At 72.2% G+C, this 901,264-nt stretch carries 868 protein-coding genes, 5 tRNA genes, 3 rRNA genes, 4 pseudogenes and 5 riboswitches (2 of these 885 only partly in view); of the genes and pseudogenes, 302 read left to right on the top strand and 578 right to left on the bottom strand.

Annotated elements, in window-relative coordinates; translation table 11 throughout:
* Window positions 1-175: the start of an LmbU family transcriptional regulator gene (locus tag ACQPYE_RS31095; protein ID WP_498716508.1), read on the bottom strand. The gene continues 500 nt to the left of window position 1, outside the view; 175 of the gene's 675 nt are visible here — the first part of the coding sequence; it begins with the start codon at window positions 173-175; the stop codon falls past the left edge of the window.
* Between the two features lie 157 nt (window positions 176-332).
* On the opposite strand from ACQPYE_RS31095, the gene ACQPYE_RS31100 reads away from it, so the two are divergent.
* The 3 genes from ACQPYE_RS31100 to ACQPYE_RS31110 all read left to right on the top strand — a co-directional run bounded on the left by ACQPYE_RS31100 (window position 333) and on the right by ACQPYE_RS31110 (window position 2,179).
* Window positions 333-902: an RNA polymerase sigma factor gene (locus tag ACQPYE_RS31100; RefSeq protein WP_498716510.1), complete on the top strand. Its 570-nt coding sequence runs from the start codon at window positions 333-335 to the stop codon at window positions 900-902.
* A complete protein-coding gene (locus ACQPYE_RS31105) occupies window positions 895-1,845 on the top strand; it encodes a CU044_5270 family protein (RefSeq protein ID WP_498716512.1) in 951 nt (316 codons plus the stop codon). The genes ACQPYE_RS31100 and ACQPYE_RS31105 overlap by 8 nt, the downstream gene beginning before the upstream one ends.
* Window positions 1,846-1,906: 61 nt before the next feature.
* Window positions 1,907-2,179: a hypothetical protein gene (locus ACQPYE_RS31110; RefSeq protein WP_498716514.1), complete on the top strand. Its 273-nt coding sequence runs from the start codon at window positions 1,907-1,909 to the stop codon at window positions 2,177-2,179.
* A gap of 43 nt (window positions 2,180-2,222) precedes the next feature.
* Here the strand turns inward: ACQPYE_RS31110 and ACQPYE_RS31115 are convergent, their stop codons facing one another.
* The 7 genes from ACQPYE_RS31115 to ACQPYE_RS31145 all read right to left on the bottom strand — a co-directional run bounded on the left by ACQPYE_RS31115 (window position 2,223) and on the right by ACQPYE_RS31145 (window position 8,134).
* Window positions 2,223-2,480 (bottom strand): lasso peptide biosynthesis PqqD family chaperone, encoded by a 258-nt coding sequence (locus ACQPYE_RS31115; protein WP_498716516.1) that lies wholly within the window; start codon window positions 2,478-2,480, stop codon window positions 2,223-2,225.
* Window positions 2,461-2,910, bottom strand: a complete 450-nt coding sequence (locus tag ACQPYE_RS31120) for a lasso peptide biosynthesis B2 protein (RefSeq protein WP_498716518.1) — start codon at window positions 2,908-2,910, stop codon at window positions 2,461-2,463. Before ACQPYE_RS31120 ends, ACQPYE_RS31115 begins: the two co-directional genes overlap by 20 nt.
* Entirely contained in the window at window positions 2,907-4,706 is a 1,800-nt protein-coding gene (locus ACQPYE_RS31125) for an asparagine synthase-related protein (RefSeq protein ID WP_498716519.1), read from the bottom strand. The genes ACQPYE_RS31120 and ACQPYE_RS31125 overlap by 4 nt, the downstream gene beginning before the upstream one ends.
* A 46-nt stretch (window positions 4,707-4,752) precedes the next feature.
* On the bottom strand, window positions 4,753-4,872 hold the full coding sequence (locus ACQPYE_RS31130; protein ID WP_498716520.1) for a lasso RiPP family leader peptide-containing protein: 120 nt from the start codon (window positions 4,870-4,872) through the stop codon (window positions 4,753-4,755).
* 140 nt (window positions 4,873-5,012) lie between these two features.
* The gene (locus tag ACQPYE_RS31135) at window positions 5,013-5,558 is read right to left on the bottom strand and encodes a GtrA family protein (RefSeq protein ID WP_498716522.1); all 546 of its coding nucleotides are present in this window, start codon (window positions 5,556-5,558) and stop codon (window positions 5,013-5,015) included.
* 107 nt (window positions 5,559-5,665) lie between these two features.
* Window positions 5,666-6,691, bottom strand: coding sequence for a streptomycin biosynthesis protein (locus ACQPYE_RS31140; protein ID WP_498716524.1), 1,026 nt, complete (start codon window positions 6,689-6,691; stop codon window positions 5,666-5,668).
* Window positions 6,692-6,925: 234 nt separating this feature from the next.
* Entirely contained in the window at window positions 6,926-8,134 is a 1,209-nt protein-coding gene (locus ACQPYE_RS31145) for an MFS transporter (protein WP_498716525.1), read from the bottom strand.
* A gap of 170 nt (window positions 8,135-8,304) precedes the next feature.
* On the opposite strand from ACQPYE_RS31145, the gene ACQPYE_RS31150 reads away from it, so the two are divergent.
* From ACQPYE_RS31150 to ACQPYE_RS31160, 3 genes are all read left to right on the top strand, one after another.
* Window positions 8,305-9,129 carry a 3-methyladenine DNA glycosylase gene (locus tag ACQPYE_RS31150; RefSeq protein ID WP_498723020.1) on the top strand — a complete coding sequence of 275 codons (825 nt, stop codon included), beginning with the start codon at window positions 8,305-8,307 and terminating at the stop codon, window positions 9,127-9,129.
* 98 nt (window positions 9,130-9,227) lie between these two features.
* A complete protein-coding gene (locus ACQPYE_RS31155) occupies window positions 9,228-11,009 on the top strand; it encodes a substrate-binding domain-containing protein (protein ID WP_498716527.1) in 1,782 nt (593 codons plus the stop codon).
* Window positions 11,010-11,422: 413 nt separating this feature from the next.
* Window positions 11,423-11,959, top strand: coding sequence for a hypothetical protein (locus ACQPYE_RS31160; protein ID WP_498716528.1), 537 nt, complete (start codon window positions 11,423-11,425; stop codon window positions 11,957-11,959).
* A gap of 50 nt (window positions 11,960-12,009) precedes the next feature.
* Here the strand turns inward: ACQPYE_RS31160 and ACQPYE_RS31165 are convergent, their stop codons facing one another.
* From ACQPYE_RS31165 to ACQPYE_RS31205, 9 genes are all read right to left on the bottom strand, one after another.
* Window positions 12,010-12,969: a helix-turn-helix transcriptional regulator gene (locus ACQPYE_RS31165; RefSeq protein WP_498723021.1), complete on the bottom strand. Its 960-nt coding sequence runs from the start codon at window positions 12,967-12,969 to the stop codon at window positions 12,010-12,012.
* A gap of 505 nt (window positions 12,970-13,474) precedes the next feature.
* Window positions 13,475-16,363 carry an aminomethyl-transferring glycine dehydrogenase gene (gene gcvP / locus ACQPYE_RS31170; protein ID WP_498716530.1) on the bottom strand — a complete coding sequence of 963 codons (2,889 nt, stop codon included), beginning with the start codon at window positions 16,361-16,363 and terminating at the stop codon, window positions 13,475-13,477.
* Between the two features lie 155 nt (window positions 16,364-16,518).
* A riboswitch (glycine riboswitch) is annotated at window positions 16,519-16,609 on the bottom strand.
* Between the two features lie 109 nt (window positions 16,610-16,718).
* Window positions 16,719-17,285 (bottom strand): MerR family transcriptional regulator, encoded by a 567-nt coding sequence (locus tag ACQPYE_RS31175; RefSeq protein WP_498716532.1) that lies wholly within the window; start codon window positions 17,283-17,285, stop codon window positions 16,719-16,721.
* 1,109 nt (window positions 17,286-18,394) lie between these two features.
* On the bottom strand, window positions 18,395-18,868 hold the full coding sequence (locus ACQPYE_RS31180) for a bifunctional nuclease family protein (RefSeq protein ID WP_053720858.1): 474 nt from the start codon (window positions 18,866-18,868) through the stop codon (window positions 18,395-18,397).
* Window positions 18,869-19,011: 143 nt separating this feature from the next.
* Window positions 19,012-19,677, bottom strand: a complete 666-nt coding sequence (gene ftsR, locus ACQPYE_RS31185; RefSeq protein WP_498716535.1) for a transcriptional regulator FtsR — start codon at window positions 19,675-19,677, stop codon at window positions 19,012-19,014.
* Window positions 19,678-19,691: 14 nt separating this feature from the next.
* Complete coding sequence (gene garA, locus ACQPYE_RS31190) at window positions 19,692-20,153, bottom strand: glycogen accumulation regulator GarA (protein ID WP_033427969.1); 462 nt, start codon at window positions 20,151-20,153, stop codon at window positions 19,692-19,694.
* A gap of 113 nt (window positions 20,154-20,266) precedes the next feature.
* Window positions 20,267-20,650, bottom strand: a complete 384-nt coding sequence (gene gcvH, locus ACQPYE_RS31195) for a glycine cleavage system protein GcvH (protein ID WP_498716537.1) — start codon at window positions 20,648-20,650, stop codon at window positions 20,267-20,269.
* A gap of 61 nt (window positions 20,651-20,711) precedes the next feature.
* Complete coding sequence (gene clsA / locus ACQPYE_RS31200; RefSeq protein ID WP_498716538.1) at window positions 20,712-21,299, bottom strand: cardiolipin synthase ClsA; 588 nt, start codon at window positions 21,297-21,299, stop codon at window positions 20,712-20,714.
* Between the two features lie 81 nt (window positions 21,300-21,380).
* Entirely contained in the window at window positions 21,381-21,623 is a 243-nt protein-coding gene (locus ACQPYE_RS31205; RefSeq protein WP_498716540.1) for a hypothetical protein, read from the bottom strand.
* A 445-nt stretch (window positions 21,624-22,068) separates the two neighbouring features.
* Between ACQPYE_RS31205 and ACQPYE_RS31210 the strand changes: the two genes are divergently transcribed.
* Entirely contained in the window at window positions 22,069-22,488 is a 420-nt protein-coding gene (locus ACQPYE_RS31210) for an STAS domain-containing protein (RefSeq protein ID WP_498716542.1), read from the top strand.
* Window positions 22,489-22,525: 37 nt separating this feature from the next.
* Here the strand turns inward: ACQPYE_RS31210 and ACQPYE_RS31215 are convergent, their stop codons facing one another.
* Window positions 22,526-23,281, bottom strand: a complete 756-nt coding sequence (locus ACQPYE_RS31215; protein WP_498716543.1) for an ATP-binding protein — start codon at window positions 23,279-23,281, stop codon at window positions 22,526-22,528.
* A gap of 127 nt (window positions 23,282-23,408) precedes the next feature.
* Between ACQPYE_RS31215 and ACQPYE_RS31220 the strand changes: the two genes are divergently transcribed.
* Window positions 23,409-23,840 carry an ATP-binding protein gene (locus tag ACQPYE_RS31220; RefSeq protein WP_498716544.1) on the top strand — a complete coding sequence of 144 codons (432 nt, stop codon included), beginning with the start codon at window positions 23,409-23,411 and terminating at the stop codon, window positions 23,838-23,840.
* The gene (locus ACQPYE_RS31225) at window positions 23,837-24,628 is read left to right on the top strand and encodes a SigB/SigF/SigG family RNA polymerase sigma factor (protein ID WP_498716547.1); all 792 of its coding nucleotides are present in this window, start codon (window positions 23,837-23,839) and stop codon (window positions 24,626-24,628) included. The genes ACQPYE_RS31220 and ACQPYE_RS31225 overlap by 4 nt, the downstream gene beginning before the upstream one ends.
* Window positions 24,629-24,760: 132 nt before the next feature.
* Here the strand turns inward: ACQPYE_RS31225 and ACQPYE_RS31230 are convergent, their stop codons facing one another.
* From ACQPYE_RS31230 to ACQPYE_RS31255, 6 genes and pseudogenes are all read right to left on the bottom strand, one after another.
* A complete protein-coding gene (locus tag ACQPYE_RS31230) occupies window positions 24,761-25,051 on the bottom strand; it encodes a WhiB family transcriptional regulator (RefSeq protein ID WP_498716549.1) in 291 nt (96 codons plus the stop codon).
* A 107-nt stretch (window positions 25,052-25,158) separates the two neighbouring features.
* The gene (locus tag ACQPYE_RS31235; RefSeq protein ID WP_498716551.1) at window positions 25,159-25,353 is read right to left on the bottom strand and encodes a hypothetical protein; all 195 of its coding nucleotides are present in this window, start codon (window positions 25,351-25,353) and stop codon (window positions 25,159-25,161) included.
* Complete coding sequence (locus ACQPYE_RS31240; protein WP_498716553.1) at window positions 25,350-26,333, bottom strand: TIGR03557 family F420-dependent LLM class oxidoreductase; 984 nt, start codon at window positions 26,331-26,333, stop codon at window positions 25,350-25,352. The genes ACQPYE_RS31235 and ACQPYE_RS31240 overlap by 4 nt, the downstream gene beginning before the upstream one ends.
* A gap of 9 nt (window positions 26,334-26,342) precedes the next feature.
* Window positions 26,343-26,534 (bottom strand): annotated as a pseudogene (locus ACQPYE_RS31245) (thiamine pyrophosphate-dependent enzyme); the annotation flags it as partial.
* 366 nt (window positions 26,535-26,900) lie between these two features.
* Window positions 26,901-27,557, bottom strand: coding sequence for a M50 family metallopeptidase (locus tag ACQPYE_RS31250; protein ID WP_498716554.1), 657 nt, complete (start codon window positions 27,555-27,557; stop codon window positions 26,901-26,903).
* A gap of 217 nt (window positions 27,558-27,774) precedes the next feature.
* Window positions 27,775-28,524 (bottom strand): DUF4383 domain-containing protein, encoded by a 750-nt coding sequence (locus tag ACQPYE_RS31255; RefSeq protein WP_498716555.1) that lies wholly within the window; start codon window positions 28,522-28,524, stop codon window positions 27,775-27,777.
* Between the two features lie 587 nt (window positions 28,525-29,111).
* Here ACQPYE_RS31255 and ACQPYE_RS31260 point away from each other — a divergent pair.
* Window positions 29,112-30,068, top strand: coding sequence for a zinc-binding dehydrogenase (locus ACQPYE_RS31260; RefSeq protein WP_498716556.1), 957 nt, complete (start codon window positions 29,112-29,114; stop codon window positions 30,066-30,068).
* Window positions 30,069-30,124: 56 nt separating this feature from the next.
* On the opposite strand, the gene ACQPYE_RS31265 is transcribed toward ACQPYE_RS31260, so the two are convergent.
* The 6 genes from ACQPYE_RS31265 to ACQPYE_RS31290 all read right to left on the bottom strand — a co-directional run bounded on the left by ACQPYE_RS31265 (window position 30,125) and on the right by ACQPYE_RS31290 (window position 35,754).
* Complete coding sequence (locus ACQPYE_RS31265) at window positions 30,125-30,826, bottom strand: anti-sigma factor (protein ID WP_498716557.1); 702 nt, start codon at window positions 30,824-30,826, stop codon at window positions 30,125-30,127.
* Window positions 30,823-31,377: a sigma-70 family RNA polymerase sigma factor gene (locus ACQPYE_RS31270; protein WP_498716558.1), complete on the bottom strand. Its 555-nt coding sequence runs from the start codon at window positions 31,375-31,377 to the stop codon at window positions 30,823-30,825. The genes ACQPYE_RS31265 and ACQPYE_RS31270 overlap by 4 nt, the downstream gene beginning before the upstream one ends.
* Before the next feature lie 79 nt (window positions 31,378-31,456).
* Window positions 31,457-32,365, bottom strand: coding sequence for a DUF1996 domain-containing protein (locus tag ACQPYE_RS31275; RefSeq protein WP_498716559.1), 909 nt, complete (start codon window positions 32,363-32,365; stop codon window positions 31,457-31,459).
* 10 nt (window positions 32,366-32,375) lie between these two features.
* Complete coding sequence (locus ACQPYE_RS31280) at window positions 32,376-32,828, bottom strand: hypothetical protein (RefSeq protein ID WP_498716560.1); 453 nt, start codon at window positions 32,826-32,828, stop codon at window positions 32,376-32,378.
* Window positions 32,829-33,071: 243 nt separating this feature from the next.
* On the bottom strand, window positions 33,072-35,141 hold the full coding sequence (locus ACQPYE_RS31285; protein WP_498716562.1) for a PQQ-dependent sugar dehydrogenase: 2,070 nt from the start codon (window positions 35,139-35,141) through the stop codon (window positions 33,072-33,074).
* Between the two features lie 226 nt (window positions 35,142-35,367).
* Entirely contained in the window at window positions 35,368-35,754 is a 387-nt protein-coding gene (locus ACQPYE_RS31290; protein ID WP_498716564.1) for a DoxX family protein, read from the bottom strand.
* A gap of 126 nt (window positions 35,755-35,880) precedes the next feature.
* Between ACQPYE_RS31290 and ACQPYE_RS31295 the strand changes: the two genes are divergently transcribed.
* Window positions 35,881-36,777: an RNA polymerase sigma-70 factor gene (locus ACQPYE_RS31295; RefSeq protein WP_498716566.1), complete on the top strand. Its 897-nt coding sequence runs from the start codon at window positions 35,881-35,883 to the stop codon at window positions 36,775-36,777.
* A 25-nt stretch (window positions 36,778-36,802) separates the two neighbouring features.
* On the opposite strand, the gene ACQPYE_RS31300 is transcribed toward ACQPYE_RS31295, so the two are convergent.
* The 3 genes from ACQPYE_RS31300 to ACQPYE_RS31310 all read right to left on the bottom strand — a co-directional run bounded on the left by ACQPYE_RS31300 (window position 36,803) and on the right by ACQPYE_RS31310 (window position 43,564).
* Window positions 36,803-38,548 (bottom strand): AMP-dependent synthetase/ligase, encoded by a 1,746-nt coding sequence (locus ACQPYE_RS31300; protein ID WP_498716567.1) that lies wholly within the window; start codon window positions 38,546-38,548, stop codon window positions 36,803-36,805.
* A gap of 11 nt (window positions 38,549-38,559) precedes the next feature.
* Window positions 38,560-40,680, bottom strand: a complete 2,121-nt coding sequence (locus ACQPYE_RS31305) for a molybdopterin oxidoreductase family protein (RefSeq protein WP_498716568.1) — start codon at window positions 40,678-40,680, stop codon at window positions 38,560-38,562.
* Between the two features lie 79 nt (window positions 40,681-40,759).
* Window positions 40,760-43,564 carry an ATP-binding protein gene (locus tag ACQPYE_RS31310; protein WP_498716569.1) on the bottom strand — a complete coding sequence of 935 codons (2,805 nt, stop codon included), beginning with the start codon at window positions 43,562-43,564 and terminating at the stop codon, window positions 40,760-40,762.
* A 121-nt stretch (window positions 43,565-43,685) separates the two neighbouring features.
* Here ACQPYE_RS31310 and ACQPYE_RS31315 point away from each other — a divergent pair, with 121 nt between their 5' ends.
* On the top strand, window positions 43,686-44,885 hold the full coding sequence (locus ACQPYE_RS31315; protein WP_498716571.1) for a serine hydrolase domain-containing protein: 1,200 nt from the start codon (window positions 43,686-43,688) through the stop codon (window positions 44,883-44,885).
* Here the strand turns inward: ACQPYE_RS31315 and ACQPYE_RS31320 are convergent.
* The gene (locus ACQPYE_RS31320; RefSeq protein ID WP_498716572.1) at window positions 44,872-45,507 is read right to left on the bottom strand and encodes a TetR/AcrR family transcriptional regulator; all 636 of its coding nucleotides are present in this window, start codon (window positions 45,505-45,507) and stop codon (window positions 44,872-44,874) included. The two genes, ACQPYE_RS31315 and ACQPYE_RS31320, sit on opposite strands and share 14 nt — an antisense overlap.
* Window positions 45,508-45,620: 113 nt before the next feature.
* Here ACQPYE_RS31320 and ACQPYE_RS31325 point away from each other — a divergent pair, with 113 nt between their 5' ends.
* Window positions 45,621-46,604, top strand: coding sequence for a PHP domain-containing protein (locus ACQPYE_RS31325; protein ID WP_498716573.1), 984 nt, complete (start codon window positions 45,621-45,623; stop codon window positions 46,602-46,604).
* A 51-nt stretch (window positions 46,605-46,655) separates the two neighbouring features.
* Here the strand turns inward: ACQPYE_RS31325 and ACQPYE_RS31330 are convergent, their stop codons facing one another.
* Window positions 46,656-47,660 carry a radical SAM protein gene (locus ACQPYE_RS31330; protein ID WP_498716576.1) on the bottom strand — a complete coding sequence of 335 codons (1,005 nt, stop codon included), beginning with the start codon at window positions 47,658-47,660 and terminating at the stop codon, window positions 46,656-46,658.
* Between the two features lie 307 nt (window positions 47,661-47,967).
* Here ACQPYE_RS31330 and ACQPYE_RS31335 point away from each other — a divergent pair, with 307 nt between their 5' ends.
* On the top strand, window positions 47,968-48,594 hold the full coding sequence (locus ACQPYE_RS31335; protein WP_498716577.1) for a helix-turn-helix transcriptional regulator: 627 nt from the start codon (window positions 47,968-47,970) through the stop codon (window positions 48,592-48,594).
* A 162-nt stretch (window positions 48,595-48,756) separates the two neighbouring features.
* Here the strand turns inward: ACQPYE_RS31335 and ACQPYE_RS31340 are convergent, their stop codons facing one another.
* From ACQPYE_RS31340 to ACQPYE_RS31365, 6 genes are read right to left on the bottom strand one after another with little or no spacing between them, the layout of a single operon-like run.
* A complete protein-coding gene (locus ACQPYE_RS31340) occupies window positions 48,757-50,049 on the bottom strand; it encodes an ABC transporter substrate-binding protein (RefSeq protein WP_498716579.1) in 1,293 nt (430 codons plus the stop codon).
* A 13-nt stretch (window positions 50,050-50,062) separates the two neighbouring features.
* Complete coding sequence (locus ACQPYE_RS31345; protein WP_498716580.1) at window positions 50,063-51,163, bottom strand: branched-chain amino acid ABC transporter permease; 1,101 nt, start codon at window positions 51,161-51,163, stop codon at window positions 50,063-50,065.
* Entirely contained in the window at window positions 51,160-52,047 is an 888-nt protein-coding gene (locus tag ACQPYE_RS31350; protein ID WP_498716582.1) for a branched-chain amino acid ABC transporter permease, read from the bottom strand. Before ACQPYE_RS31350 ends, ACQPYE_RS31345 begins: the two co-directional genes overlap by 4 nt.
* Window positions 52,044-53,897, bottom strand: coding sequence for an AMP-dependent synthetase/ligase (locus ACQPYE_RS31355; protein ID WP_498716583.1), 1,854 nt, complete (start codon window positions 53,895-53,897; stop codon window positions 52,044-52,046). The genes ACQPYE_RS31350 and ACQPYE_RS31355 overlap by 4 nt, the downstream gene beginning before the upstream one ends.
* Window positions 53,894-54,697, bottom strand: coding sequence for an ABC transporter ATP-binding protein (locus ACQPYE_RS31360; RefSeq protein WP_498716584.1), 804 nt, complete (start codon window positions 54,695-54,697; stop codon window positions 53,894-53,896). Before ACQPYE_RS31360 ends, ACQPYE_RS31355 begins: the two co-directional genes overlap by 4 nt.
* Entirely contained in the window at window positions 54,694-55,479 is a 786-nt protein-coding gene (locus ACQPYE_RS31365) for an ABC transporter ATP-binding protein (protein WP_498716586.1), read from the bottom strand. The genes ACQPYE_RS31360 and ACQPYE_RS31365 overlap by 4 nt, the downstream gene beginning before the upstream one ends.
* 210 nt (window positions 55,480-55,689) lie before the next feature.
* Between ACQPYE_RS31365 and ACQPYE_RS31370 the strand changes: the two genes are divergently transcribed.
* From ACQPYE_RS31370 to ACQPYE_RS31385, 4 genes are all read left to right on the top strand, one after another.
* Window positions 55,690-56,052: an ATP-binding protein gene (locus ACQPYE_RS31370; RefSeq protein ID WP_498716587.1), complete on the top strand. Its 363-nt coding sequence runs from the start codon at window positions 55,690-55,692 to the stop codon at window positions 56,050-56,052.
* Complete coding sequence (locus ACQPYE_RS31375) at window positions 56,049-56,795, top strand: SigB/SigF/SigG family RNA polymerase sigma factor (RefSeq protein ID WP_498716589.1); 747 nt, start codon at window positions 56,049-56,051, stop codon at window positions 56,793-56,795. The genes ACQPYE_RS31370 and ACQPYE_RS31375 overlap by 4 nt, the downstream gene beginning before the upstream one ends.
* Window positions 56,796-56,849: 54 nt before the next feature.
* Window positions 56,850-57,227 (top strand): hypothetical protein, encoded by a 378-nt coding sequence (locus ACQPYE_RS31380; protein WP_498716590.1) that lies wholly within the window; start codon window positions 56,850-56,852, stop codon window positions 57,225-57,227.
* A 267-nt stretch (window positions 57,228-57,494) separates the two neighbouring features.
* Window positions 57,495-58,418 carry a baeRF2 domain-containing protein gene (locus tag ACQPYE_RS31385; protein WP_498716591.1) on the top strand — a complete coding sequence of 308 codons (924 nt, stop codon included), beginning with the start codon at window positions 57,495-57,497 and terminating at the stop codon, window positions 58,416-58,418.
* A gap of 520 nt (window positions 58,419-58,938) precedes the next feature.
* Here ACQPYE_RS31385 and ACQPYE_RS31390 read toward each other — a convergent pair.
* Window positions 58,939-59,943: a DNA topoisomerase IB gene (locus ACQPYE_RS31390; RefSeq protein WP_498716592.1), complete on the bottom strand. Its 1,005-nt coding sequence runs from the start codon at window positions 59,941-59,943 to the stop codon at window positions 58,939-58,941.
* 58 nt (window positions 59,944-60,001) lie between these two features.
* Between ACQPYE_RS31390 and ACQPYE_RS31395 the strand changes: the two genes are divergently transcribed.
* Together ACQPYE_RS31395 and ACQPYE_RS31400 are read left to right on the top strand one after the other, a co-directional pair.
* Window positions 60,002-60,562: a glutamate-cysteine ligase family protein gene (locus tag ACQPYE_RS31395; RefSeq protein WP_498716593.1), complete on the top strand. Its 561-nt coding sequence runs from the start codon at window positions 60,002-60,004 to the stop codon at window positions 60,560-60,562.
* 65 nt (window positions 60,563-60,627) lie between these two features.
* Window positions 60,628-60,939, top strand: a complete 312-nt coding sequence (locus ACQPYE_RS31400) for an STAS domain-containing protein (protein ID WP_498716594.1) — start codon at window positions 60,628-60,630, stop codon at window positions 60,937-60,939.
* 73 nt (window positions 60,940-61,012) lie between these two features.
* Here ACQPYE_RS31400 and ACQPYE_RS31405 read toward each other — a convergent pair whose 3' ends face one another.
* The 3 genes from ACQPYE_RS31405 to ACQPYE_RS31415 all read right to left on the bottom strand — a co-directional run bounded on the left by ACQPYE_RS31405 (window position 61,013) and on the right by ACQPYE_RS31415 (window position 64,545).
* A complete protein-coding gene (locus tag ACQPYE_RS31405; protein WP_498716595.1) occupies window positions 61,013-61,363 on the bottom strand; it encodes a hypothetical protein in 351 nt (116 codons plus the stop codon).
* Between the two features lie 58 nt (window positions 61,364-61,421).
* On the bottom strand, window positions 61,422-61,850 hold the full coding sequence (locus ACQPYE_RS31410; protein WP_498723022.1) for a nucleoside deaminase: 429 nt from the start codon (window positions 61,848-61,850) through the stop codon (window positions 61,422-61,424).
* Window positions 61,851-61,929: 79 nt separating this feature from the next.
* Window positions 61,930-64,545, bottom strand: a complete 2,616-nt coding sequence (locus ACQPYE_RS31415) for a CHAT domain-containing protein (protein WP_498716596.1) — start codon at window positions 64,543-64,545, stop codon at window positions 61,930-61,932.
* A gap of 76 nt (window positions 64,546-64,621) precedes the next feature.
* Between ACQPYE_RS31415 and ACQPYE_RS31420 the strand changes: the two genes are divergently transcribed.
* The 4 genes from ACQPYE_RS31420 (at window position 64,622) to ACQPYE_RS31435 (ending at window position 68,711) form a co-directional block, all read left to right on the top strand.
* Window positions 64,622-65,824, top strand: a complete 1,203-nt coding sequence (locus ACQPYE_RS31420) for a S8 family peptidase (RefSeq protein ID WP_498716598.1) — start codon at window positions 64,622-64,624, stop codon at window positions 65,822-65,824.
* 182 nt (window positions 65,825-66,006) lie between these two features.
* The gene (locus ACQPYE_RS31425) at window positions 66,007-66,639 is read left to right on the top strand and encodes an RNA polymerase sigma factor (protein ID WP_498716599.1); all 633 of its coding nucleotides are present in this window, start codon (window positions 66,007-66,009) and stop codon (window positions 66,637-66,639) included.
* Window positions 66,605-67,069, top strand: coding sequence for a hypothetical protein (locus tag ACQPYE_RS31430; RefSeq protein WP_498716600.1), 465 nt, complete (start codon window positions 66,605-66,607; stop codon window positions 67,067-67,069). The genes ACQPYE_RS31425 and ACQPYE_RS31430 overlap by 35 nt, the downstream gene beginning before the upstream one ends.
* Before the next feature lie 88 nt (window positions 67,070-67,157).
* Window positions 67,158-68,711: a diguanylate cyclase domain-containing protein gene (locus ACQPYE_RS31435; RefSeq protein ID WP_498716602.1), complete on the top strand. Its 1,554-nt coding sequence runs from the start codon at window positions 67,158-67,160 to the stop codon at window positions 68,709-68,711.
* On the opposite strand, the gene ACQPYE_RS31440 is transcribed toward ACQPYE_RS31435, so the two are convergent.
* From ACQPYE_RS31440 to ACQPYE_RS31460, 5 genes are all read right to left on the bottom strand, one after another.
* Window positions 68,665-68,835: a hypothetical protein gene (locus ACQPYE_RS31440; protein WP_498716604.1), complete on the bottom strand. Its 171-nt coding sequence runs from the start codon at window positions 68,833-68,835 to the stop codon at window positions 68,665-68,667. The two genes, ACQPYE_RS31435 and ACQPYE_RS31440, sit on opposite strands and share 47 nt — an antisense overlap.
* 82 nt (window positions 68,836-68,917) lie before the next feature.
* The gene (locus tag ACQPYE_RS31445) at window positions 68,918-69,514 is read right to left on the bottom strand and encodes a GTP-binding protein (RefSeq protein WP_498716606.1); all 597 of its coding nucleotides are present in this window, start codon (window positions 69,512-69,514) and stop codon (window positions 68,918-68,920) included.
* A gap of 47 nt (window positions 69,515-69,561) precedes the next feature.
* Window positions 69,562-69,984, bottom strand: a complete 423-nt coding sequence (locus ACQPYE_RS31450) for a roadblock/LC7 domain-containing protein (protein ID WP_498716608.1) — start codon at window positions 69,982-69,984, stop codon at window positions 69,562-69,564.
* Entirely contained in the window at window positions 69,981-73,085 is a 3,105-nt protein-coding gene (locus ACQPYE_RS31455; protein WP_498716609.1) for a sensor histidine kinase, read from the bottom strand. The genes ACQPYE_RS31450 and ACQPYE_RS31455 overlap by 4 nt, the downstream gene beginning before the upstream one ends.
* Before the next feature lie 360 nt (window positions 73,086-73,445).
* Window positions 73,446-74,468: an ABC transporter substrate-binding protein gene (locus ACQPYE_RS31460; protein ID WP_498716610.1), complete on the bottom strand. Its 1,023-nt coding sequence runs from the start codon at window positions 74,466-74,468 to the stop codon at window positions 73,446-73,448.
* Between the two features lie 233 nt (window positions 74,469-74,701).
* Between ACQPYE_RS31460 and ACQPYE_RS31465 the strand changes: the two genes are divergently transcribed.
* Window positions 74,702-75,859 (top strand): 4-hydroxybenzoate 3-monooxygenase, encoded by a 1,158-nt coding sequence (locus ACQPYE_RS31465; protein ID WP_498723023.1) that lies wholly within the window; start codon window positions 74,702-74,704, stop codon window positions 75,857-75,859.
* Between the two features lie 544 nt (window positions 75,860-76,403).
* On the opposite strand, the gene ACQPYE_RS31470 is transcribed toward ACQPYE_RS31465, so the two are convergent.
* From ACQPYE_RS31470 to xerD, 11 genes are all read right to left on the bottom strand, one after another.
* Complete coding sequence (locus ACQPYE_RS31470; protein ID WP_498716612.1) at window positions 76,404-77,285, bottom strand: ABC transporter ATP-binding protein; 882 nt, start codon at window positions 77,283-77,285, stop codon at window positions 76,404-76,406.
* Window positions 77,282-78,088 carry an ABC transporter permease gene (locus ACQPYE_RS31475; protein ID WP_498716613.1) on the bottom strand — a complete coding sequence of 269 codons (807 nt, stop codon included), beginning with the start codon at window positions 78,086-78,088 and terminating at the stop codon, window positions 77,282-77,284. The genes ACQPYE_RS31470 and ACQPYE_RS31475 overlap by 4 nt, the downstream gene beginning before the upstream one ends.
* The gene (locus ACQPYE_RS31480) at window positions 78,085-78,852 is read right to left on the bottom strand and encodes an ABC transporter permease (protein ID WP_498716614.1); all 768 of its coding nucleotides are present in this window, start codon (window positions 78,850-78,852) and stop codon (window positions 78,085-78,087) included. The genes ACQPYE_RS31475 and ACQPYE_RS31480 overlap by 4 nt, the downstream gene beginning before the upstream one ends.
* Window positions 78,853-79,022: 170 nt before the next feature.
* Window positions 79,023-82,787, bottom strand: coding sequence for an nSTAND1 domain-containing NTPase (locus ACQPYE_RS31485; RefSeq protein WP_498716617.1), 3,765 nt, complete (start codon window positions 82,785-82,787; stop codon window positions 79,023-79,025).
* Window positions 82,788-82,969: 182 nt separating this feature from the next.
* Entirely contained in the window at window positions 82,970-83,716 is a 747-nt protein-coding gene (locus ACQPYE_RS31490; protein ID WP_498716618.1) for a pseudouridine synthase, read from the bottom strand.
* Window positions 83,709-84,527, bottom strand: a complete 819-nt coding sequence (scpB, locus tag ACQPYE_RS31495; RefSeq protein WP_498716620.1) for an SMC-Scp complex subunit ScpB — start codon at window positions 84,525-84,527, stop codon at window positions 83,709-83,711. Before scpB ends, ACQPYE_RS31490 begins: the two co-directional genes overlap by 8 nt.
* Window positions 84,524-85,363 carry a segregation and condensation protein A gene (locus ACQPYE_RS31500; protein WP_498723024.1) on the bottom strand — a complete coding sequence of 280 codons (840 nt, stop codon included), beginning with the start codon at window positions 85,361-85,363 and terminating at the stop codon, window positions 84,524-84,526. The genes scpB and ACQPYE_RS31500 overlap by 4 nt, the downstream gene beginning before the upstream one ends.
* Window positions 85,364-85,410: 47 nt before the next feature.
* Complete coding sequence (locus tag ACQPYE_RS31505) at window positions 85,411-85,746, bottom strand: hypothetical protein (protein WP_498716622.1); 336 nt, start codon at window positions 85,744-85,746, stop codon at window positions 85,411-85,413.
* Complete coding sequence (locus ACQPYE_RS31510; RefSeq protein WP_498716624.1) at window positions 85,743-86,717, bottom strand: ParA family protein; 975 nt, start codon at window positions 86,715-86,717, stop codon at window positions 85,743-85,745. Before ACQPYE_RS31510 ends, ACQPYE_RS31505 begins: the two co-directional genes overlap by 4 nt.
* Before the next feature lie 143 nt (window positions 86,718-86,860).
* Window positions 86,861-87,229: an ArsR/SmtB family transcription factor gene (locus tag ACQPYE_RS31515; protein WP_498716625.1), complete on the bottom strand. Its 369-nt coding sequence runs from the start codon at window positions 87,227-87,229 to the stop codon at window positions 86,861-86,863.
* 84 nt (window positions 87,230-87,313) lie between these two features.
* Window positions 87,314-88,402, bottom strand: coding sequence for a site-specific tyrosine recombinase XerD (gene xerD / locus ACQPYE_RS31520; RefSeq protein ID WP_498716628.1), 1,089 nt, complete (start codon window positions 88,400-88,402; stop codon window positions 87,314-87,316).
* Window positions 88,403-88,570: 168 nt separating this feature from the next.
* On the opposite strand from xerD, the gene ACQPYE_RS31525 reads away from it, so the two are divergent.
* Complete coding sequence (locus ACQPYE_RS31525) at window positions 88,571-89,212, top strand: DUF1707 domain-containing protein (protein ID WP_498716629.1); 642 nt, start codon at window positions 88,571-88,573, stop codon at window positions 89,210-89,212.
* On the opposite strand, the gene ACQPYE_RS31530 is transcribed toward ACQPYE_RS31525, so the two are convergent.
* Complete coding sequence (locus ACQPYE_RS31530) at window positions 89,201-89,581, bottom strand: DUF2752 domain-containing protein (protein ID WP_498716631.1); 381 nt, start codon at window positions 89,579-89,581, stop codon at window positions 89,201-89,203. The two genes, ACQPYE_RS31525 and ACQPYE_RS31530, sit on opposite strands and share 12 nt — an antisense overlap.
* A 33-nt stretch (window positions 89,582-89,614) precedes the next feature.
* On the opposite strand from ACQPYE_RS31530, the gene ACQPYE_RS31535 reads away from it, so the two are divergent.
* Window positions 89,615-89,977, top strand: coding sequence for a hypothetical protein (locus tag ACQPYE_RS31535; protein WP_498716632.1), 363 nt, complete (start codon window positions 89,615-89,617; stop codon window positions 89,975-89,977).
* Window positions 89,978-90,115: 138 nt separating this feature from the next.
* On the opposite strand, the gene ACQPYE_RS31540 is transcribed toward ACQPYE_RS31535, so the two are convergent.
* From ACQPYE_RS31540 to ACQPYE_RS31595, 12 genes are all read right to left on the bottom strand, one after another.
* Window positions 90,116-90,694, bottom strand: coding sequence for an NUDIX domain-containing protein (locus tag ACQPYE_RS31540; protein WP_498716636.1), 579 nt, complete (start codon window positions 90,692-90,694; stop codon window positions 90,116-90,118).
* A 38-nt stretch (window positions 90,695-90,732) separates the two neighbouring features.
* Complete coding sequence (pyrG, locus tag ACQPYE_RS31545; RefSeq protein ID WP_498716638.1) at window positions 90,733-92,424, bottom strand: CTP synthase; 1,692 nt, start codon at window positions 92,422-92,424, stop codon at window positions 90,733-90,735.
* 333 nt (window positions 92,425-92,757) lie between these two features.
* Window positions 92,758-93,696, bottom strand: coding sequence for a copper transporter (locus tag ACQPYE_RS31550; protein WP_498716639.1), 939 nt, complete (start codon window positions 93,694-93,696; stop codon window positions 92,758-92,760).
* On the bottom strand, window positions 93,693-94,877 hold the full coding sequence (steA, locus tag ACQPYE_RS31555; protein WP_498716640.1) for a putative cytokinetic ring protein SteA: 1,185 nt from the start codon (window positions 94,875-94,877) through the stop codon (window positions 93,693-93,695). Before steA ends, ACQPYE_RS31550 begins: the two co-directional genes overlap by 4 nt.
* Before the next feature lie 75 nt (window positions 94,878-94,952).
* Window positions 94,953-95,714 carry a hypothetical protein gene (locus ACQPYE_RS31560; protein WP_498716642.1) on the bottom strand — a complete coding sequence of 254 codons (762 nt, stop codon included), beginning with the start codon at window positions 95,712-95,714 and terminating at the stop codon, window positions 94,953-94,955.
* Window positions 95,715-95,819: 105 nt separating this feature from the next.
* Complete coding sequence (locus ACQPYE_RS31565; RefSeq protein WP_498716643.1) at window positions 95,820-96,455, bottom strand: hypothetical protein; 636 nt, start codon at window positions 96,453-96,455, stop codon at window positions 95,820-95,822.
* Window positions 96,452-98,233, bottom strand: coding sequence for a DNA repair protein RecN (gene recN, locus ACQPYE_RS31570; protein ID WP_498716645.1), 1,782 nt, complete (start codon window positions 98,231-98,233; stop codon window positions 96,452-96,454). Before recN ends, ACQPYE_RS31565 begins: the two co-directional genes overlap by 4 nt.
* Window positions 98,234-98,308: 75 nt before the next feature.
* Window positions 98,309-99,202, bottom strand: a complete 894-nt coding sequence (locus tag ACQPYE_RS31575) for an NAD kinase (protein ID WP_498716646.1) — start codon at window positions 99,200-99,202, stop codon at window positions 98,309-98,311.
* A gap of 11 nt (window positions 99,203-99,213) precedes the next feature.
* On the bottom strand, window positions 99,214-100,020 hold the full coding sequence (locus tag ACQPYE_RS31580; RefSeq protein ID WP_498716648.1) for a TlyA family RNA methyltransferase: 807 nt from the start codon (window positions 100,018-100,020) through the stop codon (window positions 99,214-99,216).
* A 3-nt stretch (window positions 100,021-100,023) separates the two neighbouring features.
* Window positions 100,024-100,197 (bottom strand): hypothetical protein, encoded by a 174-nt coding sequence (locus tag ACQPYE_RS31585; protein ID WP_197289787.1) that lies wholly within the window; start codon window positions 100,195-100,197, stop codon window positions 100,024-100,026.
* 5 nt (window positions 100,198-100,202) lie between these two features.
* Window positions 100,203-100,991, bottom strand: a complete 789-nt coding sequence (locus ACQPYE_RS31590; protein WP_498716650.1) for an HAD-IIA family hydrolase — start codon at window positions 100,989-100,991, stop codon at window positions 100,203-100,205.
* Between the two features lie 108 nt (window positions 100,992-101,099).
* Window positions 101,100-101,951 carry a hypothetical protein gene (locus tag ACQPYE_RS31595; RefSeq protein WP_498716651.1) on the bottom strand — a complete coding sequence of 284 codons (852 nt, stop codon included), beginning with the start codon at window positions 101,949-101,951 and terminating at the stop codon, window positions 101,100-101,102.
* Between the two features lie 237 nt (window positions 101,952-102,188).
* On the opposite strand from ACQPYE_RS31595, the gene ACQPYE_RS31600 reads away from it, so the two are divergent.
* Window positions 102,189-103,562 (top strand): hypothetical protein, encoded by a 1,374-nt coding sequence (locus ACQPYE_RS31600; RefSeq protein WP_498716653.1) that lies wholly within the window; start codon window positions 102,189-102,191, stop codon window positions 103,560-103,562.
* A gap of 89 nt (window positions 103,563-103,651) precedes the next feature.
* Here ACQPYE_RS31600 and rrf read toward each other — a convergent pair.
* From rrf to tyrS, 4 genes are all read right to left on the bottom strand, one after another.
* Window positions 103,652-103,768: ribosomal RNA gene (rrf, locus tag ACQPYE_RS31605) — 5S ribosomal RNA — on the bottom strand.
* A gap of 117 nt (window positions 103,769-103,885) precedes the next feature.
* A 23S ribosomal RNA gene (locus ACQPYE_RS31610) occupies window positions 103,886-106,967 on the bottom strand.
* 353 nt (window positions 106,968-107,320) lie between these two features.
* A 16S ribosomal RNA gene (locus ACQPYE_RS31615) occupies window positions 107,321-108,838 on the bottom strand.
* The 16S, 23S and 5S rRNA genes sit together here, the layout of an rRNA operon.
* Window positions 108,839-109,424: 586 nt before the next feature.
* The gene (gene tyrS, locus ACQPYE_RS31620) at window positions 109,425-110,699 is read right to left on the bottom strand and encodes a tyrosine--tRNA ligase (RefSeq protein ID WP_498716654.1); all 1,275 of its coding nucleotides are present in this window, start codon (window positions 110,697-110,699) and stop codon (window positions 109,425-109,427) included.
* Window positions 110,700-110,791: 92 nt separating this feature from the next.
* On the opposite strand from tyrS, the gene ACQPYE_RS31625 reads away from it, so the two are divergent.
* Together ACQPYE_RS31625 and ACQPYE_RS31630 are read left to right on the top strand one after the other, a co-directional pair.
* Window positions 110,792-111,238: a hypothetical protein gene (locus ACQPYE_RS31625; protein ID WP_498716655.1), complete on the top strand. Its 447-nt coding sequence runs from the start codon at window positions 110,792-110,794 to the stop codon at window positions 111,236-111,238.
* A gap of 156 nt (window positions 111,239-111,394) precedes the next feature.
* Window positions 111,395-111,916, top strand: a complete 522-nt coding sequence (locus tag ACQPYE_RS31630; protein WP_498716656.1) for an EF-hand domain-containing protein — start codon at window positions 111,395-111,397, stop codon at window positions 111,914-111,916.
* Here ACQPYE_RS31630 and ACQPYE_RS31635 read toward each other — a convergent pair.
* The 8 genes from ACQPYE_RS31635 to argC form a co-directional block, all read right to left on the bottom strand.
* The gene (locus ACQPYE_RS31635) at window positions 111,913-112,551 is read right to left on the bottom strand and encodes a DNA-3-methyladenine glycosylase (protein WP_498716657.1); all 639 of its coding nucleotides are present in this window, start codon (window positions 112,549-112,551) and stop codon (window positions 111,913-111,915) included. The two genes, ACQPYE_RS31630 and ACQPYE_RS31635, sit on opposite strands and share 4 nt — an antisense overlap.
* A complete protein-coding gene (argH, locus tag ACQPYE_RS31640; RefSeq protein ID WP_498716658.1) occupies window positions 112,535-113,926 on the bottom strand; it encodes an argininosuccinate lyase in 1,392 nt (463 codons plus the stop codon). Before argH ends, ACQPYE_RS31635 begins: the two co-directional genes overlap by 17 nt.
* 105 nt (window positions 113,927-114,031) lie before the next feature.
* Window positions 114,032-114,538: an arginine repressor gene (locus tag ACQPYE_RS31645; RefSeq protein WP_498716659.1), complete on the bottom strand. Its 507-nt coding sequence runs from the start codon at window positions 114,536-114,538 to the stop codon at window positions 114,032-114,034.
* Window positions 114,535-115,482, bottom strand: coding sequence for an ornithine carbamoyltransferase (gene argF / locus ACQPYE_RS31650; RefSeq protein ID WP_498716661.1), 948 nt, complete (start codon window positions 115,480-115,482; stop codon window positions 114,535-114,537). The genes ACQPYE_RS31645 and argF overlap by 4 nt, the downstream gene beginning before the upstream one ends.
* Complete coding sequence (locus ACQPYE_RS31655; protein ID WP_498716662.1) at window positions 115,482-116,660, bottom strand: acetylornithine transaminase; 1,179 nt, start codon at window positions 116,658-116,660, stop codon at window positions 115,482-115,484. Before ACQPYE_RS31655 ends, argF begins: the two co-directional genes overlap by 1 nt.
* Window positions 116,657-117,544, bottom strand: coding sequence for an acetylglutamate kinase (argB, locus tag ACQPYE_RS31660; protein ID WP_498716663.1), 888 nt, complete (start codon window positions 117,542-117,544; stop codon window positions 116,657-116,659). Before argB ends, ACQPYE_RS31655 begins: the two co-directional genes overlap by 4 nt.
* Window positions 117,541-118,713 carry a bifunctional glutamate N-acetyltransferase/amino-acid acetyltransferase ArgJ gene (gene argJ, locus ACQPYE_RS31665; protein ID WP_498716666.1) on the bottom strand — a complete coding sequence of 391 codons (1,173 nt, stop codon included), beginning with the start codon at window positions 118,711-118,713 and terminating at the stop codon, window positions 117,541-117,543. The genes argB and argJ overlap by 4 nt, the downstream gene beginning before the upstream one ends.
* Window positions 118,710-119,726, bottom strand: coding sequence for an N-acetyl-gamma-glutamyl-phosphate reductase (gene argC, locus ACQPYE_RS31670; RefSeq protein WP_498716667.1), 1,017 nt, complete (start codon window positions 119,724-119,726; stop codon window positions 118,710-118,712). Before argC ends, argJ begins: the two co-directional genes overlap by 4 nt.
* Before the next feature lie 119 nt (window positions 119,727-119,845).
* Between argC and ACQPYE_RS31675 the strand changes: the two genes are divergently transcribed.
* Window positions 119,846-120,274, top strand: coding sequence for a hypothetical protein (locus tag ACQPYE_RS31675; protein ID WP_498716668.1), 429 nt, complete (start codon window positions 119,846-119,848; stop codon window positions 120,272-120,274).
* Here ACQPYE_RS31675 and ACQPYE_RS31680 read toward each other — a convergent pair.
* A complete protein-coding gene (locus ACQPYE_RS31680; RefSeq protein WP_498716670.1) occupies window positions 120,241-121,434 on the bottom strand; it encodes a cytochrome P450 in 1,194 nt (397 codons plus the stop codon). The two genes, ACQPYE_RS31675 and ACQPYE_RS31680, sit on opposite strands and share 34 nt — an antisense overlap.
* A 115-nt stretch (window positions 121,435-121,549) precedes the next feature.
* Between ACQPYE_RS31680 and ACQPYE_RS31685 the strand changes: the two genes are divergently transcribed.
* Window positions 121,550-122,179, top strand: coding sequence for an HAD family hydrolase (locus ACQPYE_RS31685; protein ID WP_498716671.1), 630 nt, complete (start codon window positions 121,550-121,552; stop codon window positions 122,177-122,179).
* Here the strand turns inward: ACQPYE_RS31685 and sthA are convergent, their stop codons facing one another.
* The 4 genes from sthA to pheS form a co-directional block, all read right to left on the bottom strand.
* A complete protein-coding gene (sthA, locus tag ACQPYE_RS31690) occupies window positions 122,180-123,607 on the bottom strand; it encodes a Si-specific NAD(P)(+) transhydrogenase (protein WP_498716672.1) in 1,428 nt (475 codons plus the stop codon).
* A 100-nt stretch (window positions 123,608-123,707) separates the two neighbouring features.
* Window positions 123,708-124,199, bottom strand: coding sequence for a hypothetical protein (locus tag ACQPYE_RS31695; protein WP_498716673.1), 492 nt, complete (start codon window positions 124,197-124,199; stop codon window positions 123,708-123,710).
* 306 nt (window positions 124,200-124,505) lie between these two features.
* Entirely contained in the window at window positions 124,506-126,983 is a 2,478-nt protein-coding gene (pheT, locus tag ACQPYE_RS31700) for a phenylalanine--tRNA ligase subunit beta (protein WP_498716674.1), read from the bottom strand.
* 3 nt (window positions 126,984-126,986) lie between these two features.
* Window positions 126,987-128,054: a phenylalanine--tRNA ligase subunit alpha gene (gene pheS, locus ACQPYE_RS31705; RefSeq protein WP_498716675.1), complete on the bottom strand. Its 1,068-nt coding sequence runs from the start codon at window positions 128,052-128,054 to the stop codon at window positions 126,987-126,989.
* 493 nt (window positions 128,055-128,547) lie between these two features.
* Between pheS and ACQPYE_RS31710 the strand changes: the two genes are divergently transcribed.
* Window positions 128,548-130,302, top strand: a complete 1,755-nt coding sequence (locus ACQPYE_RS31710) for an HSP90 family protein (RefSeq protein WP_498716676.1) — start codon at window positions 128,548-128,550, stop codon at window positions 130,300-130,302.
* A complete protein-coding gene (locus ACQPYE_RS31715) occupies window positions 130,299-133,100 on the top strand; it encodes a hypothetical protein (RefSeq protein WP_498716678.1) in 2,802 nt (933 codons plus the stop codon). The genes ACQPYE_RS31710 and ACQPYE_RS31715 overlap by 4 nt, the downstream gene beginning before the upstream one ends.
* Window positions 133,101-133,183: 83 nt before the next feature.
* Here the strand turns inward: ACQPYE_RS31715 and ACQPYE_RS31720 are convergent, their stop codons facing one another.
* The 4 genes from ACQPYE_RS31720 to infC form a co-directional block, all read right to left on the bottom strand.
* On the bottom strand, window positions 133,184-134,032 hold the full coding sequence (locus ACQPYE_RS31720) for a TrmH family RNA methyltransferase (RefSeq protein ID WP_498723025.1): 849 nt from the start codon (window positions 134,030-134,032) through the stop codon (window positions 133,184-133,186).
* Window positions 134,029-134,418 (bottom strand): 50S ribosomal protein L20, encoded by a 390-nt coding sequence (gene rplT, locus ACQPYE_RS31725; protein WP_053722437.1) that lies wholly within the window; start codon window positions 134,416-134,418, stop codon window positions 134,029-134,031. Before rplT ends, ACQPYE_RS31720 begins: the two co-directional genes overlap by 4 nt.
* 97 nt (window positions 134,419-134,515) lie before the next feature.
* Window positions 134,516-134,710 carry a 50S ribosomal protein L35 gene (gene rpmI / locus ACQPYE_RS31730; RefSeq protein ID WP_123746324.1) on the bottom strand — a complete coding sequence of 65 codons (195 nt, stop codon included), beginning with the start codon at window positions 134,708-134,710 and terminating at the stop codon, window positions 134,516-134,518.
* A gap of 73 nt (window positions 134,711-134,783) precedes the next feature.
* Window positions 134,784-135,389: a translation initiation factor IF-3 gene (gene infC, locus ACQPYE_RS31735; protein WP_053722439.1), complete on the bottom strand. Its 606-nt coding sequence runs from the start codon at window positions 135,387-135,389 to the stop codon at window positions 134,784-134,786.
* A gap of 267 nt (window positions 135,390-135,656) precedes the next feature.
* Here infC and ACQPYE_RS31740 point away from each other — a divergent pair, with 267 nt between their 5' ends.
* A complete protein-coding gene (locus tag ACQPYE_RS31740) occupies window positions 135,657-136,007 on the top strand; it encodes a DUF1844 domain-containing protein (RefSeq protein WP_053722440.1) in 351 nt (116 codons plus the stop codon).
* Window positions 136,008-136,235: 228 nt separating this feature from the next.
* Complete coding sequence (locus ACQPYE_RS31745) at window positions 136,236-137,765, top strand: S8 family peptidase (protein ID WP_498716679.1); 1,530 nt, start codon at window positions 136,236-136,238, stop codon at window positions 137,763-137,765.
* A 37-nt stretch (window positions 137,766-137,802) separates the two neighbouring features.
* On the opposite strand, the gene ACQPYE_RS31750 is transcribed toward ACQPYE_RS31745, so the two are convergent.
* The gene (locus ACQPYE_RS31750) at window positions 137,803-138,399 is read right to left on the bottom strand and encodes a hypothetical protein (RefSeq protein WP_498716680.1); all 597 of its coding nucleotides are present in this window, start codon (window positions 138,397-138,399) and stop codon (window positions 137,803-137,805) included.
* A 107-nt stretch (window positions 138,400-138,506) separates the two neighbouring features.
* Between ACQPYE_RS31750 and ACQPYE_RS31755 the strand changes: the two genes are divergently transcribed.
* Complete coding sequence (locus ACQPYE_RS31755; RefSeq protein WP_498723026.1) at window positions 138,507-140,798, top strand: ATP-binding protein; 2,292 nt, start codon at window positions 138,507-138,509, stop codon at window positions 140,796-140,798.
* Between the two features lie 136 nt (window positions 140,799-140,934).
* Here ACQPYE_RS31755 and ACQPYE_RS31760 read toward each other — a convergent pair whose 3' ends face one another.
* The 3 genes from ACQPYE_RS31760 to ACQPYE_RS31770 form a co-directional block, all read right to left on the bottom strand.
* A complete protein-coding gene (locus ACQPYE_RS31760; RefSeq protein WP_498716681.1) occupies window positions 140,935-141,318 on the bottom strand; it encodes a RidA family protein in 384 nt (127 codons plus the stop codon).
* A 74-nt stretch (window positions 141,319-141,392) separates the two neighbouring features.
* On the bottom strand, window positions 141,393-142,142 hold the full coding sequence (locus ACQPYE_RS31765) for an IclR family transcriptional regulator (RefSeq protein ID WP_498716683.1): 750 nt from the start codon (window positions 142,140-142,142) through the stop codon (window positions 141,393-141,395).
* Window positions 142,139-143,107, bottom strand: a complete 969-nt coding sequence (locus ACQPYE_RS31770) for a sugar kinase (RefSeq protein WP_498716684.1) — start codon at window positions 143,105-143,107, stop codon at window positions 142,139-142,141. Before ACQPYE_RS31770 ends, ACQPYE_RS31765 begins: the two co-directional genes overlap by 4 nt.
* A 118-nt stretch (window positions 143,108-143,225) precedes the next feature.
* On the opposite strand from ACQPYE_RS31770, the gene ACQPYE_RS31775 reads away from it, so the two are divergent.
* Genes ACQPYE_RS31775 through ACQPYE_RS31785 form a run of 3 tightly spaced genes read left to right on the top strand, consistent with a single transcriptional unit; the run spans window position 143,226 to window position 147,485 of the window.
* Window positions 143,226-144,491, top strand: a complete 1,266-nt coding sequence (locus ACQPYE_RS31775) for an amino acid deaminase (RefSeq protein WP_498716685.1) — start codon at window positions 143,226-143,228, stop codon at window positions 144,489-144,491.
* A 13-nt stretch (window positions 144,492-144,504) separates the two neighbouring features.
* Window positions 144,505-146,094, top strand: coding sequence for an N-acyl-D-amino-acid deacylase family protein (locus tag ACQPYE_RS31780; protein WP_498716686.1), 1,590 nt, complete (start codon window positions 144,505-144,507; stop codon window positions 146,092-146,094).
* Window positions 146,091-147,485 carry a GntP family permease gene (locus ACQPYE_RS31785; protein WP_498716687.1) on the top strand — a complete coding sequence of 465 codons (1,395 nt, stop codon included), beginning with the start codon at window positions 146,091-146,093 and terminating at the stop codon, window positions 147,483-147,485. The genes ACQPYE_RS31780 and ACQPYE_RS31785 overlap by 4 nt, the downstream gene beginning before the upstream one ends.
* 103 nt (window positions 147,486-147,588) lie before the next feature.
* On the opposite strand, the gene ACQPYE_RS31790 is transcribed toward ACQPYE_RS31785, so the two are convergent.
* Window positions 147,589-148,056, bottom strand: coding sequence for an SRPBCC family protein (locus ACQPYE_RS31790; RefSeq protein WP_498716688.1), 468 nt, complete (start codon window positions 148,054-148,056; stop codon window positions 147,589-147,591).
* 465 nt (window positions 148,057-148,521) lie between these two features.
* Window positions 148,522-151,395 (bottom strand): excinuclease ABC subunit UvrA, encoded by a 2,874-nt coding sequence (uvrA, locus tag ACQPYE_RS31795; protein WP_498716690.1) that lies wholly within the window; start codon window positions 151,393-151,395, stop codon window positions 148,522-148,524.
* A gap of 230 nt (window positions 151,396-151,625) precedes the next feature.
* On the opposite strand from uvrA, the gene ACQPYE_RS31800 reads away from it, so the two are divergent.
* Entirely contained in the window at window positions 151,626-152,420 is a 795-nt protein-coding gene (locus ACQPYE_RS31800; RefSeq protein WP_498716691.1) for a maleylpyruvate isomerase family mycothiol-dependent enzyme, read from the top strand.
* A 101-nt stretch (window positions 152,421-152,521) separates the two neighbouring features.
* Here ACQPYE_RS31800 and ACQPYE_RS31805 read toward each other — a convergent pair.
* A pseudogene (locus ACQPYE_RS31805) lies at window positions 152,522-153,460 on the bottom strand (acyltransferase family protein); the annotation flags it as partial.
* 115 nt (window positions 153,461-153,575) lie between these two features.
* On the opposite strand from ACQPYE_RS31805, the gene ACQPYE_RS31810 reads away from it, so the two are divergent.
* The 7 genes from ACQPYE_RS31810 (at window position 153,576) to rnhA (ending at window position 159,703) form a co-directional block, all read left to right on the top strand.
* Window positions 153,576-154,253 carry an MBL fold metallo-hydrolase gene (locus ACQPYE_RS31810; RefSeq protein WP_498716694.1) on the top strand — a complete coding sequence of 226 codons (678 nt, stop codon included), beginning with the start codon at window positions 153,576-153,578 and terminating at the stop codon, window positions 154,251-154,253.
* Between the two features lie 278 nt (window positions 154,254-154,531).
* Window positions 154,532-154,870, top strand: coding sequence for a PE domain-containing protein (locus ACQPYE_RS31815; RefSeq protein WP_498716695.1), 339 nt, complete (start codon window positions 154,532-154,534; stop codon window positions 154,868-154,870).
* A complete protein-coding gene (locus ACQPYE_RS31820) occupies window positions 154,870-155,874 on the top strand; it encodes a WXG100-like domain-containing protein (protein ID WP_498716696.1) in 1,005 nt (334 codons plus the stop codon). The genes ACQPYE_RS31815 and ACQPYE_RS31820 overlap by 1 nt, the downstream gene beginning before the upstream one ends.
* On the top strand, window positions 155,874-156,485 hold the full coding sequence (locus ACQPYE_RS31825; RefSeq protein WP_498716697.1) for a pentapeptide repeat-containing protein: 612 nt from the start codon (window positions 155,874-155,876) through the stop codon (window positions 156,483-156,485). The genes ACQPYE_RS31820 and ACQPYE_RS31825 overlap by 1 nt, the downstream gene beginning before the upstream one ends.
* Complete coding sequence (locus ACQPYE_RS31830) at window positions 156,482-156,922, top strand: hypothetical protein (RefSeq protein ID WP_498716698.1); 441 nt, start codon at window positions 156,482-156,484, stop codon at window positions 156,920-156,922. The genes ACQPYE_RS31825 and ACQPYE_RS31830 overlap by 4 nt, the downstream gene beginning before the upstream one ends.
* Window positions 156,923-157,173: 251 nt before the next feature.
* Window positions 157,174-159,114: a UvrD-helicase domain-containing protein gene (locus tag ACQPYE_RS31835; protein WP_498716699.1), complete on the top strand. Its 1,941-nt coding sequence runs from the start codon at window positions 157,174-157,176 to the stop codon at window positions 159,112-159,114.
* 103 nt (window positions 159,115-159,217) lie between these two features.
* The gene (gene rnhA, locus ACQPYE_RS31840; RefSeq protein ID WP_498716700.1) at window positions 159,218-159,703 is read left to right on the top strand and encodes a ribonuclease HI; all 486 of its coding nucleotides are present in this window, start codon (window positions 159,218-159,220) and stop codon (window positions 159,701-159,703) included.
* Here rnhA and ACQPYE_RS31845 read toward each other — a convergent pair.
* The 4 genes from ACQPYE_RS31845 to ACQPYE_RS31860 form a co-directional block, all read right to left on the bottom strand.
* The gene (locus tag ACQPYE_RS31845; protein ID WP_498716701.1) at window positions 159,659-160,183 is read right to left on the bottom strand and encodes a hypothetical protein; all 525 of its coding nucleotides are present in this window, start codon (window positions 160,181-160,183) and stop codon (window positions 159,659-159,661) included. The two genes, rnhA and ACQPYE_RS31845, sit on opposite strands and share 45 nt — an antisense overlap.
* 14 nt (window positions 160,184-160,197) lie before the next feature.
* Complete coding sequence (locus ACQPYE_RS31850; protein WP_498716703.1) at window positions 160,198-160,587, bottom strand: hypothetical protein; 390 nt, start codon at window positions 160,585-160,587, stop codon at window positions 160,198-160,200.
* A gap of 324 nt (window positions 160,588-160,911) precedes the next feature.
* Window positions 160,912-162,048, bottom strand: a complete 1,137-nt coding sequence (locus ACQPYE_RS31855) for an aminotransferase-like domain-containing protein (protein ID WP_498716705.1) — start codon at window positions 162,046-162,048, stop codon at window positions 160,912-160,914.
* Between the two features lie 224 nt (window positions 162,049-162,272).
* Window positions 162,273-163,109 carry an ADP-ribosylglycohydrolase family protein gene (locus ACQPYE_RS31860; RefSeq protein ID WP_498716707.1) on the bottom strand — a complete coding sequence of 279 codons (837 nt, stop codon included), beginning with the start codon at window positions 163,107-163,109 and terminating at the stop codon, window positions 162,273-162,275.
* A 130-nt stretch (window positions 163,110-163,239) separates the two neighbouring features.
* Here ACQPYE_RS31860 and ACQPYE_RS31865 point away from each other — a divergent pair, with 130 nt between their 5' ends.
* Complete coding sequence (locus tag ACQPYE_RS31865) at window positions 163,240-163,953, top strand: S1 family peptidase (protein WP_498716708.1); 714 nt, start codon at window positions 163,240-163,242, stop codon at window positions 163,951-163,953.
* A gap of 22 nt (window positions 163,954-163,975) precedes the next feature.
* Here ACQPYE_RS31865 and ACQPYE_RS31870 read toward each other — a convergent pair whose 3' ends face one another.
* Entirely contained in the window at window positions 163,976-164,881 is a 906-nt protein-coding gene (locus ACQPYE_RS31870; protein WP_498716709.1) for a LysR family transcriptional regulator, read from the bottom strand.
* Between the two features lie 113 nt (window positions 164,882-164,994).
* Here ACQPYE_RS31870 and ACQPYE_RS31875 point away from each other — a divergent pair, with 113 nt between their 5' ends.
* Window positions 164,995-165,657, top strand: a complete 663-nt coding sequence (locus tag ACQPYE_RS31875) for a type 1 glutamine amidotransferase domain-containing protein (protein WP_498716711.1) — start codon at window positions 164,995-164,997, stop codon at window positions 165,655-165,657.
* Here ACQPYE_RS31875 and ACQPYE_RS31880 read toward each other — a convergent pair.
* Complete coding sequence (locus ACQPYE_RS31880; RefSeq protein ID WP_498716713.1) at window positions 165,609-166,013, bottom strand: winged helix-turn-helix transcriptional regulator; 405 nt, start codon at window positions 166,011-166,013, stop codon at window positions 165,609-165,611. The genes ACQPYE_RS31875 and ACQPYE_RS31880 overlap by 49 nt on opposite strands.
* Before the next feature lie 48 nt (window positions 166,014-166,061).
* Here ACQPYE_RS31880 and ACQPYE_RS31885 point away from each other — a divergent pair, with 48 nt between their 5' ends.
* The 3 genes from ACQPYE_RS31885 to ACQPYE_RS31895 all read left to right on the top strand — a co-directional run bounded on the left by ACQPYE_RS31885 (window position 166,062) and on the right by ACQPYE_RS31895 (window position 167,860).
* Window positions 166,062-166,859 (top strand): SDR family NAD(P)-dependent oxidoreductase, encoded by a 798-nt coding sequence (locus ACQPYE_RS31885; protein ID WP_498716716.1) that lies wholly within the window; start codon window positions 166,062-166,064, stop codon window positions 166,857-166,859.
* A 201-nt stretch (window positions 166,860-167,060) separates the two neighbouring features.
* Entirely contained in the window at window positions 167,061-167,507 is a 447-nt protein-coding gene (locus tag ACQPYE_RS31890; RefSeq protein ID WP_498716717.1) for a DUF309 domain-containing protein, read from the top strand.
* A 170-nt stretch (window positions 167,508-167,677) separates the two neighbouring features.
* Window positions 167,678-167,860: a hypothetical protein gene (locus ACQPYE_RS31895; protein ID WP_498716720.1), complete on the top strand. Its 183-nt coding sequence runs from the start codon at window positions 167,678-167,680 to the stop codon at window positions 167,858-167,860.
* A 78-nt stretch (window positions 167,861-167,938) separates the two neighbouring features.
* Here the strand turns inward: ACQPYE_RS31895 and ACQPYE_RS31900 are convergent, their stop codons facing one another.
* Window positions 167,939-168,169, bottom strand: a complete 231-nt coding sequence (locus tag ACQPYE_RS31900) for a hypothetical protein (RefSeq protein ID WP_498716722.1) — start codon at window positions 168,167-168,169, stop codon at window positions 167,939-167,941.
* A gap of 114 nt (window positions 168,170-168,283) precedes the next feature.
* On the opposite strand from ACQPYE_RS31900, the gene ACQPYE_RS31905 reads away from it, so the two are divergent.
* Window positions 168,284-169,036, top strand: a complete 753-nt coding sequence (locus tag ACQPYE_RS31905) for an EI24 domain-containing protein (RefSeq protein ID WP_498723027.1) — start codon at window positions 168,284-168,286, stop codon at window positions 169,034-169,036.
* On the opposite strand, the gene ACQPYE_RS31910 is transcribed toward ACQPYE_RS31905, so the two are convergent.
* A complete protein-coding gene (locus tag ACQPYE_RS31910) occupies window positions 169,029-170,957 on the bottom strand; it encodes a beta-propeller domain-containing protein (RefSeq protein ID WP_498716723.1) in 1,929 nt (642 codons plus the stop codon). The genes ACQPYE_RS31905 and ACQPYE_RS31910 overlap by 8 nt on opposite strands.
* A 263-nt stretch (window positions 170,958-171,220) precedes the next feature.
* Between ACQPYE_RS31910 and ACQPYE_RS31915 the strand changes: the two genes are divergently transcribed.
* The 8 genes from ACQPYE_RS31915 (at window position 171,221) to ACQPYE_RS31950 (ending at window position 179,653) form a co-directional block, all read left to right on the top strand.
* The gene (locus ACQPYE_RS31915; protein WP_498716726.1) at window positions 171,221-171,595 is read left to right on the top strand and encodes an FKBP-type peptidyl-prolyl cis-trans isomerase; all 375 of its coding nucleotides are present in this window, start codon (window positions 171,221-171,223) and stop codon (window positions 171,593-171,595) included.
* A gap of 130 nt (window positions 171,596-171,725) precedes the next feature.
* A complete protein-coding gene (locus ACQPYE_RS31920; RefSeq protein ID WP_498716728.1) occupies window positions 171,726-172,298 on the top strand; it encodes a YbaB/EbfC family nucleoid-associated protein in 573 nt (190 codons plus the stop codon).
* Between the two features lie 23 nt (window positions 172,299-172,321).
* On the top strand, window positions 172,322-172,624 hold the full coding sequence (locus tag ACQPYE_RS31925; RefSeq protein WP_201436683.1) for a type VII secretion target: 303 nt from the start codon (window positions 172,322-172,324) through the stop codon (window positions 172,622-172,624).
* Window positions 172,624-176,730 (top strand): WXG100 family type VII secretion target, encoded by a 4,107-nt coding sequence (locus tag ACQPYE_RS31930; RefSeq protein ID WP_498716732.1) that lies wholly within the window; start codon window positions 172,624-172,626, stop codon window positions 176,728-176,730. The genes ACQPYE_RS31925 and ACQPYE_RS31930 overlap by 1 nt, the downstream gene beginning before the upstream one ends.
* A complete protein-coding gene (locus ACQPYE_RS31935) occupies window positions 176,720-177,070 on the top strand; it encodes a toxin-antitoxin system YwqK family antitoxin (protein WP_498716733.1) in 351 nt (116 codons plus the stop codon). The genes ACQPYE_RS31930 and ACQPYE_RS31935 overlap by 11 nt, the downstream gene beginning before the upstream one ends.
* A 221-nt stretch (window positions 177,071-177,291) precedes the next feature.
* Window positions 177,292-178,131, top strand: coding sequence for a hypothetical protein (locus tag ACQPYE_RS31940; RefSeq protein WP_498716735.1), 840 nt, complete (start codon window positions 177,292-177,294; stop codon window positions 178,129-178,131).
* A gap of 241 nt (window positions 178,132-178,372) precedes the next feature.
* A complete protein-coding gene (locus ACQPYE_RS31945) occupies window positions 178,373-178,957 on the top strand; it encodes a DNA-binding protein (RefSeq protein ID WP_498716736.1) in 585 nt (194 codons plus the stop codon).
* Between the two features lie 39 nt (window positions 178,958-178,996).
* A complete protein-coding gene (locus ACQPYE_RS31950; protein ID WP_498716737.1) occupies window positions 178,997-179,653 on the top strand; it encodes an RES family NAD+ phosphorylase in 657 nt (218 codons plus the stop codon).
* Between the two features lies 1 nt (window position 179,654).
* Here ACQPYE_RS31950 and ACQPYE_RS31955 read toward each other — a convergent pair whose 3' ends face one another.
* From ACQPYE_RS31955 to ACQPYE_RS31975, 5 genes are all read right to left on the bottom strand, one after another.
* Entirely contained in the window at window positions 179,655-180,218 is a 564-nt protein-coding gene (locus tag ACQPYE_RS31955) for a GNAT family N-acetyltransferase (protein WP_498716739.1), read from the bottom strand.
* A gap of 33 nt (window positions 180,219-180,251) precedes the next feature.
* On the bottom strand, window positions 180,252-180,842 hold the full coding sequence (locus tag ACQPYE_RS31960) for a nucleotidyl cyclase domain-containing protein (RefSeq protein ID WP_498716741.1): 591 nt from the start codon (window positions 180,840-180,842) through the stop codon (window positions 180,252-180,254).
* 76 nt (window positions 180,843-180,918) lie between these two features.
* Entirely contained in the window at window positions 180,919-181,602 is a 684-nt protein-coding gene (locus ACQPYE_RS31965) for a Crp/Fnr family transcriptional regulator (RefSeq protein ID WP_498716743.1), read from the bottom strand.
* A 68-nt stretch (window positions 181,603-181,670) separates the two neighbouring features.
* Complete coding sequence (locus ACQPYE_RS31970; protein WP_498716744.1) at window positions 181,671-183,581, bottom strand: S9 family peptidase; 1,911 nt, start codon at window positions 183,579-183,581, stop codon at window positions 181,671-181,673.
* 53 nt (window positions 183,582-183,634) lie between these two features.
* A complete protein-coding gene (locus ACQPYE_RS31975) occupies window positions 183,635-184,648 on the bottom strand; it encodes a TerC family protein (protein WP_498716746.1) in 1,014 nt (337 codons plus the stop codon).
* Window positions 184,649-184,924: 276 nt separating this feature from the next.
* Here ACQPYE_RS31975 and ACQPYE_RS31980 point away from each other — a divergent pair, with 276 nt between their 5' ends.
* Entirely contained in the window at window positions 184,925-187,792 is a 2,868-nt protein-coding gene (locus ACQPYE_RS31980; protein WP_498716747.1) for an alpha/beta fold hydrolase, read from the top strand.
* Window positions 187,789-188,715, top strand: coding sequence for an ABC transporter permease (locus ACQPYE_RS31985; RefSeq protein ID WP_498716749.1), 927 nt, complete (start codon window positions 187,789-187,791; stop codon window positions 188,713-188,715). Before ACQPYE_RS31980 ends, ACQPYE_RS31985 begins: the two co-directional genes overlap by 4 nt.
* A gap of 51 nt (window positions 188,716-188,766) precedes the next feature.
* On the opposite strand, the gene ACQPYE_RS31990 is transcribed toward ACQPYE_RS31985, so the two are convergent.
* Window positions 188,767-189,120 (bottom strand): MmcQ/YjbR family DNA-binding protein, encoded by a 354-nt coding sequence (locus ACQPYE_RS31990; protein WP_498716754.1) that lies wholly within the window; start codon window positions 189,118-189,120, stop codon window positions 188,767-188,769.
* 36 nt (window positions 189,121-189,156) lie between these two features.
* On the opposite strand from ACQPYE_RS31990, the gene ACQPYE_RS31995 reads away from it, so the two are divergent.
* On the top strand, window positions 189,157-189,546 hold the full coding sequence (locus tag ACQPYE_RS31995) for a hypothetical protein (protein WP_498716755.1): 390 nt from the start codon (window positions 189,157-189,159) through the stop codon (window positions 189,544-189,546).
* Between the two features lie 35 nt (window positions 189,547-189,581).
* Here ACQPYE_RS31995 and uvrB read toward each other — a convergent pair whose 3' ends face one another.
* Entirely contained in the window at window positions 189,582-191,738 is a 2,157-nt protein-coding gene (gene uvrB / locus ACQPYE_RS32000) for an excinuclease ABC subunit UvrB (RefSeq protein ID WP_498716756.1), read from the bottom strand.
* Between the two features lie 62 nt (window positions 191,739-191,800).
* The gene (locus ACQPYE_RS32005; RefSeq protein WP_498716758.1) at window positions 191,801-193,096 is read right to left on the bottom strand and encodes a DUF5685 family protein; all 1,296 of its coding nucleotides are present in this window, start codon (window positions 193,094-193,096) and stop codon (window positions 191,801-191,803) included.
* A gap of 108 nt (window positions 193,097-193,204) precedes the next feature.
* On the opposite strand from ACQPYE_RS32005, the gene ACQPYE_RS32010 reads away from it, so the two are divergent.
* Together ACQPYE_RS32010 and ACQPYE_RS32015 are read left to right on the top strand one after the other, a co-directional pair.
* Window positions 193,205-193,717 (top strand): ribonuclease FAU-1 family protein, encoded by a 513-nt coding sequence (locus tag ACQPYE_RS32010; RefSeq protein ID WP_498723028.1) that lies wholly within the window; start codon window positions 193,205-193,207, stop codon window positions 193,715-193,717.
* Window positions 193,718-193,853: 136 nt separating this feature from the next.
* Window positions 193,854-194,372: a ribonuclease FAU-1 family protein gene (locus ACQPYE_RS32015; protein WP_498716760.1), complete on the top strand. Its 519-nt coding sequence runs from the start codon at window positions 193,854-193,856 to the stop codon at window positions 194,370-194,372.
* On the opposite strand, the gene coaE is transcribed toward ACQPYE_RS32015, so the two are convergent.
* The 3 genes from coaE to rpsA form a co-directional block, all read right to left on the bottom strand.
* Complete coding sequence (gene coaE / locus ACQPYE_RS32020; protein WP_498716764.1) at window positions 194,348-195,523, bottom strand: dephospho-CoA kinase; 1,176 nt, start codon at window positions 195,521-195,523, stop codon at window positions 194,348-194,350. The genes ACQPYE_RS32015 and coaE overlap by 25 nt on opposite strands.
* A 28-nt stretch (window positions 195,524-195,551) precedes the next feature.
* Window positions 195,552-196,160, bottom strand: a complete 609-nt coding sequence (locus ACQPYE_RS32025) for a hypothetical protein (protein ID WP_498716765.1) — start codon at window positions 196,158-196,160, stop codon at window positions 195,552-195,554.
* Window positions 196,161-196,301: 141 nt separating this feature from the next.
* The gene (gene rpsA, locus ACQPYE_RS32030) at window positions 196,302-197,798 is read right to left on the bottom strand and encodes a 30S ribosomal protein S1 (protein ID WP_498716768.1); all 1,497 of its coding nucleotides are present in this window, start codon (window positions 197,796-197,798) and stop codon (window positions 196,302-196,304) included.
* Window positions 197,799-197,987: 189 nt separating this feature from the next.
* On the opposite strand from rpsA, the gene ACQPYE_RS32035 reads away from it, so the two are divergent.
* From ACQPYE_RS32035 to ACQPYE_RS32055, 5 genes are all read left to right on the top strand, one after another.
* On the top strand, window positions 197,988-198,818 hold the full coding sequence (locus ACQPYE_RS32035) for a class I SAM-dependent methyltransferase (protein ID WP_498716770.1): 831 nt from the start codon (window positions 197,988-197,990) through the stop codon (window positions 198,816-198,818).
* A 10-nt stretch (window positions 198,819-198,828) separates the two neighbouring features.
* Complete coding sequence (locus ACQPYE_RS32040) at window positions 198,829-199,752, top strand: GNAT family N-acetyltransferase (RefSeq protein ID WP_498716771.1); 924 nt, start codon at window positions 198,829-198,831, stop codon at window positions 199,750-199,752.
* A 135-nt stretch (window positions 199,753-199,887) separates the two neighbouring features.
* Window positions 199,888-200,556: a P-loop NTPase family protein gene (locus tag ACQPYE_RS32045; RefSeq protein WP_498716773.1), complete on the top strand. Its 669-nt coding sequence runs from the start codon at window positions 199,888-199,890 to the stop codon at window positions 200,554-200,556.
* Window positions 200,553-202,448, top strand: a complete 1,896-nt coding sequence (locus tag ACQPYE_RS32050; RefSeq protein WP_498716775.1) for a YhgE/Pip family protein — start codon at window positions 200,553-200,555, stop codon at window positions 202,446-202,448. Before ACQPYE_RS32045 ends, ACQPYE_RS32050 begins: the two co-directional genes overlap by 4 nt.
* On the top strand, window positions 202,445-203,038 hold the full coding sequence (locus ACQPYE_RS32055; protein ID WP_498716776.1) for a TetR/AcrR family transcriptional regulator: 594 nt from the start codon (window positions 202,445-202,447) through the stop codon (window positions 203,036-203,038). The genes ACQPYE_RS32050 and ACQPYE_RS32055 overlap by 4 nt, the downstream gene beginning before the upstream one ends.
* 3 nt (window positions 203,039-203,041) lie before the next feature.
* Here the strand turns inward: ACQPYE_RS32055 and ACQPYE_RS32060 are convergent, their stop codons facing one another.
* The 7 genes from ACQPYE_RS32060 to ACQPYE_RS32090 form a co-directional block, all read right to left on the bottom strand.
* Entirely contained in the window at window positions 203,042-203,836 is a 795-nt protein-coding gene (locus ACQPYE_RS32060; protein WP_498716778.1) for a hypothetical protein, read from the bottom strand.
* 7 nt (window positions 203,837-203,843) lie between these two features.
* Window positions 203,844-204,824: a serine/threonine-protein kinase gene (locus ACQPYE_RS32065; RefSeq protein WP_498716781.1), complete on the bottom strand. Its 981-nt coding sequence runs from the start codon at window positions 204,822-204,824 to the stop codon at window positions 203,844-203,846.
* 88 nt (window positions 204,825-204,912) lie between these two features.
* The gene (locus tag ACQPYE_RS32070) at window positions 204,913-205,506 is read right to left on the bottom strand and encodes a Rossmann-fold NAD(P)-binding domain-containing protein (RefSeq protein ID WP_498716782.1); all 594 of its coding nucleotides are present in this window, start codon (window positions 205,504-205,506) and stop codon (window positions 204,913-204,915) included.
* Window positions 205,503-206,099 carry a P-loop NTPase family protein gene (locus ACQPYE_RS32075; RefSeq protein ID WP_498716784.1) on the bottom strand — a complete coding sequence of 199 codons (597 nt, stop codon included), beginning with the start codon at window positions 206,097-206,099 and terminating at the stop codon, window positions 205,503-205,505. Before ACQPYE_RS32075 ends, ACQPYE_RS32070 begins: the two co-directional genes overlap by 4 nt.
* Window positions 206,100-206,108: 9 nt before the next feature.
* The gene (locus ACQPYE_RS32080) at window positions 206,109-207,401 is read right to left on the bottom strand and encodes a Gfo/Idh/MocA family protein (protein ID WP_498716785.1); all 1,293 of its coding nucleotides are present in this window, start codon (window positions 207,399-207,401) and stop codon (window positions 206,109-206,111) included.
* Window positions 207,402-207,580: 179 nt separating this feature from the next.
* Window positions 207,581-208,882 (bottom strand): hypothetical protein, encoded by a 1,302-nt coding sequence (locus tag ACQPYE_RS32085; RefSeq protein ID WP_498716786.1) that lies wholly within the window; start codon window positions 208,880-208,882, stop codon window positions 207,581-207,583.
* A gap of 14 nt (window positions 208,883-208,896) precedes the next feature.
* A complete protein-coding gene (locus ACQPYE_RS32090; protein ID WP_498716788.1) occupies window positions 208,897-209,400 on the bottom strand; it encodes a GNAT family N-acetyltransferase in 504 nt (167 codons plus the stop codon).
* A gap of 77 nt (window positions 209,401-209,477) precedes the next feature.
* On the opposite strand from ACQPYE_RS32090, the gene ACQPYE_RS32095 reads away from it, so the two are divergent.
* Window positions 209,478-209,933, top strand: coding sequence for a winged helix-turn-helix transcriptional regulator (locus tag ACQPYE_RS32095; protein WP_498716789.1), 456 nt, complete (start codon window positions 209,478-209,480; stop codon window positions 209,931-209,933).
* Here the strand turns inward: ACQPYE_RS32095 and ACQPYE_RS32100 are convergent.
* Window positions 209,922-210,371 (bottom strand): hypothetical protein, encoded by a 450-nt coding sequence (locus ACQPYE_RS32100; RefSeq protein WP_498716791.1) that lies wholly within the window; start codon window positions 210,369-210,371, stop codon window positions 209,922-209,924. The two genes, ACQPYE_RS32095 and ACQPYE_RS32100, sit on opposite strands and share 12 nt — an antisense overlap.
* A 188-nt stretch (window positions 210,372-210,559) precedes the next feature.
* Complete coding sequence (gene polA / locus ACQPYE_RS32105; RefSeq protein WP_498716792.1) at window positions 210,560-213,235, bottom strand: DNA polymerase I; 2,676 nt, start codon at window positions 213,233-213,235, stop codon at window positions 210,560-210,562.
* Between the two features lie 64 nt (window positions 213,236-213,299).
* On the opposite strand from polA, the gene ACQPYE_RS32110 reads away from it, so the two are divergent.
* On the top strand, window positions 213,300-213,737 hold the full coding sequence (locus ACQPYE_RS32110) for a hotdog fold thioesterase (RefSeq protein WP_498716794.1): 438 nt from the start codon (window positions 213,300-213,302) through the stop codon (window positions 213,735-213,737).
* A 61-nt stretch (window positions 213,738-213,798) separates the two neighbouring features.
* A complete protein-coding gene (locus tag ACQPYE_RS32115; protein ID WP_498716795.1) occupies window positions 213,799-214,353 on the top strand; it encodes a DUF4352 domain-containing protein in 555 nt (184 codons plus the stop codon).
* A 131-nt stretch (window positions 214,354-214,484) separates the two neighbouring features.
* Here ACQPYE_RS32115 and ACQPYE_RS32120 read toward each other — a convergent pair whose 3' ends face one another.
* The 7 genes from ACQPYE_RS32120 to ACQPYE_RS32150 form a co-directional block, all read right to left on the bottom strand.
* The gene (locus ACQPYE_RS32120; protein WP_498716796.1) at window positions 214,485-215,189 is read right to left on the bottom strand and encodes an ABC transporter ATP-binding protein; all 705 of its coding nucleotides are present in this window, start codon (window positions 215,187-215,189) and stop codon (window positions 214,485-214,487) included.
* Window positions 215,179-215,919 (bottom strand): ABC transporter ATP-binding protein, encoded by a 741-nt coding sequence (locus ACQPYE_RS32125; RefSeq protein WP_498723029.1) that lies wholly within the window; start codon window positions 215,917-215,919, stop codon window positions 215,179-215,181. Before ACQPYE_RS32125 ends, ACQPYE_RS32120 begins: the two co-directional genes overlap by 11 nt.
* Before the next feature lie 32 nt (window positions 215,920-215,951).
* Window positions 215,952-217,115, bottom strand: a complete 1,164-nt coding sequence (locus ACQPYE_RS32130; RefSeq protein WP_498716798.1) for a branched-chain amino acid ABC transporter permease — start codon at window positions 217,113-217,115, stop codon at window positions 215,952-215,954.
* Window positions 217,112-218,074, bottom strand: coding sequence for a branched-chain amino acid ABC transporter permease (locus ACQPYE_RS32135; RefSeq protein ID WP_498716800.1), 963 nt, complete (start codon window positions 218,072-218,074; stop codon window positions 217,112-217,114). Before ACQPYE_RS32135 ends, ACQPYE_RS32130 begins: the two co-directional genes overlap by 4 nt.
* 124 nt (window positions 218,075-218,198) lie before the next feature.
* On the bottom strand, window positions 218,199-219,374 hold the full coding sequence (locus ACQPYE_RS32140; protein ID WP_498716801.1) for a branched-chain amino acid ABC transporter substrate-binding protein: 1,176 nt from the start codon (window positions 219,372-219,374) through the stop codon (window positions 218,199-218,201).
* Window positions 219,375-219,650: 276 nt separating this feature from the next.
* Window positions 219,651-220,256 carry an ANTAR domain-containing response regulator gene (locus ACQPYE_RS32145; RefSeq protein WP_053718528.1) on the bottom strand — a complete coding sequence of 202 codons (606 nt, stop codon included), beginning with the start codon at window positions 220,254-220,256 and terminating at the stop codon, window positions 219,651-219,653.
* A gap of 241 nt (window positions 220,257-220,497) precedes the next feature.
* Complete coding sequence (locus ACQPYE_RS32150) at window positions 220,498-221,460, bottom strand: hypothetical protein (RefSeq protein ID WP_498716804.1); 963 nt, start codon at window positions 221,458-221,460, stop codon at window positions 220,498-220,500.
* A gap of 295 nt (window positions 221,461-221,755) precedes the next feature.
* Between ACQPYE_RS32150 and ACQPYE_RS32155 the strand changes: the two genes are divergently transcribed.
* A complete protein-coding gene (locus ACQPYE_RS32155; protein ID WP_498716806.1) occupies window positions 221,756-222,055 on the top strand; it encodes a hypothetical protein in 300 nt (99 codons plus the stop codon).
* 10 nt (window positions 222,056-222,065) lie between these two features.
* Window positions 222,066-222,575, top strand: coding sequence for a DinB family protein (locus ACQPYE_RS32160; protein WP_498716808.1), 510 nt, complete (start codon window positions 222,066-222,068; stop codon window positions 222,573-222,575).
* Between the two features lie 88 nt (window positions 222,576-222,663).
* Here the strand turns inward: ACQPYE_RS32160 and ACQPYE_RS32165 are convergent, their stop codons facing one another.
* Window positions 222,664-223,854 carry a cytochrome P450 gene (locus tag ACQPYE_RS32165; protein ID WP_498716809.1) on the bottom strand — a complete coding sequence of 397 codons (1,191 nt, stop codon included), beginning with the start codon at window positions 223,852-223,854 and terminating at the stop codon, window positions 222,664-222,666.
* 245 nt (window positions 223,855-224,099) lie between these two features.
* Here ACQPYE_RS32165 and ACQPYE_RS32170 point away from each other — a divergent pair, with 245 nt between their 5' ends.
* Entirely contained in the window at window positions 224,100-224,921 is an 822-nt protein-coding gene (locus tag ACQPYE_RS32170; protein ID WP_498716811.1) for a S1 family peptidase, read from the top strand.
* On the opposite strand, the gene ACQPYE_RS32175 is transcribed toward ACQPYE_RS32170, so the two are convergent.
* Window positions 224,918-226,213 carry a phosphoinositide-specific phospholipase C-related protein gene (locus ACQPYE_RS32175; protein WP_498716813.1) on the bottom strand — a complete coding sequence of 432 codons (1,296 nt, stop codon included), beginning with the start codon at window positions 226,211-226,213 and terminating at the stop codon, window positions 224,918-224,920. The genes ACQPYE_RS32170 and ACQPYE_RS32175 overlap by 4 nt on opposite strands.
* Before the next feature lie 110 nt (window positions 226,214-226,323).
* Here ACQPYE_RS32175 and ACQPYE_RS32180 point away from each other — a divergent pair, with 110 nt between their 5' ends.
* Window positions 226,324-226,743: a CoA-binding protein gene (locus ACQPYE_RS32180; protein WP_498716815.1), complete on the top strand. Its 420-nt coding sequence runs from the start codon at window positions 226,324-226,326 to the stop codon at window positions 226,741-226,743.
* Here ACQPYE_RS32180 and ACQPYE_RS32185 read toward each other — a convergent pair whose 3' ends face one another.
* The gene (locus ACQPYE_RS32185; protein ID WP_498716816.1) at window positions 226,744-228,036 is read right to left on the bottom strand and encodes an MFS transporter; all 1,293 of its coding nucleotides are present in this window, start codon (window positions 228,034-228,036) and stop codon (window positions 226,744-226,746) included.
* A 73-nt stretch (window positions 228,037-228,109) separates the two neighbouring features.
* Complete coding sequence (locus ACQPYE_RS32190; RefSeq protein WP_498716817.1) at window positions 228,110-228,493, bottom strand: RidA family protein; 384 nt, start codon at window positions 228,491-228,493, stop codon at window positions 228,110-228,112.
* A gap of 90 nt (window positions 228,494-228,583) precedes the next feature.
* On the opposite strand from ACQPYE_RS32190, the gene ACQPYE_RS32195 reads away from it, so the two are divergent.
* Together ACQPYE_RS32195 and ACQPYE_RS32200 are read left to right on the top strand one after the other, a co-directional pair.
* On the top strand, window positions 228,584-229,384 hold the full coding sequence (locus tag ACQPYE_RS32195) for an alpha/beta fold hydrolase (protein ID WP_498716818.1): 801 nt from the start codon (window positions 228,584-228,586) through the stop codon (window positions 229,382-229,384).
* Between the two features lie 124 nt (window positions 229,385-229,508).
* Window positions 229,509-231,509 (top strand): NACHT domain-containing protein, encoded by a 2,001-nt coding sequence (locus ACQPYE_RS32200; protein WP_498716821.1) that lies wholly within the window; start codon window positions 229,509-229,511, stop codon window positions 231,507-231,509.
* Here the strand turns inward: ACQPYE_RS32200 and ACQPYE_RS32205 are convergent.
* Genes ACQPYE_RS32205 through ACQPYE_RS32220 form a run of 4 tightly spaced genes read right to left on the bottom strand, consistent with a single transcriptional unit; the run spans window position 231,478 to window position 236,273 of the window.
* Window positions 231,478-231,957, bottom strand: coding sequence for a hypothetical protein (locus ACQPYE_RS32205; RefSeq protein WP_498716823.1), 480 nt, complete (start codon window positions 231,955-231,957; stop codon window positions 231,478-231,480). The two genes, ACQPYE_RS32200 and ACQPYE_RS32205, sit on opposite strands and share 32 nt — an antisense overlap.
* A 60-nt stretch (window positions 231,958-232,017) precedes the next feature.
* Window positions 232,018-232,815 carry a pentapeptide repeat-containing protein gene (locus tag ACQPYE_RS32210; RefSeq protein WP_498716824.1) on the bottom strand — a complete coding sequence of 266 codons (798 nt, stop codon included), beginning with the start codon at window positions 232,813-232,815 and terminating at the stop codon, window positions 232,018-232,020.
* Window positions 232,812-234,614, bottom strand: coding sequence for a DNA helicase RecQ (recQ, locus tag ACQPYE_RS32215; RefSeq protein WP_498716826.1), 1,803 nt, complete (start codon window positions 234,612-234,614; stop codon window positions 232,812-232,814). Before recQ ends, ACQPYE_RS32210 begins: the two co-directional genes overlap by 4 nt.
* 9 nt (window positions 234,615-234,623) lie before the next feature.
* The gene (locus ACQPYE_RS32220; RefSeq protein ID WP_498716828.1) at window positions 234,624-236,273 is read right to left on the bottom strand and encodes a phosphorothioated DNA-binding restriction endonuclease family protein; all 1,650 of its coding nucleotides are present in this window, start codon (window positions 236,271-236,273) and stop codon (window positions 234,624-234,626) included.
* A gap of 121 nt (window positions 236,274-236,394) precedes the next feature.
* On the opposite strand from ACQPYE_RS32220, the gene ACQPYE_RS32225 reads away from it, so the two are divergent.
* The 3 genes from ACQPYE_RS32225 to ACQPYE_RS32235 all read left to right on the top strand — a co-directional run bounded on the left by ACQPYE_RS32225 (window position 236,395) and on the right by ACQPYE_RS32235 (window position 239,914).
* Window positions 236,395-237,909, top strand: coding sequence for an AAA family ATPase (locus tag ACQPYE_RS32225; protein WP_498716830.1), 1,515 nt, complete (start codon window positions 236,395-236,397; stop codon window positions 237,907-237,909).
* 91 nt (window positions 237,910-238,000) lie between these two features.
* Window positions 238,001-238,897, top strand: coding sequence for a helix-turn-helix domain-containing protein (locus ACQPYE_RS32230; protein ID WP_498716832.1), 897 nt, complete (start codon window positions 238,001-238,003; stop codon window positions 238,895-238,897).
* Window positions 238,898-239,035: 138 nt separating this feature from the next.
* Window positions 239,036-239,914, top strand: a complete 879-nt coding sequence (locus ACQPYE_RS32235; RefSeq protein ID WP_498716835.1) for a dioxygenase family protein — start codon at window positions 239,036-239,038, stop codon at window positions 239,912-239,914.
* 155 nt (window positions 239,915-240,069) lie between these two features.
* Here the strand turns inward: ACQPYE_RS32235 and ACQPYE_RS32240 are convergent, their stop codons facing one another.
* The gene (locus ACQPYE_RS32240; RefSeq protein WP_498716839.1) at window positions 240,070-240,222 is read right to left on the bottom strand and encodes a hypothetical protein; all 153 of its coding nucleotides are present in this window, start codon (window positions 240,220-240,222) and stop codon (window positions 240,070-240,072) included.
* A 555-nt stretch (window positions 240,223-240,777) separates the two neighbouring features.
* On the opposite strand from ACQPYE_RS32240, the gene ACQPYE_RS32245 reads away from it, so the two are divergent.
* Complete coding sequence (locus ACQPYE_RS32245) at window positions 240,778-240,975, top strand: RGCVC family protein (RefSeq protein ID WP_498716840.1); 198 nt, start codon at window positions 240,778-240,780, stop codon at window positions 240,973-240,975.
* 505 nt (window positions 240,976-241,480) lie between these two features.
* Here the strand turns inward: ACQPYE_RS32245 and ACQPYE_RS32250 are convergent.
* Window positions 241,481-241,975 carry an RrF2 family transcriptional regulator gene (locus ACQPYE_RS32250; RefSeq protein WP_498716841.1) on the bottom strand — a complete coding sequence of 165 codons (495 nt, stop codon included), beginning with the start codon at window positions 241,973-241,975 and terminating at the stop codon, window positions 241,481-241,483.
* An 81-nt stretch (window positions 241,976-242,056) separates the two neighbouring features.
* Between ACQPYE_RS32250 and ACQPYE_RS32255 the strand changes: the two genes are divergently transcribed.
* Window positions 242,057-242,800 (top strand): SDR family oxidoreductase, encoded by a 744-nt coding sequence (locus ACQPYE_RS32255; RefSeq protein ID WP_498716843.1) that lies wholly within the window; start codon window positions 242,057-242,059, stop codon window positions 242,798-242,800.
* A 45-nt stretch (window positions 242,801-242,845) separates the two neighbouring features.
* On the opposite strand, the gene ACQPYE_RS32260 is transcribed toward ACQPYE_RS32255, so the two are convergent.
* The 8 genes from ACQPYE_RS32260 to ACQPYE_RS32295 form a co-directional block, all read right to left on the bottom strand.
* Window positions 242,846-245,002, bottom strand: coding sequence for an MMPL family transporter (locus ACQPYE_RS32260; RefSeq protein WP_498716844.1), 2,157 nt, complete (start codon window positions 245,000-245,002; stop codon window positions 242,846-242,848).
* Window positions 245,003-245,007: 5 nt separating this feature from the next.
* On the bottom strand, window positions 245,008-245,580 hold the full coding sequence (locus ACQPYE_RS32265; protein WP_498716846.1) for a TetR/AcrR family transcriptional regulator: 573 nt from the start codon (window positions 245,578-245,580) through the stop codon (window positions 245,008-245,010).
* Window positions 245,581-245,747: 167 nt separating this feature from the next.
* A complete protein-coding gene (locus tag ACQPYE_RS32270) occupies window positions 245,748-246,314 on the bottom strand; it encodes a hypothetical protein (RefSeq protein WP_498716849.1) in 567 nt (188 codons plus the stop codon).
* Window positions 246,315-246,404: 90 nt separating this feature from the next.
* Window positions 246,405-247,637: a vWA domain-containing protein gene (locus ACQPYE_RS32275; RefSeq protein WP_498716850.1), complete on the bottom strand. Its 1,233-nt coding sequence runs from the start codon at window positions 247,635-247,637 to the stop codon at window positions 246,405-246,407.
* The gene (locus ACQPYE_RS32280; RefSeq protein WP_498716851.1) at window positions 247,634-248,869 is read right to left on the bottom strand and encodes an AAA family ATPase; all 1,236 of its coding nucleotides are present in this window, start codon (window positions 248,867-248,869) and stop codon (window positions 247,634-247,636) included. The genes ACQPYE_RS32275 and ACQPYE_RS32280 overlap by 4 nt, the downstream gene beginning before the upstream one ends.
* 69 nt (window positions 248,870-248,938) lie before the next feature.
* Window positions 248,939-250,318, bottom strand: a complete 1,380-nt coding sequence (locus ACQPYE_RS32285) for a hypothetical protein (protein ID WP_498716852.1) — start codon at window positions 250,316-250,318, stop codon at window positions 248,939-248,941.
* Between the two features lie 201 nt (window positions 250,319-250,519).
* On the bottom strand, window positions 250,520-251,989 hold the full coding sequence (locus ACQPYE_RS32290) for an RICIN domain-containing protein (protein WP_498716854.1): 1,470 nt from the start codon (window positions 251,987-251,989) through the stop codon (window positions 250,520-250,522).
* Between the two features lie 386 nt (window positions 251,990-252,375).
* Window positions 252,376-253,839 carry a glycoside hydrolase gene (locus tag ACQPYE_RS32295; RefSeq protein ID WP_498716857.1) on the bottom strand — a complete coding sequence of 488 codons (1,464 nt, stop codon included), beginning with the start codon at window positions 253,837-253,839 and terminating at the stop codon, window positions 252,376-252,378.
* 543 nt (window positions 253,840-254,382) lie between these two features.
* Between ACQPYE_RS32295 and ACQPYE_RS32300 the strand changes: the two genes are divergently transcribed.
* Complete coding sequence (locus ACQPYE_RS32300; RefSeq protein ID WP_498716859.1) at window positions 254,383-254,685, top strand: hypothetical protein; 303 nt, start codon at window positions 254,383-254,385, stop codon at window positions 254,683-254,685.
* 138 nt (window positions 254,686-254,823) lie between these two features.
* Here the strand turns inward: ACQPYE_RS32300 and ACQPYE_RS32305 are convergent, their stop codons facing one another.
* The 3 genes from ACQPYE_RS32305 to ACQPYE_RS32315 all read right to left on the bottom strand — a co-directional run bounded on the left by ACQPYE_RS32305 (window position 254,824) and on the right by ACQPYE_RS32315 (window position 256,067).
* Window positions 254,824-255,264, bottom strand: coding sequence for a hypothetical protein (locus ACQPYE_RS32305; protein WP_498716861.1), 441 nt, complete (start codon window positions 255,262-255,264; stop codon window positions 254,824-254,826).
* A 378-nt stretch (window positions 255,265-255,642) separates the two neighbouring features.
* Window positions 255,643-255,716, bottom strand: a tRNA-Leu gene (locus ACQPYE_RS32310).
* Between the two features lie 69 nt (window positions 255,717-255,785).
* Window positions 255,786-256,067: a metal-sensitive transcriptional regulator gene (locus tag ACQPYE_RS32315; RefSeq protein WP_233813108.1), complete on the bottom strand. Its 282-nt coding sequence runs from the start codon at window positions 256,065-256,067 to the stop codon at window positions 255,786-255,788.
* Window positions 256,068-256,339: 272 nt separating this feature from the next.
* Here ACQPYE_RS32315 and ACQPYE_RS32320 point away from each other — a divergent pair, with 272 nt between their 5' ends.
* Window positions 256,340-256,681, top strand: a complete 342-nt coding sequence (locus ACQPYE_RS32320) for a histone-like nucleoid-structuring protein Lsr2 (protein WP_015104119.1) — start codon at window positions 256,340-256,342, stop codon at window positions 256,679-256,681.
* Window positions 256,682-256,767: 86 nt separating this feature from the next.
* Here ACQPYE_RS32320 and pabB read toward each other — a convergent pair whose 3' ends face one another.
* The 3 genes from pabB to ACQPYE_RS32335 all read right to left on the bottom strand — a co-directional run bounded on the left by pabB (window position 256,768) and on the right by ACQPYE_RS32335 (window position 260,393).
* Complete coding sequence (gene pabB / locus ACQPYE_RS32325; protein WP_498716863.1) at window positions 256,768-258,807, bottom strand: aminodeoxychorismate synthase component I; 2,040 nt, start codon at window positions 258,805-258,807, stop codon at window positions 256,768-256,770.
* A 135-nt stretch (window positions 258,808-258,942) separates the two neighbouring features.
* The gene (locus tag ACQPYE_RS32330; RefSeq protein ID WP_498716864.1) at window positions 258,943-259,893 is read right to left on the bottom strand and encodes a hypothetical protein; all 951 of its coding nucleotides are present in this window, start codon (window positions 259,891-259,893) and stop codon (window positions 258,943-258,945) included.
* Complete coding sequence (locus tag ACQPYE_RS32335) at window positions 259,890-260,393, bottom strand: SigE family RNA polymerase sigma factor (protein ID WP_498716867.1); 504 nt, start codon at window positions 260,391-260,393, stop codon at window positions 259,890-259,892. Before ACQPYE_RS32335 ends, ACQPYE_RS32330 begins: the two co-directional genes overlap by 4 nt.
* 113 nt (window positions 260,394-260,506) lie before the next feature.
* On the opposite strand from ACQPYE_RS32335, the gene ACQPYE_RS32340 reads away from it, so the two are divergent.
* From ACQPYE_RS32340 to ACQPYE_RS32355, 4 genes are all read left to right on the top strand, one after another.
* On the top strand, window positions 260,507-261,724 hold the full coding sequence (locus ACQPYE_RS32340) for a metallophosphoesterase (protein WP_498716868.1): 1,218 nt from the start codon (window positions 260,507-260,509) through the stop codon (window positions 261,722-261,724).
* 137 nt (window positions 261,725-261,861) lie between these two features.
* Window positions 261,862-263,007: a type III PLP-dependent enzyme gene (locus tag ACQPYE_RS32345; protein WP_498716870.1), complete on the top strand. Its 1,146-nt coding sequence runs from the start codon at window positions 261,862-261,864 to the stop codon at window positions 263,005-263,007.
* A gap of 54 nt (window positions 263,008-263,061) precedes the next feature.
* A complete protein-coding gene (speD, locus tag ACQPYE_RS32350; RefSeq protein WP_498716871.1) occupies window positions 263,062-263,475 on the top strand; it encodes an adenosylmethionine decarboxylase in 414 nt (137 codons plus the stop codon).
* Entirely contained in the window at window positions 263,472-264,314 is an 843-nt protein-coding gene (locus ACQPYE_RS32355) for a spermidine synthase (RefSeq protein WP_498716872.1), read from the top strand. Before speD ends, ACQPYE_RS32355 begins: the two co-directional genes overlap by 4 nt.
* A 188-nt stretch (window positions 264,315-264,502) precedes the next feature.
* On the opposite strand, the gene ACQPYE_RS32360 is transcribed toward ACQPYE_RS32355, so the two are convergent.
* A complete protein-coding gene (locus tag ACQPYE_RS32360; protein WP_498716874.1) occupies window positions 264,503-266,566 on the bottom strand; it encodes a S9 family peptidase in 2,064 nt (687 codons plus the stop codon).
* 161 nt (window positions 266,567-266,727) lie between these two features.
* On the opposite strand from ACQPYE_RS32360, the gene ACQPYE_RS32365 reads away from it, so the two are divergent.
* From ACQPYE_RS32365 to ACQPYE_RS32375, 3 genes are all read left to right on the top strand, one after another.
* Window positions 266,728-267,378, top strand: coding sequence for a hypothetical protein (locus ACQPYE_RS32365; protein WP_498716876.1), 651 nt, complete (start codon window positions 266,728-266,730; stop codon window positions 267,376-267,378).
* A gap of 210 nt (window positions 267,379-267,588) precedes the next feature.
* Window positions 267,589-267,996 (top strand): YciI family protein, encoded by a 408-nt coding sequence (locus ACQPYE_RS32370; protein ID WP_498716878.1) that lies wholly within the window; start codon window positions 267,589-267,591, stop codon window positions 267,994-267,996.
* Window positions 267,997-268,005: 9 nt separating this feature from the next.
* On the top strand, window positions 268,006-269,151 hold the full coding sequence (locus ACQPYE_RS32375) for an RNA polymerase sigma factor (protein WP_498716880.1): 1,146 nt from the start codon (window positions 268,006-268,008) through the stop codon (window positions 269,149-269,151).
* A 39-nt stretch (window positions 269,152-269,190) separates the two neighbouring features.
* Here the strand turns inward: ACQPYE_RS32375 and ACQPYE_RS32380 are convergent, their stop codons facing one another.
* The 9 genes from ACQPYE_RS32380 to ACQPYE_RS32420 all read right to left on the bottom strand — a co-directional run bounded on the left by ACQPYE_RS32380 (window position 269,191) and on the right by ACQPYE_RS32420 (window position 276,996).
* Window positions 269,191-269,796, bottom strand: coding sequence for a malonic semialdehyde reductase (locus ACQPYE_RS32380; protein WP_498716881.1), 606 nt, complete (start codon window positions 269,794-269,796; stop codon window positions 269,191-269,193).
* Between the two features lie 79 nt (window positions 269,797-269,875).
* Entirely contained in the window at window positions 269,876-271,141 is a 1,266-nt protein-coding gene (gene glyA / locus ACQPYE_RS32385) for a serine hydroxymethyltransferase (protein ID WP_498716882.1), read from the bottom strand.
* A gap of 14 nt (window positions 271,142-271,155) precedes the next feature.
* Window positions 271,156-272,256, bottom strand: coding sequence for a glycine cleavage system aminomethyltransferase GcvT (gene gcvT, locus ACQPYE_RS32390; protein ID WP_498716883.1), 1,101 nt, complete (start codon window positions 272,254-272,256; stop codon window positions 271,156-271,158).
* Between the two features lie 128 nt (window positions 272,257-272,384).
* Window positions 272,385-272,479: riboswitch (glycine riboswitch) on the bottom strand.
* Window position 272,480: 1 nt separating this feature from the next.
* Window positions 272,481-272,568, bottom strand: a riboswitch (glycine riboswitch).
* Window positions 272,569-272,631: 63 nt separating this feature from the next.
* Window positions 272,632-272,934 (bottom strand): DUF3817 domain-containing protein, encoded by a 303-nt coding sequence (locus ACQPYE_RS32395; RefSeq protein ID WP_498716884.1) that lies wholly within the window; start codon window positions 272,932-272,934, stop codon window positions 272,632-272,634.
* A gap of 14 nt (window positions 272,935-272,948) precedes the next feature.
* Window positions 272,949-273,347, bottom strand: coding sequence for a hypothetical protein (locus ACQPYE_RS32400; RefSeq protein WP_498716886.1), 399 nt, complete (start codon window positions 273,345-273,347; stop codon window positions 272,949-272,951).
* 111 nt (window positions 273,348-273,458) lie between these two features.
* A complete protein-coding gene (locus ACQPYE_RS32405; protein WP_498716887.1) occupies window positions 273,459-273,947 on the bottom strand; it encodes a helix-turn-helix transcriptional regulator in 489 nt (162 codons plus the stop codon).
* Window positions 273,948-274,148: 201 nt separating this feature from the next.
* Complete coding sequence (locus ACQPYE_RS32410) at window positions 274,149-274,310, bottom strand: hypothetical protein (RefSeq protein WP_170185260.1); 162 nt, start codon at window positions 274,308-274,310, stop codon at window positions 274,149-274,151.
* Window positions 274,311-274,747: 437 nt separating this feature from the next.
* Window positions 274,748-275,872 carry a CaiB/BaiF CoA transferase family protein gene (locus tag ACQPYE_RS32415; RefSeq protein WP_498716888.1) on the bottom strand — a complete coding sequence of 375 codons (1,125 nt, stop codon included), beginning with the start codon at window positions 275,870-275,872 and terminating at the stop codon, window positions 274,748-274,750.
* On the bottom strand, window positions 275,872-276,996 hold the full coding sequence (locus ACQPYE_RS32420) for an acyl-CoA dehydrogenase family protein (protein ID WP_498716890.1): 1,125 nt from the start codon (window positions 276,994-276,996) through the stop codon (window positions 275,872-275,874). The genes ACQPYE_RS32415 and ACQPYE_RS32420 overlap by 1 nt, the downstream gene beginning before the upstream one ends.
* Before the next feature lie 170 nt (window positions 276,997-277,166).
* Between ACQPYE_RS32420 and ACQPYE_RS32425 the strand changes: the two genes are divergently transcribed.
* Genes ACQPYE_RS32425 through ACQPYE_RS32435 form a run of 3 tightly spaced genes read left to right on the top strand, consistent with a single transcriptional unit; the run spans window position 277,167 to window position 280,941 of the window.
* A complete protein-coding gene (locus ACQPYE_RS32425; RefSeq protein ID WP_498716891.1) occupies window positions 277,167-277,619 on the top strand; it encodes a GNAT family N-acetyltransferase in 453 nt (150 codons plus the stop codon).
* Window positions 277,620-277,675: 56 nt separating this feature from the next.
* Window positions 277,676-278,878 carry an acetyl-CoA C-acetyltransferase gene (locus tag ACQPYE_RS32430; RefSeq protein WP_498716893.1) on the top strand — a complete coding sequence of 401 codons (1,203 nt, stop codon included), beginning with the start codon at window positions 277,676-277,678 and terminating at the stop codon, window positions 278,876-278,878.
* A complete protein-coding gene (locus ACQPYE_RS32435; RefSeq protein ID WP_498716894.1) occupies window positions 278,878-280,941 on the top strand; it encodes a 3-hydroxyacyl-CoA dehydrogenase NAD-binding domain-containing protein in 2,064 nt (687 codons plus the stop codon). Before ACQPYE_RS32430 ends, ACQPYE_RS32435 begins: the two co-directional genes overlap by 1 nt.
* Before the next feature lie 147 nt (window positions 280,942-281,088).
* Here ACQPYE_RS32435 and ACQPYE_RS32440 read toward each other — a convergent pair whose 3' ends face one another.
* Together ACQPYE_RS32440 and ACQPYE_RS32445 are read right to left on the bottom strand one after the other, a co-directional pair.
* Complete coding sequence (locus ACQPYE_RS32440; protein ID WP_498716896.1) at window positions 281,089-282,072, bottom strand: AraC family transcriptional regulator; 984 nt, start codon at window positions 282,070-282,072, stop codon at window positions 281,089-281,091.
* A gap of 247 nt (window positions 282,073-282,319) precedes the next feature.
* Window positions 282,320-282,877: a DM13 domain-containing protein gene (locus tag ACQPYE_RS32445; RefSeq protein ID WP_498716898.1), complete on the bottom strand. Its 558-nt coding sequence runs from the start codon at window positions 282,875-282,877 to the stop codon at window positions 282,320-282,322.
* Window positions 282,878-283,137: 260 nt separating this feature from the next.
* Between ACQPYE_RS32445 and ACQPYE_RS32450 the strand changes: the two genes are divergently transcribed.
* On the top strand, window positions 283,138-283,320 hold the full coding sequence (locus ACQPYE_RS32450) for a hypothetical protein (protein ID WP_498716900.1): 183 nt from the start codon (window positions 283,138-283,140) through the stop codon (window positions 283,318-283,320).
* Between the two features lie 24 nt (window positions 283,321-283,344).
* Here the strand turns inward: ACQPYE_RS32450 and ACQPYE_RS32455 are convergent, their stop codons facing one another.
* Window positions 283,345-283,746, bottom strand: coding sequence for a hypothetical protein (locus tag ACQPYE_RS32455; RefSeq protein WP_498716902.1), 402 nt, complete (start codon window positions 283,744-283,746; stop codon window positions 283,345-283,347).
* Between the two features lie 108 nt (window positions 283,747-283,854).
* Here ACQPYE_RS32455 and ACQPYE_RS32460 point away from each other — a divergent pair, with 108 nt between their 5' ends.
* Together ACQPYE_RS32460 and ACQPYE_RS32465 are read left to right on the top strand one after the other, a co-directional pair.
* On the top strand, window positions 283,855-284,967 hold the full coding sequence (locus ACQPYE_RS32460; protein ID WP_498716903.1) for a GNAT family N-acetyltransferase: 1,113 nt from the start codon (window positions 283,855-283,857) through the stop codon (window positions 284,965-284,967).
* Between the two features lie 37 nt (window positions 284,968-285,004).
* On the top strand, window positions 285,005-286,036 hold the full coding sequence (locus ACQPYE_RS32465) for a LacI family DNA-binding transcriptional regulator (RefSeq protein ID WP_498716904.1): 1,032 nt from the start codon (window positions 285,005-285,007) through the stop codon (window positions 286,034-286,036).
* Window positions 286,037-286,125: 89 nt separating this feature from the next.
* Here the strand turns inward: ACQPYE_RS32465 and ACQPYE_RS32470 are convergent, their stop codons facing one another.
* From ACQPYE_RS32470 to ACQPYE_RS32515, 10 genes are all read right to left on the bottom strand, one after another.
* Complete coding sequence (locus ACQPYE_RS32470; RefSeq protein WP_498716905.1) at window positions 286,126-287,544, bottom strand: GH1 family beta-glucosidase; 1,419 nt, start codon at window positions 287,542-287,544, stop codon at window positions 286,126-286,128.
* A gap of 430 nt (window positions 287,545-287,974) precedes the next feature.
* On the bottom strand, window positions 287,975-290,497 hold the full coding sequence (locus ACQPYE_RS32475; protein ID WP_498716907.1) for an ABC transporter permease: 2,523 nt from the start codon (window positions 290,495-290,497) through the stop codon (window positions 287,975-287,977).
* Window positions 290,498-290,501: 4 nt separating this feature from the next.
* Window positions 290,502-291,254, bottom strand: a complete 753-nt coding sequence (locus ACQPYE_RS32480) for an ABC transporter ATP-binding protein (RefSeq protein WP_498716908.1) — start codon at window positions 291,252-291,254, stop codon at window positions 290,502-290,504.
* An 89-nt stretch (window positions 291,255-291,343) separates the two neighbouring features.
* On the bottom strand, window positions 291,344-294,379 hold the full coding sequence (locus ACQPYE_RS32485) for a helix-turn-helix transcriptional regulator (RefSeq protein ID WP_498716909.1): 3,036 nt from the start codon (window positions 294,377-294,379) through the stop codon (window positions 291,344-291,346).
* Between the two features lie 11 nt (window positions 294,380-294,390).
* Window positions 294,391-294,579: a hypothetical protein gene (locus tag ACQPYE_RS32490; protein WP_498716910.1), complete on the bottom strand. Its 189-nt coding sequence runs from the start codon at window positions 294,577-294,579 to the stop codon at window positions 294,391-294,393.
* Window positions 294,580-294,761: 182 nt separating this feature from the next.
* Window positions 294,762-297,092, bottom strand: coding sequence for a chitinase C-terminal domain-containing protein (locus tag ACQPYE_RS32495; RefSeq protein ID WP_498716911.1), 2,331 nt, complete (start codon window positions 297,090-297,092; stop codon window positions 294,762-294,764).
* A 110-nt stretch (window positions 297,093-297,202) separates the two neighbouring features.
* Window positions 297,203-300,058, bottom strand: coding sequence for an AfsR/SARP family transcriptional regulator (locus tag ACQPYE_RS32500; protein ID WP_498716913.1), 2,856 nt, complete (start codon window positions 300,056-300,058; stop codon window positions 297,203-297,205).
* 734 nt (window positions 300,059-300,792) lie between these two features.
* The gene (locus ACQPYE_RS32505) at window positions 300,793-301,443 is read right to left on the bottom strand and encodes a DedA family protein (protein ID WP_498716914.1); all 651 of its coding nucleotides are present in this window, start codon (window positions 301,441-301,443) and stop codon (window positions 300,793-300,795) included.
* Window positions 301,444-301,609: 166 nt separating this feature from the next.
* Complete coding sequence (locus tag ACQPYE_RS32510; RefSeq protein WP_498716915.1) at window positions 301,610-301,801, bottom strand: DUF397 domain-containing protein; 192 nt, start codon at window positions 301,799-301,801, stop codon at window positions 301,610-301,612.
* A gap of 17 nt (window positions 301,802-301,818) precedes the next feature.
* Window positions 301,819-302,667 (bottom strand): helix-turn-helix domain-containing protein, encoded by an 849-nt coding sequence (locus ACQPYE_RS32515; protein ID WP_498716917.1) that lies wholly within the window; start codon window positions 302,665-302,667, stop codon window positions 301,819-301,821.
* A 168-nt stretch (window positions 302,668-302,835) separates the two neighbouring features.
* On the opposite strand from ACQPYE_RS32515, the gene ACQPYE_RS32520 reads away from it, so the two are divergent.
* Complete coding sequence (locus tag ACQPYE_RS32520; RefSeq protein WP_498716918.1) at window positions 302,836-303,159, top strand: hypothetical protein; 324 nt, start codon at window positions 302,836-302,838, stop codon at window positions 303,157-303,159.
* Window positions 303,160-303,334: 175 nt separating this feature from the next.
* Here ACQPYE_RS32520 and ACQPYE_RS32525 read toward each other — a convergent pair whose 3' ends face one another.
* From ACQPYE_RS32525 to gnd, 3 genes are all read right to left on the bottom strand, one after another.
* On the bottom strand, window positions 303,335-305,539 hold the full coding sequence (locus tag ACQPYE_RS32525; RefSeq protein WP_498716919.1) for a SulP family inorganic anion transporter: 2,205 nt from the start codon (window positions 305,537-305,539) through the stop codon (window positions 303,335-303,337).
* Window positions 305,540-305,856: 317 nt separating this feature from the next.
* Window positions 305,857-306,474, bottom strand: a complete 618-nt coding sequence (locus ACQPYE_RS32530; protein ID WP_498716920.1) for a rhomboid-like protein — start codon at window positions 306,472-306,474, stop codon at window positions 305,857-305,859.
* Between the two features lie 24 nt (window positions 306,475-306,498).
* Window positions 306,499-307,938, bottom strand: coding sequence for an NADP-dependent phosphogluconate dehydrogenase (gene gnd / locus ACQPYE_RS32535; protein WP_498716921.1), 1,440 nt, complete (start codon window positions 307,936-307,938; stop codon window positions 306,499-306,501).
* A 123-nt stretch (window positions 307,939-308,061) separates the two neighbouring features.
* On the opposite strand from gnd, the gene ACQPYE_RS32540 reads away from it, so the two are divergent.
* From ACQPYE_RS32540 to ACQPYE_RS32550, 3 genes are all read left to right on the top strand, one after another.
* Complete coding sequence (locus ACQPYE_RS32540; protein ID WP_498716922.1) at window positions 308,062-309,069, top strand: LacI family DNA-binding transcriptional regulator; 1,008 nt, start codon at window positions 308,062-308,064, stop codon at window positions 309,067-309,069.
* 177 nt (window positions 309,070-309,246) lie between these two features.
* Window positions 309,247-311,127: a ricin-type beta-trefoil lectin domain protein gene (locus ACQPYE_RS32545; protein WP_498716923.1), complete on the top strand. Its 1,881-nt coding sequence runs from the start codon at window positions 309,247-309,249 to the stop codon at window positions 311,125-311,127.
* 86 nt (window positions 311,128-311,213) lie between these two features.
* A complete protein-coding gene (locus ACQPYE_RS32550) occupies window positions 311,214-312,602 on the top strand; it encodes a hypothetical protein (protein WP_498716924.1) in 1,389 nt (462 codons plus the stop codon).
* 86 nt (window positions 312,603-312,688) lie between these two features.
* Here the strand turns inward: ACQPYE_RS32550 and ACQPYE_RS32555 are convergent, their stop codons facing one another.
* Both ACQPYE_RS32555 and ACQPYE_RS32560 read right to left on the bottom strand, forming a co-directional pair.
* The gene (locus tag ACQPYE_RS32555) at window positions 312,689-314,485 is read right to left on the bottom strand and encodes a sigma-70 family RNA polymerase sigma factor (protein ID WP_498716925.1); all 1,797 of its coding nucleotides are present in this window, start codon (window positions 314,483-314,485) and stop codon (window positions 312,689-312,691) included.
* A gap of 69 nt (window positions 314,486-314,554) precedes the next feature.
* Entirely contained in the window at window positions 314,555-315,157 is a 603-nt protein-coding gene (locus ACQPYE_RS32560; RefSeq protein ID WP_498716926.1) for a LysE family translocator, read from the bottom strand.
* Between the two features lie 59 nt (window positions 315,158-315,216).
* On the opposite strand from ACQPYE_RS32560, the gene ACQPYE_RS32565 reads away from it, so the two are divergent.
* Complete coding sequence (locus tag ACQPYE_RS32565; RefSeq protein ID WP_498716927.1) at window positions 315,217-315,723, top strand: Lrp/AsnC family transcriptional regulator; 507 nt, start codon at window positions 315,217-315,219, stop codon at window positions 315,721-315,723.
* 10 nt (window positions 315,724-315,733) lie between these two features.
* Complete coding sequence (locus tag ACQPYE_RS32570) at window positions 315,734-317,122, top strand: pyridoxal phosphate-dependent decarboxylase family protein (RefSeq protein WP_498716928.1); 1,389 nt, start codon at window positions 315,734-315,736, stop codon at window positions 317,120-317,122.
* Window positions 317,123-317,237: 115 nt separating this feature from the next.
* Here ACQPYE_RS32570 and tesB read toward each other — a convergent pair whose 3' ends face one another.
* Together tesB and pyk are read right to left on the bottom strand one after the other, a co-directional pair.
* Window positions 317,238-318,161 (bottom strand): acyl-CoA thioesterase II, encoded by a 924-nt coding sequence (gene tesB, locus ACQPYE_RS32575; protein ID WP_498716929.1) that lies wholly within the window; start codon window positions 318,159-318,161, stop codon window positions 317,238-317,240.
* Between the two features lie 8 nt (window positions 318,162-318,169).
* Window positions 318,170-319,594: a pyruvate kinase gene (gene pyk / locus ACQPYE_RS32580; protein WP_498716930.1), complete on the bottom strand. Its 1,425-nt coding sequence runs from the start codon at window positions 319,592-319,594 to the stop codon at window positions 318,170-318,172.
* Between the two features lie 82 nt (window positions 319,595-319,676).
* Here pyk and ACQPYE_RS32585 point away from each other — a divergent pair, with 82 nt between their 5' ends.
* Window positions 319,677-320,027, top strand: coding sequence for a VanZ family protein (locus ACQPYE_RS32585; RefSeq protein ID WP_498716931.1), 351 nt, complete (start codon window positions 319,677-319,679; stop codon window positions 320,025-320,027).
* A 182-nt stretch (window positions 320,028-320,209) separates the two neighbouring features.
* Here ACQPYE_RS32585 and ACQPYE_RS32590 read toward each other — a convergent pair whose 3' ends face one another.
* On the bottom strand, window positions 320,210-320,866 hold the full coding sequence (locus ACQPYE_RS32590) for a DUF2461 domain-containing protein (RefSeq protein WP_498723030.1): 657 nt from the start codon (window positions 320,864-320,866) through the stop codon (window positions 320,210-320,212).
* A 93-nt stretch (window positions 320,867-320,959) separates the two neighbouring features.
* Here ACQPYE_RS32590 and ACQPYE_RS32595 point away from each other — a divergent pair, with 93 nt between their 5' ends.
* The gene (locus tag ACQPYE_RS32595; RefSeq protein ID WP_498716932.1) at window positions 320,960-322,915 is read left to right on the top strand and encodes a helicase-associated domain-containing protein; all 1,956 of its coding nucleotides are present in this window, start codon (window positions 320,960-320,962) and stop codon (window positions 322,913-322,915) included.
* 92 nt (window positions 322,916-323,007) lie between these two features.
* Here the strand turns inward: ACQPYE_RS32595 and ACQPYE_RS32600 are convergent, their stop codons facing one another.
* From ACQPYE_RS32600 to dctA, 3 genes are all read right to left on the bottom strand, one after another.
* Window positions 323,008-324,513: a glutamate synthase subunit beta gene (locus tag ACQPYE_RS32600; protein ID WP_498716933.1), complete on the bottom strand. Its 1,506-nt coding sequence runs from the start codon at window positions 324,511-324,513 to the stop codon at window positions 323,008-323,010.
* A complete protein-coding gene (gltB, locus tag ACQPYE_RS32605; RefSeq protein ID WP_498716934.1) occupies window positions 324,506-329,044 on the bottom strand; it encodes a glutamate synthase large subunit in 4,539 nt (1,512 codons plus the stop codon). Before gltB ends, ACQPYE_RS32600 begins: the two co-directional genes overlap by 8 nt.
* 360 nt (window positions 329,045-329,404) lie before the next feature.
* On the bottom strand, window positions 329,405-330,775 hold the full coding sequence (gene dctA / locus ACQPYE_RS32610; RefSeq protein WP_498716935.1) for a C4-dicarboxylate transporter DctA: 1,371 nt from the start codon (window positions 330,773-330,775) through the stop codon (window positions 329,405-329,407).
* A gap of 142 nt (window positions 330,776-330,917) precedes the next feature.
* Between dctA and ACQPYE_RS32615 the strand changes: the two genes are divergently transcribed.
* Window positions 330,918-331,862 carry a TAXI family TRAP transporter solute-binding subunit gene (locus ACQPYE_RS32615; RefSeq protein ID WP_498716936.1) on the top strand — a complete coding sequence of 315 codons (945 nt, stop codon included), beginning with the start codon at window positions 330,918-330,920 and terminating at the stop codon, window positions 331,860-331,862.
* A gap of 592 nt (window positions 331,863-332,454) precedes the next feature.
* Here ACQPYE_RS32615 and ACQPYE_RS32620 read toward each other — a convergent pair.
* Window positions 332,455-332,985, bottom strand: coding sequence for a hypothetical protein (locus ACQPYE_RS32620; protein WP_498716937.1), 531 nt, complete (start codon window positions 332,983-332,985; stop codon window positions 332,455-332,457).
* 78 nt (window positions 332,986-333,063) lie between these two features.
* Here ACQPYE_RS32620 and ACQPYE_RS32625 point away from each other — a divergent pair, with 78 nt between their 5' ends.
* The gene (locus tag ACQPYE_RS32625) at window positions 333,064-333,597 is read left to right on the top strand and encodes an AMIN-like domain-containing (lipo)protein (RefSeq protein WP_498716938.1); all 534 of its coding nucleotides are present in this window, start codon (window positions 333,064-333,066) and stop codon (window positions 333,595-333,597) included.
* A 7-nt stretch (window positions 333,598-333,604) separates the two neighbouring features.
* Here the strand turns inward: ACQPYE_RS32625 and ACQPYE_RS32630 are convergent, their stop codons facing one another.
* The 8 genes from ACQPYE_RS32630 to ACQPYE_RS32665 all read right to left on the bottom strand — a co-directional run bounded on the left by ACQPYE_RS32630 (window position 333,605) and on the right by ACQPYE_RS32665 (window position 341,161).
* Window positions 333,605-334,270, bottom strand: a complete 666-nt coding sequence (locus ACQPYE_RS32630; RefSeq protein WP_498716939.1) for a response regulator transcription factor — start codon at window positions 334,268-334,270, stop codon at window positions 333,605-333,607.
* Window positions 334,271-334,276: 6 nt separating this feature from the next.
* Window positions 334,277-335,332 (bottom strand): prolipoprotein diacylglyceryl transferase, encoded by a 1,056-nt coding sequence (gene lgt, locus ACQPYE_RS32635; protein WP_498716940.1) that lies wholly within the window; start codon window positions 335,330-335,332, stop codon window positions 334,277-334,279.
* 35 nt (window positions 335,333-335,367) lie between these two features.
* Window positions 335,368-335,856 carry a Uma2 family endonuclease gene (locus ACQPYE_RS32640; protein WP_498716941.1) on the bottom strand — a complete coding sequence of 163 codons (489 nt, stop codon included), beginning with the start codon at window positions 335,854-335,856 and terminating at the stop codon, window positions 335,368-335,370.
* Between the two features lie 245 nt (window positions 335,857-336,101).
* On the bottom strand, window positions 336,102-336,887 hold the full coding sequence (trpA, locus tag ACQPYE_RS32645) for a tryptophan synthase subunit alpha (RefSeq protein ID WP_498716942.1): 786 nt from the start codon (window positions 336,885-336,887) through the stop codon (window positions 336,102-336,104).
* Window positions 336,884-338,110 (bottom strand): tryptophan synthase subunit beta, encoded by a 1,227-nt coding sequence (gene trpB / locus ACQPYE_RS32650; RefSeq protein ID WP_498716943.1) that lies wholly within the window; start codon window positions 338,108-338,110, stop codon window positions 336,884-336,886. Before trpB ends, trpA begins: the two co-directional genes overlap by 4 nt.
* Window positions 338,111-338,118: 8 nt before the next feature.
* Window positions 338,119-338,928: an indole-3-glycerol phosphate synthase TrpC gene (gene trpC, locus ACQPYE_RS32655; RefSeq protein WP_498716944.1), complete on the bottom strand. Its 810-nt coding sequence runs from the start codon at window positions 338,926-338,928 to the stop codon at window positions 338,119-338,121.
* A 210-nt stretch (window positions 338,929-339,138) separates the two neighbouring features.
* Window positions 339,139-339,627, bottom strand: a complete 489-nt coding sequence (locus ACQPYE_RS32660; RefSeq protein WP_498716945.1) for a Trp biosynthesis-associated membrane protein — start codon at window positions 339,625-339,627, stop codon at window positions 339,139-339,141.
* Window positions 339,620-341,161 (bottom strand): anthranilate synthase component I, encoded by a 1,542-nt coding sequence (locus tag ACQPYE_RS32665; RefSeq protein WP_498716946.1) that lies wholly within the window; start codon window positions 341,159-341,161, stop codon window positions 339,620-339,622. Before ACQPYE_RS32665 ends, ACQPYE_RS32660 begins: the two co-directional genes overlap by 8 nt.
* A gap of 88 nt (window positions 341,162-341,249) precedes the next feature.
* On the opposite strand from ACQPYE_RS32665, the gene ACQPYE_RS32670 reads away from it, so the two are divergent.
* Window positions 341,250-341,870, top strand: a complete 621-nt coding sequence (locus ACQPYE_RS32670) for a TetR/AcrR family transcriptional regulator (RefSeq protein ID WP_498723031.1) — start codon at window positions 341,250-341,252, stop codon at window positions 341,868-341,870.
* A 22-nt stretch (window positions 341,871-341,892) separates the two neighbouring features.
* On the opposite strand, the gene hisI is transcribed toward ACQPYE_RS32670, so the two are convergent.
* The 3 genes from hisI to hisF are packed head-to-tail and all read right to left on the bottom strand — an operon-like array spanning window position 341,893 to window position 343,405.
* Window positions 341,893-342,246: a phosphoribosyl-AMP cyclohydrolase gene (hisI, locus tag ACQPYE_RS32675; protein ID WP_498716947.1), complete on the bottom strand. Its 354-nt coding sequence runs from the start codon at window positions 342,244-342,246 to the stop codon at window positions 341,893-341,895.
* Window positions 342,243-342,632 carry a hypothetical protein gene (locus ACQPYE_RS32680; protein WP_498716948.1) on the bottom strand — a complete coding sequence of 130 codons (390 nt, stop codon included), beginning with the start codon at window positions 342,630-342,632 and terminating at the stop codon, window positions 342,243-342,245. The genes hisI and ACQPYE_RS32680 overlap by 4 nt, the downstream gene beginning before the upstream one ends.
* The gene (gene hisF / locus ACQPYE_RS32685; protein ID WP_498716949.1) at window positions 342,632-343,405 is read right to left on the bottom strand and encodes an imidazole glycerol phosphate synthase subunit HisF; all 774 of its coding nucleotides are present in this window, start codon (window positions 343,403-343,405) and stop codon (window positions 342,632-342,634) included. The genes ACQPYE_RS32680 and hisF overlap by 1 nt, the downstream gene beginning before the upstream one ends.
* Window positions 343,406-343,735: 330 nt before the next feature.
* Between hisF and ACQPYE_RS32690 the strand changes: the two genes are divergently transcribed.
* The 3 genes from ACQPYE_RS32690 (at window position 343,736) to ACQPYE_RS32700 (ending at window position 345,191) form a co-directional block, all read left to right on the top strand.
* Window positions 343,736-343,939 (top strand): cold-shock protein, encoded by a 204-nt coding sequence (locus ACQPYE_RS32690; protein ID WP_033437808.1) that lies wholly within the window; start codon window positions 343,736-343,738, stop codon window positions 343,937-343,939.
* Between the two features lie 111 nt (window positions 343,940-344,050).
* The gene (locus ACQPYE_RS32695; protein WP_498716950.1) at window positions 344,051-344,416 is read left to right on the top strand and encodes a PPOX class F420-dependent oxidoreductase; all 366 of its coding nucleotides are present in this window, start codon (window positions 344,051-344,053) and stop codon (window positions 344,414-344,416) included.
* A 49-nt stretch (window positions 344,417-344,465) separates the two neighbouring features.
* Window positions 344,466-345,191, top strand: a complete 726-nt coding sequence (locus ACQPYE_RS32700) for a Clp protease N-terminal domain-containing protein (RefSeq protein WP_498716951.1) — start codon at window positions 344,466-344,468, stop codon at window positions 345,189-345,191.
* Here ACQPYE_RS32700 and priA read toward each other — a convergent pair.
* The 5 genes from priA to ACQPYE_RS32725 are packed head-to-tail and all read right to left on the bottom strand — an operon-like array spanning window position 345,142 to window position 348,660.
* The gene (gene priA, locus ACQPYE_RS32705) at window positions 345,142-345,888 is read right to left on the bottom strand and encodes a bifunctional 1-(5-phosphoribosyl)-5-((5-phosphoribosylamino)methylideneamino)imidazole-4-carboxamide isomerase/phosphoribosylanthranilate isomerase PriA (RefSeq protein ID WP_498716952.1); all 747 of its coding nucleotides are present in this window, start codon (window positions 345,886-345,888) and stop codon (window positions 345,142-345,144) included. The two genes, ACQPYE_RS32700 and priA, sit on opposite strands and share 50 nt — an antisense overlap.
* Window positions 345,889-345,897: 9 nt before the next feature.
* On the bottom strand, window positions 345,898-346,533 hold the full coding sequence (gene hisH, locus ACQPYE_RS32710; RefSeq protein ID WP_498716953.1) for an imidazole glycerol phosphate synthase subunit HisH: 636 nt from the start codon (window positions 346,531-346,533) through the stop codon (window positions 345,898-345,900).
* Window positions 346,534-346,588: 55 nt separating this feature from the next.
* Entirely contained in the window at window positions 346,589-347,059 is a 471-nt protein-coding gene (locus ACQPYE_RS32715; RefSeq protein WP_498716954.1) for a hypothetical protein, read from the bottom strand.
* Window positions 347,060-347,068: 9 nt separating this feature from the next.
* Window positions 347,069-347,968, bottom strand: a complete 900-nt coding sequence (locus ACQPYE_RS32720; RefSeq protein WP_498716955.1) for a transketolase family protein — start codon at window positions 347,966-347,968, stop codon at window positions 347,069-347,071.
* On the bottom strand, window positions 347,965-348,660 hold the full coding sequence (locus ACQPYE_RS32725; RefSeq protein WP_498716956.1) for a thiamine pyrophosphate-binding protein: 696 nt from the start codon (window positions 348,658-348,660) through the stop codon (window positions 347,965-347,967). Before ACQPYE_RS32725 ends, ACQPYE_RS32720 begins: the two co-directional genes overlap by 4 nt.
* Window positions 348,661-348,731: 71 nt before the next feature.
* Between ACQPYE_RS32725 and soxR the strand changes: the two genes are divergently transcribed.
* Window positions 348,732-349,175, top strand: a complete 444-nt coding sequence (soxR, locus tag ACQPYE_RS32730) for a redox-sensitive transcriptional activator SoxR (RefSeq protein WP_498723032.1) — start codon at window positions 348,732-348,734, stop codon at window positions 349,173-349,175.
* A gap of 50 nt (window positions 349,176-349,225) precedes the next feature.
* Window positions 349,226-349,741 (top strand): RNA 2'-phosphotransferase, encoded by a 516-nt coding sequence (locus ACQPYE_RS32735; RefSeq protein ID WP_498723033.1) that lies wholly within the window; start codon window positions 349,226-349,228, stop codon window positions 349,739-349,741.
* Here the strand turns inward: ACQPYE_RS32735 and ACQPYE_RS32740 are convergent.
* The 5 genes from ACQPYE_RS32740 to hisD form a co-directional block, all read right to left on the bottom strand.
* The gene (locus ACQPYE_RS32740; protein ID WP_498716957.1) at window positions 349,713-350,303 is read right to left on the bottom strand and encodes a TetR/AcrR family transcriptional regulator; all 591 of its coding nucleotides are present in this window, start codon (window positions 350,301-350,303) and stop codon (window positions 349,713-349,715) included. The genes ACQPYE_RS32735 and ACQPYE_RS32740 overlap by 29 nt on opposite strands.
* 168 nt (window positions 350,304-350,471) lie before the next feature.
* The gene (locus ACQPYE_RS32745; protein WP_498716958.1) at window positions 350,472-350,627 is read right to left on the bottom strand and encodes a CG2302 family histidine operon protein; all 156 of its coding nucleotides are present in this window, start codon (window positions 350,625-350,627) and stop codon (window positions 350,472-350,474) included.
* Window positions 350,628-351,227 carry an imidazoleglycerol-phosphate dehydratase HisB gene (gene hisB / locus ACQPYE_RS32750; protein WP_498716959.1) on the bottom strand — a complete coding sequence of 200 codons (600 nt, stop codon included), beginning with the start codon at window positions 351,225-351,227 and terminating at the stop codon, window positions 350,628-350,630.
* Window positions 351,224-352,327, bottom strand: coding sequence for a histidinol-phosphate transaminase (locus ACQPYE_RS32755; RefSeq protein WP_498716960.1), 1,104 nt, complete (start codon window positions 352,325-352,327; stop codon window positions 351,224-351,226). The genes hisB and ACQPYE_RS32755 overlap by 4 nt, the downstream gene beginning before the upstream one ends.
* On the bottom strand, window positions 352,324-353,640 hold the full coding sequence (gene hisD / locus ACQPYE_RS32760) for a histidinol dehydrogenase (RefSeq protein ID WP_498716961.1): 1,317 nt from the start codon (window positions 353,638-353,640) through the stop codon (window positions 352,324-352,326). The genes ACQPYE_RS32755 and hisD overlap by 4 nt, the downstream gene beginning before the upstream one ends.
* Window positions 353,641-353,809: 169 nt before the next feature.
* Between hisD and ACQPYE_RS32765 the strand changes: the two genes are divergently transcribed.
* On the top strand, window positions 353,810-355,123 hold the full coding sequence (locus ACQPYE_RS32765) for a M14 family metallopeptidase (RefSeq protein WP_498716962.1): 1,314 nt from the start codon (window positions 353,810-353,812) through the stop codon (window positions 355,121-355,123).
* On the opposite strand, the gene ACQPYE_RS32770 is transcribed toward ACQPYE_RS32765, so the two are convergent.
* Window positions 355,104-356,234 (bottom strand): aminotransferase class V-fold PLP-dependent enzyme, encoded by a 1,131-nt coding sequence (locus tag ACQPYE_RS32770; RefSeq protein WP_498716963.1) that lies wholly within the window; start codon window positions 356,232-356,234, stop codon window positions 355,104-355,106. The two genes, ACQPYE_RS32765 and ACQPYE_RS32770, sit on opposite strands and share 20 nt — an antisense overlap.
* A gap of 66 nt (window positions 356,235-356,300) precedes the next feature.
* Complete coding sequence (locus ACQPYE_RS32775) at window positions 356,301-357,845, bottom strand: ABC transporter substrate-binding protein (protein ID WP_498716964.1); 1,545 nt, start codon at window positions 357,843-357,845, stop codon at window positions 356,301-356,303.
* 29 nt (window positions 357,846-357,874) lie between these two features.
* Here ACQPYE_RS32775 and ACQPYE_RS32780 point away from each other — a divergent pair, with 29 nt between their 5' ends.
* Both ACQPYE_RS32780 and ACQPYE_RS32785 read left to right on the top strand, forming a co-directional pair.
* Window positions 357,875-358,654 (top strand): carbon-nitrogen hydrolase family protein, encoded by a 780-nt coding sequence (locus ACQPYE_RS32780; RefSeq protein ID WP_498716965.1) that lies wholly within the window; start codon window positions 357,875-357,877, stop codon window positions 358,652-358,654.
* A 110-nt stretch (window positions 358,655-358,764) separates the two neighbouring features.
* A complete protein-coding gene (locus ACQPYE_RS32785) occupies window positions 358,765-359,667 on the top strand; it encodes a DUF2382 domain-containing protein (protein WP_498716966.1) in 903 nt (300 codons plus the stop codon).
* Window positions 359,668-359,793: 126 nt separating this feature from the next.
* Here the strand turns inward: ACQPYE_RS32785 and nadC are convergent, their stop codons facing one another.
* The 3 genes from nadC to nadA are packed head-to-tail and all read right to left on the bottom strand — an operon-like array spanning window position 359,794 to window position 363,259.
* A complete protein-coding gene (nadC, locus tag ACQPYE_RS32790; protein WP_498716967.1) occupies window positions 359,794-360,624 on the bottom strand; it encodes a carboxylating nicotinate-nucleotide diphosphorylase in 831 nt (276 codons plus the stop codon).
* Complete coding sequence (locus tag ACQPYE_RS32795) at window positions 360,621-362,243, bottom strand: L-aspartate oxidase (protein WP_498716968.1); 1,623 nt, start codon at window positions 362,241-362,243, stop codon at window positions 360,621-360,623. The genes nadC and ACQPYE_RS32795 overlap by 4 nt, the downstream gene beginning before the upstream one ends.
* Window positions 362,240-363,259, bottom strand: coding sequence for a quinolinate synthase NadA (gene nadA / locus ACQPYE_RS32800; protein ID WP_498716969.1), 1,020 nt, complete (start codon window positions 363,257-363,259; stop codon window positions 362,240-362,242). The genes ACQPYE_RS32795 and nadA overlap by 4 nt, the downstream gene beginning before the upstream one ends.
* A gap of 64 nt (window positions 363,260-363,323) precedes the next feature.
* Here nadA and ACQPYE_RS32805 point away from each other — a divergent pair, with 64 nt between their 5' ends.
* From ACQPYE_RS32805 to ACQPYE_RS32830, 6 genes are all read left to right on the top strand, one after another.
* Entirely contained in the window at window positions 363,324-364,013 is a 690-nt protein-coding gene (locus tag ACQPYE_RS32805; protein WP_498716970.1) for an NUDIX hydrolase, read from the top strand.
* Entirely contained in the window at window positions 364,010-364,690 is a 681-nt protein-coding gene (locus tag ACQPYE_RS32810; protein WP_498716971.1) for an LON peptidase substrate-binding domain-containing protein, read from the top strand. Before ACQPYE_RS32805 ends, ACQPYE_RS32810 begins: the two co-directional genes overlap by 4 nt.
* A 40-nt stretch (window positions 364,691-364,730) precedes the next feature.
* Window positions 364,731-365,459: a type I 3-dehydroquinate dehydratase gene (gene aroD / locus ACQPYE_RS32815; RefSeq protein ID WP_498723034.1), complete on the top strand. Its 729-nt coding sequence runs from the start codon at window positions 364,731-364,733 to the stop codon at window positions 365,457-365,459.
* Between the two features lie 134 nt (window positions 365,460-365,593).
* On the top strand, window positions 365,594-366,913 hold the full coding sequence (locus tag ACQPYE_RS32820; RefSeq protein ID WP_498716972.1) for a cation:proton antiporter: 1,320 nt from the start codon (window positions 365,594-365,596) through the stop codon (window positions 366,911-366,913).
* A 185-nt stretch (window positions 366,914-367,098) separates the two neighbouring features.
* Entirely contained in the window at window positions 367,099-368,364 is a 1,266-nt protein-coding gene (locus ACQPYE_RS32825; RefSeq protein WP_498716973.1) for an MFS transporter, read from the top strand.
* Window positions 368,361-369,122, top strand: coding sequence for a putative hydro-lyase (locus ACQPYE_RS32830; protein ID WP_498716974.1), 762 nt, complete (start codon window positions 368,361-368,363; stop codon window positions 369,120-369,122). Before ACQPYE_RS32825 ends, ACQPYE_RS32830 begins: the two co-directional genes overlap by 4 nt.
* A gap of 37 nt (window positions 369,123-369,159) precedes the next feature.
* Here the strand turns inward: ACQPYE_RS32830 and ACQPYE_RS32835 are convergent, their stop codons facing one another.
* The 4 genes from ACQPYE_RS32835 to bioD form a co-directional block, all read right to left on the bottom strand.
* Window positions 369,160-369,756 carry a DUF2567 domain-containing protein gene (locus ACQPYE_RS32835; protein WP_498716975.1) on the bottom strand — a complete coding sequence of 199 codons (597 nt, stop codon included), beginning with the start codon at window positions 369,754-369,756 and terminating at the stop codon, window positions 369,160-369,162.
* A gap of 40 nt (window positions 369,757-369,796) precedes the next feature.
* A complete protein-coding gene (gene bsaP / locus ACQPYE_RS32840) occupies window positions 369,797-370,006 on the bottom strand; it encodes a biotin synthase auxiliary protein BsaP (protein ID WP_498716976.1) in 210 nt (69 codons plus the stop codon).
* The gene (gene bioB, locus ACQPYE_RS32845; RefSeq protein WP_498716977.1) at window positions 370,003-371,019 is read right to left on the bottom strand and encodes a biotin synthase BioB; all 1,017 of its coding nucleotides are present in this window, start codon (window positions 371,017-371,019) and stop codon (window positions 370,003-370,005) included. Before bioB ends, bsaP begins: the two co-directional genes overlap by 4 nt.
* A gap of 107 nt (window positions 371,020-371,126) precedes the next feature.
* Entirely contained in the window at window positions 371,127-371,843 is a 717-nt protein-coding gene (bioD, locus tag ACQPYE_RS32850) for a dethiobiotin synthase (RefSeq protein WP_498716978.1), read from the bottom strand.
* Between the two features lie 60 nt (window positions 371,844-371,903).
* Between bioD and ACQPYE_RS32855 the strand changes: the two genes are divergently transcribed.
* Complete coding sequence (locus ACQPYE_RS32855; RefSeq protein WP_498716979.1) at window positions 371,904-372,143, top strand: glutaredoxin family protein; 240 nt, start codon at window positions 371,904-371,906, stop codon at window positions 372,141-372,143.
* A gap of 1 nt (window position 372,144) precedes the next feature.
* Window positions 372,145-372,792, top strand: coding sequence for a hypothetical protein (locus ACQPYE_RS32860; RefSeq protein ID WP_498716980.1), 648 nt, complete (start codon window positions 372,145-372,147; stop codon window positions 372,790-372,792).
* Here ACQPYE_RS32860 and ACQPYE_RS32865 read toward each other — a convergent pair.
* From ACQPYE_RS32865 to dnaE, 3 genes are all read right to left on the bottom strand, one after another.
* Entirely contained in the window at window positions 372,772-374,040 is a 1,269-nt protein-coding gene (locus ACQPYE_RS32865; protein ID WP_498716981.1) for an adenosylmethionine--8-amino-7-oxononanoate transaminase, read from the bottom strand. The genes ACQPYE_RS32860 and ACQPYE_RS32865 overlap by 21 nt on opposite strands.
* Window positions 374,027-375,256: a cytochrome P450 family protein gene (locus tag ACQPYE_RS32870; RefSeq protein ID WP_498716982.1), complete on the bottom strand. Its 1,230-nt coding sequence runs from the start codon at window positions 375,254-375,256 to the stop codon at window positions 374,027-374,029. The genes ACQPYE_RS32865 and ACQPYE_RS32870 overlap by 14 nt, the downstream gene beginning before the upstream one ends.
* A gap of 87 nt (window positions 375,257-375,343) precedes the next feature.
* The gene (gene dnaE / locus ACQPYE_RS32875) at window positions 375,344-378,874 is read right to left on the bottom strand and encodes a DNA polymerase III subunit alpha (RefSeq protein ID WP_498716983.1); all 3,531 of its coding nucleotides are present in this window, start codon (window positions 378,872-378,874) and stop codon (window positions 375,344-375,346) included.
* Window positions 378,875-379,029: 155 nt separating this feature from the next.
* Here dnaE and ACQPYE_RS32880 point away from each other — a divergent pair, with 155 nt between their 5' ends.
* Complete coding sequence (locus ACQPYE_RS32880; RefSeq protein WP_498716984.1) at window positions 379,030-379,941, top strand: AsnC family protein; 912 nt, start codon at window positions 379,030-379,032, stop codon at window positions 379,939-379,941.
* A 144-nt stretch (window positions 379,942-380,085) separates the two neighbouring features.
* On the opposite strand, the gene ACQPYE_RS32885 is transcribed toward ACQPYE_RS32880, so the two are convergent.
* The 5 genes from ACQPYE_RS32885 to ACQPYE_RS32905 all read right to left on the bottom strand — a co-directional run bounded on the left by ACQPYE_RS32885 (window position 380,086) and on the right by ACQPYE_RS32905 (window position 386,011).
* Entirely contained in the window at window positions 380,086-381,300 is a 1,215-nt protein-coding gene (locus ACQPYE_RS32885) for a multidrug effflux MFS transporter (protein ID WP_498716985.1), read from the bottom strand.
* A gap of 109 nt (window positions 381,301-381,409) precedes the next feature.
* Window positions 381,410-382,345 carry an RluA family pseudouridine synthase gene (locus tag ACQPYE_RS32890; protein WP_498716986.1) on the bottom strand — a complete coding sequence of 312 codons (936 nt, stop codon included), beginning with the start codon at window positions 382,343-382,345 and terminating at the stop codon, window positions 381,410-381,412.
* On the bottom strand, window positions 382,342-382,926 hold the full coding sequence (lspA, locus tag ACQPYE_RS32895; RefSeq protein WP_498716987.1) for a signal peptidase II: 585 nt from the start codon (window positions 382,924-382,926) through the stop codon (window positions 382,342-382,344). The genes ACQPYE_RS32890 and lspA overlap by 4 nt, the downstream gene beginning before the upstream one ends.
* 23 nt (window positions 382,927-382,949) lie before the next feature.
* Window positions 382,950-384,281, bottom strand: a complete 1,332-nt coding sequence (locus ACQPYE_RS32900) for an aminotransferase class V-fold PLP-dependent enzyme (protein ID WP_498716988.1) — start codon at window positions 384,279-384,281, stop codon at window positions 382,950-382,952.
* A 38-nt stretch (window positions 384,282-384,319) separates the two neighbouring features.
* A riboswitch (SAM riboswitch) is annotated at window positions 384,320-384,434 on the bottom strand.
* A 95-nt stretch (window positions 384,435-384,529) separates the two neighbouring features.
* Window positions 384,530-386,011 (bottom strand): potassium/proton antiporter, encoded by a 1,482-nt coding sequence (locus ACQPYE_RS32905; RefSeq protein WP_498716989.1) that lies wholly within the window; start codon window positions 386,009-386,011, stop codon window positions 384,530-384,532.
* A 209-nt stretch (window positions 386,012-386,220) separates the two neighbouring features.
* Here ACQPYE_RS32905 and ACQPYE_RS32910 point away from each other — a divergent pair, with 209 nt between their 5' ends.
* Complete coding sequence (locus ACQPYE_RS32910; protein WP_498716990.1) at window positions 386,221-387,168, top strand: M28 family metallopeptidase; 948 nt, start codon at window positions 386,221-386,223, stop codon at window positions 387,166-387,168.
* Here the strand turns inward: ACQPYE_RS32910 and ACQPYE_RS32915 are convergent.
* Together ACQPYE_RS32915 and ACQPYE_RS32920 are read right to left on the bottom strand one after the other, a co-directional pair.
* Entirely contained in the window at window positions 387,165-387,446 is a 282-nt protein-coding gene (locus tag ACQPYE_RS32915; RefSeq protein WP_498716991.1) for a DUF167 domain-containing protein, read from the bottom strand. The two genes, ACQPYE_RS32910 and ACQPYE_RS32915, sit on opposite strands and share 4 nt — an antisense overlap.
* Complete coding sequence (locus tag ACQPYE_RS32920) at window positions 387,439-387,987, bottom strand: TetR/AcrR family transcriptional regulator (protein ID WP_498716992.1); 549 nt, start codon at window positions 387,985-387,987, stop codon at window positions 387,439-387,441. The genes ACQPYE_RS32915 and ACQPYE_RS32920 overlap by 8 nt, the downstream gene beginning before the upstream one ends.
* Before the next feature lie 60 nt (window positions 387,988-388,047).
* On the opposite strand from ACQPYE_RS32920, the gene ACQPYE_RS32925 reads away from it, so the two are divergent.
* The 4 genes from ACQPYE_RS32925 to ACQPYE_RS32940 all read left to right on the top strand — a co-directional run bounded on the left by ACQPYE_RS32925 (window position 388,048) and on the right by ACQPYE_RS32940 (window position 390,586).
* Window positions 388,048-388,509, top strand: coding sequence for an SRPBCC family protein (locus ACQPYE_RS32925; protein ID WP_498716993.1), 462 nt, complete (start codon window positions 388,048-388,050; stop codon window positions 388,507-388,509).
* 69 nt (window positions 388,510-388,578) lie between these two features.
* Window positions 388,579-389,139, top strand: a complete 561-nt coding sequence (locus ACQPYE_RS32930; protein WP_498716994.1) for an RNA polymerase sigma factor — start codon at window positions 388,579-388,581, stop codon at window positions 389,137-389,139.
* Window positions 389,140-389,237: 98 nt separating this feature from the next.
* A complete protein-coding gene (locus ACQPYE_RS32935; protein ID WP_498723035.1) occupies window positions 389,238-389,804 on the top strand; it encodes an RNA polymerase sigma factor in 567 nt (188 codons plus the stop codon).
* Between the two features lie 218 nt (window positions 389,805-390,022).
* A complete protein-coding gene (locus tag ACQPYE_RS32940; RefSeq protein WP_498716995.1) occupies window positions 390,023-390,586 on the top strand; it encodes a snapalysin family zinc-dependent metalloprotease in 564 nt (187 codons plus the stop codon).
* Between the two features lie 64 nt (window positions 390,587-390,650).
* Here ACQPYE_RS32940 and ileS read toward each other — a convergent pair whose 3' ends face one another.
* From ileS to murG, 12 genes are all read right to left on the bottom strand, one after another.
* On the bottom strand, window positions 390,651-393,758 hold the full coding sequence (ileS, locus tag ACQPYE_RS32945) for an isoleucine--tRNA ligase (RefSeq protein WP_498716996.1): 3,108 nt from the start codon (window positions 393,756-393,758) through the stop codon (window positions 390,651-390,653).
* A gap of 269 nt (window positions 393,759-394,027) precedes the next feature.
* A complete protein-coding gene (locus ACQPYE_RS32950) occupies window positions 394,028-394,249 on the bottom strand; it encodes a hypothetical protein (RefSeq protein ID WP_498716997.1) in 222 nt (73 codons plus the stop codon).
* Window positions 394,250-394,595: 346 nt separating this feature from the next.
* Window positions 394,596-395,411, bottom strand: a complete 816-nt coding sequence (wag31, locus tag ACQPYE_RS32955; protein WP_073899667.1) for a DivIVA-like cell division protein Wag31 — start codon at window positions 395,409-395,411, stop codon at window positions 394,596-394,598.
* Between the two features lie 45 nt (window positions 395,412-395,456).
* Window positions 395,457-395,741: a YggT family protein gene (locus ACQPYE_RS32960; protein WP_033437765.1), complete on the bottom strand. Its 285-nt coding sequence runs from the start codon at window positions 395,739-395,741 to the stop codon at window positions 395,457-395,459.
* A gap of 20 nt (window positions 395,742-395,761) precedes the next feature.
* Window positions 395,762-396,379, bottom strand: a complete 618-nt coding sequence (locus ACQPYE_RS32965) for a cell division protein SepF (protein WP_498716998.1) — start codon at window positions 396,377-396,379, stop codon at window positions 395,762-395,764.
* Window positions 396,380-396,449: 70 nt separating this feature from the next.
* Window positions 396,450-397,148: a YggS family pyridoxal phosphate-dependent enzyme gene (locus ACQPYE_RS32970; RefSeq protein ID WP_498716999.1), complete on the bottom strand. Its 699-nt coding sequence runs from the start codon at window positions 397,146-397,148 to the stop codon at window positions 396,450-396,452.
* Entirely contained in the window at window positions 397,145-397,849 is a 705-nt protein-coding gene (gene pgeF, locus ACQPYE_RS32975; RefSeq protein WP_498717000.1) for a peptidoglycan editing factor PgeF, read from the bottom strand. The genes ACQPYE_RS32970 and pgeF overlap by 4 nt, the downstream gene beginning before the upstream one ends.
* A gap of 207 nt (window positions 397,850-398,056) precedes the next feature.
* Window positions 398,057-399,400 (bottom strand): cell division protein FtsZ, encoded by a 1,344-nt coding sequence (gene ftsZ, locus ACQPYE_RS32980; RefSeq protein ID WP_498717001.1) that lies wholly within the window; start codon window positions 399,398-399,400, stop codon window positions 398,057-398,059.
* Between the two features lie 209 nt (window positions 399,401-399,609).
* Complete coding sequence (locus tag ACQPYE_RS32985; RefSeq protein ID WP_498717002.1) at window positions 399,610-400,122, bottom strand: DinB family protein; 513 nt, start codon at window positions 400,120-400,122, stop codon at window positions 399,610-399,612.
* Between the two features lie 103 nt (window positions 400,123-400,225).
* Window positions 400,226-400,987, bottom strand: a complete 762-nt coding sequence (locus ACQPYE_RS32990) for a cell division protein FtsQ/DivIB (RefSeq protein ID WP_498717003.1) — start codon at window positions 400,985-400,987, stop codon at window positions 400,226-400,228.
* Window positions 400,984-402,411, bottom strand: coding sequence for a UDP-N-acetylmuramate--L-alanine ligase (murC, locus tag ACQPYE_RS32995; protein ID WP_498717004.1), 1,428 nt, complete (start codon window positions 402,409-402,411; stop codon window positions 400,984-400,986). Before murC ends, ACQPYE_RS32990 begins: the two co-directional genes overlap by 4 nt.
* Window positions 402,408-403,478 carry an undecaprenyldiphospho-muramoylpentapeptide beta-N-acetylglucosaminyltransferase gene (gene murG / locus ACQPYE_RS33000; RefSeq protein ID WP_498717005.1) on the bottom strand — a complete coding sequence of 357 codons (1,071 nt, stop codon included), beginning with the start codon at window positions 403,476-403,478 and terminating at the stop codon, window positions 402,408-402,410. The genes murC and murG overlap by 4 nt, the downstream gene beginning before the upstream one ends.
* Window positions 403,479-403,622: 144 nt before the next feature.
* On the opposite strand from murG, the gene ACQPYE_RS33005 reads away from it, so the two are divergent.
* Complete coding sequence (locus tag ACQPYE_RS33005; protein ID WP_498717006.1) at window positions 403,623-404,213, top strand: RNA polymerase sigma factor; 591 nt, start codon at window positions 403,623-403,625, stop codon at window positions 404,211-404,213.
* Window positions 404,210-404,746, top strand: coding sequence for a hypothetical protein (locus ACQPYE_RS33010; RefSeq protein WP_498717007.1), 537 nt, complete (start codon window positions 404,210-404,212; stop codon window positions 404,744-404,746). The genes ACQPYE_RS33005 and ACQPYE_RS33010 overlap by 4 nt, the downstream gene beginning before the upstream one ends.
* 99 nt (window positions 404,747-404,845) lie before the next feature.
* Here ACQPYE_RS33010 and ACQPYE_RS33015 read toward each other — a convergent pair whose 3' ends face one another.
* The 4 genes from ACQPYE_RS33015 to ACQPYE_RS33030 all read right to left on the bottom strand — a co-directional run bounded on the left by ACQPYE_RS33015 (window position 404,846) and on the right by ACQPYE_RS33030 (window position 408,341).
* On the bottom strand, window positions 404,846-405,547 hold the full coding sequence (locus ACQPYE_RS33015) for a hypothetical protein (protein ID WP_498717008.1): 702 nt from the start codon (window positions 405,545-405,547) through the stop codon (window positions 404,846-404,848).
* A gap of 248 nt (window positions 405,548-405,795) precedes the next feature.
* The gene (gene ftsW, locus ACQPYE_RS33020) at window positions 405,796-407,241 is read right to left on the bottom strand and encodes a putative lipid II flippase FtsW (RefSeq protein WP_498717009.1); all 1,446 of its coding nucleotides are present in this window, start codon (window positions 407,239-407,241) and stop codon (window positions 405,796-405,798) included.
* A gap of 61 nt (window positions 407,242-407,302) precedes the next feature.
* A complete protein-coding gene (locus ACQPYE_RS33025; RefSeq protein WP_498717010.1) occupies window positions 407,303-407,476 on the bottom strand; it encodes a DUF397 domain-containing protein in 174 nt (57 codons plus the stop codon).
* Window positions 407,477-407,495: 19 nt separating this feature from the next.
* Window positions 407,496-408,341: a helix-turn-helix domain-containing protein gene (locus tag ACQPYE_RS33030; protein ID WP_498717011.1), complete on the bottom strand. Its 846-nt coding sequence runs from the start codon at window positions 408,339-408,341 to the stop codon at window positions 407,496-407,498.
* Window positions 408,342-408,444: 103 nt separating this feature from the next.
* Between ACQPYE_RS33030 and ACQPYE_RS33035 the strand changes: the two genes are divergently transcribed.
* Entirely contained in the window at window positions 408,445-408,744 is a 300-nt protein-coding gene (locus ACQPYE_RS33035; RefSeq protein WP_498717012.1) for a hypothetical protein, read from the top strand.
* On the opposite strand, the gene murD is transcribed toward ACQPYE_RS33035, so the two are convergent.
* From murD to mraZ, 8 genes are all read right to left on the bottom strand, one after another.
* Window positions 408,723-410,096, bottom strand: coding sequence for a UDP-N-acetylmuramoyl-L-alanine--D-glutamate ligase (gene murD / locus ACQPYE_RS33040; protein ID WP_498717013.1), 1,374 nt, complete (start codon window positions 410,094-410,096; stop codon window positions 408,723-408,725). The genes ACQPYE_RS33035 and murD overlap by 22 nt on opposite strands.
* Window positions 410,097-410,098: 2 nt before the next feature.
* Window positions 410,099-411,187: a phospho-N-acetylmuramoyl-pentapeptide-transferase gene (mraY, locus tag ACQPYE_RS33045; RefSeq protein ID WP_498717014.1), complete on the bottom strand. Its 1,089-nt coding sequence runs from the start codon at window positions 411,185-411,187 to the stop codon at window positions 410,099-410,101.
* Window positions 411,184-412,644 carry a UDP-N-acetylmuramoyl-tripeptide--D-alanyl-D-alanine ligase gene (locus ACQPYE_RS33050; RefSeq protein ID WP_498717015.1) on the bottom strand — a complete coding sequence of 487 codons (1,461 nt, stop codon included), beginning with the start codon at window positions 412,642-412,644 and terminating at the stop codon, window positions 411,184-411,186. Before ACQPYE_RS33050 ends, mraY begins: the two co-directional genes overlap by 4 nt.
* The gene (locus ACQPYE_RS33055; protein WP_498717016.1) at window positions 412,641-414,170 is read right to left on the bottom strand and encodes a UDP-N-acetylmuramoyl-L-alanyl-D-glutamate--2,6-diaminopimelate ligase; all 1,530 of its coding nucleotides are present in this window, start codon (window positions 414,168-414,170) and stop codon (window positions 412,641-412,643) included. The genes ACQPYE_RS33050 and ACQPYE_RS33055 overlap by 4 nt, the downstream gene beginning before the upstream one ends.
* Before the next feature lie 114 nt (window positions 414,171-414,284).
* Window positions 414,285-416,195 carry a peptidoglycan D,D-transpeptidase FtsI family protein gene (locus ACQPYE_RS33060; protein ID WP_498717017.1) on the bottom strand — a complete coding sequence of 637 codons (1,911 nt, stop codon included), beginning with the start codon at window positions 416,193-416,195 and terminating at the stop codon, window positions 414,285-414,287.
* 85 nt (window positions 416,196-416,280) lie between these two features.
* A complete protein-coding gene (gene ftsL / locus ACQPYE_RS33065; RefSeq protein ID WP_498717018.1) occupies window positions 416,281-416,901 on the bottom strand; it encodes a cell division protein FtsL in 621 nt (206 codons plus the stop codon).
* Complete coding sequence (gene rsmH / locus ACQPYE_RS33070; RefSeq protein ID WP_498723036.1) at window positions 416,898-417,845, bottom strand: 16S rRNA (cytosine(1402)-N(4))-methyltransferase RsmH; 948 nt, start codon at window positions 417,843-417,845, stop codon at window positions 416,898-416,900. Before rsmH ends, ftsL begins: the two co-directional genes overlap by 4 nt.
* 168 nt (window positions 417,846-418,013) lie before the next feature.
* Window positions 418,014-418,445 (bottom strand): division/cell wall cluster transcriptional repressor MraZ, encoded by a 432-nt coding sequence (mraZ, locus tag ACQPYE_RS33075; protein ID WP_053715381.1) that lies wholly within the window; start codon window positions 418,443-418,445, stop codon window positions 418,014-418,016.
* A gap of 460 nt (window positions 418,446-418,905) precedes the next feature.
* On the opposite strand from mraZ, the gene ACQPYE_RS33080 reads away from it, so the two are divergent.
* From ACQPYE_RS33080 to ACQPYE_RS33090, 3 genes are read left to right on the top strand one after another with little or no spacing between them, the layout of a single operon-like run.
* Window positions 418,906-420,042, top strand: a complete 1,137-nt coding sequence (locus ACQPYE_RS33080) for an AAA family ATPase (protein WP_498717019.1) — start codon at window positions 418,906-418,908, stop codon at window positions 420,040-420,042.
* Between the two features lies 1 nt (window position 420,043).
* Window positions 420,044-421,309: a DUF58 domain-containing protein gene (locus tag ACQPYE_RS33085; protein WP_498717020.1), complete on the top strand. Its 1,266-nt coding sequence runs from the start codon at window positions 420,044-420,046 to the stop codon at window positions 421,307-421,309.
* Complete coding sequence (locus tag ACQPYE_RS33090; protein ID WP_498717021.1) at window positions 421,310-423,748, top strand: transglutaminase TgpA family protein; 2,439 nt, start codon at window positions 421,310-421,312, stop codon at window positions 423,746-423,748. It abuts the gene before it with no gap.
* A gap of 252 nt (window positions 423,749-424,000) precedes the next feature.
* On the opposite strand, the gene ACQPYE_RS33095 is transcribed toward ACQPYE_RS33090, so the two are convergent.
* The 6 genes from ACQPYE_RS33095 to ACQPYE_RS33120 all read right to left on the bottom strand — a co-directional run bounded on the left by ACQPYE_RS33095 (window position 424,001) and on the right by ACQPYE_RS33120 (window position 429,860).
* The gene (locus ACQPYE_RS33095) at window positions 424,001-424,384 is read right to left on the bottom strand and encodes an SCO2097 family morphological protein (protein WP_033437744.1); all 384 of its coding nucleotides are present in this window, start codon (window positions 424,382-424,384) and stop codon (window positions 424,001-424,003) included.
* Window positions 424,385-425,256: 872 nt separating this feature from the next.
* A complete protein-coding gene (locus ACQPYE_RS33100; RefSeq protein ID WP_498717022.1) occupies window positions 425,257-426,180 on the bottom strand; it encodes a hypothetical protein in 924 nt (307 codons plus the stop codon).
* A 177-nt stretch (window positions 426,181-426,357) separates the two neighbouring features.
* The gene (locus tag ACQPYE_RS33105) at window positions 426,358-426,615 is read right to left on the bottom strand and encodes a hypothetical protein (RefSeq protein WP_498717023.1); all 258 of its coding nucleotides are present in this window, start codon (window positions 426,613-426,615) and stop codon (window positions 426,358-426,360) included.
* Window positions 426,616-426,699: 84 nt separating this feature from the next.
* Entirely contained in the window at window positions 426,700-427,341 is a 642-nt protein-coding gene (locus tag ACQPYE_RS33110; RefSeq protein ID WP_498717024.1) for a Crp/Fnr family transcriptional regulator, read from the bottom strand.
* A 97-nt stretch (window positions 427,342-427,438) separates the two neighbouring features.
* Window positions 427,439-428,722: a DNA polymerase IV gene (locus ACQPYE_RS33115; protein ID WP_498717025.1), complete on the bottom strand. Its 1,284-nt coding sequence runs from the start codon at window positions 428,720-428,722 to the stop codon at window positions 427,439-427,441.
* A gap of 37 nt (window positions 428,723-428,759) precedes the next feature.
* Window positions 428,760-429,860, bottom strand: coding sequence for an amidohydrolase family protein (locus ACQPYE_RS33120; RefSeq protein ID WP_498717026.1), 1,101 nt, complete (start codon window positions 429,858-429,860; stop codon window positions 428,760-428,762).
* 36 nt (window positions 429,861-429,896) lie between these two features.
* Between ACQPYE_RS33120 and ACQPYE_RS33125 the strand changes: the two genes are divergently transcribed.
* Complete coding sequence (locus tag ACQPYE_RS33125; RefSeq protein ID WP_498717027.1) at window positions 429,897-431,228, top strand: glutamine synthetase family protein; 1,332 nt, start codon at window positions 429,897-429,899, stop codon at window positions 431,226-431,228.
* Window positions 431,229-431,235: 7 nt separating this feature from the next.
* Here ACQPYE_RS33125 and ACQPYE_RS33130 read toward each other — a convergent pair whose 3' ends face one another.
* The 3 genes from ACQPYE_RS33130 to ACQPYE_RS33140 all read right to left on the bottom strand — a co-directional run bounded on the left by ACQPYE_RS33130 (window position 431,236) and on the right by ACQPYE_RS33140 (window position 433,449).
* Window positions 431,236-431,847 carry a sigma-70 family RNA polymerase sigma factor gene (locus ACQPYE_RS33130; protein ID WP_498717028.1) on the bottom strand — a complete coding sequence of 204 codons (612 nt, stop codon included), beginning with the start codon at window positions 431,845-431,847 and terminating at the stop codon, window positions 431,236-431,238.
* Between the two features lie 210 nt (window positions 431,848-432,057).
* Window positions 432,058-432,648 (bottom strand): sigma-70 family RNA polymerase sigma factor, encoded by a 591-nt coding sequence (locus tag ACQPYE_RS33135; protein ID WP_498717029.1) that lies wholly within the window; start codon window positions 432,646-432,648, stop codon window positions 432,058-432,060.
* A 78-nt stretch (window positions 432,649-432,726) separates the two neighbouring features.
* Entirely contained in the window at window positions 432,727-433,449 is a 723-nt protein-coding gene (locus ACQPYE_RS33140) for a class I SAM-dependent methyltransferase (RefSeq protein WP_498717030.1), read from the bottom strand.
* Window positions 433,450-433,483: 34 nt separating this feature from the next.
* On the opposite strand from ACQPYE_RS33140, the gene ACQPYE_RS33145 reads away from it, so the two are divergent.
* From ACQPYE_RS33145 to ACQPYE_RS33160, 4 genes are read left to right on the top strand one after another with little or no spacing between them, the layout of a single operon-like run.
* Window positions 433,484-434,320, top strand: coding sequence for a ParA family protein (locus ACQPYE_RS33145; RefSeq protein ID WP_170185251.1), 837 nt, complete (start codon window positions 433,484-433,486; stop codon window positions 434,318-434,320).
* Entirely contained in the window at window positions 434,317-434,949 is a 633-nt protein-coding gene (locus ACQPYE_RS33150; RefSeq protein ID WP_498717031.1) for a LysE family translocator, read from the top strand. Before ACQPYE_RS33145 ends, ACQPYE_RS33150 begins: the two co-directional genes overlap by 4 nt.
* Window positions 434,936-435,730: a DNA-formamidopyrimidine glycosylase family protein gene (locus ACQPYE_RS33155; protein ID WP_498717032.1), complete on the top strand. Its 795-nt coding sequence runs from the start codon at window positions 434,936-434,938 to the stop codon at window positions 435,728-435,730. Before ACQPYE_RS33150 ends, ACQPYE_RS33155 begins: the two co-directional genes overlap by 14 nt.
* A 10-nt stretch (window positions 435,731-435,740) precedes the next feature.
* Window positions 435,741-436,763: a quinone-dependent dihydroorotate dehydrogenase gene (locus ACQPYE_RS33160; RefSeq protein ID WP_498717033.1), complete on the top strand. Its 1,023-nt coding sequence runs from the start codon at window positions 435,741-435,743 to the stop codon at window positions 436,761-436,763.
* A 40-nt stretch (window positions 436,764-436,803) separates the two neighbouring features.
* Here ACQPYE_RS33160 and ACQPYE_RS33165 read toward each other — a convergent pair whose 3' ends face one another.
* From ACQPYE_RS33165 to rimO, 7 genes are all read right to left on the bottom strand, one after another.
* Window positions 436,804-438,048, bottom strand: coding sequence for a uracil-xanthine permease family protein (locus tag ACQPYE_RS33165; protein WP_498717034.1), 1,245 nt, complete (start codon window positions 438,046-438,048; stop codon window positions 436,804-436,806).
* Window positions 438,049-438,266: 218 nt separating this feature from the next.
* Window positions 438,267-439,046, bottom strand: coding sequence for a phage shock envelope stress response protein PspM (pspM, locus tag ACQPYE_RS33170; RefSeq protein ID WP_498717035.1), 780 nt, complete (start codon window positions 439,044-439,046; stop codon window positions 438,267-438,269).
* A 16-nt stretch (window positions 439,047-439,062) separates the two neighbouring features.
* A complete protein-coding gene (locus ACQPYE_RS33175) occupies window positions 439,063-439,926 on the bottom strand; it encodes a PspA/IM30 family protein (RefSeq protein ID WP_498717036.1) in 864 nt (287 codons plus the stop codon).
* A 283-nt stretch (window positions 439,927-440,209) separates the two neighbouring features.
* Window positions 440,210-440,635 (bottom strand): helix-turn-helix domain-containing protein, encoded by a 426-nt coding sequence (locus tag ACQPYE_RS33180; RefSeq protein ID WP_123746079.1) that lies wholly within the window; start codon window positions 440,633-440,635, stop codon window positions 440,210-440,212.
* 156 nt (window positions 440,636-440,791) lie between these two features.
* Entirely contained in the window at window positions 440,792-441,265 is a 474-nt protein-coding gene (locus tag ACQPYE_RS33185; RefSeq protein WP_498717037.1) for a CinA family protein, read from the bottom strand.
* Window positions 441,262-441,795, bottom strand: coding sequence for a CDP-diacylglycerol--glycerol-3-phosphate 3-phosphatidyltransferase (gene pgsA / locus ACQPYE_RS33190; protein ID WP_498723037.1), 534 nt, complete (start codon window positions 441,793-441,795; stop codon window positions 441,262-441,264). The genes ACQPYE_RS33185 and pgsA overlap by 4 nt, the downstream gene beginning before the upstream one ends.
* Window positions 441,796-441,842: 47 nt before the next feature.
* Window positions 441,843-443,219 (bottom strand): 30S ribosomal protein S12 methylthiotransferase RimO, encoded by a 1,377-nt coding sequence (gene rimO / locus ACQPYE_RS33195; protein ID WP_498723038.1) that lies wholly within the window; start codon window positions 443,217-443,219, stop codon window positions 441,843-441,845.
* A 461-nt stretch (window positions 443,220-443,680) separates the two neighbouring features.
* On the opposite strand from rimO, the gene ACQPYE_RS33200 reads away from it, so the two are divergent.
* The 5 genes from ACQPYE_RS33200 (at window position 443,681) to ACQPYE_RS33220 (ending at window position 446,390) form a co-directional block, all read left to right on the top strand.
* On the top strand, window positions 443,681-444,181 hold the full coding sequence (locus ACQPYE_RS33200; RefSeq protein WP_498717038.1) for an amino-acid N-acetyltransferase: 501 nt from the start codon (window positions 443,681-443,683) through the stop codon (window positions 444,179-444,181).
* A 63-nt stretch (window positions 444,182-444,244) separates the two neighbouring features.
* A complete protein-coding gene (locus tag ACQPYE_RS33205; protein WP_498717039.1) occupies window positions 444,245-445,096 on the top strand; it encodes a MerR family transcriptional regulator in 852 nt (283 codons plus the stop codon).
* Window positions 445,093-445,392, top strand: coding sequence for a hypothetical protein (locus ACQPYE_RS33210; RefSeq protein WP_498717040.1), 300 nt, complete (start codon window positions 445,093-445,095; stop codon window positions 445,390-445,392). The genes ACQPYE_RS33205 and ACQPYE_RS33210 overlap by 4 nt, the downstream gene beginning before the upstream one ends.
* Window positions 445,389-445,646: a hypothetical protein gene (locus ACQPYE_RS33215; RefSeq protein ID WP_498717041.1), complete on the top strand. Its 258-nt coding sequence runs from the start codon at window positions 445,389-445,391 to the stop codon at window positions 445,644-445,646. Before ACQPYE_RS33210 ends, ACQPYE_RS33215 begins: the two co-directional genes overlap by 4 nt.
* 312 nt (window positions 445,647-445,958) lie before the next feature.
* Window positions 445,959-446,390, top strand: coding sequence for a phospholipase (locus ACQPYE_RS33220; RefSeq protein ID WP_498717042.1), 432 nt, complete (start codon window positions 445,959-445,961; stop codon window positions 446,388-446,390).
* Window positions 446,391-446,529: 139 nt separating this feature from the next.
* Here the strand turns inward: ACQPYE_RS33220 and ACQPYE_RS33225 are convergent, their stop codons facing one another.
* Window positions 446,530-447,216 (bottom strand): glycoside hydrolase family 12 protein, encoded by a 687-nt coding sequence (locus ACQPYE_RS33225; protein WP_498717043.1) that lies wholly within the window; start codon window positions 447,214-447,216, stop codon window positions 446,530-446,532.
* Window positions 447,217-447,451: 235 nt separating this feature from the next.
* Entirely contained in the window at window positions 447,452-449,914 is a 2,463-nt protein-coding gene (locus ACQPYE_RS33230; RefSeq protein WP_498717044.1) for an FtsK/SpoIIIE family DNA translocase, read from the bottom strand.
* 130 nt (window positions 449,915-450,044) lie between these two features.
* Between ACQPYE_RS33230 and ACQPYE_RS33235 the strand changes: the two genes are divergently transcribed.
* Window positions 450,045-450,839 (top strand): lysophospholipid acyltransferase family protein, encoded by a 795-nt coding sequence (locus ACQPYE_RS33235; protein ID WP_498717045.1) that lies wholly within the window; start codon window positions 450,045-450,047, stop codon window positions 450,837-450,839.
* 37 nt (window positions 450,840-450,876) lie between these two features.
* On the opposite strand, the gene ACQPYE_RS33240 is transcribed toward ACQPYE_RS33235, so the two are convergent.
* From ACQPYE_RS33240 to thyX, 8 genes are all read right to left on the bottom strand, one after another.
* Window positions 450,877-451,404 carry a hypothetical protein gene (locus ACQPYE_RS33240; protein WP_498717046.1) on the bottom strand — a complete coding sequence of 176 codons (528 nt, stop codon included), beginning with the start codon at window positions 451,402-451,404 and terminating at the stop codon, window positions 450,877-450,879.
* A gap of 232 nt (window positions 451,405-451,636) precedes the next feature.
* Entirely contained in the window at window positions 451,637-452,206 is a 570-nt protein-coding gene (locus ACQPYE_RS33245; protein WP_498717047.1) for a dienelactone hydrolase family protein, read from the bottom strand.
* 27 nt (window positions 452,207-452,233) lie between these two features.
* A complete protein-coding gene (locus ACQPYE_RS33250) occupies window positions 452,234-453,916 on the bottom strand; it encodes a ribonuclease J (protein ID WP_498717048.1) in 1,683 nt (560 codons plus the stop codon).
* A complete protein-coding gene (gene dapA / locus ACQPYE_RS33255) occupies window positions 453,913-454,809 on the bottom strand; it encodes a 4-hydroxy-tetrahydrodipicolinate synthase (protein ID WP_498717049.1) in 897 nt (298 codons plus the stop codon). Before dapA ends, ACQPYE_RS33250 begins: the two co-directional genes overlap by 4 nt.
* A 38-nt stretch (window positions 454,810-454,847) precedes the next feature.
* Entirely contained in the window at window positions 454,848-455,468 is a 621-nt protein-coding gene (locus ACQPYE_RS33260) for a TIGR03085 family metal-binding protein (RefSeq protein ID WP_498717050.1), read from the bottom strand.
* A 9-nt stretch (window positions 455,469-455,477) separates the two neighbouring features.
* Window positions 455,478-456,908: a serine/threonine-protein kinase gene (locus ACQPYE_RS33265; protein ID WP_498717051.1), complete on the bottom strand. Its 1,431-nt coding sequence runs from the start codon at window positions 456,906-456,908 to the stop codon at window positions 455,478-455,480.
* Window positions 456,909-456,996: 88 nt separating this feature from the next.
* The gene (locus ACQPYE_RS33270) at window positions 456,997-457,386 is read right to left on the bottom strand and encodes an ACT domain-containing protein (RefSeq protein WP_498717052.1); all 390 of its coding nucleotides are present in this window, start codon (window positions 457,384-457,386) and stop codon (window positions 456,997-456,999) included.
* 6 nt (window positions 457,387-457,392) lie between these two features.
* A complete protein-coding gene (gene thyX, locus ACQPYE_RS33275) occupies window positions 457,393-458,145 on the bottom strand; it encodes an FAD-dependent thymidylate synthase (protein WP_498717053.1) in 753 nt (250 codons plus the stop codon).
* Window positions 458,146-458,310: 165 nt separating this feature from the next.
* On the opposite strand from thyX, the gene ACQPYE_RS33280 reads away from it, so the two are divergent.
* Window positions 458,311-458,835, top strand: a complete 525-nt coding sequence (locus tag ACQPYE_RS33280) for a toxin-antitoxin system HicB family antitoxin (RefSeq protein WP_498717054.1) — start codon at window positions 458,311-458,313, stop codon at window positions 458,833-458,835.
* Window positions 458,836-458,844: 9 nt separating this feature from the next.
* Window positions 458,845-459,735, top strand: coding sequence for a DUF4097 family beta strand repeat-containing protein (locus tag ACQPYE_RS33285; RefSeq protein WP_498717055.1), 891 nt, complete (start codon window positions 458,845-458,847; stop codon window positions 459,733-459,735).
* 7 nt (window positions 459,736-459,742) lie between these two features.
* Here the strand turns inward: ACQPYE_RS33285 and ACQPYE_RS33290 are convergent, their stop codons facing one another.
* From ACQPYE_RS33290 to ACQPYE_RS33305, 4 genes are all read right to left on the bottom strand, one after another.
* Window positions 459,743-460,381: a TetR/AcrR family transcriptional regulator gene (locus tag ACQPYE_RS33290; protein WP_498717056.1), complete on the bottom strand. Its 639-nt coding sequence runs from the start codon at window positions 460,379-460,381 to the stop codon at window positions 459,743-459,745.
* A gap of 70 nt (window positions 460,382-460,451) precedes the next feature.
* The gene (locus ACQPYE_RS33295) at window positions 460,452-461,465 is read right to left on the bottom strand and encodes an aldo/keto reductase (RefSeq protein WP_498717057.1); all 1,014 of its coding nucleotides are present in this window, start codon (window positions 461,463-461,465) and stop codon (window positions 460,452-460,454) included.
* A gap of 63 nt (window positions 461,466-461,528) precedes the next feature.
* Complete coding sequence (locus tag ACQPYE_RS33300; protein ID WP_498717058.1) at window positions 461,529-462,749, bottom strand: winged helix-turn-helix domain-containing protein; 1,221 nt, start codon at window positions 462,747-462,749, stop codon at window positions 461,529-461,531.
* Window positions 462,730-463,626, bottom strand: coding sequence for an EamA family transporter (locus ACQPYE_RS33305; protein WP_498717059.1), 897 nt, complete (start codon window positions 463,624-463,626; stop codon window positions 462,730-462,732). Before ACQPYE_RS33305 ends, ACQPYE_RS33300 begins: the two co-directional genes overlap by 20 nt.
* A 106-nt stretch (window positions 463,627-463,732) precedes the next feature.
* Between ACQPYE_RS33305 and ACQPYE_RS33310 the strand changes: the two genes are divergently transcribed.
* Both ACQPYE_RS33310 and ACQPYE_RS33315 read left to right on the top strand, forming a co-directional pair.
* A complete protein-coding gene (locus ACQPYE_RS33310) occupies window positions 463,733-464,284 on the top strand; it encodes a GNAT family N-acetyltransferase (RefSeq protein WP_498717060.1) in 552 nt (183 codons plus the stop codon).
* A gap of 21 nt (window positions 464,285-464,305) precedes the next feature.
* Window positions 464,306-464,806, top strand: a complete 501-nt coding sequence (locus tag ACQPYE_RS33315) for a hypothetical protein (protein WP_498717061.1) — start codon at window positions 464,306-464,308, stop codon at window positions 464,804-464,806.
* Here ACQPYE_RS33315 and ACQPYE_RS33320 read toward each other — a convergent pair.
* The 21 genes from ACQPYE_RS33320 to rimP form a co-directional block, all read right to left on the bottom strand.
* Complete coding sequence (locus tag ACQPYE_RS33320; protein WP_498717062.1) at window positions 464,754-465,131, bottom strand: PRC-barrel domain-containing protein; 378 nt, start codon at window positions 465,129-465,131, stop codon at window positions 464,754-464,756. The two genes, ACQPYE_RS33315 and ACQPYE_RS33320, sit on opposite strands and share 53 nt — an antisense overlap.
* A 61-nt stretch (window positions 465,132-465,192) precedes the next feature.
* The gene (locus ACQPYE_RS33325; RefSeq protein WP_498717063.1) at window positions 465,193-465,969 is read right to left on the bottom strand and encodes a cellulose-binding domain-containing protein; all 777 of its coding nucleotides are present in this window, start codon (window positions 465,967-465,969) and stop codon (window positions 465,193-465,195) included.
* A gap of 228 nt (window positions 465,970-466,197) precedes the next feature.
* On the bottom strand, window positions 466,198-466,653 hold the full coding sequence (locus ACQPYE_RS33330) for a tetratricopeptide repeat protein (protein ID WP_498717064.1): 456 nt from the start codon (window positions 466,651-466,653) through the stop codon (window positions 466,198-466,200).
* A gap of 54 nt (window positions 466,654-466,707) precedes the next feature.
* Complete coding sequence (gene dapB / locus ACQPYE_RS33335) at window positions 466,708-467,466, bottom strand: 4-hydroxy-tetrahydrodipicolinate reductase (protein WP_498717065.1); 759 nt, start codon at window positions 467,464-467,466, stop codon at window positions 466,708-466,710.
* The gene (locus ACQPYE_RS33340) at window positions 467,463-468,869 is read right to left on the bottom strand and encodes a M16 family metallopeptidase (RefSeq protein ID WP_498717066.1); all 1,407 of its coding nucleotides are present in this window, start codon (window positions 468,867-468,869) and stop codon (window positions 467,463-467,465) included. The genes dapB and ACQPYE_RS33340 overlap by 4 nt, the downstream gene beginning before the upstream one ends.
* On the bottom strand, window positions 468,866-471,109 hold the full coding sequence (locus ACQPYE_RS33345; RefSeq protein ID WP_498717067.1) for a polyribonucleotide nucleotidyltransferase: 2,244 nt from the start codon (window positions 471,107-471,109) through the stop codon (window positions 468,866-468,868). The genes ACQPYE_RS33340 and ACQPYE_RS33345 overlap by 4 nt, the downstream gene beginning before the upstream one ends.
* 236 nt (window positions 471,110-471,345) lie before the next feature.
* The gene (rpsO, locus tag ACQPYE_RS33350; protein ID WP_498717068.1) at window positions 471,346-471,615 is read right to left on the bottom strand and encodes a 30S ribosomal protein S15; all 270 of its coding nucleotides are present in this window, start codon (window positions 471,613-471,615) and stop codon (window positions 471,346-471,348) included.
* 121 nt (window positions 471,616-471,736) lie between these two features.
* Entirely contained in the window at window positions 471,737-472,189 is a 453-nt protein-coding gene (locus ACQPYE_RS33355) for a 2'-5' RNA ligase family protein (protein WP_498717069.1), read from the bottom strand.
* Between the two features lie 12 nt (window positions 472,190-472,201).
* Complete coding sequence (locus tag ACQPYE_RS33360) at window positions 472,202-472,690, bottom strand: XRE family transcriptional regulator (protein WP_498717070.1); 489 nt, start codon at window positions 472,688-472,690, stop codon at window positions 472,202-472,204.
* A 91-nt stretch (window positions 472,691-472,781) separates the two neighbouring features.
* A complete protein-coding gene (locus ACQPYE_RS33365; RefSeq protein WP_498717071.1) occupies window positions 472,782-473,723 on the bottom strand; it encodes a bifunctional riboflavin kinase/FAD synthetase in 942 nt (313 codons plus the stop codon).
* 200 nt (window positions 473,724-473,923) lie between these two features.
* Window positions 473,924-474,304 (bottom strand): hypothetical protein, encoded by a 381-nt coding sequence (locus ACQPYE_RS33370; RefSeq protein WP_498717072.1) that lies wholly within the window; start codon window positions 474,302-474,304, stop codon window positions 473,924-473,926.
* Window positions 474,305-474,321: 17 nt separating this feature from the next.
* Window positions 474,322-475,224, bottom strand: a complete 903-nt coding sequence (truB, locus tag ACQPYE_RS33375) for a tRNA pseudouridine(55) synthase TruB (RefSeq protein WP_498717073.1) — start codon at window positions 475,222-475,224, stop codon at window positions 474,322-474,324.
* An 11-nt stretch (window positions 475,225-475,235) separates the two neighbouring features.
* On the bottom strand, window positions 475,236-476,558 hold the full coding sequence (locus ACQPYE_RS33380) for an MFS transporter (RefSeq protein ID WP_498717074.1): 1,323 nt from the start codon (window positions 476,556-476,558) through the stop codon (window positions 475,236-475,238).
* Window positions 476,559-476,668: 110 nt separating this feature from the next.
* Window positions 476,669-477,970, bottom strand: coding sequence for an MATE family efflux transporter (locus ACQPYE_RS33385; protein ID WP_498717075.1), 1,302 nt, complete (start codon window positions 477,968-477,970; stop codon window positions 476,669-476,671).
* 105 nt (window positions 477,971-478,075) lie between these two features.
* Window positions 478,076-479,101 carry a DHH family phosphoesterase gene (locus ACQPYE_RS33390; RefSeq protein WP_498717076.1) on the bottom strand — a complete coding sequence of 342 codons (1,026 nt, stop codon included), beginning with the start codon at window positions 479,099-479,101 and terminating at the stop codon, window positions 478,076-478,078.
* A 10-nt stretch (window positions 479,102-479,111) separates the two neighbouring features.
* Window positions 479,112-479,561, bottom strand: coding sequence for a 30S ribosome-binding factor RbfA (rbfA, locus tag ACQPYE_RS33395; protein ID WP_498717077.1), 450 nt, complete (start codon window positions 479,559-479,561; stop codon window positions 479,112-479,114).
* 49 nt (window positions 479,562-479,610) lie between these two features.
* Window positions 479,611-479,907, bottom strand: a complete 297-nt coding sequence (locus tag ACQPYE_RS33400) for a DUF503 domain-containing protein (RefSeq protein WP_498717078.1) — start codon at window positions 479,905-479,907, stop codon at window positions 479,611-479,613.
* 72 nt (window positions 479,908-479,979) lie between these two features.
* A complete protein-coding gene (gene infB, locus ACQPYE_RS33405) occupies window positions 479,980-483,072 on the bottom strand; it encodes a translation initiation factor IF-2 (RefSeq protein ID WP_498717079.1) in 3,093 nt (1,030 codons plus the stop codon).
* Between the two features lie 88 nt (window positions 483,073-483,160).
* Window positions 483,161-483,586 (bottom strand): YlxR family protein, encoded by a 426-nt coding sequence (locus ACQPYE_RS33410; RefSeq protein WP_498717080.1) that lies wholly within the window; start codon window positions 483,584-483,586, stop codon window positions 483,161-483,163.
* Window positions 483,528-484,550 carry a transcription termination factor NusA gene (gene nusA / locus ACQPYE_RS33415; protein ID WP_498717081.1) on the bottom strand — a complete coding sequence of 341 codons (1,023 nt, stop codon included), beginning with the start codon at window positions 484,548-484,550 and terminating at the stop codon, window positions 483,528-483,530. Before nusA ends, ACQPYE_RS33410 begins: the two co-directional genes overlap by 59 nt.
* Entirely contained in the window at window positions 484,547-485,071 is a 525-nt protein-coding gene (rimP, locus tag ACQPYE_RS33420) for a ribosome maturation factor RimP (protein ID WP_498717082.1), read from the bottom strand. Before rimP ends, nusA begins: the two co-directional genes overlap by 4 nt.
* Window positions 485,072-485,256: 185 nt before the next feature.
* On the opposite strand from rimP, the gene ACQPYE_RS33425 reads away from it, so the two are divergent.
* Both ACQPYE_RS33425 and ACQPYE_RS33430 read left to right on the top strand, forming a co-directional pair.
* Complete coding sequence (locus ACQPYE_RS33425) at window positions 485,257-485,703, top strand: hypothetical protein (protein WP_498717083.1); 447 nt, start codon at window positions 485,257-485,259, stop codon at window positions 485,701-485,703.
* Window positions 485,700-486,134 (top strand): ferritin-like domain-containing protein, encoded by a 435-nt coding sequence (locus tag ACQPYE_RS33430; RefSeq protein ID WP_498717084.1) that lies wholly within the window; start codon window positions 485,700-485,702, stop codon window positions 486,132-486,134. The genes ACQPYE_RS33425 and ACQPYE_RS33430 overlap by 4 nt, the downstream gene beginning before the upstream one ends.
* A gap of 20 nt (window positions 486,135-486,154) precedes the next feature.
* Here ACQPYE_RS33430 and ACQPYE_RS33435 read toward each other — a convergent pair whose 3' ends face one another.
* From ACQPYE_RS33435 to ACQPYE_RS33450, 4 genes are read right to left on the bottom strand one after another with little or no spacing between them, the layout of a single operon-like run.
* A complete protein-coding gene (locus ACQPYE_RS33435; protein WP_498717085.1) occupies window positions 486,155-486,910 on the bottom strand; it encodes a hypothetical protein in 756 nt (251 codons plus the stop codon).
* Between the two features lie 25 nt (window positions 486,911-486,935).
* A complete protein-coding gene (locus ACQPYE_RS33440) occupies window positions 486,936-487,943 on the bottom strand; it encodes an aminotransferase class V-fold PLP-dependent enzyme (protein WP_498717086.1) in 1,008 nt (335 codons plus the stop codon).
* 7 nt (window positions 487,944-487,950) lie between these two features.
* Window positions 487,951-488,430 (bottom strand): DUF4442 domain-containing protein, encoded by a 480-nt coding sequence (locus ACQPYE_RS33445; RefSeq protein WP_498717087.1) that lies wholly within the window; start codon window positions 488,428-488,430, stop codon window positions 487,951-487,953.
* A gap of 30 nt (window positions 488,431-488,460) precedes the next feature.
* Entirely contained in the window at window positions 488,461-489,237 is a 777-nt protein-coding gene (locus ACQPYE_RS33450) for an SDR family NAD(P)-dependent oxidoreductase (RefSeq protein WP_498717088.1), read from the bottom strand.
* A gap of 58 nt (window positions 489,238-489,295) precedes the next feature.
* On the opposite strand from ACQPYE_RS33450, the gene ACQPYE_RS33455 reads away from it, so the two are divergent.
* Window positions 489,296-489,703, top strand: coding sequence for a YjbQ family protein (locus tag ACQPYE_RS33455; protein WP_498717089.1), 408 nt, complete (start codon window positions 489,296-489,298; stop codon window positions 489,701-489,703).
* Here the strand turns inward: ACQPYE_RS33455 and ACQPYE_RS33460 are convergent.
* Window positions 489,599-490,630: a YhgE/Pip domain-containing protein gene (locus ACQPYE_RS33460; RefSeq protein ID WP_498717090.1), complete on the bottom strand. Its 1,032-nt coding sequence runs from the start codon at window positions 490,628-490,630 to the stop codon at window positions 489,599-489,601. The genes ACQPYE_RS33455 and ACQPYE_RS33460 overlap by 105 nt on opposite strands.
* A 126-nt stretch (window positions 490,631-490,756) precedes the next feature.
* Here ACQPYE_RS33460 and ACQPYE_RS33465 point away from each other — a divergent pair, with 126 nt between their 5' ends.
* Genes ACQPYE_RS33465 through ACQPYE_RS33475 form a run of 3 tightly spaced genes read left to right on the top strand, consistent with a single transcriptional unit; the run spans window position 490,757 to window position 493,054 of the window.
* Window positions 490,757-491,671, top strand: a complete 915-nt coding sequence (locus ACQPYE_RS33465; protein ID WP_498717091.1) for a DUF8017 domain-containing protein — start codon at window positions 490,757-490,759, stop codon at window positions 491,669-491,671.
* 4 nt (window positions 491,672-491,675) lie between these two features.
* Window positions 491,676-492,374: a DUF8017 domain-containing protein gene (locus ACQPYE_RS33470; protein ID WP_498717092.1), complete on the top strand. Its 699-nt coding sequence runs from the start codon at window positions 491,676-491,678 to the stop codon at window positions 492,372-492,374.
* A complete protein-coding gene (locus ACQPYE_RS33475; protein ID WP_498717093.1) occupies window positions 492,371-493,054 on the top strand; it encodes an HAD family hydrolase in 684 nt (227 codons plus the stop codon). Before ACQPYE_RS33470 ends, ACQPYE_RS33475 begins: the two co-directional genes overlap by 4 nt.
* On the opposite strand, the gene ACQPYE_RS33480 is transcribed toward ACQPYE_RS33475, so the two are convergent.
* From ACQPYE_RS33480 to ACQPYE_RS33490, 3 genes are all read right to left on the bottom strand, one after another.
* A complete protein-coding gene (locus ACQPYE_RS33480; RefSeq protein ID WP_498717094.1) occupies window positions 493,044-494,222 on the bottom strand; it encodes a beta propeller repeat protein in 1,179 nt (392 codons plus the stop codon). The genes ACQPYE_RS33475 and ACQPYE_RS33480 overlap by 11 nt on opposite strands.
* Window positions 494,204-494,947 carry a hypothetical protein gene (locus ACQPYE_RS33485; RefSeq protein WP_498717095.1) on the bottom strand — a complete coding sequence of 248 codons (744 nt, stop codon included), beginning with the start codon at window positions 494,945-494,947 and terminating at the stop codon, window positions 494,204-494,206. Before ACQPYE_RS33485 ends, ACQPYE_RS33480 begins: the two co-directional genes overlap by 19 nt.
* 87 nt (window positions 494,948-495,034) lie before the next feature.
* Complete coding sequence (locus ACQPYE_RS33490) at window positions 495,035-496,780, bottom strand: proline--tRNA ligase (RefSeq protein ID WP_498717096.1); 1,746 nt, start codon at window positions 496,778-496,780, stop codon at window positions 495,035-495,037.
* A 125-nt stretch (window positions 496,781-496,905) separates the two neighbouring features.
* On the opposite strand from ACQPYE_RS33490, the gene ACQPYE_RS33495 reads away from it, so the two are divergent.
* Both ACQPYE_RS33495 and yaaA read left to right on the top strand, forming a co-directional pair.
* The gene (locus ACQPYE_RS33495; RefSeq protein ID WP_498717097.1) at window positions 496,906-497,259 is read left to right on the top strand and encodes a VOC family protein; all 354 of its coding nucleotides are present in this window, start codon (window positions 496,906-496,908) and stop codon (window positions 497,257-497,259) included.
* A gap of 141 nt (window positions 497,260-497,400) precedes the next feature.
* Window positions 497,401-498,138 (top strand): peroxide stress protein YaaA, encoded by a 738-nt coding sequence (yaaA, locus tag ACQPYE_RS33500; RefSeq protein WP_498717098.1) that lies wholly within the window; start codon window positions 497,401-497,403, stop codon window positions 498,136-498,138.
* Between the two features lie 3 nt (window positions 498,139-498,141).
* Here the strand turns inward: yaaA and ACQPYE_RS33505 are convergent, their stop codons facing one another.
* Window positions 498,142-498,387 carry a hypothetical protein gene (locus ACQPYE_RS33505; RefSeq protein WP_498717099.1) on the bottom strand — a complete coding sequence of 82 codons (246 nt, stop codon included), beginning with the start codon at window positions 498,385-498,387 and terminating at the stop codon, window positions 498,142-498,144.
* Window positions 498,388-498,473: 86 nt separating this feature from the next.
* Here ACQPYE_RS33505 and ACQPYE_RS33510 point away from each other — a divergent pair, with 86 nt between their 5' ends.
* From ACQPYE_RS33510 to ACQPYE_RS33525, 4 genes are all read left to right on the top strand, one after another.
* Complete coding sequence (locus tag ACQPYE_RS33510) at window positions 498,474-499,424, top strand: helix-turn-helix domain-containing protein (RefSeq protein ID WP_498717100.1); 951 nt, start codon at window positions 498,474-498,476, stop codon at window positions 499,422-499,424.
* A 66-nt stretch (window positions 499,425-499,490) separates the two neighbouring features.
* Entirely contained in the window at window positions 499,491-500,003 is a 513-nt protein-coding gene (locus ACQPYE_RS33515; protein ID WP_498717101.1) for a hypothetical protein, read from the top strand.
* A 294-nt stretch (window positions 500,004-500,297) separates the two neighbouring features.
* Window positions 500,298-501,275, top strand: a complete 978-nt coding sequence (locus tag ACQPYE_RS33520) for a serine protein kinase RIO (protein ID WP_498717102.1) — start codon at window positions 500,298-500,300, stop codon at window positions 501,273-501,275.
* A 548-nt stretch (window positions 501,276-501,823) separates the two neighbouring features.
* Complete coding sequence (locus ACQPYE_RS33525; RefSeq protein WP_498717103.1) at window positions 501,824-503,311, top strand: DEAD/DEAH box helicase; 1,488 nt, start codon at window positions 501,824-501,826, stop codon at window positions 503,309-503,311.
* 60 nt (window positions 503,312-503,371) lie between these two features.
* Here ACQPYE_RS33525 and ACQPYE_RS33530 read toward each other — a convergent pair whose 3' ends face one another.
* Window positions 503,372-504,226, bottom strand: coding sequence for an ArsR/SmtB family transcription factor (locus tag ACQPYE_RS33530; RefSeq protein ID WP_498717104.1), 855 nt, complete (start codon window positions 504,224-504,226; stop codon window positions 503,372-503,374).
* Between the two features lie 113 nt (window positions 504,227-504,339).
* Here ACQPYE_RS33530 and ACQPYE_RS33535 point away from each other — a divergent pair, with 113 nt between their 5' ends.
* Entirely contained in the window at window positions 504,340-505,281 is a 942-nt protein-coding gene (locus ACQPYE_RS33535; RefSeq protein WP_498717105.1) for a hypothetical protein, read from the top strand.
* On the opposite strand, the gene cobA is transcribed toward ACQPYE_RS33535, so the two are convergent.
* From cobA to ACQPYE_RS33580, 9 genes are all read right to left on the bottom strand, one after another.
* The gene (cobA, locus tag ACQPYE_RS33540; RefSeq protein WP_498717106.1) at window positions 505,226-506,443 is read right to left on the bottom strand and encodes a uroporphyrinogen-III C-methyltransferase; all 1,218 of its coding nucleotides are present in this window, start codon (window positions 506,441-506,443) and stop codon (window positions 505,226-505,228) included. The genes ACQPYE_RS33535 and cobA overlap by 56 nt on opposite strands.
* A gap of 143 nt (window positions 506,444-506,586) precedes the next feature.
* Entirely contained in the window at window positions 506,587-507,378 is a 792-nt protein-coding gene (locus tag ACQPYE_RS33545; RefSeq protein ID WP_498717107.1) for a S1 family peptidase, read from the bottom strand.
* Window positions 507,379-507,478: 100 nt separating this feature from the next.
* Window positions 507,479-508,738, bottom strand: a complete 1,260-nt coding sequence (locus tag ACQPYE_RS33550) for a cobalamin biosynthesis protein (protein ID WP_498717108.1) — start codon at window positions 508,736-508,738, stop codon at window positions 507,479-507,481.
* The gene (locus tag ACQPYE_RS33555; RefSeq protein WP_498717109.1) at window positions 508,735-509,577 is read right to left on the bottom strand and encodes a bifunctional cobalt-precorrin-7 (C(5))-methyltransferase/cobalt-precorrin-6B (C(15))-methyltransferase; all 843 of its coding nucleotides are present in this window, start codon (window positions 509,575-509,577) and stop codon (window positions 508,735-508,737) included. Before ACQPYE_RS33555 ends, ACQPYE_RS33550 begins: the two co-directional genes overlap by 4 nt.
* Window position 509,578: 1 nt before the next feature.
* Complete coding sequence (locus ACQPYE_RS33560; RefSeq protein WP_498717110.1) at window positions 509,579-510,670, bottom strand: cobalt-precorrin-4/precorrin-4 C(11)-methyltransferase; 1,092 nt, start codon at window positions 510,668-510,670, stop codon at window positions 509,579-509,581.
* A gap of 65 nt (window positions 510,671-510,735) precedes the next feature.
* Entirely contained in the window at window positions 510,736-512,109 is a 1,374-nt protein-coding gene (locus ACQPYE_RS33565) for a cobyrinic acid a,c-diamide synthase CobB (protein WP_498717111.1), read from the bottom strand.
* Entirely contained in the window at window positions 512,106-512,720 is a 615-nt protein-coding gene (gene cobO / locus ACQPYE_RS33570) for a cob(I)yrinic acid a,c-diamide adenosyltransferase (RefSeq protein WP_498717112.1), read from the bottom strand. The genes ACQPYE_RS33565 and cobO overlap by 4 nt, the downstream gene beginning before the upstream one ends.
* An 11-nt stretch (window positions 512,721-512,731) precedes the next feature.
* A complete protein-coding gene (locus tag ACQPYE_RS33575) occupies window positions 512,732-514,780 on the bottom strand; it encodes a putative cobaltochelatase (RefSeq protein ID WP_498717113.1) in 2,049 nt (682 codons plus the stop codon).
* A gap of 57 nt (window positions 514,781-514,837) precedes the next feature.
* Window positions 514,838-514,909: riboswitch (cobalamin riboswitch) on the bottom strand.
* Window positions 514,910-515,024: 115 nt separating this feature from the next.
* Window positions 515,025-515,600 (bottom strand): TetR/AcrR family transcriptional regulator, encoded by a 576-nt coding sequence (locus ACQPYE_RS33580; protein WP_498717114.1) that lies wholly within the window; start codon window positions 515,598-515,600, stop codon window positions 515,025-515,027.
* A 103-nt stretch (window positions 515,601-515,703) separates the two neighbouring features.
* Between ACQPYE_RS33580 and ACQPYE_RS33585 the strand changes: the two genes are divergently transcribed.
* Complete coding sequence (locus ACQPYE_RS33585; RefSeq protein ID WP_498717115.1) at window positions 515,704-516,603, top strand: quinone oxidoreductase family protein; 900 nt, start codon at window positions 515,704-515,706, stop codon at window positions 516,601-516,603.
* Here the strand turns inward: ACQPYE_RS33585 and ACQPYE_RS33590 are convergent.
* Window positions 516,523-517,779, bottom strand: a complete 1,257-nt coding sequence (locus ACQPYE_RS33590; protein ID WP_498717116.1) for a cytochrome P450 — start codon at window positions 517,777-517,779, stop codon at window positions 516,523-516,525. The two genes, ACQPYE_RS33585 and ACQPYE_RS33590, sit on opposite strands and share 81 nt — an antisense overlap.
* A 36-nt stretch (window positions 517,780-517,815) precedes the next feature.
* On the opposite strand from ACQPYE_RS33590, the gene ACQPYE_RS33595 reads away from it, so the two are divergent.
* On the top strand, window positions 517,816-518,994 hold the full coding sequence (locus ACQPYE_RS33595; RefSeq protein WP_498717117.1) for an 8-amino-7-oxononanoate synthase: 1,179 nt from the start codon (window positions 517,816-517,818) through the stop codon (window positions 518,992-518,994).
* On the opposite strand, the gene ACQPYE_RS33600 is transcribed toward ACQPYE_RS33595, so the two are convergent.
* Together ACQPYE_RS33600 and ACQPYE_RS33605 are read right to left on the bottom strand one after the other, a co-directional pair.
* Window positions 518,948-519,406: a GNAT family N-acetyltransferase gene (locus ACQPYE_RS33600; protein WP_498717118.1), complete on the bottom strand. Its 459-nt coding sequence runs from the start codon at window positions 519,404-519,406 to the stop codon at window positions 518,948-518,950. The two genes, ACQPYE_RS33595 and ACQPYE_RS33600, sit on opposite strands and share 47 nt — an antisense overlap.
* A gap of 212 nt (window positions 519,407-519,618) precedes the next feature.
* Window positions 519,619-520,338, bottom strand: a complete 720-nt coding sequence (locus tag ACQPYE_RS33605; RefSeq protein WP_498717119.1) for a S1 family peptidase — start codon at window positions 520,336-520,338, stop codon at window positions 519,619-519,621.
* A gap of 176 nt (window positions 520,339-520,514) precedes the next feature.
* Here ACQPYE_RS33605 and ACQPYE_RS33610 point away from each other — a divergent pair, with 176 nt between their 5' ends.
* Window positions 520,515-521,123: a LysE family translocator gene (locus tag ACQPYE_RS33610; protein ID WP_498717120.1), complete on the top strand. Its 609-nt coding sequence runs from the start codon at window positions 520,515-520,517 to the stop codon at window positions 521,121-521,123.
* Between the two features lie 49 nt (window positions 521,124-521,172).
* On the opposite strand, the gene ACQPYE_RS33615 is transcribed toward ACQPYE_RS33610, so the two are convergent.
* The gene (locus tag ACQPYE_RS33615; protein ID WP_498717121.1) at window positions 521,173-521,925 is read right to left on the bottom strand and encodes a S1 family peptidase; all 753 of its coding nucleotides are present in this window, start codon (window positions 521,923-521,925) and stop codon (window positions 521,173-521,175) included.
* A gap of 72 nt (window positions 521,926-521,997) precedes the next feature.
* Window positions 521,998-523,020 (bottom strand): M48 family metallopeptidase, encoded by a 1,023-nt coding sequence (locus ACQPYE_RS33620; RefSeq protein WP_498717122.1) that lies wholly within the window; start codon window positions 523,018-523,020, stop codon window positions 521,998-522,000.
* Between the two features lie 70 nt (window positions 523,021-523,090).
* On the opposite strand from ACQPYE_RS33620, the gene ACQPYE_RS33625 reads away from it, so the two are divergent.
* Window positions 523,091-524,023 carry an alpha/beta hydrolase gene (locus tag ACQPYE_RS33625; RefSeq protein ID WP_498717123.1) on the top strand — a complete coding sequence of 311 codons (933 nt, stop codon included), beginning with the start codon at window positions 523,091-523,093 and terminating at the stop codon, window positions 524,021-524,023.
* A gap of 285 nt (window positions 524,024-524,308) precedes the next feature.
* Here ACQPYE_RS33625 and ACQPYE_RS33630 read toward each other — a convergent pair whose 3' ends face one another.
* Entirely contained in the window at window positions 524,309-525,145 is an 837-nt protein-coding gene (locus tag ACQPYE_RS33630; RefSeq protein ID WP_498717124.1) for a serine hydrolase, read from the bottom strand.
* Window positions 525,142-526,083, bottom strand: coding sequence for a LysR family transcriptional regulator (locus ACQPYE_RS33635; RefSeq protein WP_498717125.1), 942 nt, complete (start codon window positions 526,081-526,083; stop codon window positions 525,142-525,144). Before ACQPYE_RS33635 ends, ACQPYE_RS33630 begins: the two co-directional genes overlap by 4 nt.
* 93 nt (window positions 526,084-526,176) lie before the next feature.
* On the opposite strand from ACQPYE_RS33635, the gene ACQPYE_RS33640 reads away from it, so the two are divergent.
* Window positions 526,177-527,094 (top strand): MBL fold metallo-hydrolase, encoded by a 918-nt coding sequence (locus tag ACQPYE_RS33640; protein ID WP_498717126.1) that lies wholly within the window; start codon window positions 526,177-526,179, stop codon window positions 527,092-527,094.
* 33 nt (window positions 527,095-527,127) lie between these two features.
* Here the strand turns inward: ACQPYE_RS33640 and ACQPYE_RS33645 are convergent, their stop codons facing one another.
* A complete protein-coding gene (locus ACQPYE_RS33645; RefSeq protein WP_498717127.1) occupies window positions 527,128-527,709 on the bottom strand; it encodes a TetR/AcrR family transcriptional regulator in 582 nt (193 codons plus the stop codon).
* A gap of 73 nt (window positions 527,710-527,782) precedes the next feature.
* On the opposite strand from ACQPYE_RS33645, the gene ACQPYE_RS33650 reads away from it, so the two are divergent.
* Both ACQPYE_RS33650 and ACQPYE_RS33655 read left to right on the top strand, forming a co-directional pair.
* Window positions 527,783-528,427, top strand: coding sequence for a CatB-related O-acetyltransferase (locus tag ACQPYE_RS33650; protein ID WP_498717128.1), 645 nt, complete (start codon window positions 527,783-527,785; stop codon window positions 528,425-528,427).
* 117 nt (window positions 528,428-528,544) lie between these two features.
* The gene (locus tag ACQPYE_RS33655; protein WP_498717129.1) at window positions 528,545-530,476 is read left to right on the top strand and encodes a patatin-like phospholipase domain-containing protein; all 1,932 of its coding nucleotides are present in this window, start codon (window positions 528,545-528,547) and stop codon (window positions 530,474-530,476) included.
* Between the two features lie 7 nt (window positions 530,477-530,483).
* Here ACQPYE_RS33655 and ACQPYE_RS33660 read toward each other — a convergent pair whose 3' ends face one another.
* Entirely contained in the window at window positions 530,484-531,284 is an 801-nt protein-coding gene (locus tag ACQPYE_RS33660; protein ID WP_498717130.1) for an SAM-dependent methyltransferase, read from the bottom strand.
* A gap of 153 nt (window positions 531,285-531,437) precedes the next feature.
* Here ACQPYE_RS33660 and lon point away from each other — a divergent pair, with 153 nt between their 5' ends.
* The gene (lon, locus tag ACQPYE_RS33665; protein ID WP_498717131.1) at window positions 531,438-533,819 is read left to right on the top strand and encodes an endopeptidase La; all 2,382 of its coding nucleotides are present in this window, start codon (window positions 531,438-531,440) and stop codon (window positions 533,817-533,819) included.
* A gap of 249 nt (window positions 533,820-534,068) precedes the next feature.
* Here the strand turns inward: lon and ACQPYE_RS33670 are convergent, their stop codons facing one another.
* Complete coding sequence (locus ACQPYE_RS33670; protein ID WP_498717132.1) at window positions 534,069-534,896, bottom strand: polysaccharide deacetylase family protein; 828 nt, start codon at window positions 534,894-534,896, stop codon at window positions 534,069-534,071.
* Window positions 534,897-535,094: 198 nt separating this feature from the next.
* Here ACQPYE_RS33670 and ACQPYE_RS33675 point away from each other — a divergent pair, with 198 nt between their 5' ends.
* Both ACQPYE_RS33675 and ACQPYE_RS33680 read left to right on the top strand, forming a co-directional pair.
* Window positions 535,095-535,622: a YbhB/YbcL family Raf kinase inhibitor-like protein gene (locus ACQPYE_RS33675; RefSeq protein WP_498717133.1), complete on the top strand. Its 528-nt coding sequence runs from the start codon at window positions 535,095-535,097 to the stop codon at window positions 535,620-535,622.
* A gap of 77 nt (window positions 535,623-535,699) precedes the next feature.
* Window positions 535,700-537,076, top strand: coding sequence for a mycothione reductase (locus ACQPYE_RS33680; protein ID WP_498717134.1), 1,377 nt, complete (start codon window positions 535,700-535,702; stop codon window positions 537,074-537,076).
* 197 nt (window positions 537,077-537,273) lie between these two features.
* On the opposite strand, the gene ACQPYE_RS33685 is transcribed toward ACQPYE_RS33680, so the two are convergent.
* Window positions 537,274-538,488, bottom strand: coding sequence for an MFS transporter (locus ACQPYE_RS33685; protein ID WP_498723039.1), 1,215 nt, complete (start codon window positions 538,486-538,488; stop codon window positions 537,274-537,276).
* 125 nt (window positions 538,489-538,613) lie between these two features.
* Between ACQPYE_RS33685 and ACQPYE_RS33690 the strand changes: the two genes are divergently transcribed.
* Window positions 538,614-539,285 (top strand): FadR/GntR family transcriptional regulator, encoded by a 672-nt coding sequence (locus tag ACQPYE_RS33690; RefSeq protein ID WP_498717135.1) that lies wholly within the window; start codon window positions 538,614-538,616, stop codon window positions 539,283-539,285.
* A 315-nt stretch (window positions 539,286-539,600) separates the two neighbouring features.
* On the opposite strand, the gene ACQPYE_RS33695 is transcribed toward ACQPYE_RS33690, so the two are convergent.
* Window positions 539,601-540,509: a LysR family transcriptional regulator gene (locus tag ACQPYE_RS33695; RefSeq protein WP_498717136.1), complete on the bottom strand. Its 909-nt coding sequence runs from the start codon at window positions 540,507-540,509 to the stop codon at window positions 539,601-539,603.
* A gap of 73 nt (window positions 540,510-540,582) precedes the next feature.
* On the opposite strand from ACQPYE_RS33695, the gene ACQPYE_RS33700 reads away from it, so the two are divergent.
* Window positions 540,583-541,515 carry an EamA family transporter gene (locus tag ACQPYE_RS33700; RefSeq protein WP_498717137.1) on the top strand — a complete coding sequence of 311 codons (933 nt, stop codon included), beginning with the start codon at window positions 540,583-540,585 and terminating at the stop codon, window positions 541,513-541,515.
* Window positions 541,516-541,547: 32 nt separating this feature from the next.
* Window positions 541,548-542,480: a pentapeptide repeat-containing protein gene (locus tag ACQPYE_RS33705; protein WP_498717138.1), complete on the top strand. Its 933-nt coding sequence runs from the start codon at window positions 541,548-541,550 to the stop codon at window positions 542,478-542,480.
* A 340-nt stretch (window positions 542,481-542,820) separates the two neighbouring features.
* Here ACQPYE_RS33705 and ACQPYE_RS33710 read toward each other — a convergent pair whose 3' ends face one another.
* A complete protein-coding gene (locus ACQPYE_RS33710; RefSeq protein WP_498717139.1) occupies window positions 542,821-544,344 on the bottom strand; it encodes a cobyric acid synthase in 1,524 nt (507 codons plus the stop codon).
* A gap of 11 nt (window positions 544,345-544,355) precedes the next feature.
* Between ACQPYE_RS33710 and ACQPYE_RS33715 the strand changes: the two genes are divergently transcribed.
* Complete coding sequence (locus ACQPYE_RS33715; RefSeq protein WP_498717140.1) at window positions 544,356-545,084, top strand: alpha/beta fold hydrolase; 729 nt, start codon at window positions 544,356-544,358, stop codon at window positions 545,082-545,084.
* 9 nt (window positions 545,085-545,093) lie between these two features.
* Here ACQPYE_RS33715 and map read toward each other — a convergent pair whose 3' ends face one another.
* The 8 genes from map to dxr all read right to left on the bottom strand — a co-directional run bounded on the left by map (window position 545,094) and on the right by dxr (window position 553,103).
* Window positions 545,094-545,951, bottom strand: coding sequence for a type I methionyl aminopeptidase (gene map / locus ACQPYE_RS33720; RefSeq protein ID WP_498717141.1), 858 nt, complete (start codon window positions 545,949-545,951; stop codon window positions 545,094-545,096).
* 47 nt (window positions 545,952-545,998) lie between these two features.
* Window positions 545,999-546,403, bottom strand: coding sequence for a type II toxin-antitoxin system VapC family toxin (locus tag ACQPYE_RS33725; RefSeq protein WP_498717142.1), 405 nt, complete (start codon window positions 546,401-546,403; stop codon window positions 545,999-546,001).
* On the bottom strand, window positions 546,400-546,672 hold the full coding sequence (locus ACQPYE_RS33730) for a type II toxin-antitoxin system Phd/YefM family antitoxin (RefSeq protein WP_498717143.1): 273 nt from the start codon (window positions 546,670-546,672) through the stop codon (window positions 546,400-546,402). The genes ACQPYE_RS33725 and ACQPYE_RS33730 overlap by 4 nt, the downstream gene beginning before the upstream one ends.
* Before the next feature lie 24 nt (window positions 546,673-546,696).
* Window positions 546,697-548,511 (bottom strand): penicillin-binding transpeptidase domain-containing protein, encoded by a 1,815-nt coding sequence (locus tag ACQPYE_RS33735; RefSeq protein WP_498717144.1) that lies wholly within the window; start codon window positions 548,509-548,511, stop codon window positions 546,697-546,699.
* 45 nt (window positions 548,512-548,556) lie between these two features.
* Window positions 548,557-549,411: a GNAT family N-acetyltransferase gene (locus tag ACQPYE_RS33740; RefSeq protein ID WP_498717145.1), complete on the bottom strand. Its 855-nt coding sequence runs from the start codon at window positions 549,409-549,411 to the stop codon at window positions 548,557-548,559.
* A gap of 93 nt (window positions 549,412-549,504) precedes the next feature.
* Complete coding sequence (ispG, locus tag ACQPYE_RS33745) at window positions 549,505-550,662, bottom strand: flavodoxin-dependent (E)-4-hydroxy-3-methylbut-2-enyl-diphosphate synthase (RefSeq protein WP_498717146.1); 1,158 nt, start codon at window positions 550,660-550,662, stop codon at window positions 549,505-549,507.
* Window positions 550,663-550,684: 22 nt separating this feature from the next.
* The gene (locus ACQPYE_RS33750) at window positions 550,685-551,881 is read right to left on the bottom strand and encodes a M50 family metallopeptidase (RefSeq protein ID WP_498717147.1); all 1,197 of its coding nucleotides are present in this window, start codon (window positions 551,879-551,881) and stop codon (window positions 550,685-550,687) included.
* 1 nt (window position 551,882) lies between these two features.
* Window positions 551,883-553,103, bottom strand: coding sequence for a 1-deoxy-D-xylulose-5-phosphate reductoisomerase (dxr, locus tag ACQPYE_RS33755; RefSeq protein WP_498717148.1), 1,221 nt, complete (start codon window positions 553,101-553,103; stop codon window positions 551,883-551,885).
* Window positions 553,104-553,258: 155 nt separating this feature from the next.
* Here dxr and ACQPYE_RS33760 point away from each other — a divergent pair, with 155 nt between their 5' ends.
* Window positions 553,259-553,534, top strand: a complete 276-nt coding sequence (locus ACQPYE_RS33760) for a GlsB/YeaQ/YmgE family stress response membrane protein (protein ID WP_498717149.1) — start codon at window positions 553,259-553,261, stop codon at window positions 553,532-553,534.
* 72 nt (window positions 553,535-553,606) lie between these two features.
* Here ACQPYE_RS33760 and ACQPYE_RS33765 read toward each other — a convergent pair whose 3' ends face one another.
* Window positions 553,607-554,257 carry a response regulator gene (locus ACQPYE_RS33765; RefSeq protein WP_498717150.1) on the bottom strand — a complete coding sequence of 217 codons (651 nt, stop codon included), beginning with the start codon at window positions 554,255-554,257 and terminating at the stop codon, window positions 553,607-553,609.
* A gap of 2 nt (window positions 554,258-554,259) precedes the next feature.
* Window positions 554,260-555,921: a sensor histidine kinase gene (locus tag ACQPYE_RS33770; RefSeq protein WP_498717151.1), complete on the bottom strand. Its 1,662-nt coding sequence runs from the start codon at window positions 555,919-555,921 to the stop codon at window positions 554,260-554,262.
* A gap of 192 nt (window positions 555,922-556,113) precedes the next feature.
* On the opposite strand from ACQPYE_RS33770, the gene ACQPYE_RS33775 reads away from it, so the two are divergent.
* A complete protein-coding gene (locus tag ACQPYE_RS33775) occupies window positions 556,114-556,371 on the top strand; it encodes a DUF2631 domain-containing protein (protein ID WP_498717152.1) in 258 nt (85 codons plus the stop codon).
* 113 nt (window positions 556,372-556,484) lie between these two features.
* Here ACQPYE_RS33775 and rlmN read toward each other — a convergent pair whose 3' ends face one another.
* Window positions 556,485-557,591, bottom strand: coding sequence for a dual-specificity RNA methyltransferase RlmN (gene rlmN / locus ACQPYE_RS33780; protein WP_498717153.1), 1,107 nt, complete (start codon window positions 557,589-557,591; stop codon window positions 556,485-556,487).
* Between the two features lie 132 nt (window positions 557,592-557,723).
* Here rlmN and ACQPYE_RS33785 point away from each other — a divergent pair, with 132 nt between their 5' ends.
* Window positions 557,724-558,404: a PadR family transcriptional regulator gene (locus ACQPYE_RS33785; RefSeq protein WP_498717154.1), complete on the top strand. Its 681-nt coding sequence runs from the start codon at window positions 557,724-557,726 to the stop codon at window positions 558,402-558,404.
* A 1-nt stretch (window position 558,405) separates the two neighbouring features.
* Here ACQPYE_RS33785 and ACQPYE_RS33790 read toward each other — a convergent pair whose 3' ends face one another.
* On the bottom strand, window positions 558,406-559,389 hold the full coding sequence (locus ACQPYE_RS33790) for an aldo/keto reductase (protein WP_498717155.1): 984 nt from the start codon (window positions 559,387-559,389) through the stop codon (window positions 558,406-558,408).
* A 23-nt stretch (window positions 559,390-559,412) separates the two neighbouring features.
* Window positions 559,413-560,159, bottom strand: a complete 747-nt coding sequence (locus ACQPYE_RS33795; RefSeq protein ID WP_498717156.1) for a class I SAM-dependent methyltransferase — start codon at window positions 560,157-560,159, stop codon at window positions 559,413-559,415.
* Window positions 560,160-560,214: 55 nt separating this feature from the next.
* Here ACQPYE_RS33795 and ACQPYE_RS33800 point away from each other — a divergent pair, with 55 nt between their 5' ends.
* Window positions 560,215-561,030 (top strand): VOC family protein, encoded by an 816-nt coding sequence (locus ACQPYE_RS33800; protein WP_498717157.1) that lies wholly within the window; start codon window positions 560,215-560,217, stop codon window positions 561,028-561,030.
* 49 nt (window positions 561,031-561,079) lie between these two features.
* Here ACQPYE_RS33800 and ACQPYE_RS33805 read toward each other — a convergent pair whose 3' ends face one another.
* The 6 genes from ACQPYE_RS33805 to ACQPYE_RS33830 all read right to left on the bottom strand — a co-directional run bounded on the left by ACQPYE_RS33805 (window position 561,080) and on the right by ACQPYE_RS33830 (window position 566,038).
* Window positions 561,080-561,928: a phosphatidate cytidylyltransferase gene (locus ACQPYE_RS33805; RefSeq protein ID WP_498717158.1), complete on the bottom strand. Its 849-nt coding sequence runs from the start codon at window positions 561,926-561,928 to the stop codon at window positions 561,080-561,082.
* 83 nt (window positions 561,929-562,011) lie between these two features.
* Window positions 562,012-562,569: a ribosome recycling factor gene (gene frr, locus ACQPYE_RS33810; protein ID WP_498717159.1), complete on the bottom strand. Its 558-nt coding sequence runs from the start codon at window positions 562,567-562,569 to the stop codon at window positions 562,012-562,014.
* Window positions 562,570-562,615: 46 nt separating this feature from the next.
* Window positions 562,616-563,326, bottom strand: a complete 711-nt coding sequence (pyrH, locus tag ACQPYE_RS33815) for a UMP kinase (protein ID WP_236595242.1) — start codon at window positions 563,324-563,326, stop codon at window positions 562,616-562,618.
* Between the two features lie 139 nt (window positions 563,327-563,465).
* Window positions 563,466-564,281 carry a translation elongation factor Ts gene (tsf, locus tag ACQPYE_RS33820; protein ID WP_498717160.1) on the bottom strand — a complete coding sequence of 272 codons (816 nt, stop codon included), beginning with the start codon at window positions 564,279-564,281 and terminating at the stop codon, window positions 563,466-563,468.
* 151 nt (window positions 564,282-564,432) lie between these two features.
* Complete coding sequence (rpsB, locus tag ACQPYE_RS33825) at window positions 564,433-565,359, bottom strand: 30S ribosomal protein S2 (RefSeq protein WP_498717161.1); 927 nt, start codon at window positions 565,357-565,359, stop codon at window positions 564,433-564,435.
* Window positions 565,360-565,798: 439 nt separating this feature from the next.
* A complete protein-coding gene (locus ACQPYE_RS33830) occupies window positions 565,799-566,038 on the bottom strand; it encodes a hypothetical protein (protein WP_498723107.1) in 240 nt (79 codons plus the stop codon).
* Here ACQPYE_RS33830 and ACQPYE_RS33835 point away from each other — a divergent pair.
* Window positions 565,932-566,681, top strand: coding sequence for a peptidoglycan DD-metalloendopeptidase family protein (locus ACQPYE_RS33835; protein ID WP_498723040.1), 750 nt, complete (start codon window positions 565,932-565,934; stop codon window positions 566,679-566,681). The two genes, ACQPYE_RS33830 and ACQPYE_RS33835, sit on opposite strands and share 107 nt — an antisense overlap.
* Here the strand turns inward: ACQPYE_RS33835 and ACQPYE_RS33840 are convergent.
* The 25 genes from ACQPYE_RS33840 to allB form a co-directional block, all read right to left on the bottom strand.
* Window positions 566,599-567,600: a FliA/WhiG family RNA polymerase sigma factor gene (locus tag ACQPYE_RS33840; protein WP_498717162.1), complete on the bottom strand. Its 1,002-nt coding sequence runs from the start codon at window positions 567,598-567,600 to the stop codon at window positions 566,599-566,601. The genes ACQPYE_RS33835 and ACQPYE_RS33840 overlap by 83 nt on opposite strands.
* Complete coding sequence (locus ACQPYE_RS33845; RefSeq protein WP_498717163.1) at window positions 567,575-568,552, bottom strand: tyrosine recombinase XerC; 978 nt, start codon at window positions 568,550-568,552, stop codon at window positions 567,575-567,577. Before ACQPYE_RS33845 ends, ACQPYE_RS33840 begins: the two co-directional genes overlap by 26 nt.
* Window positions 568,553-568,585: 33 nt before the next feature.
* On the bottom strand, window positions 568,586-569,734 hold the full coding sequence (gene dprA, locus ACQPYE_RS33850) for a DNA-processing protein DprA (RefSeq protein ID WP_498717164.1): 1,149 nt from the start codon (window positions 569,732-569,734) through the stop codon (window positions 568,586-568,588).
* A 286-nt stretch (window positions 569,735-570,020) separates the two neighbouring features.
* Window positions 570,021-571,532 (bottom strand): YifB family Mg chelatase-like AAA ATPase, encoded by a 1,512-nt coding sequence (locus ACQPYE_RS33855; RefSeq protein WP_498717165.1) that lies wholly within the window; start codon window positions 571,530-571,532, stop codon window positions 570,021-570,023.
* Window positions 571,532-571,885 carry a YraN family protein gene (locus ACQPYE_RS33860; RefSeq protein WP_498717166.1) on the bottom strand — a complete coding sequence of 118 codons (354 nt, stop codon included), beginning with the start codon at window positions 571,883-571,885 and terminating at the stop codon, window positions 571,532-571,534. Before ACQPYE_RS33860 ends, ACQPYE_RS33855 begins: the two co-directional genes overlap by 1 nt.
* Before the next feature lie 192 nt (window positions 571,886-572,077).
* Window positions 572,078-572,401: a DUF2469 domain-containing protein gene (locus ACQPYE_RS33865; RefSeq protein WP_015104440.1), complete on the bottom strand. Its 324-nt coding sequence runs from the start codon at window positions 572,399-572,401 to the stop codon at window positions 572,078-572,080.
* Window positions 572,401-573,195 (bottom strand): ribonuclease HII, encoded by a 795-nt coding sequence (locus ACQPYE_RS33870; protein ID WP_498717167.1) that lies wholly within the window; start codon window positions 573,193-573,195, stop codon window positions 572,401-572,403. The genes ACQPYE_RS33865 and ACQPYE_RS33870 overlap by 1 nt, the downstream gene beginning before the upstream one ends.
* A gap of 9 nt (window positions 573,196-573,204) precedes the next feature.
* Window positions 573,205-574,104, bottom strand: a complete 900-nt coding sequence (lepB, locus tag ACQPYE_RS33875; protein ID WP_498717168.1) for a signal peptidase I — start codon at window positions 574,102-574,104, stop codon at window positions 573,205-573,207.
* A gap of 16 nt (window positions 574,105-574,120) precedes the next feature.
* Window positions 574,121-575,023 (bottom strand): signal peptidase I, encoded by a 903-nt coding sequence (gene lepB, locus ACQPYE_RS33880; protein WP_498717169.1) that lies wholly within the window; start codon window positions 575,021-575,023, stop codon window positions 574,121-574,123.
* 34 nt (window positions 575,024-575,057) lie between these two features.
* Entirely contained in the window at window positions 575,058-575,417 is a 360-nt protein-coding gene (gene rplS / locus ACQPYE_RS33885; RefSeq protein WP_123745953.1) for a 50S ribosomal protein L19, read from the bottom strand.
* Between the two features lie 177 nt (window positions 575,418-575,594).
* Window positions 575,595-576,329: a tRNA (guanosine(37)-N1)-methyltransferase TrmD gene (trmD, locus tag ACQPYE_RS33890; RefSeq protein ID WP_498717170.1), complete on the bottom strand. Its 735-nt coding sequence runs from the start codon at window positions 576,327-576,329 to the stop codon at window positions 575,595-575,597.
* Window positions 576,319-576,837 (bottom strand): ribosome maturation factor RimM, encoded by a 519-nt coding sequence (rimM, locus tag ACQPYE_RS33895; RefSeq protein ID WP_498717171.1) that lies wholly within the window; start codon window positions 576,835-576,837, stop codon window positions 576,319-576,321. The genes trmD and rimM overlap by 11 nt, the downstream gene beginning before the upstream one ends.
* A gap of 8 nt (window positions 576,838-576,845) precedes the next feature.
* Entirely contained in the window at window positions 576,846-577,085 is a 240-nt protein-coding gene (locus ACQPYE_RS33900) for an RNA-binding protein (protein ID WP_015104447.1), read from the bottom strand.
* Window positions 577,082-577,534, bottom strand: a complete 453-nt coding sequence (rpsP, locus tag ACQPYE_RS33905) for a 30S ribosomal protein S16 (RefSeq protein ID WP_053720490.1) — start codon at window positions 577,532-577,534, stop codon at window positions 577,082-577,084. Before rpsP ends, ACQPYE_RS33900 begins: the two co-directional genes overlap by 4 nt.
* Window positions 577,535-577,686: 152 nt before the next feature.
* Complete coding sequence (locus ACQPYE_RS33910) at window positions 577,687-578,454, bottom strand: LamB/YcsF family protein (protein WP_498717172.1); 768 nt, start codon at window positions 578,452-578,454, stop codon at window positions 577,687-577,689.
* Window positions 578,451-579,233 (bottom strand): CPBP family intramembrane glutamic endopeptidase, encoded by a 783-nt coding sequence (locus ACQPYE_RS33915; protein ID WP_498717173.1) that lies wholly within the window; start codon window positions 579,231-579,233, stop codon window positions 578,451-578,453. The genes ACQPYE_RS33910 and ACQPYE_RS33915 overlap by 4 nt, the downstream gene beginning before the upstream one ends.
* Before the next feature lie 9 nt (window positions 579,234-579,242).
* Window positions 579,243-579,953, bottom strand: a complete 711-nt coding sequence (locus ACQPYE_RS33920) for a CPBP family intramembrane glutamic endopeptidase (protein ID WP_498717174.1) — start codon at window positions 579,951-579,953, stop codon at window positions 579,243-579,245.
* A 155-nt stretch (window positions 579,954-580,108) separates the two neighbouring features.
* Complete coding sequence (locus ACQPYE_RS33925) at window positions 580,109-581,185, bottom strand: amidohydrolase family protein (RefSeq protein ID WP_498717175.1); 1,077 nt, start codon at window positions 581,183-581,185, stop codon at window positions 580,109-580,111.
* Window positions 581,182-582,726 (bottom strand): signal recognition particle protein, encoded by a 1,545-nt coding sequence (ffh, locus tag ACQPYE_RS33930; RefSeq protein WP_498717176.1) that lies wholly within the window; start codon window positions 582,724-582,726, stop codon window positions 581,182-581,184. Before ffh ends, ACQPYE_RS33925 begins: the two co-directional genes overlap by 4 nt.
* Window positions 582,727-582,781: 55 nt before the next feature.
* Window positions 582,782-583,324, bottom strand: coding sequence for an AAA family ATPase (locus ACQPYE_RS33935; protein WP_498717177.1), 543 nt, complete (start codon window positions 583,322-583,324; stop codon window positions 582,782-582,784).
* A gap of 224 nt (window positions 583,325-583,548) precedes the next feature.
* Window positions 583,549-585,918, bottom strand: coding sequence for a [protein-PII] uridylyltransferase (locus ACQPYE_RS33940; protein ID WP_498717178.1), 2,370 nt, complete (start codon window positions 585,916-585,918; stop codon window positions 583,549-583,551).
* A gap of 30 nt (window positions 585,919-585,948) precedes the next feature.
* Window positions 585,949-586,287, bottom strand: coding sequence for a P-II family nitrogen regulator (locus tag ACQPYE_RS33945; RefSeq protein WP_123745943.1), 339 nt, complete (start codon window positions 586,285-586,287; stop codon window positions 585,949-585,951).
* On the bottom strand, window positions 586,284-587,627 hold the full coding sequence (locus ACQPYE_RS33950; RefSeq protein WP_498717179.1) for an ammonium transporter: 1,344 nt from the start codon (window positions 587,625-587,627) through the stop codon (window positions 586,284-586,286). The genes ACQPYE_RS33945 and ACQPYE_RS33950 overlap by 4 nt, the downstream gene beginning before the upstream one ends.
* 387 nt (window positions 587,628-588,014) lie before the next feature.
* Complete coding sequence (gene alc / locus ACQPYE_RS33955) at window positions 588,015-589,013, bottom strand: allantoicase (RefSeq protein ID WP_498717180.1); 999 nt, start codon at window positions 589,011-589,013, stop codon at window positions 588,015-588,017.
* Window positions 589,010-590,332: an allantoinase AllB gene (gene allB / locus ACQPYE_RS33960; protein ID WP_498717181.1), complete on the bottom strand. Its 1,323-nt coding sequence runs from the start codon at window positions 590,330-590,332 to the stop codon at window positions 589,010-589,012. The genes alc and allB overlap by 4 nt, the downstream gene beginning before the upstream one ends.
* A gap of 227 nt (window positions 590,333-590,559) precedes the next feature.
* On the opposite strand from allB, the gene uraD reads away from it, so the two are divergent.
* From uraD to pucL, 3 genes are read left to right on the top strand one after another with little or no spacing between them, the layout of a single operon-like run.
* Window positions 590,560-591,048: a 2-oxo-4-hydroxy-4-carboxy-5-ureidoimidazoline decarboxylase gene (uraD, locus tag ACQPYE_RS33965; protein ID WP_498717182.1), complete on the top strand. Its 489-nt coding sequence runs from the start codon at window positions 590,560-590,562 to the stop codon at window positions 591,046-591,048.
* Window positions 591,045-591,353, top strand: coding sequence for a hydroxyisourate hydrolase (locus tag ACQPYE_RS33970; protein WP_498717183.1), 309 nt, complete (start codon window positions 591,045-591,047; stop codon window positions 591,351-591,353). Before uraD ends, ACQPYE_RS33970 begins: the two co-directional genes overlap by 4 nt.
* 3 nt (window positions 591,354-591,356) lie before the next feature.
* Window positions 591,357-592,235 carry a factor-independent urate hydroxylase gene (gene pucL, locus ACQPYE_RS33975; RefSeq protein ID WP_498717184.1) on the top strand — a complete coding sequence of 293 codons (879 nt, stop codon included), beginning with the start codon at window positions 591,357-591,359 and terminating at the stop codon, window positions 592,233-592,235.
* 36 nt (window positions 592,236-592,271) lie between these two features.
* Here pucL and ACQPYE_RS33980 read toward each other — a convergent pair whose 3' ends face one another.
* From ACQPYE_RS33980 to aceB, 3 genes are all read right to left on the bottom strand, one after another.
* Window positions 592,272-592,730: an Imm1 family immunity protein gene (locus ACQPYE_RS33980; protein ID WP_498717185.1), complete on the bottom strand. Its 459-nt coding sequence runs from the start codon at window positions 592,728-592,730 to the stop codon at window positions 592,272-592,274.
* 75 nt (window positions 592,731-592,805) lie between these two features.
* Window positions 592,806-594,002, bottom strand: coding sequence for a DUF6986 family protein (locus tag ACQPYE_RS33985; RefSeq protein ID WP_498717186.1), 1,197 nt, complete (start codon window positions 594,000-594,002; stop codon window positions 592,806-592,808).
* Window position 594,003: 1 nt separating this feature from the next.
* Window positions 594,004-595,536, bottom strand: a complete 1,533-nt coding sequence (gene aceB, locus ACQPYE_RS33990) for a malate synthase A (RefSeq protein WP_498717187.1) — start codon at window positions 595,534-595,536, stop codon at window positions 594,004-594,006.
* An 84-nt stretch (window positions 595,537-595,620) separates the two neighbouring features.
* On the opposite strand from aceB, the gene ACQPYE_RS33995 reads away from it, so the two are divergent.
* A complete protein-coding gene (locus tag ACQPYE_RS33995) occupies window positions 595,621-596,373 on the top strand; it encodes an IclR family transcriptional regulator (protein ID WP_498717188.1) in 753 nt (250 codons plus the stop codon).
* A 150-nt stretch (window positions 596,374-596,523) separates the two neighbouring features.
* Here the strand turns inward: ACQPYE_RS33995 and ftsY are convergent, their stop codons facing one another.
* Window positions 596,524-597,882 carry a signal recognition particle-docking protein FtsY gene (gene ftsY, locus ACQPYE_RS34000; RefSeq protein ID WP_498717189.1) on the bottom strand — a complete coding sequence of 453 codons (1,359 nt, stop codon included), beginning with the start codon at window positions 597,880-597,882 and terminating at the stop codon, window positions 596,524-596,526.
* A gap of 114 nt (window positions 597,883-597,996) precedes the next feature.
* Here ftsY and ACQPYE_RS34005 point away from each other — a divergent pair, with 114 nt between their 5' ends.
* The gene (locus tag ACQPYE_RS34005) at window positions 597,997-599,151 is read left to right on the top strand and encodes an anhydro-N-acetylmuramic acid kinase (protein WP_498717190.1); all 1,155 of its coding nucleotides are present in this window, start codon (window positions 597,997-597,999) and stop codon (window positions 599,149-599,151) included.
* The gene (locus ACQPYE_RS34010; protein WP_498717191.1) at window positions 599,138-600,697 is read left to right on the top strand and encodes a sodium:solute symporter; all 1,560 of its coding nucleotides are present in this window, start codon (window positions 599,138-599,140) and stop codon (window positions 600,695-600,697) included. Before ACQPYE_RS34005 ends, ACQPYE_RS34010 begins: the two co-directional genes overlap by 14 nt.
* Window positions 600,698-600,748: 51 nt before the next feature.
* On the opposite strand, the gene ACQPYE_RS34015 is transcribed toward ACQPYE_RS34010, so the two are convergent.
* A complete protein-coding gene (locus ACQPYE_RS34015) occupies window positions 600,749-601,684 on the bottom strand; it encodes a GNAT family N-acetyltransferase (protein WP_498717192.1) in 936 nt (311 codons plus the stop codon).
* Window positions 601,685-601,819: 135 nt separating this feature from the next.
* Here ACQPYE_RS34015 and ACQPYE_RS34020 point away from each other — a divergent pair, with 135 nt between their 5' ends.
* From ACQPYE_RS34020 to ACQPYE_RS34030, 3 genes are read left to right on the top strand one after another with little or no spacing between them, the layout of a single operon-like run.
* A complete protein-coding gene (locus tag ACQPYE_RS34020) occupies window positions 601,820-602,989 on the top strand; it encodes a cytochrome P450 (RefSeq protein ID WP_498717193.1) in 1,170 nt (389 codons plus the stop codon).
* A gap of 45 nt (window positions 602,990-603,034) precedes the next feature.
* Window positions 603,035-603,370 (top strand): hypothetical protein, encoded by a 336-nt coding sequence (locus ACQPYE_RS34025; RefSeq protein WP_053720469.1) that lies wholly within the window; start codon window positions 603,035-603,037, stop codon window positions 603,368-603,370.
* A 15-nt stretch (window positions 603,371-603,385) separates the two neighbouring features.
* Window positions 603,386-604,084 carry a lysophospholipid acyltransferase family protein gene (locus ACQPYE_RS34030; protein WP_498717194.1) on the top strand — a complete coding sequence of 233 codons (699 nt, stop codon included), beginning with the start codon at window positions 603,386-603,388 and terminating at the stop codon, window positions 604,082-604,084.
* Between the two features lie 7 nt (window positions 604,085-604,091).
* Here ACQPYE_RS34030 and smc read toward each other — a convergent pair whose 3' ends face one another.
* From smc to ACQPYE_RS34050, 4 genes are read right to left on the bottom strand one after another with little or no spacing between them, the layout of a single operon-like run.
* A complete protein-coding gene (gene smc, locus ACQPYE_RS34035) occupies window positions 604,092-607,880 on the bottom strand; it encodes a chromosome segregation protein SMC (protein ID WP_498717195.1) in 3,789 nt (1,262 codons plus the stop codon).
* A 58-nt stretch (window positions 607,881-607,938) separates the two neighbouring features.
* Window positions 607,939-608,589: an anti-sigma factor family protein gene (locus ACQPYE_RS34040; RefSeq protein WP_498717196.1), complete on the bottom strand. Its 651-nt coding sequence runs from the start codon at window positions 608,587-608,589 to the stop codon at window positions 607,939-607,941.
* On the bottom strand, window positions 608,586-609,092 hold the full coding sequence (locus ACQPYE_RS34045; protein WP_498717197.1) for a sigma-70 family RNA polymerase sigma factor: 507 nt from the start codon (window positions 609,090-609,092) through the stop codon (window positions 608,586-608,588). Before ACQPYE_RS34045 ends, ACQPYE_RS34040 begins: the two co-directional genes overlap by 4 nt.
* Before the next feature lie 33 nt (window positions 609,093-609,125).
* Window positions 609,126-609,422, bottom strand: a complete 297-nt coding sequence (locus tag ACQPYE_RS34050; RefSeq protein WP_498717198.1) for an acylphosphatase — start codon at window positions 609,420-609,422, stop codon at window positions 609,126-609,128.
* A 64-nt stretch (window positions 609,423-609,486) separates the two neighbouring features.
* Here ACQPYE_RS34050 and ACQPYE_RS34055 point away from each other — a divergent pair, with 64 nt between their 5' ends.
* The 3 genes from ACQPYE_RS34055 (at window position 609,487) to ACQPYE_RS34065 (ending at window position 611,312) form a co-directional block, all read left to right on the top strand.
* On the top strand, window positions 609,487-610,188 hold the full coding sequence (locus ACQPYE_RS34055) for a CAP domain-containing protein (protein ID WP_498717199.1): 702 nt from the start codon (window positions 609,487-609,489) through the stop codon (window positions 610,186-610,188).
* Window positions 610,189-610,219: 31 nt separating this feature from the next.
* Window positions 610,220-610,705 carry a hypothetical protein gene (locus ACQPYE_RS34060; RefSeq protein WP_498717200.1) on the top strand — a complete coding sequence of 162 codons (486 nt, stop codon included), beginning with the start codon at window positions 610,220-610,222 and terminating at the stop codon, window positions 610,703-610,705.
* A 136-nt stretch (window positions 610,706-610,841) separates the two neighbouring features.
* Window positions 610,842-611,312 carry a hypothetical protein gene (locus ACQPYE_RS34065; RefSeq protein ID WP_498717201.1) on the top strand — a complete coding sequence of 157 codons (471 nt, stop codon included), beginning with the start codon at window positions 610,842-610,844 and terminating at the stop codon, window positions 611,310-611,312.
* Here the strand turns inward: ACQPYE_RS34065 and ACQPYE_RS34070 are convergent, their stop codons facing one another.
* On the bottom strand, window positions 611,313-611,843 hold the full coding sequence (locus ACQPYE_RS34070) for a GNAT family N-acetyltransferase (protein WP_498717202.1): 531 nt from the start codon (window positions 611,841-611,843) through the stop codon (window positions 611,313-611,315).
* 68 nt (window positions 611,844-611,911) lie between these two features.
* On the opposite strand from ACQPYE_RS34070, the gene ACQPYE_RS34075 reads away from it, so the two are divergent.
* Window positions 611,912-613,018 carry an NAD(P)/FAD-dependent oxidoreductase gene (locus ACQPYE_RS34075; RefSeq protein ID WP_498717203.1) on the top strand — a complete coding sequence of 369 codons (1,107 nt, stop codon included), beginning with the start codon at window positions 611,912-611,914 and terminating at the stop codon, window positions 613,016-613,018.
* A gap of 4 nt (window positions 613,019-613,022) precedes the next feature.
* On the opposite strand, the gene ACQPYE_RS34080 is transcribed toward ACQPYE_RS34075, so the two are convergent.
* A complete protein-coding gene (locus ACQPYE_RS34080; RefSeq protein WP_498717204.1) occupies window positions 613,023-613,616 on the bottom strand; it encodes a TetR/AcrR family transcriptional regulator in 594 nt (197 codons plus the stop codon).
* A gap of 27 nt (window positions 613,617-613,643) precedes the next feature.
* Window positions 613,644-614,321 carry a response regulator gene (locus ACQPYE_RS34085; protein ID WP_498717205.1) on the bottom strand — a complete coding sequence of 226 codons (678 nt, stop codon included), beginning with the start codon at window positions 614,319-614,321 and terminating at the stop codon, window positions 613,644-613,646.
* A 254-nt stretch (window positions 614,322-614,575) separates the two neighbouring features.
* Between ACQPYE_RS34085 and ACQPYE_RS34090 the strand changes: the two genes are divergently transcribed.
* Window positions 614,576-615,010: a MarR family winged helix-turn-helix transcriptional regulator gene (locus ACQPYE_RS34090; protein ID WP_498717206.1), complete on the top strand. Its 435-nt coding sequence runs from the start codon at window positions 614,576-614,578 to the stop codon at window positions 615,008-615,010.
* 9 nt (window positions 615,011-615,019) lie between these two features.
* On the opposite strand, the gene mutM is transcribed toward ACQPYE_RS34090, so the two are convergent.
* From mutM to ACQPYE_RS34145, 11 genes are all read right to left on the bottom strand, one after another.
* The gene (gene mutM / locus ACQPYE_RS34095) at window positions 615,020-615,877 is read right to left on the bottom strand and encodes a bifunctional DNA-formamidopyrimidine glycosylase/DNA-(apurinic or apyrimidinic site) lyase (protein ID WP_498717207.1); all 858 of its coding nucleotides are present in this window, start codon (window positions 615,875-615,877) and stop codon (window positions 615,020-615,022) included.
* A gap of 10 nt (window positions 615,878-615,887) precedes the next feature.
* Window positions 615,888-616,118 carry a hypothetical protein gene (locus ACQPYE_RS34100; RefSeq protein ID WP_498717208.1) on the bottom strand — a complete coding sequence of 77 codons (231 nt, stop codon included), beginning with the start codon at window positions 616,116-616,118 and terminating at the stop codon, window positions 615,888-615,890.
* 7 nt (window positions 616,119-616,125) lie between these two features.
* Window positions 616,126-616,935 carry a ribonuclease III gene (rnc, locus tag ACQPYE_RS34105; RefSeq protein ID WP_498717209.1) on the bottom strand — a complete coding sequence of 270 codons (810 nt, stop codon included), beginning with the start codon at window positions 616,933-616,935 and terminating at the stop codon, window positions 616,126-616,128.
* Between the two features lie 30 nt (window positions 616,936-616,965).
* Window positions 616,966-617,148 carry a 50S ribosomal protein L32 gene (gene rpmF, locus ACQPYE_RS34110; RefSeq protein WP_053720453.1) on the bottom strand — a complete coding sequence of 61 codons (183 nt, stop codon included), beginning with the start codon at window positions 617,146-617,148 and terminating at the stop codon, window positions 616,966-616,968.
* 2 nt (window positions 617,149-617,150) lie between these two features.
* A complete protein-coding gene (locus tag ACQPYE_RS34115) occupies window positions 617,151-617,738 on the bottom strand; it encodes a YceD family protein (protein ID WP_498717210.1) in 588 nt (195 codons plus the stop codon).
* A 105-nt stretch (window positions 617,739-617,843) separates the two neighbouring features.
* Complete coding sequence (locus ACQPYE_RS34120; protein WP_498717211.1) at window positions 617,844-618,560, bottom strand: DivIVA domain-containing protein; 717 nt, start codon at window positions 618,558-618,560, stop codon at window positions 617,844-617,846.
* 87 nt (window positions 618,561-618,647) lie between these two features.
* Window positions 618,648-619,061, bottom strand: coding sequence for a guanyl-specific ribonuclease (locus tag ACQPYE_RS34125; protein ID WP_498717212.1), 414 nt, complete (start codon window positions 619,059-619,061; stop codon window positions 618,648-618,650).
* A gap of 54 nt (window positions 619,062-619,115) precedes the next feature.
* Window positions 619,116-619,598, bottom strand: coding sequence for a pantetheine-phosphate adenylyltransferase (gene coaD, locus ACQPYE_RS34130; protein WP_123745913.1), 483 nt, complete (start codon window positions 619,596-619,598; stop codon window positions 619,116-619,118).
* 54 nt (window positions 619,599-619,652) lie between these two features.
* On the bottom strand, window positions 619,653-620,219 hold the full coding sequence (gene rsmD, locus ACQPYE_RS34135; RefSeq protein WP_498717213.1) for a 16S rRNA (guanine(966)-N(2))-methyltransferase RsmD: 567 nt from the start codon (window positions 620,217-620,219) through the stop codon (window positions 619,653-619,655).
* A gap of 4 nt (window positions 620,220-620,223) precedes the next feature.
* Complete coding sequence (locus ACQPYE_RS34140) at window positions 620,224-621,315, bottom strand: MBL fold metallo-hydrolase (RefSeq protein WP_498717214.1); 1,092 nt, start codon at window positions 621,313-621,315, stop codon at window positions 620,224-620,226.
* Between the two features lie 267 nt (window positions 621,316-621,582).
* Window positions 621,583-624,960 carry a pyruvate carboxylase gene (locus tag ACQPYE_RS34145; protein WP_498717215.1) on the bottom strand — a complete coding sequence of 1,126 codons (3,378 nt, stop codon included), beginning with the start codon at window positions 624,958-624,960 and terminating at the stop codon, window positions 621,583-621,585.
* Window positions 624,961-625,418: 458 nt separating this feature from the next.
* Between ACQPYE_RS34145 and ACQPYE_RS34150 the strand changes: the two genes are divergently transcribed.
* Window positions 625,419-626,654 (top strand): hypothetical protein, encoded by a 1,236-nt coding sequence (locus tag ACQPYE_RS34150; protein ID WP_498717216.1) that lies wholly within the window; start codon window positions 625,419-625,421, stop codon window positions 626,652-626,654.
* Between the two features lie 24 nt (window positions 626,655-626,678).
* Here ACQPYE_RS34150 and ACQPYE_RS34155 read toward each other — a convergent pair whose 3' ends face one another.
* The 3 genes from ACQPYE_RS34155 to ACQPYE_RS34165 all read right to left on the bottom strand — a co-directional run bounded on the left by ACQPYE_RS34155 (window position 626,679) and on the right by ACQPYE_RS34165 (window position 631,601).
* Window positions 626,679-627,488 carry an SCO4651 family lipoprotein gene (locus ACQPYE_RS34155; protein WP_498717217.1) on the bottom strand — a complete coding sequence of 270 codons (810 nt, stop codon included), beginning with the start codon at window positions 627,486-627,488 and terminating at the stop codon, window positions 626,679-626,681.
* A gap of 163 nt (window positions 627,489-627,651) precedes the next feature.
* Window positions 627,652-629,922: an ATP-dependent DNA helicase RecG gene (gene recG / locus ACQPYE_RS34160; RefSeq protein ID WP_498717218.1), complete on the bottom strand. Its 2,271-nt coding sequence runs from the start codon at window positions 629,920-629,922 to the stop codon at window positions 627,652-627,654.
* A 14-nt stretch (window positions 629,923-629,936) separates the two neighbouring features.
* Window positions 629,937-631,601, bottom strand: a complete 1,665-nt coding sequence (locus tag ACQPYE_RS34165; protein WP_498717219.1) for a DAK2 domain-containing protein — start codon at window positions 631,599-631,601, stop codon at window positions 629,937-629,939.
* 145 nt (window positions 631,602-631,746) lie between these two features.
* Between ACQPYE_RS34165 and rpmB the strand changes: the two genes are divergently transcribed.
* Entirely contained in the window at window positions 631,747-631,938 is a 192-nt protein-coding gene (gene rpmB, locus ACQPYE_RS34170) for a 50S ribosomal protein L28 (protein WP_033437952.1), read from the top strand.
* Between the two features lie 114 nt (window positions 631,939-632,052).
* Here rpmB and ACQPYE_RS34175 read toward each other — a convergent pair whose 3' ends face one another.
* Genes ACQPYE_RS34175 through ACQPYE_RS34190 form a run of 4 tightly spaced genes read right to left on the bottom strand, consistent with a single transcriptional unit; the run spans window position 632,053 to window position 634,733 of the window.
* Entirely contained in the window at window positions 632,053-632,727 is a 675-nt protein-coding gene (locus tag ACQPYE_RS34175; RefSeq protein WP_498717220.1) for a uracil-DNA glycosylase, read from the bottom strand.
* A 14-nt stretch (window positions 632,728-632,741) separates the two neighbouring features.
* Window positions 632,742-633,263, bottom strand: coding sequence for a gamma carbonic anhydrase family protein (locus ACQPYE_RS34180; protein ID WP_498717221.1), 522 nt, complete (start codon window positions 633,261-633,263; stop codon window positions 632,742-632,744).
* A 19-nt stretch (window positions 633,264-633,282) separates the two neighbouring features.
* A complete protein-coding gene (locus ACQPYE_RS34185; RefSeq protein ID WP_498717222.1) occupies window positions 633,283-633,753 on the bottom strand; it encodes a GNAT family N-acetyltransferase in 471 nt (156 codons plus the stop codon).
* Window positions 633,754-633,767: 14 nt separating this feature from the next.
* Window positions 633,768-634,733 (bottom strand): thiamine-phosphate kinase, encoded by a 966-nt coding sequence (locus ACQPYE_RS34190; protein WP_498717223.1) that lies wholly within the window; start codon window positions 634,731-634,733, stop codon window positions 633,768-633,770.
* A 97-nt stretch (window positions 634,734-634,830) separates the two neighbouring features.
* Between ACQPYE_RS34190 and ACQPYE_RS34195 the strand changes: the two genes are divergently transcribed.
* Entirely contained in the window at window positions 634,831-635,064 is a 234-nt protein-coding gene (locus tag ACQPYE_RS34195) for an Lrp/AsnC family transcriptional regulator (RefSeq protein WP_015104517.1), read from the top strand.
* A gap of 20 nt (window positions 635,065-635,084) precedes the next feature.
* Window positions 635,085-635,654: a DUF3515 domain-containing protein gene (locus ACQPYE_RS34200; protein ID WP_498717224.1), complete on the top strand. Its 570-nt coding sequence runs from the start codon at window positions 635,085-635,087 to the stop codon at window positions 635,652-635,654.
* Here ACQPYE_RS34200 and ACQPYE_RS34205 read toward each other — a convergent pair whose 3' ends face one another.
* Together ACQPYE_RS34205 and pdxR are read right to left on the bottom strand one after the other, a co-directional pair.
* A complete protein-coding gene (locus ACQPYE_RS34205; protein ID WP_498717225.1) occupies window positions 635,655-636,722 on the bottom strand; it encodes a D-alanine--D-alanine ligase family protein in 1,068 nt (355 codons plus the stop codon).
* Between the two features lie 166 nt (window positions 636,723-636,888).
* A complete protein-coding gene (gene pdxR / locus ACQPYE_RS34210; protein WP_498717226.1) occupies window positions 636,889-638,283 on the bottom strand; it encodes a MocR-like pyridoxine biosynthesis transcription factor PdxR in 1,395 nt (464 codons plus the stop codon).
* Window positions 638,284-638,350: 67 nt separating this feature from the next.
* Here pdxR and ACQPYE_RS34215 point away from each other — a divergent pair, with 67 nt between their 5' ends.
* The gene (locus tag ACQPYE_RS34215) at window positions 638,351-639,028 is read left to right on the top strand and encodes a pyridoxamine 5'-phosphate oxidase family protein (RefSeq protein ID WP_498717227.1); all 678 of its coding nucleotides are present in this window, start codon (window positions 638,351-638,353) and stop codon (window positions 639,026-639,028) included.
* On the opposite strand, the gene ACQPYE_RS34220 is transcribed toward ACQPYE_RS34215, so the two are convergent.
* The 4 genes from ACQPYE_RS34220 to ACQPYE_RS34235 all read right to left on the bottom strand — a co-directional run bounded on the left by ACQPYE_RS34220 (window position 639,012) and on the right by ACQPYE_RS34235 (window position 642,442).
* Complete coding sequence (locus ACQPYE_RS34220) at window positions 639,012-639,479, bottom strand: cysteine dioxygenase (RefSeq protein ID WP_498717228.1); 468 nt, start codon at window positions 639,477-639,479, stop codon at window positions 639,012-639,014. The genes ACQPYE_RS34215 and ACQPYE_RS34220 overlap by 17 nt on opposite strands.
* Before the next feature lie 200 nt (window positions 639,480-639,679).
* Window positions 639,680-640,738, bottom strand: coding sequence for a cystathionine gamma-lyase (locus ACQPYE_RS34225; protein ID WP_498717229.1), 1,059 nt, complete (start codon window positions 640,736-640,738; stop codon window positions 639,680-639,682).
* Window positions 640,735-641,739 carry an NAD(P)H-dependent glycerol-3-phosphate dehydrogenase gene (locus ACQPYE_RS34230; RefSeq protein ID WP_498717230.1) on the bottom strand — a complete coding sequence of 335 codons (1,005 nt, stop codon included), beginning with the start codon at window positions 641,737-641,739 and terminating at the stop codon, window positions 640,735-640,737. Before ACQPYE_RS34230 ends, ACQPYE_RS34225 begins: the two co-directional genes overlap by 4 nt.
* Window position 641,740: 1 nt before the next feature.
* The gene (locus ACQPYE_RS34235) at window positions 641,741-642,442 is read right to left on the bottom strand and encodes a lysophospholipid acyltransferase family protein (protein ID WP_498717231.1); all 702 of its coding nucleotides are present in this window, start codon (window positions 642,440-642,442) and stop codon (window positions 641,741-641,743) included.
* A gap of 108 nt (window positions 642,443-642,550) precedes the next feature.
* On the opposite strand from ACQPYE_RS34235, the gene cofC reads away from it, so the two are divergent.
* The 4 genes from cofC (at window position 642,551) to ACQPYE_RS34255 (ending at window position 646,749) form a co-directional block, all read left to right on the top strand.
* A complete protein-coding gene (gene cofC, locus ACQPYE_RS34240; RefSeq protein WP_498717232.1) occupies window positions 642,551-643,159 on the top strand; it encodes a 2-phospho-L-lactate guanylyltransferase in 609 nt (202 codons plus the stop codon).
* Window positions 643,160-643,263: 104 nt separating this feature from the next.
* The gene (locus ACQPYE_RS34245) at window positions 643,264-643,476 is read left to right on the top strand and encodes a hypothetical protein (RefSeq protein ID WP_498717233.1); all 213 of its coding nucleotides are present in this window, start codon (window positions 643,264-643,266) and stop codon (window positions 643,474-643,476) included.
* Between the two features lie 59 nt (window positions 643,477-643,535).
* Window positions 643,536-645,830, top strand: a complete 2,295-nt coding sequence (locus ACQPYE_RS34250; protein WP_498717234.1) for an RNA degradosome polyphosphate kinase — start codon at window positions 643,536-643,538, stop codon at window positions 645,828-645,830.
* 7 nt (window positions 645,831-645,837) lie between these two features.
* On the top strand, window positions 645,838-646,749 hold the full coding sequence (locus ACQPYE_RS34255; RefSeq protein WP_498723041.1) for an NUDIX hydrolase: 912 nt from the start codon (window positions 645,838-645,840) through the stop codon (window positions 646,747-646,749).
* Window positions 646,750-646,984: 235 nt separating this feature from the next.
* Here the strand turns inward: ACQPYE_RS34255 and ACQPYE_RS34260 are convergent, their stop codons facing one another.
* From ACQPYE_RS34260 to leuC, 3 genes are all read right to left on the bottom strand, one after another.
* Window positions 646,985-647,707, bottom strand: coding sequence for an HU family DNA-binding protein (locus ACQPYE_RS34260; protein WP_498717235.1), 723 nt, complete (start codon window positions 647,705-647,707; stop codon window positions 646,985-646,987).
* 212 nt (window positions 647,708-647,919) lie between these two features.
* A complete protein-coding gene (gene leuD, locus ACQPYE_RS34265; protein ID WP_498717236.1) occupies window positions 647,920-648,522 on the bottom strand; it encodes a 3-isopropylmalate dehydratase small subunit in 603 nt (200 codons plus the stop codon).
* A gap of 15 nt (window positions 648,523-648,537) precedes the next feature.
* On the bottom strand, window positions 648,538-649,941 hold the full coding sequence (gene leuC / locus ACQPYE_RS34270) for a 3-isopropylmalate dehydratase large subunit (RefSeq protein WP_498717237.1): 1,404 nt from the start codon (window positions 649,939-649,941) through the stop codon (window positions 648,538-648,540).
* A 71-nt stretch (window positions 649,942-650,012) separates the two neighbouring features.
* On the opposite strand from leuC, the gene ACQPYE_RS34275 reads away from it, so the two are divergent.
* Window positions 650,013-650,714, top strand: coding sequence for an IclR family transcriptional regulator (locus tag ACQPYE_RS34275; RefSeq protein ID WP_498717238.1), 702 nt, complete (start codon window positions 650,013-650,015; stop codon window positions 650,712-650,714).
* 200 nt (window positions 650,715-650,914) lie between these two features.
* On the opposite strand, the gene ACQPYE_RS34280 is transcribed toward ACQPYE_RS34275, so the two are convergent.
* The 4 genes from ACQPYE_RS34280 to gltX all read right to left on the bottom strand — a co-directional run bounded on the left by ACQPYE_RS34280 (window position 650,915) and on the right by gltX (window position 653,580).
* A tRNA-Glu gene (locus ACQPYE_RS34280) sits at window positions 650,915-650,987 on the bottom strand.
* A gap of 87 nt (window positions 650,988-651,074) precedes the next feature.
* Window positions 651,075-651,146 (bottom strand) — tRNA-Gln (locus ACQPYE_RS34285).
* Between the two features lie 101 nt (window positions 651,147-651,247).
* The gene (locus ACQPYE_RS34290; protein WP_498717239.1) at window positions 651,248-651,985 is read right to left on the bottom strand and encodes an HAD family hydrolase; all 738 of its coding nucleotides are present in this window, start codon (window positions 651,983-651,985) and stop codon (window positions 651,248-651,250) included.
* Between the two features lie 104 nt (window positions 651,986-652,089).
* Window positions 652,090-653,580 carry a glutamate--tRNA ligase gene (gene gltX / locus ACQPYE_RS34295; RefSeq protein WP_498717240.1) on the bottom strand — a complete coding sequence of 497 codons (1,491 nt, stop codon included), beginning with the start codon at window positions 653,578-653,580 and terminating at the stop codon, window positions 652,090-652,092.
* A gap of 90 nt (window positions 653,581-653,670) precedes the next feature.
* Here gltX and ACQPYE_RS34300 point away from each other — a divergent pair, with 90 nt between their 5' ends.
* On the top strand, window positions 653,671-654,918 hold the full coding sequence (locus tag ACQPYE_RS34300; RefSeq protein WP_498717241.1) for an FAD-dependent oxidoreductase: 1,248 nt from the start codon (window positions 653,671-653,673) through the stop codon (window positions 654,916-654,918).
* 4 nt (window positions 654,919-654,922) lie between these two features.
* Here the strand turns inward: ACQPYE_RS34300 and ACQPYE_RS34305 are convergent, their stop codons facing one another.
* Entirely contained in the window at window positions 654,923-655,693 is a 771-nt protein-coding gene (locus tag ACQPYE_RS34305; RefSeq protein WP_498717242.1) for a fumarylacetoacetate hydrolase family protein, read from the bottom strand.
* A 57-nt stretch (window positions 655,694-655,750) separates the two neighbouring features.
* Between ACQPYE_RS34305 and ACQPYE_RS34310 the strand changes: the two genes are divergently transcribed.
* Window positions 655,751-656,380 carry a S1 family peptidase gene (locus ACQPYE_RS34310; protein ID WP_498717243.1) on the top strand — a complete coding sequence of 210 codons (630 nt, stop codon included), beginning with the start codon at window positions 655,751-655,753 and terminating at the stop codon, window positions 656,378-656,380.
* Here ACQPYE_RS34310 and cimA read toward each other — a convergent pair.
* The 11 genes from cimA to ACQPYE_RS34365 form a co-directional block, all read right to left on the bottom strand.
* The gene (gene cimA, locus ACQPYE_RS34315; protein WP_498717244.1) at window positions 656,361-657,956 is read right to left on the bottom strand and encodes a citramalate synthase; all 1,596 of its coding nucleotides are present in this window, start codon (window positions 657,954-657,956) and stop codon (window positions 656,361-656,363) included. The two genes, ACQPYE_RS34310 and cimA, sit on opposite strands and share 20 nt — an antisense overlap.
* Window positions 657,957-658,144: 188 nt before the next feature.
* Window positions 658,145-659,122 carry an ABC transporter substrate-binding protein gene (locus tag ACQPYE_RS34320; RefSeq protein WP_498717245.1) on the bottom strand — a complete coding sequence of 326 codons (978 nt, stop codon included), beginning with the start codon at window positions 659,120-659,122 and terminating at the stop codon, window positions 658,145-658,147.
* Window positions 659,123-659,135: 13 nt separating this feature from the next.
* Complete coding sequence (locus ACQPYE_RS34325; RefSeq protein WP_498717246.1) at window positions 659,136-659,873, bottom strand: heme ABC transporter ATP-binding protein; 738 nt, start codon at window positions 659,871-659,873, stop codon at window positions 659,136-659,138.
* The gene (locus ACQPYE_RS34330) at window positions 659,873-660,880 is read right to left on the bottom strand and encodes a FecCD family ABC transporter permease (protein WP_498723042.1); all 1,008 of its coding nucleotides are present in this window, start codon (window positions 660,878-660,880) and stop codon (window positions 659,873-659,875) included. The genes ACQPYE_RS34325 and ACQPYE_RS34330 overlap by 1 nt, the downstream gene beginning before the upstream one ends.
* Before the next feature lie 542 nt (window positions 660,881-661,422).
* Window positions 661,423-662,460 (bottom strand): 3-isopropylmalate dehydrogenase, encoded by a 1,038-nt coding sequence (locus ACQPYE_RS34335; RefSeq protein WP_073891631.1) that lies wholly within the window; start codon window positions 662,458-662,460, stop codon window positions 661,423-661,425.
* A gap of 228 nt (window positions 662,461-662,688) precedes the next feature.
* On the bottom strand, window positions 662,689-666,030 hold the full coding sequence (locus ACQPYE_RS34340) for a S8 family peptidase (RefSeq protein WP_498717247.1): 3,342 nt from the start codon (window positions 666,028-666,030) through the stop codon (window positions 662,689-662,691).
* A 265-nt stretch (window positions 666,031-666,295) separates the two neighbouring features.
* Window positions 666,296-667,885, bottom strand: coding sequence for a phosphoglycerate dehydrogenase (serA, locus tag ACQPYE_RS34345; protein WP_498717248.1), 1,590 nt, complete (start codon window positions 667,883-667,885; stop codon window positions 666,296-666,298).
* 262 nt (window positions 667,886-668,147) lie between these two features.
* Window positions 668,148-668,417 carry a DUF397 domain-containing protein gene (locus tag ACQPYE_RS34350; protein ID WP_123745878.1) on the bottom strand — a complete coding sequence of 90 codons (270 nt, stop codon included), beginning with the start codon at window positions 668,415-668,417 and terminating at the stop codon, window positions 668,148-668,150.
* A 63-nt stretch (window positions 668,418-668,480) separates the two neighbouring features.
* The gene (ilvC, locus tag ACQPYE_RS34355) at window positions 668,481-669,494 is read right to left on the bottom strand and encodes a ketol-acid reductoisomerase (protein WP_123745877.1); all 1,014 of its coding nucleotides are present in this window, start codon (window positions 669,492-669,494) and stop codon (window positions 668,481-668,483) included.
* A gap of 31 nt (window positions 669,495-669,525) precedes the next feature.
* Window positions 669,526-670,032 (bottom strand): acetolactate synthase small subunit, encoded by a 507-nt coding sequence (gene ilvN / locus ACQPYE_RS34360; protein WP_053723072.1) that lies wholly within the window; start codon window positions 670,030-670,032, stop codon window positions 669,526-669,528.
* Between the two features lie 7 nt (window positions 670,033-670,039).
* Complete coding sequence (locus tag ACQPYE_RS34365; protein ID WP_498717249.1) at window positions 670,040-671,875, bottom strand: acetolactate synthase large subunit; 1,836 nt, start codon at window positions 671,873-671,875, stop codon at window positions 670,040-670,042.
* A 287-nt stretch (window positions 671,876-672,162) separates the two neighbouring features.
* On the opposite strand from ACQPYE_RS34365, the gene ACQPYE_RS34370 reads away from it, so the two are divergent.
* From ACQPYE_RS34370 to ilvD, 3 genes are all read left to right on the top strand, one after another.
* Window positions 672,163-672,612 (top strand): PH domain-containing protein, encoded by a 450-nt coding sequence (locus ACQPYE_RS34370; RefSeq protein ID WP_498717250.1) that lies wholly within the window; start codon window positions 672,163-672,165, stop codon window positions 672,610-672,612.
* A complete protein-coding gene (locus tag ACQPYE_RS34375) occupies window positions 672,609-673,052 on the top strand; it encodes a vitamin K epoxide reductase family protein (protein ID WP_498717251.1) in 444 nt (147 codons plus the stop codon). The genes ACQPYE_RS34370 and ACQPYE_RS34375 overlap by 4 nt, the downstream gene beginning before the upstream one ends.
* Before the next feature lie 85 nt (window positions 673,053-673,137).
* Entirely contained in the window at window positions 673,138-674,982 is a 1,845-nt protein-coding gene (ilvD, locus tag ACQPYE_RS34380; protein ID WP_498717252.1) for a dihydroxy-acid dehydratase, read from the top strand.
* Between the two features lie 172 nt (window positions 674,983-675,154).
* Here the strand turns inward: ilvD and ACQPYE_RS34385 are convergent, their stop codons facing one another.
* Together ACQPYE_RS34385 and ACQPYE_RS34390 are read right to left on the bottom strand one after the other, a co-directional pair.
* On the bottom strand, window positions 675,155-675,883 hold the full coding sequence (locus ACQPYE_RS34385) for a DoxX family protein (protein WP_498717253.1): 729 nt from the start codon (window positions 675,881-675,883) through the stop codon (window positions 675,155-675,157).
* A gap of 72 nt (window positions 675,884-675,955) precedes the next feature.
* Window positions 675,956-676,870 (bottom strand): 2-hydroxyacid dehydrogenase, encoded by a 915-nt coding sequence (locus ACQPYE_RS34390; protein ID WP_498717254.1) that lies wholly within the window; start codon window positions 676,868-676,870, stop codon window positions 675,956-675,958.
* 30 nt (window positions 676,871-676,900) lie between these two features.
* Here ACQPYE_RS34390 and ACQPYE_RS34395 point away from each other — a divergent pair, with 30 nt between their 5' ends.
* A complete protein-coding gene (locus tag ACQPYE_RS34395; RefSeq protein ID WP_498717255.1) occupies window positions 676,901-677,770 on the top strand; it encodes an alpha/beta fold hydrolase in 870 nt (289 codons plus the stop codon).
* 10 nt (window positions 677,771-677,780) lie between these two features.
* A complete protein-coding gene (locus ACQPYE_RS34400) occupies window positions 677,781-678,965 on the top strand; it encodes a PQQ-dependent sugar dehydrogenase (RefSeq protein WP_498717256.1) in 1,185 nt (394 codons plus the stop codon).
* A 6-nt stretch (window positions 678,966-678,971) separates the two neighbouring features.
* Here ACQPYE_RS34400 and ACQPYE_RS34405 read toward each other — a convergent pair whose 3' ends face one another.
* The 7 genes from ACQPYE_RS34405 to gatC all read right to left on the bottom strand — a co-directional run bounded on the left by ACQPYE_RS34405 (window position 678,972) and on the right by gatC (window position 688,494).
* Window positions 678,972-681,440, bottom strand: a complete 2,469-nt coding sequence (locus ACQPYE_RS34405) for a M14 family zinc carboxypeptidase (RefSeq protein WP_498717257.1) — start codon at window positions 681,438-681,440, stop codon at window positions 678,972-678,974.
* Window positions 681,441-681,535: 95 nt separating this feature from the next.
* Window positions 681,536-684,151: a CHAT domain-containing protein gene (locus tag ACQPYE_RS34410; protein ID WP_498717258.1), complete on the bottom strand. Its 2,616-nt coding sequence runs from the start codon at window positions 684,149-684,151 to the stop codon at window positions 681,536-681,538.
* A gap of 92 nt (window positions 684,152-684,243) precedes the next feature.
* Complete coding sequence (locus ACQPYE_RS34415; RefSeq protein WP_498717259.1) at window positions 684,244-684,525, bottom strand: hypothetical protein; 282 nt, start codon at window positions 684,523-684,525, stop codon at window positions 684,244-684,246.
* Window positions 684,526-684,993: 468 nt separating this feature from the next.
* Window positions 684,994-686,496 (bottom strand): Asp-tRNA(Asn)/Glu-tRNA(Gln) amidotransferase subunit GatB, encoded by a 1,503-nt coding sequence (gene gatB, locus ACQPYE_RS34420; protein WP_498717260.1) that lies wholly within the window; start codon window positions 686,494-686,496, stop codon window positions 684,994-684,996.
* Window positions 686,493-686,684: a hypothetical protein gene (locus tag ACQPYE_RS34425; RefSeq protein WP_498717261.1), complete on the bottom strand. Its 192-nt coding sequence runs from the start codon at window positions 686,682-686,684 to the stop codon at window positions 686,493-686,495. The genes gatB and ACQPYE_RS34425 overlap by 4 nt, the downstream gene beginning before the upstream one ends.
* The gene (gene gatA / locus ACQPYE_RS34430; RefSeq protein ID WP_498717262.1) at window positions 686,681-688,198 is read right to left on the bottom strand and encodes an Asp-tRNA(Asn)/Glu-tRNA(Gln) amidotransferase subunit GatA; all 1,518 of its coding nucleotides are present in this window, start codon (window positions 688,196-688,198) and stop codon (window positions 686,681-686,683) included. The genes ACQPYE_RS34425 and gatA overlap by 4 nt, the downstream gene beginning before the upstream one ends.
* On the bottom strand, window positions 688,195-688,494 hold the full coding sequence (gene gatC / locus ACQPYE_RS34435) for an Asp-tRNA(Asn)/Glu-tRNA(Gln) amidotransferase subunit GatC (protein ID WP_015104569.1): 300 nt from the start codon (window positions 688,492-688,494) through the stop codon (window positions 688,195-688,197). Before gatC ends, gatA begins: the two co-directional genes overlap by 4 nt.
* 224 nt (window positions 688,495-688,718) lie before the next feature.
* On the opposite strand from gatC, the gene ACQPYE_RS34440 reads away from it, so the two are divergent.
* Window positions 688,719-689,372 carry an ACT domain-containing protein gene (locus tag ACQPYE_RS34440; RefSeq protein ID WP_498717263.1) on the top strand — a complete coding sequence of 218 codons (654 nt, stop codon included), beginning with the start codon at window positions 688,719-688,721 and terminating at the stop codon, window positions 689,370-689,372.
* Between the two features lie 160 nt (window positions 689,373-689,532).
* On the opposite strand, the gene ACQPYE_RS34445 is transcribed toward ACQPYE_RS34440, so the two are convergent.
* Both ACQPYE_RS34445 and ACQPYE_RS34450 read right to left on the bottom strand, forming a co-directional pair.
* Window positions 689,533-690,171, bottom strand: coding sequence for a LysE family translocator (locus ACQPYE_RS34445; RefSeq protein WP_498717265.1), 639 nt, complete (start codon window positions 690,169-690,171; stop codon window positions 689,533-689,535).
* A 30-nt stretch (window positions 690,172-690,201) separates the two neighbouring features.
* On the bottom strand, window positions 690,202-690,930 hold the full coding sequence (locus ACQPYE_RS34450; protein WP_498717266.1) for a 3-keto-5-aminohexanoate cleavage protein: 729 nt from the start codon (window positions 690,928-690,930) through the stop codon (window positions 690,202-690,204).
* A gap of 26 nt (window positions 690,931-690,956) precedes the next feature.
* Here ACQPYE_RS34450 and ACQPYE_RS34455 point away from each other — a divergent pair, with 26 nt between their 5' ends.
* Window positions 690,957-691,367 (top strand): SWIM zinc finger family protein, encoded by a 411-nt coding sequence (locus ACQPYE_RS34455; protein WP_201437051.1) that lies wholly within the window; start codon window positions 690,957-690,959, stop codon window positions 691,365-691,367.
* Here the strand turns inward: ACQPYE_RS34455 and ACQPYE_RS34460 are convergent.
* Window positions 691,348-691,854, bottom strand: a complete 507-nt coding sequence (locus ACQPYE_RS34460) for a GNAT family N-acetyltransferase (RefSeq protein WP_498717267.1) — start codon at window positions 691,852-691,854, stop codon at window positions 691,348-691,350. The genes ACQPYE_RS34455 and ACQPYE_RS34460 overlap by 20 nt on opposite strands.
* Window positions 691,855-692,006: 152 nt before the next feature.
* On the opposite strand from ACQPYE_RS34460, the gene ACQPYE_RS34465 reads away from it, so the two are divergent.
* Entirely contained in the window at window positions 692,007-692,447 is a 441-nt protein-coding gene (locus ACQPYE_RS34465; RefSeq protein WP_498717268.1) for a phosphatase domain-containing protein, read from the top strand.
* A 379-nt stretch (window positions 692,448-692,826) separates the two neighbouring features.
* Here the strand turns inward: ACQPYE_RS34465 and ligA are convergent, their stop codons facing one another.
* The 3 genes from ligA to ACQPYE_RS34480 are packed head-to-tail and all read right to left on the bottom strand — an operon-like array spanning window position 692,827 to window position 696,592.
* Entirely contained in the window at window positions 692,827-694,995 is a 2,169-nt protein-coding gene (gene ligA, locus ACQPYE_RS34470; protein WP_498717269.1) for an NAD-dependent DNA ligase LigA, read from the bottom strand.
* 31 nt (window positions 694,996-695,026) lie between these two features.
* Window positions 695,027-695,677, bottom strand: coding sequence for a hypothetical protein (locus tag ACQPYE_RS34475; protein WP_498717270.1), 651 nt, complete (start codon window positions 695,675-695,677; stop codon window positions 695,027-695,029).
* 24 nt (window positions 695,678-695,701) lie between these two features.
* On the bottom strand, window positions 695,702-696,592 hold the full coding sequence (locus tag ACQPYE_RS34480) for a LysR substrate-binding domain-containing protein (protein ID WP_498717271.1): 891 nt from the start codon (window positions 696,590-696,592) through the stop codon (window positions 695,702-695,704).
* An 11-nt stretch (window positions 696,593-696,603) separates the two neighbouring features.
* Here ACQPYE_RS34480 and ACQPYE_RS34485 point away from each other — a divergent pair, with 11 nt between their 5' ends.
* Complete coding sequence (locus tag ACQPYE_RS34485) at window positions 696,604-697,452, top strand: YeiH family protein (protein WP_498717272.1); 849 nt, start codon at window positions 696,604-696,606, stop codon at window positions 697,450-697,452.
* On the opposite strand, the gene ACQPYE_RS34490 is transcribed toward ACQPYE_RS34485, so the two are convergent.
* Genes ACQPYE_RS34490 through ACQPYE_RS34500 form a run of 3 tightly spaced genes read right to left on the bottom strand, consistent with a single transcriptional unit; the run spans window position 697,428 to window position 700,715 of the window.
* Window positions 697,428-698,174 carry a succinate dehydrogenase/fumarate reductase iron-sulfur subunit gene (locus ACQPYE_RS34490; RefSeq protein ID WP_498717273.1) on the bottom strand — a complete coding sequence of 249 codons (747 nt, stop codon included), beginning with the start codon at window positions 698,172-698,174 and terminating at the stop codon, window positions 697,428-697,430. The two genes, ACQPYE_RS34485 and ACQPYE_RS34490, sit on opposite strands and share 25 nt — an antisense overlap.
* Window positions 698,171-700,084: a fumarate reductase/succinate dehydrogenase flavoprotein subunit gene (locus ACQPYE_RS34495; protein WP_498717274.1), complete on the bottom strand. Its 1,914-nt coding sequence runs from the start codon at window positions 700,082-700,084 to the stop codon at window positions 698,171-698,173. Before ACQPYE_RS34495 ends, ACQPYE_RS34490 begins: the two co-directional genes overlap by 4 nt.
* Before the next feature lies 1 nt (window position 700,085).
* Window positions 700,086-700,715: a succinate dehydrogenase cytochrome b subunit gene (locus ACQPYE_RS34500; RefSeq protein WP_498717275.1), complete on the bottom strand. Its 630-nt coding sequence runs from the start codon at window positions 700,713-700,715 to the stop codon at window positions 700,086-700,088.
* A gap of 72 nt (window positions 700,716-700,787) precedes the next feature.
* On the opposite strand from ACQPYE_RS34500, the gene ACQPYE_RS34505 reads away from it, so the two are divergent.
* Together ACQPYE_RS34505 and ACQPYE_RS34510 are read left to right on the top strand one after the other, a co-directional pair.
* The gene (locus tag ACQPYE_RS34505; RefSeq protein WP_498717276.1) at window positions 700,788-701,693 is read left to right on the top strand and encodes a LysR family transcriptional regulator; all 906 of its coding nucleotides are present in this window, start codon (window positions 700,788-700,790) and stop codon (window positions 701,691-701,693) included.
* 11 nt (window positions 701,694-701,704) lie between these two features.
* Window positions 701,705-702,208, top strand: coding sequence for a GNAT family N-acetyltransferase (locus ACQPYE_RS34510; protein ID WP_498717277.1), 504 nt, complete (start codon window positions 701,705-701,707; stop codon window positions 702,206-702,208).
* A gap of 1 nt (window position 702,209) precedes the next feature.
* Here ACQPYE_RS34510 and ACQPYE_RS34515 read toward each other — a convergent pair whose 3' ends face one another.
* Window positions 702,210-703,220, bottom strand: a complete 1,011-nt coding sequence (locus ACQPYE_RS34515) for a methionine synthase (RefSeq protein WP_498717279.1) — start codon at window positions 703,218-703,220, stop codon at window positions 702,210-702,212.
* Between the two features lie 129 nt (window positions 703,221-703,349).
* Here ACQPYE_RS34515 and ACQPYE_RS34520 point away from each other — a divergent pair, with 129 nt between their 5' ends.
* Window positions 703,350-704,537: a cellulose binding domain-containing protein gene (locus ACQPYE_RS34520; protein ID WP_498717281.1), complete on the top strand. Its 1,188-nt coding sequence runs from the start codon at window positions 703,350-703,352 to the stop codon at window positions 704,535-704,537.
* Window positions 704,538-704,653: 116 nt separating this feature from the next.
* Here ACQPYE_RS34520 and ACQPYE_RS34525 read toward each other — a convergent pair whose 3' ends face one another.
* On the bottom strand, window positions 704,654-704,794 hold the full coding sequence (locus ACQPYE_RS34525; protein ID WP_498717282.1) for a hypothetical protein: 141 nt from the start codon (window positions 704,792-704,794) through the stop codon (window positions 704,654-704,656).
* A 22-nt stretch (window positions 704,795-704,816) separates the two neighbouring features.
* Here ACQPYE_RS34525 and paaI point away from each other — a divergent pair, with 22 nt between their 5' ends.
* On the top strand, window positions 704,817-705,230 hold the full coding sequence (paaI, locus tag ACQPYE_RS34530) for a hydroxyphenylacetyl-CoA thioesterase PaaI (RefSeq protein WP_498717283.1): 414 nt from the start codon (window positions 704,817-704,819) through the stop codon (window positions 705,228-705,230).
* On the opposite strand, the gene ACQPYE_RS34535 is transcribed toward paaI, so the two are convergent.
* Both ACQPYE_RS34535 and ACQPYE_RS34540 read right to left on the bottom strand, forming a co-directional pair.
* Entirely contained in the window at window positions 705,193-705,570 is a 378-nt protein-coding gene (locus ACQPYE_RS34535) for a hypothetical protein (protein ID WP_498717284.1), read from the bottom strand. The two genes, paaI and ACQPYE_RS34535, sit on opposite strands and share 38 nt — an antisense overlap.
* A gap of 63 nt (window positions 705,571-705,633) precedes the next feature.
* On the bottom strand, window positions 705,634-706,815 hold the full coding sequence (locus ACQPYE_RS34540) for a hypothetical protein (protein WP_498717285.1): 1,182 nt from the start codon (window positions 706,813-706,815) through the stop codon (window positions 705,634-705,636).
* A 41-nt stretch (window positions 706,816-706,856) separates the two neighbouring features.
* On the opposite strand from ACQPYE_RS34540, the gene ACQPYE_RS34545 reads away from it, so the two are divergent.
* Together ACQPYE_RS34545 and ACQPYE_RS34550 are read left to right on the top strand one after the other, a co-directional pair.
* The gene (locus ACQPYE_RS34545; protein ID WP_498717286.1) at window positions 706,857-707,363 is read left to right on the top strand and encodes a DUF6584 family protein; all 507 of its coding nucleotides are present in this window, start codon (window positions 706,857-706,859) and stop codon (window positions 707,361-707,363) included.
* A 16-nt stretch (window positions 707,364-707,379) separates the two neighbouring features.
* Window positions 707,380-708,252: a serine/threonine dehydratase gene (locus ACQPYE_RS34550; protein WP_498717287.1), complete on the top strand. Its 873-nt coding sequence runs from the start codon at window positions 707,380-707,382 to the stop codon at window positions 708,250-708,252.
* 253 nt (window positions 708,253-708,505) lie between these two features.
* Here the strand turns inward: ACQPYE_RS34550 and ACQPYE_RS34555 are convergent, their stop codons facing one another.
* Genes ACQPYE_RS34555 through ACQPYE_RS34570 form a run of 4 tightly spaced genes read right to left on the bottom strand, consistent with a single transcriptional unit; the run spans window position 708,506 to window position 712,580 of the window.
* The gene (locus ACQPYE_RS34555) at window positions 708,506-708,886 is read right to left on the bottom strand and encodes a hypothetical protein (protein ID WP_498717288.1); all 381 of its coding nucleotides are present in this window, start codon (window positions 708,884-708,886) and stop codon (window positions 708,506-708,508) included.
* Window positions 708,887-708,931: 45 nt separating this feature from the next.
* Window positions 708,932-710,017, bottom strand: a complete 1,086-nt coding sequence (gene mnmA, locus ACQPYE_RS34560) for a tRNA 2-thiouridine(34) synthase MnmA (RefSeq protein ID WP_498717289.1) — start codon at window positions 710,015-710,017, stop codon at window positions 708,932-708,934.
* 5 nt (window positions 710,018-710,022) lie between these two features.
* Entirely contained in the window at window positions 710,023-711,210 is a 1,188-nt protein-coding gene (locus tag ACQPYE_RS34565) for a cysteine desulfurase family protein (protein ID WP_498717290.1), read from the bottom strand.
* Window positions 711,210-712,580 (bottom strand): MFS transporter, encoded by a 1,371-nt coding sequence (locus tag ACQPYE_RS34570; RefSeq protein WP_498717291.1) that lies wholly within the window; start codon window positions 712,578-712,580, stop codon window positions 711,210-711,212. Before ACQPYE_RS34570 ends, ACQPYE_RS34565 begins: the two co-directional genes overlap by 1 nt.
* Before the next feature lie 43 nt (window positions 712,581-712,623).
* Between ACQPYE_RS34570 and ACQPYE_RS34575 the strand changes: the two genes are divergently transcribed.
* Window positions 712,624-712,815, top strand: coding sequence for a hypothetical protein (locus ACQPYE_RS34575; protein ID WP_498717292.1), 192 nt, complete (start codon window positions 712,624-712,626; stop codon window positions 712,813-712,815).
* Between the two features lie 7 nt (window positions 712,816-712,822).
* On the opposite strand, the gene ACQPYE_RS34580 is transcribed toward ACQPYE_RS34575, so the two are convergent.
* The 4 genes from ACQPYE_RS34580 to ACQPYE_RS34595 all read right to left on the bottom strand — a co-directional run bounded on the left by ACQPYE_RS34580 (window position 712,823) and on the right by ACQPYE_RS34595 (window position 716,349).
* Window positions 712,823-713,677 (bottom strand): lysophospholipid acyltransferase family protein, encoded by an 855-nt coding sequence (locus ACQPYE_RS34580; protein ID WP_498717293.1) that lies wholly within the window; start codon window positions 713,675-713,677, stop codon window positions 712,823-712,825.
* Window positions 713,674-714,444, bottom strand: coding sequence for a GNAT family N-acetyltransferase (locus ACQPYE_RS34585; RefSeq protein ID WP_498717294.1), 771 nt, complete (start codon window positions 714,442-714,444; stop codon window positions 713,674-713,676). The genes ACQPYE_RS34580 and ACQPYE_RS34585 overlap by 4 nt, the downstream gene beginning before the upstream one ends.
* Before the next feature lie 148 nt (window positions 714,445-714,592).
* Entirely contained in the window at window positions 714,593-715,552 is a 960-nt protein-coding gene (locus tag ACQPYE_RS34590; protein WP_498717295.1) for an electron transfer flavoprotein subunit alpha/FixB family protein, read from the bottom strand.
* A 14-nt stretch (window positions 715,553-715,566) separates the two neighbouring features.
* Window positions 715,567-716,349: an electron transfer flavoprotein subunit beta/FixA family protein gene (locus ACQPYE_RS34595; RefSeq protein ID WP_498717296.1), complete on the bottom strand. Its 783-nt coding sequence runs from the start codon at window positions 716,347-716,349 to the stop codon at window positions 715,567-715,569.
* A 279-nt stretch (window positions 716,350-716,628) separates the two neighbouring features.
* Here ACQPYE_RS34595 and ACQPYE_RS34600 point away from each other — a divergent pair, with 279 nt between their 5' ends.
* Together ACQPYE_RS34600 and ACQPYE_RS34605 are read left to right on the top strand one after the other, a co-directional pair.
* Window positions 716,629-717,474, top strand: coding sequence for a DegV family protein (locus ACQPYE_RS34600; protein ID WP_498717298.1), 846 nt, complete (start codon window positions 716,629-716,631; stop codon window positions 717,472-717,474).
* Window positions 717,475-717,532: 58 nt separating this feature from the next.
* Window positions 717,533-717,676 (top strand): hypothetical protein, encoded by a 144-nt coding sequence (locus ACQPYE_RS34605; RefSeq protein ID WP_170185233.1) that lies wholly within the window; start codon window positions 717,533-717,535, stop codon window positions 717,674-717,676.
* A gap of 22 nt (window positions 717,677-717,698) precedes the next feature.
* On the opposite strand, the gene ACQPYE_RS34610 is transcribed toward ACQPYE_RS34605, so the two are convergent.
* On the bottom strand, window positions 717,699-718,445 hold the full coding sequence (locus ACQPYE_RS34610) for a hypothetical protein (RefSeq protein WP_498717300.1): 747 nt from the start codon (window positions 718,443-718,445) through the stop codon (window positions 717,699-717,701).
* Between the two features lie 43 nt (window positions 718,446-718,488).
* Entirely contained in the window at window positions 718,489-719,619 is a 1,131-nt protein-coding gene (locus ACQPYE_RS34615) for a hypothetical protein (protein WP_498717302.1), read from the bottom strand.
* A gap of 315 nt (window positions 719,620-719,934) precedes the next feature.
* Between ACQPYE_RS34615 and ACQPYE_RS34620 the strand changes: the two genes are divergently transcribed.
* Together ACQPYE_RS34620 and ACQPYE_RS34625 are read left to right on the top strand one after the other, a co-directional pair.
* Window positions 719,935-720,684 carry a class I SAM-dependent methyltransferase gene (locus ACQPYE_RS34620; protein ID WP_498717303.1) on the top strand — a complete coding sequence of 250 codons (750 nt, stop codon included), beginning with the start codon at window positions 719,935-719,937 and terminating at the stop codon, window positions 720,682-720,684.
* Window positions 720,681-722,153: a 1,4-alpha-glucan branching protein domain-containing protein gene (locus tag ACQPYE_RS34625; protein WP_498717304.1), complete on the top strand. Its 1,473-nt coding sequence runs from the start codon at window positions 720,681-720,683 to the stop codon at window positions 722,151-722,153. Before ACQPYE_RS34620 ends, ACQPYE_RS34625 begins: the two co-directional genes overlap by 4 nt.
* On the opposite strand, the gene ACQPYE_RS34630 is transcribed toward ACQPYE_RS34625, so the two are convergent.
* Complete coding sequence (locus ACQPYE_RS34630) at window positions 722,146-722,373, bottom strand: hypothetical protein (RefSeq protein ID WP_498717305.1); 228 nt, start codon at window positions 722,371-722,373, stop codon at window positions 722,146-722,148. The genes ACQPYE_RS34625 and ACQPYE_RS34630 overlap by 8 nt on opposite strands.
* Window positions 722,374-722,436: 63 nt before the next feature.
* Here ACQPYE_RS34630 and ACQPYE_RS34635 point away from each other — a divergent pair, with 63 nt between their 5' ends.
* Complete coding sequence (locus ACQPYE_RS34635; protein ID WP_498717306.1) at window positions 722,437-723,687, top strand: glycosyltransferase family 4 protein; 1,251 nt, start codon at window positions 722,437-722,439, stop codon at window positions 723,685-723,687.
* Here the strand turns inward: ACQPYE_RS34635 and ACQPYE_RS34640 are convergent.
* Window positions 723,684-727,148: an NACHT domain-containing protein gene (locus tag ACQPYE_RS34640; protein ID WP_498717307.1), complete on the bottom strand. Its 3,465-nt coding sequence runs from the start codon at window positions 727,146-727,148 to the stop codon at window positions 723,684-723,686. The two genes, ACQPYE_RS34635 and ACQPYE_RS34640, sit on opposite strands and share 4 nt — an antisense overlap.
* 238 nt (window positions 727,149-727,386) lie before the next feature.
* Entirely contained in the window at window positions 727,387-728,337 is a 951-nt protein-coding gene (locus ACQPYE_RS34645) for an NADP-dependent oxidoreductase (protein WP_498717308.1), read from the bottom strand.
* A gap of 66 nt (window positions 728,338-728,403) precedes the next feature.
* Between ACQPYE_RS34645 and ACQPYE_RS34650 the strand changes: the two genes are divergently transcribed.
* Window positions 728,404-728,811 (top strand): winged helix-turn-helix transcriptional regulator, encoded by a 408-nt coding sequence (locus ACQPYE_RS34650; protein WP_498717309.1) that lies wholly within the window; start codon window positions 728,404-728,406, stop codon window positions 728,809-728,811.
* A gap of 30 nt (window positions 728,812-728,841) precedes the next feature.
* On the opposite strand, the gene ACQPYE_RS34655 is transcribed toward ACQPYE_RS34650, so the two are convergent.
* Window positions 728,842-729,588: an acyltransferase gene (locus tag ACQPYE_RS34655; RefSeq protein ID WP_498717310.1), complete on the bottom strand. Its 747-nt coding sequence runs from the start codon at window positions 729,586-729,588 to the stop codon at window positions 728,842-728,844.
* Window positions 729,589-729,654: 66 nt separating this feature from the next.
* Between ACQPYE_RS34655 and ACQPYE_RS34660 the strand changes: the two genes are divergently transcribed.
* Window positions 729,655-730,596, top strand: a complete 942-nt coding sequence (locus ACQPYE_RS34660) for a nucleoside hydrolase (protein WP_498717311.1) — start codon at window positions 729,655-729,657, stop codon at window positions 730,594-730,596.
* Here ACQPYE_RS34660 and ACQPYE_RS34665 read toward each other — a convergent pair.
* Genes ACQPYE_RS34665 through ACQPYE_RS34680 form a run of 4 tightly spaced genes read right to left on the bottom strand, consistent with a single transcriptional unit; the run spans window position 730,593 to window position 734,280 of the window.
* Entirely contained in the window at window positions 730,593-731,744 is a 1,152-nt protein-coding gene (locus ACQPYE_RS34665; RefSeq protein ID WP_498717312.1) for a THUMP-like domain-containing protein, read from the bottom strand. The two genes, ACQPYE_RS34660 and ACQPYE_RS34665, sit on opposite strands and share 4 nt — an antisense overlap.
* On the bottom strand, window positions 731,744-732,697 hold the full coding sequence (locus ACQPYE_RS34670; protein ID WP_498717313.1) for a class I SAM-dependent methyltransferase: 954 nt from the start codon (window positions 732,695-732,697) through the stop codon (window positions 731,744-731,746). The genes ACQPYE_RS34665 and ACQPYE_RS34670 overlap by 1 nt, the downstream gene beginning before the upstream one ends.
* Window positions 732,687-733,466 (bottom strand): enoyl-CoA hydratase/isomerase family protein, encoded by a 780-nt coding sequence (locus ACQPYE_RS34675; RefSeq protein ID WP_498717314.1) that lies wholly within the window; start codon window positions 733,464-733,466, stop codon window positions 732,687-732,689. The genes ACQPYE_RS34670 and ACQPYE_RS34675 overlap by 11 nt, the downstream gene beginning before the upstream one ends.
* A 37-nt stretch (window positions 733,467-733,503) precedes the next feature.
* Window positions 733,504-734,280, bottom strand: a complete 777-nt coding sequence (locus ACQPYE_RS34680) for an ABC transporter ATP-binding protein (RefSeq protein ID WP_498723043.1) — start codon at window positions 734,278-734,280, stop codon at window positions 733,504-733,506.
* A 176-nt stretch (window positions 734,281-734,456) separates the two neighbouring features.
* Between ACQPYE_RS34680 and glgX the strand changes: the two genes are divergently transcribed.
* From glgX to ACQPYE_RS34700, 4 genes are all read left to right on the top strand, one after another.
* On the top strand, window positions 734,457-736,565 hold the full coding sequence (glgX, locus tag ACQPYE_RS34685; RefSeq protein ID WP_498717315.1) for a glycogen debranching protein GlgX: 2,109 nt from the start codon (window positions 734,457-734,459) through the stop codon (window positions 736,563-736,565).
* Window positions 736,566-736,826: 261 nt separating this feature from the next.
* Window positions 736,827-737,405, top strand: a complete 579-nt coding sequence (locus ACQPYE_RS34690) for a cysteine dioxygenase (protein WP_498717316.1) — start codon at window positions 736,827-736,829, stop codon at window positions 737,403-737,405.
* Entirely contained in the window at window positions 737,402-737,788 is a 387-nt protein-coding gene (locus ACQPYE_RS34695; RefSeq protein ID WP_498717317.1) for a rhodanese-like domain-containing protein, read from the top strand. The genes ACQPYE_RS34690 and ACQPYE_RS34695 overlap by 4 nt, the downstream gene beginning before the upstream one ends.
* A gap of 152 nt (window positions 737,789-737,940) precedes the next feature.
* Entirely contained in the window at window positions 737,941-739,065 is a 1,125-nt protein-coding gene (locus ACQPYE_RS34700) for a hypothetical protein (RefSeq protein ID WP_498717318.1), read from the top strand.
* Window positions 739,066-739,078: 13 nt separating this feature from the next.
* Here ACQPYE_RS34700 and ACQPYE_RS34705 read toward each other — a convergent pair whose 3' ends face one another.
* Together ACQPYE_RS34705 and glgP are read right to left on the bottom strand one after the other, a co-directional pair.
* Window positions 739,079-739,582, bottom strand: coding sequence for a hypothetical protein (locus tag ACQPYE_RS34705; protein ID WP_498717319.1), 504 nt, complete (start codon window positions 739,580-739,582; stop codon window positions 739,079-739,081).
* Window positions 739,583-739,726: 144 nt separating this feature from the next.
* The gene (gene glgP, locus ACQPYE_RS34710; RefSeq protein WP_498717320.1) at window positions 739,727-742,297 is read right to left on the bottom strand and encodes an alpha-glucan family phosphorylase; all 2,571 of its coding nucleotides are present in this window, start codon (window positions 742,295-742,297) and stop codon (window positions 739,727-739,729) included.
* Between the two features lie 448 nt (window positions 742,298-742,745).
* On the opposite strand from glgP, the gene ACQPYE_RS34715 reads away from it, so the two are divergent.
* The 5 genes from ACQPYE_RS34715 (at window position 742,746) to ACQPYE_RS34735 (ending at window position 751,160) form a co-directional block, all read left to right on the top strand.
* Window positions 742,746-744,731: an alpha-1,4-glucan--maltose-1-phosphate maltosyltransferase gene (locus ACQPYE_RS34715; RefSeq protein ID WP_498717321.1), complete on the top strand. Its 1,986-nt coding sequence runs from the start codon at window positions 742,746-742,748 to the stop codon at window positions 744,729-744,731.
* A 112-nt stretch (window positions 744,732-744,843) separates the two neighbouring features.
* Window positions 744,844-746,655 (top strand): maltose alpha-D-glucosyltransferase, encoded by a 1,812-nt coding sequence (treS, locus tag ACQPYE_RS34720; protein WP_498717322.1) that lies wholly within the window; start codon window positions 744,844-744,846, stop codon window positions 746,653-746,655.
* Between the two features lie 5 nt (window positions 746,656-746,660).
* Complete coding sequence (locus tag ACQPYE_RS34725; protein ID WP_498717323.1) at window positions 746,661-748,001, top strand: maltokinase N-terminal cap-like domain-containing protein; 1,341 nt, start codon at window positions 746,661-746,663, stop codon at window positions 747,999-748,001.
* Window positions 747,998-750,232, top strand: a complete 2,235-nt coding sequence (glgB, locus tag ACQPYE_RS34730; protein WP_498717324.1) for a 1,4-alpha-glucan branching protein GlgB — start codon at window positions 747,998-748,000, stop codon at window positions 750,230-750,232. Before ACQPYE_RS34725 ends, glgB begins: the two co-directional genes overlap by 4 nt.
* A gap of 130 nt (window positions 750,233-750,362) precedes the next feature.
* Window positions 750,363-751,160 (top strand): class I SAM-dependent methyltransferase, encoded by a 798-nt coding sequence (locus ACQPYE_RS34735; RefSeq protein ID WP_498717325.1) that lies wholly within the window; start codon window positions 750,363-750,365, stop codon window positions 751,158-751,160.
* Here the strand turns inward: ACQPYE_RS34735 and ACQPYE_RS34740 are convergent.
* Entirely contained in the window at window positions 751,144-751,860 is a 717-nt protein-coding gene (locus ACQPYE_RS34740) for an ArsR/SmtB family transcription factor (RefSeq protein WP_498717327.1), read from the bottom strand. The genes ACQPYE_RS34735 and ACQPYE_RS34740 overlap by 17 nt on opposite strands.
* A 102-nt stretch (window positions 751,861-751,962) precedes the next feature.
* Here ACQPYE_RS34740 and ACQPYE_RS34745 point away from each other — a divergent pair, with 102 nt between their 5' ends.
* From ACQPYE_RS34745 to ACQPYE_RS34755, 3 genes are all read left to right on the top strand, one after another.
* The gene (locus ACQPYE_RS34745; protein WP_498717329.1) at window positions 751,963-753,159 is read left to right on the top strand and encodes an MFS transporter; all 1,197 of its coding nucleotides are present in this window, start codon (window positions 751,963-751,965) and stop codon (window positions 753,157-753,159) included.
* A 26-nt stretch (window positions 753,160-753,185) separates the two neighbouring features.
* Window positions 753,186-754,562, top strand: coding sequence for a neutral zinc metallopeptidase (locus ACQPYE_RS34750; protein WP_498717330.1), 1,377 nt, complete (start codon window positions 753,186-753,188; stop codon window positions 754,560-754,562).
* Window positions 754,563-754,625: 63 nt separating this feature from the next.
* The gene (locus tag ACQPYE_RS34755; RefSeq protein ID WP_498717331.1) at window positions 754,626-756,074 is read left to right on the top strand and encodes a neutral zinc metallopeptidase; all 1,449 of its coding nucleotides are present in this window, start codon (window positions 754,626-754,628) and stop codon (window positions 756,072-756,074) included.
* Between the two features lie 66 nt (window positions 756,075-756,140).
* On the opposite strand, the gene ACQPYE_RS34760 is transcribed toward ACQPYE_RS34755, so the two are convergent.
* Genes ACQPYE_RS34760 through ACQPYE_RS34770 form a run of 3 tightly spaced genes read right to left on the bottom strand, consistent with a single transcriptional unit; the run spans window position 756,141 to window position 758,395 of the window.
* Window positions 756,141-757,130, bottom strand: a complete 990-nt coding sequence (locus ACQPYE_RS34760; RefSeq protein WP_498717332.1) for a co-chaperone YbbN — start codon at window positions 757,128-757,130, stop codon at window positions 756,141-756,143.
* A gap of 42 nt (window positions 757,131-757,172) precedes the next feature.
* Window positions 757,173-758,066, bottom strand: a complete 894-nt coding sequence (locus ACQPYE_RS34765) for an SCO6745 family protein (protein ID WP_498717333.1) — start codon at window positions 758,064-758,066, stop codon at window positions 757,173-757,175.
* 26 nt (window positions 758,067-758,092) lie between these two features.
* Window positions 758,093-758,395, bottom strand: coding sequence for an MTH1187 family thiamine-binding protein (locus ACQPYE_RS34770; RefSeq protein WP_230567847.1), 303 nt, complete (start codon window positions 758,393-758,395; stop codon window positions 758,093-758,095).
* 41 nt (window positions 758,396-758,436) lie between these two features.
* On the opposite strand from ACQPYE_RS34770, the gene ACQPYE_RS34775 reads away from it, so the two are divergent.
* Together ACQPYE_RS34775 and ACQPYE_RS34780 are read left to right on the top strand one after the other, a co-directional pair.
* Window positions 758,437-758,940 carry a MarR family winged helix-turn-helix transcriptional regulator gene (locus tag ACQPYE_RS34775; protein WP_053721863.1) on the top strand — a complete coding sequence of 168 codons (504 nt, stop codon included), beginning with the start codon at window positions 758,437-758,439 and terminating at the stop codon, window positions 758,938-758,940.
* A gap of 85 nt (window positions 758,941-759,025) precedes the next feature.
* Window positions 759,026-760,060, top strand: a complete 1,035-nt coding sequence (locus ACQPYE_RS34780; RefSeq protein WP_498717334.1) for a phosphotransferase — start codon at window positions 759,026-759,028, stop codon at window positions 760,058-760,060.
* On the opposite strand, the gene ACQPYE_RS34785 is transcribed toward ACQPYE_RS34780, so the two are convergent.
* The 4 genes from ACQPYE_RS34785 to ACQPYE_RS34800 form a co-directional block, all read right to left on the bottom strand.
* On the bottom strand, window positions 760,042-760,362 hold the full coding sequence (locus ACQPYE_RS34785) for a DUF3817 domain-containing protein (protein ID WP_498717335.1): 321 nt from the start codon (window positions 760,360-760,362) through the stop codon (window positions 760,042-760,044). The genes ACQPYE_RS34780 and ACQPYE_RS34785 overlap by 19 nt on opposite strands.
* Before the next feature lie 203 nt (window positions 760,363-760,565).
* Window positions 760,566-761,609, bottom strand: coding sequence for an ABC transporter permease (locus ACQPYE_RS34790; RefSeq protein ID WP_498717336.1), 1,044 nt, complete (start codon window positions 761,607-761,609; stop codon window positions 760,566-760,568).
* Complete coding sequence (locus ACQPYE_RS34795; RefSeq protein WP_498717337.1) at window positions 761,606-762,520, bottom strand: ABC transporter ATP-binding protein; 915 nt, start codon at window positions 762,518-762,520, stop codon at window positions 761,606-761,608. Before ACQPYE_RS34795 ends, ACQPYE_RS34790 begins: the two co-directional genes overlap by 4 nt.
* A gap of 117 nt (window positions 762,521-762,637) precedes the next feature.
* The gene (locus ACQPYE_RS34800; RefSeq protein WP_498717338.1) at window positions 762,638-764,872 is read right to left on the bottom strand and encodes a GH92 family glycosyl hydrolase; all 2,235 of its coding nucleotides are present in this window, start codon (window positions 764,870-764,872) and stop codon (window positions 762,638-762,640) included.
* Between the two features lie 153 nt (window positions 764,873-765,025).
* Between ACQPYE_RS34800 and ACQPYE_RS34805 the strand changes: the two genes are divergently transcribed.
* The 5 genes from ACQPYE_RS34805 to ACQPYE_RS34825 are packed head-to-tail and all read left to right on the top strand — an operon-like array spanning window position 765,026 to window position 769,756.
* Window positions 765,026-766,009 carry a LacI family DNA-binding transcriptional regulator gene (locus tag ACQPYE_RS34805; protein ID WP_498717339.1) on the top strand — a complete coding sequence of 328 codons (984 nt, stop codon included), beginning with the start codon at window positions 765,026-765,028 and terminating at the stop codon, window positions 766,007-766,009.
* Window positions 766,006-767,016: a class I mannose-6-phosphate isomerase gene (locus ACQPYE_RS34810; RefSeq protein ID WP_498717340.1), complete on the top strand. Its 1,011-nt coding sequence runs from the start codon at window positions 766,006-766,008 to the stop codon at window positions 767,014-767,016. Before ACQPYE_RS34805 ends, ACQPYE_RS34810 begins: the two co-directional genes overlap by 4 nt.
* A 4-nt stretch (window positions 767,017-767,020) precedes the next feature.
* Entirely contained in the window at window positions 767,021-767,782 is a 762-nt protein-coding gene (locus ACQPYE_RS34815; RefSeq protein WP_498717341.1) for an ATP-binding cassette domain-containing protein, read from the top strand.
* On the top strand, window positions 767,779-768,774 hold the full coding sequence (locus ACQPYE_RS34820; RefSeq protein ID WP_498717342.1) for an ABC transporter permease: 996 nt from the start codon (window positions 767,779-767,781) through the stop codon (window positions 768,772-768,774). Before ACQPYE_RS34815 ends, ACQPYE_RS34820 begins: the two co-directional genes overlap by 4 nt.
* 13 nt (window positions 768,775-768,787) lie before the next feature.
* A complete protein-coding gene (locus tag ACQPYE_RS34825; RefSeq protein ID WP_498717343.1) occupies window positions 768,788-769,756 on the top strand; it encodes an ABC transporter substrate-binding protein in 969 nt (322 codons plus the stop codon).
* A 53-nt stretch (window positions 769,757-769,809) separates the two neighbouring features.
* Here the strand turns inward: ACQPYE_RS34825 and ACQPYE_RS34830 are convergent, their stop codons facing one another.
* Both ACQPYE_RS34830 and ACQPYE_RS34835 read right to left on the bottom strand, forming a co-directional pair.
* A complete protein-coding gene (locus tag ACQPYE_RS34830) occupies window positions 769,810-770,631 on the bottom strand; it encodes an NAD(P)H-binding protein (protein ID WP_498717344.1) in 822 nt (273 codons plus the stop codon).
* Window positions 770,624-771,061 carry a nuclear transport factor 2 family protein gene (locus tag ACQPYE_RS34835; RefSeq protein ID WP_498717345.1) on the bottom strand — a complete coding sequence of 146 codons (438 nt, stop codon included), beginning with the start codon at window positions 771,059-771,061 and terminating at the stop codon, window positions 770,624-770,626. Before ACQPYE_RS34835 ends, ACQPYE_RS34830 begins: the two co-directional genes overlap by 8 nt.
* 92 nt (window positions 771,062-771,153) lie before the next feature.
* On the opposite strand from ACQPYE_RS34835, the gene ACQPYE_RS34840 reads away from it, so the two are divergent.
* A complete protein-coding gene (locus tag ACQPYE_RS34840; protein WP_498717346.1) occupies window positions 771,154-771,744 on the top strand; it encodes a TetR/AcrR family transcriptional regulator in 591 nt (196 codons plus the stop codon).
* A 16-nt stretch (window positions 771,745-771,760) separates the two neighbouring features.
* Here the strand turns inward: ACQPYE_RS34840 and ACQPYE_RS34845 are convergent, their stop codons facing one another.
* The 4 genes from ACQPYE_RS34845 to ACQPYE_RS34860 form a co-directional block, all read right to left on the bottom strand.
* The gene (locus ACQPYE_RS34845) at window positions 771,761-772,759 is read right to left on the bottom strand and encodes a hypothetical protein (protein WP_498717347.1); all 999 of its coding nucleotides are present in this window, start codon (window positions 772,757-772,759) and stop codon (window positions 771,761-771,763) included.
* A 213-nt stretch (window positions 772,760-772,972) separates the two neighbouring features.
* Complete coding sequence (locus ACQPYE_RS34850) at window positions 772,973-773,620, bottom strand: response regulator (protein ID WP_498717348.1); 648 nt, start codon at window positions 773,618-773,620, stop codon at window positions 772,973-772,975.
* Window positions 773,621-773,630: 10 nt separating this feature from the next.
* The gene (locus ACQPYE_RS34855) at window positions 773,631-775,211 is read right to left on the bottom strand and encodes a sensor histidine kinase (protein WP_498717349.1); all 1,581 of its coding nucleotides are present in this window, start codon (window positions 775,209-775,211) and stop codon (window positions 773,631-773,633) included.
* Between the two features lie 46 nt (window positions 775,212-775,257).
* Window positions 775,258-775,656, bottom strand: a complete 399-nt coding sequence (locus ACQPYE_RS34860; RefSeq protein WP_498717350.1) for a pyridoxamine 5'-phosphate oxidase family protein — start codon at window positions 775,654-775,656, stop codon at window positions 775,258-775,260.
* Window positions 775,657-775,771: 115 nt separating this feature from the next.
* Between ACQPYE_RS34860 and ACQPYE_RS34865 the strand changes: the two genes are divergently transcribed.
* Window positions 775,772-776,632 (top strand): arylamine N-acetyltransferase family protein, encoded by an 861-nt coding sequence (locus tag ACQPYE_RS34865; protein WP_498717351.1) that lies wholly within the window; start codon window positions 775,772-775,774, stop codon window positions 776,630-776,632.
* Here the strand turns inward: ACQPYE_RS34865 and ACQPYE_RS34870 are convergent.
* The 4 genes from ACQPYE_RS34870 to ACQPYE_RS34885 are packed head-to-tail and all read right to left on the bottom strand — an operon-like array spanning window position 776,616 to window position 779,863.
* Window positions 776,616-777,128 carry a hypothetical protein gene (locus tag ACQPYE_RS34870; protein ID WP_498717352.1) on the bottom strand — a complete coding sequence of 171 codons (513 nt, stop codon included), beginning with the start codon at window positions 777,126-777,128 and terminating at the stop codon, window positions 776,616-776,618. The two genes, ACQPYE_RS34865 and ACQPYE_RS34870, sit on opposite strands and share 17 nt — an antisense overlap.
* The gene (locus ACQPYE_RS34875; RefSeq protein WP_498717353.1) at window positions 777,125-777,709 is read right to left on the bottom strand and encodes a hypothetical protein; all 585 of its coding nucleotides are present in this window, start codon (window positions 777,707-777,709) and stop codon (window positions 777,125-777,127) included. The genes ACQPYE_RS34870 and ACQPYE_RS34875 overlap by 4 nt, the downstream gene beginning before the upstream one ends.
* Entirely contained in the window at window positions 777,706-778,671 is a 966-nt protein-coding gene (meaB, locus tag ACQPYE_RS34880) for a methylmalonyl Co-A mutase-associated GTPase MeaB (RefSeq protein WP_498717354.1), read from the bottom strand. The genes ACQPYE_RS34875 and meaB overlap by 4 nt, the downstream gene beginning before the upstream one ends.
* Before the next feature lie 4 nt (window positions 778,672-778,675).
* On the bottom strand, window positions 778,676-779,863 hold the full coding sequence (locus tag ACQPYE_RS34885) for an acetyl-CoA C-acetyltransferase (RefSeq protein ID WP_498717355.1): 1,188 nt from the start codon (window positions 779,861-779,863) through the stop codon (window positions 778,676-778,678).
* Window positions 779,864-779,988: 125 nt separating this feature from the next.
* Between ACQPYE_RS34885 and mce the strand changes: the two genes are divergently transcribed.
* Window positions 779,989-780,432, top strand: coding sequence for a methylmalonyl-CoA epimerase (mce, locus tag ACQPYE_RS34890; protein WP_498717356.1), 444 nt, complete (start codon window positions 779,989-779,991; stop codon window positions 780,430-780,432).
* A gap of 27 nt (window positions 780,433-780,459) precedes the next feature.
* Here mce and ACQPYE_RS34895 read toward each other — a convergent pair whose 3' ends face one another.
* Together ACQPYE_RS34895 and ACQPYE_RS34900 are read right to left on the bottom strand one after the other, a co-directional pair.
* Window positions 780,460-781,017, bottom strand: coding sequence for a TetR/AcrR family transcriptional regulator (locus ACQPYE_RS34895; RefSeq protein ID WP_498717357.1), 558 nt, complete (start codon window positions 781,015-781,017; stop codon window positions 780,460-780,462).
* Between the two features lie 64 nt (window positions 781,018-781,081).
* Complete coding sequence (locus tag ACQPYE_RS34900) at window positions 781,082-781,444, bottom strand: SPW repeat protein (protein WP_498717358.1); 363 nt, start codon at window positions 781,442-781,444, stop codon at window positions 781,082-781,084.
* 214 nt (window positions 781,445-781,658) lie between these two features.
* Here ACQPYE_RS34900 and ccrA point away from each other — a divergent pair, with 214 nt between their 5' ends.
* Window positions 781,659-782,972, top strand: coding sequence for a crotonyl-CoA carboxylase/reductase (gene ccrA, locus ACQPYE_RS34905; protein WP_498717359.1), 1,314 nt, complete (start codon window positions 781,659-781,661; stop codon window positions 782,970-782,972).
* 69 nt (window positions 782,973-783,041) lie between these two features.
* The gene (locus tag ACQPYE_RS34910; RefSeq protein WP_498717360.1) at window positions 783,042-784,229 is read left to right on the top strand and encodes a chromosome segregation protein; all 1,188 of its coding nucleotides are present in this window, start codon (window positions 783,042-783,044) and stop codon (window positions 784,227-784,229) included.
* A gap of 79 nt (window positions 784,230-784,308) precedes the next feature.
* Here ACQPYE_RS34910 and ACQPYE_RS34915 read toward each other — a convergent pair whose 3' ends face one another.
* On the bottom strand, window positions 784,309-785,019 hold the full coding sequence (locus tag ACQPYE_RS34915) for an alpha/beta fold hydrolase (RefSeq protein ID WP_498717361.1): 711 nt from the start codon (window positions 785,017-785,019) through the stop codon (window positions 784,309-784,311).
* Window positions 785,020-785,062: 43 nt separating this feature from the next.
* Between ACQPYE_RS34915 and ACQPYE_RS34920 the strand changes: the two are divergent.
* Window positions 785,063-785,260, top strand: a pseudogene (locus tag ACQPYE_RS34920) (GNAT family N-acetyltransferase); the annotation flags it as partial.
* Here the strand turns inward: ACQPYE_RS34920 and ACQPYE_RS34925 are convergent.
* Window positions 785,236-786,003, bottom strand: coding sequence for an alpha/beta hydrolase (locus ACQPYE_RS34925; protein WP_498717362.1), 768 nt, complete (start codon window positions 786,001-786,003; stop codon window positions 785,236-785,238). The pseudogene ACQPYE_RS34920 and the gene ACQPYE_RS34925 overlap by 25 nt on opposite strands.
* Before the next feature lie 111 nt (window positions 786,004-786,114).
* Window positions 786,115-786,408, bottom strand: a complete 294-nt coding sequence (locus tag ACQPYE_RS34930) for an Rv1322 family protein (RefSeq protein ID WP_498717363.1) — start codon at window positions 786,406-786,408, stop codon at window positions 786,115-786,117.
* A 52-nt stretch (window positions 786,409-786,460) separates the two neighbouring features.
* Between ACQPYE_RS34930 and ACQPYE_RS34935 the strand changes: the two genes are divergently transcribed.
* Both ACQPYE_RS34935 and ACQPYE_RS34940 read left to right on the top strand, forming a co-directional pair.
* A complete protein-coding gene (locus ACQPYE_RS34935; RefSeq protein ID WP_498717364.1) occupies window positions 786,461-786,877 on the top strand; it encodes a hypothetical protein in 417 nt (138 codons plus the stop codon).
* A 5-nt stretch (window positions 786,878-786,882) separates the two neighbouring features.
* Window positions 786,883-787,089: an FmdB family zinc ribbon protein gene (locus ACQPYE_RS34940; protein ID WP_123748361.1), complete on the top strand. Its 207-nt coding sequence runs from the start codon at window positions 786,883-786,885 to the stop codon at window positions 787,087-787,089.
* Window positions 787,090-787,345: 256 nt separating this feature from the next.
* On the opposite strand, the gene ACQPYE_RS34945 is transcribed toward ACQPYE_RS34940, so the two are convergent.
* From ACQPYE_RS34945 to dhaK, 5 genes are all read right to left on the bottom strand, one after another.
* Window positions 787,346-787,927, bottom strand: coding sequence for a DUF3558 domain-containing protein (locus tag ACQPYE_RS34945; RefSeq protein ID WP_498717365.1), 582 nt, complete (start codon window positions 787,925-787,927; stop codon window positions 787,346-787,348).
* Between the two features lie 112 nt (window positions 787,928-788,039).
* On the bottom strand, window positions 788,040-789,818 hold the full coding sequence (locus tag ACQPYE_RS34950; RefSeq protein WP_498717366.1) for a 3-hydroxyacyl-CoA dehydrogenase family protein: 1,779 nt from the start codon (window positions 789,816-789,818) through the stop codon (window positions 788,040-788,042).
* 124 nt (window positions 789,819-789,942) lie between these two features.
* Window positions 789,943-790,599, bottom strand: a complete 657-nt coding sequence (dhaM, locus tag ACQPYE_RS34955; protein WP_498717367.1) for a dihydroxyacetone kinase phosphoryl donor subunit DhaM — start codon at window positions 790,597-790,599, stop codon at window positions 789,943-789,945.
* Window positions 790,596-791,222 (bottom strand): dihydroxyacetone kinase subunit DhaL, encoded by a 627-nt coding sequence (dhaL, locus tag ACQPYE_RS34960; RefSeq protein WP_498717369.1) that lies wholly within the window; start codon window positions 791,220-791,222, stop codon window positions 790,596-790,598. The genes dhaM and dhaL overlap by 4 nt, the downstream gene beginning before the upstream one ends.
* The gene (gene dhaK, locus ACQPYE_RS34965) at window positions 791,222-792,223 is read right to left on the bottom strand and encodes a dihydroxyacetone kinase subunit DhaK (protein ID WP_498717370.1); all 1,002 of its coding nucleotides are present in this window, start codon (window positions 792,221-792,223) and stop codon (window positions 791,222-791,224) included. Before dhaK ends, dhaL begins: the two co-directional genes overlap by 1 nt.
* A gap of 131 nt (window positions 792,224-792,354) precedes the next feature.
* Here dhaK and ACQPYE_RS34970 point away from each other — a divergent pair, with 131 nt between their 5' ends.
* Window positions 792,355-793,359: an ABC transporter substrate-binding protein gene (locus tag ACQPYE_RS34970; RefSeq protein WP_498717371.1), complete on the top strand. Its 1,005-nt coding sequence runs from the start codon at window positions 792,355-792,357 to the stop codon at window positions 793,357-793,359.
* Window positions 793,360-793,707: 348 nt separating this feature from the next.
* On the opposite strand, the gene ACQPYE_RS34975 is transcribed toward ACQPYE_RS34970, so the two are convergent.
* The 8 genes from ACQPYE_RS34975 to nucS form a co-directional block, all read right to left on the bottom strand.
* Window positions 793,708-795,213: an aldehyde dehydrogenase family protein gene (locus ACQPYE_RS34975; protein ID WP_498717373.1), complete on the bottom strand. Its 1,506-nt coding sequence runs from the start codon at window positions 795,211-795,213 to the stop codon at window positions 793,708-793,710.
* 77 nt (window positions 795,214-795,290) lie between these two features.
* Window positions 795,291-796,289: a DUF3558 domain-containing protein gene (locus tag ACQPYE_RS34980; RefSeq protein WP_498717374.1), complete on the bottom strand. Its 999-nt coding sequence runs from the start codon at window positions 796,287-796,289 to the stop codon at window positions 795,291-795,293.
* A gap of 366 nt (window positions 796,290-796,655) precedes the next feature.
* Entirely contained in the window at window positions 796,656-796,931 is a 276-nt protein-coding gene (locus ACQPYE_RS34985) for a hypothetical protein (protein ID WP_498717376.1), read from the bottom strand.
* Window positions 796,932-796,942: 11 nt separating this feature from the next.
* Window positions 796,943-798,625, bottom strand: coding sequence for a sodium:solute symporter family protein (locus ACQPYE_RS34990; protein ID WP_498717378.1), 1,683 nt, complete (start codon window positions 798,623-798,625; stop codon window positions 796,943-796,945).
* A 163-nt stretch (window positions 798,626-798,788) separates the two neighbouring features.
* Window positions 798,789-799,127, bottom strand: a complete 339-nt coding sequence (locus tag ACQPYE_RS34995; protein ID WP_498717381.1) for a hypothetical protein — start codon at window positions 799,125-799,127, stop codon at window positions 798,789-798,791.
* A 344-nt stretch (window positions 799,128-799,471) separates the two neighbouring features.
* Entirely contained in the window at window positions 799,472-801,058 is a 1,587-nt protein-coding gene (locus tag ACQPYE_RS35000) for a TROVE domain-containing protein (RefSeq protein WP_498717382.1), read from the bottom strand.
* Window positions 801,059-801,165: 107 nt separating this feature from the next.
* Window positions 801,166-801,235 (bottom strand) — tRNA-OTHER (locus ACQPYE_RS35005).
* Window positions 801,236-801,412: 177 nt separating this feature from the next.
* Entirely contained in the window at window positions 801,413-802,072 is a 660-nt protein-coding gene (gene nucS / locus ACQPYE_RS35010) for an endonuclease NucS (RefSeq protein WP_498717383.1), read from the bottom strand.
* Between the two features lie 241 nt (window positions 802,073-802,313).
* Between nucS and ACQPYE_RS35015 the strand changes: the two genes are divergently transcribed.
* Window positions 802,314-802,850, top strand: a complete 537-nt coding sequence (locus ACQPYE_RS35015) for an NUDIX domain-containing protein (protein ID WP_498717384.1) — start codon at window positions 802,314-802,316, stop codon at window positions 802,848-802,850.
* Window positions 802,851-802,958: 108 nt separating this feature from the next.
* A complete protein-coding gene (locus ACQPYE_RS35020; RefSeq protein ID WP_498717386.1) occupies window positions 802,959-803,309 on the top strand; it encodes a DoxX family protein in 351 nt (116 codons plus the stop codon).
* Between the two features lie 91 nt (window positions 803,310-803,400).
* On the opposite strand, the gene ACQPYE_RS35025 is transcribed toward ACQPYE_RS35020, so the two are convergent.
* Complete coding sequence (locus tag ACQPYE_RS35025) at window positions 803,401-804,174, bottom strand: enoyl-CoA hydratase-related protein (RefSeq protein WP_498717388.1); 774 nt, start codon at window positions 804,172-804,174, stop codon at window positions 803,401-803,403.
* A gap of 89 nt (window positions 804,175-804,263) precedes the next feature.
* On the opposite strand from ACQPYE_RS35025, the gene ACQPYE_RS35030 reads away from it, so the two are divergent.
* Window positions 804,264-805,058, top strand: coding sequence for a hypothetical protein (locus ACQPYE_RS35030; RefSeq protein ID WP_498717389.1), 795 nt, complete (start codon window positions 804,264-804,266; stop codon window positions 805,056-805,058).
* Between the two features lie 16 nt (window positions 805,059-805,074).
* Here ACQPYE_RS35030 and ACQPYE_RS35035 read toward each other — a convergent pair whose 3' ends face one another.
* Entirely contained in the window at window positions 805,075-806,022 is a 948-nt protein-coding gene (locus tag ACQPYE_RS35035) for a GlxA family transcriptional regulator (protein WP_498717390.1), read from the bottom strand.
* 72 nt (window positions 806,023-806,094) lie between these two features.
* On the opposite strand from ACQPYE_RS35035, the gene ACQPYE_RS35040 reads away from it, so the two are divergent.
* Window positions 806,095-806,616 carry a cysteine hydrolase family protein gene (locus tag ACQPYE_RS35040; RefSeq protein ID WP_498717391.1) on the top strand — a complete coding sequence of 174 codons (522 nt, stop codon included), beginning with the start codon at window positions 806,095-806,097 and terminating at the stop codon, window positions 806,614-806,616.
* Here the strand turns inward: ACQPYE_RS35040 and ACQPYE_RS35045 are convergent.
* A complete protein-coding gene (locus tag ACQPYE_RS35045) occupies window positions 806,613-808,604 on the bottom strand; it encodes a protein meaA (RefSeq protein WP_498717392.1) in 1,992 nt (663 codons plus the stop codon). The two genes, ACQPYE_RS35040 and ACQPYE_RS35045, sit on opposite strands and share 4 nt — an antisense overlap.
* A gap of 136 nt (window positions 808,605-808,740) precedes the next feature.
* Here ACQPYE_RS35045 and ACQPYE_RS35050 point away from each other — a divergent pair, with 136 nt between their 5' ends.
* Entirely contained in the window at window positions 808,741-809,046 is a 306-nt protein-coding gene (locus ACQPYE_RS35050; RefSeq protein WP_498717393.1) for a hypothetical protein, read from the top strand.
* Between the two features lie 111 nt (window positions 809,047-809,157).
* Window positions 809,158-810,210, top strand: coding sequence for a sulfite oxidase (locus ACQPYE_RS35055; protein ID WP_498717394.1), 1,053 nt, complete (start codon window positions 809,158-809,160; stop codon window positions 810,208-810,210).
* Between the two features lie 31 nt (window positions 810,211-810,241).
* On the opposite strand, the gene murA is transcribed toward ACQPYE_RS35055, so the two are convergent.
* The gene (gene murA / locus ACQPYE_RS35060) at window positions 810,242-811,498 is read right to left on the bottom strand and encodes a UDP-N-acetylglucosamine 1-carboxyvinyltransferase (protein WP_498717395.1); all 1,257 of its coding nucleotides are present in this window, start codon (window positions 811,496-811,498) and stop codon (window positions 810,242-810,244) included.
* Between the two features lie 94 nt (window positions 811,499-811,592).
* Here murA and ACQPYE_RS35065 point away from each other — a divergent pair, with 94 nt between their 5' ends.
* Both ACQPYE_RS35065 and ACQPYE_RS35070 read left to right on the top strand, forming a co-directional pair.
* Window positions 811,593-812,165 carry a cob(I)yrinic acid a,c-diamide adenosyltransferase gene (locus tag ACQPYE_RS35065; RefSeq protein WP_498717396.1) on the top strand — a complete coding sequence of 191 codons (573 nt, stop codon included), beginning with the start codon at window positions 811,593-811,595 and terminating at the stop codon, window positions 812,163-812,165.
* 144 nt (window positions 812,166-812,309) lie between these two features.
* Window positions 812,310-812,681 carry an SCP2 sterol-binding domain-containing protein gene (locus ACQPYE_RS35070; protein WP_498717397.1) on the top strand — a complete coding sequence of 124 codons (372 nt, stop codon included), beginning with the start codon at window positions 812,310-812,312 and terminating at the stop codon, window positions 812,679-812,681.
* Here ACQPYE_RS35070 and ACQPYE_RS35075 read toward each other — a convergent pair.
* The gene (locus ACQPYE_RS35075) at window positions 812,669-812,977 is read right to left on the bottom strand and encodes a winged helix-turn-helix transcriptional regulator (protein WP_498723044.1); all 309 of its coding nucleotides are present in this window, start codon (window positions 812,975-812,977) and stop codon (window positions 812,669-812,671) included. The genes ACQPYE_RS35070 and ACQPYE_RS35075 overlap by 13 nt on opposite strands.
* Window positions 812,978-813,113: 136 nt before the next feature.
* Here ACQPYE_RS35075 and ACQPYE_RS35080 point away from each other — a divergent pair, with 136 nt between their 5' ends.
* Entirely contained in the window at window positions 813,114-813,980 is an 867-nt protein-coding gene (locus ACQPYE_RS35080; RefSeq protein ID WP_498717398.1) for an NAD(P)-dependent oxidoreductase, read from the top strand.
* Window positions 813,981-814,002: 22 nt separating this feature from the next.
* Here ACQPYE_RS35080 and ACQPYE_RS35085 read toward each other — a convergent pair whose 3' ends face one another.
* Together ACQPYE_RS35085 and ACQPYE_RS35090 are read right to left on the bottom strand one after the other, a co-directional pair.
* A complete protein-coding gene (locus tag ACQPYE_RS35085; protein WP_498717399.1) occupies window positions 814,003-814,434 on the bottom strand; it encodes a DUF2550 domain-containing protein in 432 nt (143 codons plus the stop codon).
* A gap of 22 nt (window positions 814,435-814,456) precedes the next feature.
* Complete coding sequence (locus tag ACQPYE_RS35090) at window positions 814,457-814,822, bottom strand: F0F1 ATP synthase subunit epsilon (RefSeq protein WP_498717400.1); 366 nt, start codon at window positions 814,820-814,822, stop codon at window positions 814,457-814,459.
* 359 nt (window positions 814,823-815,181) lie between these two features.
* Here ACQPYE_RS35090 and ACQPYE_RS35095 point away from each other — a divergent pair, with 359 nt between their 5' ends.
* Window positions 815,182-815,928, top strand: coding sequence for an IclR family transcriptional regulator (locus ACQPYE_RS35095; RefSeq protein ID WP_498717401.1), 747 nt, complete (start codon window positions 815,182-815,184; stop codon window positions 815,926-815,928).
* 53 nt (window positions 815,929-815,981) lie between these two features.
* On the opposite strand, the gene atpD is transcribed toward ACQPYE_RS35095, so the two are convergent.
* From atpD to ACQPYE_RS35150, 11 genes are all read right to left on the bottom strand, one after another.
* Window positions 815,982-817,418 carry a F0F1 ATP synthase subunit beta gene (atpD, locus tag ACQPYE_RS35100; protein ID WP_498717402.1) on the bottom strand — a complete coding sequence of 479 codons (1,437 nt, stop codon included), beginning with the start codon at window positions 817,416-817,418 and terminating at the stop codon, window positions 815,982-815,984.
* Complete coding sequence (locus ACQPYE_RS35105) at window positions 817,411-818,346, bottom strand: F0F1 ATP synthase subunit gamma (protein WP_498717403.1); 936 nt, start codon at window positions 818,344-818,346, stop codon at window positions 817,411-817,413. Before ACQPYE_RS35105 ends, atpD begins: the two co-directional genes overlap by 8 nt.
* A 7-nt stretch (window positions 818,347-818,353) precedes the next feature.
* On the bottom strand, window positions 818,354-820,003 hold the full coding sequence (gene atpA, locus ACQPYE_RS35110; RefSeq protein WP_498717404.1) for a F0F1 ATP synthase subunit alpha: 1,650 nt from the start codon (window positions 820,001-820,003) through the stop codon (window positions 818,354-818,356).
* Window positions 820,004-820,062: 59 nt separating this feature from the next.
* Window positions 820,063-820,890, bottom strand: coding sequence for a F0F1 ATP synthase subunit delta (locus ACQPYE_RS35115; protein WP_498717405.1), 828 nt, complete (start codon window positions 820,888-820,890; stop codon window positions 820,063-820,065).
* Window positions 820,891-820,900: 10 nt separating this feature from the next.
* The gene (locus tag ACQPYE_RS35120; protein ID WP_498717406.1) at window positions 820,901-821,449 is read right to left on the bottom strand and encodes a F0F1 ATP synthase subunit B; all 549 of its coding nucleotides are present in this window, start codon (window positions 821,447-821,449) and stop codon (window positions 820,901-820,903) included.
* Between the two features lie 31 nt (window positions 821,450-821,480).
* On the bottom strand, window positions 821,481-821,735 hold the full coding sequence (locus ACQPYE_RS35125; RefSeq protein ID WP_123745749.1) for an ATP synthase subunit C-like protein: 255 nt from the start codon (window positions 821,733-821,735) through the stop codon (window positions 821,481-821,483).
* A gap of 61 nt (window positions 821,736-821,796) precedes the next feature.
* Window positions 821,797-822,576, bottom strand: a complete 780-nt coding sequence (gene atpB, locus ACQPYE_RS35130; RefSeq protein ID WP_498717407.1) for a F0F1 ATP synthase subunit A — start codon at window positions 822,574-822,576, stop codon at window positions 821,797-821,799.
* A gap of 152 nt (window positions 822,577-822,728) precedes the next feature.
* Window positions 822,729-823,187, bottom strand: coding sequence for a Cg1360 family ATP-synthase-associated protein (locus ACQPYE_RS35135; protein ID WP_498717408.1), 459 nt, complete (start codon window positions 823,185-823,187; stop codon window positions 822,729-822,731).
* A gap of 65 nt (window positions 823,188-823,252) precedes the next feature.
* On the bottom strand, window positions 823,253-824,413 hold the full coding sequence (locus ACQPYE_RS35140) for a glycosyltransferase family 4 protein (RefSeq protein ID WP_498717409.1): 1,161 nt from the start codon (window positions 824,411-824,413) through the stop codon (window positions 823,253-823,255).
* A 140-nt stretch (window positions 824,414-824,553) separates the two neighbouring features.
* Window positions 824,554-825,204, bottom strand: coding sequence for an L-threonylcarbamoyladenylate synthase (locus ACQPYE_RS35145; protein WP_498717410.1), 651 nt, complete (start codon window positions 825,202-825,204; stop codon window positions 824,554-824,556).
* Window positions 825,205-825,303: 99 nt separating this feature from the next.
* Window positions 825,304-825,951: a hypothetical protein gene (locus ACQPYE_RS35150; protein WP_498717411.1), complete on the bottom strand. Its 648-nt coding sequence runs from the start codon at window positions 825,949-825,951 to the stop codon at window positions 825,304-825,306.
* Between the two features lie 50 nt (window positions 825,952-826,001).
* On the opposite strand from ACQPYE_RS35150, the gene ACQPYE_RS35155 reads away from it, so the two are divergent.
* Window positions 826,002-826,637 carry a hypothetical protein gene (locus tag ACQPYE_RS35155; protein WP_498717412.1) on the top strand — a complete coding sequence of 212 codons (636 nt, stop codon included), beginning with the start codon at window positions 826,002-826,004 and terminating at the stop codon, window positions 826,635-826,637.
* A 40-nt stretch (window positions 826,638-826,677) separates the two neighbouring features.
* On the opposite strand, the gene prmC is transcribed toward ACQPYE_RS35155, so the two are convergent.
* The 5 genes from prmC to rpmE form a co-directional block, all read right to left on the bottom strand.
* On the bottom strand, window positions 826,678-827,538 hold the full coding sequence (gene prmC, locus ACQPYE_RS35160) for a peptide chain release factor N(5)-glutamine methyltransferase (RefSeq protein WP_498717413.1): 861 nt from the start codon (window positions 827,536-827,538) through the stop codon (window positions 826,678-826,680).
* 18 nt (window positions 827,539-827,556) lie between these two features.
* A complete protein-coding gene (gene lpdA / locus ACQPYE_RS35165) occupies window positions 827,557-828,942 on the bottom strand; it encodes a dihydrolipoyl dehydrogenase (RefSeq protein WP_498717414.1) in 1,386 nt (461 codons plus the stop codon).
* Between the two features lie 10 nt (window positions 828,943-828,952).
* Window positions 828,953-830,155: an acyl-CoA thioester hydrolase/BAAT C-terminal domain-containing protein gene (locus tag ACQPYE_RS35170; RefSeq protein WP_498717415.1), complete on the bottom strand. Its 1,203-nt coding sequence runs from the start codon at window positions 830,153-830,155 to the stop codon at window positions 828,953-828,955.
* Window positions 830,156-830,176: 21 nt separating this feature from the next.
* Window positions 830,177-831,232, bottom strand: coding sequence for a peptide chain release factor 1 (gene prfA, locus ACQPYE_RS35175; RefSeq protein ID WP_498717416.1), 1,056 nt, complete (start codon window positions 831,230-831,232; stop codon window positions 830,177-830,179).
* A 98-nt stretch (window positions 831,233-831,330) separates the two neighbouring features.
* Window positions 831,331-831,543, bottom strand: a complete 213-nt coding sequence (rpmE, locus tag ACQPYE_RS35180) for a 50S ribosomal protein L31 (protein WP_498717417.1) — start codon at window positions 831,541-831,543, stop codon at window positions 831,331-831,333.
* 247 nt (window positions 831,544-831,790) lie between these two features.
* On the opposite strand from rpmE, the gene ACQPYE_RS35185 reads away from it, so the two are divergent.
* Window positions 831,791-832,201 (top strand): hypothetical protein, encoded by a 411-nt coding sequence (locus tag ACQPYE_RS35185; protein WP_498717418.1) that lies wholly within the window; start codon window positions 831,791-831,793, stop codon window positions 832,199-832,201.
* Between the two features lie 101 nt (window positions 832,202-832,302).
* Here ACQPYE_RS35185 and rho read toward each other — a convergent pair whose 3' ends face one another.
* The 6 genes from rho to argS all read right to left on the bottom strand — a co-directional run bounded on the left by rho (window position 832,303) and on the right by argS (window position 841,079).
* Window positions 832,303-834,390: a transcription termination factor Rho gene (gene rho, locus ACQPYE_RS35190; protein WP_498717419.1), complete on the bottom strand. Its 2,088-nt coding sequence runs from the start codon at window positions 834,388-834,390 to the stop codon at window positions 832,303-832,305.
* A 344-nt stretch (window positions 834,391-834,734) separates the two neighbouring features.
* Window positions 834,735-835,625, bottom strand: a complete 891-nt coding sequence (thrB, locus tag ACQPYE_RS35195) for a homoserine kinase (RefSeq protein ID WP_498717420.1) — start codon at window positions 835,623-835,625, stop codon at window positions 834,735-834,737.
* Window positions 835,622-836,698, bottom strand: coding sequence for a threonine synthase (gene thrC / locus ACQPYE_RS35200; protein WP_498717421.1), 1,077 nt, complete (start codon window positions 836,696-836,698; stop codon window positions 835,622-835,624). Before thrC ends, thrB begins: the two co-directional genes overlap by 4 nt.
* Window positions 836,695-838,008: a homoserine dehydrogenase gene (locus tag ACQPYE_RS35205; protein WP_498717422.1), complete on the bottom strand. Its 1,314-nt coding sequence runs from the start codon at window positions 838,006-838,008 to the stop codon at window positions 836,695-836,697. The genes thrC and ACQPYE_RS35205 overlap by 4 nt, the downstream gene beginning before the upstream one ends.
* 3 nt (window positions 838,009-838,011) lie before the next feature.
* Window positions 838,012-839,436: a diaminopimelate decarboxylase gene (lysA, locus tag ACQPYE_RS35210; protein WP_498717424.1), complete on the bottom strand. Its 1,425-nt coding sequence runs from the start codon at window positions 839,434-839,436 to the stop codon at window positions 838,012-838,014.
* Entirely contained in the window at window positions 839,436-841,079 is a 1,644-nt protein-coding gene (gene argS / locus ACQPYE_RS35215; RefSeq protein ID WP_498717426.1) for an arginine--tRNA ligase, read from the bottom strand. Before argS ends, lysA begins: the two co-directional genes overlap by 1 nt.
* 170 nt (window positions 841,080-841,249) lie before the next feature.
* Between argS and ACQPYE_RS35220 the strand changes: the two genes are divergently transcribed.
* From ACQPYE_RS35220 to ACQPYE_RS35235, 4 genes are all read left to right on the top strand, one after another.
* The gene (locus tag ACQPYE_RS35220) at window positions 841,250-842,050 is read left to right on the top strand and encodes a thioredoxin-like domain-containing protein (protein ID WP_498717428.1); all 801 of its coding nucleotides are present in this window, start codon (window positions 841,250-841,252) and stop codon (window positions 842,048-842,050) included.
* Between the two features lie 4 nt (window positions 842,051-842,054).
* On the top strand, window positions 842,055-842,741 hold the full coding sequence (locus ACQPYE_RS35225; protein WP_498717429.1) for a DUF305 domain-containing protein: 687 nt from the start codon (window positions 842,055-842,057) through the stop codon (window positions 842,739-842,741).
* A 96-nt stretch (window positions 842,742-842,837) separates the two neighbouring features.
* The gene (locus ACQPYE_RS35230; protein ID WP_498717431.1) at window positions 842,838-843,206 is read left to right on the top strand and encodes a hypothetical protein; all 369 of its coding nucleotides are present in this window, start codon (window positions 842,838-842,840) and stop codon (window positions 843,204-843,206) included.
* 55 nt (window positions 843,207-843,261) lie between these two features.
* Window positions 843,262-843,897 (top strand): hypothetical protein, encoded by a 636-nt coding sequence (locus tag ACQPYE_RS35235; protein ID WP_498717432.1) that lies wholly within the window; start codon window positions 843,262-843,264, stop codon window positions 843,895-843,897.
* Between the two features lie 227 nt (window positions 843,898-844,124).
* Here ACQPYE_RS35235 and ACQPYE_RS35240 read toward each other — a convergent pair whose 3' ends face one another.
* On the bottom strand, window positions 844,125-845,270 hold the full coding sequence (locus ACQPYE_RS35240; RefSeq protein WP_498723045.1) for an ROK family transcriptional regulator: 1,146 nt from the start codon (window positions 845,268-845,270) through the stop codon (window positions 844,125-844,127).
* 178 nt (window positions 845,271-845,448) lie between these two features.
* On the opposite strand from ACQPYE_RS35240, the gene ACQPYE_RS35245 reads away from it, so the two are divergent.
* Window positions 845,449-849,714: a GH92 family glycosyl hydrolase gene (locus ACQPYE_RS35245; protein WP_498717433.1), complete on the top strand. Its 4,266-nt coding sequence runs from the start codon at window positions 845,449-845,451 to the stop codon at window positions 849,712-849,714.
* A 10-nt stretch (window positions 849,715-849,724) separates the two neighbouring features.
* Here the strand turns inward: ACQPYE_RS35245 and ACQPYE_RS35250 are convergent, their stop codons facing one another.
* On the bottom strand, window positions 849,725-850,633 hold the full coding sequence (locus ACQPYE_RS35250; RefSeq protein ID WP_498717434.1) for a cation diffusion facilitator family transporter: 909 nt from the start codon (window positions 850,631-850,633) through the stop codon (window positions 849,725-849,727).
* A 43-nt stretch (window positions 850,634-850,676) separates the two neighbouring features.
* Window positions 850,677-852,185: an SDR family NAD(P)-dependent oxidoreductase gene (locus tag ACQPYE_RS35255; RefSeq protein WP_498717435.1), complete on the bottom strand. Its 1,509-nt coding sequence runs from the start codon at window positions 852,183-852,185 to the stop codon at window positions 850,677-850,679.
* Between the two features lie 152 nt (window positions 852,186-852,337).
* On the opposite strand from ACQPYE_RS35255, the gene ACQPYE_RS35260 reads away from it, so the two are divergent.
* Window positions 852,338-852,409 (top strand) — tRNA-Arg (locus ACQPYE_RS35260).
* 476 nt (window positions 852,410-852,885) lie between these two features.
* On the opposite strand, the gene ACQPYE_RS35265 is transcribed toward ACQPYE_RS35260, so the two are convergent.
* A complete protein-coding gene (locus tag ACQPYE_RS35265; RefSeq protein WP_498717436.1) occupies window positions 852,886-853,764 on the bottom strand; it encodes a helix-turn-helix transcriptional regulator in 879 nt (292 codons plus the stop codon).
* A gap of 99 nt (window positions 853,765-853,863) precedes the next feature.
* On the opposite strand from ACQPYE_RS35265, the gene ACQPYE_RS35270 reads away from it, so the two are divergent.
* Together ACQPYE_RS35270 and ACQPYE_RS35275 are read left to right on the top strand one after the other, a co-directional pair.
* Complete coding sequence (locus ACQPYE_RS35270; RefSeq protein ID WP_498717437.1) at window positions 853,864-854,652, top strand: NAD(P)H-dependent oxidoreductase; 789 nt, start codon at window positions 853,864-853,866, stop codon at window positions 854,650-854,652.
* 257 nt (window positions 854,653-854,909) lie between these two features.
* Window positions 854,910-856,058: an acyl-CoA dehydrogenase family protein gene (locus ACQPYE_RS35275; protein WP_498717438.1), complete on the top strand. Its 1,149-nt coding sequence runs from the start codon at window positions 854,910-854,912 to the stop codon at window positions 856,056-856,058.
* Window positions 856,059-856,352: 294 nt separating this feature from the next.
* Here ACQPYE_RS35275 and ACQPYE_RS35280 read toward each other — a convergent pair whose 3' ends face one another.
* The 5 genes from ACQPYE_RS35280 to ACQPYE_RS35300 all read right to left on the bottom strand — a co-directional run bounded on the left by ACQPYE_RS35280 (window position 856,353) and on the right by ACQPYE_RS35300 (window position 860,357).
* Window positions 856,353-856,703 (bottom strand): VOC family protein, encoded by a 351-nt coding sequence (locus ACQPYE_RS35280; protein ID WP_498717439.1) that lies wholly within the window; start codon window positions 856,701-856,703, stop codon window positions 856,353-856,355.
* Between the two features lie 60 nt (window positions 856,704-856,763).
* The gene (locus ACQPYE_RS35285; protein WP_498717440.1) at window positions 856,764-858,158 is read right to left on the bottom strand and encodes an MFS transporter; all 1,395 of its coding nucleotides are present in this window, start codon (window positions 858,156-858,158) and stop codon (window positions 856,764-856,766) included.
* Window positions 858,159-858,276: 118 nt separating this feature from the next.
* Window positions 858,277-859,266, bottom strand: coding sequence for an alpha/beta fold hydrolase (locus ACQPYE_RS35290; protein ID WP_498717441.1), 990 nt, complete (start codon window positions 859,264-859,266; stop codon window positions 858,277-858,279).
* A 294-nt stretch (window positions 859,267-859,560) separates the two neighbouring features.
* Window positions 859,561-859,914, bottom strand: coding sequence for an ArsR/SmtB family transcription factor (locus tag ACQPYE_RS35295; protein ID WP_123745709.1), 354 nt, complete (start codon window positions 859,912-859,914; stop codon window positions 859,561-859,563).
* Window positions 859,911-860,357: an SRPBCC domain-containing protein gene (locus ACQPYE_RS35300; protein ID WP_498717442.1), complete on the bottom strand. Its 447-nt coding sequence runs from the start codon at window positions 860,355-860,357 to the stop codon at window positions 859,911-859,913. The genes ACQPYE_RS35295 and ACQPYE_RS35300 overlap by 4 nt, the downstream gene beginning before the upstream one ends.
* A 396-nt stretch (window positions 860,358-860,753) precedes the next feature.
* Here ACQPYE_RS35300 and ACQPYE_RS35305 point away from each other — a divergent pair, with 396 nt between their 5' ends.
* Window positions 860,754-861,581 (top strand): p-hydroxycinnamoyl CoA hydratase/lyase, encoded by an 828-nt coding sequence (locus tag ACQPYE_RS35305; protein WP_498717443.1) that lies wholly within the window; start codon window positions 860,754-860,756, stop codon window positions 861,579-861,581.
* Window positions 861,578-863,119, top strand: a complete 1,542-nt coding sequence (locus ACQPYE_RS35310) for an AMP-binding protein (protein ID WP_498717444.1) — start codon at window positions 861,578-861,580, stop codon at window positions 863,117-863,119. The genes ACQPYE_RS35305 and ACQPYE_RS35310 overlap by 4 nt, the downstream gene beginning before the upstream one ends.
* Window positions 863,120-863,417: 298 nt before the next feature.
* On the opposite strand, the gene ACQPYE_RS35315 is transcribed toward ACQPYE_RS35310, so the two are convergent.
* Together ACQPYE_RS35315 and ACQPYE_RS35320 are read right to left on the bottom strand one after the other, a co-directional pair.
* Window positions 863,418-864,164 (bottom strand): SDR family NAD(P)-dependent oxidoreductase, encoded by a 747-nt coding sequence (locus tag ACQPYE_RS35315; protein WP_498717446.1) that lies wholly within the window; start codon window positions 864,162-864,164, stop codon window positions 863,418-863,420.
* Window positions 864,165-864,295: 131 nt separating this feature from the next.
* The gene (locus tag ACQPYE_RS35320; RefSeq protein WP_498717447.1) at window positions 864,296-864,967 is read right to left on the bottom strand and encodes a hypothetical protein; all 672 of its coding nucleotides are present in this window, start codon (window positions 864,965-864,967) and stop codon (window positions 864,296-864,298) included.
* Between the two features lie 26 nt (window positions 864,968-864,993).
* Between ACQPYE_RS35320 and ACQPYE_RS35325 the strand changes: the two genes are divergently transcribed.
* Complete coding sequence (locus ACQPYE_RS35325) at window positions 864,994-865,626, top strand: TetR/AcrR family transcriptional regulator (RefSeq protein ID WP_498717448.1); 633 nt, start codon at window positions 864,994-864,996, stop codon at window positions 865,624-865,626.
* 103 nt (window positions 865,627-865,729) lie between these two features.
* Here ACQPYE_RS35325 and ACQPYE_RS35330 read toward each other — a convergent pair whose 3' ends face one another.
* Window positions 865,730-866,779 (bottom strand): amidohydrolase family protein, encoded by a 1,050-nt coding sequence (locus tag ACQPYE_RS35330; RefSeq protein WP_498717449.1) that lies wholly within the window; start codon window positions 866,777-866,779, stop codon window positions 865,730-865,732.
* A gap of 191 nt (window positions 866,780-866,970) precedes the next feature.
* Between ACQPYE_RS35330 and ACQPYE_RS35335 the strand changes: the two genes are divergently transcribed.
* Window positions 866,971-867,318, top strand: coding sequence for a MerR family transcriptional regulator (locus tag ACQPYE_RS35335; RefSeq protein ID WP_498723046.1), 348 nt, complete (start codon window positions 866,971-866,973; stop codon window positions 867,316-867,318).
* A gap of 41 nt (window positions 867,319-867,359) precedes the next feature.
* Here ACQPYE_RS35335 and ACQPYE_RS35340 read toward each other — a convergent pair whose 3' ends face one another.
* Both ACQPYE_RS35340 and ACQPYE_RS35345 read right to left on the bottom strand, forming a co-directional pair.
* A complete protein-coding gene (locus ACQPYE_RS35340; protein ID WP_498717450.1) occupies window positions 867,360-868,118 on the bottom strand; it encodes an ABC transporter permease in 759 nt (252 codons plus the stop codon).
* Window positions 868,115-869,038 (bottom strand): ATP-binding cassette domain-containing protein, encoded by a 924-nt coding sequence (locus ACQPYE_RS35345; protein ID WP_498717451.1) that lies wholly within the window; start codon window positions 869,036-869,038, stop codon window positions 868,115-868,117. The genes ACQPYE_RS35340 and ACQPYE_RS35345 overlap by 4 nt, the downstream gene beginning before the upstream one ends.
* Before the next feature lie 103 nt (window positions 869,039-869,141).
* Between ACQPYE_RS35345 and ACQPYE_RS35350 the strand changes: the two genes are divergently transcribed.
* Window positions 869,142-869,885: a TetR/AcrR family transcriptional regulator gene (locus ACQPYE_RS35350; protein ID WP_498717452.1), complete on the top strand. Its 744-nt coding sequence runs from the start codon at window positions 869,142-869,144 to the stop codon at window positions 869,883-869,885.
* Window positions 869,886-869,926: 41 nt separating this feature from the next.
* On the opposite strand, the gene ACQPYE_RS35355 is transcribed toward ACQPYE_RS35350, so the two are convergent.
* The 4 genes from ACQPYE_RS35355 to ACQPYE_RS35370 form a co-directional block, all read right to left on the bottom strand.
* Entirely contained in the window at window positions 869,927-870,394 is a 468-nt protein-coding gene (locus tag ACQPYE_RS35355) for a DUF417 family protein (RefSeq protein WP_498717453.1), read from the bottom strand.
* Between the two features lie 162 nt (window positions 870,395-870,556).
* Window positions 870,557-872,551 (bottom strand): putative bifunctional diguanylate cyclase/phosphodiesterase, encoded by a 1,995-nt coding sequence (locus tag ACQPYE_RS35360; RefSeq protein ID WP_498717454.1) that lies wholly within the window; start codon window positions 872,549-872,551, stop codon window positions 870,557-870,559.
* A gap of 532 nt (window positions 872,552-873,083) precedes the next feature.
* On the bottom strand, window positions 873,084-875,210 hold the full coding sequence (locus ACQPYE_RS35365) for a glycosyl hydrolase (protein ID WP_498717455.1): 2,127 nt from the start codon (window positions 875,208-875,210) through the stop codon (window positions 873,084-873,086).
* Between the two features lie 134 nt (window positions 875,211-875,344).
* Window positions 875,345-875,836 carry a MarR family winged helix-turn-helix transcriptional regulator gene (locus tag ACQPYE_RS35370; protein WP_498717456.1) on the bottom strand — a complete coding sequence of 164 codons (492 nt, stop codon included), beginning with the start codon at window positions 875,834-875,836 and terminating at the stop codon, window positions 875,345-875,347.
* 80 nt (window positions 875,837-875,916) lie between these two features.
* On the opposite strand from ACQPYE_RS35370, the gene ACQPYE_RS35375 reads away from it, so the two are divergent.
* The gene (locus ACQPYE_RS35375; protein ID WP_498717457.1) at window positions 875,917-876,897 is read left to right on the top strand and encodes an EamA family transporter; all 981 of its coding nucleotides are present in this window, start codon (window positions 875,917-875,919) and stop codon (window positions 876,895-876,897) included.
* Here ACQPYE_RS35375 and ACQPYE_RS35380 read toward each other — a convergent pair.
* Window positions 876,803-877,102: pseudogene (locus tag ACQPYE_RS35380) on the bottom strand (glycoside hydrolase family 3 N-terminal domain-containing protein); the annotation flags it as partial. The gene ACQPYE_RS35375 and the pseudogene ACQPYE_RS35380 overlap by 95 nt on opposite strands.
* Window positions 877,103-877,278: 176 nt before the next feature.
* On the opposite strand from ACQPYE_RS35380, the gene bdeA reads away from it, so the two are divergent.
* The 3 genes from bdeA (at window position 877,279) to ACQPYE_RS35395 (ending at window position 879,928) form a co-directional block, all read left to right on the top strand.
* Window positions 877,279-878,148 (top strand): bis(hydroxyethyl) terephthalate hydrolase, encoded by an 870-nt coding sequence (gene bdeA, locus ACQPYE_RS35385; protein WP_498717458.1) that lies wholly within the window; start codon window positions 877,279-877,281, stop codon window positions 878,146-878,148.
* 317 nt (window positions 878,149-878,465) lie between these two features.
* Window positions 878,466-879,056, top strand: a complete 591-nt coding sequence (locus tag ACQPYE_RS35390; protein WP_498717459.1) for an RNA polymerase sigma factor — start codon at window positions 878,466-878,468, stop codon at window positions 879,054-879,056.
* Window positions 879,053-879,928 carry a hypothetical protein gene (locus ACQPYE_RS35395; protein WP_498717460.1) on the top strand — a complete coding sequence of 292 codons (876 nt, stop codon included), beginning with the start codon at window positions 879,053-879,055 and terminating at the stop codon, window positions 879,926-879,928. Before ACQPYE_RS35390 ends, ACQPYE_RS35395 begins: the two co-directional genes overlap by 4 nt.
* A gap of 21 nt (window positions 879,929-879,949) precedes the next feature.
* Here ACQPYE_RS35395 and ACQPYE_RS35400 read toward each other — a convergent pair whose 3' ends face one another.
* The gene (locus ACQPYE_RS35400) at window positions 879,950-880,396 is read right to left on the bottom strand and encodes an Lrp/AsnC family transcriptional regulator (protein ID WP_498717461.1); all 447 of its coding nucleotides are present in this window, start codon (window positions 880,394-880,396) and stop codon (window positions 879,950-879,952) included.
* A gap of 93 nt (window positions 880,397-880,489) precedes the next feature.
* Here ACQPYE_RS35400 and ACQPYE_RS35405 point away from each other — a divergent pair, with 93 nt between their 5' ends.
* The 3 genes from ACQPYE_RS35405 to ACQPYE_RS35415 all read left to right on the top strand — a co-directional run bounded on the left by ACQPYE_RS35405 (window position 880,490) and on the right by ACQPYE_RS35415 (window position 882,591).
* Entirely contained in the window at window positions 880,490-881,323 is an 834-nt protein-coding gene (locus tag ACQPYE_RS35405) for an LLM class flavin-dependent oxidoreductase (RefSeq protein ID WP_498717462.1), read from the top strand.
* Entirely contained in the window at window positions 881,320-881,727 is a 408-nt protein-coding gene (locus ACQPYE_RS35410) for a nucleoside deaminase (RefSeq protein WP_498717463.1), read from the top strand. The genes ACQPYE_RS35405 and ACQPYE_RS35410 overlap by 4 nt, the downstream gene beginning before the upstream one ends.
* Window positions 881,728-881,919: 192 nt before the next feature.
* The gene (locus tag ACQPYE_RS35415) at window positions 881,920-882,591 is read left to right on the top strand and encodes a lytic polysaccharide monooxygenase auxiliary activity family 9 protein (protein WP_498717464.1); all 672 of its coding nucleotides are present in this window, start codon (window positions 881,920-881,922) and stop codon (window positions 882,589-882,591) included.
* 67 nt (window positions 882,592-882,658) lie between these two features.
* On the opposite strand, the gene manA is transcribed toward ACQPYE_RS35415, so the two are convergent.
* The 5 genes from manA to ACQPYE_RS35440 all read right to left on the bottom strand — a co-directional run bounded on the left by manA (window position 882,659) and on the right by ACQPYE_RS35440 (window position 889,077).
* A complete protein-coding gene (gene manA / locus ACQPYE_RS35420; protein WP_498717465.1) occupies window positions 882,659-883,759 on the bottom strand; it encodes a mannose-6-phosphate isomerase, class I in 1,101 nt (366 codons plus the stop codon).
* A gap of 10 nt (window positions 883,760-883,769) precedes the next feature.
* Window positions 883,770-884,726 (bottom strand): ROK family protein, encoded by a 957-nt coding sequence (locus ACQPYE_RS35425; protein ID WP_498717466.1) that lies wholly within the window; start codon window positions 884,724-884,726, stop codon window positions 883,770-883,772.
* Between the two features lie 85 nt (window positions 884,727-884,811).
* Window positions 884,812-885,792 (bottom strand): L-glyceraldehyde 3-phosphate reductase, encoded by a 981-nt coding sequence (mgrA, locus tag ACQPYE_RS35430; protein ID WP_498717467.1) that lies wholly within the window; start codon window positions 885,790-885,792, stop codon window positions 884,812-884,814.
* A gap of 10 nt (window positions 885,793-885,802) precedes the next feature.
* On the bottom strand, window positions 885,803-886,636 hold the full coding sequence (locus ACQPYE_RS35435) for a LacI family DNA-binding transcriptional regulator (RefSeq protein ID WP_498717468.1): 834 nt from the start codon (window positions 886,634-886,636) through the stop codon (window positions 885,803-885,805).
* Window positions 886,633-889,077, bottom strand: coding sequence for a glycoside hydrolase family 2 protein (locus ACQPYE_RS35440; protein WP_498717469.1), 2,445 nt, complete (start codon window positions 889,075-889,077; stop codon window positions 886,633-886,635). The genes ACQPYE_RS35435 and ACQPYE_RS35440 overlap by 4 nt, the downstream gene beginning before the upstream one ends.
* A 121-nt stretch (window positions 889,078-889,198) precedes the next feature.
* Between ACQPYE_RS35440 and ACQPYE_RS35445 the strand changes: the two genes are divergently transcribed.
* The 6 genes from ACQPYE_RS35445 (at window position 889,199) to ACQPYE_RS35470 (ending at window position 895,483) form a co-directional block, all read left to right on the top strand.
* Window positions 889,199-891,319, top strand: coding sequence for an alpha-galactosidase (locus tag ACQPYE_RS35445; protein WP_498717470.1), 2,121 nt, complete (start codon window positions 889,199-889,201; stop codon window positions 891,317-891,319).
* Window positions 891,320-891,490: 171 nt separating this feature from the next.
* On the top strand, window positions 891,491-892,207 hold the full coding sequence (locus ACQPYE_RS35450) for an ESX secretion-associated protein EspG (protein ID WP_498717471.1): 717 nt from the start codon (window positions 891,491-891,493) through the stop codon (window positions 892,205-892,207).
* A 98-nt stretch (window positions 892,208-892,305) separates the two neighbouring features.
* Window positions 892,306-892,707: a hypothetical protein gene (locus ACQPYE_RS35455; RefSeq protein WP_498717472.1), complete on the top strand. Its 402-nt coding sequence runs from the start codon at window positions 892,306-892,308 to the stop codon at window positions 892,705-892,707.
* 16 nt (window positions 892,708-892,723) lie between these two features.
* Entirely contained in the window at window positions 892,724-893,257 is a 534-nt protein-coding gene (locus tag ACQPYE_RS35460; RefSeq protein WP_498717473.1) for a DUF3558 domain-containing protein, read from the top strand.
* A gap of 20 nt (window positions 893,258-893,277) precedes the next feature.
* Complete coding sequence (locus tag ACQPYE_RS35465; RefSeq protein WP_498717474.1) at window positions 893,278-894,762, top strand: hypothetical protein; 1,485 nt, start codon at window positions 893,278-893,280, stop codon at window positions 894,760-894,762.
* A 184-nt stretch (window positions 894,763-894,946) separates the two neighbouring features.
* Window positions 894,947-895,483, top strand: coding sequence for a DUF3558 domain-containing protein (locus ACQPYE_RS35470; protein WP_498717475.1), 537 nt, complete (start codon window positions 894,947-894,949; stop codon window positions 895,481-895,483).
* Window positions 895,484-895,559: 76 nt separating this feature from the next.
* Here ACQPYE_RS35470 and ACQPYE_RS35475 read toward each other — a convergent pair whose 3' ends face one another.
* The 4 genes in view from ACQPYE_RS35475 to ACQPYE_RS35490 are tightly spaced (at most 17 nt apart) and all read right to left on the bottom strand, a layout consistent with a single transcriptional unit that may run on beyond the window.
* The gene (locus ACQPYE_RS35475; RefSeq protein WP_498717476.1) at window positions 895,560-897,626 is read right to left on the bottom strand and encodes a glycoside hydrolase family 36 protein; all 2,067 of its coding nucleotides are present in this window, start codon (window positions 897,624-897,626) and stop codon (window positions 895,560-895,562) included.
* On the bottom strand, window positions 897,623-898,486 hold the full coding sequence (locus ACQPYE_RS35480; protein ID WP_498717477.1) for an ABC transporter ATP-binding protein: 864 nt from the start codon (window positions 898,484-898,486) through the stop codon (window positions 897,623-897,625). Before ACQPYE_RS35480 ends, ACQPYE_RS35475 begins: the two co-directional genes overlap by 4 nt.
* A complete protein-coding gene (locus ACQPYE_RS35485; RefSeq protein WP_498717478.1) occupies window positions 898,483-900,309 on the bottom strand; it encodes a dipeptide/oligopeptide/nickel ABC transporter permease/ATP-binding protein in 1,827 nt (608 codons plus the stop codon). The genes ACQPYE_RS35480 and ACQPYE_RS35485 overlap by 4 nt, the downstream gene beginning before the upstream one ends.
* Before the next feature lie 17 nt (window positions 900,310-900,326).
* Window positions 900,327-901,264 carry the 3' portion of an ABC transporter permease gene (locus tag ACQPYE_RS35490; RefSeq protein WP_498717479.1) on the bottom strand. It continues 52 nt past the right edge of the window, so the window shows 938 of its 990 coding nt (coding positions 53-990); the start codon falls outside the window, past its right edge; its stop codon occupies window positions 900,327-900,329.

Here is a 901,264-nt window from a genome sequence, read left to right on the forward strand (position 1 = left end):
AGACCAGCCAGTCGCCCAGGTACCACGCCGACGAACTGGCGATGCGGGAGATCCGCTGCCCCGCCTGCTCCCACGACTCGAACGTGACGTCGCGCGGGAACGCCAGCCCCACCGGCGTGGTGAGGATCCGGCCTTCGACCGCGCCGCCGGGACGACGGCGCGGCACTGCGTTCACCTTGTCCACTTGCTCCCCCTGATCCGCTTGTGGGTGTCCTTGCTACCCCAGGGGTCCTCACACACCGGTCAACTTCCGCTCACACCGCGAACCCGATCGGGCCGGCCGGCGGATAACAGGTGACCGCCCTTCACCGGGAACCAGCCGGAAGGCCACCATGACACCCACCGACGCCGAGATCATCGACCGGTCGCGGCACGAGCCGGACACCTTCGCGGCGATCTTCGACCGGCACGCGCCGCACATCCGGCGCTACCTCGAGCGCAGGCTCGGCGCCCAGGTCGCGGACGACCTCGTGGCCGAGACGTTCCTGACCGCGTTCGACAAGCGGCAGCGCTACGACCGGGCCCGACCGGACGCCCGGCCGTGGCTGTACGGCATCGCGACGAACCTCGTCGGACAGCACCGCAGGCACGAGGCGCGCCGGCACCGGGAGCGCTCGGCGGAGATCGCCGAGCACGACCACGCGGACCGCGTCGCCGCCGAGGTGACCGCGTGGGCCGTGCGGTCGCGGCTGGCGGGAGCGCTGGACGGGCTGACCGCCGAGGACCGCGACGTGCTGCTGCTCGTGGCCTGGGAACAGCTGGCCTACGAGGAGGTCGCGACCGCCCTGGCGATCCCCGTCGGCACGGTGCGGTCCCGCTTGCACCGGGCCCGGCGCAAGGTCAGGGAGGCGTTGGGCGGGCAGAACCCCACCGAGGTCGAGGAGTTGCTGAACAATGGATGAGCTGCGGTTGCTGCGCGAGATGGGTGACGAGACGCCGTTGCCGGACGAGGCGGCGCTGGCGCCCGCGCGGGCGGCGTTGCTGGCCGGCATCGCCGAACGGGGACCGGTGCGCCGGCGCCGGTCGAGGCACGCGCTGGTCGGTGCGTCGGCGATCGGGCTGGCGGCGGCCGTCGCGGCGACGGTCGCGCTGCTGCCCGCCGGTCAGCCGGCGCCGGGCGGACAGGCGCTGACCCCGGCGACGACCACGGCACCGGCCGCGGCGGCGTCCACGGCGGTCGAGGTCGAGCCGGTGACCGACCCCGTGCGGCTGCTGGCGTTCGCCGCCAGGGCGGCCCGCGCCGATCCGGTCGCGCCGCCCCGCCCGGACCAGTTCGTCTACACGCGCGGTGAGACGGGAGGGGAACCGGCCCGGGAGATCTGGCGGTCGGTCGACGGCACCCACGACGGGGCGCTGACCAGGAACGACGGGTCGACGCTCCGGCTGCCGGGGTGCGTCGACGGGCAGCGGGACGTGTTCAAGGACCCCGCGGTGGTGCTCGGCACGGAGCCGTGCGAGCCGCGGCCGGCGTACCGGTCCGACCTGCCGACCGAGGTGGACGGCATGCTGGCCTACCTCGACGCGAACGCCGGCGGCGAGCCGGGCAGCGTCAACGCGCGCGGCAAGGACGTCCTCAGCCTGATCAACGAGTCGCTGCTGCCGCCGCTGACCAGGGCGGCGCTGTACGAGGCGGCGGCACGCGTGCCGGGGCTGTCGGTGGTGCAGGACGCGCGTGACGCGGCGGGCAGGCCGGGGGTCGGCATCACCTGGCCCGTGCCGCCGGGCTCGCCGCGGGCCGAACCGGTGGTGATCGTGTTCGACGCGCGGACCTACGAGCTGCTCGGCACGAACTTCCACGCCATCACGGCGCAGGCCGTGGTGGACCAGGTCGGGCAGCGCCCCTGACCGCGCGGGTGGGACCGGTCCGCCGGGGCGTGCCCGGTCCCACCCGACTACGGTTGGTCACGTGGATCCGCGTGAGGATGACGACGACGAGGAAGACTTCGACGACGAAGAGGACGAGGACGGGTTCGACGACGACGACGTCTCGGACGAGGACGACCTGTTCGGCGTGACCTCCGAACCCCGCACCATCTGCCACCTGTGCGGCGGGGCGGGGTTCATCGCCAACCCGACGTCCGCGGTGATCGGCGGCGCTCCCCGCACCGTCGACAACGGGCGCGAGTGCCCGCACTGCGTCGGCGCGCGCAAGTTCCCGGGCCTGATCCCCCCGCTCTGACGCGACCGGTCCGGACCTCACGCCGCCGGCGCTCCGATCGGTGTCAGCCGACGACGAGGTCGGCGGAACGCAGCCGCCCGACGAACTCGTCGACGTCCTTGCCCGCCTGTTCGGGACTCACCGGACTGGTGCGGGCGATGTGCTCGCTGATCTCGGCGGGCGTCTGCCCGGCCAGGAGGCGGTCGAGGACCGTCGCGGCGCTCGTGTTGAGCTGCCAGTAGCGCCCGTTGCGCTCGTCGAGGACCACCATCCCGTCGTCGGCGTGGGTGATCGTGACGCCGTCAGGTGTTCGAAGTGCCATGCGGACCTCCGGCGGGCGGCGGGGCAATCGTGATCATCGGAGCCCAGAGGCCCATGTCGGACGGTTCGCCGATCGGCACGCCGTCGACCTCGACCCACGCGTGGGCCCGGAACGGGTGCAGTCGCGTGCCCGCCCGCCAAGTGGGCCACCCGCCGCGGAGCCGGCACAGCAGCGCCACCGCGATGGAACGCGGCAGGCACCCGTCACCGGCGACCATCACGCTGCTGGCGAGCACCGACCGGTGCGCGGCGCGGGCCTCTTCGAGCGTCGCGGGACGTGCGCCCCGCGTCAGCGCGGTCAGCACCCGGCGAATGCGCCGCGGCGGCAGTTTCGCCAGCGCGCGGGCGAGGTAGACCGCTGAGGTCGCCGACAGTCGGCGAGCGATCCCGACACCGCCGGTGCGGGTGATCGCGGTGGCTTTGGCCTTCACTTCTCACGGCTCCCCGTGGTCGGCACGGCGTGCGATCGGGTGGTGCTCACGGTTCGCAGCCAGGATTCGAGGTTGAACGTCATCGCCAGCGCGGGCAGCACCTGTCCCGGTGGCGGCGGCGCCAGGCACGCTCGACGCAGGACGTCGGCGTCCACCACGCCCAACTCCGCGAGCACGAGGTCGTCGCACCACCGCGCCAGCCGACCCCGTTGGGCCCGCAGGCCCGCGTGCACGTCCTCCGCCATGTCGTTCTTCGTCGAGCGTTGGACGAGGCCGTGCGGCACCACGTCGCGCAAGGCGCTGGTGAGCAGCGGTTTGAACGCCCAAGGGCCGGCACGCAGGTGGGGTTGGACGGACAGGGCGGTCTCCACCACCCGGTCGTCGAGGAACGGCACCGCGGTCCCGACCCCCTCGTGACCGGTGAGCTGACCCATCAGGCGTGACACCCGTCCCGCCGCGCGGATGCCCTCCAGCGCCATGTGCTGGGACCGGTCCGGGGACAGCGGCCGGGCCAGGTCCGCCGCCTCCACGACCGCCCGCACGACGGAGTCACGAGCCGCCGCCGTGGTCCACGGCGCGAGCCAGAGCCGGTGGTGCCAGCTCGGCGGCGGCAGCCGGGCGCCCGCCTGCGAGCCGGCGGCGCTCACCCCGGCCGCGTTGTCCAGCAGCCACCTGGGGTAGGACCGGTTGTCGGCCACGGCCTGCCACACCTGCCGCAACGTCCACCGCCGCAGCCCGCGCTGGCCGCGGATGTGGTCCAGCGCGACCACGGGGTGGCGGCGCGCCAGTCGGTGCAAGTAGGACGTCGGGCTGGTGAGCACCTCGTCACCGCCATGACCGGTGAAGTGCAGCGTGGAACCGCGTCGCGCCGCCAAGCTCGCGATGTGCTTCACCCGCGCGCCCGAGGGCCCCAGGAACGGCTCGTCGTGGTAGCGGGTCTGGTCGAACAGGGCGTCGAAGGGCCTGGGCATCGCACCGGTGTCCAGGAGCACGTGGCGCAGACCCGGCATCCGCGCGGCGGCGGCCAGCGCGACCGCCGTGTCGTCGTCCTCGGTCGTCAGCCCCGTCATGGTGTACGCGGTCAGGTGCGGGTCGCACTGCCACGCCAGGTAGGCGACCGGCGTCGAGTCCATGCCACCCGACAGGTCGGTGCTGATCGCCGGGTGCGCGGCGGCACCGTGCCCGACCGCCGCCGTCAACGAGTCCCGGAACGGCTCGGCCGCCTCCGCCAAGGTCGCCCCGGAGTCCGGCACGGTCCACCAGGGCGTGGTGGTCGGGCCGCGGTCGTGGCTCCACTCGACCGCCTCGCCGGCCGGCACCGCCGCCACACCCCGCCACAGGGTGGTGGCCGTCAGCGGGTGCGGGACCGCCGGGAAGAGCAGTCTCAGGGCGGCACTCCCCTCGTCCAGCGGAGCGCCCGCCGCCGCGGCCACCACGTCCGCGCGGTTCGCCACCACGTCCGCGCCGTGGAACAGCCGCCGGGTGTTCGACGCCGTGCCGCGGGCCCGGACCACGGGTCCGAACGCGGCGATCACGTGGTGGCTGCCGGGCAACCGGACGTGGTCGACCTGGCGGGGGTTCGTGAGCCGGCCGAGGACCTGGTCGAGCCTCGCGTCGTCGAGCGGGCAGTAGCCGATCAGCACGACCACCCCGGCCCGACCGGTGATCACCCGGAGGTGGTCGCCGCCCAGGACTCCGACCACCAGCGGGCGGCCGGACGGGTGGGTCGCGAGGACTTCGGCCCCCTGGATGAGGGAATCGGTGGCAAAGGCGCGTCCGCGGTCCGCGAGAACCACGAACGCGCCTTCACCGCCGCCGTCGTGGCGGTTCAACGCGGGGCTCTCAGTCCCAGAGCCAGGCGGTGTCCCAGGTCTGGCTACCGATACCGTTGGTCAACTCGGCGAAACCACCGACCTCGACCATGAGCGGCGGCTCGTAGTGTTCCTGCACGGTCTCTTCCACGGCTTCCTCCTACGATCGCTCCGGCCTCGCCGAAAGGCGAGGGAAATCGGAACAGTGCTTCGTCGGACGAAAGCGACCGTAACCTCCTGCGCGCCGCGCGACCAGTGTTCGAGGCGCCGTGGCCGTGCGCTGGACGCCGGTCAGGCGGCACGGCCGAGATCGGTGCCGGGATCACCGGCGCGCGCGTCGGCCGAACCTTCGCCCCCCTGGTGCGGGAAGACCCATCGGCGGAACGCCCACCAGCGGAAACCGGTGGCGACGAGGGTGCCGATGATCATGCCGCTGAGGAAGTCGGCGATCTCCTGCACCGGCAGGCTCACGGCCGGCGCCCGGAAGTCGAGCAGGTAGCGGGAAACGCTGAGCGGCACCGAGTTGAGCGCGATGCCGAGCCCGCTGATGAAGAAGAAGAGCGCGGCCTCGTGGCGACGTTCACGACCGCCACGAGCGCGGAACGACCACTCGCGATTGAGCACGTAAGACACGATCGTGGCGACGATCGTCGCGATGACCAGCGCCGTCACCGGTTTGTCGGTCAGCACGGTGAACTTGAGCGCGTAGTTGACACCCACGGTGACCAGGAACGTCATCGCGCCCACGGTCAGGAACTTGAGCAGTTCGTGGTGCTTGCGCAGAAGATCGCCCACCGGAGCCGGCGCAAGGGCGAGAACTTTGCGGACGAAAGTCACCGGTGCAGTCTAGCGCTATCGCAATTCCACGACTTCGTACCCTTTTCGGGTGACCGTCCGACGTCACCTTTCCGACAACGCGAGCGGCGGCGTTGCGCGAGCACCGGTCACGGGTTGCGACGAGTCGCCGATCGCACCTCATCCGGGTGATTCCGCCGTTCGACCTCCATGGCGAAGTCGAGCCACATGGCGGCCGCCGCGCGGGCCAGGTCGACCACCAGTGCGACGCGGTGCGACGGCACGGCCTCGACCACCAGGTCGCGCTCCACGGTCGTCAGCGCCTGACCCAGGAGTTTGTTGATCAGCACCCGGCCGCCCTCCCGGAACCTCAGCGACGGGTCGCGGGACAACTCGTGCAGCAACGCGTCACGTCGGTCCACCAGGCGCCGCTGAGGGGTTCGGACCCCATCGGCGGACCGCTCGCGCCGTCCACGCGCCCGCGGCGGCACGGGGTGCTCGCCGCGTTCCACCCGCAGCCGCACGTCGCGCACCGTGCTGACGGACATGTTCGCCATGCGTGCCAGCTCGCGCAGCGACGCGTCCGGGTGCTCCCTGATGAGCCGGCACACCCGGAGCCGACCCGCGGCCGGGTCGAGCGGTCGAACGCGACCGTCCCGCCCGATCCGGGCGTTCGACTGGGGACCGTGCCCGGTCGAACGCGCGCGAAGGCCCGCGACCGAGCGCGCCGACAGGCCGGCGGCCGAGGCGATCGCCCGGTCCGACCACTCGGGATGGGTGACGAGGATCCGCGCGGCCGCCGATTGCCGCTCGGCGAAGGTCAACGGCAGGCCGTGGGTGGTGTTCGCCCTGACCGCCAGCACGAACGCGTCGCGCTCGCTGCCTTCGAAGAACCGCACCTCGATGTCGTGCGCGCCGGCGAGCCTGGCGGCGTGGAGCCGGTGCGCGCCGTCCACCACGCGCATCGTCGGACGGTGCACGACGATCGGCGGCAACGGCGCCTCGCTCTCGAAGAGCACCCGCACGTGCTCCGGCCTCAGCCCTTCCGCGCGCGGTGAGTCGAGAGCCCGCAGCGAACCCACCGACACCCTCGTGACCGGTGACAGCAACCGCTCCACCGACTCCGGGCCGCGCATCCCCTCGTCCGCCGGTCCCACCACCGAATCGACCTCCACCCGAAGACGTCCTTCTCGTCCTCTCCGCGTGTCGTCGGCTCGGGCCCGCTCCGGCACTCCCGGTCGGAGTTCGAGCCGGCGACCGACCGCGATATCAATATCGCACGTCGTCGCAGGTCTGACGGTGTACCGATCGGCGGTCCCACAGTCAGGTCGAACGCGATTCAGCAGCGGTGCCACGGCATTCGCGGTTCTCCCGACACCCGCTCCCGTGAGTGGATCCCGCGGCGGGGGTCACCGTTCGGCGGCGACCAGCTCCGCGTCCCGGAACGCCTGCGGCGAGAGGCCGCGCCACGCGGTGATCAGGGCGCCGACCTGCACCAACGCCGCCATCACCCACACCGCGCGCAGGCCGAACCCCGCGGCCACGAACCCGCCGGCCAGCGCACCCAGCGGCGTCAGCCCCCAGGCCAGCGCGCGGTGGCTGGTGAGCACCCGCCCCAGCAGCGCGGGCGGCGTGAAGCGCTGGCGGCTGGACTGCGAGCAGACGTTCCACACCATCACGGTCGCCGACTGGACGAACATCAGCGCCCCGATCAGCCACGCCCACGGCGGCAGCACGGCGAACAGCGCCACGGTCACCACCATCCCGACCTGGGCCAGCCGCATCGACCACGAGTACCCGAGCCGGTCGACCACCCGGGCCGCCACGAACGACGACGCCACCCACCCGGCCGCCATCGACGCCTGCAACACCCCGTAGCCCACCGCGCCGAGCCCGAGCAGCTCCTTGGCGTACAGCACGAACATCGCCATCGTGGCGCTCGCCGCGAACGACCCGAGCGCCACCGCCACCGTGATCGACAGCAGCAGCCGCGTGCCGACCAGGAACTTGAGCCCCTCCCCGATGTCGCGCACCGGGTGCTTGGTGGTCGACGGCGTCGACCGACCCGAACGCAGCCCCCGGACCAGCACCAACGCCACCAGAGCGGCCATGACGGCGACCCACGCGGGCGTGCCCAGGCCGAACGCCACCAGGAAGCCCGCCACCGGCGGCACCACGAACTGCACCACCCCCCGGTCGATCACCATCAACCGCGTGTTCGCCGCCGGCAACCGGCCCGGCTCCACCACCTCCGGCACCAGCGCGCCCGTCGTGCCGTCACCGAGCACCTGCGCCGACGTCACCACGAACGCCAGCACCACCAGCAGCGGCAGGCTCAACGCGTCCGTCACACCCGCCACCGCGAGCGCCAGCGCGGCACCCGCCTGCACCGCGTACGCCCACGTCAGCACGGCACTGCGCCGCACCCGGTCGATCAGCACCCCCGCGAACAGCGAGAACACCAGCCACGGCGCCTGACCCACCACGTTGACCAGCGACAGCTGCCGCGGGTCGGAGGTGATCGTCGCGGCGATCCACGGCAACACCGACAACATCAGGCCCTCGGCCACCGAACCGGACACCACGACGGCCTGAAGCCGCACCCACCCCCTGGACATGGCTCACACCTTGCCCGTCGAGGCCGCCGACGCCGGACCTTTTAGCGAGGGATGACCCTCTCGACGGGCTCGGGCCGGTCACCACCCGGGGCGAAGTACCCTGATGTCTCGTGGGGGTCGTTCTGTCGCAATCCGAGTGGACCGCGCGCCGTGACGCGCACGCGGACCGGATGCGCCGGTGGACCGGGCCGCACCACGAGCGCAAGGCCGCCGGCCGCAAGCACCCCGTGCTGGACTTCCTGTTCTCCTACTACTCGCACCGCCCGTCACGGCTGGAGCGCTGGCACCCCGGCCCCGGCGTGGTCCTCGAAGGCGACGCCGCGCTCGCCTACCTGAAGTGGCCCGTCTACCGGCGCACCCCCGACGGCGTGACGCTGGACGTGGCGGCGTTCGCGCGGGAACGGGCCACCACGATCGAGTTCGCCGGACGGCTGCTGGCCGCGACCGCCGGCCGCGCGCCCCGGCTCGGCTGCTTCGGGCTGCACGAGTGGGCGATGGTCTACCGGCAGCGGCCGGAGCAGGTGCGGCACGACGCGTGGCCGTTGCGGCTGGGCGGCGAGGGCACCGACCGGGTGGTGGAGTCGCAGCGGGTGCAGTGCGGTCACTTCGACGCGTTCCGCTTCTTCACCCCGGACGCACGGCCGCGCAACTCGGTGCAGCCGACCCGCGAGACCCAGGTCGACCTGGAGCAGCCTGGCTGCCTGCACGCCAACATGGACCTGTTCAAGTGGGCCTACAAGCTGGACCCGGCGACGCCGTCGGACCTGGTCGCGGACTGCTTCGAGCTGGCCGTGCGGATCCGCGAGCTGGACATGCGGGCCAGCCCGTACGACCTGGCCGACCTCGGCTACGAGCCGGTGCGGATCGAGACCGCCGAGGGCCGCGCCGAGTACGTTCGGCAGCAGAGCGCGTTCGCCGAGGCCGCCGCGCCGCTGAGAGCCGGGCTGATCGAGCTGAGCCGGGTGCTCGCCGCGGCCCCCGTCGCCGCTCGATGACCTGGAGTGACTTCACCCGAGCCGCCGAGTTCACCTGTTAGCGTGACGCCGGTCGGGATTCGCCAGCCGTATCCGGTCGGACGCTGAGAGGGAAGACGATGTCTCGACACCGCGCGCTGCGGACGAAGGTGCGGCGCGGCATCGCGACGTGGCCCGTGGCCATCGTCGGCTTGGTGGTCCTCCTCGTGCTCGGCTGGCTCGGCTGGAACTGGGTCGGCGGGCTCGTCGACCGCCGTGCCGCGGCCCAGGCGGGTGACTGCGACGAGGGCCAGGCGCTGCTCCGGGTCGCCTCGACGCCCAGCGTCGCCGAGGCGGTCAAGCAGGTCGCCGAGGCGTGGAGCAGGCAGCGGCCCGTCGTCTACGACCACTGCATCCAGGTCGAGGTGCAGTCGATCGACTCCGAGGTCGTGCTCGAAGGCCTCACCCAGGGCTGGGACACCGCCAAGATCGGCGAACGCCCGCACGCGTGGGTCACCGACTCGATGCTGTGGGCGAACCGGCTCGGCGCGCAGAACGCCTCCCTGCTCGGCGCGGTGCCCGAGTCGATCGCGACCAGTCCCGTGCTGCTCGCCCTGCACCAGGACGCGGCGCAGGCGGTGCAGTCCGGTTCCGGGTTCCGCTGGACCGACCTGCCCGACCTCGCGAGCGCGGCCGACGGCTGGGGCCGGTTCGGGCACCCCGAGTGGGGCCGGTTCACCGCCGCCATGCCCGACCCGACGGCGAACACGGCCACCGCGATGGCCGTGCAGTCGGCGCTGGCCGGCGCGAGCCCCGAGGGCAAGGGCCCCGTCACCACCGAGATGCTGGCGCTGGAACCGGTGAAGAGCACGATGAGCCGGTTGTCGTCGGCCAAGCCCGAGCAGACGCCCGCGAGCACGTGGGAGGCGTTGAAGGCGTTGTCCGACGGCGTCGCGGTGAACGCGGCCGGGTTCAGCGCGGTGCCGGTGTTCGAGGTGGACCTGTACCGGCACAACACCGGCAAGGACAGCGGCACGCCGCCGTCGCAGCCCCTGTACGGGGTGGCGGCGGGCGGGCCCACGCCGATCGCCGACTTCCCGTTCGTGCCCCTGGCCGGCGACTGGGTCGGCGAGGCGCAGGTGCGCGCGGCGCAGGCGTTCCGGGAGTTCCTGCACGAACCGGACCAGCAGAAGATCCTGGCCGGCGCGGGCCTGCGGGTCGACGCGACGACCGAGCGGCCCAAGCCGTCGCCCGGCATCCGCTGGGCCGCCGTCACGGACACGCTCATGCCCGCCGACGCCAACACGACCCAGCAGATCTCGGCCGCGTGGGCGACCGCGGACGGCGGCCAGGTCGTCACCGTGCTGGTGGACACGTCGAAGTCGATGGAGGAACCCGGCGGTGAGGGCCGCAGCCGGATGGACTGGGTGAAGCAGGCGCTGTCCGGGCAGGTCAACCGGTCGGTGTCGGGGTCGCTCGGGCTGTGGGAGTTCTCCCGGCAGCTCGACGGCGAGAAGCCCTACCGGCAGCTCGTGGCCACCGGCCCGGTCGCCACCCAGCGGCAGGCGCTGCTGGACGGCGTCGCCGAGCTGGCGCCGCAGAGCGCCACCCAGCTCTACACCAGCGTGCTCGCGCTGTACGAGCGGATGCTGGCCGACCACCAGGACGGCAAGCGCAACCGGATCGTGGTGCTCACCGACGGCGTGAACGACGGCGGGCTGACGTTCGAGGAGCTGACGTCGCGGCTCGCGTCGGTCAAGCAGCCGGGCAAGGACATCGCGATCAGCGTCATCGCGCTCGGCCCCGACCCGGAACGCGCGCCGCTGTCGGAACTGGCCCGGTCCACCGGCGGCACGCTGTCGGTGGTCGAGGACGGACGTGGCGTGGACGCCGCGCTCGGGCAGCTCCTCTCGGCCGACTGACCGCCCGACTCCCGCGAGGTCGGGGCGGTTCGGAGCGACGTGGCACGGCTCGGCCTGGCTTGGTCGGCTGCCCACCGCGACCGCGGGGGCGCGGCCGGGCACCCGAACGGCGGCAGCGGTCGCGGCGGTGGCCCGGTCACCGCGCACGACGGCTGCGGCGCGTGGCGATATCGCGTCGAATTGCGCCGGACGAAGGACCGCGGTGCGTCATTCGACCTGTTAAATTCACACCCGAATCATTTCCGATCTTTCCCGGAATCGGATCGCGCCTGGCCGGTGCCCACGATGTGATCGTTATTCGCCAGCCAATCGCGTGGCCGGCCGGTTGATCCCTGACCAGCGGTCTCGTAACTTCGAGTGCTTCGACGTCCCTGCACAACGTCGAGATCCCTGCACACGAAAGGACGAACAAGGTGAGGAAACTCTTCTTGGCGCCTGCCCTGCTGGCGCTGGTGCTCGCCGTTCTCGTCGCGCCGAGCTCCCAGAGCGCGTTCACCGGGGAAGCGCACGCCACCAGTGTCGTGGAATTGGCGGCGGCGCCCCCGAACGCCCGGACGTCCGACCCCTCGGTGGCGGCGTGGCCCGTGCCGAACGCCCGCACGTACCGCATCCTCAGCTCGTGCTCGCCCTACGCGTCGGCCATCCGCGCCGGCGCGCGGGCGTGGAGCGGGCTGACCGAGAGCTCCAGCGGCACCCCGGTCGAGTGCCGCAACGGCTACATCACCGACTGCGGCGGCGGCAGCCGGGTGGTCGGCTGCAACTGGGGCGCGGGCCAGCGGATCGCGCTCTACATGGGTGGCGTGAACGACGACGCCCTCCTGGCCGCCCACGAGTTCGGCCACGACTGGTACGGCCACTCGTCGTACCAGTGCGCCGGTTGGGGCAGCCCCGCGGAGGTCATGGCGCCGTCCATCTGCAACTACAACGGCGTCACCGCGTCCGTCCAGTAGCGGATCGCCGGGACGGGGGCCACTCGCGCCCCCGTCCCGGGGTCGCACGGTCACCGCTGGTAGACGGCGGCCATCGCGGCGATCCGGGCGATGACGCGGTCGCGCAGCTCCGGCGGTTCCAGCACGTCCACCTCGGGACCGAGGCGGAGCAGGTCGACCAGCGCGTGCTCCAGCGACTCGACCGGCACCCGGACCGTCGTCCACTCGCCGTCGGGCTCGACGCCCTCGATCTCGCGCGCCGCGACGAGGCCCAGCAGGACCCGGGCGCTCTCGAGGCCGTTCGGCGTCAGCCGGACCGTGACCCGCATCGGGTACATGCGCTCCTCGAACCGCGCCGACCAGCCGGCCCAGTACCCGACCAGGTCGAACCCCTCCGGGCGGTCGAACGACTCCTCCAGCGCGGTCAGCTCCAGCACCCGCGAGACCCGGTACGTGCGCAGCCCGTCGGTCCGGGCGACGAGGTACCAGGTGCCCGCCTTGAGCACGAGCCCGAGGGGCTCCACCGTCCGCTCCACCTCGACCCGCGCCCACCGCACGTACCTGATCCGCAGCCGCCGCTGCTGCCACACCGCCTCCGCGATCCCGGCCACGTGCGGCGTCCCCTCGTTGCCCCGGAACCAACCGGGCGCGTCCAGGTGGAACCTCTCCCGGACCCGCGCGGCCCGCGACCGCAGCTCCGGCGGGAGGGCGGCGAGCACCTTGAGCTGCGCCGCCGCCACCACCGCGCCCAGTCCCAGCTCCGCCGCCGGTCCGGGCAGGCCCGCCAGGAACAGCGAGTCGGCCTCCTCCGTGGTCAGCCCGGTGAGCCGGGTGCGGTAGCCGTCGACCAGCCGGTAGCCACCCGCCGGGCCGCGGTCGGCGTACACGGGGACGCCGGACGCGCCGAGCGCCTCCACGTCGCGGTAGACGGTGCGGACCGAGACCTCCAACTCGTCCGCCAACTCCCGCGCCGTCATCCGGCCGCGCGACTGGAGCAGGAGGAGCAGGGTCAGCAACCGGCCGGCGCGCATCCGCCCATCCTGACAGGAGCTGTCAGGTACGTCCGGCAGGCTTCCGGCCATGGACACCGCACACGCCACCGCCGAGATGAAGAGCTGGGACGAGCACACGTCCTGCGCCATGGCGACGGAGCGGAACTCCTCGAACGTGGTCAGGTTCCGCGCCGTGTACGACCCGTTGAAGATCGGCGACGGCGGCAGTTCTGTGTTCGGCGCGAACAGCGTCCGGCTGTCCTTCACCGTGACCAGCACCCCGGCAGCCGCGATCAGCGAGACGACGACGAGACAGGCACTGGCCGCCAAACCCACGCTGAACGCCGCAACGAGCCACCCGCCCACCGTCCCGTTCGCACCGAGCAGTTGGGACAGGATCACCGCGTTACCGGCCGACAGCAGCGCACCCGCGCTGAGCACCACGGCAGCCCGGCTGGCCGTAGACGCCCGCAACCGGTCGTACCGGTCGATGTGCCACTTGGTCGCGGCCGTCGTTCGACGGCCGCGACCAGCCGTGCACGGGTCAGCCGCCGTAGGCCGAGACCGGCGGGCAGGAGCAGACCAGGTTGCGGTCGCCCTTGACGCCGTCGATGCGGCGCACCGGGGGCCAGATCTTCGGCGCCGACGTGCCCGCCGGGAACACGGCCACCTCACGGCTGTACGGGTGGTCCCACTCGGTGGCGATGGAGGCCGCCGTGTGCGGCGCGTTGCGCAGCGGGTTGTCGTCCACCGGCCACTCGCCCGAGCCGACGCGGTCGATCTCGTGCCGGATCGCGATCATCGCGTCGATGAACCGGTCGATCTCGGCCAGGTCCTCGCTCTCCGTCGGCTCCACCATGAGCGTGCCCGCCACCGGGAAGGACATGGTCGGCGCGTGCAGCCCGTAGTCCGCCAACCGCTTCGCCACGTCGTCCACCGTCACGCCGGTCGCCTTGGTGATCGGCCGCAGGTCGAGGATGCACTCGTGGGCCACGAAACCGCCCTCCCCGGTGTACAGCACGGGGAAGTGCTCGTCCAACCGCCGCGCCACGTAGTTCGCCGCCGCCACCGCGGTCAACGTCGCCCGCCGCAGCCCGTCGCCGCCCATCATCCGCACGTACGCCCACGAGATCGGCAGGATCGACGCCGAGCCCCACGGCGCGGCGCTGATCGGGCCGACACCGGTCGCCGGACCGGCCGACGGCTGCAACGGGTGGTTCGGCAGGAACGGCGCCAGGTGCGAGCGCACGCCGATCGGCCCGACGCCCGGACCACCGCCGCCGTGCGGGATGCAGAACGTCTTGTGCAGGTTCAGGTGCGACACGTCCGACCCGAACTTGCCGTACTGCGCCAACCCGATCAGCGCGTTGAGGTTCGCGCCGTCCACGTACACCTGGCCGCCCGCGTCGTGCACCAGCCCGCACACCTCGCGCACGGTGTCCTCGTACACGCCGTGCGTCGACGGGTAGGTGATCATGATCGCGGCCAGCGAGTCGCGGTGCGCGTCGATCGTCGAACGCAGGTGCTCGACGTCCACGTTGCCGTGGTCGTCGCACTTGACGACCACGACCCGCATCCCGGCCATCACGGCGGACGCGGCGTTGGTGCCGTGCGCGCTCGACGGGATCAGGCACACGTCGCGGTGCGAGTCGCCGTTGGCCAGGTGGTAGGCGCGGATCGCCAGCAGGCCCGCGAACTCGCCCTGGCTGCCCGCGTTGGGCTGCAACGACACCGCGTCGTACCCGGTCACCTCGGCCAGCCACCGCTCCAGGTCACCGACGATCGTCAGCAGCCCCTCGGCGTCCGACGCGGGCGCGAACGGGTGCAGGTCGGCGAACTCCGGCCACGTGACCGGCTCCATCTCGGCCGTGGCGTTGAGCTTCATCGTGCACGAGCCCAGCGGGATCATGCTGCGGTCCAGCGCCACGTCCTTGTCCGACAGCGCGCGCAGGTAGCGCAGCAACGCGGTCTCGGAGCGGTGCGCGTGGAACACCGGGTGGGTCAGGTAGTCGCTGGTGCGGCGCAGGTCGGCGGGGATGCCGTCGGCGGTGTCGGCGTCCAGGCCGTCCACGTCGCCGACCGTCACGCCGAACGCCTGCCACACCGCGACCAGGTGCTCCCGCGTGGTGGTCTCGTCGCACGCGATGGACACCACGTCGTCGTCCACCTGCCATAGGTTCACGCCGAGGTCGCGCGCGGCGGAGACGACGGCGGCGGCACGGCCCTCCACCCGGGCGCGCACGGTGTCGAAGAACTCGCCGTGCACGACCTCGACGCCACCCTCCAGCAGACCGGCGGCCAGCACGGTCGCCATCCGGTGGGCCCGGGTCGCGATGGCCTTCAGCCCTTCCGGACCGTGGTACACCGCGTACATCGACGCGATCACCGCGAGCAGGACCTGCGCGGTGCAGATGTTGCTGGTCGCCTTCTCCCGGCGGATGTGCTGCTCGCGCGTCTGCAGCGCGAGGCGGTAGGCGAGCGAGCCGTCCGCGTCCACGGACACGCCGACGAGCCGTCCGGGCAGCTGCCGCTCCAAGCCCTGGCGCACGGCCATGTAGCCGGCGTGCGGCCCGCCGAACCCGACCGGCACGCCGAACCTCTGCGTGGTGCCGATGACGACGTCCGCGCCGATCTCGCCGGGGGGCCGCAGCAGCGTCAACGCCAGCAGGTCGGCGGCGACGACGGCCTGCGCGCCGGCCTTGTGGATCTCCTCGACGACCGTCGCGTGGTCGCGCACCACGCCGGACGCGCCGGGGTAGGACAGCAGCACGCCGAAGAAGTCGCCGCCGAGGCCGAGGCCCTCGATGCCCTGCGACAGGTCGGCGGTCACGATCTCGATGCCCAGCGGCTCGGCGCGCGTCTCGATGACGGCCAGCGTCTGCGGCAGCGTGTCGGCGTCCACCACGAACTTGGTCGACTTCGACCGTCCCGCGCGGCGGACCAGCGTCATCGCCTCGGCGGCGGCGGTGGACTCGTCCAGCATGGACGCGTTGGCCAGCGGCAGGCCGGTCAGGTCGGCGACCATCGTCTGGAAGTTCAGCAGGGCTTCGAGGCGGCCCTGGGAGATCTCCGGCTGGTACGGCGTGTACGCGGTGTACCAGGCGGGGCTCTCCAGCACGTTGCGGCGGATCACCGGCGGCGTGGTGGTGCCGTAGTAGCCGAGCCCGATCATCTGCGTCATCGGGCGGTTGCGCGCGGCGAGGGCGCGCAGTTCGGCCAGCGCCTCGGTCTCGGTGGCGGGCGCGGGCAGGTCCAGCACCAGGTCGCGCTCGCGGATCGACTCGGGGACGGCGTGCTGCGCCAGCTCCTCCAGCGAGCCGACGCCGATCACGTCGAGGATGCGGGCCAGCTCGGCGGGCCGCGGGCCCACGTGCCGGTCGGCGAACGGGGTGCCGTGCTCGAGTGCGGCGAGGGGGATGCGGTCCTGCGTCATCGGTGCTGGCCTCCAGGGCTCCGGGCAGACTTCTGCCGTTGCCCTCCCCCTCTGTCTTCTGCCCGGCGGCGGGCGCCTGAGAGCTTCACCCGGCTGTCGGGCTTGCACCGTCGGCGGGGTCGGTCGGTGGTGGCCGACCCGCTTTCCAGAGGCGTCTCACCCGCACGGTCCTTGCGCCTGAGAGGTTCCGGGGAGGATTTGCTCCTTCGGCGCCGAGACTGGCTCGGACTCTCCCGCACGGGATAAAGCGACTACGCGCGAAATCCTACCCGGCAGGTGGGTGAACGGTACCGCCGGCGCGACGTGGATCTCACCGCGTGGCACCGGTCGCCACCTGCCCGCCGGCGGGCTCCCGTCAGCCGATGGCCCTGGTCCGACGGCGGCGGGACAGCTCGTCGTTGGCGGGCTCCACGATCTCCGCGCCGTCCGCGCGCTCGGCGGGGAAGTCGTGGATCGTGCCGCTGATCTCGCGCATCGCGCCGGAGACCGCGATGCCGAACACCCCTTGGCCGCCTTGGAGCAGGTCGACCACCTCTTCCGGCGACGTGCACTCGTAGACGGTGGTGCCGTCGCTGAACAACGTGATCCGGGCCAGGTCCTGCACGCCGCGGCGACGCAGGTGGTCGACCGCGACCCGGATGTTCTGCAGCGAGACACCGGTGTCCAGCAGCCGCTTGACTACCTTGAGGACCAGGATGTCCTTGAACGAGTAGAGCCGTTGGCTGCCGGAGCCGTGGGCACTCCTTATGGTCGGGTTGACCAACCCCGTGCGCGCCCAGTAGTCCAGCTGGCGGTAGGTGATGCCCGCGATCTGGCACGCGGCGGGGCCGCGGTACCCGACCAGTTCGTCCGGCAGCGAGGAGTCCGGGAACAGCTCACCCTGTTCGCCGGATCCGGCCCGGATGGGCGCTTCCTCGACCACGCCTGCCTCCCCTCGGTCCGGTCACGACGACCGGCGACCAACGTGAAGCCGCCGCGGTGTCCGAATCACACCGTGGCAATTCACCTGAGTTCGACGGTAAGACCGCCCAGGTGGCAGGTCAACGCGACGCGCGGGACGTGTCTGACCTCGACGTGAGGTTGAGGTTGAGAGAGTCGGCAGTCGTAAGCCATTCGGGTGACGTTTAGTGATCGTTTAGCGGATCAACATTGACGTTGTGTAACCCAGGTGCGTGACGCCCAGAGGTGTCATGCGGCCTTCATCCACAACGCACCGCACACGCCTTCGGACCACCGTTCACGGCACGGGACCGACGCTCCGACCCTCCACCGACGTCGCCGAAACCGACCGGTTTTGTCAAGCACCCGACCCGCTTGTTCACAGCCCCGGCACTCGCACCGCCGAGGGAGCCACCCCACCCACCCAGTTGTCCACAGGCAGCGACCGCCGCCCGGAATTCGTCGGTGCCACGTGGCAGGGTCGAAAACAGGGATCCCCTGGGCGGGGACCTCTGCGAAAGCACGGGCAAGCGCGGACAAGCAGGGGCAAGCAGGGTTCAGCGGCGCGGGTAACGCGAGCCGACGGAACTGGCACGGTCCGGGGCACTGCATCCGCGAGCCCAGCCGGGTCAGCGAAACCAGGCGAGGTCCGCAAATCCGGCAGGCCGCGCGAGATCAGGCCGGGTCTCCGAATCCGGCGGGGGCCGGCGAGACCAGGCGGGGTCCGCGAGACCAGCGGGGCCAGCCAGACTCGGAGGGGTCCGCGAGTCCGGCGGATCGGCGAGACCCAGTGGGCCGGCGAGACCAGGCAAGGGCGGTGAGACAGGCAGAGGCCGGGATGCGGGCCAGGGCGGCGAGCCGTGGACCGGCGTGGGCAAGCAGGCAGAAGCCGGTGCAGGAGGCACACGCGGCGGTCAGGCGGCTACAGGCGAGGCGGACGAGACCGGCGGGGGTTGCGAGACCGACAGAGCGGCGTGACCAGCGTGGTGGGGCTCTAGCCGGTCAGGGCACGCGGGCGCGCGGCAGTTCGGTGATGTCGGCGCGTGGTGAAGCGCGCCGGAACCCGAACCGGACCGCGAGCTGCCGGCCGAGCTACGTGTCCGCGCCCCGGAAGTCCTCGGGCGACACGGAGTCGAGGAACTCGCGGAACTTCTCGACCTCGTCCTCCTGCTCGTCCGGGATGATGAGGCCGGCCTCCGCCAGCACCGACTCCTCCGCGTGGATCGGCACGCCGATCCTCAGCGCCAGCGCCACCGAGTCGCTCGGCCGCGCGGACACCCGGATGTCGCCGTCGAAGACCAGTTCCGCGAAGTACGTGCCTTCCTGCAAGTCCGTGATCCGCACCTGCTCCAGCTGCCGGCCGAGCGCTCCGATGACGTCCTTGAGCAGGTCGTGCGTCAACGGCCGGGCCGGACGCACACCTTGCTGCTCCAACGCGATCGCCGTGGCCTCGACCGATCCGATCCAGATCGGCAGGTACCGTTCGCCCTCGGTTTCGCGCAGCAGCAGGATCGGCTGGTTGGCGGGCAGTTCCACCCGCACGCCGACGACGCGCATTTCGCTCATCGGGTCTCGCCTCCCTCAGCGCGCTGAAATTCTGGCGTCCCCGCTACCAACGAGGATCCCCCACGTACTCTTTCGACGCTACCCGCCAAGCGGGCCCTGTGCGCAACCGCCCGCCCGCTTCCGATCACGATGCGGACACGCGTTCACCTCGGCGAAACCGGGCGACCGACCACGTCACGCAGGCCCACCTTCACCAGGAGTGTGTGCAGCGTTACGGAAAGCGCCGCCAACTCCCGCACCACATCGTCACGTTCCCGCGTCCCGCGCCCAGCGCCGACGACCTGCTCCACCAACCCCACCTCGCGGTCGGCCGCGAGGCGGAACGGGCGCAGGTCGCGCGCCTCCAACCCGTGCTCGGCCATGGCCCGCACGGTCGACGCGATCTGCACCGCCTCGTGGTCGTAGAACCCGCCCGCACCAGCCCTGATCAGGCCGTGCTGCTCCAGGTCCGCCAGCACGCCCGGCTCGATGCCCGCCCGCGCCAGCAGGTCTTCGCGGGTGACCCGGTGCCCGGCGGTCGCGGCGAGGTCGACGGCGCGCGTCGCCTTCTGGTCGGCCGCGTCCAACTGCTCCTTGATGACTTTCAGCGGCAGGTACCTGTCCCGTTGCGCGGACAGGACGTACCGCAGGCGGTCCACGTCGGCGGACGTGAACTGCCGGTACCCCGAGGCCGTGCGCGCCGGGCGGACCAAGCCCTCCGACTCCAGGAATCGGATCTTGGAGATGGTGACGTCGGGGAAGTCGGGTCGCAGCTGCGCCAGCACCGCCCCGATGCTCAACCCCCCGCGTGGCCGCCCGGCCGCCGTCACCGGAGCCCCATCGCTCAGGCCCCCTGGCCCCCGGCGCCCGGACCGGTCAGGAACACGAGGCGGAACTTGCCGATCTGCACCTCGTCGCCGTTCGCCAGCACCGCCTGGTCGACGGGCTCGCGGTTGACGTAGGTGCCGTTGAGGCTGCCCACGTCGATGACCACGAACTCGCCGCCCTCGCGGCGGAACTCGGCGTGGCGGCGGGAGACCGTCACGTCGTCGAGGAAGATGTCGCTGTCGGGGTGCCGTCCCGCGCTGGTGGTGTCGCGGTCCAGCAGGAACCTCGACCCCGCGTTGGGGCCGCGCTTGACCACGAGCAGCGCCGACCCGGCGGGCAGTGCGTCGACACCCGCGACGGCCGGCTCCTGGGCGGGCGCCTCGGCGCCCTCGACCTCGGCGAGGAAGTCGGCCCGGAAAACGGAGGTCCGCTCCGGGGACTGCTCGGGCGGAACGCCTGGCCCGTCGTTCGTGCTCACCTGAGCTCTCCTCCTGCTGCTGGAACCGTCAAGACCGCTAGAACCTATCGTGCCCGAGCCCTTGTCCGAGGAGCGGCTCCCCCACCGGCCGAAGAGCCTCCGGAAGATCGACGTCACTCCGCCGCCGCCAGCTCCTGGTACGCGGCGGCGTCGAGCAGGTCGTCGACCGCGGTCGGGTCCTCCAGCCGCAGCTCCACCATCCACCCCTCGCCGTACGGGTCGGAGTTCACCAGGTCGGGCTGCTGGTCGAGCGAGTCGTTGCGGGAGACGACCTCGCCGGCGAGCGGCGCGTAGATGTCGGACACGCTCTTGGTCGACTCGACCTCGCCCAGCGTCTGCCCGGCAGCGACCTGCTCGCCGATCTCCGGGAGCTGGACGAACACGACGTCACCCAGTTGTTCCTGGGCGTAGTCGGTGATGCCCACGCGCACGGTGTCCTCACCGGTGCGCAGCACCCACTCATGTTCCTCGGTGTACTTGAGCTCCTCGGGAATCACCGCGGTGTGCTCCTTCAATGACGGTGGATCAACGCTCCGCCGGATCTTCCCACGTCGGCGTTCAGGCCGTCGCGACACCCGGCTGTCGCCGCATCGCGAGGGTGAACTGGTAGACGTACAGCACGCCCGACCACAGGTACAAGGCCCCACCCCAGACCATGAACGCGTACGCCACCGGTCGGGCGATCTGCGCGGCGGTGGAGGCGCCCTGGGCGAGCAGGAGCATGGGGAACGCGTAGAGCAGGTTGAACGTGGCCGCCTTGCCGAGGTAGTTGACCTCGAACGGGCCGTAGCCGCGGGTCCGGAGCACGGCCAGGCAGACACCGACGACGAGTTCGCGGCCGACCAGCGCCGCCGCCACCCACCAGGGCACGATGCCGCGCACGACGAACGCGAGCAGCGTGGCGAGGATGTAGAGGCGGTCGGCGGCCGGGTCGAGCAGGGCGCCGAGCCTGCTGGTCTGGTCGAGCCACCGGGCGATCTTGCCGTCGAGCCAGTCGGACAGGCCCGCCGCGACGAGCACGACCAGCGCCCAGCCGTCGGCGTGCGGCCCGAGCAGCAGGTAGAGGAACAGGGGCACGCCGAGCAGCCGCAACACGCTCAGCGCGTTCGGGATGGTCAGCAGCCGGTCGGCTGGATCGTGCGACACGTCCGCACTGTAGATGGCCGCTCGGCGTGCACCGGTGGTCGACTCGCGGTGCGGGCCCCGGCGGGCTCGCCCGCGGTGCGCTCAGTTGTTCGATCGGGTGCGGCTCCAGCCGCGGCGCCGCAGTTCGTCACCGCTGAGCGCCTGCGGACGACCGCGGTCGTCGACGCCGACCCAGCGGGCCCGGAAACCTTCGAGCACGTAGGCGTGGCCCTTGCTCCAGACCACGCTGCACGGGGCTGTGGGCAGCGGCGCCGCGCCGGTGGCGCCGGCACGCGCCGCCCTCCGCTTCGCGGGCTCGGACTCGGTTTCCGTTCTGGTGCTCATGTTCAGATCCCTCCACCAGGGTTGTCGCTCGCGGCTCTCGCGGCGTTATCCCCGTCACCCGATTCTGCGCGACCGTGGTCGAGACCACCTCCTCATCCGTGCCCGGTCTCGACCGGCGGGCGGTTGCGTCGCCCAGTTGCGCGCGGCGGGCGGGAACGCTTCCCCCGAGGTGTAACCGGCCCCGGCGGTACCAAACCGTTCACCGTGCGTCGCCCGCCGCACACCGAACGGCGCACTACACTGATGCCTGTCAAGGCGCCGGCCGCGCGCTTGTGGTGTCGCCGCGGGCTACGTACGGTGGGTGCCGCAGCGGTTGAGCAAACAGCCGCGCCGGGAAGTCCGGCTAGCGGGGAAACGTTTCCGCCACGCTGCTGTTCAGTGCTGCGCGCACACTTCGTGCGTCCGGGCTTCCCACCCAGCGGTTCCAGCTGAAGAGGAGTGCCTCGTGACGGTTCAGGATCCGAACGTCGTGGCGACGAGCGGAGCCGAGTCCGCCGCGTCCGACAGCCCGCGGGCCGGGCAGCTCGGCCTCGCCGTGCGCACCCCGGTCGACGGGGTCACCGTGGTCGCCGTGAGCGGTGAGGTCGACATGCTCACCGCGCCGCAGTTGCGGGCGGACGCGCTGCGGCACCTCGACGCGGGCAGCACGCTGGTGCTGGACCTGTCGGGCGTGAGCTTCCTCGGCTCGGCCGGCCTCGCGGTGCTGGTGGAGGCGTCGCAGCACGCCCAGCGGCGTGACGCGTCGTTCCGCGTGGTGGCGGTGGAGCGCGCCGTGACCCGCCCGCTGGCCGCGACCGGCCTGGGCGAGGTGTTCAGCGTGTTCCAGTCGGTCGAGCAGGCCCTGGAGTCCGACGGGTCCCGCTGACGAGCCAGGTGACGGAGCGGGGCTGGACGGAGCGGGGCTAGACGTGCGGCACCAGGTCGACGACTTGGTCCACGCCCGCCGCGACGAGTGCGCGGCGGGCGTGGCCGTCTTCGGACGCGCGCACGACGACGCGGTTGCCCGCCGCGGCGGCGGCCTCGGCGACCGCCCGCAGGCTGCGGACCAGGCCTTCGCTGCGCTCGCCCAACGCGCGCAGGTCTACGACCACCGGTACGGTCCCGCCGCGTGCGGCGGTCAGGATGCGGCGGCGGACGGCGGGCGCGGCGTGCGCCGGCACGTCGCCGCGCACGTGCACTTCCACCCAGCCGTCACGCGCGGTCACCTCCACCGGGTCGGCCGGCGCCGGCGGGACGAGGAACGTGCCGCCCCGGGCGTGCCGGGGCGCGAGGACCAGGGTCACCGTGGTGCCGCCCGCGCCCCGGTCGACCAGCACTTCGTCGACGTTCTCGCGCATGAGCAGCAGTCCGCGCCCGCGGGCGGTCAGGGTCGCCGGCGGCACGCGCCAGCCGCCGTGGTCGGTGATGACGACGCGCACGCTGCCGTCGGGTCTGGCCTGGGCGTCGATCCGGACGAGACCCTGCTCCTCCGGGCCGTAGGCGTGCTCCACGGCGTTGCTCGCGGCTTCGTTGACCGCGAGGAGCAGGTCGTAGCGGTCGTCCTCGGTCAGCCTCTCGGCGGTCAGCCAGGCGTCGAGCTGGGCGCGGACCACCGCGAGTTGCCCGGGCTGTGCCGGGAACTCGACACCCCAGTGGTGGTCAGCGAGTTGATCGGTCAAAAGCCCTCCCCGTCTCGCAACTGTCAGTCTTCCCGGCGCGCACGTCGGCTACACGTGTGAACGACGATCAATTCGGGTACCGGTAGCTTCAGCAGCACAACGAGACAGAACGGACGACGAGGTGAGCGTGTCGCACACTGAGCCGCGAAGCGGTGAGTCGGATAACGCCCTGGCCGGGGTCGAGTTGCGGATGGCGGCCGACCCCACGCAGCTGTCGATCGTCCGAGCCGTGGCGGCGGACATCGCCATGCGGCAGGACTTCGACCTTGACTCCATCGAGGACCTGAAGCTGGCGGTCGACGAGGCGTGCTCGACCCTGATCTCGCTGGCCGACGGGGGTGCGGTGCTCAGCGCCCAGTTCGTCGTGGTGGACGGTTCGGTGCAGGTGTTCACCAAGGTGGGCTCGCAGCGGTCGGCGCCGCCGGACCGGGACAGCTTCGGCTGGCGCGTGCTGAGCGCCCTGGTCGACTCCGTGACGACCTGGGTCGCGCCGCAGGCGGACGCGTTCGAGGTGCACATCGACCTGGTCAAGAGGTCGTTGGGGACGGTGGATGCGTGACGGGGACGGACGGGGGCACGACACGGTCCAGCACCCAGGGTGACTACGACCACCTGGCGCCGCTGTTCGTCCGGCTCGCCGCGACCGGGAAGGACGACCCGGCGCGGGAGCGGTTGCGCGACGAGCTGGTGACCGAGCACCTGCCCGTGGCCAAGCACATCGCCCGGCGGTTCGGCCACCGCGGTGAGCCGCACGACGACCTGGTGCAGGTGGCCACCGTCGGGTTGATCAACGCGGTGGACCGGTTCGACCCGGAGCGCGGCAGCGACTTCCTGTCGTTCGCGGTGCCGACGATCATGGGCGAGGTCCGGAAGTACTTCCGGGACTCCAGCTGGTCGGTGCGCATGCCGCGGCGGCTCAAGGAGCTGCACCTGGCGATCAACGCGGGGTCGGCGCGGCTGTCGCAGCAGCTGGGTCGCGCGCCGACGCCGAGCGAGCTGGCGCAGCACCTGGGGTTGAGCCGGGAGGAGATCCACGAAGGGCTGGCGGCGGGCAACGCCTACCACAGCGCGTCGCTGGACGACCTGCTGGTGGCCGACGACAGCTCCATCTCGCTGGGCAGCACGCTCGGCGAGGAGGACCCGGAGCTGGAGGCGATCGAGCAGCGCGAGGCGCTGCACCCGTTGCTGGAGAAGTTGCCGGAGCGGGAGCGCAAGATCGTGGTGATGCGGTTCTTCGGGAACATGACGCAGACCCAGATCGCGCAGAAGGTCGGCATCTCGCAGATGCACGTGTCGCGGCTGCTGGCCAAGACGCTGCGCCAGCTGCGCGAGGGGCTGAGCGAGTAAGCCGCGGATCCGACGCGGACGACGCGAGTGGATCCGACGCGAAGGCCGCCTGACTCCGCTGTCAGGCGGCCTTTGTGCATTCGGGGGGACCGGGGGTTGACGCGAGTCCGACCGGCGGCGGGCAGTCCGGGATCAGGCGGCGGAGCGGCGGCGGTTGGCGATGAGCCGCCGCCTCTCGTCCTCGCCCATGCCGCCCCACACGCCGTAGGGCTCCTGCACCGCGAGCGCGTGCTCGCGGCACGGGTCCACCACGGGGCAGCGGGCGCAGAGCTGCTTGGCCTTGTCCTCGCGAGCGGCCCGGGCGGAGCCGCGCTCGTTGTCCGGGTGGAAGAAGACCGCGCTGTCACGGCCTCGGCACAACCCCTCCTTCTGCCAGTCCCAGACGTCGGTGACGGGCTTGGGCAGGCGCGCGGTGCTGGTCATCGGATGAACCCCCTTGCGGTGTCACGGTGCTTGATCACGGCTTACCCGCTGCTCCCCCAGGGGCAAACGTGGTGCGCCTCATCGGATGGATTACCGAAGGAGGGTGGTTACTCCGGTTCCTCCTGCGCGAGCCGCTGGTCGAGGGTCTCGCCCTCGCGCTGCTCGCGCGGCGTGGTGCCGTGGCGGTCCGCGCCGCTCCAGTGCTCCGGCGGCTCGATGCCGCGCTCCAGCGGGTCGACGCCCAGCTCGTCCTCGTCCAGCTGCTCGATCTCGTCCAGCGGGCGTTCGTCCGGATCGGTCATCGCACTCCTCCCGGCGCGGTGGCGGCGCCGTTCAGCTCGGGCGCCACGGACTCGGCCCAGAAGGAGAAGAACCGCTCCTGGTCCGGACCGATCTGGCTGACGTACACCTCGTCGTAGCCCGCGTCGGCGAACTCGCGGACGCGGTCCAGGTACGGGCCCGGGTCGGGACCCACGGGCAGCGCCGAGGCCACCATGTCCTCGGTGACCAGCGTCGACGCCTGCTCGAAGTGCCTCGGCGTAGGCAGCACCTGGGCCAGTTCGCCGGGCAGCTGCTCGTTGGCCCACAGCCGGTGCGCGGTCTTCACCGCCGCTTCGGCGGACGGCGCGTGGCAGACCTTGAAGCCGGCCTGGGTCGGCTTGCCCGCGCCGCCGGCGGCGCGGAACTTCTCCAGCAGCGACGGGTCCGGCATGGTGGAGCACAGGCCGTCGCCGATCCGCCCGGCCACCTCCGCCGCCTTCGGCCCGAACGCCGACACGTACACCGGGACGGGTGATGGAGGGACCGTGTAGAGCCGGGCGTTCTCGACCTTGTAGTGCTCGCCGCGGTGGCTGACCTCCTCGCCGGTCCACAGCGCCCGCATCACCTCGACGGCCTCTTCGAGCATCTCCAGCCGTTCCGGCGCGGACGGCCACGGGTCGCCGAAGATGTGCTCGTTCAACGCCTCACCCGTGCCCACCCCGAGGGTGAACCCGCCCTGGCACTGGACGGCGGCCGTGGCCGCGGCCTGGGCCACCACCGCCGGGTGAATTCTCAGAGTCGGACAGGTGACCGCGGTCGTGATGGGCAACGACGTGACCTCCGACAGCGCCCCGATGACGGACCACACGAACGGGCTGTTGCCCTGCTCGCGGTTCCACGGGTGGTAGTGGTCGGAGATCCACAACCGCTCGAACCCTGCCTGCTCCGCCCACCGCGCCTGCCTCACCAGCTCACGCGGTCCGTGTTCCTCGCTGGAGAGGAAGTAACCGATGCTGACCATGGCCACCGGTTACCCGCGCAGGAACTCCTGAACCTCGGTCGCCACCCCGCGCCTGACCACGTCCCACGCGTCCGGGTCGCCGCGGAGCATCGCCTCGGCGGTCGCCTTGGCCTGCTCGAACGTCGTGCGCGGCGGGATCGGCGGCACGTTCGGGTCGCACCGCACGTCCAGCACCACGGGCCGGTCTTCACCAACCGCGCGTACCAGTTGGCCGCGGCCCCCGAGTCGGCGGTGACGATCGCGTCCTCGGGCAACCGGGGCGACAACTCCCACATGATCCGCACGGGTCCACCGGGTCGGCGTCCACAAAGGACTGCGGCGCAGCGTCGCCCACCACTCGGCCACGTCGGCCTCGACGGTGGTCGATCGCCGTGGTCAATCGCCGTGGTCGACCACCGTGGTCGACCGCCGTGGTCGCCAGTGGGGCTCGCCAGTCCTGGTCGCCGCCGGGCCGGCCGTTTTATCCGGCTAACACGAGTAATGCGATCCAGGTTGTCCCAGGTTGCACTCTTCGCTCGATCGAGTGGTCGCAACAAGCCAAGCCAGGCCCACACCGGACCAGGGCGCTCACAGGGGCAGCAACAACCGTCCGCCCAGCACCAGAGTCCCCACCGCCACGCCGGCGAACAGCAGCACCCACACCAGGCCCGGCACCCGCGTGATCCGCGCCAGCTGGTCGGCGTCGGACTGCCGCGCCAACCCGCGCATCCGCCGACGCTGCAACTCCCCCACCGGCCGCACCCCGCCCAGCAGCAGGAACCACGTCACGAACAGCGCGAACGCCGCCTGCCACTCCGCCGTCGCGTACCAGGACACGACGACCATCACCGCGCCGGTCACCACCACCGACAGCACGCCGAACGCGTTGCGGATCATGACCAGCATCCCGACGAGCAGCCCCACCGTCGCCCACAGCAACGGCCGGACCTGGTCGGACGTCACCAGCACCGCCGCGCCCAGGCCGAGCAACGACGGCGTCACGTACCCCGCGAAGTACATCAGCACCACCGCGAGGCCGGTCGGCCTCCCGCTCGACACGGTGACCCCGGACGTGTCCGAGTTCAGCTTGATGCCCTCCAGCCGCCGGCCGGTGAGCAGCGCGACGAGGGCGTGCCCAGCCTCGTGCGCGATGGTGATGACGTGCCTGCTGTACCGCCACACGCCGGGACTGGCCACGAGGACCAGCGCCAGCACGGCGGGAGCCCATTTCGTCAGAGTCGACATCGCCACCCAGCATGCCAGGACCTGGGCCGGGGACTTGACCTGGACCGCGCTCCGGCACGCAGGCCGGCCGCCGTGGGACGACGGCGCACCGGTGCCCCGGAGGTCAGGGCCCCGCGGCAGGCCCACGACGCACGACGGTGCACGGTCCCAGGCGGACCGTGCACCGTTCGCGACTTCTCCTGCCAGGACGTCGGCGGCTCAGGCCGTCGACGTCACGTCACCGGCCGAACCGCGACTTGTGCTGCTCCGCGATGGCCGGGTCGATCGGCTGGACCGGCCGCGGGTTCATGGTCGGGTCCATCGACTCGATCCGCTCGTCGCGGTGCGCGCCGTGCCGGGTGTCGTCCACGCGCTGCGTGGGCATCTCCTGGGTCACCGGGTCGGCCTTGGGGTCGCGGATGCTCGCTTCCCGCTCGTACCGCGCGTGCTCCTGACGCCGGTCGGCGGCCGTCCGGTCGTCGAACGTCCCGTCCGTGACCGTCTCCCCAGGACCGACCTCGTCGATCGGGGGTTCCGTCACGATCTTGCGCCGCGCCGGCAGCACCGCGATCAGCAGACCGACGGCGGCGAGGCCGAGGTGCAGCCAGTTGTCGTTGATGTTGAGCGCCAGCGGGTTGCCGAGGCCGGCCACCGGGTTGGTGGAGAACACCCCGGCCAGGGCCAGGCCCCACAGCAGCACGGCGCCGTAGCCGATGAACAGGATCCAGCCGTACAGCCGGGCCAGGCCGGACGTGCTCGCCATGAGCAGGCCGAGCACACCGAACGCCAGGTGGACGACGTTGTGCAGCGGGTTCAGCGTGAACCCGAGCAGCATCGCGTGCTGGTCGCCCGCGAAGTCGCCGAACCCGGTGCGCATGAAGCCCAGCACGCCCAAGGCGAGGAAGACCAGGCCGACCAGGCCTGCCAGCACCTGGGCGGGTTGCAGGCCCGCGACCTTGACGCGACCGACCGTCGAGTGGTGGGTCATCTCGCCCTCCAACTGAGGACCACGAGCCCGTCTGACCGGGCTCCGGACGCCCACCGACTACCCGTCCGCCACGAACCGCAAACAGCCCGGGCCACGCCCTTGGGCCGGATGGCGGCGGAGGACGGGCGCACGAACCCGTCCCCCCTTTTCCGACAGGAGTCGCACAGCCCGTCGTGCCGGGTTTTATCCGCCCCGACCCACCCCATGAAGGTCGGGCCGCCGTGACCGCACCCAATGCGCGCCGATCATGCCGGCCAATAGGCCGATACGATTTCCGAATAATCACGCGCCGTATCGCCGGATTCGACGTACGGGCAGGTCAGGAGCGCTGGCCCCGGTCACCGGACGCGCGCGTCGCGGAACCGTTCCACTCGGTCTCCCTGCTGTTCACGAAGGTCCCCTTTGTGGTTCGTCGAACACCACCGCGGTGTCGGTACGACTATCTCCGAACAGGCCGCTCCCGTCAAAGCGATTATGACGTCCGCTAATTGGCCGAACCAGTCTGCCGAGCACCCGGGACAAGATCGCTTGACCTCGACTTAACTCGAACTCCTAGCGTGGTGGCAGGACTTCGGAGGGATCACGGGATGCACGCCATCGTTCAGCACGAGTTCGGTCCGGCGGAGAGCCTGCGCTACGAGCGGGCCCCCGACCCGGAGCCGGGCGCCGGGCAGGTGCGGATCGCGGTGTCCGCGGCCGGGGTGCACCTGCTCGACACGTCGATCCGCCGCGGTGTGCGCGGTGGCCCGTTCCCGTTGCCCGAGCTGCCCATGACGCCGGGTCGGGAGGTCGCGGGGGTCGTCACCGCGCTGGGCGACGGGGTCGAGCCGCACTGGTTGGGCAAGCGGGTCGTCGCGCACCTCGGGCAGGCCAGTGGCGGGTACGCGGAGCAGGCCGCGGCGAACGTCGCCTCGCTGCACGAGCTGCCAGACCACGTGTCCGACGACGCCGCCGTGGCCATGATCGGCACCGGCCGCACCGCGGTCGGCGTGCTGCGCGTCGCCGAGCTCACGGCCGACGACGTGGTCCTCGTGACCTCGGCCGCCGGCGGGCTCGGCGCGCTGTTCGTGCAGGAGGCCAAGGCGGTCGGCGCCGAGGTGGTCGGCGTGGCGAGCACCGCCAAGCTGGACCTGGTCCGCGGACTGGGCGCGGACGTGGTGGCCGACTACACCCGGCCGGACTGGGACCAGGGCATCGGCCGGGTCACCGTCGTGCTCGACGGCGTCGGCGGCGAGGCGGGCCGCAAGTCCCTCGAACTGCTCGGCGTCGGCGGCCGGATCCTGCTGTTCGGCTGGTCCGCGGGCGAGCCCACCGCCATCGACACGTCCGACCTGTACCGCCTCGGCATCACCGCGTCGGTCGTCGTCGGGCCGCGGATGACGAAGGGCACGACCCTGCGCGGGCTCGAAGAGCTGTCCATGCGGGCGCTGGCCGAGGGCCGCCTCGTCCCGTTGACGACGACGTTCCCGCTCAGCGAGGCCGCCGAGGCGCACACCGCGCTGGAGGGCCGCGCCGCGGTGGGCAAGGTCGTGCTCAAGCCCTGACCCCGGTGGTGCGGCCCCCGTGCGCGGTGACGCACGGGGGCCCACACCGGTTCGGGCTACACCGGCACCGTGACGATCCGCTCGTCGTCGAAGTCGCGCACCTCGATCGCCGCGACGTCCTCGGGCGCGATGAGCGCCGAGCCGTCGAGGTTGGTGCCGTCCTCCTCACCGGTCGCCGAGACGAGCCAGCTGCCCGCCTCCGCCCGCCGGCCGTCCTTCGCCACGACGAACAGCCGGCACTCCCGGCCCTGCTCGACGCCGGCGACGGACGCGTTCACCCGCACCCACCCGGCGGCGGGCCTGACCTGCACGGTCATCCGCGCGCCGGTGTCCGGGTCGGTGGCCGTCCCGACCTTGGTCCCGGCGGGCGGCGCGGGCGCGGTCGTCGTCTGCTGGACGGCTCCCACGTCGGGCGCGGTGCCGCGGCCGACCGCGAAACCGCCGCCGAGCACGACCGCGGCCACGGCCGCCGCGACCAGGCCCAGGCCGACCTGACGACGGCGCAGCCGGCCGGCGCGCTCGGACCGCGCCTGCCGCAACGCGCGTCGCAGCAGCAGGTCGCCGCCCTCGGGCGGGCCGTCGAGCAACGCCTCGGGCGGCACGTCGCCCATGGCCTCCTCCACCGCCCGCAGCCCGGCCAGCTCGGCGGCGCACCGCGGGCAGGACGCCAGGTGGTCCTCCACGGCACGCGCCTCCCGCTCGTCGAGCGCGCCCAGCACGTAAGCGCCGAGCAGTTGTGGATCGTGGTCCGCGGTCATCCGGCCACCCCCTTCAGCGCGACCCGCTGCCCGGCGAACGTCTCTCGCAACGCCCGCAGCGCGTAGTGGGACCTCGACTTCACCGTGCCCGGCGGCACCCCCAGCGCCTCGGCCGCCTCGGTGACGCTCCGGCCGCGGAAGTAGATCTCCATCAGCACGTCGCGGTGGTCGGACGAGAGCAGGTCCAGGGCTTGCAGCACCACCATCGAGTCCACCACCGAGTCCGCGTGGTCGCGCTGCACCGGCGGGGTCGACGTCGGCGTCTCGGCCACCTCCCGGGGTCGGGCCGCCTTCGCCCTGAACCGGTCGGTGACGATGTTGCGCGCCACCGTGAGCAGCCAGCCCCGGACCGAGCCCTTGCCGTTCACCAGGGCGTCCGGGTGCCGCCACGCGCGCACGAGGGTCTCCTGGACGACGTCCTCGGCCGCCGCCCGATCACCGGTCAACCGCGTCGCGTACGCGAGCAGCGCCCGACCGTGCTCCTCGTAGAGGGACCGGATCAGGGCCTCGTCGGCCGCGGCCTCCCGTTTCCGGGACCACAGACCCGCCATCCACCCACTCCTCTCGTCGACTCCCGTCCCCGACACGGGCGGTGGACGGGTTCGGTTCACCGCGGGCGGGGGAAGTTCCTCAGGAGCAGGTCTCGCCGGTGTTCAGGCAGGCCGTGACGTGGTCCATCAGCCCGACCGGCATCACGTTGACGAACATCGCGTGGTCGGTGCGCGGGTCGCGCAGCTGCTCGGGGAAGCTGTCGATGGCGTACGGCCGCCCGGCGGGCACCGCGTAGGCGACCCGCACGCGCAGCTTCGGCATCGGGAACGTGCCCGGCCGGCACACCCCGTTCGACCCGGGGAACTCGGCGTGCGCCCGGTGGCTCGGGCTGTCGGTGTTGCGGCCGTCCCAGCAGCTCGGGAAGTCGAACGTGCGCAGCACCTCGCGGCCCGGCCCGCACTCCGGGTAGCGGTCGGTGTGCCGGTCCTCGAACCCGGCGCAGCTCCACCGCGCCCGGCCCCGGCCGCTGGTCGCCGCCGCCGGGTCGCCGGTGATCATGCGCAGGAACCTCGGCATCGGCACGACCCGGCTGACCGGGCTGCCGATGAACGTGATCTCCACCCGGGACGGCGGCAGCACCTCGCCGGTGTTGCCGTGCGCGCCGCCGCCGGGCGCGTGCTCGTCGTGCCCGGTCCGGTCGGTCAGCCGCAGCACCGGCCAGTAGTGGGTGGACCTGTCGCCGGCCGGGCAGGTGGTCCCGGCGGCGGCCAGCGAGTCGTCGGTGGAGCCCGCGTGCGTGCTCAGGTTGCCGACGTACTCGTGGGTGTGGTGCGCGCCGGAGGGCTGACCCGGCGCGATGACCATGTTGTCGGCGTTGAGGTGGCGCGGTTCGTTGCGCCCGCAGTCGACGCGGAACGTGCCGGTCGACGCGTCCGGGGTGGTCGTGACCGACTCGACCGCCACCGGCACCTCGTCGATGGCCGCGGTGCGGCCGTCCGCGCAGGCCGTCGCCAGCACGAGCACCAGCAGCAGGGGCGGCCACCTCACGGCCGACAGCCTATTCGGCGGAACCGGTGACCAGGACCCGGCCGTCCTCTGTGACGACGCCGATGGCGGCGAGGTCGTCCGGGTCCACCACGGCGGCGCCCGCGAGGGCGGTGTCGCCGTGGCGGGAGGCGACCCAGCCGCCCGCCACGTGCCGCCGGCCGCGCACGTCGGTGACCACGAGCCGGCACCGCTCCCCCGGGTCGACGCCGTGCACCACCGCGCGCAGCCGCACCCAGCCGTCGGCGGGCGTCACCGTGGTGGTGATCCGCACGCCGTCGGCCGCGGTGGCGACCAGCACCCGTTCCCCGGGCACGCTGTGCCGGCCGAGGTGGACGCCCCCGGCCAGCACCGCGGCGGCGAGCGCGGCGCCCACGGCCGTGACGAGACCGCCGCGGCTGCGGCGGTGGCGCGCCCGTTCGGCCCGGACCTGGCGCAGCGCGCGGTCGAGGATCGGATCGTGCATCTCTTCTCGTTCAGCTCGTGCTCGGACGGGTGCCGAGCGGCGACGGGTTGCGGCGGGTGGTGTGCATCGGCGGGTGCCTTCCTCTGCTGACTGCTGGCGCACCCCTGACACGCACCCGTGGGACGTTCGGTTCAACCGTTCACGGATCTGTCTCGGACCACCCGGGCGCCGCCTCCCGGCAGACCGCGAGGCGGCCCCGGACCGGGTGCCGGGACCGCCTCGCGGGTGTTCAGGACCGACCGGTCAGTTCAGCTGCACCCTCAGGATCCGGGAGTTCGAGTTGTTGGGCGTGCTGTCCCGGTCGTCGCTGGTGGTCAGCCACAGGCTGCCGTCCGGCGCGGGCTCGACCGTGCGCAGGCGGCCGTACGTGCCCTGGAAGTGGGTCGTCTCCGAGCCGACCGACGTGCCGCTGATGACCAGCCGGTAGAGCCTGCTGCCGCGCAGCGTGGCGACGTACAGGGCGTTGTTGACGATGGTGATGCCGCTGGGCGAGGCGGTGGCCGTGCTCCACGTCCGCTTCGGCGCGATGTAGCCGGCGCAGGCGCCCGACGTGCCCTCGCACGAGGGCCAGCCGTAGTTGCCGCCGCGCTCGGCCAGGTTCAGCTCGTCCATGATCGTGTTGCCCAGCTCGGCCTGCCACAGCCTGCCCTGGCCGTCGAACGCGAGGCCCTGCACGTTGCGGTGCCCGTAGGTCCACACGTACCGGGCGTTGCCGCCGTTGCCGTAGTAGGGGTTGTCGGTCGGCGCGGAGCCGTCGGCGTTGAGCCGCAACACTTTGCCGCCCAGGTTCGACAGGTCCTGCGCCCAGTTCGCGTTCTGGCCGTCGCCGGTGCCCGCGTACAGCTTGCCGTCCGGGCCGAACCGCAGCCGGCCGCCGTTGTGGTAGCGGTTGCGCGGGATGCCGGTGAGCAGCACCTGCAACGACGACTGCACCAGCGCGTTGCCCTGCACCTTCATCCGCACGATCCGGTTGTCGTTCGCGGCCGTGTGGTAGATGTACAGGTAGTTGTCGGTCGCGAAGGTCGGCGACACCTCGATGCCCAGCAGGCCGCCCTCGCCGTTCGTCGTGACGACGTTCGGCACCGTGCCCAGGGTGGTCTTCGCCCCGGACGGCGACAGCTTCACGATGTCGAACGCGTCGCGCCGGGAGTAGACGCCCGACCCGTCGGGCAGGAAGTCCAGGCCCCACGGCACGTCGTCGTCCGCGGCCAGTTGCGTCACCGCGCCGACCTGGTCGCCGCCGGACGTCGTGGTGGCGGTGATCGCGCCGCTCCAGTCGGACACGTTGCCCACCGCGTCGTACGCGCGCACGTTCATCAGGTACGAGGTGTTCGGGCGGCGTCCGCCGATGGTGGCCGACGTGCCCGTGGTCTCGCCCACCGGCGCGCCGCCCGAGAGGACCTCGTAGCGGGTCACGCCCACGTTGTCGGTCGCCGGGTTCCACGCCAGTGACACGGAGTTCGCCGTGACGCCCGTGACGCGCAGCCCGGTCGGCGTGGTCGGCCGCTGGGTGTCGGCCTGCGCGGGCGGGGTGGTCACCTCCAGGTTGTTCCCCGCCTGGGAGATGTTGCCGGCGGCGTCCTTCGCGTTGACGTAGTAGACGTACGAGCCGTTGGGGGTCAGGCCGGTGACCGTGGTGGACGTGCCGGTGACCGACTTGACGAACTGGCCGCGCTGGTAGACCTCGTAGGAGGTCACGCCGACGTCGTCGGTGGCCGGGTCCCAGGCCAGGTCGACGGAGGTGGGCGTGACGGTGGCCGAGCGCAGGTTCGCCGGCGGTGACGGCGGCGTGGTGTCGGCCCGGCCGATCTCACCGAACACCTGGAACTCCTGCAACGAGTAGCTGTTGTAGGGAGCGGTGCGGCAGCGCGTGGTGCCGTGCATGCGGACGTAACGGCCGTTCCCGGCCACCACCAGGTCCTCCACGCCGCCCGCGCCGTTCGCGGTGGCGAAGACGCTGGTCCACGTGCTCGCGTCGGACGACGTTTCGAGCCGGTAGGCGCGGGCGCACGAGAGGTCCCACTGGAGCCGGACCCTCGTGATCGTCGCCGCGGCCCCGAGGTCTACCTGGAGCCACGACGGGTCGATGCCGCCCTGGCTGGCCCAGCGGGTGGCCGGGTCGCCGTCGACCGCGAGCGCGGGCGCGAGACCCGAACTCCCCGAAGTGGACGCGGTGGCCGGTTTTCCTTGGGACAGCAGGACGGGAGCCGCGCTCGCGGGCGCGGCGGACGCCAGGGCGGACGCCACCACGGCCAGCGCGGCGGCGAGGGCGCCGAGCGAGGTCGGCCAGGCGCTCCTGGTACGGGGTGCCACAGATGCCTCCACGGTCGTTGACGACTCCCCCGCGACGCTGGGGGATTGGTGCGGCGGTGGGGCGGCGGCAGAAGAACGAGGACGGACTCGCGCGCGGTCGGGGTCTGCGGAGCTTGCGCAACCGCCGACCCCGAGCCGGTGGCGTGTGGTCATCGTTCCGTCACCCGAACGGTAAGGGCTTTCCCGAACAGCGTCCAGTGGTGTCGCGGTGCGGGACCCGGCGCGGTCAGCCGGTGAAGGGCTCGGCGACGAGGCGGCCCCACACCACGAAGGCCAGCAGCGCCAGGTAGACCAGGTCCACCACGGCCAACTTCAGCTCCCGACGCCGGACCCGGACGACCGTCGCGCCCACCATGACGACCATCAGGCCGATGGCCGCCGACGGCGCCAGGACCGGCGCGATGCCGAGCACGGCGGGCAGGACCAGGCCCACCCCGCCCAGCACCTCCACCGCGCCGATGGCCTTGACGGCGCCCGCGCTCCAGTCCTCGGTCCACGCCGCGGCGGGACCGGTGGCGGCTATCTTCTGCTTGGACAGGACGAGCTTGCCGCCGCCGCCGAGGACGTAGGCGGCGGCGAGCACGCCGGTGACGATCCACAGTGCGAGGTTCATGGCGTTCCTACTGGTCGGGGTTGTGCGTCGACCACGAGACGCCGGTGGGCCGGGCCCTGTGACAGGCCGCCCGTGTGACGCGCGCGACAAGGCGTCGGCCCGGCGGTGGGAGGACAGGAGCGACCGATGGGCGGCACGGCGGACACACGTCCCGCGACCGAGGCGTTCGTCGCCCACCGCAACCTGCTGTTCACCGTCGCCTACCAACTGCTCGGCTCGGCCGCCGACGCCGAGGACGTGGTGCAGGAGACCTGGCTGCGGTGGACGGGCGTAGACCTCGACGCCGTGCGCGACCAGCGGGCGTACCTGGTCCGGATCGTCACCCGCCAGTCGCTCACCCGGCTGCGCGCGCTCGGCAGGCGCAAGGAGACCTACGTCGGCCCCTGGCTGCCCGAGCCGCTGCTGACCACGCCGGACGTGGCCGAGGACGTCGTGCTGGCCGACAGCGTCTCGATGGCCGTGCTGCTGGTGCTGGAGACGCTCGCGCCGACCGAGCGGGCGGTGTTCGTGCTGCGCGACGTGTTCGCGGTCGACTACGACGAGATCGCCGAGGCCGTCGACAAGACCCCGGCCGCGGTGCGCCAGATCGCGCACCGGGCCAGGGCCCACGTCGCCGACCGCCGGCCGCGCGGCGTCACATCCCCGGACGAGACCCGGGCCGCGCTGGCGGCCTTCCAGCGGGCGGTCGAGACCGGCGACCTCCAGGGCCTGCTCGACGTGCTCGCGCCGGACGTCGTCATCCTCAGCGACGCCGGCGGGTTCAAGCAGGCCGCGCGCAAGCCCGTCGTCGGCGCCGACAAGGTGGCCCGCTTCCTGGCCGCCCGCTGGGACGTCGTCGGCACCCGGACCACGGTCGAGCCGGTGCAGGTCAACGGTTGCCCGGCGCTGGTCCTGCGGCTCGACGGCGAGCTCGACGGCGTCGTGGCGGCGCGGATCGAGGACGGTCTCGTCACCGGGCTGTACTTCGTGCGCAACCCGGAGAAGCTGTCGCACGTGCGGCGGGAGACCGCGCTGAGCCGGTGACGGCTGCGCCCGGGGCGCCCGCGGCTCAGCGGTAGAGGCCGTCGTACAGGGCGGCGTGGGTGGAGTGGACGACCTTCCGCTTGACCTTCAACGTCGGCGTCAGCTCGCCGCCGTCCTGGCTCAGGTCGCGGTCCAGGACGGTGAAGCGCTTGATCTGCGAGACGTGCGCGAAGTGGGAGTTCGCCTCGTCCACCACGTCCTGGACCAGGGCGCGCACCTCGGGCGTGCGGACCAGGGCGGGCAGGTCCGTCGGCAGGCCCTGGGCCTTCGCCCACGGCACGACCTCGTCCACGTCCAGGGTGATCAACGCGACCAGGTACGGCTTGAGGTCGCCGTAGACCACCGCGTGCGAGATCCAGCGCGACTGGCGGAGCTGGTTCTCGACGTTCGCGGGCGCGATGTTCTTGCCGCCGGCGGTGATGATGATGTCCTTCTTGCGGCCCGTGATGGTGACGAAGCCGTCCTCGTCGACCTCGCCCAGGTCGCCCGTGCGCAGCCAGCCGTCGGTCAGCACCTCGGCGGTCGCGGCGGGGTTGTTCCAGTAGCCCGCGAACACGTGCGGCCCCCGCAGCAGCAGCTCGCCGTCCTCGGCCACCTCGACCTCCAGGCCCGCCATCCCGAACGTGCCGACCGAGCCGAGCTTGTGCCGCGCCAGCGTGTTCACCGTGCCGACGCCCGTGGACTCGCTCATGCCGTACCCCTCCAGCACGGGCACGCCCGCGGCCGTGAAGAACTCCAGCACCTCCACCGAGATGGGCGCCGCGCCGGACAGCGCCTGCCGCAGCCTGCCGCCGAAGATCGCCCTCACGCGAGCGAACACGGGGTCCACCTTCTCGAACGCGGCGGCCAGGTCGGCCGGCAGCGGCCGGCCCGCGGCCCGGAGCCGACGCACCGCCAGGCCCACCTCCACCGCCTGCCGCAGCTGCTCCGCCGGCACACCGGCCGTGGCGGCGGTGTAGATCTTCTCGAAGATCCGGGGCACGGACGGCAGGAACGTCGGCCGCACCTGCGCCAGCTCCGCCACCACCTTCGACGAGTCGCCGCCGTAGAACGCGACCGCGTGGCCCGTGTAGAGCGCGCCCAGGTGCACGATCTGCGCGAACACGTGCGCCAGCGGCAGGAACAGGTACGCCACGTCGTCCGGCAGGACGTACGACAGCTCCTCGCTGAGCCGGCACATGGTCAGCCAGTTCCGGTTGGTCAGCACGCAGCCCTTGGGCGGCCCCGTGGTGCCCGAGGTGTAGATGACCACGGTCGGGTCGTCGGGGCGGATCGCGGCCCGGCGGTCGTCCAGCTCGCCCGGCACCGGCGACGTGCGCCCCAGCGACCGCAGCTCGGCCAGCCCGCCGCCCTCGATCACGACGACGTCCCGCAGCGCGGGCACCCGCGAGCGGATCGACTCGACCTTGTCCCGCTGCGCGTCGTCCTCCGCGACCACGAGCACCGCGCCCGAGTCGCCGATGATCCACGCGCACTCCTCCGCCGCGCTCGACGGGTAGATCGGCACCACGATGCCGCCGGCCGCGAGCACCGCCAGCTCCACCGCCGACCACTCGACCCTGGTGTCCGACAGCACGCACACCCGGTCGCCCGGCTCGACGCCCAGGTGCACCAGCCCGGACGCCAGCTCCATGACCCACTCGGCGACGTCGGTGAACGTCAGGTCGTGCCACTGCCCGTCACGCGAGTGGCGCCACGCCACCCGGTCGTCGTGCGCCTGGGCGGCCACGAAGGGCAGGTCGGCGATGACGCGCGCCGTGGTCACGGGCATGGAGGTGCTCCTCACTGGGCTGCGGAAGGGGTGACGCGCACGGGGACGCCGTTGAGCACCGCGGTGCCGGACAGCGGGTCCACGGCCAGGTCGTCGGTGAGCAGGTTGACGTTGACGCCGGGGTGGGCGTTCGCGGTGGCCAGTCGCGTGCCGGGCCGGTCGTGGCCCCAGCCGTGCGGCAGGCTGACCACCCCGGCGGCCATGTCGGCGCTGACCTCCACGGTCGCCTCGACCTCGCCGACCCGCGACGCCACCCGGGCCGTCCCGCCGTCTTCGAGACCCAGCCGCGCGGCGTCGGCCGGGTTGACCAGCAACGTGCACGGCAGCTTGCCCTTCACCAGCGCGGGCACGTTGTGCAGCCACGAGTTGTTCGACCGCAGGTGCCGCCGCCCGACCAGCACCAACCCGTCGACGGGCGCCCGCAACGCCGCCAGCACGCGCGGCACGTCGGCCGCGATCGGCTCCGGGCACAGCTCGATCCGCCCGGACGGCGTGCGCAGGATCTCCGGGACCCGGCTCGTCAGCGGCCCGAGGTCGACGCCGTGCGGCCGGGCCAGCAGGTCGTCCAGCGACAACCCGTACGCCCCGGCCCGCAGCCGCGCGTCCAGCAGCCGCTCCTCCCGGGTGCGCTCCGACCCGCCCGACAGGCCCACCAGCGCGTCGAGGTCGGCGTCCGCCCCGAGCCCGGCCAGGATCCCGGTCAACCGCAGCAGGATCTCGCCCTCGTCCCGCTCGTCCGGCCCGAGCGGCACCGGTGGCCGCGAGTACTTCGCCACGTTGCGCACCGTGAACGACAGGAACGCCAGGTCGTAGTGGGCGCGCCGGCTGGGCGGCGGTGGCGGCAGGATGACGTCGGCGTGCCGCGTGGTCTCGTTGAGGTACGGGTCGACCGACACCATGAAGTCCACGGTGGACAGGGCCGCGTCCAGCCGCGCCGAGTTGGGCACCGACAACGCCGGGTTCCCCGCGACCGTCACCACCGCCCGGACCTGCCCGTCCCCCGGCGTCTCGATCTCGTCGGCCAGCGTGACCACGGGCAGCTCGCCCGCCACCTCGGGCAGCCCCCGCACCCGGCTGCGCCACCGGCCCGTGGCGAACCCCTTGCCGCTGCCCGTCCCCCGCCTCATGTGCGCGGGCATCGGGAACATCGCCCCGCCGGGCCGGTCCAGGTTCCCGGTCAGGACGTTCAGCACGTCCACCAGCCAGCTGGCCACCGTGCCGAACTCGACCGTCGTCGTGCCGATCCGCCCGTACACGGCCGCCCGCGGCGCCGCCGAGAGCCGGTGCGCCAACGCCCGGATCTCCGCCGCCCCGATGCCGCAGCGCGCCGCCACCGCCTCCGGCGTGAACGGCAGGCTGAGCTCCCGCACCCCCGCCACGCCGGTCACGTGCGGCGCGAGCGCCTTCAGGTCGACCAGCGACGCGGCGAACAGCTCGTTCACCATCGCCAGCAGCAGGAACACGTCCGTGCCGGGCACGATCGCCAAGTGCCGGTCGGCCGCGGCGGCGGTGCGGCTGCGGCGCGGGTCGACCACCACGAACGCCCCGCCGCGCCGGCGCAACGCCTTCAGCCGCCCCGGCGCGTCCGGCACCGTCCACAGGCTGCCGTTCGACGAGAACGGGTCCGCGCCCAGCAGCAGCAGGAAGTCCGTCCGGTCGATGTCCGGCACCGGGATCGAGTAGACGCCGCCGTAGAGCAGCCCGGACGACACGTGCTTCGGCATCTGGTCGACGGTGGCGGCCGTGAAGAAGTTGCGCGACCCCAGCGCCTTGCGCAACCCGCCCGCGTACAGGCCGCCGGCCAGCGAGTGCACCGTCGGGTTGCCCAGGTACATCGCCACCGCGTCGCGGCCGTGCTCGTCGATGATCGCGGTCAACCGCCGGTCGACCAGGGCGAACGCCTCGTCCCACGACACCGCCTCGAACGACCCGCCCCGACGGGCGAGCGGCTCGCGCAGCCGGTCCGGGTCGGCGTCCAACGCGCCCAGCGAGGCGCCCTTCGGGCACAGGAACCCACCGCTGAACGCGTCCTGCCGATCACCGCGGACACCCGTGATCCGGTCGCCCCCGATCGTCAGCTCCAGACCACAGGTCGCCTCGCACAACGGACATGTCGTGAACGCGGTGCGCATACGCCTCCTCAACGGACCCGCCACGGCACCCATCCGACCCGCTGGGGTTACCACCGGGTAAGTCAGGCTTCCACAACAACTAAGAACGCCCGTCGAGCACCCTCGCCAGCTCCAGCCGCGACGAGACCCGCAACTTCGCGTAGATCCGCGACAGGTACACCTCGATCGTGCGCGGGCTGTAGTGCAGCGCCGCCGCGATGTCCCGGTTGCGCATCCCCTGCTGCACCAGCCGCGCGACGTTCTCCTCCGCCGCCGTCAACACCCCGGGCGCGCGCCCCCGCGCCCTCGGCACCTTCGCGCCCAGCTCCTTGAGCCGCCCGCCGGCCTGCCGGCGCAACCCGTGCGCCCCCACCCGCTGGAACACCGCGTAGGCATCGAGCAGTTCCTCCACCGCCGACCCGTCCACCTGCCCCAGCGCCAGCTGCCCCCGTGCCCGCTCGAACACCAACCCCCCGGTCTCCGCCTCGCGCACGGCCTCGCGCAGCACCGCGCCGTCCCGCTCGACCAGGCCGATCGCCCGCCGCACCGCGGTCCGGCTCCACGGCGCCACCCGGTCGGCCGCCACCACCCGCAGCCTGCCCAGCACCCGCCGCGCCTCGTCCACCCGGCCGGCGGCGAGGTCCAGCTCGACCAGCCGGCCCAGCAGCGCGCAGCTGTACGCCGACATCCCGTCGTCGTCGACCGCCGCCACCAGCACGGTCCGCGCGCCCGCCAGGTCACCCCGCGCCGCCAGGTACCCGGCCATCGCCAACGCGTGCAGCCGGGACATGTTGGGGCTGCTCGGCGCGCCCAGCGCCGCCAGCCGCGCGGCCACGTCCAGCTCACCCCGCCAGGTCCGCACCTCCAGCTCGATCGCGCGCAGCCCGTCCAACATCATCAGCTCCTGCCGCGACTCCAGCTCCGCCGCGGCCCTGCCCACCCGTTCCAGGCAGGCGTCCCACTCGCCGCCGAACCAGTCCAGCGCCACCCGCGCCATCTCCAGCTCGCCGCGGAACGCGTGGCCGCCCGCCCGTTCCCGCAGCTCCTCGGCCCGTCGCAGCCGCCACGACGCGTCGTGCACCAGACCGGCCAACGCGCCCGTGGACGCGCTCACCGCCAGCGCCTGCAACTCCAGCGCGGGCTGGCCGGCCGCCGAGGCCAACGACCGGTTCGCGTAGTCGACCGTCTTGTCGTGCCGGAACAGCATCGACGTGAGGACCGCCAGCCGGTCGAACACCACCACGCCCTCGGCGGCGGACGTCAACGGCATGGCCTCGATCCGCTCGGCGGCGGCCAGCGCCTCCGCGTGACGCCCGGTGAACACCAACAACAACGCCCGCTGCGCGTGCATCGCCGCCGGCGCGCCGCCCGCCGCCAGCTCCGCGTCCGCGAGCCGCAGCGCCTCGGCGAACCGACCGACCAGGAACATGCTGCTCAGCACCACCACCGCGCACCGCGACCGGTCCACCCCGGCGGGCAGCGCCGCCAACGCCGCCAGCCCGGGGCCGATCGCCGCGCCGGGCCGTGACGCGTGCGCCAACGCCCGGCACTGCGAGGCCAGCAGCCCGGCCCGTTCCGGCGCGGCCACCGGCAGCAGCTCCAACGCCCGCGCGCACAACGCCGCCGCCGTCTCCGGCGCGGTCGTGCGGTTCGCCGCGGCGGCCTGCGCCATCACCCGCACCGCGCGCAGGTCGCCCGGCGGCGCGGACTCGGCCAGGTGCCAGGCCAGCTCCATCTCGTCGACCGCCAGCCCGCGCGCCCGGTCGTCCAGCAGCCGGGCGCTGATCAGGCTGTGCAGGTGCCGGCGCTGCGCCGGCCCGATCTCCTGGTACAGCGCCTCACCGACCAGCGCGTGCGAGAACCGGTAGCCCCGGTCTTCCTCCCGCACCACGATGTGCGCCCGCAGCAGCCCGTCGAACGCGTCGACCACCGCCTCCTCGGGCAGCGACGACACCCGCGCCAGCAGCCCGATCTGGTCCAGCCGCACCCGCCGGAAGATCGACACCGCGCGGGCCACCGCCCTGGTGTCCCGGTCCAGCGGCGCGACCCGCCGCAGCACCGCCTCCCGCCTGGTCAGCCGGATCGCCGACGGCGACACGGTGAGCCGCGCCCGGTCGCCGTCCACCGCGACCAGGTCCAGCTCGCGCAGCGACCGGGCGATCTCCACCGCGAAGAACGGGTTGCCGTCCGCCCGCTGGTGCACCTCGTGGGCCAGGCCGTCGTCCACCGGCGTGCCCAGCACGGACGCCACGATCCGCGCCACGTCGCCGCCGCTCAACGGCGCCAGCCGCACCCGGACCACGTCGGCGTGCCGTTCGAGCCGGTCCAGCAGCTCCTCCACGCCGGGGTTGCGGTGGTGCTCGCGCACCGCCGTGACCAGCGCCAACGGCGCGGCCGTGACCCGGCGCAGCACCACGGCGAGCATGGCCAGCGAATCGTCGTCCACCTGGTCGACGTCGTCCAGCACGAGCGCGGCGGGCCGTTCGGCGGTGAGCGCGGTCAGCGCCCGCGCGACCAGCTCGCACGACCGCCCGAACCAGGTCGCGTCCGGCGCCGAGGTCGGCTCCAACGCCGCCAGCGCGGCGCGCACCTCACCCGATGCCGATGCCGATCCCGATGCCGGTCCGGCCCCCGGTCCCGACCCGGCCGCCGACCGCAGCGCCGTGGCCACCGCCGCGTACGGGATGCGCCTGCTGACGTCGTCCGACTCGGCGGCGGCGACCGCGCACCCCCGGTCGCGCAGCAGGCGGCCCGTCTCGGCCAACAGGCTGGACTTGCCAATCCCGGGCTCGCCCGACACCACGACCACCACCAACCCGGCCGCGGGCACGCGCCCGACCGCGTCGAACACGGCCGCCAGCTCGGTCTCCCGGCCGACGAACGACCGGTCCGCGGAAGACGACACCAGGCCACCTCCCCCGCCGTCGGAGCGGCCACCACCCTACCGACTGAGGAATCCCTACTCACGTGCGGTGGCGCGCGGTGGTGGCATGGCGGCAGACGGAACTGCCGCACCTGGAGGGTCGATGACGGTCGAGGGAACTTGCGCCGACGGGTTCGCCGAGGTCCGCGCCGAGTTCGAGCGCAACTTCGCCGAGCGCGGCGAGCTCGGCGGTGGCGTGCACGTGACGCTCGACGGCGAGACCGTGGTCGACCTGTGGGGCGGCGACGCGGGCGGGCGGGCGTGGACCGAGGACACGATCACCCACGTGTGGTCGTGCACCAAGGGCGCGACCGCGTTGTGCGCGCACGTGCTGGCGTCACGCGGTGAGCTGGACCTGGACGCGCCCGTCGTGCGGTACTGGCCGGAGTTCGGGCAGAACGGCAAGGCGGACACGCTGGTGCGGCACCTGCTGGCGCACCAGGCCGGGTTGGCCGCGGTGCGCGAGCCGGTGCCGCCGGGCGGGATGGGCGACTGGGAGCTGATGACGGACCTGCTGGCGCGGCAGGAGCCGTTCTGGGCGCCCGGCACGCGGCACGGCTACCACGCGTTGACGTTCGGGCACCTGGTCGGCGAGGTGGTCCGGCGGGTGTCCGGCCTGGCGCCGGCCGAGTTCTTCGAGAAGGAGGTGTCCGGTCCGCTGGGGCTGGACTTCTGGCTGACGTTGCCCGAGGACCTGGAGCCGCTGGTCGCGCCGACCGTCCCGGCCGAGCGCGGCGGGGCGCTGCCGAACGTGTACGCGGCGGCGTTGGGCAGGCCCGGGTCGATGCAGGCGCTGCTGGTCGGCAACTCCGGCGGGTACGTCGCCGCGTCGGACACCCGGGCGGCGCACGCGGCCCAGTACGGCTCGGTCGGCGGGATGAGCAACGCGCGTGGCCTGGCGCAGATGTACCGGCCACTCGCGTCGGGCGGCGAGTACAACGGGGTGCGGCTGGTGGACGAGGCCCAGCTCCCGGTCATGTCGGGGGTGGTGTCGGCCGGGTTCGACGAGATGCTGCTCGCGCCGACCCGGTTCTCGCTCGGCTTCGCGAAGGCCGTCGGCAACCTGCACCTGCCCGCCGTGGAACGCGGCGTGCTGCTGTCGGAGGACGCCTTCGGGCACTCCGGGATGGGCGGCTCGCTGGGGTTCGCCGACCCCGGCGCGCGGATGTCGTTCGGGTACGCGATGACGCGGATGGGGCCGGGCGTGGGCGTCAACGCGCGCGGGCAGTCCCTTGTGGACGCCGTCTACCGCGCCCTGGGCTACCGGCAGGCCCCGGACGGCACCTGGTTCACCCGGCGCTGACGCCGTAGACCGAGCGCAGCCAGACGCACGTCAGGGTGTCGACCAGCTCGCGGTCCCGGGCCACCGACCGGCGGGACCGCGAGCGGCTCAGGAAGGCCTGCTCGTTCATCGCCACCAGCACCGCCGCCAGCGACTTGGCGTCCGGGCCCGGCGGGGCGACCCCCGCCTCCCGCTCCAGCTCGATCCGGGACGCGGTCGCCTCGACGAACCGGCGCGCGACACCGGCCCAGAACTCGCGCATCAACGGGTCGGTGTCACGCGCCCGCACGGCCGCGCGCAGCACCGGCCCGTGCTTGCGCCACAGCGCCAGGCTCGCGCCCAACGCCCGCCGGATCGAGTCCTCGGGCGGTTCGCTGCCGCGCCGCAGCCACGACGACGCCGCCTCGTAGAGGGCGTCGAGGACGCCACCGGACAACGCGTGCAGCACCGCCTCCCGCGACGCGAAGTGGAAGTAGAAGGTCGACCGCGAGATACCCGCTCCCGAGGCCAGCTCGTCGACCGCGACGTCGTCCAGGGAACGGGTCTGCAGCAGCCGTTCGGCGGTGTCGAGGATCGCCTGCGAGGTGAGGTCGCCCTTGCTGGGCCTGCGTCGCGACCCGACCGTGCCGGCACGTGGGGACATGGCGGACATCCTCGGTTCCCGGCCCGTGCGCCCGCAAGGTTTTCGCGGGCAACGCCGCCAAGTCGAGAAGGTTCACGCGCACCAACCGCGCCGGTCGGGTGGAGAATCGAGGTGTGGATCCGCTCTGGGCACTGCGACAGGTGGCGTTCCAGCTCGAACGCGCCGGTGAACCCGCGTACCGCGTCCGGGCTTTCCGCAAGGCCGCGGAGGTGCTGGCGGCGTTGCCGGACGGCGAGGTGGCGCGGCGGGTCGCGGCGGGCACGCTGACGGACCTGCCCGGCATCGGCAAGGCCACCGCCGGCGTGGTCGCGGACGCCGCGGCCGGGCGCGAGCCGGCCTACCTGAGCCGGTTCCGCGAGCCGGTGGTGGGCGGGCAGGCGCTGCGGGCGCTGCTGAAGGGCGACTGCCACACGCACTCCGACTGGTCCGACGGCGGCAGCCCGATCCGCGAGATGGCCGAGACCGCGCGCGACCTCGGGCACTCGTGGATGGCGCTGACCGACCACTCCCCCCGGCTCGCGGTGGCCAACGGGCTGTCCGCCGACCGGCTCCTGGCGCAGCTGGACGTGGTGGCCGCGCTGAACGCCGAGCTGGCGCCGTTCCGGATCCTGACCGGCATCGAGGTCGACATCCTGGACGACGGCTCGCTCGACCAGCGGCCCGAGCTGCTGGCGCGGCTGGACCTCGTGGTCGCGAGCGTGCACTCGAAGCTGCGGATGGCGGCGCCGGAGATGACGCGGCGGATGGTGGCCGCCGCAGCAGACCCGCACGTCGACGTGCTCGGGCACTGCACGGGACGGCTGGTGGTCGGCAAGGGGCGGCCGGAGTCGACGTTCGACGCGGAGGCGGTGTTCTCGGCGTGCGCCGAGCACGGCACGGCGGTGGAGGTCAACTCGCGGCCGGAGCGCCGCGACCCGCCGGGCAGGCTGCTGCGGCTGGCGGTCGAGCTGGGGTGCTCGTTCGCGATCGACAGCGACGCGCACGCGCCGGGGCAGCTGGACTGGCTGTCGTTCGGCTGCGAGCGGGCGGAGGAGTGCGGCGTCACCCCCGACCGGGTGATCAACACCCTGGAGGCGGCGGAACTCCTGGCCCGTTGAGCGGAACTCCGGCCCGCTGAGCGGAGTTCCCGGGCCGCTGAGTGGCGCTCGTCAGCGGCCCGCCGTGGCCGGGCGCGGGGTCCTCGACGCGCGGACCAGGTGGCCGTACCAGGGGATCAGCGGCCCGGTCCGGCCCTCGACCAGGCGTTGCCACGTGGCGCGGCACAGGGCGAGGAACGGTGCGGCGTCCCAGTGGCGCGCCAGCTCCGCCAGCGGCCGGGTCTGGACGTTGCCCAGCCCGTACCGGCGGTCGAAGCCGTAGGACACCGGCACCGCCGCGCCGTTCGCCTCGATCACCAGCGGGGTGAGCCAGCGGCCGAGGGGCTGCCCGTCGTCGACCGGCGCGGCCATGAACGCCTCGGGTTCGCGGGCCAGCATGGTGCGCGGCACGGCGTCCAGCTGCACGGCCATGCCGTGCTCCTCCGCGATGCGGCCCAGCTCCACCGCCGCGTACGCCAGCTCGACGGCGTCCGGGCGTTCGCCGGCCATCAACCTGTTCGCGGCGCCCTCGGGCTCCAACGGGTGAACCTGGAGCAGCAGGGCGCCCGACTGGACCGCGGCCAGCGCGACGTCACCCAGTTGGGTGGCATTCCCCTGGGTCAACGTGGTGATCACGCCGACCGGGATGCCCGCCTCGGTGAGCCTGCGGATGCCGGCCAGGGCCTTCTCGAAGCACCCCTCCTGGTCGCGGATCCGGTCGTGCGTGGCGCGGTCGCCGTCCAGCGACACGGCCACCAGGTCGACCAGCCCGCGCACCAGGCCGATGCGGCGCTGCGTCAACGCCACCGCGTTCGTCGTCACGGTCGTCCGCATCCCGGCCGTGCGGGCGGCACGCAGCAGCGCGGGCAGTTCCGGGTAGAGGAACGGCTCGCCACCGGACACGTTGAGCACGTCGTAGCCGAGCCCGGCCGCGTCCCGCACCACCGCCGACAGCACGGAGACCGGGATGGACTCGGCGACGTCCGGACCCGAGCTGGAGTAGCAGTGCAGGCAGCGCAGGTTGCACAGCCTGGTCGGGTGGACCTGAAGGACCGCCCGGCCACTCGTCTGGCCCATTCCACCCTCCCGTGGTGCTCGATATCCCTATGGAGGGCGCAGGAGGCGTGGTGATACGTCGAACGTCAACACTCTTCGCAGCCATTCCCTCCAAAGGAGGAACCTCGTCGGGGGTTTGAAACGGCATGTGGCGGCACGACGACTTTCCCTACGGGCGAAGCGGCCGGCACCGCGGCACGGCGTCCCGCGTGCCCACCCGCAGGGGGAGGGGCGAGGCGATCTCCGGCGCGGCGATCTCGCGGTGCGGCTGCCCGGTCGCCGGTCACGATGGCGATGGCACACCGGGGCACGAGGCGGGAGCACCGAGATGGACGCGCACCAGCCGATCGCGGTCGTCCTGCACGCCGCGGACGCCATCAGCAGGGCCGGTGTGACCGCGGCGTTGCGGTCGCGGCCCGAGGTCCGGCTGGTCGGGCCGGACGAGCCGGCGCCCGTGGCGCTGGTCGTGCTGGACCGGCTGGACGGCGAGGCGCGGTCGCTGCTGCGCCGGCTCCAGGCGCCGGGCGGCGCGGGCATCGTGCTGGTGGCGGGCGAGATCGCCGACCCGGAGCTGCTCGACGTGGTCAGCGGCGGCGTGTCCGCGGTGATCCGCCGCTGCGACGCCACCGCGGACACGTTGGCGTGCCTGGTGAAGGCCACCGCGGCGGGCCAGGGCGCGCTCCCGCCGGACCTGCTCGGCCGGCTGCTCGACCGGGTGTCGCGGTTGCAGCGCACCGTGCTGAACCCCCACGGCTGGAGCATGGCGGGCATGTCCGACCGGGAGACCGAGGTGCTGCGGCTGATCGCGGACGGCCTCGAGACCCGCGAGATCGCCGAGAAGCTGTGCTACTCGCAGCGCACCGTCAAGAGCATCCTGCACGACGTCACCAACCGGTTCCAGCTGCGCAACCGGGCGCACGCGGTGGCGTTCGCGCTGCGCGAGGGCCTGATCTGACCCGAGCCCGGCGGACCGCGGCGACTGCCCGGGACCGGAACGCGTGGGCGTCCGGGCCGACCCGGCCCTCACCCCTGCCGCCAGGTGAGCGGCACACCCCCGACGCGCCGCGAACCCGGGTCGACCCGACGGTGACGCGCCGTCGGGTCGACCGCACGAGGCCTACTGGTAGCAGGGCTTCTCGAACTTGAAGTCCTTCGCCGTCGGACCGGTGAAGAAGTCCTCCACCAGGCCGACGCCCGTCGCCGCCTGCTCGTCCGGCTTGTAGATCAACGTCTGCCGGAACGCGGCGTCGTTCGAGTTGCCGGCGAAGTTGCCCGCGCCCTCGGGCAACATGCCCTCGTAGTCCACCGAGTTCAGCTGCCGCACGGCCGCGAGCACACCGGCCCTGGTCAGGTCCTTGTTCCCGGCCGCCTTCTCCAGCGCCGCCTTCAACGGGTAGGACCACACCCACCCGGCCGTGTAGCCGTCGTTCGGCGTCACGCTCGGCAGCGCCTCACGCAGGGCCTCGTGCCCCGGCGAGTCCGTCGCCCACGACTTCCACGGCGCCGACTGCAGGTACAGCGCCTTGATCGCGGGCGCCGCCGGGCTCTGCATCAGGCCCTGGTTCCACGTCGGCGACGTGCCGATGAACTTGCCCTTGAACCCGCGCGCCGCCGTCTGGCCGATGATCACCGCCGCGTCGGTCGGCCCGGTGGTCAGGACGACCACGTCCGGCTTGCCCGCCAGCACCGCGTCGATCGCGCCGCCCTGGTTGTCCTGACCGGTCTGGGTGACCGCGCTGGAGAACGTCACGCCGCGCTTCTCCGCCGCGATCTTCGCGCCGGCCGCCGCGTCGTCGCCGTAGTCACCCGGCAGGTGCACGGCCATCACGCTCTTCGCGCCGAGCTCGTCCACCGCGTAGTCGACCGAGTTCATCGACTCGACGCAGTAGTTCGCGCCCGACTCCAGCACGACCTCCTCCACGCCCCACAGCGACGTCCACGACGCCGGCACGCCGACCATCTGCGTGCTCTCCAGGTCGGGCAGGATCGCCGCGGTCGTCGGCGAGCCCAGGGTCTGCGCCAGGGCCAGGACCTTGCCCTTGATCTCCTGGTAGACCTGGTTGTGGATCTGCGGGTTGTACTTGTTGTCCTTGACGTACGACGTCACGTCGACGTCGTAGCCGCCGATGCCGCCCTTGTCGTTGACGCGCTTCCAGAACGCCTTCTGCGACTCCGTGATCGGCACCGCGAGCGTCTTGAACGGCCCTTCGGTCAGGTCGGAGATCGACCCGAGGTAGATGCAGCCCCGGTCACTGTGACCGGTGTCCGGGCACGGCTCGCCGGTCACGCCGAAGTCGACCTTGACACCGCCCTTGCCCTCCTGCGGCGCCGCGCCGTCGCCGCCGCGACACGCGACGGCGGCCAGCGCCACCACGGAGAGCACCGCGAGCACCGCTCTGTGACTTGCCATCCCATCCACCCTTTCAGTACGAGAAAGGCCAGGTGCGCCAGTAGTTGCGGACCCGCACCCAGATACCGAACAGGCCACGTGGTTCCACGATCAGGAACACCACGATCAGCAGCCCGTAGAGGACCGCCTCGACCTGGAACACCGTGACCGCACCGGTCGCGTCCGAGCTGATGAACGGCAGCACCGTCGGGAGTTCCCGGGTGATGCGCGGCAGCAGCGTGATGAACAGCGCGCCCATGATCGCGCCGGAGATGGTGCCCGCGCCGCCGATGAGCACCATGGCGATGTACTGCACCGACAGCAGCAGGCCGAACGACCCGGGGTCGAAGAACCCGTTGACCACGAACAGCAACGAGCCCGCCACACCGGCGTAGAACGACGACACGGCGAACGCCAGCGCCTTGTACCGGGTCAGGTCGACGCCGATCACGGCCGCCGCGAGGTCCCGGTCCCGCACGGCCGCGAACGCCCGCCCGATCCGCGACCGCACGAGGTTGCGCGCCAGCACCGCGAAGATCACCAGCAGCGCGAACATCAGCAGGTACAGCTGCTGCGGCCCGCTGAAGAACTCCGACGGCCGGTCCAGCCGCACGCCGAACAGCTCCGGCACCGCCGCCGGACGGCCCACGCCCGGACCGCCCGTCAACGACGTCCACTCGCGGAAGACGTGCTCGCCGAGGAACACCAGCCCCAGCGTCACGATCGCCAGGTACAGGCCGCGCAGCCGGACCGCGATGGGCGCCACGACCAGCCCTGCCAGCCCCGCCACCAGCCCGGACGCCAGCAGCCACACGGGCAGCGACGTCACGCCGAACCCGAGCACCCGCCCGTCCGGGTCGCCGGAGAGCGCCGCGCCCGTGTACGCGCCGATGGCCAGGAAGAACGCGTGCCCCAGCGACACCTGCCCGGCGTACCCGGTCGCGATGTTCAACCCGATCGCGCCGATCGCCGCCACGAAGCCGGTGGCCAGCAGCATCAGCAGGTCGTCGGTGATGGCGAACGGCACCAGCAGCGCCACCACCACCAACGCCCCGGTCCACGTGCGCTTGGGACGCGTGTTGAGGAACGCCATGTCCTGCGCGTAAGAGGTGTAGAGCTCCGGACGACCCTTCACAGGCGTTCCACCTCCTTGCTGCCGAACAGCCCGTAGGGCCGCACGAGCAGCACGAGCAGCATCAGCACGTACGGCGCGACCAGCGCGAAGTTCGGTCCCAGCCACGGCGCCGCGTCACCTTGGTAGGTGCCGACCAGCGACTCCACCACCCCGACCGCCAGCCCACCGACGACCGCGCCGCCCAGCGAGTCCAGACCGCCGAGGATGATCGCCGGCAGCGCCTTCAGCGCGATCACCCACAGCTGCTGGTCCACGCCCGCGCCGGTGGCCACGAACACCCCGGCCAACGCCGCCAGGCCGCCCGCGATGGCCCACGACAGCGCGAACACCGAGCCGACCGAGATGCCCTGCGCCAGCGCGACCTCCTGGTCGTAGGCGACCGCGCGCATCGCCAGCCCGACCCGGGAGAACCGGAAGAACGCGAACAGCACCGCGACCACGGCCACCGTCGTGCCGAACATGACCAGGTACCGCTGCTGCACCTCGACGCCGAGCAGCGTCACCGTCGCCAGGCCCCACGGGTCGCCGACCTGCCGCACGTCCAGCCCGATGAACGCGTTGGTCACCACGCGCACCACCACGTCCACGCCGATGGTGATGATCGCGACCACGAACACCGGCTTGCCGATCATCGGCCGCAGCACGGTCCGCTCCACGCCCAGCGCCAGCACGGCGATCAGCACCGCCGCGATCGGCACGGCCGCGAAGAAGCCCACCTCCGCGGCCAGGTAGCTGACCAGCACCGCGCCCGCCAGCATGAACGCCGGCTGGGCGAAGCTGATCACCCTGGTGGACTTGTAGATGATGACGAAGCCCAGCGCCAGCAGCGCGTAGATCGACCCGGAGCCGAGGCCGCGGATCAGCGATTGCAGGAACTCGGTCATCCGCGCCCCCCGGCGTACATGTCGTCGACGAGTTCGCCGAACACCTTGACCAGCGCCGACCGCTTCACCTTCTGCGTCGCGGTCAGCTCGCCGTCCTCGTGGTCGAGCTCCTTGGGCAGCATCCGGAACTTCTTCACCTGCTCCACGGTGGCGAACCGCTCGTTGACCTTCGTGACGATGCCCTGCACCAACTCGCGCACCTCGTCCTTCTCCGCGAGGTCGCGGTAGGTGGTGTAGGAGATCCGGCGCTGCCTGGCCCAGTGGCCGACGGTGTCCTGCTCGATGCCGATCAGCGCCACCAGGTACGGGCGCCGGTCGCCGAGCACGACCGCCTCCTTGATGTACGGCGAGGACTTCAGCGCGTTCTCGACCTCGGACGGCGCCACGTTCTTGCCGCCCGCGGTGATGATGATGTCCTTCATCCGGTCGGTGATCCGCACGTGCGTGCCGTCGACCCACTCGCCGACGTCGCCGGTGCGCAGCCAGCCGTCCGGGGTCATCGCCCGCCGGGTCGCGTCCTCGTCGCGCCAGTAGCCCTTGAACACGCCCGCGTGCCTGGTCTGGATCTCGCCGTCGTCGGCGATCCGCAGCTCGACGCCGGGGTGCGGCTCGCCGACGGTGCCGACCTTCACCCGGCCGGGCCGGTTGCCGGTGGCGACGGCGGTGTTCTCGGTCATCCCGTACACCTCGTGCATCGGCACGCCGATGCCCATGAAGAACCGCAGCACCTGCGGCGAGATGGGCGCGGCCCCCGACGACGCGTACCGGACGTGCCTCATGCCGATCCGCGCCTTCAACGCCCGGAAGCACAACAGCCAGCCCACGCCGTACTTCAGCCGGGTCGCGACCGTGTGCCGGCCGCCGTTGCGCACCAGCTGCTCGCCGAGGCCGTCGGCCACGCGCAGCCAGAACCGGGTGGTCGCCCGCTTCAGCCAGGTGGCGCTGGACGCGTTGATCGTGATGGCCGCCAGCACCTTCTCCCAGATGCGCGGCACGCCGAACAGGATCGTCGGCTGCACCTCGCGCAGGTTCGCCTGCACCGTCTCGATGGACTCGGCGAAGTGCACCTGGACCCCGGCCGACGCGCTGAACCACGTGGTGAAGATGCGTTCGGCGACGTGGCACAGCGGCAGGTACGACAGCGTGATGTCCTTGGGCGACGGCGGCGGATCGGTGAACCCGCCGCCCTCGATCAGCGACTCGACCGCGAACTCGACGTTCGCCACGGTGAGCATCGCGCCCTTGGGCGGCCCGGTCGTGCCCGAGGTGTAGATCAGCGTCAGCACGTCGTCCGGCTCGACCTCGCGCATCCGGCGCGCGACCGCGTCCGGGTGGTGCTCGCGGTGCTCCGCGCCCATCGCCAGGAAGTCGTCCCAGGACAGCAGCTTCGGGTTGTCGTAGCGGTGCCGGATGCCGCGCGGCTCGAGGTAGACGATCCGTTCGAGGTCGGGCAGGGCGTCCAGCACGGCCAGCGCCTTGTCCACCTGCTCCTGGTCCTCGGCGATGAGCACGCGCGCCGCGGAGTGCGACAGCAGGTAGGCGACCTCGGCGGCCGGGTTCGTCGGGTACAGGCCCACGGTGACCGCGCGCACGGCCACCGCGCCGATGTCGGCGTAGAGCCACTCGCGGCGGTTCTCGGACCCGATCGCGACCCGGTCGCCCGCGTCGACGCCGAGCGCCAGCAGGGCGTGCCCGACCAGCTCGGCCTGCGCCCAGTACCGCGACCAGGTGACCTCGCGCCACACGCCGAAGTCCTTGGCCCGCAACGCCACCGCGTCCGGCGTCCGGGCGGCCCGGTCGCGGACGCGGGTCACCACGGTGGTGAGCCCGGTGGTGGTGGCCGCGGTCATGCCGCACCCCCCACGCCCTGGTGCGCCTCGCCGAGGTAGGCGCGCACGACGTCCGGGTCCTGCTGCACCTCGGCGGGCGTGCCGGTGCGGATCGGCTTGCCGAAGTCCAGCACCATCACCCGGTCGGCGAGGTCCATCACCAGGCCCATGTCGTGCTCGACCATGATCATCGCGATGCCGAGCTCGTCGCGGACGTCCAGCACGAACCGCGCCATGTCCTCGGTCTCCTCGACGTTCATGCCCGCGACCGGCTCGTCCAGCAGCAGCACCTTCGGCTCCATCGCCAGCGCGCGCCCGAGCTCCACGCGCTTCTGCACGCCGTAGGGCAGCAGTCCCACCGGCAGGCGTCGCCACTGCTCCAGTTCGAGGAAGTCGATCACCTCCTCGACGGCCTCCCGGTTGGCCAGCTCCTCGCGCCGGGCCCGACCGACCCACGCGAACGCGGCCAGCGCCCCGTACCGCATGTGGTTGTGCCTGCCCAGCATCAGGTTCTCGACCACGGTGAGGTGCGCGAACAGCTCGATGTTCTGGAACGTCCTGGCGATGCCCATGGCGGCGATCTTGTGCGGGCGCCTGCCGAGCACCTCCTCGCCCCGGAACCGGACCGAGCCGCGCTGCGGCCGGTACACGCCGGACAGCACGTTGAAGATCGACGTCTTGCCCGCGCCGTTGGGCCCGATGATGGCGAACAGCTCGCCCGCGGCGACGTGGAACGACACGCCGTCCACGGCGGTGACGCCGTCGAACGCCAGCCGCACGTCCCGCACTTCCAGCACGTTGCCCTCGTCGGGGGTGCTCACGACAACCACCGCTTCCGCCGCTTGTAGTGCTTCACGTCGCGGAACGACTGCGCGGTCGACTCGCCGCGCAGGCCCAGGTAGAACTCGCGCACGTCCTCGTCGGCCAGCAGCGCGGCGGCGGGCTTGTCCATCACGACCTTGCCGGTCTCCAGCACGTAGCCGTGGTCGGCGATGGACAGCGCCATGGTCGCGTTCTGCTCGACCAGCAGCACCGTCGTGCCCGCCGCGTTGATCTTCACGATGAGGTCGCGGATCTGCTGGACCATGAGCGGGGCCAGGCCGAGGCTCGGCTCGTCCAGCAGCAGGTAGCGCGGCTCGGACATCAGCGCCCGGCCGATGGAGAGCATCTGCTGCTCGCCGCCGGACAGGTAGCCGGCGCTCTGCCGCCGCCGCTCGCGCAACCTGGGGAACAACTCGTACATCCGGTCCAGGTTCTGCTTGATGCCGCGCGGCCTGCTGTGGCCGCCGATGCGCAGGTTCTCCTCGACCGACAGCTCGGCCAGGATGCGCCTGCCCTCCAGCGCCTGCTTCACGCCGAGCGACGCGATGCGCGTCGGCGAGGAGCGGTGGATCGGTTCGCCGTCCAGGGTGATCCCGCCGCGGGTGATCTTGCCGTCGTGCACGTCGAGCAGGCCGGACAGCGCGCGCAGCAGCGTCGTCTTGCCCGCTCCGTTCGCGCCGAGCAGGGCGACGATCCGCCCTTCCGGAACCCTCAGGCTCACGCCGCGCAGCACCAACATCACGTCGTCGTAGACCACCTCAAGGTTGTTCGCCTCGAGCACCAGGCGCCTCCGGGGATGTCGGGGAGGCGATCAGTATGACTCCGATCACAGGGTTACCTACCGCTGTTCGCAAACCGTGATGAACCAGCCCACGGCATGTTCGGCTTTCACGATTCTGTTGCTCAGTCCTGTGTGGACGGGTGTAGGGCGGGGGGTCCGCGGGTATGCCCCCGGCGACCGCGACGAGGGTGTGAGGAGCGTTCGCCACACATGGACGACTCGGAGGTGGAGCTCAGGTTGGCGGCCAGGCCCGCCCACCTCTCGGTCATCCGCGCGGTGGCCGCGGCCGTCGCGCGGCGCACCCCGGAGCTGGCCATCGACCTCGTCATCGCCGTCGACGAGGCGTGCAGCGCGTTGATCTCCCGGACCCTCGACCCTTCGGCCGTACTTCGGTGCCGGTTCGCCCGCGAAGGTGATTCCGTGCGCTTCCGGGCGGAGGTCCGGTCATCGGCCGTCACCGTCCCCGACCACGACTCGTTGTACTGGCGGGTGGTCAGCTCCGTGACGGACGCGGTGTCCACCTGGGTCGATGGGGAGGGCCGGTTGCGGGTCGAGCTGAGGTGCCGGGCATGAGCGCGGTGGACTACCAGCCGCTGTTCCACGAGTTGGCGGAGGCCGAGCGGTACGGTGAGCGCTACCAGCGGCTGCGGGACCGGCTGGTCACCGAGCACCTGCCGATGGCCAGGCACATCGCCGACCGGTTCGCCGAGCGCGGCGAGTCCGTGGAGGACCTGCGGCAGGTGGCGGCGGTCGGGTTGATCAACGCCGTCGACCGGTTCGACGTGTCGCGCGGCATCGAGTTCCTGGCGTTCGCCGTGCCCACCATCACCGGCGAGGTGCGGCGGTACCTGCGCGACCAGGGGTGGGCGGTGCGCGTGCCGCGGCGGTTGAAGGAGCTGTGCGCCTCCATCGACACCGCGCGCGTGGAGCTGTCCCGGGTGTCCGGGCGCACGCCGACGCCCAGCGAGGTCGCCAGGCACCTGGGCATCGGGGTGGACCAGGTGTACGAGGGGCTGCACGCGACGTCGGCGTACCACCTGCTGTCGTTGGACGAGCGGTCGACCAGCGACGAGTTGGCCTACGCCGACCACCTGATCTGCGACGATCCGGCCCTGGAAGTGGTCGAGCTGCACCACGCGTTGGATCCGATGCTCCGCGGGCTACCCAAGAGGGAAAGACGGATCGTCGTGCTGCGGTTCTTCCGGGGCATGACGCAGAGCCAGATCGCGGACTCGGTCGGCGTGTCGCAGATGCACGTCTCGCGGCTGTTGAGCCGATCCCTGGCCCGGTTGCGGTCGTTGCTCGATGATGAGTAGCGCCCGTGCGCCATCGGGACCGGCGCGAGGCTGAAAAAAGGGGTGGTCGCAGTGGTGACGAACCTGACGGGCCTGGCGGGCCTGGCGTGGCCTCAGCGGGCGGCCCTCCTCCTGGGCGTGTCGCTGGTCGCGTGGGGCGTGGCCGACCTCGTGCGGTCCGAGCCGCGGTTGGCGGTGCTGCACCTGGTGACCGGTGCGGTGATCGGCGCGGCGGCGGTGCGGACCCGGGTGGCGCGGCTGGTCGGTTCCCTGCTGGGCGTCGTGTACCTGGTCGTGTTCGCGTTCGGGGTGGGTGAGCCGGGCGGTGCGATGGACGCCGGCGTCGTCGGCAACGCGGTGCACCTGCTGATCGGCTTCGCCTCCGTGGGCGTCGCGGAGAGCTGCGCGTGGTGCGAACAACGCGCCCGCCGCCACACCGCCGACTCCAACTGACCCCCACCCCTCTCCCTACCCCTCCCGCTTGCCCCTCCCCCACCCCTCCCTTGTGATCGAGATTGCGCACGCACTCCCTCCAGCGGCCCTTCCAGTGACCCTTCCTCCAATGACCTCACGTCGGCCGAACTCGGGCGGCCCGAGCTTGCGCCGCGGAGGCTTGCGTCGACGGAGGCGGTTGCCGCGGAGGCTCGCGTCGGTGGGGGCGGTTGCGCCAACCCCCGTTCGGGTACCACCCGTGTAACCCGAACGGGGAGGACCGAACCGATGCACACGGCGAGTCTGCAAAACCTGGTCGACGTCGAAGGACCTTTCGTCTCCGTGTACCTCGACGTCGGCGATCACGTGGACCTGCGCTGGCGGGCGATGCGTGATCAACTGCAAGCCATGGGCGCCGACCCTTACCTCGTGGCGTTGGCGCACAACGCGATCGCGTCCGGCGTGACCCCGCGCGGCCTCGCCGGGCGCGGCCTGGTCGTGGGCGGCGGACGGGTGCTGGTCGACCAGTACGTCCCCGTTCCACCAACCGGCTACACCGCCCGCTGCGGCCCGCTCCCCTACATCCTGCCGCTGGTCGACCTGTCCGAACCCCTCCTGCCGCACGTGGTCGTGCAGGTCGGCGAGCACGGCGTGGACCTGCGCGGCGTCGACCCGACCGGCCGCCCGGTGGCCGTGGCGACGGTGGGCGCGCGGCGACCGGGACGCCGCCTGGACGCCGACGAACTGGCCGACGTCGCCGCGGAAGCCGCCACCCTGGTCGACCGCCTGGGCGCACCGCTGCTGGTCCTGGCCGGGCCACTGGCCGGCCGGCGATCACTGCGAGTCGCCCTGCCCAACCGCTACCACCACTTGGTGGTCGAGGTCGAGGGCCCACCCGACCGGGCCGTGCTGCACCTGGCCGGTCGGGCGAACCAGGATGCCCGGCGGGCGGTGGTCGAACGGTTCCGCGACGAGTCCACACGGCTCACCGGGCGCGCGGTGCACGGATTGGTGGCGGTCAGGCAGGCGTTGGCCGAGGGCCGGGTCGACACCCTGTTGCTCACCGACGGGCTCGTCGGCTCGCAGCAGGTCGACGAAGGACGGGCCGACGAGGTGCTGCCGTTGCGCGCAGTCGAGTGCGGAGCCGAGATCGTGCTCGTCGGCGGGGCGGTTCGGCTGCACGAGGACGTCGGGGCTCTGCTCCGTCAGTGATGTGGACGGCACCGAATGATCCGCAGCGCTGCGATTTAAAGTCACACTCACCGCTGCCCCGTCCCAGCCGGTGACCCAGTTGGCCGGTGATCGCACCGGCGGGACATCACAACCCAGCGGGACGTCATAGCGGCGATCACCGCAGCGGCCGGCGATTGCGGTGGCCGACGATTGCGGTGCCGGGTGTCGCGGGTGCCGGGTGCCGCAGTTGCCGGGTGGCGGTGGTGACGGCGAGTGGGTGCGGGGGTGCGGGTGCGTGATTTGCGGCGGCGGTTGGCGGTCGCGGCGGGCAGTGGCGGTGGATGGGTTGGGCGGCTGGGGTGAGTGGCTGGGGTGAGTGACGGTCGGCGGCGTTGGTGGTCGGGGTAGGTGGGGTTGGGTGGTCTGGTGGTTGGCGGGCCTCCTCATGGTTTTAACCGAGGTGCGGTAACGGTGTTTCCGTACATTTTCGGCCGATGATCACCCGTTAGTGTGACCGGACGGCTCGCTGGCCTGCGGAAACAAGGGAGGCGAAGTTGATTCACCTCCGTAGCATCCGCAGGACGGCACGTTCCACTGTCTCACGATCAGCCGACTTCGCCCTGATCATCACCCCCTCGTGGTACAGCCGCACCACCCGGGGGTCGATGTAGGACCTGCGCGCCACGGCCGGGGTGTTGCCCAGGCTCTCGGAGACCTCCCGCACCACCGCCGCCTCCACCCGCTGCCGCCCCCGCTTCGTCTCCGGCCGCCCCTCCCGCGCGAACGCCGCCGCCGCCAGCACCGTCGCGTGCCACGTCCGCAAGTCCTTCACCGAGAACTCCGACCCCACCATCTCCTTGAACCGCTCGTTCACGTCGTCCGACCCGACCGCGCGCCCCCGCTGGTCCACCAGCAGCCGCTCGTCCCCGCCCCGCCCGCGCAACAGCCCCCGGACCGCCCGCGCCAACGCCCCGTCCTGCACCGCCGTGGTGAACTCGATCCCGCCCTTCGCCGGGTAGCAGAACTCCACGGTGGACCGGCGAACGGCCACGTGCGAGCACAGCAGCGTCGCCACGCCGTGCGTCCCGTTGTCCGCCGCGTAGGTCTCACCCCCGACCCGGAACACCCCGCGCTCCAGCACCGCCAACGCCACCGCCAGCACCCGCTGCCGCGACCGCCCCCGCCCCTCCAGCTCCCGACCCACCTCGGCCCGGAACCCCGGCAGCAGCGGCGCCAGCGCCAGCACCCGGTCGTGCTTCTCCTCGTCCCGGTCCTGCCGCCACCGCTCGTGGTACAGGTACTGCCGCCGCCCGGCCGAGTCCGTGCCCACCGCCTGGATGTGGCCGTTCGGGTGCGGGCACACCCACACGTCGCGCCACGCGGGCGGGATGACCAGGGACTTGATCCGCTCGACCGACCCGGCGTCCAGCGGCTCGCCGTCGGCGTCCACGTAGCTGAACCCCCGACCGCGGGCACGCCGGCGCCAGCCGGGCCCGGACGGATCACTGCGGCGCAACCTCACCGCGGCGAGGTTCCCGGCCACGACCGCGTGAAACGCCGGCACCCGAAAATAACCCGGAACACCGTGGTTGAACGTTCGCCCGATTGGGTATGGGTGGGTCATGACCGCGCCGTGGACCGTGGGGGTCGAGCAGGAGTTCCTCCTCGTCGACCCCGGGACGCGCCGTCCCGTGCCGCCGGCCGACTCGGTCGCCCAGCACGCCGGCGCAGGTCACGACGTGCAACGCGAGCTGACGCCGTTCCGGATCGAGGTCGCCGCGCCGGTGTGCGGGACCACTGAGGAGCCGGCGGAGCAGGTGGTCGGCGGTCGGCTCCACCTGGCGAAGGCCGCGCACGCGGCGGGGGCCCGGCTGATGGCCTCGGCGATCCCGCCGATCGGCACGCTGGGGCCGCCGCCGCGCACGGGCGACCTGGTGCCGGCCCGGGACCGGGCGGCCGAGCTGGTGTCGTGGTGCGCGGGCGCGCTCGACGACGCCTCCGCGTTGTCCACTGTGGAGGGCCACCTGGCCTGGTCGGTCGCACAGGGCAGGGGCGCGCCGGCGCCGGGCTTTCGGCGGTTCGCCGGACGCGCGCGGGCTGGTCGACCTGATCTTGGCCGAAACGGTCGACGATGCCCGTTGAGGTCTACCGTGGAGGATTCGACGCCGCGCCGGCGTCGCTGAGTGAGAGGAGTACCGGCGTGCCAGAACCCGCGGCAACGCTCGCTTCCGTTCGAGTCGACAGACCCGTGGACGGCGTGGTGGTGCTGCACGTGTCGGGCGAGTTGGACACGAGCAGCGCAGAGGAGCTGACCAGGCCGCTCACGGAGCACCTGGTCGAGGACGTGCGGGGTGTGGTGGTGGACCTCGGCGGGGTGCGCTTCCTCGGCTCGGCCGGGCTGGAGTCGTTGGTCGTCGGCAGTCAGCGGGCGAGTGGTCTGGGCGTGCCGCTGGTGCTGGTGGCGACCAGCCGGGCGACGCAGCGGCCGATCGAGGCGACCGGGCTGAGTTCGGTGTTCACCGTCGTCGGTTCCGTGGAAGAGGCGTTGAGCCGGTTCTAGTCGAGCCGGTTCTAGTCGAGCCGGTTCCGGCTGAGCCGGTTCCGGTCGAGCCGGTTCGGGCGGGCGGAGAGGCCTACCAGAACCGGCGGACCGTCCTGATGGCGCAGCGCACCGCCCCCACCGGGGGCAGTGCGCCCGCCGGGGGCACCACCCACCGCGATTCGGCCGCCGGGATGCGGCGCGGACCGTGCCAGTAGCGGACGTCGGGTGGCGGCACGTGCCGCGCCTCGGGTTCCGGGTCCGGTCTGGCGAGGAACAGCCAGCGCAGCCGGGGGCCGGGGATGGCGAGGATCGGCCCGAGCGGTCCGGCGGAGCGGAGGCAGGTGCTGACCTCGGCGCCCCAGCTGGCCGGCACCTCCACCGCCACCGCGCCCTCGGCGAGCACGAAGCAGGCCAGTGATTCGTCGACGTGCCACGGTTCCATGCCGGACGATGGTGGCGTCGGCCCGTGTCGGGATTGTGTCGGCGTGCGGCGCGGCGCGTTAATCCTGGCCGATGTCCTCGAACCACAGCTCGGGTTCGGCGGCGATGAAGTCGGTCATCATCCGGACGCACTCCGGGTCGTCCAGGAGGGTGATCCGGACACCGTGTTCGGCGAGCCAGTCGTGACCGCCGTGGAACGTCCGGGCCTCGCCGATCACCACGTGGGCCATCCCGAACTGGCGAACGAGACCGCTGCAGTACCAGCACGGTGACAGCGTGGTGACCATGATCGTGTCGCGGTAGCCCGGTCGGCGGCCCGCGGCGCGGAACGCGGCGGTCTCGGCGTGGGTGGACGCGTCGCCGTCCTGCACCCGCCGGTTGTGGCCGCGGCCCAGGAGCGTGCCATCGGCGGCGAACAGCGCCGCGCCGATCGGGATGCCGCCCTCGGCGAGGCCGGCGCGCGCTTCGGCGACCGCCACCGCCAACATGTCCCGTGCGTCCGCGCTCTCGTCCACGACGCCAACCTACTGGGGCCGCGGGGTCTTCACGAGTGGCCGGCGCCGGGGGTCACGCGCCGAAGCACAGGAACCCGGCGCTCGCGGCGAACGCGGTGTCGCCGTCTTCCCGGTGCGCTTCCTGCGCGCCCGCCAGCGCGACGGCCGGCGAGTGGCCCGCGCCGAGCCTGCGGTGCAGGTCGACCATCAGCGGTGTGGTCACCTCGGCCGGCACGGGGATGACCGGCGCGACGAGCGTCCGGGTGCCGAGCCCGAGCAGCGCCGCGGTGAACCCCATCAGCTCGTCGCCGGGCCGCACCGCCGACAGGCCCGAGTCGCACGCCGACAGCACGACCCGCGCGGGTGGTGTGCGCAGCCGTTCGAGGTCGTAGACGGTCAGCGGGCCGTCGGCGAGTTCCAGCGCGGAGAACAGCGGGTTGTCCGCGCGGAACGAGCCGTGCGCGGCCACGTGCGCCAACGGTGCGCCGTCCATCGCCGCCGCCACCGCGTCCACCGTCGCCGCGCCGCCGACCAGCACCGAGGCGTTGACCGGGCCGAGCGACTCGATCGCCGCGATCTCCGTCGGCGCGGCCGGCAACCGCGGCCCGGCCGCCAGGACCACCCGGTCGTGCGACACCAGGACGGAGGTCGTCGCGCGCAGCCACACGGTCGCCGACGGCACCACGGTCACCGCGCGGCCCCGGCACGCGGGCAGCGCGGACCACGGCAGGCCGCCGAGCCGGCCGGTCGGCGCGAGCACCAGCGGCCGGTCGTCGAGCCGTCGCCGCAACGGCTCCAGCAGCCGGTTCTGCAGCAGTCGGGCCGCGTGCTCCGCGCCCGCGCGCACCGCCGTGCGGTCGACGTGCCCGGGCAGCGTCACCAGTCGGTGCAGGGCGAACCGCAGCAGCCGCAGTTCCCGCAGCGCGCCGTCCAGCGGGCCGAGCCGGTGCAGCGACGCCCGGCCGCCCGCCACCACCACGGCCAGCAGCTCGCCCTCGTGGTCGAGGTACTCCACCAACGCCGACGTGCCCAACGCCCGCGCCAGCTCGCCCACCGCCGGTGGCTTGAACACCGCGCCACCGCCGCCGGTCTGCCGGGTCAGCTCGCGCACCCGCTGCTCGCCGCGCACCTGCCGCTGCCGCAACGACGCCGTCGGCCGTCCCGCGGTGGACGCCGCTTCCAGGTCCGCTGTCACGGCGCGCAGCTCGGCCAGCGCGTCGGCCAGCCCGGAGTCCTCCGGGGGCCGGGCGGGCGTCATCCGCAGCGCGCCCGCGCGCCACGCCTCCGCCCAGCTCAGCACCCGGCCGGCCCGGCCGCCCGCGACCGCCGTGCGCAGTCCTTCCGATGCCAGGGCCGCGCCCTGCGCGCCGCTCAACGCCCGCAGTTCCGTCGCGCCCAGGGACACGCGGTACTCGTCGAGCAGCGCCAGCCCGCGCCGCAACGCGATCTGCGCGCCGCGCGCGCTGCCCAGCAGGTCGCGCCGCAACGCCTCGGCGTACCAGCCCTGCACGCGGTGCGCCGCCGGTCCGCCGCGTCGGGCCGCGCCCGCCGCGGTGAGCTCCGCCACCGCGCGCGAGTGGTCGCCCAGGTCGCGTGCGACCAGCGCACCGTCGACCCGCGCCTCCAGGCCCGCCATCCGCCAGCCGAGCGCGTCCAACCGGGTCGCGACCTTGGTCAGCGCCGTCACCAGCGCCCTGGTCCGCTGCCCGCTCAGGTACGCCGCGCGCAGCTCCACGTGCCGCGCGCCTTCCGCCCACACCTCGCGCTTCTCGCGGCGGAAGCCCTTGCGCGCGGCCACCGCCATCTCCACGGCGCGGTTCAGGTCGCCTTCCAGCAGCGCGATCCTGGCCCGGTAGAACAACGCCTCCGACCGGGCCAGCACGAGGTCGCCGCCCAGTTCCTCCAGCGCGAGGTCGGCCGCCGCCCGCGCCTCCTCCAGCAGCGGCACGGACACCAGCAGCTCCAGCCGGTTGATCAGCAGCGCGGGCCGCGGCACCGCCAACCGCCGGTACTCGCGCTCGGCCTCGGCGAACATGGTCAACGCGCGCGGCACGTCGCCCGCGCGGGACGCGGAGATGCCCGCGTTCCACCGGACGTCCGCCACGGCCAGCGCCTGGTCCAGCTCCCGGTAGAGCACGGCGGCGCGGTCGAAGTCCTCGTCCGCCGCGCGCAGCCCGCCGGTGTAGGCGCGCAGCAGTCCCCGGTTGTTCAGCGCGCGCGCCTCCACCAGCCGTTCGCCGAACCGGCGCACCACCTCGATCGCGCCGTTGTACTCGCGCAACGCCTCGTCGTACCGGCACAGGTAGTGCAGCACCAGACCTCGTTGCATCCGACCGCTGCCCGCGTCCACGCCGCGCAGGTTCGGCAGCGCCGCGTTGATCGCGCGCAACGCCTGGGCGTGCCGGCCGGTGTTGGACAGCACGAACGCGAGGCTCATCCGGGCCAGTGCCGCCGCTCGCGCCGACCCGGCCCCTTCGGCGACGCGCACGGAGCGCCGCAGGTGGCGCAGCGCCGCGTCGAAGTCGTGCAGCTCGCGGAACGCGAGACCGATCGCGCGTTCCGCCGCGGAGGCCTCTTCGCCGTCGCCCGAAGCCCGCGCCGCCCGCAGCGCGGACCGGCCGATCTCGATGGCCGCGCGCGGGTCCCGTTGCCGGGCTTCCAGCGCTGCGGCGGCGGAAACCCCTGCCACGAACCCACCTTATTACCAAGTCGGCTGTGGTAGCTTGCTCACACCCAGCACCCGTCGACGCTGCTGTGAGGCCTCGGTGTCCGATCCATCGACTCGCTCCGGGCTCTACCAGGAGGCCTTCCACCAGGTCATCCGCGCGCACCAGAGCTATCGCCTCCACCCCGAGCGCGGCCGGGAGTTCGTCTTCGTCGCCGGTGAGCTGCTGACCATTCCCGAGGACGTCGACCGGGTGGCTCGGAAGCTCGCGCAGAACAACATCGTCAACACCCGCGGCCGGGACTTCGCGGGCATGGCCCGGTTGCTGCTGTCGCGCAACCCCGACGACATCCCGGAGATCGTCCGCCTGCTGCGCGACCCGGCGCAGTGGCCCGGTGAGCGCACGCCGTTCGTGCAGCCGCACCACGTGCTCTTCGGCCACGGCGGCAACATGCACGGCAACCCGGGCGAGCCGCCGCGCGTGGGCACGCCGCTGGCGGCGCCGGACCCGGCGAACTCCGGCCTCGGCCGCGGCGTCGTGGTCGGCGTCCTCGACACGGGCATCTCGGCGACCGCCGCGGTCGACCACCCGCAGTGGCTCGGCGGCGCGTTCACCCCCAGGGCCGACGAGGTCGACGCCGCGTACCGGTACTCCGACGTGTTCGCGCTCGAAGGCGGTCACGGCACGTTCGTCGCGGGCGTGGTCCGGCAGGCCGCGCCGGGCGTGCGGATCGACCCGGAGAAGGCGCTGGACCCGAACGGGCTCGGCACCGAGGAGCAGTTCGCCCGCGCGCTGTCGTCGTTCGACGAGAAGGTCCAGGTCGTCAACATCTCGATGGGCTGCTTCACCCAGGACGACACCGCCTCCGAACCCATCCGCCGGGCGCTCGCGACCCTGCCGCGCGACGTCGTCGTGGTGGCGTCCGCGGGCAACCAGGGCACCACCCGGCCGAGTTGGCCCGCCGCGCTGCCCGGCGTGGTCGCCGTGTCCGCGGTCGCCGAGGAGCGCGACGGCAGCCGGGCGCCCGCCTGCTACGCCAACCACGGTTACTGGGTCGACGCGTGCGCGGTCGGCAACCGGACCAGCACGTTCCTCAGGGGCAGGTGGGAGCTGCCGGGCCTGCCGGTGGACGTCTTCGACCGGTTCGCCTACTGGCTGGGCACCTCGTTCGCCGCGCCGCACGTGGCCGGGCTGATCGCCGCGACGATGACCGAGCGCGGCCTGACCGCCGTGGCCGCCCGCGACCACCTGCTCGTCGGGCGGCCGGAGTTCTTCCCGGGCTACGGTGTCCTCTGTGCCTGACGGCCGCGGCCCCTCGGGTGGCGGCGGTCTCGCGGTGGTTCGGCCGAAGCTTGTATCTCGCGGCCGGGTCGCCGCTCCGTAGTGTGTGGCAGCGAGGAATCCGAAGTCCGTGACCCGGCCGGGGTCCGCGCCGGGGCACGTCCGGGCGGCGGTGCAGCACCCCCGGGACCAGAGGAGGGGACGTGACCCCTGCTTCCCCGATCGCCGCGCTGGTGAGCGCGGCGGCGGAGGGCGACCAGGACGCGTGGAACGAGATCGTCGCGCGCTTCACGCCCCTGGTGCTGGCGGTGGTGCACCGGCACCGGTTGCGCCACGCGGACGCGGCGGACGTGCACCAGACCGTGTGGTTGCGGCTGGTGGAGCAGCTGGGCCGGCTGCGCGAGGCGGACGCGCTGCCCGGGTGGATCGCCACGACCACCCGCAACGAGTGCCTGCGGATGCTGCGGCTCCAGCAGCGCACCCTGCCGTACGACCCGCAGTCCGAGGACGAGCCGGCGAGCCCGGACGACGCGGTCGCGGACCTGGACGAGGAGTGGGAGGCCGCCCAGCGGCGGCAGGCGCTGCGCGAGGGCTTCCGCTCGCTGTCGGAGCCGTGCCGGGTGCTGCTGGCCAAGCTCATGGCCGACCCGCCGCCGGGCTACGCGGTGGTGGCCGAGGAGCTGGGGATGCCGGTGGGCAGCATCGGGCCCACCCGGATCAGGTGCCTGGAGAAGTTGCGCAAGACTCCCGCGGTGATGGAGCTGGTCGAGCCGCGGCCGGCAGGCGGAGGAGGTGTGGTCGGTGTTGAGGGACGATCCGGGGTGGGAAAGCGATGAGGTGCTGCTGCGGGAGTTGGGCACGGCGCTCGCCGAGGAGCGCGACGTGCCCGAGCACCTGCTCCAGGCCGCGCGCGCCGCGTTCACGTGGCGCACGGTCGACGCCGAGCTGCTCGCCCTGACCAGCTACGACTCCGTGCTGGACGAGGAGCTGGCGGCGCGGGCGCGGGCGACGCAGACCGCACGGCAGCTCGTGTTCGACGCCGAGGGCGTGTCGGTGCAGGTCGAGGTGACCGAGGCGGGTGTCGCGGGCCAGGTGCTGCCGGCGCGGCCGGGCCGGGTCTGGCTGGTCACCGCGACCGGGCCGGTGGAGGAGGCGGAGCTGGACGAGCTGGGCCTGTTCCTCCTCGGCCCGCCGCCGTCGGGTCCGGTCCGGTTCCGGTGCAAGGTCGGCGACACGACGATCCTGACCGAATGGGTATGTGTTTAACACGATCCGGTGAAGCCTTGACGGCGGTGGCCGGTGGTCCGGAAGATGCGCGGTGACCTGATCTTCACCCCTCTCCGCACACCCGCCCATGACCGAGCCAGTCCGCGTCACCCCCGCCGAGGGAAGCGCTCCCACGGCGGTCGAGGCGTGGGCGCTGCCGGAGCTGTTCCGGCAGGTCTTCGTCGGCTCCACGGCGGGCATCGCGATCTTCGACGCGCACGGCGCGCTGGTGGGCGCCAACCCGGCGCTGGAGGCGATGCTGCCGCCGGAGGACCTGGCGACCCTGTTCGTCGCCACGCCGCCGACCGCGGACGAGACCAGGGTGCAGCGGCAGTTCACCGACGCGGCGGGTGAGCCGATGTGGACCGAGGTCGCGCTGTCGGTGGTGCGCGACGACGACGGCAGGCCGCGGTGGCACGTCGCCGTGGTCGAGGACACCACCGAGCAGCGGGTGCTGCGCGACTACCTGCGCCACCAGGCGCTGCACGACGTGCTGACCGGCCTGCCGAACCGGCAGAGCTTCCTGCCCAGGCTGGAGGGCGCGCTGAGCCGGCCGGGCTCGATCACGTTGTGCTACCTGGACGTGGACAGCGTCGCCATCGTCAACGACGGCCTCGGCTACGAGGCGGGCGACGAGCTGCTCAAGGTCGTGGCCCGGCGGCTGACCGCGGTGGTGGCGGACGAGGACGCCACCGTCGCGCGCATCGGCGGCGACGAGTTCGTCGTGCTGATCGAGGACTCCCCCACCACGCCGGGCATCTCCGCCCTGGCCGAGGCGATCGAGGCCGCGCTGGTCGAGCCGGTGCGGTTGGCCGGGCACGGCGTCGGCGTGTCCGCGGGCATGGGTTTCGTCCGCACGTCGGCGCGCGGGACGGACGCGATGGCGTTGCTGCGCCAGGCCCACAGCACGCTGCGCCGCGCGGAGAGCGCCGGCAAGGGCCAGTGGGGCATCTACGACGCCGGGCGGGACGCCCGCGACCGCGCCAGGTCGTCGCTGATCGCGACCATGCCCGGCGCGTTGCAGAACGGCGAGATCGCGCTGGACTACCTGCCGGTCGACCGGGACGGCGAACGCGTCGCGGTGGCGGCCCGGCTGCGGTGGCACGAGGCGGAGTACGGCCCGGTGTCGCACGACGAGTGCCTGCGGTTCGCCGACGAGCTCGGGCTCAGCGGCCAGCTGGCCGAGTGGGTGCTGGACGAGGCGTGCGCCTTCGCCGCCGCCGAACGGCTGCCGGCGCTGGTGCGGCTGTCACCGGACCAGTCGCGGGACCCGGACCTGACCGCACCGGTCGCCGAGGCGTTGCGCTCGTCCGGGCTGGCGCCGCAGGAGCTGTGGCTGAGCCTGTCCGCGCGGTGCCTGTCGGCGCCGGGCCAGGCCGAGGACCTGGACGTGGTGGAGGACAACCTGATCGCGTTGCGCGGCATGGGGGTCCGCCTGCTGCTGCACGACGTCACGTTCGGCCTGCCGGAGCTGTCCGCCGTGGAGCGTCACGGGCTGCACGGCGTGCAGCCGGCCGTGCCGACCGGGGAAGCGCTGGCGCAGCAGGCCCTGTGCGCCGTGCTGCCGCTGGTGCGGTCGGCCGGCGCGCTGGTCGTCAGCGACGGCGCGCTGCCGGGGGCGGACCTGGTCGTGCGATCGTGATGATCTCGCGGGCGGCGCCGGTGAGCGGCGTCCGGTCCCAGGAGCCGTAGCGGTCGTCCTCGTCGAACTCGTTGATCAGGTCGTAGTAGGCCGCCAGGTCCGCGTCCTCGACAGCGTCCGCCACCCGTCCGAGTGTGGTTCGCACGGCGACGGGCCGCGACCCGGTTTTCCGGTCACGGCCCGTCGCGCTGTGGTCAGGCGGTGGGTCAGGCGAACGTCGGCTGCCGCATCGCGTGCTGCACCAACGTGATCAGCGTCTGCTTGGTCGACTGCCGGTTGCGCGCGTCGCAGGGCACGATCGGCACCGACTCGTCGATCGTCAGCGCCTCCCGGATGTCCTCGATGCGGTGGTGCAGCAGGCCGTCGAAGCAGTTCACGCCCACCACGTACGGCAGTTCCCGGTCCTCGAAGAAGTCGATCGAGGCGAACGCGTCCGACAGCCGGCGGGTGTCGACCAGCACGACCGCGCCGATCGCGCCGCGCACCAGGTCGTCCCACATGAACCAGAACCGGTGCTGGCCGGGTGTGCCGAACAGGTACAGGATGAGGTCGCTGTCCAGCGACACCCGGCCGAAGTCCATGGCCACCGTGGTGGTCATCTTGTTGGGCGTGGCCGAGAGGTCGTCCACGCCGACGCTGGCCTCGGTCATCACCGCCTCGGTGGTCAGCGGCACGATTTCCGACACCGACCCGACGAAGGTCGTCTTGCCGACACCGAACCCGCCGGCCACCACGATCTTCGTCGACGTCACGGTCAGGCTCGCCGCGGATGACCCCGGCCGGCCGGGAGCGCCACCGCTCATGTTGCTCTGCTTTCCCTAGTAGTAGGACCTCGCCGGGTGGTGGGACCTCAGCCGCGCATGGCGACGTGCAGCTGCGAGCGGATCTCCGGGGTGAGCTGGATGCCGACCCGCTCGACCAGCCGCGTCATCGCGTAGCCGATCAGGCCGATGTCGCAGTTGGGCGCCGCGAGCACGGCCAGGCACGAGCCGTCGCTGATGGACATCAGGAACAGGTAGCCCCGCTCCATCTCCACCACGGTCTGCTTGACGTCGCCCGCCTCGAAGCAGCGCGCCGCGCCGAGGTTCAGGCTGACCAGGCCCGACGAGACGGCCGCGAGCTGCTCGGCGCGGTCGATCGGCAACCGCTCCGAGGAGGCGAGCAGCAGTCCGTCCGCGGAGACCACGATCGCGTGTGCGACGCCCGCGACCCGGGCGACGAAGTCATCGACCAGCCAACTGAAGTTTTCGAGTTCCTCGGTTGCGGAGGTCACTTCTGCTCCTTGGTCTGATTGCCGCCGTTGGCGGTGGTGTTGTCCTCGAACGACACGCCGTCCCACGGCATGCCGGCGTCGTCGCCCGCCTGACGGCCGAGTTGCACACCTCGCTGGTAGGTGGCGAAGCGCTGGCGCAACCGGTCGGCGGACCGGCTCGGCGACACCGCGGTCGCCACACCGGCCGACGTGGCGCTGTTCGCCGACGGCTGCGCCGCCGTCGGCGCCGACCCGCGCGAGGAGGGTGCGGAGAGCGAACCCGGCATCAGGCGCGCCTTGGGGACGCGCTTGGGCAGGCCCGCGGTGGTCGTGTCGTCGACCGGCGCCTTGAGCGCGCTGGTCGCCACCGTCCAGCCGTCATCGGCCGCCGCGCCCCACCCAGGCGTGGACGCCGTGCCGGACGACGGGATCGCCGACGGCGCGGGCTCGCGCTTGGGCAGGCCGGCCGGGGTCGAGCCGCGCGGCTCGGGCGGCGTCGGCCTGCTCGGCGGCGCGGGCGGCGCGCTCGGCGACGTGATCAGGTCGGACCGGTCGGTGTAGGCGGTCTGCTCCGACGCGGTGCCCACGTGGCCCCGGCCGTTGTCGGTGCCCGCGCGGCCGTTGTCGGCGCCCGCGTGGCCGTTGTCGGCGCCCATCAGCTCGGCGCGGTCGGCGAACATCGTCCGCTCGGACGCGGTCTCCGGCGGCGCGGTGGCCGGCTGCTGGTCGACGACCTCGCCGCGCGCCACCCCGCCCTCGGCCTCGCCGCCCTGGAACCAGCGCGACAGCACGTCCTCGTAGATCGGCAGCCGCTGGGTGGAGGCGTCGTCCTCCTCCCGCTCGACCACCACCGGGGCGGGCTCGGGCGCCGGGCGCCGGGCGGCCGACGGCGGGTACGAGTAGTCCGGGACCTCCTCGCCGGGCGGCGGCAGGGTCTCGGCCACGGTGGCGGTGAACAGGTCGTCCACCGGGGTCTGCTCGACCTGGAAGTACCCGCCGGGCTCGGCCTCGTGGGTGTGCACGACCTGCGGTCCGGTCGAAGCGGGCAGCTCCAGCGGCGCGTAGCCGCCGGGCGCGATCTCCGGCGTCCACTTGGGCACGCCGGCCAGCACGCCGACACCGCTCTCCTCCAGCTGCGGCACGGCCTGGCGCTGCGGCAGCGCGGCGGGCGCGGGCCTGGGCGCGAGCGGCTCGGGACCGCGGTGCAGCAGGTCCATCGGGAGCACGACCTGCGCCGTGACGCCACCCTCTATGTCGTCGTTGTTGCTCAACGTGACCCGGATGTTGTGCCGCTTGGCGAGCTGGCCGACCACGTACAGGCCCATCTCGCGGGCCACCGACACGTCGACCTCGGGCGGGTCGGCGAGCTTGGTGTTGGCCTCGACGACGTCCTGCTCCTGCATGCCGACACCGCGGTCGTGGATGCGGATGGACACCTCGCCGCGCCGCGTCTCGATCGCCCGCACGGTCACCTTGGTGGTGGGCTTGGAGAACGCGGTCGCGTTGTCCAGCAGCTCGGCGATGAGGTGCGCGAGGTCGTTGACCACGCGGCCCTGCACCTTCAGCTCCGGCGCGGGCGCGATCTGGATCCGGGCGTACTTCTCGACCTCGGACACCGCGGCGCCGAGCACCTCGGAGATCGGCACGGGCCGGGTGACGCGGCGGTTGACCGTGGTGCCGGAGAGCACCAGCAGGTTCTCGCTGTTGCGGCGCATCTGGGTGGCCAGGTGGTCCAGCTCGAAGAGGCTGGCCAGCTGGTCGGGGTCCTGCTCGTCCTGCTCCAGCCGGTCGATGACGGTGATCTGCCGCTCGACCAGCGCCTGCGAGCGCCGGGACAGGTTGATGAACATGTCGTTGACGTTCGCGCGCAGCGCCACCTGCTCGACCGCGAGGCGGACGGCTTCGCGCTGCACGGCGTCGAACGCCCGGGCCACCTGGCCGACCTCTTCGGTCGTGTGGATCGGCACCGGCACCAGCGCCTCTTCCGCGGCGCGGGCCGGGTCGCGGTGCGTCCGGATCCGCTTGATCGCGTCCGGCAGGCGGTTGCGGGCCACGTCCAACGCGGTGCGGCGCAGCACGCGCAGCGGCGTCAGCATCGAGCGGGCGACGAAGGCCATGAGGGCGAACGCGATCACCAGCGCGACGGCGACCAGCGCCGCGTCACGCCACGCGGACGCGCGGGCCGCCTCGGTCAGGTCGATCGACGCCTGGTCGGCCTGGCGTTCGAGGTCCTGCGACACCTGCCGCAGCAGGGCCGCGGTCGCCTCGCCGACGGCCAGGACGTCACCGTCCGAGATGGACACCTCGCCGGCGTCCTCCTGCTGCACCAGCGCCAGCTGCACCAGGCTGTTGCGCGCGTCGACGGGCGTGCCGGACACGGTGTCGGACAGCAGCTGCCGGTTCTCCTGGCTCGCGGTGACCGCGAAGTCGGTGAGCGCCGCGTCCAACCGGGACTGCGCCGCGCGCAGCGCGTTGGCCTGGCCGGGCGCGAACTCGCCGCGGGTGGCCGTCGACAGCAGGATCGAGTTCTGCTGCGTCAGCTGCTCCTTCGCGGAGTAGAGCGCGAGGTTGGCGCCGGCCAGCGGGGTGATCGTCTCGTTGCTCAGGCTGCTCGCGGTCGCGCGGTGCACCTGCGCCAGCGCGGCCAGCACCTGGCCGTAGGCGCTGTGCACCGAGATGTCCGGGTACTTGGTGGTGGTCACCGTGTTCCGCAGCGCGTTGAGGCCGTCCAGTGACTGCAACGACTTCTGGAACGCCTCGCGCACCGCGTCGTCGACACCGGTCGTGGAGGCGGCGACGTCGCGCAGCCTGCCGACCTCGGCGTCGACCTTGCTGGAGCGCGTCTGGAACTCGGGTTGGTTCAGCTCGCGACCGCCCGCCACGAACCAGACCGCGGCGTCGCGTTCCAGCTGCAGGGCGTCGGACACCGCCGCCACCTGGGCGGACAGCTGGAGCTCCCGCTGGACCTGGCCGAACAGCTCCACGTCGTCCAGCTGGGTGTTCAGCCGCAGCCCGGCGAGGGTCAGCGTGCTCAGCGCGGGCACCAGGAGCACCACCGCCAGCTTGCTGCGCAGGCGCCAGTTCCGCAGGCGCCACCGGGATACTCCCCGGTCGCCGGGCACGGCGCCTGTGCTGGGCCCCGAGTCGGGTGGACCGCTTCCAGCGGCACCCGTGTCGAGTTGAATCCGCTCCGGATCTCTCCCGGAGGCGTGGTCGTCGTGACCGCGCACCGTCAGCACACTCCCCAGCCCGGTGAAACGACACATCCCTACAAACCCGGTGGATCTTGGTGGAAAAATCCGCCGAGTCATACCGCCGTTCGGACGAGGAAGCCGGTAGTTTGCAAATCAACCATTGTCGCGCAGACCACACGTGGACGCGCTAAACGATCGCTAACCGGCGTTCATGGTTTTTTCACGCCCTCGACCCGAACGGGAAACACCCGAGGGGGGAGCCCGGCGGGCGGGCTCCCCCCGACGGGATCAGCTACCTGACGCGCTGAACAGCATCGGCTTGACGTCGAAGTCCTTCTCGAGCAGGCCGTAGGTTCGCATCAGCCCCGCCACGCGCTGCAAGCGGGTGGCGTCCAGCGTGGTCGGGAACTCGCCGAAGTGCACGAGGCTGGCGGTTTCCTTGTCGACCTTGGCGTACTCGACCAGCAGCGGCTCGACCGTGGGGCGGTCCGCCGCGTCGCGCTGGCCCTTCGCCATCGCGCGCTGGAACGCGGCGACGGTGTTCGGGTTGGCCTTGGCGAACTTGCCGGTCGTGGCGTAGCCCGCGATCGGGATGTCCGCCGTGGGGCCGGACGCCGCGTCGAGCACGGTGATCTGACCGCTCGTGCGCTGGGCCTTGCTGATGAACGGCTCCACCATGAAGGCCGCGTCGACCGTGCCGTTCTGGACCGCCGCTTCCATGTCCGGGAACGGGAACTCCTTGAAGTTGACCTTGGCGGGGTCGACGTCGTTGGCTTCCAGCGTCGCCTTCGCGGTCAGCTCGGCGATGTTGCGGAACGTGTTGATCGCGATGGTCTTGCCCTCGAGGTCCTTGGGCGACTTGATCGGGGAGTCGGCCTTGGCGAGGATCAGGAACATCTCGGGCTTGGCCTGGTAGCCGTCGCTGACGAGCTTCAGGCCGTCGACGCCCTTGGCCGCCTCCTTCGCCTCGGCGGCGAAGAACGAGACCCAGTTGCCGAAGGTGAAGTCGAGCTCGCCGTTGATCAGGGCCGGGATGGCGACGGCGCCACCCTGGACGATCTTGACGTCGATCTCGAGGCCCTCCTCCTTGAAGTAACCCTTCTTGATCGCGACGTGGACCGACGCGACGTCGAGGATGTTGAGCAGGCCAACCGAGATCTTGGCCTTCTCGACCTTGCCCGGTGCCGAGGCTTCGGTGGGCTTCGCCTCGGAACCGCCGAGGAGACCGCAGCCGGAGACGACGGCGAGCATCGCGACGGCGGCGAGTACGCCGAAGGTCCTTCGTGCCGAGAGGCCGACTCTTCGAGTCATGGGGGGCATCTCCTGTTGGAGTGAAGACTTTGCGGGGGCAGGATGCACGAGCGACAGGGGCGCTGCGGAACCACTCAAAGTGACACGAGCGGTTCGGCAAGACCCCAGTCGACCGACACTCGAAGGCTGATCCACTACCTTCGGTGAGCATCTTTGCACAGGCTGTCCAGAGGTTGGGGTATGCGGTGAGCGATCTTGACGCGGAATGGGCCGTACAGAGCAACCGGCGCCCGGTGGGCATCGTCGGAGCGGGCCCGGCGGGATTGACCTTGGGGAACCTGCTCCGCGAGGCCGGAATCCCCTGCGTGGTGCTGGAAAAAGGCACTCGCGAGTACATCGAGACCCGGCCCCGCGCCGGGGTGTTGGAGCACCGCGCGGTGCAAATGTTGACCGAGCACGGTCTCGCGGACCGGTTGCTCCAAGAGGCGGACAGGCATGGCGCGTGCGAATTCCGGGTGAACGGTGAAGCGCACGAGGTGGACTACGCCACCCTGTACGACGGCCAGACGCACTACATCTACCCGCAGCAGGAGGTCGTCCAGGACCTCGTGCGGGTCTACGCCGACGAGCGCGGCGGCGACGTCCGGTGGTCCGTCACGGACGTCGAGGTGCACGGGGTCGAGTCCACCGAACCGGCTCTGACCTGGACGAACGCCGACGGCACGCGGGAGCGGCTCGACTGCTCGTTCATCGCGGGCGCGGACGGGTTCCACGGGGTGACGCGGCGCAGCATCCCGGCGGGCGCGGTGCAGGAGTTCACCCACCAGCACGGCATCGAGTGGCTGAGCATCCTGGCCGAGGCCCCGCCATCCACCCACAAGGTGATTTACGCACTTCACCCGGATGGATTCGCGGGTCATATGCTCCGCAGTTCCACGGTGTCGCGCTACTACCTCCAGGTCCCGGTGGACGACACGGTGGACAACTGGCCGGACGAGCGGGTGTGGGCGGAGCTGCACAAGCGGCTGGCGCTCCGGGACTCCGACTGGAAGCTCACCGAAGGGCGCATCGTCGAGAAGCGCATCCTGGACATGCGCAGCCACGTGGTCGAACCGATGAACCACGGCAACCTGTACCTGCTCGGCGACGCCGCGCACATCATCACCCCGGTGGGGGCAAAGGGAATGAACCTCGCGTTGCACGACGCCGAGGTGCTGGCCGACGCCCTGACGCGCTACCACCGAACGGGTGATGAGACGGGGCTGCGGAGCTACTCCGACGTGTGCCTGCGACGCGTGTGGCGTGCGCAGGAGTTCTCGCAGTGGATGGTGTTCATGATCCACCGGTCGCCGGAGCCGTTCCTGAGCCGGTTGGGTCAAGCCCGACTCGAACACCTCATCGCCTCCGGGTCGTCCGCGGGCTATTTCGCCCAAAACTACGTGGGGCCCTAGGCAGAACATCTTACGATTAGCGGGACCCGCGCTCGGCGACCCGCTCCGCGATGACACCGGAATACCGGAGCCTTGTTCTCCGCCACGGCACGGGAATGCGCCCGCCCCGGAGAACAAGGCACCGGCGGGATGACATCGCCCGGCATTCGGATTCCGACCGGGCGCACGCATTCCCGAAGTCGACCGGATGCATTCGTCGCCGATTCCACCCGGTGGACGCCCGAGCGCGTGCCGGGATATCTCGTCGACGGCCCGCCGGGGCGCGCCGGACAATTGGCGGAGCATCTCTCCGCAACGACCGGAAATGCGCACGACGCACACGGCGCGTGATCGACCGGCGACGGCGTGGTGATCATCGGCGAAGCCCGGCGGCAGCGAGAAAGATGTCGAATCGTTGCGAACGATCGTCATCGAAACCCGCGCCCGAAAACGTTTCCGACAAACCCCCCGCGCACGACGACGGGCGACCCCCGGCGCCGGCCCTGAGAGGGCCGACGAGCCGCGGATCGCCCGTCCGGCGTCGTCTTCGCCTAGAGGAGGCCCGTCACGTCGTGGCGCGCTCCTCGGCCTCGGCGCGCGAGGCCTCCGCCCGCTCCGCCTCGGCCCACTTCGCCGCCTGCTGCTCGTTCGCCTTGCGCCGCGCCTTGACCTCCTCGGAGGTCTTGCCGACGTTCAGCAGCCGCGCCACCTCGCCCCGCAGCGCGACGAACGCCTCGGACTCGCGGGTGGTGATCTGGTCGCGCTGCGCGGGCAGGTCGACCTTGAGGTCGGCCACCACCGACGCGGGCGACGTGGAGAGGACCAGGATCCGGTCTCCCAGGTAGACGCTCTCGTCGATGTCGTGCGTCACCACGAGGACCGTGGTGTCCTGTTCGGTGCGGACCTTCAGCAGCAGGTCCTCCAGCTCGAACCGGGTCTGCGCGTCCACCGAGGCGAACGGCTCGTCCATCAGCAGCAGCGCGGGCCGGTAGGCCAGCGCCCTGGCGATGGCGACGCGCTGCTGCATGCCGCCGGACAGCTGCCACGGGTACTTGCGGCCGGCGTCGGACAGCCCGACCCACTCCAACGCCTCGGCCGCGCGGGCCCGGCGGTCGGCCCGGCCCAGGCTGCGGCGCAACGGGAACTCGACGTTCTTCTGCACCGTCAGCCAGGGGAACAGCGAGCGGCTGTAGTCCTGGAACACCACGGCGAGGTCGTCGGGCACGCCGCGGACCTGGTCGCCGTGCAGGCTGACCTCGCCGCGAGTGGGGCGGATCAGGCCGGAGATGGTGCGCAGCAGCGTCGACTTGCCGCAGCCGGACGGGCCGACCACGCACACCAGCTCTCCGGTGCCGACGGTGAACGACAGGTCGGCGATCGCGGTGTGCGCGCCGTCCTTCGCCTGGTAGGTGTGGCCGAGGTCGGCCACTTCGAGCATCGCGGTCATACTGCTTTTTCCTCCACCGTCGCGGGGGTGCGCTCCTGCTTCGGCTGCCACGCAAGGGATCTGCGCTCGAAGCCGAGGAGCACGGTGTTGAGGGCATAGCCGAGGACACCCAGGAGGATGATCCCGGCCCACATGTCGGGGAAGTCGAACTCCCGCTGTGCGACGAGGAGTTGCGACCCGATCCCGTTGTCGGTCCCGACGAGTTCGGACACGACCATGAGCACCAGCGACAGCGACAGGGAGACCCGCAGCCCGGCGAAGATCTTCGGCGCCGCTGAGGGCAGGACGACACCGAGGATCCACTGTGGCTTGGGGATGCGGAACACCGCCGAGGTCTCGAACTTCGTGGCGTCGACGGAACGGGCGCCGTCGACGCTGTTGAGCAGGATGGGCCACAGCACGCCGAAGATGATCGTGGCGAGCTGCATGGTGGTGCCCACGTTGAACACGAGCAGGAACACGGGCACCAGCAGGGGTGGCGGGATCGACCGCATGAACGTCAGCAGCGGCCCGGCGTACTCCGCGGCCTTGTCCGAGCGGCCGAGCGCCACGCCGAGCGAGACGCCGACGACGGCCGCGACGCCCCAGCCGGCCAGGAGCCGGCCGATGCTCGGGAACACGTGGTCGAACACCGTGTCGGTGAGGAACAGGTCACCGGCCGGTCCGGACAGCCACAGGTCGTACGCGGCCAGGGCGATCTCGGTGGGGCGGGGGAAGAACGTGTCGTCGGCGTACCAGGTGAGCAGCTCCCAGACCACGACGAGGCCCACGAACACCGCCCACCGCTGCAGGAATCGACTCACGACCGACCTCCGGTGACCGCGCTCCAGCCGACCCAGCGGCGCTGCGCGCGGTCGAGCCCTTCGTTGAGCAGGTAGCCGATCACGCCCGCGACCGCGGTGCCGGCGAGGACGACGTCCATCCGGCCGCCGCCGCTGCGCGCGTTCGCGATGTACTGCCCGATGCCGCCGGACCCGCCTTCCAGCAGCTCCACGCTGACGATCACGACCAGGCTCGTCGTGGCGGCGAGCCGGATGCCGGTGAGGACGAACGGCATCGCGCTCGGCAGGGCGACCGACGCCAGCACGCGCACCCGGCCCGCGCCGAACGCGCGCGCCGTCTCGACCAGCAGGGGGTCGAGCTCGTCGAGCGCGTAGATGGTGTTGAACAGGATGGGCCAGATCGCCGCGTACACCGCGAGGAAGATCTTGGTCTCCGGCCCGATGCCGAGCAGCAGCACCGCCAGCGGGATCAGCGCCACCGACGGGATGGGGCGCAGGAACTCGACCACGGCGCGGGTGGCGTGCCGCACGGGCGCCACGCTGCCCAGGACGAGGCCGAGCGGGACGGCGATCCCGACCGACAGCGCCACGGCGATGACCACCGCGAGGAGCGTCGCGACGACGTCCCGCAGGAAAGGCTCATCCCCCAACAACTTCACGAGCTCCACCGCTACGACGGACGGCGGTGGCAAGTACTCCGAGGGAACCAGCCGGGACCGGCCGAACAGCTCCCAGATGACGAGGAACCCGGCCACACCGAGCAGCCCTCGGGTGAGCGCACGCACGCGCAAACGCCTCTTCCCAGTTGATCAACCCCAGCCAACCCGGCTCAATCTAGAGAGTGAAGTCCGCCGCCACAATGAGTGGCGGTAAAACTTCATGATGTGATCTTGCAAGTTGCTGTCAGCGGGCACTGAAGCGACCTGGGCGCGTCGCCCGCGCCGGCTGGGGCCGGCTAGGGCCGGTCGCACGGCGGGTCGTGGGGCAGGTCGGGGAAGTAGCCCGCCCACTGCCGGTCGGTGATCCCGGGGTACGCGGTGGCGCAGATCCGGTCCACCACCGCGCCCAGGTCGGTCTGCCAGAACCGGAGCACCGAGTCGCCCGCGCTGACCAGCGTGCGCCCATCGGGCGCGAACGCCACCGAGTTGGCGCCCGACGAGTGCGCGGCGAACACGGCCGACCGGCGGACGGGCCCGTCGGCGGGCACGTCGTGCAGGCGCAGGTTCCCGTCGGCGTCGGCGACCACCAGCAGGTCGTCGACGACCGCGACCGCGCGCACCGCCGACCCGAGCACCTCCGCGGCGGTGAACCGCACCGGCGAGTCGTCGCCGGGGTCGTGCCCCGTCCCGGGTTCGCGCCACAGCACGGCCCTGCCGTCCGACTCCACCACCACCAGCCCGCCGGGCGCCGGCACCACCGCGGCGATGTACCTGACGAGGTCCAGCCCGACCCGGCGGCGCCGCTCGGGCCACATCGGCACGGTCACGTCCCACTCCTCGACCGCCCCGCCGTACTTGGCGACCACCAACCGGTCGCCGGTCCGGTCGAACGCCAGCGCGCTGGTCACCAGCTCCGGGTTGTCCTCGTCGCCGAACTCGGCGACCTCCTCCACGGTCGCGACGTTCCACAGCCGCGCCACGCCGTCCTCCAGCCCGCCGGTGGCGAAGTGCACGCCCTTCGGGCTGAACGCCACCAGGTGCGCCCGCCCGGCCTCGCCGACCAGGTCCGGCGCGGCCGGGTTGGTGGTCCGCCACACCCGCACCCGCGTGTCCTCGCCGACCGTGACCAGGTGCTCGCCGTCCCGGCTGAGCGCGGCGGTGCGGACGGGGCCCGGGTGCGCGGTCAACGGCCAGGCGGTGCGCGGGCCGCGCGGCTCGGAGATGTCGACCAGCCTCAGCACGCCGTCGACGTCCACGGTGGCGGCCAGGCCGCGGTCGGCGGCGACCACGACCGAGCGCGGCGTCGTCGGGTGGGCGACCGGCAGGTCGGTGAGGTCGGTGAGCCGGGCGGCGCGGTCGCCCCCGGCGGTGACCAGGGCACGTCCCCCGGCGGCGAAGGTCAGCGCGGTGGCCACCCCGAGGTGGCCGTCGAGCGTGGCGGCCTCGACCGGCGCGTGCCGGTCGGTGACGTTCCACAACCGCGCGGACCGGTCGTCGCCCGCCGTGGCGAGCAGCCGCGCGTCAGCGTCGAACGCCAGGGCGCGCACGTCACCGCCGTGCCGCAGGGCGGCGGTCTGCCGCGCGGGCCCACCACCGTCGGCGACCTCCCACAACCGCACCACCCGGTCCTCCCCCGCCGTGGCCAGCACCCGGCCGCCGTCGCCGACCGCCAGCGCGGTGACCGCGCCGACGCCGTCGACCACGACGCCCGACGCGCCGCTGGCCAGGTCGACCGCGAGCACCCGGTCGCCGGAGCCGACCGCCACCACGTGTCCGGAGAGGAAGGCCACCTGGTGCGACGACTCGCCGGTCGGCGGCAGCTCCACCCTCGTGCCGCGGCCGGCCAGATCCCACACCCGCGCCGGTCCGGCGTCGAACCCGGCCACGAGGTGGCGGGCGTCCGGCGAGAACGCCAGGGCCAGCGTCGGCCGGGGCGACAGGTCGACGAGCCGGTGCGTGACCACGGGGTGGCGGGGGTCCGTCACCCGCCACACCACGATGTAGTTGTCCGCCGCGCCGGCGAGCCACTCGCCGTCGTCGGAGAACGCCAGCACCCTGGGCGTGCTGACCCCGGTCAACGTGACGAGGTGCTCGGGGCGGTGCGGGTCGGCGATGTCCACCAGGCGCACGTCCGCGGTGGTGGTGTCGTCCACGACGGCGAGCAGCGAGGCGGTCGGGCCGGCGGCCATCGCGCGCACCGCGCCGATCCGGGTCGAGTAGGGCTCGGTGAACGCGCCGAACAGCGCGTCCCGCGTCTCCGGCAGCGGCGCGAGCCGGTGCGCGGCCAGCGTGAGCTGCAACGACAGCGCCGGGTCGGCGTCACGCAGCGCGGCGGCCTGGGTGATCACCTTGTGCGCCAGCGCGATGTTGCGCTGCTCGGTCGCGGACCGCTCGGCGCGGACGGCGAACACGATCGCGCTGGACGCCAGCACCAGCAGCACGGCCATCACCGACACGAGCTGCCGCAGCCGCCGCGTGCGCCGGTGCTCGATCGCGCGCACCGCGTCGTCCGCGGCGATGCTGGCCTCCAGGAACCGGATCTCGCCGGGCGTGAGCCCGCGCGTCCCGTCGACCCACTCGCGCACCAGCGCCAGCCGGGCGCCCCGGTACAGCGCGCCGGGGTCGTGGTCCAGTGCCTCCCAGGTGTGCGCGGCCTCGGTCAGCATCCGCTGCACCCGCAGGCCCGCCCGGTCCTCGGCGATCCAGCCGCGCAGCCGCGGCCAGTTGCGGATCAACGCCTCGTGCGCCAGCGCCACCGCGTCGCGGTCCAGCACCACCAGCCGGGCCTGCGCCAACGCGGCCAGCACCTCCGCGCCGTCGCCCTCGGCGTGGTGGTCGACCTCGGCGCGGGCGACGCGGCGCTTGGTGTCCTCGGTGCCCTCGCCGACCGCGATCAGCCGCAGGAACACCTGCTGGGCGATCAGCCGTCGGGCCGGGCTCATCGCCGTGTAGACGTGCTCGGCGCTGCGCGCGATCGAGTGCTCGACGCCGCCGACCTCCTCGTAGCCCGCCAGGGTCAGCGCGACACCGCGCCGCCGGCGCCACGTCTCCAGCAACGCGTGCGACACCAGCGGCAGCACCGCCGGTTGGCCCGCCGCGTCCGAGACCAGGCGCGTGACCAGCGCGGTCTCGACCTTGCAGCCGACCGCGACGGCGGGCGACACGATCGCCTCGCGCAGCTCGTCCGCGGACATCGGTCCGACCAGGACGTGCCCGCCGCGCAGCGCCTCCACCAGCTCGGGGTACTGGCCGCAGTGTCCGAGGAAGTCGGCCCGGACGCCCAGCACCACCCGCGTGCGGCTGGTCGGCGCGGACGCGGCGGTGGTCAGCGCGGCGATGAACGCGGACCGTTCGGCGGGGTCCCGGCACAGCGTGAAGACCTCTTCGAACTGGTCGACCACGATCAGCAGGTCGTCGTCGCCGACGACGAGCGCCTGCCGCACGCGCAGGTGCAGGTTCTCCCGGTACGCGGTGAACTCGGCGGCCAGCGCGGGCGCGTCACCGCCGGTGCTCGCGGCCACCCGCACCGCCAGCTCCTGCACCGGCCGCGCGCCGGGCGTGAGCACCACCGAGGGCCGGTCCCACGTCGCCACCAGGCCCGCCCGCAGCACCGACGACTTGCCCGAGCCGGACGCGCCGAACACACCGGCGAACCGCCGCTGCCCGACGAGACCCACGACTTCGCGCACGACGCGGTCGCGGCCGAAGAACCGGTCCGCGTCCCGCACCTGGAACGCCGCCAACCCCGTGTACGGGGCCTCGACCACTTCCGACGGCGTGCGCGGGTTCGCGTCGGCGACCCGTTCGGCCAGCACCCGCCAGCGCGCCTCCCACGCCGCCGCGTCACCGCCGCAGGCGCGCACGTACGCCAACGTGACCGCGAGGCTCGGCAGCTTCCGGCCGTTCGCCGCCTCCGACAGCGCCGCCGCCGAGTAGTGGGCGGCCCGGGCGAGCCGCCGGTAGGTGGGGCTGCCCGCCCGTTCCCGCAGAGCCCTCAGGTCGGCGGCGAACTCGCCGAGGTCACGGCTGTCCGCCCGTAACGGGCCCTCCGGTCTGGCCATCGTCGTCGCCCTCCCCTTCGAGAGGGCGATTGTTCAGAAAAGCCTGTTCAGCGTCCACGCGCTGACACTGAACAACCCGTCTGCCGTAGGAATGGCGGTGGAGCCGCGTACGGGTTCCGCGAGGGGGGCGGGGGGAGGGGCGCTTGGTGGTGAAGGGGGACTCCACCAAGCGCCTGCCCCGGCTACAGGCCGACGGCCTTGTAGAGGGAGCCGACTTCCTGGCGGTTGAGCACCCGCATCGAACCGGGGCGCTGGTTGCCGAGGCGCACGTCGCCCACGGCGGTGCGGACCAGGTTCTCGACGGGGTGGCCGACGTGGTCGAGCAGGCGGCGCACGATGTGCTTGCGGCCCTCGTGCAGGACCACCTCGACCAGCGCCTTGCCCGGCATCGACGAGATCAGCTTGAACGAGTCGACCGCGATCGGGCCGTCCTCCAGCTCGACGCCCGCGCGCAGCCGCTTGCCCAGGTCCTTCGGGATCGGGCCGGGCACCTCGGCCAGGTACGTCTTGGTGATCTCGTAGGACGGGTGCATCAGCCGGTGCGCGAGGTCGCCGTCGTTGGTCAGCAGCAGCAGGCCCTCGGTGTCGGCGTCCAGCCTGCCGACGTGGAACAGGCGTTCCCTGCGGTTGTGCAGGTAGTCGCCGACGCACGGGCGGTGCGCGTCGTCGTGCATGGTCGACAGCACACCGCGCGGCTTGTTGAACGCGATGGTGACCACGTCTTCCTTGAGCACCACGCGCACGCCGTCGACGTGCACGACCGCGGTGTCCGGGTCGACGCGGCGGCCCTGCTCGCGGACCACCTCGCCGTCGACCTGGACGCGGCCGAGTTCGATCAGCTCCTCGGCGACCCGCCGCGAGGCGATGCCCGCCTTGGCGAGCACCTTCTGGAGCCGGATCCCCTCGGGGTTGTGGTCCTGGTCAGACATCGTCGATCGCATCCACTTCGGGCAGGAGGGGAGCGATCGGCGGCAGGTCGCCCAACGACGACAGCCCCAACCGCTCCAGGAACAGTTCGGTCGTGCGGTAAAGGATGCCACCCGTGTCGGAGTCCGTGCCCGTCTCGGCGATCAGGCCACGCGCGACGAGCGTGCGGATGACACCGTCCACGTTCACCCCGCGCACCGCCGCGATCCGGGCCCTGGTCACGGGTTGCCGGTAGGCGATGACCGCGAGTGTCTCCAACGCGGCCCGGGTGAGCTTGGCGCGCTGCCCGTCGAGCAGCAGCTTCTCCACGAATGGCGCGAAGCGGTCCCGCGTGTAGAACCGCCAGCCGTCGCCGATTCTACGCAGGTCGATGCCGCTGCCCCGCTCGGTGTACCGGTCGGCCAGCCGGCGCAGGGCGGCGGTGACGCGCTTCACGGACTGGTCCAGGACGCCCGCGAGCTGCTCCTCGGCGATCGGGCTGTCCACGACGAGCAGGATCGACTCCACCGCGCCGTCGAGCTCGGCGTCGTCGGAGAGGTCCGGCAACCCGCCCGCCTCGGCCTCGTCCTCCGCCGCCGACGGTGGGACCTCGGGCCCCACCACCACATCGGGCCCGGTCGCCTCGGCCGCCACGACGGCGGGTCCGGCGACCGCGGGTCCGGCCGCCTTGGGTTTGGCCGCCTCAGGTCCGGCCGCCTCGGCGTCGTCCTCCGCGACCCGCTCGAACCCGGCCGCGACCGACTCCACCGCCACGTCGGGCCCGACCGCCGGTTCGTCCGCCGCGCCGGGGCCGACAGCTCCGTGGTCGCTCACCCGTACTCCTCGTCCTCGTCGTGGGCCTGCGCCCGCGCCTGCTCGATCGTGCCGCCGACCCACGTGATGCGCAGCTCGCCGAGCGGATCGGGCTGCTCGAAGGCCAGCGACTGCTCCCGGTACAGCTCCAGCAGCGCCAGGAACCGCGCCACGACCTCCATGGTCTCCGTGCACTCGGCGATCAGCTCGGCGAACGTCGCCGTGCCCAGCTCCGCCAGCCGTGCCCGCAGCGCGTCCGCGTGCTCGCGCACCGACACCCGGTGCTGGTGGATGTGCGACGTCGACACCGTCGGCGGCGGTTTGGGCCGGAACACGACCGCGGCGATCTCGCTGAACCGCCGGACGTCCACCCCCAGCATCACCTCGGGCAACAGCCCCTCGTACCGCTGCTCCAGCGCCACCGAGCGCGGGTAGCGCCGGTACGCGCCCCGCTCCAGCTCCGCGAACAGCGTCGCGACCTGCTTGTACGCCCGGTACTGCAGCAACCGCGCGAACAGCAGGTCCCGCGCCTCCAGCAGCGCCAGGTCCTCCTCGTCCTCCACGTCGCCCGAGGGCAGCAGCCGGGCCGCCTTGAGGTCCAGCAGGGTCGCCGCGATGACCAGGAACTCGGTCGTCTCGTCCAGGTCCCACTGGTCGCCCAACGCCCGGATGTAGGCGATGAAGTCGTCGGTGACGGTGTGCAGCGCCACCTCGGTCACGTCCAGCGTGTGCTGCGAGATCAGCTGGAGCAGCAGGTCGAACGGTCCCTCGAAGTTGGTCAGCTTGACCTTGAACCGGCCGTCGCCCGGCGCCGCAGGCTCCGCCACCTCGAACACCGCGGGCTCGGTCCCGACCACCTCGACCGGCGCGGCCACTCCGGGTCCGGTCCCGGGCGCGTCACCGCTCACTGCTCGCGCAACCTGCGCACCAGCAACGAGTCCTCGCCGTGCCCTTCGAGGTCGTCCAGCACGATCGCGATGGCCTCGCGCACCACGCGGCCCCGGTCGACCGCCAGGCCGTGCTCGCCGCGCAACGCCAGCCGCGCGTGCTCCAGCGCCAGCAGCTCCTCGTCGGACACGTACACGGTGATCTTCGTCGAGTGCTTCTGCCGCCCGGTGCCGCGCCGCGGCGCCGACGGCTCCGGATCGGGCGCGTCGGCGACGGCGGCGGTGGTAGTGACGGTGGCGGTGGTGAGACGGAACAGCTCGGACGCGCCCGGCAGCGATGGGCGACGGGTCACCGGGCGATCACCTCGCGCGCCAACGCCCGGTAGGCCTTCGCGCCCGCCGAGCGCGGTGCCCAGCTGGTGATCGGCTCGCCGGCGACGGTCGTCTCCGGGAACCGGACGGTGCGGTTGATCACCGTGTCGAACACGACGTCGCCGAACGCCTCGACCACGCGCGCCATCACCTCGCGGGAGTGCAGGGTGCGCGGGTCGTACATGGTGGCGAGGATCCCGGTGATCTCCAGCTTCGGGTTCAACCTCTCCCTGACCTTCTCGATGGTGTCTATCAGCAGGGCGACCCCGCGCAGGCTGAAGAACTCGCACTCCAGCGGGATGAGGACGCCGTCAGCCGCCGCGAGGGCGTTGACCGTGAGCAGGCCGAGCGACGGCTGGCAGTCCACCAGCACGTAGTCGTAGTGCTCGATGACCGGGCGCAGGGTGCGGACCAGCGTGTGCTCCCGGCCGACCTCGGAGACCAGCTGGATCTCCGCGGCGGACAGGTCGATGTTGCTGGGCAGCAGGTCCATGCCCTCGACCGGGGTCCTCATGATCACGTCACGGACGCCGACCTCGCGTTCCATGATCACGTTGTAGATCGTCTGGTCGAGCTGGTGCGGGTGCACGCCGAGGCCGACCGACAACGCGCCCTGCGGGTCGAAGTCGACCAGCAGCACCTTGCGGCCGTACTCGCTCAGCGCCGCGCCGAGGTTGATGGTGGACGTGGTCTTGCCGACCCCGCCCTTCTGGTTGCACACCGCCAGGATCTTCGCCGGACCGTGCCCGGCGACCAGCGGTGGATCGGCGACGAAGCGCAACGGACGGCCCGTCGGCCCCATATCACCCGCGACCTGCTCGGTCGCGTCTTCGTCCGCGGGTGCGGCGTGCGGGGCGAGGCTCAGCTCGACCGAGGCGCGCGGCACACCGGACGGTTGCGGGGGTGGTGGGGGTGGGCCCCACGCCTGACCCGCGTGCTCCGGTGTCGACATCGCCTTCCCGATTCCTAGTCCTCTGCCTGGGCGCAGCCTAGGCACACCGGAGGCCACCGGCAACGTGCCCCGCCGAAGCGCGGCCGATCGTCCTCAACCCGTTTCCCGAGGCTCCGGACGTCGGCGCCGCTGTCGGCGCGCGCTCAGGACGCCGCGCCCGCCGGCGCTCCGGACCGGTCGGCGGCGTGGTGACCGAGGTCGCGGCAGTGCCGCTCGGCCGCGCGGAGCACGACGTCGAGCAGTCCGGGGAACAGCTCGTCGAGGTCGTCGCGCCGCAGCGACACCCACCGCTGGTTGCCGCGGGCCCTGGTCCGGGTGATGCCCGCTTCCCGCAGCACGCGCAGGTGCTGCGACAACGTCGACTTGGCGACCTCGACCATCAGCGCGCCGCACAGCCGCTCGCCGTCGGACTCGATCTGCCGCACCACCGCCAGCCGGGTGGCGTCGCTCAACGCGTGCAGCACCGCGCCCAGCTCGATCGCGCTGCGCTCGGGCTCGTCCAAGTTCGGCACCGGGTCGACACCTCCAGCTCGTCGGGCTCATCGGAAGTGGGTGGGCGTCCGGTCGGGCGAGCGCCCACAATACCCGTGGCCGGCTCATGTTCCACCCGAAGCGCGAGGATGGGCGGTCGCGTAGACCTCGCGCAAGGTGTTGACGGTGACCAGTGTGTAGACCTGCGTCGTCGTCACGGAGGCGTGACCGAGCAGTTCCTGCACGACCCGCACGTCCGCGCCGCCTTCCATCAGGTGGGTGGCGAACGAGTGCCGCAGCGTGTGCGGTGAGACCTCGGCTTCGACACCCGCGCGCTCGGCCGCGGCCTTCAGCACGTGCCACGCGGTCTGCCTGGTCAACCGGCCGCCCCTGGCGTTGAGGAACAGCGCGGGCGTGCCGCGTTTGGCCAGGCTCGGGCGGGCGCGCACCAGGTACGCCTCCAGCGCCGCGAGCGCCGGGCGGCCGACGGGCACGATGCGCTGCTTGCCGCCCTTGCCGTCGAGCAGCACGGTGCGTTCGTCGGCGTCGACGTCGTCCACGTCGAGCCCGACCACTTCGGAGATCCGCGCGCCGCTGGAGTACAGCAGCTCCAGCAGGGCGCGGTCACGTAGGTGGGCGGGGGTGTCGGTGGGTCCTTCGAGGAGCTTCAGCACGTCGTGGACGGGCAGCGCCTTGGGCAGTCGGCGCGGCGGTGTCGGCGGGTGGACGCCGCGGGCCGGGTCGTGCGCGGTGATGCCTTCGAGGTGCGCGAACCGGTGCAGGCCGCGCACGGCGACCAGGGTGCGCGCGGCGGAGGAGGCGGCCAGGCCGGCTTCGCGCAACGTGGCCAGGAAGTCCCCGACCAGGGCTTCGGTGACGTCGGCCAGGTCGTCCACCCCGGTGGCCGCCAGGTGCGCGGTGTACCGGCGCAGGTCCCGGCCGTAGGAGTCGAGGGTGTTGCGCGCCGTGCCCCGCTCCACCGCCAGGTGGTCGAGGTACGCGCGCACCGCACGCGAGACAGGCGTCTGCGCGTTCTGCCGCGCTTCGGGGGCACGCCCGGCGGAGTCGTCACCGGCAGAGGTCGCCGTCATCCCGTCGGCGCCGGGTCGTCGCTGATCGCCTGTCGGGAAACCGTTGTCCGCCAACCCCGTCACGTAGGGCAGTGTGACGTTCGCGAGCGCCCACGTCGAGTCGCGCGGTACCGCGCCCGGCATGCCCACCACCTTCCACGCCGACCACCGCACCGCGCCCACCCCGGTCGCGTCCCGGGCGCGTCCCGGGCGCGTCCCGGGTGCCGCGACGCGGCGGCCGACACCCGTGGAGCGCAGGTCGACCAGCGGGTTCCGGCCCGACCGGCGGCCCGCGGCTGTTAGCGTCTACGTGTGTCGGAACCACACCAGGTGCGCATCGGCGACCAGCAGCGCGAAGAGGCGATCAGCGCGCTGAACGACCACTTCGCGGCCGGTCGCCTGGAGATCGGCGAGTACGAGCAGCGCGTCGGCTACGCGTCCGCGGCCCAGTCCGCGCAGGAGTTGGCCGCGCTGTTCCACGACCTGCCGCACCCGCACCCGGTGTTCCTGCCGCCCGGGTACCCGCCGACCGCCACGTACCCGCCGACCGCCACGTACCCGTCGGCCTCCGCGTACCCGCCACCGGCCCCGCCGCCGCCCGGTTACGCCGCCACGCCCGGCCAGGGCTTCCCCCACTACCCGCCGCCCGGCTACGCGGACCCGTCCCAGACCTACGGCACGGCGTACGGCTACCCGCCCGGGTTCACCCCGAACGCGCCGTACGGCCTGGACCCGGTCACCGGCCAGCCGCTGTCGGACAAGTCGCGCATCGCGGCGGGCGTGCTGCAACTCGCGCTGCCGTTCGGCATCGGCCGGTTCTACATGGGCGACACGGCGATCGGCATCGCCCAGCTGCTGACGTGCGGCGGGTGCGGCATCTGGTCCCTGATCGACGGGATCATCCTGCTGGTCAACGGCGGCACCGACAGCCAGGGCCGCAAGCTACGCGACTAGGTTCCGCGCGACCATCCACGTGACGGCCAGCGCCACCACCGGCACGCCCACCTTCCGCGACACCGGCGGCGTCGGCAGCCCCCGCTTGGCCGCCCGGAACCACCGCACCCACAACCAGGCCAGCAGCGGCAGCCCGACCAGCAGCATCACGGCGTTGAAGTGCCAGGCGCCGACCAGGTCGCCGTGCAGCAGGGCGTGCGCCATCCGGGTCGACCCGCAGGCCGGGCACTGGATGCCGGTCATCGCGTAGAGCGGGCACGGCGGCAGGAACGACCCGGGCTGGTTGGGGTCCACGAACAACAGCACCCCGCACCCGCCCACCGCCGCCGCGGCCACCGCCAACGGCCATCGCACACCCACGGACGCCATTATCCGCTCCCCGACCCCGGACACCCACCGATCATGAGCTTCTCCTGGTACGCGCGCCGCGCGGCGAACGCGACCCTGCCCCTGCCGCACCGCGTGTCGTCGTTCCGCTCGTGCGTGCGGCGCTTCCACGCGGCGACGTACGAGGACACCATGCGCTACCTGGAACTGGTGGCGGGCCCCTGCCAACAAGACGAGCGGGCGTTGGCGGCGGCGCTGGACGTGCTGCTGGTGCTGCGGGACCGGTGGAAGCTGCACCTGGAGACCTACGCGGCGACCCGTCGGGCGGAGAAGCGGCAGGGTCGGCGCACACCGCGCGGAGCCACGCCGTTCGACCGCGACCACGAACGCCCGCCGCTGCCCGACCTGCACCTGAACCGCGCGCCCGACAGGTCCTGAACGTTCGACTCACGTGTCCCGAACGTAGGACACGCGCGTCCTGAACGTAGGACACGCGGGCGCCGAACGTAGGACTCTCGCGCGAGTCCCACGTTCAGCGCCCGCGTGTCGAACGCTCGGGCACCGCGAGTCCCACGGTCAGGAATCGCGGGCGGCGAAGCGGGTCGGGCGGTCGGTGAACGGGGCGTCGGAGGGGCGCCCCGTTCCGCCGCCGGTGATCACGGCGTGGGCGGCGAGCAGCCCGGACACGGCGGGGCCGTTGACGATCTCCCCGGCCAGGACCATGTCCACCGCCTCGGCCAACGGGAAGCTCTTCGCCTCCAGGTCGGCCTCTTCATCGCCCTGCACGTCGCGATCGACCTCGGTGAGCCCACGAGCCAGGAACACCCGCACCACCTCGTCGGTGAACCCGGGTGACACGGCGACGTCCACCAACGTCACCCACTCCGACGCCGCCAGCCCGACCTCCTCGGCCAGTTCCCGCTCCGCGGCGGCCAGCGGCGTCTCGTCACCCCCGTCCAACAACCCGGCCGGCAGCTCCCAGAGCCGCCGGCCCAACGGGTGCCGGTACTGGTGGATCAACCTCACCGCACCGGCCTCGTCCAAGGCCACCACCGCCACCGCGCCGAGGTGTTCCACCACCTCGCGCGCTGCCGTACCGCCACCAGGCATGGCGACCTCGTCCACCCGCAACGCGACGACGCGCCCGACGTGCACGTCCCGCGACGAAACAGTCCCGAACTCGTGCCGAGGAGTCACTGCGCGGCCCCCGCGGTCTCGGGCAGCGGCAGCCGGTCGGCCAGCCGGTAGTCCAACGCCGCCTTCACGAACGCCGCGAACAGCGGGTGCGGGCGGGTCGGACGGGACTTCAGCTCCGGGTGCGCCTGCGTGGCCACGAAGAACGGGTGCACGTCGGCCGGCAGCTCGACGAACTCCACCAGCCGCCCGTCCGGCGACGTCCCGGAGAACACCAACCCCGCGTCGCCCAGCTTCGAGCGGTAGGCGTTGTTGACCTCGTACCGGTGCCGGTGCCGCTCGGAGACCTCCAGCGACCCGTACGCCGCCGCCACCTGCGACCCCGGCAGCAACGACGCCGGGTACGCGCCGAGCCGCATCGTGCCGCCCATGTCCCGCTGCCCGGAGACGACGTCCTCCTGGTCGGCCATGGTGCTGATCACCGGCGACCCGGTGTCCTCGAACTCCGACGAGTTCGCGTCGGCGATGCCCGCCAGGTTCCGCGCCGCCTCGATGACCAGGCACTGCAACCCCAGGCACAGGCCCAGCAGCGGGATGCCGCGGGTCCGCGCGTAGGTGATCGCGCCGATCTTGCCCTCGATGCCGCGCACCCCGAACCCGCCGGGGATGAGGATCGCGTCGAGCCCGCCCAGGGCGTGCGCCGCGCCGGACGGCGTCTGGCACTCGTCGGACGGCACCCACACGATCTCGACCTTGGTGCGGTGCGCGAACCCGCCGGCCCGCAGCGCCTCGGTCACCGAGAGGTAGGCGTCGGGCAGGTCGACGTACTTGCCGACCAGGCCGACGCGGACCTTCTCGGACGGGTTGTGCACGCGGTCGAGCAGGTCGCCCCACACGGTCCAGTCGACGTCGCGGAACGGCAGGTCCAGCCGCCGCACCACGTACGCGTCGAGGCCCTCGCCGTGCAGCACCTTGGGGATGTCGTAGATGGACCGCGCGTCCACCGCCGCCACCACGGCCTCGTTGTCCACGTCGCACATCAGGCCGATCTTGCGCTTCAGCGCGTCCGGGATCTCCCGGTCCGCCCGGCACACGATGGCGTCGGGCTGGATGCCGATGTTGCGCAGCGCGGCCACGGAGTGCTGCGTCGGCTTGGTCTTCAGCTCGCCCGACGGCGCGAGGTAGGGCACCAGCGACACGTGCAGGAAGAACACGTTGTCCCGGCCGACGTCGTGGCGCACCTGCCGGCACGCCTCCAGGAACGGCAGCGACTCGATGTCGCCGACCGTGCCGCCGACCTCGGTGATCACCACGTCCGGGGTGGCGCCGTCGGTGCCCGGCTCGGCCATGGCCCGGATGCGCCGCTTGATCTCGTCGGTGATGTGCGGGATCACCTGGACGGTGTCGCCCAGGTACTCGCCGCGCCGCTCCTTGGCGATGACCTCGGAGTACACCTGCCCGGTGGTCACGTTCGCGTCACCGGAGAGGTCCCGCGCCAGGAACCGCTCGTAGTGGCCGATGTCGAGGTCGGTCTCCGCGCCGTCGTCGGTGACGAACACCTCGCCGTGCTGGAACGGGTTCATCGTGCCCGGGTCCACGTTCAGGTAGGGGTCGAGCTTCTGCATGGTCACCCGGAGACCACGAGAGGTGAGCAGCTGTCCGAGGCTCGACGCGGTCAACCCCTTGCCGAGGGACGACGCGACACCCCCGGTGACGAAAACGTGCTTGGTCGTACGTGCCTGCTGCACCAAGGAGGCTCCCCGTGGTCTGGATGTCCGCTAGGGGCCGGCTGCGGTGGTTCCGCACAGCTCAGCGCCCTGTCCACGGGCCCTAACGCTAACACGCCGCCGGTCACCCAGCGCGCGGACGGGCACCCAAGCGTGTCACTCGGATGGCCTAGGCCGGTTCGAACAGGCGACCACAGCCCCGCGAATCGGGCGAAAACCCAGCGGGAACCCTGTGAAAACCGGGCGGGAACCCCGTGGGAACACCCGGTTGCCGGGTCCGGACCGGGCTCCCCGGTTTCCCCGCCGGACGCGCCCACGACCTGGGCCGCACCGGAAGCCCCGTCACGACTCGGCGGCTCAGCCGGACGCGCCCGGCGCGGGGGCTTCGGCGTTGCCCGCCACCCCGTACCGGCCCGCCTTCCCGTCCAGCTGCTCCCGCAGCGCGAGCACCACCACCACGCGCCCGGCCGCCGTGCCCGCGTGGTCCACGGTGGACAGCACCGACGTCGCCGCCGTGTCCGCCCGCACGACCCCGACCGCGCCCGTCCCGTCCGCCGACCCGTCGCCGCCCGCCAGCACCGCGCCCGCACCGGACCGGTCGAGCTGGGTGGCGAACCGCGCCACCACCGCCGCCCGGTCGGCCGCCGAGTCCCCCGCCACCGCGCCGCCGGTCAGCACCACGGCCAGCTGCGCGGGCCGCAAACCCTGGTCCACCTTGACGAACCCCGCGCTGGACAGCCCGCCGAGCGCCGCCGCCTGCTCGTCCGGCGTGGCCCGCGGCCGGTTGCCGCCCTGGTCGAGCAGCAGCACGGAGCCGAGCAGCCCGCCCGCCCTGGTGCCGGGGTCACCGCCGGTGGGCAGCAGGGTGCCCGCGGGCTGGAGCCGGGCGACCAGGTCGAGCAGCTGGTCGGCCTTGTCCGGGTCGGTGAACGACTCGGTGAGCTGGAGCTCGCCGGTGACCGTCGCCCCCGCCGAGCGCAGCAGGTCGGTCACCGCGTCCCGGTCGTCCGGCGCGGCGCCGGCGGTGGTGACCAGCAGCACGGTCCGGTCGGCCAGCTGCCCCTTCACCGCGAGCGGTCCGACGGTGCTCGCGAACCGGTCCGCGTCGGCGAGTCGGGCGTCCAGGCCGTTGCGCTCCGACTGCAACGCGGCGACCTCCCGGCCCAGCGCGCCGTTGTCCTCGTTGAGCCCGGACAGCAACCTGCCGCTGATCGCGGTCGAGCCGAGCACCACCCCGACGGCCAGGGCCAGGAACACCGCGGTGATGGAGACGATGTGGTAGCGCAGCGAGATCACGCGAACAACCCCCCGAACCAGTCGACGACGGAGTGCAACGCGCCGGCCGCGAGGTCCACGTAGGCCTGGCCGACCCCGGACACCGCCACCGCGGCGGCCATCGCCACCACCACCGCCAGCACCAGCAGGACGACCAACCCCGGCGACACCCGGCCGCGGTGCAGGGTCGCGACGGCGTGCCCGTCCACCAGCTTGTTGCCGAGCTTGAGCCGGGTGAGGAACGTCGAGGGGGTGGACCCGGCGTTGCCCCGGTCCAGGAACTCGCGCAGACCGGCCTGGAGGCCGACGGTCACCACCAGGGACGCGCCGTGCGCCTCGGCCAGCAGCAGCGCCAGGTCCTCGGCGTTGCCGGTCGCCGGGAACGTCACCGCGCCGATGCCCAGGTCCTGGATGCGCTCCAGGCCGGGCGCGTGGCCGTCGATCTGCGCGGGCACCACGACCTCCGAGCCGGACCGCAACGTCGCGGTGGCGATGGTGTCCGGGTCGCCGACGATGACGTCCGGGTCGAACCCGGCGTCGTGCAGGGTGTCCGCGCCCGCGTCGACGCCGATCAGCACCGGTCGGTGCTCGCGGATGTAGCGGCGCAGCTTGCGCAGCTCCTCGGCGTGCCGGGGACCGCCCGCGACGACCAGCACCTGCCGGTCGCGGATCGGCACGAGCAGCTCGGGCACGCCGAGGCCGTCCAGGAGCAGCGTCCGTTCCCGGCGCAGGAACTCGATCGTGTTCGCGGAGAACGCCTCCAGCTGCGCGGACATGCCCGCCTTGGCCTCGATCATCGCGTCGGCGATCGACTCGGCGTCCTGCGCGACGCCGCGCGCGACCTCCTTGTCGCCGACGAACACCCCGCCGTCGTGCAGCCGCAGCTTCGTGCCGTCCCTGACCTCGCGCAGCACCGCCGTGCCGACGCCGTCGACCAGCGCGACGCCCGCCTCGACCAGCAGTTCCGGGCCGAGGTTCGGGAACCGGCCGGAGATGGACGTCGAGGCGTTGACCACGCCGACCACCCCCGCGTGCACCAGGGCCTCGGCGGTGCGGCGGTCGATGTCGACGTGGTCGAGGACCGCGACGTCACCGGGACCCAGCCGGCGCAGCAGGTCGCCCGAGCGGCGGTCGACGCGCGCCACACCGGTGACGCCTGGCAGTTCGTGGTGTGCGCGGCCGAGCAACCCGGAGAGCTTCATGCACCGATGGTGACTCACGTCGCGCGCGGTCGGCGGCCAACACGCCGAGCCGATCCGGGCAGGTCAGTGACCTCGTCAATCCACAGTGGACGAATTACCCCCGGTAGGGTGACGTCGTTCGTCGGCCGCCGAACCCGGCGCGGCGTGCGGTCGGGGCAGGTCGACCACGGGTGGCAGCTCCGCCACCGGCGGCGCCACGGGGCCGGCCGGTGGGGCGGGTTCACCCGGTGGGACGGCCAGCTCCGTCACCGGGACGGGGATGCCGAACGGCGGCGTGTCGTCGTCCGCCACCTGGTACACCGACACCCCGGTGGGCCGCGGCACGCGGGCGGGCCAGTCGTGCGCCGCCACCGCGCCGACGAGCATCGCCACCGCCGACGCGCCGATCAGCCACGTGCCCGTGCCGATGAACGGCTCGTTGGTGAGCGTGGGCGGAGGCGTGCTGACCCCGAACAGGGTCCGCAGCGTCTCCACCGCGGCCCACACCGTGCCGACGAGCACCCCGACCGCCGCGAGCACCCCGAACCGGCCGACCGCCGCGAGCAGCGGCGAGCGCAGTTGCAGCAGCGCGCAGGCGCCGGCGAGGACGGCGGCGAAGACCAGGCCGTACCCGTAGACGGGGATGTCGAACCCGCCGCCGTCCGGGTTCACCACCACCGGCTCCTGCACGTACTCCCAGCCGGTGAGCGCCACGAGCCGGCGCACGCCGTCGGGGATCGGGCCGTCCAGCCCGGGCCGCGCGGAGGTCTCCACCCCGTACAGCGGGAACAACGAGCCCAGCACCACCATGAGCGCGCCCGCGCCGATGGTCAGGACGGCGAACGCGCGCCGGGTCATGTGGCCTTCTCCTCGGTGCTCCGTGCTCGGTGGCGTGCCGCGGCCCGGCGGACCGACCTGTCCACATCTACCAGCAAAGCCCGGCCGCGCCCCGACCCGCGCCCGTCACGGGCCTTCGGCTCGGCGGTCGTGCTCGGCGTCCGGGAGCCGCGCGACCTCCACCTCCGCCACCGGGATGCCGAACGGCGGGGTGTCCGTGTCGTCGTCCTCGCCACCGTCCACGCGGTAGACCACGGGTCCTTCGGGACGTGGCTCGGGCCGCCGGGCGTGCAGCAGCACGACGCCGACCACCGCGCCCACCACCGCCGCGCCCATCACCGCGATGCCCGCGCCGACCTCCACGCGGAAGTCGCCGTCGTCCGGCTGCCGCGACGCGTTGCCGACCGCGGCCATGACCGCCGCCCCCGCCGCCCACACCGCGCCGGCGAGCAGGCCCGTCCCGGAGATCGCCACGTAGCGGGCGGCCAGGCGCTGGCTCTCCGGCAGGAACACCAGCGCCACCGCGACCGCCAGCAACACCGCCGCCACCACGATCGGCACCCCGTACTGGGGGCTCCGGACGGGACCGAAGTCCATGCCCTCCGGCACGTTGGAGAAGACGTAGCTCCACGAGGTCGAGGTGATGTGCAGCCCCGAGCTCCTGGCGCTGGTGGACTCCCCGTACAGCGGCAGGAACGTGCCGACCACGGCCGCGACACCGGCCGCGACCAGCAGGACCGCGCCGACCAGGCGCCTGCTCACCTCTTCTTCGCCTTGCGCCGCACCACGGGCACGCTCTCCTTGTCGGCCTTCGCCGCCGCCAGCAGCTCCTCGGCGTGCGCGCGGCCGGTGTCGGTGGAGTCCATGCCGGCGAGCATCCGGGCCAGCTCGACCACGCGCTGCGACTCGTCCAGCCTGCGCACGCCGCTGCGGGTCAGCACGCCGTCCGCGGTCTTGTCGACCACCAGGTGCCGGTCGGCGAACGCGGCGACCTGCGGCAGGTGCGTGACCACGATGACCTGGTGGGTGCGCGCCAACCGGGCCAGCCTGCGGCCCACCTCGACCGCAGCCCGGCCACCGACACCGGCGTCGACCTCGTCGAACACCAGCGTGGGCACCGGGTCGGAGTGCGACAGCACGACCTCCAGCGCCAACATCACCCGCGACAGCTCACCACCGGACGCGCCCTTGTGCACCGGCAGCGCGGGCGCGCCGGGGTGCGCGATCAGCCGCAGCTCCACGTCGTCCACGCCGCTGGCGCCCGCGTGCAGCAGCCGCGCGCCCACCTTCAACGCCTGCGAGTCGCCCTGCTCGGCCACGCGGGGCCGCACCGCGACCTCGACCGTGGCGTGCGGCATGGCCAGGCCGGTCAGCTCCTCCGACACCGCCCGGCCCAGCTCCTCGGCCGAGGAGGTCCGTTCGGCGGTCACCCGGAGCGCGTACCCGGCCAGCTCCACGGCCAGCTCGTCGCGCCGCGCGGCCAACGCCGCCAACGCCTCGTCCGACGTGTCCAGCCCGGCCAGCCGCGACGACGCGTCCCGCGCCCACTCGATCACGCCGTCCACGTCGGCGGCGTACTTCCGGGTCAACGACTTCAGCTCGGCCTGGCGGGCGAGCACCTGCTCCAACCGGGCCGGGTCCGCGTCCAGGTGCTCCAGGTACGACACGATCTCCGCGCCGACGTCGGCCAGCAGCGACTCCGCCTCCACCAGCCGGGACTCCAGGTCGCGCAGCTTCGGGTCGTCCGACGCCACCAGCCGCCGCCGCGCCTCGCCGATCAGGCCCAGCGCGCCGGGCACGTCCGGGTCGCCGTCGGGCGAGCCCGCCACCGCGTACTGCGCGCCGGACGCGGCCTCCCGCAACTGGTCGGCGTCGGCGAGCCGGCGCGCCTCGGCGACCAGCTCCTCGTCCTCGCCGGGCTTCGGGTCGATCGAGCCGATCTCGGTCAGGCCGTGCCGCAGCATCTCGGCCTCGCGCGCCAGCTCGTGCGACCGGGCGGTGCGCTCGGTCAGCTCGGTCGCCACCCGCAGCCACTCGTCGCGGACCTTCCGGTAGGACCGCAGCGGCTCGGCGACCTCGTCACCGGCGAACCGGTCCAGCACCGCGCGCTGCTCGGCGGGCCGCAGCAGCCGCAGCTGGTCGTTCTGCCCGTGCACCGCGATCAGCTGCTCGGCCAGCTCGGACAGCACGCCGACGGGCACGGAGCGGCCACCGAGGTGGGCCCGGGAACGCCCGTCCGCGCCGACGGTGCGGATCGCGATCACGCTGCCGTCGTCGTCGGGCTCGCCGCCGACCTCCTCGGCGACCTTCGCCGCCGGGCTGCCCGCGGGCGCCTGGAACCGCCCCTCGACCACCGCCTTGTCCGCGCCGTTGCGCACGCGGGACGCCTCGGCCCGGCCACCGCTCAACAGGTGGAGCCCGGTCACGACCATCGTCTTGCCCGCACCGGTCTCGCCCGTCACCACGGTGAAACCGGCATCGAGCTCAAGGGTGGCCTCGTCGATCACACCGAGGCCCTGGATGCGCATCTCGGCCAGCACGCAGGGAACACTACTGGGCGACGCGGACAAAGCGTGTGCTCGGGGGAGGGTGTCCCCGTGTCGATCAAGCCCGGCTCACTCCGCCGACGGACCCCGCCACCCCTGCACCGGAAGCTCGAACTTCTCCACCAACCGGTCGGTGAACGGCCCCGGCCGCAACCGGACCAGCCGCAACGGCGTGCGACCGCCGACGACCTCGACGCGTGCGCCCGGCGGCAGGTTCACCGTGCGGCGACCGTCCGCGCACAACACCGCCGGATGCCCCTCGGGATCGACCTCCAGCGCCACCACGGACGCCGGCGACACCACCAGGGGCCGGGCGAACAGGGCGTGCGCGTTGCTCGGCACCACCAGCAGCGCCTGCACGTCCGGCCACACCACCGGGCCGCCCGCGGAGAACGCGTACGCCGTCGACCCGGTCGGGGTCGCCACCAGCACGCCGTCGCAGCCGAACGCCGACACCGGCCGCCCGTCCACCTCCACCACGACGTCCAGGATCCGTTCCCGGGTGCTCTTCTCCACGCTGGCCTCGTTGAGCGCCCACGTGCCCTCGATCTCCTCGCCGTCGATCGACGCGGTGATGTCGAGCGTCATCCGCTCCTCGACGTCGTAGTCCCGCTCGACGACGTGCTTGATCGCCTCGTACAGCGCGTCGGAGTCGGCCTCGGCCAGGAAACCGACCCGGCCCAGGTTCACCCCCAGCACCGGCACGCCCGCCGCCCGCGCCAGCTCCGCGGCCCGCAGCAGCGTGCCGTCACCGCCGAGCACGAACACCAGTTCGGTGCCCTCGGCGGCCTTCTCGTCGGCCGGCACGACCTGCGTGAAGCACGACGGGTCGAGGTCCGGCGCCTCGTCCTCCAGCACCCGGAGCTTCACCCCGCCCGCCGAGAACCGCGCCGCGACCTCCTGCGCCACCAGCACGTTGCTGCGCCGCCCGGTGTGGACGACGAGCAGGATCTCCCTGGTCACTGGATCCGTCCTCACTGGGGACCTTCCGCTACGGCGGCGCGCACGAGCGCGGTGGCGTCCGCCGCGTCCAGGGGTTCGCCCCGGCGCAGCCAGACGAAGAACTCGACGTTGCCCGACGGACCGGGCAGGGGGCTGGCGGTGACGCCGTGCAGGCGCAGGCCGAGCCCGGCGGCGGACGCGACCACGTCCAGCACCGCCTCCGCCCGCAACCCCGGGTCGCGCACCACCCCGCCCGAGCCGAGGCGTTCCTTCCCGACCTCGAACTGGGGTTTCACCATCGGCAGCAAGTCGCCCTCCTCGTCGAGGCACGCGGCCAGCGCGGGCAGCACCAGCCTCAACGAGATGAACGAGAGGTCGGCGACCACCAGTTCAACCGGACCGCCGATGTCTTCGGGCGTCAACGAACGCACGTTCGTCCTGTCCTTGACCACGACCCGGTCGTCGGTGCGCAACCGCCAGTCCAGCAGGCCGCGACCGACGTCGGCCGCGACGACCTGCCGCGCGCCCTCGCGCAGCAGCACGTCGGTGAACCCGCCGGTGGACGCGCCCGCGTCCAGGCACCGCCTGCCCTTGACGTCGACCCCGTCGAACGCCTCCAGCGCGCCGACGAGCTTGTGCGCGCCCCGCGAGGCGTAGTTCGGGTCGTCGGTCTCGCGGACCACCAGCGCGGTGTCCAGCTCGACGGCGGTGGCGGGTTTCGTGGCCACCGTGCCGCGCACGGTCACCCGGCCCTCGGCGACGAGTTGGCTCGCGTGCTCCCGTGACCTGGCCAGCCCGCGGCGGACCAGTTCGGCGTCCAGCCGAGCCCTGCGCGGCACCGGTCAGACCTTGTCGATGGTGGACAACGCGGCCGTCAACGCCGTGTGCGCGTCGTCGAACCGGGCCACGTGCTCGACCACGTCCAGCGCGTCCAGCCCGTCGAGACCGGCCAGCGCGTCGTCGATCCCGGCCACGGGATCGCGCGGCGGGCCGGGGAGGGGAACCTCGAAGCTCACAGGATTCAAGGTAGCCGATGGAGCACGGACAAGTCGGCAGCCACGTAGGTGGGGCGGAGGTCCGCCGGCAGTTCGTTCACTTCGGCTTCGGTGGACACGCCGGTGAGCACCAGCAGCGAGTCCATGCCCGCGTTGACCGCGCCCGCGATGTCCGTGTCGAGCCGGTCGCCGACCACCAGCGGCCGTTGCGCGCCCGCCGACTTCGCCGCCTGCTCCAGCAGCGGCGTGGCCGGCTTGCCCGCCACCAGCGGTGCCACGCCCGTCGCCGTCCGCAGCGCGGCGACCAGCGACCCGTTGCCGGGCAGCAGACCGCGTTCGGTGGGCAGGGTGGCGTCGACGTTGCAGGCGATCCAGTGCGCGCCGCCCTGGCGGATCGCCACGCACGCCTCGGCCAGCTCCCGCCAGCCCAAGTCCTGCGACAGGCCTTGGACGACGGCTTGGGCGTGCTCGGCGGTGCGGGTCGGCCGGTAGCCCCGCAGCCGGACCTGCTCGGCCAGCGCGTCCGTGCCCAGGACCAGCACGTGCGCGCCCTGCGGTACCAGGTCCAGCAGCATCGCCGCGCCCGCCTGGGCGCTCGTGCTGACCTCGTCCAGCGCGGCGTGGAAACCGAGCTCGGTCAGGTGCTCGGCCACCGTCTCCGGCGACCGGGACGCGTTGTTGGTGACGAACCGGATGCCGGTGCCGTGCTCGCGGGCGGCGGCGACGGCCTCGACCGCGCCGGGCACGACCTCCTGTCCCCGGTAGACCGTGCCGTCGAGGTCCAGCAGCAGGGCGTCGTAACGGTCCAGCAGCACAGGCGTCTCCGTTCGGGAGTCTTCCGGTCGGGAACAGTCTGAAGGCTCGGCGCCAGGTGGCGCCGAGCCTTCAGCTGTGACTTCGGTCTTGCGCGGCCTCGCGAGAGGTCAGTCCTGCGGGCTGAGGCCGAACGCGCGCTCGGCGGCGTCGGTCTCGTTGTCGTCGTCGGCCTGGGCGGCGTTGAGGAACCACTTCACGGCTTCCTCGGTGCGACCGGCGGCCTCCAGGTTGTCCGCGTAGGCGTAGAACAGCCGCGCGCTCCACGGGTCACGCCGCTTCTCGTCCAGGTCGTCGCCCTGCAACGCCACCACGGCCGCGTCCAGCTGCCCCATGTCGCGCCGGGCGCCGGCCGCGACGATCCGCAGCTCGACCGCCTCGTCCGGGGACAGCAGCGCCACCTGCGCCTCGCGGGCCAGCTCGATCGCCCGCTCGGGACGACCCAGCGCCCGTTCGCAGTCGGCCATCACCGCGACGTGCCCGGTGCCGTGCGACATGCGCCGCGCGGTCCGCAGCTCGGACAACGCCTCGGCCCACTCGCCGGCGTGGTAGGCGGCCAGCCCGGCGGCCTCCCGGACCACCGCGACCCGCGCCGCCTTCGTCCGCGCGTACCGCGCGTGCTCCAGCGCCAGCTCGGGCTCGCTGTCGATCAGCATGCCCGCCGCCGCCAGGTGCCGGCCCACGATGTCGGCCAAGCCCTTGGGCAGTCCGCGCAGCTCCTGCTTCACCTCGGGGTCGAGGATGGAGATGTCGGCGTCCTCGGGCAGCTCGGGCGTCCGTGCCCGGGTGAACACCCGCTCTTCGGACTCGCCCTCACCGGCCGCCGCGCCGGTCTCCGGTGCCCCGGCCTCCGGCGTCTCCGACTCCGCGACCGCGGGCTCCGAACCCTCCGCCGCCGCCTCGTCACCGCTCTCGTCGTCAGCTTCGGACTTCTCGTCCGCCGCCTCGACCTCCGCCGCCACCGACTCGTCGGCGACAACCGCGCCGGTCTCGACCGCCTCGACCGCTACCGCGTCGACCTCGACGGCAGTCGCCTCGACCTCGCCCGAGGTGTCCTCGGTGACCTGCTGCTCGTCGGTCTGGGAGACCCGCTCCTGGAACCGCGCGGCCCGATCACGGCTGCGCGAATCCCGCTTGTCACTGCCGGCCCTGTCACTGTTGGCCCTGTCACTGCCGGGCTTGTCGTGCCCGGCCTTGTCGTGGCGCGGCCGGTCGTCGCGGCGCTGGTAACCACCACGGTCACCGCTGGGCCGGTCATCACGGCGCGGGTAGCTCGGCCGGTCGCCACCGGTCCGGTCGTCCCGACGCGGGTAGCTGGAACGCTCCCCACCACGGTCGCCACTGGGCCGATCACCACTGGGCCGGTCGTCCCGCCGCTGATAACCACCACGATCGCTGCTGCGGTCATCGCGCCGGGGGTAGCTGGGCCGGTCGTCGCGCCGCTGGTACCCGCCACGGTCGCCACTGGGCCGGTCGCCACTGGGCCGGTCATCGCGGCGCTGGTAACCACCGCGGTCGCCACTCGGGCGGTCGTCCCGGCGGGGGTAGCTCGGTCGGTCACCGCTGGGCCGGTCATCGCGACGCGGGTAGCTCGGCCGGTCGCCACCGGTCCGGTCGTCCCGACGCGGGTAGCTGGAACGCTCCCCACCACGGTCGCCACTGGGCCGATCACCACTGGGCCGGTCGTCGCGGCGCTGGTAACCACCACGGTCACCGCTCGGGCGGTCGTCCCGACGCTGGTAACCACCGCGGTCGCTGCCGCCCCGGTCGTCCCGACGCGGATATCCGCCACGGTCGCCGCTGGGTCGGTCACTGCTCGAACGGTTCGGGCGGTCGCTGCCGGCGCGGTCGTCGCGACGCGGGTAGCTCGGCCGGTCGCTACCGGTCCGGTCGTCCCGGCGGGGGTAGCTCGGGCGGTCGCCACCAGGTCGGTCATCACGGCGCGGGTAGCTGGGACGGTCGTCGCGGCGCTGGTAACCACCCCGGTCGCTGCTGGAGCGGTCGTCACGCTTCGGGTAGCCGCCACGGTCCCCGCCGGGTCGCCCACCACCGGCCCGGTCGTCACGACGCGGGTAGCTGGGGCGCTCGCCCCGATCCGCTCCACGAGGAGCGGCGCCGCGATCGGAACCACGGTCGTCACGGGACTTGTCGTAGCGCGGGCGCTCACCACGGCTGTCATCGCGCCGGAACCCGCCCCGGTCACCGGTGCGGTCGTCGCGACGTGGTGCGCCACCGCGGTCATCGCGGCGCGGGTAGCTCGGCCGGTCGCCGGAATCGCGGCGGAAACCACCACTCCGGTTGTCATCCCGTCGTGGAGCTGCGCCACGGTCGTCACGGGGCTTGTCGTAGCGAGGGCGCTCGCCCCGGTTGTCATCGCGTCGGTCGCCGCCACGAGGCTTGTCACCACTCGTGTACCGGTCATTGCCGGGTCGGTCGTCCCGACGCGGCCCACCGCCGCTGCTGGTGGTCGGCTTACGACTTCCCTGGGCACGGCCACCGTCATCGGATCGGCGCGGTCGGTCTCCCTGGCCACGCTGACGGTCGCCGGGTCGATCCCCGAACCTGGGCACTAGCTCCTCCTACTGGTGGACACGCCGAAAGGGCCTGTGGTTGAAGCACAAATCAATGTGCCCCCAACCACAAGCCCTTTCAGGGAAAAATTGTTCGGCGGCGTCCTACTCTCCCACACCCTCACGAGTGCAGTACCATCGGCGCTGGAAGGCTTAACTACCGGGTTCGGAATGGGACCGGGTGTTCCCCAACCGCTATGACCACCGAAACACTATGAAATTACCAACCCGTAGGCACCCCCAACCCACCCCGACCTATGCCATGGGTGGACCGTGGTGGTCCGGTTCGGTTCTTTCAGAACCGCACAGTGGATGCGTAGCGTCTTCGAGACAAGTCCTCGGCCTATTAGTACCGGTCAACTCCAGCCGTTACCGACCTTCCATCTCCGGCCTATCAACCCAATGGTCTCTTGGGGGCCTTAACCCACAAAGGGGTGGGATACCTCATCTAGGAACAGGCTTCCCGCTTAGATGCTTTCAGCGGTTATCCCTTCCGAACGTAGCCAACCAGCAATGCCCTTGGCAGGACAACTGGCACACCAGAGGTCCGTCCGTCCCGGTCCTCTCGTACTAGGGACAGCCTTCCGCAAGTATCCTACGCGCGCGGCGGATAGGGACCGAACTGTCTCACGACGTTCTAAACCCAGCTCGCGTACCGCTTTAATGGGCGAACAGCCCAACCCTTGGGACCTACTCCAGCCCCAGGATGCGACGAGCCGACATCGAGGTGCCAAACCATGCCGTCGATATGGACTCTTGGGCAAGATCAGCCTGTTATCCCCGGGGTACCTTTTATCCGTTGAGCGACCACGCTTCCACAAGCCATGGCCGGATCACTAGTTCCGACTTTCGTCCCTGCTCGACCTGTCGGTCTCACAGTCAAGCTCCCTTGTGCACTTGCACTCGACACCTGATTGCCAACCAGGCTGAGGGAACCTTTGAGCGCCTCCGTTACCCTTTGGGAGGCAACCGCCCCAGTTAAACTACCCACCAGGCACTGTCCCTGATCCGGATCACGGACCGAGGTTAGACATCCAGTACGACCAGAGTGGTATTTCAACGACGACTCCACACTGACTGGCGTCAGCGCTTCACAGTCTCCCACCTATCCTACACAAGCCGAACCGAACACCAATACCAAGCTATAGTAAAGGTCCCGGGGTCTTTCCGTCCTGCCGCGCGTAACGAGCATCTTTACTCGTAATGCAATTTCGCCGGGCCTGTGGTTGAGACAGTCGAGAAGTCGTTACGCCATTCGTGCAGGTCGGAACTTACCCGACAAGGAATTTCGCTACCTTAGGATGGTTATAGTTACCACCGCCGTTTACTGGCGCTTAAGTTCTCAGCTTCGCCCCGAAAGACTAACCGGTCCCCTTAACGTTCCAGCACCGGGCAGGCGTCAGTCCGTATACATCGTCTTGCGACTTCGCACGGACCTGTGTTTTTAGTAAACAGTCGCTTCTCGCTGGTCTCTGCGGCCGAAAAATCCTAGCCCGCAAGGGGCTTCAAATCCCTCGGCCCCCCTTCTCCCGAAGTTACGGGGGCATTTTGCCGAGTTCCTTAACCACAGTTCGCCCGATCGCCTCGGTATTCTCTACCTGACCACCTGTGTCGGTTTGGGGTACGGGCCGCATGAACACTCACTAGAGGCTTTTCTCGGCAGCATGGGATCACTCTACTTCGCCTCAATCGGCTATGCATCACGTCTCAGCCTTAATGCAGCACGGATTTGCCTATGCTACGGCCTACACGCTTACACCAGTACTACCACTCACTGGCGGAGCTACCCTCCTGCGTCACCCCATCGCTTGACTACTACAAGTTCAGGTCCCGCGCTCCACGTAGTCCCAGATCCGAAGACCCAGGACAGGCTTTGGGCGGTTAGTATCACAAGGTTCGCCATGGGCGCGTTCACACGGGTACGGGAATATCAACCCGTTGTCCATCGACTACGCCTGTCGGCCTCGCCTTAGGTCCCGACTTACCCTGGGCGGATTAGCCTGGCCCAGGAACCCTTGGTCATCCGGCGGACGAGTTTCTCACTCGTCTTTCGCTACTCATGCCTGCATTCTCACTCGTCCAGCCTCCACACCTGGATCACTCCGGCGCTTCAATGGCTGAACGACGCTCCCCTACCCATCCCAGCATGACACTGAAATGACACGGCTTCGGCGGTGTGCTTGAGCCCCGCTACATTGTCGGCGCAGGACCACTTGACCAGTGAGCTATTACGCACTCTTTAAAGGGTGGCTGCTTCTAAGCCAACCTCCTGGTTGTCTGGGCGACCCCACATCCTTTCCCACTTAGCACACACTTAGGGGCCTTAGCCGGCGTTCTGGGCTGTTTCCCTCTCGACTACGAAGCTTATCCCCCGCAGTCTCACTGCCGCGCTCTCACGTACCGGCATTCGGAGTTTGGTTGATTTCGGTAAGCTTGTGGGCCCCCTAGACCATCCAGTGCTCTACCTCCGGCACGAAACACACGACGCTGCACCTAAATGCATTTCGGGGAGAACCAGCTATCACGGAGTTTGATTGGCCTTTCACCCCTAACCACAGCTCATCCCCCAGGTTTTCAACCCTGGTGGGTTCGGGCCTCCACGTAGTCTTACCCACGCTTCACCCTGGCCATGGCTAGATCACTCCGCTTCGGGTCTAGACCACGCGACTCAATCGCCCTATTCGGACTCGCTTTCGCTACGGCTACCCCACACGGGTTAACCTCGCCACGCAGCACTAACTCGCAGGCTCATTCTTCAAAAGGCACGCCGTCACCCCTAAAGGCTCCGACGGATTGTAGGCACACGGTTTCAGGTACTATTTCACTCCCCTCCCGGGGTACTTTTCACCTTTCCCTCACGGTACTAGTCCGCTATCGGTCACCAGGTAGTATTCAGGCTTAGCGGGTGGTCCCGCCAGATTCACAGCGAATTTCACGAGTACGCTGCTACTTGGGAACACCGTCAGGAGACACCGGGTTTTCACGTACGGGACTCTCACCCTCTACGGCCACGCTTTCCAGACGCGTTCCGCTAACCACAGTGTTTTATGACTCCTCGATCGTCCGGCAGAACGATCAGACAGGTCCCACGACCCCGTACACGCAACCCCTGCCGGGTATCACACGAATACGGTTTAGCCTCTTCCGCTTTCGCTCGCCACTACTCACGGAATCACGGTTGTTTTCTCTTCCTGCGGGTACTGAGATGTTTCACTTCCCCGCGTTCCCTCCACACGCCCTATGTGTTCAGGCGTGGGTGACCCCACATGACTGGGGCCGGGTTTCCCCATTCGGATACCCTTGGATCTCAGCTCGGTTGACAGCTCCCCAAGGCTTTTCGCAGTCTCCTACGTCCTTCATCGGCTCCTGGTGCCAAGGCATCCACCGTGTGCCCTTAATAACTTGCCACAAAGATGCTCGCATCCACTGTGCAGTTCTCAAAGAACAACCAGACACCGCCCCACACTGCCCACGCCTACCCGGCCCGAAGACCAGCGGTTCGCGGACGGAGACCGTCCTGTCGTTTCTCGCTGAGGAAAACACTCACGTGTTCTCTCAGGACCCAACAGCGTGCCGAACAGAAGACTTGAACCCTCGACGATCCCTTCCACGCCCTTACGGACAGTACTAACACCGTCGACAACCCGAGGTTCTGTATATAGCCAGCATCCACATCATTGAGCAACCACCGATCGATCATTCGCCGATCGCGAGGCTCTCCACAGGCCCTCCGAAGAAGACCGGTGAGGAATGCTCCTTAGAAAGGAGGTGATCCAGCCGCACCTTCCGGTACGGCTACCTTGTTACGACTTCGTCCCAATCGCCAGTCCCACCTTCGACCGCTCCCCCCAGCAAGCTGGTTGGGCCACGGGCTTCGGGTGTTACCGACTTTCGTGACGTGACGGGCGGTGTGTACAAGGCCCGGGAACGTATTCACCGCAGCGTTGCTGATCTGCGATTACTAGCGACTCCGACTTCACGGGGTCGAGTTGCAGACCCCGATCCGAACTGAGACCGGCTTTGTGGGATTCGCTCCACCTCACGGCTTAGCAGCCCTCTGTACCGGCCATTGTAGCATGTGTGAAGCCCTGGACATAAGGGGCATGATGACTTGACGTCATCCCCACCTTCCTCCGAGTTGACCCCGGCAGTCTCCCATGAGTCCCCGCCATTACGCGCTGGCAACATGGAACGAGGGTTGCGCTCGTTGCGGGACTTAACCCAACATCTCACGACACGAGCTGACGACAGCCATGCACCACCTGTACACCAGTCCGAAGAGGCCTACATCTCTGCAGGTTTCCGGTGCATGTCAAGCCCAGGTAAGGTTCTTCGCGTTGCATCGAATTAATCCACATGCTCCGCCGCTTGTGCGGGCCCCCGTCAATTCCTTTGAGTTTTAGCCTTGCGGCCGTACTCCCCAGGCGGGGTGCTTAATGCGTTAGCTGCGGCACGGAGGACGTGGAAGTCCCCCACACCTAGCACCCACCGTTTACGGCGTGGACTACCAGGGTATCTAATCCTGTTCGCTCCCCACGCTTTCGCTCCTCAGCGTCAGTATCGGCCCAGAGACCCGCCTTCGCCACCGGTGTTCCTCCTGATATCTGCGCATTTCACCGCTACACCAGGAATTCCAGTCTCCCCTGCCGAACTCAAGTCTGCCCGTATCGACTGCAGGCTCCACGTTAAGCGTGAAGTTTTCACAGCCGACGCAACAAACCGCCTACGAGCTCTTTACGCCCAATAATTCCGGACAACGCTCGCACCCTACGTATTACCGCGGCTGCTGGCACGTAGTTAGCCGGTGCTTCTTCTGCGGGTACCGTCAGTTGCCCTTCGTCCCCGCTGAAAGAGGTTTACAACCCGAAGGCCGTCATCCCTCACGCGGCGTCGCTGCATCAGGCTTTCGCCCATTGTGCAATATTCCCCACTGCTGCCTCCCGTAGGAGTCTGGGCCGTGTCTCAGTCCCAGTGTGGCCGGTCACCCTCTCAGGCCGGCTACCCGTCGTCGCCTTGGTAGGCCATTACCCCACCAACAAGCTGATAGGCCGCGGGTCCATCCTGTACCGCCGGAACTTTCCACCCCACAAGATGCCTAGTGGAGTCATATCCGGTATTAGACCTAGTTTCCCAGGCTTATCCCAGAGTACAGGGCAGGTTACCCACGTGTTACTCACCCGTTCGCCGCTCGTGTACCCCGAAGGGCCTTACCGCTCGACTTGCATGTGTTAAGCACGCCGCCAGCGTTCGTCCTGAGCCAGGATCAAACTCTCCAATAAGGAATGTTTGATCGCTCCGAACAACACTGACAAGTAATGTCAGTTGTCCAGTAACAATCTCAAAGGAAACCTCTTGACGAGGTTCATAAATTTACTGGCTATTCGGCACGCTGTTGAGTTCTCAAAGAACACGCGCTCATCATCACGTACCGCAGCGAAGCGGCCCGATCCGAGGCTTGTGATTCAGCTAAAGCTTGTGTTTAGAAACTAGACGCCCTGGCCGCTGGCCTCAGACGAGGCTCGACTGGGTCTTCCGTTCCGAGGTCACCCACTCTACCACGCTAGTGGGAGCTTGGTTCGTGACCTGCCGCACTCCGTTCCGGTGTTCCCGGCCCGTTCCGCGCTGACATGGAGAAAGTTACACGCAGCCGAACCTGAGGTCAAATCGGGGGCGCGGCAGCGTGCCACAGGCTGAAACCGCAGGTCAGCAGCCCGTGCCGCACTCGAGTCCACGCTATCCGACCCGGTCCGGCCGCAACAGTGTGACTGCGATCACATCCGAACGTGTCGAAGGCCGCCGGTCCGAGTGGGACCGGCGGCCTTCGACGTCACGCTCGCGGAGCCTGTCCGCGCAGGTCAGACAGGGTCAGAGCCGCACCCGCACGCCGGCGGTGTTGCGCTTGCCGCGCCGGACGACCAGCCACGACCCGTGCAGCAGGTCCGCTTCGGCCGGGACCCACTCCTCGTCGGCGACCTTGGCGTTGTTCACGTACGCGCCGCCTTCCTTCACGGTGCGCCGCGCCGCGCCCTTGCTGTCCGCCAGCCCGGAGCTGACCAGCAGGTCGACGATGGTCGGCGCGTCGGCCAGGCGCACCTCGCCGGTCGGCGCCTCCGCCATCGCGGCCTCCAGCGTCGACAGGTCCAGCTCGCGCAGCTCGCCGCGGCCGAACAGGGCCTGGCTCGCGGCGATGACCTGCCGCGTCTCGTGCTCGCCGTGCACCAGGTTGGTGAACTCCTCGGCCAGCTTCTTCTGCGCGGCGCGCAGGTGCGGCGTCTCGGTGGTCTGCCGCTCCAGCTCGGCGATCTCCTCCCTGGTCAGGAAGGTGAACAGGCGCAGGTAGCGGAGCACGTCGGCGTCGCCCACGTTCACGAAGTACTGGTACCAGGCGTACGGCGAGGTCATCAGCGGGTCGAGCCACACGTTGCCGCCGCCGGTGGACTTGCCGAACTTGCGGCCCTCGGCGTCGGTGACCAGCGGCGCGGTCAACGCGTGCACGGACCCGCCGTCGACCTTCCGGACCAGGTCGACGCCGCCGATGATGTTGCCCCACTGGTCGGAGCCGCCCACCTGGAGCCTGGTCCCGTACTTCCGGTTGAGCTGGAGGTAGTCGTGCGACTGAAGGAGCAGGTAGCTGAACTCGGTGTAGGACATGCCGTCGCCTTCGAGGCGGCGCTTGACCGTCTCGCGGGCCAGCATGACGTTGATCGAGAAGTGCTTGCCGACGTCGCGCAGGAACTCCAGCACCGAGACGTTCCCGGTCCAGTCCAGGTTGTTGACCACGACCGCGCCGGTGGGGCCGTCGTCGAACTCGACGAACCGCTCCAGCTGGCCGCGGATGCGCCCGGCCCACTCGGCGACGGTGTCCAGCGTGTTGAGCGCGCGCTCCGCGCTGTCACGCGGGTCGCCGATCATGCCGGTGGCGCCGCCCGCGAGGACGATCGGCCGGTGCCCGGCGCGCTGGAAGCGGCGCAGCATCAGCAGCGGGACGAGGTTGCCGGCGTGCAGGCTGGGCGCGGTCGGGTCGAACCCGGCGTAGAGGGTGAGCGGACCGGCGTCGAGGTCCTTCCGCAGCGCGTCGAGATCGGTGGACTGCGCGATCAGGCCGCGCCAGGACAGCTCATCGAGGATGTGCTCGCTCACGGACAGCCATTCTCCCCTACCTGCGCAAAGCAGTTTGAGGCGGTGCCGGTGGCGGGTAGTCGGCGGTGGGCCCTACTGAGAGGACCACGGTGATGACCTACCCGAACCGCGACCGACGTCCCACCGAGCAGTTGCGCCCCGCCGAGCCCGTGTACCGGGAGGAACCCGTTTACCCGCGTGAGGAAGAGGTCGTCGAGCGCGGTGACGGCCGGGTGCGGGCGGTGCGCGTGGCGTGCGCCGTGATCGACGTGCTGTGCTGGCTGTTCGCGATCGTGCTGGCGATCCACATCTTCCTGGTGATCGGCGGGGCCAACCCGGCGAACGGGTTCGCGCAGCTGGTCGAGTCGTGGTCGGCGGGGGTGTCGTTGGGCCTGCGCGACCTGTTCACGCCCGCGAACGCCGGGCTGCGGACGCTGTTGAACGACGGCTTGGCCGCGTTGCTGTGGCTGCTGATCGGCGCGGTGCTGACGAACGTGATCAGCCGGGTCGCGCTGCCCTCGCACGAGCGCCGGGTCTGGTACCGGCGCACGGTGCGCTAGGCGGCGGCGTCGGTGCGGGTGACGGCGGTGGTGCGGCGTGTCCCCTTGCGCCGGCCGCCGCACTACCGACCGTCACCGCGATGTCACTCGGGCGCGCGGAGGTTTGCCCCGGCTGGTCAATTGTCCTCGTGGCGTTCGCCGACCAGGTTTGCTTCCGTGGCCAGCGACTTGCAGCGGAAGAAGACCTCCATCGTGTTCACCGCGATGGACTCGAACGGTGACGGGTTCCTCGAACGGGCCGATTTCGAGGCGTTGACGGACCGGTGGGTGCACCTCCGGGGCGCGGCCGAGGCGGACCGGTTGCGGGAGATCATGATGGGCTGGTGGGAGGCGCTGCGGGCGGCGTCCGACCACGACCGCGACGACAGGGTCACGGTGGACGAGGTGCTGACCGTGGTGGAGGACCTCGGCACCATGCTCGACCTGGTGGTGGCCACGGCGGAGTCGATGTTCGAGGCGGTGGACGAGGACGGCGACGGCCAGGTGTCCGCGCCCGAGTACGCCCGCATGATCCACGCCTGGACCGGGGACGACTCCCCGACCGACGCCGTGTTCGCCCGGCTCGACCTCGACGGCGACGGCGCGATCTCGAAGTCCGAGTTCGTCCGGCACTGGGTGGAGTTCTGGGCGGGCGACGACGCGGACGCGCCCGGCACCCACGTGTTCGGGGAGGTCTAGCGGGGGTCCACCGCGACGCGCGTGCGGCGGGTGCCCCGGCGGTAGGCGCTGACGGCGGGCGAGTCGATCCAGAAGCGCCACGGCACGTCCACCGCCACGGCCACGCCGACGCGCGGGCCGGTGCGGATGTCGGCGGGGTCCACCGGCTCCCCCGCCAGCAGCCGCACGGTCGCGCCCGGCTCGGTCAGGTCCACGCCGTTGTGCGCGCGGTCCAGGCCGAGCACGCCGGTCAGCCGGGCGGGGCCCTTGGCCAGTTCGGCGGCGCTGCGCGCGGTCGGGCGGCGGGCGTGCGCCAGCGCGGACCCGGTGACCACCTCGCCGGCGCGCAGCAGCACCGCGCCGGGCACGCCGTCGGTCAGCGACACGACGTTCGCGCAGAAGTGCATCCCGTAGACGAAGTACACGTAGAGCCGGCCGGCCGGGCCGAACATCACGTCGTTGCGCGGTGTGCGGCCCCGGTAGCAGTGCGACGCCGGGTCGTCGCCGCCCCGGTACGCCTCGACCTCCACGATCCGCAGCCCGACCACGCCCTCGTCGGTGGTCGACTCGATGACGCTCCCGAGCAGGAGCCGCGCGGCGTCGACGGGGTCGACCGCGAGCTCCCGCTCGGTGAGCTGCCTAGGCGTTGCGGGCAACGGAGACCTTGTCGCGCAACCTCTTCAGCTGCTCGGCGACCCGGTCGGGCGCGGTGCCGCCGTGCGCGTCGCGTGACGCGATGGACCCTTCCACGGTCAACACGCTACGCACCTCGGGCGTCAGCGCGGGAGAGATCGTGGCGAACTCCTCATCGGTCAGCTCCGCCAGTCCGACGCCGCGCCCCTCGGCCACCCGGACGCACTCGCCCGCGGCCTCGTGCGCGACCCGGAACGGCACGCCCTGCCGCACCAGCCACTCGGCGATGTCGGTGGCCAGGGTGAACCCGGCGGGCGCCAGCTCCGCCATCCGCGCGGTGTCGAACCGGGTGGTGGCGATCATCCCGGCCAGCGCGGGCAGCAGCAGTTCCAGCTGCTCGACCGAGTCGAACAGCGGTTCCTTGTCCTCCTGGAGGTCCCGGTTGTAGGCCAGCGGCTGCGCCTTCAACGTCGCCAGCAGGCCGGTCAGGTTGCCGATGAGCCGGCCGGACTTGCCCCTGGTCAGCTCGGCGACGTCCGGGTTCTTCTTCTGCGGCATGATCGAGCTGCCGGTGGCCCACGCGTCGTCCAGCACGGCGAAGCGGAACTCGGCGGTGGTCCAGATGATCACCTCTTCGGCGATCCGGGACAGGTCGACGCCGATCATGGCCAGCACGAACGCGATCTCGGCGGCGAAGTCGCGCGACGCGGTGCCGTCGATGGAGTTCTCCACCGGGCCGTCGAAGCCCAGCTCCGCGGCCACCGCCGCCGGGTCGAGGCCGAGCGACGAGCCGGCCAGCGCGCCCGAGCCGTACGGCGACACGGCGGTCCGCTTGTCCCAGTCGGCCAGCCGGTCGACGTCGCGCAGCAGCGCCTGGCCGTGCGCGAGCAGGTGGTGGGCCAGCAGCACGGGCTGCGCGGACTGGAGGTGCGTGCGGCCGGGCATGACGGTGGTGGCGTGCGCGGACGCCTGGTCGGCCAGCGCCTCGACCACGTCCAGCACGCCCGCGGCCACCCGCCGGGCGGCGTCGCGCAGCCACATCCGGAACAGCGTGGCCACCTGGTCGTTGCGGGACCGGCCGGCGCGCAGCTTGCCGCCCAGCTCCGGTCCGGCGCGCTCGATCAGGCCGCGTTCCAGCGCGGTGTGCACGTCCTCGTCGGCCAAGGTCGGGGTGAACGCCCCGGACGCCACGTCGGCTTCCAGGGCGTCCAGGGCCGCCAGCATGCGCGCCAGCTCGTCGGCGGTCAGCAGGCCGGCCCGGTGCAGCACGCGGGCGTGCGCGCGGGAACCCCTGATGTCGTACGGGGCGAGTCGCCAGTCGAAGTGCGTCGACGCGGACAGCCGCGCCATCGCCTCCGCCGGTCCTCCGGCGAACCGGCCACCCCACAATGAGCTCACGTGATCGAATCCCTCTTCGCGGCGATCTTGTTCGGCAGGCCCCGCGGTGCCGCGGGGCCCCGGCTGAAGTCTGGCAGCGGCGGCTCGCCGCGGAGGACGACCCGGTCACTCATCGGCGTCCCCCTGCGGCGACTGGTCGTCGCCCGCGGCGAGGGCGGCGACCCGGGCGGCCAGGTCGGCGCCGCTGAGGGGTTCCCTGGCCACGGCGAGGATGGTGTCGTCACCGGCGATGGTGCCGACGATGTCGTGCAGCGCGGCCCGGTCCAGCGCGCTGGCCAGGAACTGGGCCGCGCCGGGCGGGGTGCGCAGGACGGCCAGGTTGCCGGAGTGGTCCACCGACACGAGCAGTTCGGCGAGCACCCTGGTGAGGCGGGACGTGCCGCCCTGCACGCCCCGCACCGGGCTGCCGTCCTCGGGGATGACGTAGACGGGGGCGCCGCCGTCGGGTCCGCGCAGCTTGACCGCGCCCAGCTCGTCCAGGTCGCGCGACAGCGTGGCCTGGGTGACCTCGATGCCTTCCACCGCCAGCGTCTTCGCCAGTTCCGACTGGCTGCGGATGGCGCGCTGGGCGACCAGTTCGACGATGCGGGCCTGCCGCGCGGTCCGCGTCATCGGCGCGTTGCCCCGGTGGCGCCCGAGTTCTCCAGCAACCACACGAGCAGGGCCTTCTGGGCGTGCAGCCGGTTCTCCGCCTCGTCCCACACGGCGCTGTCCGGGCCGTCCAGCACGTCGTCGGTGATCTCCTGGCCGCGGTGGGCGGGCAGGCAGTGCAGCACGGTCGTCTTCACGCCGGTCGCGGCCACGAGGTCGGCGTTGAGCTGGTAGGGCCGGAACGGGCGGGTCCGGTCGCGGCCGTCGTTCTCCTGGCCCATGGACGTCCACGTGTCGGTGACCAGCACGTCCGAGCCGTCGACCGCCTCGCGCGGGTCCTCGATCACGGTCACCGAGCCGCCGGTGTCCGCGGCGCGCTTGCGGGCGTCGTCCAGCACCCAGGGCAGCGGCTGGAACAGCGCGGGCGCGGCGATCCGCACGTGCATGCCCGCCGTGACGCCGCCGAGCAGCATCGAGTGGGACATGTTGTTCGCGCCGTCGCCCAGGTAGGTGACGGTGAGGCCGGTGAGCCCGCCGTGCACGCGCCGGATGGTCTGGAGGTCGGCCAGCACCTGGCAGGGGTGGAACTCGTCGGTCAGCGCGTTGATCACCGGGATGCGGGACACCGACGCCATCGCGTCGATCCGCTTCTGCGCGAACGTCCGCCAGATCACCGCGTCCACGTACCCGGACAGGATGCGGGAGGTGTCCTCGATGGTCTCCTCGCGGCCGAGCTGCATGGACCGGCCGTCGATGATCACCGGGTTGCCGCCGAGCTGGGCGATGCCCACCTCGAACGACAGCCGGGTGCGGGTGGAGTTCTTCTCGAAGATCACCGCGACGGACTTGGGCCCGGCCAGCGGCTTGGCGGTCAGCCGGTCGGCCTTGTAGCCGTCGGCGAGGTCGAGGACCGCGGCCTGCTCGTCGGGGGTCAGGTCGTCGTCACGCAGGAAGTGGCGCACCATCACGGCTCCTGGCCTGGGGTGGGGAGGAACGACGGCAGGTCGGCCACCAGTCGGTGGGCGTCCGCCTCGTCCAGCACCAGCGGCGGCGCCAGGCGGATGACGTCGGGCTGGATCGGGTTGATCAGGTAGCCGGCCCGCTGCGCGGCCGCCGCGGCCTTCGCCGAGACCGCCTCGCGCAGCGTGATGCCGAGCAGCAGGCCGGCGCCCCGCACACCGGAGATGAGCGGGTGGTCCAGCGCCTCGACGCCGGTCGCGATCTCCTTGCCGACGGCGGCGGTGTGCTCCAGCAGGCCGTCGGCGGCGATCGTGTCGAGCACCGCGAGCGCGGCGGCGCAGCACACCGGGTTGCCGCCGAACGTGGTGCCGTGCTGGCCGGGCTCGAACAGGTCCTTGGCCGCGCCGATCGCGATGCACGCGCCCAGCGGCAGCCCGCCGCCCAGGCCCTTGGCCAGCGTGATCACGTCGGGCACGATGCCGACCTGCTGGAACGCGAACCAGGTGCCCAGCCGGCCGACGCCGGTCTGCACCTCGTCGAGGACGAGCAGCGCGCCGTGCTCGGCGGTGATCCGGCGGGCCGCTTCGAGGTAGCCCTCGGGCGGCACGACGACGCCGTTCTCGCCCTGGATCGGCTCCACGACGAAGGCGGCGGTCTCGTCGTCGATCGCGGCTTCCAGGGCGGCCACGTCGCCGTACGGGATGTGCACGACGCCGGGCACCAGCGGCTCGAACGGCTCGCGCTTCTTGGGCTGGCCGGTCAGCGCCAGCGCGCCCATGGTGCGGCCGTGGAAGCCGCCGTCGGTCGAGACGACCTTGGTGCGGCCGGTGCGGCGGCTCAGCTTGAACGCGGCCTCGTTGGCCTCGGCGCCGGAGTTGCAGAACAGCACCCGGCCGTCACCGTCCACACCGGACAGGTCGAGCAGCCGTTCGGCGAGCGCGAGCGCGGGCTCGTTGATGTAGAGGTTGGAGGTGTGGCCGATCTTGCCGATCTGCTCGGTCACGGCGGCCACGATCGCCGGGTGGGCGTGGCCGAGCGCGTTGACCGCGATGCCGGTGAGCAGGTCGAGGTAGCGGTTGCCGTCGGCGTCCCAGACGTGCGCGCCCTCGCCCCGGGTGAGGGTCAGGCCGGGGGTGCCGTAGTTGTTCATCATCGCGGCTTGCCACCGCTGCTGGTCGCTCATGCCTCGTCCACCCCAGTCCGCTCGGTCACCATCGTCCCGACGCCCTCGGAGGTGAAGACCTCCAGCAACACCGAGTGCGCCAGCCTGCCGTCGATCACGTGCGCCTCGGGGACGCCGCCGCGCACCGCGCGCAGGCAGGCCTCCATCTTCGGCACCATGCCGCTGTCCAGGTCCGGCAGCATCTTCTCCAGCCGCTCGGCGTCCACCCGGTGCAGCAGCGAGCTCTTGTCCGGCCAGTCCGCGTACAGGCCCTCGACGTCGGTGAGCACGACCAGCTTCTCGGCCTTCAGCGCCACCGCCACCGCGCCCGCCGCCGTGTCGGCGTTGACGTTGTGCACCACGCCGTCGACGTCCGGCGCGACCGTGGACACGACCGGGATGCGGCCCGCGCGCACGATGTCGAGCACCGCGTCGGGGTTGACGTCGACGATGTCGCCGACCAGGCCGATGTCGACCGGCTCGCCGTCCACCAAGGCCGGTCGCCGGGCGGCGGTCAGCAGGTGGGCGTCCTCGCCGGACAGGCCGACCGCGAGCGGGCCGTGGGAGTTGATCAGGCCGACCAGCTCGCGCTGCACCTGGCCCACCAGCACCATCCGGACCACGTCCATGGCCTCGGGCGTGGTGACGCGCAGGCCGCCGCGGAACTCGGACTCGATGCCGAGCCGCTTGAGCATCGCGGCGATCTGCGGCCCGCCGCCGTGCACCACGACCGGGTGCAGGCCGGCGAGCTTGAGGAACACCATGTCCTGCGCGAACGCCCGCTTCAGCTCGTCGTGCACCATGGCGTTGCCGCCGTACTTGACGACCACGATCGCGTCGCGGAAGCGCTGCAACCACGGCAGCGCCTCGATCAGGATCCCGGCCTTCTCCCGCGGCGTGATCACGAGCTGTACGCGCTGTTCTCTTCGACGTACCCGTGCGACAGGTCGGTGGTCAGCACGGTGGCCGTGCCGTCGCCCAGGTTCAGGTCGATCACGATGGCGACGTCGCGGCCGGACAGGTCGGCCTCGCTCCGGTCGGCGGCCTTGTGCCCGTCCGCGAACAGCGTGACGCCGTTGATCGCGATGCCGAGCTTGTGCTGGTCCACGGTCGCCCGCGACCGCCCGACGGCCATCGCGATGCGGCCCCAGTTCGGGTCGGAGCCGAACAGCGCGGTCTTCACCAGGTTGTCCTCGGCGACGGTCTTGGCGACCACGACGGCCTCGTCCTCGGTGAGCGCGCCGTTGACCGTGATGGCGACCTCCTTGGTGACGCCCTCCGCGTCCCCTTGGAGCTGCTTGACCAGGTCGTTCGCCACGGCGGTGAGCACGTCGGCGAACTGCTCGGCGGTCGGCGTGACGCCGGAGGCGCCGGAGGCCAGGACCAGCACGGTGTCGTTGGTGGACGTGCCGCCGTCCACGTCGAGCCGGTCGTAGGTCTTGGCGGTGACCGCGCGCAGGGCCGCGTCGAGGGCGTCGCCGTCGATCACCGCGTCGGTGGTGATGACGCTGAGCATCGTGGCCATGTTCGGCGAGAGCATCCCCGCGCCCTTGACGAACCCGCCGACCGACCACCCGTCCGGGTGGTCCTGCCAGCTCTGCTTGGGGTGGGAGTCGGTGGTCATCACGGCGGTGGCGGCGTCCAGCCCCGCCTGGTCGGTGGCGTCGAGGTCCTGGGCCGCCTTCGCCACGCCCGCCTTGAGGGCGTCCATCGGCAGGCGCTCGCCGATCAGGCCGGTGGAGCACACCGCGACCTCGACCGCGCCGACGTCCAGCACCTCGGCGACCTTTTCGGCGGTGGCGTGCGTGTCCTGGAAGCCCTCGGGCCCGGTGCACGCGTTCGCGCCGCCGGAGTTCAGCACGACGGCGTGGAGCTTGCGCTCCCGGAGCACCTGCTGGGACCACAGCACGGGCGCGGCCTTCACCTGGTTGGTGGTGAAGACGCCCGCGGCGGCCTGGCCGGGTCCTTCGTTGACGACCAGCGCCAGGTCGAGCGCGCCGGACTCCTTGATGCCGGCCGCGACACCGGCGGCCTTGAAGCCCTTCGGTCCCGTGACGCCTTTGCTGCGGTTCAAGGTGCTACTCCCACGGTGGACAGGCCGGTGGTCTCCGGCAGGCCGAGTGCCAGGTTCATGCACTGCACCGCGGCGCCCGCGGTGCCCTTCGCCAGGTTGTCGATCGCGGCCACCACGACCAGCCGGTTCACGTCGCGGTCGACGGCCACCTGGAGCTGCACGGCGTTCGAGCCGAGCACCGCGCCCGTGGTCGGCCAGTGGCCTTCCGGCAGCAGGTGCACGAACGGCTCGTCGGCGTAGGCCTTCTCGTACGCGGCGCGGACGTCCGCGGCGCCGGCCGCGAGCGTCGCCGAGCAGGTCGCCAGGATGCCCCTCGGCAACGGCGCCAGCACCGGGGTGAACGAGACGCGCACCGGCCCGCCGGCGACCTTCGAGAGGTTCTGCGTGATCTCCGGGGTGTGCCGGTGCGCGCCGCCGACGCCGTAGGCGCTGAGCGAGCCCATCACCTCGGAACCGAGGAGGTTCGGCTTGAGCGCCTTGCCCGCGCCGGACGTGCCGGACACGGCCACCACCGTCACCTCGGGCTCGACCAGCCCCATCGCGGGGGCCAGTGCCAGCGAGGACACGGTCGGGTAGCAGCCGGGCACGGCGACGCGGCGGGCCCCGCGCAGCTCGTCGCGCTGACCGGGCAGCTCGGGCAGGCCGTACGGCCAACTGCCCGCGTGCGCGCCGCCGTACCAGCGGTCCCAGGCGGCGGGGTCGGTGAGCCGGTGGTCCGCGCCGCAGTCGACGACGAGCGTGTCGTCGCCCAGTTGCGCGGCGATCTCGGCCGAGCGGCCATGCGGCAGGGCGAGGAAGACGACGTCGTGGCCCGCGAGGGTGTCGGCGGTGGTCTCCTCCAGCACCCGGTCGGCCAATGGCAGCAGGTGGGGCTGGTGGGCGAACAGCGGGGAGCCCGCGTTGCCGCCGGCGGTGAGCGCGCCGATCTCCACGTCCGGGTGTCCGAGCAGGAGGCGCAGCACCTCACCGCCGGCGTACCCGCTGGCCCCGGCGACCGCGATCCGTACCGTCATGCGGATAAGTATGCACGCTGATGCAAAGGTACTCAAATCTAATGCGGAGTTCCGCGAATGGGGCGGCGGGGTCCCCCGGTGTCGTGCTTTCCTGTACGGGAACTGGGGGGTTCATCGTGATGCACCATCCGCACGACCACGCACGGGGGCACGTCTCACACGGCCGGCGACGTCTGCTCGACGGCCATCCGGACCAGGTCGCCGCGCGGCCGTGGGTGAAGGCGCTCGCCTGGGCCGGCGTGCTCACCGCGATCGTGGGCATGACCGTCATCGGCCTGGACGTGGTCTGCGACGCCGCCCCGACGCCCGACCTCCGCTCGGCGCACGCCAACGGGTTCCCCGGCCGCGACCCGTTCCCGGGCGCGCCGATCCCGGCGGGCGACCGGCTCGACGGCGACCCTGCGGTCGGGACCCGCCCGGCGCGGCCGGGCGACGCGGGCTTCGGCCTCGGCCTGGTCTTCGGCGGCTTCGCGCTCGCGGCCGTCGCGGGCCTCGGGCACTCGCGCCGCCGCCGTCACCACGTCACGGGCAGCGACCCCAGGCCGTAGACGACCTGCTGGGAGCGGTAGTCGGGGGCCGGCCCGACCGCGCGCAGGTCGGGGAACCGGCGGGCCAGGGCGGGGAACGCGATCCGCATCTCCATCCTGGCCAGCGGCGCGCCGAGGCAGTGGTGCACGCCGTGGCCGAACGCGACGTGGCCGCCCGCCTCCCGGGTGATGTCCAGCACGTCCGGGTCGGGCACGAGAGCCGGGTCCCGGTCGGCCGCGGGCAGCGAGCAGACGATCAGCTCGCCGGGACCGAGGACGTGCCCGCCGAGCTCCACCTCGGCGGTCGTGACCCGGGGCACGCCGGTGTGCACGACGGTCAGCCACCGCAGCAGCTCCTCCACGGCCGCGGCGGCGCGTCCGGGCTCGTCGCGCAGCAACCTGAGCTGGTCGGGGTGGCGCAGCAGCGCGAGCACGCCGAGGCCGAGCATGTTGGCCGTGGTCTCGTGGCCGGCCAGGAGCAGCAGGTCCGCGATGCCGACCAGCTCGCGGTCGTCGAGGGCGGCGGTCTCGTCGCGGGCGAGCATGCCCAGCAGGTCGTCGCCGGGCTCGACCCTGGCCCGCGCGACCAGCTCGGCCAGGTAGGCCTTGGACTCGTACTGGATGGCGAGCCGCTGCTCGAACGTCAGCGTCACGTCGAAGTACCTCGTGTAGCGGTCCTGGAAGGCGTCGCGGTCCTCGAAGGGCACGCCCAGCAGCTCGCAGATCACCAGCGCCGGCACGGGCAGCGCGAAGTCGGCCACCAGGTCCGCGGGCGGCCCCTGGCGCTCGATCGCGTCGAGGTGCTCGCGCACGATGTCGTGGACGCGCGGTTCCAGCCGGCGCATCCGGCGGGCGGTGAACTCCGGCGCCAGCGTCCGCCGCAGGCGGGTGTGCTCGGGCGGGTCGAACGCCAGCAGGTTGCCCGGCCGCACGGCGGCCAGCTCCTCGTCGGTCAGCGCGGGCGCGCCCGGCACCAGGTGGTGGGCGGAGATGCGGAACCTCCGGGTGTCGCTGTAGACCAGCCGGACGTCCTCGACCCGGGTGACCAGCCACACCGACTGGCCCAGCACCGGCGAGTCGACCCGGCGCACCCCGCCCCCGTCGCGGATCTCCGTCAGGTCGGGGTGGGGGTCGAACCCCACCCGGCGGAAGTGCAGGGGCGTCGTCGGCATCGCGGCCATGCCGCCTCCAACCGTCGTGGGTCCTGCGAAAAAAGTAGCGACGTGGCGGAGTGGTGCGCGAGCCTTCACACGAGTGAGTCATCAACTACCCACCGTGACGAGAAGGAGTGTCCCGATGACCGGACGCCTACGTGCCGTGATCTTCGACTGGCGGGGGACGCTGGTGCTCGCCCCCACGTTCCGCGGGTGGGTGTCGGAGGCGTTGCGCCGGCTCGGGCGCGACACCGACCGGACCTCCGACGTGATCGCGTCGCTGGACCTGTCCCTGGTGGACGTCCCCGGTCTCGACGCGGACGCCGAGCTGCACCGGGCGACCTACTACGGGGCGTTCCGGGCGGCCGGGCTGGACGGGGAGCCGGCCGACTCGCTCTACGCGGTGGAGTCCGACCCGGCGTTCACCCCGTTCGCGGTGGACGCCGGGCCGACGTTGCGGGAGCTGCGCGACGCGGGAGTGCGGATCGGGGTCCTCAGCGACATCCACTTCGACCTCCGGCCCGCGTTCGCCGGCCTGCCGGTCGACTCGTTCGTGCTGTCCTTCGAGCACGGCGTGGTGAAGCCCGACCCGGCGATCTTCCACGTCGCGCTGCGCGAGCTCGGCGCCGCGCCCGGCGAGACGCTGATGGTCGGCGACCGCTCGACGCACGACGGCGCGGGCGTCGAGGCCGGCCTGCCGACGTTGCTCGTCCCGCCGCTGCGGGACGTCGGGGACGCCCGGCTCCACCTCGTCACGAAGCTGCTGGGGTGATCAGGAGCCGAAGCGCTCCAGCGCGCGCATCTTGTTCGTGGCGTCCAACGCGGCCACCTTGTACGCCTCGGACAGCGTCGGGTAGTTGAAGACGGTGTCCACCAGGTAGTCCACCGTGCCTCCGCACGCCATGACCGCCTGACCGATGTGGACGAGGTCGGTCGCGCCGGTGCCGAACAGGTGCACGCCGAGCAGCTTGCGGTCCGCGGTGGACACGAGCAGCTTGAGCATGCCGTAGGCGTCGCCGACGATCGAGCCGCGCGCCAGCTCGCGGTACCGCGCCAGCCCCACCTCGTACGGCACCGCGGACGACGTCAGCTCGGCCTCCGTGGCGCCGCAGTAGGAGATCTCCGGGATCGTGTAGATGCCGATCGGCTGCAACGCCGACAGCTCGCGGGCCTGCTCGCCGAACGCGTGGTAGGCGGCGAGGCGGCCCTGGTCCATCGACGTGGCGGCCAGCGCCGGGAAGCCGATCACGTCACCGACCGCGTAGATGTGCTCCACGGGCGTGCGGTAGTGCTCGTCCACGGCCAGCCGGCCGCGGTGGTCCGCCGCCAGGCCCGCCTTGTCCAGGTCCAGCGCCTCGGTGTTGCCCTGCCGGCCGGCCGAGTACATCACCGCGGCGGCCGGGATGCGCTTGCCGCTGGCCAGGGTGGTGACCGTGCCGGAGTCGGACACGTCGACGTTGACGACCTTCTCGCCGAACCGGAACGTCACCGCCAGGTCCCGCAGGTGGAACTTCAGCGACTCCACGATCTCCGGGTCGCAGAAGTCGAGCATCCGGTCGCGCTGCTCGACCACCGTGACCCGGCTGCCCAGCGCGGCGAACATCGACGCGTACTCGATGCCGATCACACCCGCGCCGACCACGACCAGGGACGACGGGATCTCCTCCAGCGCCAGCACCTCGTCGGAGTCCAGCACCCGGATCTCGTCGAAGTCCACCTGGTCCGGTCGGGCGGGACGGGTGCCGGTGGCGATCACCACGTGCCCGGCGGTGACCACGTGGTGCTCGCCGCGGTGCCCGCCGTCCACCGCGATCGTGTGCGGGTCGACGAACCGGGCGGTGCCGGTGAGCAGGTCGACCTGGTTGCGGTGCAGCTGCGCGCGCACGACCTGGACCTCGCGGCCGATCACGTGCTGCGTGCGGGCGAGCAGGTCGGTGATCGTGATGTCCTGCTTCACCCGGTAGCTCGCGCCGTACAGGTCGCGCTGGCTCAGGCCGGTCAGGTACATCACCGCCTCGCGCAGCGTCTTCGACGGGATCGTGCCGGTGTTCACGCACACACCGCCCACCATGTCGGCGCGGTCCACGATCGCGACCCGCTTGCCGAGCTTGGCGCCCGCGATGGCGGCCTTCTGCCCACCCGGGCCCGAGCCGATCACCAGCAGGTCGTAGTCGTAGTCGCTCGCACCCGGAACAGTCATGCGCCGAAGCGTCGCACACACCGCCGCTCCGCGTGGCTCCGCGGACGCACTCGTGCCGGCGCGCCGGGGCTGTCCGGGCGGGAAGCCCCTCGGACACCTCTCAGGTGCGGGCCGCCCGACCCGAGTAGGTCAGCGGGAACACCAGGTCCGTGCACGCGTTCGGCACGTCGTGCGCGATCCGCACGACCATCGCGACCTCGACCTCGCCCGCCGGCGGGATGGTGACCGGCTCCGCCATCGGCGCCACGGTCAGCACGCCGGACGGGCAGTCCGGCACCCGGTTCCGCGCGGCGTCCAACGGCTGGCCCGGCTGGGCCTCCAGCGTCAGCACCACGATCTCCACGCTGTTCGGGTTCGACAGCCGCACCAGGCGGGCGCCCTCGCTGCCCGGCGTCAGCTCGACCGCGCCGCCGGAGATGTCGTTGATCCCGAACGGCTCGAGCTCGGACACCTCACCGCCGCTGATCGAGTACGCCATCGCGGGCAGCTCGGGTTCGGGCCAGGTCAGGTGCATGGCGGTCACGACGGCGGCGCCCACGCCGAGGATCGTCATGGCGACGGCGACTTCCATCCGCGGGCCCAAGCTGCGCATGAGGCAACCTCACTCGATTGCTGCTCCAGGCGGTGGGTTCGCCGTTAGCTCCCCGTCGGACCGGCGACCAGACTCGCCCGGCGGTTCATCGCTTCGCCCCTCGGCCCAACGGGCCGCGAAGCCAATCTTGGAGAACGTTCAACCTGTGCGCAAGGACCTGGCCGACCCGGAAAGAAAGGTCTTTGGGCCTCTTGACACGGCACGCGACAGCGCGTGAACTGCACGTTCGCCTTTCTCCACCACCGGGCGGTTCACCCGGGCGGCCTAACCCCGGACCCGCACTGGTGCGGGTCCGGGGCATTTCCGTCAGCTTCTCAGCACCGCGCCGAAGCGCTCCGCCGCGGCGGCCACGGCCGCGTCACGCGCCGCCGTCGCCTCCTCCACGGTCAGCGTGCGGTCCGGCGCGCGGAACCTCAGCGAGTACGCCAACGACCGCTTGCCGTCGCCGACCTGGTCACCGGTGTAGACGTCGAACAGCCGGATGTCCTCCAGCAACGCGCCACCGCCGCCGCGCAGCACCCGCGCCACCTGCTCGGCGGGCACGTCCGCCGGCACGACCACGGCCACGTCCAGCAGCACCGGCGGGTACGCCGACACGACCGGCGCGGGCCGGTTGTCGCTCAACGGCAGCGCGTCGAGGTCCAGCTCCATCACCACGGTCCGCTTCGGCAGCCCCAGCGCCTCCACGACCTTCGGGTGCAGCTCGCCCGCGTGGCCCACGGGCCAGTCGCCGACGCGCAGCTCGGCGCACCGGCCGGGGTGCCACGGCGCGAGGTCGGAGGCGACCGCGGTCAGCTCCACCCCGTAGGCCTGGCCGACCAGCCGCGCGGCCTGCACCGCGTCCGCCCAGTCCGCCTGCCTGCCCTTGCCCCACCACCCGGCCCGCTCGCGGTGGCCCGCCAGCACGGCCGCCACGTGCACCGGCTGCTGCGGCAGCGCCGCCAGCAACGACGCCACCTGCGCGTCCGAGGGGCGCTCGCCGACGCCCACCTGCGGCACCGGCACCTGCTGCGTGCGCGGCAACGTCACCTGGGCGACCGCGTAGACCGCGACGTCCTTCTGGCCGCGCGCCAGGTTCCGCTGCACCGTCTCCAGCAGCCCCGGCACCAGCGTGGTGGCCAGCGCGTGCTTGTCCGACTCCAACGGGTTCAGCACGCTCACCGCGTTGCGGCGCACGTCGCCCTCGGGCAGGCCCAGCGCGTCGAACACCGCCGGGGCCACGAACGGGAACGGCTTGACCTCGACGAACCCGTTCTCCGCCAACGCGCGCGACACCGTGCGGCGACGGCGCTGCTGCTCGGTCAACCCGCGACCGGCGGGCGCGGGCGGCAGCGTGGACGGGATCGTGTCGTAGCCCTCCAGCCGCAGCACCTCCTCCACCAGGTCGGCGGGCTGGGTCAGGTCCGAGCGCCAGGTCGGCGGCACCGCGGTGACCATGGTCGCGCCGTCGTCGCCCGTGGTGACCTCGACCAGGCAGCCGATCTGGCCGAGCCGGCGCGCGGTCACGCCGCGGGCGTAGTTCACCCCGGCGACCTTGTCCGGCAGGTTGATCGGCATCGACACCGGCTTGGGCGACGCGGGCGTGCCCACGTCGGTGCGGCCGGGCTTGATGCTGCCGTCGCCGAACATGTCCAGCAGCCGGGCCGCGCGCTCCAGCGCCACCGGCGCCAGGGCCGGGTCCACCGTGCGCTCGAACCGCTTCGCCGCCTCGCTGGGCAGCTTGTGCCGGCGCACCGTGCGGGCGATGGACGCCGGGTCCCAGTTCGCCGCCTCCAGCAGGATGTCCGTGCTGGCCGGGGACACCTCGGTGCTCGCGCCGCCCATCACGCCGGCCAGCGAGATCACGCCGCTGTCGTCGGCGATCACGATGTCGTCCGGGTCCAGCGCCCGCACCTGCTCGTCCAGCGTGGTCAGCTTCTCGCCGGCCGCCGCGCGCCGCACCACCAGGCCGCCCTTGACCGACGCCGCGTCGAACGCGTGCAGCGGCTGGCCCAGTTCGAGCATCACGTAGTTGGTGACGTCCACCGGCAGCGAGATCGACCGGATGCCCGCCAGCATCAGCCGCCGGCGCATCCACCACGGCGTCGGCGCGGTCGGGTCCACGCCGCTGACGCGGCGGGCCACGAACCGGGAGCACGTCGCCGGGTCCTCGACGGTGACCGGCAGCACCTCGCCCTCGCCTTCGGGCACCTCGGCGGTGCCGGGGTCGCGGTAGGGCACGTCGAACGCGCACGCGATCTCGCGGGCCAGGCCGCGCACGGAGAACGCGTAGCCGCGGTCGGGGGTCGGCGCGACCTCGATCACCGTGTCGCCGAGGCCGAGCAGCTCCAGCGCGTCGTCACCGGGCTGCGCGGTGCCGCTGGGCAGCACCATGATCCCCGCGTGGTCGTCGCCGAGGCCCAGCTCGCGGGCCGAGCAGATCATGCCGTCGCTGGTCTTGCCGTAGGTCTTGCGCGCGGAGATGGTGAAGCCGCCGGGCAGCACCGCACCGGGCAGCGCCACCACGACCGTGTCGCCCTCCTGGAAGTTCGACGCGCCGCAGACGATGCCGTTGACCTGGTCCGGGCCGACCTCGACCTGGCAGTAGCGGATCGGCTTCTTGAACTCGGTCAGCTCCTCGATCTCCACCACGCGACCCGCGACGAGCGGACCGGTGACCGAGTCGAGCTCGTGGACGTCCTCGACCTCGATGCCGATCCGGACGAACGCCTCGGCGAGCTGCTCGGGCGTGGGCGTCTCGGCGAACTCGAGGTTCTCGACCAGCCAGGTAACCGGAATGCGCACCGGTCAGGCCTCCGTTCCGAATGGCTGGGTGAAGCGGACATCGCCTTCGACCATGTCCCGCATGTCGGGCAGGCCGTTGCGGAACTGCAGCGTGCGCTCCAGGCCCATGCCGAACGCGAACCCCGAGTACACGTCGGGGTCGACGCCGCAGTTGCGCAGCACGTTGGGGTTGACCATGCCGCAGCCGCCCCACTCGACCCAGCCCGCGCCGCCCTTCTTCTCCGGGAACCACACGTCCACCTCGGCGGACGGCTCGGTGAACGGGAAGAAGCTGGGCCGCAGGCGGGTCTTGGAGTCCTCGCCGAACATGGCGCGGGCGAACGCGTCGAGCGTGCCCTTCAGGTGCGCCATGGTCAGGCCCTTGTCCACGGCCAGGCCTTCGACCTGGTGGAAGACGGGCGTGTGGGTGGCGTCCAGCTCGTCGGTGCGGAACGTGCGGCCGGGGCACACCACGTAGACGGGCGGCTCGCGGTCCAGCAGGGTGCGGGCCTGCACCGGGCTGGTGTGCGTGCGCAGGACCAGGCCGGAGTCGGCGGGCGCCACGTAGAACGTGTCCTGCATGGTGCGCGCCGGGTGGTCCTTGCCGAAGTTCAGCGCGTCGAAGTTGAACCACTCGGTCTCCAGCTCCGGGCCCTCGGCGACCTCGTAGCCCATGGCCACGAAGACGTCGCCGATGCGCTCGGCGAGGGTGGAGATCGGGTGGCGGGCGCCGCGCGGCACCCGGTCCCACGGCAGCGTGACGTCGACCGTCTCCTCGCGCAGCACCCGGTCGTCGCGCTCGGCCTGCAACCGGGCGCGGCGCTCCTCGAACGCGGCCTTGACCGCGTTCTGCGCCTCGTTCACCCGCTTGCCCGCCTCCGCCTTCGCGGCCGGTGGCAGCGCGCCGATCTCGCGGCGGGCCAGCAGGACCGGCGAGCGGTCTCCCAGGTGGCTCGGCTTCACGGCGGCGAGCTCGTCGAGGTCGGCCGCCTTCGCGAACGCCTCACGAGCCTGCTCGACCGCCGCGCCGAGCGCTTCCGGGGAGAGCGCCGCGACCTGCTTGGGGTCGTACGGGTCGTTGGCTCCGGACATGGTTGGTGGACAGCTCCCGTCACGGACAACTGGTGGTCAGCCCTCCGCACGGCATGCGGAGCAGCGGACCGATCCTAGGCGATCGGCCGAACCGCAGGCCCACCGCCGCCCGCCGGGGCCGCATCACGTGACGTCCCGCCCACCGCGAGCGGGCACGCCGGGAGCCGGGGTCCCGGCCGATGCGCCACGTGACGCCCCACGAACCAGGGTCGTTCGACCGGATGGAGGCCAGGCGCGGCCGGGATCCTCTAACCGGGCGCCGCCGAGGGGAGCGCTCGGGCGCGCTGCCCGGGCACTTGTTCCGGGGTCTTGCCGTCCGGCCACGCGAGAAGCGGCTTCCGCCCGGCCGGAACTGTCGGTGGGTCGTGGCACTCTTGACCACGCGAGCAGGACCCCGGCGGGCGATCAGCGGAAAACCGGGTCACAAGCCGCCGGCACGCCCTTAGAATCTCGTCCCTCCCCCGTGACCTGACCCGAGGTGAACTCCAGTCCCATGGCACACACCTTCGGTGTCGACCTGCGCGGGATCATCGACCTGCTCAGCCACCACCTCTACAGCAGCCCCCGCGTGTACGCGCGCGAGCTCCTGCAGAACGCGGTGGACGCGATCACCGCCCGCCGCGCGCTGCAACCGGACGCGCCGGGCGAGGTCGTGATCGAGCCGGTCGGGTCCTCCGGCGGCACCCTCCGCATCACCGACACCGGCATCGGCCTCACCGAGCGCGAGGTGCACGACCTGCTGTCCACGCTCGGCCGCACGTCCAAGCGCGACGACCTGGGCTTCGCCCGCCAGGGCTTCCTCGGCCAGTTCGGCGTCGGCCTGCTGTCGGCGTTCCTGGTCGCCGAGCGCATCCGGCTCGTCAGCCGCTCGGTCAAGGGCGGGCCCGCGGTGCGGTGGACGGCCGACGCGGCGGGCAACTACGAGGTGGAGGTCGACGACTCGGCGCGCGCCGAGATCGGCACCACCATCGAACTCGTGCCCCACCGCGACTCCGAGCACTGGCTGGAGCACGACGTGGTGAAGGCGCTCGTCACCGAGTACGGCGCGCTGCTGCCGGTCACGGTCCGGGTCGGCGACGAGGTCGTCACGCACGGCGAGCTGCCGTGGGTGGAGGACGCCCTGGCCTACGGCGAGGAGGTGCTCGGCGTGGCCCCGTTCGACGCGATCCCGGTCGAGGTGCCGACGGTGGGCCTCAAGGGCGTCGCGTACGTGCTGCCGCGCGGCGTGCACCCCGGCGCCCGCCAGTCCCACCGCGTGTACCTGAAGCGGATGCTCGTCGGCGACTCCATCGAGGGCCTGCTGCCGGAGTGGGCGTACTTCGTGCGCTGCGTGGTCGACTCGACGTCGCTGCGGCCGACCGCGAGCCGCGAGTCGCTCTACCAGGACGAGACGCTGCTCGCCGTGCGCGAGGAGCTGGGCCGCCAGGTCCGCGACTGGCTGGTCCGGCTCGACGCGACCGACCCCGACCGCACCCGCGCCCTGCTCGACGCCCACCACCTGGGCATCAAGTCGCTGGCCAGGGTGGACGACGAGATGCTGCGGCTGGTCGAGCGGTGGCTGCCGTTCGAGACCACCGACGGCCCGCAGTCGCTGCGCCAGTTCCGCCGCAAGCACGGCGTCGTCGCGCACGTGCCGGACGTGGACGAGTTCCGCCAGCTCGCGCCGGTCGCGCACGCGCAGGGCATGGGCCTGGTCAACGCGGGCTACGCCTACGACGCGGAGATCATGGACCGGCTGGTCGCCCTGGACGGCCCCACCGCCGCGCGCCGGGTCGCGCCGAGCGAGGTGCTGGCCGCGCTGGGCGACCCGGACGCCGAGCTGGAGCGCGCGTTGCGCGAGCGGCTCACCACGGCCAAGGACGTGCTGGAGCGGCACGACTGCGAGGCCGTGCCGCGCGACTTCGACCCCGGCTCGCTGCCCGCGCTGCTGGTCACGAACGTGGAGGCCGAGCGCAAGCGGGACGCGCGGCTGGTCGGCGAGCAGGCCGACCCGCTGTGGGCGGAACTGCTGGGCAGCCTGGTCGAGTCGACGTCGGACGCGGCGCAGCGGCTCGTGCTCAACTGCCGCAACCCGCTGGTGCGGCGGCTGGCGCAGCTGACCGACCCGGCGCTGGTGGAGCTGACCGTGGAGTCGCTGTACGTGCACGCGCTGCTGCAGGCACGCCGTCCGATGCGCCCGAAGGACACCGCGGCGCTGAACCGCTCGTTCCTGGAACTGCTGGACCGCGCTGTGGGGGATCACCCGTGAACGAGGACAAGGACGCCGCCGAGCGGCAGTTCGTCGAGGCCTACCACATGCCGGAGGGCATGGCGCGGCACGAGGCGCTGGAGCGCGCGGCCCGGTCCGCCGACGCCCTCGACCACCTGCCGCTGGCCGTGAGCTGCCGGATCGCGCTGATCCGCTCCGCCTACGACCTGGGCCGCTACGACCTGATGCTGGCGCCGTTCGCCTGGTGCGGCACGGCCGAGCAGCGCGACCCCACGTCGTTCGACGAGTGGGAGACGCACAGCTACGACTGGGCGCACAAGTGGATCGTCAGCGGCCTGATCGCGGACCCGCGGTTCACGCTGGCGCAGATCGGCTCGTTCGTCGACCAGCTCGCCGAGCGCTACCAGCGGCTCGGGTACTCGATGCAGCCGGTGCACGGCGCGCGGGCCGACCTCGCCGCGCACATCGGCGACGACGAGGCGTACCGGGAGCACTTCGCGAAGTACCTGGCGATGGATCGCGGCCCGATGAGCGACTGCGAGGCGTGCGTCATCGAGGAGCAGGCCGGGCACCTGATCCGGCAGGGCAGGCACGCCGAGGCCGTCGCGCACGCCGAGCACCAGCTGGAGCAGGACACCGGCTGCGCGACCCAGCCGCAGGGCATCCTGACCACGTTGACGCCCGCGTTCGTGGCGCTCGGCGACGTCGACCGGGCCCGGCAGGCGCACGTGGTGGCGTACCGGCTGGTGCGCGACGACCTGGTCGGCGGCTACCTGGACGACCACCTGGAGTTCTGCGCGACGTCGGGCAACGTGCGGCGCGGGGTGGAGCTGCTGCGCGGCCACCTGCACCGGGTGCACCACTCGACCAGCCCGTCACGGGCCATGCACTTCGCCGCCGGCGCGGCGCTGCTGCTCGGCCGGGTGTCCCCGGACGAGGAGTTCGCCGTGCCGCGCGACGGGCGGACGACCGTGCTGACCGCGCCGGAGCTGCGCGAGCTGCTCCAGGCGCAGGCGCTGGAGATCGCGGCCAGGTTCGACCAGCGCAACGGCAGTGCCGCGGTGAGCACCCGCGTCCGGCGGACGCTGGCCGCCGAGGACACGATCCCGGTGGCGCTGGCCGTGCCGATCGCGTCCACGCCCGCTCCCGCCGCGGACGAGGAAGACCCGGTGGCCGTCGCCGACCCGGTCGAGCTGGCGCAGCGGTTGTGCGACGCGTTCGACGGCGGCGAGTTCGTCACCGGCATGCGGTTGCTGCGGTCGTTGCCGGAGGACCTGGACCCGTTGCTGCCCGAGACCCTGGGCGCGCTGGTCGCGGCCCGGCGGGCGATCGTCAGCGCGCACGTGCGGCCGAAGGAGGAGGTGCTGGCCGAGCTGGACGCGGCGGTCGAGCGGCTGGCCGCGTGCGGCGAGCACGACCTGGCCAACCGGTTCCGGGCGCGGGGCGCGGGGCTGCGCGCCGAGGAGGACGGGCCGGCCGAGTCCATCGCGGTGGCGCGCACGTGCCTGGCCGAGGCGGAGGTCGCGGGCACCCCGTACACGCGGGTGCTGACCCGGCTGCTGCTCGCGGACCTGCTGGCGGACGAGGACGAGACCGACGAGCCGGCGGCGTTGACCGCCGAGGCGTTGGAGCTGGCCCGGGCCGAGGTCCCGGAGCTGGTGTCGCGGGCGCGGTGCGACCGGGCCCAGCACCTGGCCACCGTGGGTCGGCTGGACGAGGCGCGCGCCGAGGTCGTGGACGTGCTGTCGGACGCGCCGTCGGCGTCGGTGCGGTTCGACGCGCTGCGCCTGCTGCTGAAGGTCCAGACCGTGCGCGGTGACGAGGAGGCGGTGCGGGTGGCCGCCGAGTTCGTCGGCGCGTTCAGCACGCCGCGCGGACCGTGGACGGCCGAGGCGCACCGCCAGCGGGTGGCGTCGGTCGAACGGCTGGGCCTGGAGGCCGAGCACCTGGCGGAACTGCGTGACGCGGTCGCGATCGGGCACGAGGTCGGCGTGCCGGACGACGTGGCGAAGGCGTGCTACGCCCTGGCCGGCGGCTACCTGAAGGCGGGCCGGTTCGTCGAGGCGGCCGAAGCCCTGGAAGAAGCCGTGCGCGTGATCGACGGCGGCGACGTGGACCCGGACGTCGTCGTCCCCGTCCGCTACCGGCTGGGCCAGGTGTGCGCCCGGCTGGACGAGATCGAGGCCGCCCGGCGGCACCTGGAGGTGGCCCTGGGCCTGGTGCCCGCCGACGAGCCGTGGCGGCGGGCCATGGTCCTGGACGTCCTGGCCGGTGTCCTGCGCCGCCTGGACCTGCCGCTGGAGGCCGCGTCCGCCTACCAGGGCGCCGCGGCGGCGTGGCAGGAGGTGTCGGAGCCGGCCGAAGCCGCCGGTTCCCTGGTCGAAGCCGCCGCCGTGCTGCCGAACGAGGAAGCCGCCGAGTGCGTCACCACCCTGACCGAGGCGGAACGGCTCCTGCCCGCCGTGGAGGACCCCGACCACCGCACCCACCTGACCGCCAGGATCGCCGCGATCCGGGCGTTCCTGCACGTCCAGGCGGGTGAGCACGCGGCGGCGATCGAGCAGAACGGCATCGCCGAGGAACTGGCCGCCCAGCTGGGTGACCTGGACTGGCAGACGTTCCTGGTGGCCCGGGGCGCCAGGTTCCTCCTGGACTCGGGCGACCAGGTCAACGCCGAAGCCGAAGCCCGCCGCGCGGGGGGCCTGATCAACGACGAGACCCCGCCGCAGATCCTCGGCGACATCGCGAACGTCCTCGAAGAAGCCCTGCGGACCCAGGCCAGACCGACCTCTGGCGACCCTCTGCTCCGCAGCCTGACCAGCCGCCTGGACCCGTGACCACCCGGCGTGCTGACCACCGGAACCGCTGGTCAGCACGTCGTCACGGCCCTGGTGCTCGCCGGACCGCCGCGGCCCGTGCCTCAGGCGCGCTGGGCGCGAGCGGATGCGTAGAGGCACACCGCGGCGGCGGTCGCGAGGTTGAGGCTCTCCGCCCCGCCGTAGATCGGCACCTTCAGCGAAGCGTCCAAGCCCGCCACGACCTCGTCCGGCAGCCCGTGCGCCTCGCTGCCGAACACCCACCCCGTCGACACCGCGAGGTCACCGCGCAGGTCGGCCGTCACCAGGTCCTCCGGCGCGTACCCGTCCGCCGCGACCAGCCGCAGCCCCGCGTCCCGGCACGCCGCGAACGCCTCGTCCGCGTCCCGCACCCGCGCGATCGGCAGGTGGAACACGCTGCCCGTGGACGCACGCACGCACTTGCCGTTGTGCGGGTCGACCGCGTCGCCCGCGAAGATCACCGCGTCGGCGCCCGCCGCGTCCGCCACGCGCACCACCGTGCCCGCGTTGCCCGGGTCCGCCACGCCGTGCAGCACGGCCACCAGCCGAACGCCCGGCGTGAGCGCCTCCGCCACCGGCACGTCGACCAGCGAGCACACGGCCACGACGCCCTGCGGCGTCACGGTCTCCGACAGCGCGGCGGCGGCCTTGTCGGTCACGGCGCTCACCGGCACACCGGCGTCGACCGCGGCCCGCACCAGCGAACGGTTGCGGGCGCCGGCGTCGGCGGTCACGAAGAGTTCGTGCACCCGGCCGCGCCCGGCCGCCGCCCAGGCCAGGGCCTCGCGCACGGCCTGCGCGCCCTCGGCCAGGAAGCGTTCGGCGCGGTCGCGGCCGGAACGCCTGGTCAGCCGCTTAGCGGCAACGACCCGGGGCGTCCGTTCGGTGAACGGAGCATCCCCGGGTCGTGGTGCGCGATCGTCCGCGCTCAGGCCTTGTCCTCGACGGGCGCGTTCACGTCGCTCGGCAGGGCGGCGCGAGCGGCCTCGACCAGCGCGGTGAACGCGCCGGGGTCGCTGACGGCCAGCTCGGCGAGGATCTTGCGGTCCACCTCGATGCCGGCGAGCCGCATGCCCTGGATGAAGCGGTTGTACGTCATGCCGTTGGCGCGGACACCGGCGTTGATGCGCTGGATCCACAGCTTCCGGAAGTCACCCTTGCGGGCGCGGCGGTCCCGGTAGGCGTAGTTGAGCGAGTGGAGCACCTGCTCCTTGGCCTTGCGGTACAGCCTCGAACGCTGGCCGCGGTAGCCGCTGGCGAGCTCAAGGGTGGTACGGCGCTTCTTCTGGGCGTTCACTGCCCTTTTGACGCGTGCCACGGGTCCATCCTGTCGATCTCGTGGGGTCGGTGGGGGCCGACCCCGGTGTTCAAGGGGGTGAAGGTCTGGCCTCGGAGGCCCGGACGGCCTCGGACGCTCAGAGGCCGAGCAGCTTCTTCAGCCGCGGCACGTCGTTCTTCGCGACCTCGGTCGTGCCGGCGAGACGGCGCGTCAGCTTGCTGGACTTCTTCTCCAGCAGGTGGCGCTTGCCGGCCTTCTCGCGGACGAGCTTGCCGCTGCCGGTGACCTTCACGCGCTTGGAGGTCCCGCTGTGGCTCTTGTTCTTGGGCATTTCCGTCCTCAGTCTCGTGCAGCCACCGGGGGTGGGGGCGGCCATGCTTGCTCCCGGCCCGGAGGCCGGGAGATCACTCTTCGACAGACTCGTCCGTCGCCTCGTCGGCGCCGTCGTTCCTGATCGGACGGGTCTTCGTGGTCTTGTGCGGCGCCAACACCATGATCATGTTGCGGCCGTCCTGCTTCGGGTTCGACTCGACGAACCCCAGCTCCGCGACGTCCTCGGCGAGCCGCTGCAGCAGTCGGTAACCCAGTTCCGGCCGGGACTGCTCGCGGCCGCGGAACATGATGGTCACCTTGACCTTGTTCCCGTGCGACAGGAAGCGGGCCACGTGGCCCTTCTTCGTCAGGTAGTCGTGCGGGTCGATCTTCGGCCGGAGCTTCTGCTCCTTGATGACCGTCAGCTGCTGGTTGCGGCGCGATTCACGGGCCTTCTGCGCGCTCTCGTACTTGAACTTGCCGTAGTCCATGAGCTTGCAGACCGGCGGCCGAGCCTGTGCGGCGACCTCGACGAGGTCGAGATCCGATTCCTGGGCGAGTCGGAGCGCGTCCTCGATGCGAACGATCCCGACCTGCTCGCCGTTCGGCCCGACCAGACGAACCTCGGGCACGCGGATGCGGTCGTTGATGCGCGGCTCGGTGCTCACCGGAGCACCTCGGTTCGAGGGACTTGTCATTCACGTCCTTTGTGACTCGTTGTGCGCCAAAGACAAGAGGCCCCACACCTGCCCGGTGTGAGGCCCGCTTCCTACCGATCGCACAACGAAGGGCGCAGTCGACCCCTCGATGGACCGGACCCGGCCACCTGCACGAAGCGGCAGACTCGGGTGGGAGCGGGGCTCCACTTGCCGTCCCCACAGGTGCGGGGACTGGTCGCGCGGAGAATAGTAGCAGATGGCCTTGTCAACCCCCGAATCGGCGACCGGTCGGGGGCGGTTGCGAGAATGGCTCCCGTGACCGACCTGCCTTCGAACAACGTCCGCGACCTGTCCGATGTTCCCAGCGTCGAGGTGATCAGCAAGGCGGCGATCATGCTGCTCTCCTCCGCCGCCGAACGCCTCGGCCTGGCCGACGAAGACCCCGAGCACAGCCCGCGCCGCGACCTCGACGAGGCGCGCCGCCTGATCACCGCGCTGGCCGGCCTGGTCACCGCGTCCGCCGAGTACCTGGGCCCGCACGCCGGGCCGTTGCGCGAGGGGTTGCAGTCCGTGCAACGGGCGTTCCGCGAGGCGTCGGCGTACCCGGACGAGCCGGGCCAGGGCCCGGGCGAGAAGTACACCGGCCCCGTGTACTGAGCGTCGACGTGCCGAGCGTTCAACTCGGGGGTCCTGAACGTAGGACACGCGTGTTCCGAACGTAGGACACGCGTGTCCTGGGCGTAGGACTCTCGGGGCCGAAGGGTTGGCGGGTGGCGCCGAAGGGGCGGGGCGCGAGGTCTGGAGGAGTGGCGCGCGGGCGTGCCAGGGTCGAAGGGGTTCGCGCGAACTCCTGATCCTCGACCCCTGCACGAGGGAGAACCCGACATGGGAGAGTTCCGCGCGCCCTGGATCCGATTGGTCCGAGCGGTCGGCGTCGGTGCGTCGGCGGTGCTGGTGGCGGCGTTGGCGATGACGCCGGCGCAGGCCGCCGAGCCGCAGATCCGCGACGCCGGCGGCCCGACGGCCGTTCCGGGCAGCTACATCGTGGTGGTGAAGGACGGCGCCGGCGCGGACGCGGCGGCGGCGAGGGTGGGCGCCCGCGTCACCCACCGCTACCGGTCCGCGTTGAACGGTTTCGCCGCGGCCATGAGCGAGGGGGCGGCCAAGCGGTTGGCGGCCGACCCGGCGGTGGCCTACGTCGCCCAGGACCAGCGGGTGGACGCCCTGGCCGACCAGCCGAACCCGCCGTCGTGGGGCTTGGACCGCGTGGACCAGCGCGACCTGCCCCTCAACGCGAACTACGGCTACGCGACCACGGGGGGCAACGTGCACGCCTACATCATCGACACCGGCATCCGCACGACGCACGCGGACTTCGGCGGTCGGGCCAGCTTCGACGCCAACACCACCGGTGACGGCAACAACACGGACTGCAACGGTCACGGCACGCACGTGGCGGGCACGGTCGGCGGCGCGGCGCACGGTGTGGCGAAGGCCGTCCGGCTGCACGGCGTGAAGGTGCTCTCGTGCTCCGGTTCGGGCACGATCGCGGGCGTCGTGGCGGGTGTGGACTGGGTGACGGCGAACGCGCAGAAGCCGGCCGTGGCGAACATGAGCCTCGGCGGCGGCGCGAACGACACGCTGGACGCGGCCGTGCGCCGGTCCATCGCGTCGGGTGTCACGTACGCCGTGGCGTCCGGCAACTCGAACGCCGACGCGTGCTCGTACTCACCCGCACGGGTGGCGGAGGCGATCACGGTCAACGCCTCGGACAGCGCCGACACGAGGGCGACGTTCTCGAACTGGGGCACGTGCTCGGACGTGTTCGCGCCGGGCGTGGGCATCACGTCGGCGTGGAGCACGAGCGACACCGCCACGAACACGATCAGCGGGACGTCGATGGCGTCGCCGCACGTCGCGGGCGCCGCCGCGCTGGTCCTGGCGGGCAGCCCGGGCGCGTCGCCGCAGCAGGTGCGGGACGCCCTGGTGTCCGCCGCGACGCCGAACAAGGTGGGCAACCCGGGCACGGGTTCGCCGAACGCGCTGCTGTTCACCGGTTCGGCGCCGCCGCCGCAGCCGGGCGCCGACACGCTGGCGCGCGGCGAGAGCTTGCAGGCGGGTCAGGCCAAGGTGTCGCAGGACGGCCGGTTCACGCTGGTCATGCAGGGTGACGGCAACCTGGTGCTGTACACGGCGGCCGGTCAGGCGCTGTGGCACACGAACACGCACGGCACGGGCGCGGCGTACGTGGTCCTCCAGCACGACGGCAACCTGGTGATCTACACGGCGGCCGGTCAGCCGGTGTGGCACACGAGCACGCACGGCACGGCGGCCGACCGGTTGATCGTGCAGAACGACTCGAACGTGGTGCTCTACGGTCCGACGGGCCAGGTCTTCTGGCACCGCCTGGCCTGATCGCGGCGTGACGCCGGGGTCGGGGACGGCCCCGGCGTCACGGCCGGACCCCGCTGGCCCGCAGCCGCCGGGCGGCCAGCGCCGCGATGACCTCGGGGTCCTGGCGCCGCCAGCCCTCGACCGGGTCGCCGGGGAACGTCGCCAGGTCGCGCAGCGACAGGGTGGTCAACGCGTGCAGCGCGAGCAGGTCGAGCCGGCCCTCATCGCGCAGCCGGCGTGCCACGGCGGCCCGTCGGGCGAACCGCAGCCGCAGCGGCAGCCACGTGATCAGCACGAACGCCAGCGGGATGGCGATGAGCGCGGTGGTGAGCCACAGCGCGGTGGACTCGACGGCCTGCACCTGGGCTTGGCCCGCATCGGTCAGGGTGCCGCCCGCGGACCGGCCGCGTTCCAGCGCGTCGGCCAGCCTCCCGCCGACGATGGGCACCTCGCGGGCCTTGGCGGCGGCCTCGCCGAAGGTGTCGGACAGGGTGTGCCCGGCGTCGGACAGGCCGTCGCCGGGCGCGCGCAACGCGCGGACCGCGTCGCCCACCGCCGTGGCGACCTTCACCCAGGCCCACGTCCAGGCGACCGCGAGCAGGTCGGCGAGCACTTGCCACACCAGCCGGGGTGGGCGATCCGCGTACCACTTCATGAGGTGTGGTCTTACCACCTCGGCGTTACCGATGGCCGACGTGACGGTCGTCGCCGCGACCGCGGGCCGGTGTCGCGGTGAGTGGCACTAATGTCGGAACCGTGGGGATGACGTTCGGTGAGCTGCTGCGCGCGCACCGGTTGCGGGTCCGGTTGACGCAGGAGGAGCTGGCGGAGGGTTCCGGGGTCAGCGTGCGGGCGATCAGCGACATGGAGCGCGGTCGCGCCAAGGGGCCCCAGCGGCGCACGGTGGAGGCGCTGGCCGGGGTGCTGTCGTTGGCGGAGCAGGAGATCCGGGAGTTGCTGGACGCGGCCAAGGAGGGCCGGTCGCGGCGCGTGCCGTCGCCCGTGACGCCGTCGGCGCTGCCGCCCGACGTGGCCGACCTGACGGGCCGTGAGGGCGAGTTGGCCGAGCTGGTGGAGGTGGCGGAGCGGACGCGGACGACGTCGTTGGTCGTGGTGCACGGTCCGCCGGGCGCGGGGAAGACGGCGTTGGCGGTGCGGGCGGCGTACCGGTTGGCGTCTCGTTTCGCGGACGGGTGCTTCTTCTTCAACCTGCGCGGGATGGACGTGCGGCCGGTGCACCCGTCGGAGGTCGTGCACCGGATGTTGCTGGCGCTGGGTGTGCCGGAGAAGGAGGTCCCGGCGGGCGAGGCGGAGCGCTCGGACCTGTACCGGGCGCGGCTGCGGGACCGGTCGACGTTGTTGGTGCTGGACAACGCGTCGGACGAGGCGCAGGTGCGGCCGTTGTTGGCAACGGGGTCGGGGTCGTTGGTGCTGGTGACGTCGCGGTTGGTGCTGGGCGGGTTGGAGGCGGGCCGGCGGCTGGGGTTGGACGTGCTGGACCCGGGTGAGTCGTTCGAGCTGCTCGGCGCGATCGCCGGGCGGGCGAGGGTGGGCGCGGAGCCGGTGGCGACGGCGCGGGTGGCGAAGTTGTGCGGTCACCTGCCGCTGGCGCTGCGGATCGCGGGCAACCGGCTGGCGAGCCGTCCGAAGTGGACGATCGGGCACCTGGCCGGGCAGCTGGTGGACGAACGGCGGCGGTTGTCCGCGTTGACGGCGGGTGACCTCCAGGTGCGGACGGCGTTCGAGATGTCCTACCGGCAGCTGGGCGCGAAGGCGGCGGTGCTGTTCCGGCGGTTGTCGCTGGCGCCGGGCGCGGACTTCGGGCCGGACCTGGCCGCGGTGCTGGCGGACGTGGACCGGTTCGCCGCCGAGGACACGTTGGAGGAGTTGGTGGACATGAGCCTGCTGGACACCGCGGAGGTGCCCGGCCGGTACGTGTTCCACGACCTGATCCGGGTGTTCGCCGGTGAACGGCTCCTCGACGAGGAGCCGGCGCCGGTGGTGCGGCAGGCGCGGCGGCGGATGGCGGACTGGCTGCTGGGCACGGCGGTGGCGGCGGCCGGGTTCTTCGGCCCGGACGCGCGCACGACGCCGTCGGGGCCGTTGGGCAGCCAGGAGGACGCGGACGCGTGGTTGACCGCGGAGACCGCGAACTGGTTGGGCGCGCTGCGGTGGGCGGGTGCGAACGGGTTGCCCGCGGAGGTGTTGCGGCTGGCCACCGCGATGCACTGGTACTCGGACCAGCGGGGGCGGGCCGAGACGTGGGTCGAGGTGTTCACCGCCGGGGTGGCGGCGGCGCGGGCGCTGGGCAGCGTGCGCGACGAGGCCGTGCAGCTGAACTTCCTGACGTGGACGCTGTCGGTGCTGATGCGCCGGTACCCGGAGGCGTTGGCGTTGCACGACGAGGCGTGGCGGGCGTCGGTGGCGGCGGGCGACGTGACGGAGCAGGGCTGGGCCGTGCACTACCGGTCGGTGTCGGAGCTGCGGACGGGGCGGTTGGAGGAGGCGCAGGTCAGCGCGCGGCGGGCGCAGGAGCTGTTCCGGCTGGCCGGGTACCCGTTGGGCGAGCAGATCTCGTTGTCGTGCCTGGCGCTGGTGCTCGACGGGTTGGCGCGGCACGAGGAGGCGGTGCGGGTGCACCGGGAGCTGCTGGCGAACGTGCGGGCGGGGAGGCTGGAGCTGGCGCCGGTGATGGCGGCCGAGATGTCGGCGACGCTGCTGGTGCGCACGGCGGACAGCCTGAGCCGGTTGGCGCGGTGGCCGGAGGTGCTGGCGGCAGCGGACGAGGCGTTGGCGCTGCTGCGCGCGGCGACCGCGCCGCCGAGCCTGTGCGACGCCCACTACCTGCGCGGGGTGGCGTTGCACCGGCTCGGCGACCCGGGGGGCGCGCGGGTGGAGCTGACGCGGGCGGCGGCGTTGGCCGCCGAGCACCGGCACCACCGGCTGGCGGTGGTGCTGGGCGCGTTGGCCGAGGTCCACGAGGCCCTGGGCGACCCGGTCGGGGCTGGGGTGTCCCGCGACCGGGCCGCGGCCGTGGAGTCAGCCGATCGGTGATGCGTTCCTAGCCATCGCCGGGTCCTTCCATGACGTGCTCTCGGGGGTGTACCCAGTCAATCCCCCGCGCGAGCCCGGCACCACGCAGAACAACCGGCAGAAGTACGCGTCGTCCCCCGTCCGGGTGGCGGTGGGGTTACTCGACCACGGCCAGCGCGTCGATCTCGACCAGCAGCTCGCCGGGCAGGCCGACGTAGACGGTAGTGCGCGCGGGGAACGGCTGTTCGGTGACGAACTCGCCGTAGGCGGCGTTCATCTCGGCGAAGTGGGCGGTGTCGGTGAGGTAGACGCGCAGCATCACCACGTCGGCGAGGGTGGCGCCGCCGGCGGCCAGCACGGCGATCACGTTGCGCATCGCCTGCCGGGTCTGCTCGGCCACGGTGTCGCCGACGACGGCGCCGGTGGCCGGGTCGAACGCGACCTGGCCCGCCACCTGGAGCACGGGGCCCTTGCGGACGCCCTGGGAGAACGCGGCCACGGGGGTGGGCGCGTCGGCGGTCCTGATCTCGGTCTTCGCCATGGGTTGTGCGTTTCCTCTCTGGTGGTTTCGCCAGTCGCGCCCCGGCGATGTGCCGGCCGCGCTCTGGTGGGACGTCAGTCGCGCGGCGACCAGCCGCACTCCACGGAGGCGGCCTGCGCGGTGGCGAGCAGGTCGGGCAGGTGGCCGAGCAGCCCGTCGAAGTCCAGCAGCACCTTGGGCACGGACATCGACACGGCCGCGACGACCTCGCCGCGGGCGCCGCGGACGGGCGCGGCGACGCAGTGGATGAAGTCCTCGTGCTCGGCGTTGTCGACCGCGTAGCCGGCGGCGCGGACGCGGTCGAGCTCGGCCAGGTAGGCGTCCGGCGTGGTGATGGTGTTCGCGGTGAGCGGCACGTAGTCGATGGACCGGGCGACCTCGCGGCGGCGCGGCTCGGGCAGGTCCGACAGCAGCACCTTGGCCACGGCGGTGCAGTGCAGCGGCGCCCGCCTGCCGACGCGCGAGTACATCCGCATGGGGTGGGTGCTGTCGTACTTGTCGATGTAGATGACCTCGCCGTCCTCGTAGGAGGCGAGGTGGACGGTGTAGCCGGTGCGGGCGTTGAGGTCGCGCAGGGCGTTCTCGGCGCTGCGCCGCACGTCGCGCTCCTCCAGCGCCCGGTTGGCCAGGTCGAACAGGGCGGTGCCCAGCCGGTAGTGGTGCACGCCCTCGCGCTGCACGAACCGGTGCGACTCCAGCGTCCGCAGCAGCCTCATGGCGGTCGACTTGTGGACCTCGATGACGCCCGACAGCTCGTCCAGCGTCTTGGGCCCGGTGGCCAGTTCCCCCACCAGGGTCAGCGCCCGGTCCAGGCTTTGGCTCATCGGCGTCTCCTCAGGTGTGCGGCGGCCCACGTGCGGGAATCGGCGTCCAGCAGTGGCGCGGTCACCGCGGGCGGCAGCGACTCGCCGACATCCTCCCTGGTGAGCAGTGCGGAGGCGGCCAGGAGGTGCCCGACGCGCAGTCGTCGGGCCGGTGGCTCGCCGGCGAGGTGCGCGGCGAGGTAGCCGGCGGCGAACGCGTCGCCCGCGCCGACGGGTTCCACCACGTCCACGCGCAGACCGGGCTGGAACGTCGAGGCGCCGCCTTCGAGCACGGTCGCGCCGCGTGCGCCGTGCTTGACCACGAGGGTCGTCGGGCCGGGCAGCAGCGCCCGCAGCCCGGCCGGGTCGTCGACGCCCCACACGGCGTGCGCCTCGTCGGAGCCGGCGAGCACGATGTCGGCGGCGTCGGCGAGGTCCCGCAGCACGGACGGGTCGCGGTCGTGCCACAGCGCGGGCCGCCAGTTCAGGTCGAACGACACGGGCGCGGCGCGCGGTCGGCGCAGGACGGCCCGCAGCAGGTCCAGGCAGCTGTCCGAGAGCGCCGCGGTGATGCCGCTGACGTGCACCAGCGCCACGTCGTCCCAGCGCAGCCGGTCCAGCGCGGCCGGTCCCATCGCGGACGCCGCCGAGCCGCGCCGGTAGTACCGCACGGGGCTGCCCGCGGCGTCGGCCTCCTTGACGTAGAGGCCGGTCGGCCGGTCGGGGTCGACGCGCACGCCGGTGACGTCCACGCCCGCGCCGCTCACCGCGTCGAGGACCGCGCCGCCGAACGCGTCGTCGCCCACCGCGCCCACCCAGCGGCTGCGCACGCCCAGCCGGGCCAGGTGGATGGCCACGTTGGACTCGGCGCCGCCGATCGCCCGGGTCCAGGTGCGGGCCGCGCGCACCGGGCCGGGTTCGGCGGGCACCAGCACCGCCATGGTCTCGCCCAGGCACACCACGCCACCCGGCAGGTCGAACCGCATCCGGACTCCTTGCTCGACGGTGTCGGCTGATTGACGGGCGGGCGACCGAATGTTACACACTTCAACATCACATCGCGCAATAGCCGTTGCACAAGGCGCAACGTTAGGAGCGGGAGACGTGGATCTCGACGCTGTGGCCGCCATCCGCGACGAGCGGGTCGACTGGCGGTTCAAGGGCCTGCCCGCCGACGCGTTCGGCGCCACGATCGGCGACGTGGCGGCCCGCCGGCTCGACCTGTTCGCCGACGGCTTCGTCGGCCCCCTGGTCGTGCTGGACGCCGCCGCGCTGGAGCACAACCTCGCCACCATGGCCCGCTGGTGCGCCGATCGCGGCGTGCTGCTGGCGCCGCACGGCAAGACGACCATGGCCCCGCAGCTGTTCGCCCGCCAGTTGGCGCACGGCGCGTGGGGCATCACCGCGGCCAACACCAGCCAGCTGCGGGTGTACCGGGCGTTCGGGGTGGCGCGGGTGCTGCTGGCCAACCAGCTCGTGGACCCCGCCGGGCTGCGGTGGCTGGCCGCCGAACTGGCCGCCGATGACACGTTCGAGTTCACCTGTTGGGTTGATTCCGTCGCCGGGGTGGCGCGGATGACCGAGGCGCTGGGCGCGGTCGGCCACCCGGCCGGACGGCCGGTCGACGTGCTGGTCGAGCTCGGGGCGCGCGGCGGGCGGACCGGCGCGCGCGACCAGGCCACCGCGCTGGAGGTCGCCCGGGCCGCCGCCGCGAGCCCGTCGTTGCGCCTGGTCGGCGTCGGCGGCTACGAGGGCGCGCTGGCGCACGACGCGTCACCCGGGGCGCGTGCCGTCGTGGACGGTTACCTGACCTCGTTGCGCGAACTGGCGATCGCGCTGCACGACCTGTTCGACGTGGACGAGCCGATCGTCACCGCCGGTGGCAGCGCGTACTTCGACCAGGTGGCGGCGAAGCTCACCGAGCCGTGGCCGTTCCCGGTGCGGCCGGTGCTGCGCAGCGGCGCGTACATCACCCACGACGACGGGTTCTACCGCGGCATCTCCCCCTTGGGCCGCACGCCCGGCGCGCAACCGTTCCGCAGTGCGTTGCGCGCGTGGGCGCAGGTCACCTCACGGCCGCAGCCGGACCTGGCGCTGCTGACGCTGGGCAAGCGGGACGCGTCGTTCGACGAAGGTCTGCCCGAGCCGCAGGTCGTGCGCGGCCGGGACGGCGTCGAGCGCCCGTTCGCCGCCGAGGTCACCGCGCTCAACGACCAGCACGCGTTCGTGCGGCTGTCCGGCGACGACGTCGAGGTCGGCGACTGGGTCGGCCTCGGCCTGTCCCACCCCTGCACGGTGTTCGACAAGTGGCCGCTGATCCCGGTGGTCGACGGCACCACCGTGGTCGACCTGGTCCGCACCTACTTCTAGGAGGCACGACGGCGTGGACATCGTCTTCAGGGGCGCACGGGTCGTCGACGGCACCGGCGCGCCCTCCTACCGGGCGGACGTGGGCGTGCGCGACGGGCGCGTCGCCGCGATCGGCGAGCGGCTCGACGGGCGGCGGGTGGTCGACGCCGACGGCCGGGTCCTCGCGCCCGGCTTCATCGACATGCACTCCCACTCCGACCTCCAGGTGCTGGCCGAGCCGGACCACCTCGCGAAGGTCTCCCAGGGCGTGACCACCGAGGTCCTGGGACAGGACGGGCTGTCCTACGCGCCCGTGGACGACGACGTGCTGGCCGTGCTGCGCGCGCAGCTGGCCGGGTGGAACGACGACCCGCCCGGCTTCGACTGGGACTGGCGGTCGGTCGGCGAGTACCTGGACCGCCTCGACCGGGGCATCGCGGTCAACGCCGCCTACCTCGTGCCGCAGGGCACGCTGCGGATGCTGTGCGTCGGCTACGACGACCGGCCCGCCACCGACGCCGAGCTCGACCGGATGCGGGAGCTGCTGGCGCGGTCGTTGCGCGAGGGCGCGCTGGGCATGTCGTCCGGCCTGACCTACACCCCCGGCATGTACGCCGACACCGCCGAGCTGACCGAGCTGTGCCGCGTCGTCGGCGAGCACGGCGGGTACTACAGCCCGCACCACCGCAGCTACGGCGCGGGCGCGCTGGAGGCGTACGCCGAGATGGTGCGCGTGTCGCGGGACGCCGGCTGCCCGCTGCACCTCGCGCACGCCACGATGAACTTCGAGGTCAACCGGGGTCGGGCGGGCGAGCTGCTCGACCTGCTCGACCGGGCGATCGCGGCCGGCGCGGACATCACCCTCGACACCTACCCCTACCTGCCCGGCGCGACGTACCTGTCGGCGCTGCTGCCGAGCTGGGCGGGCGAGGGCGGCCCGGAGGCGACCCTGGCCAGGCTGTCCGACGCGGGCACGCGCGAGCGGATCCGGGTCGAGGTCGAGGAGACCGGGTCCGACGGCTGCCACGGCGTGCCGGTCGACTGGTCCGCCATCGAGGTCAACGGCGTGCGCGAGGCCCGCAACGCGCACCTGGTCGGGTTCTCGATCGCCGAGTCCGCGCGGCGCGCCGGACGTCCGCCGGCCGAGCTGTACTTCGACGTCCTGGTGTCCGAGCGGCTGGGCACCTCGTGCCTGATGCACGTCGGCCACGAGGATAACGTCCGCGCGATCATGCGGCACCCGGCGCACACCGGCGGCAGCGACGGCCTGCTGGTCGGCGACCGGCCGCACCCGCGCGCGTGGGGCACGTTCCCCCGCTACCTCGCCCGGTACGTGCGCGAACTGGGCGTGCTGGGGCTGGAGGAGTGCGTCGCCCACCTGACCGGGCGGGCCGCGCGGCGGCTCCGGCTGGCCGACCGGGGTCTCGTCCGCGAGGGCTGCGCGGCAGACCTCGTGCTGTTCGACCCCGACGCGATCACCGACACCGCGACGTTCGACGAGCCGCGGCAGGCCGCCGCGGGCATCACCCACGTCCTCGTCAACGGGGTGCCCGTGCTCGACGGGGGCAGGCGGACCGACGCCCTGCCCGGACGTTCCCTGCGACACCACCGGAGCCACGCGTGATCGACTGGTTGCAGCACACCACCGGAGGGCTGCTGACGCTGTCCGCGCTCAGCATCGCCCTCCTCCTGGCGATGATCATCAGGTGGAAGGTCGAGCCGTTCATCGCGCTGCTCATCGTCGGCCTGCTGGTCGCGCTCGCCGCCGGCCTGCCGGTGGAGACGCTGGTCGGCTCGGCGCAGAAGGCGTCGGAGTCCCTGGTGGAGAAGGGTTTCGGCGGCATCCTCGGGCACGTCGCCGCGATCATCGGCCTCGGCACGCTGCTCGGCTCGATCCTGGAGGCCTCCGGTGGCGCGGAGGTGCTGACCCGGTCGCTGCTGCGGGCGTTCGGCGAGAACCGCGCCCCGCTGGCCATGGGCCTGGCCGGGTTGATCTTCGGTGTGCCGGTGTTCTTCGACATCGGCATCTTCGTGCTCGCTCCCCTGGTGTACGTGGCCGCGAAGCGCAGTGGCCGGTCGATCGTGCTGTACGCGATGCCGTTGCTGGCGGGCCTGTCGGTGATGCACGCGTTCATGCCGCCGCACCCCGGGCCCGTCGCGGCGGCCGGGCTGCTCGGCGTCGAGCTCGGCTGGATCATCATCATGGCGCTGGCCGTCGCGCTGCCGGCGTGGTTCATCGGCGGCGTGCTGTTCTCCGCGTGGATGGGCAAGCGGCTGCACGTGCCCGTGCCGGAGGAGATGCTGGCCGCCGCGGCGAGGACGCGTGACGAGCAGACCAAGGGCGAGCCGCCGCTGTCGCTGGTGCTGGGCGTCATCGCGGTGCCGCTGGTGCTGATCCTGGCGGGCACGTTCGGCAGCATCCTGCTGCCCAAGGGCTCCACCGTGCTCGGCGTGTTCACGTTCTTCGGCACGCCCGCGGTGGCGTTGACGATCGCCGTGCTGCTCGCGTTCTGGCTGCTGGGTTTCCGCCGGGGCATGACGCGCTCGCAGGTGACCGAGCTGTCCGCCGCGTCGCTGCGGCCGGTGGCGATGATCCTGCTGGTGGTCGGCGCCGGCGGGTTCTTCGGCGCGGTCCTCTCCGCGACCGGTGTCGGCAAGGTGCTCGCCACGTCGTTGGCCGACGTCGGGCTGCCGGTGATCGCGCTGTCGTACGTGATCAGCTGCGGGATGCGCATCGCGCAGGGCTCGGCCACCGTCGCGATCGTGACCACGACCGGCATCGTCGCGCCCGTCGTGGCGGACCTGGACTACTCGCAGCCCCAGTTGGCGCTGCTGGTCATGTCGATCGCGGCGGGCTCGATCATCGCCTCGCACGTCAACGACGGCGGGTTCTGGATCGTGTCGCGCTACTTCGGCCTGTCGGTGAAGGAAACGCTCCAGACGTGGACCGTGCTGGAGACCATCCTGTCCGTCGTGGGCTTCACCGTGGCCGCGCTGCTGAGCCTGGTCGTCTAGCCCCCACCCCTTTCCCCCGCTCCTCCTTGCCCCCGCCATCCCTTGTTGCCCCTTGTTGCCCCTTGTTGCCCCTTGTTGCCCCTTGTTGCCCCTACCCCTTGCCCTACCCCTTGCCCAACGCCGCGTGGAACCCGGCGAGGTAGGTGCGCAGCCCCCGTTGGCCGCTGCGCATCATCAGCTCGTGGTTGGCCAGGAGCAGCGGCCGGGCGAGGACGGACAGGCGCCGCAGCAGCGGTTTGCGCACGACGACCTCCTGGTCGTAGACCAACCGCGACCCGGCGCCCTCGGCGAAGATCCGCCAGCTCGCCGTGCCGTCGAGGTCCCCGACCAGGTCCGCGCGCAACAAACCCGCCGCAGGCTCCCGGGCGTTGTGGCGCGCCTGGAACACCAAGTCGTACGGCAGCACCGAACGGCACCGGAGCTCGGCCACCTCGTCGGCGACCCGGCGGGCCGCACGCACCTGCGGCCACCAGCTCGGATAGCTGCCCAGGTCGGCCAGCACCTCGAACGCCCACTCGGGTGTGCTGTCCACCGACCAGACGCTGCGGAAGCGGTACGTGTTCAGCGGCATGCGGCCATAGTCACCCACATCGGCCGCCGCAGTCACGTGCACAGTCACGTGCACGTGACTGTGCACGTGACTGCGGACGTGAGCGCGGACTCGGGCTCAACTCGCCATGGTCACGTGCACCACGCGAGCCGCGTGCGTGCCCAAGTCGCGCGTGCGTGCCCGAGTCACACGTGCGCAACGCACGCGTCAGCCGACACGCGCGTCAGCCGACACACGCACCAGCCCGAGGCACGCGGCAGCGGTGAGGCAGGCATGCGGTCCAGGTCACGCGGTCCGGGCTACGGGACCAGGTCACCGGGCCGCGCGGGACCAGGTCACGCCTTCCCGGGGACCGGTGGTGTGGGGTGAGCGGGTTGGGATGGCGGCATGATGATGTGCCTGGCCGTCGCGCCTCCTTTATTCCGGCAACGCGATCCGCGTTTCCATTCATACCCGGAGGCCGTAACGCCTTCGGGTGATCTCGGCTCAGCTCACGGCGGCTTCGGCGGGGAGGGCTTCGCGCAGGAACTGGCCGGTGTAGCTGTCGGTCACGTCCGCGACCTGCTCCGGCGTGCCCTCGGCCACCACCATGCCGCCGCCGGACCCGCCCTCGGGCCCCATGTCGACCAGCCAGTCCGACGTCTTGATCACGTCGAGGTTGTGCTCGATCACGATCACCGTGTTGCCCTTGTCCACCAACCCGTTGATCACGCCGAGCAGCTTGCGGATGTCCTCGAAGTGCAACCCCGTGGTCGGCTCGTCGAGGATGTAGACGGTCTTGCCCGTCGACCGCTTCTGCAGCTCCGCCGCCAGCTTCACCCGCTGCGCCTCACCGCCGGACAACGTGGGCGCGGGCTGACCCAGCCGCACGTACCCCAGCCCGACGTCCACCAACGTGCGCAGGTGCCGGTGGATGGCGTTGATCGGCTCGAAGAACGTCGCCGCCTCCTCGATCGGCATGTCGAGGACCTCGGAGATCGTCTTGCCCTTGTAGTGCACTTCCAGCGTCTCGCGGTTGTACCGGGCGCCCTTGCACACCTCGCACGGCACGTAGACGTCCGGCAGGAAGTTCATCTCGATCTTGATCGTGCCGTCGCCCGCGCACGCCTCGCAGCGCCCGCCCTTGACGTTGAACGAGAACCGGCCCGGCTGGTAGCCGCGCACCTTCGCCTCGGTGGTCGCCGCGAACAGCTTGCGGATGTGGTCGAACACACCCGTGTAGGTGGCCGGGTTGGACCGGGGGGTCCGGCCGATCGGCGACTGGTCGACCTGCACCAGCTTGTCGACCTGGTCCAGCCCGCGCACGCGCGTGTGCCTGCCCGGCACCTGCCGCGCGCCGTTGAGCTTGTTCGCCAGCACGGTCGCCAGGATGTCGTTGACGAGCGTGGACTTGCCCGACCCGGACACGCCGGTGACCGAGACCAGGCAGCCGAGCGGGAACGACACGTCGATGCCGCGCAGGTTGTGCTCCCGCGCGCCGACCACGGTGAGCTGCCGCTTCTTGTCGACCTTGCGGCGGGCGGCGGGCATGGGGATCTCCTGGCGCCCCGACAGGTACGCGCCGGTGATCGACTCCTTGTTCTTCAGCAGCTCCTTGTACGGGCCGCTGTGCACGACCTTGCCGCCGTGCTCGCCCGCGCCGGGGCCGATGTCGACCACCCAGTCGGAGGTGCGGATGGTGTCCTCGTCGTGCTCGACCACGATCAGCGTGTTGCCCAGGTCGCGCAGCCGGATCAGGGTCTCGATCAGCTTGTGGTTGTCACGCTGGTGCAACCCGATCGAGGGTTCGTCCAGCACGTACAGCACGCCGACGAGCCCGGAGCCGATCTGCGTCGCCAACCTGATCCGCTGAGCTTCTCCACCTGAAAGGGTGCCGGACGCGCGGTCCAGTGACAGGTAGTTGAGGCCGACGTCGAGCAGGAAGTGCAGCCGGGCCTGGATCTCCTTGAGCACCGCGCCCGCGATCATCGACTCGCGCTTGCCCAGCTTGAGCCCGTCGAGGAACTCCGAGCACTCCGACACCGACATCGCGCAGACCTCGGCGATGGACTTGTCGCCCTTGCGCCCGTGGTGCAGCGTGACGGCCAGGATCTCCGGCTTGAGGCGGGTGCCCTGGCACGTCGGGCACGGCACCTCCCGCATGTAGCCCTCGTACTTCTCCCGCATGTACTCGGACTCGGTCTGCTCCTGACGCCGTTCCAGGAACGGGATCACGCCCTCGTAGTTGGCGTAGTAGGAGCGCTCACGGCCGTAGCGGTTCTTGTAGCGGACGTTGACCTGCTCGTCCACGCCGTGCAGCACGGCCTTCTGCGTCCTGGCGGGCAGCTGCCGCCACGGCGTGTCCATCCGGAACCCGATCGTGAGCCCGAGGGACTCCAGCAGCCGGGTGAAGTACTCGGCGGTCTGGCCGGACGCCCACGGCGCGATCGCGCCCTCGCCCAGTGACAGCTCGTCGTCCGGCACGACCAGCTCCGGGTCGACCTCCTTGCGCACGCCGATGCCGGTGCACGCCGGGCAGGCGCCGTAGGGCGAGTTGAACGAGAACGACCGCGGTTCCAGGTCCTCGATCGCCAGCGGGTGGCCGTTCGGGCACGCCAGGTGCTCGGAGAAGCCGCGCACCCGGCCGGGGTCGTTCTCCGGGACGTCCACGAACTCCAGCTCGACCAGGCCGTCGGCCAGGCGCAGCGCCGTCTCCACCGAGTCGGTCAGCCGCTGCTTGGAGCTCGCCTTGACGCTCAGCCGGTCGATCACGACCGCGATGTCGTGCTTCTCCTGCTTCTTGAGCTTCGGCACCTCGCCGAGGGCGTGCACCACGCCGTCGACCTTGGCGCGCGAGTAGCCCTGCGACTGGAGCGTGGAGAACAGGTCGAGGTACTCGCCCTTGCGGCCGCGGATGACCGGCGCGAGCACCTGGAACTTGGTGCCCGACTCCATGGCCAGCACCTGGTCCACGATCTGCTGGGGCGTCTGCTTGCTGATCGCCTCGCCGCACGTGGGGCAGTGCGCCTTGCCGGCGCGGGCGTAGAGCAGCCGCAGGTAGTCGTAGACCTCGGTGATGGTGCCCACGGTCGACCGCGGGTTGCGGCTGGTCGACTTCTGGTCGATCGACACCGCGGGCGACAGGCCCTCGATGAAGTCGACGTCGGGCTTGTCCATCTGACCGAGGAACTGCCGCGCGTACGCCGAGAGCGACTCGACGTAGCGGCGCTGCCCCTCGGCGAAGATGGTGTCGAAGGCGAGGCTGGACTTGCCCGAGCCGGACAGCCCGGTGAACACGATGAGGCTGTCCCTCGGCAGGTCGAGGTCCACCCCTCGCAGGTTGTGCTCGCGCGCCCCGCGAACGACAAGCCGGTCGGCCACAACGGTTCCCTTCGGTTTTTGACCTTTCCCCGAACAAACGTTCGAAAAGCGTATCGGACCACTGCGTCGGCCCTGTCGGGGAGGGCGTTCACCATGCTAGGACCGGGTACCGACAATTCGTGCCGGGCACACTCCCCCGATCGTGCGCCAACGGCTCTACCGGTCGGTAGGGAACGCCCCTACGCTGGGGTGATAGGCCGTTCGGCCGCAAACGCCGGGATGAGGTGCCCATGAGCTTCGCTGATGCCGCCCAGGTCCGATCCGCCCAGACGAGCGTACCCGCGCCGCGCGAGCAGTCGGCCGCGGTCCAGGACGCGGTCGCCGGGCTCGCCGAGGTCGAGCGGGCGACAGGCGCGTTGTACGAGGTCGTGGCCGCCTTGGACCTCTCCGCGCTGCGCGGTCCGAGCCTGCTGCCGGGCTGGAGCCGGGCGCACGTGGTGACGCACCTCGCGCGCAACGCCGACGCCCTGGTGAACCTGCTCACGTGGGCGAAGACCGGCGTCGAGCACCAGATGTACCCGAGCGCGGTCGACCGTGACGCCGACATCGCCGAGGGCTCGGGCCGGTTGCCGCAGCTACTGCGGGCCGACCTGGACGCGGCGTGCCAGCGGTTCGCCGTGGCCGCCCGCGAGCTGCCCGCCGCGGCGTGGGAGGCGGAGGTCGTGCACCCGAGGTCGGGTCCGTTCCTGGCGCACCGGGTGCCGTGGCTGCGGCTGCGGGAGGTGTGGTTCCACCTGGTCGACCTCGACCGGGGCGTCGGGTTCGCCGATCTGCCCGCGGAGCTGCTGGAGCACTTCCTGGAGGACGCCGCGGGCCAGTACGCCGACCGGGCCGACACGCCGTCGGTGCTGGTGGAGGCGGTGTTCCCGGACGGCCGTCAGCGCAGCTGGGCGCTGACCGCGGCGGACGGCGCGACGTCGCCCGCGGTCGGTGGCGCGGCGGCGGACGTGCTGGCGTGGCTGACCGGGCGCCACAGCGGCGCCCGGCTGAACGGGACGGCGCCGACGTTGCCCAAGTGGCTCTGAGCGGCGTGCAGGCGGGCGGTGAGCAGCAGCCCGGCCAGGGTCGGCCTGCTCGCCGTCAGCGCCCGGTGCGCGGGGCGTTCCACGAACTTGGTGAGCAGCCAGCCGAGGAGGACGGCCGAGCCGGTGAAGAACGCGAGCTGGGTCCACGGTCCGCCGTGGGGCGCGACCTTGGCCATCACGACGTAGCCGAGTTCCTGGTGCACCAGGTACACGCCGTATGAGATGCCCGCCAGCCACTTGATCGGCCGGGTGAGCAGGCGCACGGGCGCGATGTCCCAGTCCGGGCCGCCCGCCGCGGCGCACACGCCGATCAGCAGGACGCCGAACCCGATGGTGGACTTGAGGTCGCCGCTGTGCCCGGCCTGCGCCAGGAGTGCGGCCGTGAGCAGGGCGAACAGGTGCCGTTCGCCGAGTCGCCCCTTGGACCAGAGCCAGATGGCGATGCCGATGGCGAACAGCTGCGCCCGTTGCGCGCCCAGGCCGTTGTAGAGGGTGTGGACCAGGCCGGGGTCGGCGGTCCAGTCCCGGATGGCCAGGGGGATCACGATGAGGGCCCAGAGCAGCGCCTTGACCGCCCGGCCGCGGATCCGCGACACCAGCAGGGCGCCCGCGACGAACCCGGTGATCTGGATCGGGAGAGTCCAGTAGGCGACGTCGACCAGGCGTGCCTCGGGGAACCAGCTCTGCAGCATGAGGACGTTGACGAGCAGGTCGCGCGGTTCGAGCTCGCTCCAGCCGTCCGGGGTGAAGTGGCGCAGCACGGTGTAGGTGCACACGGCGGCGACCAGGTAGGCGGGCAGCAGGCGGGCCAGTCGGTTGCGCAGGAAGCGGGCGGGTTCGCCCTTGGCCAGGGCGGCGCAGGCGAAGAAGGCGGAGATCACCACGAGCGTGCTGGCGCCGAACTCGAAGCCGAAGACGAAGGCGGGCCGGGCGAGCTCGGGGTGGTTGGCCGGGCCGACGCGGGTGGCGTGCTGGAGGAGCACGCACAGCACGGCGAGGATGCGCAGGACGTCCCAGTTGATCCGACGTTTGGTAGGCACGAGGTAGAAGAACCCTAATCAGACGAAATCGGAGGGGCGGCGTGATCGTCGCCAACCCTATGGGGTCGACCTGTGGGGACCCTGAAGGGTGCCCGGTCGGATACGGTCGGCCATTGTGGACGTACTAGAGGACTACACGGGGCACGTGTCACCGGGCGGACCGGCGGCGCGGCGCACCCTCGACGCGCTGACCATCACCAAGGTCTCGGTCGGCCCGATGGACAACAACGCGTACCTGCTGGTCTGCCGTGCGACGAACGAGGGTTTGCTCATCGACGCGGCGGCCGACCCGGAGCGGCTGTCGGACGTGGTCGGCCACGGGGTGGACCGGCCGAGGCTGAAGACGGTCGTCACCACGCACCGGCACCAGGACCACTGGGGTGCGCTCGGCGCGGTCGCGGGCGCGAACGGCTCCAACACCATCGCGCACGCGGCGGACGCGGACGTGCTGCCCATCCCGCCGGACGTGCTGGTGGGGCACGGTGACACCGTTCACGTCGGCGAGGTGCCGTTGGCGGTGATCCACCTGCGCGGCCACACGCCGGGCTCGATCGCCCTGCTGTACAGCGACCCGACCGGCCACCCCCACCTCTTCACCGGGGACTCGCTGTTCCCGGGCGGTCCTGGACGGACAACAAGCCCGGAGGACTTCAAGAGCCTGATGGACGACTTGGAGGCCCGGGTCTTCGGTGAACTACCCGACGACACCTGGATCTATCCCGGTCATGGGGATGATTCCACGATCGGAGCAGAGCGTCCCAAGCTCGGCGAGTGGCGTTCGCGCGGCTGGTGAGTACACGGATGGGTGCCGGGAGCGGCCAAGCGGAGCGCCAACGAGCCCCGACCTGCACCCATCCGATACCCATCCGGGCAATTCGGTCCACGCCCGTGTGATTCGGACCGACGGAGACCGCCCCGGGCGTCCGCGAGGACATGAGCGCCGGCTCGATGGGATGCGGCAAGGCACGGGCAACGGCTCGACCCAGGTCGCCGGCCGTAGGACGACCAGGCGCTTTGCCTCTTACTCCGAAAAGCCACGAACCGACTACGCAGAGTGCCATCTTCCGCGCCATGGGTGGCGTTGACGTACGTCCGGAGAGCATCCACTCGGCAGCTCAGCGCGTCGATGGAGCCGGGCATGACTGGGGTGAATCGGTCGCCGCGCTGTCCGGTGACATGGACTCCGCCGGCTCACCGTACGGCGGGGACGAACTGGGCGCCGCGCTCGCCGAGATGTACGGGATCATCGGCCCGACCGCGTTGGAGTACTTCACCGAGACCGGGTTGTGCATGGTCGAGACAGCTGCGGCGATGAACGAGATGGCCGCCGAGTACACCGTCGTGGAACAGGACAACGCCGCGCAGATGCGTCGCGTCCAGGACATCCTCAACAGCCTCGGCGAGGTCTGATGGGCTTGCAGTTACCGCCGGAACTGATCGAGGCGCTGTCCTGGATCGGGTGCACGTGGCCGGAGGCCGACGAGACCGCCCTGTTCCACTGCGGTGAGCACTGGGGCGCGTTCGCTGAACGCGTGGTCGAGCACGCCGAGGCGGCGACCACCGCCGTGCAGACGATGCTCGCGGAGAACAGCAGCCCCGGTCTTGACGCGTTCCGGACCTATTGGGAGAAGCTGTCCGGCGAGGACGGCTACCTGGTCGACTGCGGCATCGTGGCCGGGGCGGTGTCCATCGCGTTCTACGCCGCCGGCGGCCTCGTGCTGACGTTGAAGATCATGGTGATCGTCCAGCTCGTCGCGTTCGCGATCATCTTGGCCGCGGCCATCGCCGCCGCGTTCTTCACCCTCGGCGCATCCCTGGCCGCAGCGGCCAATGCGGCGGTCACCATCAACCGGACGATCGTCGCGCTGGTCAACTCGACCATCCTGGCGATCCGCGAACTCGGCGCACCGCTCTCGGAACTGGTGCGCGATCACCTCAGCAAGGAGGTCGACCGGCTCGGCTCCCGTCCCATCCACTCGTCCGAGCGGGGCGTCGACGACTTCGACACCCCGGAGGAGCGTGAAGCGGACCGCACTGAGTACGAACGCCGCAAGGAAGAGCTGGCCAAGGATCCCGACAACGGCGGCAAGGCCACCGACGCGACCCGTCGGGAAGCGGAAGTCGCGCTGGGCCTGGAGAAGGTGGGAGCGGTCACCCCGCCGGTCGAACGCGGCAGCCCCGGCGCGGACTTCAAGGACGGCACAGGCCAGGACTGGGACGTGAAAGGCTTCCACACCAGGCCGGGCAAGGGCGGCTACACCACCGCGGCGGCGGAGCAGTCGATCAAGCGGGAGATCGCGGCCGGGGAGCACGTCGCGCTCGACACCGCCAAGCTGTCCCCAGCAGACCGTGAGGACCTGAAGGAACTCGTTGCGGCCCACCCTGAGTGGGCCGGTCAGGTAGTGATCTACTGATGAACGCGCCACCGACCCAGACGGAGTTCGACGCGCTGCTGCGCGAACACCACGCGTGGAACGACGACGGCAGCGGTCGAAGACTGGTTCTCGCCGGCCGTTCGCTGACCGGCCTCCGATTGGCGGGGCTGCGGCTGGACGGCGCGGTGCTCGACGAAGCCGACCTGTCCGGTTGCGACCTGACCGGCGCTGATCTCAGCCACGCCGAACTGATCGGCGCGAACCTCCGCGATGCACGGCTGACCACCGCCGACCTCTACAAGGCGAACCTGACCGGCGCCGACCTCACCGGCGCGGATCTCACCGGCGCCCGTCTGCTCCGCACCGACCTGACCGAGGCCGTGCTCGCCCGCACCGCCCTCGACCACGCGGAACTGACCAAGACGTATTTCTTCCGCACCGACCTGCGCGGCGCGACGTTGCGCAATGCCCGGTTCGAGCGCGTTGGCTTCGACGCCGACCTGGTGGCCGGTTGGGACGCGACCGATGCGACCGGAACGGTGCTCGCGGGCGGTCTCGTCATCGACGCGGGCGGCCCGACCGACGTGATCGACGCCCTACACCAGGCCGGTGCCCTGATCCGACCCTTCGCGGGAAAGGCACAGCTATGACCGACCCCTGGAGCGGGTCCAAGGATGTCGTGCACACCATGCAGGACCAACTGGCCCGCCTGCGAGCGAACGCCGCATCACAGCCTGCCGCGCCACCCGAGCCTGTGGTCGGTACCGGCGAAGCACTGGACGGCCACATTCGCGTGGAAGCCACGCTCGGCCGTGTGAGTTCACTCCGCGTCGACCCGTCCGCTCTGCGCACCCGACTACCGGACCTGGTCGCCGCAATCGTGGAAGCGACGAACGCCGCGCTCGACGCCGCCCGGACGGCGACGGCCGAGTCGCTGCCGATCCCGCCGTCGCTGGATCAGATGACCCGCGTCCTGGGCGAGTTGTCCACCGACTCGCTGCGGGCTGCGGACCAGGCGGCCGAGGGCATTCGCCAGTCGATGGCAGCAATCCAACGCATCTCGCAACTGCACCGCAAACAGCCGTGAGCCGACCTCTTCACCGGTGATTCGCTGTTCCCGGCAGGGGTCGGCAAGACCTCGATGACGTGGAGACCCGGGTCTTCGGTGAACTGCCGGACGACACCCGGGTGTGGCGCTGATCGGGCGGGCCGTTCGAGCCTCGGGTGGCCGCCGGGGTGCGCGGTGGACTGCGACGTCCGGGTGATCGACTGATCGTCGCCGCCCGGCGACCGCTTTGCGTTCTAAGTTCATCACAACAGGTGACGAACGGAGGGTGCATGGCTCTCAGTGCGCATGCCTGGCGCCGGGTGCAGCAAGAGGCCGGGGAGGTCCTGGCCCGAGCGATGCCGCGGTTGCCGCCCCGATCCCGCCGAGTGCTCACCGCCCTGCTCTCCGGCACCGCGACCGGCCGGCGGTTCTTCGTCCACGGTGATCAGGAGCGGCGTGACCGGGCGGACGCCTTCGTGGTCGGGGCCAGCGGCATCACGGCGGTGGTGATCGGGGAGGTCGGGGACGCGCGGGCGGTGGTCCGGCACGCCGAGGAGCGGTGCGCCGGCATCCGGGGGCCGCGCGGGCAGGTGCTGGTGCGCAGCGCGATCCACTTCGCGCTGATCGGCGCCGGCGGCGACCTACCCCCGTTCCGGGTGCTGGACGAGAGCCGGTTGGAGCTGCTGTTCCGCCACGACGCCGCCCACCTGGACCGCAACCAGGTCGACTCCATCGCAGACCAGCTCGGCAAGCGGCTGGCGAACTACCGGGAGCTGGGGGTCCGGGCGCCCGGGCGCGTGCCCGAGCAGGTAGGGCTGCTGGACGTCGAGGAGGTGACCGAGGACCAGCTCACGGCCGCCCAGCAGAGGCCCTTCGACACGTGGTTGACCTTCCTGCACCCGCAGCAGCAGGTCGTGGTGAACCGCCGCTACCACGGTCCGGCGCGGATCAGCGGCCCGGCGGGCACCGGGAAGACGGTGGTCGCCCTGCACCGCCTGCGGCACCTGGCCAGGCAGTCCACCGGTCCGCTGTTGTTCACCACGTTCGTCCGCACCCTGCCGCACGTCCACCGCACCGCGTTCCTGCGGCTGGCCCCGGAGTTGGGCGACCGGGTCGAGTTCACCAACCTGCACTCCTGGGCCCGCGACTTCCTCGCCGCGCGCGGCCGGCGGGTCGACGTCCAACCCACCCAGGCCCAGACGCAGTTCAGCCGGGCCTGGATGGCGCACCGCGACGCGTTGGCCCGGTGGGAACCCGCCGCCGCCTACTGGCAGACGGAGATCGACCGGGTGATCAAGGGCCGCGGTCTGCGGACCCTCAAGAAGTACCAAGAGGTCCACCGGCGCGGCCGCACCGTGCGCTTGGACGCCGGGCAACGCGAACTGGTCTGGCAGCTCTACCTCACCTACGAGCGGTTCCTGGCGGACAAGGGCGTGCACGACCACAACGACCTGATCGCCATCGCCTTGGCCGAGCTCGAGCGGCAGCCGCCGGACGAGCGGTACGCCGCCGTGGTGGTGGACGAGGTGCAGGACGTCCCGCTGACCGGGTTGCGGTTGCTGCGCGAGTTGGCGGGTGACGCGCCGAACCGGCTGCTTCTCGTCGGCGACGGTCAGCAGCAGGTGTACCCGGGTGGCTGGCGGCTGTCCGATGCCGGCATCCCGATCCAAGGGCGGGGCGAGGTGCTGCGGGTGAACTACCGCAACCGCCAGGGCGTGCTCGACTTCGCCCGGCGGTTCGACGCGAGCAACACCGTGGACGACCTCGACGGCGCGACCGGTGTCACGTTGCGCCAAGCCGACACGGCCTCGACGGGTGGCGAGGCGCACGTGTGGCGGGGCGGCGAGCAGGACTTGCCTCGAACGCTCGTGACCGCCGTGCGCGAGCTGCCGGTTCCCGTCGGGCAGGCCGCGGTGATCACGTTCGGCAACCAGGACGCCCAGCGCTGCGCCGCGGTGTTGCGCGAGGCGGGCATCCCGTCACGGCGTCTCGAGGACTACACCGGCGAGCAGGACGACCGGCTCAAGGTCGGCACGGTGCACCGCGCCAAGGGTCTGGAGTTCCAGGCGGTCCTGGTGGTCGAGTTCCTGCGCCCGGACGACGACGTGCACGAGGAGCAGGTCGAGCTGCGGACCAGGCAACGCCTCGTCGCCGCCACGCGGGCGCGTGACTACTTGTGGTGGGCCGTGGTCGAGCGGGCGAACACGTCCTCCGGGAGGAAGCAGCCGTAGCCGCGACCCGTCCCGGTCGGCCGGCGTGCCCACGGCCGCCGGCCGGGCGGAAGCGGTTGCGCTCACGGCGGAACGCCCGCCGCCGGTCGGTATGTTTTCCCGCATGGAGCAGGTGGTGGAGATCTACACCGACGGCGCGTGCAGCGGCAACCCCGGGCCGGGCGGGTGGGGCGCGGTGCTGCGGTACGGGACGCACGAGCGCGACCTGTTCGGCGGGGAGTCGACGGCCACCACCAACAACCGGATGGAGCTGATGGCGCCGATCCGCGCGCTGGAGACCCTCAAGCGGCCGTCGGTGGTGCGGATCTACACCGACAGCACGTACGTCCGCAACGGGGTGCTGTCCTGGATGACCAAGTGGAAGGCCAACGGCTGGCTGACCTCGGCCAGGCAGCCGGTCAAGAACGTCGACCTGTGGCAGCGCCTCGACGCCGCCGCCACGCCGCACGAGGTCGAGTGGCACTGGGTGAAGGGGCACGCCGGGCACCCCGAGAACGAACGCGCGGACCGGCTGGCGGTCCGCGGCGTCCGGGCTGCGGTGGAGTCAGATCTGCGGGCAGACGTCGTACATGACGCGGAACAGGCGTGAGGACTCCGGTGTCTGCTCCGGCGGCAGGTCGAAGTAGCCCTTGGCGGCCTCCACGCACCGGGTGAGCAGGTCGTGCTCGCCGGACAGGGTCGACTCGCGGGACCGGTTGGTCTCCAGCGTCGCGTCGACCTCCTCCTGCTTCCCGGTCACGTCGGCGAGGCTGCGCTCCTGGTCGGACCTGGTGGCCGCGATCGCGTCGCGGTCGGCGCGCTCGCCCAGGTAGAGGACGGTGAACAGGCCCGTCACGAGGGCGAGCACGGCGGCCAGCGCGATCAGCGCGACGATCGGCGTCCGGCTCGGGCGCGCGGGTGGCGGTGGCGTCGGCTCGTGCTGCGGCGGCACGCCGTTCGGTGGCGTCGGCGCAGGTCCCGAGGCAGGTGTCAGGGCGGGCACCGGCGAGGGCGGCGTCAGCGAGGACGGTGTCGGCACGGGCGTCGGCGAAGACGGCGTGAACACCCGGTCGGGTTCTGGCGTGGTCATGTCGGCTCCCCGGCTCAGCAGTTGTCGGAGGCTCGGTCGACGGCGGGCCCGAGGGCCGCGTCATCGTCGTCCCGCGCCGCGATGATCGAGTCCCTGGCCGGGTCGGCGCACTTGTGCAGCTCGGCGTTCTGCGCCTCCAACGTGGAGATCCGGCCGATGACGGTGTCGTTGGCCGACTCGGTCTCCTCCAACCGCCCCTCGGCCTCGGTGAGCGACCGGCTCGTCTGGTCCAAGCGCTGGACCTCTAAGGCGTGCTCGTCCTTCGCGCCGACGAACAGCACGATCGTCAGCACGGACGCGCCGACCAGGACGATGACGAGCAGGCCCAGCAGCACGACGGCGGCACGTGACCGGGGCCGCGGCGGTGGTGGCGGTGACGGGATCGACAGCACGTGGTCGGTCATGTGGCCCCCTTCTTGTTCGAGATGCCACGAAAGTAGGGAACCGGACGACCACCGGCCAAGCCTCGGGCCGCCGGAAACTTCCGCTACCTGCCGGGGACCGGGCCGAACCCGTCCCCGGACCGGGCCGGTCCGGGGACGGGGATGGGGATGGGGGCGGGGATGGAGGCGGGACGGGGACCGGGCGGCGGACCCGGCGCCGGCCGCCGTCGTGCGCGGTGAGGCAGGACCGCCGAGTCGAGCTTCACCACCGCCACGAACAACGCCCTCGGAACCGACACGGTGCACCGCACCCCGGCCGCGGTCAACACCTGCCCCGCGCGCCGCCTAACCCCGCAGCACGGTCGCCAGCCGCCGCATCCCCTCCACGACCTCCTCGACCGTGTTGGTGGTGAACGACAACCGCAGGGTCGACCGGTCGGGGATCGTCGCGTAGAACGGCGCGCCCGGCACGAACGCCACGTCCCGCGCCAACGCCGCCGTGATCAGCGACGACGTGTCGACCTCGCCCGGCAGCGACACCCACACGAACATCCCGCCATCCGGATCGCTCCACCGGGCGCCGGCCGGCACGGTCGACGGCAGCGCGCCGATCATCGCGTCCCGCCGCTCCCGGTAGGCCGCGCACAGCCCGCGGATGTGCTCGTCCAGGTCGTTCGCCTTCAGGTACGCCGCCGCGGCGGCCTGGTCGATGGTGGACGTGTGCAGGTCCGCCGCCTGCTTCACGATCACCAGCGTGCGCATGATCGACGCGGGCGCGCGCAGCCAGCCCAGCCGCATCCCCGGCGCGCCGACCTTGGAGAAGCTGCCCGCGTACAGCACGCGGTCGCTCATCGACGCCAACGACGGCACCGGCTCGCCCCGGTAGCGCAGCTCGCCGTACGGGTCGTCCTCGACCACCCACAGGCCGTGCCGGTCGGCCAGCGCGGCGACCTCGGCCCGCCGCTCGGCGATCAACGTCCGGCCGGTCGGGTTCGCGAACGTCGGCACCAGGTACAGCAGCTCCGGGCGCTCCCGCTCGATCACGTCCGCCAGCGCGGCCGGGACCATGCCGTGCTCGTCGCTCGCGACGGGCACGATCCGCGCGTCGGCGAGCTGGAAGCACTGCAACGCGGCGAGGTAGGTCGGCTCCTCCACCGCGACGACCGCGCCCGGCTCCAGCAACGCGGTCACGACCAGCGTCAGCGCCTGCTGCGAGCCGGACGTGACGAGCAGGTCCTCCACCTCGGTCGGCAGGCCGCGCCGGGTCAGCCGGTCGGCGACCAGGCCGCGCAGGTCCACGTCGCCCTCGGTGGGCGCGTACTGGAGGGAACGGCGGGAGAGTGCCTGGTCGAAGGCCGTGCGCAGGCCTTCGACGTCGAACAGCTCGGGCGCGGGCAGGCCGCCGGCGAACGAGATGACCTCGGGACGGGAGGTGAGGGCGAGCAGGTCGCGGACCGGTGAGCCGGCGAACGTGCGCGGCATGGGAGGGCTCCTCGAAAGGTCGAGCGGAAGGGTTCACGCGGTTGTGCCACGCATGAGCAGGCCGCACTGGGGTCGAGGCGCCGGTTCCATCCTAACGGCCTGGTCGACGGGTGTCGGTGAGCCTGCCGACGGTGTCCGAGCACCTGGAGGTGCTGCGCGAGGCCGGGCCCGCGTTCGGCGACGTCCGCCGTGGCCGGAGGACCGGGCCGCCGACCCGCTCCCCGCTACCGCAGCAGCAGATCGTCCACGCGGGCCAGGTGGGCGCGGCCGAACGGGCCGTTCTCCAGCCCGTCCACCAGCACCTGGGGCAGGTCGGCGCGGATCTCGGCGGACCGTGACGCGGCGGCCAGCGCGACCGTCGCGACGGTGTCCACGTCACCGGTGAAGGCGACGCACGCCCGCAGCACCGAGCTCAGCGAGCCGCCCTCGGCCAAGGCGGTCAACGCGGCGCGCACGCTCATCACGCCCTTCGACCCCACCTCGCCCCGCCACGGCCGCGCCCACACGTCGGAGCCGAGCCGCTCGGCGATCCACGGGCCGACCTCCGCCACCGGGCCCAGCCCGTGGTGGCAGTAGTGCACGGCCAACGCCGCCGCCCAGGCCGACGCCACACCGTCCGGCGTGTCGTGGGTGACCTTGGCCTGCACGTCGGTGTGGTGCAGCACGTCGGCCACGGTGGGCAGCAGCCCGGCCGGGGCGGCGCGCATCGCCGCGCCGCTCTTGTCGCTGTCGGGCCGGATGCGGGCCAGGAACTCCGCGCCGGTGCGCACGCCTTCCAGGAAAGCCTGGAAACCCCGCGCATAACCCTCGCGCGGATCGCGGTGGAACGCGGTCACGAACGCCGACGCCACCGACTCGGGCGTCCACGGCGCGCCGGAGACCCGCAGCTCCGCCAACGCCAGCGTCATCTGCGTGTCGTCCGTGTACGAGCCGGGGCGGATACCGGTGTGCCGGGGGTGCCGCACGTACCCGGCGAGGGTGTTGTGGCTGGTCACGAGGGAGGGGTCGGCGTACTCGAAGCCCGCGCCGTACGCGTCCCCGATGGCCAGTTCGACGAGCATGGCGCACACCGTATAGCGCGCGTTATGACTGATTCGATATATCCCTTTTCACCCGGTCGAGTGGTACGAATCTCGTGACCCAAGACATCCCTGTGCGCGAGCGATCGCGTGTCTTCGGAATCGAGGAACCTTGCGAATCACCAGGTTGATCCCTGCCCTCGCAGCCGCGTTGCTCTCCCTGCTCACCCTCGCCCCGTCGGCGTCGGCCACGCCGGCGACGGCGGAGGGCGGCGTGACGCCGTACATCATCGGCGGCGGCTACGCGAGCAACGCCCCGTGGGCGGCCCGGCTGTTCTCCAACGGCAGGCAGACGTGCAGCGCGACCATCATCGCGCCCACGTGGATCCTGACCGCGAAGCACTGCGTCACCGGCGGCGGGCTGTCGTTCCGCATCGGCAGCCTCGACCAGACCTCCGGCGGCACGGTGGCCAACGGCGTCCAGACCTACACCCACTCGTCGGACCTCTCGCTGGTCCGGCTCGACCGCTCGGTGTCCGCGACCTACGCCCGGCTCGGCCAGCCGGGTTCGGTCACCGTGGGCCAGACCGTGCAGGTCTACGGCTGGGGCGCGACCTCCCAGTGCGGCTCGGAGATCAACTGCCAGTCGCAGTACCTGAAGGTCGCCAACGTGATCGTCACCGGCGGCTGCACCGACGCCTACGGCGGCAACGCGATCTGCGCCCGGCGCGGTGACGGCATCACCGCCGGCGGCGACTCGGGCGGTCCGATGATGGCGGGTGGCGCGCAGGTCGGCGTCGCGTCCACCAGCGACCGGCAGACCACCACCGCCTACACCAACGTGACGCGCTACCGGTCCTGGATCCAGTCCATCGCCGGCGTCTGATCCGCCTCGCGGGGCTGGGACGTCACAGCGCGCCCCAGTCCCGCGAACGGGCCATCAGGTGGCCGTGCACCAGCGCCACCGACGGGTTCGCCAGCCCGCCGACCCGGGCGGCCAGGAACAACGTGTTCAACGGCGGCACGGCGGCCTGGTGCGCCAACTCGACCGATCCCGCCGCCAGCGCCGGGTCGGCCAGGTACCGCGGCAGCGCCGACACGCCGGCCCCCGCGACCACCGCCGCCAGCACCGCCCGCAGGTCCGGCACGACCACCGCGACCGGGTTGGGCGGGCGGCGGCCGAACTCGCTGCGCCAGTACCGCCGCACGATCGGCAGCTCCTCCGCGTACGCGACCAGCGGCAGGTGCGCCAACGCGCGCACCGGGTCGGCCGCCAGCAGCGCGCGGTCGATCGTGCGCACCAACGTCGGCGCGCCGACCAGCACGAACTCCTCGTCCACGAACGGGGTCGCGACCACCGCGCGGTCCGTGGGCCGCACCGCGGACACCACCAGGTCCAGCCTGGCGTTGGCCAGCGCGGCGAGCAGGTCGTCGGCCAGGCCGAGGGTGATCCGCAACCGCAGCCCGCGCGTGGTCAGCGGCGCCAGCGCGGGCAGCACCCGCGCGGCCACCACCTCCACCGCGCCCGCCAGGTGCACGGTGCCCGCGTACGCCTCCCGGTCGTCCACCTCGGACAGCGCCGACCGCAGCTGGTCCACGTGCGCGCCGACCCGGCGGGCCAGCGCGTCGGCCCGCGCGGTCGGCGTCACGCCGCGGCTGGAGCGCGCGAACAGCGGCTCGCCGAGTTCGCGCTCCAGCCGGGCCAGCTGCCCGCTCACCGCCGGCTGGGTGAGGCCCCGGCGCTGGGCCGCGGCGGTCAGCGAGCCGGACCGGTAGATCTCCACGAACGTGGACAGCAGGTCGAGGTCCGCCACCGCGCAACTCCACAGCTATAAGAAGACTTATGACGGGCCGAACCGTATCGGATGAAACGTGATGGGGTGGTCGTTGTCCCGAGCAGTACCGGACTTCATGGGAGGAACGAACGATGAGCAGGGTTCTCGTGGTCGTCTCGGCAGCCGACGAGCTCGTGCTGGCCGACGGGTCCAGCCACCCCACCGGGTTCTGGGCGGAGGAAGTGGTCGAGTCGGTGCGCGTGCTGCGCGACGCCGGCGTGCGGGTGGACGTCGCCACGCCGGGCGGCGTGCGGCCGACGGTGGACGCGGTCAGCCTGACCGACGAGTTCGGCGCGTTCCTGGCGTCGATCGACGACGAGCTGGCGGCGCCGCTGCGGTTGGCGGACGTCGACGTGGCCGACTACGACGGCGTGCTGCTGCCCGGCGGGCACGGCCCGATGGCCGACCTGGCGTTCGACGCGGACCTCGGCCGGCTGCTGGTGGCGTTCGACGACGCGGGCAAGGTCGTCGGCGCGCTGTGCCACGGCCCGGCCGGGCTGCTCGCCGCGGTGCGCGAGGACGGCTCGTTCGCGTTCGCCGGGCGGCGGCTGACCGCGTTCACCGACGAGGAGGAGCGCCAGGGCGGCCTGTCCGTGCCGTACTCCGTGGAGGCGCGGTTGCGCGAGCTGGGCGCCGTGCCGCGCACGGGTCCGGCGTGGTCCAGCACGGTCGTCGTGGACGGCAACCTGGTCACCGGCCAGAACCCTCAGTCCAGTGTGGACACCGCACGCCGGGTGCTGGAAACCTTGTCGTAGGCCGACCTCGCGGCCTCGATCTCGTCCTCGTGCCGCAGCACCCACTGTCCCAGGGGGACGACGAGGTCCAGCATGGAACGGCCGAGCGCGGTCGCCGCGTACGTCACGCCGGCGGCCTTGCCCGGTCGCTCCTCCCGGCTGACGAGGCCGTCGCGCTCAAGGGTGCGCAGGGTGCGGGTGAGGATGCGGCGGCTCAGGTCGTGCACCGCGCGGTCCAGCTCGTTGAAGCCGTAGGGCCGTTCGGCGAGCAGGGCCAGCACCAGCAGGCTCCACTTGTCGCCGACCCTGGCCAGCAGGTCGGACACCGGGCAGGCGGCGCGGTCGGCGGCCGTGACCGGAGCCGGGACCAGTGACATGGATGTGCCTTCTTCCGGGACGTCGTGACGGGCTGCAAGCTCCAGGTTATGGCGAACGCGGTGATCACGGGTGGCACGAACGGCATCGGCCGGAGCTTGGCGGAACGGCTGGCGCGCGAGGGGCACCGCGTCGCGGTGGTGGGCCGGTCGGCCGTCGCACCGGATGGGGTCGAGCTGATCCGGGGCGACCTGAGCACGATCGCCGGCACCGCGGCGGTGGCCGAGGAGGTGACCTCGCGGTTCGACGTGGTCGACCACCTGGTGCTCGGCGCGGGCCGGTACACCCCGCGCCGGGTGGTCACCGCCGACGGCTTGGAGCACTCGTTCGCGCTCTACGCGGTGAGCCGGTTCGCGCTGGTGGAACGGTTGCTGCCGGCCTTGGCGCGGTCCGCCGCGCCGGTCGTGGTGAGCCTGTGCGGCGTGGCCGGGCTCAAGGGGCCGGGCATCCGGTGGGACGACCTGGCGCTGAGCCGCGGGTTCCGGCCGTTCCAGGCGGTCAGCCAGGGCGCGCGGGCGGCCGACCTGCTCGGCGCCGGGTTCGCCGACCGGCACCCGGGCAGCGCGGTGCGGTACGTGCTGCACAACCCGATGTTCGTGGACAGCGGGCTGGGGGCGCAGGTCGGCGGGCTGCGCGGCCGGGCGCTGGACCTGGCGGCCCGCCTGTTCGCCCGGTCGACGGCCGACGCGGCGGACCAGGTCCACCGGTTCCTGGCCGACCCGCCCGCCGTGCCCTTCACCGCGTCCCGCGCGGGCGCGCCGGTCGACCCGGGCAGGCCGGAGTTCGACCGGGCCACCGCCGCCCGGCTCTACACCGTGCTGGAGGACATCACCGCCGCGGCACGGTGACGCGACGGGGTCATCGCCGACCAGGACGAGGCGCTCGTCGTCCACCGCAACGTCTTCCACCGCGATGGCGGAGCCGATCGCCGAGGGCCCGCTGGGCGCGGTCGTCTTCCGGGTGGACGACCGCGACGCCACGGTCGCCGCGCCGCTCCAGCGCCGAACCGCGCCGTTTCGTGGTGGCGTGGTTCGTGACACGATCACGACGTGCCGACCAGCCCACGCGACCGCGACGACCAGGGCCGCGCCCGCAACGCGCGCCCGCGCGACGGCCTCGGCCGCCCGCTGCCCTACGGGCTGCCCGGCGTCGAGCGCCAGCCGGAAGGCGTGCCGCGCACGCCCGGGGAGTCGCTCGTCGAGGCGCAACGCCTGCTCGACCTCGGCCGGCCGTTCCACGCGCACGAAGTGCTGGAGGACGCGTGGAAGGCCGCGCCCGAGGCCGAACGGGAGCTGTGGCGCGGCCTGGCGCAACTGGCCGTGGGCATGACCCACGCCGCGCGGGGCAACGCGTCGGGCGCTTCGGCGCTGCTCGGCCGGGGCGCGCGCAACATCACCCCCTACCGTGACGACCCGCCGCACGGGGTGGACGTGGCCGGCCTGGTGGCCTGGGCCGCGTCGGGCGTCGGCGTGCCGCAGCTGACCGGGAGCTCGTGACGTGCCGATCAGGCCTCACCGGGTTCGAGTCGGGGTGGGCGCCGGAGGTCACCGCCTACCCGACGCGGGGCCGTTGACCTGTCCGGGCCTCGAAGTTGGGCCGAACGCGCGCTTGGCGGACCCCGCGGCGGGGTAACTGGTGGTCACCCACCTCACCTTGGAGGTTTCCCGTGTTAGCGATCATCGCCGCGGTCATCTTCGGCCTCGCCCTCCTGCTTGACCTGGCGAACGCCTCGCTCGGCTCCGTGCTGGACGGAGGGACGCTGCTCATGGCCGGTCTGCTGTGCGTGGCGTTGCACCTGGCCGGCGTCGGCGCCGGCGCGCGGGCGTTGAGCTTCCGCCGTCGTCGTTGAGGATCGCGACCCCGGGTGGCCGGTTGATCGACCGGCCACCCGGGGTCGTGGCGCACGAGCCGGGGACGAAGCCGGTTGTCAGTCGCGGGACGGCGGCACCGAGAGCAGGCACGCCACGCAGGGCATGCCCTCGGGTTCGGGCAGCAGCTCCGCCGAGTCCATGTCGAGCCGCTCCCCGCACAGCGTCAGCAGCGTCGACCGCGTGCCGTCGTCGGGCAGCGGCGCCAGGTGGCAGCTCCGCTCCCACTCGCCGACGAGGTCACCGCGCTTGCGCACGAGCAGGACGGGCTCGGTGTGATCCAGTGCCATGACGAAACGTCCTCTCCCCAGAGACCAGCAGTCTGACACCGCTCCCAGAACCGCGCGACCACCGTTTCGCGACTTCGTGGGCCCCACCGCGGATATGCTCCGCCGGTGATCAGGGTGCTGAGGGACTTCTCGACCGGTGTCGGACTGCTCGGCCAGGGTTTCTCGCTGGTGTTCCGCTCGCCGAAGCTGCTGCTCATCGGCGCGATCCCGGCGTTGCTCACGACCGTGCTGCTGATCGGCGGCGTGGTCGGGCTCGCGCTGTGGATCGACGAGATCGCCACCTGGGTCACGCCGTTCGCCGACGACTGGAACGAGGGTCTGCGCACGGCCACCCGCTTCGCCGCCGGGTTCTCGATCATCGGCGCGTTCGTCGCGATCGGACTGCTGCTGTTCACCGCGATCACGCTGATCATCGGCGGACCGTTCTACGAGCACATCGCCGAGACCGTCGAGGACACCCACCTCGGCGGCGTGCCCGAGGCCGAGCGGGTGAGCTGGCTCCAGTCGGCGGCGGTCGGCGTGCGGGACGCGGTCCTGCTCGTCGGCATCGCGATCCTGCTCGCCATCCCGCTGTTCGCCGCCGGGTTCATCCCGGTCGTCGGGCAGACCGTGGTGCCGGTGGTCGCGGTGCTCGTCAACGCGTCGCTGCTGGCGATCGAGCTGACCGCCATCCCGTTCACCCGGCGCGGCCTCAAGCTCGACGTGCGCCGCCGCACGCTGCGCAAGCGGCGCGCGGTCACGCTCGGCTTCGCCGTGCCGACCTACCTGCTGTGCCTGATCCCGTTGGCGGCGCTGGTGGTGCTGCCGGCGGCGATGGCAGGCGGCACGGTCCTCGCGCACCGCCTGCTCCACGACCAGATCAGGTGAACGGCACCCACGCCTGCCGCGCCAACCCGTCGATCCGGTCGACGCCGACGCCCACGGCCGACACCGTCCACAGGTCGTCGCCGATCACCAGCGCCCGGCGGATGCCCGGGTCGTAGGCCGACTGCTCGTGCCGGACCGTGCCCAGCGCGGAGAACGCGCCGTCGCCCAGCCGCAGCACCAGCAGCCCGCTCGACCCCGCCGTCGGATCGCCCGTGCCCGACCCGGTCACCGGCAGCACCACCAGGTCGCGGGCAGGCCAGTACAGGAACGCGTGCGGGTCGAACTCGACCTCCGAGCTCGCGCCGGGCAGGTGGTGGCCCGCGACCTTGGCCGGCGCGGCCGGGTCCGACACGTCGAACAGCGACACCTGCGTGCCGGTGGTCCGGCCCCGCTCGGTGGCCTCCTGGCCGACGCCGATCAGCTTCCCGTCACCGGCGGGGTGCAGGTACGCCGAGTAGCCGGTGATCTTCAGCTCGCCGACCTTGCGCGGCTTGGCCGGGTCGGACAGGTCCAGCGTGTAGAGCGGGTCGACCTGCCGGAACGTCACCACGTACCCGACCGGCCCGGCGAACCGGACGCTGTAGATCCGCTCGCCGACGCCGAGCCCGTCGACCACGCCCACCTGGCCGAGCGTCGCGCCGTCCCGCTTGAGCACGGTCACCGCGCTCTGCGTCGCGGGAGCCTGCTCGGGGACGCCCGGCGCGTCGCCGGACGTCGTCGCCACCCGCAGGTGCCCCTGGTGCTCGGACAGCGAGTACTGGTTGAGCAGCGTGCCCGCGACCCGCCCGGACGCCACGTGCTTCGGCGGGCCCGGCTGCGACACGTCGAACTGGTGGATCGCCGTGGTCGTGGGCCCGGTCGGCGCGAACCTCGTCATCGGCCGCAGGTGGTGGTCGTCGGCCACGTACAGCGACGTGCCGGTGCCGTACACGGTGTCGCCGTCGGCCATGATCGTCACCGCGTCGCCGCCGCCGAGCTCGCCCGGGAAGTCGAACGTCAGCACGGACAGCATCGACGTGGCCGAGTGCTCCACGGGGTGGCTGACCCGGTCGCACGCCACCAGCGTGCCCTCCGAGCGCGAGCCGTCGACTTCGGACAGCGCGTAGCGCGGCAGCCACGACTCGATCGGCGCGGTGGCGGCGAGCTCCCGGTTCGCGATCAGGGCCTCCGCCTCGCCGCGGACGCCGTCCGGGTACACCCACGGCAGCCGGGGCCCCGAGTGCACGACCACCCGCACCACGCCGCCGACCTGCCGCGCGTCGACGTACCGGCCGTCCACGGTGAGCGAGCCCAGGACCCGCGGCGCGCCGGACAGGTCGACCAACGTCACCGACGAGTCCTCCGCGTACACCTCGGCCGGGCCGTCGACCACGAACCCGCGTCCCGCCGTGCCCTGCCCGGCGCCGATGAGCAGCGCGCGGTCCTCGTGCAGCAGCAACTGGGTCGAGTGGCCCGCGGGCACGTCCAGCGTGCCGGTGAGCCGGCGGGTGGCCACGTCCAGCACGCGCAGCTTGCCGTCGGCCACCGTCACGACCCGCTTGCCGTCGGTCTTGACCAGGTCCGGCTCGTCGACGCCCGCCTCGTGCGCGTTCGTCTTCGAGTGCTCGGGCACGGCGGCCGAGTCGCGCTGCGCGCTGACCACCGGCGCGTCGGCCTCCATCGCGACGTCGCCGGCCTTGGTCCGGAAGCCGTGACCACCGACCCCGTACACGCCGACGTGCGGCGCGATCGCCTCCCGCAGCCCGGCCAGCGCGGTGTCGCACGTGTCGAACGCCACCAGCTCCACCGGCACGGCCTCGATCGGCGGCACGATCCGCCAGTCCTCCGCCTCGGTGGGCACGGCGGAGGCCGCGCTCACCCCCACGACCAGTGCCGCGCAGCCGAACAGCGCCGCACGCGTACCCCAGGACCATCGCCTCATGCACCCAGGACGGGACGGGCGGGGCAAAAGGTTGCGCCGCCCCGGTTCCGGCCTCGGTCACGCCTCGGTCACGGTCAACGTCGTGGCCCGGTCGCGGCCGGGGCCACGGCTCCGTCGCGGCCCTGTCACAGCCCCTGTCACAGCCCCGGTCACGGCTCGCGCGTAGGCCGATCGGCCCCACCAGGGGCGACATGATTGAGTAGGCCCGGACCGATTGCCCAACACCCCCGCATCCGGGGGTGGAGCGACCACAGGAGAGTCAAATGGCCCCGAGCAAGCCCGAGGTCGAGCCGTACGAGGGCGCCGCGCCCGCCGACCTGGTGATCGAGGACATCACCGTCGGCGACGGGCCCGAGGCGGCCCCCGGTCAGCTCGTGCACGTGCACTACGTCGGTGTGGCGCACTCGACCGGCGAGCAGTTCGACGCCTCGTGGGACCGCGGCGAGGCGTTCAGCTTCCCGCTGGGCGGGGGTCGCGTCATCGCCGGCTGGGACCGCGGCGTCGCGGGCATGAAGGTCGGCGGCCGGCGCAAGCTGGTCATCCCGCCGCACCTGGGCTACGGCGACCGCGGCGCGGGCGGCGCGATCAAGGGCGGCGAGACGCTGATCTTCGTGGTGGACCTGCTCGGCGTGAACTAGCGCCGCCGCGGCCCGGTTGCGACCCCTGCTCCGTTCGGAGCATTCGACCCGGGATCGGAACCGGGCCGTTCACCATTGCGTCATCCTGGGTGGAACCAACCGCTCGTCGTCTTCAAGGGGGAGAACCGCCGTGCCCGAGGACATCGGCGCGTCCGAGCGGATGCTCGGCCAGTGGCAGCAGAGCATCGAGCAGAAGGCCGAGCGCTACCAGCAGATGGCCGCCCGCGTGCAGGGCATGACCATCTCCGAGGCGTCGCGCGACGGCTCGGTGAAGCTCACCATCGGCTCGAACGGCATCCTGACCAACCTGGAGATCGCCGAGTCCGCGCGGGACAAGCGGATGGCCGAGGTGTCGGCCGAGGTGATGAGGACGTTGCAACGCGCGCAGTCGCGCATCCCGGAACTGCTCCAGCAGGCCATGGCCGAGACCATCGGCACGCAGGACGAGACGGCCAACGTGCTGTTCGACCAGGCCAAGCGCAACTTCCCCACCCCGCCGCACGAAGAGCCCGCGCCGCCGCCGGCAGGCCGTGAGATGCGCTTCGGCATCGAGGACGACGACACGCCCGCGCGGCCCACCCCGCGCTCGGCGCCACCGTCCCCTCCGCCGTCCACGCCACCGTCCGCCCCGCCGCCGTCGCGCAGGCCACCGCGCGGGCCGGACGAGGACGACGACTTCGGCGGACAGTCCTTCCTTTCGTGACCACGCTTTTCCAGGGGGATCGCATGGCCGGTTTCGAGATCGTCGCGGACACGCTCGAGGCGCACAGCAAGCAGCTGGGCGACCTGGGCGCGCGGTTGCAGGGCGCGGTGGACGCGGCGAAGACCGTGAGCATGCCCACCGACGCGTACGGCATCCTCTGCCAGCCGTTCCGGATGATGCTCGACCCGGTCGAGCAGTACGGGCTGGACGCGCTCCAGGGTGCCGTGGAGGCGATGGACGCCGCCGGCAAGGCGGTCAAGGACACCGTCGACCAGTACCGCGAGATGGAAGAGGCGATCCGGGACAGCTTCAAGGCCGGTGACTGATGGCCGGCGAGAACCCCCTGGTCCAAGCGCCGCCCGCGGAGTCGGGCTCGTTCTTCAACGCGGGCACCGGTGACAACGGGTGGGCCACCGGCATCTCCATCGCCGAGTCGGCGATGGACACGTTCAACGGGATCAAGGACGGCAACTGGGTCGAGGCCAGCCTGGGCATGGTCGGGTTGGCGGCGGACGCCGCCGCGATGGCCATCGACCCGTTCGGCACGCTGCTGTCGTCGGCGGCGTCGTTCCTGATGGAACACATGCAGCCGCTCAAGCAGATGCTGGACTGGCTGGCCGGGAACCCGCCGGTGATCGAGTCCTACTCGACGACGTGGAACAACGTCGCCGAGGAGCTGGGCAAGATCGCCGAGGAGTACACCTCGGGGGTGCGGCGCGGGACCGAGGGCTGGACCGGGTCGGCGGCGGAGACCTACCAGACCAACTCCGCGGTGCACGGTGACGCGCTGACGGGTGCGGCGTCGGCGGCGGGGACCGTGGGCACCGTCGTGGGCCTGATGGGCATGGTCGTGGGGTTCGTGCGCGAGATGGTGCGCGACCTGATCGCGGACCTGGTGGGCAAGCTCATCGCGTGGGTGCTGGAAGCGGTGTTCTCGCTGGGCTTCGGCACGCCGGTGATCGTGGCGCAGGCCGTGACGGCGATCTCCAGGTGGGCCGCGAAGATCGCCAAGATCGTCCAGGACCTGTTGAACACCATCAAGAAGGTCTCGCCGATGCTCAAGCGTCTGGTCGAGGTCTTCGAGAAGATCATGAAGGTGGTCGGCAAGCTGGCCGGCAAGGTCACCGGTCTGGACGTGCTGAGCCCGGGCAACATCAAGCCGGGTGGCTTCCTGCGGACCGGCCGGGCCGACATCGACACCCCCTCCGGCAGCCCGGACACCAGCCCTTCCGGCACCGGCCGTGACCGCGGCACCGGCGATCCGTCCACATCGGACACCCCGCCGCCGTCGAACCGCCCGGGCGACACCACTTCCACCTCCGGCACGACCACCGCCGACGCGCCGTCCACCTCCCGGCCCGGCCGCGGCGACCCGGCCGACCTGCCCACCTCGACCCCCCGCCCCGGCCGCGACCCCGGCGGCCCGGACCACGACCTACCGCGCGGCACCGCACCCGGCCCCGGCAGCGCTTCCCCGGGAAGCACCACGCCGCGCGGCAACTCGCCGATCGGTGAGCACCGCGGCGGACCGGGCGGACAGCCCGCGCCAGGCGGCAACTCCCCCCTCGGCGAACACCGGGGCGGACCCGGCGGCCAGCCCGCACCGGGGAGCTACGGCGGTGGCGGCGGCCCGAGCCCGAACGGCGGCGGCAGCCCGAACGGTGGCGGCAGCCCGAACGGTGGCGGCCCCGGCGGCGGCCCGAGCAGCGGCAGTCCCAGTGGAGGTGGCCCGAGCAGCGGCGGTCCCGGCGGCGGCAGCCCTGGTGGCGGCAGCGGTCCCAGCGGCAGCGGTTCACCCGGTGGTGGTTCACCCGGTGGTGGTTCACCCGGTGGCGGTTCGCCGAACCCGGCGGCCCCGCCGCACCGCGTCGACCAGACCTCCGCGGCGACCGCCGCGGCACCTGAGGCCCCGTCACGCCCGGACCAGCCGAACACCGGCAGTCCCCACACCGGCGGCCCCAGCACCAACGCCCAGCCGAACCAGCCCAGTCCCGGCGGCGCACCGCAGGCCGGCGCGCCAGGCGGTGGCACACCGGGTGGTGGCGGCGCACCGGGCGGCGCGCGTCCGGGCGGCGGCGCGGGCTGGACCGGGACCCCCGGCGGCCGAGGTGACGTCAACTCCGGCGTCCCGAGCGCGCGCGGCCCCGAGAACGCCACCCCCTCCGCGCACCGGCCCTCGGCCACCAACCCCTCGCACGCCGGGCCACCGCACGCCGCACCACCGCACGCGGGCCCGCCGCACAACGGTCCCGGCGCGCCCAACCACGGCCCCACCAACCCGAACGCCGGTCCGGGAGCCCCGCACAGCGGCCCACCGCACGCGGGCCCGACCCACCCCGGCCCCGGCAACACCGGCCCGGCCCACGCCCGCCCCCAAGGCGGTCCGACGCCACCCCACGCCGGTCCCCCGCACGCCGGCCCGACCCACACCAACCCCGCGCCGACCGGCCCACCGCACCAGGGCCCACCTCGCCACGGTCCCGCGAACCCGTCCGCACCGCACTCGCCGAACGGGCCGTCGCACACCACCCCGTCCCAGCACAGCCCGAACAGCGGCCCGCCCAACCGGGGGCCGGCGGGCGCACCGCACCAGCGCGACGGCAGCCCGGACTTCGCCCGCCACCGAGGCGGCGACGGTCCGGTGCCGCACACCCCGAACCGGCCGTTCGACGGCCCGCCGGCCCAGCGGCACTCCGACGCTCAGACGCCCGCGCCCCGCCGGGACCCGGACACGCAGCTCCCGCCGCGTCGCGACCAGGACGGCATCCCCGCCCAACGCCGCGACCCGAACGCGTGGACACCGCCCCACCGCGACGCCGACCCGAGCACCAACCGGCCCGACGCCGACCGGCCGACCACCGACCGGCCCGGCAGCGATCGGCCCGGCAGCGATCGGCCCGACGCCGACCAGCCGGACAACAGCACCCCGAACAGCGACCGGGACGACACCGGCTCGAACACCGGCTCGCCCGACCCGGACGGCCCCCACAGCCCCGACGGTGACCGGCCGGACATCGACGAGGCGCACGCGCGCCACGGCGAGACCACCCCCGCCGGCATCTCGCACCACCGGGGCGACCCGGACATGGGCGACCTGCCGCACCGGGTGCCGCCCGACCCTCGCTACTTCACCGCCGACGTCCACGTCACCCCCGACGGCCGGGCGAGGATCGGTAACCACACCTACACCCCCGAGCAGTACGGCGACCTCCTGCGCCGCAACGGCTGGGACGGCAAGACCCCCATCCGCCTCATCGGCTGCGACGCCGGCAGCAACAACTTCGCCAACCGCCTCTCCCACCACACCGGCGCCGACGTCCTCGCGCCCAGCAAACCCGCCTGGACCGACGCCAACGGCCGCGTCTACACCAGCGACGCCACCATCGGCCCCGACGGCAACCGCCGGCCCGAGATCCCGCCCAACGGCGAGTGGAACACCCACCACCCCGACGGCGCCACCACCAAGGCGAGCGACGACGGCTACGCCCCCGACACCGACAACACCGACCACACCACCCCGGACGACGCCCGGGACCGGGGCGCGGACGACACTGCGGACAACCCGGACGACACCGCGGACACGGGCAGCGACGACAAGTACGCCCGCGACCCGCAGTTCGACCACCACCCGGACCAGCCGCCGCCGGACTTCGCGGAGCCCCAACGGCTGGAGACGCTCGACCGGGACCGGTGCACGTTCGACGAGAACGACCTCATCACGCACTACGACGGCCGCCCGATCGACGACTACCAGCGCGAGGTGCTGACCGACCGGGCCAAGCTGCTCCAGTCGATGGTCGAGGACCGGTCGATCATCCCGGAGTCGGTCCGCAACGACCCGCGCCGCAACCCGGACAACTGGCCGGGCAAGAACATCGTCTGCGTGTCCGTGTCGATCGACCACCGCACGGGCCACGTGTACGAGTCGGTCAACGGCGCGTCCACGGACGTCATCCCGAACGACAAGCTGCACCCGGTGCTGCGCGACCGGCAGGAGGCGATGCGCGGCAACCCGCAGCCGGACGGCTCGACGCCCGGCTACATCCAGCCCGACCGCCGGCCGGGCCTCGAAGGCCAGCCTATGTCGAACAAGCACGGCGAGATCAGGTACGACTACCCGATCAACGACGCGCCGACCCGGCACGCCGAGGTGAAGAACGTCAACCAGATGCTGAACGACCGCGGCGTGCCCGCCGACGTGTCGCCCGAGGAGCTGGACCGCATCCTGTCCGAGATGGTGGTGGACAACGCCTTCATCCCGCCGGGGAAGGGTCCGAACGCGACCGGGGCCTTCCCCGACGTGGCGCCGTGCTGCGCCAACTGCACCCGGATGATCGACGGCGTGCCCAGCGCGACCGAGAAGCTCACCCAGCCGCCGTACCACCCCGACCTCAAGACGATCCCACCGAAGGTCACCCACCATGCGAGTTGAAGCAGACGACGTCGAGGACGACGGCGGCCTGGTGTTCTACCAGGGCGAGCCGTTCACCGGCGAGGTGGTCGAGCAGGGCGCGGACGGCAGCCTGGCGACGCTGTACACCTACGACACCGGCGCCGAGGACGGCCCGTACCGGGAGTGGTACCCGGACGACCGGCCGTACAAGGAGGGCCAGATGCGGATGGGCCTGCCCGTCGGCCTGCACCGCAGGTGGCACCCGAACGGCGTGCTCGCCGAGGAGACCCTGTTCGGCGACCACGCCGACCACCTGGGTCGCCGCAAGTGGGACGAGGCCGGGAACCTCCTGGTGGACACCATGCCGCCCGCGCCGTGACGTCGGGCGCGCCGGCCCGCCGGCGCGCCCGCGGGTTCCGGTGGCACGGGCGGGACGCGGCCGGCCGGCTGCCCGGACCGCCGAACCACCACACCGGACTCGTTCGCGGTTCCCCCGTCGAGTACCGGGTGCGCCGCCTCTTCAACCGGACCACGAGGGCACGTCCTGGCCGTTAAGATCAGCCCGCCGTGTCCGGGGGGAGCCGAAGGGGTGTTCGACGCATGAGCCAGCCAGCCACACCGCTGACCGAGCAGGAGCAGAACCGGCTCGTCAAGCAGATCGGCCGCGCCATGCTCCCCGCGCTGCCGCCGGGGTGGCAGCGCATCCGGGCGGAGTACCGGGCGGCCGGTCGGCACATCGAGGTGGACCTGGCGTTCGCGGGCCCCGACGGGCAGTGGCGGCCGGTGCGCCCGCCGATGGACGTGGTGCAGCTGTTCGGGCAGTTGCGGACCGGGATGTACGAGCCCGTGCGCGGCACGTGGCTGAGCGCGGTGTACGAGATCGAGGCGCCGGCCGCGTTCTCGGTCGACTTCAACGCCGACGACGAGCCGCGCTGGCGCAATGCGCCGCCGGTGATCGGCTTCCAGGACGAGCTGCGCACGTTCCCCCGGCAGGACGAGCGGATCCCGCCGTGGCTGCGGCAGCGCGTCGGCCTGCCGCCGCTGCCCGAGCCCGAGCCGGACCGGCCGGACGGCGAGCTGCGCACCGCGCACGTCTACGACGGCCGTGACGAGGCGGGCCGGCCGGTGGTGAACCGGCAGCTGCTCGACCCCCAGCTGGCCGACGCGCTGCTGACCTACCTGGAGGGCGCGCCGGTCGTGCTGGCCGCGCGTGACCTGGACGTGGACGAGTTCATCCCCGGCGACCAGGACGTGCCGCTGAACTTCCGCACCGACGGCGCCTGGATCTGGGCCGGCGCGGTGCCGCACTACCTCCGCAAGCACGGCCTGCCGCCGGAGCCGGAGCTGGTGGCCCACATCGTGGCCCGCGGTTTCCGGCTCGACGAGGTGGACGAGGCGACCCGCGAACGCGCGGTCACGCTGATCACCGGCGAGGCCTGACCCAGCGACACCGCGATCGGCCGGCCGGCCCGTGCCGCACGCGTGATGTGCGAATGCGACTCCCTCACCTCCCGGCGACCACGCGGGCGTGGAACGCGGCCGATCGCGAGTGAGGCAGAGGTCACCATGCCCGACCTCGGATGTTTACGTAGAGTCGCTAGATGTGCGCACTCTGTCGATGCAGTCCGACGATCGGGTTACCTATGCGCACAAAAGCGCACGCCCGGGATACCCTGTGCGCATGAGTCCTGCGCTGGAGGCGGTGTTGGCCAAAGCAGGTCTGCAGGTCACCCCCGACGAGTTCCTGTCGCTGGTGGCCGACGCGGCGAAGAAGCTGGCGCCGCCACACCCGGATCCCGCGAGCTACTTCCCACCCGACCAGCGCGACGCGCTGGAGGACGTCGGCCTCGACCTGGGCCCGCACCGCGTCCTCGACGACCAGGGGCGCGCGCGGACCGTGGTGGCGCACGCCGTGCTGCGCGACTCGGCGCTGACCGTCGCCGAGGCCGCACGGCAACTGGGCGTGGACACCAGCCGCATCCGGCACCGGCTCGGCGTCGGCCGCCTGGTCGGCTGGAAGGACCGGGGCAGCTGGCGGCTGCCCGCCTGGCAGTTCGCGGGCGGCGGCGTGCTGCCGGGGCTGGAGGCCGTGCTCGCGGCCGTGCCACCGGACCAGCCCGCGCTCGTGGTCGCCGGGTTCATGACGACCGACCAGGAGGACCTGGTGGTGGACGGCACGCCGACGGCGCCGCGCGAGTGGCTGCTGGCCGGCGGTGAACCCCGCCGCGTCGCGGCACTGGCCGCACAGCTGGGCACGCCCGCCTGACCGGCCGCCCTCCCCTGTCGCCGAGAACCTTGGACACGCATGTCACGGCTCCCCCAGCCGCCCGCTCCCGCTGTGCTCCAGGCGACCCTGCGCCGCACCGAGGACGTCGTGGCGGTGCACCGGGCCACCCGGTTGGTGCGCGTCTTCGCCGCGAAGGGCCTGCACCCGCAGCGGTGGAACAGCTTCCGCTACACCGGGCCCCTGCCGCACGCGCGGTTCGACACCCAGCCGGTCGGCCCTGACGGCTCGCCGACGCACGCCCACGACCAGGGGGTGCTGTACTTCGGCCTGACCGTGCGGACGTCGGTGGCCGAGGTGTTCCAGGCGACGTCGGTGGTGGACCGGCGCACGCGCAGCCCGTTCCTGGTGGTGATGAGGCCGCGCCGGACGCTGCGGCTGCTCGACCTGACCGGCCTGTGGCCGACCCGGGCGGGCGCGTCGCAGGAGATCAGCGCCGGGCCCAAGGCGATCACGCAGCAGTGGGCGCGGGCGATCCGCGCGGCCTACCCCGAGCTGGACGGGCTGTGGTACCGCTCGTCGATGGACGCCGGCGACCCGGCGGTGTGCCTGTGGGACCCGCCGGCCGGCACCGGCCTGCCCGCCTCGCCGGACGTGCTGCTGCCGTTGGAACACCCCGGCCTCGACCTGCCGCTGGCACGGGTGTGCGAGGAGCTGAACTACACCCTGCTCGGTTGAGCTAGACCCTGCTCGGCTGACCGCGCCGGCGCGGCGCCGGGAGGAACCGGGCGTACCTGACCTCGGGCAGCTCCTGGCCGCCGAGCTCGTAGCGGTTCACCAGCCCGTCGTGCCGCCAGCCGTGCGACTCGTAGAACCCGCGGCTGCGGGCGTTGTCCTGGAACACCCACAGGACGGCGTACCGGAACCCCTGGTCCATCAGGTGGCGCAGCCCGGCCTCGTGCACCTCGTGCCCCGCGCCCTGCCCGTGGTAGCGCGGGTCGGCGTAGATCGCCACCAGCTCCCCGGTGTGCAGGTCGGGGTGCGCGTCCTTGGACTCGCGGACCGCGTCGACCGCGCAGTAGGCGCCGATCCGGCCGGCGCTCTCGTCGACCGCGACGAACACCCGGCTGGGTTCGGGCAGCCTCAGCACGCGCGTCCACGCCGGGAGCCTGCTCTCGGGCAGCATCCGGTCCAGCACCGGGTCGTCCACTATCCCGCGGTACGAGTGCTGCCACGCGTCCACGTTGATCCTGGCGATCTCGGGCGCGTCGTCGGGCCGTCCGGCCCGCACGGTCCACTGCATCCGGTGAGAGTGCCGCAACCACGCCGCCGTCCGCTAGCCATTGGCCCAACCCCGACGGGGCGCGCCGGTGCACACGTACCCCGAGTAGCCCTGGTTCTTCACCCGGAACCGGGTGAACCGGAACCGGGTGGGGTCGAGCTCGTGGAACCGGGTGCGCACGACGTCGTCGTGCAGCTGCTGCGAGATCACCAGCACCAGGTCGTCGTCGGCGGTGGCCGCGAGCGCGTCGCGGACCACCTTGGCGTCGAGCAGCCGGCAGGTCACGATCGGGGCGTCGCCGACCAGCCCGAACGCGCCCGCGGTGAGCGGGCCGCAGTGCATGGCCACGCGCATCCGCAACGGCGTGCCCGCGCGGCGCAGGTCGGCCAACGCCTCGGCGAGCTGCTCGGTGAAGTGGGCGACCACCCACGCGGCGTCGGCGTCGGTGGGCAGCACGGCCAGTTCGCCGTCGCCGCGCACCTGCCGGTACCACAGGTCGCGGTCCAGCCCGGCCTTGCGGGCGGCCACGTCCAGCAGGTCGCTCAGCCGCGACTGGACCAGCGACTGGTCCAGCGCGTCGAGCTTGCTGTAGCCCTCGACGTCCACGGCCACCACGAGGCGGTAGACCAGTCCGTGGAGGGGCATCACCATGTCCAGCGTCACACGAGGAGCATCGTCCCGGACCGCGTTCGGAAGTAGGGCGATCACCGGGTTTCCCGTTTCACAGTTCGGCGATCTTCCGCAGCACGTCGCGGTCCACGATCGTGGTGGTCCGGTAGCCCATGGTTATGACGCCCCGGTCGCGCAACGCGCGCAGCTCACGCCGGGCGGTGTCCTCCTCCGCGCCGACCAGCGACCCGAGTTCGCCCTGGGTCAGGCCGAGGTCCAGGGTCACCCCGTCGGGCGAGACGCGCCCGTAGGCGTCGGCCAGGTGGTTGAGCACCCGCGCCAGCCGCACCGACGACGGGTAGCCGTTGACGTCGACCCGGCGCTGCTGGTTCCACCTCAGCGTCTTCATGATCATCCGGGTGAGGGCGAGGTTCGCCTCGGGGAACTCGCCGAGGTAGCGCTGGAACTGCGCCGCGGTGACCACCCGGGCCCGCGTGTCGACGCACGCGGTCACGGTCGCCGATCGCGGCTCGCCGCTCAGGAACGCCATCTCGCCGACCACGTCGCCGCCGACCTTGATGTTGAGCAGCGCGACCCGACCGTTCTCGAGCGTCTCGGTCACCTTGACCAGCGCCTGCAGCAGCACGACGACGTGGTCGCTGTCCTCGCCCTCGCGCATCATCACGTCGCCGCGGCGGAACACCTTCGGCGCGCCGAGGTCCAGCAGGGCGTGCTGCGCGGCCGGGACGAGCAGGTCCAGGAACGTCCCGGCGGGCCAATCGAGTGGGGTAGCCATCCCAACTCCCTCCACGAAAGACCAGTCTGCCGTTCGCGGAGGGAGTGGATCAGCGGTTTTGCCGGATTTCAGGCCAAATGACGAGCCCACCAGTCCAGGACGGCCTCGAACCGCTGCGCGCGGTGGCGCGGCTTGCCCGAGCGGGTCAGCTCGTGGCCCTCGCCGGGGAACACCAGCATCTCGGCCTCGACGCCGTTGCGGCGCAGAGCGACGAACAGCCGCTGCGCCTGCTCCAGCGGGCAGCGCCAGTCGTGCTCGGAGTGCACGACCATGAACGGCATGGAGATCTTCTCGGCGTAGGTCAGCGGGCTCATCGCGCGCTGGGTCTCCAGGCTCGGCCCGCAGTAGGCGTCGGCGAAGAACCAGCCGATGTCCGAGGAGCCGGCGAACGAGTCCCACGCGTTGACGGCGCGCTCGCTCCACGCGGCGCGGAACCGCTCGCCGTGGTGCGCGGCCAGCCAGGAGGTCATGAAGCCGCCGTAGGAGCCGCCCATCACGCCCACCCGGTCGGTGTCGAGGTCGGGGCGCTCCAGCGCGAGGTCGAGCACGGCGAGGACGTCGTCCACGTCGACCGTGCCGAACCCGCCGATCACGGCCTGGCCGTGCGCCTGGCCGTACCCGGCGGACCCGCGCGGGTTGGGCAGCACGACCGCGTAGCCGGCCGCGGCGTACACCTGGGCCTCGTCGTAGAACCCCCAGCCGTGGTACATGAACGGGCCGCCGTGCACGGCCAGCACCACCGGGTGCGGGCCCTCCCCCTCGGGCAGCACCAGCCAGCCGTGCACCGGGTAGCCGTCCGGCGCGGCGCCGGTCAGCTCGACCGCCGGCCGCAGCGGCACGGTCGAGCCGAAGTCGGTCAGCGGGCCGCCGCCGACGAGCTCGACCTCGCCGGCGTTGCCCGAGGTCGACACCACGGCCACGACCCGGTCGCCGTCCGCGGCGAAGGACCTCACCTCGGCCCGCTCGCCCGCCAGCAGCTCCAGGTCGGCCAGCACGGCAGCGTCGGCGTCCAGCGGCACGCGGCGCAGCTCGACCGCGCCCCGGTTGCGGACCGCCACGAGCACGCCCGAGGCGGTCGGCACCGGCGCGCCGGCGGCCTTCTCGCAGTCGACGGTCTCCAGGTCGGTGAGCCGGGTGAGCCGCTCGCCGTCGAAGCGCCACAGGCTCGTGTTCCGCGCGATGGCGGCCGTGCCGGGCGCGTGCTCGGGCGAGTAGAACAGCACGCCGCCGTCGGGCAGCGCGACCGGCAGCACGGCCGCGCCGGGCGTCCGCACCACCAGCTCGGGCTCGCCACCGGACGCGGGCACGCGGTAGACGTCGTTGTGGAAGGACTCGGCCGCGCCGAGGTCGCGTTCGGCCAGGAACAGCACGGCCGCGCCGTCCGCCGTCCAGGCGGGGTCGGCGACGGAGCACGTGCCGTCGGTCAGCTCGACCGGCTCGGCGTCGGCGTCCAGCGCGTCCACGGTGAACAGCCGCGCGTGCCGGTCGGCGGTGAAGCCGACGTCGTCGAGCCGGTAGTCCAGCCGGGTGATGTGCCGCGGCGCCTCCGCGTCCGGCGTCGGCACGTCCCCGCCCTCGACGAGCGGCGCGCCGTAGCGACCCGCTTCGGGGACCCGCGAGGTGAACGCGATCCGCCGCGAGTCCGGCGCCCACGCCGGCACGCCGGCGCCCAGCCGCAGGTCGGTGAGCGCACGCGCCTCACCGCCGTCGGCGGGCATCACGTGCAGCTGCGGCGCCTCGCCGCGGGCCGTGACGCGCAGGAACGCGACCCAGCGGCCGTCCGGGGAGATCCGGGGTGCCAGGTCGCGTTCCGCCCACGTCCAGCGCTTCGTCCCGCCGCCGTCCAGGGCGACGCGGTGCAGCCCGCCCCGGTAGGCGTTCGCGGCGACGTCCGGGGTGGAGACGTTCACCAGGACGAGGTCCCCACGCACCGACACGGAGCCGGGCTGGGTCAACGACTGCAAGTCATCGGGGCGCACGCTTCAGCACGTTACCGCACCGATCATTAGCAAGGCTCACGAGATTTTGACGCTCACAGATGGTCACTGGAGGTGGGCACCGGCTTGACCGCCTCGGGGTGGCGACGCACCTTGACCAGGCTGGCGATCGTGGTGATGGCCAGCACGCCCACGATCACCGAGAGCGACACCTCGATGCCGATCGTCGGCACGTGCAGCGGCTCACCGCCGTTGAGGAACGGCAGCGAGTTGGTGTGCAGCGCCTCCAGGATCAGCTTCACGCCGATGAAGCCGAGGATCACCGACAGGCCGATCGACAGGTACACCAGCTTGTTCAGCAGGCCGCCCAGCAGGAAGTACAGCTGCCGCAGGCCCATCAGCGCGAACGCGTTCGCGGTGAAGACCAGGAACGGCTCCTTGGTCAGGCCGAAGATGGCCGGGATGGAGTCGAGCGCGAACAGCAGGTCCGTGGTGCCGATGGCGACGATGACGATGAACATCGGCGTGACGAACCGCTTGCCGTCGATCTTCACGAACGACTTGCCGCCCTGGTAGCCGTCCACCACCGGGTACACCTTGCGGACGAGCCGGAGCGCGATGTTCTCCTTGTACTCCTCCTTCTCCTCCTCGTTGTGGTCCGTCCGCGCCAGCTTGTAGCCGGTGTAGATGAGGAACACGCCGAAGAGGTAGAAGACCCAGCTGAACTGGGCGATGACCGCCGCGCCCACGGCGATGAAGATGCCGCGCATGACCAGCGCCATCAGGATGCCGATCAGCAGCACCTTGTGCTGGTGGATCGCGGGCACCTTGAAGGTGGTCATGATGATCAAGAAGATGAACAGGTTGTCGACGCTCAGCGAGTACTCGGTGATGTACCCCGCGAAGAACTCGCCCGCGTAGACACCGCCCGAGAAGAACCAGATGCCGATGCCGAACAGGACCGCCACACCCACGTAGAAGGTGACCCACCGGGCGGCTTCGCCGATGGTGACCTCGTGCGGTTTGCGGTCGACGATGAAGAGGTCGATGGCCAACAGGACCACCAGGCCGGCGATCGTGGCGAACCACAGCCACACGGGAACAGACACGACTCAAACCTCCGGTGCATCGCGCGCACGCCAATGACCGGAGGTCTCCTCCGCCGATCTCAACGACCGACCGGCGGCACCGGGAACCTCACGCCAGGCTCCGTGCTGACGACACCGCCGCGAGGGAGTACTCCCCTCCACGCCTCCACAGTGTCACGCATGAATGCGGTCCGGCGCCAGCGGAGGTGATCAGAGGCACCCGTCCGGGGCCTGACCGGTGGTTCCGGCTGAGAGCGCGACGCGGTGCTGACAGTCCGTTCTCAGCCAATCACGCCTATGGTCAACTCCGTGGCCTCCCTCAACCGCCTCCGCGGCAGGTGGTCGCTCCCCGCGCTGGTCGTGCTGGTCGCCCTGGTGGGCGCCATCGTGGTCTTCACGCGCCAGGGGGACGACCCCGCCCCGGTGAGCACCCGCGACGCGGTGATCGACGTGCCGGAAAGTCCGGACAGCGACCGCACCGTGCAGATCGACACCACCCTGTACCTGCCCGAACGCACACCCGCACCCGCCGTCCTGCTGCCGCACGGCTTCGGCGGCAGCAAGGCCGCCGTCGCCGCCCAGGCCACCGAACTGGCCCAGCGCGGGTTCGTCGTGCTGGCCTACTCGGCGCGCGGCTTCGGCCGCAGCACCGGCCAGATCGCCCTGAACTCCGTCGACCACGAGGTCCGCGACGCGCAGAAGCTGCTCGACTGGCTGGCCACCCGCGAAGAGGTCGTGACCGACCGCGCCGGAGACCCCAAGGTGGGCGTGACCGGCGGTTCCTACGGTGGCGCGCTCGCGCTGTCGCTGGCCGGCGTCGACCCGCGGGTGGACACGATCGCGCCGGTCATCACCTACAACGACCTGGCCCAGGCGCTGCTGCCGAACTCGGGGCGCCCCGAGGGCGTGCCGACCGACACCCCGGCGGCGGGCGCGTTCGCCGACGAGGGCGTGTTCAAGAGGTCGTGGGCGGGCATCTTCTTCTCCGCCGGCCTGTCCGGCGCGGACGCCACCAACCCCGGCCAGGAGGCCACCGAACCAGGCCAGGACGACTCGCAGGGCGTCGACAGCGCCGCCGCCGCGGTCACCACGCCTCAGCCGCAGGGCGACAACGCCCGACCGGCCGGACCGCTGAACGGCGCGTGCGGCCGGTTCCAGGCCGACGTGTGCGCCGCGTACACCGAGGTCGCGACCACCGGCAAGGCCGGGCCGCAGACCCTGGAGGTGCTGCGGCGCGCGTCGCCGGCGGCCGTGACGGGCCGGATCACCCAGCCGACGCTGCTGGTCCAGGGCGAACAGGACACCCTGTTCGGCCTCGACCAGGCCGACGCCAACGCCCGCCAGATCGCCGCGAACGGCGCGAAGGTCAAGGTCGTCTGGTACTCGGGCGGCCACGACGGCGGCTCGCCCGGCCCGGAGCTGCGCGGCCAGATCGCCGACTGGATGGCGTTCCACCTGGAGGGCAAGGGCAGCGACCCCGGCACGAGCTTCGAGTACACCGTGGTCGGCGCGTTCCGCAGCAGCGGGACGCCGTCGTTGCGCAACGTCGTCGCGCCGAGCTACCCGGGCCTCGACGGCTCGGCGGGCGCCGAGCGCCGGGACGTGCCGCTGACCGGCCGTGAGCAGGTCGTGGTCAACCCGGCGGGTGGCAACCCGGCGGCGGTGTCCAGCCTGCCCGGTCTCGGATCGGTGGTGGCGCGGTCCAGCTCGCTGTCGTCGCGGCTGTCGATCGACCTGCCCGGCCAGGCGGCGGTGTTCCAGAGCGAGCCGCAGACCGCGCAGACGCTGCTGACCGGCGCGTCCACGGTGCGGCTGCGCGTGGCCGCCGTGCCGGGCCAGCCGGTGCCCGCCGAGGGCGCGGTGCTGTTCGTGAAGCTGTACGACGCCGACGCGAGCGGCGTGCGGACGCTGCCCGGCTCGGCGGTCGCGCCGGTGCGGGTGACCGACCTGCCGGCTGACGGCACGCCGGTCGAGGTCACCGTGACGCTGCCCGGCGCGGTGCGCCCGGTCGAGGCCGACCACCGGTTCCAGCTGGTCGTGTCGACCACCGACATGGCGTACTCGAACGCCGCCGAGCCCGCCGCGTACCGGATCTCGCTGGCCTCGCCCGCGCTGTCGGTGCCGGTGGTGCCGGGCGTGAACGCGACCAGCGAGGTGCCGACCGGCGCGCTGTGGGGCATCGCGATCGTGCTGGTCGTCTGCGTCATCGCGGGCGTGGTCGCGTGGTTCCGCCGCAGGCTGACCGCGGACGTCGACCCGGAGCTCGAGTCGGTGCCGCTGGTGATCGAGAACCTGAGCAAGTCCTACGCCGGCGGGTTCGTCGCGGTGAAGGACCTGTCGTTCCGGGTGGAGCACGGCCAGGTGCTGGGCCTGCTCGGGCCCAACGGCGCGGGCAAGACCACCACGCTGCGCATGCTGATGGGCCTGATCCGACCCACCGAGGGCGGCATCAGGGTGTTCGGCCACCGGATCGTGCCGGGCGCGCCGGTGCTGTCGCGGATCGGGTCGTTCGTGGAGGGCTCCGGCTTCCTGCCGCACCTGTCCGGCGCGGAGAACCTGCGGCTGTACTGGGCGGCCACCGGCCGGCCGCTGGAGCAGGCCCACGTCGAGGAGGCCCTGGAGATCGCGGGTCTGGGCAACGCCGTGCGGCGGCGCGTGCGGACCTACAGCCAGGGCATGCGGCAGCGGCTGGCGATCGCGCAGGCCATGCTCGGCCTGCCGGACCTGCTGGTGCTGGACGAGCCGACCAACGGGCTCGACCCGCCCCAGATCCACCAGATGCGCGAGGTGCTGCGCCGCTACGCGGCGGCCGGGCGCACCGTGCTGGTGTCGTCCCACCTGCTCGCCGAGGTCGAGCAGACGTGCACGCACGTGGTCGTGATGCACAAGGGTTCGCTGGTCGCGGCCGGTCCGGTCGACGAGATCGCGACGGGCGGCGGCGAGGCGAGCTTCAAGGTCGACCGGCCGGACGAGGCGGCCACCGTGCTGCGGAGCCTGGCCGGCGTGCACGACGTGCACGTCGACGGCGAGCAGGTCCACGCGAGCCTCAACGGCACGCCTCGCGCGTCGGCGTTGCAGGCGCTCGTGGCCGCGGGTGTGGCGGTGGACCAGGCCGGTCCGCGCCGCCGGTTGGAAGACGCGTTCCTGGAGTTGGTGGGGGAATGAGCGAGAACGGTGTGCACACCGATCCGGCCGCGATCTCCGATCTGACGGACGCCGCGGAGGCCGAGCACTCGTCGGTCGCGCCGGACGGGTCGAAGGTCGGGTACCGGGCCGGGCGGACGTTGCCCGTGCGGGTCGAGCTGGTGCGGCAGTTGCGCCGCAGGCGGACGCAGTTGGTGCTGGGTTTCCTGGTGCTGCTGCCGTTCATCCTGGTGGTGGCGTTCGAGCTGGGGCAGTCGTCGCCGAACCGGCGGGCGGGCGGCTTCGTCGACCTGGCCACGGCCAGCGGCGTGAACTTCGTGATCCTGACGCTGTTCGTGAGCAGCAGCTTCCTGCTGCCGATGATCGTGGCGCTGTTCTTCGGCGACACGATCGCGAGCGAGGCGTCGTGGTCGTCGTTGAAGTACCTGCTGGCCGCGCCGATCCCCCGGCACCGGCTGCTGCGGCGCAAGGCGCTGGCGTCCGGGCTGATGTCGGTGTTCGCGCTGGCGCTGCTGCCCGCGGTGGCCCTGGTCGTCGGCGTGATCTGGTACGGGGCGGGCGAGGCGGTGTCGCCGACCGGCGAGGCCGCGTCCTTCGGCGCCGGCGTGTACGGGGTGGCGCTGGCCGTGGTCTACATCTCGATCCACCTGTTCTGGGTGGCCGGGCTGGCGCTGTACCTGTCGGTGTCCACGGACGCGCCGCTCGGCGCCGTGGGCGGCGCGGTGCTGGCGTCGATCGTGTCGCAGATCCTCGACCAGATCACCGCGCTGGAAGGGCTGCGGGACTACCTGCCGACGCACTACGCGTTGGCGTGGGCGGACCTGCTGTCGTCGGACGTGGACTGGGCGCAGATGACGAAGGGCACGTTCTCCGCCCTGGCGTTCGGGGCGTTCTTCACGCTGCTGGCGGCGCGGAAGTTCGCGCGCAAGGACATCACCAGCTGAGTCGGGTTCCGCGGAACGGCGCACCGGGTGGTCCTGGTGCGCCGTTCCCGTTCAGGAGGCTGACGGCCGCTTGGCCTTGGGCAGCTTGTCCACGACGAGCTGGTAGGACAGGTCGAGGAGTTCGAGCAGCTCGTCGTCCGGGACCGCGCCGCCGACGCGCACGCGGTTCCAGCCGTAGCGCCCGATGTAGGCGCTGACCGAGACGTCGTCCGGGTACAGCTCGCGCCAGTGCCCCGCGTCGTCGGCGGTGGCGCCCGACTTCACGCCGACGCTGCCGCCGTCCAGCCCGACGAACGCGAAGATCTTCCCGCCGACCTTGCAACACAGCTCGCCGTCACCGAACGGGTAGGTCTCCTCGGCGCCGGGCTTGGCCAGGCAGTGCGCGATCACGTCGTCCACCGTCATGGCGCCACGCTAACCGGTGGCATTTAAGGTGATCACGTGACTGTCTACACGGACGAGGAAGGCCGGACCCTGCGCACGGCGGTCTTCGGCGCGATGGTGCTGGTGTCCACGGCCGAGCCGGGTGCGCTGGACGAGGAGAGCCACGCGGGCATCCGGGCGATGGCGACGTTCTCGCCCCGGTTGCGGCAGGTGCTCGGCGCGGCGCGGCCCGAGTTGCCGGCGGGGTCGGCGGCCGATGTGGAGGACGGTGTGCTGGCGGCGTTGCGGCGGTCGGTGGCGATCGTGGCCGCCAAGGCACCCGACGAGGTCGGGGCGTTCTCCGCCGCGGTGCTCGCGGTGTGCGAGGAGGTCGCTTCGGCGGACGGGCAGGTCGGAGCGGCCGAGGGCGCGGTCGTCGGGAAGGTGCGGGCGGCCTTGGCGGGCTGATCCCCGTGGATGCGGGGACCAGCCCGCCAAGGCCGCTACTTGAAGGCCGCGTCCATGCCGCGCAGTTCCTTCTTCAGGTCCTGGATCTCGTCGCGCAGCCGGCCGGCCAGTTCGAACTGCAGCTCGCGCGCGGCGTTCATCATCTGGTCGGTCAGTTGTTGGACCAGGTCGGCCAGTTCCGAGCGGGCCATGGAGCCGGTGTCGCGGTCGGTCAGGACGCCGGAGCCGGCGCGGCCGTTGGCGCCCGGGTCGCCGGTCGGCTTCTTGCCGCGCGAGGTGTTGCGGCCGGAGCCGCCGGGGGCGATGGCGTCCTCGGCCTCGGCGTAGACCTGCTCCAGGATGTCGGTGATCTTCTTGCGCAGCGGCTGGGGGTCGAGGCCCCGCTCCTCGTTGTACGCGACCTGCTTGGCCCGCCTGCGGGTGGTCTCGTCGATCGCGTGCCGCATCGAGTCGGTGATCCGGTCCGCGTACATGTGGACCTCGCCGGACACGTTGCGGGCCGCGCGGCCGATGGTCTGGATCAGGCTGGTGCCCGAGCGGAGGAAGCCTTCCTTGTCCGCGTCCAGGATGGCGACGAGGGAGACCTCCGGGAGGTCCAGGCCCTCGCGCAGCAGGTTGATGCCGATCAGGACGTCGTACTCGCCCAGTCGGAGCTGGCGCAGGAGTTCGACGCGGCGCAGGGTGTCGACCTCCGAGTGCAGGTACCGCACCCGGATGCCGAGTTCGAGCAGGTAGTCCGTCAGGTCCTCGGCCATCTTCTTGGTCAGCGTGGTGACCAGGACCCGCTCGTCCTTCTCGGCACGCACCCGGATCTCGTGCACCAGGTCGTCGATCTGGCCCTCGGTCGGCTTGACCACGACCTGCGGGTCGACCAGGCCGGTCGGGCGGATGACCTGCTCGACGAACTCGCCGCCGGTCTGGCCCATCTCGTACGGGCCGGGCGTGGCCGACAGGTACACCGTCTGGCCGATCCGGTCGGCGAACTCCTCCCAGGTCAACGGGCGGTTGTCCATCGCGCTCGGCAGGCGGAAGCCGTGCTCGACCAGGTTGCGCTTGCGCGAGGCGTCGCCCTCGTACATGCCGCCGATCTGCGGCACGGTCACGTGCGACTCGTCGATGACCATCAGGAAGTCGTCCGGGAAGTAGTCGATGAGCGTGGCGGGCGCGGTGCCGGGGCCGCGGTCGTCGATGTGGCGCGAGTAGTTCTCGATGCCGTTGCAGAAGCCGACCTGGCGCATCATCTCGATGTCGTACGCGGTGCGCATGCGCAGCCGCTGCGCCTCCAGCAGCTTGCCCTGCCGCTCCAGCGTGGCCAGCCGCTCGGCCAGCTCGATCTCGATGTTGCGGATCGCCTTCTCCATGCGCTCCGGGCCCGCCACGTAGTGGGTGGCCGGGAAGATGCGCAGCTCCTCGACCTCCTTGACCACGTCGCCGGTCAGGGGGTGCAGGTAGTAGAGCTTGTCGATCTCGTCGCCGAAGAACTCGACCCGCAGCGCCAGCTCCTCGTACGCCGGGATGATCTCCACCGTGTCGCCGCGCACGCGGAACGTGCCGCGGTTGAACGCGATGTCGTTGCGCGTGTACTGGATGTCGACCAGGGCGCGCAGCAGCAGGTCGCGCTCGACCTCGGCGCCGACCTCCAGCTTGATCGACCGGTCCAGGTACGACTGGGGCGTGCCCAGGCCGTAGATGCACGACACGGACGCGACCACGATCACGTCACGCCGGGTGAGCAGGCTCATCGTGGCCGAGTGGCGTAGCCGTTCGACGTCCTCGTTGACCGACGAGTCCTTCTCGATGTAGGTGTCGGTCTGCGGGATGTACGCCTCGGGCTGGTAGTAGTCGTAGTAGCTGACGAAGTACTCCACCGCGTTGTCCGGGAAGTACCCCTTCAGCTCGTTCGCCAGCTGCGCGGCCAGCGTCTTGTTCGGCGCCATCACCAGCGTGGGCCGCTGCACCTTCTCCACCAGCCACGCCGTGGTGGCCGACTTGCCCGTGCCGGTCGCGCCGAGCAGGACGACGTCCTTCTCACCGGCGCGCACCCGCCGCTCGAGGTCCGCGATCGCCGCGGGCTGGTCACCCGCGGGCTGGTAGTCGCTGACCACGCGGAACCGCCCGCCGGTGCGGGGGATGTCCCCGACGGGGCGGTGGGACGAGTGCGCCTTGACCGGGATCTCGGTTGGGAAAGCCACGGGTACGACGGTACGCCGGTGGTACGACAATTTCCGATCCGGCCCAGGTCAGCGGCCTTTGATCAGCAGTTGCAGTCGCACCCGCCGCAGTCGCAGCCCGGACCGCAGTCGCAGTTGCACCAGGCCTCGCGGGGCTTGCCGCTGAACGGGCCGGGGTACGGGTCGCGGCAGCAGTACTGGCACGTGCCGCACTGGTAGAGCACGGCCAGGCAGCCCAGGAACGCGCCGCGGGTCACCGGTGGCCGCTTCAGCTTGGGCCAGCACCACAGGCCGCTGCCGGGAGGGGGCGGCTCGGCGCCGCGCCGGCCCTTCTTGCCGCCCTTCGGCGGCTCGGGAGGACCGCCGCGGCCGGGAGCCGAGGGCGGCGGCACGTGACCGGGCGGCGGCATGCTGCCGGGGTGCGGGCCGGGCTGCCCGTGGGGACCGCGCGGCCCGGGCTGGGCGGCCGGCGGGTACATCCCCGGCGCGGGCTGCCAACCGGGAGGCGGTGGCGGGTTGTGCCCGTGCGAGTGGGGGTCGCCGAACGCCCGCCGGATCGACTCGCGCACCTCGTGCACCAGCAGCACGTGCACCAGCCGGTCGTCGGCGAACTCGACCTCCTTCATCGCCAGTTCGATGCCCGACGCCGCGTCGTCGCACAGCCGCCGCGCCTCGTCGGTGGTGGTGCCGGTGGCGACCAGCGGGTTCCACGCGCCGGACGCCCGGTCCTCCGCCAGGTCCTCCACCGCGTCCGCCAGGTGCGCCAACCTCCCGAACAGCCGTCCGACCTCCCGCAACGGCGCCGCGTTGGCCGGCCGCCCGGCCAGCACCGCGGTCTGCGCCACGGCCTCGCCCGCCGCCGTCGCGGTCGGCTCGGTCACGGTCAGCACCGACGACCCGGGACCCGCCGCGGCCTCCACCGACGACTGCCGCCGCACGGCGTCCACCAGCACCGCCGTGTCGAACCCCAGGTCGACGCCCGTCTCCGACGCCTGCGCCGCCCACCGCCGCGCCACCTGCCTGCCGACGCCGCGCATCGGGGCCCGCGCGAACACGCCGTCGCGGTCGGACACGTGGTCCCCGACCTTCGCCGAGGCCAGCACCAGGGACACCGACGCGGCCAGGCGCGCGCCCGTGCCCACGGCGACGTCCGCCGACTGCATGCCCCTCAGGGCGCACGGCCCGGCGGAGCGCCGCGACCGTCCCGCCTGCGCCTCCACCAGGGCGGAGATCACCAGGCCGTCGTAGTTGGTGACCACGCGGGCCAGGTGGCCGTGATCGTCGCGCAGCGCCAGGCACAGCCCGCACAGGTGCGCCAGCCACGACTCGCGCAGCTCGGGGTCCAGGCGGTTGCGACAGGGGCGGATGATGCCGAACATGGCGGGAAGAGTAAGCGATCCTCATACTTTCGGGTGACAGAAAGGAGCATTCCGCCGGTGTCGATGCCTAAGGTCGGCGCTGTGACGTCGAGTGCCGCCGGGACCCGCATGCACATCCACCCGCCGAAGATCGAGTACTTCGACCTCGACTCCAAGAGCAACACCGACCCCAAGGGCCACCTGCGCGGGGTCGAGGAGTACCGGCTGACCGGGCACGGCCTCTACATGTCCCGCCCGGTGCCCGGCCACCCGCACCTGTCGCACTTCGAGTCGTGGCTGCTGCCCGCGCACGGCCTGCGCGTCACCCGGCAGTCCTGGCACCCGGGCCACGAGCGCGACTACGACCTCTACGTGGACGTGGTCGAGATCAGCTCCAGCGGCTCGGTGTGGAAGACCGTCGACCTGTACCTGGACCTGGTCGTGCGCACGGGCCGCAGCGTGACCGTGCTGGACACCGACGAGCTGCTCACGGCGCTGGACCGCGGGCTCATCCAGGCCGACCGGGCGCAGTGGGCGCTGGAGACGACCTACCGCGCGGTGGCCGGCATCGCGGCGCACGGTCACGACGCGGTGCGCTGGCTCGCGTCCCAGGGAACGATCACCACCTGGCGTCGGCGGTAATACAGACCGTCACACTTGCTGGTCAACCGCCATCCGAGTCCGTCACCTGATAGAGACCGCTTCCCCGCACAGACCGTGATGTAACGAATCAAACCCGATAGTTACCAAGCACACATCTGCGTCTACGTTGGGTCGCGTGGCAGCAGTCATCACACCTCAGCTGGTCGACGTGGTCGACACCGTCAGCGCAGTTCGCAGCTACTCCAGCGGCATGTCGCGGCACCTGTCCACGTGTCGGGTGGAGCCGTGGGGACTGCGGCTGGAATGCCCGACACCGGAGGACCCGTTCACCGATTCGGAGGTCACCTGGTTGATGCCCGCACTCGGTCTCCGGCTGACCCACCACCGGCCCCGGTCCAGGCACGCGCGCAGCGGCCCGAGCGTGCTCAGCGCGGTCCGCGTGCAGCGGGACGGCCGCGCGTGGCGCACCACCGACCTGCTGCTCGGCCTGGCCGTGCCCGGCGGCACGACCGCGCGGATCGTGCACTGCGAGGAGTTCGCCGCCGCCGTCGCCGGACGCGTCCTCGGCCCCCTCGACGCCGACCAGGCGCTGCGCACCGTGCACCGCACCCTGGAGGAGGTCAGCCTCCACCGGCACGACCTCGGCTCGTGGCTGACCCACCGGGGCATCTACGACGTCTGGCCCTCCCTGTAGAAAGCGTCCACCCGCGCGGTCGCGGCGGCCATCCACGGCTCCTTCGACTCGCCGTAGGCGAAACCGTCCGCGTCACCCCGGTGCTGCTCGGACAGCTCCAGCTTCACCGCCGCGTACTCGTCCCGCGCCGCCGCGTCGGCCCGCAGCCAGTCGCGGAACCGCAGCGCCCAGTTCCACGCCGGACCGCCCTGGACCCGGACGTGCAGGTTGACCCGCCGTCCCGGATCCGCGCCCGCGTGCAGCCTCTTGTGCCAGTCCTCCGGCGCGTCGCCCTCGTACTTCACGCTGTCCTCGGCGACGCCCAGGCTCGGGAAACCCGCCTGCGTCAACGCTTCCTCCAGCTCCGCAGCCTCCTCCAGCGACTTCACGCCCAGCTGGAAGTCCAGCACGTCCTTGGCCACGAGTCCGGGCACGGACGTGGAGCCGATGTGCTCGACCACGCGGCCACCGGCGGCCAGCCGGATGCGCGCCTCGACCCGTGCCGCCTGGACGGGCCACGTCTCGTCGTAGGGCACCACGATCGGCGCGCCCGAGGCGTGGCGGCGCAGCCTGATGTTCGACTCGTACCGCACCAGCCGGTCCGCCCACAGCGCGTCCACCTGCGCCAGCACCAGGTCGGGCGTGCCGGAGTTGTCCAGCCACACGTCCGCCACGGCACGGCGGCGCTCGTCGTCGGCCTGCGCGGCGATGCGCCGGCGCGCGTCCTCCTCGGCCATGCCCCGGTCGCGCAGCCGCACGAGCCGCTGGTCCATATCCGCGTGCACGATCACCACCAGGTGGTAGAGCGGCGCCATGTCCTTCTCCACCAGCAACGGGACGTCGTGCACGACGATCGCGTCCGCGGGCGCGGCGGCGATCAGCTCGCCCGTGCGGGCGGCGATCCTCGGGTGGGTGATGCCGTTGAGCGTGGTCAGGGCCTGCTCGTCGCCGAACACCTTCGCCGCGAGGGCGGGCCGGTTCAGCGCGCCGTCCGCGCCGAGCACGTCCGCGCCGAACGCCTCCACCACCTCGCGCAGCCCGTCGGTGCCGGGTTCGAGCACCTCGCGGGCCAGCCGGTCGGCGTCGATCACCACCGCGCCGTGCTCGGCGAGCCTGCCCGCCACCGTCGACTTGCCCGACCCGATGCCCCCGGAGAGCCCCACGCGCAACATGCGGACCAGCCTGCCACGTGAAGGATCTTCAGGCCCCTTCGACCGGCGTCATCGACTGCTGCGCCAGGGCGGCGAGGACGCCCGCGACCGCGTCGTCGGGCAGCACGCCGAGCTTCACCCTGGCCACGTACGTGGTCTTGCCCAGCGAACCCAGGACCAACCGCTCGTCCTCGCTGCTGATGAACTGGCCCTTCTTCTTGCCCACGTCGACCTCGCGGACGGTCGCGCCGTCCTCGCGCTCGGCGGCCACGCTCTCGGCGACCCGGGTGCCGGCCGCCGCCTCGTCGGCGTACGTGGCCAGGCCGATGATCACGGGCGCGGCGGCGATCGGCTGCTTCTCCGGCACGCCGTAGTAGCAGTCGATCTTCCCGGTGCGGCCGAGTGACGGTTCCGGGATGCCGATGATCGTCTTCAGCTCGCCGGGCAGCTCGCGGCCGAGCTTCTGGTTGAACAGCTCGACCGGGATGACCAGCTCGCAGTCGTCCGGCAGGGGCCGGTCGGTCATCTGCGGGACCCGGCTGAACGACGTGGGCGGCACGATCGTCGGGATCTTCGGCTGCGCCGCGGGCTGCGTCTGCACGGCGGCGCAGCCCGCGCACGCGAGCACCACCATCGCCGCCAACACCGCAGTCCGCATGCTCATAGCATTCTCAATTTAGCGCAAGACGACGCCCAGCCACCCCTGAAAGAGTGAACGACGATCGCCCCCCGCCCGAGGTGGGCGAGGGGCGATCGTCGTCGTTCAGTCAGTCGGCGTCGATCCGCCGACCGGTGCTGCTCAGGCGCCGCCCGACAGCTTCTCGCGGAGCGCGGCCAGCTGCTCGTCGCTGGCCAGGGTGCCGCCGGCCTGAGCCGGGGCGCCCGTGCTGGACGAGGTCACGGCGGCCGGAGCCTCGCCACCGGAGGAGTAGTTCGTCTCCCCGGCGGCCTCTTCCTCGGCCGCGGCGGCCTTGGCCACCTGCTTCATGTGGGCCTCGTAGCGCGTGTGGGCCTCGGCGTACTGCCGCTCCCACTCCTCGCGCTGCTTGTCGAAGCCTTCCTGCCACTCCTGGGTCTCCGGGTCGAAGCCCTCGGGGTAGATGTAGTTCCCCTGGTCGTCGTACTCGGCGGCCATGCCGTACTGGGTCGGGTCGAACTCGGAGTCGACCGTGAAGCCCTCGTTGGCCTGCTTGAGCGACAGCGAGATGCGGCGGCGGTCCAGGTCGATGTCGATGACCTTGACCATGACGTCGTCGCCGACCTGCACGACCTGCTCCGGGATCTCGACGTGGCGCTCGGCCAGCTCCGAGATGTGGACCAGGCCCTCGATGCCCTCGTCCACCCGGACGAACGCGCCGAACGGGACGAGCTTGGTGACCTTGCCCGGCACGATCTGGCCGATCGCGTGGGTGCGGGCGAACTGGCGCCACGGGTCTTCCTGCGTCGCCTTGAGCGACAGCGACACGCGCTCGCGCTCCATGTCGACGTCCAGGACCTCGACCGTGACCTCCTGGCCGACCTCGACGACCTCGGACGGGTGGTCGATGTGCTTCCAGGACAGCTCCGAGACGTGCACGAGGCCGTCCACGCCACCCAGGTCCACGAAGGCGCCGAAGTTGACGATGGAGGACACGACGCCCTTGCGGACCTGGCCCTTCTGCAGCTGGTTGAGGAACTCGCTGCGGACCTCGGACTGGGTCTGCTCCAGCCACGCGCGGCGGGACAGGACCACGTTGTTGCGGTTCTTGTCCAGCTCGATGATCTTCGCTTCGAGCTCGCGGCCGACGTAGGGCTGCAGGTCGCGGACGCGACGCATCTCCACGAGGGAGGCGGGGAGGAAGCCGCGCAGGCCGATGTCCAGGATGAGGCCGCCCTTGACGACCTCGATGACCGTGCCCTTGACGGGCTCGTCCTTCTCCTTGAGCGCCTCGATGGTGCCCCAGGCGCGCTCGTACTGAGCACGCTTCTTGGAGAGGATCAGCCGACCTTCCTTGTCCTCCTTCTGGAGAACAAGCGCCTCGACCTCGTCACCAACCTTGACGACCTCGTTGGGGTCGACGTCGTGCTTGATCGACAACTCGCGCGAGGGGATGACGCCCTCGGTCTTGTAGCCGATGTCGAGCAGGACCTCGTCCCGGTCGACCTTGACGATCGTGCCCTCGACGATATCGCCGTCGTTGAAGTACTTGATCGTCTTGTCGATAGCGGCGAGGAAGTCCTCCTCCGTCCCGATATCGTTGATGGCGACCTGCTTCGGCGCAGCGGCAACCGGGACAGTGGTGGTGTCGGTGGACATTAGGTAGGTGGCTCCGGTACGGATTGGGGTTTGTGGCCTGCGGGTTTCAACACTACGCGGAGGGCACGCCCCCCACGAAGACCGACTTGCAGTGATCACCGATCGAGGACAGCGCGAACCCACTACGCGGGCGATATCGTACGCGGCCGGGAGCCCGCCGGGCAAACCGGCACACTTGAATGGAGCAGTGTGTCCGACCAGCACGCGAGCGCCGAACTGGCGCTCGGCACCACCGGCATCGCCAAGCGGGGCGTCGACGCGGCCGAGTCGCGCGCGGCCAACCGCGTGTGGTGGGACGCCGACGCCGACGACTACCACGCCGAGCACGGCGACTTCCTGGGCGCGGCGGACTTCGTGTGGTGCCCCGAGGGCGTCCGCGAGGAAGACGCCGGCTACCTCGGTGACCTGCGCGGACGTCGCGTCCTGGAGGTCGGCTGCGGCTCCGCGCCGTGCGCCAGGTGGCTGACCGCGAGGGGCGCGCACGCGGTGGCGTTCGACCTCTCGGCCGGGATGCTGCGGCACGCGGTGGCGGCCAACGCGGCGACCGGCGTGGCCGTGCCGCTGGTGCAGGCCAGCGCCGACCAGCTGCCGTTCGCCTCGGGCAGCTTCGACGCGGCCTGCTCGGCGTTCGGCGCGGTGCCGTTCGTGGCGGACGTGGGCGAGGTCTTCGGCGAGGTCGCGCGGGTGCTGCGGCCGGGCGCGCCGTGGGTGTTCTCCGTGACTCACCCGATCCGGTGGATTTTCCCGGACGACCCGGGACCGGGTGGGCTGACCGTGACCCAGTCGTACTTCGACCGGACGCCGTACGTGGAGGTCGACGACTCGGGCCGGGCGACGTACGTGGAGCACCACCGGACCACCGGGGACTACGTGCGGGCGCTGGTCGGCGCGGGCCTGGAGCTGGTGGACGTGGTGGAGCCGGAGTGGCCCGCCGGGCACACCCGCACGTGGGGGCAGTGGAGCCCGCTGCGCGGCCGGCTGTTCCCGGGCACCGCGATCTTCCGCGCCCGGAAGCCGTAACCTGCCCGGCATGGCCGTCGGTCAAGGGCTGATGGAGGCGCAGAGCGCGCGCTTCGCGAGCGTCGACCCGCTGCTGCCGCCGGCGGTCGCGCCGCCGGACGGCGACGTCATCACCGCGGCGCTGCCGGACGGGACCCGGGTCGCGGGCGTGCTGCAGCGGCAGGTGCACGACCGGCGGTCGCCGGCCCGGCTGTGGTCGGCCACCGAGGTGTGGGAGCTGACGCCGCTGCTGGGCAACGCGGGCGCGGCGGGCATGGACGCGCTGCTGCGCGCCTGGCGCAAGCGGCTCGACCTGCTCGGGCCGGCCGACCGCGACTCGGCGTGCGTGCTGACGTGGCCGAGCCGGGACGCCGAGGCGACCAGGGCGCTGCTGGACCACGGCCTGGTGCCGCTGACCGTGGTCGCGGTGCGGCAGGCCCCTCCCCCGCCGGCGACGGGCACGGTGACGATCCGCCGGGCCACGCCGGCCGACCTGGAGACGGTGCTGGCCCTGGCGCTGGCCGAGCTGCGCTACTCGTCCCTGGTGGGCTCGACGGTGCACCGGCCGGACGCGGTGACGCTGAAGCGGCGGACCCTGGCCGAGCGGCTGGCCTCGGGCGGTCCGGCGTGGCTGGCCGAGCGGGACGGCATCGCGGTGGCGCTGGCCGAGTGCGCCCTGGTGACGTCGGAGCCGGGCAACTGGACCGCGACCAGGCTGCCGCACGGCCGCTGGGGCTACGTGAACTGCGTGTCCGTGATGCCCGGCGCCCGCGGCACCGGGGTGGGTCGTCAGCTGATGGCGCACGCGCACCGCGAGCTGCACCGGCTGGGCACCGTCGGCACCTACTTGTACTACAACCCGCCGAACCCGCTGTCCTCGGTGTTCTGGCCGCGCCAGGGTTATCGTCCACTGTGGACGATGTGGGAGGTCCGCCCCGCCGGGGCGCTGCGCTAGGTGTCACACGACCGCGCCAGGCGCCGCGCCGGGAGGCGCACCGCTGCGCCGGGTGCCACACCGCGTCGAGTTGCGAGGATTCCTCGGTCGGGCCACTATTTGAACTGACTGGTCAGTTCAAAAGGAGGTCCGACGGTGCGCATCCACGCTCGGCGCGTCGGCGTCACCGGGCCGCACGGCCCGCTGCTCAAGCCGACGTCACTGCTGGTGGAGCCGGGTGGGCTGGTGCTGGTCGCCGGTGATCCGGGCGCAGGGCACACCGCGCTGGGCCTGGTGCTGTCCGGCCGGATGCGCCCGAGCACCGGCGAGGTCTCCCCCTCCGCCGCCGAGCTGCGCCGGCACGTCGTGCTGGTCGACTCACCCGACGTCAGCGAGCCCGAGGCGTCGCTGCCCCTGGCCGGCGTGGTCGGCGAGGAGCTGGCCGTGAACGGGGCGCGCAGCGGGCGCAAGGCGGTGGCCGACTGGCTGGTCGAGCGCGGCGCGGACGAACACCTGGACCAGCGGTTCGAGCAGGTCCCGGCGGCCACCCGGTGCGCGCTGATGCTGGAGCTGGCCGCGGGCCGCCCCGGCGCGACGACCCTGGTGCTGGACAGCCCCGACCGCTACCACGGCGACCCGGAGGGGTGGCTGGAGCTGGCGCGCCGGCACGTGACGCCCGAGCGGTCCGTCGTCGTCCTGTGCACCACCACCAGCGCCGCCGTGCTCGGCGTGCTCGACGTGCCCGTCGCGCGCATCGGCGCGGACAACACCGGCGCGGACGACGGCGCCCCCGACGCCGACAACCTCGACGAGGAGTCCGAGTGACCGCCTTGCGGATGGCGTTCAACGAGCTGCGCCGGATCACCTCCGGCACGCTGCCCAAGCTCGCGGTGCTGGCGTTGACGCTGGTGCCGCTGCTCTACGCGGCGCTCTACCTCTACGCCAACAAGGACCCGTACGCGCACCTCAACCAGGTGCCCGCCGCGCTGGTCGTGGAGGACGAGGGCGCGACCGCGAGCGACGGCACGCGCCTGGACGCGGGCCGCGAGGTGGCCGAGGAGCTGGTGGGCGGCGACAAGTTCGACTGGCGCCGGGTGGACGCGGCGCAGGCCGAGCAGGGCGTGCGGGACGGGACCTACACGTTCGCGCTGACCCTGCCCGAGGACTTCTCGCAGGCCCTGCTGTCGTCCGGCGACTTCACGCCGCGCCAGGGCGTGATCCTGCTGACCACCAACGACGCGAACAACTACCTCGGCTCCACGATCGCCAACCAGGTGGTGGCCGAGGTGCGCCGGTCGGTGTCGGTGAAGGTCGGCTCGGAGGCGGCGGACAAGCTGCTGCTCGGCTTCTCCACGATCCGGCAGAAGACCGCCGAGGCCGCCGACGGCGCGACCGAGCTCGCGGCCGGCCAGCAGGACGCCTACAGCGGCGCCCAGCAGCTCGCCGACGGGTCGGTCCCGCTGGCCGACGGCGCGGCGCAGGTGTCGGCCGGGCTGACGCAGCTGCGCGACTCGACCGCGGACCTGCCGGTGAAGTCCCAGCAGCTCGCGGCCGGGGCCGAGCAGGTCGCCGACGGCAACGAGGCGGTCGCCGCCACCGCCGAGGACTACGCCGCCAAGGCGCAGGACCTGGTCGACCGGCTGGACGCGGCCAACGGCGAGCTGGCGGCGAAGCTGCGCGCGCTGGGCCTGGCCGAGGCCGACGTGCAGCGGGTGCTGGCCGCGGTGGGCGACGTGCGCAAGCCGGTGGACGACGCCAACGCCAAGGTGCAGGGCGCCGCCGGGCAGCTGCGCACGTTGGCGAACGGCGCGAAGCAGGTCTCCGACGGCGCGGCGCAGCTCGCGGCGAGCACGCCCGCGCTGACCGGCGCCGTCACCCGGCTGAACGACGGCGCGGCGCAGGTGTCGTCCGGCGCGGCTCAGCTCCGGGACGGGGCGGTGCGGTTGCGCGACGGCGAGGCGCAGCTCGTGGACGGCGCGAACCAGTTGCGCGACGGGCTCGACCAGGGCGTCGCGCAGATCCCCGACCCCGACGACCCGACCCGCGAGTCGACCGCCCAGAACATCGGCGACCCGGTGAACGTGCGCGGGGTGAGCCAGACGTCGGCGGGCAGCTACGGCGCGGGCCTGGCGCCGTTCTTCCTCGGGCTGGCCACCTGGATCGGCGCGTTCGTGCTGTTCCTGCTGCTCAAGCCGCTGTCCAGGCGGGGACTGGCGGCCGGGCAGTCGCCGTTGCGGGTGGCGGTGGGCGGCTGGCTGCCCGGCGCGCTGCTCGGCGCGGCCCAGGTCGTGGTGATGTACGCGGTGGTCACGCTGGTGGTGGACATCCGGCCGTCGCACCCGGTGGGCGCGCTGGCGTTCCTGCTGCTGGTGTCGGCGACGTTCGTGGCCGTGCTGCACGCGTTGAACGCCCTGTTCGGCGCGGTCGGCAAGTTCATCGGCCTGGTCCTGCTGATCCTGCAGCTGGTCAGCGCGGGCGGCACGTTCCCGTGGCAGACCATCCCCGTGCCGCTGTACCCGCTGCACTACGGGCTGCCCATGGGTTACGCCGTGGACGGCCTGCGGCACCTCATGTACGGCGGGTCGCTGGGCGGGGTCGGTCGGGACGCGCTGATCCTGGTCGGCTACCTGGCGGCGGGCCTTGCCCTGGCGACGCTCGCCGCGTACAAGCAGCGGGTGTGGACTCCCAGCCGCCTCAAGCCGGAACTGGTCCTGTGACCGGCGCGCGCCCCGGCCGCACCGCCGTGACCAAGCAGAAGCTGTTCGACGCCGCGCTGCGGCTCGTCGGCGAACGGGGCGCGGCCGGTGTCACCGTCGACGAGATCGCCGCCGAGGCCGGCGTGGCGAAGGGCACCGTCTACTACAACTTCGCCAGCAAGGACGCGCTGGTGGACGCGCTGCTGCGGCACGGCGTCGACCTGCTGGCCGCCCGGCTCAAGGTCGCCGAGGAGGAGTCCGAGACGGCCGCGGCGATGGAATCGCTGGTGGACGGGATGCTCGGGTTCTTCGCCGAGTACCCCGCGTTCGGGCAGCTGCTGGTGTCGGAGCTGTGGCGCACGCCCGGCCAGTGGCACGGCACGTTGAGCCTGCTGCGCGACGACATCGTGTCCATCGTGCGCGGTCAGATGCAGCGGCTGTCCGACGCGGGCCGGCTGCCCGACGGTGTGCAGGTGGGCACGGCGTCGGCGGCGCTGTTCGGCACGCTGCTGGTGACCGCGCTCGACTGGCAGGTCTTCCAGCCCGAACGCAGCCAGGCCGACGTGCGCGAATCGGTGTTGTCGCTGGTGCGGGGCCTGCGGCCGGGCTAGCGGCTACCTCGGGTCGACCGACGGGACCATGTGCAGCAGGTTCCGCACCACCGGGTGCAACCGCGGCTTGGTGCGCAGGAACCGCACGAGCGCCTCGTCATCCTCGTCCCCGGCGTCCGGCGACTCCTCCAACGACCGCAGCACACCGTCATCCGTCCACAGCCGGTCGACGACATCGGGCCACAGGTCGCGGAGCACCACCCACTTGGCGAGGTGGGCCGGGGTGACGGGCGACCCCGCGTCGAAGACACCCCGTTCCACCGCCACCACCACGGCGAGCCGGACCTGCTTGCGCCAGCGGTCCACGTCGACCGGGTCGGAGTGCTTCGGCGCGCAGTCCCGCAAGGCCGTCCACGCGGCTTGGGTCCGGTCTTCACGGGTGGCACGCCGGACCTCGGCCGGCGGCTCGTCGGCGGCCGTCGCGGACGTCCCGCCCTCCGCCGCCGGCGCGGAGGCCCGGTTCGGGCGGAGCACGACCGCGAACGCCAGTGCCGCGACCCCGATGAGGACCGCCGCCGCGACGGGCAGTGCGTGGACGGGCAGTGCCTCGCCGCCTTCGGCCCAGCCGCGGAACACCCCGCCCAGCGATTCCAGGAGGACGTCGCCGTACTTGATGAGGGAGTAGACGACCACGCCGAGGACGAGGAAGCCGAAGAACCCGGCGAGGCTCCGCTGATCCCCGTACAGGTACTTCAACCCGATGACACCGATGATGACCGCAGCCAGGGGGGCCATGAAGTTCCTGATGTCCTGGGCGATGGCCCCATCGGTGGTCGCCAGCAGGATGTCCAGCGTCACGTCCGGCTCACCGTTCCCACACCTCGTCGCTCGTCGCGTGCGGCAGCGCCACGACGTTGGGGATCAGGTTCCGCACGTGCCGGCGGCCCAGGCGGCGGGCGTGCGCGGATTCCACCGGGAGCCCGGTCTTGCGGACCGCGGCCTCCTCCATCGTCCTCAGGTCGCCGAGGAACACCAGCACGACACCGGGGGCCCGGACGATCTTCTTGGCCTTCTCGCACAGGTCGAGCACGAAGTCGCCGCCGCAGCGGTCGATGTTCCGCACGACGACCACGAACCGGCGCCCGTGCCGGCGGGCGCGCAGCGCTTGGCGGATGAGCCTGGTCAACTGCTCGCGGACCTCCTCGAACGTGCCCTTCGTGGCTTCGTCGCGGACGCTCGCGGCGAACCGGGCGACCGCGGTCGTCGCGGTCCACGCGCGGCCGAGCACGACCCAGAACACCAGGGCGAGCAGGACGGCGGCCACCACCGGGGAGCGGACGGCCTGTGCCGCGATCTCGCCGATCGGGCCACCTTTCCCGGCGAGGCTGAAGGCGGCGGCGCGCACGTCTGGCAGCGCGACGACACCCACCGCGATGAACGCCGACACCACACCGGCGAGGACCTTGCGCCGCCGCCGCGTCCGCGGTGAGCTCATCTCGACGGAGATCGGCTGGAACGCGCGGCGCACCCAGTTCCGGCGTTGTCCGGCGGCACGCGCGACGCCGCGCGCCAGCAGCGCGCCGGCCGGTCGGGCGTCCCCTTCCCAGTCGGCCGCGTCGAACGAGCAGAGGACGTGGGACCGCGCGGGCAGCCGCTCCCGGAGCAGGTCGGCGATGTCCGGCCGCCCGCCCGTGTCCCACCCCGTGACGGCGACCGTGATCGGCGGCTCGTCGTCGGGCCACTCGGCGATCACCTGCTCGATGGCGGTGACGACCGCGTCGGCGGGCGAGGGTCTGGAACGGTCGGCTTCCGCCGGCGATCGGCTCGTGGACAACCCCGGCTTCATGCGCACCTCCCGCGGCCGATTCGGCACGCGGAGTATCGCACCGAACGCGCACGGTGAACCCGCATCGAGCGGTGTGTCGGCGGCCGGGCTAGTGCCGTGCGCTCCAGGTGTCGACCTCGCCCACCTGGTGCACCGAGGGCGCCTTGCCGTCCAGGGCGCGGTGGACGGCGTCGAGGACACCGACCGAGGCTTCTTCGTGGCTGAGCCAGCGGATGCCGCCGCCGTGCCGGGCGAAACCCAGCACGACCTGCTGCGTCGGGTGGCCGTCCAGGGCCGGGTCGGGCACGCCGCGCACGGCGTGGATGGTGCCGCTGTCGTGCACCTCGACCACCGGCGCGTGCGGGGCGAGCAGGGGGGCGACGGCGCGCAGCACGGCGTCCCGGTAGCTCTCGTGCACCCAGGCCACGAGCAGGTCGGCGGGCCGGTCGACCACGTCCCGGACCCGGTCGGCCAGCTCCGCCGGTCTGGCCCAGTCCGCCGCCACGGCGACCCGCGCTCCTCGCGCGCTGCTCACGTGGGGCACGTGGCCGCCTCCGCGCAGGGCCGCCCTCGCCACGCGGCCCAGCACGCGCTCGGGCCGCCGGCTGGGCAGCACGACCTGCCAGCCCAGCGCCAGCAGCTCGTCCGCGCACCCCTTCAGCATCCCGGTGCCACCCAGGACCAACGCCGTCCGCTCGCTCATCGCACCGACTCCTCGCCGCGCTCCGCCGCCCGTCGCAACGGGCCGGACCGCCATTGGTCGACCTCACGCTGCCCGCGCAGCCGCACCACCGCGAGCCGGTCGGCGTGCTCCCCGCGGAGCACCGCCCCGACCCGCTCGCCGGTGCGGGTGTGCGACTTCCACGCCCACCGCAACAGGTGCTCCGGATCGGTGAACACCGTGCGCAGGGGCGGTTCGACGTTGCCGTTCCACAGCTCTTCACGGCGCAGCCGGCGCACCACCGTCCGCGCCGTCACCCGCCGCATCACCACGTGCCGGGGGTGGTCCAGCCAGACCAGCGTGTCGGCGTGCGCCAGCAGCACCGGCCGCACCACGCGGTACTGCCACTCGGTGGCCCACGCCTCGCCCTTGACGAACCGCCGCACGTCCGCCTCGAACTCCGGCCTGGGCGTCCACTGTGGACCGTGGAACAGCGAGTCCATCTCCACATAGGACAACCCGAGGGCGCGTGCGACGAGACTGGCCAGGGTCGATTTCCCGGCGCCGGACGTGCCGGCCACGAGCACCCGGCGCGGCGGGTGCGGCAACTCGTCGGCTGGTCCCAGGAGCGGCACCGAGCCAGGCTACCGCCAACCGACGTCGAGCAACTCCGCCACGCGCACGGGTTCGCCGGTCTCGAAGCTGCGGTTCGCCGCGAAGCCGGTGGCCAGCGACAACGCACCGTCACGGTGGGTGGCGCGACGACCCAGGGGGTCCGGTTGACCGGGCGGGCCGTAGAGCACCTCGGTCATCCGGGCGTCCGCGCCGCCGTGCCCGGCGCCACCGGCCGCCAGCGGCACCTCCTCGGCCCGGCCGAACAGCGGTTGCACGGTCAGCCGGACGTGCCCCTCCTCCGGGTTGGCCTCCTTGCCGTGCACGGCGGGCCGCTGGCCGCTGACCCAGCTGTTCTCCACGACCTCCAGCTCCAGCCGGCCGCGGCTGCCGTTGACCATCAGCCGGTAGCCCTCCCACGGCGAGTAGGCCGTGAGGTGGTAGGTCAGGTTCGCGCCGTTGGCGTAGCGCACCAGCACGGACATGTCGTCCTCAATGGACACACCGGGCGCGAACGGGTTCCGGTCGCGGTGGTAGCCGTCCTCGTGCTCGGCGTCGAGGTAGAGCCGGCGCAGCCACCCGTCGCGCCCGACGTGCAGCGCGAACGGGTCGTCCTGGGCCTCCGGCGCGCCGTGCACCCGGTCGTAGGGCCGGCGGAGGCCGTGGCGCTCGCCGTTCTCGTCGCCGTAGAAGAACAGCCGCCCGTGCGCGTACACGACCTCCGGCACCGAGTCGACCCACCAGTTGAGCAGGTCGAAGTGGTGGGTGGCCTTGTGCACCATCAGGCCGCCCGAGTTCGCCTTGTCCCGGTGCCAGCGGCGGAAGTAGTCGGCGCCGTGGCGCACGTCGAGCAGCCACTCGAAGTGCACCGAGCCGATCTCGCCCACCGCGCCGCCGGACAGCAGTTCGCGGACCTTCTCGTGCACCGGGTTGTACCGGTAGTTGAACGTGACGGTGACCCGGCCGTCGGTCCGCTCGACCGCGTCGAAGACCTTGCCGACGCCCGCCGGGTCGACCGTCATCGGCTTCTCGGTGACGACGTCGCAGCCCGCGTCCAGCGCCTCCACGATGTAGGTGTCGTGGTGGCGGTCGACCGTGCAGACCACCACGACGTCGACCCGCTCGGCCTCGACCATCCGCAGGAAGTCCTCGGCGGCGTAGGTCGGCACGGGCCGGTCGAGGCGATCGTTGTGCACGGCCATGCGGGTGCGGTTGACGTCGCAGAACGCGACCAGCTCCCCCTGCTCCGGGTGCCCGACGATCGCGTCGACGTGCAGCTCGGCGCGGGCGCCGGCGCCCACGACCGCGTAGCGCCTGCGTGCCATGCACACCTCCTGGTAAGCGTTTTCCACCACGCTAGCCCGCCCGGACCGCGCGGCGTCAAGAGCGCGATCCCACCCGGTGGTCGGCGACGCCGAGTGCCTGCGCGGCACCGCGAGCACGACCTCGGGTGCGCGACCGCTGACGCTGCCGATCGGGGTGGGCCCGCGCTGCGGAAGGCCGCCTAGCAGGCCGGGAAGAGGCGGCGGGTGTTGTTGGGCGCGGTGTGCGCGGCCGGGTCGCTGAAGCGGCAGCCGTAGTCCGGCGCGGCGACGACGGCGGGGTCGTCCACCACGTCGCCGGCGGGCCGCCGGCCGGTGTCGGCCCAGGTCACCAGGTCGTCCCAGGCCGTGCCGACCTCGGTCGGGCTGAACTCGCAGTGGCCGGTCGCGCGGATCGCCCGCTGCACGAGCAGGTGGCCGCGGCCGTTGCGCTCGACGTCCCGCTCGTAGAGCTGCTCCATCGAGAACGGCACGAACAGGTCGCCGAGGTCGTGCAGCGACAGCACCGGCGCGGTCGGCCGGCCGGCGATGCGCGGCACCTCGGTCAGCGTCGGCGTGAGGCGGGCCTTCACGTTCGCCGGCGGCACGCGCCGGACCTCGCGGTTGACGTCGACCGGCGCGTTCGGCTCGTACCGGGTGAGGACGTTGGTGGCGAGCTGACCCGGGTTCGTCGCCAACCCCTCGCCGGACGACGTGGTCGCGAGTCGGAACAGGAAGTCCTTCCAGTACGCGACCGAGGGCGCCGCGCCGGGCCGGGGGCCGCCGCTGCGGTTGGTGACGACCGAGGTGAACTGCGCGCCGCGCTCGTTCGGCGTGCCGGTCAGCCCGAGCTCCGCCTGGATGCGCGGCACCACCGCGGTCAGGTAGTCGGCCGGCGCGGGCCAGGCGTGGACGCCGCTGACGGCCTGCGCGGTGAGGTTGAAGTCGAGGATGAAGTCGAACAGCTCCTGGTCGCCGAGCACGCCGCACAGCGGCAGCGCGGCCTCGTAGAAACCGGGGAACTGCTCCAGCGACCGGCCGATGACGTGCCCGCCCATGGAGACGCCCGCGATGAACGTCTCGCGGGGCTTGCCGACCAGTCCGCGAAAGTGCCTGGCCAGGGCGTGCGTGCTCAGCACGCCGGCCCTCACGTCGTAGTTGTTGGCGTAGTAGCTGGACGCGGCCCAGGCGAAGCCCTGGTCGAGCAGCTTCTGGCGCAGGCCGAACTGGGGCGGGTCGACGGTGAGCACGGTGCTCGCGCCCCGGTAGCCGTGCGCCCACATGACCAGGCGACCGTTCCAGCGCGGCGGCGCCTCGATCGTGTAGGCCGCGTGCTCGTGCACGCCCTGGAGCACGCGGGACGGCTCGCCGCCGACCTGCGCGGGGGGCAACGGCGGGTTGGCGAACGTGTAACCGGGCAGTGGCTGGTCACCGGGCGGCGTCGACGCCGCGGCCGGTGGCGCCAGCAGCACCAGGACGAGCGCCAACCCGAAGATCCGTCGCATGCGCCCCATTCTGCTCACCACCGCAGGTCGGCCACCAGGTCTTCGTGGGTCAACTGGTAGTTCAACGGATAGCGGACCCGGATGACGTCGTCGTCCTCGCGGGTCAGGCGCGCGCCGGGGAACACCCGCGCGACCAGGCGCAGCATCGCCTGGTTCTCCCCCAGCACGTCGCCGTGCAGCTCGGCGTAGCGCAGGTCCGCGGCCAACCTGCCGAGGGCGGTCATGAGCTCGGTGCCGACGCCCTTGCGCTGCCACGGGTCCACCACGGCGAGGGCGATCTCCGCGGTGTCCTCGCCCGTGGCGATCAGGCGGGCGATGCCGACCGGCGCGTGGTGGCACTCCGCGACGACGGCGACCTTGCGGTGGCCGTCGAGGTCGGTCAGCCGGCGGCGCATGGACCCGGTGAGGCGGGGCACCGGGGCGTGGAAGCGCAGGTAGCGACTCCGCGGCGACAGGCCGTGGAAGACCGCGTCGACGGCGTGGCCCGCCTCGGCGGCGTGCAGTTCACGGACCTTCATGGCGGACGCCCCTTGAGTTCGGATTCCGAACCCTAGCTGGATTCGTTTTCCGAACGCAAGGCGTATCGTCAGTGGGCATGGCCCACGTGAAGGTCGCCGACGAGCTGTGCACCCTCTCGCTGCCCGCCGCCCTGCTGGGCGAGCGCTGGACGTTGCTGCTGCTGCGGCAGGCGTTCCTGGGCACGCGGCGGTTCGAGGACTTCCAGACCGAGATGGACATCTCCCGCAGCGTGCTGACCGAGCGCCTCGGCACGCTGGTCGAGGAGGGCATCCTGCGCCGCGAGGCGTACAAGGACGTGCGGACGCGGTACGAGTACCGGCTGACCGAGAAGGGGCTGGAGCTCTACCCGGTGCTGATGGCGCTGCGGAAGTGGGGCGACCGCTGGATGTCGCCGGCCGAGGGCCCGTCGTTCGAGGTGCACCACCGCGCGTGCGGCGGCGACATCGGCGTGCACGTGTCGTGCGAGGAGTGCGGCGCGGAGCTGACCGCGCGGGACGTGCGCGTCACGCCGCTGCGCGACTCACGTGCGTGAGGCCAGCACCTGTTCCACGGCCGAGACGACGAAGATCAGCCCGAGCAGCACGGCGAACATGACGAAGTAGACCGTGTGCTCCTGCAGCTCGGCGCGGTCGGCCGCCCACACGTCCATGGCGGTGAACGCGGTGAACCACCCGAGCCAGCCGACCACGGCCGCGGTGAGCCACCGGGTGCTGCGCCGCAGCACGGCGGCCACGGCGACCAGGCCCAGCGCCAGCTCCACGACCTTGACCAACCAGATCACCGGCAGCACCCAGTCGGCGCCCAGCCCGAGCGTGGCGTCCAGGTACCGGCCGACCTGCTGCTGCCGGTCCTTCCAGCCCAACGGCAGTTCGACGGCGTTCAGCACGCCGAAGAGCGCGAGGAACACGCCGATCGGGAGGAACAACCGAGACCACCGGGCAGTACCGCCGAACACCGGATTGCCGGTCATGGCCACCCCCTCCACCTGGGGGAATGATGACTCCTCGAAGCGGCGGAGCGAAGTACGGCTGTCCGCAGCCATCGGTGGGTGACGCCCCGACCGCCGTCAGTGCGCGACCCAGTCCCGCCCGGCGCGACCCGACGCTGCCCGACCCGACGCCACTCGACCCGGTGCTGCCCGACCCGGTGCTGCCCGGCTCAGTGCGCGGCGGCGTCCCAGGAACGGCCGACGCCCACCGAGACCTCCATCGCCACCGACAGCCGGTAGGCGCCGCCCATCTCCGCGCGGACCAGCGCCTCCACCTGCTCGCGCTCGCCCTCGGCGATCTCCAGCACCAGTTCGTCGTGCACCTGGAGCAGCATCCGCGACCGCAGGCCCGACTCCTCCAACGCGCGGAACACGCCGAGCATCGCGACCTTGATGATGTCCGCCGCGCTGCCCTGGATCGGCGCGTTCAACGCCATGCGCTCGGCCATCTCGCGGCGCTGCCGGTTGTCGCTGGTCAGGTCGGGCAGGTAGCGCCGGCGGCCGAGGATCGTCTCGGTGTAGCCCTTCTTCCGCGCGTCCTCGACCACCGCGTGCAGGTAGTCGCGCACCCCGCCGAACCGGGCGAAGTACGCCTCCTTCTGCTCCCGCGCCTCGGCCGCCGAGATCCGCAGCTGCTGCGCCAGCCCGTACTCCGACAGCCCGTAGGCCAGCCCGTACGACATCGCCTTCACCCGGCGGCGCTGCTCGGCGGTGACCTCCGCGGTCGGCACCGAGAACGCGCGCGACGCGACGAACGTGTGCAGGTCCTCGCCGCTGCGGAAGGCCTCGATCAGGCCCGCGTCCTCGGACAGGTGGGCCATGATCCGCATCTCGATCTGGCTGTAGTCCGCGGTCATCAGCTCGGCGTAACCCGGCCCGACCACGAACGCCTCGCGGATGCGCCTGCCCTCGTCGGTGCGGATCGGGATGTTCTGCAGGTTCGGGTCGGTGGACGACAGCCGCCCGGTGGCCGCGATCGTCTGGTGGAACGTGGTGTGGATGCGGCCGTCGTCGGCCACCGACTTGAGCAGCCCGTCCACGGTCGACTTCAGCCTGGTCACGTCCCGGTGCGCGAGCAGGTGCTGCAGGAACGGGTGCTCGGTCGACTCGAACAGGCTCTGCAACGCGTCCGCGTCGGTGGTGTACCCGGTCTTGGTCTTCTTCGTCTTCGGCATGTTCAGCTCGTCGAACAGCACCGTCTGGAGCTGCTTGGGCGAGCCGAGGTTGATCTCCTTGCCGATCACCGAGTACGCGTCCTGCGCGGCCTGCTTCACCCCCGCCGCGAAGTGCGCCTCCAACGCCGCGAGGTGCTCGGTGTCGATCGCGATGCCGACCGCCTCGACGTCGTCGAGCACCACCATCAGCGGCAGTTCGAGGCTCGCCAGCAGCGACTCCTGGCCGGTGTTCACCAGCTCCACGTCCAGCGCGTCGGCCAGCTCCACCACCGCGAACGCCCGCACGATCGCCGCCTGCGCGATCTTCTGCCGCTCCTCCTCCTCGTCGGCCAGCAGCGACAGCTGCCCGTCGTCCGGCTCCTCGGCCCGCAGCTCGCGCTTGAGGTAGCGCAGCGCCAGGTCGTCCAGCGCGAACGACCGCTGGCCCGGCCGCACCAGGTAGGCGGCCAGCGCCGTGTCGCTGCTCACCCCGCGCAGCGTCCAGCCGCGCGCCCGCAACGCCCGCAGCGGCAGCTTCAGGTCGTGCGCCGCCTTGGCCACCGACTCGTCGGCCAGCCACGCGGCCAGCGCGTTCTCGTCGGCCTCGGTCAGCGACGCGACCTCGACGTACCCGCCCTCGCCGCCGATCGCGGCCAGCGCCAGGCCCTCCAGGTCGCCGCCCGAGGCGCGGAACGCGATGCCGACCCGGCCCGAGCGCGCGTGCGCGTCGAGCCACTCGGCCACCCCGCCGACCGCCACCGGGCCGCCGCTGACCGCGAAGCCCTCCTCGGCCTCCGGCTCGGCGGTGGGCAGGGTCGCGAACAGCCGGTCCCGCAGCACCCGGAACTCCAGCTCGTCGAACAGCCGGTGCACGGCGTCGCGGTCCCACGGCCTGGCTTCCAGCTCCGCCGGGCCCAGGGGCAGCTCGACGTCCCGCACCAGCTCGGTGAGCTGCCGGTTCAGCATGATGTTGGCCAGGTTGGCCCGCAGCGCGTCGCCGACCTTGCCCGGCACCTCGTCGACGTGGTCGATCAGCCCGCCCAGCGAGCCGAACTGGGTGAGCAGCTTCACGATGGTCTTGGGTCCGACGCCGGGCGTGTTCGGCAGGTTGTCCGACGAGTCGCCGCGCACCGCCGCGTAGTCGGCGTACAGCTCGGGCGGCACGCCCTGCTTCTCCAGCACCAGCCCGGGGGTGTACCGGGCCATCTCGGACACGCCCTTGACGGGGTACAGCACCGTCACCTTGTCCGTGACCAGTTGCAGCGCGTCGCGGTCGCCGGTGCAGATCAGCACCTCGAAACCCAGCGCCGTGGCCTGCGTGGTGAGCGTGGCGATCAGGTCGTCGGCCTCGAAGTTGGCCTTGGACAGCACCGGGACGTTCAGCGTGCCCAGGACGTCCTCGATGAGGCTGACCTGGCCGCGGAACTCGTCCGGGGTCTCGCTGCGACCGGCCTTGTACTCCGCGTACGCCTCGGTGCGGAACGTCTTGCGCGAGACGTCGAACGCCACCGCGATGTGCGTGGGCTTCTCGTCGCGCAGCAGGTTGATGAGCATCGACGTGAAGCCGTAGACCGCGTTGGTGGTCTGGCCCGTGCCCGTCTGGAAGTTCTCCTTGGGCAGCGCGAAGAAGGCGCGGTAGGCCATGGAGTGGCCGTCGACCAGCAGCAGGCGGGAGGCTTCTGAAGTGCTCACGGGCCGAGTCTAGGGTGAGGGTCCGACAGCACCGCACAGGCTGGCAGCACCGACTGGAGAACACGTGACACCAGCACCCGAGGACATCCCCGGCGCCGACCAGGCCGCCGCCCACGAGCAGCTCACCTCGAAGCTGGGCATCGAGATCACCCGATGGGATGCCGACCGGCTGGTCGGGACGATGCCGGTGAAGGGCAACCGCCAGCCGTACGGGCTGCTGCACGGCGGCGCGAACGCGGCGCTGGCGGAGACGCTCGGCTCGATCGCCGCGGCCATGCACGCGGCGCCGGAGCGGCTGGCCGTGGGGCTGGAGCTGTCCTGCACGCACCACCGGGCCGTCGCCGAGGGCGTCGTCACGGGGGTGTGCACGCCGATCCACCGCGGTCGCAGCACCGCCACCTACGAGATCGTGATCACCGACGAGCAGGACCGGCGCGCCTGCACGGCCCGGCTGACGTGCTTCCTCAAGGACGTCCGGGAGAAAGACCAACCGAAGGTGTGAAGGTGCGGTTCGGTCGACCGAGGTGTGCAATGCAGGGGGACCCGGTGAGTCGGAGGTGGCCGTGCGGCGTGTGGTGTTGGTGATGGCCGTGGTGCTGGCGGCGGCCGGGTGCGGTGGCACCCCGGTCGTGGCCGGGACCCAGACGACCGCGACGTCGGCGGCGACGTACCCGGTGCCCGCGCAGACGGTGCGGCCGGACGAGAAGCCGCTCAAGATCCCCACCACCGCGGACGGCGACACGGCGTTCACGCTGGTGGGCCTGACCACGGAGGTGCCGACGCTGATCGGCAGCCACGCGGAGTTCCACGCCAAGGGCCAGTTCGTCCGGATCCGGATGAGCGTGATCAACAACGGCCGCAGCAGCGTGTCGTTCGACGCCCGCCGCCACGTGCTGCTCGACGACCACGACGTCGAGCACACCGCGGACTCGCAGGCGATGACGATCAAGCGGCAGCCGGAGACCATCGACCTGGGCGCGAACGTGCGCCTGGAGTACGACGTCTACTACGACCTGCCCACCGACGCGAAGCCGCTGGCCCTGCGGGTGTACGGGGGGCCGACGCTGACCGACCTGAAGGACGAGTCGAGCACCGAGATCCCGCTGACCCAGCCCTGAGGGCCGGGGTGCCGCCGCCCGGCCAGCCCCGAGCCAGGTACCGAGGGGCCCACCGGCCGGTCCGGCCCCGAGCCGGGCACCGGGGTCCCGCCGGCGCGGCCGTCGAGGGCCGGGCCGGCGGGACCCCGGGCTCAGTGACCGCCGAGGTACGCCGCGCGCACCTGCGGGTCGTCCAGCAGGTCCGGGCCGGGCGCGCTCTTCACGACCCGGCCGGTCTCCAGCACGTACGCGCGGTCGGAGAGCTTCAGCGCCTGCTGCGCGTTCTGCTCGACCAGCAGCACGGTCGTGCCGCGCTTGTTGATCTCCTTGATGATCTCGAAGATCTGCGCGATGAGCATGGGCGCGAGGCCCATCGACGGCTCGTCGAGCAGGAGCACCTTCGGCTTGGTCATCAACGCCCGGCCGATGGCGATCATCTGCTGCTCGCCGCCGGACATGGTGCCGCCGAACTGGCTCTTGCGCTCCGCCAGCCGCGGGAACAGCTCGTAGACCTCGGCCAGGTCGGCGTCGAGCGCGTCCTTGCGGGTGTAGGCGCCCATCAGCAGGTTCTCCTGCACCGTCATGCCGGGGAACACGCCGCGGCCTTCCGGTGACTGGCCGATGCCGGCGATGACCCGCTTGTGGCCGGGCATCTTCGAGATGTCCTCGCCGTTGAACAGCACCTGGCCGCTGGTCAGCGGGCGCAACCCGGAGATGGTCTTCAGCGTGGTCGTCTTGCCCGCGCCGTTGGCGCCGATCAGCGAGACGATCTCACCGTCCTCGACCTGGAGGCTGATGCCCTTGATCGCGGCGATCTTGCCGTAGTGGACGTGGATGTCCTTGAGCTCAAGAAGCATCTTCGGACACCCCCAGGTACGCCTCGATGACCTTCGGGTTGCTCTGCACCTCTTGCGGGAGCCCTTCTGCGATCAGCTGGCCGAAGTCCAGCACCGCCACGCGGTCGCTGACGCCCATGACCAGGCTCATGTCGTGCTCGATCAGCAGCACGGTCCGACCGCTGTCGCGGATCTTGCGGATCAGCGTTTGCAGCGACTCCTTCTCGGCCGGGTTCATGCCGGCCGCCGGTTCGTCGAGCAGCAGCAGCTTCGGGTCCGTGGCCAGCGCGCGGGCGATCTCCAGCCGCCGCTGGTCGCCGTAGGGCAGGTTCTTCGCGGTCTCGCTCATCCGGCCGGGGATGCCGACGAAGTCGAGCAGCTCCCGGGCCACCTCGCGGCCGCGCTTCTCCTCCTTGCGGTGCCAGGGCAGGCCGAGCGTGGCGCCGACCGCACCGGTCTTGTGGTGCGCGTCCGCGCCGACCATCACGTTCTCCAGCGCCGACATGTTGTGGAACAGCCGGATGTTCTGGAACGTGCGGGCGATGCCCAGCTTGGTGATCTTGAACCGCTTGGTGCCGTCGATCCGGGCGCCGTTGAACAGCACCTGGCCCTCGGTGGGCTGGTAGACGCCGGTGACCACGTTGAACACCGTGGTCTTGCCCGCGCCGTTCGGCCCGATGAGGGCGAAGATCTCGCCCTCGCCGACGCTGATCTTCGCTTCGCGGAGCGCGACCACGCCGCCGAAGCGCATGGTCACGTTGTCCAGCTGAAGGACGGGAGTGCTCACTTGGCCGCCTCCGTCGAGACATCGGTGTCCGGACCGGCGACCTCGGCGCCCAGGGCGCCCATGCCGCCGGTGCCCTCGTGCAGTTCGGCCTTGCGCCTGCGGGAGGGCAGCAGGCCCTCCGGCCGCAACGCCATCATCAGCACCAGCACGCCGCCGAACAGCAGGATGCGGTACTCGGCCGGGTCCTTGCCCAGCGCTTCCTTCAGCCAGTCGACCTCGCGGAACCGCTCGGGCAGCCAGGCGATGACGAACGCGCCGAGCATGACGCCGGGCAGGTTGCCCGCGCCGCCGAGGACGACCGCGGCGAGGATGGTCGCGGACAGGATGAACGGGAACGTGCCCGGCTCGATGAACACGGCCTTGCCCGCGTAGATGCCGCCGGCCAGACCGCCGATCATGGCGCCGATCGCGAACGCGAGCAGCTTGAACTTGAACGTCGGCACGCCCATCAGCTCGGCCGCGTCCTCGTCCTCCCGGATCGCCGCCCACGCGCGGCCGACGCGGCTCTTCTGCAACCGCACCGAGAAGACGATCACCACCACGATCGCGGCGACCATCAGGTAGTAGTACGGCGCGGGCAGCACGCCGAAGTCCAGGCCGATGGCCGGCATGTCCGTCGGGTGCGGGATGTTGGGGATGCCGCGCGCGCCACCGATCTCGTCGGTGTTGTTCGCGGTGATGCGGATGATCTCACCGAAGCCGAGCGTCACGATCGCCAGGTAGTCGCCGCGCAGCCGCAGCGTCGGCGCGCCGAGGATGACGCCCGAGACCGCCGCCAGGAAGATGCCGAACACCACCGTCGGCCAGTACGACCAGCCGTGCTCGGTGGCGAAGTAGGCCAGCGTGTAGCCGCCGATGGCGAAGAACGCGACGAAACCGAGGTCGAGCAGGCCGGCTTGGCCGACGACCACGTTCAGGCCGATCGCCAGCAGGATGTAGGTGCCGATCGGGTAGATCAGCACCGTCGTCCAGTCCGCGCCGGGCGACATGAACGAGCCGATCCACGGCGCGGGCAGGATCAGCGCGAACACGAGCGCGCCGATGTAGACGACGAACCGCTGCCAGGTCTTGGCGCGTTCCCACCAGTCGCGTGCGCCGTCGAACAGGGCGCCGACGCGCCTCAACGGATTCGCGTTGCCAGTCACTCCGTTGCCTTTCATGCGCGGGCCTTCTGCAGGGATTCGCCGAGGATGCCGGTCGGGCGGAACATCAACACGACCACCAGCACGGTGAACGCGATCACGTCCTTCCACTCCGAACCCAGGAAGATCGCGCCCCAGTTCTCGATGAGGCCGAGCACGATACCGCCGAGCAGCGCGCCGCGCAGGTTGCCGATACCGCCGAGCACCGCCGCGGTGAACGCCTTGATGCCGAGCACGAAACCGACGTTGAAGACGGTGTTCTCGAACTCCATCAAATACAGCGCGCCCGCGACGCCGGCCATCGCGCCACCGAGCAGGAACGTGACCCGCACGATGTTGTCGATGCTGACGCCCATGAGCACCGCGGCTTCGGGGTCCTGGGCGGTGGCGCGGATGCCGCGACCGATCTTCGTCTTGTTGACCAGGCGGTCCAGCGCGATCATCATGATGACCGCGGCGACCACGACGATGATGTGGTCGGTGCGCACCGCCGCGTTGCCGATGGTGAAGACCGTGTCGCGGTCGACGATGCGCGGCGCGGACTGCTGGTTGCGCCCGGCGTTGCCGGTCAACCAGGGGATGATGACCAGGGCGAACAGTTCCGAGAGGAACAGCGACGCGCCGATCGCGGAGATGAGCGCGGTGAGCCTGGTCGCGCCCTTCCTGCGCAGCGGCCGGTAGGCCACCACCTCCAGCAGCATCGCGGCGCCGCCGGAGACCGCCGCGGACGCCACGATGATCAACAGCATCACGCCGAACAGGGCGATCCCGGTCAGCGGCGCCGCGGGCGCGATCGCGGTGATCACCACGAGCGACGTGAACGTGCCGATCATGAAGATCTCGGAGTGCGCGAAGTTGATCAGACGCAGCACGCCGTAGACCATCGTGTAGCCGAGGGCGATGAGCGCGTAGATGGAGCCGAACACCAGTCCGCCCACCGTGCTGGGCAGGAACTGGTTGAGGAAATCATCAAGCATGACAGGTTGCCTCACGAGACGGGCGGGGAGAGAACTTCGCCATAGGGGTGGGGAGCGGGAGCTGTCGTTCCCACGACACTCCCGCTCCCCAGCGCACCAGCTTGCTTACCTGATCCGTCCCGGATCAGCCCTCGAGCTTCGCTTCCTCCGCGGCACCCAGCAGCTTCACCTTGCCGTCGACGACCTGGTAGATGAAGATCGCGTTGTTCTCCGGCTCGCCGTTCGCCTTGAACTTGATCGGCTTGGAGACGCCCTCGAAGCTGACGCCCTTCAGGAACTCGTTGATCTTCTCGCCGGTGGTGTTGCCCGCCTCGACGGCCTTGATGAACGACGTCGCGGCGTCGTAGCCCTCGGTCGCGTAGATCGCGGGCTCGACGTTGGCGCTCTTCTTGTAGTTGTCGAAGAACGTCTTCAGCGCGCCGGTCACGTCGGGCGTCGGGATGTTGCACGGGCAGGCGAGGACGGCGCCCTCGGCGGCCTCGGCGCCCGCACCCGTGACGAGCTGCTGGTCGAGCGAGCCGTCACCGGAGGCGAAGATGGCCTTGACACCGCCGTCGCGCAGCTGCTTGAGCAGCCGGCCGGCCTGCGCGTAGTAACCGCCGAAGACGATCACGTCGGGGTTCGACGCGGCGACCTTCGTGACCGTGGACGAGTAGTCGGACGCGTCCTTGGAGAACTTGTCCCGCTCGACCGTGACGTTCGACTTCTCGAACGACTGGGCGACGGCGTCGGCCAGGCCGACGCTGTACTCCTGGTCGTCGGACAGGACGAACGCCTTCTTCGGGCTCTTCGCCTTCACCAGGAAGTCCGCGATGCCGGGGCCCTGGTCGGCGTCGTTGGCCACGACGCGGTGCCAGTAGGTCCAGCCGTTCTGCGCCAGGCCGGGGTTCGTGGCCGACGGCGAGACGCTGGGGATCTTGCCCTCTTCCAGCTGGCCGCCGATGGCCTTGGACTCACCGGAGAAGGCCGGGCCGATGAGGGCCACGATCTTGTCCTGCGTGATGGCCTTCGTGATCAGCGAGGTGGCCTGGTCGGCCTTGCCCTGGCTGTCGTACTGCACCAGCTCGATCTTGATCTTGGGGTTCTTGGCGTTGTACTCGTCGACCGCCATCACCGCACCGTTCCGGGGCGGGATCACGATCGCCGCGTTCTCGCCGGTGAGGTCACCCATGAACCCGATCTTGACCGAGGTGACGTCGCCACCCGCTTCGCCACCGCCGCCGCCTCCGGCACAAGCCGCGAGCACCAGCGACGAAGCCGCCGCCAGCGCCAGAACTCGGCCGAGTCGTGCTCCTGACACCGGAATACCTCCCATGACACCAACCATCCCGCCGGTAGGCGGAGCCCTCACACGAGGGCTTGGGTTAGGGAGGGAACGTAGCTTCAGTTGAGTTCGCTGAACAGGTGGTCTTACTGCTCTGTGTCCACATCGTGACGGTAGTCACCGGAAAATGCCCCGATGTTAACCACCTTAAATCCAGCTCAAATCGCCGCAGGTCACAAGGTCAATGCGTGCAGTAACCGAGAATGACCGGCGGAGCGTCCGATACTCGAACGGGTATCACTCGCCGGATAGTCACCCGAAGTTTTCGATGACGGCTTCCGCCACGGCCTTCATCGTGGTGCGCCGATCCATCGCGGTGCGCTGCACCCAGCGGAATGCCTCGGGCTCCGACAGACCCTGCTTGGTCATCAGCAATCCCTTGGCGCGCTCGACCACCTTGCGCGTCTCCAGCCGCTCGGTGAGCCCGGCGACCTCGTTCTCCAGCGCCTGCAACTCGGCGAACCGGCTCATCGCCAGCTCGATCGCGGGCACCAGGTCGCGCTTGGCGAACGGCTTGACCAGGTAGGCCATGGCGCCCGCGTCACGCGCGCGCTCCACCAGGTCCCGCTGGCTGAACGCGGTCAGGATCACGACCGGCGCGATGCGCTTGCCGGCGATCACCGACGCGGCCTCGATGCCGTCGACCTTGGGCATCTTCACGTCCATGATGACCAGGTCGGGCCGCAGCTCGGTGGCCAGCGTGACCGCCTCGTCGCCGTCGGCGGCCTGCCCGGCCACCTCGTACCCCTCTTCGCGCAACATCTCGACCAGGTCGAGGCGGATGAGGGCTTCGTCCTCGGCCACGAGCACGCGCCGGGGCGCGACCTCGGGCTGGGCCTCGGCAGCCTGATGGGTCACCGGGGTCCTCCTGACACTCTGACGGCGGCTCGACGCGGTCGCGTCGGACGAAACCGCAGTCTACCGGCGTGCACCGCCCGGTCCGCGCGGTTATGCCGTGATCGCGGCCACCGGTGGGGACTTCGTCGGTTCGGACGCGCCCGCTCGGCCGGACGCCGGGGGTGGGCGCGTCCCCGGCGTTCGGCCGAACGCCGGGGCGGGCACCTCCCCGGGCGGGTGTCACCCACCCGGGGAGGTCGGCTCACCCGACCGCCTGCGGCGGCTCCCACCAGCCCGTGACGCCCTTAGGCCACTCCATCGCGGCCAGCGCCTCCTCGTGGTCGGGGTCCGGGCCGTCGACCTCGCGCAGGAACAGGTCGTACCAGCCGGTGGACACGCCGAGGCCGCCGCCGGCACTGGGAACTTCCACAGCTCCGGGCAGGCCGAACACCGGGTGCAGCAGCCGGTCGGCCACCGTCGGCACGCCCAGGCTCGCGGGCCACTCGAACCACCACCGGTCGCCCTGCGCCAGCGCGCGCAACCACGGCGCCGCGCTGAACAGGTGGTACCGGCGCAGCACGGCGCTGCCCACGCCCGTCGGGTGCGGCGTCCCGGCCAGGTGGTCCCGCTCGACCGGGGCGAGCGGGCCCTCGATGAACGTGCCGCCCAGGTCACGGCCCTCGATCAGGTTGCGCACGTACTTCAGGCCGTCCGCCCAGGCCCGCTCGTCCACGCCCGCGAGGTGCACCGCCGCGTCGAGCCCGACCAGCCGCAGCTCCACCGACCGCGGGTGGTGGACGACGCGCAGACCGGCCACGCCCGCCACCCACGACTCGTCGTGGCGCGGCAGCAGCTCGTAGAGCAGCGGTCCGAGGGCGTGCTCGGCGAGGTGCACGCGCAGGCGCCCGCCCGGCTCCACGGCCCGGAACGCGTGCGCCGGGCGCAGCATGCTCGCGGGCGGGCGCAGTTGCAGGTGCATTCCCGCGTCCAGACCCGCTTTCAGCACCACGCACTCCAGCGCGCGCTGGTCGTCGCCCTCGGCGTCGGGCAGGAACAGGCCGCGCACGTCGGCCTGGCCGCGCAGCGCGTCGACCACGCGTGCGCGGCGGTCGTCGGGCAGGTCGTGCAGCACTGCCTTCACCGCGGGCACGGCCTGGGTGAGGTTCTCTCCGGTGTAGCTCCGGCGTAGGTCGACCAGCTGCTCGGTCAACGACGATCGCGCCATGGCAGTCCTCGCTCCCGCCGCCCGGCTCGGCGTGACAAGGACGCGACACGCGTCGGTCAACGGTCTTCGGTGGTACTCCATGAGCAGGGGTGCCCCCACCCCGCGGCGGATCTGCCACCCGTTGCCGGGGAGTGGCTCCAGCCTCACGTCTGCTCACGCACGCCGCTTCCGACGATAGCGCAGCATTGCCCGCGAGGCGGCGCGTCCCCGGCGTCTGGCGCGTGGTGAGCGGGGCGGAGCGGTTGCCGGGTGTGCCGGCCGCGCACGGCGTCGAGGTCGTGTTCGGGCTGCCGGTGTGCGCAACCCGCCCCTGTGGGAGGCGTTGCGGACCTCCGGCATCCGGCTGGTCGGCGTCCGGCACGACCAGGCGCGGTCCGGCCACGAGCCGTTCGGGGTGGACCTGCGGTCGCCGGACTTCGTGGCGCCGGCCCGGGGCTCCGGCGCGGAGGCGTCCGCTGTGGACGGTTTCGGCGACGGGTTCCGGTCCCGCCTGGACGACTGCGCGGCGCGGTCGGGGCCGAACGTCCTCGTGGTGCGCGCGGCGGCGCTGGAGCCACCGGTCACCACGTCACCGCGGTGGTACCGCAGGGGCTAAGGTGCCGAACATGAGTTCGAACGAACGCGTGTGGCCCGCCGCGGCCGCCCCCGACGAGCTGCGGCTGCTGACCGGGTTCCTGACCTTCCTGCGACTGACCGCCGTGTCGAAGGTGGAGGGTCTGAGCTGGGCGGACGCCTCGGCGACGCCGATCCCGACGTCACCGGTGGTGAGCGCGCTCGGCGTGCTGCGGCACCTGACGGCGGTGGAGCGGTGGTGGCTGTCGATCGAGGCGGGCGGCGTCGAGCTGCCGTCGTTGTGGGGCGAGGACGCGGACGCGTCGTGGCTCCTGCACGACGGCGACACGGTGGAGTCGGTGATCGCCGAGTACCGCGCCGAGTGGGAGCGGTCGGACACCGCGCTCAAGGGCCTCGGGCCGGACGACCGCACCAGGGGCGACCACGACGGCAACGGCCGCACCGTGCGCTGGGTCCTCGCCCACCTGGTGCAGGAGACCGGCCGGCACGTCGGCCACCTCGACTTCCTCCGCGAGCTGGCGGACGGGCAGAAGGGCGAGTAGCACCCCGGCCCGGGTCGACCACCGCGTGAGGTGACGGAACGCCGGAGGTCCGCGCTCGTCCCGCTCCCCCGCCTGCCGGGCGGGAACCTCACCAGCCGACCGGCATCGAACGCGGGCCGCGCACCAGCATCCGGGTCTTCCACACCACCTCGCCCGCGAGGTGCAGGCCGGGCAGGTCGCGCAGCAGCGCGTGCAGCGCTTCCCGCAGCTCCAGCCGGGCCAGCGGCGCGCCCAGGCAGTGGTGCGCGCCGTGGCCGAACGCCAGGTGCTGCTCCACCTCACGGTCCAGCCGCAGGTCCTCGGGACCGTCGAACCTCGACCGGTCGCGGTTGGCGGCGTTGAGGGCGCACAGCACCGGTTCGCCCGCCCGCACCAGCGTGCCGCCGACCTCCACGTCCTCGGTGGCGTAGCGGGGGAACGCCGCGCTCGCGCCGACCGGCACGTACCGGAGCAGTTCCTCCACCGCGCCGGGCACCAGCCCGGGATCGGCGACCAGCCGCCGCCACCGCTCCGGTTCGACCAGCAGGGCGTAGGCGAAGTTGGCGATCTGACTGGCGGTCGTCTCGTGGCCCGCCACCAGCAGGCCGAGGGACAGGTCGACCAGCTCGGCCTCGGTGAGCCGGTCGTGCACGTCGCGCGCCTCGACCAGCGCGCTCACCAAATCGTCGGCGGGGTGCGCGCGGCGTCGCGCGACGAGTTCGGCGAAGTAGTCGCGCAGCTCGCCCCGGTTGCGGTCGAAGTCCTCGGTGTCGAGCCCGCTGGTGGACAGCAGCCCGTCGGTCCACCGGCGGAACTCCGGGCGATCGGCGACCGGCACGCCCAGCAGCTCGCAGATCACCGCGACCGGTATCGACAGCGCGTAGTGCTCCACCAGGTCGACGGGCGGTCCGATGAGCTCCATCTCGCGGATGAGCGCGGTGGCCAGGTCGGCGACGCGCGGGCGCAGCCCCTCGACCCGGCGCGCGGTGAACGCCTTGGACACCAAGGTGCGCAACCGCGTGTGGTCCGGCGGGTCGAGGGCGAGGATGCCGCTGGTGAGCCTGCCCGGGGACAGGCGCGGCTCGTCGTGCTCCTTGGCCCGCGCGCGGGAGAACCGCCGGTCGCCCAGCACCAGGCGGACGTCGTCGTACCGGGTGGCGAGCCAGGACTCCTCCCCGAACGGCATCCGGACGCGGATCAGGCCGTCGGCGTCCCGGGCCCGCGCGTACGCCCGGTCGAGCCCGAGCCCGTCGCCGCTGTGGAAGGGGTACGCGACCGGATCGGTGTGTGCGGAGGTCATGCAGGAGCCCCCTGCCCGCTCGCTCCATCACCGATGGAGTCGTCTTCCCAAGCTACGGCCACCCGTCGGAGGGCGTCAAAGACGCGCGTTCGGTGTGCGGGCTCATACCGCGATGTCCTTGCACCGCAGGGCAATGCGCACTAGGGAGCCGGTCGCCGGCGCGCACCGGCGCCGGTTCGCGCCGGGCCGCACCATCGGGTGAACGAGCGTGCGGCACGCGGTGGCGGCTGATTGGATCAACGCCCATGCGCCACCTGGTAGCGGTGCTCACCGCACTCGTGCTGTCCGCGTCCGCCGCACCCGCGCTCGCCGCCCCGTCGGCTCCCGCGCGCGTCGAGCTCGACTTCACCGGCACCGTGTCGATGCGCGGCTGCTCGGGCGCGGTGGTCCGGCCGCCCGCCCACCAGCCGTCGGACCCGGCGCTGGTGATGACGAACGGGCACTGCGTGCGGTTCCTGGAGTCCGAGGAGGTCGTGGTCGACCAACCGGCGGACCGGGAGTTCACCCTGCTCGACAGCTCCGGCGAGGACTCGCTCGGCGAGCTGCGCGCGTCCTCGCTGGTCTACGCCACGATGTCCCGCACCGACGTCGCGCTGTACCGGCTCACGGCCACCTACGCCGACGTCGAGGCGATGGGCAGCCGGGCGCTGGAGCTGTCGGCGGAGCACCCCGGCGCGGGCATCGCGATCGGCGTGGTGTCCGGCTACTGGCGGCACGTCTACGCGTGCGAGGTGGACGGGTACGCGTACCGGCTGCGCGAGGGCCGGTACACCTGGCACGACTCGATGCGCTACACCGCCGACTGCCGCACGAGGGGCGGCACGTCCGGCTCGCCCGTGGTGGACGTGGCCACCGGCAAGGTGGTGGCCGTCAACAACACCGGCAACGAGGACGGCGAGCGGTGCACGGACAACAACCCGTGCGAGGTCGACGCGGCCGGTGAGGTGACCGTGCGCCAGGGCATCGGGTACGGGCAGCAGACCTTCCAGATCGTGCCGTGCCTGACCGGGGGCGGTCGGGTGGACCTGACCGCCCCCGGCTGCGGGCTGCCGCGACCGGCGGCCTAGGGCTGGAAGCGCTCGCCGGACAGGGCGCGGACCGCGGCCATCGGGTCGCCCAGGTGGTAGTGGTCCACGGCCAGGTAGGTCGGGGTCTTGCGGGCGGCCGGCTCGCAGAACCGGCGGGCCCGGTCGGCGAGCTTGCCGTTGTCGGTGGTCGCGGTCCCGGTGATCGGGACGTCCCGGAAGTGGTTCATCACGAACAGCGGCCGGAAGCCGGGCTCGGTGCGGGTGAGCGGCGTGCTCCAGCGGCTGTGGCAGGACCAGTCCGACGTGCCCAGGCCCGAGCCCATCGACCAGTGGTTCTCCACCGTCCACTCCGACTGGTACATCACGCCGAAGGTGTCGCGCTGCGGCGAGTCGCCCGAGCGGCCGCGGTCGGTGAAGATCATGAGCCGCTTGCCGGTGGCGCGCAGGGCGTCCAGGGTCGGCCAGCCGTTCTCCCGCACGCCGGCCTGGTCCGGGCGGAACAGGACGTCCGCCAGGCCGTCGACGCGGGCGAGCTCGGCGCGCAGCACCTCGGCGGGGACGTAGTCCTCCAGGAAGATCGTGACGAACTCGGTCGGGTTGCGGCGCAGGAAGTCCACGATCCGCCGCACGTCCACCCACAGCGCCACCGGCCGGCTGACCCACGTGCAGCTGTTGTGGCACAGGATGGCGCCGTCCGGCGTCTGGTGGACGTCGAGCTGGAACCCGCGCACGCCGTCCCCGAGCTGCTGCTCGACACCGCGGGCCTGGTTGGGCGCGAGGTTGACGAACGGCGGGGCGAAACCGCCGTCCACGCCGTTGGCGTAGGCGTTGTGCGCGGTGAGGAAGGTGACCTGGTCCAGCCGCCGCTGACCCTCCGGCGGGGCCGGCGCCCGCCGGGGTGACACCGGGGTGAGGTACCAGAGGTCGGCCCCGGCGCCGATCCGCACCTGGTCCGTGCCGACGGCGATCAGGTAGCGGTCGGCGCCGGGCACCTTGAGCCGGTGGCGGTCGCCGCCGGGCAGGTCGCCGCCGGGCAGCACGTCCCACTGCGCGTCGGCGCTGTCGCAGGACGACATCACGGCCTGGTCGCCCTGGCGGCCCAGGCACTGCGCGCCCTCGCGCAGCGTGCGGCCGACGAGGGTCCACCGCTGGCGGTCCTCGTCGCCCTTGGGCCGGCGTTGGAGCACCGACGTGCCCGAGGCGCTGGCGTTCAGGCCGGTGGTGACGCTCTGCACGTAGTAGACGCCGTCGGCGGGCGCGGCCTGGGCGGTGAGCGGTGCCGCCAGGGAGGCGACGAGCGTGGCGACCAGGACTGATCGGGTGACGCGCATCAAGAAGTCCTCTCGAAGGCTCCGCGGCGGCGGACAGGTCACAGGGTAAACGCGAAAGCTCTTCACGTCAGCCCGTCCCCCTTCCCGTCGACCCGTCCTAGGCTGGTGCCATGACCGAACCGTGGGGTGACCCCGACAAGATCCGCCGCGTCCTCGCCGGCGGGGAGACGTGGGCCGTGGTGGGGCTGGCCGACCACCCGCACCGCGCCGCGCACGGCGTGGCGAAGTTCCTCCAGCAGCGCGGCAAGCGGATCGTGCCCGTGCACCCGGACGCGCCGACCGTGCACGGCGAGCAGGGCTACGCGACGCTGGCCGACATCCCGTTCCCGGTCGACGTGGTCGACGTGTTCCGCCGGTCCGAGGCGGCGGGCGCGTTCGCCGACGAGGCGGTGGCGATCGGCGCGAAGGCGGTGTGGTTCCAGCTCGACGTGATCGACGAAGCGGCGTACGAGCGGGCCACGGCCGCCGGGCTGGACGTGGTCATGGACCGCTGCCCCGCCATCGAGTGGTCCGAGCACGGCCCGCGCTGATCACCGCCGGACCGCCGGGAACCCGTGCGCGCGGGCGGCGACGACCACGGCCAGGGCGGGCACGAGGAGCACCAGCGCGCTCCACGGCAGCGAGCCCGCGCCGAGCCGGTCGAGCAGCAGGCCGCCCGCGACGCCGCCGCCCGCCATGGCCGCGTTCCACAACGTGACCAGCAGGGCCTGCGCGGAGTCCGCGGCCTCGCCGCCCGCGTCGCCCGCCGCCGTCGTCAGCAGCGTCGGCACGCCGCCGAACCCGAGGCCCCACAACGCCACCGCGACGTAGACCAGGGGCGCGGTGGCGAGATCCGCGGCCAGCACGGTGACCGCCACGGCGAACAGCACGGCGGCGGCGATCATCAACGCGCGCAGGCGGCGGTCGATGTGCGCGCCGACGACCCAGATGCCCGCCACCGACGCCACGCCGAACACGAGCAGCACCGCGTCGACCCGGTCGGCCATGCCGAGCCGCGCCAGGTACGCGGCGACGTAGGTGTAGAGGATCGTGTGCGCGAGGACGAAGACCAGCGTCACGGCGAGCACCGGCGCCACACCGGGCAGCGCGAGCGTCCGCGCGACCGGGATCCGACCGCCGCGCGGCTGCCCGGGCCGGTCCGGCACCACCGCCACCACCCAGGCGGTCAACGCCACGGCCAGCCCGGTCATCGCCCAGAACGCGGCACGCCAGCCGAGCGCGCCGCCGAGGAACGTGCCGGCGGGCACGCCGAGCGACAACGCGACCGGGATACCGGCCATGACCAGCGCGGTGGCCTTGCCGCGCAGGTGGTCGGGCGCGACCCGGCGGGCGTACCCGGCCAGCAGCGCCCACACCACGCCCGCGGCCACGCCGGCGACGAACCGGGCGGCCAGGGTGACCGGGAAGGCCGTGGACACGGCGGTGACGGTGTTGCCGACCGCGAACCCCGCCACCCCGACCAGCAGCAAGCGCTTGCGCGGCCAGGCCGAGGTGGCGGCGGACAGCGGGATCGCCGCCGCCACCGTGCCGATCGCGTAGACGGTGACCAGCTGGCCGGTCGCGGACTCGCTCACGCCGAGGCCCTCGCTCATGCCGCGCAGCACGCCGGCGGGCAGCGCCTCGGTCAGGACGGTGATGAACGCGGCCGTGGCCAGCGCGAGCAAGGGCCGCAACGGCAGCTTCCCGCCCCCGGCCACGGGCTGGGCAGGCGGCGCGGTGTCGGGCTCGGCGGCCGTGCCGGTGTCGACGCCGGACCGGGCAGCGCTGTCGGACCCGGCAGCGGATCGGGCGGCGGCGTCAGGTCGAGGTTTGGCGAATCGCATACCGCATGGTCGAACCTGACACCGGTGTCACTTTCAATCCACCGCGGCGTGAGCCGGCACACAGCCGCCCGGGCTATCGGTCCTGCCGACGCGCGGTGACCTCGATCTCGATGCGCATCCTGGGGTCGGCCAGGCCGCACTCCAGCATCGTCGCGGCCGGGCGGACCTCGCCGAACGCGGCGCGCAGCACCGGCCAGCACGGCTCGAAGTCCTCGGCGTCGGGCAGGTAGTACGTCACCCGCACCACGTCGGCGAAGCCGCTGTCCGCCTCGGCCAGCGCCGCGCCGATGTTCGCCAGGCACTGCTCGGCCTGCGCCACCACGTCGTCGGAGATGGTCATGGCGGTGTAGTCGAAGCCGGTGGTGCCGGAGACGTGCACCCACTCGCCGTCGACCACCGCCCGCGCGTAGCCGATCTGCTCTTCGAACGTGGAACCGGACAGGATCACTCGCCTCATGGGGTCAACCTACGTCCTGCCCGACGCGAGCTCGAAGCGTTTCCGCACGGTGATGGCGGCCGGGCGGAGCCGATCAGTAATCTGCGGGCCATGCCGGTCGTCGCGCTCAACGGGATCAACCTCAGCTACCACGTGCAGGGCGAGGGCGACCTCGTCGTCATGGTGATGGGCACCGGCAGCCCGGGTCGGGTGTGGCACGCGCACCAGGCGCCCGCGCTGCGCGAGGCCGGGTTCCGGGTGGCGACCGTCGACAACCGGGGCATCCCGCCGACGGACGAGTGCGCGGCCGGGATGAGGATCGACGACCTGGTCGGCGACGTGGCGGCGTTGATCGAGTCGCTCGGCGGCCGGGCGCACGTGGTCGGCACGTCCATGGGCGCGCGGGTGACGCAGGAGCTCGCGCTGGCCCGGCCGGACCTGGTGGCCAAGGCCGTGCTGCTGGCGACCGCGGGCCGCAACGACCCCGTGCAGTCGGCGTTGTCGCACGGCGAGCGCGCGCTGCACGACCAGGGGATCACGTTGCCACCGCGCTACTTCGCGGCGGTGGACGCGGTGCTGAACCTGTCGCCCGCGACGCTGCGCGACCCGGTCGTCGCACAGGACTGGCTGGACGTGTTCGAGTTCACCGGGTCGGCGGTGGGCGAGGGCGTGCGGGCGCAGATGGAGATGAACGACTTCGACGACCGGCTCGACGCCTACCGCGCCATCACCGTGCCGTGCCTGGTGGTGGGTTTCGCCGACGACCGGGTCCTGCCCTGCCACCTCGCCCGCGAGGTGGCCGACGCAATCCCGGGCGCGCGGTACGAGGAAGTGGCCGACGCGGGCCACTTCGGGTTCCTCGAACAGCCCGCCGCGGTCAACCGGCTCCTGGTGGACTTCCTCACCGGCTGAACCGGGTCCGTCCACTTCACGTTGTGGAAGGTGGGCACCGACGGTGACCGGCCGACCACGTTAACTCGCCTACCCCCGCGCCCCGAACGCCGTTACCGTCGGTCGCGACCTGGTGGGAGGGCACATGGACGCGCGACGGTTCGGCCGCACCGCCCGCTTGGTCGCCCTGGCCGCGGTCGGCGGGGTGACGTGCCTCGTGCTGGTCCCCGTCGCGATCAACGCCGCCACCGGCGGGTCGGCGCTGCCGGTGCTCGGCCCGCACGCGCGCTGGCTGTGGCCGGCGCTGGTCGTGCTGTCCGCGCTCACCGCGTGCCTCGCGGCCTGGGGCCGGTTGAGCGCGCTGCTCGTGCGAAGGCGTCCCGCGCACCCCGCCAACCGCCGGGCGGCGTTGGACCGGGTGGAGCGGTTCGTGCGGGCGCGGGTGGACGGGTCGCTGGCCGAACAGCTGCGGCTCAAGCTCGGCGTCGTGCCGCGGGTCGGACCGCGCCTGTCGACGCGCGTGCGCCACCCGGTGGTGGTGACCGGCGAGGCGGGCTCGGGCAAGACGACGTTGCTGCTCGAACTGGCCGGGGCGTTGCTGGCGCGGGCCGCGCTCGACCCGGTCCAGCCGGTGCCGGTGGTGGTGGACCTCGGCGGGTGGCGGCGGGACGACGACTTCGACGCGTGGCTGCTGCGCGCGCTCGCCGACCGGTACCGGATCGCGGCGCGGGTCGGGCGGGCGTGGCTGCGGGAGCGCAACCTCGTGCTGCTGTTCGACGGGCTGGACGGACTGGCTCCCGCCGACCGGGTCGAGTGCCTGGCCTGGATCACCGCGCTGAACGTGCCGCAGGTCGTGCTGTGCACCGCGAACGACGAGCACGAGCACCTGCCGCGGTTCGACGTCGTGCGGGTGGAACCGTTGTCGCGCACCGCGGTCCAGGAGCTGATCGCCGCCTGCGGCCCGCGCCTGGACGGCTTGCAGGACGAGCTGGGGAAGAACCCGGACCTGTGGGACGAGCTGCGCACGCCGCTCGCGTTCGGCCTGCTGGCGTTGGCGTACCGGGCCGGGCGGGTGGAGTTCCGGGGCGTGCTGGACACCTACGTGGTGGAGTCGGCGGCACGGGGTGCGACGCGTCCGGACCGGACGGTGCGCGCGTTGCGGTTCCTGGCGCTCATCGCGCGGCGCAAGCGCGACCTGCTGGCCCGGTCACGGCTGCCCGCGCGGCACGTCTGGCTGGACTTCGTCGGCCCGGACGCGGTGTGGCGGCTGTTCCGGCGGGCCGCGCCGGCCGCGTTGGCGGGCGCGGCGGTGGCGTTGTGCTTCGTGGTGGGCGTGCGGCTCGGCCTGGTGCCGGCGGCGGTCGCCGCCGTGGCCACGGTCCTGGCGCCGCGCAGCGCGTTCCGGGTGACGCGCGGCGACCCGCGCCGGGGGAACGTCTGGGCGGCAACGGGTTTCGTCGCCGGCGCGGTGGCGACCGGTGCCGTGGCGGCCCTCGGCGGGGTGCTCGGCGCGCAGGTCGCGCGGTGGCCCGCGGCGGTCGGGTACGGGGTGGTCGTCGTGGTCTCGCTGCTCGTCGCGTACGGCAACACGCGCGATCGGTACTGGGCGGTCGCGTGCGCGCTCGTGCCCGCCGGCGCGATGGTGGTGACGGGACCGTCGGCGGACCTGCTGGCCGGGTTGGGCATCGGGCTCGGCACGGGTGCGGTGGCGGGCGCGTTCGTCGGCGGCCTGCGCGAGGTGTGGTCCGGCGTGCGGGTCCGGCCGGCCGGCGGGCTGCGCTGGCTGCCGGCGGCGGGCGCGGTCGGGGTGGGTCTCGCGGCGCTCGTGGGCGCCGACGTCGGCCTGTCCGCGACGGGCGCGGTGACCGGGCTGCTGGTCGGGCTGGTCGTCACGCCGATCGCGAACCGGCCGTTCCACCCGGTCGCCGAACTGCTCGCCCGGCCGCTCGCGCTGGACGAGCTCCCGTTGCGCCGCAAGGCTATCCTGCACTCCGCGCGGGACCGGGTGCTGCTGGTGGACGGGCACCGGTTCCCGCACGACCTGGTCCGCGACCACCTCGCCGAGTGCGACCCGGCCGGGCTGGCGACGAGCGTCGAGCGCAGGCGCGCCGAGCTCAGCCCCACCGGGTCCGGCCCCACGGCTTGAACACCGACAGCACCGTGTTGACCGTGTAGAGCGCCAGCGACACGCACGCCGCCGCCAGCACGTCGCCGCCCGCCGTGCCGACGACGCCGTCCGCCGCCTCGTGCAGGCCCGAGCGCAGCGAGAACGTCGTGGCGACGACGGCGACGACGGTCAGCACGAACTTCACCAGCACCCACCGGTGCCTCACCAGGCCCCACTTCGTGCCCAGCGACAGCACCACGCCGGTGACCAGCGCGCTCAGCGCCAGCGGCAGCACGACGAGGTCGCCGAGCAGTGCCATCGCCTGGTAGAGCGGCGGCGCGTCGAACGCCGCCAGCGCGAGCACGAGCATCCCGATCGTGACGCCGAGCCAGCCGACGGACGAGATGACGTGCAGCAGCAGCCAGGTCTTGCGCGCCTTGGGTTTCAGGCCGTTCCCGGTCCTGGCGGTCGTTCCGGCGGTTCTCATGGCGCGTAGCGTGACGCGCCGCGCGCCGTCACCGCGTCGGTCCGGTGGCGGCTCCCGCGCCTACGCCTGTCGACGTACCCAGTGCGCCGGTCTGGTCACGGACTTCGGCAGCTTCGTCGTCCCGTCGCCCCTGGCGGCGTCCACCTGCGGCTGGGTGAGGAAGAAGGCGCCGGTTAGGTCCGCGCCGGACAGGTCGGCGCCGCGCAGGTCCGCGCCGATGAAGTCGACCAGCCGCAGGTCCGCCTTGATCAGCTTGGCCCCGATGAGGTACGCGCCGCGCAGGGTGGACGCGCGGAGGTTCGCGCCCTTGAGGTCCTTGCCGACCAGGTCCGCGCCCCGGCGGTTCTTGCCCTTGCCCCTGGTCAGCTCGCTGGCGCGCAGCAGCAGGGCGTTCGCGCGCTCCCAGTGCGGGCCCACGTCGAGTCCCAGCAGGTCCTCGGGCGTGCCGGTGGTCAGGCCCTCGATCGTCTTCTTCAGCTCGCGCGCGGCGGGGTGCAGCGCGCGGGCCGGCGCCAGGTCCAGCGCCTCGGTCAGGTACCAGAGCAGCTCGTGCAGCTGCCGCATGACCGGGAACACGTCGAACATGGTGCGCGCCGACGCCGGGTCGTCACGCCAGCTCGTGCCGCCGAACGTCACCTGCGCCACCTGCTGGCCCGCGCCGAAGCAGTCGTACACCGTGCAGCCGGTGAACCCGGTGGCCCGCAGTTCGGTGTGGACGCCGCAGCGGAAGTCGTCGCGCAGGTTCGGGCACGGCGTGCGGGCGGGCTTGTCGATCGCGAAGTCGACCGACTTGGCGAACGACGGCACCACGCAGCACAGGGCGAAGCAGCGCGTGCAGTCGGCGCGGAGCTCGTTCATGCGCTCAACGTGTCCAGGATCTGCTGACCGTACTTGGCGAGCTTGTTCTCGCCGACGCCGCTGATCGCGCTCAGCTCGTCCAACGTGGCCGGTGTCGTCGCGGCGATCTGCCGCAGCGTGGCGTCGTTGAAGATGATGTAGGGCGGGACGCCCTGCTCCCTGGCCTGCACCGTCCGCCACGCCCGCAGCTTCTCGAACACCGGCGCGGCCTCGGCGGGCAGGTCCACCGGCGCGCTCTTGGCCGCCTTGGCGGTCTTGACCTTGGGCGCGCGCTCCGCCTCGCGCCGCATCAGCACCTTGCGGCCCTGGTAGAGCACCTCGTCACTGGCGGGCGTGACGACGAGCGTGGAGTACTCGCCCTCGACCGTGATCAGACCCTGCGCCAGGAGTTGGCGCACCACGCCGCGCCAGCCGCTCTCGTTCAGCTCCGTGCCGATGCCGAAGACCTTGAGCTGGTCGTGGTCGTGCTGGATGATCTTCGCGGTCTTGCGGCCGAGCAGGATGTCGATCGTCTGGCCCGCGCCGAACTTCTGCCGCCGTTCGTTGCGCAGGCGCACCACGGTGGACAGCACCTTCTGCGCGGCCACCGTGCCGTCCCACGTCTCCGGCGGCGCGAGGCAGGTGTCGCAGTTGCCGCACGGCTTGCCGGACTGGCCGAAGTACTCCAGCAACCGCACGCGGCGGCACTCGACCGTCTCGCACAGCGCGAGCATCGCGTCGAGGTGGGCCATGAGCTTGCGGCGGTGCTGCTGGTCGCCCTCGGAGTCGTCGATCATCTTGCGCTGCTGGACGACGTCCTGCAGGCCGTAGGCCAGCCAGGCGGTGGACAGCAGCCCGTCGCGGCCCGCGCGGCCCGTCTCCTGGTAGTAGCCCTCCACGGACTTCGGCAGGTCCAGGTGGGCGACGAACCGGACGTCCGGCTTGTCGATGCCCATGCCGAACGCGATGGTGGCGACCATCACCAGGCCGTCCTCGCGCAGGAAGCGGGACTGGTTGCGCGACCGGGTGCCCGCGTCGAGCCCCGCGTGGTACGGCAGGGCCGCGACGCCGTTCTGGGTGAGGAACTCGGCGGTCTTCTCCACCGAGTTGCGCGAGAGGCAGTAGACGATGCCCGCGTCGCCCTCGTGCTCGGTGCGCAGCAGTTCCAGCAGCTGCTTCTTCGGCTCGTTCTTGGGCACGATCCGGTACTGGATGTTCGGGCGGTCGAAGCTGGCGACGAAGTGCTTCGCGTCACCGAGGTTGAGGCGTTCGGCGATCTCGGCGTGCGTGGCCCGCGTGGCGGTCGCCGTGAGCGCGATGCGCGGCACCTCCGGCCACCGCTCGTGCAGGTGGGACAGCGCCAGGTACTCGGGCCGGAAGTCGTGGCCCCACTGGGAGACGCAGTGCGCCTCGTCGATCGCGAACAGGGCGATCTTGCCACGCTCCAGCAGGCGGGTGGTCTGCTCGGTGCGCAGGCGCTCGGGGGCGAGGTAGAGCAGGTCCAGCTCACCCGCCAGGAACTCGGCCTCGACCATCGAGCGCTCGTCGGGGAACTGGGTCGAGTTGAGGAACCCGGCGCGCACGCCGAGGTCCCGCAGCGCGTCCACCTGGTCCTGCATCAGCGCGATGAGCGGCGACACCACCACCCCGGTGCCCTCGCGCACCAGGGAGGGGATCTGGTAGCACAACGACTTGCCGCCGCCGGTGGGCATGAGCACCAACGCGTCCCCGCCGGAGACGACGTGGTCGACGATGTCCTGCTGCTCCCCGCGGAAGGACTCGTACCCGAAGACCCTTCGCAGCACCTCTTGCGAAGCCATCACGCGATCCTAACGGACCCCTCCGACACCCCCTCCGGTCCGACCCTTGAACACGTTCCGACGGTGCCACCGGAAGTACCCCGCCGACCGCTCGTGGAAAGCCTCCGCAACACGCCCACGCAGGTGTTCGAGGTGCGGTTCGAGGCCGCCGGCCGACGCGACCAGCACCGCTCCGCCCTCGTCCACTGAGACGTACCCCACCTCGAAGAGCCGGTCGCAGCCGAACGAGCACGCGAGCATCGCGACGTTGCGCAGGTCGTTGCGCTCGTAGTCGTCGCACACCGACCGCCGCTTGATGTGCGCCGCGATCAGCAGCTCGACCGGGAACACCCGCCCGCACAGCGCGCACGGAGCCTCGGCCGCGGCCCCGACCAGCACCTTCCGCAGTTCGCCCTGCTCCTTGCGGTACTTCGCGACCACCCGGCCGTCCAGCTCGGCGAAGTGCTTGTCGCGCCCGTCCCGGACCGCCCGTCCGCCGCGCAGCACGACCCGCCCGGCCCGGACAACGGCGCCGGCCACCGTCCCGACCACGGCGGCCACGACCTCGTCCTGCCCGACGGGCACGGTCCCGTCCTCCGTGAGCCGGTCGAGCGCGGCCTGGACCTCGTCCACCGCGATCTCGACCTGCCCGTCCGCGGTGGTCAGCACCGCCGACGACGGGCCGACCTCGACCACCTCGGCGGTCCGCCCGGAAGCCGTCGTCACCTCGACGCCGATGAGCCCTCGCAGCACGTCGAGCGCCCGGGGCGGCTCGGCGACCGGCAGACCCACCCGCCGCCACAACGCCCGGTGGTCGACCCCGGCGAGGTAGGCGACCCGCACCACCTCGGCCGCCTGCGCGCGCACCACGGGATCGGCCAGCAGCTCGGCGGCCTGCTCGGTGAACCCGGCCGAGGCCGACCCGTCCGCCGCCGTGGGCTCCTCGGTCAACCCGTGGGTCTCCCACAGGGCGTCGGCGGAGCGGAGCCGCCAGAACGGTTCCTCGGCCGTCGCCCCTTCCTGCCCGAACTCGTGCAACAACGCGGTGACCGTCGGCCGGAACTCGGCCCACGGGAACAACCGGTCGTGCCCGGCCGCGAGTCGGCCCACGGCCCACGTCAGCACCAAGGGCTCTGCGGACGCGACCTCACCGCCCTGCCGACGCGTGGCCAGGTCCTCCAACGCGGCGAACAGGTCGGGCGCGCGGAACCGCTCGGCGAGCCGCGGTCGAGGCCACGCGATGTCCCGGGCCAGCCGCTGGTCGTCCGCAGTCCGGTACCCCGGCACGTCGACCCGCAACCTGAGCCGCTTGCTGTTGTTGCCCGCCTTCGGCGCACCCGGCCGCTGCCCGATGCGCCCCTGGCCGCTGGTGAGCCGCCGGCGCAGGGCGGAGACGTCGACGCCCCGGCCCAGCCACACCGGCTCGGCGAGGAGCCTGCGCTCGTCCTCGGCCAGGCCGCGGACCTGGCGCGAGTCGACCAGCGCGTCGAGCAGCACGGCGTCGATCGCCGCCAACCGCGCCAGCAGCACCTCCAACCCGGGCCGGTAGTCGGCGTTGCGCACCCCACCGTCCGCCGTCCGCCCGCCGGCGCTCTCCAACAGCACCGCCAGGTGCTCGCCGTCCGGCTCCACCGAGAAGTCGGCGTTCAACTCGTCGCCGACGTCGTCCACCACTCGCACCACCACACCGTGTCAGACACGATGCGGTGAAATCCGGCAGATCTGGACATCGGGTCATCCGCGAACCACCCGCGACAGGGCGGCTCGGATGGGTGAAGATGGCCGGTAGGGGGTGGTTGGTGTGGGGGAACTCTCCGGGGACGAGGCCAGGGCGCTGGCGAGCAGTTTGCGGCGGTTGATGCAGTTGACGGCGAACCTCGTCGAGCAGGACGGTGAGGCGGCGCCGTTGATCGCGAGGTTGCGGGAGCACCTCGGGTGCGAGTTGGCGCAGGTGCTGTCGGTCGCCACGCGGTTCGAGGCGTGGGAGCACGTCAACCTCCAGCGGGGTGTCGACGCCTACCTCGCGGAGCACACGCCGGAGGCCCAGTGGTTCGGGGTGGGTGGGCAGCACCGCGGCCACGAGGACATCATGGGCATGCTCCTGGCCGCACGGCACTCGGTCGGCTACGGGCTCGGGTCGGCCGACTACGCGACGGCGGCGGTGGGCCCCGAGGACAGCGTCGAGGTCGTCCAGCTCGGCCTGGCGCCGACGACCGCGCCCGACGGCACGCCCGTGCTGGTCGGCATCCGCGGGTCCAACGACTACGGGCCGCCGGCCTGCCGGTTGGAGGTCCTCGCGGCCGATCGAGCGGCGGCGCGGGCGGTCGGCGGGGAGATCGAGCGGTTGATGCGGGAGCACGACGTGTTCCGGCGGCAGGTGCTGGCGTTCGGGGTGAGCGAGCACCGGGGCAACGAGCTGCTGACGTTCCTCCCCCGGCCCGCGCTGACCGCCGACGACGTGGTGCTGCCGGACGGCGTGCTGGACTCGATCGAGGAGCACGTCGTCGGCATCGCCGAGCACTCCGAACGGCTGCTCGCGGCCGGTCAGCACCTCAAGCGCGGGCTGCTGCTGCACGGACCGCCCGGCACCGGCAAGACGCACACCGTCCGCTACCTGATGAGCCGGTTGTCCGACTGCACGGTCATCCTGCTGACCGGCCAGGCGATGCGGCTGATCGGCCAGGCGGCGGCTCTGGCCAGGCGGTTGCAGCCGTCGATGGTCGTGGTGGAGGACGTGGACCTGGTCGCCATGGACCGCGGTGTCGCGGCCGGACCCACGAACCCGCTGCTGTTCACGCTGCTCGACGCGATGGACGGGGTCGGCGCGGACGCGGACGTCACGTTCGTGCTCACCACGAACCGGGCCGACGAGCTGGAACGCGCGCTGGCCGACCGGCCGGGGCGCGTCGACCTGGCCATCGAGGTGCCCCGGCCCGACGCGGACGGCCGCCGCAGGCTGGTCGAGCTGTACGGGCGCGGTGTCGACCTGCGGGCCGACCTGGGTCCGGTGGTCGAGGCGACCGAGGGCGTCACGGCGTCGTTCATCAAGGAGCTGCTGCGACGGGCCGTGCTGGGCGCGGTGCGGGCGGACGGCGGAGGAGGCGTGCCGGTGGTGGGCGACGAGCTCGCCGACGTGGCACGGGCCATGGCCGACGAACGCGCGTCGCTCACCGGCATCCTGCTCGGCGGCTCGGAGAGCAGGACGAACGCAACGAGCGCGGCAGGCACCCCGGGCACGACGACTGGACCAGGTCCGGCGCGTCCGGGCCTGGCGCCGCCGCAGGGGTTCGCGGTGAGAGCCACCAAGGGGCACTGAGCGCCGACGCCGTTCCCCCGCGCGCCCGGTCGTGCCATGGTGGTCGGTGCCAGGATTGGTCTGGACCTTCACCGGAGAGGGGCTCAGGAGGATGCGCGGCACCACCGTGTTGCCGGGAATGCCCAGCCGGACGCCGCGCGACGGCGACTTGCCCGTGCACCGGCTCGAGGTGCCGTCACCCGGCGCGCCGCCGTTCGCGGTCGGCACGTTCGACACCATCGGGCCGATGTCGCGCGCGTCGTTCCCGCACCGGCACACGTTCCACGAGATCGTGCACGTCACCGGCGGCACCGGCACGCACGTGGTCGACCTCGCCCGCTGGGAGCTGCGCCCGCCGCACCTGTGCGTGATCGCGCCCGGCCAGGTGCACCACTGGGACGGCGCGCACGACCTGCAGGGCTCGGTGCTGCTGTTCACCGACGACTTCCTGCTCGACCACCCCGCCGACCGCGAGCTGCTGCGCCGGTTGAGCGAACGGCCCTGGTTGACGCTGGACGAGCCGACGCACGCCCGGGTCGGCCGGCTGATCGCCGAGCTGCACGACGAGTACCGGCACGGCGAAGCGGGCGCGGAGACCGTGTTGCGGGCGTTGCTGCACGTGCTCGTCGTGCGCGCGGCCCGGCTGACCGCGACACCGGCCGCACCGCCGCCCGCCCGCTCCGGCGCGGTGGCGGAGGAGTTCGTCCGGCTGTCCGGCCGCACGGACCACCGGCTGTGGTCCGTCCGCGCGTACGCGGAGCGGATCGGCGTCACCCCCGGCTACCTCACCGAGGCGGTGAAGGCGGCGACCGGGCGGACGCCGTCGCAGCTGGTCCGCCAGGCGCGCACGCAGGAGGCGCAACGGCTGCTGGTCAAGACGGAGCTGACCGTGCGGCAGGTGGCGAACCGGGTCGGCTTCGACGATCCCGCCTACTTCTGCCGGTTCTTCCGCCGGGAGGCGGGCGCGAGCCCCGGCGCGTTCCGCCGCGCGGCGGGCCGTTCACAGTGAGCGCGAGAGGCAACGGAGACCGCGAGGATCACCACGAACGACGGCGTCAGTCCATCGTCCGCGAGTGATCCGCGTCCGTAGGTTCGTCTGCATCCCGAACCCGCCGCCCCCACGAGGAGCCGGACCGAAGGAGAAGACATGGACGCATCCACGGACGGCGACCGCGGCACGACCGGACAACCCGTCGTCGACGAGTCGGGCGCACGCCACCTCAGCCGCAAGACGGTGCTGCGCGCCGCGGTGGCCGCGGGCGTCGCGCTGCCGGTGGCGATGATGGGCGTGCCCGCGCTGGCCCGCACGGTCGGCGCGAACGGCGAGCCGGTGGAGCTGACGCCGGCGTGCGACGACGGCGACGACCCGACACCGGCGCAGACCGAGGGGCCGTACTTCAAGCCGAACTCGCCGCGCCGCACGTCGCTGGTCGACGCGGGCACACCCGGCACCAGGCTCACCGTCACCGGCTACGTGTTCGGGTTGGCGTGCCTGCCGCTGGGCAACGTGCTGATGGACTTCTGGCAGGCCGACGTCAACGGCGTGTACGACAACAGCGGCTACCGGTTCCGCGGCCACCAGTTCACCAACCCGGACGGCACGTTCACGCTGACCACGATCGTGCCCGGCCTCTACCCCGGCCGGACCAGGCACATCCACGTGAAGTTGCAGGCGCCCGGTCGGCCGGTGCTCACCACCCAGCTGTACTTCCCGGGCGAGCCCCGCAACAACACCGACAGCATCTTCGACCCGCGGCTGCTGATGGAGGTGCGCACCGTCGGCGGCGGGCGGGAGGCGAAGTTCGACTTCGTGCTGAACGTGCCGCAGAGCTCCACCACCCGGCCGACCTCGACCACGAGCACGACGCCGTCGTCGCCGGGTGGTGGCACGTGGGCGGCGGGCACGAACTACGCGATCGGCGCGATCGTGACCCACAACGGCGTCGGGTACGTGTGCTTGCAGGGGCACCTCGCCCAGCCGGGCTGGGAACCGCCGAACGTGCCCGCGCTGTGGCGCGCGGAGTGACCGCGGCCTGACGGGCGCGACGGGGAACCCCCGGTGTTCGGGTGGCGCCGGGGCGTTCTCCGTCGCGCGCGAAGTCTCGACGGGTCGCGCCCGGGGTCACCCGACGCGCGGCCGTGCGACCCGCCGCGACGCGCGCGGCGGGTGGGGTGCCTGGGTCAGGCGGTGCCGCCGGTGCCCTGCGGGGGCACGTCGGCCGGCTCGCGGAACAGGTCGGTGTAGGACCGCTGCTCGTCGCGGCGCGGGCCGCTCGTGTCCTCGGGCCGGTCCGTGTCCGGGTGGCTGAACAGGTCGTGGTACGTGGATGACATGTGCTTCCGACTTTCTCCGCGTCCGATGCGTGCTCACGGTCGGCGATGCCGGTCCGGAGATCCCCGCACGGCGCGAGGGTGTTCGGGGTTCAGAAGATAAGGAACGCCCCGATGCCACCTACGGTACACGTCGAGGCGCCGTGACCGCCACAGCGTTGCGGTGGGCGTGTCGAGCGCGACGTCGGACCGACGGTTGAACCGGCTGCCCGGACCGGCCTGGTCCGGACCGGGGGCGAGGCGGCGGCACGACGCCGGGACCACCCGTCGGCCGGTCGGAGGTCTGTCCACAGTGCACCGCATGACCGTCCACTTCGGACTTTCCAGGCACGTCGGCCGCCCGGTTCGGCGCATTCGGGTGATCCCCGCCGCGACCAGGGGCGATCGGCTCGGCGTGCTGGTCCATCCGGCCGCGCCGGCGGCCGGAGCCGGCTCGACGTGTACCTTCGGGGGTAGGCGGGAACCGTTCGAGCATCAGTCACGAGTTGCCGGTGTCCCGACCCATCTCGCACCGCCCGGAGATCGACGTGCTCCGCAGGTGCGGACAGGACAGGTCCGATGAACCACGTGCTGCCGACCATCGACTCGACCGACGCCCCCGCGGCCGAGGTCGACGCCGCCGGGACCACCGCCGCGGCATCCCCGCGGTGCGCCGCGTGCCCGCACCCCCTGGAGTCCCACGACCGGATCGCGCTGCGCTTCTGCACCGCGACCACCAGCGAGAGCCACAGCCGCGGTTGCGTCTGCGGCTCCTGACCCACCAGGCGTCGCGACTGCGGCAGTCGGGCTCCGGCTCCTCGTCCTCCACCGGCACGACCTCCGGACCACGCGGGGCGGCACGGTGGCGGCCACCTCCCGCGGGGCTCGTCGCCGAACACCGCCAGCCCTCGGCGAGCACCCGGTCCAGCGGCGTCGTGTCGCCCAGCGCCGCGCGGGCCACCTCGGCCTGCTCGCGGGCCGCGTCCGCGCGGGCCGGCGCGATCGCCCGCAGCGTCCCCACGAGCTGACGCAGGTCGCCGGTGACCAGCTCGGGCTCACCGGAGACGAGCGCCTCGGGGTCGTCCGTCTCGCCGAGTCGTGCCGCCGTCAGGACACCGGCCCCTCCGGGTCGAGCCGGCCGAAGACGTCCGCGCGTGCACTGTCGGCGTCCACATAGGACGATGCCGCGGCCCGCAACCCGATAACGCAATCGTCGGCCTGTTGCCGCAACCGTCCCCGTTCGGCCGGAGCGGTGGTCGCGCGGACGTTCGGCCGAATCAGGTCAGGGAGTCCGCCGGAGGGCGGCTGCCGTCGCCGCCACGAGCGACCGGGTGCGGGCCACGGCCCCCGGCGGCAACGACTCCACGACGTCGGCCAACGACTCCGCGTCGAGCGCGCGCCGCCACGCCTCGTGCGCGCCAGCCATCTTCGCGGCGAGCACGCACGTCGTCCGGCAGTCCTCGGCGGGCAGCGCGCCCCGTCCCCGCTGCCGGATCTCCTGGCACTCGTACGGCGAGGACGCGCCGTCGACGGCCTCCACCACGTGCCGCAACGTGATCTCCGAGGCCGGCCTGGCGAGCCGGAAGCCGCCGCGCGGGCCGGTCGTCGCGGTCAGCACGCCCGCCTTGACCAGCCCCTGCAACTGCTTGGCGAGGTAGGGCGCGGGCAGGTCGTAGTACGCCGCGAGCTGGGCCGCCGACGCCGTGGCGCCCGGTTCGAGCTGCGCCAGGGTCGTGGCGCAGTGCAAGACCCACTCGGTGCTCACAGGCAGCTTCACGGGGTCATTCTATCCAAGACATTGCGGATCTATTTAGTCCGAGATAGGTTCGGCGCACAGCACCGAAGCGGAAGGATCGTCATGCGGATCGCAGTCGCCGGCGCGACCGGCAACATCGGCTCCCTCACCGTCGCCGCCCTTGAGCGCGGCGGTCACGACGTCGTGCGCGTCAGCCGGGCGCACGGCGTGGACCTGGTGACCGGCGACGGTCTCGACGCGGCGCTGGCCGGCGTCGACGCGGTGGTGGACGCGGTCAACGTGCCCGCGGCGGACCGCGCCGAGACCGTGCGCCTGTTCGGCGGGATGACCGCCACCCTGCTCGCCGCCGAGGCGCGGGCCGGCGTCCGGCACCACGTGCTGCTCTCGATCGTCGGCATCGCGGACGTCGAGGGCAACGTGCACTACGCGGGCAAGCGCGAGCAGGAACGCCTGGTCGCCGCGAGCCCCGTGCCGTGGACGATCGTCCCGGCCACGCAGTTCCACGACTTCGCCGAGATGGTCGCGGGCTGGACCGAGCGGGACGGCGTGGCCACCATCGCGCCGCTGCTCGTGCAGCCGATCGCGCCGCAGGACGTGGCCGACGTCCTCGCCGAGGTCGCCGTCGGCGAGCCGCAGGGGCGTTGCGCGGACCTCGCCGGCCCGGAGACGCAGGACTTGGTCGACATGGCGCGGCGCACGCACCTGGCGCGTGGCCGGGACGTGCGCCTGGTGCCGACGTGGTCGGGCGTGTTCGGCCCGGAGATGGCCGGGAACGCGCTGCTGCCGGGCGAGCGCGTCCGCGTCGCGCCGACCACGTTCGACGAGTGGCTGGCGAAGTCGGTGTGAACCAGGACGGGTCCGGCGCCTGGGCGGAGCCGGACCCGTCGGCGGTCACCGGGTCGCGGTGGCCAGTTCCGCGCGGTCCTCTTCCAGCGCGGCGCCCTCGACGTCGAGGGTCGGCAGGCGGCGCAGCCACTTCGGCAGCCACCAGGCCTTCTCGCCCAGCAGGGCCAGCGCGGCGGGCACGAGGACCATCCGGACCACGAACGCGTCGAACAGGATGCCGATGGCCAGGGCGAACGCGATGGACTTCATCGGGCCCTCGCCCGCGGGCACGAAGCCCGCGAACACCGAGAACATGATCAGCGCGGCGGCCACGACCACGGGCGCGGCCTGGCGGAAGCCGGTGTCGATCGCGGCGAGCGGCGCCTTGCCGTGGTGGTGCGCCTCGTGCATCCGGGACACCAGGAAGATCTGGTAGTCCATCGCCAGGCCGAACAGGATGCCCACCATCAGGATCGGGGTGAGGCTGAGCAGCGGACCGGTGCCGTCCAGGTTGACCGCGTCGGCCAGCCAGCCCCACTGGAACACCGCGACCGTCGCGCCGAGCGAGGCGCCGATGGTGAGCAGGAAGCCCAGCACGCCCACCAGCGGCACCAGGATCGACCGGAACACGAGCACCAGCAGCACCAGGGCGAGGCCGACGACGAGCGCCAGGTAGACCGGCATGGCCTCGTCCAGGGCGACGGCCACGTCCACGCTCACGGCGGTGGCACCGGTGACGTAGGTGGTCGCGCCGGCCACGTCGGCCAGCCGTTCGCGCAGGTCGGTGACCAGCTGCTCGGTGGCCTGCGTGGCCGGGCCGGACTCCGGGATCACGGTGACCATCGCGGCCGTGCCGTCGGCGTTGGGCACCGGCGGCGTGACCAGCGCGACGTCACCCGCGCCCTGGATGGTCCCGACGGTGGCGGCCGCGGTGGCGGCGGCGTCGTCGCCCTCGAACAGCACGACCAGCGGGCCGTTGAAGCCCTCGCCGAAGCCCTCGGCGAGCAGCCGTTCCGCGCGGGCCTGGCTCGAGTCGGCCGGCGGGGCCGCGACCAGGGTCGTCTCCATCGACAGCACCGGCACGGCGATCGCGCCCAGGCCCAGGACGGCCAGCAGCAGCGCCACGACCCGGTTGCGGGTGACCGCGCCGATCCAGCCGCCGAAGAAACCGCGCTCGCGCGGTTCGGCGGCGTTGCCGGCAGGCACGTCGCGCTCCTTGCGCGGCAGCACGCGGCGGCCGAGGTAGCCGAGCACGGCGGGCACCAGGGTGACCGCGACTCCGACCGCGACCACGATGGTCAACGCGGCGGCGACGCCCATCTGGGTCAGGAACGGGATGCCGACCACGGCCAGGCCCGCCAGCGCGATGACCACGGTCAGGCCGGCGGTCACGACGGCGGAGCCCGCGGTGCCGACGGCCGTGCCGATCGCGTCGCCCACGTCCCGGCCCCGGCGCAGCTCCTGCCGGTAGCGGTTGATGATGAACAGGGCGTAGTCGATGCCGACCGCCAGGCCGAGCATCGCGGCCAGGATCGGGGTGGTGGACTGCAGGTCCATGAAGCCGGTGGCGATGGTGACGCCCAGCGCGCCGATGCCGACGCCGACGGAGGCGGTCAGCAGGTTCATGCCCGCCAGCACGAGCGAGCCGTAGGTGACGGCCAGCACCAGCAGGGCGATGACCACGCCGATGACCTCGGCCGGACCGCCCACGTGCGGCGGCGCCTGCGTGGCCTCACCGGTGGCCTCCACGGTCAGCCCGCTCACGTGCCGCGTGGCGTCGAAGAGCGCGGTGCGCTGCTCCTCGGTGACCTCGCCGACCGCGGCCTCGTAGGTGACCGTGCTGTAGGCGACGTCCTGGTCCGCGTTCACGGTCGGCGCACGCGGGTCGAGCGGGTTGCTCGCGGACGTCACGCCGGGCAGCGCGGACAGCTCTTGCACCAGCCCGGCGAGCTTCGCGGCGTTCTCGGGCGAGGTCACCTGCTGCCCGTCCGGCGCCTGCACGACCACTCGCGCGGTCGCGCCGCCGCCGGTGCCGAACTCGTCGGAGATCTTGTCCAGGGCGGTGGTCGACTCCTGCCCCGGGATGGAGAAGGAGCCGGAGGTCGGGCCGGACAGGGTGACCGCGCCGAACGCCGTGCCGCCGAGCACGAGCAGCCACAGCAGGACGACGACCAGGCGGCGCCGGTGCGCGCCGAAGCCGAGTCGGTAGAGCAGACGTGCCATGGGAGTCAGGCCTCCGAAGGGGATGGGTCGCGGTGCCCGAGCGCGTCGAGGCAGGTGGCGATGATGTGCGGCCGCCAGGCGGTCTTCTCGCCCGTGTGGTTGGCGGCCAGGCTGAGCACGGCCAGGGCGCTGAGCACGCCGATCGCCCGGACCAGCCGCTCGGTGTCGACCGTGTCCGGTTCGACGCCGAACACCGCGAGCACGTGCTGGGACAGGGCGTCCAGGCGGTGGGCGTCCAGGTCTTCGGCGCCGAGGCGGCCGATCGCGCGGGACTCCAGCGCGACCAGCCCGGGGCGGTCCAGGGCGAAGTCGACCAGCAGCTCCACGGCTCGCCGGTCGCGCGCCGGGCCCGGCGGCACCCGCGTGGCCTGCTCGAACAGCTCGCGGCTGTGCGTGCGGCCGACGTCACGGGCGGCCTCGAACAGCGCTTCCTTGCTCGGGTAGTGGTGCAGCAGGCCGGCCTTCGACAACCCGACCGCGTCGGCCAGGTCCTTCAACGACGTGTGGTCGAACCCGTGCTGGGCGAACAGACCCGCCACCCGGTCGAGCAACTGGTCCTCGGTCAGCGCGCGTGCCATACCTCCACGGTACGCAGCGACCTACCGATCCGGTCGGTAAGCCGACCGATCCGGTAGGTGGGTTCCATCACGTCGCCGAGGACCGGCGAACCGGTCGGTCGCGAACGGCCGACGTGCCGGACGGACCCTCGGCGCAGCACCGGGTTCCGGGCTGCGGCCTCTGGTCGTCAGGGCGTGCTGGGGCGGTCGGGTGGGCGTGGTGGGGGTTCGAGCGACTTCCACGTGAGCTCGGGCAGCGGGCCGCTGGTGATGTCGAGGTCGGCGCGGGCGGAGGCGTAGAACTCGTTGCGCAGGCGCATGGCGCTCCGGTAGGCGTCGGTGAACGAGGACGGGTCGGGGTCGTCCTCGCGCACGACGTGCTCCAGCCGCCACACCTGCTCGCTCCAGGCCCGTGCCGCGGAGATCGTCGCCGGCTCGCCGAGGAGCAGGACGGTCTCCCACCGGGCGGCGCGGTCGGTCTCCGCCTCCGCGAGGTCGGTGAACGCGGAGTCGAGGTCGACGGGCTGCCCCGTGGACAGCAGCCCCTTGGTCTCCGCGATCCGGCGGCACAGCCGGACCATGCGCTTGACCGCGTTGGCGTACTCGGAGTACGCGAGCAGGCGCTTGTCGTCCCACCGGGCCGACTGCGCTCGTCGCCAACGGGTCCGCTCGGTGGCCGAGGTGACGACGAACGTCGCGCCTGAGCCGAGCAGGACACCGACGATGGTCAACACCTGCGCGACGATCGGGTTCACGCGATCCAGCCTGCCGGCTGTCCGGCCGGATCGGGACGTCCATCCCGCACCCGCCCACGACGCGGGCGGGTCGAACCGGGCAGTCGCCGATCAGCCGATGGCGACCACCCGCGCCCACGCCGGTGGCGCGTCCGGCACGTAGTCGGGGTCGTCCTCGCCCGACCGGGGCGGTCGGGGGAACAGGCCCACGACCGTCCGGCAGGACGGACGCGCGTCGGGCCAAGGCGTCTGACCGTCGGTCAGGGCGACGACCACGTCCGGGCGGGGGTTGCCGCGCAGCGCCTTGGCGAAGCCGGAGCGCAGGTCCGTGCCGCCACCGCCCACCAGCGGGATCCCCTCGGCACGGCACAGCGGATGCGTGACGTGGGCGGCGGCGTCGCACGACAGCACCGAGACCAGGTCACGCCGACCTCCCACGGCGTGGGCGATCGCGGCGATCTCGACGATCGCGCTGCCCAGTTCGTCGTCGCTCACCGACGCGGAGGTGTCGACGATCACGCACACCCGGGGCGGCCGGCGGCGCAGGCTCGGCAGGACGACCCCAGGCAGACCCGCCGACCTGCGCGAAGGCCGGCCGTAGGTGTAGTCCTCGCCCACTCCCGGGCCGGACGCCGCCGAACGGACCGCCGCGCCCAGGAGCTCACGCCACGGCTGCGGCGGGTGGAACGCCTCCCTCGCCCACCGCTGCCAGCCGCGCGGGGCGTTCCCCGGGCGGGCGTTGAGGCCTTGGGCCACCCGGAACCGGACGGCGTCCCGTTCCTGCTCGGTGAGCCCGTGCGCGCCGTCCGGCCCCAGGTCCCACTCCCGCTCCAGCCCGTCGGCGCCGCTGCCGCAGTCCAGCCAGCCGAACCCGTCGGTGTGCGGCCCGAGCCGGAACTGGCGCAGGTAGTCCTCCATCAACTGCCCCTCGGGCAACCTGAGCGCGGCCGGTCGGACCGCGCCCGCGGGCTGGACCAGCCCTTCGCCGAACACGTCGTCGTTGATCTCGCAGTCCGCGGCGATGTTCATCCGCAACCGCTCCCCCGGCCCGGTCAGCCCGTGCTCCGCGGCGAACCGGTCGCCGCGCCCGTGGTGGTCGCGCAGCAGGTGGGAGACCTCGTGCACCCAGACCCCGGCCAGCTCCTCCACGGATGTGCGGGCCACGAACGCCGGCGAGACGTAGCAGCGCCAGTGCCGGTCCACCGCCATCGTCGGCACCCGCCGCGAGCCCACCACGTGCAACGCGAACAACGCCGTCGCCAGGTAGGGCCGGCAGCGGACCGCGTGCAACCGGGCGGCGAACAGCTTCTCCTCGTCCAGCCCCACCTGCGACACCGGCGTCACCGGCGGCCACCCGCGCCGACCGCCGCCCGGTCCGCCCGCTTCGACAGCGACACCACCCCGGCCAGCCGCTCGATCACCGCCGGCACCTCCCAGTCGTCGCGGCGCAGCGCGGCGAGCGTGGACGCCGGCACGACCACCAGGTCCGGCGCCCCGCTTTCCAGTGCCAGCACCAGCAACGTCCACGCCGCGTCCCACCGGGCTCGTTCCGGCCTCCCGCGCACCGCCTCCACCACGCCGTCGAGCACCGCCTGGCGCAGGTCGCCGCGCTCGGGCAGGACGGCCGCCGACGGGTCCGCGAGCAGCGCCTCGGGGTCCGGCAGGTCCATCCGGTCCAGGCTCGCCACCAACTCCAGGCCCGGCCCGTCCCCCACGGTGGCCCGCACCAACGTCGACAGCACCTCCCGCGCGGCGCCGGCCGCGGTGGCGAAGGCGATCAGGCGCAGTGCCATCTCCCACGTGCGCGGGGACGGCCACGGCCCGCCGCGTCCCGCGTCGCTCTTCGGCAGCTGGTGCACGAGCCCGGGACGGGCGGCCAGGAGCGCGCACACCGCCCGACGGGCGTATGCCACGGCGTCGACCAGCCGTCCGGGGTCCAGCCTCGGCAACGCCGCTGTCGGCCACGTCCCACCCAGCCCCCGCACCACGACCTCGTGGTCGTAGGACCACCGCAGGTGCACGAACCGGTTGGCCAGCGGCGGGCTCAGCTCCCAGCCGTCGGCGGCGGAGGAGCGCGGGTTGGCGGCGGCCACGATCCGGACGCCGGGCGGGAGTCGCAGCGCGCCGATCCGGCGTTCGAGCACGACGCGCAGCAACGCGGCCTGGACGGCGGGCGGCGCGGTGGACAGCTCGTCGAGGAACAAGAGCCCGCGGCCTGCCCGGACCAGGCGCACGGCCCAGTCGGGCGGGGCCATGGGCACGCCCTGCACGGCCGGGTCGTCACCCACCACCGGCAGGCCGGAGAAGTCGGAGGGCTCGTGCACGCTGGCGATCACCGTGGTCAGCGGCAGGTCGAGGGCGTCGGCGAGCTGGTTCAGCGCCGCGGTCTTGCCGATCCCCGGCTCGCCCCACAGCAGCACCGGCAGGTCGGCGGAAACGGCCAGCGTCAACGCTTCCAGCTGCGTGTCGGCACGCGGTTCGGTCGTGGTGTCGCGGAGCAGGGCGAGCAGGTCGGCGGCGGCGTCCATCGGTCGGACGTACGCCGCTTCGGCTGGGGTGTCCAGGGCAACAGGCATGTGTCGATCACCTTTCGAGGTCGGTTCGGTGGCCGTGCGTCGGCCGGGAGAGCGGGCGGTACGGGGAAGTCAGCGAGCAATCGCGTGGCGCGGGTGGGACCGGAGGTCACGAGGGCGGGTGTCCCGCGCCGCCGGACCCGGAGCGGCCCCGACGAGGCCGGTCCGGAACAGCCCGTGCGCCACCCGGCGGCGCGCCGCCGTCTCCAGCTCGTCGCGCAACGCCCCGCCGCGCAGCAGCACGTCCGGTCCGAGCAGGCCTTCGACCACGGCGAGGGCGCCGGCGGTGTCGCCGTGGTCCAGCCGGGCGCGAACGTCCACAAGGGACTCCGGTCGCCGGTGCGCGTCGTCGATCGCCCGCAGGCACGGCAGCGGAGGTCCGCCCAACGCGACCAGCAGCTCCTCGCGGCGGATCTCGTCGGCGTCGTGGTCCAGCGGGACGAGCACCCCGTCCACCACGCCGATCCGGTGCGTGGTGCCACGGCACTCCACGAGCCGCGCGTGGCCGGAGCCGGTGGAACTCGGCGGCGCCCCGGCCGGCCGGTGGTCCGGCAGGAGCACGGACGCGACGAGCGGGTGCAGCCGGTCGCCGTCGATCAACCCGGCGCGGAGCAGGTCCAGGTCGGGGAGGACCCACGTCGCGGCGTCGGGCAGGACCGGCAACGCACGGCCGCACCCCCTCGGAGGACCCGCCGTGATCCACGGCGTGGACGACCCGGCCCCGACCGGGTGCAGTGACACCCTGCTCCGGGCGTTGAGCCGCACGGTGACCACACCGTCCGCACGGCCCTCCGCGCGCAGCAGCAACGCCGCCTCCGCCGGCCATCGGTCCACGGCGAAGCCGCTCGACCACGCCACCACGCCGTCCGGGAGCCCGGCCACCGCCGGATCACCGGGCGGCTGCCCGGCCCCGGACCGCTCCCCCAGCTCACCGGCCCGGCGCACGTCCCAGAGGTGGCGGTGCAGGTCGAGGCGGAACCGCCGGTCGGGCCGGGGGTGCGGGTGCAGTCCCGCCCCGGCCCTCGGGCGGGAGGGCTCCCACAGCGCGAGGCTGATCCGCTGACCGGCACCCGCCCAAGCCGGCGGCGTGCGCGCCACGAGGTGCACCGCGCCGCCGCTGTCGCCCGTCGAGGGGTACCGGGCCAGGGACGCGGTGAGCCCCGGCCGCAGCAACCCGTCCGGGGCGATCCTCGGGAAGTGCCAGCGAAGCAGGTCGGGGGCCAGCTGACGGAGATCGGCGCGGACCAGGGCCGCGAACTCCCGGCCGTGGTCACGACGCACGGCTCGCAGGTCCAGGTCCACGTCGACGCGCGCGCCGGCGCAGGCGCCGGCCCAGTCGCCCACCACTCGGCGGGCGGTCGACTGCTCGATCATCGACGGCGGCACGGCGAACTCGCGCACGCGCGCCCAGAAAAGGAGGCGGGAATCCTCATTCGCGGTCAAGTGGTGCATCAGCACTCACCTTGAGCGAAGAGAACCCCCGTTCTGCTCACGTTGGTAACCATCGCGGCGAGCCTAGCAGGACCGACGCGGAACGGGGCCAGGTCCGGGCCCGGCACGCTCGCGTCGACGGACCTGCCGGGTCCGAGGTGAACCGCCGAACGCCCCACCACCTCGGCGGCGGGGCGTTCGGCGGTCAGGTCGGGACGGCCGTCAGACGGCCGTGCGCGACCACTGCTGGTTGGTGCCGGTGTTGCAGGTGTACTGCTTGAGGATCGCGCCATCGGCGGTGGACGCGGCGGGCACGTCCACGCACTTGCCGCTGTGGCGGGCCTTGAGCTGGGAGTAGCCGCCGTTGGCGACGAGCTGGAACTGCTGGTTGGTCCCGGTGCCGCAGGTGTACTGGACGATCTCGGCGCCGTCGGCGGTCGAGGCGCCGACCACGTCGAGGCACTTGCCGCTGTGGCGGCTGACGATGCGCCAGTAGCCGCTGCCGGCGTCCTGGAACTGCCACTGCTGCCACGCGTTGCCGCTGTAGGTGTACTGGCCGACGCGCACGCTGTTGTCGGCGGTCGCCTGCGGGAGGCCCATGGCCTTGCCGCTGTGGCGGGCGTCGAGCCGGTAGTTGGTCACCGGCGGGGTCGTGACGCTGTCGCCCCAGGCGTAGCGCAGCCGGTCGGCGCCGGAGGCGTTGCGGATCGTCAGGTTCAGGTCGGTGCCGGTGCCGCTCAGCGAGTACATCGAGTACCAGTCGTAGCCGATGGTGCCGGGCTTGCCGCCGATCGCGGGCCAGTACGTGCCGCCCATGTTGTTGTCCCGCATGACCTGCGCGATGGCGCGGATGTAGCGCACGAAGTTCTCGGTGCTGTTCGCGTCGGCGTAGTTCAGGCCGGTGGACATGGGCGCGCCGAACTCGGTGGCGACCGCGCGGGAGGCGCAGTTGCCCAGCCGGGTCTGGATGTGGCTGCGGAACTGGTCGTAGGTCATGGCGCCGTAGAAGAAGGCGTAGTGGTGGAAGGACAGCAGCGTGGAGTTGAAGCGGCTGTCGTTGCACACGTCGCGCAGGTCCTGGCTGAACCCGGTGCCGCCGACGAGGACCCGACCCGGCACCGCCGAGGTGTGGTAGCTCAGCCAGTTCGCGGCGACGTTGCGCCAGTCCGCCGAGGAGTAGCCGTGCGGCTCGTTCATCGGCTCGAAGTAGACGTTGCCGTTGGAGCCGTAGGTGTTGGTCACGCTGGACCACATCGTGTTCCACGCGGCCAGGTTCGTGATCCGGCCGCCGGAGGCCGCGCCGTCCTCCCAGTAGGCGAGGATGACCTTGAACCCGCGCTCGGTGGCGGCGTCGATCGCGCCGCGGTAGGCGTTCCACCACGTCGTGTTGGCCACCGTGTGCGTGTTGATCGGCAGCCGCACGGTGTTGACGCTCAGGGTCGCGGCCATGTCGTCGTAGAGCGCGTTGGCCTTGGCCCGCACGGTCGCGTTGCTGTCGGACTGGTTCAAGCCCTGCACGACCAGCGTGCCGGTGCTGAAGTTGTCGCCCAGCACCGCCCAGTTCATGCCGCGGAACTGGCTGGTGGCGGCGCCGGCCGACGGCGCGGTGACCACCAGCCCGATCGCCGCGGTCAGCACGGTCACCGCGAGGGTGATCAGGGACCTCCGCGTTGAGGTCGCGATCAGTGTCATGGAACGTCCAATCACTAGGTCGGGGTTCTGCGTCGAACCACCTGGCACGGCACGCTGCACGTTCTCGAAGCGGGTCCTTGAGTCGTGGGGTGTCGAACGCGCCGGCCACCTTGCGAGGGGATGTCAAAGAGGCAATCGTGCGTTCGATATTGTTTGATTATGTTGCACGAAAGTGTCCCGATCCCACTATGCCGTGTCAAGAGGCCATCTTGACCACCGAAATTGAACATCCAAGGCCAAAACAGCAACATTAAATAAAAAATCGCTCAACATCGATCAGGTGCTCGCTCGGCACTGATCTTGCTAAAAGTTCTCCGGCCGCGGCACGACGGCGGTGGCCCGCCCGGCGCTGCTGAGCGGGCCACCGGTGTCACCGGGTCACGGGGTCAAGCCACCACTCCGTCGATCTGCAGCGTCTGGACCGAGCCGGCGACGAACGGCACGCGGACGATCTTCCCGGTCACCCGCTGGTCCTGCCGCCGGGTGTAGCGGTCGCCGGAGCCGGAGGTGGTGGTCGACCAGCGGGTGACCACGCCGTCGGGGACCTGGCCGAAGCGGGCCAGGTCGAAGGTCAAGGTCTGGGCCGCGCCGACGTTCGCCGCGACGATCACCAGCCGGCGGGCTGCCGGGTCGTGCGCGGCGACGGCGTAGTCGACGCCGGTGCCCAGGATCCTCATGCCGGGCCGGATGTGGCGGGTGAACTGGGCCAGCACGTACAGCTTCGTCTCCACCGCGCCCGCCTGGCCCGCGTTGCCGTCGTAGCGGATCGCGCCCCAGCCGGCGGTGGGGTCCATGACCTGCCAGTAGCACCAGGCGGTCGGCCGCAGCCAGCGGAAGTCCATCAGCAGGCAGCGGGCGGTCTGCATGCCCGAGCCGTCACCGTCGCCGTGCTCGGTGTTCCACAGCACCTTGCCCGACGCGCGGACGTCGTTGCCCAGCAGGTCGCGACGACCGCTCAGGCCCTGGTAGCCGTGCACGTTGACCTGTCGCACCCGGCCCTTGGTGGTGGAGTCGAAGCTGTTCCAGGTGGTGCGGGCCAGGTCGTAGCTGGTCTCGTCCGACGCCGAGACCCACGTCCCGGTCAGGCCCTGGCGGTCCAGTTCGGCGCGCAGGTGGCCGATGACGTCGCGCTGGGTGGTGGCGCCGACGTGGCAGCCCTCCTGAGTGCCGTTGGCGTGCCAGTAGTTCGAGGAGGGCTCGTTGAACGCGTCCACGGTGCGGAAGTTCACGCCCCACTGGTCACGGGCGCGGCGCGCGGTGGCGGCCAGGTGCAGGGCGTGCTGGCGGTGGTTCCACGACTGGAGGTTGTCGTCGGCGGCGTTCGCCGCGCCGGAGGGGTTGTGGTTGCCGCACATCCACCACATCGGCGAGTTGGCGAACAGCTCGCTCATCGCGCCCCGCTGGGTCGCCTTGACCAGCATCGCGCGCTGCTTCGCGTCGGCGTTCCAGTTCCACGCCGCCGAGTTCGGGTCCTCGTTGTTCCAGTCCTGCCAGAAACCCTCGACCTGCTTGAACCTCGGGATGTTCGGCGAGGCGACCATGCGCTCGCCGTTCACCGCGTTCCAGCTCGACGCGCCCAGGTTGTAGCGGGCGATGTTCATGCCCAGCCCCGGCAGCGCGGCCCCGTTGTAGGTGACGGACTTGGTGGTGAAGAACAGGTCGGCGAAGTCGTCCCGGTCGCCGAACACGGTGGCCCACCACGCCAGCGAGGTGCCCCAGCCTTCCCACGTGCCCTGGTCGGCGGCGGGGTCCACGCCGATCGTCGCGTCGGCACGGGCGACACCGGTGCCCAACGCGGTGCTCGCGGCCGCGACACCCGCCGCGGTCAACACCGTTCTGCGGTTGATCATCGAGTTCTCCTGTCGGAAGTCACCGACGACGTGCGCTCGTCGGGTGGGACCGGCGGCGGTCAGCGGGTGGGGACGGTGAAGCCGTCGTCCGCGCTGCGGCGCGTTGTCGAAGACGCACCGGGTCAGAGGTTCGACGGCTTCGCGCGTCTATGCCGTGAGGTCGGTCGGCGGCGAGGCGGGACCGACGGTCACGGTGCGGCGGCCGGTGCGTGAGCGCGCACCAGAGCAGGGGAAGCGGACATGGCAGGTCTCCTCCACGACGGTGTGAAAGGGCCGGGGCCGGGGTGCGACCACTGATGGTTGCGCAAACATCGGTCTCCGCACCGTAACGCCCGCACCACCGCGTGTCCAGGGACAGTCAACGTTGTCAACCGAAATCCAACGAAATCCAGCTGATCAAAACACAACACGCCGTGATAACGAACAGAAGTCAACACATGTGTCGTCCAAGTACCCAAGGGGGCCTGGATCGCTCGATCGTGTCCTGACCGGTGTGGAGATGATGGCGGCAACGACCGCCCGCAGCCGGAAGATGGTGCCGTCTTGCCACCGCTGACACGTATCGTCACCGCCGCCCTGACCGACGCGGTGAACCAGTACGGGGCCGGTGCGACGCCGGCGCTGGACGGTCGGGGGTTGCACTGGGAGATCGACGCGCACGGCGTCCTGCGCGGTGTGGTGCCGGAGACGTGCCCGGCAACGGAGGTGCTGGAGCGCCTGGTCAACTGGGCCGCCGTCCTCGACCTCGCCCTCGCCGCCCCCGACCGGCACTCCCGAGGAGCCTTCACCTACCGCGGCACGGTCGAAAACCGCCCGGTCGAGGTGTGCGGCACCGTGACCACCTGACTCGGTCATGCGTGGCGACCGGTCTGGCGTGGACGGCGAATGTGCGGACGATCCGCCACGTGCCGGAGGCTCGCACCGCACCGGGCGCGGAAGAGGAGATCCGGCTCCGTGCGTTCGCCACGGAGCCCGGTGTCCGAGTTACAGGTAGTCGCGCCAGAACGGCACGGTGGCCTCCGGTGACCAGTCGTCCGGGTACTCGGGTCGGGGCTCCTCGAACTCCTGGTTGACGTAGTCGACCAAGTCGGCGCCGTAGCAGATGATGTCCGTTCCCGACATGGACAGAACCGGGTGTCCGACCGTGCCGCGTCCTGCGGGCAGGAACCGATGCGCGTAGACCGGGACCAACCTGGGCACGTCCGCCAGCAACCGCCGAGCCATCGCCACCGCCGCTTCAAGGGCGTCCGGCCGAGCACCCCAGCCGGGGTACCAGTGCCCGTTGTTCTCAACCGCCCACAGCACGCCCTCGACCGGCCGGTCGAGCCGCTCGCGGAGCTCGCCCGGGTCGCCGTCGCGCCACTCGGGCCACGGCTTCTCCCAGGCGTAGCCGACCCCCGGTTCCGGCTCGAAAGGGGTGTTCACCGGCAATCCCGCCGCGAGGAACGCTCGGTGGTCGTCAGCGAACTCGACACCGTGTTCGCCCTCGATGCGAACGAATTCCGCATCGGTCAACCCAGGTGTGATCACGCAGCAACCCAGCTCAGCCAAGCGACGCGCCGCCACCACTCCCAGACTGACGCCCTCAGCTCTCACCACAGGGGGACCTTAACGCGTCAGGACCTCGCCGACGCTGACCTGCGCACTGACCGGCAACCACACCCGACGCCACCGGAGCCCGGCACGGCCAGGGCCGACCCAGCATGCCCAACCCTCCGGAGATTCGGGTCCGGCCACCGGAACCCGTCCACGAACCCCTGATCCAGAAGTCGGTGTTCGACGGCATCAGCATGGATGCTTATGTGCCCCCGGTGCGACTCGAACGCACACTGGACGGATTTTGAGTCCGCTGCCTCTGCCGATTGGGCTACGGGGGCCGGCGGGAGCACTGTACTCGATCAGGTTGCCCGGCCGCCGTTCGGGTGGGTGGCGGCCGGGCGGGTGGGTCAGGAGCGGACGAGGCGGCTGATCGCGGCGGAGGCTTCGGCGATCTTCTCGTCGGCCACCTCGCCCCCCTCGGCCACGGCCTGGGCCACGCAGTGCTTCAGGTGCTCGTCGAGCAGTCCCAGGGAGACCGCCTGCAACGCCTTCGTCGCGGCGGAGATCTGGGTCAGCACGTCGATGCAGTACTCGTCGTTCTCGACCATCCGCTGGAGGCCGCGGACCTGCCCCTCGATGCGGCGCAATCGCTTGAGGTACGCGTCCTTGTCCGCCGTGTAACCGTGCATCGCTCCCGACCTTCCCTACCCTGGGCGGGTATCCGGGTCCAGGATAGGCCACTCGACCGGGTGTGACCGGCACCACGGGGTGACGGCGTGGGGCCGCACATTTCGGCTCGGTGCGGTTTGTGTCGCGAAATGACCCGTCCGGGGGCATCGGACACATTTTCACCGCGAAAGGTTAGGCGATATTCCTCTCGTGCACTATGGTGTCGACCTAAGCGTGTGGCGCAGAACAAGTCGAGGGCAGCACGCGCTATGCGAGCACACACGGAGGAACAGTGGCACAGCAGACCGTCGTCCAACTCATCGACGACCTCGACGGCAGCGAAGCCGCCGAGACCGTGACCTTCGCGCTGGACGGTGTGGAGTACTCCATCGACCTCTCCAAGGACAATGCGGACAAGCTCCGCGAGTCCCTGGCCGACTTCGTCGCCAAGGCGCGCCGCGCAGGTGGCCGCAAGCAGCGCAAGGGCACCGGCAAGAGCACGGTAAAGGCTGGTGACAAGGCGCAGGCCCAGGCCATTCGGGACTGGGCTCGCGCGCAGGGCCACCAGATCTCCGACCGGGGCCGCATTCCCCAGGGCCTGGTCGTGCAGTTCCAGGAAGCCCACGCTTCCTGACCCACGTCGTTCTCCCCTGCGGTGGACTACACCTACCGCAGGGGAAAGCGGCAGGTCAGGGCCTTTCAGGGGTAGTTCACAGCTCCTCAGGGCACCGAAGAACGCCCCGGGAACGCCACGCCCGCCAGGCTGAGCAGGGCGGTCGCCTTGACCGCGGTCTCCTCGAATTCCTCCGCGGGGTCGGACAGCGCGATGACCGCGCCCCCGACCCCGAAACTCACCTTGTCGCGGTCCACCACGAGCGTCCTGATGACGATGCTGAAGTCGGCCGTTCCGGAGAGTGAGAAGTATCCGAGCGCCCCGGAGTAGACACCCCTGGGCCCGGCTTCCAGCCCGTCGATGATCTGCATTGTCCGGATCTTGGGCGCGCCCGTCATGGACCCGCCGGGGAACGCCGCCCTAACCACCCGTGCGGCCGAACTCCCGGAACGCAGTCGAGCCCGAACGGTGCTGACGAGCTGGTGCACTGTCGCGTAGGTCTCCACCTCGAAGATCCTGGGCACCTCGACGCTGCCGACTTCCGCGCAATGGCCCAGATCATTGCGGACCAAGTCCACGATCATGAGGTTCTCGGCGCGGTCCTTCGCGCTGGCAGCCAAGGCCCTGCGCAAAGCCCCGTCCTCGGCGGCGGTGGCCCCGCGGGGGCGCGTGCCCTTGATTGGCTCGGATTCGACGACACCCTGTCGGTCGACCCGGATGAACCGCTCGGGTGAAGTGCTGAGCACGGAGAGCGCACCGAAACGGAGCAACGCCCCGAACGGCGCGGGGCTTTCCGCGCGCAGGAACCGGTAGGCGTCCCACGGGTCGACCGGCCCGCGCCACGTCACCGTGTTCGTCAAACACACCTCATAGGTCTCGCCCGCCGTGATGGCCTCCTGGCAAGCCGCCACCAGCTTCAAGTACTGCGAACGCCCGTGTCGCGGCTGCACGGAGCCCGCCCGGGCCGGGCGCGGCGCGGGCGCCGGGGGCGCGCTGAATTGACGCAGGAAATCGGCCGTTCGGCCCAACCAGCCGTCCTCGTCGGACAACGCCAACAGGTAGACGCACCGGGAATCGTGGTCGAAAACCAGCGCCCGGTCGGCGAACACGAATGCCGCGTCGGGTTGCTCCGAACGGTGCGCCGCCGCGCCGCCGCATTCCGCCTTCAGCTCGTACCCGAGGTAGCCCACCCAGCCGAGCGCGAACTCGAACGGCACGTCCGGCGGCGCCACCCGCCACGCCGCCAGGTCGGCTTCCAGCCAGTCGAAGAACGGCCCGGGTCGCGTCACCCCGTCCACCGTCACCTCGCCGGTCCACACGTCGTACGTCGCCACGCGCGCCAGCGGCCCGGACGCGTCACCCATCACGGAGAACCGGCCGCGGCCCCCGGTGAGGCTGCTGTCCAGCCAGAACGCGTCGTGGGACGCCCCGTACAGCGCCGCGTGGACGTCCTCCGGCGAGGGGTGCACGTCCACCCGCCGCACCAACACCTCACGGACCGCCTCAGGCGCCGAAGCCGCCGCAGGAGCCGCAGGAAGCGTGGGCAGCACGGGCAGCACGGGCAGCACGGCGGCGGCGTCGGTCAGGTCGCGGAAGTTGGCCAGCAGCTGGTGTCCGTGCGACGTGCACACCGACTCGGGGTGGAACTGCACGCCCCAGGCGGGCCGCGACCGGTGCCGCACGCCCATCAGCACGTCGTCGGACGACGTCCAGGCGATCGGCTCCAGCGACGGCGGCAGGTCCGATACGGCCAACGAGTGGTAGCGCACGACGGGCAGCGGGGACGGCAGGCCGGCGAACACGTCCACCCCGGTGTGCCGCACGTGGTCCACCACGCCGTGCCGGGGCGTGACCAAGCCCACGGACGCGCCGTGCGCGAGGCACAGCCCCTGGTGACCGAGGCAGACACCCAGAAGGGGGATGTCGGCGTGCTCGACCACCGCGCGGCACAGGCCGAAGTCGGCCGCGCGCTCCGGCCGGCCCGGTCCGGGCGAGATCACCACGTTGTCGAACCGCCGCAGGTCGGCGAGCCGGAACCGCGGGTCGTCGTTGGTGATGACGACCGGTTCACGCCCGTTCACCTGAGCCAGGTACTGGAAGAGGTTGAACGTGAACGAGTCGTGGTTGTCGATGAGCAGCGTCCGCATGGCAAACAGCACGGTACCTGCACAGACACCCGGATGGAGTACCCCCGGACGAGGAGCGGGGGACGGTGCGCACGGCCGCGGACGCCGAAGAGGCCGGGCGCGCGTGCGCCCGGCCTCCCCGTCCCCGGTGGTGGCTCAGTCCAGGTGGAACTTCGGATCCGCGGCCAGCGCCGCGAGCTGCGCCCCCGTCAGCGCCGGCCGGGACAGCGCCGGGTGACCGGACTCCAGGTACTCGCTCGAATACGCGACCGTCACCAGCGTGCCGTCCGGGTGCCGGTGGAACGCCGCGGCGTCCATCGTGTTGTGGTCGGCGTCCGGGGTCGCCCCGGTGACGAGGGCGACCTGCTCGCCGCCGACGTCGACCAGCGCGCACGTGCCGCCCGCGACCGGGTACTCGTACCGGGTCGCCGCCGCGCACCCGACGAGGCCGCCGAGCCTGGTGCCGCCCTTCGTCTCGACCCGGACGAACAGCTCGCCGACGCCCGCCTCACCGGTGATCACGACCGGTGTGCGCGCCTCGTAGTCCCAGACCTCCAGGTCGCCGACGTGCTCGACGAACTGCGCCTGGTGCCGGGTCATCGGCCCGTAGTCGGCGAAGCCGATCCGGGTCCGGTCCTCGGCCTTCACGCCGGCCGGCAGCGACGACGCGACGTCGTTGAACAGCTTGGCGCCCTTGTCGGCGCGCGGCCCGTTCCTCGCGGTCCGGTCGTCCTGCCCGTTCGGCCACGGGGTGCTCGTGCCGGAGGGCGGCCGTCCGCTGGCCGGCCCCGCGCTCGGCGTCAGCGCGGGCGCCGACATCCCCTCCGACGGCGGCCGGTCGGTCGGGGTGACCCTCGGCGCGGACTCCGACGGCTGCCCTCCCGCCACCTGGACGCCGGCGCCGCCGCCGGTCAGCGTCGGCACCAGCACGGCGCCCACCGCGATCGCCACCACCGCGAGACCCGCGACCGCACCGCCCCAGGTGGCCTTCCGGCGACTGCGCGCACGTCGACCGCGGTCCAGCGCGGCCTCCGGGCTCATGGGCGGCGGCGGGCTGCTCGCCACCATCACTTCCTGCAACGCGCTCTTCAGCTCGTGCTCGTTCATCGCACCTTTTCTCCCTGCTGAGGGGTGATCAGGCCGCGCAGCGTCTGCAGCCCCCGCGCGGCCTGGCTCTTCACCGTTCCTTCGGAGCAGTTCAACGCCCTGGCGGTCTCCTCGACCGACAGGTCTTCCCAGTACCGCAGCACGAGCACGGCGCGTTGCCTCGGCGGCACGTCCGCCAGCGCCGACAGCAGCACCAGCCGGTCCTCCGCCGAGCCGCGCGTGACGCCCGCCACGTCGGCGGTCGACTCGCTCACGCGCTCCTTGCGGAACCAGCCCCGGCGCAGTTCGGACACGAACGTCCGGACGAGGGTCTGGCGGGTGTAGGCGTCGAGTGCCTCGTGCCGGTTGATCCGCCGCCACGCCACGTAGAGCTTGGCGAAGGTGGTTTGGACCAGGTCCTCCGCACGGTGCCAGTCGCCGCACAGCAGGTACGCCGTGCCGCGCATGGCCTCGGACCGCGCCGCGAAGTACTCCGCGAACGCCGCGTCCCGATCACTCATCTGTCCTCCCCCGTACTGCGGTACGGGGTAATCACGCCCGCGGGCGGTCAGGGGGTTGCATCCCCGCCGCGAGATTCGTGGAAACTGGGGGCACCACCACCGGGAGGCCCGCCTTGTTCTTCTTCGTGCTGTTCGCGGTCGTGATGGGCGCGGCCCACTACTACATCTGGAAGCGCGCCGTGCTGGCCACGACGCGGCCCGGGCGCGGGCGCCGGATCGGCACCTGGGTCGTGCTCTTCCTCTACCTGCTGGTGATGTCGGCGTTGTCGGTGAGCAGGCTCGGCGAGTCGGGGCTCGTCGCCGCCGTGGCGTGGCCGGGGTTCGTCTGGCTGGCGGGCGCGTTCTACCTCGCGCTGGTCCTGGGCGTGCTCGAGATCCCCCGGCTGGTGCTGAACCGCGCGGCGCGCGAGCACGAGGTGCCGGCCGCGGTCGGCGCGCCCACCGCCGAGGTGCAGGTGCCCGGGACGGCGCTCGAAGGGCAGCCGGCGGACCCCGGTCGACGGCTGTTCATCGCACGGTCGCTCGCCGTCGCGGGCGGCGTGGCGACGGCGGGCGTGGTCGGTTACGGCACCACGCAGGCGTTGGGCGACCCGGTGGTCAAGCGGGTGCCGGTGACGCTGGGGAAGCTCGACCAGCGGCTGTCCGGCTACCGGATCGCGGTGGTGAGCGACATCCACCTCGGGCCGCTGCTCGGCCGGGGGCACACCGAGCGGATCGTGCGCATGATCAACGAGCAGCGGGTGGACCTGGTCGCCATCGTCGGCGACCTGGTCGACGGCACGGTCGCCGAACTGGGCGAGGCGGCGGCTCCGCTGGGTGACCTCGTGAGCACGCACGGCAGCTTCTTCGTCACCGGCAACCACGAGTACTACTCGGGCGTGGAGCCGTGGGTGGCGGAGCTGGAGCGGCTCGGGGTGAACCCGCTGCGCAACGAGCGGCTGCGGATCGAGCGGGCCGGGGCGTCGTTCGACCTCGCGGGCGTCAACGACGTCACCGGCGAGACGTTCCAGGACGGCCCCGACTACGCTCGCGCGCTGGCCGGTCGCGACACGTCCACGCCGGTCGTGCTGATGGCGCACCAGCCGGTGGCGGTCCGCGAGGCCGCGAGGCACGGGGTGGACCTGCAGCTGTCCGGGCACACCCACGGCGGGCAGATGTGGCCGTTCCACCTCGCGGTGGGCTTGCAGCAGCCGGTGCGCAGCGGGCTGGAGACCGTCGACGGCACCCAGGTCTACACCAGCAACGGGGCCGGGTTCTGGGGTCCTCCGGTGCGCGTCGGCGCGGCGCCGGACATCTCCGTCGTGGAGTTGCGTCACAAGTTCGCCGGCTGATAGCGCATTTTTCGCCTTCAGCACCTAGAGTGGACCGCCGTGCCCGAACACGGTCGGACCGTGCCTGCTCACGGTCGCGAAGGGGGACCCCTAGCGAGATGACGACGAGCTTTGCCGACGAACGGCTTCACGAGGCAATGGCTCGTATTCGTCGTTTCCTGGACCACGACCGACCCGAGACGCCCTGCCTGGTCATCGACCTGCCGACGGTGCGCGACCGGTTCGCCGCCATCCGCGCGGCGCTGCCGCGAGTGGGGATCTTCTACGCGGTCAAGGCGAACCCGACTCCCGACGTGGTCGGGCTGCTGGCCGCCGAGGGTTCCGGCTTCGACGTCGCCAGCCCCGCCGAGATCGACCTGTGCCTGGCCCGCGGTGCGGCGCCGGAGGCCGTCTCCTACAGCAACCCGATCAAGAAGGCGCGTGACATCGCGTACGCCCACGAGCGCGGTGTGCGACTCTTCGTGTCCGACAGCGAACAGGACGTGCGCGCCCTGGCCGAGCACGCGCCCGGCGCGTCCGTGCTGCTGCGGATCTTGGTCGACAGCAACGGTTCCACCTACCCGTTCGGCAAGAAGTTCGGCTGTTCGCCCGAGATGGCGACGGATCTGCTGCGGTTGGCCGCCGAACTCGGACTCGTTCCGCTCGGCGTGGCCTTCCACGCCGGGTCGCAGCAGCTCGACCCGAACGGCTGGGACGGCGCGATCGCCGACGCGGCCGTGATCATCGGGAAGCTGCGCGCCGAGGGGCTGTCGCCGACCACGGTCAACCTGGGCGGCGGGCTGCCCGCGGGCTACCTGGCGCAGCCGCCGCCGCTGGCCGAGTACGCCGCGGCCATCACCGCGTCGATCGCCCGGCACTTCGGCGACTTCTCGCCCGAGGTGATGATCGAGCCGGGACGCGCTGTCGTGGCGGAGTCCGGTGTGATCCGCTCCGAAGTGGTGCTGGTGTCCCGGAAGTCCTATTCGGACGAACGGCGCTGGGTCTTCCTCGACATCGGCCGCTACGGCGGCCTCGCGGAGACCGAGGGCGAGGCCATCGCGTACCCGATGGCCACCAGCCGTGACGGCGTGCCGCAGACCGGCTCGCCGGTCGGTCCGGTCGTGCTGGCCGGGCCCACGTGCGACGCGGACGACGTGCTGTACCAGAACACGTGCTACGAGCTGCCGCTGGAACTGCGCGCGGGCGACCACGTCGACCTGCTCGGCGCGGGCGCCTACACGGCCAGCTACTCGTCGGTGGCGTTCAACGGCTTCCCGCCGTTGGCCACCCACTGCGTGCGATGAGCGCGCCCCCGCCTGTCCGCTGATGTGCCCTCCTGAAGATGTTTGGAGTGATTGATGTCCGAACTCCCGTGCGAATCCGAGCCGGTTGGCTTGTTCGCAGGACAGCACGTGCTCGCCGAGCTCGAAGGCGTGAGCCCTGAACTGCTCGACGACGAGCGGTTCCTGCGGCACGCGCTCGGCGAGGCGCTCACCCAGGCTGACGCCACGGTGTTGGAGGTGGTCTCCAAGCAGTTCGAGCCGCAAGGGGTCACCGTGCTGGCCCTGTTGTCGGAGTCGCACGCGTCCATCCACACGTACCCCGAGGTCGGGGCCGTGTTCGTGGACGTGTTCACCTGCGGCACGCGCGCCAAGCCCGCGCTCGCGGTGCAGTTGCTGGCCGAAGCGCTGGGAGCTGCGTCGGCACGGACGGACATGATCAGCCGGGGGCGCCGCGTCCCCGCGCTCGTCGGTGAGGAGAAGGCATCTTGATCCGCGAACCGCTCGCGGCCGGTATGACCAGGCACTGGGACGTCGACGAGGTCGTGGTCGACACCCGGACCGAGTTCCAGCACCTGGTGATCGCCCGCACGTCCCAGGGGTTGTCGCTGTTCTGCGACGACGACCGGCAGAGCACCGAGTTCAGCCAGCTGACCTACCACGAGGCGCTGATGGTCCCGGCGCTGCTGCTCGCCGACCGCGTGGACCGGGTGCTGGTCATCGGGTCGTCGGAGGGCGTGGTGTGCCAGATGGCGGTGGCCGCCGGCGCCTCGGTGGTCGACCACATCGACATCGACGCGCAGGCCGTGCGGCTGTGCGCCGAGCACCTCCCCTACGGCTACACGCTCGACGAGCTCGCGGCGGCGGAGAAGGGCGAAGGCCCGATCCACGTCCGGTACATCGACGGCTACGAGCACATCCGGACGACGTCGGAGCGCTACGACATCGTCCTGGTGGACCTGCCGGACGAGCGCGAGGAAGAGGCGCAGCACAACCGCCTGTACGGCGCCGAGTTCCTGGCGATGTGCAAGGCGCTGCTCTCGCCCGGCGGCGTCGTCGTGTCGCAGGCCGGCTGCCAGACCATGTGGCGCAACACCACGCTGATCCGCATGTGGGAGCGGTTCAACGAGGTGTTCGGCACGGTCGCGTACTACGGCTCGGACGAGCACGAGTGGGCGTACCTGTTCGGACGCGCCGACGAGGTGGCCGACCCGACCGCGCTGATGGTCGAGCGGCTGCCCGGGTGCGGTTACCAGCCGGAGACGATCGACGACCTGGCGCTGGTGGGCAACTCGATCCCGCCGTACCTGGTCCGCCACTCGCCGGCCTGACCCGAGAGTCCTACGTTCACGATGCGAGAGTCCTACGTTCACGAGCCCTGAGTTCACCACTCGACCGACCAACCGGTATGCCGAATGCCGAACTCAGGCGCTCCGAACGTAGGACTCTCGCGTGCTGGACGTAGGACTCTCGTGCTCCGAACGTAGGACTCTCGCGCGCTGGACGTAGGACTCTCGCGTCAGTGGGCGAGGGCGCGGTGGAGGAAGTCGACCTGGAGCAGGAGCAGGTTCTCGGCCACCTGCTCCTGCGGGGTCATGTGGGTCACGCCGGACAGCGGCAGCACGGTGTGCGGGCGGCCCGCGGCCAGCAGCGCCGAGGACAGCCGCAGGGTGTGCGCGGCCACCACGTTGTCGTCCGCCAGGCCGTGCACGATCATCAACGGGCGCTCCAGCTTCGGCGCGTCGGCGATGAGCGAGTTGGCGTCGTACACCTCGGGCCGCTCCGCAGGGTGGCCGAGGTAGCGCTCGGTGTAGTGGGTGTCGTAGAGCCGCCAGTCGGTGACCGGCGCGCCCGCGATGCCCGCGTGGAACACGTCCGGGCGGCGCAGCACGGCCAGCGCCGCCAGGTAGCCGCCGTAGGACCAGCCGCGGATGCCGACCCTGGTCAGGTCGAGGTCGGCCTCGGTGGCCGCGACCGCGTGCAGCGCGTCCACCTGGTCCTCCAGGGTGGCGCCGGCGAAGTCGAACGCGATCTCCCGCTCCCACGCCGGGCCGCGGCCGGGCGTGCCGCGGCCGTCCACGACGAGGACCGCGAAACCCTGGTCCGCCAGCCACTGCGAGGCCAGGTAGGCGTTGCGCGCCGACACCACGCGCTGCGCGTGCGGACCGCCGTACGGGTCGAGCAGGACCGGCAGCTTCGTGCCCGGCACGTGGCCGCGCGGGAACAGCAGCGCCGCCCTCAGGTCCCGCTCGCCGACGGTCAGCAGCCGCACCTCCGGTGTCAGCACGGGGGTTTCGGCGAACGTGCCGATCCCGCCGCCGGTCGACACGGTGACCTCCGGTCCGAAGTGGTCCAGGGACGAGCGGGACAGCACCAGCACGCCGCCCGCGCGCGTCGCACCGTGCACACCGTCCTCAGTGGACAGTCGGGCGACCTCGCCGTCGCGGACGAGGAAGACGTGCGTCTGCGTCGGGTCGTCGGTGGACGCGGTGACCAGCACGCCGTCCCGGGCCACGTCGAGCACCGCGCGGACCTGGAAGCCGTCCGGCGTCCACGGCCGGTCCCCCACGACGAGCCGGTTCGCGTCGCCGATCGGCAGCACGCGCAGCAGCTCGCCGCCCGGCGTCCAGCGCGGTGCGCCCGGCACGAGCTCCAGCCAGTGCGGGTCGGTGTCGTCGGCGACCACGTCGGTGGCGCCGGTCCCCACGTCGACCGCCAGCACCCGGACGCGGCGCTGGTCGCGTGCCTGGACCTGCACCAGCGGCTTGCCGTGCGAGGACCACGACACCGCGTTGACGTACGGGAACGAGTCGCGGTCCCACGTCACGTCGGTCCGGCCGGTCCCGAAGACCGCCAGCTCCACCACGGCGTTGGCCTCGCCGGCGGCCGGGTAGGCGATCTCGGCGGCGGGCGTGCCCGGGTTGGCCGGGTCGGCGATGTGCCAGCGCGGCACGGGCGCGTTGTCCACCCTGGCCGCCAGCACGTGCTCGCCGTCCGGGGAGAACCAGTAGCCCCGGTAGCGGCCCATCTCCTCGGCCGCGATGAACTCCGCCAGGCCCCACGTGACGTCCGGGCCGTCCGGCGACGCGACCACGCGGTCCGCGCCGGACTCCAGGTCCACCACGTGCAGCGCGCCGTCGGCCACGTAGCCGACCTTGCGGCCGGTCGGGTCCAGCCGCGGGTCGACCGCCGCGCCGGCGACCGGCAGCTCGCGGACGGCGGCGGTGGCGAGCTCGACCACGAACAGCCTGCCGGACAACGCGAACACCGCCTGCCGCGCGGCGCTGTCGGTGGCGTAGCCGACGATGCCCGCCGCCGACTCGCGGGTGCGCTCGCGGCGGGCCCGTTCCTCCGGGGACAGGTCCTCGGGGTCGGTCAGCAGGGCGCCGGGGTCGACCAGCAGCGTCTCGGACCGGGTCGCGGTGTCGAACGCCCACAGGCCGTTCGCCCGGCTCGTGGCCGTGGCGGTGCGGAGGAAGTACACCTTCGTCCCGTCCGGCGCCGCGGTGAACGTCCGGGGTGCGCCGAGGGTGAACCGCTGGCTGCGCGCGTGCTGGCGCGGGAAGGAGATCTCGTTGCCCACCGGGACACCCTATGTCCCCGGCCGGCCGGCGGTCAGGCGATGCGGTGGTGACCGGTCGCGCGACCCCTGTCCTGGCCCGCGTCTCCGAGGTGGGCTGAACCGCGTCGGCCGGCGGGCCGTAGTCGTCGGTGGAGCGATTGACGGACCAAGGAGGAGTGAGTGTGATCCGACGAAACCGCATCGCCATCGCCGTCGCGGGTGGCCTGGCCGCCGTGCTCGCGCTGGTCGTGTGGACATCCAGCGCCACCGGCCTGCAGGGCAGGACGGTCGCGCAGACCGAGCAGGTCGGCGCCGCGGCCCAGGGCGACTACGGCGACGTTCAGGAGCCCTTGGCCCCTCCGACCAGCGAGGAGGCGGCGCCCGTCGAGGAGCCCGCCGCCGACGCGCCAGAGGGCCAGGCCGCGCCCGCGCCGTCCGGCCCGCAGGTCACGTTGGTCGGCAAGAGCGTGCCCAAGATGGGCGAGGTCGTGCAGGACGGCGACGGCCGCACGCTGTACCGGTTCGACAAGGACACGCCGGACCCGGCGAAGTCCAACTGCGAGGGCCAGTGCGCCGTCACGTGGCCTCCCGTGCTGTCCGACGGCACGCCGCAGCTCCAGGGCGTCGACCCGGCGCTCGTGTCGACGGTGAAGCGGGCCGACGGCACCGAGCAGGTGACGCTCGCCGGCTGGCCGCTCTACACGTACGCGAAGGACGAGACGCCGGGCCAGTGGAAGGGCCAGGGCGTGGGCGGCACGTGGTTCGTGGTGCGGCCCGACGGCAAGCGCAACGTCGAGTGCCTGCCGCCGGGGGTGACGCCTCCCGCCGCCTAGTCCGCTGCGCCACGCCCTGATCCCCCGGCCCGGGGTTGGCCGGGGGATTTGGGCGTCACGCAGCGGTCACGCCGGCGACAGCGGCTCCTGACCAGGCACGATGAAAGAACCAAAAAACTTCCGACGAGGATGTCGAGAACCGGTGACCGGCTCCGTCCCAGGGGTGTGAGCGACCAGAATGGGGTCGCACCGGCACCGAGGAGAACCACGATGGCCAAGTACCTGCTGCTCAAGCACTACCGCGGCGCGCCGACTGCGGTCAACGACGTCCCCATGGAGCGGTGGACGCCGCAGGAGATCACCGACCACGTGCGGTACATGAGCGACTTCGCGGCCAGGCTGGAGGAGACCGGCGAGTACGTCGACGGTCAGGCGCTCGCACCCGAGGGGACGTTCGTCCGGTACGACGGCGAGGGCCGCCCGCCGGTCACCGACGGCCCGTTCGCCGAGACCAAGGACCTCATCGCCGGGTGGATGGTGATCGACGTCGACAGCTACGAGCGGGCCGTCGAGCTGGCCGGCGAGCTGTCGGCCGCGCCCGGCGCCGGCGGCGAGCCGATCCACGAGTGGCTTGAGCTGCGCCCGTTCCTGCACGCGCCGCCCACCATCACGGAGTGACGTCCCCGCATGGACGCGCTCCTGCTCCGCAGCCTCACGCCGGGCGTGCTCGGGATCCTCGTCCGCCGCGGAGCAGACTTCGCGGCGGCCGAGGACGCCGTGCAGGACGCGCTGGTGGAGGCGGTCCGCGCCTGGCCCGACGACCCGCCGCGGGACCCGAAGGGCTGGCTGGCCACGGTGGCGTGGCGCCGGTTCCTCGACGCGAGTCGCGCGGACGCCGCCCGGCGTCGGCGTGAGGACGTCGTCGACGAGGAACCGGCGCCGGGGCCGGTGTCCACGGTGGACGACACGCTCCAGCTCTACTTCCTGTGCGCCCACCCGTCGTTGACGCCGTCGTCGGCGGTCGCGCTCACGCTGCGCGCCGTCGGCGGGCTGACCACCCGCCAGATCGCCCAGGCGTACCTGGTGCCGGAGGCGACGATGGCGCAGCGGATCAGCCGGGCCAAGCGCACCGTCTCCGGTGTGCGGTTCGACCAGCCCGGGGACGTCGCCACCGTGCTGCGGGTCCTCTACCTGGTCTTCAACGAGGGCTACTCGGGCGACGTCGACCTGGCCGTCGAGGCGATCCGGCTCACCCGGCAGCTCGCGGCGGCGATCGACCACCCCGAGGTGGCGGGGCTGCTCGCCCTCATGCTGCTCCACCACGCCCGGCGCGAGGCCCGGACCGCGCCGGACGGCAGCCTGGTGCCGCTCGCCCGGCAGGACCGCGGCCGGTGGGACACCGCGGCGATCGCCGAGGGCGTCGGGATCCTCCAGGCGGCGCTGTCCCGCGACCGGCTGGGCGAGTTCCAGGCGCAGGCCGCCATCGCGGCGCTGCACGCCGACGCGCCGACCGCCGAGGAGACCGACTGGGTGCAGATCGTCGAGTGGTACGACGAGCTGGCGCGCCTGACCGACAGCCCGGTCGTCCGGCTCAACCGCGCGGTCGCCGTGGGCGAGGCCGACGGGCCGCGCGCCGGGCTGGCGGCGCTCGCCGAGCTGGACGGCTCCCTGCCCAGGCACACCGCGGTGGCGGCGTACCTGCGCGAGCGCGACGGCGACCTGGCCACGGCGGCGCGGCTGTACGCCGAGGCGGCCCGCCAGGCGGGCAACCTCGCCGAGGTCGCCCACCTGACCCGCCAGGCCGCCCGGCTCAACGCCCACCGGTCCCGCTGACGGGCCGGCGGCGGCGGTGCGGCCGGCGGGCCGGTGCGGTCAGAGGGTGCGGACGGCTTCGGCGAAGTCCAGGCGCGGGTTGCGCGGGTGGGTGCCGGAGTGGTCCGGGTGGCCGATGTTGACGATCACCAGGGGCAGCTGGTTGGTGTCGGCGAAGAACTCGCCGCGCACGCCCTCCGCGTCGAAACCGCTCATCGGGCCCGCCGCGAGACCGGCCGCGCGGACGCCGACGATGAAGTAGCCGACCTGGAGCAGCGCGCTCGTCCTGGCCGCCTCGGCGCGCCTCGCGTCGTCCGCGAACGCCGCCTTCGCGCCCGGGTAGTGCGGGAACGTCGTGGCGAGGTGCTCGTGGAAGTCGGTGTCGGCCGCCAGGACCGCGGTCACCGGCGCGGCGACGGTCTTGGCGCGGTTGCCCTCCGCCATGTGCGGCGCGAGGCGGGCCTTGGCGTCCTCGCCCCGGACGAACAGCACGCGCAGCGGCTGGCTGTTCATCGCGGTCGGACCCCACTTCACGAGGTCGTAGACGGCGCGGAGCTGCTCGTCGGTCACCGGCTCGTCGGTGAACGCGTTCGCCGTGCGCGCCTCGCGGAACAGCAGGTCCTGTGCGTCGCGCGGCAGTGCCAGGGCGTCGAGGGTCGCGGTCATGGTGCCTCTTTCGGTTGTCCCGTACGCGGGTTGCGCACGGGACAACCTCCAGTATCCGCGAGCTATTTCGTGTCGTCGTTCACAGGGTCGGGTACAGCGGGTGCTTGGCGGCCAGCACCTCGACCCGCGAGCGCAGCTCCGCCAGGTCCGGTGAGGACCCCAGCGCCGCCGCGATGACATCCGACACCTCGGCGAAGTCGGCCGCGCCGAACCCGCGCGTGGCCAGCGCCGGCGTGCCGATGCGCAGGCCGGAGGTCACCATCGGCGGGCGCGGGTCGTTCGGCACCGCGTTGCGGTTGACCGTGATGCCCACCTCGTGCAGCCGGTCCTCGGCCTGCTTGCCGTCCAGTTCGGACCCCACCAGGTCCACCAGCACGAGGTGCACGTCCGTGCCGCCGGTGAGCACCTTCACACCCGCCGCCGCCGCGTCGGGCTGGGACAGCCGCTCGGCGAGGATCTTCGCGCCCTCGACCGTGCGCCGCTGGCGGTCGGCGAACTCGGGCGACGCGGCGTGCTTGAACGCCACCGCCTTGCCCGCGATCACGTGCTCCAGCGGACCGCCCTGCTGACCCGGGAACACCGCCGAGTTGATCTTCTTCGCCAGGTCGGCCTCGTTGGTCAGGATCACGCCGCCGCGCGGGCCGCCGAGCGTCTTGTGCGTGGTCGTGGTCACGACGTGCGCGTGCGGCACGGGGCTCGGGTGCAGGCCCGCCGCCACCAGGCCGGCGAAGTGCGCCATGTCGACCATGAGGTACGCGCCCACCGCGTCGGCGATCCGGCGGAACTCGGCGAAGTCCAGCTGACGCGGGTACGCCGACCAGCCGGCCACGATCAGCTTCGGCTTGTGCTCGGTCGCCAGCCGCTCCACCTCGGCCATGTCGACCCGGCCGTCGGAGTCCGACACGTGGTAGGGCACCACGTTGTAGAGCTTGCCGGAGAAGTTGATCCGCATGCCGTGGGTGAGGTGGCCGCCGTGCGCGAGGTCGAGGCCCAGGATCGTGTCGCCCGGCTGGATCAGGGCGAACATCGCGCACGCGTTGGCCTGCGCGCCCGAGTGCGGCTGCACGTTCGCGAAACCGGCGCCGAACAGCGCCTTGACCCGCTCGATCGCCAGCCGCTCGATCACGTCGACGTTCTCGCAGCCGCCGTAGTAGCGCCGGCCGGGGTAGCCCTCGGCGTACTTGTTCGTCAGCACCGACCCCTGCGCCTGGAGCACCGACACCGGCGTGAAGTTCTCCGAGGCGATCATCTCCAGCGTGCTCTGCTGCCGGTGCAGCTCGGCGGCGACGGCGTCCGCGACCTCCGGGTCGAACTCCGCGAGGGAGGTGTTGAAGTGCTCGGACATGTGTGGGGTCTCCCTTACGAGGTGCGCTTGTAGAAGGGCAGTGCGACGACTTCGACCGGCTCGTGCCTGCCGCGGACGTCCACCGAGAGCCGCGTGCCCGGCTCGGTGTTGCCGACGGTGACGTACGCCATCGCCACCGAGTAGCCCAGGGTCGGCGACAACGCGCCGCTGGTCACCTCGCCGATCCGGGCGCCGGACGCGTCCAGCACCGGGTAACCGTGCCGCGGCGCGCGGCGCGAGTCGGTCTTCAGGCCGACCAGGACCTGGTCGGCGCCCTGCTCGGCGACGGCGGCCAGCGCGTCGCGGCCGACGAAGTCGCCCGGCTTGTCCAGCTTCACCACCCGGCCGAGGTTCGCCTGGAACGGCGTGCGGTCGCGGCCGAGCTCGTTGCCGTACAGCGGCATCCCGGCCTCCAGCCGCAGCGTGTCGCGGCAGCCGAGGCCGGCGGGCTTGAGGTCGTGCGGCGCGCCCGCCGCCAGCAGGGCCTGCCAGACGTGCGCGGCGTCGTCCGGCGCGACGAACAGCTCGAAGCCGTCCTCGCCGGTGTAGCCGGTGCGGGCCAGCAGCACGGGCCTGCCCGCGACCTCGGTCGGGTACGACGCGTAGTACTTCACCGCGGCCAGGTCGGTCGGCGTGAGGCCGGCGAGGATGGCGGTGGCCTTCGGGCCCTGCACGGCGAGCAGCGCGTAGTCGGTCGAGGCGTCGGTCACCGTCGCGTCGAAGCCCTTCGCCCGCTCGACCAGGGCCTCGTGCACGACGGCGGCGTTCGAGGCGTTGGCCACGACGAGGTACTCGGCGTCACCGGTGCGGTACACGATCAGGTCGTCGATCACACCGCCGTCGGCCTCGCAGATCATCGTGTACCGGGCGCGGCCGACGCCGATCGCGGACGCGTGGCCGACCAGGGCGTGGTCCAGCGCGGCGCCCGCCTCCGGGCCGGTGAGCAGGATCTCACCCATGTGGGTCAGGTCGAACAGGCCTGCCGACGTGCGCACCGCGTGGTGCTCGGCCAGCTCGCTGTCGTAGCGCAGCGGCATCCGCCAGCCCGCGAAGTCGGTGAACATGGCCCCCAACGCCTCGTGTTCGGCGTGCAGGGGCGTGCGGCGGCTTTCCATCAGGCGGGCCCTCCCTGGGTGCGGACATGCCGATGGGCCGACCGGTCGGGTCGACGGGCGGGCACGTCCGAGAGATTCACGAGCGAAAGGATGACACGGTCCACCGGAGACTCCTCGTCGAGTGAGCCTCCCCCTCTGCCATGAGCCTGAGAGCTTCGCCGCCGGGTGAGGACGGCTTGCACCGTGGGCGAGGCGCACCGGGTGCGCCTGCTTTCCAGAGTTGCCTTCGTCGCGCGGTACCTGTGCCTGAGAGATTCCGGGGAGGAGTTGCTCCTTCGGCGCCCCGCTCGGGGACTCTCCCGCGTGACATCGACGGCCGTGTTCAGTTGGTACCGCCAGACGCTAGGGGTGCCCGGCGGGCGGGGTCAAGCCCGGTCACAGGCTCTTCTCGGCCCGGACGCTCTCGACCACCCTGCGCTCGGCGTAGAACGACACGAACGGGATCGTGCCCGCGAGCAGCACCAGCACCGTGCCCTTGATCGACCAGCGGGACTTGAGCGCGAGGTCGACGGTGAGCACCAGGTACACCGCGTAGAGGAAGCCGTGGATGGGGCCGATGACCTGCACCATGCCCGCGTTGCCGCCCGCGTACTTGGCGATCATGCCGACCACGAGCAGCAGCAGGCCGACACCGACCACGTAAGCCATGAACCGGAACCTGGTCAACGCGCCGCTCATCGCCCTACCTTCGCTCACCGCTGGTCCCGCGCGTTGAGCTCGGCGAGCATGCGGTTGTAGGCCGCGAGCTCGTCGTCCTCGTCATCCCGCACGGGCGCTCTGACGGGCTCAACGGTAACGACCGGCCGAGACGGCGCGGCCACCGGCTCCGGCGCGGCCTCGTCGGCGGCGTCCGTCGTCCCGGCGGCGGCCTCGGCCTCGCGCCGGGCGTCCAGCCTGCGGATGCGCCACACCATGAACGCGGGGAAGAGGCCGAACAGCGGCCACTGGAACACGTAACCCAGGTTCTGGAACGTGCCGCCGGCCTGGGAGAACCGGTCCCACTGCCAGTAGGCCAGGCCGCAGCACACGACCAGCGACGCCAGGCAGACGGCCGCGATGGCCAGGCGCTGAGGGGTGATGAGGCCTCGCACGCCTCAAGAGTACTTCGTGCCTCGCACGGGGCTGGGGCTCCCCGCACGGGAGCCCGCACCCTCCAAGGTAAGGGCTCCTCGACCTCAGGAGCCCGCCCCGACTCGTCGGACCTAGGCCACGCCGTCCCGGCGTTGCCTCTGCAACCTGGCCACGCACCAGGCCGCCGCACTACCCCGACGCAGGTGCTGGAGCACCGTCATCGGGCCGAGGCGACGACCGAGGTCGGCGGGCGAGAGCCCGGCCGCCCGGTAGTCGAGAGCGCGCTGGTCCAACGGGCTGATGCCCGCGTCCCACCACTGCTCCGCCTCGGACAGGTCGCCCACCAGCTGCCAGTAGCTGGCGGCGGCGGCGAGCAGGGGCTCGGGCACCTCGGGCGCCCGCTTCCGCATCGCCGCCACGTACGCCGGATCCGCGGACTCGACCTTCACCAGGCCGCGGGGACCGCCATTCGCCCGCTGCACCGGGATCCCCGGCACGGACGGCGGCGCTTCCGCGAGCCACGCGTCCTTGATCCGGTTCACCTCCTGCAGGTCGGCGTCGTCCGAGCGCTCAGCCGCCCACTGCCGCAACAGCTCGTCGACTCCGGAGTCCTCGACCATTCTGCCTCCTCATCGGTCGAAGATCAGCCAATGCGACGCACCGTATTAGCGGGTACCGACAACCGCTAGACCCTGGTTTGTCAAAAACCCTGTTACCAGGGCGTTATAGCCCTCATTCCACCCGTACGGTGCAACGTTGGAGGTGCGATGTCACTGACCGTGACCGCATTGAGCGGAGTTCGAAAGGCCGCCGAGCGACCCCTAGGCGAAGAGGCTGCGAACGAAGGTGATGATCGACTCGGCGCCGGACTGGAGCCACCCGACCGCGGTCCGCACCGCTTCGGCGGACTCGTTCGGCTGGGTGATCAGGAGGAACAGCACCAGCGCGACCGCCGCCAGCGTCACCACCTTCTTGACGTTCACTGATCGGTCTCCGTCCGTTTCACTGCGCGGTGCGGCCTGGCGCCGCGCCGCTCGTGTCAACGGCCATGGTCCCTCATTCACCCGGATGATGACGATCGAACCCGCCGCCCTCCCTCGACTGGTCGCGCGAACACCACGCAACCATGCCTGAGGGCCCCGAGCGTCACCCGAACGGACGATCAAGGGGACCAGTGGTCCCGCCGATCACCAAGGTACGGGCCACTCGCCCACCCCCCTGGCACGGACACCGAGGTTCTTCAGACACTGCCACCTCTGCACAGCCCATCACCTGATTGCGCCGAAGCACGCACCGAGCGTGACAAAGGCCGATGACGGCTGCCACTCATTTCCGTTACACCTTCAGGTGATTTCGCACGCCTTTTTCCTTGCTCGATCGGGCTGCGATCAAGGCTGCGCCGAGGTCCTCGATCGGGTCGTCAGCCGATCACGCCGGACCGCCGCAACCCGGCGATCTCGTCCTCGCCCAGCCCCAGCCCGGTCAGCACCTCGACGGTGTGCTCGCCGACCGCGGGCGGCGGCGTCGGCGTGGCCGCGGGCGTGCGGCCGAACCGCGGCGCGGGCGCGGGCTGAGCCACCCCGCCCACCTCGACGAACGTCCCCCGTTGGGCGTTGTGCCCGTGCTCCGGGGCCTCACCGGGCGCCAGCACGGGCGCGAGGCACGCGTCGGTGCCCTCCGCGAGCGCGGCCCACTCGTCCCTGGTCCGGGTCGCCACCGCGGCGGCGATGCGGGCCCGCAGCTCCGGCCAGTTCGCCGGGTCGTGCCGCCCCGGCAGCCCGGCGTCGTCGAGCCCGAGCAGGACCAGCAGTTCGGCGTAGAACTTGTCCTCCAGCGCGCCGATGCCGACGAACCGGCCGTCGGCCGCCTCGTACACGTCGTAGAACGGCGCGCCGCCGTCCAGCAGGTTCGTCCCGCGCGCGCCCGACCACGCGCCCACCGACGACATCCCGTGCACGAACGTGGTCAGCAGCGCCGCGCCGTCGACCATGGCCGCGTCCACCACCTGCCCGCGCCCGGACCGCTGCCGCTCGTACAACGCCGCCAGCACGCCCAGCGCCAGCAGCAGCCCGCCGCCGCCGAAGTCGCCGACGAGGTTGAGCGGCACGGTCGGCGGCGCGCCCGCCCGGCCGATCGGCTCCAGCGCGCCGGCCACCGCGATGTAGTTGATGTCGTGCCCGGCGCGGTCGGCCAGCGGCCCGTCCTGGCCCCAGCCGGTCATCCGCCCGTAGACCAGCCCCGGGTTGCGGGCCAGGCACTGCGCCGGGCCGATGCCGAGCCGTTCGGTCACGCCGGGCCGGAAGCCCTCGATCAGCACGTCCGACTCCGCGACCAGGCGCAGCACCAGCTCGGCGCCCTCGGGTCGGCGGACGTCCACGCCGATCGAGCGCCGGCCGCGGCCGAGCAGGGGCACCTCGGTGCCGCCGCCGACGCGGTCCACCCGGACCACGGACGCGCCGAGGTCGGCCAGCACCATGCAGCCGAACGGCGCGGGCGCGAGGCCGGCCAGCTCGACGACCCTCAGCCCCTCCAGCGGCCCCGGCACTAGAGCGACCTCGCGATGATTTCCTTCATGATCTCGTTCGTCCCGCCGTAGATCTTCTGCACGCGCGCGTCCGCCCACGCGCGCGCGATCGGGTACTCGGCCATGTAGCCGTAGCCGCCGAACAGCTGCACGCACTCGTCCACCACCTGGCACAGCCGCTCGGTGGCCCACCACTTGGCCATCGCGGCGGTGGGCACGTCGAGCCGGCCCGACAGGTGCTCCTGCACGCACTCGTCCACGAAAGCCCTGGTCACGCGGGCCTCGGTGGCGCACTCGGCGAGCTTGAACCGGGTGTTCTGGAACTTGATCAGCTCCCGGCCGAACGCCGTGCGGTCCTTGACGTAGGCCAGCGTGAGGTCCACCGCCGCCTCGATGCCCGCGACCGACGCCACCGCGATGATCAGCCGTTCCTGCGGCAGCTGCTGCATCAGCTGGATGAACCCCTGGCCCTCGCCGGTGCCGAGCAGGTTCGCCGCGGGCACGCGGACGTCGTCGAAGAACAGCTCGGCGGTGTCCTGGCCGTGCATCCCGATCTTGTCCAGCACCCGGCCCCGGCGGAAGCCCGGCGCCTGCGCGGTCTCCACGACCAGCAGCGAGATGCCGGTCGCGCCCTGGCTGGGGTCGGTCTTGGCGACCACGACGACCAGGTCGGCCTGCGCGCCGTTGGTGATGAACGTCTTCGAGCCCGACAGCAGGTACTCGTCGCCGCGCCGCACCGCCCGCGTCTTGATGTTCTGCAGGTCGGAGCCGCCGCCGGGCTCGGACATGGCGATCGCGCCGACGTACTCGCCCGAGGCCATCTTCGGCAGCCAGCGCCGCTTCTGCTCCTCGGTGCCGTAGGCGTTGACGTAGTGGGCCACGATCCCGCTGTGCACGCTGTTGCCCCACGCGGTGTCACCGCACCGGGCCTGCTCCTCCAGCAGCACGGCCTCGTGCGCGAACGTGCCGCCGCCACCGCCGTACTCCTCGGGGATGGACAGGCAGAGCAGGCCGAGCCCGCCCGCCTGGCGCCAGAAGTCCCGGTCGACCTGCTTCTGCGCGGCCCAGCGCTCCTGGTGCGGGACGGCTTCCTTCTCGAAGAACGTGCGGGCCAGCTTGCGCAACTGGTCCAGGTCCTCGGTCATCCATGCGGAACGGCGAGTTGGCATGTCCCGACGGTCCCACCGGCAGGCCCGCGCCGCCATGACCGCAGCGTGCTGCGTACGGGTTGATCGTGAGCGCAAAAGTCAGTGCCGGACCGCACCGCCTCCGGCGTCACGGGCGAGGTGGCGTGGGGGTGGGCCACACTGGAGGTATGCGACTGCGGCGGCTCGGGCCCGACGACTGGGCGACGTGGCGTGACATCCGGCTGACCGCGCTGGGCAGTGACCCCCGTGCGTTCGGCTCGACGTTGGCGCTGGAGAAGCGGTTCGACGAGGCGCGGTGGCGTGAGCTGTTGGCGCCGGAGCGCGGCGTGAAGGTCGTCGCCGAGGAGACCGAGCCGGTGGGGCTCGTCGCCGGTGTGCCGCACGAGGTCGACTCGACCGTGTTGTACCTGTACTCCATGTGGGTCAAGCCGGAGTTCCGGCGGCGCGGCGTCGGCGAGGCGCTGGTCGGCGACGTGCTGGCGTGGGCGCGCGAGCACGGGTGGGCGCGGGTGCAGTTGCGCGTGTTCCGGGGCAACGACACGGCTCGGCGGCTGTACGCGCGGCTGGGGTTCGTCGGCGAGGGCGAGATCATGGACCACCGGCTCGCGCCGGTGAGCTAATAAGTCACCTCGGCAGGTCATGGGCAACCGCGACCGCGCTCCCTACCGTGGAGCACATGAGCGAAGCCTTGATCTTCGACGCGGTGCGCACACCGCGTGGCAGGGGAAAGCGCGGTTCGCTGCACAGCGTCAAGCCGATCACCCTGGCTTCCGGGGTGCTCGCGGCGCTGGCGCGGCGCAACGACCTGGACACCTCCGCCGTGGACGACGTGGTGTTCGGCGTCGTGTCGCCGGTCGGCGAGCAGGGCGCGGACATCGCCCGCACGGCGGTGCTGGCGGCCGGGTGGGACCTGCGTCCGGCGGGCATGCAGCTCAACCGGTTCTGCGCGTCGGGCCTGGAGTCGGTGAACCTGGCCGCGGCCAAGGTCGCCTCCGGGTTCGAGGACCTGGTGGTGGCGGGCGGCGTCGAGTCGATGTCGCGGGTGCCGATGGGCTCGGACGGCGGCGCGTGGATGGCCGACCCGGAGACCAACATGGCGGTCAACTTCGTGCCGCAGGGCGTGAGCGCGGACCTCATCGCCACGCTGGAGGGGTTCAGCCGCGAGGACGTGGACGCGTTCGCGCTGCGCTCGCAGCAGCGGGCCGCGCTGGCGCGGGACAAAGGCTGGTTCGACCGGTCGCTGGTGGCCGTGGTCGACCAGAACGGCTCGGTCGTGCTCGACCACGACGAGGCGATCCGCCCGGAGACCACGCTGGACGGGCTCGGCAAGCTCAAGCCGAGCTTCGCGTTCCACGGCGACCTCGGCTTCGACTCGGTGGCCATCGACCGCTACCCGACCGTGGAGCGCATCGACCACGTCCACACGCCGGGCAACTCGTCGCAGATCGTGGACGGCGCGGCGGCGATGCTGATCGGCAACGAGCGCACCGGCCGCGAGCTGGGCCTGACGCCCCGCGCCCGGATCATCGCCACCGCGATCGTCGGCTCGGAGCCCACGATCATGCTGACCGGTCCCGCGCCGGCCGCGCGCAAGGCGCTGGACAAGGCCAGGCTGACCGTCGAGGACATCGACCTGTTCGAGATCAACGAGGCGTTCTCGTCGGTGGTGCTGAAGTTCCAGCGGGAGCTCGACCTGCCCGACGAGAAGGTCAACGTCAACGGCGGCGCGATCGCCATGGGCCACCCGCTCGGCGCGACCGGCTGCATGATCCTCGGCACCCTGCTCGACGAGCTGGAGCGCCGGGACCTGCGCCGGGGTCTGGCCACGCTGTGCGTGGGCGGCGGCATGGGCATCGCGACGATCATCGAGAGGGTCTGATGGCCATCCACTTCGAGCGGGACGACGAGGGTGTCGTCACCCTCACGATGGACATGTCCGGTTCGGCGAACGTGATGAACGCCGAGTACCACGAGGACATGGGCGACGCGGTCGCGCGGCTGGAGGCGGAGCGCGACGACATCACGGGCGTGGTGCTGACGTCGGCCAAGAAGACGTTCTTCGCCGGTGGCGACCTGAACCTGCTGGTCACGATCACGCCGGAGAACGCGGCCGAGGCGCTCGGGTTCCTGGAGGAGGTCAAGGGCCAGCTGCGGCGGCTGGAGCTGCTGGGCAAGCCGGTCGTCGCGGCGATCAACGGCAGCGCGCTCGGCGGCGGCCTGGAGATCGCGCTGGCGTGCCACCACCGGGTGGTGCTGGACGACGACAGGATCAAGCTCGGCCTGCCCGAGGCGACGCTCGGCCTGCTGCCCGGCGGTGGCGGCGTGACGCGGATGGTGCGGCTGCTCGGCGTGCAGCCCGCGTTGCCGCTGTTGATGGAGGGCAAGCAGCTGCGGCCGGCGCGGGCGTTGCAGGCCGGGTTGGTGCACTCGCTGGCTTCGTCGCGCGAGGACCTGATCGCCCAGGCGCGGGCGTGGATCAAGGAGAACCCGGCTCCGCAGCAGCCGTGGGACAAGCCCGGGTACGTGGTGCCGGACGTGCGGTTCGGCGACCCGAACATGTACGGGCTGCTCGCCGCGGCGCCCGCCGTGCTGCGGAAGAAGACGCACGGCGTGTACCCGGCGCCGGAGAAGGTGCTGGCGGCGGCCGTCGAGGGCGCGCTGGTGGACTTCGACACGGCGTTGCGGATCGAGGCGCGGTACTTCGTGGAGCTGGCCTCGGGCCAGGTCTCCAAGAACATGATCAACACGTTCTGGTTCCAGCTGAACGAGATCGGCGCGGGCAAGTCGCGGCCGGCCGGGGTGCCGGCGTCGAAGGTGTCCAAGGTCGGTGTGCTCGGCGCGGGCATGATGGGCGCGGGCATCGCCGAGGTCACCGCCAAGGCCGGGATCGAGGTCGTGCTGAAGGACGTGACGCTGGAGGCGGCGCGGCGCGGGGCCGGTGACACGCCGGGCATCACGCCGACCGACTCCGATGCCGACCTGGCGGGCTGCGACCTCGTGATCGAGGCGGTGTTCGAGAACCGCGAGCTGAAGAACTCGGTGCTGCCGGCGGCGGAGGCCTCGGCGCTGCCGGACGCGGTGATCGCGTCGAACACGTCGACGTTGCCGATCACCGGGCTGGCCTCGGCGGTGGGCGACCCGTCGCGGTTCATCGGGCTGCACTTCTTCTCGCCGGTGCCGAAGATGCGGCTGGTGGAGATCATCCGCGGGGAGAAGACGTCGGACGAGACGTTGGCGCGGGCGTTCGACTACGTGCTGCGGATCGGGAAGACGCCGATCGTGGTGAACGACAGCCGGGGCTTCTACACGTCGCGGACGTTCGGCACCTACGTGACCGAGGCCGTGTCGATGGTGGCGGAGGGCGTGTCGCCGGCGTTGATCGAGAACGTGGCGCGCCGGGCGGGCATGGCCGTGGGTCCGCTGGCGGTGTCCGACGAGGTGACGTTGACGTTGCAGCTGAAGATCCGCGACCAGGCGGTGGCCGACGACCCGACCGCTGCCGGCGCGTTGGCCGATCACCCGGCGTTCCGCGTGCTGGAGGAGCTGGTCGGCGAGGGGCGCACGGGCAAGTCCGGCGGCGCGGGGTTCTACGAGTACCCCGAGGGCGGCAGGAAGTTCCTGTGGCCGGGGCTGGCGCGGTACGCGCGGGCCGACGCGGGCGTGACGGAGCAGGACGTCGAGGACCGGTTGCTGTTCATCCAGGCGTTGGAGACGGTGCGGTGCCTGGACGAGGGCGTGCTGACGTCGATCGGTGACGCGAACGTGGGCAGCGTGTTCGGGTTCGGCTTCGCACCGTGGAGCGGCGGCACCGTCCAGTTCGTCAACTCCTACGGCCTGACCGGGTTCGTGGAGCGTGCCGACTACCTGGCCGACACCTACGGCGAACGCTTCCGCCCGCCGACCTCCCTGCGCGACCGCGCCACCACCTCCACCCCCTTCTGACCGCGAGTCCTACGTTCGGAACGCGCGTGTCCTACGTTCCGGTACCCCATGTTGAACGCTCACGGTCGTCAGACCTCTTCTGAATGTTCAACATGGGTGTTCCGAACGTAGGACACGCGTGACGGGAACGTAGGACTCTCGCGGGGGTCAGGTGGGGCGGTAGGTGCCGGGGCTCGTGCCGGTCCACCGCTTGAAGGCGCGGTGGAAGGCGCTCGCCTCGGAGAAGCCCAGCCGCAGCGCCAGCTCCTCCACCGACTCGCCGCCGCGCACCAGGCTCGCCACGGCCTGGTCGCGCAGCAGCTGCTCGCGCACCTCGCGGAACGACGTGCCCTCGGCCGCCAGCTTCCGCCGCAACGTCGGCGCGCTCATCCCCAGCCGCGCGGCCACGTTCTCCAGCCCCACCACGCCGCCGCCGAGCATCCGCCGCACCTGGCTGGACGCGTCCGCGCCGTAATCGCGCCGGGACAGCAGCTCGGCGGGCGAGTTGCGCAGGAACCGCCTCAACGCGGCTTCGTCCTGCACCACGGGCATCCGCAGGAACCGCGCGTCGAAGCTCAACGTGGTCGTGCGCGCGGAGAACCGCAGCGGAGCGCCGAAGATCAGGTGGTACTCCGCGCCGTGCGGCGGCTCGGGATAGGCGAGGTCGACCCCGCGCAACGGGATCCGGCGGCCGATCAGCCACGACGAGAACCGGTGCCACAGCACCAGCAGCGACTCGACCAGGAACCGGTCCGGGTCGTCGACGCCCGCCGCGGACAGGCTGAACGCGGCCACGCCGTCGTGCTCGTCCAACGCCATCCCCGGCCGCACGTCGAACAGCTCGTAGAACGCCAGACCGCGCCGCAGGGCGTCCTCCAGCGACGCGCAGTGCACGGCGAGCAGGCACATCGTCGGGAACGTGCCCCGCTTGCTCGGCCGCGGCCCCAGGCCCATGAACTCGTCGTCCAGCGCGTCCCAGAGCGCTTGGACGAGCTTGGTGTACTGGGCGGGGGTGACCCGGGCGCGCTCGTCGGAGACCAGTGCCTCGCCGATGCCCGCGGTCGCCAGCAGCCGCGCGACGTCGTGACCACGCCGCACGGCGCCACGCAGCGCGGCATTGACGTAGTGGATCGCGATGGTCCTGGTGAGCATCACGCACAGTGTGCAGCACTGGTGCGGCGGGCCGTGAGCGGCGACGCGGAACGGGGAGAGAAAGCGCCGCGCCGCCGCCAACGGTGGCCCACCCCAGTGAGCCGGCTCCTCGTCGGTGGGGCATCAGCCCGCCCACCAACGAGGGACGTTGTGGTACTACCACTTTAGGTGGTCTAGACCAGATATGTCAATACGGCGAAAAGGCCATAAATGGATCAGACCACCGAGCATTTGTTTCCCTTATGTGTCAGACCTGTTCCAACGGCGCTACCGCGAAACCGGCGGAAAACCTCTTGCACCAGATCACGACGCTGCGGACGGCGCCCAGGTCGGTGCCGGCGGGCACCGCGTAGACCTGGTTGCCGCGATTCGCCTTCAGTTCACCCAGGTTCGTGAAACCGGAGCCGAACGCCGCCTCGGGCGAGTCCGACGCCTTGTCCGACAGGTAGACGTAGAGGTCCGGCCCGTCGCTGGTGTCCAACGCCTCGAACTGCACCGCGTGACCACCGTCGGGCAACCGGACCAACGTCGCGCTCCCGGTCGTCGCGTGCTCCAGCGAGCGGAACGGCCCGGAGGCCAGCGCGACCGGGCCCGCGGGCGGGGCGGGCGTCGTGGTGACCGGAGCCGCCGCCGTCGACCGGGCCGCCGAGGTCGTGGTCGTCGTGGACGTCGCGCCCGGCAGCAGCAGCGCCTCGTCGGCCGTCCGGTCGGTCGCCAGCCGCCACGGCTGGAACAAGTACAACCCCACCACCAGGGCGACCACCAGCACACCGGCCACCCCGATCACCACTACCCGCTTGGACATCTCACGCCTTCCGGAGTCGACTCGTCCCCACCGGACAACTCTGGCGAACCGGACGCCGAATGGTGGCCGAAACCCGATTACGAAGTTCTGACGTCTGCCGTCCGGCGGGGTCGGGTCAGTTCACGGACGTGTTCACCTGAACGGGTGACGCACGGACCTGGCACCCGACCGGCGCGGTGCTCGTGACAGATCTGTCCGGCGCGCAGCGACACGCACCTTCCCGATGGCGGGACACCCGAAGTGGTGTAACGACCGCAGGAATGGCCGCCTCCGATACCCGTGGTGAACGGAACGCCGGCGACGTCCGGCCGCCGGAGAACAGGGACTTCCGGGCGACCGTCACCGCGGAGCCGTTCCGCTCGTTGTCCGCTGTGGCACGGAAAGCCGTGCTCAACGAGGTGGACCGGACGACCGGCCCGACCGGGGCGCACTGGGTCGGGTGAGGCCGGTTCGGCGGGCTGTACTGTTCAGCCGCTCACCGTTGCGCCACGAGTGCGTTCTGTCAGGAGGGTTGCGGTGCGGGTGCTGTGGGCCACGTGCGGCTTGGCCGTGGCGGCGTCGGCGCTGGTCGGTGTCCTCATCGGGGTGTACCTCGACGGGGTGAACGACGAGCGGCAGGCCGACACCCCCGCCTCGACCTGGATCACCGGTCGGCCCTCGACCAGCGCGGTCACCACGCCGCCGAGCTCCGCCACCGCGGACGCCATCTCGTCGCCACCGGGTTCGACCACCGCGGTCCGCACCACGACGACCACGACGACGCCACCGGCCGCACCGCCGCCACCACCGGAAACCTCGACCGAGGCGCCGCCGCCGACCACCACGACCACCACGGTGAAGAACACCGAGTGGCCGTGCAGCCCGCTCAACCCGCTGCCGCCACCGCACTGCCGGGACTGAGCGCGGGAGGGCCATCCCTCACGTCGCCGAAACGCCCGCGTCCCCGCGCCGCAACCTGGGCCGTCCAGCCTGGTCGCATGGACACCACACCGAACACCTGGCGGCTGCGCGTCGAGCTGGACGACAGTCCCGGCGCCCTGGCCCGGGTGACCATCCGGCTGGCGCACCAGGACTGCAACGTGCTGGCGCTGTCCGTGATCCCGGTGCCCGGCGGCGTGCTGGACGAGCTGGTGGTCCAGGCCGCGCCCGGCCTGCTGCCCGCGGACCTGGTGGACGCGGTGCGCGCCGAGGGCGGCCGGTGCGTCGGCATCACGGCGGCCGACCTGCGTGACCTGGTCGACGCGCCGACGGCGGTGTTGCGCGCCGCCGCGCTGGCGGTGCGCGACCCGAACGCCGTCGGCGAGGCCCTGCGCGTCGTGATGGGCGCCGACTCGGTGGTCGTCACCCCCGGCGAGCCCGACGTCAAGCACCAGCACGAGGTCGCGTCGCGAACGGCCGCCTTCCGGGCGACCTCGGCCACGGCGCCGGAGGTGGCGCAGTCCTACGCGGTCAAGCGCGGGTGGTCGCCGTTCACCCAGGTCGAGCTGGCCCGGGGGCAGGCGTTGATCGACCTGCTGTCCGCCGCCGGCGCGGCGACGCCCCAGCCGACCGCCCTGCTGACCGACGACGGCATGGCGCTGGTGCTGCGGGCCGGCCGCGCGGGCGACGAGGAGGCGGTCGCCGAGCTGCACTCCCGCTGCTCGATGGGCACCCTGTTCAACCGGTACCACTCGGGCATGCGGACCGTGCCGAGGCGGTGGCTGCACCGGCTGCTGAGCCCGCCGCGCGGCAGCACCGCGGTGGCCCAGTGCGCGGACCGGGTGGTCGCCCTGGGGCAGCTGATCCCGACGTCCACCCCCGACACCGCCGAGGTGTCGTTGCTGGTCGAGGACGAGTGGCAGGGACGCGGGGTGGGCACCGCGCTGCTCGGCTCGCTGGCCGGCTCGGCGCGGGCGGCCGGGTACCGGGAGCTGGTCGGCTGGTGCCTGCCCGCGGAGACCGGTCTGGTCCGCACCGCGGCCCGCGCCGGGCTGCCGACCTCGGTGCGCCGCGAGGACGGGTTGCTGCGGGTCGCGGTCGCCACCGACGGTTCGCGCGTCACCGGTCCGGGTCGTCTTGAGAGCGCTTCCCGGCAGGTCGCCTCCGGCTAAGCTGGGTCGGTAGCGCGATCGTCGAGGAGTGGTGCTCGTGTCGGTTCAATCGCACTCAGCCGCGCGGCCCACGTTGGAGGACGTGGCGGCCAAGGCCGGCGTCTCCCGTGCGACGGCGTCGCGGGTGCTCAACGCGTCGCCCAGGGTGAGCCCGGAGGCGCACGAGGCGGTCACGGCGGCGGTGATGGAGTTGGGCTACCAGCCGAACCACGCCGCGCGGGCGCTCGTGACCAGGCGTTCCGGCGCGGTGGCGGTGGTGTTCTCCGAGCCCGAGCCGAAGATCTTCGACGACCCCCACTTCGCGTGGCTGATCCGCTCGGCGGCGCGGTCGCTGGCCGACGCGGACGTCCAGATGGTGCTCATGCTGGTGCACTCGACGCAGGACCAGGCCCGCGCCGAGCGGTTCCTGGCGGGCGGGCACGTGGACGGCGCGTTGTTGTTCGCGCCGCACAAGGGCGACCAGCTGCCGACGGTGGCGCGCAAGCTGCCGCTGCCGGTGGTGTACGCGGGCCGGCCGTGGGGCTCGCTGCGCGGGCTGCACACCGTCGACCACGACAACGAGGGCGGCGGCCTGCTCGCCACCGAGCACCTGATCTCGTTGGGGCGCAAGAAGATCGTCTCGGTGACGGGCCCGCTCGACGAGCACTCGGCGATGGACCGGCTGGCCGGGTGGCGCACGGCGGTCGGCGCGGACGACGAGACCACGGCGTTGATGACGGCGGACGGCGGCTTCTCCCGCGAGGGCGGCAAGAAGGCGATGGAGGCGTTGCTGGGCCGGGTGCCGGACCTGGACGCGGTGTTCGTCGCGTCGGACCACATGGCGGCCGGCGTGCTGGACGCGGTGCGCGAGGCGGGCAAGCGGGTGCCGCAGGACGTGGCCATCGTGGGGTTCGACGACCACCCGATGATCGCACCGCACACCATGCCGTCCTTGACCAGCGTGCGGCAGGACACGAGTGCGCAGGTCCGCCACATGGTGTCCCACCTGCTGCAACTGCTGCGCGGCGAGACGATCCGGGCGCGGCGCGAGGTCCTGCCCACCACGATGGTCCGCCGCGAGTCCGCGTGAGGCGACGGGTGGAGCAGCGGCGGCCGGCCGCCGCTGGGTGAGCGCCGGGCGGGGGCCGCCGCGGCGACATGCGGCCCCCGACCGACAGGTCACGGCAGGTCGTGCCCGGTGGCCGGGACGGCGTTGGCGCCGATCACCCCGGCCAGCGTCCTGCCGCTCCGCTTCACCGTGCGCACCTGGGTGTCGTAGTCCACGTGCACGATGCCGAACCGCTGGCTGTACCCCGCCGCCCACTCGAAGTTGTCCAGCAGCGACCACGCGAAGTACCCGCGCACGTCGACACCCGCCTCGATGGCCCGGTGCACCGCGCGCAGGTGGTCGACCAGGTACCGGGTGCGGTCCTCGTCCACCACCTCGCCGTCCTCGACCACGTCCGGGAACGCCGACCCGTTCTCCGTGACGAACAGCGGCAGGCCGACCTCGCGCTGGAGGCGTTCCAGCAGCCCGGTGAGGCCGCTCGCGTCGACCTCCCAGCCGAACCCGGTCACCTCGCCGCGCGCCGGCGGGAACTCCACGCCGCGCAGACCCGGGAACGGCCCGCCGCTCACCTCCAGCGGGTCGGCCGTGGGCGCGACGCGGGTCGGGGCGTAGTAGTTCACGCCCATCCAGTCGATCGGCGAGGCGATCACGTCCAGGTCGCCCTCGCGCACCACGGCCGTCCAGTCGCCCAGCCACGCGGTGTCCTCGATGACGTCCCGCGGGTAGCCGCGACCACCCAGGGGGTCGAGGAACAGCCGGTTCTGCAGGCCGTCGACCTTGCGCGCCGCGTCGAGCTGCGAGTCGTCGTCCACCGTCAGCGCGCAGAAGTTCAGCACGATGGAGAGCTCGTGGTCGTCCGGCGCCTGGTCGCGCATCACCTGCACGGCCAGGCCGTGCCCGAGCAGGAGGTGGTGCGCGGCCTCCAGCGACGCCTTCGGGTCGACCACGCCGGGCGCGTGGATGCCGTTGGCGTACCCGAGGAACGCCGAGCACCACGGCTCGTTCAAGGTGGTCCACTGCCGCACCCGGTCGCCCAGGTGCTCGTGCGCCAGCGCCGCGTACTCGGCGAACCGGTAGGCGGTGTCGCGGTCGCGCCACCCGCCGTTGTCCTCCAACGCCTGCGGCAGGTCCCAGTGGTACAGCGTGACCACCGGCTCGATCTCCCGGGCCAGCAGCTCGTCCACCAGCCGGTCGTAGAACGCCAGCCCCCTCGGCTCGACCCGGCCGGCGCCGGCCGGCTGGATGCGCGGCCACGCCAGCGAGAACCGGTACGCGCCCAGCCCCAGCTCCGCCATCAGCTCCACGTCGGAGGGGTAGCGGTGGTAGTGGTCGCACGCCGGGTCACCGGTGTCGCCGCCGAGCACCGCGCCCGGCGTGGCCGCGAACGTGTCCCAGATGGAGGGGCCACGGCCGTCCGCCGTCGTCGCGCCCTCGATCTGGAAGGACGCCGTCGCCGCCCCCCACAGGAAACCCGGTGGGAAGCGCAGCACGTCCCGCCGGACCTCGGTGTCCGGGTCGGTTGTCGTCATGTGCGAGTTCACCCCTTCACAGCGCCCTGCACGATCCCGCCGACGATCTGCCGCGCCGGCGGGATGAAGAACCCCACCACCGGCAGCACCGCGAGCGATGCGCTCGCCGGGCTCGGACCCGGCGTCATGAGAGCGCTCTCACAGTCGTGAGTCCCGGTCCGCCCGTCAACCCGGGAAGTACCGGTCGACACCGTTCCGCAACATTCTGAAGCGCTCTCGTGCGCCGACCGTGACGGTACGCGACTTTCCGTGAACACGGTTGCGGGGTGTCGAAGCCGGGTGGCCCGGCCCTCGCTCGGGCCACCCGGCACCCTGTTAGAGGCGGTTCGCCGCCGGATGTGACGCGTGCTCGGCAAGAATCCCGTGACCCGTGTCGCGCGAAACCCGGTGGCCCGCTCCTCCCCCGAAGAAGAGCGGGCCACCGGGTCCTTCACGCCTCGGCCATCCCCGCGACGACCGAGGTCCTGGCGGCACGCCGGGCGGGCAGCGCGGCGGCCACGATCGCGGCCACCACGGCGCCGGCGAGCATCACGCCGATCTGCCCGAACGGCACGACCAGGTCGACCGAGATCGTGTCGGTGGACAACGCCTCGGTGATCACCCACCCGAAGCCGATGCCGAGCAGCAGCCCGATGGCCGCGCCCATCAACGCCATCAGCACCGACTCGACCACCAGCATCAACCGCAGCTGTCCGCGCGTCAGCCCCAGCGCCCGCAGCAACGCCGACTCGCGCGTCCGCTCCAGCACCGACAGCGTCAACGTGTTCGCGATGCCGAACAACGCGATCACCACGGCCAACCCGATCAACGCCCAGATGAACCCCAGCACCTGGTTGAGCTGCTGGTTGAGCTGTTCCTTGGTCTCGGCCGCGCTGTCGAGCACCGCCAGCGGCGAGGGGTCGGTGACCGCCTCGACCGCCGCGCGCCCGTTCACGGCGCCGGCCTCGAGCTTGACCAGGATGCTGTCGTAGCCCTCGGCGGCCTGCTCGAACCGCAACGACGTCTCCATCGTCATGATCCCGTCGGACAGCCGCTGGCCCTCCACGACCGCGACCACCTTGAGGTCCTGCGCCTCACCGCGGCTCGGCTTGAACGACACCACCGAGCCGATCGACACGTCGCGCCGCTTGGCGTAGTCCGCGTTCACCGCGACCGTGCCGTCACGGAGGTCGTCGAGCGACCCGCTGGTCACGGTCGGCCGGAACAGGCTGCCGAGGGCGTCGCGCGTGATGCCGGTGAAGTACTCGCGCTCCCCGTAGACGACGGTGGTCGGCGCGACCTGCGCCACCTCCGGCACGGCGGCCAGCTCCTCGGCCAGCTCCCTGGGCAGCGGCCGGTCGTGGACGGCGGAGGTCACCGTGTAGTCGGCGGGCATCCGCTGGTCGATCTCGGCGTTCGCGGTCTCCTTGGCGCTGTTGGCGACCACGGTCACCAGCGACACGATCGTCACGCCGATCATCAACGCCGCCGTGGTCGCCGCGGTGCGCTTGGGGTTGCGGCCCGCGTTGGCCGACGCGAGCTTGGCGGGCACGCCGAGCAACGCCCGCGGCAGCGCGCCGAGCACCCGGTTGACCGGGCCGACCAGCAGCGGACCCAGCACGAGCACCGCGGCCAGCAGCGCCATCGTGCCCGCGCCGCTGGTGATCATGGCGACTTCCTCGTCGTCCATGCCCATGCCGAACACCACCGCGCCGACGCCGACCGCCAGGAACAGCACGGCGATCAGCACGCGCACCACACCGGTGCGGGAGACCTCCTCGCCGCTGTCGGGCTGGCTGCGCAGCGCGGCCACCGGCGCGACCCGGGTCGCCTTGCGGGCGGGCAGCACCGCGGCGAGCACGGTCACCAGCGTGCCGACCGCGAACGCGGCGGCCACGGTCGTCCCCGTCACGGGCAGCAGCACGGCGCCCTCGCCGCCGTCGAACGAGAAGATCACCCGTTGCAGCAGGGCGGACACGCCGATGCCGCCGAGCAGGCCGATCACCGACGCGGCCAGGCCCATCACCAGCGCCTCGGCCAGCACCCCCCGGAACACCTGGCCGCGGCTCGCGCCGACGCAGCGCATCAGCGCCAGCTCACGGGTGCGCTGGGCGACGAGGATCGTGAACGTGTTGTAGATGACCATCGCCGCGACGATCAGCGCGATGATCGCGAACGCCAGCAGCAACGAGGTGAACTCGCCCGACTGGGACTCGACCCGTTGCAGGGTCTCCTCGGTCAGCTCCTCGCCGCTCTGGATCTTGAAGCCCTGCCCGCCGATGGCCTGGCGGACGTTGTCCACCACCTGGCGCTGGGTGAAGCCGGCCGCGGCGGTGGCGACCACCTGGTACGGCGGGCGTTCCGGCTCCAGCGCCTGGAACCCCCCGGGCGTCAGCCCGACGTGGTCGTAGCCCGCGAGCGACAGCTGGTTCGTGCCCTGCTGGTAGGTGCCGACGAGCGTGTACGTGTGCCGCGCCTCCTCCTTGCCCAGCAGCACGACCGGTTGGCCGATCGTCAGCTTGGCGGTGGCGGCGGTGCGCTTGTCGACCGCGATCTCGTCGTCCTCGGTCGGGTAGCGCCCCTCGACCAGGTCGAACTCGCGCAGCTTCTCGTTGCTCGCCAGCGGAACGGCCCACGCGGGCTTGGCCTTGCCGTTGGCCGCGAGTACCGGCACCTGCTGGAAGTCGCGCGGGTCCGCGCCCGCCACCCCCGGCGCCTGCCGGATCTTCGCCAACGTCTCCGAGGTGATGCCCGGGATGTCGGCGGACTCGCCGGACGACGACCTGCTGTCCACGGTGACCGAGACGTCCACGTTGCGCGCGTCCTTGGCGAACTCGTCGCGCAGGCTCGCGTTCATGGCGTCGCCGAGCACCAGCGTGCCGGTCACGAAGGCGACGCCGAGGGCGATCGCCACCGAGGACAGCACGAGCCGCGCGGTGCGGGCCTTGAGACCCGCGATGATCGTGCGCAGCATCTCCTCACGCACCCAGGTGCTTGAGGGCGGACAGCACGGAGTCGGCGGTCGGGTTGTCGATCTCGCCGGCGAGGTGGCCGTCGGCCATCAGCACGACGCGGTCGGCGTAGGACGCGGCGACCGGGTCGTGCGTCACCATGATCACGGTCTGGCCCAGCTTGCGCACGGACATGCGCAGGAAGTCGAGCACCTCGGCGCCGGAGCGCGAGTCGAGGTTGCCGGTCGGCTCGTCGGCGAACACCACGTCGGGCCGGGCGACCAGGGCACGGGCGCAGGCCACGCGCTGCTGCTGGCCGCCGGACAGCTCGGTCGGCTTGTGCTTGAGCCGGTCGCGCAGGCCGAGCACGTCCACGATGGTGTCGAACCACTCGCGGTCGGGCTTGCGGCCCGCCAGTTCGAGGCCGAGCAGGATGTTGGCCTCGGCGCTGAGCGTGGGCAGCAGGTTGAACGCCTGGAAGACGAACCCGACCCGGTCGCGGCGCAGCCTGGTCAGCTCCTTGTCGCCCAGCGAGGTGATCTCGGTGCCGCCGATCGCGACGCTGCCGCCGTCGACGTTGTCCAGGCCGGCCAGGCAGTGCATCAGCGTGGACTTGCCGGACCCGGACGGACCCATGATGGCGGTGAACCTGCCCGCCGCGAACTCGACGCTGACCCCGTCGAGCGCCCGCACGGCGGTGTCGCCCTTGCCGTACACCTTCACCAGGTTCGCGGCGGCTACAGCGGTGCGGGTTCCGACGTCGGACACCAGTGCGGACATGCTCCCTCAATTCCTCGGGTCTGGCTGACGTCGAGAAAGCTAGGGGGCACGCGGGTCGGCAGGCGTCACCTCGACGGCGGAACCGGAGGTCAACCGGCGGGATGACGGGCACTAGTCCCGAGGTCTGACGGCACCTGTTCACCGGGGTGGCCGGGCAGGTCCAGCAGGCCGCGGTCGAACGCGGTGGCCACGGCCTCGGCCCGCCTGCTCGCGCCGAGCTTGGACATGATCCGGCTCAGGTGCACGCTGACCGTCTTCTCCGAGATGTAGAGCTCCTCGCCGACCTGGCGGTTGGTGCGGCCCAGCGCGACCAGCTCCAGCACGGACCGCTCCCGCGGCGTGAACGGGTCCACCCGGTCACGCGGCCCGACGTCGCGCAACGCCACCCGGGCCCGCCGGGCGACCAGGTCGAGCACCTCGCGCAGCGGCGCCGCGCCCAGCTCGTCGACCACCGCGCCGGCCAGCCGCAACTCCGCCGCGGCCTCCTCGCGCCGGTCCGCGCCGAGCAGCGCCTCGGCCAGCCGCCACCGGCACACGGCCTGCTCGAACACCGATCCGAACCCGAACGCGTCGACCGCGCGCCGCCACAGGTCCGGGTCGCCGACCCCGGTCACCCTCGACTCCTCGGCCGCCGCGCGCGCCAGCCACGCCCGTCCCTCCGGCCCGAGCACGCCGGTGCGGGGCATCCCCATCTCGGCCGTCGTGCGCGCGTACTCGGCCAGCTCCCGGCCGGCCCGCACCGCCTGCTCCTCGGCCGCCCGGTCCTTGCGTCGCCGGGCCCGCGCGGCGATCTCCACGTGCCCCGCCACGCCGAGGGCGGCCAGCCGGATGCCGGCCAGCACCCACTCGCCCTCCTTGCGCGACCAGCTGATCGCGTCCGCGATCCGGTCCACCGCCAGTTCCGGCTGACCGCGCCACAACGCCAGCTCCGCGCCCGTGCCGCCGGTGATCAGGGCGATCTGGAGGTCGCGGTGCCAGTCCGCGCGCAGCTCCCGGATCATCCGCTCGGCCTGGTCGAACTCGCCCCGGCCGACCGCCACGTGCGTGCCGGCCGCGGCCAGCCGCGCCGACACCGTGCTGGAGACCCGCAGGCCGGGCGGTTCGGCGGCGGTCGCCGCGCCGTCCCACTCACCGCGGTAGTACTTGGTCAGCACCTGGAGGATGCGCAGCTCCAGGCCGAACGAGCTCCACGTCAGGCCGGTCGCCTTGGCCCGCGCCACGCCCTCGTCGAACGCCCGGCCGGCCTCGGCCAGCTCGCCGAGGTCGTAGTGGTGCAGGCCGAGGTAGTACCGGGCGCGCAGCTCGGTGGTGACCGCGTCGGCCTCCATCGCGCACGCCACCGCGTCCGTCAGGTGCTCGCGCGCCCGCGAGATCTGCCCGTCGGGCTCGTCGAGCAGGCCCAGCGTGGTCAACCCGTCCGCGACGGCCGAGTCCGCGCCGGCCGAGCGACCGTCCGCCACCGCCATCTCGGCGCGCTCCCGGGCCTCCACGTACTTGTGGTCGTGCCGCAACGCCGCCGCCCACACCGCCAGCACCCACGCGCGGGCCCGGCTCGCGGGCCGGTCCCGCACCAGCCGCCACGCCTCCTCCACCGCGTGGTACTTCTCGTCCTCGGTGCCGTCGAGCACCTGAAGGGCCTGCGCGAAGCGCCGCCACATCTCGGCGGCCTCCTCGGGGTCGGACCCGTCCACCACGGTGGTGCCGGTGCGGGCGAACGCGATGGCCCGCTCGGGCTGACCCGCCGTGCCCGCCGCCCACGACGCGCTGCGCAGCAACGACAGCTCGGTCAGGCCGGCCGGGCGGTCGCCGGCGGGCACCGCGTGCCACAGCTTCAACGCCTGCTCCAGGTGCCGCAGCGACTCGGCGGGCGCGCCGGAGGCCTTGGCCTCCTCCCCCGCGTCGACCGACGCCCGCAGCGCGCGGACCAGGTCGTGGGACTCCAGGCTGTGGTGGGCCAGCGCGGCGGCGGCGCCCCGGCCGCCGGACGACGCGAGCCGGTCCGCGTAGGCGGCGTGCAGCCGCACGCGTTCACCGGGCAGCAGGTCGAGGTAGACGGTCTCGCGCAGCAACGCGTGCCGGAACGTGTACACCTCCGAGCCGTCGACCACCAGCACGTGGTGCCGCACGGCCTCGCGCAGCACGCCGTCCAGGCCGACGTCGTCCATCCCGGCCACGTCGCGCAGCAGGTCGTGGCGCACGGACCGGCCGCCGACCGACGCGACCCGCACCACGCGCTGCGCCTCCGGGGAGAGGCCCTCGATGCGGGTCAGCAGCACCTCGGCCAGGGTCCACGGCACCTCGCGGTCACCGCAGCAGGCGACCGCGATCAGCTCCTCGGCGAAGAACGGGTTGCCGTCCGAGCGCTCGGCGACCTCCAGCACCACGTCGTCGGGCAGGTCGTCGGCCAGCGCGGCGACGAACGAGCGCGCGTCGATCGCGCTCAGCGGGGTCAGGTCGAGCCGCTGCACGGCGGGCAGCCGCACCAGCTCGTTGAGCAGGGGGCGCAGCGGGTGGCTGCGGTGCAGGTCGTCGGACCGGTAGGTGGCGACGACGAGCAACCGCTGCGCGCGCAGCCGGGAGAGAAGGAACGACAGCAGGTACCGGGTGGAGGCGTCGGCCCAGTGCAGGTCTTCCAGCACCAGCAGCACGGGCCGCTCCTCGGCCAGCTCGCCGAGCAGGCCGTGCACCGCGTCGAACAGCTGGAGCTGGCCGACGTCCTGCTCGGGGCGGCGGCCGACCAGGTGCGACGGCAGGCCGGAGACCGACGTGCCGCCGTCGTGGCCCGGGGGCAGCGCCAGTTCCGGCAGCAGCAGGCCGAGGGCGGGCCGGGCCGCGACGTCGAGCAGACCGGCCTGCCGCACCTGCCCCAACGCCTCGGTGAAGGGCAGGTACGGCAGGCCGGTCTCGCCGACGTCCAGGCAGCGGCCGTTGAGCACGAGCGCGTCGCCCGCCGTGGCGGACAGCTCGTCCACCAGCCGGGTCTTGCCGACACCCGCGTCGCCGGCGAGCAGGACCGCGCCCGCCTCGCCGCGCACGGCCTCGTCGAGGGCGGCGCGCAACCTGGTCATCTCCCGGCTACGCGCCACCAAGGGAATTCCGGAACCGATGCGTGCCACACCAGGCATGCTGTCACACCTCAGGCGGCCTCGCGGTGGCCGTTGTCCGCGTCGGGCACGTCCGGACCGGAGCCGTGGCCGAGCCGCCGCCACCACGACCGCCTGGCCGGGTGCGTCTGCCGGCCGACGCGGTAGTGCGCCGCGTCCGCGCGCAGTGCGGCCTGCCGGTAGTCGATCTCCGCCTTCAAGGACTCGGGCGTCCACTCCATGACTCGCTCCTCGTGTCGTACCGCTTCTCTCCGGTGACACGAAGAGTCGTCCTGAGGCGGGGGCGAGGGCATCGGGCGTTCACGTGGGTTGCCGCCCTGGTCCCCTCACCCGCCGCCGTAAGGGGTGGCAGACGGCGGGTAAGGGATGCCTCAGGCGGACGTCGGAGCGCGTCGGGTGCCCCTCAGCAGGTGCCCAGGTCGCGCCAGACGCCCCACTCGCCGGTCGTGCCCGGCTCGTCGCCCTGCGTCCACCACTTGGCCTGCCAGCGCTTGCCCCGGTGCGAGACCTCGTTGCCGCCGTTGTAGACCTTGGCGCGGTCCCACGCGGGCACGGTGCAGCTCGGCTGGTCGGTCGTGGTCGTGGTGGTCGTGGTGGTGCTGCTGGTCGGGTCCGGGCCGCCACCACCGCGCGGGTGGTCGGAGGCGATGGCGTAGGACTGGCCGCCGAACGTGAGCTTGACGTTCGACGGCGACGCGATCGGCAGCTGGTAGCTCAGCGCGACGTCCACCGACGCGCCGGGCGCGAGCGGCTGCCAGGTCGGCAACGTCAGCTCGACGTGCTGGAAGTCGCCCTTCAGCCCGCCGGCGTTGCCGCCGGAGTGCCCCTTGGCGGTGACCCGCAGCCCGAAGCCGGACTGGTCGGCCATGCTGCCGGGCGCGCTGGTGCCGTAGTCGAACTCGATCTTCGTGCCGCCCGGCAGGGTGGTGGTCGAGTTGTTGGCCAGCTTCAGCTTCGGCGTGATCGGGTAGTTGCTGTCGCCGAGCGCGAACCCGGAGACGGTGGCGCTCACGTTCAGCACCTGGCTCGGCGTGGCCCCGGCGGCCTTCCGCGCCCCGTACGGCGCCGCGCCGCGCAACCCCTCGTTGATCTTGGTGAGCAGGGTGTCGCCGACCGTGTACTGGCCCTTGGCGCTGTCGAAGCGGTAGTCGCCCGCCAGCTCCCAGATCATGATGCCGCCGATGCCCTTGTCGGCCACGTACTTCGCCTTGGCCGCGATGGACTGCTCGTCCTCGGTGGACAGGAAGACCTTCTTGTCGGCGTTCCACAGCCACGGCGAGGTGAGCGTGCTGTCGTAGAACCGGTTGTAGGAGCCGGAGATCCGGTCGGCCGGGTCGGTGGCCGGGTCGAGGCCGTGCCGTCCCAGGTAGTCCGGCGTGATCTCGTTCTCCAGGTTCTTGGCGTGCCACATCGGGTTCACGCCCGACGGCACCTCGGCGCCGCCCGCGGTGGAGTCGTGCCACAGGTTGTCGATGCCGATCGCGCCGTTGCCGCACGGCGTGGTCGAGCCGACGCTGGAACCCGTGCCGGGCGGGCACTTCGCCTGGTCCGGCAACGCGGCGCGGCCCCACAGCCCGTTCGTGCCGCCGGTGACGCCCTGCCAGCCGCGGCTGTAGAACGGGACGCCGAGGTTGATCCGGCCGGCCTGCATCGCGCCCCGGTAGTAGTGGTAGGCCCAGTCGGTGTTCAGGTAGCCCATGCCCTCGTACTGCGGCGCGGTGTAGACGCCGCCGGCGGCCAGTTCGCCGTCCTTGCCGTCGTCGTAGAGCGCGGCGTTCGGGCCGACGAAGTGGTTCCACGAGCCGTGCAGGTCGTAGCTCATCACGTTCAGGTAGTCGAGGTAGCGGGTGACCTGGTAGGCCTCCTGCCCGCGCAGCAGCCAGCCCGAGGCGGGCACGGCGGCGGTGAGCAGGTAGTGCCTGCCGTCCTGCACCGAGGCGCGGTCCAGCTTCTCCCGCAACGCCTTCATGATCTTCTCGTAGCCCGCCCACAGCGTGCCGCGGTTGGCGTTGGAGATCCAGAAGTCGTCCGGGTTGCCCGCGTGGTTGTTCGACGTGGCGTACTCGTAGTCGATGTCCACGCCGTTGAACCCGTACGTGCGGATGAACTGCACGGCCGAGTCGGCGAAGGCGTCCACGGTGGCCTGCGGCTGCGCGCCGAGCTTGTAGAACCCGCCGTTCGCGTTGCGCGTGCCGTCGGGGTCGAGGAAGCCCCCGGTCTCCGCCCAGCCACCGACCGAGATCAGCGTCTTCACGTTCGGGTGCTGCTTCTTGTACTTGTTGAGCAGGTTGAAGTGCCCCTTGTACGGCAGGGACGGGTCGGGCTCGACGCCCGGCCAGGTCATGCCGGTGGAGGCGTTGTCCGGGCCGTCGGGTCCGACCGAGACCCGGTTCTGCGCGTCGAGGTGCGCGAACGCGTAGTTGAGGTGCGTGACCTTGGTCCACGGGATGTCGGAGGCCAGGTAGGCGGGCGTGCCGTCCCGGCCCGTGCGCCAGTTGGTGAAGTAGCCGATGACGCGGCGGGAGTGGTCGGCGCCCAACGACTCCCGGCCCTCGGTGTCGTAGACGGAGCAGTACGGGACGGCGACGCCGGGTGTCTGGTAGAGGCCGTCGGGACGGCACTCCTCCCCGGCGGCGGCGGCACTGGGCGGGGTCGGGGACACGACGGCGACGACGAGTCCGGCCACCGCGGCGAACAACGCCACGAGCGGCGACAACCTGGTTCTCTTGGGCACGACCGGCACACCTCCTGCGCGGGGGCGGCGGCCACAGCACGATGCCCGAACCGTAAATAGGTCTAGACCTCTCTGTCAATAGGTCCAGACCACTTGAGGAGGTGGTGCGGTCAGGCGGAGGTGGTGGCGCGGGCGCGGGCCAGGCGTTCCCGCACCTGGTCGGCCTCCGGGGCGTCCAGCTCGGTGAACAGCGCCAGCGCCCGCTGCCAGTGCGCCACCGCGCCGGGCAGCCCCTGCCGGTCGAACACCGTGGCCAACCGGTCGTGCGCCATCGCCTGGTGGTAGGGGCTCGCCGCGGCCGACGCGACCGACAGCGCCGTGCGCGCCGACGTGACGGCCTCCGCGCCCTCGCCCGCCTCCAGCAGCACCATCGCGAGGTCGGTGTGGCAGGTCGACTCACCGCACTGCTCGCCGACCTCGCGGTACATCGTCACCGCCGCCCGCAGCCACGTCTTCGCCTCGCCGTAGCGGCGTGACGCCTGGTGCAGCAGCCCGAGGTTGTGGTGGGCGTTCGCCTCGGCCCAGCGGGAACCGGCCGCCCGGCTGGCCTCCAGCGCCTCCCGGTAGGAGGCCTCCGACTCGTCGACCCGGCCCAGGGACGCCAGCATGTCCGCGACCGTGGTCAGCGCTCTGGCCTGCGCGTTCACGTCGCCGGACGCCCGCGCCACCTCCAACGCCTCGCGGTGCCGGGCCAGGGACTCGTCCATCCGCTGGAACTGGGCCAGCGCGACACCCAGGTTGAACAGCATCACGAACCTCGCCTCGGGGTCGCCGAGCGTGGTGGCCGCCTCCAGCGCGGCCTCCGTGGTGCGCAGCCACGTCGTCCGGTCCGCGCGCAGCCAGAGGAACCGCGACAGCGTGTACGGCAGCTGCCAGGCGTGCACGAGCCACGCCGGGTCCGAACCCGGCGCGGCGGCCAGCTCGGAGGCGGCGACGATGTTGCCCTGCTCGGCGTCCAGCCAGGCGATCGCCTCCGGCGAGCCGGTCAGCTTCGGCACCTCCAGCGGCACGTGCGCCGGCGCGACCCGCACGCTGCTGCCGCGCGTCACCGGCAGCCGACCGTCGGCCAGGTCCGCGCAGTGCAGGTAGTAGTCCAGCATCCGGCTGGTCGCCTCGTGCCGCGGGGTCGCGGGCAGTTCGGCGGCCAGCGTCCGCATGTAGACGCGCACCAGGTCGTGCGCCCCGTACCGACCGGGCTCGTTGACCGACAGCAGGTTCGCCGCCGTCAACGCGTCCAACGCGCGCTGCGCGTCGCCGACGCGGACCTGTGCCATGGCGGCCACCACGAACGCCGTCACGTCCGCGCCGGGGTGCAGGCCGAGCAGCGCCAGCAGCCGCGCGGGCAGCGGGGACAGCGCCCGGCGTGACGCGTCCAGCGCCGCGCGCACCGTCGAGTCCTCGTCCTCCAGGCCGAGGGCGGCCAGCCGGCCGTGCTCGTCGTCCAGCTCGGCGACGAGTTCGGCGACCCGCAACGCGGGCGCGACCGCGAGCCTGGCCGCCGCGATCCGCAGCGCCAGCGGCAGCCCGTCGCACAGCACGGCCAGCCGGCGCAGCGCGGCGGCCTCCGTCGCGTCCCGGCCGGCGACCCGGCTGACCACGGCCACCGACGCGTCCGGGTCCAGCATGTCCAGCTCGACCAGCCGCGCCTCGGCGTGCGCGACCAGCCCGACCAACCGCCGGCGGGACGTCACCAGCACGCACGACGGCGGTCCGGGCAGCAGCGGCAGCAGCTCGGTCGAGCCGCGGGCGTTGTCCAGCATCACCACCATGCGCCGGTCCGCGATGAGCGTGCGGAACAACGCCGACCGCTCCTCGACCGTGACCGGGATGTCCGGCGACGGCACGCCCAGCGTGCGCAGGAACCTGCTCAGCACCTCGCCCGCGCCCAGCGGCTCCTGGTTCGGGTCGTAGCCGTGCAGGTCGACGTACAGCTGGCCGTCCGGGAACTCCTCGCGCACGCGTTGCGCCCAGTGCAGGGCCAGCGCGGTCTTGCCGACGCCCGCGGGACCGGTGACCACGAGGACCAGGCCGCCACCCGGGTAGGAGGCCAGCAGGCCGTCCAGGCGCTTGAGCTCGTCGTCACGGCCGATCAAGGACGCCGAGACGCGCGGCAGCTGCGCAGGCGTGATGGCGGGCGAGGACTCGGCGACCGGGCGCACCGCCATCGGCTGGGTCGGGCGCTCGGGCTCGGGGTCCTCCCCCGCCAGCACGGCCCGCTGGAGCTTGCGCAGCTCCGGGCCCGGCTCCACGCCCAGCTCCTCGACCAGCACCCGACGTGCCTCGCGGTAGACGGCCAACGCCTCGGCCTGCCGTCCCGCCTGGCACAGCGCGCGCATCAGCAGGCCGTGCCCGCGTTCCCGGAGGGGGTGCTCGCCGACCAGCGTGGTCAGGGACGGCACCAGCTCCGCGCCGCGGCCGATCAGCAGCAGCAGCTCGGCCCGTTCCTCCAGCACCGCCAGCCTGCGCTCGACCAGCCGGCCGCGCTCGACCTCGGCGAACAGGCCCGCGACACCGCCGAGCGGCTCGCCGCGCCACCGGCCGAGCGCCTCGTCCAGCGCGGTGGCCGCCGCGACCAGGTCGCCGGTCGCGCGCAGCCGGGCCGCCGCCGCCACGCCGCGCTCGAACTCGTCCAGGTCGACCTGCTGCGGGTCCACGCGGAGCAGGTAGCCGTCACCGACCGAGGTCAGCAGCTCGGCCGGGGCTCGGCGGGCGCGGCTGGGCTCCAGCGCGCGGCGCAGGCCGGCCACGTAGGTCTGCACCAGGTTGACCGCGCTGGTCGGCGTGTGGTCGCCCCAGACGGCCTCGATGATCTGGTCGCGGCTGACCGGGACGTTGCGGGCCAGCAGCAGCACCGCCAGCACGGCGCGCTGCTTGGCGGCGCCGAGGTCGACCTCCCCGCCGCCGCGCACCGCTCGGAGCAGGCCGAGCACCTCGAACCGCAAGCGCTCGCCGCCGCCGTCTGCCACCGACCGATCCTTCGCCGAACGTTGGGCCCCCGGACGGAGCCTAGGAGATCACTCCAGTCCGGCTCCAGTCGTCCTGTAGCCGCATTCTTACGCTAAGCGTGTCCGATCAACCACACAGGGCGAACCCCGGTGAACGAGGTTGGACCAGACAGCGGAACATCCGCTGCTCTCCCTGAACGACGAGGGCAGGCCGGCGTGCAAGGGGCATCCAGCCCGCGGCGGCGGAACGCCGGCCCGCCCTCGTCCCCTTCTCCACCGGAGAAGGGTCATCCGGTAGGGGATGACCCACCTCCATGCCCTCCCCCAGTCGAAGGGGCCGGGTCCGGGACCGAACCCCCGGACCCGGCCCTTTCGGCGTTCGCGCGGGGCCAGAGCTCCGACACCGACGGCCGACGCGCGAGTCCCGCTCCAGCCGACCGTTCGCGGGCGCCGATTCGGGCGACCGCACCGGCTGGGCGGCCGATCCAGGGTCTTGGCGCGTCCGGTGCCCGGCGGCAGTCCGGGGACAGGCGGCGAGTCGGGTCACCAGCCGACCGGCCCATGCCGGGTCACCGGCACCGATGAGGCAGCATCCCGACCGAGCGGGGTTCGGGGTCAGGCGGTCCCGGTCACGCCGCGGTGCAGTGGCCGATCCAGGCGGAGGGGTCGCCGTCGCTGCCAGTGGCCCTTTGCCGGAAGCGGTGGCCGGAAGCGGTGGCCGGAGGCGGGCGTCCCGAGCAGGTGAGGTTCCGGGGTCAGGCGACCTCCTCCAGCTCACGCGGCGCGGGGACGGGCTTGGCCGCTTTCCGCCGCCGGCGCAGCACCACCACCACGCCGACCACGGCCGCGACACCCATCAAGCCCCACATCGCGCCGTTGAACACCGACTCGATGTACTTCGCCGACGCGCCCGCCGCCGAGCCGATGCCGATGTGCAGCGCCGACCAGCTCACCGCCCCCGCGATCGACGCCGGCAGGAACCGCCGGTACTCCAGCTTCGACGCCCCCGCCGACGCGGGCACCAGGGTCCGCACCACCGGCATGAACCGGGCGAAGAACACCGCCCACGCGCCACGCCTGCGCAGCAGCGCGCCGGCCTTGTCCCAGTGCTCCTGGCCGAGCTTGCGCACCACCTTGCCGTCCCGCAGCCGATCGCCGTACCGGCGCCCGAGGAAGTAGCCGATGCTGTCCCCCGCCACCGCGCACACCGACACGACCAGCCACATGACCAGGAAGCGGGACGTGCTGGTGACCGTCGTGGCGGCCAGCAGCAGCGCGCTCTCGCCCGGCGCGATGAAGCCGACGCCCAACGTGCACTCCGCCAACGTCAACGCGCCCGTCACCGCGAGCACGGCGGGCTGCGGCAGACCGGCGAGCCCCTCCAGGGCGTCGGTCAGCAAGGCCATGGTTCATCCCCCTGTGGATCATGACGTGCACTCGGAGTGCAGGCTAAGGGGAGTCCACCGCAATCACGCCGGCGGGCGCATCGGACCTCGGTCTGACCGACCGCCAGACCAAGGTCGTACGGGTAGGTGGCCGAAAGTCGGGGACACGCCCGGAAGGGAACGGCGGTCAGCGGCCGTCGAATGCGCCGTTCTTCGCGCCGCCCACGAATCGCGACCACTGCGCGAAACCGAAGTCCAGCTCGCCGCGGCTTCGGTTCTTCGAATCACGCACGCCGGCGCCGTTGCGGTCGAGCGCGATTTCCACGCACTCCGGACCACCGGCGGACGACCACGTGCTCTTGCGCCACGGGCGTTTCATGTCGGTTCACCTCGGATTCAGGCGAGCTCGCGCGCCACCCGCCCGATCAGCGCGGACGAGGCGGCCGGGTCGAGCGAGTGAGCGCTGAGCCGTGCGAACATGTCGGAATACCTGGCGACGTCCGAAGGCTGTTCCCAATAGACGTCGCCCTTCGGACTTTCGATGTATACCACGGCCGGATCCGACTGCTCGGGAAACGACAGGATGACGAACGGGCCGTCCATCGCAGCGTGACCGCCCGCTTCGAAAGGAACCACCTGCAGGGTGATATTCGGCAGTTCTCCGACCTCGTTGAGTCGCGCCAACTGCTCGGCCATCACCTCCGGGCCGCCCACCGACCTCCTCAGGGCCGCCTCGTCCACGACCACGTGCAGGCGCAGCGGGTCGTCCTCCCGCAGCAGCGCCTGCCGCGCCCTGCGCAACTCCACCCGGCGGTCCACCTCGGCCGGCGCCGCGCCCGGCAGCACGGCCCGGATCAACGCCCTGGTGTACGCCTCGGACTGGAGCAGGCCGGGCACCATGAGACCCTGGTAGGTGCGCACCCACTCGGCGTCGGCCTCGAACCCGACGTAGCGGCCGGGCGCGACGTCGCCGAACTCGTCCCACCACGCCCGCCGCCGCGCGTCGCGGGCCAGCTGCACGAGCCCCTCCGACGTGGCCCGGTCGGCGCCGTAGGCCGAGAGCATGTCGCGGACGTCGCGCGGGGTGACGCCGACGCGGCCGGTCTCGATGCGGCTGATCTTGGACGCCGAGCACTCCAGCCGCTCGGCGACGTCCTCGATGGTGAGGTCGGCCGCCTCGCGCAGCCTGCGCAGCTCGCTGACCAGCCGTCGCTTGCGCAGCGTCGGGCTGCTGCCCCGTGGCATCCGGACACCTTTCGTCGGCGGCCCCGACCCGGGGGCCGTCGACCAGTCTGTGGCCGTGCGCGGAAGGAGCAAAGGGACGTCATCCATTCGTGTAATGCAACTTGCAGAGGGCCGGACCCGGTAACAGGCTGCGTGCAGCACACCGCCCCCAGAAAAGGAGCGCTGAAGGTGTCCACCACCGTCTTCAGCCAGCTCGACCGGTCCCTCCGGGAACACCTGGCCACGCTGGTCCGCCTCGCGTCGACCGGCGACGACGAGACGGCGGTCGAGCTGGCCCGCCGCGAACTGCCCAAGGTGGTGACCGCGGTCAAGGCGCTGCTCGACGAGCACACGCCCGACGAGCACGGCCGCTGCCCGACGTGCCGCACCCACCGCTGGAGCCGCCGCCTGCCCTCGCCGTGCCGGGCCTACCTCGGCGCGCAGCTGGCGCTGACCGCGGGCGGCGACGAGCCGTCCGGCAACCACCGCAAGCACCTGCGCAGCGTCGGCTAGCCGAAGCCCCGTCGGGCGACGCGCCTCCCCCGCGGATCGAGCCCCACCAGCGCCGCCCGACCTGATCCGAGCCCGCCGCCGAACCGGCCACGCACCCCCGACCGAGGCCGGTCCGCGGTCGAGGCTCGGCACGGGGTGGTCGGTCCGTGAGGGGACCGACCACCCTGTGGTGAACTCAGACGCAGACGGGTTCGAGGCCGTCGCGCTCCGGGTCCACCAGGTACACCCGGGCCGCCGAGATGTCGAAGTACATGCCGACCAGGCGCAACGACCGCGTGGCCACCGCTTCCCGCACGCTCGGGTACGTCATCAGGTTGTCCAGCTGCTGCGCCACGTTCGCCACCGACAGCCGTTCCACCACCGGCAGGTCGGACTCGCCCGCGTGGAACCGGATCAGGCTCGGCTCGACCGCCTTCAGCCACGTGTGCAGCTGCGTGCCCGGTCGCGTCGAGCCGTGCACCACCGCCTTCATCGCGCCGCAGTCCGAGTGCCCGCACACCGCGATCGTCTCGACCGCCAGCACCTCCACCGCGTACTCGATCGCCGCGCCGACGGAGTCGTCGCCGGCCAGCGGCACCAGGTTGCCGATGTTGCGCACGCAGAACAGGTCGCCCGGCCCGCTCGTGGTGATCAGGTTGGGCACCACGCGGGAGTCGGCACACGTGATGAACAGCTGCCGCGGGCGTTGGCCTCGCGCGGCCAGCTCCGCCAGGAACGGGCGGACCAACGGCGCGGTGGTGCGCTCGAACTCGCGCATGCCGCGGATCATCGGGTCGGCGTCGGCGCGCTGCCTGGGCAGGGTGACGTGCCGGCCGCGCTGCCAGTGCGACCACGGCGCGAACCACCTCGGCAGCGGCGACAGCGGTGTCTTGCGCAGCGCGGGGATGCCCTTGGTGGCCTTGCTGAACCACGTGTCGTGCACCTCGTCCACCTCGACGTGGCCGCCCAGCCGCTCGTAGCCGACGCGCCAGTCGTCGATCGCCTCGTACGCCCCGTGGTCGAGGAAGTCGATGTGCAGCTCCAGCGTCACGCGCTGCCCCAGCGGGATGGCGCGCAGCCCGCGCACCAGCCGCCCGGCGCCGAGGAACACCAGCGAGCCGCGGATCGTCACGCGCCAGGAGTCCGGCTCCTCCTCGATCCGCACCGACGAGCGGGTCAGCCGGTACAGCGACCGCAGCACCGCCGCCGCGACGCCCAGCAGCACGCCTTCCACCAGCCCGAGCACCAGCACGCCCACCACCGTGACCGCGTACGCGGAGAACTCGCCGTGCCGCCACAACGCCCGCATCCGGCGCACGCTCACCAGCCGCACGCCCACCACGAGCAGCACACCGGCCAACGCCGCCAACGGGATCCGCTCCAGGACCCAGCCGAGCGCGAGCACGAACACCGCGACCCACAAGCCGTGCAGCACGGTCGACGCGCGGGTGCGCGCGCCGGCGGCGACGTTGGTCGAGCTGCGCGCGATCCCGCCGGCGATGGGCAGCCCGCCCAGCGCGCCGGCCACGACGTTGGCCGCGCCCTGGGCGATCAGCTCCCGGTCGAGGTCCGCGCGCGGGCCGTCGTGCAGCTTGTCGACGGCGACGGCGGACAGCAGCGACTCGACGCTGGTCACCACGGCCACGGTCAGCACGGCGAAGGTGACCGCGCCGAAGCTGCCGGAGGGCATCCGGGGCAGCACGACCTGGCCGAACAGGTCACCGGGCAGGTCGACCCTCGCCACGTCGAGCCCGACGGTGGCCAGCGTCGCCGCCAGCACCGCCACCAACGGCGCGGGCACGAACCCGGCACGCGGCACGTGCGGCCACAGCAGCAGCGCCAGCACGGCGAGCGCGCCGACCAGCAGCGCCGACCACGCCACGTCGGCGGTGAGCACCCGGGCCAGGTTGTCGAGCACGGACGTGGCCGCCGAGCCGCCGAGGACGACCGACAGCTGCCCCACCGCGATGCTGAGGCCGATGCCGGCCAGCATGCCGTGCACCACGGCGGGCGACAGGGACAGCGCGACCCGGCCGAGCCGGCCGAGGCCGAACGCGACCTGCACCGCGCCGGCGGCGAGCGTGATGGCGGCGGTGGCGGCCCAGCCGTACTCGGCGATGATCCCCGCGATGATCACCACCGAGCCGGTCGCGGGCCCGCTGACCAGGACCGGTGTGCCGGACAGCGCGCCGGCCAGGATGCCGCCGACGACGGCGGAGATCAGCCCGGCCATCAGCGGCGCGCCGGTCGCGGCGGCGACGCCCAGCGACAGCGGCACGGAGATCAGGAGCACCACCAGCGAGGCGGGCAGGTCGTGGCGCAGCACGGCGGCGAGACCACCCGGGGGGCCCGCCGTGGTGTGCTCGCCCGCGTGGGACTTGTTGGGGCGTGGACGGTTCATGCCTGGTCCTCTTCTTCTGGCAAGGGGGTATCGCCCCACGCGGGCGCGCGGGGTGTCGTTCGGGAGAGGTGTGCCTAGTGGCGCGCTAAGGGCGGCAGCAGTCGCGGCCAGCAGGCGTCGAGTCGGAACTCGGCCCCGGCGCGGTGATGGGGGTCGGCCACGGTGGCACCTCCGTGTCGGCACAGGGGAACGTGTCGGCACAGCCCGCGTCGCACAGGTCGCGTCCAGACCATGATGACTGAGGAAGTGGGCGGTCTGACAGCGGTTCCACCCGGTCGTGTTGATCACGAGCGGGGTCGTCACCCCTGGTGACGGACTTACCTGCCGACGGCCGCGTAGGCGCGGCCCACCGCGAGCGTGCCGCCGCACAGTCCGATGAGGACGGCCGCGACCTGGCCCACGGCGGCGAACCCGGGCACCGGGCCGAACCACTCGGCGCTCGCCAACGGGAACGCGAGGAGCAGCGCCAGCCAGGGCGCGCGCAGCACCACCGGACCCAGCACGGTGATGCCGCCGGCCGCGCTGAGCGCGACGTGGGCGGGGCCGACGTCGACCACGTCGGTCAGATCGACCGGGTAGGCGCCCGAAGAGATGACGAGCGCCGTCACGAGCGCCGCGCCGACGTGTCCCACGAGGACCACCGCCACCGCGCGCCACGGCCCGACCTCGCGCTCCAGCGCGCCGAGGCAGAGCGCCACGCCGACCAGGGCCAGCCCGGTGGCCACCAGGCCGTCGCCGGCGGGGTCGAGCACGAACGCGCTGCCGAGCAGCGCGTTGACCGGGTGGTCGGCGAGGTTGGCCGCGTTCGTGCTCAGCGACGCCCGCACCTGCGCCGACATCCCGTCGGCGAACACGAACCGCGTCAGCAGCGCGAGCACCGCCACGGCCGACAGGTAGCCGGCCGTGACGGGGAGGCGCCGGAAGCGTTCACGCACCCGGCCATGATCGGGCCGGTGGTCTCAGGCGTCCACTTGAGACCTGTCACCCGACCAGAGGGTGTGGAAGCTGCCCTCGCGGTCGGTGCGGCGGTAGGTGTGCGCGCCGAAGAAGTCGCGCAGCCCCTGGATCAGCGACGCGGGCAGCCGCTCGGACCGCAGCCCGTCGTAGTACGCCAGCGCGGACACGAACCCGGGCGCGGGCACGCCGGCGGACACCGCCTTCACCACGACGCGCCGCCACGCCTCCTCGGCCGACTGGACCGCGTCGCGGAAGTAGTCGTCCACGAGCAGGGACGCCAGCTCCGGCGCCTTGTCGTAGGCCTCGCGGATGCGGTCGAGGAACCGGGCCCGGATGATGCAGCCGCCGCGCCAGATCGTGGCCATCGCGCCCAGGTCGAGGTCCCAGCCGTACTCGGCGCTCGCCGCCCGCATCTGGTCGAAGCCCTGCGCGTACGCCACGACCTTCGACGCGTACAGCGCCTGCCGCACGTCCTCGACCAGCGAGGTGTCCGCGCCGCCCACGACCGCGGCCGGGCCGAACGCCGACCGCACCGCCTGCCGCTGGCCGGCCCGCCCGGACAGCGACCGCGCGAACACCGCCTCGGCGATGCCGGTCACCGGCACGCCCAGCTCCAGCGCCTCCTGCACGGTCCAGCGGCCGGTGCCCTTCTGCTCGGCCTCGTCCGCGATCACGTCCACCAGCGCGGCGCCCGTCTCGGCGTCCACGTGGCCGAGCACCTCGGCGGTGATCTCCACCAGGTAGGACTCCAGGTCGCCGGTGTTCCAGCCGCGGAACACCTCGGCCACCTCGGCGGGCGCCATGCCGCCGACCCGGTGCAGCAGGTCGTAGGCCTCGGCGATGAGCTGCATGTCGGCGTACTCGATGCCGTTGTGCACCATCTTCACGAAGTGCCCGGCGCCGTCCGGCCCGACGTGCACGCAGCACGGCACGCCGTCGACCTTGGCCGCGATGTCCTCCAGCACCGGCCCGAGGTGCTGGTAGGACTCCTTCGAGCCGCCGGGCATGATCGACGGGCCGTTGAGCGCGCCTTCCTCGCCGCCGGAGATGCCCGCGCCGACGAAGTGCAGCCCGGCGTCCTTCAGCGCGGCCTCGCGGCGGCGGGTGTCGGCGTAGTGGGCGTTGCCGCCGTCGATCACCGTGTCGCCGGCCTCCAGCAGGGGCACGAGCTCGTCGATGACGGCGTCGGTGGGTCCGCCCGCCTTGACCATGATGATGATCTGGCGGGGCGTCTGGAGGCTCGCGACGAGCTCTTCCAGCGTCTCGGCCGGCACGAAGTCGCCCTCGTGGCCGTGGTCGGCGATCAGCGCTTTGGTGCGGGCGTGGCTGCGGTTGTGCACGGCGACGCGGTAGCCGTGCCGGGCGAGGTTGCGCGCCAGGTTGCTGCCCATGACGGCGAGCCCGGTGACGGCGATCCGCGCGGGTGCCTCGGAGGTGGTCATCTGCACAGCCTGCCCAAATCCCCGCCCGCGCGCACCTGTGCGAGCCTCCTGTCCGCCCACTTCGTCGCACTGCGCCGATTGCCCTGTAACATCGTGAAACGCTGGTGGAACAGGGGGACGCGAATGGCCAGGGCGACGGTGCGGGACGTGGCGGCGGCGACCGGGCTCTCCATCGCCACGGTGTCGCGCGTGCTCAACGGCCAGGCCAACGTCGCCGAGCGCACCCGCGAGCTGGTGCTGCGCACCGTGGCCGGGTTGGGCGCGGAGGCGCCGCGGGCGCGTGGCGCGAAGCCGGCCGGCCCGATCTACGTGCGCTGCCCGTACCTGCTCACCGACTACTTCGGACTGATCGTCTCCAGCGTCGCCGAGACGCTGGCCCTGCACCACCGCCAGGTCGCGCTGAGCGCGGGCGTGTCGGCGCAGCGGGAATCGGTGCTGCCCGGCCTGGCGGCCCGCGCGGACGTGGGCGGCGCGATCCTGATCCTGCCGCCGGAGCCGGCCGAGGAGCTGGTCCGGCTGCGCGACCGCCGGTTCCCGTTCGTGGTGGTCGACCCGCGCACCGAGCTGCCCCGTGACGTGGCGTCGGTGTCGGCGGCGCACTTCGCGGGCGCGCGGCGGCTGATGGCGCACCTGGTGGAGCTGGGCCACCGGCGGATCGGGATCATCGGCGGCCCCCGCGACTGGCTGGCCGGCGACGGCAGGCTCGCCGGGTACGCGGCGGCGTTGTCCGACGTCGGCGTGCTGCCGTCGGCGGAGCTGCTGCGGCACGTGGACGAGCCCACCGAGGAGAACGGCCACCTGGTCGCCCGTGACCTGCTCGCCCTCGCGGACCGGCCGACGGCGCTGGTCGCGTTCAACGACAAGATGGCCGTCGGCGCGTTGCGCGCGGCCCGCGAGCTGGGCCTCGACGTGCCGCGCGACGTGTCGGTCGCCGGTTTCGACGACCTCGACCTCAGCCGCGCCACGTGGCCGGAGCTGACCACGGTGCGGCAGCCGTTGCAGGAGATGGGCCGGATGGCCGTGACCCTGCTGATGCGGTTGCTCGACCGGCACGAGCTGGAGGCGCTGCACGTCGAGCTGGCCACGGAACTCGTGGTCAGGGCGTCCACCGGGCCCGCCCCACGCGGCTGACGGCCCGCGACCGCACCGCTCTTCACGGTCTTTACCGGTATTCACCGGCTGGAAAGCGCGAGCCTTGACACGGGTTCGGCAGCATTGTTTCCTTTCATCTGCGGACTAGTTCCACAAATGTTCCATTTTGTTACAGACTGCCGACCCCTGCCCACAACGTCGTGAAAGGAGTCCGGGGTGCCCTCTTCCCACCGTCGGGCTTTCGTCAGCGCCGGCATAGCCGTGATCACCGTCGCAGCCACCCTCGCCGCCTCGCAGCCCGCCGCCGCCGCGGGCGAGACCGTCAACGTGCACCTGACCACCACTTCCGACGGCGGCGGCCGGGTCGTCACCCGCGGCCTCGCCCAGCAGCCGGCCACCGCGTTCGGCTCGAACGGCGGCAGCGCGACCCACACCATCACCGTCAACGAGGGCACGACCTACCAGCAGTTCGAGGGCGGCGGCGCGTCGATCACCGACACCACCGCCTACCTGCTGCGCGGCGGTCCGGTCCCGGCCGCCACGCGGGACGCGGTGATGCGCAAGCTGTTCCACCCCGTCGACGGCATCGGCCTGTCGTTCGTGCGCAACCCCATCGGCGCGTCGGACCTGTCCCGGCCGGGCCACGTCTCGCTCGACGACACGTGCTGCGACCTCAACGACTTCGGCGCGAACGGCTACGACACGAACGTGCGGCTGCTCACCCAGCAGGCCAAGCAGCTCAACCCGCAACTGCGGGTGAAGGGCGTGCCGTGGAGCGCGCCGGGCTGGATGAAGGACAACGGCCGCATGGACCAGATGGGCTGGCTCAAGTGGGAGTACGCCCCCCTGTACGCCCAGTACTTCGTCAAGTACGTCCAGAGCTACCAGGCCGCGGGCATCCCGGTCGACTACGTGTCGGTGCAGAACGAGCCGAACTGCTGCCAGGCGGCCAACCCGACCGCGATGGACTACCCCGGCATGAGCTGGAACCCGGCGGGCCTGGCCGAGTTCACCAAGAACAACCTGTACCCGGCGTTCCGCGCGGCGGGCATCACCACCAAGGTGCTGGTGCACGACTGGAACTACGGCGACTACGCCAACTTCGGCTCCGGCGTCCTCAACGACGCGGGCGTGCGCAACGACCCGCTGTTCGGCGGCATCGCGTGGCACGGCTACTTCGGCGACCCGGCGGTCGGCACGCAGGTGCGCGGCCAGTACCCGACCGTGAAGCAGTTCAGCACCGAGCACTCCGGCGGCACGTGGATCTCGAACCAGCACAACGAGGACATGGCCGACATCGTCAACTACGCCCGCAACCACAGCTCCAGCCTGGTGAAGTGGAGCCTCGCGCTCAACCAGAACATGGGGCCGCACAACGGCGGCTGCGGCACGTGCACCGGCCTGATCACCGTGCAGGAGGGCGGGTCGCGCGCCGGCCAGGTCGACTACACCGTCGAGTACTACACGACCGGTCACCTGACGAAGTTCGTCCGGCCGGGCGCGTACCGGATCGACTCGACCGCGAACAGCACCGTGCAGAACGTGGCCTACCGCAACCCGGACGGCTCCAAGGCCCTGATCGCGCACAACGGCGGCACGTCGTCCCAGTCCATCCGGGTGAACTGGGGCAACCAGTCGTTCACCTACACCCTGCCCGCCCGCACCTCGGCCACGTTCACCTGGCAGGGCACGCCCGGCACCGGCAACCCCGGCGGCGGCGGTGGCGCGATCACCGGGCTGGGTGGCAAGTGCGTCGACGTCGCGGGGGCCAGCAGCGCGGACGGCGCGGCGGTGCAGCTGTACTCGTGCAACGGCACGGCGGCGCAGCAGTGGTCGCGGCCCGGTGACGGCACGCTGCGCGCGCTCGGCAAGTGCCTCGACATCAAGGACCGCGGCACCGCCGACGGCGCGCAGCTCCAGCTGTGGACCTGCGGCGGCGGCGCGAACCAGCAGTGGACGCACACCTCGGGCCGCGACCTGGTGAACCCGGCGACCGGCAAGTGCGTCGACGTCACGGGCAACACCAGCGCGGACGGGACCAGGCTCCAGATCTGGACCTGCACGGGCGCGGCCAACCAGAAGTGGACCATCGCCTGACCCCCGCCCCCGACCGCTGCGGGATCCCGCTCCACCGGACGGGCCACCCCTGACAACACGGCCGCGACGGCGCGAGAGTCCTCGGTATGACACGACTCCTCGTGCTCGTCGCGGCCGTGCTCGCGGCCGGTCTGACCGCTCCGGCGGCGCAGGCGCAGGCACCGTGGACCCTGACCGCCGCGCAGCGGCAGGCGTACCTCAACCACTACGCGCCCGTCATCCTCAAGCGGGGTGACGAGAACGACGGCAAGCAGGGCCGGGACTGGCTCGCGAACTTCGACTTCGACCGGGACGGCGCCTACGCCTCCAACCGCGCGAACTGGAAGCAGGTCCCGCAGTTCGTCACCGGGACCGCGGGCTACGAGCGGTGGCGCGTCCGGCCCACCCTCTACACCGCGCTGCTGGAGTTCACCGAGAACGGCGGCAAGTCGCTGGTGCTGCTGTACCACGTCTACAACGCGGCCGACAAGGACGGCGACGAGATCCACGACTGGGAGCGGGTGGAGATCGTGGTGCGCGGGGTGACCGGCACGCCGGGCGGCGCGGGCGAGTCGTTCGGCAACGCCACCGTGACCCACCACAAGGACCACGTCATGCGGCGCTCCTACGACCCTGACGTCAACTTCCTGCAGACCGCCGACGGCAGGCACCTGCTGCTGTGGCAGGCCGACGAGAGCGACTTCGACCTGCCCGACGCCGGGCCGCACGCGCACGAGCTGCGGTTCGTCACCGACACCTGGGCCTACGTCTCGGGCCGCGTGGCGTCCGGTGCGAACGCCGAGGTGCGGATCTCCGGCGCGGACAACCGGCGCAACGTGCACTACGCGTTCGTGCCGGAGGGCGCGGTGGGGGCGGTGGCCGCGCTCGGCGCGGTGCCGCTGACGTTCGCCAACGCGTCCGCGCAGGCCAGCCGGGTCGACAACGGCACGAAGGTGGCGTGGCCGCGGGTCAAGCGGCTGACCTACGAGTTGCAGGACCTGGCCGACATCGTGCCGACGCACTGGTCGCAGTCTGCGTGGCAGCGGCACTGGCTGGCCACCGACGTGGTGGACGTGCGGTTCGAGGCGCCCGCGCTGGGCATCGGGACGGGCGTGCAGCGGTTCTACAACCAGTCCCGCGACGACGCCGCGTCCGACCTCACCGACGGCCGCGAGGGTTACCTGTCCAAGGCGTGGTTCTTCGGCGCGTACTCGGCGGAGCTGGACGAGGACACGCCGTCCGGGTCGGACGACTTCGGCGGGTTCGCGGGCACCGGCCTGGACAGCTCCGGGCGCAGCCGCGGCGCGGTCAGCGGCGACCTGGCCTCGCACGGCGCGTACTGGCGGCAGCACGAGTACTTCGTGCACTCGGGCGGGATCGACGACAGCACGAGCCGCGAGGTGGGCGTGTGGCTGCCGCCGGGCTGGCACCTGGCGGCGAACGGCGGCTTCGACGGCCGGTGGCAACCGCTGTTCGACGACCGGCCGGACGCCTGAGGGGTACCCGGCCCGCCGCTGCTCGACCAGCGGCGGGCCGGTACCGCGGAGCGCCCGTCGCCGCACGACCGGCGGCGGGCGCTCGCCTAACCGGTGGCGCGGTAGGCCTCGCCGGCCCGGTTCGGCGTCCCTCCGGGCACGTACAGCCCCGTGCCCGGCTTGTCGGCGGGGAGCGCGAACCACGCGTAGCGCTCCAGGTAGGGCAGGTCTTCGAGCATCCGGGACGACGCGCCGGCGAAGTCGGCGAGCTGCCGCGCGTCCGGGTAGCGCACGCCGCCGCCCGAGAAGTCCATCAGCGAGTACTCGGTGAGCCAGATCGGCAGGCCGTAGCGGGCGCGCACGGCGTCCAGGTAGTTCTTCAGGTGGCCGACGGCGGCCGGGCCGAAGTCCGACCCGTACCAGTGCAGCGTGATGAAGTCGACCCGCAGGCCGCGCTGCCGCGCGCCGGTCATGAACCGGTCGAGCCAGCCGCCCGCCTGGTCACCGCTGTGCGCGACGGCCGGACTGCCCAGGCGCATCCCGGTCGCCTGGAGCTGCGGCCACAGGTCCAGCGCCTGCTCGACGGTCAGGTTCGACTGCTCGGCGAGGTCCGGCTCGTTGAAGCCGAGCAGGGTCGTGCCCTGGCCCTTGACCGCGGCCAGGTTCGCGGGCGTGACGGTCTTCGCGCCCCAGATCATCGGCACGTACTCCACGCCCGGCGGCGCCTGCACGTTTTCCCTGGTGGTGGCCCAGTTGTAGAACCAGCCCGCGCCGACGTCGGACAGCGCCCGCGTCACGCCCTCGAAGTGCCAGGTGCCGACGCCCTTCTTGACCGACTTGGCGACCGGCCGCACGACCGGCGCCGGCGCGACCGGAGGAACCGTCGTCGTCGTGGCCGTCGTGGTCGTCGTGGTCGTAGTGGCCGATGTGGTGGTGGTCGCCGGGACGGTCGAGTGCGTCCTGGTGGTCGTGACGGCGACCGGTGCGGCCACGGGCGTCGGCGTCCGTTCGACGGGCAGCAGCACGACCGCGCCCACCACCGCCGCGACGGCCGCCGCCGCGATCAGCGGCTTCGTGACCGCGCTCGCCCAGACCTTGCCGATGCCGACACCCTTCTCCACCACCGCGACCACCGGCTCGGCGGCGGCCAGGTCGAACCCGGCGGGCAGCGGCACGAGCGGGATCCGGGCCAGCAGCCCGTCCACGGCGGCCAGGTCGTCGAACCCGCGGGCGCAGCGGGCGCACTCCCGCGCGTGCCGCACGATCCGCTTGCGCCACAGCGCGTTCGGCTGCCCGTCCCAGTCCGCGACCACCTCGGCCAAGTCGCCGCAACGCGGCGCGGCGAGCACCCGGACGACCACCCGCGCCCCTTCGAGCTGCGCCTTCATCCGCTGCACCCGCACCGCCGCGTGCTGCGGCGTGAGGCCCAGCGCCTCGGCGAGCTCGGCCCGGGTGATCCGGCCGACCTGCTCCATCCACCACAGCGACAGCAGCTCGCGCTCGTCGTCGCCGATCCACCGGGTGGCCGCGACGACCTCGCGGCGCTGGCCGGTGAGCTGGAGCCGGGTGATGGCCAGGTCGGCGAAGTCCGCGCCGGGGTCGGCGAGGTCGGCCGGTTCGGTGTCGACCAGCGGCGGTCGGGTCCGGTGGTGGTCGCGCACCTGGTTCAGCGCGATGGCCAGCAGCCACGACCGGAACGCCTCGGGCTCGCGCAGCCCCGACAGCCCGTTCAGCGCGCGGAGCATGGTCTCCTGCACCACGTCGTCGGTGTCCGAGTGGCCGGCCAGGGCGCGCCCGACCACGTTGTAGACCAGCGGCAGGTAGGCGGCCACCAGCGCGTCCAACGCGCCCGGCTCCCCCCGCTGCGCGGCCGTCACCGCCGCGGCGTCCCCTGGTGTGCGCATGCCGTGTTCCTCTCGGCCGAGTCGGGCTTACCCACCGGAGACTCCTCGGCCGCGTCACGATAACGAGAATCAGGCGGCGAGCACCGAAGCCGCCATGCCGATCAGCGCCGTGCCGCACAGCCGCTCGAACACCGGCCGCACCCTCGGCCGCGACAGCAGCGCCGCCAGCCGGCCCGCCAACGGCACCACCACGGCCCAGAAGCACGCGAACACGCCCACCGCGACCGCCGAGAGGAGCGCGGCCTGCGGCAGCGGCGGCGCCGCCGGGTCCATGGCCTGCGGCACGAGGCTGAGGAACGTCAGCATCACCTTCGGGTTGAGCAGGTCGCACAGCACGCCGCGCAGGAACAGCGACCGGTCCGACTTCGGCGCCCGCCTGATCGGCCCACCGCGCCGGGCCGCCCGCAGCGTGGTCACGCCCAGGTAGGCCAGGTACAGCGCGCCCACCGCCTTGACCGCCAGCAACGCCGCCGGCGCCGCCGCGACCAGCGCGGACAGCCCCACCGTGGCCAGCAGGGCGTGCACCAGCAGGCCGGTCACCACGCCCGCCGCCGTCAGCGCGCCGTGCCGCACGCCGCGCACGGCGTTGCCGGTGACCAGCACGAAGTCCGGGCCGGGCACGACGGTGATGACGACGAGGGCGAGCAGGAACGAGGTCCAGGCGATGTGCACGGCCGCATCCTGGGCGATCCGTTCTGCTGTATTCCACCTGATGGTTACAGTGTTCGGTTGTGAGCGGCACAGCCGAACTGGATTCGGTCGACTGGCTGATCCTGGAGGCGTTGCAGAACGACGCGACGCTGCCGAACCGGAGCCTGGCCGAGGCGGTCGGCATCGCGCCGTCCACCTGCCTTCAGCGCGTGCGCCGGTTGCGCGACCTCGGCGTGATCACCGGGTTCCACGCCGTGGTCGACCCGCGGACCACCGGCCTGCCGCTGGAGGCCGTCGTCTCGGTCAACGTGCGCCCGCACACCAGGCCGGTGGTGGCGGCGTTCCGGCGGTTCGTGATGGCGCAGCCGGAGACGCGCTCGTTGTTCCACGTCAGCGGCCAGGCGGACTTCCTGGTGCACATCGCGGTCGCCGACAGCACGCACCTCCAGGCGTTCCTGATGGACAAGATCGCCTCGCGCGCGGAGGTGCGGAACCTGACCAGCTCGGTGGTGCTGGAGCGGGTCGAGACGCGGGCCCTGACGCCGCCGGACGACCAGCGCCCCACCCACCGCAGGCGGCGCGTATAGATTTCCGGCCATGGACCCCGACGAGTTCCGCCGGGTCGGCCACGAGGTGGTCGACTGGATCGCCGACTACCGCTCGCGCGTCGAGGACTTCCCGGTCAGGTCACCGGTCGAGCCCGGCTGGGTGCGCGGGCAGTTGGCCGGGCTGCCCGAGCGGGGCGAGGGCTTCGACGGGCTGCTCGCGGACCTGGACCGGGTCGTGCTGCCGGGGACGACGCACTGGCAGCACCCGGGGTTCTTCGCCTACTTCCCGTCGAACGCCTCGCTGCCGTCCGTGCTCGGCGACCTGCTGTCGTCGGGCATGGGCGTGCAGGGCATGTTGTGGTCCACCTCCCCCGCCGCGACCGAGGTCGAGCAGCACCTGATGGACGAGTTGGTGGGCGCGCTGGGCCTGCCGTCGTCGTTCGTCGGCGGTGGGGTCATCCAGGACACCGCGTCGTCCGCGGCGCTGGTCGCGGTGCTCGCCGCGCTGCACCGGTCGTCGGGCGGGCAGTGGCGGCGGTCCGGCGTGGACGGGACCGAGACGGTGTACGTGTCGTCGCAGACGCACTCGTCGCTCGAACGGGCGGCGCGGCTGGCGGGGCTGGGCGAGCAGGCCGTGCGGGCGGTCGAGGTCGACGCCCGGTTGGCCATGCGCGTGGACGACCTGGCGTCGCGGATCCGGTCCGACGTGGCGGCGGGCCGGCGGCCGGTGCTGGTGTGCGCCACCGTCGGCACCACGGGCACCGGCGCGGTCGACCCGGTGCGGGAGATCGCCGCGGTGTGCGCCGAGCACGGGATCTGGCTGCACGTGGACGCGGCGTGGGCCGGTCCGGCGGCGCTGTGCCGTGAGTTCCGCGACTTGTTCGACGGCGTCGAGCGCGCCGACTCGTTCACCGCGAACGCGCACAAGTGGATGCTGACCGCGTTCGACGTGTCCCTGTTCTGGACCGCCCACCCGGACGTGCTGGTCGACGCCCTCACGATCCTGCCGGAGTACCTGCGGAACACGGCGACCGAGTCGGGCGCCGTCGTGGACTACCGCGACTGGCAGATCCCCCTGGGCCGCCGGTTCCGGGCGCTGAAGCTGTGGTCGGTGCTGCGCTGGTACGGCCTGGAGGGCATCCGCGACCACCTGCGCGGCCACGTGGAGCTGGCGGCCCTGCTCGAGTCGTGGGTCGAGGCGTCCGACGACTGGGAACTCGTCGTCCCCCGCTCCCTCTCCCTGCTCACCCTCGCCCACCGCGCCGGCGACGACGCGACCCGCGCGGCGATGGACCGCGTCAACGCCTCGGGCGACGCGTTCATCACCCACACCACCGTCAACGGCCGCTTCGCCGTCCGCGTGGCGATCGGCGCGGAGGCGACTCGCGAGCACCACGTGCGAGCGCTGTGGGAGGCCCTGCGGGCAGTTGCTCTTTGAGGCAGCTCCGGAGGTTCGCCATCGCCACTCGGTGCTTCGGCACCGGCCTCGGCGCCACCGGCAAGACTCCTTCGACCAGCTCCTGCTCCATCGATCGCGCGGCGTTGCCGATCGATCACAGGACCCGGAGCAGGCCCTCCTGCACCACGGTAGCGACCAGTTGGCCGTCGTGGCTGTAGAAGCGGCCCGTGGCCAGCCCGCGCGCCCCCGACGCGGAAGGCGAGGCGCAGTCGTAGAGGAACCACTCGTCCGCCCGGAACCGGCGGTGGAACCACATGGCGTGGTCCAGGCTCGCGCCCAGGACCTTGTCGGTGCCCCAGTACACGCCGTGGCGGACCAGCACCGAGTCGAGCAGCGTCATGTCGGAGGCGTACGCCAGCACGCACACGTGCAGCAGGTCGTCGTCCGGCAACGTGCCGTCCGCCCTCATCCACACCTGGCTGCGCGCCTCGCCCGGCCCGTCCTCCCGCGCCCGCCACGGCGGCTCGGTCACGTACCGGATGTCGATCGGCCTCGGCAGGCGCGCCATGCCCACCTTCTCCAGGTACCCGGCCGCCGACTCGGCGTACGTGGGCAGCGAGGACGGCGGCGGCACGGCGGGCATCGGCTCCTGGTGGTCCAGGCCCGGCTCGTCCAGCTGGAACGACGCCGACAGCGTGAAGATCGCCTTGCCGTGCTGCACGGCGACCACGCGGCGGGTGGTGAAGGACCGTCCATCGCGGACGCGGTCCACCTCGTACACGATCGGCACGCTCGGGTCGCCGCCGCGGATGAAGTACGAGTGCAGCGAGTGCACCCGGCGCTCGCGCGGCACGGTGCGGCCGGCGGCTACCAGGGCCTGGCCGGCGACCTGCCCGCCGAACACCCGGACGGGCGACTCGGCTGGTGACACGCCGCGGAAGATGTTCTCCTCGACGCGCTCCAGGTCGAGCAGCGCGACGAGCCGGTCGAGCACGGGCTGCCCGTGGGGCACGCCGTCGGCGTCCAGTGGAACGTCCGAGAACTCGGCGGTCGCCGCGGCACGGGCAGCCTCGGTCACGTCATCTCCTAAGCGTGGTCGTCCTCCCCCAGGCGGTGCACCCGGATGAGGTTCGTCGAGCCGATGGTGCCAGGCGGCGAGCCTGCCACGACCACGACGAGGTCGCCCGGCTGGTACCGGCCGATGTCGATCATCGACAGGTCCACCTGGCGGACCATCTCGTCCGTCGAGTCCACCTTAGGCACGATGAACGTCTCGGTGCCCCAGGTGAGAGAAAGCTGACTGCGCACGCTGGGCTCCGGCGTGAACGCCAGCAGCGGCAGCGGGGTGTGCAGGCGGGCGAGCCGCCGCACGGTGTCACCGGACTGGGTGAAGGCGACCAGCGCCTTCGCGTTCAGCCGCTCGCCGATGTCGCGCGCCGCGTACGAGATCACGCCGCGCTTGGTGCGCGGGACGTGCGTCAGCGGCGGGACCACGGTCGACTCGGTCTCGACGGCCACGATGATGCGGCTCATGGTCTGGACCGACTCGATGGCGTAGCGGCCGACCGACGTCTCGCCGGACAGCATCAGCGCGTCGGCGCCGTCGAGCACGGCGTTCGCGACGTCCGAGGTCTCGGCGCGGGTCGGTCGGGAGTTCGTGATCATCGAGTCGAGCATCTGGGTGGCCACGATGACCGGCTTGGCGTTCTCGCGGGCGATCTGGATGGCCCGCTTCTGCACCAGCGGCACGTGCTCCAGCGGCAGCTCGACGCCCAGGTCGCCGCGGGCGACCATGACGCCGTCGAAGGCGAGCACGATCGCTTCGAGGTTGTCGACCGCCTCCGGCTTCTCGATCTTGGCGATCACCGGCTTGCGGCCGTGGCCCACGCGGTCCATGACCTGGTGGACCAGGTCGATGTCCGCGGGCGAGCGCACGAACGACAGGGCGATGAAGTCCACGCCCAGGTTGAGGGCGAACTCCAGGTCCTCGATGTCCTTCTCGGACATCGCGGGCACGGACACGTCCATGCCGGGCAGCGAGAGGCCCTTGTTGTTGCTGACGGGGCCGCCCTCGGTGACCTCGCAGACCACGTCCGGCCCGTCGATCTCGGTGACGGTCAGGCCCACCTTGCCGTCGTCCACCAGCAGGCGGTCGCCGGCCTTGGCGTCCTGCGCGAGCTGCTTGTAGGTGGTGGAGACCCGGTCGTGGGTGCCCTCGACGTCCTCGACGGTCACCCGGACGATGTCACCGGTGCGCCACTCGACGGGGCCGTGGGCGAACCGACCGAGGCGGATCTTCGGTCCCTGGAGGTCGGCCAGGATGCCGACCGCGCGGCCCGACGCCTCGGCCGCGTTGCGGACGAGGTCGTAGACCTGCTTGTGGTCGGCATGGCTGCCGTGGCTGAAGTTCATCCGGGCAACGTCCATACCGGCCGCCACCAGCTCGTTGACCTTGTCCTCGGTCGCGGTGGCAGGACCCATCGTACAGACGATCTTCGCGCGTCGACTCACGTCTAGTCAGAGTAGTCCCTGTCACTGGACCGATCAGGATGTACCGGGAAGTAATCTCCGCGAAACAGGCAGAATCTGCACCGTGGGCCCCAGAATCCTTCCGTTCGTGGTCGCCGTGTCGCTCAGCGTCATCGTGCTGTTCACCCCCGCGTCAGGTGTGCCCACCGCTCCCCCGGGCACCGACAAGGTGGTGCACTTCGTGCTGTTCGCCCTGCTCATGGGCACGGGGAGGTACGCGCGGCTGCCGTCCGGACCACTCGTCATCGTCCTCTTGGGTTACGCCGCGGTCTCGGAAGCGTTGCAGTGGCTCATCACCGCGCTGAACCGCGGCGGCGACGTGCTGGACGCCCTTGTGGACGTCGCCGGCGTGGGCTTCGGGGCCTTGGTCGCACGGTCGGTGGCCCGAAAACGTCGTACCCCTCTGGGAGAATGAGAACAGGGGTCCCCTGGCGGGTGACGCCTGCGCAGCCGTCACCGGGAAGCGGTGGGCGGTGCGTGAGTGTGAGGTAGGACACCAGCGCCGGGCGCCGGGTCGTGCCCGCTGTCGGTGGCGCGGCCGTCGAGGGCGCGAGCGCCGCAGGTGGGCCGGTCGGCGGCGGGAGCACCGGGCAGCTGTCAGCGGCGGAAGCCGACCTCGGTCAGGCCGATGTGGTCGGCGCACCAGTCGACGAACGGCGTGACCTGCCGCCACGCCTCGCGGACCCGGTCCAGGCAGCCCGGCTCGTGCAGCACGTCGTCCGGCGGCCACACCTTCGCCACGTAGACGCGCTTGTGCTTGAGCAGCTCGATCCGGGGGTGCGCCAAGTCCGCGCCGCGCGGTGCGCGCTTGAGCTTGTCCCCGCGCAGCTCCCAGCCGGACTCGGCGAGCTTCGCGAGCAGCTTCTCCAGCGCACGACCGCGCACGTCGTCGGCGACCGACTCGCGGTAGCGGGCGAGCTGGTCGGACGCCATGGCGAACGACCCACCGGCCACGAACAGCCCTTCGGTCCCGAGCTGCACGTAGTGCGCGCCGCCGCCGCGGCCGAGTTCCACCACCCCGCCGCAGTGGTCTTTGTACGGCGTCTTGTCCTTGCTGAACCGCACGTCCCGATAGGGCCGGAAGACCTTTCCCGGGCCGAACTCGGGTTCGAGCACGGCGAGCAAGGTCTCCATGGGCGCACGCACATCGCGCTGGTAGACGTGCTTGTGGTCGTCCCAGTAGGCCTTGGAGTTGTCGGCGACGAGTCCGTCGTAGAAGTCGATGGCGTGTTCGCCGAACCCGGTGAATTCCACGGCGCACAGCTTACGTTCGTCCATTCGTGGCTCATTCGAACGCTCTATCGCACCGCATCACCGAGCCGTCACGTTCTGTGCATAATCGGCCGGGTGGGTAGGAAAACGGCGCTGGCCGGATGGCTGCGCGAGCTCGACGCGGTGGAGATCCGGGACATCTTGGCGCTGCGCAAGGACGCGGCCGACCGCAGGCCCCACTCGCTGCGGGCGCTGGCGGACGAGTTGACGTCGGCGTCGTCGTTGCGGGCGGCGGTCGACGGGCTCGACCAGGCGTGCCGGGACGTCCTCGACACCGTGGTCCGGCTGGGCGACGAGGCCGGTGTGGAAGCGCTGGCGGAACGGTTGCGCTGCACCGGGAAGGCGCCGCGGGCGGAGTTGAAGCGGGCGTTGGGCCAGTTGCGCGCGAGGGCGCTGGTCTGGCCGGCGGACGGGCGGTTGGTGTGTTCGCCGGGGTTGCGACCGCTGGAGGAGGAACCGCCGCACCGCATCACGCCCGCGCCGCGCACCCCCCGCCGCACGCCGCAGAACCGGGGTTTCGCGGACCGGGCCGCGATCACGCCCGCCACGTCCACTGTGGACGGCGTGACGCGGCTGGTCGACCTGTGCGACGTCGAGCAGGTGGCGTGCCGCGCGGTGATGGGGCTGCGGGAGCTGCGGCGGCTCGCGGGCGTGCTGCGCGCGGACGAGGGCCGGACGCGGTTGTGGGTGGGGCTGGCCGTCGAGGCGCGGTTGCTCGCGGTGGACGACGGCAGGCTGGTGCCGACGGTCGGCGCGGACCCGTGGCGGGCCGCGTCACCCCCGGTGCGGCTGACCGCGCTGGCCCAGGCGTGGCCGCGGCTGACGTGGACGCCCGGCAAGCAGCGGCCCGCGTCGGCGGAACCGTCCCCGGCGGACTCGGGCGACCGGACCCGGCGCGGCCTGCTGGAGCGGTACGCGCTGCTGGACGAGGACGAGGCGTTCGAGCACCGGCACGAGGTGGTGGCCGATCTGGTGTGGTCGCGGCCCGCCGTGCACGCCCGCGCGGCGACGGAGGCGGCGTTGGTGGAGGCCGAGTCGGTGGGGTTGGTGGCGCTGGGCGCGGCGACCGCGCTGGGCCGCGCGGTGCTGGCGGGCGGGGTGGACGAGGTGGCGGGCCGGTTCGTGCCGCCCGACGCGTCGACCGCGCACCTGCGGCCGGACCTGACCGCCGTGGTGGCCGGGTTGCCGTCGCGCGAGCTGAGCGCGGTGCTGGACCTGGCGGCGGACGGCACGGAGGGTGGGTGGCGGTTCAGCGGGGCGAGCGTGCGGCGGGCGCTGGACGCGGGGCACGAGCCGGACGCGCTGCTGGCCCGGTTGGCGTCGGTGGCCGAGCACGGCGTGCCGCCGACGTTGGCGCACCTGGTGCGCGAGGTGGCGCGGCAGCACGGGCGGATCACGGTGACGCCGGTCGCGTGCTGCGTGCGGACCGAGGACCCGGTGCTGTTGCGCGAGATCGCCGCGCACCGGTCGTTGGCGCAGCTGTCGTTGCAGCCGCTGGGACCGACGGTGCTGGCCTCGGCGAAGCCCGCCACGGAGACGCTGGCGTTGCTGCGGGCGGTCGGTTACGCGCCCACGACGGCCGCGGTGGACGGCACGGCGGTGCTGGAACGGGTGCCGCGGCGCCGGGTCGAGCCACCGCCGCCGGCTCGTGCGGCGACGGGCGGGTGGCGTGCGCCGCTGACCGGGCACGAGGTGACGAAGCTGGCGGCGGCGCTGGTGGAGCGGGAGCGGCCCCGGCCGAAGTTCGTCCTGCCGCCGGTGGAGTCGCAGCGGGTGGGCACGGTGCGGCTGCTGCGCGACCAGTCGCTGGTGCTGCGCGATTCCGAGGTGGAGGTGCTGGCGGACGCGCTGGTGAGCCACACGTCGGTGGAGATCGCGGTGGCGAACGGTCCCCGCAGCACGGTGAAGCACGTGATCACGCCGGTGGACCACGCGGCGGGCAACCTGAAGGCCAACTGCGCGCCCCGCGGCGAGCACCGCGAGTTCCTGGTCAGCCGCATCCGCTCGGTGCGCGCGGTGACCGGCGTCTGACCGCGGGCGGTCGGGCCGGTGGGGAAGCGAAAAGGCCGCCCCGACGTCGTTGTCGGGGCGGCCGGGCAACCAGCGAGCAGCGGTCTGAGGGGTTACACCACGGCGAGCGGCAGCATGTTGGGGATCACCGGGGACGGCAGGTCGGACGAGCCGGTCAGGTAGCGGTCCACCGCGTTGGCCACCGAGCGGCCCTCCGCGATCGCCCACACGACCAGCGAAGCGCCCCGGTGCGCGTCGCCGCAGACGAACACGCCGGGCGACTGGGTCTGCCAGTCCGAGCCGCACGAGATCGTGCCGCGCGAGGTGAGCCGGATGCCGAGCCCGTCCAGCAACGGCATGTGCTCGACGCCCTCGAAGCCGATGGCCAGCAGCACCAGGTCCGCCGGCAGCACCTCGACCTCCTCGGACGTCGGCACGACCTGGCGGCGGCCGGAGGCGTCCTTCTCCACCCGCACCTTGCGCAGCTGGATCTGGCGCACGTGCCCGTCGGCGTCGCCGACGAACTTCTCCACCGCGACCGCGAACTTCCGCTCGCCCGCCTCCTCGTGCGCGGGGTACGTGCGCAGGATCCACGGCCACACCGGCCACGGCGAGCGGTCGTTGTCGCGAGTGGACGGTGGCATCGGGTACTGGTCGAGCTGCAGCACGGAAGCCGCGCCCTGGCGGGACGCCGTGCCGTAGCAGTCGGCCCCGGTGTCGCCACCGCCGATGATCACGACGTGCTTGCCCGCCGCGTCGATCGCGGGCGGACCGTCGCCCTCGCACGCGCGGTTGGCGGGCACCAGGTGCTCCATGGCCAGGTGCACGCCCCGCAACGAGCGGCCGGGCGTCGTGGTGTCGTCACGGCCGCGCAGCGCGCCCACCGCGAGCACCACGGCGTCGAACTTCGACCGCAGCTCCTCGACGGTCAGGTCGACGCCGACCTCGCAGCCGGTGACGAACTTCGTGCCCTCCTTGCGCAGCTGCGCGAGCCGCCGGTCGAGGACCTTCTTCTCCATCTTGAACTCGGGGATGCCGTAGCGGAGCAGCCCGCCGAGCCGGTCGTCCCGCTCGAACACGGTGACCTCGTGGCCCGCCCTCGTGAGCTGCTGCGCCGCCGCCAGCCCCGCCGGGCCGGAGCCGACGACCGCCACCCGGCGGCCCGACGACACCTGCGACTGCGACGGCCGCACGAGCCCTTGGTCCCACGACACGTCCGCGATGGCCTGCTCGACCCGCTTGATCGCGACCGCGCCGCCCGCGTCGTGGCTGATCGACAGCACGCACGCCGCCTCGCACGGCGCGGGGCACAACCGGCCGGTGAACTCGGGGAAGTTGTTCGTCGCGTGCAGCCGGTCCGACGCGGACTCCCAGTCGCCCCGGCGCACCAGGTCGTTCCACTCGGGGATCAGGTTGCCCAGCGGGCACCCGGCCGACCCCGAGTGGCAGAACGGGATGCCGCAGTCCATGCACCGCGTGGCCTGCGTGCGCACCTCCGCGTCGCGCTGCTCGGCGGGGACGTCGAGGTACACCTCGTCCCAGTCGGACAGCCGGTCCGCGGCGGGCCGCTTCTTCGCCTCGGCGCGGGAGTGCTTGAGGAAACCGTACGGGTCAGCCACGGGAGGCCTCCATGATCGCCTGGTCGACGTCCCTGCCTTCCGCGCGGGCGAGCCTCATCGCTTCGAGCACGCGCTGGTAGTCACCGGGCATGACCTTGGTGAAGGACGCGGAACGCCGGGGCCAGTCGCCGAGCAGCGACGCGGCCACCGCCGAACCGGTGAGCTGGTGGTGGCGCTCCACCACTTCGCGCAGCCAGCGCAGGTCTTCCGCACCGGGCCGCTGGAGCTCGACCATCGCGGTGTTGACCGCGGCCGGGTCGAGTTCCAGCACGTACGCGATGCCGCCGGACATGCCCGCGGCGAGGTTGCGGCCGGTCGGCCCGAGCACCACTGCCCGGCCACCGGTCATGTACTCGAACGCGTGGTCGCCGACGCCCTCGGCCACCGCCAGCGCGCCCGAGTTGCGCACGCAGAACCGCTCGCCGACCCGTCCGCGCAGGAAGATCTCACCGGACGTGGCGCCGTAGCCGATCACGTTGCCCGCGATGACCTGCTGCTCGGCCGCGAACGGCGCGTCGGGGTGCGGTCGCACGACGATCCGGCCACCGGACAGGCCCTTGCCGACGTAGTCGTTGGCGTCGCCGATCATCTCCAGCGTGATGCCGCGCGGGATGAACGCGCCGAGCGACTGGCCGGCCGACCCGGTGAACGTCACGTGGATCGTGTCGTCGGGCAGGCCGTCGCCGCCGAACCGGCGGGTGACCTCCGCGCCGAGCAGCGTGCCCGCGGTGCGGTTGACGTTGCGCAGCGGCAGTTCCAGCCGCACCGGGCGGGCGTCGTTCAGCGCCGCGTCGGCGAGCTGGAGCAGCGTGCGGTCCAACGCCTGCGCCAGGCCGTGGTCCTGCTCGCGGACCTTGCGCTTGGCCGTGCGGTAGGGCGTCTCGGGCACCTCGAACACCGGCGTCAGGTCCAGGCCCGACGCCTTCCAGTGCTCGATCGCCTCGTCGGTCTTGAGCAGCTCGGCGTGGCCCACGGCCTCGTCGATCGTGCGGAAACCGAGTGACGCCAGCAGTTCCCGGACCTCTTCGGCGATGAAGTGGAAGAAGTTCACCACGTGGTCGACCTGACCGGTGAAGCGCTTGCGCAGCTCGGGGTTCTGCGTGGCGATGCCGACCGGACAGGTGTCCAGGTGGCAGACCCGCATCATCACGCAGCCCTCGACGATCAGCGGCGCGGTCGCGAAGCCGAACTCCTCCGCGCCGAGCAGCGCGGCCACCACCACGTCGCGGCCGGTGCGCATCGCGCCGTCGACCTGCACGGTGATCCGGTCGCGCAAACCGTTGAGCAGCAACGTCTGCTGGGTCTCGGCGAGGCCGATCTCCCACGGCGTGCCCGCGTGCTTGAGCGAGTTCAGCGGCGACGCGCCGGTGCCGCCGTCGTGGCCGGAGATCAGCACCACGTCCGCGTGCGCCTTCGCCACGCCGGCCGCGACCGTGCCGACGCCGACCTCGCTGACCAGCTTCACGTGCACGCGGGCCTGCTCGTTGGCGTTCTTCAGGTCGTGGATCAGCTGCGCGAGGTCTTCGATCGAGTAGATGTCGTGGTGCGGCGGCGGCGAGATCAGGCCGACGCCCGGCGTGGAGTGCCGGGTGCGCGCGATCCACGGGTACACCTTGTAGCCGGGCAGCTGGCCGCCCTCGCCGGGCTTCGCGCCCTGCGCCATCTTGATCTGGATGTCGCTGGCGTTGACCAGGTACTCGCTGGTGACGCCGAACCGGCCGGACGCGACCTGCTTGACCGCGCTGCGCCGCTCCGGGTCGTACAGGCGCTCCGGGTCCTCGCCGCCCTCGCCGCTGTTGGACCGGCCGCCGAGCCGGTTCATCGCGATGGCCAGCGTCTCGTGCGCCTCGGCCGAGATCGACCCGTAGGACATGGCGCCGGTGTTGAACCGCTTGACGATCGAGGAGACCGGCTCGACCTCGTCGATCGGGACCGGGGTGCGGCCCTCGGCGGCGAACGAGAACAGGCCGCGCAGCGTGCCGCCCTGCCGGGCCAGGCGCTCCACCTCCTCGGTGTAGCGCTGGTACACGTCCCGCTTGCCGGTCTTGGTGGCGTGCTGGAGCAGGAACACCGTCTCCGGCGTGAACAGGTGGAGCTCGCCCTCGCGGCGGTAGGCATACTCGCCGCCCACCTCCAGCCGGCGGTGCACCCGGTCGGTCGGGTTGTCGGGGTGCGCGCGGCGGTGGCGCAGCGCCACCTCCTCCGCCAGCACGTCCAGGCCCGCGCCGCCGAGCTTCGACACCGTGCCGGTGAAGTACTCGCCCAGCAGCTCGTGGGACAGGCCGACGGCCTCGAACACCTGCGCCGCCGTGTACGCGCCGACGGTCGAGATGCCCATCTTCGACATGATCTTCAGGGTGCCCTTGACCAGCGCCGTCACGTAGTTCCGCACGGCCTTGCGCGGCTCGATGCCGGTCACCGCGCCGGTGCTGATCATGTCTTCGATCGTCTCGAACGCCAGGTACGGGTTCACCGCGGCGGCGCCGTAGCTCAGCAGCGCGGCGATGTGGTGCACCTCGCGGGCGTCACCGGTCTCCACGACCAGCGCCACGCGCAGCCGCTCCTTGGTGCGCACCAGGTGGTGGTGCACCGCGGAGACGAGCAGCAGCGACGGGATCGGCGCCATCCGGTGGTCGGAGTCGCGGTCGGACAGCACCAGCGTGCGGGCGCCGTTCGCGATGGCCTCGGACGCCTCGCGGCGGACCCGCTCGACCGCCGCCGCCAGCGCCGCCCCGCCGCCGTCCACTTCGTACAGTCCGGACAGGACGGTGCAGGCGAAGCCGGGCAGGTCGCCGTCGTCGTTGATGTGGATGAGCTTGGCCAGCTCGTCGTTGTCGATCACCGGGTAGGTCAGCTTGATGTGCCGGCAGCTGACCGGGCCGGGCTCCAGCAGGTTCTGCTCCGGGCCCATGACCCGCGACACGCTGGTGACGATCTCCTCGCGGATCGCGTCCAGCGGCGGGTTGGTGACCTGGGCGAAGTTCTGCACGAAGTAGTCGTAGAGCAGCCGGGAGCGCTGCGACAGCGCCGCCACCGGGGTGTCGGTGCCCATCGAGCCGAGCGGCTCGGCCCCGTTGGTGGACATCGGGGCGAGCAGGATCCGCAGCTCTTCCTCGGTGTAGCCGAACGTGAGCTGCCGGCGCACCACGGACTCGTGGCTCTGCACCACGTGCTCGCGGTCGGACAGGTCGGCCAGCTCCAGCAGGCCCGCGTGCAGCCACTCGTCGTAGGGCAGCTCCTCGGCCAGCTTCGCCTTGACCTCGTCGTCCTCGACCAGGCGACCCTCGACCGTGTCGACCAGGAACATCTTGCCCGGCTGCAACCGGCCCTTGGCGACGACCTGGTCGGCGGGCACGTCCAGCACGCCGGTCTCCGAGGCCAGCACCACGCGGCCGTCGGCGGTCTGCCACCAGCGGGCCGGGCGCAGGCCGTTGCGGTCGAGCACCGCGCCGACCAGCGAGCCGTCGGTGAACGTCACGCACGCCGGGCCGTCCCACGGCTCCATCAGGCTCGCGTGGAACTCGTAGAACGCGCGGCGCTTCGGGTCCATCGAGGTGTGGTTCTCCCACGCCTCGGGGATCATCATCAGCACCGCGTGCGGCAGGCTCCGGCCGCCCAGGTGCAGCAGCTCCAGCACCTCGTCGAAGCTCGCCGAGTCCGAACCGTCCGGGTGGCAGATCGGGAACAGCCTGGTCAGGTCGCCCGGGATCAGGTCGGAGGCCAGCAGCGCCTCGCGGGCCCGCATCCGGTTCCGGTTGCCGCGCACCGTGTTGATCTCACCGTTGTGGGCGACGTACCGGAACGGGTGCGCCAGCGGCCACGACGGGAACGTGTTGGTGGAGAAGCGGGAGTGGACCAGGGCGATCGCGCTGGCGAGCCGCTCGTCGCGCAGGTCGGGGAAGAACGCGGGCAGCTGACCCGTGGTCAGCATGCCCTTGTAGACGATCGTCCGGGACGACAGCGACGGGAAGTACGTGCCGACGTCCGCCGCCGCGCTCTCGTGCTCCACCCGCTTGCGCAGGGCGAACGTGAGGCGGTCCAGGGCGACGTCGCGCCGGTCGGCCTCGCCCTTGACGAGCAGCATCGCGAAGTGCGGCATCACCGACCGGGCGGTCGGGCCCACGCCGGCGTGCTCGGGCGCGGTGGGGACGTCGCGCCAGCCCAGCACCACCAGGCCCTCTTCGGTGGCGATCCGCTCGGTCAGCTCGACGGCCTTCTCGCGCGACTCCTCGTCGGCGGGCAGGAAGGCGATGCCGGCCGCGTACGCGCCCGCCTCCGGCAGCTCGAAGTCCAGCACCTGCCGGAGGAACGCGTCCGGCAGCTGCACGAGGATCCCGGCGCCGTCGCCGCTGGTCGGCTCGGCGCCGGCGGCGCCACGGTGCTCCAGGTTGGCCAGCGCGGTGAGCGCGTCGACGACGATGTCGTGCGAGCGCCGGCCTCGGATGTCGGCGACCATCGCCACACCGCAAGCGTCACGTTCCGCGGCGGGGTCGTAGAGCCCCCGCGGGGACGGGATGGCGGAGAAGATCACTGCGCAGACCTCCTTCGTCGTCCTTGGTGAAAGAACGAGTCCTCGTGTCCAGGTCCTGGAATCCGGGTGCTGGGCACGGGACGACGATGGCCCGCGTGTTGACGAGACTTTAACAGTCGCGAAACGGATCCACACCATCCTTCGGGTGATCTCGATCGGCGACCGGTAACGATTCGACCGGGTCGAGCGATACCCCGGCCGGCTTGTTACGCGTTGTTAAGCATAACGGAGGGCCGGCCGTCGCGCGCACTGGTGAGAGCCAGCCGACACGGTGCTCCACGCCGGCATTCCGAACGAACCCGCAGGTGAGCCCCCGTGCCGCCGCCTCGCGGGCGACGACCGGGGGCTCATGTGCCCGTCTCAGCGGGTGACGGCAGCCATTGACTCACGCTCCGTGACGTCTCCGTCACCGTGCTGCCGGTCCAGCAGGGCGTCCACGTCGACCTGCCCCGGGTTGTCCAGCACCTCGCGCAGCCGGTCGCGGTCCAACTGGCCCTGCCACCGCGCCACCACGAGGGTGCCGACGCCGTTGCCGATGACGTTCGTGATCGCCCGCGCCTCGGACATGAACCGGTCGATGCCCACGATCAGCGCGATGCCGACCGCCGGGATCGCGCTGTTGCCCTCGAACGCGCTCAGCGACGCCGCCAACGTGACCAGGCCGGCGCCCGTCACGCCCGCCGCGCCCTTGCTGGCCAGCAGCATGAACAGCAGCAGCCCGATCTGCGTGCCCAGGCCCACGTCCGTGCCCGTCGCCTGGGCGATGAAGATCGCGCCCATGGTCAGGTAGATGCACGTGCCGTCCAGGTTGAACGAGTAGCCGGTCGGGATCGTGAGGCCCACCACCGACTTGTCCGCGCCCGCCGCCTCCAGCTTCACCAACATGCGCGGCAGCACCGTCTCCGACGACGACGTGCCGAGCACGATCAGCAGCTCGTCCTTGATGTACCGGAGGAACTTGAAGATCGAGAACCCGGCGTACAGCGCCACGCCGCCCAGCACCACCAGGACGAACAGCAGGCACGTCGCGTAGAACGAGCCCATCAGCCACGCCAGCTTGCCCAGGATCGAGCCGCCGAACTTGCCGATGGTGTAGGCGATGCCGCCGAACGCGCCGATCGGCGCCGCGTACATGACGATCTTGATGACGCCGAACATCACCTTCGCCGTGGTGTCCAGCGCGGACACGACCTTCTCGCCGCGCTTGCCCATGCCCGCCACGGCCACCGCGACCAGGATCGCGACCACCAGCACCTGGATCAGCTGGCCGTCGGTGAACGCGCCCAGGAACGACTTCGGCACCAGGCCCAGGATGAACCCGGTGACGCCGGTCTCGGCGGTCTTGGCGTCGGCGAGCGTCTTCTCGGCCGCGTCGTCGTTGATCGGGATGGTCGCGCCGTGGTGGCCCGGCTGGACCAGGTTCACCACGATCAGGCCGATCGCCAGCGCCACCGTCGTCATCGCGGTGAAGTACAGGATGGTCCGCAGCGCCAGGCCGCCCGCCTTGGCGAGGTTGCCCAGTCCCGCGATGCCCACCACGACAGTGCAGAAGATCGTCGGCGCGATGACGACCTTGACCAGCGCGATGAAGAAGTCGGCCAGCCACTTCATGCCCGACGCCTGCGCCGGGAAGGCGTACCCGACGACCACGCCGAGCACGATCGACACCAGCACCCAGAAGTAGAGGTGCTTGTAGATCGGTTTGCTCTCACGTGCTTGCGCGCTGACCACGTGTCCTCCAAGGGGGACCATTGGGAGTTGGTTCGTGATCCTGAGCACAGCGGGCGGCCGGGACAAGGAGCGCGCCGGAAACTTCAGATCCCTCTGACGTAACACCCCGTTCACCCGGTGGTGCGGGGTTAGTCTGCTGTTCGTGCGGGTGTCCCGGCGTTCGGTGCTGCGAGCCGTCCTGGTGGCGGTCGGGCCGGCGGGGCTGTCGGCCTGCACGTCGACCGACCCGCCCGCGCTCGGTGAGCTGGTCCTCGCGACCGGGCCGGACGGCGCGGTGTTCCGCGAGATCGGCGGCGCGCTGGCGGCGGCGCTGGCCGACGAGCTGCCCGCGACCAGGGTGGTGGAGCGGCACACCGGCGCGTCGGTGGAGAACGTGCGGCTGCTCGGCGAGGGTCAGGTCCACCTTGGACTGTCCTCTTTGGATCCGCTGGTGTCGGGGGCGCTGCTCAGCGCGGAGGACCCGGGTGGGATCAGCGCCGTGGGTCGGCTCTACGACAGCTTCATGCAGGTCGCCGTGCCCGCCGACTCGCCGCTGCGGACCTTGTCGGACCTGGCCGGGAGGACGGTCTCGTTCGGCCCGTCGGAGTCGGGCACCGAGTTCACCGCGAGCAGGCTGTTGTCGTTGCTGGGGATCGAGGTCGACGCGCGCCGGATGGCCCACGCCGACGCGGCCGAGGAGCTGGCGGCCGGCTCGCTGGACGCGTTCCTCGCCCTGACCGGCATCCCCACCCCCGCGATCGCCGACACCCTCGACGCGTTCCCGCTGCGCCTGCTCGACCTGCCCGCCGAGGCGGAGCGCCTGGCCGAGGCCTACCCGGGGCCCTACGTGCCGGCCACCATCCCGGCCACGACCTACGGCGACCTGGGGCCGTGCCACACGTTCGCCGTGCCGAATCTGCTGCTGGCGCGGACGTCGTTGGACGAGGACGTGGTCGAGGTGGTGACGCGGACGGTGTTCACGCAATCGGCCCGGATCGCCGCGGGCCACTCGGAGGCCAGTCGGATCAACGTGCGGACCGGGATCGCCACGGGCCAGGTCCCCCTGCACAAGGGCGCCGAACGCTGGTTCCGCGCGACAAAGCGCTGACCGGCCAGTATCCTGACCCGACCGCCCCACCTGCGTTTCTCGGTCACTCGATCGAGGGAACCAGCCGTCAATGGAGAAACTTTCCACACACCATTGACGTTGCCGGGATAGGAGGAGGCGGCACCACGGCGAGCGCCATCGCGACCAGGCCAGGCGGATCGCGCACCACCAGACCAGAGGGCAGAGGGTCAGCCGTCAGCGGGCCAGCCGTCAGCGGGCCAGCCGTCAGCGGGCCAGCCACCAGGCAGGCCCAGGCAGTCGGCGCACCCGCGGCCCAAGCGCGGCTGGGCCCGAACGGCAGCGGACAGCGGGGACACGGCGGCTCGGTCAGGCTGCGGGGCTCGGGGCAGGCTGCGCGCGGGCACTGCGGCCGGACGCGCATGGCGGTCGGACACGAGCGCGGTTGGCGCGGGCACTCGGGCACGGTGGTCGTACGCACGCGGGCGTAGGCGCGGTTAGCGCGGGCACGCACGCAGGCAGGGCGGCTGCGGGCGTGGGCGGCGGGCGCGGCGGCTCGGACGCGACAGCCGTCGATGCAGGCCCGGGGGCTCATGCGCTTGGGCGCGCCCAACAGATCGGGCAGATCGGGCGATCAGTAGGCCCACTCGGGTCGGTACAGGCGCTCCCGGACCACCCAGCGCAGCGCGCGAACTTCCGCGCGGGTCAGGCCAGCGGCTTGGGCTGGCGGTCCGGTTCCGCAGAGGGCGGTTGGAGCTGGCGGTTCGGGTGGCGATGGTGGTTCGGGTGGGCGTTCGGGTGGGCGATGGTGGTGGTGGTTCGAGGGCGGCGGGGGTGGGTTAGGGGTGGGGTGGGTTAGGTCGGGGGGCGTGCGCTGAGGTGATGGGCGGCGTGACGATTCCAGCACCGTGCCGTCGGTGCCGACGAGGGCGGCCGAGATGCCGTAGAGCTGGTCGTAGCGGACCAGTTCCTCGCGCAACGCGGTCAGGCGGTCCGACGCCAGGGCGTTCTCGGCCAGCGACGCGAACCGGCTCGCGTCACCCAGGCGGTCGAGGTAGGTCTCCTGGCTCTCGCGCTGCACGACGGCGAACGCGAGCGGCACGCCGAGGGCCGCGACCAAGGCGACCAGCAGCGGCACGATGAGGACCAGCAGGCGGCGCAGCACGCGGAGGCAACCTCCCGTGGGTGACGTGCGTCATGTCGACTACGGGCTGTTCCGGCCCGGGCGAAGGGGGAAATGAGCATGCTACGCAAGGTTGCGTTAGTCCTCGCGGCATTGACGGCGTTCGCGGTGGTCGCGCCGATGACCGCCGCCGCGGCGCCCACGGCCTGCACGCCGGTCGGCTGGGGTTCGGGGCCCAAGTACGCGTCGCAGACCACGACCGGGCTGCTGACGAACATCCGGGCCGGTCAGCAGGAGTGCTACGACCGGCTGGTGTTCGACTTCACCGGCGGCGAGAACGACGGCTACACGGTGCAGTACGTGTCCGAGGTGACCCACGAGGGGTCGGGCAAGCCGGTGCCGTTGCGCGGCGGCGGCAAGTTGCAGATCACGGTGAACTCGCCGTCGTACGACCAGGGCGGCAACCCCACCTACACCTACCCGAACGGGTCCGAGCTGGTGGACGTCACCGGCTACCAGACGTTCCGGCAGGTCGCGTGGGCCGGGTCGTTCGAGGGGCAGACGACGGTCGGGCTGGGCGTGCGCGCCCTGCTGCCGTTCCGGGTGTTCACGCTGCCCGGTCGGGTCGTGGTGGACGTCGCCCACGTGTGGTGACCAGCGGTCAGGTGTGGGCTGCCACCCGGTAGCCCACACCCCGGATCGTCTCGATGCGCAGGGCGTGGCCGAGCTTGCCGCGCAGGGCGGCGATGTGGGTGTCCAGGGTGCGTGACGGCGCCTCCCAGTGCGCCTGCCACACCTGGTCCACGATCAGGTCGCGGCTGACGACGGTGCCCGCCCGGCCGACCAGCAGGGCGAGCAGGTCGAACTCCTTGCGGGTCAGCGGCACCGGTTCGCCGTTGACCCGCGCCTCGCGGCCGGCGGGGTCCAGGGTGAGCGGGCCGAGGGTGATCTCGTGCTCGCGCGCGGCGGCACGGGCGGCGCGGGTGCGGCGGAGGACGGCTTCGATGCGGGCCAGCAGCTCGGCGGTGCCGAACGGCTTCACCACGTAGTCGTCCGCGCCGAGCCGCAGGCCCAGCACCCGTTCCCGCTCCTCGCCGCGCGCGGTGACCGTGATGATCGCGGTGCCGGTGCGGTGGCGGAGTTCGCGCAGCACGTCGAGGCCGTCGCCGTCGGGCAGGCCGAGGTCGAGCAGCACGACGTCCGCCGGCGGTGCGGTGAGCGCCGCGGCGGCCGTGCCCACCCGGTGCACTTCGTAGCCCGCGTGCCGGAGCGCGGTGAGCAGCCCGCGCGCCACCCGGTCGTCATCTTCGACGACGAGGATGCGCACGGTGGACTACTGGTTCGACTTGTCGCCGGTGTCCGCGGGCGTGTCGGGTGCGGACGCCGTGTCCGGTGCGGACGCCGTGTCGGGGACGGTCGCCTGCTCGGCGTCCTCCGACGGCTCGTCGACGTCGGTCTTCGTGGACGAACTCGCCGGCTTGGCGCCGCTCTTGCCCGCGTGGCCGGCCTCGGCCGGGTCGGCGGCGGGATCTTCGCGCACGATGACCTCGCGGTCGCCCCTCTTCGCGGCGAGCAGGAAGTAGACGACCGCGCCGAGGAACACCACGACGGAGGTGATGACGTTGATCCGCAGCCCGAACACCTCGGTGGCCGGGTCGGTGCGCATCAGCTCGATCCAGAACCGGCCGGCCGTGTAGCCCGCGACGTACAGCGCGAACACGCGGCCGTGGCCGAGCCGGAACTTCCGGTCCGCCCAGACGATGAGCAGCGCGACGCCGAGGTTCCACAGCAGTTCGTAGAGGAACGTCGGGTGCACGATCTCGATCGGCGTGTGGTCCAGCGCCACGCCGGCGAGGTCGTCCTTGAAGCCGGTGTCGAGGTTGACCCGCTCGTAGATCTCCAGACCCCACGGCAGCGTGGTGGGACCGCCGTAGAGCTCCTGGTTGAAGTAGTTGCCGAGGCGGCCGATGGCCTGCGCGGTGACGATGCCGGGCGCGAGCGCGTCCGCCATCGCGGGCAGCGGGATGCCCTTGCGGCGGCACGCGATCCACGCGCCGACGCCACCGAGCGCGATGGCGCCCCAGATGCCGAGGCCGCCGTTCCAGATGGCCAGGGCGTCGAGCGGGTTGCGACCCTCTCCGAAGTACTTGTGGTAGTCCGTCGCCACGTGGTAGAGCCGGCCGCCGATCAGGCCGAACGGCACCGCGAAGACGGCGATGTCGGTGACCTCGCCCTTCAGGCCGCCCCGGGCGACCCAGCGGCGCTCACCCCACCAGATGGCCAGGATGATGCCGAGGATGATGCACAGCGCGTAGGCGCGGATCGGGATCGGTCCCAGTTGCCACACGCCCTGGTCGGGGCTGGGGATCGTCGCGAGGTAAGTCGTCACCACGGCCACCACCGTAGTGGGTGCGGCCGTTCGTCCTACCGTGACAGCTCGATTGTTACCGGGAAGGGTCGTTCGAGCTTCAGCACGCCGCCCTCGCTGCGCGCGGATTCGACGTACTCCCCCGCTTCCAGTTCGAACATCGTCGCGGTGACCTCGGCCTCCTTCGGGTCCACGACCAGGTAGAACGGGATGCCGGCCTCGGCGTAGAGCTTCCGCTTCAGCACCAGGTCGTCGACCCTGTTGCCGGGTGAGAGCGCTTCTCCCGCCACCACCAGGTCCGCCACCGGCAGCAGCAAGCCCTCTTCGCCTGCCACGTTGACGGTGAAGTCCGGGATGAGCATCCGGGTGCCGGAGATCTCGAGGTCGAGCCCGGCGATCGCCTCCAGGCCAGGAGGACGGGCGGCGTGCAGGACCCCCGTGATGCGCGTCGCGAGCCGCTGGTGGCGAACGTCGCCGATCGGGCTCGTGATCAGCGACCCGTCGACGAGTTCGACCCGCTGCGACGAGTCCTCCGGCAGCGCCATGACGTCGTCCGGCGTCCAGGGCCCGTCGTGGGCCGGCAGGGGGTGGCGGTACTCGTAGTCGGCCAGTGTCGATTCGCGGTCCGCCGGCAGAGCCGTGCGACATCACCTCCGGGGGCACCCGACGCACGCCGGTGCGGCACACCGGGTCGGGGATGGGCTTGATCACGAGCCCAGGATGCCGACGGGCACCGACAATTTCGGCACCCGGACGCCGCCGAACGGACTAGTTCACTCGAACGTGCGTGCTAGACGGCCGCCGCCGCTTGGCGCACCCCGGTGGCCAGGTCGACCGTCAGCGCTTCGACCGTCCCGTCCTGCACGGCCGACACGAACGCCGAGCCCACGATGACGCCGTCCGCGAACGCCGCCAGCTCCGCCGCCTGGGCGCCGTTCCGCACGCCCAGCCCGACGCCGATCGGCATGTCCGTGTGCTCGCGCACCCGCTTGACCAGCGCCGGAGCGGCCGACGACACCACGTCGCGCGCGCCCGTGACGCCCATGACGGAGGTCGCGTACAGGAAGCCGCGCGACGACCGGGCCGTCAGCGAGATCCGCTCCTCCGTCGAGGACGGCGCGACCAGGAAGATCCGGTCCAGGTCGTGCGCGTCGGTGGCCTCGATCCACGAAGCGGCCTCGTCCGGCACGAGGTCGGGCGTGATCACGCCCAGCCCGCCGGCCGCCGCCAGGTCACGCGCGAACCGGTCCACCCCGTAGGCCAGCACCGGGTTCCAGTACGTCATCACGACCGCGCTCCCGCCGGCCGCCGCCACCGACTCGACCACGCCGAACAGGTCGCGCACCCGGAACCCGCCGCGCAACGCCTGCTCGGCCGCGCGCTGGATGGTCACGCCGTCCATCACCGGGTCGGAGAACGGCAGGCCGACCTCCACCAGGTCGCACCCGGACGACACCATCGTCCGCAGCACGTCCTTCGAGTCATCGAGCGTGGGGTACCCGGCGGGCAGGTACCCGATCAGGGCCGCCCGCGACTCCGCCCGACAAGCCGAGAAAATCGGATCAAGCCTGCTCACGACTCCACCCCCAGCCCGAACCACTTGATCGCGGTGTCCATGTCCTTGTCACCGCGCCCGGAGAGGTTGACCAGGATCAGCCCGTCCGGTCCCAGTTCACGGCCCAGCACCAGCGCGCCGGCCAGGGCGTGCGCCGACTCGACCGCCGGGATGATGCCCTCCTCCCGCGACAGCAGCGCGAACGCCTCCATCGCCTGGGCGTCGGTCACCGGCCGGTACTCGGCCCGTCCGCTGTCCTTCAGGAACGCGTGCTCGGGGCCGACGCCGGGGTAGTCGAGACCGGCCGAGATGGAGTGCGCCTCGGTGATCTGCCCGTCGGAGTCCTGCAGCACGTACGACATGGCGCCGTGCAGCGACCCGGGCGTGCCCGCGGTCAACGTCGCGCCGTGCCGGTCGGTGTCGATGCCGTCGCCGCCGGGCTCCAGGCCGACCAGCCGCACGGACGGGTCGTCGATGAAGCCGTGGAAGATGCCGATGGCGTTCGACCCGCCGCCGACGCACGCGGCCACCACGTCGGGCAGCCGGCCCGCCTTCTCCAGTACCTGCTCGCGCGCCTCGATGCCGATGATCCGGTGGAAGTCGCGCACGAGCACCGGGAACGGGTGGGGCCCGGCGGCGGTGCCGAGCAGGTAGTGCGTGTCGTCGACGTTGGCGACCCAGTCGCGCAGCGCCTCGTTGATGGCGTCCTTCAACGTGCGCGAGCCGGTCTTCACCGGGACGACCTTCGCGCCGAGCAGCCGCATCCGGGCCACGTTGAGGGCCTGCCGCTCGGTGTCGACCTCGCCCATGTAGACGACGCAGTCCAGGCCCATCAGGGCGCAGGCGGTGGCCGTGGCCACGCCGTGCTGTCCCGCACCGGTCTCGGCGATGACCCGCTTCTTGCCCATCCGCTTGGTCAGCAACGCCTGGCCGAGCACGTTGTTGATCTTGTGGGAGCCGGTGTGGTTGAGGTCCTCGCGCTTGAGGAACACCCGTGCGCCGCCCGCGTGGGCGGCGAACTTCGGCGCCTCCGTGAGCAGCGACGGGCGTCCGGCGAAGTCGCGCAGCAGCCGGGCGAACTCGTCCAGGAACTCGGGGTCGACCCGCGCCTTCTCGTAGAACGCGGCGAGCTCGTCCACCGCGGCGATGAGCGCTTCCGGCATGAACCGGCCGCCCCACGGCCCGAAGTGGCCCCGCTCGTCCGGGTCGTGGGGTGTCGGAGCGAACTGGCCGCCGCGCGACATGCGCTCTCCTATCGACTCGGCCGGGGACAGGCGGGATGCGATCCCGCCGTCACCAGCTTGTTCACCGCGACCTTGGGGTCACCGCTGGTCACCAGGCTCTCGCCGACCAGCACCGCGTCGGCGCCCGCGCCCGCGTACGCCATCAGGTCGCCCGGCCCGGACACGCCGGACTCGGCGATCTTGATGGTGTCGAAGGGCAGGCCGGGCGCGATCCGCCCGAACACGTCCTTGTCCACGTCCAGGGTGTGCAGGTTGCGCGCGTTCACGCCGATGACGCTCGCGCCCGCCTCCAGCGCGCGGTCGGCCTCCTCGGCCGTGTGCACCTCGACCAGGGCCGTCATGCCGAGCGACTCCACCCGGTCGAGCAGGGACACCAGCGCGTTCTGCTCCAGCGCCGCCACGATCAGCAGCACCAGGTCGGCGCCGTGCAGGCGCGCCTCGTGCACCTGGTACGGGCTGACGATGAAGTCCTTGCGCAACAGGGGGACGCCCACCGCCGCGCGCACCGCGTCGAAGTCCTCCAGCGACCCGCCGAACCGACGGCCCTCGGTCAGCACGCTGATCGCCCGCGCGCCGCCCAGCTCGTACTGCGCGGCGAGCTCCGCGGGCTCCGGGATGTCGGCCAGCTGCCCCTTGGACGGGCTGCGCCGCTTGACCTCGGCGATGACGCCGACGCCCGGTCCGCGCAGGATCGACATCACGTCCTGCGGCGGCGGCACCTTGGTCGCCTTCTCCCTGAGCACGTCGAAGGGCAGTGCCGCCTCGCGCTCGGCGAGGTCCTCGCGGACGCCTTCGATGATCGACTCGAGCACGGTCATCCGCGCACCTCGCTCGAGTCCGTCAGACCTTCCGGTTCAGTCGCAAGCTCCCGCACGTCATGCTCCCCTTCCCGCCACGAGGATGCTAACCCCGCAGCGCACCCCGTCCGGCCACCGGGGTGGCCGCGTCGGCGCAGTTGACCAGCGCCCTTGCCAGCCGACGTGCGCAAACGTGCGGTGCCGGCGGGTCGGTCCGCCGTCGGCACGGGGTCAGTCCCGGTCCGTGGGATCGTCGCCGCGCTCCAGGGCGTTCCACAGCTCCCGCTCGGGATCGGCGGTCCGCTTGGCCGCGCCGGGCGTCTGGTAGCCGCCACCCAGGCGTGGCATGGCCGAACCGCGCACGACGAGCAGCACGCCCGCCGCGACCGCGAGCGCCGCGCCCAGCAGCACGAGACCCCGGCCGGTCACGGGGCCGTCGGCGTCCACTGCCTGGAACGCCGCCGCCACGCCCGCCGGCAGGACCACGACGCCGAGCACGCGCCGCGCCCAGCCGCTCAACGCGACCACGGCGGCGATCGCGGCCAGGAACAGCAGCGCCAACGGGGTCAGCGCGGGCACGACGTCGCCGCCGCTTCGGTCCGCCGAAGCGTCCCAGGACATGGCCGAAGCGCCCCACAACGCGAGCGCGCCGAGCAGCAGCAGCGCCACCACGATCCACAGTGGACGCCTGCCGGGCCGGGCGCCGGGCTCCTCAGACACGGGCCGGGTCCACCGCCGGGGCCATGGTCTGCGCGGTCGCGATCGCCGAGAGCACCGCGCCCGCCTTGTTCAGGCACTCGTTGTCCTCGGCGACCGGGTCGGAGTCGGCCACGATGCCGCCGCCCGCCTGCACGTACGCCACGCCGTCGCGCACCAGGGCGGTGCGGATGGCGATCGCGGTGTCCGCGTCGCCCGCGAAGTCCAGGTAGCCGACGACGCCGCCGTACAGGCCGCGCCGGGTGGGCTCCAGCTCCTCGATCAGCTCCATCGCGCGCGGCTTGGGCGCGCCGGACAGGGTGCCCGCCGGGAAGCACGCCGCGACCGCGTCGAACGCCGTGCGGCCCTCGGCGAGCTCGCCGCTGACCGTGGACACGATGTGCATGACGTGGCTGTACCGCTCGACCTTGAAGAAGTCGACCACGGTCACCGAACCCGGCTTGCACACCCGGCCCAGGTCGTTGCGGCCCAGGTCGACCAGCATCAGGTGCTCGGCGCGTTCCTTGTGGTCGGCCAGCAGGTCCTTCTCCAGCAGGGCGTCTTCCTCGTCGTCGACGCCCCTCCACCGGGTGCCCGCGATCGGGTGAGTGGTGGCCTTGCCGTCGCGCACGGTCACCAACGACTCGGGGCTGCACCCGACGATGTCGAAGTCCTCCAGCCGCAGCAGGTACATGTACGGGCTGGGGTTGGACGTGCGCAGCACGCGGTAGATGTCGAGCGGGTCGGCGGTGGTGCGCATCTCGAACCGCTGCGACAGCACGACCTGGAACGCCTCACCGGCCCGGATGGCCTCCTTGGCCTTCTCCACGACCGCGTAGTGCTCCTGCTGCGAGCGGCGGCGCACGAACTCCGGCTTGGGCCGGGCGAACACCGCGACCGTGGGCGGCGCGGGGCTCTGGAGGTCCTGCGTCATCGCGTCGAGCCTGGTCACCGCGTCGTCGTACGCCGCGTCCACGCGTTCGGGCGAGTCGTCCCAGTTGATGGCGTTCGCGATGAGCGTGACGGTGCCCTCGTGGTGGTCCAGCGCGGCCAGGTCGGTGGCCAGCAGCATCACCAGCTCCGGCACCTGGAGGTCGTCCTCGGCCAACGACGGCAGCCGCTCCAGCCGCCGCACGGCGTCGTAGCCGATGTAGCCGACCATCCCGCCGGTCAACGGCGGCAGGCCGGGCAGCGGGTCGGTGCGCAGCACCTCGATGGTCTCGCGCAGCGCCACCAGCGGGTCGCCGCCCTCGGGCAGGCCGACCGGGTGCGGTCCGAGCCAGAACGCCTCGCCGCCGGTCGCGGTCAACGCGCCCGCGCTGCGCGCGCCGACGAACGACCAGCGCGACCAGGAGCGGCCGTTCTCGGCCGACTCGAACAGGAACGTGCCCGGACGGTCCGCCGCGAGCTTGCGGTACAGCCCGACGGGCGTCTCCGCGTCCGCCAGCAGCCGCCGCACCACCGGGATGACCCGCCGCTGGGCGGCGAGCTCGCGGAACTCCTCGCGCGTCGGGCTGACCTCGCCCAGACCCGCGCCTGCACCGATGACGCTCACCATGGGCGACATTGTGCCGGTCGCCCGCACAGGGGTGCGCGGGGCTCTATTTCAACGCCCGTTGAAAAAATAGCGGGCGTCCCGCATGATGATGGGCGTGAACACCGGCTCGGACCAAACCGAACCCAAGCGCCGCGGCCGGCGGTCCGGCGGCGAGGACACCAAGGCCGCGCTGCTGGCCGCCGCGCGCGAGGTGTTCGTCGAGCGCGGCTACGAGGGCGCCACCGTCCGGTCCATCGCCGCGCGGGCGGGCGTGGACGCGGCCATGGTCAACCACTGGTTCGGCGGCAAGGAAGGCCTGTTCGCCAAGGCCGTGCTCCAGGTCCCGGTCGACATCAACGCGCTGATCGACCGGCTGCTCGACGGGCCGGACGAGGAGATCGGCGAGCGGATCGTGCGCAACTTCATCGGCGTGTGGGACCCCATCGGCGGCGGGCCGTTCGCCGCGATGGTGCGCAGCGTGACGTCGCACGACCAGGTCGCCGACGTGCTGCGCGCGTTCTTCGTGCAGACCCTGCTCAAGCGGCTCGTGACGCACCTGGGCGTGGCCGACGGCGAGCTGCGCGCGACCCTGCTGGCCACCCAGATCTTCGGCATGGGCATGGTGCGGTACGTGGTGAAGTTCGAGCCGCTGGCGTCGGCGGACGTGGAGACGATGGTCAAGGCCATCGCGCCCAACCTGCAGCGCTACCTGACCGGCGACATCGGCTGATCCCGGGACCGGGACCGGGTCGTCAGTCGGCCGGACCCAGCAGCACGGTGGCGTCGAAGCAGGTCGCGTCGCCGGTGTGGCAGGCCGCGCCGACCTGGTCCACGACCAGCAGCAGCGTGTCGCCGTCGCAGTCCAGCCGCACCTCGTGCACGTACTGCGCGTGCCCGGACGTCTCGCCCTTCACCCACAGCTGCTGCCGGCTGCGCGAGTAGTACGTGGCGCGGCGGGTGGTGAGCGTGCGGTGCAGGGCCTCGTCGTCCATCCACGCCACCATCAGCACCTCCCCGGTGCCGCGCCGCTGCGCCACGGCGCACACCAGGCCGTCGGCGGTGCGCTTGAGCCGTGAGGCGATGGACGGGTCGAGCGCGCTGGTCAACGCTGTCCTCCGAGGAAGTGGATCAGGGCGGGCTTGGTGTTGAGCATCACCACGGCGAAGACGTGCACGGCGGACAGCAGGCCAGACAGCACGCGGATCCACACCGGCCCCTGGTTGAGCACCGCGAGCAGGTGGACCAGCGCGACCAGGCCGAAGACGAACGCCGCCGTCAGCCGGGCCGGGCGCAGGCGACCCAGCAGGCCGCCGACCGCGAGCAGTTCCAGCACGGCGACGATCACCGGGAACCTGAGCCAGCTCGGGTCGTCCTCGACCTGCCACTGGACCAGGCCCATCAGCACGAACGCCAGACCACCCGCCGCGCCGACCAGGATCGCGAGGGACACCTCGGTGGGCGCGTTGCGCGGGTTCGGCAGGAGGTTCGGCATCAGCGCACCTCCACACCCGCGTCGCGCAGGCCCTGCTTCACGTCGCCGATGCGCAGCGTGCCGAAATGGAAGACGCTGGCCGCGAGCACGGCGTCCGCGCCGCCGGCCACGGCCGGCGGGAAGTGCTCCACCGCGCCCGCGCCGCCGCTGGCGATCAACGGCACGTCGACGACCGCGCGGGTGAGCCGGATCAGCTCCAGGTCGAACCCCGCCTTGGTGCCGTCGGCGTCCATCGAGTTCAGCAGGATCTCGCCGACGCCCAACTCCTGGCCCCGGGCCGCCCACTCGACCGCGTCGATGCCGGCGCCCTTGCGGCCACCGTGGGTGGTGACCTCGAAGCCCGACGGGGTCGGCCGCTCGCCCTCGGGCACGCGCCGCGCGTCCACCGACAGCACGATGCACTGGGCGCCGAACCGGCGCGACAACTCACCGAGCAGCTCGGGCCGGGCGATGGCGGCCGTGTTCACGCTCACCTTGTCCGCGCCGGCGCGGAGCAGCTTGTCCACGTCGTCCGCGCTGCGCACGCCGCCGCCCACGGTCAGCGGGATGAACACCTGCTCCGCCGTGCGCCGGACCACGTCGAACGTGGTCTCGCGGTCGCTGGACGACGCCGTCACGTCGAGGAACGTCAGCTCGTCCGCGCCCTCGGCGTCGTAGGCCCGCGCCAGCTCGACCGGGTCGCCGGCGTCGACGAGGTTGGTGAAGTTCACACCCTTGACGACCCTGCCCCGGTCGACGTCCAGGCAGGGGATCACGCGCACCGCGACCGACATGGCCAAAAGCCTACGTGGACGCCCTGAGCGGCCGACTTCCGGTGCCTGAGCGTTCAACTCGGGTGTTCTGAACGTAGGACACACGCGACGTGAACGTAGGACTCGCGGGACGCAAACGTGGGACTCGCGACACCTGAAAGTGGGATTCGTGGCCGTCGGTGGGCGACGTGGCGGCGAAAGTGTGGTTCACTTGTGGAGGTCGCAAGTTTTGTGTTCGTGTCATCCACGCTCGCGAAACATTGTTTGAGCGTGTGATTCCTCAGGGTCAGCGTTTGGACCGGCCCCAGCGGGTGCGTTCGCCCCGTTGGTAGCTGTATGAGGAGTACAAAGATGGCGCAGGGCACCGTGAAGTGGTTCAACTCGGAGAAGGGCTTCGGCTTCATCTCCCCCGAGGATGGCGGCGCGGACGTGTTCGTCCACTACTCGGAGATCCAGAGCGGCGGCTACCGCAGCCTGGAAGAGAACCAGCGGGTGAGCTTCGACGTCGGCCAGGGTGCCAAGGGCCCCCAGGCGACGAACGTGACGGTCATCTGACCTAGCGTTGCTCGTGAAGAGCCCCGTTCCCCTCGTGGGAGCGGGGCTCTTCCGCATGTCGGGGCCGTCCACGGCCGACTCGGCCGCCGACCACGACTACTGTTGCCGGACATGGACCTCGCAGCCGGCAAGTACCTGTTGTTGACCACCTTCCGCAAGGACGGCACCGCCGTGCCGACCCCCGTGTGGGTGGCGGGCGGTGACGGCACGTTGTACGCGTGGTCCGCCACCGACACGGGCAAGGTCAAGCGCATCCGCCGCAGCGGCGACGTGCGCGTCGGACCGTGCGACATCCGGGGCAGGCCCACCGGCGAGCAGGTCCCGGCGACCGCGCGGCTGCTCGACGGGTCCGGCAGCGACCGCGTGCGGTCCCTCATCGCGAAGAAGTACGGCGTGGTGGGCAAGCTCTCGGTGCTCGGCAGCAAGCTCCGCCGCGGTCGCGACGGCACGATCGGCATCGAGATCAAGGTCGCCTAGCGTCAACCCGAGGTTGACCCGTCGCGTTGCGTCAACCTACAGTTGACGGGTGGTAGCACCCCCGGTCCAGCTGACGGACCTCATCGTCACCGTCGCGTCGGAGCACACCGACGTGCTGGGCAGACTGGCCGCCGCCGTGCGGCTGAGCGGCCGGCTCGACGAGCTGGGCGACCACCTCATCGGGCACTTCGTGGACGAGGCGCGCCGCGCGGGCGCGAGCTGGACCGAGATCGGCGAGAGCCTCGGCGTCACCAAGCAGGCCGCGCAGAAGCGGTTCGTGCCCAAGGAGTCGCCGGACCTGAAGCCGAGCTTCGACCGCTACACCGCCCGGGCCGGCCGGGTCGTCGTGCTGGCCCGCCACCACGCCCGGTTCAGCGAGCACATCGGCACCGAGCACGTCCTGCTCGGCCTGCTGGACGAGTCCGGCGGCCTGGCCGCCAAGACGATCGCCGCGCTGGAGGCGTCGGAGGGCACCACGCGGATGGCGGTGCTCGGCGAGCTGGACGGCGCGGTCCGGGAGCGACCCGACCCGCAGCCGTTCACCACGCACTGCAAGAAGGCGCTGGAACTGGCCGTGCGGGCGTCGCTGCGCCAGGGCCACGCGTTCGTCGGCACCGAGCACCTGCTGCTCGGCCTGCTCGCCGAGGGCGAGGGCGCCGCGGCCAAGGCCCTCGAACGCACGGGCGTCACCGAGGCCGCCGCGGAGGCTTACATCGTCCGCGAGATCAAGGACGCGATCGATCGCGGACCGCGGCCAGCGCCTCGGGGAGCGTGAACGCGCCCGCGTAGAGCGCCTTGCCCACGATCGCGCCCTCCACGCCGTCGCGGGACAGCGCCGCCAGCGCGACCAGGTCGTCCACACTGGACACGCCGCCGGAGGCGATCACCGGCGCGTCGGTCCGCGCGCACACCTCGCGCAACAGGTCCACGTTCGGCCCCTGGAGGGTGCCGTCCTTGCCGACGTCGGTGACCACGTAGCGGGCGCAGCCGTCGCGGTCCAGCCGCTCCAGCACCTCCCACAGGTCGCCGCCGTCCTTCGTCCAGCCGCGCGCGGCCACCCGGTGGCCCTGCTCGGTGATCCGCACGTCGAGACCGACCGCGACCTTCTCGCCGTGCTCGGCGACGACCTTGGCACACCACACCGGGTCCTCCAGCGCGGCCGTGCCCAGGTTCACCCGCGCGCAGCCGGTCGCGAGCGCGGCGGCCAGCGACGCGTCGTCGCGGATGCCGCCGGACAGCTCGACCTGCACGTCCAGCTCGCCGACCACGCGGGCCAGCAGCTCGCGGTTGCTGCCGCGGCCGAACGCGGCGTCGAGGTCGACCAGGTGCACCCACTCGGCGCCGTCGCGCTGCCAGGCGAGCGCGGCGTCCAGCGGGTCGCCGTAGTTGGTCTCGGTGCCGGCCTCGCCCTGCACGAGCCGAACGGCCAGGCCATCGGCCACGTCAACAGCCGGGAGCAGCGTGAAAGTCACGCGTTCAGCCTAGTTGACGCTCTTGAGCCAGTTCTCCAGCAGGTGCGCGCCCGCGTCGCCGGACTTCTCCGGGTGGAACTGGGTCGCCCACAGCGGCCCGTTCTCGACCGCCGCGACGAACTCGTCGCCGCCGTGCTCGGCCCACGTCACCAGCGGCGCGCGGAGCACGTCGGACTCCTCCAGCTCCCACTTCCGCACGCCGTAGGAGTGCACGAAGTAGTACCGGGTGTCCGGGTCGAGGCCGGCGAACAGCTTGGTGTTCTCGGCGGTGCGGACGGTGTTCCAGCCCATGTGCGGCACGACCGGGGCCTCCAGGCGCTCCACCGTGCCCGGCCACTCGCCGCAGCCCTCGGTGAGCACGCCGTGCTCGATGCCCCGCTCGAACAGGATCTGCATGCCGACGCAGATGCCGAGCACGGGACGTCCGCCAGCGAGCCGTTGGCCGATGAGCCGCCCGCCCCTGATCGCGTCCAGTCCGGCCATGCAGGCGGCGAACGCGCCGACACCGGGCACCACCAGACCGTCCGCGTCGAGCGCGGCCCGGTGGTCCGCGGTCACCTCGACGTCGGCGCCGACGCGCTGCAACGCGCGCTCGGCGGAGCGGATGTTGCCGAATCCGTAGTCCAGCACAACGACCTTGGGCACCTGACCAGCTTAGTCTTCCCGCGCCGACGCACGATCGCGCGGTCCGCCACGACCCTCAGGCCAAGCCGCCCTGGGTGACGGGGACCACCGGCAGGACCGTGTTGATCGCCAGGCCCGTCCGGTCCGGCAGGGCCGTCACCCACGTGTCGGCGCGGCCCTCGTCCACCAGGGACCGCACCTCGGCGACGTCGGCGGGCAGGTCGGCGGGGCGTGGTCGGGCGTCCAGCCGCCACCAGCGCAGCAGGCCGACCAGCCGGCGCGCCGAGCCCGTCGACCCCGCCCGCTCGCCGTCCGTCCACACCTCGGCGGTCGGGGACCAGCGCAGCAGCAGCGCCGCCGCGCCGGTCTCCCGGACCTGCTCGGCCAGCCGGAGCGCCGCCGGGAACCCGATCTGCCTGCGCGGCAGCAGCACCGTCCCGGACGCCACCGGAACGAGTGCCGCGGGCCCTGCGGCGGCGCGGTGCAGGTTCAGCTGCAGCTCCGCGGTCGGCGCGGGTGTCCAGATCAGGGTTCTCGGCGCGCTCACAGGCAGAGATCATGCCGCAGCCGCCGGGTGGCCGAACATCCGACGCACGGCCGCGGCGACGCCGAGCACGTCGAGGTCGTGCGCCGAATCGTGGTCCTCGGCCGTGCCGTAGGCCCGCAGCTCGGCGTCACGCCGCACCCCGAGGGACCGCAGCCGGTGCGGCACGTCCGCCAGCGCCTCGGCCGCCCGGTGCGCCGACGTGCCCTCCAGGTACGGCTCGACCAGCAGCACGTCGGCCCGCCCGGCACGGCGCACCGCCGCCTGGAGCCCGGCCGCGTCGAACGGCCGCACGGTGGTCGCGTAGAGCACGGTCACGTCCGCGTCCCGGGTGGCCTCCAGCACGGTGTCGAGCATCGGCCCGACCGCCACCACCACGCCCCGCCCGCCGCGCCGCACCTCGGTGAACCCCTCGACCACCGGGTGCGGCGCGGTGTTCTCGCGCAGGGAGAGCCGGAGGTAGACCCGGTCGTCGCGCTCCAGCGCGTCCCGCACGATCGGCCCCACCTCCTCCGGGTGGCCCGGCACGCGGACCGTCCAGCCCGGCAGCGTGTCGAACAGCGCGACGTCGCCGGGCGCCTGGTGCGTGCGGCCCCACACCGGCTCGTCGTAGGAGCCGCCGATGCCGACCAGCACCCCGCCCAGGTCCTGGTGGCCGAAGTCCAGCTTGACCTGCTCGAACGGCCGCTCGACCAGGAACGGCGCGTAGGTGTGCACCACCGGCCGCAGCCCGCTCAGCGCCAGCCCCGCGCCGATGCCGACCATGGCCTGCTCGCGGATGCCGACGTTGATCACCCGCTCGTGCGGCGTGAACACATCCCGCGAGATCTCCGCCAGCACGACCGCGATCCTCGGGTCGTGCCGCATCACCTCCTCGACGGTGTCCACGAACACCTGGCGCATCGACGTCATCGCCGCTCCCCCTCACCGATCTCCGCCACCACGGCCGACGGCCGGCCGGGGTGCTCCCGCGTGAACGCCTCGTGCAGCGCCCCGTGGTCACGTCCGTCCACTGTGGATGTCTGCCACCCCTCGACCTCGAACCGCTTCGCCACCCCGCCCGGCCAGCCGTGCGTGCCGGAGGCGTTGTCCACCACCACGGTGACGAGCCGGTCGAGACCGAGCCGACCGGCCAGCGCGATCGCCTCGTGGTTGCTGCCCTCGTCCAACTCCGCGTCGCCGACCAGCACGAACGTCCGCGCGGCCCGTCCCTGCAGGCGCAGGCCCAGCGCGGTGCCCACGGCGATCGGCAGCCCGTGCCCGAGCGAGCCGCTGCCGATCTCGACGCCGTTGACCAGCACGCGGTCCGGGTGCCGGCCCAACGGCGAGCCCCACTCCGTCCAGGTGTCCAAAGTGGATGGTTCGAGGTAGCCCTTCGCGGCCAGCACGGCGTAGTACGCCATCGGGCCGTGCCCCTTGGACAGCAGGAACCGGTCGCGGTCCGGGTCGTCCACCCGGTCCGGCGAGACGTCCAGCACCCGGTCGTAGAGCACCCACAGCACGTCCAGCGTGGACGCCGCCGCCCACTCGTGCTTCTCGTCCCCCGTCATCCGCCGGAACAACGCGGGGACGTCCGCGAAGCCCGACTTTCCCTTGACTGCCATGGACCCACGAAACAACTTCGACTTAAGTCGAGGTCAAGACCTAGGATGGGCACGTGAGCAAGTTGCCGGAGATGTTGACCATCGGTCAGGTGGCCGAACGCAGCGGCGTGCCGCACACCGCGTTGAGGTTCTACGAGGAGCGGGGGCTGATCACCTCCGAGCGCACGGCGGGCAACCAGCGCCGGTACCCCCGGCACGTGCTGCGGCGGCTGGCGTTCATCCGCACCGCGCAGCGGGTCGGGCTGTCGCTGGAGGACGTGCACGACGCGTTGGCGACGCTGCCGGAGAACCGCACGCCCACCAAGACCGACTGGAGCAGGCTGTCGGCGAGCTGGCAGGTGGAGCTGGACGCCCGGATCGACGCGTTGCGACGGCTGCGCGACCGGCTGACGTCGTGCATCGGGTGCGGGTGCCTGTCGCTGCGCAGCTGCTTCCTGCACAACCTGGACGACGAGCAGGCCGTCGACGGGCCCGGCGCGCCCAAGCTCAAGCCCGCCCTCGAAGGCGGCACGTGATATCGGGTTGCGCCGCGTGCTGCACTGGAGCCGTGCAGGAGAAGAAGCAGATGACCCGCTTGTCCAAGCGGATGTCCAAGGTGCTGCGCCACGCGCCGGAAGAGATCGGGTTGACGCTCGACGCGGCCGGGTGGGTGGACCTCGACGACTTCGCCCGTGCGCTGGGCGTGAGCCGGGCGCGGGTGCTGGAGGTGGTGGCGGACAACGACAAGCAGCGGTTCGCGGTCGAGGACGGGCGCATCCGGGCCAGCCAGGGCCACACCGTGGACGTGTCGTTGGACCTGCCGGTGGCCGAGCCGCCCGCCGAGCTGTACCACGGGACCGTCGGTCAGGTCCTGCCCGACATCTTCCGGGACGGGCTGCGGCCGATGCGACGGCACGACGTGCACCTGTCCGCGACCGTGGAGACGGCTGTGCGGGTCGGGTCGCGCCGGGGCAAGCCGGTGGTGCTGGTGGTCGACGCCGCGGCCATGGCCGCCGACGGCCACGAGTTCCGGGTGAGCGCCAACGGCGTGTGGCTGGCGCCCGCCGTGCCGCCTAACTACCTGCGAGCACACGTCTCGTGAGCCAGTCGAGGCCCGCGACCACCTCGTCCGGGCCGAGGCCACGCACCTGTCTCTGGTACTGGTAGACCTCGGGGGCCAGCGGCGCCATCAGGGCGTCCACCACGGCCGCCGGCGCGCCGTCCACCAGCGAGGCGACGTGCCGCCGCCAGAAGCCGTAGCCGCCCGCCCGGAACCGCGCCCGGCCCGTCTCCGCGCCGAGCACCAGGTGCAGGTGCCGTTCCAGCAGGCCGACCATGGTCCGGTAGAACGCGGCCAGCCGCTCGTCCGGCGGCGCGCCGGGGCCCAGCGGCGGAGGGCCGGTGAGGATGCGGTCCTTGATCTCGGACTCGTGCTCGTCCAGCAGCGCCTGCGCGATCGACGTCGTGTCCGGGTAGCGCCGGTAGAGCGTCGCCCGGCCCACGCCCGCGGCACGCGCGATGTCCTCCATCGTCACGCCCACCGCCCCACCGGCGGCGGCGAACACCTCTTCCGCCGCGGCGAGCACTCGGGCCCTGTTGCGAGCCGCGTCGGCCCGCTCCCGAGGACGACCGACGGTGATGGCGGCCTCAGCCGGTGACGACATGTGACCAACCATACGCAGACAGCCAAACCGACCGCGTCCACCGTCCCGAACGTCGACTTCACCGGACCTGGGTGTTCGACACGCGGGACGCGGGCGTTCGACACGCGCGTGTCGAACGCTCAGGTCGCGCGTGTCGAACGCCCGGGTACGGCGAGTGCCGCGGTCAGGTCACAGCAACCAGGCGAGGGCGGCACCCACGGTGACCAGGGCCAGGACCAGCAGGACGATCGCCAGGCCCCGGGCCGTCCTCCACGTGCTGTAGACGCCGCCACCGAGGAAGCCGGCCAGCGCGATCAGGCCGATGACCACGTATTCCTTCGGCATCTAGAGGACGCCCTTGGTCGACGGCACGCCGCCCACCCGCGGGTCCGGCTCGACGGCCGTGCGCAGCGCCCGCGCGATCGCCTTGAACTGCGCCTCGGCGATGTGGTGCGGGTCGCGCCCGTACTCCACCCGCACGTGCAGCGCGATGCCCGCGTGGAACGCCAGCGAGTCGAACACGTGCCGGTTCAGCACGAACGGGTAGTTGCCGCCGATCGTGAAGGTGGCGAACTGCTCCGGCTCGCCCACGTGCACGCAGTACGGCCGCCCCGACACGTCCACCGCCGCGTGCGCGAGCGTCTCGTCCATCGGGATCCACGCGTCGCCGAACCGGCGGATGCCCGTCTTGTCCCCCAACGCCTCGCGCAACGCCTGCCCGAGCACGATCGCCACGTCCTCCACGGTGTGGTGCGCGTCGATCTCCACGTCGCCCGTCGCCCGGACGACCAGGTCCAACGACCCGTGCACGCCCAGCGCGGTCAGCATGTGGTCGTAGAACGGCACGCCCGTGCCGATCTCGACCTGCCCGGTGCCGTCGAGGTCGACCTCGACGTGCACCGACGATTCCCTGGTGGTCCGCTCCACCTTGCCGACCCGGCTCACCGGCCAACCTCCTTGCTCGCCGCGAGGAACGCGTCGTTCTCCTCCGGAGTACCGACCGTCACCCTCAGATGTCCGGCGATGCCGACGTCCCTGATCAGCACACCGCGTTCCAGATACGACCGCCACGTGGCCCGCGCGTCCTCGAACCACCCGAACAGCACGAAGTTCGCGTCGCTCGGCACCACGGAGAAGCCCAGGCCCGACAGGGAGCCCATCACCCGCTCCCGCTCGGACGCCAGCTTCGCCACCGAGCCCAGGGTCTCCGCCGCGTGCCGCAACGACGCCCGCGCCGCCGCCTGCGTCAACGCCGACAGGTGGTACGGCAGCCGCACCAGCTGCAGCGCGTCCACCACGGCGGGCGCGGCGGCGAGGTAGCCCAGCCGGCCGCCGGCGAAGGCGAACGCCTTGCTCATGGTCCGGCTGACGATCAGCTTCGCCGGGTAGTCCTCCAGCAGCACGACCGCGCTCTCCCGGGACGAGAACTCCGCGTACGCCTCGTCCACCACGACCATCCCGGGCGCGGCCTCGATCAGCACGCGCAGGTCCGCCACCGGCAGGCTCTGCCCGGTCGGGTTGTTCGGGCTGGTCACGAACACCACGTCGGGCGCGCGCTCGGCGACGATCTCGGCCGCCCGCGCCACGTCCAGCGAGAAGTCGGCGCGGCGGGGCGTCGGCGCCCACTCGGTGCGGGTGCCGGCGGCGATGATCGGGTGCATCGAGTACGACGGCTCGAAGCCCAGCGCCGAGCGCCCCGGCCCGCCGAACGCCTGGAGGATCTGCTGGAGCACCTCGTTCGACCCGTTCGCCGCCCACAGGTTCGCCGAGGTCAGCGGCACGCCCGTGGACGAGGCCAGGTAGTACGCCAGGTCCTCGCGCAACGCCACCGCGTCCCGGTCCGGGTAGCGGTGCAGCTCGCCGGCGATGGCCGCCACCTCCCGCACCACCTCCTCCACCAGGGCGGGCGTGGGCGGGTACGGGTTCTCGTTCGTGTTCAGCCGGACGGGCACGTCCAGCTGCGGCGCGCCGTACGGCGTCCGGCCGCGCAGGTCCTCCCGCAGGGGCAGGTCGACCAGTTCCACCTTCGAGCCGATGGGCCTCATGCCGGGAACCTCGCCGTCACGGCCTGGCCGTGCGCGGGCAGGTCCTCGGCGTTCGCCAGCGCCACGACGTGCGGCGCGACCTCGCGCAACGCGTCCTCGCTGTAGTCGATCACGTGGATGCCGCGCAGGAACGTCTGCACCGACAGCCCCGAGGAGTGCCGGGCGCAGCCGGCGGTGGGCAGCACGTGGTTGGAGCCCGCGCAGTAGTCGCCCAGCGACACCGGCGAGTGCGCCCCCACGAAGATCGCGCCGGCCGCGCGCACGCGGGCGGCGACCTCGCGGGCGTCGGCCGTCTGGACCTCCAGGTGCTCGGCGGCGTAGGTGTCCACCACCCGCAGCCCGTCGTCGACGCTCGACACCAGCACGGTGCCGGACTGCCTGCCGGTCAACGCGGTCCGCACGCGCTCGTGGTGCTTGGTCGCGCCGATCTGCCGCTCCAGCTCGGCGTCCACGGCGTCCGCCAGCTCCACCGACGTGGTCACCAGCACGCTCGCGGCCAGCGGGTCGTGCTCGGCCTGGCTGATCAGGTCGGCGGCCACGTGCACCGGGTCGGCCGTGTCGTCGGCCAGGACCGCGATCTCGGTCGGCCCGGCCTCGGAGTCGATGCCGATCAGGCCGCGCAGCAGCCGCTTGGCCGCGGTCAGGTAGATGTTGCCGGGACCGGTCACCAGGTCGACCGGCTCCAGGGCCTTCCCGTCGGTGTCCGTGCCGCCGTGCGCGAGCAGCGCGACCGCGAGCGCGCCGCCCACGGCCCACACCTCGGTCACGCCGAGCAGCGCCGAGGCGGCCAGGATCGTCGGGTGCGGCAGGCCGCCGAACTCCGCCTGCGGCGGCGAGCACACCACCAGCGACTCGACGCCCGCGATCTGCGCCGGCACCACGTTCATCACCACGGTGGACGGGTAGACGGCCAGGCCGCCGGGCGCGTACAGGCCGACCCGGGACACCGGCACCCAGCGCTCGGTGACCGTGCCGCCGGGCACGACCTGGGTCGTCGTGTCGACGCGGCGCTGGTCGGCGTGCACCTTCCGGGCCCGCGCGACGGACTCCTCCAACGCCGCCCGCACCGCCGGGTCCAGCTCGGCCAGCGCGCGCTCCAGCTCGGCGACGGGCACGCGGATCGACGACGGGCGCACCCCGTCGAACTTCTCGCCGTGCTCCAGCACGGCCTCGACGCCCCGTTCGCGCACGTCGTCCACGAGCGGCCGGACCTGATGCAGCACCGCGTCCACGTCGACCTCGGCGCGCGGCAGCGCGGCACTCAGCTCGGCGGGTGACGGGACACGACCTCGCAGGTCGACGCGGTTGAGCATGTCCACAAGGGTAAGGCGTCGCCAATTCCGTCAACTGTCAGCCCGGGTCCCGGAGCTGAACCCGACAAACGGGGGCTACCTCGATGCGTGACCCGGGGGCCACGCTGCGTGGGCACCCTCGCGGGTGTTCTCCAGCTCCGTCGCAAACCCTGCTGATGATGGAGGCTTGATGTTCACCAAGCGGCGCGGCCTTGTGGCCGCCGCGTTGGTCGCGAGCGTGGCCCTGGTGCTCCCCGCGCACCCCGGGTCGGCGCAACCGGCGACCGCCCAAACCCCCGAGCGGACCGTGTTCGAGGTCACCGCGGCCTCACCCGAGGCGAGGACCAAGGTCGCCCGGACCGGGGTCGACGTCCTCGGTCAGCACGGCGACACGCTCACCGTGATCGCCGAACCGCGCCAGCAGTGGCTGCTGCGGGCCACCGGGCTGCCGATGAAGAACGCCGGTGACGCGGACGCCCAGCTCGCGGGCCTGGGCAAGGCGGACTTCGCCGACCCCCAGCTCGGCGCGCAGGACTTCCCGTCCGGCTACACCGGCTACCACAACTACGCCGAGATGGTCGCCGAGCTGAACCAGACGGTCAGCGACCACCCGAACCTGGTCACGATGCGCAGCATCGGCAAGTCGTACCAGAACCGCGACCTGTGGATGATCAAGATCAGCGACAACCCGACCTCCGACGAGGCCGAGCCCGAGGTGCTGTTCACCTGCAACCAGCACGCGCGGGAGCACCTGACCGTGGAGATGTGCCTGCACATCATCAAGCGGTACACGGACAACTACGCGTCCAACTCGGCCATCAAGGGCGCGGTCGACAGCCGGGAGATCTGGGTCATCCCCAGCGTCAACCCGGACGGCGCCGAGTACGACATCGCGACCGGCTCGTTCCGGGCGTGGCGCAAGAACCGGCAGCCGAACTCCACCTCGACCGGCACCGACCCGAACCGCAACTGGGGCTACCAGTGGGGCTGCTGCGGCGGTTCCAGCGGCAGCGGGTCGAGCGAGACCTACCGCGGCCCGTCCGCGTTCTCCGCGCCGGAGACCGCCCGGGTCCGCGACTTCGTCGGCACGCGCGTGGTCGGCGGTGTGCAGCAGATCAAGACGCACATCGACTGGCACACGTTCTCGGAGCTGATCCTGTGGCCGTACGGCTACACCTACAACGACACCGCCGCGGGCCTGGACGCCACCCAGGCCAACGTGTTCCAGACCATGGGCAGGCGGATGGCCTCGTTGAACGGCTACACGCCGCAGCAGGCCAGCGACCTCTACATCACCGACGGCAGCGTCGACGACTGGATGTGGGCCCAGCACAAGATCTGGAGCTACACGTTCGAGATGTACCCGGCGTCGGCGAGCGGCACCAGCGGGTTCTACCCGCGTGACACGGTGATCCCCGCGCAGACCACGCGCAACGACACCGCCGTGCAGCTGTTCCTCGACTACTCCGACTGCGTCCCGCGCATCACCGGGCGCACCTGCTGACGGCCTCCACGGCCTGATCCACCTGCGCGGGCTCGACGAAGTAGTGGGGCGACGCCCTCACCACCTCGGCGAGCCCGCGCCGGGTCATGTCCAGCAGCGTGGACGACGCCCAGCTGACGGTGACCGTGATGCCCTCGCGGGCCAGCCGGTCGCGCACGTCGGTCGCCGCCACGCCGTCCACGGTGAACGTGACGATGCCCGCCTTGCGCACGCCCGGGTCGCGCACCGTCACGCCGGGCAGCGCGCCCAGCCCGTCACGCAGCCGCCGGGCGCGCTCGCCCACCTCGCGTTCGATCACGTCCAGGCCCCTGGCCAGCGCGTGCCGCGCCGCCGCGATGAGCCCGAGCCGGTCGGCGACGCTGGTCTCCCAGATCTCGTAGACCCGCGCGTCGTCCCGCAGCCGGTACTCGTCCGGGGCCGTCCACTCGGCGCTGTGCAGGTCGATCAGCCGGGGGGTCATGCGCGCGGCGGCCTCGCGGCGCACCACCAGCACACCGGTGCCGCGTGGTCCGCGCAGCCACTTGCGGCCGGTGCCCGCGATCAGGTCCACGCCGAGCTCGTCGGCCCGCACCGGCAGCTGCCCGATCGACTGGCACGCGTCCAGCAGCACCAGCGCGCCCACCTCGTGCGCCGCGTCGGCCACCTCGCGCGCCGGGTTCACCAGCCCGCTGTTGGTCGGCACGTGCACCAGCGAGACCAGCTTCACCCGCTCGTCCAGCAGGTCCTTCAGCGCGTCCACGTCGATCTGCCCGAACGAGTCCGACGGCACCGCCTCGGCCGACGCGCCGACCTCCCGCGCCCGGCGCAGGATCGGGATCGCCGTGCCCGCGTACTCGGCCTCGCTGAACAGCACCCGGTCGCCCGCCGCCAGCGGCACGGCGTCGAACGCGGTCAGCCACGACCGGGTCGCGCTGTCGGTGAACGCGATCTCGTCCGGCGACGCGCCCAGCAGCTCCGCGAGCACCCCGTACCCGGCCTCCAGGTCGGCCTCGCGCTCCTGCGCGGCGACGTACCCGCCGATCTCCGCCTCGCGCCTCAGGTGGCCGATCACCTCGTCGAGCACCTCACGCGGTGGCAGCGACGAACCGGCCGAGTCGAGGAAGATCGTCATGGTGCCCCCCGTGGTCCGCGGATACCTGATCTTCACTATCGCCGACGGCGCGCGAGAAGACGAGGGCTAGCGGGGCGTCCACTTCTCCAGGTTCCACCACGGGCCCCACGACAAGGCGCCGTGCGCGTGCGGGTCCACGACCTCCTGGTAGCCGTTCCAGTTCTCCCGCACCACGTACGTGTGCCGCACGGACGCCAGCACCACCATGCCCGGCGCGGCCACGTAGGCACGCTGGAACTGCTTGTACGCCGCCGCGCGCTGCGCCGGGTCCAGCAACGTCCGCCCGGCGTCCAGGGCGGCGTCCACCTGCGGGTTCGAGTAGCCCCACGGGTTCGGGGCGCGCAGCGGCAGGTAGGTCATCAGGTCCGGGTCGAACGGCGTGCCGCCGCCGTGCAGCAGCGCGTCCACGCCCAGCCTCGGCGCGAGGGCCTCCCAGCTCAGCCCGGCCAGCTGCACGTCGACGCCGACCGCCTTGGCGTCCGCGGCGAACGCGGTGGCCAGGTCAGCGCGCACCACGTCGCCGATCGGGTACATCAGCGTGAACCGGGCGGCCACGCCCTCGCGCACGCGCACGCCGTCCGCGCCGCGCACCCAGCCCGCCTGGTCCAGCAGCAGCTCGGCCAGCGCCTTGTCGTAGGCGAACCGGGCGCCGGTCTCCACGAACTCCGGCAGCGTGTCCGGCACCGGCGTGCTCACCACCGCGCCCTGGCCGCCGAGCAGGTTGTCCACCATGCCCTTGCGGTTGACCGCGTGGTTCAACGCCATCCGGATCGCGCTGTCACCCGTCACGGGGCCACCCGGCAGCGTGACGGCACGCAGGTCGGCGCTGCGGTGCGTGATCAGCCTCATGCCGTTGGCCGCGCTGAACGACGTGGCCAGCCGGGGCGGCAGCTCCGTGCCGTCGAACTCGCCCGCCTGCATCCGCTGCGCCCGCGTGTTGTCGTCCGGCACGAACACCACGGTCAGCTTGCGGATCTCGGGCTCGCCGCCGAAGTAGGACGCGTTGGCCTCCAGCACCATCCGGTCGCCCTTGCGCCACTCCACCAGCTTGTAGGGGCCCGTGCCGACCGGTCGCACGTCGCGCAACGGCCCGCCGAGCGCCTCGCTGGGCAGGATGCCGAGCACCAGCGTGTGCGGGAACGCCGCCCACGGCCTGGCCAGCGTGAACCGGACCGTGCGCGGGTCCAGCTGCGCCACGCCGGACAGCTCGGCGAACGCGGTCCGCTCGGTCGAGCCGGACGCCGGGTCGAGCAGCGCCCGGTAGGTCGCCACCACGTCCTCGGGCCCGAACGACGTGCCGTCGGTGAACTCCACGCCCTCGCGCAGCGTCACGGTCCAGCTCAGGCCGTCGGCGGCGGGAGTGGGCGCGTCCGCCGCCAGTTGCGGCCGCACCGTGCCGTCCGCGCGGTGCTCCACCAGCCCGTCGTACAGCTTGGACACGCCCTCGCGGCCGTAACCGAGCAGCGGGTTCAGCGTGGTCGGCTCCAGCGGGTCCGCCAGCACGAGCGCGCTGTTGTCCGACGTGCCCTCGGCGCTCGGTGTCGTCGCTCCCGTGCACCCCGCAGCGGCGAGCAGGGCGACGACGACCAGCGGGGGAAGGAGGGAGCGCACGAGACCCGACACTACCTAGAGTGGGCCGCATGCGTGTCGCCCTCTGCCAGATCACCTCGTCCAGCGACCCGTCGGCCAACCTCGACCTGGTGCGCTCGGAGACCGCGCGCGCGGCGGCGGCCGGCGCCCGCGTGGTGGTGTTCCCGGAAGCCGCGATGTGCCGGTTCGGCGTGCCCCTCGGCCCGGTGGCCGAGCCGCTGGACGGCCCGTGGGCGAGCGCCGTGCGCGACGTCGCCGACGAGCACGGCGTGGTCGTCGTGGCGGGCATGTTCACACCGGCGCCGGACGGCCGGGTGGCGAACACCCTGCTGGTCACCGGCGGTGGGCACCACCTCGGCTACGACAAGATCCACTTGTTCGACGCGTTCGGGTTCACCGAGTCGCGCACGGTCGCCCCCGGCTCCGCGCCGGTGACCGTCGAGATCGACGGGGTCACGTTCGGGCTGGCGACCTGCTACGACGTGCGGTTCCCCGAGCTGTTCCGGGCGTTGGCGGACCGGGGCGCGACGGCCGTGCTCGTGTGCGCGTCGTGGGGCTCGGGGCCGGGCAAGCGCGACCAGTGGGAGCTGCTGGTGCGCGCGCGTGCGCTGGACTGCACCTCGTGGGTGCTGGCCTGCGGCCAGGCCGACCCGGGGGTCGACCACGGCGGCGCGCCCACCGGGGTCGGCCGCAGCACGGTCGCCTCGCCGTTGGGCGAGGTGGTCGAGCAGCTGGCCGGCGAGCCGGGGCTGATCCTGACCGAAGTGGACGCGGAGAGCGTCACGCGGGCGAGGGCTGCCTTGCCGGTCCTCGCGAACCGTCGACTCTGAATTTCTTTCGGAGGGTGTTGCCTCACACGAACGGGTGGCAGCCGACTAGGTGGCCCTTGGCGCCGGGAATCCCCTTTCGGGACTATCCGACACGCGAAGGGGACCCGGCCATGATCAACCAGGCCGAAGTGGACCGCTTGTACGACTGCGAAGTGATCGACGAGCACGGTGAGCGCATCGGCTCGGTCAAGCAGGTGTGGCTGGACGACCGGGACGGGCGGCCGATGTGGGCCTCGGTGCACACCGGCCTGTTCGGCCTCAAGGAGTCGTTCGTGCCGATCCAGGACGCGACCATGGGCAACGGCGTCGTCACCGTGCCCGTGGACAAGCAGCAGGTCAAGGACGCGCCCAGGATCGACGTGTCCGACCAGCACATGTCCGACCGGCAGCAGGACGAGCTGTACGAGTACTACGGCCTGATCCCGTCGCACCGCTCCGGCGACCACGACCGGCTGCCGAACCGCGGGCGCGCCGAGACCAAGCCCATGCCGGCCGCCGGCCACACGTCCGGCCTGAGCCGCGGCGAGATGCGCGGCGGCGGGATGCCCGGTGAGACCCGCCCCGAGGGACGCGGCACCGTGCGCGGCGAGACGGCGGCGGGCGAGGCGGCAGCCGGCAAGCGGGCCCGACACGAGACCCGCGCGGGCGAGTCGGTCACCCGCTACGAGGAGGACATCGACGTCGGCACCCGCGACGTCGAGGCCGGCCGCGTGCGCCTGGTCAAGCACACCGTGACCGAGCAGAAGGACGTGACGGTGCCGGTCACGCACGAAGAGGTCCGCGTGGTGCGGGAGCCCGCCGACGGCGCGCCGACCGACCGCGCGTTCGTGGACGAGGAGGCCGAGGTCACCCTCCGCCGGCAGGAGCCGGTGGTGGAGAAGAAGGCCAGGGCGGTGGAGAAGGTCCGGTTGGAGAAGCAGGCCGTGACCGAGCAGGAGCACGTCCGCGGCGACGTCCGCAAGGAACGGGTGGACGTGGAGCGCGACGACGAGACCAAGCGGCGCGACTCCTGATCGGGGCGTGCCCGCGCCTGTGCCCCGGGCGCGGGCACGTTCCCTGTCCGCTCCGCCGACCTGTCGGTCCGCCGACCTGTCCGCTCCGCCGATCCGTCGGTTCCGCCGACCTGCGGGTCCCGCCGGCTAGCGCAGGTCCAGCCCCAGGTCGAGGGCCGGCGCGGAGTGCGTGAGGCCGCCGACGGCCAGGTAGTCCACGCCGGTCTCGGCGTAGGCCCTGGCCACGTCGAGCGTGAGCCCGCCGGACGCCTCCAGCGCGACACCGCCCGCCCGGCGCACCGCCTCCGCGCACTCGGCGGCGGTGAAGTTGTCCAGCAGCACGAGTTCCGCGCCCTCGGCGACGGCCTCGTCCAGCTGGTCGAGCGAGTCGACCTCGACCTCGCACGCCAGGTGCGGCGCGTGTGCGCGCACGGCGGCCAGCGCCGCCCGCACCGAGCCCGCGGCCCGCACGTGGTTGTCCTTGATCAGCACCGCGTCGCCGAGGCCGAGGCGGTGGTTGACGCCGCCGCCGCACCGCACCGCGTACTTCTCCAGCAACCGCAGGCCCGGCAGGGTCTTGCGGGAGTCGCGCACGCGCGCCTTCGTGTCCGCGACCTCGTCCACCCACGCGGCGGTGAGCGTGGCCACGCCGGACAGGTGGCACAGCAGGTTCAACGCGGTGCGCTCGGCGGTGAGCAGGCCGCGCACCGGCCCGCGCAGCACCAGCGCGGGCTCGCCGGGCACGGCCTTGTCGCCGTCCCGCCGCTCCTCCAGCACCTCGACGTCCGTGACCTGCCGGAACACCTCCAGCGCCACCGGGATGCCCGCGAGCACACCGGCCGCGCGCGGCGTCAGCTCCGCCACGGCCACCGCGTCCGCGGGCACGGTCGCCTCGGTCGTCGCGTCCGCCCCGTACCGCAGGTCCTCCGCCAACGCCGTCGCGATCACGCGGCGCGCGTCGTCCAGGTCCAGGTTCATGCCACTCCCCTCGCCACTGCGGGATCGGCCAGCACCGGCTGGCCGGACGGGTTGAGCCGGACCACTTGGCCGCGCTGCCAGCGCGCGTCGTCCCGCTCGGTGTGATCGGTGCGCACGTGGCAGCCGCGCGACTCCTCGCGCTCCGCCGCCGCCGCGATCAACGCCCGTGCGGCCACCGTGAGCGCGGCGTCCTCCACGAGCTGCCGGCTGGTCAGCTCGCGATCCGCGGTGGACAGGTCGAGCACCGACCCGACCACGGCCAGGCCCTCGGCGTCACGGCCGATCGCCGCGTACCGGGACATCACCCGCTGCAACGAGTCCCGGTCGGCGACCGGCGCCGTCGGCAGCCGCGCCACGACCGACGCCGACGGGCGGGCCAGCACGCCGAGCGCCAGGTCCGCCGCGACCGCCTCGGCCGCGCGCGTGCCGACGACCAGACCTTCGAGCAGGCTGTTGGACGCCAACCGGTTCGCGCCGTGCAGCCCGGTGCGGGCCACCTCGCCCGCCGCGTACAGGCCGGTCACGCCGGTTCTTCCGTCCACATCGGACACCACGCCGCCGCACGCGAAGTGCGCCGCCGGAGCGACCGGGATCGGTTGGCCCGACGGGTCGATCCCCGCCGTGAGGCAGGCCGCGTGCACGGTCGGGAACCGGCGCGCGAAGTCGGAGATGCCCGTGGCGTCGAGGAACACGTGGTCGTCCACGCCGCCCGGGCTGCCCGCCATGTGCCGCGTGATCGCCGCGGCCACCACGTCGCGCGGCGCCAGGTCCTCCAGCGGGTGCACGCCGCGCATGACCCGCGCGCCGGTCGCGTCGACCAGCACCGCGCCCTCGCCGCGCACCGCCTCCGTGACCAGCGGGCAGCGGCCACGCGCGCCACGCCCGGTGTAGAGCACGGTGGGGTGGAACTGGACGAACTCGACGTCCGCCGCCACCGCGCCGGCCCGCAGCGCCAGCGCGAGGCCGTCACCGGTGGCCACCTCCGGGTTGGACGTGGCCTGGTAGAGCTGGCCGAGGCCGCCGCTGGCCAGCAGCACGGCGGGCGCGCCGAGCACGCCCGGCACGCCGTTGCCGTCCAGCACCAGCAGGCCGCTCACCTGGCCGAGCGGTGTGCGCACCGCGTCCACCGCGACGTGGTTCTCCAGCACCGGCACCCGACCGTCGGACGCCGCCGCCAACAACGCGCGCTCGACCTCCGCGCCGGTCGCGTCACCGCCCGCGTGCACCACCCGGAACGCGCTGTGCCCGCCCTCCCGCGTGCGGGCCAGCCCACCGGTCGGCGCGGCGTCGAACACCGCGCCCCGCTCGCGCAACCGCGCCACCGCGGCCGGCCCGCCGGCGATGATCGCCTCGACCGCGGCCTCGTCGCACAGCCCGGCGCCGGCGACCAGCGTGTCGCGCACGTGCGCCTCGACCGTGTCGCCCTCGTCGTGCTCGCCGGGCAGCACGACGGCCACGCCGCCCTGCGCCCACCGGGTGTTGCCGTCCTCGCCGGCGGCCTTCGTCACCACCAGGACCCGGAGCCCCAGCTCACGCGCGCGCAGCGCCGCCGTCAGACCGGCCACTCCCGTGCCGACGACCAAGAGGTCGGCGCGGGCCTCCCACAGCGGTGTGTTCATTCCCCGCCGCCGGGCTGCCCGATCTCGATCATGCGCTGCACCGCGCCCTTGGCGCGGCGGGCCGTCTCCAGGTCCACGTGCACCTCGTCCTTGCCCTCGCGCAGCCCGCGCAGCAGGGCGGCCGGGGTGATCATCTTCATGTACCGGCACGACGCCCGGTCGTTCACGGCGCGGAAGTCGATCTCCGGCGCGGCCCGGCGCAGCTGGTGCAGCATCCCGATCTCGGTGGCCACCAGCACCGTCTTCGCGCTGGTCCGCCGGGCGGCGGTGATCATGTCGCCGGTCGAGAGGATCTTCACCTTCTCCGCCGGGACGGTGCCCTCGCCCGCGAGGTAGAGCGCCGACGTGGCGCACCCGCACTCGGGGTGGATGAACAGGTCGGCGTCCGGGTTCGCCGCCGCGCGCTCGGCCAGCTCGGGGCCGTTGATGCCCGCGTGGACGTGGCACTCGCCGGCCCAGATGTGCAGGTTCTCCCGGCCGGTCTCGCGCTTGACGTGCGCGCCGAGGAACTGGTCCGGCAGGAACAGCACCTCGCGGTCGGCCGGGATCGACCTCACCACGTCCACCGCGTTCGACGAGGTGCAGCAGATGTCGGTCTCCGCCTTCACCTCGGCCGTGGTGTTGACGTAGGAGACGACGACCGCGCCGGGGTGCTCGGCCTTCCACTCGCGCAGCTGCTCGCCGGTGATCGAGTCGGCCAGCGAGCAGCCCGCCCGCTCGTCCGGGATCAGCACGGTCTTGTGCGGCGCGAGGATCTTGGCGGTCTCGGCCATGAAGTGCACGCCGCAGAACACGATGGTGGACGCGTCGCTCGCGGCCGCGATGCGGCTGAGCGCCAGCGAGTCGCCCGTGTGGTGGGCGATGTCCTGGATCTCGGGCAGCTGGTAGTTGTGCGCGAGGATGACCGCGTCCCGCCGGCGCGCCAGCTCCAGGACCTCGTCGCGCCACGCGCCGTCCGGGGCGATCCCGTCGTAGGCGCCGTCGGAGGTTCGCTCCACGTAGGCGGTGGCGACCATCGGTTCCTCCCTAGATCCAGGTTTTCGCCTAAGGGGCGAAAACGTGGCCGATAGTATCAGCCGAGTGGGACTGGCGGAACATGAAGTGCTGGCCGCGGTGCTCCAGGTGAGAGCCGGATCACTCCAGGTCATGCTGTGGGAACGCGCCCGCGAACCCCACGCGCACCGCTGGTCACTGCCTGGTGGCGGGCTCGGCGACGACGAGGACGTCGAGGGCTCGATCCGCCGTCAGCTGGCCGAGAAAGTCGACGTGCGACAGTTGTCACACGTGGAGCAGCTGGCCGTGTTCAGCAACCCCGCGCGGGTGCCCGGACCGCGGGTGGTGGCGACCGCGTTCCTCGGCCTGGTGCCGTCGCACATCGACCCCGTGGTGCCGGCGGACACGACGTGGCACCCGGTGGACGCGCTGCCCGCGACCGCGTTCGACCACGAGGCGATCTGCCGCCGCGCCCGCAACCGGCTCGCGTCGAAGCTGTCGTACACGAACCTGGGTTTCGCGCTGGCGCCGCCGGAGTTCACCATCTCCGCGCTGCGCTCGCTGTACTCGGCGGCCCTGGGGTACAAGGTGTCGGCGACCAACCTGCAACGCGTGCTGTCGCGGCGGGGGCTGCTGGAGCCGACCGGCGGCACCGTGCAGCCCGGTCCGGCCGGTGGCAGGCCGGCGGCGCTGTTCCGGTTCGTGTCGGGGGAAATGCGGATCACGGACCCGTTCGCCGTGCTGCGGCCACCGTCCACCCGTAGCTTGGGCTCGTGACGACGACCCTCCCGCTGTTCCCGCTGGGCACCGTGCTGCTGCCCGGGGCGTCGCTGCCGCTGCACGTGTTCGAGCCGCGGTACCGGCAGTTGACCGTGGACCTGGTGACGGGCGCGGTGCCGGAGCGGACGTTCGGCGTGGTGTCGATCAAGCAGGGGTGGGAGGTCGGCGCGGAGAACGTCGAGGCGCTGTCCGACATCGGGTGCACGGCGGTGCTGCAGGAGGCGCGGCGGCTGCCGGACGGGCGGTTCGACCTGACCACGACGGGCGGCCGGCGGTTCCGGCTGATCGAAGTGGACGAGGACAGCGCGCCGTACCTGGTCGCGTCGGTGCAGTGGCTGCCGGACACCGCCGCGCCGCCGGAGGTCGAGGCCGTGCTGCCGCTGCTGGCGGAGAGCGCGCGGGCGGCGCACGGCCGGTACCGGCAGGCGGCGTACCAGAGCGTGGGACGTCGGCCGCCCGGTCCGGACACGGCGCCGGCCGACCTGGCGTACGCGTTGGCCGGCGACTGCCTGCTGACGTTCGAAGACCGGCAGCGGCTGCTGGAGGAGACCTCGCCCGCCCGGCGGCTGCGACTGGTGCGGAAAGTGCTGCACCGCGAGGCGGGCATTCTGGACGCGTTGGGCGCGGTGCCCGCGCCGTTGTCGGAATTGGGCCAACTACCTCATCGCAACTGACCGGTCAAGCCGGCGGTGTACCATGCCGCGAGTGAACCGGATGCGTGCGCTGCTCGGCCTCGACCTCCCGTTGATCGCGGTCAGCTTCGCCGACGACGACAGTGCGCGGGCGGCGGCGGAAGCGCGTTCCCTCGGGGTCGACGTGGCCGAATTGCGCATCGACCGGTTCGCCCGGACCGAGGTGGCGCACGTGCTCGGACAAGTGCGCGCGTTCGAGGGGCTGCCCGTGCTGGCGACCGTGCGCTCGGCGGCCGAGGGCGGCGGGTGGAGCGGCGGCGAGGAGGCCCGGCTCGCACTGTTCCGCGAGGTCGCGCCGCTGGTGGACGCCGTGGACGTGGAGCTGTCGTCGGAAGGGGTCGTGGCGGACGTGATCGCCGCCGCGCACGCGCACGACGCGTTGGCGATCGTGTCGTACCACAATTTCGACCGCACCCCCGATATCCGCGAGCTCGACGCGATCGCACGTGCCGCGAAAGAAGCCGGCGCGGATATCGTGAAGATTTCCACGATGGCGAACAGCGGTGCCGACGTGAAGACGTTGGCGTCGTTGTTGGTGAATTCCGGGGACGACTCGGAAATGATCGTGATCGCCATGGGCGAGATCGGCACCGCGTCCCGCGTCTTCTTCCCCGCGCTCGGTTCGCGGGTGACCTACACGTTCCTCGGCCACCAGCCCACGTCGGGCCAACTGGACTACGCCGAAACGTCCCGGCTCATCCGGCGGTTCTACCCGGGGTACGGCCGGCACAAGGGCGCCGTGACCGCCTGAAAGCCCACTACAGCGCGCTGACCCGCGGTTGACGCTCCGCTGAGCGATACGGCGTTCCGAACGTGCGCGCTCTTCCCCTCGCCGAGGTCGGCCGATTACCTCTTCCAGGACAGCCACTGCCTGGAGGAGTGCTCATGTTCCTGGCCGCCGCACCACCGAGCCCCATCGGCGCCCACCCGATGCTGGTGTTCCTGCTCCAGCTCACCGTCCTGCTCGGCGTGGCGTTCGCGCTGGGCAAGGTGGCGACCCGGTTCACGATGCCGGCCGTGGTCGGCGAGCTGGCCGCGGGCGTGATCCTCGGCCCCTCGCTGCTCGCGCACGTCGTGCCGCCCCTGTCGGCCTGGCTGTTCCCGGCCGACGCCGAGCAGATCCACCTGCTCGACGCGGTCGGCCAACTCGGCGTGCTGCTGCTGGTCGGCTTCACCGGCATGCACATCGACATGAAGCTGGTGCGCAGCAAGGGCAGGACCGCGATCTACGTCAGCCTCGGCGGTCTGCTCATCCCCCTCGCCCTGGGTGTCGGCGTCGGCATGGTGCTGCCCTCGGCACTGCTGTCCGGGGGCAAGGGCGACCTGGTGTTCGCGCTGTTCCTCGGCGTGGCGATGTGCGTGAGCGCCATCCCGGTGATCGCCAAGACCCTGGTCGAGCTCAAGATCCTGCACCGCAACATCGGCCAGCTGACCATCGGCGCGGCGGCCGTGGACGACATCGTGGGCTGGTCGCTGCTGTCCGTGGTGTCCGCGATGGCCACCACCGGCCTGCGCGCCGGGAACATCGCCCTGACCATCGGCAGCCTGGTCGCCGTGCTGGCGCTGACCTACCTGGTCGGCCGCCCGGTCGTGCGGGCGGGCCTGACGCTGGCGAACAAGTCCTCCGACCCGGCGGTGACGATCGCGATCGTGGTCGTGATGCTGCTGGCGTGCGCCGCGGGCACCCACGCCCTGGGCTTGGAGCCGATCTTCGGCACGTTCCTGTGCGGCATCCTGATCAGCACGTCGGGCATCCTCGACCGGACGAAGATCGCGCCGCTGCGGACGTTCGTGATGGGCGTCCTCGCGCCGATCTTCTTCGCCACGGCCGGCCTGCGGATGGACCTGACGCTGCTCGCCGAACCCGAGGTGCTGCTGTCGGCGGCGGTGGTGCTGGTCATCGCGATCGTGGGCAAGTTCGTCGGCGCGTACCTGGGCGCGCGACTGGGCAAGCTCAACCACTGGGAGGGCCTGGCCCTGGGCGCGGGGCTGAACGCGCGCGGCGTGATCGAGGTGATCGTGGCGATGGTGGGCCTGCGCCTGGGCGTGCTCACCACCGCCGGCTACACGATCATCGTGCTCGTCGCGGTCGTGACCTCGTTGATGGCCCCGCCGATGCTGCGCTACGCCGTGAAGCGGATCGAGACCACCGACGACGAGCGCGAGCGGGAGAAGCTGTACGCGGCCTCGTCGCAGCCCGGCTGAACCACACCACCACGACGGGGGCTCGCCATCGCGGCGGGCCCCCGTCGTCGTGCACGGGGTGCGGCACCACTCCCACCCCCGGAAGGGTGACGTGTTGATTCGTCCTATTGCCCCCTAGTGGGATTGTTCAACAATCCTCTACCGTGTGGGCCACGACACACCCTCACGGCTGCGAGGTGACCCTCATGAGCACCCCCGACCTGGACACCACCAAGGACGCCCGAGGTCCGTTCGCCTGGTTCCACACCCTGGGCCGCAACGGCAAGCGCGCCTTCGTCGGCGCGTTCGGCGGCTACGGACTGGACGCCTACGACTTCCAGGTGCTGCCCCTGAGCCTGTTCGCCATCACCGCCTACTTCGGCCTCACCACGGGCGAAGCGGGCCTGCTCACCACCGTCACCCTGGTCGTCTCCGCCGTCGGCGGCGCGGTCGCGGGCATCCTCGCGGACCGCATCGGCCGCGTCCGCACCCTGATGATCACGGTCGTCACCTACGCCGTCTTCACGGTCCTGTGCGGCTTCGCGACCAGCTACGAGATGCTGCTCGTCTTCCGCGCCCTGCAAGGCCTGGGCTTCGGCGGCGAGTGGGCGGCGGGCGCGATCCTCGTCGCCGAGTACTGCAAGCCGCGGTACCGGGGCCGCACCGTCGCGTTCATCCAGAGCTCGTGGGCCGTCGGCTGGGGCTTGAGCGTCCTCGTCTGCACCACGGTGTTCAGCTTCCTGCCGCAGGACATCGCCTGGCGCGTGCTGTTCTGGACCGGTGCGCTCCCGGCCGTCCTGATCTTCTACGTGCGCCGCAACGTCAAGGACGCGCCCCGGGTCGAGCGGACGTTGCAGACCAGCTCGGTCAAGGGCAGCGTCAAGGCCGTCTTCCGGGGCGGGCTCGGCCGCACCACGCTGTTCGCCTCGCTGCTCGCCACCGGCGTCCAGGGCGGCTACTACACCCTGGCCGGCTGGGTGCCGACGTTCCTCAGGACCGAACGCGGCCTCGGCGTCGTCGGCACCGGCGGCTACCTGGCCCTGCTCATCAGCGGCGCGTTCGCGGGCTACGTCACCGGCGGCTACCTGACCGACCGGCTCGGCCGCAAGCGGACGTTCACCCTGTTCGCCGTGCTCAGCGCGCTCCTCATCGTGCTGTTCACCAACATCCCGGCCGGCGCGAACGGCGTGATCCTGCTGCTCACGTTCCCGCTCGGGTTCACCACCTCGGCGATCTTCAGCGGCTTCGGCTCCTACCTGGCCGAGCTGTACCCGACCGAGCTGCGCGGCACCGGGCAGGGCTTCACCTACAACTTCGGCCGCGGGGTGGGCGCGTTCTTCCCCGCCCTGGTGGGTTTCCTGGCCGGCGGCATGGGCGTCGGCGGCGCGATGATCTTCGGCGCGGTCGCCTACGGCATCGCCGTGCTCGCCCTGCTCGGCCTCCCCGAGACGAACGGAGTCGAACTGCGATGACGACGATGACACCGGAGCAGGTGCGCCGGCTCCACCGGGGTCCGACGGCCGGGCTCGCCGACGGCTACGCGCAGGCCAACCTCATCGCGGTCCCCGAGGACTGGGCCTACGACGTGCTGCTGTTCACCCAGCGCAACCCCAGGCCGTGCCCGGTCCTCGACGTCACCGACAAGGGCGGCACCACGACGTTCCTCGCGGGCAACGCCGACCTGATGCGCGACGTGCCCCGCTACCGGATCTGGGAGCACGGCGAGCTGGTCGACGAGCCGACCGACGCCTCCGGCCACTGGCGCGACGACCTGGTCGCGTTCCTCATCGGGTGCAGCTTCACGTTCGAGTCGGCGCTCAAGCAGGCCGACGTCCCGCTGCGGCACGTCGAGCAGGGGCGCAACGTGCCGATGTACGTGACCGACCGCGAGTGCCGCCCGGCGGGCCGCCTGCACGGGCCGGTGGTCGTGTCGATGCGCTACGTGCCCGCCGACCTGGTCGACACCGCGAAGCGGGTCACCGCCCGGATGCCCGCCGTCCACGGCGCGCCGGTGCACGTGGGCGACCCGGGCGCGCTCGGCATCGCCGACCTCGACCAGCCGGACTTCGGCGACCGCACCGAGCCGCACGAGGGCGACGTGCCGGTGTTCTGGGCGTGCGGCGTGACGCCGCAGGCGGCGGTGATGGCGTCGAAACCGCCGTTCGCGATCACCCACGCGCCGGGGCACATGTTCGTCACCGACGTGCCCGACCTGGCCTACCAGCTCTGACCGGGCCGTCGCGGCCCCAGCCGGTTCCAGCCGGGTGCTAGCCGAGTCGACGGCCGAGGTCGTCCAGACCGTTCCACGCGGCCAGGCAGCCGTACGCCAGCGCCGTGCCCAAGGGCCACGCCAGCAAGCCCCACCACGTCTCCAGCACCGGGGCCAGGGCGATCACGTCACCCACCGAGGGCGCGGCGTCGACGGCGTACCGGCTGCCCGCCGAGCCGATCCCGGTCAGCTGCGCCAGGTAGGCCGCCACGACCGCGCCGAGCGTGGCCGCGAGCATCACCACCGGGCCGCGGCGCTCCCGCAGCAGCCACACCGCGATGCCCGTGATCAGCCCGGCGCCCAACCCGATCAGCACGAACAGCATCAGCCCGTCGAGCCGGTGGTAGCTCTCGCCGGTCACCGGGATCAGCGACCCGTCCTGCTGCGCCACCACGTTCTGCGGCGGCGCGAGCCTCGCCCACAACCACCCGGCGGGCAGCCCGAACAGCGAGATCACGGACAGCACGGAGAACGCGGGCAGCAGGTCGCGCTTCACCACGACCCGCGGCCGCTGCACCACGTAGTAGTACTCGAACGCCGGCGCGGGTGGCACCCGAACGGGCGTCGCCCGCTCGTCCACCGGTTGCTCCGCCACCCGACGACCTCCCTGCACCCGTGACCAGATGCAGGGCAGGTTACCGCGCGGAGGTGATCTCGCCGTGACGGCTGCACGCGGCCGTCCACCCGGCGGGCGTCACCTGCACGACCATCCGCCGCGCGCACTCCGCGCAGAACCGCGGCGGATCGATCACGCCCAGCCGCGACGCGCACGCGGAGTGGTCCGCCTCCGCGCTCGCCTTGCCGCAAAATCCGCAGTACGCCACCACACCCGGTCCACTCGTCACAGGGTCTTGCTCAGTTCCTTGATCGGCATGGACAGCTCGGTCAGCATGTCGAGGTCCTGCTGGGCCGGCCGGCCGAGGTTGGTCAGGTAGTTGCCGACGATGATCGCGTTGACGCCGCCGAGCATCCCCTGCTTGGCGCCGAGGTCGCCGAAGGTCAGCTCACGGCCGCCGGCGAAGCGCAGGATCGTGCGCGGCAGGGCGAGCCGGAACGCGCCGACGGTCCGCAGCGCCTCGGGGCCCTCGACCACCGGGTAGTTCTCGTACGGGGTGCCGGGGTTGGGGATCAGGAAGTTCAGCGGCACCTCGTCGGGCTCCAGCTCCGCCAGCTGCACGGCGAACTCCGCGCGCTGCTCCAGCGTCTCGCCCATGCCGATGATGCCGCCGCAGCAGACCTCCATGCCCGCCGTGCGGATCATCTTCAGCGTGTCCCAGCGCTCCTCCCACGAGTGCGTGGTGACCACGTTCGGGAAGTGCGAGCGGGCCGTCTCCAGGTTGTGGTTGTAGCGGTGGACGCCCATGTCCACCAGCTCGTCCACCTGCTCCTGGGTGAGCATGCCGAGCGAGCACGCGATCTGGATGTCGTTGCCGTCCTCGCGGATGGCCTTGATGCCGTCGCGCACCTGCGACAGCAGCCGCTTGTCCGGACCGCGCACGGCGGCGACGATGCAGAACTCGGACGCGCCGGTCTCGGCGGTCTGCCGGGCGGCCCGCACCAGGCCGGGGACGTCCAGCCAGGCCGAGCGCACCGGCGAGGGGAACTGGCCGGACTGCGAGCAGAAGTGGCAGTCCTCGGGGCAGCCGCCGGTCTTGAGCGACACGATCCCCTCGACCTCGACCTCCGGGCCGCACCAGCGCATCCGCACCGCGTGCGCCAGCTCCAGCAGCTCCGGGATGCGCTCGTCGGGCAGTCGGAGGACGTCGAGCACCTGTTCCTCGGTGAGCCCGACGCCCTGCTCCAGCACCTGCTCGCGGGCAACGCCGAGGACATCGACCTGTTCAGGGGCTGCGGTCACGACTTCTCCTCGTCAACTCCGGCGGTGGTCCGCCGTGCAGTCTGCCGCACGGGACCCGACCCGCCCCAGCGACGTGCGTCACTGGTTCGGTCAACCACGGGCGGAGGTCAGCAGGTGTGCGGCGCGGCGAACTTCTCCGGGTCGAACGTACCGCCGAACCACGGCGACAGGCCTTCCCCGGCCCGCTCCAGGAACTCCGACCGCCCCAGCGCCGCCATGCCGTCGGGCAGCACGCCGAGCAGCGGCGCGCCCGCGGCCTCGGGCAGGTCGACCAGGTTGGTGCGGGTGGCCAGGTCGGGCGCGGCGGGCCAGCGGCCCACCACCACGCCGACGGACTCCAAGCCGCGGCGCAGGAGGGCCTCGGCGGTCAGCGCGGTCATGTTCAACGTGCCCAGGCCCGGGTGCGCGACGATGAGCACCGGCGCGTTGAGCGCCCACGCCGCGTCGGCGATCGTCGAGCCCGCGTCGTCGAACCGGACCAGCAGCCCGCCCGCGCCCTCCACCAGCACCAGGTCGTGCGTCTCGTCCAGGGCCACGGCCGCCGAGGCGACCTCGCTGGGGTGCAGCGTCGGCTGCCCCGACCGGCGCGCGGCCGTGGCGGGCGCCAGCGGTTCCGGATATCGGCGCAGCTCACGGGTGGTGACGGAGCCGGCGAGGCGGGTCACCTCGGCCAGGTCCCCCGGCTCGCCGTCGGCGACACCGGTCTGCGCGGGCTTGAGCACGGCGACCCGCCGACCTTCGGCCGCGGCCAGGGCCGCCAGAGCGGCGACGACCACGGTCTTGCCGACCTCGGTGCCCGTGCCGGTGATCACGAGGACGCTCACGGCGACTCACCTTAGGCCTATACGGAGCGTTGCGGTCCTCCGCGTTCTACAGTCACCGCTATGAGTGAGATCGTTCTCTACGGGGCGAACTGGTGCGGCGACTGCCGGCGGGCCAAGGCATGGCTGCGGGAGCACGAAGTGCCGTTCACGGACGTCGACGTCGAGCAGGACGACGCGGCCCGTGACCGCGCGATCGAGCTGGCCGGCGGGCGCAAGAACATCCCGGTCATCGCGCTGCCGGACGGCCGGGTCCTGGTCGAGCCGACCGACACCGAACTCGCCGCCGCGGTGAACCACTGAGGTGGGCAAGGCCAACAGGCGCAAGCGGCGCCAGCGGGAGGCCCAGTCCAAGCGGGGCGAGGTCTGGGCCCAGCAGGAGGTGGCCCGCCGCCAGGCGCGGCGGACCGCCACCCGGAAGCCACCCACCTGGGTCGACCGGGTGCCCCCGTGGGGGTGGGTCGGGATCTGCGTGGGTGGTCTCGTCGGCGTGGTCCTCGGGCACTACCTGCTGTGGGTCTGGGTGATCCCGCGGGTCGGGGACGTGGTCGGCCGGGTCCCGGTGGTGTCGACCGTGGTGGGCTGGTTGTTCGCCGGTGGCGCTTTCGTCGCGACCGGGGTGGCCGTGGTGAACGACAAGACCGCGCGCGACACCACGCGCCGACGACTCCGGATGACCGCGTACGCGTGGGGCGGGATCGCGGTCCTCTGCCTGCCCATCGGCTGGGCGGAAGACGTCTACCTGCCGACGGACTACTGGGCGGGCGTGTTCGCGGGCGCCTACGGCCTGTTGGTCTCGCTGGTGGCGTTCCCGGTGATGGTGCTGCTCTGGTGGCTGCTGTCGCTGGTGGTGAAGCCGTTGCGCGACAAGCCGGCCCAGTCCGTCGGGTGGGCGTTCATCGGCTACGGCGTGCTGCTGCTGGTCTGGGGCTCAACCCTGCTGCGCCAGTGACGCCCCGGCCGCGGCGACGACGGCCGCGGCGATCGTCGCCACGTCGTCGTCCGTGCTGATGAACGGCGGCATGGTGTAGATCAGGTCCCGGAACGGCCGCAACCACACTCCGTGGTCGACCGCCGCGGCGGTGGCGGCGGCCATGTCCACCTGGTGGTCCAGCTGCACGACGCCGATCGCGCCGAGCACCCGCACGTCACCGGGCGCGTCCGCGAGGCCCGCCCGCAGCCCGGCCTCGATCCGCCCCACCGACGACCGCCAGTCCTGCGCCAGCAGCAGGTCGGTCGACGCCAGCGCCACCGCCGAGGCCAGCGGGTTGCCCATGAACGTCGGTCCGTGGGCCAGCACCGGCACGTCGCCGCGCGAGATGCCGTCCGCGACCCGTGACGTGCACAGGGTCGCGGCCATCGACAGGTAGCCGCCGGTCAGCGCCTTGCCCAGGCACATGATGTCCGGGCTGATCCCCGCGTGGTCGGCGGCGAACAGCTCGCCGGTGCGGCCGAAGCCGGTGGCGATCTCGTCGAAGATCAGCAGCACGTCGTGGGCCAGCGTCAGCTCGCGCAGCACGTGCAGGTAGCGCGGGTCGTGGAAGCGCATCCCGCCCGCGCCCTGCACCACCGGCTCCACGATCACCGCGGCCAGCTCACCGGCGTGCGCCTCGACGAGGTCCGCCAGCTCCTGGACGTACGCGGTCTCCAGGTCGCGCGGCGGCGCGGACGCGAACACCTGCTCCGGCAGCACGCCCCGCCACAGCGAGTGCATCCCGCCCTCCGGGTCGCACACCGACATCGGCTGGAACGTGTCGCCGTGGTACCCGCCGCGCCACGTCAGCAGCCGCCGCTTCTCGGGCCGGCCCCGGGAGCGCCAGTGCTGCACCGCCATCTTGATCGCGACCTCGACCGACACCGACCCCGAGTCGCACAGGAACACGTGCCGCAACGGCTCGGGCGTGATCTCCACCAACCGCGCGGACAGCGCCACCGCGGGCTCGTGGGTCAGGCCGCCGAACATGACGTGGCTCATCCGGCCGAGCTGGTCGCGCACCGCCGCGTCGAGCACGGGGTGCCGGTAGCCGTGGATCGCGGCCCACCACGACGACATGCCGTCGACCAGCTCGCGCCCGTCGTCCAGCCGGAGCCGGACACCCTCCGCCGAGGAGACGACCAGCGGCTCGCGGGTGCCCGGCATCGGGCCGTACGGGTGCCAGACGTGCGCTTGGTCCAGCTTCAGCAGCTCATCGCGCTCCACGAGGGGTCAGGCTAACCGGCAGCGACCGGAGGCCGCGGATGAGCGTGCCCTCCCGCCAGCGCAGCTCCTCCGGCTCGGCGGTCAGCGCCACGTCGAACCGGTCCAGCAGCGCCCCGATCGCGATCTCGCCCTCCATCCGGGCCAGCGGCGCGCCCAGGCAGTAGTGGATGCCGTGGCCGAACGCGAGGTGCCCGGCGGCCTGCCGGGTGATGTCGAGCCGGTCCGGGTCCGGGAACCTGGAGGCGTCCCGGTTGCCGCCCGACAGCGACACCACCACGAGGTTGTCCTTCGGGATGACCACGTCGCCCAGTTCCACGTCGTCGTTGGTGTAGCGGAACGTGGCCTGGTTGACCGGGCTCTCGAAGCGCAGCACCTCCTCCACCGCGCCGGGCAGCAGCGAGCGGTCGGCCCGCAGCTTCGCCAGCTGCTCCGGGTCGCGCAGCAGGTGGTACACGCCGTTGGCGATCAGGTTGACCGTCGTCTCGTGGCCCGCCACCAGCAGCAGGAACGCCATGGCGATCAGTTCCATCGGGTCGAGCCGGTCGCCCTCGTCGTCGGCCTGCACGAGGGCCGAGAAGAAGTCGTCGCCGGGGTTCGTCCGCTTGTGCTCGACCAGCTTCGCCAGGTAGCCCGCCATCTGGGCGCCGGCCTGCTGGAGCTGCTCCGGCTCGCCGTTGCCGGCCACCAGCACGTTGGACCACACGCGGAACTCGTCGCGCTCGTCCATCGGCACGTCGAGCATCTCGCAGATCACCGTGATGGGCAGCGGGAACGCCAGCGCGTCCACCAGGTCGACGTCGCCCTTCTCCCCCGCCTCGTCCAGCAGCCGGTCGGTGATCTCCTGGATGCGCGGTCGCAGCTGCTCCACCCGCCGGGCGGTGAACGCCTTGGTGACGAGCTTGCGCAGCCGGGTGTGGTGCGGCGGGTCCATGTTCAGCATGTGCTGCACCAGGGACTCGTCGAACTTGGGCGCGTCGCCCCCGTCGACCCGGTTGAGCTCCATCACCTCCGGGAACCGCTCCCAGTGCTTGCTGAAGCGCGGGTCGGCCAGTGCCGACCGCGCCTCCTCGTACCGGGTGACCAGCCACGCCTTCGTGCCGCGCGGAAGCACGATCTCGCTCGCCGCGGCTTGCTCGCGCAACCGCGCGTGGAAGCTGTGCGGATCGGCGAAGTAGTCCTCGCCGAGCACGTCGAGACCGGCGATCTTCTCCCCCAAAGGGATCCCCTCCTCGTTTGAGTAAACCCTGTTCACTCAACGATCCGAGATTCCCTCTTGTCCCCGATTGCGGACCTTGTCACCCGATCAGCCCAAGCACCCCGGTCCGAGTAGAGCCTTCAAATCACCCATGAGGGATGGGGTGGGAGTAACCCGAAGGGCGTCGTCCAGCTTGAGCAACGTGTTGCGGCTGCTGTTGATGACCAGGTTCAGGTGCACCTCGGTGGTGCCGGGGTGCGCGGAGAGGACCTCCTTGAGCGACGTCACCAGCTTCGGGTCGCAGCGCGACGCCGCCACCTTCAGCCTCAACGCCTGCGCGCCCAGCTCCGACAGGTCCGGCACGACCAGGTCGTTGGCGATCAGCGAGATCCGGTCCTCCCTCTTGGCCACCCGCGCCTTGACCAGCACGATCGCGTCCTCGGCCACCGACATGCCGTGCACCGTGTAGCTCTTGGGGAAGAACAGCACCTCGATGCCGCCGGCGAGGTCCTCCAGCATCGCCGACGCCCACGGCTCGCCGTTCTTGTTCACCCGGCGGGTGACCGTCGCGAGGATGCCGCCCAGCGTGACCTGCGTGCCGTCCGGCACGTCGCCTTCCAGGATGCGCGGGATCGTGGTGTCCGAGTAGGAGCTCAGCACCTGCTCCACGCCGTTGAGCGGGTGGCCGGACACGTACAGGCCCAGCATCTCCCGCTCCAGCGTGAGCTGGTGCTTGGACTCCCAGTGCTCGTCGGGGATCTTGACGTCGAACACGCTCGTGCCGTCGTCACCGCCGCCGTCGCCGAACAGGTCGAACTGGCCGCGCGCCTCTTCCTTCTTCGTCAGCATGATCGCGTCGACCGCCTCGACGTGCACCATGTGCAGGCCCTTGCGCGGGTGGCCGAGCGAGTCGAACGCGCCCGCCTTGATCAGCGACTCGACGACCTTCTTGTTGCACGCCTGCACGTCGACCTTGCGCAGGAAGTCGGAGAAGTCGGCGAACTTCCCCTTCTCCTTGCGGGTCTTGATGATGGCGTCGACCACGTTCGCGCCGACGTTGCGGATCGCGCCGAGGCCGAACCGGATGTCGTTGCCGACCGCGACGAACTCGCGCTCGGACTCGTTGACGTCCGGCGGCAGCACGGTGATGCCCATCCGCCGGCACTCGGCCAGGTAGATGGCCGACTTGTCCTTGTTGTCCGAGTTCGTGGTGAGCAGCGCGGCCATGTACTCGCCGGGGTAGTTGGCCTTGAGGTAGGCCGTCCAGTACGCGATCAGGCCGTACGCGGCGGAGTGCGCCTTGTTGAACGCGTAGTCCGCGAACGGGACCAGGATGTCCCACAGCGTCTTGATCGCCTCGGGCGAGTAGCCGTTGGCCACCATGCCCGCCTCGAAGCCCTCGTACTCCTTGTCGAGGATCTCCTTCTTCTTCTTGCCCATCGCGCGGCGGAGCAGGTCCGCCTGGGCCAGCGAGTAGCCCGCCACCTTCCGCGCGATGGCCATGACCTGCTCCTGGTACACGATCAGGCCGTACGTCGTGTCCAGGATCTCGGCCAGCGGCTCGCGCAGCTCCTCGTGGATCGGCACGATCTCCTGCTGCTTGTTCTTGCGCAGCGCGTAGTTCGTGTGCGAGTTCGCGCCCATCGGGCCCGGCCGGTACAGCGCGATGACGGCCGAGACGTCCTCGAAGTTGTCGGGGCGCATCAGGCGCAGCAGGTCGCGCAGGGCGCCACCGTCGAGCTGGAACACGCCCAGGGTGTCGCCGCGGCCCAGCAGCTCGTAGGTCTTGCGGTCGTCGAGGGAGACCGTGGTGATGTCGACGTCGCCCTTGCCGTTGAGCGCGATGTTCTTCAGCGCGTCGTCGATCGTGGTCAGGTTGCTCAGGCCGAGGAAGTCCATCTTCAGCAGGCCGAGCGTCTCGCACGTCGGGTAGTCGAACTGGGTGATGATCGACCCGTCCTGCGGGCGCATCCAGACCGGGATGTGGTCGGTCAGCGGCTCCGCGGACATGATCACCGCGCAGGCGTGCACGCCCGCGTTGCGGATCAGGCCCTCCAGCCCGCGGCCGGTGTCGATGATCTCCTTGACCTGCGGGTCCGTGTCGTACAGCGCGCGCACCTCGGCGGCCTCGGAGTACCGCTTGTGCGCCGGGTCGAAGACGCCGGACAGCGGGATGTCCTTGCCCATCACCGGTGGCGGCATGGCCTTGGAGATGCGGTCGGCCACCGCGTAGCCCGGCTGCCCGTACAGCACGCGGGCCGAGTCCTTGATCGCGGCCTTCGCCTTGATCGTGCCGAACGTGATCACCTGGGCGACCTTGTCGACGCCCCACTTCTCGGTGACGTACCGGATCACGTCGCCGCGCCGGCGCTCGTCGAAGTCGATGTCGATGTCGGGCGGGCTGACGCGGTCGGGGTTCAGGAACCGCTCGAAGATCAGGCCGTGCGCCAGCGGGTCGAGGTCGGTGATGCCCATCGCGTACGCGATCAGCGCGCCCGCGGCGGAACCGCGGCCGGGACCGACGCGGATGCCGTTGGCCTTGGCCCAGTTGATGAAGTCGGCGACCACCAGGAAGTACGACGGGAAGCCCATCTGGAGGATCACGTCGATCTCGAACTCGACCTGCTTGCGGTGGACCTCGTCCACGCCCTCCGGGAACCGGCGGCGCATGCCCTCCCAGACCTCGTCGCGGAAGTAGTCCGCCTCGGTCTTGCCCTCGGGGGTGGGGTAGCGCGGCATCAGGTTCTGGAAGGCGAACATGCCGGTGGTGTCGACCTTCTCGGCCACCAGCAGGGTGTTGCGGCACCCCTCCTGCCAGGCGTCGGAGGAGTCGATCGCGCGCATCTCGTCCGGCGACTTCAGGTGGTAGCCCGTGCCGTCGAACTTGAACCGGTTCGGGTCCGCGAGCGTCTTGCCGGTCTGCACGCACAGCAGCGCCGCGTGCGCGTCGCGGTCCTCGGAGTAGGTGTAGTGCGAGTCGTTGGTCACCACGAACGGGATGCTGAGCTTCTTGGCGATGTCCAGCAGCCCGCCCCGGACCCGGCTCTCGATCTCGATGCCGTGGTCCATCAGCTCGACGAAGAAGTTGTCCGCGCCGTAGATGTCGCGCCACTTCGCGGCGGCCTCCAGGGCCTCCTTCTCGTGGCCGAGGCGGAGCCTGGTCTGCACCTCGCCGGAGGGGCAGCCGGTCGTCGCCATCAGGCCCGCCGAGTGCTCGGCGATCAGCTCGACGTCCATCCGGGGCCACTTGCCCAGCTGGCCCTCGGTGGAGGCGCGGCTGGACATCTTCATCAGGTTGTGCAGGCCCTCGTTGTTCCGGGCCCAGATCGTCTGGTGGGTGTACGCGCCGCTGGCGGAGACGTCGTCGGACTTCTGGCCGGGGTCGCCCCACAGCACGCGCTTCTTGTTGAAGCGGGACTCCGGGGCCAGGTACGCCTCGATGCCGATCACCGGCTTGACGCCGGCGGCGGTCGCCTGCCGGTAGAAGTCGTACGCGCCGTACATGTTGCCGTGGTCGGTGATCGCGGCGGCGGGCATGCCCATCCGCTCGCACTCGGCGAACATGTCCTTCAGCTTCGCCGCACCGTCGAGCATCGAGTACTCGGTGTGCACGTGGAGGTGCACAAACGAGTCGGACACCCAAACCCCCCTGAAGATCGCAGCGGGCCCGGGACGGAGCGCGGGCGAGACGTCGGCGAGCCTATCCCCAAAACTCTCCGTGGTCGGGACAAGGGGTCTGCGTGTCGTGCGGGTCGATGGCGCGCGGATGTCCGCAGACGGGTAGCGTTCGAGGTGTGGTAGCGCCGGACCCCGTCGACGCCCGTCTCCTGGCCATGATCGCCGAGATGGGCCGTGCCGCCGTGCACGAGGTCGCCGCGCGGCTGGGCATGGACCCGCGGGAGGCCGCCACCCGGTTGATCACGTTGTCCGGCAGCGGGTTGCCGCTGCTCGTCGGCGTGGAGTGCGACCCGAACGGCATCCGCAAGGCACTGGCCAACAGCGTGGCGTGGGGCAACTACTCGGGGCCCGGCGGCCAGGCCGCGCGCGGCACGCCGAGTGGGCCGTACCCACCCGCGCCGGGCACGGTGCAGGGCACGCCGTCCGGCCCCTACCCCGGCTACCCCGGCCCGCAGGGTCCGCCGAGCGCGCCGTTCCCGGCGCAGCCGCAGACCGGGCCTCAGCCCGTGGCGTCCGGTCCGGTGCGCGTGCCCGAGCCGGTCAGCACCTGGGGCGTGCCCGGCACGTCCGGCTGGGCGCGCGGCGACCAGGCCCCCGCGCCGCGCTCGCGCACCGGCAAGATCGGCAGCTCGCTGGAGACCGAGGGCCTGGAGGGCGCCCGGTTCACCATCCAGCTGGTCGAGGTGGTCGACCCGGCGGACTTCCTGTTCACCGCGGCCGGGTACAAGCTGGCCGTCGGCGAGCGCGCCGTGGTCGTGCACACGGAGCTGGCGAACATCGGCCAGGTGCCGTTCAACGCCCTGCCCGACATGTACCTCGTGCTGATGACGAACAAGGGTGAGACGGTCGGCAAGGCGCCGGTCTCGCTGTCGTCCCGCCCGCCGCACAAGATCGGCGTGCAGCCGGGTGAGACGGCCGGCGGCCACACCGTCTACGTGCTGCCCGAGGACACCGTGATCTTCTCGGTGCGCTGGAGCTCGCGCCCCGAGACGGACCTGAACACCCTCGTCTGGACCATCGACGACTAACCCGAGAGTCCTACGTCCACAGCGCGAGAGTCCTACGTCCACGCACCCCGAGTTCAACGCTCACGACGAGCGGTCGTGCCGTGAGCGTTGAACTCGGGTGTCACGAACGCAGGACTCTCGCGTGCTGAACGTAGGACTCTCGGGTCAGGCGGGGGTGGTGGAGGGTTCGGGGTCGCGGGTGATGCCGACGTCGCCCCTGGTCATGGTGGCGAACAGGAGCACCGCCAGCAGCGTCGCGCCGGCCATCACGGTAACCATCGGCAGCACGCTCGCCGAACCGCCCGCGCCGACCAGCGGCGCCATCAGGCCACCGACCATGAACGTCGTCACGCCCAGCACGGCCGACGCGCTGCCCGCCGCCTCCGGGTGCCGCGCCATCGCCAGCGAACCGGCGTTCGGCATGAGCAGGCCCACGCTCATCGTCAGCACGAACAGCGGCGGCAGGAACGTCGCCAGCCCACCGCCGACGAGCCCGCCGACCAGCAACCCGACCCCGCCGACCGCGGCGCCCGCCAACCCGATCTTGAGCAGCGGACGCGGCATGATCCGGCCGGTCAACCTGGTGTTGAGCAGGCCGGCCAGCACGATCGCCACCGAGTTCGCGCCGAACACCAGGCTGAACTGCTGCGGGCTCAACCCGTACACGCCCTGGAGCACGAACGACGCGCCCGCGACGTAACCGAACAGCGAGCCGAGCGCCAGCGCCGAAGCCAGCGCGTAGCCGACGAACTTGCGGTCGGCCAGCAGCCCGCCGAACACCTTGATCGTGAGCAGCAGGTTCGCCGGCCGCCGCTTGTTCTGCGGCAACGTCTCCGGCAGCCCGACGGCCAGGGCGATCAGCAGGGCCAACCCGATCAACGCGAGCGCGATGAACGTGCCGCGCCAGCTGGTGAACCGCAGCAGCTGACCGCCGAGCACCGGAGCCACCACCGGCCCCAGGCTGTTGACCAGCATCATCAGCGACATGAACCGCGCCATCGCGAGACCCTCGAACCGGTCGCGCGCCACCGCCATCGCCACCACGAACCCGGCCGCCACGCCGAGCCCCTGCAACAGCCGCAGGCCGGAGAGCGCGAACGCGCTGGGCGCCACCGCGCAGAACAGCGAGATCACGACGTAGCTGCCGATCCCGAACAGCAGCGGACGCCGCCTGCCCCACGAGTCGGACAGCGGACCCACCAGCAGCTGCCCGACCGACAGGCCGAGGATGAACGTGGTCAGCGACAGCTGGATCTGCGACTCGGTCGAGCCGAACTCCGCGGCGATGCTCGGGAACGCGGGCAGGTACGTGTCGATCGAGAGCGGTCCGAGCAGGCACAGGGTGCCCAGCAGCGCCACCAGTCGGGACCTGTTGTCCATCGCAACCCCTCACAGGCTCGTCTGGCAAAAGCTTCGCAAGCCGAACGATCGGAGGAAAGCGATATGTCCCACGTCACGCGCCAGGCGCAAGTGTTTCGCCCCGGACGGCTCAGTAACCCTCTGCGCGCAGTAGTTCCAGCGCGGCCGTGAGGTCTTCGGGGTACTCGCTGGTGAACGACACCCACTGGCCGTCGGCCGGGTGGTGGAAGCCGAGCGTGCGGGCGTGCAGCCACTGCCGCGTGACGCCGAGGCGCTTGGCCAGCACCGGGTCCGCGCCGTAGGTGATGTCACCGACGCATGGGTGCCGCAACGCGGAGAAGTGCACCCGGATCTGGTGCGTGCGGCCGGTCTCCAGGTGCACGTCGAGCAGCGACGCGGCGCGGAACGCCTCCACCACCTCGTAGTGCGTGATGCTCGGCTTGCCGTTGGCCATCACGGCGAACTTGTAGTCGTGCTTGGGGTGCCGGTCGATCGGCGCGTCGATGGTGCCCTTGATCGGGTCCGGGTGGCCCTGCACGAGCGCGTGGTAGAGCTTGTCGACCGTGCGCTCCTTGAACGCGTGCTTCAACGCCGAGTAGGCGTGCTCGCTCTTGGCCACGACCATGACGCCGGTCGTGCCGACGTCCAGCCGGTGCACGACGCCCTGCCGCTCGGCCGCGCCCGACGTGGCGATCCGGATGCCCGCCGCGGCCAGGCCGCCGACGACGGTCGGACCGGTCCAGCCGGGGCTGGGGTGCACGGCCACGCCGACCGGCTTGTCGACCACGATCACGTCGTCGTCCTCGTGCAGGACGATCAGGCCCTCCACGGGCACGGCCTGCACCTGCACCGGGCGTTCGGGCTCGGGGAGGGTGACCTCCAGCACGGAGCCCGCGACCAGGCGGTCCGACTTGCCGGCGGGCTGCCCGTCGAGCACGACGTCACCCGATTCGGTCAACGCGACCACCACGGTGCGAGACAGGCCGAGGAGCTTGGCCAGACCTGCGTCGACCCTCATCCCGTCCAAGCCCTCGGGCACGGGAAGGGTTCGGTAGTCGCCGCTCATGCGCCAGCCTTCTTCTCAGTGGACTTCTTCTCCACGCGGGTGCCGTCGTAGTCGCGCTGGAGCAACGCCATCAGCACGATCACGCCACCGCCCACGCAGATGGCGGAGTCCGCGAGGTTGAACACGGGGAAGAAGTTGCCCCACGGGTCGAGCACCGAGATGAAGTCGACCACGCCGCCGCGCAGCGGGCCGGGGGCGCGGAAGATCCGGTCGGTCAGGTTGCCCATCGCGCCGCCGAGGACGAGGCCGAGGCCGATGGCCCAGCCGACCGACCGCAGCCGGCGGGCGATCCACAGGATGAACACGACCACACCGGCCGCGATCAGGGCGAGGATCACCGTCCAGCCCTCGGCCAGGCCGAACGCGGCGCCGGTGTTGCGGATCAGCGGCAGGTACAGCAGGCCGCCGAGCAGCTCGACGGGGTCGCGCCCCTCCAGGTTCTCCACCGCGATGATCTTGCTGACCAGGTCGAGCGCCAACACCAGCGGCGCGATGACGGCCAGCAGCAGGACCCGTCGCTTCGGCAGCGGTGCGTCCGGCTCGTCCGGCGTGTCCGGCTCGGTGTTGGGATCGGTGCTCACCGGGCCATTGTCCAGCATCGGAGTCAGCGCAGGAACGGCGGGAGCGCGCGCTGGTCGTCCAACGGCGTCCAGCGGCCGTCGCGGAGCTCGTACTCCCACCGCGAGCCCTCGACCACGAGCGCCCGCAACGCGGCCACGAACCGGTCCACGTGCTCCTCGGTGGTGCCCAGCCCGATCGACGCGCGCAGCGCGCGTTCGCCGTGGGTGAGTCGGTGCACGGCCACGTGGGCGCAGAACGCGCCGTCACGCACGCCGATGCCGTGCTCGGCGGACAGCGCGGCGGCCAGGTAGCCGGCGTCCTGACCGCCGACGGTGAAGCTCACCACACCCACGCGGTCCCGGTCCGAGCCGAACAGCGTCAGCTCGTGCGCGCCGGGAACGGTCGCCAGACCTTCCCGCAGCCTCGCCAGCAGCACGCGCTCGTGCGCGGTGGTCTGCTCCCAGTGCCTGCCCAGCACGTCGCACGCCACGGCCAGCGCGTGCACGCCCACCACGTTCGGCGTGCCCGCCTCGTGCCGCTCGGGCACCGCCGACCAGGCCACGCCCAGCCGGTCGCCGTGGTCGGTGACGCGGGCCGTCGCACCGCCGCCGACCAGGTACGGCTCGGCGGCCTGCAACCAGTCCGACCGGCCGACCAGCACACCCGCGCCGAACGGCGCGTAGATCTTGTGCCCCGACAGCACGGTGTAGTCCACGTCCAGGGCGCGCACGTCCACCGGCCGGTGCGGCGCGAGCTGGGCGGCGTCCAGGGCGATCCGGGCGCCGTGCCGGCGGGCCACCCGGGACAGCTCGGCCACCGGCCAGATCTCGCCGGTCACGTTGGACGCGCCGGTCACCACGACCAGCCGGGGGCCGACCGGCGCCTCGCGCAGCGCCCGGTCCAGCTCCAGCACGGCCTGGTCGGGTGAGGCGGGCGTGCGCAGCCGGCGCACGTTCGGGCCGCGCCACGGCAGCAGCGCGGCGTGGTGCTCGGTGTCGAACAGGATCACGGAGGTGTGCCTCGGCAGGCTCCTGGCCAGCAGGTTCAGCGCGTCGGTCGTGTTGCGGGCGAACACCACGGCGTCGCTGTCGCGGGCGTTGAGGAACCGCCGGACCGACGAGCGGGCCTGCTCGTAGACCTTGGTGCTGACCTGCGAGGCGAAGCCCGCGCCCCGGTGCACGCTGGCGTACCAGGGCAGCACCTCGTCCACCGCGTCGCGGACCTGCTCCAGACAGGGCGCGCTGGCCGCGTGGTCGAGGTTGGCGTACTCCACGCGCTCACCGGTGACCAGCGGCACGCGCAGCGACGCGCCGACGACGCGGGGCAGAGCAGCGGTGGTGGTGGTGGTGGTGGTGACGGGAACTGCGATCGTCATGACGCCCTCCGGGGGTCCCGGGGCACCCGTCGGAGAGGGGCCCGCGCTTGCCGGGCGCCCTGCGCGCCAGGCCAGGTCCTCACCAGGGGCACCCCACCGCGGTAGGAGGGTTGCCGGCCAGCAAGCCTGGGCTTAGCGCTGGCACTCATGACCTTCGCCTCGACGTTAGCCCGTCGCGCGCGCCGCCGTCGAGTGGCGTTCACATCCTGGGAGCGCCACGCACGGGCCGGCGCCTCGACCGGGGAGCGTCACGGCCGGCCGACGTCGCCCTTCCAGCGCGCGAACCGGCCCGCCCGGTCGACGGCCCGGATGCGGTCCTCGGTCGCCGTGCGCATGGCCTCGGTGCACACCACCAGCAACTGGTCGTGCACCTGCAACCGGGTCGTCGGCTGCGGCGTGAACCCGTTGTCGTCGCGCACCACGAGGCTCACCGACGAGCCCGGCGGCAGCCGCAGCTCCGACAGGTACACGCCGTGCAGCTTGGAGCCGGTTTGGATGCGCACCTGGAGCAGCTCCGCGCCGAGGTCGTCCAGCGCCGACGAGTCGACCTGCACCTCGTGCGCCTCGCCGGACTTGACCAGCCCCAACCACTTGGCCAGCCACGGCAGGGACGTGCCCTGCACCAAGGTCAGCACGACGACCAGCACGAACACCGCGTCGACGAGCTGCTGCGCCCCCTGGACGCCCTGGATCAGCGGGATCAGGGCGAACACGATCGGCACGGCGCCGCGCAGCCCGGACCACGAGATGAACACCTGCTCCCGCCACGGCACCCGGAACGGCAGCGCCGCGAACAGCACCGACAGCGGCCGGGCGAGCAGCACCAGCACCGCGCCCGCCACCAGCGCGGGCACCAGCGCGTCGAGCAGCCGTCCCGGCGACGCGTACAGGCCGAGCAGCACGAACAGGCCGATCTGCGCGATCCAGCCCAGGCCCTCGGCGAACGAGAGGGTGTCCGCCCGGTGCGGCAGGCGGGCGTTGCCGAGCACGAGGGCGGCGATGTAGACGGCCAGGAAGCCGGACGCGTGCGCGAGGTCGCCGACGGTGTAGGCGAGCAGGCACACCGCGACCGTGGCCAGCGGGTACAGGCCGGTGGCGGGCAGTGCGGCGCCGCGCAGGCCGACGCCGCCGAGCCAGCCGAGCACGACACCGATCACCGCGCCCGCGATCAGCTCGTAGCCCATCAGCAGCGGCGCGGTCCACGAGATCGGGTCCGGAGCGGCGAGCAGCACGACGGCGATGTAGACCGGCGCGTCGTTGATGCCGGACTCCAGCTCCAACGAGCCGATGAGCCGCTTGCCCACGCCCACCCCGCGCAACACGCTGAACACGGCCGCGGCGTCGGTGGAGGACAGCACCGCGCCCCACAGCAGCGCCGTGCGCCAGTCCATGTCCAGCAGGAAGTGCAGCGCGAACCCGGTGACCGCGATGCTCACGCCGACGGAGACCGTCGACAGCGCGATGCCGAGGCCGAGCGCCGGCTTCACCGCGCTCCACCGGGTGGTCAGACCACCCTCGGTGAGGATCAGCACGAGGGCGACCGTGCCGAGCGAGCGGGTCAGGTCGGCGTCCTCGAACTGGATGCCCACCACGGCCTCGCCCAGCAGCACGCCGATGCCGAGGTAGAGCAGGAGGGACGGCAGACCGAGCCGGATCGACACCCTGACCGCGATGACCGAGAGCAGCAGGACCGCGGCGACGATGCCCAGGTAGCCCGTCACATCGCCCACTCGACCTCCACGCCATCGCATCCGTCACCCGACGGGGTCATTCTCCCCGGTGATACCGAAATGGACGAATCCGGCACCGCACGCAGCGTCACCAGCCGAACGTCGCTAGCGCGAACCATGCGAAACCGTGCATGTTGACAACAGGGTCCGCCGCCCCGGTCAGCTCCCCCGTTCCCTCCGAGAGACACCCATCCCCTGCGGGAGACACCGTGAAGTTGCGAACGATCTCCATCGCGCTGGTCACCACCGGCGCGCTCCTCGGCTCAGGCCTCGGCTCGGCCACCGCCGCGCCGCCGACCGCCCTGGCCGGGCCGAACATCCCGGTCTCCGCCGTCCAGGCGGACCTGGCCCAGCTCCAGAGCATCGCCACCTCGAACGGCGGCAACCGGGCGCACGGCCGTCCCGGCTACCTGGCCTCGGTGAACTGGGTGAAGTCCAAGCTGGACGCCGCCGGGTTCACGACCAGGGTCCAGTCGTTCACCAGCAGCGGCGCCACCGGCTACAACCTGATCGCCGACTGGCCCGGCGGCGACGTGAACAACGTGGTCATGCTCGGCGGGCACCTCGACAGCGTGTCGGCGGGGCCCGGCATCAACGACAACGGCACCGGCTCGGCCGGGCTGCTGGAAGTCGCGCTGGCGGTGCGGTCCAGCGGCTTCCAGCCGACCAAGCACCTGCGCTTCGCCTGGTGGGGCGCGGAGGAGCTGGGCCTGGTCGGCTCGACCTACTACGTGAACTCGCTGTCCACGACGGACCGCTCGCGGATCGACGCGTACCTCAACTTCGACATGATCGGCTCGCCGAACCCGGGCTACTTCGTCTACAGCGCGTCCGGCCAGCCGTCGGGTTCCCTGCTGCTCCAGCAGACGCTCCAGGGCTACTTCGGCTCGATCGGCGTGGCCACCGAGCTGACCAGCGTGGGCGGGCGGTCCGACCACGCGGCGTTCGCGCGGGCCGGCATCCCGGTCGGCGGCACGTTCACCGGCGCCGAGGGCATCAAGACCTCCGCGCAGGCCCAGAAGTGGGGCGGCTCGGCGGGAGTGGCGTACGACCGCTGCTACCACCGCTCGTGCGACACCTCGTCGAACGTGAACGCGACCGCGCTCGACCGCAACACCGACGCCATCGCGCACACCCTGTGGACGCTGGCGGCCTAGCCGTCCAGCAGCCGCGCCAGCACTTCGGCGGCGTCGGCCGGGGCGGGGTCCACCCGCACGACCTTGTCCCGGCCGCGCTCGCCCGCGACCACCTCGACGTCCTGCTTGCGCACGCCGAACGCCTTGGCCAGCGCCTTGCGGACGGCCTCGTTCGCCTTGCCCTCCACGGCGGGCGCGGCGACCGCGACGACCAGCGCGCCGTCACCCCACCGGCCGCCGACGGCCTCGCGCCTCGCGGCCGGTTTGACCCTGATGCCGAACCGGAACGCGTCAGCCACGGCACAGCACCACGGTCAGCGTCTCCTCCAGCAACGCCCGCCGCTGCGCGACCAGCTCCGGGTCGGCCGCCAGCAACTGCGCCTGCCCCAGGTAGACCGAGTAGGCGAGCACGGCCCGCCGGCGCGCGACGTCGGCGGCGAAGCCCAGGCCGGCGAACAGCTCCTCCAGGTAGCCGACGCGGCGCTCGGTGACGCGGGCGAGCACCGGCCCCACCGCCGGGTCGTCCTTGGCCGCGAGCATGGCCAGCTCCACCGCGCTGTGCTCGACGTCCTCCAGCACCGTGGCGAACAGCAGCCGCAGCCGCTCCACCGGCTCCGACACCGACTCGACCAGCTCGATCACGGCCTCGGTGTGCTCGCGCTCCCAGCGTTCCAGGGTGGCCTTGAGCAGGGCTTCCCGGTTGGGGAAGTGCCAGTAGGCGCTGCCCTTGGTCGCACCGATGCGCGCCGCGAGCGGTTCCACCGCGACGGCCGCGACACCGCCCTCCACCAGCGCCCGCAGGGCCACCCGGGTCCAGTCGTCGCGCGTCCGCCGTGCCATGAATCCATACGCTACCGTACGGTAACGGACCATACGGTCCCGTACGGAGGTGGTGTCGTGATGATCGAGAACGTGCACACCCGGTTGTTCCCCGACAGCGCGGGCCTGGTCGACCGGATCGTGGAGCTGTGGCCGTCCGACCGCTGGCCGCCGCTGGTGCTGGACCGGCCGCTCGGCGTCGGCGCGGACGGCGGGCACGCGTTCGTGCGCTACCGCTGCACCGCCCACGTGCCCGGTGTGCGGGCCGAGTTCACCTTCGACCCCCGCATCGGCATCACCGGCACGCACGTCCTGGAAGCGGTTCCGGGCGGGGTGCGGCACACTCTCACCGGTCGGCCGCACGGCCTGATGCGGCTGGGCTGGCCGCTGGCCGTGCGGTGGTTGCACGACGCCCTGATCGAAGACCTGTTCGACGACGCGGCCCGCGCCGCCGGCCACCCGCCCGCCCGACCGGCCCGGTGGTCGCCGTGGGTCCGGTTGCTGCGCCGGGCGGCGAGGAGGGGCGCTCCGCGACCCGCTTGACCGGATTTCCTCCACAACCCCCGGTCTCGTCCGTCTACCCGTTACCGGGACCAGAGGGGGGAGGGGTTCGTGACGCCGGAGGATCCCGACGACCACGCGGCCACCTTCAGCGACTTCTACCACCGGGAGCGCACCCGGCTCTGCCGCTTCGCGGCGGTGATGTCGCCCCACCTGGACCACGAGTCCGCGGTGCAGGAGGCGTTCGTCGGCGCGTGGCGGAACTGGCCGGTGATCGCCCCCGGTTCCCGACGTGCTTGGCTGGTGAGGACGATCCGCAACCTGCTGGTGGACCAGGCCCGCCGGCGGGAGCGGCCGGGCGACCTGACCGACGAGGTCGTCGCCCGGCAGCGCGGCACGTACCGGATCCTGCTGCCCGGGCAGCGGGACGCCGAGACGTGGCACGAGCTGGTCAGCACGCTGGCGGCGGTCGCGAACCTGCCGGACCACCTGCGCACCGCGCTGGTCCTGCGGTTCTGGGACTTCGACGACGACGAGATCGCCGACGTGCTGGGCTGCCGGCGCGCGTCCGTGCGGCGGTACGTGTCGCAGGCGCGGTCGCGGGTCAGCGAGCGGGTCGGCAACGAGGAGCGGCGGGTGCGCGGTTCCCAGCGCGGGAAGGAGACGTCATGACCGACGAGCTGGACCCCCGACTCGACCACCTGCGCGCCGAACTGGCCGAAGCCATGCCGGAGGACCCCGGTCCCGACGACCTCGGCGTGGCCGCGATCATGGCGCAGGCGACGCGGACCGAGCGGCAGGCGGCGCTGGTCGAGGCCGCGCGTGCCGGGTCGCGGCGGGCGCTGGACTCCCTGGTCGCCGAGCTGACCCCGCTGGTGTGGCACGTGGCCAGGGGCAACGGCCTCGACCAGACCACCGCCGAGGACGTCGTGCAGACGGTGTGGTTGAGCCTGCTGCGCCACCTGGACCGCCTGGTCGAGCCGCGGGCGGTGGCCGGCTGGCTGATCGTGGCCACCCGTCGCGAGGCGCAACGGGCCTGGCGCGACCGCAACGGCCGCCCCGCCCTGTCCACCGACTCGGCCGTCGACCTGCCCGGCGACCGCTGGCTACCCGAGCCGGAAGCCCTGCGCGACGACCGCGACCGCCGCCTCTGGCACGCGTTCAACGCCCTGCCCCGGCGCTGCCAGGAACTGCTGCGCCTGACCGTCCTGGCGGGCCGGGCCGAGTACCGCGCCGTGGCCGAGGCCCTGTCGATGCCGAAGGGCTCGATCGGCCCGACGAGGGGCCGTTGCCTGACCCAGCTGAAGGCCCGCCTGGAACAGGACGACGTGCGCTGAAGCGTTCGGCCACCGGACGTCCCGACAAGGCAGAACCGGCATCCCTCGCGAACCGGACCGCCCCGGTCACGCTGCGGAAGCGGCACTGGGCCGAGCCGGTGTGTGAATTCCTCGCCAAATCAGCCGAATGACCGGCGATTGTTGGCAGGACTGCTCCCTACGGTGAGACACGAGCCTCGCGGCTTCCCCTGCAAGTCCCCTGTTTGCGAGGAGTCATCGTGTTGCGCAAAGCACTCGTGTCCCTGGCCCTGGCGGCGTCCGCCGTCATCGTGCCGCTGAGCGGTCAAGCGTCCGCCGAGGAGGCCTCGCCGCCCACCGCGGCGGCGGTCACCGTCTACTACGACACCACCAGCGCGCCCACCTACCGCAGCGCCATCCGCCAGGGCGCCGCCAACTGGAACGCCCGGGTGACGAACGTCAAGCTGGTCGAGAACGCCTCCGCGGCCACCCTGCGCTACCGCGAGGGCAACGACTCGCGCGGCTCGTGGGCGAGCACCGACGGCCACGGCCGGGGCACGATCTTCATCGACCACACCCAGGCGCGGCAGTACTACGTCGTCCGCATCACCGCGCACGAGACCGGCCACGCCCTCGGCCTGCCCGACCACTACTCCGGCCCCTGCTCGGAGCTCATGTCCGGCGGCGGCCCCGGCACGTCCTGCACGAACGCCTCCCCGAACGCCACCGAGGTGAGCCGGGTGAACAGCCTCTGGGCCAACGGCTTCGCGGGCACCTACGAGTGGAAGGTGATCTACGAGCAGATCCCGGTCGCGGTCGGCTGACCGGTCGGCCGGGGGTGGCGGGTCACCCGACCCGCCACCCCCGCCCCGTGCGTCGACCGGACGGTCAGACGCGGACGACCGCGACCCGGACCTTCTGGCCGTCGCCCACCACGCCGTCAGAGCCCTCGGCGACCTCGCCGTACGCGACCGACCCGGTGAGCGTCTCCTCCTGCACGAACGCCTCGAACCGGCGCACCGCGACCTCCACGGCCGGCGGCAGCTGCAACGTCAACGCGATCCGGTCCGACACGTCCAGCCCGGCGTCCTTGCGCGCCTGCTGCACCACCCGCACCAGGTCGCGGGCGACGCCCTCGGCCGCCAGCTCCTCCGTCACGACGGTGTCCAGCACGACCAGCCCGCCGCTGTTCGGCAGCGCCGCCGTCGCGCCCTGGTCGGTGGCGACCAGCCGCTGCTCGTACTCCTCCGGGAACAGCTCGATCCCGGCGGCCACGACGCGACCGCCCACCTCCTGCCAGTCACCCGCCTTCACGGCCTTGATGACCTTCTGCACGTCCGGCCCGAGCCGGGGACCGGCGGCCCGCGCGTTGACCGCCAGCTGGAAGTGGCCGTGCGCGTCCACGTCCGTGGTGAGCTCGACCTCCTTGACGTTCACCTCGTCCCGCAGGATCTCGGTGAACGCCTCCAACTGCCCCACCGCGCCCGAGGCGATCACGAGCTTCGCCAGCGGCAACCGCACCCGCAGCTTGTTCGACTTCCGCAGCGACAACGCCGTGGACGCCACCTGCCGCACCTGGTCCATCGCGGCCACCAGCGCGTCGTCCGCGGGCAGGTCCGCCGCCGACGGGTAGTCGGCCAGGTGCACCGACCGGCCGCCGGTCAACCCGCGCCACACCGACTCGGTGGTCAGCGGCAGCAGCGGCGCCGCCACCCGGCACACGACCTCCAGCACGGTGTGCAGCGTGTCGATCGCGTCCTGGTCGCCGGACCAGAACCGGTCGCGCGAACGCCGCACGTACCAGTTGGTCAGCACCTCCAGGAACTCCCGGATCGACGCGCACGCGCCCGAGATGTCGTAGGTGTCCAGCTGCGCGGTCACCCCGGCCACCAGGTCGTGGGTCTTCGCCAGCACGTACCGGTCCAGCACGTGCTCCGACGACGTCCGCCAGTGCCCCTCGACCCCGTCGGCGTTGGCGTACAGCGCCAGGAAGTACCAGGAGTTCCACAGCGGCAGCACGGCCTGGCGCACCGCGTCGCGGATGCCGCGCTCGGTCACCACCAGGTCGCCGCCGCGCAGGATCGGCGACGCCATGAGGAACCACCGCATGGCGTCCGAGCCGTCGCGGTCGAAGACCTCGTTGACCTCGGGGTAGTTCTTGCGCGACTTGGACATCTTCTGCCCGTCGTCGCCCAGCACGATCCCGTGCGCCACGCAGTTGCGGAACGCGGGCCGGTCGAACAGCGCCGTGGCCAGCACGTGCATGGTGTAGAACCAGCCGCGCGTCTGGTTGTTGTACTCCACGATGAAGTCGCCCGGGTAGTGGTCCTCGAACCACTGGGCGTTCTCGAACGGGTAGTGCACCTGCGCGAACGACATCGAGCCGGACTCGAACCAGCAGTCCAGCACCTCGGGCACCCGCCGCATCACGGACTGCCCGGTCGGGTCGTCCGGGTTCGGCCGGGTCAGCTCGTCGATCGTGGGCCGGTGCAGGTCGGTCGGCCGCACGCCGAAGTCGCGCTCCAGCTCGTCCAACGACCCGTAGACGTCCACCCGCGGGTACGCGGGGTCGTCCGACACCCACACCGGGATCGGCGAGCCCCAGAACCGGTTGCGGGAGATGTTCCAGTCGCGCGCGTTCTCCAGCCACTTGCCGAACTGGCCGTCCTTGACGTGCTCGGGCACCCAGTTGATCTGCTGGTTCAGCTCGACCATGCGGTCCTTGAACCGCGACACCGCGACGAACCACGACGACACCGCGCGCTGGATCAGCGGGTTGTCGCACCGCCAGCAGTGCGGGTACGGGTGGTCGTAGGTCTCGTGGCGCAGCAGCAGGCCCGCTTCCTTCAGGTCGCGGATGATCGGCTTGTTGGCCTCGAAGACCTGCAACCCCTCGTACGGCGGCACGTCGGCGGTGAACCGGCCGTGCGCGTCGACCGGCACGACCACCTCGATGCCCGCCGCGTCGGTGACGACCTTGTCCTCCTCACCGAACGCGGGCGCGATGTGCACGATGCCCGTGCCGTCCTCGGTGGTGACGTAGTCGGCGGCCAGCACCTGGTGCGCGTTCTCCCGGCCGACGAAGTAGTCGAACGGCGGCGCGTACTTGCGCCCGACCAGGTCGGCGCCCTTGTAGCGGCCGACGACCGGCGGCTCCTCGCCCAGCTCGCGGGCGTACGCGGGCACGCGCGCCTCCGCGAGCAGGTAGCGCTCGCCGTTCGCCTCGACCGTCACGTAGTCGACGTCCGGGTGCACGGCGGCGGCCAGGTTGGACGGCAGCGTCCACGGCGTCGTCGTCCAGACCAGGGCCAGCTCGCCGGTCTCCAGGCGCAGGCCGACGGTCACCGCCGGGTCCTGCCGGTCCCGGTAGGTGTCGTCCATCTTGGTCTCGGTGTTGGACAGCGGCGTCTCGCAGCGCCAGCAGTACCAGAGCACCCGGAAGCCCTCGTAGACCAGGCCCTTGTCCCACAGGGTCTTGAAGGCCCACATGACGCTTTCCATGTAGTCCAGGTCGAGGGTCTTGTAGTCGTTGTCGAAGTCGACCCAGCGGGCCTGCCGGGTCACGTAGTCGCGCCACTGCCCGGTGTAGCGCAGCACCGACGTGCGGCACGCCTCGTTGAACTTCTCGATCCCGAACGCCTCGATCTCGCTCTTGGACGAGAACCCGAGCTGCTTCTCCGCCTCGACCTCGGCGGGCAGGCCGTGGGTGTCCCAGCCGAAGCGGCGCTCCACGTGCTTGCCGCGCATGGTCTGGTAGCGCGGGATGAGGTCCTTGACGTAGCCGGTGAGCAGGTGGCCGTAGTGCGGCAGGCCGTTGGCGAACGGCGGGCCGTCGTAGAAGACGAACTCGTTCACCCCGTTGTCCCCGGCCGGGCGCGCGTCGATCGACGCCTGGAACGTCCCGTCCGACTTCCAGAAGTCGAGGACGCCCTCCTCGAGGGCGGGGAAGGACGGCTGGGAGGGAACGGGACCCTCGCCTGCCTTCGGGTAGGCCATCGTGCTGCTCCTCGCGTGCGTCCAACCGGCTCACGGGGACGACACGCCGGTCAGGCGCACCGCGGTACCACCCCGCTTGCCAGGGCGCGAAGGCTCTGGCCTCTCTTGAACGGCTGTGACGGGCCGCTCCCGTCCGGTTCTACTGGGGCGCGTGCGCCCGTTCCTCCGGAGGCTCCCCGGTGATGGCCGGATCAACGCCGTGCTGCCACCCAGGGTAGCCGAACGGCGCAACCGCTTTGCGCGGACGGCTCGGCCCGGGGTCGTGGTCGCTAGTCGTGCTGGGCCTGGTCGGCTGCCGACCGGTCCGCGGTCCGCTTGCGGTCGGCGAGGCCGGCGTCCGGGCGGCACACCGCGCACGGCGTGAAGCCCAGTTGGCGCGCCTCGTCGACCGGCAGGCCCAGCGACGCCCGTGAGGCGAGCCAGGAGCAGTCGGCGAGGTGGTAGCGAGGACGCTCGTCCAGCACCCGGACCTCGTCCGTGAGCTCGCTCACGACCAAGGCGTCGGCCGCGTCCGCGTCCTCCTCGCCAGGCTCGAGAAGTGCCTGGTCAGGTGAACTTCGCGGAGCTTCGTCCCCGGCACCCCGCGGTGCCCCGCGTTGATCTCCGGCGCTAACCTGGTGATCAACAACTGCGGCGCCGGCAGCCCGGGGACCCGACCGGCGGCGAAGCCACCAGTCGAGCACCAGGACCACCGCAGCGGCCCCGCTCGCACCCACGGACAACCAGGCCCAGTACGTCTGGGCGCTGGTCAGCGCGGGCACGAGCAACCCCAGGGCTGCCAGCACCAACAGCAGGACTATGTACAGCACGTCGAGCAGACTAGATCAGCAACGCCGATCAGCCGGCTTCGGCGCGCGCCCCGAACGAGTACCCACCCTGCTGACGGCCGTCGGACGGCGCGGCGGGGCCGCGGTCCTGCAGGTCGCGCAGCGACGACTCGAGCATCGTCTTGAGCCTCGTCCGGTACTCGCGCTCGAAGGTCTGCAGCTTGTCGATCTGCTTCTCGAGCGTGTTCTTCTCCTGGGTGATGTTGCCCATCACCTCGGCGTGCTTGCGCTGCGCGTCGCGGTCGAGCGCGCTGGCCTTCTCACGGGCCTGCCGCTCCAACGTCTCGGCGCGGGTTCGCGCGTCGTTCAGCATGGTCTCGGCACGCGTGCGCGCCTCGTTGACCATCGTGTCGGCCTTGGCTCGCGCCTCGGACAACAGCTGCTCGGACTTGGTCCTGGCCTCCGACAGCATCCCGTCGGCCTCGGCCTTGGCCTCGCCGGTGAGCCGGTCCGCCATCTCCTGGGCCAGTCCGAGCACCTTGGCGGCCTGGACGTGGTGGTCCCCACCACCTCCGGGCGATGTCTGCTCCAAAGCCGAAGGGGGCGGCACCGGAGCGAGCCTGCGGGGCTCGTCCACGACGCGGCTCGGGCCGACGCCCGCGGCAACCTTCGCCCGGGCGTCTTCGAGGTCGGCACGCGCGGTCTCGACCTGCTGGTCGAGCTGCTCGACCTGCTGGCGCAGGTCGTTGTTCTCCTCGATCAGGCGGGCCAGTTCGCCCTCAACCAGGTCGAGGAACGCGTCCACCTCGTCCTCGTTGTAGCCCCGCTTGCCAATCGGCGGCTTGCTGAACGCGACGTTGTGCACGTCCGCGGGGGTCAACGGCATCAGATCACCTCACGCACTCCTGGGCTGTGGACATCCCTGGTCCCCTCACCTGGGATCGGCTACTCGCATCAGAATGATAACGACCAGCAACAGCACAATAATGGACAAGTCCAGTCCGATGCCGCCGATCCGCACGGTCGGGATGATCCGACGCAGCAAGCGGACCGGGGGATCGGTCACGGTGTAGACGGTCTCAAGCGCCACCGCGACCCCACCCGCAGGCCGCCATCCCCTGGCGAAACTACGGACGAGTTCCACGACGACACGCGCCGTGAGCAGCAGCCAGAACGAGAACAACACGTAGTAGACCACGAGCCAGAGGGCATCCACATCGTCAACTGTGCCACCACTCAGCCCTGGTTGAGGAACCCACCCTCCGCGAGTCGCCTGCGGTCCTCCGCCGTGACGTCGATGTTGGGGGGTGAGAGAAGGAACACCTTGTTCGTGACCTTGTCGATCGAGCCGCGCAGCGCGAACGCCAGCCCGGCCGCGAAGTCGACCAGCCGCTTGGCGTCCGCGTCGTTCATGTCGGTGAGGTTCATGATCACCGGCGTGCCGTCGCGGTAGTGCTCCCCGATCGTCCGCGCCTCGTTGTAGCTGCGGGGGTGCAGCGTGGTGATGCGGGCGAGCGGGTTGCCCGCGGGCTCCGGGGCGGGCCGAAGCCTGCCGACGGGCTCGCGCTGCGGCTCCACGGCCAGCGCGCCGTGCGTGTCCGGGCTCCACGGCCGACGCGGGCGGGCACCGCGCTCCGGCTCGTAGTCGTCCGTTTCGTCCAGTTCGGCCCGGTAGCCGTTGAACGAGCGGCGACGCGCCGTGCGCTGCTCGGGGTAGGCCTCGTACTCTTCCGGGTCGGCGTACTCGGACCGGTAGTCCGCGTAGCGCCGGTCGTCCTCGTAGGCGGCCGGGTCGTCGGCGTACTCGGCGGGAACCATCCCGAAGTAGGCCTTCAGCTTGTGAAACCCGCTCATGGCTCGAGCCCTTCCTCCGCCGAATCCCCACCCGCAAGGACGTCGCGGCCGTCCCAGAGGTTCCAGACAGTTACGGCGAGGCTAGTCTCCGGCTGCCCAGCAACGCTGTTCCGACACGCACGCACGTGGATCCGTGCGCTATCGCATCCTCCAGGTCACCGCTCATCCCCGCCGAGATCACGGTGGCATCGGGATGATCGACCCGCAAGCGGGTTACCGCTTCGTATAGAGCGGCAAACGCCTGCTGTGGAGACATCCCGAGGGGTGCGACGGTCATCACACCCCGGAAAATAAGTTCACTCGAACGTGCTACGTGATCGGCCAGTCGCGGAAGGTCGTCGACGGGGTGGCCGCCGCGGGCCGCGTCCCCGTCGATGCTCACCTGGATGAGCACCTCGGTCGGTTCCGCCGCGGCCTTGGCGACGGCGTCGGCGAGGCGGACCGAGTCGACCGTGTCGATCCGGTCGGCCCACCGGAGGACGGACTTGGCCTTGTTCCGCTGGAGCGAGCCGACCATGTGCCACTTCGCCGGCGCGCCCGGGCGCAGTGCGGCGAACTCGGCGGTCTTGCGGTTCGCCTCCTGGTCGCGGTTCTCGGCGAAGGCGGTGAGGCCGAGGTCGCTGAGGAGCGCCACGTCCTCGGCCGGGAACGTCTTGGTCACGGCCAGCAGCTCGACCTCATCGGGTGATCTTCCGACGGTCGCGCACGCCTTGGCGATGCGCTCCCTGACCTCCGCCAGCGACAGGGCCAGCTCCTCGCGCCGGTTCACGACTCCATCCAGACGACGCCCGCGAGCCGTCCCGTGCCGGGGTCGCGACGGTGGCTGAACAGGGACTTCTCCTCGACCGTGCAGCGCGGGTCGACGCCGATGCGGCCGACGCCGGCGTCGGCGAGCTGCTGCCAGATGCCGGCGCGCAGGTCGAGGGAGGGCTTGCCGGACCGGGTCTTGGCCGCGCTGCCGGGCAGGTGCTTCTCGACGTCGTCGCGCATCGCGGCGGGCACCTCGTAGCACTGGCCGCAGACGGCCGGGCCGAGCAGGACCTCGATCCCGTCCTTCCGCGCGCCCAGCTCGACCATGCGGTCCAGGGTCGCCGGGATGACGCCGACCCGTGCGCCGACGCGTCCGGCGTGGACGGCGGCGACCACCCCCGCCCCGGGGTCACCGAGCAGCACCGGCACGCAGTCGGCGGTCAGCACGACCAGCCCCAGCCGTTCCCGCGTCGTGACCACGGCGTCCGTGGCCTCCAGGGGCTCGCTCACCGGGCCGTCCACGACCCCGACCGTGCGGCCGTGCACCTGCTCCATCCAGACCAGCCGGTCCGGGCTGAGCCCGATGCCCTCGGCCAGCCGCTTCCGGTTGGCCCCGACGTCCGCCGGGTCGTCACCGACGTGGTCACCGAGGTTGAAGGAGTCGTAAGGGGGTTTCGACACGCCGCCTTCGCGGGTGGTCAGGACACGACGGATGCGCACCCCCCCAGCTTCCCAGACCCGCGAGTCCTACGTTCACGCCTCGAGAGTCCTACCTTCACAGCGCGAGAGTCCTACGTTCAGGACACCTGAATTCAACGTTCAGGACCCCCGAGCTCGGTCCTCAGGCCGACTGGGCGGCGGCTGAGTGTTGAACTCGGGGGTCCTGAACGTAGGACTCTCGCGGGCTGAACGTAGGACTCTCGCGGGTCAGCGGCGCATGAAGGGTGGCACGTCGACCTCGTCGTCGGGGTCGTCCGTCACCGGCACGGCCCGGGTCGGCAACGACCCGCCGGTGTTCCCCGGCACGCCCGGCGACAGCGACCTCGGCATGGTCGGCTGCGGCGTGGCGTACGGGGACTGGCCGTTGCCCTGGCTGGGCTGCGGCTGCTGCGGCACGGTCGGCCGCTGCGCGACCGGCTGCTCCACCTGCTGCACGGGCTGCGGCTGGTGCTGGTGCTGGTGCTGCACGGGCTGGGGTTGCTGGACCTGCGGCACCGGCTGGGGCTGCGGGTTGTGGTTCACCTGACCCGCGGTGGCCGGGGCCACGGGCGTGCCACGCGGCGGGCTGGACAGAGCCTGGGGCTCCAACTTCTTGTGGGTCGGCCCGCCACTGTCAAAACCCGCCGCGATCACCGTCACCCGGACCTCGTCACCGAGCGAGTCGTCGATGACCGTGCCGAAGATGATGTTCGCGTCGGGGTGCGCGGCTTCCTGCACCAGCGAAGCCGACTCGTTGATCTCGAACAGCCCGAGGTCGCTGCCACCGGCGATCGAGAGCAGCACGCCGTGCGCACCCTCCATCGACGCTTCCAGCAACGGCGAGTTGATCGCCTTCTGGGCGGCCTGGACCGCTCTTCCCTCGCCTCGCGCGGAGCCGATGCCCATCAACGCGCTGCCCGCGCCGGACATGACCGACTTGACGTCGGCGAAGTCCAGGTTGATCAGACCGGGCGTGGTGATCAGGTCGGTGATGCCCTGGACACCGGACAGCAGCACCTCGTCCGCGGAGCGGAACGCGTCCATCAGCGAGACACCGATGTCGCCGAGCTGCAGCAGCCGGTCGTTCGGGATCACGATGAGGGTGTCGCACTCGTTGCGCAGGGCCTGGATGCCGTCCTCGGCCTGCTTGGCGCGGCGCTTGCCCTCGAACGAGAACGGTCGCGTGACCACACCGATGGTCAGCGCGCCGAGCTTGCGGGCGATCGAGGCGACGACGGGCGCGCCGCCGGTGCCCGTGCCACCGCCCTCTCCCGCGGTCACGAACACCATGTCCGCGCCCTTGAGGACTTCCTCGATCTCCTCGCGGTGGTCTTCGGCGGCCTTGTGGCCGACTTCCGGGTTGGCGCCTGCACCGAGGCCGCGGGTGAGTTCGCGGCCGATGTCGAGCTTCACGTCGGCATCCGACATGAGCAGCGCCTGGGCGTCGGTGTTCACCGCGATGAACTCGACGCCCTTGAGCCCGACCTCGATCATGCGGTTGACGGCGTTCACACCGCCACCGCCGATGCCGACGACCTTTATCACCGCGAGGTAGTTGTGCGGGGGCGTCATCGGTCCGCCTTCCTGATCGTGTCCGTGCTCATGTGCTGGAGTGGATGACCACCGGTGTCACAGCCCGGACGGATCTCCACCCGGATTGAAACTCTCAACCAGAGGTTCAGAGTTATGTCAACCCCGTATGTTCCTGCTGGACGTTATGCATCGCGAATGCCTCGGTCCAGCAGCCACGCCGTGTTGTGTCCTGACCGGGTGAGCGGTCCCTACTCGCCGGTCATCCCGTCGAGCAGTTCCCGCACCACGTCCAGGTGTCCCGCGTGCCGACCCGTTTCCTCGATCATGTGGATCAGCACCCAGCGCGCGGAAAGCCGCTCGTCCCCGCGGAACGCCACCTCGTGGTCGAGGTCGAGGTCCGCGAGGAGTTCCCGACTCACCGTGCACTGCTCAGCGTAGTCGGCGATCAATCCCGAGATCGTCTCACCCGGCTCGACGCGCCAATCTGCGTCCGGGTCCTCCCGGGTGTATGGCGCGCGCGAGGGCCGTCCGGTCAGCGCCACCTCGAACCAGTAGTGCTCGACCCACCGCAGGTGCTTGACGATGCCCGCGGCCGTGTTGAGCTGCGACGGGAGCACCGGACGCGCGGCGTCGTCGTCCGACAGCCCGGCGCACTTGAACTCGATCGTGCCGCGCAGGAAGTCGAGGAATCCGGAGAGCAGGGCGCGTTCGTCGCCGGTGTACGGGAGTGGGGTCCGGTTGTCCACCGGCGTCTGCGTCATGCCCGGAGTATCACCGCGAGACCACGTCGGGACGATCCACTTTCGCGGATGCCCCTTGTGGCGGGTTTCACCGCGCCACAAGGTTTACGAGATATATTCGCGTTTACGAGACGGTGGGCAGCTCGGGGCTGGACACGTCGAACACACTGCCCTTGCGGGTCATCAGGACGTCCAGCACGGCGGCCTTGCGCGGGGTGTCGGCGGGTGAGCCCCAGCGGGCCTGCCGGTCGCCGGTCAGCATCAGCCGGATGTCCAGGGGCGAGTCCGCGGTGACGCTCAGCACGTCCTCGCGCAAGGCCTCGGGCACCTGGGTGAGCACGGACACCGCCGCCGCGACCGCGTCCGGCGCGACCTTCAGCTCCGGCAGGCCGTCCGGCGGCTGCACGACGGTCGCGTAGTCCTTGCCGGTCACGTCGACCAGGTGCGCGCCGCCGGGCGCGACGACCACCGCGACCGGCTCCCGCTCGTCCACGGTGAGCCGCACGGTGCCGGGCACGACCCGCTCGACCTCGACACCGGCGACGCGCGGCAGTTCGCGGACCCGCGCGGCGACCGCGTCGACGTCCAGCCGCACCAGCGGCGTGCCGGGCTCGATGGCGGCGGCCGTGCGGACCTCGTCGACGGTGAGGGCGGCGATGCCGAGCACCTCCACCTCGCGGACGCCGAGCGCGGGCGTGAACCAAACCGTGCAGACGACGACGGTCACCACGAACATCGCGAGGACGGCCCCGAGCCGGCGGCGGACCACCCTGCGCCGGTACCGGTCGGCGCGCGTCGGACGTCGGGTCGGGCGTCGGCGCGCCGCCGGACGGGAGCCCGGGCCGGAGGAGGCGCCCGGGCGACGACGCGCCGACTGTGTGCTCATGCCCGGTCCAGCTCCGCGGCCCGGTCCAGCTCGCCGACGATCTCCGGCCCCAGCATGGTCACGTCGCCCGCGCCCATGGTCACCACCACGTCGCCCTCGCCGACCATGCTCGCGACCAGCGCGGGCACCCGGTCGAACGACGGCTCGTGGACGACCTCGCCGACGTCCAGCGGCACCAGGCCCGAGACCAGCGCGCCGGTGACACCGGGCTCCGGCTCCTCCCGCGCGCCGTAGACGTCGAGCACGACGACGCGGTCGGCCGTGCCGAGCGCGGCGGCGAACTCCTCGGCGAACAGCCTGGTCCGCGAGTACAGGTGCGGCTGGAACACCACGACCAGCTTGCCCTCGCCCGCGACCGGCCGGGCGGCGGCGATCTGGGCGGCGACCTCGGTGGGGTGGTGGGCGTAGTCGTCGTACACCCGCACGCCCCTGGCCTCGCCCTTGAACTCGAACCGCCGCCGGACGCCGCCGAACGCGGCCAGCCCGTTCAGCACGCCCTGGCGGTCCGCGCCCAGTTCCAGCGCCGCGATCAGGGCGGCGATGGCGTTGCCGGCCATGTGCTCCCCCGGCACGGCCACGCGCACGTCCAGCACCTCGTCGCCGGCTCCACCGGCCAGCTCGACCCTGGCGACGCCGCCGGAGTCGGCGGGCCGGTAGTCGACCAGTCGGACCGAGCCGTCGCCGGTGGCCGTGCGGCCGTACGTGCGGACCCGGATGCCGAGCTTCGCGGCCCGTTCCGCCAGCGCCGCCGAGCCCGGGTCGTCCGCGCACGCGATCAGCACGCCGTCGGGCTGGATGCGCTCCAGGAACGAGTCGAACACCGCCACGTACGCCTCGACGGTGCCGTGGTGGTCGAGGTGGTCGGCCTCGACGTTGGTCACCACCGCGACCGACGGCGAGAAGAAGAGGAACGAGCCGTCGCTCTCGTCGGCCTCGGCGACGAACACGCCACCGGTGCCCTGGTGCGCGTTCGCGCCCGACTCGTTGAGGTCGCCGCCGATCGCGAACGACGGGTCCATCCGGCAGTGCTGGAGGGCGACCGTGAGCATGGACGTGGTCGACGTCTTGCCGTGCGTGCCGGCGACGCACGCCACGCGGTGGTCGAGCATCAACGCGGCCAGCGCCTCGGCCCGCCGCAGCACCACCGCGCCGCGCGCGCGTGCCTCCACCAGCTCCGGGTTGTCCTCGCGGATCGCGGTGGACACGACGACCGCCGTGGGCCCGCCGGGCAGCTGGTCGAGGTTCGCGCCGGCGTGGCCGACCGCGATCGCCGCACCCTGCGCGCGCAGCGCGAGCACGGTGCGGGAGTCCTTGGCGTCCGAGCCGGACACCTGCGCGCCCCGGGCGAGCAGGATCCGGGCGATGCCGCTCATGCCCGCCCCGCCGATGCCGACGAGGTGCACGCGGTCCAGGACGTCGCTCACTTCTCGATCACCTCGAGCACGATGCGGGCCAGCACCTCGTCCGCCTCGCGGTGGCCGGTGCTCAGCGTGGCCGTGGTCATCGCGGCCAGCCGGTCGCGGTCGGCGACCAGCGGGACCACGTTCGCCGCGATCCACTCCGGCGTCAACTGCTCGTCGGGCACCAGCAGGCCACCGCCGGCGGCGACCACGGGACCCGCGTTGAGCGACTGCTCGCCGTTGCCGATGGGCAGCGGCACGAACACCGCGGGCAGGCCCACGGCGGACACCTCGGCCACCGTCATCGCGCCGGACCGGCACAGCACCGCGTCCGCCGCCGCGTAGGCGAGGTCCATCCGGTCCAGGTACGGCACCGGCACGTACGGCGGCGCGCCCGGCACCGACTGCACCGCGACGGTGTTCTTGGGCCCGTGCGCGTGCAGCACGCCGATACCCGCCCACGCGAACGCGGACGCGGCGCCGGACACCGCGTTGTTGATCGACCGGGCGCCCTGCGAGCCGCCGAACACCAGCAGCGTCGGCGCGGTCGGGTGCAGGCCGAAGTGGGCGCGGGCCTGCTGCCGCAGCTCGGCGCGCTTGAGGGAGGTGATCGAGTAGCGCAGCGGGATGCCGATGATCTCGGCGTCGGTCAGGCCCGAGTCGGGCACCGCGGCGGCGACCCGGGCGGCGAACTTCGCGCCGACCTTGTTGGCCAGACCCGCCTTGGCGTTGGCCTCGTGCACCACGATCGGCACCCGGCCGCGCGCGGCGAGGTAGGCCGGCAGCGCGACGTAGCCGCCGAAGCCGACCACGACGTCGGCGCGGACCCGTTCCAGCACCTCACGGGTGTGCTTCACGGCGCCGCGCACCCGCAGGGGCAGCTTGAGCAGGTCCGGCGTCGGCTTGCGCGGCATCGGCACCGGGGGGATCAGCTCCAGCGGGTAGCCGCGAGCCGGCACGAGCCTGCTCTCCAGGCCACGCTCCGTGCCGAGCGCGACGACCCGCGCGTCGGGCCGGAGCCGCATGATCGCGTCGGCCAGGGCCAGGGCTGGCTCGATGTGCCCGGCGGTGCCGCCTCCGGCGACCACCACGCACGGACCGTTGGGGACAAGCCGATCACCGGACAGGAGAACCTCCAGGGCTGCGGGAGTTCGTCGACTCGACGCGCCGAGCCTAGCAACGGCACCATCGAACGCCGGGTGGAACCACACCGGGACGAGCGGACATGGGTGGGCATGGATCCAGTCGAGCCGGTGGAGACCGACGAGCTGCTGTGGCGACGGGCCACCGCGGGTGACGCCGCGGGCATGGGCCTGCTGTTCCAGCGCCATGCGAACACCGTCTACAACCACTGCTTCCGGCAGATCGGGAACTGGAGCACCGCCGAGGACCTGACCTCGGTGGCCTTCCTGGAGGCGTGGCGGCAGCGGCGCAGGCTGCGGCTCTCGCCCACGGGGTCGGTGCTGCCGTGGCTGCTGGGCATCGCGAACAACGTGGTGCGCAACCACACGCGGTCGCTGAGGCGGTACGAACGGGCGCTGGCCCGGCTGCCCCCGCAGGAGTCCGAGGCGGACCTCGCCGACGCGGCCTCGCGCCGCATGGACGCGGAGCTGGAGATGGCCACGATCCTGCCGGCCTACCGCCGCTTGCGCCGCGAGGAGCAGGAGGTGCTGGCGCTCTGCGCCTGGACGGGCCTGAGCTACGAGGACGCGTCGATCGCCCTGGCGATCCCCGTCGGCACCGTCCGCTCCCGGCTGAACAGGGCTCGGCAGCACCTGCGTGACCTGCTCGGTCGACCGACCACCCTGGAAAAGGAGATGCGATGACCGACCGGTTCGATCAGATCCCCATGGCGACGCACCGACTCGCGGCCCGCGGTCGGCACCTGGTGGACGCGGTCGCCGAACGTCCGAGTCCTCGCCGGCGGGTCGCCCGGTGGGCGGTTCCCGGCACGGTGGCCCTGTGCATGCTCTCCGGCGGGGTGGCGGTGGCCGCCTACGTGGCGTCCCAGCCGGCCACCGTCCGCGAACAGGTCCGCTGCTACACCGAGGCCGACACCCGCGGCCACCACGAGGACGCGGTGGGCGCGGTCGTCGAGGGCAAGCCGGCCGACGTCGCCGACGACGCGGCGGCGCTGTGCTCCGAACTCTGGGGGCTGGGCGCGCTGTCCGCGGGTCCCGCCGCGGCCCAGGTGCCGCTCCAGGGACACGACCCCAAGTCCGGCCGGGCCGAGGTCGAGCGCCCGGTGCCCCCGCTGACGGTCTGCGTGGTGACGGACGGGGTGGCCGGGGTGTTCCCCGGTGATCCCGGCCTCTGCGAGCGACTCGGCCTGCCGGCACTGCGGGAACTCGACGGCTGACGCACCCGGGCGGTCCCCGGAACATTCCCGGGGACCGCCCGCGATCATCAGGTCACGCCGGGACCACCGGCACGTCGAACAAGTGCGCCAATTCGCCGATTACGACCAGAAGATGCACTCGGTGCGGTCGTTGGCGGCCCCGAGGTCGGCCGCGAAACCGGCCCAGCCGTAGAGCCCGACGGTGCAGGCCGCATCGTCGACCATCAACTGGTAGCAGTTGTTGTAACCCTGGAACGAACGAATGTTGTTGTTCCAGTTGATCCCGCCGGAGGGGGCGAGGTTCGGCAGCGGGGCGACGTAGTACTCGACGGTGTCCAACGCGGTGGTGCAGGAGCCGGCGCCGGAAACGGTCAGCGAGTGGCTGCCGTAGTTCGACAGGTAGTACTGGATACCGATCACCACCGCGGTCGCGCCGACGTCCGGGGTGTTGATCTGCTGCTTCACCTTCGGGTCGGCGATGGCCTCGCCCATGTCACGCGGCGCGTCGGTCACCTGGCCGTTGGTGGCGAAGGAGATCGCCTCCGTGGCGGTGCTGAAGCACTTCACCGCCTTGGTCTCCGCGGAGATGGTGCAGTTCGTGGCTTCGGCGGCCGCGGCGACGGGCTTGTCGGCGGAGGCGGAGGCGGTCGGGGCCGCCACCCAGGCCAGACCGAGCGCCAGCGTCGCGAGCCCGACCGTGATCCTGTTTCTTCGACTGACCTGCATGAATATCCGCTCCTGGAAGTCGGGGAAATAAATATGGCGAACAGACCACTGGGAATGCCCGCATCGCATTGTCCAACGACCGCGCGACGCGGACACGCCAGGTGATTGCCCCCATGCGTGGAAAAATCCAGCCCGCCAAGTATCAACAGTGGCCGAAGAACCGCGATATAGCCCAATCAGGTCGAGAAAAAGCCACCCAATTCACTCGACCGGCACGGAACCCGATTCAGTCGTAGGATGATCGGATCGATTAGCTAATCACACTCGACCACATGCGCGACAAAACACTATTAGTACGGGAACCCATACGTGCGAATGCGGTGAATCGCCGGCCGAAAGCGCGGTCAGCGGCTGTCACGCCGCCTGGACCGCGCGTCCCGGTCCTGACCGGCCTTCCGGGATTCGCGACGGCGGTACTCCGAAGGCGGAGCGTGGCGACCGGCCATCCTCCGCTCGTCCACGGGCGGTGGGGCGGCCTTGCGGCCTCGGGGAGGCGGCGACGGCCGCACGGGACGCCGCTTCGGCGGTGGCTTGTAGACCACGGGCGCGGGCAGCTTCAGCACCCCGCCGACCCGACCGGGGCCGAGGGACCGCAACGCCGAGACCGCTTCCGGCTCGTGCCGCGCGCAGTTGGCGAGGATGCCGAAGACGAACATCGTCGTGACGACCGACGTGCCGCCGGAGGAGATCATCGGCAACGTGATGCCGGTGACCGGCAGCAACCTCACGACGTAGCCGATGTTGATCGCGGCCTGCGCGACCAGCCACACCGTCAGCGTCGCGGACACCATGCGGATCCACGGGTCGGTGTTGCGGGCGGCGATCCGCAGGCCGACCACCGCGAGCAGGGCGAAGAGGCCGAGGACCAGGACGCAGCCGATGAAGCCCAACTCCTCGCCGATGACGGCGAAGATGAAGTCGCTGTGCACGTTCGGCAGGTAGCGCCACTTCGAGCTGCCGTTGGTGAGGCCCTTGCCGAAGAACCCGCCCTCCGCCAGCGCGTACATCGCCTGCAACGCCTGAAGGCCCGAGCCCTGCGGGTCGGCCTCCGGGTTCAGGAAGGTCTGCACGCGTTCCAGCCGGTAGTCCGCGCCGAGCGCCAGCACCAGCGCGCCGGTGACCGCGCCGATCGCGATGATCCCGAAGATCCGCGCCGGCGCGCCGACGAACCACAGCAGGCTGATCAGCACGACACCGAGCGTGATCGTGCCGCCGAGGTCGGGTTGCAGCATCACCAGCGCGAACACCAGCATCGCCACCGGGACGACCGGGACCAGCAGGTGCCGGTACTGGTCCAGGAGGGCGCGCTTGGTCACCAGGACGTGCGCGCCCCACAGGGCGAGGGCCAGCTTCGCCGGTTCGATCGGCTGGAACGAGGCCGGTCCGACCTTGAACCAGGACTGCGCGCCGAAGTCCGTCGTCCCGAGGGGGGTCAGGACCAGGACCAGGAGGATCACGCAGACGAGCATCGCCATCGTGCTGCCGTGCCGGATCGTGCGCAGCGGCACGCGCAGGACGATCAGGAAGACGACCGCGCCGACGCCCACGTACAGCAGTTGCTTCTTGAACACGCTGTAGGCCGACGCGCCCACCGCCACCTCGCCCGGGGCGGACGCGGACAGCACCATGATCAGGCCGAGCACGGTCAGCACGCCGAAGATCGCGAGCAGCAGGTGGAAGTCCGCCAGCGGACGGCCCAGCCAAGCGGTCAACGACGTCCGCACCGCACGCTTGGCGCGCGGCGCTCTGGGCGGTCGCTCCCCCACCGGCTTCCGGTCCACCGCAGTCATGCGCCCATCGTCTCCCGCGCGAGCCGGTGAGACGTGACCATCGCCCGCGTGTCAGCGAGATTTATCCCCGCTTGACGGCGGACAGGAAGATCGCCATGGCCCGGCCGGGGAACTCCAGCGACGGGCCGGCGGTGTTCTTGCTGTCCCGAACCCGGAACGCGTCAGCCGACACGGCCACCTCGACACAGTTGCCCGTGCCATTGCTGCGGCTGCTCTTGCGCCACTCCGACCACATCGCGTTCTCCTCGACCGAGCTAGAGGTCTCCGATCACCCGCCTGATCAGCGCAACCGACTCCTGAGGATCGAGCGCCGCGGCTCGAAGGTGATCCAACACCAGGCTATACCGCTCGACCTCCGCGGCTTCGTCCAAGTAGAGGCCGCCGGTCAGGTTGTCGATGTAGATGACGCTCGGGAAGTCCACGAACTTGAGCAGTGTGAAGGCAGTTCCCATCGCCATGTGCTGCCCTTTGCCGAACGGCAGGACCTGCAAGGTCACATTGGGCAGTTCAGCCAGCTTGAGCAGGTGGGCGAGCTGCTCCTCCTGCACTTCCCGGCCACCGACCAGCCGGTGGAGGGTTGCCTCGTCGAGGAACGCCCACACCGAGAGCGAGCCGTCCTCCACCCGGCGCTGGCGGGTCTGTCGCAATTCGACTCGCTTGTGGAGCACGTCGTCGGTCGCGTCTGGCGTTCGCGCGCGCATGACCCAGCGGGCGTAGGCCGAAGTTTGGAAGAGACCGGGGATCAGGTCGATCTCGAAGGTGTCGATGGCGACCGCCTCCGACTCCAGGACCACGTACTCGGAGAACCAGTCGAACAGGACATCGCCGTAGACGTGCCACCAGCCGCGCTTCTTGGCCACCTTCGCCAACCGCAGCAGCCAGGCGGTCTTCTCGGGAGTCGCCCCGTAGAGATCGGCCAGCGCCCGGGTGTCTACTATGGACACACCGGTGTACGCCGACTCGATGCGGCTGATCTTCGACTTCGAGTAGCCCAGGTTCTCGACCACGTCGTCGAAGTCGAGCCCTGCCTCCTCGCGGAGTTGGGTCAGCGCGCTCGCCAGGACGCGCCGCCGGACTCCAGGGCCTTGGTTCTGCGGCATGGTGCGACATTAGCGGGGAACAGGGCCACTGATCGGGTGAACTTCTGCGAATATGCAGATTGCCCTGTTGCACCGAAGGCCGATGAGGTGCACCTTTGCCCGCATGATCTCCGCTGCGCTCGCTCGCGCCCACCACCTGCTGAACCAGGACATGCTCGGCTACCTGGACACCGTCGAGCTACTGACCGACGAGCACGACACCGACGACGAGACCGTGCGCGCCGTCGCACGCACCGAAGTCCCGCGCCTGGTCGCCGCCCTGCGCGCGACCCTGGCCACCCACAAGGCCGACGCCTCCGGCCAGTGCCCCACCTGCCGCACCGCCTGGCCGTGCGCCGTGATCGACTCCGCCCACGCCTACCTGAAGGACCCGGACAGCATCTACTCGATCTGCCCGGCCTGACCAGCCAACCCCAGCACGGCGTCGGCGAACGACTGCCCCCGGTGGGCGTAGTCGGTGAACATGTCCATCGAGGCGGCGGCCGGGGCGAGCACCACGGCGTCCCCGGGCTTCGCCAGCGAACGGGCCTCGCGCACGGCGTCGGCCATGGAACCGTCGTCCAGCACCACCACGGGCACCGACGGCGCGTGCCGGGCCAACGCCGAGGCGAACACCGAGCGGTCCGCCCCGATCAGCACCGCCCCGCGCAGCCGATGGCCCTCGGAGCGCACCAGGTCCTCCACCGACGCGCCCTTCAGCAGCCCGCCGGCCACCCACACGACGCTCCCGTGCGACCGCAACGACGCCGCCGCCGCGTGGGGGTTGGTGGCCTTCGAGTCGTTCACGTAGGCGACGCCGTCGACCGTCGTCACCAGCACGGCCCGGTGCGCCCCCGGCTTGAAGTCGCGCAACCCGCGCGCCACCGCGTCGGCCGGCACACCGTGCGCACGGGCCAGGGCCGCCGCCGCCAACGCGTCCGCGACACCGGGCGGCCCGCCCGGGTGGACGTCGGCGACCGGCAGCAGCACCTCGTCCGCGGGCCCGAACGCCCGGTCGACCAGCTGACCGCCGTGGACGCCGAGCTGCCCCTCCTCCGGCGACCCGAGCGTGAAACCGACGTGCGCGGCGGCCGGCGAGGAGGTCAGCAGTTCGGCCACCACGGGGTCGTCCACCCCGCCGATCGCGACCTCACCGGTCAGCACACCGGCCTTCGCCGACGCGTACGCCTCGAACGTGCCGTGCCAGTCGAGGTGGTCCTCGGCCAGGTTGAGCAGCACCCCGGCGAACGGCCGCACGGACGGCGACCAGTGCAGCTGGAAGCTCGACAGCTCCACCGCCAGCACCCGGCGTCCGGCCAGCAGGGCGTCCACCACGGGCAGGCCGACGTTGCCGCAGGCCACGGCGTCGATGCCGGCCGCGCGCAGGATCGACTCCAGCATCCCGACCGTCGTGGTCTTCCCGTTCGTCCCCGTCACGGCGAGCCACGTCGGCGGGTCGGCCAGCTCCAGGCCCATCCGCCAGGCCAGCTCGACCTCGCCGATCACCTCGACGCCCGCCGCCGTCGCCGCCTCCAGCAACGGGCTGGACGGACGCCACCCCGGACTGGTGACGACCAGGTCGGTCCCGTCGGGTGGCGTGACCAGGCCGGGTGTCAGCGCCACACCGGGCAGCAGCTGCTCCAGCGCCGCGAGGCGGTCGGCCGAACCGTCGGTCACGGTGACGACGGCGTCCGCCGCCAGCAACGCCTCCGCCGCCGACCGACCGGTCACCCCGGCGCCGGCCACGAGCACGTGACGACCTGCGAGGAAGCCCATCGTCAGCTCTCGACCGCGGTCAGCCACTCGCTGTAGAACAGGCCGAGCCCGAGCATGCAGCACATGGCCGCGAGCAGCCAGAACCTGATGATCACCGTGGTTTCCGCCCACCCGGCGAGTTCGAAGTGGTGGTGGAACGGCGCCATCCGGAACAACCGCCGTCGTGACGTGCGGAAGACCGCGACCTGGAGCACCACCGACAACGCCTCGACCACGAACAGACCGCCGATGACGACCATCAGCAGCTCGGTGCGGGTGGCGATGGACAGACCGGCGACCAGGCCGCCCAGCGCGAGCGAGCCCGTGTCACCCATGAAGATCTTGGCGGGCGCGGCGTTCCACCACAGGAAGCCGATGCAGCCGGCCATCGCGGCGGCGGCCACCAGCGCCAGGTCGAGCGGATCGCGCACGTCGTAGCAGCCCGCCACGAGCAGGTTCGAGCAGTTGTAGCGGAACTGCCAGAAGCTGATCACCACGTAGGTGCCGAGCACCATCGCGGACGTGCCGCCGGCCAGGCCGTCCAGGCCGTCGGTCAGGTTCACCGCGTTCGACCAGGCGCTGATCGCGGCGTAGCAGAACACCACGAAGCCGACGACGCCGAACGACACCACGCTGATGTCGCGCACGAACGACAGGTTCACCGAGGCCGGCGTGTACCCGTCGCGGTTCGGGAACTGGATCACCAGCACCGCGAAGATGATCGTGGCGACGAACTGGCCGACCAGCTTCGCGGTCTTGTTCAGCCCCAGGTTGCGCTGCTTGCGGATCTTGATGAAGTCGTCCAGGAAGCCGACGACGCCCAGTGACGTGGTCAGCATCAGCACCAGCAGGCCGGACGCGCTCGGCGTCTGGTCCTGCGCGGACGCCGACATGGAGTTCACCAGGTGCGCCCCGAGGTAGCCCGCCCACATCGCGACCAGGATCGCGACGCCACCCATGGTGGGCGTGCCGCGCTTGGTCTTGTGGCTCTGCGGACCCTCCTCGCGGATCTCCTGACCGAAGCCCTGCCGGGAGAAGATCTTGATCAGGTAGGGCGTCAGCATGATCGACGTGATCAGGGCGATGGCCGCCGCGATCAGGATGCTCTTCACTTGCTGCCCGCCTCCAGGAGAGCCTCGGCAACCCGCCACAGGCCGTATGAGTTGGATGCCTTCACCAGGACGACGTCACCGGGCCGCACCTGGTCGCGCAGCAGCTCGACGGCCGCCGACACGTCGGGCACCACAATCGCTTCTTCGCCCCAAGATCCTTCCAGGTGCGCCCCTTGGTGCATCGCGCGGGCGTCCTGACCGACCACGACCAGCTTGTTGATGTCCAAGCGGACCGCGAGCCGGCCGATCTCGTCGTGCGCGCGGATCGAGTCCGCGCCCAGTTCGGCCATCGGCCCCAGCACCGCCCAGCTGCGGCGGGCGGGCGTGGTGGACCGGGAGATGGTGGCGAGCGACTTGAGCGCCGCGCGCACCGACTCCGGGTTGGCGTTGTACGCGTCGTTGACGATCGTCACACCGTCAGGACGTTCGGAGACCGCCATGCGGTGCGCGGACACCCGTGCCGCGGTGCCGAGGCTCTCCGCGACCTGGTCCGGGGTCGCGCCGAGCTCGATCGCGATGGCGGCGGCGGTGAGGGCGTTGCCGACCTGGTGGGGCCCGTGGACGGCCAGCCGCACGGCCGCCTCGCCGGCGGGCGTGACCAGGGTGAAGCGGGCGCGTGCCTGCTCGTCCAGCTCGACGTCCACGGCGCGGACCTGCGCGGACGGGTTCTCGCCCACGAGGACGACCTTGGCCTTCGTGCGGCCGGCCATGCCCGCGACGAGGGGGTCGTCGGCGTTGAGGATCGCGACGCCGTCCTCGGGCAGGGCCTCGACCAGTTCGCCCTTCGCCAGGGCGATGTTCTCCCGGGAGCCGAACTCGCCGACGTGCGCGCTGCCGACGTTCAGCACCGCGCCGACGCGGGGCACGGCGACCCGGCACAGCTCGGCGATGTGGCCGATGCCGCGCGCGCTGAGCTCCAGGACCAGGAACCGGGTGTCCTCGTCGGCCCGCAACGCCGTCCAGGGGTGGCCCAGTTCGTTGTTGAACGACCCGGGCGGCGCGATGGTCGGGCCGAGCGGCGCCAGCACCTGGGCGATGAGGTCCTTGGTGGACGTCTTGCCGGACGACCCCGTCACGCCGACGACGGTCAGGTCCGCCAGCCGGTCCGTGACGTGCCGGGCGAGCTTGGCCAGGGCGGCCAGCACGGCCGCGCCCGCGCCGTCGGTGTCGCCGGACAGCACGTAGGCGTTGCCCTCGGCCCGGTCGACAGGCGGCGCGATGACGGCGGGCGCGTCGACCTCCCGGCCCGCCAGCACGCCCACCGCGCCCCGCTCGACGGCCTGGGCGGCGAAGTCGTGGCCGTCGACCCGTGCGCCGGGCAGCGCGAGGAACAGGCCGCCGGGCGTGATCTCACGGGTGTCGAACTCGACGCTGCCGGTGACCACCTCGGCGCCGGTGGCGTGGTGCAGCTTGCCGCCGACGACCTCGGCGATCTCGGCGAGGCTGAGCTGGATCACCGGGTGGCTCCTCTGATCGCGTCGGTCAGTGCGTCCACGTCGGAGAACGGCTGCACGACGCCCGCGATCTCCTGGCCGGTCTCGTGGCCCTTGCCCGCGACCACGACGACGTCGCCGGTGCGCGCGAGGGACACGGCGTGCTCGATGGCGCGGCGGCGGTCGCCGATCTCCACGATCTCTCCGCGCTCGTCGTCCGGCACGGCCAGCGCGCCGTGCAGCATCGCGGCCCGGATCCGCGCCGGGTCCTCCGTGCGCGGGTTGTCGTCGGTGACGATCAGGACGTCGCTGCGCCGTGCGGCTTCCTCGCCCATGAGCGGGCGCTTCGCCGTGTCGCGGTCGCCGCCGCAGCCCAGGACCGTGATGACGTGGCCGGTGGCGCGGGCGCGGACCGCCTGGAGCGCGAGGGCGACGGCGGCCGGCTTGTGCGAGTAGTCCACGACGGCGGTGAAGTCCTGGCCCTCGTCGACCCGTTGCATCCGGCCGGGCACCTGGACGTCCCGGAGGCCGTCGCGGATGGCGTCGAGCGGGATGCCCCGGACGTGCAGGCAGGCGATGGCCAGCAGGGCGTTGGCGACGTTGAAGTCGCCGGGGAGGCTGAGCTCGACGTCGAGCGTGACGCCGTCCGGGCCGTGCGCGGTGAACGTCTGCTCACCGGTGGCGGAGACGGTGACGCCGGTGGCCGTCCAGTCGGCGGGCTTCGTGGTCGCGACCGTGACGGTGGCGTCCGTGACCAGGCGCGGGCCCCACTCGCCGTCCACGCAGACCACCTCGGTGCGGGCCCGGCCGTCGAACAGCTCGGCCTTGGTCCGGAAGTAGTCCTCCATGTCCGGGTGGAAGTCCAGGTGGTCCTGGGAGAGGTTGGTGAACGCGCCGATCGCGAAACCGACGCCGCCGACCCGGCCCAGGCGCAGGGCGTGGCTGGAGACCTCCATCACCACGTCCGTGGTGCCGCACTCGACCATCACGGCCAGCAGCGCTTGCAGGTCGGGGGCCTCGGGCGTGGTGAGGGCGCTGTCGAGCCGGTTGCCCGCGACGCGCGTCTCGACGGTGCCGATGAGCCCGGTGGCGCGACCGGCCGCCCGCAGCGCCGACTCGATCATGTAGCTGGTGGTGGTCTTGCCGGACGTGCCGGTCACGCCCCACACGGCGAGCTTGGTGGACGGGTCGCCGTGCACGCCGGAGGCCAGCAGCCCGAGGACCCCGCGGGGGTCCGGGTGCACGAGCACGGGCACGCCGTGGACCTTCGCCGCGCCGTCCTCGTCAGTCAGCACGGCCACCGCGCCGTTCTCCACGGCTTGGGCGGCGAAGTCGGCGCCGTGCACCCGCGTGCCCGGCAGGGCGGCGAACAGGTCGCCGGGTCGCACGTGTTGGGCGCGCAAGGTCACGCCGCTGACCTGGACGTGCGCCCGGTCGGGGGCGGTCAGGCGCGCGTCGATGGCCGTGGCGAGCTCGGACACGGCAACGGGCTGGGTGCGGGAAGGGCGAGGCGGAGCGGTCGCGACCTTGCCCTCGAGCTTGGCAGGCACGCGCGGAAGGCTACCGGCGCACGGAGAGTGTTCGTCCGGCACGTCCACTCCGGACCGCCTTGCCGTCACCAAACCTGAATAGATTCCACGTAACACGAGGTGGGCGGGGTGTCCCTAGTGCACCAGCGGCACGATCGGGCTCTGCTCGGCCGACAGCGGGATCTGGTAGCGCTGCGCCAGGTAGGAGGCGACGTCGTGGAACAGCGGCGCGGCCGACTGGGGGCTCTCGGTCGGGTTGTCGAGCATGATGCCGACCACGAACCTGGGGTCGTCGGCGGGCAGGATGCCCGCGAACGTGATCCAGTACTGCGAACTGCTGTAGCAGCCGCACTTCGGGTCGATCTGCTGCGCCGTGCCCGTCTTGCCGCTGATCTGGTACCCCGGCAGCGCCGCCGGCGTGCCCGTGCCGCTCTGGAGCGCCGAGTCCGGCCCCGACGCCTTCTGCGTCACCGCGCGGAACATGTCGCGGACCGTCCTGGCCGTCTGCGGCGAGACGACCCGCTCGGTCTCCGGCGGGGCCATCTCCTTGCGGCTGCCGTCGGCCGACACCTCGGCGCGCACGATGCGCGGCGCGATGCGCATGCCGTCGTTCGCGATGGCCTGGTACATCCCGGTCATCTGGAGCAGGGTCATGTTCAGGCCCTGGCCGATCGGCAGGTTGCCGAACGTCGAACCGGACCACTGCTTCAACGGCGGCACGTACCCGGGCTCCTCGCCGGGCAGCCCCGACTGGGTCCGCTTGCCCAGCCCGAACTTGCGCAGCATGTCCGCGTACCGGTCCTGGCCGATCTTCTGCGCCGTCATCAGCGTGCCGACGTTGGACGACTTCGCGAACACGCCGGTGAACGTCATGTCCAGCGGGCCGTGCTGCCACCAGTCCCCGATGACCCGGTCGGCGACCTCGATGCTGCCGTCGACCCGCAGCACGCTGTCCGGCTGGTGGACGCCGTCCTCGATCGCCGTCGCCGCGGTCACGACCTTGTTCACCGAACCCGGCTCGAACACCGACGTGACCGCGATGTTGCGCAGCTGGTCCTCGGAGGCCTTGCCGAAGTCGTTCGGGTCGAACGTCTTGTCGTTGACCATCGCCAGGATCTCGCCGGTCCGGGAGTCCATCACCACCGCGGAACCGCTGCGCGCCGCCGTCCTGGTCGTGTAGTCGGTGACCATGCGCTGCAACGCGTACTGCGTGTCCAGGTCGAGCGTCAGCTCCAGGCTCTTGCCGGGCGTGGCGGCGGCCAGCTCCTGCGACCGGTTCGGTCCCGGGATGACCACGTCGTCGTTGCCCTGCATGGTGTCCACGACCCGCAGCCCGTTGTTACCGGCGAGCAGGTTGTCCCGCGCGATCTCCAACCCCAGCAGGCCGTGCGTGGCGGGCGGCTCCGTGTCCTTGCGCCAGTTCGCCGCGCCGACGATGTTCGACGCCAGCTCGCCGTTCGGGTACACGCGCACGGCCCGCGCCTCGGAGCCGATGTCGTAGTACTTGTCCGTGATGACGGCGGCCTTGCCCGGGTCGACGTTGTCCACCAGCTCCACGTACGTGGTGTCCTGGGACAGTTTCGCGAGCATGGTGTCCCGGTCGGTCTTCTGCCCGGCGACCTCCTTGCCCAGCGTCTGCTCGATGAACTCGGCGATGTCGGCGACGCGGTCCTCGAAGCTGCCGATCTCCGGGTCGTTCTCCAGCGCCTTCGCCCACTCCAGGCGCATCCGCTGCGGCACGACGTAGAGAGCGCGCGCTTCCACGCTGAACGCCAGCTGGTTGCCGTTGCGGTCCAGGATCGAGCCGCGCGGCGCCAGGATGTCGATCTGCGTGGCGCGCTGCTGCTCGGCCTGCGCGGACAGCGCCTCCGCCTGGAAGCCCTGGACCTGCACGAGCTTGATCCCGGCCAGGAGCAGCGCGCCCACCAGCAGCAGCCGGCCCACCGTGAGCCGCACCCGGCTGTTGCCACCGCGTCGCGCGCGGGGAGCGGGTCCCCGGACGGACAACGGGCGTCGCACGGGTCTGCCCCGGCTGGGCCCCGGCATCACTGACCTCCTGGTACCGGCTGTTCCACTGGTTCGTCCGCGCCCGGTGCCCGGGCCGTTCGTGTGCTGCGGGCTGGCCGCGCGGTCAGCCCGGCGGCGGTTGCTGCCCGGCCGGCGGTTGTTGCCCGGGGGGAGTCTGCGCGGGCGGCGGTTGCTGCCCGGTCGGGGTCTGCGCGGGCGGCGTGGTGGACGACGTGGTGGGCGGTGGGGGCGGCTGCACCGCGGACGGCTTGCCGTACACCTCGATCGAGCCGTCCGGCAGCTGCCGCAACCGCGCCGGGTCACCCGCCGGGACCAGGCCCAGCTTCGTCGCGGCGTCGGCCAGGCCCGGCGGCGACTCGGCCAGCGCGACCTCCTGCCGCAGCTGCTCGACCTGCCGGGCGAGCCGGGTCTCCTCGGCCCGCGCGTCCTGCAACCGGTACGAGTCCGCCGTCGCCTGGGTCGCCAGCCACATGATCGCCGCGATGCCGACGCCGAGCACGACCATCACCATCACCACGAACGGCGCCTTGGGCGCCGCCGCCGGCTGACGGGTCACCGCCGGACGGCGCTTCGACGACGTGCGCTGCGCACGCCGCGCGTAGGCCCGCTCCGCCGCGGCCGAACGGCGGCGCTCCGCCGGCACGGCCTTCAACGAGCGCTCACGGGGCTTGGCCGACCTGGCCGGTGACGACCCGCCACCGCCGGTCCGTGCCGGTGCGGTCATGTCGCCTCCCGGACGCGTTCCGCCGCTCGCAGCCGCACGGAGGCGGCCCTGGGGTTCTCCTCGATCTCCTGCTCGTTCGCCTGCTCCGCGCCCCTGGTCACCAGCTTCAGCTGGGGACCGTGGCCGGGCAGCTCGACCGGCAGGTCCTGCGGCGAGGTCGACGTGGCCAGCGCGGTGAACGCCCGCTTGACCATCCGGTCCTCCAGCGACTGGTAGGACTCCACGACGATCCGCCCGCCGACGGCCAGCACCGACAGCGCGGCGGGCAGCGCCAGGCGCAGCGACTCCAGCTCCTCGTTCACCTCGATGCGCAACGCCTGGAACGTCCGCTTCGCCGGGTGGCCGCCCGTCCGGCGGGTCGCCGCGGGCACCACCGCGTACAGCAGCTCGACCAGCCTGCCGCTGGTGGTGAACGGCTCGCGCTCGCGCTCCCGCGCCACGGCCCCGGCGATCTTGCGGGCGAACCGCTCCTCGCCGTAGTCGCGCAGGATCCGGGTCAGGTCGTCCACGGAGTACGTGTTCAGCACGTCGGCCGCCGTGGGCCCGGCGCCCGCGCTCATCCGCATGTCCAGCGGCGCGTCCCTGGAGTAGGCGAACCCGCGCTCCTCGGCGTCCAGCTGAAGGGAGGACACGCCGAGGTCCATCAGGATCCCGTCGACCTTCGCGCCGCCGACCGCCGAGGCGATCCCGTCGTACGTGGTCTGCACGAACTCCACGCGGTCGCCGAACGGCGCCAGCCGCCGCCGGGACAGCTCGATGGCCTGCGGGTCGCGGTCCAGCCCGATCAGCCGCACCCGCGGGTGCGCTCGCAGCACCGCTTCGGAGTGCCCGCCCAGACCGAGCGTGCAGTCGACGAACACGGCGTCCCGATCGGCCAACGCGGGGGCCAGGAGGTCGAGGACGCGATCGAGCAGCACCGGCACGTGACGCGCCTGCTCCACCACGTCCACTCCCTCGATGGTCCCCCCTCACAAGACAAGGAATTCGGGTGTCGTCAGGTCCCCGCCCGCCCGTCGGACCTGGCGCCGGGGAAGGTGCGCCAGGGCCGAAAGCCGAGCGGACCGAGGCCTCACGGCACCCGAAACTCGAAGCAAACGGCTGTTACAGCCGATCTAGAAGACGCCGGGCAGCACCTCCTCGCGCGCCGTGGCGTAGCTGTCCTCGTGTTCCTCGAGGTAGCGCTGCCACGCCTGCGCGTCCCAGATCTCCAGGCGGTTGATCGCGCCGATGACCACGCACTCCTTGGTCAACCCCGCGTACCGCCGAAGCTCCGGTGCGATCGACACCCGGCCCTGGCCGTCCGGCCGCTGCTCGTCGGTCCCCGCGAACAGGTAGCGCTGGTAGGCGCGGACCGCCTCGTTGGTGAAAGGAGCGTCCGCCACCTTGCGCGCCATCTGCTCGAACTCGGCCCGAGGGAACACGTAGAGGCAGTGGTCCTGGCCCTTGGTGACCATGAGACCCCCCGCTAGCGCGTCCCGGAACTTCGCAGGCAGCGTCAGTCGGCCCTTGTCGTCCAGCCTCGGGTAGTGCGTGCCCAGGAACACGGCGCCCACCTCCCGACGCCGGAAGCGTCACTTCCGACCGGCAGTGGAGCCCCCGTCTGCCCCACCGGCCGCCACAGTACCCCACTTTTCACCACAGTCAACGCTGAAACGGGTGGTCGCACGTCCCGCGCGGGGACGTTTGCGCAGGTAGAACGAAGATGGCCGGCGTGGAGCGTGGTGGGGGAAGCCGAGCGCGACCACCCCCGCAGGTGAGCCGATCCGGCCCGAACACCACCCGGATGGCCCAGCGAAATCGGGCAAAACCGGTCCTCCGGCGACCTTGGTGGGGAATCGTGGTGGGGTGGGGTGAACCGGCCGGTTCGGCGGGCCGTGGAATCCACGAGCACGAAACTGTTCAATCGGTGTAGGGCGCTTCGCCCTGGTTTGACACACTGCGTGAAACGCTCACCGCCACCGCGAACCGGTCGCGGTAGGGCCGCGCCCTGCTCCAGGAGGTCGAGTGACTCCGAGTACACAGCCAGCCGCGCTGCCAGAACACTCCTACGGGGGCAGCGGCTCGTCGGCGGGCAACCAGGCGAACCCCGCCGCCGGAGCCGACAACCGGACCCCGCACACCAACCACGCGCCGGTCCGGGAGGAAGCGCTCGCGGAGCTGCACGCCACGGTGGGTCGGATCGCCGCCAACGTGGAGAAGGTCATCGTCGGCAAGCCGGACGTCGTCCGCGTCGCGCTGGTGACCCTGCTGGCCGAGGGCCACCTGCTCGTCGAGGACGTGCCGGGCGTCGGCAAGACCTCGTTGGCCAAGGCGCTGGCCCGGTCCATCGACTGCACCGTGAGCCGCATCCAGTTCACCCCCGACCTGCTGCCCAGCGACATCACCGGCGTGTCGATCTACAACCGGCAGGACAACGACTTCGAGTTCCGCCCCGGCCCGGTGTTCGCGAACATCGTGGTGGGCGACGAGATCAACCGCGCCTCGCCGAAGACCCAGTCCGCGCTGCTGGAGTGCATGGAAGAGCGCCAGGTCACGGTGGACGGGCAGACCTACCCGCTCGGCGCGCCGTTCATGGTGATCGCCACCCAGAACCCGATCGAGATGGAGGGCACCTACGCCCTGCCCGAGGCGCAGCGCGACCGGTTCACCGCGCGCGTCTCCATCGGCTACCCGGACCCGGCGGCCGAGCTGGCGATGGTCGACGAGCACGCGGGCCACGACCCGATGGCCGACCTGCGCGCGGTGTCCGACGCGGAGCAGGTGCTCCGGCTGGTCCACGTGGTGCGGCGGGTGCACCTCTCGCAGGAGATCCGCCGGTACGCGGTGGACCTGGTCGGCGCCACCCGGCGGCTGCCCGAGCTGCGGCTGGGCGCCTCGCCGCGCTCGACGTTGCAGCTGGTGCGGGCGGCCCGGGCGCAGGCCGCGCTGGCCGGTCGCGACTTCGTGGTGCCGGACGACGTCCACGCGGTGGCCGTGCCGGTGCTGGCGCACCGCCTGGTGCTGACCGCGGAAGCGCAGGCGGCCCGCCGGTCGTCGGCCGACCTGGTGCGCAACCTGCTCCAGCGGGTGCCGGTGCCGCAGGCGGCGCTGGACCCGACCGGGCAGTTCCCGCACCACGTCAACCCGAACAACCACCGCTGACATGCGCGGAGCCCTGTCCGGGCTGACCACCCGGGGCCGATGCCTGCTGGCCGCGGGGTTCGCGGCCGGGTTGTGCGCGATCGTGCTCAACGAGCGCGACCTGTTGCGCGTGGCGGCGTTCGTGGTGGCCCTGCCGCTGCTGGCGGCCTGGCTGGCGCAGCGGGCCAGGATCGGCCTGCACGCGACCCGGCTGCTGCACCCCAGCCGCGTCCAGGTGGGCTCGGCGACGGACGTGCGCGTGGAGCTGCGCAGCGCCGGGCGGTTGCCGACCGGCGGGCTGCTGCTGGAGGACGCGGTGCCGTACGCGCTGGGTGCGCGCCCGCGGTTCGTGGTGGAGCGGTTGCCGCGCAACGTCGTGACCGTGCTGCGGTACCCGCTCAAGCCGGTGATGCGCGGCGTCCAGCAGGTGGGTCCGCTGATGGCGCGGATCACCGACCCGTTCGGCCTGGCCGAGTTCGACCGCGAGATGGCCGGTCGCAGCCGGCTGGTCGTGGTGCCGCGGGTGGTGGGGCTGACCGGTCTGCCGAGCGGTTCGGGCATGGGCTCCGGCGACGACGGCTCGATCCGGCTGCGCGCCGGGCAGGGCGAGGACGACGCGGTGGTGCGCCCCTACCGGCACGGCGACGACCTGCGGAAGGTGCACTGGCGCTCGACCGCCCGGCGCGACGAGCTGATGGTGCGGGTCGAGGAACGGCCGTGGCGCGGCGGCACGACCGTGCTGCTGGACCACCGGCTGGTAGCGCACCGGGGCAGCGGTCCCGGCGCGAGCCTGGAGTGGGCGGTCTCGCTGGCCGCGTCGATCTGCGTGCACCTGCACCGGTACGGCCACCAGGTGCGCCTGGTCGGCGACGACGGCCGGGTGCTGGCGGGCGGTCCGGGCAACAGCGGGTACAGCGACGCGGTGGTGCTGGACGCGTTGGCCGCGCTGGCGCCGTCGCACCGCCGTGAGCCCGCCACCGGGCTCGACCCCGGCGCGGGTCAGGAAGTGATCGCGATCCTCGGCGGCAGCACGCCCGCCGTGGTGGACGCGTTGGTCCGCAACCGGCCGCGCGGGATGCGCAGCCTCGCGGTGGTGATGGACGTCGGCGCGTGGGCGTCCGCGTCCGAGGACCCGGCGCCCGATCCGGCCGACGCCCGGCGGTTGCTGAGCGGCGCGGGGTGGGGCGTGGTCGTGGCGCGGCCGTCGACGCCGATGGGCCAGGTCTGGCAGGAGCTGTGCCACAGCGCGGGCAACCGCGGCCCCGTGGTGCGCACGGAGGTGGGCTAGGTGACCGGCAGGACCAGTGCGGTGGGCAGCGACAACTGGGTGGTGAGCGCGACACCGGCGGTGGCCGGCCTGGCCACGCTGTGCGCGGCGACGGCGTTGTCCAGCGTGCTCGACGGCGTGCTGTGGCTGGTGTACCTGGCCGTGGCGATCGCGGTGGTCGGCGGCACGGGCGTGCTGCTGCGCGCGACGCGGCTGGCCGCGCCGGTGGTCGCCCTCGGGCAGCTGCTGGCGTTGACGTGCCTGCTGGTGACGATCTTCACCCGCAGCGGTGTGCTCGTCGTGCTGCCCGGTCCGCAGTCGTTGCAGGACCTGCTGGCGGTGCTCGGCGACTCGATGACCGAGGTGCAGACCGGTGTGCCGCCGGTGCCGGACAGCCCGGCCATGCGGTGCCTGGTGATGGTCGCGATCGGGCTCGTCGCGATCCTGGTGGACATCCTGGCGGTCGGTCTGGGTGCGCCCGCCGCGTCGGGGCTGGTGCTGCTGTGCGTGTTCGCGGTGCCCGCGTCGCTGGCCGACGAGATGCTGCCGCTGTGGACGTTCGTGTTCGGCGCGGGGGCGTTCGCGCTGCTGCTGGCCGTGGACGGGCAACACCGGCACGAGGCTTGGCGCGGCAGGTTGGCCAACGGCGGGCAGAGCGGGTCGGGACCGGCGGCGACGGCGGTGGCCGGGTTGGCCGTGGTGGTCGCGCTGCTGGCGGGCGCGAGCCTGACCCTGGTCGGCACGGTCGGCCGGCTGCCGGGCACCGGCGAGGAGATCGGCGGCGGCAACGGCGGGCTGGGCATCGACCCGATGACGCAGCTGCGCGGCATGCTCAACCAGGGCGCGCCGCGCGAGCTGTTCCGGGTGCGGAACATGCCGGGCACCTCGGCGTACCTGCGGGCGATGACGTTGCGCCAGTACGTGCCGGACAAGGGCTGGGAGCTGGGCGGGAACATGCCCGAGGGCGTGCCCGCGAACGGCCCGCTGCCCCAGCAGCCCGGCGACCCCGGCGGCGGCGAGGTCACCGACGTCCGGATCGAGCCGGTGAACTGGGTGGACAACTGGCTGCCGGTGTACGGCCGGCCGCGCGAGGCCCGGGCGGTCGACGACAACTGGAGGTTCGACCCGGAGCGCGGGATGGTCTACAGCGTCCGGCCGCGCAAGTCCGAGGAGTACACGCTGAGCACGGTGTTCGACACGCCGTCGGCGGACACGCTGCGGAGGGTCGGCCGTCAGGTGGACATCGACCCGGCGTACCTGGAGGCGCCGGGCGTCGAGGGCCGGGTGGCGGAGCTGGCGCGGCGGATCGTGGCCGGGAGCACCAACCAGTTCGACCAGGCGACGGCGTTGTACCGGTACTTCACCGACGGCACAGAGGGCTTCGAGTACACGACGCAGACCTCGACCACGGACACGTCCGTCGACGCGTTGGAAGACTTCGTGTTCAACGGCAAGAAGGGCTACTGCGAGCAGTACGCGTCGGCGATGGCGATCATGGCGCGGTCGGTCGGCCTGCCGTCGCGGGTGGCGCTGGGCTTCACCGCCGGGTACGCCACCGGTGACGTGCAGACGATCACGTCGCAGGACGCGCACGCGTGGGTCGAGATCTACTTCCCCGGCTACGGCTGGATGACGTTCGACCCGACGCCGCTGTCGGACGGTCGCGGCGTGACCCCGCCGTACATCTCCGGGTTGGAGGCGGACGACGAGGAGGACGGCTCCAGCGCGAGCGCCACGGCGACCACGACCACCACGGCGGCTCCGGGCGCGTCGGCGTCCGCGTCGGCCGTGCCGGACGCGTTGGGGCAGGACGGGACCACTTCGGCGGAGCAGTCGACGCCGATGTGGCACCTGGTGACGCTCGGGGTGGTCGCGCTGCTCGCGTTGCTGGCGACGCTGGCGGTGCGGTTCGGCGGTGCGCGGTTGGCCCGGCCGGTGTGGCTGCGTTCGGCGGCGCCGGCGGCGGCGCTGGCGGGTTGGGCGGTTGTGCTCGCGTTGGTGTTGGCGCTGCTGTCGTGGTGGTTGGCGGTGGTGTTGCTGCTGGCGTTGGCGGTGGCGACGCCGGCGGCCGTGCGGACCTGGCGGCGGCGCGGGCGGTTGCGCGCGGTGGCCGGGTTGGGGCCGGACGCGGCGAGCGCGGCTTGGCAGGAGCTGGTCGCGGAGTCCGTGGACCGGGGTACCCGGGTGCCGCGCACGGAGACCGTGCGGGTGGCGGCGCGGCGGTTGGTGCGGGTGCACAACCTGGATGAGCAGGGGCGGGACGGGCTGCGCGCGGTCGTGGGCGCGGTGGAGCGGTCTTGGTACAGCACGCAGGCCGCCGCGGACCCGTCGTTGCCGGGTGCGGTGGACGACGTGCGCCAGAGCCTGAGCCGCAACGCCCCGCTGGCGTTGAAGGCCAAGGTCCTGCCCCGTTCGGTGCTCCAACCCCAGCCGCCGGTGGAGCAGGACCCGGACGAGTGACCGCGGGTCTTCGAGCGGTGTGACCGGTCCGGTCGGGGGCCGGGGACTTCAGACCGTCCCCGGCCCTCAGCCGTTCACGGGTCCTCGCACCCGCGCCTCACGCTTCCCGCACGTGCCCTGGGCCTGCCCCAATTGCCGCTGCCCTCACCACGTGCCACGTGCCACGTGCCCGACACGCAGACGGCCCGCCCCGGAGGGTCCCGGGGCGGGCCGTCTGCGTTGTTCAGTCGTTCAATCGGGCTGTCGCGCGGACTACTCGTCCTCGAAACGGCGACGGAAACGTTCTTCCATCTTCTGTGAGAACGAGCTGCGGCTGGGCCGGCTTCCCTCTTCGCTGGGCTCTTCGGCACCCTGGTCACCACGACGCAACGTCGTCACGGTGAGCAGTACGCCGAAGAACATCAGCAGGAAGCCGACCACGCTCACCACCGGGATACCAGCGAGCTTCGGCAACATCACACCCGTCACCAGCAGTGCCACACCCACGGCGAACAACGCGATGCCTTGGATGCGACGCCGTCGGGACGGTTTGCGCAGCTTGGCGCCGCGCACAGTGGATGCGAACTTCGGGTCCTCGGCGTAGAGCGCGCGCTCGATCTGGTCGAGCAGTCGCTGCTCGTGCTCGGAGAGTGGCATGGCTCCTCCTCCGGCACAGCGGTCGCGGGCGCCGGGTAATCACGGTTGTCGCCGGTCCCGGCGGACGCCCCGCCCTGGGGGCGTCACAACCAGGATACGATTCGCGAGGCTTGGCGACTACCCAGTCCGTGCCCCTAAGCGGTTCGTTCTGTCACCATCATCCTCACGGGTCAACGGTCAGACCACCGTGAGGTCGCACAAGTCGGCTTGAGGTCAACTGTCAAGCCCTCGGAAAGCCCCGATGTTCACTCCCCTGCGAGGGTGATCAAGGGCCCCCGACCACCCAACCGTGACCCAAAACGGCCCTCAGCACCCTCTCACCCGTTCTCTGGTCCCACGTTCAGACCTGATGTGTACGTTCTGTGACTGACCGAGCACCCCCTCGAAGGAGTCGGTGGAGACCAAGATCACATCCGGCTGCCCGCCCTCCCGCCTCCACGCCACCGCAGCGAACCGCGCCGGAGGCCGAGTTCGGAACCACGAACCAGCCCTTGACTGGCTTGCATCCCAGTGTTAGCTCTGCGTGCTTGCCTCCTTGCTTTCCGTGTTCGGACGGCCGCCCACGATTCGCGGTAACCGCCTTGCCCGCCTTGATCCGGCGATCAGGCAGGAGGAGAAGGCGGGTGCGGCCGAATTCGCTCCTTTCTCCGCCGAGTGGTCGGCGGGATACCCCACAGCCGATCCGCGCGAACAACTGGCCAGGCGTGGGTGGTGGCTGGGTGGGTGGTGGCTGGGTGAGGTGAGGGTGTGGCGGAGTGGAAGTGGTAGGCGGGTGTGGCGGAGTGGGGGTGGCAGGTGGGCGGAGCGGGGTCGGTGGGCAGGCTCGGCGGGGCGGGTGGGTTAGGCGGGGCGGGGGTTGGGGTTGGGGGTGGTCAGGGGTGGGGTGGGGGCCTCCTCGGGGTTGGGAGGTGGAGGGCGGTGAGGTGAGGGGTGGGGCGGGTGGTGGCTTGGGTGGCGGCGCGGAGGAGGGCTTGGGCTACGGCGGTTGGTGATTGGCGCAGGTGGGTGGGGGTGGTGTGGAGGACGATGGCTCCGGCGGCTTCGAGGAGGTCCGACTTCGGGCTCGGGGTGGTGAACTGCCAGGCCAGGGCGCGGTCCGGCCACCAGGCGTCGGCGATGCCGAGTGGGCGGCCCTCGGCGCTGGCCAGGGGGACGCCCCAGGCTGGTGGCGGCAGGGGGAGGTCGTCCAGGACCGCCTTGGCCCAGGCTTGGGGTACCGACCGCACGCCGTCGGCCAGTTCGGAGAGGACTTGTCTCGCCTGTGCCGACGACCTGGCGAGCCCCGCCCTGAGGTCGGCCACCGGCACTCCCCCGTGGCGCACCACCTCGGTCAGGACGGCACGGATGTCGTCACGCCGGTGCAGCGACTTCGCGGTGTCGATGGCGGCCCTCGCCAACGGCGCGGTCAGGAAGCCTCGGCGCAGGACCGGGTCCGGTAAACGGCGGACCCGGGTGATGCGGACCTTCGAGGACGGTTCGAGGGCGCGGTCGACGAGGATCTGGACCGGGCCGGTGGCGGGCAGGGCGCGCAGGCCGTGCAGCTGGAGCGCGTCCACGCCGGTGAGCAGGGTGTGCGGGCCGCCGTACCGCAGGGCCGCACGGACCAGTTGCGCTCGCGTCGGCGGTGTTCGGGCCAGGAGCAGGATTCCCGGCAGGACGTGCTGCCACGGGCCCTGCGGGCGGCAGCGGACGGCCAGTTCCCCGCTCGGCAGGCCCAGACCCAGGAGTTCCGACGCGGTGGCGACGCGGTGGGGGAAGAGACCGCCCAGGGCGTCCAGGTCGATGGTGGTTCGCATGTGTCCACCATCGGCGGTTCGGTTCGGGGGGTCGATGGGGAGATCGCGAACTGTGGACAACTCGACGGGCTGTGGACAACCGGCGGGAGTCCGGACGAGAAGAGGCCTTCCGCAGACCCGACCGTCTACGGAAGGCCTCGGCGCACGGCGGCCACCCCTCGTTGGCCGCCGCGTGGTCTACAGGCGGACGAGGTCCTCGTGGATCTCCACGTCCAACTCGCGGCGGACGGAGCGGACCTCGCGCCAGGCGTCGTACACGGCGACCAGGCCGCCCGCGAGCACGAAGGAGACGGCGAGCGCGACCACACCGTCGAGGTCGGACTTGACGACGACCACCACGGTCGCCCACGCCATGACGGCGGTGAAGGCGAGGGTGCTGGCGAGGCGTTCGGTGAACCGCCGGCGAGACCTGGCGGGCTCCTCGATGTGGTTCATGGCTCCCCCTCTGAACTCGGCTGATGACTCATTTGTACGAGTTCCGGGCCTTGAGTTCTGCGTCAGATGACGCACAGGGGGAAATCAGTTGGTGAAGTCGTAGAGCCTGCTGACCTGGTGGATGTCGATCTTCCGCCGCCCGGTGCTGATGATGCCCTCCGCGCGCAGTCCGCGCAGCACCCGCACGAGCGATTCCCGCGACGTGCCCGCGATGCCCGCGAGGTCCTCCTGGCTCAGCGCGATCGCGCCCTGGTCGGCGATCCCCCGCTCCAACGCCATGTCGATGAGCACGGCGGCGACGCGCTGCGTGGCCGTGCCGCTGATCTGCACGCGCTGGCGGTCGGTGTCCCGTTGCCGCGACACCACGCAGACCAGCACGGACCACGCGATGCGCGGGTACCGCTGGCACAGGCCCGCGAACGAACCGGCCGACAGCACCAAGGCGCGCACCTCCCCCAGCGCCCGCACGGTCGCCGAACGCGGCCGGCCGTCGACCGCCGAACGCTCACCGACGATGTCGCCCGCACCGCGCACGGCCAGCACCTTCTCGCTGCCGTTGGCCGTGGTCGCGGTCACCCGCAGCAGGCCTCGGCGCACGACCAGCACGTGCCGCGTCACCTCGCCCTCGTGGCAGATCACCGAGCCGGACGGGTAGTCGCGCTCGACACCCGTCGCCAGGAGCACCTCGTGCTCGGAGGGCGTGAGCAGACCCCAGAACCGATCCACGTGCCCACTGTGCCGGGTGATCGACCCGCGGGACGCCGATCAGGCCCGCGACCACCCGAACGGCGTGCTCAAGGGGGTCGGGAAGCCGAACGCGCGGTCAGTCCCCGCGGTCCGGTTTGGGCTCGTCGTGCCCGGACCTGGTCGGTCCCTGGCTCAGCAGCGAGGCGGGACGGATCGCCGCCGTGCCGAACCTCGACCGCGCCTGGTCCGCCGCCTGCTCCGCCTCGCGCCAGCCGCGCTCCGGCGCGTCGAACATCAGCTGCTCGCCGTCGTCGCCCTCGACCAGCTGCTCGATCCGCACCCCGATCAACCGCACCGCGCCCGGCGGCACCTGCTCGTCCAGCAGGGTCGACGCCGTCTTGTAGACCTCCTGGGTCACGTCCGTCGCCACCCGCAACGTCTTCGACCGGGTGATCGTGGTGAAGTCGGCGAACCGCACCTTGATCGACACCGTGCGCCCGCGCAGCCCGCGCGACCGCAACGTCGCCGCCGAGCGCTCCGACAGCCGCAGCAGCTCCCGGCGCAGCAGCTCCCGGTCGAAGTGGTCGACCTCGAAGGTCTCCTCCGCGCCGATCGACTTCTCCCGCGTGGACGGCACCACCGGCCGGTCGTCGTGCCCCTGCGCCAACGCGTGCAGGTGCTCGGCCAACGCCACCCCGATCAGCCTGCGCAGGCGCGGCAACGGCGTCGCGGCCACGTCGGCCACCGTCTCCAGCCCCACCCGGTCCAGGTTCTCGGCCGTCCGCTTGCCCACGCCCCACAGCGCCGACACCGGCAACGGGTGCAGGAAGGACAGCACCTGATCCCGCGGCACGACCATGAAACCGTCCGGTTTGCACATCCCCGACGCGAGCTTGGCCAGGAACTTCGTCGGCGCCACGCCCACCGAGCAGGTGATCCCGTGCGCCTGCTGCACCTGCTCGCGGACCAGCTTCGCGATCTGCGCCGGGCCCAGGCGCAGCCGCTTCAGCGCGCCGCCCACGTCGAGGAACGCCTCGTCCAGGCTCAACGGCTCGACCAGCGGCGTGATGTCGCGGAAGATCGACATCACCCCGCGCGAGACCTCCTGGTACCGGGCGAAGTTCGGCGGCACGAACACCGCGTGCGGCGCGAGCCGGCGCGCGTGCGAGGTGGGCATGGCGGAGCGCACGCCGAACTCGCGGGCGATGTAGTTGGCCGACGCGACCACGCCCCGGTTCGCCGTGCCGCCCACGACCACCGGCTTGCGCGCCAACTCGGGCCGGTCGCGGATCTCGACCGACGCGTAGAAGGCGTCCATGTCCACGTGCAGCATCGAGCAGCCGGTGTCGTCCGGCCACACGTCGCCGCGGGCGAGGAAGCGATCGACGAGACCGCGCGGCAGGTTCGCGCTGCGGCCCACGACCACCTCCACCCAGACCGAACACCCGTTCGAGACTCTACTGCAGGCGGTAGACCCGCTGCGCGTTCTCCCACCCGATCAGGCGAGCGATGCGCTCCGCGTCCGCCAAGGCGAAGGCGTGCTCCCTCAGCCCGGCCGACAGGAAGTCCGACAACGCGCGGCGGAACGACAACGCGCCCAGGTAGTACAGCTCGGCCAGCGCGTACGCGTCGGTGGAGAACAGGAACTTGCCGAACGGCACGATCTCCAACGCCTCCGCCAGCACCCGGCTCGCCCGGTGCGCCACCGAGTGCGTGGCCAGCCCCAGGTCCACGAACACGTGCGGGAACACCTGCGCCAGGTAACCGGCGGTGCGGTGGAACGGGTAGTTGTGCAGCAGCATGATCGGCACGCCGAGCGGCGCGGTGGCCCGCAGCAGGTCCGTGAGCAGCGACGGGTCGCACTCGTGCAGCGACAGGTCCGCGTCCCCGAGACCGACGTGGAACTGCACGGGCAGGCCGCGCTCCAGCGCCTCCCACACCAGGAACCGGCTGATCACCGCGTCCGCGCACCGGGTCGAGCCGGACCTCAGCCAGCGGTCGGCCGCCGCCACCACCTCGGCGTCCGCCGGCCGCGCCGGGTCCAGGGCCAGCCCCACCCGGTAGGCGGCGACCGACTTCGCCGCGACCGCCGGCGACGAGTCCAACGCCGCCCGCACCCGCGCCGGGAACACCGAGGCCCCCTCGGGCACGACGTCCTCCGCCAACCGCTCCAGCCGCAGCACGCGATGTTCACGCGAACCGGTGAACGTGGCGGGGCTCACGAAGCCCTCCGACCACACCCCGTCGTCCACCAGAAACGTCGAGATCTCCGCCGCCGACACCAGTGCCCGGTTCACCTCCGCCGCGCCCAGCGACCGCCGCCGCGCCACGTACTCGTCGGCGGGCGCGAGGACCGGGAGGTCCAGCAGGGGCGCGCACCAGCGCCGCACCGCCAATCCCAACGACGAGTCGAACAACGACGTGCCCAGGGGTGACGCGGACTCGGCCTCGGTCAGGCGGGCCTCGAAGCCGTCCCGGTCCAGGTCGGCGTCGAGCACCCCGTGGCAGTGGTGGTCCACGAGGCGCAACGACGCCACGCACGGCAGCAGATGGTCCACTTGTTGAACAGTAGTGAGCTGGTGTAACCACGCACGATGGACACAGCGGAGCGGGAGCACCGACGTGCGCTGGCGGCCGAGATGGTGGACGACCTGCTGGAGCAGGACGTCGTGGCGGTCGCGTTGACCTGGGTCGACCACAGCGGCATCACGCGGGTGAAGTCGGTGCCGCTGGCGGGGTTGCCCAGAGCCGCCGCGGACGGCGTCGGCGCGTCACCGGTGTTCGACGCGTTCCTGCTGGACGACACGATCATCGCCGGGCGGCACGCGGGCGGACCCGTCGGCGACCTGCGGCTGTACCCGGACCTGGACCGGCTCACCGTGCTCGCGGGCCAGCCGGGCTGGGCGTGGGCGCCGGCCGACCGCTTCGACCAGCGGGGCGAGCCGCACCCGCAGGACGAACGCGGCCTGGCGCGGGCGGTGGCCGACCGGCTCACCGTGCACGGCTACGAGGTCCAGGCGGGTTTCGAGGTCGAGTGGGTCGTCGGCCAGGGCGACACCGACGAGTTCCGGCCCGCCACCACGGGACCCGCCTACGGCCACACCCGCCAGGTCGAGCTGTCCGACTACGCCGCGGACCTGCTGTCGGCGTTGGCCGAGCAGGACGTCGAGGTGCTCCAGTTCCACCCCGAGTACGCGCCGGGCCAGTTCGAGCTGTCCACCACGCCCGAGGACCCGGTGCACGCGGCGGACACGTCGGTGCTGGTGCGGGAGACGATCCGGGCCATCACGCTGCGGCACGGCCTGCGCGCGTCGTTCTCGCCGAAGGTCACCGCCGAGGGCGTGGGCAACGGCGGCCACCTGCACCTGAGCCTGTGGCGCGACGGCCGCAGCCTGTTCGCGGACGGCGAGAGCTGGTTCGGCCTGACCGAGGACGCCGACGCGTTCACCGCCGGTGTGCTGCGCCGGCTGCCCGCGCTGTGCGCGATCGGCGCGCCGTCGGTGGCCAGCTACCTGCGGCTCGTGCCGCAGCGCTGGGCGGGCGCGTTCGCCGTGTGGGGCCTGGAGAACCGGGAGGCGGCGCTGCGCCTGGTCGCGGGTCGTGACCTGGAGGTCAAGTGCTACGACCTGTCGGCGAACCCGTACCTCGTGGTGGCGGCCACGATGGCGGCGGGCCTGGCCGGGATCGTGGAGCAGGCGCGGCTGCCGGAGCCGGTCGGGGTCGACCCGGCCGGGCTCCCGGACGTCGAGCGCCTGCCGACGTGCCTGGCGGACGCCGTGGCGGCGTTCGAGGCCGACGAGGCGCTGACCGAGGCGTTCGGCGCGGAGTTCGCCGCGACGATCGCCGACGTGCGGCGCGGCGAGATCGCCCGGTTCGCCGACTGCTCACCGGAGGAGGTCGCCGCGCTGACCCGCTGGCGGCACTGAGGGGCCGTCAAGCGCCCTGCTGCGCCTCGTCCATCGCCTTGCGCAGCCGGGTGAGGGCCCGGTGCTGGGCCACCCGCACGGCGCCGGGCGTCGAGCCGACCGCCGCGGCGGTCTCCTCGGCGGACATGCCGAGGACCACGCGCAGGACGAGGATCTCCCGCTGCCGGTCCGGCAGGACGCCGAGCAGCCGCCCCATCCGCTCGGACAGCTCGCCCTGCAACGCCCGCTGCTCGGGACCCGGCTCGGCGCCCGCGCTGTCGGGCAGCTCCGGCACGGACTCGGCGCGGTTGCGCGCCGACGCACGATGCGCGTCGGCCACCTTGTGCGCCGCGATCCCGTACACGAAGGCCATGAACGGCCGGCCCTGCTCCCGGTAGTTGGGCAACGCCTTCAGCACGGCGAGGCAGACCTCCTGGGCCACGTCCTCCGCCGACGCCGACGACCGCTGCCCGTGCCCGATCCTGGCCCGGCAGTACTTCACGATCACGGGTCTGATCGCGGCCAGCAGCGCGTCGATCGCCCGCCGGTCGCCGCGGACCGCCCTCTCGACGTACGCCTCGGGTCCCCCTTCCACACGTGCCGGTGAGGAGGACGGGACGTCCTCGTACTGCACGGACATCACCGACCTCCCCGCGTTACCGCGAAGCCCCGGCATAACAGACGAACCAACCACCATCGTTGCCATCGCGAGCTCCTCGACGTCCGCGCGCTGGACGCCTCTCGGGGGCACATGCGAACGCGACGTTGGTGGCACACGGGGATGACGCGACTCACAAGAAGTTACCCCGAATGGCCGCGTTTGGTCCCCGAAAGGAGCAACCGCACTCATCTACCGACTGCGTTGCGTGATCAAGGGTCGTTCGATCTCTCTTCGGAGCCGGGTCAGCGCCCGGTGCTGCGCGACGCGGACCGCACCGGGCGTGGCGTCGACGACCTCGGCGGTCTGCTCGGCCGTGAGGCCGACCACCACGCGCAGCACGAGGATCTCCCGCTGCTTGTCCGGCAGCAGGCGCAGCAGCTCGCCGATCCGGCGCGACAGCTCCGCCCGCAGCACCGACGGCTCCGGGCCCGCGCGCTCGTCGTCCGGGCCGTCGGGCACCTCCGGCACCGGCTCGGCGCGGTTGCGCAACGCGGCGCGGTGCGCGTCGGCGACCTTGTGCGCCGCGATCCCGTACACGAACGCCAGGAACGGCCGCCCGTGGTCCTTGTAGGTCGGCAGCGCGGTCAACAGCGCCAGGCAGACTTCCTGGGCCACGTCGTCGGCCGACGTGGACGACCGCTCCTGCCTGCCCACGCGGGCGCGGCAGTACCGCACCACCAGCGGGCGGACGGTGGCCAGCAGCGACGCGACCGCCCGGCGGTCGCCGGCGACGGCGGCGCGCACCTCGTCGTCCAGGTCTTCGGGCACTGGTCCGGCCATCAGCCGGCCCAGGTTAAGTGCGGGTCTCCCACGGCGGGTCCTCTGCGGGTAGGCGGCGGAGACTCCGTTCTACCGCACTCAGGCCGGCTTTCGGCCCAGGACGTGCAACCGGGCGGCCACGTCGCGCAGCGGCGGGCGGGTCGACGCGGCCAGTTCGAGCTCGGCGAGCGCCTCCGCGGCGCCCGGGTTGGCCTCCAGCACGGCGCCCGGCACCAGGTCGGACACCACGCCGTGACCCTGGACCAGCTCCACCCCCAGCCCCGCGGCCACCACCGACGCCTCCAGCCCGGCCACGTCGAACCGGCGCCGCAGCGGGTCGCGGGTCCCGGTGAGCTGACCGGCCTCGTCGTCCAGCAGCCGCCGCGCGTCCACCAGCCGGCCGGCGATGGCCCGGTGCAGCACGGCCGCGTACCGGTTCGCCACCAGCAACGACACCGCGCCGCCCGGGATCACGGCGGCGGCCAGCGCGGCCAGGGCCGCGCCGACGTCGTCCACGACCTCCAGCAGGCCGTGCGCCAGGACCAGGTCCGCCGACGCGTTCCGGTCCAGCGCGTCGGTGTCGCCCTGAACCGCGGTGACGCGGTCCAGCACGCCCTCGTCGGCCGCACGCCGGTGCAACGTCGCCAGGGCGTCGGGGCTCGGGTCGATCACCGTCACGGTGCACCCGGCCACGGCCAGCGGCACGGCCCACACACCGCTGCCACCACCGACGTCGAGCACGCGCGGCGGTTCGCCGCCCCTGCGGTCCCGCGCGGCGGTCAGCTCGGCGTCGAGCACCCTGTGTACGGCGTCCGGTCGCATGGACGTAGAGCGTAAGGGCCGTAGGCTGCACTACGTGCATACGGTGGCGGTGCTCAGCCTCAAGGGTGGCGTGGGGAAGACGACGGTCGCGCTCGGTCTGGCGTCGGCGGCGCTGCGGCGTGGCGTCCGCACGCTGGTCATCGACCTCGATCCGCAGTGCAACGCCACCTCCACGCTGGAACCGGGCGACACCGAGGCCAGCATCTACGACGTCCTCCAGGACCCGAGCCGCGACACGGTGGACAAGGCGATCGCGCCCAGCGCGTGGGGCGACGGCGTGGACGTGCTGGCCGGTTCCGAGGACGCGGAGTCGTTGAACCACCCGGACCCGGGCGAGACCCGGCTCGGCCGGCTGCGCGAGGCGCTGCGGCTGCTCCAGGACGACGAGGACCCCTACCAGCTGGTGCTGCTGGACTGCCCGCCGTCGCTGGGTCAGCTGACCCGGTCGGCGCTGGTCGCGGCGGACCGCGCGCTGCTGGTGACGGAGCCCACGATGTTCGCGGTGGCGGGCGTGCAGCGGGCGTTCGAGGCGGTGCAGGCCGAGCGCGAGCACAACGAGGACCTGCAACCGCTGGGCGTGGTGGTGAACCGGGTGCGGCCGAGGTCGCACGAGCACCAGTTCCGCATCGAGGAGCTGCGCGACATCTTCGGACCGCTGGTGATGCCGGTGGCGCTGCCGGACCGGCTCGCGGTGCAGCAGGCCCAGGGCGCGTGCATGCCGATCCACGAGTGGGGCACGCCCGGCGCGCGCGAGGTGGCGCTGGCGTTCAACCTGCTGCTGGCCCGGATACTGCGGATCAGCCGGAGCAGGCGCAGGGCCGTGCACCACGACTTCAACGACGAGGAGATCGAGGAAGCGGTGGACGCGTGAGCACGGGCGCCCTCCTGGCGTTCACCGTCGCCGCCGTCCTGCTCACGATCACGCCCGGCCTGGACACCATGATGCTGTTGCGGATGGTGCTCGGCGGCGGGCGCAAGGCCGGCCTGGTCGGCGGGTTCGGCACCACGCTCGGCTGCCTGGTGTGGGGAGCGGCCGGCATCGCCGGGTTGACCGCCCTGCTGGTGGCGTCTCGATTCGCCTACGACGTGGTGCGCTACGCGGGCGCGGCGTACCTGCTGTGGCTCGGCGGTTCGGCGCTGTGGAAGTCGTGGCGCGGCACGGTCGAACGGCCGGCCGACGTCCTGGCGATCACGCCGGCGCAGGCGCTGCGAACCGGGTTCACCACGAACCTGCTCAACCCCAAGATCGGCGTGTTCTACCTGAGCCTGCTGCCCCAGTTCCTGCCGGCCGACCAGGCGTCGGCCGGGTGGGGCGCGCTGCTGGTGGGCGTGCACGTGGCCGTCGGCCAGGTGTGGCAGCTCGTCGTGGTGTGGCTCTCCGGGCGGGCGGTGGTCGTGCTGACGAAGCCCGCCGTGCGGCGGTGGACCGAGCGGCTGACCGCGTCCGTGCTGGTCGGGTTCGGCCTGAAGACGGCGTTCGACAGCGGTGCCCGAGGGTGACACGGTCTTCCTGGCCGGGCACCGCCTGAACGAGGCGCTGGCCGGCCGCTGGCTCCTGCGCGGCGAGCTCCGCCACCCGAGGTGGGCCACCGCCGACCTGGGCGGGCGGGACGTGCTGGCGGTGCGCTCGGTCGGCAAGCACCTGTTCACCCGGTTCTCCGGCGACCTGAGCCTGCACAGCCACTTCCGGATGGACGGCGCGTGGCACCTCTACCGGCCGGGCGAGCGCTGGCAGCGACCGGGTCACCAGGTGCGGGCACTGCTGGAGGTGCCCGACCGGGTCGCGGTGGGGTTCGCGCTGCACGACCTGGAGCTGCTGCCGACCGACCAGGAGTCGCGGCTGGTCGGCCACCTGGGGCCGGACCTGCTGGGTGACTGGGACGACGAACGGGCGGCCGAGGCGGTCGCCAGGCTGGTCGCCGACCCGGACCGCGAACTGGGGCTCGTGCTGCTCGACCAGCGGGTCGTGGCGGGCGTGGGGAACCTCTACAAGGCCGAGGTGTGCTTCCTGCTCGGCACCTCGCCGTGGAGCCCGGTGTCGGCGGTGGACCCCGCGGAGGCGGTGCGGCTGGCGCGCAAGCTGCTGCTGGCCAACGCGTGGCGCCCGGAGCAGAGCACGACCGGCCTGCTGGGACGCGGGCGGCAGCACTGGGTGTTCGAGCGGGGCGGCAAGCCGTGCCTGCGCTGCGGGACCAGGGTGCGCGTCGGCGGGCAGGGCGCGGGCGTGCTGGAGCGTCCCGCGTACTGGTGCCCGCGCTGCCAGCCAGGGCCGATCGCTTAGGGTTACCGCCGTGGTCTACAAGAGCGTGGTGCGCAAGGCGTTGTTCCGGATGCACGGCGGGGACGCGGAGCGGGTCCACGAGACCACTCTCGGCGTGATGGCGAAGCTGAGCCCGGCGGCGAAGCTCGTGAGGCGCAAGCCCTCCTCGGCGCGCACGGTCTTCGGCGTGCGGTTCCCCAACCCGGTCGGCCTGGCCGCCGGGCTGGACAAGAACGGCCGGGCGCTGCCCGCGTGGGGCGCGCTCGGGTTCGGGTTCGTCGAGGTCGGCACGGTCACCCGGCACGCGCAGCCCGGCAACCCGAAGCCGCGCCTGTTCCGGCTGCGCGACAGCGAGGCGATCATCAACCGGATGGGCTTCAACAACGACGGCGCGCTGGAGCTGGCCAACCGGCTCGACCGCCTCGGCCCGCTGTCCGTGCCGCTGGGCATCAGCCTGGGCAAGTCCAAGGTCACGCCGGTCGAGGACGCGGTGGAGGACTACCGGACGTCCCTGCGCGCGCTCTACCGGCACGGCGACTACTTCGCGATCAACATCAGCTCGCCCAACACGCCGGGCCTGCGCAGCCTCCAGGACCGGGCCGCGTTGACCGAGCTGCTCTCCGCGCTCGACACCACCGCCCGGGACCTGGCCGGGTCGAAGCCGCGCAAGCCCATCCTGGTCAAGATCGCGCCCGACCTGACCGACCCCGCGATCGCCGAACTGCTGGAGGTGTGCGCCGCGCACGAGGTCAGCGGCCTGATCGCGACCAACACCACGGTGTCGCGCGACGGCCTGGCGCCGGCCGACCGCCGCCTGGCGCACGAGGCTGGTGGGCTGAGCGGCAAGCCGTTGGCCGAACGCGCCCGCGAGGTGGTGCGCTTCGTCAGCCGGGAGACCGACGGCCGGCTGCCGATCATCGGCGTCGGCGGCATCGCGAGCCCGGACGACGCCGAGCGGATGCTGGACGCGGGCGCGAGCCTGATCCAGCTCTACACGGCGTTCATCTACGAGGGACCCGGCTTGGTGCACCGCATCAACCGCGCGGTGCGCTGACCGGCCGCTGCTTCGCGGCGGGGCGACCTCGCGGGGTCGGCTAGACCTTCCGGACCGCGCGGAGCCAGCGCAGGACCGGGTGCAGGATCACCACCAGCAGCGAGCCCCAGACCAGGCCGCCGAGCTCCATGTCGCCCAGCTCCAACGTCAGGTCGCCGACCCCGGCGACCAAGGCCGTGCCGCCGACCAGCGCGTTGCCCGGGTTGGTCAGGTCGACCCGGTTGTCCATCCACACCCGCACGCCGACCAGGCTGATCAGGCCGAGCAGCACCAGCGTCGCGCCGCCGACCACGCCCGCCGGGATGGTCGAGAGCACGGCGGTGATCTTCGGCGAGAACGCCATCAGCACCGCGGCCACCCCCGTCACCGCGTACGCGGCGGTCGAGAAGACCTTGGTCACACCCATCACGCCGATGTTCTCGGAGTACGTGGTGGTGCCCGACCCGCCGCCGAGACTGGCCAGCGCGGTGGACACGCCGTTGGCGATGATCGAGTCGCCGACGTTGCCGTCGAGGTTGCGGCCGGTCAGCGCGCCGATCGCCTTGACGTGGCCGACGTTCTCGGCGACCAGCACGATGACCACCGGCAGCACGAGCAGCGTGACCGACGGCCGCAGCTCCGGCGCGTGGAACTCGGGCAGCCCGAACCACGCGGCCCGGCCCACCGCGGCCGTGTCGACCAGGCCGAGCCAGAACCCGAGCGCCCAGCCGACGACCACGCCGATGAGCACGGAGAAGCGGAACGACGAGCCGCGGCCGAGCACGCCGCACAGCAGGATGATCCCCATCGTGACCACGGCGGGCAGCGGCTGCTGGGCGAACGAGTCGGTGGCCCGGTGCGAGAGGTTGAGCCCGATCAGCACGACCACCGCGCCGGTCACCACCGGCGGCATCACGGCTTCGAGCAGCCGCACGCCGAGCGCCTTCACCGCGACCCCGATGATGATCACCAGGAGGCCGGCCGCGAGCACGCCGCCGAGCTGCGCGGCGATGCCCTCGTCACGGGCGGCGGACAGCGGCGCGATGAACGCGAACGACGCGCCGAGGTAGCTGGGCACGCGGTTGCGGGTGATCAGCAGGAACAGCAGCGTGCCGAGACCGGAGAACAGCAGGGTGGTGCTGACGGGGAGGCCGGTGGTGGCGGGGACGAGGATCGTGGCGCCTGCCATCGCGACCAGGTGCTGGACGCCGAAACCGATGGTGCGCGGCCAGGTCAGCCGCTCCTGCGGCGCGACGGCGTCACCGTCGATGGGGCGGCCATCTCCGCGCACGGTCCACAACGCCACTCAATGACCTCCCCGGCGACCAGGACGGACCGCGCTGTCCGACCCAGGGATCCTGCCACGCCAAGTAGTGGCTGCGGCTATATAACGGTCTGATAATCACACGATCGCAGCAGCGTACGCCACTGTGGACTTGAGGTTAGCCCAACTTCGCTACGCAACGTGACGTAATCCTGGTTCGTGCAGATGGCCGCGCCCAAGTGCGGAGGTCCGCGACGGACTCAGCTCGACAGCTCGCGCAACCCCGAGGCGAGGCCCGCCAGGTGGTCCGTCGCGTCACCCAGGACCTGCCGGGGGTCGGAGGCGGTGCTCTCGGCGAGCACCCGGCCGGCGGCGGCGACCAGGCCGCAGTAGCCGTCCACACCCTCGTCCAGCTGGGTCCGCAGTCTTCGCACCCCTTCGACCAGCGGCGCGCGGTCCAGCGGCGGGGCGGTGTCCCGCGCCCGTTCGACGGCCTGCAGCTGGCGGGAGACGGCCCGGATCGCGGACGCGGCCTCGGCGCCGGTGGCACGGGCCTGCTCGACCGAGTCGGTCGGGATGGACGTCAACGCCGCCGAGTCGAGCTGGCGCAGCAGCTCCCGCAACGTGTCCTGGGCGTCCTCCAGCCGTTCCATCGGCTGACGTGCCGCCGAGGACCTGGCGGGCAGCGGCTCGGGCGCCGGCGCGGCCTCGAGCTGCCGCCGCTGGGCGTCGATGCCCCTCATCCTCAGGTTGGTGCGCACGGCCAGCACGGACGTGCCGGCGAACCCGAGAGCCGCCACCACGCCGGGCGCCGCGCCGAGCACGCCCACCAGCGTGAGCGTGCCGACCACCGCGAGCAGGGCCAGCACGATCAGCCAGAAGGTGAGCACGCGGCTCGATCGGCGGTACCGCCGATCGAGCTTCGCGCGCGGGTCGTTCCAGGCGGCGTACCGCCGCTTCACCTGGTCCGCGATCTGCCCTTGGAGCTGGCCGCCGATGACCTGGGCGATCTCGCCGGCCACCTTCCGCCGGGGTTCCATCGCGGACACCACCCCCTCAGCCCTGGCTCGCCGGCGGGTTCTGCTGGATCTGCTGCGTCGGCTGCGCCTGCGTCTGCTGCACGCGCTGCTGGATCTCCTGCTGGATGCTCGCGCTCGCGCTGGCCGGCTGACCGCTCGTCACCTCGCCGGCGACCTTGCCGCCCGCCATCGACGCGCGGATCTGCTCCAGCCGGGAGTGGCCCGCCATCTCGGTGGTCGACTGCTGGACCTCCAGCATCCGGCCCTGCACCGAGTTCTGCGCCAGCTCCGCGGAACCGAGCGCGGTGGTGTACCGCTTCTCGATCTTGTCGCGGACCTCTTCCAGCGACGGCGTGTTGCCCGGCGCGGCCAGCTCGGTCATCTGGCGCAGCGAGTGGGAGACCTGCTCCTGCATCTTCGCCTGCTCCAGCTGGCTGAGCAGCTTCGTGCGCTCGGCGAGCTTGGTCTGCAGGACCATCGCGTTGCGCTCGACCGCCTGCTTCGCCTGCGTCGCCGCCTGCAACGCCTGGTCGTGCAGCGTCTTCAGGTCCTCGATGCTCTGCTCGGCGGTCACCAGCTGGGTGGCGAAGCCCTGCGCCGCCGTCTCGAACTGCGTCGCGCGCTGCTCGTCACCCTTCGACCTCGCCTCGTCGGCGAGCACGAGCGCCTGGCGTGCGGATGCCTGGAGCTTCTCCACTTCGCCGAGCTGGCGGTTGAGCTTCATCTCGAGCTGGCGCTGGTTGCCGATCACCGCGGCGGCCTGCTGCGACAGCGCCTGGTGCTGCCGCTGCGCCTCCTCGATGGCCTGCTGGATCTGCACCTTCGGGTCGGCGTGCTCGTCGATCTTGGACGAAAAAGCCGCCATGAAGTACTTCCATGCCTTCACGAAAGGGTTGGCCATCTCCTACGCCTGCCTTCTCCGCACTTCCCTGGCTCGCGCTCGTGATTGGCAACGACCCGGTGCCGGTGTTGGTTCCATCGTGTCAGTTGTCCCGCGCTGCTTCCACCGACCTGGGGAGATATCCGGGATCACCCTGAGTCACCCCCGACCTTCGTCGGCATGGTCATCCTGCCCGCTCGGCTCCCGGGGGACGCGGCGACCCCGTCCGGGGTTGCCAACTCGTTGCCAGCGCCGAAAGCCGAGCCGGTCGGACCGGCTCGGCTCAGGCTGGTGTGAGCTGGGGTTACGCCGCCACCACCGCGTTGCGCGGCTTGCTGATGGACGTGGACAGCCGATGCGTCAGCACGGGCTGCAACCGCAGGTCGGACAGGTCGTTGCCGATCACCGCGGGCACCATCGTGCCGCCCTCCAGGCCCGCCGACGCGGACGCGGGGGCCCGTTCGGTGAGCTCGGCCGGGGTCGGCACGGGGCGCTGGACGGCGCCGATGTCCGAGGCGACCAGGTGCAGCAGCTCCCACAGGGGCAGGTCCAACGCTTCGCAGATCGCGGCCAACAGCTCGCTGGACGCCTCCTTGCGGCCACGCTCCACCTCGGAGAGGTACCCCAGGCTGACGCGGGCGGTCCTGGAGACCTCGCGCAGCGTGCGGCGTTGGGTGGTGCGGGCATGGCGGAGCCGATCACCGATCGCCTCGCGTAGCAGCACGGTCATCGCGCGCCTCCTTCCGGCCGGCCGTGCCACCACGTTACCGACCCGTCCCGTCGACGGGCAGTGACTTCCCGACACGTCCGCCAAGGGCGAACGAGTGAACTCGTCGGTAAGTTCCCGCGTGCGTGTCCGGGTGTGACGGAGAACGCGCTGCTCACGTCACTCGACTGAGATCTTGAGGTGGTCGCGCAGGAGGGTCAGCGCCGCCATTGTCGAACTCTTGCGCACTTCGTCACGACCGCCACCGAGAGTGAGCGTCCGGACATCGGACCCGGACGGACCGGACAAACCGATGTGGACGGTGCCCGGTGCGACGCCGTCCTGCGGGTCGGGACCGGCCACACCGGTCAGCCCGAGGCCCCAGGTCGCGCCGCAGCGCTCCCGTGCGCCCTCGGCGAGCTGCCGGGCCACCTCGGGGTGCACGGCGCCGTGCTCGGCCAGCAGCGCCGCGTCCACGCCCGCGAGCGCGTGCTTGAGGTCCGTCGCGTAGACCACGAGCCCGCCGCGCACCACGGCGCTGGCCCCGGGCACGGAGGTCAGCTCGGCGGTCACCAGGCCCGCGGTCAGCGACTCGGCGGTGGCGACCGTCTCACCGCGTTCGGCGAGGGTCCGCACGACGTCGGCGGCGCTCACGCCCCGGCCACCGCCCGCTTGCCCCTGGCCCGCAGCCGGAACGCGCGGATGACGTAGTCGACGCCCGTGACCACGGTCAGCACCACGGCCGCGCCCATCGCGGTCACCGACACCGCGTCCAACCAGGACGGCAGCGGCAGCACGTACAGGCCGATGGCGACGATCTGGACGAGCGTCTTGGCCTTGCCGCCGCGGCTGGCCGGGATCACGCCGTGCCGGATGACCCAGAAGCGCAGCAGCGTGACGCCGAGCTCGCGGACCGCGATGACGACCGTCACCCACCACGGCAGCTCGCCGAGCAGGCTCAGGCCGACCAGCGCGGCCCCGGTCAGCGCCTTGTCCGCGATCGGGTCGGCGATCTTGCCGAAGTCGGTGATCAGCCCGTGCTTGCGGGCCAGGTTGCCGTCCACGTGGTCGGTGACCGACGCCACGGCGAACACCCCGAACGCGGCCAGCCGCCACCACGCCTGCCGACCGTCCTCCTGGAACAGGAAGTAGAGGAACACCGGCACGAGCGCCAGCCGGGACATCGTCAGCACGTTGGCGATGTTCAGCACCGGCACGCGCGCGGGTTCGGTCACCTCGGGAGCACCTCGATCGCTGTCACGACCAGGTCGACGCCCTCGGAGGCGTCGACCCGGCAGCGCACCAGGTCGCCGACCGCCAGGCCGTCGGCGTTGGTGATGACGCACTCGCCGTCGACCTCGGGCGCCTGGTGGGCGGCGCGGCCGACGCAGTCGCTCTCGTCGTCCTCCTCGGTCTCGACCAGGACGACGACCTCGTCGCCGACGCGGTCCTCGGCGCGCTGGGAGGTGAGCTCCTCGACCAGGTTGGAGATGCGGGCGACGCGCTCGGCGATGGTGTCGGCGTCCAGCTTGTCCGGCAGGTTCTCGGCCTCGGTGCCGTCCTCGTCGGAGTAGCCGAACACGCCGACCGCGTCCAGCCGGGCGGCGGTGAGGAAGCGCTCCAGCTCGGCCACGTCCGCCTCGGTCTCGCCGGGGAAGCCGACGATGACGTTGCTGCGGATACCCGCACGCGGCGCGAGGGAGCGGATCTGCTCGACCAGGCCGAGGAACGACTCGGTGGAGCCGAACCGGCGCATCCGGCGCAGCACGGACTCGCTGGAGTGCTGGAAGGACATGTCGAAGTAGTCGGCCACGCCGTCGGTGGTGGCGATGGCCTTGACCAGCGTGGGCTTGGTCTCGGCGGGCTGCAGGTAGGACACGCGGACGCGGTCGATGCCGGGCACCTTCGCGAGCCGCTGGAGCAGCAGTTCGAGGCCGCCCAGCTCGCGGGGCAGGTCCTTGGCGTAGGAGGTGGAGTTCTCCGAGACCAGGAACACCTCGCGCACGCCCTGCTCGGCCAGCCACATCGCCTCGGCCACGACCTCGTCCGGGTGGCGGGAGACGAACGCGCCGCGGAAGGACGGGATCGCGCAGAACGAGCAGCGGCGGTCGCAGCCGGAGGCGATCTTCAGGGGCGCCACGGGGGTGTCGGCGAGGCGGGTGCGCAGCACGCGCGGGCCCCAGCCGTGCCCCGGCACCTGCACCTCTTCGGCCGCCTTCGGCCGCTGCACGGGCGTGAGCGGCAGCAGGGTGCGCCGGTCGACCGGCTGGTGGGACTCGATGGTCTGACCGGCCAGGACGTCGTCCAGCCGGTCGGCGAGGTCGGTGTAGTGGTCGAACCCGAGCACGGCGTTCGCCTCGGGCAGGCTGTCGGCCAGCTCGGCGCCGTAGCGCTCGGCCATGCACCCGACCGCGACCACCTTCGCGCCGCTGTCGGCGGCGGCGAGGAGGGTGTCCACGGAGTCCTTCTTGGCGGACTCCACGAAGCCGCACGTGTTGACCACGACCACGTCGGCTTCGTCGTCGACCAACTCCCAGCCGCCGGCGGTGAGGCGGCCGGCGAGCTCTTCGGAGTCGACTTCGTTGCGGGCGCACCCGAGGGTCAGCATGGCGACGCGCTTGGACGTGGTGGGGGAAGACACGGTGCTCAGCGTAACCGCCGCCGCCCCCCTCCCCGTCCGCTCACCTCCACCGACCGCCGGGGCGGCCGTCGACTGCTCCCGCCGGGGTCCTCCCGAGGGTGGTCGACCACGGCTCGTCGAGCCGTGGTGACGTGATCCGGGCGGGCCGGGGCCCTCGGCGCAGCCGGGCGGGTTCCCGTCCGGGAACTCCAGGTAGCCGCCTTGGAGCACGTTGCCCGCGCCTGGTGGCCGTGGTACCCGGGCAGTCCCGGCCGCGGTCGTCCGGCCGGCTCGCCGGTGCGAGGCGGTGTCGTTGCGGACCGCACTCCAGCGCGAGCACGAGGGCGCGGGTGTTGTCCGGTTTCACATCCGGCACCACGCGCACGCGGCGCACGGCCGGACGTCGGGGTCGAGCGGGCGGTTCCTCGCACAGGGCCTACCTTTGGACCGTGAACGACTCGATCAACGTGCGTCGCGCCCGCACCGGCGACGTTCGGGCGATGAAGGCCCTCATCGACGCCTACGCCGGCAAGGTGCTGCTGTCCAAGCCGCTCGTCACGCTGTTCGAGGACATCCAGGAGTTCTGGGTCGCCGAGGAGGACGGGGTGGTCCTCGGGTGTGGCGCGCTGCACGTGCTGTGGGAGGACCTGGCCGAGATCCGCACGGTCGCCGTGTCGCCCGCGTCGTTGGGACGGGGCATCGGCCACCGGATCGTGCACCGGTTGATCGAGATCGCCCGGGAGCTGCAGTTGCAGCGGTTGTTCGTGCTGACCTTCGAGACGGGCTTCTTCGGCAAGCACGGGTTCGTGGAGATCGACGGCACGCCCGTCTCCCCCGAGGTCTACGAGGAGATCATGCGATCGGCCGACGAGGGCGTGGCGGAGTTCCTCGACCTCTCGTACGTGAAGCCGAACACCCTGGGCAACTCGCGCATGTTGCTGCACCTGTGACTCTTCGAGTGTTCACTCGAAGAGTCTTGACTCCACGAACGCCGACCCGCCAAGATCGGTGACGTGGAGCAGTTGACGGTCGACGAGTTGGCGGTCCGGGTCGGCCTGCCGGGCAGCACGATCCGCATGTACCAGACCAAGGGCGTCCTGCACCCGCCCCGCAGGCAGGGCCGCGTCGCCTACTACGACGCCTCCCACCTGGAACGCCTCACCCTCGTCCAACGCCTCCAATCCCGCGGCTTCTCCCTGCCCGCCATCGCCGAACTGGTCAAGGCGCGGGAGAAGGGCGCGAGCGTCGCGGCGGTGCTGGGGGTCGGCGAGGCGGAGGGCCCGGACGACTGGGTCCGGATCAAGGCCCGCGACATCAGCCGCCTGGTCCCGCTGGGCGACGTCCGACCGCGCGTCCTGCGCCGCGCCGTGCAGCTCGGCCTGGTCCGCTGGCGCCTCGGGTGGCCGCACGTGCGGCGCTGGGCCCTGGAGGCGGGCAACCGGCTCGCCGCGCTGAGCGTCCCGAGCGACGACGTGCTGGCCAAGTTCGCGAACCTGCGCACGGCCACCGACGGCATCGCGGCCGACTTCGTGGAGGTCTTCGAACGCCGGCTGTGGCCGCAGCTGGCGGACAACGCGGACCAGGACGACCAGCTCGACCGGATGCGCGCGTTGCTCGTCGAGCTGACCTACACCGCCGAGACGGTGGTGATCGGCACGCTGCGCGAGTCCATCCGCGAGGCCGCCGAGCAGTTCGCCCGCCGCCACCAACTGCTGCCGAGCGACGACTTCCAGCCAGCCTGGGCCGAGGAACCACTGCCCATCGCCGAACGTCTCATCGAGACGCACGAGGACGAGTTCCCCGACGAGCCGACGATCCAGCGGTTCCTGGACCGGGGCGACGACCACGAAGAGCCGGGCAGATGACCGCGCACCTCCCCGAGGCGCCCGGCGGCGGAGCACGGGTGCTGATCGAGCTGTTCGAGCCGGTACGGAGGGGTTCGGCTCGCCCGCTCGCGCACCCGGGGTCGCCGAGCCCGGCGGGCTCGACCGTGTCCGACGCGCCGCCGGACCTCGGCGCGCACGTCGTCGGCACGGAGCCCGCCGGGTTCGGCGAACACCTCCCGCTGCCGGACGGTGACGTCGTGGTGCGGGCGCAAGCGCTTGCCTCGGCCGCGACCGCGCCGCCGAGCTGTGTCCACGAACGGAGGGCGGCGGCGTGATCGCACTGATCGGCGCGGTGGTGGGACTGCGCGCGGGCTACCGGTACGACCGCTCGATCGGCAAGCACCCGTTGCCGTCGGGGGTGAAGCGGTTGGCGTTCTGGGTGCTGCTGTTCATCACCGAGTGTCTGGTGGTGCCGCCGGTGGTCGACGCGGTCGGTCCGGTGGTGTGGGTGGTGGTGTTCGGGTACGTGATGGCGGTGGGCCTGGCCGGGCCGTGGGTGTCGGAGTACTACCGCCGCCGCACGGCGTGACGGCGGTGCGGACCGACTGACCGCCTGACCGCCTGCGGCTGCGCGAAGTGCCGGCCGCCCGTGCCGTGGTCCCGGTGGACCAACCGGCGTTGGGCCGGCACACGCGGCCCGGTGGCCGGTTGGGCTCGCGCGGGGTGGGCGGTGCGGCGCAGCAGGTCTGCCTCCGGACGGCCCCGCAGCCGGTTGACGCCGGTGGGCGCGTGCCGGCGAACGTTCACCCGTCGTTGACGCGGTATGAGCCGATCGGGGCTGTCGGGCGTCGATCCCCGACCGGTAAGAACCCCTCACACCCGAAAATCGAGGGGAAGAACAGTGCTCGCGAAATCCCTGCGCAACGCTTTCACCGTCGTGCTCGCCTCGCTCGCCCTGCTGGCGGGAGCCGGTGTCGGCCAGGCGGCCATCAACGCGCCCGCCGTGACCGACGACTACGTCTTCAGCAAGTCCCTGTCCCAGTTCAGCACGCTGCGGACGCAGCGGCCGTACAGCGACCAGCTCGACTGGTCGTCGGACGGTTGTTCGTGGTCGCCGGACAACCCGTTCGGGTTCAAGTTCCTGCCGGCCTGCCACCGGCACGACTTCGGCTACCGCAACTACAAGCGGCAGGGGCGGTTCACCGAGACGACCCGGCTGAGGATCGACAACAACTTCAAGACCGACCTGTACCACCAGTGCGCGGGCAACTGGTCCTGCAACCGCACGGCGGACCTGTACTACCAGGCCGTGCGGGAGTTCGGCGCGAGCTGACGCACCACCTCCGCACCAGACCCCACCGCGCTCCGCTTCCGCGCGCCCTCGCAGGGGTCCCCGCCAAGGGGACCCCTGCTTTTATTGTGCCGGCGGGGTCCGACAAATCCGGGTGGCCGGCGGTGGGCGGGGTGGGGCGTCAGGTGGTGATCGAGAAGCTGTTGGACATGAAGTCCATGCCGCCCGACGAGGACGTGATCTCGAACCCGAACTGCACGTCTCCGACGGTCACGTCGCCGTACCAGCCGCGCGCGCCGATCCACTTCAGCACCGCCAGCACGTCGACGGTGCCGGCGTTGGTGTTGCCCGTGCGCACGAACGAGAACACGGCGTTGGAGCCGTTGGAGCCCCGGTACACGTCCCACGTGTGGCCGCCGACGGTGGCGGTGGCCTGCTTCGACCCGATCGGCCCGACCGCGCCCTGCTTGTTCACCCAGATCATGATCTCGTAGGCGTGGTTGTCGGCCCAGATGTCATAAGCAGTCGCGTACGCGCCCGAACCGGGCCGTGAGACGTTGAAGGAGCTGGACAGCCTGCTCAACCCGCTGAGCTTCCGGTTGACGGCCTTCGCCGAGTGGGGGTAGGACTTGACGCCGCCGGTGTTCGGGTGGTTGGCCCACACGCCCCAGTTGCCGTAGGAGTTCGCCCAGATCGACTGGAACCCGGCGCCGGAGCCCCAGATGTTGTTGCGGACGGTGTACCCGCCGTTGGACCACGTGCCCCACTGGTCGCTCGACGACCAGGCCGCGGCTTGCGCGACCCCGGTGGAGCCGAGGAGGAATCCCACCAACGCGACCGCCACCGCGGCCGAACGCATCCTGTTCATGGCGCTTCTTCCCGGGCAACGCTGCCCCTGTCGTCGCACCCACTGTCGAATCGCTTCGACTGAACGGGCGCGGAATACCTGGCGGTGCGGCGGTGGATGAGCGGACTATCGCAGCCCGATGAGCCCCGGGTCAATGCCCGACAATGCCGTCCGGCGCGTTCGACCGATTCGACCGCCGATTCGACCGCGCATTCGACCGGCCATTCGACATCGCCGAAAAGACCGACGGGCGCGGTCAGTCGTCCCCGTCGTCGTCCGGACCGGACCCGCCGCGGATCAGGTAGACGAGCGAGTCCAGCTCGTCCGGCTTGATCAGGACCTCACGGGCCTTCGAGCCTTCCGACGGCCCGACGACGCCGCGCGTCTCCAGCAGGTCCATGAGCCGGCCGGCCTTGGCGAAGCCGACCCGCAGCTTGCGCTGCAACATCGACGTCGAGCCGAACTGCGACGTGACGATCAGCTCGGCCGCCTGGATCAGCACCTCCAGGTCGTCGCCGATGTCGGCGTCGATCTCCTTCTTCTCGCCCGCCTTGGCCGCCGTGACGCCGTCGGTGTACTCGGGCTGCGCCTGGTCCTTGGCGAAGTTGACGATCTCGGAGATCTCGTCGTCCCCCACGTACGCGCCCTGGACGCGCACCGGCTTCGAGGCGCCCATCGGCAGGTACAGGCCGTCGCCCATGCCGATCAGCTTCTCCGCGCCCGGCTGGTCCAGGATGACCCGCGAGTCGGTCAACGACGACGTGGCGAACGCCAGCCGTGACGGCACGTTCGTCTTGATCAGGCCGGTCACCACGTCCACCGACGGCCGCTGCGTCGCCAGCACCAGGTGGATGCCCGCCGCACGCGCCTTCTGCGTGATCCGGACGATCGCGTCCTCGACGTCGCGCGGCGCGGTCATCATCAGGTCGGCCAGCTCGTCCACGATCGCCATGATGTAGGGGTAAGGCCGGTAGACGCGCTCGCTGCCCGGCGGCGCGGTGATCTCGCCCGACTTGACCTTCCGGTTGAAGTCGTCGATGTGCCGCACCCGGTTGACCTGCATGTCCTGGTAGCGCTGCTCCATCTCCTCGACCAGCCAGGCCAGCGCGGCGGCGGCCTTCTTGGGCTGGGTGATGATGGGCGTGATCAGGTGCGGGATGCCCTCGTACGGCGTCAGCTCGACCATCTTCGGGTCGATCAGGATCATCCGGACCTCGTCCGGGGTGGCGCGCGCCAGCAGGGACACCAGCATCGAGTTCACGAAGCTCGACTTGCCGGAGCCCGTGGAGCCGGCCACCAGCAGGTGCGGCATCTTGGTCAGGTTCGCGGTGACGAAGTGGCCCTCGATGTCCTTGCCCAGCCCGATGACCATCGGGTGGTTGTCCTTCACCGTGGACGGCGAGCGCAGCACGTCGCCCAGCCGCACCATCTCGCGGTCGCTGTTGGGCACCTCGATGCCGACCGCGGACTTGCCGGGGATCGGCGCCAGCAGCCGCACGTTGTCCGTGGCGACCGCGTAGGCGATGTTCTTGGTCAGCGCGGTGATCTTCTCGACCTTCACGCCCGGGCCGAGCTCCACCTCGTACCGGGTGACGGTCGGGCCGCGGGTGAAGCCGGTGACCTGGGCGTCGATGGAGAACTGGTCGAGGACGCCGGAGATGGCCTCGATCATCACGTCGTTGGCCTTGCTGCGGGCCTTCGGCGCGTCGCCGTCCTTGAGGATGGTCGGCGGCGGCAGCCGGTAGTCGCCCTCGACCGCGCGCACGGCGATCGCGGCGGGCTTCGGCGTCTCGGGGGTCGCCTTCGGCTTAGGCGCGGGCCTGACCGGCAGCGGTGGCGGCTCTTCGTCCAGCGGCAGCTCGGGCTGCTCGTCGTCGGCGGCGGTCGGGCCGGCGGCGACGACCTGGCGGCGGCTGCGGGGCGAACGGCGCAGCTTGGCCGGCTTCTCCTCCGGCTCGGGCTCGACCTCCGCCTCCTCGGCGCCGAAACCGTCGAGCTGGTCGGGCTTGCGGTGCAGGAGGCCGCCGAGCCTCCCGGGCACGTCGCGGATCGGCACGTGCACGAGCAGCAGCACGCCGTAGGCGAAGATCAGCACGAGCAGCGGCCCGGCGACCCAGGACGTGAGGCCCTGCGCGAGGAAGCCGCCGGAGAGGTAGCCCAGCGCGCCACCGGCGTCACGGCGGGCGAGCGGGTCCGCCGGCAGGCCGCCGACGAGGTGGAACATGCCGAGGAACCCGACCGCGACCAGGATCGAGCCGATCACCAGGCGGGGCCGCGCCTCGGGGTTCGGGTCGGTGCGCATGAGCGTCACGCCGATCGCCAGCAGCACCACGGGGAAGATCACGGCCGGGCCGCCGACGGAGCTGCGCACGGCCACGTCGACCCACTGGCCGACCGGGCCGCCCGCCCGCCACCACACGCCGGCGGCGGTGATCACGGCCAGCGCGATGAGCACCAGCGCCAAGCCGTCACGGCGGTGCGCGGGGTCGAGTTCCTTGCCACGGCCCGCCGCGCGGACCACCGAGCCGACGCCGCGGCCGAGCAGGCCCCAGACCCTGCCGACGGAGCCGGCGGACTTCTTCGCCGGCGGACGCCGGGCGGGTGACCGCTTCGAGGCCGGTCGGGACGCTCCGGCGCGGGAGGCGCCCGCCCGGGCCTTCGACCCGGAACCGGTGCTGCGGGTCGTGCCCTTGCGAGAGGTCCCAGTTCGGCCGGCCATGGTGTATACGGTAGTCCCTCTGGCCTCAGCGGCCCCAACGTTCACGGCCGACGTGACGTGCGCTGCTCGACGCCCATGGTTGCCCGGAACCCGGTGCGCCGACACCTCGACACGCCGTAACCTGCCCGTCGTGTCCACACCACTGCTGTGGCGCGTGCTGACCGCCGTCGACCAAGGGGTCGTCGGTCTCAGCGGACGACTCGAAGTCACCGGCGACATCCCGGCGGACCTCAGGGGACGTCCCCTGCTGCTCGCGTCCAACCACATCGGCAACCTCGACCCGTTCGTGCTCATCGCGGCGTGCCGCAAGATCGGTGTCGCGCCCCGGTTCCTGCTCGCGGGCGGGTTGCTCGACGCACCGGTCCTCGGGCCGTTGCTGAAGGCGTCCGGCCACGTGCGCGTCGACCGCTCGGCCGCGGACGTCGGCGACGCGTACCACCGCACCGTCGACGTGCTGCGGCGCGGCGGCGACCCGATCGCGATGTACCCGGAGGGCCGGATCAGCCTCGATCCCGGGCTGTGGCCGGAACGCGGCAAGACGGGTGCGGCGAGGTTGGCGCTCAGCGGCGGGATCCCGGTGGTGCCGGTGAGCCAGTGGGGCGCGCACGAAGCCGTCTACTGGGGCAACACGCACGTCACCGGGTGGGCGGACGCCAAGCCCTACCTCACGTCCTACGCGCGTGGTCTGCGGAAGCGGCCGACGTTCAAGGTGCACTTCGGCAAGCCGGTGGACCTGTCGGGGCTGGAGGACGGCAAGCCGGGCGACGCGCGGCGGGCGCACGAGCGGATCATGCGCGCCATCACCGCGGGCCTGGCGCCGCTGCGGCCGGACGAGCCGGACCTGCCGAAGTTCCACGACCCCACGCGACCGACGACGGGCAAGAGCCCGTGGCGCCCGGCGACCGACGACGGTGGCATGACCTGACCGGTCCACCGTGGACGGTGGACCGGACGCCCGGCGGTCAGATCGTGAACGACGGGCTCTGCAGCTCGGGGAACTCCGTGATCACGCCGTCCGGCCACTCCACGGCCCCGACCGCGGCCATGAAGTAGGTCGCACGGACGTAGGGCGACACGGAGGCGTTGGTGTTGACCTGGATCGTGGACGTGTCGTAGTCGCTCGCGACGGCCACGAGCGTGTTGTTCCGGACCACGCCGACGATGACCTCCAGCTGGAGCATGACGTGGCTGCAGTTCAGCCAGCCCGGCCCCTGCACACCGCCGCCGGAGCCCCCGTACCACCGGCCGGGGTTGCTCACCGTCAACGTGCACGACCACGCGCCGCGGGTGATGGTGTTCGTGGCCTGGATGGAGATCGCCGAGCCCGTCAGGCCCACCGCCTGCCCGGTGATGACCGACCGCGGCGCGGTCACGACGCCGGCCTCCGCCCGGGCGACCGGACCGATCACCACGGCCGCCGAGATCGCCAGCAAGAAAGCCGCCGACCGGGTCAGGAAGGCGCCTGTTCTTCGTCCACGAGTTGTGCCCATGATGTGCCCACCATTCGGTCGTGAATCGCGAATTCGGTGTTTCCGCGCACACCGTAACCACCCGCGATTCACCGGCACATGCGGCGAACGAGTGCCGACCGATCGGCGCGCGACCGGAAGGAAATCGCCGATCACCCATCCGTTCCGCGCCGGAACGGCCATTCGCCGGTAAACGGCATCCGCACATCGCGGGCGACCGGATCCTGCGGCTCCACGTGCGCGACCGGACCACTCATTTCAAGAACGCGAGCACGCGCTCCATCATGAGCACGGCGGCCACCTCGTCGTACGACGACAGGCTCCGGTCGGCGAACAGGTGCCGGTCGCCGGGGTAGAGGAACAGCTCCCCGTCCGCCGCGCCCGCGACCAGCGCCCGCGCCGCGTCGAGGTCGCCGTCGGCCACGAACAGCTCGTCCGCGGCCATGGCGTGGACCTGCACCGGCACGCTCGCGGGCCACGCCTCGCCGAACTCCGTCACCGGCACGCAGGCGCTGACCAGCAGCGCGCCCGCGGCACCCGGTTTGGTCTGGGCCAGCAGCTGCGCGGGCAGCACGCCCAGCGAGAACCCCAGGTAGACGACGTCGGTGGGCAGTCCCTCGGCGGCGAGGCGACCGCGTTCGGCGATCGTGCCGAACCCGACCTGCTCCGCGTAGTCGAGGCCGTCGCCCAGGTCGACGAAGACCCGACCCTCGAACAGGTCCGGCACGTGCACGGTGTGCCCGGCCTCCGCCAGGTGCTCGGCGAAGGCCTCGACACCGGGCGTCAGCCCGTGCCCGTGGTGGAACAGCACGATCTCGGCCACGTCACGCCCCTCCCGCCGCGAGGCGGTTCAGTTCACCGGGATGATGGTCGGCACGATCATCGGACGCCGGCGGTAGGTCTCGGCGACCCAGCGGCCCACCACGCGGCGCACGGCCTGCGCGATGCGGTGGGAGTCGGTGATGCCCTCGGCCTCCGTGCGGGACAACTCCATCTCGACCAGGGACACCGCCTGGTCCAACGCCTTGGGGTCGTCGGAGAAACCCCGGCCGGACACGGTCGGCGGCGCGACCGCGCGACCGCTGCCGGAGTCGACGGCCACGGTGATCGCGATGAACCCGCCCTCTCCGAGCACGAGCCGGTCGGACAGGGTCGACTCGCCGACGTCGCCGACCGACAGGCCGTCCACGTAGACGTGGCCGACCTCGACCTTGCCGCTGATCGCCGCCTTGCCGTCGACCAGGTCGACCACCACGCCGTCCTCGGCGATGACGACCTGCTCCGCGGGCACGCCCGTGGCCACGGCCAGCGCCGCGTTCGCCCGCAGGTGCCGCCACTCGCCGTGCACCGGCATGACGTTCGACGGCCGCACCGCGTTGTAGAGGAACAGCAGCTCGCCGGCCGGCGAGTGCCCGGACACGTGCACCTTGGCGTTGCCCTGGTGCACGACCGTCGCGCCCAGCCGCGCCAGGCCGTTCACCACGCCGAACACCGCGTTCTCGTTGCCCGGGATCAACGACGACGCCAGCACGATCGTGTCACCGGCCCTGATCGAGATCTGCCGGTGCTCGCCGCGCGCCATCCGCGACAACGCCGACAGCGGCTCGCCCTGCGACCCGGTCGACACGAACATGACCTCGTCCTCGGGCATCTCCATCGCCTCGTTGAGGTCGACGAACAACCCGGCGGGCACGTTCAGGTAGCCGAGCTCCGCCGCGATGCCCATGTTGCGCACCATCGACCGCCCGACCAGCGCGACCCGCCGCCCGTGCTGCACGGCGACGTCCAGCACCTGCTGCACCCGGTGCACGTGGGAGGCGAAGCACGCGACGATCACCCGCTGGTTGGCCTTGCGGACCACGTTCTCCAGCACCGGCCCGATCTCGCGCTCGGGCGCGACGAACCCCGGCACCTCGGCGTTGGTCGAGTCGACCAGGAACAGGTCGACGCCCTCGTCGCCGAGCCGGGAGAACCCGGCCAGGTCGGTGAGCCTGCCGTCGAGCGGCAGCTGGTCGAGCTTGATGTCGCCGGTGTGCAGCACCAGCCCGGCGGTCGTGCGGACGGCGACCGCCACCGCGTCCGGGATGGAGTGGTTGACCGCGAAGAACTCCAGCTCGTACGGGCCGTGCGAACGCCGGTCGCCGTCGGTGATCTCGATCAGCCGGGGCGTCTGGCGGTGCTCCCGGCACTTGGCCGCGAGCAGCGCCAGCGTGAACCGCGAGCCGACCACCGGCAGGTCGGGGCGCAGCTTCAGCAGGAACGGCACCGCGCCGATGTGGTCCTCGTGCCCGTGGGTGAGCACCAGGGCCTCGATGTCGTCCAGCCGGTCCTCGATGGCCCGGAAGTCCGGGAGGATCAGGTCGACGCCGGGCTGGTCGTCCTCGGGGAAGAGCACGCCGCAGTCCACGACGAGCAGCCGGCCGGCGTGCTCGAACACCGTCATGTTGCGGCCGATCTCGCCAATTCCACCCAGTGCGACGACGCGCAGACCTCCGTCGGGCAGTGCGGGCGGGGGTGAGCTCGGGTTGATCACGCGTTGACTCCCAATTCAGCCTCGACGGCCTCGATGTCCTCGGTGGAAGCGGGTACCAGCGGCAGCCTCGGGTCGCCGACGTCGAGGCCGCGCAGGCGCAGCGCGGTCTTGGCGTAGGTGACGCCGGGCATCCGGCTGAAGGGGCGCAGCAGCGGCAGCAGCGCCTGGTGGGTGGCGGTCGCGCCGGCGACGTCGCCGGCCTCGAACGCGTCGAGCAGGTCGCGCAGCCGGTCCGCGGCGATGTGCGAGATGACGCTGACGAAGCCGACCGCGCCGACCGACAGCCACGGCAGGTTCAGCGGGTCGTCACCGGAGTAGTAGGCCAGGTCGGTGGCCGCGATGACCTTGCTGCCCGCGAGCAGGTCGCCCTTGGCGTCCTTCACCGCGACGATGCGCGGGTGCTCGGCGAGCCGCAGCAGGGTCGGCACCTCGATGGGGATCACCGTGCGCGGCGGGATGTCGTACAGCATCACCGGCACGCCGACCTGGTCGGCCACGGTGGTGAAGTGCGCGAACACGCCGTCCTGGGTGGGCCGCGAGTAGTACGGGGTGACCAGCAGCAGGCCGTGCGCGCCCGCCGCCTCCGCCTGCTTGGCCAGGTGCACGCTGTGCGCGGTGTCGTACGTGCCCGCGCCGGCGACCACGGTGGCGCGGTCGCCGACCGCCTCGACCACGGCGCGGACCAGGTCGGCCTTCTCCGCGTCGCTGGTGGTCGGGCTCTCGCCGGTGGTGCCGTTGACCACGAGACCGTCGTTGCCCAGCTCGACCAGGTGCTCGGCGAGCCGCTGCGCCTTGGCCAGGTCCACCGCCCCCTCCGCGTCGAACGGGGTGACCATGGCGGTGAGCACGCGGCCGAACGGGCGGCCGGGCGAGGCGGTAGGACTTCCGGTCATGGCCGGAAATCTACCGCGTCACCCTCGGCAAGCTGCGACTACATGCTCCGGTCGAGGCCGCGCACCAGCCGCACCGCCTCGTCCGGGCCGTCGTACTCGACCCGTGCGGCGGACCGGCCGAACACGTGCACCAGCAATTCCGAGACCTGCCCGGTCAGCACCACGGGGTCCGCCCCGCGCTTGGCCACGACCGCGTCGCCGTCCGGACGGCGCAGCACCACCCCGACCGGGCTCTTGCGGTACATCAGCCGGGCGGTCGGCGCGAGCCGCCGCCACAGCACCGCGTCTCGTACCGGATCGGGTGAACGCGGCGCCCAGTCGTCGCGCGCCCGGCGCACGTCCTCGTGGTGCACGAAGTACTCGACCGAGTTCACCAGCTCGTCGACCAGCGCGTAGGGCGAGTACCAGGGCGGGCCGCCGCGGACCAGCCCGAGCAGCTCGTCCCACGGCCAGGCCGCGAAGGCGTCCTGGACGCGCTGCGTGTGGCCGGCCAGCGGCTTGAGCAGGATGCCCGCCCCCGCGTCCGGCCGGCGGTCCCGCAGCACGAGGTGGGCGGCGAGGTCGCGGGTGCGCCACGGGTCGCACAACGTGGGCGCGTCCGGCCCCACCTCGGCGAACAGCTCGGTCAGCAGCCTGCGTTCGTCCTGCGCGACGCCCATGGCCTCACGCTACTTGGCGTGCAGCTGGTCCTTCAGCGCGGTGCCGTCCTTGTTCCACAGCACGCACGCCACGTCGCGGAAGCGCTTGTCCGACGACGAGGCCTTCGCCGGGTCCTCCGCCCAGACGCCCGAGGTGGGCACGACGGCGACGTAGCGGAGCTTGGTCTGCTTGTCCCGCACCGGCACCCGCTCGGACATGAAGTACATCGTGCAGAAGCTCTCCGCGTACGCGCGCAGCCACTCGTCGCCCGGGTAGGACATCTTGTCCGACCCGAACGGCTCCGCCGCCGCGTAGACCTCGACCCGGTGCGGCTCCTCGCAGTCGGTGTAGTTGACCGTGGTGTTGGGGTCGACCAGGTTGTCGCCGCACTGCCCGTTGCCCGCCTTGAACTGGGCGGGCTCGATCGTGCCGCCCGGCCCGTAGGTGACCGTCTCGGCCATCGCGGCGGGCGGCCCGTCGGTGAACCACCACCGGCCGAGGAGCACGCCCGCGACGAGCAGCGCCACGGCCGCCACCGCCGTGCCGGTGATCAGCGCGTTCTTGAGCCACGGCTTCCGCGCGGCGGTGGGCGGGGTGTAGTGCATGGTCGGGTTCGGCGCGCCGAACCCGGTCGGCGGGGTCGGCTGGGCCGCCGCGCGCTCCAGCATGGCGCGGGCCTGCGGGCCGGTCAGCCGGGCGTTCGGGTCGGGCATCATCAGGCCGGTGATCACCGCGCCGAGCACGCCGTGCGCCCTGGTCAGCCTGGGCATCTCGTTCATGATCGCGTGCAGGGTGGACGCGGTGGTCGGCCGGTCGTACGGGTTGGCGCCCTCGACGGCGTAGCAGAGCGTGGCGCCGAGCGCCCACAGGTCGGAGGCGGGCGAGGCCTCGTTGCCGTGGATGCGTTCCGGCGACATGTAGGCGGGCGAGCCGATGAGGCTGCCGCTGGTGGTCAGCCGGGGGTCGTCCACGGCCTGGGCGATGCCGAAGTCGGTGAGCTTCACCCGGCCGCTGGGCGTGACCATGAGGTTGCCGGGCTTGACGTCGCGGTGCACGATCCCGGCCTGGTGCGCGGAGTCCAACGCGGACAGCGCCTGGACGGCCATCGAGATGACCCGGTCCTGCGGCATCGGGCCGTGCGCGCTGATCAAAGTGGACAGCGTGGCGGCCTCGACCAGCTCCATCACGATGTACGTCATGCCGTGCTCGGCGACCACGTCGAACACGGTGACCACGCCGGGGTCGTTCAGCCGGCCCGCGGTGCGCGCCTCGCGCAGCACCCGTTCCTCCAGCACCCGGCGCTCCTCCAGCGCGATGCCGTCGGGCAGGTGCAGCTCCTTGATGGCCACCTGGCGGCCGATCACGTTGTCCTGCGCGCGCCAGACGACGCCCATGCCGCCACGTCCCAGCTCGGCGAGCAGGGTGTACCTGCCCGCGATCACGCGGGGTTGAACGCTCACACCTTGCGTCGGACCAGTCACCGTCACTCCTCGAAACCCGCGGACCGGGCGGAACGCTACTTCAGACCGCGTGTCGCCCGATCCGGTTTCACGGTTTCGTGACTTCGTGCCCGGACGACCGCAGCGCCTGCACGGCGCGGGCCAGGTCGCCCGACTTCACCAGCAGGTGGTCGGTGTCGTAGGTGGACAGTGCGAACAGGCTCACACCCGCCGCGGCCAGTTCACCCGACAGGGCGGCCATGATGCCAGTGAGGGTGAACTCCAGCGGACCGCGCACGGTCAGCAACCGCCAACCGGGCTGCGCGGTGCCCGCCTCCGGCGCGTGCTCGGCCGGGCACACGATCGACAGCTCGTCGGGTGTCCTGGTCACCGAGACCAGGCCGGGCGCGTCGAGCAGCCCGGACGGGACGGGCGCGTCGGCGGGCAGCCGCGCGACCGTGTACTCGCCCGGTCGGACGTCGACGATCAGCCGCTTCACCGGCCGTCAGCCTTCGGTGACCAGCGGGCTGGAGGCGACCTCGGAGCCGTCGGCCAGGGTGGAGATGGTGAAGTCGGCGAACACGTTGGCCGCCGCCTTCTGCAGCTCGCGCAGGCACTCCACCGCCAGCGCGCGGATCTCCACGTCGGCGTGCTCGGTGGCGCGCATGGCGATGAAGTGCCGCCACGCGCGGTAGTTGCCGGTCACCACGATGCGGGTCTCGGTGGCGTTGGGCAGGATCGCCCTGGCCGCCTGGCGCGCCTGCTTGCGGCGCAGGGTGGCGCTCGGCACGTCGGAGAACTTCTCCTCCAGGCCCTTGAGCAGCTCGGTGTAGGCCTCGACGCTGGCCTGCGCGGCGGCGAGGAACTTCTCGTGCAGCTCCGGGTCGTTCGCGATGACGTCCGGCTCGACCATGGCGGCGTTGCGCTCGGGCACGTACCGCTGGGACAACTGCGAGTACGAGAAGTGGCGGTGCCGGATCAGCTCGTGGGTGAGCGAGCGGGAGATCCCGGTCAGGTAGAAGCTGACCGAGCCGTGCTCCAGCACGGACAGGTGGCCGACCTCGATGATGTGCTTGATGTAGCCCGCGTTCGTGGCGGTGGCCGGGTTCGGCTTGGTCCACGACTGGTAGCACGCGCGGCCGGCGAACTCCGCCAGCGCCTCGCCGCCGTCGGCGTCGGTGGACCACGGGACGCCGTCCGGGGGGAAGAACTCCGTCTTCGCGATCAACTGCACCTTCGGCGCCACCGTCTCAGCCATGGCTCGAACCCTAACCGAAGCCGTTCCGTCCGTTGCCCGACACCGGGGCCCGGCCACCGCCGTTCGGCGGACACGGCCGCGTCCGTTCGCGGCGCGCGCCGTGCCGTCATGAACGACATCACCGTCCCGCTTGACTGATGTCAGGTTTGACGTCATGGTGGTGTCATGGATCTGTCGCCGTACATCGCCGCACTGCGCGAGGACCTCGCGACGGCCGCGTCCGCCGGGGACGACAACACCCGGCGCACCGCGGCCCTGCTGTCCGCAGCCTTGGAGCCCGCCGCGCGGCTCGCGCTCATGAACGCGCTGTCCGACCTGGCCGCGGAGGTCACCGCGGCCCTCGACGGCCCTGTCGTCGACGTGCGGTTGGACGGACGGGACGTGCAGGTGGTCGTCACCGGCACGGCCGCTCGGGAAGAACGCGAACCCGAGCCCCGGGAAGTTCCCCGGCCCTCCGCCGGTGACGCCACGCGCGTCACGCTGCGCCTGCTGGACGAGCTGAAGTCCAAGGCCGAGCAGGCGGCGGCGGCCCAGGGGCTGTCGCTCAACACGTTCGTCGCGCAGGCCGTGCAGGGCGCGGTCGGCGGGCGGCGCGGTGGTGGCGGCCACAAGCACTGGGGGCCGCCGAAGGACCAGTCGGGCGGCGATCCGTCGTCGTCCTCCCGCGTCCGCGGCTGGGTGCAGGGCTGAGGGGGAGTCGTGGAATCGGATGTCGTAGTGCGGCAGCAGAGCTTCGAGGTGGACGGAGCCGTGGAGATCGACGTGGCGCTGCTCGCCGGCCGGGTGCGGGTGCACCTGGTCGACGAGCCGGGCGTGCACGTCGAGGTCAAGCACGACCCGTCGCCGGGTGAGTCGTGGTCGGCGGGGCTGTCCGGACTGCTGAGCTGGGTGAACGACCAGTTCGGCACCGGGAGCGGGCAGCCGGCCGGGCCGGCGGAGGCGGTGCGCGACGCCCGGCTCGAACTGTCCGGTGGGCGGGTGAAGGTGCACTCGTCCAAGGCGCTGCCGCTGCGCGCCGTGCCGTTGAGCGTGACGGTGCGGGCGCCGGCCGGCTCCCACGTGATCACCAAGGCGGGCTCGGCGGACGTGACCGTGACCGGCGCGGCGGGCCGGCTGGAGCTCCACACCGGCACCGGTGACGTGACCGCGGATCGCGCGGACGCGTCGTCGCAGGTCAACTCGGGTTCGGGCAAGCTGAGGCTCGGGCCGATGCTCGGCGGGCTGCGGGCGAAGACCGGCAGCGGCGACGTCGAGGTGTCGTCGGTCGGCGGGAACACCGTGATCTACACGGGCACCGGCGACGTGTGGCTGGGCACCGTGCAGAACGACGTGCAGGTGCGCACGGGCGGCGGTGACGTCACCATCGCCGACGCCGCGTCCGGCCGGGTCCAGCTGGGCACCGGCTCGGGCGACGTCCGCGTCGGCGTGCGCCCCGGTGTGGCGGCGCAGGTCGACCTGGTCTCCAACTCGGGCTCGGCGCGCAGCGACCTGGACGTCTCCGACACCCCGCCGGCGGACGAGCCGTCCCTCTTCATCACCGGCCGGACCGGCAGCGGCACCGCCCTGGTCACCACGGCCACCACGGCCTGACCACCGGTCACGGACCAAGCCGCGGCGTGCGCACCCCCGATGCGCGCGCCGCGGCTTCCTGCGGCCTGGGCCGGAGCCCTGACACCAGGAGTGACACCACCGCGTCGAACACCGCGTCGACGCCCGGGGCGGACCAGTCGCCCGCGTGGGCCGGGTCGTGGAAGCGCGCGGTGGCCGCGAAGACGGCTCCGGCGCTGACGGCCGGGTCCTCGGTGGCGAAGTCGCCGGTGGCCACGCCGTCGGCGACGATCCGGGTGAGGTCGTCGACCATCGCCGCGATGTGCCTGGCGACGACGGAGCTGTTCTCGTTCACCAGCACGGAGAACGTGGCGAACAGCTCCGGGTCGCCCAGGGCCTTCTTGCGCTTGGCCTCGAAGAGGGCCGCCAGCCAGTCGCGCAGGCGCTGTGGCGCGGGCGTGTCGGCAGCGGCCAGCTCGGCGAGGCCCGCGTGCGCGCGGTCGAGCCAGCGCTGGGTGACGGCCTCCCGCAGCGCCGTCTTGGTCGGGAAGTGCCGGTAGACGCTGCCGTGGCTCACGCCCAGGGCGCGGGCCACGTCCACCACGGTCGCCTTGGCCGGGCCGAAGCGGCGCAGGACGTCCTCCGTGGTGCTGAGGATGACCTCCGCGGTCAGTGCGCCTTCCGCCACGTGGTGCTCCCTGGTGTCGCCGGCTGGTCCGGCCAATTGTGCGCGCACCGACCGGCGGCGCGGACCGCGGTCAGCGCTCGCTGTCCAGGTGCGCCATCAGGGCAGGCGCGTAGCGCTCGCCCGCCGCGGCGCCGGCCGGGACCGCCGCTTCGATCCGGGCCAGGTCCGGCTCGGTGAGCGTGACGTCCAGCGCGCCCAGTGCCTCGGTCAGCCGGTCGCGGCGGCGGGCGCCCACCAGCGGGACGATGTCGTCGCCCTGGGCCAGCACCCAGGCGATGGCCAGCTGCGCGACCGTCGCGCCCTTCTCGGCGGCCACCGCGCGCAGGGCCTCCACCAGCGACAGGTTGTGGTCGAGGTTCCCGCCCTGGAAGCGCGGCGAGACGGCGCGGAAGTCGCCGGCGCCCTTGACCGCTGTCCAGTGGCCCGAGATCAGGCCGCGCGACAGCACGCCGTACGCGGTGACGCCGATGCCCAGCTCGCGGGCGGTGGGCAGGATCTCCTCCTCGATGCCCCGGGAGATCAGCGAGTACTCGATCTGGAGGTCGGCGATCGGGTGGACCGCGTTGGCGCGGCGGAGCGTGTCCGCGCCCACCTCGGACAGGCCGATGTGGCGGACGCGGCCCTTCTCGACCTCCTCCTTGATCGCGCCGACGGTCTCCTCGATCGGGACGGCCGGGTCGAGGCGGGCCGGGCGGTAGACGTCGACGTGGTCCGTGCCGAGCCGGCGCAGCGTGTAGGCGAGGAAGTTGCGCACGGCCTCGGGCCTGGCGTCGTTGCCGTGCCAGCCGCCGTCCGCGTCCCGCAGCGCGCCGAACTTGACGCTGATCGCCACGTCGTCCCGGTCGCGCTCGCGCAGGGCCTGCCGGATCAGCAGCTCGTTGTGACCCATGCCGTAGAAGTCGCCGGTGTCGAGCAGGGTCACGCCCGCGTCGACGGCGGCGTGGATGGTGGCCACGCCCTCCGCCTCGTCGGCCGGGCCGTACAGGTCCGACATGCCCATGCAGCCCAGGCCGAGCGCCGACACCTCGGGGCCGGTCGTGCCCAGGACTCGACGCCGGGTCACGCGGTGGGTGGAGTTCGTCATGACTCCACTATGGGACTTGGCCTGACAGATTTCAACTTCTGTCAGCTGATCGAGTGGTCGCAGTCACCGCGCCACCGCCTTGAGCACCCCGGCGAGGTCTCCCTTGAGCACCACCTCGACGTCGTCCAGCTCCAGCCAGTCCGCCATGTGCCGCAGCTCGGCGGCCAGCTCGACCGCGACCCGGCCCACGTCCGCGGTCGGCTCGGCGTACGCCGCCTGCACCCGCAGCACGCCCGCCACCCGGTCCGCCTTCAGGTCGACCCGCGCCACCAGCTCGCCGTCCAGCAGGAACGGGAACACGTAGTAGCCGTGCACCCGCTTCGGCGCGGGCACGTAGATCTCGATCCGGTAGTAGAAGCCGAAGATCCGCTCGGTCCGGGCCCGTTCCCAGATCAGCGGGTCGAACGGGCACAGCAACGCCCGCCCGGTGATCCGCCGCGGCACGCGCGCCTCGACGTGCCGGTAGGCGGGCGCGCCCCACCCCCGCACCTCCACCGGCTCCAGCACCCCCGCCTCGACCAGCTCCGCCACGGCCTGCCGACTGCGCGCGGGCCCCAATCGGTAGTAGTCGCGCAGGTCGGGCTCCGTCGCCACGCCCAACGCCGTCGCCGCGCGCGTCACCAGCTCGCGCGCGCCCTCCTCCGCCGACACCGACGACCGCCGCGCCGACACCTCCGGCGGCAGCACCCGTTCGCTCAGGTCGTACAGCCGCTCGAAACCACGCCGCGACCCGGTGGTCAGCACGCCCTCGCCGAACAGGTACTCGCACACCTGCTTGACCTCGGACCAGTTCCAGCCCCAGTGGTCCTTCGCGCGCGGCCCGCCACCGGCCAACGCCTTCTCGATCGCGCCCGCGCCGACCGGCCCCAGCTCCGCCACCACCGCCAGGACGTCGTCCACGAGCCGCGGCGAGCGCTCGGCGACCGCCGCGTAGTTCTTCCACCAGCCGGGGCGCTTGGCCCCGGAGTGCAGCAGCGGCCAGTCCTCCACCGGCACCAGGCTCGCCTCGTGCGCCCAGTACTCCACCAGCAGCCGCGGCCTGCGCGCGCTGTGCGACCACGCCGCCTCGTCCACCAACGACGGCGCGTAGGCCCCGAGCCTGCTGAACAACGGCATGTAGTGCGCGCGGACGGCCACGTTCACCGAGTCCAGCTGCAACAACCTGACCTGGGACAGCACCTTCCGCAGGTGCCGCCGGGTGGGCGCGGAGGCGGGCCGGGGGTCGGCGAACCCCTGTGCGCCCAGCGCGATCCGGCGGGCGACGTCAGCGTTGATCTTCTGCACGAGGCGATACTCCCACCGGGGTACGACGTTTCCGCTCGGCCCGGACCACCAGCACCACCGCCGCGACCACCAGCAGACCGCCGAGCAGCTGCCGCACACCGAAGCGCTCGTCGGCCAGCCACACCCCGAGCACCACCGCGATCACCGGGTTCACGTACGCGTAGGTCGCCACCGTCGACACCGGCAACTGCCCCAGCACGTACACGTACGAGCTGAACGCCAGCAACGACCCGAACACCACCAGGTAGCCCCAGGCCACCCACGACGACGTGGTGATCGCGCCGAGCGACACCCGCTCCCCCGCGGCCAGCCCCGCCACCGTCAACGCCACCCCGCCGGCCAGCATCTCCACCGCCGACAACGCGAACGGGTTCGCCGGCGTGTCCAGCCGACCGCTCAGGAACGACCCCAACGCCCACCCGAACGCCGCCAGCAGCACCACCCACGGCCCCCACCACGACGTCTCGCCCATGTCGTCCGACAGCAGCACGGCCAACCCCACCAGGCCGATCGCCACGCCCGCGTACGTCACGCCGTGCGGCCGTTCACCGGTGATCCGCCGCATCAGCACGACGTACAGCGGCACGGCCGCCACCAGCAGCGCGGCCAACCCCGACGCCACCGACTGCTCGGCCAGCACCACGAGCCCGTTGCCCCAGGCGGGCAGCAGCAGTCCCAGCAGCACCGCCGAGCCGAACTGCCGCCGCGTCATCCGCAGCCCGCCGCGCCACGCCACCACCACCGCCAGCACCGCGCCGGCGAGGAGGAACCGCGTGCCGGCCGACACCAGCGGTGGCATCGACTCGATGGTGAACCTGATGCCCAGGTAGGTCGAACCCCAGACCACGTACACGACGCCCAACGCTGCCCAACGCACGTCACCGACGCTTTCACGCCGCACCGCCGCGATCACGCGGATTTCGGCCGCGGCGACCGTGACGTCCGACGCTCCCGGCCCGGACGGCGGCCGATAGGGTGCCGGCATGGCCGACGCCACCGTGCGCACCGCGCAGTCCGACGACGTGGCGGAGATCGCCCGCATCCACCGGGACACCTGGCGCACCGCCTACCGGGACATCGTGCCCGCCGAGGTCCTGTGGACCGTCGAAGTCGACCGGACCACGTCCGCGTGGGCCGAGGCGGTCGGGCACGGGCAGGTGTTCGTCGCCGCCGAGGGCACGTGGACGGTCGGTTTCTGCGTCGCCGGGTTGGCGCCCGAAGGAGAAGTGGCGCGCGCGGACGGTTCGCTGCCGCAGGACGCGGCGACGACCGCGCTGCTGAACGTGCTCGTGGAACCGCGCTGGGCACGGCGCGGGCACGGCGGCAGGCTGCTCGCCACGGCCGCCTCCCACCTGCGTGAAGCCGGTGCGACGAGGGGCGTCGCGTGGGTCCCGGAGGCGGACAAGGCGTTGATCGGCTTCTACGGCAAGGCGGGCTGGGAGGCCGACGGCACGGTCCGCACCCTGGACGCCGGCGGGCGGCCGTTGCGCGAAATAAGGGTTACCGGGGGGTTGTCCCTACTGCTCGAACCGTGACGGCGCGGGTAACCTCGCCCAGTGCTCGGGTGGTTGTGCCTCACGTTCGGCGTCGCCTTCGGCTCCGCGCTGTTACCCCTCATCAGCATCGAGATCTTCGTCATCGGGCTGGTCACCCAGCAACCGGGCATCTCGTGGTGGTGGATCGGTATCGCGGTCGCCGTCGGCCAGGTGCTGGGCAAGATGTTCTACTTCCTGGCCGCGCGCGGCTCGTTGCGCCTGCCCGCGGTCCTGAAGCGCGCGGAGAAACCGGACAAGGCGCTGTCGCCGTGGCGGCTGAAGTGGAAGACCAGGCTGGAGTGGGTGCGCGTGCGCTGCCACCGGCACCCCCACTGGATGTTCGGCACGCACGCGGTGAGCTCCGTGGTGGGGCTGCCGCCGTTCATGTTCACCACCGTGCTGGCGGGTCTGGCCGGCATGTCGTCGTGGTTGTTCATCTCCACCAGCGTGGCCGGCCGGTTCGCCCGGTTCAGCGTGCTCGCCGCCTCGCCTGCCGCGGTGGCTGGCTGGTGGGTGCACTGACGGCGCGCTGGTGGCGCACCAGGCGCTGCTCGGGCAGCCTCAGCCCGTAGTGGTCGTGCAGCTCGGCCTGCTCGGCTTCCGAGAGGTCGCGGTCGCCGACCTTCGGCGCGTCCTCCACCTCCCGCTTGTCCACCGGCACCACGAGCCTGCGGTCGTGCACCTGGGCGCCGCGGATCGGGACGAGCGTCGTGCCCCCGTCGCCGCGCACGGAGGCCCACAGCGGCCGGTTGCCGGCCAGCCACACCCCCGCGACGGGTCCGATCGGCCGACCGTGCCGGTCCAGCACGTCACAGTCGTAGAGGCGGTCCACTGCTACGCGATCCATGCCCCCTCGATTACCCCGCCGTTCGGGTCAGCGCGCGGTGGACCACCCGGTCGTGTGACGCCTAGAGCCGTTCGTCGGGGTCACCCACCCGTCGGAGGTGGCGGCGCACGACGAGCAGGACGGCGGTGCCCACCGCCGCCACGAGCAGGCTGATGACCAGGCCCAGGCGCAGCGCGTCCACCCCGCTGTCGGGGCTCACGTCCGCGGACAGCACGACCGCCGGCTTCGGCGACGCGGTCGGCCAGGTGACCGCGGCGCCGGCTGCCGCCGACGACTCCGACGGGGTGGTCGTGACCGTCGACGTGGACGAGGACGCCGAAGTCGTGGTAGCGGTCGTCGTCGTGGTCGTGGCGGACGGCACGGTCGTGAGCGACGGCGTGGACGTCGGCTCGGGCGGGTCATCGGTCGTGTCGGCGGTCACCGGCACGCCGGTGCACGGCACGCCGTCCACGGTGAACGACGTCGGCGCGGGGTTGCTGCCCGACCAGGCGCCGTTGAAGCCGACCGTCACCGACCTGCCCGTGGCCAGCGCGCCGTTGTAGGCGGTGTTCTTCACCCGCACGGTGCTGCCGCTCTGGCTGAACACGCCGTTCCACGTCTCGGACGTGATCCGCTGCCCGGCGGTGAACGCCCACTCCAGGGTCCACCCCGGGAGCGGGTCGCCGAGGTTCGTCAGGGTGACGCGCGCGCCGAACCCGCTCCGCCACTGGTCGGTGACCTGGTAGGCGACGTCGCAGCCGACCTCGGCGCGCGCGGTGGCCGTCGGCGTGACGAGACCGGTCGCGACCAGGGCCGCGGCGACGGCGAGAGCCGCCCGGACGATCCGAGCGAAGGTCATGGGCACTCCTGGGGACGGGCGGCGGTTCGCCTGATTCTTCCCCAGGAAACCGGCCCGGTCAGCCGATCACGAGCGCGATGCCCAGCGCGACGACGACGACCAGGCAGGCGACGGTCACTCTCAGGGTCTCGCAGGACTTGGCCACGTCACCCACGGTAACCGTGCCCACCGAAGGTTCCAAGGTGACAGAGGGTGAAGACCGAATGAATCGCGTCTCACCCGACTGGATTAAGCCTGATTCGTCGGCAGCGAGAACAGGTCGATCGCTTTCCGCATGGTCTCGCGGGCCCGGCCGCGGTCGCCGGCCAGGTCGTAGGCCTGCGCGAGCAGGAACCACGCCCGCCAGTCCTCCGGCCGCGCCTCGACGTCGACCCGGCGCTCCTCGAACCAGGCGTCGGCCGCCTCCCGCTCGACTCGGCCGGACGGGCGGCGCGGCAACCCGGACGTGTCGAGGAGCGCGCCCTCGGCGTCGAGCTGCCGCGCCATCCGCTCGGTGGTGAAGCCGAACCTGAGGTTCGTCCACGCGATCCACGCGCCGATCAGCGGCAGCAGGAGCACGCCGACGCCGAGGCCGATGCCGACCGGGTCGCCGGTGCCCAGCAGCACCGCGGCCCTGCCGCCGAGCAGCACGAAGTACACCGCCAGCGCGGCGGTGATCACGAACGCGACGGTGCGGGTCTTCACGGTGTCGGCCCCGTCGGGAGCGGCGTCAGCCGCAGCGGCGTCATCACGGGCAGGTCAGAGGTCCATGTACCGGTCGAGCCCCACCGAGAGCCCGGGGTGCTCCGCGATCGACCGCACGGCCAGCAGCACGCCGGGCATGAACGACTTGCGGTCCAGCGAGTCGTGCCGCAGCGTCAGCGTCTCGCCCTCCGTGCCGAACACGACCTCCTGGTGCGCGATCAGCCCGGCCAGCCGCAGCGAGTGCACCCGCACGTCGTCCACGAGCGCGCCACGCGCGCCGGGGGCCTCCTGCGTGGTCGCGTCCGGCATCGGGCCCAGGCCCGCCGCCGCGCGCGCCCGCGAGATCAGCCGGGCCGTGTGCGCGGCCGTGCCGGAGGGCGCGTCCACCTTGCGCGGGTGGTGCAGCTCGATGACCTCGGCCGACTCGTAGTACGGGGCGGCCAGCTCCGCGAACCGCATGGACAGCACGGCGCCGATGGCGAAGTTCGGCGCGATCAGCACGCCGAGTTCCGGCTTCGGTTCGAGCCACTCGGCGACCGTGCCCAGCCGCCGCGCGTCGAACCCGGAGGTGCCGACGACGGCGTGGATGTCGTTGTCCACGCAGAACCGGATGTTGTCCATCACCACCTCGGGGCTGGTGAAGTCGACCGCGACCTGGGCGCCGGCGTCGGCCAGGTTGAACAGCCAGTCACCCGCGTCGACCATGGCGACGACTTCCAGGTCCGCCGCGGCCTCGACCGCGCGGCACACCTCGGCGCCCATGCGGCCCCTGGCGCCGATGACGCCCACGCGGAGTGGTTCTGCGGAACTCAAGAGATCACCTCGTGCACCTGGGACGGCAGATCGTCGGCGTGAGCGTAAGGGCCGACCACGGCGGCGGCGACGGGGCGTCGCAGCAAGTCCTTCGCCAACGTGGCGACGTCGGCCGCGGTGACCTCGTCGATGCGCGCCAACGTCTGCTCCACGGACAGGTAGTCGCCGTAGTTCAGCTCGCCCTTGCCGATGCGCGACATCCGCGAGCTGGTGTCCTCCAGGCCGAGCACGAGCCCGCCGCGCAGCTGGCCCTTGCCCCGGGCCACCTCCGCGTCGCTCAGCCCGTCACGGGCCACGGTGGACAGCACCTCGCGCACCACACCGGCCACGTCGCCGAGCCGGTCCGGCTGGCAGCCCGCGTACACCGACAACGTGCCGGCGTCCGCGTAGAGGCCGACCGACGAGTACACCTGGTACGCCAGGCCGCGCCGTTCCCGGACTTCCTGGAACAGCCGCGAGCTCATGCCGCCGCCCAGCGCGGCGTTGAGCACGTTCAACGCGAACCGGCGCTCGTCGTGCCGGTCGAGCCCGCGCACGCCCAGCATCAGGTGCGCCTGCTCGGTGTCGTCGGAGTGCAGCACCAGCTTGCGCGAACCGGGGATGCGCGCCCGACCCGCCCGGGGCACGACGGGCGTGCCGACGCCGTCGAGCCGGTCGCCGATCTGCTTGCGCACCAGGCGCATCACGTGCGCGTGGTCGATGTTGCCCGCCACCGCGAGCACCATCCGCGGCAGCGTGTAGCGCTTCTTGTAGAAGCCGAAGAGGGCGTTGCGGTCCATGTCTCCGATGGACTGCTCGGTGCCCAGCACCGGACGGCCGAGCGCGTGCTCGCCGAGCAGGGCGTCCAGGAACGCGTCGTGCAGCAGGTCTTCCGGGTCGTCGTCGCGCATCGCGATCTCTTCGAGCACCACGCCGCGCTCGGTCTCGAAGTCGCGCGGCTCGCACAGCGCGTCGAACACCACGTCGCAGACCAGGTCCACCGCCAGCGGCAGGTCCTCGTCCAGGACGTGCGCGTAGTAGCAGGTGTGCTCCTTGGCGGTGAACGCGTTCAGCTCGCCGCCGACCGCGTCGATCTCCTCGGCGATCTGCGCGGCCGTGCGGTTCACCGTGCCCTTGAACAGCAGGTGCTCCAGGTAGTGCGCGGCGCCCGCGACCTCGACCCGCTCGTCGCGCGAGCCGACCTGCACCCACAGGCCGACCGACGCCGACCGGACGCCCGGGATGCGCTCGGTGATGACCCGCAGCCCGGACGGCAGCACGCTGCGGCGCACGGCCACGCCCGCGTCACCGCGTTCCAGCGACACCGTGCTGCCGGGCTTCTGCAGGTGCCCGAGCCGGCGCGCAAGCGGACGGCCGCGGGCGCCAGAAGCACCCGCGGCCGTCCTGTTGACGCTTGTCGTCACTGCGCGTTGGCCTCGGCCTCGGCGGGTGCGGCGTCCTGGGCGGGGTTGTCCGCGGCCGGGGCCGCGTCCGCGTCCTCGTTCACCAGCACCAGGCTGATCTTGCCGCGCTGGTCGATGTCCGCGATCTCCACGCGGAGCTTGTCGCCGACGTTGACGACGTCCTCGACCTTGTTGATGCGCTTGCCGCTGCCCAGCTTGGAGATGTGGATCAGGCCGTCCTTGCCCGGGAGCAGGGACACGAACGCGCCGAACGCCGCGGTCTTCACCACGGTGCCCAGGAAGCGCTCGCCCACCTTCGGCAGCTGCGGGTTCGCGATCGCGTTGATCAGGTCGATCGCGGCCTCGGCCGACGGGCCGTCCGCCGCGCCGACGTAGATCGTGCCGTCGTCCTCGATGGAGATGTCGGCGCCGGTCTGCTCGGTGATCGAGTTGATCATCTTGCCCTTCGGGCCGATGACCTCGCCGATCTTGTCGGTCGGGATCTTGACCGACGTCACGCGCGGCGCGAACGGGCTCATCTCGTCCGGGCTGTCGATGGCCTCGGCCATGACCTCCAGGATGGTCAGGCGCGCGTCGCGGGCCTGACCCAGGGCCGCGCCGAGCACCTCGGACGGGATGCCGTCCAGCTTGGTGTCCAGCTGCAGCGCGGTGACGAACTCCTTGGTGCCGGCGACCTTGAAGTCCATGTCGCCGAACGCGTCCTCGGCGCCGAGGATGTCGGTCAGCGCGACGTACTCCGTCTTGCCGTCGACCTCGTCGGACACCAGGCCCATGGCGATGCCCGAGACCGGCGCCTTCAGCGGCACGCCGGCGTTGAGCAGCGACATCGTGGACGCGCAGACCGAGCCCATGGACGTCGAGCCGTTGGAGCTCAGCGCCTCGGAGACCTGGCGGATCGCGTAGGGGAACTCCTCGCGCTTGGGCAGCACGGGCATCAGCGCCCGCTCGGCCAGCGCGCCGTGACCGATCTCGCGGCGCTTGGGCGAGCCCACGCGGCCGGTCTCACCGGTGGAGAACGGCGGGAAGTTGTAGTGGTGCAGGTAGCGCTTGTGCGTCTCCGGGGCCAGCGAGTCGATCTGCTGCTCCATGCGCAGCATGTTCAGCGTGGTGACACCCAGGATCTGGGTCTCGCCGCGCTCGAACAGCGCCGAGCCGTGCGCCCGCGGGATCAGCTCGACCTCGGCCGACAGCGACCGGATCTCGGTGAGGCCGCGGCCGTCGATGCGGACCTTGTCGCGCAGGATGCGCTGGCGCACGAGCTTCTTGGTCAGCGAGCGGAACGCCGCGCCGACCTCCTTCTCGCGACCCTCGAACTGCTCGGCCAGCTTCTCCAGCACCGACGCCTTGATCTCGTCGATGCGGGACTCGCGCTCCTGCTTGCCGCCGATGGTCATCGCCTGGCCCAGCTCGCCGGACGCGGCCTGCTCGACGGCCTCGAAGGCGTCGGCCTGGTAGGCCGGGTAGGTCGGGAACTCGCCGGTGGCCTTCGCCGCGACCTGCGCCAGCTGGGCCTGCGCGTCGCACAGCGCCTTGATGAACGGCTTGGACGCCTCCAGACCGGCGGCCACGACCTCTTCGGTCGGCGCCTGCGCGCCCTCGCCGATCAGGTCGATGACGTTGTCGGTGGCCTCGGCCTCGACCATCATGATCGCGACGTCGTCACCGACGACGCGACCGGCGACGACCATGTCGAAGACGGCCTTCTCGAGCTGCTCGTAGGTCGGGAACGCCACCCACTGGCCCTCGATCAGCGCCACCCGGACGCCGCCGATGGGGCCCGAGAACGGCAGGCCCGCGAGCTGCGTCGACGCCGACGCGGCGTTGATCGCCACGACGTCGTACAGGTCGGCCGGGTTCAGGCTCATCACCGTGATGACGACCTGGATCTCGTTGCGCAGACCGTCCACGAAGGACGGGCGCAGCGGCCGGTCGATGAGGCGGCAGGTCAGGATCGCGTCGGTCGACGGGCGGCCCTCGCGGCGGAAGAACGAGCCGGGGATGCGGCCCGCCGCGTACATTCGCTCCTCGACGTCCACCGTGAGGGGGAAGAAGTCGAAGTGCTCCTTGGGGTGCTTCGACGCCGTCGTCGCCGACAGCAGCATCGTCTCGTCGTCCAGGTAGGCGACGACCGAGCCCGCCGCCTGGCGGGCCAGGCGACCGGTCTCGAAGCGGATGGTGCGCGTGCCGAACCGACCGTTGTCGATCACGGCTGAAGTCTCGTGGACCTCGATGTCCGTCATATGGGTACTCCTCGTCATGCGGGTCACAGCGCGCTCACGGCGCGGGGATCGCGGTTCGGACGAGGCCGGTCTTCGATCGAAGTCCCCTGGGTTTCGCACACCAGGGGGCCACTACCGAGGACCGGCGAACTGTCGTCCCGTTCGCCGCGCGTGCTTCCCTCGTCTTGTCTTCGCGTCTTGTCTACGAACTACGCCGAGGGGGAGTGACCGCGGTGGTCACTCCCCCTCGGCACGTCTCACCTGCGCAGGCCGAGCCGACCGATGAGGTCGCGGTAGCGCTGGATGTCCACCTTCGAGAGGTAGTTGAGCAGCCGGCGGCGCCGGCCGACCAGCAGGAGCAGGCCACGACGCGAGTGGTGGTCGTGCTTGTGCTGCTTCAGGTGCTCCGTCAGGTCGGCGATGCGCTTGCTCAGCAGCGCGACCTGGGCCTCGGCGGAGCCGGTGTCCGTGTCGTGGACGCCGTACTCGGTGAGGATGGTCTTCTTCTGATCGGTGGTCAGTGCCACGTGCTCGCTACTCCTTGTGCTGGTAAGTGCCGTGCGGCCCCACGTGAGCGGGGTAGTCGGTACTGGCCGCCACGGACCGCAGCCAGACCCAAATGTCGAGGTTACCAGCAGTGGTCGCGCGCTACCCGTCTGACGTGCTCAAGCGCACCCGGTCGAGCACCGCGTAGCCCTCGGCCGGGTGGCTGCGGACCAGCGCGACCTCGGTGGCCGTCCACTCACGACCGGTGAACTCCACGTGCGGCAGCACGGCGCCCCGGGCCACGGTGAGGTGCGGTCGCCAGTCCGGCGGCACGTCGGCCGCCCCGCCCAGCTCGGCCAGCGCGCCGTCCACCCCGATCCACAGCACCTGGCGGAACGTGCCGCTGCCGCGCAACCTCAGCACGGGCGCGGTCACGCGGTCGAGGCCGTCGAGCGGGCCGGCGGGCCCGGTCTCGCCGAAGAACCGGACGGTGACGTGCCAGCGGGCCGGGTGCTGCCAGCGCAGCCGCGGGTGCGCCGCGCGGTGCGGGCGGAGGGCGTCGTGCAGCTCGTCGACGACGTCGGCGGGCGGGAAGATGGCGGAGAAGAGGCTCACGAGCGGCGCGGGTCAGGCGTCGCGGCCCTTGCCCGCGCGGCGCAGCAGCTCCGCGAGGGCCGGGAAGTCCTCGCCGAGCACGTCGGCGGCCTGCGACAGCTCGCGGCGGTCGGCCAGGCGGCGCAGGAACGGGAACACCACGGCCTCGTCGTCGGCGCTGCCGTTCACCGGCAGCGAGTCGCGGCTCACGGTCGGCTTCGACTGGCGGACGTCCTCCAGCGCGCGTTGCAGCGCGTCGGGCGAACCGGAGGCGACGTCGGGCGTGAGGACCTTGCGCTCCAGCATGATCATCCGGGCCAGCACGGAGGGGTTGCCGATCTTGGCCCGCCGTCCGCTCATGACCTGGCTCAACATCGGGGCGCTGATGCCGAGCACGTCCGCGAGCTGGGCCTGGGAGACGCTGAACGCGACCACGAGCCGGCGCACCCGGTCGCCCAAGGGTTCCCCGTACCACTCCCGCTGCAACGCGAGATTGCGCTGGACGATCTTGTGGTCCTCCACCTTCGCCTCTCCCCTGACCGACGGACGTGACAGGCATCTTGCCAGGTCGGCGGGCGTCGCACGGTCGGTTCCACCCACCTGGTTCAACCCGTCAGGCGTCACCCGGATCCGGCAGGAGGTCACGCGTCGTGGCCACGTCGCGGTGCATCTGCTCCAGCAGCGACTCGACGCTGTCGAACTTCTCCATGTCCCGCAGCCGGCCCACGAAGTCGAGCGCGACCCGCTGGCCGTAGAAGTCCTCGTCCACGTCGAGCACGAACGCCTCCACCCGCCGTTCCCGGCCGGAGAACGTCGGGTTGGTGCCCACGCTCACCGCGGCCTTGAGGCGGCGGCCCGAACCGTGCACGAACCAGCACGCGTACACGCCGTCCGCGGGCACGGCGGCGAACCGCGTGGTGGACAGGTTGGCCGTGGGGAAGCCCAACTCCTTGCCGCGGCCGTCGCCGCGCACCACGATGCCCTCCAGCCGGTGCGGCCGGCCGAGCGCCTGCGCGGCGGCGGCCACGTCGCCCGCGTCGATGCACGCCCGGATGTACGTCGACGAGTACGTGACGCCGTCGTCTGTCACCAGATCCGCCCCCTCGGTCACGAAACCGAACCGCTTGCCCAGCGCGCGCAGCAGGTCCACGTTGCCCGCCGCCCGGTGGCCGAAGGTGAAGTTCTCCCCCACCACCACGGCCGCCACGTGCAGCCGGTCCACCAGCACCTCGTGCGCGAACTCGTCGGCGGGCGTGCGCGCCACCTCGGCGGTGAACGGGATCACGCAGAACACGTCGACGCCCAGGCCCTCGACCAGTTCGGCGCGCCGGCGCAGGCTGGTGAGCTGGGCCGGGTGGCTGCCCGGCCGGACCACTTCGGACGGGTGCGGGTCGAAGGTGATCAGGACGCTCGGCACGCCCTTCTCCTCGGCCAGCCCGACCGCGCGGTCGATCAGCGCCTGGTGCCCGCGGTGGACGCCGTCGAACACGCCGATGGTCACCACGCAGCGGCCCCAGCCGCCGGGCAGGTCGTCGAGCCCTCTCCAGCGTTGCACGCGGGCCAGCCTAGGGGGTCGGCCACCGCGGGCCGGCCGAGGTCGGGCCAGTCGTGACGGATGTCGCGACGGGAGCCCTCGCCGGGTCTCGGTGAACGCCGAGCGGGGGCACGACCTCGCGCACAACCGGGTGATCCGGGTCCGGCACGGGAGTCGCGGTGACGTCCCACGGGGCCGCACGACCGCGGTCCTGCCACCACCTAGTCGTGACGGATGTCGCGACCGGCCTGGTGGACGGTGCCGCCGTCGCGCGCGACCGCCGTCTGGTTGACTGTGGACGGCGAGTTGATCGTGAGGCCGCCGCCGATGTCACCCGCCTGCACCACGGGGCCGGTCACGGTGCCGCTGACGCTGTTGTGCACGGTCGGCGCCGGTGGCCGCGGGTCCGGCGCCGGGTCGCCGGTCGCGGTCGGCTTGGCCGTCGCCTGCACGCGCAGGGCGATGACCACGCCCAACGCGGTGAGCAGCAGGACCGTCACCCACGCCCACGGGTTCGCGCCGCCGTCGGTGGCGAGGTTGATCGCCACCCCCGTGGCCGACGTGACCACACCGGCCGCGGCCGGCCACACCCATCTCGACATGCCGTCCACGGTAGGCCTCATCCGATCGGGGTGAGTACCACCAACGGTTTGGTGATCGGTCCCTCGTCCTTCGCCAGCGCCACCACGTGGCCGTCCGGTCCGAAGACGCCGTACGTGCCGTCCAGCCCACCCGCGGCCAGGCGCTGGCCGTGCGAGAGGGCGACAGCCTCGCGCGGCGCGATCTCCCGGCGGGGGAACGCGGTGGCCACCGCGGAGTCCAGGTCCAGGGACAGGCCCGGCGCGCTCTCCAGCTGCTCCAGGGTCTTGGCCACGCGCAGGTCGAACGGGCCGACGCGGGTGCGGCGCAGGGCCGCCAGGTGGCCGCCGACGCCGAGGTCCGCGCCGAGGTCACGGGCCAGCGCGCGCACGTAGGTGCCGGACGAGCACTCCACCATCACGTCCAGCTCGGTGACGCCCTCGCCCTCGCGGCGGATCGACAGCACGTCGAAGCGGTGCACGGTCACCGGGCGCGCCGGGATCTCCACCACCTCACCGGCGCGGACCCGCGCGTAGGCGCGCTTGCCGTCGATCTTCACCGCGCTCACCGCGCTGGGCACCTGCTCGATCGGGCCGGTCAACCTCGCCACGCCGGCCCGGATCGCGTCCTCGTCCACTTCGGACGCGTCGGCCGTGGACAGCACCTCGCCCTCGGCGTCGTCGGTCGTGGTGGAGGAGCCGAGGCGGATCGTCGACAGGTACGCCTTGCTGTCCAGCGCCAGGTGGCCGAGCAGCTTGGTGGCCCGCTCGATGCCGAGCACGAGCACGCCGGTGGCCATCGGGTCGAGCGTGCCCGCGTGCCCGACCTTGCGGGTGCCGAGGATGCGGCGGACCTTGGCCACCACGTCGTGGGAGGTCATGCCGTCGGACTTGTCGATCACGACGAGGCCGGGCGGGACAGGAGGACGAGAAGATGCGGACACGGACGAGGATCCTAAGCCTCCACGAGCACGTCCCACCGACGGCGGCGCAACTGCACGGGCACGGACTCGCCGCGGTCCTCGGCGGCGAACACCGCGGTGCGCGCCCGACGCCACCACACCACCGTGCGCCACAGGCCCACCAGCAGCACCGCCACCACGGACGAGAACGCGACCCGGTACGCCTGCGGCGCCGGGAGCACCGGCTCGACCACGTCCAGCAGCACGCCGACGGCCAGGGCGGTGAACGTGATCGCGGCGAACCCGCCGACGTTGGCCACGCCGGTCGCCGTGCTCACCCGGTGCAGCGGGTTGTAGTCGCGGACCAGCGCGAACGCCACGCCGGACGCCGGGTTGCCCAGGGCCAGCACCGCGAACACCGCGTACAGCGCGGGCGCCGGCAGCACGCCGCCCGGCCAGCCCAGCAGCACGGCCCAGCACAGCACGGCCGCGGCCAGGTAGGAGCCGACGATCGGCATCCGCCACTCCGGCCGGCCGCCGATCACGGTGCCCATCACCGGCCCGGTCACGATCGCCACCAGCACCAGCGTGCTCAGCACCGCCGACGCCGACGGCCGCGACAGGCCCTGCGCCTCGACCAGGTACGGGAAGCCCCACAGCAGGCCGAGCACGGCGGGCGCGGACATCGACGTGAAGTGCACCCAGAACCCGAGGCGGGTGCTCGGCTCGCGCCACGCGTCCCGCACCTTCGCGCCCACCGCGCGCAGCGGCGTCGGCTCGACCACGGGCGGCGGCACGCCGTCGGGCACCTCCCGCACGCGCCACCCGACCACCGCCGCGTACGCCGCCGTGGCCAGGCCCGCGACCAGGAACGTCACCGTCCAGCCCGCGTTGTCCAGCAGCAGCGTCAGGGGCACGGTCGCGACCAGGTTGCCGGCGCCGCCCAGCGCCGCCGACAGCGTCATGACCAGGGTGAACCGGCGGGGCGGGAAGTGCGCGGCGGCCAGGCGCAGCACGCTGACCCACGTCATGGCGTCGCCGACGCCGAGCACCGCCCGCGCGGCCAGGCCGAGCGGGTAGGAGTCGGCGAGGGCGAACAGGGTCTGGCCGACGCCCATGAGCAGGGCGGCGGCGGTCAGCACGCGGCGCGGGCCGAAGCGGTCCACCAGCAGGCCGGTGGGGATCTGCATCAGCGCGTAGAGGCCGATCTGGAGCACGGTGAACGTGCCGAGCGCGGCGGGCCCCACGGCGAAGCGGTCACCCGCCTCCAGGCCGGCCACGCCGAGCGAGGTCCGGTGGAACAGGGCGGCGACGTAGACGAGGACGGCGGTTGACCAGATCAGCCACGCTTGTCCCGTGGCGCGATCGACCGGCAAGGCGGATCTCCTAGGCTTCCGTGCGGCGGCACTCCCAGTATCGAGAAACAGTTGCCTGTTGTTAACGATTCCGGAGGGTGCCGAGCACCACATCACGCCTGGTCACCGGGTCACCACGTGGTGCCGACGCGCGCCCACTCCCCCGATTTCGTCCGGATCAGCACCAGCACCAGCCGCAGCACCATGAACGCCGACAGGCCGCTCCAGATCCCGACCAGCCCCCAGCCGAACGCGTAGGACGCCCACACCAGCGGCAGGAACCCGAGCGCGGCCGACGCCAGCGTCGCGGTGCGCAGGAACGCCGCGTCGCCCGCGCCGAGCAGCACGCCGTCCAGCGCGAACACCACGCCCGCGATCGGCTGCAAGCCCACGAAGAACCACCAGGCGTGCGGGATCTCGTCCAGCACGGCCCGGTCGGTGGTGAACACCTGCGGCAGCGGGCCGGACAGCGCCGCGAACAGGGCGCCGAGCAGCACGCCGAACCACAGCCCGTACCCGGTCACCTGCCAGGCGAACCGGCGGGCCTGCTCACGGCGTTCCGCGCCGAGCGCCGCGCCCACGATCGACTGCGCGGCGATCGCCAGCGAGTCCAGCACGAGCGCGAGGAACGTCCACAGCTGCAACACCACCTGGTGCGCGCCGACCGCGCCGACCGACGTGCGCGCGGCCACCGACGCGGCGGACAGGAAGCACGCCTGGAACGCGAGGCTGCGCAGGACGAGGTCCCGGCCGAGGCCCAGCTGGGCCTTCATGCGGCGCCGGTCGGGCCGCAGGCTCACCCGTTCCGCGCGCAGCGCCTTGCCGAACAGCCCGGCCGAGAGCACCTGCGCGATCACGTTCGCGACCGCCGAGCCCTCCAGGCCCCAGTGCGCGCCGTGCACCAGGACCGGGCACAGCACGGCCGAGATGGCGTTGCCGACCAGCACGTACCGCAGCGGTCTGCGGGTGTCCTGCACGCCGCGCATCCAGCCGTTGCCGGCCATCGTGACCAGCACGAACGGCGCGCCGAACAACGCGATCCGCAGCCACGCGACGGCGTTGTCGGCCACTTCGCCGCCGCCGCCGAGCAACCGGGCGGCGGGACCGGCCAGCAGCTGCCCGAGCACGATCACCAGCACGCCGACGGCCAGCGCGAGCCACGTCGCCTGCACGCCCTCCTCGACCGCCTCGCGCCGCCGCCCGGCGCCGAACAACCGCGCCGTGCGCGCCGTCGTGCCGTAGGAGAGGAACGTCAACTGGGTCGCGACCTGCGTGAACAGCACGCCGCCCACGGCGAGCCCGGCCAGCGGCAGCGCGCCGAGGTGCCCGACGACCGCGGTGTCCACCAGCACGTACAGCGGCTCGGCCGCCAACACCACCAGCGCGGGCGCGGCCAACCCGACCACCCGCCGCGCCGGAACCCGCTCCTCCACCTGATCCCCCCCAACCTCCGGACCGCGCGAGTCCTACGTTCAAGGCCCGAGAGTCCTACGTTCAGGACACGCGTGTCCTACGTTCGGGACACCCGAGTTCAACGCTCAGGACCGCGCGGTCACGGTCTCCAGGGCCGCACGCAGGTTCGCCAGCACCTCGTCGGCCGGGCCGGCGGCGGTGAAGCCCGCGGCCAACCGGTGGCCACCGCCGCCGAGCAGCTGCGCCACCTCCCGCACGTCCACCGCGCTCACCGCGCGCAACGACACCGACCACGACGACGGCCGCAGCTCCTTCAGCACCGCCGCCACCTCGGCCTCGGCCGTGGTGCGCACCAGGTCGACCACGCTCTCCACCTCCTCGGGCCGCAGCCCGGAGGCGTCCTCCAACGTCACGACGGCGTGCACGAACCCCAGCCCACCCGCCGCGTCGCGCTCCAGGCGCGCCCGGCTCAGCACCTTCGCCAACATGCCCAGGTACCCGAACGGGTGAGAATCCATCAACGGCCGGGCCACGGCCTCGGCGTCCACCCCGGCCGCGAGCAGCCGGGCGGCCACCTCGTGCGTCGTCGCCGACGCGTGCCGGAACGACCGCGTGTCCGTCACCAGACCCGCGTACACGCACCGGGCCACCGGCTCGTCCAGCTCCACGCCCAGCACGTCCAGCAGCCGCAGCACCACGAGCGCGGTCGCCTCGGCCCGGTCGTCCACCACGTTCACGTGCCCGAACCTCGGGTTCGACACGTGGTGGTCCAGCACCACGACCACACCGGCGGTGGACACCCGATCGGCCAACGGACCGAGCCGCCCGACACTGCCCGTGTCCAACGCGACCAGCACCGGCGGCGCGGCGGGCACGGCGGACGCGGGCACCAGCAGCCCGGCCACGTCCAGGTCCCGCAGCGTCTCCGGCACCTCGGCCGGCGCGCCGAACGACACCCGGACCGACACGCCCCGGCGGTGCAGGGCCAGCCCCAGCGCCAACGCGCTGCCCAACGCGTCCGCGTCGGGGTTCACGTGCGCCAGCAGCGTCACGTCGGTGGCGGTGGACAGGACGCGAGCGGCCTCGGCGAGGTCCGCGCTCACGTCGTCCCCGGACGCGCTCGCGTCGTTCAAGCTCGGATCGTTGTGCACGGCGAGAACGCTAGTCGGCGTCCCCGGCCTCGCGCGGAGGCTTGTACGGGTCGGGCTCGCCCGCGGGCTCCGCGCCGTGCGCGATGCGCGCCACCTCCGCGTCCAGCTCGCGCGCCTTCGCCAGCAGCTCGTCCATCCGACGCGCCTCGGCGGGCACGTTGTCGGTGACGAACGTCAGGGTCGGCGTGAACCGGACACCGGTCTGCTGGCCGACCATGGTGCGCAGCACGCCCTTGGCCTTCTCCAGCGCCGCGGCGGCCCCCGCGAGGTCCGGCTCGGAGTCCAGCTTCTCGCCGAGCACGGTGTAGTAGATCGTCGCGTCGTGCAGGTCGCCGGTCACCCTCGTGTCCGTGATGGTGACGCGAGCCAGCCGCGGGTCCTTCACCTCGTGCTCCAACGCGGAAGCGACGATCTGCGAGATCCGCTTGGCCAGCTTGCGAGCCCGTGCCTGGTCGGCCACGGCGCTCCCCTCCTGTCGTTGCGATTCGTCGCCTGATCGGCGACGCCTGCTAGTCGTCCTCCGGCCCGACTAACCTGTGGCGGGCGGAGAGAAGTTCCACTTCGGGCCGTCCGGCCACCAGCCGCTCGCAGGCGGCCATCACGTCCCTCACATGCTCGGCGTCGGCGGCGACGGCCGCCACTCCGATGAGGGCACGGCGGTGCAGGTCGAGGTGGCCCGCCTCGGCGACCGAGACCTCGAACCTGCGGCGCAGCTCGGCCACGATCGGCTTCACCACGGACCGCTTCTGCTTCAACGAGTGCACGTCGCCGAGCAGCACGTCCAACTCAAGGGCACCGACGAACACAGATGATCACCACGGGGTGTCCAGGGGTGCGGGGCCGCCGGTCACGACGGCCCCGCACCTGGCTGAAGACGATCAGGCGCGCGGCTTCTCGCGCATCTCGAACGTCTCGATGACGTCGCCGACCTTCAGGTCGCTGTAGTTGCCGAGCGTCAGACCGCACTCGAAGCCCTCGCGGACCTCGGTCGCGTCGTCCTTGAACCGGCGCAGCGAGCTGATCGGCAGGTTCTCCTGCACGACGTTGTTGTCGCGCAGCAGGCGGGCCCGGGCGTTGCGCCGGATCTCGCCCGACATCACGAGGCAACCCGCGATCGTGCCGACCTTGGAGGACTTGAAGACGTCGCGGACTTCCGCGCGTCCCAGCTGGACCTCTTCGTACTCCGGCTTGAGCATGCCCTTCAGGGCCTGCTCGATCTCGTCGATCGCCTGGTAGATCACCGTGTAGTAGCGGACGTCCACGCCCTCGCGGTTGGCGAGTTCGGTGGCCTTGCCCTCGGCCCGGACGTTGAAGCCCAGGACGATGGCGTTACCCGCGACGGCGAGGTTGATGTCGCCTTCGGTGATGCCACCGACACCGCGGTGGATGACCCGCAGCTCGACGTCGTCGCCGACCTCGATCTTCATCAGCGCGTCCTCGAGGGCCTCGACGGTACCCGAGTTGTCGCCCTTGATGATCAAGGTGAGGGCGCTCATCTCCTTCAGCGCGGCGTCCAGGTCCTCCAGGCTGACGCGCTTGCGCTTCGCGGCGTTCATCGCGTTGCGGTTGCGGGCCTGGCGGCGCTCGGCGATCTGCCGGGCCACCCGGTCCTCCTCGACCACGAGGAACGTGTCACCCGCGCCGGGCACCGAGGTGAGGCCGATGACCTGCACCGGACGCGACGGCGTCGCCACCGTGACGTCCACGCCGTGCTCGTCGACCATGCGGCGCACGCGACCGTAGGCGGCGCCCGCCACGATCGAGTCACCGACGCGGAGCGAACCGCGCTGCACCAGCACCGTGGCCACCGGACCGCGACCGCGGTCCAGGTGCGCCTCGATGGCGACGCCCTGCGCCTCCATCTCCGGGTTGGCCCGGAGGTCGAGCGACGCGTCGGCGGTCAGCAGGATCGCTTCCAGCAGGCCGTCGATGTTGATGCCCTGCTTCGCCGAGATGTCGACGAACATGGTCTCGCCGCCATACTCCTCGGCGACCAGCCCGTACTCGGTGAGCTGCTGGCGGATCTTGGCGGGGTTGGCCCCCTCCTTGTCGATCTTGTTCACCGCGACCACGATCGGCGCGTTCGCCGCCTGGGCGTGGTTGATCGCCTCCACCGTCTGCGGCATCACGCCGTCGTCGGCCGCCACCACGATGACCGCGATGTCGGTCGAGTTCGCACCACGCGCACGCATGGCGGTGAACGCCTCGTGACCCGGGGTGTCGATGAAGGTGATCAGTCGCTCGTTGCCCTCGAGCTCCGTGTTCACCTGGTAGGCGCCGATGTGCTGGGTGATGCCACCCGCCTCGCCCTCGGCCACCTTCGCCGTGCGGATGGTGTCCAACAGGCGCGTCTTGCCGTGGTCGACGTGACCCATGACGGTCACGACCGGCGGGCGGATCTGGAGGTCCTCCTCGCCGCCGGCGTCGTCGCCGTAGGTGATGTCGAACGTCCCCAGCAGCTCGCGGTCCTCTTCCTCAGGGGACACGACCTGCACGTTGTAGTTCATCTCGGAGCCGAGCAGCTCCAGGATCTCGTCGGAGACGGACTGCGTCGCGGTGACCATCTCGCCGAGGTGGAACAACACCTGCACCAGCGAGGCCGGGTTGGCGTTGATCTTGTCGGCGAAGTCGGTCAGCGAGGCGCCACGCGGCAGGCGGATCGTCTCGCCGTTGCCCTTGGGCAGGCGGACGCCACCGACCGACGGCGCCTGCATGTTGTCCATGTACTCCTGGCGCTTCTGCCGCTTCGACTTGCGGCCACGACGCGCCGGACCACCGGGACGGCCGAAGGCGCCCGCGGCGCCACCGCGACCACCCGGGCCACCGGGACGACCGCGGAAACCGCCGCCACCACCGGCCGGTGCGCCACCGCCGCCGCCACCGGCACCGCCGGGACGGAAGCCACCGCCACCGCCACCGCCGCCACCAGGGCGGAAGCCGCCACCGGCACCGCCACCGGCGCCACCACCGGGACGGAAGCCGCCACCGGCGCCACCGCCGCCACCGGGACGACCGCCGCCGCCACCAGGACCGCGGCCACCGCCGCCGCCACCGGGACCGCCGGGGCCACGACCGCCGCCGCCACCGCCACCGGGGCGGGGGGCCGGACGACCGGGCATCATGCCCGGGTTCGGCCGAGGCGGCATGTTGCCGGGGTTGGGCCGGGGACCGCCGGGACCGCCACCGGAGCCACCCGGACGGGGGCCTGCCGGGCGCGAGTCACCGGGCTTGGGACCGGACGGGCGCTCGCCGCCACCCGGCGCGGCCGGGCGCGGGGCCTGCGGACGCGGCGCCGGAGCGCCACCGCCCACGCCGAACGGGTTGTTGCCCGGACGCGGGGGCCGCGGGCCGGCGGGCTTGGGGGCCTGCGGGCGCGGCGGGACCACGGACGGGGGAGTGCTCTGCGCCGCAGCGGGCTGCTGCTGCGGTGCGCGAGGGCCGGGACGAGGGCCGGGGCCACTGGTCCGCGGCGCCTGCTGGGGCGCCTGCTGAGGCTGCTGGGGCTGCTGCACGGGTGCGGCGGCCGGCTGCTGCCTGGGCGCCTGGACGGGCGTCGGAGCCGCTGCGGCGGCCGGGGCCGGGGCCTCGGGCTGCGCGGCGGGGGCGGCCGGGGCGGCGGGAGCCGGAGCGGCGGGCTTGGCCACCGGCTTGGGCGCCATCGGCTTGGGGCCGGGCACCGGACGCGGACCCGGCTTGCCGGCGGGGGCCGGCGGGCGCGGGGTCTCGCTCTTGGTCTCGCCCGAGGCCGCGCTCGTGGGAGCGGGCTTCGGCGGCGCCGGACGGGCGCCCGCGGACTTGGGCTTGGACTCGCCCTTGGCGTAGGCGTCACGGAGACGTCGGGCCACCGGGGCCTCGACGGTGCTGGACGCGGACTTCACGTACTCGCCCTGGTCGGCGAGCTTCGTGAGCAGTTCTTTACTCGTGACTCCGAGCTCTTTGGCGAGCTCGTGCACGCGGGCCTTACCTGCCACTGCACTCCTCTGTGAGGGAGGCCGGCGGGCAAGTCCCGTCGACCTCGTCTTAACGTCGCGCGTTCATGTCTTCAGCTTCACGGCTGACTCATGACGGGTCGACCTGCTTCCTTGCTTCCTGCTGGTCACGGGGCGATCCCGCGACCTCCTGCCCATACTGCTCGAGATGACCGCGCACGCGTTCCACGTCGAGCGGTCCCTGGACCTTGAAGGCCCTGGGGAACGCCCGTCGCTTCTCGGCGTTGCGGAGGCAGTCCGGATCGGGGTGCAGCCATGCTCCCCTACCGGGCAACCGTCGACGTGTGTCCGGGACCACAGTCCCGCCCACGACCACCACGCGCAGCAGCTCGGAGGGCAACGTCCGAGCGCGGCATCCGATGCACGTACGAACCGGGCCGATGTGCGTGAGATCCGATCCCCGACGTTGAACCACTGAGAAGTCTATCCCCTGTTGCCTATTCAGCCGAACCGGATGCCGATGCGCCCGCCGGAGCGGCCCCGCCGGCCTCCGCATCACTGCGGATGTCGATGCGCCAACCGGTGAGCCGGGCGGCCAACCGGGCGTTCTGGCCCTCCTTGCCGATGGCGAGGGAGAGCTGGAAGTCCGGGACCACGACCCGTGCCGTCTTGGCGCGCTCGTCGAGCACCCGCACAGACACAACCTTCGCCGGTGACAAGGCATTCCCGACGAACGTCGCCGGGTCGTCGGAGTGGTCGATGATGTCGATCTTCTCACCGGCCAGCTCGCTCATGACGTTGCGCACCCGGGCGCCCATCGGCCCGATGCACGCGCCCTTGGCGTTGACGCCGGACACCGACGTGCGGACCGCGATCTTCGAACGGTGACCTGCCTCACGTGCCACCGCGGGGATCTCCACGGTGCCGTCGGCGATCTCAGGCACCTCGAGCGCGAACAGCCTGCGCACCAGGTTCGGGTGCGTGCGCGAAAGGGTGATCTGCGGGCCGCGCGAGCCGCGGGACACGCCCACGACGTAGCACTTGAGCCGCGAGCCGTGCTCGTAGGACTCGCCGGGCACCTGCTCGGCGGGCGGCAGCACGCCCTCGGTGTCGCCGATCTGGACCACGACCATGCCGCGGGCGTTGGCGCGGGCGTCGCGCTGCACGACGCCCGCGATGATCTCGCCCTCCTTGGCCGAGAACTCGCCGAAGGTGCGCTCGTGCTCGGCGTCGCGCAGGCGCTGGAGGATGACCTGGCGGGCGGTGGTGGCGGCGATGCGGCCGAACCCCTCGGGGGTGTCGTCCCACTCCTCGGCCACGGTGCCGTCCGGGTTCAGGTCCTGCGCGAGCACGCGCACCACGCCGGTCTTGCGGTCGATCTCGACGCGTGAGTGCGAGTGGTGGCCCTCGGTGTGCTTGTAAGCGGTCAGCAAGGCCGTCTCGATGGCTTCGAGAACGGTGTCGAAGGGGATGTCCTTGTCCCGTTCGATCGCCCTTAGAGCGGCGATGTCGACGTTCACTCCGACTCCTCCTTCAGGTGCTTGCCCTCGAGGAGCGCGAGCTCTTCGACCGGCGGCTGCTTGAACTCGACTTCGACGACGGCGCGCTCGATCGTCCGGTACTCGACGCGGCGCAGCTCGCCCTTGACCAGCAGCACGACGCCGGTGTCGTCGGCGTCGCCGACGCGGCCGAACCACTCGACCTGCTCCGGCTGCTTGACCTTCACCAGGCGCAGCCGGTTGCGCTTCCAGTGGCGGGGCCCGGTGAGCGGGCGGTCCGCGCCGGGCGAGGTGACCTCGAGCGTGTACGGCCCGGCGATCAGGTGCTCGTTGGCGTCGAGGGCGGCGGAGACGGCGCGACTGGCCTGCGCCACCTCGTCCAACCCGATCCCGTCGTCGCCGTCCACGACCACCTTGACCAGCCTGCGACGCCCAGCCTGGTTCACGTCGAGCAGCTCGAGGTCGAAGCCGATCGCCTCGACCGCTTCCCGCACGACGGGTGCTAGCTGCGCGGCGAGTTCTCCGCGCGGCGGGCTGGACACGTGGTGACTCCAAGTTCTCTTCGAGTGCAGAGGGCACGGCAACCCCGACCGACGCTGCACTTCGCCGGCCGTGGTCGCCCAGACTATCTGGTTCGGCGGCCCTCCACGTGCCACGGGCGACGCGTCCGGGGGCGGGTGGGCCGGGGACCACTGGGGGCGGCGCGGCTCTGGCAGGATCGGGACACGTGATCGGAAGAACGGCGTTCAGCAGGCGCGCGGTGCTGCTGGCGACGGCCACGGCGCCGTTGGCAGTCGCGTGCACCACACCCCCTCCCCCTCCCCCGCCACCGGACCCGCTGGCGGAGTTGGTGAAGGCGGCGCTGTCGGACGCCGCGCTGGCCACGGCGGTCGGAGCACTGGAGACGGCCGCGGCGCGGACCGAGCACGCGACGCGGTTGCAGACGGAGGTCGACCGGGCGACGCCGCGCGTTCCGGGCTCGGCGGCGCCGTCGGCGTCCGCCTCGGCCTCGGTGGCGCCCCCGGCGGGGGCGACGCGGGAGGCGCTGGCGCCGGCGTTGCAGGCGGCGCAGAAGCAGGCGGGCGACCTGGTGGCGACGGTGGAGTCGCACCGGGTGGGGTTGGTCGCCTCGGTGGCGGCCGGGTGCGCGAGCTTGCTGGAGGCGCTGTCGTGAGCGTGGAAGCGGTGCAGGTGGCACTGGCGGCGGAGCACGCGGCGGTGTGGACGTACGGGCTGGTCAGCGCGTTCATCTCGGTGCCGCAGCAGTCGGCGGCGGTGGCGGACGGCGCGAACGCGCACCGGGCGCGGCGGGACGTGGCGGAGCGGTGGTTGCGCGACGCCGGCGCGACGCCCGTGCCCCCGGCGGCGGCGTACCTGCCGCCTCAGCCGGTGGACAGCGCGGCGTCGGCCATCGCGGCGTTGGTCGCGGTGGAGACCGATGCGTGCGTGGCCTGGCGCGGGGTGCTGGAGCGGACCGACGACGGGGCGTTGCGGACGTCGGCCCTGGACGCGTTGACGGTGTCCGCGGTGCGGGCGACGCGGTGGCGGAAGGTGGCGGGGCTGACGCCGACGTCGATCGCGTTCCCCGGCGCGGGGGTCGGCTGACGTCGGCGGGCGCGCCCCGGTCAGGCGTCGAGGTCGGCGGCGAGGCGGAAGGCGTCGTTGCTGATCCGCTTCATCAGCTGGTTGTGCGCGGTCGCGTCGGGGCCGTGCTTGACGGAGTCCGACTCGATGATGATCACGTCCTGGCCCTCCAGGCGGGCGGCGAAGCCGCCGTTGGCCAGGGTGGTGAGGTTCGGCACGCGCACCGCGCCGTCCTTGACCAGGTCGTTGACGTTGCCGGTGCCGTCGCGGCTGGTCAGGTCCTTCAGCTTGGCGGCGTCCTCGGTCGTCTTCATCCGGACGATCGACACGGACGTGTAGACCTTCACCCCGTCAGGGGTGACCGTCGTGTACAGACCGCGGGTGAGCTGCTGGCACGGCGTGCTGGTCAGGAACGTCTTGGTCTGCCCGTACGCGTGGGACGCGCAGTCGCTGTCCTTCAGCGGTTCCGGCACGTCCGGCGACGCGGCGAAGGAGAACTCGCCCGACGGCGCGGACGTGGTGGTCGGCGTGCCGGTCGGGGTGTCCTTCGGCATCACGACCAGCCACACCAGGCCGGACACCACGGCCACGCCCAGCAGGCCCAGGCCCTTCAGCACGAGTCCGCGTCGCGGGTGGGCCGCGGGAGCGGCGGGCCCGCGGCGCGGCGGGGGCGGAGGTGGGCCCAGCAGCGAGTCCAGCTGCCCGATCTCCGACCGCCACAGTGGCGCGGTGTCGGACGACCGGATGGGCGGGATCTGCTGCGTCACCTCTTCGGGTGATTCGGGAGGAACCGACACAAAGACCCACGGTAACGGAAGAGGGTCACGCGAGCGCTGTGAGCACCTGGTCGACGTCCTCGACGGTGTTGTACAGGTGGAAAGCCAGCCGGACGCGTCCGGCGCGGATGCCGGACCGCACGCCGGCCGTCGCCAGCCGGTCGGCCGCGCCGGGGAGGTCCAGGGAGACGATCACCGTGCCGCGCGGGGGCAGGCCGAGGCCGGTGAGCAGGGCGTCGGCCAGGGCCACGGCGTGGTCGCGGACCACCGCCAGGTCCAGCGAGGCGAGGTACGGGAGCGAGACGGCGGCGCCGAACTGGGACAGCCAGACCGGGGAGAGGTCGAGGCGGCGGGCGTCGGGGGCGAGGCGCAGCGGGAGGCCGTACACGGTGTTCCAGGGGTCGTCGCCGGCGAACCAGTTGGCCGCGACGGGCACCGTGCGCTCCAGCGCCGAGGGCGAGCACGCCAGCCAGGCGCAGCCGCGCGGTGACATCAGGAACTTGTAGCCGACGGCCACGACCCAGTCGGCCCACCCCAGGTCGAGCGGCAGCCAGCCGACCGCCTGGGAGGCGTCCAGCAGGACCGGCACGCCGGTCGCGCGCAGCCCGTCCAGGTCGACCACGCGGCCGTCGGCGGACTGGACGACGCTGACCGCGACGAGGTCGTGCGCCCCCGCGTGGGCGACGACGTCCTCCAGATCGACTTCGGTGACCCGCAAGCCGCGGGCGGCGAAGGGGAACGTGAGGCTGGTGAACTCGCCGCGCGCGACGAGGACCGAGGTGTCGGCCGGCAGACCGGCGGCGACGAGGGAGACGAGCTGGGACGCCGACGCGCCCATCGCGACGCGGTCGGCCGGCACGCCGACCAGTCGGCCGAACGCCTCGCGCGCCGTGGTCGCGTGCTCGTCGGCCGCGCCCGGGCCGTCCGCGCCGACCGACCACCGGCGCACGGCGTCCGCGACGGCGGTGGCGGTGGGCGTCGGCGGGACGCCGATGCTGGCGGTGTTGAGGTAACCGAGGGGGACGTCGAAGGTCGTGCCGAAGGCTGAGCGCATGGGGTGATCACACGGTCTCGGCGACCCCGCCGTCCACCGGATTGCGGTTCTTGCGGCGGGCGTAGACCTGCTTGCGGGTGCGGGCGACGACCTCGCCGGTGGCGTCCACCACGTCGGTGGAGAACCACATCAGGGCCTTGCCGTCGGTCCCGGCCACGGCGCGCAGTTCGTCCAGGTGCTCGTCGGTCAGGTGGAACTCGGCGTGGACGGTGCCGCGGCCCGGCCTGACGAAGTCGATCTCGCCCGCCCGGTCCCACACCAGGTGCTCGCGGCCGAGGTGGTGCAGCACGAGCAGCATCCAGAACGGGTCGGTCATCGCGAACAGCGAGCCGCCGAAGTGCGTGCCCACGTAGTTGCGGTTCCACCAGTGCATCCGCATCCGGACCTTGGCGTGGCGGTAGTCGTCGGACAGTTCGACCACGCGGATGCCGGCGAACAGGAACGGTGGCCACAGGTTCATGCCGCGGCGCAGTCGGGATGCCTTCACGGCGGCTATGTTACCAGCGGGTAATGAGGGTTAGTGCAGCGTGATGACGTTCTTCGTCACCTTGGCCGCGGCGTCCGAGCAGAGGAACGCGACCACGTCGGCCACGTCCTCGGGCCGGGAGACGTCGTGCCGGGCGCGCACCGCGTCGTTGACCCAGCCGGTGTCGGTGACGCCCGGTTTGACGACGTTGGACGTGATGCCGTGCGGCCAGAGCTCGGCCGCCGCCGACATGGCGTAGTTGTCCAGCGCCGCCTTCGCCGCGCCGTAGGTGACCTCGCTGGGGAAGCCGAGCGGGCCGCCGGAGGTCAGGCCGACGATGCGGCCCCAGTCGCCGCCGCGCGCGATGTGCCGGCGGGCGAACTCGGCGATCAGCAGCGCGCCCGCGCGGGCGTCCACGGCGAACTGCGCGTCGAACGTCTGGGGCGTGACGGCTTGCAGGACGCGGCCGAACTGGTCGGTGTCCACGGCGAGGAACGTGTCCTGCACCCAGCTGGAGGCGTTGTTGACCAGGATGTCGACCGGGCCGAAGACCCGTTCCGCGGTGTCGAAGAGCGTGGTGGGCGCGAGCGTGTCGGTGAGGTCGACCTCCAGCGCGTGGGCCCTGCCGCCCGCCTCGGTGATGGCGGCGACCACGTCCGCCGCGTCCGACTCGCGGGCGGTGAAGTACTCGCCCGGCAGGCTCGGGTCCGGCGCGGGCGCGAAGCGCAGGAACGTGATGAGGACGTTGACGCCCCGGGCCGCGAGCGCCTTGGCGGTCGCGGCCCCGATGCCCTGGTTGGCCCCGGTGACGATCGCGGTGTGGATCACGAGTGGCATGGTGCCCGAACGAGCGGCGGTGGCGCACCGCGATTTAGGCTCTGGAGGCATGCGCAGCGAAGAGATCGAGATCCGCACCGGCTCGACCGAGGTCGTCCACGACCTCACCCGCGCCTGCGAGGACTTCCTGGCCGACGTGGACGGCGACGGGCTGCTGCACGTCTGGGTGCCGCACGCGACCGCGGGCCTGGCGGTGCTGGAGACCGGCGCGGGCAGCGACGACGACCTGCTGACCGCGTTGCGCGAGCTGCTGCCCGCCGACGGGCGGTGGCGGCACCGGCACGGATCGCCCGGTCACGGCCGTGACCACGTGCTCCCCGCGCTCGTGCCGCCCTACGCGACGATCCCGGTGCTAAGCGGTGTGCTGGCGCTCGGCACCTGGCAGTCGGTCTGCCTCGTCGACACCAACGTCGACAACCCCGTCCGCAAGGTCCGGCTGACCTTTCTGGCCGGGTAGCAGGAGCACGGCCAGGCCGACGACGGCGAGCGCGACGAACACCCAGACCTGGGCCGGGTTCGGCGACCCGCCGTGCAGCAGGGCGCGCAGGCCCTCGGTGGAGAAGCGGAACGGGGTCCACGACCACAGCAGGGCCCGGTAGACGGGGTCGATCAGCTCCGGCACCTGGCCCGCGACGGCGGGCGCGATCAGGTACAGCGGGCCGAGCACGGCCATCGCGCGGATGCCGAGCAGCCTCAGCAGCGCGCCCTGGACCAGCGCGAACGCGGCCCCGACCAGGGCGAGGTAGCCGAGCACGGCCGCGGTGAGCGGCAGGGACGAGTCCCACAGCGTGAAGAGGCCCGCGACCACGACGACGCCGAGCACGGTCGTGGTGGCGACGCCCGCCAGCCGGCCCACCGAGGTCGCCTTGCGCGCCACCAGCGTGAACGCCGCGCCGGCGACCAGACCGGCGATCCACAGCAGCGCGCTCGCGGCCAGCGGCGCCGTGCGACCGGCGGCCGACGCCGGGTCGAGCGTGACGACCTCCGCCTCCAACCCGGCGCCCCGGACCACGCCGCCGAGCACCTGCTGGGCGACCTGCGTGCCGGACGGGTTCACCGCGCCGGACAGCAGCACGGTCGCGCCGCCGGGCGCGAGTTCGAGCACCCCGTAGACCTCTTGGCGGGACAGCAGGTCCCGCGCCTCGTCGGGAGTCGTCACCCGCCACGAGACTTCCGCCACGTCGTCGGCGGCCAGCTTGTCGGCGACGCCGTGCAGCTGCGGTGGCGCGTCGGCCCCGACGGCGACCGCGAGCGGCACCCCGTCCGGGTGGACCGTCGCCTGGACGCCGAACGTCAGCAGGCCCAGCACGAGCGCGATCAACGCGCCCGCGACGGCGGTGGCCACCGCGATGACCGACGGCGGCCGGTCGTGCAGTGCAGCCATGGCGTCCTCCTAGATAGTTCATCATGTGTTGAATTGGAGGCTATGGCGTGCCCCCACAGAAGTCAACGCGCGCTGAATTGATCGGAGCGGTCCGGGCCGCGAGCGGCACCAGGTACGGTTTGGGCCGTGACTCACCCAGGTGACGGGCAGCCCGGCTGGGGCGGCCAGCCCAACCAGGGCGATTGGGGCCGGCAGGACCAGGGCTACCCGCAGCAGGTCTTCCCGCAGAACTACGGCGGCTCGTACGGCGGTCTCGGCGTCTTCTCCGGCGGTGAGGAGCCGCCGCCCGAGAAGAAGAGCAAGGCCAAGCTGTGGCTGGTGATCGGCGCGGTCGTCGTCCTGCTGGTCGGCGGCGGCGTGACCGCGTTCGTGCTGACCCGGCCGGACGACTCGTCGCCTGTCGCGCAGAACACGACGAGCAGCACGTCGACGACCACGACCACCACGACGAAGACGACGCCGTCGACCCCGCCGAACGCCACCTGCGAGCCCGTCCAGCAGGGCTGGAACTGCCTGCCGGTGAACGCCCTGTCCTACAGCTACGACGTGCCCAAGGGCTGGTCGCCCTCGCCGGGCAGCGCGCCGGTCGAGGCCATGGAGGACGTGAAGCTGACCGGCCTCACCGTCAGCGGCGCGTACGACTGCGGCGGCAAGGGCTTCAACCGCGGTGGCGCTGGCGGTGTCGTGGTGCCGCAGACCGACCTCACCGCGGTGGCCAAGGACTTCGCCCAGAAGCTCGCCACGCAGTACTACAAGGCCGCGCCCAAGTCCGAGGTCAAGCTCGGCGAGCCGAAGCCGGTGAAGCTGCCGAGCCCGCTGGGCGACATCGAGGGCGTGCAGGTCGACGCGACCGCCACCACCTCCGGCAACGAGTGCCTGGCCACCAAGGGCATGGTGAAGGTCCTGGTCCTCAAGGGGGACAAGGGCTTCCACGTGTTCATGGCGAACGGCGACCTCGAAGGCGGCCCGGCCGAGCCGAAGCCGCCGACCGAGGCCGAGTTGCAGGGCATGGTCGACTCCGTGAAGCCGCTGAGCCGGTGAGCCGGTGAGCTACTCGGGGCTGGGCGTCTACCAGCAACAACCGCCGAAGCGGCCGAGCCGCGCGCCGCTGTGGATCGCGCTGGCCGTGGTCGCCGTGCTGGTGGTCGGCGGCGGCGTCACCGCGCTGGCGGTGCTGAACTCCGGTGACGACCGGGCGACGCCCGCCCCGACGACGACCACGTCGACCGCGACCGAACCCGACTGGCAGCCGGTGGACGACGGGAAGGCCGGCCTGTCCTACGAGCTGCCGCCGTCCTGGGAGGCAGGCGGCGCCGGCTCGTCCGGGCGGGTCGCGCTGAGCACCACGTACGTGTCGCGGCCGTTCCAGTGCCAGGGCCGCAGCATGATCCAGGCGCAGGCGATGGCCGGTTCGGTCGTCGACGACGACCCGGAGCAGGTCGCCACCGAGCTGGTGAACCGGATCGCCGCCGGCGGGTACACGGTGAACGGCGCGCCGCCCGGGATCGGCGAGCCGCGCGTCGAGTCCGGTGACGACGAGGTGGTCCGGCTCAGCGTCGAGGTGACGCCCAAGTCCGCCAGCGCCTGCTACGCGCCCAAGGCCACGGTCAGCGCGGTGGCGACGCGCAACGGGGCCGAGGTGGCCGTGTTCGTGCTCAACGTCGCAGAGGGCGGGCCGCACGTGGCCGAGGGACCGTCGGACGACGACGTGCGGCGCATCCTGGGGAGCGTGCGGCGGTCGTGAACACGTTGGTGCTGTGGGACATCGACCTGACGTTGATCGACGCCAGGGGCCTCGGCCACGAGTGGTACCGCACCGCGTTCCGCGCGGTCTCGGGCCTGGACCTCGTGCACGTGCCCAGCTTCGCCGGCCGCACCGAGCGCGCCATCACGCGTGAGCTGCTGACCGCGCACGACCTGGAGCCGACCGAGGAGCTGGTGGCCCGGCTGCACGCGGAGCTGGTCGACGTGGCCACGCGGGAACGCGACCTGCTGCCGGCGCGCGGGCACGCGCTCCCGGGCGCTTCGGCGGCGTTGGCGGCGTTGGCCGGGCGCGAGGACGTCGTGCAGTCGCTGGTCACCGGGAACCTCGTGGAGATCGCCCGGCACAAGCTGGCCGCGTTCGGGCTCGACGCGCACCTGGACCTCGGGATCGGCGGCTACGGCTCGGTGTCCGAGCACCGGCCCGCGCTGGTGCTGGAGGCGGTGCGGCTGGCCACGGCCAAGCACACCCGCGAGTTCCGGGCGGTCGTCATCGGCGACACCCCGCACGACGTGGACGCCGCGCTGCACCACGGAGCCGTCGCCATCGGCGTGGCGACGGGCCGCAGCAGCGTGGCCGAACTGCGGGAGGCCGGCGCGCACGCCGTGCTGGAGGACCTGTCCGACACGCCGACCGTCCTGGCCGTGGTGCTCAACCGCTGAGGCCGGCGCGCCACAGGTGCAGTTCCACGTTCGGGGGGAAGCCTTCCAGCCCGAGCAGGAAGGCTTCGCCCCGGCTCGACGCGACCGCCACCAGCTCGGTGAGCCGGTCGAACCCGCTGTCCCGCACCGGCGCCCGGGTCCACGTGATGCCGTCCGGTGACGACCACACCAGGCCGGCCTCACCCCGTTCCGTCCGGCCGATCGCGATGAACCCGGTCCCCCACGGGTGGGCCGCGGTCGGCCACTGCTGAGCCGGGGGCACGACGGCGACGTCCGGGAGCCGCCCGAGGTCGATGGCGCCGTCGCTCCACCGGCTGTCGCCATCACGCCGGTACCGCGCGTACAGGCCGTTCGGGCTCTGGCCCAGCACGAACGTCAGGGACCCGGCACGTCCCACGGCGAGGCGGGTGCCGATCGGCAGGCCCTCGCCGAGGTACTGCCAGGACTCGCCGTCGGTCGACCGGTACAGCGGCGTGTCCTCGCGGAACACGTCGACGCCGTGGGCGCCGGAGTCGTGCAGGAGGAAGCCGTCGTCCGTCGCGACCACCCGCGGCGCGAGGCCGATCACGGTGCGCGCGAGCGAGAGGTCGCCCGCGTACCGGAACTCCTCGCCGTCGGCGGAGTGCCAGAACTCGAAGCCGAAGAAGTCCTCCGGGGTGTGCTCGGCCTCCAGCCCGGCGGCGTAGTCGAACCCGTCGGACCCGACGACCAGCACGCCGTGCGGCCCGGCGGCGATGGCCATGAACGGGTCGTCCAAGTCGCCGTGCGGCAGCGGCGTCCGCTGCCACGTCGTGCCGTCCTCCGTGCGCCACACGGCCACTTCGCCCGCGGCGCCGCCCAGGACGTAGGCGGTGGAGCCGTACGCGGCGAACGGCTGGCCACGCAGGTGGTCACCGAACCCCTCGGGAGCCTGCTCGGTCCACGTCCGCCCGTCCGGGGACGAGAACAGCGCGGGCTCGGGGTAGTCGCCCGCCACCAGCAGCCCGCCGTCCCAGCCGATCGCGGCCCGCACGTAGAGCGAGGCCAGCTCCGCGGGCAACTCGGACCGGTCCTGCTCCGACCACCGCGGCGGCGCGAAGGACGGCGGCGGCTCGGGTGCGGCGCCACACCCGGCCACCACGGCGAGCAGCGCGCCGACCACGACCCGGGTCAGCACGACGGCTGCCACCGGGAGCCACCGTCGAGGAGGCAGAACCGCCGCGCCGCGGCGGTGCCCGTGGTGCGGAAGGGCTCGCCGCCGTCGTCGAGGACCAACTCGTCCTCGGTGGAGCCGGACGTCCACCTGAGGTGGAGCCGCCACGCGACCTCCTCGTCGTCCGGGACGAGGGCCGTGATGACGAACTGCTCCGGCTCGACCTCGTCGACCCGGAAGGGGAAGGTCTGCGGCTCGCCCTCGAACGCCCTCGGCACCAGTTCGGGGGACGCCGCGGCGAGGTCGAGCTGGAAGAAGCGGGGCACCACGTCGGCCTGGCACGGCGAGGGCAGGAACACACCGGCGCGGGCGGGGGTGCGGCTCAGCACCTCGACCCGCGCCGACTGCAGCACCACCGACGCGCGGGTCCGCCCCTGCACCGTGACGACGACCTCGCCGCCCGCGGCGAGCACCGCGTCGACCGGGCGGCGCGTGGTGAACGGCACGGGCGCGTCACCGCGCTCGGGGACCACCCAGCCGGACGTGCAGTCGTCCTTGAGCCGGAGGTCGGTGTTCGCCAGGGGCGCGGCGGGCGGGTCCGGTTCCTCCCGGGTCAGCCGCCACACCACCACCACGCCACCCACGACCACCAGCACGACGACCACGAGCAGGGCGACCACGCCGCGGCGGTCGTGCTGGTCGCCGATCCGGACCTGCTCGACCCGGCCGGCCTGCACCACCGCGTCGGCGTGGCCGCTCATCACGTTCCTGGTGTCATCCCCGATGCCCGGATGTTCCCAGCCGGCGGTGGTGGCCGGTACGCCCTTCTGCGGTCCGATCGGGTGGTGTCAGCCCTTGACGACGGCCAGCAGGTGCTGGACCGCGTCGGCGACCGGCACCTCCTCGCGCTCGCCCGTGCGGCGGTCCTTGACCTCGACCAGGCCGTTCGCCAGGCCGCGGCCGACCACCAGGATCGTCGGCACGCCGATCAGCTCGGCGTCGGCGAACTTCACGCCAGGGCTCGCCTTGCGGTCGTCCAGCAGCACCTTGAGGCCCGCCGCGGACAGCTCGCCCGCCAGCTTCTCGCCGCCCGCGAGCAGCGTCTCGTCCTTGCCGGCGACGACCACGTGCACGTCGGCGGGCGCGACGTTGCGCGGCCAGATCAGACCGCGGTCGTCGTGGCTCTGCTCGGCGATCACGGCGACCAGGCGGGACACGCCGATGCCGTACGAGCCCATGGTGATCCGGATGGGCTTGCTGTCCGGGCCCAGCGCGTCCAGCGAGAACGCGTCCGCGTACTTGCGGCCCAGCTGGAAGATGTGCCCGATCTCGATGCCGCGCGCGGCGACCAGCGAGCCCTTGCCGTCCGGCGACGCGTCGCCCTCGCGGACCTCGGCCACGTCGATCGTGCCGTCGGGGGTGAAGTCGCGGCCGACGACCAGGTCCACCACGTGGTGGTCGGCCTTGTCCGCGCCGGTCACCCACGCCGTGCCGCGCACCACGCGCGGGTCGACCAGGTACTCCACGCCGTTGGCCTGGATCGCGCCCGGGCCGATGTAGCCCTTGACCAGGAAGGGGTTGCGGGCGAAGTCCGCCTCCTCCAGCATCGCCACCTCGGCGGGCTCGACCGCCGCCTCCAGGCGCTTGAGGTCGACCTCGCGGTCGCCGGGCAGGCCGATGGCCAGCAGCGTCCAGTCCTGCTCGCCGGGCTTCCGGGTCTTCACCAGGACGTTCTTCAGGGTGTCCGCGGCGGTGAAGGTGCGGTCGGTGTTGGCGTTGAGGAAGTCGACCATGGTCTTGATGGTCGGCGTGCTCGGCGTGTGGTGCACCTGCGCCGCGGGGTGCGCCGCCGGGTCCTGCTCGGGGGGCGCGGGCGTGACGACGGCTTCCACGTTCGCCGCGTAACCCGACTCCGTGCTGCGGACGAAGGTGTCCTCGCCGGTCGGCGCGACCGCCAGGAACTCCTCCGACGCCGAGCCGCCCATCGCGCCCGACGTGGCGGAGACGATCACGTACTCCAGGCCGAGCCGCTCGAAGATGCGGATGTAGGCCTCGCGGTGCCGCTGGTAGGACTGCGCCAGGCCCTCGTCGGCGAGGTCGAAGGAGTAGGAGTCCTTCATCAGGAACTCACGGCCGCGCAGGATGCCCGCGCGGGGGCGCGCCTCGTCCCGGTACTTGGTCTGGATCTGGTAGAGCGTGACCGGGTAGTCCTTGTACGAGGAGTACTCGCCCTTCACAGTGAGCGCGAACAGCTCCTCGTGGGTGGGGCCGAGCAGGTAGTCGGCGCCCTTGCGGTCCTTGAGGCGGAAGAGGTTGGGCCCGTACTCGGTCCACCGGTTCGTCGCCTCGTAGGGCTCCTTCGGCAGCAGCGCGGGGAACTGGATCTCCTGCGCGCCGAAGGCGTCCATCTCGTCGCGCACGATCTGCTCGATGTTGCGCAGCACCCGCAGCCCCAGCGGCAGCCACGAGTAACCGCCCGGCGCGACGCGGCGCACGTAGCCGGCGCGGACCAGCAGCTTGTGGCTGGGTACTTCGGCGTCCGCCGGGTCCTCGCGCAGCGTGCGCAGGAACAGCGACGACATCCTCGTGATCACGGTGGGTGCTCCTCGTGGGCGGGTTGTCCGGGAAAGGGTAGTGAACCTGCCCTGATCAGTTCCAACGGGTTACCCGGGGCGCGGGCGGCGGGAGTTGTCGGTGGCCGCCGCTAGCGTGCCGGGCCATGGGCATCACCATCGGCATGATCACCATCGACACGACCGACCCGCACCGGCTGGCGGACTTCTGGACCAAGGCGTTGGGCACGGCGGTGCAGCACGACTGGGGCGAGTTCCTGATCCTCGCGCCGGCGGGTGGCGAGGGCGGGCTCCAGCTGGGGCTGCAACGCGTCGACGACCCGACGCCGGGCAAGAACCGGGTGCACTTCGACTCCCACGTCGAGGACCGCGCGGGTGAGGTGGCCAGGTTGGTCGGGCTGGGCGCGACGGAGATCGGCGAGCACACCGTGCCGGGCCTGACCTGGACCGTCCTGGCCGATCCGGACGGCAACCAGTTCTGCGTCGGCCAGTCGGGCTGACCGGGGGCGGGCAGGAGGCGGGGCGGAGCCTTGCGGGGTGCCGGCGCGGTGGGGTGCAGGGGAAGTGCCTGTGCGGTGGTGGGCGGTGAGGTGGTGGGTGAGAGTGGGGCTGGGACTGGTCGGCGCATAGGCTCGACCCTCGTGTTGGTACTGCTCCCCCCGTCGGAGACCAAGGCCCTCGGTGGCTCCGGTGCGCCGCTCGACCTCGACCTGTTGGCGCACCCGGAGCTCACGCCGGTCCGCGGGAAGTTGGTCGACGCCCTCGTCGAACTCGCCGCCGACGTCCCCGCGAGCCTCGCCGTGCTCGGGCTCTCCGAACGCCAGGCCGGGGAGGTCGAGCGCAACGCCGAGCTGCGCCGCTCACCCACGCTGCCCGCACTCGCCAGGTACACCGGGGTGCTGTACGACGCGCTCGGCCTCGACGCGTTGACGAAGACCGAGAAGTCCCGGGCCTTCGCGCGCCTCTCGGTGGCCTCGGCGCTGTTCGGCGTGGTCGGCGGCGGGGATCCGATTCCCGCCTACCGGTTGTCGGGTGGCAGCGTGCCGCCCTCCATCGGCCCTCTCGGCGGGTTGTGGCGGCCCGCGCTCGAACCGGTGCTGGCCGCCGCCGACGAGTTCGTCGTCGACCTGCGGTCCAGCCCGTACACCTCGTTGGCCCGCATCCCCCGGGCCGCCGTGATCCGCGTGGTCACCGAGGACGGCACAGGGCGGCGCAACGCGGTCAGCCACTTCAACAAGGCGCACAAGGGCCGGCTGGCTCAGGCGATCGTCAAGTCGCGGTCCGAGCCGACCGACCTCAAGGGCCTGGTCAAGGTCGCGGGCCGGGCCGGCCTCCGGGTGGAGCGGACGGGTCCCACGACCGCCGACTTGATCGTCTAGCCGTCAGGCCGAACGGGCCGGGTGGATCGAACGCACGGGCGCGACCGGGTGCCGGGGCGCGACGCCTCGGTGCGCGGTCGGGTGCGTGGTGATGGCGCGCAGGTCGGCCGCCACGCGCGGCAGGTCGCGGTCTTCGGTGTCCGTGCTGCCCGCCAGGCGGGAGCCCAGGTGGAGTTGTCGCTGGTGATTGCGCTCCAGGCCGTAGACGACCAGCGCCACGACGGCCAGGGCGAAGAGGATCGCAGTCATGGCACTAACTGTGCGATGCACAAGAACCAGCCACAATTGGCAGTCTTGCCGTTGTGAATCAAAATCCCGCCAAGTACTCTGACGACATGCTCCGCACCGTCGCAGCCGTCCTCATCGACGGCCTCGCACCGTTCGAGTTCGGCGTGATCTGCGAAGTCTTCGGCGTCGACCGCACCGACGACGGCGTGCCGCCGATCGACTTCCGGGTCTGCGGCGAACGCCCCGGCGAGCCGGTCACCACGGACGTCGGCGCGTCCGTGGTCCCCGCGCACGGCCTCGACGCGCTGGCCGACGCGGACCTGGTCGCCGTGGCCGCCGCGAAGATCCGCGTCGAGTACCCGCCGCGACTCCTCGACGCCCTCCGCGAAGCCCACGCCCGGGGCGCCACGCTGCTGTCGGTGTGCAGCGGCGCGTTCGTGCTCGGCGCGGCGGGTCTGCTGGACGACCGCCGCTGCACCACGCACTGGCGCCACGCCGGCGACCTGGCCGAGCGCTTCCCCGACGCCAAGGTCGACCCGGACGTGCTGTTCGTGGACGACGGCGACATCGTCACCAGCGCGGGCACGGCCGCGGGCATCGACGCGTGCCTGCACGTGGTCCGCCGGGAGTTCGGCGCGGCCGTCACGGCGACCATCGCGCGGCGCATGGTCGTCGCACCGCAGCGGGAGGGCGGTCAGCGCCAGTTCGTCGAGGTGCCGACGCCGCCGCACGAGGCCGACAGCCTCCAGCCGCTGCTCGCCTGGCTCCAGGACCGGCTCGACCAGGAGCACACCGTCGCGAGCCTGGCCGAGCGGGCGACCATGTCCGAACGCACGTTCGCCCGCCGCTTCGCCGCCGAGACCGGCACGACGCCGCACCGCTGGCTCACCACCCAGCGCGTGCTGCGCGCCCGCCAGCTCCTGGAGGAGACCCGGCTCACCGTGGAGGACGTGGCCCACCGCTCCGGCTTCGGCACGGCCGCGCTCCTGCGGCACCACTTCACGTCCGTGGTGGGAGTCCCGCCAAAGGATTACCGCCGTTCGTTCTCACACCGCTGACCGCCGTTTGCGTGACTGGAAGTCAGGATTTGTCACCACTCGTGAGGGTGGTGACAGAATGACCGGGTGACCGCCGACACACCACCCGCCACATCGGGCACGACGTCCTCGGACCCGGTCACCCCGGCCCAGCTGCGGGGGATCACCGAGGACCTGCGGACCGACGCGCTCGACGCGCCGGGAGCCTTGAAGCGCGTGTGGTCCGGGGTGTGCCTGGCCCGCCTGCTCGGCCTGCGCCTGGCCCTGGCCGACCACACCTGGCGACAGCGGCAGGTCAACGCGGAGTCGGTGGAGCACCAGCTGGCCCGCGACCTCGGCACCTCGGCGACGTTCAGCGACACCACGCTCACGCTCCCCGGCACCGCGGCCCCCCGGCCGCTCGCGCCGGACGAGGTGGACGACGCGGTGGCCGCGTTGGTGGAGTTCAGCGGCACGGCCCGGCAGCGGATGCTGTCCGTCGCGCCGAAGGCGCCGCAGTGGCACGACGAACGCGTGCTGCGGCACGACTCGCTGGTGATCGCCCAGCTCGCCGCGGCCTGGATGGGCGAACGCAGCAGCTACCGCGCGGAATCGCGCTAGGAACGCGGGGGCAGGGCGGGTCGACGCGGAGTGCGGAGACGACCGCACGGCGAGACGCGGTGAAGCGGTAAATCGGTTGCGGCCGTGCCGACGGCCGGGCAACCTGTGCCCGTACGCGCAGAGCGCCGGTGGTGGCAGACCACGGCGGAGTCGAGGAGGTGCCAGATGGCGACAGCTGTCCGGGACGTGGCACCGACCCGTCCGCTCGCCCCGCCCGCCTGAGGCGGACCCGCGCGAAAGACCACACCGCGCCGGGTGGGGGCGATCACTCCCACTTCACCTGGAGCACATCCAGTGCGCGAGCACGATCAGCACACCGAGTTCGAATCCGACTTCGAGCACGCCGACGACCTCAAGTGGCGTGCCAAGAAAGCGAAGAAGACCCAGGCGCGCACCGACGGCGACGTCGAGCCGGGCCGGCGCGGACGCCTCACCGAAGAGGCCAAGGACCGCCTCGCCCAGCTGCGGGAGGACGCCGTCGCGGCGGACGTCCCGGAGGACGGCGACCGCTGGTCCACCTGGGGCGATGCCGACCAGGGCCCGAAACCGCACCCGGAGTGGCTGGTCACCGACCTGTCCGCGGTCGACCGCGAGCTGGGGATCGTGAAGACCGGCAAGGAGGCCGACGTCTTCCTGCTGGAACGCGCGATGCCCGGCACCGACCGGTCGTGCCTGCTGGCCGCGAAGCGGTACCGCAGCAACGACCACCGGCTGTTCCACCGGGACGCGGGCTACCTCGAGGGCAGGCGCATGCGCCGGTCACGCGAGATGCGCGCGATGACGAACCGCAGCGCGTTCGGCCGCAACCTCATCGCCGAGCGGTGGGCGGTGGCCGAGTTCGCCGCGCTGGCCACGCTCTGGCAGCTGGGCGCGCCGGTGCCCTACCCGGTGCAGCGCGACGGCACCGAGCTGCTGCTGGAGTTCGTCGGCACGGACGGCGCGGCGGCGCCGAGGCTGGCCCAGCTGCGGCCGGAGCCGGACGAGCTGCTCGGCCTGTGGCGGCAGCTGGTGGACGCGCTGGGCGTGATGGCGTCCGCCGGGCTGGGGCACGGCGACCTGTCGGCGTTCAACCTGATGGTGCACGACGGGCAGCTGGTCGTGATCGACCTGCCGCAGGTGGTGGACCTGGTGGCGAACCCGCGCGGGCCCGAGTTCCTGGAGCGGGACGTGCGCAACGTGGCCGGCTGGTTCACCTCGCGCGGCCTGCCGCCGGAGCTGGCGGAGCCGCACGAGGTCACCGGGATGCTGCTGGAGCTGGCGGGACTGCGGTGAGCGGGGACCGGGCGAGGTCGTAGACCGCGTCCGGCGAACGGGGCTCGCCCGCCACCGTCCGGTGGTGGACGGGCGGGCCGAGCAGCAGGTCGCGCACGAGCTCCGGGTCGACACCCGGCCCGGAGCTCGCCGGCGCGCGGCTGCGGGAGGTCGAAGTCCCGGGTCCGCTCACCACGCCGACCGCCGTTGCTCCGTTCAGCCGGTGGGCGTGGGGCTGACCTCGGCGCGCGGCGGCCGGGCTGAACCGGTCGCCACCTGGTACTTTGTGGTTCCGAATGATCGTCGGCGGGGTGCCGGTGACCGCCCGGCTCACCACCCGTGTGCGCGAGAACACCGCCGCGATGACGAACACCGCCGCGTGATCAGCTAGACTGAGTGGTGCACCGCCCGGTGGCGCCACTGAGTGCCCCAGGCCGCCAGAGTGGCCGGTGGTGCTTCCCAACCACTATCGGCGCGGTCCGCGCGCCGGGCCCGTCCCCGCGATCGCGCCTGCTCAAGCAGAGCAATCCTCGAGACGTGCCGTGTCCCGGAGGTTTGTTTTGCCGACAATGTCCCAAGGCCGTTCCGAGCGCCCGCAGTTCCGCAACTCCCGCAGTAACAGGCGCCCAGGCCAGGGCAACCGTCGTCCCGCTCCCGCCGCGGAGCTGGCGACCACCATCCCCGACCACGTCGAGAGCACCATGCCCGAGGGCCCGCTGCCCTCGTTCGCGGAGTTGGGCCTGTCCGACGAGCTGCTGCGCGCGCTCGAGCAGGCCGGCATCACCGATCCGTTCCCGATCCAGGCCGCCACGCTGCCGGACGCCATGGCGGGTCGTGACCTCCTCGGTCGCGGCCAGACCGGCTCCGGCAAGACGCTCGCGTTCGGCCTGGCGCTGCTGTCCCGCCTGACCGGTGGTCGGGCCAAGCCGCTCAAGCCGCGCGCGCTCGTGCTGGTGCCCACCCGCGAGCTGGCGATGCAGGTCGAGGAAGCCCTCAACCCGTTCGCCCGGTCGCTGGGCCTGTGGTGCCGCACGGTCGTCGGCGGCACGTCGTTCCCGCGTCAGGTCGACGCGCTGCGCCGTGGCGTCGACCTGCTGATCGCCACCCCCGGCCGGTTGTCCGACCACGTGCGGCAGGGCACGGCGGACCTGTCCGAGGTCATGTTCACCGCGCTGGACGAGGCCGACCAGATGGCGGACATGGGCTTCATGCCGCAGGTCCGGGCGATCCTCGACCTGACCCCGCAGGACGGCCAGCGCCTGCTGTTCTCCGCGACGCTCGACGGCGACGTGGACAAGCTGGTCCGCCAGTACCTGCACGACCCGGTGGTCCACTCGGTCTCGCCGCCCACGGGCAGCGTCACCACGATGGACCACCACCTGCTGTTCGTGTCCGCCGAGGACAAGCAGAACGTGGTCACCGAGGTCGCCGCGCGCGAGGGCCGCACGATCATGTTCGTGCGCACCAAGCACCACGTCGACAGGTTGGCCAAGAAGCTGCGGTCGATGGGCGTGCACGCCGGCGCGTTGCACGGCGGCAAGGCGCAGAGCGCGCGCACGCGCGTCCTGACCCAGTTCCGCGAGGGCAGCATGCCGGTGCTGATCGCCACCGACGTGGCGGCGCGCGGCATCCACGTGGACGACGTGAGCCTCGTGGTCCACGTCGACCCGCCGGCCGACCCGAAGGACTACCTGCACCGCGCCGGTCGCACGGCGCGCGCGGGCCAGTCCGGCACGGTCGTCACCCTGGTCACGCACGACCAGCGGCGCACCGTGCAGGGCCTGACCGCGCGGGCGGGCGTCCGCCCGACCTCGACCAAGGTCCGTCCCGGTGACGAGGAACTGGTCCGCATCACGGGCGCTCGCGTGCCGAGCGGCATCCCCGTGGTCGAGCCCGAGATCCCGGTCCGCGCCCGTCGTGGTGGCGGTGGGGGTGGCGGAGCTCGTCGCAGCGCCGGCGGCAGCAACGGTGGCAGCTTCGGCGGCTTCCGCAGCGGCCGTCCCGAGCGCGACCGCGGTGGCAACTCGGGTCGCCCGCGCCGGGTGGCCCAGCACTAGTCCGCAGCTCTTCGACAACGGCACCTCGTCCACGGGCGAGGTGCCGTTGTCGTGTCGCGGTCAGGTCATGAGGGTGTCGGCGCGGGTGGTGCGCATGTGCAGCACGTGCCGGCCCTCGCGGCGGGTGGTGACCAGGCGGGCGGCTCGCAGGACGCCGATGTGCTGCGACACCGCGCCCGCCGTGACGCCCAGCGCCGCCGCCAGGTCCGTCGTGCTCCTCGGCGCGGACAGCAACGTGAGCAGGCGGGCGCGGGTCCGGCCGATCAGGGCCGCCAGGTCGTGCGGTGTCCCCCGGTCCTCCCACAGCGCGCCGATGCCGCGCGCCGGGTAGCGCAGCACCCCTTGTCCCACGGGGTCGATCGCGATCCACGCCTTCGGCCAGCAGAACGCGCTCGGGCACAGGACGAGACCCCGTTCGGCCAGGTCGACGCGGTGCTCGGGCTTGCGGTGCAGCACCAGTTCGCCGTCGGCCCACGTGACCTCCGGGTGCAGGTCGTGGAACACCGCCTCCACGCCCTTGTCGGCCAGGGTCGCCGCCCGGGCCGCGATGTCGGCTTCGAGCACGGCCGTGATGCGCTTCCAGTGCGGCGCGATGAGGAGTTCGTGGCAGCGCCGGATCACGTCGGCCTCCGGTCGGGCGACGTGGCGCAGTTCGGCGTCCAGGTCCGGCATCCGCACGTCCGGCACGGGCATCAGGTCGGCCGGTTTCGCCGGGCCCTCCAGCCGGGCCAGCAACGTGTCCAGGCCGGGGATCCCGTCGATCCTCTCCCGCGCCCACCGCACCCACGGCAGGTGCACGGCGTGCGCGCCCGGTGTCCGGAGGCCGTCGACCGCCATCACGGTCTCGAACACCGGGGAGTAGGCGAACCTCACCTTGGCCAGCCCCACCCCGGCGAGCCGCACCCACACCGCCACGACGTCCCCGTTCCACTCGCCGCCATTGTCCCACCGGGGGCAGGGCCGGCCCTACCTCGCACTGCCCTGCCTGCACCAGTGATCTTGGCGGGGCGTCCGACGACGCTTGGCCCATGACGAAGACCTGGCACCGGCCCACCCTGTGGTTGGCCGTGGTGATGGCGGTGGGCGCGCTGGGGTGCGCGGTGGCGGCGGTGCTCGACGGGCGGGTGCTCCAGGACGTGTCGTTGTGGGCCAAGCCGTTCAAGTTCGCGCTGTCGTTGGCGGTCTACTCGGCGACGCTGTCGTGGCTGCTCTCCCTGCCCCACCGGGGGCGGAGATGGACGTCCGGGGCGGCGACGGTGATCGCGGCGATCATGTTCCTGGAGGTCGGGTTGATCGCCCTGCAGGCGGGTCGGGGCATGTTCACCCACTACAACAGCTCCGACGACCCGCTGAACCGGTTCGTGCAGATGACCTTCGGGACGTTGATCCCGGCGATGTTCCTGGCCAACGTGGTGCTGGCGCTCGTGCTGTCGTTCCAGCGCTTCGGGCGGCCGGACGTGCGGTGGGCCGTGCGCGGCGGGCTCTACCTGGCCGTCCTCGGCATGGCGTCGGGTTACCTGATGGTGGGACCGCGCGAGCCCGTCACGGCGGTCGACGCGGGCGGCCGGGAGGTCGAGCTGGTGGGCGGGCACAGCGTGGGCGTGCCCGACGGCGGCGCCGGGATGCCGATCACGGGCTGGAGCACGACCGGCGGCGACCTGCGCGTGCCGCACTTCGTCGGGATGCACGGGCTCCAGGTGATGGTCCTGCTGGCGCTCGGCCTGGCCGCGCTGGGCTTGGCCGAGCACGTCCGCACCCGGCTGGTCGCGGTGGCCGCCCTCGGGTACGCCGGGTTGTTCGCGGTGCTGGTCTGGCAGGCGCTGCGCGGCGAGCCGCTGGTCCACCCCGGCGGCACGACGTGGGCAGCCCTCGGCGGGCTGGCGCTGGTCGTGGCCGCCGGGGCGGGGCCGGCGCTCAGGAGCGGAACGGCAGCTCGTCCGCCAGCGCGGCAACCGGTCCCGCAACGATGATCGCGGGCGGGCGGATGCCGTGCTCGACGATGTCGGCGGCCAAGGACGCCAGCGTCGACCGCACGACCTTCTGGGTGCGGGTGCTGCCCTCCTGGATCACCGACACCGGGGTGTCGCCCGGACGGCCCGCCATGAGGGCGTCCGCGAACGCCTCCGCCCGCTCCACCCCCATGAGGATCACGACGGTGCCGCGCAGCCGGGCCAACGCCGGCCAGTCGACCAGCGACCGCTCGTCGTCCGGCGCGACGTGCCCGGACACGACCACCACCTCGTGCGCGACGCCCCGGTGCGTCACCGGCACGTCCGCCAGCGCCGGCACGCCGAACGCGCTGGTCACGCCGGGCACGACGGTGACCGGCACGCCCGCCTCGGCGCACGCGATCAGCTCCTCGAAGCCCCGGCCGAACACGTACGGGTCACCGCCCTTGAGGCGCACCACGAACCGGCCCGCCTTGGCGTGCTCGACCAGCGTGGTGTTGATGAAGTCCTGCGTCGCCGCTCGGCCGTACGGGATCTTCGCCGCGTCCACCACCTCGACGTGCGGGGGCAGCTCGTCCAGCAGCTCGCGCGGCGCGAGCCGGTCGGCCACCACGACGTCCGCCCTGGCCAGCAGCCTGCGCCCGCGCACGGTGATCAGGTCGGGGTCGCCGGGGCCGCCGCCGACGAGCGCCACGCCCGCCGGCTGGTCGTGGTGGTCGGCGGTGGAACCGTCGCGCAGCGCCGAGAGCAGGCCGTCGCGCACCCCGGCGGACCGGCGGTGCTGCCCGCCCGCGAGGACGCCGACCAGCAGTCCGTCGTGCTCGCCGACCGCCGGCGTGACGGCGGTGCCCTTCACGGCCACGTCGGCGCGCACGCAGAACACGCGGCGCTCCTCGGCGTCCGCCGTGACCCGCGCGTTCACCTCGGGCGACGACGTGCAGGCCAGCACGTACCAGGCGCCGTCCAGGTCGCCGTCGGCGTACTCGCGGGCGTGCCAGACCGCCTCGCCACCGTCGACGAGGCCCTGGACCGACGGGGTCACCTCCGGTGAGATCACCTCCACCCTCGCGCCCGCCGCGACCAGCCTGGGCAGCCTGCGCTGCGCGACCGTGCCACCGCCGACGACGACGACCCGCCGACCGGTCAGGTCCAGGCCCACGAGGTAGTGCTGTTCACCGTGCATGGGTAGAAGCATCCACACCGGACATGTCATGTCCAACCCGAGTGCCCCACATCATGAGAACACCGGCCTGCGCTGTCCGGAAGGACACGCCGAACGGGCCCACGACCGGCCGAACACCCGGTCGTGGGCCCGTCGCGGGGTGGTTACAGCTGGGCGGTGATCGTCGAGTAGTACGTGGCGATCCGCGAGTACACGCCGGGGTAGCCGGCGAGCGCGCAGCCGCGGCCGAACGAGGTGGCGCCGATGAGCTTGCCACCCGCGACCAGCGGGCCGCCCGAGTCACCCTGGCAGGTGTCGGTGCCGCCGTTCGGGTAGCCGGCGCACACCATGGAGGTCGCGCTGTAGTTGGAGTAGGCCGTGCGGCAGGTCGCGTCGGACGTCACCGGCACGGTCGCGCCGAGCAGGTACCGCGAGGCCGAGCCACCGGAGGACGTGGTGCCCCAGCCGTAGATCCGGGCGCTCGTGCCCGCCGCGTACAGCGCGGTGTCGGACGGGGTGGCCAGCGGCAGGTAGGTGGAGCTGATGCCGGTGCCCAGGGTCAGCACCGCGACGTCGTAGCCCGAGCTCGCGGTCCGGTAGCTGGGGTGGACCCAGATCGAGCTGACCGTGGCCACGGTGCCCGCCGTGCTCTGCTTGTCGTCGCGGCCGTGCACCACGCGGGTGCTCGACGCGCTCCGGCCGCTGACGCAGTGCGCGGCCGTGACGACCTTGTTGGCCTTGACGAGCGTGCCGCCGCAGAACTGGCCGCCGGTGCTGGTGGCCAGGTACACGACCCACGGGTAGGTGCTGGTGGACACGCGGGTGCCGCCGACGATGAACGGCGACACGCCGGTGTCCGAGGACGTCTCGGCCGAGGCGGGCGCGACGGTCATCACACCGACCGCGGCCACCGCTGTGGCCAGGACGGTGAGCAGGCGACGCAGGGTTTTCGCCATGTCGATCCTTCCGATGCAGGGGCGCCCGGGTGTGGGCGCTCCTCCAGCTAGGACCAAGACGGCGAAAGCGACAACCGCCTTTAGACGGCTGGTCGGCACTTCACAGTTGACGAGTGACACCTGTCACACGGATGACATCGGCCCGAATCGGCCCGGCAACCTCCGGCCCGGCGCCCGCCTCGACGTACGCCACCGCCGCGCCGTCCTCGGCCAGCCGCACCGCGCCGTCCGCCACCACCCTGGTGCCCGGCCGCAGCAGGTGCCGCACCTGGGCCACGCACTCGGCGCTGCCCACCACGACCGACGCCCGCCGCAGCTCGGCCTCCGCGCGCGGCGTGCGCTCGTCCGCGTCACCCGGACCCAGCCCCACCAGCGCCAACCGACCGCGCGGCAGCACTCGTGCGGCGGCGACCGTCACCCCGGCGCCCTTCACCTTCTCGGCCGCGATCTCCACCCGGCCGCCGCCGGACAGCTCCATCGCGCCGCGCAGCGCCGCCGCCTCGGCCACGCTCGGGATGCCGATGGCCAGCTCCGCCGGGTTCGGCACCGGGATCACCGCCAGCTCCTCGCCCGGGTAGGACAGCAGCGGCGCGGTGGTCGAGTCGTGCCAGAAACCCCAGTCCTCCAACGCGTCCGCGATGCCCTGCTCGGCGACCTTGCGGTCCAGCGTGGCGAACGCCCGGATGGCCCGCAGGTCCAGCCCGCGCCTCTCCTGGAGCTGCGCCAGCGCCGCCGAGACCGCCGCCGCCGACACGCCCGTGCTCGACCCGACGCCCACGACGAGCGTGCGCGGCACCACCCGCACCACGTGGTCGTCGGCGGGGCCCTTGGGCACGCGGTCGTCCACCAGCACGCTCCACGCCGTCGCGTGGCCGTGGGCGACGACGTTGTCCGGCAGCGCGGGCAGCGGGAAGCCGAGCGGGTTGGCCAGCAGCACGTGCTCGCCCAGCCGGACCGCCTCGCCGCACGCGGCCAGGTCGCCCTCGACGGTGGCGTCCAGCAGTTCCACCAGCTCGTCCAGCGGCGACCCGGCCGACGCCGACGTGGTCACGGCCTGCGCGCCGAGCACGTCGGCGACCCGTTCGGCCACGGCGTCCGCGCCACCGAGCAGCGACACGGCGAACCCGCCGTCCACGCACACCACGCCCGGGTCGGCCCGCTCGTCCCGCAGCAGCGGCGCGACCAGCCGCACGGTCGCCTCCGTGCCGAGGAAGAACACCGCCGAACCCAGCCGGGGCCACAACGCGCGCAGCGCGGGCCCGATCGGACCGTCCGGCACCACCGCGTCCGGCCCGAGGAACCCGGCCAGCTCCACCGCGGCCCGCCGTCCGCGCTCGCCGGCGGCGAACACACCGATCACGCCTTCTTCACCCCCCACAGCACGGTCACCGGGTTGGTGGCCAGCAACGAGCCGCCGGTGAGGCGGGCGGCGGACACCTGACTGCCCTCGACCTCGTACCCGGCCTCCAGCAGCGCGTCACGCGCGGGCAGCACGCGGTCCAGGTCGGGAGTCGCCACCACGACCCGCCGGGCGCCCGACCGCACGCACCGCCGCACCACGTCCGCGCCACCGCCGCCGACGAACACCGCGTCCGGCCGGGGCAGTTCGCCCGCCTCGTCCAGCTCCGCCTCGACCACGCGCACGTCCACGCCGTGCGCGGAGGCGTTCGCGATGATCCGCACGCACTGCACCGGGTCGCGTTCCACCGCGACCACGGCCGCGCCGAGCCGGGCGCACTCGACGCCGATCGCGCCTGGACCCGCGCCCACGTCCCACACCAGCACGCCGGGGCGCGGCGCGAGCCGGGCCAGCACCAGCGCCCGCACCTCGGCCACGGCGATCATGCCGTCGCGCTGGGCGAAGTCGCCGTCCGGCAACGCCCAGCCCTCGCCGGCGGGCGCGAAGTTCTGCTCGGCCAGGCACAGGATCGCACCGGGCTCGGACCACGGGCGCGCGACCGCGTCCGCCGGGTCCACAGTGGACATCCCGGCGGCCGACGCGACCACCAGCGAGCGGCGCCAGCCGGCCAGCCCGCGGGCCAGCTCCGCCGGGTCGGCGCCGGAGACGACGACGGCGGGCTTGGCCCGGCACACGTTCAGCGCGTGCCGCGAGCCGAGCGCCCCGGCGTCCACGACGGTCACGTCGTCCCAGGTACGACCGGCGGCCACGACGAAGCGGTGCAGCGCGAGGACGTCCACGTCAGTTCACGCGCTTGTTCTTCTTGACCCGCGTCCCGGACGGCTTGCGCGGCGTCGTGCTCGCCTGCACGGTGGTCGGCTTGCGCTTCGCGGCGGCGGCCACCACGGGCTTGGGCCTCGGCTTGGCGTCGTGCTCCACCGGCACGTCCTGCGACGCGTCGGCGGGCAGGTCGACGACCAGCTCCAGCAGCGGCTCGTCGACCGGCTCGGGCTTCGGCCTCGCGGGCGCGGCACGCTTGGTGCGCGCGGTCTCCTGCCAGTCGTGCACCGCCGACCACGCCGCCGCCGACGCCGAGTCGCCGGTCGACTTCACCACCGGTCGGTTCGCCCGCGCGGCCCACTTCGACGCCCGTGGCCCGCGCACCGGCTCGTCGCCCTCGACCACCGGGACCCGGCGGCGCGGCGCGGGCTGCGCGAGCACCTTGCCGACCAGGAACAGCGTGGTGCGGTACAGCTTGTGCTCCTTGACGCACGCCTCCAGCTCGCCCACCGTCGTCTGCGCGACCGTCTCGTCGGGCAGGGAGACCTTGTGCGCCACCACGACCGGCGTGTCGTCGGCGTAACCGCCCGCGCGCAGCCGTTCGACCAGCAGGCCGGCGCGGGAGCCGGACGCGGAGATCGCCATCGTGGTGCCGTGCGCGGCGAACTCCTCGACGTGCTCGGCGGTGTCGGGGCCGACCAGCAGCAACGACTGCGCGACGTCCGACGTGGTGAGCTCGCGGCCGACGACCGCCGCCGCCGCGGACACCTGGGACACGCCCGGCACGACGTCGGTCTCCAGGCCGAGCCGCCGGCACGCGTCCTGCTGGTCGCGCAAGCCGCCCCACAGCGACGGGTCGCCCGCGTGCAGCCGCACCACCTTCAGCTTGCCCGCCGACGCACGCCGGTACACCTCGACGACCTCGACGTCGGTGACGCGGGAGAAGTCGACCAGCTCGGCGTCGGCGCGGGCGTGCTCGCGCACGCACTCCACCTCGATCACGCTGGGCGCCCACAGCACGACGTCGGCCTCGGCTATCCGCTTCGCGCCGCGCACGGTGATGAGATCGGCGGCACCGGGACCGGCGCCCACGAAGGAGACCCGACCAGTCATCACAACTGCTCCCCACGACGTGTTCGGCTTGGTGGGCAAGGACCGTACCGCGCGAGCACGATCCACTAACGAGTGGCCTCGAAGCGCGCGGACTCGTTCGCGCAGGCCCGCACGAAGCGGGTCACGGCCTCCGGCGCGGACGCCGGGTGGGTGTGCAGGTACGACGCGTGCACCCGGCCGAGGACGAATCCCTCGGCCACCGGGCGCAGGTCGTGGCCGCGCCACTGCCAGGCCGGTTTCGCGCCGTGCGGGACGCTCAGCGCGGTGCGGTGGAACTCGTGGCCGGTGATCCGGGCCCCCGCGCGGGCCAGCACGGAGTCCTGCGGCGCGACGGCGTCGCGGTAGCCGAGGGTGAGCCGGGACGTCATCGAGCCGTCCGCGTCGATCACGCCGCACATCGGCGCGCCGTCCAGCGAGTTCGCCAGGTACAGCAGGCCGCCGCACTCGGCGTGCACGGGCGCTCCGGCGCGGGCCAGGGTGGCGACGGCGGCGCGCAGTCCCTCGTTGGCCGACAGCTCGGCGGCGTGCTGCTCGGGGAAACCGCCGGGCAGCACCAGGCCGGCGGTGCCGTCGGGCAGGGTCTCGTCGCGCAGCGGGTCGACCACGACGACGTCCGCGCCGGCCGCCGCGAGGAGCTCGACCTGCTCGGCGTAGCCGAACGTGAACGCCGCGCCGCCCGCGACCGCGATCGTCGGCGTGCCGCCGACCGGGTCGACCTCGGCGTGCGGATCCCAGGTGGGCACCGCCATCGCGGGCACCTCGGCGGCGAGCCGCCGCACGGCGTCCAGGTCGACGTGCCGCGCGACGGCGTCGGCGATGGCGTCCACGGCGGCGGTGGCGGCCGGGCCGTGCTCGGCGGCGGTGACCAGGCCGAGGTGGCGCGACGGCAGCGCGAACTTGTCGTCGCGCGGCAGCACGCCGAGCACTTCCAGGCCGACCTCGGCGCACGCGCCGCGCAGCACCTGCTCGTGCCGGGCGGAGCCGACCTGGTTGAGCACCACCCCGCCGAGCCGCACGGTCGGGTCGTAGCCCCGGAACCCGTGCAGCAGGGCGGCGAGGCTGCGGCTCTGCCCCCGTGCGTCGACCACGAACAGCACCGGCGCGGACAGCAGCTTGGCGACGTGCGCGGTGGACCCGATGCCCTCGGTGTCCACCCGCCCGTCGAACAGGCCCATCACGCCCTCCACCACGGCCAGGTCGCAGCCCTTGGCGCCGTGCGCGAACAGCGACGCCACCCGGTGCTCGCCCACCATGACCGGGTCGAGGTTGCGGCCCGGCCTGCCGGTGGCCACCGAGTGGTAGCCGGGGTCGATGTAGTCCGGACCGACCTTGAACGGCGCGACTCGGTCGCCCGCGCGGCGCAGCGCCGCCATCAGGCCGGTGGCCACGGTGGTCTTGCCGCTGCCCGACGCGGGCGCGGCGACCACCAGCCGGTTCACCACTCGATCCCCTTCTGCCCCTTCTGGCCCGCGTCCATCGGGTGCTTGACCTTGGTCATCTCCACCACGAGGTCGGCGGCGTCGACCAGCTTCCCGGGCGCGTGCCTGCCCGTGATGACGACGTGCTGGTGGCCGGGTCGGTTGGCCAGGGTGTCGACCACCTCGTCCACGTCGAGCCAGCCCCAGTGCATCGGGTAGGTGAACTCGTCGAGCACGTACAGGCCGTGCCGCTCGGTCGCCAGCCGGCGGGAGATCTCCTGCCAGCCCTCGCGCGCGGCGGCGGCGTGGTCGTCCTCGGTGCCCTGCTTGCGGGTCCAGGACCAGCCCTCGCCCATCTTGTGCCACTCGACGGGGCCGCCCTCGCCGGTCTGCTCGTGCAGGCGGCCGAGCGCGCGGAACGCCGACTCCTCGCCGACCTTCCACTTCGCCGACTTCACGAACTGGAAGACGCCGATGGACCAGCCCTGGTTCCACCCGCGCAGCGCGAGGCCGAAGGCGGCGGTCGACTTGCCCTTCATCTCGCCGGTGTGCAGCACGACCAGGGGCCGGTTGCGGCGCTGGCGGGTGCTGAGGCCGTCGTTCGGGACGACGGACGGTTGTCCTTGAGGCACTTTCGACGCTCCTAAGCGGCTCGGGCGGCGCGCACGACGCCCGCCACCTGGTCTGCGGACAGTTCTTCCAGGCGCACGCACGCCGCTTCCATCGCGTCCGCCACCCTGGCCGCGAGGCCGAGCCGGACGGGGCCGTGCTCGCAGTCCACGACGACCGACGCCACCCGGTCGGCGGCCAGCAGGCCGGCCGCGCGCAGGGCGTCGCGCATCGGGTCGCCGCCCGTGCCGGTCGCCGTCGCGCGGCCGTCGGTGAGCAGCACCAGCAGCGGTCGGCGGCGGGGGTCGCGGACGCGTTCGACGTCGAGCACGCGGCGGGCGCGCAGCAGGCCGTCGGCCAGCGGGGTCCGACCGCCGGTGCGCAGGGCGCGCAGCCGGGCCGCCGCCGCGTCCACCGAGTTCGTCGGCGGCAGGGCGACCTGGGCCTCCCGACCGCGGAAGGTCACCACGCCGACCTTGTCCCGCCGCTGGTAGGCGTCGCGGAGCAGGGAGATCACCGCGCCGGTGACCGCCGACATCCGCTGCCGGGCCGCCATCGAGCCGGACGCGTCGACCGCGAACAGCACGAGGTTGCCCTCCTTGCCCTCGCGCACGGAGAGCCGCAGGTCCGCGCCGCGCAGCCGCAGGCCGGGACCGCTGCGGCCCCGGGCGGCCTGGTGCGGCGCGGCGGCGGCGAGCGTGCCGAGGAGGTGCAGGCCCGAACCGTCCACAGTGGATGAGCGGACCACGCGGCCGGTGCGGGCGCGGGCGCGCGACCGCTTGCCCGGCGCGCCCTCGCCGACGCCCGGCACCTGGAGCAGCCGGGCGCGGAACGCGGGCGCCGGCGCGTGCGAGCGATCGGTCGAACGGTCGGTCGAGCCGTCGGTCGAGCCGTTGCCTTGATCGTCCGAAGTGGACTCCGGTGGCGTGCCGGGCAGCTCCGAGCCGCCACCGCCGTCCGGGCCGTCGGGGTCGGTCCCGGAGTCGGTCCCGGGGCCGTCGGGGTCGGTTTCCGGATCGTCGGGGTCGGTTCCGGGGTCCGCGGCCGGGTCGGTCTCGGGCTCTTGGGCGGCTTCCGCGCCCTGCTGGAGGGCGTCGTTCAGCTGCTCCTCCTCCAGCCCCGGCTCGTCGAACGGGTCGCGGCGCTTGCGGTGCGGCAGCGCCAGCCGCACGGCCGCCTCCACGTCCTCCTCGGCCACCTCTCCAGCGCCGCGCCAGGCGGCGTGCGCGGTCGCGGTGCGCGCCACGACGAGGTCCGCGCGCATCCCGTCCACCTCGAACGCGGCGCAGATCCCGGAGATGCGGCGCAGTTCCGCGTCCGGCAGCACCACGTCCCCGAGCCGGTCGCGGGCGGCGACGATCCGGCGGGCCAGCTCTTGATCGGCCTCGGCCCAGCGGGCGGCGAAGCCCTCGGGGTCGGCCTCGTAGGCCAACCGGCGCCGCACGACCTCGGTCCGGGTCGGCACGTCCCGCGAAGCGCGGACCGCGACCGTGAGGCCGAAGCGGTCCAGCAGCTGCGGGCGGAGCTCGCCCTCCTCTGGGTTCATGGTGCCCACCAGGAGGAACGACGCGGCGTGCGACACGGACACGCCTTCGCGCTCGACGTGCGCGCGGCCCATGGCGGCGGCGTCGAGCAGCAGGTCGACGAGGTGGTCGTGCAGGAGGTTCACCTCGTCCACGTACAGCACGCCCCGGTGGGCGGCGGCCAGCAGACCGGGCTGGTAGGCGCGGACGCCCTCGGTCAACGCGCGCTCCAGGTCGAGCGAGCCGATCAGCCGGTCCTCGGTCGCACCGACCGGCAACTCGACCAGCCGGGCCGGCCGCCGTTCCACGTCGGGGGCGGGGTCGTGCGGCCCATCCGGGCAGTCGGTCGGTGTCGTCGGGTCGCAGCCGAACCGGCAGCCCGACACCACGTCCAGCTCCGGGAGCAGCGCGGCGAGGGCGCGGACCACGGTCGACTTCGCGGTGCCCTTCTCGCCTCGGACGAGCACCCCGCCGATACCGGGGTGCACGGCGTTGAGCAGCAGGGCCGTGCGGAGGTCGTCGTGGCCGACGACAGCGGAAAAGGGGAAACGCGCGCCCATGCGGCGGTGTCCTTCCTCGGGTGTCCACGCCCGTGTCCGGTCGATGAGTCGGGGGTCGAGTTCCTGACTCCCGGGCTCCTCGGTCCGGTCACAGTGGCGGGACCGTGCCGGATTCACACCGGCTTCCTCGCGCACCCCCTCAAGCCTGGGCATCGTCGCACTTCCCCCGGCGCGCTCCAAGCCCCGGGCGGGCGAGGACGATCACACCGGAGTTCCCGGGACGGCGCCGGAGCCGGGCCGCCGGTCAACTCCCGGCGCGTGCCGGGTCGTCCGCCAGCACGCTCCGCGCGAGCGAGATCACACCGGCGCGCACCCGTGCCACGTCCAGGCCGCACCGGTCGATCATGTGGTGCAGCGTGTCGGCACGCACGTGCGCGATCAGGGCGTGCGCCAGGTACTCGGCGTCCACACCGGGCTTGACCTGCGAGATCAACGTGACGAGGCGGTGGTGCGTGAGCTTGGCGTCCGCGTCGCACGCGATGCTGCGCGTGGACACCCGCTCGAAGGCGGTCACCAGGGGCAGCGCGGCGACCACGTGGTCGAACAGGGTCGCCACGAACGTGATCACCCGCTCGTCCGGCGGGACGTCGCCGGCGCCCAACAACGCCTCCGCCTCCGCCCGCCAGGACTCGGAGGTCTCGTCCACCACCGCCTGCACGAGCCCGTCACGGTCGCCGAAGCGGCGGAACACCGTGCCCTTGCCCACGCCCGCGGCGGTCGCGACGTCGTCCATCGAGAACCCGTCCGGGCCGCGCTCGGCGATCAGCCGCGCGGCGGTGGCCAGGATCGCGGCGCGGTTGCGCTCGGCGTCCTTCCGCATCGTGGACCTCCTCGACGGTCCCTTGACAAAAGCGGACCGGCAGTCCGTATGGTAGCGGACAGGAAGCGGACCGCTGGTCCGTTTGAGATTCCTGGGAGGCGTTGTGCGAGCGGTGCGGTTCCACGAGTTCGGTCCGGCGGACGTGCTCGGTGTCGAGGAGGTGCCGGACCCGGTCGCCGGGCCGGGCCAGGTCCTGGTCCGCGTCACGGCGATCGGCGTGAACTACGGCGAGACGATCATCCGGTCGGGCGCGGGGTCGCGCGTGGTGCCCTGGTACGACCTCGCACCCGGCGCGCTCGGCGGCGAGGTGGTCGGGGTGGGCCCCGACGGCAGGCGGCTGATCGGCTTCGCGCTCGGCGAGGGCTACGCCGAGCTGGCCCTGCTGCCCGAGGACGCGACCGAGGTGCCGGACGACGTGTCCGACCACGAGGCGCTGGCCCTGTTCCTCCAAGGCACGACGGCGGTGACCGCCGTGGACGCGGTCCGGCTCACGGCGGGCGAGCGGGTGCTGGTCGAGGCGGCGGCGGGCGGTGTCGGCAGCCTGCTCGTGCAGATCGCGGCACGGGCGGGCGCGACGGTCGTGGCCGCCGCGCGGGGTGAGCGGAAGCTGGCGCTGGCCCGCGAGCTCGGCGCGCACGAGGTCGTGGACTACGGCGAGCCGGACTGGCCGACCCGGGTCGAACCGGTCGACGTGGTGTTCTCCTCGGTCGGCGGCACGGTGGCGCGCCAGTCGTTCGAGCTGTTGCGCGACCGGGTCGGCCGGCTGGCCGTGTTCGGCTTCGCGAGCGGCGAGCCGCTGGACGTGACCGCGTCCGACGTGTTCCGCAAGGGCGTCGCGGTGCTCGGTTTCGGCAACCCGATGACCCCCGACGCGGTGCGGCGCGCGTTCACCTCGGGGCTGCGCCCGGTGCTGGGCGAAGCGCTACCGCTGGCCGACGCCGCCCGCGCGCACGAACTGCTGGAGAGCCGGGCGAGCACCGGCAAGGTCGTGCTGGTCCCCTAGCTCGACCTCCACGCTCAACGGCGCGCGGAACGACAGCAGGCCCAGCATCGGCGGCGGCCCGGTCGAGGCCAGGCGCAGGTCCGGGAACCGCCGCGCGGTCTCCCGCAGCACGACCTCCGCCTCCAGCCTGGCCAGGCCGGCGCCGAGGCAGAAGTGCCTGCCGAAGCCGAACGCGAGGTGCTTGCGGGCGTCGGGCCTGGCCGGGCAGAAGCGCTCGGGCTCGGCGAAGACGCCCGGGTCCGAGCCGCTGCCCGCGAGCATCAGCAGCAGCGGCTCCCCCGCCGGCACGTCCACCCCGGAGAGGGTGACCGGCTCGGCCGTGATCCGCCGCCAGGTGCTCACCGGCGGATCACGGCGCAGCACCTCTTCCACGCAGGCGGCGGCCACGCCGGGCTCGTGCAGCCGCGACCACAGGCCGTCCTCCCGCAGGACGGCGTGCAACGCCGAGCACAGCAGCTGGGTCGTCGTCTCCTGGCCGGCGATCAGCAGGAAGTAGCAGAGCCCGGCCGCGTCCCGGATCGGCACGCCCTGCGCCCGCAACGCGCCGAACAGGTCGCCGCCCTCCGGGTCGCCGCCTTCCGGGTCGGCGGCTCTGATGCGGGAGGTCAGCCACTGGTGGAACGCGGCGGCGGGACGGGCCAGCTCGTGCTGCCGCTCCGCGGTGACGTCACCCCAGAACAGCTCCAACGACGCCGTGCTCCACGCCTTGAGCGCCTCGACGTCCACGTCCCGGATGCCCATGACCTCCAGCAGCACGATCGCGGGCAGGTCGCGGGCCAGCGCCGGGTGCAGGTCCGCCCGACCGCTGAGCGGGTCGAGCCGGTCGAGCCGTTGCGCGGTCAGCTCCGCGATCCGCGGCCCCATCGCGGCGACGCGGGCCGGGGTGAGGAACCGGGACACCAGTCGGCGCAGGGCGGCGTGCGTGTCGGTGCCGTTGTTGGCCAACGTCGGCGGCAGCGAGAACCCGGCACGGGCGAGCACCCGCAGCACCGGGCCCGGGATCGGGGTGACAGCGGTCAACGCGTTGTCCGGCCGGAAGCGGCGCGGGTCGGCCAGCACGGCGCGCACGTCGTCGTAGCGGCTGACCAGCCACATCCCGGTGCGCTCGTCGCGGTGGACCGGCGCGTTCTCCCGCAACGAGCGCAGGTCGGCAGGCTCCGGCTGGAAGAGGTCCACGCCGGCACCGTAGCCGTCGGATGCGACACTGCCGGCGTGAGCGTGCGCACAGGTGACTCGGTGTTCGACTGGATCGACACGCGGGCCGAGGCCCGCGCGAAAGCCGGTCTCGCCCGCCGGGTCCGGCCGCGGCCGGCGGACTCGACGAACCTGGACCTGGCCTCGAACGACTACCTCGGCCTGGCCCGCGACAAGCGGGTCACGGGCGCCGCCGCGGCGGCGGCGCTGCGCTGGGGCGCGGGCTCGACCGGGTCACGGCTGGTCACCGGCTCGATCGAGCTGCACACCGAACTGGAGTACGAGCTCGCGAACTTCTGCGGCGCGCAGTCCGCGCTGGTGTTCTCCTCCGGTTACGCGGCGAACCTGGGCGTGCTGACCGCGTTGTCCGGTCCCGGCACCGCGATCGTCGCCGACCAGCACATCCACGCCTCCCTGATCGACGGCACCCGGTTGTCCAAGGCGGACGTCGTGGTCGCCGGGCACTGCGACGTCGACCAGGTCACGCACGCCCTGGCCACGCGCGGCAAGCGGCGGGCGCTGGTGGTGACCGACTCGGTGTTCTCCGTCGACGGCGACCTCGCGCCGCTGGCCGGACTGGCCGCCGCCTGCCGCGAGCACGACGCGGCGCTGATCGTGGACGACGCGCACGGCCTCGGCGTGGTCGGCGACGGCGGACGCGGCGCGGTGCACGCGGCCGGCCTGGCCAAGGCGCCCGACGTGGTGACGACGGTGACGCTGTCCAAGTCGCTCGGCGCGCAGGGCGGTGCGGTGCTCGGACCGAGCCGGGTGATCAGGCACCTCGTCGACACCGCGCGCACGTTCATCTTCGACACCGGGCTCGCGCCGGCCAGCGCGGCGGCGTCGCTGGCCGCGTTGAAGGTGCTGCGGGACGAGCCGGAGCGGCCCGCGCGGGCGCTGGAAGTGGCCCAGGACCTGGCGTTCCGGCTGAAGGAGGCGGGGTTGCGGGTCAGCACGCCGACCGCGGCCGTCGTGTCCGTGCAGGCGCCGTCGCCGGAGGCGGCGTTCGACTGGGCCGAGGCGTGCCGCGCGCAGGGCGTGGTCGTCGGCTGCTTCCGGCCGCCGTCGGTGCCGGACCGGATCTCCCGGCTGCGCCTGACCGCCCGCGCCGACCTGTCCGAGGGCGAGATCGAGCGCGCCGTGCGGGTGATCACGGAGACCGGCGCATCCGCAGGTGCGGTATCCCGTCCTCGATGAACTCCGCGCCCTGCGGCTCGAAGCCGAACGACGCGTAGAAGTCGGCCACGTAGGTCTGCGCGTCCAGCACGCACTCCACCTGGCCGACGTCGGCCAGCGCCGCCTCCATCAGCCGACGGCTGTAGCCGCGACCGCGGGCGGCGCGGGCCGTGCAGACCCGGCCGACGCGGAACGCGCCGCCGGGCTCCTCCAGCAGCCGCAGGTAGGCCTGCGGGCCGGACGAGTCGTCGGCCTCCAGCCAGAAGTGGCGGGTGCCCGGTTCGAGGTCGCGCCCGTCCAGTTCCGGGTAGACGCAGTTCTGCTCCACCACGAAGACGTCGGAACGCAGCTTGAGCACGGCGTAGAGCTGGTCGGGGGTCAGGTCGGCCGACCACTGCCGGCGCAGCGTCGCCGGGTACGGGTGTGAACGCACCCCACCGTGGTACCACAGGCCGGATCGGTGCCGTGAAACCGCAGGTCCGGCATCGGTAGCGGTGGTTCGGCCAGAGCTGGTCGCGATGGTCCGGCCAGAGCTGGTCGGCGGTTCGGCCAGAGCTGGTCCCGGTGGTTCGGCCAGAGCTGGTCGCGGCGGTTCGGCCAGAGCTGGTCGCGGCGGTTCGGCCAGAGTCGGTCGCGGCGGTTCGGCTAGAGCTGGTCCCGGTAGCGGCTCAAGCGGGTGTAGACGCCGGGTTGGCCCGGTCGGGCGCAGCCGCGGCCGTAGGACACCAGGCCGACCAGCTCGCCCGCCACGGTGAGCGGCCCGCCGGAGTCACCCTCGCAGGCGTCCTTGCCCCCTTCCGGGTAACCCGCGCACAGCATCCCGCCCGGCCGGTAGTCGGGCACCTCGGCGGCGCACTCGGCGTCCGCGCGGATCGGCACGTCGACCTCGCGCAGCCGTCGGCTCGGCGCGCTCAGTTCCGCGGTCCGACCCCAGCCGTAGACCTTGGCCTGGCCCGACGCGGCATCCGCGATCCGGATCGGCCGGTACGGCAGCGGGGTGGCGAGGGTGAGGGTGGCCACGTCGTCGCCGTCGGACACCCCGGTGAACGCGGGGTGGCGCCAGAGCGAGGCGACCCGCACCGCACGGCCCTCGGCGGTGTCGAGGTCGGCCCGGCCGGCGACGGCGGTCAGGTCGGCGGGCAGCCGGTCCCGGACGCCGAGCGCGGTGCGCGCGACCGTGCAGTGCGCGGCGGTGACCACCTTGTCCGGTGCGATCAGCGCGCCGCCGCAGAAGAAGACTCCCCCGTCGAACAACGCCACCGCCCACGGCGTGGCGGGCGCGTCCCGGCCGCCGACGATCGCGTCCGCGGGCAGCGCGGACAGGATCAGGACGAGCACGGCGAAGACCGGCGCGCTGATGCGCATGGAGCACCTCTCTACATCGTGTGGCCGAACGGGCACCGACCGTAGCGGAACGGTCGAGTGGACGGGATTCGGGTATGAGATCCGGAAAATCTGTTGTTAGAGTCCGTTGCAGCCGAAGATTCGACGGCCAGTGAGGCAGATCACGGTGATCTGTCCGGAACATGAGGGAGGCTTCCATGCACCTGGACTTCACCCAGCTACCGGCGTTCCTGATCGCCTGCGCGGTGGTCGTGCTGACTCCCGGCGTGGACGCCTTCCTCCTGCTGCGCACCTCGATGAGGTCCGGCACGCGGGCCGGGCTGCTGGCCTTGGCGGGCATCCACACCGCGGCGTTCGTGCAGGTGGGATTGGTGATCTCGGGCTTGGGCGTGGTGATCGCCCGCTACCCGGCCGTGCTGACCGGGCTGCGCTGGATCGGCGCGGCGTACCTGCTCTACCTGGCCGTGACGATCACCCGGGGCCTGCTGCGGCGCTCGGGTGGCGAGGTGACGGCGGTCGCGCCGCCCCGACCGTTCCGGCAGGGGTTCCTGACCAACATCACCAACCCGAAGATGCTGCTGTTCTCGCTGGCGTTCCTGCCGCAGTTCATCGGCACGGGCGACCCGACGTGGCAGCTCGGGATGCTCGCCGCAGTGTTCCTCGGGCTGGCGGCGCTGTGGGAGCTGACGATCGTGGTGGCGGCGGCGCGGGTGGCGGGCTCGCTGCGACGGCCCGGAGTGACGACGGCGCTGGACGCGGTGTGCGCGGCGGTGTTCCTGACGATGTCGGTCGGGCTCGTGCTCTAGGTGGGCGTGGAAGCGGCGTGCGGACCCCGAGAGGCCCGCACGCCGTCGCTCAGGCCACCAGTTGCTCCCCGATCGCCTCGGCGTAGGCCGCGATCCTGCTGTAGACGCCCGGCTTGTCCTCCCGGGCGCAACCTTCACCCCAAGAGGTGACGCCGATCAGCTTCCCGCCGGCCACGAACGGCCCGCCCGAGTCGCCCTGGCAGGTGTCGACGCCACCCTCCTGGTAGCCGGCGCACGTCATCTCGTCCGGGTCGTACTGGGGGTAGGCGGCGGCGCAGTACTCGTCGCTCGTCACCGGCACGGTCGCACCCATCAGGTACCGCGAGGCAGAGCCCTGCTCGCCGGTCCGCCCCCAGCCGAGCACCAGGCCGCTCGTGCCCGCCTCGTACAGCGCGTCGTCGGACGGCTGCGCCAGCGGGAGGGGCGTGTGGTCGACCCGCGTGCGCAACGTCAGCACGGCGACGTCCGAGCCCTGGTCCGCGGACACGTAGTCCGGGTGGATCCAGATCGAGTCGAGCCGGGCGACCACGCCCTCGCTGCTCCTGCGGTCCTCGCGCCCCAGCACGACCCGCGTGTTGCGGGGCGTCCGGGAGGTCGCGCAGTGGGCGGCGGTGACCACCTTGGTCGGCGCGACCAGGGTGCCGCCGCAGAACTGGTTGCCGGCGGCGTCGGCCACGTACACCACCCACGGGTGGTCCGCGATCGACACCCGGTCACCACCCACCACGCGCTCGTCCACGTCCGCCGTGGCGGTGCCCGCAAGAGCCATCAACAACGTCATCAACAACGCGGCAAGCCGCATCGGCCCCTCCTCCTGATCAAAGGCATCAGGAGGAGGTTAGCCAGAACGGCCGGTCCCGCTGGGCCAAACAGACTAGTCCGCTCCGGTGAACTTGCTGCGCACCTTGCCCGCCGCGCCCGCGAGCACGTCGCCGACCTCGTTGAACACCTTCATCAGCGGGTCCTCCGACTCGGCCGCCGACGCCTTGTACGACCGGGCCGCCGACTTGATGTCCTCGGTGAACGAGCTCGTCGGCCGGTCGTCCTCGCGCCGCTGGTACGTGCCGGTCAGGATGGCGCGGTACTCCTCGCCCGCCGCCCACTTCTGCAGCTCCGCGGCGCGGACCACGGCCATCGGGTGGGTCAGGGGCCACGTGCGGATCAGCTTGAGCACGCTGTCGCGCACGTCCTCGACCTGCTCGTACTCCTTGGCCTGCTTGAGGAACTCGGACGTGTCGACCTGCGTGAGGTCCATGCCGCCCGCCATGGCCACGTGCACGCGCAGCGCGGCGGCCGGGTCCTGCCCGCACAGCAGACCGGCGCGGTCGCACGACAGCTCGGTCTTGCGGTACCACTCGCGCAGCGCGGCGATGATCGCGGTGATCGCCCAGTAGCCGCCCGGCATCCAGCCGAGGCCGTGCTGCAACTGCATCAGCCGTTGCAGGATCGTCTGGTACAGCGCGTGCCCGGACAGCACGTGCCCCATCTCGTGCCCGATGGCGAACCGCAGGCCCTCGGTGTCCAGCAGCTCGATCAGGCCCGTGGTGAGCACGATGAACGGCTTGTCGATGCCCAGCGTCATGGCGTTGGGCACGGGGTCGCGCTTGACGAACAGCTCCGGCACCGGGTCGACGTCCAGCGTCGCCGCCACTTCCAGCCGGAGCCGGTCCAGCTCCGGGTACTGCTTCGGGCCGACCCTGATGCTCGACGCCAGGTAGCCCAACCTCTCACCGCGTTCCGTGAACGCGCCCGCCACCGCCTGCAACACCGGGCCGATGCCCGGCACCGCCCGCAAGACCGCCAACGCCCCCCGGTCGACCGGGTGCTCGTAGGCCCGCGGACTGATGCCGGGGAACCGGACACGCGCGCTCGACCGTTCGATCTCCTCGCTGCTCATGGCTCCCACAGTGCCACGACCCACGCCCCGCCTCTCCCCGATCGGACGAATCGGCGTGCACACTGACCCGGTGAACGCAGACGTGCTCGGCGCCGACTACGAGACCCGCGTGCTGCCCCTCGGCGGCGGTGACACGACCGCGACCCTGGTCCGCCGCCGCGCGCAGCCGGCCATCCGCGGCGCGGTGCTGTACGTGCACGGCTTCGCGGACTACTTCTTCCAGCGGCACGTCGCCGAGCACTTCACCGCGCGCGGCTTCGACTTCTACGCCATCGACCTGCGCGCGTACGGGCGGTCGTTGCGGCCGGGGCAGGTGGCGAACTACGTGACCGACCTGGCGGAGCACTTCGAGGAGATCGACGCGGCGACGCGGGTGATCCGCGAGGAGGACGGCCACCGGCACCTGGTGGTGATGGGCCACTCGACCGGTGGGCTCATCACGAGCTTGTGGGCGCACGAGCGGCGTTCGGACGACGTGCTGGACGCGTTGGTGCTCAACAGTCCTTGGCTGGACCTGGCCGAGCCGTGGCTGGTGCGGACGGTGGGGACGGCGCTGATCCGGGGTGTCGGCCGGATCGCGCCGAAGCTGGTGCTCAAGCCGGGCCTGGGGCCGGTGTACGGCGAGAGCATCCACCGCGACCACCACGGGGAGTGGGACTTCGACACGACGTGGAAGCCGATCGAGGCGTTCCCGGTGCACGCGGGGTGGTTGCGCGCGATCCGCCGCGGTCACGCCCAGCTGCACCGGGGGCTGGAGGTCGCGGTACCGGTGTTGTTGCTGCGGTCGGGGCGCAGTCACCTCCACGCGAAGCGGTGGACGCCCGAGGCGATGACGACGGACACCGTGCTGGACGTGGAGCACATGCGGACGTGGGGGCCGAAGATCGGTCGGCAGGTGCGGATCGTGCCGGTGGAGGGCGGGATGCACGACGTGTTCCTGTCCGCCGAGTCGGTGCGGTTGAGGGCGTTGGCGGAGGTGGACGAGTTCCTGGATGAGATTTGAGGGGTGAGAGAGCGAAAAATCTAAAGAGTCCTCGCCGGACGGGCAGATCAGCAGGATGACCCTCTGGTGGGTGGTTCTGTGCCGGGTCCGTTGTGGGTCAGGGTTTCGTGTCATCCCACCGACCTCCCTACGGGCTACCACACGTATCAAGGGGGGCCGGCACGCAGTCGACGCCGTGGGTATCGGTGCACTGGCCCCCCTTGACACGCGCGGTAGGGCGGAGCCAGGTCGGCGGGATGACACGAAGCCCTTCCGTTGGGGGAAGGGTGGTGGCAGTGGGGGTGGTCAGCGGAGGTGTTCGATGGCGAGTTTGGCGGCGGTGCCGATGACGGCGTCGGCTGGGGGCAGGGTGAAGGCGGTGCTCGCGCTGCGGGTGAAGACGGCGACGGCGTAGCGGCCACCGTCCGGGTATTCGACCACGCCGACCTCGTTGCGGATGGTCGGGAGGGTGCCGGTTTTGCCGGCTACGCGGACGTCGTCGAACGGGAAGCCGGAGGCCAGGCGGTGTGGCCAGACCTGGCGGGCCATGGTGCTGCGGATCGGGGCGCAGTCGTCGTGCTCCCAGATGTGCCGCAGCAGGGTGGTGAGGTCGCGTGCGGTGCCGCGGTTGGTCTGGTTCGGGTCGAGGGCGCGCAGTCGTGACAGGACGACGGGGTCGGTGAGGGCGGCCGGTGGTTCGGCGGGGGCGGCGTCCTCGGCCATGGTGCGCATGAAGTCACGTGCCCGGTGGACGACGAGGGTGCGGGTCAGGCCCAGGTCGTCGAGGGTGTGGTTGACGCCGTCCAGGCCGATCAGGTCGACCAGGGCGTCCGCGGCGGCGTTGTCGGAGACGGTGATGGCCAGGTAGGCCAAGTCCCGCAACGACATCGTGACCGGGTCGAGCATGCCGCCGATGCCGGTGGGGCCGGTGCTGCGGTCGTGGTCGAGGGTGATCCGGCGGGTCAGGTCGTGGGCGCTGTGGTGGAGGGCGACGAGCAGCGGGACCTTGAAGACGCTGGCGAGGACCACGGGGTCGTCCGCGCCGACGGACAGTTGGCGGTCGGGGTGGTCGAGGTCGAGGGCGTGCAGCGTGCCGGTGACGCCGGCGTCGGCGAAGGCGGCGCGCACCCGGGCGGCGGTCATGACAGGTACTCCGCGGCCGGGCGGGGGTAGCGGGGCAGCGTGCCCTCGGCGTGGCGCATCCCTTGTGCGGTCAGGACTTCGGTGACGGCGTCGGCGAAGGCGGCGGTGGCGGGGGTGTGGCGACCGCGCGGCCAGGCGGCCGAGGTCCGCCACAGGACCGGGTTGCCGCGCAGTGGTCGCCAGACGGCGTCCGGTGGTGGTGCGACGCCGTCGTGCAGGGCGACCGCGCCGCCGGCCAGGACGAGTCCCAGCGCGAACTCCGGGTTGCCCGCTTGGTGGACGTCGGTGGGTGTGTAGCCGTGCCGGGCGCACGTGGTCAGCACCTCGTCGTGCAGCGCGGGCGCGGTGGTGCGGGGGAAGAGCACCAGGGCCAGGCCGTCGAGGTCGGCCAGGCGGACGTCCGGGGCGGCGGCGAGGGGGTGGTCGCGGGGCAGCAGGACGCCGAGCGCGCTGGTCAGGACGGGGCCGAGGCTCAGCCAGGAGACGTCGAAGGGGAACCGCAGGACGCCGACGTCCAGGCTCCGGTCGGCCAGGGCGCGCAGTTGTCCGGCGGTGCCGATCTCCCGGAGCTTGAGCGCGACCGGGCTGCGGTGGCGGAACGCGGGCAGGAGCGCGGCGACCGCTCGTCCGCCCAGGTCCGGTGGGACGCCCGCGCGCAGTGAGCCGGCCTCGCCGTGGCGGAATCGTCCGGCGAGGGCGCGGAGCCGGTCTTCGCCCGCCAGCAGGTCGCGGGCCTCGGCGAGGACCTGTCGGCCCGCGTCGGTGAGGGCGACGTGCCGGGCGTCGCGGTCGAGGAGGCGGACGCCGAGCTCGCGTTCGAGGCGTTGGATGCTCTGCGACAGCGGTGGCTGGGACATGTGCAGGCGGGTCGCGGCACGGCCGAAGTGGAGTTCCTCGGCTACGGCCAGGAAGTACCGCAGGTGCCGGAGGAGGTCCACGAGCTGGGATGATAGCCGTTCGCATATCGCAGGGGTGGCGATATCGGACTTGGACAGACGGGTCCGGGCGCTGGTCTGGTTGGTGGCATGTGCGTGAGCAGACGACAGGTGTTGATCGGTTCGGCGGCCGTGGCGGTGGCGGGCGCGGGGGTGCCGGGGGTGGCGTTCGCGTCGGGGCGCAGCGGCGTGGGCCTGCGCTGGCTGGGTGTCGCCGGGTGGGAGTTGCTGTTCGACGGCCGGCGGGTGCTGATCGACCCGTACCTGAGCCGGTTGCCGGTGTTCGGCGCGGACGGCGAGTTCATCGCCGACCACCCGTTGGCGGTGCGGAAGGACTTGGTCGACCGGCACCTCGGTGAGCGGCCGGAGCTGGTGCTGGCGACGCACGGGCACTACGACCACCTGCTGGAGATCCCGTACGTGGTGGACAAGCACGGGTCGCGGGTGATCGGCACCGAGACCCACCGGCACCTGCTGACGGCGCAGGGCGTGCCCGGGGACGACGTGGTCGTGGCGTCCGGCGGGGAGCACCTGGACTTCCACGGCTTCACCGTCCAGGTGTTCCGGAGCCTGCACAGCCAGTTCGGCTCGTACGGGTACTTCGCGCCGGGCAGCCTGACCGCGCCGCCGAAGGCCCCGGCCACGATCAGCGACCTGGTGGAAGGCGGCTCGCTGGCGTACCTGGTCACGGTGGGCGGGTTCTCGGTGCTGTTCCTGTCCGGCACGGCCAACTACGTCGAGCGGGAGATCGCCGGGCTGCGGCCGGACGTCCTGGTGCTGGGCATGAGCGGCCACGCGAACGTTCACGACTACACCGCGCGGGCACTGCGGGCGACCCGGCCCAAGCTGCTGGTCCCGAGCCACCACGACGACATGGTGACCCAGCTGGACGACCCCGCCCTGCCGCCGCGCGGCAACCCCGCGGCGGCGGCCGAGTTGGCGGAGGCGGCACGGCGGATCGGGCTCGCGGCACGGGTGCTCGATCCGGAGGTCCTGCGCTGGTACGAGCTCTGACCGCACCCACGTCACGTCCGGAGTCGGTCGGGTTCAGAGCAGTCCGGCGCGGGCGGCGGAGAGGGCGGCTCGGGCGGCGCGTTCGGCGGTGGCGTGGTCGACCGGCTCGCCGGTGATGAAGATCCGGTAGTACAGCGGGGCGCAGGTGAGGCGGACGAGTTCGACCGGGTCGGTCTGCGGTGGGAGTTCGCCGCGTTCGACGGCGCGGGTCACGACCTCGGCCGCTTCGGTCTGCCTGGCGGCGTAGAAGGCGCGCTTCGCGTCGAGGGCCCGGGTGGACTGGAGGGCGGCGGCGACGATCGCGACCGGCACGGGGAGGCGTCCGGGGTCGGCGAAGGCGTCCGCGACCTCGGTGGCGACGGCGATCAGGTCGCCCTCGACCGTGCCGGTGTCGGGGACCGGCCAGCCGGTCTCCCTGGTGTGGTCGAGGACGTCGGCGACGAGCACGTCGACCGTGCCCCAACGGCGGTACACGGTGGTTTTGTGCACACCGGCGCGTTCGGCGACGTTCTCCACCGTCAGGCCGGTGTAGCCGTGCTCGGCCAGCTCGGCGTGCACGGCTCGGAGGACGGCTTCGCGGACGCGGGCCGAGCGTCCGCCGGGGCGTGAGGTCACAGGCGACTCCAGTTGTGCTGGTGGGATCAGGTGTGTCACTCTAACGCAACACCAGTCGCGTTAGGAGCTTGGGTTGATCCCCGATCCCACCGTCCTGCACCCGTTGCCGCACACCGATCGCGTCGTGCACCTGAAGCCGTTGGTGACGTCGCCGACGATCGAAGTGGGCGAGTACACGTACTACGACGACCCGGAGCACGCGCTGGAGTTCGAGACGCGCAACGTGCTCTACGGGTACGGGGCCGAGAAGCTGGTCATCGGCAGGTTCTGCGCCCTGGCGACCGGCACCAGGTTCATCATGGCCGGCGCGAACCACCTCAACACCGGCGTGTCGACGTTCCCGTTCACGATCTTCGGCGGCACGTGGGCCGAGCGGACGATGGACCTGATGACCGGCATGGAGACGCGCGGCGACACGGTCGTCGGCAACGACGTCTGGTTCGGCTACGACTCGATCGTCATGCCCGGTGTGACGATCGGCGACGGCGCGATCATCGCGACCGGCTCGGTGGTGACGTCGGACGTGCCGCCGTACACGGTGGTGGGTGGCAACCCTGCGAGGCCGCTGAAGCAGCGGTACCCGGACGAGGACGTGGCCCGGCTGCTGCGCGCCAAGTGGTGGGACTGGCCGATCGAGCTGGTGACCGAGCACGTCCGCACGATCATGTCCGGCACGCCGGCCGAGGTCGAGCGCATCGCGCTGGACCGGCTCCGGTAGCCGACCACGTCGCTCGCCGAACCCGGAGGCCTCCCCGGACTCGACCAGGTCGCGCAGCGTGAATCCCCCGTGAACAACCGATTGGTCTAGCGCCACGCCGCCCGCCACCAGGAGACGATGGACGCCGGGAGGTTCGCCATGGCCGAGGACTTCAACCGGTACTGCGACCTGACCATGCGGGGTGGGGCGGCCAGTGGCGTCGTCTACCCGTTGGCGGTCGTGGAGTTGGCCCGGCACTACCGGTTCCGGTCGTTGGGCGGGGCGTCGGCCGGTGCGATCGGGGCCGCGTTCACCGCCGCCGCCGAGAAGGGCCGGGAGCAGGACGGCTTCCGCAAGCTCGGGGAGGTGGTCGACTGGTTCGCCGCGCCCGGCTGGCGGCTGGCGCAGCTCTTCCAGCCCAGCGAGCACACCCGCAAGCTGTACCGGATCGTGGCGGCCTCCATGCAACGCCGCGACTCCACCGGACGCAGCCCGCTCACCTGCCTCCTCATCGCCCTGATCAGCGCGATCGGTCGGTGGGCACGGGTCTTCCTCGCCTTGGCACTGGCGCTGTGGCTCGTCGGTCCGACGCTGTGGTTCCACTCGATCGAGTGGGGCGCCACGCCGACCTGGGTGCTGATCAGCCTCACCGTCGCGGTCCTCGTCGCCGTGCCCGGCATCGTGCTGGGAGTCCTGCCGAACGGCCGGGACGCGTGGCTGCGCCGCATCGGCACCGGGCTGCTCCTGGTGCTCCCGCTGATCCCGGTCGCCCTGGGCGCGCGCTGGACGGCGCCGAGCCTGGCGAGCGCCGCCACCGCCGCCGTGTGGTGGCTGGTGCTCGGGTTCGCGTTCGTCAGCGCGGTCGCGGTCACCTGCGGTTCGAGCGCCAAGCGGTACCTCGACCGGATGGCCACCACCGTCCACTTCGGACTCGTACCGGGCACCGGGGCGTTCCGGCCCAACTTCTGGGACCGGCGCTGCGGCGTGCCCGCGTCGACCGGCGTGCCGCCGTTGAGCGACTGGATCGCCGACGTGCTGGACGACCTGTCGGGCGTCGAGGACCTGATGTTCGACGACCTGACCACCAACCTGGTCCTGATGACGACGGACCTGTCCGAGGGTCGCCCCTACCGCCTGCCGTTCACCGAGCCGACGGCCGCGTGGCTGTTCTGCCCGACGTGCCTGAAGACCGTCCTGCCGCCGCGGACCGTCGACCGGCTCGGCCACGACGCCACACCGCACCACTGCCCGCTGCACCCCGCCGAGACGCTCGACGTGCTGCCGAAGAACCTGCCGGTCGCGCTGGCCGTGCGGATGAGCATGCCGCTGCCGGGCCTGATCGCCGCGGTGCCGCTGGTGCGCGCCGAGCCGGAGCCGCGCGTCCACTGGTTCTCCGACGGCGGCATCACCAGCAACTTCCCGATCCACTTCTTCGACAACCTGCTGCCGCGCTGGCCGACGTTCGGCCTGAGCCTCCAGTCGTACCCGCCGGGCGACGACCGGGACGTCTGGCTGCCCGAGCAGGACTCGTCCACCAGCGGCACGCCGTGGCGGGGCATCGGCCTGGTGCAGCACTTCGCGTCGGCGATCCTCGACACCATGCTCGACTGGCGCGACACCACGCAGTCCGCCCTGCCGGGCTACCGGGGCCGGATCGCGCACGTCCGCGTCGGAGCCCTGGAGGGCGGCACGAACCTCTTCATGCGCCCGGAGACGATCCGCGCCCTGGCCGAGCGCGGCGCGGAGGCCGGCCGACTGCTGCGCACCCGGTTCACCGAGGACGGCTCGACCAAGACCGACCGCTACCGCTGGATCCGGATGCGCCTGGCCATGCGCGAGTACCGGCAACTGGCCGACCAGTCCCGCGACCGCGCCGCCCCGTACCGCGACCTCACCGCCCGCTACCGGATCCCGGAGGACCTGCACGGCTGGTTCACCACGCCGCCCGACACCGATCCGAACGCGCGCGAGATCGGCCTCACCCTCGACGCGCTGGCCGCCGTGCCCGACGGCCCGTTCGACGGCGAGCCGCCGGTCGACCCGGACCTCCGCCTGACCCCGCCGGAGTGACCGACCGTCAGACCTTCCGCCCGACCCCGGCGTACGCGCTGATGTAGGCGTCGTCCGAATCCGGGCGCCACTCGCTCAACGGCACCACGCCCGGCTCCACGACCTCCAGCCCACCGAAGAAGGCAGCGACCTCCGCACCGGTCCGCAGCACCAGCGGGCTGTCCGTGCGGCGGTAGATGGCGTTGACCTGCTCGCCGCTCTCCCGGCCTTCCTGCGACACGCCGTCCCAGCTCGCGTGCGACATGGCCACGAAGCTGCCCGGCGCGAGCGCGTCCCGGTACCGGGCGATCGCCGCGGCCGGCTCGTCCTCGTCCGGCACGAAGTGCAGCACGGCGACCATCAGCAGGCCGATGGGCCGGTCGAAGTCGAGCATCGTCCGGACCTCCTCGCTGTCCAGCACCGAGTCCGGGTCACGCAGGTCCGCCTGGATCGCGGCGGCCAGCGGGTTGTCCGCCAGCAACGCCGTGCTGTGCGCCACGGCCACCGGCTCGACGTCCGCGTACACCACCCGGGCCAGCGGGTTGGTCTGCTGGGCGATCTCGTGCACGTTGCCGACCGTCGGGATGCCCGAACCCAGGTCGAGGAACTGGTCGATGCCCTGCGACAGCAGGTACCGCACCGCGCGCCGCAGGAACGACCGGTTGGCCCGGGCCGCGCCGGACATGCCGGGGAAGATCTGCTCGACGGACTTCGCCGCCTCCCGGTCGACCGCGAAGTTGTGCGACCCGCCCAGGAAGTAGTCGTACATCCGGGCCGCGCTCGGCCGGTCCAGGTCCACCGAAGACGGAACCCAGCTCGCCTGCTCCATGCGCACATCTCCTCGTCAGCCGACGGCGTGATCGTCGCGGCGTCGCACAACGGGCACAACCCCCGAATGGACGCTCGCTCTGGGCGAACACCTACCGGAAACAATCCCGCGCTCATCTTGGTTGAGCCAGTCAGACTCAACTTTGGAGGGATCATGGGCGAGACGTTGGTGCTGCCGGTGCTGCCGCTGGACGACGTGGTCGTGCTGCCGGGCATGGTCGTGCCGATCCGGCTCAGCGGCTCGGACGCCACCGCCGAGGCCCGCGCCGCGATCGAGGCCGCGACGGCGACGGGCGGTCAGTCGAAGGTCCTGCTGGTGCCCCGGCTGGACGGCAAGTACGCCAAGGTGGGCACGTTGGCCCTGATAGAGCAGGTCGGCAGGCTTTCCGGCGGCGAGCGCGCGGCCGTCGTGCGCGGCACCGAGCGGGTGCGCATCGGCACCGGCACCACCGGCCCCGGCGCGGCGCTGTGGGTCGAGGCGACCGTCGCGGACGAACCACCGGCCGACGACCACACCCACGAACTGGCCCGCGAGTACCGGGGGCTGGTCACCACGATCCTCCAGCAGCGCGGCGCGTGGCAGGTGGTCGACTCGGTGCAGCAAGTGGACGACCCGTCCGCCCTCGCCGACCTCGCCGGCTACGCCTCGTACCTCAGCGACGAGCAGAAGGTCTGGCTGCTGGAGACCAGCGACGTCACCGAGCGGCTGGAGAAGCTGCTGGAGTGGGGCCGCGAGTACCTGACCGAGCTCGACGTCGCCGAGACCATCCGCAAGGACGTCAAGGAAGGCGTCGAGAAGCAGCAGCGCGAGTTCCTGCTGCGCCAGCAGCTGGCCGCGATCCGCAAGGAACTGGCCGAGCTCGACGGCAAGCCCGCCACCGAGGAGCAGGACTACCGGGCCCGCGTCGAAGGCGCGGACCTGCCCGAGAACGTCCGCAAGTCCGCCCTGGCCGAGGTCGACAAGCTCGAACGGACCTCCGAGCAGTCACCCGAGGTCGGCTGGATCCGCACCTGGCTCGACACCGTGCTCGAAATGCCCTGGAACGAGCGCACCGAGGACTCCTACGACATCGCGGGCGCGCGCGCCGTCCTCGACGCCGACCACGCGGGTCTGGACGACGTCAAGGAACGCATCACCGAGTACCTGGCCGTCCGCCGCCGCCGTGCCGACCGAGGCCTGGGCGTCGTGGGCGGTCGCCGTTCCGGCGCGGTCCTGGCCCTGGTCGGTCCTCCCGGCGTGGGCAAGACCTCCCTCGGCGAGTCCGTCGCCCGCGCCATGGGCCGCGAGTTCGTCCGGGTCGCCCTCGGCGGCGTCCGCGACGAGGCCGAGATCCGAGGCCACCGCCGCACGTACGTCGGCGCGCTGCCGGGCCGGATCGTCCGCGCCATCTCCGAGGCAGGCTCGATGAACCCGGTCGTCCTCCTGGACGAGATCGACAAGGTGGGCGCGGACTACCGGGGCGACCCCACCGCCGCTCTCCTCGAAGTCCTCGACCCAGCCCAGAACCACACCTTCCGCGACCACTACCTGGAGGTCGAGCTCGACCTCTCCGACGTGGTCTTCCTCGCCACCGCCAACGTCCTGGAATCCATCCCGGGCCCCCTCCTGGACCGCATGGAACTGGTCCGGCTCGACGGCTACACGGAGGATGAGAAGGTCACCATCGCCCGCGACCACCTGCTGCCACGCCAGGTCGAACGCGCCGGCCTCACCGCCGAGGACGTCACGATCACCGAACCGTCGCTGCGCAAACTGGCCGGCGAGTACACCCGTGAAGCAGGCGTCCGCCAACTGGAGCGCTCGCTGGCCCGCATCCTCCGCAAGGTGACCGCACGCGTCGCCCTGGACGAGACCACCCTGCCGGTCACCGTCGACATCCCGAACCTCCGGACCTACCTGGGCTCCCCCAAGCACACCCCGGAATCGGCCGAGCGCACCGCCGTCCCCGGCGTCGCGACAGGTCTCGCCGTCACCGGAGCCGGCGGCGACGTCCTCTTCGTCGAGGCGTCACTGGCCTCCCCGGGCACCGGCGCCTCCGGCGTCACCCTGACCGGCCAACTGGGCGACGTGATGAAGGAGTCGGCCCAGATCGCCCTCTCCTACCTGCGCTCCAACGACGAACGGGCCGAAGTGCTCGCGGATCGCGGCGTCCACATCCACGTCCCGGCCGGCGCGGTGCCGAAGGACGGCCCATCAGCCGGCGTCACCATGACCACGGCACTGGCATCACTGCTCTCCGGCCGCCCGGTCCGCTCCGACGTCGCCATGACCGGCGAAGTCTCCCTCACCGGCCGCGTCCTGCCGATCGGCGGCGTGAAGCAAAAACTGCTCGCCGCCCACCGCGCCGGCATCACCACGGTCCTGCTGCCCCAACGCAACGAACCGGACCTCGACGACGTCCCGGACTCCGTCCTGGCCGAACTGACCGTCCACCTCGTCGCCGACGTCCGCGAAGCCCTGGACCTAGCCCTCGAACCAGCCACCAACACCACCACCACCACTACGACCACTGCCACGACCACCGCCGCCGCCTAACAACACCCACAACAAACCGCCGCACCCCCACCGAGGCCCGATTTGACATGGGTTCGGGTGCTTTAGGCTGGTCGAAGCCGGCAGGCTTGGCGGGCGCTTTATCCGCCGGGCCTGCCGGCTTTGGCCTGCCTGGAGTGCCCGTAAGGGCCCCATGTCACATCGAGCCGGCCCCAACCACCACTCCCCCACTCACATCGCTTCGCTGACCGCCCCCGCCTCCGCCTCACTCCTCCGCCTCACCCCTCCGCCTCACACCTCCGCCTTGGGCTCCGCCAAGAAGTCGTCCAGCACCACCGGCGTCAACCCGTCCAGCTTGCAGCGCTCCAAGAACGCCAGGAAGTCCTCCGCGAACGTGTGCCGGAAGTGCATGAGCACGATGTCGCCCGCGTTCAACCGACCACCAGCCTGGAACTGCACGACACCGTCGTTCACCGCCGCCGTCCACATCACCAACGCCGTGAACCCGCAGTCCGCCGCCGCCCGCCGCGTCGTCTGGTCGAAGTTGCCGAACGGCGGCCGGAACAGCTTCGGCCGGGCATCGAGCTGCACCCGGAGCAGCTCCGCGTTGCCGCAGATCTCCCCGCGCTGGAAGTCGTACGACGTGCCCGTCAGGTCGGGGTGCGTCGCCGTGTGCGCGTGGACCGTCGCGAGGCCGTCGAACCCCTTGAAGTAGTCCGCGTATCCGTCCACGTGCTTCGAGTTCAGGAACAACGTCGGCTCGACGCCGCTCTTGCGCATCAACTCGACCGCGGCCGGGTGACGGACGGCTCCGTCGTCGATCGTGATGAACACGTACGGCCGGTCGGTCTCGATCCGCCGCACCACCGGCACCATGCCGTCCACGACCGGTGGCACGGGCTGCTGCGGCGTGCCGAAGGCGTAGGGGTGCTGGAACACGGGAATGGTGGTCCCGCCGGGGCCGGGCACGGCCGTCGGCGGCGTGGTGGTCGTCGTCGCGGCTGTCGTGGTCGTCGTGCCGGCCGTGGTCGACGGAACCTGCCGAGCTGCCGGCTGCGACGAGCACGCGCACACCACCGCGACGACGGCGGCCAGGACCGCCACTCCCTTGGGTCTCATCCGTGTTCCCCCTCGAACGGGCGCCACCCGCCCGGGCGACGCTCACCCGATGGAGACGTCACGAGGAACCTTCAGGTTGCTCACAGGTTCGAGCATCACCCCGCTCCCGATCTCTCGGGCACGCCCTCCCTGCGCCCGTCCCACCCCGGCGATAGGGTCGTGCGGGTCTGTCCCGCAAGATCACGTGTGGAGGACCCGATGAGCCTCGAACGCCCCGTCGCGCCCGATCCCTACGCGCTGCTGCCGCAGGTGGCGTCGTTCACCCTCAGCTCGACCGACGTGTCCGACGGCCAACCGCTGGCGGAGGCGCACGTGTTCGAGGGCGGCAACACGTCGCCGCAGCTGAGCTGGACCGGGTTCCCGGAGGAGACCAGGAGCTTCGTGGTCACCTGCTTCGACCCGGACGCGCCGACGCCCTCCGGCTTCTGGCACTGGGTCGTGGTGAACGTCCCGGCGTCCGTCACCTCGCTCGACACCGGCGCCGGCGCCTCGGACGACGCGCTGCCCGCCGGCGCGTTCCACGTGCGCAGCGACTTCGGCGCCCGTGCGTTCGGCGGGGCCGCCCCGCCGCCCGGCGACCAGGTGCACCGGTACTACTTCGTGGTGCACGCCGTCGACGTCGACGAGCTGGACGTGGACGGCGACGCCTCCCCCGCCGTGGTGAGCTTCAACCTGGCGTTCCACACCCTGGCCCGCGCGATCCTCGTGCCGACCTACGCCCACTAGCCGCCACCAGGACAAGCCACCGACCTCCCTCCCCCCTCCCGGGAACAAGTGCCTCACGTCGCGGGTTGCAGCACGACGTGAGGCACTTCGACCTGGTCATCATCGGCACCGGTTCCGGCAACTCCATCGCGGACGAGCGGTTCGCCGGCTGGAACATCGCGATCGTCGAGAAGGGTGTGTTCGGCGGCACGTGCCTGAACGTCGGGTGCATCCCCACCAAGATGTTCGTGCACACCGCCGACGTCGCCGCCGCACCCGCCTCGGGCGCGCGGCTGGGCGTCGACGCGCACCTGGACGGCGTGCGGTGGACCGACGTGCGCGACCGGATCTTCGGCCGCATCGACCCCATCTCCGAGGGTGGCCGCCGCTGGCGGGCCGAGGAGAACGCGAACGTCACCGTCTACGAGGGCACGGCCCGGTTCACCGGTCCGAAGACCCTCGACACGGGCACCGGCGAGGTGATCACCGCGGACCGGTTCGTGCTCGCCGCGGGCAGCCGGCCAGTGGTTCCGGACGTCGCCGACCTCGACTCCGCCGGCTACCACACCAGCGACACGATCATGCGGCTCGACGCCCTGCCCCCTCGCCTCACCATCCTGGGCAGCGGTTTCGTGGCGGCGGAGTTCGCGCACGTGTTCTCGTCGTTCGGCGTGCAGGTGACCCTGATCGCGCGGTCCGACCTGCTCCTGCGGCACGAGGACCGCGAGGTCGCGGCCCGGTTCACCGAGACCGCCGCGCAGAAGTGGGACGTGCGGCTCAAGCGCAAGGCGGTGCGGGCCGAGCGGGTCGACGGCGTGGTCCGGCTGCACCTGGAGGGCCCGGGCGGCGCGGAGGTCGTGGAGTCCGAGGAGCTGCTGGTCGCGGTCGGCCGCACGCCGAACTCCGACCTGCTCGACCTGGCCGCGACGGGCGTCGACCTGCACCCCGACGGCCGCGTGGTCGTGGACGAGCACCAGCGCACGTCCGTCGAGGGCATCTACGCGATGGGCGACGTCAGCTCGGAGTACCAGCTCAAGCACGTGGCCAACCACGAGGCGCGGGTCGTGCAGCACAACCTGCTGCACCCGGACGAGCCGATCTCCTCGGACCACCGGTTCGTGCCGGCCGCCGTCTTCTCGTCGCCCCAGATCGCGTCGGTCGGGTTGACCGAGGAGCAGGCCGTCGAGCGCGGCGTGCGGTACGTGGCTGCGGCGCAGGCCTACGCGTCCATCGCGTACGGCTGGGCGATGGAGGACACGACCGGGTTCGCGAAGGTGCTGGCCGACCCCGACACCGGGCTGATCCTGGGCGCGCACGTGATCGGGCCGCAGGCGTCGAGCGTGATCCAGCCGGTGGTCCAGGCCATGAGCTTCGGCCTGGACGCCCGGACGATGGCTCGCGGCCAGTACTGGATCCACCCGGCGATGCCCGAGGTCATCGAGAACGCGCTGCTCAACCTGCCCCTGACGAACTGAGCACCGCGCTCTCAACCTCCAGCGAACCGAGCGCCGCGCTCAACCTGCCCTGACGAACCGAACACCATGCTCGACCACCGCGACGGACCGAGCGCCGACCACCACCACACCGGAGACCCGGTCGTACCCCTCGTGCGACCGGGTCTCCGTTCTGTCCGTAACCGACACATCGTGCCGGGAAGGCGAGGTGTTATCACCTACACCGTGCGCGGTCGGCCGGCGATCCACCCGAGTCCGGTCAGCACGACCAGCAGCACCACCAGGACCAGCATCGACACGGTCCACGTGCCGGTCACCCCGCGCAGCACCCCGAACGCGAACGGCCCGGCGGCGGAGATCAGGTAGCCGATGCTCTGCGCCATCGCCGAGAGCCGCGCGGTGTCCGCGCCGGTCGACGTGCGCAACGAGATCATCACCAGCGCGAGCGGGAACATGCCCATCCCCACGCCGATCAGCACGACCCACAACCCGGGCGCCGCGCCGGGAGCCAGGGCCAGGCCCAGCACGCCCAGCACCGACAGCGCGCCCAGCACCAGCACCAGCCACGACTGACCCGACCACCGCGCGGCCAGCGGCGGCACGATCAGGCTCACCGGCACACCCAGCACCATCGTGATGGCCAGCAGCAGCCCGGCCGTCGTCCGGTCGACCCCCGCGTCCACGAGGATCTGCGGCAACCACCCCATCACCGTGTAGGCCAGCAGCGACTGGAGCCCGAAGAACACCGTGATCACCCACGCCAGCGGGCTGCGGAACAACGACCGGCCCGCCCTCGGCGAGCGCACCACCGGCCGTGCGGACAACCCGTGCGGCGCACCCGCCAGCCACACCAGCAACGCCGCCGCCGACAGGAACGCCCAGGCGCCGACGGCCAGCCGCCACGACCCGAACGCCGATTCCAGCCCGGGCGTGAACGCCGCGCCCGCCGCCGCACCGGCCGCCAGCGCCGCCGTGTAGACGCCGGTCACCAGGCCGACCCGGCCCGGGAACGACTCCTTCACGACCACCGGGATCAGCACGTTGCACACCGCGATGCCCGCGCACGCGATGAACGTGCCGCCGAGCACCGCCGCCGGACCGTCCACCACCCGCAGCACCAAGCCGACCGTCAGCACCAGCAACGACAGCGCGACCGCCCGGGCCATCCCGAACCGCCGGCCCAACCAGGGCGCGAGGAACGCGGCGAGCCCGAAGCACAGCGTCGGCACGGCGGTCAGCAGGCTCGTCCACGCGGTCGACACGCCCAGCGACGCGCGCACGTCGCCCAGCACGGAGGCCAGGCTCGTCACGGCCGGGCGGAGGTTCGCGGCGGCGAGCGCTACGCCGATCGCCAACAGGGTGCTGCCGACCAGGGCAACTTGGCGGTTCCGACGCCCATCGAGCACGCCGGTGCGGCCAGGATGGTCGGCGATCGTCGCGTTGGCATCGCCATCGGTGGCAATGTGGGCAGTCGACGGTGACCAGTCTGGCCGGGTCTGCTGGATTGGCACCGGACTACTATTACAGACATGGGATGTTCGGATGAAAGGATGACGCTGTGCCGTTGGCCACTACTCGGCGGGCCGGACTCGTCGACCAGGTGATCGACCAGATGAGGGGAGCGATCGCCGCCGGTGAATGGCCGGTCGGCCGCCGCATCCCACCGGAACCGGAGCTGGTCACCGCCCTGGGCGTGGGTCGCAACACCGTGCGGGAGGCGGTGCGCGCGTTGTCGCACGCCGGGCTGCTGGAGGTGCGGCAGGGCGACGGCACGTTCGTCCGCGCGACCAGCGAGCTGTCCGGCGCGGTCCGCCGGATGTGCGGCAGCGAGCTGCGCGAGGTCCTCCAGGTGCGCCGGACGCTGGAGGTGGAGGGCGCCCGCCTGGCCGCGACCCACCGCACCGACGAGGAGGTCCGCAAGCTCGACGAGCTGCTGGCCGAGCGGGACGGCGCGCTGGCCGCGAAGGACTGGGCCCGGCTGGTGGAGCGGGACACCGCGTTCCACGTGATGCTCGTCCAGTGCTCGCACAACACCCTGCTGGCCGAGCTGTACCAGGGCCTGACCGAGGCGGTCCGGGCCAGCATCACGGCCACCGTGGAGACCGATCACGAGGACGACCAGGTGTCGCACGCCGGGCTGCTGGACGCGGTGCGCGACCGGGACGCGGCCCGTGCCGCGGCCGAGGCGGGAGGCTTCCTGGAGGAGTTGCTGGAGCGGCACAAGGACTGAACCCGCCGTCCCGCAGGCCGCCGACGACGACCTGCGGGCACGTCTCGTCAACGTGCGTTTCTCCTGAAGCGCGCGTTTCTCCCGGACGTGCGTTCTCCCGAAGCGTGGGTTCTTCGGGTTCCGGCCGGGCCGGTAAGGGCTTTCACGACGGGGCGGAGACCTCCCGCGGTGGCGGATTTCCGCAGGAGGCCCCCTGGTGAGTGGCTTGACCGGGCCCGGACCCACTACCCCGACGGCCCACTCCGATAGTCGTCGAAATCTCCCGCGCCGCAACCGCGGGATGCCCGATCGTTATCCGCTGTCGCACAAGCGTGCTCAAGCGGTCTCCCGCTGGTCCCAGCAGTCGCGCAACGCGGCCAGGGTCGCGGTCACGGCGGGGCGGCGACCGGCCTGCGTGCGCCACACCGCGAACACCCGGCGCGTCGGCGTCGGCCGGAACGGCACCGCGCGCACCGAGCCCGGCAGCGCGCCCCGGCCGAGCCGTGGCAGCAGCGCCACGCCGATCCCCTTGGCCAGCAACGCCAGCTGCGTCTCGTACTCGGCGATCCGGTACGCCAGGTCGGGTTCCATGCCCGCGCCCCGGAAGGTGTTCACCAGCCAGTCGTGGCAGATCGTGCCCTCCGGCTGGCAGATCCACCGCTCGCCCGCCAAGTCCTCCGGCGCCACGGAGTCGCGCCGCGCCAACGGGTGCGCGACGGGCAGCAGCACGTCGGCGACGTCCTCACCCAGCCGCGCCCGCGACACCGGCTCCGGCACGGCCAGCGGCGCGTTGACCCAGTCGTGCGTGACGGCGAGGTCCAGCTCGCCGCGCGCCACCGCCTCCAGGCAGTCCGGCGGGTCGAGCTCGACCAGCCGCACGTCCAGCTGCGGGTGCCGCTCGGCCAGCCGCACCACCGCCGCCGGCAGCAGACCGCGCGCGGCGGTGGCGAACGCGCCCACCCGCAACTCGCCGACGGCCGCGCCGCGCTGCTCCTCCAACGCCACCTCGGCGTGCTCGACCAGGGCGAGCACCTGCCCGGCGGTGGCCGACAGCAGGTGCGCCGCGTCGGTCAGCGCGACACCGCGCCCTCGGCGTTCCAGCAGCGTGGTGCGGGTCTCCCGTTCCAGCTTGGCGATCTGCTGCGAGACCGCCGACGGCGTGTAGCCCAACGCCGTGGCCGCCGCGCCGACCGAGCCGTGCTGCGCGACCGCGTGCAGGGCGCGGAGGCGTCCGAGATCCAACATGTAGCAATGCTAAACCAATACCTTCAGCAGTCGTCGCTGGTGCTAAATGGTGGCAGCGCTGAGACTCGGTGGTGTGAAACCACGCCACGTCGCGATCGCGGTGCTCGTCGCCACCATCTGGGGGGTCAACTTCGTCGTCATCAAGGTGGGTCTGCGCGACTTCCCGCCGCTGTTCTTCTCCGCGCTGCGGTTCCTGGCCGCCGCCGTGCCCGCGCTGTGGTTCGTCGGCCGGCCCAAGGTGGCGTGGAAGTGGGTCTTCGCGGTCGCGTTGGCGCTCGGCGTGGCGAAGTTCGGGTTGGTGTTCGTCGGGATGGCGGCCGGGATGCCCGCCGGGTTGTCGTCCCTGGTGCTGCAGAGCCAGGTGTTCTTCACCGTGCTGTTCGCGGCCGTGCTGCTGCGTGAACGGCCGCGGCCCGTGCAGCTGATCGGGATGGGCGTGGCGGCGGCGGGGATCGTGGTGATCGCGGTCGACTACGGCGTCGGCAGCCCGATCTCGGCCTTCCTGCTGGTCGTGCTCGGCGCGGTGGCGTGGGGCCTGGCCAACGTCGCCACCCGGCACGCCCGGCCGCCGGACCCGGTCAACTTCATCGTGTGGGTCAGCGCGCTGGCGGTGCTGCCGCTGCTCGGGTTGTCGCTCGTCTTCGAGGGACCGGCGGCGGACCTGGCCGCGTTGCGCGGGATCGGCTGGACCGGTGTCGGCTCGATCCTGTTCATCGCGTGGGTGTCGACGCTGCTCGGCTTCGGGCTGTGGAACCTGCTGCTGCGGACCTACGAGGCGAGCGCCGTGGTGCCGTTCGCGCTGCTGGTGCCGGTGGCGGGGATGCTGTCCGGGTGGCTGCTGCTGGACGAGACGATCAGCGCGGTCCGGCTCGGCGCGGCGGCGCTGGTGGTCACCGGCATGGCCGCCACCACGGTGAAACGACGTGCGCCCCGCACGCCGGCACCGGTCCTCGTCGGGTCGACCGCCGCGGCGGCACCGCTTTCTTCCGCCCGCATCGGTGATTGACGGCCCGCCGGCGGTCCGCTGGGCTGGACCCCGTGGAGCACCGCGTGCTGTCGGCCAGGACGATCGTGCTCTGGGCGGTCGGGCTCGGCGTGGTGGGAGCGGGGTCCGTCGCGCTCCTGCTGGTCACCCTGGGTTCCGGCGAGCCCCGGGACGGCGTGCGGCTGGACGTGGTCCGCACCGCGGCCAGCATCGTGCTCGGCACGGGCGGTGCGGCGGCGTTGCTGCTCACCGCGCGCCGCCAGCGCTACGCCGAGCTCGACCTCGTGCAGAAGGAGCACGACGCGACCGAGCGGCGGGTCACCGAGCTGTACGGCAAGGCCGCCGACCAGCTCGGCAGCGACAAGGCGCCGGTGCGGCTGGCCGGGCTGTACGCGCTGGAACGGCTGGGGCAGGGCAACCCCGCGCACCGGCAGACGATCGTGAACCTGGTCTGCGCCTACCTGCGGATGCCGTTCACCCCGCCGCCGGAGGTCCGGGCCAGGACGCGGATCGGGCCGCGTGACGCGCACCGGTTCCAGGAGCTGGAGGTGCGGCAGACCGCCACCGCCCTGCTGGCCGCGCACCTGCGACCCGACCGGCCCGAGGTGTTCTGGGCCGGCGTCGCGCTCGACCTGTCCAACGCCACGCTGGTCAAGCTCACCCTGACGCACGCGCGGATCGGGTCGGCGTCGTTCGCCGGCACCACGTTCGTCGGCGCGGCGACGTTCCGCGGCACCGAGTTCACCGGCACCGCGGACTTCCGCGACACGTGGTTCCGCGACCAGGCCGACTTCCGGCGGGTGCGGTTCGACGAGTCGGTGTTCCGGGGCGCGGTGTTCGAGGGCGGCACGGACTTCGGCGTGCACACCGCGGCCAAGCTGGCCGGCGCCCGGACGCGGACCCGTGACGTGCGGCGGAAGTGGCCGGAGGGGTGGGTGGAGCAGGCCGCCGAGCCGGACTGGGCCGTGCTCGTCGCCCGACGGTGAACCCCGATGACCCGAACGGCGGCGTATCCCCCGGCTCGCCGCCGGTACCTTCACTGTGTGGCTACCCGTGAGCGGAGGTGTGACGTGTGTGCCGTTTTCCACCCGTCCCTCCGCGTGCGAGCGGACTTCGACTAGCGCGCACGTCCACCAGGACCGCACTGATTCCCCCACGCACGGATGCGACCGCACGGTCCACGACGGAACCACGCGGGTAGGTCCGCCCGGCTTGCCGGTCGGGCAGCCACCCGCCGCCGTCGCCGAGCCGGTCGTCCACACGACTCCGCCCACCGGTGGCACCATCGCGCGACTTGTCGGTCGCGCGCACCGCGGTCGGACGCCGTCAGGCGACAGGCGGAGCACCTGCGGGAGGGATGACCGGCAGCCCGGGTGGCGCGCCCTTCTCCAGCAACGCCCACACCGCGTCGGTGTCGAGGTGGTCGGCGACCAGGTCGCCGAGCAGGTCGAGCTGAGCGGACCGCCGGCCGGCGAAGTCCACGTCCGGCGCGGGGGTGAATCCTTCCCGGCCCGCGTGGCCGGCGGCCCAGCGCAGGAGCGCCCGGCGGAAGCCGTCGTTCTCCAGCAACCCGTGCCAGTGCGTGCCGGCGACCCGGCCGCGCAGCGCGCCCTCCGGCGTGCCGTCCGGCAGGGTGACCAGTCCTTCCTCGGCGTTGCGGGTGACCACGCCGTGGTGGATCTCGTAGCCCGTGACGGGTTCGCCGAACGCGTTGCCGTGGGGCGTGCGCAGCGTCTTCTCCGGCTCGAACCGCACGTCCACGTCCACCAGGCCCAAGCCCTCCACCGCGCCCGCGCGCGACTCCACCGCGTCCTCGATCGTCCGGCCGAGCATCTGGAACCCGCCGCAGATGCCGAGCACCGGCCCGTCGTGCGCGGTGATCGCGTCGGCCAGGCCGGTGGCGCGCAGCCAGCGCAGGTCGTCCACCGTCGCCTTCGACCCGGGCACGACCACGAGGTCCGCGTCGGCCAGCCGGGACGGCTCGGTGACGAACCGCACCGACACGCCCGGCTCGCACGCCAGCGCCTCCACGTCCGTGGCGTTGGAGATGCGCGGCAACCGCACCACGGCCACCCGCAGCCACTGGTCGCCGCGCGGTGGCTCGGGCCGGCCGATCACGCCGTCCGCCGCGTAGGACAGCGAGTCCTCCGCGTCCAGCCACAGCTCCTCCCGCCACGGCAGCACGCCGAGCACGGGACGACCGGTGAGGGCGGTCAGCTGCCGCAGGCCCGGTTCGAGCAACGCCGGGTCGCCGCGGAACTTGTTCACCACGAACCCGCCGACCAGCGCCTGGTCGGCCGGGTCGAGCAGGGCCAGCGTGCCGAACAGGTGCGCGAACACCCCGCCCCGGTCGATGTCGCCCACCACGAGCACCGGCAGGTCGGCCGCCCGCGCCAGGCCCATGTTCGCGATGTCGTTCGCCCTGAGGTTGATCTCGGCGGGCGAGCCCGCGCCCTCGCAGACCACCACCTCGAACTCGTCGCGCAGGCCGTCCAGGGTGGTCAGGACCGTGGCGAACAGCTCGGCCTTGCGCTCGCGGTAGGACAGCGCGGACACCTCGCCGACCGCCCGACCCAGCACCACGACCTGCGAGCTGCGGTCACCGCCCGGCTTGAGCAGCACCGGGTTGAACCGCACGCTCGGCGCCAGCCCGCACGCGGCGGCCTGCACCGCCTGGGCCCGGCCGATCTCGCCGCCGTCGGCCGTGACGACCGAGTTGTTGGACATGTTCTGGGCCTTGAACGGGGCCGTCCTCACCCCCTGGCGGGTGAGCCACCTGCACAGACCCGCCGCCAGCACGCTCTTCCCCGCGTCCGACGTGGTGCCGGCCACCAGCAACGCACTGCGCACAATGTCCCCTCGTGTCGGTCCCGGCTGACATCATCCACCGCATGGTCGACGTCCCCGCCACCGCGGTCCTGGTGCACAGCCCCTACCTCGGGCCCGCGAGCATGCGCCCGCTCGCCGACGCGCTGGCCGAGCTCGGTCACCCCGTGGTGCTGCTCGACCTGCGGGTGAACGTCAACGCCGCGCCCGTCCACCAACGGCTGCTCGGGGTGTTCGCCGACGCCGTCGAGGACGCCATGGTCGAGGGCGACCTGGTGCTCGTGGGGCACAGCGGCGCCGGTCCGCTGCTGCCCGCGTTCGCCGACGCCCTGGAGACGCCCGTGCGCGGGCTGGTGTTCCTCGACGCCGACCTGCCCACACCGGGCCGGAGCTGGCGTGACGACGCGCCGGCCGAGCGGATGGCGCACCTGAGGACCATCTCGCGGGACGGGCTGATGCCGCGCTGGGACCTCTGGTTCGCGCCCGAGGCGTTGTCGGCGATGGTGCCGGACGTGCGGCTGCTGGAGGAGATCGTGGCCGAGGCGCCCGAGGTGGCGCTGGCGTTCCTGAAGGAGCCCCGGCCCACCGTGGCGTGGACCGGGCCGTGCTCGTACGTGAGGCTCAGCCCCGCCTACGACGCCGCCGCGTCGGCGGCACGGCAGCTGGGCTGGCCCGTGGTGGAGCTGGACAGCCACCACCTGGGCGCGGTGACGTCGCCCGACGAGGTGGCGGCGACCCTGGTGCCGCTGATCAGCGGACCGTGAGGTGCCCGTTCAGCAGACGGTGAGGATCTCCGCGCCGTCCGCGGTGACCACGATCGTGTGCTCGAACTGGGCGGTCCAGCTCTTGTCGCGGGTGGTCACCGTCCAGCCGTCGTCCCACAGGTCGTGGTCGATGCCGCCGAGGGTGATCATCGGCTCGATGGTGAACGTCATGCCCTCTTCGATCACCGTGGGCACGTGCGGCGCGTCGTAGTGCAGCACGACCAGGCCGCTGTGGAAGGTGCGGCCGATGCCGTGGCCGGTGAAGTCGCGCACCACGCCGTAGCCGAAGCGGTTGGCGTAGGACTCGATGACGCGGCCGACCACGTTGAGCTGCCGTCCCGGCTTGACCGCCTTGATGGCGCGCATGGTGGCCTCGTGCGTGCGCTCGACCAGGAGGCGGGCCTCCTCGCTCACGTCGCCGGCGAGGAAGGTGGCGTTCGTGTCGCCGTGCACGCCGCCGATGAAGGCGGTGACGTCGACGTTGACGATGTCACCGTCCTCGACCACGGTCGTGTCGGGGATGCCGTGGCAGATGACCTCGTTCAGCGAGGTGCAGCAGGACTTGGGGAAGCCGCGGTAGCCGAGCGTGGACGGGTACGCGCCGTTGTCGCACAGGAACTCGTGCGCGACCGCGTCGATCTCGTCGGTGGTCACGCCGGGCACGATCACCTTGCCCGCCTCCTGCAACGCCTGCGCCGCCAGCCTGCCCGCGACGCGCATCGCCTCGATCACCTCGGGCGGCTGCACCCAGGGATCGGTGTTGCGCTTGGGTTCAGGCCGGTCGACGTACTCGGGCCGCTCGATCTGGGCGGGCACCGGACGGCGGGGGGACAGCACACCTGGCTGGAGGACGGCACGTGCGGACATGCCTCCAGGTTACGGCTCAGCGTGGTGGGGCATGCGCCACGTGCCCCCTACGCGGTCGCCTCGACCGTTCCGGGCGAGGCGACCGGCAGCCCCATCTCGTCGGCGGCGGTCAGGAGCCGCTTGTCGTAGGCCACGAACGCGTCCAGGTCACCTCGCACGCGCATCGCCGACACGAGGTGGATGGCGTCGAGGCTGCGCAGATCCATCGGCAGGTCTCCGGCCTCGTCGAGCAGGTCGAACGTCATGGGGATCATCTCGACCCCCGACAGGACGCGCCGGGCCCTGGCGCCGAGACGACCCGCGTCGCGCCGGACCGCGCGGACGACCTCGGTGCGGGCGAGGGCGCTGCTGACCACCGGATCGGGGTGTGCCACGAGCCAATCGCGCAGGTCGACGCTCTCGGCCTCAGCCCGGACCAACTTCACCAGGGCTGACGAGTCGAAGTAGATCAAAACCGGTCCTCTCGCTGCCACTGCAGCTCAGCCGACACGTCGAGGTCGGAGTCGATGGGCGGTTCGAGCAGGACGCTCCGGCTCGCGTCGGCGGGGAGCAGTTCGCCGTTCACCCGGAGGCGCTCCCGCAGGGTGACGTCCCGGGGCGGCGGGTTGAGCACCGCGACCGGCACCCCGTGGTCGGTCACGGTGATCGACTCACCGGACGCGACCCGCCGCAGGTACACGCTGGCGTTCTGCCGCAACTCGCGAACACCTATCGACTCCATGTGCTACATGGTAGCACAAAGTGGTCAGCCCAACGCGGCGAGGAAGCGGGCGGTGGCCTCGACCGCCGGGGCGGAGCTGTTCGCGCCCAGGATCAGGGTGGCGAACGCCACCTCGCCCCGGTAGCCGACGAACCAGCCGTGCGAGTTGACGCCGTCCCCGAACTGCGCCGTCCCCGTCTTGCCCCGCACGTCCCCGTACGGCTTGAGCTGGGGCGCGGTGCCGGACTCGACCACCTCGCGCATCATCGCCCGCAACGGCTCCAGCACGGCCGCGGTGGGCGGGGTCGGGGTGCGGTCGGCCTTCGTCTCACGGCCCTTCAGCAGCGTGGGCACCGGCACCTTGCCCGTGGCGGCCGTCGCGGCCACCACCGCCATCCCGAACGGGCTCGCCAGCACCTTGCCCTGGCCGAAGCCGTCCTCGGCCCGCTCGACCACGTCGGCGGCGGGCGGCACGGAGCCGGTGATCGTGGTGATGGCCGGGATCTCGAAGTCGACCCCGAGGCCGAAGCCCTCCGCCGCCGCGGTCAGCGCGTCCGCCGGCATCTCGGCGGCGAGCTGCGCGAACGTGGTGTTGCAGGAGAACGCGAACGCCGAGTGCAGCGGGATCGTGCCCTTGTCGAACTCGTGGTCGTTGGGCACGACGCGCCGCCCGTCGATGACCGACTTGCCGGGGCACGGCAGCGGGCTGTCCGCGGTCGCCTGCCCGGACGACAACGCCGCCGCCGCCGTGACCAGCTTGAACGTCGACCCCGGCGGGTAGCGGCCGGTCAGCGCCACCGCGCCCTCGGCGTCGGCGGGCGCGTTCTGCGCGACGGCCAGCAGCTCACCGGTGGACGCGTCCAGCGCGACCAGCATCGCCGCCTGCGGCACCGGCTCCAGCGCGTCCTCGGCGGCCACCTGCACGGTCCGGCTCATCGACGTCGAGATCGCCTGCGCCGCCTCCGGCGCCTGCTCGTGCAGCGTCTCCACCTCGTCACCGGCCGCGTTGACGGTGTAGACCCGCACCCCGGCCTTCCCGGCGATCTCCTCCTCCACCGCCTCGCGCACGGCGGGCAGCACCTGCGAGCCGAACGTGCGCGACGGCGCCAGCAGGCTCGTCCGCGTGGTGAACCGCACCCCCGGCAGCTCGTAGATCGCGGGCTTCACCGTCTGGTAGTCCGCGTCGCGCAGCGCGGCCACCTGGTAGACCTGCCCGGCGGGCGTCCTCGACACCCCGTCCACGATGGCCAGCTCGGTGATCGCGGGGTCGATCGGCGTCAGCGCCGCGGCCAGCGCGCCGGCCACCGCCTCCAGGTCGCCGGCGTCCTTCGCGTCGAGCAGCACCGACACGACCTGCTCGGGCGCGAGCAGCGGCGTGCCGTCCCGGTCGAGCACGGGCGCCAGCGCGGGTTTCACCTCGGCCACGCCGAGCGACTGCTGCACGGCGAGCTTGGGGTGCACGACCGAAGGCGCCCAGTGCACCTTCCAGTCGTCCTCCTCGCGCCGGAGGTCGAACTTCGCCTGGTAGCTCCACGCGTGGTCCTGCCCGAGGTCCCAGTCGAGCTGCGCGGTCGCGTCGGCGGTGGTCGACTCGCCCGCCGAGCGCACCTGCTCGACCTTCGTGGCCAGGCCCTCGGGCTTGAGCACCTCGCGGACCTTGCCCAGCACGTCCTTGGCGTTGCCCGGGTCGTCGGTCAGGCCGGCCGCGCCGTCCACGTCACCGGCGGCGAGCTTGGCCAGGAAATCGCCCGCCACCTGGTCCGGGCCGGGGCGGGAGGAGAACAGGCCGCAGCCGCTGACGAGCAGCAGGACCACCCCGGGCAGGACCAAGCGGGACAGGGACGGCTTGCGCGCGATCACGTCGCCGAGTATGCCCGGTGTGACCGACCGCACGCCGCGACGGTCTCAGAACAGCACGGTCGCGTACTGGCCGACCTGCGCGAACCCGATCTTGCGGTACGCCGCCTTGGCCACGTCGTTGTAGGAGTTCACGTACAGCGACGCGGTCCGGCCCAGGCTCTTGACCAGGCGTTCGGCCACCGCCGCGGTGCCCGCCGCGCCGATGCCGCGGCCGCGGCGGTCCGGCCGCACCCACACGCCCTGGATCTGGCCCACCTGCGCCGACATGGCCCCGATCTCGGCCTTGAACACCACCTCGCCGCCCTCGAACCGGGCGAACGCCCGCCCGCTCGCGATCAGCTCGGCCACCCGCGCCCGGTAGGACACGCCGCCGTCCTCGGCGCACGGGTCGACGCCGACCTCCTCGATGAACATGGCGATCGCGGCGGGCAGGTACCGGTCGAGCTCGTCCGGTCGGACCGGCCGCACCAGCGGGTCCAGCGGGATCGACGGGCTGCCGCCCAGCGCCATCAACGGCTGGTCGGCGCGCACCTCGCGGGCCGGTCCCCAGTCCGGGGACAGCTCCTCCCACAGGCCGAGCACCTGCTCGGAGGGCCCGACCAGCGACGAGCACATGCGGCCACGGCGTCGGGCGCGGTCGGCGAAGCTGCGCAGCGCGGGCGTGGTGCCGCGCAGCGGGATCAGGTTCGGGCCGGCGAAGCACAGCGCGTCGACCCGGCCGCCCCGCAGCGACCGGTGGTCGTACGCCCACACCTCGCCGCCGAGTCGCCACGGGTCGAGCCCCGCGACCTCGACCCGTGCGGCGACCATGCAGGACGCCACCGGGTCGGCCGCCAGCACGGCGAGCACCTCGGACAGGTCCCGCTCGTCGAGCAATCGCGCGCCAGCCAACCTCAGCACGTCGTCAAGCCTGCCAGATCGACCCCGTTACCCGCGCGTCCGCCACCCGCTCAGCCGACTGCCCGTCCACCCCTCGACCGCCCTCGACCACGCTCAGCCGACCGTGACGACCGGTTCGCCGCCCTCGGCGGTCTCGCCCATCTCCTCGGCGATCCGCATGGCCTCCTCGATCAGGGTCTCCACGATCTGGTGCTCGGGCACGGTCTTGACGACCTTGCCCTTGACGAAGATCTGGCCCTTGCCGTTGCCCGAGGCGACGCCCAGGTCGGCCTCGCGCGCCTCGCCCGGACCGTTCACCACGCAGCCCATCACGGCGACCCGCAGCGGCACCTCCATGCCCTCCAGACCGGCCGTGACCTGCTCCGCCAACGTGTAGACGTCGACCTGGGCGCGACCGCAGGACGGGCACGACACGATCTCCAGCTTGCGCGGGCGCAGGTTGAGCGACTGGAGGATCTGGTGCCCGACCTTGACCTCCTCCACCGGAGGGGCCGACAACGAGACCCGGATGGTGTCCCCGATGCCCTGCCGCAGCAGCGCGCCGAACGCCACCGCCGACTTGATCGTGCCCTGGAACGCCGGGCCCGCCTCCGTCACGCCCAGGTGCAACGGGTAGTCGCACTGCTCGGCCAGCAGCTCGTACGCCCGGATCATCACCACCGGGTCGTTGTGCTTCACCGAGATCTTCAGGTCGTGGAAGTCGTGCTCGGCGAACAGCGACGCCTCCCACAGCGCCGACTCCGCCAACGCCTCCGGCGTCGCCTTGCCGTACTTCGCCATCAACCGGGGGTCCAGCGAACCCGCGTTCACCCCGATGCGGATCGGCGTGCCGTGGTCCCGCGCCGCCGCCGCGATCTCCTTGACCTTGTCGTCGAACTTCTTGATGTTGCCCGGGTTGACCCGGACCGCCGCGCACCCGGCCTCGATCGCCGCGAACACGTACTTCGGCTGGAAGTGGATGTCCGCGATGACCGGGATCTGCGACTTGCGCGCGATCGCCGCCAGCGCGTCCGCGTCGTCCTGGGACGGGCAGGCCACCCGCACGATGTCGCAGCCCGCCGCCGTCAGCTCCGCGATCTGCTGGAGCGTGGCGTTCACGTCCGCCGTCACCGTCGTCGTCATCGACTGCACCGACACCGGGAACTCACTGCCCACGCCCACCGAGCCCACCATGAGCTGGCGGGTCTTGCGCCGCTCCGACAACACCGGAGGAGGCATTGCCGGCAGGCCGAGCATGACGCCGTCACTCATGAACTGGCACCTCTCACTGGGATCACTGGAAGAGCTTGATCGGGTTGACGATGTCCGCGGTGATCGTCAGCAGCGTGACCGATCCGCCGACGAAGATCACGAAGTAGGTCAACGGCAAGAGTCGCAGGTAGTTGACCGGTGCGCCGGCCGGCAGCCCGCGCAGCTTCCGGATCCAGTTTCGCACCCGTTCGTACAGGTTGACGGCGATGTGACCACCGTCAAGCGGCAGCAGCGGCAGGAGGTTGAACACACCCACGAAGAAGTTCAGCCCCGCCAGCATCAGCCAGAACAGCTGCCACAGGCCCCGGTCGACCGCCTCGCCGCCGAGCCTGCTCGCGCCGACCACGCTGACCGGGCTGTCGATGTCGCGCTCGCCGCCGCCGATGGCCTCGATCACGGCCGGGATCTTCTTCGGGAAGTTGATCAGGCCGCGCCAGGTGTTCTCGAACATCGTGCCGGTGAACGACGTCGCGCCGCCGAGCGCGGTGATCGCGTTGTACTCGAAGTTGCGCTGCTGGATGACGCCGATCGCGCCGACCTCTTCCTTGTAGCGCGTGCCGTCCTTGCGCTCCAGCTCGCGCTCGACGCGGGCGACGTCGGCGGTGAGGGTCAGCTCCTCGCCGTCGCGGAGCACCTCGAACTCGGTCGTGCCGGACCGCTCGCGGGTCTTCGTCAGCACATCGGCCCAGGTGGGCGTGGCCGCGCCCGCCACCGCCACGATCTCGTCGCCGACCTGGAAGCCCGCGTCCTTGGCCGGTGCGGGCGCGCCGGGCGCGCACTCGGCGTCGGTGCTGCTCTGCACGCACGGCGCGACCTCGGCGATCATCGCGCTGTCGCGGAGGTTCGGGATGCCCATGGTGAAGGCCATGAAGTACAGGATCACGAAGCCCACGATGAAGTGGGTGATGGAGCCCGCGGACAGCACCACCACGCGCTTCCAGGTCTTCTGCCGGTTGAACGCGCGGTGCTGGTCCTCCGGCGCGACCTCCTCCAGCGCGGTCATGCCGGTGATCTCGCAGAAGCCGCCCGCCGGGATCGCCTTGATGCCGTACTCGGTCTCACCGCGGCGGAAGGACCAGATCTTCGGGCCGAACCCGATGAAGTACCGGGTCACCTTCATCCCGAACATCTTCGCGGTGGCCAGGTGGCCGAGCTCGTGCAACGCGATCGAGATGCCGATGAGCAGGGCGAACAGCAGAATGCCCAGGAAAACGAGCACGTCAGTCCCTTCCAGACCCCACCGAAGTGGCCACGAGTTCCCGCGCCCGCGCCCGGGCCCATTGCTCCGCCGCGAGGACCTCGTCGACGTCGACCGGCTCGTGCGCCCAGCCGTCCGCCTCCGCGAGCACCCGTTCCACAGTGTCCACGATGGAGGTGAACGACGTGCCGCCGCCGAGGAAGACCGCGACCGCTTCCTCGTTGGCCGCGTTGTAGACCGCCGGCAGGCAACCGCCGCCGGAGCCCGCCTGCCTGGCCAGCCGCACCGCCGGGAACGTCTCGTCGTCCAGCGGCTCGAACGTCCACGCCGTCGCCACGTCGAAAGTACACGCGGCGGCGGCGCCGGGGATGCGGTCGGGCCAGCCCAGCGCCAGCGCGATCGGCAGCTTCATGTCCGGCGGGCTGGCCTGGGCGAGCGTGGACCCGTCGGTGAAGGTGACCATCGAGTGCACGACCGACTGGGGGTGCACGACCACGTCGATGCGGTCGTAGGGCACGTCGAACAGCAGCTGCGCCTCGATCAGCTCCAGGCCCTTGTTGACCAGGGTGGACGAGTTGACGGTGATGACCGGGCCCATCGACCACGTGGGGTGCGCCATGGCCTCGCGCGCGGTGACGTCGACCAGCTCGGCGCGGGTGCGACCGCGGAACGGGCCGCCGGAGGCCGTGAGGACGAGCTTCGCCACCTCGTCGGCCCGGCCGCCGCGCAGGCACTGGGCCAGGGCGGAGTGCTCGGAGTCGACCGGCACGATCTGGCCGGGCCTGGCCGCCTTGAGCACGAGCGGACCGCCCGCGATCAGCGACTCCTTGTTGGCCAGGGCGAGCGTCGCGCCCGACTTGAGCGCGTGCAGCGTCGGTGCCAGGCCGATCGAGCCGGTGATGCCGTTGAGCACCACGTCGGCCGGGGTGGAGTCGACCAGGTCGGTCATGGCGGTCGGACCGGCCAGGATCCGCGGCAGCTTGAACGCGCCCTGGGCGTAGCCGCGCTTCTGCGCCTCGGCGTAGAGGGCGAGCGTGACGTCCTCTACCGCGGTGGCCCGGGCGACGGCCACGGCCCGCACCCCGAACTCGACGGCCTGGGCGGCGAGGGCGGCCGGGTCCGCGCCGCCGGCGGCCAGTCCGACCACGGTGAACCGGTCGCGGTTGGCGGCGATGACGTCGAGGGCCTGGGTGCCGACGGACCCGGTCGACCCCAGTACCAGAACCGTGCGTGGTGTGCTCATCACCGACCATTGTTCCCGAGCCGACCTGATAGCCCGCACAGCGGTACTTCGGTAACGGAACGATAACGAGTGCGTGGTATCACTCGAACGTGGGCATTCCTCGATCAAGCGCCCGACGGATCCGCCCGTCGCGGCCATCAGGAAGGAGAGCCCCCGTGGGCATCTTGGGTTGGATCGTCCTCGGCCTCATCGCGGGTGCCATCGCCAAGGCCATCATGCCAGGCCGGGACCCCGGCGGCATCATCATCACGATGTTGCTCGGCATTGTCGGCGCCATCATCGGCGGCTTCGTCGGTCGGGCCATCTTCGGCACCGACATCAACACGTTCTTCGACCTGAGCACCTGGCTGCTCGCCATCCTCGGCTCGCTGATCGTGCTGGGCGTCTACCGCATGGTGACCGGAAACCGCGGCAACCGCGCCCGGGCATGACGACGCTCGGATCAACTGACCACTCCGGGTGTGCCCCGTCGAGAAATCGGCGGGGCACACCCGTGTCCGCACCTAGTTGGCCAGCCCCGCGTCGCGGGCCAGCAACGCGGCCTGCACCCGGTTGGTGAGCCCGAGCTTGGCCAGCAGCCTGCTCACGTAGGTCTTCACGGTCGCCTCGCTCATGTGCAGTCGCTGCCCGACGTCGGCGTTCGACATCCCCAGCCCGAGCAGGGCCAGCACCTCGACCTCGCGCTCGGTCAGCCCCTCGACCTGGCGCATCGCCGCCTGCCGGCGCGGCTGGCCCACCTGCGCCACCATGCCCACCACCCGGCTCGTCACCATGGGTGATAGATATGCCTCGCCCGAGTGAACCGCACGCACGGCGCGTAGCAGCTCTTCCGGGGCGGAGTCCTTCAGCAGGAACCCGGCCGCGCCGTCGGACAGCGCCCGGACGATGTTGTCGTCCTCGCCGAACGTGGTGAGCATCACCACCCGCACCGAGGGCGCGACGGTCTTCAGCTCACGCGCGGCGGCCAGGCCGTCCAGGCGGGGCATCCGGATGTCGAGCACGGCGACGTCCACCCGCCGTTCCCGGGCGACGCGGACGGCTTCCCGCCCGTCACCGGCCTCGGCGACCAGTTCGATGTCGTCGGCGGTGCCGAGGATGGCCTTGATGCCCGCGCGCATCAGCGGCTCGTCGTCGGCGATGAGGACCCGGATCACTGTCACAACTCCTGCAAGTGGGTGTTCTTCTCGACCAGCGTGCCGTCGGCGAAGCAGAACCGCACGATCTTGGTCGCCCGCGAGGAGTAGGTCTGCACGTCGGCCACGCGGTACTCGCACCGCGTCCCGGCGGGTTCGGGTCCGGCGGCGGAGTTGAGGTCGCCCAGCGGCGGCTCGGCGCCGCCCGGGAGCCTGGCCATCACCTCCGCCTCCGACTGCCCGACCGACACCGAGTCGTACAACTCGTCGGACACCACCTTGGTGACGGGCTGCGACCCGATCCACGTGTAGCCGCCGACGACCACGAGCACCACGACCCCCGCCAGCACGATCGAGCCGACCCCCGCCCACTTGCGGATGCCGGTGGGCTTGGCGGGCTCGGGCTGCTCCTCGTCGGAGGGCTCGTCGCCCGTCGCGGCGGTGTCCTCGTACGGCAGCACGGCCGCGATGCGGAACCCGCCGGTCGGCAGCTCCCCCACGTGCAGCATGCCGCCCGCCAGCCGCACCCGCTCGCCCAACCCGATCAGGCCGAACCCGGCGCCGCCCGGCGGCTTGGTCCGCGGCGGGTTGTTGCGCACCTCCACCACCAGCGCGTCCGGCTCGTACTTCACGGTCACCTGCACGCTCGCGCCCGGCGCGTGCTTGTTGGCGTTGGTCAGGCCCTCCTGGGCGATGCGGTACGCGGCGTGGCTGACCTTCGCGGGCAGCGGCACGGCCTGGCCACCGCGCACGAGGCCGACCCGCACGCCGGCCCGCCGCGCGCCGTCGACCAGCTCGTCGATCGCGTCCACGGTCCGGTTGTCGGCCCCGCCGACGGTGGTCCGCCGCGCCGGGTCCTCTTCCGGCTCCTCGTCGCGCCGCAGCACGCCGATGACCCCGCGCAGCTCCTCCATCGCGGTGAGGGCCGCGCTGCGCAGCACCTGCACCGCCTCGCGCTGGCGTTCGCCGAGGCCGGTGTCCATGGTCAGCGCGCCCGCGTGCACGGAGATGAGGCTGAGCCGGTGGCCGAGGCTGTCGTGCATGTCCTGCGCGATCCGGTTGCGCTCGCGCAGCCGCACCTGGCGCGACACCATCCGGCGTTCGCGCACCACCCGTTCCTCGCGTTCCTGCAACGCCGCGACCAGCGCGTTGCGCTGCGCGACGTACCGGCCGACCAGGAACGGCAGCGCCACGACCATGCAGTAGACGGTCAGCATCACCCACTGGCCGAAGGGTCCGGACAGGCCGGGCGCGGACATGCCCCAGGCGAACATGTGCAGGGCGAGCGCGAGGACCGCGGTGAGCAACGAGCGCTGCCACGGCGCGATCCGGTAGCCGGCGGAGTAGGAGAGCATGACCACCATCGCGACGCCGCCGTGGTCGGTGCTGAAGACGACCCAGGTGGCCACCAGCAGGGCCAGCGCGGGGAACGGCAGCCGGGACAGGAAGATCGCGACGTAGCCGGCGCCCAGGACGATCAGCGCCCACCCGGACGACCGCCAGTCGCCGGAGATCCAGCCGGGGAACACGTCCAGGCCGAGCAGCACGACGACGGCCAGCACCTCGCGCGCCACCCGCCAGGGCGTGACCTGGCGGAGGCGTTCGGCGTGGGCGCGCAGGAACGCGGCGGGCGCCTCCCGGAGGTCCGGCAGGACGGGCCGGAGCCGCTGAACGACGGACGTCACAGGTGACCACGGTAAAGAACCGCCCGCCCGCCGGCCGCGTTCGTTGGTCTCGACCCTCTCCGACGAAAGTTGACGCAGGTGACGCGGCGGCGGCGAGGCACCTGTGCCGCGCACCTCACGTCTCGCGCCGCGCGCGCGTGTGGGACGATGACGCCGTTGGTGAACGTGATCGGGCAGGAAGGTCGTGCGGCTGTGTCTTCGTCCTCGGAGTTGGACAAGCGTCCGGCGGTCGACCCCCACGAAGAGCCCTCGGCCGAGTGGGGTTGGCACGGCGGTTTCCCCAAGGGCATCAAGATCGCGGGCTGGCTCTCCACCCTGGGCGTCTTCGCCCTGCTGATCGGCAACCACCACGGCCGCACCGAGAACATCTGGGTGATCCTCACCGGCCTCACCATGGCCGCCCTGCTGATCTGGGACCAGGTCCGCAGCCGCACCTCCTGGCGCCGCTAGACCACCCCGACCTCCGCCCGGACCTCGCCCGCAGGAGCGCCGGGCCCCCGGCTGCGACCTCGCCGACGTGGGACGTCGGACCGAGGTCGCGGCCGGAGAAGCCGGCGGGAGGCTCAGCCCTCGGCGGCGAGCTGGCCGCAGGCGGCGGCGATCTCCTGGCCCCTGGTGTCGCGCACGGTGCACGCGACGCCCTGGTCGTTGACCCGGCGGACGAACTCGCGTTCCACCGGCTTCGGCGACGCGTCCCACTTCGAGCCCGGCGTCGGGTTCAGCGGGATGACGTTCACGTGCACCAGTTGGCCCAGGTGCCTGCGCAGCAGCTTGCCCAGCATGTCCGCGCGCCACGGCTGGTCGTTGATGTCGCGGATCAGGGCGTACTCGATCGACACCCGGCGACCGGTGCGGTCGGCGTAGCCGCGAGCCGCCTCCAGCACCTCGGCCACCTTCCACCGCGTGTTCACCGGCACCAAGGTGTCGCGCAGCTCGTCGTCCGGCGTGTGCAACGACACCGCCAGCCGGACCTGGAGGTTCTCCTCCGTCAACTTCCGGATCGCCGGCACCAGGCCCACCGTCGACACCGTCACCGAACGCTGCGAGATCCCCAGGCCGTCCGGCGTCGGGTCGCAGATGCGGTGCACCGACTCGACCACGCGCTTGTAGTTGGCCAGCGGCTCGCCCATGCCCATGAACACGATGTTGGACAACCGCCCCGGCCCACCGGGCAGCTCGCCGTCACGCATGGCCGCCGCGCCGCGCCGCACCTGGTCCACGATCTCCGCCGTGGACAGGTTCCGGGTCAGGCCGCCCTGCCCGGTCGCGCAGAACGGGCACGCCATGCCGCACCCTGCCTGCGACGAGATGCACAGCGTGGCGCGGTCCGGGTAGCGCATCAGGACGCTCTCGACCAGCGTGCCGTCGTGGGCGCGCAGCAACGTCTTGCGCGTCGTGCCGCCGTCGGCCTCGACGCTGCGCAGCTCCGTCCACAACGGCGGCATCAGGTCGGCCACCAGGCGTTCCCGCGCGGCGGCGGGGATGTCGGTCATCGCGTCGGGGTCGACGGTCAGCCGGCCGAAGTAGTGGTTCGACAGCTGCGCGGCGCGGAAGGGCTTCTCGCCGAGTGCGGCGACGGCCTCCCGGCGCTGGTCGGCGGCGAGGTCGGCGAGGTGGCGCGGCGGCAGCCCGCGCTTGGGCGCGTCGAAGACGAGGGGGAGGGCAGTCATAGCGCCCTCCAGTGTCCCACGTGCGCGCGGCACCCAGGACCACACCGACTGCGACGGCCATCACCGTTGCATCGCGATACGTTCCGATATATCGTCGACACGTCGCAACCGATCGATACGAGGAGCATGACGATGCATTTCCACGGACACGGGCACCACGAGCACAGGCTTCACCGCGAGCACGGCTTCGGTGATCCGCGACAGGGATTCGGCGGTGGGTTCGGCTTCGGCCGCGGCGGCCCGTTCGGCGGTCCCCCCGGACCGCCCGAGCCGTTCGGCGGCCCTCCGATCCCGCCCGAACCGCCGGGCTTCCCCGGTCACGGCCGGGGCCGCGGTCGCGGCGGCAGGCAGCGCAAGGGCAACGTCCGCACGGCGGTCCTGGCGCTGCTGGTCGAACGCCCCATGCACGGCTACGAGATGATCCAGGAGATCGCCGGCCGCACCGACGGCCTCTGGCGGCCCAGCCCCGGCTCGGTCTACCCGACCCTGCAGATGCTGGCCGACGAGGGCCTCGTCGCCTCCACCGAGGAGGCGGGCGGCAAGAAGCTGTTCACGCTGACCGAATCCGGGCGCGAAGCGGCGGAGAAGCTCGAAGGCGCGCCGCCGTGGCAGCAGGTCAACGACGACCTCGACCTGCACGCGGCGAAACTGCGCACGGCGGCACGGCACCTCGGCGCGGCCATGCAGCAGATGGCGCACGCGGGCACGCGTGAGCAGCAGGCGCGGGCCGTCGAAGTCCTCAGCGAGGCCCGCCGCAAGCTGTACGCGATCCTCGGCGAGCTCGACGTCGAGGAAGACAACCCGGAAGAGTGAACTACCAGCGGTCGTGGACCAGCGGTCGGACCAGCGAGTCGTACACCGCCCGCACCTCGTCCTGAGCCTGCGCCGACAACGGCGCGAGGTCCGCGGCGGCCGAGTTGGCCCGGGCCTGCTCGGCGTTGCGGGCGCCGGGGATGACCACGGTGACGCCCGGCTGGTCCACGATCCACCGCAGCGCGAACTGCGCCATGGTCGCGCCGGGCGGCACGAGGGCGCGCAGCCGCTCCACCGCCGCCAACCCGACCTCGAACGGCACGCCGGAGAACGTCTCGCCGACGTCGAACGCGTCACCGTTGCGGTTGTAGTTGCGGTGGTCGTCGGCCCCGAACGTGGTCGACGCGGTGTACTTGCCGGACAGCAGCCCCGAGGCGAGCGGAACGCGGGCGATGATCGCCACGCCCGCTTCCGCCGCCGCGGGCAGCACCCGCTCCAGCGGCTTGAGCCGCAGCGCGTTCAGGATGATCTGGACGCTCGCGACACCCGGCCGGGCGATCGCGGTCAGCGCCTCCTCGACGGTCTCCACGCTCACGCCGTACGCGGCGACCCGCTTGGTCTCCACCAGCTCGTCGAGGGTGTCGAACACCTCGTCGGTCGAGTAGACCGGCGTCGGCGGGCAGTGCAGCTGGACCAGGTCGAGCGTGTCGACGCCGAGGTTGGCGCGCGACCGGTCGTTCCAGGCCAGGAAGTTCTCGCGGTGGTAGTTCTCCGGCGTCTGGTCGACGCGGCGGCCCATCTTGGTGGCCACCGTGATACCCGCGTCGCCGCGCTCGCGGAGGAACTTGCCGATCAGCGTCTCGCTGCGGCCGTCGCCGTAGACGTCGGCGGTGTCGAAGAAGTTCACGCCGGTGTCGGCGGCGGCGTGCAGCACCGCCAGCGCGTCGGACTCCTCGACCTGGCCCCAGTCCGCGCCGAGCTGCCAGCAGCCCAGACCCACGACGCCGACCTGCCGACCCATCCTGCCCGCGTTCCTGTTCTCCACGACCCGATCCTAGGTGAGCGTTCTCAGGGCAGCACGATGCCGGTCGGCTTGCGCCTCACGTGGACGCGGTAGCCGACCTCGAACGACAGGCCGGGCGTGCGCGCGATGGCCCTCTCCGCGACCGCCTCGGAGAACTCGATGCGCAGCACGGCCTCCAAGTCCTCACGGCGCTCGAACCGCCACAGCGCGCGCACGCGTCGCAACGAGAACCCCTGATCGGCGAAGAACCGCTCCACCTCCGCGGGGTTGTAGCGCGGCTCGTCGGCGCACAGCCACGGCCCGTACGGCTCCGCCGAGCCGTCGAGGTCCACGACCGCCAGCGCGCCACCCGGCCGCAGCACCCGGTCGGCCTCGCGCATCCCCGGCTCGCAGCCGGGACCGAAGAAGTACGCCGTGCGGGCGTGCACCAGGTCCGCGGTCGCGTCGCGCAGCGGCAGGCGTTGCGCGGGACCGGCCACCGCCTCGGCGTTCGGCACGTCCGCCACCCGCGCCCGAGCGCGCTGCACCAGCGGAGGGTGCGGCTCGACGCCGATGACCGAGCGCGCCTCCCGCGCGAGCACCGGCAGGTGGAACCCGGCACCGCAGCCGACGTCGACCACGTCCCGCCCGGCCCAGTCGCACTCCTCGCGCAGCGCGCGCCAGATGGCGCCGTCCACGTCCTGGGCGCGGTTCTCGACCTCGTAGAGCTCGGGCCAGTGCCAGATGTTCGGGCTCGGCAGGACGTCGACAGGCCGCACTGCGGCCAACGCGGCGCGGACGAATCCCTTCACGGGACGACTCTAGAGCCGTAGCGTGATCGAACAAGCGGCTCGCAGGAGGTACCCGGTGTCGATCGTCCCCAATTCTCCCGCTCTGGCCGAGTTGCACCACGGCTCGCCGTGCTGGGTCGACATCGCCACCACGGACCTCCAGGCCACGATCGACTTCTACTCGGGCCTGTTCGGCTGGTACTTCTCCGACTCGGGCGGCAACGCGATCGCCCTGGTGGACGGGCTGCCGGTGGCCGAGCTGGTCGCCGCCGACAAGCCGAGCGCGTGGACGCTGTACCTGAACACGCCGCACGCCCGCGCCACCGCCGAGAAGGCGCACGCGTTGGGCGGCGAGGTGCTCGGCGAGCCCTCGGACACCGTCACCGTGCTCGCCGACCCGACCGGCGCGGTGGTCGGCTTCCGGCACGTGCCACCGGACTGGGTGTTCGGCGCGGACGGGCACGGCGCGTACGCGTGGGCCGAGCTGAACACGCGTGACGGGCAGGCCGCGGACGAGTTCTTCCACGAGCTGTGCGGGTACGAGATCACCCAGATCGGTGACGGCCAGGCGGTGGACTACACGCTCTGGGCCATCCAGGGGAACACCGTGCTCGGGCGTCAGCGGATGGGCCGGGCGTTCGCGCCGGAGACCCCGCCGCACTGGATGGTCTACTTCACCGCGGCGCCGGAGATCGGCACGGACTCGGCCGCGTCCAGGGTGCTGGAGCTGGGCGGACGGGTCACCGTGGAGCCGTACGACACGCCGTTCGGCCGGATCACGGTCGTCGCCGACCACACGGGCGCGGTGTTCTCGGTGATCGACCCGTCCCGCACCACACCGCTGTCCGACGACGACACCGGCTCACGCGTGGACGACCCGTACGACGACTAGCGCGGCCGACTCCCGGGCGACCTCGCCGCCACCCGCGGAGCAGTGGCGATCAAACACCGAACACGTGCAGCAGCAGCCAGGCGACGACGGCCGAGGGCAGCAGCGAGTCCATCCGGTCCATCAGGCCGCCGTGACCGGGCAGCAGCGTGCCCATGTCCTTGATCCCGAGGTCGCGCTTGATCAGCGACTCGACCAGGTCGCCCGCGGTCGCGGTGACGACCAGGGCCGCGCCGAACAGCACGCCCTGCCACCACTGGCCGTCCAGCATCAGGCCGACGGTGAGCGCGCCGCCGACCATGCCCGCCACCATCGAGCCCGCGAAGCCCTCCCAGGACTTCTTCGGGCTGATGGTGGGGGCCATCGGGTGCTTGCCGAACAGCACGCCGGCCACGTAGCCGCCGGTGTCGGACAGCACGACGCCGATCAGGAACGCCAGGACGCGGAACACACCGTCGTCCGGCACGACCAGCATGACCGCGAACGACGCGAACACGGCCACGTAGGCGACCGTGAAGATGGACGCGGTGACGTCGCGCAGGTAGCCGTCCGCGCCGTCCTTGAGCCGCCAGAGCAGGCACACCAGGATCGTCACCACGAACGCGCTGAGCACGCCGCCGCGCTCGTACGGCCAGGCCAGCCACACCACGGCCTGCCCGCCGACCAGCACGGGCAGCAGGGCCACCCGGATGCCCGCGCTCCGCCGCAACGCGCCAATCAGCTCGTACATCGAGACGGCGACCGCGATGGCGACGACGCCCACGAACAGCTCGCGCACCGTGAACAGCGCCACGAGGATGACGGCGCCCAAGCCGACACCCACGGCGATGGCCGCGGGCAGGTTGCGCCCCGCGCGTGACGCGCTCTTCTCCGGCGCGCCCCGGTCACCGCCACCTGACACCTGCTGTGCTCCTATCACGGCCGTGCACCGGCCGAGCCAAGCGCGCGGGCACCTCGCCCGACCCGCCGAACCGACGTGACCACCTAGACCTCGAGCAGCTCGGCTTCCTTGTGCTTGACCAGCTCGTCGATCTGGGCGACGTAGCGGTGGGTGACGTTCTCCAGTTCCTTCTCGGCCCTGGTGCCGTCGTCCTCGCCGACCTCGCCGTCCTTGACCAGGCGGTCCAGCTCTTCCTTGGCCTTGCGGCGGATGTTGCGGATGGACACCTTGGCGTCCTCGCCCTTGCCCTTGGCGACCTTGACCATCTCGCGGCGGCGTTCCTCGGACAGCTGCGGGATCACCACGCGGATGATCGAGCCGTCGTTGCTGGGGTTCACGCCCAGGTCGGAGTCGCGGATGGCCTTCTCGACCGCGTTGAGCTGGGTGGCGTCGTAGGGCTTGATCACCGCCATGCGCGCCTCCGGGATGGCGACGCTGGCGAGCTGGTTCAGCGGGGTGGGCGAACCGTAGTACTCGACCACGATGCGGGAGAACATCGAGGGGTTGGCGCGGCCGGTGCGCACCGCGGCCAGGTCTTCCTTCGCCACGGACACCGCTTTTTCCATCTTCTCCTCGGCGTCGAGGAGGGTCTCGTCAATCACGGCTGACTCCCTTGGTGTGCGCAGTTCGGCTCGAATCCCAGCAGGTCTAGAAGGACGGGCGACCACCGGGGGTGCTCACCAGCGTGCCGATCTTCTCACCACGCACGGCTCGCGCGATGTTCCCCTCGGTGAGCAGGTTGAAGACCATGATCGGCATGTTGTTGTCCATGCAGAGGCTGAACGCGGTCGCGTCGGCGACGTTCAGGCCGCGTTCGAGCACTTCCCGGTGGGTGATGTTGTCGAACATCTGCGCGTCCGGGTCGATCTTGGGGTCCGCGGTGTAGACGCCGTCCACGGCCTTGGCCATCAGCACGACCTCGCAGCCGATCTCCAGCGCGCGCTGCGCGGCGGTGGTGTCGGTGGAGAAGTACGGCATGCCCGCGCCGCCGCCGAAGATCACCACGCGCCCCTTGTCGAGGTGCCGCATGGCCCGGCGGGGGATGTAGGACTCGGCGATCTGGCCCATCGTGATGGCGGTCTGCACGCGGGTCTCGATGCCGTGCTCGCGTTCCAGGAAGTCCTGCAAGGCGAGGCAGTTCATCACGGTGCCGAGCATGCCCATGTAGTCGGCGCGGCTGCGGTCCATGCCGCGCTGCTGCAGTTCCGCGCCGCGGAAGAAGTTGCCGCCGCCGATGACGACCGCGACCTGGACCCCTGTTCGGACCACCGCGGCGATCTGGCGTGAGACGGTCTGCACGACGTCGGGGTCGACGCCGACACCACCACCGCCGAACATCTCGCCGCCGAGCTTGAGCATCACCCGGCGGTAGCCCTGGGTCGGCTCCTCGTCGGCGTGATCCGCTTTCGCGTGGTCTACCTCTGCGCTCACAGGTGCTCCTCTGGACACGGCAAGGGCGGGGTCGCGACGTCTGCGCGCAACCCCGCCCTCACGCGAATCAGGCCTGGCCGACCTCGAACCGGGCGAAGCGGGTCACGGTGACACCGGCCTCGTCCAGCACGGCCTTGACGGTCTTCTTGGACTCCGTCACGGACGACTGCTCCAGGAGCACGACGTCCTTGAAGAAGCCGTTCACGCGACCCTCGACGATCTTGGACAGCGCCGCTTCCGGCTTGCCCTCCTCGCGAGCGGTCTCCTCGGCGATGTGACGCTCGTTGGCCACCACGTCCGCGGGGACCTCGTCACGGGTGAGGAAGCGGGGACGCATCGCGGCGATCTGCATCGCGGCGCCGCGGGCGGCGTCCTCGTTGTCGCCGGTGTACTCGACCACCACGCCGACGGCGGGCGGCAGGTCGGCGGCACGGCGGTGCAGGTAGGTGGTCACGGTGCCGTCGAAGACGGCGACCTTGGCCAGCTCCAGCTTCTCGCCGATCTTGGCCGAGAACTCCTGGACGACCGCGTCGACGGCCTTGCCGTCGAGGTCGGTGGCCTTGAGGACCTCGACGTCGGCCGGGCGGGTGGCCTTGGCGACCGCGACGATCCGCGCCGCCAGCTCCTGGAAGTCGGCGTTCTTGGCGACGAAGTCCGTCTCGCAGCGCAGCTCGATCATCACGCCGCCCTCGGCCATGACCAGGCCGTTCGAGGTCGTGCGCTCGGCGCGCTTGTCGACGTCCTTCGCGCCCTTGATGCGCAGGATCTCGACCGCCTTGTCGAAGTCGCCGTCGGTCTCCTCGAGCGCCTTCTTGCAGGCCATCATGCCTGCGGCGGTCAGCTCGCGGAGGCGCTTCACGTCAGCGGCGGTGTAGTTCGCCATCGTGCGATTTCCGTTCCTTCTGCGGTCTGGTCGTCGGCTTCGCTCGCCGACGCGTTTACGCGCTTGGGGTGGTGCTGTTCCGGCTGTTCAGCGCCGGCGCCGTGCGCACGCCGCGCCCACCTCGATCAGGCGGGCGCGGCGTGCGGGCGGGTCAGGACTTGACGGCCTCGGTGCCCTCGGCGGCGGGCGCCTCGGCAGCGGGAGCCTCGGCGTCGGTGGCCTCGGCGGCGGGCGCCTCGGCAACGGGGGCCTCGGCGTCGGTGGCCTCGGCGGCAGCCGGTGCGGCGGGCGCGTCGGTGCCGACCAGCAGCTCCTGCTCCCACTCGGCCAGCGGCTCGTCGATGCCCGGCTCGGGCTTGTCCGCGCCGTCAGCGGCCTTGGTGCGGGCGCCGGAGCGCGACATCAGACCGGCGGCGGCGGCCTCGGCCACCACCTTGGTCAGCAGCGCGGCGGACCGGATCGCGTCGTCGTTTCCCGGGATCGGGTAGTCGACCTCGTCCGGGTCGCAGTTCGTGTCCAGGATCGCCACGATCGGGATGTTCAGCTTCCGCGCCTCGCCGACGGCGATGTGCTCCTTCTTGGTGTCCACGATCCACACGGCGCTGGGCACCTTGGACATGTCGCGGATACCGCCGAGCGTGCGCTCCAGCTTGTCCTTCTCGCGGTTCATCATCAGGATTTCCTTCTTGGTGAAACCCTGGAAACCGCCGGTCTGCTCCATCGACTCCAGCTCCTTGAGCCGCTGGAGACGCTTGTGCACCGTGGAGAAGTTGGTGAGCATGCCGCCCAGCCAGCGCTGGTTCACGAAGGGCATGCCGACGCGGAGGGCCTCGTTGGCGATGGCCTCCTGCGCCTGCTTCTTGGTGCCGATGAACAGGATCGACCCGCCGTGCGCGACCGTCTCCCGGACGAACTCGTACGCCCGGTCGATGTAGGTCAGCGTCTGCTGGAGGTCGATGATGTAGATGCCGTTGCGCTCGGTGAAGATGTAGCGCTTCATCTTCGGGTTCCAGCGGCGGGTCTGGTGCCCGAAGTGCACGCCGCTGTCGAGCAGCTGCTTCATGGTGACGACGGCCATGGCCGGGTTCGCACCTCTTCGTTCGGGCGCGCCTGGCGTCGAGCCGGCGCGCGTTCCGGTTGGTCGCGGCGGGCCGGGTCGGTCCGCCGCCCTGGTGCCCCTGCCGCCGCCCGAACCGGAGGACGTCTCGCCTCAGGACCGCTGGACGCCGTGACTCGGCCACACCGAAACTGGCCGGATCTGCATTGGCACGCGAAGTCGCCCCGCACTCACACGGGCCGCGCTCCGAGTGTACGCCGGTGGGCCGGGGAACCACGAACCGGGCCTGAGGTTGTCCACAGCCCCACGAGTTGTCCACAGGTGGGCCGAAGCCACTGGTAGCCCCCGGTCCACGCCCGGACGCTGGACCCATGACTCCCACCATGCGAACACTGCTGGTCCTGGGCTTGACAACGGTGGTGACGCTCCCCCTGGCCGTGCTGCCCGCACCCGCGAGGGCCTACCGCCCACCACGCTTCGCCTGGCCGCTCGCCCCACCGCACCAGGTCGTCCGCGCCTTCGAGGCCCCGGCGACGGAGTACGGCCCCGGCCACCGCGGCGTGGACCTGGCCGCCCCGGCGGGCGCCGCCGTCCTGGCCGCCGCCGACGCCGTGGTCGTGCACGCGGGCCCGGTGGCCGACCGCGCGGTCGTCTCGCTGCTGCACACCGGCGGCCTGCGAACCACGTACGAGCCGGTCACGCCGGCGGTCCGCCGAGGCCAACCGGTACGCCGCGGCGACCGGATAGGCGCCCTCGACCCGGGCCACGAGGGCTGCCCGACGGAGACCTGCCTGCACTGGGGCGCGTTCCGGACCACCCCGCCCCGATCCCGCACCTACCTGAACCCACTGCACCTGGTGTCGAACGGCCGAGTCCGCCTCCTCCCGAGGACGGACGCACGGGCTCCGCACCAGCCACCTGACCAGCCCCTGCTCTCTGCCAGAACCCCGACTGCCTCATCCTCACCCCACCGAGCCCCGCCCACCCGACTCACTCACCCACCCCACCGCCGGGCCCAACCCACCACCTCGACCCTGGGCGCATCCACCACGCAACCCACCGCCTCGCCGGCTTCGAGACTCCGCGCCGTCTTCGAACCTGCCGGTTCCACCCACCCACTCCGTGTTCGACCTGCACGTTCCGGCCGCCGGCAGCAACCAGCGCGTCGGGCGAGGCCACGTGGCAGGGTGCCGATGCTCGTGGTCGGCGTTCAGCGGTTCGTGGGTGTTCCGGGCAGGCCTTCGGTCGGAGCCGGGCCGGTTAGGACTCCAACTGCTCGTTCAGCTTGGTGCGCAGGCGCAGCACCGCCCGGGTGTGCAGTTGGCACACGCGCGACTCCGTGACGCCCAGGACCTTCCCGATCTCGGCCAGCGTCAGGTTCTCGAAGTAGTACAGGGTGACCACGACGCGGTCGCGTTCGGCGAGCTGGGCGATCGCGTCGGCGAGCTGGCGGCGGCTGTCCTGGTCGACCAGGGTGGCGATCGGGTCCTCCGCCCCCTCGTCGGGCAGGGACTCGGCCAGTGACGAGCCCGCGCCACCGGTGCTGCGACCCGCGGCGATCAGCTCGTCCAGGGCGACCACGCTGGTGAGCTGGAGCTGGGCGTAGAGCTCGCGCAGCTCGCCGAGGCCGATCTTCAGCTCGGCGGCGAGCTCGCGGTCGGTCGGGGTGCGTTGCAGGCGGCCACCGAGGCGTTCCAGGGCGCGTTCGACGTCACGCGCCCGGCTGCGGACCGAGCGCGGCACCCAGTCCTGCGAGCGCAGGTCGTCGAGGATCGCGCCGCGGATGCGCTGCATCGCGTAGGTCTCGAACTTCAGGCCGCGCTCGGGCTCGAACTTCTCGATCGCGTCGACCAGGCCGAAGATGCCGGACTGGATCAGGTCCGCCACGTCGACGTGCGCGGGCAGACCGGTGCCGACCCGGCCGGCGACGTACTTCACCAGCGGCGCGTAGTGCAGCACCAAGCGGTCCCGCAGGGCTTGCCGGCGCGACTCGCCGTAGGTGTGCCACAGCGCGATGATCCCGGCTTCCACGTCATCGGCGGTGCGCGACTCGGACGCGGCGTGCGCGGGTCTGCCGGGCGCCACCGCGGGGATGGCGTGCCCGTTCGTGCGCAGCGGCTCGCCGTCGACGTGGTGACCGTTCGTCCCGGTCGGGGTGCGCGCCGCCGACGAGGTCCCGACGTGCGCGGCGGGGGGAGAGGTCACGGTTGCGGTCCGCGAACCTCCCCCTGCGACGTCAGGAGCGGGGGTGGGTTCGGTCATGGATCGCCTTCAGCCGTTCGACGGTGACGTGTGTGTAGAGCTGAGTCGTTGCGAGCGTAGCGTGACCAAGAAGCTCTTGGACGGTGCGCAGGTCCGCTCCCCCTTCCAACAGGTGCGTGGCCGCCGAGTGGCGCAGGCCGTGGGGCCCGGTGTCCGCCGTCCCGGGTACCGCACCCACTACATCGTGGACAACCCTCCTGGCAGTACGCGGGTCGAGCCGGCCACCTCGCGCGCCGAGCAGCAGCGCACGCTGTGAACGGTCGTTGACCAGGGCCGATCGGCCATATTCCACCCAGCGCCGTACAGCCCGTTCGGCCGGAACGCCGAACGGCACGGTGCGTTCGCGACTACCCTTGCCCAGAACCCGAATCACCCTTTGGGAGTAGTCCACGTCGTCGAGGTCGAGACCGCACAACTCGGCGACCCGGACACCTGTTGCGTACAGCAACTCCACCACGGCCTGGTCACGCAGCGCAACCGGATCGCCTTGTTCCGCACCTACTTCGACAACTGTCATGGCGGCGTCGGCTTGGTCCGGCCGCAGTACGGCGGGAAGGGTCCGGTGGGGGCGGGGTGCGCTGAGCCGCGGGCCGGGGTCGGCGGCGAGCAGGTCGTTGCGGGAGGCCCAGGCGGTGAACGTGCGGGCGGAGGCGGCGCGTCGGGCCATCGTCGTCCGGCTCGCGCCGGCGGAGTGCTGGGAAGCCAACCACGACCGCAGGCCCGGCAGGTCGATCGCTTCCACGGTGACGTCGTCGGGTGTGTCCCCGGCTAAGTGGACCAGCAGGGCGACCACGTCGCCGAGGTACGCGCGCACCGTGTGCGGTGACAGACCGCGTTCCATCGCGAGGTGGCGTTCGTAGCGGTCCAGGGCCGTCGCCACGTCTGCGGGCAGCGCTCGACGCAGGCGAACCAGGTCGACACGACGTGTCCGAGCGGGCGGCTGCGGGGACATAGACCCTGACGCTGCGCCCTCAAGCGCTCTTGGTCAAGTATCGCCACGCCAACTCCCGTCCTGGGAGCGCTTCCAACCGCTTTCCACGCGTTCGGCGAGACTGGCCAGTTCCAATTGCGGCAGCAATGCGCGCACCCGAGCCAACTCGACGCCCGATTCCACGGAGATCGCCTCCGGGCTGTGGCCGAAGGTGAGGCCCAGTGCCTCGAAGACCCTCATCGCGTCGCCCTGCGGTGGTCCGGTGTCGGTGTTGCGGGTGGCTTCGACGAGGTCGACGCCGAGCCGTCCGGTCGACTCGATGACCTCGGCGACGCTGGTCACCGGCAACGCGATCCCCGAACGCAGCAACTCGTGGCAGCCCGACGAGCTGGCCGAGGTGATCGGCCCGGGAACCGCCATGAGCACCCGGCCGAGCGCCGCCGTCGACGCCGCGGTGTTCTTGGCCCCGCTGCGCCGCCCCGCTTCGACGACGACGGTGCCTTCGGCCAGAGCCGCGATGAGCCGGTTCCGCGTCAGGAATCGGTGCCGCGCGGGCGTGTGGGTCGGTGGGTATTCACTCACCAGCAGGCCTTGGCTCGGAATGCGTTCGAGCAGGGCACGGTGACCGGACGGATAGGCGACGTCTATTCCGCAGGCCAGCACGGCGATCGTCAGCCCGCCGGCCGTGATCGCGCCCCGGTGGGCCGCGCCGTCGATGCCGTGGGCCGCGCCGGACACCACGGTGACCCCCGCCTCGGCCAACCCGAAGCCGAACTCGCCCGCGACGTGCTGCCCGTACCCGGAGGCGGCCCGACTGCCGACCACCGCGACGGCACGCTCGGTGATCGTCGCGAGGCCGGCTTCGCCCCGGACCCACAACGCCAACGGCTCCAAGCCGCACCGCAGGCCGTTGGCGGCGGCGACGGCCAAGGCGTTGAAGCGCCAACGTGGCCACTCGTCGTCCTCGGGCACCAGGAGCCGCCCGCCGACCTCCGCAGCCGCCTCCAGGTCCTGTTCGGCCTGGTCCAGCGCCCGGCGGGCCGATGTCTGGCTGTCGACCCCGGAAGGCACCTCCCCGGTCCGGACCAACTCCGCCGCCGTGACCGGCCCGACTTCGGCGATGAACCGGACCAGCGCGGCGGCGGGCGGCTCGGCCACCCGGGACAGGTAGGCACGGGCGAGCCGGATCTCATCGGTGCTCACGACCACCTCCACCACTCGTCGGGACCGAGGCCCACCGACCGGACCGCGAGCCGACTGCCCGCGAACCGGCTGGACCCGACCAAGGTCCGCGTCGTAGAGGCCGGAACCGGAACCTGGGAAAGCGGTAGCGCGGGTGGTGGCGACAGCGGGAGCGGGGCTGAGGTCAGGGCCGGAGCCGGGGCCGGCTTGGTGGCGGTGGGCGACTGGCCGGAAGTGGGCGGGGTGGAAGTGGGCGGAGTGGTGGCGGGGAGGGGCGGCTGGGTGGGGGTTGGGGTGGTTGGTCCGGTCATGACTTCCTGCGCTCTCGGAATTCCAGGGCGGCGGCGACGTGGTCGGCGGTGGGTTGGTCGACCTCGGCCAGGTCGGCCAGGGTCCAGGCGACCCGCAGGCACCTGTCCGCGCCCCGGCCCGTCAGCGCGCCGGTGGCCAGCGCCCGGTCCAGGACGGTGGTGGTGTGGCGTGGGAGGGCGTAGTCACGGCGGAGAACGGGGCCGGGGACCTCGGCATTGGTCAGCCAGCCGTGGGCGGCCCAGCGTTCGGTGGCCCTCGTCCTGGCCTTCTGGACCCGCTCGCGGACGGTGGCGGTGGGTTCCGGTTGGGTGATCTCGGCGTTGCTCATGGCGGTCAGGGGGCGCATCGCCACCCTCAGGTCCACCCGGTCCAGCAGGGGGCCGGAGAGCTTGCTCTGGTAGCGCCTCCGCGCGGCCGGCAGGCAGACGCAGTCGATGTCCCTCGGCGGTGCGCAGGGGCACGGGTTCGTGGCCATCACCAGTTGGAACCTGGCCGGGTAGCGGACGATGCCGTCACGCCTCGCCAGCCGCACCTCGCCTTCCTCCAACGCCGTGCGCAGCGCCTCCAGCTTCGCCGTGCCGAACTCCCTCGCCTCGTCCAGGAACAGCACGCCCCGGTGGGCCCGGCTCATCGCCCCCGGCTTCGCCATCCCCGTGCCGCCGCCGATCAGCGCCACCGTCGACGTGGAGTGGTGCAGCGAGACGAACGGCGGCGTGGCGACCAGCGGGGTCTCCGGGCTGAGCAACCCCGCGATGGAGTGCACCGCCGTGACGCCGAGGGCCTCCGCCGGCGACAACGGCGGCAGGAGGCCGGCCAGGCGTTGGGCGAGCATGGTCTTGCCGGTGCCCGGCGGCCCGGTCAGCAGGATGTGGTGACCGCCGGCCGCGGCCACTTCGAGGGCCCACCTCGCCTCCGGCTGGCCGATCACGTCCGCCAGGTCCGGCCCGTCCGGTGGTGGGGCGACGGCGGGCGGGGTGGGGTGGTGGAGGGTCCGCTCGCCGGCCAGCCAGGACAGGACCTCGGTCAGCGTGGTGGCGCCGTGGACGGTCACGCCGTCCACCAGGGCGGCTTCGGGGAGGGCGTCCACCGGGACCACGGCCTCGGTCAGGCCCGACCGCCTGGCGGCCAGCAGCGCGGGCAGGACGCCGCGGACGGCGCGGACCCGGCCGTCCAGGGCCAACTCCCCCAGCAAGACGGTGTCGGCCAGGCGTTCGCCCGGGATCGCCTTGGCGGCGGCCAGCACGACGCACGCGATGGCCAGGTCGTAACCGGAGCCGTTCTTGGGCAGCGTGGCCGGGGACAACCCCAGCGTCACCCGTTGGGACGGCCAGTCGTGCCCGCTGTTGCGCACGGCCGCCTTCACGCGGTCCTTCGACTCGTGCAGGGCGGCGTCCGGCAGGCCGAGGAGCTGGGTCCTCACCGTGCCCACGCCGACGTCGGCCTCGATCTCCACCGGCACGCCGTCCACCCCGGACAACGCCACCGACCACGTACGCGCGAGCGCCATCACACACCTCGCAGGTGGTGCAGGCGGACCTTGCCCTCGGGCGGCCACTCGATCGCGATCACGTCGAACCGGACCTCCACGCGCCCGATCCGGTTGGCGCTGAGCCAGCGCAGGGCCGACTTCCGGACCCGCTCCAGCTTGTCCGGCGTCACGGCTTCCAGCGGCGTGCCCCGGGTGGTGCCCGAACGGCACTTCACCTCCACCACCACCAGCCGCGCGCCGTCGGTGGCTATGACGTCCAGCTCACCGCCGTCGCACCGCCAGTTGCGCGCCAGGATCGACAGGCCCTGGTGCTCCAGGTACCGGCACGCCGCGTCCTCGCCGCGCTTGCCCAGGTCGGTCGCCGTGTTCATGTCCCACTCCTCCGGATCGGTCTTGTTCGACCTTGCCGGGGTGGCGGAGGGCCGGCGATGGGCGGTTCGCCGGCTGTGGACAACTCCAGGGCCTGTGGAGGGCGGAGGCGGAAATGTCGGTGTCGCGTGGTAAGGGCCCGCAGGCGCAAAGGGGCCCGCCCTCACGGGCAGGCCCCTGCGACTTTGCGGGTATCAGGAGTTGAACGGACCGTCCTCGGGCAACCTGAGGTCGGGTTTGTCCAGCTCCTCGACGTTGACGTCCTTGAAGGTGATGACGCGGACGTTCTTCACGAACCGGGCGGGGCGGTACATGTCCCACACCCACGCGTCGGACATCCGCACCTCGAAGTAGACCTCGCCGTCCGCGTTGCGGACCTGCACGTCCACCGAGTTGGCCAGGTAGAACCGACGCTCGGTCTCCACGACGAACGAGAACTGGCTGACGATGTCGCGGTACTCCTTGTACAGCGACAACTCCATCTCGGTCTCGTACTTCTCGAGATCCTCTGCACTCATTACGCCTCCGCGCGGGTAATCATCGAATCCGCGCCCCTCCTCGTCGCGAGCCTGCCACCGCTGGTCTGCGGGGTTGTCCCATTCTGGACCACGGCGGCCGCGATCACGCCGCGCGCCACCCGGTGCGGCGCTTCCACCCCGTGCCGGAGTGCCGCGGCGGCCACGTTCGCATACGACCAGCGGTGTTGCGCACTCGGGCCGTGCTCCACCAGCGCCGCCGAGTGCTCGGCGGTGCTGTAGCCCTTGTGCACGTCGAACCCGTAGACGGGCAGCTCCTCGTGCAGACCGGTCATGATCCGGTCCCGCGTGACCTTGGCCAGCACGGACGCCGCGGCGACGCACGCGGCCACCCGGTCGCCCTTGACCACCGGCATGTTCGGCGCGGTGAGACCCGGCACCGGGAAGCCGTCCGTCAGCACGTACCCGGGGTGCGCGTCCAGCTGCGCGACCGCGCGCCGCATGCCCTCGATGTTCGCCACGTGCACGCCGATCAGGTCGACCTCGGCGGCCGGGATCACGATCACCGCGTAGTCCCGCGCGCGCTTGAGCACCAGGTCGTACATCCGGTCCCGCGCGGCGGCGGTGAGCAGCTTCGAGTCGGTGAGCCCCTCGAACTTCGCCGCGTCACCCGGCTTGAGCACGCACGACGCCACCACGAGCGGTCCCGCGCAGGCACCGCGACCGGCCTCGTCCACGCCGGCCACCGGGCCGAAGCCGCGGCGGTCCAACGCGGCCTCGAAGGCCCAGATGCCCGCGGTCTGCCGAACCTGGACGCGGGGCGGCTTGCGGATCACCCCAAGACCCTATCCCAGCCTCGAACCCCGCAACCGCGACCTCACCCGCTTGCCCAGCAGCAGCACCGGCCACGCTGCCGCGAAGCCGACACCGGCGGGCAGGGCGTCCTGCCACGCGGGCGCGCCGATGGCCACGACCTGCGGGTTGTGGTCGCCGACGCCCTGCCAGCGCGCCGGCGGCAGCACGATCACCCGCACCTTGCCCACCACGTTGCCCACCGGCACGAGACCGCCCTCGCGGCCGTCGCCCTGGCACCGCGAGTCGCACGAGTCGTTGCGGTTGTCACCCAGCACGAACAGGTAACCCTCGGGGATCTTCAGCTCGGCGAACGACTCCTGCACGGTGCTGCGGCCCGGCGCCCAGTGCACGTACGGCTCGTCCAGCGGCTTGCCGTCGACCACGACCCGGTTGCGGTCGTCGCAGCACTGCACGGTCTGCCCGCCGACCGCGATCACCCGCTTGACGAAGTCCTCCTCGTTCGCCGCCGGGAACCCCATCAGCGAGCCGAGCCCCTGCACCGCCTCGACCACCGGGTTCGTCGGCTCGGCCGCCACGAAGTCCTGGTTGATCCAGGTGTCGGGGCCGTGGAAGACCACGACCTCGCCCGGCTCGACGTCGGCGAAGTCGTAGACCAGCTTGTCGACCAGCACCCGGTCGCCGAAGCAGCCGTCGGAGCAGCCGTGCAGCGTCTGCTCCATCGACTCCGACGGGATCATGTAGACCTTCGCCAGGAACGACTGGATCAGCACCGCCAGCACCACCGCGACGCCGATCAGGATCGGCAGCTCCTTCCAGAACGACCCCTTGCGCTTGGCCGTCCTGCGCGCGCGGGCACGCCACTGCTCGACCTTTTCCTCGTGCTCCGGTTCCTCGTCGGAGGATCCCCGGGACGATGCGACGTCCACCACCCGGTCAGCGTACCGATCAGGGCTGTGTGGCCCTGGTCAACCGCCTCCGGACCTTGCGGCCGAAGAACACCAGCGGCCACGCCGCGGCCAGGCCGGCGCCGGCCGGGATGGCGCCCTGCCACGCGGGCGCGCCCAGCGCGAGGGCCTGCGGGTTGTGGTCGCCGATGCCCTGCCAGCGCGACGGCGGCAGCACGATGACCCGCGCCTTGCCGATGACGTTGTCCTCCGGCACGGTGCCCGCCAGGCCGCCGCCGCCCTGCTTGCGGGAGTCGGTGGAGTTCGTGCGGTTGTCACCCATCACCCAAAGGTGTCCTTCGGGGACCTTGACCGGCTCGAACGGGTCGTGGTTCTCGGGTGACGTGCCGGGCTGCCAGTAGATGTACGGCTCGTCCAGCGGCTTGCCGTCGACCTTCACGCGGTGCTGGTCGTCGCAGCACTCGACGGTCTGCCCGCCGACCGCGATGACCCGCTTCACGAAGTCGCGCTCGTCCGGCGGCGCGAGGCCGACCAGGGAGGCCACCGACTGGATGCCGGCCACGATCGGGTTGTCCGACCGGCCGGAGTTGAAGTCGTTGTTGCCCCACGTCTCGGGGCCGCGGAAGACCACGACCTCACCCGGCTCGATGTCGGTGAAGTCGTAGACCAGCTTGTCGACCAGCACCCGGTCGTTGTTGCACCCGGGGCAGCCGTGGAGCGTCTGCTCCATCGACTGCGACGGGATCACGTACACCCGCGCCAGGAAAGTCTGGATCAGGATGGTGAGGACGAGGGCCGTGGCACCGAGCACGAGGAGTTCGCGCCAGAGCGGGGGCTTCTTCTTGTCCTTCTTCGACTTGCCGCCCGCAGTCGAGTCCGGGCTGGACTCGACTGCGGGATCCTGACCGTCTTCGTCAGCGGAGCGGTGCACTGGATCTGCCACGTGGGCAGGCTACTGCTTCCGCGTGTGTCCGGCGTCAGGAGGCCGGACGTGCCTCGCGCTTCTCCTTGATCTTGGCGGCCTTGCCGCGCAGGTCGCGCAGGTAGTACAGCTTCGCGCGGCGGACGTCGCCGCGGGAGGCGACCTCGATCTCGGCGATGTTCGGGGAGTGCACCGGGAAGGTGCGCTCGACGCCGACACCGAACGAGACCTTGCGGACGGTGAAGGTCTCGCGGATGCCGCCGTTCTGCCGGCGGATCACGACGCCCTGGAACACCTGGACCCGCTCGCGGGAGCCCTCGATGACGCGGACGTGGACCTTCAGCGTGTCGCCCGGCCGGAAGCTGGGGATGTCGGAGCGCAGCGACTGGGCGTCAAGAGCGTCCAGGGTGTTCATCGGTGGTCCGTCCTCGTCCTCACGTGTATTGCGTACTCCCCCGAGGCGCGGCCGAACTCAAGTCACACACGCGCGGGGGCGGGCCTGGCGCACGCCGGATGAGTTGAACCGGGTGCAGCAACCTGTCCAGTGTGCCAGACGAGGGGCGGCGGCACGAAATCGCCCCTCGGCCGGCCCTCAGTCCAGCTCGTCGAGCAGCTTGCGGTCGTGCTTGTCGAGCGCCCCTTCGGGCAGGGCGTCGAGCAGTTCGGGGCGGCGTTCGCGGGTGCGGCGCAGCGACTGGTCGCGCCGCCAGCGGTCGATCGCCCGGTGGTTGCCCGAGCGCAGCACCTCCGGCACGGCGAGGTCGCGCCACACCTCGGGCCGGGTGTAGCTGGGTCCCTCCAGCAGGCCGTCGGAGAACGAGTCCTCGGCGGCCGACTTCGGGTTGCCCAGCACGCCGGGCAGCAGGCGGACGACGGCCTCGACCATCACCAGCACCGCCACCTCGCCGCCGACGAGCACGTAGTCGCCGATGGAGACCTCGTCCACGCGCGTCCGGCGCGCCGCGTCGTCCACCACCCGCTGGTCGATGCCCTCGTACCGGCCGCAGGCGAACACCAGGTGCTCCTCGGCGGCCAGGTCGTGCGCCAACCGCTGGGTGAACGGCCGGCCGGCCGGCGTGGGCACGATCAGGCGGGTGGCCGGGGTGACGACCTCGTCCAGCGCCTCGCCCCACACCTGCGGCTTCATCACCATGCCGGGACCGCCGCCGTACGGGCTGTCGTCGACGGCCTTGTGCACGTCGTGCGTCCAGTCCCTCAGGTCGTGCACGCCGACGCTGATCAGGCCCTTGTCGATCGCCTTGCCCAGCAGGGCGGCGCGGAGCGGGTCCAGGTACTCCGGGAAGATCGTGACGACGTCAATCCGCATCGAGCAGACCCTCGGGCGGGTCCAGCACGACGCGCTTGCCCGCGATGTCCACGGTCGGCACGATCTCGCGCACGAACGGGATCAGGGTCTCGTCCCCGTTCTCGCGCTTGACCACCAGCAGCTCGCCGCCCAGCCCGTGCACGACCTCCAGCACGGTGCCGATCCTGGTGCCGTCCGCCAGCTCGGCGGACAGCCCTTCGAGCTCGTGGTCGTAGAACTCGTCCGGGTCGCCGGTGGGCGGCAGGTCCTCGGTGCTGCCGAGCAGCAGCGTGCCCCGCAGCGTCTCGGCGACGTCACGGGTCAGCACTTCCTCGAAGCGCACCAGCAGCCGCCCGGAGTGGTTCCGGGCGGCTGCGACGGTGAGGTCGCGGGAAGTGCCGTCGCGCAGTTTGGCGGTCAGCACCGAGCCCAGCGCGAACCGGGTCTCGGGTGAGTCCGTGCGCACGTCGACCGCGAGCTCGCCGCTGATCCCGTGCGCCTTGGCCACTCGGCCGACGACAACGTCCATGTGCGCGTTCAGCGGTCGGTGTCGACCACGTCGACACGCACGCCACGACCACCGATGCCGGCCATCACGGTGCGCAGGGCGGTCGCGGTGCGACCGCTGCGGCCGATCACCTTGCCGAGGTCGTCCGGGTGGACGTGAACCTCGAGCGTGCGACCACGTCGGGTCGTGACCAGGTTCACCCGGACGTCGTCCGGGTGGTCGACGATGCCCCGAACGAGGTGTTCGAGGGCGTCAGCCAACAAACTCACGCCTCGTCCTTGGCAGCCTCGGGAGCGGCCTCGGCGTCAGCCTTCTTGGCGTCGTCCTTCTTGGCCGACTTCTTCTTCGGGGTGGTCGCCTCGGTGGACGGCGCGTCGCCCGCGGCGGCCAGCGCGGCGGCGAACAGCTCCGCCTTGCTGGTCTTGGGCTCCTTGACCTTCAGCGTGCCCTCGGCGCCCGGGAGGCCCTTGAACTTCTGCCAGTCACCGGTGATCTCCAGCAGGCGCTGGACCGACTCGGTCGGCTGCGCGCCGACACCCAGCCAGTACTGCGCGCGGTCGCTGTCCACCGCGATGAACGACGGCTCTTCCTTGGGGTGGTACTTGCCGATCGTCTCGATGGCCTTGCCGCTGCGGCGGACGCGGGCGTCGGCGACGACGATCCGGTAGTACGGCTGACGGATCTTGCCAAGCCGCTGAAGCTTGATCTTGACGGCCACGGGTGTGGGTGCTCCTCGTGCTCTGTGTGCTCAGGTGCGGGCAGTCCTCACCCGAGTGGGGCGCGGGTGGTGAATGCCCAGATGTCTGGGGCGCCATGGCACGGTGAGAGGGACCGACCTCGGCGAACAACCAACCATTCTGCCAGACAGGTCTACCGGTGGACGAATCGGGCCACGGGGACGCCCGCGTCGGCCAGCGCCGCGCGGACCTTCGTCGCGTGCTCGACCGCGCCCGGGGTGTCGCCGTGCAGGCAGATGGAGTCGACCTCCGCCTCGACCACGGAGCCGTCCACGGCGACCAGCTCACCGCGTTCGGCGAGCCGGAGCACCTGCGCCAGCACGGCGTCCGTGCTGGTCAGGACCGCGTTCGGCGCGGTGCGCGGCACCAGGGTGCCCTCGGGCGTGTACGCGCGGTCGGCGAACGCCTCCCGCACCGGGCGCAGGCCCGCCCGTCCGGCGTGGTGGAGCAGGCGTGAGCCCGGCAGCCCGAGGACGGGCAGGTCGCCGAACGCCTTCACGCCCTCCACGACGGCCCGCGCCTGCCGGTCGTGGTGCACGGTGGCGTTGTAGAGCGCGCCGTGCGGCTTCACGTACTCGACCGAGGTCCCGGCCGCCTTGGCGCACGCGTCGAGCGCCCCGATCTGGTAGAGCACCTCGTCGGCCAGCTCGGACGGGTCCGCGTCGATGAACCGGCGGCCGAAGCCCGCCAGGTCGCGGTAGGAGACCTGCGCGCCGACCGCCACGCCCGCCTCCGCCGCTTGGCGGCACACCCGGCGCATGGTCGACGGGTCGCCCGCGTGGAAGCCGCAGGCCACGTTCGCGCTGGTCACGATGCCGAGCAGGGCTTCGTCGTCGCCGAGGCGCCAGATGCCGAAGCCCTCGCCGAGGTCGCTGTTGAGGTCGATCGCGCGAGTGCTCACGCGGGCATCACCCCGACGGAGACGAGGAGGAGGGTCAGGCCGGGCAGGAAGTTGTTGATCACGTGCGCCACCACGCTCGCGGTGAGCCTGCGGGTGATGAGGCGGGCGATGCCGATGGGCAGCGCGATGACGATGAGCAACGACGTCCGCAGCGGTTCGAGGTGGCTGGCCGCGAAGATCAGCGTGGTCAGCACGAACGCCGCCCACCGGCTCCAGCGCTGCCGCTCGATCGCGCCCCACAGCAGGCCGCGGTAGATCACCTCCTCGCACACCGGGCCCACGAAGCACACGTAGACGAACATCGCCACGGCGGCGGCCAGCGGCAGCCCCGCGCCGTCCACGAGCTCGCCGATCGCCGAGGTGGCGTTCTTGTCGCCGACCACCTTCGACCAGATCACCGCGGCCACGTAGGTGAGCACCAGGCCGAGCGCGCCCAGCTTGAGCCCGACCTTCACGTCCGCCCAGTCCCAGGCGAGCCGGAGGTCCTGGAACGGGCCGTTGCCGCGCAGGTAGGTGATGGTGACGGCGACCGCCGCGGCCAGCACCGTCGGCACCATGGAGCCGATCAGGACGAAGCTCACCGACGAGCCGAGGTCGGTGCCGGACGTGCGGGCCACCGCCGTGACGAACACGGCGCTGAGGACGAAGACCGCCTCGACGAGCAGGAACGCCCCGAAGCCCCACCGCTGGCCGGCGTCCACCGCTTCCGGCTCGCGCCCGACCGCGCGGACGCTGGCGATCAGGCCTGGGGGCGGTTCATCCGGTCGTGTCACAGCCATCCACCCTAGTCAGCCGGTGTAGAGGTAGACGGCGGGCAGCAGGTTGTTCGTCGCGTGGGCCACCACGCTCGACGCCACCCGGCCGGTGATCATGCGGGCCGCGCCGATGGCCAGCCCCTGCGCGAACAGGCCGAGCACGCGCCAGCTCTCCTCGTGCAGGAACGCGAAGACGACGGCGGTCAGCGCCAGGATCGCGATCCTGGGTATCCGGTAGTGGGCCAACGCCTGCCACAGCGCCCCCCTGGTCAGGATCTCCTCGGTCAGCGGAGCGCCGAGGAAGACGAACAGCGCCGCGGCGGCCAACCAGACCGTGCGACCGCCGGAGAGCGCCTCGATCTCGTCCAGCGAGCCGGACCGGTCCGGGTTGATGCGCAGCAGCAGCGCGCCGATGAGCCACGCGGCCAGCAGCGCCGCGCCGCCGGCGGCCACGCCCACCTTCAGGTCGCGGAGGGTGGGCACCAGGCCGAAGTCCTTGTTGGGCCCGTCGCCCCGGTACCACGAGATGACGACGGGACCGAGGCCGAGCAGGACGTTGGGCAGGAAGACCAGCAGCAGGAGCGGGCCGAGCACCGGCGGGTCGGTGACGTCCACCTCGGCGAAGCGGTCGGCCGTCGCGGCGGTGAAGGCGAGGATGGCGAGGTGGTAGCCGCCGAGACCGGTGAAGAACGCGAGGAAGCCCCAGTGCGCCCGGCCGGTGTCCTGGTCCCGCTGTTCCTCCACTCGTCCGAACGTAGTGGTCCGGTGGGGCGGAGTGCTGCCCGAGGCCGTTCAAGATCACCCTGACGGCCGCAGCGCCCACCTCGGGTGGCGGAAGAACTCCTCGTCACCCGGCCCGGTGACGGATTTCCTACCGCCGGGTGACGGTGCGGTCGAGGTCAGGCGTGGATCCGGCCGCGCAGCATGACCAGCTTCGGGTGCCGCAGGGCGTCGAGGTCCTCGCGCGGGTCGTCCTCGTAGACCACGACGTCGGCCGCGGCGCCCTCGGTCAGCGACGGGAAGCCGAGCCACTCGCGGGCGGCCCAGGAGGCGGCGCCCAGGGCCTGCGTGGCGCTCAGGCCGACGCCGTGCAGCGCCTTGACCTCGTCCACGATCCGGCCGTGCTCGATGCCGCCGCCCGCGTCCGTGCCCGCGAACACCGGCACGCCCGCCTCGACCGCCTTCGCGATGGTCTCGGTGTTGCGCTGGTACAGGTGCCTCATGTGCCCCTGGTAGGCCGGGTACTTGTCCGCGCCGGCCGCGATGGCCGGGAAGTTCTCGATGTTGATCAACGTCGGCACCAGCGCGGTCCGGTTGCGGGCCATCTGCGCGATCGTGTCGTCGGTCAGGCCCGTGCCGTGCTCGATGCAGTCGATGCCCGCGTTGAGCAGGGCGGGCAGGGCGTCCTCGCCGAAGACGTGCGCGGTGACCCTGGCCTTGTTCTCGTGCGCGACCTTGATCGCCTCGGTGAGCACGTCCTCGGTCCACAGGGGCGCGAGGTCGCCGGTGCCGCGGTCGATCCAGTCGCCGACGAGCTTCACCCAGCCGTCGCCGGCGGCGACCTGCTCGGCCACCGCGGACGGCAGGTCGGCCGGGTCCTCGATCTCCACGCCCAGGTACTTGATGTACCGCTTGGGCCGGGCCAGGTGCCTGCCCGCGCGGATGATGCGGGGCAGGTCGAGGCGCTCCTGCAGCGGTCGCGTGTCCAGCGGCGAGCCGCAGTCGCGGATGAGCAGCGTGCCCGTCCGCCGGTCGGCCAGCACCTGGTCCACCGCCTCGGGCAGGTCGACCGCGCCCTTGGCGCCCAGGCCGACGTGGCAGTGCGCGTCGACCAGGCCGGGCACCAGGTACCCGCCGCTGCTGACGGTGGTCGCGCCGGGCACCGGCTTGGTGCGGATCCGCCCGTTGACCACCCAGACGTCCCGCGGGTCACCGCCCTCGGGGAGGACCACGCCCCGCAGGTGCAGGCCGCTCACTTGTCGAACTTCAGCTTCGACGGGTCGAAACCGGGTGGGAGCTGGTCGAAACCGCCCAGTCCCGGTGGCAGCGCGGGGCCGCCGCCGCCCTGGGGGGGCAGGCCGGGCATCCCGGGCACCATGCCGGGCATGCCGGGGAACCCGCCGCGCACCTTCGGCGGCGTGGGACCGCGGCCCTTGCCCTTCTTCCCCTTCTTGCCCTTGCCCTTGCGGTTGTTCTTGTTGCCGCCCGGCAGGCCGAAGCGGCCGGCCATCTGGCTCATCATCTTGCGCGCTTCGAAGAAGCGGTTGACCAGGTCGTTCACGTCGCTGACCCGGACGCCCGAGCCGTTGGCGATGCGCAGCCGGCGGGACGCGTTGATGATCTTCGGGTCGTCGCGCTCGGCCGGGGTCATGCCCCGGATGATCGCCTGCACCCGGTCCAGGTGCTTCTCGTCCAGGTTGGCCAGCTGGTCCTTCATCTGGCCCGCGCCGGGCAGCATGCCGAGCAGGTTCGCGATCGGGCCCATCTTGCGCAGGGCCAGCATCTGCTCCAGGAAGTCCTCGAGCGTGAGCTGGCCGGAGCCCATCTTGACCGCGGCGGCCTCGGCCTGGTCGGCGTCGAACGCCTGTTCCGCCTGCTCGATGAGGGTGAGCATGTCGCCCATGCCCAGGATCCGGCTCGCCATCCGGTCCGGGTGGAAGACGTCGAAGTCCTCCAGCTTCTCACCGTTCGAGGCGAACAGGATGGGCCGGCCGGTGACCTCGCGGACGCTGAGCGCGGCGCCACCCCGGGCGTCGCCGTCGAGCTTGGTGAGCACCACGCCGGTGAAGCCGACGCCGTCCTGGAACGCCGTGGCGGTGTTCACCGCGTCCTGGCCGATCATCGCGTCGACCACGAACAGCACCTCGTCGGGCTGCACGGCGGCGCGGATGTCCACGGCCTGGCGCATCATCTCCTCGTCGACGCCGAGGCGGCCCGCGGTGTCGACCACGACGACGTCGTGCTGCGCCCGCTTGGCTTCCTCGATGCCCTTGCGGGCCACGTCGACCGGGTCGCCGACGCCGTTGCCCGGCTCGGGGGCGAACACGGGCACGCCCGCGCGCTGGCCGACCACCTGCAACTGGGTCACCGCGTTGGGGCGCTGGAGGTCGCAGGCCACCAGCATCGGGGTGTGGCCCTGCGCCTTGAGCCACTTGGCGAGCTTGCCCGCCAGGGTGGTCTTGCCGGCGCCCTGCAGACCCGCGAGCATGATCACGGTGGGCGGGTTCTTCGCCAGGTTGAGCCTGCGGGTCTCCCCGCCGAGGATCCCGACCAGCTCCTCGTCGACGATCTTGACGACCTGCTGGGCAGGGTTCAGCGCCTGGCTGACCTCGGCGCCCTTGGCGCGCTCCTTGACCTTCGCGATGAACGTGCGCACCACGGGCAGCGCGACGTCGGCCTCCAGCAGCGCGACCCGGATCTCGCGCGCGGTCGCGTCGATGTCGGCCTCGGACAGCCGCCCCTTGCCCCGCAGGTTCTGCAGGACCGAGGTGAGCCGGTCGGAAAGGGTGTTGAACACGATGCCGCCAGACCTCGCACGTCGTCGGTGGGTTCCTCGCACTCAGGGTAGCCGTTCACCCCGGCGTCACCGACAGGCGCAGGTGGTCGCGACGGGTCAGCAGGGTCAGGCCCTGCCAGCCGCGCGGCGGCACGCCCTCGGCGAACCGGGTGCGCAGCCGGGCCGCGCGGCGCACGTGCCGGGAGAAGGACCGCGACCGGATCAGCCTGCCCCGCTGGACCTGGCCGGACAGGGCCTGCTCCGGGCTCGCGTCCAGCCACAGGAAGTGCCGCGGCCGGTTGGTGAGCACCCCCACGGCGACCAGGCCGGCGCGGGTGGTCGGGCGGGTGGACGGCTCGTGCACGAGCAGCAGGCCGCTGGTGGTGATCGCGAACCACACGATCCGGGCGCGGTGCACGAAGTGCACCAGCGGGCGGTAGAGCCGGTACGGGAGGGACTTCGGGAAGAAGGCTCGGAGACTGGTCCGCACCTGGTCGGAATCGAGCACGACGGCGGGCGCGCCGTCCGTGTCGGCGGCGGCGAGCAGCGTCGACTTACCCGCTCCCGGCAGTCCGGCCAGCACGACCAGCGAGCGCGGCCTCACGGCGACAGCGGTCATCGCATCCATACTAAAGAGACGTTTCGGACGTCCACGAGTTCCGGTGTGATCGGGAGCGGCCCAACCCCTCGACAGGCCGCTCCCGACCACTCGGTGGCGATGACCCCGCCGGTGCCCCCCGGTCCACGCGGGCCCCCCGCGCCACGGGGAGAAGCTTCCCCCGGCACGGGGGTCCACCGGCAGCGTGAGCACCCTCGGTCGGTTGTGCGTAGACCTACGCAACCTCAGCGCGCGGCCAGCAGCACGGCCCGCTCGATCCGGCGCCGACCGCTCTCGTCCATGCCGCCGGGCACGGTGATGGCGAACGAGTCCACCACCGTGGAGCCCAATGTGGACACCCTCGACCACACGATGTCCACACCGGACTGCTCCAGCGCGTCCGCGACGTGGTGCAGCAGCCCGATCCGGTCCGCCGCGCGCAGTTCCAGCACCACCGCGCCGGTCGACTCGTCGTCGAACCAGAGCACCTTCGGCGGCGGCGGGTCCTGCGGCGGGCCGCCGTAGTCGCGTTCCTTCGCGGCGAGCTTGTCGGCCAGCGCGAGGGAGCCGTCCAGCGCCCTGGTGAGCTGTTCGCGCAGCAGGGTCACGTCCGGCAGGGAGCCGAACCTGGGCGACACGGTGAACACGTCGACCGCGGCTGCGCCGGAAGAGGGGTCACCGTGCGAGCGGAGGGTCGCGGCGTGCACTTCGAGGGAGTTGAGGGCGAGCACGCCCGCCGCTCGGGACAGCAACCCCGGCCGGTCGGGCGCGACCACCGTGACGGTGGCGGAGTGGCCGCCCGGGTCGATCAGCACGTCCGGCCTGCCGCTGTCCAGCACTGCCCGCGCGAGGTCCTGCTGGCGCTGGTCCAACGGCTCGGGCTTGGGCAGCGGGTCGCCCGCCATCGCCGTGCGGCAGCGCGCGACCAGGTCGCTGATCAGCGAGGCCTTCCAGTCCGACCACACGCCCGGCCCGGTGGCCACGGCGTCGGCCTCGGCCAGCGCGTAGAGCAGTTCCAGCAGCACCGGGTCGCCGCCGAGGGTGTCCACCACGCGGCGCACGGTGGCCTCGTCCTCCACGTCACGGCGGGTCGCCGTGTGCGGCAGCAGGAGGTGGTGGCGCACCAGCGCGGTGAGCGTGACCACGTCCTGCGGCCACAGGCCGAGCCGTTCGGCGATCTGCGTGGTGATCGCCGCGCCGACCTCGGAGTGGTCGGCCTGCCTGCCCTTGCCGATGTCGTGCACCAGCGTGCCGAGCAGCAGCAGGTCCGGCCGGGACACCCTGGTCACCAGGCGGGCCGCGTGCGCGGTGGCCTGCACCAGGTGGCGGTCGACGGTCCACGTGTGCGCGGCGTCGCGTGGCGGCAGGTCGCGCACCGCGCCCCACTCGGGGAAGAGCCTGCCCCACAGGCCGGTGCGGTCCAGCGCCTCGACCACGTCGATCAGGCCGGCGCCGGTGCCGAGCAGGGCCAGCAGCTCCTCGCGGGCCTCGGTCGGCCACGGTTGGCGCAGCTCCGGGGCCGAGTCGGCGAGCTTGGCCAGCGTGCCGGCGGCGATCGGGTGCTTGCTGCGCGCGGCGGCCGTGGCGACGCGGAGCAGCAGGGCCGGGTCACGGCTGGGCACGGCGTCACGCGCCAGCGCCACCTCGGAGCCGTGCAGCACGACGCCCTCGTCCAGCGGACGCCTGGCCGGGGCGCGCCTGAGCGGGGAACGGGCGAACACGCCCAGTCCGCGCTTGGGCACCGCAGCGCGCGCTGTGCGCATGGCCACGTCCACGGCGTAGACGATCGTGCGGGCGGCGGACGACATCGAACGGGCCAGCGTGAAGCGGTCTTGCAGGCCCAGCGCCGTGGCGACCTCGTCGCCGTCCTGCGCGCGGAGCACGTCCCGCGGCTTGCCCGCCACCCGGCGCAGCTCGGTGCGCACGTCCAGGAGCAGCTTGCGCGCCTCGTTGACCTCGGCGGACGGCCGGTCGGTCAGCTGCGCCGCGCTCAACGCGTCCAGCAGCGTCACGTCGCGCAGCCCGCCGCGGCCGTGCTTGAGGTCCGGCTCGACGCGGTGCGCGATCTCGCCGCTGCGCGCCCAGCGCCGAGCCGCCGACTCGGCCATCTCGTCCAGCCGCGTGCGCACCCCCGTGCGCCACGCCTGCCGGGCGCTGTCGGTCAGCCGTTGGCTGATCTCCTGATCGCCCGCGATGTGGCGGATGTCCAGCAGCCCCAGCGCGGTGCGCAGGTCACCGGCGGCGACGCGCAGCGCCTCGCCGACCGTGCGCACCGAGTGGTCCAGGCCGATGCCGGAGTTCCACAGCGGGTACCAGAGCTTCTCGGCGATCCCGTCCACGCCCTTGTGCCCGTTGTGCACCAGGAGCAGGTCGAGATCGGAATAGGGCACCAGCTCTCGCCTGCCCAGACCCCCCACGGCGACCAGCGCGACCCCGCCGCCCGGTCCGCCGACGCCCGACTGCGTGGCGTGCGCGGTGAGCCAGAACTCGTGCAGGTCCACCAGCGCCTCGCGCAGCGACTCCCCCGTCAAACGGCGCCGACCTGGCGCGAGCAGCCGATCGCGTGCTCGCACCAGGTCGTCAGCCGTGACGACGGCCGCCTCGGCGTTGTCCATACGGCCGTCTCCCATTCCTACTTCGGATCCCTATAGGGCATCCGAGCCGCGCTCCCCGGTGCGGACGCGGATGACGGTGTCGACGGGCGTCACCCAGACCTTGCCGTCACCGATCTTGCCGGTGCGCGCGGCCTCCACGACGGCGTCGAGGACCTTCTCCACGGCGGCGTCGTCGATCAGGACCTCGATGCGCAGCTTGGGCACGAAGTCCACGGCGTACTCGGCGCCGCGGTAGACCTCGGTGTGGCCCTTCTGCCTGCCGTACCCCTGGACCTCGCTGACGGTCATGCCCAGCACGCCCAGCTGCTCCAGGGACGCCTTCACGTCGTCCAGGGTGAAGGGCTTGATGATCGCGGTGACCAACTTCATGACTTGTTGCTCCCCTCGAGGACCGCAGTGGCGCCGGCGGCGACACTGGGCTTGCTGCCACCACGGGCGCCGATGCCGCTGCCGAACTCGTACGCGGTCTCCGCGTGCTCCGCCTCGTCGATGCCGGCGACCTCGGCCTCCTCGTCGGCCCGGAAGCCGACGGTGATCTTGACCAGGTAGCCGAGCACGAGGCTCAGCACGAACGAGTACGCGAGCACGGCCAGCGCGCCGACGACCTGCCGCCACAGCTGGTCCAGACCGCCACCGTAGAAGAGGCCGTCGATACCCGCCGGGGCGGCGGAGCTGGCGAAGAAGCCGATCAGGATGGTGCCGGACAGGCCACCGACCAGGTGCACGCCCACCACGTCGAGCGAGTCGTCGAAGCCGAAGCGGTACTTGAGGCTGACCGCCAGGGCGCACAGGGCGCCGGTGATCGCGCCGATCGCGATGGCGCCGAGCGGCGTGACCGCCGAGCAGGCCGGCGTGATGGCGACCAGGCCCGCGACGACGCCGGACGCGGCGCCGAGCGTGGTGGCGTTGCCGTCGCGGACGCGTTCCACGAGGAGCCAGCCGAGCATCGCGGCGGCGGTGGCGACGAGGGTGTTGACGAAGGTGACGCCGGCGGTGGTGTTCGCGCCGAGGGCGGAGCCCGCGTTGAAGCCGAACCAGCCGAACCACAGCAGACCCGCGCCCAGCACGACCAGCGGCAGGCTGTGCGGCTTCATCCGGTCCTTCGGCCAACCGACGCGCTTGCCGAGGACGATCGCCAGCGCGAGGCCCGCCGCACCGGCGTTGATGTGGACCGCCGTGCCGCCCGCGAAGTCGATGGCGAGCAGCTTGTTCGCGATCCAGCCGCCCGCGTCGACGACGTTGCCGTCAGCGTCCTTGCCGTCGAAGTCGAACACCCAGTGCGCGACCGGGAAGTACACGAGCACGGCCCACAGGCCGGCGAACAGCAGCCACGGCCCGAAGCGCGCCCGGTCGGCGATCGCGCCCGAGATCAGCGCCACCGTGATGATGGCGAACATCGCCTGGAACGCGACGAAGACGGTGGTCGGGATGGTCCCCGACAACGACTCCTTGCCGAGCAGGCCGTCGAGGCCGAAGAACTCGAACGGCTGACCGAGCAGACCGGCGCCGACGTCGGTGCCGAACGCCATCGAGTAGCCGACCAGCACCCAGAGCACACCGACCACGGCGATTGCGCCCAGGCTCATCATCATCATGTTGAGCACACTCTTCGACCGGACCATGCCCCCGTAGAAAAAGGCAAGTCCCGGCGTCATCAACAGCACCAGTGCGGCACTGGTGAGCACCCAGGCGGTGTCCCCTGTATCCACGTCGACCTCCACTGCACGTCGGTTGCAGGGAGCATCGGCAGGTCCTGTTTCACGCGGTTGCGCCCCAGGTTTCGGGCAGGTGAACTGTCCCGGCCCTGGTGTTACGGGCAGGTTTCGCGGGCTTGAAGCGAGCAGTTCCACCCGCGAGGAGGCCCGGTTGCCACCGAATTTCCGGTGACGGACCGTGCGAGCACAACTCGTCTTTGGGGTGGTCGTGTGATCCCGTGGGGGGACTTGACGACGCTGGGTCACCGGCCATCGGACACCGGTCGGGTGTGGTCGCGGCCGAGCCTGCCAGACCGGCCGGGACCGCCCCCACCGGGTGGCGGGACGGCCCGTGCGACTACGCCGACCGGCCCGGGATGGCCGGGACGACTTCCGCGCTCTTCAGCGCAGCTCCTGGTAGCGCTGGGTGAGCACCCTGAGACCGTCGGCGGTCAACCCGCCGAACAGCCGCAGCCGTGCCATCCCGCCGTCCGGGTAGATGTCGAGCCGCGCGTGGGTGGCCTCGGCGGCGTCCTCGACGCGGAAGCGGTGGCGGGTGTCGGGCTGGAGCCGGGTGCGCGGCAGCACGTCGAACTCCGCGCCGGTGCGCGCGTCGCGGGCCCGGACCGACGCCCAGCCCGGCGCGTTGCCCTTGAAGTGGCTCGTGTCCAGCTCCGCGAGCCGGATCACGCCCGGCGCGGCCAGCTCGACCTCGACCCAGTCGTTGCCGTCGTCACGCCGCCGCGCCGTCTCCCAGCCCTCGCCCATGACCGCGGCCTGGCCGGGCGCGATGAGGTTGCCCGGGTCGCCGTAGAACATGTTGCTGCACCCCGTGATCGACGCGCCGTTCTCCACCGCGGCCAGGTCGAGCGCGTCCGGCACGATCAGGTCGGGGTCGACCACCGGCGTGCCGTGCACGCGCAGCCTGGCCACCCCGCCGTCCGGGCGGATGGTGAGCCGGACGTGCGTGTAGCGGCGGTGCGCGGGCACCTCGAAGTAGTGCTTGCGGTCGCCTCCGAGCGGCGACTCGGGCACCACGGTCTCCCAGCCGGCCAGCTCGTCGGGCGCCGGGTAGCCGGTGGCGGAGGTCGCCTCGACCGACGCGAACGGCGGGTAGTTGCCCTTGAAGAACGCGGTGTCGACCACGACGCCCTCGATCACGCCCGGCAGGCCGAGCCGGACGATCGCCCGGTCCTCGCCGGCCTCCCGGCGGCGGCGCGTCTCCCACCCGTCGTAGACCTGGCCCTTGTGCCCGAACGTGTAGGTCCGGTACTCGGGCTCGGGCTTGCGGATCAGGTTCTCGCGCTCGGCGAAGGACTCGTCGTTGGCCCACACCACGCTGCCGCCGACCGCGCGGCCCGCCAGGTCGGGCAGTCGGGTCCAGCCGGGGACTCCGGTCATGCGTCTCCTCCGTCCGGTCCTCGGCTCGGCCGAGGGCGCTGGAGCAACCGGCCGCGCGGCCGGTCGTCGATCGGGCGACCGCGCAACCACGTCTGCCGCACCACGCCCGCCAGCGGACGGCCGTGGTAGGGCGTGACGGGGTTGCGGTGGCGCAGCGCGGCGCGGTCCACCACGAACGCGTCGTCCGGCGCGAACACGCAGAAGTCGGCGTCCGCGCCGGGCGCGATGCGGCCCTTGGTGGTCAGCCCGACCAGGTCGGCCGGGTTCGCGGCCATCCACCGGACCACGTCGGTCAGCGCGTGCCCGCGTTGCCTGGCCTGGGTCCACACCGCGGACAGGCCCAGCTGGAGGCTCGCGACACCGCCCCACGCGGTGGCGAAGTCGCCCTGCTTCAGCTCCGGGGTGCACGGCGAGTGGTCCGTGACGACGAGGTCGATCAGGTCCTCGCCCAACGCGCGCCAGAGCTGCTCGCGGTTGGCCGCGTCACGGATCGGCGGGCAGCACTTGAACTCCGTGGCGGTGTCGCCGATCTCCTCCGCCACGAACGTCAGGTAGTGCGGGCACGTCTCGGCGGTCAACCGCAGCCCGAGGCTCTTCGCGATCCGCACCTGCCGCACCGCCTCGCCGCTGGACAGGTGCAGCACGTGCAGCCTGGCCCGGGTCTCGTTGGCCAGGTCGACCACGGTGGTGATGGCGTGCTGCTCGGCCCGGTGCGGCCGGGAGTCGAGGAAGTCGCGGTAGCCGGGGCCGGGGTCGGTGACCTCGTCCGGGTCCTCGGCGTGCACGATGGTCAGGGCGTCACGTGCGCGCAACCGCAGCAGCGCCGCTCGCAGCTCGTCCTCGGTGACGTGCGGGAACTCGTCCACGCCCGAGTGGATCAGGAAGCACTTGAAGCCGAACACGCCGGCGTCGTGCAACTCCTCCAGGTCGTCCAGGTTGGTCGGCACGATGCCGCCCCAGAACCCGACGTCGACGTGCGCCTTGCCGCGCGCCGCCTCCCGCTTGACTTGCAGGGCCGCCACCGTGGTCGTCGGCGGCAGGCTGTTGAGCGGCATGTCGACGATCGTGGTGACGCCACCGGCCGCCGCCGCCCTGGTCGCGCTCTCGAAGCCCTCCCAGTCGCTGCGGCCCGGGTCGTTCACGTGCACGTGCGTGTCGACCAGGCCGGGGAGGAGGACTTCGTCGTCGGCGAGCGCCACCACCGTCGCGGCGTCCAGGCGGTCGGCCACCGCGACGATCCGACCGTCCGCGACGCCGACGTCCGCGCGGCGTTCACCGTCCGGTGTGATCACTCGGGCCGCGCGCAGCACCAGGTCCATGCGCCTCACTCTCCCAGCCGGTCGACGGCGATGCGACCAGCCAAACGCGCGGCTTCGGTCCGCGGCCACCGGAACCCGGCCGCGTCGACCCCCGGACGCCGGCACCGCGTCGCGTCTTCCGGGCAGGTCCTCGACGGCGGCGCGAGACTGTTGACACGCTCGGAGGGCGCTCGTAGCGTCCCCTCCTTGCGGAAGCAAGATTCCGCGATACAGAAAAGGGAGCCTCCGTGCCCGATCTGGAAGGGTTCAACTACGCGCCGGCGGCCGAGCTCCGCCCCCTGCTCACCGACTGCCTCGCCGTGCCGCGCTGGGTCGACGCGCTGCTCGCCGACCGCCCTTACGCCGACGTGGACGCGCTGCTCGCCGCGTCGGACCGGCACGCGGACCTGACGGACGACGAGGTGCGCGCCGCCATCAGGAGCCACCCCCGGATCGGGGAGAAGGCCGCGGGAGGCGGGGCGTCCGCGAAGTGGTCGGCCGACGAGCAGTCCGGCGTCACCGCGTCCCTCGCCGACCGGCTGCTCGCCGCCAACGCCGCCTACGAGGACCGGTTCGGGCACGTCTACCTGGTGTGCGCGACCGGGTTGAGCGGTGAGCGGATCCTGACCGACCTCACGTCCCGCATGGGCAACGCGCCGGACGTGGAGCTGCGGGTGGTGAGCCGGGAGCTGGCGAAGATCGCGGCGCTGCGGCTGGGGAAGGTGCTGGCCGCATGACGCGCCCGAAGACGACGTCGTTGTCCACCCACGTGCTCGACGCCGAGGCGGGCCGGCCGCGCGTCGGCGTGCCGGTCCGGTTGGAGCGCGACGGCGAGGTGCTGGCCGAGGGCGTCACCGACGACGACGGCCGGCTGCGGTTCGCGCGGGAGCTCCCACCCGGCGTGCACCGGCTGACGTTCGACGTCGACACGCCGTTCTACCCGGAGATCACGGTCGCGTTCCGGGTCACCGGCGACCCGGCGCACCTGCACGTGCCGATCCTGTTGAGCCCGTTCGCCTTCACCACCTACCGAGGGAGCTGACCGATGGCCATCGTCCTGGGGCCCAACCAGTACGGGAAAGCGGAGAACCGCCTCGTCACGGTGACCCGCGACGGCGCCGTGCACACGATCAGGGACCTCACGGTCGGCACCTCCCTGCGCGGCGACCTGGCGGACACCCACCTGACCGGCGACAACTCGAAGGTGCTGGCGACCGACACGCAGAAGAACACCGTCTACGCCTTCGCCAAGCAGGCGCCGGTCGGCGAGATCGAGGACTTCGCGCTGCGGCTGGGGCGGCACTTCGTCTCGTCGCAGGAGGCGATCACCGGCGCCCGCGTGCTGGTCGACGAGCACGCGTGGGAGCGCATCGAGGGCAACGATCACTCGTTCGTGCGAGGCAGCGACGAGAAGCGCACGACCGCCGTGACCGTCGAGGGCGGACGCGCGTGGGTGGTGTCGGGCGTGCGGGACGTCGTGGTGCTCAAGTCGACCGGTTCGGAGTTCCACGGCTTCCCGCGCGACGAGTACACGACGTTGCCCGAGACCGACGACCGCGTCCTGGCCACGTCGGTCACGGCGCGGTGGCGCTACCAGGGCGAGGACGTCGACTGGGCGGCGAGCTTCGCCGAGATCCGGCGGCTGCTGCTGACGACGTTCGCGACCAAGCACAGCCTGTCGTTGCAGCAGACCCTGTACGCGATGGGCGAGGCGGTGCTGCGGGCCCGGCCCGAGGTGGCGGAGGTGCGGCTGTCGATGCCGAACAAGCACCACTTCGCGGTGGACCTGTCGCCGTTCGGGCTGGTGAACGACAACGAGGTGTTCTACGCCGCCGACCGGCCGTACGGGCTGATCGAGGGCTCCGTGCTGCGTGACGACGCCGAGGACGCCGGGGCCGCCTGGCACACCCTGCCCGCCTTCTGAGCGGCCACTTCCCGTCGCCGCCACCGCTCGACGCCGTCACTTCTCGTGCAGCGCCATGCGTTGCAGCCGCCAGGCGTGGAACAGGTCGGCCTCCTCGTACCAGTCCACGGCGGTCGGCCGGCGCGCGGTGGACATGAACTCCAGCAGGACCTCCCGGTACGTCGTCAGCGGCACGCCCACGCCCGGCGGGAAGTCGGTGTAGGTCTCGTCCACGTACGGCGCGTCGGGCTCGCCCTTCGGCCAGCCGGTGAACTCGTCGTCCACGTAGTTGAGGTAGCCCCACCCGCCGCGGACGGCGAGCACCAGGTTGTGGTCGCTCTCCCCCTCCGCGTCGGGCGCCCGGCCGAAGTGCTCCAGCATCCCGTCATTGCACTCGGGCCGCGCCAAGGCGGCGATGAGCACGTCCACGTCCGCCGCGCACGCCACCACCTGGTAACGGAACTCCGCCCGCTCCAGGTCCGGCAGCCCGGTCCACAACCCGGCCCGCATGGTCATGGACACACCCTGGCCGGTATCGCGTGATCCGGCTTTTCGCTGGTTCGAGGATCACCCCATCCAGCGATACTGTGATCACTCTCTTCTGGCTAGAGCCTGCAATTCGGTCACGGTGAGTCCCGTCGCACGGCGGATTTCGTCCTCGTCCAGGGCACCGCAGTCCAGGGCGCGGATGAACGACGTGGACAGCGCCTGTGCGGTCGCGGGCTCGTCCAGCACCGAGCCGCCGGCCCGTGCCACGTACGCCCTGAGCCGCCGGGCGTCGGCGTCCACGCCTTCGAGGTAGAACGAGTGCACGGCCGCGTACCTGGTCACCAGTTGCGCCGGGTGCAGGTCCCAGCCCTGGTAGAAGCCGTGCGCCAGCGAACGCCGCACCAGCCGGTAGTGCGTGCGCCAGCCCTCGTGCACGTCGTCGCCGACCGGCAGCACGTTGGTGGAGCCGTCGGACAGCGCGACCCCGGTGCCGGCCGCGGACACCTGCATGACGTTGCGCGCGAAGTCGCACGCCCCGTGCGCCAGGTGCTGGTGCGCCGCGCCCAAGCCGCAACCGGCCGTGTAGTCGTACGTGCCGAAGTGCAGCCCGGTGACCCGGCCGCGGCCCGCCTCGATGAACCGGGGCAGGGCCAGCCTGCCCTCGGCGTCCACGATCGACCGGGTCGTCTCGACCTGGATCTCGAACCGCAGCGGCAGCCCGAACAGGTCGAGGACGTCCCCGAGCACCTCCACCTGCGCGACGGAGGTGACCTTCGGGAACGTGATCACGAAACCCTCGGGGGCCTCGCCCAGCGCGGTGAGGAAGACGTCCAGCGTCCGGATGCCGCGCTCGCGCAGCGCCCTCGTGTCGAAGGACTTCATCCGCAGGCCGAACCGCGACGGCGCCGTGCCGTCCCGCAGCCAGTCCCGCACCACGAGCGCGGTGCGTTCGGCGTCCGCGTCCTCCTCCGCGTCGGAACGGGCGCCGTAGCCGTCCTCGAAGTCGATCCGCAGGTCCTCCACCGGCTCGTCGACCAGCTTCGCCCGCACGCGCCCGTGCACGGCCTCCGCCACGTCCGGCGCGAGGTCGAGCACGTCGGCCAGGCCGTCCGGCGCGTGCTCCGCCAACGCCGCAAGCGCTTGCGCACCCCAGTCGCCGAGCGTGGACGGGCTCACCCGGTCGGCGGGCACGTAGCAGGTGTGCACGGGCTGGCGGCCCGCCGGCGCGCGCAGCTCCACATCGGACAGCCGGGCGGTGATCGCGCGCACCGCGTCGGCCGACAACGACGTCCGCGGCACGTCAGCCGATCCGCTCGTAGGCCGGCAGGGTCAGGAAGTCCACGAACTCGTCGGACAGCGCGACCTGCTCGAACAGCTCCACGGCCAGGTCGAGGTGCTCGCCCTCGATGGCCTCCTTCGCCTCGGCCAGCGCGCCGCGCACGAGGTCGGCGGTGACCGGCGTGCCGTCGTCCAGCACCACGTCGTTGTGCACCCACTGCCACAGCTGCGAGCGGGAGATCTCGGCGGTGGCGGCGTCCTCCATCAGGTTGTGGATGGCCGCCGCGCCGTTGCCGCCGAGCCAGGACATCAGGTACCGCACGCCGACGTCCACGGCGGACGTCACGCCCGCGCGGGTCGCGCCGCCGCCGGCGGACTTGAAGTCGAGCAGCTGCTCGGCGGTGACGGACACCTCGGGCCGCAGCTCGTCGAGCTGGTTGGGCTCGTCCCCGAACTTCTGGTCGAAGATCTCCGCGCACACCGGCACGAGGTCGGGGTGCGCCACCCACGAGCCGTCGAAGCCGTCGCCCGCCTCGCGGCGCTTGTCGTCACGCACCTTCGCCAGCGCTTGCCGGGTGACCTCCGGGTCGCGCCGGTTCGGGATGAACGCCGCCATGCCGCCCATCGCGAACGCGCCGCGCTTGTGGCACGTGCGCACCAGCAGTTCGGTGTAGGCGCGCATGAACGGCACGGTCATCGTGATGCTGTTGCGGTCCGGCAGCACGAAGTCCCGGCCGGCGTCGCGGAAGTACTTGATGACGCTGAACAGGTAGTCCCAGCGGCCCGCGTTCAGGCCCGACGCGTGCTCGCGCAGCTCGTAGAGGATCTCGTCCATCTCGAACGCGGCGGGGATCGTCTCGATCAGCACGGTCGCGCGGACCGTGCCGTGCGGGACGCCGAGCCGTCGCTGGGCGGCGGTGAAGACGTCGTTCCAGAGCCGGGCTTCGAGGTGGCTCTCCATCTTCGGCAGGTAGTAGTAGGGCCGGCCGAGCTCGGCGTTGTGGAAGAAGTGCAGGCCGAAGTCGACCAGCGCGCCGATGGCGGGCCTGCCGTCGACCTCGACGTGCCGCTCGGGCAGGTGCCAGCCGCGCGGCCGGACCACGATCGTCGGCCGGGCCACGTCGTCGCGCAGGGTGTAGCGCTTCCCCTCCGGCGAGGTGTGCTCGATCGTGCCGCGAGCCGCGTCGTAGAGGTTGACCTGGCCGGAGACCACGTTGTGCCAGTGCGGCGTGTTGGCGTCCTCCAGGTCGGCCAGCCACACCTTCGCGCCGGAGTTCAGCGCGTTGACGGTCATCTTGCGCTCGGTCGGGCCGGTGATCTCCACCCGCCGGTCGCGCAGCGGTGCCGGCGCTTCGGCGACCCGCCAGTCACCGTCGCGGATCACCTGCGTCTCCGGCAGGAACCCGAGCGGGCGGCGGTCCGCGCGGCGGCGCATCAGGGCGGCGTGCTCTAGCGCGAACGCGCGGTGCAGCTCGGCCACGAACTCCAGCGCGTCCGGCGTGAGGATCTCGTCCCCGCGCTCCACTTCGGCACCCAGGACGCGAACACCGGACATGGAAGCCCACCTCGTTCCGAGTCGGTTTCTACTTCGCGGACTATAGTTTTCACCACGCGGAACGGCAACGAAGGAGTGGTGTCGGTGGCACGAGAGTCCACGGGCGGCGTCCAGTCGCTCCAACGCGCCTTCGACCTGCTCGAACGCCTGGCCGACGCGGGCGGTGAGGCGAGCCTGTCCGAGTTGGCCGTCACCTCCGGCCTGCCGCTGCCGACCATCCACCGGTTGATCCGCACCCTCGTCACGCTGGGGTACGTGCGGCAGAACAGCAACCGCCGCTACACGCTCGGGTCCCGGCTGATCCGGCTCGGCGAGAGCGCGTCGCGGCAGTTCGGCACGTGGGCGCGGCCGTTGCTGGCGCAGTTGGTGGACAAGGTCGAGGAGACCGCGAACCTGGCCGTGCTGGACGGTGACGAGGTGGTGTACGTGGCGCAGGTGCCGTCACGGCACTCGATGCGGATGTTCACCGAGGTGGGTCGTCGGCTGCTGCCGCACGGCACGGGGGTGGGCAAGGCGATGCTGTCGCAGCTGCCGCGTGACGAGGTGCGCGCCCTGCTGGCCCGCACCGGCCTGCCCGCGTACACGCCGAACACCATCACCGACGCCGACGAGCTGCTGGCGTCCCTGGACCGGATCGCCGAGCAGGGCTACGCGCTGGACGAGAGCGAGCAGGAGCTGGGCGTGCGCTGCGTCGCCGTTCCGCTGCACGGCGCCCCGACCCTCGCCGCCGTCTCCGTCTCGGGCCCCGACAGCCGCCTCACCAAGGACTCGCTGACCCGGATCATCCCCGAGGTCCTGACCACCGCCACCCGCCTCTCCACCCACTCCCACCCCTGACCCCCGCGAGAGTCCTACGTTCAGGACGCGAGAGTCCTACGTTCAGGACACCTGAATTCAACGCTCAGCCACTTGCCGCTCGTCGTGAGTGTTGAATTCGGGGTGCGTGAACGTAGGACTCTCGCGCCGCCAACGTAGGACTCTCGCGGGTCAGGTGAGGAGGGCGTCGACGAAGGCGGTCGGCTCGAAGGGGGCCAAGTGGTCGGCGCCCTCGCCGAGGCCCACCAGCTTGACGGGCACGCCCAGCTCGCGCTGGACCTGGAACACGATGCCGCCCTTGGCGGTGCCGTCCAGCTTGGTCAGCACGATGCCGGTCACGTCGACCACCTCGGCGAACACCCGCGCCTGGGTCAGGCCGTTCTGGCCGGTGGTGGCGTCGAGCACGAGGAGCACCTCGTCCACCTCCGCCTGCTTCTCCACCACGCGCTTGACCTTGCCCAGCTCGTCCATCAGGCCGGTCTTGGTGTGCAGCCGGCCCGCCGTGTCGATCAGCACGGTGTCCACACCGGCTTCGACGCCCTGCTTCACCGCCTCGAACGCCACCGAGGCCGGGTCCGCGCCCTCGGCACCGCGGATGGTCGACGCGCCGACGCGCGAACCCCACGTCTCCAGCTGGTCGGCCGCCGCCGCGCGGAAGGTGTCCGCCGCGCCCAGCAGCACGGTGCGGCCGTCGGCCACCAGCACCCGGGCCAGCTTGCCCGTCGTCGTGGTCTTGCCGACGCCGTTCACGCCGACCACCAGCACCACGGCGGGCTTCGGCCCGGACGCGCCGTCGGCGTGCGGCAACGCGTTCACCGCGCGGCGCATCTCCGGGTGCAGGGCGTCGACCAGCACGTCCCGCAGCAACGCCCGCGCGTCCTCGGACGTGCGCACGCCACGCGCCACGATCTGCTCGCGCAGCGCCGTGACGATCTGGTCCGTGATCGCCGCACCGAGGTCGGCCATCAGCAGCGTGTCCTCGATGTCCGTCCACGAGTCCTCGTCCAGGTCGCCCGCGCCGAGCAGCCCCAGCAGGCCCTGCCCGAACGTCGACCGCGACCTCGACAGCCGTCCGCGCAACCGCTCCAACCGGCCGGAGGTCGGCTCGATCTCCTCGATCTCGGAGGCCTGCTCGGGCAGGTCGACCTCGACGAACCCGCGCTTGACCGAGTCGCGCGGCACCGCCGCGTCGTCACCGACCCCCGGCTGCCCGTCGACCTCGGTCCGATCCGCGACGGGGTGCTCTACCGGCTCTACCGGCTCGACCCGCTCGGCGGGAACGGGGGCCGGCGACGCCCCGGAGCGCTCCACGGGCTCGGCCGGTCTGGTCGGCTCGGCCACCGGGGGTGGCGCGGGCTCGTTGAACGTGATGGCGCCACCGGCCCGGTAACCGCCCTTGGCCGGCTTGTCCTGCTCGGGCTCGGTGAGGCTGATCCGCCGGCGCCGCGCCAGCACGACGCCCGTCACGAGGGCGACCGCGAGGAGTACCGCGACGACGACGATGATCCAGATCAGGGACGTGGTGGACACGGCGCAATCCTCGCACGCCACCGTATGTTGACGATCGACGAACCAGGTTGATTTCAGGCAACTTTCCAACGAACACTCTTGCGCAAGCGTGCAGTGTGGAATAGACCACAGGGCGTGAGGGTGATCGGGCTCATTTCGGGCACCTCGATGGACGCCATCGACGTGGCCGTCGCCGACCTGTCCCTGGACGGCCGCACGGTCGTGCTGACCCCGGTCGAGCACGCCGAGCACCCCTTCCCGGAGGACCTGCGCAGGCCGCCGACCAGCGCCGCCGACCTGTGCGTGCTCGACACCCGGCTCGGCCAGGCGTTCGCCGAGGTCGCCGCCCGGTACCAGGGCGACCTCGTGTCGTCGCTGGGCCAGACCGCGCACCACTGGGTCGAGGACGGCCGCTGCCTGGGCACGCTCCAGCTCGGCCAGCCCGCGTGGATAGCCGAAGCCACCGGCCTGCCGGTGGTGGCCGACCTGCGGGTCCGCGACGTCGCCGCGGGCGGTCACGGCGCGCCGCTGGCGAGCACCTTGGACGCGCTGTGGCTGGCCGACTTCGGCCGACCGGCCACCGCGCTGAACATCGGCGGCATCGCCAACGTCACCAGGGTTTCGCCCGAAGGTGTGATCGCCTACGACACCGGACCGGGCAACGCGCTCATGGACGCCGCGATGACCGTGCTGTCCGGCGGCTTGCGCAACCAGGACACCGACGGCGAGTTCGCCGGCCGCGGCCACGTCCACGCCGAACTGCTCGACCGCCTGCTGGCCGACCCGCACTACGCCCTCCCCGCGCCCAAGTCGACGGGCAAGGAGCACTTCGACCGGTCCTACCTCGACCGCGTCACCGAGGGCCTCACCATGCCCGCCGAGGACCTGCTGGCCACGTTGACCGAGCTCACCGCGCGCACGATCGCCGCCGAGTGCGAGGGCACGGTCATCGGCTCCGGCGGCGGGATGCGCAACCCCGTGCTGGTCGAGTCGCTGGGACGGCGCGTGGACCTGCGCACGAGCGACGAACTGGGACTGCCCGCCGCGGCCAAGGAGGCCTACCTCGCCGCCTTGCTCGGCTTCCTGACCTGGCACGGCCTGCCCGCGAACGTGCCGTCCGCCACCGGCGCCGCCGGCCCGCGCCCGCTGGGGTCGATCACCCCCGGCCGCTACCCGCTGCGCCTGCCCGAGCCCGTGATCACCGCCGTGTCGGGGTTGACGATCCGCCGCCGCGAGCGGCCGTCGAGCCCGCAGGTCCAGGAAGATGGAGGAGACCGTGCGCGCAGTTGATGTCGGCATCATCGTGCTGTTCCTGGTGGGCATGCCGCTGCTGGGCGTGTGGATCGCCGGGCGCCAGCGCTCCGCCACCGACTACTTCGTCAGCGAGCGCCGCATCTCGTGGTGGGTCGTGTGCGTGTCGGTGGTGTCGGCGGAGACGTCCACGCTGACCGTGCTGAGCGTGCCGACGGTCGCCTACCTGGGCACGATGACGTTCCTGTCGCTGGCCGTCGGCTACCTGATCGGCCGGATCGTGGTGTCGTTCGTGCTGCTGCCCAAGTACATCGCCGGCGAGCTGATCACCGCGTACGGCTTCCTGGGCAAGCGGTTCGGGCGCAACATCCAGAGCACGGCGTCGCTGACGTTCCTCGTCACCCGGCTGCTGGCGGACGGCCTGCGGCTGTTCGCCACCGCCATCCCGATCAAGGTCGTGCTCGTCGCGTACGGCGTGGACGTGTCGTACTGGGTGATCGTGGCGGCGCTCGGCGTCGCGATGGTCGTCTACAGCTTCCTCGGCGGCGTGCGGGCCGTGGTGTGGGTCGACGCGATCCAGATGCTCTGGTACGTCGTCGGCGCGTTCGCGGTGATCCTGGTGCTGAACGGCAAGCTGCCCGACGGGTGGTTCGCCAGTGCCGCCGACGCGGGCAAGTTCCAGGTCCTCGACTTCGACGCCAGCGCGTTCACCTCGCCGTACGCGATCGTCGTCGCGTTCATCGGCGGCGCGGTGCTGTCCATGGCCTCGCACGGCGCCGACCAGCTCATCGTGCAGCGGCTGATGGCCACCAAGGACGTTCGCTCGGCGCAGAAGGCGCTGATCGCCAGCGGTGTCGTGGTGTTCCTCCAGTTCGCGCTGTTCCTGTTCATCGGCGTGATGCTGTGGGCGTTCTACAAGGCGGCCAACCCGGTCAAGGACCTCGGGCTCAACAACAACGACGAGCTGTTCGCCAACTTCATCGTCAACGACATGCCGTCGGGGCTGTCCGGGTTCGTGATCGCGGGCATCCTGGCGGCGGCGCTGTCGTCGTCGTTGGGCGCGCTGGCCTCCTCGACCGTGACGGACATCGTGCAGCGCGTGGTGCGGCGGCCGATGAGCGAGGCCGAGGTGTTCAAGCAGGGTCGGATCTGGACGGTGGTCTGGGCCGGCCTGCTGATCGTGTGCGCCGGTCTGTTCGCCACGCTGACGCGGCGCGGCAACCCGATCGTGGAGCAGGGTCTGTCGATCGCCGGGTTCACCTACGGCGCGCTGCTCGGCGCGTTCCTGCTCGGCCTGGTGTTCCGCAAGGCCAAGGAGCTCGACGCGATCGTGGCGTTCGTGGTCACGGTGGTCGTGATGGCGTTCGTGATCCTGGGCGTGAAGTTCGTCGGGCCCGAGGCGAAGCTGGTGATCGACTTCTCGCCGGCGGCGCCCGCGCAGAAGATCGTGTCGCTGGCCTACCCCTGGTACACGGTGCTCGGCGTGCTGGTGACGCTGGTCGCGGGTGGTCTGATGTCGTTGCGGCACAAGGGCTACCAGCCGCCGGGCGTCCAGGACGACGTGCTGTCGGCCAAGACGTCGTAGCGGGCTCGGGTAGCGGCAGTTCCGGGTAGCGGGAGTTTCGGGCGGCGCGGTTCAGGCGGCGGCGGTGGCGCGATAGGCGACGAGTTCGAGGTGGAGGCGGAAGCCGAGGCGGTCGAAGAGCCGCTGGGAGGAGCGGTTGCCGGCCAGTATCGCGGCGGCGGCCTGCGGCCGTGCCCCGGACTTCTCGGCCAGCTTCCAGACCAGCTCGGTGACCAGCGCCGCGCCGACGCCCTGCCCGCGCACGTCCGGTTCCACGGCCACGAAGTCCAGGTAGAACTCGCTCGGCTCGGCCTTGCCCGAGGCGTACCCGAGGACTCGGTCGCCGTCCATGGCCACCACCACGGTGTGCCGCCGGGCCGGGTCCACGAGCTTGCGGCCGGTCAGGTAGGTCTTGGGGAAGCACCGCTCGTGCAGCACGGCCACCGCCTCGTGCACGGCCGGGTCGGTCGGCAGGACCCGCATCTCGCGGGCCGGTCCGGTGCGCGGGCAGCTCGCCTCGCGCAGCAGCAGGCCTCGCAGGCCGTCGCCGTCGAGGACGTGTATCCCGCACGCCCGGGCGGCGGCGAAGCGGTGCCGTTCGGCGAACGCGGCCAGCCGCCGGTGCCCGGTGTGGCCGAGCAGCTCGCGGTCCGCGACGCCGTCGAGCAGCGGCAGTGCCGCCGCGTAGAGCGCGTCGGCGGTCTGGTCCCAGATCCGGCTGCCCGCCGGGTGGTTGACCGGCACGTCGACGAACGGTCCGTGCAGGTAGGCGCGGTGGGACTCGGGGTCGACCTCGACGCTGAGCGCGCCGACCACCCACCCCGAGTCGTCGGTGGCGACCACGGTGCACGCGGCCCAGCCCGGCTCGAACTCGGCCAGCTCCGCCGAGATGTCGCCGAGCGTCTCGCCGAGGTAGCCGATGTGGTGCGCGTCGTCGGCCTGCAACCGCAGGACGAGCGAGAGGACGGCGTCCAGGTCGTCCTGGGCGGCGGGACGGATGTCGTACATGTCTGGAATGGTCACCCGCGAGGTCGCCGAACGCGAGGGAGTTTTCGGTGGTGGGACGCCCGGACGTGACGGAGGTCGCGGAAGCTCACCGAATGGCGCCGGCACCGCGTCCCCTCGGCTCCTAGCGTCGGGGTCATGACGGACGACGTCCTCGACATACCCTTCGCCGACGCCTTCGCCTTCGACCCCTCCCCCACGTGGGCGAGGCTGCGCGACGAGTCGCCCGCGGTCCGGGTCCGCACGCTCGCGGGCGCCGAGGTGTGGCTGGTGACCCGCTACGACGACGTGAAGCTGGTGCTGGCCGACCCGCGGTTCTCCCGGGCCGGCGTGGTCGCGGCGGGCGCGCCCCGGGTCGGCGTGTCCCGGCCGCTGCCCGGCACCCTGCCGACCACCGACCCGCCCGAGCACACCCGGCTGCGCAAGCTCGTGTCCGGCGCGTTCTCGCACCGGACGATCTCGCGGACCCGGCCGTGGGTGCGCGAGCTGTGCGAACGGCTCGCCGACGACGTGGTGGACGGCGCCGACCTGCGGCGGGTGTACGCGCTGCCGTTGCCGATCCAGGTCATCTGCACGCTGCTCGGCGTGCCGTACGCCGACCGGGAGCGGTTCCGCGAGTGGACCGAGCTCGCGTACAGCCTGGAGATGGCCGACCAGCCGCGGGTCGAGGCGGCGATGGCGAGCCTGCTGGGCTACATGGGCGACCTGGTCGCGGCGAAGCGGCGGGAGCCGCGGTCCGACGACCTGCTCGACGAGCTGTGCGCGACGCCGCTGGCGCACGACGAGCTGACCGCGTTCGCGTTGAACCTGCTGGTCGCGGGGCACGAGACGTCGGCCAACCAGATCACCGGCTTCGTCGCCACCCTGCTGCGCGAGCCGGCGCGGTGGGCACGGCTGGTGGCCGACCCGGACCTGGTGCCGAGCGCGGTCGAGGAGCTGATGAGGTTCACCCGGCTCAGCGAGGTCGGGCAGCTGCGGGTCGCGCTGGAGGACGTGCGGGTCGCCGGCGTGGTCGTGCGGGCGGGCGAGGGCGTGATGGCGTCCATCGGCTCGGCCAACCGCGACCCGCGCGCGTTCGCCGAGCCGGACTCGCTGGACCTCGCGCGCACCCCCAACCAGCACTTGGCGCTCGGGGCCGGCCCGCACTTCTGCCTCGGCGCGCAGTTGGCGCGCATCGAGCTCCAAGAGGCGCTGCTGGTGCTGTTGCGCCGGTTCCCGGGCCTGCGGGCGGCCCGGCCGGTCGAGGAGCTGGCGTGGCGGAGGGTCCTGGTCAGCGGTCTGGCCGAGTTGCCGGTCAGCCTCGGATGACCGACATCTATTGCCGCGCGTTTCGCGTTGGGGAACCCTGGGAGGGTGAGCGAGGAAACGATCCAACTCGAACTCAACGACAGCGGGGTGGCGGTAGACCTACCGATGCCTGCCAACCAGCGGGACACCGTGCAGGAGGTCCCCTACAGGCCGGTCGAGTTCCGCGACGACGACCTGCCCAGCGCGTTGGAGCGCGCGGCCTCCTGGCTGCGGCAGACACAGGACTGGCTCGGTGAAGCGGTCGACGTGATCGCGGTCCACCTGGACTACGACGACACCAAGGGTTCGCCGTACTACGCCCTCAAGCTGCTGTGCAATGAGGAGGACCTGGCCGGCGTTCCACGCGTGGTGCGTGAACACGATCGCACTACTGACGAGTAACGTAAGCTGGGGTTCATGCCAGATCGCGTGTACCCGCCGGTGATCGCCGCGGCCAAACTGATGTTCCGCGTGCTCGACATGCGGATCACCGTGGAGGGCGCGGAGCACGTGCCGACCACCGGCGGGGCCGTGCTGGCCTCGAACCACGTCTCCTACCTCGACTTCATCTTCGCCGGCTACGGCGCGCACCCGGCGCGCAGGCTGGTCCGGTTCATGGCCAAGCACGAGGTGTTCAAGCACCGCGTGTCCGGCCCGCTCATGCGTGGGATGCACCACATCCCGGTGGACCGGACCGCCGGTCAGGCGTCCTACCAGCAGGCGTTGGACGCGCTGCGCTCCGGTGAGATCGTCGGGATCTTCCCCGAGGCGACGATCAGCCGGTCGTTCACGGTCAAGGACGTGAAGAGCGGCGCGGTGCGGCTGGCGGCCGAGGCCGGCGTGCCGTTGCTGCCCACCGCGGTGTGGGGCACGCAGCGCCTGTGGACGAAGGGCAGGCCGAAGTCGCTGACCCAGCGGCACGTGCCGATCACGATCATCGTGGGCGAGCCGGTGGAGCCGACCACGGACGCCGCGCTGCGCGAGCGGATTCAGGACCTGGTGGACGACGCCCAGGCCCGTTACCCGGAGTCGGGCGAGGGCCAGTGGTGGCAACCGGCCCACCTCGGCGGCACCGCGCCCACCCCGGAAGAGGCCAAGCGCCTCGACGACCGCTGACCGGGTCCTAGGCCGGCGGGATCGACCGCGACCCGGGTCCCGGAACCTCCGGGACCGGGTCGGCCGCGACCCCGGGAGCCGCTTCCGCCCCGGGAACGGCGGGTGCGGCCTCGGCGGCCGGGACGACTGCGGTCACCGCGACGGCCTCGGCTTCCGGAGTGGTCGCGGGAGCGGGAGCGGCGTCGGCTGCCTGCTTGGGCGCGGGCTTGGCGCGCTTCGGCTTGTCCTCGCCGCGCAGGCGCTGCGAGATCACCTGGCTGATGCCGTCACCGCGCATCGAGACGCCGTACAGCGCGTCGGCGATCTCCATCGTCGGCTTCTGGTGCGTGATGATCAGCAGCTGCGAGTGCTCGCGCAGCTGCTCGAACAGGCTGATCAACCGGTGCAGGTTGGTGTCGTCCAGGGCCGCCTCGACCTCGTCCATCACGTAGAACGGCGACGGCCGCGCCCGGAAGATGGCGACCAGCATCGCCACCGCCGCCAGCGACTTCTCGCCACCCGACAGCAGCGACAGCCGCTTGACCTTCTTGCCCGGCGGACGGGCCTCCAGCTCGATGCCGGTGGTCAGCATGTCGTCCGGCTCGGTCAGCACCAGCCGTCCCTCGCCACCGGGGAACAGCACCTTGAACACGACCTCGAACTCGCGCGCGACGTCCACGTAGGCCGACGTGAAGACCTCCAGGATCTTGTCGTCGACCTCCTTCACCACGGTCAGCAGGTCGCGCCGCGTCGCCTTGATGTCCTCCAGCTGGTTGGACAGGAACTTGTACCGCTCCTCCAGCGCCGCGAACTCCTCCAGCGCCAACGGGTTGACCTTGCCCAGCAGCGACAGGTCCCGCTCGGCGCGCTTGGCCCGCCGCGCCTGCGTGTCCCGGTCGTACGGGATCGGCTGCGGCGCGGTCACCGCCTCGCCGCGCTCCTTCGCCACCTCGTACTCGGCCATCTCCTGCTGCGACGGCGGGATGAACACGTCCGGGCCGTACTCGGCGACCAGGTCCTCCAGGCCGATGCCGAACTCCTCGGCGACCTTCGTCTCCAGCTGCTCGATGCGCATCCGCTGCTCGGCCCGCAGCACCTCGTCGCGGTGCACGGCGTCGGTCAGCTTCTCCAGCTCCACCGACATCTCGCGGACGAGGTTGCGCACCTGCGCCAGGTACGTCTCGCGCCGCGTCCTGCGCTCCTGCGCCGCGTCGCGCTCACCGGCCGCACGGGCCAACGACGCGGCGATCCGCTCCAGCGCGACCTCACCGCCGCGCACCACCGCCTTCGCCACGACCGCGCCCCGGGCCCGGGCGGCGTGGGCGCGCTGGGCGCGTTCCCGTGCCTCGCGCTCGGCGCGCGCGGCCCGGCGCAGCCCTTCCGCCTTGCCCTGCAACGCGCGAGCGCGTTCCTCGGCGGTCCGCAACGACAGCCGGGCGTCGACCTCGCCCTGACGCGCGGCGGCCAGCTCGGCGGCCAGCTCGTCGCGGTGGGAGGTGTCCGGCTCGTCGTCCAGCGGCTGCTCCTCCGCCACCAGCAGGCGTTCTTCCAGCTCGCCGAGCTTGAGCAGGTTCTCCTCGCGGGCCGCCTCGACCTTCGCCCGCTGCGTCCGCACGCGCTCCACCTCGGCCTCGGCCGAGCGCACCGCCGCGGCCAGCCGGTTCAGCCGCTCCGTCGACCGGGCGCGCCGCACCTTGGCCTCGTTGAGCTGCTCCTTCACCGCGGCGACCTCGGCCCGCCGTGCCTGCTGCTCGGCCCGTGCGCCTTCGAGGGCGGCCGTGGACTGCTCCAGCGCGCGCTCCGCCAGCGCCAGCTTCTCCGACGCCTCGTCCACCGCGGCCTGGACCTCGATGACGCTCTGGCTGCGACCGGAACCGCCGACCGCCCAGTCCGCGCCGAGCACGTCGCCGTCGCGGGTCACCGCGCGCACCGACGGGTGCGCGTCCACCAACCCGCGCGCCGCGGCCAGCGAGTCCACCACCACGACCTTGTCCAACGCGCGGTGCAGCGCGGGCCGCAGCGGCTCCGGCGCCTGCACCACGTCCACCGCCCACCGCGCCTCCGGCGGCAACGACGGCCAGCCGGACCGGTCGACGCTCACCGGCGCGCCGCCCACCAGCACCCCGGCCCGACCGGTGTCCTGCTCCTTCAACAGCTCCAACGCCGCCACCGCGTCCGCGCCGGAGGCCACCGCGACCGCGTCCGCGATCGGGCCCAACGCCGCCGCCAGCGCGACCTCCGCGCCCGGTTCCACGGTCAGCAGCGCCGCGACCGACCCGAGCAACCCCGGCAGCCGCGACGCCAGCAACGCGCCCGCGCCGTCCTTGCGGGTCAGGCCCAACGACAGCGCGTCGACCCGCGCCTTCCACGACGCGATGTCCCGCTCGGCCGTCCGCTCGGCCTTGACCAGCTCCTCGACCCGGCGGCGCGCGGCGTCGTCCGACTCCGCGGCCAACCGGTGCCGCTCGTCGAGCCCGACGTCGTCCTCGTCCTCGGTCCCGGTCACCTCGCGGGCCTCGGCCAGCTCCTGCTGCACGACCTCCGACCGCTCGACCGCCTCGGCCAGCGCGACGGACATCCGCTCGATCTCCTCGGCGGTCGCGCTCGTCTTCGACCGCAACGCCTCCACCTGCCCGGACAGCCGGGCCAGTCCCTCGCGCCGGTCCGCGATGGCCCGCACCGCGGCCAGGTGCGCCTTCTCCGCCGCGGACACCACGCGCTCCAGCTCGGCCCGCGTCTCCACGGCCTCCGCCAAGCCCACCCGGGCCTCGGTCACGCCGTCCTGGAGCTCCTGCTCCAGCTCCGCGGTCTGCTCGGCCTCGGCCTCCAGCTCGTCCGGGTCACGCCCGCCGCGCGGCGCGTCCACCGCCGCCGACAGGTGCCGCTCCCGCTCCACGGCCAGCCGCACCGTGCCGCGCAGCCGTTCCTCCAACGCCGACAGCCGGTACCAGGTGTCCTGGGCCTGCTGGAGCTTCGGCGCGTCGGCCGCGACCTGGTCCTCCAGCTCGTTCTGCTGGAGCTGGGCCTGTTGCAGCGACTTCTCGACCTCGGCGCGGCGGGCCCGGGCGACGGCCTCGTCCTGCTCCTCGCGGGCCAGCGCCTCGCGCTGCGTCACCAGGTCGTCGGCCAGCAGGCGCATCCGGGCGTCGCGCAGCTCCGACTGCACGGTCTGCGCGCGGCGCGCGATCTCGGCCTGCTTGCCCAGCGGCTTGAGCTGGCGGCGCAGCTCGGCGGTGAGGTCGGTGAGGCGGGTCAGGTTCGCCTGCATCGCCTCCAGCTTCCGCAGCGCCTTCTCCTTGCGCTTGCGGTGCTTCAGGACGCCCGCGGCCTCCTCGACGAACGCGCGCCGCTCCTCGGGCTTGGACTCCAGGATCGCGGCGAGCTGGCCCTGGCCGACGATCACGTGCATCTCGCGGCCGATGCCGGAGTCGCTGAGCAGTTCCTGGATGTCCATCAACCGGCACGAGCTGCCGTTGATCTCGTACTCGGTGGCGCCCTCGCGGAACATCCGGCGGGTGATCGACACCTCGACGTAGTCGATCGGCAGCGCGCCGTCGGAGTTGTCGATGGTCAGCGTCACCTCGGCGCGGCCGAGCGGCGCGCGGCCGGACGTGCCGGCGAAGATGACGTCCTCCATCTTGCCGCCGCGCAGGTCCTTCGCGCCCTGCGTGCCCATGACCCAGCGCAGCGCGTCGAGCACGTTCGACTTGCCGGACCCGTTCGGTCCGACGACGCAGGTGATGCCGGGCTCGAAGCGCAGCGTGGTAGCCGAGGCGAAGGACTTGAAGCCCTTCAGCGTCAGGCTCTTGAGGTGCACGCGGGGCAGCGTACCCGTGCGGTCGTGACACCAGCCGCAGGCACGCTGACCAGCGCGATCACGGCCGGACCGAGACCAGGACCGTCATGTCGACCACCAGGTCCAGCCGTTCGATCTCCCCGACCGGGAACGACGTGGCGCCGGGGATGCGCTCGTCGGGCGCGTGGTCGGCGCCCCACCAGCCGCCGACCTCGGTCCGCCCGTCCCGGTCGTGGACGATCACCTTGCACCGCACGCCCTTCGGCACGTTCTCGACGCTCATCCGCAGCTCGGTGCCCCACGACCTGCCGACGAGCTCGGCGCTGGCCGCCACGCCGGACGTGGCGTCGGCGGCGTGCCACGTCACGGCGTCGTCACCGACCAGGCGCGGCACGACCGCCACGCCCAGCGCCACGAGCACGACCAGCACACCCGCGCCGACCAGCACCGGCCACCGCCGCCGGCGTGCCCGCACGGGCGCCGGCCCCGGTTCCGGTTCCGCCAGGGGCGGCAGCGGCCGCAGGTCGGGATCGGGCGCGGGGTCGTCGAACGGCAGCTCCAGGTCCGACAGCCGCACCTGGCCGAGCAACCCGGGCAGCGGAGCCAGCCGCACCATCTCGCGCCGGCAGTCGGCGCAACCGCGCACGTGCCGCTCGAACGTCGACCGCTCCGCCGGGTCGAGGGAGCCGAGCAGGTAGGCGCCGAGCGCCACGGTCCGGGCGCAGCTCATGACTCCGTGACCCCCCGCTCCTCCAACGCGTCGCGCAACGCGCGCAGGGCGTAGAAGCAGCGCGACTTGACCGTGCCGGGCGGGATGCCGAGCACCGCCGCCGCCTCCGCCACCGAACGCCGCCGGTAGTACAGCTCGACCACCACGTCGCGGTGGTCCGCGCTGAGCCCGCGCAGCACCTCGGCGACCTGCCAGCTCTGCAGGACGTGCTCCACCTCGTCCGCGACCGGGGGCAGGTCACCCGGTTCGATCGGCACCTCGCAGTGCCGGCCGCCGCGCTTGCGGAAGCCGGAGATGACCAGGTTCCTGGCCACGGTGTAGAGCCACGGACCCGCGTCGGCGGGGGTCAGCGCGTCGACGTGCCGCCACGCCCGCAACAACGTCTCCTGGACGACGTCCTCCGCCTGCTGGTGGTCACCGCCGACCAGGCGCAGGACGTAGCCGTGCAGCGGGCCGCGCCAACGGCCGTACAGCTGCCTGACGACATCTTCGCCACGGTCCACATCGAGGTACTACGCCACCGGGCCCCTCCGCGTTCAACGCTCGACGAAACCCGTGAGGCCACCGCGGGCCTCCGACCAGCGCTCCACGATCGAGTCCACCCGACCGGGGGTAGCGCCGGAACGCAACGCAGTCAGCAGATCCTGGCACGCGGATTCCGGCCCTTCCGCGTTCACCTCGACCCGGCCGTCACGCAGGTTGGACGCCGATCCGACAAGTCCCAGCTCAAGCGCCCTGGCGCGAGTCCACCAGCGGAAACCGACGCCCTGCACGTGGCCCCGCACCCAGGCGGTCAGGCGCACGGTCTGCTCTACTCCAGCCACAAGAGCCATCCTGTCATTTCACCCGTTAGTGGTACGGTGCGCGACCGTGACAGCACGGCGTGGTAACCGATCCGTGATCGGCGGACTCGTCGGCCTGCTCCTCGGCGCGGCCGGTGCGACCGGCGTCGCCGTCGCCAACCCGGAACAGCTCGCCCCGTTCGTCGGGGAAAGCGCAGCACAGCGCAGCCGTTCCGACAACATCGGCGCCGGCGGGGTCGGGGGCGTGGGCGAGCCCGACCGGGGCCGTGAGCCGGTGGTCCTGCCGACCACCACCGAAGCGCCGCCGGCCACGAGCACCACCACCGGGACGACGACCACCACCACCGAGCCCACCACGACGACGGAGACGACGACCACGACGTCCGAACCGTCCCCCGAGCCCACGACGACGACCGCGCCCGCCGACGTGCCGCAGGCGCAGCAGGTCGTCGCCCTGGTGAACGAGGCGCGCGACCTCGCCGGCTGCGGGCCGTTGCAGGTGGACGACCGGGTGGTCCGGGCCGCGCAGGGCCACAGCACCGACATGGCCCAGCGCGACTACTTCTCGCACACCACCCCCGAGGGCGTCGACTTCGCCCAGCGCATGCGCACGGCGGGCTACCCGAGCCCCGGCGGGGAGAACATCGCCATGGGCCAGCGGTCCCCCGAGCAGGTCATGAAGGCCTGGATGAACTCCGACGGGCACCGCCGCAACATCCTGAACTGCGGGTTCACCACCATCGGCGTGGGTCTGGACACCCGCGGCTGGTACTGGACCCAGAACTTCGGCTGGTAGAGAAGACGTCCGACAGACCTTGGGAGAACCGTTGTACGAGACCCCGGAGCCCGAGCGCACCCGCCCGCGCGTGTCGCCCCACGTGCTGCTGGCGGCGTCCGGTGTCGCCGTGTCGACGATCTTCGCCACCATCGCGGCCCTGGCGGGCTCGACCCCGGACGCCTCGCCCGGCAGCCAGCTGCCGCGCGAGGACGTCGTGTCCCGCAGCACCCTGAGCACGTCCCCGCGCACGTCCTCGTCGTCGGCCACGATCAGCCTCACCACCACCGCGGAGTCGACCACCACGACGACCGAGGCCACCCCGACGACGACCACGTCGCGCCGCACCCGCGTGACCACGGTGACCCGGCCGGACGGCACCACCACGACCACGGTGGTGGACGACCCCCAGCCCCAGCCGACGACCACCACCCCGCCGCCGGTGGTCACGACGACCGACCCCACGACCACGACGACCACGCCGCCGACGACCACCACGGTCCCGACGACCACCACGACGGTCAGCAGCGCGGGATAGCAACGAGATCACCCGCTGCCGGTGACGGTCCGCCACACCATCGTGTGGTGGACCGCCGGAACGTTGAGGCAGGCGGCGCGAGCGGCCGATAACCCGAACACTGACCATCCGTCCGGATCCCCCGCAGGGAGATGGTGTGTTCGAGGAAGACCAGACCGCGCCGCCGAAGAAGAAGCTCACCTCGGTGGTGCTGCTCGCCGCGGGCGGCGCCGTCGTCGCCACCGTGATCGCCACCCTCGCGTCGGTGCTGACCGGCGGCGGGTCCACGGCCGCGCCACCACCGGTGCCGCGGGTCGGGGTGCTGACGACGCAGGACGCGCCGGACGCCGCCGCGCCGGACGCGAGGACGGCCACCCTGGTGGTCACGGTGTCCAAGCGGGTGGGCGAGCAGCCGCCGGGCAAGGGCAAGGCGGGCGGCTCGACGCCGGCGGACGCGCAGGCGCCGGCCGACCCGGGGTCGGAGTCGAGCGCGGCGACGCCGGCCGAGCCCGTGCTCACCACCCAGCCGCCGAGCAACCCGCCGGCGACCTACCACCCGCCGGCGCCGTCGTCCTCCACGTCGACCACCGCCACCACGCCGACGACGGAGGCAGACGGCGCGCCGTAGCTACCAGACGTCGCCGTCACGCCAGTCGCACACGAGATCGCCCGTCAGGTCGAGCGGCACGACCGGCAGGACGAAGATCCCGTCGTCCTCCTCACCGGTGCGCTCGACCCCGGTCGGCGTCATCGCGAACGTCCGTCCCCGCCAGCGCCGCCACCCCCGCGCCGCGTAGAACTCCAGGGCGCCCTCCGACGCGCTGAGGGCGCCGAGGGGGTACGCGCCGCGCACGACGTCCTCCAGGGCCGCCATCACGGCACCGCCCACGCCCCGGCGACGTCGGTCCGCGCGCACCGCGACACCTTCCACGTACCCGGTCCGCACCGCGCGCCCCTCGTGCAGCAACCGACGCTGCACGAGGGCGCCGTGGCCGATCAGCTCGTCGCCGTCCCAGGCGAGGGCGTGCACCCCGCCCAGGCCGTGCTCCCAGTCGTCGTCGCCGAACTCGCCGTCGAACGCCTCGTCGAGCAGCCCGCGGGCGGCGGTGAGCGTCGACGCGGGCACTTGCCAGGTGTGGAGCACGGAAACGGGTGACACGTCTCACACCCTAAGCCGTCACACCGAGCGCTCCCGTCTCGCTCCACTGACAGCGAAAGGAGCCCGAAGTGGCAGAGCACATCGTGGTCGTCGGCGCGGGTTACGCGGGTCTGGCGGCGGCCAAGCTGGCAGCCCGGTGGACCGACTCGAGGGTCACCCTGGTCAACGCGCGGGACCGGTTCGTCGAGCGGGTCCGGCTGCACCAGTTCGCGACGGGGCAGCGGCTGCGCGACGTCCCGCTCGCCGACGTCCTCAAGGGCACCGGCGTGGAGCTGGTGGTCGACCGGGTCACCGCCATCGACCCCGACACGCGCGAGGTCCGGCTCGCCGGCGGCGCGCTGACCTACGACCGGTTGATCTACGCCCTGGGCAGCCACGCGGACCTGGGCAGCGTCCCGGGCGCGGCCGAGCACGCGCACGCGGTCTCGACCCGGGAAGACGCCGAGGAGCTGGCCGCGGCGCTCAGGACCGCGCGCGCGGTCGCCGTCATGGGTGGCGGGCTGACCGGCATCGAGGCCGCCGCCGAGCTGGCCGAGTCGCGCCCGGACCTGGACGTGCTGCTGGTCACCGCGGGCGGTCTCGGCGAGGCCCTGTCGGACAAGGGCAGGCGGCACCTGGTCAAGGTGTTCGCCCGGCTCGGCGTCGAGGTCCGCGACCACGCGCACGTCACCGAGGTCCGCGCCGACGGCCTGGTGCTCGACACCGGTGAGCCGGTCGCCGCCGACACGGTCGTCTGGACGGCCGGTTTCGCCGTGCCCGACCTGGCGGCACGGGCCGGGTTCGCGGTGGACGGCCACGGCCGGATGCTGGTCGACCACACGTTGACCTCGACCTCGCACCCGGACGTCCAGGGCATCGGCGACGCCGCCGCGATGAAGCGGCACGACGGCCTCGAACTGCGCATGGCGTGCGCGACCGGCCTGCCCACGGCGCAGAAGGCCGTGCGGGCGCTGGCGAAGCGGCTGCGCGGTGACGAGCCGGCCGACCGGCTCGACTTCCGCTACGTCAACCAGTGCATCAGCCTCGGTCGCCGGGACGGCCTGATCCAGTTCGTGAACGCCGACGACAGCCCGAAGGAACGCGTCCTCACCGGCCGGGTGGCGGCGCGCTACAAGGAACTCGTGGTGCGCGTCGCCCTGATGTTCCAGCGCCACCCCACGATGCCGGCGGGCTGAGCCGTCACCGGGTCGCGAGACCGGCGTCCACCAGCGCCAGCACCGTGCCCGCGAGGGCCTCGGACCGCTCGACGGGCAGCTGACCGGCGAGCAGCAGCGAGCACAGGCCGTGCAGGACGCAGGCCATCAGGACGGTCACGTCCGCCACGTCGTGCGCGGCCAGCTCGCCGGACCGCTGCGCCGCCGCGATGGCGGACGACAGCAGGGCGTGCACGCGCTGCTCGGACGCGGACAGCTCCACGTGCACGTCCCGGCGCGGCACCTCGCCGCCGAACATGAGCCGGTACAGCGACGGGTTGGCCACGGCGAACCCGACGTAGGCCCGGCCGATCCCGCGCAGCCGGTCGAGCGGACCGCCCGACACCGCCTCGGCCGACGCGCGCAGCTCGTCGAAGCCCTGCGCCATCACGGCCGCCACCAGGGCGGCCTTGTCCGCGAAGTGCCGGTAGGCCGCGGTGTGCGAGACACCGGCCGACGCCGCGGCGCGGCGCAGGGTCAGCCCCTCGGCGTCCTCGGCGACCACGAGCGAGCGGGCCGCCGTGACCAGGGCGGCCCGCAGGTCCCCGTGGTGGTAGGGCCGCCGGGGCGATGTCGCCACTGGGTGAACTCCCTCTCCGGACGCGCGCTAGAGCTCGAACCGGTAGCCCATGCCGGGCTCCGTCACCAGGTGCCGGGGGTGCGCGGGCTCGGGCTCCAGCTTGCGTCGCAACTGGGCCAGGTAGACGCGCAGGTAGTGGGTCTCCTTCGCGTACGCCGGCCCCCACACCTCCTGCAACAGCTGCTTCTGCGCCACCAGCCGGCCCCGGTTGCGGGCCAGGATCTCCAGCAGGCCCCACTCCGTGGGCGTCAGGTGCACCTCGACGCCCGCCCGGCGCACCTTCTTCGCCACCAGGTCGACCGTGAACGAGGCGGTCTCGACGACCGCGTCCTCGCCCTCCACCACCGCCGACCGGCGCACCGCCGCGCGCAGCCTGGCCAGCAGCTCGTCCATCCCGAACGGCTTGGTCACGTAGTCGTCGGCGCCCGCGTCCAGCGCTTCCACCTTGTCGGCGGAGTCGACCCGCGCGGACAGCACGATGATCGGCACCGTCGTCCAGCCGCGCAGGCCCGCGATGACCTCGGTGCCGTCCACGTCCGGCAGGCCGAGGTCGAGCACCACCACGTCCGGCCTGCCCTCGGCCGCCGCCTTGAGCGCCGTCGTGCCGTCGTGCGCGGTCAGGACCGAGTAGCCGCGGGCCGACAGGTTGATCCGCAACGCCCGCACGATCTGCGGCTCGTCATCGACCACCAGCACCTTCGTCACGCTGAGACACTACGCCCGGGTCACGCCCGCCGATCGCGCCCGACTACGTTCGGCGAACTTCCTGACGAACCCTTGATGGTGGCCCGTTCACCCTTTATGGCGTTTTGACGGTTCCTTCTCCGCATCGGTGCGGAAAGGGTGAGTACATCCGGGTGCGAATGAAACCGTTCCCTGGACAGCAGTACTGCGAAAGTGCGAATGTCCTGTCCGAATTCGGACACTTGCTCACTCACGGTGAGCCATGAGGAGGTCTGATGACCACCAGTGTGACCAATCAGGACGCGTTACAACTCGTGGTCGCCGTACACCGGTTGGTCCGCAGCCTGCGCCAGTCCGCGTCCGTCCGGCGCCTGCAGCCCACCCAGCTGCTGGTGCTCGCGGAACTCGCGTCGCAGGGTCCGATGCGGATCGGCGAGATCGCAGTGCGCGCGCTGTGCTCGCAACCGACGGCGACCACGGTGGTGACGGGTCTGGAAGCCGGCGGCCTGGTGCGCCGCGAATCCGATCCGGCCGACGGGCGGGCCACCATCGTCGAGCTGACCGGCCTCGGGCGGGACACCATCCTGTCCCTCGCGCACGGCGAGGCGGAACTGCTGTCCGAGCGGATCTCCCGGCTGGAACCGGAGGAGCGCGACGCGCTCAGGTCGGTCACGCCGCTGCTGCGCAGGCTCGCCGACCCGGCGCGGTGAGCCCCCCGGTCATCCCCTCGGCGGGGGTTGGCAGCGCGGGCACGAGTAGGATGAGCGGTTCATGAACGGCTCGCGCCTGATCGCCGTCCCGCAGCGCCGGCACGGCTCGTCCTCCCGCCCGTACGCGGCCAAGGACCGGTCGAAGTAGCCGGACTGGCCGTTCACGTTGACGTAGAGCGCGTCGAACGACGTGCCGCCCTCGCCCAGCGCCTCGTGCATCACCTGTGTGGCGTGCGCCAGCAGCTCGGCGGCCTTGGCCCTGGTCAGCTTGTCCGCGGGCCGCGACCCGTGCAGCCGGGTCCGCCACAGCGCCTCGTCGGCGTAGATGTTCCCCACGCCCGAGACGAGCGTCTGGTCGAGCAGGGCGCGCTTGACCCCGGTCCGCCGCTTCCGCAACGCCGCGACCGCCGCGTCCGGGTCGAAGGCCGGGTCCATCGGATCGCGCGCGATGTGCGCCACCGGCCGCGGCAGCCGGGCGCCGTCGACCTCGACGATGTCGGCCAACGCCAGTCCGCCGAACGTGCGCTGGTCCACGAAGCGCAGTTCCGGCCCGCCGTCGGCGAACCGGACCCGCACCCGCAGGTGCTTCTCGTCCGGCGCGTCGACGGGCTGGACCAGCATCTGGCCGCTCATGCCGAGGTGCGCGAGCATGGCGTCGCCGCCCGACAGGTCGACCCACAGGTACTTGCCGCGACGACGCGCGGCCTCCAGTCGCTGACCGGTCAGGCGCACGGCGAAATCCGCCGCACCGGGCAGGTGTCGGCGGATCGCGCGTGGGTGGAGGACTTCCACCGCTTCGACGGTCCTCCCCGCGACGTGCTCGTGCAGGCCTCGGCGGACGACTTCGACCTCGGGCAGCTCGGGCACGGGCGGACGGTCAGTCCTCGGACTCGCGCTCGGCGGCGGCGGCCTCGGCCTGCTCCAGCTCTTCGAGCATCTGGTAGGCGGCGGCCTGCGGCTTGGTCGGCTTGAGCATCCAGCCGCCCGCCTGGGCGGTGTCGCGCACGAGGACCAGGCCCTGGATGCCGCCGTTGCGGCTGGCGTTCAGCGGGCGGGACGGACGCGCGAGGCGCGCGCGCCGGTTCGTCCGGACGTTCGTGGCATACATTTCGGCGTCAGTCTTCCTGAGTAGGTGAAGCCTGGGGTGAAGCCTGCGTGGCCGAGCCGGGCGCGTGGCCGTTCCCGGACGCGCCGGTCTCCTCGGCGCGAACCCGTTCGTGCAACACGCGGTAGGCGGCCTCGGCCGCCTTCTGCTCGGCTTCCTTCTTCGTGCTCCCGTCCCCGGTCCCGTAGGCCCGACCACCGACGTGCACCGTCGCGGTGAACTCCTTGCGGTGGTCCGGACCCTGGTCGTCCACCCGGTACTCGGGGACGCCAAGACCGGCGGACGCGGTCAGCTCTTGAAGACTCGTCTTCCAGTCCAGTCCAGCACCTCGCAGCGGCGCTTCCGCCAACAACGGGTCGAACAGGTGGTGAACGAGTTGACGCGCGGTTTCGATGCCGAACTGCAAGTACACCGCGCCGATGACGGCTTCCAGGCCGTCCGCGAGGATGCTCGCCTTGTCCCTGCCGCCGGTCAGCTCCTCGCCGCGACCGAGCAGCAGGTGCCCGCCCAACCCGTCGTCGCCGAGACCCCGCGCCACGCCCGCGAGGGCGTGCATGTTCACCACGCTCGCGCGGAGCTTGGCGAGCTGCCCCTCGGGCAGGTCGGGGTGCGTGCGGTACAGGTGGTCGGTGACGACGAGGCCGAGCACCGCGTCGCCGAGGAACTCCAGCCGCTCGTTCGGCGGCAGACCACCGTTCTCGTACGCGTACGAGCGGTGTGTGAGCGCGAGCGTCAGCAGCTCGGCGTCCAACGGGACGCCGAGCGCTTCGATCAACGGGGCGCGGTCGGCGGACCGACCGCGCGACGACCTACCCCCCACGATTCGCCGCTACCTTCACCAGAGGGGTGATCAGGCCGGCTGGACGACCTGGCGGCCGTCGTACTGGCCGCAGGCCGGGCAGGCGATGTGCTGCGGCTTGGGCTGGCGGCAGGCCCGGTTCTGGCACGCCACCAGGTGCACGGCACTGGTCTTCCACTGAGCGCGGCGCGAGCGCGTGTTCGAGCGCGACATCTTCCGCTTCGGGACGGCCACGACTAGTTCTCCTCTGGATTGTCACGATTCCCGTCGAACCGCTCGTGGAGAGCGGCCCAGCGGGGGTCAATCGTCTCGTGCCCGTGGTCGGGGCCGAGATCAGCCAGCCTGCCGCCGCAGTCGACGCACAGCCCGAGGCAGTCCGGCGAGCACAGCGGCACCTGTGGCAGCGAGAGCACGATGGCGTCGCGCACCACGGGTTCGAGGTCGATCAGGTCGTCGTGCAGACGGCTGACCTCGTCCTCTTCGGTGGTCTCGTCGGTGGCGCTGTCCGGGTAGGCGTACAGCTCGGTCAACTCCACCTCGACCTCCGCCGACAGCGGGTCCAGGCAGCGCGAGCACTCCCCTTCGACCACCGTCGCGGCCGTGCCCGTCACGAGCACGCCTTCGACCACCGACTCCAGCAGGAGGTCGAGTTCGACGTTGCCCCCCGCCGGCACCGAGATCACGCCGAGAAGGCCGACGCCCTCCGCGGGCACCGTCCGGCGCAGACCGCGGCTGGAGCCCGCTCTACGCCCGAGGTCCCTGGTGTCGATGACCCAGGGCCCGGTCGCTGTGGGACGCGCGGAGGCGTGACGATGCTCAGACATGATGTTTGGTGTTGCCGTCGGGGACTTACCACGACCAGCCGGTCAAGAGTACGGGACAACGGGCGTCCGCGTGAAATCGGCTGGTCGGGGCGTCGTCCGGTCGGGTTATTCGTGGTAGTCGAACGGGGCGGCGGCGCTGGCGACGACCGGGCCGCGCAGGTGCGAGCGACCCTTCCCGACGCTGCGCAGGGTGTGCGCGAGCAGGTCCTCGAAGTCGGCCAGCTTGCCGTCCACGTACGCGTCGCACTCGCTGCGCAGCCGGATGGCCTCCGTCTGCGCCGCGTCCAGCACGCGGGCGGCCTCGGCGTGCGCGGCCTGCACGACCTCGGTCCCGTCGACCAGGCGCGCCTGCTCCGCCCGGCCCTCCTCGATCGCGCGCTCGTAGTTGGCCCGGCCCGCCTGGACCATGCGGTCGGCCTCGGCGTGCGCCCGGCCCACCAGGTCCTCGTACTCCTGGCGGCCCGCGGAGACGGTGCGCTGCGCCTGGTCCTCGGCGTCGGCGACCATCCGCTCGGCACGCGCCCGCGCCTCGGACAGCATCCGCTCGGCCTCGTGCTGCGCCTCGGAGACCATCCGCTCGGCGTCGGACCGCGCCTTGCTCAGCGCCTGGTCCGCGTCGTGCTGCGCCTTGCCGACCAGCTCGTCGCGGTGGTCGAGCACGTCCTGGGCGTCGTCCAGCTCCGCCGGGATGGCGTCGCGCACGTCGTCGAGGAGTTCGAGCACGTCGCCGCGCGGCACGACGCACCCGGAGGTCATCGGCACGCCACGCGCTTCCTCGACGATCGTGACCAGCTCGTCGAGGGCCTCGAACACCCGGTACACGTCACACTCCTCGCGCCCACAGCAGTACCCGTCCTAGTGTGCCCTGCCGATCTCGTCGCCGCCGGGAGATCGGCAGGGCGTGTCCGACTACCGGGTGACGTCCACCAGGACGAAGCTCGCGTAGTGGTCCGGCGTGTAGAAGTACAGCTTCGGGCTCGCGGCGCCGGTCACGATCCGCCGCGCGCCGCGCGTGGAGACGCCCGGCGTCCTCACCGTGTACTCCCGGTAGTAGCCGGTCGAGCACGCCGGGAGGACGCCCTCGCGGTTGTAGAAGGTCTGGTTGTCCTGCGGATACGGGTACGGCCCGCCCCGCTGGACCAGCCGCACGGTGTCGGTCGCCTGGACGGGCAGGGCGGACAGGGCGACCCGGCGGAAGTCGGACGTGTCGCCACAGGCCGCCTGCTCGACCGCGACCGCCCGGGCGGACGTGGTGACCGTGCCCGCGAGGACCAGCAGCAGGGAGAGCAGCACCTTCGCGGTGCGCGATGTGATCTCGCTCATGCCGGTGAACGCTAACCACACCGGGCGACGAACGAGCTAACGGAACGTGACCGGTCAGCGACCCTCGGCGAGCCGGGCGGAGAGCCGGTCCTTGATGGTGGGCGGCAGCAGGCTCGTCACGTCGCCGCCGTAGGTCGCCACGTCCTTGACCAGGGAGCTGGCCAGGAAGCTGTAGATCGGGTTCGTCGGCATGAACAGCGTCTCGACCCCGGTGAGCTGGTGGTTCATCTGCGCCATCTGCAACTCGTAGTCGTAGTCGCTGACCGCCCGCAGGCCCTTGACGATGGCCTTGATGTCGTTCTCCAGGCAGTAGTCGACCAGCAGGCCGTGCCAGGCGTCGACGCGGACGTTCGGCCACTGCGCGGTCACCTCGCGCAGCATTTCCGTGCGCTCCTCCACCGAGAACAACGTCTTCTTGTTCTTGTTGATGAGCACGGCGACGACGACTTCGTCGAAGAGCTTCGCCGCTCTGCCGATGATGTCCAGGTGTCCGTTGGTGGCCGGGTCGTAGGAGCCGGGGCACACGGCACGCGTCATGGTTTCGGACGGTAGCACCCGATCGGACGCGTCCACTCCGGTGCGTGGTCGGCATCACCCGGAGGCGTCAACCTGTTCAGCCCAGTGCAGCGTGGTGTCCCCGTATCGCTTGCTGCGCAAGGATTCCACCGGGCTTGGCCAAATCGGTTCAGGGCTGCGCGCGCCGCGTTCGACGACGAGCAGCGACCCCGGTTTCGTCCAACCATTCGTGACCAGCGACGCGAGGACCCGGTTGAGCTGTTCGTCCGTCACCGCGTAGGGCGGATCGGCGAAGACCACGTCGCACGCGACCTCCGCCACACCGCCCACCACGGCCTCCGCGGTGCGGTTGACGACCGTCGCGCCGGGCAGCGCGACCACCCTGGCGTTGCCCTTCAAGACTTCGGCAGCCCGCTTGTCCGACTCCACGAACGTGGCTCTGGCCGCGCCCCTCGACAACGCCTCGAACCCGAGCGCCCCGGACCCCGCGTACAGGTCCAGCACCACCGCGCCGTCCAGGTCGACCACCGTCTCCAACGAGCTGAACAACGCCTCCCGCACCCGGTCGGACGTAGGACGGGTACCCCTCGGCGGCACTTGCAGCCGGCGGCCACCGGCGACGCCCGCGACGATCCTGGTCACCGGGTCATCGTCCCACCGCGAGCGCCTGCCACCACCCGTCGACCTCCGGCGGCTGCCCCACGTCGACCCGCTCGCCCGGCCGCGGCACGGCCAAGGGCACCCCGTGCGCCTTCGCCTCCCGCCACACCCGGTCCACCGGCTCGGACCAGTCGTGGAACGCGAGGTTGAAGGTCGCCCAGTGCACCGGGATCAACAGGCCGCCCCGCACGTCGCGGTGCGCCGCCACGCCCTCTTCCGGCGTCATGTGGATGTCCGGCCAACCAGGCCCGTAGGCGCCGATCTGGATCAGCGAGGCGTCGAACGGCCCGTGCTCCGCACCGATCCGCTCGTAACCGTCGAAGTAACCGGTGTCACCGCTGTAGTAGACCCGGTGGCGCGGTCCCTTCAGCACCCACGACGCCCACAGCGTGTTGTCCCGCTGCAAGCCCCGGCCGGAGAAGTGCTGCGCCGCGGTGGCCACCAACGTGACCCCCGCCACCTCGTGCGACTCGTCCCAGTCCAGTTCCACGATCCGGTGCTCGGGCACGTCCCACCGGCGCAGGTGCGCCCCGATCCCGAGCGGCACCACGAACACCGCGTCCGTGTCCCCGGTCAACGCGCGCACCGTCGCCAGGTCGAGGTGGTCGTAGTGGTCGTGCGAGATCACCACCGCGTCCACCCGCCCCACCTCGTGCAACGCGTGCGGCACCGGGTGCAACCGCCGCGGACCGACCACTTGCGACGGTGACACCCGGTCGCTCCACACGGGGTCGACCAACACCCGCGCGCCGTCGATCTCCACCAACGTCGACGCGTGCCCGTACCAGGTGATGTGCAACCCGTCCGCCGACCCGACGACCGGCGGCACCAACGGCACCTCGCCGACGGGCCGCCGCTGCTGCCCACCGAAGAACATCTCCCGCACCGTCCCGGCCGCGCCGTCCGGCGGCATCGTCCGAGTGCGGGCGGCGTTGTGGAACTTCCCATCGCGATACCGGGGCGACCGCCGCACCCGCTCACCACCGGGCTTCCCGCCCAACGCCAGCCGCACATCCCGCGCCGCCCAGGCAAGAGCGCCGGCCGTCACAGCGAACAACCCAACAGCGACCTTCTTCATGCCCCACCAACGCCAACCCCAACCCCCCGGGTTCCCCCCACCCCTCCATGTGTCCACCAACACCCACCACAACGGACCCGCCACACCCCACCAAGGCCCGATTTGACATGGGTTCGGGTGCTTTAGGCTGGTCGAAGCCGGCAGGCTTGGCGGGACGCTCTTCCCCGCCGGGCCTGCCGGCTTTGGCCTGCCTGGAGTGCCCGTAAGGGCCCCATGTCACATCGAGCCGAACCCAACCACCACTCCCCTAACCCCCAACCCCCACCCTCACTCCAACACGATCAACAAATCCCCACCCTCGACCTGCTGCACCCCACGCACGGCCAACCGCTTCACCCGGCCGGCCTTGGGCGCGGTGATCGCGGCCTCCATCTTCATCGCCTCGATCGTCGCGATCGTCTGCCCGACCTCGACCTCTTCGTCCTCCGCCACGCTCGGCGTGACGACCCCGGCGAACGGCGCCGCGACGTGCCCGGGGTTGCCCCGGTCCGCCTTCTCCGCCACCGGCACCTCGGCCGCGATCGACCGGTCCCGCACCTGGATCGGCCGCAACTGCCCGTTCAACGTCGCCATCACCGTGCGGATGCCGCGCTCGTCCGCCTCACCGATGGCCTCCAGCCCGATCAGCAGCCGCACGCCCGGCTCCAGGTCGACCTGGTACTCCTCCCCCCGCTTGAGCCCGTAGAAGAAGTCCTTGCTCCCCAGCACGCTCGTGTCGCCGTACGCCTCCCGGTGCGCCAGGAACTCCTTCGTCGGCGCCGGGAACAGCAACCGGTTGAGCGTCGCCCGCCGGTCGTCCGCCAGACCCTTGACGTCGTCGTCGGTCAGCTCCGCCACGCCCTTCGGCGCGGCACGCCCCTTCAACGCCTTGCTCCGGAACGGCTCCGGCCACCCGCCGGGCGGGTCGCCCAGCTCACCGTGCAGGAACCCGATGACCGACGCCGGGATGTCGAACCGGCCCGGGTCAGCCTCGAACTCCTTCGGCGAGACACCCGCTCCGACCAGGTGCAACGCCAGGTCGCCCACCACCTTGGACGACGGCGTCACCTTCACCAGCCGACCCAGCATCCGGTCGGCCGCCGCGTACATGGACTCGATCTCCTCGAACTTCTGCCCGAGCCCGAGCGCGACCGCCTGCGTCCGCAGGTTCGACAGCTGCCCGCCGGGGATCTCGTGCGAGTACACCCGTCCCGTCGGCCCGGGGATGCCCGACTCGAACGGCGCGTAGACCTTGCGCACCGACTCCCAGTACGGCTCCAGGTCGCACACCGCCCGCAGGTCCAGGCCCGTGGACCGGTCCGTGTAGTCCGTGGCCGCCACGATCGCCGACAACGGCGGCTGCGACGTCGTGCCCGCCATCGACGCCACCGCGCCGTCGACCGCGTCCACCCCGGACTGGATGGCCGCCAGGTACGTCGCCAGCTGCCCACCCGCCGTGTCGTGCGTGTGCAGGTGCACCGGCAGGTCGAACTCCTTGCGCAGCGCCGTCACCAACCGCGCCGCCGCCGGCGGGCGCAGCAGGCCCGCCATGTCCTTCACCGCGAGGACGTGCGCGCCGGCCCCGACGATCTGCTCGGCCAGCTTCAGGTAGTAGTCGAGCGTGTAGATCCGCTCGTCGGGGTTCGAGAGGTCCGAGGTGTAGCACAGGCACACCTCGGCCACCGCCGTGCCCGTCTCGCGGACCGCCTCGATCGCCGGCCGCATCTGCTCCACGTCGTTCAGCGCGTCGAAGATCCGGAAGATGTCGATACCGGTCTTCGTCGCTTCTTCGACGAACGCGCTGGTCACAGCCTCGGGGTACGGCGTGTAGCCCACCGTGTTCCGGCCGCGCAGCAGCATCTGCAGGGTGATGTTCGGCACCGCCTCGCGCAGCGCGGCCAGCCGCTCCCACGGGTCCTCGGCCAGGAACCGCAGCGCCACGTCGTACGTCGCGCCGCCCCAGGCCTCCAACGACAGCAGCTGCGGCGTCATCCGCGCCACGTGCGGCGCGATGGCCAGCAGGTCCTTCGTCCGCACGCGCGTCGCCAGCAACGACTGGTGCGCGTCGCGGAACGTGGTGTCGGTGACGGCCAGGGCCTTGCCCTCCCGCAGCCAGCGGGCGAAGCCCTCCGGCCCCAGCTCGTCCAGCTTCTGCTTCGACCCCGCCGGCGGCTCGGCGTTCAGGTCGACCGCCGGCAGCTTCACCTTCGGGTCCACGACGGCCGGGCGCGGGCCGTTGGGCCGGTTCACCGTCACGTCGGCCAGGTAGGTCAGCATCCGCGTGCCGCGGTCGGCGGAGTGCCGCGCCGTCAGCAGGTGGGGTCGCTTCTCGATGAACGACGTCGTGACCCGACCCTCGTAGAAGTCCGGGTCGTCCAGCACCGCCTGGATGAACGGGATGTTCGTGGACACGCCCCGGATGCGGAACTCGGCCACCGCGCGCCGCGCGCGGGCCACCGCGGCGGAGAACGTGCGTCCGCGGCACGTCAGCTTGACCAGCATCGAGTCGAAGTGCGCGCCGATGACCGTGCCCGCGCCGGTCGTGCCGCCGTCCAGCCGGATGCCCGAGCCGCCCGGCGAGCGGTAGGCGCTGATCATGCCGGTGTCCGGGCGGAAGCCGTTGGCCGGGTCTTCCGTCGTGATGCGGCACTGCAGCGCCGCGCCGCGCAGCTGCACGGTCTCCTGGCTCAGCCCCAGGTCGGCCAGCGTCTCGCCGCCCGCGATGCGCATCTGCGACTGCACCAGGTCCACGTCGGTGACCTCTTCGGTGACCGTGTGCTCGACCTGGATGCGGGGGTTCATCTCGATGAAGACGTAGTTGCCGCGCGGGTCGAGCAGGAACTCGACGGTGCCGGCGTTGCGGTAGCCGATGTGCCGGGCGAACTTCACGGCGTCGGCGCAGATCCGGTCGCGCAGCTCCGGCGCGAGGTTCGGCGCGGGCGCGATCTCGATGACCTTCTGGTGGCGGCGCTGGACCGAGCAGTCGCGCTCGAACAGGTGCATCACGTTGCCCTCGCCGTCGGCGAGGATCTGCACCTCGATGTGCCGCGGCTCGACCACGGCCTGCTCCAGGAACACCGTCGGGTCGCCGAACGCCGACTCCGCCTCGCGTGACGCGGCTTCCAGGGACTCCCTGAGCTGGGCGGGCTCTTCCACCCGCCGCATACCGCGCCCGCCACCACCCGCGACGGCCTTCACGAACACCGGGAACGAGATGTCCTCGGCGGCCCGGACCAGGGCGTCGATGTCGCTCGACGGCTCGCTGGACTTGAGCACCGGCAGGCCGGCCGCACGGGCCGCGGCGATGGCGCGGGCCTTGTTGCCGGTCAGTTCGAGCACGTCCGAGGGCGGGCCGACGAACGTGATGCCGGCGTCCGCGCAGGCCTTGGCCAGCTCGGGGTTCTCGGACAGGAAGCCGTAGCCGGGGTAGACCGCGTCGGCGCCGGCCTTGCGCGCCGCCTTGATGATCTCCTCGACGGACAGGTAGGCCCGGACGGGGTGGCCGGGGTCACCGATCTCGTACGACTCGTCGGCCTTCAGCCGGTGCAGGGAGTTGCGGTCCTCGTGGGGGAAGACGGCAACGGTGCCGGCGCCAAGCTCGTAGGCGGCGCGAAAGGCCCGGATCGCGATCTCGCCGCGGTTGGCGACAAGAACCTTGCGGAACATGCGGCGTTCCCTCCCGGTTACTCGGCGAGTCGCGCCCGAGCGCGGGCGGAACTCGATGAATCAAGGCACGTTACCGTGCGCTTCCCGCCCCTCGGGAGTTCCATCTCACGTGACGGACGTCATCGTGATCGTTCACTCACCCGGTCAAGGCAGGCGCGACCTGGGATCACGCCCAGGGATTCTCCCTTGCGAGCTCGTCTCGCGCAGCCCCCACGCGCACGGTGGATTGACGGACTGACTGCGTGGGCCCTTACCGCACCGCCGGCCGTACCGCCTTCACCCCACACGGTGGATCACCGACTCGTTACGGTGGGTTCGCTGCATCGGGTGACTACGGCCGGCGACTTCTCGGTAGGGTTGGGCCCATGGCCGGGGCTGAAGGGACTGGGCAGCCTGCTGCCCGCACCCATTTCGACGTCGTACTGCGCGGGTACAACCAGCGTCAGGTGAACGAACGGGTGACGCGGCTCGAGTTCGACCTCAAGAACTCGAACCGGGCCCGGGACGCGGCGTCGGCGCAGGTGGCCGAGCTGGGCAACCTCCTCAACTCCACCCGCGCCGAGCTCGACAAGGTCAAGACCCAGCTCGGCAAGCTGGCCACCAGCCCCTCCAGCGCGTCCAACGTCACCGAGCGCGTGCGCGTGATGATGACGTTGGCCGAGGAGGAGATCGCCGACATCCGCAAGGCCGCGCTCGACCAAGCCAACGCCACCCGCGCCGAGGCCGAGCGGGCGGCGGCCGAGGGCAAGGCGGCGCACCACCGCGCGATGGGCGAGCTGGAGGACCGGCGGCGGCAGCTGGAGGCGGCCCACCAGCAGCGGACCACCGAGCTGGAGCGGCAGTACGACGAGCGCCGCACCGAGCTGGAGCGCTCGCACGAGGAGCTGCGGGCCAAGCTGACCGCCGAGCACGAGGCGTTGATGGCGGAGTCCCGCGCCGACCGCGAGAAGTTCACGAAGGACTTCGAGACCAGGACGGCCGAGCTGGAGGCGAAGCGGGTCGAGCTGGAGCAGAAGTACAAGGGCTACCACGACGACCTCGACAAGGAGTACGACGAGCTGCGCACCAAGCTCCGCAAGGAGCACGAGGTGCACGTGGTCGAGGCGAAGGCCGAGGCCGTGAAGCTCCTCGAAGCCGCTCGGGCCGAGGCCGCCGAGCTGCGCGCGGAGACCGAGAAGCAGGTCGCCGAGCTGGAGGCCGAGGCGCTGGCCAAGGCGGAGCAGACGGTGTCCGAGGCGAACGCCCGCGCCGAGGAAGTCGTCGCCGAGGCCGACGCCCACGCCGAGAAGACCATCACCGAAGCCGACGCCCACGCCGACCGGCGCACCACCGCGGCCGACCGGAAGTTGGCCGAGCTGCACCGCGTGCACCGCGCGCTGAGCGAGCAGTTCGCCGCCGCGCAGGAAGCCGTGTCCCGCGCGGTGGCCACGCTCACCCCGCTGGACGAGGAAGCCGCCTCCGAGGGCGCGGCGACCACCGACTCGGTGTCCCCCACCGACTCGGCGACCTCCACCGACTCGCCCACCACACCAGCGGCCACCAAACCTGCGCCCGCCAAGCCCGTGCCCGCCAAGCCGACCGGCTCGAAACCCGATTCGAAGCCCGATTCGAAGCCCGCCAAGGCCAAGGCCGTCGACCCCTCCGAGCAGCCGACCACCCAACTGCCGGTCCCCAAGAGCAGGCAGTCCAGGTAACCCGCCCGAGGCCCGGGCAGCCGGTCACTGGGGCAGCTGGTCGGCCGGCGCCACCTCACCCTGCTCCGGCACGGTGATCTCGACCGGCTCGCCCCACCCGCGGAACCGGGTCGTCGACTGCTTCACGACCTTGCCGTCCAGCTCGAACCGGTACTCGGCGCGCACCGGCGCGCTCGTGCCGTCCACCCACACCGACGCCGCGATCTTCACCCCGTACTGGGCCAGCTGGGTGTGCTGCAACTGGATGTCCTGGTCCTCGATGACCTTCGCCATCTTCACCGCGTCCACGACCAGGTCGAACCGCGTCACCGGCACCCCGTCCACCTGCTCGGACGACTTGCCCACGATCAACGCCGCGCGCGGCTGCACGTAGTCCAGCTCCGCGCCCGGCGTCGCGCTCGGCCCGAAGCCGCGCAGCAACGCGGACACCTCGCCGCCGCTCGTCGCCGGGTAGAAGCCCCACTTCTTGCCCGCGGGCATCGGCGCGCCCTCGACCTGCACGTACGTGCCGTCGCGCACGACCACCAACGCGATCTTCTTCGGCGGCCCGCCGGTCGACACGTCCATCGTCATCGACCCGGTCACACCGCCGCCGTCGCGCCGCAGCACGCCGTCCGCCACGTTGCGCACCTCGGTGCCCTGCCCGTCCGACGCGAAGCCCTCGGTGTGGAACGTCGCCGTGCCCGACTCGGCCCGCCGCTGCTCGATGCGTTCGGCGAGCACCGCCAGATCGCCCTTGGGCGGCGCGGACGTGGTCGGCGCCTGGTCACCGGCGGGCGCGGGCGTGCAGGCGACGAGCACCAACGGAACCAGGACGAGCAGGAATCGGCGCACAAGCCAGGGTAACCGGCAGCCCGCCACGCCTCCGGCGGCCTCCACCCGCTCCACCCGCTCCACCCGCTCAGGCAGCCTCCGCGCGCTCCGCCTCCGCCCGCTCCCCCTCCGCCGCTCCGCCTCAGGCCGACTCCACCTTCTCCGCTCAGGCGGCCTCCGCCCGCTACGCCTTCTCCAGGTACTCCGCCCGCTCGTCGTCCAGCAACCCGGCCACCAACCCGGCCAACCCGGGGTGCGCGGCCAGCTCCGGATCGGCCTCCACGACCTCCTGCGCCACCACCCGCGCCTCCGCGATCACGTCCTCGTCCCGCAGCAGCGACAGCATCTTCAACCCCGACCGCGTGCCGGACTGCGCCGCGCCGAGGATGTCGCCTTCCCGCCGCAGCTCCAGGTCGAGCTGCGCCAGCTCGAACCCGTCCAGAGTGGACTCGACCGCCCGCAGCCGCTCCATCGTCGACGTGCCGTCCGGCATCTCGGTGACCAGCAGGCACAGCCCCGGCGCGCTGCCCCGCCCGACGCGTCCACGCAGCTGGTGCAGCTGGCTGACCCCGAACCGGTCCGCGTCCATGATGACCATCACGGTGGCGTTGGGCACGTTCACGCCGACCTCGACCACGGTCGTGGCGACCAGCACCTGCACCTCGTTCGCCGCGAACGCCCGCATCACGGCGTCCTTGTCCTCCGACGGCATCCGGCCGTGCAGGATGTCGATCCGCAGCCCGCGCAACGGCCCTCCGGCCAACCGGTTCGCCACGTCCACCACCGCGAGCGGCGGCCTCCGATCGGAACCGTCGTCCTTCGGCGGCCCCTTCGGCGAACCGTTCGACGATCCCTTCGGCGAACCACTCGACGTGCCCTTCGACGAGCCCTTGGCGGACCCGGACTCCTTCGGCGGCGCCTCCCCGTCGTCCTCCGCGTCGCCGTCGCCGATGCGCGGGCACACCACGTACACCTGGTGCCCCTTGCGGACCTCTTCGTGGATCCGCTGCCACGCCCGGTCCAGCCAGCCCGGTTTCGCCGCCACCGGCACCACGGACGTGCTGATCGGCGAACGCCCCTGCGGCAGCTCGCGCAGCGCGGACACCTCCAGGTCGCCGTACACCGTCATCGCCACCGTGCGCGGGATCGGTGTGGCCGTCATCACCAGCACGTGCGGCGTCGACCCGCCCGCGCGCCCGCTCAACGCGGCCCGCTGCTCCACGCCGAACCGGTGCTGCTCGTCCACCACGACCAGCCCCAGGTCGGCGAACTCGACCTTGTCCTGGATCAACGCGTGCGTGCCGACCACGATCCCGGCCTCGCCGGACACGATCTCCAACAACGCCCGCTTGCGCGCCGCCGTGGCCATCGACCCGGTCAGCAGCGTCACCCGCGTCGCGTGCTCGGCCCCGCCCAGCTCACCGGCCTGCCCGAGGTCGCCCAGCAGCTCCCGCAACGACCGCGCGTGCTGAGCCGCCAGCACCTCGGTCGGCGCGAGCATCGCCGCCTGCCGCCCGGCGTCGACCACCTGCAACATCGCCCGCAGCGCCACGATCGTCTTCCCCGAGCCGACTTCCCCTTGCAGCAGCCGGTTCATCGGGTGCGCGCCGGACAGGTCCCGGACGATCTGCTCGCCGACCTCGCGCTGCCCCGCCGTCAGCTCGAACGGCAGCCGGGCCTCGAACGCGTCGCGCACCAGACCCTCCCGGGGCGGGCACGCGGGCGCGGGACGGGCCGTCGCCGAACGGCGGCGTTGCGCCAGCGTCAGCTGCACCGCCATCGCCTCGTCCCACTTCAACCGCTGCTGCGCGACGGTGATCGCGGCCCAGCCGTCCGGCCGGTGGATGTCGCGCAACGCCTTCTCCAGCCCGATCAGCCCGCGCTCGGCGCGCAACGACTCCGGCAGCGGGTCCAGCGCCACCCCGTCCCACACCGCGAGGACCTGCTCGACGCAGTTGGAGACGTTCCACGACTGGATGCCCTGCGCCGCCGGGTAGACCGGGATCATCGCGCCCGCGAAGTCCGCCGCCGCGGCGTCCTCGCCGTCCAGCACCTGGTAGTCGGGGTGCGCGAGCTGGAGCTTGCCGTTGAACACGCCGACCTTGCCCGCGAACATCGCCTCGCGCCCCGGCAGCAGGTCCCGCTCGACCTTGCGCGAGCCGCGCCCGAAGAACACCAGGTGCAGGTCGCTGCTGCCGTCGGTGATCACGGCCTCCAGCAGCTCGCCGCTGCGCGACTTCATCCGCCGCTGCCGCGCGCTCTTGACCCGCGCCTGCACGGTGGCGTGCTCGCCCAGCTCCAGCCCGGCGATCTCGGTCAGCTTGCCGCGCTCGTCGTAGCGGCGCGGGTAGTGGCGCAGCAGCTCACCGACGGTGGTCAGGCCGAGCCCGGCCTCCAGCGCGTCGGCGCTCTTCTGGCCGAGCACCGACACCAGCTTCTCGTCGAAGGTCGTCATCCCGGCCCATCCAACTACTCGACACCGACAGTCAGCAGGGCGTCTCGCTGCCCGCCCGGGTAAGCGGCCAGTTCCACCTCCGGGTGGGCGACGCGCAGGTGATCTTCCAGCACCCGCTCGACCCCGTCCGGGGCGGCCCGCCCCAACAGCACGGTGACCAGCTCGCCGCCGCTGGCGAGCATCCGGTCGACCAGCCGGCACGCCAGCGCGCCCACGTCGGCCGGGTCCGGCTCGACCAGCACCACCTCGCCGTCCACCATGCCCAGCAGGTCGCCGGGACGGCACCGGCCGACCCAGGTGATCGCCTCCCGGTCGGACACCGCGACCTCGCCGCGCCGGGTGGCCGCCGCCGCCTCGGCCATCGCGACCACGTCGTCACCGGCGCGCCGGGTCGGCGAGTGCACGGCCAGCGCCGCCAACGCCTGCACCGGGGAGAACGTCGGCACGACCACGACGTCCTGACCCGCGGCGACGGCTTGCGCGACGGCCTCGTCCAGCGGTTCGCGCCAGGTCGGGTCACCGGGCAGCACGGTCACCTGCCGCGCCCGCGTGCTCACCACCACGGCCAGCAGGTCGGCCGCCGTCACCCCGTCACCCGGCTCGAACACCACCGCGCCCTCGGACCGGAACAGCTCGGCCACGCCCTCGCCCTCGACCAGCACGACGATCGCCCGGTCGCGCACGAACCGGGGCGCCTGGGCGGCGATCTGGTCGGCGAAGCGCGCCACCGTGATCCGGTGCGGCCGGCCGGCCCGGATGCCCGCCTCCACGGCCGCCCCGATGTCGTTGCAGTGCACGTGCACGGTCCACAGCCCAGCGCCGTCGCCGACCACGGACACGCAGTCGCCGATGGCCGCCAGCTCGTCCTTCAGCGCTTCCACGTCCGGCTCGCCCCCCACCCCCGCCGAACCGGCACCACCCACCGGACCAGCCCCACCCGCCGAACCGCTCGCACCCACCAGACCGTCCAGCAGGTACATGACCTCGTACTCGAACTCGGCCGACCCGTCCTCGCGCGCGGTGGTCAGCGGCTCGCGCGGCACCGTGGCGAAGACCGGCGCGTCCTCGACCTCGCGCCCGGTGATCACCGCCGCCAACGTGTCCAGCAGCACGACCAGCCCGCGCCCGCCCGCGTCCACCACACCGGCCCGCGCCAGCACGGCCAACTGGCGCGGTGTGTCGGCCAGCGCCTCGGCGCCCGCCTTCGCCGCGACCGTGATCACCTCGTCCAGGTCGTCGGACGCGCAGTCGCGAGCCGCCTCGGCCGCCGCGCGCAGCACGGACAGCACCGTGCCCGCGACCGGCTCCGAGACGGCGGCGGTGGCCAGTTCGTCGGCCCGCCACAACGCCCGCCGCAACGACGTGCCGGACGCCGTGGAGGCCCCTTGGACGGCCTCCGCCAGACCCCGCAGCACCTGCGAGAGGATCACCCCGGAGTTGCCCCGCGCGCCGGCCAGCGCACCTCTGGCGAGCGCGCTCAACGCCGCGCCCACCGTGTCGACGGGTGTCCGGAGCAGCGCGTCCAACGCCGAGCGCATCGTCTGGAGCAGGTTGGTCCCGGTGTCGCCGTCCGGCACGGGGAACACGTTGCTGCGATCGATGTCCTCCCGGTTGGCGTCCAGGGACCGAACACAGGCGTCCGCCCACTGGCGCACCGCGACCGCATCGAGTGCCTGCATGCCGGCGAGGGTATTCGACCCGGTTTGGTGGCAGAACGCGCCACCGGCTACCCTGTCTGGGTTGCCATGCCCGGCTGAGGCTTGTGCACGCTTGCGCGCCCGCCGGGGCGTGAGTACCGATCAGTAACCTTAAGGAGTGGCTGACGTGGCTGCCGTGTGCGACGTCTGTGGCAAGGGGCCGGGCTTCGGCCATTCTGTCTCGCACTCCCACCGGAAGACGAACCGCCGGTGGAACCCGAACATTCAGACCGTGCGCGCGAAGGTTTCCTCTTCGACGCGGCAGCGGCTGAACGTGTGCACCTCGTGCCTGAAGGCGGGCAAGGTGGTGCGCGGCTGATGACCCGCGCCTGAGCTAGCCGAAAGGCCCCCGGAACCGCGTTCCGGGGGCCTTTCGGCGTTCTGGGTGTGCCAGGTCGTGGGTGTCCGGTTCACCCGGACCCGAGGCGGACGGCTACGGCAGCTTCCAGTCGATCGGCTCGGCGCCCTGCTTCACCAGCAGCTCGTTGACCTTGCTGAACGGCCGCGAGCCGAAGAAGCCGCCTGCCGCGGACAGCGGGCTCGGGTGGACCGACTCCACGCAGCGGTCGGCGCCCAGCAGCGGCTTGAGGGCACGCGCCTGGCTGCCCCACAGGATCGCGACGAGCGGCGCGTCCCGCTCGGCCAGCGCCTTGATCGCCTGCTCGGTCACCGGCTCCCAGCCCTTGTTGCGGTGGGAGTTCGACTTGCCCGGCTGCACCGTCAGCGCCCGGTTGAGCAGCAGCACGCCGCGCTCGGTCCACGGGGTCAGGTCGCCGTTGGACGGCTTGGGGTGGCCCAGGTCCGCCACGTACTCGGTGTAGATGTTGATCAGGCTCTTCGGGATGGGCCGGGTCTCCGGCGACACCGAGAAGCTCAGCCCGACCGCGTGACCCGGCGTCGGGTACGGGTCCTGGCCGACGATCAGCACCCGCACGGAGTGGAACGGCTGCTGGAACGCCCGGAGCACGTTCTCCCCCGCGGGCAGGTACGTCCGCCCGGCGGCCACCTCCGCCCGCAGGAACTCGCCCATCTCGGCGATGCGATCGGCCACGGGCGCGAGTGCCTCGGCCCAGCCGGCTTCCATGATCTCTTCAAGCGGACGTGCCACGGCGGGACCCTACCTCAGTCCAGGCGGCGCAACTCCTTGCGGTAGAGCAAGATGTTGTCCACGTACTTGTCCACGGCGAACTGCCACGCGCCGTCCGGCACGACGTACCCCTCGCGCACGCGGGCGGGCACGCCGAGCGCCATCGACCGGGCGGGCACGTGCCCCTCGAACGACAGCACCGCGCCCGCGCCGACGATCGCGCCGGTCTCCACCACGGACCCGTTGAGCACCACCGAGCCCGAGGCGATCAGGCACCGGTCGGCGATGGTCGCGCCCTCGATGTGCACGTTGTGCCCGATCACGCACTCCGCGCCGATCAACGTCGGGTGGACCTCCGTGCAGTGCACGACCGTGCCGTCCTGGATCGACGTCCGCGCGCCGACCTCGATGCGCCCGTAGTCACCGCGCAGCACGGCCTGCGGCCACACCGAGGCGTGCGCGCCGATCCGCACGTCGCCGATCACCGTCGCGTCCGGGTGCACGTAGGCGTCCGGGTGGATCACCGGCTCGAAGTCGCCCAACGCGTAGATCGCCATCGCGGTCCCTCCCGACCCCTCAGAGATCCTTGGCGAAGCAGAGGCTTTCCGGATGATGCCGGTAGACGCCGAAGTTGTCGATGCGCGCGTATCCATTGGTCCGGTAGAGCCCGATGGCCTCCGGTTGGCGCAACCCGGTCTCCAGCACCATCCGCGTGCGACCGGCCGCCCGCGCCGCCGCTTCCAGCGACCCCAGCACGAGCCGCGCCAGGCCGCGCCCGCGCAGCGCCTCCACCACGTACATGCGCTTGATCTCGGCGTCGCCGGGGCGCAACGAGTCCGTGGCCACGTCGTGCGCCCGCCACCCGCCGCACGCCACCGGCACGCCGTCGAGGTAGCCGACCGCGAAGTGCCCCAGCGGCGCGGCGAACTCGGTCGGGTCGACCGGCGTGACGTCCCCCTCGCCGTACCGGTCCACGTAGACCTGCTGGAGATCGGAGATCAACTTGACCGAATCTGGATGGTCATACGCGAGCGTGCATAGTTCCACATACGTGAGGCTACCTACCGCCAGTGCTCCCAGCCAGGGGGTTTCTCGTACGCGCGCCCGTCGACGGTCACGCCGCTGCCGTGCCGGACCGTGCCGATCGTGCGCCAGCCCTCGGGCACGACCCCCGGTTCGGGGAACGTCGCCGCCAGCGCGTGATCCTCGCCACCGGTCAGCGCCCAGTGCCGGGCGTCCGCGCCGAGCGCCGCCGCGACGTCGATCAGCCGCGGGTGGACCTCCAGCAGCTCGGTGCGGATGTCGATGCCGATGCCGGACTCGTCCGCGATGTGCCCCAGGTCGGCCAGCAGGCCGTCCGAGACGTCGATCATCGCCGTCGCGCCCGCCGCGGCGGCCTGGGGCCCGGCCTCGTAAGGGGGTTCGGGGTTCCGCTGCGCGCCGACGACCGCGACCGGCGACCGGAACCCGCGCTGCAGCACCGCCAACCCGCCCGCCGCCCAGCCGAGCCGCCCGCACACCGCGACGACATCACCCACCTGCGCGCCCGACCGGGTGACGGGCTCCAACCCGCCCATGTCACCCATCGCGGTAACGGAGATCACCAGTGTCGCGGACGACACCATGTCCCCGCCCACCACGCCCGCGCCCGCCACGGTCGCCTCCTGCCACAGCCCGGCGGTGATCCCCTCGACCACGGCGGACGGCGTGTCGGCCGGGCAGGCGAGGCCGATCAGCAGGGCCGTCGGCATCGCGCCCATGGCCGCCACGTCGGCCAGGTTCACGGCCGCCGCCTTGCGCCCCACCTGCTCGGGAGAGGACCAGTCGAGTCTGAAGTGGACGCCTTCGACCAGCACGTCGGTGGAGACCACCACGCGGCCGTCGGGCGCCGCGACCACAGCCGCGTCGTCACCCGGCCCGAGCAGGGTGGTGGGCGGCTGCGTCCGACCTGCCGTCACCCGGCGGATGAGACCGAACTCACCCACCTCAGCGACCGTGTCCGCGTTGCGCGGCGGCTCCGGACGCAAGATTGCCTCCCGTTCTGAGCATTCGGAACCCCAACTGGGGTACGTTGCTGTGCACGTTCCTACCCCGACCTAACCTGTCGCGACGAAGGGGCACGCCGTGGTGCACGCATACATCCTCATCCAGACCGAGGTCGGGAAGGCAGCCGCCGTCGCGGCGGAGATCTCCGGCATCCCCGGTGTGGCCACCGCGGAGGACGTCACCGGTCCGTACGACGTCATCGTGCGCGCCGAGGCCGACACCGTCGACCAGTTGGGGCAACTCGTGGTCGCCCGCATCCAGAACGTGGAGGGCATCACGCGAACGCTGACCTGCCCGGTGGTCCACCTGTAAGCCCGTGCTGTCATAGCCGGGTGGCACAGGAACCGGAACCCGTCCCGCTGCTCCCCCGCCCGCTGCTCGTCGTCGCCCTAGGGCTGACGGCGCTGCTCGTGGCGGGGGTCGCGGCGGCGGGTCTCCTCCTCGGCGGCGACGACCCGGCGGACCCGTCCGCCGGCCACGCCGGTCCCGTGGCGCTCGTGCCGGTGCCCGCGCCGGAGGCCGAGTCGGCCGAGTGCGCGGCGCTGCTGGGCGCGCTGCCCGCGCAGCTCGTGTCCAGCGGCGTCACGCTGCCTCGCCGTGAGCTGGCCACGCCCGCTCCGGTCGGCGCCCTGGCGTGGGGTGACGCGGAACACGAGCCCGTCGTGCTGCGGTGCGGGCTGGACCGTCCCGGCGACCTCACCCCGACCTCCCAGCTTCGGGTGATCTCGGACGTGCAGTGGCTGGAGGTGGCCGAGGGCGGTTCGGCCACCTGGTACGTGGTGGACCGGCCGGTGTACGTGGCGCTGACCGTGCCGTCGGACGCGGGCACGGGGCCCCTACAGGACATCTCGGCCACGGTCCGAGACACCCTCGCCAAGGGCCCCGTGGACACCAGGGGCTGACTAGCGCAGGCCCGTGCCGCGGGCGATCGCCGTCTCCACCAACGTGGTCAGCAGCGCCGGGTAGTCGACGCCCGTCTCGGCCCACATCCGCGGGTACATCGAGATCGGCGTGAAGCCGGGCATGGTGTTGACCTCGTTGACCACGAGCTCGTCGTAGTCGGTGACGAAGAAGTCGACCCGGGCCAGGCCCTGGCAGTCCAGCGCGCGGAACGCGGCGACGGCCATCTCGCGCAGGTCCCGGGTGACGTGCTCGTCCAGCTTGGCGGGGATGTCGAACTCGCACACGTCGTCGAGGTACTTGGCGTCGAAGTCGTACCAGTCGACCTCGCCGCCGACGATGCGCAGCTCGGCGGGCAGCGACGCCTCGACGCGGCCGTCCGGGAACTCCAGCACGCCGCACTCGACCTCGCGGCCGGAGACGGCGGCCTCGATGATCACCTTCGGGTCGGTCTTGCGCGCCAACGCGATCGCGCTGTCCAGGTGGGCCCAGTCGACGACCTTCGAGATGCCGACGGACGACCCGGCGCGCGCGGGCTTGACGAAGACGGGCAGCCCCAACCGCTCGCGGTCGGCCTCGGTCAGCGTCTCCTGCTCGCGCCGCAGCACGGCGAACTCGCCGACGGGCAGGCCCGCGCCCTTGAGCAGGCGCTTGGTGAACTCCTTGTCCATGGCGACCGCGCTGGCCAGCACACCCGGTCCGACGTACGGGATGTCGGTCAGTTCCAGCAGGCCCTGGATGGTGCCGTCCTCTCCCCAGGCGCCGTGCAGGACGGGGAACACGACGTCCACGTCGGCCAGCACCTCGGTGGGGGCCACCGGCACCAGTTCGCTGCCGGACACGGGCACCAGCGCGTTGACGGTGGGCAGCTGCCGGTCGCGCACCTCGAGCGCCTTGGTGTCGTCGGCGCCGATCACCCACGCGCCCGTTTCGGTGATGCCGACGGGCACGACGTCGAACCTGTCCCGGTCCAGGTGCGGCAGGACACTGCCGGCGGACAGGCAGGAGACCATGTGCTCGCTGCTGCGCCCGCCGAACACCACGGCGACCTTGGTCTTGCGCTGTGTCATGGCTCGGACCCTACCCGGATGGCGTAACCACCCACCGGCACCGCACACCTGAGCGTAGAACTCACGGGTCCTGAGCGTAGGACTCTCGCACCCTGAACGTAGGACTCGCGCGAGTCCTACGTTCGCGGCGCGCGAGTCCTACGTTCAGGTACCCCGAGTTGAACGCTCAGGACGGGCGGGTGTGGGTGGCGAGGATGCGGATGAGGTCCGGGATCGCCGCGGTCAGCTGGTCGCGCGAGCAGGCGCTGTAGCCGATCGCCGCGCCGTGCACCTTCGGCCGGCCCGCGTGGTGGCGGCCGAGGCCGTCCAGCCGCAGGCCGCGGTCGTGCGCCTCGGCCAGCACGTCGCGCTCCGCCTGCGCCGACGGCAGCGGCACGACGATGTGCGCGCCCGCGTCGTCGCCCAGCACGGGGAGCCCGGCCTCGGCGAACGCCGCCGACAGCAGCGCGCGGCGCTCGGACAGCTCACGCCGGAGCTTGCGGAGGTGCCGCCCCAGGTCGCCGTTGCGCGCCAGCTCGACCAGGACCCGCTGCCCCGCCGCGGACGGGCTGGTGCCGGTCCGGTCCCGGTGCGCCATCACCTCGGCGGCGATCGGCTCGGGCGCGACCATCCACCCCGCGCCCAGCGTCGGCGTGAGGATCTTGCTCGTCGTGCCCAGGTGCACCACCACGTCCGGCGCCAACGCCGCCAGCAACGGCAACGGCGCGACGTCGTAGCGCAGCTCACCGTCGTAGTCGTCCTCGACGACCAGCCACCCCTCCGCCCGCGCCCGCTCCACCAGCGCCACCCGCCGCGCCGCCGACATCCGCCCGCCCATCGGGTACTGGTGCGCCGGCGAGCAGTACACGCCGCGCACCCCCGGCGGCACGGCCTCCACCAACAGCCCCTCGGCGTCCACGGGCGCCTGCACGACCTTCACCCCGGCCGACCGCAACGCCCACACCGCCCGCTGGTACCCCGGCTCCTCCACCGCCACCGCGTCACCCGGCCGCAGCACGGCCGACCCCAGCTCCACCAGCGCCGCCGTGGTCCCGCCGGTCGCCAGCACCAGCTCCTCCCGCAGCCCGCCGCGCACCGCCAACCCCCGGTGCCGCAACAGGTGCTCCGCCACCACCGCCCGGTACTCCGGCAACCCTCCCCGAGCCGGCCGGAACAACGGCTGCACGTCCGCCGCCGCGCGCCACGCCCGCCGCCAAGCCGCCCGGTCCAGCCCCTCCGCCCACGGCGCGCCGGGAGCCAGGTCCACCACGTCCACCGGCACGGCGGGCGCCGCCACCCGCCGGGCGCGCGACTTCAACGCGCCCGGCGGCGTGGTCGTCACGTAGGTGCCCGACCCGTGCCGTCCCGCGATCCAGCCCTCGGCGTGCAGCTGCTCGTATGCTGCCGCTGTCACGGTCCGGCTCACGCCGAGCCGCTCGGCCAGCGCCCGGGTCGAGGGCAACCGGTCACCGCTGCGCAGCCGCCCGTCGCCCGCCGCCGTGCGCAGGGCGTCCGCGAGCTGCACGGCCAGCGGTTCGGCCGATTCGCGGTCCAACACCACCGCCAACGCCGTCTCCGCCACAGTGGCCTCCTCAAAACGCCGAGAATTGGCTCTTGAAGAGGGCCACTTTACCGGACAAGCTCCTCCCATGACGTTGTCACCGACGGATCGCAGCACCATCAAGCGCGGGCGCAACCGCGCCGTCACCGAACGCGAGGCGCTGCACGCGGTCCTCGACGCCGCCCTCGTCTGCCACCTGGCCGTCGTCGTGGACGACGCGCCGCTCGTGCTCCCCACCGGCTACGGCCGCGACGGCGACACGCTCTACCTGCACGGCTCGACCGGCGCGCGCAGCCTCCGCGAGGCCGGGACCGGCGTGCCCGTGTGCGTCGCCGTCACGATCCTGGACGGCGTCGTCTACGCCCGCTCGGCGTTCGACCACTCGATGAACTACCGCGCCGCCGTCGTGCACGGCACCGCCGTCCCCGTCACCGACCCGGACACCAAGGTGCACGCCCTGCGCGTGCTCACCGAGCACATCGCGCCCGGCTCGTGGGACTACGCCCGGCCGCCGACGCCGAAGGAACTGGCCGCGACCGCCGTGCTGTCGCTCGACCTGACCGAGGCGTCGGTGAAGATCCGCAGCGGCCCGCCCGGCGACGAGCCCGAGGACGTCGAGGCCAACGCGAGGTGGGCGGGCGTGCTGCCGCTGCGCACCGCGTGGGGCGAGCCCGAACCGGACCCGGCGCTGGTCGGCAACTGGGACGTCCCGCCGCACGTCACCGCGCGGCGGCAGGTCCCGCCGCACGTCAGCGCGCCGCGGTAGCCCCGGGGAGCGGGTCGAACCGGACCGGCCGGATGGTGCGCCCGCCGTCGCGGAACACGTGGATCGTGACGGCGGGGTCGGCTCCGTCGTTGCGCACCTGGTGCGCGTACCCGGGCCCGAACACCCGCGACTGGCCCGCCACCAGGTGGTGCAGCACCTGGGTCGGGCCCGGCGTGACGACCTCCGTCAGCGAGCCGCTGACCACGGTGAACGCGCCACTGGTGACGCCGTGGTCGTGCAGGTCGGCGCGTTGGCCGGGCAACCAGCTCATCAGCCACACCTCCTGCTCGTCGGTGCGGTCGACCAGCGCGGCGAAGCGGGTCTCGGGGTCGTAGCGGAGCAGGTGGGCCCAGCGCTCACGCCGTGCCGCCGTGTCGAGCGCGATCCGCACGGGGTGCAGCGCGGCGTGCGACTGGGGCAGGGCGATGGTGTTCTCCGGAACGGCGAACATGGTTCCTTCTCGGTGCTCGGTGATGTGGCGAGCCTCACGGGCTCGCGGGACGCGAGACGATCACCGGGAAGGACAGAGCGCGCTGGCGACCAGGTGGAGGTCGATGTGACCCCGCCCGTCGGTCATGGCGCGAGAAGACATGGTGACGAGGGTGGCAGCCGACCTGCCACCACGCAACCACGTCCCACGAAATGGACCCGTCAGAGTGAGCGGAGCACGTCCTCGACGAGGTCGGCGGTGTCCTCGCAGCCGGCGGACAGCCGCACCAGGCCCTCGGGCACCGGGTCGCCCCACTGCGCCCGCCGGTCCAGGCTCGTGTGCAGGCCGCCGAAGCTCGTGCTCGCGAACACCAGCCGCGACCGGTCGAGGAAGGACGCCACCGCGCCCTCGTCCGCCAGCACGAACGTCAGCACCCCGCCGAACCGCCGCATCTGCCGCGACGCCACCTCGTGCGCCGGGTCCCCTGGCGCGCCCGGCCAGCGCAGCCCGCTGACCGCCGGGTGGTCCTCCAGCGCCTCGTACAGCGCCGCCGCGTTCTCCGCCTGCCTGCCCAGCCGCAGGTCGAGCGTGCCGAGTCCCCGGTGCGCCAGCCACGCCTCGAACGGTCCGGGGATCGCGCCGCCGGTCGTCCGCGCCGCGCGCACCCGTTCCGCCAGGTCCGGGTCCGCCGTCGACACGTGACCCAGCAGCACGTCGCTGTGCCCTGCGACGGCCTTCGTGTCGCTGCTCACCACCGCGTCCGCGCCCAGCAGCAGCGGCTGCTGCCCCAACGGCGTCGCGGTCGTGTTGTCCACCGCCACCAGCGCGCCCGCCGCGTGCGCGGCCCGCACCAGCGCGTCGATGTCGCACACGTCCAGCCCGGGGTTCGACGGCGACTCCAGCAGCACCAGCCGCACGCCCTCGAACGACGGGTACGGCCCGGCCGTCGGCGCCTCCACCACCCGCACCGGCATCCCGGCGACCAACGTGCGCGTCAGGTAGTAGCCGTCGCTCGGCAGCACCACCACGTCACCGGGCGCGAGCACGACCCGCAGGAACGTCGAGATCGCCGCCATCCCGGACGGGAACAGCACCGTCGTGCCGCCGTCCAGCTCGCCCAGCGCCACCTCCAACGCCCGCCAGGTCGGGTTGTGCGCCCGCCCGTAGGTGTCGGCGCCGCCCAGGTGGTAGGCGGACGCGAACACGGGACCGGCCAGGAACGGCTCGCCCCGCACCGCCGGCGTCGAGTGCACGACGCGCGTGCCGTCGCCCCAGGTCATTGCCGTTCCGCCTTCCGCTCGCGCCCGAGCAGCGCCGTCGTCAGCACGCGCGGGTCCAACCCTTCGTGGCACACCTGGTGCACGCCGTCCGTGATCGGCATGTCCACGCCGACCCGCGCGGCCAGCTCGCGGATCGACGAGCACGACTTCACGCCCTCGGCGACCTGCCCGTGCGCGGCCTCCTGCGCCTGCGCGAGCGAGTCGCCGAGCCCCAGCCGTTCGCCGAACGACCGGTTGCGCGACAGCGGTGAGGCGCACGTGGCCACCAGGTCGCCCAGACCGGCCAACCCGGCGAACGTCAACGGGTCCGCGCCGAGCGCCGCGCCCAACCGGGCCGTCTCGGCGAGGCCCCGGGTGATGATCGAGGCCATCGTGTTGTCCCCGAACCCCATCCCGGCCGCCATGCCGCACGCCAGCGCGATCACGTTCTTGCACGCGCCGCCGAGCTCGCAGCCCACCACGTCGACGTTCGTGTACGGCCGGAAGTAGGAGTTCGAGCACGCGTGCTGCAACTCCACCGCGCGGTCGTGGTCCGTGCACGCGATGACCGTCGCGGTCGGCTGCTCGTCCGCGATCTCCTTGGCCAGGTTGGGTCCCGACACCACCGCGACCTGGTCCTCCGGCACGCCGGCGACCTCGCGGACCACCTCGCTCATCCGCTTCAGCGTGCCCAGCTCGACCCCCTTGGCCAGGCTGACCAGCGTCGCGCCCGCCGGCAGCCACGGCCGCCAGCCGCCCAGGTTCTCCCGCAAGGTCTGGCTCGGCACCGCCAGCACCACGGCCCGCGCGCCGGCCAACGCCCTTCTCGCGTCCGACGTGGCGGTCAGGTTCGGTGGCAGCGCCACACCCGGCAGGTAGTCGTCGTTGACCCGCCCCGCCGTGATGGCGTCGGCCACGTCGGCGCGCCGCGCCCACAGCACCACGTCCGTGCCGGAGTCCGCGAGCACCTTCGCGAAGGCGGTGCCCCACGACCCGGCGCCCAGCACCGCGACCCGGTCCACGTCAGGCCTTCTTGGTGTAGAAGCCGTCGGGCGCCTGCTCCTGGCGGATGTCCGCGAGCAGGCCCTTCACGTCGTTCATCAGCACGTCGGTCACCTCGCGCAGCAACGCCAGGTCCCGCGGCCTGCTCCGGTACGCGTCGAGGTCGACCGGCGGGCCCACCTTCGTCACCACGGTCTTGCGCGGGAACGGCCGGAACTTCTTCCGGTAGTGGTCGTAGACCTCACGCGTGCCCCACCGCGCCGCGGGCAGCACCGGCACGTCGTGCTCCAGCGCGAGGCGCGCCACCCCGGTGCGCGAGTCCATCGGCCAGCCGTCCGGGTCGCGCGTGATCGTGCCCTCCGGGTAGATGATCACGACGAGCCCCTGCTCCAGGGCCTCGTGGGCGGCGCGCAGGCTCTGCCGCGCGTCGGCCGAGCCCCGGTACACCGGGATCTGCCGGGCGCCCTTGACCACCGTGCCGACGAACGGGACGTTCCACAGGCTGTGCTTCGCGAGGAAGTGCGGCACGCGTCCTTGCCGGTGCGTGAAGACGGCGTCGTAGACGGGGTCCAGGTGCGACACGTGGTTCATCACGATGAGCGCCCCGCCCGTCCTGGGCACCCTCTCCGCGCCCTCGTCGCGCCGCCGCGCCATCAACGCGGTGGCGGGGTAGAAGACCACTGCGGCGAGCCTGACCCAGAAGCCGCCCTTCTCCTTGGCCACGTGCACTCCCTCTTCGTCGTGGACCTGGAGTCTTCCCCACGTCGTCGGGGGCGACAATCAGGCCCGAGCCCCTGGCCAGGTCCAGCCGGCATCCGGGAGTATGGCGGGGTGGGAGCCGACGTCGACCTGGTGGTACCGGTCAAGACCCTGGAACGGGCCAAGACCCGGCTGGTCGGCACCCGGCTCGACCGCCCGGCGCTGGCCCTGGCGTTCGCGCTGGACACCATCTCCGCGGCGCTGCCGGCCGTCCGCCGTGTGGTGGCCGTCACGTCGGACCCCTCGGTCATCGCGGAGTTGCTGGCGCTCGGCGTCGAGTCGATCCCCGGTCCGGAAGGCCTGAACGAATCCCTGCGCCACGGCTTCGACGTCCTGCGGTCCCGCGACCCCGCCTCGGTGGTCGGCGCCCTCCAGGCCGACCTGCCGGCCCTCCGGACCGCGGACCTCGCCGCCGCCCTGGCCGCCGCCCGCGGTCGCGCGTTCTGCCCGGACCGCCAGGGCACCGGGACGACGCTCCTCCTCTCGTCCCCCGGCGGCGACCTCGCGCCCGCCTTCGGCCCCGGTTCCGCCGCCGCCCACTCGGCCTCGGGCGCCACGCCCCTGCCGGGCCCGTGGCCGTCACTGCGCCACGACGTCGACACCGCCGAGGACTTGCGCCTCGCCGCGGACCTGGGGCTGGGCCCGCGCACCGCCGCCGCCATCACGCCCGTGGGCGGCTGAGACCCCGTTCCCGCATCGGGATGCCGCGAAACCCCGGATCCGCAACGCGACGGGACCACCCCGTCCGCCCGTGCGGCCGGGACTCCTTGGGCTAGCTTTGCCCCGTGACCGACCACCCGGCCAAGCGCGAGCAGGCGACGGTGAGCTCCCACCACCCCGACGGCTCGGCCACCGTGCTGCGCGACGACGGCGTGCTGGTCGACGTGTCGGCCGAAGCCGTCGCCGAAGGCGGTTGGCGCTCGCTGCGCCCCGGCCAGCGGGTCACCCTCGTGCGGGATGCCGCTGGTGACGTGCGCGGCGTGCTCCGCCCGGTGTGACGCGGAGTTCACTTCCTCGTCGGCTCCGCTCAGCGCGCAGCCGCCCTTGTTGAGGGACAATGCTTGTCGTGAGCACGGAAAACACTCCCGACCAGCCCGCGCCCAGGCGACGGACGAGAACGCCGCGGACCACGCCCGCCGCGAGCACCCCTCGCCGGCCGCGCCCGGCCACCCGCCGCGGCGGCGCCGGCACGCGTGCGGGCACGGCGGCGGCCACGGCGGCGCCGCAACCGACCGACGGCGCGTCCCGGTCGTTCCCGAGCTCACCGCCCGCCGTCACCGCCACCGAGGCCCAGGCCGACCTGCCCGACGACCGGTACTTCAACCGGGAGCTGTCCTGGTTGGACTTCAACGCCAGGGTGCTCGCGCTGGCCGAGGACGCCTCCCAGCCGTTGCTGGAGCGGGCGAAGTTCCTGGCCATCTTCGCCTCGAACCTGGACGAGTTCTACATGGTCCGGGTCGCGGGCCTGAAGCGCCGCGACGAGACGGGCCTCTCGGTGCGCAGCGCGGACGGGCTCACCCCGCGCGAGCAGCTGGCGAACATGTCCAAGCGCGCCCAAGGACTGGTCGAGCAGCACGCCAGGGCGTTCCTCGACCACATCCAGCCGGAGCTGGAGAAGCACGCCATCAGCATCGTCAACTGGGCGCAGCTCAGCGACTTCGAGCAGCTGCGGCTGTCCAACTACTTCACCGACCAGGTGTTCCCGGTGCTCACACCGCTGGCCGTGGACGCCGCGCACCCGTTCCCCTACATCTCCGGCCTGTCGCTGAACCTCGCCGTGACCGTGCGCGACCCGGAGGGCGGCGCGGAGCGGTTCGCCCGCATCAAGGTGCCGGACAACGTGCCGCGCCTGGTGCGCGTGGAGAGCGACCGGACCAGCCCGACGGCGACGTTCCTGCCGTTGGAGGAGCTGATCACGGCGCACATGGGCGAGCTGTTCGCGGGCATGCAGGTCATCGAGTGCCACGCGTTCCGGGTCACCCGCAACGCCGACCTGGAGGTCGAGGAGGACCAGGACGAGGACCTGCTCCAGGCGCTGGAGCGGGAGCTGGCGCGTCGCCGGTTCGGGCCGCCGGTGCGGCTGGAGGTCGCCGACGACATGACGGACAACATGCTGGAGCGGCTGCTGCGGGAGATGGAGGTCGACCCGCACGACGTCGTCCAGGTGCCCGGCCTGCTGGACCTGTCGTGCCTGTGGCAGCTCTACAGCGTGGACCGCAAGCAGCTCAAGGACGCGCCGTTCGTGCCCGCGACGCACTCGGCGTTCGGCGAGCGCGAGACGCCCAAGAGCATCTTCGCCACCCTCCGCGAGGGCGACGTGCTGGTGCACCACCCGTACGACTCGTTCTCCACGTCCGTCCAGCGGTTCATCGAGCAGGCGGCGGCCGACCCGCGCGTGCTGGCCATCAAGCAGACGCTGTACCGCACGTCCGGCGACTCCCCGATCGTCGACGCGCTGATCGACGCGGCCGAGGCGGGCAAGCAGGTCGTGGCGCTGGTGGAGATCAAGGCGCGGTTCGACGAGCAGGCGAACATCAAGTGGGCGCGCGCGCTGGAGAAGGCGGGCGTGCACGTCGTCTACGGCCTGATGGGGCTCAAGACGCACTGCAAGACCTCGCTGGTGGTGCGGCAGGAGGGCTCGCGGATCCAGCGGTACTGCCACATCGGCACCGGCAACTACAACCCGAAGACGGCCCGGCTGTACGAGGACATCGGCATCCTGACCGCCGAGCCGACCATCGGCGCGGACCTCACCGACCTGTTCAACGTGCTCACCGGGTACGCCCGGCAGGACCACTACCGCAGCCTGCTCGTCGCGCCCTACGGCGTGCGGCGTGGCATCGTGGAGCGCATCGAGCGCGAGGTCGAGCACGCGCGGGCCGGTGCGCCCGCCGGTGTGCGGATCAAGGTGAACTCGCTGGTGGACGAGCAGGTCATCGACTCGCTGTACCGGGCGTCGCAGGCGGGCGTGCGGGTGGACGTGGTGGTGCGCGGCGTGTGCGCGTTGAAGCCGGGCATCAAGGGGCTGTCGGAGAACATCCACGTCCGATCCGTCCTCGGCCGGTTCCTGGAGCACTCGCGGGTGTTCCACTTCGTCGGCTCGGCCGAGCACTGGATCGGCAGCGCCGACATGATGCACCGCAACCTGGACCGGCGGGTGGAGGTGCAGCTGCGGGTGACCGACCCGAAGCTCACCGCGCAGCTCGACGCGATGATGGACTCGGCGTTGGAGCCGACCACGCGGTGCTGGGTGCTGCAACCGGACGGCGAGTGGGAGGCGTCGCCCGCGGACGGCACCAGGGTGCGCGACCACCAGACCGAGATGTTGCGCACCCACCGCGCGATCGGGTGAGACGGTGATCCGGGCAGCGGGCGCCGTGCTGTGGCGCGAGGGTTCCGTGGCGGTCGTGCACCGGCCGCGCTACGACGACTGGTCCTTGCCCAAGGGCAAGCTGGACCCCGGTGAGACCGTGCCGGCGGCGGCGGTGCGGGAGGTGCTGGAGGAGACCGGGTTCCACGCCGTGCTGGGGCGGCACCTGCGCCAGGTGTCGTACCGGGCTTTCGGCAAGCCGAAGGTCGTGGACTACTTCGGCGCGCAGGTCACGTCGGGTGCGTTCACGCCGAACGACGAGGTGGACGAGCTGCGGTGGGTGCCGTTGGCCGAGGCGGCTTCGCTGGTGACGGCGGACACGGACCGCTCGGTGCTGGCGGCGTTCGCGGCGGAGCCCCCCGACCTGGCGACGGTGCTGCTGGTGCGGCACGCGAAGGCGGGCAAGCGGGACAACTGGCCCGGTGACGACGACCTGCGGCCGTTGAGCTCGGCGGGGTGGCGGCAGGCGGGCGGGTTGCGGTCGATGCTGCCGTTGTGGGGGCCCGTGCGGGTGCACGCCGCGCCCCGGGTGCGGTGCGTGGAGACCGTCCAGGGGGTGGCGGAGGACTTGGGCATCGGCGTGCTGCTGGAGCCGAGGTTGTCCGAGGAGGGGTTCTGGCCGGACCGCGAGGCCGGGTTGGTGCGGCTGCTGGAGATCGCCGACGGCGCCGGGACGGCGGTCGTGTGCAGCCAGGGCGGGGTGATCCCGGACATCGTCTCCACCCTCGCCGACCTGGGCGGTCTGTCGTTGGACGGCACGCCGTGCAAGAAGGGCAGCGCGTGGCTGCTGGCGTTCCGGCGGCCGGAGCCGGGCTGGTCCACTTCGGACTCGCACACGTCCTGGCCGCGGCTCGTCTCGGCGCACTACTTCCCCACCGCGCTGCCCACCCCGACCGCCTGACCCGGCCCGCTGGTCCGGTCGGGTCACTAGTCCGGTCGGGTCACGCCGGGAGCCCGTTCGGGCACCGCGGGTTCACCGGCGGTCGGCAATTCGTTCGCGCGTGCCGGGCACCCGGCACGTTCCGAGCATTCAAACCAGGTCTTCCGAACGCAGGACGCGCTCAGGGCCCGGTGCGCGTCCGCACCGGGCCCTGAGCGTGTGTTGCGTGCCTGGCCGGTGATCACCCGGCCCGACTTCACTTCTTCTTGGCCGGGGCCTTCTTCGCCGCGGCCGCCGGCTTCGCGGCTGCGGCCGTGGTGGCCTTCGCCGCCGGAGCCTTCGCCGTGGTGGCCTTCTTCGCCGCCGCGGGCTTGGCCGTGGTCGCCTTCGCCGTGGTCGCCTTCGCCGTCGTCGCCGCCGCCGTCGTCGCCTTCGCGGCGGTGGCCTTGGTCGCGGTGCTCTTGGCAGGCGCGGCCTTGGTGGCGGTGGCGGCGGGCTTCGCAGCCGCGGCGGTCCGGCGGGTCGCCGGCGCCTTGGTGGCTGCCGCAGCAGCACGCGTGGCCGTACCGGTGCTGCGCGTCGCGCGCGCAGTGGTGGTACGAGCGGTGGTGCTGCGGGTCGCCGGCGCCTTCGTCGCGGCGGCCGGCTTGGCCGCCGCACCGGTGGCGGCGGCGGGCTTGGCGGCCGTGACGCGCGGCAGCTTCTTCGTGCCGCTGATGACGTCCTTGAACGTCGAACCCGCGCGGAACGCGGGCACGTTGGTCTTCTTGACCTTCACGGTCTCACCGGTGCGCGGGTTGCGAGCGGTGCGTGCCGCACGGGCGCGCTTCTCGAAGACACCGAACCCGGTGATGTTGACCTTCTCGCCCTTGTGGACGCTGCGGACGATGACGTCGACGATGCCGTCGACAGCGGCAGCGGCGTTCTTCTTGTCGCCGAGGCGCTCGGCGAGCGCCTCGATGAGCTGGGCCTTGTTCACCGTCAGTCCCTCCCAGGACGCTCACGGCCCTAGTAGTCGGGCCGACTGAATGCCCACGGTAAGCCCACATGCAAGGAAATACCAATCGCCACGCCAGATTTGTTGTTGTGGCGTGGGCAATTACGACCTGTCGAGGGACACCCCGGCGGCCCGCGGAGGGATCGAAGGGGCCGGATTCCCGCTGATCGGAGGGAATGCGACCCCTTCGCCGGTCACCCCGCGGGCAGCGGATCGGTAGTCGGCAACCAACCCTGCCTGCGCTGCTCGAACTCCGTGATGTCGTCGGCGTGCCGAAGGGTCAGGGCGATGTCGTCCAATCCCTCCAGCAGCCGCCAGCGGGTGTACTCGTCGACGGTGAAGGGCGCGGTGAAGTCCTTCGCCACAACCGTGTTCAGGGTGAGGTCGACGGTCACCTCGACGCCCGGCTCGTTCTCGAGCAGCTTCCACAGCAATTCGACATCCGACTGCTCGCACTGGGCCGCCACGAGACCCTGCTTGCCCGCGTTGCCCCGGAAGATGTCGGCGAACCGGGACGAGATGACCACCCGGAAGCCGTAATCCATGAGCGCCCACACGGCGTGCTCGCGGGACGACCCGGTGCCGAAATCGGGCCCGGCGACGAGCACGCTGCCCGCCCGGAAAGCTTCCTGGTTGAGCACGAACTGCTCGTCGCCGCGCCAGGCGGCGAACAGGCCGTCCTCGAAGCCCGTGCGGGTCACGCGCTTGAGGTAGACGGCCGGGATGATCTGGTCGGTGTCCACGTTGGACCTGCGCAGCGGAACGCCGACCCCGGTGTGCCTGGTGAACGCATCCATGTTCCTAGAACTCCCTCAGACCAGGTCGGCGGGCGACGACAGCGTGCCGCGCACGGCGGTGGCGGCGGCCACGAGTGGCGAGACCAGGTGGGTGCGACCACCCTTGCCCTGCCTGCCCTCGAAGTTGCGGTTGGAGGTCGACGCGCTGCGCTCGCCCGGCTTGAGCTGGTCCGGGTTCATGCCCAGGCACATCGAGCAGCCGGCCTGCCGCCACTCGGCCCCCGCCGCCAAGAACACTTCGTGCAGTCCTTCGGTCTCGGCCTGCGCGCGCACCCGCATGGACCCGGGGACGACGAGCATCCGGACGCCGTCGGCGACCTTGTGGCCGCGCAGGACGTCCGCCGCCGCGCGCAGGTCCTCGATGCGGCCGTTCGTGCACGAGCCGAGGAACACCGTGTCGACGTGGATGTCGCGCAGCGGGGTGCCCGGCTCCAGCCCCATGTAGGTCAGCGCCTTCTCCGCGGCCACGCGCTCGTTCTCGTCGACGATGGCCTCGGGGTCCGGCACCGACGCGCTCAGCGGCAGGCCCTGGCCCGGGTTGGTGCCCCAGGTGACGAACGGCGTCAGCTCGTCGGCGTCGAGGCGGACCTCGGCGTCGAACTCGGCGTCGTCGTCGGTGCGCAGGGTCTTCCAGTACTCCACGGCCGCGTCCCAGTCCGCGCCGGTCGGCGCGTGCGGACGGCCCTGGACGTAGTCGAACGTGGTCTGGTCCGGCGCGATCATGCCCGCGCGGGCGCCCGCCTCGATCGACATGTTGCACACGGTCATGCGCGCTTCCATGGACAGCGCCTCGATCGCGCTGCCCCGGTACTCCAGGACGTAGCCCTGACCGCCGCCGGTGCCGATCTTCGCGATCACCGCGAGGATGACGTCCTTCGCCGTGACGCCGGGCCGCAGCTCGCCGTCCACCGTGATGGACATGGTCTTGAACGGCCGCAGCGGCAACGTCTGGGTGGCCATCACGTGCTCCACCTCGGACGTCCCGATGCCGAACGCCAACGCGCCGAACGCGCCGTGCGTCGACGTGTGGCTGTCACCGCAGACGACCGTCATGCCGGGCTGGGTCAGGCCCAGCTGCGGGCCGACGACGTGCACGATGCCCTGCTCGGCGTCGCCCATCGGGTGCAGCCGCACGCCGAACTCCGCGCAGTTCTTGCGCAGCGTCTCGACCTGCGTGCGCGAGACCGGGTCGGCGATGGGGAGCTCGATGTCGATCGTCGGGACGTTGTGGTCCTCGGTGGCGATCGTGAGGTCCGGTCGGCGGAGCCCTCGCCCCGCCAGTCGCAGGCCGTCGAACGCCTGCGGGCTGGTCACTTCATGCAGCAGGTGGAGGTCGATGTAGAGCAGGTCCGGCTCCGCGCCACTGCCGTGGCGCACGACGTGTGCTTCCCACACCTTCTCCGCGAGCGTGCGGCTCATCGCAACTCTCCCAAGATCTGGACAGTCGATAGATCTGGACTTCCCAGACAGTGGGAAGTTAGTATCGGCTTGTGGGACAGCATAGCGGGATCGGCGTGCTCGACAAGGCAGTGGCCGTCTTGAACGCCGTCGCGAAGGATCCGTGTGGGCTCGCCGAGTTGTGCAACCGGACGGGCTTGCCGAGGGCTACCGCGCACAGGTTGGCGGTCGGGCTCGAGGTGCACCGGTTGCTGCGACGGGGTTCCGACGGCCGCTGGCGCCCGGGCGCGGCACTGGCGGAGTTGGCGGGCGGTGCCACCGACCCGTTGCTCGACGCGGCGTCCTCGGTGCTGCCGAGGTTGCGCGACATCACGGGCGAGAGCGTCCAGTTGTACCGGCGTGACGGGATGCAGCGGATCTGCGTGTCCTCCGCGGAACCACCGAGTGGTTTGCGCGACACCGTGCCGATCGGCTCGCGATTGCCGATGACCGCGGGTTCCGGCGCGAAGGTATTGGCGGCGTGGTCCGATCCCGGAACCCAACGCTCCGTTCTCGCCGACGCCGTTTACGGCGAGCGCACATTGTTGGAAGTCCGCCGGCGCGGCTGGGCGCAATCCGTGGCGGAACGCGAACCGGGCGTGGCGAGCGTTTCCGCGCCGGTCCGGGACAGCACGGGCACGGTCGTCGCCGCGGTCTCCGTTTCGGGCCCCATCGACCGCATGGGCCGCCGTCCGGGCGCCCGCTGGGCCGCCGACCTTCTAGCCGCCGCCGAAGCCCTCCAAAGCCGCCTCTGACCCACTAATCCGCCCCAACAGCACTGGACAGCGCCCTCGCCGCACCAAACCCGGCGGGGGCGCTGCCATCTCCCACGTCACCAAGTCACCCGGGGGTGCAGGGGGCGAAGCCCTCCTGCCCGGGGCCCGGGGGTGGACCCCCGGTGTAAATGCGAAAGATCCCTGTTTCGCGTCAGCGAAACAGGGATCTTCCTGATCTGTAGCCCCGATGGGATTCGAACCCACGCTACCGCCTTGAGAGGGCGGCGTCCTAGGCCGCTAGACGACGGGGCCAGGAACTTTCAATATTCACTTGAGCAGATCTTGTCTTGCTGTCCTGCGTTGCGAGTAGCTTACCACACTTGGTTTCGCACTTCGCAGCTGGGGTACCAGGACTCGAACCTAGACTAACTGAACCAGAATCAGTCGTGCTGCCAATTACACCATACCCCATTGGTTTCCCGGTTCGACTCCCCGTCGGTCTTGCTCAGGGGGCCTCTCCGTTCCGCCGGGAGGAATACTAGACCACGTACCCGGCGGAACGGAAATCGGGGTCACGCCGAGGCGGCGGAGAGCTCGCAGACCAGCAGTTCCGGCAGCTCAGCGAGGCTGCTGATGGCGGCGATGCCGGCGGGCAGCGCGCCTTCGCGCGGACCCTGGCGGTTCAGCCACACACCCCTCATGCCCGCGTCGCGCGCGCCGATCGCGTCGGCGTGCAGGCGGTCGCCGATGTGCACCGTGTCACCGAGGTTCACCCCGAGGTCCGCGCACGCGGTGTCGAAGATCACCCGGTCCGGTTTGGCCGCCCCGACCTCGCCGGCGATGAGGACCGTGTCGAAGTACTGCGCGAGCCCCAGCGAGGCGATTTTCACCCGTTGGTGGCGCCCTGAGGCGTTGCTCACGGCCGCCATGGGCAGACCGGTGGCCCGCAACCACTCGAGGCAGGGCACGACGTCCGGGAACAACCGCCAGCCGGACGCGAGGACTTCCTGCCGGCGCAGTTCCCGGCGGGTCGCCTCCTCCTGGTCCAACTCCTCGCCGAGGGCCGCGAAGAAGGCACGGGTGCGGATGTTGCGCATCGTCTCGTACTCGAGCTCGCCGGCGAGGAGGCGTTCGCAGTGCTCGTCCGTGATGCGCTGCCACAGCGGCCAGGCGTCGGCGTTGCCGACCATCGCGGCCAGGGCGGCCCGGGACGAGGTGCTGTAGTCGACGAGGGTGTCGTCGACGTCGAGGCACACCGCCCGGATCTCGCCGGTTCTCCGAGGGGTGGAAGTCGGGGCTGCGGTTGTCACCCCGTGAGGCTAGGTGCGGTCACCCCTCGTCCGACTCGACCAGAGAGGTGATATCTAGGGGTTCTTGCACGGTCAAGCACCCCTGAACCGACCGAACGAACCAGTCAGATTGCCCCGAGCGCGCGGCGCAATCGCCCGATCGAGCGACTCTGACCCAGTAGTTCCATGGATTCGTAGAGTGGTGGCGAGACGGTACGGCCCGTCACACCGACCCGCACCGGGGCGTACGCCTTGCGCGGCTTGAGGCCCAATCCGTCCACAAGCGACACCTTCAGCGCCTCCTCGACGGCGGCGGCCGTCCACTCCGGAAGCGGCTCCAGGGCGGCGATGGCCGCTTCGAGCACGGGCCGGGCGTCCGGGCCGAGCGCCTTGGCGGCGGAGTCCTCCTCGGGCGCGAAGTCCTCCTCCGCGACGAACAGGAACCGGACCATCCCGGACGCTTCGGACAGCACCACGAGCCGCTCCTGCACGAGCGGCGCGACGCCCGACAGCAGGGCGACCTGCTCCGGCGTCGGCTCGGCGGGCAGCACGCCGTCCTTGACCAAGTGGGGCAGCACGCGGCTGATGAAGTCCTCCACCGGCAGCGCGCGCAGGTGCGTGGCGTTGATCGCCTCGGCCTTCTTCAGGTCGAAGCGGGCCGGGTTGGCGCTCACCTTGTCCAGCTCGAACGCCTCGACCAGCTCGGCCACGGTGAAGATGTCGCGGTCCTCGGCGATGGACCAGCCGAGCAGCGCCAGGTAGTTCAGCAGGCCCTCGGGCAGGAACCCGCGGTCGCGGTAGAGGAACAGGTTCGACTGCGGGTCGCGCTTGGACAGCTTCTTGTTGCCCTCGCCCATCACGTACGGCAGGTGGCCGAACTCCGGCGTGAACGTGGTCACGCCGATCCGGGTCAACGCCTGGTACAGCGCGATCTGGCGCGGGGTCGACGGGAGCAGGTCCTCGCCGCGCAGCACGTGCGTGATGCCCATCAGGGCGTCGTCGACCGGGTTCACGAACGGGTACAGCGGGTCGCCGTTGGCGCGCACCAGCACCGGGTCGGGCGTGTTGCCCGCCTTGAACGTGATCTCGCCGCGCACGAGGTCGACCCACGTGATGTCCTCGTCGGGCATCTTCAGGCGCAGCACCGGCTCCCGGCCCTCGGCGCGGAACGCGGCCCGCTGCTCCTCGGTCAGGCCGCGGTCGTGGCCGTCGTAGCCCAGCTTCGGGTCCTGGCCCGCGGCCTTGCGGCGGGCCTCGATCTCCTCGGCCGTGGAGAACGACTCGTACAGCTCGCCCGCCTCGAACAGGCGCTTGGCGATGTCGGCGTAGAGGTCGCGGCGCAGGCTCTGCCGGTACGGCGCGTGCGGGCCGCCGATCTCGGGGCCCTCGTCCCAGTCCAGGCCCAGCCAGCGCATGGCTTCCAGCAGCGAGAGGTACGACTCCTCGGAGTCGCGGGCCGCGTCGGTGTCCTCGATCCGGAACACCACGGTGCCGCCGGTGTGGCGGGCGTACGCCCAGTTGAACAGGGCGGTGCGGATGAGCCCCACGTGGGGCGTGCCGGTCGGCGACGGGGAGAAGCGGACGCGGACCTCTGGAGATGCTGCTGATGCGCTCATGACCCGATCAGAGTATCGGGCTTGACCGGGGCGGCGCGCAGGAGCATCCTGAAGTTATTCAACCGGTGTTGAAAACAAGGGGGGTGGCTCGTGGAGAGGACTGGGGTCGTGGTCGTCGGGGGTGGCCCGGCGGGCATGGTGGCCGGGTTGTTGCTGGCCAGGGCCGGTGTCGGGGTGACGGTGCTGGAGAAGCACGGCGACTTCCTGCGCGACTTCCGCGGCGACACGGTGCACGCGTCGACGTTGACGCTGCTGGACGAGCTGGGCCTGGGGCCGTCGTTCGCGGCGGTGCCGCACCAGCTCGTGGACCGGATGCAGGTGCTGCTGGACGCGGGCCCGCAGACGATGGCCGACCTGCGGAGGCTGCCCGGGGCGCACAAGCACATCGCGTTCGTGCCGCAGTGGGACTTCCTCGACCTGCTGGCCGACGCGGGCAGGCGCGAGCCGTCGTTCGACCTGCGGATGAGCACCGAGTTCACCGGCCTCCTCAGGGAGGGCGGCAAGGTGACGGGCGTGCGCTACCGCACGGCGTCGGGCGGGACCGGCGAGCTGGCCGCGGACCTGGTCATCGCGGCCGACGGCCGCGGTTCGCTGGTGCGCGAGCAGCTCCGGCTGCCGGTGCGGTCGTTCGGCGTCCCGATGGACGTGTGGTGGTTCCGGCTGCCGCGCGAGGAGGGCGAGCTGAGCGGCGCCACCGGCAGGTTCGGCCGGAGCGACGGGCTGGTCCTGATCAACCGGGGCGACTACTTCCAGTGCGCGTACCTGATCCGCAAGGGCACCGACGAGGTGCTGCGGTCGGAGGGGGTGGCCGCGTTCCGGCGGCGGATGGTGGCGCTCGTGCCGTGGCTGGAGGAGCGGCTGGAGACCCTGGAGTCGCTGGACGACGTGAAGCTGCTCGACGTGAAGCTCGACCGGTTGCGCCGCTGGCACGCCGACGGCGTGCTGTGCATCGGTGACGCGGCGCACGCCATGTCGCCCATCGGCGGTGTCGGCATCAACCTGGCCGTGCAGGACGCGGTGGCCGCCGCGACCCTCGTGGCCGCGCCGCTGCGCCGGGGCGAGCTGGACGAGAAGGTGCTGGCCAAGGTGCGGCGCAGGCGGTGGCTGCCCACCGCGGTGACGCAGGCGATCCAGCGGCGGATCCAGGACTCGTTCCTCAAGCCGACGCTGGCGGGCACGTCGAGCGCGGCCGAGGGCCGGGTGCCGCGGCCGATCCGGCTGATGCAGCGGTTCCCGCGGCTCCAGGTCGTGCCCGCCTACCTGGTGGCGATCGGGCTGAGGCCCGAGCACGCGCCGGAGTTCGCGCGGCGCGCGCCCGAGCGCATCGAGCGGAGCTGACGCCTCAGCGGTTGGTGACGGTGTTCGTCAGCGTGCCGAGGCCCTCGACGGTCACCGAGACGGTCTGCCCGGCGGTCAGCGGGCCGACGCCGGCGGGGGTGCCGGTGAGGATCACGTCCAGCGGTCGCAGGGTCATCACCGAGGAGATGTACTCGATCAGCTCGGGGATGTCGTGCAGCAGCAGCGAGGTGCGCGAGTCCTGCTTGACCACGCCGTCCACCTCGGTGCGGATGGCCACGTCGGACGCGTCGAACTCGGTCTCCACCCACGGCCCCAGCGGGCAGAACGTGTCGAAGCCCTTGGCCCGCGTCCACTGGCCGTCGGCCTTCTGCAGGTCGCGCGCGGTGACGTCGTTGGCGATCGTGTAGCCGAGGATCGACTGGCGGGCGCGCGAGGCGGGGATGTCCCGGCCGCCGACGCCGACGACCACGGCCAGCTCACCCTCGAAGTCGACCCGCTCGGACACCGCGGGCAGCTTGATGTCCGCGTTCGGCCCGATCACGGCGGTGTTGGGCTTGAGGAACATCAGCGGGTTGTCGGGCACCTCGTTGCCCAGCTCGGCGGCGTGCTCGGCGTAGTTGCGGCCGATGGCCACGATCTTGGGCGGCAGGAACGGCGCCAGCAGCCGCACGTCGGCCAGCGGCCAGCGGCGACCGGTGAACGTCGGGTTGGCGAAGGGGTCGTCGGCGATCTCGACCGCGGTGAGGTCGTCGCCGTCGCCTTCGATCGCGGCGAAGGCGAGGCCGTCGGGTTGGGCGATACGGGCAATGCGCACGGAGATCACCCTAACCGGCGGCTGGAAACCCCACCGCGCGTGCCTAGCGTCGGAGGGATGCGAACCCTGCTGCTCGTACTCGCCCTGCTCGCCGCCGTGGCCACGCCCGCCACGGCGGCCACCGCCGCGCTGCCGACCCCGCTGGAGGCCGGCACCGCCCTCTCCACGGGGAACGGCGCGCGCTGCGCCAACGGCTTCAACGTCCGCGGCCACTTGATCGTGTCACCGTCCTGCGGGGTGGTCGGCGCCGTCGTCCGGGGCCCCGGCGCGGTGGACGTCGGTCCGATCGTCGCGGTCCGGCCGGCCTACGCGATCGTCCGGATCACCAACACCGCCGCCTGGGTCCAGCGGCCCACCATCGCCGGTCGGTCCGGCGCCATCACCGGTTCGGCGGAGACGCCCGTCGGCGGCCAGGTGTGCGCGGCGGGCCGCACCACCGGGTTGCGGTGCGGCGCCGTGCAGGCCAGGAACGTCACGGTCAACTACCCGGAAGGGGTCGTCTACGGGCTGACCAGGACGACGGTGTGCACCGAGCCCGGCGACCAGTGGGCCCCGGTCTTCACCGGCTCGCAGGCCCAGGGCCACTCGCTCGGCGGCAGCGGCAACTGCTCGGTCGGCGGCTCGTCCTTCTTCTACCCGCTCAACCGGATCCTGGCCGAGAACGGGTTCACGCTGGTGACGGGCTGACCCGCAGCGCCTTGTGCACGAGCGCGTCGCACAAGGCGAGCCAACTGGCCTCGACGATGTTGCCGTGCACGCCCACGGTGGTCCACTCGCGCTCGCCGTCGGTGGACTCCACGAGGACGCGGGTGACGGCGTCGGTGCCGTGCTGATCGGTGAGGATGCGCACCTTGTAGTCGTTCAGCTCCACCGCGTCCAACCACGACAGGTGGGGCAGGAGCGCCTTGCGCAGCGCGGCGTCCAGCGCGTGCACCGGGCCGTTGCCCTCGGCGGTGGCGATGACGCGCTCGCCCGCCACGTGCACCTTGACCGTGGCCTCGGACACGATCGAGCCGTCCTGGTGGTGGTCGAGCACGACGCGGTACGACTCCAGCGCGAACGGCGGCGTCTCGAGGTCGGACATCTCCGCCTTGAGGAGCAGCTCCAGGGAGGCGTCGGCGGCCTCGAACGACCAGCCGCCCGCCTCCAGCTCCTTGACCTTGCGCACCACGTTGGTGAGCGCGTCGGGCCGGCGGGTCAGGTCGATCCCGAGCTCACGTCCCTTGAGCTCGAGACTGGCCCGACCCGCCATCTCGGTGACCAGCACCCGCATGTCGTTGCCGACGGTGTCCGGATCGATGTGGTTGTACAGCTCCGGGTCCACCTTGATCGCGCTCGCGTGCAGCCCCGCCTTGTGGGCGAAGGCCGACGACCCGACGTAGGCCTGGTGGGTGTCGGGCGCGATGTTCGCGATCTCGGCCAACGCGTGGGAGACCCGGGTGAGCTCGGCCAGCGACTCGTGCGGTAGCACCTGAAGGCCCAGCTTGGTCACGAGGTTCCCGACGACGGCGAACAGGTCCGCGTTGCCCGCCCGCTCGCCGTAGCCGTTGGCGGTGCACTGGACGTGGGTCGCCCCCGCCTGCACCGCGGCAATGGTGTTGGCCACCGCGCAGGACGTGTCGTCCTGGCAGTGGATGCCGACCCGGAAGCCCGTGCGGGCGACCACGTCGGCGACGGTCTCGGCCAGGCCCAGGGGCAGTTGGCCGCCGTTGGTGTCGCACAGCACGACGACGTCCGCGCCACCCTCCACCGCGGACTCCAGCACGCGCAGCGAGGTGTCGGGGTCGTGGGCGAAGCCGTCGAAGAAGTGCTCGGCGTCGAGGAAGACCCGGCGGCCCTCGTTCACCAGGAAGGCGACGGTGTCGCGGACCATCGCGCAGTTCTCCGCCACGTCGGTGCGCAGGGCCTTCTCGATGTGCCTGCGGTCGGACTTGGCGACCAGCGTCACGACCGGCGTCCGCGCCTCCAGCAGAGCCCTGACCTGGGCGTCCTCCTCGACCTTGACGCCGGCCTTGCGGGTCGAGCCGAACGCGACGAGCTGCGCGTGCTTGAGCGTGAGCTCCCCCGCCGCCGCCCTGGCGAAGAACTCCGTGTCCTTCGGCATGGCACCCGGCCAGCCACCCTCGATGAAGCCGACGCCGAGCGAGTCGAGCAGGCGGGCGACGGCCAGCTTGTCGTTGACCGAGTAGGAGATGCCCTCGCGCTGGGCACCGTCCCTCAAGGTCGTGTCGAAGACGTGGAATGAATCGCCGAGGGGGGTCACGAGAGGGCTCCTGGGGGTCTGGAGAAACAAAAAGACCCCCCGCAGGATGCGAGAGGTCGGCGCGTCGGGTGCTTCGAGGGAGCACTACCCGACGCGCTGGGAAATAATGGTCGCGGTGTGGAGAGCCACGTCGCCGATGGTGCCACAACCCGTCCGCGGATACCAAGCCACGGACGGGTTGTCCCACATCATGGGTGGTAGCTAGCGGCCAGGAACCTGGCGAACGCCTCGATCGCGGCGGGGTTGCGCGGGCTCTCCACCAGTGCCGCGTACGGCAGCACGAAGAAGCGCCCGTTCTTGACCGCGGGCACGTCGGCGAGCGGCGGGTAGGACTCCAGGAACGCCCGCTTCTCGTCCGGTGTGGTCGCTTCCCCGTCGGCGTAGTCGTTGATCAGCACGACGTCCGGCGCGCGGTCGACGACGGCCTCCCAGCCGACCGTGGTCCAGCTGTCGTCGAGGTCGCCGAAGATGTTGTCGCCGCCCGCCTTGCCGATGATGTCGTGCGGCGCGGCGTTGCGGCCCGAGGTGAACGGCTGGTCGAGGCCGCTGTCGTAGAGGAACACCTTCGGCCGGTGCTGCCCGACCAGCTCCTCCGCGTCCTGCACCTGCTTGCGGTAGCCCGCGATGAGGCCCTCGGCCTTCTCCTCCACCCCGAAGACCCGGCCCAGGTTGCGCAGGTCGGTGTACAGGGCGTCCAGAGGCGGCATGATGCCGCGCTGCTTGCCGACGCCGTTGCGGCACGCCTCGGTGAGCTGGTAGGTGGCGATGCCGAGGTCGGCCAGGGCGTCCGGGGTGACACCGGTCGCCTCGGAGAAGCCGTAGTTCCAGCCCGCGAAGACGAAGTCCGCCTTCGCGCCCTGGACGATTTCCTTGGTGATCTGCTCGCCGAGGTTCGGCACGCGGTCGAAGTCCGCTCGCCACGGTGAGGAGGCGACGTCGCGCGCCTGGCCGCCGCCGATGACGTAACCGGCCATCCGGTCGCCGAGGCCGAGCGCGAACATGAGTTCGGCGATGCCGGTGTCGTTGGTGACCACCCGGGAGGGTTTCGCGTACGCGACCTCCTGCCCGCAGTTGGTGACGGTGACCGTGCCGGTGGCGGCGGTCGGTGCGATCTGCGCGCCGCAGCCCGTCGTGACGACGAGGGCGAGGGCGACGAACTTCTTCACTTCGGCAGGCTCCCTAGTGCTCGAACAGCAGCTGTGGCACGCCGCTGGTGGGGTGGCGGACGACGTGCGCGCGGACGTGGAAGACCTCGCGCAGCACTTCGGGGGTGAGCACTTCGTCCGGTGTGCCGCTGCGCACCACCCGGCCGTGGTCGAGCACGTGCAGTCGGTCGCAGTAGGCGGCGGCGAGGTTGAGGTCGTGCAGGACCGCGAGGACGGTCACGTCCAGGCTCCGGACCAGCGAGAGGACCGCGAGCTGGTGGTTGATGTCGAGGTGGTTGGTGGGTTCGTCCAGGACCAGCACCTCCGGCTCCTGGGCCAGGGCGCGGGCGATGAGGACGCGCTGGCGCTCGCCGCCGGACAGGCTGAGGAAACCGCGGTGGGCGAGGTGCGAGGCGTCCACTCGGGACAGTGCGCCGGCGACGACCTCGTCGTCGCGCTCCGGGGTCGTGCGGTGCGGGAGGCGTCCCATCGCGACGACCTCGGTGACGGTGAAGTCGAACTCGACGTGGCTGTCCTGGGTGAGCGCGGCGAGGTGCCCGGCGGTGTCGCGGACCTTCATCGCGGCGATGTCCCGGCCGCCGAGGCGGACCACTCCCCCGGACGGCGCGAGCGCCCGGTACACGCAGCGCAGCGTGGTGGACTTGCCGCTGCCGTTGGGCCCGATGACGCCGTGCACCTCGTGCTCCCCGGCGTGCAGGTCGACGCCGTGGAGGATGTCGGTGACGGTGAGGTCTTCCAGCCGGACGTCCATCAGCGACCGCCGAACACGTAGCCGCGGCGGCGCATCAGCAGGATGAAGCACGGCACGCCCAGCGCGGCCGTGATGACGCCGAGCGGCAGTTCCTCGGGTGCGGCGAGCAGGCGTGCGGCGACGTCCACCCAGATGAGGAAGCACGCGCCCGCCAGCGGTGCGACGGCGAGCACCTTGCGGTGGTCCGCGCCGACCGTGAGGCGCACCAGGTGCGGGAGCATGAGGCCGACGAACCCGACCGCGCCGCTGACCGCGACCAGCACGCCGGTCATCGCGGCCGTGACGCCGAACAGCGCCTTGCGGGTGCGGAGGACGTCGATGCCGAGGGTGGTGGCGGTCTCGTCGCCCATGGAGAGGGCGTTGAGGTGCTTGGCGCGGGTCCGGAGGTAGGCGACGCCGGCCAGCACGACCGCGGCGGCGACGGGCAGCGAGCCCCACGTGACGCCGCCGAGGCTCCCGAGCAGCCAGAACATCGCGGCGCGCGCGGCCTCACCGCGTGGCGACTGGAAGACCAGCAGCATGGCGACGGCGGAGAAGCCGTAGGCCAGGGCGGTGCCGGTGAGCACCAGGCGCAGCGGGGCGAGGTCGCGGCCCGCGACCACGTAGACCAGGGCCATCGCGGCGAGCGCGGCGAGGAACGCGGCCGTGGACAGGGCGTAGACGCCGAGCGAGGCGAACAGGCCCGTGGTCACGACGGCGGTGGCGCCGACGCTCGCGCCGGAGGAGATGCCCAGCACGTACGGGTCGGCCAGGGCGTTGCGGACCATGGCCTGGATGGCGACGCCGACCACGGACAGGCCCGCGCCGACGACGGCGGCGAGCAGGACGCGGGGCAGCCGGATGTCCCACACGATCCGGTAGGGACCGGCTTCGGCGGCGTCGATCGTGCCGCCGGTGAGGGCGGCGGCGAGGTAGCGGAGGACGTCGCCGAACGGGACGCTCACCGGCCCGAGCGCGACGCCGGCGACGACCGAGGCGGCGAGGACGGCCGTGAGGACGAGGCACAGGCCGGTGGTGGGCGGGCGGCGCGGCGTCGACGGGGTGCGCGTCGGGGGTGAGGTGCGCGGCGGCGGTGGGGTGCGCGGCGGCGGTGGGGTGCGCGGCGGCGGTGGGGTGCGCGGCGGCGGTGGGGTGCGCGGCGGCGGTGGGGTGCGGTCGGTCGGGCCGCGGTTGCTGGTGGAGGTCACCGGTCGCCTTTCGGACAGGTGGCCCAGACCGGCCACCCGCACCCGCTCGCGGCAGGCCGGCGCACCCGTCCCGCAGACCACGGCAGGAGTTGGAGCTTCTTCCCACCGCCCACGGGTGATCGGGCTCGCCGAGCCTGCTGGAGCGCTCGGCCTACCGTTGCGGGTCAGCGCCGGAATTCGACCGGACTTCCCCCACGGGCGGCACCGGCGACCATACGGCCCGTGACGCGGTCAGGGCCACCACGACGTCGCCGTGGTGGCCCTGATCACGTGTTCCGAGCGTTGAACTCGGGTGTCCCGAACGTAGGACACGCGTGTTCCGAACGTAGGACCCGCGCGCCTCGAACGGAGGACTCCCGGGGTTAGGCCGTCCTCACGTTCGAGGAGACCAGGGCGGCCAGGCGGTCGCCCACCGCGTAGGTGGCGCCCGGCGACGAGTGGTCACGAGTCGCCAGATCAAAGGCCACCGACGCCTCGATCCGCCGCGCGGCCTCCGACTCGCCCAGGTGGTCGAGCATCAGCGCCACCGACAGCACCGCGGCCGTCGGGTCGGCGATGCCCTGCCCGGCGATGTCCGGCGCGCTGCCGTGCACCGGCTCGAACATGCTCGGGTTGCGCCGCGTCACGTCGAGGTTGCCCGACGCCGCCAGCCCGATGCCGCCGGTCACGGCCGCCGCCAGGTCGGTCAGGATGTCGCCGAACAGGTTGTCCGTCACGATGACGTCGTACCGGCCCGGGTCGGTCACCAGGTGGATCGTCGCCGCGTCCACGTGCTGGTAGGCCACCGTCACGTCCGGGTGCTGCAACGACACCTCCTCCACCACTCGCGACCACAACGACCCGGCGTGCGTGAGCACGTTGGTCTTGTGCACGAGCGTGAGGTGCTTGCGCGGCCGGTTCGCGGCACGGGCGAACGCGTCGCGCACCACCCGCTCCACGCCGAACGACGTGTTGATCGACACCTCGGTCGCGATCTCGTGCGGCGTGTCCTTGCGCAGGAGGCCGCCGTTGCCGGCGTACAGCCCCTCCGTGCCCTCGCGCACCACCACCATGTCGATCTCGGGCGGATCGGCGATCGGGCTGCGCACACCGGGGTAGAGCCGCGCCGGGCGCAGGTTCACGTGGTGGTCGAGCTCGAACCGGAGCCGCAGCAACAGGCCGCGTTCCAGGATTCCGCTCGGCACCGACGGGTCGCCCACGGCGCCGAGCAGGATCGCGTCGTGCTGGCGGAGTTCCCCGAGCACGGACTCCGGCAGCAACTCACCTGTGGCGTGCCAGCGCGCCGCGCCGAGGTCATAGCGGGTGATCTCGGCCGCCGGAACGACCTCACCGAGCACCTTCAGGGCCTCGGCGACGACCTCGGGCCCGATCCCGTCTCCTGGGATCACTGCGAGCCGCATCCACACACCTCCCAGGTATAAGTCCCATTGCGCGGGACTAGTTTCCTTTGCGAAAGGCTACCGGTCCGAGGCGGCGAAACCGCACTCGGAACACCCCTCCGTGGTCATATCTCCCGGACTGCGGGACACCCGAACGGTCCAGTGCACCCGTTCGGTCGTCACCCGATGCGCGTAAACGGCTCTGGCCGGCCGGGGCAACCCCCGACCGGCCAGAGCGGTGCACGTCGATCAGGCCACTGCGCGGACGGCCGGGCCGACCGTCGTCCTCGCCCGGATCTTCACCACGTCCGCCTTGTCACCCGAGGCGTTGTGGTGGTGCAGGACCAGCAGGCTGTCCGAGCCGTCGGCCGCCGCGGCGGCCGCGTCGTGGTTGACCACCAGCGCGGTGGCCGGACGCGCCCGGTAGGACAGCGCGGCGTCGCCGCCGCCCTGCACCCACAGGCCGGGCTTGAGCGGGTCGAACGACAACGCGTCCGGGATCGAGTCGACCAGGCCGTTGGACGCGCCCGGCGCGACGTAGAACCCGGCCACGCCGACCTGGTAGCCGATCCGCGAGGTGTCCGCCGACGCGTCGATGCCCAGCGCGGACAGCAGCACGGGCAGGACCACCACGTTCGTGTCGAACACGTTCGTGTCGACGTCGCCGAACTGGCCGTTGACGCCCTGGAGGTCGACCGTGTCGCCCGTGCTCAGGTCCACCGTGGCCGCGACCAGCAGGTCCGTGTCGGTCAGCTTGGTCGCGTACACCTCGTAGTCGAACGTGCCGTCGCCGTTGATGTCGATGTCGACGAACGGGATGGTGTTGCTGCCCAGGTTGTACCAGTTGCCCCAGGTCGAGAGGCCGAACGCGAGCAGCGCGTTCTCCGGCGTGCCCTGCGCCCTGGCCAGCGGCGCGGTCGAGGCGACGCCCACGTGCCGCAGGTCGCCGCCCTTGGCGGTGTCGTTCAGCACGCAGTTGTCGGTGACGTTGCGGCGGCACTCCGGCAGCTGCGGCGAGGTCGCCTGCAGCTCCAGCACGCTCACCAGGGACTGGTAGGCCCCCTGGTCGACGCCCCGGCCGGTCAGGTTCAGCACGCCCTGGCCCTTGCCGCCGATCCGCACGTTGTTGACCACGTTGATGTCGGCCACCGGCTTCGGCGCCGAGTAGACCGGCACCCGCAGGGCCACCGAGGAGCCGGACGTCGGCGTGAGCACGACCCGGCCCGACGCGTCGGCCAGGTACTGGCGCGGCACGTCCAGGTGGTTCGCCTCGATCGTCGGGTCGGCGGTCTTGCGCAGCGCCTTCGGGTCGTCGACCTTCAGCGTGACGGTGACCCGGGCGACGCCGCGCGGGCTGAGCCGCACGGTGTTCGCGGACAGCTCGTAGCGCACGCCCGGGATCTGGGTCAGCGCCTCGTAGCCCACCGCGTAGTCCACCCACTTGGTGGACTTGTTGACCACCTTGATGGTCTTGGTGAGGCTGACCGGCGCGGCCACCTCGACCGTGCCGAACGACGCGGACACCGCGCCCGGGTTGTCCTGCACGTAGGCGAGGACCTGGTTCTCGACCGCGGCCTTGCCGTCGACGCGGCCGGCGCCGACGCGGTTGGGCGCGTAGGTCTTGCCGTCGGCCTTCACGTCGTGGCCGGCGGTGTTCATGACCGCGGCCTTGACCTCTTCCGGCGTCCAGTCCGGGTGGACCTGGCGCACGAGCGCGGCGATGCCGGCGATGTGCGGCGCGGCCATCGACGTGCCCGAGTTGACCATCGTCTGGTTGCCGGAGCCGACCAGCGCGGAGGCGATGGTGTCACCGGGCGCGGCCACGTCCGGCTTCACGACCGGGCCGCGCACGCCGCGCGAGGTGAACGAGCTCGGGGTGTCGCTGATGGACTGGTCGTAGGTGGGCAGCGAGGTGCGCAGCTCGCCCGCCTGGCGGACGGCCAGCGTGCCCGCGGCCAGCGCCGGGCGCAGGGCGGTGGTCGCCGAGCCGGTCAGCTGGAACACCGGGATCGCCGCGTTGCCGGAGATGCCCGCGTTGAAGTGCTCCAGGTTCGAGGTGAACAGCGCGCCGACGGCGCCGGCGGCGGTGGCGTTGTTGGTCCGGCCGACCGAGCCGCAGCGACGCGTGGCGTCGTTGTCGTCCCACTCCAGCCACACCACCTTGCCCGCGACGGCGGCCTTGTCCGCGGCCGAGAACGGCAGGCAGCCGTCCTTGTTGGCGGCGTCGCCCATCCCCGCGACCGGGGCGGTGAGGTTCAGGCCCTCGTAGTTGAACGCCACGCTGTACTGGCCGGGCTTGCGGCCCGCGGCGCTGCCGGGCGCGGTGACCTCGACCGCGTCGCGCAGCACGTAGGCGTCACGGGTGCTGGCCACGGTCAGCGCCTCGGGGGTGCTGCCCGGCGAGCCGCCGATGTCGTACAGGTCGCCGCCGTTGCCCGCGGAGAACACGGTCAGCACGCCGGAGGCGTTGAGCTTGCGCACGAACAGGCTGTCCGGGTCGTCCGGGGCGCCGTAGTCCGAGCCGAGCGACAGGTTGACCACGTCGAGGTGGTCGGAGAAGTCGCCGTCGCCGTCCGGGTCGAGCGCCCAGTCCAGGGCCTGCGCGGTGACGTTGGTCGAGCCCTCGCAGCCGAAGACCTTCAGCGCGTACAGCAGGCCCTTCGGCGCGGTGCCGGGGCCGATGCGCATCGCGTCCAGCGCCTCGGGGGTGAGCTTGGTGTAGTCGCCCTTGAAGGTGGAGCCGTCGGCGTTGACGCCGAAGCCCGCCGCGGTGCCGGCGACGTGCGAGCCGTGGCCGTTGCAGTCGAGCGGGTTCGGGTCCGGCTTCGGGGTGTTGATCGCCGGGTCGTCGCTCTCGCCGTCGTAGGCGTTGCCGACGAAGTCGTAGCCGCCGACCACCTTGGCGGTCGGGAAGTACGAGGCGTCGACCGCGGTCTCGTCGATCGCCTGGAAGGCCTCGATGGTGCCGGGGCCCGCGAAGTCGCTGTGGGTGTAGTCGATGCCCGTGTCGATGATGCCGATGCGGGTGTCGTCACCGAGCTTGCCGTACTCCTGCCACGCCTTGAGCGTGTTCGTCAGCTGCACGGCGGTGGAGTTCTGGCGGGACTTCGGCACCACGGTGCGCACGGACTTCACGTCCGCGCGCTGGGCCAGCTCGCGCACCTTCGTGGCGTCGGCCTGCACGACCACGCCGGGCACGCCGTTGGCGGTGCGGAACAGCTCCTTGGTGGCGGAGTCCTTGCCCTTCAAGGCGTCCACCACGACGTCGGTGACCCGACGGGTGTCGTTCCTCGTGGCCTTGGCGGCGTCCTTGGCCTGCTGCTTCGTCGCGCCCTGGCCGGTCTTCTCGGCGAACGCGTCGACGGCGGGCTTGGCCTCCAGCTCCACGAACGCGGTGACCCTGCCCTTGGCGGCCGTCAGCCGGTCGGACACCTTCAACTGCAACTTGCCCGCGTCCAGACCGCGCGCGTTCGCGACGGACGGCGCCAGTGGATCTTCCGCGGCCAGTGCGGTACCGGCGGTGGCTCCGGCGACGAGTATCGCGGCCAACACCGGTACGGCAGATCTGGCGACAACGCGAGATCGGCTCACAACGTGCCCCAAGCGAGGTCGGATTCGACCGGGCAGGCAGCGTCGTCTCCAGTGGGGGCACTGCCCGCGTGGTGCCGTGCCCTCTACGGCACCGGGTCAACCTCGTGCGAGGAACCTAATCGCTCGATCGAGCCGAACAGTTAGCCCGAACGAGTGATGGCAACCACAGTTTTGACAACTAACGGTGAATGTGACACCGCCGAGACCTGCGACGATATACATCGACAGGTCTCGGCGGCGTTACTCCGATCCAGGGACTACGCGGTCACTCGAAGTTGACCGCGCGCACCGTGCGCGCACCGACGGCCGCGCCGATCGGGTCGAGCACCGCGGTGTCCACCGGGCGGTCGACGCGCAGCAGCATGAACGCGTCCGCGCCGTCCTTGGTCTGGCTGATCTGGGCGGCCTCGACGTTCACGCCCGCCTCGCCGAGCAGCGTGCCGACGGTGCCCATCACGCCCGGCCGGTCCGGGTACTCCAGCAGCAGCACGTTGCCCTCGGCGCGCAGGTCGAAGCCGCGGCCGTTGATGCCGACCAGCTTCTCGACCTGGTCCAGGCCCGTGAGCGTGCCGGAGACCGTGATGACCGCGCCGTCCGCCTGCACCGCGCGCACCGTGACCAGGCTGCGGTGGTTGGCGCTCTCCGGCTCCTTGACCAGCTCGACGCTCACGCCGAGCGAGGTGGCCAGCGCCGGCGCGTTGACGAAGGTGACCTGCTCCTCGACCACGCTCGAGAACACGCCGCGCAGCGCCGCCAGCGGCAGCACCGCCACGTCCTCGTTGGACAGCTCGCCGCGCACCTCGACGGTGACGCTCGTCGGGGCCTTCGCGCTCAGCGCCGCGACCACCGTGCCCAGCTTCTGCACCAGCGGCAGGTACGGGCGGACCTCCTCGCCGACCACGCCGCCGCCCTGCACGTTCACCGCGTCCGGCACGAAGTCGCCGGCCAGCGCGAGCAGCACCGACTTGGCCACGTCCGTGCCCGCCCGGTCCTGCGCCTCCGTGGTCGACGCGCCCAGGTGCGGGGTGACGACGACGTTCGGCAGGCCGAACAGCGGGCTCTCGGTGGTGGGCTCGGTGGAGAACACGTCGATGCCCGCGCCGCCGACCTGACCCTCCTTCACGGCCTCGGCCAGCGCCTCCTCGTCGACCAGACCGCCGCGGGCGGCGTTGACGATGATCACGCCGCGCTTGGCCTTGGCCAGCTGCTCGGCACCGATCAGGCCCTTGGTCTCCGGGGTCTTCGGCAGGTGGATGGAGATGAAGTCGGCGCGCTCCAGCAGCTCCTCCAGCGTCACCAGCTCGATGCCGAGCTGCGCGGCGCGGGCGGCGCTGACGTACGGGTCGTAGGCGATGAGCTCGGTGCCGAAGGCCGCGATGCGGGCGGCGAACAGCTGGCCGATCTTGCCCAGGCCCACCACGCCGACGGTCTTGCCCTGGACCTCGACGCCGTTGAACTTGCTGCGCTTCCACTCGTGGTCCTGCAGCGTGGCGTGCGCGGCCGGGATCTGGCGCGCGGTGGCGAGCAGCAGGGCGACCGCGTGCTCGGCGGCGCTGACGATGTTCGAGGTGGGCGCGTTGACGACCATGACGCCGCGCTCGGTGGCGGCGGGCACCTCGACGTTGTCGAGCCCGACGCCCGCGCGGGCGACGACCTTCAGCTTGGTGGTCGCCTTGAAGACCTCGGCGTTCACCTTGGTGGCGGAGCGGACCAGGAGTGCGTCGGCGTCGGCGACGGCTTCGAGCAGCGCGGCACGGTCGGTGCCGTCGACGTGGCGCACCTCGATGCCATCACCGAAGACGTCGAGAACGGACGGTGCGAGCTTCTCGGCGATGAGGACAACGGGCTTGGTCACGGACGTCGCTCCCGGAGGTGTGAACGGGTGGGGAGCGCGGGGCCGTCGAGCAGGTCGTCACCCGCGCCGGCCGGCCACGGCAATGTGTCCGGGTTGTTAACGAGCATAGTCAGCGCCCGGCCGGTGCTTGACACCCGGGTGCCCCGTTTCACCTGCTGGAACACGGTACGCGCGTCCTACTTGGACCACCGCGCCGGCCCGGGCGTTCAACTCGGGGTACCCGGGCGTTCGACACGCGGGACGCGAACGTACGACACGCGGGTCACCAGGGTTCGTCGAACTCGCCGTCCTTGACGCCGAGGATGAAGGCCTCCCACTCGGCGGGCGTGAACACCAGCACCGGGCCGTCGGGGTGGGCGGAGTTGCGCATCGCCGTGTAGGTCACGCCGTCGGTGTGCTCGACGAACGCGATCTCGACGTGCTCCTCCTCGTCCTCCGCGCCCTCGTCGCTGCGGATCCACTCGGCCGCGCCGAGGTCGAGGTTGCCGCGGACGTGGGCCTTGTCGTCGTAGATGGGCGCGCTGTCGGTCATGGGGCCTAGGTATACCGGGGCCCGCGGTCGAAACCGCGGGCCCCGGTGAAAAATCCGCTGATCTTACGCCGTTTCGGTGATGGGGCGGTCGACCCAGGACATCAGGCCGCGCAGCTTCTTGCCGACCTCCTCGATCGGGTGCTGCTCGCCCTCCTGCTGCAACTTCTTGTAGTTGCCGCGGCCGGCGTCGTCCTCGTTCACCCACTCGGTGGCGAAGGTGCCGTCCTGGATCTCGCCCAGGATCTTGCGCATCTCCTCCTTGACCCCCGGCGTGATGACGCGCGGGCCGCGGGTGAGGTCGCCGAACTCGGCCGTGTCGGAGATCGAGTACCGCATGCGGGCGATGCCGCCCTCGTACATGAGGTCCACGATGAGCTTCAGCTCGTGCAGGCACTCGAAGTAGGCGACCTCGGGCGCGTAGCCCGCCTCGGTCAGCACCTCGAAACCGGTCTGCACCAGCGCGGACGCGCCACCGCAGAGCACGGCCTGCTCACCGAACAGGTCGGTCTCGGTCTCCTCCTTGAACGTCGTCTTGATGACGCCCGCGCGCGTGCCGCCGATGCCCTTGGCGTAGGACAGCGCCAGCGCCTGCGCGGTGCCGGAGGCGTCCTGCTCGACCGCGATCAGCGCGGGCACGCCCTTGCCGTCCACGAACTGGCGGCGCACCAGGTGGCCCGGGCCCTTCGGCGCGACCATGGCGACGTCCACGTTGGACGGCACGGTGATCAGGCCGTAGCGGATGTTGAAGCCGTGGCCGAAGAAGACCGCGTCGCCGTCCTTGAGGTTCGGCGCGATGTCGTTGGCGTAGATGTGCCGCTGCGCGGTGTCCGGCGCCAGGATCATGATCAGGTCGGCCTCGGCGGAGACCTCGGCGGGGGTGCCGACCGGCAGGCCCTCCTCCTCGGCCTTGGCGCGGGACTTGGAGCCCTCGGGCAGGCCGATCCGGACGTCGACGCCCGAGTCGCGCAGGCTCAGCGCGTGCGCGTGGCCCTGGCTGCCGTAGCCGATGACCGCGACCTTGCGCCCCTGGATGATGCTCAGGTCGGCATCGTCGTCGTAGAAGATCTCGACGCTCACTGGTGGTACTTCCTTCCTCGGAACTGAAAAATCAGCGCACCGCGGTCGCGGTGATGGAGCGGGCGCCACGGCCGATGGCGACCATGCCGGACTGGACGATCTCGCGGAGCCCGTAGGGCTCCAGCATCCGCAGCAGCGCGTCGAGCTTCTCAGACGTGCCGGTGGCCTCGACGGTGACCGCCTCCGGGGAGACGTCGACGACCTTCGCGCGGAAGAGCTGCACCGTCTCCAGGACCTGGCTGCGCACCGTCGCGTCGGCGCGCACCTTGACGAGCAGGAGCTGCCGCTGGACCGACGCGGCGGGTTCCAGCTCCACGATCTTGATGACGTTGATGAGCTTGTTGAGCTGCTTGGTGACCTGCTCCAGCGGCAGCTCGTCGACCGACACCACGATGGTCATCCGGGAGATGTCCGGGTGCTCGGTGCGGCCGACGGCCAGCGACTCGATGTTGAAGCCGCGCCGGGAGAACAGCCCCGCCACGCGGGCGAGGACGCCGGGCTTGTCCTCGACCAGAACGCTCAGGGTGTGCCTAGTCATCACGGGGTCACTCGTCCTCGTCGAACAGCGGGCGGATGCCACGCGCGGCCATGATCTCGCTGTTGCCGGTGCCCGCGGCGACCATCGGCCACACCTGGGCGTCCGCGCCGACCACGAAGTCGATGACGACCGGCCGGTCGTTGATCTCCATGGCCTGCTGGATGACCGCGTCGACCTCGTCGCGCGACTCGGCCCGCAGGCCCGCGCAGCCGTAGGCCTCGGCGAGCAGCTTGAAGTCGGGGATGCGGTGCTTGTGCGTGCCCAGGTCGGTGCTGGAGTAGCGCTCGCCGTAGAACAGCGTCTGCCACTGGCGGACCATGCCCAGGTTGCCGTTGTTGATGACCGCGACCTTGATCGGCAGGCCCTCGATGGCGCAGGTGGCCAGCTCCTGGTTGGTCATCTGGAAGCAGCCGTCGCCGTCGATCGCCCACACCTGGACGTCCGGCACGCCGGCCTTCGCGCCCATCGCGGCGGGCACCGCGTACCCCATCGTGCCGAGCCCGCCGGAGTTGATCCAGGTGCGCGGGCGCTCGTACTTCACGAACTGCGCGGCCCACATCTGGTGCTGGCCGACGCCCGCGGTGAACAGGGTGTCCGGCGGGGTCAGCAGGCCGATCCGCTCGATCACGTACTGCGGGGACAGCGTGCCGTCCTCGGGCCAGTCGTAGCCGAGCGGGAACGTCTCGCGCAGCGCGTCGAGCTGCTGCCACCAGGGCGCCAGGTCGACCGGGCGCGCCGCGTTCTCCTTCTCCGCGCGCACCGCCTCGACCAGGTCGCGGATGATCTCCTTGCAGTCGCCGACGATCGGCACGTCCGCGCGGCGGTTCTTGGAGATCTCGGCCGGGTCGATGTCGGCGTGCACGATCTGCGCGTCCGGCGCGAACGAGGCCAGCTGACCGGTGACCCGGTCGTCGAAGCGCGCGCCGAGGGCGATCAGCAGGTCCGACTTCTGCATCGCGGCGACCGCGCCGACCGTGCCGTGCATGCCGGGCATGCCCATGTGCTGCGGGTGCGAGTCGGGGAACGCGCCGCGCGCCATCAGCGTGGTGACCACCGGGATGCCGGTGGACTCGGCCAGTTCGAGCAGCTCGGGCGACGCGTCGGCCTTGATCACGCCGCCGCCGACGTACAGGACGGGGCGACGGGCCGCGGCGATCAGCTTCGCGGCCTCGCGCACCTGCTTGCCGTGCGGCCGGGTCGTCGGCCGGTAACCGGGCAGGCGCAGCTCCGGCGGCCAGGAGAACGAGGTCATCTCCTGGAGCACGTCCTTGGGGATGTCCACCAGGACGGGGCCGGGGCGGCCGGTGGAGGCCAGGTGGAACGCCTCGGCGACGGCGCGCGGGATGTCCGCGGCGTCGGTGACGAGGAAGTTGTGCTTGGTGATCGGCATCGTGATGCCGCAGATGTCGGCTTCCTGGAACGCGTCGGTGCCGATCAGGGGGCGGGACTGCTGGCCGGTGATGGCGACCACCGGGACGGAGTCCATGTTGGCGTCGGCGAGGGGCGTGACGAGGTTCGTCGCGCCCGGCCCCGAGGTCGCCATGCAGACGCCGACCTTGCCGGTGGCCTGGGCGTACCCGGTCGCGGCGTGGCCCGCGCCCTGCTCGTGGCGGACCAGGATGTGCCGCACCTTGGTCGAGTCGAGGAGTGGGTCGTAGGCAGGCAGGATCGTGCCGCCGGGAATGCCGAAGACCACCTCGCAGCCCACTGCCTCCAGCGAGCGGACGAGGGACTGGGCACCGGTCACGCGGACGGGAGCGCCGCTCGGCGGGGCCGGTTTCGGCCGCGGTCCAGGGCGGGGCGACGACTCTCCGGGAGCCGGTCGCGAGGTTGCGCTGGTCATCTGTCTGCCTCGTGGGTAAGGAGAATGCACGGTCCGGGCACGAAAAAACCCTCGCCAACCCGAACGGGTCGTACGAGGGTCGCGCGTCGACGCAAGCTCGAATGCCTAGGCGTCGACGCGCCTGGGAAGTACGAGAACGAGGTTGCGCTGCATGGGCCTGACGTTAACCGTCAAGCGGGTGGAGCGTCAACTGTGCGGGACGGCACTCCCGGATGGTGGAAACCCCACGTGCGTGGACGCGGCCCGAGGTCACCCGCTCGGACGATGAGGTGGCAGCATCTCGAACCGTGCCGAAAGTCGTGTTCCGCATCCCCACGCCCGCCCTGCTCGCCGCCGGTTCCGCGGCGATCTGCGCCACGCCCGTCGCCTGGGGCGCACCCGGTCTCCAGGCCCTCTACCTGCTGCCGGCGGCGTTCGCCTGGTGGGTGGTGCGCAACCGGACGACCGTGGACGGCGAGCGGATCGTGGCGCGGGGCACGTTCGGCAGGCGGGTCGTGCCGTGGTCGGAGGTGAAGGCGATCAAGGTGGTACCGAAGGGGTGGTTGTCGGCGGTGCTCGGTGACGACTCGGTCGTCCGGCTGCCCGCCGTCCGCGCCGCCCACCTGCCGACGTTGTCGCTGGTCAGCGGCGGGCGGGTGGCCGACCCGACGGCCGTGGCCGAGGCCGGGGAGCCCGGTGGGACGGCCGCCGGGCCTGACCGGGACGACACGCCTCCGCCCGTAAGGTCCGAGGGGTGAGTTCGAACACGCGGACCCTCGGCCGGCTGCCGGTCGTCAGCCTGGTGCTGTCGCTGGCGGGCCTGGCGGTGTCGACCTACCTCACCACCGCGCACTTCACCTCGGGCGCGCTGCTGTGCGCCGAGGGCGAGGTGATCGACTGCGGCACGGTGACCACCAGCGAGCAGTCGGAGCTGCTCGGCGTCCCGGTCGCGGTGCTGGGGCTCGCGTTCTTCGCGTTCCTGACCGTCGCGTGCCTGCCCTTCGCGTGGCGCAGCGAGGCGCTGCACTGGGCGCGGCTGGTGTCCGCCGGCGTCGGCGTGCTGTTCGTGGTGTACCTGGTCGCCGCCGAGTTCCTGCTGATCGGGAAGATCTGCCTCTGGTGCACGGCTGTGCACGTCATCACGCTCGCGCTCGCCGCCGTCCTGGTCACGGGCGCGTTGCGGCGGAGTAGTCTCTGAGGCACCGCTCCTCGCCTTTTCGCGCCCCACACCCCGCGCGCGCGTCGTATGCGACTTCGTTCGGCAAAGACTTCCTGGAGGAGCCGTGCCACCGCTCCGTTCCCGCACCACCACCCACGGCCGCAACGCCGCGGGCGCACGCGCGCTCTGGCGCGCGACCGGCATGACCGACAGCGACTTCGGCAAGCCCATCGTGGCCATCGCCAACTCCTACACGCAGTTCGTGCCGGGGCACGTGCACCTGCGCGACCTCGGGGACATCGTGGCCGAGGCGATCCGCGAGGCGGGCGGGGTGCCGCGCGAGTTCCACACGATCGCGGTCGACGACGGCATCGCGATGGGGCACGGCGGGATGCTCTACTCCCTGCCGTCGCGGGAGATCATCGCCGACTCGGTCGAGTACATGGTCAACGCGCACCAGGCCGACGCGATCGTGTGCATCTCCAACTGCGACAAGATCACGCCGGGGATGCTCAACGCGGCGATGCGGCTGAACATCCCGGTCGTGTTCGTCTCGGGCGGGCCGATGGAGGCGGGCAAGGCGGTCGTGGTGGACGGCGTCGCCGTCGCGCCGACCGACCTGATCACCGCGATCTCCGCGTCCGCCTCGCCGGACGTGGACGAGGCCGGGCTGGCCGAGGTCGAGCGGTCGGCGTGCCCGACCTGCGGCTCGTGCTCGGGCATGTTCACCGCGAACTCGATGAACTGCCTCACCGAGGCGCTCGGCCTGGCGCTGCCCGGCAACGGCTCCACGCTGGCCACGCACGCCGCGCGCCGCGAGCTGTTCGCCGAGGCCGGCCGCACGGTCGTGGCGCTGTGCGAGCGGTACTACGGGCAGGGCGACGAGTCGGCGCTGCCGCGGTCGATCGCGAACCGCCGGGCGTTCGAGAACGCCATGGCGCTGGACATGGCGATGGGCGGCTCCACGAACACCGTGCTGCACATCCTCGCCGCCGCGCGGGAGGGCGAGGTCGACTTCACGCTGGCCGACATCGACGCGCTCAGCCGCCGCGTGCCGTGCCTGGCGAAGGTGTCGCCGAACTCCGACTACCACATGGAGGACGTCCACCGGGCGGGCGGCATCCCGGCCCTGCTCGGCGAGCTGTGGCGGGCCGGCCTGCTCAACGAGGACGTGCACACCGTGCACAGCCCGGACGTGGCGTCGTGGCTGGGCCAGTGGGACGTGCGCGCCGAGTCGCCGTCGCCGCGCGCGGTCGAGCTGTTCCACGCGGCGCCCGGCGGGGTGCGCACCACCGAGGCGTTCTCCACGGCCAACCGGTGGTCGAAGCTGGACGCGGACGCCGCCGGTGGCTGCATCCGGGACGTCGAGCACGCCTACACCAAGGACGGCGGCCTGGCCGTGCTGCACGGCAACCTGGCCGAGCGCGGCGCGATCATCAAGGCGGCGGGCATCGACGAGGAGCTGTGGCACTTCGAGGGGCCGGCGCGGGTGGTCGAGTCCCAGGAGGAGGCCGTCTCGGCGATCCTGAAGAAGGAGATCCAGGCCGGTGACGTGCTCGTGGTCCGCTACGAGGGCCCGGCGGGCGGTCCGGGGATGCAGGAGATGCTGCACCCGACCGCGTTCCTGAAGGGCGCGGGCCTCGGCCGCGAGTGCGCGCTGATCACCGACGGCCGGTTCTCCGGCGGTACGTCGGGCCTGTCCATCGGCCACGTCTCGCCGGAGGCGGCGGGCGGCGGCGTGATCGGCCTGGTCCAGGACGGCGACCGGATCGTGATCGACATCCACGAGCGGCGGCTGGAACTGCTGGTGGACGACGAGGTGCTGGCCGAGCGGCGGGCCAAGGTGGAGGCGTCGGAGCGGCCGTGGCAGCCGGTCGACCGGGTCCGCCCGGTGACCGCGGCGCTGCGCGCCTACGCCCGGATGGCGACGGACGCCTCCACGGGCGCGGTGCGGGACGTGGACAGGTAGCCGGCCGGCGCTCCCCGTCTCCGTCTCCGTCTCCGACCTGACCACCACGCGAGGTCGCGTCGGCCGTTCGCGTCCTCATTCCCGGCGATCACGCTTGTCGATCGTCGGGAATCAGGGCGCGAACGGCCGACTTCCCGGCGACCTCGCCCGCCGTCTGCGGAGCAGCGGCAATCTAGCGGAAGACGTAGAGGGTGGCGGCGGTCGCGCCGGCCGCGATCACCAGGCAGATGAAGCCGGACAGCAGCGGGTGGCGGAACCAGCCGCGGTTGTAGTCGAGGGCGGCGCGGCCGGGGCCGGCGAACAGCGCCGCGAACGCCATCGCCGCGTACGCCGCCTCCAGCTCGACACCGTTGGGCGCGAAGAAGCCGCCCCGGTACTTCAGGGCGATGACGTTCGCCATCACGCCGAGCACACCGGCCGCGGCGAGCGGTGTGAACAGGCCGAGGACGAGCAGTACGCCACCGCCGAGCTCGGTCACGCCGGTGACCCAGGCCAGGATCCGCGCCTCGCGGAACCCGGCGGACTGGAGGTACCGGGTGAACCCGTCGATGCCCGGCCCGCCGAACAGGCCGAACACCTTCTGCAGGCCGTGCACGACGAACGCGCCGCCCAGCGCGAGCCGCAGCACCAGCAGGCCGATGTCGGCGCCGGCGGTCCAGCCGAACGGCTTGCGCTCGTCCTCGTCGTAGGCGTCGTAGTGGGCGGGCTTGTCCCGCAGGTCGGCCACCGGGGTGTAGCCGGAGGTGTCGAAGCCCTTGGTGTCCTTGCCGAACGCGTCGCCGTCGAGGGGCCGCGTGCCGTCGTCGAAGTGGTGAACTCCTCCGCCCGCGCCACTCGCCGAGTAGAACCCGTCGTCGGAGTAGCCGCCGGATGTGCTCGAGCGGTCGTCGTGAGTAGCCACGCACCCGCACGTTAGGAGGTTCGGACGACGTCCGCGAGCGTCCGTTCAGGGGGTGGAATTCACCCGAACGGACTAATAGTCACCCTTGACCAGGTTCCGGGGCAGCTCGCCCCGGGCGAACCGGTCGACCTCGGCCGCCACCACCGCGTACGCGCGCTCGGCGTGGCCCGTGCAGCTGCCGGCGACGTGCGGGGTGAGGAACAGGCCCGGCGCCGCCCACAGCGGGTGGTCCGGGGGCAGCGGCTCCGGCTCGGTCACGTCCAGCGCCGCGCGCAGCCGTCCCGAGGACAGCTCGGCCACCAGCGCGTCGGTGTCGACCACCGCGCCACGCGCGCCGTTGACCAGGATCGCGCCGTCCTTCATCCGGGAGAGGAACTCCGCGTCCACCATCCCGGTGGTCTCCTCGGTCAGCGGCACGACGACCAGCACCGCGTCGAAGCCGCCGAGCAGGTCGGGCAGCTCCTCGACGCCGTGCACGCCGTCCCGCGCGGTGCGGCCGACCATGGTCGCGGTCGCGCCGAACGGCTCCAGCCTGCGCCGGAACTGCTCGCCCAGGTCGCCCGCGCCGACCACGAGCACCTTCTTGTCCTGCAACGTCTCCGTGAGGTGGTAGTCCCAGCGGCGTTCCTGCCTGGCCCGCTCGAACACCGGGAAGTCCCGGTAGAGCGCGAGCAGCGCGCCGATCGCCCACTCGGCCGTGCTGCCGCCGTGCGCGCCCCGGCACGTCGACAGCATCACACCTTCGGGTACGACGCCGACGAACCGCTCCGCGCCCGCCGACAGCAGCTGCACCAGCTTCAGCGACGGCAGCCGGCCGAACACCTCACGCGGGTCCGCGCCCTGGAGGAACTTCGGCACCAGGACTTCCGCGTGGGCGGCCTCGGCGGGCAGCGGCTGCCCCGGCTCGTAGCGGACGGGCCGCACACCCTCCACGTCGGACAGCACGCGGACACCCAGGTCGTCGGGGACCAGAACGGTAAGGCTCACGGGGGCGCACGTTACGGCACACTTGCCGCCATGCGGGAGCACGACGTCTTCTCCGCGGACGGCACGCGGATCAGGTTGTGGCGCACCGAGGCCGACGGGCCGGACGTGCTGCTGAGCCACGGCCTCGGCGTCGCGCCGACGGTGTGGCCGGAGCTGCCGTCGGCCCGCGTGCACGGCTGGCACCACCGCGGCACCCTCGACTCGGACCGGCCGGCCGACCCGTCCCGCGTCGAGCCGGCGGACCACGTCGCCGACGCGCTGGCCGTGCTGGACGACGCCGGCGTCGAGGGGTGCGTGGTGGTCGGCTGGTCGATGGGCGTGACGGTGGCCGCCGAGCTGGCGCTGCGGCACCCGGACCGGGTGACCGGGCTGATGCTGGTCACGGGCGCGCCGGGGGACGCGCTCGCGAACGCGTTCGGCCTGCCGGGCGTGCCGGAGCCGGTGCGGCGGCTGCTCGGCGTGGGCGGGCTGACGGCGTTGAGGGCCGCCGCGCCGCTGCTGGACGCCGTGCTGCACCGCGTGCCGGTGCCGGACGTCGGCGGGCCGCTGGTCGGGTCGTTGCGCCGCTACCTCCGGCACGACTGGGGCTGGTACCTGACCCTCGCGCTGGCGCTGGGCCGCGCGCCCCGGCTCGACCTGACCGGCGTGACGTGCCCCACAACGGTGCTGGCGGGCCGGTACGACTTCCTGGCCCCGGTCGACGACGTGCTCGGCCCGGTCGCCGCGCTGCCGCAGGCCAGGGTGCGGGTGCTGCCGAACACGCACTTCCTGCCGCTGGAGGACCCCCGGGTGGTGGTGGACGAGCTGGAGCTCCTGCTCGACCGGGTCGACGCCGTGCGCCGGGCCGTGCGCGACGACGTGGAAGGGCCGCTCACCTCGCGTTCACGGCCGCGCGCTTAACCTGGGAACCGTGTCACGACTGCGTGGAGTGCTGATCGGTTCGGCCCTCGGCCTGCTGGCCGCGGGCTGCGCGAGCTTCCCCGAGCAGCCGGGACCGGCGGGGTGGAGCGCGGCCCAGCAGCTGACGCCGCAGGTCGGGCCGGTGCCCGAACTGCCCGGCGAGCTGCCGAAGGGCCCCGCCCAGGGTCAGCAGCCCGGCCAGCAGCCGACGCCCGTGCCACCGCCGCAGGGCTGCAAGGACTTCAACCCCGCCGTGGTCGGCACGTGCCTGAGCCCGATCTCCGGCGTGGCGCTGACCGACGTCAACCAGACCACCGGCGCGGTGACCGCGCTGGCCACCGAGCGCGCCACCGGGCGGTTGCTCAGGGTGACCAAGGACGTGGACCCGGTCGAGGTGGCCAAGGTCGAGGTGGACGCGGCGGCCGACGGCGGGCTCACCGGGCTCACGCTGTCGCCGACGTACGCCGAGGACCAGCTGATCTTCGTGTACGCGACCACCGCGACCGACAACCGGGTGCTGCGGATCGCGCCGGACGACGTGCCCAAGCCCGTGCTGACCGGCATCCCGAAGGGCCCGACCGGCAACCGCGGCGCGCTCGCCTACGACCGCACCGGCGCGTTGCTGGTGGCGACCGGTGACGCGGGCAACCCGGCGGCGGCGGCCGACCCGAACTCGTTGGCCGGGAAGGTGCTGCGGATCGACGCCACCGGCCAGCCCGCGCGCGGCAACCCGGCGGCGGGCTCGCGGGTGCTGGCGAGCGGGCTGAGGTCGCCCGGCGGGCTGTGCGTGTCCGGCGACGGCACGAAGGCGTGGGTGACCGACGCGGGCGCGACCGCGGACCTGCTGTACCGGATCGAGCCGGGCAAGGCGCTCGGCGACCCGGCGTGGTCGTGGGCCGAGCGCCCCGGTGTCGGCGGCTGCGGGTCGTTCTCGAACACGGTGATGGTGGCCGCGAGCGCCACCCCCGGGCTGCTCAACCTGCCGATGAACCCGGACGGCAGCTTCACCGGCAAGCCCGAGGCGAGCATGACCGGCGAGGACGGCTTCGGCCGCCTCGGACCGCTGCTGATGCTCGACGACACGACCGCGCTGGCCGGCACGGTGAACAAGGGCGCGGGCGGCACGCCGGTCTCCAGCGACGACCGCGTGGTGATCATCGTGCGGGAGAGTGTCGCCGGCGGCAGCAAGGACTGACCGCCGTCAGGGCGCCGTCGTGCGGTAGATGGCGTCCGCGACCTGCCAGTACAGGCCCTTCGGGTGGTCGCGGAACAGCGGTTCGGTGCCGAACAGCACCGCCCGCGCGCCCCGTGGCGACGTGCCCGCCACGACCGCCGCCTGACCGACCGCGTCCCCGCTGCCCCCCGAGCCGTCCGGGCGGGTCGCCCAGTGCCCGGCGACGAAGCCCTGGTACCGCTGCCGCGCGCGCACGCCCGGCCCGAGGTCGGTGAACCAGTACGGCGCGTAGACGAACGAGTGGCCGACCGCGCCCGCCTCGTCCACCACCGACACGACGCCGTTCGCGTCCTCCCGGCCCGCGACCGCGCGCACCGGCAGCACACCGGCGTCGGCGTTGAACCTCGCGCCCGTCGCGCCGCGCGTCACCACCCCGCCGCGCGCCAGGAACGCGTCCACCGCCGCCTTGGCCGGCGCGCCGAGCCGGTCGTACCGCAACCCCGACGACACGAGCAGCACGTCGACGCCGGACAGGTCGAACCCGCCGTCCAGCACCGCCGTCGACACCGGCCGGACGTCGAAACCCATGTCCCGCAACGCCTTCAGCTCGTCCGCCGCGACCGCGCCCGCCACCACGGGACGCCGCAGCGGCACACCGCCCGGCGCCGCCGCCGTGAACCGAGCGCCGTGCCGGTGCGACACCTCCTCGGCCACCGACCGCGCCGACGCGGGCACCACGATCGTGCCGTCGTCCTGCCGGCGCAGCCCGATCCCCCGCGCGAGCAGGTCGTTCACCGCTGCCGCGTCCCTGCCGTCGGCCAGCGCCAGCGCCAGGTCAGCGCCCTCCGGCGCGTGCAGCGAGCCCGTCGCCGACGCCGCCATCACCTCGCGCCCGCGCACGTCCAGCGGCCCGTCCCGCACGACGTCCACCGACGCGCCCCACAGCAACCGGTGGCTCCAGCCGCTGATGTCGTACATCACCGGCACGGTGTCGGAGAGGTCCCGGCCGGCCTCCAGCATCACGTTCGCCAGCGCCCGCTTCGGTTGGTGCAGGTCCACCACGTAGGACCCGGCCGGGTAGGACCGGTCGCCCAGGGTGAACGGCCGGACGGCCCGCATCACCCGGACGTCGTGCGCCACCAGGTGGTCGACCAGGCGGGCGGCGGCCTGCCCGGACCGCTGCGCGTCACCCACCGGTATGACGTACCCGCGCGGGAACTCGGTGGTGTAGCGGTCTTCGGGGCCGAAGCCGGGCACGAAGCCGTCCGGCACGGCCCGCTGCGGCTCGCCCGCCGAACCCCGGCGGAACACCTCGATCTGGTTGTCCACCATGGCGGTCCGGTGTTCGCTCACGTACGTGAGCGCGCTGCGGATCGTCGCCTCGACCACGTCCGTGTTGATCGCCGAACGCCGCCGCAACTCCGTCACCGGCTGTGTCTCGTAGTCGGCCCGGTTCACGCGCATGGGGATCTCGATCGTGTAGGACACCGCGCCGTGGTACATCGAGTACTGCGCGGTGTAGATCGGCGCCCAGCCGTCCCACACGCCCGGCTCGTAGTCGCGGAACGGGATCTCCGGCGTGGCCGCCTCCGGGTGGCCGAGCGCCTGGACCGCCTGTTCCATCCGCAGGCCGCCCGCGTAGCCGTGCCCGACGTAGAGGTCGAAGTCGTAGTTCTGGCCGTGCGGCGGCGTGGTGGGCTCGATCAGCGTGGTGGCCACGTAGCCGTGCTCGTCGAGCACGAGCAGCGGCTGGATGCGCTTGACCACGTCCCGCATCGCCCGCGACTCCGGCTGCGACGAGGTGACGAAGTCGCGGTTCAGGTCGAACCCGGCCGCGTTGGCGCGCGTGCCCGCCACCCGGCCGTCCGGGTTCGCGGTCAGGTTCACGTAGACGCGGTGCCGGCGCAGGAAGTCCCGCGCGGCCGGGTCGACGGCGAGGTCCTCGACCACCCGCAGCGCCCCGTCGGTGCCCTCCCACTCGTCGCCGTGGATGTTGGCGTTGACCCACACCGGGGCCTTGTAGCCGGCGCGCAGGAAGATGTCGCGGGCGGCGGCGGTCGGGTCGTTCTCGATCTCGTCCCGCCACGCCTCCTGCCTACGCGTCTCCGCCGGGCTCTCCGGCGCGGTGAGCGTGACCAGGTAGAGGTCGCGGCCCGCGGTCGACCGGCCGACGACCTCGACGGACACCCGGTCGCTGCGCCGTTGCAGGTCGTTGAGGCGCGGCGCGAGCGCGTGGTACGGCGCGAGGCCGAGCTTGATCGCCCGGTCGGCCGGGTCCTCCGGGTAGGCGCGGAGCTGCGTGCGGCGCGGGTAGCCGGGGTTGGCGTCGGGCCAGTTGTCGCCGCGCGCGGTGGCGTGCAGCGGCGGGTCGACGGCGGCGACCTGGTTGCGCTCGGGCCCGTTGCCCGGCTCGTGCGCCCGGCCCGGCGCGGGCGCGGAGGTCGCGGGGGTGGTCATCGTGGCCAGCAACAGCACCGTGAGCGTCAACCAGCGCACCGGGCCCCCTAGGGGTGATCGCCGAAGAACTCCTCCACCCTGACTAGTGGGTGCGGGTGATCCGGGTCAACCGGTCGAATGGCTGGTCAGCGGCGCTACCCCGAACCGAGGCACACGAACGGACGACGCAGCGGGTCGACGGCGACCGCCTCGGCCAGCGCCACCGCGGGTGACGCGCCGCCCGCCAGGTTGCGGTGGAAGTCGGCCATCGCCGCCGCCGACGGCTGGTCGCCGACCCTGCTGGACGCGGCGATCACCGTCCGCGCGCCGCCGGCCAGCAGCGCGCCCGCGAAGCCGAGCGGCTCGTCGCCGGGGCGCACCCGGTTCAGCGCCAGCTCGCACGCGGCCAGCACGACCTGGTGCGGCGGGCGGCGCACCCGGCCGATCTCGTGCGCGAACATCGCCCCGTCCACCAGCTCCAGCCGGGAGAACAGCGCGTTCTCCGGCTCGTGCTCGCCGTGCGCGGCGATGTGCGCGAGCTCGACGCCGTCCAACGCCTCCAGCACCGCGCTGACCTTGGCCTCGGTGACGCCCAGCAGCTTCGCGTCGCCGTGGTAGCCGGCGAGCCGGTCGATCTCGCCCTGCGCGGCCTGCAACCCGGGGCCGCGCACCAGCAGCACGCCTTCGACGTGGTCGCGCTCCCGGCGGATCGCCGACACCCACGCGGTGGCCGACGGCACCGCCGTCGTGGGCCGGTTCACGCAGGTCGGCAGCACTCCCCACGGCACCACGTACAACGCGCCGGTCGGCACCACGACCAGCTCCCGGTCGCCGATCATCGGCGCCAGCGGGCGCAGCAGCAGCCGGTCCAGCTTCTCCGCCTCGCGCCGCGCGGACGCCGAGATGACCGCCGCCAACGGCGCCGGCAGGTGGTCGGGCGCGAGCGCGTTGAGGTCCGCGTGCAGGCGGCGCGCGCCCTCGGTGGCGTCGGCGGCCGACCCTAGGCGGACCATGCGCACGCGCGTGCCGGCGAGGACCACGGCGATCAACTCGTCACCGGACACCGCGAAGCTCACCATCGCCCGCCCGGCCAGCCGGGACAGCACCTCGTCCGGCATGACGACGGGGCGCGGCGTGCCCCACGGGCTCGCGTTCCAGCCCATCCGGGTGGCCGCGCGCTGGCTCGCCTTGAGCCGCGACTCCAGCTCACCGGTCGGCAGGCCGTCGAGGCGGGCCCGCAGCAGCGCCCGGCTCAGGGTGCGCACCTCGGTGATCCGCTCACCCAGCTCGGAGTCCACAGTGGACACCGCCGGGTCGTACCGGTACAGCTGGGCCCTGGTGCGCTCCAGCCAGGTGAACAGGCGCTTGGCGTTGGCCGCCGAGTCCGTGCCGCCCAGCACCAGGCGCACGGCGAGTTCGCCCAGCTCACGGCCGTGCACGGCGGTGCCCGACACCAGTTCCAGCCCGCCGAGCCGGTCCCGCATCCGGCCCAGTTCGGCCAGGCCCGCCTTGGCCTGCGCCAACGCCACCCGCTGGTTGCCGCGGGCCAGCGCCAGCTCCGCCCGGCACAGCCGCAGCAGCATCCGGTGGTCGATGGGCGTGATCCGGCGCGTCTTGGGCACGCTGCGGAGCAGTTCGGCGCCGCGGTCCGGGTCGCCGCGCCGGATCTCCAGCCGCGCGGCCAGCACCAGCGCGAACGCGGACTGGTCGTGCAGCTTCAACCCGGCCAGCTCCGCCGACAGCTCGCCCGCCCGCCGCACCACCCCGGCGACCGGGCGCCGGGAGCCGAGCGCGCGGACCGCGTCCACCCGCAGCGCGATCAACCCCGCCACCGCCGCCCACGCCGGGCTGCCGCGACCGACCAGCTTGCGCTGCGCCGAGGTCGCGGTCCGCCGGGCCAGCACGAGGTCGCCGTCCTGCAACGCCGCCGCCGCGCGGAACAGCTCGGCCTCGGCGACGTCCTGCCCGATGCGCTGGCGGCGCAGCTCCGGCAGCACCTCGTCCAGCAACCGGCCCGCCTCGTCGGCCAGCCCGACGCTGATCATCGCCTCGGCCTGGTCGATGCGCAGGCGCAGCAGCAGGCCGGGTTCGAGGGCCTGGAACGCCCGGTTGGCCTCGTGGTAGTGGCGCAGGGCGGCCGGGATGTCGCCGGCGCGCTGCACCGCGTTGCCCAACGCGTGCTTGGCGATCGCGGCGCGCAGCGGCAGGCCGTGCGCGTCGGCGAGCTCGACGGCGCGGTCGAGGTCGCGGGCGGCCTTGTCGTGGCGGTGCACCTCGCCGTGCGCGTTGCCCCGGTTGGACAGGGCCAGCGCGAGCAGGTCGACGGCCTCGGGGTCGGCGTGCGCGGACAGGCGCCGCGCGCTGCGCTCGATCTCGCGGTCGAGCTGGGCGATGCCCTCGTCGATGCGGCCGACCCGGCACAGCAGGGCCGCCCGGTTGAGGTTGACCAGGGTGGACAGGTGCGCCCGCAGCTCCTCGTCGCGCAGCCCGGCGAGTTCCGCGTCGACCCCGGCGAGCTGGGTGAGGCCGTCGTCGACCTTGCCCGTCTCGGCGAGGCAGAACGCGAGCGTGTTCCGCAGCCGCGTGCGGACCTCGAGCCGTTCCTGGGGGTCGATGCCCGGCGTCTCCAGCAGCGCCAGCCCCCGGCGCATCTGCCGGATGGCGGACGGGTGGCGGTCCGCGGTGGCCGCGTCCAACGCGCTGCGGTGCAACTGCCGGGCCCGTCCGACGGCGTGCTCCGGGCCGGCGGGGCCACGCGTTTCGCCAGGCACGCTCATATGAGATCACAAGCGGCAGAAGAATGCCGCCGGCCGGTGGCCGACGGCATTCAGCGTGACGTCACCGTGATTGCCGGTGACCTGTATTACTTCGTCTGGGTGACAGCCACCGGCTCGTCGGTGGTCGGCTTGTACGGGCCGCCGTTCGTCTCCGGGTCGCCGGTCGGCTTGTACGGGCCGCCCATCGGCTTCAGGAGCCGCTCGACCTCCGGGTCGTCCGTGGTCGGCTTGTACGGGCCGCCCGTCGGCTCCAGCCCCCCGATGTCGACCAGGTCGGTGGTGGTCTGGCCGGTGTCCGCGACCACGTCGGCGACCGCGTCCTCGATGGCGTCGATCTCGGCGACGAGCTTCGGGTCAGTGCGTGTCATGGCGTTGCCTCCCCTACAACGGAATCCCCTGATCGGGGCATCCTCGGCGGATGTTCAGGTCGTTCCGGTGGCCCCCCGGCCTGCCGAACGGCCCAAGCCTTACACAGATGGACGCACCTGGGGAGAAGGAAATTCACCGAGAGCTACCGAAGAGTGGATCTTGAGCTTCGCTGACCAGCACGGGAGGGGCCGTTCGGAAAGCGTTACCACTCGAACGGACTAATGTGTTAACAGGCTGAAGGCGCGTTGGGTCCGCAATAGGGCGAGTCCGCTTGGTCCGTCCGGCGTGGAATCGCCTCCCGGACATTCCCGGCCGGACACGGGCCGTCCCGAAATGGTGACCAACGGTGTCCGGAGAAGGGCCGAATCGCGAATGGACCGCTCGCGAGTGGACGATCCTCCCGCGGGCGCGAAAACGGCGGTGGGGCGGCGCCGCGACCGCGACACCGCCCCACCGCCGAACGTGCCCTACGAACAGCGGGCGATGATCAGCTCGCGCACGCGCTTCGCGTCCGCCTGACCCTTCGTCGCCTTCATCACCGCGCCGACGATCGCACCGGCCGCCGCCACCTTGCCGTCGCGGATCTTCGCCGCCACGTCCGGCTGCGCCGCCAGCGCCTCGTCCACCGCCTGCTCCAGCGCGGAGTCGTCCGAGACGACCTTCAGGCCACGCGCCTCGACGACCGCCTCGGGCTCGCCCTCGCCGTCCAGCACGCCGGTGACGACCTCGCGCGCCAGCTTGTTGGTCAGCTCACCGGAGTTCACCAGGCCGATCACCCGTGCGATCTGCGCCGGCGTGATGCCCAGCCCGGCCAACTCGACACCGCGGGCGTTGGCCTCCTTGGTCAGGTAGGCCACCCACCACGACCGGGCCTCGGCGGGCGTCGCGCCCGCCTCCACCGTGGCCGCCACCAGGTCCACCGCGCCGGCGTTGACCAGGTCGCGCAGCTCGGCGTCGGTCAGCGACCACTCCTGCCGCACCCGCTTGCGGCGCTCCCACGGCAGCTCGGGCAGCGTGCCGCGCAGCTCCTCCACCCACTCGCGCGAGGGCGCGATGGGCACCAGGTCGGGCTCCGGGAAGTACCGGTAGTCCTCCGCGGTCTCCTTCTTCCGGCCCGACGAGGTGGACCCCGTCGACTCGTCGAAGTGCCTGGTCTCCTGCGTGACCGTGCCGCCGCCGGCCAGCACCGCCGCCTGGCGGGTCATCTCGAACCGCACCGCCCGCTCGACGCTGCGCAGCGAGTTCACGTTCTTGGTCTCGGTGCGCGTGCCCAGCTCCCCCGAGCCCTTCGGGGACAGCGACACGTTCGCGTCGCACCGCAGCGAGCCCTGGTCCATCCGGACGTCGGACACGTCCAGCGCCTTGAGCAGGTCGCGCAACGCGGTCACGTACGCGCGCGCCACCTCCGGCGCCCGCTCGCCGGTGCCCGGGATCATCTTGGTGACGATCTCGATCAGCGGCACGCCGGCGCGGTTGTAGTCCAGCAGCGAGTGCTCCGCGCCGTGGATGCGCCCGTCCGAGCCGCCGACGTGCAGCGACTTGCCGGTGTCCTCCTCCATGTGCGCGCGCTCGATCTCGACCCGGAACAGCGAGCCGTCGTCCAGCGTCACGTCGAGGAAGCCGTTGAACGCGATCGGCTCGTCGTACTGCGAGGTCTGGAAGTTCTTCGGCATGTCCGGGTAGAAGTAGTTCTTCCGGGCGAACCGGCACCACTCCGCGATCTCGCAGTTGAGCGCCAACCCGATCCGGATCGCCGACTCCACCGCCACGCCGTTGACCGCGGGCAGCGCGCCCGGCATGCCCAGGCAGACCGGGCAGACCTGCGTGTTCGGCTCGCCGCCGAAGACGTTCGCGCAGCCGCAGAACATCTTGGTGTTGGTGTGCAGCTCGACGTGCACCTCCAACCCCAGCACCGGGTCGAAGCGCTCGACGACCTCGGCGTAGTCCATCAGCTCGTGCACCGACGTCATGCCTTGCCGTCCTTCCGCAGACCCCGCACGGCCAGCGCCGCGCCCGTGATCGCCACCAGGATGCTCGCCGCCGCGTTGGCCAGCGCGAGCTTGTCGTTCTTGCCGCGGGCCGCCTTCAACGTGGAGAACGCGCTGGTGGCCGCACCCGCGGCGCCGACCAGCGACAGGATCGTGCGTCCCCGCTTCACCGGGCACCCGCCAACTGCGGCACGCCGCTGATCACGGTCGCGCCCAGCGCCGCGTCCCGCGCCACCTCGTACGCCGCCGCCACCCGGTACATCCGGTGGTCCTGCAACGCGGGCGCCATGATCTGCAGGCCCACCGGCAGCCCGTCCTCGTCGGACAGTCCACTGGGAACGCTCATCGCGGCGTTGCCGGCCAGGTTCGCCGGGATCGTGCACAAGTCGGCCTTGTACATCGCCATCGGGTCGCCGGTGCGCTCGCCGATCGGGAACGCGGTGGTCGGCGTGGTCGGCGAGACCAGCACGTCCACGGTGGCGAACGCGGCGTCGAAGTCGCGGCTGATCAGCGTGCGCACCTTCTGCGCCGAGCCGTAGTAGGCGTCGTAGTAGCCCGACGACAGCGCGTACGTGCCGATCATGATGCGCCGCTTCACCTCGGGGCCGAAACCGGCCTCGCGGGTCAGCGACATGACCTCCTCGGCGCTGCGGGTGCCGTCGTCGCCCACCCGGATGCCGTAGCGCATCGCGTCGAAGCGGGCCAGGTTGGACGACGCCTCGCTGGGCGCGATCAGGTAGTACGCGGGCAGCGCGTAGTCGAAGCTCGGGCACGAGACCTCGACGACCTCCGCGCCCAGCTGCTTGAGCTGCGCCACGGCCGCCTCGAAGCTGCGCAGCACGCCCGCCTGGTAGCCCTCGCCGCTGAACTGGGTGACCACGCCGACGCGCACGCCGGACAGGTCGCCGTTCGCGCCCTCGCGCGCCGCCGCCACCACGGGCGGGACCGGCGCGTTGATCGAGGTGGAGTCCATCGGGTCGTACCCGGCGATGACCTCGTGCAGCAGGGCCGCGTCCAGCACCGTCCGGGCGCACGGCCCGGCCTGGTCCAGCGACGACGAGAACGCCACCAGCCCGTACCGGGAGACGCCGCCGTAGGTGGGCTTCACGCCGACCGTGCCGGTGACCGCGCCGGGCTGGCGGATCGAGCCGCCGGTGTCCGTGCCGATCGACAGCGGCGCCTGGAACGCGGCCAGCGCCGCCGCCGAGCCACCGCCCGAGCCGCCCGGGATGCGGTCCAGGTCCCACGGGTTGTGGGTCGGGCCGTACGCGGAGTTCTCGGTGGAGGAGCCCATCGCGAACTCGTCCATGTTGGTCTTGCCGAGGATCACCACGCCGGCTTCCTTCAGCCTGCGGGTGACCGTGGCGTCGTAGGGCGGCACCCAGCCCTCGAGGATCTTCGAGCCGACCGTGGTCGGCACGCCCTCGGTGGTGAGCACGTCCTTGAGCGCGATCGGCACGCCGGCCAGCGGACCGACCTGCGCGCCGGCGGCGATGTCGTCGTCGACCTTGCGGGCGGCGGTCAACGCGCCCTCGGTGTCGACGTGCAGGAACGCGTTGACCGCGCCGTCGACCTCGGCGATCCGGTCGAGGTGCGCCTGGGCCACCTCCACCGCGGAGACCTCGCGGCTCGCGATCTTGGCCGCCAGCTCGGCGGCCGTGCTGCGGATCAGGTCGGCGGTCATGCTTCCTCCCCCAGGATGCGGGGCACGCGGAAGCGGCCGTCCTCGGCGGCGGGGGCGCCCGCGAGCGCCTGCTGCTGACCGAGGCTGGGACGCACCACGTCCTCGCGGAACACGTTGGTCAGCGGAACGGCGTGCGAAGTGGGCGGGATGTCCGCGGTGGCGATGTCGCCCACCGTGGCCACCGACTGCAGGATCACGTCCAACTGGCCGGCGAACAGGTCCAGCTCGTCGTCGGTGACGGCGAGCCTCGCCAAGCGGGCCAGGTGCGCGACCTCGTCGCGGGAGATGCTGGGCACCTCGTCAACCCCCGTGGGTCGGTTTTTCGGATTTGGGACCTGCCGAGTCTATTGGCTGGTCAGGCCGACCTCCGACCGGGTTACCCGCGCTCGCGCGCGTGGGTGCGCGATTTTACCCGTGCGCAACGCCCCTGGTGGGTCGGAAAGCGAAGCTGCGTCTGCGAGAATCATCGGCCGGCGAGTTCCACCCCGATGCTCCACCACAGCCTTTGGAGGCGTGCACCGTGTCCTTCCTGATCCGGGTCCAGCTCCCGGACCGTCCCGGCACCCTGGGCGCGGTCGCCTCCGCGCTCGGCGCGATCGGGGCCGACATCCTCAGCGTGGACGTGGTGGAGCGCGGGGCGGGCCTGGCCATCGACGACCTGGTGGTCGAACTCCCCTCCGGGCGGCTGCCCGACGTGCTGATCACGGCCGCGGAGTCCATCGAAGGCGTCGAGGTGGACGCGGTCCGGCCGTACGCCGGCGTGCTGGACACCCACCGCGAGCTGGAGCTGGTGGAGGAGGTCGCCGAGGACCCCCGCAACGGGCTCGTGGTGTTCACCGAGGGCGTGCCGAAGATCATCCGGGCGGGGTGGGCGGTGGTCGTGTCGTGGGACGGCAGCACCATGCGCCGGCTGACCTCGTCCTCGGCCGCGCCGGAGACCAAGCTGCAGACCCCGCCGTGGCTCCCGCTGGCCCGCGCCACCGTGCTGGACGGCGAGGACCCGTGGGTCCCGGAGACGTGGCAGGAGCTGGGCACCGAACTGGCCGCCACCCCCCTGGGCAAACCGGACCGCGTCCTGCTGGTGGGCCGCCCGGGCGGCCCGATGTTCCGCGCCGCCGAAGTCGCCCGCCTCGCCCACCTGGCCGGCATCGTCTCCGTCGTCCTCCCCGACTAACCCGCGAGAGTCCTACCTCCACGGCGCGAGAGTCCTACGTTCGCGCACCCCGAGTTCAACGCTCACGCGTGGCGGCACCGTGCCCGAGCGTTGAATTCGGGGTACCTGAACGTAGGACTCTCGCGGGCTGGAGGTAGGACTCTCGCGGTGGGCTGGGGGTTCAGTCGTGGCAGCCCGTGGTGGCGATGGTGACGCCCAGGCCGATCATGGCCAGGCCGCCGGCGCCGCCCACCAGGGCCAGGCGGCGCGGTGAGCGGGCGAACCAGGTGCGCGCGGTGGCGGCGGCGAGGCCCCAGATGCTGTCGGACGCCACCGCGATGACGTTGAACACCAAGCCGAGCAGGAGCATCTGGGCGGCGACGTGACCTTGGGCGCGATCCACGAACTGCGGCAGCACGGCGGCGAAGAACACGATCGTCTTCGGGTTCGCCACGCCGACCGCGAAGCCCTCCCACAACGTGCGCAGCCCGCCCCGCGCCGGACCGCCGGCGGTGAACGTCGCGTGCATCGCCCCGCGCTGCCGCACCGCCCTCACCCCGAGGTGCACCAGGTACGCCGCGCCGGCCAGCTTCACCGTCGTGAACACGACCGCGGACCGCTCCACGACCGCCCCGACGCCGAACGCGACGGCCACGACCAGGGCACAAGCGCCGAGCGTGTTGCCCAGGACGGTGATCAACGCGGCACGACGACCCTGCGCCAACGCCCGCCCGACCACGAACAGGACGCTGGGCCCCGGGATCACGATCAGCAGGAACGACATGGCCGCGAAGGCGAGAAGCCGGTCGGTGGACACCATGGCGCAACGAAACCACGGCACCCGACCGCGCTACCAGCGCTTTTCCACGACCTGGAGAGCCAGCTCCACCAGCTGCGCGTTGCCCGCGGCCGGCGTGCCGTCACGCGAGGTGAGCGTGTCCTCCAGGCCGATGCGGGTGTCCAGCCCGCACGCCACCGCGTGGTCCAGCACCGGCCACGCGCTGTCGTCCTCACCGTGCAGCAGGACCGGCACCCCGAGCGGCGCGAGCAGGTCGACCAGCCGTGCCGCGTGCTCCGCGGTCTCTCCCGGCCGCACCTCCGCCAGCACCCGGACCGTCCCCGCGGGCACGCCGACGTCCAGCAACGTCCGCGCCGCCTCGACGTGGAACACCCCGAGCTCGACGCCGATGCCCGCCTCCCGCAACGCGGCGGCGACGTCGAGCCACCCGTCCTCGTGCACGTTGACCGACGCGAAGTCGGGACGTCCGGCGGCCAGCCCCTCCCACCCCCGCACCAGCTCCGCCCGCCGCACGGGGTCCGGCACGATCCACGCGCCGGTCGTCACGCCGATCGTCGCCCGCGCCACCGCCGCCCGCACCACGGACACCGAGGTCGCGACCTCCGGGCCGGCCAGCACCTCCAGTCCCACCACGTCACGCGGGTGCAGGTGGAACGACGTCACGCCCAGCTCGGCGCACGTCACGGCGTCGGCCGCCAGCTGCTGCGGCGTGATCGGCACACTCGGGTGGCTGCCCGGCTCACGGGCGCCGTTCAGACAGGCCTGGAGCACGGAACCCACCGAACCACACGGTGTTGGATACCGCCATGCCGACGCTGACCTCAGCCCTGCTGCGCCACCACGCGGGCGCCAAGTCGTACTGGCGCGGGCTGACCTACCGGGACGCCGTGGTCGACCTGGCCGTCCGCTCGCGGCACGTGGAAGGCGTCGTGGTCGGCGCGGCCGAGTACCGGGTGACGCTCCAGTGGGAGGACACCCGCCTGGACGGCGCGTGCACGTGCCCGTACGGGTCGCAGGGGTTCTTCTGCAAGCACTGCGTCGCGGTCGGCCTGGTGCTGCTGGAGCGCGGCCTGACCGTGCCGCCGCAGGACGCGGAGGACGAGGAGCTGCGCGTCCGCCTCGCCGAGCTCGACCACGCGACGCTGGTGGAGCTGCTCTACGACCGGGCCGCGCGGGACCGTTCGCTGCGCGACGAGATCATGCGAGTTCGAGGCTGAACCCGAGCGCGGTCACGTCGACGCCGGGCACGGGCCGCCAGTCGCGATCGGGCCGCCGGTGGAAACCCAGCCGCCGGTAGAGGCGGTGCGCCGTGGTCATGTGCTCGGAGCTGCTCATCACCAGCCGGTGCGCGCCCAGCTCACGCGCCCGCACGATCGCCGCGCGCACCAGCGCCTCACCGACCCCGCGCCCGCGTGCCGACGGGCTCACCGCCAGCATCCGGAACTCCACCTCGCCGTCCCGGCTGACCTCGGCGTACGGGGTGCCGGGCCGGACCACCGTGACGGTGCCGAGCACGGCGTCCCCGTCGTCCACCGCCACCAGCAGTTCCGCCTCGCGGGCGCGGGTGCGCGCGTCGACCAGCGTGTCGGCGTACCCGCCGGTGTGGCTGTCGATGTGGCGGTCGGCCCGGTAGGCGGCCACGGTGATCTCCCCCGCCGCCGCCCACTCGTCTTCCCTGGCGGGCCTCACCACGATGTCGGCCATCTGGTTCCCCTCTGCGTCATCGGACCGTCCCCGATTGTCGTCCAGCCAACTGCGCCGGCGGGCGTTCGATCAAGGTTTCGGCTGGATGTGGGGCGGATGCCGCGGGGGCACCTCCCGTCCGCCCGCAGGACCGCGGGCGGGATGATGTCGGGATGGCTCTTCCCGGTGCGATCGAACTGCCCGACGGCGCTCTGGTGCGTGGTCGCGGCCTGCGCAACCCCACTCCCGAGGGCACGCCCGACTACGGGCTGTACCTCGGTTCGCCCAGGATGCGGCGCGCGGTGATGGCGCGCGCGGACGCCCCTTCGTGGTCGCACGAGTGGGTCGAGTGGCCTGACTTCCGGTTGCCCAGGTCGACCGAGCACGCCGTGGCGCTGATCCGGGACCTGCACGCGCGGGCCGTGGCCGGCGAACGGGTCGAGGTGGCGTGCGGCGGGGGCGTCGGCCGGACCGGCACCGTGATCGCCTGCCTGGCCGTGCTGGCGGGCGTTCCGTCGGGTGACGCCGTGGCGTGGACGCGGACCCACTTCACCCGGCGCGCGGTGGAGACGCCCTGGCAGAAGCGCTGGGTGGCACGCTTCCCGCACGCCTGACGTGGTCCGGTCCGCGGTTCAGGCCCGGATCACGATCCGGGCCCGGGCCTCCGGGCCCGGGCCGCCGCCGAAGGCGCCCGACGAACCGTGCACCGGTTCGCCCACCAGCCGGACGGACCGCGCGGCACCACGTCCGGACCCGATAGCCGAACCCGAGCTGCCACTGGCGCGGACTGGGACATCGCGGGCGGTGCGGCCGGTGGGGTGCCTGGGGTGAGGTGGGCGGGGTGAGGTGGGCGGGGTGAGGTGGGCGGGGTGAGGTGGGCGGGGTGCTGGAGGTGGGTGGTGCGGGAGGGCGGGGTTGGTTGGCGGCCTCGTTGTTTCAACCGACGTTCGAGGGTGGCGGAAACAGCGTTTTGGTTTGGTACTCCTATCGTGATCACTCGGTCGTGGCGGGGGTAGTCGGAGAAGTCGCTGGTGGGGCTTCGGTGATGGTGGCGACCGCCGTGGCGGCTTCCGGGCCGTCGGCCAGCAGGACGCGGAAGCCGGCTTCGTCCAGGATCGGGACCTTCAGCTGCTCCGCCTTGTCCGCCTTGGAACCCGGGGACTCGCCGACGACGACGAACGCGGTCTTCTTCGACACCGCGCCCACCGCCTTGCCGCCGCGCGACAGGATCGCCTCCTTGGCCTCGTCCCGCGAGAACGTCTCCAGCGAACCCGTCACCACGATCGACAGCCCCTCCAGGGTGCGGGGGACCGAGGTGTCCCGCTCCTCCGCGGTGCGCACGCCGGCGGCTTGCCACCTGGCCACGACCGCCTGCCGCCACGGGGTCTCGACCCACTCGCGCACGGCGGTGGCGATGGTCGGCCCGACGCCCTCCGCGGCGGCCAGTTCCTCCTCCGTCGCCGCGACGACGCGCGACAGGGAGCCGAACTCCCGCGCCAGGGCACGGGCGGCGGTGGGGCCCACGTGGCGGATGGACAGGGCGACCAGGACCCTCCACAGTGGACGCTGCTTGACCACCTCCAGGTTGTCCAGCAGCTTCACCGCGTTCGCGGTCAGGTCGCCGTCCTTGGTGCGGAACAGGTCGACCTGCCCCAGCTTGTCCGCGTCGAGGTCGAACAGGTCGCCCTCGTCGGCGTACACCGGGGAGTCGACCAGGGCCGCCGCCGCCTCGAACCCGAGCACCTCGATGTCCAACGCCGACCGCGACGCCAGGTACGCCAGGCGCTCGCGCAGCTGCCCCGGGCACCCCGCCGCGTTGGGGCACCGGATGTCGACGTCCGCCTCCTTCATCGGGCGCAACGCGTGGCCGCACTCGGGGCAGGTCAACGGCATCTCGAACGGGCGGGCGTCGTCCGGGCGGGCGTCGATCACCGGACCCAGCACCTCGGGGATCACGTCACCGGCCTTGCGGATCACGATGCGGTCGCCGATGAGCACGCCCTTGCGCTTGACCTCGGCGGCGTTGTGCAGGGTGGCGCGGGCGACCGTCGAACCCGCCACCTTCACCGGCTCCATCACGGCGAACGGCGTCACCCGACCCGTGCGCCCGACCTGCACCTTGATGTCCAGCAGGGTGGTCGTGGCCTCCTCCGGCGGGTACTTGAACGCGATCGCCCACCGCGGCGCGCGGGACGTGCTGCCGAGCCGCCGTTGCAACGACACCTCGTCCACCTTGACGACGACGCCGTCGATCTCGTGCACGGCGTCGTGCCGGTGCTCGCCCCAGTGCGCGACGTGCGCGCCGATCTCCTCGAACGTGCCCAGCACGACGGTGTGCGGCGACACCGGCAGCCCCCACGCCCGCAGCGCCTCGTACGCCGACGACTGCCGGGTCAGCTCGAACCCCTCGCGCTTGCCCAGCCCGTGGCAGATCATCCGCAGCCGGCGCGACGCGGTGACCTTCGGGTCCTTCTGCCGCAGCGACCCGGCGGCGGTGTTGCGCGGGTTCGCGAAGGGCGGTTTGCCGGCTTCCACGAGCCGCGCGTTGAGCTCCAGGAAGTCCTCCACGGCGAAGAACACCTCGCCGCGCACCTCGACCAGCGCGGGCACCGGGTACTCGTCCGTGCCGGTCAACGTCTCCGGCACGTCCGGCAGGGTGCGGACGTTGAGCGTGACGTCCTCGCCGGTCCGCCCGTCGCCGCGGGTCAGGGCCCGGACCAGGCGCCCGTGCTCGTAGAGCAGGTTGATCGCCAACCCGTCGATCTTCAGCTCGCACAGGAAGTGGGCGTCCGCGCCGACCTCCTTGCGCACCCGCTCGTACCAGCCTTGCAGCTCCTCGGCGGAGAACACGTTGTCGAGGCTGAGCATCCGCTCCAGGTGGTCGACCGCCTTGAACTCGGTCGAGAACGTGCCGCCGACGAGCTGGGTGGGCGAGTCCGGGGTGGCGAGCCCGGGGTGCGCCCGCTCCAGCGCCTCCAGCTCCCGCAGCAGCGCGTCGAACTCGCCGTCACCGACCGTCGGCGAGTCGAGCACGTAGTAGCGGAACTGGTGCCCGCGCACCACCTCGGCCAGCGCGGCGTGCTCCTCGCGCACGCGGGCGGGCACGTCCTCGACGCCCTCGGCGGGGGCCTGGGTCGGGTTCAACGAGTCGTCGCTGGTCACGGCCTGAGGGTAACCAGGGGGTCCGACATCCTCAGGAGGGTTCCCCGACCATCGCGCGGACCAGTTCGCGGAACTCCAGCAGGCCGATCGTGCCCTCCGGCTCGGCGGACGCCGTTTCCACCCGGCCGAGTCGTTCACCGGCCAGTCGCTCACCCAGCGTGACGTCCAGGGGGAGGAACGTCATGGTCTGCCTGGCCTTGTCGTCGAGGCCGGCGAACTCGGGGTGGTAGACGGCGACGTCCACCAGGCCGTCCGAGACCTGGGCGACCACGCGCACGTCGGCCAGCCGCATCCGGCGCGGTCCGAGGTTGATGGTGACCAGGGTCGGGTCCGGCACCGCGGGCACCGAGTCGTGGTACTCCCAGATCATGTCCTCGGGCGGCGCGGCCCCGATCCACGCGTCGGTGTAGGGCCGCAGCCTCGGGTCCTCACGGCTGGTGATCACCAGGGCGTAGATCGCGCGGTGGCCGCGTTCGAGGGAGAACTCCAGGTCGGGGTGCATGGCGGCGACCATCGCGCCGAGGTCGCCCTCCACCCGGTACGACTCGCCGTCGCCCAGGGCCGCGCTCACGGTGGGCAGCAGCTCGAACCACTCCTGCCAGAACGCGACCGCGGCTTCGGCCGGGTTGGGCAGGTGGACGGGTTCGGGCTCGGGCCCGGTGCGGCGGCGGAACCAGCTCATGTCCCTCATTGAACTACGGCCGGACTACGGCTGCGCCGAACCGCGCCGGGCGGCCACCGCGAGCAGTTCCGCCGCGGGTCCGACCAGCTTGCGCCCACCCGGCCACACGGCGCGCAGCACGCGTCGCAGGTCGAGCTCCGCCGGCACCTCGACCAGCCGGCCCTCGGCGAGGTCGACGCCCACCGCGAGCACGCTGAGCGCGGCGGGCGCGACCCCGGCGACCACCGCGCCGCGCACCGCGGTGGTGGAGCCGAGCTCCAACGCGGGCGGGCACGCGTCCGGCAACGCCCGGTCCAGCGTGTCGCGGGTGCCGGAGCCGCGTTCCCGCATCACGAGGGGTGTGGCGGCCAGTTCCGGCGCGGTGAGCGGTCGACGCCCGCGGCACCACGGGTGACCGGGCGCGACGACCACCGCGAGCCGGTCCACGGCCACTTTGCGCGACGAAAGGCCTGGCAGCGGGCCTGGCGCTTCGACGAAGCCGAGGTCGACCACGCCGTCGCGGACGAGTGCGCCGACCGTCTCCGAGTTCGTCACCCGCAGTCCGACGCGCAGGTCGGGTCGGGCGCGGCGCAGTTCGGCGATCCAGCTCGGCGCGAGGTGCTCGGCCACGGTCATGCTGGCGGCGACCCTCAGCTCGGCCTCCCGCGCCGACCGCAGCGCCCGCGCGCCCTCCACCAGGCCCGCGACCTCGTCCAGCACCCGCCGTGCCCGTTCGGTCACGACCACGCCCGCGGGGGTGAGCACGGAGCCGCGCCGTCCCCGGTCGACCAGCACGACGCCGAGGCGCCGTTCCAGGGTGGACAGCCGCTTGCTCGCCGACGGTTGCGCGACGCCCAGCTCCGCGGCGGCCCGGCCGAGGCTGCCCAGCTCCCCGACGAGCACCAGCAGGCGCAACGAATCGAGGTCCGGGGTCATAGCCACAGGGTATGACCCCGGAGCCGACGGCCGCCTACCGGAAGCGCGCGCGTGGACGGAGGCTGGGCGGTGTGCTGATCGCCGCGTTGGTCCTGGGTGTGCTGGTGGGTGGGCGCCTGCCGGATCTGTCGGGCGTCACGCGCCGGTTGCTGCGCGCCGGGGTGGTGCTCCTCGGTCTGCGGCTGTCGGTCGGGCAACTGCTCGACCTGGGGCCCGGCGTCCTGGTCGCGATCGTGGTGACGGTCTCGGTGACGTTCTTCGGCACGGTGGCGCTGGGCCGCCTGCTGGGCCTGCCGCGTGGCCTGTGCGTGCTGGTGGCCGCCGGTTTCTCGATCTGCGGCGCGTCGGCCATCGCCGCCGTCGAGGGCCGGGTGGACCGCGAGGACGGGCACGTGGCCACCAGCATCGCCCTCGTCACGCTCTACGGCACGCTGGCGATGATCGCGCTGCCGCTGCTGGACGCCTCGCCGCAGTGGATCGGGCTGAGCGTGCACGAGGTCGCGCAGGTGGCCGCCGCCGCGCCGGCCGGCGGTGTGGCGACGGCGATGGCGGTGAAGCTGGGCCGGGTGGCGTTGTTGGCGCCGATCGTGGCCGGTGTCGGTGGTCGCGGCGCTCCGCCGGTGCCCGGCTTCCTGCTCGGTTTCCTGGCGTTGATGCTGGTCAGCCCCTTGGTGCCGACGGCTGTCGTGGACGTGGCCGGCACCGCGACGACCATCGTGCTGGCCGCCGCGCTGTTCGGCCTGGGCACGTCGGTGCGGCCCGGGAGCCTCGTGCGGACCAGCCCCAAGGCGCTGCTCCTGGGGCTGCTCGCCACGCTCCTGGTGTGCGGGACGGGTTACCTGTCGCTGCGGGTGGTGTGAGCGCGCAGCAGGTCGGCGTTCAGGCGGGCGATGGTGGTCAGCGGGATGCCCTTGGGGCACGCCGACGTGCACTCGCCGGTGTTCGTGCAGCCGCCGAAGCCCGACGCGTCGTGCTCGGCGACCATGTCCCGCGCCCGCGAGTACCGCTCCGGCTGACCCTGCGGCAGCACGCCGAGGTGCGTGGTCTTGGCGGCGGTGAACAGCATCGCGGACCCGTTGGGGCACGCCGCCACGCACGCGCCGCAGCCGATGCACGCCGCCGCCTCGAACGCCGTGTCCGCGTCCGGCTTGGGCACGGGTGTCGCGTGCGCGTCCGGCGCGGACCCCGTCGGCACGCTGACGTACCCGCCGGCCGCCACGATCCGGTCGAACGCCGACCGGTCCACCACCAGGTCGCGCACCACCGGGAACGGCTCGGCCCGCCACGGCTCCACGGTCACCACGTCGCCGTCGCGGAAGTGCCGCAGGTGCAGCTGGCACGCCGTGGTGGCCTTCTCCGGCCCGTGCGCCATCCCGTTGATCATCATCCCGCACGCGCCGCAGATGCCCTCGCGGCAGTCGTGGTCGAACGCCACCGGCTCCTGCCCGGACGTGATCAACCGCTCGTTGAGGACGTCCAGCGCTTCCAGGAACGACATGTCCGGCGAGAGGTCGTCCAGGTGGTACTCCACCAGCCGGCCGGTGGCGCCGCTCTGCCGCCAGATCCGCAGGGTCAGCTTCACGAGTAGCTCCGGGTGCTCGGCGTGACGTGCTCGAAGACCAGCTCTTCCTTGTGCAGCACGGGCGGCCGGCCCACGCCCGTGTACTCCCACGCGGCGACGTACGAGTAGTTCGCGTCGTCCCGCGCCGCCTCGCCGTCCGGGGTCTGGCTCTCCGACCGGAAGTGGCCGCCGCACGACTCCGCGCGGTGCAGGGCGTCCACGCACATCAGCTCCGCCAGCTCGAAGAAGTCCGCGACCCGGCCGGCCTTCTCCAGCTCCTGGTTCAGCCGCTCGCCGGCGCCGGGCACCTTCACCCGCTGCCAGAACTCGTCGCGCAGCTCCGGGATGCGCTCCAACGCCTTGCGCAGCCCCGCCTCGTCGCGCTCCATGCCGCACTCGTCCCACATCAGCCTGCCCAGCTCGCGGTGGAACGACTCGACCGTGCGGTCGCCGTCCACGGCCAGCAACGTCTTCACCCGTCCGCGCACCTCGGACACGGTGTCGGCGACGACCGGGTGGCTGTCGTCGACCGCGTCGAACGGCGCGTCGGCCAGGTAGTCCCCGATCACGCCGGGCAGCACGAAGTAGCCGTCCGCCAGGCCCTGCATCAACGCCGACGCGCCCAGCCGGTTCGCGCCGTGGTCGGAGAAGTTCGCCTCGCCGATCACGTACAGGCCGGGGATCGTGGAGCGCAGGTCGTAGTCCACCCACAATCCACCCATCGTGTAGTGCACGGCCGGGTAGATGCGCATCGGCGTCCGGTACGGGTCGTCGCCGGTGATGCGCTGGTACATCTCGAACAGGTTCCCGTAGCGCTGTTCGACGGCGAGCGCGCCGAGGCGCCCGACGGCGTCGGCGAAGTCCAGGTAGACGCCGCGCTTCTCGTCGGAGATGTTCTTGGCCGCCCGTGACGCGATGTCGCGCGGCACGAGGTTGCCGAACGCCGGGTACATGCGCTCCAGGAAGTAGTCCCGGTCGGCCTCGGGGATGTCGTTCGGCGCACGGGTGTCGTGCGGGTCGCGCGGCACCCACACGCGGCCGTCGTTGCGCAGGGATTCACTCATCAGCGTGAGCTTCGACTGGTGGTCGCCGCTGATCGGGATGCACGTCGGGTGGATCTGGGTGAAGCACGGGTTCGCGAACAGCGCGCCGCGCCGGTGCGCCCGCCAGATCGCGGTGGTGTTGCAGCCCTTGGCGTTGGTGGAGAGGTGGAACACGTTGCCGTAGCCGCCGGTGGCGAGCACGACGGCGTCCGCGAAGTGGGTGGACACCGCGCCGCTGACGAGGTCGCGCACCACGATCCCGCGCGCCCGGCCGTCCACCACGACGAGGTCCAGCATCTCGGTGCGCGGGTGCATCTCGACGCGGCCGGCGGCGATCTGGCGCTCCAACGCCTGGTAGGCGCCGAGCAGCAGTTGCTGTCCGGTCTGGCCTCGGGCGTAGAACGTGCGGGAGACCTGCGCGCCGCCGAACGAGCGGGTGTCGAGCAGGCCGCCGTACTCGCGCGCGAACGGCACGCCCTGCGCCACGCACTGGTCGATGATCTCGACGCTGATCTGCGCCAACCGGTGCACGTTCGACTCGCGGGAGCGGAAGTCGCCGCCCTTGACGGTGTCGTGGAACAGCCGGTGCACGCTGTCGCCGTCGTTGCGGTAGTTCTTGGCCGCGTTGATGCCGCCCTGCGCGGCGATGCTGTGCGCGCGGCGCGGGCTGTCCTGGTAGCAGAACGACTTGACCTGGTAGCCCAGCTCGGCCAGCGTCGCCGCGGCCGAGCCGCCCGCGAGGCCCGTGCCGACCACGATCACGCTGCGGTTGCGCCGGTTCGCGGGGTTGACCAGCCGGGCGGAGAAGCGGCGGCGGTCCCAGCGGGCTTCGATCGGGCCGACCGGCACGCGCTGGTCGGCGATCGGGGCGCCTTCGGAGAAGAACATGTCAGCTCACCAATCCGGTGAAGACGGCGAAGGGAACGGAGAGGAAACCGGCGCAGATCACCACGGCGACGCCGAGGCCGATCACGCGCGAGGTGGTGACGCCGAGGGTCTGGGTGGCGCTCCACACGCCGTGGCGGATGTGGAAGCCCAGGGCCAGCACGGCGACCGAGTACGCCAGCACCACGTACCAGTGCCGGAAGTCGGCGACCACGTTCGCGTGGATCTCGCCGGGCACGCCGTGGGGGTTGAGCCACCCGACGGTGAGGTCGAGCAGGTGGTAGACCACGAACAGGGCGATGATCACGCCGCCCCAGCGCATCGTGCGGGCCGCGTAGCTGCCCTGGACCCGTCTGCGGTGCTCGTACCGGCCCCTGGCCTTGCGCGCTCTGGCGGTCAGTTGATAGGCGGCGACGAAGTGCAGCGCCACGCAGGCCAGGAGCACCACCCGGGTCGGCCAGACCGCGCCGATCTCGCGCAGCCAGCGGCCGTAGCCGTCGATCGCGTCCGCACCGGAGAAGACGGTCAGGTTGCCGAGCATGTGCACGACGACGTACAGCAGCAGGCCGGCACCGGTGACCGCCATGACGACCTTCTTGCCGACGGTGGTGCGGTAGAGCCCGATCGTGTCCACGTCGCTGACGCTAGGAACCGGGGTGACGAGTCGTCCAATACATCGTGAGCTGCCTGAAGATAGCCTGGGGCTATGACGCTCCAGCAGCTCGTGTACTTCCTGGCAGTGGCCCGGACGCGGCACTTCACGCGGGCGGCGGCGGAGGCGCGTGTGGCGCAGCCCTCACTGTCCAAGCAGATCCACGCGTTGGAGAAGGAGCTGGGCGCGGAGCTGTTCAGCCGGGCGCGCGGGAACGTCACGCTGACGCCGGCGGGCGAGGCGCTGCTGCCAGTGGCCGCCCGGATCCTGTCCGATGTGGACACGGCGCGGCTGGAGGTGGCCGAGCTGGTGGGGCTGCGGCGGGGGCGGGTGCGGGTGGGCGCGACGCCGAGCCTGTGCGTGAGCCTGTTCGCGGACGTGATCAAGCGGTACCACGACGCCTACCCGGGCATCCAGGTGTCGGTGACGGAGGGCGGGTCGCGAGACCTGGTGGCGGCGTTGGAGGCGGGGCAGCTGGACCTGGCGCTGGTGATCGTGTCGCCGGCGGACGCCGACCGGGCGCTGACCGTGGTGCCGGTGCTGCGGGAGGAGCTGGTGGTGGCGTCGGCGTCACCGCTGGGGGTGACCCGGATGCCGTTGACGGACCTGCGCGACCAGCCGCTGGTGATGTTCCGACCGGGCTACGACCTGCGGGAGACGACGTTGGCGGCGTGCCGGCAGGCGGGGTTCGAGCCGCGGTTCGCGGTGGAGGGCGGGGAGATGGACGCCGTGCTGCGGTTCGTGGAGGTGGGGTTGGGGGTGGCGATCGTGCCGAGCACGGTGCTGGCCACGCGGTCGTTGCACGGCACGGCGTTGACGCCGGCGACGACCCGGACGGTGGCGCTGGCGCACCGGACGGACGTGGCGCCGACGTCGGCCGGGCGGGCGTTCCAGAGCGTGCTGCTGGCGTTCCTGCGCGAGGCGGAAATGCCCTCGGGGGTTCACCTGGTGGGGCCGTAGGGTGCCGTGTCGTGCTGATCCGACGCGAGACCGCCGCAGACGTCCAGGTCATCCACGACGTGACGGAGGCCGCGTTCGCGGCGCGACCGGGCGGTGAGGCGGGGCTGGTCGGCGCGCTGCGGGCGGATCCGGGGTGGATCCCGGCGTTGTCGCTGGTCGCCGAGGTGGGCGGCGCGGTCGTCGGTCACGTGGTGTGCACGCGCGGCTCGGTCGGCGGCGCTCCCGCCCTGGGCCTCGGCCCGCTGAGCGTGCTGCCCGCCCACCAGCGTTCCGGCGTCGGCAAGGCTCTCGTGCACACCGTCCTGGGTGCCGCGGACGCCTTGGACGAGCCCCTGGTCGTCCTGCTGGGCGACCCGGCGTACTACTCGCGCTTCGGCTTCGTCCCGGCGTCCACCTACGGCATCACCCCGCCGGACCCGGACTGGACCCCGTACTTCCAGGCCCGCGCCCTCACCGCGCACTCCCCCGACCTCACCGGTCCCTTCACCTACGCCGCGCCGTTCGCCGACCTCTAGGTCACCAGTCCTCGGGCGGTTCCACGAACGCCTTGCCCACGTCCCGGGTCAGCGCCAGCGCCCGCCGCACCCACTTCTCGCTCGCGCCCGCCATGCCGCACGTCGGCGTCGGCACCGCGTGCGTGCCGAGGATCGAGCGCGGGAAACCGAGCCGGTCCACCAGGTCCAGCGCGGGCTGGGCCAGCGACCTCAGCGTCTGCTTCGTGGTCGGGTCGGTGCTCGGGGCCAGGCCGAGGAACAGCTGGGTCTTCTCCTCCCACGCCTCGCCGATCTCGTCCCACATCGTGTCGTCCAGGACGGTGAGGTCGAACGACACGGCCCGCGCACCCGCCTCGCGCAGCAACTTGACCGGCGGCTTCGACGCGCAGCAGTGCACGATCACGTCCGCGTCGACGCCGTCGATCACGGCCTGGAGCAGGGCGCGCGCGTCCGGCTCGGGAACCGCGGCGACCGTGCCCAGCTTGGACGGCGTCGGCAGCAGGCCGTGCAGCACGGCGGGCAGGCCGGGTTCGTCCAGCTGCACGACGACCTTCGCGCCGGTGCGCTTGGCGACCTCGGCGACGTGCCGGTTGAGCCCTTCGACCAGCGACTGGGTGTACTCGCGCAGCGCGCCCTTGTCGGTCAGCACTCGGTGGCCGCGCGCCAGCTCGACGCTCGCCGCGAGCGTCCACGGTCCGGTGGACTGCACCTTGACGACCGGCGGCGGCACGGGGTCGGCGGCCTCCTCGAACGCGTCCAGGTCGCGGCGCAGCAGGTCCACCGCGCGGCGGTGGTCCTTGCCGGGGTGCGCGGCGCTCCGCCAGCCGGACGGGACCACCTCGACCGGGAGGTCGACCAGGAGCGCGGCGGTGCGGCCGATCATGTCCGCGCCGACGCCCCGCGCGGGGAGTTCGGGCAGGTGGGGAAGGTCGGGGAGTTCGCCGAGAACGATCCTGGCGGCCTCCAGCGGGTCGGTTCCGGGTAGCGAGCCGATGCCGGTTGCGGCGCCGGCGGACCAAGGGAGGGCATCCACCCGCACAGTCTCCCACCACGGGCGCCGGACCGTTCGGAACCGAAAAGGTCTAGACCCATTGACGAAATGGTCCAGTCCACTTACGGTCACCATGTCGGTGCCGACGGTGTTCGCGGGCACCGCCACGACGTGGTGTGGGGGCGTGCCGCGCCCCGCGCTCCCGCACCACTCCCACCCCGTCCCCCTGCACGGGAGTTCGACCTGCCGGCGGGCAGCACGCCCGGCTCGTACTGGGACGCCACGCTGACCAGCGGCGGCTCGCACCACACGTTCACCAACCGCGAGTACAACGGCGGCTTGGCGGCGGGCGCGTCCACGTCGTTCGGGTTCCTGGTGAACGGCTCCGGCGTGCCCGCCAACTGCAAGCTCAACGGCCAACCCTGCACCGGCGGCACGACGACCACGACCACCACCACGACCACTTCGGACCAGCCACCTCTCCCCGGCAGCCTGAAGTCGGCGCCGTACGTGGACGTCACCATGCCGACCCCGTCGCTGGAGTCGGTCGCCCGTGCCACCGGCCAGAAGGTGTTCACCCTCGCCTTCGCGCTGGCGGACAGCAGTGGCTGCAACCCGTCGTGGGGCGGCACGATCCCGTTGGACGACAGCCGGATCATCGACGACGTACGCGCCTTGAAGGCGTTGGGCGGCGACGTGATCGTGGCGACCGGTGGCGCGGCCGGGCCTTACCTGGAGTATTCGTGCCCCACCGCCGACGCGCTGCTGGCCGCGTACAAGAAGGTCCTCGACGCCGTCGGCAGCAACCACCTGGACGTGGACGTCGAGGCCGCCATCCCGCACGACGTGGTGAACACCGCGTTGAAGCGCCTGCAAACCGAGCGCGGCACGTCGATCAGCTACACGATGCGCGTGCAGGGCGACGACTACGGCATGGACCCGTACTCGGTGCAGATCCTGCAGAACGCCGCCGCCAAGGACCTGACCGTCCTGGTCAACCCGATGACCATGGAGTTCGGCTCCTCCCGCCCGGACTGGGGCGACGCCGTCATCGCCGCCGCGGAGAGCAGCCTGCGCCAGATGAAGCAGATCTGGCCCGCCAAGTCGGACGCGGAGCTGAAGCGCCTGCTCGGCGTGACCCCGATGATCGGCCGCAACTTCAACGGCAAGGTCTTCACCCAGGCGCATGCGCGCAAACTCGTGACGTGGGCCAACACGAACCGCATCGGCCTGCTGGGCTTCTGGTCGGTGGGCCGTGACAACGGCAACTGCCCGGGCGGCGGCATCTCGCCGACGTGCAGCAGCATCAGCCAGACCCAGTACGAGTTCACCAACATCTTCAAGGGCTTCACCGCCTGACCTGCCCAGACACCACCGGTTGAACGAACCGATCCGGACCTCACGCCACAGCCCGACCGGTCACCGGACCTCCACCACCTCGAACAGCTCCGTGAAACCCGCCGGGGCGAACGCCGTCACGCACCGGCGATGAACGCCGCACCCGGCCGCAACCGGCCCTCTATCACCCGACCGAGCGCGAAGAACAACGCCAGCAGCACGATGTCGTCCACGTTCGTCACCGCGAACAACCCGACCGCGCGGATGATGTCCAGCACCCGTGAACCCTAAGGTGCGGGCATGAACGGACCCGCGGAGATGCTCGCCAACGACGCCGCGTCGACCGCCCTGGGCATCCGGGCGCTCGAACTCGGCGACGGCACGGCCAAGCTCGCCATGACCGTCACCGGCCAGATGGTCAACGGTCACGGCATCGGGCACGGCGGGTACGTGTTCCTGCTCGCCGACACCGCCTTCGCCTGCGCGTGCAACCGCCACGGCTCGGTGACCGTGGCGGCGCAGGCGGAGATCGACTTCATCGCCCCCGTGCACGAGGGGGACGAGCTGGTGGCCGAGGCGGTGCAACGGGCGCGGTTCGGGCGCAGCGGGATCTACGACATCACCGTGCGCCGCGGCGACCAGGTGGTGGCCGAGTTCCGCGGCCGGAGCCGGACCCTCAGGCCGAACGGCGCAGACCCAGCACCTGGAGGGTGATGAACCCGAGCACGGCGACCGCCTGGGCGACGATCAGGAGAACGCCGAGCCCGGTCACCGGGAACCACCCGGCGAACGCGGTCAGGAAGCTGTCCAGCACCCACACCGAATTACCGATCACCACCACCGCGACCAGTGGGCGAATGGGCCGCAGGCCGAGCAGGAAGACGCCCACACCGTAGGCGACGAGAAATGCGCCGAGCCCGATCACCAGACCTCGCGGCAATCCCAGCGGGAGGTCGAAGAGCAGGGCCAGCAGGCCGAGCCCGCCCGACCCGACACCGTCGAGCTTGAGGGCGAAGCGGAGGAGACCGTCGTGGCGGACCTGAGTTGTCGTCATGGCTCGAAAGCTAGGGTCGGCGGCACTGCCGGCGGAACGCCGAACACTGCCAACGCCTGCCAGTCACACCGCTTCGACCTGTGCGAACAAGTCTTCGGCCACCAGCTTCGCCCCCGCGTTCTGCCAGTTGTGCAGGGTCCGCTCCGGCACCTGGTTGACGAACCACGCCAGCGCCCGCCGCGCCTCCGGGTCGAGCCCCTCGCGCTTGGTCCGCCTGCTGTACGGCCGAATACCGACCACGTAGTAGAAGTACAGCGCGTTGTAGTGCCGCCACTCATCACTGGTGCCGAATTCACCGTCACGCGGTTTGAGCCGGCAGATGCCCTCCAGCAACAACGACTTCAACTCGGCCGCGCGTTCCAGCGGTTGGTCCGACGCGCCCCGGGCGGCGAGCCGGGCGTCGATCACCGGCAATTCCGTCAACGGGCTGGCGACCAACTTCCCGAGGTCGCCGTAATTGCTCAACGCCCGCCTGGTCAGCTTCACGAACTCGGTCGGGTCCAGCGGCGCACGGCGCGGCAACGCCTCGGCCGCGTCACGCAGCTCGGCCCGCGACGCGGCCACCTCCGGCACCGCGACCCGGTCCACCAACAACGCCAGCGGGTTGGCCAGCACCTGCACCGCGATCGCGGCGGCGACCGTGCCGAACAGCAGCGGCACCAGCCGGTCGTCCAGGAACAACGCCACCTGCCCGCCGAACACCGCCGCCAGCCCGGCCGACGTGAGCAGCGAGCGCACCATGTCCGCCCGGATCGCCTCGCCCTCGTCGAACGCGTCCGACACCGCCACGACCACGCCGAACACCAGCAGGTCGACCCCGGCCGACGCGATCACCAGCGGCTCGGGCAGCACGTCCACCAGCAACAACGCGCAGCTGAGCCCGAACAGGACCGTCGCCGCGCCCAACAACGCCCGACGAACCCGCAGGCACAGCACCAGGGCCGCCGCCAACGGGACCAGCACCACCACGGGCGCGAAGCAGGCCGCCACCAGCAACGGCAGCGCGCCGTACCGCCACCAGCGGTCGTAGCGCACCGGCAGCCAGCACACGACGACCCCGGTCCACGCCACCGCGGGCACCACCATCACCACCGTCGAGAGCGGCTCCGGCAGGACGATCGCCAGCGCGTAGGCGGACAACCCGACCGAGGCCCGCTGGAGCAGGCGCTTGCGGGGATCGCGCACGAGCAGGTAGAGCCCGAGCCACCAGGCCAGGCCGAACGTCACCACCGAGACCGCGATCACCCGGAGATCCTACGGTTGCACGTGCTGGGACGATGTCCTCCATGCCGCTCGAGCTGACGCTCCACAAGGCCGCCGAAGAGCTCGAACGCGGTGACTTGGCCAGTGTCCTGCGGGCACGACAACGGTTGGTCGGGCTGGTCGGCAGCTACCCCGACCGGCTCGACCTGCGGGAGCGCCTCGCCGAGGTGTACCGGCTGCTCGGCGACGCGGCGCAGGCCGGCCGGTGGAGCTACCTGTCCCAGGTGCGCGACGAGGCGGAGACAGCGGCGTTCGAACGCGCCTACCGCACACCGCTGGCACGGCTGACCGCCATGAACTGGTCCAGCGGCGAGGCAGGCGCCTCGACCGAGACCGCGCGGGAACGGCTGGTGGCGTTGCGGAACGCGGCCAACGACCAGCTGCACGCCGAGCTGTCGGTGGCCGACGACCGCGACTCGTCGTGGCGCACGAACGTGTTCGTGCTGATGGGCATGGTGATCGTGCTGCTGTGCTTCGTCGTCGGCGCGGTGACGCTGGTCATGTGGGTCTACAGGTGGTTCACCGGATGAGCGCATGCTGGGAGGCATGACCCCCGACGTCGCCGCCGCCGCTGACCGCATCCGCCCACACGCCCGCCGCACCCCGTTGTGGCACACCGAGGTCGACGGCCGGCCGATCGCGTTCAAGCTCGAACACCTCCAGCTCACCGGCTCGTTCAAGCTGCGCGGCGCGCTCAACACCCTGCTCGCCTCCGGTTCACCGGATCGCGTGGTCACGGCGTCCGGCGGCAACCACGGCCTGGGCGTCGCCAAGGCCGCGCAACTGCTCGGGCTGCACGCCACGGTGTTCGTGCCGGTCAACGCGCCGGAGGGCAAAGTACGCCGGATCGAGGCCGCGGGCGCGAAACTGATCCGACACGGCGACACCTACGCCGAGGCCGTCCTGGCCGCCCGCGAGACACCCGGCTTCTACGTCGAGGCCTACAACGACCCGATCGTCGTCGCAGGTCAGGGCACCGTGGCCGCCGAGGTGATCGAGGACGCGCCAGACGTGGACGCCATCGTGGTCGCCGTGGGCGGCGGCGGCCTGGCCGCGGGCACCGCCCTGGCCTCGGGTCGCCTCACCGTCGCGGCGGAACCGGACCGGTGCTGCGCCCTGCACCACGCCCTGAACGCGGGCCAACCGGTCGACTCGGAGGTGGACTCGATCGCCGCGTCAGCCCTGGGCGCCACCCGAGTGGGCGAAGTGCCGTTCGACATCCTGAGCACCCACCCGGTGACCTCCGTCCTCGTCCCCGACCAGGCAACCCTGTCCGCCCGCGACCGGCTCTGGGAAGACTTCCGGCTGGCCGTCGAACCGGCAGCCGCCGTCCCGTTCGCCGCCTGGCTGGCCGGCCAAGTACCAGGCGACCTCGCCTGCGTAGTCCTCTGCGGCGCCAACACCGACTGGACCCCGTAAACACCGACCGGGCAACCACACGGGCAAGGCCACCCCGCCCACAACGGACCCACAACCACCCACGTAGGCCCGATTTGACATGGGTTCGGGTGCTTTAGGCTGGTCGAAGCCGGGCAGGCTTGGCGGACGCTCTTCCCGCCGGGCCTGCCCGGCTTTGGCCTGCCTGGAGTGCCCGTAAGGGCCCCATGTCACATCGAGCCGGACTCGCGCGAGTCAATCCAGCCGGCTCGCACCACCAAGCCCTACAAACCCCTCAACGACATTCCGTCACCCGCTCGGCGGACCCCCGCTCCACCGCCCCCAGCTCGGCAGCCCCCCGATCCCGATCCGGCGCCACCCGCCCCCGCGACACGCCTGCCTGCGGCGGCACCTCGACCTCCAGCGCGAGCGCCGGGTCGAGCCGCTCCACCCGTTCCACCATGGCCTCGACCTCGGCGATCAGGTCGGCCCACTCGGGTCGGTGCAGGCGCTCCCGGACCACCCAGCGCAGCGTGCGAACTTCCGCGCGCAGCCGTTCGAACTGCTCCGCGTCGAGACGTTGCGCGGACGGGTGGTCGAGCTTGCTCGAGAGCACCCTCACCCGGATCCCGATGTCCACCAGCGACCTCCGGCGTCGTGCGTTGTCATACGGCACGCACGCAGTGTCGCAGGCGACACCGACAAAACAACAAACCGGACCTCACTGCGTCGCACTTATGGTCGCGCTGGCGAGCACCAGGTCGCCCGCGACCGCGTCCTCCCGGTACACCGCAACCGCCTGACCAGGGGCGACGCCGCTCAACGGCTCGCGCAAGTGGACCAGCAGCTCGCCGTCGACGACTTCGGCCACCGCAGGCGCGAGACCGCCGTGCGCCCGCACCTGCGCCACGCACTCCACCGGACCATCAAACGTGATCCGCGTCACAGGCCGCTGCGCGACGATCTCGGTGACCTGGAGCTTCTCCGCCGCGCCGACCCGCACGGTGCCGCTCACCGGCTCCAGCGACAGCACGTACCGGGGCCGCCCGTCGGGCGCGGGCGCGTCGATGCCCAGGCCCTTGCGCTGGCCGACGGTGAACTCGTGCACGCCCACGTGCCGTCCGAGCACGGCACCGGTCTCGTCGTCCACCAGGACGCCGGGCTGCTCACCCAACCGCCGCGTCAGGAAGCCCTGGGTGTCGCCGTCAGGGATGAAGCAGATGTCGTGGCTGTCGGGCTTCTCCGCGACCTGGAGCCCGCGCTCGGCGGCCTCGACGCGCACCTGCGCCTTGGTCGAGTCGCCCAGCGGGAACATCGCGTGCGCCAGCTGCTCGCGCGTCAACGACGCCAGCACGTACGACTGGTCCTTGCCGTCGTCGGCCGAGCGGCGCAGCTCCAGCACGCCGTCCACAGTGGACAGGCGGGCGTAGTGCCCGGTGGCGACCGCGTCGAAGCCGAGCGCGATCGCCTTGTCCAGCAACGCCTCGAACTTGATCTTCTCGTTGCACCGCAGGCACGGGTTGGGCGTGCGGCCGGCCGCGTACTCGGCCACGAACTCGTCCACGACCTCCTCGGTGAACCGCTCCGCGAAGTCCCAGACGTAGAACGGGATGCCGAGCACGTCCGCCGCGCGTCGCGCGTCGCGGGCGTCCTCGATGGTGCAGCAGCCGCGCGCCCCGGTGCGCAACGTGCCGGGCTTCGCCGACAGCGCCAGGTGCACGCCGGTCACCTCGTGCCCCGCCGCCACCGCCCGCGCCGCAGCCACGGCGGAATCCACCCCGCCGCTCATCGCCGCCAGCACCCGCATGCCCGTCACACCTCCGCCGTCGCCTTGCCCGCAAGCCTCTTCAACCCCGCGATGCCCGCCGTGCGGGCTCGTTCGACCACCGGGCCGATCACCTCGGCCAGCTCGCGCACGTCCGCCGCCGTGGACGTGTGGCCCAGCGAGAACCGCAGCGAGCCGCGGGCCAGCACCGGATCCACGCCCATGGCCAGCAGCACGTGGCTGGGCTGCGCCACCCCCGCCGTGCAGGCCGAGCCGGTGGAGCACTCGACGCCCTTGGCGTCCAGCAGCATCAGCAGGCTGTCGCCCTCGCAGCCGGGGAACGTCAGGTGCGCGTTGCCGGGCAGCCGGTGCACCGGGTCGCCGTTCACCCCGACGTCCGGCACCACGCGTCGCACCGACGCCACCAGCTCGTCGCGCAGCGCCGCGACCTCGACGGCGGACGCGGCCTGGTGCGACACCGCGTGCCGGACCGCGACGGCGAGGGCGACGATCGACGGCACGTCCAGCGTGCCGGACCGCACTTCCCGCTCCTGCCCGCCGCCGTGCAGCACCGGTGTCGTCGCCACGTCACGACCCAGCAGCAGCACGCCGACGCCGTACGGCCCGCCCAGCTTGTGCCCGGTGAGCGTCAGCGCGGACGCGCCCGAGGCGGTGAAGTCGACCGGCACCGCGCCGACGGCCTGCACCGCGTCGGTGTGGAACGGCACCCCTCGCTCGGCGGCCAGCCCGGCCAGCTCGCGCACCGGGTTGATCGTGCCGACCTCGTTGTTCGCCCACATGGTGGTGACCAGGGCGACGTCGTCGTCCAGCGCGTCGCGCAGCGCCTCGGGCCGGATCCGGCCGAGCCCGTCGGGCTCCAGCCAGGTGACCTCGGCGCCCTCGTGCTCGACCAGCCACTGCACGGCGTCCAGCACGGCGTGGTGCTCGACCGACGTCGCCACCACCCGGCGGCGGCGGGGCGTGCGGCGGGACCAGTAGACGCCCTTGACCGCGAGGTTGTCGCTCTCCGTGCCGCCGCTGGTGAAGATCACCTCGGAGGGCCGCGCGCCGAGGGCGTCCGCGATGTCCTCCCGCGCCTCCTCGACCGACCGCCGCGCCCGCCGGCCCGAGGTGTGCAACGACGAGGCGTTGCCCGTGGTGGACAACGCCCGAGTCATCGCCTCGATCGCCTCGGGGAGCATGGGGGTCGTGGCGGCGTGGTCGAAGTAGGCCATCAGCTTTCCAGGGTAGCCCTGCCCAGGCGTCCCGCGAGCACCGCACCGAGCACCGCGATGCCCGCCATCAGCAGGTCGAACGGCACCACGGCGGCCGTCGGCGCGGCGGCGGAGGCGAAGGTGGTGACGAGCACACCCCCGAGTCCGACCAGCAGCGCCGAGCCGAGCATGTCGCTGATCTGCAGGGCCGAGGAGTTGAACCCCCGGTCGACCTCGGACGACGCGCCCAGCGTGAGCACGCTCAAGCTCGACATGGCCAACCCCATCCCCGCTCCGGCAACCGCCCACAGCACCGGGGTGGCCCACGCCGGACCCCACGACGGTGCGATGAGCGTCACTCCGGAAATACCCACCGCGTTGAGCACGAATCCCCAACGCACCAGCTTCTCGCGCGGGATGTCCGGACGGCGGGACTGCCACCAGGCGGCGCTGGACCAGCCCAGCGCGCTCAGCGTGAGCGGGATGCCGGCGGCGATGGCCGAGTAGCCGTGCACGGCGGTCAGCGTCAGCGGGATGAACGCCTCGGCGGCGAAGAACGAGCCCGCCAGCAGCGCGCGGGCCAGGATCGTCACCGGCAGGCCGCGACGGGCGGTGAGCGTGCCCTTGGGCAGCAGCACGCGCAGCGCGGGCGCCAGCGCGACCAGCCCGGCCAGGCCGATGACCAGGTTGACGCCGGTGGGGTGCTGGGCGGCCCAGCTCAGCGCCGCGACGCCGAAGCCGGCGCCGAGCGCGGCCAGGGGCAGCCCGCGCCGGGTGTTCCGATCAGGGGTGTGCGGCGGCAGGTTCCGCAGCACGGGCACCACCAGCAGCACGCCGACCAGCACGAACGGGGCCAGCCCCAGGAACACCCACCGCCAGCTCAGCGTCTCGGTCAGCCACCCGGACAGCGCCGGCCCGACCAGTGACGGCACCACCCACGCCGACGCGAGCAGCCCGAACACCGCGGGCCGGTCCCGTTCCGGGTAGACCAGGCCGATCAGGACGTAGACCGCGACGACCTGCGCGCCGCCGCCGATGCCCTGGAGCACGCGGCCGAGGAGCAGCAGCGGCATGTCCTGGGCGAGGCCGGCGACGACCAGGCCGACCAGGAACAGCGCGGGGCCGATCAGCAGCGACGGCCGCGGTCCGCGCAGGTCGCTGAGCCGTCCGGACAGGACGGTGGCCACCACGCTCGCGGCGAGGAACGCCAGGAACGGCCACGCGTACAGGTCGTTGCCGCCGAGGTCGGCGACCATGCGCGGCATGGCCGTGCTGACGCCCATGTTCTCGAACGCGAGCAGCGTGACGAGCAGGATGATCCCGACCGTCGGGCCCCGCCGTTCGGGTGTCCAGAGGTTGCTCTTGGCGGGGGTGTCGGTCGTCGTCGTCACGGCTCAATGGTTCAACCTCCACCCGGGTGGAGGTCAAGGCAATATGACGCAGTCCGCCCCGGACACCTGCACGGACGGTGTGGTGCGAACGACCGGCGTGGCGGTGGGCGCGACGCGCAGCCGGCGGGTCGAGTCCGGCTACCAGTACCACGTGACCACGAACGGCGGCTGGGGCACCGTGACCATCTACAACATCTCCGGCCGGGTCCACTCCGTGTCGGTCAAGGCCTGCTGAGCGGGGCTCAGGCGACCCGGGTGGCGTGCCGGCGCGGCGAGGGCACCTCGACCGACCCGTACGCCACCCGTTCGGCTTCCTGCTGCACGAGCGCCGCCAGTTCCCGCCGCGTCGCCGCGCGGCCCGGCGCGACCTCGTCCAGCACGTGCACCTCCACCACCAGCCCGCGCGAGCGCAGCACCCGCCGCATCGAGCCGATCAGCGTGTCGGAGCCCACGAACGCGGGCCGGGTGGACGTCGCCGAACCCTGCGAGTACCGCAGCACCACCGGCCGCACGGGCACACCGGCGTCCAGCGCGGCCTGGAACAACGCCGGCCGGTAGCGCCCGGACGCCACGCCGCACCACGTCGTCCCCTCCGCGTGGATGCCGACCGCCGCGCCGTCCCGCAGCGCCGCCGCCAGCTCGGCCACCGTCCCCGGCAGCAGCGACAGCCGCTCCCGGTCCAGGTACACCGTGCGGGCCGCGGTGATCAGCCGGCCGAGCACCGGCCAGTCCCGGATGTCCCGCTTGGCCACCAGCCGGATGGGCTGCACCGCGTCGATCGCCAGCTCGTCCAACCAGGACACGTGGTTGGACACCACCAGCACGCCGCGTCCCGGGTTGTCCTGGAACACCGGCCCGACCACCCGCAGCCGCACGCCGAACGCGCCGAGCAGGGCCCGGAACCAGCGCCGCAGCAGCGCCGACCGCGCCTGGCCCCGCACGCACAGGACGCCGAGCACCACGAGCAGCCCGGACAGCAGCACCACCGACGCCGCCACCACCCGCCACGCCGTCCGGACCCGGCCGACGGAGGCCGTCGAGTGGTCCACGCACCCGTCGCCGCACGGCGACACGGGCATCCACGCGTGCTTGCTCATGCCGTCTCCCCGAGGAAGAACTTCAGGTAGCGCCGGTCCACCCGGTCCATCCCGAGCAGCACGGGCAGGTCGGCCACGCCGAAGTCGACGTCCAGCGCGGGCCGCCCGGCGACCCACGCCCCCAGCCGCAGGTAGCCCTTCAGCAACGGCGGCAGCACGGTCTTCGCCGGCCGCGCCACCGAGTCGACGTCCCACGGCGTCAGCGGCTCCACCCGGTACTCCTCGGGCGCGTGGTGCTTGGCCCGGACGACGTCCCAGACACCCGCCGCGAACGAACCGCCGTCGTGCAGCGGCACGGAGGCGCAGCCGATCAGCCACGAGTGGCCGGACAGCAGCATGTACCGGGCGATGCCGGCCCACACCAGCGACACCACGGCGCCGTTGCGGTGGTCGGGGTGCACGCACGACCGCCCGGTCTCCACCAACGACGGCCGCAGCGGGTCGAGCGCGGACAGGTCGAACTCGCCGTCGGAGTACAGCCCGCCCGCCTCGGCCGCGCGTTCCGGCGGCAGCATCCGGTAGGTGCCGACGATGTCGCCGGTCCGGTCGTCGCGGACCACGAGGTGGTCGCAGAACGGGTCGAAGTGGTCGACGTCGTGCCCCGGCACGGAGCTGTGCAGCACGGCGCCCATCTCGGCGGCGAACACCTGGTGCCGCAGCCGCTGCGCGGCCACGACCTCGTCGCTGTCGCGCGCGACCAGCAGGGAGTAGCGCGGCGCGTCGGAAGCGGCGTCACCGGTGCTGACAAGCAGTTGCGGCTGCGTCATGGGTCTGGTCTACCGACCGGTTGGCGACCGGGAGCAGGTCGTTCCGATGACGCCTCAGTGGCAGGTCGGTTAAGGCGCGGTGAGGCCCCGAGCGGCACGAGGGCCGTCCCGCTGGTCGCGGGACGGCCCTCGTGGGCGAAGCGGCAGGTCAGCCCTTGCGCTTGCCGACCTCGTCGGTCAGCTGCGGCGCGACCGCGAACAGGTCGCCGACCACACCGAAGTCGGCGATCTCGAAGATCGGCGCCTCCGGGTCCTTGTTGACCGCGACGATGGTCTTGGACGTCTGCATGCCCGCCCGGTGCTGGATCGCGCCGGAGATGCCCAGCGCGATGTACAGCTGCGGCGAGACCGTCTTGCCGGTCTGGCCGACCTGGAACTGGTGCGGGTAGTAGCCGGAGTCCACCGCGGCCCGGGACGCGCCCACCGCCGCGCCGAGGCTGTCGGCCAGCTTCTCCACGACGTCGAAGCTCTCCGCGCTGCCCACGCCACGACCACCGGACACGACGACCGACGCCTCGGTCAGCTCGGGCCGGTCGCCGCCGGAGACCGCCTCGCGGCCGGTCACCCTCGTGACCAGCGCCGGGTTCGCGGCAGGCGCCTCGACGGCCTGCTCGACCGCGTCCGCGGGCGACTCGGACGCCTCGACACCGCCGGGGCGGACCGCGATGACCGGCACGCCCTTGCTGACCTTCGACTTCACCACGTACGCGCCGCCGAAGATCGACTGCGTGGCGACGCCGTCGCCGTCGAGGTCGACGGCGTCGTAGAGCAGACCGGAGTCGAGGCGCACGGCGAGCCGGCCCGCGACCTCCTTGCCCTCCAACGTCGCCGACACCAGCACGGCGGCGGGCGACGCGGTGGCCGCGATCGCGGCGAGCGCGTCGACCTTCGGCGTGACCAGGTGGTTCACCGCGTCGTCCGATTCCACCGCGTACACCTTCACCGCGCCGTAACGGCCCAGCGACTCCCTCACCTTGCCCGCGGTGCCGGGCGATCCGACCACCACCGCGGCCGGCTCGCCGAGACGGCGCGCGGCGGATAGAAGCTCATAGGTGACCTTCTTGACCTCGCCGTCGACGTGGTCGACGAGGACGAGTACCTCTGACATTGGATTCCTCGCCTTCAGATGAGCTTCTGGTCGACCAGGTACGCGGCGATCTTCGAACCGCCGTCACCCGAGTCCTCGACACGCTGACCGGCGCCGCGCGGCGGCTTCGGCGCCGACTCCAGCACCTGCGACCAGGCCGCGCCGAGGCCGACCTCGCCCGCGTCCAGCCCCAGGTCCGCGACCGTGAGCTTGCTGACCGGCTTCTTCTTCGCCGCCATGATGCCCTTGAACGACGGGTACCGCGGCTCGTTGATCTTCTCGTTCACGCTGACCACGGCGGGCAGGCTCGCTTCGAGGTGCGCGACGCCCTCGTCGGTCTCCCGCTCGGCCTTGACCGTGCCGCCTTCGACGGTGAGCTTGCGCACCTGCGTCACCTGCGGCACACCCAGCAGCTCCGCCAGCATCGCGGGCACCGCGCCCGCGCGACCGTCGGTGGCCTCGTTGCCGGCGATGACCAGGTCGAAGCCCTCGATCGTGCCGATGGCCTTGGCCAGCACCTTGGCGGTGGTGAGGGCGTCGGAACCGTGCAGGGCCTCGTCGGAGACGTGCACGGCCTTGTCCGCACCCATGGAGAGCGCCTTGCGGATCGCGTCGGTCGCGCGGTCGGGACCCATCGCGACGACGGTCACCTCGCCGCCGTGCGCCTCCTGGAGCAGCAGCGCCTCTTCCACGGCGCGCTCGTTGATCTCGTCGAGCACGGCGTCCGCGGACTCGCGGTCGAGGGTGTGGTCGGCGTCGGAGAGCTTGCGCTCGGACCAGGTGTCGGGCACCTGCTTGACCAGGACGACAATGTTCATGGGTCCTCTTCGACCTCCTGCGGACGGGCGGCGACGTGGGTGGGCGACGGTAGTTGCCTGCGGTCGCCGGATTGTTCGTGACCCTGCCATGTCATCGCCGCATTGGCATGGTGGTGTCGGCCACCTGGATGTTACCCACCGGTAGCAGACGTGCAAACGACTGCAAGCACCTACTACGGGTGATGATGCTCACTGGCGCGTTTCCGGCCATTCGGACAATGTCGTCTCTCCGCACGACGGCGTTACAGGCCATCACCCCGCTGGGCTAGGTTCGAGCGCATGTCGTCCCGGCGAGTAGCGATTGTCACCGACTCCACCGCCTGCCTGCCGCCGCGGTTGACCGAGAAGCTCGGCGTGACCGTCGCGCAGATCCAGGTGCGCATCGGGGACTGGGTGGAGGACGAGGCGCGCGTGCCCGTGCCGAAGCTGGTGGACGCCCTGCGCGGGCAGCTCGACGTGACCACCGCGCCACCGGACCCCGGCGCGTTCTTCTGGTCCTACTCCGACGCGGCGGCGGCCGGCGCCGAGGCGATCGTGTCGCTGCACGTGTCGACCGGCTTGTCGCGGACCGTGGACGCGGCCCGGCAGGCAGCCGCGCAGGTGCCCGTGCCGGTGCACGTGGTGGACACGCAGACGTGCGGCATGAGCCTGGGGTACGCGGTGGTCGCCGCCGCCACCGCGGCCGACGCCGGCGGTGACGCGGACCACGTGCTGTCCGCCGCGCGGCACAGCGTCCAGCGCAGCACCGAGCTGATCTACGTGGACACGGTGGAGTACCTGCGGCGCGGTGGGCGGATCGGCCGGGCCGCCGCCCTGCTCGGCTCCGCACTGTCGATGAAGCCGCTGCTGACCGTGACCGACGGGCACATCACGCCGCTGGACAAGGTGCTCGGCGCGGAGCGGGCCATCCGCAAGCTGGTCGACATCGCGGCCGAGCGGGCGGGCGGGGACGCGGTCGACATCGCGGTCGAGCACTTCGACGCCGCCGACCGCGCCGGCACCGTGCTCGAACAACTGCGCGCGAAGCTGCCGAACGTGCGGCGGTTCCTGGTGACCCAGGTCAGCTCGGCGATCGGCGCGCACGTCGGGCCGGGCGCGGTGGGCGTGACCGTTTCGCCGGTTTAGTCGGGTTGGGAACTCCTCGCGGGGTTTGAGCGTTGAGCGGACAGGGAAGGAGGTGGACATGGCATCTCTGTTCAGCAAACTCGCCGCGTTCGCCCGCAGTCCGCAGGGTCGCCGGGTCACCGAGCAGGTCAAGCACGTGGCACGCGACCCCCGAAACAAGGCCAAGGCCGAACAACTGCTGCGCAAGTTCCGCAAGCGCTGACCACGCGACGTTCAGCGGCCCGCTACCGGTTGGACTCCCGGCGGGCCGCTTCGAACGCGCGGGCCACGACGGGCTCGGGCTGAGCCATCACCTGGAGAACCCTGGGCTCGGCGCTCGGCTCGGCCGGCTTGCTCGGCTCGACAACCGGAGCGGCGGTCTCGGCCGCTGATCCGGCGGACCCGGCCGTCTCGACGGGCACGACCGTTCCGACGGGCACGGCCGACTCGACGCGCGCGACCATCCCGGCGGGCGCGACCGTTTCGACGCGCACGACCGGGTCTGCGGGCGCGACCGGCTCGACCGGCTCACCGTGCGCAACCGGCTCGGCGGGCACCGATGACAGCTCGACCGACCCGGCGACCGCGGTGGCGGGCTCGACCGGGTCTGCCCGCACCGGTGGTCCGGGCTCGGCCCGGACCACGTGCATCCGCCGCACTTCGTCCTGCCGCACGGGTTTTCCGCTGTCCGGCACCGGGTCCGGGACGACCACCAGGTTGGGACGCGGAGCCGGGCGAGGAGCCGAGCGCAGGCGTTCCGGCGCGGGCAGCGCGACCGGGAAACCCATCACCGGGTTGCGGTGGATCGGCCTCGTCGCGTAGTCCCCCGGCGGGAACTGCGGTTCGGACACCGGGGCCGGCGGGGCCGGGGCCAGGGCCGGTTGCGGCGTCGGTTCGGGCGGTTGCTCCCGGCGCAGCATGACCGCGGTCAGCACGCAGCCAGCCGCGAACGACAAGGCGCACAACCCGAACACGACCGCCACCCCGGTCATCACACGTCCTCACTCGGCCGACGGGCCGTCGGCGCCACCGCCATCAAGCACCGACCCGGCGGCCGTCGCTGCCCGCCTGCTCGCCCTTCGACTGCGCGACGCGGACCTTCCCGGCGCCGATCTTCCCGCCGCTCACCGAACCCGCACCCACCGAACCGGCGCCCACCGAACCGGCGCTGATCGTCCCGGCGCCGAGGGGCTCCGCACCCGCCTGCCCGGCGATCACCTGCCCGACCGTCGTCTGCTCCGGGATCAGGCTCGGCACGCGGTCGGCCGCCTCGTCCAGCGCGACGCGCGCCGACGCCAGCTGCACGGCCACCATGTGGCGCAGCTCGCGCAGGTCGTCCGACTGCCGCTGGATCTCGTCGATCCGCCGGTGCGCCTCGCGGGCCGCGAGCTTGATCAGGAACGCGGCCCGCGCCTTCGCCAGCTCCTCCTGCTCGGCGAAGTGCTGCTCGGCCTCGTTGCGCCGCCGGTTCATGGTCAGCTCGAAGAAGTTCTGCGCCTTGGCGCGCTTGGCGTCGGAGTCGGCCTCCAGCCGCGAGCACCGCTCGGCGGCCTCCCGCAGCAGCTGGTCCGCGTCCCGCTCCGCCTCGGCCATCGCGGCGGCGCACTCGGCCTCCACCTGCTCGACGCGAGCCCGGAGGTGCGCCTCGACCTCGGCCTGGCGACGTTCCAGGTCGACCTCGCGCTGGTCCAACGCGGCGGCGCGCCGGTTCGCCGCCTCACGCTGGTCGCGCGCGTGCCCGTCGGCCTCCGCCCGTTGCGCGGCGAGCTCCTCCTCGACCTGACGCCGCCGGTCGGCCAACTCCGCCTCGGTGCGCTCGCGCAACGCGGTGACGTCGTGGTCGGCGCGCAGCCGCAGGTCGTTCGCCTCGTCCTCGGCGAGCGTCAGCATCCGGTGCAGGCGCTCGGACGCGCCGGCGGTCGTGCTGGGCGACATCTCCAGGCGTTCGATGCGCGCCCGCGCCGCGTCCAGGTCGCCCCTGGTCATCTCGAGCAGCTTGCGCAGATCCGCCGCCTGCGCCAAGGCCTCGGTCCGGTCGAGGGCCGTGTACTTGAGCTGCTCGTCCAGGTTCTCCAGGTGCTCGATCACCTGTCGCCGGTGGAAACCCCGGTAGACCACGTCGAAACCCGCGTGCAGCGGAACGATGTCCGGCTCTTTCGCACCCATGGCGGCCCCGCTCGTTCGAAGATTGGCCGAGGGTGCCGAGCGTAAGGCACCCGACCGGCCCATGACCACCCACGACTACCCTGGTAAGACGTGGCCGAAGCGCCGCGCTTGCAGGCGAAACACCATCAGGGAAGATCGTCGCGAATTTGGTGTAGGTCACCCGATGGAGTTATTCCGGCGGAATCAACCGGTGTATTGACACTGCCCACAGCGATAAATACCCACTATCGAGTGTCGAAAAATTCACGCGAAACAGTGACGCTCTAACGGACAGGCCCTGGCTACCCGCGAGTAACGAACAACTAGGCTGGCCGGGTGACCGTCGAGCCGCTGCCCCTCACCGGTGAGCGCACCGCGCCCGGGATCGTCGAGGAGAACTACTGGTTCCGGCGCCACGAGGCGGCGTACCTGGACCTGGTCCGATACTGCGTCGGCGCGGTCGTGCTGGAGGCCGGCTGCGGCGAGGGCTACGGCGCCGCGCTGATCGCCGGGCACGCCGCGCGGGTCGTCGCGCTCGACTACGACGAGCCGACGGCGGCGCACGCGCACCGGGCGTACCCGGAGCTGGCGGTGCTGCGCGGGAACCTGGCGGCGCTGCCGTTGCGCGACGGCAGCGTGGACGTGGTGGCGAACCTCCAGGTCATCGAGCACCTGTGGGACCAGGAGGGCTTCCTCGCCGAGTGCGCCCGGGTGCTGCGGCCCGGCGGCAGGCTGCTGGTCACCACGCCGAACCGGATCACCTTCTCCCCCGGCCGCGACACACCGCTCAACCCGTTCCACACCCGTGAGCTGGCGCCCGACGAGCTGCGCGGGCTGCTGGTCGGCGCGGGGCTGCGGGTCGAGCTGCTGGCCGGGCTGCGGCACGGTCCGGCGTTGCGCGAGCTGGACGGGCGGTTCGGCGGTTCGATCATCGACGCGCAGGTGGCCGTGGTGGTGGACGGCGGCGGCGCGTGGCCCGACGACCTGCGTGCCGCCGTGGCGTCGGTGCGCGCCGAGGACTTCGAGATCACGACCGACGACCTCGACGCGAGCCTGGACCTGGTCGCCGTGGCGGTGCGCCCGTGACGCACGAGGGGACGTTCTGCCTGGTCCTGCACAGCCACCTGCCGTGGCTGGCGCACCACGGCGCCTGGCCGGTCGGCGAGGAGTGGCTGTACCAGGCGTGGGCGCACTCGTACCTGCCGGTGGTGGACCTGCTGGAGCGGTTCGCCGCCGAGGGTCGCGAGGACGTGCTGACGCTGGGCGTCACGCCGGTCCTGGCCGCGCAGCTCGACGATCCGTACAGCCTGCGCGGCCTGCACGACTGGCTGGGGAACTGGCAGCTGCGCGCGCACAGCGCGTCGTCCCGGCTGCCCGACCTGGCGGCACGCGAGCACCGCGCGTCGGCGTGGGCGCTGGACCGCTTCGAAACGCGGTGGCGGCACGGTTTCTCGCCGGTCCTGCGGTCCCTTGTGGACGCACGGGCGGTCGAGCTGCTCGGCGGGCCGGCCGCGCACCCGTTCCAGCCGTTGCTCGACCCGCGGCTGCGCGCGTTCTCGTTGCGCACCGGGCTGGACGATACCGCTCACCGGATCGGGTCGGCCCCCGAGGGCATCTGGGCGCCGGAGTGCGCGTACGCGCCGGGCATGGAGCACGACTACGCGCGGGCGGGCGTGCGGCGGTTCCTGGTGGACGGGCCGTCGCTGCGCGGTGACACCGCCTCGGGCAGGCCGGTCGGCACGTCGGACGTGGTGGCCTTCGGCCGTGACCTGGAGGTGTCGTACCGGGTGTGGTCGCCCAAGGTCGGCTACCCCGGCGACCCGGCGTACCGCGACTTCCACACCTACGACCACCCCAGCGGGCTCAAGCCGGCGCGGGTGACGGGCAAGACCGTCGAGCCGGCCGACAAGCGGCCCTACGACCCGGACCTGGCGGCGCGGGCCGTCCAGCGGCACGCGGCGGACTTCGTGGACACGGTGGTGCGGCGGCTGCGTGCGCTGAAGGAGCAGCACGGCAAGCCGTCCCTGGTGGTCGCCGCGTACGACACCGAGCTGTACGGGCACTGGTGGCACGAGGGTCCGGCGTGGCTGGAAGCGGTGCTGCGGCAGCTGCCCGGGGCCGGGGTCCGGGTGACGACGTTGCGCGGCGCGGTCGAGGCCGGGCACGTCGGCGCGCCGGTCGACGTGCCGCCGTCGTCCTGGGGCGCGGGCAAGGACTGGCACGTGTGGAACGGGCCCCAGGTCGCCGACATCGTGCACGGCAACGCGGAGGTGCAGCGGGAGCTGCTCGCGCTCGACCTGTCCGGCGCGGTGCGCGACCCGGTCGCCGACCAGGCCGTGCGGGAGGCGCTGCTCGCGTTGTCCAGCGACTGGGCGTTCATGGTCACCAAGGACTCGGCGGCCGACTACGCCCGCTACCGGGCCAAGGTGCACGCGGACCGGTTCGCCGAGCTCGTCGCGCTGCGCCGGGCGGGACGCGGGCGTGACCGGGCGGTCGGACTGCGCCTGGTCGACGGTCCGTTCGGCCACCTCGACGCGCGGGGGCTGGCTAGATGACGGTCCCCGTGCCGCCGGCGCCGCCCTCTTGCCGGTGCGCGATGCCCGCCGAACCCGGGTTGTCGATCCGGGCCTGCACCACCGGGTCCGCCTTCGAGCGGCCCCTGGTGTCGGCCGGTCGGACCAGGCCGGCGCGCTTGGCGCGGGCCTTCCGGTCGACCGCGTACCCGATCGCCAGCACCGCGGCGCAGAACAGGACCGCCCAGACCCAAGGCTGCATGACCGTGCCCCCGCTTCTCCCCGAGGTTCCCAGGGTAGCGGCTCCGAGATGCGAGGATGGCCCATGCGCGTGCTGATGTTGTCCTGGGAGTACCCGCCGGTCGTCGTCGGCGGTTTGGGCCGGCACGTGCACGCGCTGGCCGGGCACCTGGCGGCGCGGGGGCACGACGTGGTCGTGCTGTGCCGGCAGCCCTCGGGGACGGACGCGGTCACGCACCCCACGTCGGACACCCCGGTCGACGGCGTGCGGCTGATCCGGGTGGCCGAGGACCCGACGCACCTGGTGTTCGAGCGGGACCTGGTGGCGTGGACGCTGGCCATGGGCCACGCGATGACCCGGGCCGGGCTGGCGCTGCTGCGCGGCTGGCGGCCGGACGTCGTACACGCGCACGACTGGCTGGTCGCGCACCCCGCGATCGCGTTGGCGCAGGAGTGCGGCGCGCCGTTGGTGGCGACCGTGCACGCGACCGAGGCCGGGCGGCACAGCGGGTGGCTGTCGCAGACGTTGAACCAGCAGGTGCACTCGGTCGAGTGGTGGCTGGCGAACCGGGCGGACGCGCTGATCACGTGCTCGTCGGCGATGCGGACGGAGGTGGCGCACCTGTTCGACGTCGAGCCGTCGTCCGTCACGGTGCTGCACAACGGCATCGAGCCGCGCCGGTGGCGGGTCCGCGCGTCCGACGTGACCGCCGCGCGGGACGCGCACAGCCCGTCGGGCGCGCCGCTGCTGCTGTTCTTCGGGCGGTTGGAGTGGGAGAAGGGCGTGCAGGACCTGATCGCGGCCCTGCCCCGGATCCGCCGCGCCCACCCCGGCACGCGGCTGGTCGTGGCCGGCACGGGAACCCACCGGGAGTGGCTCGTGGACCAGGCGCGCAAGCACAAGGTGCGGCGGGCGGTGGACTTCGTCGGCCACCTGCCGGACCGGGCGCTCGCGGCGGCGCTGGCCGCGGCGGACGCGGTCGTGCTGCCGAGCAGGTACGAGCCGTTCGGCATCGTGGCGCTGGAAGCGGCGGCGGCCGGCACGCCGTTGGTCGCGTCCACCGCCGGCGGCCTGGGCGAGGTCGTCCTGGACGGCGTGACGGGCCTGTCGTTCGCACCCGGTGACGTCGAGGCCCTGGCCGGCGCGGTCCGGACCGTGCTGGACGACCGCCCGGCCGCCGCCCGCCGGGCCCGCGCCGCGAAGTCCCGCCTCGCCACGGACTTCGACTGGTCGAGGATCGCCGAGGACACCGCGGCGGTCTACCGCTCCACGACCGTCCGCGACCACCCGCCGCTGGGCCGCCCCAAGATCCCGACCGGCAACGTGTTCCTCTAGGCCATGCGCTCCAGCGCGGCGAGGGCCGAGGGCAGGTCGTCGACACTCCCCTCGACCTCGTGCGCGGAGAGGTAGTCCTTGACGAAGCCCAGGGTGCTGTTCTCCGGTGCGGGCCCCGCCAGGAACCTCCGGACCACTTCCCGGAAGTGCCGCGGATCGACCCTGCCCAGCACGGACTCGGAGGCTTCCCGCAACGTCACCAGGAGCGTCTGGTCGAACACCCAGTCCACCGCCGCCGCGCTGGTCAGGTAGTCGAAGAAGTCGACCGGGAAGTAGATCTGGCGGCCCCACCCGCCGCCGTCGAGCCGGCGGGCGACCGCGGCCACGGCCTCCAGCAGCGCGTCGAGCCTCTCCCGGCCGCCGTCGGCGCCCGACCGGGCCCGCCACAGCAGGGTCAGGTTGGCCGGGGCGTTGTGCCGGTTGCCGGTGATCCAGTCGCTCAGCCGGTCCGCCAGGTGGCCGAGCTCGTCCAGCAACCGCGGGTGCGCACAGACGACGGAGCACATCTCGGACGCCATGGTCGCGTCCGGCGCGTACCGCATGAGGTGCGCGACCACCCGGCCCACCAGGTCCCGGGGAAGCCGCCACGCCTCGCGGGACAACGCGTAGAGCAGGGCGCGACGCGCGCCGAAGTTCAGCGCCACCCCGTCCTCGAGCTCGGTGATGATCGCGCCGAACGCCGCGAGGTCGTAGGCGAGGACGCTGCGCGTGCCGGCCATCCCGGTGTTCATGGCGATCCACCGGGAGAGGCTTTCCAGCAGCTCCTGTTCGCGGGTGTCCGAGGTGATGTCGGCCTCGACGAAGAACTCCCCGGTGCGGGCCATGCCTTCGAGCACGGGATCGCCCAGGAGCCGGGCCTCGCGCACGTGGGCGTTGTCGGCGGACCCCTCGGCGACGACGAGCGCGTCCTGGCCCACCCAGCGCAGGGTGAGCGTCCGGCGCACGCTCTGCCAGCCTTCCGCGTCGAGCCCGGAGTGCCACAGGTGGACCGCGGACTGCCAGTCGCCCAGCCCCGGCGCCAGGTCTCCCAGCGGCACACCCGCGTCGCTCAGGGCGACCCGGAGGCTGACCAGGTTCGCCGAGTAGGCCGCCACCCGTGACACCAGCGTCGCCCCGGACGGGTCGTAGGTCGGGTGTCGGTCGTGCTTCACCCGCTGGTGCACCGAACGGATCAGCTGTTCCAGCACGTGCGCGACGCCGGTGCGGACATCCGGGTCGAGGGCGCGGAACAGGCCGGCCGCGAAGCCCAGGATCGGCCACCTCTTCGTGAACGCCTGGTGCGAGATGAGCGCGTAGAGCAGGGCGTCGTCCAAGAGGCCGAAGTCCTCGAACGGGCGTGACTCGCGCCGCTCCTCGTCCGCAACGATCGCGCGGAGCAGGGTCAGGGTCACCTCGGCGACCAGGTACTCGCCGAACGTGGCGTGCAGGAACTCGTAGGTCCGTCGGCCGGGCCTGCCGTCGCGCTCGTTCAGCTGCGCCGAGTGGATGAAGAAGAAGTCGCCGACGGTGTGGTCGGCGAGGGTGAGCGGGTCGTCGAAGCTGCTGCGCGGCACCGCTTCCGGCACCGGGGTGAACGGCGTGAGGTCGCGTTCCAGCTCCGCGTCCTCCACGTACTGGCGGCCCCGGTTGACCATGGCGAGCGCCGCGATGCCCAGCTGCCACTTGCTCTGCTTCACCCGCTTGGCGATCTGTGCCTCGGACGGCCGCACGCGCCCCTTGTCCCGGGCCTGCCGCAGCACGAACGAGTCGATCAGGCGCTCGTACAGCTCGGACGGGGAGAGGCTCTCGTCGTCCAGTCGCGGGTTGTCCGCGTCCGCCGCGTAGATGGCGAGCATCAGCAGGACCAACGGCTGCCTGGCCAGGTCGCCGTGGCGGAGCAGGTCGTCCGGGGCGAGCGGGCGGAAGCCGGGGGTCGCGGCGTTCGCCCGGTTCCACGAGCCCAGCCACTTGCCGATCCGGGTGTCGTCGAACTCCTCCAGCTTCACGATCGGCACGCCGTCGGGGATGCGCGCCCGATCCACGACCAGCGTCCTCGACGTGATGACGACCGCCACCGGCCGCCCCAGGTCGGCTTCGCGCTCCTGGAAATCGCGCACCTGCTTGACGTAGTTGGACCGCGTCACGCCGCTCGCCTGGACGAGTTCGTCGAACCCGTCCAGCAGCACGACGCGGATGCTGTCGCCGCACTCGTCGGCGAGCCTGCCCCAGTCGACCCTCTCGGCGAGCACATCGGTCAACGCGGTCTCGACCTGCGCCCGGACCGCGTCATCGGCGTCGACCTTGCGCAGCTGGACGGTGATCACGGTGTACCCCGAGGCGGGCAGCCGGGCCGCCAGGACTTCCACCAGCAGCGACTTGCCCGCACCCGGGTGACCCAGGACCAGCAGCGGCCGGTCGGTGCTCGTCGGGCCCGACAGGTGCGCCGCGAGGAACGCGTCGATGTCCTCCTCGACCGCCGTGTTCGACGCCCACCACTCCTCGGACGACGGCACGGCCTGCTCGTGGTGCACCGCGACGCGGAACCGGGGCGCGACGAAACCCCGTTCGACGGACGGGAACCGGGCGTTCGCGGGGTGGGTGTCCGGGTCGGTCCGGAGCAAGGGCTTGGACAGGGTGGCCAGCGCCGCCCTCTCCAGCTTCGCCCGGTACGAACGGTCCGGCTGGAGCCGCGGCGGCGTGGACAACGACAGCAGCCGGGCGAAGCGCTCCAGCGATTCCGTCTGGGCGGCCAGCGCTCCCGCCAGCCTCGCGTTGCCCGCCTCGACGGCGGCACGCGTCGCCGAGTGCTCGCCGATGAACGTCCACACCTCGAACTCCGGGATCGCCGACGCCAGCCCCAGGTAGTGGTGCACGTACTTCTCGCGGCTCTCCGCGGCGACCACCCGCAGCCGGCTCTCGACCAACCCGGCCGACAAGGCGGGCCACGCCGCCAGCCCGGCGAGGAAGTTCGCCAACGACGCCGCGGTCGACGAGAAGAACTGCGTGAGCGGGCCTTCGAGGTTCTGCTGGAAGCCGCGCGTGGCATCGGGCGAGGGGACGGCCAGGTGCGTCAACGCGGGCAAGGCGCCTGCCTCGTCCTTCCCGGCGGGCTCGACGCCGAGCACCCGGAACTTCTCGCGATCGGTGATGTCGAGCCGGTCGAACGCGGGACCGAGCAGGTCGCGGTAAGCGTCGAACACCGAGTTCACCGCGATCACGGTGTGCGCGGCGGACACGAGTTCCTGCCGGTGCACGCCCGACAAGCCGGTCATCCTGGCCGAGACCCCGTCGAGCACCTTCCGCAATGACGACATGGCCTCGTTCTTCGGGTCGATCAGGCCGAGGACGCCCGCGCCGCCGAACGCGCCGCCGGCCAGGATCGCGCCGCCCAACGCCCGGTCGAACTTCTCGAACCACGGCCGTTCGTACTTGCCCAGCACGCGAAGAGCTCCCGTGTACGTGAACAAGCCGGGTCGTGACACGGGCGCTCCACGGGGCAGGACAGCGGATGTCGGCCGATCCTCGCAGGAGATCGACTCCGCTGAGCCGCAGTTCTGCGGCCCGGGTCACGAAGGCGGTTCCGGCAGGGGCATCCGGCGGCCCGCGACGACGCGGCCGTCCACCGGGGTGGCGGCGCCGGTCAGGCACCCCGGGTCCACCGGCGCGGCGCGGGCGATGTCGTCCGGCGACGACTGCCCGTCGCCGCGGTCGACCTGGTCGTCAACGGTCCGCGACGGTGAGCACGAGCTTGCCGGTGGTCCGGTTGGCCTCGCCGACCTCGTGCGCCTTGACGACGTCCTCCAGCGGGAACGTCTCGGCGACGACCACCCTCAGCCCACCGCGTTCCACCAGGCCGGCCAGGTGCTCCAGCGCGGCGTGGTCCGGCACCGCCGACACGACCGCCGCGCGCACGCCCAGCGCGTCCGCCGCGACGCGCAGGTCGGGCAGCCGACTCGGGTCCACCAGGCCGACGTAGAGCCCGTCGGGCCGGAGCACGCCCATCGACCGCCGCTCGTAGTCCTCGCCGCCGACCAGGTCGATCACCACGTCGACGTCCCGCAGCTCGCCGAAGTCGCGCGCCGTGTAGTCCACCAGCTCGTCGGCGCCCAGCTCGCGCAGCAGGTCGTGCTTGCCCGCGCTCGCGGTGCCGATCACCCACGCCCCGAGCGACTTCGCGAGCTGCACGGCGACGTGCCCGACACCACCCGCGGCGGCGTGGATCAGCACCCGGTCACCCGGCTTGACGGCGGCGGCCTCGGTGAGGGCCTGCCACGCGGTCAGCGCCGACAGCGGCAGGGCCGCCGCGTGCACGTGGTCGACGTTGGCGGGCTTGCGGGCGAAGTGGCGCGAGGGCGCGGCGACGTACTCGGCGTACGCGCCGGCCGGGCGCGGCAGGTGTGGCATGCCGAACACCTCGTCGCCGACCCGGAGCCGGTTCTCCCCCGCCGGCACGGACACCACCACGCCCGAGACGTCCCAGCCCGGCACCCACGGCGCGGTGAACCAGAAGCCGTGCCGCCGCACCTTCCAGTCGAACGCGTTCAGGCCCGCCGCCCGCACCTCGACCAGGACCTCGTCCCGCGCCGGCGTCGGCCGCGCGACGTTGCGCACCTCCATCACCTCGGGGCCACCGAAGGCCTCGACCACCACCGCTCGCATCTCGTTCGTCATGGTCAAAGGATCATCTTTGGTGGTACCTCTTGTGAAGTAGGCACCTGAATGGTAATTAGGTACCTCGTGTATACCACTCCTGACCTGCGCACTCACGGCGGCGTGGACGCCTACCTCCGGGACTGCGCGTCACGCGCGGTGCTCGACCTGCTGACGAACAAGTGGGTGTGCCTCGTCATCGGCGCCCTGCGGCCCGGCACCCTGCGCTTCGGCGAGCTCCGGCGGCGGCTCGACGGCATCACCCAGAAGATGCTCACCCAGACCCTGCGGGACCTGGAACGGGCGGGGCTGGTGCACCGCGCCGTCTACCCGAGCGTGCCGCCGCGCGTCGAGTACCGCCTCACCCCGCTGGGCGACAACGTGGGCGGCCTGATGGACGCGATCAGGGTGTGGTCGGAGACCCACATCGACGACATCCGCGCCGCGCAGGAGGAGTACGACCGCAAGGCGGGCGAGGAGCTCCAGCCCGTCTAGGGACGGCCAGGACGGCGGTGGCGCGACCGGCTAGGAGCCGTTGCGGGATCGCTCCAGGGCTTCCTGCGCCTTGCGGGCCATGTCGGCGACGGCGGCGCGGCGCACGGCGTCGGCGTCGTAGTCCTCGCGGCGGTCCTTGACGACCCTCGCCGGGAGGCCCACGGCGATCTTGAAGTCCGGCACGTCGCCGCGCACCACCGCGTGCGCGCCGATCACGCAGCCGCGCCCGATCCGCGTGCCCCGGGTGACGGTGACCTTCGTGCCGAGCCAGCAGTCCGGCCCGATGCGCACCGGCGACTTCACGATGCCCTGGTCCTTGATCGGCAGCGTGATGTCGGCCGTGACGTGGTCGAAGTCGCAGATGTAGACCCAGTCGGCGATCAGCGTGGCCGCGCCGATCTCCACGTCCAGGTAGCAGTTCACCGTGTTGTCCTTGCCGAACACGGCCTTGTCGCCGATCCGCAGCGACCCCTCGTGGCAGCGGATGGCGTTGCCGTCGCCGATGTGCACCCAGCGGCCGATCTCCAACCGGCCGTAACCGGGGCGGCAGTGCAGCTCGACCTTCTTGCCCAGGAACACCATGCCGCGCAGCACCACGTGCGGGTTCGCGACCCGGAACTTCAGCAGCCGCCAGTACCGCACCAGGTACCAGGGCGTGTACGCGCGGTGCCGCAGGACCCAGCGCAGCGAGGACAGCGTGAGGAACCTGGCCTGCGCCGGGTCACGGCGCGACCGGCGCCACCTCGTCCACACCGGCGCACCCCACATGCTCGTCACGACCGGCACTCTAACCGGGCCGGTGGGCGCTGCTCCGCAGCCGGCGGGTGGTGCCACAGTGTGCACGTGACGACTCCGCTCATCATCGACACCGACCCCGGCGTGGACGACGCGTTCGCCCTCGCCCTCGCCGCCGCCAGCCCCGAGGTGGAGCTGATCGGGGTGACCACGGTCTTCGGCAACGTCTCGCTGGAGAACACCACGCGCAACGCCCTGCGGCTGCTGACGCTCCTGGGCCGCGACGACGTGCCGGTCGGGGTGGGCGCGTCCCGGCCACTGGTCCACCCCCACCCGCACCTGTCCAGCGCGCACGGCTCGGACGGCCTCTCCGGCTACGCCGACACGCTCCCGCCGCCCACCCGAGGCCCCGACGCGCGCGACGCCGTGACGCTCCTGCGCGACCTGCTCGACCAGGCCGACCGGCCCGTCACGATCGTCCCCATCGGCCCGCTCACCAACATCGCGCTGCTGCTCGCCGCCCACCCCGGCCTCAAGCCGAAGATCGGCAGGCTCGTCGTCATGGGCGGTGGCGTGCACGGCGGCAACGTCACCGCCACGGCCGAGTTCAACGTCTGGAGCGACCCCGAGGCCGCCCGCCGCGTGCTGGTCGAGGAGGACGTGCCCACCACGCTGGTGCCGATGGACCTGACCCGCCGGTGCGCCGTCGGCGCCGAGTGGCTGGACGCGCTGGCGAAGACGTCCCAGGTCGCCGCCACCCTCGTCGGCCTCACGCCCGACTACCTGGCCACCTACCGCAGGTTCCTCGGCTGGGACGGCATGGCCGTGCACGACGCGGTGGCGGTGGCCGAGGCGGTCCGGCCGGGCATCCTGAGCGGCTCGCCGTTCCCGGTGGACGTCGACTGCTCGTACGGCCCGAACCGGGGCGCGCTCGTGGTCGACCAGCGCCTGGAGGTCGAGGCGCCCAAGACCCTCGACATCGCGGTGGACGCCGACCTCGACGGCCTGCGCGCGTTCCTGTTCGAGAGGCTGGCGGATCTGGCGGGCTAGGTGCGCTCGGCGTGCGCGAGCAGGTAGACGGGACGGCGGCCGACGCGGGTCAGCGCCACGGTCGCCTCGCCCGACCCGGACAGCTTCAGCCTCGGCCGCAGCGCGTTCGGGTCCACGTCCAGCCCGCGCACCAGGATCTCCAGCCGGCCCACGTCGTGCGCCCGCAGCACGGACCGCAGCGCCTTCTCGCTGTAGTGACCGTGCTCGACCACCCGGAACGCCCGCACGCCCGGCGGCGGCGTGGGTCCGGTCAGGTAGGCGATCCGCTCGTCCAGCTGGGCCAGGCCGTGCCGGGCCGCGTAGTGCCGCACCAGCCCGGCCCGCACCACCGCGCCGTCCGGGTCGACCAGCCACTCGGCGGGCTCCCGCACCGGGCAGTCGTCGGGGTCGGCGGAGGTGATCGTCCACCCCGGGCCGTCCGACCGCAGCACGGTCGCCCGCCGCGACACGCCGGGCGTGGCCAGGCCCCGCGTCCACAGGCACGCCTCGCGCACCTGCCCGTCCAACGACACCAGCTCGACCTCGTCCGCCCACGGCGCGACCGCGAAGTCCACCCCCGGCGCGCACTTCACCGCCAGGTCGCGTCCCGCGTAGGCGTCCGCCAGCCCGTCCAACGGCGGCGCGAAGTCCGAGGGCCGCCACGTGCGCCGCCCGCTCGCGTCACGCCGGGCCGGGTCGGCGAGCACCGCCGTGCCGCGCGACACGGGCCGCACCGCGTCCGCCCGCACCAGCGGCACCCGGTCACCCAGGTTGTGCCGCGCCATGGCCAGCCGCACCGGGTCGAGGTCCGACCCGATCGAGCCCTCGGGCAACGCCGCCAGGTCCGCCCCGATCGAGCACGTGACGTCGTGCGCGGGGCCGCGGAACCGGCGCGCCCGGTGCACCGCGACCGGGTGGGCGGTGGCCTGCTGCAACGCGTCGGAGGTGAACAACCCGTCGGTGAAACCGACCTTCGCGACGGCCTTGCGGCGCAGCAGCAACGTCTCCAGCACCGCCGCGAAGTGCGTCGGCGAGACCTGCTTGGCCCGGCTCACGTCGGCCAGCCGCGACGCGGGCGTCAGCGGCAGGTCGGCCAGTGCCGACAACGCGGCGCGACCGGCGTCCGAACGCAGGTGCGCCACGTCGTCGAGGCTGAAGGCGTAGGCCACTAGACCGGCTTGCGACCCGTCACGGAGACGTTGTAGAACACCTCGCGCGGCAGCACCCTGGCCAGCACGTTCTCGTCCACCCAGGACAGCCGCTGCCAGGTCCGGTAGGCGAACATCGCCCACCCGAGGCCCAGCTTCCCGCGCGGCACGGCGGCCTCGAACGTGCGCACCGGCCAGCCGAACAACGCCGCCGACAGCTCCTCGGTCACCGCGTGCACGCCGACCGCGCCCGCGCCGCGAGCGGTCCGCTCCAGGTCCGACGGGTCGAACGTGTGCAGGTCGACCACCGCTTCCAGCGCCGCGGCCCGGGAGGACTCGTCCAGCTCCTCCTGCGGCCGGCGCCAGCCGTCCAGCGGCGCGAGCTTGGTCACGTTCGTGGTCAGCCACCACGTCAGCTGGCCGAGCTTGCGGGCGTAGAGGTTGCCGACGTTCGTCGGGTCGCCCGCGAACACGAACTTGCCGCCCGGCTTGAGCACGCGCAGCACCTCGCGCATCGCGGCGGGCACGTCCGGGATGTGGTGCAGCACGGCGTGCCCCACCACCAGGTCGAACGTGTCGTCGTCGTACGGGATGCGCTCGGCGTCGGCCACCCGGCCGTCGACCGGCAGCTCCAGCTGCTCCGCGTTGCGCAGGGCCACCTCGACCATGCCCGGCGACAGGTCGGTCACCGAGCCGCGCTTGACCACACCGCCCTGCATCAGGTTGAGCAGGAAGAACCCGGTGCCGCAGCCCAGCTCCAAGGCGTGCTCGTACGGCCCGGTGTCCCGCGCGACCGCGCGGAACCGGTCCTTGGCGTAGGTGATGCAGCGCTCGTCGTACGAGATCGACCACTTCTCGTCGTACGTGCCCGCTTCCCAGTCGTGGTAGAGCACGTTGGCGAGCTTGGGGTCCCGGTACGCCGCCTCGATCTCCTCGGCGGTGGCGTGCGGGTTGGGCTTGGGATCAACGGCCACTGAACTTCGCCTTCCCCGGGCCGTTCTCGATGAACGACGCCATGCCGGTCTTCTGGTCCTCGGTGGCGAACATCGCCGCGAACAGCTGGCTCTCCAGCTTCAGCCCGCTGCCGAGGTCGGTGTCCAGGCCGCCGTCGATCGCGGCCTTCGCGGCGGCGTACGCGCGCACCGGGCCGTTCACGAACTGCCCCGCCCACCGCCGCGCCGCCGCGTACACGTCGTCCGGCGCCACGACCTCGTCCACCATGCCGATCCGCAACGCCTCCTCGGCGCCCACGAACCGGCCGGTGTAGATCAGGTCCTTGGCGCGCGACGGGCCGATCAGCCGCGGCAGGCGCTGCGTGCCGCCCATGCCGGGGATGACGCCGAGCAGGATCTCCGGCTGGCCGACCTTGGCGTTGTCGCCCGCGATCCGCCGGTCCGCGCACAGCGCCAGCTCGAACCCGCCGCCCAGGGCGTACCCGGTGATGGCCGCGACGGTCGGCTTGGGGATCTCCTCCACCGAGCGCAACGCCGACGTGAACGCGCCCGCGCGGGCGGCCATCTCGGCGTAGGACAGCCCGGCCATCTCCTTGATGTCCGCACCGGCCGCGAACACCTTCGGACCGCCGTACACGATCACCGAGTAGACGTCGGCCCGGTCGGTCGCCTCCAGCGCGGCGGACCGGATCTCCTCCTGGAGCTGCCGGTTGAGCGCGTTCATCGGCGGGCGGTCCAGCCGGATGGTGCCGATCCCGTCCTCGACTTCGAGCCTCACGAACTCAGCCACGCGGTCCTCCTCGACCTCCGTCGGTGCGCCTCGCAGGTTACCCCTCGGTAGTTTTCCGGCGGGCGAAGTACCTGTCACCCGACCGCTGGAGCTCCAACGGCTGGTCGAACGTCTTGGACAGGTTCTCCTCGGTCAGCACGTCGGCCAGCAGGCCCTGCGCCACGATGCCGCCGTCACGCAGCAGCAGCGCGTGCGTGAAGCCGGGCGGGATCTCCTCCACGTGGTGCGTGACCAGCACGGTCGCCGGCGCGTCCGGGTCCATCGCCAGCTCGGACAGCCGGGCGACCAGGTCCTCGCGGCCACCCAGGTCCAGGCCCGCCGCCGGCTCGTCCAGCAGCAGCATCTCCGGGTCGGTCATCAACGCGCGCGAGATCAGCGTGCGCTTGCGCTCGCCCTCGGACAGGGTGCCGTAGGTGCGGTCGGCCAGGTGCTCGATGCCCATCGTGGCCAGCAGCTCCCGGGCGCGGCCCGTGTCGAGCTTGTCGTACTCCTCCCGCCACCGGCCCAGCACCGCGTACCCGGCGCTGACCACCAGGTCGACCACCTTCTCGTCGGGCGGGATCCGCCCGTTCAGCGCCGACGAGGACAGCCCGATGCGCGGTCGCAGCTCGGCCACGTCGGTCCGGCCGATCCGCTCGCCGAGCAGGTGCACCTTGCCCTTGGTCGGGTGCAGCTCCGCGCCGGCCAGCCTCAGCAGCGTCGTCTTGCCCGCCCCGTTCGGACCGAGCACGACCCAGCGCTCGTCCAGCTCCACGCTCCAGTCGACGTCCCCGACCAGCGTGGTCTTGCCACGTCGAACCGAAACACCCTGCATGTGGATGACCAGATCTTCGTTTTCCACGCCTGCCCTCGCCCCGTCGATGCACCGCCACCGCCATTGTTCTGCACCACCTCCCGCGCGGGGTCCGGTGGGGGGAGGTATGGACGCGGTCGGTGAACCTCAGCGCTCTCATGCCCACACGGGGCGTGTGTGCTGGAAAGATCGGTGGCATGGCTGCCGACTCGATCCTGCTCGCGGGCCGACCGTTCCCCCTCGGGGCGCATCCCGAGGCCGGAGGTGTGCGCTTCGCGGTCTCGGCTCCGCCCGCGCACGCCGTGGAAGTGTGCCTGATCAGCGAAGACGGCACCGAAGAGCGGGTCGAGCTGACCGAGCGCACGTTCGGCGTCTGGCACGGGTTGATCTCCGGCGTCACCCCCGGCCAGCGCTACGGCTACCGCGTGCACGGACCGTACGACCCGGCACGCGGCCTGCGGTGCAACCCGGCGAAGCTGTTGGTCGACCCCTATGCGACGCGGATCACGGGGACCTTGTCCGACCTCGACGCGGCGCTGGGCTACGTGGACGACCCGATGCTGGGCGGGCCGTCGCCGGTCGACTCGCTGGGCAGCGTGCCGCTGTCCGTGGTCACCTCGCCCGGCGGGCCGGACACGGGCACGAAGCCCGAGGTGCCGTTCGAGGAGGCGGTGTTCTACGAGCTGCACGTGCGCGGGTTCACCAAGCGGCACCCGGCCGTGCCCGAGCACCAGCGCGGCACCTACCTGGGGCTCGCGCACCCGGCCGTGCTGGAGCACCTGACGCGGCTCGGCGTGACGTCGGTGGAGCTGCTGCCCGTGCACGCGTTCGTCGACGAGCCGTCGTTGATCCGCGAGGGCAGGCACAACTACTGGGGGTACTCCCCGCTGAGCTACTTCGCGCCGCACCCCGCCTACGCCAGCGAGCCGGGCCGGGAGGTCGAGGAGTTCCGCACGATGGTCGCCGCGCTGCACGCCGCGGAGATCGAGGTGATCATCGACGTGGTGTTCAACCACACGTGCGAGGGCGGTCCGGAGGGTCCGACGCTGTCCTACCGCGGCTTCGACGCGCCCGGCTACTACCTGCACATCGACGGCGGCGGCACGCTCGACATCACCGGCTGCGGCAACACCACCGAGGCCGGGTCGCCGCAGTTCGTGCGGCTGGTGACGGACTCGCTGCGGTACTGGGCCACCGAGCTGGGGGTCGACGGGTTCCGGTTCGACCTCGCGTCCACGCTGGGCAGGCCGGGCGGCGGGCGGTTCGACCGGGCGTCGGCGATGCTCACCGCGATCACCTCGGACCCGGTGCTGTCGCGGTGCAAGCTGATCGCCGAGCCGTGGGACGCCACCGGCGACGGCTACCGGGTCGGCGACTTCGGCGTGCAGTGGGCCGAGTGGAACGGCCGGTACCGAGACACCGTGCGCGACTTCTGGCGCGGCATGACGAGCGTGCGGGACCTGGCGTACCGGCTGTCGGGCTCGTCCGACCTGTACGCCGACGACCTGCGGCGACCGTGGCAGTCGATCAACTTCGTCACCGCGCACGACGGGTTCACGCTGCGCGACCTCGTGTCGTACAACGACAAGCACAACCTGGCCAACGGCGAGGACAACCGCGACGGCACCAACGACAACCGGTCGTGGAACTGCGGCGTCGAGGGCGGGACGGACGACGCGGAGGTGCTCGCGCTGCGGGCCAGGCAGGCGCGCAACCTGCTCGCCACGCTGATGCTGTCCACCGGCACGCCGATGCTCACCGCCGGTGACGAGCAGTGGCGCACGCAGGGCGGCAACAACAACGCGTACTGCCTGGACGACGAGACCTCGTGGGTGGACTGGGAGCTCGGCGGCGAGGGCGAGGCGATGCTGGCGTTCGCCCGGCGGGTGATCGCCGTGCGGCGCGCGTCGCCCGCGTTGCGGCAGCCGCAGTTCTTCGACGGCCGGACCACGTCGTCCGGCGCGCCCGACCTGGTGTGGTTCCGGCCGGACGGCGAGGAGATGGCCGAGACCGACTGGTTCGACGAGGGCCGCCGGTTCCTCGGCATGTGGATCGACGGGTCGAACAGCCTGTCGCGCTCGCGGGACGGCGAGCTGGTGTCGGACGACTCGTGGCTGCTGCTCCTGCACGCGGGCGCGGACCCGGTCGAGGTCACCCTGCCGGGGCCCGAGTACGGCGGGCGCTACCAGCCGATGATCGACTCCACCACCCCGGACGGCTCGCCCGTGCTCGGGGAGAGCCTGGCGGCCGGCGCGACCGTCGTGCTGGAGGGCCGTTCCCTGGTGCTGCTGCGGGTGCCGAACTGAGGTGTGTCGGTGACCGACTGCCTCCGCCACCGACGCAATCCTGCCTGGTGAGAGCCGTGCGCGCGGTGCGCGGATCCGTGACACGATTCCGGCGTGGCCCGTCCGTTGCTGACCTGGTGCGACCGCACGATCGACCTCCTGCTGGTGGCGTCGTGCGGGTGTAGCGGGACGCGACGCGGCCGGTCACGCCCCACGGGTTGACGCCGCGTCGCGTCTTGATCGCTACCCCGCCCGACCCGTAGCCATCAGGAGCGACCCATCGTGACCGCGACGATCGCGCGCGCCGAACTGCACCCGAAGCTGGACGTGCGGTTCCTGCGCGACATCATCCACCCGGAACGCGACCTGTGGACGCCGCGCGAGCTGCGCGACCTGACGTCCACCGTCGCCGCCGAACTGACCACGCCGTTGCTGGACATCCTGCGGTTCGACCCCGATCGGCGCTGGTGGGCGCGTCTCGGGCTGACCGAGGGCGTCGAGCTGTGGCTGCTGAGCTGGCTGCCCGGTCAGGGCACCGAGCCGCACGACCACGGCGGCGCGGCGGGCTCGTTCACCGTGCTGACCGGTGAGCTGGCGGAGGACTACCGCTACCCCGGTGGGCCGATCCGCAGCGCCGCGCGACCCGTGGGCAGCGCGCTGGGCTTCGGCGCGGGGCGTGCGCACCGGGTGCTGAACCAGGGAGTCGTCGGCGCGGCGAGCGTGCACGCCTACTCGCCGCCGCTGGTGCCGACCCGGGAGTACCCGAGCCTCGCCGACATACCGCAGGAGATCCCGCCGTTGCCCGCCCTGCGGCTGCCGTTGGAGCAGCTGCGCGTTCTGGCCGACCAGGAGGGCCCGTGAGTGCCGAGGAGTTGCTGGAGGAGGCGCGGCGGTCGTTGACCCGCGTGTCGCCGGAGGAGCTGGCCGCGTTGTCGGACGTGCTGGTGGTGGACATCCGACCGCACCACAACCGGGCGGCGGAGGGTGAGATCCCCGGCTCGATCCCGGTGGAGCGGATCGTGCTGGAGTGGCGGCTGGACCCGCACGGCGAGCACCGCATCCCCGGCTTCACCGCCGACACCACCGTGGTCGTGCTGTGCAACGAGGGCTACGCCTCCAGCCTCGCCGCCCGCGACCTGCAACGCGTGGGCCTGCCGCGCGCGACGGACCTGGTGGGCGGCTTCCGCGGCTACGCCTCCGCCGGCCTCCCCGTCCGCCCGGGCGCCACCCAAGCCGTCACCTGACCGTCCTGAGCGTTCAACTCGGGTGTCCTGAACGTAGGACACGCTTGTTCTGGACGTAGGACACGCGCGTTGTGGACGTAGGACTCTCGCGTTGTGAACGTAGGACTCTCGCGTTCGGGAACCGGGAGGTCGGCGGTAGCGTCTCCAGGTTCGTGTGGAAAGCGCTGACCGGGTTGGCCCTGGTCGTCCTCGTGCTCTGGCGGCCGGGTGTCGCGACGTTCGGCGGGGCCGCGGTCGGGGCCTGGGCCGTCAACGCGGCGGTGCAGCTCGGCCTGCTGGCCGGCGCACGGCTGTGGCACGTGCGGGTGCCGCTGGTCGAGATCGGCGTCGGCGGCGAGGTCCGCACGTGGACGAAGCCCCACCTGCGGGTGGTCTGGCGGACGATCCCGCTGCTGATGTCGGTCGGCCTCACGTCGATCGAGGCGCCGGTCCGCCGTCGGCTGTCGCTGACCGGCCTCACGTCGGTGGTGGTGGGCGCGGCGGTCGTGGCGGTGGCCTGGCTCGGCGCGCTCGTCTGGTCGGACGCGGACCAGCCGTTCCTGCGGGGTTTCGCGGTCGCGGGCACGGCCGTGCTGCTCAACGCCCTGTGGCCGCGGCGCGGCGCGGGCACCACCTCACCCGGCTGGTTCCTGTTCACCCTGCCCCGGACGTCCGGCCGCACGGCGGCGGAGTTCGAGGCGACGCCCCTGGTCAACCAGGTGACCGACGCGCTGGAGGCCGGCGACCTCGACCGGGCCGAGGCGCTCGCCGACGAACTGGTCGAGCGCCACCCCACGCTGCTCGTCGCGATCGGCGCGCGGTCCTCCGTGCTGACCCTGCGCGGCCGGTACGGCGAGGCGCTGCACCTGGTCAGCGGCCTGGTCGGGCGCACCGACCTGGAGCCGCGCGACATGGCGTTCGTGCTCGCCGCGATGGCCGGCTCCACGGCGAACGCGGTCGAGGGCGGCCAACTGCCCGCCGAGGTCGGCGTGCCGGCGGCGAGGCGCGCGGCGGACGGCGCGATGAAGTTCGGCTACCCGCGCCACCGCTGCACGGGCACGCTGGCGCAACTCGCCCTCATCGAGCACGACCACGCCACCGCGCTCGTCCTCGCCACGCAGGCCAAGGCCACCAGCGAGAGCGGTCTGGCCCGCGCCGACGCCCTCGCCACGATCGCCCGCGCGCAGATGGCCGCCGGTGACAACGCGTCCGCCCGCGCGAGCCTGGTCGAGGCGCGACAGCTCGCCGGCTGGCTGCCCCGGGTCGCGGACACCACCGCCCGGCTCGACATCTCCTAGGGAACCCGGAGGGCTAGGCGGGGTCCGGCATGGTGGGCATACCGCCCTCCGGCACGGGCAGGCCGCAGTTCTTCAAGGCCTCGTTCACGACCTTCAACCACGTCTGCGCCTCGGCGCGCAGCTTCCCCGGGTCCGGCGGCACGGCGCCGGGCACGAGCTTGCTCAACACGCTGAACGCGCCGGCGAACATCGCCAGGTCCTGCGACAGGCACAGCTCCGGCCCGCGGAACCGGTCCTGCGCGAGCGCGGTCGCCGGCGGTGTCGGCAGGCACTTCGCCGCCGTCATCGCCACCAGCAGCCGCAGCACGTCGCCCAGCGGCACGGCGGCCTTGTCGGGCGCCGGCGGGGTCGCGGCCAGCGGCTCGACCACCTTCTTGAGCGTGTCCGCGAGCTGCGTCACCAGTCCCGCGCACGCGGCGGGGGGTTCCGCCGACCGCCGTGGCGCCGACGCGGCCGGGATGACGGCCACGGCGAGCACGACGGCGAGCACCGTGCCGATCGTCGCGAATTTCCTCACGCCGGAAGCGTAAGCAGGAACGCACGGCCACCCGCTGGTGAAACCGACGAGTTCACCCGACCGAAGAAACCCGTCCCACCAGCGTGGACGAACCGCGGCTCAGGTGACCGCCGGTCACGCCGACGGCCACCTGAACGAGCGGTGTCACCCGGCCAGCACGACCCGACCGAGTTCGGCCGGTGACGCGAGCAGGTCGTGCCTCGGCAGCACGCGCACCGTGTAGCCGACGGCGCCCGCGTGCGGCAACGGCACCTCGGCCTCGTAGTTGCCGTTGCCCGCGTAGTCCATGCCGTGCGTGACCACGTCGTACAGCTCGTCGGAGTCGCCGACCCGGCCCAGCGCCACCTGGACGTGCACCTCGGACGGTTCCAGCCCGGCCAGCTCGATCCGGGCCCGCACGCCGACCGGCGAGCCGAGGTTCGGCGTCACCGACCCGTTCAGCGACACCTCCGACTCCAGCACCCGCACCCGCGTCCACGACGACCGCAGCCGCTGCCGGTACGCGGCCAGCTCCTTCGCGCCCCGGAAGCCCTCGCCGACCACCGAGGCGGCCGACGACGCGGCGGGCGCGTACAGGTTCTCCACGTACTCGCGCACCATCCGCGACGCCTGCACCGCCGGGCCGAGCGAGGCGAGCGTGTGCCGCACCATGGCCAGCCACCGCGTCGGCACGCCGTCCTCGCCGCGGTCGTAGAACAGCGGCGCGACCTGGCTGCCCAGCAGGTCGTACAGCGCGGCGGCCTCCAGGTCGTCACGCCGGGTCGGGTCGGTGATGCCGTCGGCGGTCGGGATGGCCCAGCCGTTGCTGCCGTCGTACAGCTCGTCCCACCAGCCGTCGCGGATCGACAGGTTCAGCCCGCCGTTCAACGCCGACTTCATGCCGGACGTGCCGCACGCCTCCAGCGGGCGCATCGGGTTGTTCAGCCACACGTCGCAGCCCCAGTACAGGTACCGGGCCATGGACATGTCGTAGTCGGGCAGGAACACGATCCGGTGCCGCACGCCCGCGTCGTCGGCGAACCGCACGATCTGCTGGATCAGCGCCTTGCCACCGTCGTCGGCGGGGTGCGACTTGCCCGCGACGACCAGCTGCACCGGCCGTTCGGGGTGCAGCAGCATCGCGCGCAGCCGCTCCGGGTCGCGCAGCATCAGCGTCAACCGCTTGTAGGTCGGCACGCGGCGGGCGAAGCCGACGGTCAGCACGTCCGGGTCGAACACCGAGTCGGTCCAGCCGAGCTCCAACGCCGACGCGCCGCGTTGCAGCCACGACGCGCGCGTGCGGCGGCGGATCTCGCCGACGAGCTTGCCGCGCAGGTCGTTGCGCAGCTCCCACAGCCGCTGGTCGGTGACCGGCTCGAACCCGTGCGGGCCGACGCCGGACTCCTCGGTGTCGCCGACCAGCCTGCTCATCTCGGTCGCCGCCCACGTCGGGCCGTGCACGCCGTTGGTGACCGAGCCGATCGGCACCTCCGAGGCGTCGAAGCCCGGCCACAGGCCGCGGAACATGTCGCGGCTGACGGTGCCGTGCAGCTTGGAGACGCCGTTCGCGCGCTGCGCGAGCCGCAGGCCCATGTGCGCCATGTTGAACAGGCCCGGGTTGTCCTCCGCGCCGAGGGCGAGGAGCCGCTGGGTGTTCACCCCCGGCAGCAGGGTCTCGGCGCCGAAGTAGTGCTGCACCAGGTCGACGGGGAACCGGTCGATGCCCGCCGGCACCGGCGTGTGCGTGGTGAACACCGTGCCGGCGCGCACCGCCGCCAGCGCCTGGTCGAAGTCGAGGCCCTCGGTCGTGACCAGCTCGCGGATGCGCTCCAGGCCGAGGAAGCCCGCGTGGCCCTCGTTGGTGTGGAACACCTCGGGCGACGGGTGGCCGGTCAGGTCGCAGTACGTGCGCACGGCGCGGACGCCGCCGACGCCGGCCAGGATCTCCTGCCGGATGCGGTGGTCCTGGTCGCCGCCGTAGAGGCGGTCGGTGACGCCGCGCAGGTCGTCGTCGTTCTCCTCCACGTCGGAGTCGAGGAGCAGCAGCGGGATGCGGCCGACCTGCGCCTTCCACACCTTGGCGCGCAGCACCCGGTCGCCGGGCATGGCGACGTGCACCAGGATCGGCGCGCCGGACGGCTCGGTGAGCAGTTCCAGCGGCAGGCCGCGCGGGTCGAGCACGGGGTAGTGCTCGATCTGCCAGCCGTCCAGGGACAGCGCCTGGCGGAAGTAGCCCGACCGGTAGAGCAGGCCGACCGCGATCAGCGGCACGCCCAGGTCGGAGGCCGCCTTGAGGTGGTCGCCCGCCAGCACGCCGAGGCCGCCGGAGTAGTTCGGCAGGGCCTCGGTGACGCCGAACTCCATCGAGAAGTAGGCGATCGCGGACGGCAGGGGGTGCAGGTCGTGGTTGCCGTGCTCGCGGCGCTGCCCGATCTCGTCCTGGCGGCGCTGGAACCAGCGCGGCCCGGTGGTGTAGCGGTGCAGGTCGTCGGCCAGGGCACGGGCGTGGGCGAGGAACTGCTCGTCACGGGACAGCGCTTCCAGGCGCTCGGGGGCGACCACGGACAACAGCCGCAACGGATCCCCGCTCTCGGCCCACAGCTCGGGGTCGACCGACGCGAACAGGTCCTGGGTGGGCGGGTGCCACGTCCAGCGCAGGTTCGTGGCGAGGGTGCCCAGGGCCGCCAGCGGCTCGGGCAGACTGGCTCGGACGGTGAACCGGCGAAGTGCTCGCATGGCGTCGGACCTTATCCCCCATCCAGCGGTGCGGGACACCGGTCACCCGAACCGATGCAGGGACCGATCCAGCCCCACCTGGGGAAACGCCGGTCTGCAAGTTATTTCGCGCGGTGCGCGCAAACGTCAAGATCGCTCTGCCGGCCGTCGCGCGGACCCGTCGGCGTGATCATCGGGCCGATCGGGTGATCGAGCCGACCGCCGTGCCTGGCGTCCCCTGCCCGAGTGATCTTGGTCGCTCGATCGGTACCGGCGTGGCACGCCTTCGGAACCGATCACGAGTTGCAAATCTGCTCGAATCGCGAGACGGACGCCACCACCAAGTGTGCGATCCGGGAGAACGGGGTAGGAACAGCGAGTAAAGAGGGTGTCCCGGTGGTGGGTGGTCCCACCGCTGCGGGCAGACTTGACCGCGCAAGCGTCACACCAGGTGAGAGGGGCGCTGCCGATGAGCGGACGACTCGGTATCGACGATGTCTCCCCGACCGTGAGCGGCGGTCGCTACCCGGCGAAGGCCGTGGTCGGCGAACACGTGCCGGTCGAGGCCACGGTGTGGCGCGAGGGCCACGACGCCGTGGCCGCCACGGTGGCGTGGCGGGGACCGGACGACCGGGTCGCCAGACAGACGAGGATGGTCCCGCACGGTGACGGGCTCGACCGCTGGGCCGCCACGATCGTGCCGGACAAGCCGGGCGCGTGGACGTTCCGCGTCGACGCCTGGAGCGACCCGTGGGCCACCTGGGAGCACGCCGTCGAGGTCAAGATCGCCGCGGGCCAGAGCGCGCACGAGCTGGCGAACGACCTGGAGGCCGGCGCGCTGCTGCTCGACCGCGTCAGCCGCCGTCCCGACCGGCGCAAGGACAAGCCGCTGCTGGTCAACGCGGCCACCGCGCTGCGCGACGAGCACCGGCCCCTCGCCGAGCGGGTCGCGCCCGCCCTCGCGGGCGACGTCCGCCGGATCATGCACGAGCACCCCGTCCGCGAGCTGGTCACCCGGGGCAAGCCGCAGAAGGTGTGGGTCGACCGCAAGCTGGCGGCGTTCGGCTCCTGGTACGAGTTCTTCCCCCGCAGCACGGGCGGCGTCGACGAGTCGGGCGTCCCGGTGCACGGCACGTTCGTCACCGCCGCCAAGGAGCTCGACCGCGTCGCGGCCATGGGCTTCGACGTCGCCTACCTGCCCCCGATCCACCCGATCGGGCGGGTGAACCGCAAGGGCCCGAACAACACGCTCACCGCCACCGAGGACGACCCGGGCTCGACCTGGGCCATCGGCGCGGACGAGGGCGGGCACGACGCGATCCACCCGGAGCTCGGCACGATCGAGGACTTCGACGCGTTCGTGGCCCGCGCGAACGAGCTGAACATCGAGGTGGCCCTGGACCTGGCGCTGCAGTGCGCCCCGGACCACCCGTGGGTGCTGAAGAACCCCGAGTGGTTCACCACCCGCCCGGACGGCTCGATCGCCTACGCGGAGAACCCGCCGAAGAAGTACCAGGACATCTACCCGGTCAACTTCGACAACGACCCGCAGGGCATCTACAACGAGGTGCTGCGCGTCGTGCTGCACTGGGTCGACCACGGGGTGCGGATCTTCCGGGTCGACAACCCGCACACCAAGCCGCCGGACTTCTGGGCGTGGCTGATCTGGGCGGTCAAGGACCGCCACCCGGACGTGCTGTTCCTGTCCGAGGCGTTCACCCGCCCTGCCCGCCTGTACGGCCTGGCCAAGCTCGGCTTCACGCAGAGCTACACCTACTTCACCTGGCGCACGACCAAGGAGGAGCTGACCGAGTTCGGCAACGAGCTGGTCGAGCACTGGGATGAGGCACGGCCCAACCTGTTCGTCAACACCCCCGACATCCTGCACGAATCGCTCCAGCACGGCGGTCCGGGCATGTTCGCGCTGCGCGCGGCGCTGGCGGCGACGATGGCGCCGACCTGGGGTGTGTACTCGGGCTACGAGCTGTTCGAGCACGAGGCCGTCCGGCCGGGCAGCGAGGAGTACCTGAACTCGGAGAAGTACCAGCTCCGCCCCCGCGACTACGCGGCGGCGGTGGCCGAGGGACGGTCGCTGGAACCGTGGTTGCGCAAGCTGAACGCGATCCGCCGGGCGCACCCGGCGTTGCAGCAGATGCGAACACTCCGGTTCCACCACGTCGACAACCCGGCGTTGATCGCCTACTCCAAGCAGGACCCGGCCACGGGCGACACGGTCGTCGTCGTGGTCAACCTGGACCCGCACGAAGCGCAGGACGGCACCGTCTGGCTGGACCTGCCCGCGCTCGGTGTCGACTGGCACGAGCGGCTGATCGCGCACGACGAGGTGTCCGGGGAGACCTGGGACTGGGGTCAGGCGAACTACGTCCGCCTGGAACCCTGGCGCGCCCCGGCGCACGTCGTCGGCGTCCAGCGCAGGTTCGGCAGCGCCGGTTAACCCGGCCGAGAGAAACCCAGCCCGGTCCCCTTTACCGAGTCCCCGTGCCCGCCGAAGAGCACGAGGGACGATCGAACGCACCCCCAATGAGGTGGGACGAGGTGGAGCACACATGCAGGAAGAGGCACGACCCGACGCCGCGCTGGTAGGCCTGGAGAACGTGCCGCACACCGGCGAGGCCATCGGCGCGGACGGCCTGCTGGTCGAACCGCAGGCCGAGGACTTCCGGTCGGCCAAGCTGGTGCCGCGCGAGCGCGACTGGTTCAAGGGCGCGGTGTTCTACGAGGTGCTGGTGCGCGCGTTCAGCGACTCCAACGGCGACGGCACCGGAGACCTGCGGGGCCTCGCGTCCCGGCTGGACTACCTGGAGTGGCTCGGCGTCGACTGCCTGTGGCTGCCGCCGTTCTACGCCTCGCCGCTGCGCGACGGCGGCTACGACATCTCCGACTTCCGCGCGGTGCTGCCGGAGTTCGGCTCGGTCGAGGACTTCGTGTACCTGCTGGACGAGGCGCACCGGCGCGGCATCCGGGTGATCACCGACCTGGTGCTCAACCACACCAGCGACGCGCACCCGTGGTTCCAGCAGTCGCGGACCGACCCGGACGGACCCTACGGCGACTACTACGTGTGGAGCGACGACGACCAGCGCTACGCGGACGCGCGGATCATCTTCGTCGACACCGAGTCGTCCAACTGGACCTACGACCCGGTGCGCGGCCAGTTCTACTGGCACCGGTTCTTCTCCCACCAACCCGACCTGAACTTCGAGAACCCGCACGTCCAGGAGGCCATGCTGGACACCCTGCGGTTCTGGCTCGACCTCGGCATCGACGGGTTCCGGCTCGACGCCGTGCCGTACCTGTTCGAGCAGGAGGGCACGAACTGCGAGAACCTGCCGCGCACGCACGACTTCCTCAAGCGCTGCCGCAAGGTCGTCGACGACGAGTACCCCGGCCGGGTGCTGCTCGCGGAGGCCAACCAGTGGCCGTCGGACGTGGTGGAGTACTTCGGCGACCCCGATGTCGGTGGCGACGAGTGCCACATGGCGTTCCACTTCCCGCTGATGCCGCGCATCTTCATGGCGGTGCGGCGGGAGTCGCGGTTCCCGATCTCGGAGATCCTCGCGCAGACCCCGGAGATCCCGTCCGGCGCGCAGTGGGGCATCTTCCTGCGCAACCACGACGAGCTGACGCTCGAGATGGTCACCGACGAGGAACGCGACTACATGTACGCGGAGTACGCCAAGGACCCGCGGATGAAGGCGAACATCGGCATCAGACGTCGCCTGGCACCGCTGCTGGAGAACGACCGCAACCAGCAGGAGCTGTTCACCGCGATGCTGCTGTCGCTTCCCGGCTCGCCCGTCCTCTACTACGGTGACGAGATCGGCATGGGCGACAACATCTGGCTGGGCGACCGCGACGCGGTGCGCACGCCGATGCAGTGGACCCCGGACCGCAACGCGGGGTTCTCCAGCTGCGACCCCGGCCGGATCTACCTGCCCGTGATCATGGACCCGGTGTACGGCTACCAGGCGCTCAACGTCGAGGCGCAGCTGAACAACCAGTCCTCGCTGCTGCACTGGACCCGGCGGATGATCGAGGTCCGCAAGCAGCACCACGCGTTCGCGGAGGGCGACTTCACCGACCTGGGCGGGTCGAACCCGAGCGTGCTGGCCTACCGGCGGCGGTGGCTGCGGCCCGACGGCCACGAGGACGTCGTGCTGTGCGTGAACAACCTGTCGCGGTTCCCGCAGCCGGTCGAGCTCGACCTGTCGGAGCACCACGGCAGCCGGCCGGTCGAGCTGACCGGCGGCGTCGTGTTCCCGACCGTCGGCGACCTGCCCTACCTGCTGACCCTGCCCGGGCACGGCTTCTACTGGTTCCAGCTCGTGGAAGCCGGCGACGACAGCGAGCCGAGGTGATGGACGTGACGGAGCCCCACGACCTGGTCGACAGGGTGATGGCCGAGCTGCCAGAGTGGCTGCCGGCGCAGCGGTGGTTCGGCGGCAAGGACCGCCCGGTCACCTCGATCCGCCCGCTGCGGACGGCGGTGCTGCGGGCCGAGGAGCCGGTGCTGGTGCACCTGGTGGTGGAGGTGGAGCAGCCGGACCGGCGCGAGCCGTACCAGCTGCTCGTCACCGACCACGTGGACAACTACGACGCGACCCACGTGCCGGAGCTGACCGGCGTGCTGCTCGACCTGGTCGCCGAGGGCGTCGAGGTCGAGGGCCTGAGGTTCGCGCACGAGCCGGGAGTGGAGCTGCAGACGGGGCTGCGCGGCCGGCCGATCACGTCCGAGCAGTCCAACACCTCGATCGTGTTCGGCAACCAGTACATCCTCAAGCTGTTCCGCAAGCTGACCTACGGCGAGAACCCGGACCTGGCGCTGCACCGGGCGCTGCGCCAGGTCGGGTGCGAGCACATCGCCCAGCCGCTCGGGTCGATCACGGGACGGCTGGACGGCCGGACCACGACCGTGGGCATGCTCCAGCAGTTCATGCCGGACGCGGTGGACGGCTGGGCCATGGCCACCACGAGCGTGCGCGACCTGATGGCCGAGGCCGACCTGCACGCCGACGAGGTGGGCGGCGACTTCGCCGGCGAGGCGCAGCGGCTGGGTCAGGCCGTGGCCACCGTGCACGCGGACCTGGAGCGCGCCCTGGGCACGCAGTCCGCGGACGCGGAGAACATCGACCGGACCGTGCGGGCGATGATCACGCGGCTGGACTCGGTGGTCGCCTCGGTGCCGGAGCTGCGGCCGTACGTGCCCGCGTTGCGGGAGGCGTTCGAGCAGGCCAGGGAGACGCCGGACGCGGTGGCGGTGCAGCACATCCACGGCGACCTGCACCTCGGCCAGGTGCTGCGGACCGTGCAGGGGTGGCTGCTGATCGACTTCGAGGGCGAGCCGGGCTCGCCGATCGCGGAGCGGATGGAGCTGCGCTCGCCGTTGCGCGACGTGGCGGGGATGCTGCGGTCGTTCGACTACGCGGCCCACCAGCTGCTCGTCGGCCAGCCGGAGGACCACCAGCTGACCGTGCGGGCGCTGGAGTGGTCGCGGCGCAACCGCGCGGCGTTCGCCGAGGGCTACGCGGAGGCGGCGTCGGACTCGGTGGGCGACCCGCGCAAGCGGGGCTACCTGCTGCGGGCGTTCGAGCTGGACAAGGCCGTCTACGAGGTCGCCTACGAACACGCGAACAGGCCGGAGTGGTTGACGGTCCCGTTGTCGTCGATCGCGCGGATCACTGGAGAGGGAGCGGTGCAGTCATGATCTCGCCCGAGGACGTCGACCGGCTGCTGGCCGGGGCGCACCACGACCCGCACTCGGTGCTCGGCGTGCACCACGTCCCGGAGGGCGTGGTCGCGCGGGCGTTGCGGCCGGGCGCGACCGCGGTGGCGGTGATGGCCGGCGACAAGCGGTTCGAGCTGGACCGGGTCGCCGACGGGCTGTTCTCGGGCGAGCTGCCCGAGCACCCCGGCGACTACCGGCTGGAGGTCGAGTACGGCGACCGGGCCGTCGAGGTGGACGACCCGTACCGGTGGCTGCCGACGGTCGGCGAGCTGGACCTGCACCTGATCGGCGAGGGGCGGCACGAGCGGCTGTGGGACGTGCTGGGCGCGCGGGTGCGCACCTACGACACGCCCGACGGCACCGTCTCCGGTGTCTCGTTCGCCGTGTGGGCGCCGACCGCGCGCGGTGTGCGGGTGTGCGGCGACTTCGACGGCTGGGACGGTCGCGCGAACCCGATGAGGTCGCTCGGCTCGTCCGGCGTGTGGGAGATCTTCATCCCCGGCGTCCCGGAGGGCACCCGGTACAAGTTCCGGATCCTCGGCCGGGACGGCGGGTGGCACGAGAAGGCCGACCCGATGGCGTTCGCCACCGAGACGCCGCCGCAGACCGCCTCCGTCGTCACCCGGAGCGCGCACGAGTGGGGTGACGCGGAGTGGCTGGCCAGGCGCGACGCCACGCAGTGGATCAACGCGCCGATGAGCGCCTACGAGGTGCACCTCGGCTCGTGGCGGCCCGGTCTGGGCTACCGGGAGCTGGCCACGGAACTGGCGGACTACGTGGTGGACGCCGGTTTCACGCACGTGGAGCTGATGCCGGTGGCCGAGCACCCGTTCGGCGGGTCGTGGGGCTACCAGGTGACGTCGTACTACGCGCCGACGTCGAGGTTCGGCTCGCCGGACGACTTCCGGCACTTCGTGGACGTGCTGCACCAGCGCGGCGTCGGCGTGATCATGGACTGGGTGCCGGCGCACTTCCCGAAGGACTCGTGGGCGTTGGCGAGGTTCGACGGCAGCGCGTTGTACGAGCACGAGGACCCGCGCCGGGGTGAGCACCCGGACTGGGGCACGCTGGTGTTCGACTTCGGGCGCAACGAGGTGCGCAACTTCCTGGTCGCCAACGCGCTGTACTGGATCGAGGAGTTCCACATCGACGGCCTGCGGGTCGACGCGGTGGCCTCGATGCTGTACCTGGACTACTCGCGGCAGGAAGGGCAGTGGCTGCCCAACCAGTACGGCGGTCGGGAGAACCTGGACGCGGTGCGGTTCCTGCAAGAGCTGAACGCGACCGTCTACAAGCGGTACCCCGGCGTGGTGATGGTGGCGGAGGAGTCGACGGCGTGGCCGGGTGTCACGCGGCCGACGCACCTGGGCGGCCTCGGGTTCGGGTTCAAGTGGAACATGGGCTGGATGCACGACTCGCTGCACTACCTGTCGCGCGAGCCGATCCACCGGTCGTTCCACCACAACGAGATCACGTTCTCCCTGGTGTACGCGTGGAGCGAGAACTTCGTGCTGCCGCTGTCGCACGACGAGGTCGTGCACGGCAAGGGGTCGTTGTGGCAGCGGATGCCCGGCGACGACTGGAACAAGGCGGCCGGGCTGCGGTCGCTGCTGGCGTTCATGTGGGCGCACCCGGGCAAGCAACTGCTGTTCATGGGCGGCGAGTTCGGGCAGCGGGAGGAGTGGTCGGAGGGCCGGTCGCTGGACTGGCACCTGCTGGAGTCGCCGCTGCACGGCGGCCTGCACCGGCTGATCGGCGACCTGAACCGGGTGTACCGGGGCTCGCCCGCGCTCTACAGCGCGGACGACAAGCCCGAGGGGTTCTCGTGGATCGACGCGAACGACTCGGCGGGCAACGTGCTGAGCTTCCTGCGGATCGGTGAGGACGGCTCGGTGCTCGCGTGCGTGGCGAACTTCGCCGGCATGCCGCACCACGACTACCGGGTCGGGCTGCCGGCGGCGGGTCGGTGGCGCGAGGTGGTGAACACGGACTCGGAGGTCTACGGCGGGTCCGGGGTCGGGAACTTCGGCGTGGTGGAGGCCGAAGAGCACCCGTGGCACGGCCGGCCCGCGTCGGCGGTGCTGCAACTGCCGCCCGCGGGCGTGCTCTGGCTGGCGCCGGAGGCCCCCGCGGTCACCGCGACGCTCACCGCGGAGGACCGGGCGAGCGTCGAGGGCCCGATCGACCCGGACGACCTCGCCACCTTCTGATCCGAGCCGCCGCGGCCGAGCGGGGTCCTCGACCAAGAGGCCCTGCTCGGCCGGAGGCAGCGCGCCGAGATCCGAACCGTGAAGTGCGGAACGTCGTCCGCGGGGGTCGGCGCCTGCCATGCTGGGCCCCATGGCGAACGAGGTGTGGGCGGTCGGCGAGGCGTACGAGGCTTACGTCGGGCGTTGGAGCGCGCCAGTCGCGAGGCGGTTCCTCCGACTGCTGGACGTGCCGGCGGGCCGCCGGTGGTTGGACGTCGGCTGCGGCACCGGGGCGCTGACCACCGCGATCCTCAAGGTCGCCGACCCGGCCGAGGTCGTCGGGGTCGACCCGTCCCAGGGGTTCCTGGCCACCGCCGAGCACCGGGTCGCCGACCCGCGGGCGGCCTTCCACGTCGGTGACGCCCGGTCACTCCCGCTGCCCGACCACGCCTTCGACGCCGTGGTCAGCGGTCTCGCCCTCAACTTCGTGCCGGACCCCGTCCGGGCCGTGGCCGAGTTCGCCCGGGTCGCCGCGCCGCGCGGCGTGGTCGCCGGCTACGTCTGGGACTACGCCGAGGGCATGGCGATCACCCGCTTCTTCTGGGACGCCGCCACCGACCTCGACCCGGCCGCCGCCGCCCTGCACGAGGGCAGGCGCTTCCCCCTCTGCCGGCCCGAACCGCTCCGCGACCTGTGGACCGGCGCCGGGCTGACCGGGGTGCGCGTCGAGGCGTTGGAGGTGCCGACGGTGTTCACCGACTTCGACGACTACTGGCGCCCGTTCCTCGGCGGCCAGGGACCCGCGCCCGGCTACACCGCGTCCCTGCCCGAGGACCGCCGCCGCGCCCTGCGCGACCTGCTCCGCACCCGCCTGCCCACCCACCCGGACGGCTCCATCCGGCTCGCCGCGCGGGCGTGGTCGGTGCGCGGCGTCACGGCGCCGGCGTGAAGCCCGGCAGCAGCTCGGGCAGCCGTTCGGCGCCCCGTCCGGTGACGAGGAGCTCCCTGGTGCCGTCCTGACGGCGGACCAGGTCGTCGGCCACGAACGCGTCCAGCACGAGCCGGCCCAGGTCGCCGCCCAGGTGCGGGACGCGGTGCGTGCGGTCCAGGCACGCCAGCGCGAGGCTGCGGCGCGGCGCCACGACGTCCGGGTCGACGCCCAGGCGGTGCAACGCGGTCGGGTCGTCGCCCGGCGCGAGCTCGCCGGTGCGGCCGTCGGGCGGGCGGAGCGCGCCGGCCTCGACCAGGGTCGCGAACACCGAGATCCCCAGCCGGCCGGCCGCGTGGTCGTAGCACGTGTGGGCGACGTCCACGGGCGATGACGCGCGCTGGGGCGTGACGAGGTCGCCTTGGTGGGCGTAGCGGGCCAGTGCGGTGAGGACGTCGGCGACGTCGGCCCGGCCGACCCGGTAGACGGCGTGCCGGCCGGTGTGCTCGACCGTGACGAGACCGGCGGCGCGCAGGCGGGCCAGGTGGTTGCCCAGGCGCGGCGGCGAGACGCCCATGGCGTCGGCCAGCTGCACCATCGTGTGCGGGCCCTCGGCGGCGAGCAGTTGCAGCGCGGTGAGCCGGACCGGGTCGGACAGCTCACGGGCCAGCGCGACGACCGACGCCTGGACGGCGTTGCCGGAGTCGACCCATCCCGCCACGAGCGCACCCTATCACCGTTCACGATGCCCTGAACCCTGATTGCGACCCTGACCGGCCCGCGTTACGGTCAGAGTTCAGCCAATCGTGAAGGGTGAGTGCCGATGGGGTTGGGCGTGCTGCTGTGGGGACGCGGCGTCTCGGCGCTCGGCGACGGCCTGTGGTTCACCACGTGGGCCTTGTTCTTCACCCGCGTGCTCGGGCTGCCGCCGGTCACGGTCGGCGTCGGCATGGCGGTGGCGGGCGCGGCGGGGTTGGTCGCGGCGGTGCCGCTCGGCGCGCTGGCGGACCGCTTCGACCCCCGGCTGGTGCTGGCGGTGATCACCGTCGTGCGCGCGCTGGCCATGACGTCCTACCTGGCGGTGGACGGCGCGTGGTCGTTCCTCGCGGCGACGGTGGCGTTCACCGCGCCCGCCAACGGCGGCAACGCCGTGCGGACGGCGTTGATCACGGGCCTGGTGACCGAGGACGCGGCCAGGGTGCGGGCGTTGGCGAAGCAGCGGGTGGCGCAGCACGTCGGCTACGCGATCGGCGCCGGGCTCGGCGCCCTGGTGCTGACCGCCGACGACCGCTCCACCTACGCGCTGGCGATCACCGGCAACGCGATCACGTTCGGCGTGCTGGCGGTGACGACGCTCGCCGTGCGCAGACCGGCGCCGGTCGACGGGACGCCGCGCGCGCGTGCCGCGGTGCGCGACCGCCCCTACCTGGCCGTCGTCGCGGTCACCTCGGTGCTGTCGCTGTGCTGGGCGATGCTGTCGACCGGGCTGCCGCTGTGGCTGTCCCGGTCGACGGACCTGCCGCTCGCGCTGGGCGGCGTGGTGGTGGTCGTCGGCTCGGTGGGCATCGCGGTGTTCCAGGTGCCGTTCTCGCGGTTCGCCCGCACCCCGGACCAGGCCGCGCGCACGGCGGTGCGGTCGGGGGTCGCCCTGGCCGCGAGCTGCGTGCTGCTCGCCACGACCGCGGGCGGCTCCGGTGCGGTGGGCGTGGGGGTCGTGGTGGCCGCGGCGGTGCTCCACGTGGTCGGGGAACTGGGTTACGTGGCCGCGAACTGGGGTTTGTCGGTCGGCCTCATGCGTGACGAAGCCCGTGGCGCGTACCAGGGGGTGAACGAGGCCGCCACCGCCACCGTGCAGCTGTTCGGGCCCGCCGTCTTCACGCTCGCGCTCGGTGGTCTCGGCGCGGGGGGTTGGCTCGCGGTGGCGGTGGTCTTCCTGGTCGCGGTCGCGCCCGTGCCCGCGCTGACCAGGTGGGCGACGCGCACCCGTGAGCCGGCGGTGCCGTCGAACACGACCCCGTAGGGGTTCGGGGCGGGCACAATGGCCCCATGCGGCTCGTATCGGCTCGGCTGGTCCTGCTGGCGGCGGTTGTGCTCACGGCGAGCGCCTGCGCCCACGCGATCCCGGGCACACCGGTGGCGGGCGAGGCCGTCACCAGGGGCACCGTCGACCCGGGCTTCATCCGGGGCACCGACGGCGGCCCGATCGACCAGCTGGCGGCCACCGCCGTCACCGACATCGACAAGTTCTGGCAGGAGGCGTTCCCGGACACGTTCGACCGGGAGTGGGAACCGCTCAAGGGCGGCATCTACTCGGTCGACACCGCCGACTCCTCCGCCAAGCCGCCGCCGTGCACCGAGAAGGCGAGCGACGTCGAGGGCAACGCGTTCTACTGCCCCAGCGCCGACGCCATCGCCTGGGACCGCGCCGCGCTGCTGCCCGTGCTCAAGGACCGGTTCGGCGACGCGGCCGTGGTGATCGTGCTGGCGCACGAGATGGGCCACGCCGTGCAGAACCGGATGGGCATCACGCCGGAGGCCGAGCGGCGCGAGCCGCAGCGGTTCCCCACGATCCTCACCGAGGCGATGGCCGACTGCTTCGCGGGCTCGTTCACCAAGTGGGTCAACGACGACAAGTCCGAGCACCTCGACATCGGCTCCGACACGCTGGACTCGGCGCTGGGCGCGCTGATCACGTTCCGCGACCCGGTCGGCACCTCGGCGAGCGACCGGTCCGCGCACGGCAACGCGTTCGACCGGGTGTCCGCGTTCCAGGACGGCTACCAGCAGGGCACCGGGTTCTGCGCGGCCATGACGACGGACAACCGGGTGTTCACCCAGCAGGCGTTCACCTCCGCCGACGACCGCGACCGCGGCGGCAACCTGCCGTTCGACGAGATGCTGGAGAACGTCACGCCCGACCTGAACCTGTACTACAAGGCCCTGGTCGAGCAGGCGGGCAAGAAGTGGACCGACCCGAAGTCCACGCCCACCGAGGAGGAGCCGGACTGCTCCGGCGACCAGGGCCCGGTGGCGTACTGCCCGGCGGAGAAGTCGGTGGAGTTCGAGGTGAAGGCGGACCTGCCCGAGCTGCACGCCGAGATCGGCGACTACGCCACCGGCCTGCTGCTGGCGAGCCGGTACGCGATGGCCGCGATGGCGGCGGTGGGCGCGGACCTCGACGGCGAGCGCGCGGCGACCAGCGCGTTGTGCCTGGCCGGCGCGTACACGCGGGAGGTGTTCACCCGGCAGAAGGGGTTCGGGCTGTCGCCCGGCGACCTCGACGAAGCGGTGCAGGTGCTGCTCGCCTACGACTACGCGGCACGTGACGCGACCGGGTCGACGTCGCTCGGTCCGGGGTTCAAGCGGGTCGAGGTGTTCCGCGGCGGCGTGTTCGAGGGCGTCGAAGCCTGCGGTGTGGCCTAGTCCCCGGAGCCGGCCAAGTAGGGTTCGGGCTTGGATCGGCACGACCGGGGATGGGGCTTGGGCATGGCTCGACGGGCTTGGGTTGCGGCGACGCTCGCCACCGCGATGGTGCTGACCGGGTGCACCCAAACGGTGAGCGGCTACGGCCGGTCGGAACGGCCCGACGTCACCAAGGTGGCCGGGTTGGACATCACCACCGGTGAGAGCGGCGCGAAGCCGGGCGTGCCGGACGCCGACCTCCAGGTGGAGAACGGCGACGGCGGCGAGATGGACCGGCTCGCGATCAACACGCTGGCCGACGTCGAGGAGTACTGGGCCGAGCAGCTGCCTGCGCGGTTCGGCACGGAGTTCGAGCCGGTGAAGCGGTTGGTGTCCTACGACTCCAACGGCAAGGGCGTCGAGATCTGCCGCACCAACACCGCGGGCGTGGCCAACGCGTTCTACTGCTCGTTGGACGACTCGATCGCGTGGGACCGCGGCGAGCTGCTGCCGATGCTGGACGACGCGTTCGGGCCGATGTCGGTGGTGACCGTGCTGGCGCACGAGATGGGCCACGCGATCCAGTACAAGCTCGGCGACATCGGCGGGATCAACCAGGCCACGCCGTCGATCATCAAGGAGCAGCAGGCCGACTGCTACGCGGGCAACTTCTTCCGGTGGGTGGCCGAGGGCAAGTCCAAGCACTTCCGCATCTCGACCGGGCCCGGGTTGAACCAGGTGCTGGCGACGATGTTCTTCATCCGGGACGCGGCGGGCACGTCGGCCGAGAAGCAGGGCGCGCACGGCAGCGCGTTCGACCGGGTGGCGGCGTTCCAGTTCGGGTTCGCCGGTGATCCGACCCGGTGCGCGGAGATCGACGAGGCCGAGATCAAGGCGCGGATCACGCAGCAGAAGTTCGACGCGGAGGACAAGGACACCGGGCAGGGCAAGGGCAACCTGAAGGTGGACGACCAGCGTTCGCTCGACCTGCTGGAGGAGTCGCTGCGCGCGGCGTTCAACGAGGCCGCCGCCACGCCGCCCGCGTTGTCCACCTCGTCGTCCGCGCAGTGCCCGGACGGCGGCGACACCTCGCCCGCGGCGTACTGCCCGGCGACGAACTCGATCTCCATCGACCTGCCCGACCTGGTGAAGATCGGCACGCCGCCGAAGCGGGGGCAGAAGGGCGGGATCGGCGACTTCGCCGCGTTCGCCGAGATCGCGTCGCGGTTCGCGCTGTCGATCCAGAAGGCGACCGGGTACGGGCTGGAGGGTCCGGCGGCGGGGTTGCGGACGGCGTGCCTGACCGGGGCGTGGGCCGGGACGACGAACAGCGCGCCGGCCCAGGGCAAGGCGGCGCTGCGGCTGTCGTCGGGCGACCTGGACGAGGCCGTGGCCGAGCTGCTGGCGGACAAGAGCCTGATCGCGGCGGACGTGAACGGGACCGTGGTGCCGTCCGGCTTCGCCCGCGTCGAGTCGTTCCGCGACGGCTTCTACCAGGGCGCCGGCCTCTGCACCCGCAAGTACGCCGGCTGACCCGGTGCGGCCGAGCGGTGGTGGCTGACAGGGGCCCGGCGGGCGGACCCCTGTCAGCGGACGGGCTCAGAACAGGGCGCTGGCCAGGTTGCGGCGGGCCTTGGCGACCCGGTCGTCGTCCGGCGGGAAGAGCTCGAACAGGCCCACCAGGTGTTCGCGGACCTTGTCGCGGTCCTCGCCGAAGACCCGGCGGACCGTGTCGACCAGCCGCTTGAACGCCTGGTCGACGTCGTTCGTCGCCAGCTCCAGGTCCGCGGCGGCGAGTTGGGCGTCCACGTCGTCCCGGTCGGCGTCGGCCTTCGCGATGGCGTCCGCGGGCACCGCCTCGGCCCGAGCCGTGAACCGGACCTGCGCCAGGGCGGCCTTGGCCTCGGCGTTGGCCGGTTCGGCGGCCAGGATCGCCTCGTACGCGGCCTCGGCGGCGGCGAAGTCGCCCTGCTCGAAGGCGTCCTCGGCGGCGGCGAAGCGGGGGTCCTCCGGCTCGGCGACGGGCTCCTCGTCGGGTACCGCCCCGCGGTTCGCCTCGGCCGCCTTGATGCCCGGCAGGCGGTCGCGCAGGGCGTCCAGCAGGCGGGCGATCCACTGGCCGAACTCGGCTTCCGGCAGCGGTCCGGCGAAGGCGTCGAGGGGCTGGCCGCCGGCGATGGCGACCACGGTCGGCACGGACTGCACGCCGAACACCTGGCCGATGCGCGGGTTGGCGTCGAGGTCGACCCTGGCCAGCAGCCAGGTGCCGCCGCCCGCCCGGGCGGCGCGTTCCAGCACGGGTGAGAGTTCGCCCGCCTCGGGGCTCCACGCCGCGGTCAGCTCGACGACGACCGGGATGTCCAGGGAGCGTTCGACGACCGACTGGAACGTCGCCTCAGTGACGTCGAGCACCCACGGGCTCGGACCGGCGTCCGAGCCGCCGACGGCTCCGCCGGAGCCGGGCGACGGGGGTGGGGCGGTGGCGCGCTGCCTCGCGGCGTCGGCCCGGGCCTTCAGCGCGCCGAGGTCGACCGCCCCGGACAACGCGGCGGACAGTGCGGCGGTCTTTCGGGGGTCTGGCCTTGTCACGCCTTCCATCCTGGCACGAGTCCGGCGGCCGGCCGCGCGCGGCTAGCCGGGGAGTTGCGCGACCGGGTCGATCGCCATCGGGTTCGTCCGCATGGCCTCGTTCAACCGCCCCAGGCGAAGCGCGATCGGGGTCGTCAGCTCGGCGAAGCGGGCGGTGCCCGCCGCGCCCAGGACATCCCACGGACGGGTGGCGGCCTCGTCGGTGCGCCGTTCGACGTCCTCCCGCAACGCCCGACCGGCGGGCGTGAGGCCGGCGCTGGTGCCGGCGCCGTTGCCGACGCCGTCGCGGTCGCGGTCGCGGTCGCGGAGCAGGCCACGGCCGATGAGCGTCGCTTCGGCTTCCCGCCATTCCTCTTCCGACCAGCCGCGCGCGCTGCGCATGTACGCCGGGTCCAAGCCCTTGTCGGCGCCGAACAGCACCAACGTCTCGCACGGCCCGAGGTCGGCGGCCACCAGCGCGGCCACGTGACCGTCACCACGCGACTCGCGCAACGTCGTGCAGGCCTGCCACAGCGCCAGGTGCGGCTCGTCGGGCAAGGGCAGCGCGCGGTTCGCGGCGGCCAGCACCCGTCCCGCCGTCGGCGCGGCCTCGGCCGCCTGAGCGGCCAGTTCGGCGGCCTCGGCGACGTCCAGGCTCGCCAGCATCCGCCGCAACGCCCCGTCGACGCCCTCCAGCCGTGCCTCCAGGAAGCGGGCGGGATCGGCCACGTCCCAGGCGTCGGGCAGCGCGCGGGCCACCATGCGCGGGTGGAAGTTGTAGAACGCGGCGGTCACGACCTCCGGCGACGCCGCGCCCAACGGCGCCGCGCGCTGGCCGAAGTAGCCCATCCAGCCGCCCTTGCAGCCCAGCGCGTCGGTGACCGCCCGTGACTCCGGCGAGAAGTACGTGACGTCGTGGTAGGTCTCGAAGCGGACCCACAGGTCTCTCGGCTCCATGACCACCAAGATAGTCGGACGTCCGACTATTCGTCAGCTGCCAGGTGTTGTTCGACCCGCTCCACCTTGGCCGTGAGCTGCCCCGTCCAGCCGGGCCTGATGTCCGCTTTGAGCACGAGGCTGACCCGCGGCGCGGTCGCCTGCACGACCTCCGTCGCCTTCTTCACCACCGCCATCACCTCGTCCCACTCGCCCTCGACCAGCGTGAACATGGCGTTGGTCTCGTTCGGCAGGCCGGACTCGCGGACCACCCGCACCGCCTGGGCGACGGCCTCGGCCACGCCGTCGGACTCACCGCCGAGCGGGCTCACACTGAACGCGACGAGCACTTCTGCCTCCTGGTCGGGGTACCCACTGGTAGCTTCGGCGCATGACGTCCCAGCCGCTGCCGTTCGACCCCATCGCGCGCGCCGCCGAGCTGTGGGAGAAGCGGATCGGACCGTCGACGGCGATGGCGGCGGTCACCAGCGTCATGCGAGTACAGCAGATCATCCAGTCCGCCGTGGACGCCGCCCTCAAGCCGCACGGGTTGACCTTCGCGCGGTTCGAGGCGCTGGTGCTGTTGACGTTCGCCCGCACGGGCAGCCTGCCGATGCGGGTCATGGGCGAGCGGCTCCAGCTGCACCCGACGAGCGTCACGAACATCGTGGACCGGCTGGAAGCCGACGGACTCGTGCGCCGCAACCCCCACCCCACCGACCGGCGCACCACCCTCGTGGAGATCACCGAGGCCGGGCACGCCCGGCGCGAGGCCGCCACCGAAGCCGTGACCGGCGTCGAGTTCGGGTTGCGCGGGCTGACCGACCGGCAGACCGAGCAGCTGACCGACCTGCTGGCGAAGGTCCGCCGCGCGGTCGGCGACTTCGAGGACTGAATCCCGGGGACCGGCTCCCGGGGACTGCGTCTCGGCGGTCGAATTCGGTCGACAGACCGCCGCCGGCCCGGCCACGCTGCACGTCGTGCGCGAGATCAGGGCTCTGGTGACGGTCGGCGACCGGTTCGTCGGCGAGGCGGAGCCGTTCTCGGTGGCCAGTCCTTGGTGGAACGACGTCGAGCCCGTGACCGCGCGCCTGGACCGGGACCTCGGCGTGACGACGAGCGTGTTGCGGCTGGTCGGGACCACCACGCCGGCCATGCGCGACGGCGTGGTGACGTACCAGGTGGAGGCCGACCGCGTGCCGGACCGCGGCCTGAGGACCGGTGGGCGGCACTCGTTCGAGGACCACCCGCTGCGGCTGCCGTGGGCGCGCCCGGGTGGGCCGGCGGCGTTGGTCGAGTGGGCGCGGGGGCACGTCGCCGTGACCGGGCCGGCGGTGCAGGTGAAGACGTGGAACCTGTCGTGCCTGTACCGGCTGCCGACCGCGCGCGGGGACGTGTGGGCGAAGGCCACGCCGCCGTTCACGGCGGACGAGGCCGAGGTGATCGGGCTGGTGGCGTCGGTCGACCCGTCGTTGGCGCCGGGGCTCATCGCGGCCGAGCCCGGTCGGGTGCTGCTCGCGGAGGCGCCGGGGGTGGACTGCTGGCAGCCGGGTGCGGACGTGGTCGAGCGGATCGTGCCGCGGTGGGTGGCGGTGCAGGCGGCGTTGGCCGGTGAGCCGCGGTTGCGGACGCGCGGGGTGCGCGTGCCGGACTTCGGGCTGCCGCAGACCCTGCTGCACGGCGACTTCCACCCGGGCAACTGGCGTTCCGGCGGTGTCGTGCTCGACTGGGGCGACGCGCACTGGGGCCACCCGGCGTTGGACGCGGCGCGGCTGATCGGGTTCGTCGCGCCGGAGTTCCGGGCGGTGGTCGAGCGCGTGTGGGTCGACGCGTGGTCGCGCCACTTCCCGTCGAGCGATCCGGCGAGCGCGCTGCGGCACGCCCGGCCGGCGTCACACCTCGTGGGCGCGCTGGTGTACCAGGAGTTCCTGGACAACATCGAGCCGAGCGAGCGCGTGTACCACCTCGGTGACCCCGAGGCGGAGTTGGCGCGGGCTCAGTCGCCGGAGGTCTGAGCCTCGGTCCCGGCCAGCCGACCGGTGCGGTTGGCCCAGCGCTCGAACACCACGGTGCCGAACGGCGGGATGCTCGCGAGCAGGCCGAGGACGAGCGTCTTGCGGTCCCAGCGGTGCGCCAGCATCAACGTCACCAGGACGTAGCCGACGAAGATCGCGCCGTGCACGGGCCCGAAGATCTTGACGCCGATCTCGTTCTCCACCACGACGTACTTGAAGAACATGCCGATCAACAGACCGGCCCACGACACCGCCTCGGCCATGGCGAGCAGGCGAAACCGACCAACAGCGCTGCTGAGCATGCCCCCATTGTGCTTCGTGACCCCCCTCACCCCACCCCCACCCCCGTCGAGAGTCCTACGTTCACGCCGCGAGAGTCCTACGTTCAGAGCCCTTGAATTCAACGCTCAGCACGCGCAGGGCAAGCCGCTGGCGACGCTGAGCGTTGAATTCGGGTGTCGTGAACGTAGGACTCTCGGCGTCTGGAGGTAGGACTCTCGCGGGGTCAGTCTTCCCAGCGGAAGATGCGGGCGGCGATGAAGCCCACGACCAGGGTGAAGGCGATCAGGACGGCGGAGGGGACGAGGAGGGCTTCCACGCCCTTGCCCCGCACCAGGACGTCCAGCATGCCGTCGTTCATGTGGCGCAACGGGAAGACGTTCGACACCGCCCGCAACCACGCCGGGGCGTTCTCCACCGGGAAGAACGTGCCCGACAGGAACGCCATCGGCATGATGATGACGTTCGCCGCGCCCGACGCCGACTCCTCCGTCTTGCAGAACGCGCCCACCAGCATCCCGATCGCGAAGAACGCCGTGGTGCCCAGCACCAGCAACGGCAGCGCCAGGTACCACTGCCCGGTCAGCTTCAGCCCGAACACCGGCAGCAGCGCCACCGCCACGAACACGACGCCCTGCACGACCGCGGTGCCCACGCTCACCACCACCCGCGACGTCAGCACGGTCGTCGTGCTCACCGGCGCCAGCCGGATCCGCCGCAGCACCTGCTTCTTGCGCCACGCCACCATGGTCAGCGCCGAGCCGAACACGCCCGAGAACGAGATCGCCCACGACAGGATGCCCGGCGTCAGGTACTGGATCGGCTTGAGCGACGCGTCCTCGACCGACTTCGCCTCCAACGTGAACCGGGGAACCACGTCCGCCGCACCCAGGTTGATCTTGTCGACCACGCCGGACACGATCCCCAGCACGGTGCCCGCCGCGACCTGGTCGCTCGCCGCGTAGATCAGCTCCACGCGATCACCGGACACCACCACGGCGGCGGGCAGGTCGCCGTCGTCCACCTTCCGCCGCGCGGCGGCCGTGTCGTCGTACTTCTCCAGCTCGATCGCGCCGGTCTGCTCCAACGTCGTCAGCACGGGCCCGTCGCCCACCGCCGCGATCTTGGTCTTGTCGCTGCCCGAGTCGCCGAGCAGCAGCCCGAACACGACGAGGAACATCAGCGGGAACAGGAAGACGAAGAACAACGTCATCCTGTCCCGCAGGAAGCCCTTGATCATCGCGACCGAGAGGCTCCGGAACGCGGTCATGCGCGGTACTCCCGTCCGGTCAGGTCGAGGAAGACGTCCTCCAACGTGGCCGTGCGCACCTGCAACCCGTCCAGGCTGCCGCGTTCGGCGAGCGCCGACAGCACCGGCGCGGGCTTGCGGGTGGAGATGGTCAACGACACCTCGTCCTCGTGCGCGTCGTCGACCCCGGTGATGCCACGCGCCGCCTCACGCGTCAGCAACCCCTTCTGCAGCACCACGTGCGTCGGCGCGTCGAGACCGCGCACCAACGTCGCGGGCGCGTCCATGGCGAGGATCCGGCCCCGGTCCATGATCGCCACGCGGTCGCACAGGATCTCGGCCTCGTCGAGGTAGTGGGTCGTGTACACGATGGTCTTGCCCCTGGCCTGGATCGCCCGCAGCACGTCCCACAGGTTGCGCCTGGCCTGCGGGTCGAGCGCGGCGGTCGGCTCGTCCAGGAAGACGAGGTCCGGGTCGTGCACGAGGGCGCACGCGATCGACAGGCGCTGGCGCTGGCCGCCGGAGAGCTTGTTCTCCTGCACGTCCGCCTTGTCGGTCAGGCCGACGAGCTCCAGCATCTCGTCGGCCGTGCGGCGGGTGACGCCGTACAGGGAGCCGAACGTCTGGAGCTGCTCACGGGCGGTCAGCTTCTCGAAGAAGCTCGACGCCTGGAGCTGCACGCCGATGCGCGGCAGCAGCTTCGGGTTGCGCGGCCACGGCTGCTCGCCGAGCAGCGTCACCTGGCCGCCGTCGGGCTTGCGCAGGCCCTCGACGATCTCCAGCGTGGTCGTCTTGCCCGCGCCGTTCGGCCCCAGGATGCCGAAGAACTCCCCCTCGGCGACGGTGAACGAGACGCCGTCCACCGCTTTCAGCTCGCCGTAGCTCTTCCTGATGTCGGCAACCACGACGGCCGGTATGCGTGCCCCTGTCATGGCTGGACGGTAAGCCGTGCCGGACGCCGCCGGTGGCGCTTCGATCCGTTCGCGACGGAAGTAGTCGTCGATCGAGACCTTCGACGCATCCCTTGGTAGCGCTGCGCACGGCCCCGATCACGAGACGTGCCCGCCCGTGCCGGGAGGGGGTGGCGCGGACTCCGGACGGGTCGCCCACGTCGCTTCCGCCGGGTCCGCGGTCAGGACGAAGTCGAGGCGCGCGCCGTCGAGCCGGTCGACGTTCAGGCGCACGTCGTCCCACGGCTGCGAGTCGACGTGGAGCGAGCGCACGTACCGGAGTTCCGACGGGTCCGCGCCGGCCGCCGTGATGGTGATGTCCCGGCCGTTCTCCAGGTGGACCACCGCCCGGTCGAACCTCGGCGCGTTCAGCACGAGGTCGCCGGTCCCGGGCGTGACCGGGTACAGGCCCAGGGCGCCGAGCACGTACCAGGCCGACATCTGGCCCAGGTCGTCGTTGCCGGTCACGCCGTTCGGCGCGTCGACGAACAACGTCTGCGCCGCCCGCACCACGGCCGAGGTCTTCCACGGCTGCCCCACCAGCGCGTACATCCACGGCACGTGCAGGTCCGGCTCGTTGTTCGGGTTGTAGCGGAACTGGTTGTAGTAGCTGTACGGCCCGACGACCCACTTCGAGCGCACCGTCCCCGCCGGGTCCGCCACCAGGTCCGGGTAGGCGAAGAAGTCGTCCAGCCGGGCGAGCGCCGCGGCACGGCCGCCGAGCAGCTCCACCAGACCGGCCACGTCCTGCTGCGCCAGCCACTGGTACTGCCACGCCGTGCCCTCGTGGAACCCGTCCGGCCCCTGCGGGGTGAACGGGGCCAGCCACCTGCCGTCGGCCAGCTTCGGCCGGGGGAAGCCGGTGAACCCGCGGTCGGCCACCGCGCGGTCCCACAGCACCCGGTAGTTCAGCCCGCGGCGGCGCAGGACCTCGGCGTCGTCCTGGCGGCCCAGCGCGCGTGCCATGATCGACAGCGCGGAGTCGGCCAGCGCGTACTCCAACGTCGCCGAAGCGCCGTGGTGCGGGTCGACGTCCTGCCCCTTCTTGCGGAAGTCCTTGTCGTACTGCACGAAGCCGTTGCGCAGGTAGGACGGGTTGCCCACCCTGCCCTCGAACGGCGACGACGCGGGCGGCACGCCGGTCGCGTTCTGCCACAGCGCCGCGTAGGCCCGCTCCTCCAGACCCGCCACCGCGCCGAACCGCCACAGGTCCACCAGGAACGGCGTGACCGGGTCGCCGGTCATGGTGTTCGTCTCCTGGTTGGCGTAGGCCCACCGGGGCAGCCAGCCGCCCTGCTCGTGGATCGCCAGCAACGACCGCGCGATGTCCTTCGCCCGTGACGGCCGCAGCAGCGCCAGCAACTGGTTCTGCGCGCGGTAGGTGTCCCAGAGCGAGAAGTACTCGTAGTACGTCCAGCCGTCGGCCGTGTGCACCTGCCCGTCGAACCCGCGGTACCGGCCGTCCACGTCGTTGCCCGTCAACGGTTGCAGCAGCACGTGGTAGAGCGCGGTGTAGAAGACCGTGCGGTCGGCGCCGGTCGAGGAGGTCTCGACGCTCGACAGCTCACGCCGCCACGCCTCCTGGGCCGCCGCGCGCACCTCGTCGAACGTCCTCCCGCGAGCCTCCCCGAGGTTCTTCGCGGCGCCGTCCGCGTCCACGTGCGAGATCGCAGTGGCCACGGTCACCGGGCCGTCCTCGAACCTCACCCACTGCCCGCGCAGCCCCGCGCCGCCCTCCGCGCCGCCCCAGTTGCCGGTGGCCTTGAACGGCCGGTCGAACGTCGTGGTGAAGTACGTCGTGTACGGCTTGCCGCCGCAGAACGCCTGCGCGACCACGGTTCCGGCCAGGGTCCGGTCGTCCACCACCCGCACGCTGCTGGCGGACACGGGCTCCTGGTCGTTCGCCTGGCCCACGTTCACCAGCACGTGCGGCGTCACCCCGGCCGGGAACGCGAACCGCTCCACCCCGGCCCGGGTCGTCGCCGTCGCCTCCGCGGTGATGCCGGACGCCAGCCGCACCCGGTAGTAGCCGGGCCGGCCGACCTCGCCCTCGTGCGTGTACGCCGCGCCGTAGGAACGGTGGTCGAAGCCGCGCGGCAGGCCGGTCGTCGGCAGGACCGACACCAGCCCGCCCTGCTCCGAGCACCCCGCGCCGGACAGGAAGAAGTGCCCGAAGCCCCGGATCACCGGGTCGTCGTAGCGGTAGCCGGCGTAGTGCGAGCCGATCGGGCTCGACTGCGCCATGCCGAACGGCATCGACGCGCCCGGGAACGTGTTCCCGTCGTCCTTCGTGCCGATGAACGTGTTCACGGACTCCACGGGGTCAGCCGTCACCGATCCACCATAGGGTCAGCCCACCGCGATGGCGACCACTTCGAGACGGCCGCGGGCGTTGACATCCGTGAACACGGGGTGTGTGATTCGGCCACTATGACAACGTTGTCCCCCAACGGCGCGGCAGGCGCCCGGAAGGTTCGGCGTGCCACGATGAACGACGTGGCACGGCTGGCGGGCGTCAGCATCAAGACCGTCTCGCGCGTGGTGAACGACGAGGCGGGGGTGCACCCGGCCACGGCCGAACGGGTGCTCGCGGCGATCGACCAGCTCGGCTTCCGGCGCAACCTCAGCGCGCGCAACCTGCGCCGGGGCTCGTCGACGGGCACGGTCGGCCTGGTGCTGGAGGACGTCGGCAACCCGTTCTACTCGGGTGTCACGCGCGCGGTCGAGGAGGTCGCCCGGCTGCGCGGGCGCCAGGTGATCACCGGCTCGTCGGACGAGGACCCGGCGCGCGAGCGCGAGCTGTCGCTGGAGTTCTGCTCACGGCGGGTGGACGGGCTGCTGATCGTGCCCGCCGGGTTGCAGCACGGGTACCTGGTGCCGGAGATGCGGGCGGGCACGCCGGTGGTGTTCCTGGACCGGCCGGCCGGTGACGTGGTCGCCGACACCGTGCTGGTGGACAACATCGGCGGCACCGCCGAGGCGGTCGCGCACCTGGCGTCGTTCGGGCACCGGCGGATCGCGTTCCTCGGCGACGCGCCGGACATCTTCACCGCCAACGAGCGCCTGCGCGGCTACCGCGAGGGCTGCCTGCGGGCCGGCATCGGCTACCACGAGCCGCTGGTCGTCATGGGCCCGCACGACGAGGAGTCGGTGCGCAAGGCGTTGCAGGGCCTGCGGAACGCCGCCGACCCGGCCACCGCCGTGGTGACCGGCAACAACCGGATCACCGTGCACGCGGTGCGCGCGTTGGCGGGCACCGCCGTGCGGCCCGCGCTCGTGGGCTTCGACGACTTCGAACTGGCCGACCTGCTGTCACCGCCGGTGACCGTGATCGCGCACGACGCGAGCGCGCTCGGCAAGGCAGCGGCGGACCTGCTCTTCGCCCGGTTGGACGGCGACGGCTCACCACCGCGCCGCGTCGTCCTGCCGGTCCGGTTGGTGGCCCGTGGATCAGGAGAGGTACCCGCATGAGTTCCGATGCCCAGCCCGTCGCGCTGGAGGCCAACCAGCCCCGGCAGTTCTACCGGGGAGGCCCGGCCATCGCGGCGTTCCGCCGGCGGGACGTGGCCGACCTGGGGCCCGAGGACTGGGTCGCGTCGGCCACCACGCAGTTCGGCAAGGACGAGGCCGGGTTGTCACGCCTGCCGGACGGGCGGTGGTTGCGCGACGCGGTGGCGGCGGACCCGGCGCTGTGGTTGGGCGCGGAGCACGCGGCGGAGTTCGGCGCGGACACCGCGCTGCTGGTGAAGCTGCTCGACGCCGGGCAGCGGCTGCCGGTGCACTGCCACCCGTCCGACGCGTTCGCGGCCACCCACCTGGGCTGCCGGCACGGCAAGACCGAGGCGTGGATCGTGATCGGCACGTCCGGCCCGGACCCGACGGTGTACATCGGTTTCCGCGAGGACGTGCCCGCCGCCGTCGCCGCCGAGTGGGTGTCCACCCAGGACTCCGCCGCCATGCTCGGCGCGCTGAACCCGGTCCGGGTCTCCCCCGGCGACACGGTGTTCGTGCCCGCCGGCGTGCCGCACGCGATCGGCGAGGGCGTGTTCATCGTCGAGCTCCAGCAGCCGACGGACTTCTCGGTCACGTTGGAGTGGCGGGGCTTCCTGGCCGACGCCGAGGCCGGGCACCTCGGCCTGGGCTACGACAAGGCGTTGGAGTGCCTGGAGCGCCGCGCCCAGTCGCCCGGCGACCTCGTGCGCCGGACCCAGGCGCTCACCGGGCCGTCGGTGGCCCTGTTCGACGCCCAGGCCGACCCGTTCTTCCGCGCCGACCGGCTGCACGTGTCCGGCACGGCGGCGCTGGAGCCCTCGTTCGGCGTGTTCGTGGTGCTGGAGGGCGCCGGCACGCTGGGTCCCGTCGCGGTGCACCGGGGCAGCACGGTGGTCGTGCCGCACGCGGCGGGTGAGGTCGTGGTGACCGGCGACGTGGTCGCCGTCCGGTGCAGGCCGCCATCGGTGTCGAGCCCCGGGAGCTGAGCGCATGGCGTTACCCCTGTTGGACGCACGGGAGTTGGTGAAGCACTACGGGAACGTGGAGGCGTTGCGCGGCGCCTCGTTCACCGCGCACGCGGGCGAGGTGGTCGCGCTCGTCGGCGACAACGGCGCGGGCAAGTCGACGCTGGTGAAGTGCCTGTCCGGGGTGGCGCGGCCGGACTCGGGGACCATCCTGTTCGACGGCGCGCCGGTCGCGCTGGGCTCGCCGGCGTCCGCACGGGCGCTCGGCATCGAGACCGTGTACCAGGACCTGGCCGTGGCGCCGGACCTGGACCCGGCGGCGAACCTGTTCCTGGGCCGGGAGCTGCGCCGCCCCGGCCTGCTCGGCAGGCTCGGCGTGCTGGACGGGCGGGAGATGCGGCGGCGGGCGGTGGCCTCGTTCCACGACCTCGGCGTGTCGCTGCCGGACGTGGACGTGCCGATCGGCGCGCTGTCGGGTGGCCAGCGCCAGAGCGTCGCGGTGGCCCGGTCGGTGGTGTGGGCGAGCCGGTTGGTGTTCCTGGACGAGCCGACCGCGGCGTTGGGCGTGGTGCAGCGCGAACGGGTCCTCGACGTGCTGCGGCGGGTGCGCGACCAGGGCATGGCGGTGGTGCTGATCAGCCACAACATGCCCGAGGTGCTGGCCGTGGCGGACCGGGTCGAGGTGCTGCGGCTCGGTCGGCGGGTGGCCCGGTTCGACGCGGCGGCCACCACGGTCGAGGAGTTGGTCGGCGCGATGACCGGCGCGTCGACCCAGGAGGACGCGTGAAGCCGCGCACCGGCCTGCGACGCCTGGCCGGCGCGAACACGTTGTGGATCGCGGTGGTGCTGCTGGTGCTGGTCGCGGTGTTCGGCGCGCTGCGGCCGGACGCGGTGCTGACCGCGTTCACGTTGCAGACGACGCTGGTCGAGACCTCGGTGCTGCTGGTGCTGTCGGTCGGCATGACGTACGTGGTCGTCACCGCCGGGATCGACCTGTCCGTCGGCTCGGTGCTGGTGTTCTCCGGCGTCACGTCCGCCATGGCGATGAACGCCCTGCACGACGGCGACGCGACCACCGCCGGGTGGGGTGTGGTGCTGGTCGGGCTGCTGGTGGCCTTGGCGTCCGGCGCGGCGTGGGGTCTGGTGAACGGCCTGCTCATCGCCCGCACCGGCCTCCCGCCGCTGATCGTGACGCTCGGGTCGTTCGGCGCGGCGCTCGGGGCCGGGCAGCTCCTCTCCGACGGCTCCAACGTGGCCGGCGTGCCGGACGTGCTCAGCGACACCCTGGGCGCCGGCACGTGGTTCGGCGTGCCCAACCTGGTGCTGGTGGCCGCCGCGGTGACGGCGGTGGGCGCGCTGGTGCTGGGCACGACGGTGTTCGGGCGGCACACGTACGCCATCGGCTCGAACGAGGAGGCGGCACGCCGCGCGGGCATCCCGGTGACCCGCCACCTGGTCCGGGTGTACCTGCTGGCGGGCGTGCTGGCGGGACTGGCCGGGTTCATGGCGCTGGCCTACTTCCGGGTCGCGTCGATCACCGGGCACGACACCGACAACCTCAACGCCATCGCCGCCGTGGTGCTCGGCGGCACCAGCCTGTTCGGCGGCGCGGGGTCGGTGGTCGGCACGGTGCTCGGGGTGTTCATCCCGGCCGTGCTGCGCAAGGGGTTCGTGATCGTCGGCGTGAACGTGTACTGGCAGCCGATCGCGGTGGCGCTGGTCCTGGTGGCGGCCGTGTGGTTCGACCAGTCGCGGCGAAGGGCTCGCGACAAGCGCTAGGGAGAGGGAGAACATGTCAAGGACGACGGTTGCTCTTGTCTCGGCGGCTCTGCTGCTCACGGCTTGCGGTGGCGGTGGGCGGATCGGCGACACCGGCGGCGCGGGTGACGCGAAGGAGCTGGTGCTGATCCCCGGTGTGACCGCGGAGCCGTTCTACACCTCGATGGAGTGCGGTGTCCGGGAGGCGGCCTCGGCGGCGGGCTACTCGGTCGACGTGCAGGCGCCGGCGAAGTTCGACGCCACCTTGCAGACGCCGATCGTGACCGGCGTGCTGGCGAACAAGCCCGGCGCGGTGCTCATCGCGCCGACCGACGACAAGGCCATGGCCGGGCCGATGCGGCAGCTCAAGGACGCCGGGATCGAGGTCGTCGAGGTCGACACCAGGCTGGTGGACACGTCGATCGCCGTGTCCACCATCTCGTCGGACAACGAGCAGGGCGGCCGGCTGGCCGCGCGGACGCTCGCCGGGCTGGTCGGCGGCGAACCCGGTTCGGTGCTGGTGCTGAACACCAAGGCCGGCACGTCGACCACGGACGCGCGGGCCGCCGGGTTCGAGGAGGAGATCGCGAAGCACCCGAACCTGAGGTACGTCGGGCAGCAGTACACCGACAACGAACCGGACCAGGCGGCGTCCAAGGTGACCGCCACGCTGTCCGCCAACCCGGACCTGATCGGGGTGTTCGCGACGAACCTGAACACGGGCGAGGGCGCGGCGACCGGGTTGCGCAACGCGGGCAGGACCGGCGCGGTGAACCTGGTCGGGTTCGACGCCTCGCCCAAGCAGGTGGCGGACCTGCGGGGCGGCGCGGTGCAGGCGCTGATCGCGCAGGACCCGGCGACCATCGGCCGCACCGGCGTCGAGCAGGCCGTCGCGGCGCTGGAGGGCAAGCCGGTGCGGAGGGACGTCGAGACCGACCTGGTCGCCCTGACCAAGGCGGACGTGGAGGCCGGCTCGGAGTACTTCTACAAGCAGCGCTGCTGACCCGGTGGGTCGGTGGCCGGGACACCGGTCACCGACCCGTCGAGCGCCGACGGCTACCGGACCTCCGCCTCGGCGAACTCGCGGAAACCACGCGGCGGGCGGCCGGTGACGCGTTCGACGGTGTCGGTCACCCGGTCCTCCGCGCCGGCGGCGATGTCGGTGTCGAGCGCGGCGAGCACGGCGGCGTACGCGGCGGGCATGCCGTGCCGGACGAAGCGCTCGGCCAGTTCTCCCGCGGTGACGGCCCGGTGGCGCACCGGCCTGCCGAGCTGCCGCGCGACGATCGCGGCGGCGTCGGCGTAGCCCAGCGCCTCGGGACCGGTCAGGACGTGCTCGGTGTCGTGCGGGGCCTCGTCCGCCAGCGCGTGCCCGGCGACGGCGGCGATGTCCCCCGCGTCGACGAACGCCACCCGGCCCGCACCGGTCGCCGTGACGATCTCGCCGCCACGCGCGTCCTGGGCCAGGGGGCCGTCCCCGGCGAAGTTCTGCATGAACCACGACGGCCGCAGCACCGCCCACTCGGGCACGACGGCGCGGACCAGGCGGTGCACCTCGCCCAGCCCCGGCCCGCCCTCCGGCACCGCGGACGAGCTGAGCAGCACCACCCGTCGGACGCCCTGCCGCACGGCTTCGGCCAGGAAGGGCTCCACCGACGCGACGGGGTCGGCACTCGCGAGCGGCGCGACGAGGTAGACCGCCGACACCCCGCGCAACGCGGGGGCGTGCGTCTCCCGGTCCGCCCAGTCGAACCGCACCTGCCCGGGCAGCCTCGGCGTGCGAGTCGCCCGGCGGACCGGGACACCGCGCCGGGCCAGGAACGCGGCGACCCTGGAACCGGTGGTGCCGGTCGCGCCGAGCACCAGGAAGTCAGGCACCCGGGCCACCCGCGAACGCGGCGGTCAACCGGTCCGGACCACCCAGGGCCTCGGCCGCGGCCACCGAGTTCCAGTAGTCGCGGTAGTGCCGGATCTCGCCGTCCCGCACCGTGACCACGGCGATGTAGCGCAACCGGTAGGGCCGCCCGGTGGCGACCACGAACCCGACCGCCTCCATCTCGACGACCACCACCGCGGGGTCGGCGGTGCGGTGCACGACCTTGTCGGCGATCTCCCGCACGTCGAGCAGGTCCGGGTAGCCGCGCAGGTACTCGTGCACCGCCGCGCGGCCTGCCACGAGCGCCGGGTACCCGGGCGGCGCGAACGGGAACTCGATCACACCGGTCTCCGCCCACAGCCCGGCGAAGGCCGTCATGTCCTTGGCGAGCAGGTGGTCCAGGGCGCGGTCGACCACGTCAGCGGCGTTCACTCGGTACTCCTCAGCGTTTGGACGATACGGTCCCGTCCCGTCGAACGTAGCACGGGACGGTACCGTCCCGTCCACTTGTTAGAATCGCCACCATGAGCCCTCGCACGCCCACCGGCGCGGCCGTGCTGCAACCCGCCGTCACGGAGGCCATCGCCCAAGCGGTGCTGACCGAGCTCGCCGAGCACGGCTACGCCCGGCTGTCGATGGAAGCCGTCGCGAAACGGGCCGGCGTCGGCAAGAGCGCGCTCTACCGCCGTTGGCCGTCCAAGCAGGAGATGGCGACCTCGGTGATCTCCGAGGCGACCGCGGCGCAGGCACCGCCGACGACGGACACCGGCTCGCTGCGCGGCGACCTGCGCGAGACCGTGCACGCGCTCATGGCCTGGCTGGCGCACCCGCTGTTCTCGCGGATCCTGCCCGACCTGGTGGCCGAGATGGCGCGCAACCCGGAACTGGGCGACGTCGTCGACGCCGTGGTCTGCGGGCCGCGACGGCAACTCGCCGCCACGATGTTCCGCCGGGCCGTCGAACGCGGTGAGCTGCGCCCGGACCTCGACCTGGAGATCGCGCTCGACCTGTTCGCCGCGGCGGTCTACTGGCGGCTCACCGTCCGGGCCTCGCGGGCGGAACCGGGCTACGTCGACGAGCTCGTCGACACGGTCCTGCGCGGCATCGGCGCGTGATCGGGCGGGCGAGCCCCTAGAGGTACTTGTTGGCCAGCTCCGAGTACTCCTTCTCCAGGTCGTCGGCCAGGTAGGCGACGTACGCCCAGGGCACGTCGTGCACGTGGTCGCGCATGCCGAGCAGGTGGCGCTTCGCCCGGGGCGCGTCGTCGGCCAGGGCGAAGGCCGCCGCGAACAGGTTGTGGGCCTGCAACGCGCGCGGGTGGGGCTTGGCCGGGGCCGAGTCCCACTTGTCCGCGGCCGTGGCGATCTCGTCGCGGTGCCGGGTGAAGTAGCGCATCTTCAACGTGGCGATCTTCAACGCCGACCGCGCCTGCACCGCGTCCTCGAACTGCTCCAGGAAGATCTCGAAGTGCGCCAGCGGCAGCATGGCCACCACCGGGTCGCCGGGCGGCGCGGCGTCGACGCTGCCCTGCGCGAACGCCATCATCTCCTCGGCCGAGCCGCCCCACTTCGACGCCAGGATCTGCAACCGGGTCCAGTGCGCCGGATACAGCGACGCGCACCGCGCCACGATCTCCCGCCACACCTCGTCCTTCTGGTCCCGGTCGACCTGCAACCCGAGGCCCGCGGTCTGCAACTGCGCCCACGGCACGGCGTCGCGCGGCAGGAGCTTCGCGGCCTCGTGCAGCGGGCCGACGGCCTTGCGCAGCGTGCCGAAGAAGACCTTGAACCGGTCCTTGCCGACGCTGTCGGCCCGGCCCGAGCCGCGGATCGCCCACGCCTCCCGGATGAACGCCGTGCCGGCCAGCAGCCACAGGTCCGGGTCCGTGTTGTTCTTCGCCAGCTCCAGCAGCTCGTCCGCGTGGCCGATGGCGTGCTCGCCGAGCACCTCGGCCCGCAGCGCCCGCACCTCGGGGTCGTCACGGCACTCCGCGAGCACCGTGGTCGCCGCCCTCAGGTGGCCCGCGTCCATCTCCTCCGCCGCGATGTCCAGGATCGCGTCGTCGTAAGTGTGGTCCCGCACCACTTCACGGGCGATCGCGGCAGGCCGCTTCCTCCGGAAAATCCCCACTCCAGCGACCTTACTTTCCTCCGAGCCCGAGTGGCCTAAGTCTTTCGTAGAGCCGAACAGGGCCTTCCTGCGGTTGCTCCCAGCGTACGTGCGCGGTGGACCGCGGTCCTCGACGGAGGGGACCGCGCGCGAGCGGGAACAGCCATCGCCGAGGTCGCGCCCCTGGTCGGCACGGCCCTGCCGACGTGCGCGCGGGCCGAGCCGCGGCAGGAGCTAGAGCCCGCCGGCCTGCCGCCGGCGCGCGGCGTAGACACCGGCCTCGGTCCGGCGGTCGAAGCCGAGCTTGTGCAACAGCGAGGAGACGTAGTTCTTGACCGTCTTCTCGGCCAGGAACAGCCGGTTCGCGATCTGCCGGTTGGTCAGGCCCTCGGCGATCAGGTCGAGGATCCGCCGCTCCTGCGGGCTCAACGACGCGTAGCGCGGGTCCTCGACCGGTCCGCCGCGCAGCCGTTGCAGCACGGTCGCGGTCACGCCCGAGTGCAGCAGCGAGCCGCCCGCCGCCAGGGTGCGGATCGCGGACACCAGGTCGTTGCCGGAGACCTGCTTGAGCATGTACCCGGCCGCGCCCGCCATGATCGCGCCGAACAACGCCTCGTCGTCCGAGTACGAGGTCAGCATCAGGCACGCGGGCGGCGGCTGGACCGTCGAGCGGATCTCCCGGCACACGGTCACGCCGTCGCCGTCGGGCAGCCGCACGTCGATCACGGCCACGTCCGGCTTGTGGAACGCGGCGGCGGACACGGCGGCGGCAGCGCTCTCCGCCTCGCCGACCACCTCGATGTCCGACTCGACGGCCAGCAGCTGCTGCAACCCGCGCCGGACGATCTCGTGGTCGTCCACCAGTAGCACCGAGATGGACATGGACCTCCCCCTACACCGATACCAACGGCACGGACCACGTCAGCGTTACACCCCGGCCCTCGGCCGACTCGACCTCGCACGAACCGTCCCACCTCGCGGCGCGCGCCGCCATGTTCACCAGGCCGCCCGTGTGCCTGGTCCGACCGGGCGGCAGGCCCTCGCCGTCGTCGCGCACGACCAGCCGCAGGCTCGTCGCCGCCCGGTCCACCACCACCTCGACCCGGACGTCCGTCGCCGACGCGTGCCGGGCGGCGTTGGCCAGCGCCTCGCGCAACGTGGCCAGCAGGTCCGGCCGCACGTGGTCGGGCACCACCGAGTCGATCGGGCCGTCCATCGCGAGCGCGGGCTCGAAGCCGAGCAGCCTGGCCGACTCCTGCACCACCTTCATCAGCTGGGCGCGCAGGTCGGCCGCGCCGGCGGGCGGCTCCTGGAGCGAGAAGATGGTGCGCCGGATCTCCCGGATGGTCTGGTCGACCTCGGTGACGAAGTCGGCCAGCCGCTGCGCCACCATCGGCTGCTCCACCAGCCCGTTCATGCTCTGCAACCCGAGGCCGAGCCCGAACAGCCGCTGCACCACCAGGTCGTGCAGGTCGCGGGCGATCCGGTCGCGGTCCTCCAGCACGGCCAGCCGCCGTCCCGCGCCGGTCGCCCTGGTGAACTCCAGGACCAGCGCGGCCTGCCGGGCGAACGACTCGACCAGCGCCACGTCCGACGCGTCGAACGCCCGCTGCTCACGCGCGCGCGCCACCATCAGCACGCCGAGCACCCGTTGCCCGGCGGCCAGCGGCGCGAACACCACCGGCCCGATCCGGGTCTGGCCGGGCAGCCCGTCGAGCACCTTGGCCTTGCCGGTGTCGAACACCTCGCGGGCCGGGCCGCCCTCGCCGGACGCGCTGAACCCGCGCACCTCGCCGTCCACCACCCGCACGGCCAGCTCGCCCTGCACGTCGGGCAGCGCCAGCAGCGCGTTCACGCCGTCCGCGGCCAGCCGGGCGCGCACCGCGACCAGGCGCAGCGCGTCGCGGTCCGGGGTGCCGGTGAGCAGCGCGTTCGTCACCTCGTTCGACGCGCGCAGCCACACCTCCCGCTGCTGCGACTGCGCGTAGAGCCGCGCGTTCTCGATCGCGATGCCCGCCGCCGCGGCCACCGCCACCACGAGCTCGCGGTCGGCGCGGGTGAAGTCGGCGCCGTCGGCCTTGTCGCTGAGGTAGAGGTTGCCGAACACCGCGCCGCGCACGTGCACCGGCACGCCGAGGAAGCCGGGACCGGACGGGTCGAACGTCGTCGCCTCCGACCCGGTCTTCTCGAAGTCGGTGTTGTGGTGGCCGTCGTCGTAGGTGAACTCCAGCAGCTGCCGGTTCGGCCCCACCACGGCCAGCGCGCCGTACCGGGCGCCGACCAGGCCGCACGAGGACTCCACGATGCGCCGCAGCACGTCGGGCAGCGACAGGTCGCTGGCCAGCGAGACGACCGCGGACAGCAGCCGGTGCAGCCGCTCCTGCGAGACGACCACCTCGGTGGTGCGGTCGGTCAGCTCGCGCAGCAGGCCGTCCAGCCGCGTCGCGGCGTTCGCGTCCGGGGATCCGGCCACCCGAGACCACCCTCCGGTTCGGAGGTTCCGAGGTTATCGCCTCCGCCTACGGGATGCGACGGCCCGTCAGCACCTCCAGGTCGACGACCAGGTAGTGGTCACCGCCGCCGAAGCCGCGCGAGGGCAGCGGCAGCAGCCGCAGCCGGGCCAGCCGCGCCTGCTCCTCGACCTCGGTGACGTGCCCGACCGCCATCACCGACCAGCCGCGGGACAGGTCCGGCGAGACGTCGTCGATCTGGAACGCGACGATCGTGTCCCGGGCGACGAGGGTGGCGCTGCCGTGCGGCACGCGCAGCACGACGCACTCGCCGTCGAGCACGAACACGACGGGGTGCACCACCGGCAGCGCCATGTGGGTGTAGACGAGGCGGCCGACGGCGGCCGTGCCGAGCAGCTCCAGGCATTCGTCGCGGGACAGGACCTGGAGCCCAGCGGAGTCGTACATCGCACCTCTTCGTCACGCCCAGTCGCTGGGATAAACGTTCGGCGCTGTGATCGTCCTTGCCTAGGGTCGGAAGTCCCGGCTTCGACGCGTCCTACCCGGATGGGGGATTTCCAGGATGGCCTCGCTCGACGTAACCGCGTTCCTGCGCCGCCTCGGCCTCGGCGCGGCCGAGCCACCGAGCGTGGCGGCGCTGACCCGGTTGCACCAGGCGTTCGTCGAACGGGTGCCCTACGAGACGGTGGACATCCAGCTCGGTCGGGTGACCTCGCTGGACCCGCTCGACTCGGCGGCCCGCGTGCTGGCCGGTCGCGGCGGGTACTGCTTCCAGCTCAACGGCGCGTTCGCCGAGCTGCTGCGCGCGCTCGGCTACCACGTGACCAGGCATCCCGGCGGCGTGCAGATGACGGCGGACGCCGAGCCGGTGATCAGCCGCAGCCACCTCGCGCTCACCGTGCGCGACCTGCCGGACTCCGACGACGCCTGGCTGGTGGACGCCGGGCTGGGCGACGGCCTGCACTCGCCGTTGCCGCTGCGCGCGGGCGTCCACCGCCAGGGGCCGTTCGCCTTCGAGCTGGGGCCGTCCACGGCGGCGGCGGGCGCGTGGCGGCTGGGGCACGACGTGCGCGGCAGCTTCCACGCCATGCACTTCGCCCCGGGCGACGTCGGCCTGGACCACTTCACCGACCGGCACGTGCACCTGTCCACGTCGCCGGAGTCGGGGTTCGTGCGCACGTTCGGCGTGCTGCGGGCCGACGCCGACGGCTGGGACGTGCTGCGCGCGCTGACCCTGTCCCGGGTCGAGCGGACGACCACCAAGACCCTGCTGGACGACCGGGCCGACTGGTTCACCGCCTTGGCCGACGTCTACGGCCTGGTCCTCCCCGAGGAGGACCGCGAACCGCTGTGGCGCAAGGCGGTGTCCCAGCACGAGGCGCACCTGGCCGCGACCGCTCAAGCGGTCACAGACCGGCGGTGAAGTGCGTCACGTACCCCCGGTAGAGCTGCGGCGCGTGCCGCTTGAACGCCAGGTCGAGCAGATCGTTGCCGGCGTCGTCGGCCAGCTGGACCCAGTGGCCGTGCGGGAACGCCGGAATGCTGCGGTACGTGGCGGCGAAGGAGCCCGGGTCGTTCGGCACCAGGTGCAGCCACAGCCCGGGCTTGGCCTTGGCGTCGTAGGACAGCGCCACCCCGGCCAGCTCGTACCAGGGCACCGCCCACGTCTTGCCCTTCTCCTCCCAGCGCAGGCCCTGCGGCTCGACCACGAGCTTGCGCGGCCTGGCCTTGCGCCGCCAGACGCCGCCGCCGATCAAACCGCCGAGCGCGACCAGCGGCCCGACGAACATCGCCGCCAGGTGGCCGTCGGCGTAGGACAGGAACATCAGCAGCACGCCGAGCAGCGTGAAGCCGAGCTGGACGGCGAGCCCGGCACGTCGCTCGGCCTTGTTGCCGAAGGGAATCTCGATCTCTCTCACGACAACCCCACAGTGAAGCCCTCGTCCTGCACCCCGCGGTACAGGTGTGGTGCGAATCCGAGCACGGCCCGCTCGACCACCGGGACCAACGCGGCCGCGTCGCCCAGCGGCAGCCGGTAGGCGCCGTCCTCGCGGGCCAGGTGCGCCATGTCGGCGTGCCCGGCCCGGAAAGCCTGGTGGTCGGCGGGCAGCAGGTCCAGCCTGACCATGGTCTTGCGCAGCACGGCGTCGGCCGGGTCGACGACCCGTTCCCGCGTCCGCGAGATCCGCACCGCGCCCAGTTCGTGCCACGCCACGGCCCACGGCGCGCCCTGTGGGTCGTCCCACCGCACGCCGGGCGCCTCGAACACGAGCTTGCGCGGTCGGGAGACCTTCTTCCGGTTCAGCACCGCGGCGAGCGCGATGCCCGTGAACGCGAGCCCGATGACCAGCGCGATCGTCCCGCCCACGCCCTCGCCGTCGGTGTACGCGCTCACCGCGCCCACGAGCGCCGACACCCCGAGCACACCGGCCACCAGGCCGCCGATGATCACCCGACGGGTGTCCCGCGTGCCGATGTCCACCACCACCGGCGTCGTCATACCCCCACCCCCTCGACCAGTCGGTCAGCCGCAGCGTAGGGGTCCAGCTCACCCGCCACGACCCGTTTGGCCAGGGTTTCGAGGGCGGACGCGCCGCGCAGCCCGCCGATCCGGGAGCGCAGCCGCCCCAGCGCGATGGCCTCGATCTCGCCCGCGGCCCTGGTCGCGCGGCGTCGTGCCAGCTCACCGCGTTCGACGAGCCAGGCGTGGTGCGCGTCGACGGCGTCCAGGACCTCGTCCAGCCCCTCGGCGCGGGAGGCGACCGCCTTCACCACGGGAGGCCGCCACCGGCCGCCCTCGCTCTCCCGGCGACCCAGCGAGATCATGTGCTTGAGCTCGCGCGCGGTCTGGTCGGCGCCGTCGCGGTCGGCCTTGTTGACCACGAACACGTCCGCGATCTCCAGGATGCCCGCCTTGGCCGCCTGGACGCCGTCGCCCATGCCGGGCGCGAGCAGCACCACCGTGGTGTCGGCCAGCGACACCACCTCCACCTCGGACTGGCCGACGCCGACCGTCTCGACCAGCACCACGTCGCAGCCCGCCGCGTCGAGCACGCGCAACGCCTGCGGCGTGGCCCAGGACAGCCCGCCCAGGTGCCCGCGCGTGGCCATGGACCGGATGAACACGCCGGGATCGGTCGCGTGCTCGCCCATCCGCACCCGGTCGCCGAGCAGCGCGCCGCCGGAGAACGGCGACGACGGGTCCACCGCCAGCACCCCGACCCGCTCGCCCCGCCGGCGGTAGGCCGCGACCAGCGCGGACGTCGACGTGGACTTGCCGACGCCCGGCGCGCCCGTCAGGCCGACGACCCGCGCGTTGCCGCAGAACGGGGCCAGTGCGCCCGCCACCTCGCGCAGCTGCGGGCTGGCGTCCTCGACCAGCGAGATCAGCCTCGCGACCGCGCGCGGCTGTCCCTCGCGCGCGCGGTCGACCAGCTCGGCCACGTCAACGGTGCGGGCCACACCCCTAGACCTCGGGGACGCGGATGATCAGCGCGTCGCCCTGACCACCGCCGCCGCACAGGGCCGCCGCGCCGACGCCGCCGCCGCGCCGCTTGAGCTCCAGCGCCAGGTGCAGCGCGATGCGGGCGCCCGACATGCCGATCGGGTGACCCAGCGCGATCGCGCCGCCGTTGACGTTGACCTTGTCCTCGGCGATGCCCAGCTCTCGGGTGGAGACCACGCCGACCGCGGCGAACGCCTCGTTGATCTCGACCAGGTCCAGGTCGGCCGGGTCGATGCCCTCCTTGGCGCACGCCGCCTTGATCGCGTTCGAGGGCTGCTCGTGCAGGCTCGCGTCCGGACCGGCCACGACGCCGTGCGCGCCGATCTCGGCCAGCCAGGTCAGGCCCAGCTCCTCGGCCTTGGCCCTGCTCATCACGACCACGGCCGCCGCGCCGTCGGAGATCTGCGACGCCGAGCCCGCGGTGATCGTGCCGTCGGGGGCGAACGCCGGGCGCAGCCTGGCCAGCGTCTCCACCGTGGTGTCGCCGCGCACGCCCTCGTCCGTGGCGAACAGCACCGGGTCGCCCTTGCGCTGCGGGATGGCGACGGGCGCGATCTCCTCGCCGAAGACGCCGTTGGTCGCGGCCTTGGCGGCCAGCTGGTGCGACCGGGCCGAGAACGCGTCCTGCTCCTCGCGGGTCACGCCGTAGCGGGCGTTGAACTTTTCCGTGGAGGAGCCCATCGCGACCTGGTCGAACGCGCAGAACAGGCCGTCGTGGGCCATGTGGTCGAGCATCGTGACGTCGCCGTACTTGAACCCGCCGCGCGAGGACGGCAGCAGGTGCGGCGCCTGCGTCATCGACTCCTGGCCGCCCGCCACCACGATGTCGAACTCACCGGCGCGGATGAGCTGGTCGGCCAGCGCGATCGCGTCGATGCCCGACAGGCACACCTTGTTGATGGTGAGCGCGGGCACGGTCATGGGGATGCCCGCGTTCACCGCGGCCTGGCGCGCCGGGATCTGGCCCGCGCCGGCGGTCAGCACCTGGCCCATGATCACGTACTGCACCTGGTCGGGCGCGACACCGGCCCGTTCCAGGGCCGCCTTGATCGCGACGCCGCCGAGCTGGGCGCCGGAGAAGTCCTTCAAAGATCCGAGCAGTCGCCCCATCGGGGTTCGGGCCCCGGCGACGATGACGGAACCGGACACAGCAGCCTCCACAGCGGGTGTAAGCGGTTGTTAACACGCCACGATACCCACGGTTACCGCAGAGTAGCCGTGTGAGGCCTCACACAACGCCACCTGCACCGATTCGGCTACTAACCTTCGTCGCCATGGAAGAACTCCGGGGTTTCGTCACCGCCATCGACCACGTCGGCATCGCCGTGCCCGACCTCGACGCCGCGATCGCGTTCCACCGCGAGCACTTCGGCCTGGAGGTCGTCCACGAGGAGGTCAACGAGGAGCAGGGCGTGCGCGAGGCGATGCTGCGCGCGCCGGGCGACGAGGGCGCGGGCGCCGCCGTGCAGCTGCTCGCGCCGCTGACGCCGGAGTCGACCATCGCCAAGTTCATCGGCCGGTCGGGCCCCGGGTTGCAGCAGCTGGCCTACCGCGTGTCCGATGTGGACGCGGCGGCGGCGGCGCTGCGCGCCAAGGGACTGCGGCTGCTGTACGAGCAGGCGCGGCGGGGGACGTCCGACAGCCGGGTCAACTTCGTGCACCCCAAGGACGCGGGCGGCGTGCTGGTGGAGCTGGTGGAGCCCGCCGCCGACCACTAGGGGTCGACCGGACGGCGCGGACTCGCGCTAAGGCCGTTCCAGGGCGGCGGCCACGAACGTCAGCTCCAGGTCCATCCGGTCGTCGTCCGGCGCGTGCCGGGCCACCGAGTGCCGGTAGCTGACCGCGAGCGCGAGCAGCGCGGAGGCGCTGTCGACGTCCTTCGCGGCCACGGCGTCGCCACCGGCGGCGACGATGACGTCGCGGATCTGCCGCACGACCGACCGGTGGCGCTCGTGCAGCGCGTCGCGGACCGCCTCGTGCGTGTCCGCCTCGCGCCACAGCAGGTGGCTGAGCAGCGGCGACGAGTCGAGCCGGGCGTCCAGCGCGGCGACCAGCCCGCGCAGGCTCTCCGCGATGTCGCCGACGACCACGACCCGGCGCGCGTCGACGGCGCCGTCCGGCAGGCGTTGCACGAGCGCCGCCAGCAGGTCGGTCTTGCGACGGAAGTAGTAGTGCACGAGCCCCTTGGGCACGGCGGCCCGTTCGGCGATGCGCGAGGTCGGCGTCGCGTCGAACCCCGACTCGGCGAACAACTCCTCGGCCGCTCGCAGGATCCGTTCCCTGGCCGACGAGTCCTCTGCCAATGCCGCGCCCCTCCTCGTCGGTCGGGCCCGCGGCCGGTCGCCGCGGGCCCGGTTCTCCACCGCTTCAGGCGGTGCCGGCGATCCGGCCGCCGTGCGCCGCGTTCGCCAGCGGGACCGCCATGGCGCCCGCCGCGACGGTCAGCGCACCGCCGACCCACGAAACCCACGACGCCCCGGTCAGGTCGCTGTAGCCCATCACCCACGGGGAGATGAACAACAGCGCGCCGAGGACCACCTGGAACCACTCGCCGTAGACCATCCCGGGCATCGCGAGCGACGCGAGGCCGTCGATGGCGATCAGCGCGCCTAGCACGATCATCGTCCACACGGCCCCGGTGGTCGTCTCCACCACCAGGGGCGAGAGCAGCACGAGGGCGCCGATGACGACCTCGGCCCAGTCCTGCCACCTGGTCCACGCCTTTGTCATGACTCGTACCTCCGTCCCGTCGATCGGACGGCTCCGATGCTCCGCTTGGTTGGCCGCCCGGTCAAGACCGACCGATCGGGGGAAATGCCAGTGCGGTGGCTCACAGCCCGCGTTCTGAATCGGTTACCCGTGGGTAACCTCCGGCCACTCGCGTGGACCTCTAGAGCCCGCCACACACCCGACCATCCCGAAGCCCCCATTGGGAGGGAACGCCGTGCAGAAGATCCTCGACGCGATCCTCGCGGACGAACTGGACGCGATCGGATCACTCGACGTGCCGGAGAGCTACCGGGGCGTGACGGTGCACGCCGACGAGGTCAAGATGTTCGAGGGCTTGGCCACCAAGGACAAGGACCCGCGCAAGTCGCTCCACGTCGACGAGGTCGCCACCCCGGAGCTCGGCCCCGGCGAGGCGCTGGTGGCCGTGATGGCGAGCGCCATCAACTACAACACGGTGTGGACCTCGATCTTCGAGCCGCTGTCCACGTTCGCGTTCCTGAAGAAGTACGGCGGCAGGCACGACCAGCCGTTCCACGTGGTCGGCTCCGACCTGGCGGGCGTGGTGCTGCGCACCGGACCGGGCGTGAACGCGTGGAAGCCGGGCGACCGGGTCGTCGCGCACTGCCTCGACGTGCAGCTGGAACACCACGACGGGCACAGTGACACCATGCTCGACCCCGAGCAGCGCATCTGGGGGTTCGAGACCAACTACGGCGGTCTCGCCGAGATCGCGCTGGTCAAGGCCAACCAGCTCATGCCGATGCCCGCCCACCTGACGTGGGAGGAGGCGGCGTCACCCGGTCTGGTGAACTCCACCGCCTACCGGCAGCTCGTGTCCGCCAACGGCGCGAACATGAAGCAGGGCGACACCGTGCTGATCTGGGGCGCGTCCGGCGGCCTCGGCTCCTACGCGACCCAGTTCGCGCTCAACGGCGGCGCCACCCCGGTGTGCGTGGTGTCGTCGCCGGAGAAGGCGGAGATCTGCCGCCGGATGGGCGCGGAGCTGATCATCGACCGCAGCGCCGAGGGCTACCGGTTCTGGAAGGACGAGCACGAGCAGGACCCGCGCGAGTGGAAGCGGCTCGGCGCGAAGATCCGCGAGCTGACCGGTGGCGACGACCCGGACATCGTGTTCGAGCACCCCGGCCGGGAGACGTTCGGCGCGTCCGTCTACGTGACGCGCAAGGGCGGCACGATCGTGACGTGCGCGTCCACCAGCGGGTACATGCACCAGTACGACAACCGGTACCTGTGGATGCACCTCAAGCGGATCGTCGGCTCGCACTTCGCGAACTACCGGGAGGCGTGGGAGGCCAACCGGTTGGTCGCCAAGGGGAAGATCCACCCGACACTGTCCAAGGTGTACTCCATGGAGGACACCGGGCAGGCCGCGCACGACGTGCACCGCAACGCCCACCAGGGCAAGGTGGGCGTGCTGACGCTGGCGCCGGAGGAGGGGCTCGGCGTGCGCGACCACGAGCTGCGCGCGGCGCACCTGGCCGGCATCAACCGTTTCCGGGGCGTCTAAAGCGAAACCACTCCCGGTGTGCGGCGCTCGGGTGACCGTCGCGCACCGGGAGCGGGTAGCGTGAGCGGCATGGGCCTCGCCGACGACCGTGACCTCGTCCCCCTGGGATCCGGCTTCGACATCGTCAAGCGCGGGTACGACCGCGCCCAGGTCGAGGACCACCTGGAACGCCTCGACTCCGACCTGCGCCTGCTCGCGGCCGACCGGGACGCGGCGGTCTCGCAGACCAACGACCTGGCCCGCCAGCTCGAAGCGGCCCGGTCGGAGATCGCGGAGCTGCGCGGCCAGGTGGAGCGGCTGTCGCTGCCGCCGACCACGTTGGAGGGACTGAGCGAGCGGTTGCAGCGGATGCTGCGGCTCGCGCAGGACGAGGCGAACGAGATCAAGGCGCGGGCCGAGGCCGAGGGCGGGCACATCCGCGCCAAGGCCGAGGCCGACGCGGGGGTGCTGCGCACCCGGTACGAGAAGCTGATCGCCGAGCTCGACCAGCGGCGCGCCGACATGGAGGCCGAGCACCGGGGCGTGCTGGAGACGGCGCGGGCCGAGGCCGACCGGGTGGTGGGCGAGGCGCGGGCCGAGGCGACCCGGTTGGACGAGGAGTCGCTCCAGCGCCGGACCACGGTCGAGGAGGACTTCGAGATCGCGATGGCGGCCCGGCGGGTCGAGTCGATGAAGACGTTGGCCGAGCAGGAGGCGGCGTCGAAGGGCGAGGCCGAGCGGCGGTTGCGCGAGGCGGCGGAGGAGGCCGCGCGCGTGCGCGCGCAGGTCGCCCAGGAGCAGGCCGCGTCGAACGCCGAGGCGCAGCGGCTCGTGCGCGAGGCGACCGAGGAGGCCAACCGGCGTCGGCACGACTCCGTCAGCGAGGCCACGGCCCGCGTGCAGGAGGCGACGGACGAGGCGAACCGCCGGGTGCGCGAGGCGACGGAGGAAGCGAACCGCCGCGTCACCCAGGCGACCCAGAAGGTGGACGCCCTGCGCCAACTGCGCAACCGGCTCTCCCAGCAACTGCACGCCGTGAGCTCCGCCCTGCACGACGTCACCCCCCTCCTGGACCCGCTGGAGGAGGAACGCCCAACCCCTCCAACCACCCCCACCTCCTCCACCCCCGCCACTCCCCCCACCTCCAGCGGCGCCACCCCCGCCTCCACTCCCCCCTCCCCCTCCCACGCCGCCTCCTCCACCCCCACCCCGACTCCCGACGCCCAAACCCAGAAGATCGCGCGCCCAACCCCCAAACCCCAAACCACCAAGCGCTGACCCCACCGAGAGTCCTACGTTCAGAACGCGCGTGTCCTACGTTCAGGACCCCCGAGTTGAACGTTCGGAGCACGCCGGGTCACCCGCCAACCCGCCGCCGCCAGTCGAGAACCGCGGCGGCGAACGCGTCCGGCGCCTCCAGCGGCGTCAGGTGCCCGACGCCCGGCAGCTCGACGTACTCGCCCTGCCGCAGCACCCCGGCCAGCTCGCGCGCCAACGTGGGCGGCGTGAGCGCGTCGTGCTCCCCGACCAGCACCAACGCGGGCACGTCCACCTCCGCCAGCACCCCCGCCGAGTCCGGCCGCACGGCCATCGCCCGTTGCGCCCACACCACCTCCGCCGGGTCCTGGTCGAGGATCAACTCACGCACCCGCCCGACCACGGCCTCGTCCGGCGCGGGTCCGAGCAGCCCGCCCACGACGGTGTCCGGCACCCAGGCGAGGCCCTCCGCCTCCACCCGTGCCGCCATCGCCAGCCGGTTCGCCCGCGCTTCCTCCGTGTCGGCGCCGGCACGCGTGTCGGCCAGCACGAGCCCGGCCACCCGGGACGGGTCGCGCCGCAGCACGGCCATCGCCACGTAGCCGCCCATGGAGCACCCGCCGAGCACCGCCCGCTCGATCCGGCGCTCGTCGAGCAACCGCAGCACGTCGTCCGCCACAGCCACCAGATCGGGTGAACGATCGCCGCCCCGCTGGTCGGGCGTGATCGGTTTCAGCAGGTCACGCACCCCGTCCCACATCCGTGAGTCGAACGGGAACGCGTGCAGGAGGACGAGCGGAGCGGATTCCATACCCGGAATTGTCGGACCCCGTCGCTAGCTTCGCGGCTACGCACCGGAGATGGCGCGCGCGGCCATCGACTGGGCGAGCCGGGTGCGACCGGACCGACCGATCACGATCATCACCGACCCGGGCAACACGCCCTCCCAGCGCGTCGCGGAGAAGCTGGGCTTCGCGCACGTGGGCGACAGCAGCACCGCCTCGGGCCCGGTGCCGGTCTGGCGGCGTCAGGAGGCCACGATGGCGGCCTGATGCTGCTCGTGAGGGCCGGACCAGGTGCGCGGCAGCGGCGTGGGCACCTCGGGCACGGCCGCGGACACGATCGCGTCCAGCACCTCTTCGGTGTGCCCGACCATGAGGTGCTTGGCGCCGGGGAAGTCGATGACGTCCGCGGTCGGTAGCTCCGCGCCGAACCGCCGCCTGGCCTCGGTCGGTGGCAGGTAGGTGTCGAACTCGGGCACCAGGCACACCACCGGCTTGCCCGCACGCGACCACGTCCGCAAGTGCTCGGCCTTGCTCCACCGCAGAGGAGGTGAGATCAACACGGCGCCCTCGACCACCGGGTCGCACCCGTGCATCAGCGCGAGGTCGGTGCCGAACGACCAGCCGACCAGCCACACGGAGGGCAACCCGCGCTCTGCCGCGAACGCCAAGGCGGCGGCGACATCCAGCCGCTCGCCCACGGCGTGGTCGAACGCGCCCTCGCTGCACCCGGCCGCACTGGCCGTGCCCCGCGTGTTGAACCGCAACACCGCCAGGCCGGCCAGCGCGGGCAACCGCCAAGCCGCCTTGCGGTAGAGGTGGGAGTCCATCATCCCGCCGTGGGTCGGCAACGGGTGCAACAGCACCGCGGTGGCCAGCGGCTCCCGGTCGAACGGCAACGCCAACTCACCGACCAGCGCGAGCCCGTCCGAGGTCCGCAACGTCACCGCTTCCCGGCGTGCCGGGAGCACGGTGTTGGCCTTGATCGGAACCTCGCCGTCCACACCATCCACGCCGACATCGTGCCACCAGCCAGTCCGCTGTCCCCGCCAGTCCGCTGTCCCGGGCGGGGCGACCGGGGGCCGAACCGACAGCTCGATCATGAACGGAGGGTTAACGGAGAGTTACCAGCGACGGGTGGTGGGGCCTCGGCGGCTCCGTGACGACCAGCAGCCCTGGTGCCAGTGGCGGCGGTCTTCCACCGAGCCGTAGTCACCGGCCGGCCAGGCGACGATGTGCGGGGTGCCCGGGCGGATCTCGTGGTCGCATCCGGGGCAGCGGTAGGTCTTGGTGGTGGCGCTGCCGGAGACGGTGCGCACCAGCCACTCGCCGTCCGAGGCGCTTTCGGCGCGCGCCCAACCGTGCCCACCGATGGGTGAGGGCTCGTTAGGGCGTTGCGGGCGGTTGCGGCGTGGCACGAGAAGCGAGGGTATCCGGGCTTGCCCTGGGTGATCGCCTACGGTCCAGTGGATGAGCAAGTGGCAACGGGTCGTATTAACCCTGCTTCTGATGACCGAAGTGGCCGTGACCCTGATGCCGGTGGTGCGCGGGCTGCTCTTCGAACCGTCGCTGCCGACCGTCGTGGCTGGTGAAGAGGTTCGACAGGTCCTGCAAGAGGCTGACGTGCCGGTCGGCCAGCCTTCCGGCCTGCGGCAGGGCGTACTGCTGGGTGCGACGATGTTGATGCTGGTCACAGCACTGTCGGCGTTGGCCCCGGTGTGGTTGCGGCCCGGTTCGCGGATGTGGGTGGCGACGTTCACCGGCACCCACCTGGCCGCCACCGGCCTGGGCTGGGTGCACGGCCTGCCGCTGTTGACGCTGCTCGCCGCCGTGTCAGCGGTTGGGGTGCCCTTGCTGGTGCTCGCACCGCCGCGCCGGGGACAATGAGCGGCGTGCCAACCTACGAATTCCGCTGCAAGGCGTGCGGCTCGACCTTCGACGTGAAGCGGTCGATGGACGAGGCCTCCGCGCCCGCGCCGTGCCCGAACGGCCACGACGACACCGTGAAGCTGCTCTCCATGGCCGGACTGGGCGGCCAAGCCAACGCGCCCGCCGGCGGCGGTGGGGGCGGGTGCTGCGGCGGCGGCTGCTGCAGCTGACCCGAAGCGAACGCGCGACGGCGACCTAGGACCGGCCGACCCCAACGCCACCGCGGTCGCCGCACGCCCAGGTGCGGCCGGTCGAGCGCGCCGGACACCACCCGACCTGGACCGGCCTCGGCCGGCCCGGCACTGCCGCCTGCGCCTGCGCGCGAACCGAAGTCCGGCACGCGGAGCAGGGCTCAAGCAGCAGCACTCAGAACAGGACTTGAACAGGCCGGCCCGGAGCGAACTCGAAGCGAGACCCGGATGGGCCTCAGATGGTCGGCTCTTTCTCCAGCAGCACCTCGGCCACCTTCTTGCCCTGGTCGCAGATCGCGCCGAAGCGGGCCGAGCCGTCGATCACGATGATCCCGAGCCCGCCACCGGCGTAGTCCATCACCAGCACGCACGACGGCTGCACGGACGTGTCCGTCGTCCGGTCGAAGTAGGTCACCTTCCGGTCACCCAGGTCGAACTCGCCGTTGTTCTGCTCCAACGTGATCGACCGCCCCTCGCGGAACCGCAGGGTCACGCCCACGTCCAGCGACCCCACCGACGTCTGCCACTTGCACGACTGGTCGAACGCCGAGTCGTAGCCGGTCTCCGTCGGCTCGGCGTTCTTGTCCGCCACCTCGTACGGCAGGTCCTTCCACCCGATCAACGCGCAGATGTCGCCGACGTCCCCGGTCGGCTCACCGGACGGATCGGCGGACCCGGTCGGCGTGCTCGGGGCCGACGTGAACGGCGGGTCGACGTCGAGCACCTGCTCCGCCAAGGGGGTGCCGTTGACCGTGTACGCGCAGGCGCTCGTCAGACCGAACGCCGCCACCAGGAGCGAGATCACCACACGCCGCATGGGGACCACGATGCCAAACGCCGGAACCCGACACGCCATCAGCCCGCACAACGGTCCGGCAACAGACTCCCCAAGACACCCTCAGGGCACCCCGAAACGCCCCGGAACACCCTCAGGACACGTAGTCGCGGAAACCCTTGCCCGTCTTGCGCCCCAGCCGCCCTGCCTTCACCAAGTGCTCCAACAGCGGCGCGGGAGCGAAACCGGCCTCGCGGAACTCCAGGTACAGGCTCCGCTCGATGGCCAGCGACACGTCCAGCCCGACCACGTCCAGCAGCTCGAACGGCCCCATCGGCAACGAGCAGCCGACCTTCATCGCGTTGTCGATGTCGTCGGCCACCGCGTAGTGCGCCTCCAGCATCTTCACCGCGTCGTTCAAGTACGGGAAGAGCAGCGCGTTCACGATGAACCCGGCACGGTCGCCGCAGTGCACCGGCACCTTGCCCAGGTCCAGGCACACCCGACGCGCCGTGGCCACGACCTCGGCCGACGTCGAGATCGTCTCCACGACCTCCACCAGCTTCATCACCTGCGCCGGGTTGAAGAAGTGCAGCCCGACGACGTCGCCGGGACGCGAGGTCGCCGCCGCGCACTCGATCACCGGCAGCGAGGACGTCGTGGTCGCCAGCACCGCGCCCGGCTTGCACACCTCGTCCAGCGCCTCGAACACCGCCTTCTTGACCGACAGCTCCTCGGCCACCGCCTCGACCACCAGGTCGCAGTCGGCCAGGCCCGCGAACTCGACCACCGGCGTCACCCGGGCCAGCGCGGCGTCCCGGTCCTCCGCCGACAACCTGCCCCGCGAGACCGCCTTCTCCAACGACTTGCGCACCTTGCCCACCGCCGCGTCGGCCTTCTCCGCCGAACGCGCCCGCAGCACCACGTCGTACCCGCGCTTGGCGAACACCTCGACGATCCCCGTGGCCATCGTCCCGGTGCCGATCACGCCGACCCGCTGCACCTCGCGCGCGGTGTCGCCCTCCGCCGAGGCGACCGGCGTGAGCACGTCCGGCACGACGACCGGCGAGTCCGGCCCGTCGTAGGTGTAGAAGCCGCGACCGCTCTTGCGCCCCAGCAGCCCCGCCGTGATCATCTGCTTCAACAGCGGCGCCGGCGCGTGCAGCCGGTTGCGCGACTGGTGGTACATCGTGTCCAGGATCTCGTACGCCGTGTCCAGCCCGATGAGGTCGAGGACCGCCAGCGGACCCATCGGGTAACCGCACCCGTACCGCATGGCCGCGTCGAGGTCTTCCCTGGTCGCGTAGCGGGATTCGTACATCCGCACCGCGTGGTTGAGGTACCCGAACAGCAGCGCGTTGGCGATGAACCCGGCCCGGTCCCCGATGACGACCGGCGTCTTGCCCAGCCCTTCGGCGAACGCCACCACGTCGGTCACCACGTCCGGTTCGGTGACGACCGTGCGGATCACCTCGACCAGCTTCAGCACCGGCGCGGGGTTGAAGAAGTGCAGCCCGACGACCTTGCCCGGCCGTCCGGTGTGGACACCGATCTCGGTGATCGACAGCGACGACGTGTTCGACGCGAAAACGGTGTCCGGACCGCAGATCCGGTCCAGCTCCGCGAACACGGCGGCCTTCAGCTCCATCCGCTCCGGCACCGCTTCGATCACCAGGTCGACGCCGGCCAGCGCGTCCAACGAGGTGGCGTGGGAGATGCGGGCCAACGTCGCGTCGCGCTCGTCCGACGACAGCTTGCCGCCCGCCACCGCGCGGTCCGTCGAGTGGTCCAGGTGGCCGCGTCCGCGAGCCAGGCCCGCCTCGTCCACGTCGACCGCCACCACGGTGACGCCGGTCCGGGCGAGGACTTCGGCGATACCGGCGCCCATCGTGCCGAGACCGACGACACCGACCGTGTTGAACTGGCGCGTCACTGTTGACCTCCCACTCACCGGAGTGGCTACCGGACGGTAACTTGACCGCGACTATCCCACGGTCGTCACGCCTCGTGAGCGTGAGCTTCACCATCCGTATCGAGCAAGTAATCGGTCCAGCCATTCACTCGTCGAACCGCCGCGCGGCCAGTTCCCGCACCCTCCGCACGGCCTCCGCCGCGTCCGCGCCCGCGGCCACGACCTCCACCCGCGCACCGCCCGGAGCACCCAGCCCCATCAACGCCAGCACGCTCTTGGCGTCCGCCGACTCCGCGCCGAACCGCACCACCACCGAGGCGTCCAACGGGTCCAACGCCCGCACCACCAACGCCGCCGGCCGCGCGTGCAAGCCCACCGAGTTCGTCAGCTCCACGTCGGCCCGCACCACCTCGCCCGCCACCACCGCCGGCACGACAGCGGCCCCCGCCGTGGACGCCGCCTTCGCCACCTCCGCCAACCCGGCCCCGCCCTGCGCCCGCACCGCCGCCGCCACCGCGCCCTCCACCAACGGCGCGTCCACCACGACGACCGACCCCGCTGCCTCCTCGGCAGCCATGTCGGCCACCATCTTCGCGCTGCCGAGGTCGAAGAGGACCACGACCCCGGACCCGGAATCGGCCCGCGCGATGGCCTCGCCGACGGCCACGTAATCCGTGCCCAAGCCTCCCGTCCCGTCACCACCGGACGGCACGATCGCCACCGACGGAGCCATCTGCCCCGCCAACTCGGCGACCCCGTCGGCCAGCTGACGGCTGTGCGACACCACCACCAGACCGATCACCGCGCCCTCCCCGCCAACGTCCGCAACAACAACGCCGTCGACCGCGCGCCCGGGTCCAGGTGCCCCTCACTCCGCTCACCCAGATACGACGCACGCCCCTTCCGCGCCACCATTCGCACCGTCGAGTCGGCGCCCATCTCCGCCGCCTCGGCAGCCGCCGCCAACACCTCCGCCACGCCACCACCGGTGACGGCCACGGACTCCGCAGCCGCGACGGCGGGCGTCAGCGCGTCCACCATCGTCTTGTCGCCCAACGCCGCCTTCCCCCGCCCCACCACACCGTCCAACGCCGCCCGCAACGCCACCGCCACCGCCGTACCGTCCACCGAGGCGACATCGCCCACCGACGTGGCCGCGCGCAGGAACGCCGTCCCGTACAACGGCCCCGCCGCGCCGCCCACCGTCGAGATCAACGTCGTGGCCGCCAACCGCAGCACCCCGCCGGGCGACGACGGCGCCTCGTCCAGTTTGGACTCCAACGCCCTGAGCCCCCTGGCCAGGTTCTCGCCGTGGTCACCGTCGCCGATCTCGCGATCCAGCCGGTTCAACTCCTCGCGGTGCTCGACCACGACCGCCGCCACCGCCCGCATCGCCTCCGCGAGCGACTCCGCCGTGCAGTCCATCAGACGCCCCACCGCAGCGCCGGGGTGTGCACGGGCGCGTCCCACAACTCGACCATCTCGTCGTCCAGCTTCAACAACGTCAAGCTCATCCCCTGCATCTCCAGACTGGTGATGTACGGCCCGACCAACCGCCGCTCCACGACGATCCCCCGCTCCGCCAACAACCGCTCGGCGATCCCGTGCGCCAAGTACAGCTCGATCAACGGCGTCCCGCCCATCGAGTTCGTGAACAGCAGCACCCGGTCGCCCTCGCCGAACGGCAGGTCCTCCAGCACCGGGTCGAGCAGCGCCCCCACCATCTCGTCCGCCGTGCCCACCGCCACCCGCCGCCGCCCCGGCTCACCGTGGATGCCGATCCCCAGCTCCATCTCGTCGTCGGCCAGCGTGAACGACGGCTCCCCCGCGTGCGGCACCGTGCAGGCCGTCAACGCCAACCCCATCGACCTGACCTGCCCGACGACCCGCCGCGCCAACGCCTCGCACCCGTCGAGGTCGACCCCGCGTTCAGCCGCCGCCCCGACGATCTTCTCCAGCAACACGGTCCCACCCACACCACGCCGCCCCGCCGTGTACAACGAGTCCTTCACCGCGACGTCGTCGTCGATCACCACGGTCCGCACGTCCACGCCGTCGGCCGCCGCCAGCTCGGCCGCCGTCTCGAAGTTGAGCACGTCACCCGTGTAGTTCTTCACGATCAACAACGCGCCCGCCCCACCATCCGTGCGCGCCACCGCCGCCGCCACCTGATCGGGCGTCGGCGACGTGAACACCGGACCGGGACAGGCCGCGTCGAGCATCCCCCGCCCGACGAACCCGCCGTGCAACGGCTCGTGCCCCGAACCACCACCCGAGATGACGGCCACCTTCCGCGACACCGGCGCGTCCGCCCGCAGCACCACCGCCGGGTCGTACCGGACCTCCAGCAGGTCGGCGTGCGCGAGCGCCATCCCGCGCAACGCGTCGACCACCACGGTCGCCGGATCGTTGATGACCTTCTTCACGGGTGGACCTCCCGATCGACGCTGATCACCCCATTACTACTCCACCGCGAGCGGCCCCGAAAGCGGAAGCTACGGTGAGGCAACCCTAAGAACAGCAGGTCAGTGACCTGGAGTAGTGGAGGAACACCGGAGTGTCGAACACCAGGATCGCGGCTCTGCTCGCCGCCGCCCTCACCCTCGCGGCGTGCGGCCAGACCGAGACCGCCACCGACAAGCCCGCCGTGGCCCAGGGCGGCTCGGAGTTCGGCCAGGCGGGCGAGAAGAGCGCCGGCTTCGGCACCGACGCCCGACCCGGCCAGTTCCCCCGCACCATCAAGCACGCCATGGGCGAGACGGTGATCGAGAAGCGCCCGGAACGCGTCGTCGTCCTCGACGGCGGCGAGCTGGACAACGTCGTCGCCCTGGGCATCGAGCCGGTCGGCGTCGCCTACCCGGACGGCGCGCCCACCATGCCCGGCTACATCGGCGACAAGGCGGGCAACCCGGAGAACGTGGGCGGCATCACCAGCCTCAACCTGGAGACGATCGCCAAGCTCCAGCCCGACCTCATCATCGGCTCCCAACTGCGCGCCGAACAGCAGTACCCGAAGCTCTCGGCCATCGCCCCGACCGTCTTCGCCGCCCGCCCCGGCTACACGTGGAAGGAGAACTTCCGCCTGAACGCCGCCGCCCTCGACCGTTCCGCCGAGGCCGAGAAGCTCCTCGGCGACTACGAAGCCCACGCCGAGGAGGTCGGCAAGAACATCGAGTCCAAGACCGGCAAGCGCCCGACCGTCACCATGCTCCGCTTCATGCCGGGCAAGATCCGGCTCTACGCCAAGAAGAGCTTCATCGGCACGATCCTGATCGACGCGGGCATCCCCCAACCCCCAGCCAGCCAGGCGGACGACCTGGCCGTCGAGGTCAGCACCGAACAGATCGCCCAAGCCGACGGCGACTGGATCCTCATCGGCACCTACGGCGACCAAACCAAGACCGCCCAAGGCCAAGTCCTCGCCGGCCCCCTCTGGCAAACCCTGACCGCCGTCAAGACCAACCACGCCAAACCGGTCGCCGACGAAACGTGGTTCCTGGGCCTGGGCGTCCTCGCCGCCGAAGACGTCCTCACCGACCTCGAACAAACCCTCACCAACTAACCCGCACCCCAACCCTCCCCCACCTCACCCCAACCCCCAGCCCCGCCCCAACCCGCCCCCACCCAGCTCCCACCAGGCCCGATTTGACATGGGTTCGGGTGCTTTAGGCTGGTCGAAGCCGGCAGGCTTGGCGGGACGCTCTTCCCCGCCGGGCCTGCTGGCTTTGGCCTGCCTGGAGTGCCCGTAAGGGCCCCATGTCACATCGAGCCAACCCGCACCCGAACGTTCAACTCGGGGTACCTGAACGCAGGACACGCACGTCCCGAACGTAGGACACGCACGTCCCGAACGTAGGACACGCACGCCCTGAACGTAGGACTCGCGCGCCGTGAAGGTAGGACTCTCGCGTCAGCGGCCGTAGAGGACGCGCACCAGCCGCACGACGTGCCGGATCGTCCGAGACCCGCGGTCGTAGGTCATCGGGTTCAGCAGGGCCCCGAACCGCTTCCGCGTCACCGCGTGGGCGTAGGCGAACTCCCGCAGCCCGTCCTCCCCGTGGATCCGCCCGAACCCCGAATCCCCCACCCCGCCGAACGGCAACCCGGGCATCGAGGCGAACGCCAACACCGAGTTGATCGACACCATCCCGCACCGCAGCTTGTCCGCCAACTCCTCGCCCCGGTTCCGCGAGTACACCGACGCGCCCAGCCCGTAAGCCAGCGAGTTCGCCCGCCGGACCGCCTCGTCGGCGTCCGCCACCCGCGTCACCACCAACGTGGGGCCGAACGTCTCCTCGGTCACCGCCGTCGAGTCGTCGGGCACGTCCACCAGCACCACCGGCTCGACGTACGGCGGCCGGATCGACTCCAACCCCCCGACCACCGCCCGACCACCGCGCTCCAGCGCGTCGGCCACGTGCGACTGGATCACGTCCACCTGCTTGGGCATGGTGATCGGCCCGAAGTGCGCGTCGGCCTCGCCGCCGGGCCGCAACTTCTTCGCCTTCTCCACCACCAGCCCGATGAACTCCTCGTACACCGCGTCCGCCACGTAGACCCGCTCGACCCCGGCGCACGTCTGCCCGGAGTTGAAGATCCCGCCCCACACCGCGCCGTCCGCCGCCGACCGGACGTCCGCGTCCTCGGCCACGATCAGCGGGTCCTTGCCACCGCACTCCACCAGCACCGGCGTCAACGACGCCGCGCACGCCGCCATCACCTTCTTGCCCGTCGCCGTCGACCCGGTGAACGCCACCTTGTCCACCCCCGACGCGCACAACGCCGCGCCGGTCTCACCGAACCCCGTCACCACCTGGAGCACCGGGAACTCCGGCACGACCTCGCCGAACGTCGACGCGAGGAACACCCCGACCCCCGGCGTGAACTCCGACGGCTTGAACACCACCGCGTTCCCCGCCGCCAGCGCGTACGCGATGGACCCCATCGGGGTGAACGCCGGGTAGTTCCACGGCCCGATCACGCCGACCACGCCCAGCGGCCGGTACTCCAGCGTCGCCGCGTGGTTGTACATCAGCATCCCGGGCGCGACCTTGCGCTTGCCCAGCACCTTGGGCGCGTGCTTCGCCGCCCAGTGCAGGTGGTCGATCACCAGCGCCAACTCGGTCCGCGCGTCGTCGGCGGACTTCCCGGTCTCCGCGCTGATCAGCACCTGGAACTCGTCCAACCGCTTGAGCAGCAGCTTGCGCCACGCGTCCAACCGCGCCCGCCTGCCGTCGTACCCCAGCTCCGCCCAGAACACCGAGGCGTCCCGAGCCACCCGCACGGCTTCCCGGACGTCGTCCTCCGACGCCACCACGTGGTGGTCGACGACCTCACCCGTGCGGGGGTCGAGCGACGCGAACCGCCGCTGCCCGTCGTCGACCCGCGCCGGAGTGGTGGGAACGGTCTGCGTCATCGGACCCTCCTAGCGCAAGCACGAACACGGGTGTTACTCGACAGTAACGGGTAACGGGGGGTGATGTCAGCCCCCGTTCAGCCCTTCGGGATCTTGCCGAGGATCGCCTTGGCGAACGTCACGGCCGTCGCGCAGCGGTCGAACTCGGCGGCCTTCCGGCCGGCCGACTTGACCTGGACGAGCTCGCCCTCGTTGGCCGAGCCGACCAGCTGCACCCACTTGACCTCGCACGACGGGAACGCCGTGCTGTTCGACACCTGGTAGCCGGTCACGCCGCCGCCCAGGTCGACCTCGGTCTGCTTGTCGTCGAACTCGCGGTCGTCCGGGATGTACGCCTCGCGGAACGCCAGCGTCAGCTCGCGATCGTCGCCGACCCACGCGCAGTTGTGCAGCCCGTACGGGTACAGACGGTAATCGGCGCCCGCCGCCGCGTCGACCGCCGCCTTGTCCGGCACGACGCACGGGTCGAGCGTGATCAGCGAGCCCTTCGCGGGCGTCCGGGTCGCCGAGCGCTCCTTGATCTGCTTGACCACCGCCTCGGCCATCTCACGTCCCGGCGCGCACGCGTCGCCGTCCTCGTACCCGATCTGCACCGTCAGGCCGAGGCCCGGCTCCTCCTGCGTGATCACCGAGACGAAGCACGCGCTGTTCTCCAGCACCTGCTCGTAGCTGCGCAGGCCGGCGAGCTGCTTGTCCGCGTTCTTCAGCTCGCTCGTCATGGTCTGGCCGACCTCGACCGTGACGGCCAGGTCCTTGCCCGCCTTGTCCTTCATGAAGTTCGAGCACCGGCTGAACCCGCTGCGCGACCGTTCGCCGGGCGTGCCGAACCGCTTGAGCACGTCCTCGTCCAGCAGCTCGCACGGGTCGATCAGCCGCAGCTTGTCCGCCGCGAACGCGGGATCGACCGGCTCACCGTCCGCGGGCGGCGGCGACTTCTGACTCGTCCCGCTCGGGTCCGACACGCTCTCGGCGTTGGCCGGGATCGTGGTGCGCGGGAACTTCTGCTTGGCCAGATCCGCCCCGGCGCAGCCGGCCAGCAGCAGGATCAAGCTCAACACGGCGACGAGACGGGGCACGAGGTGCACGGTAGCGACCGAGTGCTCCATTCGTGGCACGAACCCTGTGTCCGTCCTCACGACGGCCTTCGGGAACGATTCAGAAGATCGACGCGCTGCACTGGACGGCCCATCCCGGGCCGACCCGACGAACCGGACCGTGAGAGGACCACCACATGCGCATCCGCCCCGGCATCCGCCGCGCCGTCCGCTGGCTCGACACCTGGACGGTCGAGGCCTTCAACCCGGTCTACCCGAGGCGCTGACCGGTCCCACCCTCAGCCCCCGAGGCGCTGACCGGCCCTACCCCCGGCCCCCGAGGCGCTACCGGCCTCAGCCCTCCATCCCCCAGGGCCGCCCCTCAGCCCTCCATCCCCGGGGCCGCCCTCACCCCTCCGTCCCCGACGACTGCCCGGCCGACAGATCGGCCGCACCGGGCTCCTCGGGCACGATGACCGGCCGCAGGGTCGCCCAGGCCGCGAACACCGCCGCCAGCACGGCCATGCCCACGCCGCTCCACAGGTTGATGTTGAGCCCATCCGCCTTGGCCAGGTCGGCCTCGTCGGTGAAGCCGAGTCCGACCACCACCAGCACCACGCCGTAGACGGCGAACAGCACCGCGATCACCAGTCGCAGGTCGAACAGACCGGCCTTGCGCGCCACGACGACCTCCCTCAGCCGAAGATGATGTTGAGCACGGCGGTCAGCAGCAGCACGCCGATGCCGAGCAGCAGCGGCGACCGGTACCACCCGGCGTCCTCACCCGTGGTGGAGTGCCTGCGGTCTTCCTTGGGCGTCAGGCTGTAGACCAGCCCGACCAGCCGCTCCTCCGGCACCGGCCGGGTGAACGACGTCACCACCACGCTGACCACGATGTCCACCACGAACGCCACTCCCGCGCCGAGGAAGCTCGCGCCCTGGCCGGGCAGGTCGAGCACGCCGGTCTCGGCCAGCACGAACACCGCCACCGCGCCGAGCGTGCCCGCCACCAGGCCGGCCCAACCCGCCGCCGCCGACATCCGCTTCCAGAACATGGCCAGGATGAACGTGGCGAACAGCGGCGCGTTGAAGAACGAGAACAACGCCTGGATGTAGTCCATGATGTTGCCGTAGCCGGCGGCCAGGAACGCGGTCCCGATCGCGACCACCGTGCCGCCGATCGTGGCCAGCCGCCCGACCCGCAGGTAGTACTCGTCCGGGCGGTCCTTCTTCACGTAGTCCTGCCACAGGTCGTACGTGAACACCGTGTTGAACGACGACACGTTCGCCGCGACACCCGCCATGAACGACGCCAGCAGACCCGTGATCGCGATGCCCAGCATGCCGTTGGGCAGCAGCTCGCCGATCAACGCGGGCAGCGCGTTGTTGTAGACGACGCCGCTGTCCTCACCGGCCTTGAGCGCGATCATCTCCGGCACGACCAGCGCGGCGATGATGCCCGGGATGATGACCACGAACGGGATCAGCATCTTCGGGTACGCGCCGATGATCGGCGTGCGCCGCGCGGCCGACATGCTCTTGGCCGACAGCGCGCGCTGCACCTCGGCGAAGTTCGTCGTCCAGTACCCGAACGACAGCACGAACCCGAGGCCGAACACGATGCCGATCACGCTGAGCACCGGGTTCTGGATGCCGGTCAGCTCCGTCGCGGGCCACGCCGACAGCTGCTCGGACCCACCGGGACCGCCGGTGACCTTCTCCACCAGCCCGTCCCAGCCGCCGACCTTGTGCAGGCCGACGATCGTCAGCGGCAGCAGCGCGGCCACGATCACGAAGAACTGGAGCACTTCGTTGTAGATGGCCGCGGACAGGCCGCCCAGCGCCGTGTACGTCAGCACGATCGCCGCCGCGATGACCACCGACAGCGGGATGGGCCAGCCGAGCATCAGGTTCAGCAGGAACGCCAGCGCGTACAGGTTCACGCCCGCGATCAGCACCTGGGCGACGGCGAAGCTGATCGCGTTGACCAGGTGCGCGCCCTTGCCGAAGCGGCGGCGCAGGAACTCCGGGACGCTGCGCACCTTCGAGCCGTAGTAGAACGGCATCATCACCAGGCCGAGGAACACCATGGCCGGGATCGCGCCGATCCAGTAGTAGTGCACGGTCGCCATGCCGTACTGCGCGCCGTTGGCCGCCATGCCGAGCAGCTCGATCGCGCCGAGGTTCGCGGAGATGAACGCCAGACCCGTCACCCACGCGGGCAGCGAACGGCCGGAGAGCAGGAAGTCCAGGCTGGACGAGACCGATCTGCGGGCCAGGAAGCCGATGCCGAGGACGAACACGAAGTAGACCGCCAGCAAGGTGTAGTCCAACGGACCGGCATCCAGCCTGAGGTCCACCTGGGCCAGTACGGGCACCTCCGCCCACCTCCCCTGATCCGAACAAACCGAACACCATCGCGCAGCACCACGCATGACCAGCCACTACCGCACAGCCGATCAAGCCGACGGTAGTGCACCCCGGCGCGCTCCGCCGGTTTGAACTACCCCGGGCTAAACCTCAGGTGGGCGCGCTGCGGCGTCAGCGGGTGAGGACGAACGGCGTCTCGGCGTAGACGGGTCCGGAGGTGGCTCCGATGGTGAACTGCGTGCCGGGGGCGGAATCGCCGAACGAGTCGGGCACCCGCACCGGGACGTCGGCGAACCGGCCGACCGCGTCGGAGGTGACGTCACCGATCCGGTGGCCGTGGAAGGTGAACACCACTCGACCGTGTGCCGGATAACCCTCGCCGCTGAGCCGGACTTCGCCACCGGCCTGGCCGGCGAGGGGGCGTGCCGCGAGGTGCGCGGCGGGAGGGGACGCGGCGGTGGAGCTCAACGCCGCGACGATGGGTGGCGGCGGCACGGATGCCTGCGACACGCAGCCCGCCACCGCCAGGAGAACAGGAAGGAGAACCGACAGGACCAGAACGGTTGAACCGGATCTTCGTCTTCGTGATCTTCGCACACGCGCCTCCCGGCCCGTTGAGGGGGAAGTCAGCGTATATCGCGGGATCCGCCCTGCCACGCACCCGAACGGCTTACCGCCGAACCCCGAGAACTGCGGAGAGAACGACCACGCCACCGCCCTTCCACCAACCCGCCACCGGCCCGCAAGTCCGCCAGTCCACCGGCCCGCCAACCGCCGACGGCCCGCCCATCTCCAACCGCCGCCCCACCGACCCGCCACCGGCCCGCGCGATGCGGACCGGTGGCGTGCTCCGCCTAGAACGGCCAGCCGGCGTCCCGACCGCTCTCCAGCAGCGGGATCATCCGGAAGGCCTGGTCGGTCAGCCCGCCGAACGTGTGCCGATCACGACCGCCGCCGACGCCGCCGCTCGGTGCGTGGCCGTGCCGGTACCCGGCCAGGTTCCACGTGTACAGCGGCACGTCGTCGGGCATCGCCCGGTGCACGTCGCCGTCGCCCACCTGCTCGTCGGTGACGATCACGACGCGGTCGTGGCGCTTGAAGCGCGACCGCACCGCGCGGGCGGTGGCCGTGCCGCTGCCCAGGAAGTAGCCGTCGGACTTCCAGCGCTCGACCGCCTTCAGCAGCGACTCGCCCCGGCTCAGCCGGAACGGGCGCGTGTCGTCCGAGAACGACACCACGTCCGCCCGCTCGCACCGGGAACCGAGCGCGATCCCGAACACCGCCGCCGCGTCCCACCGCTTGAGCGTGCCGTCCTTCGCGAACGGCTCGGTCATCGAGTACGACGTGTCGATCAGCACCAGCGTGCGGCCGGGCAGCTCGGGCACGTTGCCGAGCGACCGCGTGATCGCCTGCTCCAACGCCCAAGCCCACCGCAACGAAGGCGCCGCCCGGTACGCCGACAGGAACCGCATGGGCAGCTGCCGGGACCGCGCCACCTGCCCCGCGTCGGCCAACCGCTCCGCCACCTCCGCCGCCACCGCGTCCGACACCCCCGCCGCGTCGAAGTTGCGGAGGTTGCGGAGCAACGACATGTAGCCCATCGACGGGATCAGCGACTCCCACACCTCGGCCGTCAGCGGACCCCGCAACCAGCCCGCGACCGACTCCCACGTCATGCCCGCCGCGCGCAGCGTCGAGGCCGCGGTGTCGCGGTCCTCGCGGAACAGCGCGCGCCGCCGTTGCACCGGCCACGCCAGCAGTTCCGCGCGTGCGCGCAGCACGCCGAGCGACTCGGGCACGTCGTCGGCGCGGTTGTTGCGGCGGTCGAGGACGTGGGTGAACAGGTCGCCCTGCCAGTCGGCGCGCGGTGTCGGGTGCGTCAGGTTCAGCACGTCGCCGAACCGGAAGCCCCGCGCCTCGGAGTCCCACTTCACCGACGCGCGCTCGTCGTACAGCCGCCGCACCGCGTCGCCGACGCCGCGCTTGATCGGCTTCGGCAGCCCGCGGCCGTGGCGCGAGGTCCAGTAGGCCAGCAGCTCGCCCGGCTCGTCGGCGCGGTGCAGCACCGAGTCCACGACCTGCCGGGACATGCCCGACGCACCGGACTCAAGTCGGGCCTTCACGAAGTGCGCGGCGCCGACGAGGGCCGCCGTGCGCATGTTCGCCTCACCGCGCAGCCACGCCAGGAACCGGGCCGTCCAGTCGGGGTCGGCGAGGGTCGTGGCGCGGACCAGCGCGGCGTAGCGGTCGTCCCGATCGCCGGCGGACTCGTAGAAGGTCTGCTCGCCCACCATGTTGGTGACCGCGAGCAGGAAGAGGGCCGACTTGTCGTCCCGCGCATGACCTGGAGCACCCTCGTGGGTGCGCCCGCTCGCCGCCGCCTCGGACACGACCGGGCTGGACGCGGCCGCGCGCACGCGACCGAAGTTGAACTTGCTCATCTCCCGCCCCTCAATTGCCGAGAGGAGCGACCACGAACCCCACACGTGCCCGAGATCAAATCGGTGAAGGTACATAAGGCGCTCTGCCGAATTGAGCTACACCGGCGAACCGGTGACGGGACTCGAACCCGCAACAACCCCGTTATCAGCGGAAGTAACCCTCGCCTGCGCACCGGGCACGTGTGGAGTTGTGCGCTCCCGAGGTCAAGTCGTCCGGCGGCGTGATTTCACCTGAAGAAGTAGCCGCCGAACTTCGCACCGGGTGCGGGACTCAGCTTAATCGGCACGGCGGGGCGATCAACCGGATTTCCGGATCAATGCGAGCGACCCGGTCAAAGCGATCGACGAGCGCGATCAGAACAGGCGGAACTCGTCGGATTCGATGCCGCGCAGGGTGTCGTAGTCCAGCACGACGCAGCGGATGCCCCGGTCCTCGGCGAGGGTGCGCGCCTGCGGCTTGATCTGCTGCGCGGCGAACACGCCGCGGACCGGGGCCAGCAGCGGGTCGCGGTTGAGCAGTTCCAGGTAGCGGGTCAGCTGTTCGACGCCGTCGATCTCGCCGCGGCGCTTGATCTCGACGGCCACGGAGCCGCCCTTGGCGTCGCGGCACATCAGGTCGACCGGGCCGATCGGGGTCGGGAACTCGCGCCGCACCAGCGTCCAGCCGTCGCCGAGCGTGGTGACGTGCTCGGCCAGCAGCTTCTGCAGGTCCGCTTCGACGCCGTCCTTGACCAGGCCGGGTTCCGGGCCGAGCTCGTGCTTGGAGTCGTGCAGCACCTCGGCCAGGGTGATGACCAGCTTCTCGCCCGCCTTGTTCTGCACGACCCACATGTCCGGGTCCTCGATCAGCCAGCACGGCGGGCTCATCCAGTTCAGCGGCTTGTACGCGCGGTCGTCGGAGTGGATCGACACCGAGCCGTCCGACTTGATCAGCAGCAACCTCTGCGCCATCGGCAGATGGGCGGTGAGGCGTCCGACGTAGTCGACCTGGCAGCGAGCGATGACGAGGCGCACGGCCGACAGGCTACGGGGTGCGGGCCCCGGTCCGGCGGCAGGTACCGTCGGCCGACGTGTCACCGCCGCGTTCCGGCAGCTCGCGACGCCGGCCGCGGTCGGCCTTCGCCGGGTCCGGCCGGTCGCGCTTCGGGTCCGCGTCGGTCGCGCGCGTGGTGGTGTACTTCGCGTACGGGTGGCGTCGATCGGAACCGGCCCGATCGCGCTCCGACCCGGAGCCTTCGGCACAGGGAGAGTGATCGTGGAAACCCTCGGATCGCGTGAGGTGTACGCGAACCAGTGGATGGTGGTCCGGGAGGACGCCATCGGGCGCGCGGACGGGACCACCGGCATCTACGGCGTGGTGGACAAGCCCGACTTCGCGCTGGTGATCCCCATGGACGGCGAGCGGCTGCGGCTGGTCGAGCAGTTCCGCTACCCGATCGGCCTGCGGCGCTGGGAGTTCCCGCAGGGCACCGCCCCCGAACGCGTGGACGAGGACCCGCTGGTGCTGGCCGAGCGCGAGTTGCGGGAGGAGACGGGGCTGCGGGCGGGCAAGCTCGTGCAGCTCGGCCTGCTGGACGTCGCGCCGGGCATGTCCAGCCAGCGCGGCCGGGTGTTCCTGGCCACCGAACTGCGGGAGGGCTTCCACGAGCGGGAGCACGAGGAGCAGGACATGCGCTCGGCGTGGTTCCCGCGCGCGGAGTTCGAGGCGATGATCGCGCGGGGCGACATCACCGACGCCCAGTCGATCGCCGCCTACACGCTGCTCCTGCTGCACGAGCACGCGCAGCCGTGACCGCCGGGGCCACCGGGATCGCGGAGCGGCCGGGGTAGCCGGTCACCTTCCGCGCCGCCCGCACGTCGGGTGGGCAGACGGTCCCGTCCGCCCACCCGGAGGTGTCTCATGTCCACCGCGCACGTCGTGGTCACCGCGATCACGATCCTCGCCAACGCCGGCATCGCCGTCGCCGACCTGGCCAGGGCGGACTTCGTCCTGGCGAACTCGGCCGCGGTGGGCGTGCCGCCGTCGTGGGTGCCCGTGCTGGGCCTGCTGAAGGGCGCGGGCGCGGTCGGCCTCCTGCTCGGCCTGCTCGGCGTGCCCGTCGTCGGGACGGCGGCGGCGATCGGGCTGGTGGCGTTCTTCGTGGGCGCGGTCGTGGCGCACGCGCGCGCCGGGGTGTGGCGCACCATCGCGGCGCCCGGCGCGTACCTCGTGCTGCCCGTCGCCTGCCTCGTCCTCCAAGTGGCGGGGTGAGCTGTCACGCGCCGATCCCGACCCCGTCGAACGTTCGGTACGTGTCGCCGGGGCCGCGGTCGGTGCGCGGTGGTCCTGTGCCGGGCAGCGGTCAGTCGGTCCAGACCGGGGACCGCTTCGCCAGGAACGACGACATGCCCTCCTTCGCCGCCGGGGTCTGCGACGCCGCCGCCATCACCTCCACCGCGATGCCGTAGGCGTCGGCCTCGGGCCGGTCGAGCTGGGCGTAGATCGTCTGCTTGCCCAGCGCCTTGCTCGCCCGGCTCCCCCGGGTGGCCCGGCGCATCAGCTCGTCCACGGCGTCGTCCAGCTCGGCGAGCGGCACGACGCGGTTCACCAGGCCCCACTGCTCGGCGGTGCGCGCGTCCACCGGGTCGCCGGTCAACGCCATCTCCATCAGCCGCTTGCGCCCGATCGCGCGGGCCACCGGCACCGCCGGGGTGTGGCAGAACCAGCCGCCCTTGCCGCCGGGCAGGGCGAACGCGGCCTCCTCGGCGGCCACCGCCAGGTCGCACGACGCCATCAGCTGGCAGCCCGCCGCCGTGGCCAGGCCGTGCACGCGCGCGATCACGACCTGAGGCACGGACTCGATGGTGCGCATCAGGTCCGTGCACAGCATCAGCAGGTCGCGCACGCCCTCCAGATCGCGGGCCGACACGTCGGCGAAGTCGTGCCCGGCGGAGAACACGGGCCCCTCGCCCGCGAGCACCACGCCCACCGCGTCCGACGCGGCGACTTCGCGGAACGCGGTCAGCAGCTCCGCCAGGTGCTCGGCGGACAGCGAGTTGCGCCGGGTGGCGCGGTCCATGGTGATCCGCACGACGTCATCCGTGCGGTCGACGCGGATGTGCTGGTATTCGGCCATGTCGCGACGGTAACCGGCCGTGCAACCGCATGCCGGTGGACTTCCGTCCCGGTGGCATGAGACTTCGCCCGTCAGTCGCGGTCCTCGGTGTGCTCCTGGTGGTGGCGGGCTGCGCCCGGGTCGACCGGGCGGTGCAACCGGCCCTGCTCACCGGGTCCGACCTGCCCGCCCCGACCGCGACCGCGCCCACCGGGGTGGACTTCCCGGCGACCGCGGTCCCCCGCCCGATCGTGCTGTTCCAGCCGAAGCTGCTGACCGTGGAGTGGATGGGCCTCGGGGAGGAGAAGCTGGCCGTCGGCCACCGGTTCACCGGTGTCGAGCCGCCGACGCCCGGCCCGGCCTCGGTGGTGCTGCCCGACGGCCCGGCAACGTTTCCGCTGATCAGCGTGCGTGACGCGCTGGCCGGGATGCCCGGTGGAGGTCGTGATGGCGAGTTGGAGCTGGTGAGCGTCGAACTGGGCACGGCGCTGTTCAACACCGACCGCGGTCAGCTGGAACTGCCGGCGTGGCGGTTCCGGTCCGTGTTCGGCAGCGTGTACGCGTGGCCCGCGGTCACGCCGGAGGCGTTCTGGAAGCGGGGCGAGGAGATCATCGGGAGCCACCACGCCAGGACGACGGACGGGGTGCGGCTGGAGGTGGAGCTGGGCACGCCCCCGACGCCGTGCCGGGGTGACGCGCCCGCCGTCAAGGAGCCCGTGGTGACCGAGACCGAGACGTCGGTGGTGATCGGTGTGCGGACGGTCGGGCCGGTCGGCGAGTGCGCCCGTGCCGCGGTCTACCGGTTCCAGTACTACCCCGTGACGCTGGCGAAGCCGCTGGGCTCGCGGCTGCTGGTGTTCGAGGAGGACAGCAGCATCATCCCCGTGACGCCGCCATCCCCGTGACGCCGCGTCGGCGGGGTCAGGAGGCGGCGGGCACGTGGAAGGTGCGGCGGTAGGCGTCGGGGGTCACGCCGAGCTCCGCGCGCAGGCGGCGGCGGAGGTTGGCCGGGGTGCCGAGGCCCGCCCGTTCGGCCACGCGGTGCACCGGCAGGTCGGTGGTCTCCAGCAGGCGTCGCGCCAGCCGGACCCGCTGCACCTGGAGCCAGCGGCCGGGCGTGTTGCCGGTCGCGGCCAGGAACGCCCGGTGGAAGGTGCGTTCGCTCATCCCCGCGTGCGCGGCCATGTCGGACACGCCGACGGCCGACGCCAGGCGGTCCACCGCCCAGTCCACTGTGGACGCTATGCCGACGCGGTCGGGGCGGGGCGGCAGGGGCGGGTCGACGTACTGGCGCTGGCCTCCCTCCCGGGTCGGCGGCATCACCAGCCGCCGGGCCAGGGCGGCGGCCACGTCGGCGCCGTGCGCCCGGCGCACCAGGTGCAGGCACAGGTCCAAGCCGCCGACCACGCCGGCCGACGTCAGCACCTCTCCGTCGGTGAACAGGACGTCCCGGACCACGCGGGCCCGGGGCGCGGCGACCTCCAGCGCGTCCAGCAGCCGCCAGTGCGTGGTGGCCTCCCGGCCGTCCAGCATCCCCGCCGCCGCCACCGTGAACGCCCCCGAGCACAACGCCGCGACCGTCCCGGAGAACGACCGCAGCGCACGCACCGCGGCGTCCGGCACCGGTGCGAGCGGGTCCACCCGACCGGGCACCACCACCAGGTCGCAGCCGCGCAGACCGGACAGGCCGTGCGTGGCCGGGATGACGCCCACCGGCGCCACGGCCGTCGCCACCCGTCCCGGCGCGCACAGCCGCAGCTCGAACGGGCCGACCCCGGCGTCGGAGCGGTCCACGCCCCACACCTCGCTCACCACCGAGACGTCGAACATCCGACTGCCCGGCAGCAGGAGCACCCCCACCGTCCGCATGGCAGGAAAGTACTCCAACGCGCCGGATCTGCCACTCACACCCGGCCCGACCACGACCGCAGACTCGACGTCATGAGCGACACCGTCCTGATCCTGATCGACGTGCAGCGCGGCTTCGACGACCCGTCCTGGGGCAAGCGGAACAACCCGGGCGCGGAGGCCAACATCGCCCGCCTCGTCGACTCCTGGACCGGCCCGCTGGTGCTCGTCCGGCACGACTCGACCACGCCCGGCTCGCCGCTGCGGCCCGGCCAGGACGGCAACCGGTTCAAGCCCGAGCTCGACGACGTCGACGCCGACCTGGTCTTCGCCAAGAACGTCAACTCCGCGTTCCACGGCGAGGTCGACCTGGACGTGTGGCTGCGGGCCCGCGGCGTCACCGACATCGTGCTCGCCGGCATCCAGACGAACATGTGCGTCGAGACGACCGCCCGCGTCGGCGGCAACCTCGGCTACCGGGTCAAGGTCGTGCTCGACGCCACGTTCACGTTCGACCTGGAGGACCTGACCGCCGACGAGCTCACCCGGGCCACCGCGGCGAACCTGCGTGGCGGCGGGTTCGCCGAGATCGTGTCCACCCGGGAAGTGGTCTAGAGGCCGTTGGCGTCCCGGACGACCGTCACGATCTCGTCCATGATCTGGGTGAGCTCGTAGTCCTTGGGCGTGAACACCCGGGCCACACCGCGCTCGCGCAGCTCCGCGGCGTCGTCGGGCGGGACGATCCCCCCGACGACGACCGGCACGTCACCCGCGCCGGCCGCGCGCAGGCCGTCGACCACCGCGGGCACGACCTCCAGGTGCGAGCCGGACAGGATCGACAGGCCGACCACGTGCACGTCCTCCTGCACGGCGGCGGCCACGATCTGCGCGGGCGTGAGCCGGATGCCCTGGTAGACGACCTCGAAGCCGACGTCGCGGGCCCGCACGGCGACCTGCTCGGCGCCGTTGGAGTGACCGTCCAGACCGGGCTTGCCCACCAGGATCCGCAGCCGCTCGCCCAACTCCTCGCCGGTCGCCCGCACGCGCTCGCGCACCCGCCCGATCTCCGCGCCCGACTCGCCGGACGCCGACGCCGCCGAGACCCCGGTCGGCGCGCGGTACTCGCCGAACGCCTCGCGCAACGCCTGCGACCACTCGCCCGTCGTCACGCCGGCCTTCGCGCACGCGATCGTGACCTCGACCAGGTTCCGGTCCGTCTTCGCCGCCGCGCGCAGGTCGTCCAGGGTGGACCGGACCAGCGCGTCGTCCCGGGAGGACCGCCACGCCCGGATCGCCTCGACCGCGCGCCGCTCCACGACCGGGTCGATCTGCTCGATCGCGTTCGCGCCCTCGGCCTGCAACGGCGACGGCTCGGTGGTGGCGAACTTGTTCACGCCGACCACGACGTCCTCACCGGACTCCACCCGCCGACGCCGGTCCGCCAACGACGACACCAGCGCCGACTTCATGTACCCGGACTCGACCGCCGCGACCGCGCCGCCCATCGCCTGCACGCGGTCGATCTCGGCCCGCGCGCCCTCGACGAGCTCGTCCACCTTGGCCTGGACGACGTGCGAGCCGTCGAAGATGTCCTGGTACTCCAGCAGGTCCGTCTCGTAGGCCAGCACCTGCTGCATCCGCAGCGCCCACTGCTGGTCCCACGGCCGGGGCAGGCCGAGCGCCTCGTTCCACGCGGGCAGCTGGATCGCGCGGGCCCGCGCGTCCCGGGACAGGGTCACGGCCAGCATTTCCAGCACGATCCGCTGCACGTTGTTCTCCGGCTGCGCCTCGGTCAGCCCGAGCGAGTTCACCTGCACGCCGTACCGGAACCGGCGGTGCTTGGCCTCGGCGATGCCGTACCGGTCGCGGGTGATCTCGTCCCACAGCCGGACGAACGCCCGCATCTTGCACATCTCCTCGACGAACCGCACGCCCGCGTTGACGAAGAAGGAGATGCGGGCGACGACCTCGCCGCGCCGCTCCTCGGGCACCTGGCCCGCGTCGAACACCGAGTCCAGCACCGCGATAGCGGTGGACAGCGAGTAGGCGATCTCCTGCACGGGCGTCGCGCCCGCCTCCTGCAGGTGGTAGGAGCAGATGTTGATCGGGTTCCACTTCGGCACGTTCGACACGGTCCACGCGACCACGTCGGTGATCAGCCGCAGGCTCGGCCCGGGCGGGAACACGTACGTGCCTCGGGACAGGTACTCCTTGATGATGTCGTTCTGCGTGGTGCCCGCGAGGGTGGCGCGGTCCGCGCCGTGCTCCTCGGCCACGCTGACGTACAGCGCGAGCAGCCACATGGCCGTCGCGTTGATGGTCATGGAGGTGTTCGCCTCGCCCATCGGGATGCCGTCGAACAGCTGCCGCATGTCGCCGATGTGGCCGACCGGCACGCCGACCTTGCCGACCTCGCCCCTGGCCAGCTCGTCGTCCGGGTCGTAGCCGGTCTGCGTGGGCAGGTCGAAGGCCACGGACAGACCCGTCTGGCCCTTGGCGAGGTTGCGGCGGTACAGCGCGTTGGAGGCGGTGGCGCTGGAGTGGCCCGCGTACGTCCGCATGACCCACGGACGGTCGCGCTCTCGGTCGGCCGGGTACGGCACGGCAACCTCCTGTGTCTCATTGCCGCTGCTCCGCGGGCGACGGCTCGGCCGCCCTGGAGTCACGGTTCCCCGTAGCGTACTGACGGGTAACACAGCTCGCGCGTGCCGTTGCTCACTGAATCGAAGCTGCGGGAGGATGTGCCGCGTGACCGCGCTCACCACGTTCCTGCTGCTGGTCATCGTGTTCGGGCTGCTCGCCCTGGTGCTGTTCTGGGCGTTCGGCATCGACCGCCGGGCCGTGCCCGACTACACCGGCGACGACTTCGGCCTGCTGACCGAGGTCACCGCCGTGCCGACCCCCGAGGCCGCGGACGTGCTGGCCAAGCGCTTGCGCACCGCCCGCATCAGGGTGACGGTGGTCCGCCGCGACGGCCTGCACCGGCTGATGGTGTTCCCGGCGGACGTGCCCGACGCCAGGCTCCTCCTGCACCAGCACGGGTAGGCGCCGACCTCGCGGAGCTTGCGGACCGCCGGCATCGAGGTGACAGTGGTCCGACGCGGCGGCCCGCACCGGCCGGCGCGCCCGACGCCGAACCCTCCCGCGGAGCGCCACATGACCATCGGCCTGTCCCGGATCGCCGACGACGACGAGGACATCTCGCTCGACGAGCTGCGGCTCGCCGCGCGCAACCACGGGATGCCGCTGGAGGCGCTGCGCTACGACGAGACGCCTGCCGGCCTGCACTACCTGCTGATCCACTACGACATCCCGGACGTCACCGGCTGGTCGCTGGACGTGCTCGGCCGCACGTGGACGCTGGAGGAGTTGCGCGCGCTGCCCGCCGTGACCCGGCAGGTGACGCTGGAGTGCGCGGGCAACGGCCGGGCCAAGCTGCACCCGCGGCCGGTGAGCCAGCCGTGGCTGGACGAGGCGGTCGGCTGCGCGACGTGGACCGGCACGCCGCTGGCGCCGTTGCTGGCCGACCTGCCGCCGGACGCGGTGGACGTGGTGTTCACCGGTTCGGACCACGGGCTGGACCGGGGCGTCGAGCAGGACTACGAACGCGCGCTGCCGGTGGCCGAGGCGTTGCGGCCGGACGTGCTGCTGGCCTACGAGATGAACGGCCAACCGCTGCTGCCCCAGCACGGCGCGCCGCTGCGGCTGGTCGTGCCCGGCTGGTACGGCATGGCGCACGTGAAGTGGCTGCGCTCGATCACCTCGCTGGACCGGCCGTTCGACGGGTTCCAGCAGGCCGTCGCCTACCGGATCACGCACGGGCCCGACGACGAGGGCACGCCGGTGACCCGCATCCTGCCCAAGGCCCTGATGCTCCCGCCCGGCTTCCCCGACTTCATGACCCGCCGGCGGTTCGTGGACGCCGGCCGGGTGCTGCTCACCGGGCGCGCGTGGAGCGGCCACGCGCCCGTGGTGAAGGTCGAGGTCGAGCTGGGCGGCACGTGGGTGGAGGCCGACCTCGGACCCGCCGGCGACCGGTACGCGTGGCGGCGCTGGGAGTGCCCGTGGGACGCGACGCCGGGCGAGCACGTGCTGCGGGTGCGGGCGACCGACGAGGACGGCCTCACCCAGCCCGTCGACCAGCCGTGGAACCGGCAGGGCATGGCCAACAACGCCGCCCAGCGGGTGCCGGTGACCGTGCGGCCCTGACCGTCAGGCCCTGACCACCGAGCCCTGGCCGTCAGGCGCTGACGCGCTCCACGGTCGCGCCGAGCTTGCGCAGGTTCTCCACGAAGCCCGGGTAGCCGCGCTCGATGTGGAAGATCTCGTACACCTCGGTCGCGCCGTCCGCGCACAACCCGGCCAGCACCAGCCCCGCGCCCGCGCGGATGTCCGATGCCCACACCGGCGCGCTGGACAGCCGATCCACCCCGCGCACCACCGCGTGGTGGCCGTCGGTGCGCGCGTCGGCGCCCAGCCGCACCATCTCCTCGATGAACCGGAACCTCGCCTCGAACAGGTTCTCGGTGATCATCGACGTGCCGTCGGACACGCTCGACAACGCGATCGCGAACGGCTGGAGGTCGGTGGCGAAACCGGGGTACGGCAGGGTCACGAAGTCCACCGACCGCGGCCGGTCGGTCTGCACCACGCGGAAGCCGTCGTCGAGCGTGGTCACGGCCGCGCCCGCCATCCGCAGCTTCTCCAGCACCAGGTCGAGGTGGTGCGGGTCCACGCCGCGCACGGTGATGTCACCGCGGGTCATGACGGCGGCGAACGCCCAGGTGGCGCCGACGATCCGGTCGCCGATCACCCGGTGCTGGGTCGGCTGGAGCGACTCGACCCCGTGCACGGTGAGCGTGGACGTGCCCGCGCCCTCGATCTTCGCGCCCATCTGCTGGAGCATCACGCAGATGTCCACGATCTCCGGCTCGCGGGCGGCGTTGTCGATGACCGTGGTGCCGTCGGCCAGCACCGCCGCCATCAGGATGTTCTCCGTCGCGCCCACGCTGGGGAAGTCGAGCCAGATCTGCGCGCCGTGCAGGCCCTCGGCCTCGGCGATCACGCAGCCGTGCTCGATCTCGCTGTGCGCGCCGAGCTTGCGCAGGCCGCTCTGGTGCATGTCCAGCGGCCGGTTGCCGATCGCGTCGCCACCGGGCAGCGCGACGACGGCCCGCTTGCACCGGCCCACCAGCGGGCCGAGCACGCACACGGAGGCGCGCAGCTTGCCCATCGCCTCGGAGTCGGCGCGGTGGTTGAGCTCCTTCGGGGTGGTGATCGTGACGACCCGGCCCTCGATCACCACCTCGCAGCCGAGGCTGCGCAGGACGTCCGCCATCAGCGGCACGTCCAGGATCTCCGGGCAGTTGGTGATGGTGGTGGTGCCCTCGGCCAGCAGCGCCGCCGCCATCAGCTTGAGCACGCTGTTCTTCGCGCCCACGACGGCGACCTCGCCGACGAGCCGGCCACCGCCATGAACCCGGAAGTGCTCACTCACGTAAGGAACTCCTTGCTCGTTGTGCCGCAATCCTACGTACGGTCTGAATCGTGCCCGTCCGTGGTGCGCTTGCGCGGTGTCTACAGTGCTTCGCATGGCCGTGCACCTGACGAAGATCTACACCCGCGTCGGCGACGACGGGACCACCGGCCTCGGCGACTTCTCCCGGGTGCCCAAGACCTCACCCCGCATCACGGCGTACGCCGACGTGGACGAGACCAACGCCGCGCTCGGCGTCGCCCTGGCGCTCGGGGCGCTGGAACCCGACGTCGCCGAGGTGGTGCGGCAGGTCCAGAACGACCTGTTCGACGTCGGCGCGGACCTCTGCACGCCCATCGCGCCGGACCCGGAGCACCCGCCGCTGCGGATCACCCAGGCCTACGTGGACCGGCTCGAGTCGTGGTGCGATGCGTTCAACTCCCGGTTGGGCAAGCTGGAGTCGTTCATCCTCAACGGTGGCACATCCGGCGCGGCGCTGCTGCACCAGGCCCGCACCATCGCCCGGCGGGCCGAGCGGGGGACGTGGGCGCTGATCGAGGTCGAGGCCGAGCGGACGAACGCGCTGACCGCGAAGTACCTCAACCGGCTGTCCGACCTGCTGTTCATCCTGGCCAGGGTCGCCAACCCGGACGGCGACGTGCTCTGGCAGCCGGGCGCCAACGCCTGACGCCCGACGCCAAACCGGGAAGGCCTCGCGCGGAAGGTCACGCTGCCCGCGCCGGCCCGGACCCCCGCCTACGCCCTCACCGGGGCAGGCCGGGAACTCGGGCCGGCGGTGCTCGCCCTGGCCCGGTGGGGCGCCAGGTGGGCCATGGGCGGACGACGGGCAGGCGAGGCGTTCCACCCCGGCTGGGCGGTGCTCGCGATGGAGGCGTTCTTCGACGCCGACGCCGCCGCCGGGGTGCGGGCCGCCTACGAGTTCCGGGTCGGCGACGAGGTGTTCCACGTGCGCGTGGACGACGGTTCGGTCGACGCGGGCCACGGCCCCGCCGAGCGGCCCGACGTGGTGGTCGAGACCGACGAGGACGCGTTCGCCGCGCTGGCCGACGGCCGGTCGGGACTGGCCGGCCTGATCGCGTCCGGCGCCGCCTCGGCCTCCGGCGACCAGGAGGCGCTGCGCCGGCTCGGCACCCTGTTCCGCCGGCCGAGCCCCGCCGAGCGGGTGCCCGATCAGGGCGCGTGAACCACCTTCTCCGCACCGATGCGCCGGATCCGCTCCACGCCCCACACGCCCAGCGCGGCGAGCGCCTCGTTGAGCGACACCCCGTGCCCGGTCAGCGAGTACTCGACCCTCGGCGGCACCTCGGGGAACACCTCGCGGTGCACGAGGCCGTCCTCCTCCAGCTCGCGCAGCTGCTGGACCAGCATCTTCTCGCTCACGCCCGGCAGGCCGCGGCGCAGCTGGGCGAACCGCCGCACACCGTGCCCGGCCAGCTCCCACAGGATCAACGACTTCCACTTCCCCGACACCACGTCCATCGCGGCGTCGATGCCGCAGAAGTAGGGACCACGTCGAGCCGCCACCGCGCCTCCCAAGGGGTACTCACCAAAAGGTGGGTACTGCACAAAATAGTCCGTACTGGTCAAGGCCGACGGTACGGGTGACGATTCCGGCATGACGAACACGAAGGTGACCGTTCTCGGGCTCGGCGCGATGGGCGCCGCCCTCGCCACCGCCCTGGTCCGCGCCGGGCACGCCACGACGGTCTGGAACCGCTCGCCCGGCAAGGCCGACGCCCTCGTCGACCTCGGCGCCACCGCCGCCGCCACCGTCCACGACGCCGTGACCGCGGCCGACGTGGTGGTCGCGTGCCTGCTCGACGCCGACTCGGTCCGCGGGGTGCTCGACCCGGTGGCCGACCTGCTCACCGGCCGCACGCTGGTCAACGTCACCACGACCACGCCAGACCAGGCGAGGGGGATCGCCGACTGGGCGGCGGCGCACGGCGTGGTGTACCTCGACGGCGGCATCATGGCCGTGCCCGACATGATCGGGCAGCCCGGCTCGTCCGTCCTCTACAGCGGCTCGGCCGGCGCGTTCGAGCGGCTACGCCCGCTGCTGGACCTGTGGGGCGAGAGCGCGTACTTCGGCGAGGACGCGGGCCTGGCGTCGCTGTACGACCTGGCCCTGCTCGCCGGCATGTACGTGATGTTCGCGGGTTTCCTGCACGGCGCGGCGATGGTCGCGGGCGCGGGCGTGACGGCGACCGAGTTCGCCCGGCGGTCCGCGCCGTGGCTGGCCGCGATGACCGGCGGGTTCGCCGGGTTCGCGGCCGTGGTCGACGGTGGCGACTACACCGCGCCGGGGCAGCAGAGCCTGGAGTTCTCCGACCTCGGCGACCTGCTCGACGCCAGCGCCGCGCAGGGCATCTCCACGGAGGTGGTCCGCGTGGTCCAGGACCTGATCCGGCGGCAGGTCGACGCCGGTCACGGCGGGGAGGGCTTCGCCAGGATCTACGAGAGCATCAGGCAGCCCGCCTGACCGCGCGGGGCACCCGGCGGGGCTAGGAGGCCCAGGGAATGGACCGGCCCGGAGGCGCTGACTCCAACCAGGACAGGAATCCGGTCAGCGCGTCCGGGCCCATCGCGATCTCGACCTCGCCCTTGTCGCCCCGGCAGCGCAGCACCACCGCGTTCGCGGGCATCGCGTACGTCTCCGGCGGGGTGGGCTCGCGGCGGTCGTCGATCTCGAAGCCCTCGCGGGAGATGACCATGTCCGGGCCGGCGCTCAGGCTCAGCACGCGGAACCAGGTGAACTCGTCACCCCGGTAGTGCCCGACGCCCAGGTGCCAGCCCCGGCTGGAGCCCGCGATCCTCGACCTCAGCGCGACGTGCACGCCACCGGCGCGCAGCAGTCGGACGCGGCGCCACGCCAGGTACGCGAGGACGACCACCGCGCCGAACAGGACCAGCCCCACCAGTTCGGCGATCCCCACGGCGTTCGTCCGCTCGTCCGCGTCAGGCCGAGTGTCCCGCGGCGCGAAGCCGCGCGGTGGCCCTGGCCCGTTGCACGTCGTCCGTGTTCTGCACGTCCGCGCGGGCCCGTTCGACGTCGATCTCCCCGGACAGCTCCGCGTCCTCGGCGAGGATGCTCACCCCGTCGCCGGTCACCGAGAGGAACCCGCCGTGCACGGCGGCCGTCACGAGCTCGTTGTCCGCGGTGCGGATCCGGACCACGCCGCCCTCGACCAGCTGGCCGAGCACCGGCTCGTGGCCGGGCAGGATGCCGATCTCCCCTTCGAGCGTCTGCGCGACCACCGAGGTGGCCGTGCCTGACCACAGGCGGCGTTCCACCGCGACCAACTGGACGGTCATCTCGGCCACGCGCATCTCCCTGAGTCGACTGGAGTCGAGCCCCAGTCTAAACGGTGACCGGAACACCCCGCCGCACCAGCCACCCCCAGACGTCGTCCCGGCCCACCGCGACCACGTCCGGCAGCCGCTCCGACGACGTCCACCGCGACCACGTCCGACGCCGCTACCAAGGCGAACACGGAGGAATCCGCCGATGCGCGAGGCACGGCGCCCGTCCGGCGGAGGCCGGCAGATGACCCCGACTACGTGCGAACGCCCCGGACCACCGGCACGTCGACGCGCGTCCGGCGGGCCGGGATCGCCGCCGCCTCGGCGCGAGCGCCCGGCCGCTCGGCCCGGCGCGGGCGCCCCGCTGGGAGACTGGGCCGGTGCCCACCCCGAAGTCGCTGCTGGAGCGCGCGTTCTCGCTGCTGTCGGTGTTCACCGTGGACCGGTCGGCGGTCACGCTGTCGGAGCTGAGCCGCCACTCCGGTCTGCCGCTGAGCACCACGCACCGGCTGGTGGCGTCCCTGGTGGAGCTGCGCGCCCTGGACCGGGCGCCCGACGGCCGCTACCGCGTGGGCCTGAGGCTGCTGGAGCTGGGCGCGTTGTCGCCGGGGAGCCTGGACCTGCGGGACCGCGCCCTGCCGTTCCTGGAGGACCTCTGCGAGGTCACGCGGCACAACGTGCAGCTGGCCGTCCGCGACGGCACGGAGGTCGTGTACGTGGAGCGGATCTCGGCGCGGGACGCGGTGAACGTGGTGACGCGGGTCGGCAGCCGGATGCCGACCCACTGCACGGGCGTCGGCCTGGTGCTGCTGGCCGCCGCCCCGGCCGCCGTGCAGGAGGCCGTGCTGGCCGCGCCGCTCAAGCGGTTCACGCCCAGGACGATCGTGTCGCCGCCGGAACTGCGGGAGGCCCTGGCACGCGTGCGCCGCGACGGTTACGCCATCAGCGACCGCCAGATCGAGATGATCACCTACTCGGTCGCCGCCCCCGTGCGCGGCCAGGACGGCGAGGTGGTCGCCGCGGTCTCCGTCGTCGTGCCGACCGGCACCCGCACCGACACCGTCGTGCCCGCCGTGCGCACGTGCGGGCTGGCCATCTCCCGAGCCCTCGGCTGGGCCTCCCAGTGAACGGCGGAGGGCCGTCCCCCGAACCGGGGAACGGCCCTCCGACGAAGCCCGACTTACTTGCCGGCCAGCTTCTTGGCGTTGGCCTCGACGTCGTCCAACCCGCCGCAGGAGAAGAACGCCTGCTCCGGGTAGTGGTCGAACTCGCCCTTGCAGACGCGGTCGAACGCCTCGATCGTGTCCTTGATGGACACGAACGAACCCGGCTGACCGGTGAACTTCTCGGCCACGATGAAGTTCTGGCCGAGGAAGCGCTCCAGGCGACGGGCGCGGCCGACGAGGACCTTGTCCTCCTCGGACAGCTCGTCCATGCCGAGGATGGCGATGATGTCCTGCAGCTCCTTGTACTTCTGCAGGATCCGCTTGACCTCCTGCGCCACCCGGTAGTGCTCCTCGCCGACGATCGACGGCTCGAGGATCCGGGACGACGAGGACAGCGGGTCCACCGCCGGGTAGATGCCCTTCTGGGAGATCGGACGGGAGAGCTCCGTCGTCGCGTCCAGGTGGGCGAACGTGGTGGCCGGCGCGGGGTCGGTGTAGTCGTCCGCGGGCACGTAGATGGCCTGCAACGAGGTGATCGACTTGCCGCGCGTCGAGGTGATGCGCTCCTGGAGCTCACCCATCTCGTCCGCCAGCGTCGGCTGGTAGCCCACGGCGGACGGCATGCGGCCCAGCAGGGTCGACACCTCGGAACCCGCCTGGGTGAACCGGAAGATGTTGTCGATGAACAGCAGCACGTCCTGGCCCTGCACGTCGCGGAAGTACTCCGCCATCGTCAGCGCGGACAGCGCGACGCGCATGCGCGTGCCGGGCGGCTCGTCCATCTGGCCGAACACCAGGGCGGTGTCGCCGAGCACGCCCATCTCCTCCATCTCGAGGAGGAGGTCGGTGCCCTCACGGGTGCGCTCGCCGACGCCGGCGAACACCGACGTGCCGGAGAACTCGCGGGCGATACGGGTGATCATCTCCTGGATGAGCACCGTCTTGCCCACGCCCGCGCCGCCGAACAGGCCGATCTTGCCGCCCTTGACGTACGGGGTCAGCAGGTCGATGACCTTGATGCCCGTTTCCAGGATCTCGGTCTTGCCCTCGAGCTGGTCGAACGACGGCGCCTTGCGGTGGATGCCCCACTGCTCGCCGTCGCGGCCGAGGCCGGGCTCGTCGAGGCAGTCGCCCAGCGCGTTGAAGACGTGGCCCTTGACGACGTCGCCGACGGGCACGCTGATCGCCTTGCCGGTGTCGGTCACCGCCGCGCCGCGGACCAGGCCGTCGGTCGGCTGCATCGAGATCGTGCGGACCAGGTTGTCACCCAGGTGCTGGGCGACCTCCAGGGTCAGCGTCTTGGCGACCGCCTCGTAGGTGATCTCCACGTGCAGTGCGTTGAACAGCTCCGGCACCGCGCCACGCGGGAACTCCACGTCGACGACGGCACCGATCACCCGGACCACACGGCCGGTGCGGGTGGTGGTGGCAGTAGCACTCATGTCACTCATCACTTCCTGCGCCCCCGGTTAGCGCGGAGGCGCCACCGACGATCTCGCTGATCTCCTGGGTGATCTGGGCCTGGCGGGCCGCGTTCGCCTGACGGCTCAGGTTGCGGACCAGCTCGGTGGCGTTGTCCGTCGCCGCCTTCATCGCGGTCCGCCGTGCCGCCGACTCCGAGGCCGCCGCGTCCAGCAGCGCCGAGAAGAGCCGGGTCTTGACGTACTTGGGCAGCAACGCGCCCAGCAACGTCTCCGCGTTCGGTTCGAACGAGTACACCGACTGGAGCTTCTGCGGCTCCGGGTCGAAGTCCACGACCATCGGCGCGATCCGCTTGGCGACCGGCGTCTGGCTCAGCATGGACTTGAACTCGGTGTAGACCACGTGCAGCTCGTCCACGCCGAGCACGCCGTCCGGACCGGGCTGGTCGCCCTCGTCGTCGCTGCCCGCGACGAACGCCTTGACCAGCGCGTCACCGGCCTCGACCGCGTTCACGTAGTGCGGGAGCTGCGAGAAACCGGTCCACTCGCCCGCGATGGCGCGGCGGCGGAACTTGTAGTAGCCCACGCCCTTGCGGCCGACGACGTAGAGCACGGGCTCCTTGCCCTCGGACCGCAGCAGAGAGAGCAGCTCCTCGGCGGCACGCAGCACGTTCGCGTTGTAGCCGCCGCACATGCCCTTGTCGCTGGTGACGACCAGGACGCCGGCGCGGCGGGGGTTCTTGCGCTCGGTCAGCAGCGGGTGGTCGAGGTTCGCGGACGCGGTCGCCAGCGAGGAGAGCACCGAGGTGATCTCCTCCGCGTACGGACGCGACGCCGCGACCCTCGTCTGCGCCTTGGCCAGACGGGACGTGGCGATGAGCTCGTACGCCTTGGTGATCTTCTTGGTCGAGTTGACCGAGCGGATCCGCTGGCGCAGCTCTCGGATCTGTGCCGCCATGGCTACGTCACTTCTCGGTCGGAGCGGGCCGGTTGACCTTCACCGACTCCTGCCCGACCTTGTCGGCGTCCATCGCGTCGGCGGGCGCTTCGGTGACCGCGGAGGTCGCGCTGCCGGTTGCGGTGAACTGCTGCTTGAACGCGGTGACGGCGTCCACGATGCCCCGCTCCGTGTCGTCCGACAGCTTCTTGGACTCGCGGATGTCGGACAGGATCACGTCGTGGCCGCGCCGCACGTGGTCCAGGAACTCCGACTCGAAGCGGCGGACGTCGCCCACCGCGATGTCGTCGTAGTGGCCCTTGGTGCCGAGGTAGATCGAGACGACCTGCTCCTCGACCGGGACCGGCGAGTACTGGCCCTGCTTGAGCAGCTCGACCAGGCGGGCGCCGCGGTCGAGCTGGGCGCGGGAGGCCGCGTCGAGGTCCGAGGCGAAGGCGGAGAACGCCTCCAGCTCGCGGAACTGCGACAGGTCCAGGCGCAGCGAGCCGGAGACCGTCTTCATCGCCTTGGTCTGCGCGGCGCCACCGACGCGGGACACCGAGATGCCCACGTTGACGGCCGGGCGCACACCGGCGTTGAACAGGTCCGACTCCAGGAAGCACTGGCCGTCGGTGATCGAGATGACGTTGGTCGGGATGTACGCCGACACGTCGTTGGCCTTGGTCTCGATGATCGGCAGGCCGGTCATCGAGCCGCCGCCCATGTCGTCGGACAGCTTCGCGCAGCGCTCGAGCAGGCGCGAGTGCAAGTAGAAGACGTCGCCGGGGTAGGCCTCGCGGCCCGGCGGGCGACGCAGCAGCAGCGAGATGGCGCGGTACGCCTCCGCCTGCTTGGTCAGGTCGTCGAAGATGATCAGGACGTGCTTGCCCTGGTACATCCAGTGCTGGCCGATGGCCGAGCCGGTGTAGGGCGCGAGCCACTTGAAGCCGGCCGAGTCGGACGCGGGGGCGGCGACGATGGTGGTGTACTCCAGCGCGCCCGCCTCCTCCAGCGCGGTCTTGACGCCCGCGATGGTGGAGCCCTTCTGGCCGATGGCCACGTACACGCAGCGGACCTGCTGCTGCGGGTCGCCCGAGTCCCAGGCCTTCTTCTGGTTGATGATCGTGTCGATGCAGACCGCGGTCTTGCCGGTCTTGCGGTCGCCGATGATCAGCTGGCGCTGGCCGCGGCCGATCGGCGTCATGGCGTCGATGGCCTTGATGCCGGTCTGCATCGGCTCGCTCACCGGCTGCCGCTGCAGCACGGACGCCGCCTGCAGCTCCAGCGCGCGGTTGTCGTCGGCCACGATGTCGCCGAGGCCGTCGATCGGCTGGCCGAGCGGGTTCACCACGCGGCCCAGGAAGCCGTCGCCGACCGGCACGGAGAGCACCTGGCCGGTCCGCTTGACCTCCTGGCCCTCTTCGATCTTGTCGAAGTCACCGAGGATGACCGCGCCGATGGTGCGGACCTCCAGGCTCAGGGCCACGCCGAGCACGCCGCCGGGGAACTCCAGCAGCTCGTTGGTCATGGTGCCGGGCAGACCCTCGACGATGGCGATGCCGTCGTAGGTCTCCGCGACGACGCCGACCTCTTCCCGGCTCACTTCCGGGGAGTAGGCCGAGACGTACTTCTCGATCGCACTGCGGATCTCGTCCGACGAGATCGTCAGCTCCGCCATGTCGTTCCTGCTCTCACTTCGTTCTGGGAAAGGGGCTTGTGGGCCGCGGTTCCGATCGGTCAGCCGGCGAGGTCGCGGCGCAGTGACGCCAGCCGACCGGCCACGCTCCCGTCGATGACCTCGTCGCCGATCTTGATCAGCAGGCCGCCGCGCAGCGTGGGGTCGACCTCGACGTGCAGCGCGATCGGCCGGGAGTAGATCCGGGTCAACGTGGCCTCGAGGCGGTCCTGCTGCGCCGCGTCGAGCTCGACGGCGGAACGGACGTGGGCGACGGAACGTTCCCGGCGCTTGGCCGCGAGCGACGCGAGGTCGCCGAGGCCGTTGACGACTCCCTGGCCGCGCGGCTCGCGGACGAGCTGGTCCACCAGGGTCTTGGTGGTCTCGTCCACCTTGCCCGCCACGAGGCTGTCGACCAGCGCGACCTTGCCCGCGGCCTCGGCCGCCGGGTCGGAGAGCGCCAGTTCGAGCGCGTGGTTGCCCGCGATGATCCGGCCGAGCCGGAACAGCTCGTCCTCGACCGCGTCGAGCTTGCCGTCCCGCTCCGCCCGCACCAGCAGCGTGGTGCGGGCCAGCGACTCGACGCCGTCGACCAGCTCGCGCGGGCTGGACCAGCGCGCGGTGACGACCGTGGCCAGCACCTGCGTGGTCACGTCCGCGACCTTGCCGTCGAGCAGGCCGTGCAGCAGCTGCTCCCGGGACTCGGGCTCCGAGGAGTTGTCGGCCAGCGCGCGGCGCAGCGCGGGCTGCGCCGACAGCAGGCTCACGACCGCGAACAGCTCGCTGCCCAGCTCGCCCAGGGCGGAGCTGTCCAACGTGGCATCCAGGGCCTCGAGCAACCGCAGTTCGGCGGCGGCCAGGGCGTCACGACTGGCGGCGTGCAGCGTCATCGGCGTTCCCTCACTTGACGGCCGGAGCCGACGTGCCGTCGAGTTCGGAGAGGAACCGGTCGACGGTGCCCCGACGACGCACCTCGTCCTCCAGCGACTCGCCGACGACCCGGTCCGCCAGGTCGATGGCCAGCCTGCCCAGCTCACCGCGCAGCTCGGCGACGATCTGCGCGCGCTGCGTCTCGAGCTGGGTCTGCCCCTGGGCGATGATCCGCGAGGACTCCTCCTGCGCCTTGGCGCGAAGCTCGCTGATGATCTGCTCGCCCTCGATGCGGGCGTCGTCGCGGATGCGGGCCGCCTCGGCGCGAGCCTCGGCCAGCTGCGCCTTGTACTGGTCCAGCGCCTGCTGGGCCTGCGCCTGCGCCTGCTCCGCCTTCTCGATCCCGCCCTCGATCTTGGCGGCACGTTCCGCGTACAACGTCTCGAAGCGCGGCGACACGAACTTCTTGATGACGAAGAACAGCAGCAGGAACGAGATCAGGCCGAGGATGATCTCCGACGTGTGCGGCAGGACGGGGTTGATGACCCCTTCCTCCGCCGCCAAGATGAGGGTATTCATCACAAACCTCTCTGATGCGATGAACCGGTGCTCAGGCCGCCGTCGCGAGGAAGTACACGACGAAGCCGAGCAGGGCGAGCACCTCGACGATGGCGAACGTGGTCCAGGCCAGGCTCAGCAGCACGCCGCGAGCCTCGGGCTGACGGGCGGTGCCGTTGATGACCGAGGAGAAGATCAGACCCACGCCGATGCCGGGGCCGATGGCCGCGAGGCCGTAGCCGATGGCCGCGAGGCCCTGGTTCAGGTTGACGTTCGCGGCTTCCTGAGCAAGAACGATAGCGCTCACTTGTGCTGTTCCCTTTCCAACTCGGTCCGCGAACACTCGCGGATCGGAGGCTTGTGATTTCTCAGTGCTCTTCGGCCAGCGCCGCGCCGATGTAGTTGGCGGACAGCAGCGCGAAGATGTAGGCCTGAAGAACCATGATCAACGCTTCGAGGAACGTCAGCGCGATGGCGAAGACGAACGCGATGGGCGCGACCACGACGGTGATGCCGCCGGCGAAGAGCAGGTACTCACCCGCCAAGGTGAACACCAGCAAGAGCAGGTGACCCGCGAACATGGCCGCGAAAACTCGGATCGCGAGCGTGAGCGGGTTCAGGAAGAACTTCTGGAAGAACTCGATCGGGATCAGCAGGATGAGCACGAACCACGGCGCGCCGGGCGGCATGGTCTGGTGCTTCAGGTATCCGACGAAACCGTGCCGCTTGAACCCGACGAAGTGGTACACCGGGTAGATCACGAACACCGAGACGGCCAGCGGGAAGCCGATGTGCGACATCGTGGGGAACTGCACGAACGGGATGAGCCCGAACAGGTTGTTCACCAGGATGAAGGTGAAGACCGTGAGGATCAGCGGGACGAAGGGCTTGAAGTCCTTGGCGCCGATCTGCTCACGCGCGATCGTGTTGCGGCCGACGTCGTAGAGCGACTCGGCGGCGAACTGGAACTTGCCGGGAACGAGCTTGAGGTTGCGGGTCGCCGCGATGAAGAACGCACCGATGATCAAGATCGAGAGCACCAGAAGCACCATGGGCTTGGTGACCTCACCGAAGATCGGTGGGAGGAAGAAGTCCTTCACTCCGGGTGCGACGAACTCATCACCCGCAGCCAGCACCATCGTGGTCACTGTGTTCCTTCCGGTTCTCCCGGCCGGCGTTCACTCCGCCGGGGGAATCGTCACGATCGGGACTTAACGTACCTTACGGACCGCAAGCGCCCGCGAGAGGCACCCCACCTACCTGGGTGTCCCGTCCTGCGCGCACCGTACCAGCCGGTAGATCAGGTGTTGCCAGGGGTCGGGATGACGATCTGACTGCGACTGCGCTTGGAGGCGCGCACCTCCATGGCGGTGGCGACCAGGATCGTCGCGGCCATGGTCAACGCCAGCGCGTTGGTGTGCAGCACGGGGAACTGGCGCAGCAGCAGCATCACCGCGAACAGCAGGACCAGCTTGCCCATGAACCCGGCGAACGCCGCGACCATGATCACCTGGAGCGGCATCGCGGCGGTGCGGTGCATCAGGAGCAGCGTCCCGGCCGACGACAGGCACGCGATCGCGCCACCGATCAGCGCCGCGACCAGGCCGGGGACACCGGCCAGCACGGTCCAGAGGATCACGCCGACGGCCACGGTCCCCAGCGCCGCCCACAGCGCGCTGCGGTACATCTCACCCGCGAGTCGCCGGACGACGGCTTCGTGGGTCCACTCCGTCTTGCCCTCAGAGCTGTCCTGGCTCATGTCACCTCTTCTCACTGGTCGAGACCGAGTGTAAAGAGGGCTTGGTGCTCACCCCACCATCGGGGTCAGGTGCGGCGTACTTCGCGAAGTCTCGGTATCGCGGAGACCAACAGCGCGAGAACGAGCCCGATGCCGAGGCACCACACCACGACGACCACGTCGAACAGCGTCAACGCGACCGCGCCGAACGCCAGCACGCCCGCCCACAAGTAGATCAGCAGCACCGCGCGGCGCTGGGAGTGGCCGATCTCCAGCAGCCGGTGGTGCAGGTGCATCTTGTCCGCGGAGAACGGGCTCTCGCCCCGCCGGGTGCGCCGGACCACGGCCATGAGCAGGTCCAGCAACGGCACGAACAGCACCGCCGCGACCACCACCAGCGGCGACAGCAGGCCGAGGACGTCCGTGGCGCGCACCGACTCGTAGTTGATCTTCCCCGACGCCGAGATCGTCGCCGCCGCGAGCATCAGCCCGATCAGCATCGACCCGGAGTCGCCCATGAAGATCCGCGCGGGGTTGAAGTTGTGCGGCAGGAAGCCGAGGCACGCGCCCGCCAGCGTGGCCGCGATCAGGGCGGGCGGGTACGCGCCGACGTCGCCGCCGTTGTTGGCCAGCAACCCGATGGAGAACACGCAGGTGGCGGCGGCGGCGATCAGCCCGATGCCCGCCGCGAGGCCGTCCAGCCCGTCCACGAAGTTCATCGCGTTGACCATGGTCACGGCCAGCAGCACGCTCAGGATCGCGCCCTGGTTCTGGTCGAGCGAGAGCAGCGAGCCGGTGCCCTCGCCGTCGTCGCCCCACGGCACCCAGAACAGCAGCCACTGCAGGCCGAACAGCACGAGGATGCCCGCCGCGGTGACCTGCCCGGCGAGTTTCGTCAGGGAGTCGAGCTCGAACCGGTCGTCCAGCACGCCGACGAGGACGATCACGCCGCCGCCCACGATCACCGCGTACGGGTCGTAGGAGAAGTCGAACGCCGAGCGCAGCACCGGCAGCTGGTGCGCCAGGAGCATGCCGCCCAGCACCCCGCCGTACATGGCGAGGCCGCCCATGCGCGGCATGGGCTGGACGTGCACGTCCCGCTGGCGGGGGTAGGCGACCGCGCCGATCCGGAAGGCCAGCGCGCGGACCAGGCCGACGAGCAGGAACGTCACGACCGCGGCGGTCAGCGCGACGAGCAGGTACTCCCGGACGGGGAGGACGTTGGACACGGCAGGCAACTGGCCCACGGCAGGCTAGCCCCTCGGCGATGGGGTGTCGGGTGGATCTTGCTGCGTCGGATTCCGCCGCACCGGATCCCGCTGTGCTGGTTCCGGTCGGGGTGGTTCGTGCGACGGGAGCACCACGCTACTCCGTTCACGAAGATCCACTAGCGGGCGACCTCGACTTCGGCGCCGAGCGCCTTGGACACCTCGGCGACGGGCACCGCGCCCTCCCGCAGGACCACGGGGTCCGGTCCGGTCAGGTCGACGATGGTGGAGGCGACGTTCTCGGCGGCCCGTCCACCGTCCAGGTAGACGCCGACCTCCTCGCCGAGCTGGTCCCAGGCCTCCTGGACGGTGCCGGCGGGCGGGAAGCCGGACTTGTTGGCGCTGGAGACGGCCATCGGCCCGACGTCGCGCAGCAGCTCCAGCGCGACCGGGTGCAACGGCATCCGCAGCATCACGGTGCCCCTGGTGTGACCGAGGTCCCACGCCAGCGAGGGCGCGTGCGGCAGCACCAGCGACAGCCCGCCGGGCCAGAACGCCTCGATCAGCGCGCGGGCCTGCCGGGGGACGCCGAGGACCAACCCGTCGATCGTGGTCCACGAGCCGACCAGGACGGGGACCGGCATGTCGGGTCCGCGTCCCTTGGCCTCCAAGAGGGCCCGAACGGCGGCCGCGTCGAAGGCGTCGCACCCGATGCCGTACACGGTGTCCGTGGGCAGGACGACCAACCGGCCACCCCGCACCGCTCCCGCCGCGGCTTCGAGCCCCGCCGCGCGGTCGGCCTGGACACCACAGTCGTAGATCGTGCTCACCCTGCTGATCCAAGCACAGCGCGGTCGAGGCCAGCGGTCGAGGTCACACCCGGACGGCGAGCGGCGGGTGCGGCGCGGCAGGCGCGCGGCGGACCCCCGTCACCGACCACCGCGACCGAACGCCGCGTCCGCGTCGACCGCCCACCGGCGCTTCCGGTGCGCCACCACGAACCCGAACACGAGCGCCGCGCCCACCAGCACGCCCGCCACCGTCACCGCCGGGTCGCCGATCGCCGCGCCCACGAACGGCAGCACGAGCACGGCCAGCCCGACCACCGCCGCCGTCCACACGTCCGGCTCCACCCACCGCCACCCCCGGGCCTCGTCCAGCCGCCGGCGCAGGTCGGTCGCGAACGCGATGAGCTCCGGGTGCGGGCCGATCGCCAGGATCTCGTCGGCCAGCACGCGGCACTCCGCCGCCTGACGCGCGTCCGCCACGACCAGCGCGCCCTCCGGCGTGACGCCGCGCACCTCGGCGGTCCGGGCCGCCAGCGCGATGGCCAGGTGGGCGCGCAGCACGTCGTCCGCCCTGGGCGCGCCGCCGCGGGCCAGCTCGTCGCGCGCCACGGCGGCGGCCAGGTGGCTCTCGTCGTCGTGGCCCTCGGCCAACGCCGACGTCAGCGCGGTCAGCGCCCGGGACAGGCGGACCCGGTCGGGGTCGGCGAAATCGGTGAGGTCGACGTGGATGACGCGCGCCGCCAGCCATTCCCGCAGTTCGCTCCACTCGTTCGGGCCATTGACAGCCATCGCGGGTTCTCCGATTTACTCGGCGGAGCTTTGACAGCCAGATTATCCCGATGGCGAGGCGTCCGGTGACCGCGAAGAACCCGATCGGCGCCGTCCCCCTGGCGCTGTCCGCCGCTGCCGCGTACGTCGTCCTGGCCGGCACGGCGGGCTACCTGACCCTGGACCGGCGCCCGGCGCCGCCCGCGCCCACCACCGCCGCGGCGGCGGCCGACCTGCCCGTCATCACCACGACCACCGCCCCGGCGAGCACCGCGCCGGCCGCCGGCACCACCGCCCCGACCACCCCGGACCTCCCGCCGGACCTGCGACGGGTCGACGCGCCGGGCGGCCTCGGCACCGTGATCCCGGTCGGCTGGGAGGTCGCCACCGGCACGGTCGCCACCACCCTCGTCGTCACCGACCCGACGTCACCGCGCCGCGAGCTCCGGCTCGGCGGCGCGCCGGTGACCGACCCGTCGACACCGCTCCTGGAGCGCATCACCCGGGCCGCCGCGGATCGCGAGCGCGACCCGGCCACCGCCGCGTCACGCTCACCCCGACGACGATCCGCGACCACCCGGCCGTCAGCTGGGAGTTCGACGAGAACGGCCCGGCGGGCGCGAAGCGGGTCGCCACCGCGTTCTGGGAGTCCGGCGGCGTCGAGTACGTCCTCTACTCCGCCGGCCCGCCCGAGGAGTGGGAGCTGACCCGGTCACGCCTGGCCGGCATGGTCGAGCGGTCCAGCCCCTAGACCCGGCGGGCGGTCGCGAAGCGCGGTCGCCACGCCAGGTCGCGGTGGTCCGCGACGTCGGTGAGCACCCGGCGCGCGGAGAGCAGCGCGGGCACGGTCGCGCCGTGGCTGTCGTCGTGCTCGATCGCCACGTGCCCGCCGGGCTTGAGCAACCGCGCGGCCACGCCCACGACGTGCCGGATCACGTCGAGCCCGTCCGACCCGCCGAACACCGCGTGCCGCGGGTCGTGGTCGGCGACCTCGGGCTGCACCTCGGTGCCGTCCGGCACGTACGGCGGGTTGCACAGCACCAGGTCCACCTGCCCGTCCAGGTCCGACAGCACGCCCGGCCCGGTCACGTCACCGGCGTGCAGCGTGATGGGCGTGTCGCCCGCGACGGCGCACGCCTCCGCGTTGCGCCGCGCCCAGGCCAACGCCGAGGGGTCGCGCTCGACGGCGTGCACGGACGCGGCCGGCAACCGGTGCGCCGCCGCCAGCGCCAACGCGCCGGAACCCGTGCACAGGTCCACCACCACCGGGTCCTCGGACTCCACGGTGGACAGTGCCCACTCCAGCATCAGCTCGGTCTCCGGGCGCGGGATGAACACGCCCGGACCGACCTCCAGGTCCACCCCGCCCAGGTACGCCCGGCCGGTGATGTGCTGCAACGGCACGCGGGTCGCGCGCAGCCGCACCGCCTTGTGCAGCGCGTCCACCACCGGCGGGTCGACCAACGGGATCAGCGGCAGCCGCGAGCGCTCGACGCCGAGCACGTGGGCCGCCAGCAGCTCGGCGTCCACCCTGGGGCTGTCGACACCCGCCGCGGCCAGCAGGCGTTCCGCTTCGTTGATGGCCGTCCGCAGCGGGTGTCGGGTCATGCGCCCAGGGTAGGGGGATCAGAAGTTGATCATGTGGCCGGCCAGCCCGTGCACCGCTTCCTTGACCGCCTCGCTCAACGTCGGGTGCGCGTGCACGTTGCGCGCCACCTCGTGCACGGTCAGGTCCCACTGCTGGGCCAGCGTCAGCTCCGGCAGCAGCTCGGTCACGTCCGGTCCGATCATGTGCGCGCCGAGCAGCTCGCCGTACTTGGCGTCGCTGATCAGCTTGACGAAGCCGTTCGGGTCGGCCAGGCCGTGGGCCTTGCCGTTCGCGGTGAACGGGAACTTCGCCACCTGGACGTCGAAGCCCTTCTCCCGGGCCTGCGCCTCGGTCCACCCGAACGACGCGATCTGCGGCTGGCAGAACGTCGCGCGCGGGATCATCGGGAAGTCCAGTTCCATGGTCTCCGCGCCCGCGATGGTCTCGGCCGCGACGATGCCCATGGACTCGGCCGCGTGCGCCAGCATCAGCTTCGCGGTCACGTCGCCGATGGCGAAGATGTGCGGGACGGTGGTGCGACCCCGGTTGTCGACGGCGATCGCGCCGCGCTCGGTCAGCTCGACGCCGGTGTTCTCCAGGCCGTAGCCCTCCACCCGCGGCTGGAAGCCGATCGCCTGCATGACCTTGTCGGCCTCCAGGACCTCCTGCTGCCCGTCCTTCGACACGGTGACGCGGACCTTGTCGCCGCTGTCGTCGATGGACTCCACCCGGGTGGACGTGCGCACGTCGACGCCCATGCGCTTGTAGCGCTTGGCCAGCTCGGCGGACACCTCCGCGTCCTCCAGCGGAACCACCCGGTCGAGGAACTCGACGATGGTGACCTTCACGCCGTAGTTGTGCAGCACGTACGCGAACTCGACGCCGATGGCGCCGGCGCCCGCGATGACGATGCTGCCGGGCAGCTCCTTGGTGAGGATCTGCTCCTCGTAGGTCACCACCCGGTCGGAGAGCGTCGTGTTCGGCAGCAGCCGGGTCTTCGCGCCCGCGGCGATGACGGCGTGGTCGAACGTGACGGTCTCGCCGTTCACCTCGATGGTGTTGGCGTCGCGGAACGTGCCGAAGCCGTTGTACTCCGTGATGCCGTTCTTCTTCATCAGGAAGTGCACGCCCTTGACGCGCCCGTCCGCGACCTTGCGGCTGCGGTCGTGGGCGACGCCGTAGTCGAACTTCACCGTGCCGTCGACCTGGATGCCGTAGGTCTTCTGCTCGTGGGTGAACAGGTGCGCGAGCTCCGCGTTGCGCAGGAGCGCCTTCGACGGGATGCAGCCCACGTTCAGGCACACCCCGCCCCAGTAACGCTCCTCGATGACCGCCGTCTTCAGCCCCAGCTGGGCCGCCCGGATCGCGGCGACGTACCCGCCTGGCCCCGCACCGAGGACCACGACGTCAAAGTGTGCGCTCATGAACGACACATTAGGTGCCCAGTTGGTCCGACAAGAACTCAACGGTCCGACGCCACGCGTCGGCGCGGGCGGCGGCCGTGGCGGCGACCGTGCCGCCCGTCGAGAAGTCCACGCCCGGGCCCGGCGCCACCGGCTCGACCGGCCGGTGGGGTGGCCCGGCGATCAGGTGCCCTGCCTCGGGGTACACCACGCGCTCGTGCCGGTGGGCGTGCCCGTGCCCGGTCAGCCGGCGCCAGGCGACCTCGCTCAGCTCCGCCGACGGCCACCACCCGTCCCGCCCGGATGAGAGCAGCAACACACCGCCCCCGATCCGCTCGACCGGGATCTCGGCGTCCTCCGGGATGCCGTCGGCGAAGTCGAACGCCGAGTTCAGCCGCACCGGCTCGCCCGAGACCACCCGCTCGCGCAGCTCGTCGGGGATCGAGTGCGGCAGGTACGGCAACGGCCTGCCCCGCCACGTCCACGACGAGGCCTCGTGCGCCAGCTTCGGCAACAACCGCGTCCCCGGCCCGACGCACTGCGTGACCACGCCGCTGCCCGCCACGCTGACCACCGCCTCGACCCGCGGGAACGTCGCGCCGAGCAGCAACGCCGCCTCACCGCCGCGCGACCCGCCGACGACACCCAGCCGCCCCGCCCGCGCGCCGAGCCACTCCAGCGCGGTCCCGAAGTGCTCCAGCGGGACCTCGACCAGGTCGTCCGGCACGCCCGGCACGCCGAAGTACGCCAACGCCAGCGCGGCGAACCCGTGCCCGGCCAGCAGCGCCGCGTCCAGCTCGCGCACGCCGCCCTCGGACCCGCCCAGCACGATCACGCCGGGGTGGACCCGGTCGTCGTCGGGCTCGAACAGCACGCCGACCAGGCCGTCCTCGCCCACCTCGGTCCGCCGCACCCCGTCGGGCACGGTGAGCCGGTCCAGCTCCACCTCGTCGACCCCGACGACCTCGATCGACGTCGGGCCGCTCGGCTCACCCGTCCGGGACATCGACCAGAACAGCCCCATCGGGTCGACGCCGGCGTAGTCGCCCTCGACGGGCGCGTGCCTGGTCAGGTCCACCACGCCGCGCTCGTCGGCCAGGAACACCGCGGTGGACGACCAGTCGCCCGTCGACGCGCGCACCACGACCCGTTCGTCCGGTGGCAGGTCGACCACCCGCACGTCCAGCACCGCGTCAAGGGGGGCGCGCCGCGGGTTCACCAGGATTTCCGCCATCGCGCGCCCTCCGTCATCGCCTCACCCGGCGGCGAGTCGCTCCGCGCGGTCGGCCGACGCCAGGGCGTCCAGCACCGCGTCCAGGTCGCCGTCGAGCACCTGGTCCAGGTTATGGGCTTTGTACCCGACCCGGTGGTCGGAGATGCGCGATTCCGGGAAGTTGTAGGTCCGCACCCGTTCGGAGCGGTCCACCGTGCGGATCTGCGTGCGCCGGGCGTCCGACGCCTCCTGCTGCTGCTTCTCCTCGGCCAACGCGGTCAGCCTGGCCTGGAGCACCTGCATCGCGCGCGCCTTGTTCTGCAGCTGGCTGCGCTCGTTCTGGCAGGACACCACGATGCCGGTGGGCAGGTGCGTGATGCGCACCGCCGAGTCGGTCGTGTTGACGCTCTGCCCGCCCTTGCCGGACGAGCGGAACACGTCGATGCGCAGGTCGTTCTCGTCGATCCCGACCTCGACCTCGTCGACCTCGGGGAACACCAGGACGCCGGCGGCGGAGGTGTGGATGCGGCCCTGGGACTCGGTCACCGGCACCCGCTGCACGCGGTGCACGCCGCCCTCGTACTTCAGCCGCGACCACACGCCGTCCGGGGTGTCCGCGCGGCTCTTGATGGCCACCGTGACGTCCTTGTAGCCGCCCAGGTCGGAGTCCGTGCCGTCGAGCACTTCGGCTTTCCACCCGTGCCGTTCGGCGTACCGCAGGTACATGCGCAGCAGGTCGCCCGCGAACAGGGCCGACTCCTCGCCGCCCTCGCCGGACTTGATCTCCAGCACGACGTCCGAGCTGTCGTGCGGGTCGCGCGGCAGCAGCAGCTCGGTCAGCTTCGACTCCAGCGCCGGGACCGTCCTGGCCAGCTGCTCGGCCTCCTCGGCGAACACCTCGTCCTCGGCGGCCAGCTCGCGGGCGGTCTCCAGGTCGGACCTCGCCTGGGCCAGCTCACGGGCGGTCTTCACGACCGGGGTGAGCTCGGCGTAGCGCTTGCCGAGCTTGCGCGCGCCCGCCTGGTCGGCGTGCACCGAGGGGTCGGCGAGCCTGGCTTCCAGCTCGGCGTGCTCGGCCAGCAGGGCGTCCAGCGTCACGATCTTGCTCCGGTCTCAGCGTCTGGCGAGGGTGTTTCCGGGTCTGGAGACGACAACGGCGCCCACCCGCGGATTCGGGGTGGACGCCGTTCTGGCAGCTACTTGGCGCGCTTGCCGTAGCGGGCCTCGAAGCGCGCGACCCGGCCACCGGTGTCCATGATCTTCTGCTTGCCCGTGTAGAACGGGTGGCAGTTGGAGCAGATTTCAACGTGGATGGAGCCGGACGACTTGGTGCTGTGGGTGTTGAAGGTGTTGCCGCAGTTGCAGCTGACCTCGGTCGTCACGTACTCGGGGTGAATGCCGGTCTTCAACGTCTGTCCCTTTCCTCGGTGGCCGCCGGGTCCTCGTTGGGGATTCTTCGAGGTGAACCGGAGCCGGACTCGACCTGACAGTGTGCCAGATCGGCCGTCATGGTCTGCAACGCGAGGCTTCGCACGCTTGTTCCCGGTGGCCGGTGTCACAACCGTTCGCCGATCGTGGTCGACCATCCGGCGCATGAGGTAACCGCTGAACTACAGACAGCGGCGACACCCGCTGCGTGGACGCCACACTTACGGGGTGTTCTGCACTGTCGGGCGTCCCCTGTCGTTGACCTCGTGGCTGGCCGTGCCGTTCCTGTTCGGCATCGCCGTCCTCGGTCTCACCGGGTTGGGTGGTCTGCTGGTGGGTGCTCCGGGACAACTGGTCCTGTCGAGCCCCGTGTTCGGCGCCGGCGTGGCGGTCGGCATCGCGACGTCGAACGCGGTCGGGTGGACCGCCCGGTGGCAACGCGCGTGGCTGCGCTGGCCGTACCTGGTGGCCGTGCTGGCGGCGGGGGTGCTCCTGGACGGCGTGCGCGTGCCCGTGGCGGCCGTCGTGGGCCTCGGCGTGCCGGTCACCGCGCTGCTGGTCGCGCAGTACTTCCTCGAACGCCGCCGCACCGCCGCGCTGGCCGAGGCGGGCCTGGTCGCGCCCTCGCCACCCTGCTGACGGCCACCGGAACGCCCGGTCACCCTGAGCGCCCGGTCACCCTGAGCGCCCGAAGGCCCGCCCGGCGTGGTGCCGGACGGGCCTTCGGTGGTCGGACGGGGTCAGTCGTTGTCCCCGCCCGGGGTGGTCTTGGCCACCTGCATCAGGAACTCGATGTTCGTCCGGCTCTTGCGGAGGCGGTCGAGCAGCAGGTCGATGGCCTGCTGGCTGTCCAGGGCGTGCAGCACCCTGCGCAGCTTGTGCATGACCGCCAGCTCGTCCGGCGAGAGCAGCAGGTCTTCCTTGCGGGTGCCGGACGAGTCGACGTCCACCGCCGGGAAGGTCCGCTTGTCCGCGATCTTCCGGTCGAGCTTGAGCTCGGCGTTGCCGGTGCCCTTGAACTCCTCGAAGATCACGCTGTCGCCCGCGGACCCGGTCTCGACCAGGGCCGTCGCGATGACGGTCAGCGAGCCGCCGTCCTCGATGTTGCGGGCCGCGCCCAGGAACCGCTTGGGCGGGTACAGCGCGGTCGAGTCGACACCACCGGACAGGATCCGGCCGCTCGCGGGGGCCGCGAGGTTGTAGGCACGGCCCAGGCGGGTGATCGAGTCCAGCAGCACGACCACGTCGTGACCCATCTCGACCAGGCGCTTCGCCCGCTCGATGGCCAGTTCCGAGATCGTGGTGTGGTCCGACGGCGGGCGGTCGAAGGTGGAGGCGATGACCTCGCCCTTCACCGACCGCTGCATGTCGGTGACCTCTTCGGGGCGCTCGTCCACCAGCACCACCATCAGGTGGCACTCGGGGTTGTTCTTCGTGATCGCGTTCGCGATCGACTGGAGCACCGAGGTCTTGCCCGCCTTCGGCGGCGACACGACCAGGGCTCGCTGGCCCTTGCCGATCGGCATCACCAGGTCGATGACGCGCGTGGTGAGGATGTGCGGTTCCGTCTCGAGGCGCAGGCGCTCGTTCGGGTACAGCGGCGTCAGCTTGGTGAAGTCCGGCCGGTTGCGGGACTCCTCCGGGTCGAGGCCGTTGATCTTGTCCACCCGCACCAGCGGGTTGAACTTCTGCCGCTGCTGCTCACCGTCGCGCGGCTGCCGCACGGCGCCGATCAGGGCGTCGCCGCGGCGCAGCCCGTACTTGCGGACCAGCGACAACGAGACGTACACGTCGTTCGGCCCGGCCAGGTAGCCCGAGGTGCGGACGAACGCGTAGTTCTCCAGCACGTCGAGGATGCCCGCCACGGGCAGCAGGACGTCGTCGTCGCGGACCTCGGTGTCCGTGGTGGGACCGCCCTCGTCCGCACGCCCACCGCGACGGCGGCGGTCGCGGAAGCGGCGACCACGACGACCGCCCTCGTCGTCGTCGTCGATCGGACCGCTCTGCTGGCGGTTGCGGTTCTGGTCGCGGTCGCGGCCACCGCGGTCGCCGCGGTCGTCACGCCCGCCCCGGTCCTGCCGGTCGCCGCGATTGCCTCGGTCGCCCCGGTCCTGGCGCTGTTCGCGCTGCTCGGAGCGATCCTGCCGGTCACCGCGGTCCTGCCGGTCGCCCCGGTCGGACCGCTCGACGCGGTCCTGCCGCTCAGGGCGGTCCTGCCGCTCGGCGCGCTCGCCCTGCTGGCGGTCCGACTGCTGACGGTCCGCCTGCGGGCGGTCGGCTTGGACGCGGTCCGCCGCAGCGGGTCGGTCGGCCTGGGCCGGCGCCTGCTGAGCGTCCGCGGCCGGGGCCTCGGGGCTGCCCGCGGGGCGGTTGGAGGAACGGCGGCGGCGGTTGCCCCGGCGGCCACCCTCCTCCTCCACGACGGGACGGTCGGTCACGTCGAGCTGCTGCTGGGTGGGCTTGTCCACGGCGGGAGCCGCGACGGCCTTCTCCACGACGGGCTTCCCGACGACCGCCTTGGGCGCCTCGGCCTTCTTCTCGGCCTTGGGCGGCGTCGCGGCACTGCCCCGACCGGAGGTGCCGCCCTGCCGCTCCTTGATGGCGGCGATCAGGTCGCCCTTGCGGAGGCCGGCCGTGCCGGTGATGCCCAGCTGACCTGCGAGTTCACGGAGTTCGGCCAGCACCATTCCAGAGAGGCCCGCGCGCTTGCGCGGCGTGGCGCCGCCGTTCGAAGGGGTGGTCAGAGCGTTCTCCTCGGCTCCGGAACTGCCGGTAGCGGGATTGGGAGCAGCAGGAGCTTGGCTGCTCAGTACATCGGTGTTGGTCACACATGTCCTTCCTGACCGGAACGCGCCTCCTACGCGTTCCAGCGGACCTGCCGTCCGACGGAATGCGGTGCGGCAGTTTCGTCCCGGTTCAGGCGGACCTGGCGACGGCGCGGAACGCGCACGAAAGCGGAGTCCTCCGGTGCGGGACTTCGGTCACACGGCGAGCGGGTGCCTTCCAGCGTCGGCCCCGTCCATACGGCACAGAGCCAGATCACTGGAGGAATGCGACCCGGAACGAAAGTCCGGGCACCACACCGGCGCCCGTGCGCGCGGTGACTGATGGCCCCGAGGGTAGACGCCGGTCCGGCCGGGTGCAACAACCGGGGCACGGCGCGTCGCACCACTCAGCCGAGTGGCGCAACCCGGACTCCGGCCAGGTCGACCGGCACGCGCCGCGCCTCGAACCCGGCCAGGTCCACCCCGGGCGGCAGCACACCGTCCGGCGACAGGGCCAGGACCGTGGGTCCGGCGCCCGACACCGCGGCGGCCACCCCCGCCTCCCGCAGGGACCGCACGAGCCTCGTCGTCGCAGGCCAGGCGGGTTCCCGGTAGGGCTCGTGCAACCGGTCGTCCAACGCGTCGACCAGCAACGACGGGTCCGCGGTGAGCGCGTGCACGGCCAGCGCGGACCGCCCCGCCGCGAACGCCGCGTCCTCGTGCGGCACCTTCGACGGCAGCAGGCCGCGCGTGGTGCGGGTGGACGACTCCTCCGAAGGCACCAGCACGACCGGCGTCACACCGGGGTGCGGGTCCACACGGACCGCGCGGTAGCGGTCACCCTGCGTCCACGCGATCACCACGCCGCCGAGCATCGCCGCCGCCGCGTTGTCGGCGTGGCCCTCGAACTCGGCGGCGAGTTGCAACGCGCTCGTGTCCGTCTCGCGACCGGCGAGGGCGAAACCGGCCGCCACGCCGGCCACGACCGCCGCCGCGGACGAGCCGAGGCCGCGCGCGTGCGGGATGGCGTTGCGGCACGTCAGCCGCAGCCCCGGGGCCTCGACCCCGACCAGCTCGCAGGCCGCCCGGAACGCCCGCACGACCAGGTGGCGCTCGTCGGTCGGCACGTCGGCGGCGCCCTCGCCGGACACCTCCACCGCCAGCCCGCCGTCGGTCACGGCGAACTCCAACTCGTCGTGCACACCCAGCGCCATGCCCAGCGCGTCGAACCCCGAGCCGAGGTTCGCCGTGGACGCGGGCACGGTGACGCGGACGCAGCGGGCCGCCAAGGCCCTCACGCCAGCTCCAGGGCGGTCGCGACGGCGCCGGGGTCGACCGGCACCGGCTCGACCTCGGGCATGCCCAGCAGGGCCGTCCCGGGGTCCTTCAGGCCGTGGCCGGTGACCGTGCAGACGACCGTGGAGCCCTTCGGCAGCCGGCCGTCGGCGACCGTGGCCAGCATCCCCGCCACGCTGGTCGCGGACGCGGGCTCGACGAAGATGCCCTCGGTCGAGGCCAGCAGTCGGTAGGCCTCCAGGATCTTCTCGTCCGTCACGGCCTCGAACAGCCCACCGGACTCCTCCTTGGCGGCCACCGCGCCGGTCCACGACGCCGGGCTGCCCACCCGGATGGCGGTCGCGATGGTCTCCGGGTTCGCCACCGGCTGCCCGAGCACCAGCGGCGCGGAGCCCGCGGCCTGGAACCCGAACATCCTGGGCGTGGCGCCGATCACGCCGTCGGCGTGGTAGTCGGAGTACCCGCGCCAGTACGCGGTGATGTTGCCCGCGTTGCCGACCGGCAGGCAGTGGACGTCGGGCGCGCGGCCCAGCACGTCGCAGATCTCCCACGCGGCGGTCTTCTGGCCGATCAGCCGCACCGGGTTGACCGAGTTGACCAGCGTGATCGGGTACTCGGTCGCCGTCTTGGAGGCCAGCTCCAGGCAGTCGTCGAAGTTGCCGTCGATCTGCAGGATCCGCGCGCCGTGGGAGACCGCCTGGGCGAGCTTGCCCAGCGCGATCTTGCCGCGCGGCACGAGCACCGCGGCGGTGAGGCCCGCCTTGGCCGCGTACGCCGCCGCGCTGGCGGAGGTGTTGCCGGTCGACGCGCAGATCACCGCGCGGATGCCGCTGGCCAGCGCGTGCGTCATGGCCACGGTCATGCCGCGGTCCTTGAACGAGCCGGTCGGGTTCGCGCCCTCGACCTTGACGTAGACCCGGCAGCCGGTCAGCTCCGACAGGTGCTCGGCGGCGACCAGCGGCGTGCCGCCTTCGTGGAGGGTGACGACCTTGGCGCCCTCGGGGAGTTCGATCCGGTCCGCGTAGGCGTGGATGATGCCGGGCCACCCCGGTCGCACGCCTGCTTGGATCGTCATGTTTCTTCGCCTTCCACCCTCATCACGCTGACCACTTCCCGAACTACGGGCAGCCCGCCGATTTTGTCCACGGTCGACCGCAGTGCCGCGTCGGTAGCGGCGTGGGTGACGACCACCAGGCTGGCGTCGTCGACCCGGCCCTCCTGCCGCACGGCCGCGATGCTCACGTCGTGTTCCGCGAACACCGCCGCCACCTGCGACAACACGCCCGCCCGGTCGGCGACGTCGAGGCTGATGTGATAACGCGTCGGCGTCTGGCCCATCGGTCGGACGGGCAGCGCCGCGTAGGCCGACTCACGCGGGCCGCGCCCCTGGTGCACCCGGTTGCGGGCCACCGCGACGAGGTCGCCGAGCACCGCGCTGGCGGTCGGGGCGCCACCCGCGCCCTGGCCGTAGAACATCATCTCGCCGGCCGCGTCGGCCTCCACGAACACCGCGTTGAACGCGCCGTGCACGCCGGCCAGCGGGTGGGAGGTGGGGATCATCGCCGGGTGCACCCGCACGGAGATGCCGTCCGCGCCGTCCGTCGTGACCCGCTCGCAGATCGCCAGCAGCTTCACCGTGCGGCCGAGCGCCTTGGCGGCGGCGATGTCGGCGGCGCTGACCGACGCGATGCCCTCGCGGTGCACGTCGGCGGCCGTGACCCGGCTGTGGAAGGCCAGGGACGCCAGGATCGCGGCCTTGGACGCGGCGTCGAACCCGTCCACGTCGGCCGTCGGGTCCGCCTCGGCGTACCCGAGCCGGGTCGCCTCCTCCAGGGTCTCGGCGTAGCTCGCCCCGGTCGAGTCCATGCCCGAGAGGATGAAGTTCGTGGTCCCGTTGACGATGCCCATCACCCTGGTGATGCGGTCGCCGGCCAAGGACTCGCGCAGCGGGCGCAGCAGCGGGATCGCGCCCGCCACCGCCGCCTCGAAGTACAGGTCGGCGCCCGAGGCGTCGGCGGCCTCGAACAGCTCCCCCGAGTGCTCGGCCAGCAGCGCCTTGTTCGCGGTCACCACCGACTTGCCCGCGCGCAACGCGGCGAGCAGCAGCGAGCGGGCGGGCTCGATGCCGCCGATGACCTCGACGACCACGTCCACGTCGTCGGAGGCGACCAGGGCCTCGGCGTCGGTCGTGAGCAGCTCGGCGGGCACCTCGCGGTGCTTGTTCGGCCTGCGCACGGCGATGCCGGTCAGCTCCAGCGGCGCGCCGACCCGCGGGGTAAGGTCGGCCGCCTGGTCGGTGAGCAGCCGGACCACCTCGGTGCCGACCGTGCCGCAGCCCAGCAGCGCGACCCTGATCGGTTTGCCGACGCGTTCGTGGCTTGACACTTCTCATACCTCCAGGCGGAACAGGTCTTCCTCGGTCTCCCGGCGCAGCAGCAACCGGGCCTGGCCGTCCACGACCGCGGCGAGCGCGGGCCGGGGAAGTCGGTTGTAGCCGCTGGCCATGGAGTAGCAGTACGCGCCGGTCGCGGCGACCGCGATGAGGTCGCCGGGCGCGAGGTCGTCGGGCAGCCAGCAGTCGCGCACGACCACGTCGCCGGACTCGCAGTGCTTGCCCACGACGCGGCACAGCACGGGTTGCGCGTCCTCGCCCGCGTCGCGCGAGACGAGCTTGCAGTCGTAGACCGCGTCGTAGAGCGCGGTGCGGATGTTGTCGCTCATGCCGCCGTCCACGCTCACGTACCGGCGCACCACGCCCGCGTCGAGCTGGACGTCCTTGATGGTGCCCACCTCGTACAGCGTCACCGTGCCGGGGCCGACGATGGCGCGGCCGGGCTCGACCGCGATCTTCGGCACGGGCAGCTCGGCGTGCTCGCACTCCTTGGCCACGATGTCGCGCAGCTGCCTGGCCAGCTCGGCGGGCGGCGGCGGGTCGTCGTCGGCGGTGTAGGCGATGCCGAGGCCGCCGCCGAGGTCCACGGTCGTGACGTGGTCGAGCAGCTCGCCGCCGTGCTCGTCGCGCAGCTCCGCGAGCAGCCCGATGACCCGGCGCGCGGCGACCTCGAAGCCGCTGGCGTCGAAGATCTGCGAGCCGATGTGGCTGTGCAGGCCGATCAGCCGCAGCCCGTCGGACTTCAGCACCCGGCGCGCCGCCTCGGCCGCGTCACCGTTGGACAGCGAGAAGCCGAACTTCTGGTCCTCGTGCGCGGTGGCGATGAACTCGTGCGTGTGCGCCTCGACGCCCACCGTCACCCGGATCATCACCGGCTGCACGCGCCCGCGTTCACGGGCGACCTGGTCCAGCCGGGCGATCTCGTAGAACGAGTCCAGCACGACCGCGCCGACACCGACCTCGACCGCAGTGGTCAGCTCGGCGACGGACTTGTTGTTGCCGTGCAGCGCGATCCGCTCCGGCGGGAACTCGGCGCGCAGCGCCACGGCCAGCTCGCCGCCGCTGGCCACGTCGATGCTCAGGCCCTCTTCGGCGACCCACCGGGCCACCGCGACGGACAGGAACGCCTTGGACGCGTAGTGCACCCGGGTCGGGTCGCCGAACGCCTCGGCGTGCTCGCGGCAGCGCGCGCGGAAGTCGCCCTCGTCCATCACGAACAGCGGGGTGCCGTGCTCCTGGGCGAGCCGGCGCACGTCCACGCCCGCCAGGCGCACCGCGCCGTCGTCGCCGCGCTCGGCGTTGCGCGGCCACACCTGCGGGTGCAGCTCGCCGAGCGCCCGCGCGGAGGACGGTCGGTTGCCCGCCGTGTTCGACGGGACCATGACGTCGGCGTGCCGGGGACCGGCCGGGTGCGCGCGCATCACATGCGCTCCGGCGCGGTCACGCCCAGCAGCGCGAGGCCGTTGGCGAACACCTGGCGGGTCGCCGCGCACAGGCTCAGCCGGGCCCGGTGCAGCTCGGTGGTCTCCTCGTCGCCCCTCGGCAACACCCGACAGGCCTCGTAGAACCGGTGGTAGGTGCCGGCCAGCTCCTCCAGGTACCGCGCGACGCGGTGCGGTTCGCGCAGCTCACCGGCGGTGGCGACGACGCGGGGGAACTCGCCGACGGTGCGGATCAGGTCGCCCTCGCGGTCGTGGGTGAGCAGGTCGACCGCGTCGCCGCGCTCGACACCGAGGTCGGCGGCGTTGCGGAGCACCGACGACAGCCGGGCGTGCGCGTACTGCACGTAGAACACCGGGTTGTCGTTGCTGCGCTTGCGCAGCAGGTCCAGGTCGATGTCCAGGGACGAGTCGGCCGAGGAGCGGGTCATGGCGTACCGCGCGGCGTCCACGCCGACCGCGTCCACCAGGTCCTGCATGGTGATCACGGTGCCCGCGCGCTTGCTCATCCGCACCGGCTTGCCCTCGCTGACCAGGTTCACCATCTGGCCGATCAGCACCTCGACCGACGCCGGGTCGTCGCCGAGCGCCGACGCGGCGGCCTTGAGCCTGCCGATGTAGCCGTGGTGGTCCGCGCCGAGCATGTAGATGCACAGGTCGAAGCCGCGCGACCGCTTGTCCGCCAGGTACGCGATGTCACCGGCGATGTACGCCGGGTCACCGTCGCTCTTGATGACCACGCGGTCCTTGTCGTCGCCGAACTCGGTGGACCGCAGCCACCAGGCGCCCTGGTCGAAGTACAGCGCGCCGGAGTCCTTGAGCTGGTCGACGGCCTTGGCGACGGCGCCGGACCGGTGCAGCGAGTCCTCGTGGAAGAAGACGTCGAAGTCGGTGCCGAAGTCGTGCAGGTCCTTCTTGATCTCCTCGAACATGAGGCCGACGCCGATGCGGCGGAACACCTCGTGCGAGTCCTCGGCGCTCAGCGCGCCGGGCTCCTGCCGCAGCACCTCGGCGGCGATGTCGCCGATGTAGCCGCCCGCGTAGCCGTCCTCCGGCGCGGGCTCGCCCTTCGCGGCGGCGATCAGGGACCGGACGAACCGGTCGATCTGCGCGCCCGCGTCGTTGAAGTAGTACTCGCGGGTGACCTCGCCCCCGTTGGCGGCGAGGACGCGGCCGAGCGCGTCGCCGACCGCGGCCCAGCGGGTGCCGCCCAGGTGGATGGGGCCGGTCGGGTTCGCCGAGACGAACTCCAGGTTGATGCGGACGCCGGCGAACTGGTCGCCGCGGCCGTACGCCTCGCCCGCCTCGACCACGTCGCGCACGATCGCGCCCTGGGCGTCCGCGGCGAGCCGCAGGTTCAGGAAGCCCGGACCGGCGACCTCGACCGAGGAGATGGCGTCGGCGCCGGTCAGGGCCTCGGCGAGCCAGCCCGCCAGGTCGCGGGACGCCACGCCGGCCTTCTTGGCGGTCTGGAGGGCCACGTTGGTGGCGTAGTCGCCGTGCTCGGGGTTGCGGGGGCGCTCGATCGTGACCGCTGTCGGCAGGGCGGCGGGGTCGAGGCCGCGGGTGGACAACACGTCCACGGCCGTCGCACGGACCAGTTCAGCGAGCGCAGCGGGAGTCACCCGGCAAGTCTAGGGAAGCGTTCCCGCTGGTCTCGACCGGGATGCGCGTCCCGCGAAGTGGGAACGGCAACCGGTGCCGACCACCCGCCGTGACGGCCAGTTGACGGTGATCAGACACGGTATCCCTACACTGGCCCGCGGCATGGGCGTATGACGAGACTGAGGCGGACATGACCAGCGGCAAGAAGACGAAGGCCGCGCGCTCCAGCGTTGCGGCGGCGCGCTCCTCGGTGGTGGCCAAGAAGCCGAAGCCGTGGGGGACCATCATCGCGGTGGTGGCCGTGCTGGCCCTGGCCGGCACCGTGTTCGGTTACGCGTACAGCCAGATCGCGGACCGCGACGCGAAGGAGCAGGCCCTCGCCCAGTGGAACCCGACCGAGGAGAACAAGGACCCCTCGGACCAGATCGCGGGCGTGACCAAGCGCGAGTACGCGCCGGGCAAGCACGTGGACGCGCCCAGGCGGGTCGCGTACGACTTCTCGCCGCCGTTCGGCGGGCCGCACGACAACCAGTGGGCCGACTGCAACGGCGTGGTCTACCCCACCGCCGTGCGCACCGAGAACATGGTCCACGCGATGGAGCACGGCTCCCTGTGGTTGGCCTACAACCCCGACCTGGTGACCGGCGAGGCGTTGGACAAGCTCAAGAGCCGGATCGACGGCCAGCCGTTCTCGATGATGTCGCCGTACCCTGGTCTCGACAAGCCGATCTCGCTGCAGACGTGGGGTCACCAGCTGAAGCTCGACAGCGCCGACGACGAGCGCATCGACCAGTTCATCCAGTCGCTGCGGCGCAACCAGTACACCTACCCCGAGGTCGGCTCGCCGTGCGACAACGCCGCCTTCGTGGACAACCCGGCGCCGTTCGTCGCCGAGGCGCCCGGCCCGGACGCCGAGTCGATGGGCACCGAGGCCGAGAGCGCGCGGAACTCCCCCGCTGCCTCCTCCACGGCGCCGTCGTCGGGCAGCTGAGCACGTGACCGATCGGTCCGCCGAGGCCACACCCGGGCGGGGCAACCTCGCCTGGGTGGTGGTCTCGGTGGCCGTGCTCGCCACCTTGCTGCTGGGCGCGGCGGTCGGCCTGCTCATCAAGCTCCCCGGTTCGGACTCCGCCACCACCCCGGCCGCCGACTCCGTGGACGTCGGGTTCTCGCAGGACATGGCCATGCACCACCTCCAAGCGGTGCAGATGGCCAACATCGCCCGCGACCGGACGGCCGACGAGGATATCCGGTCGTTCGCGTTCGACGTCTCCAGCACGCAGCTGGAGCAGGTGGGCCGCATGAAGGGCTGGCTGATGCTCTGGGGTCAGCCCGAGCAGCCGTTGCAGGGCAGGCATATGGCCTGGATGACCGAGAACGGCGAGCACGGGCACAGCGCCACCGCGACCGCGTCCGCCGGCAGTCCGATGCCGGGCATGGCGACCTCCGAGGAGCTGGCGAAGCTGCGGTCGCTGACCGGCGCCGAGTTCGACGTCTACTTCCTCCAGTTGATGCTCCGGCACCACCGGGGCGGCACGTCCATGGTGCGGTACGCGGTCGACCACGCCGGCGAGCACGCCGTGCGCACTCTCGCGGAGAGCATGCTCAAGTCGCAAGCCAGTGAAAGCGAATACCTGGAGCGGCTCATCGCCGAACACGGGGCACAGCCACTCGCCAGGTGAGCGGGTCGGTGCCGGCGCTTTTCACCTTGCCACGCGCTTCCCCTCTCCGATACGTTCCGATTCGAGGCAGCAGGGGGCTGCCACGAGGGGACCACGATGAAGCGAATCGGAGCAATTCTGGCCGCGCTCGTTTCGGTACTGGCGATCATGGTCATCGTCAATCCGTCGGCGCAGGCGAGCAATTCCAGCACGAGTGGTTGCACGAACGTGTTCGTCGAGTACCAGTCCATCAACGCGACCGTCAGGTACGTGAGCTGGGTCGAGTCGCGCAACGTCTGCGGCCCCTACCCCGGCCACTTCCAGACGTACGGCGTCAACGACGTGGACCGCAACCCGATCCTCAACCACCGGGTCTACATCAACCAGTACTTCAACCGCGGTGGCTGCATCTCCGGCACCGGCTGGCGCAACGACGGTGGCGGCAATTTCTACAACATGGGCAGCACCTGCACGCTGATCGCCTGATCGCTGATCGCACCGCGAATGCCGCGGCCCTCGAATTCCGGGGGTCGCGGCATTCGTGCGTCCGGGTGACGAATGCGATCCGACAGCGGTCCCGCCGGCGGGACGCGATTCCCGCCGGCGGGACGGTGTTTTCCGCCAGTGGTTTCCCGCCGGCGGGACAGGGGTTCGCGGCGGGACCCGGTGGCGTGACCCCAGCTTCGGTCGCGAGCTCTTCCTCGGCCACTTCCGCCTCGACCTGATCCACCCGCACCCCAGCGGCTCGGCCGAGGACCGCGAGCGCGGCGAGACCTTCCTCGCCGCGCTGCGCGAGTTCTGCGAGCACTCCGTGGACGGCGCGCGGATCGAGCGCGACGCCCTCATCCCCGACCACGTGGTGGCCGAGCTGCTGGTGGTGATGGCGCAGGTGCCGGGCAAGGGCATCAGCGCGTTCGTGGTCGAGGGCGACTCGCCCGGCATCACGGTGGAGAACCGCAACGAGTTCGCCGGGCAGGCGCGGGTGCGGGTGGACGAGCTGTTCGACCGGTTGGGGCGCAACTCCGACGACTCGGACGCGAGGGTGGCGCGGCACGTCCTGGACGGCCGGTTCACCTGGCTGGAGGAAGGGGTGCTGGACCCGCCCAGCCCCGGGCCGTGGATCGCGGACTCGACGCACCGGGCGTCCACGGCGCAGGACGTCCACCGCACGACGTGACGCGGGGGCGGTTGGTGTGCACGGGGCAGGTGTTTGCGGGCGCGGCACCTGCCCCGTGGCACGGTCGAAAGGGGACCACGTCCCCCGTACTCCCCTTTCGACTCCCCTTCTAACAGCGGAAGGAACACACCCTCCAGGAGGAGGTCCCTGTGACGCTACGTCGTTACTGACCAGTTGATACTTACGACGTTCGAGTGAATCGCCGAGGAAGAACCACTCGACTACCGTCAGGGAGTCACCGCACCTCGGCGGTCGAACACGAGTTCGCGCGCCGACCGCAACCCGATCGCGATGGCCCCGCTGAGCACCGCGCCGTCACCCAGCTCGCCCGCCACGATCCTCGGCACGAGCGGCGTCATCCGCCGCAGCGCGGCCTCCACCGGCTCCTTCAGCAGGTCGGTGTTGCCGCCGATGCCGCCGCCGAGCACCACCAGCTCCGGGTCGATCACCGCCACCACCGACGCCACCACGAACGCCAGCCGCTCCGCTTCGTCGCGCACCGCGAGCAGCGCCCGTTCGTCGCCGGCGCGCGCCGCCGCGAACACCTCCCGCGCCGACCGCGCCGCCAGACCGCGCTGCTTCGCCAGCGCCACCACGGACTCCGCCGCCGCCGCGGCCTCCAGCTGGCCGCGCCGCCGCCCGTCCTCTTCGGACTGACCGGGGTAGGGCAGGTAGCCGACCTCCCCCGCCGCGCCGTGCGCGCCGCGGAACAACCGGCCGTCCACCACGATCCCCATGCCGATCCCGGTCCCGACCGTGACGCACACGAACACGTCGACGTCCCGTGCCGCACCGTGCGACTGCTCGCCGACGGCGGCGAGGTTCGCGTCGTTCTCCACGACCAGGCCCGGTCCCAGCTCGGCCTCCAGGTCGTCCAGCAGGCCGGGGCGTTCCCAGCCGGGCAGGTTCGGCGCGTGGCGCAGGGTCCGGTCGCGCGGGTCGGGCACGCCGGGCGTGCCGACGACCTTCACCACCAGGTCGGCCGCCGACAACCCGGCGTCGGACACCGTGCGCTCGGCCAGGTCCCGCACCGTGCGGACCAGCGCCGTGGCCGAGCGGCACCGGTTGCGCTCGTCGGACCGCGCGATCACCGAACCGGCCAGGTCCGCGACCGCCACCCGGATCCGCTGCCGGCCGATGTCGACGCCGAGCACGTGGCCCGCCGCGGGGTTCGGCTCGTAGAGCACGGCCGACCGGCCCGGCCCCGCCGACGTGCGGCCGATGGGGCGCACCAGACCGTGCCGCTCGAGGTCGAGCAGAGCCTGGCCGACGGTCGGCTTCGACAGACCGGTGTCCTTGGCGACCTGCGGCCTGGTCGCCGGACCTCCCACCCGCAGGCGGTCGAGCACCGCGCGCTGGTTGAGCACGCGCATCGCCGCCGGGGTGCCCACCAGGGGCGGGTTCGGGGCCGTCACAGTCCGCGAGTGTAGATCGGGTGGAGCAGTGCCCGGACAGGCTTGCGGACAAGTTGCGCGGGCACCCTTGACATCGATGTCAGCAACCCCTTTGCTTCGCTAAAGATCGGGTCGACATGGGTGAGAGGCGTGCGCGATGGGGCACATGCGTGGCAGGAGATCGCTGGTGGTCGTCTCGACCATCGCGGTGGCGCTGGGGAGCGTGGGAGGCTGGCCCTTCGCGACCGCCGCACCGGGGGAGCCAACCGTGAGCGAGACGCTCTTCGCCACGTCGTTCGAGGACGGGCAACCGCAGCCGAGCTGGACGAGCACCGTGGAGACCGGACCGGACGGCACGCCGAAGACCTCGGGCGTCGACGGCTCGGACGCCACCGGCATCCCCGGCGACGTCACCGACCGCGTGGTCGACGTGGTGGCCAACTCCGAGAACTCCGGCTCCGGCGAGGTCGCGGGCAACCTGGTCGACGCCACCGTGTCGTCCAAGTGGCTCACCTTCACGCCGACCGGCTGGGCGCGGTTCACCTTCACCGAGCCCGTCGCGGTCAGGCGCTACGCCCTGTCCTCGGCCAACGACGCGCCCGAGCGCGACCCGAAGGACTGGACGCTGCGCGGTTCCGACGACGGCACCACGTGGACCCCGGTCGACACCCGCGCCGGCGAGGTGTTCGCCGAGCGGTTCCAGACCAAGGTCTACGACCTCGCCAACACCACGGCGTTCAAGCACTACCGGCTCGACATCTCCGCGACCGCGGGCGGCGTGGACCTGATCCAGCTGGCCGAGGTGCAGTTCTCCGACGGCTCCACCACCCCGCCGGCGAAGAACATGCGCACCACCGTGGGCAAGGGCGCCAACGGCGGGTACAACGCGAAGGCGGGCGCCGGGTTCACCGGTGTGAAGGCGTTGCGGTACCAGGGGACGCACGTCGCCGAGGGGCGCGGCTACTCGTACAACAAGGTCTTCGACGTCGACATCCCGGTCACGTCGACCACCGAGCTGTCCTACCTGATCTTCCCGTCGTTCACCGCGGACGACCTGGACTACCCGGCCACCTTCGTGTCGGTCGACCTCGCCTTCGCCGACGGCACCTACCTCAGCGACCTCGGCGCGCGCGACCAGCACGGGTTCGAGCTGTCGCCGCGCGGCCAGGGCGCGGCCAAGTCGCTCTACACCAACCAGTGGAACCGGGTCGCGTCGGTCATCGGCGCGGTGGCCGCGGGCAAGACGATCAAGCGCGTCCTGGTGGCCTACGACAACCCGAAGGGACCGGCCGGGTTCAACGGCTGGGTCGACGACATCGCGGTGAAATCCGCGCCGGTGGTGGTCGAACGACCGCGCCCGTCGGACTGGGTGCTGACCACCCGCGGCACCAACTCCAGCGGCTCGTTCTCGCGGGGCAACAACTTCCCGGCCACCGCCGTGCCGCACGGCTTCAACTTCTGGTCGCCCATGACCAACGCGGGCTCGATCAGCTGGCTGTACGAGTACGCGAAGAACAACAACCGGGACAACCTGCCAACCTTGCAGGCGTTCACCGCGAGCCACGAGCCGAGCCCGTGGATGGGTGACCGGCAGACGTTCCAGGTGATGCCGACCGCCGGCACGCCGACCGCCGACCGGGCCGTGCGCGCGCTGCCGTTCAAGCACGAGAACGAGACCGCGAAGGCGCACTACTACGGGGTGCGGTTCGAGAACGGGATGCGCACCGAGATCGCGCCGACCGACCACGCCGCGCTGTTCCGCTTCACGTTCGTCGACGACACCTCGAACCTGGTGTTCGACAACGTCGCCAACAGCGGCGGGCTCTCGCTCGACCCGGCGACCGGCGTGGTGACCGGCTTCTCCGACGTCAAGAGCGGCCTGTCCACCGGCGCGACCCGGCTGTTCGTGTACGGCGTGGTGGACAAGCCCGTCGTCTCCAGCGGTCGGCTGACCGGCGCGGGCCGCGACGACGTGGCCGGCTTCTTCCGGTTCGACACGTCCGGCGACAAGACCGTGACCATGAAGATCGCCACCTCGTTGCTGGGCGTCGACCAGGCGAAGCGCAACCTGGAGCTGGAGGTGTCCACTTCGGACACGTTCGACTCGGTGCGCGACCGGGCGCAGCGGGCGTGGGACCAGGTGCTGGGCGCGGTCGAGGTGGAAGGGGCGTCGGAGGACCAGCTGACCACGCTGTACTCCAACCTCTACCGCCTCTACCTCTACCCGAACTCGGGCTTCGAGAACACCGGCACCGCCGACGCGCCGCGCTACCGGTACGCGTCGCCCGTGCAGCCCGCCGGGCCGTCCACGCCCACGCAGACCGGCGCGAAGGTCGTGGACGGCAAGGTCTACGTCAACAACGGGTTCTGGGACACCTACCGGACCACCTGGCCCGCGTACAGCCTGTTGACGCCCGGCAAGGCCGCCGAGCTGGCGGACGGGTTCGTGCAGCAGTACCGGGACGGCGGGTGGATCTCGCGCTGGTCCTCGCCCGGCTACGCGAACCTGATGACCGGCACCAGCTCCGACGTGGCGTTCGCGGACGCGTTCGTGAAGGGCGTCGACCTCCCGGACGCCAAGTCGGCCTACGAGGCGGCGGTGAGGAACGCGACGGTCGCGCCGCCGAACGCGGGCGTCGGCCGCAAGGGCCTGGACACCTCGATCTTCACCGGCTACACGTCCACCGCCACCGGCGAGGGCATGTCGTGGGCGATCGAGGGCTACGTCAACGACTACGGCATCGCGAACATGGCCCGCGCGCTGCACGAGAAGACCGGCGAGGCGCGGTACCAGGCGGACCACGAGTACTTCTCGAACCGCGCGCAGAACTACATCCACATGTTCGACCCGTCGACGGGCTTCTTCCAGGGCCGCAACCCCGACGGCACGTGGCGCGTGCCCACCGACGAGTACGACCCGCGCGAGTGGGGCCACGACTACACCGAGACCGACGGCTGGAACATGGCGTTCTCGGTGCCGCACGACGGGCAGGGCCTGGCCAACCTGTACGGCGGTCGCGACGGGCTGGCGAAGAAGCTGGACGAGTTCTTCGCCACGCCGGAGACGGCGAAGTTCCCCGGCTCGTACGGCGGCGTGATCCACGAGATGACCGAGGCGCGTGACGTGCGGATGGGGCAGCTGGGCCACTCCAACCAGGTGTCGCACCACATCACGTACATGTACGACTACGCCGGTCAGCCGTGGAAGACGCAGGAGAAGGTGCGCGAGATCCTGTCCCGGCTCTACCTGGGCAGCGAGATCGGCCAGGGCTACCCCGGCGACGAGGACAACGGCGAGCAGTCGGCGTGGTGGCTGTTCAGCGCGATGGGCTTCTACCCGCTGCAGATGGGCAACCCGACTTACGCGATCGGGTCGCCGCTGTTCACGAAGCTGACCGTGCGCCTGGAGAACGGTCGATCGCTCGTGGTCAACGCGCCCGCCAACTCCGCGAAGAACGTCTACGTGCAGTCGTTGAAGGTCAACGGGAAGACGTGGGACAAGGCGTACCTGCCGCACGCGGAGATCGCGAACGGCGGCGTGCTGGACTTCGTGATGGGGTCTGCGCCGTCGCGGTGGGCCACGGGTCCGGACGCCGCGCCGCCGTCGTTGACCACGGGTTCCGCCGCTCCCGCTCCCCTGCGGGACGTGACGCGGTCGGGGACGGTGACCGGCGCGCCGGCGGCGTTGGTCGACGACACCTCGCAGACCTCGGGCGCGCTGTCGTGGTTGCGGGTGGACCTGCCGTCGAACAAGGAGAGCTCGACGTTCTACACGGTGACGTCGGGCAAGGGCGCCGGCGACCCGACCTCGTGGGTGCTGAAGGGCTCCTACGACGGGACGACCTGGTCGACGGTGGACGAGCGGTCCGGCGAGGCGTTCGCGTGGCGGCAGCAGACCCGGGCGTTCAAGATCGCCCGACCGGGGCACTACCGGCACTACCGGCTGGAGTTCCCCGGCCCGGTGACGGTGGCGGAGTTCGAGCTGCTGGCCAAGCCGCTCGTGGCGTGCACGGCCACGGTGACCGGCGAGCACGCCGGGCCGCTGCGCGTGCAGTCGGGCGTGACGTGCGTGGACGGCGCCTCGGTGACCGGACCCGTGACGGTGGCGGCGGGCGCGTCGCTGTACGTGTTCGGCGGGAAGGTCGAGGGTCCGGTGAACGCCACCGGCGCGGCGGCGGTCGTGCTGGTGGAGACGTCGGTCGGCGGGCCGGTGAACGTGACCGGGACGTCCGGTCAGGTGTCGCTGGAGCGGGTCACCGTCGGCGGACCGGTGCGGCTGGTGGACAACAGGGGCGGCACGGTCGTCGCGGGCAACACCGTCGGCGGGCCGCTGTCGTGCACCGGGAGTTCACCCGCACCGGTGAACAACGGGTGGGTGAACGCGGCGAGCGGACCCAAGACGGGTCAGTGCGCCGGGCTGTAGGTCGTCCGGGTCACCAGGAGATCTCGCGGCACCTCCGCGCGGAATCTCCTGGTTCGACCTGGAGCGTGGCGTGCTCGATGTGGTAGCGCTCGGCCAGCAGCGCCTGCGCGGCGCGCAGCACGTCGGCCGGGTCCACGTGGTCGCGGGTGGTGAGGTGCGCGGAGGCGACCTCCATGCCCGAGGTGAGCGTCCAGACGTGCAGGTCGTGCGCCTCGGCCACGCCGGGCACGCGGCTCAGGTCGGCCTGCACCTCGGCGACGTCCAGGCGTTCCGGGGCGTGCTGGAAGAGGATGCGCAGCGCGCTCGCGGCCAGCTTGTACGTGCGCGGCAGGACGAACAGCCCGATCGCGACACCCATGACCGGGTCGGCGTAGCGCCAGCCGAACACCAGCGTGACGACGCCGCTGACGAGGACGCCGACCGACCCGATGAGGTCGGCCAGGACCTCCAGGTACGCGCCGCGGACGTTGATGCTGTCCTTCGCGCCCTCCCTGAGCGCGCAGAACGAGACGACGTTGGCCACGAGGCCGGCGCCGGCGGCCAGCACGACGGGCAGGCCGGGCACCTCGGGCGGGTTGTCGAACCGCCCGACGGCTTCGTGCACGACGTAACCGGCCACGCCGAACAGCAGCACGGCGTTGGCGAGCGCGGCCAGCACCTCGGCCCGGTAGAGGCCGAACGTGCGGCCACCGCCCGTCCGCGCGCGGCGGGCCAGCCCGATGGCCGCCAGCGCCATGCCGACGCCCAGGACGTCGGTGAGCATGTGGGCGGCGTCGGAGATCAGGGCCAGCGAGCCGGTGGCCAGGCCGACGACCAGCTCCAGGGCCATGAACGCCGCGCCGATGCCGAAGGCGACCCACAGCCGACCGAGGTGCTTGGCGCTCCCCGACGGCACACCGTGGCCGTGTCCGTGACCCATGAGCGGAACATATAGTCACATGCGCATGAGTGCAACTTGACTGTCAGGCACGCCACAACCGTCCCAAGGCGCGGACCAGGCCGGGTGCGATCCGGTTGGCCAGGTGCACGGCCTTGGCCTCCACCGTGACGGGTACCACCACTCTGCGGTCGTCCACCGCCTTGAGCACCTCGGCCGCGACCTTCTCCGGCCCGAAGCCGCGCCGGCGTGACGTGGCGTCCGCCCGGCGCCGCCGCTCCTCCTGCTCGGCGGGCGTGGCCCCGGCGAACGTGAAGGTCTTGGTGAGGTTCGTGCGCACGGTGCCGGGGCACAGGGCGGTCACCGTGATCCCGTGCCGCCGCAGTTCGGCGTCCAGGCACTGGGCCAGCATGAGGACGGCGGCCTTCGTGGTCGAGTAGGCGGGCAGCGCGGCGTTCGGCAGGTAGCCGACCACCGACGAGGTGACGACCAGGTGCCCGCCTTCGGCCCGGTCCACCATCTGCGGCGCGAAAGCCCTCAGCGTGTGCACGACGCCCCAGAGGTTGACGTCCACGACCCGTCGCCAGTCCTCCTCCGACGTGCGGAGGAAGGAGCCGACCACGCTGACGCCCGCGTTCGCCATCACCACGTCCGGCACCCCGTGCCGCGCCCTGATCTCGTCCGCCACCGCCCCCACCGCCGCCGAGTCCGCCACGTCGACCCGGTACGCGTGCCCACCGACCCGTTCGGCCGTCTCCCGCGCCCGCTCCCCGTCCACGTCCAGCACGACCACCTCGGCGCCCTGCCGCGCGAAGGCCACCGCCGTGGCCCGGCCGATCCCGCTGCCCGCCCCCGTGATGACCACCAACCGCTTCCGCCGCTTGCCGTCGATGGCGTCCTCGATGTGCCGCGCCACGTGCTCCGGGTGCGTCCGGGGCGCCCAGTGCCCGGCGTGGATCGAGCTCCGCGTCAGCTCGTCGACCCAGGGCTCCGCCGCCTCCAGGTGCTCCCGCAGCACGTACGGGTCCTTGGTCAACTCGATCTGGTGAACCCGCACCGAGACCCGTGCCGCGGGCAACCCCCGCCCCACGTTGGCCCGGTACAACCCCAACCCGTTGACCAGCTCCCGCCGCCCCGCCCGCAACCACTTCCGCACCACCGGCAGCGCCCACACCAACTCCGGCGCCACCGGCACCTTGAACCCCGCGATGTACCAGGACCGGGCCAGCACCTTGCCCACCTTCACCGGCCGCAAGCGGTTGCGCCTGACCCAGTCCGCCACCTGCCCCAGGTCCGGCCCGGAGATGCTGGTGAACGACAGGAACAACTCGGGCCTCGCCGCCACCGCCGCCCAACCCTGCAACGACCCCCAGTCGTGCCCGACGAGGTGAACCGGTTCCCCGACCGCCGTCACCACCGCCACGAGGTCCTCCACCAACCGCTCGACCCGGTACCCCTCGTGCCCACCCCCAGCGGGCGCGTCCGACCCACCGGCCCCCCGACCGTCGAACCGAACCACCCGGAACCGCTCCCCCAACCTCGCCGCCACCCCGTCCCAGACCTCGGACGTGTCCGGGAACCCGTGTGCCAACACCACCGGAACCGCACCGGCCACCCCTCCCTCGACCACCCGAATCCCCAGGTCACCACCCCGAACCACCCACTCACGTCCCGGTTCCACAACCCAAGAGGGTAGGGGGTGAAAAGCACTGTCCCGAGTGCGCTAAGCTTCCACCCGTAGCTGCGGCCCCCGTAGCTCAGGGGATAGAGCACCGCCCTCCGGAGGCGGGAGCGCAGGTTCGAATCCTGCCGGGGGCACATCAAGGACAGGGCCAGGGATCACTTCCTGGTCCTTCTTCCGTTTCCAGACCCGGCCGACCGCTCCTTTCCGGCGTCGAGGCCGGTGGGTCGTGCACGGTGACCGCGAGAACGAGCAAGAGCCGTGGATGCGAAGTCCTACGCGGCGGTCGTGGACGTGTGTGCGGGGCTCGCTGGTCGGCTGTCCGATGACGCCCCGGGTGCCGTGCGGGAGCATTTCGCGGCTGGGGAGTGGGATTTGGGTGAGTCGACGCTCCTGCTGTCGACGAACGCCTCGCACCACGGCGGGCTCAGGCTGCGACGCGCTTGGCGGGAACCGCTTGAAGGTGCGCCGGACGTGGCCGGGTGGGCGCACGTGCGCCAGGTCGCCGAGGGAACGGACGTGCTCAGCGCGTACTCGGGCCTGGCTTCGCGGCTGTGGGTGGTGCTGGGCCGCCTGACCGTCGAGCCTGTCGTCGGTGACGGCACGGAGCGGTTCACCGCGTCGCCGACGCCGTCGCGGCCAGTCGGGAGAGGCTCGTGGATTCCTCGCTGCCCTCCTCCGCGCTGAACACGTGCACGACGAGGCCCATCTCGCCGGGAGTGGTGGGCACGTGGAGGGTTTCGTAGTCCAGCGTGAGGATCCCGGCTTGCGGGTGGCGCAGTCGTTTGCGGCCCGCGCCGCACACCACGACCTCGCCGCTCGCCCAGATCCGGCGGAAGTCGGGGCTTCGGGCGGACAGGTCGGTGATCAGCCCGGTCAGGTCGCGGTCGTCCGGGTAGCGGCCCGCGGCGACGCGGAGTTGGCCCACGGCCTCGGCGGCGCGCGGCTCCCAGTCCGGGTGGAGGGCGCGCGCGGCCGGGTCGAGGAACAGGTACCTCGCGTTGTTCCGGTCGCGGCGGTCGGGGTCGGACAGGCCGCCGAACAGCTCGCCGCCCAGCCTGTTCCAGGCCACCACGTCGAGGCGGTGGTTCGTCACGAACGCCGGGAAGTCGCCCACCGCGGCCACGATCCGGCGCAGCAGCGGGCTGACGCGGGCGCTCGGCGCGGCGCCGTGCCGGACTCCCACCAGGGTGGTCAGGTGCCCGCGCTCGGCCGCGTCCAGGCCGAGCGCCCGGGCCAGCGAGTCCAGCACCTCGGGTGACGGCTGGGTCGCACGGCCCTGTTCCAGGCGCACGTAGTAGTCCACGCTGATCCCTGCCAGCTGGGCCAGCTCCTCCCGGCGCAGGCCGCGGACCCGCCGGCGACGACCTCCGGCCAGGCCGACGTGCTCCGGGGCGACCCGTGCCCGACGGGCGCGCAGGAACGCACCCAGCGCCCGCCGCGCGTCACCGATCCCGTCGACGTCCTCGCTGCGGTGGTCCACGCCGTCCATGCGTCCCAGTATTCCCTGGCCCTCGCGGTACCAGGACCGCCGGACCGCCGGACGCACGGGGTTCTGGCTGCCCCGCCGCGAACGGGCGAGCGTGGGGGCATGAGCGTGCAGAAGAAGGTCCTCGTCGTCAGCGCACACCCGGAACCCCGGTCGCTCAACGGCACCCTGACGTCCTTCGCCACCGAACACCTGCTCTCGGCGGGACACGAAGTGCGGGTGTCCGACCTCTACGCGATGAAGTGGAAGGCGGCGGTGGACGCGGACGACTTCCCCGACCACACCGGGGCCGGGCCGCTGGACGTCCTGACCGCGCACGAGCGGGCCACGCTGGCGGGCCGGCTGACGCCCGACGTCGCGGCCGAGCAGGAGAAGGTGCGCTGGGCGGACGCGGTCATCCTGCAGTTCCCGATGTGGTGGTTCTCCCTCCCCGCGATCCTCAAGGGCTGGGTCGACCGGGTCTTCACCAACGGTTTCGCGCACGGCCCCGCGGTTCCACCGCCGTACACCGAAGGCGCTCTGGGCGGACGGCGCGCGCTGCTGTCGGTCACGATCGGCGCTCGCGCGTCGGCGTTCTCCGACCGGGGCGCCCACGGCCGCTTGGCGGACCTCCTCTTCCCGGTCCAGCACGGCGTGCTGTGGTTCACCGGCATGGCGCCGCTCGCGCCGTTCGCGGTCTACGGCGCGGTCGGCCTGTCGACCGAGGCGTACGCGGCGGCCGAACGGGAGTACGGGCGGCGGCTCGACGGCCTCTTCACCGACGAGCCGGTGCCGTTCCGGTCCCTCGCCGACGACTACGGCCACGACCTGCGCCTGCGGCCGGACCTGGCGACCCCCGGGACGAGCGGGCACGACCTCCACCTCCGGGATGTCGGCCCGGCGCGGGGGTGAGCCGCGGACGGAGCTCCGACCATTGGATGTCCGCACCGGACCGTCCCAGATGAACACGAGGAGTATCTATACGGTCACGGAAAGCTATTTATGAGTGTCTTATGTAGATAGCGCCGACCGGGTGCTGTGAAAGCAATACGGAAGAGGCAGCGGCACGCCGGGCCATGCGAAGGTCAAGCGCAAGTCGCAGGCCCCTTTGACCGGAGGCAAATGTGTCGATCATCGATACCTCCCGACCCCAGCAAACACTGGAACAATTGAAGGAAACGCTGTCACAGTTGGTGCCGGTCCTGCGGGACAAGGCAGCGTGGGCGGACGAGAACCGCCGGCTCCACGACGAATCGATTCAGGCGCTCGCCGACGCGGGGATCTTCAAGCTGAGGATGCCGGCGCGGTACGGCGGCTACGAGGCCGACACCCGGACCCTGGTGGACGTGTCCATCGCGCTGGGCCGCGCCGACGGCGCCCTGGCGTGGACGGTCTCGACCTACTGGATCGCGTCGTGGATCGTCGGCCTGTTCCCGGACGTGGCCCAGGACGAGGTCTTCACCACCCCCGACGTCCGCGTGTGCGGCGCCGTCAGCCCGAGCGGCGTGGTGGTGCCGGTCGAGGGCGGGTACGTGCTCAACGGCTCGTGGCACTTCGTCAGCGGCGCGTGGCACGCGAACTGGCAGGAGCTGGCCACGATCCTGCTGCGGCCGGACGAGGAGCCCCTGCCCGTCATCGTGGCGGTGCCGATGTCGAGCCTGGAGATCGTGGACGACTGGCACACCTCGGGCATGAGCGGCAGCGGCAGCGTCACCACGGTGGCGAAGGACGTGTTCGTCCCGGCGACGCACCTCATCCCGCTGGAGGCGGCGATCCGCCCGAACGGCGTCTCCGAGCTGAACGCGGACCGGCCGATGTGGCGCAGCCCCACCATCCTGGCGGGTTCCGCCGCGACGGTCGGCATGCTGGTCGGCATGGCGAAGGCGGCCTACGACGCGTTCATGGAGCGCATCCCCGGCCGGCCGATCCGCTACACCGACTACGAGCACCAGGCCGAGGCCCCGATCACGCACATCCAGGTCGGCACGGCGTACATGAAGATCGAGCAGGCCGAGTACCACGCCTACCACGCCGCGGCGCTGGTCGACGCGAAGGCCGCCAGCGGCGAGCCGTGGTCGATCGCGGAACGCGCCCGGGTCCGCGCGGACGAGGGCTGGGCGACGAAGCTGGCGAAGGAGGCCGTCGACCTGCTCGCCTCGGCCAGCGGCGGCTCGTCGATCTACCGCCACGAGCCGATCCAGCGGATCGTGCGCGACATCCAGGCGATCAGCGTGCACCCGATGTTCAGCCCGGACTCCAACACGGAGACCTTCGGACGGGTGCTGTGCGGGCTCGAGCCCAACACGATGTTCATCTGAGTCGGGTCTCTCCGGTCAAGAGCCGCCGCGCGATCAGCGCGGCGGCTCTTCGCTGTGCCCGGTGGGCCGGACCTCCGGTGGACCGGGCCGCCCACAGTGCACATAGGACAGAGCACACAGGACACAGGACCACGGGACACGGGGACACGGGGACACGGGGGACGGCTGCGAGACCGGAGCACGGCGAACGAGGAGCACGGCGAACGAGGAGCACGGCGAACGAGGAGCACGGCGGACAAGAACGTGCCCGGTCGGCGGGATCCGCCGACCGGGCACGCGAGGGAAGATCAGCCCTCAGTCGTTCTTCTTCCACATGATGATCTGGAGGTAGTTGCCGTCGGGGTCGGCGAACGTGCCGAACTTCCCGGACTCCCGGTCCGCGACCGAGATCCACTCGACGCCGGCGGCCTTCAGCTGGGTCTCCACGGCGTCGAAGTCCTCGACGTGGAAGTTCATGATCACGCGACCCGGCTCGTTGTTCTTCGCCTCGACGTCGTCACGCCCGTCGATGACCAGCAGGAAACCGCCGAGGTCGATCGGGCCGTCACCGCTGAACTCCGGCGCCAGCGCCTTGATGTACCACGCCCGCAGCTCGGCGGGACGGGTCGTGCCGAGCAGCATGCTGCCGGGCTTGAGCGTCGTCATGTCAAATCTCCCTCGTTGTGTGATCCAGCTCGCGGTAAGAGGCTATCGCCACACCGGGTGTCAGGAGACCGCCGCCGCGGTCTCCGGGGACGAGGAGCGGCTCTCGTCACGAGGACGCAGCCCGAACCAGATGAGGGCCACGCTCACCAGCGTCACCGCCACGTTCACCCCGAGCGCGAGGTGGGTTCCCGTCAACGCGTCGGACTGCGTGGCGGCGATGGCGACCATGATCGGCGCGCCGATGGTGAGGGCCACCTGCTGCGTCATCGAGGTCAGACCGGTCGCCAGGCCCTGCTCCTCGTTCGGCAGGCCCGAGGTGCCGATCACCGTGTACGACACGATGCAGGCGACGTGCACGAAGAACCCGAGGAACAGCGCGGGCACCAGGATGATCAGCGCGAGCTTGTTCGAGCCGAGGAACACCAGCGGGAGGATCATCAGGGCTTGCAGCGTCAGCGCCACGGTCAGGACGTTCCGGCCGCCGTGCTTGCCGATGAAGCGACCGGCGATCGGACCGGCGAACACGGCCGCCAAGCCGGGGATGCCGAAGGCGAGACCGGTGATCACCGGGTTGAACTTCAGCACGTCCTGGAGGTACAGCGTCATCAGGAAGATCATGCCGGTCTCCATGGAGAAGATCACGAGACCGGCGAAGTTGCCCCACTTGACCGTGGGCTTCTTGAGGAAGCGCACCGGCGCCAGCGGCGCGGACGACTTGGTCTCGATCACCCAGAAGGCGGCCAGCAGCACGATGCCGATGGCGGCGGCGACGAGGCTGCTCTCCATGATCGCGTAGACCACGGCCAGCAGACCACCGGTGACCGTCACCGCGCCCGGCACGTCGAGCTTCTGCCGGTTCGGCATCTTGCTCTCACCGATCAGCATGGGGGTGGCCACGATGATGGCGATGGCGAACGGGATGTTGATGAAGAACGCGGCCCGCCAGCTCAGCAGGCTGACCAGGATGCCGCCGACCAGCGCGCCGGCGGTGAAACCGCCGGAGAGGATCGCGCCGTTGAGGCCGAGGGCGCGGTCGCGCATCTTGCCCTCGGAGAACGTCGTGGTGATCAGCGACAGACCCGCGGGAACCGCCATGGCGGTGGAGAGGCCCTGGAGCGCACGGGCCGCCAGCAGCATCTCCGGGTTGGTCGCGAAGCCGCCGAGCAGCGAGGCCAGGGCGAGCAGGACCTGTCCGGCGATGAACAGCTTGCGGCGGCCGAACAGGTCGGCGAACCGGCCGAACAGCAGCATGAAACCGGCCGCCGGCAACGTGTACGCGGACACGATCCAGGGCAGCTGGGTCAGTTCCATGTCGACGCCGCCGCCGACCTGCGGCAGGGCGACGTTGAGGATCGAGTAGTCGGCGGCGAAGATGAAAGCGGCGCCAAGCAGCACGAGGAGGATCAACCGCTGCCTGCCGCTGAACCGCAGCGGGGAGGACGTTTCGGCAGTCAAGATGCGATCCCTTTCTTGGAGTGTTCCCACAGATGTCGTGATCCAGCCACGCTTTCCGGCTAGGCCGAGCCGCTCGGCGAAGCCGGAAGGCGTGACCAGGCTTTGCGCCGCGGCTGTGCTAGAGGTCGCCCAGGAACTTCACCAGTTCGGCGTTGACCTCGTCCGGGCGTTCCTGCTGCGTCCAGTGACCGACCCCGGGCAGCACGACCGTGCGCTTGAGGTTGGGCACCAGGTACGACAGGTTGGCGATGAGCTGGTCGATCCCCGGCAGCGAGACGCTGCCGTCCCGGTCGCCGTGCACGTACAGCGCCGGAGGAGTCATCGGCGCGCCCTGGAACGGCGCCGTCAACTCCCAGCTCAGGTCGAGCGTCCGCCACCAGTTCAGGCCGCCGGTGAAACCGGTCCGGGCGTACTCGGCCGTGTAGAACTCGATGTCGGCCTCGGTCAGCCAAGCGGGCAGCTCGGCCGGTTCGGGCATGAGGTCGGAGAGGTCGCCGCCCTCGGGCACCACGGGGAGCGTGGGTCCGTCGGCCCGCGGCGAGTCGCCGAAGCCCCAGTTGAAGAAGCGGAGGAGGGAGGCGCGGGGGTCGCCCTCCAGCTCCGCCTCGGCCACGCCGGGCTCCTGGAGGTAGTTCATGTAGAAACCGGGACCGAGCGCCTGGGTGAGCCCGGTCAGGGCGCTCACCGGGCCGCGCGGCAGGTAGGGCACGCTCAACGCGACGACACCGCGGACGCGGTCCGGGCGCAGCAGCGCGGTGTTCCAGGCGACCGACGTGCCGAAGTCGTGCGCGACCAGCACCGCCTGCTCCTCGCCGAGGGCGTCGAGCAGGCCGATCACGTCGCCGACCAGGTGGAGCTGCGAGTACTTCTCCACCGCTTCCGGGCGGTCGGTCTGGCCGTAGCCGCGCAGGTCCGGGGCGACCGCGTGGTAGCCGGCCGCCGCCAGGGCGGGGAGCTGGTGGCGCCAGGAGTACCAGGACTCAGGGAAGCCGTGCAGCAGCACGACCAGCGGCCCCTCGCCCTGTTCGGCGATGTGCATCCGGATGCCGTTGGTCTCCACGAACCGGTGGGTGATCCCATCGGTGCTTGCCGATTGTTGGTCGCTCATGGTGCGCCTTCCTTGACAGGTGCCCGAGGTGGACTCCCCGGAAGCTTCCTTCCGGATCGACACCGGCTCCTACTTCTGCCTTGCTCAGTCGCCGAGCGCGAAACCGGGTATTCTCGGATTAACGCGGTCGACCGACCTGATCGGCCCGGAGCCTTTTCGTGACATGCCGAAACACCCCATGACCGGGTGACCGGCGCTCGGGCCCGTCCTGGTCGGACCCGTTCGCCGAAAGGCGCGCGAACGGGTCCGACCGAGGAACTCGAATTGCGTCCCGGTACTACGGGTACCGCGGTACTACGACAAATCCCGCTCCACCGCTTCGGCGACCCGCTTGATGGCCGCCAACCGCCGGTCCCAGTCCGCCGCGAGCGAGGACATCCACCGCGTGGTGGCGTCCAGCCCGGCCGGCCGCAGCGAGTACCTCACCTCGCGGCCGACCCGGTTGCCGACCACGAGCCCGGCGGCGTCCAGGACGGCGAGGTGCTTGACGATCGCCTGCCGGGAGACGGGCAACCTCCCGGCGAGCGTCGTCGCGGTGACCGCGCCCTGGGCGGCCAGCAGGTCGAGCAGTCGGCGACGGGTGGGGTCGGCCAGCGCGACGAGAACGTTGCCGACCTCTTCGACCGCATCGTCCGGTTCTGTTCTCACACAGTCGACTCTTCGACGCGCTTCTTCGCCGCGTTGAGCACCTGCGGCCAGCCGCCGGTGTTGTCCTTGATCGTCCGCGCGCGCACGTCCTCGGACACGGTCAGCGCGGCGAACCCGCTCTCCACCACGGTCAGGCGCGTCTTGTCGCCCTCGGGGGACAGCGTGAACTCCACCAGCGTGCTGTTGCCCTCGGTCAGCTCCTGACCCGGGAACGCGGGCGCCCAGCGGTACGCGACGTACGAGTGCGGCTCGACCTTCACCACGGTCACGGGGAAGTCGCCGTACTCCGGGTTCTTGGCCACCGTCGACTCGCCCTCGACGGCGGTGGTGTCCTTGATGCTCTCCGGGTCGGCCACCCAGAAGCCGGGTGCGGACACCAGGGACCAGACGCGCTCGACAGAGGCGTCGATCAGTGTGTCGCGTTCGATCCGGTCGTCGCTCATGGGGAAGCTCCTTCAAGTGCCATCATTGAGTGCAACCAGATGATTGCACGTCGTCCAGCGTCGTGCAACCCGGTAGTTGCACGACGTTTTCGGCCCCGCGGTCGACCTCTCCGCGGACACGGTGCGTGACCGCCCTGTCGTGTGCGTTACATCGGCACGGAATGTTCACCTGCCCGCGAGCCGGTGAGCCGGGGGTCGTTCGCAGTATTGCCGACCGTGCCCGCCGGCAAGCGGCGGTCGAGCCGCAAAAGCACGCAGGGAGAAGTAATCCCGGTCCCCCGGGCGCGATGCTGGTCTCCGTTCACTCAGCCGCATCGAGTGTTTTCCCAGAACGCCACCAGCCGAGCGGTCGATAGCGAGGCGTGCGCACTTCGCCTCTCGAAGAAGGGTCCATACATGATCACGCTGGATACCGTGAACCTGGAGATCGACGGGTCGACGGCCACGATCTACCTGAACCGGCCGGACAAGAAGAACGCGATGAACCCCCAGATGCACCGGGACATGAACGCCGCCCTGGACGCCATCGAGGAGGCCGGCACCGTCAAGGCGGTCGTCATCACCGGCAACGGCGACAGCTTCAGCTCCGGCATGGACCTGGAAGAGTGCTTCCTCCAGCCGTTCGACGACCCCCAGCTGTTCTACAAGACCAACCTGGTGGCGCTCAGGTGGTTCCAGCGCCTGAAGGCGTTCCCCGCGGTGACCATCGCCAAGGTCAACGGCTTCGCCTTCGGCGGCGGTTTCCTGGTGGCCGGCCTGTGCGACCTCGCGGTCACCGACGAGGCCGCGCTGTTCGGCCTCTCGGAGATCAACTTCGGCATCTTCCCGGCGGGCGGCGCGACGTGGGCGGCCACGCACAACCTGCCGCGCAAGAAGGCGCTGTACTACATCCTCACCGGTGACACGATGACCGGCGCGCAGGCCGCCGAGTACGGCCTGGTGAACTTCGCCGTGCCCGCCGACCAGCTCGACGCGGCGACGGACAAGATCGTCCGCAAGATCGTCAAGAAGAACCCGGTCACGCTGGCGCTCGCCAAGCAGGTCTACGAGCGCACCACCCAGCTCGACCTGCCCGCCGCGATCGACTACGACCAGGCGAAGCTGTGGGAGCTGTCCCGGCTCAGCGGCAACGAGTGGATCAACGTGGCGCTCAAGCAGTTCGAGAAGCGCGCGTACCAGCCCGGGTTGTCCACCTACGACCGGCCGGCCGAGGCGCGGGCATGACGGTCGCCGGTCCGGACGTCGAGATCCCGCAGACATCGCTCACGTCGTTCGTCCTGCGGCACGCGGACGAGCACGGCTCCCAGGTCGCCGTCGTGGACGCCTCGAAGAGCACTTCCTACACGTTCGCGGAACTGGCGTCACAGGTGCGGCGCGCGGCGCACGGCCTGCGCCGGGGCGGCTTCCGGAAGGGCGACGTGCTCGCCATCCTGGCCCCGAACGTGCCGGAGTACCCGATCGCCTACCACGCGGCCGCGCTGGCGGGCGGCGTCATCGTCGCCCTCAACCCGCTCGACACGTCGGACGACCTGGTCGCCCGGCTGGACGAGGCGGGCGCGCGGTTCCTGGTGACGGTGCCGCACGAGATGCCGAAGGTGACCGCCTTCCTCGACCGCACCGACGTCGAGGAGATCATCGTCCTCGGTGAGGCGGAGGGCGCCACGCCGTTCTCCTCGCTGGTGGCGTCGTCCGACGAGATCGTGGAGACGGCGCTCGACCCGGCCGAGGACGTGGTGACCATCCTGCACTCCAGCGGCAGCACGGGTCTGCCCAAGGGCGTGCAGCTGACGCACCGCAACATGATCGCCAAGGCGTTGCTGACCAGCATGGTGGCGCCGAGCGGCCGGGACGACAAGGCGCTGGCGATGCCGCCGTTCCACCACGCCTTCGGGTTGTCCATGATGATGAACGCCTGCCTGTACCAGGGCACGACGCTCGTCACCATGGAGCGCTTCGACCCGGAGACGTTCCTCCGGACGATCGAGGAGCACCGCATCACCCGGCTCTACATCGTGCCGACGATCGCCGTGCTGCTGGCGAAGAGCCCGCTGGTCGACCGGTTCGACCTGTCGTCGCTGCGCTCGATCGTCTCCGGCGGCGCGTCGCTCGACCCGGAGATCGCCCGCCTCGTGCGGGAGCGGATCGGCTGCGAGATCGGCCAGGGCTACGGCATGACCGAGGCGATGTGCTCGTTCATGCAGACGCCGGAGACCGTGTCGGCGTCCGTGGGCCGGACCGCGCCGGGCGTCGAGTGCAAGATCGTCGACGTCGACACCGGCGAGGAGCTGGGGCGCAACCGCAACGGCGAGATCCTGATCCGCGGGCCGCACGTGATGAAGGGCTACCTGAAGGCGCCCGAGGCCACTCGCCAGACGTTGGAGCCGGACGGCTTCCTGCACACCGGCGACCTCGGCTACGTGGACGACGACGGCGAGCTGTTCATCGTCGACCGGATCAAGGAGCTCATCAAGTACAAGGGCCAGCAGGTGTCGCCGGTCGAGCTGGAAGCGGTTCTCATGCGGCACCCGCAGATCGTGGACGCGGCCGTCATCGGCGTCCCCGACGAGGAGTCGAGCGAGATCCCCAAGGGGTTCGTCGTCACCAACGGGTCCATCACCGCCAGGGAGATCATGGACTGGGTGGCCGAGCGCGTCGCGCCCTACAAGAAGATCCGGCAGGTCGAGTTCATCGACCAGATCCCGCGCACGCCGGTCGGCAAGATCGAACGGCGGACGCTGGGCGCCCGCGCCACGGCGGCCTAGGACCCGCCGCGGGTGGCAGGGTGGTGTGCGGCCTGGTCGCTCCGGCGACCAGGCCGCCCCCGCGCGTGTCGAACCCCCGCGTCCCGCGTGTCGAACCCCCGCGTCCACCGTGTCCTACGTTCAGGAGCCCCGAGTTCGACGCTCAGGACGTCGGACCGTGACCCGAGCGTTGAACTCGGGGTACGCGGGCGTTCGACATGCAGGACGTGAGCGTTCGACACGCGGGGCCTGAGGGTTCGACACGCGGAAGGGCAGGGCCGTGGTGGCGGCCCTGCCCTTCCGGTTCCCGCGGACCGCGTCAGGACAGCTTCTTCAGCCCCACGCCGTTGAGGACGTAGCCGGGCGCGATGGTCGAGGCGTCGGACTGGAGCAGGTCGACGATCGACTTGCCGGCCAGCTCCGGCGTCAGCAGCGGGCCCACCTTGGCCAGGAACTCGTCCGTCGAGAGGCCGGACCTGGCCGCGTAGGCGCGCACGGCCGGGCCGCCGACGTCGGTGGCCGGCGCGAACTGGGGCAGGACCGTGGTGAACGTGATGTCCATGCCGGCCCGGCGCGCCTCGTCCTGGGCGTAGCCGGTGATGAACCGCAGGGTGGACTTCGCGCCCGCGTAGCCGCCGCTGAGCGGCGAACCGCCGATGGCCGCGCCGCTGCTGAACACGACCACCCGGCTGCCCGGCCGCAACGGCGTCAGCAGGATCTCGCGCAGCCAGTGGAACGCGATGCGGACGTCGGTCTCCCAGTTGACCGCGAACGTCTCCCAGGTCTGCTCCTGCAACGGCCGCATGTGGGGCGTCGCGCCGGCCACCAGGACCACGGCGCTGGGCTCGTGGCGGTCGATCAGGGTCGCCGCGACGGTGGCGTCACCGGCGTCGGCCACCTCGGTGCGGATCGACCCGGAGCCCGGCGCCGGTTCCGGGAACGTCGCGGCCGTGCGGGACACGGTGACGACCGGCGCGCCGGCCGCGGACAGCGCCTCGGCCACACCGCGGCCGAGGCCCCGGCTCGCGCCGACGACGATCGTGGTCCTGCCGGACAGGTCGGTCATGGAGTCCTCCAAGTGGTGGTGGGTCCGACGGGTCCATTCGGGAGAATCGGACGCGGATCCAGCATTCCGCCAACGGGTTCGCCGGACCTACTCCCCCGTTGCCCGCCGGACGCCGGGTTCGCGGCGGCGGATCAGGGCCGGCGGATCAGGGCGACCGAGTAGGCGACCACCCAGACGACCCACAGCAGCCAGCCGGCGAGGCCCGGGAACACCAACGGGCCGGGGCGGGCGACCACGAGCGGGGCGAGGGTGGCCGAGGTGAACAGCAGCGCGGCCGACAGCAGCCCGAGCCGGGCGTGCCACGCGGGGATGAGGCCGGCGTGCCGCCCACCGAGGGACAGGCCCACCAGCGCCGACGCCAGGAACACGCCGTTGAGGGTGAACAGGGCGTCGTGCAGGGACCAGAGGGCTCCGGTCGGGTCGTCGGCCACGGCCAGGCGGAGCGCGGTCACGGCGGCGAACGCGCCGTTCTGGAGCAGCACGCCGGCGAACCCGACCAGGGACCACGCCTCGCCGCGCTCGCGCTCGGACCGCCGCAGCGCCGCCACCACGCCGGCGGCGAAGACGGTGGACAGCGCCCAGGCGGCCGGGGTGAGGGCGGACGCGACGCCGACGGCGCCCCGGTTGGCCGTGAAGTAGGCGATGACCGCCGCGGTCTCCGCGCCGGTCGACGGCAGGCCGGTGGGCACCATGATGGCGTTGGCCAGGACGATCAGGGTGGCGAAGCCGAGGCCGCAATAGCCCGCGATGCGGAGGAACGGGCTGGTCGGCACCGGCACGACCACTTTGACTTTACGTGACATATATTCAATATAGCTAGCATTAAGAGGTGAGCGTGGGCGAGACGGGCAAGCGCCGTTACGACTCGTTGCGGCGGGTGGCGCAGGCGCAGGAGACGCGGGCCGGGATCGCGCACGCGGCACGCAGGCTCTTCGTCGCGCGGGGGTGGGCGGCGACGACGGTGCGCGCGGTGGCCGAGGAGGCGGAGGTCTCGGTGCCCACGGTGTACGCGGCGTACGGCGACAAGGCGGGACTCGTGCGTGCCGTCGCCGACGCGGTGGACATCTCCGCCGATCCGGCGACGACGCTGGCCGAGCTGGCGGACGCGGCGGCCGATCCGGCCCGGCAGCTCGCCGCGATGGCGGCCTACGACCGGCGGCTGTTCGAGCGCTCGGGTGACGTCATCGCGCTCGTGCGCGAGGCCGGCCGGACCGAACCCGCGCTGGCGGCGGCGTACGAGGAGGGCCGCCGGGGCGGCGACGCCACCCGCGCCCGGGTGTTCTCGTCCTGGCCGGACGGAGTCCTGCGGCCCGGCTTGGACGTGCGGTCGGCGGTCGACGTCTACGCGGCGCTGTGCAACATCGACGTCTACACGACGCTGACCGTCGAACGGGCCTGGTCCCCGGACCGGGTGCAGCAGTGGTGGGGTGAGGTCCTGGCCCGGGAACTCCTCGCCCGGTGAGGACGGCGTCCAGGAAGAAACCGGCCATCGCCGCGGTTTCGATCATGGCCGACCGCATGCCGACGCGAGGGCGGCCACCGGGCCTGTTCGGCGGATCCGACGCCTACCGCCCGGCCACCCGCACCGGCAGCCCGCGCAGGATCACCGCGATCGGGTGGGCGAGCTGGTCGAGGTCCGACCTCGGGTCCTCGGCGTAGACCACGGCGTCGGCGGGAGCGCCGGGTTCCAGGCCCGGCAGCCCGAGGTACGCGCGAGCGTCCCAGGACGCGGCGGCGAGGGCGTCGTGGGGACGCATCCCGGCCCCGGCCAGCGCGCGGACCTCCTCGATGATCCCGCCGTGCGGCAGCGAGTCCGTGCCCGCGAGCACCCGGACCCCGGCCTCGGCCGCGGCGGCGACGAGCGGGCCGTGCGCCCGCGCGCCGCGCAGGTACCACCGCTTGCCGGGGCCGTCGGGCCGGCCGCTCACCTCGGGCACCGACCGCTCCATGACCGACAACGTCGGCGTCAGCGCCGTGCCCTGCTCGGCCATCCGCGCCAGCAGGTCCGGGTCCAGCAGCATCCCGTGCTCCACCGAGTCGGCGCCGGCCAGCACCGCGACCTCGCCGCCCGCGGCCTGCTGGGTGTGCACGGCGACCCGGCCGCCCACCGCGTGCACCGCCTCCACCACGGCGGTCATCACGTCGAGCGGCACCGGCGCGCCGTTCGAGCTCCAGTCGCCGACGACCTTCGCCCACCCGGTGCGCGCCGCCTGCGCCGCGGCCAGGGCGGGCAGCTCGGCGTGGTCGGCCCGCCGGCCCCAGCCGTCGATGAACTGGCCGTGCTGCGCCAGCCACGGGCCGGCGTGCCAGGCCCTCGGCGTGTCGGGGTCGACGCCGAACCACGGCGGCGGCTCACCGGCCAGGCCCGGCGCCCGGATCACCGTCACGCCGGCGTCGACGTGCTGCCGGAGGTGGTCGCGCAGCACCGCGTGGTCGAGCGGATCGCCCGCCGCCTCGACGCCGGGGTGCGTGTGCGCGTCCACCAACCCGGGCAGCAGCCACCCCTCGGCCACCAGGTCGGCGTTCGGGACGGGATCGGTGGTCCACCGGTCACCGTCGGCGTACAGGTCGACGTGCTCGCCGTGCGGCAGGGCACGACCTCGGACCCGGATCACCACCCGAAGCACCCCCGGTCTCACGTGACCCCGTCGACCCTAGCCGCGATCGGGACGTGGAGCCTCGGTGCACGCCGTGGTTGTCGGCTGTGGTGAACAGCTGGTCGGCGCCGGGTTGTGGGGGTCCGGGCCGCTGCGGTAGGAGTGGGAACCGGTGTCGGGAGCGGGGGTGTGGCATAAGGATCGGCGAGCTGGCCGAGCGCACCGGGGTGAGCGTGCGCTCGTTGCGGTACTACGAGCAGCAAGGCCTGCTGCCCGCCGACCGCACCACCGGCGGCCACCGCGAGTACCCCGAGCGCGCGGTCGACCGAGTCATCCGCATCCAGGAGCTCTACGCCGCCGGGCTGAACAGCAAGAAGATCGCGCTGATGCTGCCGTGCCTGCGGGACGCGGACGGCGGCCCGTCCGAGATCGCCACGCCGCGGCTGGTGGACGACCTCACCGCCGAGCGCGCCCGCATCGACCGGTTGATCACCGACCTGGTGCGGTCGCGGTGCGTGCTGGCCGAGGTGATCGACGCGGCTTCCGAGCCGCGCTGACGGCTGCGCCGCCACGGCCGCGTCGATCTTCCGGGTGGCGCTCAGTCGTCGACGCGCCGCCGGTAGAGGGCGGTGGCCAGGATGAACGACGCCACCAGCAGGCCGACCGACCACGCCAACGCGGTCCAGCCCCGGTCGCCGATCGGCGTGCCGGTGAGCAGGCCGCGCACGGTCTCGATGACCGGCGTGATCGGCTGGTGCTCGCTGATGCCCCGCAGGAACGCCGGCATCGTGTGGGTCGGCACGAACGCGCTGCTCAGGTAGGGCAGGAACAGCATGAAGAAGCTCAACGCACTGGCCGACTCGACCGACTTCGCCACCGCGCCGAGCCCCGCCGCCAGCCACGACAGCGCCAGCACGTAGAGCAGGAGCAGCCCGGCCACGGCCAGCCACTCCAGCGGCGACGCGGACGGGCGGAAGCCCATCGCGATCGCCGCGCCGACCACGATCGTGGTGGACAGGGCGTTGCGGGCGACGCTGGCCACGACGTGCCCGGTCAGCACGGCGGAGCTCCGGATCGGCATGGAGCGCAGGCGGTCGACCATGCCGCTGCTCATGTCGTCGGTCACGGACATCGCGGTGGACGCGGCGCCGTAGCCGGTGCACAGCAGGATGATGCCGGGCACCACGTAGTTGACGTACCCGGTGCCGGTGTTGATCGCGCCGCCGAAGACGTACACGAACAGGGCCATCATCATCAGCGGCAGGACGATCGACATGAACAGCGTGTCGAGGTTGCGCCTGCCCAACCGGATGCTGCGGCCGACCATGGTCAGCGAGTCGGTGATCGCGTGGCTCATGCCGGCACCCCTTCGCGCGCGGTCAGGGCGAGGAAGACGTCGTCCAGGGTCGGGCGGTGCGAGGAGACCTGGGCCGGCACCACGTGCGCCGCGCGCAGGTCGTCCAGCACGGCGTGCAGGTGCGCGGCGGTGCCGTCGGACGGGAGGCCGAGCAGGAGCCGCTCGTGGTCGGCGGAACCGCCGAGCCGCGCGGCCGAGACGTCGAGCGCCGCGGCCGAGGTGAAGCGGAGCTCCAGCCGGTGGCCGCCGACGCGGGCCTTGAGGTCGTCCGCGGTGCCCTGCGCGGCGACCTTCCCGCGGTCCAGCACCATGATCCGGTCCGCGAGGCGGTCGGCCTCCTCCAGGTACTGGGTGGTGAGGAAGATCGTGGTGCCGGTGCGGACCAGGTCGCGGATGGCGTCCCACATCGTCGTGCGGCTGACCGGGTCCAGGCCGGTGGTCGGCTCGTCCAGGAAGATCACCTTCGGCGCGGCGACCAGGCTCATGGCCAGGTCGAGCCGCCGCCGCATACCGCCGGAGTAGGTCTTGACCCGGCGGTCGGCGGCGTCGACGAGGTCGAACCGCTCCAGCAGCCCGGCGGCACGGGACTTCGCCCCCGACCGGCCGAGGTGCATGAGCCTGCCGACCATGACCAGGTTCTCCCGGCCGGTCTGCTCGGCGTCCACGGCCGAGTACTGCCCGGTCACGCTGATCACGCCGCGCACCGCGGCGGGTTCGCGCACGACGTCGAACCCGGCCACCCGCAACCGGCCCCCGTCCGGCCGCGACAGCGTGGACAGGATCCGGATGGTGGTCGTCTTGCCCGCGCCGTTGGGACCGAGCAACGCGAAGACCGACCCCTCGGCGACCTCCAGGTCTATCCCGTCCAGCACCGCAGTCGACCCGTACGCCTTGCGCAGGCCGGTCGCCTCAACGATCATCACTGCCCCCCTATGTGTATCAGGTACGCATAAAAGCGTATCTCATACGCAGTTGGTTCCGGTAGCCCTAGACTGGCCGGCAGCGGTGACGAGAGGGTGATGGATGACCGAGGAGTACGAGCTACCAGCGGACATCGCCCTGCTGTGGGGTCTGCGCGAGACGCCGAGACGTGGCCGCAAGCCGTCGCTGTCGGTCCCCGAGATCACCAGGGCCGCCATCGAGGTCGCCGACGCCGAAGGGCTCGCGGCCGTGTCCATGGCCCGGGTCGCGCAGCAGCTCGGCAACTCCACGATGGCGCTCTACCGGCACGTGAAGAGCAAGGACGAGCTGCTCAAGCTGATGTCCGACGCCGCGCTGGAGGACCCGCCGCCGATGCCCTCGGACGGCTGGCGCGCCGGGCTGACGCTGTGGGCGACGAGCGTGCTGTCCACGTTCCGCAGGCACCCCTGGTACGCCCGGATCCCGCTCTCCGGACCGCCCGTCGGCCCGAGGAACCTCGCGTGGTTCGACCGCGCGCTCGGCACCCTCGCCGACACGCCGCTGAACGAGGAGGAGAAGGTCGGCGTGGTGATGGGCCTGCTGACGTTCGTGCACGGGGAGATGCGGTTGACCGCGGAACTGGCGGAGAGCTTCCTGGTGAACCCCGAGGCGTTCGGCCCGTCGTACGCGCGGGCGTTGCGGCGGGTGGTCGACCCCCGGCGGCTACCGGCCCTCGGCCGCGTGGTCGAGGCCGGCGTCTTCGACCACGACACCCTCTACGACGAGCGGGACGTGGACGCCGACTTCCGGTTCGGCCTCGACCTCTACCTCGACGGCGTGGCCGCGTACCTGGCCCGCCGGGGGTGATGGCGCCGCGGGGCCGGTCGGGGCCCCGCGGCGCCGCGCGATCACCGCCGCGCGACCTCGGCGCGCGCCACCCGCTGCCGCACGGGTGCGTCCGCCGACATGACCGCGAGGCCCGCGGTGATCAGGACCAGGTTCTTGACCACGAACTCGCCGGTCATGGTCAGCAGCAGCGGGTTGCCCGTCTGGAACGCGACGGACGGCTGCGTGACGAGCGTGGCGAAGGTGCCCGCCAGGTGGAGCACCACGAGCAGGGCCACCCAGCGCAACCGGAACCCCACGACCATGGCGATGCCCAGCACCACTTCCACCACGCCGAGCGTGAACACGAAGACGCCCGGGTCGAGCCACGGGACGGTCCGCGCGACCAGGTCGGCCACCGGCGTCGTGCCGGTCACCTTGAGGGCGCCGAACCACACGAAGACCAGGCCGAGCGAGCCCCTGAGCAGGGGGATGCTCAACGCCCGCAAGGCGTTCGCGGGCGCATCCGGACGGGACGGGAACTCCGTCATCCACATCACTTCCTTCGCGGGCGGGACCACGTCGACCCGCCTGCGGGAGGCCGGCCCGTTCGTGGTCCACACTGACCGGAATCGGACTGGGAGCGCTCCCAGAACTGTAACGGTAAGGAAACGCCGTGTGAAGACCTGATTCCACGCCGTCCCGGATGGCGGCTAGTCGTACCACTCCACCGGGTCGGGGAACGCCCCGGCGGGCAGCGGGTCGCCGAAGAACGGACCCAGGCCCGCGACCGCACCCGCCGCGCGCCACCAGTCGGCCTGCGCGCGCGTCTCCAGCCCGTCCACCAGCACCTCGCCGGCCGCCCGCCGGGCCAGTCGGACCAGCTCGGCCAGGTAGTCCGCCCCGCCCCGGGACTGCCGCTCGACCAGCCGCCGCGCCACCCGCACCGACTCGATCGGCAGCTCCTCGGCCACCGCCAGGTCGTCCGGCCCGAGGCCGAAGTCGTCCAACGACGTGCCGACGCCCAGCTCCGCCAGCACGGTCAGGTTGTCCACCGCCTCGGACTCCGCCAGCGCCGCCACCGGCATCCCGACGACCAGCCGCGCCGCGGGCAGCCCGGTGTCGTCCAGCACCCGGCGCACCCGGCGGACCAGGTCGCCGTCCCGCGACTGGTTCCCGGTCAGCTCGACGTGCAGCGACGCGGTGAACCCGGCGCGCCGGCCCCACCACCGCGCCTGGCCGCACGCGTTGGCCAGCTGCCACTCGCCCAGCGGCAGGATCAGGCCGGTCCGCTCGGCCAGCGCCGTGCACCCGGCGTGGTCCAGGGAGTCGTCGCCGCGGTCCCAGTGCAGCGTCGCCGCCACGCCGAGCAGCGCGCGGTCGGCCAGACCCACCACCGGCCGGTAGCGCACACCGATCTCGCCGTGCTCCCACGCGCCCGGCATCGCCACGGCGAGCGCGTCGGCCCGCCGCTCGTCCGCGTCCTGGCCGGCGTCGAACAACGCCCACTGGCCGCGACCGCCCGCCTTCGCCCGCCGCAACGCCTGCTCGGCGGCCCGCATCACGTCCGCGGGCCCCCAGTCCGGCGGCGGCCGGCGCACCACGCCGACGCTGACCGACACGGCCAGCCCGCGGTCGTCGAAGTACACCGGCTCCGACAGCTCGCGGTTGATCCCGGCCACGGTGCTCGCGACGTCCGGCGTGGTGGCGGTGTTCTCGACCAGGACGGCGAACTGGTCGCCGTCGAACCGGGCGATCATCGCCTTCTCCCGCGCCAGCACCGCCTTCAGCCGCTGCGACACGTGCACGAGCAGCCGTTCGCCGGCCGGCCGGCCGAGGCTGTTGCACACCGCGCCGAACGCGTCGACGTCCAGGTGGAAGACGCTGATCCCGCGCACCGGGTCGGCCCGGCGCAGCGCGCTCTCCAGGTGGGTGCCGAAGTACTGCCGGTTCGGCAGCCCGGTCGACACGTCGTGCAGCGCCTGCCGGTTCAGCTCCGACTGGAGCAGCATCAGCTCGGTGCCGTCCTCGACCACCGCGACGAAGTGCACCGGCTGGTCGTCCGCGCCGCGCAGCAACGACACCGTCATCGAGATCCGCGCGACGTCGCCGTCCTTGCGCAGCAGCCGCTGCGGCTGCCGGACCCGTTCCTGCTTGTCGTCGAGCAGCGCCAGCATCGCCTCGCCGAGGACCCGGACCGACGCCGGGTGCACGAGTTCGAGCAGGGCGAAGCCGGTCAGCTCCTCGGCGGTGTACCCGAGGATGTCGCCGATCGCCGCGTTGGCCCGCACGATCCGCCCGGCCGGGTCGACCACCAGGATCCCGCTGGACGACGAGGTGACGACCTCGTCGAACCGCGCCTCGCTCTCCCGGAGGTGCCACTGCGCGTCGCGGACGGCCTTGAGCAGCGAGAGCTGCATGGACTCCTGCTGCTCGAACACCGCCCGCCTGCTCGCCGCCAGGAACCCGGCCGACAACGCGCCGAGCACGGCCACGATCGGCTGGGCATAACGTTCCACGGGTTGGAACTCCGGCAGCCCCAGCAGCCCTTTCCCGAGCACGTCGAGGGTGACGCGCAAGCCGTCCTCGGTGAGGTACCCGAGCGCGACGAGTTGTGCGCCGAGCCGCTCCGCCGGCCGCGTCGAAGGTGACTGGGCAGAGGCCTCGGCGTGCACCGCGGCGCACAGGTCGTCGAGGCGGACTCGCATTTCGCGGTCGAGTTCGTTCCTGTCCAGTGCGACGACCACGGCACCGCTGAGCAGGTACGACCACTTCCGCGCGAGGAGTTCCCGACCACGTTCGGGTGGTGACGTGGCCCCTTGCCGCTGACTGGGGATCGACATTCCCGTTGCCCTGTTGTGATATCGATGATTCGCGGCAGTTTACCTACCCCCCGCTGGCCAACACTCAACCGGAAGTGTGAACCGCGAACACCCACGGTGACTTCCTGCGGTCAATTCACCTCTTTCAGCTCACACCATTCGGCCGACCCCCGTCGTGGACCAGCACGTTCATGTCGAGTTCGACGGCGAGGCCCACCAACTCCTCCGGACCGCCATTCACCGCAGCCGACCGAAAATTCCACCCGATCGGGGCTATCCGTCGCCAGGGGACGGGCATGGGGCGGCAAGAGGTGGCGGTGGTGGAGCCCGGGTCGGTGGCCGATGGGTGACCAAGTGGAACCGCCCGCGTGCGCGCCGGGCATGTGGCGGCGCACGCGGGCGGGGTCGGGGGCGGGGGTCAGCCCGCGCGGATGTCGTCCAGGTGGAAGGCGCCGGTCACGACCGGGTTGTTCTCGACCTGGTTGATGAAGACGTTGAACTGGGACAGGGTCTTCAGGTCCTCCGGCGTGATCCGCCGGTGCGCGTTGGCGGTGTCCCATGGCGCCGGGCGCCAGTCCGCGAACGGGATCGTCACGACGCCGGCGGTCGTGCCGGACATCGACGGGTACGCCTCGTAAGCCACCCCGCCGGCGTTGAGCTGCAGCACCAGCTTGTGGTTCGACCCGTCGGGCCGCAGCCAGAACGACAAGCCGGTGTACGCCGACCAGTCACCCGAGATCCGCTTGCCGATGCCGGTGTAGGTCTGGGAGCCGAAGTCGTAGTCGAACCTCAGCGCCTTGCCGCCGTTCTCCGCCACCAGCGAGATCCGGTTCGTCCCGTACGGGCTGTACTCCGCGCCCAGCGCCGTGTCGTCGACGTGGCCCTCGAAGTCGTCGACGACACCGGGTGCGAGCGGCGGCTTCGCGCCCAGGACCACGCGGTTCGTCGTGGACAACGTGCCGCGCGACGTCACGGCGGTGACCTTGAGCCGCGTGACCGCGTTGGTCAGGTTCTCCGCGCCGATGTCCCAGGCGCCGGTGTGGTACCCGGTCCGCCGGTCCAGCCGCAGCGGGTGCTTGGTCGGGTCGTCGCCGACGGTGTAGTGGACGAGCGCGTGCTCGGCGTCGAGCAGCCGCGCGCGGACGGTGGTGGTCGGCGTGGTGATCCGCTCGCCGTCCGGCGGCGACACGACGTGCAGGAACGGCTGGTGCGCCTCGGCCTTCACCTTGCGCCCGTACACGTCGCGCAGGTCGAGCTCCGAGCTGAACACCGCGAACGGGTCCGCGTGCAGCCGCCGCAGGTCGGGCAGCAGCTCGTGCTCGGGTTCGGTCGCGGTCGCCGGGTAGGGCAGGAAGAACTGCTCGGTGCCGAAGTTCACCCAGGTCAGCATGAACGCGCTGCGGTTGGCCCACGGGTCGGCCTTGATGGCGTCGAACATCGTGGTGAACCAGTTCAGGTTGCCGTTGCGCCCGTTGGGCTTGAGCGCGCCGCTGACGCCGTACTCGGTGAACGCCGAGACCTTGCCCTTCCGCTCGGCGATGCGGGCGATCATGCCCAGGTCGGCGACGATGCCGTCCAGCCACTGCCGGGACCCGTCGCTGCCGTCGTAGCTGTCGATGCCGAACACGTCGATGTAGTTGTCGCCGGGGTACGTGCGCATGTAGACGTCGTCCACGCCGCCGTAGCCGCCGCCGGGCGAGTACGCGTACAGGAAGTTGTGCACGTCCTTGACGTCACGCAGGTACTCGACGGTGTACCGGAACAGCTCGACGTACTTCGCCGGTGACGCGTGCGCCGCGCCCCACCAGAACCACGAGCCGCTGTTCTCGTGGAACGGCCGGTAGATCATGGGGATCGGGTTGCCGTGGCGGTCGTCGACCTCGTGCGCGAGGCGGGCGACGCGGTCGAGGTAGGCGTTGAACCGCGCGTGGTGGTCGCCGCCGGGCAGGATGCGGGTGACGACGTCGCCGTCGGTGTCGTAGAAGCTGCCGCCGGTGACGAAGTTGTCCATGTGGGACGCGAGCGTGTGGATGCCGCCGATCTCGTCGTGCGCGGTCTCGATCAGCTCGACGGTGGCCTGGAAGTTCTCCTCCGGGGCCGGGTCGCCGGGAGAGGAGCCGTGGCCGAGGTGGCCGGTGTCCCAGCCGAACAGCGCCGGGTGGTCGCCGACGCCCGCCTCGACGTCGGACCTCAGCCCGTCGGTCTCGGTCGCCTCGTCCCAGGTGACGCCGAACTCGGTCGTCTGCTGGTGGCCGAACAGCACGCCCTTGCCCCGCCGGTCGCGCAGGTAGGAGAAGAGGGACCGGGTCTCGGGGGTGGCGCGCGGGTCGGAGATCCGGACCGGGGCCGGCTTGGGGTGCCGCTGGGCGGTGTCGGCGGGGGCGGTGGTGTCGACGGACGCGGCGGTGTCGGCGGTGGTGGGCGCGGACGCGGTGGTGGGCGCGGCGACGGCCGGTGCGGCGACGGCGGTGATCGCACCGGCGCCGAGCAGGGCGGCGGCGAGGGCGGCGGCGGTCACCTGCCTGGCGGCTGGGTGTTTCCTCATGGCTACGGACCTCTCGGCGATGAGCGGTGAGCAGCGAGCGGTGCGCGGGGCAGGAAGGGTTAAGCGGTTAAGCGGTGCTCGCTGAGAACGCACGATAGCGCCGTAAATTTGGTAAGTGAAGAAACTTCTAGCGGTTACTTGTCGCCGAGGGATTCGAGCAGGTGCTTCAGGGTGTCGGCCAGGGCCGTCCGTTCCCGCGGGGACAGCGCGCCGAGCAGCCGGTCCTCGGTGGCGAGGTGGTCGGGCAGGGTCCGGTCGATCAGGTCGCGGCCGGCGTCGGTGAGGGCGACGACCACGCCCCGGCCGTCGTGCTCGTTCGGCGTCCGGACGACCAGCCCGCGTGCTTCGAGGCGGTCGAGCCGCTGCGTGACGGCGCCGGACGTGACCATCGAGGAGCGCATCAGCTCGGTCGGGGTCAGCCGGTGCGGCGGCGCGCTGCGGCGCAGGGTCGCGAGGACGTCGAACGACGCCCGGTCCAGGTCGTGCGCGGCGAAGGTCTTGCCGAGCTCGACGTCCACCAGGCGGGCCAGCCGGCTGAGCCTGCCGATCACCGCCATGGGCGAGACGTCGAGGTCGGGGCGCCGCGCGCGCCACTGACCGAGGACGAGGTCGACGTGGTCTGCCATCGAACTAGCTTAGCGGTGAGGTAAGTCACCGCAGAGATACCTTAGCGGTGAGCTACTTTGTCTTAGTGCTAAGCAAATGGGTGACCGCGTTCGCCCCCGCCGTGTGGGGCACGACCTACTACGTCACGACCGAGCACCTGCCGCCGGACCGACCGTTGCTGGCGGGGTTGCTGCGGGCGTTGCCGGCCGGGTTGTTGCTGGTCGCGGTCACCCGCCGGCTGCCGCGCGGCGACTGGTGGTGGCGTTCGCTGGTGCTGGGCACGCTGAACATCGGCGTGTTCCTGCCGTTGCTGTTCCTGGCCGCGTACCGGCTGCCGGGTGGCGTGGCGGCGACGGTCGGGGCCGTGCAGCCGTTGCTGGTGGCGGGGTTCGCGGTGGCGCTGCTCGGGCAGCGGATGACGACGCGGACGGCGCTCGCCGGGGTGGCGGGCGTCGCGGGCGTGGCGCTGCTGGTGCTGCGGGCGGACGCACGGCTGGACTGGGTCGGCGTGGCGGCGGCGCTGGGTGGTGCGGTCGTGATGGCGGCCGGGGTGGTGCTGAGCAAGCGGTGGACGACGCCCGCGCCGCTCCTGGCGATGACCGGGTGGCAGCTGGTGGCGGGCGGCGTGGTGCTGCTGCCGGTGACGTTGCTGGTCGAAGGCCCGCCACCCGCGTTGACCGCGGCCAACGTCGGCGGCTTCGCCTACCTGGGCGTGATCGGCGGCGCGCTGTCGTACGCCCTGTGGTTCCGCGGGATCCGGTTGCTGGCCGCGACGCAGGTGACGTTCCTCGGGCTGCTCAGCCCGGTCGTCGCGACGGCGGTCGGGTGGCTGGTGCTGAGCCAGGAGTTGACCGCGTCGCAGGTCGTCGGCGCGGTGGTCGTGCTGGGCGCGCTCGTGGTGGCCCAGCGGAAACCGGCGGGGACGAAGGGGGAGATCAGTGCGGATCACGGTGTTCGGAGCGCTCGGTGGCGTAGGTCGCCGGGTGGTGCCCACCGGTGGTCCTGGAGCCCGGCGAGCGGACCCGGCCGCGGCCGTTGCCCTGGAGGCCGCGGATGGCTTCGTAGCCGTACGCGCGGGTGATCCGCGGGTCCTCGGAGAAGCCCTCGTAGGTGCGGCCCCAGCGGTCGTCGAGGGGGACGGCCAGGGTCGGCGCGAAGGCCCAGTCCTGGCCGGTCGCGCGGATCTGCTCGGCGGTCGCCTTGCCGATGTCCCGGATCAGGCACGGGTCGTGCGCCGCGCCGAGGCCGATGTTGTGCAGGAAGACGGTGGCGCCGTAGACGGTCGAGGGCTCCCTTCCCGGTCGGGATAGGTGAATTTCTTTCGAATAAGTGACCAGGTCGGTACGTTGGGTCACTTTTTACTTGACCCTGGAGTAGGTAGTGGGTCAGACTCGGCCTCGGTAAGCACGGTCCATTCAGGACTCTCTCCGCCAAGTCCTTGCCACACCGGGAAGAGCACAACATGTCCCTGAGGTCACCCCTGTCCCGCCGCGCCGTGGTCTTCGCCGCGGTGGTCGCCCTCACCACGTCCGGCGCGGTCGCCCAGGCCGCCGAGAACCCCTACGAACGCGGCCCCGCGCCGAGCACCGCGAGCATCGAGGCCACCCGCGGGCCGTTCGCCACCGATCAGGCGACGGTGTCCTCGCTGAGCGTGCGCGGCTTCGGCGGCGGCACGATCTACTACCCGACCAGCACCGCCGAGGGCACGTTCGGCGCGGTCGCGGTCGCGCCCGGCTACACGGCCTCGCAGTCCAGCCTGTCCTGGCTCGGACCGCGCCTGGCCTCGCAGGGCTTCGTCATCTTCATCATCGACACGAACTCCCGGTACGACCAGCCCGCCTCGCGCGGCGACCAGCTGCTGGCGGCGTTGGACTACCTCACGACGAGCAGCTCCGTGCGGTCGCGCATCGACTCCTCGCGCCTGGGCGTGATGGGCCACTCGATGGGTGGCGGTGGCGCGCTGGAGGCCACGAAGGACCGGCCGAGCCTTCAGGCCTCGATCCCGCTGACCGCGTGGAACACCACCAAGACGTGGTCGACGGTGCAGACGCCGACCCTGATCGTCGGCGCCGAGGACGACTCGACCGCCGCCGTCTCGACGCACTCCGAGCGGTTCTACACCGGCCTTCCCGCCACGTTGGACAAGGCGTACCTGGAGCTGGCGGGCGCGAGCCACTTCGCGCCGAACAGCTCCAACACGACGATCGCGAAGTACAGCATCGCGTGGCTCAAGCGGTTCGTCGACAACGACACCCGCTACGAGCAGTTCCTGTGCCCCGCGCCCCGCGCCACGGCCATCTCCGAGTACCGCGACACCTGTCCCCACTCCTGACGTCCGACAGGCCGTTCTCGCTGTTCAGCAGCGTGAACGGCCTTTTGGGGTGTCTGTGGGAAAGCGCTTGCCGGCGGTGAAGCAGGTGCGCTACCGTCATTCCTGGGAACGTTCCCAGACGTCCCGCGACGCACGGCGGCGGCGTCGTCGGGGTCGAGGGGCCGTCGTCCAGCTTGGCGGGGTGTGGGGCGAGAGCGCTCTCCCCCGGGCCTTCGGAGGTCTCGACGATGAGACCGCCCCTGCTGGCGACGGCCCTTTCGACGTGCTCTTGACTGCGAGGAGGCAACACCTCCTCGACCGGCGGGCACAACCAGGACATGACGACCGATGACCCCGACGACCGCACCCTGTGGTCACAGGCCGCGGCGGGGAACGGGCCGGCCTTCGGCGTGCTGTTCGACCGGCACGCCAAGGCGGTCTACAACCACTGCTTCCGGCTGACCGCGTCGTGGGCGGCGGCCGAGGACCACCTGCAGAACACGTTCCTGGTGGCCTGGCGCAAGCGCGACCGGCTGCGGCTGGAGCACGACTCCGCCCTGCCGTGGCTGCTGGCCGTGGCCACGAACGTGGTGCGCGGCGACCGGCGCACGGTGGCGCGTCGGCTGCGGCTGTTCCGCCGGGCGCCGGTGGAGACCCCGGTGCCCGACCACGCCGACCAGGTGGCCGAGCGGGTCGACGACCAGCGGCGGATGGCGTTGCTGCTGGCCGCCGTCGAGGAACTGCCCCGCAACGAGCGGGAAGCGCTCGCGCTGTGCGTGTGGTCCGGCGTGTCGTACGCCGACGCCGCCGGCGTGCTCGGCATCGCCGAGGTCAGCGTCCGGGCCAGGGTCAGCAAGGCGAAGGCCCGGCTGACCCGCAGGCTGGCCCCGGTCGTCGCCGTCCCCGCGCTCACCCTGGAGGACCGATGAACCACGCACTCCCCCCGACCCGGGACGTCCCGCCGCGCCGCCGGGCCGAGATCCGCGCGCGGCTGGAGCGGGAGGTCACCGGTGGTCGCCGTGCCGCCCGGTTCGCGCCCCTGGTCACGGCCGGTGTCGCAGCGGCGGCCGTGATCGCGCTGGTCGCGGTCGTCGCGCCGTGGCAGCAGGCGGGCGGTGATGACGTGGCGGGCGGCACGGACCAGGCCGGTGCGACGAGCCGGGCCGCGGTGACGACGACGGCCGGGCCGCCGGAGCCGTCACCGGAGCGGAAGGCCGAGATCGAGCAGGGCTGCGCGGACAGCGCGGGCATCGAGGGCGCGCTCGTGCTGCGCCAGTACCTGGCCGACGAGGCCGGCGCGTTCGCGCTGCTCTACTCCGATCGGGAAGTGCTGGCCTGCACGGTCGACGAACCCACCGCGCCGTACAGCGCGGCGATGGTCGGCAGGCCGGCGATCGGGTGGCTGCCCGGCGAGTTCGTCCCGGACTACGGCCTCGCGGTCTCCGGTGGTGATGGCGGCAAGCCCGAGCAAGCGGGCCGGCCGGGGTACGTCATGGCGGCCGGCCGCGTGACGTCGAAGGTGGCCAGGGTGACCTACGGGCCGAACGGGCAAGAGGTGGACGCGACGATCGCCGACGGCACGTTCCTGGCCCGCATCGTGCACCCGTCAGACTGGTACCCACCCGTCGACTGGGAACGGCAGAACGTCCTCCGGGCGTACGACGCGCACGGTGCGCTGCTCGGCACCTGGGACCCCGGGTCGCACCGGACCGAGTGCTGGGTGAGCCCGGCCGGGGAGATCGTCGCGGGTGCGCGCGACCGCGACCCGGCGACGTGCGCGCCCGCCGTGGCCTGGGAGTAGTGGCCACCGGGGTGTGTCGGGCTAGGTCGGCGACACACCCCGGTACGGCAGGGTCTGGCTGTAGACGATGTTCGTGGTGGTGCTGCCGAAGCCGGTGAGGTCGTTGACCACCCGCTCCAGGTGCGGCATGGACGTGGCGGCGACCTTGAGCGTGTAGCAGTCGTCGCCGGTGGTGCGCAGGCACTCCAGGATCTCGGGCCGGTCGGCCAGCAGCGCGTGCAGCGGCTCGTGCCGGTTGCCGGGGTACTTCAGGCGGACGACGGCGAGCACGGCGTAGCCGGCCTTGGCCAGGTCGACCTCGGCCCGGTAGCCGGTGATCACGCCGGCGGACTCCAGCCTGCGGACGCGTTCGGTGGTCGCCGAGGCGCTGAGGTTGACCCGGCGGCCCAGCTCGCTGAGCGCGATCCGGCCGTCGCGTTGCAGCTCGGCGAGGATGGACCAGTCGGTCGGGTCGAGGTTCCCGGTCATGGGCGGATTTTACCGGGGAATCCACGGGCGAAGGCCTTTCAGACCGGGCATCCTCTCTTCAGGACGCGGGAGTTTCGGCATAGCGTTGGCACCGTGCAGATCGGGGTGAACGTGCCGAACTTCGGGCCGGGCACCTCGCCGGACGTGCTGCGGGACTGGGCGCGGACGGTCGAGGGCCTCGGCTTCGACCTGTTGATGGTGTCCGACCACGTGGCGGTGACGCCGGACGTGGCCGAGCAGTACCCGGCCCCGTTCTACGAGCCGTTCACCGCGTTGGCCTGGCTGGCCGGCGTGACGTCGCGGATCCGGCTCGGCACGACCGTGCTGGTGCTGCCGTACCGGCACCCGTTGCTGGTGGCGCGGATGGCGGCGAACGTGAACGAGCTGTCCGGGGGTCGGTTCGTGCTCGGCGTGGGCGTGGGGTGGGCGCGGCAGGAGTACGAGGCGCTGGGTGTGCCCTTCGCGCACCGCGGCCGGTTGACCGACGAGGGGCTGCGGGTGGTCCGGGACGCGTGGCGGGACGAGTCGGACTACCGGGCCGGTCGGATCCCGATCTGGGTGGGCGGGCACTCCGACGCGGCGCTGCGGCGGGCCGTCCGGTTCGGGGACGCGTGGCACAGCTTGCGCCTGACGCCTTCGGCGTACCGGGAGGCGTTGGCGCGGTTGGAGGTCATCGCGGAGGCGGAGGGGAAACCGCTGCCCGCACTGGCCCCTCGCGTGCTGCTGCACATCACGCCCGACGAGGCGGGGCCGGAGCGGCGGTTGGGTGAGGGCACCGTCGCGCAGGTCGTCGGCGACCTGGCGGAGTTGCGGGCGTCGGGCGCCGAGGCCGTGGTGCTGGACCCGTTCGTCGGGGATCCACAGGAGACAGTCCACCCGGAAGTCGCGTGGCAGGCGTTGGCCACGGTGCGAAAGGAGTTCCGATGAGCTTGCGCAGGGCGATCGAGCTGGCGGCCGAGGCGCGTGCGTCGGGGAACCCGCCGTTCGGGTCGTTGTTGGTGGGGCCGGACGGCGCGGTGCTGGTCGAGGAGCGCAACACCAGCGTGACGGACGACGACATCACGGCGCACCCGGAGTTGAAGCTGGCGCGGTGGGCGGCGCGGTCGCTCACGCCGGAGGTGGCGGCCGGGACGACGATGTTCACCAGCTGCCAGCCGTGCGGGATGTGCGTCGGCGCGATCGAGCGGTCCGGGTTGGGGCGGGTGGTGTTCGCGTTGTCGACCGAGCAGCTCAACGCGCTGAAGCCGGGTGGCGGCTTCGCCCCCGTGCCGCAGGAGGGGCCGGCGCTGCTGGAGGAGGCGTCCGTCCCGGTGGCGGGTTACTACCGGTAGGCGCAGGTCCGAGCGTTGAACTCGGGTGTCCTGAACGTAGGACATGGTCGTTCTGAGCGTGGGACACGCGCGTTCTGGAGGTAGGACTCGCGAGGTTGGGGTTCACAGACGGTGTCCGGTTCGCTACCTTGGGATCTGGGAGCGCTCCCAGTCCGGTACTCGGTTAATCCTCAACGTGGAGGACTCACACACATGACCTTCCGACGCGGTACCCGATCGGTGATCGGCGTCTTCAGCTCGGTCCTCGCGGTCTTCGCGGCCAGCGTCGTCACCCTGGTGGGCGCATCAGGCGTCGCGAGCGCTCACGGCTCGGTCACCGACCCGCCGTCGCGCAACTACGGCTGCTACCAGCGCTGGGGCAGCGACCACCTGAACCCGAACATGGGCCAGACGGACCCGATGTGCGCGCAGGCCTGGAAGGCCGACCCGAACACGATGTGGAACTGGAACGGCCTGTACCGCAACGGCGTCGGCGGCAACCACCAGGGCGCCCTGCCGAACGGCCAGCTGTGCAGCGGCGGCCTGGCCGAGAGCGGCCGGTACCGCTCGCTCGACGCGGTCGGCGCGTGGAACACGGCCACCAAGCCCCGCCAGTTCACGCTCACCATCACCGACCAGGCGAAGCACGGTGCCGACTACCTGCGCATCTACATCACCCGCCAGGGCGTCAACACCGCGACCACGCCGCTGCGCTGGAGCGACCTGGAGCTGGTCACCTCGACCGGCCGCTACGGCACCACGGGCCTCTACCAGGCCCAGGTGAACGCGGGCAGCCGCACCGGCCGCCACGTGGTGTTCACGATCTGGCAGGCCAGCCACATGGACCAGGCCTACTACCTGTGCAGTGACGTGAACTTCCAGTAGGACGACAAGCGCTGATGGGCGCACGGGTGCGGCAACCCCTTCCGCCGCACCCGTGCGCCCCTCCGCGTCAGCCCAGGTTCGTGGTCGCCCAGAACGCCTCGCCGGAGCCGGCGACCTCGGCCGGGTCGGCGCCGTGGGGCAGGAACACCGACTCGCCGCCGCGCAACGCGACTTCCGCACCGCCGCGGCTCACGACGAGGGAGCCCTTGGTGCACAACAGGAGCTGCGGACCGCCGCCGGCCAGCACGGCGCCCGGCCGCACGGCGTGCAGGCGGAACTCGGGGTCCGGCGTCCGGTAGGTCCTCAGCGGACCGTCGCCCTCGCCGTCGAGCACGGCGGCGGGCCCGGTCCCCCGGTCGACCAGCGACAGCACCGCGGGCACGTCCACCGGCTTGGTGGTCAGGCCCGCGCGGAGCACGTTGTCGGAGTTCGCCATCAGCTCGACGCCCGTGCCGCGCAGGTGCGCGTGCAGCACCCCCGCGCCGACGTAGACCGCCTGCCCCGGCCGCAACCGCACCGCGTTGAGCAGCAACGCCGCCACCACGCCCGGGTCCGCCGGGTAGGCCTCGGCCAGGTCCGCGACGTGCGCCAGCGCGGGCACCCGCGCCGCCGTCGACGCCACTTCGGCGACCAGGTCCGCGTCGGCGGCGCCCAGTGCCCAGCGCAACGCGCCCCACGCGTCCCCGGCCGAGAGCCCGTCCCGCATCGGGGTCAACGACGCCAAGCCCAGCTCGTCCAGCAACGCCACCGCCTCGGCGGGACGCCGGAAGCCGGACAGGGTCTCGAACTCCGTCAGCGCGACCAGGACCTCCGGCTTGGGGCGGTCGTCGCGGTACCCGCGCTCGGCGAACCCGACCACGGCCTGCGCGCGGTTCGGGTGCACCTGCAACGACAGCGGCGCGTCCACGGCCAGCACCTTGAGCAGGAACGGCAGGCGCGGGCCGAAGGCGGCCAGGCTGTCCGGCCCGAGCAGGCCGGCCGGGTTGGCGGCCAGGTAGGCGTCCAGCGGCACGTCGCAGCCGGCCAGCCGGGACGGGTCGTCGGGGTGCGCGCCCACCCACAGCTCGGCCTGCGGCACGGGGCTGGGCGACGGCTCGCCGAGCAGCTCGGCCAACGCGGTCCGCGAACCCCAGTGGTACTCCCGGACGGTGGTGTCCAACTTGCGCACGGTCGGTCCCTCAGATTCCCACGGGCACGGACGGGACGCGGTCGTCCGCGAGCAGCGCCGCGGCCCCGATCAGTCCCGAGTCGACGCCCAACGTCGCCGGGCACACCTCGACCCGGCGCATGAACTCCAGCCCCGCGTAGTCCGCGAGCGGCTGCGTGATGGCGGGTTCGAGCAGGTCCCAGGCCTGCGCCACGCCGCCGCCGATGACCACGCGGTCGACCTCGCACAACGCGGAGGCGACCGTGATGACCTGGGCGACCGCCGCGCCGGAACGCCGGAACGCCGCCCGCGCGGTCGGGTCGCCCGCCCGCGCCGACGCGGCGAGCGCGACGCCGTCCGCCGTGCCGCCGAGCGGCTGCCAGCCCTGCTCCGACGCCCAGCGCACCATCGACGGGCCGCTGGCGAAGGCCTCGGAGCAGCCGTTCGCGCCGCAGCCGCACAGCGGGCCGGTCGGGTCGACCACGAAGTGCCCGACGTGGCCCGCGTTGCCGGTGGCGCCGAAGTGCGGCCGGCCGGCGAAGACGAACCCGCCGCCGATGCCGGTGGACACGACCATGCCGAGCAGGCACTCGCTGCCCCGCCCGTTGCCGTGGTGGTACTCGGCCAGCGCCATGCACAGGGCGTCGCCGCCGAGCCGGACCGGCAGGCCGGGCAGCAGCCCGCCGACGCGGTCGGTGATCGGGAAGTCGCGCCAGCCGGGGATGTTGACCGGGCTGATCGTGCCGGTGCGCAGGTCCATCGGCGCGGCCGAGGCGATGCCCGCGCCGAGCACGGTGCGGCCGGTGGCGGCCCCCAGGAGCTCGTCGAGCACTCCCGCGAGGCCGCCCCAGACCGTCTCCGCGTCACCGGTGGGCGTCGCCGCGGTGCGGCGGGCCAGGACGGTGCCGTCGGACTCGACCAACGCCGCGGCGAGCTTCGTGCCGCCGATGTCGATGGCGACCGCGACCGGGTCGAGTGCTTGCCCCATGGACTTAGTTAAGCGGTTAAGCAAAGTTTCGTCAAGCAGTGTGACGAGCAGCGCTGAAGCGGTTCACCTCACAACGCTCGCGACGTCAGAGGTGCCGTTCGATCTCGGCCAGCTCGTCGGCCTCGAACGCCAGGTTCGCCGTCGCGGCCACGTTGTCCTCCAGCTGCTTCACGCTGGAGGCGCCGATCAGCGCGGACGTCACGTTGCGCAGCACCCACGCGATGGCCAGCTGCGCGAGCGTCTGCCCGCGCCGCTTCGCGATGTCGTCGAGCGCGCGGACCTTCCCCAGCGTCGCCTCGTCCAGGTTGGCCGCCGACAGGAACGGCGAGGCGCCCGCCGCCCGTGAGCCCTCCGGCACGCCGTTGAGGTAGCGGTCGGTCAGCACGCCCTGCGCCAGCGGCGAGAACGCGATGCTGCCCGCGCCGACCTCGGTCAGCACGTCCAGCAGGCCGTCCTCGACCCACCGGTTGAGCATCGAGTACGACGGCTGGTGGATGAGCAGCGGCGTGCCCAGCTCGCGCAGCACCCGGGCGGCTTCGGCGGTCTGCTCGGCCGAGTAGTTCGAGATGCCGACGTAGAGCGCCTTGCCCGAGCGGACGACGTGGTCCAGCGCGCCCATCGTCTCCTCGATGGGCGTGTCCGGGTCCGGCCGGTGGTGGTAGAAGACGTCGACGTGGTCCAGGCCCATCCGGGCCAGGGACCGGTCCAGCGAGCCGACCAGGTACTTGCGGGAGCCCCACTCGCCGTACGGGCCGTCGAACATGTGGTACCCGGCCTTGGTGGACACCAGGATCTCATCCCGGTACGGCCGGAAGTCGTCCGCGAACAGCCTGCCGAAGTTCTCCTCGGCGCTGCCGGGCGGCGGCCCGTAGTTGTTGGCCAGGTCGAAGTGCGTCACGCCGAGGTCGAACGCCCGGCGCAGGATGGCCCGCTGACCGTCGAGGGCCTTGTCGTGGCCGAAGTTGTGCCACAGGCCGAGCGACACGGCGGGCAGCTTGAGCCCGCTGCGGCCGGACCGGCGGTAGGGCATGGCGTCGTACCGCGACTCGGCGGCGTGGTGGGTCATCTGGATCCTCTTATCGGGTGCTCTCCCGCGCGATGAGCGTGGGCTTGGGCGACCAGCGCTCGGCGACCTCGACGCCCTCGATGAGCTCCAGCACGGACTCGGCGACGGTGACGCCGAACTGGTGCACGTCCACGCTCATCGTGGTCAGCGCGGGTGACGCGAGCCGGCACAGCGACGAGTCGTCCCACGCGACCAGGCTGAGCCGGTCGGGCACGGCGACGCCGAGTTCCTTGGCGACGTTCAGGCCCGCGACGGCCATCACGTCGTTGTCGTAGAGGATCGCGGTGGGCGGCTCGGACGCGTTGAGCAGCGCCGTGGTGAGCTTCGCCCCCGACTCCTCGGAGTAGTCGCCCTCCAGCACGACGGGCTCGATGCCCGCCTCCGCGCAGCCCTCGATCAGCGCGGCGGTGCGCGCCCTGGTGTGCAGCAGCGTCTCCGGGCCGCTGACCCGGGCGATGCGCCGGTGCCCGAGGTCCAGCAGGTACGCCAACGCCTCCCGCACGGGGCCGGCGTCGTCGGTGCGCACCGCGGGCACGGCCAGCTCGTCCGGCTCGCCCACGTACAGCGCGGGCAGGCCCATCTCGCGCAGCACCGCCGGCCGGTGGTCGTCCACCGTGCGGTTGACGACCACGACCGCGTCCACCAGGCCGCCCGCCGCCCACCTGCGGTAGGCGGCGATCTCGGCGTCCTCGGCGCCCACGATGTGCAGCAGCACGGACCGGTCGCCCTCGGCGAGCCGTTCCTCGATGCCCGCGATGAACTCCATGAAGAACGGCTCCGCGCCCAACAGGCGCGCCGGGCGGGCCAGCACGAGCCCGACGGCGCCGGTCGAGCCGCCGGTCACGTCCGCACCGCGCACAGGTCGTTGGCCGATCGCAGCACCAGCGGGCCGGTCAGCGCGGACGGGTCGGCCAGCTCGGCGCCCGTGCGGACCAGGAACGAGTGCGTCCCGCCGGCGGGCAGCGTGACCAGGGTGTCGTCCACGACGGCGTCCCCGGCGACCCGGTCGGCCAGCACGGCGACGTCGCGGGCGAAGGAGGACGCGGTGACGTCCACCCGGTAGCCCCCGTCCACCCGCCGCACCTCGGCGGTGAGCGGCGCGGGGTCGTAGGCCAGCTCCAGGTCCTCCCGGAACAGGTGCGCGGTGCGCGCGTCGGCCGTGCTCACCACCAGCACCTCCCCCTTCGGGTCGCCCGGCGTGACCAGGTCGGTCGCCAGGTCGAGCCGCGCCACCGACCTCGCCGGCACGTCGAGCGGCAGTTTAGCCGCCGCGAGCACCTCACCCGTGAACGTCTGGCGCTCCAGCGCGACGTCACCGGTCCAGGCCTCGTCGGTGTCGTTGACCGCGATGAGCGCGTCCACGCCGGCACGCGGCTGGACGGTGAGCAGGCGCGGGGCGAACGCGTGCTTGAGCGCGTAGTACAGCGGCTTGAGCCGCTCGTCGCCGTCGACCGCGGCCCACGACGTGACCGGCCAGCAGTCGTTGAGCTGCCACACCAGCGCGCCGGCCGTGCGCGGCCAGTGCGAGCGGAAGTGCTCGACGCCGAACGCGACCGCGCGGGCCTGGTTGAGCTGGGTCGCCCAGTGCCAGTCCGGGAACTCCGCCGGCGCGGGCAGGTGCGGCGCGAGGCCGCGGTCGAGCTTGCCGTTGCCGTCCTCGGCCTTCTGGTGCAGCAGGAACGCGGGCGAGGTCGGCGTCATCGGCTCGTCGTGCACCCACTCGGTGAGCGTCGCCCAGGTCGGCGGGCCCTGGAAGCCGAACTCCGAGCAGAACCGCGGGGTGTGGTCGCGGTAGTGGGTGTAGTCGACCCGGTTCCAGACCTCCCACTCGTGGCGGGTGCCGTGGGTGTCCTCGTTCGGGTGGAGCTCACCCGGGCTGTACGGGCTGCCCGGCGAGTAGTGCCGGGTCGGGTCGAGCTCGGCGACGATCTTCGGCAGCAGCTCGGTGTAGAAGCCCAGGCCCCAGGTGCGGCCCTGCAACTGCTCCGCCCAGCCCCAGTCGGCGAAGCCCCACAGGTTCTCGTTGTTGCCGTTCCACAGCGCCAGGGACGCGTGCGAGGTCAGCCGGGCGACGTTCTCGCGCGCCTCGGCCTCGACCTCCTCCCACAGCGGCGACTCCTCGGCGTAGGCGGCGCAGGCGAACAGGAAGTCCTGCCAGACCAGCACGCCGCGCTCGTCGCAGACGTCGTAGAAGTCCTCGGTCTCGTAGATGCCGCCGCCCCAGATGCGCAGCATGTTCATGTTGGCGTCGACGGCCTGGTCGACCCGGCGGGCCAGGCGGTCGCGGGTGACGCGGGTGAGGAAGTGGTCGTCCGGGATCCAGTTGGCGCCCTTGGCGAACACCGGCTTGCCGTTGACGACGAACGTGAACGGCGTGCCGACCTCGTCGGGCGTCGTGTCGACGGTGATGGTGCGGAAGCCGATGCGGCGATCGGTCCGGTCCACCTCCTCGCCATCGGACCGGAGGACGACGTGCAGGTCGTAGAGGGGGTGGTCGCCGTAGCCCGCGGGCCACCACAGGTCGACGTCCGGCACCTCGACGGTCACCACGGCGGAGTCGCCCTCGACCCGGACGTGCCGCTCGACGCCGGCCACGGTCGCGACCGCGGTCAGGTCGGTGTCCCGGGCGCGGTCGACCTCGACGTGCACCTCGACCCGGCCCGTGCCGTCGGCGTCCACCGTGACGAGCGGGCGGACCCCGGCCAGCCGTGCCGCGGTCCAGCGCTCCAGCCGCACCGGCTTCCAGATGCCCGCGGTCTGGAGGTCGGGGCCCCAGTCCCAGCCGAACGAGCAGGCCATCTTGCGCACGGCGTTCATCGGGTGCGGGTAGGCGCGGTCGCGCCGGCCCAACCGCTCCTCCTGCTCCTCGGCGTGGGCCAGGGCGGAGTGGAAGGTGACGACGAGGTCGTTCGCGCCGTCCTTGAGGTGCTCGCGCACGTCGAAGCGGTACGAGCGGAACATGTTGGCCGTGTGGCCGAGGACCCGGCCGTTGAGCTCGACCGTGGCGACGGTGTCGAGGCCGTCGAACGCCAGTTCCACCTTCTCGCCCGGCGTCGCGGCCCCGGCCTCGAAGGTCAGGGCGTAACGCCACTCGGCGCGGTGCATCCAGGCCAGCTCGGCCTCGTTGGTGTCCAGGTACGGCTCGGGGATCAGGTTCGCCGCGAGGAGGTCGAGGTGCGTGCTGCCGGGCACGACGGCGGGCACTTCGCGGTCGGCGACGACCGCCGGGATCGGCCCACCCACCGCGCTCAGGCGCCACCCGTCGTGCAAGGTCGTGCGAATCATCGTTCCTCTTTTCCCAGCGGCGGCGGTGGGTTTCTGCCGTGTGACGTTCAGGGTATGGCGATTCTTACGCCAGCAACTAAAGTAAGTCAACGAGGTTCACCACCAGAGAGGAAGACCACAAGTGGCAGACGTGACGCACCTGCGGGCCGCGGGTGTGAGCCTGGTGCTCGACTTCTCCGGCAGCACCCTTCCCCGGGTCCGCTACTGGGGCGCCGACCTGGGCGAGCTCTCCGCCGCCGAGCTGGCCGCGGTGCTGCTCGCGCAAAGCCCGCACCCCATCGGCTTCTCGGTCGACGGGCTGGTGGACGTGGCCGTGCTGCCCGAGCAGTCGGCGGGCTGGCTCGGCACCCCCGGAATCGTCGGCAACCGGGGTGGGCGGGACTTCTCGACCGCGTTCCGCGTGGTGTCGGTGGACGGTCCCGCGGTCGAGGCGGTGGACGAGGCCGCCGGGCTCGGGCTGGCGCTCCACGTCGAGCTGACGCCGGCCGGGCTGGTGCGGCAGCGGGCCGTGCTGACCAACACCGGGTCGTCCGACTTCGCCGTGGACGCGGTGGCACTGACCCTGCCCGCGCCGCCGCAGGCGGTCGAGCTCCTGGACTTCACCGGGCGCTGGACCCGGGAGCGCAGCCCCCAGCGCACGCCGTTCAACCACGGCCTGCACGTGCGCGAGAACCGGACCGGGCGGACCGGCTACGACTCGGCCTACCTGCTCGCCGCGGGCACGGCCGGGTTCGACAACCGCTCGGGCGAGATCTGGGCCGTGCACACGGCCTGGTCGGGCAACCACCGGACGTTCGCCGAGAAGACCTACCACTCCGTGTCCCTGCTCGGGTCCGGCGAGCTGCTGCTGTCCGGCGAGGTCGTGCTGGGGCCCGGCGAGTCGTACACGTCGCCGTGGCAGTACGCGTCGTACGGGCGCGGGCTGGACGAGGTGTCGGCGCGGTTCCACCGGCACCTGCGCTCGCGCGCGTCCCACCCCTCCTCGCCCCGGCCGGTCGTGGTGAACACGTGGGAGGCCGTGTACTTCGACCACGACCTGGACCGGCTGAAGGCGTTGGCGGACGCCGCGGCGTCGGTCGGCGGCGAGCGGTTCGTGCTGGACGACGGCTGGTTCGGCGCGCGGCGCGACGACCGGCGCGGCCTGGGCGACTGGTACGTGTCGGACGAGGTGTGGCCGGACGGGCTCGGGCCGCTCACCGACCACGTGACCGGGTTGGGGATGCAGTTCGGCATCTGGGTCGAGCCCGAGATGGTCAACCCGGACTCGGACCTGGCGCGGGCGCACCCGGACTGGCTCATGGCGGCGGGCGACCGGCTGCCGGGCACGGCCCGGCACCAGCAGGTGCTCGACCTGGCGCGACCGGAGGCGTACGCCTACATCCTGGAACGGCTGGACGCGCTGCTGTCCGAGTACCCCGTGTCGTACCTGAAGTGGGACCACAACCGGGACCTGGTGGACGCCGGGCACCGGCCGACCGGGCGGGCGGGGGTGCACGGCCAGACGGTGGCCGTCTACCGGCTGCTGGACGAGCTGCGGCGGCGCCACCCCGGCGTGGAGATCGAGTCGTGCTCCTCCGGTGGCGCGCGGGTGGACCTGGAGATCCTGGAGCGCACCGACCGCGTGTGGGTGTCGGACTGCATCGACGCGCTGGAGCGGCAGTCGATGCAGCGGTGGACGAACGCGCTGATCCCGCTGGAGCTGATGGGGACGCACGTCGGCTCGGGGACGTCGCACACGACGCACCGGCAGCACCCGATCGACTTCCGGGCGGGGACCGCGCTGTTCGGGCACTTCGGCATCGAGTGGGACCTGACCGCGGCGTCCGAGGCGGACCTCTCGCGGCTGCGGTCGTGGGTGGCGCTGTACAAGGAACTGCGGCCGTTGCTGCACACGGGCGTGGCGGTGCACGGCGACCACCCGGACCCGGCGATCGAGGTGCACGGGGTGGTGGCGGAGGACGGTTCGGACGCCGTGTTCGCGATCGTCGCCCTGGCCACCTCCCAGCTGTACCCGCCGGGCGCGGTCCGCCTGCCGGGCCTCTCCCCCGACCGCTCGTACCACGTGCGCCCCCTCCCGCCCGGTGACGTGCCGGACGGCAACGCGCACAACTGGGGCGTGCTCCTGCCGTGGTGGCGACCCGAGGGCGTGACGCTGCCGGGCCGGGTGCTGGGCACGGCGGGCGTGCAGGCCCCGGTGCTCAACCCCGAACGCCTGGTCCTGGTGCGCGCGACGGCTGCATGACCGGATTCCACGCGAATGCCGCATGCCCAAGGGCGTGCGGCACTCGTTCGTCGTCCGCCATCACGAATTATGCGGACTCCCGCTCGATCACCGCTGCCAGCATGAGGACCAGCGGGGCGAAAGGGGGGTATGTCAGTCGTGAGTGGACACATCATTTGTTCGATCGCGGAATTGGACGCAGTGGGCGACGCGCTGAAGCTCGACGTCCGTCGATTCCCCTTCACCGTGGGACACGGCGGCGCGACCCTCTCGGAACGCGTCGCGCTGGTCGAGTCGGTGCACCGGGACCTGTCGGCGCGGGACCTGGTGCGCGGCTCCGAGTTCGCGCCCGACCTGGTCGAGGGGCTGCGGTTGTTCGCCGAGGCGCCGCTGGGCATCGCGCTGGTCGGCACGGTCCGGGACGCCCCACTGGTCGCGCGCGCGGCGTCCGACGGGCGTGATGGTGTCCTTGCGGTGCAACAGGGTGACGTGGTCGCGTTCCACCGGCACTCGGCGGACACCGTCGTGCGGGCGCTGGTAGGGCTGCTGCCCGAACTGCGCCCGGGCCCCGGCTCGTCGGTCGTGGTGACCGCGTCCCCGCGCCGAACGCCCGACGAGGACTTCTCGCAGTTCCGGTTCACCTCGGGCGTGCGACCGGCGGCCGGCGGGTCTGCCGCGGTGGAGATGATGCGATGGCCCCGCATCGGCGCGGGCCACTTCAGCGCCACCACGCGAAAGGACCACCGGGAAGTCGAACTCGGCGCTTTCAGCTACCTCGACACCGAGGCCGGGCGATACGCCATTCTGCCGGGCGCCGATTCGAACGGTCGGCCGAATGCCACGTGCACACCGGCGGACCGGCGGTACCTGACCGTTCTTCTGCGACGTTTCATTGGCTCCACTGAGTGAAACATCCCGCGAACGCGCGCGGATTCGGATCGGAAGCGGTACAGATCAATGCTGCCGGGAGCACGCCACGTGGGGCATCACTGGGAGGAGTGATCACCATGGACGCGATCGTCGCCGGGATCAGCGGGATGAGCACCGCGGTCGCCGAGTTCGGAGCGGCCACCGCCGCGGGCTTCACCATCGGCCCCAGGGGCGGTGACGCCCTGGTGCGGGCGATCGACAGGATCCTGTTCCAGTCGGAGCGGCACATCATGACCGCCGACCGCCTGGCCCAGGAGCCACCTCTGGGCACGACACCGGGCGCGCAGGTCTACAAGCCGTTCCTGGCGACCGTCGCGTCGGACCCCGACCAGGGGCTCGTGCCCGCGCTGCACAAGTTCACGACCGATCTGGCGCTGCTGCGGGACCAGGTCATGCAGGCGATGGACCTCTACCGAACCACCGACCAGGGCGCCGCGCACGGCGTCACCGACGCCGGCGGACCGAGCCTCTCCGCCTGACCGCGAGGAAGTAGCCGTGGACTCCCGGATAGCCGTGATCGGTCTGGTTTCGGCGGCGTTCTTCGCCGTCACGGCGTGCGCCACGATCGAGGGCAGACCGTCGCCGAACGCGGGCGCGGGCACTGAACCGTCGACCTCGACGGGCACCACCCCGGCCGGCCCTCCGGCCGCGCTGGACGACGCCGACCCGTGCGGACTGGTGACCGGGGAAGACGTCGAGCAGGCCGTGGGCGCGCTCGACGGGGAACCCCGGCGAAACGACCTGGGCACCGCTCGCAGCTGCGAGTACGAGGTGGACAAGCGGTTGCTGGTGGTCGACATCCGCACCAACGTGGGGTTGGCCGGGGTGAACGCCACCGGTCCGGTGACCGACCTGACCATCGGCGGGCACCAGGTGAAGTCGTGGGTCAGCCAGGGCGGCACCTGCTTCTTCGTCCTCGGGGTGACCGAGTCGTCCCGGGTCGACATCACGGTGCAGCCCAAGACCGGCGGGCAGGAGTGCGGGCCGGCGAAGCGGCTCGCCGAGCTGGTGGAGCCGAAGTTGCCGTAGCCGTCCGGGGAGGGACCGCCATGAACGAGGGAGCACCGGGGAAACCGTCCGCCTACGACGAGTACGACGTCGACCACCGCGCCAAGGTGGCCACGGGCCAGGAGGTGCGGGAGCGGGTCGAGCGGGAGTACGGCGAGCGCTACGGGCCGTTCGGCGCGTACGTGGCCCACCTGCTCGGCCGCGCCGAGGTGGACGACCTGCTGGACGCGCAGGCCGCCCAGCTCAAGGGACAGGTGACGACGCGGACCGCGCCGCCGGAACCCGGTGCGGACTACCTCGGCATCTCCCACCGGGAACTGCACGACGGCGTGCACGTGGGCGGTGATCCGGGTGCGGTCGGTGAGCACGGCGACACCTGGACCGCGCTGGGCAACGAGCTGGTCGAGTTCAACGACGCCATCGTGAAGGCGATCGCCGACAGTGAGCCGGACTGGACCGGCAAGGCCGGTGACCAGGCGCGGCGGGCGATGGCGGAGTTGGCGCGCAAGGCCGGTGAGACGGCGGTCGCGGCGCAGATGGCGGGCACGTTGTTCGCGCAGCAGTCGAGGGCGCTGGCCACCGCGCGGGCGACGGTGCCGCCGCCGCCCGCCGAGCCGTTCGACGTGGAGGCGGCGAACCGGCGGTTGATGACCATCACCGACCCGGTCGCGCTGGCGACCCGGGCGGCGGCCGACCGGGCGGAGTTCGCCAAGCAGCAGGAAGAGCACCGGCAGGCGGCGCGGGCGGTGGAGGTGTACGACCGGACCGTGGCGCAGACGGCTGCCGCCCAGCCCGCGTTCGCGCCGCCGCCCGCGCCGCCCACTCCGCCGCGTGGCGAGCCGGCACCGGTTCAGCCGCCCGGTCGGGGGTCGGGTGAACGCGCCGCCGGGCCGCCGCCACCGGGGGTGGGTGAGGAGACCGGTGTCGCTTCCGCGGGATCGGAGAGCGGCGGGGTTCCCTCGGGTGGGACGACGAACACCAGCGGCAACGGCTCGGTCCCGCTGACGCCGGGTGGTCGTGAGGGTGTCCCGGGAGGGTCCGGTCACGGAGGTCCGGCGGCGGTGGGCGTGCCGGGTGCTCCCGGGAGTGGGTCGGCCACGGGGAGGGGCGGGCCGGGTGTCGGTCGGGGTGGTCCGGCAGGCGGGTCGGGCGCGGGGCGGACCGGGCGCGGTGGCGGTTTCGGTGGCGGTGGTTTCGGTGGCGGCGCGGGCGTCGGTGGCAGCGCGGGTGCCGGCGGGCGGGTTCCCGGTGGCGCGTCGCCGGGCTCGGGGCTGCCGGGAGGGCCGGGATCGGCGGTGAGGGGCGGCGCACCGGGCGGTGCGCACGGGGAGGTGGGCGCGCGGCGCGGTGGCGCGGGGCAGGGCGTGGTCGGTGGGCCGGCGGTCGGGCCGGCCGCCGGCCGTGGCGAGGAGGACGCCGAGCACCAGTCGCCGTCCTACCTGGTCGAACCGGACCCCGAGGCCCTGTTCGGCGGCGGTCGGGCGACGGCCCCGCCGGTGATCGGCGACTGGTCCGACGACGACTGACGGCGAACCGCGCTACCGCTGACGGCGAACCGCGCGATGGCCGACGGCGATCCGCGCGGCGGCGACGGGCGGGTTCCGGTGCGCGGGAAGTCGCTCTGGTAGCGCTCCCAGAACGTGCGCTACCGTCGGCGTCACCAACGCCGGCGGCGCTCCACACCGCCCCGACCGATCAGGGAACCCACTCGTGTCCTCCCGAATCACCCTGGCCGGAGTCGCGGTCGCGTTGTCGGTCGTCACCGCCTGCGGCGGACCTGCCGAGCCGCCGCCCGCACCCACCGACGCCACGACGTCGCCGAGCACCACCGCGCCGGCGGTCGGCCCGTCCAGGGGTGGCCCGCTGGACGGGCTCGACCCGTGCACCCTGCTCACCAAGGCCGAGGCCGAGCAGGTCACCGGCGCGCAGGGGGCCGACCCCGCGGTCGAGCAGCTCGGCTCGGCGCGGGTGTGCAACTTCGCGCCCGCGGCGGGACGGCTCGGCGTCGGCGTCCGGACCACGTCCGGGCTGGCGGCGGTGCAGTCGAACGGCAACGTGGTCCAGGACCTGGTGGTCGGTCGGCACCAGGCCAAGCAGGCGATCGGGGCCACCGGCAGCTGCGGGATCTTCATCGGCGTCACCGAGTCGTCCCGGGTCGACGTCGTGCTGAACGCGGGCAGCCCCGACGAGGACCCGTGCCCGGCGGCGATGCGGGTCGCCGAGCTGGTCGAGCCGAGGCTGCCCTGACGCCCACCGGTTCAGCGCGTCAGCCGCACGAGAACGACGACGGCTCAGCCGTCAGCCGCACGAGGACGACAACGGCTCAGGCCGTCAGCCGCACGACGACGGCGGACGGGGCGACGCCGGTGTGGGTGGCACGCAGAACCCCTCGCGCCGCGTCCCACCCGAAGGCCCACTCGGGTGACGTCACCGGGAACACCGGCGTCACCGTGACGTCCTGCCCGCGCAGGTGCGGCACGGGCAGCTCGACGTCCGGCGACGCGTCGGGCAGCCGCCACGCGGTCAGGTAGCTGTTCGCCGCCGCGCGCAACCCCTGCGCCACCCACGGGCCGGTGCGGTCGGTCAGGCCGAGCGGCCAGAACGGGACCGACGTGGCGATCTCCGGCCGCAGTCCCTTGTGGACGGTGACGGCCTCGCGCACCAGCGCGCGCCGCGATGGGTCCATGAGGTCGACCCGGCCGGCCAGGTACAGCCGCCCCAGCACACCCGTGGCCAGCGTGAACGCGGCCTCCGACGGCGTCATCCCCGGCTGCGCGTACGCCCAGTTCCCGGCCTGCTCCGGCAGCACCGAGGCCGGCGCGGCGGCCGCGATCGGCGGGTACAGCAGGGGGTTCTGCTGGTCCGAGGTGGACTGGAGGTGCAAGCGGGACATCATCGCGTAGTCCATCCGCATCGCGCCGGACGCGCAGTTCTCCACCACCAGCCCGGGGTGCCGGGCCAGCAGCGCGTCCAGCCACGCCAGGTGCGCCCGGTTGTGCCCGAGCAGCCCCTCCCCCGGCGCCAGGCCGCCGACGTCGGTGCCCGCGCCGGGCATGATGTTGTAGTCCAGCTTGAAGTACCCGATGCCGAACTCGTCGACCAGCCGGTCGACCACCTCGTCCACGTGCCGGACCGCCTCGGGGTGCCGGAAGTCCAGGTGGAACCGGCCGTGCTCGCCCACCCGCGCGCCCTGGCGCCGGAAGAACGCGTCGTCCGGCAACGACCGGGCCAGCGCCGAGCGCACGCCGACGACCTCCGGCTCCAACCAGATCCCGGGCACCATCCCGCGTGCCCGGATCCGGTCGGTGACCTCGCCGAACCCGCCGGGGAACCGGGTCCGCGACGGCCGCCACTCGCCGACGCTGTCCCACCACTGGCCGTCCTCGTCGTACCACCCGGCGTCGACGCAGAAGTAGTCCGCGCCGACCGAGGCCGCCGCGTCGATCAGCGGCAGCAGCTTCTCCGTGGTGGGGTCGCCCATCAGGGTGTTCATGTAGTCGTTGAAGATCACCGGCAACTCGGGCGCGCGCCGGTTGCGCAACGTGGCCCGCCGCTGCCGGGTCAACGCGCCGAACGCCTCGTCCACGCCGCCGGCGACCACCGCGACCGACACCGGCACGGTGGTGAAGCCGTTGCCCTCCGACACCACGCGGCCCCACTGGTGCTCGCCGTCGCTGGGCCCCAGCAGCGCCAGGTACGCGCCGGCGACGGTCTCCCCCACCTCGAAGTGCCACGCGCCGTTGTGCTCGATCTGCCACGCGAGCGCCCAGCTGTCGTCCCGCGCCACCAGCACGCCGGTCGGCAGGTGCTCGCCCGTGGACCACGAGCTGCGCGACGTCAGCGCGAACCGGCTGCGCGAGGCGTGGTGGTGCACGGTCGGGTCCATCGCCACCAGGCCCGCCTCGCGCAGCGGCGTGCGGTGCCAGCGCGACTCGGCGACCCAGTCGGAGTCGGCGTGCACGAGGTCCACCTCGTCCACCGAACGGCCGGAGTCCACCAGGAACGCCCCGGTGGACAGCGACGTCACGGCCTGGAGGTGGACCGGCTCGCCCTCGACCGCCACCTCGGTCCACGTCCGCACGGCGGGCACGCCGGCGACGCCCTGGAACACCGACGTCACCACCAGCCCGCTCACCGGGTCGTGCTGGACGACCCGCAGCTCGTCCGCGGACGCGGTGTGCGAGCGGTGGCGCAGCCGCGCGCCGATGGTGGTGTCGGCGTAGCGGTGGCTGCCGGGGAACCGGCCGTGGCCGATGGCCTGCACCTCGACCAGCGGCACCCCGATGCCCTCGACCGGCCCGTCGGGGCGCAGCGAGAGCAGGCTGACCGGACGGTCGTCCCCGTGCGTCAACAGCAGCCTGATCGCGCCGGTGGACCAGGTGACCGTCATGTGGCGACTTCCTCCCACGCCCCGGTGTTGTGGTCGTACGCCGCGGCGGCGCCGGCCCGTTCCACGTCCGCCGGGTCGATCTCGACGGCACGGCCGCGCGCCTCGGGGTTCGGCGCGGCGGAGGCCAGGATCTTGGTGTACGGGTGCTGCGGGTTCAGGATCACCTCGTCGGCCGGTCCCCGTTCGACCACGCGGCCCTTGTAGAGCACGAGGATGTCGTCGGAGAAGTGCCGCGCGGTGGCCAGGTCGTGCGTGATGTAGAGGACGGCCAGGTTCTCCTCGCGCTGCAACCGCGCCATGAGGTTCAGCACGCCGAGCCGGATCGAGACGTCCAGCATCGACACCGGTTCGTCGGCCACCACGACCTTCGCGCCCGGTGCCAGCGCCCGCGCGATGGCGACGCGCTGCCGCTGGCCGCCGGACAGCTCGTGCGGCCGTCGCCCGGCGATGTCGCGGCCGGGCAGGGACACGCGTTCCAGCAGCCGCACGACCTCGTCCCAGCCGTGCGGTCGGCCGTGCAGCTTCAGCGGTCGCGCGAGGTGGTGCTCGATGGTGTGGAACGGGTTCAGCGACGCGAACGGGTCCTGGAACACCATCTGCACGTTGTCCCGGTACGCGCGGTCGGGCACCTTCGCGCCGTCCGGCCCGGTGAGCGCGATGGCGCCGCCGCTGGGCTTCTCCAGCCGGGCGATCATCCGGGCGATGGTCGACTTGCCCGAGCCGGACTCGCCGACCAGCGCGACCGTGCGGCCGGGGGTGAGGGTGAACGACACGTTGTCCACCGCGCGCAGCCGCACCCGCCGCAGGCCCACCCGGACGTGGAAGTCCTTGACCAGCTCGCGAGCTTCCAACGTGGTCATCGGACGCCTCCGGACGAAGTGGGCTCGCCGGACCGGTCGACCGGCGTCATCTGCTCGCCGGAGCGGACGAACGAGCCGCGTTCGCCGGTCAGGCTGGGGAACGAGTCGAGCAGCTGGCGGGTGTAGGGGTGCGCGGGCTGCTCGAACATGTCCTGCGCGGTGGCGTACTCGACGACCTCGCCGTCCTTCATCACGGCGATGCGGTCGGCGAGCTCCAGCAGCAGCGGCAGGTCGTGGGTGATGAACAGGACGGCGAAGCCGATCTCGTCGCGCAGCCGCAGGATCTCGCGCAGGATGCCGCGCTGCACGACGACGTCCAGCGCGGTGGTCGGCTCGTCCATGATCATGACCTGCGGGTCGAGCAGCAGCGCCATGGCGATCATCACGCGCTGCCGCATGCCGCCGGACAGCTCGTGCGGGAACGAGCTGAGCCGCCGCACGTCGACGCCGACCAGCTTGAGCACCTCCTCGCACCTGGCCCTGCGCTGCGCCTTGGTCATCTCGGGCCGGTGCGTGGTGAGCACGTCGTCCAGCTGCGCGCGGACCGTGATGACCGGGTTCAGGGCGTTCATCGCGCCCTGGAACACCATCGACAGCTTGGACCAGCGGAACGCCCGCAGCTCGCCCGGCGTGAGGGCCAGCACGTCGACGTCCCCGCCCTCGCGGTCGTGGAACGTGACCGAGCCGGTGGTCACCTCGGCGGGTGGCCGGTGCAGCCGGTTGACCGCGTAGGCCAGGGTGGTCTTGCCGCAGCCGGACTCGCCGGCCAGGCCGAGGATCTCGCCGCGCCGCAACGTGATCGACACGTCCTTGACCGCGTGCACCGGGTTCTCCACCTGGTAGACGACGGACAGGCCGTTCACCGTCAGCACCACGTCGTCGTCCGCGCGCTGCGCGGGCGCGGGCTCGCGGGCCGCCTCCGCCCGGTCGCGCCGGGGGATGTCGCGCAGCTTCGGGTTGATGATCTCGTCGATGCTGAAGTTGACCAGCGCCAGGCCGCAGCCGAACAGGGCGATGATCAGGCCCGGCGGCACGAACCACCACCACGCGTCACGTTGCAGCGCGAAGCCGTTCTGGGCGTAGTAGAGCATCGTGCCGAGCGTGGACGAGTTGGACGCGCCCAGGCCGAGGAACGACAGGCCGGCCTCGCTCAGGATCGCGTAGATCACCGAGAACACGAACTGCGAGGCCAGCAGCGGCAGCAGGTTCGGCAGGATCTCGACGGTGATGACGCGCCAGGGCTTCTCGCCGGAGACCTTGGCCGCGGCCACGTAGTCGCGGTTGCGCAGCGACAGCGTCTGGGCGCGCAGCACCCGTGCCGACGCGGCCCAGCCGGTGATCGCCAGCACCACCGCGATGGTCCACGAGCCGCGCTGGTCGGCGGGCACGAACGCGGAGATGACGATCACCAGCGGCAGGCCGGGGATCACCAGCATCACGTTGGAGAACAGGGAGAAGGCCTCGTCGACGTACCCGCCGATGTAGGCGCCCACGATGCCGAACAACGCCGACAGGGCGGTCGCCATCACGCCGACCATCAGCCCGATGTAGAGCGAGCCCCTGGTGGCGTGGGCGAGCTGGGCCACGATGTCCTGGCCGGTCTGCGTGGTGCCGAGCCAGAACTCGCCGCCCGGCGAGGTGAGGCTGATGTCGCGGATCGTGTTCGGGTCGCCGACCAGGAACGGGCCGATCAGGCCGATGAACGCGATCAGCCCGATCAGCACCAGGCCGACGCCGAGCTTCGGCGACCAGCGCGGCAGCATCGACCGCCACCCGGCCCGCCCGCGCGGAGCCCCGGCGGTGACAGCACTGAGATTCGTCACGGTGTCCGTTCTCCTTCTCAGCCGCTGACGCGGGTGCGCGGGTCGATGACGGCGTAGAGCAGGTCGACCACGAGGTTCGCGCCGAGCACGGCGACCGTGATGACCAGGAAGATGCCCTGCATGAGGGCGTAGTCGTTGTTCTGCACCGCTTGCAGGAGCTTCGACCCGATGCCCGGGTAGGAGAACACCTGCTCGGTGATGATGGAGCCGGCCACCACGAACCCGAGCGAGATGGCGAAACCGGCCACGGACGGCAGCACCGCGTTGCGGGCCGCGTACTTGATCATGATCCGGGAGTCGCGCAGGCCCTTGGCCTTGGCGGTGAGCACGTAGTCCTCGGCGGTGGCGGACACCATCATGTTGCGCATGCCGAGCAGCCAGCCGCCGACCGACGAGATCACGATGGTCAACGCGGGCAGCGTGCCGTAGTAGATCGCCGAGCCGATGAAGTCGGCGTTCCAGCCGGGCGAGAGGATGACGTCGTAGCCGCCCTGGAGCGGGAACCAGCCCCACGCCGAGGACAGCACCGCGACCAGGATCAGCGCCAGCCAGAAGTACGGCACGGCGGCGAGCACGGTGGTGGCGGGCACCAGGCTGTCCAGCCAGGTGCCGCGCCGCCAACCGACGAACATGCCGAGGGCGATGCCCAGGACGAACGACAGGAACGTCGCGATGCCCACGAGCATCAGGGTCCAGGGCAGGGCTTCCGAGATGATCTGGGTCACCGGCGTCGGGAACGCGCTCACCGAGATGCCCAGATCACCCCGGAACATGTTGCCCAGGTACGAGACGTACTGGTTGACGAGCGACTCGCCGCTGTTCGTGCCGAGCAGCAGTTCGTACGCTCTGCGGGCCGACGGGTCCACGGTTCCGCCGCGTTGCGCGAGCTTCGCCATGAGGATGTCCACCGGGTTGCCCGGCATGAGCCTCGGGATGAAGAAGTTCAGCGTCAGCG

Origin of the sequence: Actinosynnema sp. CA-299493, assembly GCF_050946825.1 — a bacterium.
Classification (GTDB): domain Bacteria; phylum Actinomycetota; class Actinomycetes; order Mycobacteriales; family Pseudonocardiaceae; genus Actinosynnema.

Excerpts from the sequence above, each read along its gene's own strand:
- ACQPYE_RS33440 (WP_498717086.1), bottom strand. The coding sequence starts at position 487,943 with ATGCGCTCAGCCTTCGGCACGACCTTCGACGTCCCCCTCGGTTACCTC.
- ACQPYE_RS31295 (WP_498716566.1), top strand. The coding sequence starts at position 35,881 with ATGGGCGGCACGGCGGACACACGTCCCGCGACCGAGGCGTTCGTCGCC.
- dxr (WP_498717148.1), bottom strand. The coding sequence starts at position 553,103 with ATGAGCACACCACGCACGGTTCTGGTACTGGGGTCGACCGGGTCCGTC.
- ACQPYE_RS34465 (WP_498717268.1), top strand. The coding sequence starts at position 692,007 with ATGGCTCTTCCCGGTGCGATCGAACTGCCCGACGGCGCTCTGGTGCGT.
- ACQPYE_RS32680 (WP_498716948.1), bottom strand. The coding sequence starts at position 342,632 with ATGCCGAACCTCCTGCCGAACCCGCGCAACGCGCCCACCGAGGTGTCC.
- ACQPYE_RS34030 (WP_498717194.1), top strand. The coding sequence starts at position 603,386 with ATGCCAGATCGCGTGTACCCGCCGGTGATCGCCGCGGCCAAACTGATG.
- ACQPYE_RS34590 (WP_498717295.1), bottom strand. The coding sequence starts at position 715,552 with ATGTCAGAGGTACTCGTCCTCGTCGACCACGTCGACGGCGAGGTCAAG.
- ACQPYE_RS31255 (WP_498716555.1), bottom strand. The coding sequence starts at position 28,524 with ATGACCCACCACTCGACGGTCGGTCGCGTCAAGGTCGCGGGCCTGCAA.
- ACQPYE_RS31240 (WP_498716553.1), bottom strand. The coding sequence starts at position 26,333 with ATGGTCAGCATCGGTTACTTCCTCTCCAGCGAGGAACACGGACCGCGT.
- ACQPYE_RS31330 (WP_498716576.1), bottom strand. The coding sequence starts at position 47,660 with ATGGGCCAGACGAGTGGCCGGGCGGTCCTTCAGGTCCACCCGACCAGG.
- ACQPYE_RS34310 (WP_498717243.1), top strand. The coding sequence starts at position 655,751 with ATGCGAACCCTGCTGCTCGTACTCGCCCTGCTCGCCGCCGTGGCCACG.
- ACQPYE_RS34825 (WP_498717343.1), top strand. The coding sequence starts at position 768,788 with ATGTCAAGGACGACGGTTGCTCTTGTCTCGGCGGCTCTGCTGCTCACG.
- ACQPYE_RS34915 (WP_498717361.1), bottom strand. The coding sequence starts at position 785,019 with ATGGAATCCGCTCCGCTCGTCCTCCTGCACGCGTTCCCGTTCGACTCA.
- ACQPYE_RS32085 (WP_498716786.1), bottom strand. The coding sequence starts at position 208,882 with ATGCGACGGATCTTCGGGTTGGCGCTCGTCCTGGTGCTGCTGGCGCCA.
- ACQPYE_RS31165 (WP_498723021.1), bottom strand. The coding sequence starts at position 12,969 with ATGCGCGCCGGCCGGTTGCTGACCCTGCTCCTCCTGCTCCAGTCGCGC.
- ACQPYE_RS34785 (WP_498717335.1), bottom strand. The coding sequence starts at position 760,362 with ATGCTCAGCAGCGCTGTTGGTCGGTTTCGCCTGCTCGCCATGGCCGAG.
- ACQPYE_RS32405 (WP_498716887.1), bottom strand. The coding sequence starts at position 273,947 with ATGGTCGAGGACTCCGGAGTCGACGAGCTGTTGCGGCAGTGGGCGGCT.
- ACQPYE_RS31900 (WP_498716722.1), bottom strand. The coding sequence starts at position 168,169 with ATGGCACTGGATCACACCGAGCCCGTCCTGCTCGTGCGCAAGCGCGGT.
- rimM (WP_498717171.1), bottom strand. The coding sequence starts at position 576,837 with ATGGACGTTGTCGTCGGCCGAGTGGCCAAGGCGCACGGGATCAGCGGC.
- ACQPYE_RS32690 (WP_033437808.1), top strand. The coding sequence starts at position 343,736 with ATGGCGCAGGGCACCGTGAAGTGGTTCAACTCGGAGAAGGGCTTCGGC.
- ACQPYE_RS32395 (WP_498716884.1), bottom strand. The coding sequence starts at position 272,934 with ATGAGCGGCGCGTTGACCAGGTTCCGGTTCATGGCTTACGTGGTCGGT.
- ACQPYE_RS31535 (WP_498716632.1), top strand. The coding sequence starts at position 89,615 with ATGAGCTTCTCCTGGTACGCGCGCCGCGCGGCGAACGCGACCCTGCCC.
- ACQPYE_RS31940 (WP_498716735.1), top strand. The coding sequence starts at position 177,292 with ATGAGCCAGCCAGCCACACCGCTGACCGAGCAGGAGCAGAACCGGCTC.
- ACQPYE_RS35370 (WP_498717456.1), bottom strand. The coding sequence starts at position 875,836 with ATGGCAGACCACGTCGACCTCGTCCTCGGTCAGTGGCGCGCGCGGCGC.
- ACQPYE_RS31270 (WP_498716558.1), bottom strand. The coding sequence starts at position 31,377 with ATGGCGGGTCTGTGGTCCCGGAAACGGGAGGCCGCGGCCGACGAGGCC.
- ACQPYE_RS34575 (WP_498717292.1), top strand. The coding sequence starts at position 712,624 with ATGACGCAGTCCGCCCCGGACACCTGCACGGACGGTGTGGTGCGAACG.
- xerD (WP_498716628.1), bottom strand. The coding sequence starts at position 88,402 with ATGCCGGGCGCGGTACCGCGCGACTCGACGTGGGCGCTCGCGAACGTC.
- ACQPYE_RS34715 (WP_498717321.1), top strand. The coding sequence starts at position 742,746 with ATGAGCGGACGACTCGGTATCGACGATGTCTCCCCGACCGTGAGCGGC.
- gatB (WP_498717260.1), bottom strand. The coding sequence starts at position 686,496 with ATGACGTCGGTGCACGAGCTGATGGACTACGCCGAGGTCGTCGAGCGC.
- ACQPYE_RS32260 (WP_498716844.1), bottom strand. The coding sequence starts at position 245,002 with ATGGCACGTCTGCTCTACCGACTCGGCTTCGGCGCGCACCGGCGCCGC.
- ACQPYE_RS32195 (WP_498716818.1), top strand. The coding sequence starts at position 228,584 with ATGCCGGTCGTCGCGCTCAACGGGATCAACCTCAGCTACCACGTGCAG.
- pspM (WP_498717035.1), bottom strand. The coding sequence starts at position 439,046 with ATGGAACCCCGGCGGAAGGTGGCCGGCGAGATCGCCCAGGTCATCGGC.
- ACQPYE_RS34975 (WP_498717373.1), bottom strand. The coding sequence starts at position 795,213 with ATGACGCAGACCGTTCCCACCACTCCGGCGCGGGTCGACGACGGGCAG.
- ACQPYE_RS31265 (WP_498716557.1), bottom strand. The coding sequence starts at position 30,826 with ATGACCGCGGACCACGATCCACAACTGCTCGGCGCTTACGTGCTGGGC.
- ACQPYE_RS31765 (WP_498716683.1), bottom strand. The coding sequence starts at position 142,142 with ATGAGCCAAAGCCTGGACCGGGCGCTGACCCTGGTGGGGGAACTGGCC.
- ACQPYE_RS32510 (WP_498716915.1), bottom strand. The coding sequence starts at position 301,801 with ATGAAACGCCCGTGGCGCAAGAGCACGTGGTCGTCCGCCGGTGGTCCG.
- ACQPYE_RS33455 (WP_498717089.1), top strand. The coding sequence starts at position 489,296 with ATGCGCAGCGAAGAGATCGAGATCCGCACCGGCTCGACCGAGGTCGTC.
- ftsZ (WP_498717001.1), bottom strand. The coding sequence starts at position 399,400 with ATGACGCCCCCGCACAACTACCTCGCGGTGATAAAGGTCGTCGGCATC.
- ACQPYE_RS31935 (WP_498716733.1), top strand. The coding sequence starts at position 176,720 with ATGCGAGTTGAAGCAGACGACGTCGAGGACGACGGCGGCCTGGTGTTC.
- alc (WP_498717180.1), bottom strand. The coding sequence starts at position 589,013 with ATGACCGGAGTCCCCGGCTGGACCCGACTGCCCGACCTGGCGGGCCGC.
- ACQPYE_RS32265 (WP_498716846.1), bottom strand. The coding sequence starts at position 245,580 with ATGGCACGCGCGCTGACCGAGGACCAGTTGCTCGACCGGGTGGCGGGT.
- ACQPYE_RS32080 (WP_498716785.1), bottom strand. The coding sequence starts at position 207,401 with ATGGCACGCAGGCGCTACGCGGTCGTGGGCGCCGGCGCCCGCGCCGAG.
- ACQPYE_RS35265 (WP_498717436.1), bottom strand. The coding sequence starts at position 853,764 with ATGGACGGCGTGGACCACCGCAGCGAGGACGTCGACGGGATCGGTGAC.
- ACQPYE_RS31320 (WP_498716572.1), bottom strand. The coding sequence starts at position 45,507 with ATGTCCCCACGTGCCGGCACGGTCGGGTCGCGACGCAGGCCCAGCAAG.
- ACQPYE_RS35320 (WP_498717447.1), bottom strand. The coding sequence starts at position 864,967 with ATGTCACGTAAAGTCAAAGTGGTCGTGCCGGTGCCGACCAGCCCGTTC.
- ACQPYE_RS34850 (WP_498717348.1), bottom strand. The coding sequence starts at position 773,620 with ATGTCCATCTCGGTGCTACTGGTGGACGACCACGAGATCGTCCGGCGC.
- ACQPYE_RS33085 (WP_498717020.1), top strand. The coding sequence starts at position 420,044 with ATGCGCGGAGCCCTGTCCGGGCTGACCACCCGGGGCCGATGCCTGCTG.
- ACQPYE_RS34455 (WP_201437051.1), top strand. The coding sequence starts at position 690,957 with ATGCCGACGCTGACCTCAGCCCTGCTGCGCCACCACGCGGGCGCCAAG.
- ACQPYE_RS32290 (WP_498716854.1), bottom strand. The coding sequence starts at position 251,989 with ATGACACTGATCGCGACCTCAACGCGGAGGTCCCTGATCACCCTCGCG.
- ACQPYE_RS31855 (WP_498716705.1), bottom strand. The coding sequence starts at position 162,048 with ATGCCGCGCACGTTCGCCGGCTCACCGGTCCGCGACCTGCTCGCCCTC.
- ACQPYE_RS32785 (WP_498716966.1), top strand. The coding sequence starts at position 358,765 with ATGATCAACCAGGCCGAAGTGGACCGCTTGTACGACTGCGAAGTGATC.
- ACQPYE_RS34535 (WP_498717284.1), bottom strand. The coding sequence starts at position 705,570 with ATGACGACAACTCAGGTCCGCCACGACGGTCTCCTCCGCTTCGCCCTC.
- ACQPYE_RS35020 (WP_498717386.1), top strand. The coding sequence starts at position 802,959 with ATGTCCACCGCGCACGTCGTGGTCACCGCGATCACGATCCTCGCCAAC.
- ACQPYE_RS33135 (WP_498717029.1), bottom strand. The coding sequence starts at position 432,648 with ATGGCCGGACCAGTGCCCGAAGACCTGGACGACGAGGTGCGCGCCGCC.
- ACQPYE_RS34325 (WP_498717246.1), bottom strand. The coding sequence starts at position 659,873 with ATGGACGTCCGGCTGGAAGACCTCACCGTCACCGACATCCTCCACGGC.
- ACQPYE_RS31340 (WP_498716579.1), bottom strand. The coding sequence starts at position 50,049 with ATGGCAAGTCACAGAGCGGTGCTCGCGGTGCTCTCCGTGGTGGCGCTG.
- ACQPYE_RS31155 (WP_498716527.1), top strand. The coding sequence starts at position 9,228 with ATGTCTCGACACCGCGCGCTGCGGACGAAGGTGCGGCGCGGCATCGCG.
- ACQPYE_RS32285 (WP_498716852.1), bottom strand. The coding sequence starts at position 250,318 with ATGCACCACTTGACCGCGAATGAGGATTCCCGCCTCCTTTTCTGGGCG.
- ACQPYE_RS34565 (WP_498717290.1), bottom strand. The coding sequence starts at position 711,210 with ATGGCCTACTTCGACCACGCCGCCACGACCCCCATGCTCCCCGAGGCG.
- paaI (WP_498717283.1), top strand. The coding sequence starts at position 704,817 with ATGAACGGACCCGCGGAGATGCTCGCCAACGACGCCGCGTCGACCGCC.
- ACQPYE_RS32370 (WP_498716878.1), top strand. The coding sequence starts at position 267,589 with ATGGCCAAGTACCTGCTGCTCAAGCACTACCGCGGCGCGCCGACTGCG.
- ACQPYE_RS32025 (WP_498716765.1), bottom strand. The coding sequence starts at position 196,160 with ATGCGGACTGCGGTGTTGGCGGCGATGGTGGTGCTCGCGTGCGCGGGC.
- ACQPYE_RS34810 (WP_498717340.1), top strand. The coding sequence starts at position 766,006 with ATGAGTTCCGATGCCCAGCCCGTCGCGCTGGAGGCCAACCAGCCCCGG.
- pucL (WP_498717184.1), top strand. The coding sequence starts at position 591,357 with ATGGCCATCGTCCTGGGGCCCAACCAGTACGGGAAAGCGGAGAACCGC.
- ACQPYE_RS34445 (WP_498717265.1), bottom strand. The coding sequence starts at position 690,171 with ATGGTGTCCACCGACCGGCTTCTCGCCTTCGCGGCCATGTCGTTCCTG.
- ACQPYE_RS31750 (WP_498716680.1), bottom strand. The coding sequence starts at position 138,399 with ATGAAGTGGTACGCGGATCGCCCACCCCGGCTGGTGTGGCAAGTGCTC.
- ACQPYE_RS32540 (WP_498716922.1), top strand. The coding sequence starts at position 308,062 with ATGGCCAGGGCGACGGTGCGGGACGTGGCGGCGGCGACCGGGCTCTCC.
- ACQPYE_RS34865 (WP_498717351.1), top strand. The coding sequence starts at position 775,772 with ATGGCCTCGCTCGACGTAACCGCGTTCCTGCGCCGCCTCGGCCTCGGC.
- ACQPYE_RS32175 (WP_498716813.1), bottom strand. The coding sequence starts at position 226,213 with ATGCGCGTCACCCGATCAGTCCTGGTCGCCACGCTCGTCGCCTCCCTG.
- ACQPYE_RS31645 (WP_498716659.1), bottom strand. The coding sequence starts at position 114,538 with ATGACGCGGACCGCGCGGCAGGCCCGCATCGTCGAACTGGTCGCCCAG.
- ACQPYE_RS33180 (WP_123746079.1), bottom strand. The coding sequence starts at position 440,635 with ATGACCGTGCTGCTACGCGAGGCGATCGGTGATCGGCTCCGCCATGCC.
- ACQPYE_RS33325 (WP_498717063.1), bottom strand. The coding sequence starts at position 465,969 with ATGACCTTCGCTCGGATCGTCCGGGCGGCTCTCGCCGTCGCCGCGGCC.
- rpsA (WP_498716768.1), bottom strand. The coding sequence starts at position 197,798 with ATGTCCACCGACACCACCACTGTCCCGGTTGCCGCTGCGCCGAAGCAG.
- coaD (WP_123745913.1), bottom strand. The coding sequence starts at position 619,598 with ATGACGCGTGCCGTGTGCCCCGGCTCCTACGACCCGGCCACCAACGGA.
- ACQPYE_RS35315 (WP_498717446.1), bottom strand. The coding sequence starts at position 864,164 with ATGACCGACCTGTCCGGCAGGACCACGATCGTCGTCGGCGCGAGCCGG.
- ACQPYE_RS31230 (WP_498716549.1), bottom strand. The coding sequence starts at position 25,051 with ATGACCAGCACCGCGCGCCTGCCCAAGCCCGTCACCGACGTCTGGGAC.
- ACQPYE_RS33105 (WP_498717023.1), bottom strand. The coding sequence starts at position 426,615 with ATGAACCACATCGAGGAGCCCGCCAGGTCTCGCCGGCGGTTCACCGAA.
- ACQPYE_RS33505 (WP_498717099.1), bottom strand. The coding sequence starts at position 498,387 with ATGACTGCGATCCTCTTCGCCCTGGCCGTCGTGGCGCTGGTCGTCTAC.
- ACQPYE_RS33730 (WP_498717143.1), bottom strand. The coding sequence starts at position 546,672 with ATGGAGTCGATAGGTGTTCGCGAGTTGCGGCAGAACGCCAGCGTGTAC.
- ACQPYE_RS31875 (WP_498716711.1), top strand. The coding sequence starts at position 164,995 with ATGAGCAGGGTTCTCGTGGTCGTCTCGGCAGCCGACGAGCTCGTGCTG.
- ACQPYE_RS32440 (WP_498716896.1), bottom strand. The coding sequence starts at position 282,072 with ATGCTCACCAGGACCATCGCGATCCACTACGTCAATGCCGCGCTGCGT.
- dapA (WP_498717049.1), bottom strand. The coding sequence starts at position 454,809 with ATGACCGGAAGTCCTACCGCCTCGCCCGGCCGCCCGTTCGGCCGCGTG.
- ACQPYE_RS32925 (WP_498716993.1), top strand. The coding sequence starts at position 388,048 with ATGATCGAGAACGTGCACACCCGGTTGTTCCCCGACAGCGCGGGCCTG.
- ACQPYE_RS35300 (WP_498717442.1), bottom strand. The coding sequence starts at position 860,357 with ATGAGCGACGACCGGATCGAACGCGACACACTGATCGACGCCTCTGTC.
- ACQPYE_RS31335 (WP_498716577.1), top strand. The coding sequence starts at position 47,968 with ATGGACGCGCACCAGCCGATCGCGGTCGTCCTGCACGCCGCGGACGCC.
- ACQPYE_RS33865 (WP_015104440.1), bottom strand. The coding sequence starts at position 572,401 with ATGAGTGCAGAGGATCTCGAGAAGTACGAGACCGAGATGGAGTTGTCG.
- ACQPYE_RS32165 (WP_498716809.1), bottom strand. The coding sequence starts at position 223,854 with ATGACCTCCGCACACACCGATCCGGTCGCGTACCCCTTCCACAGCGGC.
- ACQPYE_RS32230 (WP_498716832.1), top strand. The coding sequence starts at position 238,001 with ATGCGCGGCACCACCGTGTTGCCGGGAATGCCCAGCCGGACGCCGCGC.
- atpA (WP_498717404.1), bottom strand. The coding sequence starts at position 820,003 with ATGGCGGAGCTGACGATCTCGTCGGACGAGATCCGCAGTGCGATCGAG.
- murD (WP_498717013.1), bottom strand. The coding sequence starts at position 410,096 with ATGGGCTTCCTCGCAGGTCGTCACGTGCTCGTGGCCGGCGCCGGGGTG.
- ACQPYE_RS31850 (WP_498716703.1), bottom strand. The coding sequence starts at position 160,587 with ATGACCGACCACGTGCTGTCGATCCCGTCACCGCCACCACCGCCGCGG.
- ACQPYE_RS31180 (WP_053720858.1), bottom strand. The coding sequence starts at position 18,868 with ATGAGCGAAATGCGCGTCGTCGGCGTGCGGGTGGAACTGCCCGCCAAC.
- ACQPYE_RS35270 (WP_498717437.1), top strand. The coding sequence starts at position 853,864 with ATGAGCGTGCAGAAGAAGGTCCTCGTCGTCAGCGCACACCCGGAACCC.
- ACQPYE_RS34585 (WP_498717294.1), bottom strand. The coding sequence starts at position 714,444 with ATGACGCAGCCGCAACTGCTTGTCAGCACCGGTGACGCCGCTTCCGAC.
- ACQPYE_RS31740 (WP_053722440.1), top strand. The coding sequence starts at position 135,657 with ATGGCTCCCGTGACCGACCTGCCTTCGAACAACGTCCGCGACCTGTCC.
- aceB (WP_498717187.1), bottom strand. The coding sequence starts at position 595,536 with ATGTCCGGTGTTCGCGTCCTGGGTGCCGAAGTGGAGCGCGGGGACGAG.
- ACQPYE_RS35475 (WP_498717476.1), bottom strand. The coding sequence starts at position 897,626 with ATGACGGTCACCTGGTCCACCGGCGCGATCAGGCTGCTGTTGACGCAC.
- ACQPYE_RS34475 (WP_498717270.1), bottom strand. The coding sequence starts at position 695,677 with ATGAGCTGGTTCCGCCGCCGCACCGGGCCCGAGCCCGAACCCGTCCAC.
- ACQPYE_RS35245 (WP_498717433.1), top strand. The coding sequence starts at position 845,449 with ATGGGGCACATGCGTGGCAGGAGATCGCTGGTGGTCGTCTCGACCATC.
- ACQPYE_RS32375 (WP_498716880.1), top strand. The coding sequence starts at position 268,006 with ATGGACGCGCTCCTGCTCCGCAGCCTCACGCCGGGCGTGCTCGGGATC.
- ACQPYE_RS34125 (WP_498717212.1), bottom strand. The coding sequence starts at position 619,061 with ATGAGCGAGATCACATCGCGCACCGCGAAGGTGCTGCTCTCCCTGCTG.
- ACQPYE_RS32280 (WP_498716851.1), bottom strand. The coding sequence starts at position 248,869 with ATGCCTGTTGCCCTGGACACCCCAGCCGAAGCGGCGTACGTCCGACCG.
- ACQPYE_RS32460 (WP_498716903.1), top strand. The coding sequence starts at position 283,855 with ATGGACACCACACCGAACACCTGGCGGCTGCGCGTCGAGCTGGACGAC.
- ACQPYE_RS32335 (WP_498716867.1), bottom strand. The coding sequence starts at position 260,393 with ATGAGTGATCGGGACGCGGCGTTCGCGGAGTACTTCGCGGCGCGGTCC.
- ACQPYE_RS35025 (WP_498717388.1), bottom strand. The coding sequence starts at position 804,174 with ATGGCCGAATACCAGCACATCCGCGTCGACCGCACGGATGACGTCGTG.
- aroD (WP_498723034.1), top strand. The coding sequence starts at position 364,731 with ATGCGTGCGCTGCTCGGCCTCGACCTCCCGTTGATCGCGGTCAGCTTC.
- ACQPYE_RS34495 (WP_498717274.1), bottom strand. The coding sequence starts at position 700,084 with ATGTTCTTCTCCGAAGGCGCCCCGATCGCCGACCAGCGCGTGCCGGTC.
- ACQPYE_RS31860 (WP_498716707.1), bottom strand. The coding sequence starts at position 163,109 with ATGCTCGTCGAACTGGCCATCGGGGACGCGTACGGCGCGGGCTTCGAG.
- ftsW (WP_498717009.1), bottom strand. The coding sequence starts at position 407,241 with ATGACTGCGGTGGACCGGAAGCCGGTGGGGGAGCGACCGCCCAGAGCG.
- ACQPYE_RS34860 (WP_498717350.1), bottom strand. The coding sequence starts at position 775,656 with ATGTACGACTCCGCTGGGCTCCAGGTCCTGTCCCGCGACGAATGCCTG.
- ACQPYE_RS33280 (WP_498717054.1), top strand. The coding sequence starts at position 458,311 with ATGGATCTGTCGCCGTACATCGCCGCACTGCGCGAGGACCTCGCGACG.
- ACQPYE_RS35305 (WP_498717443.1), top strand. The coding sequence starts at position 860,754 with ATGATCACGCTGGATACCGTGAACCTGGAGATCGACGGGTCGACGGCC.
- ACQPYE_RS32920 (WP_498716992.1), bottom strand. The coding sequence starts at position 387,987 with ATGGCACGGCGGACGCGCGACGACTGGACCCGGGTGGCCCTGCGGGCG.
- speD (WP_498716871.1), top strand. The coding sequence starts at position 263,062 with ATGTCCGAACTCCCGTGCGAATCCGAGCCGGTTGGCTTGTTCGCAGGA.
- ACQPYE_RS33935 (WP_498717177.1), bottom strand. The coding sequence starts at position 583,324 with ATGACCGCTGTCGCCGTGAGGCCGCGCTCGCTGGTCGTGCTGGCCGGA.
- ACQPYE_RS34145 (WP_498717215.1), bottom strand. The coding sequence starts at position 624,960 with ATGTTCCGCAAGGTTCTTGTCGCCAACCGCGGCGAGATCGCGATCCGG.
- ACQPYE_RS32900 (WP_498716988.1), bottom strand. The coding sequence starts at position 384,281 with ATGACGATCGCAGTTCCCGTCACCACCACCACCACCACCACCGCTGCT.
- ACQPYE_RS31115 (WP_498716516.1), bottom strand. The coding sequence starts at position 2,480 with ATGGCACTTCGAACACCTGACGGCGTCACGATCACCCACGCCGACGAC.
- thyX (WP_498717053.1), bottom strand. The coding sequence starts at position 458,145 with ATGGCTGAGACGGTGGCGCCGAAGGTGCAGTTGATCGCGAAGACGGAG.
- ACQPYE_RS32065 (WP_498716781.1), bottom strand. The coding sequence starts at position 204,824 with ATGAAGCCGGGGTTGTCCACGAGCCGATCGCCGGCGGAAGCCGACCGT.
- ACQPYE_RS33535 (WP_498717105.1), top strand. The coding sequence starts at position 504,340 with ATGACGAAGACCTGGCACCGGCCCACCCTGTGGTTGGCCGTGGTGATG.
- ACQPYE_RS34415 (WP_498717259.1), bottom strand. The coding sequence starts at position 684,525 with ATGACACGCACTGACCCGAAGCTCGTCGCCGAGATCGACGCCATCGAG.
- mgrA (WP_498717467.1), bottom strand. The coding sequence starts at position 885,792 with ATGACCCACCACGCCGCCGAGTCGCGGTACGACGCCATGCCCTACCGC.
- ACQPYE_RS31845 (WP_498716701.1), bottom strand. The coding sequence starts at position 160,183 with ATGACCACGCCAGAACCCGACCGGGTGTTCACGCCGTCTTCGCCGACG.
- ACQPYE_RS32245 (WP_498716840.1), top strand. The coding sequence starts at position 240,778 with ATGAACCACGTGCTGCCGACCATCGACTCGACCGACGCCCCCGCGGCC.
- ACQPYE_RS33370 (WP_498717072.1), bottom strand. The coding sequence starts at position 474,304 with ATGTCGAGATGGGTGTGGCCGGCCGCGGCCGGTGTGGTCACGTCGGCC.
- ACQPYE_RS32170 (WP_498716811.1), top strand. The coding sequence starts at position 224,100 with ATGCGCCACCTGGTAGCGGTGCTCACCGCACTCGTGCTGTCCGCGTCC.
- ACQPYE_RS31490 (WP_498716618.1), bottom strand. The coding sequence starts at position 83,716 with ATGTCTGACCAGGACCACAACCCCGAGGGGATCCGGCTCCAGAAGGTG.
- ACQPYE_RS32625 (WP_498716938.1), top strand. The coding sequence starts at position 333,064 with ATGCTACGCAAGGTTGCGTTAGTCCTCGCGGCATTGACGGCGTTCGCG.
- rpmI (WP_123746324.1), bottom strand. The coding sequence starts at position 134,710 with ATGCCCAAGAACAAGAGCCACAGCGGGACCTCCAAGCGCGTGAAGGTC.
- ACQPYE_RS33140 (WP_498717030.1), bottom strand. The coding sequence starts at position 433,449 with ATGCGACCGGACGCCGTACACAGGGTGCTCGACGCCGAGCTGACCGCC.
- ACQPYE_RS35360 (WP_498717454.1), bottom strand. The coding sequence starts at position 872,551 with ATGCGAGTCCGCCTCGACGACCTGTGCGCCGCGGTGCACGCCGAGGCC.
- ACQPYE_RS31885 (WP_498716716.1), top strand. The coding sequence starts at position 166,062 with ATGGCGAACGCGGTGATCACGGGTGGCACGAACGGCATCGGCCGGAGC.
- ACQPYE_RS33175 (WP_498717036.1), bottom strand. The coding sequence starts at position 439,926 with ATGGCCAACCCTTTCGTGAAGGCATGGAAGTACTTCATGGCGGCTTTT.
- pgsA (WP_498723037.1), bottom strand. The coding sequence starts at position 441,795 with ATGTCCCGGCTGGCGCTCGTGCCGGTGTTCCTCTACTTCCTGTTCCAG.
- trpC (WP_498716944.1), bottom strand. The coding sequence starts at position 338,928 with ATGACCGTGCTCGAGTCGATCATCGAAGGCGTCCGCGAGGACCTCGCC.
- ACQPYE_RS31880 (WP_498716713.1), bottom strand. The coding sequence starts at position 166,013 with ATGTCACTGGTCCCGGCTCCGGTCACGGCCGCCGACCGCGCCGCCTGC.
- leuC (WP_498717237.1), bottom strand. The coding sequence starts at position 649,941 with ATGAGCCGCACGCTCGCGGAGAAGGTGTGGGAAGCACACGTCGTGCGC.
- ACQPYE_RS32725 (WP_498716956.1), bottom strand. The coding sequence starts at position 348,660 with ATGGCAGTCAAGGGAAAGTCGGGCTTCGCGGACGTCCCCGCGTTGTTC.
- ACQPYE_RS35310 (WP_498717444.1), top strand. The coding sequence starts at position 861,578 with ATGACGGTCGCCGGTCCGGACGTCGAGATCCCGCAGACATCGCTCACG.
- ACQPYE_RS32255 (WP_498716843.1), top strand. The coding sequence starts at position 242,057 with ATGCGGATCGCAGTCGCCGGCGCGACCGGCAACATCGGCTCCCTCACC.
- ACQPYE_RS34350 (WP_123745878.1), bottom strand. The coding sequence starts at position 668,417 with ATGACCGACAGCGCGCCCATCTACGACGACAAGGCCCACGTCCGCGGC.
- ACQPYE_RS31835 (WP_498716699.1), top strand. The coding sequence starts at position 157,174 with ATGGCTCTCAGTGCGCATGCCTGGCGCCGGGTGCAGCAAGAGGCCGGG.
- ACQPYE_RS32485 (WP_498716909.1), bottom strand. The coding sequence starts at position 294,379 with ATGCCTGGTGTGGCACGCATCGGTTCCGGAATTCCCTTGGTGGCGCGT.
- ACQPYE_RS32985 (WP_498717002.1), bottom strand. The coding sequence starts at position 400,122 with ATGACGCAGACGCCGGTGGACAACCGGACCCCACTCCCGTACACCGGC.
- ACQPYE_RS31150 (WP_498723020.1), top strand. The coding sequence starts at position 8,305 with ATGCGCCGGTGGACCGGGCCGCACCACGAGCGCAAGGCCGCCGGCCGC.
- ACQPYE_RS35150 (WP_498717411.1), bottom strand. The coding sequence starts at position 825,951 with ATGGCTGTCAATGGCCCGAACGAGTGGAGCGAACTGCGGGAATGGCTG.
- ACQPYE_RS34635 (WP_498717306.1), top strand. The coding sequence starts at position 722,437 with ATGCGCGTGCTGATGTTGTCCTGGGAGTACCCGCCGGTCGTCGTCGGC.
- ACQPYE_RS32480 (WP_498716908.1), bottom strand. The coding sequence starts at position 291,254 with ATGTCCGCACTGGTGTCCGACGTCGGAACCCGCACCGCTGTAGCCGCC.
- ACQPYE_RS31375 (WP_498716589.1), top strand. The coding sequence starts at position 56,049 with ATGAGCGCGGTGGACTACCAGCCGCTGTTCCACGAGTTGGCGGAGGCC.
- ACQPYE_RS32830 (WP_498716974.1), top strand. The coding sequence starts at position 368,361 with ATGACGACGATGACACCGGAGCAGGTGCGCCGGCTCCACCGGGGTCCG.
- recQ (WP_498716826.1), bottom strand. The coding sequence starts at position 234,614 with ATGGCTTCGCAAGAGGTGCTGCGAAGGGTCTTCGGGTACGAGTCCTTC.
- ACQPYE_RS31945 (WP_498716736.1), top strand. The coding sequence starts at position 178,373 with ATGAGTCCTGCGCTGGAGGCGGTGTTGGCCAAAGCAGGTCTGCAGGTC.
- ACQPYE_RS32160 (WP_498716808.1), top strand. The coding sequence starts at position 222,066 with ATGAGTTCGAACGAACGCGTGTGGCCCGCCGCGGCCGCCCCCGACGAG.
- ACQPYE_RS35480 (WP_498717477.1), bottom strand. The coding sequence starts at position 898,486 with ATGACCACGTTGGAAGCTCGCGAGCTGGTCAAGGACTTCCACGTCCGG.
- ACQPYE_RS35065 (WP_498717396.1), top strand. The coding sequence starts at position 811,593 with ATGGCCGTGCACCTGACGAAGATCTACACCCGCGTCGGCGACGACGGG.
- ACQPYE_RS35240 (WP_498723045.1), bottom strand. The coding sequence starts at position 845,270 with ATGCGCGTGCTCAACCAGCGCGCGGTGCTCGACCGCCTGCGGGTGGGA.
- ACQPYE_RS33240 (WP_498717046.1), bottom strand. The coding sequence starts at position 451,404 with ATGGGCACAACTCGTGGACGAAGAACAGGCGCCTTCCTGACCCGGTCG.
- ACQPYE_RS32665 (WP_498716946.1), bottom strand. The coding sequence starts at position 341,161 with ATGGTGAGCGTCATCGGTGCAGGCGCGGGTCTGGGCGAGGTCAGCCCG.
- ACQPYE_RS35070 (WP_498717397.1), top strand. The coding sequence starts at position 812,310 with ATGGGCGGACGACGGGCAGGCGAGGCGTTCCACCCCGGCTGGGCGGTG.
- ACQPYE_RS34460 (WP_498717267.1), bottom strand. The coding sequence starts at position 691,854 with ATGGCCGACATCGTGGTGAGGCCCGCCAGGGAAGACGAGTGGGCGGCG.
- ACQPYE_RS31405 (WP_498716595.1), bottom strand. The coding sequence starts at position 61,363 with ATGGAACCGTGGCACGTCGACGAATCACTGGCCTGCTTCGTGCTCGCC.
- ACQPYE_RS34900 (WP_498717358.1), bottom strand. The coding sequence starts at position 781,444 with ATGACAAAGGCGTGGACCAGGTGGCAGGACTGGGCCGAGGTCGTCATC.
- ACQPYE_RS35120 (WP_498717406.1), bottom strand. The coding sequence starts at position 821,449 with ATGAATACCCTCATCTTGGCGGCGGAGGAAGGGGTCATCAACCCCGTC.
- ACQPYE_RS33545 (WP_498717107.1), bottom strand. The coding sequence starts at position 507,378 with ATGGCGAAAACCCTGCGTCGCCTGCTCACCGTCCTGGCCACAGCGGTG.
- ACQPYE_RS31675 (WP_498716668.1), top strand. The coding sequence starts at position 119,846 with ATGCACCATCCGCACGACCACGCACGGGGGCACGTCTCACACGGCCGG.
- ACQPYE_RS34050 (WP_498717198.1), bottom strand. The coding sequence starts at position 609,422 with ATGGCTCTTGTGGCTGGAGTAGAGCAGACCGTGCGCCTGACCGCCTGG.
- rplS (WP_123745953.1), bottom strand. The coding sequence starts at position 575,417 with ATGAACACCCTGGACGCTCTTGACGCCCAGTCGCTGCGCTCCGACATC.
- map (WP_498717141.1), bottom strand. The coding sequence starts at position 545,951 with ATGTCCGCACGTGCCGTCCTCCAGCCAGGTGTGCTGTCCCCCCGCCGT.
- ACQPYE_RS33010 (WP_498717007.1), top strand. The coding sequence starts at position 404,210 with ATGACCGACCGGTTCGATCAGATCCCCATGGCGACGCACCGACTCGCG.
- ACQPYE_RS34580 (WP_498717293.1), bottom strand. The coding sequence starts at position 713,677 with ATGAGCAAGCACGCGTGGATGCCCGTGTCGCCGTGCGGCGACGGGTGC.
- ACQPYE_RS32640 (WP_498716941.1), bottom strand. The coding sequence starts at position 335,856 with ATGGCGCTGCCGGAGGACTCGTCGCAGCGGGTCGAACTCGTCGACGGG.
- ACQPYE_RS35395 (WP_498717460.1), top strand. The coding sequence starts at position 879,053 with ATGAACCACGCACTCCCCCCGACCCGGGACGTCCCGCCGCGCCGCCGG.
- ACQPYE_RS31625 (WP_498716655.1), top strand. The coding sequence starts at position 110,792 with ATGACCTACCCGAACCGCGACCGACGTCCCACCGAGCAGTTGCGCCCC.
- ACQPYE_RS35000 (WP_498717382.1), bottom strand. The coding sequence starts at position 801,058 with ATGAGCAAGTTCAACTTCGGTCGCGTGCGCGCGGCCGCGTCCAGCCCG.
- ACQPYE_RS31435 (WP_498716602.1), top strand. The coding sequence starts at position 67,158 with ATGACCGAGCCAGTCCGCGTCACCCCCGCCGAGGGAAGCGCTCCCACG.
- prmC (WP_498717413.1), bottom strand. The coding sequence starts at position 827,538 with ATGACCCGACACCCGCTGCGGACGGCCATCAACGAAGCGGAACGCCTG.
- ACQPYE_RS32330 (WP_498716864.1), bottom strand. The coding sequence starts at position 259,893 with ATGAACGAGCACGAGCTGAAGAGCGCGTTGCAGGAAGTGATGGTGGCG.
- ACQPYE_RS35055 (WP_498717394.1), top strand. The coding sequence starts at position 809,158 with ATGACCATCGGCCTGTCCCGGATCGCCGACGACGACGAGGACATCTCG.
- ACQPYE_RS33670 (WP_498717132.1), bottom strand. The coding sequence starts at position 534,896 with ATGAGACCCAAGGGAGTGGCGGTCCTGGCCGCCGTCGTCGCGGTGGTG.
- ACQPYE_RS33345 (WP_498717067.1), bottom strand. The coding sequence starts at position 471,109 with ATGACGGACATCGAGGTCCACGAGACTTCAGCCGTGATCGACAACGGT.
- ACQPYE_RS35365 (WP_498717455.1), bottom strand. The coding sequence starts at position 875,210 with ATGAGGAAACACCCAGCCGCCAGGCAGGTGACCGCCGCCGCCCTCGCC.
- ACQPYE_RS32100 (WP_498716791.1), bottom strand. The coding sequence starts at position 210,371 with ATGACCGGCAATCCGGTGTTCGGCGGTACTGCCCGGTGGTCTCGGTTG.
- ACQPYE_RS33095 (WP_033437744.1), bottom strand. The coding sequence starts at position 424,384 with ATGCCACTCTCCGAGCACGAGCAGCGACTGCTCGACCAGATCGAGCGC.
- ACQPYE_RS34180 (WP_498717221.1), bottom strand. The coding sequence starts at position 633,263 with ATGGCGATCTACGCGTTGGGCGACTTCGAGCCGGTGATCCACCCGGAC.
- ACQPYE_RS32185 (WP_498716816.1), bottom strand. The coding sequence starts at position 228,036 with ATGCGATTCGCCAAACCTCGACCTGACGCCGCCGCCCGATCCGCTGCC.
- ACQPYE_RS35040 (WP_498717391.1), top strand. The coding sequence starts at position 806,095 with ATGAGCGACACCGTCCTGATCCTGATCGACGTGCAGCGCGGCTTCGAC.
- ACQPYE_RS34020 (WP_498717193.1), top strand. The coding sequence starts at position 601,820 with ATGACGGACGACGTCCTCGACATACCCTTCGCCGACGCCTTCGCCTTC.
- ACQPYE_RS31825 (WP_498716697.1), top strand. The coding sequence starts at position 155,874 with ATGAACGCGCCACCGACCCAGACGGAGTTCGACGCGCTGCTGCGCGAA.
- ACQPYE_RS32070 (WP_498716782.1), bottom strand. The coding sequence starts at position 205,506 with ATGAGCGAGCGGACGGCGTTGGTCCTGGGTGGCACCGGGATGCTGAAG.
- ACQPYE_RS33575 (WP_498717113.1), bottom strand. The coding sequence starts at position 514,780 with ATGGGCGCGCGTTTCCCCTTTTCCGCTGTCGTCGGCCACGACGACCTC.
- ACQPYE_RS33525 (WP_498717103.1), top strand. The coding sequence starts at position 501,824 with ATGTCCCAAGGCCGTTCCGAGCGCCCGCAGTTCCGCAACTCCCGCAGT.
- ACQPYE_RS32735 (WP_498723033.1), top strand. The coding sequence starts at position 349,226 with ATGACCCGCTTGTCCAAGCGGATGTCCAAGGTGCTGCGCCACGCGCCG.
- ispG (WP_498717146.1), bottom strand. The coding sequence starts at position 550,662 with ATGAGTGACGGCGTCATGCTCGGCCTGCCGGCAATGCCTCCTCCGGTG.
- ACQPYE_RS31800 (WP_498716691.1), top strand. The coding sequence starts at position 151,626 with ATGAGCTTCGCTGATGCCGCCCAGGTCCGATCCGCCCAGACGAGCGTA.
- ACQPYE_RS35075 (WP_498723044.1), bottom strand. The coding sequence starts at position 812,977 with ATGGACGTGGTGTCGGGGAAGTGGAAGTCGTTGATCCTGTGGGAGCTG.
- ACQPYE_RS33860 (WP_498717166.1), bottom strand. The coding sequence starts at position 571,885 with ATGAACACGGCGACCGACCTGGGCAAGCGCGGCGAGGACGCGGCGTGC.
- ACQPYE_RS33785 (WP_498717154.1), top strand. The coding sequence starts at position 557,724 with ATGCATTTCCACGGACACGGGCACCACGAGCACAGGCTTCACCGCGAG.
- ACQPYE_RS34645 (WP_498717308.1), bottom strand. The coding sequence starts at position 728,337 with ATGACGAACGAGATGCGAGCGGTGGTGGTCGAGGCCTTCGGTGGCCCC.
- ACQPYE_RS35230 (WP_498717431.1), top strand. The coding sequence starts at position 842,838 with ATGAAGCGAATCGGAGCAATTCTGGCCGCGCTCGTTTCGGTACTGGCG.
- hisF (WP_498716949.1), bottom strand. The coding sequence starts at position 343,405 with ATGTCGGTCGCGGTGCGCGTGATCCCCTGCCTGGACGTCGACCGGGGC.
- ACQPYE_RS34680 (WP_498723043.1), bottom strand. The coding sequence starts at position 734,280 with ATGCAGGGTGTTTCGGTTCGACGTGGCAAGACCACGCTGGTCGGGGAC.
- glyA (WP_498716882.1), bottom strand. The coding sequence starts at position 271,141 with ATGTCCGAGCACTTCAACACCTCCCTCGCGGAGTTCGACCCGGAGGTC.
- ACQPYE_RS31305 (WP_498716568.1), bottom strand. The coding sequence starts at position 40,680 with ATGCGCACCGCGTTCACGACATGTCCGTTGTGCGAGGCGACCTGTGGT.
- ACQPYE_RS31815 (WP_498716695.1), top strand. The coding sequence starts at position 154,532 with ATGGGTGGCGTTGACGTACGTCCGGAGAGCATCCACTCGGCAGCTCAG.
- ACQPYE_RS33295 (WP_498717057.1), bottom strand. The coding sequence starts at position 461,465 with ATGACGAACTCCACCCACCGCGTGACCCGGCGTCGAGTCCTGGGCACG.
- ACQPYE_RS32470 (WP_498716905.1), bottom strand. The coding sequence starts at position 287,544 with ATGACGACAACCGACCCGGACACCGAGGTCCGGCGGGACGTGCTGCGC.
- coaE (WP_498716764.1), bottom strand. The coding sequence starts at position 195,523 with ATGTTGCGCGTGGGGCTCTCCGGGGGCATCGGGTCGGGCAAGTCGACG.
- ACQPYE_RS34040 (WP_498717196.1), bottom strand. The coding sequence starts at position 608,589 with ATGAGCTGCGCCCGGACCGTGGCGCTCGGCGCCTACCTGCTCGGCTCC.
- ACQPYE_RS34745 (WP_498717329.1), top strand. The coding sequence starts at position 751,963 with ATGGGGTTGGGCGTGCTGCTGTGGGGACGCGGCGTCTCGGCGCTCGGC.
- ACQPYE_RS35105 (WP_498717403.1), bottom strand. The coding sequence starts at position 818,346 with ATGGCGGCACAGATCCGAGAGCTGCGCCAGCGGATCCGCTCGGTCAAC.
- ACQPYE_RS33580 (WP_498717114.1), bottom strand. The coding sequence starts at position 515,600 with ATGCGGAAGGACGCCGAGCGCAACCGCGCCGCGATCCTGGCCACCGCC.
- ACQPYE_RS31965 (WP_498716743.1), bottom strand. The coding sequence starts at position 181,602 with ATGGCTACCCCACTCGATTGGCCCGCCGGGACGTTCCTGGACCTGCTC.
- ACQPYE_RS34250 (WP_498717234.1), top strand. The coding sequence starts at position 643,536 with ATGCTTGTCGTGAGCACGGAAAACACTCCCGACCAGCCCGCGCCCAGG.
- ACQPYE_RS32720 (WP_498716955.1), bottom strand. The coding sequence starts at position 347,968 with ATGACGTCGATGCGCCAGGTGTTCGTGGACACCGTCGAGGAGGTGATG.
- ACQPYE_RS32490 (WP_498716910.1), bottom strand. The coding sequence starts at position 294,579 with ATGGAGTGGACGCCCGAGTCCTTGAAGGCGGAGATCGACTACCGGCAG.
- glgP (WP_498717320.1), bottom strand. The coding sequence starts at position 742,297 with ATGCGAGCACTTCGCCGGTTCACCGTCCGAGCCAGTCTGCCCGAGCCG.
- ACQPYE_RS32825 (WP_498716973.1), top strand. The coding sequence starts at position 367,099 with ATGAGCACCCCCGACCTGGACACCACCAAGGACGCCCGAGGTCCGTTC.
- ACQPYE_RS34505 (WP_498717276.1), top strand. The coding sequence starts at position 700,788 with ATGACGCTCCAGCAGCTCGTGTACTTCCTGGCAGTGGCCCGGACGCGG.
- ACQPYE_RS34815 (WP_498717341.1), top strand. The coding sequence starts at position 767,021 with ATGGCGTTACCCCTGTTGGACGCACGGGAGTTGGTGAAGCACTACGGG.
- ACQPYE_RS33620 (WP_498717122.1), bottom strand. The coding sequence starts at position 523,020 with ATGAGCAGCGAGGAGATCGAACGGTCGAGCGCGCGTGTCCGGTTCCCC.
- ACQPYE_RS33655 (WP_498717129.1), top strand. The coding sequence starts at position 528,545 with ATGGACGCCGGGAGGTTCGCCATGGCCGAGGACTTCAACCGGTACTGC.
- atpD (WP_498717402.1), bottom strand. The coding sequence starts at position 817,418 with ATGAGTGACATGAGTGCTACTGCCACCACCACCCGCACCGGCCGTGTG.
- ACQPYE_RS33605 (WP_498717119.1), bottom strand. The coding sequence starts at position 520,338 with ATGCGCATCAGCGCGCCGGTCTTCGCCGTGCTCGTCCTGATCCTGTCC.
- ACQPYE_RS35115 (WP_498717405.1), bottom strand. The coding sequence starts at position 820,890 with ATGACGCTGCACGCCGCCAGTCGTGACGCCCTGGCCGCCGCCGAACTG.
- ACQPYE_RS32770 (WP_498716963.1), bottom strand. The coding sequence starts at position 356,234 with ATGACGATCTTCCTCGACTCGGCCGGTTCGTCGCTGCCACCGCGTGAG.
- rimO (WP_498723038.1), bottom strand. The coding sequence starts at position 443,219 with ATGCTGACCCTCGGGTGCGCCCGCAACGAAGTCGACTCCGAAGAGCTC.
- ACQPYE_RS33310 (WP_498717060.1), top strand. The coding sequence starts at position 463,733 with ATGGCCGACGCCACCGTGCGCACCGCGCAGTCCGACGACGTGGCGGAG.
- ACQPYE_RS33210 (WP_498717040.1), top strand. The coding sequence starts at position 445,093 with ATGACCGCGCACCTCCCCGAGGCGCCCGGCGGCGGAGCACGGGTGCTG.
- ACQPYE_RS32505 (WP_498716914.1), bottom strand. The coding sequence starts at position 301,443 with ATGGCCTTGCTGACCGACGCCCTGGAGGGGCTCGCCGGTCTGCCGCAG.
- ACQPYE_RS32935 (WP_498723035.1), top strand. The coding sequence starts at position 389,238 with ATGGCGCAGGCGACGCGGACCGAGCGGCAGGCGGCGCTGGTCGAGGCC.
- ACQPYE_RS33130 (WP_498717028.1), bottom strand. The coding sequence starts at position 431,847 with ATGTCCGTGCAGTACGAGGACGTCCCGTCCTCCTCACCGGCACGTGTG.
- ACQPYE_RS33005 (WP_498717006.1), top strand. The coding sequence starts at position 403,623 with ATGGATCCAGTCGAGCCGGTGGAGACCGACGAGCTGCTGTGGCGACGG.
- ACQPYE_RS32990 (WP_498717003.1), bottom strand. The coding sequence starts at position 400,987 with ATGAGCACACAGTCGGCGCGTCGTCGCCCGGGCGCCTCCTCCGGCCCG.
- gnd (WP_498716921.1), bottom strand. The coding sequence starts at position 307,938 with ATGACCACCTCCGAGGCACCCGCGCGGATCGCCGTCACCGGGCTCGCC.
- ACQPYE_RS31250 (WP_498716554.1), bottom strand. The coding sequence starts at position 27,557 with ATGTCGACTCTGACGAAATGGGCTCCCGCCGTGCTGGCGCTGGTCCTC.
- ACQPYE_RS33460 (WP_498717090.1), bottom strand. The coding sequence starts at position 490,630 with ATGGCTGCACTGCACGACCGGCCGCCGTCGGTCATCGCGGTGGCCACC.
- ACQPYE_RS33060 (WP_498717017.1), bottom strand. The coding sequence starts at position 416,195 with ATGCCGGGGCCCAGCCGGGGCAGACCCGTGCGACGCCCGTTGTCCGTC.
- ileS (WP_498716996.1), bottom strand. The coding sequence starts at position 393,758 with ATGGCCTACCCGAAGGCAGGCGAGGGTCCCGTTCCCTCCCAGCCGTCC.
- ACQPYE_RS32555 (WP_498716925.1), bottom strand. The coding sequence starts at position 314,485 with ATGCGCACACCAGGGGACGCCGCGGCGGTGACGGCCGCGCAGCGGGGG.
- ACQPYE_RS33615 (WP_498717121.1), bottom strand. The coding sequence starts at position 521,925 with ATGCGGCTTGCCGCGTTGTTGATGACGTTGTTGATGGCTCTTGCGGGC.
- ACQPYE_RS31980 (WP_498716747.1), top strand. The coding sequence starts at position 184,925 with ATGGTCAACTCCGTGGCCTCCCTCAACCGCCTCCGCGGCAGGTGGTCG.
- thrC (WP_498717421.1), bottom strand. The coding sequence starts at position 836,698 with ATGACGATCCAAGCAGGCGTGCGACCGGGGTGGCCCGGCATCATCCAC.
- gltX (WP_498717240.1), bottom strand. The coding sequence starts at position 653,580 with ATGAGCGCATCAGCAGCATCTCCAGAGGTCCGCGTCCGCTTCTCCCCG.
- gcvP (WP_498716530.1), bottom strand. The coding sequence starts at position 16,363 with ATGACGCAGGACCGCATCCCCCTCGCCGCACTCGAGCACGGCACCCCG.
- ACQPYE_RS33630 (WP_498717124.1), bottom strand. The coding sequence starts at position 525,145 with ATGACCGCCGCCCGGGTGCGCGCCGCCTTCGCCGACGCCGGCGTCACC.
- ACQPYE_RS35400 (WP_498717461.1), bottom strand. The coding sequence starts at position 880,396 with ATGACCGGGAACCTCGACCCGACCGACTGGTCCATCCTCGCCGAGCTG.
- ACQPYE_RS34115 (WP_498717210.1), bottom strand. The coding sequence starts at position 617,738 with ATGTCTGAGCATCGTCACGCCTCCGCGCGTCCCACAGCGACCGGGCCC.
- steA (WP_498716640.1), bottom strand. The coding sequence starts at position 94,877 with ATGAAGCTCTCCGGGTTGCTCGGCCGCGCACACCACGAACTGCCAGGC.
- ACQPYE_RS34365 (WP_498717249.1), bottom strand. The coding sequence starts at position 671,875 with ATGACCAGCGCAACCTCGCGACCGGCTCCCGGAGAGTCGTCGCCCCGC.
- ilvN (WP_053723072.1), bottom strand. The coding sequence starts at position 670,032 with ATGACTAGGCACACCCTGAGCGTTCTGGTCGAGGACAAGCCCGGCGTC.
- ACQPYE_RS33485 (WP_498717095.1), bottom strand. The coding sequence starts at position 494,947 with ATGAGCGGCCACGCCGACGCGGTGGTGCAGGCCGGCCGGGTCGAGCAG.
- allB (WP_498717181.1), bottom strand. The coding sequence starts at position 590,332 with ATGGACCTGGTGCTGCGCGCGGCCCGAGTGATCACACCGGACGGTGAA.
- ACQPYE_RS33260 (WP_498717050.1), bottom strand. The coding sequence starts at position 455,468 with ATGGGCGTCGCGCAGGACGAACGCAGGCTGCTGACCGAGCTGTTCGCC.
- ACQPYE_RS32120 (WP_498716796.1), bottom strand. The coding sequence starts at position 215,189 with ATGCTTCTTGAGCTCAAGGACATCCACGTCCACTACGGCAAGATCGCC.
- ACQPYE_RS34595 (WP_498717296.1), bottom strand. The coding sequence starts at position 716,349 with ATGAACATTGTCGTCCTGGTCAAGCAGGTGCCCGACACCTGGTCCGAG.
- rnhA (WP_498716700.1), top strand. The coding sequence starts at position 159,218 with ATGGAGCAGGTGGTGGAGATCTACACCGACGGCGCGTGCAGCGGCAAC.
- ACQPYE_RS34205 (WP_498717225.1), bottom strand. The coding sequence starts at position 636,722 with ATGACACAGCGCAAGACCAAGGTCGCCGTGGTGTTCGGCGGGCGCAGC.
- ACQPYE_RS31460 (WP_498716610.1), bottom strand. The coding sequence starts at position 74,468 with ATGACTCGAAGAGTCGGCCTCTCGGCACGAAGGACCTTCGGCGTACTC.
- ACQPYE_RS31695 (WP_498716673.1), bottom strand. The coding sequence starts at position 124,199 with ATGCGCAGCTTGGGCCCGCGGATGGAAGTCGCCGTCGCCATGACGATC.
- ACQPYE_RS32210 (WP_498716824.1), bottom strand. The coding sequence starts at position 232,815 with ATGAACGAGCTCCGCGCCGACTGCACGCGCTGCTTCGCCCTGTGCTGC.
- rpsB (WP_498717161.1), bottom strand. The coding sequence starts at position 565,359 with ATGGCCGTCGTCACCATGAAGCAGCTGCTCGACAGCGGCGTGCACTTC.
- ACQPYE_RS33025 (WP_498717010.1), bottom strand. The coding sequence starts at position 407,476 with ATGTGGTCGGAGTGGCGCAAGAGCAGCCGCAGCAATGGCACGGGCAAC.
- ACQPYE_RS34945 (WP_498717365.1), bottom strand. The coding sequence starts at position 787,927 with ATGCGGCGTGTGGTGATCTCGCTCCTGGTGGCGGCGTTCGGTCTGACG.
- ACQPYE_RS32205 (WP_498716823.1), bottom strand. The coding sequence starts at position 231,957 with ATGAGAACCGCCGGAACGACCGCCAGGACCGGGAACGGCCTGAAACCC.
- ACQPYE_RS35155 (WP_498717412.1), top strand. The coding sequence starts at position 826,002 with ATGGCGAGGCGTCCGGTGACCGCGAAGAACCCGATCGGCGCCGTCCCC.
- ACQPYE_RS32525 (WP_498716919.1), bottom strand. The coding sequence starts at position 305,539 with ATGAACCGTCCACGCCCCAACAAGTCCCACGCGGGCGAGCACACCACG.
- ACQPYE_RS31990 (WP_498716754.1), bottom strand. The coding sequence starts at position 189,120 with ATGACGGTGGACGACGTGATCGCGCACTGCCTGGCCAAGCCCGGCGCC.
- ACQPYE_RS34735 (WP_498717325.1), top strand. The coding sequence starts at position 750,363 with ATGGCGAACGAGGTGTGGGCGGTCGGCGAGGCGTACGAGGCTTACGTC.
- ACQPYE_RS33225 (WP_498717043.1), bottom strand. The coding sequence starts at position 447,216 with ATGAACAGGATGCGTTCGGCCGCGGTGGCGGTCGCGTTGGTGGGATTC.
- ACQPYE_RS32190 (WP_498716817.1), bottom strand. The coding sequence starts at position 228,493 with ATGAGGCGAGTGATCCTGTCCGGTTCCACGTTCGAAGAGCAGATCGGC.
- pheS (WP_498716675.1), bottom strand. The coding sequence starts at position 128,054 with ATGTCCGGAGCCAACGACCCGTACGACCCCAAGCAGGTCGCGGCGCTC.
- ACQPYE_RS31790 (WP_498716688.1), bottom strand. The coding sequence starts at position 148,056 with ATGCCGCTGAACACGTACCGCTTCCGCAGCGTCTGGTCGGTGGACAGC.
- ACQPYE_RS32965 (WP_498716998.1), bottom strand. The coding sequence starts at position 396,379 with ATGAGCGGGTTTCACAAGCTGAAGGCCTACTTCGGGATGGTTCCCGCC.
- ACQPYE_RS32670 (WP_498723031.1), top strand. The coding sequence starts at position 341,250 with ATGGGCGTGAACACCGGCTCGGACCAAACCGAACCCAAGCGCCGCGGC.
- ACQPYE_RS34795 (WP_498717337.1), bottom strand. The coding sequence starts at position 762,520 with ATGACAGGGGCACGCATACCGGCCGTCGTGGTTGCCGACATCAGGAAG.
- trpB (WP_498716943.1), bottom strand. The coding sequence starts at position 338,110 with ATGTCGCGCGGCGGCCAGTTCGCTCCGACACCCCACGACCCGGACGAG.
- ACQPYE_RS32795 (WP_498716968.1), bottom strand. The coding sequence starts at position 362,243 with ATGAACACACCGCTGTGGGAGGCCCGCGCCGACCTCTTGGTCGTCGGC.
- wag31 (WP_073899667.1), bottom strand. The coding sequence starts at position 395,411 with ATGCCGTTGACCCCCGCGGACGTGCACAACGTCGCGTTCAGCAAGCCG.
- ACQPYE_RS31145 (WP_498716525.1), bottom strand. The coding sequence starts at position 8,134 with ATGTCCAGGGGGTGGGTGCGGCTTCAGGCCGTCGTGGTGTCCGGTTCG.
- ACQPYE_RS33695 (WP_498717136.1), bottom strand. The coding sequence starts at position 540,509 with ATGTTGGATCTCGGACGCCTCCGCGCCCTGCACGCGGTCGCGCAGCAC.
- ACQPYE_RS33495 (WP_498717097.1), top strand. The coding sequence starts at position 496,906 with ATGGGCATCACCATCGGCATGATCACCATCGACACGACCGACCCGCAC.
- ACQPYE_RS32885 (WP_498716985.1), bottom strand. The coding sequence starts at position 381,300 with ATGGACAACAGGTCCCGACTGGTGGCGCTGCTGGGCACCCTGTGCCTG.
- hisD (WP_498716961.1), bottom strand. The coding sequence starts at position 353,640 with ATGCTCAACCGCGTCGACCTGCGAGGTCGTGTCCCGTCACCCGCCGAG.
- ACQPYE_RS34605 (WP_170185233.1), top strand. The coding sequence starts at position 717,533 with ATGGCATCTCTGTTCAGCAAACTCGCCGCGTTCGCCCGCAGTCCGCAG.
- ACQPYE_RS33940 (WP_498717178.1), bottom strand. The coding sequence starts at position 585,918 with ATGGACAACGCCGAGGCGGCCGTCGTCACGGCTGACGACCTGGTGCGA.
- ACQPYE_RS33230 (WP_498717044.1), bottom strand. The coding sequence starts at position 449,914 with ATGGCCGGCCGAACTGGGACCTCTCGCAAGGGCACGACCCGCAGCACC.
- ACQPYE_RS33840 (WP_498717162.1), bottom strand. The coding sequence starts at position 567,600 with ATGACCGAACCCACCCCCGCTCCTGACGTCGCAGGGGGAGGTTCGCGG.
- ACQPYE_RS32135 (WP_498716800.1), bottom strand. The coding sequence starts at position 218,074 with ATGCTTGATGATTTCCTCAACCAGTTCCTGCCCAGCACGGTGGGCGGA.
- ACQPYE_RS33855 (WP_498717165.1), bottom strand. The coding sequence starts at position 571,532 with ATGGCGCTCGCGCGTACGTGGTCGGTGGCGTTGTCCGGGGTGGACGGC.
- ACQPYE_RS32820 (WP_498716972.1), top strand. The coding sequence starts at position 365,594 with ATGTTCCTGGCCGCCGCACCACCGAGCCCCATCGGCGCCCACCCGATG.
- ACQPYE_RS34615 (WP_498717302.1), bottom strand. The coding sequence starts at position 719,619 with ATGGGTGCGAAAGAGCCGGACATCGTTCCGCTGCACGCGGGTTTCGAC.
- ACQPYE_RS34875 (WP_498717353.1), bottom strand. The coding sequence starts at position 777,709 with ATGACGACGCCGGTGGTGGTGGACATCGGCACGCGGGACACCCGTCGG.
- ACQPYE_RS31710 (WP_498716676.1), top strand. The coding sequence starts at position 128,548 with ATGGCACACACCTTCGGTGTCGACCTGCGCGGGATCATCGACCTGCTC.
- recG (WP_498717218.1), bottom strand. The coding sequence starts at position 629,922 with ATGACGACCTTCGACGAGAAGCTGGTGTCGGTGCTCGGCCAGAAGAGC.
- ACQPYE_RS33675 (WP_498717133.1), top strand. The coding sequence starts at position 535,095 with ATGAGCCTCGAACGCCCCGTCGCGCCCGATCCCTACGCGCTGCTGCCG.
- ACQPYE_RS31300 (WP_498716567.1), bottom strand. The coding sequence starts at position 38,548 with ATGCCCGTGACCACGGCGCGCGTCATCGCCGACCTGCCCTTCGTGGCC.
- nadA (WP_498716969.1), bottom strand. The coding sequence starts at position 363,259 with ATGGTCGCCACCGCCTACGTGGAGCGAACCTCCGACGGCGCCTACGAC.
- ACQPYE_RS32005 (WP_498716758.1), bottom strand. The coding sequence starts at position 193,096 with ATGTTCGGCATCATCCGCCCCTGTCGCAACCGCCTGGACCCCGAGCTG.
- ACQPYE_RS31955 (WP_498716739.1), bottom strand. The coding sequence starts at position 180,218 with ATGCAGTGGACCGTGCGGGCCGGACGGCCCGACGACGCGCCCGAGATC.
- ACQPYE_RS31350 (WP_498716582.1), bottom strand. The coding sequence starts at position 52,047 with ATGACCGAGTTCCTGCAATCGCTGATCCGCGGCCTCGGCTCCGGGTCG.
- ACQPYE_RS31445 (WP_498716606.1), bottom strand. The coding sequence starts at position 69,514 with ATGAGCGGTGGCGCTCCCGGCCGGCCGGGGTCATCCGCGGCGAGCCTG.
- soxR (WP_498723032.1), top strand. The coding sequence starts at position 348,732 with ATGTTGACCATCGGTCAGGTGGCCGAACGCAGCGGCGTGCCGCACACC.
- ACQPYE_RS31930 (WP_498716732.1), top strand. The coding sequence starts at position 172,624 with ATGGCCGGCGAGAACCCCCTGGTCCAAGCGCCGCCCGCGGAGTCGGGC.
- ACQPYE_RS33915 (WP_498717173.1), bottom strand. The coding sequence starts at position 579,233 with ATGGCTGTGACACGACCGGATGAACCGCCCCCAGGCCTGATCGCCAGC.
- ACQPYE_RS33610 (WP_498717120.1), top strand. The coding sequence starts at position 520,515 with ATGCACCTGGACTTCACCCAGCTACCGGCGTTCCTGATCGCCTGCGCG.
- ACQPYE_RS32235 (WP_498716835.1), top strand. The coding sequence starts at position 239,036 with ATGGACGCATCCACGGACGGCGACCGCGGCACGACCGGACAACCCGTC.
- ACQPYE_RS32780 (WP_498716965.1), top strand. The coding sequence starts at position 357,875 with ATGCGTGTCGCCCTCTGCCAGATCACCTCGTCCAGCGACCCGTCGGCC.
- ACQPYE_RS34100 (WP_498717208.1), bottom strand. The coding sequence starts at position 616,118 with ATGTATGCCACGAACGTCCGGACGAACCGGCGCGCGCGCCTCGCGCGT.
- ACQPYE_RS34140 (WP_498717214.1), bottom strand. The coding sequence starts at position 621,315 with ATGAAGAAGGTCGCTGTTGGGTTGTTCGCTGTGACGGCCGGCGCTCTT.
- ACQPYE_RS31985 (WP_498716749.1), top strand. The coding sequence starts at position 187,789 with ATGAGCGAGAACGGTGTGCACACCGATCCGGCCGCGATCTCCGATCTG.
- ACQPYE_RS35410 (WP_498717463.1), top strand. The coding sequence starts at position 881,320 with ATGAGCTTGCGCAGGGCGATCGAGCTGGCGGCCGAGGCGCGTGCGTCG.
- ACQPYE_RS32150 (WP_498716804.1), bottom strand. The coding sequence starts at position 221,460 with ATGGCGCGATCGTCGTTGACCGAGCAGCTGGTCGACCTACGCCGGAGC.
- ACQPYE_RS35415 (WP_498717464.1), top strand. The coding sequence starts at position 881,920 with ATGACCTTCCGACGCGGTACCCGATCGGTGATCGGCGTCTTCAGCTCG.
- ACQPYE_RS31235 (WP_498716551.1), bottom strand. The coding sequence starts at position 25,353 with ATGACCGATCCGGACGAACGCCCGCTGGACGAGATCGAGCAGCTGGAC.
- ACQPYE_RS31915 (WP_498716726.1), top strand. The coding sequence starts at position 171,221 with ATGGCCCCGAGCAAGCCCGAGGTCGAGCCGTACGAGGGCGCCGCGCCC.
- ACQPYE_RS32425 (WP_498716891.1), top strand. The coding sequence starts at position 277,167 with ATGCGACTGCGGCGGCTCGGGCCCGACGACTGGGCGACGTGGCGTGAC.
- ACQPYE_RS34480 (WP_498717271.1), bottom strand. The coding sequence starts at position 696,592 with ATGACCCCGGACCTCGATTCGTTGCGCCTGCTGGTGCTCGTCGGGGAG.
- ACQPYE_RS32550 (WP_498716924.1), top strand. The coding sequence starts at position 311,214 with ATGACACGACTCCTCGTGCTCGTCGCGGCCGTGCTCGCGGCCGGTCTG.
- glgX (WP_498717315.1), top strand. The coding sequence starts at position 734,457 with ATGGCTGCCGACTCGATCCTGCTCGCGGGCCGACCGTTCCCCCTCGGG.
- ACQPYE_RS31470 (WP_498716612.1), bottom strand. The coding sequence starts at position 77,285 with ATGACCGCGATGCTCGAAGTGGCCGACCTCGGCCACACCTACCAGGCG.
- ACQPYE_RS33560 (WP_498717110.1), bottom strand. The coding sequence starts at position 510,670 with ATGACTGGTCGGGTCTCCTTCGTGGGCGCCGGTCCCGGTGCCGCCGAT.
- ACQPYE_RS32240 (WP_498716839.1), bottom strand. The coding sequence starts at position 240,222 with ATGTCATCCACGTACCACGACCTGTTCAGCCACCCGGACACGGACCGG.
- ACQPYE_RS33980 (WP_498717185.1), bottom strand. The coding sequence starts at position 592,730 with ATGACCATGCGGGCCGGGTTGTGGACCGGGCTGCCGGACCTGGAGCGG.
- ACQPYE_RS32740 (WP_498716957.1), bottom strand. The coding sequence starts at position 350,303 with ATGTCGTCACCGGCTGAGGCCGCCATCACCGTCGGTCGTCCTCGGGAG.
- ACQPYE_RS31770 (WP_498716684.1), bottom strand. The coding sequence starts at position 143,107 with ATGCGGTTCGACCTGCCGGGTGGCGTGGTGTGCCTGGGCGAGACCATG.
- ACQPYE_RS31290 (WP_498716564.1), bottom strand. The coding sequence starts at position 35,754 with ATGAACCTCGCACTGTGGATCGTCACCGGCGTGCTCGCCGCCGCCTAC.
- ACQPYE_RS35290 (WP_498717441.1), bottom strand. The coding sequence starts at position 859,266 with ATGAGCGACCAACAATCGGCAAGCACCGATGGGATCACCCACCGGTTC.
- ACQPYE_RS31680 (WP_498716670.1), bottom strand. The coding sequence starts at position 121,434 with ATGGCCGCGATGCCGACGACGCCCCTGCACTTCCGCCGGGTGGGGTTC.
- ACQPYE_RS34805 (WP_498717339.1), top strand. The coding sequence starts at position 765,026 with ATGAACGACGTGGCACGGCTGGCGGGCGTCAGCATCAAGACCGTCTCG.
- ACQPYE_RS32475 (WP_498716907.1), bottom strand. The coding sequence starts at position 290,497 with ATGCTGCGCACGATCATCGCGGGTCTCAAGGCCCGCACCGCGCGGCTC.
- ACQPYE_RS34550 (WP_498717287.1), top strand. The coding sequence starts at position 707,380 with ATGACCCCCGACGTCGCCGCCGCCGCTGACCGCATCCGCCCACACGCC.
- ACQPYE_RS32855 (WP_498716979.1), top strand. The coding sequence starts at position 371,904 with ATGAGTGAGATCGTTCTCTACGGGGCGAACTGGTGCGGCGACTGCCGG.
- ACQPYE_RS32090 (WP_498716788.1), bottom strand. The coding sequence starts at position 209,400 with ATGAAGGTCCGTGAACTGCACGCCGCCGAGGCGGGCCACGCCGTCGAC.
- ACQPYE_RS33970 (WP_498717183.1), top strand. The coding sequence starts at position 591,045 with ATGACGCGCCCGAAGACGACGTCGTTGTCCACCCACGTGCTCGACGCC.
- cobA (WP_498717106.1), bottom strand. The coding sequence starts at position 506,443 with ATGCACGGTGAACAGCACTACCTCGTGGGCCTGGACCTGACCGGTCGG.
- ACQPYE_RS34750 (WP_498717330.1), top strand. The coding sequence starts at position 753,186 with ATGCGGCTCGTATCGGCTCGGCTGGTCCTGCTGGCGGCGGTTGTGCTC.
- ACQPYE_RS33125 (WP_498717027.1), top strand. The coding sequence starts at position 429,897 with ATGGACACAGCGGAGCGGGAGCACCGACGTGCGCTGGCGGCCGAGATG.
- ACQPYE_RS34165 (WP_498717219.1), bottom strand. The coding sequence starts at position 631,601 with ATGCAGGCACTCGATGCGGTCGCGGTGCGCCAGTGGGCGGACGCCTGT.
- ACQPYE_RS35390 (WP_498717459.1), top strand. The coding sequence starts at position 878,466 with ATGACGACCGATGACCCCGACGACCGCACCCTGTGGTCACAGGCCGCG.
- ACQPYE_RS31315 (WP_498716571.1), top strand. The coding sequence starts at position 43,686 with ATGACGGTCGAGGGAACTTGCGCCGACGGGTTCGCCGAGGTCCGCGCC.
- infC (WP_053722439.1), bottom strand. The coding sequence starts at position 135,389 with ATGACAAGTCCCTCGAACCGAGGTGCTCCGGTGAGCACCGAGCCGCGC.
- ACQPYE_RS32765 (WP_498716962.1), top strand. The coding sequence starts at position 353,810 with ATGTTCACCAAGCGGCGCGGCCTTGTGGCCGCCGCGTTGGTCGCGAGC.
- ACQPYE_RS32200 (WP_498716821.1), top strand. The coding sequence starts at position 229,509 with ATGGACGCGCGACGGTTCGGCCGCACCGCCCGCTTGGTCGCCCTGGCC.
- ACQPYE_RS34015 (WP_498717192.1), bottom strand. The coding sequence starts at position 601,684 with ATGTACGACATCCGTCCCGCCGCCCAGGACGACCTGGACGCCGTCCTC.
- mce (WP_498717356.1), top strand. The coding sequence starts at position 779,989 with ATGGAAGAACTCCGGGGTTTCGTCACCGCCATCGACCACGTCGGCATC.
- argC (WP_498716667.1), bottom strand. The coding sequence starts at position 119,726 with ATGACGGTACGGATCGCGGTCGCCGGGGCCAGCGGGTACGCCGGCGGT.
- ACQPYE_RS31530 (WP_498716631.1), bottom strand. The coding sequence starts at position 89,581 with ATGGCGTCCGTGGGTGTGCGATGGCCGTTGGCGGTGGCCGCGGCGGCG.
- ACQPYE_RS35080 (WP_498717398.1), top strand. The coding sequence starts at position 813,114 with ATGACGAACACGAAGGTGACCGTTCTCGGGCTCGGCGCGATGGGCGCC.
- nadC (WP_498716967.1), bottom strand. The coding sequence starts at position 360,624 with ATGAACCTGGACCTGGACGACGCGCGCCGCGTGATCGCGACGGCGTTG.
- ACQPYE_RS31655 (WP_498716662.1), bottom strand. The coding sequence starts at position 116,660 with ATGAGCGACCAGCAGCGGTGGCAAGCCGCGATGATGAACAACTACGGC.
- ACQPYE_RS31260 (WP_498716556.1), top strand. The coding sequence starts at position 29,112 with ATGCACGCCATCGTTCAGCACGAGTTCGGTCCGGCGGAGAGCCTGCGC.
- ACQPYE_RS31510 (WP_498716624.1), bottom strand. The coding sequence starts at position 86,717 with ATGTCGACACCGGAGCACGCGGGTCAGGCGTGGGGCCCACCCCCACCA.
- treS (WP_498717322.1), top strand. The coding sequence starts at position 744,844 with ATGCAGGAAGAGGCACGACCCGACGCCGCGCTGGTAGGCCTGGAGAAC.
- ACQPYE_RS33945 (WP_123745943.1), bottom strand. The coding sequence starts at position 586,287 with ATGAAGTTGGTCACCGCGATCATCAAGCCCTTCACCCTGGACGACGTG.
- ACQPYE_RS33035 (WP_498717012.1), top strand. The coding sequence starts at position 408,445 with ATGATCTCCGCTGCGCTCGCTCGCGCCCACCACCTGCTGAACCAGGAC.
- ACQPYE_RS31100 (WP_498716510.1), top strand. The coding sequence starts at position 333 with ATGACACCCACCGACGCCGAGATCATCGACCGGTCGCGGCACGAGCCG.
- ACQPYE_RS32570 (WP_498716928.1), top strand. The coding sequence starts at position 315,734 with ATGGACCCCGACGAGTTCCGCCGGGTCGGCCACGAGGTGGTCGACTGG.
- ACQPYE_RS32295 (WP_498716857.1), bottom strand. The coding sequence starts at position 253,839 with ATGATCAACCGCAGAACGGTGTTGACCGCGGCGGGTGTCGCGGCCGCG.
- lon (WP_498717131.1), top strand. The coding sequence starts at position 531,438 with ATGGGCGAGACGTTGGTGCTGCCGGTGCTGCCGCTGGACGACGTGGTC.
- ACQPYE_RS34090 (WP_498717206.1), top strand. The coding sequence starts at position 614,576 with ATGACCACCAGTGTGACCAATCAGGACGCGTTACAACTCGTGGTCGCC.
- ACQPYE_RS31685 (WP_498716671.1), top strand. The coding sequence starts at position 121,550 with ATGACCGGACGCCTACGTGCCGTGATCTTCGACTGGCGGGGGACGCTG.
- ACQPYE_RS35050 (WP_498717393.1), top strand. The coding sequence starts at position 808,741 with ATGTGCCGCGTGACCGCGCTCACCACGTTCCTGCTGCTGGTCATCGTG.
- ACQPYE_RS33845 (WP_498717163.1), bottom strand. The coding sequence starts at position 568,552 with ATGTCCCCGCAGCCGCCCGCTCGGACACGTCGTGTCGACCTGGTTCGC.
- ACQPYE_RS34840 (WP_498717346.1), top strand. The coding sequence starts at position 771,154 with ATGAGCCCTCGCACGCCCACCGGCGCGGCCGTGCTGCAACCCGCCGTC.
- ACQPYE_RS35345 (WP_498717451.1), bottom strand. The coding sequence starts at position 869,038 with ATGATCGTTGAGGCGACCGGCCTGCGCAAGGCGTACGGGTCGACTGCG.
- ACQPYE_RS34790 (WP_498717336.1), bottom strand. The coding sequence starts at position 761,609 with ATGACCGCGTTCCGGAGCCTCTCGGTCGCGATGATCAAGGGCTTCCTG.
- ACQPYE_RS34215 (WP_498717227.1), top strand. The coding sequence starts at position 638,351 with ATGACGTTGTCACCGACGGATCGCAGCACCATCAAGCGCGGGCGCAAC.
- ACQPYE_RS32430 (WP_498716893.1), top strand. The coding sequence starts at position 277,676 with ATGAGCGAAGCCTTGATCTTCGACGCGGTGCGCACACCGCGTGGCAGG.
- ACQPYE_RS35465 (WP_498717474.1), top strand. The coding sequence starts at position 893,278 with ATGAACGAGGGAGCACCGGGGAAACCGTCCGCCTACGACGAGTACGAC.
- ACQPYE_RS31745 (WP_498716679.1), top strand. The coding sequence starts at position 136,236 with ATGGGAGAGTTCCGCGCGCCCTGGATCCGATTGGTCCGAGCGGTCGGC.
- ACQPYE_RS35425 (WP_498717466.1), bottom strand. The coding sequence starts at position 884,726 with ATGGGGCAAGCACTCGACCCGGTCGCGGTCGCCATCGACATCGGCGGC.
- ACQPYE_RS32755 (WP_498716960.1), bottom strand. The coding sequence starts at position 352,327 with ATGAGGCCCATCGGCTCGAAGGTGGAACTGGTCGACCTGCCCCTGCGG.
- ACQPYE_RS31410 (WP_498723022.1), bottom strand. The coding sequence starts at position 61,850 with ATGTTGGCGGTGGCGGTCGCCGAAGCGCGCGCCGGCCTCGCCGAGGGC.
- ACQPYE_RS31960 (WP_498716741.1), bottom strand. The coding sequence starts at position 180,842 with ATGCCCCTCCACGGACTGGTCTACCGCCTCGTGGTGGCCGTGGACGTC.
- lysA (WP_498717424.1), bottom strand. The coding sequence starts at position 839,436 with ATGCGCGCGCACCCGGCCGGTCCCCGGCACGCCGACGTCATGGTCCCG.
- ACQPYE_RS33100 (WP_498717022.1), bottom strand. The coding sequence starts at position 426,180 with ATGCGAACCACCATCGACCTGGACGCCCTGGGCGGTCTCTTCCCCCAC.
- pabB (WP_498716863.1), bottom strand. The coding sequence starts at position 258,807 with ATGCGGACGCTGCTCATCGACAACCACGACTCGTTCACGTTCAACCTC.
- ACQPYE_RS34335 (WP_073891631.1), bottom strand. The coding sequence starts at position 662,460 with ATGCGGCTCGCAGTGATCCCAGGAGACGGGATCGGGCCCGAGGTCGTC.
- ACQPYE_RS32130 (WP_498716798.1), bottom strand. The coding sequence starts at position 217,115 with ATGAAAGGCAACGGAGTGACTGGCAACGCGAATCCGTTGAGGCGCGTC.
- ACQPYE_RS32515 (WP_498716917.1), bottom strand. The coding sequence starts at position 302,667 with ATGCCACGGGGCAGCAGCCCGACGCTGCGCAAGCGACGGCTGGTCAGC.
- ACQPYE_RS35350 (WP_498717452.1), top strand. The coding sequence starts at position 869,142 with ATGACCGAGGAGTACGAGCTACCAGCGGACATCGCCCTGCTGTGGGGT.
- ACQPYE_RS32315 (WP_233813108.1), bottom strand. The coding sequence starts at position 256,067 with ATGCACGGTTACACGGCGGACAAGGACGCGTACCTCAAGCGATTGCGC.
- ftsL (WP_498717018.1), bottom strand. The coding sequence starts at position 416,901 with ATGACCGCACCGGCACGGACCGGCGGTGGCGGGTCGTCACCGGCCAGG.
- ACQPYE_RS32890 (WP_498716986.1), bottom strand. The coding sequence starts at position 382,345 with ATGAGCGGCGACTACCGAACCCTTCCCGTGCCCGAGGGCTTGGACGGG.
- ACQPYE_RS32180 (WP_498716815.1), top strand. The coding sequence starts at position 226,324 with ATGACCGAACCGTGGGGTGACCCCGACAAGATCCGCCGCGTCCTCGCC.
- ACQPYE_RS33510 (WP_498717100.1), top strand. The coding sequence starts at position 498,474 with ATGCTCCGCACCGTCGCAGCCGTCCTCATCGACGGCCTCGCACCGTTC.
- ACQPYE_RS31950 (WP_498716737.1), top strand. The coding sequence starts at position 178,997 with ATGTCACGGCTCCCCCAGCCGCCCGCTCCCGCTGTGCTCCAGGCGACC.
- rlmN (WP_498717153.1), bottom strand. The coding sequence starts at position 557,591 with ATGACTGCCCTCCCCCTCGTCTTCGACGCGCCCAAGCGCGGGCTGCCG.
- gatA (WP_498717262.1), bottom strand. The coding sequence starts at position 688,198 with ATGACCGCCGACCTGATCCGCAGCACGGCCGCCGAGCTGGCGGCCAAG.
- sthA (WP_498716672.1), bottom strand. The coding sequence starts at position 123,607 with ATGACTGTTCCGGGTGCGAGCGACTACGACTACGACCTGCTGGTGATC.
- ACQPYE_RS35455 (WP_498717472.1), top strand. The coding sequence starts at position 892,306 with ATGGACGCGATCGTCGCCGGGATCAGCGGGATGAGCACCGCGGTCGCC.
- ACQPYE_RS35035 (WP_498717390.1), bottom strand. The coding sequence starts at position 806,022 with ATGCGGACGGTGGGGGTGCTCCTGCTGCCGGGCAGTCGGATGTTCGAC.
- ACQPYE_RS31910 (WP_498716723.1), bottom strand. The coding sequence starts at position 170,957 with ATGAGGCGATGGTCCTGGGGTACGCGTGCGGCGCTGTTCGGCTGCGCG.
- ACQPYE_RS34220 (WP_498717228.1), bottom strand. The coding sequence starts at position 639,479 with ATGTTCGCCGTTCCGGAGAACACCATCGCCCTGCCCCAGTCGCACGCC.
- trmD (WP_498717170.1), bottom strand. The coding sequence starts at position 576,329 with ATGCGGATTGACGTCGTCACGATCTTCCCGGAGTACCTGGACCCGCTC.
- ACQPYE_RS31760 (WP_498716681.1), bottom strand. The coding sequence starts at position 141,318 with ATGGCGAAGACCGAGATCAGGACCGCCGACGCGCCCACCCCCGTGGCC.
- ACQPYE_RS35220 (WP_498717428.1), top strand. The coding sequence starts at position 841,250 with ATGACCAGCGGCAAGAAGACGAAGGCCGCGCGCTCCAGCGTTGCGGCG.
- bdeA (WP_498717458.1), top strand. The coding sequence starts at position 877,279 with ATGTCCCTGAGGTCACCCCTGTCCCGCCGCGCCGTGGTCTTCGCCGCG.
- leuD (WP_498717236.1), bottom strand. The coding sequence starts at position 648,522 with ATGGATGCGTTCACCAGGCACACCGGGGTCGGCGTTCCGCTGCGCAGG.
- ACQPYE_RS35170 (WP_498717415.1), bottom strand. The coding sequence starts at position 830,155 with ATGGCGGAAATCCTGGTGAACCCGCGGCGCGCCCCCCTTGACGCGGTG.
- ACQPYE_RS31755 (WP_498723026.1), top strand. The coding sequence starts at position 138,507 with ATGACGTTCGGTGAGCTGCTGCGCGCGCACCGGTTGCGGGTCCGGTTG.
- ACQPYE_RS31355 (WP_498716583.1), bottom strand. The coding sequence starts at position 53,897 with ATGACCGCGGCCACCACCACCGGGCTCACCACCGTGGTGACCCGCGTC.
- ACQPYE_RS34610 (WP_498717300.1), bottom strand. The coding sequence starts at position 718,445 with ATGACCGGGGTGGCGGTCGTGTTCGGGTTGTGCGCCTTGTCGTTCGCG.
- lpdA (WP_498717414.1), bottom strand. The coding sequence starts at position 828,942 with ATGAGCGCACACTTTGACGTCGTGGTCCTCGGTGCGGGGCCAGGCGGG.
- ACQPYE_RS33030 (WP_498717011.1), bottom strand. The coding sequence starts at position 408,341 with ATGCCGCAGAACCAAGGCCCTGGAGTCCGGCGGCGCGTCCTGGCGAGC.
- ACQPYE_RS32420 (WP_498716890.1), bottom strand. The coding sequence starts at position 276,996 with ATGACCGAGGACCTGGACCAGTTGCGCAAGCTGGCCCGCACGTTCTTC.
- ACQPYE_RS31820 (WP_498716696.1), top strand. The coding sequence starts at position 154,870 with ATGGGCTTGCAGTTACCGCCGGAACTGATCGAGGCGCTGTCCTGGATC.
- ACQPYE_RS35250 (WP_498717434.1), bottom strand. The coding sequence starts at position 850,633 with ATGGGTCACGGACACGGCCACGGTGTGCCGTCGGGGAGCGCCAAGCAC.
- ACQPYE_RS31105 (WP_498716512.1), top strand. The coding sequence starts at position 895 with ATGGATGAGCTGCGGTTGCTGCGCGAGATGGGTGACGAGACGCCGTTG.
- gcvT (WP_498716883.1), bottom strand. The coding sequence starts at position 272,256 with ATGGAAAGCCGCCGCACGCCCCTGCACGCCGAACACGAGGCGTTGGGG.
- ACQPYE_RS32435 (WP_498716894.1), top strand. The coding sequence starts at position 278,878 with ATGGCCATCCACTTCGAGCGGGACGACGAGGGTGTCGTCACCCTCACG.
- mnmA (WP_498717289.1), bottom strand. The coding sequence starts at position 710,017 with ATGCGGGTGCTGGCGGCGATGAGCGGCGGGGTGGATTCCGCCGTGGCT.
- ACQPYE_RS34935 (WP_498717364.1), top strand. The coding sequence starts at position 786,461 with ATGAGCAAGTGGCAACGGGTCGTATTAACCCTGCTTCTGATGACCGAA.
- ACQPYE_RS35355 (WP_498717453.1), bottom strand. The coding sequence starts at position 870,394 with ATGACGGAGTTCCCGTCCCGTCCGGATGCGCCCGCGAACGCCTTGCGG.
- ACQPYE_RS32040 (WP_498716771.1), top strand. The coding sequence starts at position 198,829 with ATGGCCGTCGGTCAAGGGCTGATGGAGGCGCAGAGCGCGCGCTTCGCG.
- ACQPYE_RS35440 (WP_498717469.1), bottom strand. The coding sequence starts at position 889,077 with ATGATTCGCACGACCTTGCACGACGGGTGGCGCCTGAGCGCGGTGGGT.
- ACQPYE_RS31485 (WP_498716617.1), bottom strand. The coding sequence starts at position 82,787 with ATGGCCAGACCGGAGGGCCCGTTACGGGCGGACAGCCGTGACCTCGGC.
- ACQPYE_RS32095 (WP_498716789.1), top strand. The coding sequence starts at position 209,478 with ATGGCCCACGTGAAGGTCGCCGACGAGCTGTGCACCCTCTCGCTGCCC.
- ACQPYE_RS31560 (WP_498716642.1), bottom strand. The coding sequence starts at position 95,714 with ATGACCCGGCGCGCGTTCGCCGTCCTGACCATCGGCGCGGGCGCGCTC.
- ACQPYE_RS34630 (WP_498717305.1), bottom strand. The coding sequence starts at position 722,373 with ATGCAGCCTTGGGTCTGGGCGGTCCTGTTCTGCGCCGCGGTGCTGGCG.
- ACQPYE_RS32745 (WP_498716958.1), bottom strand. The coding sequence starts at position 350,627 with ATGCCGAAGGAATACGTGGTCATCGGCCTGATCGCGCTGGCCGGCTTC.
- ACQPYE_RS33320 (WP_498717062.1), bottom strand. The coding sequence starts at position 465,131 with ATGGATCGCGTAGCAGTGGACCGCCTCTACGACTGTGACGTGCTGGAC.
- ACQPYE_RS35280 (WP_498717439.1), bottom strand. The coding sequence starts at position 856,703 with ATGACGACGCTCAAGCCCGGCAGCATGCTGCTCGGCACGACCCGTCCC.
- ACQPYE_RS31385 (WP_498716591.1), top strand. The coding sequence starts at position 57,495 with ATGCACACGGCGAGTCTGCAAAACCTGGTCGACGTCGAAGGACCTTTC.
- ACQPYE_RS31830 (WP_498716698.1), top strand. The coding sequence starts at position 156,482 with ATGACCGACCCCTGGAGCGGGTCCAAGGATGTCGTGCACACCATGCAG.
- ACQPYE_RS34910 (WP_498717360.1), top strand. The coding sequence starts at position 783,042 with ATGGGCCTCGCCGACGACCGTGACCTCGTCCCCCTGGGATCCGGCTTC.
- ACQPYE_RS33410 (WP_498717080.1), bottom strand. The coding sequence starts at position 483,586 with ATGCGGAGGCCGGCGGGGCCGCTCCGGCGGGCGCATCGGCATCCGGTT.
- ACQPYE_RS32695 (WP_498716950.1), top strand. The coding sequence starts at position 344,051 with ATGGACCTCGCAGCCGGCAAGTACCTGTTGTTGACCACCTTCCGCAAG.
- pyrH (WP_236595242.1), bottom strand. The coding sequence starts at position 563,326 with ATGCTCAAGCTCGGCGGCGAGATGTTCGGCGGTGGTGGTGTCGGCGTC.
- ACQPYE_RS32380 (WP_498716881.1), bottom strand. The coding sequence starts at position 269,796 with ATGACCGCGACCCTCGACGCCCTGGCACTGCCGCGCGACGCACAGGAC.
- ACQPYE_RS32125 (WP_498723029.1), bottom strand. The coding sequence starts at position 215,919 with ATGCGCTTCGGCGGCGTGGTCGCGCTCCGCGAAGCGAAGATCAGCGTC.
- ACQPYE_RS31925 (WP_201436683.1), top strand. The coding sequence starts at position 172,322 with ATGGCCGGTTTCGAGATCGTCGCGGACACGCTCGAGGCGCACAGCAAG.
- ACQPYE_RS31395 (WP_498716593.1), top strand. The coding sequence starts at position 60,002 with ATGACCGCGCCGTGGACCGTGGGGGTCGAGCAGGAGTTCCTCCTCGTC.
- ACQPYE_RS34225 (WP_498717229.1), bottom strand. The coding sequence starts at position 640,738 with ATGACCTGGGGCGACGGCACGCGCGTCGTGCACTCGACGCCGGCGGTG.
- glgB (WP_498717324.1), top strand. The coding sequence starts at position 747,998 with ATGATCTCGCCCGAGGACGTCGACCGGCTGCTGGCCGGGGCGCACCAC.
- ACQPYE_RS35135 (WP_498717408.1), bottom strand. The coding sequence starts at position 823,187 with ATGAGCCAGGACAGCTCTGAGGGCAAGACGGAGTGGACCCACGAAGCC.
- ACQPYE_RS34600 (WP_498717298.1), top strand. The coding sequence starts at position 716,629 with ATGTCGTCCCGGCGAGTAGCGATTGTCACCGACTCCACCGCCTGCCTG.
- ACQPYE_RS31205 (WP_498716540.1), bottom strand. The coding sequence starts at position 21,623 with ATGAGCACCAGAACGGAAACCGAGTCCGAGCCCGCGAAGCGGAGGGCG.
- ACQPYE_RS32450 (WP_498716900.1), top strand. The coding sequence starts at position 283,138 with ATGGCCGCCTCCGATACCCGTGGTGAACGGAACGCCGGCGACGTCCGG.
- ACQPYE_RS34485 (WP_498717272.1), top strand. The coding sequence starts at position 696,604 with ATGACCCCGGAGCCGACGGCCGCCTACCGGAAGCGCGCGCGTGGACGG.
- ACQPYE_RS31370 (WP_498716587.1), top strand. The coding sequence starts at position 55,690 with ATGGACGACTCGGAGGTGGAGCTCAGGTTGGCGGCCAGGCCCGCCCAC.
- tsf (WP_498717160.1), bottom strand. The coding sequence starts at position 564,281 with ATGGCGAACTACACCGCCGCTGACGTGAAGCGCCTCCGCGAGCTGACC.
- ACQPYE_RS34755 (WP_498717331.1), top strand. The coding sequence starts at position 754,626 with ATGGCTCGACGGGCTTGGGTTGCGGCGACGCTCGCCACCGCGATGGTG.
- argF (WP_498716661.1), bottom strand. The coding sequence starts at position 115,482 with ATGGTGCGCCACTTCCTGCGTGACGACGACCTGACCCCCGACGAGCAG.
- dhaL (WP_498717369.1), bottom strand. The coding sequence starts at position 791,222 with ATGGACTGCACGGCGGAGTCGCTCGCGGAGGCGATGCGGGCGGTGGCG.
- ACQPYE_RS34775 (WP_053721863.1), top strand. The coding sequence starts at position 758,437 with ATGACGTCCCAGCCGCTGCCGTTCGACCCCATCGCGCGCGCCGCCGAG.
- ACQPYE_RS32010 (WP_498723028.1), top strand. The coding sequence starts at position 193,205 with ATGCACATCCACCCGCCGAAGATCGAGTACTTCGACCTCGACTCCAAG.
- ACQPYE_RS31280 (WP_498716560.1), bottom strand. The coding sequence starts at position 32,828 with ATGCACGATCCGATCCTCGACCGCGCGCTGCGCCAGGTCCGGGCCGAA.
- ACQPYE_RS34765 (WP_498717333.1), bottom strand. The coding sequence starts at position 758,066 with ATGGAGCCGAGAGACCTGTGGGTCCGCTTCGAGACCTACCACGACGTC.
- ACQPYE_RS33660 (WP_498717130.1), bottom strand. The coding sequence starts at position 531,284 with ATGGAGCAGGCGAGCTGGGTTCCGTCTTCGGTGGACCTGGACCGGCCG.
- ACQPYE_RS32345 (WP_498716870.1), top strand. The coding sequence starts at position 261,862 with ATGGCTCGTATTCGTCGTTTCCTGGACCACGACCGACCCGAGACGCCC.
- ACQPYE_RS34545 (WP_498717286.1), top strand. The coding sequence starts at position 706,857 with ATGCCGCTCGAGCTGACGCTCCACAAGGCCGCCGAAGAGCTCGAACGC.
- ACQPYE_RS32445 (WP_498716898.1), bottom strand. The coding sequence starts at position 282,877 with ATGTCCAAGCGGGTAGTGGTGATCGGGGTGGCCGGTGTGCTGGTGGTC.
- ACQPYE_RS35340 (WP_498717450.1), bottom strand. The coding sequence starts at position 868,118 with ATGAGCCACGCGATCACCGACTCGCTGACCATGGTCGGCCGCAGCATC.
- ACQPYE_RS34395 (WP_498717255.1), top strand. The coding sequence starts at position 676,901 with ATGCGGGAGCACGACGTCTTCTCCGCGGACGGCACGCGGATCAGGTTG.